Below are 922746 nucleotides of genomic sequence, written 5' to 3'. Positions count from 1 at the left end.
CGGTGTCAAATGTCGCGTGCACATAACCGTTACCGTCAACGTCAACGGAGGTCATATTGCCAACCGAGAAGCCATCTTTGGTAATCGACACTGGCGCAAAGGTATCGGCCAACTGCGTCATTGCATCGCTCTGGCCAACAACCCCGATTTGGATTTCAAGAGGGCCGCCAGCCACATTGACAATCAAATCACCAGTTGCAGCGTCATATGCGCCACCGGAAACGGTGGTAACACTGGCCAGCGTCCCACCCGACGTTCGATCATCGGCGAAGGTCAGAACGTATTCGCCAATGGTCACAGTCGGATCGACCGAATCGGTGATCGTCATTGTCCATTCATTGGAGGCGGGAGAGCCTGCGGCCGTTGGGACCGTTGGCGTAAAGCTGATATTGATGCTTTCGGAAATACCTAAATTGTCAAAATACTCCACTGGAAGTTCTAGTACTTCACCGTCCGCCCCTTCAATCGTACCGGTAGCCGGTAGGTTGACGCCCAAGGTCACTCGGGTTGTCGGCTCACCGGTTAGTTGGTTGACGTTGATCTGGACTGGCTCAAGCTCAGTAGACATATCGCGGGCATTTGTGGGAATGCTGCCATCAGGATTCGCAGGCCAGCCCAGCAAGACGATGCCGCTAGATGTCGTCAGATATCCGTTTTCATCAGTGTTGAACGACCCTGTTGAGGTCAGCAACATTTGCGGCTCGCCAGTGCCAGCATTTAGGTCAGTGAGCTGTGCAACCGGCAGAAAACCGTTTCCGCGTACCGCAAGATCGGTTGAGTTAGATGAACTTGCCAACGACCCAGCTAGGCTGATGTCGCGCTCCGTTGTGGCCCGAACACCGCCGGCCGTGTAATTTTCGCCATTCCCCGAGATCACTACTGATTCAAAATCGGTTTGAACCCTTTTATACCCAAAAGTCGACGAGTTCGCGATGTTATCCGAAATGCTTGCCAGTTTTGTTGCGTTGGCCTGCAGCCCCGCAACACCTGCGTTCAAGGAAGATGAGATTGTCATTAGACACGCCTTTCTGCTCTGCCGTTTTCCATTCGTGGAGAAGGCATAGCCCGGCACCTTTTAATGCCGAGCTAACAGATAAAATGCGTTCTATTTCTGTTGATCAGGGAGTGTCGCGCAACAGGATGATCTCGATACGGTCATTTCTGATCGCCATTGGATTGCGAACGACTGGTTCTCGGTCGGCATGGCCCGTTATCCGCGCGATGCGTTTGGGGGCTATGTTGTGTTGCTCCATCATCAACCGCACCTGCGTTGCACGTCTCTGGGATAAATCCCAAACTGAATTCTCTTTCAAGACAAGCGGCTGTGCATGCACATGCCCTTCAACAGCGATTTCATTGGTGACCGTCTTACTGATTTGCGCAATCATGACAGTAATATCTTTCAACAGTTGAGTGGGCGCATCAGTGCCCTGCTGGAAGATTTCAGCGTGATTGCGCGAAAATACCTCTATGACTAACCCTTCATCCGTGATCCGTGTGACAATGTGTTCTAATGCGTTTTCCATCACAAAGGATTCACCGCCAAACCCTTGCAGCATGGCATCTAGGCTCACAAAGGCCTGGTCCTGTTCCCCGCTATCCTCAGCCGAGGGGTCATTTCCCGAAGCACCGCGGGCCTTGTTTTCTGATGCTGGCCGATTGGCAGAAGCACCTGTCCCGTTTTTAGGCAAAGTCATTTCCGAAAAAATGCTGTCTCCACCAAAGGAACCATTCCCGCCGCCTGATACCCGTACGATCGGAATAGTAGGCGAAAAATAATCCGCCAGACCTTTACGTTGTTGTTCTGTTGTCGCGTTCAGCAGCCACATTAACATAAAAAACGCCATCATCGCGGTTACGAAATCCGCATATGCGACTTTCCAGGCCCCACCGTGGTGCCCGCCGCCTTTGACGACCTTCTTACGTTTAATGATGACTGGCGCGCTATTTGCTTGCGCACTCATATCCACCACCTCTATTTCACCCAAGACTAGGAATATCGGGGTAGGGGTTACGAAACTGATAACGCGTGATTAGGTGGTTAACGGCTGACTAAATCGGTCTTACCATTTGCGGCGCTTGGCCAAGTTTATTTGCTTTTGCCGTTCCCGAAACCGGTTCTTATCACTCTCGGAGGTCTCGTCGACGCAGTTGTGGCAGCTCACGCCTTCTTCATATCCTGCGCGCTCCACATCGGCAGGCAGGATAGGTCGGCGGCAACCAAAGCAAAGCATATGCGGACCAGGTTTCAGGCCATGTTCAACGCTGACACGGTTGTCGAAAACAAAGCATGATCCGTTCCACGTGCTCTCTTCCTGAGGGACCTCTTCGAGGTATTTCAGGATGCCGCCCTTTAGGTGATAAACATCCTCAACGCCTTGCCCCAATAGAAAGTTGGTTGATTTTTCACAGCGGATGCCACCGGTGCAGAACATCGCGATCTTCTTGTTGTGAAACCTCTGTTTGTTTGCTTCCCACCATGCAGGAAACTCACCAAAGCTGGTGGTCTCGGGGTCAATTGCACCCTCGAATGTACCGATGGCAACTTCGTAGTCATTGCGCGTGTCGATGATGGCAACATCATCGCGCGTGATCAGATCATTCCAATCTTCGGCCTCAACGTAATGTCCGGTCCCTGCCAACGGGTCCACGTCAGGCTGACCCATCGTTACGATTTCGCGTTTGATCCGTACCTTCATTTTCCCAAACGGAGGAACCTCGGAATGCGCGATCTTGTGCTCTAAATCTGCACAACCGGGTAGGGCGCGCAGGTGCGTCAGGATGGCATCGATAGCCGCCTGAGACGGCCCCGCGATTGTTCCGTTAACCCCTTCGGCCGCTAATAAAAGCGTTCCGGTGATCTCTTTCTCAAGACACAGCTTTAACAGCGCGGGCTTTAAACCTGCGGGGTTATCAAAACGGGCAAAGTGATAGAGTGCAGCAATGGTATACATGCTAGCGAAATACGCCTCTGGGGGGCTGTTGTGCAAGGGGTCAGTAGGGTAAAAACGCACCTACTTTGGCCCCAAAATGCAAAGGAAGCGCTATGCACGCCCTAATTGTTATCGATCTCCAGAATGATTTTTGCGAAGGCGGTGCCTTGGCGGTTGCTGGGGGTAGCGAAATCGTTGGCGGAATCAATGCCCTTATGGGGGATTTTGATGCTGTTCTGCTCACGCAGGATTGGCACCCGAAAGGGCATTCATCCTTTGCGTCCAGCCATGCCGATACGGATCCGTTCACGCTCACCCAGATGCCTTATGGCGCCCAGATGCTTTGGCCTGACCACTGTGTTCAAGGAAGCGATGGAGCAGCTTTCCACCCTGATCTCGATACCGATCGTGCTGACCTGATTATCCGCAAAGGTTACAACCCTGCTATCGACAGCTATTCCGCGTTTTTCGAAAATGACCAAACGACTCCAACCGGTCTAGAAGGCTATCTGCGCACACGTGGCATTGACGAAGTAACTCTGGTTGGTCTTGCGCTGGATTACTGCGTAAATTTCTCGGCCGTTGATGCGGCGAAATTAGGGTTCAAAACCCGCGTGAGAACCGATCTGTGCCGCGCCATTGATATGGATGGATCCCTTGATCAAGCGATACAGGCCATGACGGCCGCCGGAGTTGCGTTGGACTAACGACTTGCCCCCCTTCTCAGCTTAAGCCACAAAACACCGGCCCAACGGAGCCTTTACCAATGGTAGATATCGCAACCCGCGTCTGGAACCACAAATGGAAGATCGATCCAATCGTTCGATCTTTGATTGATACAGACTTTTATAAGCTTTTGATGTGTCAGTCTATTTTCAGAAATAAGCCAGACACACAGGTGACTTTTAGCCTGATAAACCGCTCAAAACATGTGCCGTTGGCCCATCTTATCGATGAGGGAGAGTTGCGCGAACAATTGGATCATGTGCGCTCTCTGTCGCTGAGCCGTGGTGAATCGACGTGGCTGCGCGGGAACACATTTTATGGAAAGCGGCAGATGTTTCGGCCGGATTTCATGGAGTGGTTCGAAAATCTGCGCCTGCCGCCCTACCAATTGGAACGCAAGGGCGACCAATATGAACTAACGTTTGAGGGCAAGTGGCACGAAGTTATGCTGTGGGAAATTCCCGCCCTAGCCATTCTGATGGAGCTTCGTGGGCGCGCTGCTATGAATGGCATGGAAAAGTTTGAACTACAGGTTCTTTACGCGCGTGCGATGACCCGCGTTTGGGAAAAGGTGGAAGCGCTGCGCGATGTGCCTGACCTTTCCATTGCCGATTTTGGTACCCGCCGCCGCCATAGCTATCTTTGGCAGGACTGGTGCGTTCAGGCGATGAACGAAGGTCTGGGGCGTAAATTTACAGGCACTTCAAACTGCAAAATCGCGATGAAGCGAGAATTGGAAGCAATCGGTACAAATGCCCATGAATTGCCGATGGTTTACGCAGCTCTAGCCAAAGACGACAAGGCGCTGTTTCAGGCCCCCTATGACGTTCTTCAGGATTGGCACGACGAACACGAAGGAAATCTACGGATCATTTTGCCTGACACCTACGGTTCGCAAGGGTTCTTGGATAATGCACCAGATTGGCTGGCTGGTTGGACAGGAATCCGGATCGATAGCGGTGATCCGGCTACCGCTGCGCAACAAGCCATTGATTGGTGGAAATCTCGGGGCGAAGATCCGCGCAAAAAGCGGGTCATCTTTAGCGACGGTTTGGACGTGGCAAAGATCAAAGAACTACATAATCAGTTCGCGGGAAAAACAGCTGTCTCCTTTGGCTGGGGTACGTTGCTGACTAATGATTTCCGTGGGCTTGTCCCCGAAGACGCGTTAGCGCCGTTTAGCTTGGTCTGCAAAGCGGTCAGTGCAAATGGATCGCCTACCGTGAAACTGTCTGATAACCCAAGCAAAGCGATGGGCCCACAGGAAGAGATTGAACGCTACAAACGTGTTTTCAATCTGGGTGAGCAGGACGCGCAGGACGTGATTGTATGACCACAACCCATGAAGCCGATGAAGATCTTCGCAACCAAGACATCCTGATCTACGTCAACGGAGAGCTAAAGCCGCGCGCAGAGGCCACCGTCTCGGTTTATGACAGCGGCTTTATGCTGGGTGACGGTATGTGGGAAGGAATGCGGCTCTATGATGGGGTCTGGGCGTTCTTTGACGAACATATGGATCGGTTCTTTAACTCTTGCAAAGCGGTGTCTTTGGACGTTGGCATGGATAAGGATGGCATTGCCGAAGCCATGCGCATGACGGCAGAGGCGAACAACATGCACACCGATGTGCACTGCCGACTGATGTTAACCCGTGGTGTGAAGGTAAAACCGTTTCAACACCCGTCGCTCTCCCAAAGCGGCCCGACGTTGGTGATCATCATGGAGCATTCCAAACCTGTCGAAAAGCTCAGCTCGCAGGGTATTCGTCTTGCGACTGTGCCGCAGGTTCGTGGCCTACCGATGTCACAGGATGCCAAATTCAACAGCCATTCCAAACTGAACTGTGTGATCGCTTGTTTGCAGGCGGAACAGGCAGGCGCGGACGAGGGGCTGATGCTGGACCCGCATGGGTTTGTGAACACGACAAACGCCTGCAATTTTTTCATCGTCCGCCGAGGAGAGGTTTGGACCTCGACCGGTGATTACTGCATGAACGGCGTCACCCGCCAAAAGGTCATCGACCTGTGCCGTGCAGATGGCATTCCAGTGTTTGAAAAGAACTACTCGCTATACGAAACCTACGGCGCTGATGAGGCGTTTTTGACAGGCACCTTTGGGGCGCAGACGCTGGTTTCAGAAATCGATGGAAAATCCATTGGCAACGGTGAGCAACCCGTGACCGAGCGTATTCGCGCGCTCTATAAACAGGCGATTGCTGACGACATCGCAGCCAACTCTTAAGTTGTTGCGCGGCGAGTGTTGATGTTTGATTTGATAAACGCCGCGATGAAAATTGCGGTGAGGATTAATATGATCGTCGGCGCCGGTGCGCTATCCAGATAAAAGCTGGCATAGACCCCTAAAAAGCCTGAGAGCATGGTCACGCCTACCGCGATCGGCAACATGCGGGCAAACTGCTGGGTCAGCAGGAATGCGATAGCACCTGGCGCGATGAGCAGGCCAATAGACAGGATAATTCCAACGGCAGACAATGTCGCAACAATGGTGAGCGAGATCAGCGCCAACAGCCCATAGTGCAGCCAGCCAACGCGCAGACCGACAGCCTGTGCTTGGACAGGATCAAAGGCATGCAGCATCAGATCGCGCCGTTTTGCGATCACGATTGCGCCGACAAATAATGCGATCAGGCCAGCGGTCCAAAGATCACTGGACCCCACACCCAACATGTTACCAAACAAAATATGGTCTAGGTGAACATCGGTAGAAACTTTCGTGTACATAACGATGCCAAAACCGAACATGCCTGAAAACACGATGCCCATAACGGTGTCTTGCTTTACGCGGCTGTTCTCTGACAGAAAACCAGTTGCTAAAGCGCAGAACATGCCTGCCACAAAGGCTCCGATGATGAGGGGTAGGCCTAACATATAGGCCGCCACAACACCGGGTAAAACAGCATGGCTGATCGCATCCCCCATGAGCGACCACCCCTTGAGGACCAAATAACACGACAACAAACTGGTCGGCACGGCAATGATCAAAACCATGACAAAGGCGTTTTGCATAAACGCGAACTGAAACGGCTGAAGCAAGGTTTCGATCATGCCATCAACGCCTCACGTGCCTTGCGTCGTGCTGCGAGGTACCCATGCTTTGGCGCGAAAACAAAGGCGATCAGGAAGATCACCGTTTGCAAGCTCACGATGATGCCCCCCGTTGCCCCATCTACAAAAAAGCTGAGGTAGGCGCCGAAAAAGGATGTCCCCGCTCCAATCGCAACGCTGGCGATCAGTAGGCGTGGGAAGCGGTCCGTTATCAAATAGGCGGTAGCACCTGGCGTTACGACCATCGCGATCACCAAAAACGCGCCAACGGTTTGGAGGGCGGCAACGCATGAGGCCGACAACAGCATAAAGAACACAACCTTCAGCAGGTCAGGCTTTAACCCGATGGAACGCGCATGGTTCTCATCAAAAAAGGTTACCATCAGGTCTTTCCATTTCACCAGCAGCACGGCCAGTGTCACAAAGCCGATGATGGCCAACTGGACCGTATCTGACGGGGAAATGGCCAAAATGCTGCCCATGGTGATTGTCTGAACGCTCACCGAAGTTGGGGATAGCGAAACCATAAAAAGGCCTAGCCCAAAGAATGAGGTAAAGATCAGACCGATGATGGTATCTTCCTTAAGGCCTGATCGCTGGTTCAGAAATAGCATTGCACCCGCTGCCAAACCGCCCGCTGCGAATGCGCCCAAGGCAAAGGGCAGGCCGAGCATGTAGGCGCCAGCAACGCCCGGTACGATGGAATGGCTCAACGCGTCACCGATCAGCGACCACCCTTTGAGCATCAGATAGGAGGATAAAAAGGCGCAGACACCTCCGACCAATGCGCTTACCCACATAGCGTTGAACATATAGCCATAGCTAAAGGGAAGCAGCAGGGTTTCCATTACTCGGCGTCCTCTTTCCGCTCTTCGTGACCGTACACAACAAACGGGCGTTCATCGTCTGAAATCACGCGGATCGAGCGCGCATCATCATCGTCATGCAGATCAGAACCGCTCAGGACAAAGTGGCGCAGGACACCGCCAAAGGCGAGCTCGAGGTTGTCGTGGGTAAATGTCTCTTCGGTTGTGCCATAGGCCAGCACGGTTTCTTTGACCAAAACGGTGCGATCGCAAAACTCGGGCACCGAGCCAAGGTTATGTGTCGAAACCAGCATCACGCGGCCTTCGTCACGCATCGCCTTTAGCAACTCGATGATTTGTTCTTCGGTCTGAACGTCTACACCGGTAAAAGGTTCATCCAACAGGATCACCTGACCCTCTTGTGCCAAGGCGCGTGCCAGAAAGACGCGTTTGCGCTGGCCGCCGGACAGCTCGCCAATCTGGCGGTGACGAAAGTCGATCATGTTCACCCGTTCCAGCGCGTCGGTCACGGCGGCATGATCGGTTTTGCTAGGGCGTCGGAAAAAACCCATGTGGCCATAACGGCCCATCATCACCACGTCTTCGACAAGAACAGGAAAGGACCAATCCACCTCTTCGGACTGGGGGACATAAGCGACGATGTTGCGCTTTAGCGCCTCTTTCACGGGAACGCCCATCACCGTGATCTGCCCTTTGGCGGCGGGTACAAAACCCATAATTGCCTTGAATAGGGTCGATTTTCCTGCGCCGTTCACTCCGACAAGGGCGGTGATTGTTCCGGTGGGCACCTCAAACGTGGCATTGCGCAGGGCCGTGTGGCCATTGCGGTAGGTGACGGTGACGTCTTGCGCTGAGATGCCTGTGCTCATTCAGTGAGGCCTTTGACGATTGTTTCCGAGGTAACGCGCAGCAGGTCCAGATAGGTTGGCACTTTGCCATCCGCCTCGGTCAAGCTGTCGACATACAGAACCCCGCCGTATTCAGCACCCGTTTCCCGCGCAACCTGTTGCGCTGGGGCTTGGCTAACGGTCGATTCACAAAACACTGCAGGAATGTCATTTTCGCGCACGGTATCAATCACGCGGCGCACCTGCTGGGGTGTCCCTTGCTGGTCGGCATTCATCGGCCAGAGGTAAAGTTCCTTCATTTGAAAGTCGCGGATCAGATAGCTAAAGGCCCCTTCGCAAGTCGCCAGCCAGCGCTGTTGTTCTGGCACCTCAATCACCGCGTCGCGCAACGGGGCAATGGCGGCGGTGATCTCGGTCTTATAAGTCTCGGCATTTGCACGGTAGATGTCTGCATTGTCCGGATCATTCTGAACAAACGCATCGCGGATGTTATCCACATAGACCAGCGCGTTGTTTAGCCCCATCCATGCATGTGGGTTTGGTTTGCCGTCATATTCACCCTCGGTAATGCTCATTGGCTCGATACCATCGGTCAGCGTTGCTGAGGGCACATCGCGCAGATTGGACAGGAACTGCTCAAACCACAACTCAAGGTTCAGGCCGTTCCAAAGGATCAGATCAGCATCCTGCGCACGAATGATGTCACGCGGCGTGGGCGAGTATCCGTGAATTTCCGCACCCGGTTTGGTGATGCTCTCCACAATCGCAGCATCACCAGCCACGTTGCGGGCCATATCTGCAATCACGGTGAATGTTGTGACCGCCTTGAACTTGTCCTCAGCAAAGGCAGATGTGCCAAGCGCAGTTAGGCCAGCAGCAAGAGCAACAGTTTTCAGCGAATTCACAAGTACAGACATAGATGGTCCTGATTTACGACAATTCATCAAAATGCTTATGAGAACCATTCACAACTGTAAATAAGAATGATAACGATTCTCAAAGATAGTGGGTTAATGAGAATTCGGAGCGCAAAATATGACCAGCGAGAGCGAGACAACCGAGAAAATGACCGCGGCTCTGCGCAAAGCTGGCATCAGAGTGACCCGTCAGCGCATCGCGCTTCTTGGTGTGTTGGCCGAAGCAACAGACCACCCCGACGCGGTCGAGCTTCACGAGCGCGCGAAAGCTATTGAGCCATCGGTTTCTTTGGCGACGGTTTACCGGACTCTTTCCGTGTTAGAAGAAGGCGGGGTTGTGCACCGCCACGCCTTTGAGGGCGGAGGTGCGCGGTTTGAAACGACCCATGAAGAGCACCACGATCACATTTTGGATGTCGACACAGGCGAGGTGATCGAATTTCAATCAGACAAGATCGAACAACTTCAAGATGAAATCGCGCGTGAGCTGGGTTATGAGGTCGTCCACCACCGTCTTGAGCTGTATTGCCGCAAGAAAACCTAACCGCGTTATCGGCGCTGTTCATTCGCAAAACCGCGAATAGGCTGCGATCGGTCTTCATTGCAACATGATGTGTCGCGAATGGAATAACGATCAGAAAGGAAACCACCAAAGGGGCCAGAGATTTGGAATTTCCTTGCGTCTTATGATCGAATCCGCATAACTGACCGTGCTTGGTGTCCTTTTGGGGACCGAAAAAGGGAATGCAGTAGGGATCACGGTTTACCACCCCCGATCTGCAGCCGCCCCCGCGACTGTAAGCGGTGAGCTGTTGTCACAACGCCACTTGCCCCCAAAAGGGCTGGGAAGGCAGACAAAGGCCACGACCCGCGAGCCAGGAGACCTGCCAGGCAAAGGTGAAACTAGATTATGTCGTCGGGTGTGACGACAAGGAGAGAAACGATGAAAACAGAAGTAAAAGCAGTTGCCGCCACGCGCTCCGCAGCTCTTCCTGCCTTGTTCGCTTTGGTGCTTGGTACAGCCATCATCACAATGACAGGCCACTTGCAGGCAAACACATTGCATGACGCTGCACATGATGTGCGTCACGCTACCGGCTTTCCCTGCCACTAAGCGATGCTATCAAAATTGTTGACCAGCGCGTTGTTCGCTGGTGCTGCTGCAGGTCTGATTGCCGGCCTGCTGCAGCTTGTGTTCGTCCAGCCTGTGCTGCTCCATGCGGAGCTGTATGAGGGGGGCGATCTTGTTCATTTTGGCGCTGCTTCTGTTTCGGCGCACCCCGAATTGCCGGGCTTTGATCCCGTTCGGGACCTGCTGAGCATCGTCTTCACCATGCTGACCTATACAGGCTACGCGATGATGCTTGTGGCGCTTATGCTGCTAGCAGAAGAGCGCGGCGCAGAGGTTACGGCTCGTTCTGGGATCATCTGGGGTGTTGCGGGCTTTATTGCTGCGCATTTGGCGCCTGGGTTCTCTCTTGCACCCGAATTACCTGGCGTGGCGGCAGCGGATGTTGGTGTACGTCAGATTTGGTGGTTCGCGACAGTGATTTCAGCAGGTATCGCAATGTGGTTGCTGGCCTTTGGGCGGAACTGGGCGATGTGGGGCGCTGCGATGATTTTGCTTGCTGCTCCACACGTTATTGGCGCGCCAGAGCCTGATCAGTTTGCGGGCCCTGTTCCAACGGAATTGGCGGCGCTTTTTGCGTCTCGCGCGTTTGGTGTTGGCTTGGCTGCATGGGCTCTGCTCGGCTGTTTTTCTGCATATTTTCTGGACAAAGAACAGCGCAGATAGCCTGAAAGGACACTTGAATGAGAGCTTTGGTACTCTTTCTGATCGGGTTGACGTTTGGCGCAGCGGGCGGATTTGTGGTCGCTGCGGCAAATGGGATCGTGTTCGAGGGGCATGATCATTCTGACCCTGCCCATCACGCGGGTATGGCTGGTATGGATCACGCAGCAATGGGGCATGGCGACATGGATCACGAGATGATGCATGATCAACCCTTGGAGGTTGATGCCGCACATGCACCTGTTGTGGAGATTACGGTTCACCAAGATCCGATGGATGGGTTCAACCTACATGTGATCACCCAGAACTTCACGTTCTCGCCTAGGTCGGCCAGCTTGGCCCATACCGCAGGCGAGGGGCACGCCCATGTCTATGCAAATGGTGTAAAGCTGGGACGGCTCTATGGTTCTTGGATGCATCTGACTGGTCTCCCCAAAGGAGAGGTCGAAATAGAGGTTACGCTAAACACAAATGATCACCGTCCGTTGTCGGTTGATGGTACCCCTGTCGCGGCAAAAACAACCGTGACCGTTGAATGAATTGAGGGCGCTTTCTGCGCCCTCTCTTTTGCGATAGAAAGCTGCGCGAAGGATTGGAACTTATGACAGCTAAACTTTATGTTTGTACGACCTGCAAAGCGGGTGAAGTACACGAAGACGACGCCCAGCGTCCCGGTGCACGTTTGCACCGCGCCCTAGAGGCCACTGGCGCGCCCGAGGGGGTGCAAATTGTTGGCGTTGAATGCCTTTCGGCCTGTAAAACAGGATCGGCAGTTGCATTGGCCCAAGAAGGTAAATGGACATATGTCTATGGTCAGATGACCGAAGAAGACGCACCAGACATCCTAGCTGGTGCAGCGGCCTATGCTGCAACCGAAGATGGCCTTGTGCCATGGCGTGAGCGCCCCGTAATTTTCCGCAAACAAAGTGTTGCGCGCATCCCTGCATTTACCCTTCCACTGGAGGCTGCCGAATGAGCGACCTGTCAAAAATCCCCGTAACCGTCATCACCGGCTTTTTGGGAGCTGGTAAAACTACTCTTATTCGTCACCTGATGACCAACACGAACGGTCGCCGTTTGGCCGTGCTGGTGAATGAGTTTGGTACCGTTGGCGTGGATGGCGACATCCTGCGGTCCTGTGCGATTCCTGATTGCCCTGCGGAAAACATCGTCGAGCTGGCGAATGGTTGCATCTGCTGCACTGTCGCAGATGACTTTATTCCGACGATCGAAGCCCTGATGGCTCTGCCAGAAAAGCCTGATCACATCCTGATTGAAACTTCTGGTTTGGCTTTGCCAAAGCCGCTGTTGAAAGCATTCGACTGGCCAGCGATCCGTTCCAAAATTACCGTTGATGGTGTGATTGCGCTGGCTGACGCCGAAGCGGTTGCTGCGGGCACGTTCGCTTCTGATGTTCATGCAGTGGACGAGCAGCGCAAGGCGGACGAAAGCCTAGATCATGACACGCCTCTGTCTGAGGTGTTTGAGGACCAGATCAGCTGTGCCGACATTATCCTGATGTCCAAGGCAGATCTTGCTGGGCCTGAGGGTCTGGCAAAAGCGCGCGAGGTGATCGAAGCAGAAAGCCCTCGCAAAATCCCGATCCTAGAGATGAGCGAAGGCGTGATCGACCCCAATGTTGTCTTGGGACTGGATGCAAAAGCCGAAGACGATCTGGCAGCGCGCCCGTCCCATCACGATGGCCACCATGACCACGAGCATGACGACTTTGAAACCATCGTCGTGCCGATGCCGGAAATCGAAGACGCCGCGACTTTGGCCGCTGCGATTGAAAAGCTGGCAGACGAACAGCACATCTTGCGGGTCAAAGGGTATGTAGCCGTAAAAGGTAAACCAATGCGTCTTTTGGTTCAGGCCGTTGGTGCGCGCGTGCGTCACCAGTTTGACCGCCCTTGGGGGGCTGAACCACGCAATGGTGCGTTGGTTGTGATTGCGGAACATGATCACGTTGATCCGGCTGCAATTCACGCGGCGCTGGGCGCCTAAACCATGCATGTCGTCTTTCGCGAAAGCCACGGGCTTGAGGATACAGAAACGCCATATGATCCAGGCCAATCGCCTGCCGATCTTGTGGTGCTTTCTTTCTCTGATAGTGACCTAGGCGCTTTCGCGGCGGGATGGCATCGCGCGGGCGGAGCAGAAGGCAAACTACCGACGCTTCGCTTGTGTAACCTTACGGCGCTTCGCCATCCGGCCTCTGTCGATAATTACGTAGAACAGACCCTAACAGGGGCAAAAGGGATCCTGATCCGGCTGATTGGCGGCGAAAATTATTGGCCCTACGGGATCATGCAGGTGCAGGATTTCGCTCGGCGTCATGGCATTGCCCTTGCGGTTTTACCGGCCGACGGTCGCGAAGACCCGACACTGGATGGACATTCGACCCTGCCTGTTTCAACGCTGCGAAGGCTTCAGCATCTCTGTGACGCTGGCGGCGCGGTTGCCGCGCAGGCGGCATTGGCGCAATTGGCACTGGCGGCGGGGCTTTATGCAGGGCCCGTCTTGGGTGCAAAAACGGTACCGGATTGTGGGTTTTACGACCCTGACACGGGGGGTTTGCCAGCTGTTGATCCGAAAGGTGATACTGTTGCCGTCACCTTTTATCGCAGCTATCTCACCGCGGCTGATACCGCGCCAATAGACGCGTTAATTAAAAGGCTGCGCAACCGCGGCTATAACGCGGTGGGCATATTTGCCCCCTCATTGAAATCGCCCGTTGCGCGGGATTTTTTACCGTCCGCTTTGGCACAGCTTGACCCCGTTGCGGTCATAAACGCCACGGCGTTTTCTGGACGCGGTGATGATGGCTCTTCTCCCCTAGATGCCCAAGGGTGTCCTGTCTTTCAGGTGGCACTATCCACTGCGCGCAAAAAGGATTGGGCCGAATCCGAGCGCGGCCTGTCACCTGCTGATTTGGCGATGCATGTTGTGTTGCCCGAGGTGGATGGCCGCCTCTTTGCGGGCGTCATCAGCTTTAAGGCGCCGGACAAAAAAGACGAGCACCTGCAATTTTCACGGTTTTCACACCGTGCGGATACGGGCCGGATCGAGACGGTCATTGACCGCGTCGAAAGCTGGCACCGCCTCTCAAAAACAGAACCTGCCGAACGCAAATTGGCGCTGGTTCTTTCTACCTACCCCGGTCGAGAAGACCAGATCGCCCACGCTGTCGGCCTAGATGCATTGGCAAGCGTCGAAGATATGCTCAAGACCCTTGCGTCAGCCGGATACGATGTGTCGTTGGCATCTGGTTTTGGGCAATCTCTATCGCAACAAACGATCTCGTGGTCATTGGCCGAATATCATGCGGCACTCGCTTCGCTGCCAAACGACTTGCAAGGCGATCTACAAACAGCTTGGGGCGCGCCAGAGGATGATCCCCTCTTTGCTGATGGCGGGTTTAATTTTCCGGCGCAGATGTGTGGGAATGCTCTTGTGGCGCTTCAGCCCGAACGGGGCGCGATCGACGCTCGCGATACGGATTACCACGATCTTGCCCGCATCCCGCGCCATTCCTACGTGGCGTTTTACCTGTGGCTGCGCGAACAGGGTTATCATGCATTGGTCCACATCGGCGCGCATGGCACGGTTGAATGGTTGCCGGGCAAAGCTGTGGCTTTGTCAAATGGATGCTGGCCAGAGGCGTTAACGGCAAAGCTGCCTGTTATATATCCGTTTATCGTCAATGACCCGGGGGAAGCTGCGCAGGCAAAACGCCGTATCGGTGCCGTAACCCTCGGCCACGTGCCACCGCCAATGGCCCAAAGCGAAACACCCGATGCCTTGCTGCGGCTGGAGAGCTTGCTAGACGAATATTCAACAGCTGACGGGTTGGACCCCGCCCGCCGCGACCGTTTGGTAAGCACCATTCGCCAAGAGGCGCAAGCAGCTGGAGTTGAGCAGGATTTGGGCCTCACCGAAGATGCCAGCGAAGTAGAGGCGATGACCCGTATCGACAGCTTTGTCTGTGATATCAAGGAAAGCCAATATGGCGACGGGCTGCATATTTACGGAAAAGCCGAGGGTGAAAACCAAGGGTTACTGCATGCGTTGGACGGAAAACGTGTCGATGCGGGCCCATCGGGCTCACCCTATCGCGGGCGGTCTGATGTTTTGCCAACGGGGCGCAATCTTTATTCGGTTGATCCGCGTTCGGTTCCCTCTCGGGCGGCTTATGCGCAGGGGGTAAAGCTGGCCGAGGAATTATTGCGCCGCCATCTACAGGACCATGGAGATTGGCCTAAGGGGTTGGTCGTTGATCTGTGGGGCTCGGCGACGATGCGGACCGCAGGCGAAGAGGTTGCGATGGCGATGCACCTCGCTGGGCTAGCGCCAAAATGGGACGAGGGATCAGAGCGGGTTTCAGGATTTGAAGTGCTACCGCTCACCTTGCTGGATCGTCCACGAATTGATGTGACCCTCAGGATATCGGGGTTGTTCCGTGACATCTTTCCTGGTCTGGCCGGGCTGTTTGAGGCAGGTACGGCCGCACTGGCTGCGCGCGAAGAAGCCGACGATATGAACCCCTATAAACAAAACGCACCGCGCATATTCGGCCCTAAACCGGGGCTATATGGGATGAATATGGAAAGCGCCTTGCAGGATTATTCGCCAGAAGGGCGATCATCAGCAGGTGAAGCATGGCTAAAGGGCTCTGAGTGGGCGTTGGACACAAAGGGTGACGCCAAACAAGACCGAGAAGGGCTTGAGGCGCGCCTGCGTGCGGCAGATGCCTTTGCGCATATTCAGGACCTGACCGAGACAGACGTTTTGCTATCCTCTGATTATGCCTCACACGAGGGCGGGTTTGCCGCTGCGATGGCACATTTGGGCGCACCAGAACCTGCGCTGTATCACGTAGACAGCACGCGAATTGATGATCCACGCGCCCGCACCATGCCCGAAGAGATTGCGCGGGTCGTTCGTGCTAGGGCGGCCAACCCTGATTGGGCAAACGGGATGATGCGCCACGGTTTTCGGGGTGGCGCAGAGATCGCGGCAACGCTCGACAACCTCGCAGCCTTTGCGCATTTGACGCGCAAGGTACCCGCCCATCTTTTCGATCTCTATTTCGACGCGACGCTGGGACGGGATGATCTGGTTGCGTTTCTGGAACAGGAAAACCCGAAGGCCCTAATGGAAATGCGAAGCCGTTTCGCCGCCTTGCGGGATGCAGGCATCTGGATCACACGGCGCAATTCGATTTCAGCAGCGATGGAGGCTGCGGAGTGACGGGCCATGAAGTCAAAGGTTGGTGCCCAGGTGCCTTGCGCCCGATGATGTCGGGTGACGGGTTGGTCGTGCGGGTTCGCCCGTTTGGCGGAAGGCTTCGCCGTGCTCAGGCTGACGGCATTGCCTCTCTTGCCGCTGCCCATGGGAACGGGTTTCTGGATGTCTCTAGTAGGGGTAACATCCAGATACGCGGTGTTTCTGAAGCACGGTATAGCGCCTTGATTGAGGGGCTAAGCGCGATGGGTTTAATTGATCCAACCCCAGAGGTGGAAACCCGCCGGAACATTCTCGTTTGTCCTTTCTGGAAACCTGAGGATGAAACCGAGGTCTTGGCAGCGATGCTAACGGATGCTTTGGCGGCAGATGATGCGCCAGACCTTCCCAGCAAATTTGGTTTTGCGATAGATACATGTGATGCGCCTGTCCTTCAGGATGCTTCAGCCGATATCAGGTTGGAATATTCCGCGACCGGAGATTTGATCCTTGTCGCTGATGGAATGAAAACAGGCCGCCCTGTCTCGACCAAAACTGCAGCAACCGCTGCAATTGAATTGGCCAAGTGGTTTATGGCGAAGGCAAATGGGCATTCCCGTATGAAGCATCTAATTGCATCAGGGCTTGAACCTGCGGGCGCGTCGATACCGCGTCAGTCGGAAATATTTACGCCTAAACCCGGGTATTCCGAAACAGGTGCCTTGGTGGGAATGGCGTTTGGTCAAATTCGGGTTGAAACGCTTTCTACCCTCGCGAAACACGGAGCCATACGCCTGACCCCATGGCGGATGTTCTTGATTGAAGGTGCGACAGACCTGTCTGACGTCGATGGTGTGATAACTGATCCGTCTGATCCGCTATTGCGTATTTCCGCCTGTACAGGATCACCTGCATGCCCGCAGGCCTTGAATGAAACCCGTAGCACAGGCAGGACGTTGGCCAAACATATTGGCGCACAACAGTCCCTGCACATCTCTGGGTGCACCAAAGGTTGTGCTCACCCTGCGGATGCCCCGATAACAATTGTCGCCGAATCTGGCGGTTATGCCCTTATTAGAGACGGAAATGCCGGTGATGTACCGGACTACTCCGGCCTTTCCACTGCTGACCTGAAAGACCACGTTTAATGCCCCATACCTATATCACAGACGGCGCCGAGATTTACCGCCAGTCCTTTGCCACCATCCGCGCCGAAGCGTCATTGGGTCGGTTCACCCCCGAAGAAGAAATCGTGGCTGTTCGGATGATCCACGCTGCTGGGATGGTGGGCCTAGAAGAGTTCGTCCACTTTAGCCCGAATATGGCGATCGCGGCACGCGCTGCGTTAGAGGACGGCGCGCCGATCTTGTGTGACGCCTATATGGTGAGCGAAGGTGTGACGCGGAAACGTCTGCCGCGGGAGAACGAAGTGATCTGCACCCTGCGTGACCCACGTGTACCTGACATGGCCAAAGAGATGTCCAATACCCGCTCAGCTGCAGCGCTAGAGCTTTGGCGCCCACATCTTGAAGGTGCTCTTGTGGCGATTGGCAACGCGCCAACCGCCTTGTTTCACCTGCTAAACATGCTGGAAGATCCCGACTGCCCGCGCCCAGCGGCGATTATCGGCTGCCCTGTTGGTTTCATCGGCGCCGCAGAAAGCAAAGACGCGCTTATGGCCGCACCACCGGTGCCCTCAATGATTGTTAAAGGTCGCCTTGGCGGATCGGCCATGACGGTTGCCGCGATTAACGCACTTGCCAGCAGGGTGGAATAAACATGGGCAAAGTGATTTGCGCCGGGCTTGGGCCCGGTGATCCAGACCTGATGAGCGTCAAATCCGATCGCACAGTGCGCAATGCCAAACACGTGGCCTTCTTTCGCAAAAAGGGGCGCGCAGGGCAGGCACGCAGCATCGTTGCGCATATGCTGCGCGATGATGTGGTCGAATACCCGATGGAATATCCGGTGACGACCGAACTCCATTTCGGCTCGGATGAATACAACCAGTTGATGGTCGATTTCTACGAAGAATGGGCGGACAAGCTAGAGGCCTTGGCCAAGGACCATGAAGTTGTCGTGTTGTGTGAGGGTGATCCGTTTTTCTATGGCTCGTTCATGCATCTTCACACCCGTTTGCAAGGGCGTGCCGAGGTCGAAGTGCTGCCTGCTATTCCGGGAATGGTTGGGTGCTGGAACAGTTTGCAAACGCCGTTCACGTGGGGCGATGATGTCCTTAGCGTGCTTATGGGAACCTTGCCCGAAGAGGATATGATCACCCATATGAAACGTGCTGATGCGTTGGTGATTATGAAGACAGGCCGCAACATTCCAACCGTACGCCGCGCCTTGCAGGCCGCTGGGCGTTTGGATGACGCGTGGCTTGTTGAAAAGGGCACCATGCCCCAAGAGCGCGTGGCCAAACTTTCTGATGTTGCGGATGATGATTGCCCCTATTTTGCAATCGTATTGGTCCACGGCCAAGGGCGCCGGCCGGAGGCTGCGGAATGAGCGGCTGGATTTCAATTGTAGGCCTAGGGCCGGGGCGGGAATCTTTGGTAACGCCTGAAGTCCGCGATGTCGTGGCGCAGGCGACGGATGTGATCGGCTATATCCCTTACGTAAAACGTATCGAGCCGCGCGAAGGGTTAAACCTTCATGCCACTGATAACCGTGTTGAGATCGACCGCGCGACACATGCGCTTCAACTGGCCAAAAGCGGCGCGCGGGTTGTGGTTGTTTCCTCGGGGGATCCTGGTGTGTTTGCGATGGCCTCAGCCGTTTTTGAGGCCCTAGAGGCGCAGCCCGAATTTGAAGGCGTTGAGATCACAGTTCAACCTGGGATCACGGCCATGCTCGCCGCTGCCGCTGCCGCTGGTGCGCCTTTGGGCCATGATTTTTGCGCGATCAACCTTAGTGATAATCTAAAACCTTGGAGCGTGATTGAGCATCGCTTGCGCATGGCCTCGCGCGCGGATTTTGCGATGGCCTTTTACAATCCCCGTTCCAAATCCCGCCCCCATCAGTTCGGCGAAGCATTAGAGATATTGCGCAGCGAATGTGGGCCGGATCGCCTGATCACGTTTGCCCGAAATGTCAGTCACCCAGATCAGCGGCTGAACACGGTCACGTTGGGCGAAGCCACCGAAGATATGGCGGACATGCGAACGGTTGTGTTGGTGGGCAACTCGGCAACACGGCGGGTGGGGCCTTATGTCTACACGCCACGTTCGGCGCTATGACGCAGCCATTGCAAAACCTCGTCGCTGTTCGCAGCGATCGGACTGTCGGGCAAGTCAGGGCGCGCGACCATGATCATGCGCAGCCCCAACTCGCGTGCGGCATCAATCTTGGCAACCGCCCCTGCGCCGCCAGCGTTCTTGGCGACGACATGACCGATGCCATGCCCTCTGAGAAGTTTAATATCGCCCGCAATATCGAACGGTCCCCGCGCGATGATGGCCGTATGGTTGGGCAGGGCGATGGGGTGCATAGGTTCGTCAACCAAACGCAGCAGGTAATGGTGCTGCGGTTTTCGCGCAAACAGATCAATATGCATGCGCCCAATCGCCAGAAAGACTCTGCTTGGTGTATCGGGAAGCGCGTCGCACGCGGCCTCAATATCGGCAACATCAATCCAGTCGTCGCCGTTTTGGGCCAGCCATGGCGGACGTTGCAGGCGCAGCAACGGAAGACCAAGCGTCTTGCAGGCGGTAAAGGCATTCAGGCTCATCTGCGCGGCGAACGGGTGGGTTGCATCAACCACATGGGTTATGCCGCTTTCCCCCAAGAAACGCTGCAAACCCTCTATGCCGCCAAAGCCGCCGATCCGTGTGGGCACGGGTTGCGCCACAGGCGTATTGGTTCGCCCAGCGTAGGAAAAAACAGTCTCTATATTGGCCAATTTCAGCGCATGGGCCAGCTTGCTGGCCTCGGTGGTACCCCCCAAAAGAAGGACGTGCATAATGTCTGATCCTTGGCTGAGCATTATTGGTCTCAACGAGGATAGCTTGGACGGGCTATCCCCTGCAAGCCGTGCCGCGCTAGAGGATGCCGATATTGTATTTGGCGGGCCCCGCCATCTTGAGCTAGCGCAGGTTGGCGCAAAAGGGCAGGCTTGGCCGATCCCGTTTTCCACGGTGCCGGTTCTGGAACATCGTGGGCAAAAAGTGGCCGTTCTGGCCTCGGGCGATCCGTTTTGGCACGGAGCAGGGGGGAGCCTTGTCCGTGATCTAAAGCAGGGCGAGTGGCGCGCATTCCCTGCACCTTCAACATTTACTCTGGCCGCCTCGGTGCTGGGCTGGAGGATGGAAGACATAACCTGCCACGGCCTACATGCCGCCCCCCTCGCGCGGTTGCGCGGGGTTCTTTCACCATATGGTCGTATGATCTGCCTTATGCGGGACGGGGATGCGCCTGCTGAACTTGCGCAATGGCTTTGCGATGAGGGCGCAGGGGCGGCGACCCTGACTGTGATGGAATGTTTGGGAGGTCCGCGCGAAAGACTACGCGCGGTTCAGGCGGATGGGTTCGATCTGTCTGATATTGTTGCGCCGGTTGCTGTGGCCGTTGCCTTGCCCGCGAAGGTTGGCATCTCACGGGCATCGGGCCTGCCAGACGACAGCTTTGCCAATGACGGGCAGATTACAAAACGCCCAGTTCGCGCATTGACCCTCAGCGCGCTTGCCCCACGGGGGGGAGAGCTTCTTTGGGATATCGGGGCGGGTTCTGGTTCGATCTCAATCGAATGGTGTCTGGCTGGTGGACGGGCAATTGCGTTTGAGCAGCATACTGAACGGTCGGCCAACATCGTCCAAAACATTGATGACTTTGGTCTGTCGCATCGCATGACGTGCATCACGGGTATCGCGGCCGAGGCAATTTTGGATCAAGAAACACCTGATGCAGTTTTCATTGGGGGTGGCGCAAGAAAGCCCTTGTTAGAGAAACTTTATGGGCTTCTTCCTGCTGGTACACGCCTTGTTGCGAATGGTGTTACACTAGAAACCGAAGCGCTGCTTGCGCAGGAACATGCGGCAAAAGGCGGAGCCTTGATGCGGTTTGACATCGCTCAGGCGACGCCGTTGGGGCCAATGCGCGGGTGGAATGCCTCGCGACCCATTGTGCAATGGAGTGTGACACTATGAGAGTCGCAGGTTTTGGATTTCGCAGCGGCGCTTCTATGGCCTCTTTGCAGGACGCCCTTTTGCGTGCCCTGAAAGAAGCAGGAGGCGAGCCGATTCAGGCGCTGGTAACCGAAAGTGCGAAATCACGCGCGTCGGTCTTCAAAGAGCTTGCCCAAACGATGAGCCTACCGGGGTTGGGGGTTCGCACCGAAGATATGGGCCAAATGATAACGCCAACCCAATCTCAAAGAGTGCTGGATCAATTTGGCACTGGTAGTTTATGCGAAGCAGCGGCATTGGTGGCCGCAGGCCCGAATGCGCAGCTGATTGCAGCGCGGGTGATCTCGGGCGATGGTATGGCAACAGCGGCGATAGCTGATGTGAAAGAGGAATAGACGTGACAGTACATTTCATAGGTGCAGGCCCCGGAGCGGCCGATCTGATTACGCTACGCGGGCGTGACCTCATCGCGGCATGCCCTGTTTGCCTTTATGCAGGGTCTTTGGTGCCGGAAGGTATTCTGGAACATTGCCCAGAGGGTGCGCATATCGTGAATACTGCGCGCCTTTCGTTGGATGAAATCATGGAAGAAATCGCAGCGGCTCATGCCAAAGGCCAAGATGTTGCGCGCATTCATTCCGGTGATCTTTCGATCTGGTCCGCCATGGGGGAACAGCTGCGCCGCCTTCGCGCGTTGGACATTCCCTATGATGTAACCCCCGGTGTTCCCAGCTTTGCCGCTGCGGCTGCCACGCTTGCGTCAGAATTGACGCTGCCCGGTGTTGTCCAATCCGTTGTCCTTACACGCACATCGGGCCGTGCAACGGCAATGCCCGAAGGCGAAACCCTTGCCAATTTTGCAGCAACTGGCGCGACCTTGGCTATTCATCTTTCCGTGCATGTTCTGGATCGAGTGGTTGAAGAGCTCACGCCGCACTATGGGCCTGATTGCCCCGTTGCCGTTGTATGGCGCGCGAGCTGGCCAGACGAACGCGTGGTTCGCGCGACCCTCTCAACCTTGCAAACAGCAGTCGGCGAAGAGATGGCCCGCACGGCTTTGATCTTGGTTGGCCACGCGATTGGCGCCGAGGAATTTGGCGAAAGCAGGCTCTATGCAGGGGATTATGACCGTCGTTTCCGCCCCGTTGGTACCTCCCCTCGTTTTCCGGAGGCCGAATGATACCTTCAGGTTTGATGATTTCCGCCCCCGCGTCGGGGACAGGAAAAACGACATTGATGCTGGGTTTGCTGGCAGCGTTTCGCAAACAAGGCGTCGCGGTCCAGCCCTTCAAAAGCGGACCTGATTACATTGATCCGGCTTTTCATACTGCGGCTTCAGGGCGGGCTTCGTTTAACATCGACAGCTGGTCGATGGAGGCTGAGCGGATCGAAGGGTTGGTTGGCAATGCGGATGGCGCGGAATTGATCCTAGCCGAAGGGTCCATGGGCTTGTTTGACGGTGTGGCAATCAAAGGCGCCTCAGGAAATGGCGCAAGCGCCGATATCGCCGCCCATATGGGATGGCCTGTTGTGCTGGTGCTGGATGTTTCTGGTGCCGCGCAATCGGTTGCGGCAACGGCGCTGGGTTTCAAAATGATGCGGCCCGACGTTACCTTGGCGGGCGTGGTTCTGAACCGCGTTGCATCGCCGCGCCACGAGGCATTGGTGCGTGTTGGGATGGAGCAAGCAGGCATTGCTGTCCTCGGCGTGCTGCCTCGTCGTACCGAGATGGAATTGCCTGAACGCCACCTTGGTCTGGTCCAAGCGGGAGAGCAGGAAAACCTGCATGAGGTTCTGGACGATGCCGCAAGTTTTGTGAGCGAACATGTCGACCTTGATGCGTTGCGCAGCGCGGCGCGCGGAACATTGGATCAGGCTCCTGCACCTAGGAAAATTATCCCTCCGGGGCAGCGCATTGCATTGGCTCAGGATAACGCATTTGCATTTGTTTATCCCCATCTTTTGGCTGGCTGGCGCGCGGCCGGTGCCGAGGTGATCCCATTCTCGCCTCTCGAAAACCAATCTCCAGATGATCGCGCCGACGTTTGCTGGCTACCGGGCGGTTATCCCGAACTTCACGCTGGTAAATTGGCTGCGGCGACCACGTTCAAACAAGGATTGCGCAAGTTTTCCGAAACCCGCCCCGTCCACGGAGAGTGTGGAGGCTATATGGCGCTGGGTGCTGGGATCGTAGACAAGGAAGGTGCGCGCCATGAGATGACTGGGCTGCTTGGCCTTGAAACATCCTTTGCAAAGCGCAAGTTCCACCTTGGCTATCGCCGCGCGACCTTGGATGCATCAATCCCCGGTGCACAAGCTGGCGCACAGCTCAGAGGGCATGAGTTCCACTATGCAACGATTGTGGATGAGCCGGATACACCGCTCGCCCAGATCACCGATAGCAACGGCCTTATGGTCACAGAAACAGGAACCTACCGTCGTAACGAAGGCGGCGGGCAGGTTTCGGGTACGTTTTTCCATCTGATTGCAGAGGGCGCATGACAGGTTTCGTTTCATTTGTTTCCTCGGGTCCAGGTGATCCGGAATTGCTGACGGTAAAGGCGGTGAAACGTCTTGAGACGGCGGATGTCATTTTGTTTGATGACCTCTCGTCTGGCCCTATCCTTGATCTGGCGCGCGCCGATGCTGACCTGATCGGCGTTGGAAAACGCGCTGGCCGCCCATCGCCAAAGCAAGATCACGTGAGCCGGACCTTGGTCGAATATGCCGAGGCAGGGTTGCAGGTGGTGCGTCTGAAATCGGGCGATAGCGGCATGTTCGGACGCCTCGAAGAAGAGATCACAGCGCTGCGTGAAGCAGGTATACCGTTTGATATTGTGCCGGGTGTTACCAGCGCGTCCGCGGCAGCGGCCGTAGCGGGCATACCGCTCACCCGCCGCCTCACGGCGCGGCGGGTTCAATTTATCACGGGCGCCGATGTTACGGGCGATTTGCCACCTGACGTGAATATGGCAGCACTTGCCGATCCGTTGGCGACCACGGTTGTCTATATGGGTAAACGCACTTTCGCTGGCCTAGCGGCTCGGTTGATCGAACACGGCCTTCCTGCGGATACGCCTGCAATGCTGGCCGAGGCGGTATCGACCCCAGCCCAGCGGGTCGAACGGTATACGATCTCCACCTTGGCTAAACATCTGGAAGCGACTGAGACCTCAACGCCAGCGCTGATTTTCTATGGCCCCCTTGCGGAGCAAGAGGGGTGAAACTGTTCGTCTGCACAACATGCACCAAGAACAGCCAAAGCTTTTTGGAAGAGGTGCAAGCGGCTTTGCCCAAGCTGAACGTTGAGGGGATCGATTGTATGTCGGGATGTACACGCGCGCAGACCGTTGCGTTTCGCTCGGGGGGGAAGGTTGCCTATCTGTTTGGTGACGTAACCAAAGCTGATATCCCCTTGTTAGAGACGTTTTCGGCACTTTATGACGCGTCGCCTGATGGGACATTTCAAGATGCTCGGGTGTTAGGGGATCTGCGCCATAAAGCCATCGCAAGGATACCTGCATGAGCATCCATTTGACGCTAATCGGCATCGGTACAGGCAACCCCGAGCACCTGACGCTACAAGCAATCCGCGCCATGAATGCCCAAGACCTGATCCTGATTCCCAACAAAGGGGCAGGGAAAGATGACCTTGCGCAATTGCGCCGCGATATCTGTGACGAAGTCATCACGAATGCAGAAACACGTATAGCCGAATTCGAACTGCCCGTCCGTGACCCCTCTACGCCTGATTACCGCAAGCGGGTTGATGATTGGCATGATGCAATCGCAGAGGTTTGGCAGGCAGAGATTGACGCGCACGGAACATCCAAAAAGGTTGCTCTATTGGTTTGGGGTGACCCGTCACTGTATGACAGCACCCTTCGCATCGCAGCACGCCTAGACCCCGCGCCAAAGATCGAAGTGATCCCTGGTATTACGTCCCTTCAGGCGCTAACGGCTGCGCATGCAACCGTCCTAAATGAAATCGGTGCGCCGTTCATCGTGACCACGGGTCGCCGTTTGCGCGATGAAGGCTGGCCAAGTGGCGTAGATACGGTTGCCATTATGCTGGATGCGGGCGGTTCCTTTGATGCGATTAACCCGACTGGCGTTCACATCTGGTGGGGCGCCTATGTGGGGATGAAAGAAGAAACGATCATCCAAGGGCCACTTAGCGACGTCGCCGAACAGATCAATACCACCCGAGAAGAGCTGCGCGCGGATCACGGGTGGATCATGGATATCTACCTGCTGCGCAAATCCTAGTCTGGATCAACTTTGCCGCGCATGGCTTTTACCTCGCCACGCACTTTCTTGGCCTTTAGGCGGCGGTTTTTCGAGCCTAGCGTTGGGCGTGTTGCGATCCGCCGTTTGGGAGGGGTAACAGCCTTTTCGATCAACTCTTTCAGGCGTTCGCGGATGATTTCGCGGTTGCGGGCCTGACTGCGGGTTTCATCACATTGCAAAACCAGCGCGCCCTCGTTGGTCCACCGACGCCCCGCAAGGCGGCGTAGCCTGTTTTTGATCGGCAGGGGTATCGACGGAGAGGTCGCGGCCTCAAACCGAAGCTCAACAGCAGATGACACCTTATTGACGTTCTGCCCACCCGGGCCTGAGGCGCGCATGAAGCTTTCGGTCAGTTCCCAGTCCTGAATGGTGATGGTGTCGTTGATATACAGCATGGCCCTAACATAGCGACAAGCGGACCAAGGTGAAGAGGGCATTGCCCCAAGATGCGAATAGGGCCGCCCTGAAACAGAGCGGCCCAATCGAATTGTATAGGAGGTGGGATCGGTTAGACCGACAGTCCACTTTGGTTTTCAGATGCTAGGGGCTGCCCTAACAAACGACCTCCAAAGCTGTTCCGACACCTCGCTCCAGTACCGTTCTTGACACTAGATCACCTCCTTTACATTTGTTGAACTCACCTGAAGCGTTGCACAGGTTTTCAAAAACACAAAGCGTTTTTTGAGGTGAAATTTAGCCTTGGTAGCAGATTGCCTCTTTATGCGGCGCGCAGGCGCGCTGTGATGAACCGGAAAGGTACCAGCGCAAGCAGCGCCAGTGATAGCTTTACAGCCCAATCCGCGACCGCCAGCGATACCCACAGCGGGGCCATGGGGCCAGCGCCAAGGATCGGCATGATTTGACTTGCCCAAGACACATCAGTTGCTGGATGGATAAAGGAAAGCGTGCTGGAAAAGGCGATGGAAAAGAAGATCACAGTATCAACCGTGCTACCAACCAAAGTTGAGACAAGTGGCGCTTTCCACCATGCGCCATCGCGCAAGCGGGCAAAGATACCAACGTCCAGCAGTTGAGCGGTAAGAAACCCGAGGCCAGAGGCGATGGCGATGCGAACAGTGACCAGCGGGCCGAATTCACCCATGATTTGGGTCCCGATAAGTGAGCAAACAACGCCCACAACAAAACCAACCAACACAACGCGCCGTGCAGCGGCGGTGCCATAGACGCGGTTCATCACGTCAGTCACAAGAAAGGCGAGCGGATAGGTGAAAGCCCCCCACGTCAGCCAGTTTCCATAGAGAAATTGAACAAGGATATTTGAGGCCACAACGATGGCGGCCATGGCAATGATGCCAGGTAGGTGTGTGCGTGTCATAATAATAACCGTTTTTTGCAAGGGTGCGGCGACTTGGTCTGCGGGAATCGTAGACAAAGCGGCTTTAGGCGGCTTTTAGTGTCCGCGCAAGGTTATTCTTTTACGATGTATTCCACGATCTGCGTCCGCAATATCCGCATAAAGTTGTCATCGGATATCATGGTGACATGCATTTGGCCTCGTTGATCGCTCCAAACGCTGAGGCCTTCCAGATTATCGTAACGCGCTGGGATCGTGGTGAGCATCGTGTGTTCCTGAGGGGCGCTTGGATCGATGACAAAGCGACGGATGCGGCTGCGAAACCCTAAAGGTGTTGTTGCGCGTTCCAGAACCCAAAGGCGGTTAAACCGGTCAAAGTCCGCACCAACGGGGACAAACGGACCCCGTTTGGGAATGCGGGCGCTTACCCGCCATTTACCGCCTTGGAAAGCATACAAGGGAAACGGCGCATCCCCTGCTAAAGGCTGTTCAGCAATAGCAAACAAAGTCCCACTGGCATCAATTGCCAAAGCTTCCACACCCGCATTGTCGCCCAGCGTGTTCTCAAACGGCAGGCCGATCTTGCCACTTGTTCGCCCTGTTTGGGTATTGGTCTGCATGATCCTGTGGCGGTGCTCAAAGGAGACATAGGCCTGCCCGTTTTGGCCAATAGCAAGCCCTTCTGCATCGCTAGCCTTTTTGCGTAAACGCCCGCCCGATGCGCGGCCTAATCGTTTGGAATCCTGAACCGCAACGCCAGTGATACGGCCTCCAGATCGGTTCACCACCGCCCGTACCAATTGGCCACGGTCGCTGATGACTGTCATTTGCTGACCATCGCCTGACATTTCTATACCAGACCACCCGCCAAACCATGGCGCATCTAGTTCCCAGCGGAACGCGCCATTTGATTTTAGCGAAGGGCCTGCCTGTACGCTAGAGCACAGGCAGATGAGGATAAGGGCAAGCCGGATCACTGAGAATCAAGTACGGCTTTGCACTGTGCTGGCAAATCCGCCAGAACCAGTTCACGCCGTGCTTTTCTAGGTGTGGCAGGCTTGGCGGGTTTTGGTTGCGGTTTTGCCTTTGGCGGGTTCAGGATGTTAGCCTGCCATTGACGTGCATCATCACAGCCATCACCAGCTGGTGGCGGGTTTTGGTTACGGCATCCTGTTGCGCCTTTGGGGCAGGCTAGGCGGATGTGAAAATGATAGTGGTGGCCATACCAAGGGCGGATTTTACGCAGATACCCGCGATCCCCTTTTTCATCGGCGCACATTTGCACCTTGGCACCGGGAAAGACAAAAATCCGTTCGGTACGGGGGTCTTTTGCAGCGGCTTTGATGATTTGGTGGTGCGAGCGCGTCCACGCATCGTTCACATAGGCACCCTTTGCGCGGCGCGTTGAAATCGACGAAATATTCTCGCGCTGTTTGCGCGTCAGGCTAAGCGAGGTCGGAGGCAGCATCCAGATATCAGCGTCCAGTCCGATCTGGTGACTGCGGTGACCGGTCAGCATCGGTCCACCGCGCGGCTGACTTAGATCACCAACGTACAACCCATTCCAGCCAGGTTGTTGCGCTGCAAACTGGCTTAACTTTTTGACCATATCGATCAATTCGGGGTGACCCCAATTGCGCCCACGGGAAAGGCGCATCGCCTGCCAGGTTGGGCCCGTTTCAGGCAATTGCTCGGCCCCTGCTAAACAGCCTTTTGCATAGCTACCAAAAGGTGCAGGGTTTTGAAGAGAGTTTGAGGATTTCGTCCCGAATAGCTTTTTGGCCTCAACATTGGCCAAGGGGCCAGCCAGCTCGCCAATTGTCGGAAGATCGGGTTTGCGTGCCTTTGAGCCACTAATGTCGCGCGCGCCACCACAGCTGGCGACGAGAACTCCCAAGGCGGCGATGGTCAGTAACTTTTTGATAGTCATTTTCTGAAATCCCCTTTCGGTTTCACCCAGAATAGCAGGATCAGGCCAATAATAAACAGTCCAACAACGGGACTAACGCCCAAACGCTGGCTACCGGTGATTTGGCTAGCAAATGCGATCAGTGCAGGGGCCAAAAATGAGGTCGCCTTGCCCGATAGCGCATAAAGGCCAAAGGCCTCGGTCATGCGATCGGGATTGGCCTGTCGCGTCATCATGTTGCGCGAAGATGCCTGCAATGCGCCACCAGCGGCACCAATGATCGCGCCGGTGATAAAGAAGGTGACATCGGGCAAATTGCTACCCTGTGCGATCGGAATAAACAGAATGGATTCCGGTGTGATTGTCACGATCAAAAGAGACACAAAAGCCAAGGTAAGAACGCAGAAAGCGATAACAGGCATTGGCCCGATGGCCCGATCCACCCGACCGGAAATCCAACAAAAAACAGCGCCAGAGATAATCGCAACGATCCCGAAAATTCCGACTTGGGTAACCGTCCATCCCAGAACACCAAATGCGTAGATGCCGCCAAAAGTATACAACCCGTTTAGCCCGTCACGATAAAACATGGACGACCCGAGATATGCCAACAGTGACGGGTGGTTTGGTAACCCTTTGAGGGTTCGTAAAAGCGATTTCAGGCTGTCGCCGATCACCAGCGGATCTGCGCCGGTTGTGCGCGTATCGCGGGTGTAAAGAAAGAAGGGAATCATAAAAACGGCAAACCAGATAGCGGTCAGCGGCCCGACAATGCGGGTGTCTGCCTTGGTTTCTGTGTCCATTCCGAATAAAGGTTGCAGACCGATCATCGTGGTCCCATTTGCCGTGGCTTGAAACAAGAGCAGCATAATCACCAAAGCGATCAATCCGCCGACATAGCCAAAGGCCCAGCCAGAACCGGAAATGCGGCCTAGCTCGGCGGGGTCATCGCTTAGCTCGGGCAGATAAGAGTTGGTAAAGATGGTTGCGAATTCCATCCCGATCAGACCCATTCCAAAAAAGAAGAGCGTCCAAAGCACCGAAAAATCCTGTGGAGCGCTCCACCAAAGAGCGCCTGACCCCACGAAATACATCGCCGAGAAAAGCCAAATCCACGGCATTTTACGCCCTGAATTATCAGCAATTGCACCCAAAACAGGGGCAAGTATGGCAATCAAAATCCCCGTCGCAGCAAGCCCCCAGCCCCAATAGGCTTGGGCTTGGGCGCGGGCAGCTTCATCGGCCATGCCGTCGGCAATCAGGTTGGCGGAAAGTGTGCCAGTGAAATAGGGGCCAAAGATGAATGTAAGGATCAGCGTATTATACGGCTGGCTTGCCCAGTCGAAAAAATACCATCCCCAAATTCGCTTGCGTTGTGAAACCACCGCCATAGATCCTCGCCTCCCCATTTTCTGCAATGATAGAACAGGCTGCATCTAAAGGCGCAAGGACAGGTTTTAAATTTTCAGAAAACCGTAACGCAATGATTAGCGCGCAAACGCTTGTTTGGGGCGGTTTTTTACGGGCTGGGTCGGCTTAGATATCCTGCATGGGCGGCCACGGGCGCGTTGCTTCTGCCTCGGCCCAGTTTTTAATCCAGTCGGGCATCGGAGGCGATGTCGCCTCCATCCTCATCGCGTCAAGAACACGCGGAGGTTTGACGATGCCATCCTTGTCCGTAACTGCCGCGCGGTACAGCGCATGGCTGGCGCAGCGCCCGTCCTTTTTCCACATGGATTGCTCAATGTAGGTGAATTTATCATCCCAGCAAACGGCGCGGCTACGCACTTCAAACCGTTCAAACCCTTTGATCCGATGACGGAATCTCACATGCGACCCTGCCATTGTCATGGCCCATTTTTCACGCTGCAAAACAGCCACCAGCCCAACCCGTTGGGCCATCGCGATCCGTCCCAAATCATACAGGGTCAGCGCACGCCCATTGTTGAGCTCTAGAAACATATCCAAATCATGGGGCCAACAGATGTGATGGGACACATGCACATCGGTCAGAGACGTCAGCGGAGGCTGACGGCTGGCCAGAAATACGTCTTTGATTAGTCGGACAATTGGAAACATTTAGGGGTACTCCATCGAAGTGCCCTAAATGACGTTTATTGGGCCCAGGTCAACCATGAACCTCGGGGCACTCTTGTCCTTTTAGGGCAGCGCGCTTAATTGCTAATCAGATGTTTTGAAAAAGGGCGAAATGCTGTGACTTCCATATTTATGATTCTGATGCTTCTGCTGAACATCCTTTGGTTTTTTATTATCGCTCATGTGGTCATGTCGTGGTTGATCAACTTTCAGGTGTTGAACATGCGCCAGCCTATCGTGGCGCAGATCTGGTATGGTATTAACCGCCTGTTAGAGCCGATTTACGGCCCCATCCGTCGTGTTCTGCCGAACATGGGTGGCCTAGATTTGGCACCTTTGGCGGTTTTGATCGGTGTCGCGATTGCGCGGATCATACTTACAAACAACGCGGCCCTTTTTTACTAATCACTCAGGAAAGCAAGGCGTGAAGCCCTTGCCCCTCCATCAGTGATGTGTGATTCTGTGAGGGCTGCTTTTCCAAATTTCAGGTCTCATGAATGTCCGGCGCTACTTCGCTGCTAAAAGATGTGTTCGGCTTTGACGGGTTCCGCCCCGGGCAAGAAGAAATCGTCGAGGCGGTAACCGTTGGCGAGAACGTTTTAGCCATCATGCCTACGGGTGGCGGCAAGTCTTTATGCTTTCAACTGCCAGCGATGATGCGCGACGGGGTTACGGTGGTGATCTCACCCTTGATCGCGTTGATGCGGGATCAGGTCCGCGCCCTGCAAGAGGCGGGTGTTGGCGCAGGGGCGCTGACCTCTGGCAATACCCCCGAAGAAACGGACGCTGTTTGGGAAGGGCTAGAGGCGGGTACGCTAAAGCTACTTTATATGGCACCCGAACGGTTGGCGGCGGGCTCTGTGATGGGCATGCTCAAACGGGTTGGCGTGCAACTGATCGCCGTTGATGAGGCCCACTGCGTAAGCCAATGGGGCCATGATTTTCGCCCCGACTATCTGCGTATCGGAGAGCTAAAGCGCGCGCTGGGCGTTCCGCTGGCTGCTTTCACAGCGACAGCCGATGCCGAAACGCAGGCCGAGATTATTCAAAAGCTGTTTGACGGAACGCCGCCGCGCTCTTTTCTGCGGGGATTTGATCGCCCAAACATCCACTTGGCCTTTAGCGCAAAGAACAGCCCTAGAAATCAGATCCTTAATTTCGCAGCTGCCCGCCGTGGCCAATCTGGGATCGTCTATTGCGGCACGCGCGCCAAAACCGAAGGCATCGCCCGTGCGCTGAATGAAGCGGGACAAACCGCAATCCATTACCACGGTGGGATGGAGGCCGAAGACAGGCGCATCGCCGAGCGGCGTTTCCAACAGGAAGACGGGCTAATCGTTGCCGCGACCGTGGCCTTTGGTATGGGGATCGATAAACCGGATATTCGCTGGGTCGCCCATGCGGACCTGCCCAAAAGCATCGAGTCCTACTATCAGGAAATTGGCCGCGCTGGCCGTGATGGCGCACCTGCCGAAACTCTGACCCTCTTTGGCCCCGAAGATATCCGCCTGCGTCGTACTCAGATCGACGAAGGGCTTGCTCCGCCAGAACGGCGCGCTGCAGATCATGCGCGTTTGAACGCCTTGCTGGGCTTGGCCGAAGCGCTGGAATGTCGGCGTAAAACCTTGCTGGGGTATTTCGATGAAACCGATGTTACCTGCGGGCGATGCGATTTATGCGATACGCCTGTTGATACGTTTGATGGCACGACCGCCGTTCGAAAGGCGCTGTCGGCGATGTTGCGCACCGAAGAATGGTTTGGCGCTGGGCATTTGATCGACATTTTGTTGGGGAATGAAACCGACAAAGTCAAACAACGGGGTCATCAATCCTTGCCGACATATGGGGTTGGCAAGGAATATTCAAAACCCGAATGGCAGGCGGTTTTCCGTCAAATGATGGGCCGTGACCTGATCCGCCCAGACCCTTCCCGCCACGGCGCGTTGCGTATGACGGACGCCGCATTGCCGATCTTGCGGGACGAAGCCAAGATCACGCTGAGACGCGATAGTATCAAAGCGGCAGGCGCTGGCCGCCGCCCCGCCGTAAAAGCGATGGTCAACGAGGAAGACGCGCCATTACTAAGCGCGTTGAAAGCAAAACGGCGTGGTCTGGCCGAAGCAGCAAAAGTGCCTGCCTATATCATCTTTACCGATCGCACCTTGATCGAGATGGCCGAGACCCGCCCAGTAAACCTAGACCAAATGGCGGGTGTCAGCGGCATTGGTGCCAAAAAGCTGGATAGCTACGGCGCGGCGTTCCTCGAAGTGATCAATGGCGAAGCCGAAATGATGCACCCGCAACGACGCAAACTCGCAGGGCGAGAGGCCGGTGATGTTTACGATCAGCTGATGGAAACGCAGGCTGGGCTTTCGCGGGGTGCCTTGGGGACAGAAAAGCCGCTAAGCTGTTCTGCCTCTCTCTTGGCAAAGGTTGCGCAGCTTCGGAATGCGGATTTGGCCGCAATTGAACGTATCTTGGGTGAACGCCGAACCGAACGTTTCGGCGCGGCATTTCTGGACGTTCTAAAGGCGGCAGAGTAACAAGCGACAGAGCGAATTTAGATGCGCAGCGCGATCCAAAAGAGGAACTGATATGCTAGTAGTGATTTCTCCGGCCAAAAAGCTTGATTGGACAGAACGCGATCTGCAAACAACAACACCTGATTTCGGAGCCGAGGCGCTGAGTTTGGCCAAGACTGCCCGAAACCTGACCTTGGGTGATTTGAAATCCCTCATGTCGCTTAGCGATGATTTGGCCAAATTGAACCGCGACCGGTTCAAAGCATTTGAGGAAACCCCCGCACCTGAAACGACCCGCCCCGCGGCGTTGGCTTTTGCAGGCGATACCTATCAGGGGCTCGAAGCGGGTAGTTTGGATGCGGATGAAATGGCCTATGCTCAGGACCATTTGCGGATCTTATCCGGTCTTTACGGTGTTCTGCGGCCCCTTGATTCCATTCAACCTTATCGTTTGGAAATGGGCAGCCGATTGAAAACGCGGCGGGGTAAGAACCTGTATGAATTTTGGGGTACAGAGCTCTCTAAGGCGCTGGACCTTCAGGGGGAGGCCACAAAAAGCGATGTCTTGATTAACTGTGCTAGTCAGGAATATTTTGGGGCCGTTGACCTGAAATCTCTTAAGCTACGCGTGATCACACCGCAGTTTATGGAGGACAAGGGCGATGGCAAAGGGCCAAAGATCGTCAGCTTTTTTGCGAAACGCGCACGCGGCGCCATGGCACGGTTTATCGTTCAAAAACGCATAGATTCAGCCGATGGAATTTTGGAATTTGACACTGGCGGGTATTCTTACGCGCCCGAGCTATCCAAACCAGATGCACCTGTGTTCCTCAGGCCCTACCCAACCACCTGAGCAGGGTCGTCTAGGAGCAGCGGCAAAGTTCCTTTCGGTTGAGCAAGTTCAATATGCTCTTGGATAGCGGCCTTGCGCAACGGTTTGGTTAGATAGTGGTCCAAACCCGCTTTCAAAATCGAGGTATCGTCATCGCGAAGCGCATGGGCTGTCATGGCGACCACTGGGATGTGTTTTCCTGTTTTGGTCTCGATTTTCCGGATGGCTTGGGTGGCTTCCTTGCCATCCATTTTCGGCATTGAAATGTCCATAAACACTAAATCAGGTTTAAAGCTTTGGTATAGTTCAACCGCTTCAATCCCGTTTTCTGCGAACTTGAGATCGATATTCAGGGATTTAACCATTTTGCTGAACACCAACCGGTTCGTTTTATTATCTTCGGCTGCCAAAATGCGCATTTGACGGGTCTCAGCACGCGGTGATTTATCAGAGATTTGTGCGGGGCTATCTTTTGGCAGTATGTCGCTGAGTGTGGAAATCCATGTGCGACACGAAAGAGGTTGTTGCAACATCTTTGCGAATTTGGTCGCATCAGGTGATTTGTTCAATTGGGCAGTATTTTCGCTAATCAACAACAATGGCTTTTCGAAATTCATCGCGTCCAACTTTGACGACAGAGACAGCGCATCAACTTGCGGCGGTTGATGGTCAGTGATGACAATATCGATCTGGTCGTCCAAAGCGTCGATCGCGTCAGCAGTGGATGAGACACCAATGGTTTGTACATTGAGACGGGCAAGCTGGCTTTCCGACAACGCGCGGCTGGCCGGATGAGCGTCAACAACCAAGACTTTGCGCAAGTTTTCAGGCAGGCAAGGGTCGATGGTTTCGGCACCTTCCCCAACATTCAATTCAATCCGAAAGCAAAAACAGGATCCGGCTTCTTCTTTGGAGGTAAACCAAACCTCGCCGTCCATCATTTCAACCAGGCGTTTCGTAATCGCCAATCCAAGGCCCGTACCGTCGAATTTTCGGTTACGTTCATTTTCCACCTGATTGAACTCACCAAAAATGTGATCCCTCATATGTTCGGGAACACCGATGCCAGTATCTTCCACAGATACGGTGACGGAAACGGTTCCATTTTCAGGCTGAGGCGTTCCCGTCACATGGACGACAACATGGCCTTTGGATGTAAATTTGACAGCGTTTCCAACCAAATTGGTGAGAACCTGCCGAATGCGGCCAGCATCACCCTCAAGAAGATTGGGCAGGAATAGATCGAAATCCAAAAGAAGCTCGATTTTTTTGTCTCGTGCCATGGGTTTTGACAGCATGATCACTTCTTGGCAGGCCGCTTCCAGATCAAAGGGGGCAGTGTGCAGTGAAAGACGGTCTGCTTCGATCTTTGAATAATCCAGAACGTCGTTAATGATCACCAACAGGGCTTCGCCAGAGTTCTTAACCGTTTGAACATAAAGCTGCTGTTCCTCTGTCAGGGAGGTCTCGCTTAGTAATTCGGCCATCCCGACCACGCCATTCATCGGGGTTCGGATTTCGTGACTCATATTCGCCAGAAATGCAGATTTTGCACGGCTTGCAGATTCAGCAAGCTCACGGGCCGCGTCCAATTCGCGTTCATATTTAACGGTAGCGGTGATGTTCAGACCTAAGGAAACCATATCCCCGCTGGGGCCTCTTTGGTCGATCATCTTTATATAGGCCCCATTCCAAAGTTGGATCACTTCGGGTTCTGGGTTTTTTTGTTGAAACCGCTGCAACATGCGTTGGCGCCATTCTGTCGGCTCTACCCCACCTAAATCAACGATCCCTTCATCGGTGAGTGCTTGTAAAATAGTGATGAAATTCACACCTGGTTGGATCACTTCCAACCCTTCAAAAACCGCCAAATAGGCCTGATTGGCCATAATCAGTTGGTTGTCGACGTCAAAAAAGGCAAATCCGTCTTCGATCGTTTCGATTGAATGCCACAGCCGCCGTTCAACCACGGCAATCTTTTCGTGGGCGGCATGTAGATCGGATTTTACCTTGCGGTTTTCTTCCCCCATGCTTTCAACCAAAGCGCGGGTATCAACGATTTCTTCGCTTAATTGCTGGGTATTTAGACCCAGCTTTCGATTAGCTGCAAACAACTCAGCCTTCTTCAGCTCAAGCAAACGCTCAGCTGCCAAACGGGCGCGCCGCTCTTCGGTGAGTTTGTTGTGTAGGCTCATCGATTCCTCATTGTCCGCATAGGTGACCTTTATTTGGACCAAAGACCGTAAAAATGTACTTAAGGCGCTTCCCCTTGCTTTGACGCTGGTCAGCGTGTCACGCTGAATGCATTTACATAAGGGATTCTGTCATGCGCATTTTGCAGCTATTGGTCGGCGTTTTTTTGTTGGGAACTATTTTTTCACCCCCAGCAATGGCTCAAAATGTGCTTCCTGATCACCGATATCTTTATTCGCAAGATGTCGATTTTTACGGTGCGGATCTGGGGCCTCTTTTTGATACCAATCGCGCGGCATGTGTCAAAGCATGTGATGCACAGCCATCTTGCGTGGCTTTCACGTTCAACACACGATCAAAGGCATGCTTTCCCAAATCCGAGGTTTCAGAAACGGAGATTTTTGAAGGGGCTATTTCGGCAAAGAAGATACGGACACCTCAATCAATCCAAGAGACTGCAGCGCGCGCAAAAGCGGAGATCGAGTTTCTGCGGCCAGAAGACTTCACTGCGGCAAATCGGCTGGTTCTGATAAATGCGGAGCGTTTCCCGACAGGAGATTTCCTATTAGAGGATGTGACAGCAGCCTTGAGCGCTACTTTGTCTCGCGGGAATATGGCTTCTGCATCTCGTTGGGCCAGTCAGGCGGTTGCGATGTCTGACCGCGGCGATCTGTGGGCGCAATTGGCATGGCTGGGGCTTAGACCTCGCGGCGAGATGCCCCGCGATTTGGCGCGACGGTTAAAACAGGATGCAATCCCAGCAGCGATAAACGCCTATCTTCGGGCCTCAAACGAATACGAACAGGTGACGGCGCTAGACCTTTTGGCGCGGGCATTGGAGGCAAACAGGCGCGGACGGGATATGATCGCACCCTTGCGCTTAGCCCAAGAAATTGAACCCCGCCAAGAGCTACAAGCGGCCTTGGATGTTGCGATTGGGAAATACGGGTTTCGGATCGTAGATACGCGCGTGGACAACAACAGCGCGCGGCCTCGTATCTGTGCGGAGTTTTCGGAAAATCTGGTACAGGCGGGTACGGATTACACGCCATTTGTCCGCCTCCAAGACCCGACATTGATCGTAGAGGCCGGTAATCGCGACCTATGTATCGAAGGTGTACAACACGGCAGCCAATATACGGCGACCTTCCGGTCAGGATTGCCTGCTGCCAGTGGAGAGGTGCTGCACAAGGACGTGCCGATCTCTCTTTATGTTCGTGATCGAGAGCCCTCGGTGCGTTTCACTGGGCGTTCTTATGTTTTGCCGCGCAGCTCTTTGGCGGCGTTGCCAATCGAAACCGTCAATTTGGATCGTGTCGAGCTTTTGTTGCGCCGCGTAAGTGATCGCAACCTGTTGCGCGCGATTCAGGATAGCTATTTCGGCAAGCCGCTTAGCAAATACAAAGAGGATCAGTTTGCGTCCTCTATCGCTCAGAATATCTGGGTTGGCGTCGGTGACGTAGACAATAAGCTGAACCAGAACGTCACAACGCGACTGCCCATGGCCGAGGCGCTAAAGGGGCAGCCAGCTGGGATTTACGCGCTGACGGCAAAAGTGAAGGGTGCTGACCCCTATGACACCCCTGCTGCGACGCAATGGTTTGTCCTTACCGATTTGGGGCTAAGCACCCTGTCTGGCGTGGATGGATTGCACGTGAATGTTTTGGGGTTAAAGGATGCTGCGGTTCGGGCAGATGTTACGCTTAGCCTGATTTCTCGCTCGAATGAGGTTCTGGGAAAGGTGGCAACGGATTCCAACGGCCGTGCGCATTTTGAAGCAGGGCTAACCCGAGGGAACGGCTCATCTGCTCCGGCGCTTTTGATGGCTGAAGGCAGCGATGGGGATTTCGCGTTTCTGTCGCTTCTTGACCCGGAATTCGATCTTTCAGATCGTGGTGTAGAGGGACGCCCACCCGCTCCGCCAATCGACACGTTCCTCACCACCGATCGCGGCGCGTACCGCGTTGGTGAAACAATCCACGCAACGGTGTTGACCCGTGATGAAGGTGGCAAGGCAGTGAACGGTCTGCCGTTAGTTGCAGTGCTGAAACGCCCCGATGGCGCAGAATACAGCCGTGCGCTGAGTGCAAATGCTGTATCAGGCGGCCATGTTTTTGCACTGCCGCTATCAGGCCAAGCCCCCCGAGGGGCGTGGCGGTTGGATGTTTTTGCAGATACCAACGCGGCGCCTCTGTCTTCTCAGACTATTCTGGTCGAGGATTTCTTGCCTGATCGGGTCGAGTTTGATTTGGGCCTGCCTGATACCCCGCTAAAACTGGGCGATGCGCCCACTATGGAAATTGAGGCGCGGTATCTGTTTGGGGCGCCAGCAGCAGATATGCCTGTTGAAGGCGAAGCGCGTCTGAGCACGACAAGACGTTTGGACGCCTTTCAAGGGTATCTGTTTGGCCGTCATGACCAGCGGTTCAATACGCGCACAGCTTATTTAGACAACACCCGAACCGACACCGATGGCATAGCGCGCACTACACTCAAAATGCCAAAAGTTGACGAGCTACCAACCCAGCCTTTGCAGCTTTCGGTGGTTGCGCGCATTTCCGAAGGGTCGGGGCGCCCTGTTGAGCGCCGAGAAACACGTGGATTGGCCCCCCAAGGGCCGATGATCGGGATCAAACCCGCGTTTGATGACGTGCTAGCCGAAGGCGAAGAGGCGCAATTTGACCTCATAACCACCCAAGGCGAAATGGCCGTGCGCTGGACCTTCAACCGTATCGAAACCCGTTATCAATGGTATCAGAATGGTGGCAATTGGGCGTGGGAACCCATCACCCGCCGTATCCGTATTGATACTGGAGAAAGCACCTTAACCCCTCAGCCAACCTTGCTGTCTTTACCGACCGAGTGGGGGCAATACGAGCTGGTTGTCGAAAACCAAAACGCCCCATATGCAGCAACGTCGGTTTCTGTGGCTTCTGGCTGGTATGGGGGTGGCGATACGTCCAGCACTCCGGATTTTCTGGCCGTGTCCTTGGACCGGGAAAGCTATTTGACGGGTGATACGGCAAAGCTACGTATCGTGGCGCCCGAAGCTGGGGTCGCGAACATCTCGGTACTGTCCAACCGCGTGATCGAACAGATGAACCTCGCTGTAGACGCAGGTGAGACGGTGATCCCGCTGAACATCACTGAAGAATGGGGCAGCAGTGCCTATGTGACGGCTTCGGTAGTCAGGCCGATGGATGAAAACGCTGGCCTCAATCCCGCGCGTAGTCTGGGCTTGGCCCATGCTCAGATCTTACCAGCGGGCAAACAGCTCACGGTTACTCTGAACGCCGCTCAGGAAGTCGACGGGCAGGCGGGTATTTTGGAAGTGCCAGTTCAGGTTTCGGGTCTGAAAGGTGCAGAGGCGGGCTATGTCACTTTGGCCGCTGTTGATGTGGGCATTTTGAATTTGACGGGTTTTGAAGCGCCCGACCCTTCACAGCATTACTTTGGGCAGCGACGGTTGGGCGTAGGGATGCGCGATGTCTATGGGCGGCTGATTGACGGCTTGAGCGGTCGGATGGGGGCAACCCGTTCGGGTGGTGACGCAAGTACGGCCGCGCAGCTGCAATCGCCTCCCCCCACCGAAGACCTGATGGCCTTTTTTAGCGGTCCTGTGAAATTGGATGCGAATGGCCGCACTGTGATCAAGGTCGAAAGACCTGCCTTTAACGGCACAATCCGTTTGATGGCTGTCGCGTGGAGCGAAACAGCCGTCGGCAATGCAACCAGCGATGTCGTCGCGCGCGATCCTGTTGTCATGACGGCTAGCCTCCCTCGATTGATGGCACCACAGGACAGCAGCCGCTTGTTGCTGGAACTGGTTCATACCGGCGGCGCAGCAGGGGTGATGGCGCTGGACATAACAGCGGATGCTGGAGTGGATGTTCGCACGGTTTCGGGTGAGGTGAACCTGACGGAGGGGGGCAGCCTGCGGTTGCCGCTTGATCTGCGGGCTCTCGAAGTGGGCGATCATAACATTTCGGTCAAACTGACAACACCTGATGGACAGGAACTGAAGAAAACACTGATCCTGCCAGTGCGCCTCAATGATCCCGAGGTCGCCACCACGCGGCGATTTGCGCTGGAGGCGGGGCAGACATTTACCTTTGATGCCGAAGCGTTTGCAGGTCTGCACAAATCGACGGCCTCAGCGACATTAACAGCAGGCCCTCTGGCGCGGTTCGACGTTCCTGGATTGTTGCAACAGTTGAATCGGTATCCCTATGGCTGCACCGAGCAGGTAACCTCTGCGACCGTGCCGCTTTTGTATCTGAGCGGGCTGGCAGAGAATTCAGGATTGGGCACGCCATCCGAGATAGACGCAAAAATCCAAGCAGGCATTTCGCGTGTTTTGGCTCGGCAGGCATCAAACGGAGCCTTTGGCCTTTGGCGCGCGGGGAGTGGTAACTTCTGGCTCGACGCCTATGTGACCGACTTTTTATGGAGAGCGCAGTCGCAGGGGCATCACGTGCCGCAACGGGCTTTGTCTGCGGCTTTGGACAACCTTCGCAACCGGATCAATTTCGCACCTGATTTCGATAGCGGCGGCGAAGACATTGCTTATGCGTTGCTTGTGCTTGCGCGGGCAGGGGCTGCGCAAATGGGGGATCTGCGCTATTACGCCGATACCAAAGCGGCAGCATTTTCTACCCCGATGGCGGCGGCACAGTTAGGGGCGGCCCTAGCAGCATACGGAGAGCCAACCCGCGCAGATAGAATGTTCGCGCGGTCGGCTGCCCTGTTGTTAAAGAAAATCAACTCGACCCAATGGCGGAATGATTTTGGAAGCGCCCTGCGGGATCGCGCGGCTGTTCTGGAGCTGGCAACGTTGTCCCAAAGTCAGGCGATTGATTTAGACGGGCTGGCAGAATCAATGTCTTTCAGGCGAAATCTATCCACGCAAGAGGCGGCTCAGGTTGTACTGGCGGCGCACGCATTAGAGGCCGCGCCAAACAATACCCTTGAGGTAGATGGCGTAGCAGCAACAGGGCCGGTTGTGCGTCAACTTAGCGGTGATGTGCCATCCGTTTCCCAAATTCGAAACACTGGGGCCGAGGCCACAGACATCACCCTAACCACTTACGGGGTGCCGCAAACGCCTCCTGTGGCTGGCGGGTATGGCTATGCGCTCACCCGTAAATACTTTTCCATGGAAGGGGAGGAGATTACAGGGCCCGTGGCCAGCGGCACCCGTTTGGTCGCGGTTTTAGAGGTAACGCCATTTGAGGAAATCGGAGCGCGTTTGATGATAGACGATCCGCTGCCGGGAGGGTTTGAGATCGACAACCCCAACCTGTTGAACAGCGCGTCGATCACGGCGTTGAAATGGATCAAGGTGAAGGAAACACAAAACGTTGAATTCCGCGCGGATCGGTTTCTTGCGGCTGTGGATCACGAAAGCTCAGATGCCTTTCAACTGGCTTATGTCGTGCGGGCCGTAACACCGGGTGAATACCACCATCCGGCAGCTTTGGTGTCTGATATGTATCGCCCTGAGTATCGCGCACATACCGCATCGGATCGGTTGATCGTCACGCCATGAAATCTATTGGCACGACATTTATCACCTTGGCCTTGGTGATGGGGCTGGCCGCCCATGGGCGTGATCGGCTGGATGACTGGGTTGCCCAGACCAAGCTCCCCCCTGTTCTGTCCGAGGTTGCAGTGGAAGTGCGTGCAAGGGATGGTGCAATGTTGCGTGCCTTTCCCGTTGAAGAGGGGCGGATGCGGTTGGCTGTCCAGTTAGAGCAAGTTGATCCTGATTTTGTTGCTCAGCTGATCCGATACGAAGACCATCGGTTCTATAGCCATACTGGTGTTGATTTCGTTGCTATGATGCGGGCAGCGGCTCAGGCCGCTTGGCATGGGCAGGTGGTGTCGGGCGGATCTACGCTAACGATGCAGGTTGCGCGTTTGCTGGAAAACTCTGGAACAGGGTCGGTGACAGGCAAGTTGCGGCAAATGCGGGTTGCTTGGGCGTTGGAGCGGCGGCTGAGCAAAGAAGACATCCTGTCCCTTTACCTTCACCATGCACCTTATGGGGGAGCGGTTGAAGGGATACGCGCGGCAAGTTGGGCTTGGTTTGAGAAAGAGCCTTATCGCCTGACAGAACCGGAAGCGGCATTGTTGATTGCACTGCCCCAAGCACCAGAAGCCCGCAGACCGGATCGCCACCCAGTTGCAGCATTCGCAGCGCGTGAACGGGTGATGAAACGATTGGATATGGGAGCCACTGATCGGCAGCCCGATATCCCGCGCAAGATGCGGTCCATTCCCCAAGATGCGCCGCATCTTGCGGCAATGCTCCGCTCCAAGGCCCCAACGGCATTGCGCCATGACACGACGATTGATGCAAATCTGCAACGGCAAATTCAGGCGCTGGCTCTGCGGGCTGTGGCCCAGCAACCCAAAGGTGTTTCAACCGCGATCCTGATCGCCGATCACACAACCGGAGAAATCCTTGCCCATGTTGGGTCTCCGGCCTATTCAGCCGCTGGTGGTGCGCTTGGGTTTGTGGATATGACCTCGGCTATCCGCTCACCTGGATCAACGCTGAAGCCCCTGATTTACGGGCTCGCCTTTGACGAAGGGCTGGTGCACCCCGATACATTAATCAATGACGCGCCTGTTTCATTTGGAACCTACGCGCCGCAGAATTTTGATGGCGAATTTCGGGGCATGTTGACCGTTCGCGATGCGCTGGGGCTATCGCTGAATATTCCTCCGGTTTTGCTTACGCATGAGATGGGTGTCGCGCGGTTGATGGCTGGCCTGCGCCGCGCGGGTGTTGACGCAAAGCTGCCCAGCGGTCAGGCGGGTTTGGCCGTTGCCTTGGGCGGAGCGGGTATGACTCTTCGCGATTTGGTTCAACTATATGCAGGCATTGCACAAGGGGGCAGAGCGCAAACCTTGCATGAACAGCCCCTTGCAGCACCCCCATCGCCACCACGTCAAATCATCTCGGATGTTGCAGCGTGGCAGGTTACCGACATCTTGGCTGATATCCTTCCACCCCGCGGTACAGCAGCGGCAGCAGGGCAGGTGGCCTATAAAACGGGGACTTCTTATGGCCACCGAGATGCTTGGGCCATTGGGTATGACGGGCGGCATGTTGTGGGGGTCTGGTTGGGTCGGCCTGATGGCACCCCGGTACCTGGTGCATTTGGGGGCGATCTTGCGGCGCCGATCCTGTTCGAAGCCCTAGGGCGCATTGGCCACACACGAGAGGCGTTACCCCTTCCTCCAAGTGACACGATCATTCTGGGCACTGCCAGCCTACCAGAACCGTTGCGGATATTTCAGCCACGTGATGCTGTTTTTGCAAAGGAACGCCATAGCCCCGTGGTGACCTTTCCACCTGACGGAGCCACATTGCGGCGCAGCGGATACGGCGTGCCCTTAAAGCTACGTGAGGGCGTTCTGCCATTAACCGTTCTGGTTAACGGCGCACCTGTTCTGACCCAGTTGCGTGAACGCAATGCGGTTCTGTCACTGGATGTCGCGGGGTTTAACGAGATTTCAGTCATCGATGCAAAAGGGCGCAGCGCAAGCGTTGAAATACGGCTGGACTAATTCGGGTGCGGGTGACACTGCTCAGGCATGTCATTTGCCCTCTCCATATTGCCGCTTTTGCTGATCATTGGCTCAGGTTACGCCTTGGCCAAATCCGATATCATACCGCGAAACAATTGGGGGGCGATTGAAACGCTTTCTTTTAGGGGGTTGATCCCTGCAACCCTCATTTTAGCAATCTCTCGGTCGGATCTATCGCTAGATCGTTTTGGCGGCTTTGGCGCTGCTTTGGTTGGGACCTTGATTGTGGTGGCTGTTTTTGCGTTGGCGCTGCGGTTGATCCCCTGTGAAACGCTAAGTAATGCTCAATTCACATCCTTGTTTCAGGGCGGCATTCGCTGGAACGCTTTTGTTGCCCTCGCCGCTGCCGAGCAATTTTTGCCGGATGGAATTGCGATTTTGGCTATCGCCATTGCTGTCTTGGTGCCGATGGTCAATGTCACCTGCATTGTAGTCATTGCGTCCTTTGGCCCTTCCAAGGCTAGTTTTTCGCGAATTTTCAATACGCTTATCCGCAATCCTCTGGTCCAAGCCTGTGCAATTGGTTTGACGCTGAATTTGAGCGGGCTGTCCTTGCCCGAACCGATCGCCCAGACATTAGATATGGTCGGTCGTGGCGCCTTGGGTGTTGGTCTGTTGGCTGTCGGTGCGGGGATCAGTTTGCGCCGTTTGACGCGAATAAGATGGCAGGTTGTTTTGGGTGTGCTCATGCGGCCAGTTTTGGCTTCCAGCATGTTTGTCATTTTCGGTAGGATGCTAGAATTGCCGACCGATCAGATGTTCGCTGGTGCTTTGGTCTTTTCAGTACCTGCTGCCGCAAATGGCTATATTGTCGCCAAACAAATGGGCGGGGACGCAGAGCTGTATGCAAACATAATGACATGGCAGGTTGTTGTGACGCTTTTGGCGCTGCCGTTTTGGGCGCAGTTCCTTCTTTAAAAGCGCAAGATCATCCCGTGTTTTTCGTGGCCGGAAAACCCAAGGCTTTCGTAGAAACCACGCGCGCCTCTGGCTTCGCCCGTCAGTAACATCGCTTTGTAACATCCTTTAGCTTTGGCTTTGTCCAATCCAGCCTGCAACACCGCTTTGCCGATGCCTTTTCCCTGATGTTCAGGATCGCAAATCACATTTTCAACAAGCGCATAAGCGCGTCCGCCCGAGGTCATATTCGGCAATATGTGAAGGGTGATCATTGCGACGATCCTATCCTCGATCTGGGCACCTACGATGGTTGTGCCAGCATGGTCCAGAACCGCATGAAACGCCGCAGGGTCCGTTGTGACAGGAACCGGATCGCGGGTTAAAACCTGATATAGCCTCAGCGCATCGGGAAAATCGTCAGCTATGAGATCCCGAATGATCATCGGCTAGCGGCGCCCTTCCCGTAGCCATGCGGCAGTTATCAAACCAGCACTCAGCAGCAGGACCAGCCAAGCAGGCAGGATCGGGGTTTGGCGGACGTCTTTGGTTTCATAGGCGTTGCGCGGGGTAAAGCCGATCCAACCGCGGCCCGCAGCCGGACGCCCTGCACGCACGTTTCGAATGCGCGGAAGACCGTCTTCCAAACGGGTGATGCCCCCCCTCAAAGCGCTAACCGCTGGCTCAAGCGCGGCACCGTCTGCGATTGTCTCGACAAATTCGCGTGGCGCTGCTGGCCCTAGGCCAATGACGCTCAGCTGGTCACCATTCTCTAGACGGTAAAGGCCAATTTCCGGACCTGTAAAGGTTGCCGTGAAACGTCCCGGAGCGGTGGGTTCCAACGTCAGTTCGGTTGTCTCCCCATCAGGGCCAGTGATCGTTAGGGGTGGGACCTCTTCGCTCAAACTACGTCTTTCAATACGCATGGTCTGGCCGTCTGCGGTTGCAGTAAGGGCCTCTTCTTCGAGTTCGGGTTCGCCCATCATCCAATGGGCAAGGCGGCGCAAAAGCTCTAGCTGTGGGCCGCCGCCTTCGTAGCCTCTGTTCCACAGCCACGCATGATCAGAGCCCAACATGGCGACACGGCCTTCTTCAACGCGGTCCAGAACCAAAAGGGGACGATCATCGATGCCTGTCATAACAACGTTGCCCGATGTTGGGTTGAGCTCGATCTGGCGCAGCCAGCGGCCCCATTCACCCTCATTGGGCAAGCCCGAAGTCACTGGATGGCGGTCACCAAGGTCAGACACCACGGGCAAATAGGGTTCATCCAGAACACGTGCCGTTGGGTTGGCTGGCAATATGGACCCAAGAGGCGAGCGATAAAGGCTATCGGCACTGGCAAAATCAGGGCCAGCCGAGACCAGAACAGCGCCACCTTTGCGCACATAGTTTGCGATATTGTCTAGGTAAAGCGAAGGGAGAATGCCGCGACGTTTGTAACGATCAAAGATGATGAGATCAAAGTCGTCGATTTTTTCCATGAACAGTTCACGTGTCGGAAAGGCGATCAGAGAGAGTTCCGAAACGGGTACGCCGTCTTGCTTTTCTGGCGGTCGCAGGATGGTGAAATGAACAAGGTCGACCGAGCTGTCGGATTTCAACAGGTTGCGCCAGATGCGCCCCCCAGCGTGGGGTTGCCCGCTGACCAGCAGCACGCGCAAACGATCCCGAACGCCGTTCATTTGGATCACGGCAGCATTGTTGCGATCTGTTAGCTCGCCTTCCGCTTCGGGCAGCGAAAAGCGCAAAACATTGCGCCCGCCATGGGGCAGGGTCACTGGCAATTCCAAATCTTCACCAATCGGCACCTGAAACCGCTGCGGGTCTTCGCCATCAATTGAGATGTCCAGATCGGCGAAAGCTTCTCCCGCAGGTGCATTGCCAAGATCATCAATACGCAGGGTTAAAACAACAGGCTCACCGATGATCGCAAATGCGGGCGCGCCAAGAACACTTAGCCGACGGTCCCAATCCGTTTCCTTCCCGCTCAGCAGAACATGAAGCGGGGCGGGGAGCTCGATAGGTAATTGGGCATCATGGACGCGCCCGTCCGTTACGGCAACGATGCCAGCAACCCTTGCACGTGGTTCTTCGGCCAAAGCTTCGGAAAGGGCGGTCATCATCTCAGTTCCCGCATCGCCCTGTCCGTCTGGAATAGCAATACGCCGAAGATCAGTGTTGGGGCGGGCAAGGATCTGGGCTGCAATGCGATCCGCAGCGGTGGTGGATTGGGCTTCCCGATCCGCAAGGCGTTGGCTGGCGCTTTCGTCCTCTAGTAATAAGACAATATCGCTAAGGGCTGCGCGGTCTTCTTGCTGAAAGGATGGTCCGGAAAGTGCGGCAAGAACCACAACGGCTGCAAGGCCCCTTAGGCCCGCTCCGCGCAGTCCCCGCGCAGCGGCCACAAGCGCACTAATTGCCGCAATGACGGCGACCATCACCAAAAGAGGCCAAGGGATCATTGGGTCAAATACAATTGTCGACGTCATTGGCCCAACCTGTCTAGCAGCGCAGGAACATGCACCTGATCTGATTTGTAGTTACCGGTAAGCACATGCATCACCAAATTCACGCCAAACCGATAGGCGATCTCGCGCTGGCGCTCTCCGCTATAGCCACGCCCAACGGGAACCATCGGGCCGCCTGTAGAATTGACTGCCCACGCTGCGGCCCAGTCATTCCCGCCGATCACAACGGGTGTTACACCGTCATTAAGATCACGAAAGGGCATGCCTTCGATTTGCTCGGCGTTTGGATCAGCGGCTTCGACCCATACATCTCGTCCAGCATGACGTCCTGGAAAATCCTGCAAAAGGTAAAAGGTACGGGTGATGACATGATCGCTGGGAAGTTGTTCCAACGCGGGAATGTCTAGCGGTGCTGCAAGCTCTTGCAACTTGCGGCCATTCGGGCTCGACGCGCCAAAACGGGATGTATTGGAATCTCGGGTGTCAAACAGGATCATGCCGCCGGTCCGTAGATAGGCGTTTAGCTTGGCATAAGCCTCGCGAGAAGGGGTGGCTTGGTTGGGGGTGATCGGCCAATAAAGCAGTGGAAAGAACGCCAGCTCGTCGGTCTCTAGGTTGACGCTGAGCGGGTTCGCAGGTTCGACAGAAGTGCGGAAAAACAGGGTGTCGCTTAGACCTCGCAGACCAGCCAGAGCGATTTCATCAACCGTGTTGTCACCCGTAATGATATGCCCCAGAACCAGTTCAGAGGTCGCGGCAAGGGCAAAATCCTCTTGCTCAACCTGTGCGTCGAGAGGGGTTGAAAGCACTAGCAATCCCCCTAACACAGCCGCTGTAGCATTGCTGCGGCTGAGCAATCGACCCGACAATGAAAGGGAGACGACCACATCTGCCAAAAGTAGCAAAATCGCCAAGCTAAGAAGCCAGCCTGCTATGGGTTGTTCTGGTGCCACCGTTAGGCCTCGAACAGTTATGTTTGCAGGCCAGCTTGTGCGGGAAATCACGCTGTCGGTGCTTAGCACATTACGGGCTAAAACCCGATCCCCCGAAGAATAAAGCCCGGGGCGTAAATCGGGGCCGGTAGGTTGTTCGACCAATGCAGGACCATCAATTCCCGGTAAAACGCCAGCATCTGACAGTGCGCCAAACCCGTTCAAGACCCGCCGTGGAACCCATGTTGTGCCCTCCAATGCGGTCGAGGTCGCGCTGGCGGCTGAGGAAGAGACCGCGAGGCGCTCTAACATTTCGACGAAAAGGCCAGACAATGGCAGTGTCGACCATTCGGGCGTTGCCGTGACGTGGAACAAAATGATCTGCCCTTGTCCGACGTTTTTACGGGTCACCAGCGGGGTGCCATCGCTAAGGGACGCGATAACGCGCTCTGACAATGTCGGATCAGGTTGGGCGACGACCTGTGCGGTGACGGTCACATCATCCGGCACAGAGAGGCCAAAGAAAGGAGAGCCTTTGGAAAAGGGAGACAGCGCCTTGGGCTCTCCCCAGCTCATGGCGCCCCCTACACTGCGACCACCGGCACGTAGGCGAACAGGCATGAGCGGGTCTTCGTCTATGCGCGATACGTCACTGGCGGCAACGCGAGGTCCCGCAAATCGAACCAACATGCCGCCGTTTTCCACCCATTCCATCAAAGGTTCGGCATCCGTTGAAGGCAGGGCCGCAACATCAGCCAGAATGATAACGTCAGGATTTGCTGGTAGGGCGTCGACCATCGCGCCAATAATCAGGTCTGCAGTAGGGGCCAAAGCCTGCTCGATATAATGGTGGGGCGAAAGCAGTTCTAACCTTTCGCGGTTTTCACGGTCCGAAATTACGGCAACCTCGCGGCGGCGCAACCCATCGTCGCTTAGCGCGCTAGCACCAGCTGAACGCTGGCCTGCGATATCAAATCGGGTGATGCGCGCGCGCAGCTCTGACGGCAGGACCAATGCGATGTCTGCTTGCGTTTCGCCTTGCTCAAACGTGGTAGTTGTCGAAGCCAGAATTCTACCGTTTCCAGCAGGATCGCGACCAATGGCCTGAAGGGTAATATCACGGGTAGGCCCACTCGCAGCACGCAGCGCAGACAGCTGCACCGCGCCATCTTCGTACCGCGCGGGGCGTAGGGCTAAAACATTGATTGCAGTTTGATAGGCCTCGACCGTTCCACGCTCTTGAAGCAGGTTTAATAGCGTCTCGTGCCCTTCATAGGCCAAAGTATCGCTGAACCAGAGGGTATCGAAATCTCCAACGCCATTCAGGGCGGTCATTGCCTCATCAAGCATTGCCAAACTGGGTTGCCATGGTTCTGGCGATAGTCCGGCCAGCCTGCTGCGCCACGCATCAGCAGACTGGAAAACGGGGGGCTTGGGATTGGTCAAAGTCAGAAACCCGACAGTGCGTTCCAAACGGCTGGCGCGGGTGAGCTGGGCCTCGATCGCTTCGAGCTGTTGCGGCCAGCGCGTTGCACCGGCCCATGACCCATCAAGCACGAATAAAATGGGCCCATTCCCGTCGGCTTGCTCTTCTTCTGGATTCAAAACAGGGCCTGCCAAGCCGATGATGATCGCGGCCAAAGCGATCATGCGCAGCAACAGCAACCACCAAGGTGTCCGGTCGGAGACGGTTTCGTCATCCTTGAGGCCTAGCAGCAGCGCCACACCGGGAAAGCGACGTTTGATCGGCGCGGGGGGGACGGCGCGCAACAGTAGCCATAAAATGGGTAACGCAGCCAAGCTGAGCAATAACCAAGGCGCGGTAAAGCCTATTCCGCCGAGAACCATCATGCCGCCACCGCCTTTGCATCAAGGGCACCAAAAAGCCACAGCAGCGCGGTCTGTGCTGTGCTGTCGGTGTGGTGCAATCCATATTGCCAACCGGTCAGCGCACATAGGGATTGCAGCTCGGCTTTGCGTTCGGTCAGCCGTTCCAAATAGCGGTCCTTTAGATCGTTAGCCTTTAGGGTTTCATGGCTAATCGTTCCGCCCATGCTTTCAAATATGGTGCGGCCCGTGAATGGGAATGCTTCCTCTGAGGGGTCCAGTACATGGTAAAGCACACCGCGCACACCCCTGTCTGCGGCTTTGGTTAAGGCAGTGCGCACATCGTCGATATCGCCCATAAAATCCGAGATGAAAACCGCGCGCGCATGAGGGATCATCGCGCGATGCTCTGGTGGGGCATATTCAGCATCATCGTCTTTGCAAAGCAGTTCGGCCAGCGAAAGGATCTGCTGTCGCCCTGCGCGCGGAGGAAGCTGGGTGCCGGTAAGGCCAACCCGCTCTCCGCCATGGTTTAACATGATCGCAACAGCAAGAGCGAGGAGGCGCGCGCGGTCTACCTTCCGAGGAAGGGCATCCGAAGAAGCGAAGCGCATGGATGCGCCTTGATCCACCCACATCATGACCGATTGGGCAATTTGCCATTCGCGTTCGCGAACAAACTCTGTGTCACCCATGGCCGAGCGTCGATGGTCGATCGCACGTCGGCTATCGCCTGCTTGGGCGGGCCTATACTGCCAGAAATCATCACCCGCACCCGCACGACGACGGCCATGCGCACCCAGCAGGACAGCCCCAGCCAGATGTTCAGCCCGCGCCAATAGGGCAGGAAAGGCGGCAGCTTCGGCTTCGGAAGCGGCCCGCAGGGTAGGGGGGGTATTCACGCGACGGCGGCCTTTGTAGAAGTCAGATCCAGTGCAGTATCCTCGATCAAAGCGGTCAGGCTATCGCCACGCGCCCGCGCAGCAAAGTTAAGCGCCATGCGGTGGATCAAAACAGGATGGGCCATATCAATGACATCCTCCGCGGAAGGGGCAAGGCGCCCCTGAAGCAATGCACGCGCGCGAACAGCCAGCATCAATGCCTGAGCAGCACGTGGGCCAGGGCCCCAAGCAACAGTTTCCTTCACACGATCACTGACGCCTTCTTCTTCGGGGCGGAAGGCGCGCACAAGATCGAGGATCAATTCAACAACAGAGTCACCAACCGGCATCCGGCGCAAAAGGCGCTGGGCGTCTAACAGCTGCTCTCCTGTGAAGACCTCAACGGCTTGGGCTTCTTCTTCACCAGTGGTGGCGATCAGGATATCCCGTTCGGTTTCACGGTCTGGATAGTTGATATCGATTTGGACGAGAAAACGGTCCAGCTGCGCCTCTGGGAGGGGGTAGGTCCCCTCTTGCTCAATCGGGTTTTGGGTTGCCAGAACATGAAAGGGCGACCCGAGTGAGCGGTTCTGCCCCGCGACTGTCACAGTCTTTTCCTGCATCGCCTGCAAAAGAGCGGATTGCGTGCGCGGTGAGGCGCGGTTGATCTCATCTGCCATCAAGAGCTGGCAGAAAATCGGGCCTTCGATAAAACGAAAACGGCGGCTGCCATCTGCATCGCTTTCCAATACTTCGGAACCAAGAATATCTGCTGGCATCAAATCGGGCGTAAACTGAACCCGTTTGCCGTCCATCCCCATGACAGTGCTAAGGGTTTCAACCAGTCTGGTTTTTCCTAGTCCCGGTAAACCCACCAGCAACCCATGGCCACCGCATAGCAATGCTGTCAGCGTTAGCTCGACAACCCGCTCTTGCCCGACGAACCGCGCGGTAATGGATTTGCGCGCCTCGCCCAGCTTTTCGCCCAAGGCTTCGATCTGTTCGACCATGTCTTCGGCCGCTTTTGTATCTGCTTGGGTCATGACTTCTCCGCTGTGCAGTTTATATCGTTATGATGTAAGTGTATCTCGTAATGATGGAATGGCAAAAGCAATGAGCGGACAAAAAACTGTGACACCGTCAGCAACGAGCCTCGCTGAGGCGGTAAAAGCAACAAATTCGCGCGGTTTGCCGCCGGTTGAGCAATGGAACCCGCCTTTTTGCGGTGACCTTGATATGGAAATTCACCGCGATGGGACGTGGTTTTACGAAGGAACCCCAATTGGACGGCCCGCTTTGGTGAAATTATTCGCATCGATTCTCATTCGGGAAGGTGAGGACTACTTCCTTGTGACGCCTGTTGAAAAAGTCGGCATTCGTGTGGATGACGCGCCATTTGTCGCAGTCGATTTCGAAGTGACGGGCAGTGGTCAGGATCAGCAGCTGACTTTTACCACAAATCTGGACGATGTCGCGACGGCTGACAACGATTTTCCTTTGCGATTCGAACGGGACACCGCAACAGGAGAGCCCTCTCCCTATGTCCGTATTCGCCGAAACCTTGAGGCACTGATAGACCGCAAAAGCTTTTACCGTTTGGTTGACCTTGGGGTGCACCATGATGGGTGGTTTGGTGTGTGGTCGGGGGGCAGGTTTTTCGGCATCATCCCGTCCAAAGACCTGCCTTAAGCTAGAAACAACCGAGGGGCCGATATTTTGGCGGACCCGAATTCCAACCCTGTAAGGAAACAAGAAATGAAAGCGGCCGCCAACCTAAGTCTCCTTTGGCCAGAACTGCCCTATCTAGACCGTTTCGATGCAGCTGCGATGGCGGGGTTTAAAGCTGTTGAGGTCCAGTTCCCCTATGAAACACCCGCCAAAGAGACCCAGCGCGCCCTTTTGAAGAATGGATTGGAGATGGTGCTGATCAACGCGCCACCGCCAAATTATACAGGCGGCTTGCGTGGTTTTGCAGCGGTTGAGGGCAGCGAAGATCGGTTTGCCTATGACATGCGCCGCGCCTTTCGCTATGCGGCTGAATTGCGGGTCCCCAAGATACATGTGATGTCGGGTGCTGCATCAGGTTCTGCTGCCAAGGACAGAATGATCACAAACCTAAAGGCAGCGACAGCCTCGGCGCCAGAAGGCATGTCGCTGACGATCGAGCCACTGTGCCCAGAGGCCCAGCCGGACTATTTCCTAAACAACTATGACCTTGCAGCTGAAATAATCGCGGCGGTGGATGCACCAAATCTCGGGCTGCAATTTGACAGCTATCACGCGCAAATGATCCATGGTGATGCGGTTGCGGTGTACGAGAAATTTCATCACCTGATTACCCATGTCCAGATTGGTGATGCCCCTCATCGCAATGCACCAGGGTGCGGCAATGTGGCTTTCTCCGATCTCTTTTCTTCCATGAGGTCAAAGGGCTATGACGGCTGGGTCGGTGGTGAATATACGCCTGATACTTCAACTGAAATTACATTGGACTGGATGAAACAGTTATGATCCCCGCAAAATTTGCTCCCGTTTTGTTTGGCTTTATCCTATCGGGCCTGATGTCTTGCATTGTCTCGGGTATCGCCACGTTTCGGGCGCTGGACGGCAACGGGCCATTTATGGAAGCATGGATGACATCGTGGATGTTCAGCTGGATGGTTGCTTTCCCTACGGTTTTGGTCGTCGCACCGATTGCCCGCCGCATCGTCGCGGCGATCGTCTCTGCTCCAAAGACCTGATTTAGTCAGGAAAGAACACAGGCGCGCTTTGCGGTTGCCATTGTTCGAATTTGGGCATGATGGCTTGAAAGTCTTCAGACGCCAAAAACGCACCTAGCCAAGCGTGCAGGTTTGGCCATGGCTGCGCGTCAAACCAAGCTTTGTCGATAAAGGCAAACTGGCGCACGAACGGCAGGATCGCATAGTCGGCCAAGCTTGGCTGATCGAAAATCCATGGGCCCAGCGCCTGATCCAAATCGCACAGGAAAATACAGGCATCGTTACGATGTTTTGTGGCATCTTCGTCAGGATAACGAGTCGCGTATTTGGTGCGATCCAAGGCGTGTTTAAAGGGGCCGTCAGCGCGGGCGATCCAATCATGGCCTGCTTCTGGCATGTCCAGCCACCCTTGCGGATCGTTCTGGTCTAACGCCCATTTCATGATGTCCAGACTTTCATCCACCACCAGAGCCTTATCAACCAAACAGGGCACCGTTGCCGAGGGTGACACGGCAAGGAATGCTTCGGGTTTGTCCCGCAAAACGACTTCGCGCAGCTCAACACGACAGCCAGATGATAACACGGCCAACCGCGCACGCATCGCATAGGGACAGCGGCGAAACGAATAGAGGATCGGAGCAGAGCCCGTCATCAGTGCGCTTCGGCCCAGTTACTGCCTGTTCCGGCATCGACCGTTAGCTTTACATCCAGCTTCACCACAGGATCCGAGGCGTTTTCCATAATGTTGCGTGCGACGCTGATCAGGTCGTCTTCGGCCCCTTTATCGACTTCGAACAGCAATTCATCATGGACCTGTAGCAACATCTTGGCTGGTAGGTCTGCAATCGCGTCAGGCATGCGGATCATGGCGCGGCGGATGACGTCAGCGGCCGTGCCTTGGATCGGCGCGTTGATCGCCGCACGGGCCGCAAACCCTGCGCGGGGGCCTTTCGATGCAATCTCGGGCGTGTGGATTTTGCGGCCAAACAGGGTCTGAACATAGCCGTGTTCTTTGGCGAATGCTTTTGTGTCATCCATATAGGTACGGATACCAGGGAAGCGTTCGAAATAGCGGTCGATGAAGCCCTGTGCCTCGGCGCGCGGGATACGCAGGTTCCGCGCCAAACCAAAGCCCGAGATGCCATAGATCACGCCAAAGTTGATCGCTTTAGCCTGACGGCGGATGTCTGGGGTCATCTCGGCCAGTGGCACATTGAACATCTCTGAGGCGGTCATCGCGTGAATGTCCAAACCATCTGCAAAGGCCTGCTTGAGCGATGGCAAATCAGCGATATGGGCCAGTAGGCGCAATTCGATCTGGGAATAATCCAGCGCGACAAGGGTGCGGCCTTCTTCGGCGACAAAGGCCTCGCGAATGCGGCGGCCTTCCTCGGTTCGGATTGGGATGTTTTGCAGGTTCGGATCGGTCGAAGACAAACGCCCCGTTGAGGCACCCGTGATGGAATAGGATGTGTGCACACGCCCCGTGTCAGCATTGATGTGGGTCTGTAGCGCGTCTGTATAGGTGGACTTTAGCTTGCTCAGCTGCCGCCAGTCGAGAACCCGTGCAGGCATCGCATGTTCGGTTGCCAAATCTTCTAGCACATCAACGCCAGTCGCATAGGCGCCTGTCTTGCCCTTTTTGCCGCCCTCTAGGCCCATTTCGTCAAACAGGATTTCACCCAGTTGCTTGGGCGATCCCACATTGAACGGGCGTCCGGCGAGCTCGTGAATCTCGGCCTCTAATGCTGCCATTTTCTGGGCAAAGGCGTTGGACATACGGCTAAGCGTGTCCCGATCTACCTTCACGCCGTGACGTTCCATTTGCATGAGGACAGGCACCAGCGGGCGCTCTAGCGTTTCGTAAACACGGGTTGTTTGCGCACGGTGCAAGGCGGGTTTGAAATGTTGCCACAGGCGCAGGGTGATATCGGCGTCTTCGGCGGCGTAAGGTACGGCATCTTCCAGCGGAACCTTGTCAAAGGTGATTGCGGATTTGCCACTGCCAAGCAGGGGTTTTATCGGGATCGGGGTGTGGTTCAGATACCGTTCAGAGAGCGCATCCATGCCGTGACCATGCAATCCGGCATGCATCGCATAGCTCATCAGCATCGTGTCATCGAATGGCGTAACGCCGATGTTCAGCTGCGCAAAAATCTTGGCGTCATATTTCATGTTCTGCCCGATCTTCAGGATCGATTGATCCTCTAGCATCGGGGTAAGCATCCGCAGGGCTTCTTCGAAACCCATCTGCCCTTCGGCCAAATCATCTGACCCAAACAGATCATCACCGCGGTTGGCTTTGTGGATCAGCGGGATATAGCAGGCCTCGCCCGCCTCGACACAGAGGCTGATGCCAACCAGATCGGCAGTCATATCGTTGAGGCCCGTCGTTTCCGTATCAACCGCCACATAGCCACGGGCATAGATTTTATCGAGCCACGTTTGCAGGGTCTCTTTATCGCTCACCATTGTGTAGCTGGCTTTGTCGAACGGGATGGCCTCAATCTCGGCTGCGCCCTCAGTGGGGGCGGCTTCGGGGATTACTGGCGCCTCTACCTTTAGTGTTTCAGCAATGCGTTTGGTGAGGGTGCGGAATTCCATCTGCGACAGGAAAGAGAGCAGCTTTTCCGGATCAGGGTCGCGGACCTCAAGATCGTCGAGCGTAAAGTCCAATGGCGTTTTTTCATCCAGTTGCACCAAGCGACGGGACAGGCGGATTTGTTCGGCATTGTCGATCAGGGTCTGGCGGCGCTTGGGTTGTTTGATCTCGCCCGCGCGCTCTAGCAGCGCATCAAGGTCACCGTATTCATTGATCAACAAGGCCGCGGTTTTGATGCCGATGCCCGGCGCGCCCGGGACGTTATCAACCGAGTCACCGGCAAGCGCCTGCACATCCACGACGCGTTCGGGATAAACGCCGAACTTGGCATGGACCCCTTCGCGGTCGATCAAGTTGTTTTTCATCGCATCGAACATTTCGACGCCGCCACCAACCAACTGCATCAGGTCCTTGTCCGAGCTGATAATGGTGCAACGCCCGCCCGCTTCGCGCGCCTGAACCGATAGGGTCGCGATGATGTCGTCGGCTTCGTAGCCCTCTTTTTCTTCACAGGCGATGTTGAAGGCGATTGTCGCCTCGCGGGTTAGGGGCATTTGCGGGCGCAGGTCTTCGGGCATCGCTTCGCGATTGGCTTTGTACTGGTCGTACATTTCATTTCGGAAGGTATGGCTGCCCTTGTCAAAGATAACGGCAACGTGGGTCGGCGCATCTGCGCCTGTGTTTCCCTCGATATAGCGCTGCAACATATTGCAGAAACCGGATACAGCCCCGATGGGCAGGCCATCGGATTTCCGCGTAAGGGGCGGTAGCGCGTGATAGGCGCGAAAAATAAAGGCAGATCCGTCGATCAGATGAAGGTGGTGACCTTTGCCAAATGCCATGTGATTGCGCTCCCTGTTTGCGGTGGTGTTTCTTTTGCCATGCTCCGCGCAGGCTCACCAGAGGGATACGGCGATCTATGGGCAGTTTGCCTCAGACTTTGCCTTCAAAATCTTTGTGAATGTGTTTGCATCCGCAATATCCACATTCCACCCAGCCCTTATCGGTGGGAATTTGCAGCCAGACGCGTGGATGGCCCGAAGCCCCTTCGCCCCCGTCACAGGCCACGCGATAGCTGTCGACGATACGGATTTCTTGGGCTGTCGTTGTCATATCGGGGCCTCTAGCAAGTCACATTCGATATCAGGGTTATGACCAATTCGCCGCTTTCGGGCAAGAGGGGCTTATTTCGAATGCAGTAGGTCATTTTGGGGGAAAAGCGGTTTGAGTGCTGCATATTTGATAAAGTGCGATAACCCAAATGGGGTATCGCACGCTGTTTTGTGATCGTTTTTGGTAAAAAGTGAAGAAATTCTTAACCATTTGGTAGAAAATTTATTGCAGGGGCAACCGTGCAACGCGCATCGTTACTGCATAGTCAGAACTACATAGAACGATCTATATTTTTTTCTTCTTCCTTAATACCCCAAGGTGAAGATGCAATAGATTGAGCAGGAGGCTGACAGCCTTGATAGGCCAAAGCAAGCAGAGCATCATATTCAGATGCCTGTTCCGAGCAAAATTTAACGCGCTTCGCTGGTTCGACCAGCAGCCTTGGGGGCCAATTTTCACAAATTTGCCTCCAAACTAACCTCATTCAGATAAAACGGTTCCCGTCCTGCCGCGCGATGGGTAAAAGGCCCTATCACTCATTTTCAGTGCCGGAGCCTGTTCGTATGTCATCCCCCAAACCAGTAGTCCTTTGTATTCTTGATGGCTGGGGCATCGGAGAAAGCTCTGACGGTAATGCCCCGTTGTTGGCAAAAACGCCAAACATGGATCGCCTAATGGCAAATAACTCGTCTGCGACCCTTACCACTTTTGGCCCTGATGTGGGTTTGCCACGGGGTCAGATGGGTAACTCAGAGGTTGGGCATACCAATATTGGTGCAGGTCGCGTTGTGGCGATGGATTTAGGGCAGATTGATCTGGCCATTGAAGAGGGTAGTTTTGCCACCCATGCTCCGATGCAGGATTTTATCGCTACGCTGAAACGTACAGGTGGTACGGCCCATTTGATGGGCCTTGTTTCGCAAGGTGGTGTGCATGGGCATATTTCCCATATGGTTGCCGCTGTGCATGCGTTGAATGATGCGGGGGTTCCTGTTGTCATCCACGCTTTGACGGATGGGCGTGATGTTGCCCCCCAATCTGCATTGGCTGATCTCGCCTTTCTCGAACAGGCTTTGCCTGACGGCGTGCGCATTGTGACACTGTCAGGCCGTTACTACGCAATGGACCGAGACAACCGTTGGGATCGGGTGGAGCAGGCCTATGCTGCCATCGCAACGGGTGCGGGTGCACAGGCAGATAGCGCCATTGCCGCCGTCCAAACCTCTTACGACAGTGATGTCGTGGATGAATTCATCGTGCCCTGCGTGATCGGGGACTATGCTGGCGCTCGGGAGGGAGACGGCTTTTTCTGCCTGAATTTCCGTGCAGATCGCGCGCGCGAAATTATGGAGGCTTTGGCCGCGCCAACGTTTCAGGGTTTTGATCGCGGTACGCGGATCGGCTGGTCGGCCGTTATGGGAATGGCTGCCTATTCTTCGGCGCATACAGCCTATATGACCACGATGTACCCAAAGCCCGAAATCGTGAACACATTAGGGGCGTGGGTTGCGGCAAAGGGTTTGCGCCAGTTCCGTTTGGCGGAAACTGAAAAATACCCCCATGTTACTTTCTTTCTGAATGGCGGGGCAGAAGAGCCAGAGACAGGTGAAGATCGCTTTATGCCACTTTCCCCAAAGGTGGCGACCTATGATTTACAGCCAGAGATGTCGAGCGAAGAGGTCACCGATCAATTCGTCCAAGCGATCCAAGCGCAATATGATCTGATCGTTGTGAACTATGCCAACCCCGACATGGTGGGCCATACAGGCGATTTGGACGCAGCAATTGCAGCCTGTGAGGCGGTGGATGCTGGCCTTGGCAAGGCGCTAGACGCGCTTGAGAAGGTGGGCGGCGCGATGATCGTCACGGCGGATCATGGCAACTGTGAGATGATGATTGATCCTGAAACGGGCGGCGCCCATACGGCGCATACGCTGAACCCAGTTCCCGTTGTTGTCGTAGGAGGGCCAGAAAATGCCACCCTGCAAACCGGACGTCTGGCCGACCTTGCTCCAACGGTTTTGGCATTGATGGGTTTGGATCAACCAGATGAAATGACAGGGAAGAACCTGCTGGTATGATCCTTCGCGCTTTCCTTTTGTGCATCGTATTTGCCGCGCCAGCAGCTGCCCAAAATGATGCAGCGGCCCAAGCGCGCGCAGCGGTGGCGATGCTAGAGGATGCGGCGGAAAAGCTGGATGCGGCGGGTGGAGCGCGGGATCGTGTCCGCGCGCTTACTGAAACGATATTGGCTTTTGAAACGGGCCTTGCTTCGATGCGGACGGGTCTTCGCCAAGCCGCCATTCGCGAGTCGCAGTTAAGTGCGCGTTTGGAGGCAAGGGATGGTGAGGTCGGGCAACTGTTGGCCGTCTTACAGGGCATGGGTTCGACGACCCCCAAAGCGTTGTTGCATCCTGATGGGCCTACGGGAACGGCGCGCGCAGGCCTTTTGTTGGCCGAATTGACACCAGCGCTGAACAAACGTGCCGACCAATTGCGCCGTGACTTGGAAGATGTGCAAACCCTTCGGACACTTCAAACAGATGCCGAAGAGCGCCTCCGCACGAGCCTTACAGCGGTGCAGGACGCGAGAACGGCCCTGAACCAAGCGATTGCAGAACGGACCGACCTTCCGAAACGTTTTACCGAAGACCCAGTTTCAACAGCGATTCTAATTGCCTCCACCGAGACACTGGATGGCTTTGCATCGGGGCTGTCCGAGATCGTGACAGGTGAAAACATTAATGTTGAAACACCGATTAATATTGAGGGGCAGATCGGGGCGCTTCCCCTACCAGTTCAAAGCCTAGTTCTACGAGGCATGAACGAAGCGGATGCGGCGGGAATCAAACGACCAGGGTTGCTGTTAGCGGCGCGCCCTCGCGCGATCGTGACGTCGCCAACGGCTGCAACCATCCGTTATCAGGGACCATTATTAGATTTTGGCAACGTAATGATTCTGGAGCCTCGGGCAGATACACTTTTTATTCTGGCCGGATTAGAGACTGTTTATGGTGAAATTGGTCAGGTTTTAGCCGCTGGCGCCCCCATTGGATTAATGGGCGGCCCTGAAACAAGCGGTGAATTGTCAACAGATGGTGATGGGACTGGTACTGAGCGCTCAGAAACGCTCTATATAGAAGTCAGACAAGATAATGTTCCCCAAGATCCTGCATCTTGGTTCAGGACCGACAAGGATGGATGATTAAATGAAGAAGTTTTTGATGGCCGCCGCTGGTGGTACGGTTGCGGGTGTTCTCGCGACCACCCAGATCGCAGCGCCTTTGCTTGCACAAGAAGCGGCCAAGACGGAAAATGTCTATGAGCAGCTGGACCTATTCGGCGACATCTTTGAACGGATTCGGGCGCAATACGTCGAAGAAGTCGATTCGGGTGAATTGATCGAAGCGGCGATTGACGGGATGCTGACCTCGCTTGATCCACACTCTAGCTATTTGTCGCCAAAGGACGCAGCAAAAATGCGCGAACAGACGCGCGGAGAATTTGGCGGTTTGGGTATCGAAGTGACCCAAGAAGAAGGCTTTGTTAAAGTTGTCTCGCCCATCGATGGCACGCCAGCTGATGAGGCGGGCATCGAAGCGGGTGATTTTATCACTCATGTGAACGGCGAAAGCCTGCTGGGGCTGGTCCTTGACGAAGCGGTTGAACTGATGCGCGGGCCAGTTGGTTCTGAAATCGTGATCACCGTTGTTCGCGAAGGCGAGAGCGAGCCATTTGATGTCTCGATCGTACGTGACACGATCGAGCTGACCGTTGTTCGTTCTCGTACCGAAGGCGATAGCGTTGTTCTGCGCCTCAGCACTTTCAACGATCAGACCTATCCAAAACTGGAAGAGCAGCTGAAAGAAAAAGTTGAAACCGCTGGCGGTATGGATGCGATCAACGGCTTTGTTATCGATCTGCGCAACAACCCTGGTGGTTTGCTGACGCAGGCGATTAAAGTGTCTGATGCCTTCCTGGATGAGGGAGAAATCGTTAGCACCCGTGGCCGCGAAGCAGACGATGGTGAACGCTTCAACGCCAAGCTGGGCGATCTTGCCGAGGGTAAACCGATTGTCGTTCTGATCAACGGCGGGTCTGCTTCGGCTTCGGAAATCGTTGCGGGTGCCTTGCAAGATCATCGTCGTGCGATTGTGATCGGGACAAAAAGCTTTGGTAAAGGATCGGTTCAGACGGTGATGCCGTTGCGCAGCGAAGGCGCGATGCGCCTGACCACGGCGCGCTATTACACGCCATCGGGGCGTTCGATCCAATCCTTGGGCGTTTCCCCTGATATCGTTGTCGCACAACCGCCGCGGCGCGCTGAAAGCGAAGAAGAAGAGGATACACCAGTTCGCCGTTCCCGTTCCGAGGCGGACCTGCGCGGTAGCCTCAACAACGACAGCCTAACCGAAGACGAAGTGAACCAAATCATGGAAGATCGCGAAAAAGCTGAAGAAGCGGCCGAGCTGCGCGAAGAAGACTATCAGCTGGCTTATGCGATCGACATTCTCAAAGGTCTTTCGGCACTGGGTCCAAAAGAATAGGACCGCATCAAATCAAAGAAAAGGCCGCCCAAATTCGGGGCGGCCTTTTTCGTATATGGGTGGCTTTGATGCTGTTAGGGCACTTGGAACTCAGGCCAACTGGGTTAGCCCGTTTCCAGACAATGGCGGCGGAATGCGCGCTTTAGCATGTCCAATTCGGCCCGCAAAAGGTCAACCTCGACCCTTAGATCATCACCTAATGCCTCACCCGCCATCAGGCTGATTTCGCCCAGTTGTTCGTCGGTGTCAGCGTCGCTAATCAGGATCGTTTGCATCCCATCAGAAACCGCTTCGGCCGGGATCGGGATTTTAACCGCGTGACCTTCTCCGGTTTCTAATGGGGTTACGGTCACATCAAGAACTTGGGTTCCTTGATGTGTCACATCCAGTTTCGGTAACGCACCATCCAAAGCGCCTGTCAGCAGGCCCTGCCAGACGCCTTGGCGCAAAAATCTTTTTGTCAGGACAAGATTGGTCATTGGTTGCTCCGTCACCCGTTTCAGGGTCATCTATCTGCTTAAATCTGTGCTCTCGGGCGGCGCGAAAAGGTCAGGTCACGCAAGACGACTTGGTTCATTTCGGGCCCTTCAAAGATCAGATCGATCCAAGCCGCCTCAACGCGGCGTTCATTCAGGTTGGAATAGGCGAGGTCGAACTCGACAACAATTTGGTCTTGGTTCAGGTCCAGCTCTCGCACGATCTGTTCGGTATTCGGGCCGTTTTTGATGTTTAGGCGTGCGAAAATTTCGATAGGTTTCTCAAGCTCGACAATCGCATCCATGCGGATCAAATGGGTCCGTTTCAGGCCGCTGACACCTTCTGCTGGGATATCAACAACCAGCGATAGGAATGATCCGTCAAACCGGAAAACATCCATTCGCAAACCATAAGGCGCGAGGTCTTCCTCCCGCAGGTTGCGCAATTGGCGCAATGTCAGTTCGGAAAATTCACAGTCATGGAAAAGAGTAACTTCTTCGCCCAGCATCGAACGGGTTTGGACCGCGGAAAGGCCTGGGTGGGGCAATGGGCCGCGCCACAACTCGGGGCGCCATGCCCAATCGGCATTATGCGGTTTTGGAAAACTCGTAGACCCTTCGAGAGGAAGCGCCAGCCGTTCATCTGCAACGTGAATCAAGGCATCTAGATGGGCCTTAAGCTGGCGTGCATGTAACCTTTGGCGGCGCAGCGCTAATAGGTCAGCAGAGCGTGCCAAACGCGCATTTCGGGCCCATTTAGCAATTGTCCGGCTGTAAAATGCCGCGTCAAATAATGTTCCGCCTATTTTGGCCATCGTTATGCCTTGCTGCTCACTGCGTCTTTTTGCGCAATATCACGGTATCTTCCGACAGATTTGCGCCTTCTTGGTAGGATGCCATGCTTGGACACAGTCACGCAAGCATGCTGATGTCCTAGCTGGCGTTCGTTTCTTGTGTGGAGCGTTTTATCATCTCTTCCAAAACACCAATCCCCTCGTCGGAGATGGCACGTTGACCCTTTGGGCCATAAAGGGCTGCGCTCATCGAAAAATCGCCGACTTGCCCGATTGATCGCCAGTGATCAGATGACAAATCGGGGCTTGGGGCTGTGCCGGAGGTTTTGAAAACAGTGTGCTCGCCCCCCTGCTGAATATTGGACGGCACGGCCAAGCCGCCGGCGGTTGCGAATTCCTGTGGAGTTGGCTGGGGAGTATTCGTCCCTTTGCGGGACAGGCTAACGGTCAAAAGGCCCGCAACGGCACCCGTTTCACCTGTTTTCGCACCAAGCTTGTCACACCTCGCCATGATGGCAAAGCTTTGGCTTAGGGATGCAGCATCGATGCAATAGCCGCTTGGTGGCACCAAAGTTACCTTGCCGCGCATCATCTGTGCTTGGGTCAGCGGCGCAGACGAGGTGCTGTCCTCGGGCGGCGCTAGGTTGGCTAACAGGCCGGTACTGGTATCAACAACATCGCAGGCGCTCAGCAGGGTAAAGATGCTGAGCGCCGCAAAGGATTTAGAGGTCCATGTAGTCATGGCGCTCTTTCTTGGCTCCGGGGTGGGTGACAGCCCCCAGATATGTTGGGCCAACCAGCTGGGCGTACTTCCACAAGGCGCCAGAGGCATAAAGGTTTTCACGTGGACCTTCCCATGCCGCTTTGCGTGTCGCCAGCTCTTCGTCTGTGAGATCAACCGAGATCGACCCCGTGATCGCGTTCAACGTGATCATGTCGCCGTTTTTCAGCAGGCCAATCGGGCCGCCCATTGCCGCCTCGGGGCCAACGTGACCAACACAGAAACCACGGGTCGCGCCAGAGAAGCGACCGTCGGTGATAAGAGCGACTTTCTTGCCCATACCCTGACCGGAAAGAGCGGCAGTGGTTGCCAGCATTTCGCGCATACCCGGGCCGCCACGCGGACCTTCGTTGCGGATGACAAATACATCACCCTCGGAATAGGTGCGGTTTTGCACAGCTTCAAAGGCGTCTTGTTCGCATTCGAATACCAGCGCAGGACCGGTAAAGACGATGTCTTCTTCGGCCATGCCAGCGATCTTCACGATGGCACCTTCAGGGGCGAGGTTGCCTTTCAGGCCCACAACGCCGCCCGTGGTAGAGATCGGGTTTGCAACGGTGTGGATAACCTTGCCGTCTGCTTCGCGCTGGATTTTGTCCAGCTCTTCACCCATGGAATAGCCCGTCGCGGTGAGGCAGTCTTCGTGGATCAGACCAGCTTTGCGCAACTCGCCCATAACAACCGGAACACCGCCCGCTTCATACAGGTCTTTCGCGACATAGGCGCCGCCTGGCTTCATATCGACAAAATATGGCGTGTCGCGGAAGATTTCGCAGACGTCTTCGAGGAAGAAGTCGATGCCTGCTTCATGCGCCATGGCTGGCAGGTGGAGGCCAGCGTTGGTGGAGCCACCTGTGCAGGCAACAATACGTGCGGCGTTTTCAAATGCTTCACGGGTGCAGATGTCGCGGGCGCGGATGTTCTTTTCGATCAGGTTCATCACGGCCGCGCCGGACGCATGGGCGTATTCATCGCGGCTTTCATATGGGGCAGGTGCACCAGATGAGTTTGGCAATGCAAGGCCGATCGCCTCGGATACGCAGGCCATTGTGTTGGCAGTGAACTGACCACCACAAGCGCCAGCGGATGGGCACGCAACGCGCTCCAGTACTTCCAGAGCAGTTTCGGAAAGTGACCCGTTCTGCCAGTTGCCAACCGCTTCGAACATATCCTGAACGGTTAGGTCGCGGTCTGCAAAATTGTCCGGTACGTCAGCGCCCTTTGGCGCTTTGCCTGGTAGGATCGAACCGCCGTACATAAACACCGACGGAACGTTCAGACGGATCATCGCCATCATCATACCCGGCAGCGATTTGTCGCACCCAGCCAAGCCGACCAAGGCGTCATAGCAGTGGCCGCGCATGGTGAGCTCGACCGTGTCGGCAATCGCTTCGCGGGATGCCAAGGAGGAGCGCATGCCTTCATGGCCCATCGCGATCCCATCGGTCACGGTGATCGTGGTGAATTCACGTGGGGTACCCTGCTCGGAGGCAACGCCGACTTTTACAGATTGCGCCTGACGGTTCAGGGCGATGTTACAGGGGGCCGCTTCGTTCCAGCAGGTTGCGACGCCGACCAAAGGCTGGTGAATTTCCTCTTCGGTCATGCCCATAGCATAATAGTAAGAGCGGTGAGGTGCGCGCGCAGGCCCTTCAGTGACGTGACGGCTAGGTAATTTGGCTTTGTCGAAACGGGCATTGGTAGACATTGTTATGCGCTCCATGAATAATTCTCTGATAGCTCATAATCCTGCAAGGAGGCTGCTGCAAGCAATTGCGTCCTTCCTGCGCATTGTAATGCACCCTTCGGAAGCCTAGTTTGCGCAGAGACCCACCGGAGCCATTTCATGGATCGTAGCCTGTTTGCCTTTATCTGGAAGCACTCCAAGCCTCAGCAGATCATGCTGCTTGGGCTTACTCTTGTTACGTTTCCGTTTCTCTATGCGACGTTGGAACTACCCAAGAGGATCATCAACGATGCGATTGGCTCGGACAGTGCCATCGTAACCGTTATGGGCACAGAATTGAGCCAAATTGAGTTCCTTGCAGGGTTGTGTTTTTCATATTTGGGCGCGGTTTTGGTGCATGGTTTACTAAAGATGCGCCTGAATACGATGAAAGGGGTCGTCGCCGAACGTATGCTGCGCCGCTTTCGATTTGACCTGATTTCGCGGATGATGCGGTTTCCAAATCGGTATTTTCAGAACACATCCCAAGGCGAACTTGTCAGCATGGTGACGTCCGAGGCCGAGCCGATGGGAGGCCTAATGGGTGATTTTCTGGCCCAGCCGGTTTTCCAAGCGGGGCAAATGCTGATCATTGTGGTCTTTTTGTTTTTGCAATCTGTTTGGTTTGGGCTTGCCGGTGTCGCTTTGATCCCGTTGCAGGCCTATGTCATTCCAATGTTGCAGCGCCAGATTAACCTGCTGAACAAAGAGCGGATCAAAGAGGTGCGCCTGTTGGCTGCTGAAATCGGCGAGACAGCAGCAGGGATAACAGATTTGCGCACCAACGGTGGATGGCGGTTCCGTTTGGCGGGCTTTACCCATCGTTTGGGGCAGCTTTTTGATATCCGGTTCAAGATCTACCAAAAGAAATTCTTTATGAAGTTCCTGAACAACTTCATCACCCAGCTCACACCGTTTTTCTTCTATCTGGTGGGCGGTATTCTTGCGATCCAAGGCCAGATTACAGTGGGCGCGCTTGTCGCGGCTTTGGCCGCCTACAAAGACCTGAGCAACCCTTGGAAGGAGTTGCTGACCTATTACAACCAAACGCAGGATATGGCGCTGCGTTGGGAGATCGTGACCGAGCGGTTTAATCCGAGCGGTATGATTGATGAAAAGCTCTTTGAAGGCACGCCAGAGACGATCCCGCATCTGAAAGGTGATATTAGTCTGAAAAATGTGACGGTGCGCACGCTGGATGGTACCTCGGTACTGGAAAATCTGTCGTTGGAAATTCCCAAAGGTTCGCAGGTTGCTATCCAAACATCGTCCTTGGCCGAGCGCCGCGCAATAGCGGAACTATTGACCCGCGAAGTCGTGCCGACCCGAGGCAGCGTTTCCATGGGGGGGCACGACATCAGCGGACTTCATCAGGCGGTGATTGCTGCGCGCATTGGCTATGTTCAATCGCGCCCCTACCTGTTTCAGGGAACCCTTGGGGATAACCTGTTGATGTCACTTCGCACGTCACCCAAAACTGTTTTATGGGATCCAAACCGCAAGGATCGTTTTGGGATCGAGGCGCGGCGCTCTGGTAACAGTATGGATAGTTTGCAGGCGAATTGGCTGGATCCAGCCTTGGCCGAGTTGGAAAACATGCAGCAGGTCCACGCATGGTGGTTTGAGCTAAGCCATGTTTTGAATGCTGATGAAGGCATCATCCGTGGGATGTTGGATTCCCAAATGAATCCGGACCTTCATGCGGGTCTAGCCGAAAAGATTGTTGGGCTTCGGGATGAGGTCTATGCGAAGCTGGTTGAACGGAATCTGGACCATGTGGTGCACCGTTTCGACCCCGAAGCATTTAACCCCGCGGTCCCCTTGGGGGGGAACCTGTTGTTTGCAGCGCCCAAGGAAGACATCACCCAAGAAGGGCTGGCGGCTGAAAAAAACTTGCTTTCGATGATCGCTGAACAAGGTCTTGCCGAACAAGCTATCGCAATTTCCCAAACATTGATCGAAACGCTGCACCAAACATTCGGGATGGATGGGACAAACCACCCGCTGTTTACGGCTTTGGATATAGATGAGGCGCTATATGAACGTTTGGTCGACATTTCAGCGCGCCGCCGCAGCAGCGGGGATGGCGCGCTGAGTGAAGAGGAATTTGCACTGCTGCTCACGGTTCCTTTTGCGTTTACAGCCGAACAGATTGGCCCTGCATTTCCTGAAAGCTTTAAGGATGAAATTCTAAATATCCGCCGCCATCGGGCATCTGAATTGCGTAAATACGCCAAAGATATGTTTGTACCGATTTCACCGGAAACCTATTTGCCGCGGCTGACCATATTGGAAAACCTCATCTATGGCCGGATTTCTTCGGTGGCGGGTATGCAAGCGGATTTGGTTATGGATGCTGTTTCGGACGTATTGCGCGAAAATAATTTGCGTAGCGCCGTTGCCACAAACATCTTTGATGTTCCAACAACAATAGGCGGAACCAACCTGCCGCCTTCAATTCTGGAACGGGCTGCTTTCTCACGGGCTGGCATTAAACGCCCCGACGTGTTGGTCTTTGATCAGGCGTTCATTGATAGCGATCTGCTGGGCGCACGCGAGCGCCTTAAGGATCTTATGCCGGAGACGACTCAAATTTTTCTGAGCGACAATTTTGGCGACAATAACAGTTACGATATGTCGGTCGAGATCAACCATGGGCGCGTCAACGGGGTGGATAGCAGTGAAACCTACGAAAGCTCTGGCACAGTCTCCGAAGACCTGCGCCGAAAGTTGGAAGTGATACAACGCAGCGACTTCTTTCGCCCTCTAGAGCCACGCGCCCAACGGTTGTTGGCCTTTGCGGCGCAATGGTACGATGCTCCTGCAGGCAAGGCGATCTTCTCGGCGGGTGAACCTGCTGACGCAACCTATCTTTGCTTGTCGGGCAAAGCAGTGCTGACATTTAATGACGGTAACGAAATAGAACAGCCGGTTTCAACGATCGAGCCGGGGCGGGTTATTGGGGATTTGGCCGTGATCGTGCGAGAGCCGCGTCAGGCCAACCTAAAAGCCGTGGAGGATTCCAAATTCCTGCGGTTTGGCGCGGATGAATTCCGCTCTGTTATCGAAAACGACAAGGAAGTCCTGCTGAGCCTACTGCAAACAGTTGCGGGGCATCTTACGGGCGCCGCTTCCGTTATCCGAGAGGCGCGGCTTTCAATCCCAGAACCGACTTTTGAGGACAAAAGTTAGTGGCTCTATTTCCAGATTACCGTGCGCATATAATCCACTGCGCGGCTGCAAAAAGCCATTCAGAGGTTTGGCGGCTGGTTGTCGGCCTTTGCGTTATGGTTGGCGCCTATTTTGTCATGACCTTGGCCTATCAACTGGTGCTAAACGAATATGTGACCAAATACCCGAAATTCCAGACTGAACTGATGTCAGGAAGCACACCTTTGGCAATGTATGCTTTGCTGATGGGGTTTGCGCTGATTACTCTGGCTGTCTTTTTCGGCGTTAAAATGGTTCACCACCGTGATCCGCAGACTGTGTTTGGGCCAAAGATCCTTGCTGTGCCCCAGTTCTTTCGCGTCTTGGGGATGTTAGTCGCGCTGGGCGCTGTTCTTATGGTTTTACCACCCTATGGCATGGATGAGCCACTGGTACCGAACTTGCCGGTTGGGCGCTGGCTGCTTTTGTTGCCGCTTTCGTTGATCGCCGTTTTTGTACAAATCAGCGCCGAAGAGGTTTTCTTTCGTGGTTATCTACAACAACAATTGGGGGCGCGTTTCAAATCCCCTCTTATTTGGATGGTTCTGCCTTCTGCCTTGTTTGCGCTAGGTCACTATCAACCGAATGAGGCAGGGGATAACGCGGTTTTGATATTGCTCTGGGCGGGAGTTTTCGGCCTATTGATGGCGGATTTGACGGCCCGTTCGGGCACGATTGGCCCAGCTCTAGCGGTTCATTTTGTAAATAATATCTCGGCTCTTTTGATAGCTGCGCTACCTGATAGCTTGGGGGGGCTTGCGTTGTGGCATGCACCGTTCGGTATGAATGACGCGGCGCAATTGCGTGATTGGTTACCCGTAGATTTCGCTCTTATGCTGGTCAGCTGGCTTGCAGCGCGCCTCGCTTTGAGGCGCTGATTGCAATTCTGTCGTTAGCCCCTTATCTGGGTTGGAAACGTAACGTAACGAGGCGCCGGCATGAACTGGATCAACAACTACGTCAAACCTCGGATCAATTCGATCTTTTCGCGTCGCGAAACGCCAGAGAACCTTTGGACGAAATGCGACGATTGCGGGACCATGTTGTTCCACCGCGAGGTTAGCGAAAACCTGAATGTCTGCACGAACTGTGGCCACCACATGCATATCACTCCGCGTGATCGCTTTAGCGCCCTATTCGATGGCGGTGTGTTTAACGAGGTGAAAGTCCCCGCGCCCATTACGGACCCGCTGCAGTTTAAAGACCAGAAAAAATACCCCGACCGTTTGCGCGCTGCTCAGAAAAGCACCGAAGAAAACGAAGCGATGCTGGTTGCGACAGGTGAAATCGGCCGCACGCCGATCGTGGCCTGTGCGCAGGATTTCAGCTTTATGGCTGGTTCCATGGGGATGTATGTAGGCAACGCGATCATCGCCGCCGCCGAAGAAGCGGTGAAGCTGAAGCGTCCGTTGATCCTGTTTTCTGCTGCTGGTGGCGCGCGGATGCAAGAAGGCATCCTGAGCTTGATGCAGATGCCGCGCACGACAGTTGCGGTACAGATGCTAAAAGAAGCAAACCTACCCTATATCGTGGTGCTGACACACCCGACAACAGGCGGCGTAACGGCAAGCTATGCTATGCTGGGTGATGTTCACATCTCAGAACCGAATGCGTTGATCTGTTTTGCTGGCCCACGGGTGATTGAGCAAACCATCCGCGAACGTCTGCCAGAGGGTTTCCAGCGGGCTGAGTATTTGTTGGATCACGGTATGTTGGATCGCGTCACAGCGCGACCACAGATGCGGGATGAATTGATCACGATTACCCGTATGTTGCTGGGCCTTAGCCCTGCGGTACGGGGGGATTTACCACCGCCGTCCGAGGAAGCTGCGCAGGAAGAACCCGAGGACGCGGATATCCCTCTGGATGATGCTGAAGAGAAATAGAGGTTCTTTGTTCAATGGGGCTGTTTTTTTAGCTCGTTGAGTAATGTTCAAAATTCTCACCTTGTTACCTATCCCAGCAAAGGCCTTCCGAAATGAATACTTCGACCTCGGACGTGATCCTTGACAGGATGATGGCGCTACACCCAAAGATCATCGATCTGACGTTGGATCGGATGTTGACCTTGTTGGAGGCGCTGGGGAACCCGCAGAACAATTTGCCACCCGTTATCCATATTGCGGGGACGAATGGCAAAGGCTCTACTCAGGCGATGATCCGTGCAGGGCTCGAGGCGGCGGGTAAAAAGGTTCACGCCTATACCTCGCCCCACCTCGCGCGGTTTCATGAACGCATTCGACTGGCAGGAGAGTTGATCACCGAAGAAGCCCTGACCGAGGTTTTGGACGAATGTTATGCTGCGAATAACGGGGCGAACATCACCTATTTCGAGATCACAACCTGTGCCGCGATCCTAGCGTTTTCGCGCACGCCTGCTGATTATACTTTGCTAGAGGTCGGCCTTGGTGGGCGATTGGATGCAACAAATGTGATCGCCAATCCAGCGGCGACAGTGATCACACCAGTTGATTTGGATCACCAGCAATTTTTGGGTGAAACGCTGGCCGAGATCGCTGGTGAAAAGGCGGGTATCATCAAACGCCGCGTGCCCTGCATTGTTGGCCCACAACAAGAGGCAGGGCTGGACGTGATCGAAGCAGTTGCCGCGCGCAACCTTGCGCCGCTTAGCGTCTATGGTCAGCAGTGGCATGCCTACCGCGAAGCAGGTCGCATGGTCTATCAGGACGAACAAGGCCTGTTGGATTTGCCATTGCCGAACTTGCCCGGTTTGCACCAGGTACAAAACGCGGGCGGCGCGATCGCCACCCTGCGTTCGCTGGGTTTTGACAATCAAGCCTGCGAAGCTGCGATCACCAATGCAAAGTGGCCTGCCCGTATGCAGCGCCTGAAAGATGGCCCCTTGGTCAAGGCAGCCGGTCAGGCCGAACTTTGGCTGGATGGCGGTCATAACCCCGCAGCGGGCAAAGCGCTTGCCGCTGTTTTGGGAGAGTTGCCAGAGGTTCCAACCTATCTGATTTGCGGGATGCTAAACACCAAAGATATTACAGGTTATCTGCGCCCACTGTCCTCGTATGTGAGCGAGCTACACGCGGTTTCAATCCCAGGCGAAGCGGCTACGCTTCCGGCGGCTACCACTGCACAAGCGGCCAAAGATGCGGGGATGGCCGCCTTTGAGGCTGATAACGTCGATCAAGCGCTTGCAACGATCATAGATAAAGCCCCACAGGCGCGTGTTTTGATCTGCGGTTCATTGTATCTTGCTGGCAACATTTTGCGCCACAACCAGTAGTTATATTTAAAATGCAGATGTGTTGCGTTGACGAAGAGTCTTGCCGCACATTACGAGGGTAATAATACCGGATAGCGAATTCTGCGCGCAAAACCGGAAATCCTGAGGACCGAGCATGGAAAATACACGACCAGAGACGTCGGGGGCTGCCACCCCTAAATCTACATTTCTGCGACAAATGGTTTTTAGCGGTATCGCGCTAGGGATTATGGGTCTTGGAGGGTGGAGCCTTCTTGGACAATCCGCGCCTTATCACCCAGAAATGACTGCCGAAGAAGTGAGCCGTGACAACAGCCAAGAGCTGTTTAGCTTTAGCGATTAGGCGTCGCCCCAATCTTCGCTTTGCATTTCCCGCAGACGCGACGCTGTGCGCTCAAATTCAAATGTCCCTTCACCTTCCAGATATAACATCTCTGGTTCGGCTGCGGCTGAGCAAATGAAACGTACACGTGCCTCATAAAGGGCGTCGATAAGCGTTACAAAGCGCTTTGCCTCGTTAAAGTTGCTGCGGCCAAGGCTTGGGATATCGTCCAGCATCAGAACCTTTACCGCCTCAGCAACCGCAAGGTAATCCGCAGGGCCAAGGGGCTGTCCGCATAGGTCGTGAAACCGAGTGCGGGCAACTCCGTTCCTGAATTTGGGGAGAATAACCTCTCGGCCTTTAACCTTTAGGGTCAAAGGGGCGGCTTCTCCTCCGGCCAAATCATGCCAAACAGCGTTCATAGCTGCGCGGCTGTCTTCGTTTGAGGGGCTGAAATAGACGGTACTGCCAGCAAGGCGGTCTTGGCGGTAGTCGGTTGGGCTGACCAATTCGTGCAGGACCATCCGCTGTTTGATCAATTCGATAAAGGGCACAAACAGGTCTCGGTTTAGGCCGTGTTTATACAGATCATCTGGAATCCGGTTTGACGTGGTGATCACCACAACCCCATCGGCAAATAGCGCCTCAAACAAGCGGCCAACAATCATCGCGTCGGTGATGTCAGTGATCTGCATTTCATCAAAGGCCAGCAGCCGCACCTTGTCGCTGACATCTTTGGCAACGGGAGCAATTGCATCCTCAACCCCCGTTTTGCGGGCCTCATGCATGGCGGCATGGATTTCCTGCATGAAGGCGTGAAAGTGAACCCGACGGGCAGGAATATTCCCAAGGTTAGAGACGAATAAATCCATCAGCATGGATTTCCCGCGTCCAACGCCGCCCCATAGGTACAGCCCTTTGGGCGGTTCCGGCGCCTTTCGAAACAGGCTTTTCTTGGGGGGATTCATCAAGGCATCGCGAAGCCGGTCGAATTCAGGAATTACCGCTTCCTGAGCAGGATCAGCCCGCAGGGTGCCATCGGCAATCATTTGGTCGTAGAGGGTGCGCAGATCATTCATGGGTGTTTCCTACTGTGCACCAACGCCATTGAAAAGTGTGTGCATACAATCGATTTGTTGACGAGCCCTATTTGCTCACTCACCTTAGCCTAACCTAAACGGAGCATGCAGATGCAAAAGACACCTTTATTCTCGCCCGTGCTGATCGTCGGCTGTGTGATCATCATGGTCGGTTTTGCGATCCGCGCTTCTTTTGGTGTTTTTCAGATTCCCATTGCGGAAGAGTTTGGTTGGCTGCGGGCCGAGTTTTCGCTGGCGATTGCCATACAGAATTTGGCGTGGGGAGTAGGGCAGCCGATCTTTGGCGCTATTGCAGAGAAAATTGGCGACCGAAAGGCGATCATTATTGGGGCAGTCGTTTATGCCTTGGGTCTTATTCTATCAGCGGGGTCAGATACGCCAATTGCCCACCAAACCTACGCATGGTTGGTAGGGTTTGGTATCGCGGGGACAGGTTTTGGCGTCATCCTTGCGGTTGTCGGCCGCGCGTCTTCTGATGAAAACCGTTCGATGGCACTGGCGATTGTAACTGCGGCGGGCAGTGTGGGGCAGATATTTGGGGCTCCGGTCGCGGAATGGCTGCTGGGTATGATGAGCTGGCAGATGGTGTTTACCGTCTTTGCCGCGTTAATCCTGTCGGTGATCCTGTTGTTGCCCTTTATGCGCGCGCCTGTGCAGGCCGATAAGGCAGACCTCGAAGAGGCGATGGGGGCAATCCTTTTGCGCGCCTTCAAAGACCCCAGCTATACGTTGATCTTTTTGGGCTTCTTTTCTTGCGGTTATCAGCTGGCTTTCGTCACGGCCCATTTTCCTGCTTTTGTGACCGAGATGTGCGGCCCGATCCTTGCGGGTGGGGTGCTGCATAACATGGGGATCACATCCACCTCGGCGTTGGGCGCTGTTGCGATATCCTTGATTGGTGCTGCAAATGTCTGTGGCACGTTGTTGGCGGGCTGGGCTGGCAAGCGGTATTCAAAGAAATACCTGCTTGCGGGTATCTACACTGGCCGAACAATTATCGCAGCTTTGTTCATCATGCTGCCGATCACCCCGTTAAGTGTGATTATTTTCTCGATTACGATGGGGTCTTTGTGGCTGGCTACGGTGCCGCTGACCTCGGGGTTGATCGCGCATATTTATGGGCTGCGCTATATGGGTACCTTGTACGGGATCATCTTTTTCAGCCACCAATTAGGCAGTTTTGTCGGTGTCTGGCTGGGAGGGCGCATGTATGACGCCTATGGCAGCTACACGACGGTCTGGTGGATTGGTGTCGCCGTAGGGGCGTTCAGCGCGATCGTGCATTTGCCAGTCAAAGAAGACAGATCACAACCAGCACTTGCCTAACCCCTATTGGTCGTGGCCCCAATCGTCACCTGCGGGTAGAGGTAGGAAGCCGCCGATAAGGTCAAGAACCTGTTCGCTATGGGTGTAGGTTACGCCATGCCCCGCGTCTTCGATGACCTCATGGATGGCATTCCGGTTCCAAGCAGCAAGCTGGCCCATCGCGCTTGCGGGAATGGTGTCGTCTTCTTCTGCCCAGATTGCCAAGACGGGTATTTCGGCCTTTGCAATGCTAAGGTGTTCACCCTCCAAGGGGTGGCGCAAAATCCCGCGCAAACTGGACAGGACCGCAGGCAGAAAGCCTTGGTATTCCAGTTCGGCTTCTTGGGCTTGGGAAATTTGCGGTGGGGCGGTCCCGCTTTCCTGTTCGGCACGGATACCACTGCGAAGCTGCTTGGGGTAGGCGGCCAGCAACAACCAATTCCCAGCCAGTCCTTGGTCCTGAATAACGTGAAGCGGTTTGGAACTAGGCAGGACAAACCCTGCTGATGCTATCAAGATAAGCCGCCGCACACGGGTCGGAAAAGTTGACGCAAAACCCGCTGCAACCGCACCGCCCATCGAATAACCCATCAGGTGAAAGGGTTCCTCAACCTCGAGGTATTCTAACAGGTCATTCAGTTGATTGTTGAAGAACGCCTTGTCCTGCGCCCCGTGAGGGCGATCAGAATAACCGCGGCCATATAGATCATAGGTCAGCACCCGAAAGCCGTTGTCCACGAGCTCTTTTGCAAGCTCGCCCCAGACAAAGCTGGGACTGGTCAGGCCATGAACACAGACGATTAAGGGCCCATCAGAGGGGCCGTTCAGGCGGTAATGGGTCGTGCCCTGGCTCAGTTCTACAAACAGGCCAGGTGCTGATCCGCGCCTGCCGTCGTTCATCTGCGTGCGGTAGTGTTCAAGGGCAAAGGGCGCCGCAGCGATTGCCGCAAGCAGGAATAGGAAAATCCAGATCACGTGACCTTGCGCCACTGATCAAGGATATATTTGCTGGTCATCAAATCCAGATGCGCCCCGCCGCCGTTTTTACAGATGGTGATCTCATCGGCTGAGGTGCGTTTGAAGGCATCCAGATTGTAAAAATCGGCTATGATGTCTTCACGAGAGATGGCCCCAGCCTCAAGCGGTATTTTTAACTCTCCGATATGGCCGATTGTGGTGTCCACGCTGTCGACAAACAGGCGTGCACGTTGAAGGGCCTCGTCGTCCACTTCCCGCATGTCAGGGCGATAGGCGCCGATCAGGTCCAGATGCTGACCAGGTTGAAGCCAAGCGCCTTTGATCACTGGGTCAGTTGCCATCGTGGCGCTGCCGATAATGTCGGCAGATTTAATGGCGGTTTCCAAATCATCAGCCACCGAGACATTTGGCAATGTGGCGGCAAGCGTTTCGGCACTGGCACGGGTTCTGCTCCAGATCGTAAAGGAAGCATTCGGGAAAACCGCGCTGTAAGCTTCGTGCAGGGATTGTGCCACCGCACCAGCACCCACCAACAGGATTTTCGAGGCATCGGGCCGCGCCAAACGCCGCGCCGCCAGCAGGCTATCGCCTGCGGTTTTCCATTTGGTCACAAGGTGAAAGTCTATGATCGCTTCCAATGTGCCATCGGCATCGGAATAGAGACTAACCCCGCCGTTGATGTTGGGTTTGCCCTGTTTGGTGTTGTTGGGGAAAACCGTGGCTGACTTGACCGCCATACCCATGCCGTCAATCCATGCGGCACGGCTAAGCAGAGTGTCGGGATCACGGTATAAAAATGTGTCACCTATCTCGGCGCGGGCCAGTTTGTGACCTGCGGCCAATGCATCCGTCAGGCCAATCCAATCGAGAAGCTTTTCACCAGCCTCAAACGGGATAAAGGGAATGTTGCTCATACGGCCTCCTGTTCGGTTAACAAACCTGACGCCACCAATTTATCCGCCCAACCCTGAGGGTATTCGAATAGATGGGTTTGCCAGTTGCGATCTTTGGCGGCATTGATGTTGTCATGGCGATCATCGGTGAATAACAGCTCTGGGCCTGACAGGCCTGTGCCTTCCTCTAGCAATTCATAGATGCGCGCGGCGGGTTTGATAACCTGCATGTGCCCAGAGATGAAATCGCGGTCGAATTTGTGCAAAAAGCCGTATTTCTTGCGCGCAATGACCATCGTCTCAACGCCGAAATTCGTCAGGCTGAAAACAGGAATGCCTTTGGCCTGTAGCGCGTCCATCAAACGTTCGGAGTGGGGGATCGCAGGCGCGGCCATTTCGATCCAGTTGTCATGCCACAGCATAATTTCATCTGCCCAATGGGGATAGATCGCGGCGGTTTCGCGAATGACTTTGGTGAAATTCTCGCCTGTATCAACGCGATCGTTCATGCCGTGCAGGTCAATTTCAGCAAACATAGCGCGCCGACGCTCCTCACCGATTTGCGCGTCATAAAACCGCTCGGGTTGCCATTCGATGAGGACGTTTCCGATATCAAATACTACAGCTTTAGGTGTCATTCGAATTCTTTCTACTGGCTTGCAAGATCGCGAGGCGAACCCGCCACGACAGGTTAAGTTAGCTTTTGCGCGGCTCTGATCTCACGCTCTAACGCTTCTAGGAAGCGAGAGCGATCAGCCTTTGTAAACCCTTTTCCGCCCCCTTGGCGGAAGGGATCGGCAGCCCGTAAATCGGTCATTAGATCACGGGTGGCCAGAACATTTCCGATGTTGGCTTGGGTTAGGGCCTCGCCGTTGTGTTTGATCACTTTGGCACCCGCTTCGACACATTTGGCGGCCAAAGGAATATCACCAGTCACAACAACGTCGCCGCGGCCTGCACGTTCGGCAATCCACATATCCGCAATATCAGGCCCATCAGGCACTATAACAGTCTCTACAAAGGGGTTTTGCGAGGGGCGGAGCCCCCCGTTTGAGACAACAAACATCTTCAACTTATGGCGCGTTATCACGCGCTCGGCCTCTTCCTTTACGGGGCAGGCATCGGCATCAATGTAGATGGCCGTCATGCGGACCACAAAGCGTCAGCATGAAAGGTAACGTGGTCTTCCATGAAGGTTGCGATGAAGAAATAGCTGTGGTCATAGCCCGGCTGCATCCGGAACATCCCGTTCTGGCGGCGTTTGGCCATTGCCGCGCTTAGGGCTTCGGGCTGGAGCAGGTCGAGGAATTGATCGTCGGTGCCTTGGTCAATCAGAACGGGCCCATCAAACCCTTTTTCCTGCATCAGCAGCGTCGCGTCATGTGCAACCCATGTGCTTTCATCCGCGCCTAGATAGGCCGTTAGCTGCTTGCGACCCCAATCGCTGGCGATTGGGTGGGTGATCGGCGCAAAGGCCGAGACCGAGGTGAAACGATCAGGGAATGACATCGCAAGGGTCAGCGCGCCGTGCCCACCCATCGAATGCCCAGTGATCGATTGACGTTCCATATCCAACGGAAAGTTCTCGGCCAGCAAGGCAGGTAGTTCATCTGCGATATAAGTCCACATCTGGAAATGCGGTTTCCAAGGATCTAGGGTGGCGTTCACATAGAAACCAGCGCCTTGGCCCAGATCATAGGCCTCGTCATTGGCCACGCCTTCGCCGCGCGGAGACGTGTCGGGAAAGACCAAAGCAATGCCTTGCTCGGCGGCCCAAGCCTGTGCGCCTGCTTTGACCATTGCGTTTTCATGGGTGCAGGTGAGGCCCGACAGGAACCACAAAACAGGGACGGGGCCGTCTTTGGCCTCTGGCGGTAGAAATAGGGCAAATGTCATGTCGCATGCGCAGCTGCTGGAGGCGTGTTTTATGACGTGTTGTGTGCCGCCAAAGCAGGCGTTGGACGAGATCGTTTCCATTGAAGGCTCCTTTGCGGGTGTTGATTATGGCTAACCAGAGCGGGGGCCTAGGGCAAGGGCTCTGTTTGCTCAAATTGGTTTAGGGTGTCGACAGCCAAGCAATCCACATGCTGACCGTAACGATGCTGAACGCAGTAGAAATAAGGATCGCAGCAGAGGCCCGTTGGGGTGCCACACCATAGTGTTGCGCAAGGATGTAAACATTGCCGGCAACAGGTAGCGCTGCCGCAGAAATAACCACACTGGCTTTATAGGGATCGACCTTGAAAAAGACAAAGCAGGCAATTGCAACAAGCAGGGGATGCACAACCAGTTTACTAAAGCTAAGCCACCCTGCCACGGTCAACCGCTCAGCGGATTTGGATGCCAGCGAAGCCCCGATGGCAAACAGCGCACCGGGGGTCGCGGCAGCACCAAGCAGCGCCAGAAATTCATTCATTGGCGTAGGGATAGGGATGCTCAGGCTGGACCAGACTAGCCCGAGGGCCATGGCGACAATCATTGGATTTTTGAGCAGTCCAAGGCCTACGGTACGCAGGACTGCAATGCTCATCCTGCCGTCGCGGGAACCGGTGATTAGGATTACAATTAGGGAGGAGAAAACAATCAGATCAACCGCAAGCGCCAGCATCACGGGGCCAATCGCCTCTGGGCCCAGCAGTAGGGTCAACATCGGGACGCCAAGGAAGCCCACGTTGCCGATCACCGCACATTGCGCCTCCATCGCTGTAACTTCGATGCTTTGATTGCGGTAAAAGCCGATCAGCGTTGCAATGCCATAGGCAAAGGCGGTGCCCCATAGGTAGGCAACAACCAATCGTGTATCCCAGACTTCGGCGAGTGACAGGTTTGCAGCAAAGCGAAACAGCATCGCCGATAGCGCAAAGTAAAACACAAATTTGGTGAGATAGGCCGTGGCTTCGGCGGTGAAAAACCGCGTGCGGCCCGCCAAATAGCCAAGACCAATAATGGCAAAAAACGGAAGCGTTTTTAGAAAGATAGCTAACATGGTTGCTAGTTAACTTGAGTAGGAAATGCTTGCTAGTAAAAACCAAACCTTAAAGAAGCGGGAAATGGCCAAACCGACACAGATAGAAACGGGGGGGCTATGGCTCCGCCGATCATTCAGCAGTATCAATGCGAAGAGACTGGTCAATCTTGGCGGGATGATGAAAACTCGGGCCAAGAAATTAATGGGGTAGAGATATGAAATACACGATACTTGCGGGGCTATTGTTGGCGGGCTGTGGGACAACGATTGGGACCACTGGCGGCAATGCACCGGCCGCCAAGGGGCCGGATACATGTGATGCAGCAGTGCATCAGGGGTTGATCGGGCTGGATGCCGCATCATCCCTTGCGCTGCCAGAACCAAAACGTCTGGTTGGTCCGACAGATGCTGTCACAACCGATTTCAATCCGGCGCGCAAGAACATCCAATTGGATGATACCGATACGATTATCGGTATCACCTGCGGTTAAGCCTTAGGGCGGTTATCCAGAATGCGAACGGCTTTGCCCTCTGAACGGGGCACTGCCCCGATATCCCCGACATCGACTTTGGCGCTAATGCCGACAGACTGTTTGATGGCGGCAGAAAGCTGGGCTGCGGCATCCGCGCGGGTGTCTGACCCGATATTGCTATCGGTGACCTCTGTCAGGATACGCATCTGATCCATCCGGTCAGGGCGCGCCAGCTCGATTTGAAAATGCGGCGCGAGGCCGTCGATTTTCATCAGCAGCTCTTCGATCTGGGTCGGGAAGACATTCACACCCCGCAGGATGATCATATCGTCACTGCGCCCCGTCACCTTTTCCATGCGGCGCATGCTGCGCGCTGTACCAGCCAATAGGCGGGTCAGATCGCGGGTGCGGTAGCGGATGACGGGGAACGCTTCCTTGGTTAGCGAGGTAAACACCAGCTCACCCTGTTCACCGTCGGCCACAACTTCGCCGGTCTCTGGGTTGATGATTTCGGGATAGAAATGATCCTCCCAAATGTGCAGGCCATCTTTGCTTTCGACACACTCCATCGAAACACCAGGCCCCATGATTTCGGATAGGCCGTAGATATCAACCGCGTGCATATCAAAGGCTTGCTCGATCTCTTGGCGCATGGCGTTGGTCCATGGCTCGGCGCCGAATATACCAACTTCGAGAGAGCTATCGCGCGGGTCGATCCCTTGTGCGTTGAACTCATCCAGAATGGATAGCGCGTAAGAGGGGGTTACCGTGATGCCCTTTGGTTTGAAATCTTCGATCAAACGAACCTGACGGGAGGTCATACCACCCGAAATCGGGATCGTGCTCAGCCCCAGTGTATCCGCCCCAAGATGGATGCCCATGCCGCCAGTAAACAGACCGTAGCCATATGCGTTATGAAGCATATCACCAGGCGTCATACCCGCAGCGCGCAGCGAGCGTGCAACAACGCTACCCCAGTTTTCCAGATCCTTAGCGGTATAACCCACAACGGTGGGTTGCCCCGTCGTGCCAGATGACGCGTGGATGCGTTTTACCTGCTCCTGAGGCACGGCGAACATGCCAAACGGGTAATTGTCGCGCAGGTCGGTTTTGACGGTGAACGGGAACTTGGACAGATCACTAAGGTCTTTCAGGTCGTCAGGGTGCACGCCTGCCGCATCAAATTTTTCTTTGTAAAAAGGGACGTTGTCATAGGCGTGGCGCAGCGACCATTTCAGGCGTTCCAATTGAAGGGTGCTGATCTCATCACGGCTGGCGGTTTCGATGGCGTCTAGGCTGTCGCGGGCTGGTGTGAGGTCTTTCATGTGTCGTCTCCGTGTTCGGGGAACAACTGCCCCTTTATCGTGCGTGATAGGCCGCGCATGGTTGCAACGATGCGCCCGTCTTCTCCGGTGACCATAACATCATATACGCCTGAGCGCCCTGACAGGGCCGTTTCTAGGGCCGTAGCGGTTAACAGCTCGTCTGCTTTACCAGAGGTGACATAGGTGATCTGGTTTTGTTGCGCGACGGTCAGCCGATTGTAGCTGTTGCAGGCAAATGCAAATGCGCTGTCTGCGAGTGTAAAGATGAATCCGCCATGGCAAATCTGGTGCCCGTTCAGCATTTTTGCTGTTACGGGCATGGTTAGCGTCGCTGCTCCCGGTGCGATATGGGTGATCTTCATGCCGAGATCACGAGAGGCTGAATCTTTGGCCAGCATCGTTTCGGCTGCGCGCTCCGCGCGTTCCTGTGGTGTCATTGTCCTCCCCTCCAATGCGTTTCACAATTTTTCTACCGTACCCGGTTTTGTAACGCGTTCAAGTAAATTGATGGTTTGGGCTTGATTTGCGTTTCACCTGACGCAAATCTAATGGGTATGAATATACCTACTATTCCGACACATACGACAACAGGCGGCAACGCGACCCGCCCCGTTGAGCAGGTCGCGTTTCATCGGACCGAGCTTTCTGTGATCTTATCGCTTTATGGGCGTATGGTAGCCGCGGGTGAGTGGCGCGACTATGGCATTTCCTGTTTGAGGGAGGTCGCCGTCTTTTCCGTTTTTCGACGTACCGCCGAAATCCCCCTGTACCGGATCGAAAAGCGCCCCAAGCTGCGGATGAAACAAGGCCTATATGCTGTGATCGGTGCCGATGGGCAGACTTTGAAACGGGGGCATGAGCTCAAGCCTGTCTTGTGGGTGCTTGAGCGCAAGCTTATTCGGGCCGTTGACTAGACCTAGCAACCGCCAGAGGGGGTGGGGGCAGACGGCTTGTACTTTTACCCGCCCGTTTACACGGGCGAGCATCTTGCAGGGGCAACATGAACAGCTCTGCGCAGTTCAAACAGCCGTAGGCAGCCTGCGGTGCGAGGTGACGGGCCCGTCTGTTTCTTCAATGCGGGCAATCGCTTCTTCGATGGGTTCAAAGACAGTCGCCATATAATGTGCATTGGCGTGGATGAGGGTTTCCTCATCCCATACAATGGCTACGTGGCCCTTCCAGAATAGAACGTCATTGCGTTGGGGAAGAGACCCGTCTGGCAACAATTCTCCCAGTTCGGCTTCCTGCATGTCGGTGTCACCACCACAAGGGATTGCGCAAGCACGACAGGCGGCCTGCACCAGACCAGAGCAATCAATGCCCCAGCGGCTGTTGCCACCCCAGAGGTATGGCGTGCCGACAAACTGCGCGGCGACTTGGGCAGGGTCGTCCTCAAAATGCTCGATTGGCGCAATATGCTGTTTCGGCACAAAACCATGGCTGGTGTTTATGAAACCGTCTTTCTCGCCCAACGAAGCCAACAAGCTGCCGTGGCTTAGGGCACAACGATCAATCGCCTTGAAATTGGCATTCTGATAACCGTGGCTGCCTGCGGCGGTTACCTTATGCGTGATCGGCTGGGGCTTTGCCAAGGACGATACGCCAACAAAACCGCAATACCCGTCAACAGCGGATTGCACATAGGCCCAACCGTCTTCGCGGGAATAAACGGTCACTTCTGTCCCCAAAAGCAACTGGCGGTCGCGCGCACCGTTTGGTTTGCGCAATAGGTTAACAACGCCGCGCCCGATTTGGGCCGTTTCTTTTAGCGGCATGCGGTCTGGATCGGGGGTTAGTCGTGGGTGGCTCATGGGGTCAAAATCCTGTCGATAGCATCTAGCAGCGCGCGGGTTCCTTGCCCGACGCCACCTTTAGCGCGTGCGGGTGCAGCGCTGGGTTGCCAGCCGTATATGTCGAAGTGCGCGTAGTTACTATCGGTAACGAACCGGCGCAGGAAAAGAGCCGCTGTGATGCAGCCTGCAAAGCCACCTTTGGGTGCGTTATCTAGATCAGCAATGTCGGGTTCGATCATCGATTCATAAGGCGTGTGGAAGGGCATGCGCCAAACAGGGTCGCTGACCTTTGCGGCCGAAGCCTCCAGCGCGGTTACGAAATTTGCATCATCGCTAAAATACGGGGCAAGGTCGGGGCCAACAGCTACACGAGCGGCCCCTGTTAAGGTCGCCATAGAAATGATCTGATCCGGTTTTTCCTCATCCGCAAGGGCCAGCGCATCTGCCAAAACCAACCGCCCTTCGGCGTCGGTGTTGTTGATTTCAACGGTTAGCCCCTTGCGGGAGGTCAGGATATCCTGAGGGCGATAAGCATTGTCGGATATGGAATTTTCGACTGCAGGAATGAGAACCCGCAACTGAACATTCGCTTTGGCCGCCATAATCATATGGGCAAGCCCCAGCACAGCCGCCGCTCCGCCCATGTCTTTTTTCATCAAACCCATCGACGATCCGGGTTTGATGTTAAGGCCGCCCGTGTCAAAGCAAACACCTTTCCCAACCAAGGTGAGTGTCGGGCCAGAGCCACCCCAGCGGATATCGATCAACCGAGGCGCACGATTTGCTGCGCGTCCCACCGTATGGATCATCGGTAGGTTCTCTTTTAACAGCTCGTCGCCCACGATCACATTGATGGAGGCCCCATGTGCGCCCGCAAGTTCACGCGCAGCTTTCTCTAAATCTGGCGGCCCCATATCAGAGGCAGGTGTATTGATCAGCGTTCGGGTCAAAGCTTCCCCATTCGCAATCGCTTCTACCTTCGCAACGTCGATCCCATCAGGGGCAACCAAATGTGCCCGCATCGGTGTGGCTGACTTATAGCGATCAAAACGATAACCGCTCAGCAACCACCCCAATGCCTCTACCTCGGCTTGATCATCGGGCAATCCGCTGGTGATGCGGTAATCGCCTGATGGCAGTTTTGTCGCCGCAGCAGCCAAGGCGAAGCGACCCCGCGCACGCGCGGCAGTTGACCCGTATCCCGCCAGCGCAAGCCTTGGTTGCCCTTCCGTATCCGGCACAACCAATGCTTCGCCAATCCGGCCAGAAAACCCGTTTGCCAAAACCCAAGCCTTTGTCGCTGCAGGTTGGTTTTCCAGCCAGTTCCCTAGATCATCCTGAGATATTACATTCAGATCAATTGCGTTATCAGCGGGTGCTGCAAAGCTGAGAGTCATAGGGTGGCAACCTTTCAGTGGGTATCTATTTCAACGCAGACTATCCCATCGTGCAAAGGCTGCAACCACCCTCATAGGCTGAGATCATCCATGATCCAAATAGCTGCCAGAGATTTTTCACCGATCCGCAAAAGCCGCGATAGGGTGGCTGCGATCGCCACATCATCCTGCGCATCAATTGCATGGGTTACATCGCTGGAAATCTGCGCCAGTTTGTCCATCCCGATCTGATCGGAAATCGCAATGAGAGATCGCGCATGTTTGCGCAGCTGGGTCTGGTTGTTGTTGCGCCACAATGTTTCACATTGCGAAAGCCGCACTGCGAGTTCCTCCATCGCGCGGCAAACAACGCTTTCCGCGCCTGCGTCACCCAATTGCGTATAGAGCAGCCCAAGCCTTCCCTGATCCAACTGAACCTGCTCGGATAGCCGGATTTTGATTACTTCGTTCATGTCTCACCCCTAAGTACGCCCCCACGGCAAATGGAGTTATCACGGTTTAGGGTTTTCAAATGGTTGCCAAGGAACAGCGTTTTCTTTCGAATTTGGTGTGAATTCTGCATATCGCTAGAGGCGTTCACGCGTCGAGATTTTTCAATGTGGGTCGTTGGGCGCCACGTCAATGGCGCTGTTTTACCTTTTAAATCCAATCCGTCCTGAGGGTGCGGCTCGATGTTAACGGGTCATTAACCTAGGTTGTCGCAGGCTTAGGTATGGATTTGGAATCAGTCACCCTTAGGTTACCGCGCGAATTGCTGTCAGGCGCGCAACGTGTTGCTACCGCGCAGGATGTGAGCGTTGGGCATATGGTTCGCCAGCTTTTGAAACGTGAAGTTGATCGTCAGGTGCTGGCAGGCGGTTCCAAGGTTTCCAGTGATAGCCTGTTGGACGCCTTTCGCGTTCTAGTGGGGCGAGACCTCGCAGAGGCTGCGGATTGGTCTGAATTGACCACTCGCTTAAGGTTGCACGGGTATGCTGTGCACAAGGAAGGCGATGATATTGCGCTGATAAAGAAAAGCTGTGGGACCAAGCTGTGCCATGGTCGCGATATCGGATACCCTTATGCTGACCTGAAAGAACGTCTTGGCCCGATTCCTGCTCACCCTAAATGCAGTATGAAAACAGAAACTATGCCTGCAGGTCGCATTGATGCAACGCGGTTGGCCCTGCTGAAAAACCTGTTTGCAGAGGCCAAGAGCTGGCCAGATCTGATAAACCGCCTCGCGGTTGAGGGGATGGAGCTGCGGCCTGTTGGTGCTGGTCTGGCGATCTATGTCACTTCTACAGGGCGGCATCTGTGTAACTTAGGCGCGCTTGGGCTGCGGTATCAAACTTTGGTCAAACGGTTCAGGGCAGCCATGCCTGGTCACCCTCTAGATGTTACCGGATATTTAGCACCAGATGGCTTTGTGGTGACGGGCGCCTAACGCAGCACTTTGCCATCCGGCCAGCGAATGAACTGCTCGGTTGTGATCTCTTTGTTATCATTGGCACCAATGGAAAAGTTCCATTGCATAAGGCCGCGGCGGTTATCTACGTCGGTGATGCTTGGCTGCGGCTTGGCGCTCCATTCGATTTCCAAATCGTCTTGTTCGCTGTAAGGGATCGCCTCCAACAGCTCGACATCCCATGCTTTCGCGCCAAGGTTTTCGATTTCCATGCGGATTTCCTGAGTTTGCGCATTGGTTCGGCTGATCAAGCCGCGATCCCCTTCACTTAGGTCAAGCACTGTTCGTTTTAGCCGCAAATCTTCGATCGGGCCAAAGGCCTGAACGATCTCGCCCCCCGCAGGCACCGCCGAGAAATAGCTTTGCCCTACAAGGGTACCGTCCACAAAAATCTGCGCGCTATTGGCGGCAAGAAGGGACTCTTTGCTGGCGTTTTCAGATTCCGCCATCAGAAACGCTGTCTGGTCGCTGGCTGGCACTGCACGGGCGAAAACGCGTGCGCCAAATTCGAGCGCGTCCAGCTCTACACGCGCCCCTTCGGCATTTTGGGCGATGCTGATCGGGGAGGGGAGTGTGTAGCGAACACCGGGTCCGTCAAAATTGGGTTGCGGACTAGGGGCGGCTTCCATCATTGCAGGTTCCGCAACATCCTCAGCCATACCGGCGCTGAGGCCGCTTACTGATCGTTGAAGTTTGGCCCGCAACTGGGGGTCTTCAAACCGCAGGAGGGGCGGATAAAGCTCGGATGGAACAATCTGGCCACTAGGTGTCAGGGTCGAAAGGGTCAGCGCGATGTTGTCCCAATTTTCGCCAGTGTTCTGATGCACAAGCGCGGCGCGGCGCAGCGTCATTGTGGCGTCGTCGCCTGTGGCGAGGGCGACATCATAGGTTGGTTGCCATGACGCGCGCGCAGGGTAACTAACGGTTGCGATGATTGTACCAGCCTCTTTTGCGTCAACAGACAAGGCCAGTAAGGCCTTTGGTTCCGCAGGAGGGGTAAGCGCGTCTAGTGCGGCTTTTGCATCCTCTAGATCGCGTAGCAAATCAGGGCGGGCCTCTGAAATCTGGCGTGCTTCCCGTTGTGCGTTAAGCTGGGTTTGTTTGGCGGTCAGGGTCTGGGCCTCGATCATCGCGGCCAATTCGGCCAGCGCTAGGGGATCAGAGGGCAGTGTCTCACTCGAAGAAAGGTTGCCTAGAAACGCGAGGCGCGCTTCAGCAGATTGAATGGCCAGCTCAGCGTCTTGGATCGCGTCATCCAAATCCCGCAGGGCGCGTTCCGCTAGTTTGATCTGTTCTTTGGCAGCAACAACCGCTTGGCTGTCGCTGTCTGGTTGGGGTGGCAATGCCGCTGTGCGCAACCTTGTGCTGGTAATATCAGCGCCCGAGATGCTGGCGCGAAGGCTGCCTGCGTCCACCCATTGAGGCAGGTCGGGCAAGATGATCTGATGCGCGCCAGCGGGTACCTCGACGCTTACTTCCCGAGTCACCATGGCAAAGCCAGAATAAACAGTCGCGGCCGTGGGCGATGATGTTGTGGTGAATGTTTCCGCCATAATAGGCAGCGGTAAAGCAACAAGAGCAACAGAAAGAAAACGCATAATCACAAAGTCCTTTTTAAGTCCCGTTACCATGCAATGCGTCGTTGAAAAGAAAAAGGGGCGCCCTTTCAGGCACCCCTCTAGGTCTTTGATTTGGGCGGAAATCAGCCTTTCTTGAGCACTTCACGACCCAAGAGTTCGGCGATCTGAACCGCGTTCAGGGCAGCACCCTTGCGCAGGTTGTCAGAAACGCACCACAGGTTGATGCCATTGTCGATCGTGCTGTCTTGACGGATACGGCTGATGAACGTGGCAAAGTCGCCAACGCATTCGATCGGGGTAACATAGCCACCCGCTTCGCGCTTATCGATCACCATGATACCTGGTGCTTCTTGCAGGATGTCGCGGGCTTCGTTTTCGTCCAGATGGTCTTCGAATTCGATGTTGATCGATTCCGCGTGCCCAACAAAGACAGGAACGCGAACACATGTTGCTGTCACTTTGATGGAAGGGTCGACGATTTTCTTCGTCTCAACCATCATCTTCCATTCTTCTTTGGTGTCGCCGGAATCCATGAACACGTCGATCTGCGGGATTACGTTAAACGCGATCTGCTTTTGGAACTTGTTCGGTGGCACATCTTTGATCGGGTTGTAGATGCTCTTGGTCTGTTCCCACAGCTCGTCAGCGCCCTCTTTTCCGGAACCGGAAACGGACTGATACGTGCTGACCACAACGCGTTTGATCGTTGCGCGGTCATGTAGCGGCTTTAGCGCCACAACCATCTGCGCGGTCGAACAGTTGGGGTTAGCGATGATGTTTTTGTTGGAATACTGGTGAACGGCCTCTGGGTTTACCTCAGGGACGATCAACGGAATATCCGCGTCATAGCGGTACAGCGACGAGTTATCGATCACGACACATCCCGCTTTTGCCGCCAATGGCGCGTATTTCTTTGTGGCGTCAGAGCCAACAGCGAACAGCGCCATATCCCAGCCAGTGAAGTCGAACGTATCAAGGTCTTGCGTCTTAACCGTCTTGTCGCCAAAGCTGACTTCCGTACCCAGTGACCTGCGGCTGGCAAGTACTGCGATTTCGTCTACAGGGAACTGGCGCTCGGCCAGAATGTTCAGCATTTCACGGCCCACATTGCCTGTGGCACCGGCGATAACAACGCGATAACCCATCTCGTTTTCTCCAGTTTGTGTGTATGATGGTGCGGGCCTGTTATACCGCTTTTGCCCTATTTGAAAGGGGCAGGGGCATTACGGCTTTGTATCTGTTGAAAACAGGTAAAGGATGAGGCCAATAGTCACCAACACAGCAAAGAAAAGAAGGATCATCGTGTAGGGAAGCGCGACTAGCTCTTGTTTGGAATAGGCAGAATGGATTCGCCCCGATAAGACCTGCGCAATTCCCACGCCGCCAACACTGCACAGGTTCAAAACAGTTACGCCTCGGCCAACCAGATGGCGCGGCAAAAGGCTGCGGCCATGGGCCATTAGGGCAGGGTAGGTCGAGCCAAAGAAACCAACTGCGCACATCAGGATGATGATCCACATCACATCTGTATCAATCAGCAGCAGCATCCCGATGGTTGAAAGAAGGATACCTGCACTGCCAACAAAGACGACCCATTTTCGGGTGTTAAATATTCTGTCCAGCGGGCTATAGGCCATTGGGCCGATGACCATGGCAATGCCCATGGCCAATGTGGCCTGCCCGATCAGACGTGGTTCGGCGTGGAAGACTTCGGTTAGGTAAGGGCCAATCCATAGACCGCGCAAGGCGCCGACCTCGGCATAGCTGACCAACAGCAAGGGAAAGATGAACCAAAGCGCGCGGATGCGCAGCACCTCGGCAAAGCTGCCTTTTTGCTCGGTTGGTTCTTTGACAGGGTCGCGCACGGCAAACCAGATGCCGATAGCTGTGCCGCAGGATATGGCGGCCAACCCCCAAAGCGAGGCGCGCCAGCCCACGGTCTCGGCTGCGATGGTGGTCGGGTATGAAGCGACGATATTGCCCAAGGTCCCGACGCCAACCATCAGGGCGGCCAAAAAGGCAAACCTCGCAGGTGGATGGTCCAAAGCAAAAATATAGTATGATGCCATCAAAACGGGCGCGCAGCCGATGCCAATCAGTGCCATTGCGATTGCGACGTGGGCAGGTGCGATCGCCATTGCAAAGACAGCAGCCCCGCCACCGCCGCCGATAAGCAATAGCACAGCCGCAGTACGCCGCGGACCGATGGTATCCAACGCCCACCCAACAGGAGGCTGGATCGCGGCAAAGGTGAGAAACCAAAGGCCAGAGGCAAAGGCCAGGTCTTCTGGTGTCGCGCCGATATCGGTTGCCAAAAACGGGCTAAGGACCGCCAGAAAGGCGCGAAAAAACTGGCTGAGGACATAAGCGAACGCTAGCAGCGCTATACCAGTATTCATGTTTTGGTAGCTTGCCATTTGCTTGCTAGGGCGCGTGCAGCATTTCCCAGCAACAAAACATCTGCGCCTACAGCGACAAATAATGCACCTGCTGCGATGGCGTCATTGGTCATGCCATCTTGGGTCGATAGAATGCCGGGTGCTTTTCCGGCAGAGCTGATCCGTGCCAGTGCCTCCATAATGGCGGCTTGTACGTCTGGGTGATCGGCATTGCCAATATGCCCCATGTCTGCCGCCAAATCTGCAGGGCCGATGAAAACGCCGTCAACGCCATCAACTGTCAGGATTTCATCCAGTGCTGCCAATCCCTTTAGGTTTTCCACCTGCACCAGCAGGCATATCTCTGCATCTGCGGTTTTCCCGTAATCCTCGATTGTGCTGAATTTTGAGGCTCGGGTTAGGGCATAGCCCACCCCCCGATCACCGTGCGGAGGGTAGGTGACATCACGTACCAACTGCCTTGCTTGATCCGCGCTTTCGACCATTGGCACCAATACCGTTTGCGCACCCGCATCCAACACCTGTTTCAACATATAGGTTTCGCCAACGGGAACGCGGACAACGGCATGCGTGTCGGTGCCCTCGATCACCTGTAGCTGAGATAGAATAGAGAGCAGATCATTTGGCCCGTGTTCTCCGTCAAGGACGAGCCAGTCAAAACCCGCTTGGCCCATCAGTTCGGTGGTAAAGCTATTGCCCAAAGCAGCCCAGCAGCCAAATTGAATGTTACCCTGCGCTAGGGCTTTCTTGAACATGTTCACTGGGGCTGGCATCGGTGGCTTCCTTTTCCGTAGGTTCGCCGCACAGTAGCGCCGGATTGTCGGCATTTACCAGAGGGGCCGTTCCCATGCGATCAGTCGCCCCTAAACACGGGCGGCAAAAACACCCGCGAGTGTCGCGCCATGCGCAAAGCTAAACTTAAAGAACCTTGATAACGTCCTTATCAATCGCCAGCATATAACCGCGCCGCGCGATGTTCTTTACCAGCAGCTCGCTGACCATTTGGTTGCCCAAAGTATCGCGCAGCCTTTTGATCCGTGTCGCGCCAGCAGCTTCGTCGCAATCCGCTGCAGAACGCCCCGAAATGACGGCCTCTATTTCGGACCCAGACATTACATCATCATCCATGCGGGCCTCTGCCAAAACGGCCAGCGTTTCCATCGCCGCATCGGTCAGCTTGAAACCAAGATTGTTCAGGTACACTTTGTTTTCTTCGCGGCTGATCAAAAGAGACGATACCTGAATGCCTGTCCTCTCAATCTGGGCCATGCGACGGTTGAACGTGATCAACAGGGTCAGAAAAATAATCGCAGCAATCAACATGGCGGCGGCAAAAATCAGCAGGACGCCGATTAGAATGCGGTAATTCATTAGCGTGTCAGAAAAAGCAGTGCCTGACTGCGCTAGGATCTCCAGTAGCTTGATTTCGGCAGGGGAGGTCAGATTGTCGTTCTGGATAAAGATATGTTCAACGCGTGCGTTAAACGCATTGGCATCAGGTAATGCCAGAAACATCACAACTGCGCCAATCACCAAAAGGCCGACGATTGCGCTGATACCCAAAATGACAAAGCGGCCGCCGCTGCGGCGTATATCAGAAGCGGAGGAAGTTTGATCCGGCACTCTTTTTCCTTTGCGCAAGCCCTTCTGGCCCGAAAACTGAAACAACATTCAGCAGCTTCCAGCCATTGGCACCTAGACGGTTCTTTAGCTCTGCTTTGGCAGCGGCCTTGGTGCATTGGCCTGAAACTTTGGCCACGCCATAATGTAGCCGCAACGGGTTGTCCTGTTTAGCCTTATAATCGGCATAGCAGTCCGCAGCATGGGCAGGTCCAGACAGGATGACCATGACGGTAACAAAAAGGGGAAAGCGCATGTGTTTCATAAGAGGCAGGATGCGTTTTTCTGGATTGATATTCAATATCCATAGCCAGTTATACGGGCTGCTATCTGATAACAAATGGCTGTTATTGCCTGTCTGACAGGGTCGCAGCCAGATTGATCTCATCCCGCTGCACAAAACGAACGTGCTGCACCCAAAGTATAAGGATCAATCAGATGCGCTTTCAGCTTCCTACTCGTATTGCAGGCACTTTCACAGCTGCCGTGATGGCTATAACAGCAGCGACCGCGACACCAGCCGTTGCCGATGACCACCGTACTGCCCGTACAGTGGCAACTATTTTTGGGCTCGCGGTTGTTGGGGCCCTTATTCATGAGAACAACAAAGATAAACACGAACGCCGCCAAACGCATCAGCAACAGGTGCGGAGTAAACCAGCCCCGCGCGTGCACCGCCACGGCACCAAGACCCAACCCCGCCAAAGAGCGGCGCCGCGTCCGCTGCCTCAGCGTGTGAACCGTAAAAACCTGCCTCAGCAATGTTTGCGCAGTTTCAACACCCGCAATGGGAAGGTGCGGATGTTTGGGCGCCGGTGTCTCGAGCAGAATTATAAATTTGTGAATCGCCTGCCGCAAAATTGCGCTCAGCGCGTTCGCACCCATGATGGCCGTCGTTCAGGCTTTGGTGCGCGATGCCTGCGCCAGAACGGTTACACCCTAGCGCGCCGCTAATACCGAATTCGGCGCGCTGAGTATCACCACCTTTGCGCCGACACCCGTGCGACATGTCCCGCCGCACGGGGTAGGGAGGGGAGAGATGTTCGGGCGTCTCTCCCTTTTCTCTTGCACGCGGGCCTTTAGTTCGATTTCCAAGACCTATGGAACCTGATTACACATTTGAAACCGCCGCCCGCGAAAACGGGTACACGAGGATTGCAGGAGTGGATGAAGTGGGCCGTGGCCCTCTTGCCGGTCCGGTAACTGCCGCCGCTGTTGTGCTAGACCCCGCGCGCATCCCCGAAGGCCTGAACGACAGCAAAAAACTGAGCCACAAAAAACGCGAAGCGCTTTATGCCCAGATCATGGAGGTGGCGGATGTGTCGGTTGCCCATGCGAGTGTCGAGGAGATTGACGAACATAACATCCTGCGCGCCAGCCATATCGCGATGGTGCGCGCATTGGAGGGGCTAAAGACCCCAGCAGACTATTGTCTGATCGACGGAAATATGATCCCGCGCGGATTATCCCTGCCTAGCGAAACAATCATCAAAGGTGATGCCCGTTCTGTTTCCATTTCGGCGGCCTCAATTATGGCCAAAATATGTCGGGATTATGTCATGTTGTCCCTAGCGCAACAGCACCCCGGCTATGGATGGGAGACCAACATGGGATATGGATCAAAAAGACACATGTCTGCGCTTCAAAGTTTGGGGGTGACCCCACACCATAGACGTTCGTTCAAACCGGTACACAATATCTTGTGGCAAGAATAATTCTGAAAACTTTGTTTCAAAAAACGAATTGACCACGAATCACTCTGTCGCCATCCTAGTCAGCAACCAACGAGTGCAAAAATGCACCGCGGACAGAGGCAGAGTTATGACAGTAAAAACGAAGGAAGCGCAGGCGCTTCCCCTGAACACGATCCTTGATGGAGATTGCATCGAAGTGATGAACTCACTTCCCGAAGCAAGCGTGGATCTGATCTTCGCAGATCCCCCATATAACCTTCAATTGCGTGGCGATTTGCACCGCCCTGACAATTCCAAAGTGGATGCAGTCGACAACGACTGGGACCAGTTTGACAGCTTTGCTCTTTATGACAAATTTACCAAAGCATGGCTCAAGGCCGCGCGCCGCTTGCTTAAACCCAATGGTGCGATCTGGGTCATTGGCAGCTATCACAACATTTTCCGTGTTGGTGCCGCTCTTCAGGATCAGGGTTACTGGATTTTGAACGATGTGGTTTGGCGCAAGTCGAACCCGATGCCGAACTTTCGCGGCAAACGTTTTACCAATGCCCACGAGACAATGATCTGGGCCGGCAAAGATGAAGCCAGCAAATACACCTTTAATTATGAAGCGCTAAAGGCGCTGAACGAAGGCATCCAGATGCGCAGTGATTGGGTTTTGCCAATCTGCAATGGCCACGAACGTCTAAAAGACGAAAACGGCGATAAAGCGCATCCAACCCAAAAACCAGAAAGCCTGCTACACCGCGTGCTGGTTGGCTCAACCAACCCAGGTGATGTGATCCTTGATCCGTTCTTTGGCACGGGCACTACAGGTGCTGTAGCTAAAATGTTGGGCCGTGATTTCATCGGCATCGAACGCGAAGAAGCCTACCGCAAGGTCGCAACAAAGCGGATCGCGAACGTTCGCAAGTTTGACAACGAAGCACTGCAAACAACAACGTCGAAACGCGCGGAACCACGTGTGCCTTTCGGCCAGCTGGTTGAACGCGGTATGCTACGCCCAGGCGAAAACCTTTATTCCATGAACAACCGTCACAAAGCCAAAGTGCGCGCCGATGGCACGCTGATTGGTGATGACGTAAAAGGGTCCATCCACCAAGTCGGAGCAGCACTGGAAGGTGCGCCTAGCTGTAATGGATGGACATACTGGTGCTACAAGAAAGAAGGCAAACGCGTGCCTATCGATGTCTTGCGCCAGCAGATCAGAGCCGAAATGCAGGTCTGATCCACCCCGAAATTCGAACACCGCCAGTGTCACTGCGCCTTCCAATTGAAGGACCGCAATGATGACACTCACCTTGGCCCCGCCTTTATGGCGGGGCTTTTTTTGTTCTTTGTTTGAAATTTATGATTACGAAGCCCTGCGCATTGAGGCGCGGCGGGGGCGTCTGGCGTAACGGATGCGGCTGTGATGGTCCGCCCGACCCTTTAGGGCATCTTCCAGATAGCTCGCGTTAAAGTCGGATTTACTCACAACATAGTTTACGCCAGCGACAGCTGCCTTTTCCCACATAAAGGGTGTGGGCCAATCACTAACCATCACAATCGGGGTTCGTTTTAGTTGTGGGTACGAGGCCAATTCGATCGCAAAGTCCGCCCCGACACCATCCGGGAGGTCATTGTCCAATAAAATCAGTCTGACCGCCCCCGAAGACAAAGCGCCCCGCGCAGCCTGCAAGGATGGTGCAATCTGAATCCGCATGCTCTTTTGTGACCGTGCAACGACACGCGCCATCATAAGCTGGTCCACTGTATTGTCTTCGACGATTAGGCAGATTTCACTTGATGTAGTTGTCCCGACGTTTTCCTGCTGCATATGAGTTCCCTAACCATTCAACATAGGGCCTGTATGGCAGTTAAGGATTAAAAACCACTTAGCGCGGAAAAGGGTTTGTCGCGCGATTATAGGGCTGCCAATCGGTTATCTCGGGGTAATACATACCCCGCCATTTCCGCACCCGAGGGTTCATGAAGCGCCGCCAAAGAGGGGGCACCATGGCCATCATTGTCATTAGCGGATAGCCATAGGGTAATTGTGGCGCCTCATCTGCAGCATAGTTTTGCAAAATGACAAAACGGCGGTCGGGTTTGTAATGGTGATCCGAGTGCCGCTGCAAATTGATCAATAGCCAGTTTGAAGCTTTATGGGCCGCGTTCCAGCTGTGATGGGGGCGAACGTGCTCGTATTTTCCGTCACCCAGATGTTTTCGGGTCAGCCCATAGTGTTCGACATAGTTAACTAATTCTAGCTGCCAGATCGCCGTGCCTGCCTGAAAAAGGAATAGCCCCAAACCAGCCCAGCCGCCCAAGATCAAAGCGAAGACAACAAAGGCCAGTTGCAGCCCCCAATAGCGCCAAAACGGGTTGCTTTTGTCGTTCCAAGGTAGGTTTTTGCGCGCCAGCATGTCCTTTTCTGCCTTAAAGGCACTTTGATAACATTGGCGAAGGACCCGAGGATAAAAGCGGTGGAACCCTTCGTTATAGCGCGCGGTAACAGGATCACGTGGCGTGCCAACATAGCGGTGATGCACCAATAGATGCTCAGAACGGAAATGCGAATAAAGGACCATCGCCAGCAATACATCCGCCATATTGCGTTCTAGTTTGCTCTTTTGGTGCATCAACTCGTGAGAGTAATTGATCCCTACAGTGCCGGTAATCACACCTATCCCGAAAAAGACTCCGATGCTTTCTAGGGTACTTAAGTGTTCTGCTTGGGGGACGTACCAAAGAAGGCTGGCCAACAGCAGAAACTGGACCGGAGTCCAGATAAGAGTGATCATCTTGTACCAATAAAAATCGTCTTCGGTGGCTGATAGATCGGCGTTTTCAGTGTTTAGGCCCAAGGCGTAATCAAGGGCTGTAAACAAATACCATGTTGTCAAAGGCACAATGAGCAACGTCCAGCCGCCATAAAAGGCCCCAACCCATGCCAAGGGAGCCAGAGCAAGTGACATCCAAAACGGCAACGCCCGGCTAAGTCGGGCAAGTTCGGAGGGCGGGATAGGGTCGGTTGAGGTGCTCATGTCATTTGCCTTGGTTATCTGATGGGACGATCATAGCAGAGGCTTTGACTATGTCATTGATCACATGATGCCTTATTGCGCTAAATCAAACGCCTTACGCATCACTGTAGGCAGATCGGAGGGCCGAAAGTCAGAAAGGGATCTGAACGTGCCTCTGTTTGGTGTGCTATCTTTGGGTAGCTCAGCAACCATGACCTTTAGGATTAAATGGAAATGGGTAAAGGTGTGGCGAACCTCTCCTGCTTGTTCCGCCCAATGGCCAGCCGCTGGCGCGTTCCCCTCTGGAAGGGGGAGGCTGGTATCGACCCAATCTGTTCCTGGCCAGCCAAGCATGCCGCCGAGAAGCCCTTTTTCAGGTCGCGTTTCCAACAGCCACGCGCCATCTTCTCGCTTGCCTAAAAACACGGTGCCATGGCGGATTGGCTTTACCTTTTTCGGAGCCTTGCGGGGAAGGTCGGCCATGGTTCCTTTTTCACGCGCAATACAGGGATCACGCCAAGGGCAGATGCCGCATGACGGGGATTTGGGTGTGCATGTTGTTGCGCCTAAATCCATAATTGCCTGTGCATAATCACCGGCTCGGTTTGAAGGGGTATAGGATTGTGCAAGCGCGCGCAGTTCTGGCTTGGCCTCTGGTAGCGGGGTGTGGATATTATGCAGGCGGGCCAGCACGCGTTCAACATTTCCGTCCAACACTGCATAGGGCAGGTCAAATGCAATCGACGATACCGCGGCCGCCGTATAGGGGCCGATACCGGGAAGCTTGAGAAGCGCGTCGTGATCTGCGGGGAATATCCCACCATGATCAGCCACCACGGTACGTGCGCATTTCAATAAATTCCGTGCGCGGGCATAATAGCCAAGGCCAGCCCATTCGCCCATCACATCGGCGTCTTTGGCATTCGCCAGATCAAATACCGTGGGCCAGTGGGCGATAAAACGCTGAAAGTAATCTTTGACTGTTACAACCGTAGTTTGCTGCAGCATAATCTCGCTGAGCCACACGGCATATGGATCGGGTGTAACACCTGCCATCCGATCCTGTGGCGCCACACGCCAAGGCATTTCTCGTGCATTTTCATCATACCATCCCAGCAGGATTACAGACATGTTATGTTTTTCACGCACTGTTTATGAACCAATCCTGAATTGCCATAGTGGCAGGGCCGCAAGGTTGCGCTATGATACGAGGTGAGTCACACAGCGCAGTAGCAGATGTGATGCCACCGCTAGGAATAGAAAGCAAACAAACCTGATGCCACCCCGTCGCACCACCACAAAAGGATTTGCCCGAACAGCAAGCCTGCTGACGGCGAAAATCCGAAAAGCATCGGAAAGCCGCGGGTTTGCGCAATCGCGGTTGCTGACCAATTGGGCCGAGGTTGTGGGCGATGATGCGGCCTCTATCTCGCGACCTGTTGAGGTATCTTATGGGCGTGGCGGCATGGGGGCGACGCTGACGCTGTTGACCACTGGCGCAAACGCTCCTGTCTTAGAGATGCAAAAGGAACAACTGCGCGCAAAGGTAAATGCCGTCTACGGGTATAACGCTATTGCGCGCGTCCGCGTGACACAAACCGCCGCAACAGGATTTGCCGAAGGGCGCGTGGCCTTTGAACATGCCCCCAAAAAGGCATCCAAGGCACCTGATCCAGCCCTGCGCGTAAAGGCCGAAGAAAACGCCGCCCATATCGGTGACGAGTCGCTTCGCGATGCGTTGGCGCGTCTGGGCGAAAACATATTGAACAAGCAAAACAGCTGAGCGTGCCTAGCACCGCCAGCCCTTAAGAACTCTGATCGAAGGACCTATCGAAATGAACCGCAGAAACATCCTCCTTGGCGCTTTCGCCGCGCTTGGCCTTGGCAGCTGGTACATGACAAGCAACAAAAGCAGCACAACAGTTGCCTTCCCTGACGCACCTCTACCTGGGGCGGCAAACGCCCAAGGTACAAACGCTGATATCGACACATCAGGCATTCAGGACATGGTTATGGGCAGCCCTGATGCGCCCGTTGAAATCATCGAATATGCATCCTTCACCTGCCCGCACTGTGCGACGTTCCACCAAACTGTGTTTAAGCAGCTCAAGGCTGACTATATCGACACGGGCAAGGTGCGTTTTGTCTATCGCGAAGTTTTCTTTGACCGCTTTGGCCTATGGGCATCCTTGATGGCACGCTGTGGTGGTGAGGCAAAGTATTTTGGCATCGTTGACCTGCTTTATGGCGACCAGTCCAAATGGACCCGCGCAGGTGATCCTGCCGCAATCGTAGAAGAGCTGCGCAAGATCGGCCGTTTGTCGGGCCAAGATACCGAAACCCTAGAAGCCTGCCTGCAAGACGGTGAACAGGCGCAGGCGATGGTTGCGTGGTATCAGAAAAATGCCGAAGCAGATGGCATCGACAGCACGCCCAGCTTTGTGATTGATGGCAAAAAGCAACCAAACATGAACTACAACGATATGAAAAAGATCATCGACGACGCTTTGGCGGGCTAGTGGCAGCGCCGCTTGAAGGTTTAAAGGTCATTGAATTGGCCCGTGTTTTGGCTGGCCCTTGGGCTGGCCAAACGCTTTCTGATCTGGGCGCGGAAGTGATCAAAGTAGAAAGCCCGTCTGGCGATGACACTCGCCAGTGGGGCCCTCCCTTTGTTGAGCGAGACGAAGATAAATCCGCGGCGTATTTTCACTCGGCTAATCGCGGCAAAGCATCTGTTGTGGTTGATCTGCGAACGGCTGAGGGGCAGCAAAAGCTGCTTGGCCTTCTGGAAGACGCCGACATCTTGATCGAGAATTTCAAGACTGGTGGCTTGGCGAAATACGGAATGGACTACGACAGCCTGAAGGATAAATTTCCCAAGCTGATCTATTGTTCGATCACGGGCTTTGGCCAAACGGGCCCTTATACGCACCGCGCGGGATATGATTTCATCATTCAAGGCATATCCGGCCTGATGTCGATCACCGGAGAGCCTGACCGCCAGCCGCAAAAACATGGCATGGCTATCACCGATATCTTTACTGGCATCTATTCGACCACAGCCATTCTGGCAGCAGTTCACCAGCGCCAAACCACAGGGGTAGGGCAGCACATTGATATGGCTCTGCTCGATTGCGCCGTTGCGATCACAGGCAATCAGGCGATGAATTACCTCACGACCGGAATTGCCCCGACACGGTTGGGTAACGCGCATCCAAACCTTACCCCTTATGAGGTTTTCGAAACCTCTGATGGTCACCTCATCATCGCAACAGGGAATGACGGGCAATTTCAACGCCTCTGCATTCTCTTGGGATTGGACGACATGGCCCACGATCTAGACTATGCCAGCAATGCGGATCGCGTCGCCAATCGGCCTGCTATGAATGCACGCTTAGAGGCGGCGACCCGTAAATTCACCAGCGATGATCTGTTGCAAGCCTGCGAAGATCACAACGTGCCCGCCGGCCCCATCAACTCGATGGAAGATATGTTCAACGATCCCCAAGTCAAAGCGCGGGGGATGCAAATTGAACTAGATGGCGTTCCGGGGATCAATTCCCCCTTTAAGTTTTCGAATGCGGAACTGGCCCATCACCGGCCTGCGCCGAAACTTGGGGAAGATGACTAGCTTTGTCTAGTTCCGTTTTTGGCCATTGTGTCCAAGGCATCCCAAAGCGGGTTTTCCTCTTTAAACTGCAAACGAACAGGTAGGGTAATAACCTTGGTTCGGTACGCAGCAGGTAGACGAACCGCATCCTTTTCCGTTGTGACCAATTGTGCACCTTTGGCTCGGGCATCCGTTTCTAACCTGCTGAGCAAGGCGCTGGTAAGGGTTTGATGATCCGACAGAGGTTCGGCATGGATCAAGGTTGCGCCTAGGCTGCGAAGGGTTGCAAAGAATTTTTCGGGATGGGCAATACCTGCGAAGGCAAAGAGGGGCGTGTCGCTCCAATCCATGCCCGTTTGCAAAGGGGCCAACGTGGCGCGAACATGATCTAGCGTTTTAGGAACCACGGATACGTCAAAGCGGCTATGCGCCTCTTCTCCTCCGATTGACAATAAAATATCGGCGCGCGCTAGACCTGTTTCAACAGGCTCACGCAGGGGGCCCGCAGGAAGGCAAAGCCCGTTACCAAAGCCTTTGTCAGCATCCACAACAACGACATTTAGATCATAGGCCAAAGCCGGATTTTGAAACCCATCATCCAAAACGATGACCTTTGCACCTTCCGCTTGGGCGGCCAAGGCTCCCGCTGCGCGATCCTTGGCGACCCAGACTTCGGCGAAGGCTGCCAGTAACAGCGGCTCATCGCCGACCTGCGCCGCTGTGTGCTTGGCAGGATCAACCCGAACTGGCCCTTCCAAAGTACCACCATACCCACGGGACACGATATGGGGTTCGAAATACTTATCCCGAAGGCGTTCGACAATTGCGATGACAGTTGGCGTTTTGCCGGTGCCGCCCGCGTTAATGTTGCCCACACAGATCACCGGAATATCCATCCGCTTGCGCGGCCCCTGCGAAAGCCTGCGTTCTGTGGCATAGGCGTATAGCATCCCAAGGGGTTGCAACAGTCGCGCCAAAAGGCTGGGCTTTGGCTTGTGCCAAAAATCAGGAGCACGCATCAATAAATTCCTTGCCGGCTGTCTAGCGCATCCTGCACCAGATCGGTGATCTTATCCATCAATGCGGCGCCTTCGCTGACAACCTCCCAACCAGCATGCGCCATGATTGCGGCCTGATCAGGGGCCACCAAACGGGACACGGCCATGCCCAAGGCTGCGCTGTCATTGATAATTCGGGCCGCTCCTGCAGCGGCCAAGCGTGAGTAGCTTTGCAAAAAACGACCAACACGCGGGCCATATAGGATCGCAGACCCTAGCGCAGCGGCCTCTAGAGGGTCGATGTTTCTGCGTCCCGCGACCAATGAACCGCCCAAAAAGGAAACCGGTGCGATCCGGTAAAAAAGCCCGATATCGTGAGGATCTTCGCTGAGCAATATTTGGGTCGTTTCATCCGGAAACTGGCCATCATCCCAACAGGCCACGCGGAAATCTTCAGAGATGATTTGTGGGAGCGCCTCCTGTGGGCTCAGGTTTCCTGCAGGTCTAAGAACCAATAGAAGCCGATGAGAAAGGCTCAACGCTTGTCGATGGGCGGCTAGAACGGTGTGCAGCTCTTCCTGATGAACACCATTTGCATACCAAATCGCCCGCCCGACACAGGCCGCTGAAAGTTCGGCCAAATCGGTTTCATTGCAGGGCAGCGCATGGCCGCCGGCCCGAAGCGCACTGGTTACTTCGACAACGTCTTTGCCCAAGCCCAGTTGCGCCAACCTGCGCCCAGCAGCTGGATTGCGGACCATAACGGCCTGAAAAAGCGGTAGTAAACTGCGCGCGACATCAGGCAACCAGCGATCTCGCCGCCCATCAAAGCCAGCAGCCTCTCCGTCGATCAGGAACAAAGGGATATCTAGATCATGAGCGGCAAAGATGAGGTTTGGTCGTAAATCGCCCCATGTCCAAATGCAGCAATCGGGCGACCAATGGTCCAAGAACGCTTGTACGCTTGCAGGGTGATCTTCGCAGATAATATCCAGAAAGATACCGCTAGGCAAAGTTGCTGCAAATTCGTCTTCTGTACGTGGCGGTGAGATTGACGTTATCAGGACATTCAAACCTGGACGGCTTGCAATCTGGCGCAGAGCCAAATCAAGCACGGCAAGAAAGGTGTTGGTCTCTGGGCAATGAATCCACAGCAACTCACCCTTTGGGCGGATGGTGTCATAGGACGGTATCCGCCCGTCGCCGCGCCGCGCCAATGCGCGATACGCGGCAAGGCCCAATGAGCGGGCCATCTCGGGCTTAGCCTAGTTCTTCGGTTGAGGAGGCCGCCGCCTCTTCGTCGCGAAGGCGGTGCAGGTGGGCAATGAAATAACGCATATGTGCGTTGTCTACAGTGCGCTGGGCTTCGTTTTTCCATGCATCATATGCCGCATCATAGTTGGGAAAAATGCCAACGACATGAATATCATCGACGTTTTTAAAGGTGTTTTCGCTGGGGGTTACCAGCTCTCCACCAAATACGAGGTGCAGGCGTTGTGTCATGGGATCAGGTCCTTTGATTATACGTAAAGTCTGTTTGCACGGCGATGCCTAGTGCCGTCAAGGTGACAAACCTTTATGCCAGCGCATCCATTACCGCCGTGTGAATCGCATTGCCTCCTGCGACAACACCGTCCAACCGTGGATCAGCCGAGTTAAACCGCAGGGGCGCGCCGCGTTGGTTGGTAACGGTGCCACCTGCTTCTGCTACGATAAGAGCGCCCGCCGCGATGTCCCATTCCCAACTGGGTCGCAACGTGAGCATGGCATCAAATTTGGCCTGTGCGACCAGACCCAACCGGTAGGCGAGCGAAGGCCGATAGGCGGGTGTAAACGGCGGGCAAACACCTTCGCGCCAAACCGTACCTGCCATAACTGGCTTTGCCGCCAAAATACTAGACTTGGATAGGGTATCATTGCCTGAGGCCATGATGGGAACACCATTCAGCTGGGCTCCGCCGCCACGGGAAGCTGTATACAGAAGGTTGCGCAATGGAAGATATACAACGGCCGCTGTTACTTCACCATGTTCTGCCACAGCAATAGCATGGGCCCATGTGTTTGCCCCTTCGGTAAAGCTGCGCGTGCCGTCAATGGGATCGACGATAAAGACGCGATCATGGCCAAGCCTGACCGTGCCATCCTCGGTTTCCTCCGATAGCCAGCCATAATCTGGGCGCGACCTGAGAAGCACCTGTTGAAGCAGATCGTTTACGGCCAAATCTGCCTCGGTTACGGGGCCCGCACCATCGGGTTTATCCCAGCGCTTGGCGGATTTCCCGACAAAGCTGGTCGCGACACGGCCAGCCATACGCACCGCATCAATCAAAAGGGGTAGATCAGTTGCCGGCAATGGTCATCCCCGGCACCAATAGTGACGGCACAACACGGCTTAGGTGGGTTCTGGCGTCATTTGCAGGGATCATAGCCAACAGCATATCGCGCAAGTTGCCTGCGATTGTGCATTCGTTGATGGCATGCGTCACCTCACCATTCTCAACCCACAGCCCCGCTGCGCCACGTGAATAATCGCCTGTATTGGGATTGATCGTAGAGCCGATCATCGAGGTGACCAGCAGCCCCGTTCCCATATCGCGGATCAAATCCTCACGACTAGAGGTACCTTGGGTGAGCGCCATGTTCCATGGGTTTGGTGAGGGGCCAGAACCGGTGCCGCGCGCGGCGTTCCCTGTCGAGGGCAGGTCCAATTGACGCCCCGTGGCAAGATCAAGTGTCCAGCTTTTTAGGATACCATCTTCGATAATGGCACGTTTTTGCGTTGGCAAAAACTCGCCATCAAAAGGTCGGCTGCCTGTGATGCGTGGGCGGTGCGGGTCCTCGATAAGGGATAGGCCTTTGGGCAAGACTTGGGTGTCCATCGCATCGCGCAGGAAGGATGCCCCGCGGGTAATGGCGCTACCGTTGATGGCACCCAACAAATGGCCGATTAACGTGGTGGAAACACGTTCGTCGAATAACACGGGAAAAGAACCTGTTGGCGGTTTGCGTGCATCTAATCGTTGCAAGGCCCGCTCGGCTGCGCTGCGCCCGATCTCAGAAGCACTGCGCAAATCGCTTTGAAAAATGCGGCTATCACCGTCATAGTCACGCTCCATGCCGGTGCCAGTTCCCGCAATCGCGACACAACTAAGTCCGCGATCTGAACGCTGGTAGCCTCCTGAAAACCCGTTTGATCCCGCCAAAAACACTTCGCGTGCGCCATAGCCGGCGCTGGCGGATTGCACCTGCGTGATGCCCTCAATCTCTAGGGCGGCTGCCTCGGCCTCGGCGGCGTCCTGCTGCAGGGCCGCAGGCGCGGGTTCATCTGTGGGGTCAAACAGCTCTAGCGTGGAAGCATCCCAGTCCTGAACAATCTGATCTTTTGCAGCCAATCCAGCATAGGGGTTTTCGGGCGCTTCCTTGGCCATAGCCACGGCGCGTTCAGCCATCTCAGATAGCGTGCGCGATGAGGTATCGGAGGCCGAAACGATGGCGCTTCGTTGCCCGACAAATACGCGTAGCCCGATGTCTGTGCCTTCCTCGCGCTGGGCCTCTTCCAACGCGCCTGCGCGGACATCGACCGATAGGGAGGTTCCGCGAACAGCCATGGCATCAGCATTATCTGCACCAGCCGATTTGGCGGCGTCCAGCATCTGGGCTGTTAAGGCATCAAGGGCTTGGGTCATCGTTCTCTCCTGATTAGAGGATAGAGGTAGCGGTGGTAACCTTTACCCGCAAGGGCGTGAACAAAAAGAAAAGGCGACCCGCGTTGGGCCGCCTGATCACTTGCAAGAATGCTAAGAGCCTATTTCAAGCGCTGGCCATTGGCCAAAATGTGACCTTCTTCGTTAAACTCGATCTTTGATTTCAATGTGTCAGGCGCATCACCTGGTACCGCAAAGACACCCATCATCATCCGCGCGCCCATCACTTGTTCTGGTGGCAACATGCCCATGGCAACCAGTTTGTCGATCAAAGCATTTGCACCGGATAGGTTGATGTTGATGTCGCCGACAGGTTTCGGAAAGCCCGGCAAGGTGGTTTTGTCGCTGTTATCAAAAGTCAGATCACCAGTTGCATCCACCTTTGCACCAACAGCATCAACTAGAATCCGTTCGATTTTCAAGGCCTCCAATTCACCCGCGGTCTCGCCCCGTTTCACCATTTCTTGAACCGCTTCGGGTGCAAATGTGTCGACCAACACCTTGACCTTACCGCTTAGGTCAACGGCGATCGTCGCGGGATCACGGGGCAGCTGGCTGGATGGATCAAACAGCGCCCAGATGATATCGGACATTGAGAGGTTGGTCATGTTCAGCGCAAGCGAAACGTCCTGCGGATCATCTGATTTCAATACCGGCATTGCCAGCTCAAAGCCCGAGTTCTCCATTTCCATAAACAGGGGGAAAGGGACGCCAGCCAGCTGACCTCCGATCTGAACGCCGGAGGCTTCTACATCATAGTGGATGCCCTCAGCCCCCATCGAAACCGCGAAAGCCGAGCTGCCAGAACCGGTTTTGATCTTTGATGTTCCGTCTTCGGAGGTGATCTCCATCTTCGTCTCGGTGCCTTGGGTCGTGAAGTTCCCTTTGAACCCAAAACCAGAAGCAAGCATTGCGGCCATTTCCTGAGACATATCCATGCCGTCGGCAGGAATTGTGCTGATCCCAGAGAAATCCAGATTCTTTGCAACGGTGTTAACGGTCATTGCCTCGACGCTGTCAGGGGATTTGAAAAACAGATCATAGGCGATGTCGCCCCATTTTATGCTTTGATCATAGCTGCGGGTTTCGGCGACTGATACTTTGGTCAAAGACGTAATCGAGTTGCCGGTTAAGGAGAATTTGGCGGTGTCTTGATTAAACGCAGTTCCGTCGATGGTTAAGCTGGTCAAATCCAGCCCAAAGGTTTCGGCGCTATAGTCATATTCCATCGCTTTTGGATCACCGCTCACCAGCATGCGCTGACCGCTTTGAGAATAGTTTAACGCGATTTTCGCCGGACGTTCCGTGCTTTCGGGTGAAATATTAATCTCGATCGGAAGCGTGGTTGGCATGACAACTTCAACGGTACCGTCACCGCCCTGTACAAAATCAACGCTTCCCATGCTGATCGACATCTCTTTGATATCTGGACCACCATTGATTTGAACAACAATGTCAGCAACAGAAAGGGTATCACCGGATGTGGTTTCGTTTGCAGTGACCGAATATCCCATACCCTCAAGGTATTCGCGCCAGTCCCCCCAGACTTCGGCAGAGGTGAGATCGGCTGAGGCTGTTGTGGCCGCTAACGACAGGCCAAATGCTGTAGACGCTAAAAAAGATCGGCTGGGCGACATGATAAAAATTCCTCGTCTTTCAATTCTTTATCCCAGCGTCTGGCAAACTGCGTTTAGGGTCAAGAGGGCGGCACAGGCTGGTTGTTGCCGCTCTGGCAAGGTACGAACAAGGAAATGCCGACTCAAATCCGGTGATTTATGGGAGAATACGAATGGATATGACCTCAAAAACAGTAATGATCACAGGGGCAAGCCGCGGGATCGGGGCTGCTGCTGCGCGGGTTTTCGCCAGTGCAGGCGCAAACGTCGCTCTTTTGGCGCGCTCTCAAGATGATATCGCTGCCCTTGCGGGTGAAATTGGTGACCGCGCCATTGCGATTCCATGCAACGTTGCGCGCTATGGCGAAATGTCATCGGCGGTTGCGACAACGGTTCAGGCATTTGGTGGCTTGGACGTGTTGATCAATAACGCAGGCGTTGTGGATCCGATCAGCCATCTGGGCGCAGCTGATCCAGATGCATGGGGCCAGCTGATTGATATCAACGTAAAGGGTGTCTTTAACGGCGTTCATGCTGCCCTTCCCGCGCTCAAGGCGCAGGGCGGAGGCTCTGTCCTCACCATCAGTTCGGGGGCCGCCCATAACGCCATTGAGGGGTGGAGCGCGTATTGCACATCAAAGGCGGCGGTGAACATGCTGAACCGCTCTTTGCATTTGGAAGAGGCCGCGAATGGCATTCGCGCTATTGGCCTGTCTCCTGGGACTGTCGCAACCGAAATGCAGCGGGTGATCAAAGCATCAGGCATTAACCCTGTCAGCCAGTTGGATTGGGACGTGCATATTCCCGCAGACTGGCCAGCAAAATGTTTGCTTTGGATGTGTAGCGCTGAAGCGGATCAATATCTCGGCGAGGAAATCTCGCTGAGGGAAGACACAATTCGACGGGCTGTAGGGCTGATATGATTGAACTAGACCAAAATGACGGCATCTGGACGGTAACGTTAAACCGTCCGGACAAGGCAAACTCCCTTACCGAAGCCATGCTGCGCGAGCTATGCGAAATCATGGAAAGCGCAGGCGAAGCGCGTGCCGTTATCCTAACAGGGCGCGGCAAGGTGTTTAGCGCGGGGGCCGACCTAGAGGCGGCGCGTGCTGGCCTCGCTGTGTCTGACCTGTGGGAACGTCTGTCAGGCGCGATCGCCGCGCTGCCAGGGCTGACGATTGCCGCCTTGAACGGCACGTTGGCTGGTGGGGCGATGGGCATGGCGCTGGCCTGCGATATTCGCATCGCCGTTCCGGGGGCCAAGTTCTTTTATCCGGTGATGAAACTGGGCTTTTTACCACAACCCAGTGATCCGGCGCGCATGGCCGTACTGATTGGCCCATCCCGAACGAAATTGATCCTGATGGGTGGTCAGAAAATCCCAACCGATGAGGCGCTGTCGTTCGGGTTGATAGACCGCGTTGTTGAGGGGGATGTTCTGCTAGAGACGGCACAATCTCTTTGTGCGGATACCGTATCGGCATCCGCTGAGATCGCGCAGGGTATTAAAGAGATGTGTCGTTAGATCAAAGGAACAAACGGCACATCACAAGCGGCCAACATCAATAGGGAAGTGAGGATAAGTGCGATACGCATTTTGCTGCTCCATTTGTTGTAGCGCCTTTGGCGGCGGCTTTTTCTTTGCTTAACACAGGTTGTATTCTTCGCATACTCTTTGCCGTGTGACAGGGGGAAAGTCACTGACAAGAGCACTGTATAGGCAGAGATCAAGCAATTCGGCCTGATTATTTACTGCCAAACTATGGATGACTTGATCCTATTTGACCACTAGGCCAAGAGTATCGGGCAGCCAAAATTAATTTAAGGGTACCATCATGGATTTCGACCTCTCTGAATATCCCCCCATCGTTCAGCAAATCGCGGGCTATGGCGTACAGGGATACGAGTTGGCCATGGGGTGGCTGCTGAGTCCTGCTGCGTGGTCGCAGTTTGGGATCTTGGTTGGGGCCTATCTATTAGCTGTTGTCATCACGCGGCGCGTGAAGCCGACGCTGCATAGGGTGATTGATCCGGGCGACAAGCAAAACCTGTTCACCTCCTCGCGGCTATTTGTGCTGCAATTCTTGCCGCTGGTCCTACCGCTGCTTGCCTATGTGTTGACGGGGATCGGCGAGCAAATCGTCAGGTCCATCTTTGATAGCGGTGCCGTGATTGCCTTTGGTAAGCGCGTGTTCATGTTCCTCGCGGCGCGTATTTTCGTTCGCGACATCCTGACGGACCCGTTCCTAAAGCTTCTTGGCCGCTTTATTCTGCTGCCGATTGCGGGGCTTTATGCGTTGGGCATGCTTGATCTTGTCACGCTCAAACTGACCGAAACTGTTGTGGGTGTGGGGAACATCCGCTTTTCCCTGATCTCGATTGTGCGTGGCGTGATTGCAGGGTCGATCCTGTTCTGGCTGGGACAATGGTCAAACAGCCAAACCTCTGCCTTGATTGAAAAGCAAGAGATGCGCCCATCGTTGCGGCAGCTTTTGATCAAGGTCGTCGAGTTCATGATTTTTGGCGCGGCGTTCCTGATCCTGATGAATGTCATGGGGATTAACCTAGGGGCGCTGGCCGTCTTGGGTGGTGCCATTGGTGTTGGTCTGGGTTTTGGCCTGCAAAAGATTGCGTCAAACTTTATCTCGGGTGTGATCCTGTTGGTCGAAGGGCAGGCAACTGTTGGTGACTACGTCGAGCTGGATGGCGGCGAAGCAGGTACTATCGTCAAGATGACCGCACGGGCTGCTATCTTGGAAACCTATGATGGCCGCTGGATCGTTGTTCCAAACGAAGACTTTATTACAACGCGTGTGGTCAACTATTCGGACTCAGGTTCAGCCAACCGATACGAGGCCGAATTCTCGGTTAGTTATGACACGGACATTAACCTTGTCCCTGACATCATCGAAGCTGCGGTGGCAAAGCACCCCGAGGTCCTTGACCTGCCGTATCCTCCAGATTGCGAATTGCGCGGATTTGGTGATAGCGGCATCGATTTCGCGGTGGAATTCTGGGTGAACGGCATTGACGATGGCCCGAATAAATACACCTCTGATGTGCTGTTCCTGATCTGGAACGCCCTTCGCGATAATGACATTGTCATCCCTTATCCGCAGCGAGTTGTAGAGATCAAAGGCGGCTTGCCGGTTGCTGACGCATCATGAACACAGCAATCATTATTGGCGCAGGCCCTGCGGGACTAATGGCGGCCGAAGAATTGGCCAAGGCGGGTGTGTCCGTCACAGTTTGCGAGGCAAAGCCATCAGTTGGACGTAAATTCCTGATGGCAGGGAAATCGGGTTTGAACATCACCAAAGATGAGGCCCCCGAACAATTTTTGGCAGCATTTACCGAGGCTTCACCGCATTTGGCCCCGATGATTGCAGCCTTTGGCCCGAATGAGATCAAGCTATGGGCAGCCGAGTTGGGGCAAGAGCTGTTCACAGGTTCAACGGGCCGCGTGTTTCCAAAAGCGATGAAAGCTTCGCCTTTGCTGCGTGCGTGGCTTGGACGTCTTGATGCGTTGGGTGTCACGTTTAACACGCGTTGGCGCTGGACGGGTTGGAGCGACGGCGGCCTGCGCTTTGACACCCCTGAGGGCGTGCAAACGCTGGGTGCTGATGTCACGATTTTTGCGCTGGGCGGAGCAAGCTGGAAAAGATTGGGTTCGGATGGTGTTTGGGCTGAGGCGTTTCAGGCAAAAAACGTGCCAGTGACCCCCTTCTCGGCTGCCAATGCTGGGATCAAAATCGACTGGTCCTCCTTTATGGAGAAACATTTTGGCTTTGCGTTGAAGGGGATTGCACTATCCTCTGGCCCTTTCACATCTCGTGGCGAAGCGGTCATATCGCGGCAGGGGATCGAAGGCGGAGGGGTCTATTCCGTTTCTCGCGGCGTGAGGGACGGCCACCAACTGGTTGTTGATCTGGCGCCCGACCAAACGCTGGAAAACATTGGAAAGAAACTGTCCAAACCTCAGGGCAAGGCCACGCTCACCAACCACATGCGAAAGGTGCTCAAGCTGGATCCGGCAAAGATTGCCTTGCTGCAAGAGATGGCAAAGCCACTGCCAAAAGACCCAAAGCAATTGGCGAAACTGATAAAAGCAGTGCCTGTGCAACATTCAGGGCTTCGACCCATGGACGAGGCGATCTCGACCGCGGGGGGCGTTGCGTGGAGCGGGGTGGATGAGACGTTGATGCTGCAAAGCATGCCAGCAACCTATGTTGTGGGGGAAATGTTGGATTGGGAAGCCCCCACCGGAGGCTATTTGATCACGGCATGCCTTGCGACAGGCGCATGGGCAGGGCGCCATGCAGCCGCGAAGATTGGTTAAGAACTGGTTTGCGCTCGAACCGCTTTGAACGCGTCGCGTTTGCGCAGCTCTGCCGCCCAAGAGCCAAGGCGCTCATCCACCTTTGGGAACTTTGCGCCGATGGACCAGTTGATACAATGAACGGCCAATAGGTCAGGTACGGTTATCTCGTCACCCATCAAAAAAGGGCCATCCAGACGATTGGCCAGCACGGTTGACGCGCGCAGGAACTCGGCCTTCAAACTGTCTTTGATGATCGGCACACGCATGTCTTCTGGAAAGACAAAGCTGTGTTTGGCAGCGGCCCAGAGAATCGCGTCGAATTCGTCGATCAACCAGAACAGCATCGCATCTTGGCGTGCGCGTTGCGGGGTGCCTGCAGGTGCAGTCAAACCGCCATGTTTATCCGCAAGGTACTGCATGATCGCGACAGAGTCGGTGAGGGTTTCCTCACCATCCACAAGGGCGGGTACTTTGCCCGAAGGGTTATAGTCGCGAGCCTCTTTTGAGGCGGGCTTTACTGGGATAACTTCATAGGGCTGGCCAAGCTCTTCGAGCATCCACATGACGCGAAAGGCGCGTGTGGCTGGTGCTCCGATAACTTTATACATGGTGTTAGCCTCCTCTGCTGGCCCCAAACATGGCGAGGCGAATGAACGTGCGTTCTATGATCGCCATTGCAGGGGCAGTTTGCCCTGCTGAGCGTAGTTGCAAATCAGTGTCTGTCAAAATCGTCAGGGCGGTCTCTAATTTCGGTGTCCCCCAATCGCGGGCTTGGCGCATCACACGGTCGCGGTCGCGTACGCCCCAGATCGGGGCACCAGGGTTGCAGGCACTACGGTGGAGGGTGCGGAAATGGCGCATGGCCATGATGCTCAGGGTCACAGCGTTCACGCCTTGGCTTTGCAGGCGGCGCATCAAGGGGCCGATCAGCTTGATCTGTTTTTCAGCGATGACGTTGATGATGTCATCGACAGCGGCCTCAACCGAGGCAGGGGAACAAGCCGCAAGATCATCAAGAGATACCGCCGTGTCCGTATCGCTGAGTTTGTACAACGACAGCTTTTCAAGGGTTTGGCGAAAATCACCTGGATCAAGGCTGCGAGCAAGGTCTTCCAGCGCGGTCATTGCTGGTCCATCCGCCCGAAGCTTTGCCTCGTTTAAAAGGCGCTCAATTTCGGCGCGGTCAGGGGGATCATCAAAGATACCCCACGCATAGGCGTTGCTGTGGGTTTGAAAGGCCTTGAGCAGTTTGGACGTTTTTTTCAAATCCCCTGCGGTGATGATGATTTGCGCATCCCCCGCCTGCCAATCCTCCATCGTTTGGATTATGGTTTGCGCCACCAGTTCGGTTGCGCCCTCTACAAAGGCAGCGCGGGGACCAGGGAAAAAGCCGACAGCTTTGATGGCATCCATCAACAGCGCAGGTTCGCGCCGCAGCTCGCCTGCAGGAATGCGGGTGAGTCGCATTTCCTCTTCGGCGGCAGGGCCGAGCAGCGCTTTTAGGTACTCTTGCCGTTTGAGGGCCACGCGCATGGCGTCGCTGCCGTATAACAACAGCCCAAGCTTATCCTTGGGCGGTTTCGCGACGATCCCAGCGCCATCGCGGCGACCTAGTTTCATGAGGGCAGGTCCGTAGCAAACAAGCGGGCGGTGATTTGGTCGCCAAGGATGTTCATCAGCCGCTCAACGGCGTCCCGCTCAGCAGCCAAAGATGCAACAGTGGTGCCTGTGGCCGAGTAAGCGGTAAAATTCTCGACTTCGCCAGAAGAGAGAACATCACCAGAATTAGTGTCACGCAACGCATAGTTGACACGACCCGTCAAATTAAACCGCGTCGTGTCACCCGCCGTGTTAATTGCCAGCCCGTCTTGCTTCAACACGATGTTCAGGTCTAACGCATACCGTGCCGAGCTACCGCTACGCCCCAGTCGGGTTTCCAGATGGCGTGTCAGCAGGTAGCCCGCTTGTGAAGACGGCTCTTGCACCAACACCTGCCCGCGCAGCTTTGTTCCCGCGCCCTCAGGGCCATATGCAGGCGTAAAACCACAGGCGGCCAACGCAAAGGGCAGCGCGATCAGGCTTCGGCGGTTAAACAACGACATTCACAATCCGCCCCGGGACAACGATCACCTTCTTGGGTGTTCCGCCGTCAAGGATACGGATAACAGCCTCATGGGCAAGGGCCAGCTTTTCGACCTCATCCTTTGGCATCTCGGCAGGAACGTTGATTTCGCCGCGACGTTTGCCGTTCACCTGAATAGGCAGGGTGACATTGTCGTCCTTCAGCATGGATTCATCAACAACCGGCCAAGGGGCTTTGGCGATCAGGCCCTCGCCGCCTTGGTTCGCCCAAATATCTTCGGCCAAGTGTGGCGTCATCGGTGACATCAGCTGTGCCAGCGTCATTACTGCCTCGCGCTGCGCGGCTTTGGATGCTTTGGATTTTTGCAAAGTCGCGGTAAAGCCGTACAGCTTGGCGATGGCGGCGTTAAATCCAAAGCTTTCAATCGCCATGGTCACATCGTGGATGGCTTTATGCATCTGTCTCAGCAGATCATCATCACCTTCGCCCTTTGCCCCGTCTTCCATCGCACCGATACGGTCACAGATGTTCCAAACACGAGTGAGGTGTTTATAGGCGGCTTCAGCGCCTGAGGCTGTCCATTCGACGTCACGTTCGGGAGGCGAATCGCTGAGCACAAACCAGCGGGCCGTATCCGCACCAAAGGCGGAAATGATGCTGAGTGGATCAACAACGTTGTTCTTGGATTTGGACATTTTGGCCGATGGGATGATCTCAACCTCTGAACCACCCTCTTTGAGGAAGGCCTTGTCCCCTTTTAGGTCCACCTCTTCGGGATAGTGGAAGACAGGGCGCCCATCTGCGCCTGCTTCGGTCTTGTAGATCGCGTGGGTCACCATGCCCTGAGTGAACAGCGCATCAAAAGGTTCGGCGGCTGATTTTGGCAAATGCCCCGTGATCTCCATCGCGCGCGCAAAGAAGCGTGCGTAAAGTAGGTGAAGGATCGCGTGCTCGACCCCGCCGATGTATTGATCGACGTTCATCCAATACTCGGCATCATCCATCACGGTAGGCGTATCGGCATGAGGCGCAGTAAAGCGTGCGTAATACCATGACGAATCCACAAAGGTATCCATCGTGTCGGTTTCACGTTGCGCAGGCTTACCACAAGACGGGCAAGGCGTTGTGCGCCATTCCGTGTGACGGTCCAGCGGGTTTCCTGGTACGTCAAAGGTGACGTCTTCGGGCAATTTAACGGGCAGGTTCTCTTTCTTTTCGGGAACAACGCCGCAGTCATCACAATGCACAACAGGAATAGGGCAGCCCCAATAGCGCTGGCGGGACAGACCCCAGTCGCGCAGGCGGTATTTAGTGACACCTTGGCCAACACCCTGAGATTCGCAGAACGTGATCGCGGCATCAATCGCCTCTAGGCCCGTTTGCCACTGCTCGCCCGCAAAACCGCGGTTGAAGAAAACCTTTTCGGTTTTGGCAGGCACAAAGGCTTCGGTTAGTTCTTCATTCGCGTCTTCGCTGGGCAGGAAGGTCGAGATGATCGGCAGGCCATATTTCGTCGCGAATTCAAAATCGCGCGGGTCATGGGCAGGGCAGCCAAAAATTGCGCCTGTACCGTAATCCATCAAGATGAAGTTCGCGATGTAGACTGGCAGCTCTTGTGAGGTGTCAAACGGATGACGGACGCGGATACCTGTATCAAAGCCCAGTTTTTCGGCTGTTTCGATCGCTTCTTCTGTTGTGCCGCCTTTGCGGCATTCTGCCGTAAAGGCCGCAACTTCGGGATTGTCACGTTCCAGCAGTTTGGCAATCGGGTGATCTGGTGAGATGCCAACAAAGCTGGCGCCGTTCAGCGTATCAGGCCGCGTTGTATAGACTTCGATGCGGTCATGGCCATCAGGGGCGTTGATTGCGGAAAAGGCAAATTGCAGGCCGCGCGATTTCCCGATCCAGTTTTCCTGCATCAGGCGTACCTTGGCAGGCCAGTTTTCTAGCGTGTCCAGCCCGGCAAGCAGCTCTTCGGAGTAATCCGAGATCTTAAAGAACCACTGTGTGAGCTCGCGCCGTTCCACCAGCGCCCCCGAGCGCCAGCCGCGCCCTTGTTCAACCTGTTCATTCGCCAGAACGGTCATATCTACCGGATCCCAGTTCACGATGGCGTTCTTGCGATAAATCAGGCCAGCATCGATCATATCAATGAACATCGCCTGCTGGTGCTGATAGTAATCTGGGTGGCATGTTGCGATTTCACGCGACCAATCCAACGAAAAGCCTAACGGCTTCATCTGGTTTTTCATGTCTTCGATGTTTTGATAGGTCCACTCACCGGGGTGAATACCTTTTTGCATCGCTGCGTTTTCAGCGGCCAAACCAAACGAATCCCAACCCATCGGGTGCAAGACGTTAAACCCTTTGGCGAGTTTATAGCGCGCAATGACATCGCCCAACGTATAGTTACGTACGTGGCCCATGTGAATCCGCCCCGAAGGATAGGGAAACATCTCAAGGACGTAATACTTGGGCTTATCCGCCGAACGAACAGCTTTGAATATCTCGTCCTTTTCCCAGGCGGCTTGCCAGCGGGCTTCGATCTCGGATGGGGTGTAACGGGTGGTAGAGGTCATTTTAGGCAGGCCTTTTTACGCAGCAACGCCGGACGTGTGGTGTTCACAATGCCCGGCGCTGTAAAAAATCAATTCGGTTGGTGGGGCGATTAGAGTTTGTTGTCAGAAATCCGCAGTTCACGCGCGCGCGAAAGAATCGCGTCTTCGACGGCGCGTGTCGTTGCTCTGCTCACTGCGCCACCGCGGGATTGCAATGCAACATGCAAAGAACGTGCATCTAACGCAGGATCGTCGATCAAGACAGTCGCACGATAAGAACGGCCGCCACCCGGAGGTGTTCCAAAGCCGGTGACGATCACACCAGTGAATGGGTCAACAGAAGTTACGGGCAAGAAGCTAAGCACCTCCAGTGAGGCGCTCCATAGGTATTTGTTTACGGCTACGGTGCTTTCGGTGCTCTTATTATTGAACAGCGACCAGATTGTATTGCTCGAATCAGTTTCGACAACTGAAGGAACATTAGGGTTTTGATACTGAGCAGGCCGCTCAGTCGCGGGTTTGCCGATCTTCCCGATTGATCCACAGGCCGACAATGCGCCAAGCGCTACCGCCAGTATCACTATATTTCGTGCCCGAATGCGCGCCATTGTCGCCACCTTACCGTTGTTTTCTATGCAATACCCAAGCAAAGGCATCTGGGCAAGGTCAATGTATATATAGTGCGTCGGTAGGGCGCCCTGTTGCCGAACGGGAAAGCTGCAGGCGAAAGGGGAAGGTGTGGCAAAGCTGCACCATCAATGACGACATTGCTTTCTGGCGAACTGGTTTGCTTGCCAAAAGCCGAGGCGCGGCGCAAAAGAGCATCATACCTTGATCGGAATTCCCCGGTCGGGTCCTATTGAATTCAAATCGAGGGAAAACTCATGAAAAAAGTTCTCTTCGCAACAACAGCTCTGGTCGCCACAGCTTCAGTTGCAGCAGCAGACGTATCATTCTCCGGCTACGGCCGCTTTGGTATCGTATACAACTCTGACGATGGCACAGGCGACAGCTCCACAGACCTGACAAGCCGTTTCCGCTTGCAGATCGACGCGACAGCTGAATCCGACGCTGGCGTTACTTTCGGTGCACGTGTTCGTCTTGAAGGCGAAGAGCGCGACGCAGCAAACGGCAACCGCCCACAGTTCAACGGCGTTCGTTACTTCGCACGTTCCGGTGGTCTGGAAATCGGTGTTGGTAACATCTTCGGCGCGCTTGAGTTCATGCCTGGCATGTACCCAATCGACATCGGTCTGACCGGTCACAACTATGACTACACCGCATACAACTTCCGCGGCGACGCGTACTCCTCCGGTGGCCTCGGCGACGGTGGCGACAACGGTGTAGAAGTTCTGTACTCCGCAGGCGACTTCTCCTTGCACGTATCTGCGTCTGACACAGACGACCGTATCGCAGCACACGTTGCATACACATGGAACGGCTGGACATTCGCATTGGGTGCACAGGATTCCGACAACGCAGCTGACACAGAGTTCGCAGCATCTGTTGGTGGTTCCTTCGGTATCGCAGACGTTACATTGGCATACGCAGACAACGGCACAGCAGGCGATCACATCGTTCTGGCCGGTCGTGTTGACGTAGGCGCAGCAACAAACATCGAAGCTTATGTTGCAGACGCTGACCAGTGGGCTGACACATCCTTCGGTATCGACTTCAACCACGACATGGGTGGCGGTACATCCCTGCGCGGTGGTGTTTCCACAGGCGGTTCCTTGGGCGACGAGACCATGGTTGACTTGGGTGTTCGCTTCAACTTCTAAGTTGAACAATACTATCTAATAGATTTGGGGCAGACTTCGGTCTGCCCCTTTTCTTTTCCGCATTGCTGTTATTTGTAGGCCCTAGAACAGGAGCCAAACTATGACACTGCGTGACATCACTTCAAAAATTACAAAAGCCGAAGCCAAAGCAGGCCGCGAAGCGGGATCTGTTTCACTGATCGCTGTTAGTAAGGTGCAACCAAACGGACGTGTTGAGGCTGTATTGGAAGAAGGTCACCGCGTTTTTGGTGAAAACAAAGTACAGGAAGCAGCGGGCAAATGGCCTGCCTTTCGCGAACGCTTCGAAAACATCGAACTCCACCTCATCGGCCCCCTGCAAACCAACAAGACCAGACAAGCGATGGAGCTGGCTGACAGCATTCACACGCTCGACCGCCCCAAACTGGCAAACACAATGGCACGAATCGCACAAGAAATCGGTAAATGCCCTGATCTGTTCATTCAGGTGAATACCGGTGAGGAAGAGCAAAAGGCGGGTGTTTTGCCGATGGATGCGGATGGTTTCATTGCCGAATGTCTGGCGCTGGATCTGCCGGTAAAGGGCCTGATGTGCATCCCCCCTGTTGAGGAAGAAGCCGCGCTTCACTTTGCGCTGCTTGCTAAAATTGCGAAACGCAATGGTTTGCAGGGTCTATCAATGGGGATGAGCAGTGATTTCGAAAAAGCGATCGCCTTGGGCGCGACTCATGTTCGCGTGGGTTCGGCAATCTTTGGCGATCGAGTGGTCGGTTAAGGAACGATCAGTCGGCTGTGTGGGGAAATTCGGCGCGCGATTTCGTGTAAATCTGCTCTCGAAAATGCCACACAGCCTTCGGTGGGGTATCCTGGTCTGCGGTATTGGTGGATAAAGATCGCAGATCCTTTCCCGCTGGTGGCATTGGGCCAGTTCCAATCAGTGAGCAGAACAAGATCGTACAACGGGTCGGCGCGGCGCAGTTTTTCATGGCTAGGGCCATAAGGCGCACGCACCAAGCTGTTGTAGTGTATATCTTCACTCGCGTCTGACCACAGGTCCCGTGGCCCAATCGGGATAGCCCAGGCTGTTGGCTTTGCGATCCGATCCGCACGGTAGAGCATCCCGACAATGCGGTGTACCCCACGCGGGGTCGCGCCATCACCTTCGCGTTTGTCTGTTTTTATGCCCCCTTTGCCGATGGTGCAGGGCCAGATTTTCCCCTGAAATCGCACACCCTTGGGGGTAAGGACCAGATCATAGGGCGTCACAAAAAGTGCCCCGATTTGGCGGCTTTGGTCGCGAGGTAGTCTGTGTTGAAGCGATTCTCGCCAACCACTAGCGGAACACGTTGCGCGACGTGAACGCCAGATTGCTCCATCATATCAACCTTGCGGGGGTTATTCGTCAGCAGGTTCACAGCGGAAAAACCCATCTTTTTCAAAATGTCAGCCCCAAGGCGGAAATCGCGTTCGTCGTCTTCAAACCCCAATCTGTGGTTCGCCTCGACTGTGTCAAACCCCTGATCTTGCAGCGAATAGGCCCGCATTTTGTTTGCAAGCCCAATGCCGCGCCCCTCTTGGTTAAGGTACAACAAGACGCCGTGGCCTTCTTTGCCCATTTGGGCAAGCGCCGCGTGGAGCTGCGGGCCGCAATCACATTTCATGCTGCCCATAACATCACCGGTAAAGCAGGCGGAATGGAGGCGGCACAAAACAGGAGCCTGACGATCTGGGCGGCCGATCTCGATCGCGTAATGCTCTTCGCCCCCGTTTTCGGGACGAAAGATATGAAGCCGCCCTTTTTCGGAAACCTCGATGGGCAGGCGGGCGTGAACGGTCGAATGTAGGGGGCTATTTGCTTGCAGCAACACGGCAGCAGCAGCGCTATCGACGTGGGTCAGTGAATGGGTCGCGGCAAATTCAGCTGGATTTGCCAGTTCCAAAATCACAGCAGCGGGCAATAGCCGCGCTGATTTTACAACGTTCAATGCTGTTCTATGGGTCGATGCATCCCCTTCGCGTTCCGCGATCAGAGGCCCTTTTAGGGGCGCGCGAAGATCATCCGCGGGGTCAGCGATGCTTTGAATCCAAGAAAGCGAAGCGTCCTGCGGTAGGCGCAGCCGCGCGAGATCACCATCATAGGCACGTGCCTTTAGCGTCTCAGCGCGCCGTGCGGTGATCGCCAACACAGGATCGCCTTCCAGCGACAACGCATCGGCAAGCCGCTGAGGTGTCAGCGTTTCAGCGGCAAAGACCAACATGGTACCTAATACAATCGGCACGCCCATACGCAAATCAGCCCGTGAACGGGCCAGTGTTTCGGTGACATCTGGGGCGAAAGGCATGGCGAATGTTACAACTCATCAGGTCTGTTGACTGATATTTAGGTCATGAGGGCGGGAATTGAAACATTTGACCGCATTGCGACACAGCGATGTGAGGAAATACTTCACCCCCTTGTTGTATGGCTACACATCCATATCTTTGACTCAACGGAATGGAGAAGCACGATGGCCCAGCTCAAAAAGATATTGCTTGTAGATGACGACGACGACCTGCGCGAAGCGTTAAGTGAGCAGTTGATCATGACCGAAGACTTTGATGTCTTTGAGGCCGCAAATGGTGCCGAGGCAATGACCCGCGCCAAGGAAATGATCTATGATTTGCTGATCCTCGATGTGGGCCTGCCAGACACAGATGGCCGTGAGCTGTGCCGCCTGCTGCGCAAGCAAGGTATCAAAAGCCCGATCATGATGCTGACGGGCCATGATGGCGATGCCGACACAATTTTGGGTCTGGATGCTGGCGCAAATGATTATGTTTCCAAGCCGTTCAAATTCCCTGTTCTTTTGGCGCGCATTCGCAGCCAGCTTCGTACGCATGAACAATCCGAAGACGCGATTTTCCAGCTTGGGCCGTATACCTTCAAACCATCCATGAAGATGTTGATCCGCGAAGATGAAACCAAGGTTCGCCTCACCGAGAAAGAAACAAACATCCTCAAATTCCTGCACCGCTCATCCGAAGGGGTCGTTGCGCGGGATGTGCTGCTGCATGAGGTGTGGGGCTATAACGCCGGAGTAACCACGCACACGCTGGAAACGCATATTTACCGCTTGCGCCAGAAAATCGAACCCGACCCATCCAACGCGCGGTTGCTGATTACTGAATCCGGCGGCTATCGCTTGATGGTCTAAGCTTTCTATAGAATTCCGGACAGGTTTTTTTCATGAGTTTCCTGTCGGTTTGAGCCCGAAGAAGAGTGGACGGGTCAATTTCCACTCTAACTCCCTGTTGGACTTGGCCGGGCCATTGTGCCCGGTCTTTTTTGTTGTGTTTCTTGTGGTTGCTGTTGGCTGGTCGGGTTAGGGTGGCGCAAGTCAACTCAGGAGCGCGGCGCATGTCCTTTACCCTTGCCACTTGGAACATCAATTCAGTTCGTTTGCGCGAACCCATTGTGTGCAAACTATTGGAGGAAGAAGGGCCGGATGTTCTGTGCCTGCAAGAATGCAAAAGCCCTGTTGATAAGATCCCGATGGAGGCTTTTAGCGCGCTGGGATACAGCCATATGGTTGCCGAAGGGCAAAAGGGCTATAATGGCGTTGCGATCCTGTCCAAGCTGCCGCTTGAGCCAGCGGGCGCACATGATTTTGCTCAACTAGGCCATGCGCGCCATGTTGCGGCAAAGCTGCCGAATGGCGTGACGGTTCACAATTTCTACGTCCCAGCAGGGGGCGATGTTGCGGATCGGGAGGTGAATGAAAAGTTCGGCCAGAAGATGGATTACCTCGCCGAGATGCGCGATTTTTTCCACGCGGAATCGCCAAAGAAATCCATCCTTGTGGGCGATCTGAACATTGCCCCCCGCGAGGATGATGTCTGGGATCATAAAAAGCTGCTCAAAGTTGTGAGCCACACCCCTGTTGAGGTTGAGGCGCTGGCCCAAACACAAGACGCAGGTAAATGGATTGATATCACGCGTCAGGACATTCCGGATGGGCTTCTTTACAGCTGGTGGAGCTACCGCGCCAAAGATTGGGATGCCGCTGACAAAGGTCGCAGATTGGATCATGTGTGGTCCACGCCGGATATTTCCACATCCGCCCACAGCAGCCGTGTTTTGCGCCCAGCACGGGGTTGGGAAAAACCATCCGACCACGCGCCAGTTTTTGCAACTTTTGATGTTTGAGGCTAAGCCTCTTTGAAACCAAGCGTTGAGGTCACATATGTGTCTCAACTGTTTAAGAACCGCACATTAGGACCGATGACATGATGGATCTCAACCTTTCCGCAGCTGCCCCAGCCGATGACTTGATCAAGGACACAACCGAAGCCAATTTCATGGCCGATGTTGTCGAGGCGTCCCAGACGACCCCGATCATCGTGGATTTCTGGGCGCCTTGGTGCGGCCCATGCAAAACCCTTGGGCCTCAGCTTGAGGCGGCGGTCACCGCAGCCAAAGGCGCGGTGAAGATGGTGAAGGTCAACGTAGATGAAGCGCAGATGATCGCGGGTCAGCTGCAAATTCAATCTATCCCGACCGTCTATGCCTTTTGGCAAGGCCAGCCGATTGATGGCTTTCAGGGCGCTGTTCCCCAGTCGGAAATGGTTGAATTTATTGATCGCGTGATCAAGGCATCTGGCGGCGAATCCGCTACGGATACGCTGAATGACGCTGTCGAGGCCGCCGAAGAAATGTTGGCCGAGGGGCAGGCCGAAGATGCGGCGCAGACTTTTGCGGCGATCTTGGGCGAAGACCCACAGCACGCTGCTGCCTACGGTGGCGCGGTGCGCGCGCATATCGCTTTGGGTGATCTGGATCAGGCAGAGGGGCTGCTGAACGGTGCGCCGATCGAAATTTCCACAACACCCGAACTCGAAGCAGCCCACGCGCAGCTTGAACTTGCCCGCCAAGCTGCAGACGCGGGGCCGGTCGCTGAATTGACAGCCGCTGTTGAGGCGAACCCAGATGACCACCAAGCCCGATTTGATCTGGCTCAGGCGCTATATGCGAATGGCGATGCAGAGGCGGGTGTCGAGCAATTGTTAGAGCTGTTCAAACGGGACCGCGAATGGAATGATGGCGCGGCTAAGGCCCAGCTTTTCACCATCTTTGACGCGCTAAAACCAAATGACCCTGTCGCGCTCAACGGGCGGCGCAAGCTCAGCTCGATGATCTTCGCTTAACCCTTCGGAGAACGACCTGCCATCAATGACCAATGCTGCTGATCTACCAGACACGCTATCGATTTTCCCGCTAGAGGGGGCGCTGCTATTGCCGCGCTCTCGTCTTCCATTAAACATCTTTGAACCCCGCTATCTTCAGATGGTTGAAGATGCGTTGAAGACAGGGACACGGTTGATCGGCATGGTTCAGCCCAATGTGGTTCCAGGGCGTGACGGGCCGGGGTTGCAAACAATCGGCTGCGTCGGTCGGATCAGCCAGTTTTCAGAAACCGAAGACGGCCGCTATATGATCACCCTTACAGGTGTCTCACGGTTCCGCGTGTTAAAAGAGGTAGAGAGTTTTGCCCCCTACCGTCGCTGCGATGTGTCTTGGGAGGGTTTCGACCTTGATCTGGAAGGTGCGGAAGTTGACGATGCTTTTGATCGGGCAAATTTCCTTGAGGCTTTGTCGCGCTATTTTGACGAACGCGGCCTTTCTGCGGATTGGGAAACACTGAAAGACGCTGAAGATGAGCTGCTGATCAATTCGTTGTCGATGATGTTGGATTTCGACGAAGAGGATAAACAAGCGTTGCTTGAGGCGCCTTCGCTCAGCACGCGGCGTGAAACGCTTGTCACTTTGATAGAATTTGCCCTGCGCGGCGGATCAGACGGAGAGTTGTTGCAATGATAGAAACAGTTATTGAATTTGATCGCCGGATGCTGGAGGCGCTGATTTGCCCTCGCAGCCATGAAACCCTTAGATATGACGCCGAAGCGCAGGAGCTGGTGTCAAAATCCGCAGGGCTTGCCTATCCGATCCGCAATGGCATCCCCGTTATGCTGATCGATGAGGCGCGGGTCCTAGATTGATCAGTCAGCGTTTATAACGGGAGGCCGCGCATCAAACGTGGCAGGTCTCCGTTCAGGCCAGCGGCCTCGCGAATGAAGGTGCGGCGCAAACCGGGGAGCGAGTTGATAACTCCCATGCCGATATCACGGGCAAGCCGAATAAACGCATTATCATTTGAAAACATGCGGTTAAAGCTATCTGTCGCAAGGGCGAGGGATACGTTGTCAAAACGCCGCCATTCTTGGTACCGCCCCAAGGCGACGCTTGCGCCAAAGTCTTCACCGCGCCGTTGCGCGTCTACGATGACTTCGCATAGGGCCGCGATATCGCGGAAACCAGCGTTCAGACCTTGTCCCGCAATCGGGTGCACGCCATGGGCGCTATCGCCCAACAGGGCAATCCGGTCTGATATCATGTCATGAGTCAAAGACAGGCTGAGCGGGTAGGTATAGCGTGCTCCGGCAAGGGAAATATCGCCCAAGAAATCGCCAAAGCGGGGGCGCAGAACATCTAGGTATTCTGCATCGGGCAGGCCGTGTATCCGCGCCGCGTTATCGGTTGTTTCCGACCAAACGATCGAACTGCGGTTTCCAGTAAGGGGTAAGATCGCCAAAGGTCCGGGGGGCATAAAGAACTGATGCGCAATCCCATCGTGAGGCAGCTCGTGATTAACCGCGCAAACCAGTGCGGTTTGGCCATATCCCCAACCCGTCCTTTTGATACCCGCGCGGGCGGCGGTGCCTGATGATCGACCATCCGCCGCAACACATAGACGCGCACGGATTTGTTTGCCTGACGCGAGGGTCAGCGTCACGCCCGTTGTATCTGGTGTTTGACCCACAACCGTTTCACCGTTCATCACCTGCACGCGGTCATCGTTGGCCATCGCCTCCATCAAGGCGCGGCGCAGGTAGCGGTCTTCGATCATATGGCCCATCGGGCCTTCTTCGATTTCGGCGTGGTCAAAATGCATGAAGAAAGGCGACGGCCCCTCGCCTGCGCGCCCGTCGGTGACTTTGATCTCTAACATGGGCTGCGCATGCTCAGCGACAGCCTGCCAAAGGCCGATCCCTTCGAGAAGCCGAACCGAGGTGAGCGCCAAAGCATATGAACGCCCATCAAAATCGTCAGCGGTGCGTAGTTGCGCCTTTTGGGCGTCAATCACGGTAACGTTCAGGCCGCTGGCAGCCAAAGCAAGGGCAAGGGTAGGGCCGCTAAGCCCCCCTCCGACGATCACGATATCTGTATCAAAACTCATACCGCTAAATATGGTGGCTAGCGGGGGATTGTCCATGCGCCTAAGCGCCGCTACCGTCACACAAAATGATTTTCAAAGGTGAGCACATGCAAGTTTGGTTGGAAATGACGGCGGCAGATCTGGGGCGGGGAATAGGCGCGGGTGAAATTGATCCGGTCGCCCTGTGTGAGACTTATCTGTCGGCAATCGATGCCCACCCGCTGCGGGACAAAATTTATGCGCGTGTTACGGCAGATCGTGCCCGCGCCGAGGCAAAGGCTGCAGCGGCCCGCGCGCAGTCTGGTCACCGATTGTCTTTGCTGGATGGCGTGCCGATCAGCTGGAAAGACCTGTACGATACGGCGGGGATTGTTACCGAAGCAGGCACCAAGCTGTTAGAGGGGCGCGTGCCAGAACATGACGCGCTGGTGTTGCAGAACGCTACCGCTGCCGGTTTGGTCTGCTTGGGTAAGGTTCACATGAGCGAATTGGCCTTTTCTGGTCTGGGCTATAACCCGTCAACAAATACACCACCCTGTGTGAATGACGCTGATGCGGTGCCAGGGGGGTCATCATCTGGATCAGCGGCGTCGGTTGCCTTTGGATTGGCTGCGGCCAGCATTGGATCAGACACGGGGGGATCCGTTCGCATTCCCGCTGCATGGAATGATCTGGTTGGGCTCAAAACAACGCATGGGCGGCTTAGCCTTGAAGGGGTTGTTCCGTTGGCGCTAAAATTCGACACGGTTGGCCCTTTGTGTCGCTCGGTCGAAGATGCGGCGCTGCTGACCGCTGCGATGGAAGGTAGTAAAGCGCCAGATTTGCGTGGCGCGTCACTAGAAGGGCGCCGCTTTGCCATTATGGAAACGGTCATGATGGAAGACCAGCGGGACGCGCCAAAAGGGGCATTCTTGCGGGCCGTCGAAAAGCTAAAAGAAGCCGGAGCGGTCATCGAAACCATCAAGGTGCCCGCGGCGCAGCAGGCTTTGGATGTTTCGGGCCAGCTCATGACATCCGAGGCCTATGGCCTGTGGCGTGACGTTATCGAAGCGGCTCCTGAAAAAATGTATTCGGAAATCTTGCGCCGTTTCCGATTGGGAACGGAATATTCGGGCCCTGATTATGTGGCTGCATGGGCCAAGCTGGAGGCGGCGCGGGTGGCTTATGATCAGGCAACGGCCCGCTATGACGCGGTACTGGCCCCAACGGCACCGATCCTGCCACCGAATTTGGAGCGGCTGAATTCAGACCCTGAATATTATGTGACGGAAAACCTGCTGGCGTTGCGCAATACGCGGCTGGGAAATCTGCTGGGTCTGTGCAGTTTAAGCCTACCAACAGACACGCCTAGCTGTGGTTTAATGATCCTTGCCGCACCTGATCAGGACAGTGCGGTACTGCGTTTGGGCGAGGCAGCTGCGGCGGCACTTCGTTAACGGCGAAAATGCCACAAGCGGCGCATTTCCATCGGATTTTTCCTAGACGACAGGCGGCGAATTAAGCTACCTTGGGACAAACGGGGCGATAACGATCCCGATCCGAGGCAGTTTTGATGAATTTTCCTGAGCGGTTTTCGAACCTTCCTGCTCATGCGTGGCCCCGTTTGCGTGCTCTTTTAGACGTGCACGAGGGGGGGGGTCCGCTGATCCAGATGACCATAGGCGAGCCGAAACATGTGTTTCCGGCTTGGGTAACCGACGTGATCGTCGAGAATGCGGCGGGGTTTAACCGCTATCCACCAAACGACGGCAGTCCGACCCTAAAGGCGGCAATCGCTGGCTGGGTTAATCGCCGCTACGGCGTTCCGGTAGATGCCGAAACGCAGGTTATGGCGCTGAACGGTACGCGTGAGGGTTTGTATAACGCGGTGATCGCGCTGTGCCCTGAAACCAAGAATGGCCAAAAGCCTGCGATCCTGATGCCGAACCCGTTTTATCAGGTCTATATGATCGGGGCGATTTCTGGCGCGTGTGACCCTGTGATGGTGAACGCCACCGTCGAGACGGGGCATTTGCCTGATTTCCATGCGGTTGATGCGGCCACGTTGGATCGCACTGTTGCGGTTTATGTTTGCTCTCCTGCAAACCCTCAAGGCGCAGTTGCAACGCGCAGCTATTGGGAAAACCTAATTCGTCTGGCTGAACAGCACGATTTCCTGATTTTCGCGGATGAGTGCTATTCAGAGGTTTATCGGAACGAGCCGCCAGTGGGTGCCTTGCAGGTCGCGTATGAAATGGGCGTTGATCTGAACCGTGTTGCGATTTTCCACAGCCTCAGCAAACGATCCAATCTTCCTGGTCTCAGATCGGGGTTTGTGGCTTCAGGGGCCAAGTCGATCAGCGAGATCAAGCAGCTGCGCAATTATTCTGGTGCGCCTCTGCCGCTTCCACTTCAGGAGGCTGCGGCAGCGGTCTGGAACGACGAAGATCACGTTGTAGAGAACCGCGCACTATACGCGGAAAAATTCGACATCGCAGATCGCATCTTTGGAAATGTTCCGGGCTATGTAAGCCCTGAGGCAGGTTTCTTTTTGTGGCTTCCTGTCGAAGATGATGAAGAAGCAGCCGTAAAGCTGTGGCGCGAAACAGGCGTAAAGGTTTTGCCCGGCGGCTACCTAGCGCAAGACGTTCCGGGCGTCGAAAACCCCGGCAAGAAATATATAAGAGCGGCCCTCGTGGCCCCAAAAGAAGAGACAGAGCGGGGGCTGCAAGCCATCCGTGACTGTCTTTATGCGGTTTAAGAGGGACGAGTTATGGCATTTCAAACACGCGGGCGCGAGCCACTACTAGACAGCACAACAGCTGAAGCGATTGAAAAACGTGGCAAGGAATTGCTGGGCATCGGTTTGGTGGTGCTGGGTGTCATGGCTGCAATGATGATCGGCAGCTATACGCCAGATGATCCAAACTGGATGCTTGCCACGGATGCACCAGCGCAAAACTGGCTGGGGCGCATGGGCGCTTCTCTTGCCGCGCCGCTGTTTATGATTGTTGGTTGGGGGGCATGGGGCCTTGCTTTGGTTTTGCTGGTTTGGGGGCTTCGTTTTGCATTCCACCGCGGCCAAGAACGCGCCATGGGGCGTGTGATTTTTGCTCCGATCGCTTTGGCATTTGGGTCTATCTATGCGGCAACCCTGACACCGGGCGCCGAGTGGGTGCAAACGCATAATTTTGGTTTGGGTGGCCTGTTTGGTGACACGATCATGGGTGTAATCCTGACGATTTTGCCGATTGGGTCGACCTTTGCGATCAAATTGATGTCCCTTCTTATGGGGGCGGGTATCCTCGTGTTTGGCGCTTTTGTTTTGGGTTTCACCCGTGCGGAACTTTCCCGTTTTGGCCGCTTTTTGCTGGTCGGAACCATTATGGTTTACGCAACATTGATGAATATTCTGGGCCGCAGCGCTGCTGGTGCGGTGGGCGCTGCACAGGGCCTTCAGGTTAAACAAGCCGAACGTCGCGAACAGCGTCGTGCCGAATATGAACAGGCTGCAGCCTATGCTGCCGAGCAAGCCCAAGCCGAGGCACAGGTTCAAGCGACTGCACCTGTCGCTGCCCGCGCACCAATGATTATTTCCAGCAAACGGGCGCCTGAGCCGGTTGTCGAAGATGTCATGGAATACGAAACCCAACCAGAAATGACGCAGGAAGCCAAAACCGGTTTGCTTGCCCGCATGCCTGGCCTGATCAAACGGCCTGACGTTATGCCAGAACCGGAATTGGTAGAGCCGCAAAACGATGTCGTTTTGGAAGAAGCGCCTGATGACGAACGGATCAAATCAAAGATTTCAGACGTTATCAAAAACAGAGTTCGGACAACGAACGCTGTTCATGTTCCTGCAACGGCGCCTTTGACCCGTGGCCGCGGCCGTGGTCCTGACCCGCTTTTGTTGAACACCTCACGCGCTGAACCACCGCTAACTGCGCGTGCTGCTCCTGCGCCTATGCCAGCCGAGCCTCCGTTGACCGCGCGTGCGATCCCAACGGCGCCTGCTGCCCCAGTTTATGCCGATGCCGCACCCAGTGAGAGCTATGATGCGGTTACAGAAAGCTTTGAAGCGGATGAAGTGAACATCTTTGTTGAACCTGCGGTCGTCGAAGAGGCTCTTCCTGTTGAACCGACACCTGCTCCGGTAGCAGCGCCCGTGGCGGCCCCTCAAATTCCTGTGGCAGAGCCAAAGCGTGTTGTCATGCCCATGACGCGTAAACCTGTGCCACAAAGCAAACAGGCCAAGGCCGAAGCGCAACCCGCATTGTCTTTCGACGACAGCCATCCGGGTTTCGAACTGCCGCCACTAAGCCTTTTGGAATCGCCCGAAGATAGCCCGCGGTTGCACCTGAGCGATGAAGCATTGGAAGAAAACGCCCGCATGCTGGAGACTGTTCTGGATGATTATGGCGTAAAAGGTGAGATCGTCGCCGTTCGTCCTGGTCCGGTTGTTACCATGTATGAATTAGAGCCAGCCCCTGGTTTGAAAGCCAGCCGTGTGATCGGTTTGGCCGATGATATCGCACGCTCAATGGCAGCGCTGTCTGCGCGTGTATCCACCGTGCCGGGGCGCTCGGTCATCGGGATCGAACTGCCGAATGAAAACCGTGAAAAAGTTGTGCTGCGCGAAATTCTTAGCAGCCGTGATTTTGGCGACGGGAACCAGAACCTACCGCTCGCGTTGGGTAAAGACATTGGTGGCGAGCCCGTTGTGGCCAACCTTGCCAAGATGCCTCACCTGTTGATTGCGGGTACGACTGGTTCCGGTAAATCTGTGGCGATTAACACGATGATCCTGTCTTTGCTGTACAAGCTCAGCCCAGAAGATTGCCGCATGATTATGATCGACCCCAAGATGCTGGAACTCAGCGTCTATGACGGCATCCCACATCTTCTTTCCCCCGTTGTGACAGACCCGAAAAAAGCGCTGGTTGCGTTGAAATGGACTGTTGGCGAGATGGAAGACCGCTATCGCAAAATGTCCAAGATGGGCGTGCGCAACATCGAGGGTTATAATGGCCGCGTGAAAGAAGCCTTGGAAAAAGGCGAGATGTTTAGCCGTACGGTTCAGACTGGGTTTGACGAAGACACGGGCGAGCCGATTTTCGAGACGGAAGAGAACGCACCGGAAAAGCTACCCTACATCGTTGTGATCGTCGATGAAATGGCGGACCTGATGATGGTTGCAGGTAAGGAAATCGAAGCCTGCATTCAGCGTCTGGCACAAATGGCGCGTGCGTCTGGTATTCACCTGATCATGGCAACACAGCGTCCGTCTGTTGATGTTATCACCGGTACGATCAAAGCGAACTTCCCCACACGGATTTCGTTCCAAGTTACCAGCAAGATCGACAGCCGCACCATTTTGGGTGAGATGGGCGCCGAACAGCTGCTGGGTATGGGTGACATGTTGTACATGGCAGGTGGTTCGAAAATCGTACGTTGCCACGGCCCGTTTGTAAGCGATGAAGAGGTTGAAGAGATCGTCAACCACCTCAAGCAATTCGGCGAGCCTGATTATGTTTCTGGCGTGGTCGAAGGGCCAGCGGAAGGCAAAGAAGCGGACATCGATACGGTTCTTGGTCTGAACACTGGTGGCAACACTGATGGTGAAGACGCCTTGTACGATACGGCGGTAAACATCGTTACCAAAGATCGCAAATGCTCGACCTCATATATCCAGCGCAAACTGGCGATCGGCTATAACAAGGCCGCGCGATTGGTCGAGCAGATGGAAGACGAAGGTCTCGTCTCTCCGGCCAACCACGTTGGTAAGCGTGAAATTCTTGTGCCCGAGCACGGCTGATAACGCCCCTCTGGCCCTCGTAGAAAAAGGTCTCCCTGCTCAGAGGGAGGCCTTTTTTGTTTCAGGTTGGCGGGTGACTGCCGATTTATGGGGAAATTGGTCAACCTGTCGGCAAACGGGCCTGTTGATATCGCATATCAATGCATAGCATCCTATGTTGATTGTAATGCAGTATTTTAGAATACAGGAACACAACATGCGATTTCTGAAAACGATTGCGCTAGGCGCGGTATTTGCGGCAGCAGCAACGACGGCGATGGCGGATAAATTGCCTTTGAGCAACATCAGCAGCTACCTCAATGCGATGACGACCGCACAAGGTGAATTTACGCAGATCAACGCCGATGGCACGATCTCAACCGGAACCATTTATATCAAGCGCCCGGGGCGGGTTCGTTTTGAATACAATGCGCCTGATACGGGGCTGGTGATTGCAGGGTCAAACACCGTGGTAATTTACGACACAAAATCGAACCAGCCGCCAGAAAGCTATCCGTTGTCCCGCACGCCTTTGTCTATCATTTTGGCGCGAAACGTGAACCTGAACCAAGCGAAAATGGTCACGGGCCACGCCTATGACGGCACGGCCACAACGGTCACAGCACAAGATCCGGAAAATCCGCAATACGGCAATATTCAGATGAAGTTCACAGGGCCCAGCCCCGAACTACGTCAATGGATTATCAATGACGGTAACGGTAGCCAGACAACTGTTGTTTTGGGCGAGCTGAAAAAAGGGGGCTCGCTGCCAAATAAGTTGTTTGATGTTGGCAGCCCCGGTTCCGCCAACCGATAACCTTGGGTGGCGCGCTATTTCTGGCGCGCCGCTGACCACCACAGCAACACGGTTGCGATCAGGGCGGGCAATGTTTGAACCATCATGATACGGGGCGAGACCGTGATTGCCCCAGCCACGCCAGCAACCATCACAAAAATCAAAAAACACGTAGCGATTTTGCGCTGCCAGATTCTGTCGGTGATCGTCAAAGCCCAGATTAAACCGGCGGCAAGGAACGCGTTGTATGTGCCCTGATTAGCCGCCAGCGCGATCGTTTTGGAAAACAGTTCAGGTGGGAATGTGGAAAAGACCCGCGGCCCTCTTTCTTCCCATGCGAAAATCTCGAAATAGGCGATGTAACAATGAAGCGCGGCAATAACGCCGATAAGGGTACGCGCGGCAGTAAGCATGGGATTATCCTTTGAAAACCAGAGGGGGGAGGCACCGAATAAGGGTGCCTCGCCAAAATTAGCGCAATCTACAGCTGGCAAGCTGCTCTTGATACATGACTGATCGCGCTTCGACCTTGCCTGCAACATCCACCAACCAAGGCTTGCGGTTGTAGGTCGCTTTTCTGAAACCGGTGTGCCCTTCGTGATAGGCGAGGTATTGGTTGCGCGCATCCGTTAGGGCGATCCCGTTTCGGTCACGGCTGATGTTCATATACCAACCCATGAAATCTGACGCGTCTTTGATTTTGTTCCGGCGCGCACCTAGGCGGCCTTCGGCCTTGCGGTATTCGTCCCATGTTGCATCTAGCGCCTGACTATAGCCAAAGGCGCTAGATTGGCGCCCCATGGGGATCACGCCCAAGACGTAGCGAAACGGTGTGCGCGCATCCGAGACAAATTTGCTCTCTTGGTGGATCGTTGCCATCTGAACGTGAACGGGGACACCCCATTTCCGCTCAACAGCTTTGAACGCTCTACGATATTCGGGGCGCTGTTTGAGAATCGTACAGGCGTTATCCAGATTCCGCGGAGGGGAACTGGAAGAACCGCCACAGCTTGCCAGCAGTAGCACGACTATCAATGCGCGAAGGGGTGTTTTCATTACCAATCGCCTCAAGTTTTATTTTTATATTTTGAGCAACCATACCTTAACGGAATCTTGCTTTACAGCAAAATCCTACAGCAACACCGCCAAAAGAAGCGGTAAAGCGCCGACTGAAATCAATGTGGAAACGACGACCAGCCCAGCAACAGCCTGCGAATCGGCGCCATATTTCTCGGCCAGCATATAGGATGTGACGGCGACGGGCGTTGCGATTTGCAAAACGAGCACACCAAAGGCGATATGCCCTAATCCAAAAACAGAGGCACAGAGCCATGCGATACCAGTACACAGTGCCAGCTTTAAGACAGATAGAATAACCGCGCGCCCAACCCCTTTGGGAGATAGGCGTGCAACAGCGACGCCTAATGTGATCAACATCATCGGAATGGCCATTTGCCCAATGAGTTCCAATGTGTTGGTGAGGAAGGCGGGGGTTTCCCATCCTCGCCACAAAAACAATCCACCCAACAACGTCGCCCAAACCAAAGGTTCCCGCAGCACCTTTCCCAAGCTGCCTGCGCCAGCGACCAGCCATATGCCAAAAGTGAACGACCAGACGGCCATGATCGCAAACACAACCACCGCATAGCTTAGCCCTTCCGCTCCAAAGGCGAACATCGCGAGGGGGAGGCCAAGGTTGCCGGTATTGCCAAAAATCATAGGCGCAAGGTAGGTGCGCCGATTGAGGCCGGCCCCCCAAACCAAAGCGGCAGCAGCCAAAGAAACCGCAAAATAAGCGGCGATTGAGGCCAGCGAAAGCGCCGTGAGCGCAGCGGGATCGATTTTCGTTTGCATCAAGGATGTGAAGATGAGGCAAGGAACAGCAAGCATTGTGGCCAACTGAGTGACGAAGTTGATCCGGTATTCAAACCCTAGCTTTACCCAACCAAACCCAACGGCAGCTAATAGGAAAACAGGGGCTACGATCTCTAGAACCATCAGTGTCAAGTTCACAGACTGTTTCCTTTCATAAAGCTGCAATAATTGGACAGAACGCCCTTGTTTCGGATAGGAACCAAGAGTAGGGAACGCACTGCTATGATCCGAACACGCGCAAAATATCACCTAGGGCAGGTTGTCCGCCACAAGAAACACCCATTTAGAGGGGTGATTTTCGATGTGGACCCAGAGTTTGCTAATACCGAAGAATGGTATGAGTCGATTCCCGAAGAAAGCCGCCCGATTAAAGGGCAGCCGTTCTACCATTTGTTGGCTGAAAACGACCAAAGCTATTATGTGGCTTATGTCTCCGAACAAAACCTTGTTGCGGATTATTCGGGCGAACCAGTGGATCATCCGGATATCCACGATCTGTTTGGCCCGTTTGAAAATGGCGCCTACCCGCTGCATTTCCAATTGAACTAAGGGGCGCCGCTAGGCACCCCTTGATCACTTTAGTAGCCCAATGCACATCCGTCTTTGCGCGGATCAGATGCGCCTTCCAAAACACCGCTTTCATGAATTTTGATTGTCTGTGCGCCGCCAATGGCAACGTTGGGGATCGCCACGTTGTGGCCCATGTCGGACAGCTCAGAACGAATTGCATCTGAGTAACCGCGTTCAACATTCAAGGTGCCATTGTCGGAAAATGCACGGGGCGCATCAATCGCCGCCTGTGGGTCCATGCCAAAGTCACAGAGGTTGGAGGCGAATCGCGCATGGCCGCAAGGCTGATAGGCTCCGCCCATCACTCCAAATGGCATTTCTACCTTGCCATTGCGGCGGATCATACCGGGGATAATGGTGTGCATTGGTCGCTTCCCCCCTTTTAGTTCGTTCGGGTGCCCTTGTTCCAAAGTAAAGCCCGCCCCACGGTTTTGCATCAATAGCCCAAATTTGTTTGACGCGATGCCAGACCCGAAACCGTGGAAGATGGAATAGATCAAGGAAACAGACATCCCATCGCCATCAACGACGGTGATATAAATCGTGTCCTTATGAACTGCCTCGGACAATGCAGCAGGGCTTTGCATTGCTTTGTTTGGGTCAATCAGGGCTGCCAGCTGCTGTGCAGTGCTCATGTCCAACATGTATTCGGTGCGGGTGGCGTAATCTGCATCGGTAAGAAAGCGGTTGCGGGCGTCATAGGCCAGTTTCGCGGCTTCGGCCTCAATGTGAATGCGTTGCGCGCCAAGCGGGTCCATGGCGGCGATATCAAACTGCGAGAGGATGTTGAGCATCAGCAACGCGGTGGCACCTTGGCCGTTTGGCGGATGCTCGACAACTTCGATATCTTTGTAGGCTGCGGCGATTGGCGTTGTCTGGGTGCAGGCGACTGCGGCAAAATCTGCTGCTGTGTGTTTGCCACCCATCGCGTTCAGGGCCTCCAACATGTCGTCGGCGACTTCACCGGTATAAAAGGCATCCCTACCATCTTTGGCGATGCGGCGCAGAACCTCGGCCTGACCGGGGGCGCGGAAGATGTCACCAACCTTTGGGGTGCGACCGTTGATCAAGAAGTGATCGCGCGCGACCCCTTGTAGGGTGCTTTGGTCCTGCTCCCAGTCAAAGGCAACACGGGGCGCAACAGGCACGCCGTTTTCAGCATAGTGAATAGAGGGAGCCAGAAGCGCGTCAATGCCGAGCTTTCCAACATTTTCCGAGAGGAAGCAGAAGGCATCAATAGCACCGGGGATGGTTACCGCATGCGCAGAGCGCAGAGGAACTGTTTTTTCACCCCCGTTGCGCAGTTCCGCCGCATCCAACGCAGCCGGCGCGCGCCCAGATCCGTTTAGCGCTCTGACTTCGGTGCTGCCCGCCTCTGACCAAAGTACAAAACAATCCCCACCGATGCCTGTCATCTGGGGTTCGCAAATCCCCAGCAGCACTGCGCCGGCAATAGCCGCGTCCATCGCGTTACCGCCACGCTGCAAAACGTCAACGGCGGCCTTTGCCCCAAGGGGGTGGGAGGTGGCGCACATACCTCCAGTTGCCAAAACGGCGGATCGGCCAGGGAAATGAAAATCCCGCATCAGAAATACCTCGCTCAAACATGTGTTGAGCAAAGCTTAGAGGCTCTGTGAAGGAGAACCAATGTGAATATCTGCTATTTGGGGAGGTTAGTGCTCCGGCATCGCGTACTGGGTGGGGGCAATTAAACGCGACGCCGGAGGAAGCTATATGCAGCTACAAGAACAGGTATGACGGCCAAGCGTGGCGAAAATGTGATGCCTTAGGGGCATGTCTAAGGTATTGACGCGACCATTTCAGGGTGTCGGTGTTTGAGGTTGCAGGCCAACAGGCAAGCGCAGGCTGAGTTGGTTCGTATCCTCTACCCGTTTGTAATCGATTTCCTGTGTAAGCGTGTGGATCATAAACCAGCCAAACCCGCCTTCGGGCATGTCATCCAAGGCAACAGCCAGTTCCGGCTCACGGCAAGCAGGCGCCGTACCGGTTGGCATTGGCACGCCTTGATCGACGATGACCAATAGGAGGCCCTGATCGTCATGAGTGGTTCGAATTTCTATTTCGGTTTCCCCATTGGTCGAGGCCAAAGCATGTTCAACGACATTGTTTAATGCCTCTGCCAGAACAAGCTCCACAGTTGTGGTCTCATCGTTGTTCAAACCAAGGGGTTCCAACCCAGCAAGAGTTTGGGCCAATCCGCTTCGAATAGCATCTTCTTTTCCCGCCAAAGTGACGACGAATGAAAAGGGGAGTGTGTGTTTTGGCACTGCAGGCTCCTTGATCGTAGATTTCTATCCCCGCAACTCGGAAAGAGCGGCGTCAACGGTAGAAAAAACACCAAAGACAGAATCCATGCGTGTGAGCTTGAACACCTTATCGACAGCAGGGGTCAGGCCCGCCAAAATCAGGCGGCGGCCAGGCCCAAGTGATTTCATTGCAGCAACGATGGCCCCTAATCCGCTAGAATCGATGAATTTGACGTGGTTTAGGTCCAGCAAAACGGTGTCTTTACCTGCTTCCGTCAGGTCACGCATGTTGTCCTTGAACGCCGTGGCGACGGGCGCGTCGATACGTGGTTCTTGAACCGTAACGATCTGCAAGTCGGCTTCTGTTGAGCTGGTAAGTTCCATGATATATTCCTGCAAAGATTGTGTACGAGCCTACTTAGCGACAAATGGCTAAGAAGTGGTAAGCACCGCATAGGGAGAACAAACATGCGCAAAGTAGTGATAGCAGGGGCGTCAAGAACGCCGATGGGGGGCTTTCAGGGAGCGTTTGATGGAATGCCTGCATCCCAACTGGGCGGCGCCGCGATACGCGCAGCACTGGGTGATGTAGACCCATCAATCGTAGAAGAAGTTTTAATGGGGTGTGTTTTACCCGCCGGTCAAGGGCAGGCCCCTGCACGGCAGGCTGGCTTTGCAGCGGGATTAGGTGAGGACGTTCCAGCAACCACGCTGAACAAGATGTGCGGTTCTGGCATGAAGGCCGCGATGATTGGATTTGACCAAATTGCGGTTGGCCATACGGATGTCATGGTTGCAGGCGGCATGGAAAGCATGACCAACGCGCCTTATGTTTTGCCCAAAATGCGCGGCGGTGCGCGTTTGGGCCATGCGGCGGTGATCGACCATATGTTCTTGGACGGTCTGGAAGATGCCTATGACAAAGGTCGCTTGATGGGCACGTTCGCTGAAGATTGTGCCGAGACTTTTCAGTTTACGCGCGAACGTCAGGATGAATATGCACTGGCCTCTCTTAGCCGCGCGTTAGAGGCTCAGTCGAGCGGGGCCTTTTCAGAAGAGGTAGCACCGGTTGAAGTGAAAACTCGAAAAGGTGCCATTACCGTAGATGCGGATGAACAGCCTGCAACAGCGCGTCCTGATAAAATCCCTCAACTGAAGCCCGCTTTTCGAGAAGGTGGTACAGTAACGGCGGCGAACTCATCATCTATTTCTGATGGGGCGGCTGCCTTGGTTCTCGCATCCGAAGAGGCAGCAAAGGAAAAGGGGTTACCGATCCGTGCGCGAATTATGGGCCATGCAAGCCATGCGCAGGCCCCTGGTCTGTTCACAACAGCACCGGTTCCCGCCGCGCAAAAATTACTGGATCGCCTTGGCTGGACAAAGGAAGACGTGGATCTATGGGAAGTAAACGAAGCTTTTGCCGTCGTGCCCTTGGCGTTTATGCATGAAATGGGTCTGTCCCATGATGTCGTGAACGTAAATGGGGGGGCATGTGCTTTGGGTCATCCTATCGGGGCGTCTGGCGCACGGATCATGGTCACATTGCTGAACGCGCTTGAAAAACGCGGGTTGAAACGCGGTGTCGCGGCTATTTGCATTGGCGGTGGTGAAGGCACTGCAATCGCAATTGAGCGGGGCTAGGGGAACAGCCAAGAAAGCGAAACAAATCGCGGCCCCCAGTGGCCGCGATTTTTGTTTCTAGCAGTTGAGAGAGAATTGGTTTTCAGAAACGGCATCTGCGGTAGCGTGGAAATTTTGCGCTGATGTGGTGGGGGTACTCATATTTCGATGAGAAATGAACGGATCGTAAAAGCTATAGGCAAAATATTCACGCAGATGAAATAATTCTAGATTTTTTCACGAACCTCTGACAAGAATTTCAAATTCGCCAAATCCACTGGGATTCGGAGGTGTGGGAAATCTAACCTAACAGAGGTTCAATGCGTCACGATCCGCCACAAACATCACACACGCTGGGTGTTGATCTGCGCGCGCTAAGGCGTGCTCGCGGATTTACATTGGCACAGACGGCGCAGGCGCTGGGGCGATCCGTCGGGTGGCTTAGCCAAGTTGAGCGGGACAAATCCGAACCTTCCATTACCGATTTGCGCCTGATGGCAGCGCATTTTGATATTCCCGTATCCATGTTGTTTCGCCATGATGCAGCGCCAGCGGCCGAAGCAGGTTTTATTGTGCGGGCTACCGCGCGCCGCCCCATTGGATCATCAATGGAAGGCTTGGTAGAGGAACTGCTATCCCCCGACCTTAGCGATGATTTCGAGATGGTCCATTCAACCTTTCTGCCCCACAGCCACATCAAAAACTTCGTTCAGCGGCCGACCCAAGAAGTGGGTTACATCATCTCTGGCACGCTTGAGATCGAGATTGACGGCGTTGTGCATTCGCTGGATGCAGGAGATAGTTTTCGCATTCGGGGGGAGGCCTTTCGCTGGGCAAACCGAACCACAGAACCTGTTGTCGCGATCTGGGTCATCGCCCCTCCGGTGTATTAACATGAGCTTTGAAGCATGGAGCATATTCGCCCTGTTTTGGCTGGTGTTTGTCACGACACCTGGCCCGAATGCAGTGAATTGCATCAATAACGGGATGACCTTGGGGTTTAGGCGCTCACTTATTGGGGTGCTGGCGATCCTGACACAGGCGTCCCTATTCCTCTTCCTTTCCGCATTGGGTGTTACAGCATTGATTGCGGCCTCTCCTACGGCGTTCATGGCGGCCAAATTCTTGGGGGCGGCGTTTTTAATCTATCTGGGTATTCGTGGATGGGTGCAGGCAAAGAAACCTGTTCAGGTGACCCCAGTACCTGCGAAATCGGTGTATCTACGGGCCTTGGCTATCGCGGTGATCAACCCCAAAAGCGTAGCGGGGTATTTGGCAGCATTCTCACAGTTCGTGCAGCCTGATGTGCCGATTTGGGATCAAATGGCGGTTATCTTTCCAACGGCGTTATCCCTGACCGCGCTTAGCTACATGGGCTTTACCGCGTTGGGGGCTGGCCTTGGGCGGGCGGCGCTGGGCGCGGTGTTTAACGTCTGGGTGCGGCGCGCGATGGGCGCATGTTTTATCATCTACGGCATCCTGCTGGGCAGTGCCTCTACTCCGGCGAGGGTTGGTTGATGTTGAGCGGATCCTGCCTGTGCGGCGCTATCACTTTCACCGCTGAAAAAGCAGCCCGTGATCCGGCGGCGTGCCACTGTACGCAGTGCCGCAAACAGACGGGGCATCATTGGGCCTCTGTTCAGGTTTTGGACAATGACCTGAAAATAACCGGTGCGCCGCGTTGGTACGCGGCAAGCGAAACAGCAAAGCGGGGCTTTTGCCCTACCTGTGGCTCTTTCCTGTTTTGGAAGGGCAAAGCAGACCCAGACACCGGCGTTTCCTTGGGCGCGCTGGATGGTGCGACGGGGCTGCGTTTGGAAAGACATATCTTCACAGCCGACAAGGGCGATTATTACGACATACCGGACACGATCCGTCAGCAGGAGCAAGAAACATGAGCGATTTTCCAACAACGGCCCGCGTGGTCATCATTGGCGGTGGCGTGGTGGGGACATCCACCTTGTATCACTTGGCAAAAGCAGGCTGGAAAGACTGCGTGCTGCTGGAAAAGAACGAACTAACGGCGGGTTCAACATGGCATGCAGCGGGCAACTGTCCGAACTTCTCCAGCTCTTGGGCGGTGATGAACATGCAGCGGTACGGTCTGGAGATGTACCGCACACTTGGGCAAGACGTCGATTACCCGATGAACTACCACGTCACGGGCAGCTTGCGATTGGCGCATAGCAAAGAGCGCATGCAGGAGTTCGAACGCGTAGCCTCGATGGGGGCGTATCAGGGTCTGGATATGGGCATGCTGACCCCTGCCGAGCTGAAGGAATACAACCCATTCATGGAGGTTCACGACTTGCAAGGTGGCCTGTGGGATCCTCTGGATGGTGATATTGATCCCGCACAGCTGACGCAGGCGCTTGCCAAGGGTGCGCGGGATGCGGGGGGGCGGATCGAACGCTTTTGCCCAATTACCGGCCTTGACCGCGTGGGTGATGAGTGGGTCGTAAAGACCGATAAGGGCGAAATCAAAGCCGAGATTGTCGTGAACTGTGCAGGTTATTATGCGCAGCGCGTGGGCGAGATGTTTAAACCCTTTGGTGGGCGCACTGTGCCGATGGTGGTGATGAGCCATCAGTATTTCCTGACCGGCCAGCTGCCCGAGCTGGAGGCATGGACCAAGGAGAAAGGCCATAAGGTGCCTTTGGTGCGGGACGTGGATATTTCCTATTACCTGCGGCAGGATAAATACGGGCTGAACCTTGGCCCTTATGAGCGCAACTGCAAGGCCCATTGGGTGACCCCCGAGGATCCGATGCCCGAGGATTTCTCGTTCCAGCTTTACCCAGATGATCTAGAGCGGTTGGAGTTTTACATTGAGGACGCCATGGCGCGGGTGCCTTTGTTGGGGCAGGGCGGGGTTGAGCGTAACATCAACGGGCCGATCCCCTATGCGCCTGACGGCTTGCCGATGATTGGCCCGATGCCTGGCGTCAAAAACGCCTTTGAGGGTCACAGCTTTACCTTTGGCATTGCGCAGGGCGGTGGTGCGGGCAAGGTGCTGAGTGAGTGGATCATGCACGGCGAAACCGAGCTGGACATGTGGGCGGCTGACCCGCGCCGCTATACCGATAGTGCGGATCACGATTATTGCCTGTCCAAGGCGCTGGAAACATATGGTTATGAATATGCCATGCACTTCCCACACCACGAATGGCCAGCTGGCCGCGACAAAAAGCTGTCGCCAAACCATGACACGCTGAAGGCCGCAGGTGCCCAGTTTGGCGCCTATAACGGCTGGGAGCGCGCCAACTGGTTCGCCAAAGACGGCGACGACACATCAGAGGAAAGCACCCAGACATGGGATCGCATCGGCCCATGGTCGGCGCGCATCAAAGAGGAAGTCGAAGCGGTGCGCGATCACGCGGGTGTCCTCGATATGCCAGGTTTCTCTCGTTACACGTTGAGCGGTGAAGGCGCTGCCGAATGGCTGCGGGGTCAGATTACGGGCGCCTTGCCAAAGGTTGGTCGTATGAACCTTGGATATTTCGCCGATAGCCGTGGTCGTATTTTGACAGAAATGACAATCATTCGTTGGGGTGAAGATGATTTCTGGCTGATGACGGCTGCGGTTGCCTTGTGGCACGATTTTGAACTGCTCAAAGGGCGCATGCCAGCGGATGGCTCGCTGAGCCTGACGGACATCACGCGCGACTGGTCAACACATATCGTAACGGGCCCTGCCTCGCGCGATATTCTGGCTGGCATGTGTGAGGGCGCAGATCTAAGCGCAACATGGATGTCCATTCAGGATGCTACGGTTGCTGGTAAGCCAGCCAAACTGTTCCGCGTTTCCTTTGCAGGTGAATTGGGTTGGGAAGTGCACACAGGCTTTGACGATAGTCCAGCTGTCTATGACGCTGTGGTGGCCGCAGGGGCAACGCCATTTGGCATGTATGCGCTAAATTCCATGCGGATCGAAAAGGGCTACCGGACGTGGAAGGGTGACCTGTCCACCGATTACTCCATGCTCGAAGCGGGGCTGGATCGCTGGGTCAAATTCGACAAACCGCAGGATTTCCCAGGTAAGGCCGCGTTGATCGCTGAACGTGACGCTGGCGTAAAAAAACGCTTTGTCACGATGATTGTCGAGGCGGGTGATCAGGACGCGCCATATATGTCTACGGTTTATCATGGCGATGACGTTGTGGGTGAAACCACCAGCGGTGACTGGGGGTATCGTATCAATAAATCCGTGGCCCTTGGTACCATCCGCGCTGATCTGGCAGTTGCTGGAACCGAGCTGTCGATCAACATTTTTGGCAAAAGGTACAAAGCAGTTGTTCAAGCAGATGAACCTCTTTGGGATGCTGCAAACGAACGCTTGCGCGCCTGATGGGCTGAACACCGGAATTGGACCAAGGACGCGTGAATGCGGGCCTTGGTCTCCACTGAAAGAATGTGAAAAATGACAGAAGTTACCCTTTTGGATGGCTCGATCGGTCAAGAACTGGTCAAGCGTGGCAGTGGCGCTGCTACGCCGCTTTGGTCAACCAAGGTGATGATGGACGAACCTGAATTGGTGGGTGCTGTCCATGCAGATTATTTTGGTTGCGGCGCAACAATTGCTACAACCAATACCTATGCTGTGCACCGGAATCGGTTAGAGCGTGTTGACCTAGAAGATCAGTTGGCCCCCCTATTGCACACCGCTGTGGATCAGGCTGTTGCGGCACGGGATGCACATGGGAGTGGCCGGATCGCGGGTGCCCTAGGCCCTCTGTTGGCAACCTATCGCCCAGATTTGAAACCAGATGTAGCACTCGCAACCGAGCGGTTTGCAGAGATCATCAATTTGATGGGTGATCGAATTGATTTGGTGCTGGCCGAAACGGTCAGCTCCTTGCAGGAAGCCGAAGGCATTTTCCAAGGATACCAAGCCTCGGGCAGCGGCAAACCCCTTTGGGTTGGGTTTTCCGTTGATGATGATGACGGGACCAAGCTGCGCTCAGGGGAGCCGCTGGATGTCGCCGTTGCGATGATTGCGCATTATCGGCCCGCGGCGGTTTTGCTGAATTGCTCTCTGCCCGAGGCCATTTCAAACGGGCTGCCGATCCTGTCAGACTGCGGCATCCCCTTTGGCGCATTTGCCAACGGGTTCACCAAGATATCAGACGATTTCAAAAAAGATGCGCCAACGGTTGATGCCCTGAGCGCACGAACAGACCTGACGCCTGCACGTTATGCGGATCAGGTGATGGAATGGGTTGGCGCGGGGGCCACGATCGTTGGTGGCTGTTGCGAAGTGGGACCCGATCATATTTCTGAAATTGCCCGCCGTCTGACCGACGCTGGCCATACGATAGTTTAGAAAGGGCCTCTCATGGCTAATGTTCCTTCTCATGCGCGCGTCGTCATTATCGGTGGCGGTGTTATTGGCTGTTCGGTTGCCTATCACCTGTCCAAATTGGGCTGGAAAGATGTTGTGCTGCTTGAACGCAAGCAGCTGACGTCTGGTACGACATGGCATGCTGCTGGTCTGATCGCTCAGTTGCGGGCAACCAAAAACATGACCAAATTGGCAAAATACTCTCAAGAGCTGTACGGTAGCCTAGAGGAAGAGACAGGCGTTGCGACTGGGTTCAAGCGCTGTGGTTCCATCACGGTTGCCCTAACCGAGGAACGCCGCGAAGAGATTTACCGCCAAGCGGCGATGGCACGTGCCTTTGGTGTTGAGGTTGAAGAAATCTCGCCTCAGGAAGTGTTGAAACGCTACGAACACCTGAACATCGATGGTGTCAAAGGTGCGGTTTACCTCGACAAGGACGGGCAGGGTGACCCTGCGAACATCGCGCTGGCCTTGGCCAAAGGCGCACGGCAACGTGGCGCCAAAGTGATCGAGCAAACAGCCGTGACATCGATTGCCAAGGAAGGTCGCCGCGTGACCGGCGTTGACTGGCAGCAAGGAGATGAAACGGGTCACATCAAGGCCGACATGATCGTAAATTGCGGCGGCATGTGGGGCCATGAAGTTGGCAAAATGGCGGGTACCAATGTACCGCTGCACGCTTGCGAACACTTCTATATTGTGACCGAGGCCATTTCGGGGCTGAGCCAACTCCCCGTGCTGCGCGTGCCTGATGAGTGTGCCTATTACAAAGAAGACGCGGGTAAGATGCTGTTGGGCGCATTTGAGCCGAACGCCAAACCTTGGGCGATGGACGGCATTCCAAAAGACTTCGAATTCGATCAACTGCCCGAAGATTTTGACCACTTTGAGCCCATCCTAGAGGCTGCCGTAGAACGTATGCCAATGTTGGCCGAGGCGGGTATCCACACCTTCTTTAACGGACCAGAGAGCTTTACCCCCGATGACGCCTACCACCTAGGCCTTGCGCCCGAGATGGATAACGTCTGGGTCGCTGCTGGTTTCAATTCGATCGGCATCCAGTCGGCTGGTGGCGCTGGAATGGCGTTGAGCCAGTGGATGGATGAAGGTGAAAAACCATTCGATCTGGGTGATGTGGACATCAACCGGATGCAGCCTTTCCAAGGGAACAAAACCTATCTGTTTGAACGCTCCAAGGAAACGCTGGGGCTGCTTTACGCAGATCACTTTCCCTACCGCCAAAAGGCAACAGCGCGTGGCATTCGCCGAACGCCATTCCACAACCACCTGCAAGAGCGCGGCGCGGTGATGGGCGAACTGGCTGGCTGGGAACGTGCAAACTGGTTCGCGCGGGATGGCCAGGAGGCCGAGTATCAATACAGCTGGAAACGCCAAAACTTCTTTGACAACGTGCGCGACGAACATATGGCGGTGCGCCAGAATGTCGGCATGTACGATATGTCATCCTTCGGCAAAATCCGCGTCGAGGGCCGCGATGCCGAGGCCTATTTGAACTATATCGGCGGCGGTGATTACTCGGTCCCCGTCGGTAAAATCGTCTACACCCAGTTCCTGAACCGCCGCGGCGGTATCGAGGCTGACGTGACTGTGACGCGCCTGTCCGAACATGCCTACCTTGTTGTGACACCAGCCGCGACACGGCTGGCTGATGAGACATGGATGCGCCGCAACATCGGTGGTTTTAACGTGGTGATCACGGATGTCACCGCTGGCGAAGGCGTGCTGGCAGTGATGGGGCCAAAATCACGCGAGTTGCTGCAAAAGGTTTCACCTAACGATTTTAGCAACGATGTGAACCCTTTCGGCACCGCGCAGGAGATCGAGATAGGGATGGGGCTGGCCCGTGTTCACCGCGTGACTTACGTGGGTGAACTGGGCTGGGAGGTTTACGTCAGCGCCGATCAGGCAGGTCATGTGTTCGAAACCTTGGCCGAGGCAGGCGCCGATTTGGATATGCGCCTATGTGGTATGCATATGATGGACAGCTGTCGCATCGAAAAAGGCTTCCGCCACTTTGGTCACGATATCACCTCAGAGGATCACGTGCTGGAGGCGGGCCTAGGCTTTGCAGTGAAAACCGCGAAGGCCGACTTCATCGGTCGCCAAGCGGTTTTGGACAAGAAAGAAGCAGGCCTTGATATGCGGATGGTGCAATTCAAGCTGACCGATCCCGAGCCGCTGCTGTATCACAACGAACCCATTCTGCGAGATGGTGAGATTGTCGGCTACTTAACCTCGGGCTCTTATGGCCACCATTTGGGCGGGGCGATCGGCCTTGGCTATGTGCCGTGCAAAGGCGAAGAGCCTGCGGATGTTCTGGCCTCGACCTATGAGATTGACGTGATGGGCACACGGGTTAAGGCCGAAGCCTCGCTGAAGCCGATGTATGATCCGACCTCGGAACGGGTAAAGGTGTAACGGGTACAATCTAATCCTTTTAGACTGATGAAACTTCCCCTACCCCTTTGCGGGGTAGGAGACCAAAAATGCGAAACCCCAATTCGACCACACCAACCACCGATCAGGACACGCCGCAGGGTTTGTTGTTTGCTGGCGGCGCGTATTTATTGTGGGGGTTTCTGCCGCTTTATATGAAATTGCTGAGCCACCTGCCAACGGCAGAAGTGATCGCCCACCGCGTGATCTGGTCGGTTCCGATTGCGGCTGTGGTGTTGATCCTGCTCGGGCGCACCGCCACCCTGCGTGAGGCGTTTCGCAATCCGCGCATGTTGGCGATGGGCTGTGTGACTGCCGCGTTGATCTCTCTGAACTGGGGGATTTATGTCTATGCGATCACGTCGGGCAATGCTTTGGATGCGGCGATTGGGTATTATATCAACCCGTTGTTCAGCGTGTTCTTGGCAGCCGTTCTGCTGGGCGAAAAGCTGAACAAGGCGCAGCTGATTGCGGTGGCTTTTGCAGTCGCCGCGGTGTTGGTTCTGGTTGTTGATGCAGAACAAACCCCGTGGTTGGCCTTTGGTATGATGCTGACATGGGGTTTTTATGCCTTGGCGAAAAAGAGTTTGCCGATTGGCCCTAATCAGGGTTTCTTGATGGAGGTGATCATCCTGCTTCCTGTTGCTCTGGGCTATGCTGTGTTTTTGGCGAGTACCGGTAAAACACATTTCCTAGTGGGGAACGCCATGGACACGTGGCTATTGCTGGGATGTGGTGCAGTTACGGCTATCCCTTTGCTGCTTTATTCAAACGGAGCAAAGCTGTTGCGGCTTTCGACGATCGGGATCATGCAATACATCGCGCCGACGTTGATTTTGCTGAACGCCGTGTTCATTTTCGGAGAGCCGTTTGGCCGTGCCCGCGCGATTGCATTGCCGCTGATCTGGATCGCATTGATCATCTATTCGGCTTCAATGATCCGCCAGATGCGCCGCAACCGCACGAGCTAAAATTCAAGACAACGCTGATTTGTGCTTGAGGAAGGCGGGGTCTTTCATAACCCGTGCATTCATCGCCTCACGCAAGGCGCCGATGGTTTTATAGGGGCGCATAACAACTTCGAAATGCTGCATCAGCCCGTCCTCGTTGAGGGTGATCAGGTCTACGCCTACGCAATCCAAGCCATCGACCTTGCACTGAAACTCCAACGCCCAATCGTTATCAGACCCCATAACGCGGCGGTATTCAAAATCCTGAAAAACGGCACCAACGTGCCCTAACACGGCGCCGACAGCGTCACGCCCGTTCCATGTGGCCCAATATGTAGGGGGCTGGAAGGTGATGTCTTCGGCCATGAGCGATGGAACGTCGTCATGGTTGTCAGCCAAAACATAGTCGTGAAATTTTTGGATTGTTGGGTGCATAATATCTCTCCTCTTCCGAAAAGGATGGCATGCAGTGGGTTGAAAACCCACCCTACACATGGGACTGAGGCCGCTATGGACGCAACGTATTCTCCGCCGCAGGACCCGCTAGAGGTTCTTCACCTCGATCACGAAGTCATTCTGGTGAACAAGCCAGAGGGGCTGCTTTCGGTTCCTGGCCGGGGTGAGCATTTGGCCGATTGCCTGCTGACGCGGGTGCAGGCGGCGTTTCCTGATGCGCTGCTGGTGCATCGGCTGGATCGCGACACATCTGGTGTGATGATCTTTGCAATGACGCCTTATGCGCAGCGCCACCTTGGCCTACAGTTTGAAAAACGGATGACAAAGAAAACCTATGTTGCCCGCGTCTGGGGGGTGCCAAGCGAAAAGGCAGGTACCATTGATTTACCGCTGATCGTGGATTGGGAAAACCGCCCGCGCCAGATGGTCTGTCACGAGCGGGGCAAAAGCGCCCAAACCGATTGGCGCGTGACCAAGGACGAAGGGACCACGGCTAGGGTTCGCCTCACGCCACATACAGGACGCAGCCACCAGCTGCGCGTGCATATGCTGAGCCTTGGGCATCCGATCTTAGGCGATCCGTTTTACGCGGAAGGCGAGGCGCAGGATTTTCCGCGCATGATGCTGCATTCAGAAGAGTTGCGGTTTAAACACCCCGATGGTGGCCAATCGACCAAGATCCGCAGCAAGGCGCCCTTCTAAACGCAAAAAGGGCCACCCGCAGGCAGCCCTTTTCGAAAACCATTGAAGGGATGCTTACTCAGCAGCCCAGCCGGAGACGGCTTTCACTTCGAGGAACTCCTCGAGGCCATACACACCACCTTCGCGGCCGTTGCCAGATTGCTTGTATCCACCAAAAGGGGAGCCTTGGGCAAAGCCCTGACCGTTGGTCTCAACCATGCCCGAGCGAACGCGGCGCGCAACGCGGCGGCGCTTTTCGTCGTCTTCGGTTTGGATATAGTTGGTCAGGCCATATGGCGTGTCATTTGCGATGGCGATCGCTTCTTCTTCGGTTTCGAAAGGGATGATCGACAGAACGGGGCCGAATACTTCTTCCTGCGCGATGCGCATGTCATTTGTGACATCGGCAAAGACAGTTGGTTTCACATAGTAGCCGCGGTTCAATCCGTCCGGACGGCCAAGGCCACCAGCAGTCAAACGCGCTTCGGACATGCCAACTTCGATCAGGCCCTGAATTTTGTTGTACTGAGCCTCGGAAACAACGGGGCCGATCTGCTTGCCTTCTTCGGAAGCGGGGCCAACATGTGTGTTGTTGGCAACTTCGGAAGCCATCTCGACGGCTTCGTCGTAGCGCGATTTATGCACCAGCATACGGGTAGGCGCGTTACAGGATTGGCCAGAGTTGCGGAAGCAACGGATCGCGCCGGATTTTGCGGCCTTTGGATCAGCGTCTTCAAAGATGATGTTCGCGCCTTTGCCGCCTAGCTCTAGCGAGACGCGCTTCAGCGTATCAGCGGCCGCTTTTGAAATGGCGATACCTGCGCGGGTGGAACCGGTAAAGCTCACCATGTCGACCTCTGGGTGCGCAGACAGCTGGCTACCAACGCCAACACCGTCACCATTCACAAGGTTGAACACACCAGCAGGGAAGCCCGCCTCGTGCACAAATTCAGCAAAGAGCAAGCCAGATAGCGGTGCAATCTCGGAAGGCTTAAGAACCACAGTACAGCCGGTTGCCATCGCTGGGATCACCTTCAGGATGATCTGGTTCATTGGCCAGTTCCAAGGGGTGATCAGAGCGCAAACGCCGATGGGTTCAAGCAAGGTTTTTTCTGTCGAGGTGAAGTCACGCTCGAAAGAGAAGTCTTTGAATGCTTTCAGGAAGCCATCGATATGCCAGCTGCCTGCACCAACCTGTTGCTGACGGCTCAGCATGATCGGCGCGCCCATTTCCATGGACATGGCTTGAGCCATTTCTTCCTGACGGGCCTCATAGATTTCGGCCAGTTTCTGGATCAGGGCGGTGCGCTCTTCTTTTGATGTCTGGGACCAGCTGTCGAATGCGGCGCGCGCGGCATTTACGGCGGCGTCTGTATCGGCCTGATCGCCCAACGAGATCACAGCGCACTGTTCTTCGGTGGATGGATCAATGACAGCAAAGTCGTTTGGCGCGGCGGGTGCAACCCATTCGCCGTTGATATAAAAGTTGCGTTTCTCAAGCATGGTGATGCTCCTCATTAGAGATTTGGCGTACTGTGTCACCGAGTTATCCAAGCTGCAAGATAGCTATGGAACTCCTCTCGGGAATGGCTAAAAAAGTCTATGACGTTGACCTAGTGGAGAATGGCCAGATGAGCTTGCGCATAAACGACACAATCCCCGACCTTACAGTAGAAACCGACAAAGGCTCGTTCAGCCTGCATGAATTTGTTGGCGATAGCTGGGCGATCCTGTTTTCGCACCCGAAAGATTTCACACCCGTTTGCACAACCGAATTCGGTGCGGTAGCGCAATTGGCTGATGAATGGGAAAAGCGCGGCACGAAGGTGCTGGGTGTTTCTGTTGATGGTGTTGAAGATCACAAGAAATGGAAGTCTGACATTGAATCAGTCGCTGGCGCGCCTGCCGGTTTCCCGATTGTGGCCGACACGGATTTGGCCCTGTCCAAAGCGTTCGACATGCTGCCAGCCGAAGCCTATCTGCCAGATGGCCGCACACCTGCCGATAGCGCGACAGTTCGCTCTGTATTCATCGTAGGCCCTGATAAGCAGCTAAAGCTGTCCATGACATACCCGATGTCTGTTGGCCGTAACTTTGCCGAAGTTCTGCGTGCTTTGGATGGTCTTCAGACGTCTTCTGGCAATGGTGTTGCAACACCTGCGAACTGGACAGTGGGTGAAGACGTAATCATTCCACCTACGGTTTCTGACGAAGACGCCAAGGCGAAATTCGGCGCATTCAAAACAGTGCTGCCTTACCTGCGTACAACCCAGCTGCCTGATTGATTTCAGCTAGGGTAGAAAAAGAAAGGCTCCGCAATTTGCGGAGCCTTTGATGTTTTTGAGGTGCCTTAATGCTAGTGCAAGACGACGCGGGTACCATTTGGCACACGGTTATACAGATCGATCACATGTTCATTGATCATGCGAACACAGCCGTTTGATACACGTGCTGCCACGGTCTGCGGTTTTGGTGTTCCATGAATACGCAGATAGGTATCGCGGTCACCGCTATACAAATAAAGAGCACGTGCACCTAGAGGGTTTTGGCCGCCCCCTTTCATACCAGCGGCATGTTTTGCATAGATATGTGGTTCGCGACGGATCATCGCCTGCGTTGGCGTCCAGCGTGGCCATTCGGCTTTGCGGCGAATCCGGAAGGTGCCGGATTTATAGCGGCCAGCCCTGCCAATCCCCACGGAATAACGGATGGCTTTCCCGTCTGCCATTGTCCAATAAAGGGCAAATTGGCCTGGGTCTACGTGGATTTCATTCGGGCGAAAGCGGTCTTTGATGTCTACGATACGTGGGCGCAAGTGGTTGGGAACTTGGTAGTTGCTTGTAGCTGCAAATGTTGGGCCAGCGGCGAGTGCTGCAGCGCCTGTGAGTATCAATGAGCGACGGTCAAACAAGGACATGGCAGTGCCTCCAAATTAAATATGATTCTTTAAAACAGAATTAACCATACCGCAAAGTTGCAAAAATTGTGAGTCCGGTTTCCCATACCAAAGACGAAAGAAGCTTCTGATTGTTGCAGAGAACAGAAATTAGGCACTTGGGTTGATTGAATTGTTCGCAAGGGAAGCTGGTTTCAGGAACCGAAGTCAGAACGGATAGCGCCCTTTAGAAAGCCAGTGTTTTTCGCTCTTTTGCGGGCGGATAGACGCGTGAGAGGGGATAACAACTGTAGGAAAGCCTGCAAAATCACCTTGGGTTTCGCCATGGGTCGGCCATGCTTGTGCATGGTGTAAATTGCAGACTGGGCCATGTGTTTTGCTTTGAATGCCGCTGTTTTTGGCGTACGCGGCGTGCTGTTTCCTTCTGCATGTGTCGCAGTGGCATCGTGTACGTAAAGGATTGGGCCATATTGTTTAACTAACCGAAGGCTCTGCGGCTCAAGATTCGAAAAAAGGGCCCCATGTTTCCACAGGGCCCCTTTTTATTCTCTCAAAGAAGGGAGGAAAGATTACTCTTCTTTCGCTTTCTCTTCTTTGATTTCTTCACCAGTTTCCTGATCAACCACTTTCATGGACAGGCGAACCTTGCCGCGATCGTCAAAGCCCAAGAGCTTCACTTTCACTTCCTGACCTTCCTTCAGAACATCTGAAGGGTGGTTCAGGCGGCGGTTTTCGATCTGGGAAACGTGCACCAGACCGTCGCGCTTGCCAAAGAAGTTCACGAATGCGCCGAAGTCTACGATTTTCACAACCGTACCCGTGTAGACCATGCCTTCTTCAGGCTCGGCCACGATGGAGTGGATCATGTCGTAGGCTTTCTTGATCGCTTCGCCGTTCGGGCTGGCGATCTTGATGGTGCCTTCGTCGTTGATGTCGACTTTGGCGCCCGAAACTTCGACGATCTCGCGGATGACTTTACCGCCAGAACCGATCACTTCGCGGATTTTATCCGTTGGGATCTGCATGGTCTCGATGCGTGGCGCGTGCACAGAGAATTCCTGTGCGCCGGTGATGGCTTTGTTCATCTCGCCCAGAATGTGCAGACGACCCGCTTTGGCCTGAGCCAATGCTTTTTCCATGATCTCTGGCGTGATGCCTGCGATCTTGATGTCCATCTGCAAGGAGGTGATGCCCGCTTCGGTACCCGCAACCTTAAAGTCCATGTCGCCCAGGTGGTCTTCGTCACCCAAGATATCGGACAAGATTGCGTATTCGCCGTTGTCTTCAAGGATCAGACCCATCGCAACACCCGCAACAGCGGATTTCAGCGGAACGCCTGCGTCCATCATGGACAAGGAACCACCACAAACGGACGCCATAGAGGACGAGCCGTTGGATTCTGTGATCTCAGACACAACACGGATCGTGTAGGGGAAATCGGTGGCAGCTGGCAGAACGGCCTGAAGGGCGCGCCATGCAAGTTTACCGTGGCCGATTTCACGACGGCCTGGAGGGCCCACGCGACCAACTTCACCAACCGAATAGGGAGGGAAGTTATAGTGCAGCAAGAAGTTGGATTTGAAGTTGCCGTGCAGCGCGTCGATGAACTGTTCGTCGTCGCCGGTGCCCAATGTGGTCACAACCAGACCCTGCGTTTCACCGCGTGTAAACAAGGCAGAACCGTGCGTACGTGGCAGGATGCCTGTTTGGGAAACGATGTCGCGGATTTCGTCAGTCTTACGACCGTCGATACGTACACCGGTTTTCACAACGTCACCGCGCAGGATGGAAGCCTCAAGGCCTTTCATCGCAGAGCTTAGGTTCGCGTCTTCCAGCTGCTCTTCGGTCAGGGCTGCTTTGATCACGTCACGTGCGGCTGCAACTGCGGCTGTACGCTCTTGCTTGTCACCAATTGCAAAGGCGGCGCGCATTTCTGTCTCGCCAGCGGCTGCAACGGCTGCGGACAGATCAGAGTAATCAACAGGCTGGAAGTCAAACGGCTCTTTTGCCGCTGTTTCGGCCAGATCAATGATCAGGTCGATGACAGGCTGGATTTGATCATGGGCGAATTTAACGGCACCCAGCATTTCTTCTTCTGTCAGCTCGTAAGCTTCGGATTCAACCATCATCACGGCGTCTTTGGTACCGGCAACAACCAGATCAAGGCGCTGATCAGGGTTGTTTTTCAGGTCCTGCATGTCGTCGATTTCAGGGTTCAGGATGTAATCGCCACCCTCATAACCAACGCGGCAAGCAGCGATTGGGCCCATGAACGGCGCACCAGAAATGGTCAGCGCAGCAGAGGCGGCGATCATCGCAACCATGTCAGGGTCATTCACCAGATCGTGAGATAGAACCGTACACATCACCAGAACTTCGTTTTTGAAGCCAGGGACGAACAATGGGCGGATTGGACGGTCGATCAAACGGGATGTCAGCGTCTCTTTTTCGGTAGGACGCGCTTCGCGCTTGAAAAAACCACCGGGGATTTTACCCGCAGCATAATATTTCTCGTTGTAATGCACTGTCAGCGGGAAAAAATCCTGACCCGGCTTTTGTGCGCGTGCAAACGTTACGTTCGCCATTACGGAGGTTTCGCCATAGGTGGCGATAACGGAGCCGTCGGCCTGACGGGCGACTTTTCCTGTTTCCAGTGTGAGCGTCTCTTCGCCCCACTGCATAGATTTTTTAACTTCGTTAAACATCATCGTTTCCTGTGTTGGCCCCCAACATCACGGGCGGCCCTTTGCATGGAGGGCGTATTCCCCCCGACCCCGTATTCTTGTTTGGTCGGCGCTGGGGTCCGAGCGCCGGCAAGTCGATGTCGCGCGTGTACAGCAGAATAGAAGCGATGGGAAGAGAGGGGTGTTTTGTCGGGCGTGTTGGTCTGCTTTGCAGTCGTTTCTGATCCAGAGGTGAACCTGTTCTGGGATCATGTAGCGCTATTTAGGCGCCAGTTGACTGCACAGCCTTAGTGTTGGATTGAAGACCTATGAACAAACAAAGCCATATCTTTGAGCGAATACCATTGACGTCTGGGTTGCTGCTAGGCGTATTGCCGTTGCCGATACACGTATTCATCCCGATCCAGTTATCTTATGAGCTTGCTGCGATCACGCTCGTCTTAATTGCAGGCATTTACATTGGATATGCTTTTAAGGATGGCCGCCCTAATACGGTGTTTCTGGAATTTTCTGTCGCTCTCGCATTTGCTGCGACTGCTTGGGTTGGCATGAATGGATATCCATTCATGATCATCGGTGCGCTTGTAGCACATGGATTTTGGGATTTGTTACACCTTAAGCTGATTAAGACGGACGTCCCACGTTGGTATATTCGCTTTTGTGTCATTTGCGATTGGGTAATGGCTGCGAGCCTAACCCTAATTTGGAGCTTCCTACCTTAGCGACAAAGCCGACATTTGAGGCAGGCACAGCACTATGTGCTTAGGGCTCAAAGTAGACCTTCGCGGATAGGTTTTTTATCCGCTCACGTTGTTTCTAAAAACTGATGCGCCTTTCTCAAGGCCTCTACCAGTGATGTTAGAAACCCTTCCGTCGTCACATCAATCAACGCCTTGCCTTCTTCGTCTTGCAGGGTGAACGGCTGGTCCGACAGCTTTTCCAGCTCACGATAGCTTTTGCCGTCGCCGTGTTTCAGAACGTTTGCAGCCAAATAATAGTGGAACACGGTTTGCGCGAGATCGGCGTGGCCCTCTGCCGCCAGCTTGTTCCGCAATTTTACAAAGAACGGGCCGCGGGCGAATTGGTGCTGTTGGCGGGCCTCAAAGGCGGAAACTGTTTCAACCGCGATTGTTTCGATTTCCTGAGCATCCGCATTGGGGTCGTTTGCGACCGCCTCGGCGTTGGCAAGCAATTGTGTAATGTCAGCTGGGGTGCTCATCGTGTTTTCCTTTGGTGACAGCTCCACCGCCATAGAGCGGATATCAAATGACTTCAATGATTTGGATTGCGCCATGGCGAAAGTGGCTGAGTTAACTTTTTGTTAATGCATGGGGCGGTTAGGACCACATTGTTTCTAATTTGATCTTAATTGTTTCCTAGGAAGGCCCGAATTCAACCCCATTGTTCAGTGATTGCTAACAATAGAACAGTTGAGGAATTCGCACATGGCCACGGTTGGCTATTATTCAATGTCTCACGGACAAGGTCTGGCGAGCCAGGTTGATGAGATTACAAACAACGGCGATACAGCCGTTAATGTAACTGTGCCTAACGCCGCTCAGTTGGCTTCGCTTGACTCCCTATATGTTGTGAATCCTAGCAACGGTGGTTTCGGATCTGAATACCTTGCAAACCTCGCCGATATTTCAGCGGCAGTGAACAATGGTCTAAACCTGATCATCTTTGACCGTTATGTCACCAATGCGCAAACGATCCTACCAGGTGGGTCAGGGATATCTTCGCTGCGCAATTTTGCCAGCGGAACAGACGTTAACGTTGCTGCCGGTGCGCCGTCTAGTTTTATCAACGGTCCGAACGGTACGATTACGGACAGTACTTTTGATGGGGGCAACTATTCAAACCATGGATACGTTACCATAGGGTCGCTTCCCCCTGGGGCGGTTCCGCTTTTGACGACTTCGAACCCGAATAACATTGTGGCATTCACCTATCCGGTAGGAGCGGGGAACGTATTTTATTCCACGATGCCGTTGGACTTTTATACAGGCACAAACCACTCTGCTATTACACCAGCAGATATTTTTACCTTGTTTGGGAACACTCAAGAGATCCTTTGTTTTACCCGCGGCGCGTTGATTGAAACCGTTAAGGGGCAATGCGAGGTTGAGCGGCTTAAGGTGGGTGATAAAATCCGCGTCGCCAGTGGTGGTTGCAAAAAAATCCGGTGGATTAGCTCTAGCAAAGTCAACGGCAGAACGCTTGAACGGCAGCCAAAGTTGCGGCCTGTTCGCATATGCGCTGGTGCTTTGGGTAACGGACTGCCCGAGCGGGATTTATTGGTGAGCCGCCAGCACAGGATGTTGGTGCAATCCAAAGTCGCCGAACGCATGTTTGGCACAACAGAGGCGCTGGTGGCGGCGATCCGCCTGACGGCATTACCTGGAATTTACGTGGATGAGCAGATCGAGGATGTGGAGTATTTCCACATCCTCTTTGACCATCATGAGATCATCTGGGCAGAAGGCGCGCCAAGCGAAAGCCTTTTTACAGGGCCAGAGGCGTTGAAATCCATTCCACCAGAAGCACGGATCGAAGTTGAAACGCTGTTCCCCGAACTATGCGCATTGGAGTATCAAGCAGCCCCTGCAGCGCTAATCCCGTCAGGTAAAGCCCAAAAGCAGCTCGTAGCCCGACACCTGAAAAACGCCAAAGCGATTTGCGGTGCGGCCTACGTGCATTAGCAGGCATTAACCCTTGAGGTTGGGGAAGTAATCCTCGCAGACGCCTTCGCGGTAAACATCAGCCGTGCAGCAATGCAATCCGCCACCAAACGCATAAGCGTCGCGCAGATCGACCTCGACGACCTCCATGCCCAGCTTATCCATCTGTTCGGCCTGATAAACTTCGGATTTTTCCACGCAGACCGTTTTCGGATCTAGCACAAGAACGTTCATCGACAGCCATGTAGAAGAATAGCACAGCGGTGGTGGCGAGTTATGCGCAGGGCCGGCGGCATCTACGATTTCCCATCCGTTGTCATTGTACATCTTGCGTTGTTCTTCGGGCAGTCGGCGATGCGGATTGTTAAGGATCAGCCCAGGGCGTAGGGGCGTAAAGGTCGCGTCGATGTGAATCGGATAGGGGTCGCCTGGGAAATTCACGGTATGCACACGGTGATCGGGGAAGTGGCGGCGCAGCCATTCGATCCCTTTGAGGTTCGTTGTGAACCCATGCTGAACAACCAAATCACGGCCAAACCGCAAGACGTCAGCGGCGTCAAACAAGGGCTCTTCTTCGGTTGTCACAAAGAATTTTTTGGCCGCCCATTCCAGCCGTTTTGCTTCGCCGATTTTTTCGGACAAATAGTCGGGATGATAATCCGCATCGGTCAGGCGCGGCTTTGGTGCGCTTTCATGACGAAAGTTCGGGTCTTCGTTGAAATACTGCTGCATCAATGGACGGTAGTTCAGGTATTCAAACCAACGGCAACGATAGGACATCGTAGCTTCCAACATTTCGGACCCAACCGTGAGCAGAACATCACGCGGCGGCATACAACCAAACTGGCTTTCGGTATGAAAATCCGGTGTTGTTGCGGGTAGGGAGTGGTCAATCGGTGTCGGGCGGTCCACGCGAACCCCGCGTTTCTCCAGCATGCTAGCAAAGTTATCCAACAGTTCGTTGGCGCGGTCGATGGTTTCCTGTGGCCGGCGGCCCCACTGGCCCCGCATATCACTGTCTTCGGGAACCTTGGCATCCAGTGCGGGTTCTTCTGGCGGGATGTGGCAATCATCTGCGCGGCCAACGATCACGTGTTTGAGGGGATCCCACTCATTCCAGCTGTTTACGATTGTTTTGGTCATAGGAGCCTCCATTAGATATTCACCTAATCGGTAGACAGAAATCTTGACCTACGCAAAGAAAAAGAGCGGCCATTGCTGACCGCTCTTTTTGACTAATTTTTGTTGGCTTATTTTGCAGCAAGAACCTTTGCCTGCTTTTGCCATTCATCGCGTGTTACACGCCCTTTGAAACCTTCGAGGTTGTTATCAACCCACGCAACTTCGGATGTGGTCCAAGAAGCGATTTGGTCAAAGTGGTAGTAACCAAGAGAATGCAGTAGTTTTTCCATTTTTGGGCCTACGCCGTTGATCAGCTGCAACTCATCAGCAGTTCCGCTGCGCGGAGCGGCTAGACCCTGAGGTTTGCTGGTCGGGCCAGTGTAGACTTCTTCGACAACGGCAGGTTCTGCAACCACAGGCGCGGCGACAGGGGCAATCGGGGCTGCAACCGGCTGAGCATCAGCTTGCGCTTCAAGCTTTGCTTTTTTGATTGTGCAAGTTTCAAGGTCTGCACGCAGGCGCTTGTTCTCATCGCGCATCGCTTCGATTTCACCGCTGGTGGGGCGACCGTAACGCCAGAGCAACCAGCCCAGCAACAACCCTAAAAGGAAGGCAACGAGCATGTAGAGGAATATTTGTGTCAAAAGGTAGGTCATGTTTTTTCCCTGAATATAAGTGTTTGATGGGGCGGGCGCGGATCAGCGCGCCTGCCATTCAAAAGAGATGCGGCGGTTTTGAGCGCGCCCTTCGGGTGTTTCATTGTCGCCAATAGGCTGAGCTTCGCCGTAGCCAACAGCCGTGAGAGCATCGGCTGGTACACCGCGATCAGACATGAATTTTACGATGGCTGTTGCACGCTGTTCGCTCAGGGCTTGGTTGGCTTCATCCGACCCTTGGCTGTCGGTATGACCTCCAACCTCTACACCCAGACCACTATCGGCACAGGCCAAGGCGATCCCTGTAAGGCGTTCCAAAACTTCTACCGAGTTATTGCGGATGTTGGCGGTGCCGCTGGAGAAGTTGATTTGGGCTGTTTCCAGAACCTCACCTGCACGGGCACTACATTGTGCTGCAAATTCCGATGAGCCAGCTGGAACATTGGCCGCCGCAACTGCGGGTTTGTTTTTGCGCAGGTCAGCGATGGTTGCATCTTTGCTTGCGATCACGGCCCCAAAGGCAGCTACCTCTGAGGCGAGGCCTTTGTTGCTCGTCTCAAGGGTTTCGATCTGGGCTGAAAGATCCGCCAGTTTTGATGTGTCTTGCGATTGATCTGCTAGGCGAGCGGTTAGATCGTCCACGGTGCCGTCACGGGTTTTCAGCGCTTCGGACAGTGTTGCTATTTGCCCTTCAGCTTCGGTCTGCATTTCATTCGCTTTTGCCACTTTGGCATCCAGCTCAGAAATCACAGCATCTTTTGCTGTGTTATCCGCGCTCAAGGTCTCTATCTGTGCGAGGGAAGCCGTTTGTGCAGTTGTCGCCTCATCCAGTTTGCCTTCAAGCTCGGTGATGGTGGCGCCACGTGCTGCAAGGTTCGCTGTCTGATCCGCGATCTGGGCGCGTAGCTCGGCACCCGTCTGGGCATCGCTGCTCATGGAAGCTTTTTGCGTTTCCAATTCGGCAGCAAGAGCAGCATTGTTCGCATTCAAATCTGTGACCTGAGTGTTCAGCGCTACAATTGTTGCGTCACGATCTGCCAATTCAGTGGTTGCCGATTCCAGAGCCGTTTGTGCATCCGACAATTCGCCACGCAATGTTGTGCTGTCAGATTGCGTATCATTCAAGCTGGCGCGCAACGCTTCTAGATCAGTAACCGCAGTGTCCCGCTCGTCCGTCAATGCGGCGATAGACGCTTCACCTTGTTCTACTGCTGTGTCGCGAGCCAAGGTCATTGCGGCCAAAGAGGTCGCCAAGGTGTCGCGTTCAGTACTAATCTCAGCAATGCTGTTGTCGCGATCTGCAACATCAGCCTGAAGTGCCGACAGCTGGCTAGAAAGGTCGGATTCAACAGTTGGCGCTGACACGAATGTTTGCCAACCCGCGCGATCCGCCACAGCGCTGCGCAAGGGCATTGCATCCCCATTTGCTGTGCCAGACAGCGTATAGCTATCAGGTGTCACAGAAAGAGTACCCGAAGACAGTTGACCCATCTGCGACAAGCCAAAACCAGCTTCGGAAGTCCACTCCCCATCAGTTGCACCTAGGGTCAAGCCATCAATGACTTCGCCCTGCGTGCCCTCGGCGGCAGCTCCAAGAAGGGCCACGCGGGCATCCTCAGAGGGAACAGTCCCGACCAGCTTGATCCCAGTTGCCGATTTTACAGCCTTCAAGTAACCCGCATTTTTTTGCATGGTCAGGCCGTCGATGGGGCCAAGAGCACCGTAGGTTTGATCAGCGGTGTTCAAATACGCAGCTTCGGTCGTTTCGTCGTTTACGATCCCGCTAAGCGTGACATGGCGACCGTTGACATCGATTTCGATTCCATTGGCGTCAGATTGAGCGAGATTGTCGGTAACGCGTTGTGTGATATCCGCTTCGATGGTCTCTGATTTGAACCAAAGCGCTGAATAAAAAGTGAGCAGCGTGGCGATCGCAACGCCTACAATTAAAATTGGCCTCATGGGGTCCCTCCGGTTGGTCCCCTATTTCCTTGCGAATAAGAGGCGCAGCTCGAAAGGTGAAAAACCCTTAGGATTTGTCATTTTGAAAAGCGTTTCGGAAAGGTGAGACTTCTACCAAAACGAAAAAAACTGCGCCCCAAGCAGAAGGCGCAGTTTTTAAATGTCTGTGTGCCAAGGCGTTCTTGGCGATCCGTAAACAAAAAATTCCCGAAGGAATTCTTATGATTAGCGGCGCAGGCCTAGACGTTTGATCAGGTCTTGGTAACGTGCTTCGTCTTTGGATTTTACATAGTCCAAAAGCTTGCGGCGCGTCGCAACCATTTTCAAAAGACCACGGCGGCCGTGGTTGTCTTTTTTGTGCGTTTTGAAGTGCTCGGTAAGCGTCGCGATGCGCGAGCTAAGAACAGCAACCTGTACTTCTGGGGAACCGGTATCGCCATCTTTGGCACCGAATTCTTTCATTACACGTGCTTTTTCTTCTTTCGTAATCGACATCGGGGTCTCCTTGTCAAAAAGGTTAAAAGGAATGGCGCAGGCCGGGATGTCGTCCAGCTCAGGCCCATGGAGGAATCGCAAACAAGCGTTAGCGATGGGGGCGTATAGGCGGGATTTCCCTGTTTGGCAAAGGAATACTGCGCGCTGGGCTGTATTTCTCTGCCAACGGGTTCTTGTTAGCTGGCGGCAAGCCCCAGATGGGTTGCTGTGCTAAGGGGGATCAACGCGATATCGCTGGGCAATAGATCGTTTCCATTCACCGTCGCAACAACGGCGCCATCCAACATGACAAGGCTCTGGTCTTCATTTTCAGGATCAAAGGTGATCTGAATCTGGGGTTCGTTTTCGGAACCGACGCTATCGTCCCAAATTAGAACAAGGTTGTCTTCCAATGGCGAGAAATCAGTCACTTGGGCGGATTCACCGGAAGCCAGCCAATCCCCGAGAACGATTTCGTCTGCACCGTCTCCGGCCGTCACAATGTCACCTGCGCCGACAAGGATGCTGTCATCGCCACCGCCGCCATTCAGGAAATCGCTATCATCGCCATCATTGCCATTCGCATCACGCATCAAGCCACTTAAAACATCGTCGCCCCAGCCACCAAATAGCGCATCGGATCCAAATCCGCCGATTAAGGTATCGTCGTCCAAACCACCCTGAAGAGTGTCTTCTCCATTTTCACCAGATAAGTGATCATTGCCTGCGGAGCCTTGAAGGGCATCAGAACCGGCACCGCCGTATAATGCGTCTTCGGCGTTATGACCAAACAGGATATCATCCTCGTCACCACCAAAAATCGCATCATTTCCGCCATCGCCATGCAGCGTGTCGTTCCCTGCGTCACCGGACAGAACATCATCGCCAGCGTCACCGTGCAATTCGTCATCGCCATCGCCGCCGACGAGCGTATCCTCGCCCTCAAACCCGCGAATGTTGTCATCTTGGACAGTGCCGCGTGTTTCGCCACCGGATTGCGATCCGTCAATCAAAATCACCGCTTCAGTCGATTCGGGGTCTGGGGGATCAAGTAAAGCGGCGTCGTCACCGCCACGCGGATCATAGTCCGCCTCAAAGTTATCTGCTGGCAAGATAAAGGAAGTAGCATCTTCTGTGGGTTCGGCTGCGTCATCGACCGCATCGACGTTTTCGTCGTCTTCATCCCTAAGAAACTGGGGATCAATAAAGGTGACAGTCCCTACTGCCATCAACCCCATCAATCCAGCTAGCCAAAGCATATCATAACCTTCATCGTTTGTGTTTCTAGAACACGGTGATTAACGCAGAATTACCCCGAATCGTCAAAACAGTAAGGGGAAAAAGGTTAACGACGGATGAGAGTTGCCCAATTTGGGGCCAATCACACCCAATGAACGGGTTGAACGCTATAAGAGAGGTACAAAGGGTGCCGTGGGTGCCCTGCCTTGGTCAGGCCAAGATGAAAAAGCCGATGCCCGCCCGCCCGTAAACGGGAGGCAACCGCAGGCCCATGCCCCCTATGTTCACCATGCACACCCCACGCAGCAATCAGCGTATCGGCCCAAACCGCAGCTTGTTCCAGCGCGGCGGCATTATCTGGGCCTTCGGGATCATCGGCCGCGCGCATGTCGCGCGGATCAGTTGCGCGAATGGCAAAGATGTTTACGGCCCGAAACCCACCAAACCCTAGACGCCGCGCGCGTTGTTCACAGCGCTCGATCGTGGGATCGTTTTGGACTTCGGTCGCGGTTGAGGGGTTGAGCATGACAAAGGCGACCCGCGGCGCGTTCTTATCCCACACGCGGGTCAGACTATAGCGATAGGTTTCACAGTCCGAATAGACGGCAGTAGAAGGGGCGTCACCTTTGGTATGGCTGCGGGTAATCAAGGGGCCGTTTACGCGGGCAGGTTAAAAACGCGCGAGGGATGAAGCTCGCCCGATTTGAAAATGCCAACAGCAACCGCAGTCCCCTCGTGAGAGGCCCAGCATTCGTCGCCGTATTCTACGTCGTTTGCGAAAACCATGCCGGGGTTCCCATTGCGTAGCTTGATTGCGCCATCGCTGCTGGCGGTGACTTGGGGCAATTCCTGCAGCCCCAATTCCAAAGGCCCGATGAATTCATCCAAGGCGGGCGTTGTGGCTAATTCCTCGACCTGATCCAGAGTGATGGCATTGGCCACGTCAAACGGGCCTGACCATGTGCGGCGCAGTTCGCGTACGTGGCCTTTGCAGCCCAGAACCTCGCCAAGATCACGAGCGATCGAACGAACATAGCCGCCTTTGCCACACACCATTTCCAGCGTGACGTGATCCGCGTCAGGACGGTCCATCAAGATCAGGCTTTCGACGAACAACGGTCGCGCCGCAATCTCCATCGTCTCGCCGTCACGGGCACGCTTATAGGCACGTTCACCGTCGATTTTGACGGCAGAAAACTGCGGGGGAACTTGTTCGATGTCACCTACAAACTGGTTCAACGCTTCCTTGATGGCAGCGTCATCAGGGCGGATATCGGTTGTTTCCAATACTTCGCCTTCGGCATCATCAGTGTTTGTAGAAACCCCAAGGCGGACGGTGAATTCGTACGCTTTCAACGCGTCGGTGATAAAGGGCACGGTTTTTGTCGCTTCGCCCAATGCAACGGCCAAAACACCGGTCGCATCTGGGTCTAACGTGCCAGCATGGCCTGCTTTGCGCGCATCAAATGCCCAACGCACCTTGTTGACGACAGCGGTCGACGTAGGGCCTGCGGGTTTGTCGATAATAACCCAGCCAGAGATGTCGCGCCCTTTGCGTTTACGTGCCATGTTTTGTCCTTGGAAAAATGTCGTGTTGGTGGGCCGTTTTGCAGATTGCGTTCACGGGTGCAACGGCTGGCCTAATCTTGGACCGGAATATCTGAAGGTTTCTCGGATGGATCGGCGTTCTCTTCGGGCGCCGGAGGAGGGGTTTCGCCCTCGACAACGGCAATGATAGGGCCAAGCGCGCCAAACCCGATATCGCTTCGCCCGATGTCTGGGGCATGTAATCGCGAGACATTTCCGTCAAAATACAAGGCGTTGCGGATTTTCAGATGATCCCGAAAAACACGGCCGAAGGTATGGAAATTCACAGGGCTGTTGGAAATCACAAAGGTTGCCAGCTCTCCGTCATCACTGGTGCCAACGCCATTTCGAACATACAGCGAGGTCGAGTTTTCAAGGAAACGGGGGTGCAAGGCTCCGTCGATCACCAGCATCGGGCCAGACTGAGTCGCGCTGACGCAATCGGGTTGCTCGGCTTCGTACTGCAAAGTTTCGATCACATCAGCCCGGCGCGGGCGCAAACATAACACGCCATTAGGGAGCAGCCCAAAGTTACCCGGACCTGCGTTGGTAATCAGCCGCTGGGAAGTTTCACCATCTTCGATATACAGCCCAACAGGTGAGCGATCATCGTGATACATTCCTGCATTCGCAGCAAACCCTAGGGAAAACCCTTTGTCCTCAAGCGCGGCATCCAGCGTGCCGAAATACCCATAGGGGCGACCGCTGACTGGTTCATACAGGAATAGCCTGAGCACATCTTGGGTGAGGTCAACGTCACAGATCGCGTATTCAACGCCGTCGAAAACCTCTTCGCGACAGGTCGCCGCCTGCGCGGTCTGTCCAAGCAGTAGCAGCGTCATCGCTGCCAAGGCAGCGCGCCACATCACGTTTCAGGTGCTTCTTCGTCAGGGGCATCCGCATCACGGCGCACGACATCCTGCGCCAGCATCCGGCGCGTTTCGTCCATCTGGTCGAAGGTACGATCAAGTTGAAAGCGCAGCTCGGGCGAGAATTTCAACGTGAGCTTTTTGGCGACCTGACGGCGCAACTCGTATTTGTTGCGCGCAAGGATCTTTAGAACATCGTCCTGACCAATTCCGCCCAAGGGTAGCACATATGCGGTTGCGACCTTCAGGTCATTTGACGTGCGAACCTCACCCACGGTGATGGACATACGGTTGAGGTCGGGATCATGCACATCGCCACGCGCTAAAACATCGCTTAGGGCGCGGCGAATGGTTTCGCCGACACGAAGCTGTCGTTGGGTGGGGCCTGCGCCATCATGAGATTTGTTCTTTGCCATAGTTTCCATCTAAGGGGTCTGAACTTCTTTGCCAAGGACGAGCGTGCAGGATAAACCCCAGTTTAATAGATCAAGCGGAGCACAGCACATGACACAATCAATAGGTATCGCCATCACAGGCGTTTCGGGGCGTATGGGCCAAATGCTGGCGCGTGAGGTCATTGCGCACCCTGAAATGCATCTGGCGGGTGGTATCGAACGCTCTGGCCATGATTGGATCGGGCAGGATCTGGGCGAGGCAATGGGTGGCACGGCAACAGGCGTTATCGTTACGGATAACGCGGCCGAGGGCTTTGCCAATGCAAAAGCCGTTATCGATTTTACCGCGCCGGTGGCCACAATCGCCTTTGCCGCTGCGGCGGCGGAAGCAGGGATTGTTCACGTGATCGGAACCACGGGGATGACAGCCGATGAGATTGCGCAGCTAAAGGCGCCAGCATCCCGTGCTGTCATCGTGCGGGCGGGCAACATGAGCCTCGGCGTGAACTTGCTCACCCTGCTGACGCGCAAGGTGGCGGCTGCGCTGGACGAGGATTTTGACATCGAAATTATCGAATCACATCACAATCAAAAGGTAGACGCGCCATCAGGCACCGCCCTGATGCTGGGCGAAGCTGCGGCCGAAGGGCGCGGTGTTGCCTTGGCCGAGGTGAGCGATTCGGGTCGTGACGGCATTACCGGCGCACGCAAACGCGGCGATATCGGGTTTTCCGCCATTCGCGGTGGCGACATCGTCGGAGAGCATGACGTGATGTTTGCAGGTGCAGGCGAACGTATCGTTCTGCGCCACATCGCTTCGGATCGCTCGTTGTTTGCGCGGGGCGCTCTCAAGGCTGCTCTTTGGGGGCAGGGGCGTGACGCGGGTGAGTATGATATGCTGGATGTTTTAGGTCTGTCCGATTGATCGAGGGCTCGCGGTGGCCTTAAAAATCTACCGCGATTCCCTTTTTCTCCCAATCGCCATAGCGCACAGGTTCTGGGCCATTGCGCCCGCCTAGTTCGGGCGGCAGGTCTACAGCTTGGGCAGCTTTGCGACGCTCTTCGGCTTCGGCAAGGGCCCGTTGAGCGGCTGGAGGCAGCTCTGGTTTCGCCGCGGTTTCTGTATCTGGGGCGTCAACATCGGTCGTATTCGGGTCAGTTGGTTCGTTTGCCATGGGGCGTTCCTTTCTCAACTCACCCTTGATATACAGCGCGCCTTGCCCCAGACAACCGCCAGACCGCCTAGAGAAAGCTCAAATTATGTCAGACACCGGCGTATCCGCCCGTAAATCAGCCGTATTCCTCCTCGATCAGATATTGGGAGAGGGCAAGCTGATGTCAGAACTGCTGGGTGCTGGCGTGTTAGATCGGTTGCCGCCGGATGATCGTGCACGTGCGCAACGCCTTGCGCAGGATACTCTGCGCGGGCTGGAACGGGCTGATCGCATTTTGCAAAAGCACCTCAATAAATACCCGCCCCTGACGGTGCGTAATGCCTTGCGTGTTGGCACGGTTGAGCTGTGCACAGGCGGCGCAGCGCATGGAGTGGTGAACGCGATGGTTTCTGTTGTTGCGGGCGATCGCCACCTGAGTCACCTGAAGGGCCTGACAAACGCTGTGCTGCGCAAGGTCGCCGCTGATGGTCCAGATGCATGGACAGCGCGCCGCGCGCCGCGTTTGCCGAAATGGTTGCGTGGCCCGCTGGTCGAAGCATGGGGTGCCGATGCAATGGCCGCTATTGAAAGCGCGCATTTCAAAGGTGCTCCGCTAGACCTAAGCGCAAAAGGCGACGCCGCTGAATTGGCCGAGCGGCTTGAGGCGACGCTGCTGCCGACTGGATCGGTGCGTGTGTATGGCGGTGGTCAGGTTTCGGCGATGGAAGGGTTTGCCGAGGGCGACTGGTGGGTGCAAGACGCCGCCGCCGCCTTGCCCGCAAAAATTCTAAACGCCCAAGAGGGTGAACTGGTGCTGGACCTTTGCGCCGCACCAGGTGGCAAAACCATGCAGTTGGCGACCACTGGCGCCGAAGTGCGCGCGGTGGACGATAACCACTCCCGAATGCAGCGGGTAAAGGAAAACCTGACCCGTACAGGGCTAAAGGCCCGCACCTTTATCAAAGACGCCCGCCAGTTTCAGGGCGAGTTTGATGCGATCCTTTTGGACGCCCCATGCTCGGCGACTGGCACAATCCGCCGCCACCCCGATCTGCCACACGCCAAAGACGGTTCCGAATTCGGTGAATTGATCGCGCTGCAAGAAGAGTTGCTGGATCACGCGTGGTCTATCCTGAAACCGGGTGGGCGGATGGTGTTTTGTACCTGCAGCCTGTTGCCTGATGAGGGAGAAGTGCAGATCGACGAAGCACTGGAACGCCACGGTGATATGACCGTCGATCGAGATGCCTTAGACCTACCAGGTATTGATCCGGCATGGATTTCATCTGAAGGCGGTTTGCGCCTGCGCCCTGACTTCTGGGCAGAACAAGGCGGCATGGACGGGTTCTATATCGTTTGCCTTCGTAAACAGGCCTAAACGGTAGCCACTGCTGGCGGGGTTGGGATGCTAAGGTATGTTTCCTTGGGGATAAGCACCAATCCCTTCAAATCCAATGTCTGCGCGATGTCGCTAGGCAATTCGTTTATCGCCTCTTGAACCGCATCAAAAACGATCTGGGGATTTAGGTTGGCATTTGTAATATAGGGCAACCCCGGAGTTGGGGCGGTATGTTCTATCACCCGAAGATGTTCCGAAAAGCTCTCATAACGCTGGATGAGCCGCCATGTCTGGGCGTCCAATGATGCGATGTCTGCCTCCCCTTCGGCCACCATTTGGGCCGAACGCAGATGGCCCCCACTGGCGATGCGGTTTTTGAACCAAAAACCATAGGGTTGAAGATGGGTATAGATCGCAGCGTATCCTGATTGCGAATGGTTCATGTTGAATGCGAATCTTGCGTTCTGATAATCATGTAAATCTGCTCTGGGATCATCTTGTCTGATTACAATGGCGCTATTGTAATACCCTGCCGGACAGCCTTCTAACCCGTAGTCAGGTGTGCCAACTAGTTGAACGGTATCCTTCAGCTTGGTCCGAAAGGGCATGCCGCAGGTTTGGCTGAAAACCATATCTGGATCTTTCCAAACTGCGAACTCACCCGCAGTTTGGGCCAGCGTAGCAGGCGCATTTATCCCGCGTTTGAAAAGGTTTGCACGAATTGTCTGCCAATACAGGTTGTTGGCGGTTTCCAACTCAGGGCGGGAATACATCATCATTGAAGCTATCATGAGATGAGGCTGTAACTTTCATCGGGGTAGGGCAAGATCGAATTTCGCACTTAGGCTCAGGCGGCAGACCGCCGAAAGAAATAGCCGCGCAATAATCCGCCGGAAAGTCGGTGACACCTCCAGTCGGTCAGGTTAAGCTGCACAAAACGCCAGCAGAGCGTATAGGCAGAGCATATGACCCAAGTTTCCCAGTTTAACGCGTATCGCACGCGTTTCTTGAACAAATGGCACGCCCGTGCGGCCGCACGCGCGCGTGGGCAGGCCAATGGCTTTGTCTCGTCCCCCGAACCGCGCACAATCGGGTCTTTTGCGCGTGGGCGCCAGCTTGCCGCTGGGAATTATTTGTTTGCGGGCAATTTGATCTCGGCGCCCGATACGTCCCCTTGGCAGTTGGAAGCACCAGATGCGGCATTTTCAGAGGCGTTGCACGGGTTTGCGTGGTTGGACGATTTGGCGGCAGTTGGCGATATGGCGTCACGCCATGCAGCGCAGAAATGGCTGTGGCAATGGATTGACCAATTTGGCAATGGTCGCGGACCAGGTTGGACACCTGACCTAACGGGGCGTCGTCTAATTCGGTGGATTAACCACGCCCTTTTCGTTCTGAATGGCGTGGGCGAGAATGCCCCCGACAGCAAAGCGTTTTATCGTTCTTTAACGCAGCAAACGCAGTTTCTATCCAAACGCTGGCATGCCGCCGCACCGGGGCTGGCGCGGTTCGAGGCCCTCACGGGGCTGATCTATGCTGGGCTTTCCTTGGAGGGGCTGGAAGGCCTTGCCGATCCCGCGATCAAAGCGCTGTCAAAGGAATGCGAAGCCCAGATCGACGAGCAAGGCGGGCTGCCAACACGAAACCCCGAAGAGCTGCTGGACGTCTTTACGTTGCTAACATGGGCAGCAGCGGCCCTTTCGGACGCGGGGCGCGGCACACCGCAGCCCCACCTTGCGGCGATTGAGCGGATCGCACCCACGCTGCGCACCTTACGCCACTCTGATGGCAGCCTCGCGCGGTTCCATGGTGGCGGACGAGGGGCGGAAGGCTGGCTGGATCATGCGCTCGCCTCATCCGGAGTGCGCACGATGCAACCCGAAGGCCTGTCGATGGGCTATGCCCGCCTTTCAGCGGGGCGCACCAGTATTATTGTCGATGCCAGCCCCCCTCCGGGTGGGGCGGCCTCCGCAAATGCCCATGCCTCTACTTTGGCGTTTGAACTTACCTCTGGTCGGCGCCCGCTGATTGTAAACTGCGGTTCTGGCGCTTCGTTTGGTCTGGATTGGCGGCGCGCTGGGCGGGCAACCCCGTCGCACTCGGCGCTTAGCTTGGGTGGTTATTCGAGCGCGCGATTGGATGTTGCCGACCGGCGAACAGGGGTTGAGGCGCTCATTGATGGGCCAACCCATGTGCCTGTGGAAATCACACCGGTTAGTGACGGAATGAAGTTTCAGGGAGGGCATGACGGCTATGTCCTGACTCATGGTCTGACTCACGCCCGCACATTGGAGCTGACACATGATGGTCGCGCTGTTGCAGGCGAAGATATGCTACTTGCGATGGAAGATGTCGAAAAAAAGCGTTTTGACCGCGCATTGGACAAAACCAAATTAAAAGGGCTGTTGTTCGAGATCCGCTTTCACCTACACCCTGAGGTCGACGCGACATTGGACCTAGGCGGGGCTGCTGTCTCGATGGCGTTAAAGTCTGGTGAGATATGGGTTTTTCGGCACGATGGAACAACGGATCTAAAGGTGGAGGCAGGCGCATATCTGGAAACGACACGCCTGAAACCACGCGCAGCGCAGCAAATTGTCCTGACGGGACGTGCGATAAATCCTGCCACTCGGGTCAGGTGGTCCTTGTCCAAAGCGCAGGAAACTGCGATTGGCGTGCGTGATTTAGAACGGGATGACCCGTTTCTTGAGGACGAATGACCAAAGGAGCCCTGCCATGGCTAATCTTCACCCTGTAAAACGCGCCCTTCTTTCCGTATCTGACAAGACCGGATTGGTCGACTTTGGACGCGCCCTTGCCGCGCGCGGGGTTGAATTGCTATCGACTGGCGGAACAGCCAAGGCCCTGCGCGAAGCGGGGCTGGAAGTGAAAGACGTTTCCGAGGTCACAGGGTTCCCTGAAATGATGGATGGCCGCGTTAAAACGCTTCACCCCGTTGTGCACGGTGGCCTGTTGGCGCTGCGCGATAACGAAAACCATGTGGGCGCGATGCAGGAGCACGGCATTGGCGAGATCGACCTTGTGGTTGTGAACCTTTATCCATTCGAAGAAACCGTTGCCAAAGGCGCGGAATATGACGAAGTGATCGAAAATATCGACATTGGCGGCCCCGCCATGATCCGATCCGCTGCAAAGAACCACGGTTTTGTCAGCGTCATCGTAGATGTCGAAGATTACACGCCCTACCTAGAAGAGCTTGAGGCCAATGATGGCCAGACAACTTATGCTCTGCGCCAACGTTTTGCCCAAACAGCATATGCGCGCACAGCGGCTTATGACACAGCTGTGAGCACGTGGATGGCCGAAGCCGTTGGTGGTACGCCGCGCCGCCGCACGTTCGGCGGCACGCTGACACAGACATTGCGTTACGGTGAAAACCCGCACCAGCAGGCGGCGTTCTACACCGATGGTTCTTCGCGTGCTGGCGTGGCCACCGCACAGCAGCATCAGGGCAAAGAGCTAAGCTATAACAACATCAACGACACAGACGCTGCATTTGAGCTGGTGTCGGAATTTGCGCCAGAAAACGGCCCTGCCGTAGCGATTATCAAACACGCGAACCCCTGTGGCGTAGCAACAGGCGCAACAATGGCCGAGGCCTATAACCGTGCCTTTGATTGCGACCGCACCAGCGCGTTCGGTGGGATTATCGCCCTGAACCAAACGCTGGATGCCGCGACAGCCGAGGCGATCACAGGTATCTTTACCGAGGTCGTAATCGCTCCAGACGCCGATGCCGACGCCATTGCGATCTTTGAGAAAAAGAAAAACCTGCGCTTGTTGACGACTGGCGGTTTGGCCGATCCAACAACCGCCCGTCTGGCGCCGCGTCAGGTTTCTGGTGGCTGGCTGGTTCAGGACCGCGACATTGGCCGCATCAGCATGGATGACCTCAAGGTTGTGACAAAACGTCAACCAACGGATCAAGAGCTAAGCGATATGTTGTTTGCATGGACCGTTGCAAAACACGTGAAATCAAATGCCATCATCTATGTTAAAGACGGGGCAACCGTTGGCGTTGGCGCTGGGCAAATGAGCCGCGTTGACAGCACACGCATCGCCGCGCGCAAGGCAGTTGATATGGCCGAAGCCATGGGCCTGCCAGCGCCGTTGACCAAAGGGTCGGTTGTGGCATCAGATGCGTTCTTCCCCTTTGCTGATGGCCTGATAACAGCAGCCGAAGCAGGCGCAACGGCCTTGATCCAGCCAGGTGGCTCGATGCGTGATGATGAAGTGATCGCGGCGGCGGATGAAGCAGGTTTGGCCATGGTCTTTACGGGCATGCGCCACTTCCGCCACTGATAGGAGTATTAACGCAATGCGGATGATCTTTTGGGCAGGCTTTTGGGCCTTTGTGATCGACCAGATCAGCAAATATGTGGTGATCCACATGATGGAGCTTGCCCGCATCCGTAGTATTGACGTTTTGCCCCCCCTTCTAAATTTCCGCTATGGCGAAAACCGCGGGATAAATTTCGGCCTTTTGGCCGATGGATCCGACCTAAGCCGTTGGATTTTGATTTCTTTAGCGATTGCGATTTGCATCGCTATTCTGATCTGGGCGCGCAAAAATGCGCCCAGACCCATCGCCAAGGTAAGCGCGGGTTTGCTGGTTGGTGGTGCTTTGGCAAATGTTGTAGATCGTTTGATCTATGGCTATGTCCTTGATTTTCTTAATATGTCTTGCTGTGGGATTAACAATCCCTTTGTGTTTAACCTTGCTGATGTCTTCATTTTTGCTGGTGCTCTGGGGCTGATTTTTTTCGCAGAAGGTGACGATAAGCCAAGCAAAAACAAGCCGCGTAATTCGAAGGCGAAAAAAGCTGGGTGACAATGTGGCCCCGCCTGCGATATTGAATGGCAACGGTGGTCTGGAGGCCTTTGATGCGTAAACTTGCTATCTTGCTTGTACTACCTGCTTTGATCGCAGGCTGTGCTAACGTGGGCCTTCGCGATTTGAAGAGTACGTCAAAAGGGCCGGATGAGTTCGGCATCAAACCTGTCGCCTCTTTGGAAGAACCAACAAGCTATTCAGAATTACCCGCGCCGACACCTGGTGGGACAAATCGGGTTGATCGTTCTGCCTTGGCTGAGGGTGCTCAGGCGCTAGGTGGGAATTTGGGCGATAGCAACGGACCAATCCCAGCGCGCGACAGTGCTTTGGTGCAGCACGCCAGCCGTTTAGGCGTCAGCCCGAACATCCGTAAGACACTAGCCGAGAGCGATGCCGCCTTCCGCAAGCGTAAGGCGCGGTTCACGCAATATCGTATTGTGCCCGTCGATCGTTACAATCAGGCGTACAAACGTCAGGCGCTAGACGCCCAAGCCGAACAAAACCGCTGGCGTCGTGCTGGCGCACGCACTCCATCCGCGCCTCCAGCGAACTGATATCTTATTACATATCTGTGATAATTCACCACGCGGCTTGAACCCCAGCGTGCATGGCGTACCTATGTTGTACAAAACCGTTCCGCCGACCGAAAAGGAAACCCTTGATGTTGCGATACCTTCATACCGCGTTACTGTCTGCGATCATCTTACCTACCACATTGCTGGCCGAGACCAGCGGGAAGGTCACCGATTTTGAACTTGATAACGGCATGCAGGTCGTTGTGGTCGAAGATCACCGCGCGCCAGTTGTTCAGCATATGCTGTGGTATCGGGCCGGATCAGCGGATGAGCCCAAAGGCACTTCGGGGATCGCGCATTTTCTAGAACACCTTCTGTTCAAAGCGACCGACACGTTAGAAGCGGGTGAACTTTCGGCGACCGTAGCAGCGAACGGCGGCACTGATAACGCGTTTACCAGCTATGATTACACAGCTTATTTCCAACGCATCGCAGCGGATCGGCTGGAACTGATGATGACGATGGAAGCGGATCGGATGAAAAACATCCGCATCACCCAACAAAACATCGAAACCGAACGTGACGTGATTATCGAGGAACGCAACCAGCGCACCGAAAACAGCCCTCAGGCCTTGTTCGGAGAACAGCTGAGCGCGGCGCAATATCTAAACCATCACTATGGTATTCCCATCATCGGCTGGATGCACGAAATGGAAGAATTGAGCCTAGAGGATGCGTTGGATTTTTATGAGCTGAATTATTCTCCCAACAATGCGATCTTGGTGGTGTCAGGTGATGTAACCCCTGAAGAGGTGCGTACCCTTGCTGAAAAGCACTATGGCCCGATCCCTGCCAACCCAGACCTGAAAGAGCGCCGACGCACTGAAGAACCACCCCAGAACGCAGAGCGTCGCGTTTTGTACCGTGATGCCCGTGTCGCGCAGCCCTATGTTTCGCGCAGCTATTTAGTGCCTGAACGCGACAGCGGCGCGCAGGAAACTGCAGCGGCATTGATGATGCTGGCCGAAATTCTAGGGGGTGGCTCAACGTCATTCCTGACTGAAAAGCTGCAGTTTGACGAACAAATCGCAACCTATTCAGCTGCTTGGTATTCAGGCGTTTCGCTAGACGACACAACCTTTCGGATGATCATTGTACCAGCAGCAGGCGTGAGCCTAGAAGAGGGTGAAGCGGCTTTGGATAAAACCATCGCAGCATTTCTGGAAGAAGGCGTTGATCAGGAACAGCTGGACCGGATCAAACTCCAGATACGCGCGGCCGAAATCTATGCCCAAGACAATGTTGATGGCATCGCAAATCGCTATGGGCGTGCGCTTACCTCGGGCCTGACCGTTAAGGACGTACAAGAATGGCCCGAAATTCTGGATGCGGTCACAGCCGAAGATATTATGCAAGCAGCAAGCCTGCTAAAACGTGAGGCCTCTGTCACCGGATGGCTGATGCGCCCAGAAGGAGAGTCCCAATGATCCGTTTTGCAACTGCCGCATTCATCGGTGCTACTGCTGCACTACCTGCCTTTGCCGACGTAGATATTCAGGCTGTGACCTCTGACGGAGGGATAAAGGCGTGGTTGGTGGAAGAGCACTCACTACCGTTCGTCGCTATAGAGATTTCGTTTCTTGGCGGCACTTCGTTGGACGTCGAAGGGAAGCGTGGTGCGATTAATCTGATGACCGGCCTTTTGGAAGAAGGCTCGGGTGATTTGGATGCCCGCGCCTTTGCGCGCGCGGGTGAAGAGCTTGCCACTAGCTTTGGGTTTAGCTCTGGGCCGGATAGTTTGACGGTTTCGGCTCGGTTTTTGACAGAGAATTTTGATGCATCGGTCGCCTTGTTACGGGATGTTCTACAGTCTCCCCGCTTTGATGACGCTGATGTTGAACGGGTACGAGCACAGGTGATTTCCGGTTTGGCATTTGACGAAAAAGACCCAAACGACATCGCGTCGAGGACCTTTGCGCAGATGGCTTACGGCGATCACCCCTATGGCAGCGTCGATGCAGGGACACCTGAATCAGTTGCTGCTCTTACGCGGGACGATCTGTTCGAAGCGCACAAAAACGTGCTGGTCCGTGACCGCGTGTTGGTTGGTGCATCAGGTGATATCACACCAGAACAATTGGGTGCATTGGTTGATACGCTGTTAGAAGGTTTGCCTGAAAGCGGCCCAGCATTACCGCCAAAGGTGGAACCACAGATTAGTGGCGGAACAACTGTGGTGGATTTCGAAACACCGCAGTCGGTCGCGCTATTTGGACAACGTGGGATTGCGGTAGACGATGACGATTATTTTGCAGCGATCATCCTGAACCAAGTGTTGGGCGGGGGGTCTTTTGAAAGTCGCCTGATGAACGAAGTCCGTGAAAAACGCGGCCTGACTTATGGGGTGTATTCATATCTATCTCCGCGTGATCTGGCGAATAGCTACATGGGGTCTGTCAGCTCGGCCAACGATCGTATCGCCGAAGCAATCGAGGTGATCCGAGATCAATGGCGACTGGCGGCGGAGGAAGGCCTGACAGAGGAAGAAGTGCAAGACGCCAAGACATACCTGACGGGATCCTATCCGCTACGGTTTGACGGCAACGGCACTATTGCGGGCATTCTTGTTGGAATGCAGTCAATTGGCCTTGATCCTGAGTATGTAAAAACGCGCAATGCGCGGGTTGATCGTGTGACGACTGAAGAAGTCAAACGTGTCGCCGCTGAACTATTGGATCCTGATGCACTGCATTTTGTGGTTGTGGGGCAACCTGAAGGGTTGGCTTCCGAATAACCGGTTCAGTACTGCATCCCTGTGACGGGGTGCAGTACTGGGTTTTTATTACTCGCCGTAAGGGACCCAGATATTTTTGATCTCGGTTGCTTGGCTGAGGAAGGTTTTGGCGGGCGGCGTGGCCCAATCAATGGCTTTGCCATTCTGCACCCAAGTCCGCTTTAGGTTGCTGGCTGAACCTGCCTCGACAACCTGATCGAGATCGGGATCACCAAAGCTCCAGACTGCATCAATATCCATGTGGCGGGCCATGGCATCGGCGACATCGCCTTGTGGGCCAGTCAGGATATTCACCACACCGGCAGGAACGTCGGATGTTTCCAGAACTTGGCTAAAGTCGGTCGCGGCCAGCGGGAAAGGTTCGGACGCGCTGAGGATCACGCGGTTACCCATTGCAATGGCTGGTGCCATCGCGCCGACCAGCCCTGCCAACGGTGCCGCAGCCGAGCAAAGCGCGCCGATAACACCAACAGGCTCTTTCATCGCCATCGCGACCCCGCGAATGGGTACGCCATGGACCTGACCGTCATATTTGTCGGCCCAAGCCGCATAGGTGAACAAGCTCTGTACAGCGGCTTCAACTTCTTTCGCACCTGTTTTTCCGCCCTGCATTTGGTCCAGACGGTGGGCGAACTCCTCGGCACGGGCAGTCAGGTTTTCGGCGATGAAATACAGAATTTGGGCGCGTAGGTGCCCTGTGGTCTTGCTCCAGCCTTTGGCGGCATGTGCGGCCTCAACCGCGTTGCGTACATCTTTGCGGCTTGCCTGAGGTGCGTGGCCTAACAGGACGCCGTTCTTGGCCCAAACCTGTGCCGAGTAACCGCTGTCAGGTCGCGCTTGTTTGCCACCGATATACAATTTGGCAGTGCGGTCGATCCCATCACTGGGCGCGCCGCTGCCTGTCATCGGTGCAATCGGTTTCACCTGCTTTTGGGGCGCTTTGGATTTCGTATAAGCGCTGAGCCCTTCCCAGCCGCCTTCACGGCCAAAGCCGCTTTCTCTGACGCCGCCAAAGCCTGCGGCGGCATCCATCATGTTAGTGCCATTGATCCAAACGATCCCCGCGACCAGTTTCGGCGCGATATCCAGCGCGAGGTTAACATTCTCACTCCAGATCGTAGCCGCCAGCCCATAGCGGGTGTTGTTCGCGATGCTTACCGCCTCGGCGGGGGTGCGGAAGGTGGAGGACACCAACACAGGGCCAAAGATCTCTTCCTGCATGAGCGTGTCGGCGGGCTGGAGATCGGTGATCAGGGTGGGGGGATAAAAGCTGCCAGTCTCGGGGATCGCGCAATCGGCGACATAGGTCTCACCTGCGGTATTGGCCGAAACAAGCGCCGAAATGGTTTCGTGTTGTTTAGGATCAACGATCGCACCGACATCGATGCTTTTGTCCAGCGGAGAACCAACCCGCAATTTGTCCATCCGCGCCCGCAATTTGGTGTGGAATAAATCGGCGACAGGTTCATGGACCAGCAAACGTGATCCGGCACAGCAGACTTGGCCCTGATTAAACCAAATCGCATCCACCAATCCTTCGACTGCGGAATCGATATCCGCATCGTCGAAAACGATATAGGGCGATTTACCCCCCAGTTCGAGCGTTAGAGCCTTGCCGCTGCCTGCCGTTGCCTCGCGAATGCGCCGCCCCACTGCGGTAGAGCCAGTAAAGGCGACCTTGTCGACATCTGCCGAAACAACCATTTCACCCACCGCACCGTCACCCGTGACGATGTTCACAACGCCCTTTGGCACGCCTGCTTGGCCACAGATGTCAGCAAACAGCATTGCGGTGAGCGAGGTATATTCAGCGGGTTTCAGAACAACCGTGTTGCCCATCGCCAATGCCGGAGCGATCTTCCACGCCAGCATCAAAAGAGGGAAGTTCCACGGGATAACCTGACCGCAAACACCCAGCGCCTGCGCGTCTGGCAATTCGCTTGGCATAAGCTGCGCCATGCCTGCATGAAAATAAAAGTGACGCTGCGCCTGTGGGATATCAATATCACGCGCTTCGCGGATCGGTTTTCCGTTATCAAGGCTTTCCAGCACCGCGAACAGGCGGCTGTGCTTTTGCAGCAGACGTGCGAGAGCGTACAACACTTTTGCCCGTGCTGGGCCACCCGCTGCCTCCCATTTCGGTTGGGCGCGACGGGCGGCTTTTACGGCGGCGTCCACATCTGCTTGGGTGCCCTGCGTGAGCGTGGCCAATACGTCGCCCGTTGCGGGATTGCGGGTTTCAAAGGGCGTGCCAGCGGCGGTCATTTCCCCGTCGATAAAGTGGCCAAACTTGCCACCTTGATCAACAATCCACGCCAAAGCCTCGGCGGCGGATTCAGGTGCGGTACCATAGTCCATGGTCTCGAAAATTTCGGAAACGGTCATGTGTGTGCCTCGTGGCTCAGGATGTTGGGTGGCGATAGCCAGCGGAGTAAGCGCCGCTAACGTGGTGTTCTAACTGGCGCTCAATATCATTTAGCAGCGAGGACGCGCCAAAGCGGAATAGGTCGGGTTGCAACCACCGATCACCCAGCTCTTCCTTGATCAGGGCAAGGTATGTGATTGCATCTTTGGCCTTTGAAATGCCGCCAGCAGGCTTATAGCCGACACGCAAACCGGTGCGGTCATAATAGTCGCGAATGGCGCGGATCATGACCAAGGTAACGGGCAGCGTGGCATTCACGCTTTCCTTTCCTGTTGAGGTCTTGATGAAATCGGCACCCGCCATCATGCACACCAACGAGGCGCGCGCGACATTGCGCAAACTGCCCAGCTCACCAGTCGCAAGGATCGCCTTTACATGGGCTTCGCCGCATGCATCGCGAAAGGCCCGCATCTCATCATACAACGCTTGCCAGTTGCCCTCTAAAACATGTCTACGCGAGATCACGATATCAATCTCGGTGGCACCGGCTGCAACGCTTTGTTCGATTTCGGCGATGCGAAGAGGCAGGGGCGACAGACCAGCAGGAAACCCTGTGGAAACTGCTGCAACGGGAATGCCGCTGCCGCGCAGAGCCTCAACCGCGGGTTCGACCATTTCGTGGTAAACGCAGACAGCCCCCGTTGTAATGGGCTCTACCCCTAATGCTGCCAGCGTTTTGGTCGCTACAGGTTGTTTCGCCTTGGCACAAAGGCGCGCAACCCGCCTAGCTGTGTCATCGCCAGACAAGGTGGTCAGATCAATGCAGGTGATCGCTTTTAATAACCAAGCGGCCTGATACTCTTTTTTGACAGATCGGCGGGCAGGCAAGGACGCGGCACGGCGTTCGATGGCGGATGTATTCGCCTGCGCACTCAACACCCAATTCAAATCCAGCGGGATACCGGCATTTCGGGGCTCGGTTACCTGCGGAAGATGGGCAGTAGCAGCGGAAACGGGCTGAATCGTATCAACAGACATGGGACGGCACCTTTCGGGAAATTCTTGCCTAAACTCGCATGTGACCAAGGCGTGATGCAAGGCGAAGAAGCGCCTGCGCCGTTAGGTCAATCGTTTTCCAATCGTGAGGATTATGGGCTGTGTTTGGAGTTTGTGGCGCAAAGATAAAAATTCACCATGCAACCTAGGGATGAAATTTTGGCCCAGTTTGAAAGTATCCACACGTAACAAGAGTGGGGCAATCCCGCTTGGGCCTAGGTTTTGAAAAATATCCGAATCGTGATTCGTTTTTACTTTGACGAGTGATTCTCTATCAGCCTATATCTGGTGCCATATTCTTCGAAACACCGTCTTTGTGGCTGTTACCGCTATTTCCGGTGTGCATAGCCTAGGGGGCGGAATGAAGAAAGAAACAGCGATTTTCGCCGCGATGTTGGGGGTTGGCGCCACAATGTCGTTAGCAAATGAATACAATGTGAATGGACAGGATCAGTTCATGTTTGAAGGCAGCGAAACCCGTATTTCGCCTGTGTTCCTGCATGCGAGGCCTCCGTTAGACGAAAATCGCTACTACGGTGGTGGCATACAGGTTTGGTCCGCTTTGGGCCTGACACTTCAGGAACAAGCAAAGTGACGCAGCAAAATCCGAAAATTTCATTCACAAGCATTCGCAGCGGTGAAGAATTGGCTGAACAGCCAGAACAGTTGGTCACACAGCCAGAACAGCCAGAGCAATTGGTCACACAGCCAGAACCGGTACCAGAACCTGAACAGGTTGAACCTCAGAAAAAGAGGCAAGTTGTTCATGTTCCCTCACCCGTTTTTGAGCCAGAGCCAGAAGCGCCAGTTTTCGCAGCGACTGGTTTGATGTCTCCTGCCGATCCAAGCTTTCTGAGGCGGAACGCACAGTTGCTAGGTCTGATTGCGTTTTTGTGCTTCACCTTTTTGATGGGGATGTCGACGGCCTATTTGATTTTCAGCGGTGATTTCGCTGAACAACCCATTGCGATGGAGAAAACCACATCATTTGCGTTGAATACACAGGCTGCAGAATTCGGCGCGCAACGCATCATTTCTCTGCAGGGCGGGGATCGCCTTGCGGATATTTCGCTGCACTCTTATGGAACGCCAAACGCCGACCAGCAGCTTTTTGAGGCGACCCAAGACACGTTACAATCACCCGACAAGATCCAAGTAGGCCAGCGGTTAATAATACCCAGCTGACATAAAAATAATAAAAATTGACGTCTCGACGGCGTCGGGTGAGCGGCAGGCCGGACAGAGATGTCCGGCCTGACTGTTTTTAGGGGTGAGTTTGGGGTTTTGATAAGGGATGGTAAGTTTTGAGGCCTTAGGGCAGGAATAAACCAACTGATCATTATGCCTGTTGTTTCCCAAGCCGGAGTATCAAAATGAAATACGCCTTTCCCCCTGCCGGACTGCCGGATCAATCAGAGTCGCCCGAAGGGACGGCCGTTTTCACGGATGCTTACGCGGTTCTTCCCGCTGTCACTCAGCGTGATATTGTCACCAGCTATCTGCCCAATTGGACAGGTATGCGGATGTGGGTGTTGGCGCGCCCTCTTTCAGGTTTTGCTGAAACCTTTAGCCAGTATGCGGTCGAGCTTTCTCCGGGTGGGGGATCGGATGCGCCAGAGATAGACGAAGAGGCGCAATCGGTTGTGTTTGTCGCGTCGGGACAGATTGTTTTGAACATAGACGGCGCGCGCCACGTGCTAGAGGCGGGCGGCTACGCTTACATTCCGCCAGATACGGTTTGGACAATCTGGAACGATGGCAAAACCGCCAGCCAATTCCATTGGATCCGCAAGCGATATATCGGGGCAGAGGGTGTCGATGTACCAGAGGCATTTGTAACCTCCGATCAGGCGGTCGCGCCGACCGAGATGCCCGATTGCGACGGTGTTTGGGCAACAACCCGTTTTGTAGACCCCACTGACCTGCGCCATGATATGCACGTGAACATCGTCACCTTCCAACCAGGTGGGCGCATTCCTTTTGCAGAAACCCATGTGATGGAACACGGGCTGTACGTGCTGCAAGGGTCAGCCGATTATCTATTGAACAAGGATTGGGTGCCTGTGGAAGCAGGTGATTTCATGTGGCTGCGCGCGTTTTGTCCCCAAGCATGTATTGCAACTGGCGACCAGCCATTCCGGTATCTGCTCTACAAAGATGTGAACCGCCATATGCCGCTATAGGCTGTCGGAAAGCATATAAAAACTGCTGGGGATAACCCTGCGCAGCGGGTTTCAGAATCGTGCCTGCCTGTGCTAAGTCTTGCGGCATGGCTCAACCGACCCCCAACATAAGCGCATCACAGCCCGTAATCCGCCAATTGGATGAAACGGCGATCAACCGCATTGCCGCTGGCGAAGTTGTTGAACGTCCGGCCTCGGCGGTGAAAGAGCTGGTAGAAAACGCTATTGATGCAGGGGCGACACGGATCACTATTGAGTACGCCGATGGCGGTAAGACCCTTATCCGCGTGACGGATGACGGTTGCGGCATCTCGGGTGATGATCTCCCTTTGGCGCTGTCGCGTCACGCAACATCCAAGATTGACGGCTCGGACTTGCTCAACATTCATTCCTTCGGATTTCGGGGAGAGGCCTTGCCATCGCTCGGCTCGGTTGGCCGATTGACCATCACCAGCCGTGCCAAAGGGCATGAGGGCGCAGAGATAAATGTGACGGGTGGTAAACATGAAGCGGTCAAACCCGCAGGGCTGAGCGCGGGCACGGTCGTTACGCTCCGCGACCTTTTCTATGCAACGCCAGCGCGGCTCAAATTCCTGCGCACGGATCGTGCCGAGGCACAGGCGATTGGGGATGTGATCAAGCGTTTGGCGATGGCGGAGCCGTTTGTGCGGTTTGTTTTGCGTGACGTATCTGGTGACGGGCCGGGGCGAGACGTGTTTCGCGCCGAGGCCGAACAAGGCGAGATGTTTGAGGCGCTTCATGGCCGTCTACGTCAGGTCTTGGGTAAGGATTTTGCTGAAAACGCCTTGCCGATCGACGCAGAGCGCGAGGGATTTCACCTAACGGGCTTTGCGGCGCTGCCGACCTATTCGCGCGGCAGCGCGGTTGCGCAATATCTGTTTGTGAATGGCCGACCTGTTAAAGACAAAATGCTAATCGGTGCGCTTCGCGGGGCCTATTTCGATTTCCTCAGCCGTGATCGCCATCCTGCTGCCGCCCTATTTGTGGATTGTGACCCCAATTTGGTCGATGTGAACGTTCACCCCGCCAAATCCGAAGTCCGCTTTCGCGATCCTGGTGTCGTGCGGGGGTTGATTGTCTCGGCGCTGCGCCATGCGCTGGCGAATGCAGGTCACCGCGCGTCTAGCACGGTGGCGGATGCGACCTTGGGTGCGATGCGCCCCGAGAATACAGGCGAGGCCCGCGTTTACCAGATGGACCGCCCTTCAACGGGGGCGCGGCACACGTCCTATCAGGCCCAAGCCCCCGAAGGGTTTGCCGAAATGCGCGGCATGTGGGGGCGGGTGGAAACGCCCGTTACAGAACCATCGGTTGAAGCCGAACAGCCCATTGAATATCCACTGGGCACTGCCCGCGGTCAGGTGCATGAAAACTATATTATCGCCCAAACAGCGACGGGTATGGTGATCGTTGATCAGCACGCCGCGCATGAACGTCTGGTCTATGAAAAGCTGAAAAACCAGATGGCGGAAAACGGTGTCGCGTCTCAGGCTTTGCTTATCCCCGATATTATCGAGCTTTCCGCGTCCGAACGTGCTTTGATCCTCAGCGTTGCTGATGAATTGGCAAAATTCGGGCTTGGTCTAGAACCCTTTGGCGGTGACGCTATCGCCGTGCGTGAAACGCCCGCGATCTTGGGTGAGGTCAACGCCGAAGCCATGGTGCGTGACATCATTGATGAGCTGGAGGGCGAGGGTGAAAGCCTGTTGGTGCAGGCCCGTATCGAAGCGATCCTGAGCCGCGTTGCCTGCCATGGGTCGATCCGCTCGGGCCGATGGATGCGCGGTGAAGAGATGAACGCGCTTTTGCGCGAGATGGAGGCAACCCCACATTCGGGTCAGTGTAACCATGGCCGCCCCACTTATGTTGAACTAAAACTCACCGATATTGAACGGCTGTTCGGACGTACATGATCCAGCTAGGCGAAGTGCAGTTTGATCTGAACGATCCCGTTGTTCTGGGGCTGGCCATTGGCATTGGCATCCTTTGTCTGGTGCTGGTTTTACTGTGCCTCGTGCTCCTGCGCCCAACGCGTATCCCTGCGCCGTTGTCGCAGCAGCTTCACCGTCTTGGCAGTGGCCAAGAGCAGTTGCGTGGAAACCTGCAAACCGTGTCTGACACACAAGCGCACGCGCAAACACAACTGATCCAAAGCCTCGAGACACGGCTGGCCACCGTTCAATTGCAGATGCAGCAGCAGCTGGCCCAGATGCAAGAACGCACCAATCAAAGTCTGCATGGATCAGCACAACGGACGACAACCAGCCTGACCCAGCTACAAGAGCGGCTGGCCGTCATTGATAAGGCGCAGAACAACATCACCAAACTGTCGGGGGATGTTTTGTCTTTGCAGGATATCCTGAGCAACAAACAAACGCGCGGCGCGTTTGGTGAAATTCAGCTGAATGACATCGTGTCAAAGGCGCTACCCTCTGACAGTTACACCATGCAAAAAACGCTGAGCAACGGGCGCAGAGCCGATTGCTTGATCCATCTGCCCAACCCTCCAGGGCCGATTGTGATAGACGCCAAATTTCCGCTGGAAGCCTATGAAGCATTGCACCGCGCGCAATCGGATTGGGAGCTGAAATCTGCCGTTGCGAACATGCGGACCAGCGTTCGAAAGCACATTCGTGACATTGCAGAAAAGTACATCTTGGATGGAGAAACAGCCGATGGAGCGCTGATGTTTCTGCCGTCAGAGGCCGTCTATGCAGAGCTTCATGCGAACTTCCCAGAGCTGGTGCGCGAAGGGTTTGATGCGCGGGTGTGGATCGTATCGCCAACGACCTGCATGGCGACCCTGAACACCATGCGCGCCATTCTAAAAGACGCGCGAATGCGCGAACAGGCGGGGGAAATCCGCAAGACATTGCGCCTCTTGCATCGCGACGTTGAGTTGGTGGTGGAGCGCGTGGGTAAACTTGATACGCATTTCCGCCAAGCGCGCGATGATTTGGAAGGGATTGGAACCGCAGCGGAACGTGCTGGCAAACGCGCTGCGCGTTTGGATAACTTTGATTTCGAAGAGGTGACTGGCGAGGACATGCCGCTGCCTATTCACAAGACCAAAGGACCGCCGTCTTGAGCAATGAGTAGGCGCGTACGACTGCCAATTTTTTGTGCAGTTTTTGCTCTGCTTTGGGGTTTTGAAATATCCACCGCAATATTAGCTGATTAACTGAGGTGCACCAAAAGCAGTGGTGCTACCAGAATGGAAATACCAAAGGCAAAGGAAGAACAGCATGACGCAATGGCAAGGCAAACGATATTGGTTGATCGGCGCAAGCGACGGTATAGGCGCAGCTTTGGCCCATCAGCTAAGCCGTGCGGGTGCGGAAGTCGTCCTGTCGGCACGCACGGCCAGTAAGCTGGAAGATGTAGCGAATAATCTGCCAGGCAAATCGCAGTTTGTGCCGCTAGATGTGACCGATACCGCAAGCGTACAAAAAGCAGCGCAAGAAGTGGGTGCTGTCGACGGCGTTATTTACCTTGCTGGTGTCTATTACCCCTTTAGCGCCAAAAATTGGAACGCCGAGCAAGGTGAAGCTATGGCTGATGTCAATTTCACCGGTTTGATGCGTGTGATGGGGCAGGTTGTGCCATCAATGACAGACCGTGATGAGGGGCATATCGTTATCACCTCAAGCCTAGCGGCCTACCGTGGTTTGCGAAAATCAGTCGGTTATGCGGCATCAAAGGCGGCGACGTTGTCTTTGGCAGAAAGCATGTATGCTGATCTGCGCAGCACTGGCGTTAAGGTTCAGGTTGTTAACCCTGGCTTTGTCAAAACGCAGATGACTGAACAAAACAGCTTTTGGATGCCGCAACAGATGGAACCAGAAGACGCGGCGCGCGAAATCTTTGAGCACATGAACACGGATAAGTTCAAAAAGAGCTTTCCGTTTGGGTTGTCGTCCTTGGTTCGGGCATGTCAGTTTTTGCCAGATTGGGTGTATTACCGCCTGCTGGGGTGAAAAAGATGGTCATTTGACCCAACGGTGCCGCCCCTCGGGGCGGCATTTGATGTTTTAGGGGGCACCTGCCGAAAGGTGGCAGTTCGCAATAGAACGCGCGCCTATAGCATCCCTTTGGCGCGCATGGTTTTGACGCTGGCGCGTTCTTCCATCCTGTTCATAAATGCAGTGATGATCGGGAAATCATCAAGGTTCACGCCATCGCCGCTGAGCCAACTGCAAACGATAAACAGGTAAGCATCAGCGATAGAAAATTCCGCGCCACAGACGTAGTCACCTTTTAGGCATTCAGATTCAACATAGGCGGCGCAGGCAGCCATGGTTTCGGGGACTTTAGCGGTCATGTCAGCAAAGCTGGCCTCATTATCCGCCCAGCGGCTTCCCCGCATTTTATGGGCATGGGCGACGTGCATGGTCGAGGCAAGATAATACATGACGCTTCGCATATGGGCTGCGGTTTCAGGCGCCTGTGGAACCAGTTTTGCCGTCGTTGATTTGGCAGCGATATAGTCTAGCAAGGCTCCCGTTTCGGTCAAAACCTCTCCGGTTTTCAGGACAAGGGCAGGAACACGGCCTTTGGGGTTTATTGCCAAATATTCGGGTTGTGATTGACCCGCACTAGCAAAATCAATGCGCGTAAGATCATGTTCGATACCAGCCTCAAGCAAGGCTATCGCGGGTGCGATTGAGATGGTGCCGTTTGCATAGAATAAATTCACATTAAGGCCTTTCTAGATGTTCGTTTTGGACAGGTTGCGTGACGGTGTATCCAGATGCGGTGTGGCATTGAATAGAACCGGTGACAGGTGCCCGCCAATCGGGTGCAGTTGATGCATCGAAGTGTGAAAGATCGCGATCGCCGTTCGTGCTGTGGCTTCGATGCTGAGCTCCATCTGCTGCCCGATGACATGCGCAATCAACCCGCCAGACGTCACGACCAGCGCTGGGCCGGTATCGGCTGCGATCTCTTTCAAAGCATCGCGGATGCGGGATTGAAACTGGTCATACGTTTCTGGTGCGCCTTCCAATTTGTCATCTCTCCAGTGTTTTAGAACCTGTGGGAGGTGATCGATGAATTGGGGCTGTTCGGTGGGAAATGGAATGCCATGTTGTTGTTCCATCAAATTGGCGAGGGTGAAATACTCCAACTCGTTCAATCGGGCGTCGCGGGTAGGGGCAAGGCCAGTTGCCATACCATCGGCAGTTTCGATGTGGCGCTGTAGGGTGCCGGTAAACAGACGGGTGTTATGCGCGCGCGTGTCACGCAGGTGATCGCCTAGCCATTTTGCCTGCTCGTGCCCCAGATCACTTAGGCGGTCATAGCTTGCTTCGTCGGTCGCTGTGGAATTCGCCTGACCGTGACGGATAAGAGTGATGGTAGACATAAGCGCTCCTGTGATTTCCCGTCCTTGATAGGGGAGGTCGTAAAGGGGCGAAAGAGGCGTATCGGAAACTTCGGAGCCATCTCATGGCGGAAATGCGAAGTCTCGTGTCGGGAACAGCCCTTCTGGATCGCAGTTGCGGGATTAGAACGGCTTAAACCGCTTAAGAGGAGTCTCGTTATGACGGATAAGGTTACATTCACGCTTGATGGTAAAACTGTCGAGGCGGAAGCCGGATTGACGATCTGGGAAGTGGCAAATGGGCGTGGGCTAAAGATCCCGCATCTGTGTCACAAGCCTGCTCCGGGGTATCGCCCAGACGGCAATTGCCGCGCCTGTATGGTTGAGATCGAGGGCGAGCGTACCTTGGCGGCGTCCTGTATTCGTGAACCCTCCGAGGGTATGGTTGTTGTCACCAATAACGCGCGCGCCGAAAACGCCCGCAAGATGGTTGTTGAGTTGTTGATGGCCGATCAGCCAGAGAAAGAAATCTCGCACGATAAATCCAGCCACATGTGGGACATGGCCGAGATGAACGGCGTCAGCGAAAGCCGCTTTCCCAAGCTGGAAGAAGGCCGCATTCCCCTGTTGGATGACAGCCACGTCGCGATGAGCGTCAATCTGGATGCCTGTATTTCCTGCGGCCTCTGTGTTCGCGCGTGCCGCGAGGTGCAGGTGAATGATGTAATTGGCATGTCGGGTCGCGGTCACGACAGCTATCCAACGTTTGACATGGCGGACCCGATGGGCACCTCCAGCTGCGTTGCCTGTGGTGAGTGTGTTCAGGCCTGCCCAACTGGTGCGTTAATGCCATCGACTGTGGTTGATGAAAATCAGGTGGGCGATAGCGCGGATTTTGACAAAGAAGTCGAGAGCATCTGCCCCTTCTGTGGTGTTGGTTGCCAAATCTCGCTGAAGATCAAAGACGACAAGGTCAAATACGTTGAGGGCATCAATGGCCCAGCAAACGAAGGGCGCCTCTGCGTCAAAGGGCGTTTCGGCTTTGACTATATCCACCACGACCACCGCCTGAGCAAACCGCTGATCCGCCGCGAAGATGCCCCTGCAAAGGGTCTGAACGTTGATCCGGGTAACTGGCAAGAGTTCTTCCGCGAGGCGACTTGGGATGAGGCGCTGGATTTCGCGGCCAAGGGTTTGAAGGATATCGGCGGCAAAGGTGTTGCGGGCTTTGGCTCGGCTAAATGCACCAACGAAGAGGCTTACCTTTTCCAGAAAATGATCCGCCAAGGGTTCGGCCATAACAACGTCGATCACTGTACACGCCTGTGCCACGCTTCCTCGGTTGCCGCGTTGATGGAGAACGTGGGATCGGGCGCGGTTACAGCCACGTTTAACGAGATTGAAAACTCGGACGTCGCGATCGTCATTGGCTGTAACCCGATCGAAAACCACCCCGTTGCTGCGACCTATTTCAAACAGTTCACCAAACGCGGTGGCAAGTTGATCGTGATGGACCCGCGGGGGCAGGCGCTCAAACGGTTCTCTAGCCACATGTTGCAGTTCCGTCCGGGTACAGATGTTTCGATGCTGAACGCGATCATGCATGTGATCGCCGAAGAGGGGCTGTACGATCAGCAATATATCGAAGCCTACACCGAAAATTGGGACGCTGAGAAAGCGCACCTAAAGGACTTCACCCCAGAAAAAATGGCCGAGGTCTGCGGGATCGATGCCGAAACCCTTCGTGATGTTGCGCGCACATTTGCGGGTGCTCAGTCTGCGATGATTTTCTGGGGCATGGGCGTTAGCCAGCACATTCACGGCACAGACAATGCACGTTGCCTTATCAGCCTTGCATTGATGACGGGCCAAGTTGGCCGTCCGGGTGCTGGTCTGCACCCGCTGCGCGGGCAAAACAACGTTCAAGGTGCCTCTGATGCGGGGCTGATCCCGATGTTCCTGCCTGACTATCAGTCGGTCACCGAAGATGGTGTGCGCTCGGCCTTTACCGATGTTTGGAAATCTGGCGACTTCAGTGCTGAAAAAGGTCTGACCGTTACCGAGATTTTGGATGCGGTCCATGATGGCGATATTAGGGGCATGTATATTTTGGGCGAAAACCCTGCCATGTCCGATCCTGATGTTGAACACGCGCGTGGGGCTTTGGCAAAGCTGGATCATCTGGTGGTGCAGGACATTTTCATCACTGAAACGGCTAACTTTGCGGATGTGATTTTGCCTGCCAGCGCCTTTGCTGAAAAATCGGGTACAGTCACAAACACCAACCGTCAGGTCCAGATGGGCCGCCCCGCTGTTTCGCCCCCTGGTGATGCACGCGAGGATTGGTGGATCGAAGTGGAACTGGCCAAGCGGTTGGGGCTTGATTGGTCATATGCTTCACCTGCAGATGTGTTCGCCGAGATGAAGCTGAACATGAAGTCACTGGACAACATCACGTGGGATCGTTTGGAGGCGCAAAACGCGGTGACCTACCCGTCGCTAACACCCGAAGACCCTGGTCAGGCGATTGTATTTGCCGATGGTTTCCCGCGCGCCGAGGGCCGCGCACGGTTTACGCCAGCCAGCATCGTAGCGCCGGATGATACACCGGACGAAGAATATCCGATGATCCTGACCACAGGCCGTCAGCTAGAGCACTGGCACACAGGCTCCATGACGCGCCGCTCAACAGTATTGGATGCGGTTGAGCCCGAGGCGAACTGTTCGCTGCACCCGTCGACCTTGCGCAAATTGGGCGTCGAGGCTGGCGAGTTGGTTCGCCTGACGACCAAACGCGGCAGCATCGAGGTCATGGCGCGCATGGATCGTGCGGTGTCACCGGATATGGTGTTCCTGCCGTTTGCTTATGTTGAAGCTGCTGCAAACATACTGACAAACCCTGCGGTTGATCCCTATGGCAAGATCCCCGAGTTCAAATTCTCGGCTGTGAAGGTCGAAGCCGCCGCAGCGCCGATTGCGGCTGAATAGAAAAAGAAAATGGTGGGCATGTTCGTGGGAAACCGCGCGGACCTGCCCACCTTTTCTTAGGTTAAATCCACGATATGTCGCCCAAAAATATATATCCCGCGCCATAGATTGTTTTGATCAATTGGGGGTTTTTAGGGTCTTCGCGCAGTTTGGTTCGCAGTCGCGAAATTCGAACATCCATCGCGCGATCAAAGCTTTCTGATGCTGCGCCCCCCAGACTTTCTTGCATTTGTGCGCGGCTGATCAGGCGTTTCGGCGCATCTAAGAATAGGCGTAGCACTTCGCCTTCTGCATGGCTGAACGGGGTTTCCGTTCCGCTGTCGTCTTCCAGAACGTAGCGATCAAAATGCGCGGTCCAGCCATTAAAGGTGGCGGTGTTGCTTGTACGGGTTGCAGGGCGGGCCCCGCGTAGGCGGGCACGGATGCGGGCCACGACTTCGGCCGGATCAAAGGGTTTGCTGATATAATCGTCTGCCCCCAATTCTAACCCTGTAACGCGGTCCTGCACTTGGGCCCGACCAGAGATGATGATGACGACGGCACCTTTCTCTAGGGCCAGTCGATGAACGATGGTCAGACCATCCGTATCGGGCAGCGACAGGTCCACAAGGCATACATCGGGCGTACGCTGGGCCAGCGCTTTTTCAAAGGCGGCTGCGCGGCCAAAGCTTTGGGTTTCAAACCCCGCTTCTTGTAAAACGTCTGACAGAAGCGTTCGAATTTCAGGCTCGTCGTCCAGAATGCTAACCAGCGGCTTTGTCATGAAGAAGTTTCCTGTTGGGGGATGATAAGCATGGACAGATCATCTGAAGTGAATGGTTTCCTGAGAACGGGCGCGTGTTGCTGTGCCTCTAGGAACAGCGGCGCGTCAGAGGGGAGGGACGTCATGAGAACGATTGGGGGGCTGGCGGTGCCTAGCCTTTTTGCCAGATCGATGCCTGTTGCCTCCCCCTCCAGCTGAAGATCAGACAGAATGAGCGTGATGTCAGGCAGATCAGCTAGTAACGCCGCCGCCTCATCCGCCGAAACCGCTTCGATAACCGAATACCCCTGCTCCATCAGCATATCGCGCAGAACAGCGCGTAGATCATCCCGATCTTCAACCAATAACGCCAGACCAGTCGTAGCAGGGACTGGCTCGCGGTAGGGGAGCCATAGCGTGACGCGGGCACCTTCTGCGGTATTGGCAAGTTTTAGATCACCGCCCGCTAGTTTTGTGGTGTCGTAAACCATGGGAAGGCCAAGGCCGGAACCTTCTGCACCTTTAGTGGTGAAAAACGGATCCAGTCCCTGTTTAAGTGCGGTTTCAGAAAAACCAGGGCCTGTGTCCTGAACTTGGAATTCGATTCTCGTATCATGAACCCTACGCACACTCAGGGTGATATCGCCTTCCGCTCCCATTGCATCGCGGGCGTTTAAGATCAGGTTTAACAAACCATCCTGCAGCAACCCACGATCAAGCAGAACAACCCCGATATCATCGACCTTCAAGGACAGCTTTGTGCCTTGGGGTAACGTGGGTTCAGCAAGGGTAACCAAATCCTTCATCATGGCAGAGATGTCCGTTGCGGTGGGCCGCAGACTGCGCGGGTCTGAGATTTGGGCGATCGAGCTCAGAAGCGTTCCGCCCCGCCGCGCAGCGGTTAAGGTGCCCTCAATTAAAGGTGCGGCTCCGGATGGCACGTTGGGTAGGCGGCCTAATCGGGACTGTAACCCCAGAATAATGGTGAGCAGGTTCGAGAAGTCATGCGCCAGCCCCGATGTGATTTGTGCCGCCAAAGCGCGCCGGTGCGTTTGTTGTAACGCAGCGCGGGTTTGCGTTTCTTCGGTCACATCCATTGAGAGAATATAGACGCCGTCTGCCCTGTCAGGCGTAAACGCTGTCCGAATACGACGGGCGCTATTTGGATCGGTAAATTCCTGAACGGCGGGTGTTCCACTGTATGCGCTGTTGAGGGCGTCGAAAACACTGTCATGGTTATCGGGGCCCAGAACCTCCCTGATATGGCGCCCCAATATGTTTGAAGGGCGGTTAGGAATGATCGTGCTAAGGCGTTGGTTTGAGTATGTATAGTGTCCAGCGGCATCAACATGGGCGATGTGCGCTGGCATCATTTCGGTTGTAAGGCGGGCGCGGGCTTCGGCAGCGGTGAGTTGTCGTTTGGCTTCTTCCAACGCTGTAATCATCGCAGCCAGTTCGCGGTTCGTCTGGGATAGTTTTTCCGTATGAGCGAGGACTTGATCGCTCAGCGCATCTGAACGGGCGCGCAAAAGGGCTTCTTGGGCCTTGGTGGCAGAAATATCTGTGTAAACAGTGACCCACCCACCTTCGGCTAATGGTGACCCTTCAACCGAGATGGTTCGCCCGTTGGCGCGTGTCCGTTCCATATAATGAGGCTCAAAGGCGCGGGCCTGTTCGATCCGTTCTTGTACAAATGTTTCTAAATCATCGACTTCGCCGTATTCGCCCCTTTCGGCGAGGTGGGTAATGGTGTCGCGAAACGTTGCCCCGGGTGTAACAAGAGATTCTGGTAGGTCAAAAATTGTTTGAAACGGAGCGTTACAAATGACCAATTTTAGGTCTCGGTCATAGATGCTGAGGGCCTGACCGATCAAATTGAGGCCTGCCATCGTCATGGATTTTGTTTGATCTTCAGCGTATTTCATAAAGCGCAGTTTGCACCCGCGCACAGGGGTGTCAAAGGAACAGTTCACCTTGTTACAATTCGTAAGGATTGAGAAAACATCAGGAAAAAGTTGACGCCGAATGTAACCCTGCCATTCTTGGCGCCATACTGAATCGCAAAAATGCGATCAACCCGTTGGGAGAGACGGGATTGGGAGGATACACTTTGGCCACGATACAATGTCCCGCGGGACAACCCGCATCTGTTCCAGCTCTTTTGCATCGCAATGCAAAACAGTTTGGTAATGCGCCCGCCTACCGTGAAAAAGAATACGGTATTTGGCAAAGCTGGACATGGAGCCAGACGCGAGACGAGGTAGAGGCCTTGGCCTTGGGTTTGATGGAGCTTGGTATCAACGAGGGTGATTTTGTTGCGATCATCGGACGTAACCGCCCCTACCTATACTGGGCCATGATGGCCGCCGAAATGTGTGGCGCCGTACCTGTGCCACTCTATCAGGACGCAAACGCCGAAGAGATGGCCTATGTGATGAACCACTGTGGTGCGCGTTTTGCCATCGTTGGTGACCAAGAGCAGGTCGACAAGATCTTTGAGGTGCAAGACGAGCTGCCCGAATTCGAGCGGATGATCTACCTCGACCCACGAGGTCTGCGCAAATACGACCACGACGTTCTGGACCAGTATCAAGCCGTTCAGGAAATGGGCCGCCAGAATCGCGACAAGCACATCAAAGAGCTTGAGGCGCGTCAGGCCAAGTTGGACTACGACAGCACGGGCGTGATGCTTTATACATCTGGCACCACGGGCAAGCCGAAGGGCGTTGTGCTGAGCAACCGTAACGTGATCGAAACGGCAAAGTCGTCGTCAGAGTTTGATAACCTGCGCCAGACGGATGAAATTCTGGCCTATCTGCCTATGGCGTGGGTTGGTGATTTCATCTTTTCTGTTGGTCAGGCGTTGTGGACTGGTTTTTGCACCAACTGTCCTGAAAGCGCGGACACGATGCATGTGGATTTGCGTGAAATCGGCCCGACATATTACTTTGCGCCGCCGCGCGTCTTTGAAACGCAGCTGACCAACGTGATGATCCGTATGGAAGATGCTAGCCGTTTCAAGAAGCGCTTATTTGATCACTACATGGCGCATGCACGCAAGGTTGGGCCTGCAATTCTGGACGGCGAGAGCGTCAGCTTTCTGGATCGGGTCAAATATCGCATGGGTGAGTTGTTCATCTATGGGCCGTTAAAGAACACATTGGGCTTTAGCCGTGTGCGTGTGGGATATACAGCGGGTGAAGCGATTGGCCCTGAAATCTTTGATTTCTACCGCTCGCTTGGGATCAACCTAAAGCAGCTTTATGGCCAGACCGAAGCAACTGTTTTCATTACTGCACAGCCAGACGGGCAGGTGCGTAGTGATACGGTTGGGGTCACATGCCCTGGTGTTGAGCTGAAGATCGCAGACAATGGCGAGGTATTTTACCGCTCACCTGGTGTGTTTGTAGAGTACTATAAGAACCCAGAAAGCACGGCAGACACAAAGGACCCTGAAGGCTGGGTTGCGACAGGTGATGCTGGGTTTGTTGAGCCAGACTCAGGGCATTTACGCATTATTGACCGTGCGAAAGACGTTGGCAAAATGGCCGATGGTTCACTGTTTGCGCCAAAATACGTTGAGAACAAACTCAAGTTCTTCCCGAATATTCTGGAAGCTGTGGTGTTTGGGAACGGCAAAGAACAGTGCACCGCATTCATCAATATTGATCTGACTGCCGTTGGCAACTGGGCCGAACGTAACAACATCGGCTATGCATCCTATCAGGAGCTGGCGCGTCACCCACAGGTAATGGCACAGATTCAGGAACACGTCGAAGCCGTGAATGAAAGCGTCGCCGAAGATGAAATGCTGTCAGGCTGTCAGATTCATCGGTTTGTTGTCCTGCACAAAGAGCTGGACGCAGATGACGGAGAGCTGACGCGGACACGGAAAGTGCGCCGCCGGATTATCGAAGAAAAATACGACGATATCATTGCGGCACTTTATGATGGATCGGACAGCGTGAGCACCGAGACTGAAGTGACCTATGAAGATGGGCGCAAGGGATCGATCAAAGCGACGCTGGAAGTACGTGACGCGAAAGTGATGCCAGTGGCGCACAAAATGGCGGCGGAATGATGATGGATCGACGCGCGGCCCTGCCGACGCCCCGCCCACCATCCCGCAAGGGTACATTGAAAATGACTAAACGAATGAAGCAGGGGGGCATCGCGTGAAGGATAACGCAGAAAGCTATGTGACCGAAGACGGGCGCACGATTGGTCCTGTTGTCATGGAAATGAAGAACATCACCCTGAGGTTTGGTGGTGTAGAAGCGATCAAAGACATTTCGTTCGACATCCGTGAAGGTGAAATTCGCGCGATTATCGGGCCGAACGGCGCTGGTAAGTCTTCGATGCTGAATGTCATCTCGGGGTTTTATGTTCCGCAGGAAGGTTCGGTCTGGTACCGCGGTGCACCGCGCCCAGCGATGAAACCGTTTCAGGTGGCACAGCAAGGGATTGCGCGAACGTTCCAGAACATCGCCCTTTTTGAGGGGATGAGCGTTCTGGACAACGTGATGACTGGCCGTTTGACCCATATGAAAAGCAGCATGTTGGCGCAGACATTCTGGCGCGGTTCGGCCGAAAAAGAAGAGGTCGAAAACCGCGAAATCGCGGAAAAGATCATCGACTTCCTTGAGATTCAAGCGATCCGAAAGACGCCCGTTGCGCGCCTTCCTTATGGTTTGAAAAAACGGGTTGAGCTGGCGCGCGCATTAGCGGCCGAGCCTTCCTTGCTGCTGTTGGATGAACCGATGGCAGGCATGAACGTTGAGGAAAAAGAGGACATGAGCCGCTTTATTCTGGATGTGAACGATGAATTTGGCACCACAATCGCGCTGATCGAACACGACATGGGCGTTGTTATGGATCTAAGCGACCGCGTGGTTGTGATGGATTACGGCAAAAAGATTGGCGACGGTACTCCGGACGAAGTGCGCAACAACCAAGAGGTGATTGATGCGTATTTGGGTGTGGCACATGATTGATATTTGGGGAGTTGTGTCATGAACGAGCAACTGGCTTTTACAATTGAGGTTTTCCTCAACGGATTGATGGCAGGGGTGCTTTACGCGCTTGTCGCACTTGGATTTGTCTTGATCTACAAGGCGTCCGGTATTTTCAACTATGCCCAAGGTGTTATGGCGCTTTTTGCGGCGATGACGCTGGTAGGCATTCAGAATGGGCAGGTGCCGTTTGCGCATTTGATTAACGCGATATTTGGCACAGAGGTGCACAAATTCGGATGGCACGTTCATTCGTTCCTCGCGATTGCTTTAACCGTGGTTGTGATGATTGCGTTGGCGTGGGCCGTGCAGCGGTTTGTTTTCAAGCATCTGGTTGGCCAAGAGCCGATCATCCTGTTCATGGCGACCATCGGTCTGGCATATTTCCTTGAAGGTGTTGCTGACCTGATGTGGGGTTCCGAGCTGAAGGCGCTGAATGTCTGTGCTGCTGAGGGCGCTTGTTTGCCACAGGGTATGAACATGTGGCTTGAGGGGACAACCTATGAGGCGTTCGGCTATGGGTTCTTCATCGACAACCTAGACATCGTGGCGAGTGTGATCGCGATCCTCTTGGTCGCTGGGCTGGTGATGTTCGCACAATACACCAAGCAAGGCCGCGCAATGCGTGCGGTTGCTGATGACCACCAAGCGGCCCTGTCCGTTGGTGTCTCGCTGAACTTTATCTGGGTTCTGGTTTGGTCGCTGGCGGGGTTCGTTGCCTTGGTTGCAGGGATCATGTGGGGCGCGAAATCGGGTGTTCAATTCTCGCTCTCGCTAATCGCTTTGAAAGCTCTGCCAGTTCTGATGTTGGGTGGGTTTACCTCGATCCCGGGTGCCATCGTGGGTGGACTGATCATCGGTGTGGGTGAGAAGTTGTTCGAATTCCTGATCGGTGCGCCATTCCTTGGCGGTGCGACAGAAAACTGGTTTGCTTATATGTTGGCGCTGGTCTTCCTCGTCTTCCGTCCACAGGGCCTATTCGGGGAGAAGATCATTGAGCGTGTTTAATGATTACATCGGTTCAGTAACCGTAGGTTCTCTTTTCTCTATTCAACGACACAGACCATCGATTTTGGCGGAGGTAAGCTAATGTTCTACCGTGAAGCAGGCGATTTTAGTACGACCTACGCTGACGACCAACAGACGTTCCCGATCAAGTTTGACCGGTATCGCTATTACGTTGTTCTCTTTATCGCGATCGTTGTGATCCCGTTTGTGGTGAACGACTATTGGGTGAACTCCCTACTGCTGCCATTCCTGATCTACGCGATCGCGGCGCTGGGGCTGAACATTCTTGTTGGGTATTGCGGTCAGGTGTCTTTGGGAACCGGCGGTTTCATGGCTGTGGGCGCGTATAGCTGTTACAAATTCATGACGGGTATTGATATCTGGTGGGGAGGCGAACTGCTGTTCAGGCTGCCAGAGCTCAACATCTTTTTGTCAGTCTTGATGGGCGGCGTGATGACTGCGGTTGTCGGGGTTTTGTTCGGCCTTCCTAGTTTGCGGATCAAAGGGTTCTACCTTGCCGTTGCGACGCTGGCTGCGCAGTTCTTCCTTGTCTGGTTGTTCAACCGTGTTGCGTGGTTCTACAACTACTCGGCATCGGGCCAGATCAGCGCGCCAGAGCGCAGCATGTTCGGCATCCTGATTACGGGGCCTTCCGTGGCGCCATGGGCAGCCTATCTGTTCTGCCTCTTCTTTACGATCATCTGTGCCTATGTGGCCCGCAACCTGACGCGCGGCTCGGCGGGGCGTAAGTGGATGGCAATCCGTGATATGGACATCGCGGCCGAGATCATTGGCGTAAACCCACTGCGGGCAAAGCTAACAGCCTTCGCCGTCTCTTCCTTCTTTATCGGGGTTTCTGGCGCGCTCTTCTTTGCTGTTTATCTGGGCGCGGTCGAAGTTGGCGAAGCCTTTGGCATCACTAAATCCTTCCTCGTTCTGTTCATGATCATCATCGGCGGATTGGGCAGCATCTTTGGTTCTTTCGCTGGCGCGGCGTTCCTTGTTGTTCTGCCTGTTGTTCTGAAGGTCGTGGGTGTTGATTGGTTGGGTTGGCCCACGGATATCGTGGCACATTTGCAGCTGGTGATTGTTGGCGCACTGATTATCGTGTTCCTCATCGCAGAGCCGCACGGCATCGCCCAGCTATGGCGCGTGGCCAAAGAGAAATTAAGACTGTGGCCGTTCCCGCACTAAGGCGGGGAGGTCGCAAAAATCGGAGACGGGGAGAACCCCGCCCAAAAAAACTAGTCGGATTACATCCAAGGGAGGAAACACCGATGAAATATAAACTAGGTACAATGGCCGTAGCGGCCCTGATGGCAGCAAGCCCCGTAATGGCGGACCTTGTATTCCCGTCACTTAGCTATCGCACTGGTCCATACGCTGCTGGCGGCATCCCGTTTGCTGATGGTTACGCTGATTATTTCACCATGCTCAACGAGCGTGACGGTGGCATCGGCGGCGTAGCGACGCGCGTTTTGGAATGCGAAACCGGTTATAACACCGAAAAGGGCGTTGAATGCTACGAGAGCACAAAGGGCGAAGGCTCGCTTGTGTATCAACCGCTTTCCACTGGTATCACATACCAGCTGATCCCAAAAACAACGGCTGACAATATCCCGATGCACACGATGGGCTATGGCCGTACATCTGCTGCAAACGGTGAAGTGTTCAGCCACACGTTCAACTATCCTGCGAACTACTGGAACGGCGCGTCCGGTGCGATCAACTATCTGCTGGGCGAAAACGGTGGCGATCTGAAGGGCAAAAAAGTTGCGCTCGTGTATCACAACTCGGCCTACGGTAAGGAGCCAATCCGTACCCTGGAAGAGCTGTCAGCAAAGCACGGTTTCGAATTCAAAGGCGTTCCAGTTGACCACCCAGGTCAGGAGCAGAAATCACAGTGGCTGCAAATTCGCCGCGACAAGCCTGACTATGTGATCATGTATGGTTGGGGTGTGATGAACCAAGTTGCGGTTCAAGAAGCTGCAAACATCCGCTTCCCAATGGAAAACTTCATTGGCATCTGGTGGTCTGGTTCTGAAAACGACGTTCTGGCAGCTGGCGCAGCGGCCAACGGCTATAAGGCGCTGACGTTCCACGGTGTGGGCGATGATTTCCCTGTCTTCGACGACATCAAAAAGCATGTTGTTGACACTGGCAAAGCAGCTGGCGCTGGCGACCAGATCGGTACCGTTTTGTACAACCGCGGCCTTTATGCGGCGATGCTGGCAGCAGAAGCTGTGAAGACAGCTCAGGAAATCCACGGCGAAATGGATATCACCCCAGCAATGATGCGTGATGGCATGGAAGCACTGGAAATGACCGAAGAAAAGATGGCGGCCCTTGGTCTGCCGAACTTTGGTCCTTCCTTCAAAGTGTCCTGCCAGAACCACGGTGGTGACGGCCTTGTTGGTGTGACCCAGTGGGATGCATCCGCAAAAACGTGGAGCCTGATTTCCGAGTTTTCCGCAAGCGACAACGAAGTAATCGGGCCGCTGATCACCGAAGATTCCGCAGCATATGCGGCGGAAAACAAAATCGAAGCTGGCTGTAAGTAAGCCGCTCTTCTCTGGCTGCTACATCTGTAGTGGCCAGAGATTTTCTAGAATTTCCAGAAGGGTACAAGGGACATGTTGGACGCAAACCCCACCGAGGTGCAGGTCGAAAATCTGCTCGAAGTGAACAACATCGAAGTGATCTATAACCACGTGATTCTTGTGCTGAAGGGCGTGAGCCTGAACGTGCCCAAGGGCGGCATTACCGCGTTGCTTGGTGGTAACGGCGCGGGCAAGACGACGACGCTCAAGGCGATCTCGGGGCTGTTGGCCTCGGAACGCGGAGAAGTCACCAAAGGCTCGATCAAATATCGTGGCGGTCTGATCCAACATCAGGATCCCGCCGAGACGGTTAAAAAGGGTGTTGTGCAGGTGATGGAAGGGCGTCACTGCTTTGAGCACCTGACGGTTGAGGAAAACCTGTTGACGGGTTCCTACACACGCACAGACGGCAAGGGTGCAATCGCTGCCGACCTCGAGATGGTATATAACTATTTCCCCCGCTTGCGCGAACGCCGCAAATCGCAGGCTGGCTATACCTCGGGTGGGGAGCAGCAGATGTGCGCCGTTGGCCGCGCGCTGATGAGCCGACCAGAGACCATTTTGCTGGACGAACCCTCGATGGGTCTGGCGCCACAGCTGGTTGAACAGATTTTCGAGATCGTAAAAGAGATCAACGAAAAGGAAGGCGTGACCTTCCTGTTGGCTGAGCAGAACACAAACGTGGCGCTGCGCTATTCCCACTATGGTTACATCCTTGAAAGCGGCCGCGTGGTTATGGATGGTCCGGCCAAAGATCTGCGCGAAAACCAAGACGTAAAAGAATTCTACCTTGGTATGTCTGATGAAGGCCGCAAGAGCTTTCGCGATGTACGCAGCTATCGCCGCCGTAAGCGTTGGTTGTCATAAGGTGACGAAACCTTCGGCACATAGCGATGATCCGCATCTGGTTGACCGTGTACCGTGGTTGCGTGCTGCAGTCATGGGCGCCAATGACGGCATCGTTTCTGTCGCCTCCATCATCGTTGGGGTCGCGGCCGCCGACCCGTCGCACCGCGCTGTGTTGATTGCCGGCGCCGCGGGACTGGCGGCAGGTGCTATGTCGATGGCGGCGGGCGAATACGTAAGCGTTTCGTCTCAGGCCGATCTAGAAAACGCGGACATCGCGCGTGAGCGGCAAGCGTTGATAGATGATCCTGAAGGTGAGCTGCAAGAGTTGGCCGAGATATATGAACAACGTGGATTATCGCCTGAAACCGCCGCGTTAGTCGCACGGGAATTGACGGAAAAAGACGCGCTTTCCGCCCATGTTCGCGAAGAGCTGGGATTAAGTGAAACACAACAGGCCCAACCGCTGCTGGCAGCCGTAACTTCTGCAATTACCTTTAGTGTTTTTGCTGCGGTTCCTTTGCTCGCTTCTGTATTGGCGCCGCAGGCAATGTTGATCCCGATCGTTGTCATAACCACGCTTTGTGCTTTGGCGATGCTGGGTGCCCTAGGCGCAAAAGCGGGAGGGGCCGCGATGATGCCTGCAACGGTGCGCGTTGTGTTCTGGGGAGGTCTGGCAATGGCTGTGACAGCAGCTGTTGGGTGGCTATTTGGTGTGTCCGTTTAGCGAAGAAAACGAACCGCCATGGCTTAGGAATGGCGCGAAACTGAAGAGTAGATAGAGTGAGCAATATGACCCATTTCGACAACTTGGAAACCCGCAGCACAGAGCAGCGGGCAAAGGATATTGCCGCCATGTTGCCGGCACAGGTTGCGCGGGCGCAAGCATTGGGCGGCTATTCGGAGAGTTTGGCTGGCGTCGATCCCACGACTATTCGTAATGTCACCGATTTGGCCCAACTGCCTGTTTTGCGCAAATCAGAGCTCGGCAAGGCACAAGCCACCAGTGCGCCCTTTGGTGACTTTACCACCAAACCTGCACATGAGTTTTCGCATGTTTTCCAATCACCAGGCCCTATTTATGAACCCTCTTCCAACGATCCCGATTGGTGGCGTATGGGGCGGTTCCTTCATGCTGTCGGGATTGGCAAAGGCGATATTGTTCACAACTGTTTTGGCTACCATCTTACGCCTGCGGGGATGATATTCGAAAGCGGTGCACGTGCTGTTGGTGCTGCGGTCCTGCCAGCAGGCACTGGGCAGACCGAGCTTCAGGTGATTGCGGCACGTGATATCGGCACGACGGCCTATGCAGGCACCCCTGATTATCTCAAGATCATTCTGGAAAAAGCGGATGAGATGGGCGTGACCTTGGGCATTACCCGCGCTGTGGTTGGGGGGGGGGCTCTGTTTCCTAGCCTGCGCGAATGGTATGCTGCACGCGGCATCACCTGCCTCCAAAGCTATGCGACGGCTGATCTGGGTAACATCGCATATGAATCGCCCGCTGCCGAAGGCATGATTGTTGATGAGAGTGTAATCGTTGAAATCGTTACCCCAGGAACGGGTGATCCGGTTCCCGAAGGTGAGGTAGGCGAGGTCATCGTCACAACGTTGAACCCCGACTATCCGTTGATCAGGTTCGCGACAGGCGATCTTAGTGCCGTGATGCCTGGGCAAAGCCCCTGTGGGCGCACGAACATGCGCATAAAGGGCTGGATGGGCCGCGCGGACCAAACCACCAAGATTAAGGGAATGTTTGTTCGCCCCGAGCAAGTTGCGCAGCTGGTTCAGAATCACGATGAGATTACCAAGGCGCGTGTCATCGCGACCCGTGAGAATGAACAGGACATGATGACAGTACAAATCGAAAGCACCTCACCAGATGCCGAAGCTTATGCGGTATCAGTTAGCCAGCTTTTAAAGCTGAAAGGTCGTGTCGAAGTTGTAACGCCGGGAAGCCTGCCAAAGGATGGTTTGGTGATCGAAGATCAGCGTAGTTACGACTAGGGTTACGCTAGGGACTTTTCTTTCTTACTAAAATGGTCGACATGGGGGTATGGCTCAATTGACGACCAAAACCTCAAAGATAAAACCCGATGGCGCGCGCGCGTTGTCGTGGGGTGCTTTGTTGATTGCGGGGCTGTGTGCCTTGCCGATGTTGGCCGTTCTTTTGGCCGCAGTCTCTGGTGGCACCGAGACCGTTGAGCATTTGGTCGATACGGTTTTAGAGGGGTATACACGCACTACCCTAACATTGGTTTGTCTGGTCGCTTTGGGCACATTTGCAATCGGGGTTGGGGCTGCGTGGCTTGTTACGATGACCCGTTTTCCTGGGGTGCGGATTTTTGAGGTCGCTCTGGTCCTTCCTTTGGCGTTTCCAGCCTATGTGTTGGCCTATGCCTATACCCATGTTTTGGACCACCCTGGCATTGTTCAGACATCCCTCAGGGCACTAACGGGCTGGGGGCCGCGCGATTACTGGTTCCCTGATATCCGTTCTCTTGGGGGGGCGGCGCTGATGTTGGTTCTTGTGCTGTATCCATATGTTTACTTGCTGGCGCGGGCTGCATTCCTACAACAAAGCGGCACGACCTTTTTGGCGGCGCGTGCCTTGGGCTCTTCGCCGTGGGCTGCCTTTTTTAAGGTTAGCCTGCCATTGGCCCGCCCCGCCATTGCCGGAGGCGTTTTGCTGGCGGTCATGGAAACCATCGCCGATTTTGGCACGGTGGCCTATTTTGGCGTTCAAACCTTTGCGACGGGTATCTACACCAGTTGGTTTTCTCTCTTTGATCGTGTGGGCGCCGCGCAATTGGCCCTATGTTTGCTGAGCTTTGCTTTGCTGCTGGCGATGTTAGAGCGGCTGCAACGTGGGGACGCAAAATATCATGATCCCTCAAGGCGCGCCAAGGTTGCTCCGCCTCTTCAGCTAAAGGGGGGCAAGGCGGCTCTAGCGGTGTTGTTGTGCGCGGTTCCTGTGTTGTTTGGCGCGGCGTTGCCAATCATTGTGCTCTTTGCGATGGGGCTTGGATCAGAGCAGAACTTGCTGAGCGAGAGGTATCTGGGGTTTATCCAGAACTCGGCCACGCTGGCCTCTATCGCGGCGATCGTGACTGTTTGCGCTGCGATTTGTATCGGGTTCTTTCAGCGGATGAAGACAAGTCGGGTATCGCAAGCTGCGGCTTATGTTGCACGTTTGGGCTATGCCGTTCCGGGGGGCGTGATTGCGGTTGGCCTCATGGTTCCCTTTGCCACATTTGATAATGCGCTGGATGCTTGGATGCGCAGCACCTTTGACATCTCGACAGGGCTGTTGATCACGGGATCGATCTGGCTGCTGATCATTGCCTATATGGTGCGGTTTTTGGCAGCGGCGCTGGGGGCTTACGAAGGCGGACAGGCGATGGTGCATGTGAATATGGATGCTGCTTCGCGGTCATTGGGGCAGGGGCCAATCGGTACATTGCGCCGCGTTCATCTGCCGATCCTCGCACCCAGTTTGCTGACTGCTCTGCTTATCGTGTTTGTGGATGTGATGAAGGAGCTACCGGCAACACTCATCATGCGCCCGTTCAACTTTGATACGCTTGCTGTTCAGGCCTATAGATTGGCCAGTGACGAACGACTGGAAGGTGCCGCGGTGCCGAGCCTCGTGATCGTGGCGATGGGGCTGTTGCCCGTTATTCTGATTTGCCGTCAGGTTGGGCGCCGCTGATCCGCCGCGCCCAAAAAATTAGGGGGCCGAAGCCCCCCAACGTTATTCTTTTGCGATCTTGTCGTTGGTTTTGGTGTCAAAGTCCGACGCATCGTGGCGTTCGTTCAGCTGCATTGCAGGGTCGTCGCCAAAGGGTTTGTTCACAATCCGCCCACGGGTAACAGCAGGCCGCGCATCAATGGCCTCTGCCCACCGCATGACGTTCTTATAGCTTGCGACATCCAAGAATTCGGCCGCAGAGTACAAACGCCCCAGAACAAGCTGCCCATACCATGCCCAGATCGCGATATCGGCAATCGAATACTCGCCCGCGAACCATTCGTTTTCGGCCAAATGACGGTCCATCACGTCCAGCTGGCGTTTCGTTTCCATGGTGAAGCGGTTGATCGGGTATTCGTACTTTTCAGGGGCATATGCATAAAAATGACCAAATCCGCCGCCCAGATAGGGGGCTGAACCCATTTGCCAGAAAAGCCAGCTCATCATTTCTGTGCGCTGTGCGGGGTCTTTGGGAATAAAGGCGTCGAACTTTTCAGCGAGATACAGCAGGATTGAACCGCTTTCGAACACCCGTTGGGGCGTGTCGCCAGAGTGATCCATTAGGGCAGGGATTTTGGAATTCGGGTTTACGTCAACAAAACCCGAACCAAATTGAACACCTTCACCGATGTTTACCAGCCATGCGTCATATTCCGCACCGCTATGCCCAAGGGCCAGAAGCTCTTCCAAAAGGATGGTGACCTTCACGCCATTTGGTGTCGCGAGAGAGTAAAGCTGGATCGGATGTTTGCCGACTTCCAGTTCCTTATCATGAGTCGGGCCAGCAATCGGGCGGTTGATCGAGGCAAACTTACCACCGCTTTCAGCTTCCCACGCCCAGACTTTCGGTGGGGTATACGTTAGATCGTTTGCCATCAGAGTTTCCTTTCGGGAGAGAGTGATTGGCAAATAGGCTGGCTTAGGAATGCTACAAGCGCCAGAGGAAAATCAATTTTCGACGTAGCGAAATAATCAAACAGATGTGAACGGTTTTATCGTTCCTTAACGGCAAAAAGGCCGCCCCAGCGAGGGAGCAGCCTTTTTAAACAACTTTAACAGCTGTGCTTAACCCTGACGGGCTTTAAAGCGCTTTTGTGTTTTGTTGATCACGTATACGCGGCCTTTGCGACGCACAACACGGCAGTCGCGGTGCCGATTCTTGAGCGAGCGGAGTGAATTGCGAACTTTCATAGGTCCAATCCTTCCAAGTTGTGGCGCGGGCCTGCGCCGGGTTACGGGCGACCCAGTGGCAAATGCCAAAGGGCCAGTGAATACATGGTGGGCGATACTGGGATCGAACCAGTGACCCCTTCGATGTCAACGAAGTGCTCTACCGCTGAGCTAATCACCCACTTATATGAACGCGATTCTTTGGCCCCAAACAAAAATGGGGCGCGAAAACACCGCGCCGTCCGCGTGCTATAAAAGGAGTCGGCAGTGTGATCAAGGGCTTTTGGCTTTGTTATAAAGTGCGCTATGTCTTTTATTACGAAGGAGACCAATATGCCCGCCGCAGCTTTTGATGTTTTATTGCCAAATACGCCTGCTTCTTGCGTGGTTTTTGCCTCGCCTCATTCGGGGCGGGATTATGCGTGGTCCTTTATGCGCAAGACCGTTTTGAACGAACATGCGATCCGTTCGTCCGAAGATGCCTTTGTAGATCAGTTGTTTGATTGCGCACCAAACTATGGCGCTGCCTTTATCAAAGCAGGCGCGCCGCGGTCGTTTGTTGATTTGAATCGCGCGCGTGATGAACTGGACCCCGCTTTGATCGAGGGTGTTCGCCGCGTTGGGCATAACCCGCGGATCGCATCGGGATTGGGCGTTATTCCCCGTGTTGTGGCAAACGGGCGGGCGATTTATCGCGGGAAAATGCCTTTGAATGAGGCGCAAGAGCGGATTGCGAAGTATTGGGAGCCGTATCACGAACGCCTTCAGGCGCTTTTGACTGCGGCGCAGAACCGTCATGGGCAAACTGTTCTGATTGACTGCCATTCGATGCCGCATGAGGCGATGGACGGCGTTGCGCGCAGCGGTATCCGTCGGCCTGATGTTGTTTTGGGTGACAGGTTTGGCGCGGCGGCCAGCGGCGAAGTGGTGGACCGGATCGAAGCCGCATTTGTCGAGGCGGGGTTTGTCGTGACGCGAAATGCACCCTTTGCAGGTGCCTATATTACCCAAGCTTATGGAAAACCGGCCAAAGGGCAACATGCCGTGCAGGTCGAGATTGATCGTTCCCTTTACATGAACGAACAGTTGATTCGCCCAAACGGCGATTTTGAAGCCGTACGCGCGGCCCTTCAAAACGTCGTTGAAGAGGTCGCCAAGATTGGCCAAGGTCGGATCCCCTTGGCGGCTGAGTAAGCTAGCGAAAGGCGCGACCCTTTACGATTGCCTTTGCCCCGAATTTATCCCTGATGGCATCTGTTGCGCGTTCCGCATCTGATCGGCGCGCGGCGTCTGGGTCCAAAAGGTCCCCCAATTTATCCGCATCCGCAGCATCGCTGAGTTCCGATATCCCACAGCCAATCAGGCGGTATGGCCCTTGGTTCCCAACCTGATCAAACAAACCGCGTGCGGTTCGATAAATTCGGTCGGCCAATTGGGTGGGATCGCTCAGCGCCACGCGGCGCGTGAGGGAGCTATGATTTGCGCGTTTTAGTTTGAGTGTAACCACACGGCCAGCCAACCCTTTGGCCTTTGCGCGGTCAGCTACTTGTTCAGCTAACCGCCAGATATGACCATCCAGCAGATCCGCGTCCGAGGTATCTTCAAAGAAGGTGGTTTCTTTAGAAATCGATTTCACAGGCGCATGGGCTGAAACGCGACGGCGGTCTTCGCCACGGGCAAGGTGGTAAAGGCGTTCGCCCATACTGCCGAAACGGGCAATTAAATCTGTTTGCTCCCACCGCAGCAGGTCGGAAAAGCTGCGGATGCCAGCCTTTTCTAGGGATGCTTGGCCAGCAGGGCCAACGCCCCAGATCATGCGAACGGGTTTATCCCTTAAAAAATCCGCTGTTTCGGCTTTGCCGATCACGGAAAACCCGTGGGGTTTGTCCAGATCCGACGCGACTTTGGCGAGGAATTTGTTGTGGCTCAGGCCAATGGACCCGGTCAGGCCCAATTCGTTTTTCATCCTGCGGACAAGGTGGGCCAGCATTACGGCTGGCGGGGCGCCGTGCAATTTGGTGGTGCCGCGCATATCCAAAAACGCCTCGTCCAAGGACAAGGGTTCAATTGCTGGGGTCAATTCCTCCATCATCGCCCGAATGGCGCGGGAAGCTTTGACGTATTCGTTCATGCGAGGGGGGATGACAACGGCTTCGGGGCAGAGCTTTAGCGCTTGAAACATGGGCATCGCGGATCGAACGCCTCTGATACGCGCAACATAGCAAGCGGTCGACACCACCCCGCGTTTGCCGCCGCCGATGATAACGGGTTTGCCTTCTAGGCTGGGGTCATCACGTTTCTCGACCGAGGCGTAAAAGGCATCGCAGTCCATATGTGCAATCGACAAATCCCATAACTCGTCATGGCGCGCCACCCGTGGGCTGGCGCAGGCGGGGCAGCGACGGGCGCTTTCAAATTGGTTTAGGCAATCGCGACAAAGGGCGGGCATAAGGGGATTGTGATCTGTTACGAGATGGCCAATCATAGGGCTCCTGCACGGAGAGAACCATGCAATTCGACATTACCGATTACGATAACCTTCCCTTTGAGGGGGCCAAGCTGGCCCTATACCTAGGGGACCAGCTGGCCGTTATCTTAAGAGACGACAAGCCTGATTTGGTTTTTGCGGATCACTGGGATTTGCCTGGTGGCGGGCGAGAAGGTGCTGAAACGCCATTGGCATGTGCCTTGCGAGAGTGCCGTGAAGAATTGGGATTAGTGGTGCCAGAAAATGCCGTTATCTGGGGGCGAAAGTTCTGGGAGGGGGCTCTGGCGAAGTGGTTTTTCGTTGCGCAGATGCCACAGGGGGCCGCTGAAGACGTCATTTTTGGGGATGAGGGGCAGAAGTGGGCGTTGATGGAGGAAAGCAGGTTTCTTGATCATCCAAAGGCTGTCCCGGTCTTTCAGGAAAGACTGGCAATCTGGATTGCCGAACGCACATAAGGGTATGGTTTTTCGACTTTTTCGAAAAACCCCCCCGCCGCTTTCAGCGGGGGGAAGGTGACGAACAATAGGAAGAACCTGTTCGTCGGGGAGTATCACCAACCTTACTTTAGCACGGATTACGTAACCTACATAGTGTGGGATACCTTACCGAAAGGCCAAAATCAGGCATAGTGATGGATATAACACACGGCTAGGTTGTTGTTGTCACAGTTGCGATCTCGGCCTGTACGTCTCGTGCGGCTTTTGCGGGATCTTCTGCACGGTGGATCGGACGCCCAACGACGATATGGTTTGCGCCGTCTTGAATCGCTTTTGCTGGGGTGGCCACGCGTTTCTGATCACCCAAATCAGCGCCTGCAGGGCGGACACCGGGTGTGACGATCAGCTTTCCGTTTGCTTCGGATTGGGCGCGGATCATGGCGGCCTCTTGCGGAGAGGCGATGACGCCATCTGCACCTGCTTCAAATGCGCGTACGGCGCGCTCTACGACCAAATCAGGGATGTTGCCATCACGGATCAGCCCTGCATCCAGATCAGCACGGTCAAGGGAGGTTAAAATGGTCACGCCCAAGATTTTCATGTCTGATCCAGCAGCCCCTTCTTTGGCCGCACGAACCACGTGCGGATCGCCGTGAACTGTCAGGAAATCGAGATCAAACTGGGCAAGGCCGCGCACAGCAGCCTCGACGGTCGCGCCAATATCGAACAGCTTCATATCCAAAAATATCCGTTTGCCGTGTTCCTGCTTTAGCTCATTGGCTAACGCCAAACCGCCACCAGTCAGCATGCCAAGGCCAATTTTGTAAAAATTGACGCTGTCGCCTAAGCGCTCGGCAAGTTCTAGGCCTGCGACTGCGTTGGGAACGTCTAGTGCAACAATTAGGCGGTCGTCCGAAAGGGAGGTGGTCATTTTGGCGGCTCCATATGGCAAAAGGTTGGCAAACGTCTTGGGACATAGGGTAGGGGGCGGACGATGTACAGAAAAAAGGCCCGATCGCAAAATGCAGATCGGGCCATAGTATCAGAGACAGTGCAGGCAGGCAGACGTCTCTGGAAGTGCGCGGGCTACCTTCGTGCGGGGACAGGTGCACGAATGGCTTAACAGCCGGCGCAAAAGGAATTCAATTTAGCGCGGTGTTAGGCTGCATTCTGTTGCGAGCCAAAGCCGAGCTGCTCGAGCCATGATTTTGGATCAAATGCGGCCCGTCCGGCGCGCACGCTTGGGCGGTGGGGGAGAACTTGTGAAAACAAGCTGCGGCCAGAGACGTGTTTTCGCATCGCTTGTTTTTTCAGGCCCTCAGCCGCCTGTTCAAAGGTCATGTTAATGGGCGCCTCAATTGCGCAGGCATATCGTTTTTTGCGCTGGTCATCGGAAACGGTTACCAAAGCCTCAAAGCACTGTGTTGCAGCGTTATAGATAACGTCATTTAGCTGAATCTTTGTCTGTTTCATTTGTTTAACCTCGTCTGCCTCCATTTTTTTGCGGAAGCTTTGTTGCTCTCTGTGTATATTTGAGCACGGTTAATGAAATTTAAATGGGGGAAGCAAAAAAAGTTTTGATTGGGATTTGGTTGATTCGACAATTTTTGATAAATCGTTTTAAATCAGTGTGTTGTTATAGGTCATTTTCCGCCACCCCTTGAAATAATTGTTTCACTCTGCTGTGAGGTTTCTTTCATTCTATCAAAATCAGTTACAGAATTGACCTTGATCAGCATTCGCTTACTCCCCAAATACTAAACGTGAGGTTCACAGCCGAGCTATGCTGCCTAGCGGGTAGCTCTTTGGTGGACGCTTTTATAGAGGAGACGACCATGGACCTAAGCAAGTTCACGGAGCGGTCGCGCGGTTTTGTGCAAGCGGCCCAAACAATTGCCACACGTGACAGCCATCAACGGCTGGCGCCTGAGCATTTGCTAAAAGCATTGATGGATGATGAGGAGGGCCTTGCCAGCAATCTCATCAGTGCGGCAGGCGGAAACGCCGCCGCGGTAAAGCAAGCGGTCGATATCGGTTTGGGCAAAATGCCCAAGGTGACTGGAGATGCCGCGCAGACCTATCTGGATAATACGACGACCAAAGTTCTGGCGCAGGCGGAAGATCTGGCGAAAAAGGCTGGTGACAGCTTTGTGCCGGTTGAGCGCGTTGTGATGGCGTTATGTATGGTTAAATCCGGCGCTCAGGCTGCGTTGGATGCCGGAAGTGTATCCGCACAGAACCTGAACTCGGCGATTAATGATCTGCGTAAAGGGCGTACCGCCGACAGTGCAAGCGCCGAAGATGGTTATGATGCGTTAAAGAAATATGCGCAGGACCTGACCGAACGCGCAGAAGAGGGCAAGATCGACCCGATCATCGGCCGTGACGAAGAAATTCGCCGCGCGATACAGGTGCTTTCGCGCCGCACAAAGAACAACCCGGTTTTGATTGGTGAACCTGGTGTGGGGAAAACGGCAATCGCCGAGGGTCTCGCATTGCGGATCATCAACGGCGATGTGCCAGAAAGCCTGCGCAACAAACGTCTGTTGGCGCTGGACATGGGCGCGCTGATTGCTGGTGCGAAATACCGAGGTGAGTTTGAAGAGCGCCTGAAGGCGGTCCTAACAGAGGCCGCTGGCGAAGTTGTTTTGTTCATCGACGAAATGCACACGCTGGTCGGCGCAGGTAAAGCAGACGGCGCAATGGATGCCGCGAACCTGATTAAACCTGCTTTGGCCCGTGGTGAGCTGCACTGCATCGGTGCAACAACGCTGGATGAATACCGCAAGTATGTAGAGAAGGACGCCGCTTTGGCCCGTCGTTTCCAGCCCGTAATGGTGCTGGAGCCTACGGTGGAAGACACAGTCAGCATTCTGCGCGGTATTAAAGAGAAGTATGAGCTACACCACGGTGTTCGGATCACGGATAGCGCGTTGGTCTCTGCGGCAACGCTGAGCCATCGTTATATCACCGACCGTTTCTTGCCAGACAAAGCGATCGACCTCATGGATGAGGCGGCAAGCCGTTTGCGCATGGAAGTAGATAGCAAGCCAGAAGAGCTGGATGCGTTAGACCGCCAAGTGCTGCAATTGCAGATCGAAGAAGAGGCGCTCAAACTGGAAGACGATCAAGCGTCGAAGGACCGTTTGGAAACCCTGCAAAAAGATCTAGCAAATTTGCAAGAACGCAGCGCAGAAATGACCGCTGCTTGGCAGGCCGAACGTGACAAGCTGGCAGGCGCCCGTGACATCAAGGAAAAACTGGACCGCGCGCGCGCTGATCTGGATATCGCCACCCGCGACAGCAACCTCGCAAGGGCGGGTGAGCTCTCCTATGGTGTTATCCCTGAGCTAGAGCGTCAGCTGCAAGAAGCGGAAAGCCGTGAAGACGGGATGATGGTAGAAGAGGCCGTGCGCCCTGATCAGATCGCTTCGGTGGTTGAACGTTGGACCGGTATTCCAGCGGGCAAGATGCTGGAAGGCGAGCGGGACAAGCTGCTGCGCATGGAAGAGCATTTGCATGATCGGGTGATCGGTCAGGATCTTGCGGTCAAAGCGGTATCAAATGCGATCCGCCGTGCCCGTGCTGGTCTGAACGATGAAAACCGCCCGCTTGGCAGCTTCCTGTTCTTGGGGCCAACGGGTGTTGGTAAAACCGAACTGACCAAGGCTGTTGCCGAGTTTATGTTTGATGACGACAACGCAATGGTGCGGATCGACATGTCTGAGTATATGGAGAAACACGCTGTTGCGCGTCTGATCGGCGCTCCTCCGGGATATGTCGGGTATGACGAAGGCGGTGTGTTGACCGAAGCTGTTCGCCGCCGCCCTTATCAGGTCGTCTTGTTTGACGAAGTCGAAAAGGCGCATCCGGATGTCTTTAACGTGCTGTTGCAGGTTTTGGATGATGGGGTTCTAACCGATGGCCAAGGGCGGACAGTGGATTTCAAGCAGACGCTGATCATCCTCACGTCCAACCTTGGGGCGCAAGCGCTCAGCACCGCGCCCGAAGGTAGCGACATGTCGCAGGCAAAACGGGATGTGATGGACGCGGTGCGTGCGCACTTCCGCCCAGAGTTCCTGAACCGTTTGGATGAAACGATCATCTTTGACAGGCTCAATCGGGAAAACATGGACGGTATCGTTGATATCCAGATGGCGCGGTTGCTCAAACGGCTTGCCGCACGCAAGATCGAACTGGAGTTGGACGAAGGCGCGCGCAAATGGTTGGCTGACGAAGGGTATGACCCCGTATTCGGTGCACGCCCTCTCAAGCGGGTCATCCAATCGGCGTTGCAAAACCCGCTGGCAGAAATGCTGTTGGCTGGGGATGTAAGTGACGGGGATACAATCCCTGTCAGCGCCGGTGCCGATGGTTTGATCATTGGCGACAGGATATCGGAAAGCAATCGCCCAAAGCCTGATGATGCCACAGTGCATTAATTGAGCCAAACAAACCGAGAAACGAGAAAGGCCCGCCAATGCAGCGGGCCTTTTGCTTTTATACTATGAAAGATCGATATGATCAGAAGATAAAGTCAGTTTCTTCGATCAATGCCATATCTGTATTCAACAACGTTACGCTGTCTGGGCCACCATAACTAATAACGGTGTTGCTGCCGTTCTGGGCAATGGATAGGTCTGCAATGCTATTGATGCTTGCATGAGCCGAGAAATCCAGCATATCGGCGCCGTTTTCGAAATCGGTGATCGTGTCGCGGTGGCTGCGGGATTCAAAGTGGAACGTATCAGCACCTGCCCCGCCTGACATGACGTCTTTGCCAAAGCCGCCAGTCAAAGCGTCATCGCCAGCATCGCCATAAAGTTTGTCGTTGCCGTTACCGCCTTCTAGGATGTCGTCATCATCACCACCATGAAGGCGGTCGTTTCGGCTCCCACCTTGAAGTAGGTCATTGCCGCTGCCACCTTCAAGAAGGTCGTTGCCGTCTCCACCGATAGCAGTGTCATCGCCAAGGCCGCCAGTCAGCTTGTCCTTACCGTCACCACCATCCAAAACATCGTCGCCGGCTTTGCCATCCAATTGGTCGTTGCCCGCGAGGCCAGACATGATGTCAACGCCATCTTCGCCGTTGGTTTTATCGTTGCCTGCTGTACCATCGATGATGTTTTCAATGATCGCGGGCGCGAACGATACGGAATATGCCTCGGCGGCTGCATTGCTTTGAATCTGAAACGCGAGGCTGGTGTGCTGTAGTGGCGTGAATTCAAATGAAAGCGTGTTGCCGTCGATGCTGATAGTGGAAGCGGTTACGAAATCACGGATCCAGCCGGCCCCGCCATCTACTTCATGTGAAATGCCATCCGTTACGTGATGGGTAATAGAGTGAAAGTTTGTGTGGTTGATCAGCGTCAGTGCGTTGAACCCTGCGATGTCATCGACTGTGACGGAAACCTTGTAGGTTTGGCCAATGGTTAGCCCCGACAGGTTGATCCCGTCTTCGGTGTCGCTTCCGCCCAGGTTGCCGTTGAAAGTGTCACCTTCAAGCAAGCCGTAGTTGCCGGATGCGCCAGCGTTGATCGCCGCATCGATACCTTCTGTAATAATTGCCATGTGCTTTTGCCTCTTAATGATAGTGTTAATAACAACTGGAGCGGAAAAAATGGTTGGCTTTGCTCCAGTGGGCGGTGTTGTAATTATCGGAAAGGGCTAAAAATTGAAATAAATGGGACCGTATTGGCCTGATTTTCGCCTGAGGCTGTAGTATTCTGAATTTAAAGTGTAAAAATTTTAAAAAGGCCGTCATGCGGTCTGTGAATTGCAATTTATACGTGCGTTACTTGCAATAAATCGCGTTTTGCTCCTCTGACATTAGAGTGTGCTGAGTGAAATGTAGGGTGAAATGGTTTGGAGCTTGGTGCCGTTGCTATTACCTCTACTCTGAACAAGTAAGGAGATAACCCGATGGCTATGCGTTGGAAGAACACGCTCAAAGACTCTCATGTGACTGATGAGGCCGCGTTTATGAACCGCCGTCAGCTGATGGGGTCAGCTGTGGCTGGTCTGGGTTTGGCTACAATGGGCGCTGGGCAGGCCTCTGCTGCGGGCGAAAAGCTGACGCCGAATTCTTATGAGGACATCACGCAGTACAATAACTTTTATGAATTCGGGACCGGTAAAGACGAACCCGCGAAATACGCCCATACACTGACCACCCAGCCATGGACGGTAAAGATTGACGGTTTGGTCGACAAACCAGGTGATTACGCGCTGGAAGATATCCTGTCTGCCATGACCATCGAGGAACGCATTTATCGCTTCCGCTGTGTCGAGGCGTGGTCGATGGTTGTTCCATGGAACGGATTTGAACTGGCCGATCTGCTGGATATGGCGGGTGTGCAATCGGGCGCGAAATACGTTGCTTTTGAGACCGCAAACCGCCCTGATGAAATGCCGGGGGTTAAGTTCCCTGTTCTTGACTGGCCCTATGTCGAAGGCCTGCGGCTGGATGAGGCCGTGCATCCACTGACAATGATGGCGACTGGTATATATGGTAAGGACATCCCCAATCAGAACGGCGCGCCCCTGCGTTTGGTGGTGCCATGGAAGTACGGCTATAAATCCATCAAATCCATCGTGCGCATCACACTGACGGACAAGCAACCGCCGACAAGCTGGAACAAAGCCAATGCTCGGGAATATGGGTTCTATAGTAATGTGAACCCAGAGGTGGATCATCCCAGATGGAGCCAAGCCTCGGAGCGCCAAATTGGAGGGGGGCTGTTTGCCAAACGCATACCAACCCTCATGATGAATGGTTATGCCGATGAGGTTTCGGATTTATATGCTGGGATGGATCTTCGAAAAGACATCTAAACAAAGAATGAGATAGATTAGGGTCGGCGCTGTAAAAGGCGACGACCCTTTTTGCATCAAAGGGCACTTGTTGGCCCAAAGGACGTAAGATTGAAAAAGATAACTGATACCGTAAACCGTGCTGTTCGGTTCGTTCCAAAATGGCTGGTCTATATACTATGTCTCCTACCGGTGCCGTGGTTTCTTTATTTGGCCCAAACGGGCGGGCTGGGTCGGGAGCCGATCAAAGCACTGGAGCATGAGTTGGGCGAGATAGCGTTACAGCTATTGGTATTCGGTTTGTGCGTGACACCGTTGCGCGAACACATTGGTATCAACTTGATGAAGTTCCGCCGCGCTATCGGCGTTCTGGCCTTTATATATGTCACGCTACATCTGGCAGTTTGGATCGCCTTGGACATGAGCCTGCTTTGGTCGCAAATGTGGGCGGACATCTGGAAGCGTCCTTATATAACGATTGGCATGGCAGGGTTTGTTGCATTGATCCCTCTGGCCATCACCTCAAACAACTATTCGGTTCAAAAGCTAGGTGGCGCGGTTTGGCGTCGCCTTCACAAGATTACCTATCTCGCGGTGATCTTGGGGGGCGTTCACTATCTCTGGCTGGTTAAGGGCATCCAACTGGAACCAATCCTCTATATGGCCGCGATTTTGGTCTTATTGGCATTACGAGTCGCAAGCGCACGAAAGAAGGCTGCAAAGCGAGTCGCAAAAACCGCGTGAATCGCTGCCGGATTCGGGCTGATTTGGCTCCTCTTGTGGGTAACCCTGTGGATAACCCAATATATGGAAGGGGCGGCGCGAAGGCTTGGCCAAAGTTGGCCACGGAAAATAGGGTGCCGTGGACTAGGGTCGAAAAACCCTCTGCATAACCAATTGTTTTTGCTTCATTTTTAAAAAAGTCACAAAAAAACGCATTTAGATGAAAAAACAGCTTGCGGGTTCTTAGAACAAACCCTAGAACCCCCCTTACCGAAGCGCAGCAATGAGCAACGGGGCAGCGGACGGAACGAAGCGGAGACGCTAAGGGACTGAAGTGAAAGAGAAATTCAGAGGTACTGACGGCGGGGCGCGCTAGGTTAAGTTTAGCGCATCTTGTTGGTTTTTGTCTCTACGTTATTTGAAAATTAGATATCTGAAGAGATATGTGGGCGGTTTGGTCTATTTCGATGGATCAACGTCTGTATATCGCGCTCTTAGGGCTTATGTCCGATGATAGAGTGTCAGCTTCACTGTTTGAACGGCTTTCGGTTACTTTGGTAACTTTAAGTACATCAAACAGAAAAGACGCCATATGATTTCAGTAAGGTCATATGGTCGATGTGCAGAGGTTCGACGTCAAGGATAAGCAAGTAATTGCTTTTCAACTTGAGAGTTTGATCCTGGCTCAGAACGAACGCTGGCGGCAGGCCTAACACATGCAAGTCGAGCGCACCCTTCGGGGCGAGCGGCGGACGGGTTAGTAACGCGTGGGAATGTACCCTTTACTACGGAATAGCCTCTGGAAACGGAGAGTAATACCGTATGTGCCCTTCGGGGGAAAGATTTATCGGTAAAGGATCAGCCCGCGTTAGATTAGATAGTTGGTGGGGTAATGGCCTACCAAGTCTACGATCTATAGCTGGTTTTAGAGGATGATCAGCAACACTGGGACTGAGACACGGCCCAGACTCCTACGGGAGGCAGCAGTGGGGAATCTTAGACAATGGGCGCAAGCCTGATCTAGCCATGCCGCGTGTGTGATGAAGGCCTTAGGGTCGTAAAGCACTTTCGCCAGAGATGATAATGACAGTATCTGGTAAAGAAACCCCGGCTAACTCCGTGCCAGCAGCCGCGGTAATACGGAGGGGGTTAGCGTTGTTCGGAATTACTGGGCGTAAAGCGTACGTAGGCGGATCAGAAAGTAGGGGGTGAAATCCCAGGGCTCAACCCTGGAACTGCCTCCTAAACTCCTGGTCTTGAGTTCGAGAGAGGTGAGTGGAATTCCAAGTGTAGAGGTGAAATTCGTAGATATTTGGAGGAACACCAGTGGCGAAGGCGGCTCACTGGCTCGATACTGACGCTGAGGTACGAAAGTGTGGGGAGCAAACAGGATTAGATACCCTGGTAGTCCACACCGTAAACGATGAATGCCAGTCGTCGGGCAGTATACTGTTCGGTGACACACCTAACGGATTAAGCATTCCGCCTGGGGAGTACGGTCGCAAGATTAAAACTCAAAGGAATTGACGGGGGCCCGCACAAGCGGTGGAGCATGTGGTTTAATTCGAAGCAACGCGCAGAACCTTACCAACCCTTGACATCCTGTGCTAACCCGAGAGATCGGGCGTTCACTTCGGTGACGCAGTGACAGGTGCTGCATGGCTGTCGTCAGCTCGTGTCGTGAGATGTTCGGTTAAGTCCGGCAACGAGCGCAACCCACATCTTTAGTTGCCATCATTTAGTTGGGCACTCTAAAGAAACTGCCCGTGATAAGCGGGAGGAAGGTGTGGATGACGTCAAGTCCTCATGGCCCTTACGGGTTGGGCTACACACGTGCTACAATGGCATTTACAATGGGTTAATCCCCAAAAGATGTCTCAGTTCGGATTGGGGTCTGCAACTCGACCCCATGAAGTCGGAATCGCTAGTAATCGCGTAACAGCATGACGCGGTGAATACGTTCCCGGGCCTTGTACACACCGCCCGTCACACCATGGGAGTTGGTTCTACCCGACGGCCGTGCGCCAACCTTTCGAGGAGGCAGCGGACCACGGTAGGATCAGCGACTGGGGTGAAGTCGTAACAAGGTAGCCGTAGGGGAACCTGCGGCTGGATCACCTCCTTTCTAAGGATGTTTCTAGCTATGACTGTTTACAGTCATCGTGAAACACTTAGCAGGTCAGTAAACAAAACTGACCATATTTTAGAGGCACTTCGGTGCACTCTTCGGACCGAGCCGTCCTCATATCTCTTCAGAAACAGAACACGAGCTACCGCTCGTATGGGTCGGTAGCTCAGGTGGTTAGAGCGCACGCCTGATAAGCGTGAGGTCGGAGGTTCAAGTCCTCCTCGACCCACCAAGATCCCGCAAGGGAATTGATGGGGCCTTAGCTCAGCTGGGAGAGCGCCTGATTTGCATTCAGGAGGTCAGGAGTTCGATCCTCCTAGGCTCCACCAAGCATCTTACACAGTAAGATGGGAAGTCCTGACAGTGTCTTGCGAAGCAAGATCACGAGAAGGACACCTTAAGACAAAGATCAATTTGACCGTTAAGCACTGCTCGCAGTTCTTAACCGTCCAATTGGACGAATTAACATCGTAAAGAGAGATACAGTTACTTTAAGTAATTAAAGTAACAAACATCACTGTTTGATCGCGCCGAGTGTGGCGATGATCTCAGTATGGTGCTGATGACCTTCGGGTCTGACGCGAGCATTTACCATGAACTGTTTCCTCGGTTCCGTAAGTGTTTGCCATCTGAAATGAACAGTGTTGTCCAAGTCAAGTACACTAACCGAGACAGTCGTAAGGCTGTCTGAAACGTAGCAATCCGCACGGGTTGCTACAGTTATGTATGCTTTTGATCTAGGAACAGTTCGCACAGTTTCTTACCAGCTTCTGTGTGATACGAGAGACTTTTAGTCTTTCTCTTTCTGGATCAAATCAAGCGCGAAAAGGGCGTTTGGTGAATGCCTTGGCAGTAAGAGGCGATGAAAGACGTGATACTCTGCGATAAGTCATGGGGAGCTGAGAATAAGCTTTGATCCATGAATTTCTGAATGGGGCAACCCACCTGATACTTTGTTATTATTGCTCAGCAATGAGCAGCTAATAATGAGGTAAACCAGGTATTTCTTTGTTGAATATATAGACTTAGAAAAGCAAACCCGGGGAACTGAAACATCTAAGTACCCGGAGGAAAGGAAATCAATTGATACTCCCCTAGTAGCGGCGAGCGAACGGGGACCAGCCGAGCCTCAATTGTGGTTAGAATGCGTTGGAATGCGCAACCAAAGTGGGTGATAGTCCCGTATAAGAAGCATGAGAGGACGTATTAAGTAGGGCGGAACACGTGAAATTCTGTCTGAAGATCGGAGGACCACCTTCGAAGGCTAAGTACTCCTTACTGACCGATAGTGAACCAGTACCGTGAGGGAAAGGTGAAAAGCACCCCGACGAGGGGAGTGAAACAGTACCTGAAACCGAACGCCTACAATCAGTTGGAGGGTCCTTGCGACCTGACAGCGTACCTTTTGTATAATGGGTCATCGACTTGGTCTCTCAAGCAAGCTTAAGCCGTTAGGTGTAGGCGCAGCGAAAGCGAGTCTTAATAGGGCGAATGAGTTTGAGGGATCAGACCCGAAACCGAGTGATCTAGGCATGGCCAGGTTGAAGGTAAGGTAACACTTACTGGAGGACCGAACCCACATCTGTTGAAAAAGATCGGGATGAGCTGTGCCTAGGGGTGAAAGGCCAATCAAACTCGGAGATAGCTGGTTCTCTGCGAAATCTATTTAGGTAGAGCGTCGACCGAATACCCTCGGGGGTAGAGCACTGGATGGGTAATGGGGCCCCACAGGCTTACTGATCCTAACCAAACTCCGAATACCGAGGAGTACTAGTCGGCAGACACACGGCGAATGCTAACGTCCGTCGTGAAGAGGGAAACAACCCTGACCTACAGCTAAGGCCCCTAATTCATGGCTAAGTGGGAAAGCAGGTGGGACGACCAAAACAACCAGGAGGTTGGCTTAGAAGCAGCCATCCTTTAAAGATAGCGTAACAGCTCACTGGTCTAAATAAGTTGTCCTGCGGCGAAGATGTAACGGGGCTCAAGCCATGAGCCGAAGCTTAGGATGCATTTATTGCATGGTAGCAGAGCGTAGTGTGACATAGTTCCATGTGTCCTTATCCTCCTTCGGGTGGAATTGGACACAAGGAGCTTTCTGTGAAGCCGGCCTGTGAGGGATCCGGTGGAGAGATCACTAGTGAGAATGATGACATGAGTAGCGACAAAGAGTGTGAGAGACACTCTCGCCGAAAATCCAAGGGTTCCTGCTTAAAGCTAATCTGAGCAGGGTAAGCCGACCCCTAAGGCGAGGCCGAAAGGCGTAGTCGATGGGAACCAGGTTAATATTCCTGGGCCAGATGGAAGTGACGGATCTCGACTGTAGTTCATCCTTATCGGATTGAATGGGCTGCTTAGAGGTTCCTGGAAATAGCTCCATCATGAGATCGTACCCTAAACCGACACAGGTGGATAGGTAGAGAATACCAAGGCGCTTGAGAGAACTATGTTGAAGGAACTCGGCAAAATACCTCCGTAAGTTCGCGAGAAGGAGGCCCGGTTCCTAGGCAACTAGGGGCTGGGGGCACAAACCAGGGGGTGGCGACTGTTTATTAAAAACACAGGGCTCTGCGAAGTCGCAAGACGACGTATAGGGTCTGACGCCTGCCCGGTGCCTGAAGGTTAAAAGGAGAGGTGAGAGCCTTGAATTGAAGCCCAGGTAAACGGCGGCCGTAACTATAACGGTCCTAAGGTAGCGAAATTCCTTGTCGGGTAAGTTCCGACCTGCACGAATGGCGTAACGACTTCCCCGCTGTCTCCAACATAGACTCAGCGAAATTGAATTACCGGTCAAGATGCCGGTTACCCGCGGTTAGACGGAAAGACCCCGTGCACCTTTACTACAGCTTCACACTGGCATTAGGCCGAACATGTGCAGGATAGGTGGTGGGCTTTGAAGCAGAGACGCTAGTCTCTGTGGAGCCTCCCTTGAGATACCACCCTTGTTCTGCTTGATGTCTAACCGCGGTCCGTTATCCGGATCCGGGACCCTGTGTGGCGGGTAGTTTGACTGGGGCGGTCGCCTCCTAAATCGTAACGGAGGCGCGCGAAGGTTGGCTCAGAGCGGTCGGAAATCGCTCGTTGAGTGCAATGGCAGAAGCCAGCCTGACTGCGAGACTGACAAGTCGAGCAGAGTCGAAAGACGGCCATAGTGATCCGGTGGTCCCGAGTGGAAGGGCCATCGCTCAACGGATAAAAGGTACGCCGGGGATAACAGGCTGATACTGCCCAAGAGTCCATATCGACGGCAGTGTTTGGCACCTCGATGTCGGCTCATCTCATCCTGGGGCTGGAGCAGGTCCCAAGGGTACGGCTGTTCGCCGTTTAAAGAGGTACGTGAGCTGGGTTTAGAACGTCGTGAGACAGTTCGGTCCCTATCTTCCGTGGGTGTAGGATACTTGAGAGGAGTTGCCCCTAGTACGAGAGGACCGGGGTGAACGATCCACTGGTGGATCTGTTGTGGCGCCAGCCGCAGTGCAGAGTAGCTATGATCGGACAGGATAACCGCTGAAGGCATCTAAGCGGGAAGCCCCCCTCAAAACAAGGTATCCCTGAGAGCCGAGGTAGACTACCTCGTCGATAGGCCAGAGATGTAAGCGTGGTAACACGTTCAGTTGACTGGTACTAATGGCTCGATAGGCTTGATTTGATCCAGTAACAGAAAGACTTCTGTTACTAGTCAAAAGCATACACACACAATCAGCGTGCTGACTTGGACAATTTAGGAATTTATTTGGTTTGGTGATCATAGCACGAGCAAAACACCCGGTCCCATCCCGAACCCGGCAGTTAAGTGCCGTCGCGCCAATGGTACTGCGTCTTAAGGCGTGGGAGAGTAGGTCATCGCCAAACCTAATAAGTTCCTAAATATCTCTCGACGATAAACAAAACATTCAAAAAACGCCGCTGTGGTAATTCTCAGCGGCGTTTTGACGTTCCATACACAGTATATTCCGAATACCCTGCAAGCGTTGCAGAGAATAACTGGAAGCCACAAAATGAAAATCTGTGCCATTACCATGGTTCACAAGGACTATTGGGCTCTAAACCAGTGGTACGAACACTTTGGGGGGCATATTGGGCATGAAAACTTGTACATTGTGTCTCACGGATATGACCCCGAGATCCAGCGGATCTGCCCAAAAGCCAGCGTTATCACGATACCAAGGGATGAGTTGAAGCATTTTGACCGGGTGCGGATGCGGTTGATCAATGGTTTTCAATCAGGGCTAAATAACATTTACGACTGGGTTATCCAGACCGACGCAGATGAATTGATCTGCTTTAACCCCAACAAATACCCTTCTTTCCAAGCGCTTTTCGAAAGCACCTCAGCGCCGGCTCTTTTTGCCCTAGGCTTAAACTTGGCTGAGATCGAGGGGGACGCCCCCTTGGAGGAGGGGGAAAAAGTATTTCCATCACGGAATGTCGCCGCAGTAACTGGCAACTACAGCAAGGCTTGGGCGGTTCGGAAGGCACTACCGCTTAGATGGCATGGGGTTTTCTGCGGGCACCGAAAAACGGCGGATTTTCCTTTTGAGATGCCTGATGATGTGTTCCTCGTTCACTTAAAGCATGCGAATTCAGAAGCCCTAAAAGAAACGAACGCTGTGCGGCAATCGGTTGCAGATAGCGTCGGTGAGGATTGGAGTGTTAATGGTTGGGCTAAACCAGATTTCCATGCGAAACGTTTCTTTCGCAAGCTCGCAGCCGCGAAGGAACTGCCATGGGATGATGCCGTAGCTTACGGTTACGAACAGATCAGAGACAATCCAGTTCGTGATCCAGAGCGCGGGATCGTTAAGCCTCCATTTATAAACTATGTCTGCCGGACCATTTTGCCAGAGTGGTTTGCTGATGTTTAGAAGGCCCTGCCGTTAAATCCCCCGACCAATATTACGTTAGTACGTTGACAATCTTGGGGTAATTGACGGATATAACAAACAAACGCGGGCCGTTAGCTCAGCTGGATTAGAGCAGGGAACTTCTAATTCTCAGGTCGGGGGTTCGAGTCCTCCACGGCTCGCCAAATTCTATCATTGTTGTTGTCATTAACCCATAAGAATGCAAATTTAGGACCATAAGGCTGCAAATGGGTGTCAATACCTTCATTTTTGCACATGTTACTGACCCATGACCAAGCGCTGATTCACTCATCAAAGCCGATTATCAAAGACTTTCAGATTCGCTGCTTACAGAGCAAAACGGCTTCAAGCTGTGGTACTTACGGCCCAAACCAGCCATTGACGAATGGTCGCCACGCCGCAGTGCAGCTTCCCCGAAGCGGACATTGCCAAAGGTGCGCAGCATTTAAGTGGTTCGATGACCGCAATGCGGACAAAGTGACCGTTGTCCACCGCTGCAGCAGTCATTCGTCGGAACGTTTTCTTAGCGCCGTAACCTGTGCTTGACGAAGCGCACGCAGTCTTCGCTTTTTCCGCAAAACGTATACCGGCGGCGCAACCAAAGCGCTTAACATCAAAGCAAGAATACCGAATTTCAAAGTGGTATTGGTTATGCCAAACAGGATGACCGGCACCGACAAAATCAAAACAAAATAGTAATATACCAGCGATCGGCCCAACCCAGAAGCTGGCACATGATTTGCCGCGTGCAGATCTATTTCATTGGTCATCAAACTACCTCCAAGAAAAACAGCTCCAGTAAGATTAGCCATTGCTGCATTTAGCTTTTCATCCCCCCTATTACCATAGTCTGAGCCCACAAGTTGGTCGAGAGCTTCTGGTCAAGAAGGGCTCTAAGCGGACTTGCGGCGATGCAGCGCGTGTTTTTTTGCGCAAAACTCCCTGCCACCGGCCTGAGCAATCACACCGGATGACGGCTGTCAGCCCAAAGCAGACATGGCCAACGAAACCTTGGGCGGATTGCGTACCTTCGCTGCGCCCGCAAACGAAACTGGCAATTTGAAGAAAGCGGACGCTCAGGGCTGCGACCCAGCTTTTTCGATGTGCAATCGCGGCGAAAGTCGGCAAAGAGCCCTTGTTTCTATTGTCGGGCAAAGCTTGAATTCATACTATTGCCACATGATCTATTCAATTAAGCCTCATCAACCCGCTTACACAAAACACATGTTGCTCCTCGCTTTGGCGAAAAGCGTTTACGATAATCAATACAAACCCGAAGGCTATGTTGGAGGAGGAGAGCTTTGGACCTTTGACAATATGTGTTCCGGGGACTTGGAACGAGCCGCATCAGTCTTGGAAAAATCAGGATTTGTCAGTTATATAGATGATATTGGTCGACGTAGCGTATTCAACTGCGGACCTGAAGGTTTCGACAGCCTTGCGAATGCAGCCACATCAGAAAACTTGTCTGAGGAAGAAATCGAAGAAGCAGTGGTGTGGCTTGGCACTGGGGGAAAATTAGCGAGCCTCGAAATCGAGCGTCTTGCGGAGCAGATCGAGAAAAAGTCATAGTTTGCAAGGCAGCTTTGTCCGCATTGCCGCCTCTCGCCTTCCAATTTAGCAGTGATTTCGTTTGCAACCGCAGCGAACGGCAGCAAGGAGCCCAGAGTGACCAACTTGCCGCAGGATAGCGAAGGTCGGCATTTCTAAACATGACCAATTTCTGAGGCATGGCAAACCGCTGATCACAGAAGTTTCAGTGCTATGGCCAACACAAGACTAGCTGAGGCCGCTACACCCCACCATATGGCCACACGATGTGAAGCTTCAATAGTGACAGGCATTTGAGACCACGGGACGGGTACTTTGACTACGAGAGAGCGGTATTCGCACTTACATTTCATCTGAATTCTCCTTCGAGAAACAGACCTAATTGCAAAGTGAAGTGTTTAAAATTCAACATTAAGACCAGACGCTTAAGATAGACAGTATCGGAAGACCTAAGCAGCAGACGGATTGACCCGACAATTTGTCTTGTAGTCCTCTTGGGATTCTTAGCCTACAGTTGTTCTCGTGAGATCCTTAATATCCATGTGCATATGGAACCAGAAAATTGAAACAACCTGAAGAACACAAAAACAGTCAGATTACAATTTCGCTCATGGCTGCCGATCTGCAGTATCGGATGGAAGCGCAATACCATGAGGCACTTAAGCAACAAGTTTTTCTCGAAGAGAATTGCAGCGCCGAAAGTGATCTACAAGACCGGTTTTCCGCACGGAACAAACTTTCAACGATTGTAGGGCGCCAGATTCTAACTTATGTTTGGCGCCGTTCGAAATACATCCCGCCAAATGTGTTAATCGCAGCCGGATACCCAAATCAACCGCATGATGAGGCCATTACAAGCCACGCCTTAGCCACTGAATTTTGCGAGGTTGGCGGTGTATCTGACCTAAATACCCTAACCAGAATCCAGCGCGACACTTCCCGCGTAGTTGCCGCCGCAAGTGTGTACAGCCTGATCTTATTTCAGCCGTCGCCTGCAAACAAGAAGCCATTTTTGGGAACAGAATTATTGCATGAGTTGATGATGGCAACACATTTTCCAAATGCTATGCTGATACAATCCCTCATCGACGATCTAGGAAATCGTGGGTCTGGTACAGGAAACGCAGAATGACTGAATTCGAGAACAAATCCGAAGATGACCACACGGAAGCGCTTGAAACGTTATCCGCTAGAGTGTTTGGCCAGCTTTTTAGAGGTGGAAACTCACTTCCTGCAATTGACCGTGGAATGTGGAAGGTCGCTTATGACAAAGCGATTGGCCAAGTTAACGAAAAAACTCAGCCTGAGTCAGAGGTCAATTTCATTGCATTGAAGACGATTCTAGATGTTGCTGATAATAGTGGCGCACGCAGTGTTCAGTGCATCAAGGTCTTGGCCGGTTCCAAACGCAAATACGCTTCTATTGGCGACATTATCGTCGTGTCAGTAAGGGAAGCTATTCCTCGTGGCCGTATGAAAAAAGGCGACATCCGCAAGGCTGTTGTTGTTCGCACAGCCAAGGAAGTACGTCGCGAAGACGGTTCAGTAGTGAGATTTGATCGTCATGCAGCGGTCCTTCTCAATAACAATAATGAACCGATCGGTTCGCGTGTGTTTGGTCCGGTACTCTCTAGTTTGCTTGACGGAAAGCTGGCAGCTTTAGTTGGATTTGAAAAGGAAAGAATTTCTGACCCGCTCCAGGAGTAGTCTGGGACATATGCAAAATGTGATTATGAAGCGGTCGTTGGCGCAACCGCAGCGAAAGCCCGCTCCGTCCGCGTAGCAGACCTTAATACCTCAATAATGCTGCATCAACGTATCAATGACTGCTTCGGGGAAGCTGCGTCGCAGCGTGCGGGGCCAACTCGAGCGGTAATTTTTGGCCGTTCGCGTGAATTTGCAAAGTACGCTTTCTGCGCATAGCTGACCTTGATGGCTGGCGCAGCATGGTTGGTTGGGCTTTCGGGGTCTCGAATGACCGCTTTCACCGATCTGCAAAAAGATGTTTGCAGGTGCAGCTAAGGTCCGGTTTCCGCCCATGGTGTCGACCGACACGAACGGCCCAGAGCTGCCGTTCGAGCAGTTCGCGGCGAAGGTCGGCTTCGAGCCCATCCTGTGAATTCGAAATTCGCGCTGCGCGCGCTCGCAGCAAGAAAATCGCCGCGATCGCATAATTATTGGCGCTGCTGCGCGGCGTAAAAAGCAGCCGTTCATGTATGTTGCAGCGAGGAAGAGAACCCGGATCTACAATTTTCTTGACCCAGCCGACCTTAATGCAGTCTTATCCGCCTACCGGTATCGGTCATATTCCGCATCAGCAGGCACCTGGAACGCGGATTGCTTACGACGCGAGCGAGCAAGCAAAATTGACCAGACCAGGCAAACTGCTAAGGTTGTTATATGTCGTCTGCTCTGAGGATTGCTATCGGGTCGTTCGGGCGGGTCGCTCTCTTGGATATGGATCGGCCTTTGGTCAAGCACGCACATGCGCAATGCCACGCGCTGCTCAAGGTCGAAGGTGCGGATACCGAGTTTGACGTGGGCGGGCGGCGCGTGGCGCTGACCGATGAAAGCGCCGTTCTCATCAACGCTTGGGAACACCACAGCTACGTGCACCGCGCCGGGCAGCCACCGACGATCATCCTCGCGCTTTACATCGAGCCGAACTGGCTGGGCGCGTTTCGCAGCAATTGGCAGGCGAGCGCGGGACCGGGTTTTTTTCCGCATCCGGGCGGTGCCATCACCCCACAGATCCGCCGCCAGGTCGGCGAAACCGCCGAGGCGATGGTGCAGGCCCCGGGCGACGCCACAGCACATGAGCGGCTGATCGGGCGGTTGATGGTCTCGATCATCGAGCGGCTGGCGCTTTGGCGCGAAGCGCAGCCGTCGCTCCGAGCGCGGGCCACGGCAATGCGCGCACCCGACCGGCGGATCGCGCGGGCCCTGGGCTTGATGCGCGCGGACCCGGCCCGCATTCCATCGATGGAGTGGCTGGCGCGCGAAAGCGGTGTGTCCCGCGCGCATTTCTTCCGGCTGTTCGAGGCCGAGACCGGCATTTCTCCGCGTGTCTATCTGAACACCCAGCGGGTCGAACGCGCGGTGCAGGCGGTCGCAAACGACACCCGCAGTTTCACCGACATCTCCGACGATCTGGGCTTTTCGGTGCCGGCGCATTTCTCGCGCTTCTTTCACGACCATGCTGGCTCCTCGCCCAGCATATTCCGCGATGTCTCGGCACTTCGCGACAACGGCTGACCCCGGTTTTTGAGACTCCTCGGTAAGGTCCGAGACCTGGCGGGATCGCGGGGCCTACGGATGACCGCCTAACGTCCCTTCCCAAGGGCTTGCCCATGCCAAGCCGGGAGGAGACATGAAAGATACCGTTACAGAGCCACTTGTTGGCCGCTCGGTCGCGCGCGTCGAGGATCCGGCACTCCTGTCGGGGCACGGGCGTTACATCGACGATCTGCCGGTGGCAGCCGGAACGCTGGCATTGGCCTTCGTGCGGTCGCCACACGGCCACGCCGACATCCGGTCGGTCGACACCGCCGAGGCAGCATGCGCGCCCGGCGTCGTCGCCGTCATCACCGGACAGGACGTCGCGCTGCGCACTCGGTCGATGACCGTCGGTGTCAAGGCCAATGTGGAATGCTGGCCAATGGCGGTGGAGCGGGTGCGCTATGTCGGTGAGCCGGTGGCCATGGTCGTCGCCACCGACCGCTACCTGGCCGAGGATGCCGCCGATCTGGTCGCGGTCGACTACGCGCCGCGCCGCGCGGTGGTCGATCCGGTCGCGGCACTTTCGGACGATGCACCGGTGCTGCATTCCAGCCTCGGTGGCAACCTCATCAACGAACGGCGCTTTCGCTACGGCGATCCCGAGGCGGCGTTCGAGGCCGCCCGGCACCGGATCGGCATCGACGTCACCTATCCGCGCAGCGCCTGCACCCCGATTGAAACCTACGGCGTGATCGCCAGCTACGAGCCGGGCGAGGATGCCTTTGACGTCACCGCGAATTTCCAGGGCCCCTTCTCGATCCACGCAGTGGTGGCTCGGTCGCTGAACGTGCCGGGCAACCGGCTGCGGCTGCGCACGCCGCCCGATTCCGGTGGTTCTTTCGGGATCAAGCAGGGCGTCTTTCCCTACATGATCCTCGCTGGCGTTGCCGCGCGCATCGCGGGCGCGCCGGTCAAGTGGATCGAGGACCGGCTGGAGCATCTGTCGGCCAGCGTCTCAGCCACCAATCGCCAGACCCGGATCGAGGCGGCGGTCGCGGCGGATGGCCGGATCACCGCGCTTGACTGGGATCAGATCGAGGATTGCGGTGCCCATCTGCGCGCGCCGGAACCTGCCACGCTCTACCGGATGCACGGCAACATGACCGGCGCCTACGACATATCGAACATGAGCATCCGCAACCGCGTCGTGCTGACCAACAAGACGCCAACCGGGCTTAATCGCGGCTTTGGCGGCCCGCAGATCTATTTCGCGCTGGAGCGGTTGATGGACACCATTGCGCGGCAGCTTGGGCTGGACAAGCTGGAGGTCATCCGCCGCAACCTCATCCCAGCCGGGGCGTTTCCCTACCGCACGGCAAGCGGCGCGCTCTACGACTCGGGCGATTACGCCACGGCGCTGGACCGCGCGGTCACCGAAGGCGGTCTGGCCGACCTTTACGCCCGCCGCGACAAAGCCCGCGCCGAAGGCCGACGTTACGGCATCGGATTTGCCTGCGTGGTTGAGCCTTCGGTGTCGAACATGGGCTACATCACCACCGTCCTGACCCCCGAAGAGCGTGCCAAGGCGGGGCCCAAGAACGGTGCGCAGGCAACCGCGACCATCGCAATCGACCCACTCGGCTCAGTCACGGTCAAGGTCGCCTCGGTCCCGCAGGGTCAAGGCCACCGGACCGTGCTGGCCCAAGTCGTGGCCGACAAGTTTGGGCTGCCGATGGAGGCGGTGCGCGTTCTGGCTGATGTGGACACGATGCGCGATGCCTGGTCCATCGCCTCGGGCAACTACGCCTCGCGCTTTGCCCCGGCGGTTGCTGGTGCGACCGAGATCGCAGCAACGCGGCTGCGCGATAAACTGGCCAAGGTCGCGGCCACACAGCTGAACATTGCGCTCGAGGACGTGTCCTTCGAAGGGGGCCGCATACGCGCCAGGGGCAATCCCGACAACAGCCTGTCCTTCGCGCGGGTCGCCGCCACGGCGCATTGGTCGCCGGGCACCCTGCCGGACGACGTGGATCACACCCTGCGCGAGACGGTCTATTGGAGCCCGCCCGAACTGGAGGCCCCGACTGCCGAGGACGGGATCAATTCCTCGCTCTGTCACGGGTTCATCTTCGATTTCTGCGGGGTCGAGATCGACCCCGAGACCGCTGAGCCTAAGATCGACCATTACGTGACCATGCACGATTGCGGGCGGATCCTGCATCCTGCGATGGTCGACGGTCAGGTGCGTGGCGGCTTTGCCCAGGCGGTGGGCGCGGCGTTCCTTGAGGAATATGCCTACGGCGCGGACGGATCGTTCCAGTCCGGCACGCTGGCCGACTACCTCTTGCCGACTGTAATGGAGGTGCCTGAACTGGTCATACTGCATCACGAGACGCCGTCGCCCTTCACGCCGCTCGGGGCCAAGGGCGTGGGCGAAGGCAATTGCATGTCGACGCCCGTCTGCATCGCCAATGCCGTGGCCGACGCGCTGGCCCCCGAAGGCGATGCACCAGATATCGTCCTCCCAGTGACCGCGTCCAAGCTCGCGGCGTGTATCTTTGGCGACGAGCCCAGCCCGAAAAGCCCGGTGCCCGAGACGAAGGCCGAGGCCACGACTGGCGGGCGTAAGCTCACGGGTGAAGGCCGCGCCGTGGTGCAGGCCAGCCGCACCGATGTCTGGCAGATGCTGCTGGATCCCGCGACGCTCGATGCAATTATTCCCGGCTCGCACGGCGTGCAGAAGGTCGGCGAGACACGCTTCAAAGCGGATGTGACGCTGGGCGTCGGGCCGGTCCGGGGCCGCTACAAGGCCGATATTGAATTGTCGGACCTCGACCCGCCCAACGCCGTGACACTGTCGGGCCAAGTTGTCGGCGCGCTTGGCACCGGTGGCGGACATGGCCGCATCACACTGACCGACACCGACGACGGCACCGAGATCGCCTACCGCTACGAGGCCGAGATCGGCGGCAAGGTCGCCTCGGTCGGCGGGCGGCTTCTGGACGGCGCGGCCAAGGTCGTGATCGGCGAGTTCTTCCGCGCGCTGGCCCGCCATTGCGGCGGCGCGGGCACCGGGCCTTTGGCGCGGCTCATGGGCCTTTTCCACCGCATAACGAAAGGAGGCCGGTCATGAAGCCCGCCCCATTCGACTATGTCGCCGCCACGGAGATGGGCGAAGCGCTGGAAGCACTGCATCAGGGTGGCACCGAGGCCCGGGTCATCGCGGGCGGCCAGTCGCTGATGCCGATGCTGAACATGCGCCTCGCGCGCCCTGCCACACTCGTTGACATCACTCGCATCCCGGAGCTGTCACGGATCGAGGCCAAGGGCGATAACGTCACCATCGGGGCCGCCGTGCGCCAGAGCACGCTTGAACGCTGGCCGGATCTGGCGGATCGCTTGCCGCTGGTGCGCGCCGCGCTGCCATGGGTCGGACACACGCAACTGCGCAATCGCGGCACGGTTTGCGGTTCTGTCGCCCATGCCGATCCCAGCGCAGAGCTGCCGCTCTGCCTGATCGCGCTCGGCGGCTCCGTTATCCTGCGCCGCCGCCGCAAGACGCGTGCCGTCGCGGCGCGCGATTTCTTCCAGGGCATGATGTCCACCGACCTAACCCCCGGCGAGATGATCGCCTCGGTCACTTTCCCGGGCCGCCAGAAAGGCTCCGGATATGCCTTCCGCGAAGTGGCCCGCCGCCATGGTGATTTCGCCATCGTCGCCTGCGCCGCCATCGCCCGACCCGATGGCACCGCCACGCTGAGCGTGGGCGGCGTCGCCGACACGCCCCGCACGCTCGATCTGCCCTCAGACGCGCAAGATCTCGATGACCGGTTGAACGAGTTCGCCTGGCATTTGCAGGCCCGCGACGACCTGCATGCGACCGCCCGCTACCGCCGCGATCTGGTCCGGCAGCTCGGCCGCGCAACCTTGAAGGAGGCCCTGTCATGCCGCGACTGACCCAAGACGAGACGCACCCGGTGCGCTTCACCCTGAACGGACGTCCCGTTTCGGCGCGTGTGCCGCCACGCACATTGCTGACGGATGTCCTCCGCCAAGAGATCGGCGCGACCGGCACCCATGTGGGCTGCGAGCACGGCGTCTGCGGTGCGTGCACGGTCCAGGTCGACGGGGAGGCTGTGCGCGCCTGCCTGATGCTCGCCCAACAGGCCGAGGGCTGCGAGGTCCGCACGGTGGAGGGGCTCGCGACAGACGGTGCGCTGACCTCGCTGCAAGAGGCCTTTCGCGCGCATTTCGCGCTGCAATGCGGCTTCTGCACCGCGGGAATCCTAATGACGCTCGACGCGCTGTTTTCGCGCCAACCGGACGCGGATGAAGACGCGATCCGCGAGGCGCTTTCGGGCCATCTGTGCCGCTGCACGGGTTACGCGCCCATCGTTCAGGCGGCGCTGGCCGCCCGCAACCGCATCAAGGGAGGACCAATCGATGCTTGACCTCGGAACCAGCTTTCTCGCGTCCGTGGAACGCGACCCCGACGCGATGGCCATCGCCGAAGGGGACCAGACAATCACTTATGCCGACTGGTATCGCCGGATCAGTGCGTTGGTGGATGGGCTTGGCCAGATCGGCCTGCGCAAGGGCGACACGCTCGTCACGGCAATGCAGAACCGGTGGGAGAATGCGTCGCTGCATTGGGCCTGCCAAATCGCCGGAATTGTCATCACGCCAGTCAATTGGCGCGTCACCGCCGACGAGCTGGACCATGCGCTGCACGACAGTGCGGCCCGCGTTCTGGTGCATGACGATGCCGCGTCCGAGGCAGTGGCCGGATCGGCGCTCGTCCCAAATCTGAAAGTGCTGCCGCTGGGCGGCGATCAGGGCCTCGCTGCAATGCTGTCGGGCAGCGCCGCCGATGCAGCGCCGCAGGCAGGGGCGGATGATCTGTCGGTCATGCTCTACACATCCGGCACGACTTCGAAGCCCAAGGGCGTGCCGCGCCGCCACCGGGCCGAACGGGCCGCGGCCATCGCCCATGTGGCGCAAAACATGTACGGACATGGCGAGCGCACGCTTGGCGTCATGCCGCTCTATCATACGATGGGGATCCGCTCGCTCCTGTCGGCCAGCGTGATCGGCGGTGCCTTCGTTTGCCTGCCGCGTTTCGACGTACCGGGCGCGCTTGCTGCGATCGAGCAGCATCGTGTCAGCAACCTCTATCTCGTGCCGACACTCTATCACGACATCGTCCACCACGCCGCGTTCACACCGGACCGAGTGGCAAGCGTGCGAAAGCTGGGCTTTGCCGGGGCGTCGATGACCGACGGTCTGCTGCAGAAACTGGCGGAGGCCTTCCAGCCCGAGCTTTTCGTGAACCATTACGGCTCGTCCGAGATTTACACCTTCTCCATCTGCCAGGACGCCGCGGCCAAACCCGGATCGGCGGGCCGCGCCGCGATCAACCAGCGCCTGCGCGTGGTGCCGCTGGGCGCGACGGATGCCAGCCAGACCTGCGCACCCGGCGAAGAAGGCGAAATCGTCGCCTCCATGCAGGGTGACGAGGCCTTCGAGGGTTACTGGAACCGCCCCGAAGCGGACCGCAAGGCCATTCGCGACGGCTGGTACTTCACCGGCGATTGCGGGCTCTTCGACGAAGACGGCGATCTTTTCGTCACGGGGCGCGCCGACGACATGATCATCACCGGCGGCGAGAACGTCTCGCCGGTCGAGGTAGAAAGCTGCCTGTCGCTGCACCCCGCCGTAGCCGAAGTCGCCGTTGTCGGCCTGCCCGATGTACGCTGGGGCAAGGTGGTGACCGCCTTTGTCAAGCGGGGCGGCGATGTCACCGAAGACGATCTCGACGCCCATTGCCGCAGCTCGGACCTGTCCAATTTCCGCCGCCCGCGCCGCTACGTCTTCGTGCGCGAAATCCCGAAATCCCCTGTCGGAAAACTCCTCCGCCGCCTGCTTGTCGCGGGCGAATACGAGGTCGAACCGGCTGAGACCACCACTGCGTAAGTACATAGAAAGACACCCAGATGAAAGATACTCCGATGACCGAGACAATGACCTTCTCCGATCCGCGCCTTTCCGAGCTCGACGGCTTCCATGTCCAGTTCGATGAAGCCAGCGAGCGCGCGGACATCATCCTCGCACGGCCGCCCTACAACGTGATCTCGATGGGAGCCCGCGATCAGCTCCGCCTCGTCTTCGAGGCACTCGATGAAGATGACCGCGTGCGTATCATCGTCGTCTCCGGCGAGGGTGAGCACTTTTCTTCCGGCGGCAATATCAAGGGCTTCCTCGAGGCCAGCCCAGAACATGTCTCGCATTTGGCATGGAACATAGCGGCTCCGGCACGCTGCTCCAAGCCGGTGATCGCCGCCAATCGCGGCTACACCTTCGGCGTCGGCTTCGAGCTGTCTCTGGCCTGCGATTTCCGCATCGTGTCCGAGACCTGCCGCTACGCGCTGCCCGAACAGAAGCTGGGCCAGATCCCCGGATCCGGTGGCTCCGCCCGGCTGCAGAAAATCGTCGGCGTGACGCGCACGAAGGACATCGTCATGCGCTCGAAGCGCATCAAGGGCCAACAGGCGCTGGACTGGGGCATCGCCACCGAATGCGTGCCCGATGGCGATCTCGAACAGGCGGTGACAGACCTCGTGAACGAGCTCCGCGAGTTTTCCCCGATGGCGCAGCGCACCGCGAAGAAGCTGCTGAACGACACCGACGACGCGCTTCTCAGCACAGCAATCGAGATGGAGGGGCTGAACTACAGCCGCCTGCGGCAATCGGAGGATTTCCGCGAGGGCGTCGAGGCCTTCCACGCCAAGCGCAAGCCCGCTTTCACCGGACGCTGAGATGGCCATGCAACCCCATTCAAGGGAGGAGACCCAGATGGAACGGACGGAAAAGACAAACTGGATCGAGAAAGGACCGGGCTTCGGCGCGGGCCTGTCGGGCCTGCGCGAGGCGCTGGGTATCAAGACCGCGAGCGCGGGACTGGTCGCGGCGATCTTCGGATGCTCGGGGCCGGCGCTGATCGTGATCGGCGCGGCCAACAATGGCGGCCTCTCCGAAGGCCAGACCGTGGCCTGGCTTCTGGCGATCTACGGCCTCGGCGGGCTGATAAGCCTGATCATGGCGCTCTACTACAAGCTGCCGGTGACGGGGGCCTATTCCATCCCAGGCGCGGCGCTCGTCGCCGGCGCGCTCGGCACCTTCCCGTTCGAACAGGCGGTCGGCGCCTTCCTGATGGCCGGCGCGATGGTCTTCGTGCTCGGCATCACCGGGCTCATCGGCAAGGTGATGCGCTGGCTTCCGATGCCCATCGTCATGGCGATGATCGCGGGGGCGCTCATTCGCTTCGGCATCGGCGCAGTCACCTCGATCGAAAAGCTGCCCATCGTCGTTGGCGCGGCAACCATCGCCTTCTTCCTGTCGATGCGGTTCCTGCGGGCCGTCCCACCGGTTCTGACCGCACTGATTGTGGGCCTTGTTGCGGTGGCCCTGACCGGAGGCTTCCAGGGAGGCGAGGCGGCAATCAGCTTCGTCGCGCCGGAATTCACCGCACCCGTCTTTACGATCGATGCCTTCCTCGCCATCGCCGTGCCGCTTGCCGTGCTGGTGATCGGGGCCGAGAATGCTCAGGCTATTGGGGTTCTCTACGCCGAGGGTTACCGCCCGCCGATCAACGCCATGACCGTGATCTCGGGCATCGGCGGCATGCTGGCGGGGGTCATCGGTGGGCATAACGCCAATATCGCGGGGCCCATGACAGCGATCTGTTCGTCCGATCAAGCGGGCGAAAATCCCGAGGGGCGCTATGCGGCCACGGTGCTGAACGGCGTGCTTTTCGCCGCCTTCGGGGTCTTCGCCGGGGTTGCGGTGCCGCTCATCATGGCGCTGCCCGGACCGCTGATCGGCGCAGTGGCGGGTTTGGCGATGATCACCGTCCTGCTGAGCGCGTTCCAATCCGCCTTCGACCGCAATGCGGGCTACCAGATCGGAGCCTTCGTCGCCCTGATCGTGGCGATGTCGAACGTGTCGTTCCTGAGCATCAGCGCGCCGTTTTGGGCACTGGTGGCGGGAGCCGCAGTTTCGGTGCTGAACGAGCGAGTCGTCAGGTCCCCGGCTGTTGGCAGTGCCGAGTCTTAAAGAACGGTGCTGGACTGTCAGATCGACTAAATGGGGGCAACAGTTATAGAACTGTGGCCCCCAAGTATGTATTCTTTGTAGCTGCCGTGATCCTGTTGAACTGGTGTAGCACTGCTACCCAACCTTGGATCGCCGGACGCTGGATTTTTCCGGCTCTTGCCGTTCGCCATCCAAGACCGGACGCGCGGCGGCGTGCCCACTAATGCTGGCTCAGAGCCCAAAATCCAGATGCTGCACGATGCGCGAATGTCGATTACCGATCTCACTACGCCGGCGTACGCGTCATCTCACGGATCAGATCATTTGTCTCCGGTCTCGTCGTTTGGTGCCGATATCGAAGGGCCAAAACAGCTCTTGATATTTCAAGACCATCGATGGGTTTCGACACCAAGCCCATGTCCGAAGGAATAGCGGTGGCCGGCAGGATCACCGCACCTGACCCTTGCCGAGCAAGTTCAACCAACCAATCCACGCGATTTGACCGATAGGCCGCGTAGAGTTCGTGACCATAATCCGCGCAAGTCCCGTGCAAAGCATCCCGCATTTCGCAATTTAGGCGGTCAAGCATGTCAGTTTTGGCAAGAGTCGAAAGAGAAATCGCATCCAGTTCAGACAACGGGTGCGACTTGGACACCACGACCTTGTAGTCCTCTTCATAGAGATGGTCTATACGATAGAGGTCTTCACTGACCTTCTCTGCGGTGACTACTACGTTAAATTCACCATCTCGCAGCCCGGCAAGAAGCTCGGAGGATGACGCAACGATCAGTTCGATTTCGGCTTGCGGCAATCGCGTACGAGTACGCTCCATAGCTGCCGAGATCCTGCTGTGGCCAATCGTTTCGCCGACACCGACAGAGATTGGAACCCGCTCCAGGCGCACATGACGGACTGCCTCTGCCTTGGCCTGTCGCGTCTCCTCGTGAACCTTCTGCAACCTCGGCTGCATGAGTTTTCCGAGGGCCGTAAGCCTGCATCCCGCACGGTCCCTGACAAAAAGGTCACCTCCAAGCTCGTCTTCAAGTTTCTTGATCGCAGTCGTCAAGGAAGGTTGGGAGACATTGGAGGCACTGGCCGCATGGGTGAAGTTTCGGTGCTCGCAGACAGCGAGAAAATACCTGATCTGGTTCATTTCCATCGCCGCATTCTCCGTCACATCTCAGTCTAGGCCATGAAAACAGCTTCGATAGCCCATGTCTATCAAAGAATAGAAGTTCGGAATTGGAGTCCGAGGCATCCGGCATGGGACAAGAGTGCATCGAAACCAAACACGATGAACTTCAAATCAGGAGACGACCATGAAAACGCAAATCCTTCAGACATTCGCCGCACTGGTTCTGATCACGACTTCTGCAACTGCACAGGACAACCCAATGGAAAATCACACTGCCAGCTACATCGCCATGCCCGCCGCCGAAGGCCAGACCGGAGCCTTCGCAGAGTTTCTGGCTGGTGCTGCACCTGTCGTGGAAGAAACAGAGCCGGGCACTGTCCTTTGGTTTGCTCTGCAAGCCGACGACACGTTCGCAATCTTTGACATCTTCGCAGATGAAGAAGCACGCGACGCTCACTTCTCAGGAGCAGTTGCTGCGGCTTTGAACCAAAACGCCGACGCGCTGGTCGACGGCGGATGGGACGACGGTGTTGTCGCGAAAATCAACAACTCCGATGTCCTGTCGATAAAGGCGCCGGTTGATCTCTACACGGCAACGACCGCAACTTACATCAAGCTCGAAGCTGCTCCAGGTAAAGGCCCCGAATTGGCAGCCTTGCTGACCGCCGCCGGCCCCATCGTCGCAGATACCGAACCCAAGACATTGTTCTGGGCGGCGCTGCAGATTGACGAAAATAACTTCGCCATCTTCGACATCTTTGCCGAAAACTCTGGCCGCGAAGCGCACTTTGCCGGACAAGTCGCCGGACTCCTGAATGAAAAGGCTTCCGAATTGGTCTCAGGCGGATGGGAAGACGGTGTGGTGGCAAACGTCGACAATTTCGACATTCTCGCTATCAAGTAATTTCGAGGTGGCTTGAGAAAGAAGTGCCCGGTGAAACCCATCGGGCGCTTTGCTGTTTGAATTTAGATTCACGCCAAAGCGGCCGTTCGAGTAACCGCAGCGAATTGGCCCTTTGTCCCGCGTCTCGATGGTCTGTGCTGCCAGCAGCGAAAGCGCGGTATGGGTTTGGGTCAGGTTGGCACCAGTGAACGACTGCTTCGGTGACACGCGTTGCATCGCAACAACAGACCTGCCGCATCTGCGAGAGGACGCTGCGTCAGCGAAGTCGGAAAAGTGAACGACGGTTCTGTCCGCCCTCTGTCAATTCGTGCAAGATGCGGCGAAGGGTCGGTCTGAAATCCACTGACGTCGGCATCAATGAATGGCTGCTTTCGCGACTTGGGCTGCATCGCAGCATGAAATCTGCTGCAACTGCGAGGAAATGCTGCGTTAGCAATAGCCGCGCGTGCATAAGGCCGCTTAGTCCGCACACCGGACCTCTGTGCAAAGTGCAGCGAAGGTCTCCTCTCCGCCCTTTTAAGATGAATCTTGCGTGATAGTCGTACCGAGAATGGCCTCAACGTCCTTACGAAGATAAATTTGTCCAAAATCTTGATGTTCTGGCCTGAAGGAGTCGACTCGAGCAGCTCGCAATTTCGCGAAGAGCGAACGCCGATGAACCCCGTACTCTTTCTCCATCGTCGCGCCAGTCAAAAAGCGCTTATGAAACGCTGCTGCGTCGGAAACCGAGACAAACGTCAGCTCACGGCCGGTCTTCGGATGTGGCAACCTCGTAGCTGGCGTATGCCCACCATGGAAAAGCGTCTCAAACCAACCACTTTCCCGAATACCGACTGATCGCCCAAAGGCAGCCGGCGACACGTGACCTTTTTGAGCTGCAAAGCTTTTGCGCTGCTGATGTTTTAAGGGGGCTATCGTATCAATTTCGAATTTCAGCACACAAAAGCCTGCATAGCCAACCACATCCGAGTATCGGCCAAGTTGAAGCTGGCCACTACGTGCAGCAGCGATTATCGCCCCCACCCCTACGTTGGATCGCTTCTTTGCCATTTGAACGGTTTCCCACCGATCGTCCGACGAGGAAACAGAACATGCCAAGGCGTCCAATTCTTCAACCAATTCTAAACCATCACCTATACGCCATGGCGACTTAATCGTGGATATGTCGATCCGAGGGACCAGAACCCCATCGGCTTCCAGCGATTTGAGCTGCGGCAACGTTGCACCCATCGCTTTGCGCATCTCGATTGGGCCAACCAAGGTGGGTATTTCGGCAAGCAATTCCGCATACATTTCCGCACTAAATGTACGTCGTGCAAGTGGTCGCGGGTCATTAACCTTGAAAGCACCAGCGTGAACCAAGAACTGCTCGAGGAGGAAAGGTCCGATCCCGGTTTCCTTGGAGGCTGTATGAATCGAGTGCAACTTACGTTCATGCTGAACGATTCCAAGCACTGCCTCTCCTGCTGCGACGGGCCAAATCGACAAGATACAGTCTCGTAATATACGCCTGAACGGAGCAAATGCTTGCTTGTCCAAGTATAGCGTATTCAAATCAGAATACAGCTGGCCGAAGGCCTTCTTGGCCTCATCGCCTCGACCATTAGCGTGAGCCGCCAGCGATTGAAGCGCGTCTTCTATTGCGATTTCGCCTTGGTGAGCGACGGCAAACCCTTTCGCTTGTGCCACGCGTGTTGTTGAGGCGAGGTCATCATCAGGTGTATCGTCAGCGCGTAAAAGTTCTGCGCCCAGTAACCGGCAAAAAATGGATGCTGCATAGACTGACTTGTCTGACAACCAAGTTGGGTCTCGGCTGGTTTCAAGGCGTTGATCCAGCCATAGATCATACTGCGAGGGTCTTTCGCAGGGAACGTCAAGTTTCCCACTCAGGATGTCAGGCAAGATCTCAGTCAGGCGAGCTGAATTGTCGTACCTTTCAGAAAGATTACTTCGTTCCCATAATTGGACCAAAAGATGTTCGTGCTCGACACACATACTGACCTCACGAAACTGCCAATCCCCGCGCATCGTCATCGCGCGCGCCGGAATTTTCAGATCGCTGTCAGCATCATTGCGAAGACAAACTGGACAGCCACGGATTGCCGCGTTGCGCAAAGAACGAGAGCCGATGATTTCATTGCGAAACTTGATTTGGACGTCTCCGGCTGCCTCACCGGTCCAAGACAAAAGTTCATTAATTTGTTCCGCCGTGAGACCTCCGCACTCAGCAAGGTCAATAATCGCCTGTTTTTCTTGTGAGACTATACGTTTGAAGGAGAAGCCCATATCCAGTGCGAAGTCGGCTATATTGACGCCATTTGTGGCTGCCAGGCGAGACAAATAAGATAGGTGTGTCTCTCTATGTTTTGGCGTTGGACGAAGGCGAAGGGGTTCTGGCATTAATATCTCACCGCAATTCTATAGTGGGACCTTATCCCTTCTTGGTGCGATACGATAACAAATGTCTATGATCGACGACACTTCGAAGTTCAGTCCGAAGCTTTCCTGGAACAGCCAGCTATTGCTATGAAGATGGCAAGATCAGCATTCCGCTCCAAGGACAGCTGCGCTTTGACCGGTGCGCTTGTTTTTTTCGCAAAGAGGCATATTGGTCGAAAGCCAATTGGGCACGGGCACTTGATCAAGCAGAAAAAGTATAGTCGTAACTCAAAATGGCCTCGGGAATCTTGCGAGTTCTGTTTTTCGCATTTAGAGAATTATTTCATGCACTTATATCATTGACAGGCGCAGAGCATCATTGTCAGTTTGGAGCAATGTTGATCATTGTCAGAGAAGGACTGCAGTGGAGCCGAACGCAGAAGATCTAATGGTACTCGATGTTCTGAGGCAATCCGATCCTGTCACATTTGCGACTGCCGACGGTAAATCTTACGCCCTGGCCGATTCAATACCGCGCAAGGTGCTCGATGCTTTCGAGACACTGACCCCTTCGATACAATATGTCAAAGCACGCGATGCGTGGTGCTTGACGGCCGGTGATTGGTTTTCTTTCAGAGAGCGGCTGATCGTCAAGCTTATGAAGCGGATGGCTATCCGTTCCCTCGAACTGGCCATTACTGGGCCGTCGCCAGATGATCTTGCGCACGCGCCGGTGTTGGAACCCTGGATCGCAATCCGGGATCCTCAGTGCGGTGGGGCCATCCTGATCGGCAGGCAAGCAGGGCATCCGACGGTACAAGTCCCTTTGATAAGCACGTCAAGACTTTGCGGTATCGATGCTGAGAGGACGTGGGCTCGGACCGCGTCGAGATGGTATAAGCTGGGTGATCCAATTTCGGCAGATAGTCTTTTTGAGGGGTTGGGACTCAAAGCGGCCAGATTAGCACATCTTGCGCTTGAGTTCTGGCAGGTGCAGGCCCTGATCGCCGAGGACCAGATGTATGAGGGGCTCAGAGATTAATGAAGTTAGGGCAAACGTCCTGATCCACTTTAAGCTGTGCCGACAGTGGATGACTGGTTCGATTTTTGAAAGGAAGGTTTTATCTTGACCACATATCGCAGCAGGCCACGTGGTATTTGCGTTTATCTCGACGAAAGCCTCCTGACAGAGCATCACGTCCCGCCCGAACGGGATTACGAAATGACCGGAATTAATCCATGACTATTGAGATGAAATTCAGCTCATATTCGCTGCCTTGGCGAGACCTTCCAGGCCTTCTACCAGAAAATGTCGAAGTGTTCGCCATCGGTGACATTCACGGTCAAGCTGATCTGCTTGAACGGGTTCTCGAAGAAATCAGGCACACGCCGCGGAATGGCGCAGCACGGCATTTGGTTTTCCTTGGTGATTTAATTGATCGTGGCCCCTCATCGATCCGCGCTGTTGATCTTGCTATGCGAGGTGCCGCGCTTGCAAAAGCTGACGTGTTGCACGTGCTGCCGGGCAATCATGATCTGGCTCTCCACTTCGGCCTGTTATCTGAGAACTTGCTATCGCTCTGGATTTCCGGTGGCGGAAAGACGGTTCTTTCTGAGATGGGCATTTCTGAGGAAGCCCATACGACTTTGGAAATACAAGGAGAGCTCCGGAAGATGTTGCATCCTGATTACCTTGAGCTGATGGCAGATGGCCCGACCTTCCTGCAACTGGGCGATCTACTTTTTGTGCATGCAGGAGTACATCCACACGGTGATATCCCAGAATTCTTGGATCAGGATCGCTTCTTCATAGGAGAAGATTATCACTGGGCTACGATCCGGTACCCCTTTTTGTCGCATCGGGAGGGGTGGGACCTGCGAGATCCTGATCCGGAACGTCGTGAAGAGAAACGTACAGTGATTGTGCATGGTCATACGCCTGCGCTGCGCAGCGTTATTGCCATCGATGCGGATCTTGAAATCTGTGACGGGGTAGAGAGCCACCGTACCATCGCTCTCGATATCGGGGCGGCCTACAGACCACAGCTGGGCTACGCACATATTCGGTCCAGAGGGGATCAGGCTGAGGTGCGGATTCACGCGGTGAAGGGGGGTGCTCCTGAAAGCGTGCTGTGAAGTACAAGATATCATCTCGAAATACGGGTACACCAAGTTCAAAATCAGTGAATCCTGCCGATCTTCAGATGTGAATAATCACATTCTTATCAGCATATTGTCAGTATTTTGGCACATGTCGTGCCGATACTGCTTGCCGATGTTCTACCGCAATTTGCGGGAGTTCTCCGCGCTCGTGATGATAAGGCTGAAGTACAGATTTATGCCGCGATAGACGAACTTATTGGCGATGTGCTGCGATGCAAAGATTGTGGTCTCGACATGCCGTCATGCTGACAAAAAGTTTCTGGCCAATGCCACAGTATTTGAGAAAGCAGCACCGAAGCAAAACCCATTCTGGCACTGCCACACGGTTTCCATGTAGAGGTACAGAACGAAGAAAACAGTCGGAGCATAGCATTGGAACATATTGGCAATCTGGAAAAACGTTTGTGGTCCTCAGCAGACGTTCTGCGGTCCACGTCCAATTTCGCCAGCAATGAGTATTTCATGCCTGTTATGGGGCTGATCTTCCTGCGTCATGCCTGCTCGCGCTATCTGAAAGTCCGCAATGAAATCCTCCCTACGCTGCCAAGCCGCGGCGGCGTCGTGCGTGACTTGACGAAGGCAGATTTCTCCAGCCGCAGTGCGATCTTCCTTCGGCCTGAAGCGCAGTTTGATTACCTTGTCAGCTTGCCTGAGGATCAAAGCCCGTCCACTGCTGTCATTCACGCGATGGAGACGATCGAGGAGGATTATGAAAGCCTCGCGGGCTTGCTGCCTAAGCAAGAGTATACAGAGCTGGATGATGATGCACTGCGTCAGGTCCTGCGCATCTTTAACGACCCCGCGCTGCAAAAGGCGGATGGCGATGTCTTCGGGCGCATCTATGAGTATTTCCTGACCCAGTTCGCAGACCAGAAGGCGCATGACAACGGCGAATTCTTCACGCCGATCAGTATCGTGGAAACGATCGTCAACATCATCGAGCCGAAGCGCGGCAAGATCATCGACCCTGCTTGTGGATCAGGGGGCATGTTTGTGCAATCAGCGCATTTCGTTGAGGCGATGAAGGCCAGTCCGAATGATGAGCTGACCTTCTACGGGATGGAGAAGAACCCGACCACGCTGCGGCTGGCCAAGATGAACCTCGCGGTCCACGGGCTTGATGGCGATATCCAAAAGGCAATCAGCTACTATGAGGACCCGCACAAGGATCAGGGGCCGTTTGACTATGTCATGGCCAATCCGCCCTTCAACGTGGACGAGATCGACGCGGAGAAGATGAAAGACGATCCGCGCTTGGAGTTCGGCCTGCCGGGTGTGAACAAAGGCGGCAAGGTGTCGAACGGCAACTACGTCTGGATGTCCTTCTTCCACGCCTATCTGTCGCCGCGCGGGCGTGCGGGGATTGTGATGTCGTCGCAGGCGTCCTCGGCAGGTGGGCAAGAGGCGAAGGTGCGCGAGGCGATGGTCAAGTCGGGCGACATCGACATCATGTGCGCGATCAGGGGCAACTTTTTCTATACCCGCACGGTGCCTTGTGAAATCTGGTTCATGGACAAGGGCAAGCCGGAGCACCTGCGCGACAAGGTGCTGATGCTGGATGCGCGCAATGTGTTCCGCAAGGTGACGCGCAAGATTTTCGACTTCTCGCCTGAGCAGATGAAGAACCTGACGTCGATTGTCTGGTTGTATCGTGGGCAGGAAGATCGGTTCGCGGGGCTGGTACAGGAGTATTTGGCCACGGCGCGGGATGAGGCGCAGGCGGCGGATTTTGCAGCGCTTGAGGCGGCGTTTGACGCGGCGCAGGCCTATCTGGGCAAACATACTGATACGGCTGAGATGCAGGCGGGGCTGGCAAAGCTGAAAACGGATGCGGCGGCTTTTGTGTCCGCGTCGGTGGCACTGGCGGTGCCCGCGGGGGATGTGGCGGCACTGACGCAGGTGCAGGCGGCGATGCAGCCTGTGGCGGATCAGGCCAAGGCGCTGATCAAGGAAATCGACCATCTGGCGAAGCTGGCGCAAAAGGCGCAGGAGGCGGCTGTGGCTGGCGGAGAGAAAGCGGCGGAGGGCAAGAAGCTGTTGGCGGTGATTGCCAGCGCTCGCGTGCCGCTGACGGGTGATCCAGATGTGCAGCTGAGCGTGACCGGCACGTTGAAACGCGCGCGGTATTTCGAGGGGCAGGCGGAGTGGCTGCTGTCTCGCTTTCCTGACGGTACGCTGCGCGATGTGGAGGGGCTGGTCAAACTGGTGGGGCAGGAGGAGCTGGCCGCCAATGACTACAGCCTGACACCGGGACGCTATGTGGGCGTTGCACCAGAGGTGGAGGATGAGGGTTTTGATTTCGATGAGACCATCAAGGACATCCATCTGGAGATCGACGTTCTGAATGCAGAGGCGGTGGAGCTGGCCGAGACGATCGCAAAGAACTTTGAAGAGTTGATTGTATGAGTTGGGAAACTCATAAGCTGGCCGAAATTGCGTCATTCAAGACTGGAAAGCTCAATTCAAACGCTGCTGTTTTGGATGGGGAGTTCCCATTTTTCACCTGCGCACAAGAAACTTTTCAGATTGATAAATACGCCTTTGACACAGAAGCTGTTCTGCTGGCTGGGAATAATGCAAATGGTGTATTTGCCCTCAAACACTACAATGGTCGGTTCAATGCGTATCAGCGAACTTATATCCTTGAGACCCTTGATCCAGAACGGCTGAATACTCGCTTTTTGTATTTCGCCCTCAGGCCAGCTTTGAAAAGATTCGAGAGTGAATCCATAGGTGCCACAACGCAGTATCTGACCAAAGGCATACTTGATAACTTTAAGATCAAGGTTCCCGACCTTCCCGCTCAAAAACGCATTGCCGAGGTCCTTTCGGCCTATGACGACCTGATCGAGAACAACCGGCGGCGGATTGCGTTGTTGGAGCAGGCCGCAAGGTTGCTCTACCGTGAATGGTTCGTCCATTTCCGCTTTCCCGGCCATGAGACAGTAGAGTTTGTCGATGGGCTGCCGGAGGGGTGGGGTGTAAAATTGTTTTCCGATGTCTGTGAAACAATTGGGGGCGGTACGCCTTCGACGAAGGTGGCGTCCTATTGGGACGATGGCGATGTCCCATGGATCACGCCCACGGATATCACCCGTAATGACTGTTTGACCTTGCTGGACGGGGCAAAGAGAATAACCAAAGAAGGGTTAAAGAACTCTTCGGCAAAGATGGTGCCGCCGCATACAATACTTATGACCAGTCGGGCTTCGGTTGGGTTTTTTGGCATCGCTGACAAAGAAGTTTGCACCAACCAAGGTTTCATCAACATCATACCGAATGATGAGGCAATGCGTTTCTATCTGCTCTTCAACTTGTTGCATCGTGTGGAGGAAATCAGGGCGCATGCGGGCGGTTCGACCTATACCGAGATCAGCAAGAGCAAGTTTCGCGCCCTTTCTGTCGTCGTGCCTGCCCCCGATATGGTTGAGAAGTTTGATACAAAGGTCAGAGTGATGATTGAGCAAATAAGATCATTGAAGAAAAGCACTGAGCAACTCACCAAGGCCCGTGATCTCCTCCTCCCGCGACTTATGGATGGACGTCTTCCCGTATAAGTATAATCTGTTGATATGAATGATTTTACCGAGGACCAGTTGGTCCAGACCACCATGGCCGATTACCTGCGTGACGAGCACGGCTGGCGCTCTGTCATGGCGTGGAACCGTGAGACGTTCGGGATTGAGGGCACGCTCGGGCGTAAGTCGGATAAGGATGTGGTGCTGACGCGCTATCTGTCCGAAGCGTTGGTGCGGCTGAACCCTGATTTGCCTGATGTGGCGTATAAACAAGCGCTGCGCGAAATAACCGATATCTTCGGTTCCCAATCCTTGATCCGCATCAATCAGGATAAATACCATCTGATCCGCGACGGGGTGCGGGTGAAGTTCCGCCAGAACGGCGAGCAGAAGACCCTCCGCCTGCGTGTGTTCGATTACGATGACCCCGAGAATAACGATTTCCTTTGTGTGCGCGAGATGTGGATACGCGGCTATGCCCACCGGCGGCGCGCGGATATCATCGGTTTCGTCAACGGGTTGCCGCTGATGTTTTGCGAGCTGAAACGCCCCGACAAGGATTTGAAGCGGGCCTACGCCGAGAACCTCAGCGATTACAAAGACACGGTCCCGCATCTGTTCCATTTCAACGCGCTGGTTATTCTGGGCAATGGGGGCGAGGCCAAGATGGGCTCGATCACCGCCGATTATGAGCATTTCGCGGACTGGCTGAAGCTGGACGAGCGCGACCGCCGCGATGACATGCTGCCGATGGAGGCGTTGCTGAAGGTCGTCTGCGACAAGCGGCGGTTTCTGGATCTGTTCGAGAATTTCATTCTGTTTGCCGATACGGCCAGCGGGCCAGCAAAGATCCTTGCGAAAAACCATCAATACCTCGGCGTGAACCGCGCTGTGGAGGCCGTGGAGCGGCGCGAAAGCCTCAAGGGCAAGCTGGGCGTGTTCTGGCATACCCAAGGGTCGGGCAAGTCGTTCTCGATGGCGCTGTTCACGCAGAAGGTGCATCGCAAGCTGGGGGGCGATTATACCTTTGTGGTGCTGACGGACCGAACCGATTTGGACAATCAGATTTACAAGACGTTCGCCTCGGTCGGGTTGGCGAACAACGACAAGGACCCGTGCCGCGCCGGATCAGCGGCAGGTTTGCGTGATCTGCTGGGTAAACAGAAGAAGGTCGTCTTTGCGATGATCCAGAAGTTCACGGATGCGGAGGCCGAAGGCGGCGTGTATTCCGACCGTGACAACGTAATCGTCATGACGGACGAAGCGCACCGCACGCAATATGGCACGCTGGCGCTGAACATGCGCAAAGGGTTGCCCAACGCCAGCTTCATTGGGTTCACCGGAACGCCGCTGTTCGGCAATGACGAAGTGACCAAGCAGGTGTTTGGCGAATATCTCTCCACCTACGATTTTCAGGATGCGATCCTTGATGGCGCGACCTTGCCGCTGTTCTACGATGCACGGGGCGACAAGCTTCAGGTTGCGGGTGAGGGGCTGAACGAAAAGCTGGCGGCGGCGATTGCGGATGCGGAGATTGACGACCCGAATGTTGCGGCAAAGCTGTCGGATGATCTGAAGCGTGAGTACCATGTCGTGACGGCCGAGCCGCGTTTGCAGCATGTGGCCAAGGATTTCGCATCCCATTTTTCCACAAACTGGGAAAGCGGCAAGGCCATGTATGTGGCCATCGACAAGATCACAGCTGTGCGGATGTATGAGTACATCAAAACCGCGTGGGCCGTGCGCATTGAGGCGCTTGAGGCCGAGCTGAAGACCGTTGGTGATGATCAGGAAAAGGTCATCCGCAGCCAGCAGATCGAATGGATGCGCGAGACCGAGGTTGCCGTCGTCGTGAGTGACGAACAGGGCGAGGTGAAAAGGTTCGCGGACTGGGGCTTGGACATCATCCCGCACCGCAAGCTGATGAAAGATGGCTTCACGGTCAAAGAGACCGTGGGCGGACGTGAGATAGAGAAGCGGTTGGATGTTGAGACTGCGTTCAAGCGTGATGACCATCCGTTTCGTATCGTTATCGTCTGTGCGATGTGGCTGACTGGTTTTGATGTGCCTTCGCTCTCTACGCTGTATCTGGACAAGCCGTTGCAGGCGCACACCCTGATGCAGGCAATCGCGCGCGCGAACCGTGTGAAAGAGGGCAAGAACAACGGCCTGATCGTGGACTACTGCGGCATCCTGAAAAACCTGCGCAAAGCGCTGGCCACATTTGCCGGGCATACGGGCGAGGGACCTGTGGGAGGGCCTGGCGAGGCACCCGAAGTTGATCCGTTGAACCCTGATGACAAACTGCTCAGCGAGCTGGCAGAGGCCATCGGACTGGTGCGCGAGCGGCTGACTGCGGAAGGGTATGACCTTGATCGGATGAAAGACGCGTCTGGTTTTAATAAGCTGAAGGCTTTGCAGGATGCGAAAGAGCTGATCAACACGAATGACGAGACGCGCAAAGGATTTGAGATTGCCTGTCGCGCCGTGTTTCGCAAATACAAAGCATGCCTGACGTTTGAGCGTGTCGAGACCTTTAAGGCCGACTATCAGGCGATCAACTACATTTACAGCTCTCTTCAGGACGACAAGGCTGACGCTGATACGGCGGCCATCATTCAACAACTGAACGCAATCGTCGCGGAAGCTATCGATATAAAGGCAGACCGGGAGGAGGATCGGATTTTCGACATCTCTAAGGTGAATTTTGAGATGCTCCGGAAGGAATTTGCAAAAAGCGAGCGGAAGGCCGGCGACGTGCAAGACCTTCGCAGTGTCTTGCAAAAGCGCCTCGCGAAAATGCTTGCGGCAAATCCCACGCTGAATGACTTTCAGGAAAGGTTTGATGAGATCATCGCCGAATATAACAAGGAAAAAGACAAGAATACGATCGAAGCAACTTTTGAAGCGCTGATGCGGCTTACGGCCGAGATGGAGGGCGAAACACAAGCGCATGTCGCATTGGGGCTTACTGCTGATCAAAAGCCTGTCTTCGACCTCCTGGTACAAGAAGACCTTTCGAAAGAAGAGATCAAGCAAATCAAGTCTGCATCGGCCACGCTGCTGAAATCGATCCAACGCAAGATAGAAGCTGTCCAAGACGTTTTTGAAAAGCAGAGTACGCGGGACGGACTTCGGCAAGAAATTTACGACCTTCTATATGATGAAAGAACGGGTTTGCCGCCCTCAAAATACAATGAGGATGCATTGGACGTGAAAACCGATGCATTGTTTCAGTTCTTTGAGAATTCCCAGCATGGTCTTTCTCGAATGAGCGAGTCGATGGTGTGACGGGCCAAAGAGTGAATATGAGCCGTTTATGCTAAGACTTTCTGGCGATGAACTGGACGTGACGCACTGGCGTATGTTGGCTTCTGGTCTGCCAAAACAAGATATTAAAGATGCTTTTCCAACCCTCGCCGCGGCGGAGCGGCGCCTTGCAACAGTTGTTTGGCCAGACGGTCCGCGTTGTCCCAAGTGTCAAACCGACGACTCCTGGTACATTAAATCGCGGAATCTACGGCAGTGTAGGCGAGAGAAGTGCAGAAAAAAACAATTTTCTTTAAGGTCGGTCTCGCCTCTGCGGCGTTCTAGGATACCGCTGCATAAACTGTTTTATGGAGCGAGTTCACTGATTTGGGCACTGGCAAAAGATGATCTAAGTACCCAGAGAACGATCTCTCAATTGCAGAAGGTCATGGGTTGCTCTTATGTGCCTGCCCGAAATCAAAGATTGTCTATGTTTGCTGATCTCAAGACCGACCGTGGTGGATTTTGGGGGAGCTTGATCTGTATTAATGAGATGACTCCTGCAAGCTACGCTGACGAATGGTATCGCGATTTTATTGATGAGCAGGATCCTTCCTTGCTCTTGGATTTTGGCTGAAAATCACAGAGCCTGAAATAAGTATACATTTCAGTGCTATGACCTGACTTAAGTATATATCGATCGCGGTTCAGCGCCTTCCAATACGTAAAAGACTGTCCTAACTCGAAGTCATGGAACGACTGTTGGTCATCATAAAGGAGCCAGATTGCGAAAAACGAAAAAGTCACCAAAATCGCATAACGCCTTGTAAATAAAGGATTCGACTCCGGTCGCGATCTGTGCATTTTGCTGCGATTACGGAAACTGATTACCCTTACGACCCGGCGAAACCCAACAGAGGAGGACACTAAGCCGAGGTAGAAAAGCAAAAGCCTCGTTGGTGACACAACGAGGCCCTGCCGACTGATCTTGCGACCAATCACCTTCTGAACCCCGAGATAGTATCTTTTACGTCTCCGTTCAACAGCTTTCAAAGCGCGCAAACAGTCCTGCTTATCTCCTGGCCGGAACAGACGTGGGTCGCATCAGCGGCCTCCACCAAACCTTTGAACCTTAAAAACTGCGCCATAACGTGCGCAAACGGAGAAGCTATGTCCATCGATGATATCGAAGATTACGAAACCCTCTATGGGATTAAGAAACGGCCTCGCCAAAGCGTGATCGAGCCACGCGAAATTTACGGCGTTTCGCCTTCACGCGCTGTGCGTAATCCCATCGGCACCAGTGCGTCCTCGCAAAAGACAACTTTCGTTTACAGAGTCCCTGCTACGGGATTCAGGGATGAGGTGGGGCTTACTGATAGCTTGGGCGAAACTTCTGTCTCAGATGAGATTCTAATTTCTCCAGAGACCTATGATCTTGAGTTTCAGGCTCTTGAGTTTCCATACCAGTATCCTGCTGGCACCTCCCGTACGCATACGATTGATATGCGTTTGACCACAATTTCCGGCAAGCGCATCCTTATTTTTGTAAGGTATGAAAAAAGCTTAAAGGATAAAATTACGTGGGAGGAAATCGAGGCAATCAAAGCGGCCTACCCTCGCTCTGAAGCGGATGATTTTTTTGTCATGAACGCCGATGATTATACCCGAGCACGCCGGGACAACCTGCGTCGTATGCATCGCTTGGTGGTATTTCAGCCTGATCCCTTGGCCGATGAAATGGTTTTTGAGACTGTTCAATCGTTGAGGACGCTCTGGCTGATGAAGGATCTCTGGAGAGTGATGTCTTTGTCGAAGGCGCGGATCTTTCAAGCATGTAATCGATTGATCGCGAGAGGCCGTCTCGGTGCAAACATGGATGCAGTGATCTGCCACCATTCCCGTGTTTGGAAGGTCTGAATATGTTGATGCCACGGTACAAAATTCAAAGCGGCATGCAGGTGTCGCATAGTGGAACTGGTACGTTAAGCGTCACGGAAAATTCCGACGGCGGTTACAACACTGTCAGCCTGGAAACTGGCAATACCGAATTTCTCTCCTACAAGGAAATGGTATCGATGTTGGGCCGCCCAGGCACTTCTGCGGCGAACGGGAACCGACCGACCTCATTTGGCAGCGCAAGAATCCGAGACGGTGGGCTTTATTTTGAAGGGCAACTTACACCTCAGTTTCGCCAGCAGAAGCGTTTTCGAGGTGCGTTAATGCGTGCTATCCAATGCATTGAGAAGCAAGGCTTCCGCATTTACGCCACAGGGCTCAATGATCCGGAAATCCGTAGTATGATCCGCGATATTGCGCGCCAAGAGTATCGGGATCACCCGATCTCAGCTGTTTTGCGTGGTGGGTCGGTTTCGTTGGTCGCAGTAATCCCCCGTGGCAGAACGCTAATGGACAAATACGAAATGTGGGTCGGGTCTGGCTTTGATGACATGGTTCTGCCAGATCAGGCTCATTTGCGTGGGAACAGGACCAACCACGGCGTGTCCCTACGTGTTTACGAGTTGATCAGCGAGGCAATCGAAAAAGTTGTTCTTGATAGCCGGAAGCCCACGCCTGCTGCAGTTTTGCGAAAGCATAAGGACTTGGTTGTTAAGGAGAACGAAATCCGTCGCCTCAATGATCTAAAAGACTTAAAAGCGGTCGCTCATAAAACAATCGATAGGCACGTTAAAAACATCAGTAAGACGGCGCGAGATATTGCGCGTAGTGGTGAACGATATGCTGCAAACAATAGGTCAAGCGGTTCGACAGATTATCGGGCTCTGATGATCGGTGAGTTGGTCGAGATCGATGAATGTAAGCTATCGTTGATTGTCGTCGCAAAAAAGACTGGCCTTTGGCAACGGCTGTCTTTGGACCAACAAGACGCACTTGATGAGATCGACGAGATTATCAAGAAGCGCATTTGGCTTGTACTGATGATCGATGTTGCGTCACGCATGCCTCTCGGTTGGGCGCTTACCGATAATCCTTCTGCTGACGTAACCCTCGACGTCATTCGGATGGCGACGCGCGACAAGACACGTGAAGCGCGGCGTTATGGCTGTGAATGTGATCCTATGCCCGCCACCGGATTGGGCTCGTTGAAAGGGGACAATGGCACAGGTTTGCGAAACTCGGAGGTAAAATCCTCGGCGCTCGGGATCAAAACCCAAACAGTTGATGCCCGCGCATATCATGGCGTTGATAAACCCTACATCGAGCGCATGTTCGGAACGATCGAGAGTATCCTGCTGAACTTGCTGCATGGCTACACAGGGCGCCGCGCAGGGCAGCTGCCTGGTTACGACCCGATCAAATGTGGAGTTCTTGATGTTGAGGAACTCTACGGCATCATCACACGCTATCTGGTCGATGAATACCCCTATGAACGTCACTACGGCGTTACGATGATGGGAGCGCGCCCGGCGAATATGGCGCAAGCTGTGAACGATGATTACGGGATGATCCTGCCGCCGCCAGATCATGATCGCCGCATCCAGCTTGGGTGGGCTTCTGAAGTTAAAATTACTGATGAAGGTGTGAAGGTCTTCAACCTACCCTACAACTCCTCAGCTCTTCAAGAATTACGGGACGAGGTGAGAGCTAAGGTCACGGTTTACGTCGACCCAGATAACATCGCGGATGCCACTGTCTTGATCGCTGGTCACCCTGATCCAATTTTGGTTGAGCTTATGTGGACAGCCATGCGTGACCTCACACTCCCAGAATTTCTGGAAGTTGCCCTACAAGCACGTAAGGAAACGCCGGAAGAAACTCGACTTATTGAAAGCCAACTCGCTCGCATTCGCGGCGAGCGGGAAGACCACATGAAAATCCTGGCGCTTGAGCACAAACTACCTCGCAGTTTCATGACGTTGGCGGAGGCCAATGCGAAGGCACATGTCATCCGTACTGGACTTCATGAGTCCCGCCCGGAAAAACCGATGGCGGGGACCACTCCCGCTGGCGGCATTATGGATGCGGCACGGGATGTTTTGCCGGATCATGCAACTGATCAGAACGATGCCACCGATGGGCAAGACATTTCAGAACCAACGCGCTTTGCGCCTCCAAAAGATACGGGAAAACTCTCATGAGCTTCATTCAAGAAAAGACCTTCGCCGTCACCAAGACCCTCGAAGGGGCGCACTACGACTTCGAACGGGCGAAAGTGCTCCGGAGCGGGATGGAATGGATGATCACTGACTATGCAGCAAAAAGCTCGAACGGAAAGCCTTTCGAGGCCAAAGGGCTGATTGTGACCGGGCCGTCTCGAATCGGAAAGTCCGGTGAAATCGGCAAAATGCTTGAAGCTGTGAACGACGGCAGCACCATCATGCCCGATGGCCGCCCGGCAATGATCGAGAAGGTAACATTAGATGGATCGTTGAGCTTCAAGGAACTCGGCAGGCGGACACTTAAAGATGGCCTTGGATACGGGAAAACGGGATCGGACAAAATCTCAAGCCGTGCGAACCAGAGCGACGTCTGGGATAAAGTGTTTTTCCAAGCAAAAGAACAGGGTGTCGTGGGTATCCATTTTGATGAATGCCAACATATCTTTTCCGGCAAGAGCGCGTCAGTTCGAAAAATTATTCTGGATAGCTTCAAATCGCTGCTGAAACGGACCGATTGGCCGCTGATGCTGATCCTGTCTGGTGTAAATGAACTCACTGAGTATGTTTCTGAAGAAGAGCAGCTTTCTTACCTTCTACGGCCGGTGGTCTTCACTGAAATTCGACCCAATAATACTGTAGATCTCAAAGAAATCAGTGACCTTTGTCATCTATATGCTGGCAAAGTTGGGATCGATTTTCCTGAAAATCTCTGGACCTCAGACTTCACAAAACGGCTGGCATTTTGCTCAGCAAATCGTTGGGGACTTTTGATTGAGCTTGTTATTGATGCATTGAAGATCGCTCACTTCAATGACGTAGCGCAGGTCGACACTGAACATTTCTGCAAATCATTTACTGATCGAACAGGGTTTGCAGTGGGGCATTCTCCGATTTCGATCGAATACTACGAAGAAGCATTCGATACGCAAAAAATCTTGGATATGGTCCGTCGGTCCGAGGTGGCCGGAAAATCAGAGGATCGAAAGCGACGACCGAAATAAAGACCTTATCCCATAAACAGCTATGAGCCCGCGCATTGCGCGGTTTTTTTATGTGCACCTCTCGTTCGGAACGGCAAAATTTGCACGCTTATGGATGAATTTTGCATGGATATGGATGCACACCGCCTGCCCCCATGCTATATTGTTTATTTTCATATACTTATGGCTTTGACACTTTGATTCGAAAACGAAATTTGCTCTCTTATGGGCTAATGACAGTTGTCAAAATTGTTCCCCATTATTGCGAACATCGCTTGAAATAGTCCGGAACTAAACGGTGACAGGTCCACCGGCAATCAACCACGATAGTCAGCGCCTAGCCCCTCGATTGAGCGTAAATGCGCCTGCCATTCCAGCTCCAGATCGCCATCTTCTTCATTCATCTGGACAAATTGCTCATGCACCCGTGTGGCAATTACATCATCCACCAAACGCAGCGGCTGGCCGGTTGATGTCGCGGCCACCTGTATCTCGCAGGCGCGTTCAAGATAGAACATGTTGCTAAACATCTCGGCGGCACTGCGCCCTGTGGCGATCAAGCCGTGGTTGCGCAGCATCAACACGGGGTGCTCGCCGAGATCGGCAACGATACGATCACGCTCATCGAGGTCAAGCGCGATGCCTTCAAAATCATGGTAGCCAATGCGATTGTGAAATTGCAGAGAGATCTGGTTGAGCGGCAAAAGTCCTTCTTCCATGCAAGACACGGCCACACCTGCGCGCGTGTGCGTATGCATAATCCAAGCAGCATCATGGCGGTTCATATGCACCGCAGAATGGATGGTGAAGCCCGCGGGGTTTACCCTGTATGGGCTGTCGTCCACTTTGTTTCCCTCAACGTCGATCTTTACCAGCGAAGAGGCCGTGATTTCCTCCCAACGCCAACCATAGGGGTTGATGAGAAAATGCTCATCCTCACCAGGCACACGCGCTGTGATATGGGTATAGATCAAATCGGTGAACTTATAGAGCGCCGCCAAGCGGTAGCAGGCAGCGAGCTCTTCTCGGGTCTTTTGTTCTTCAGGGGTCATCAATCTCTCCAATTCAACAGCGGGTTATCCTCGATCCCCAACCGATCCGCCCGCACCTTCAGCAGAGAAATCGGAATGGGCCTTGGCCAGATCCTCCAGCGCGTCGGCGACGGCCGCCTCTGGCGGACAGGCGCGGCGGGTGCTCAGGTTTGTATGCAGCAACAGGGTCTCAAGGGTCGCGCAGACCGTGCCATCTTCTTTGATCACACGGTGGAACAGCTTCATCTTTTTCCCCGCCCCCTCAAGTACTTGTGTCGTCACCGTCAGCATCTCACCGCGATGCACTTCGTCGAGGTAGCGGATGCGGGTGTCGACGGTAAAATAGCTTTTGCCAGAGGCCACATACTCGGCATCAGCCCCGATCATCTGCATCAGCCCGTCGCTCGCCCAAGAGCCAAGTTCGAGATAGGCCGCTTCATTCATGTGACCGTTGTAATCGGTCCAGACCACGGGTACCGCGCGGCGCAGCGTGATTGGTAATCCCTCGATCTCTCCAGCGACTTCCAACTTTGCTTCATGTGTGGCGATAACCCCGCCAGCGCCGCTGCCTGTATGGCGAAGCGCACGTAGGATCGCGACCAGATTGTCATCGCGCAGGCGCTCCAACTCTCGGATCGACATGTGCCCAGATTGTGCGTCAGACTGTTCGCTGATCATCCCAATCAAGGCGTCGTCAAGTTCGGGCACATCGGTCAGCTTGGTCCATGGCCATTGAAGGGACGGGCCAAATTGCTCGATATAGCTTTTCATGCCCGCTTCACCACCGGCAATGCGATAGGTCTCAAACAGACCCATCTGCGCCCATCTCAGGCCAAAGCCCATGCGGATTGCATCGTCGATTTCCTCGGTGGTGGCGATGCCGTCTTTCAGCATCCAAAGGGCTTCGCGCCAGACCGCTTCTTGAAACCGATTGCCAATGAAGGCGTCGATTTCAGTTTTGAGAATGAGGGGGTGCATCCCGATGGAGGTCGCAATCGTCGTCGCTTTTTCGCACAGCTCCGGCGCGCCCGAAATTTCCAGAAGCGGCAAAAGGTAGACTGGATTGAACGGATGCACGACCACCACAGGCGCGCCTTTGGCGGCCAAATTAGAAGCTTTGAAACCAGAGGTCGAAGACGCGATAAAAGCGCCCTCAGACAATGAAAGCGAGATTTCACTGTAGACCCTATGTTTGAGATCAAGCCGCTCGGACACGCTCTCTTGCACCCAATCGGCACCGGTCACCGCCTCAGCGATACTCTCGCAAAACCGCAAGCTGCCTTCGGCTGGCAAGGGGCGGTCGTAGATCGCTGGCAGTGACGCGCGGGCATTGTCCAAAACCTCGCCTATCTTACGCTCCGCCTCTGGGTCGGGATCGAAGACCGCAACGTCCCAGCCATTCAGCAAGAACCGTGCGGCCCAGCCACCGCCAATGACGCCACCGCCGATGATGGCCGCGCGGCTCATGCCTTCACCTCAGGCATTGCGCGTTCGATTACGTCAAGGTTGAAGCCCGACCAGTTACAGCCAGCGGTGAGGAAATGTGTTCGGCTCATTGATCGTGGCATTTTACTGATCCTCTTACCGGCCCTTCCAGACCGGATCGCGTTTCTCGGCAAAGGCAAGCGCGCCTTCTTTTTGGTCCTCTGAGCGATAGAGGCGTTCAACAGTTTCGAATTGGCTGGAGGTGATGCGGTTCAGCGCATCTTGGAATTTCATGTCTTCGGCCTCTCGCGCAATTTCCTTGATCGCGGCAAAGACCAGCGGCGGACCAGCGGCGAGCTCATCCGCCATTTTGCGCGCCTCAGTCATTAGATCAGCTGCGGGCAAAATGCGGTTCACCAACCCCCAGCGGTGGCCTTCTTCGGCATCAAACCAACGGCCCGTATACAACAGCTCCATCGCGATGTGATAGGGAATGCGCTTTGGCAGCTTGATCGAGGCGGCGTCGGCCACGGTCCCAGAGTTGATCTCTGGCAGGGCAAAGGTGGCGTGATCTGCCGCCAGAATAATGTCAGCGCTGATCGCCAACTCCAACCCGCCGCCACAGGCGATACCGTTCACCGCCGCGATCACTGGCTTGTTCAGCCCACGTAGTTCTTGCAGGCCGCCAAAACCGCCCTTGCCGTAATCTGCATCCGCCGCTTCGCCGTCAGCGGCCGCTTTTAAATCCCAACCTGGGCAAAAGAACTTTTCCCCCGCGCCCGTGATGATCGCCACGCGCAGCTCTGGGTCATCACGAAACGCGGTGAAAACTTCACCAAGTTCCTGACTGGTTGCCATGTCGATTGCATTGGCTTTAGGCCGGTTCAGCGTAACTTCAAGAACCGCACCTCGGCGTTCGGTTTGGACGTTCTGAGCGCTCATGGCTACTCCTCCATTCTAATAAGTGCATCCGCCGCTACGGCATCTTTAGTGCGGCAGATCAGCGGGTTGATTTCGATTTCGTGCAATGTTCCGACGTGTTCGCCCACTAGCGCCTGAAGCCCCATGACCGTATCGAGTACGGCGTCGAGATTAGCAGGCGCACGGCCACGATAGCCAGTCAAAAGCGCGCCGGTCTTTAGTGCGGACAAGGCGGATCGCACCTCGTCGCGGCCGGCAGGGATGATCAGGGAAACGGTGTCACGGATAAGTTCGGTCAGGATGCCCCCCATCCCCATTGTTAGGACAAACCCATGCGCTGGATCGCGGGTCACGCCGACGATCAATTCGGCCACTGTGCCGGTGATCATCTCCTCGACGAGAAAGCTTTTGGCAGGCATTGTTTCCGCAGCCTTGGTGACCGCGCCCGCCTCGGTGAGGTTCAGGACCACTGCGCCGGCTTCGGTCTTATGCGCGATGCCTTCACCTTTGAGCACAACGGGAAAGCCGATTTTTGCGGCCTGTGTACCTGCCTCAGCCGCTGTCATCGCGCGTTGGGATTGGGGCACACGGACACCAAAACTCGACAAAAGCGCCTTTGCCTCAGCTTCTGAGAAAACACGCGGATCGCCGAGACCCTTCAGCGGTTGCAGCACGGGGGCAGGGCGCTTGGCGGTATCAACACGCGCGCCGACCTCCGCAGCAGCACAAATCGCGCGCAAAGCATTACCCATACCACAAAGCGGCACGACACCCAGATCAAGCGCACGCTGCGCTACGGCTTCGGGCAGGCCTTCAGCCAAAAGCGAAACCATGGCCATGGGCGTGCCCGTCACCTCACGCGTTTTGGCGATGGCACGCAGCACCTGATCATATTCTGGCGCATTAAACCTATCGTCGCGCGGATAATCCAACACAACACAGCCAAGCCCAAGCGCCGCATCGCAAAGTGCGGTGAACGTCGCGGTCAGCGCCGCTTCGTCACCCCAAATATAGGTGTTGTAATCTAGCGGATTGGCCAGTGCGACTTTGGGGCCCAAAGCGGCGCGTAGGCCTTCAGTTTGTTTGGTGTCCAGCTGCGGATAGATAACGCCCGCCACCTCGCCCATATCCGCCATGAGAGACGCCTCACCGCCAGAGCAGGACGCCGATGCAATTCGGCTAGAGCGCAACCCACCGGTGACGTGCAGCAGCTTCAGCGTCTCGATGAGTTCCGTCGGCGTATCGACCTGCGCAATGCCCAGACGTTTGAGCAAGGCGCGCGCACCTGAATCAGAGCCGGTCAAAGACGCTGTGTGCGAGACGGCCGCCGCCTGTGCTTGCTCTGAGCTGCCAACACGCAGCGCAACGATCGGTTTGCCCAACTCAGACGCGCGGCGCGCTAGCTCTTCAAACGCAGGGAGGTCGCTGATCCCCTCGATGTGAAGCCCCAGAGCCGTGATGCGGGGGTCTTCCAAAAAGGCGATGCCAAGGTCGGACATCGTGGCCTGCGCTTGGTTGCCCGCTGCGACGACAGCCGCCAGAGGCAGGCCGCGCCGTTGCATTGTGAGGTTGATCAACACATTGGAAGACTGGCCGACGATAGCGACACCGCTGTCAACTGGGGTCATGCCGTGCCGGTCTGGCCAAAGCGCCATGCCGTCGAGCGCGTTTACGATGCCATAGCAATTCGGCCCCAAAACGCTCATCTTGCCTGCGGCTTCAACCAGTTGAGCCTGCAGCTCTGCCCCATCGGTCAGCTCTGACACGGCCTCGCTGAACCCCGCAGCAAAGCACACGGCACCACTGCACCCCAGGGCGGAAAGCTCCGCTGTGACCGAAACGGTCAACGCGCGGTTCACGCCGATGAAAGCAGCATCAGGCACCCCCGGCAGGCTTGCAAGATCAGGATAAGCCGGCAGGCCACCGACCTCTGCTTTTTTGGGATGCACCGGCCAGATCGGTCCTGTGAAACCAGTGTCGCGGCATTGGCGCACGACGCTTTCGCACCATGTGCCGCCGCCAATGACAACGACAGCTTTCGGTGAGAAGAAACGGCTTAGAGATTTCATGCGTGTTACGCTCCCAAAGGACGGAACAAATCTCGGCTGATGATGTGGCGCTGAATTTCCGAGGTACCATCCCAGATGCGCTCAACCCGTGCATCGCGCCAGAAGCGCTCAATCGGCAGCTCATCCATCAACCCCATGCCGCCGTGGATTTGCAGCGTTGCATCAGTCACACGCGCCAGCATCTCGGTTGCATAAACCTTGGCGGAAGCGATCTCGCGGTTGGCTGGAAGCCCCTGATCGAGGCGCCAAGCGGCGGAAAGCGTCAGCCAGTCAGCGGCGTCAATTTCGGTGATCATATCGGCGATCTGGAAGCTCACGCCTTGGAATTTGCCGATGGGCTGGCCGAATTGTTTGCGCTCGGCGGCATAGTTCAGCGCGTAATCAAACACGCGGCGCGCGCGGCCGACAGAATTGGTCGCAACCGTGATGCGCGTGGCATAGAGCCATTCGTTCATCACCTCAAAGCCGCCATCAACCTCGCCCAGAACCTGCGCGTCCGACAGACGGCAATTGTCAAAATAGAGAACGCTGTTCTGGTAGCCGCGGTGCGACACAGAGTTGTAGCCGTTTGCGATTTCAAAGCCAGGCGTGCCGCGATCCACGAGGAAACAGGTGATGCGCTTCTTTGGCCCGCGCGGTGTTTCATCAACGCCAGTCGCCACGAACACAATCACGAAATCAGCATGTTCCGCGCCAGAGATGAAGTGTTTGGAGCCATTAACCACCCAATCACCGCCATCGCGCACAGCGGTGCATTTCATACCGCGCACGTCGGAACCTGCGTCAGGCTCGGTCATTGCCAGCGCGTCCATCTTTTCGCCGCGCACAGCTGGCATCAGATATTTCTCGATCTGATCGTCCTTACAGGCCATCAGGATGCCCTGCGGGCGGCCAAAGAAATGTGTCAGCGCCATTGAGCCACGGCCCAGTTCGCGTTCAACCAGCGCAAATTCAAGATGCGACAGGCCAGGGCCGCCGACGCTTTCTGGGAAGTTCGAGGCGTAAAAGCCCAAGTCCATGCATTTTTGTTTGATGTCTTGCGCAATCTCTGCGGGGACTTCGCCCATACGCTCGACAAGCGCCTCATGGGGGTAGATTTCGTTTTCAACGAAGCTGCGGACGGTAGAGACGATCATCTCTTGTTCGGAGGTCAGGCCAAAATGCATGATGTATTTTCCTTCATGTGGAAAGGATGTTGTTTTTAGGGGTGAAACAGCGCGTGACGGGGGCTGCGCTGTCTAAACTATGGGTAAGAGCTGGGATCAGCTGGGTCTGGGTACCTTTCGCCAAGGGGGTGCTGATCGCAACAGAAACCAATTGCTCAAGGTGGTCAGGCGCGACATAAATTCACCGCCTTTGATGCCAAGGGTGCTGTCAGGTAAATTGTTGGAACTTAATAATATTTTTCCACCAAAACTGGTTTTAATTTGCGTTGAACCTGACACAAGCATCTCGCCTTCTCAACCTTTACGTTAGGGGTGAGGGTTGCGAATGGTCTTGTTAATTGCAAATGAAACTTCTTATCTCACCTGACAAACGTTATTTGTCATGCCCCTTCATTTGGAGCAATTCGGCTCACTTCCAAACGTGTTTTCAACCAGTTATGAAATTCAATCACAAGCGGGTTTTCTAGGTTTTCTTCCGGCGTGCAGAGAAAATAACCCGTATCAGAATGCAAAGACTGTGAAAACGGACGCATCAATCGGCCTTCGCGCAAATCTGACGCCCAAAGAACCGTATCGCAAATCGCGATTCCTTCACCCGCAAGCACCGCAGCATGCACGATATTCATATCGGAATAACAAACCCCCCGATGGGCATTTTCCTTTGGTAAGCCCGACAATTGCATCCAATTTTCCCAATCGGTGAAGTCATGCATGTGCAAGAGCGTTGCAGAATTAAGAATTTTCGGGTCGTTGAAGCTTTTGAACCGGCTAAGGTAGGCTGGGCTGCACAGGGGGGTAAATTCGACCGCCAATAGTAGTTCCGCTGCGACATGGGCGCGTGGTTCATGACCAAAGGTGATAAAAGTGTCGATGTCAGGGTTGCTGATATTGCCAAGTTGATGACTGCTAATGATATCCAGCACCACCTCTGGATTTGCAGTTAGAAAATCACCTATGTTCAGACACAGCCACGCGGCAGCAAAGCCCGATGGTGCACTTACGGCCAAACGGCCGCTCAATCGGTCTTGAGAGACGCGCGCGGTAGATCTTGCGATAATATTCAGTGCGCGGCGCACATCCTCGGCATAGGCACGTGCGCGTGCTGTGATTTCACTACGGTTGCCGCTGCGCTCAACAAGTTTGAACCCCAGATCCCGCTCCATGAGGCGAAGCTGATGGCTGATCGCGCTGCGGGTGACATTCAGCTCGGAGGCGGCACGCCACAGCGCGCCGTTGCGCTCCACACTTTCAAGCACACGCAGCGCCTGGATTGAGGGAAAACGTTTGATGGCGGTTCTCCTGTAAAAACGCCCTCGAAGCATAGCGCATCAAGAGCGTCCTTTCGAGATCAAAACGACTGCCCCTAAAGGTATCCAGCACAGTGAATCAAAGAGGCGGGAGTTGCGATCTGAGGTATTCAAAATGCCGCTGGGCCATGCCGCGATAGGCAATCCAACCATCTGCCGTGTTCTGCGCCACAGCATCTGAAAGCACCGCCAAGGGTTGGCCCGATGAATGCGCCAGAATGATTGTCTGCGCTGCCTTTTCGAAGAAATACAAATCTTCAAATGCACCAGCAACAGTATCGCCAACGATGGTCACCCCATGATTGCCCATAACCAGAACCGACTTGTCGCCCAGCCGCTCTGCCAGCCGCTCGCCCTCTTCCTCCGCATCGGCAATGCCGCCAAAGTCGAGATCATAGGCCGTGCGGCCATAGAACCGCGCAGTGTTGTTGTCTAACGGCACTACGGTTGGGTCTTTTAGACAGGCCAGCGCAGTGGCGTAGGGCGAATGGCAGTGTAAAATCACCTTCGCCTCGGGTTTGCGCCGGTGCAGCGTGCCGTGGACGCACCAAGCTGACACATCAGGCGCGTTCGGGCTGTTGAGCACCGTCTCGTCATTGCTGTCGAGCAGCAAGAGGTCCTCGGGACGGATTGTCGCGAAATGCTGCCAACGGGGGTTGAGCAGAAAACGCGCCCCGTCCTCCGAGGCCGCTGCACTGAAATGATTGCCAACAGATTCACTCCACCCCAACTGATGGCAAATCCGAAAGGCATCCGCGAGATCCCGCCTCAGGGCAATAGGATCCGCGAGAGATTGATCAGGGGAAACATGGGTGTTCATGCCTTGAACCTTCCTTCGCTAACCAGCGCGCGATAGACCGACCGCATTTCGGCGCGATCCGTGTAACAGCCCCGCAAATAACGGTCGCCACTGGTTGCCGAATAGGCCGCCCGCCCATGCACGATGCGGTGATTATCAAACACCATACATTCGCCCGCCTGCATAAGGAAATGCATCATGTATTTATCTTCTTGCAGCATCCGGCCGAAACGGCAGAAGGCAGGATAATAACGGTCAAGAAGCTCCTGATCCAGATCAATGATATCCAGCATGTGCTGGCTGATCGTAAGACCCGAAACCGCGCCATGTTGATCCAACTCGATCACCGTTTGGCGCGAGCGCATGTCGTAATCGTCATGCTCGCAATAGAATGGGACAGAAACCTCGGAAAGCAGCTTGAAACCCTCAGGGTCACGTTGCCGGAAATCATTGGCCACCGCCACCCCATCCGCATAAAGGCTCTCGCCGCCCTGCACGCTATTGGCGCGGCAATGTAGGAACTGAATGCCTGGGGCGTGTTCTTCCGCTGGTGTGTCGGTGTGAAGCTCCAGCGCGGCGGATGTATAGGCCGTGTTGGTCGGGTTAATATAGGTCTTCACGTCGAAATAATCGCCAAAGAAAGTCGGGCGAACTTCACCGATCAGTTTCGCGGTTTCGGTCAATGCCGCGTCACTGTCCGGCATGTCGGTAAGGATGGCAAACCCCTCGACCAACATCGCCTCGATCCATTTACGGCGCACCTGCGGGTCGGCCACAAGCTCTGGCTGGCTAAAGCGTGGCACATTCGGGAAGTGGTCCCCGAACCAAGCCTCGCGCGGCAAGTCTGCGGGGTCTTGGCGCGGGCCAGCGGTGGCGTAGGTTTCAAGCAGGCTCAATGGAAACTGTGTGACGTGATCCTCGCCAGACCATACGATCTCAAGCGCGTCACCGGTGACCTCGGCGGTTATCGGTGTCGGGGCATCCTCGAGGTGAAAAATATCAAAGCTGCGCTCGCGCGTTGTGCTGCTGAACGAGCTTGGGCAATTGTCGCGCAGCCAGTAGTAGTTAAAGTAATGTGACTGACCGTCGGCAAGGACAACATCAAGGCCCCGTTCTTTTAGAACCGGCGCAGAAATGGGGTTTGTCATGACATTCATGCTATATCTCAACATCTTTGAGTGAAAAGGGAGGTGTTCCTGATCGCAGATATCTCACGGCTTTTCATATCCGAACAGCGCGTTTAGGCTAAACGTAACATAAGCAAACGGTAATGTTATGGATCGCTTCCCGCCACTCCGCCTTCTCACCACATTCGAGGCCTTCGCCCGCCATGGTTCGATGCAACAGGCCGCAGCCCTGCTGAATGTGACGCAGCCCGCCGTGAGCCAAGCACTCAAAGCACTCGAAACTCACATCGGTGCGCCGCTCATCGACCGCACGCGCCGCCCTGCGGGGCTAACAGAGGCAGGAGAGATCTTGGCCCGCGCTGTGCGTGACGGGTTGGGGCAAATCTCGGCGGGGATCGAAGATATTCGCAGCCTCGCTGGATTAACAGGCAACCAAATTACTATTTCCTGCACGGTTGGCATGGCGACTTATTGGTTAATGCCGCGGTTACCAGAGTTCTATGCGCGTTTCCCTGAAATCACCGTCAACGTGCAGGCACCTGCAACCGATCTGCCGCATTTGGCCCCCGGAATTGACATTGCGATCCGTTATGGGACCGGCGACTGGCGCGAGGGCATTACGCATAAACTTTTCGACGAACACATCTGTCCTGTCGCGGCACCCGCGTATCTGGAACGCATGCAAGCCGCCGGCATCGGCCTTGACCGCGCATCACTGATCCACGTCCGCAGCCCACACAACAGGCATTGGGCAGGGTGGGAGGATTACTTTCGCGCCACAGGCCTCTCTCGTGAACGGCTTTTAGGACAAAGTTTCAACAACTACGTGCAGGCGGTACAAGCCGTGCAGGCGGGGCAGGGGCTGATGCTTGGCTGGAAATCCATCGTGGACGGGGCCCTGCGCGATGGGTCCCTGCAGATGTGGCCAGATGGCGAGGTTGATTTGGGCATGTCCTATTTCGTCACTGCGAAAACCCCGCTCTCGGACGCCAGCAATAGTTTTATCAACTGGATCGTCGCGTCGGATAACCTAACCCATTTCGATTATTCGAAAGCCCCTAACGTTTAAGCCGAACGCTTTGGTTCCCCTGTCAGAGGAAGCTGCTGATATCCGTACCTTCTGCACGACGTGAGTCCGTGTAGGATCGGAACATATCAATGGCGCCTGAATGCTCCCAATCGACCAGCCCTGTTTGATAACTTTGGCGGGTTTTCATACGCTCGAACCACTGCAAGAGATTTGGCGTGCGTTCAAACGGCCAGCCCATCAAATCAAACCGATGCGCATTGGGCATCCATGCCACGTCTTCAAGGGTCATTTCCTCACCTGCCAGAAAAGCCCGCCCATCGCTAAGGCGCCTGTCCAGAAGTTCGAAATCGTCACGGGTGCGGATCACGGCCTGCTTAATGCGGTCCCGTTCAAACCCAGCGGCAAAATCGCGGTAAAATGCGGTTAGCCATGCGTTCTTGTGGTTGCGCTGAAATGCTTGGGCAACCTCGTCCGATTTGGCAGGGGCGCCTCGAAACAAAAACTCGAACGTCAGAAGCTTTAAGTCCAACTGTGCCGCATCTGCCCTAGCCAAGACATCGCGCGAGGCGCCGTTCATCAGCGGGCTATCAGCGCCCGCCACATGTTGGATGATATCAATGCTTTCGATAATCAGATGCCCATCATCAACCAATGCGGGCACGACCCCTTTAGGGTGGATCGATTGATAGGCTTCTGATGCATGTTCGCCCCTTTCTAAATCGACAACGTGGCTATCGAATGTCTGGTCGGTTTCGGCCATCACGATACGCACGCGCTGCGAGCAGCTCGACATGGGGGCGTGCCAAAGGTGCAACCCGCTCAGGGCTTTGAGGCTTTGGTCTTTGGGTTCAATTTCAGGCATTTCGATCCTTAAAAGGCGACCTTGTCGCCCCCTTTGAGGTCCAGAATTTCGCGCGCTTCGTCTGGTGTGGCCACTTCACAACCTAAATCTTCGACAATGCGACGGATTTTGGCGACTTGCTGTGCGTTGCTTTCGGCGATCTTCCCACGCGAGATGAACAGGCTGTCTTCCAGCCCAACACGGACGTTCCCGCCCATCTGGCTGGCCGTGGTGGCCAATGACATTTGCGAACCGCCAGCGCCCAGCACAGACCAGCGATAATCGTCACCGAACAGGCGATCTGCCGTGCGTTTCATAAAGACGAGGTTGTCCACTTCTGGCCCGATGCCGCCAAGAATACCAAAGATAAACTGGATGAATACCGGTGCCTTGAACAGGCCAATATCCATGCAGAATTTCAGGTTATAAAGATGGCCAACGTCATAGCATTCGTGTTCGAATTTCACGTTATGCGGGGCCAGTGTTTCTGCGGCCTCTTTGATGTCGCGGAAGGTGTTGCGAAAGATGTTGCCGTCAGAATTCTTGACGTAATCCTTTTCCCAATCGAACTTCCAATCGTCATCACCATAACGTCCGGCAAGCGGGTGGAACGAGAAATTCATCGACCCCATATTCATTGAACACATTTCCGGCGAAAAGGTCTTGGCAGGGGTGATGCGATCCTGAATGGATAGCGTCAAAGAGCCACCTGTCGAGATATTCACCACAGCGTCTGTGGCTTGTTTGATCCGTGGCAGGAAGGGTTGGAAATCTTTGACATCCACAGACGGCGCGCCGGTTTCGTTGTCACGGGCGTGCAGGTGCAAGATGGAGGCGCCGGCCTCGGCGGCCTCCAGCGCCTGTTGGGCGATGTCATCATAGGTATAGGGCAACGCATCTGACATCGTCGGCGTGTGGATTGCACCGGTAACAGCGCATGTGATGATGGTCTTTTGATTTTTGGCCATGGGGTCAGTCCGCCTTGTTGGATTTTTGTTGAACACGGTAGCTCAGAGGGAAAAGTTGCAGATCATATCGCGCACGGATGAGGCCCCAAACACCCTTGGGCGCTTTGAGCATCACAACGATGGCGACGATGCCAAGAACGATCAGATAGGTCGTCCCCAGATCAGCAAGTGTTTCACGCAGAGCGAAGAAGATAAGTGTGCCGATGATCGGGCCTTCGATCGTGCCGATGCCCCCGATTACGACAATAAAGATCACAAAGGCCGTCCAATCGTTGACGCTAAAGGCTGCATCTGGCGAGATGCGCAATTTTTGCAAAAAGATCAGCGCCCCGACCATTGTCGTCAGACCAGCCGTAACAACATAGACAACGAATTTTGTGCGCCAAATGTCGATCCCGAGGGATCCTGCCGCCAACTCATTGTCGCGAATAGCCGTGAGCGCCAATCCGTTGCGCGACCGCAAGAACAGATAGACCGCCGCGATCACCACCACCGCAATGCCAAGCGCCAACCAATAGCTTAACGCTTCTCGGCCAGAGCGGGATGCCGCCAAGGATTTGACAATCCCTACGGGTAAGGATGAACCTGATCCGCCGCCCAAACTGGACATTTGTGCAAACGAAAGGCGGAAAACTTCGGCAAAGACCCAAGTCCCGATTGCAAAATAGGCCCCCCGCAGACGAAAGATCAAAACAGCCATCGGAACAGCGATCAGCGCGCCTAAAACGCCTGCTGCACCGATCGCAAAGATTGGGTGCAAGCCGCCAAAGATCGTTAAAGCAAATAGCATATAGCCGCCAAAGCCGACAAAGGCTTGTTGCCCCACGGATACTAGGCCCGCATAGCCAGCCATCAGGTTCCACAGCGAGGCGAGCGCGAGGTAGAGAAAGATTTCCCCCATCAGGCGCATGTCTGCTCGCCCCGCCCACCAAGGCGCGGCGATTAGGATCAGAAGGACCAAGGCCCCGAGGATGGCGGCGACACGCGCCGCCTGAGAAGAGCGCGAAACAGTGTGGTTTTGAATACTCATCCTGAAATCCTCGGGAAAAGGCCGTTGGGACGCACAGCTAGGATCAAAAGGAACACGATATGGCCTGACAGAACTTGCATTCCTGGGTCAATCTTGGCGCCGATTGTTTGGGCCACACCAAGGATGATACCGCCCGCCAATGTGCCCCACAGATTGCCAAGCCCGCCAATGATCACCGCCTCAAATCCAAAGATCAGGCGGCCTCCGCCAACCGAGGGATCAAAGCTGGTGCGAATACCGAGCAAAATGCCCGCAATTGCCGTCACCGCAAGCGCCAAGGCCATGGCGAGGCCAAAGATGTGGCGACGGTTCAGCCCCATAAGCTGCGCGATATCCTGATTGTCGGACACGGCGCGAAAGGCGCGGCCAAGGGCCGTGCGATAAAAGGTCCATTGCAGCCCCCAGATGACAGCAACCGCGATGGCAAACGTCAGGACAGGGAGCACGCCAAGCGTCAGACCTGCCAAATCAAAGCTGGCCGTTTCCAAAGCTCCGGCATCCATCTTTTGTGGATCGGCTGTGTAAACCTCGAGTAATGTGTTTTGCAGGATCACAGACAAGCCGAACGTTACCAGCAGGGGGGGCAGCAAATCATCCCCCAATGTCTGGTTCAGAATGCCACGCTGAAGAGCGTAACCGATCAGACCCATTGCAGGCACCACAAGCAACAGCGCCAACAGCGGGTTTACCCCAGCGACTGTTGTCACCGTTAGGCCCAGATAGGCCGCCAAGATGATCAAATCGCCATGGGCGATGTTGACCAGTCGCATAACCCCGAAAATCAAAGACAGCCCTGCCGCGAACAGTGCATAAAGCCCGCCCAGCAAGGTTCCTTGGACTACTGCATTCAGCCATTCCATGTTATTCTATCCCGAAATAGGCGCGCGATATGTCGGCGCGTTCAACAGTGTCTGATTGCCCTTCCAGCGACACGCGCCCTTCTTGCAAACAGTAGAGCCTTGACGAAACGGACAGCGCTTTTGAGATGTCCTGCTCAACGATCATGGCGCTCATGCCTTCACCGATAATACCGGGCAGGGCGTCGTAGATATCTTTGATGATGATCGGGGCAAGGCCGAGGCTGATCTCGTCGAACAAGATCAAATCAGGGTTCGCCATTAATGCCCGCCCGATGGCCACCATCTGTTGTTGCCCCCCAGACAAGGCCGTAGCGGGTACGTTGCGGCGCTCTTTTAGGATCGGGAACAATTTCTGCACGGCGGCTAAATCCCATGGCCCCTTTCGGCCCACTTGGCCGCCGATCATCAGGTTTTCTTCGACACTGAGAGAGGGAAACAGCTGCCGCCCTTCTGGAACCATTGCGATGCCAATGCTTGCGACTTGATCAGCGCGATGCCCGCTGATGTCCTGCCCGCGATAGCTGATTTGCCCTGCGCCGTTGTTCAGCAATCCTGTGATCGAACGCATAAGAGTGGTTTTGCCCGCGCCATTAGCGCCGATAATCGCTAAAACCTCGCCTTCGGCAACGTGCATATCCACGTCATAAAGGGCCTGAAAATCGTTGTAATGGGCGTTTAAGCCACGCATTGAAAGGAGGGCATTATCCATCGACATCAATCCCTAGATAGATTTCTTGCACCTGCGGGCTGGCCATGATCGCATGGGGTTCGCCCTCGGCGATTTTCTTGCCAAAGTCGATGACAATCAGGCGATCCACCACCGCCAGAAGGGCGTGCACCACATGTTCGATCCAGATGATCGTTACACCTGATGCATGGATGTCCTTGATGGTTTGAACCAGCGAAGAGCATTCGGCTTCGGTCAGGCCGCCAGCGATTTCATCCAGCAGCAGCAACCGCGGCTTGGCGCAGAGTGCGCGGGTTAGCTCCAGCCTTTTGCGCTCTAATAGCGTGAGGCTTCCTGCGAGAGTATTGGCCTTTGGCAATAATTCGGTCTGATCAAGCACTTCAAGGCAGAAACGCTCGGCCTGTGCGCCGTGCAGCCCCGCCGCCTGTGTGGCTGCGATCATTGCGTTTTCAAATACTGTCATGCCCGAGAACGGCTGCGGCACTTGAAAGCTGCGCGCGACCCCTGCGCGGCAACGGCGCGCTGAGGAATGCGTCGTAATATCCTGACCATCAAATGTGATCTGTCCGCTGTTGGGCGATAGTGTCCCTGTGATCAGATTGAACATAGACGTTTTGCCGGCACCATTCGGCCCGATCACGCCAAGGGCCTCGCCCTGCGCTACGTCATAGCTCAGTTGGTCGGCGACCGTGACGGCGCCAAAAGACTTTTGCACTGTATCTAGCCTGAGAAGGGACATTTTCGTCTTTCCGGTTAAGGGAGGGGCGGCGCAAGAACGCCGCCCGCTGTGATTATCCGAGCAGCTTCAGTTCGCCCGTCAACGGGATGTCGGAATGGCCTGCGTTGGCGACGATCTTGAGATCAAAGGCATCGCCCTCTTTTTGCCATTGGCCAGCGACAAGCGGGGTCTTGGTGACGTTGTTGATTGGGCCGTTGTCCCAATTCACGTTGCCCACCATCGTATCGAGGTTCGTTGATGCAATGGCCGAAACGATGGATGCTGGATCTTCCAGATCATCGGCACGTTTGATCACGTCCGCGACCACTTCAAACAAGGCGTGTTTGAACCCGATAGGTTGGGTCCAAGGGCGCCCTGTCGCAGCCGTGTAACCGCTGGTCAAATCACGTGCGCTGATACCTGTAAGGGACGAAGAATACGGGTGATCTGGTGACCACCAAACCTCTGTCGTCAGGCCATCGCCACGATCGCCAAGGCTCTCGATAACGGATGGGAACAGCAGCGCCTTACCGATGGTCACAATCTGCGGGTTGAAACCCTGTTGTGCTGCTTGCGCCCAGAACGTTGCAAAATCTGGCGGGATCATGTTGCCCGTAACGATCGTGCAACCTGCTTCCTTAAAGGCAGCAATCTGGTTTGAGAAATCATCGGTCAGTGGCTGATAGCGCCCTGGGTCTGTGATCGTATAGCCTGCCGCTGTCATGGCAGGTGGCAAACCGTTCTGCGCATCGCCAAAGGCGTTTCCGTCGGCATCGTTAGGGAACATGCCTGCGATCTGTTTGCCGACGTCAACGCCGCTCCACATGCCTAAGGTTGCGCCGATCCAGTCTTCGATCCCGAAGAAGAAGTGATAGGTGTTCTGGAACCCTTCGCCCGGGACACCGTTGCGACCAAAGAAGTAGGGCTGCCATGGGCAATCGGTACTGATGCAGGGCACCTCGTTGATCTCGGCCTGATCCGCAACGGGGTTAACCGTGTCAGGAGTGGAAGCGGCGACGATGATGTCGACTTCGTCACTCAGGATCAGATCAGCGGCGACTTCTGCAGCACGGTTAGGGTTTGACTGGCTGTCCTTGCTGATGATTTCGATATTCCAAGCACGGCCATTGTTTTCCAGACCACCTGCAAAGGCCTCCTGAATGCCGGCCAAAATGTGGTCATCCGCTTCGGCAAAAGCCGCCAATGGGCCGGTCTGTGGGCTCACGTGGCCGACGCGTAATGTTGGTGTCGCGGCGTATGCGCGGGTTGCAGATAAAATCGCGGGCGCGGCCAATGTTGCGGCCGTTCCTGCCAGAAAACCTCGGCGGGTTGGTTGTTTGCGTATCATTTTTATTCCTCCCTTGCGCCGGCCTCCCAACCGGCAGTTTCAGTCAATCGTCTCAGTCTAGCAGGATTCCTTCTAGCCGGTTCAAGTGCCGCGCTACACGGGCGCGGACATCGTTTGCTTCGGCTTCGGTCCAATCGCGAAAACCTGCTCCGGATTTCATGCCCAGCTTACCATCCTCAACAAGCTTTTCGAGGTAAGGCGACGGGCCTTGGCGTGCTTCGATGTCGGCCAGCACGGTGTTATGAATGTCCAATGTCAGATCAGTTCCGACAAGGTCGGCATTCTCAAGCGGGCCCAGCACCGCTAGGCGGCGGCCAAAGCTGGATTTGATAACTGTATCTACGGCTTCGGCATCGCAAATGCCGTTCTCAACCAGGCTGATGGCCTCGCGCCAGAGGGCGTGTTGCAGGCGGTTGCCAATGAAACCAGGTACGTCTTTTTCCACCATCACAGGGGTTTTGCCTGCATCAGCCAGCAGGTCGAACGTGTTCTGGGCGATGCCTAAATCCGTCCACGGCGTTTTGATCACTTCGACTAATGGGATCATGTGGGGTGGGTTCCACCAATGGGTTCCCAATGCGCGGTTTTTGATCCGTAAATCCTGCATGATCTCGGTGATCGGCATGACCGAGGTGTTGGACGCCAGAATGCAGGTTTCGGGTGCGTGGGCCTCGACCTCGGCAAAGATCGCACGCTTGAGATCCATCTTTTCCGGCGCGGCCTCAAAGACCACGTCAGCCCCTTTAACGGCACTGGCAGTGTCCCCCGAGATTGTAATCATCTTCAGGGCGGTCGCGATTGTTGTTTCGTTGTCGCCCATGGCCTTCATGCTGTGGCGCATGCGTTCGGAAACGCTTGCCCGTGCTTCTTTGGTTGGGTCTGTGATCGTCACATATTGGCCCGCTTTCGCCAATGTGAGAGCGATCCCGTGTCCCATAAGGCCAGCGCCGATGACCGCAATGCTTTGTTTTTTACGCACCATGGATCAGCCCGCCGTATAACCACCGTCAGCATATAAAATATGCCCGGTATAAAAATCTGATGCTTTAGATGCGAGGAACAGCAATGGACCGGCAAGATCTTCTGGCTCGCCCAATCGCCCCTTTGGAACGCGGGCAAGGAACCCGTCGCGAACGGCCTTTGCCTTTTCGGTGTCTTCAAACATCCAAGCAGTCAAAGGTGATCGGAACACAGTTGGCGCGATTGCATTTACGGTGATCCCCGTTGGCCCCAACTCACAGCCAAGCGCCTTTGTCAGGCCATCGGTGGCAGCTTTGGATGCGCAATAGGCCGTGTACCCCGCAGGGTGCCCCAAAAGCCCGCGCGCAGAACTGACAAGAACGATCTTTCCGCCGTGGCCTTGCGCTTTCATCTGTCCTGCTGCTGCGCGTGAAATCAGCCAGGTTTGCGTAACATTGGCATCCATAACATCGGTGAATGTTTTGGGGTCCATATCATTGATCAATGCGACCTTGTTCATACCTGACGCTACAACAAGAATGTCGAGCTGGCCATAGGCGCTCACGGCTTGGGCTACCAGATCATTGCAAATGGTCTCGTCTGTGGGGCGGGCATTGATGGTTGTGACCTCGGCGCCAATTCCGCGGCACTCGTCTGCGATCTCGGTCAGGGCGGCGTCGTTTCCGGCAACAAGAACCAGCTTACAGCCCGCCCCCGCCAGAATGCGCGCGGCAACCATACCAAACGCGCCAGAAGCCCCCGTGATCAGGGCGACCTGATCTTTGACGTCGAACATCGAATGTGGGTTCGTAATGGAAGTCATGGATTATGTCTCCGGTGGGTAGGGAATGACGACGAGCATCGTACAAACGTCGTTGCGGCGGTTCTCGATCTTGCGGATCTCGCCTGCGGGAATGGTACAGCTGTCATGTTTGCGCAGTGTCGTTTCGACGTCATCAATGATGACAGTCATTTCGCCATCAAGAACAACGTAGACTTTCTCAAAGGGGGTTGAATCTGGCCCTGCTCCCCCGCCGGGTAGAAATTGGCTCAGACCAATCCACTGATTGGTCGGCCCGCCTTCCTCAAAGCCTTGGAGCCGCAGGCCGTGGCACCCGAAATGGTTCGGAGCCTCATAGGCTTGGGCGTCTTCAAATCGTTTGATGTGCATCCTGCGTCCTCCCAGCGTCGGATATCACGGGACGGACGATAACGACCGTCCCGTGCCTCGATTAGAAGTCTTCGCCAGCCTCGATACGGTAGGCTTGCTTTTTGTCGGTGATGGCCACCAAGCGGATGATGCAGCCGTCGCCGCGATCCCAGTTCCATGGGAAGAAGGCGAAGGTTACACGTTTGCCCGTAACGGCATCCAGATCACCGCCAACGTTCTCGATCCCTAAAATGCCGTTCGAGAAGAGCGTGTTGTGCACAGGCTCCCACTCGGGGAAGTCGACCTCCCAAGGAACACCGCCGGACCACTCAAGGTACTCTGCTTCAAGGTGCGGCATGATCGGGCCATTTCGCTGTGGGCCAATCGCTGTTGCAAGCGGGTGATCGTTGGCTTGTGTGTCGTGACCTACAACTTTTACGCCTTTCTCGACCATCCAATCCGCCGCAGATTGAACCAGACCAGGGCAGTAGGCAAAGTAATCACCGTCTTCGTATTGCTTGTGCCAGCCGGTGTTGATGATCAGAACGTCACCTTTGCGGATCGCGTGGCCACAGGCCTTTTCCAGATCTTCACCAGTGATCTTTTCCCATTTCTTTTTGGGGATCGAGACGACCAAACCAGAGCCAAAGAAATGTGGCAGCGGGACTTCGTCGATGAAGGGTGTGCCTTGAACCACATGCGCGGGGGCGTCGATGTGGGTCGTGACGTGCATTGTGGTGGTAATTGTTTGGCTCAACACGCCAGATTTGGCCATGTAGTGCTTTCGCTTGATGTCAACATCATCAAAATAGGGCCAGTTCGGGCATTGATAGCCAAACCGGTGGCTGAGGTTTACAAACTCCAACCCCATGTCGTTGTCTAAGTTTGATTGGAATTCAATTCCGCGGATTTCAACCATCTGGCACATCTCCTCTGTTCGCCGAAGTCGGCGTTTGTGGGGTCAAAAATTTCAGGATGGTTCCTCCCACCTGTCCTACATATTGATGCAGGTGCACCGCATGTCGGTCAACAAAAAAATCACAATGCGGTCCAACTGTACCGCATTGCGGTTCGATTGTTTTCGCGCTAAGTTGTGCTGAGATGACCCTCAAGAGCCAAAGGAAGTCTGTAAGTGGTTGGCAAGGAAATTAAAAATGATAGGGGCGGGATACAAGTCCTGTCTCGGGCGGCTACAATCCTGCGCATCCTGCGTGACAGCCAATCAGGCATGAGCCTTGGCCAGATCGCATCCAAAGCAGGGCTGCCCCGCTCTACGGTGCAGCGAATCACGGGGGCTTTGGTGGACGAACGGTTTGTAATGAACGATCCCGAAGGGCGCGGTTTGCGGCTCGGGCCCGAGCTGAGCGCCTTTGCAGGCGCCTCACAGTACAACATCGTTGAGCACTGCCGTTTGTTCCTGACCGAGCTCACCCAGAAAACCGGAGAGACCGCCGACCTGTCGGTCATGCGCGGCGTCGGCATGACCTTTCTGGATCAGGTTCCAGGGACCCATCGTCTGACGACCCTTTCTAAGGTCGACGAAGTCTTTCCGCTGACGACAACGGCTAATGGGCGCTCTTGTCTGGCTGAACTGCCCCGTGATGATGCACGGGAACTTATTCAGGCCGAGTGGGTTCGAAACGGGGTTGGTGGGGATATAGAGGCGCTTTGTTCCCAGCTTGATGAGATTAGCGAGGCCGGTCTAGCCTATGATCTAAACGAGCATTTCGCCGGTATCTCGGCTGTTGGGTTTGCATTTCGCGATTGGGCTGGCACGCTGCACGCGATTTCCGTTCCCATGCCAACAACGCGGTTCGCCGACATGAAGGCCACAGTTGAGGCCGTTCTGTTGGAAACCAAACGGGACGTCACGCGCCTGATTTCCCAATAGGGCGACAGATAGATCGATACAGCGCCCTAGCTGAGTTTAGTGCGGTTTTATTAGTTTGAGTTTGAAAGGCCTGTCGTTGCGTTGTTTGGGACGCGCCCCCAGCTTACCTTTTGCCAAACTCTTTCATGGAAAAAATACGAAACAAATCCCGCGGCTGCGCCGACAATAGCGATGCCGCCACCAGCTGCGATTGAGCCTGTAAACACAAACCCGATAGCCGTCATCGTAACAAGGCCCATCAACTGCCAAGTGAGAGCTTTGGTCGCTGTTCTGATGGTGCTGTCGATCACGTTGAGTTCCTTTATCTGCCTTTGGTTAGATAGATGAAGGAAATTTACGGGATGGAAAATTCCGTAGATTTGCTGCATAAAGTGCAAAATGTTGTGTTTGGTAAACAAAGGTAACTCAAGTGGACAAAAGGGAAAGAGCTGATGTTTTCCGTATCCGTCTGACCGAAGCAATGGTGCGCAGGGCTGTGAGCAAAAGCGCGCTGGCTCGTATGGCGTCGGTAGACCGTTCTACAATCGGTCAGCTTTTGAAAGATGATCTTCCACGCCTTCCAAATGCGCAGCTGGCGGCTGATGTTGCGGATGCTTTGGGTGTCAGCACGGATTGGCTGTTGGGGTTGACCAACAGGCCCGAAACCCCCGGAGATATTGTTGCGGCCGCGATGTCGCTTAGCCCCGCAGAAAGGATTTCCGCCGACGAGCAGCTGCTTGAGTGGCACCACGAAGCGGCGGGTTACAAGGTGCGCCATGTCCCAGCAAGCTTGCCGGATATCCTCAAGACCGAGAGAATGCTCAATTGGGAATATGCGGCGTTTGAGGGCAAGCGATTGCCCGAAGCCTTTGCCGCAATGCAAAAACAACTCGCATGGTTGGCCTCTGGTGTTTCAGATTACGAAATCGCAATACCCGTTCACGAGATGGAAGCCTGCGCCACCGGAACCGCCTATTACAGCGGCGTCGACAAATCCGTCCGTGCCGAGCAGTTGAATTTCATTGCCGATCAATGTGATGAAATGTTTCCAAGGCTGCGTATTTTCCTTTTTGATGCGCACCGCGTTTTTAGTTCGCCGGTGACGGTGTTCGGCCCCAACCTTGCGGTGGTTTATGTTGGCCAATGCTATCTCGCCTTTAGAGAGGTCGAGCGGGTGCGGTCGCTGACCAATCACTTTGATTGGCTGGTACGAGAGGCGACAGTAGATGCACGCCACGTATCCAGCTACATTCGCTCGTTAATAGATTAGGTGCCTTGGGTGCCGCAAATGGCTGCTGATACAAATTTGTTCGGCGATTGGATGTTCCAAGGCTATTTACGCGGGTAAATAATTCGACCTTCGTTTATATGAAGCTATGATACCCTGTATCGGGCGGAGGAGGCCGGAACAATGAGCAAGCAGCGCATTAACACTATGGAAGAGCTTTCCATCGCTATTGGCGTGTCGCGGCCTACCTTGTCTCGCTATTTTCAGGACCGAACACTGGTTAAGGAAAAAACCGTTGCGCGGATTGAGGCGGGGTTGGCTCGTGTGGAATATATCCCCAATTTCTTTGCGACACGGTTGAACCGAAAATCTACAGGCATCATTGGGGTCATCATTCCGTACCTCAATGATTTGTTTTTCACCAAGCTTCTGGAATCGGTTGAGGTTGCTGCAATGGAGGCGGGATTGACCGTCATCACGCAATGCTCTCATTCGGACCCCGCGATCGAAGCGCGCGCTGCTGAAACCTTTATGTCGATGAATGTTGACGGCGCATTAGTTGCCCCTTTGGGCGATCACAGTGACCGCGCGGTTCACCAGAGATTGAAATCACGGCTGCCCTTTGTCTTGATGGATTCACGTCCAAAAACAATGCCCGATGTGGATTATGTTGGCACGAACCACGCCCAAAGCACGGGCCTGATCGTAGAATACCTTTGCAGAGTGGGGGAGCCGCCTGCCTTTTTGGCGATGCCGCGGGTGAACTTTAACGCGCTGGAACGCGAAGCAGCATATATCGCCAAAATGAACGAACTTGGATTTGAACCAGAGGTGATCGGGGTGCATCAGGTCGCTGATGGCGCGTTTTTTGAGGACCACGGAGAAGCCGTTCTGGACGCAGAGTTTGCGCGGGGCCGTTTCACGGAAAGATCGATTTTATGCGTGAATGACAGGGTTGCAATTGGCGCCGTTCGCGCAGCGGCGCGGCATGGGTTAACCCCTGGGCGGGCGATGAAGGGGGGGCTTCGTATTGCGGGGCATGATGACTATCCTCTTTGCCCCTACCTCAGCCCTGCTTTGACGACGGTTGCGCAAAATACCGATGCGATTGGTAAAAAGGCAGTCTCTCGTATTCTGCAGATTATCCGAGGTGAGGTTACAGACCCTTCGCCGGAAATCACTTTGTTCGACGGGGAACTTAAGCTCCGAGAATCCGCCTGAGCGCCTTTGCGGCTGGGCCAGACCGCTGGGCTAGACCTATGCCGCGCATCTGCCCATGGCAGGCGTCAAACTAAACACCTTTATAGAAAGGGATATTGCATCACATGACACGGTTATCAGGAAAATCGGCAATGATTACCGGCGCAGCCCGCGGCATCGGTTATGGGTTTGCGAAAAGATATATTGCCGAAGGAGCCAAGGTTGCGATTGCTGATATCAACCTCGAAGCAGCCGAAAAAGCGGCGGCTGAACTTGGCGATCAGGCCTATGCGGTCCAGCTGGATGTGAGTGATCAAGGCAGCATTGATCAGGCGGTTCAGGTGGTTGTCCAGCAGGCCGGAAAAATTGACATCCTGATAAACAACGCTGCTTTGTTTGATGCGGCTGAAACCGTCGATATCACCCGCGAGAGTTATGAAAAGCTGTATGCGGTCAACGTGGCGGGAACGCTGTTTACAATGCAGGCGGTTGCAAAACAAATGATTGCGCAGGGACATGGTGGCAAGATCATCAATATGGCCTCCCAAGCAGGCCGTCGCGGTGAAAGCCTTGTGTTGGTCTATTGCTCTACAAAAGCTGCCGTCATTTCGATGACGCAGTCGGCGGGGCTGAACCTTATTCAGCACGGCATCAACGTGAACGCGATTGCACCCGGTGTGGTGGATGGCGAACATTGGGAACATGTGGATTCCATGTTTGCAAAGCTGGAAGGCAAAGAACCCGGGCAAAAGAAACGCGAGGTCGAACAGGGTGTTCCGGCGGGGCGTTTTGCCGTTCCGGACGATTTATCTGGCATGGCTGTGTTTTTGGCCTCGGACGAATCCGATTACATCGTCTCGCAAACCTACAACGTCGACGGCGGCCAATGGATGAGCTGACATGCTTGGCATGAGCACCGTCAGGTAAAAACGCCGCCCAATGCTGCGCGCTGCCAGCTTATCTGATCCGCTGTTCCGTTTCGCGGTCAAACAACATGGCACGCTCAGGTGGGAAGCTCATACCCACACGTGCGCCTTCGACCGAGCGGTCGTCGCCGCGCTCCTCCACGATGATCTTTGCGCCGCTTTCGGAAACAAGGTGCACGAATGAAACGCCGCCTAAAGCTTCGGTGAGTTCGACAGTATGTGTATCGCCGTCAGGGTCGATTTCGATATGTTCGGGGCGGATGCCCAGTGAAACCCCAGTGCCAGAGGCAGGCAATGTCACAGGCAATTCGAATTGCCCCGCTAGGTCATCCAGTGTCAGGGCGTTCCCTGTGGACATACCTTCAAGAAAGTTCATCGCAGGCGATCCGATGAAGCCTGCGACAAATTTACTGTCTGGATCCCGATACAATTCCAAAGGCGCGCCAACCTGTTCGATCGCGCCTTTGCGCAGGACCACGATTTTATCGGCAAGGGTCATCGCCTCAACCTGATCGTGGGTTACATAAATCATCGTCGCGCCGATTTCCTTGTGCAGCCGCGCGATTTCCACCCGCATCTCGACACGCAGCTCTGCGTCGAGGTTGGACAGCGGTTCATCAAACAAGAAAACTTCGGGACCGCGCACAATTGCGCGCCCAATTGAAACCCGCTGACGTTGGCCACCCGATAGGGCGGCTGGCTTGCGATCAAGGTATTCTTCCAGCTTTAGGATGCGCGTGGCTTCGGCAACCTTTTCTTTGATCTCGGCCTTTGGGTGGCCATTCATTTTCAGGCCAAAGCCCATGTTGTCGCGTACAGTCATATGGGGATAGAGGGCGTAGGTCTGGAACACCATGGCAACGCCGCGCTCGGCTGGGTCCATTGCGGTCACATCCCGCGCGCCGATGCTCATCGAGCCTTCGGTTGTTTCCTCTAGTCCCGCAACCATACGCAGCAGTGTGGATTTGCCACAGCCTGACGGCCCCACAAAAACACAAAACTCGCCGTCCTTAATCTCAAGGTCGATCCCGTGGATAACCTGCACGTTGCCATATTTCTTGATGACATCTTTCATGACTACGCCGGACATAACTGCGGATCCTTTCGATTAGGGATGTGATGGGGATTGCCAAGACTGTGCCTCGGTCCCAATTTTGTTTGCGCATTCGACAAGGTCGGGGCGGAATGCGTTGAGCTCTTCCAACGTGTGGCGATTGGTGGCTGTGGCAATAGAGATTGAGCCTACGACGCGATTTGACGGCGTTAGGATCGGTGCTGCGATGCTGATGATGCCATCTTCGTGCTCTTCGCGGTCAAACGCGATGCCCTCGATACGGATTTCGTCCAGTTCTTTTAACAGTTCATCGGCAGACGTAAGGGTTGCATCGGTGTATTTCAAAAAGGCCTGCTGGCGCAGCGCGTGTTCGCGCTCGGCCTCGGGTAGGAAGGCAAGCATCGCTTTGCCAACACCTGTGCAATAGGCGGGCGCGACCTGACCTGCTTGGGCGAGGGTGGCGAACTGTGTGCTGGCCTGACGTTTATCAATAAAAATGACCTGCCCGTTGTCCATCTGGGCAAGGTGAATAGCCTCTCTTAGGGTTGAGGCCAGCGTTTCCAAATGTGGGCGCGCAATTGGGGCCAAAGTGGCCTGCGACCATGCGGAATGCGCAAGCCTGACCAGTCGAATTCCAGGTGTATAGGTTTGGTGCTCGGGGTCATAGCTGAGCATTCCCTGATTCGTGAGCGTCTGCAAAAAACGGTATAATGTAGGCTTTGGGAACTCGGAGGTCTCAAGCAGCTCGCGCATGCGAACGGGACGTCCAGCAGAAGCAACCTGTTCCAGTACGGACAGTGCTTTTCCTACTGTGCCATCGGTAGTTACGGCGCCCATGGCTCCTCTCCCAAATCTTCTTTTCTCCCTGTCCAGCCTCCCTGATTTCCCCTTTTTACGCGGGGTGTTTGGAACGGCTGGCTGTTGACAAAGCTAACTCATCTGCAGTGTAGTATCAATATTCAAGACTAAGTTTCAAATAATGAGACAAGTCGAGACAAAGGAAGCACTAGGGAGGATACCATGCATTCCATTCTCAAAACGTCGCTGGCGGCGTTGATCGCTACTGGCGTGGCCGGTACTGTTGCATTTGCCGATACCAAACAGATGACGGGTGATTTGAAGATCACGTCGGATATGTCAAACCCAGCGCCGCGCGCGGTGATGGAGGGGCTGGTCGCGGGGTTTCAGGAGCTGCACCCAAAAATGAACATCGAGCTGACGATCGTTGATCGTGAAGCTTGGAAAACGCAAATCCGCAACGCGCTGGGCGCAAACCCACCCGACGTTGTGAACTGGTATGCGGCTAACCGCATGGGCCCATATGTTTCCGCGGGCCTGTTCGAAGATATCTCTGATATGTACACCAACGGCGATCTGCCGGGGCTGGATTCCGTCAAGGGTGCCATGACAATTGATGGCAAACAGTATGGCGTTCCATATACCTACTACCAGTGGGGCATCTATTACCGCGAAGACATCTTCAAAGAGCTGGGCCTTTCCGAGCCTGTGACCTTTGATGAAGAGCTGGCAAATTGCGAAAAGATCGTCGCCTCTGGCCGCGCCTGCTATGCCATCGGGACCAAGTTCCTTTGGACCGCTGGTGGGTGGTTCGATTACATGAACATGCGCACAAACGGTTTTGATTTCCACATGCAGCTTGCACGTGGCGAGGTGGAATGGACCGACCCACGCGTTCGCGAGACCTTTGCAAACTGGCGCAAGATCATCGACATGGGCGGCTATATCGCTGACCACCAGTCGTACTCGTGGCAGGAAGCCCTGACATCTATGACCGATGGTGAAGCGACCGCTTATCTGATCGGTAACTTTGCGGTTGCGCCAATGCGTGACGCGGGGCTCGACGATTCACAGATCGATTTTTACCAGTTCCCGAAAATCGCAGATGTGCCGCAGGGCGAAGATGCGCCAACGGATACGTTCCACATTCCATCGGGTGCGACAAACAAAGAAAACGCCCGTGCGTTCTTGCAATATGTGACCTCTGCCGATGTTCAAACCGATATCAACTCGGGCGACAAGCTGGGTCAGCTGCCTGTGAACGCGGCATCTGGCGTCGATGCGGATGAGTTCCTAGAGCAGGGTTTTGATATGCTGTCCAACAACGCCAAAGGCGGCGTGGCCCAGTTCTTTGACCGTGACTTTACGGCTGAAATGGCAAGCGTTGGCATGGAGGGTCTGCAAGAGTTCATGGTGTTCCCAGACAATCTGGATGACATCCTTGAGCGCCTCGAAGACGCGCGCCAGCGTATCTATAAATAACATATCCTGCGCCTCCCTCAGCGGGAGGGGGGCGCGATTTTCATCTCAACCTATTCGCAAGCCCGATTGAGGCTTTCGCATATGTTGATCTCTGGAGGGGTGGCATGTCCTCAATGACAACCGGAACCGAGGCTGCACCTCGCAGTTGGTACAAACGCAATGAGATTGCGATAACGCCGTGGCTGTTTCTGGCCCCTGCGATGTTGTTCTTTGCGGTCTATGTCATCATTCCAATCGCGCAAAGCTTTAGCATCAGCTTTCATGAATGGGACGGGTTGGGCGAAAAGGTTTACGTGGGTACGGCGAATTATGAACGCCTCCTTGGTATTGGCGACGCCAAGATGGATCGCAAATTCGAGACGTCATTTTGGAATAACCTGAAATGGCTGGTTCTGTACCTGCTGGCGGTCCCTGCGGGGCTGTTCATCGCGCTATTCCTGAACCAAACGGTGCGCGGCATCCGCTTGTATAAATCGCTGTTCTTCTTTCCGTTTGTAATTTCGCAGGTTGTGGTTGGCCTCGTGTTTTCGTGGTTCTATCTGCCGCGCGAAGGGCTGCTGAACGCGATCCTCGCTGTTTTTGGCGCTGGGCCAGTAAACATTTTGGGCGACCCGACGATGGCGACCTATGGCATCATCGCTGCGGGGCTTTGGCCGCAAACGGCCTATTGCATGATCTTGTATCTCACAGGTCTAAACGCCGTTGACCCCGAACAGGTCGAGGCCGCGCGGCTGGACGGGGCAAAGGGTTACAAAATGCTGTGGTACATCATCCTGCCGCAGTTGAAGCCCGCGACGTTTATTGCCTTTGTCGTGACGATTATCGGCGCGCTGCGCTCGTTCGATCTAATCAGTGTGATGACCAACGGCGGGCCGTTTGGTTCTACCCGTGTCTTGTCGTTTTATATGTTCGAGGAATCCCTGTCCGAGTTCGGCTTTAGGATGGGATATGGCTCGGCGATTGCCGTTGTTCTGTTCTTTATCATGCTCGCGTTCATCGCGTATTTCTTATACTCGATGTGGCGCGAAGAGCGGGGGGCACACTGATGTTTCCATCCCCTATCGAAAAACGCTCCCGCAGCTGGCAGATCACCTATCAGGCGGTTTTACCGATTGCGCTGGTGGTTTGGCTGTTGCCGCTGATCGCGGTTGCGATGTTTTCAATCAAGCCAGCCGCGGATTTTACAAACGGCAATTATTGGGGGCTTCCCTCTAGCTTTGAAGCCTTTTCGAACTACGGAAAAGTGTTCTTTGAATCCAACATGCCGCGTTATTTGCTGAACTCGATGTTCATCACGTTGCCAACGGTTGTAGGGGCGGTGGCGCTCTCCTGCATGGCGGGGTTTGCGCTGGGCATTTATCGATTTAAGGGCAATCTGGTCATCTTTTTCATGTTCATCGCAGGGAACTTTGTACCCTTCCAAATCCTGATGGTGCCAGTGCGCGATTTGACGATTACCCTAGGCATGTATGACAGTATTCAAGGGCTGGTCCTGTTTCACATCGCGTTTCAGACGGGGTTCTGCACGCTGTTTATGCGGAACTTTATCCGCGCCTTGCCGTTTCCATTGATCGAAGCAGCGCGGGTTGAGGGCGTCGCGGAATGGCGCATCTTTGTTTTTGTTGTGCTACCGCTGATGAAGCCCGCCCTTGCGGCGCTTTCGGTGCTGATTTTCACCTTTATCTGGAATGATTACTTTTGGGCTGTTGTGCTTACGCAAGGGCCAAGCGCCCAACCGGTTACGGCTGGCATTACCGAGTTTAACTCACAATTTCGGGCGGCCTATCACCTGATGAGTGCGGGATCGATTGTGGCTGCATTGCCACCTGTTGCGATGTTCTTTCTGATGCAAAAACACTTTATTGCGGGTCTGACCCTTGGGGCGGTGAAGTAGGGGGCGATGATGGAAACCTACCGCATAGACGATGATCGGCAGACGGTTGTTTTGGACATGTCAAACGGGGGGATCCCGCATGTGACATATTGGGGCAAACGCCTGCCAGCAGCTGAGGACCTAACCGCTTTGAGCGGCGCAAGCGCGATTGATGTGTCGGGCGGGATGTTGGATGAGAACCCTGTATTGTCTTTATGTCCAGAGGCGACACATACCTTTCCAGGCCAGGTGGGGCTGATCGTTCGAAACATCAACGGGGCGCAGATACTCCCCTCCTTTTCTCTTTCTAACGTGACCGAGAAAGAAGGGATGATCATCACCTGCAAGGATGCGGCACATGGGTTAACGTTGGCATTTTCGTTTGAAACGGATGAACAGACACGGGTCATTACCTGTCAAACCAACCTGCAATCAGATCACCCGATATGCGTGGATTGGCTGGCCGCGCCTGTCCTTCCAGCGCCGCAAAACAGCAGCGAGATGATAGATTTTTCGGGCCGTTGGTGTGGCGAGTTTCAACCCGAGCACACACAGTGGGCAGCAGGCGCGCGCCTGCGCGAAAACAGAACTGGCCGGACGGGCCATGAACATTTTCCCGGCCTTATGATCCCGAACCGCGGAGCCACAAATACAAGTGGAGAGTGTTTCGGATTCCACTATGGCTGGTCGGGTGGTCACAAGATGATCGCAGAGGAATTGCAAGACGGACGGCGTCAGGTTCAATGGGGCCATGCGACGGGAAGCCATACTGCGCCTGCAACCTATTTCGAAACAGCGCCCTTGTACCTGACGTATTCGGATCGGGGGCTAAATGGCTGCGCGGTTGCGTTCCAACGCCACTTGCGTGATCGGATCGTGACCTGGCCCAAACCCGATGCGCCACGTCCCGTTCACTATAACTGTTGGGAGGCGGTCTATTTTGATCATCACTTACCCACGCTGCAAGACATCGCAACGCGCGCGGCGCGCTTGGGGGCGGAACGCTTTGTGCTGGATGACGGCTGGTTTGGGCGCCGCGATGATGACACCTCTAGTCTGGGGGATTGGGTCATTGATCCTCGCAAATATCCCGATGGCCTAACGCCTCTTGTTGAACATGTGCATCGTGAGGGTATGAGTTTCGGGCTGTGGTTTGAACCAGAGATGGTCAATGAAGAGAGCGAGATTTACCGCAAGAACCCTCATTGGGCGCTGGGCGCTGCTGATCAGATTTTAGGGCGGCAGCAAAAGGTATTGAACATGGCCCTGCCAGAGGTTGGGGAATACCTGTTTACCTGTATCTCTGACATTCTGAGCAGGAATGAAATTGACTATATCAAATGGGATCATAACCGCGTTTTGCCGCTGGTGGATGCAGAGCAGACCCAAGGCACCTATGCCTTGATTGATCGCCTCCGCGCAGCCTTTCCAAAGGTCGAAATCGAAAGCTGCGCCTCGGGTGGCGGGCGGATTGATTTTGGCATCCTGTCGCGAACGCAGCGGGTTTGGCTTTCTGATAGTAACGATGCGACCGAACGCCTGCGTATCCAGCATGATGCGGCATTGTTTTTACCCGCCGCTGTAACAGGTAGCCATGTTGGCCCGCGTGTCTGCCACACCTCGGGGCGCACATTGGACATCTCATACCGCGCATGGGTCGCGGCCCAACGCCACATGGGTTTTGAGATGGACCCCCGCGAACTAGACGAACGCGAGGTTCAGATCCTCATTGATGTTACCGAGTGGTGGAAAGAAAACCGGAATTGGATGCGAACCGCCGATATTTTGCGTCTGGATAGCGCGGATAAAGCTGTGATAGCAGAACAGCAGTTGGCATTGGTGGGCGACCGCTTTGTTGTGTTTGCGGCCAAGGTGGCCACCTCAAAGCAGATATCACCGCGCCCGCTGCGCCTTACTGGCCTAGAGGCGGATGCCACTTATCAGATTGCCTTGCGTAATCGCGGCGATATTGATGGAATGTCGCGCGGAAATACTGCGCTCAAAACAAAGAATTTAAAGCTGTCAGGCACCTACCTTATGCATCACGGGATAACATTACCATGTTCTTTCCCCGAGCGGATGTGGGTCATCGAAGGGACACGGATATGACAAAAGATAACCGAAACCGCGCATGGTACGGAAAAAATGATCGCGACGGGTTTATTCACCGCAGCTGGATGAAAAATCAGGGGTTTCCCGATCATGTCTTTGATGGCCGACCGATCATTGGCATTTGTAATACATGGTCTGAGCTCACGCCCTGCAATTCGGGTTTGCGTGATCTGGCCGAAGGCGTAAAGCGCGGCGTTTGGGAGGCTGGCGGCTTTCCTGTCGAGTTTCCAGTCATGTCTCTGGGTGAAACCCAGATGAAGCCAACGGCAATGTTGTTTCGCAATCTGCTGGCCATGGATGTTGAGGAAAGCATACGCGCTTACGGCATTGATGGGGTCGTTCTATTGGGCGGCTGTGACAAAACCACTCCGGGTCAGTTGATGGGGGCGGCCAGTGTCGATCTGCCGACGATCGTTGTCAGCTCGGGTCCGATGTTAAACGGGAAATGGAAGGGCAAGGACATTGGTTCTGGCACGGATGTCTGGAAATTCTCGGAAGCGGTGCGCGCAGGCGAAATGACCCTTCAGGATTTCATGAACGCTGAGTCTGGCATGAGCCGCTCCAAGGGCGTGTGTATGACGATGGGCACGGCGTCGACTATGGCCAGCCTTGTTGAGGCGATGGGCATGTCCCTTCCAACCAATGCGGCCTTGCCTGCGGTTGATTCACGGCGCATGGCGCTGGCCCATCTGACGGGCAAGCGCATCGTCGAAATGGTTGAAGAGGATTTGAAGCTTTCCCATGTCGTGACGCGCGAAGCCTTGGAAAATGCGATCCTTGCGAATGCAGCGGTAGGGGGCTCAACGAATTCCGTCGTGCATCTGTTAGCAATAGCAGGTCGGGTCGGGATCGACCTGTCCTTGGATGACTTTGAAATCGGCAGCGATATCCCACTGCTGGTGAACTGTATGCCATCGGGCGAATACCTGATGGAAGATTTTTGTTATGCGGGGGGCATGCCCGTTGTTCTGTCAGAGCTGAAGGACAAGCTGCGGCCAGCAACCACTGTCATGGGGGGCGATATCTCGGCCTATTGGGACGGTGCGGAATGCTACAACCATGATGTGATCCGCCCGATGGATAATCCGCTAAAGGAGGCGGCGGGCCTGTGCGTTTTGCGCGGCAATCTGGCGCCTCATGGTGCGATCATCAAACCCTCAGCCGCCACTGACGCATTGCTAGAGCATGAGGCCGAAGCCTTTGTGTTTGAAAACATCGAAGACATGAAAGCCAATATCGACCGCGAAGATTTACCTGTCACAGCGGATACAATCCTTGTTCTGAAAGGGTGTGGGCCCAAAGGCTATCCCGGCATGCCAGAGGTCGGCAATATGCCGATCCCTGCGCGTCTGGTAAAGGAAGGCGTGCGTGACATGGTGCGTGTATCAGATGCACGAATGTCTGGTACGGCCTATGGCACCGTTGTTCTGCATGTCAGCCCCGAGGCAAATGCTGGCGGCAACCTTGCCTTGGTTCAGACGGGTGACCGGATACGCGTGTCGATCAAAGATGGAGCGTTGGACCTTTTGGTGCCCGACGAAGAGCTCGCACAACGCCGCGCCGAATGGACCCCTGAGCCGCCCCATTACACCCGTGGCTATGCCAAGATGTATGTGGATACAGTACTGCAAGCTCACCAAGGTGCCGATCTGGATTTCCTTGTCGGTAAAGACACACGCCCAGTCACGCGGGAGAGCCATTGATGACGCAGAATGCGATCTTCCCGGATCTCAAAGACAAGTCGGTTTTCATTACGGGCGGGGGTTCGGGCATTGGGGCCTTTCTGACAGACGGGTTTATGAAACAAGGCGCAAATGTCAGTTTCGTACAGCGCAGCGATGCCTCGGCGTTCTGTGATGAGATGGAGGCCAAACATGGTCGCCGTCCCTTTTTCCAAACCTGCGATATCTCGGACATTCCCGCGCTAAAGCAATGTTTGGCAAAAGCGGCAGCGCATCAGGGCCCAATCACAGCCCTGATCAACAATGCCGCAAATGATGCGCGCCATGCCACACAAGAGGTAACCGAAGAGTTCTGGGATCAATCGCAAGCGATCAATCTGAAATCCTACTTTTTTGCCTGTCAGGCTGTGATCGACGGCATGCGCACCTCCGGCGGCGGTGCCATCGTGAACATGACCTCGATCTCCTATATGATGGGCAACACGGGATACCCTTCATACACAACGGCCAATTCAGGCATCAACGGTATGACCCGATCGCTAGCGCGCGAGTTCGGTCCAGAGAAAATCCGCGTTAATGCGCTGGCTCCGGGGTGGGTGCTGACGGACAAGCAAAAAGAGCAATGGGTCACGCCAGAGGCGATTGCCGCGCATGTTGATCGGCAATGCCTCAAGGAGACACTGGCGCCAGAAGATATCGTAGATGCAGTTTTGTTTCTGTCCTCGAATGCCAGCCGCATGATGACAGGACAATCGATGGTCGTTGACGGCGGCGTAGTGGTTTCAGGGTAATTCGATGAAAACGCAAAACACAGACCTACATTGGATCGCGGTGGATTGGGGAACTACCAATTTGCGTGTCTGGATGATGGATGGCGAAAACGCGGTGATTGCCGAGGAGAGCTCATCCAAAGGGATGGGCGGATTGGAATCGCACGAATTTGAACCCGCTTTATTAGAGCTGATCGAACCCTATCTTTCAGAGGCTCAGGTAACGCCAGTGATCTGCGCCGGAATGGTGGGAGCACGAGAAGCCTGGCAAGAGGCCCCCTATGTCGCCACCCCTTGTACACCTCCAAAAGGCGCTCAGGCTATTGCGGTGCCCTCTAATGATACGCGGATTTCCGTCTCTATCCTCCCGGGGGTCAAGCAGCTCTCTCCCCCCGACGTGATGCGCGGGGAAGAGACCCAGATCGCTGGTGTCTTGTTGGAGTATCCCAATTTTGACGGGATCATTTGTCTGCCAGGAACCCATACCAAATGGGTCCACATCAGCGCAGGCGAAATCGTCAGCTTTCAAACCTTTATGACCGGAGAGATGTTTGCCCTTTTGTCAGGTCAATCGGTTCTGCGTCATAGCGTTTCCAGTGATGAATGGGATCAGGCCAGTTTTCTGACCGCGGTCTCTGATAGCATGTCACGGCCGCAATCCGTGGCTGCGCATCTGTTTGGGTTGCGTGCAGGCGGATTGGTCGGGGATCAGTCAGCGCATGTGGCGCGCTCAAAGCTGTCTGGCATGTTGATCGGGATGGAGCTGGCAGCCGCACGGCCCTATTGGCTGGGGCAAAATGTTGCCATCCTCGGCGCTGGACCCGTTGCTGAACTGTATCGTTCAGGTCTGGTGGAACAGGGCGTTCCTGCGGTTGTTCAGGATGTGGCTGGGCTTACCCTTGCTGGTTTGACAGCTGCATTTATTGCGCAAAAAGAGGGGTGATCATGGAACGGAATATCATCGCGATCCTTCGGGGGATTAACCCGTACGAAGCAGCGGCCATATGTGACGTTCTGGTCGCGGAAGGCATCACAAAGATCGAGGTCCCGCTAAATTCGCCCGACCCTTTTGACACAATCGCCGAGATGGCGCGCTGCACTGGTGGTGGCATCACAATCGGCGCGGGGACGGTTCTGAGTGTTGAGGATGTCACACGCGTAAAGGATGCGGGCGGGCAGATGATCGTCTCGCCCAACGCGGACATCGACGTAATCGCCGCGAGCAAAGCCGCAGGAATGCTGTCTTATCCCGGTGTCATGACACCGACCGAATGTTTTGCGGCCCTCAAGGCGGGCGCAGATGGGCTAAAGATCTTTCCGTCGTTTTTGATTGGGGTTGAGGGGTTAAAGGCGATCAATGCCGTGTTGCCAAAGGGAACACAGACCTTTGCAGTTGGCGGTGTCGGGCCACATAACTTTGCGGATTGGATTTCGGCAGGGGTTGCGGGTTTCGGGATCGGGACAGGTCTCTACAAACCGGGATATTCAGCCGCGGAAGTCAGCGGCTACGCCCGCGAAATCGTAGCAGCCTATGACAAAGTGACCGCAGTTTGATGGAAAACATATTTGACCCGCGCAGCTGTAAACTGGGTGAGGGGCCGCTATGGCACCCGATCAGAAAGCAGCTGTTTTGGTTCGATATCCTGTCCAAAAAACTCATGTCCCGCGTTGAAGGCAAACCCGTTGATTGGGTCTTTGATGAATATGTCTCGGCTGCGGGGTGGACGGGGCGCGATACCCTCTTGCTGGCTTCTGATACCGGACTTTGGCAATTTGAGTTAGACACTGGTGAGTGTTCGCATGTCGTGGACATTGAAGCCGATCAACCCCTCACGCGATCTAACGACGGGCGGGCCGATCCGTGGGGTGGCTTTTGGATCGGAACGATGGGTATTCAGGCCGAGCCTGATCTGGGCAGCATCTATCGCTACTACAAAGGTGAGCTGCGCAAGATTGTGGATGCGGTGACCATCTCAAATTCCATCTCGTTTTCGCCAGATAAATCCACGGCCTATTTCACGGATACCCCAACGCGCAAGATCATGCAGATTGCGTTAGACGGACATGATGGCTGGCCCACGGGTGGGCCAGAGGTTTTTGCAGATCTCACGCGCGAAAAGCTGAACCCTGATGGTTCTGTTGTCGATAGCACGGGGTGTTTGTGGAATGCGCAATGGGGCGCTGGGCGGGTTGCGCAATATGGCCCTGATGGCAGGTTTATTGAGGCTCATAAAATCCCCGCAGCCCAAGCAACCTGCCCTGCATTTGGCGGGACGGATATGAAAACGGTGTTTGTGACATCGGCAGCGGATGGCCTTGAAGGGGCGCCAGACGGGCTGACCTTTCAGTTCTCTGCAAAGGTCAGCGGCCAAGAGGAACACCGCGTTGTTTTGTGAGGCGAGATGAAGCGATCATTAGGCACTTGTTACTATCCAGAGCAATGGTCACCAGAGGTGTGGGCAGATGACGCCCGCCGCATGGTCGAGGCAGGATTGACGTGGGTTCGCATTGGAGAATTCGCATGGAGCAAGCTGGAACCCCAGCCGGATACGTTGTGCTGGGATTGGCTGGATGAGGCGATCAATGTCTTGGGGCAGGCAGGGTTAAAGGTTGTGTTAGGAACCCCAACAGCCACCCCGCCCAGATGGATGGTAACGCGCCATCCAGATATGTTGGCCGTGGATGTTGAGGGCAGGCCTAGAAAATTCGGGTCTCGCAGGCACTATTGCTTTAGCCACGAAGGGTACCGCGCTGAATGCCGCCGGATCGTCGGCCTGATCGCACAGCGCTATGGGCAAAACACCCATGTTGCCGCATGGCAAACTGACAATGAATACGGCTGTCATGACACCACGATTTCTTACAGCGATGCGGCAAGGCGCGCTTTTCAACTTTGGCTGGCTGATCGCTATGAAACCATCGACAGATTGAACAATGCGTGGGGCAATACGTTTTGGTCTATGGAATATGGCGCCTTTGAAGAGGTGGACCTGCCGAACCTAACCGTCACCGAAGCAAACCCCGCCCATTGCTTGGCGTTCCGTCGGTTCAGCTCGGATCAAGTCGTGAGCTTTAACAGGTTACAGGTGGAGCTTATCAAAGCGCATAGCGCGGCGCCGGTTTCGCACAATTACATGGGGCGGATTACGGATTTTGACCATTTTGCAGTTGGGGCTGATCTGGATATCGCGACGTGGGATAGCTATCCGCTAGGGTTTCTTGAGGACCGTGTCGGGGCAGACGCGCAGCGCCAAAGGGAATACGCGCGCCAAGGGGATCCCGACTTTCAGGCTCTACATCACGATCTGTATCGCGCCGTTGGCAAAGGGCGCTGGTGGGTCATGGAGCAGCAACCGGGCCCTGTAAACTGGGCGCCCTATAACCCGATCCCGTTGAAAGGGATGGTTCGCCTTTGGTCATGGGAAGCGTTTGCCCATGGCGCCGAGGCCGTGTGTTATTTTCGCTGGCGTCAGGCCCCCGTCGCCCAAGAGCAGATGCACGCAGGGCTGTTGCGCCCCGATGGGGCCGATGCCACCGTGATGAAAGAGCTTAGCCAAGTTTCTAGCGAGTTGGCGAACGCCCCTGATGTGGTACCTGTCAAAGCACCAGTCGCAATTGTTTTTGACTATGATGCTGACTTTGCTTGGGCTGTGCAGCCGCATGGGCTGGGGTTGGATTATTTCGGTCTGATACTTGATACCTACCGTGCATTGCGCAGCCTTGGCTTGTCCGTAGATATCCTGCCCGCCTCGACACGGGATTTCGACGGTTACAAACTGACTTTGGTGCCGGGGATGATGCATTTGCCTGATGGCTTGAAAGAGACGCTGTCCCAAAGCGAGGGCGATGTCGTTTATGGGCCGCGAACCGGGGCCAGAGGCCCCGAGATGAACATCCCCATCCCCTTGCCGCCCGCGATACCCGATCTTGATATATTGGTCGCCGAGGTCGAGAGCCTGCGCGTGGATGTTTCCGTGCCAGTAAAGGGCGGAGGCAATGTTATTCGGTATCGGGAGGCCCTAGAGGGCAGCGCAAAATCGGTTTTGGAAACGCAGGCGGGGCAGGCTGTCGCGGTGCAAACTGGCCGCCAGACATATCTGGCCGCGTGGCTGGATGCCGAGGCGCTGGGCAATTTTTTGCGGGGCATTTGCAAGCGTGCGGATATTGCCACGCTTGATCTACCTGATGGTATTCGCATTCGCGATACAGGTTCCGAGCGGTTTTGGTTCAACTACACAGACAGGCAGGTGGCCTGTCATGGGGTCTCGTTGCCCGCAGCTGGCGTGTTGCGAACATCGCCAGCAGAGCCCTGATCCATCCGAAAGGGCGGAGCGGTTAAACCTTGGCGATCTGGGTTCCCCATACCGCGCATTTATTCAAAAGTTCGGGCGGAAGAACCGCGTCAGTGATCAAAGCATCTACATCGCTCAACGCGCAAATGGTGAGAGGTGCCTTGCGTTCGAATTTTAGATGATCTGCGACACATAGAACCTGTCGTGATCTGGCGATGGCTGTGTTGCTCACGATCACCTCTTGCCCGTCAAAATCTAAAAGATCTCCATCTGTATCAATCGCGGAGCAGCCTAAAATTGAATAGTCGAACTTGAACTGCTTGACCATTTCGACGGTAAGCCCGCCGACAATGCCACCATCGGCACGGCGCAGAACGCCTCCGGCTAGAATAATCTCGCAGCTGTGGTTGGCCGCTAGGATGTTTGCGATGTTTAGATTGTTGGTCACAACCAACAGGTTTTCGTGATCCAGTAATGCCCGCGCGACGCCTTCGGTTGTTGTGCCGATGTTCAGGAAAACGGAGGCCCCATCGGGTATCATCGCAGCGCAGGCCGCTGCGATTGCTTTTTTGCCTTTTTCATTTAGCCGACGGCGTTCTTCGTAAACGATATTGATCACACCGGAAGGGATCACCGCGCCGCCATGGACCCGTTCCAATCGGCCCGTTTCAGCGAGTTCGGACAGGTCGCGCCGTATCGTCTGAACCGTTACCTTATGTTTGCTGGCCAACCCTTCAACGGTCACCAACCCTTCCTTTCGGGCCTGATCCAGAATTTTCCGATGCCTGAAATTCGAGCCCATTGCGCCGCCCTAATTGTTTTACGTCATGTTCGTTACGGGGTGACAATCCGCAATCTGAACCGCTGGTCAAGGTGAGCAGCCGAAAAGCGAGCCAAAAATATCAAAATTTCCACCAATGCCACCAAAAACGAACGCAAACGAACATTCGCTATTGATGCGATATCGGCGTTCCTATTCAATGTTGTGACAAAGACCCAGCGGAGAGACGGTTGTGACAAAGCATGATGACCCTAGTGTAATCGACCTTTTTGTAATTGGCGGTGGCATCAACGGAGTTGGCATTGCGCGGGACGCGGTAGGGCGCGGCCTGAGTGTTGAGCTGGCCGAGATGAACGATCTTGCCTCTGCCACGTCCTCAGCCGCGACCAAGCTGTTTCACGGCGGTTTGCGCTATCTTGAATATGGGGAAATTGGCCTTGTCCGAAAGGCACTGATCGAACGAGAGACGCTCCTCGCGGCGATGCCGCATATTTCGTGGCCGATGCGGTTTGTGCTGCCCTACCATAAAGACATGCGATTTGAGAGCGACACACCGACATCCAAGTTGCTCAATGTCGTGATGCCTTGGATGAAGGGGCGTAGGCCCGCGTGGCTGATCCGGCTTGGCCTGTTCCTGTATGATCATCTGGGGGGGCGGAAATACCTGAAAGGGACAACATCGCTTGACCTAACCACAGCTGCCGAAGGGGCGCCTCTTGATGATCGTTTCGAACGGGCTTTTGAGTATTCTGATTGCTGGGTCGAAGATAGCCGTCTGGTTGTCCTGAACGCTCGCGATGCACAGCAGCGGGGCGCGCGGATCAATACCCGTACCAAGGTGACCTCAGCAGAGCAGGTAGATGGTATTTGGCGTGTGGTGTTAGAGGATGCAACGACGGGGGCGCAGCGCACCGTATCAGCCCGCGTGTTGGTAAATGCAGGGGGGCCGTGGGTTGAGGACGTGATCCGCAACACCGTTCGCATTAACACCTCCGAAAGTATTCGACTGGTTCGAGGCAGCCATATCGTGACGCGGAAACTCTATGATCACGACAAATGCTATTTCTTTCAGGGCGAAGACGGGCGCATCATTTTTATGATCCCCTATGAAACCGATTTTACCCTGATCGGAACAACCGATGCCGACCACCCCAACCTGAACGACCAACCCGTTTGCACACCGCAAGAACGCGATTACCTGTTAGATTTCGCATCGCAGTACCTAAAACAAGAAATAACCGCCGATGATATCGTGTGGACCTATTCAGGTGTTCGGCCGCTTTATGACGATGGTGCATCCTCGGCGTCTGCCGCCACCCGTGACTATGTGCTAAGCGTGACGGAAACAGCGGGCGCGCCGCTGCTAAACGTGTTTGGTGGCAAGATCACCACCTATCGGAAATTAGCAGAACACGCGGTGGAAAAAATCCAACCGTTCTTAGAAAATGCAAAAGGCAACTGGACCGCTGGGGTGGCATTGCCAGGGGGTGATTTCCCTGTGGATGGCGTTGCTGATCTTCGTGATGCGTTGCAAGAAAGATATGCCTTTCTGGATGACCGGTGGCTATCGCGTTTGATCAAGGGCTATGGAACCGAGGTCGCAAAGGTGCTGGAATGCGCCCAAAGCGCCGATGATCTGGGCCAGCATTTTGGTGCAGACCTGACCGAACAAGAAGTTGCGTGGCTTATGGAAAAAGAATTCGCTCAGACAGCGGATGACATCGTTTGGCGGCGCTCAAAACTAGGGCTGCGGATGACTGAGCAGGAAATTGAAGCGCTGGATGTTTGGATGAAAAGCCGACAGGCTTAGGTTGTGCCTTTTCAAAGGGCAGGAAGGCTGAAACAGTTGAGCACCCAAGCGGCTCTTGAACACAGAGGTTGAAAATGACCCATATCCTAGCAATCGACCAAGGTACCACCTCAACGCGTGCTGTCGTTTTTGACAAGGCGATGACGGCTGTCGCGTCTTCCCAGCAAGAATTTGAACAACATTTTCCGCGCTCTGGGTGGGTCGAACATGTGCCTAGTGATCTATGGGAAACGACATTGACCACCTGCAAAGACGCGATGGAAAAAGCAGGGGTTCCCGCATCAGATATTGCGGCGATTGGCATCACGAACCAACGTGAAACCGTGATCGTTTGGGATGCCAAGACCGGAGAGCCGATCCACAACGCGATTGTTTGGCAGGATCGCAGAACAGCACAAGAATGCGCAGCGCTGCGTGCCGCTGGGCATGAGGCAATGATTACCGAACGCACGGGGCTGCTTCTTGATCCCTATTTTTCCAGCACCAAAGTGAAATGGATATTAGATAACGTAGAGGGTGCGCGACAACGGGCAGAAAATGGTGAGCTGCTATTTGGGACGGTTGATTGCTTTTTGATGTGGAAGCTCACTGGCGGGGCTGTTCACGCAACCGATGCGACCAATGCTGCGCGGACAATGCTGTATGATATCCGCAAAGGGCGTTGGAGCCAGACAATATGTGACCTGTTGGATATTCCCATGAACATGTTGCCACAGGTTCGCGACTGCGCCGCTGATTTTGGGCACACCGAGGTGGGCCTGTTTGGCGTTGAAATCCCGATTACGGGTGTGGCTGGCGATCAGCAGGCGGCGACAATCGGGCAGGCCTGTTTTGAACCGGGTATGTTGAAATCAACATACGGCACCGGATGTTTTGCTCTGCTGAACACTGGCGATACCCCCGTGTCCTCAACGAACCGTTTGCTGACAACCATTGCGTATCAGTTGGGGGGAAAGCCAACCTATGCGCTCGAAGGGTCGATCTTTGTTGCGGGGGCAGTGGTGCAATGGCTGCGGGACGGTCTGGGGGTGATTCAGGACGCCAAAGAAACACAGGCCCTCGCCCAAAAAGCAGATCCAAATCAGGATGTGGTTCTGGTGCCCGCTTTTGTCGGATTAGGTGCGCCGTATTGGAACCCCGATTGCCGCGGCGCGGTTTACGGGCTGACTCGTGGCACTGGCCCTGCAGAAATGGCGAAGGCGGCGTTGGAAAGCGTGGGCTATCAGACCCGCGATTTACTAGAGGCCATGTCGGCAGACTGGCAAGCCAAAGGTGTGCAACCGACCTTGCGTGTTGACGGCGGAATGGCCGCCAGCGATTGGGCCATGCAATTTCTGTCCGATATCATTGCAGCACCTGTAGATCGGCCAAAGGTTCAGGAAACAACTGTTTTAGGGGCTGCGTGGTTGGCAGGGATGCATGTGGGGATTTACCCTGATCAGCAGGGTTTCGCAGCCTCTTGGGCGCGTGAAACGCAATTCACACCGTCTATGGGGGATGAGCTGCGCAACCAAAAATACGCCACGTGGCAGCGCGCGGTGAAGGCGACACTGGCCTTTTAAATTCGGGGGGTGATCCAATCGGGTGTAATGTTTGATTGGTCAATGATGCGCTGCTGATCAAGATCCTTAAACAACCCGTCTTGGGTGACAAAAACCGATTTCCATCCCATCGCATTTGCGCCCAAAACATCTGTGTGAAGTGAATCTCCGCACATGGCTATTCTATCGGGGCTGATCCCCTGTAACGTGCTTTGGGCAATCTCAAAGATACCGCGAAAGGGTTTGCCGAAAAACTCGACATCCAAACCCAGACGATCCGCAATCTGGTGCCCCCAAAAACCAGGCTCGATGGAAAACGAAAAATCGCGCGGCGCGGCGAGGTCGGCATTGGCGATGACAACCCGCCGCGGATCCTTGGCCAAGGTGTCTTCTAGCATGGTTTGCTGATGGTCCGACCAATTTGCAGTGGACAAAAACAAGAACCCCTCAACGGCAGCATAATCCGCAGGGTCGTTTCCCAATCGGCTGTTTTTGAAGGGGATGTCGGTGAGCGGATCGTTGTTGTCCGCGATCACGCCCCAATGTCTATCATCCAAAGCGGCAAAGGCAGCGCTTCGGCTGGTTATGATTTCCTCTGGTAAAAACGAAAACCCTAGCCGCCTGAATTTCTGCTGTGTGGCTTTTGCATTATAGCTGGCAGCATTAGTAACCACGCGCAACTTTAGGCCCAACTGCCGCAGTTGCGACAGGCGCGCGACGGCGCCTTTTATGGGGCGCTCGCCCACGTTCAAAACACCGAATGCATCGAACACAAAAGCGTCGATTTCAGGCGTAACATCATGCAGGGAGGCAATGGAACCGCTTGCGGGGTTGTCCTGTTGTGCGACAGGCAAACGAGGGCGAAGGGCCTCGTAGCGTTGGAAAATTTCGTCGGATGTTCGCATCAAAGGTGGGGGGCTTTCTGGGCAAAGTCTTCGCGCCAATGATATCCCCGTTCGATGAGACGTTTTTGCACGCGACCAGGATAGTCGGTGATTATACCATCTACTCCGGCATCAATAACGTGGTCTATTTCCGCAATGGTGTTCACTGTCCACGCATTTACGATCAAACCATGCGCCTGCGCCCGTGCAACCTCTTCTGCGACAACGTCGCTGTGGTGAGGGGCCCAAAGGTGCCCGCCCGCGTCGGCGATGACATCGCACAGGTCACTATCTGCACGGTGGGTTTCAGCACCAGCCATCCAAGGGCTACCGGGGTAGATATTGGTTTCCATTTTTGGGCAAGAACGCTCCATATAGGAAAGGTGAGAGCGCGGAAGATCAGGGGCCAAGCGTTTGACATGTTCCAGAACCCGCCAGTCAAAGCTTTGAAGGATGACGCGATCCGATAGGGCGTTGTTTTGCACAACCTCGATGACCTTGCGCGCCAAAAGTTCAGGTTCTGGGGTGAGACCTGCGTGGATCGGAATACTTTTGATTTCGATGTTGAGCCATGTGTCTTTGTAGGGTTCTGTCTGAACCAGCTTGGCTAACTCATCCAGAGTTGGGATGCTTTGGCCAAACAAAAAGGATTGCTCGGGAAAGCTGCTGGCATAGTCGCTGTCTGGTTTCGTGCCGCCGATGTCAAATTGCCTAAGCTTGGCATAGGGCAGATCACTGACTTTCTGGGGGGCTTCAGAAATCCATACACCAGCTTGGTCGCGTGTGGTCGCAGGCATCAAAGTCGGGTTGTGAGTGATGACGGCGATGTTGTCCTGACTTAGCAAAACATCCAGCTCAACAACCTGAACCCCTAGGTCAAACGTACCTTTGAACCCGAATATCGTATTCTCGGGCCAGATGCCACGCGCGCCCCGATGTCCATGTAGGCGGATGATCCCATCGGCCTTACGAAGCTGGGCGAGCGAAGCAGCCATAGTTCAATCAATTCGCTTGCCGGTTTCGGCGTCAAAAATATGGATTTGATCGGCTGGAGCGTCAAACCGCAACACGTCACCGCTGCTGGCTTGGCTGATGCCATTCACATTGGCTGTGATCGGCAGGTCAGTCCCAGCAAGGCGGCCATGAACAAGGGTCGTCGCGCCCAGCTGCTCTGGTAGGTCCACCTCGATCTTGATTGCACCTGTTTCGCTTTGCTCCAAATGTTCGGGGCGAATGCCAAAGGTGATCGGGCCCTTGGCGGTTGTGTTTGTCGAAATCTTGGTGCCGTCTGGCAAAGTGATCTGGCCATCATTGGATTGAGCGGTGAGAAAGTTCATCGCGGGGCTGCCGATGAAACCTGCAACAAACACGGAAGCAGGTTTTTCATAGACTTCGATTGGCGTGCCGAATTGCTCGACAAAGCCGCCATTCAGAACCATCAGGCGGTCGCCCAATGTCATCGCTTCGACCTGATCATGGGTCACGTAAATTGAGGTCACACCCAAACGGCGCTGGAGCTTGCGGATTTCCAGACGCATCTGCACGCGCAGCTTTGCGTCCAGATTTGAAAGGGGTTCATCAAAGAGAAAAACCTGAGGATCGCGCACAATCGCACGACCCATCGCAACACGCTGCCGCTGACCACCCGATAGCTGCCGCGGTTTGCGTTTGAGGTAGTCTCGGATCTCTAGAATATCGGCGGCCTCTTCAACCCGCCGCTGGATTTCGTCCTTTGGCAGCTTTCGGATTTTCAATCCATAAGCCATATTCTGTTCGACCGTCATATGAGGGTAAAGCGCGTAGTTTTGGAACACCATCGCGATATCGCGGTCCGCTGGCTCCAGATCGTTGATAACTTTATCGCCGATCGAAACCTCGCCTGAGGTAACAGATTCAAGCCCTGCAACCATGCGCAACAATGTGGATTTACCACAGCCAGATGGGCCAACGATGACGATGAATTCGCCGTGGTCAATTTCACCTTGGATATGGTGCAAAACTTGGGTGGGACCATAGGATTTGGTCAGGCTGTCGAGGGTGATTTTTGCCATGGTTTCAGACCTATTTATCGGTTTCGGTCAGGCCTTGCACAAATAGCTTTTGCATGGCGATGACAACTAGGATGGGAGGAAGCATGGCAAGCAAGGCCGTCATCATAATGATGTTCCACTGGGGGGATTGCTCGGCTGCTTCCAGCATTTGTTTGATGGAGGCGACGATGGTGGTCATATCGCTATCAACGGTTATGAGCAGTGGCCAAAGGTATTGGTTCCAACCGAAGATAAACAAGATCACAAAAAGCGCGGCGATATTGGTGCGCGACAGCGGTAGCAGGATGTCCCAGAAAAACCGCATCGGGCCTGCACCATCTATCCGCGCGCTTTCCAGCATTTCGTCTGGCACTGTCAAAAAGACCTGCCGGAACATAAAGGTTGCGGTCGCAGACGCGATGAGCGGCACAGTCAGCCCCCAGTAGCTATTTAACAGACCAAGGTTCGCCACGACCTCAAAGGTAGGCAAAATGCGCACCTCAACAGGCAGCATCAGTGTTAGGAAAATCATCCAGAAAAAGCCCATGCGGAACGGGAATTTGAAATACACAATCGCAAAGGCCGACAGCAGAGAGATGATAATTTTCCCAGCGGCTATGGCCAAGGCCATGATGAGCGAATTCATCAGCATACGCCAAACCGGTGTGCTCTCTTGAGAGGATAGGCCGCTGCCAAACAGCGTGGTTTTGAAGTTCTCCCAGAAATACGATCCCGGCAACATGGGGATCGGGGCTTGGGTCATGCGGATCTCGTCGTGGCTGGCCGCAACCAGAGTGATCCAAACAGGCAGCGCGATCATGATCACGCCAAAGATCAGCACTGCGTGGGTCACGAATGCAAGGTAGGGGCGGTTCTCGACCATCAGTATTCAACCTTCTTTTCGACATAGCGGAATTGGACGACTGTCATAACAATCACGATGCCCATCAGCACAACAGATTGCGCAGCAGACCCACCGAGATCCAAGCCGACAAAGCCGTCATTATAGACCTTGTAAACAAGGATGGTGGTCGCATTTGCAGGGCCGCCTTGGGTTACGGCATGGATGATGCCGAAGGTGTCAAAGAAGGCGTAGACAATATTGATGACCAGCAAGAAAAACGTCGTCGGTGAGACAAGGGGCAGGGTGATCGTCCAGAACCGGCGCAGCGGGCTGGCGCCATCAATAGCGGCGGCCTCTACCACGGATTTGGGAATGGATTGCATCGCTGCGAGATAGAACAGGAAGTTATAAGCAACCTGTTTCCACGCGGCCGCACTCACCACCAGCCCCATGGCCTGCCCACCGTTCAGGTAGTGGTTCCAGTCGATGTTTACCTTTTCTAGCAGGAAAGGGAAAATACCCAGCGTCGGGTTGAACATAAACACCCATAAAGCACCTGCCAGAACGGGGGCAACGGCATAGGGCCAGATCAAAAGCGTTCGATAGGCGCCGGACCCCTTTATGACCCGCTCGGCAAAGCCGGCAAGGATCAGCGCGATAGACATGGATGAAACCGCAACAAGCGAAGAAAATACAGCAGTGCGCCAGAATGTCTGGCGGTAAACCTTATCCTCCATCAGGATTTCAAAATTCTCGAACCAGACGAATTCTTGGGACAGGCCAAAGGCATCCTCGATCAAAAAACTCTGGTATAGAGCCTGTCCAGCAGGCCACATGAAGAAAACCAGTGTTACGAGGATCTGCGGCGCAACCAGCAGAAACGGCAACAGGGTTTTTTGAAAATGCACGCGTTTCAGCATTTGGTATTCCAGCAGGTAGGGGTAGTGACGGTGAAAATAGGGGTCGTGAAGGTAAAAATGATGCTGTCTCCGGCGGGCGGAGACAGCACTGATTTACCTCGAAGGCGTTCTGATTATTTTGCTGAACGTTCGAATTTACGCAGAAGGTCGTTGCCGCGTGATGCCGCATCGTCCAAACCTTCTTTGGCGGTTTTTGACCCCGCCCAGATGGCTTCCATCTCTTCGTTGATCACATCGCGCACCTGCACAAAGTTACCAAAACGAACACCGCGCGAGTTTGGCGTAGGTGTGTTCAGGCTCAGCTGTTTGATCGCTGTGTCTGTGCCTGGGTTCTTGTCATAGAAACCTTGCTCTTTGGACAGCTCATAGGCCGCTGTTGTGATCGGCACATAGCCGGTCTCTTGGTGCCACCATGCCTGAACCTCGGGGGAGGAGAGATAGGTCATAAACTTGGCAACACCTTTGTACTCTTCGTCCTCGTGACCGGCCAGGGCCCACAATGTGGCACCACCGATGATCGAGTTCTGAGGCGCGTCCGCAACTGCCGTATCAAGGGGCAGCATTGTCTGGGCAAAGTCGAACTTGGCCTGTGACGTCATTGAGCCGTAGTAAGCAGAGGAGTTCATCCACATGCCGCATTCACCGTTTGTGAACATGGGCAAGCTGTCGCCACGACGGCCTGCATAAACAAATGAGCTGTCAGCGGACATGGCTGCAACATCAGCTAGGCGGGCTGCAACTTGGTCGTTGTTGAACGTAAATTCGGTGTCAAAACCGGAAAATCCGTTTTCTTTGGTGCCCATCGGGATGTCATGCCACGCCGAGAAGTTCTCAAGCATAACCCAAGACTGCCAGCCAAAGGAAAGGCCGCATTTCATGCCATTTCCAACCAAGGCTTTGGAGACGGACTTTACTTCGTCCCACGTTTTTGGAGCCTCAACGCCAGCCGCTTTCAAAGCGTCGGCATTATACCACAAAACAGGGGTCGAGCTGTTGAACGGCATCGAAAGCAGTTCACCTTCGGGGGTCTGGTAATATGAGATTACAGCCGGAAGGTAGTCGGATTTATCAAACGGTTCGCCTGCGTCTTTCATCAGGGTTTCCATTGGGTAAACGGCGCCTTTGGCTGCCATCATTGTGGCGGTGCCAACTTCGAAAACCTGAACGATGTGGGGATGTTCATTTGCACGGAAACCTGCGATCGCGGCTGTCATGGTTTCAGTGTAGTTGCCTTTGTAGACGGGCACGATTTTATAATCGGACTGCGAGGCGTTAAAGTCGCCGGCAATCTTGTCTACGCGCTCACCATTGGCGCCACCCATTGCGTGCCACCACTGGACTTCAACTTCAGCGTAAGCAGCTGTGGAGAGAGAGATCGCGCTTGCCGCGATCGCTCCGGAAAGGATCGTATATTTCATTTTAGGCCTCCCAAGGCGTGTTTATGCACCGTCGGTAGAGACGATGAATGTAACAGTGCTGTGAAAATTAGATCATGTGCGCTTAGCTAAGCGCAATTTTTTTTCGTATGAATATAACACTATGTTATGAGGTTTTTTCTTGCTATTCCTCGTCGGAGCAAAGGTAAAGAATGGGTTAACTAATTGAAATTTAAGTTAAGACAACTCGAAGCATTTCATGCATTTGCTCAAACAGGCTCCATTACGCGCGTAGCAAAGGCACTAAAAATATCACAACCTGCTGCAAGCCGGTTGCTTTCGGATTTTTCAAAAAGTCTGGATTTTGATTTGTTCAAGCGGGAAGGCGGGCGAATGGTGCTCACCACCGAATCAAAACATATGTTGCCAGAGGTCACCCGCCTTTTTGAAAGCTTGCATCACCTCGAAGATCTTCAGCAGAATCTTTCGAACCAAACAGCGGGCCACATCCGTATTGCTTGCCTTCCTGGCTTTGCGACCAGTCATTTGCCCACAGTTCTGGCGCAGTTTCTAAATAAGCGGCCCGATGTTTCGGTCACGCTAGAGCCAGATAGACCTGAGCGAATACTAGAGTGGATCATCGGCCAGCAATATGATTGCGGCATTACGGATGGGTTCACCGAACACCCGCTGATCCAGTCAACCGATCTGTCGATCAAGTCTGTTTGCATTTTGCCTGAAAGGCATCCGCTGAAAACAAAAAGCGTGATCACACCAGAAGATCTGGCGAAGGAAAAGATGGTTCACACCCGCCGCGATAGCCGCTTTTTTGGCCGCCTCTCGCGGGCTTTTTCAAAGTCGGGTGTGACGTTGAAGACGTGGATAGAGGTGCGCCAGTTTACCACCGCCTGTGAGATCATTCAGCAGGGCAATGGTGCCGCAGTCATCAGCGCCTTGGACGCCGAAAAATACCGAGGCAAAGGCATCATCATCCGCCCTTTTGCCCCCGAGATAAATCACCGACTTTCCCTGCTGCTACCCACAGCAGGGGCGTCTTCCAAACTGGCTCAGGACTTCTTTGATCACTTCAAAGAAAGCCTTGCGCCGTTTGTTGTGCGTTAGGTTGAAACTGTGGCTTAGATCCGCATGCGTGGCACATCGTGCGGGTCGAGGCGAAGCTCGATCAGGAAGGGGCCTTTGCGGTTGTTCATGGCTTTGAACGCGCTTTCCAGCTCGTCGTCTGAGCGCACCTCAACGCCTTCGCCGCCCAATGCGATTGCGGTTTGCGCAAATGAAGGCCAGTGGAACTCGGTGAGGCTTGGGTCCATTTTGCGGTCGATGAACTGAATATGTTCTGCGCCGTAAGCAGAGTCATTTGCGATAATGACAATCAGGTCCAAACCCAATCGAACGGCTGTATTGAATTCATTGATGCCGCCCATCATAAATCCGCCATCACCGCTAAACAAAACGACGGGGCGATCTGGTGCTGCCACGCCTGCGCCAATCGCTTCTTGCAGGCCAAGGCCGATGGCGCCAAAGTTCACCGTCCCAACAAAGCTTTGGGGGTTCGGTGCCGATATGCGGCACCAGACTTCGGTCATAAAGCGGCCGCCGTCGGTGACGACGATGCGGTCATCGGGTAGCGCCGTTTCCAGCCGTTCCAGAGAATGGACATAGTTGATGTAGCCTTCACCGGATTTGTTATCGCCAGCAGGATGAGCGGTAAGGATTTCTATGTCCAATTCACGGGTAAAGCCGCTTGCCGGAATTTCGGCTTCATTGAGCCAGTACAGGATCGTTTCCGCCGTCAGGCCCGCATCCGCAACCAAGGCCGCATCGGGGTGAAGCCCGCCGCCAATCGCCGTGGGCTCAACGTCGATCTGAACGATACGTTTATCCTTCATCAGCTTGCCGCGGTCGGTTGTGAAATCATGCAGCGCGGTGCCAAAGCAGACGATGCAATCTGACTGGGCGATCAGCTCATATGCGGCTGGCGTTGAAAGCGTGCCAAAGATGTCGATGTTATAGGGGTGGCCTTTGAACAGGTCTTTTGCCTTTAGCGTTGTGGCTAAAGGGGCCTCTAGGCGATCTGCCAATTTGATAAGCTGCTCACGCGCGGTAACCGCGCCACCACCAGCAAGGATCAAGGGGCGGCGCGCAGAGGCGATCATGCCGATGGCTTTATCCAGAATGTCGCCTTCGGCCACGCCACCAGGGGCGCTGAAAACATCAAGGATTTGCTTTTGATGGGTGACTTCCTCCCACATGAAATCAGCGGGCATGTTTAAAACGATCGGACGCCGTTCGACCTGAGCGCGATAAAAAGCACGGGCAATGTCCATGCAAACTGTGGCAGGTGTTCGCAGTTGCTCAAACCCTGCGCCTGTCACTTTAACCAATTCGCGTTGGTCGATGCTTTGTAGGTGGCGTGGGTTTTCGGCTGGTGTGTCACCTGCCAGAACGACCAAAGGAACATGGCCTCGTGCTGCTTCGGTAAGGGCGGTCATGCAGTTGCTTAGGGCTGGTCCATGGGTGACAGTGGCCACGCCAACTTTGCCAGACACATGAGCATAGGCAATAGCCATCAAGATAGAGCTGCCCTCATGAGCGGCAGGTACGAAACGCCCCCCCCAATCGCGGACAAAGCTATCCACCATAAATAGGTTCGCATCCCCCATCAGGCCGAACATTGTATCGGTGCCGTGTTCTTGGGTGGCGCGGGCGATGGATTGGTAAACGTGGATCGTGTCGGTCATGTGTGGGCCTCTTTTTGTCGTTAGGCCCGTGATACACTATTGAAGATGGGGAAAGTCCGCATTTTTCAATGCTTTCTTAAGTTCAGTGCGGATTTTTCCCGAAAATCTGCTTGAAGGTGCGTGAATATTTCAATTGCTTGGTTTTTGGCGCGCAGATCGGTCCCTTCGTTACTCATTGTCTGCTGCGCATTTTATATGTCCTTCACCAGCCGCAGCGCGTCATAAATTGCGGCGTGGGTATTGCGCGCAGAGACGGCATCGCCAATCCGGAACAGCTGAAAACTGCCGGTAGCGTTGGGGGCCTCGGTTTGCGGATGGCCTTCGATCAAAGCGTCATAATCGACAGCGCCCAGATTGGAGGACAACGGTTTGAGATCAAAATACAGATCATCCAAGGGCAAGGTGCCGTAGTTCACCACGACTTGGTCGACCTCTACGTCATAGCTGTGATCGCTATAATCGGTTCCAATTGTCGCGACCAGTTTGTTGCCCCGTGGCGTCACCGCCAGCATCCGCCGCGCAACGGTAAACGTGACGTCTTTGTCCTGAAGCGAGCGCATATAGGGAACCAAATTCATCGCCATGACTTCGGGTGAGAATGTTCTGTCGGGTGTCATGATTTCGACAGAGCTGCCCGCGTTCGCGGCAACTTCCGCAGCCTGCAATGCTGGGTGATCGCCGCTTTCGTCATAAATCAGCAAGCTGCCAGCAGGTTTTACATCACCGGAAATGATATCCCATGCCGAGATTGCGTTCCCTTGTTCCTGACCTTGTTCAAACAATTCCATGTTTGGAAGCCCGCCAGTCGCGACAATAACCACGTCAGGGTCCAGTGCGGTAACATCGCTTGCCTCGGCCCATGTGTTAAAGTGAAAGGTGACGTCTCGGGCTGCGCATTGTGACATCCGCCATTCGATGATCCCGATCATTTCGCGGCGCCGCGCAGATTGCGCGGTTAGTCGTACTTGGCCACCTGCTTCGGGGGCGGCTTCGAAAACGGTCACGTCATGGCCGCGCTGGGCGGCGACCCGCGCCGCTTCCAATCCAGCAGGGCCTGCCCCTATGATCACGACTTTTTTGGGGGTCGCAGCCTTGCTGATCGTATGCGGCATCGTCAGTTCCCGACCTGTCGCCGCATTGTGGATACAAAGAGCATCTCCGGCCTGATAAATGCGATCAAGGCAATAGGTGGCACCAACGCAAGGGCGAATGTCATCCTCGCGCCCTTCCATGATTTTGCGCACAATATGAGGATCAGCCATATGCGCGCGCGTCATGCCAACCATATCAAGCAGACCAGCCTGCACCGCATGGCGCGCGGTCGCGACGTCGGGAATACGGGCGGCGTGGAATGTTGGCATGCCTGTCGCCTTGCGGACTTCTCCTGCAAAATCCAGATGGGGGGCTGATTTCATGCCCTGAACGGGGATCAGATCGGTCATTGCGGGGTCCGTGTGGATGCGCCCTTTGATCACATTCAGGAAATTAATTTGCCCTGTTTCAGCAATCCGCTTGGAAATCTCCAAACCCTCTTCTGGCGTGATCCCGCCTTTTTGGGCTTCATCCGCTGTATAGCGCAACCCGACAATAAATTCATCACCGACACGTTTACGAATGGCTGCCACTACATCCATAGGAAACCGCATCCGGTTTTCCAGCGTATCAGCGCCATAGGGGCCTGTCAGATCGTTGGTCAAGGGCGACCAAAGCTGATCAAGCAGGTGGCCATAAACCTGCAGCTCAATCCCGTCCATTCCACCTGATTGCATCCGTTCCGCTGCATCCGCAAAATCATTAATGATGCGGGCGATATCCCAATCCTCTAACAGTTTGGGAAACGCGCGGTGGGCCGGTTCGCGGTGTTTGGATGAGGAAACAGAGGGCAGCCAATCGCCCTTGTTCCAATTGGTTCTCCGACCCAGATGGGTAAGCTGTATCATGACCGCGCAGCCGTGCTCATGCACGGCGTCGGTTAGGTTTTGGACCCATGGCACGACCTCGTCCTTATAGGCGAGGATATTGTTAAAGACTGGCGGGCTGTCACGGCTGACAGCGGCCGAACCTGCCGTCATGGCAAGGGCAACACCCGCTTTGGCGCGTTCGGCATGATAGGCGGCATAGCGTTCTTTTGGCATGCCGTCTTGGGGGTAGGCGGGTTCGTGGCTGGTTGTCATGATCCGGTTGCGCAGTGTCAAATGCTTGAGTTGATAGGGCTGGAGTAGGGGATCATTGGACATGGCGGGTTCCTTGCGCGGCTGGGGTCCTGACAGGTATGTCAGGTCAGTTTTTCCAGAATTGACACACCTGTCAAGTCATCTAGAAATGCTCTGATGAAAAATACAGCTGTTCCTAAAAACCGAGCAACCCGCGAGACATGGATTGAGGCGGCTTATTCAATTGTCGTGAAGGATGGTTTTGACGCGCTCAAAATTATGCCTCTGGCCAAGAGTTTAAACCTGACGCGCACCGGATTTTACTGGCACTTCAAAAACCTGACCGAGCTACAGAATGCGATCATTGAAATTTGGCAAACCCGAAATACAGGTATTATCGTTGAGCGCTGTAACACACCGTCAGCCAGCCTATGTGCTGGGTTATTCAATCTGATCGACTGCTGGATTGATCGCGACCTTTTTGACGCGCCCCTTGATCTGGCTGTGCGGAATTGGGCGCGTAGTGATCAGCAGCTACAGGGTATGGTGGATCAGGCGGACGAAACGAGGCTTTTGGCGGTGAAGGCGTTGTTTGAACGTTTTGGGCGGACCGGCGATGTCGCGCATTATCGCGCGCTGACCGTGATCCTGACCCAAACAGGATATTATTCAATGCACGTATCCGAGCCCCGCCTACAAAGGGCAATTGCAGGTTGCGAGTATGCCGAGATTTTTGCAGGCGAACGACCAACCCAAGCGGAAAAAGAAGCGTTTTTAGATCGTTATCGGTGACCGAGTTTGCTTCTCAGGCGATTTGTCAGCGGGCGTTGCCCTTGTTTTTACCATACGAGGCCGAATTGCGTTTGGGGCAAGCGGGGGGCATTGTGAAACAGCCTACCTAGTGAAGCATTCTCAGGCATTGTAAGCTGAACCCCAATCTATTGCTTTTCGGGAATCGAGAGAAACAAATGAAGCACCAGCCCTATAATTTTTCGGTGACCACGAAATGAACATCCTTTTTATTATGTATGACCAACTGAGGTTCGATTACCTGAGCTGTGCGGGTCATCCGCACCTTCATACCCCGAATTTCGATCGTGTTGCCCAAATGGGCGTGCGGTTTACCAACGCCTATGTGCAATCGCCTATCTGCGGCGCTTCACGGATGAGCTTTTATACAGGGCGCTATACCTCCTCGCATGGTGCCCAGTGGAACGGCTTTCCGCTGAGGGTTGGTGAGCAAACCATCGGCGATCACCTGCGCCGCGAAGGTATGGATTGCTGGCTTTTGGGCAAAACCCATATGAAAGCAGACGCCGAAGGCATGGCGCGGTTAGGTCTTAGCGCAGACAGCCAGATTGGTGCGCGCCAAGCCGAGTGTGGATTTGATTCATGGATTCGTGACGACGGGTTATGGGGGCAGGGGCCAGATGGGTTCTATGACGAAAAACGCTCACCCTATAATGAATACCTGAAATCCAAAGGCTACCCATCAGAAAACCCATGGGCCGATTTCGCAAATGCGGGGATCGACGACGAGGGCGATATCGCCTCGGGGTGGATGTTCCGTAATGCGGATAAGGCGGCGAATATCCGCGAAGAAGATAGCGAAACGCCTTGGCTGACGCAAAAGACAATCGAATTTATGGAGCAAGCCAAAGGGCCGTGGTGTGCCCATGTTAGTTTCATCAAACCGCATTGGCCCTATATTGTACCAGCGCCCTATCACGCGATGTATGGCCCAAACCACGTCCCCCAAGCCGTGCGAAACGATGTTGAACGCGACGATCCGCATCCGGTTTTTGGGGCCTATATGGGCAACAAGATTGCTCAGGCGTTTCAACAAGACGAAGTGCGCCAAAAGGTGATCCCTGCGTATATGGGGCTGATCAAACAATGTGACGACCAGTTGGGCGTCCTGCTGGATCATCTGGAGGAAACCGGTCGGATGGATGACACGATGATCGTGCTTACCTCGGATCACGGCGACTACCTTGGTGATCACTGGTTGGGTGAAAAGGATTTGTTCCACGAGCCATCGGTAAAAATTCCGATGATCATTTATGATCCCAGAGCCGAAGCAAACCCAACACGCGGAACAACCTGTGATGCGTTGGTCGAATCCATCGACCTTGCCGCCACATTCGTCGAAACGGCGGGCGGGAAAGTGCCCGATCACATCATCGAAGGGCGGTCTTTGTTACCTTGGTTGCGGGGTGAAACACCGGAATGGCGCGAATTTGCAATCAGCGAATTCGATTATTCTTCCACCCCTCAATGCGTAAAGCTGGGGCTGGAACCGCGTGATGCGCGGCTGTTTATGGTCTTTGACGGTCGTTTCAAACTGATGCATGCCGAAGGCGGTTTCCGCCCCATGTTGTTTGATCTGCAAGAAGACCCCGAAGAGTTCCACGATCTTGCAAAAGGTGACCAACACCAAGCCGAGATTGACCGCTTATATGGATATTTGGCGCAATGGGGGCGGCGATTGGCACAGCGGGTTACGAAATCCGACGATGACATCAAAGCATCGCGCGGAGGCTCTATGCGCCGTGGCATCCTGCCATTCCTTGTCGATGGATCGGAGGTTCCAGAAGAATTGACCGAAAAATATCGCGGTCCTTCGCCGAAAAATTACGTAGACGAATGATGTCGGCGGTATGGTGCAGGTCGCAAGCGCAGCTTTGCGTCTCTCATCATCCCACTGAACAAAAACGCCCCGCCCGTGGATATCTCCAAAACGGGCGGGGCGTGAAATTTACGAGGCTATGACTGGCGCATCAGCGCACGACATAGACTGAACATTTAGCATGTCGCACAACACGCGCCGCGTTCGGGCCTAGCAGGTAATCCGCTAAATCCGCCTTATGCGCGCCGACCACGATCAGCCCTGCGTTTGTCTTGTCGGCTAGCTTCAGAACCTCCTCATAGGCGCGGCCTGTTGCGATCACATGGCGAACCTTTTCGTTTTGTGATGCATCCAGTGCTTTGGTGACCAGCGCGTTGAGGTGTTCTTTGGCTTCAGTAACCATCGTGTCGTGGTGGTCTTTGTTGAAAAAGTTGCCCACCTGACTGATCCCGAAATCCGGCACAACAGCAATCACATCCAGTTGCGCCCCGTCCAATCCCGCCATCTGAGCCGCGGCCTGAATGGTGTTGATGTCGTCGTCGCCATTGCTAACGTCTACGGCGCATAAAACTGACTTGCTCATGCTGGTTCTCCTTTTCGTGACATGCGAGCGCGTTGGAGGAAGGCGATTAAGCCCAAGAACAACAGGGCCGGAATAAAGACCAACTCTTGGGCCATTTGTTTGGCGGGTGCATTGACCGAAGCGATCTGCACAGGTTCGTCGGCGTAAAAGTCAAAGCTGCCTAAGGAGGTCCCGAAAGGGGATCCAAAGGAGGGCTCATCCATTTTCACGATGCCGTCTTCTTCCAGCAAAAGCAGACCCGAGGCGGCAAGGCGTTCATCACCAGAGCCGGCGCTGATTGGCAGAACCAAGGTGGTCTGTTTGATGTCGCCCGTATCAAAGTCGGGGCCAGAGACAACCAAACGCATCTCGTCACCCTCGGTCGCGTCCCCTAGCGCCTGAACAAAGGCGGTTGGTTCAACCTGCTGGAACGGAGGCTGGATGCGATCCATGACAAAATCGGGACGGAAGAGAACAAAGGCGACCAAGATCAAACCGATGCTTTCATAGATACGGCTTTTCGTGAGGAACCACCCCATCGTCCCTGCCGTAAAGGCAAGGATCGCAATAGAGGCGGTGATAAACACCACGATCCCTTGTAACCACGTCACGTCGATCAGCAACAAATCTGTGTTGAAGATGAACACAAACGGCAGGGCAACGGTACGCAGGCTATAGAAGAAGGCCACGAAACCTGTCTTGATCGCGTCACCGCCCGATACCGCAGCCGCAGCAAAACTGGCGAGGCCAACAGGCGGCGTCACATCGGCCATAATGCCAAAGTAGAACACAAAGAGGTGCACGGCGATAAGTGGCACAATCAAACCAGATTGCGCGCCCAGTTCAACCACAACACCAGCCATCAGCGAGGAGACCACGATATAGTTCGCGGTCGTTGGCAGGCCCATGCCCAAAACAAGGGACAGCAAGCCGACCATCACAAGCATCAGGATCAGGTTGCCGCCAGAAAGGAACTCAACCAGATCTGCCATAACTTGGCCAACACCAGTCAAGGTGACAGTGCCCACGATCACACCAGCCGTGGCCGTCGCAAGGCCAATGCCGATCATGTTCCGCGCTCCGTCGATAAGACCTTGGATCAGGTCTGCTACACCCTGTGTTATGGCGTTCGCCATATCGCTTTCACCGCGAAAGATCGCTTTCAGCGGGCGCTGGGTAAGAAGGATCACAAACAGCAGCATGGTTGCCCAGAAGGCCGAAAGGCCAGGGGATTTCTGCTCGATCATCAAGAAGTAAACCAGAACGATAATCGGCAGAAGATAGTAGAGGCCGGATTTGTAGATTTCGCCCACAACAGGAAGCTCAACCTCGGCTGCGTTTGGATCATCTGGTTCTAGGTCAGGAACACTGGCCGCCATCCACAAGAGGGCAACATAGGCTGCGAAAATGACCAAGGACATCACCAAGGCAGATGCGCCCGGAACCGCGGCAACGATCCAGCCGACAGGGTATTGGACGCCATAGCAAAGGGCCGCAAAGCCAACAAAGAACGCGGCCATGCCACCGATGGTTTTACCCATCGACACAACGCGGTTGCCCAGTGTCGGCATGTTGTTCTTCACCGCTTCGAGGTGAACGATATATACCAGCGCGATGTAAGAGATCGTCGCAGGCAAGAAGGCGTGCGTAATCACTTCGACATAAGAGATGCCGACATATTCAACCATCAAGAACGCCGCAGCACCCATAACCGGAGGCATAATTTGCCCGTTCACGGATGAGGCAACCTCAACAGCGCCCGCTTTTTCCGAGGAAAAGCCAACGCGCTTCATCAAGGGAATGGTAAATGTCCCCGTTGTCACAACGTTAGCAATGGATGAGCCAGAGATCAGCCCAGTTGCCGCCGAACCAACAACAGCAGCCTTTGCAGGGCCACCTTTAAGGTGGCCAAGGGCGCCAAAGGCCATCTTGATGAAATAGTTGCCAGCACCCGCTTTATCGAGCAGGGCACCAAACAAAACAAAGAGGAAAACAAACTTGGTGGAAACACCCAAGGCAATCCCAAAGACGCCTTCGGATGTGATCCACATGTGGCTCATAGCTTTCTTCAGGGATGCGCCTTTCCAGCGGATCACATCAGGTACCCATTCGGAAGAACCAAAGAATACATAAGCCAAGAACACCGTGGCGATAATTGCCATTGCTGGACCTAGGGCGCGGCGTGCACCCTCAAATAGGATCAAAAGACCCGCCAGCGCGAACCATTTGTCGAGGTCGTCGGCAAGACCGCCGGCATCGACAATTTTCTGATAAAAGATGTAGCCGTAAAGGGCCGTAAAAACGCCAAACAAGCCAAGAAACCAGTCCTGAATAGGGATATAATGGCGGGGGCTAGATTTCATCGCCGGATAGGCCATGAACGCAAGGAAAATAGCAAACGCCAAGTGAACTTGGCGCGAGTTGTTAATAATGTCGCCTGGTAGAATGTAATTTGCGAGAGGGGATGCAAGAAGGACCTGAAATAAGGACCAAACAACAGCAACCACAGCCAATAATGTGCCAACGCCACCAGCGGGATTTCGGGCACCAGCATCGGAAGATGCTACAAGATCCTGTAGTTCTTCTTCGCTTAATGCGCGGTTTTCGGATGAGTTATCAGCCATTTTTAAAATCCCCTGAGTTACAGCTTAAGCTGCTTTTTATGGTGTTGATCGCAAAGGAAGAGCGCAAAGCGCTCTTCCCTGAAAAGGTAGATGATCAGTCGATCAGGCCCTTTTCTTTGTAGTACTTCGCCGCACCAGGGTGCAGCGGAGCCGACAAACCTGCAGTTGCCATCTCCTTGGGGTCGAGATTTGCAAATGCAGGATGAAGCTTTTTGAAGTCTTCGATGTTTTCCATGACAGAAGACACAACTGCGTAAACAGCCTCTTCGGAAACATCAGCGGAGGTTACGAAAGTTGCACCAACACCAAATGTAGCGGTGTCGCTGTCGTTGCCACGGTACATGCCGCCCGGGATCGTCGCCGTGCGGTAGAACGAGTTGTCGTCGACAAGGCCAGTCACCGCGTCGCCGTCAACCGTTACCAGAACCGAGTCACACGCTGTTGTTGCTTCTTGGATGGAACCGGAAGGGTGGCCAACGGTGTAAACCATCGCGTCGATCTGGTTATCGCAAAGCGCGGCTGACTGCTCAGCTGCTTTTAGCTCGGTTGCCAAGGCAAAGTCATCTGTTGTCATGCCTTTTGCTTCCAGCAGAACTTCCATTGTGCCGCGTTGACCGGAACCGGGGTTGCCGATGTTTACGCGTTTGCCTTTGAGATCGTCAAAGGTGGAAATGCCCGCGTCTGCGCGTGCAACAACGGTGAAGGGCTCTGGGTGTACTGAGAACACGGCGCGCAGGCCTTCGAATTTGCCAGCGTCTTCGAATTTGGAGGTGCCGTTATATGCGTGGTACTGCCAGTCGGACTGTGCAACGCCGAACTCCAGCTCGCCTTCGCGGATGGTGTTGATGTTGTAAACCGAACCGCCTGTGGATTCGACCGAGCAGCGGATGCCGTGGTCTTTGCGGCCTTTGTTCACCAGACGGCAGATCGCACCACCGGTTGGATAATAAACGCCTGTGACGCCACCAGTGCCGATTGTGATGAACTCTTCGGCCATTGCCGCAGGTGCGCTAACCGCAAGCGAAAGAGCAGCGGCGGCAGCCAGAGTGAATTTGTTTTGTGACATTTGTGTCTCCCATTTGGTGTCTTGATTTTGGCTCATGGGCATTTCGCCTTGGAACGGGACAGTTCCATTCAGCGAACGCACATGAGCCGTAGATCAGAATATCTTGGCGATATGGGGTCAAAGCGTCTCAGTCAGAGGGGGACCTGTCTATGCGCGTTACTACCTATGACGGGGTAAAAGGGGATGTGATGCGTCAGAATTTTGACCCTGTGGAACGCTTCCTGAATCCCTGATTTTACAGGGAAAAGCCGAGGGTTGTTCCCCGTTTCTCAAGGGTACTCGTTGGCTTTTTGAACGCGGTAATAAACGATTAACAAATAGGCTGACCGAGCCGTTTTACAGGGCGGAAGTTGCGGTCTTCATGCTTTTTGCACGTGCTTTTCATCTGGCGATCGCTGCGATTCGAGTCAAAAGGAGTGCTGTTAAATAACCTTTCAGAAACGAGATCGAGCGCCAGAGGATAAGCCGATCAGCGATCCCACGTCGTTTATAAGGCGATAACGGGGCGCCGTTGTCGGGGGGTTGAACTGCTATTGGATGGGCGGCACAGTGGCGGGCTAGGCAGGGTGATCGGAGCAAAAATCCCGAGCGCCGGCAAACAGCTTTTGAAATGGGGAGGTTTCATTTGTTCGGCTTCGATAGAAGGGCCGCCAGCACACGGCGGTACACGGCATGAAGTTTTCCCTGAGTTTCATTCTCGCGGTGAGTTTGGCTGGCCTCCAGTTTTTGGTGATCGGTATCGTTCTTTCAACGTCCTATCTGTCCTCAGAGAAGGCGATGCTGCATCACGCCCGCGATCTCCTTGAAAAAGCGGGCGCAAATGCTAGCGAACATACCAGCGGGTTCCTAAAACCAGCCAGCGAAAGCGCCGAACTTGCCAAGCGGGTTTTTGAAAGCGGGATCATTGACAAGGATGATTTTGAACAGCTCGAGGCGTTCTTGTTTCAAGTTCTGCAAAACCAATCCCAGATATCGGGCATCTATTATGGGGATGAGGCAGGCAACTTTACTTATGTGATGCGCGATGATGGGGCCGGACCATTCCGCAGCAAGTTTATTCGCGCGCAAGATGATTTGCCCGGTGCTGATTTTTCTTGGCGAAAGGCCGATTATTCCATTGTAGAGACTGCTACAGACCCTGCCGATACTTTTGATCCGCGAGGCAGGCCTTGGTATAAAACCGTAAAAGAACAGCGTTCAACAATCTGGACCGACCCCTATATTTTCTTTTCCTCGCGCCAGCCAGGAACGACGGTTGCTGTTCCCGTCGAGGTCGATGGCGTTTTGTCAGGGGTTGTCGGGGTTGATATCGAGATCTCGGAAATATCAAGTTTTCTGTCCCAGTTGGACCTCAGTGAAAACGCCTCTGCGCTGATCCTAGATGAAGGCGGCAAGGTCGTCGCGCACCCGAACATGGCCGAAATCATCGACACCGAAACAGGCGCGCCCTTGCGCCTGAGAGAGATCGGCGAAATTGGGGACCCGATTTCGCAGGCCGCATTTGCGCGGTTGGGCGCGGCCGAGGTTTTGCAGATCGGAGAGGAAACGCAATCCGAATTCGAATACGAAAAAGACAAATACGTCTCGCTGCTAAAACCGCTGAGTAGCATTGGGTTGCCTTGGACAATCGCCGTCTTCGCGCCCGAAACAGATTTCACGCAAGTCATCAAAGACAACCGCACCCGCAATCTGTGGATCGCTGCGATCATTTCATGTATCGCGGCCCTTGTCGGTTTTGCCTTGGCCGAGCTGATCCTCAGGCCGGTACGGGTTTTCGCGGTGCGAACGGCACTGGTTTCTCAGGGGGAGGTGCCAGATACCGAAGCACTTCCAGCGACTTATCGTGAGCTAGAAAAGGCGAATGAGACCTTGATCGATCAAATCGCCCAGAGGCGACAGGCGGATGCGCGCATCATTGATCTAAACCGCGACCTTTCTCACTTTTCTAGGGTGAACCTGATGGGGCAAATGGCGACGGGTTTAGCCCATGAGCTAAGCCAGCCACTGACCGCGATTTCCCAGAATGTGGATGCTGCGATTTCTACAGCTAGGCAAGACGAGAACCCAAATGAGGATCTGTTAAACATCTTGAACGAACTGGATGATCAGGCTCATAGAGGCGGCGATATTCTCAGCGCGTTGCGGGGATTTATCCGCAAGGATCAAGGCCAGATGGCTCCCTTTGATGTGAACGAGTTGGTCAAACAAACAGAAAGCTTGCTGCTTCACGAAGCTTTCGTGCAAGGGGTCACCTTGCGTTTCGAGGTTGACCAGATGCCTCAAGTTGTGGGGAACAGGATTCAAATTGCGCAGGTGTTAACGAATTTGGTCCGCAACGCGCTCGAGGCGATCAGCTCTGCGGATAGCCCAAAGAAAGAGATTTCGGTGACCGCCGAAAGAATGCAGAACCAGATCGAGATTTGGGTAAAGGACACCGGCCCCGGTATCGCCCCAGACGTGACGCTGTTTAAGCAGTTTGAGACCAGCAAAAAGGACGGCATGGGGCTGGGGCTTTCGATTTCCAGAACGCTGGCCGAGGCAAATGGTGGGCGCCTTTGGTGCGACACAAGTTCTACACATGGTGCCAGTTTTTGTTTGTCTCTTCCCATCTGATGTATAATCTCAGCGGCGTCGCGTGTATTAGGCGCATCGACACAGATTAGAGTAAGGGCCTGATTTGACACTCACAAACTATGAAACCTCGACTGTTTTTCTTGTCGACGATGATGACCGCATTCGGGCAAGCCTTGCGCGCGCCTTGGATAAACGCGGGTTTCAGGTTGAGAGTTATCCGTCCGCTGAAACCTTTCTTGACGCGTTTGACCCAAAGCGGCCTGGCTGTCTTGTGTTGGATTACGGGATGCCGGGGTTGAATGGTTTAGACCTTCAAAAGCACTTGGCAGGGATGAACGCTTTTGTTCCGATTATCTTTATTTCCGGACAGGGCGGCGTGCCCGAGTCTGTTCAGGCGATGAAGGCGGGAGCCGTGGATTTTCTGGAAAAACCGTTTCGTCAAAGCGAACTGCTTGCCTGTATCCAGACCGCTTTCGAAAACGATTTAGCGGCGCGTAATGCAGAAGAGGTAACCAAAACTGCCCGCAAGAGGTTTGATCTGCTCACGGCGCGCGAAAAGGAAGTCGCGATATTTATCATCAAACACCCCTCTACGACCTCCAGCAAAGAGGTCGGTCGGCAATTGGAAATTAGCCCCCGTACCGTAGACCACCACCGCGCACGGATTCTTGAAAAAATGGCGATTGGATCAATTGCCGAGCTCATCGACCTATCCGGCTCTGCGGCTTTGCTATCTGGTGATCCCTAGCGGCGACAACTTTGAAGCCCGCCCAGGGGGCACCGCGTTGTCAGTACTGGGCGGATTATGTACGATACTTGGATCTGTATGTAATTTCCAAATTGGGAAGGTCGCGAATGACCCCTAAATCCGATCAGGCCTATGAATACCTGCGCAGGCGGATATTGGATGGCAGCATTCCCCCCGACGCCCCGTTGAGGATTCAAACGCTTGGCCAAGAGAGCAGTTTTGGTAGTACGCCCGTTCGCGAAGCCCTACGCCGGTTGGAGGCCGAAAGTCTGGTGGTGTCGGCCATCAATCGTGGTTTCCGTTCCGCGCCGATTTCTATTGAGGAAATTCGTGATCTTGAAAACGCCCGCCTCGTTATTGAAACCGCCTTATTGCGCGAGTCGATCCAGCAAGGGGGCGATCAATGGGAAAGCGGGATTGTGGCCTCGCATTACCAACTGTCAAAGCTCGACCTGCCAATAGATACACAGCAGCTGGCCCTGCAGGATAAATGGGCAGAAAAGCACCAGTGCTTTCACGAGGCGCTGATCACGGGGGCCAATTCAAAATGGTTATCAGCCTTTCAAAGGCAAATAACGGAACAGCTAGATCGCATATTACGGTTTACCCTAGGTGACGGATTGGTTGCGTTGCTGGAGGAAAATCAGGATTTGAAAGATCTGCTGCGGCAATCTTTGCGGCTCGAACACCACACGTTTTTGATGCAAGCGACCCTTGACCGAGATGAGAAATCGGCAACGGCATTGCTCGAAGAGCATTTTCAATTCGCTTCTCGTTTCTTTAGCGAAGTCTTTTCGGCGAAATAGGAAAGTTGCGGGTCACTATATTTGTGGTTTCAAAGATTGATTGGAAATCAAAATCGTATATGATTTGAGCAATTGTATTGAGATATTGTCTATATCGATGATGAAATGCGCCCTTCCTCGCGAACAAAAATAACTGGTGATGCGTCGCCATTCCTGAAAACCCAAAGAGGCCCCTATGACCGATTTCACCAAAACCCGCGCAATGTTCGATATCCCCGAGGGGATGATTTATCTGAACGGCAACTCCTTAGGCCCGATGCCCAAAGCGGCGCCCGACGCGATGATGGGCTTTTTGAACGATGAATGGCGCACAGAGCTGATTAAGGGGTGGAATACCAAAAACTGGTTCATGCAAACCAACACGTTAGGGGATCGCATTGGCCGGTTGATCGGGGCTGGGGCAGGTACCACTGTTGTTGGGGATACCCTTTCGATCAAAGTGTTTCAGGCGGTTGCTTCTGGTCTGGCTCTGGTTCCTGATCGCAAGGTGATCCTGTCTGACAACGGGAATTTCCCGACAGACCTTTACATGGTTGAGGGCCTGATGAACCTCAAAGACGCAGGCTATGAGCTGCGCATCCCCGATCCAGAAGATGTGCTGGCTGGGATCAACGACGACGTTGCCGTTGTAATGGTGACAGAGGTGGATTACCGCACAGGCCGCAAACATGACATGAAAGCGATCATCGACAAAGCACATGCGCATGGTGCTGTTGTTGTTTGGGATCTGGCGCATTCGGCGGGTGCGATCCCTGTTGATGTTACCGGCACTGATGCCGATTTTGCGGTTGGGTGTACCTATAAGTTCCTGAATGCTGGCCCCGGCGCGCCGGCCTTTATTTATGTGGCGCCGCGGCTCATTGACGTTGTGCAGCCCGCCCTCTCTGGTTGGTTCGCACATGAGGCACCGTTTGCCTTTGATACAGATTTTCGCCCGATGCCAGGCAAGATCGAGCGGATGCGGATCGGCACCCCTTCAATTGCGTCTTTCTCGTTGCTTTCAGCGGCTTTGGACGTTTGGGATGATGTCGATATGAATGACCTACGTGCGCGTTCGATCGAACTGGCCGAGCTGTTTATCCGCGAGGTTGAGGCGCGCTGCCCTGGTGTGGTTTTGGCGGGGCCCCGTGATCCGCATGAGCGGGGCAGCCATGTCTCGTTTCGGTTTGAGCACGGTTACCCCTGTATGCAAGCCCTGATCGCCGCTGGCGTCATCGGCGATTTCCGCGCGCCAGACATCATGCGATTTGGGATCACACCCTTGTTCATTGATGAAAACGACATTCTTAAAGCAGCCGAAACGCTTGCTGAAATCCTGAAGAAGGAAATCTGGAAAGAAGAGCGTTTCCAAGTACGCTCAAAGGTGACCTGAAGCCTGTGACGCACGCGGGGCAATCTGCGTAGGCGGTACGTCGAAAAGGATAGAACTTTCGCCGCTAATTCCTGCTGGGATACGGCGGCGGAAGAAAACAAAACTGTGCCTACCCTAGAAAGCCAATGGCCGTTTGGCCCTAGACCTGTCTGAATATTGTTTCTGCGCAGCTTGTGCAGTGGCCCCGTCAAAAGCGGGTGCGGCCATATATACCTCATATTTACTTGAAGTGGTTACTTCCTCGATCAGCAACTTTTCACGTTGATGACAGCGTAGAGTTGCAATTGCTCGCGGAGGGAATATGGCAGTCCAGACAATCGAAGCATTTTTTCTCGGGGTCCTGACGGATCTGGATACCGATGACAGCAATTACCTATCGGAAAACGCAGGCGCGCTGGTCGGCCAAACCTTTGGTGGCTCTGGTACCCCACTGCATGAGAATATCCAAAGCCTAAACCTTGAAGATGCAGATAACGATGGTGTTGTTTGGGCAAATGACAGCGGTACAACTGGTGAGAACCTTGAGTATCAGGGCGTAGCCGCGGTTTTAGATTCTGCCCAAAGCTATTACGCCACTTTGACCTATAGTGACGGTACCACGGCCCCAGCCCATTTAGTGATTGTTCAAGATGTGACAGGCCGCACATTCCTGACGTCTTGGAATAGCGGTAACGCCGACAATGCTCCGCTGGGCGCTAAGCCGATTGAATCGATTCAAATTACTTCTGTTGGCATCGATACCGCAGCGGGTTTGCGGGATGATTTGGTCGAAGACGCCTTCCTAGACGGGACCGTCGAAGGAACCTCTGGTGATGACGACATTGGCGAAAGCTATACCGATGCTGATGGCACCCAGATGAATGCCTATGGCGGTGATGACACTGTATTTGGCGGAGACGGTGCGGATACGATTTCGGCTGGCGGCGGGGACGATGCCATCGACGGGGGGAATGACGCGGATGTCATTTCGGGCGGTGATGGTCAGGACACGATCTCGGGTGGTTCTGGGGATGATGTGATCCTTGGCGGTGTTGGTGCCGACTCTCTGGATGGGGGGGACGATGCAGACAGGTTCATCCTTGAAGACAACTTTGGAAACGACACGATCATCGGTGGCGAAGGCGGTACCGATATCGACACAATCGATCTAAGTGCGTTGACCGGTCAGGTGACCGTGTCATTCACGGGTGTCGATCAGGGCATCATCAGCAACAGCGGCGGCTTTGCCAACTTTTCCCAGATCGAGCAGTTCATTCTACCGAATGGAGAAACGGTCGCTTCGGGCACTGCCGGTGATGTCATCACGGTGGGGGATGCTGGTTCAAACGGGATCGGCGGCGGTAATGGCGATGACACATTGTCTGGTGGTGATGGCAATGATGGCATCGGGGGCGGCGACGGCAATGACCTGATCTATGGTGATGGTGGCGATGACGGGATCGGTGGTGGTGGTGGCGATGATCTGATCTTTGGTGGCGCGGGTGACGATGGCATCGGCGGCGATGCGGGCAATGACACGATCTATGCAGGCGATGGAAATGATGGGTTTGGTGGCGGCGACGGCAACGACCTGCTTTTTGGTGGCGACGGCAACGACGGCATTGGGGGGGATGCAGGGAATGACACACTCGATGGTGGCGCGGGCAATGACAATATGGGAGGGGGCACCGGCGATGATTCCCTTTTTGGTGGTTCTGGCAATGACAATATTGGTGGCGATAGCGGCGATGATACTGTTGATGGCGGCACTGGTGACGATGTCATCGCAGGGGGAACAGGCAATGATCTCCTCGTAGGGGGCAGCGGTAACGATGTCTTTGAATATGAGGTCGGGGACGGCAGTGATACGATCGCCGATTTCAACACAGGAAACTCTGGCACGTTGGATGACGGGGATTCCACCAATAATGACTCTATTGATCTGTCAGGGTTCTACGATAGTATCTTTGAGCTGCATGCGGATCAGGCGGATGATGGCGTCCTTAACCAATCCAATACAACCGGCCCCGATGCCGTTGATTATAGTAACAACGATCAGTTCGGGCTGGGCGAGGGCCTTACGTTTATCGGCGCTTCTGCCGATAGTTCCAGCTTCACTTTCGAGAACACTGGTGTTGTTTGCTTTACTTCTGGTACCGCCATTTGCACCCCGCGGGGGGAAGTCCTGATCGACGATATTAGGGTTGGTGATCTGGTCATTACTATGGACAATGGCCCTCAGCGGGTGGTGTGGATCGGACACCGGCATGTAACGCAGCCAGAGCTTTTGCAGAATGAAAACCTGTTTCCGGTGCTCATAAAAAAGGGCGCTATGGGCGCCAACCGAAATCTGCTTGTGTCGCGCCAACACGGCATGCTTTTGGGGCAGGATAATCTTGGACGCGCAGCGCATCTACTAGATGCAATCCCACACGTCCGGATCGCGCGGGGTAAACGGCAGGTGACCTATATTCACCTCATGTTCGAAGCCCATCAAATCATCTTTGCCGAGGGAATACCGAGCGAAAGCTTTTACCCTGGGCCGAGGGCGCTAGAGACATTGGGGCGGGCCGCCCGAGAAGAATTGATGAGTAGTTTTCCTCGGCTCAGGACGGCTGTTCGATGTGAAGATGTTATTTCAGTTTATGGGCCAACAGCCCGCAGCATTTCGGAAAACAAGAAGATGGTTCGCAGTTGGCTGAGCGACATTCGGGCGCCGGTACATGAATATCCATTGCTGACATAACGCGTTGAGCCAAAGCCTGCTTAATCGTTTTTCATCCCGTCAAAAGGACGTTTGGTTGAATGCCAAAGCTCCAATTGGCATTTATCGAACGTCGTAGAGCTGATCAGATGCCGTCGACATGCATTGGGCTTCCTCTCCAAAAAACTGGAGGCGGTTTAGAGGGGCAGCGTCATGCCAGATATCTAATTTGGATCAAATTCCAGCCCTATAACAGCCGCTTTCACGGGGGATCATTGCGTCCAGCAGAAAGGGTAGATGATGGTTGATAACGTGATCTGGGCGGCCAAGCGCCTTTTGACTGGCGAACAGGTGAGCCAGTCAAAAGAACGCAAATTCGCGGAATTCAAGGCGCGGTGCGCCCGTCTTGACGCAGTGCACGCGCGTGCATCCGCAGCATGGGAGGCATATTTCAACGCGGGTGGGATGGACAACGCTGACCCGATCGCAAGGTCATATCACGCCTTCGTTCGCGAGATGATGGAGGAGCTATACAACGGCAGTCGCCATCCAGAATATGACCGCGCTATCCAGGCATTACATCCGTTACAAGAAAAAGTCTCGAGCTTGCGCGTCGCCGCCGGTTTGCCCGAACGCGAGCCGCAGGACACGTCAAGTGAGCCGCAAGCATCTCCTGAACTGGCTGCCGCTCGCAAGGTTCTTGCAAAAGCAAAGGCTGAGGCAACGCGCGCGTCGAGGTTGGTCAAGCCCGATGTCACGACCAAGGATCTGAAATCTCCAACCTATTTGACCAAATGCTTATATGGCTGGGCTGCGCATGTGCTGCCCGAGGCGGAGTTTGAAGATTTTTTTCTGGATATCTGGGAAAGGCATCCCCCGTCGTCGAGCCAAGTCAAGGACGCCCAGCTGGCATTCAATAAGGCGCGGGTGCTTCGCGATTTCCCGCGCCTCGCAGGGGCACTGGACCGCTGGCCCGACCTTCCCTTTTCCTACACAAAACCCACAGACGAACAGCTGCTGCACGCCCAGTGGAAAAACGCCGAGCCGATCGTTCGGGACAGTGATCCGATCGAAAAGATCGAAGCGGCGTTCGCGGGTTTTTCAGCCGACGATTTACATGAGGTGTCACATGGACAAGACATCTATTCCGCGCCCTTCATGCTGGCCATCGCGCGGCATCCGCTTTGTGATTGGGCATCGGCATTGGAAATCCTGCACAGCTTTTGTGCCAGTGGTTATCAGGATTATTGGATCGACAGAAAGCCTGAGGCAGATTTCGGTAAGCACGACCGCATGATGTTTGAAGCGTTCGAGATCATATCGCAGCGCGCAAACGGGATCGGGTTCCGCAGTCGTTCGTTCCAAACCAATTATCATTTCGGGCCGCTTACAGCCCAAGGCAAACTGGATCCAAATCATCCGCAGAACTGGCTAAAATGGGCGATCCCCGAGCACAAACTGATCCGCCCCAAAGGGGCTTCTCATAAACCAAGTATCCTTCTTGATGGGGCGCAGTTACGTCCAACCTTTGAGGCCTGGAGAGCAAAGCCGCACTAACCATAGGATTGGTTGCCTTGTGAGGTTAGCGGCCCCGTCTTGGCATCCAATAGCTGGCCCCATGTTTTCACGCTTGCAGTAAAGGGCAGCAAAAAGGATGTGCCAGCTTTTTCGCCCAGAAGGGTAGGCTGAGCTGAGCTTTGCCAACGTTTAGGAGGAGGTTTTGGGAATCGTCTAAAAATTAGACTTATGCACAAAAAATACTCAGCGAGAGTGTTTTCTTGCTCGTCTTTCTCTTTTGAGGGTAGCCTTATTTGGAACTGGCCAACGCCTTTGTACAGGTTGTTCATGAAGCCAATATATCGAATTATAAGGACAAATGATGAGATTTGATAAAGCAATGATTGCGGCTTTTGCCGTCGCACTCGCCAGCCCCGCAGCGGCTGAGACAAAAATGCCGTTTGCGCTTGATTGGAAATTTGAAGGACCTTCAGCGCCTTATTTTCATGCATTGGATGCGGGCTACTTCGCTGATGCCGACCTGACAGTGACAATTAGCGAAGGTGCCGGTTCATTGGACGCTATTCCAAAGGTGGCAACTGGCGCGTTTCCGATTGGCTTTGCCGATATCAATTCCTTGATGCGTTTCCTTGATCAAAACCCTGACGCACCTGTCACCGCTGTCATGATGGTTTATGATAAACCGCCTTTTGCTGTCGTTGGTCGCCCGTCTTTGGGTGTGAGCGAACCATCAGACCTCGAAGGTAAAGTACTGGGCGCGCCTCCCCCTGACGGTGCTTGGGCGCAGTTCCCGATCTTTGCCGCTGAAACCGGTATTGATGTCGAGAAGATCACAGTCGAGCCTGTTGGCTTTCCGACGCGAGAGCCCATGTTGGCCGAAGGCAACGTCGCCGCAATCACAGGTTTCTCTTTCTCTTCGACCCTAAACCTCAAACGTTTGGGCATTGAGGAAGATGATATTTCAGTGCTGTTGATGGCCGATTATGGCGTCGATCTTTATGGCAACGCGATCATCGTGAATACCGATTTTGCAGAGGCGAACCCACAGGCAGTTACATCGTTTCTTGGGGCGGTTGCGATGGGGTGGAAAGATGCGATTGCGGCACCTGACGCGGCGATCAAGGCGTTGATGGGCCGTAACCCAGCAGCTGACGCCGCGCTTGAAACCGAGCGTCTTCAAATGGCCATCGATGCAAACGTCTTGACGGAATACGTAATCGAAAAGGGCATGGGCGGCATCGACGCTGACCGTATGGCCAGCGCGATCGAACAAACCAAATCGGTTTATGAGTTCGTCAACGAGCCAGACCCAGCGCTGTATTTTGACCCAAGCTATCTGCCGACCGATGGCAGTTTGACGTTACAATAAAAACCAGCGGGGTCGCCGCATTGGTGGCCCCGTACCCAAAGGTATTCTCATCGAAAATCTCATTGAAATAAAAAATGCGCGGCACGCTTACCAGACGGCAAGTGGGCCTTTGCCTGTGCTTGACGGCCTTAATGTGGCTGTGCCTGCTGGCACCTTTGCCGCTGTCGTCGGGCCTTCTGGCTGTGGTAAATCCACGCTGACCAAATTGGTCGCTGGCCTCATGAAACCTGACGAAGGAGAGGTCTGGCTGCACGGCGAACGCGTGACAGCCCCGCGTAAAACGGTCGGCATGGCCTTCCAGAACCCCGTGCTGCTGGAATGGCGCAGCATTCTGGATAATGTCATCCTGCCACTGGAAATCGTTGCCCCAAAGATGGCCACCAAAGACCGGATAGACCGCGCCATGGAGCTGCTTGAAATGGTGGGGCTGGCAGGATTTGAAAACAAGCGTCCCTCTGAGTTATCCGGTGGTATGCGCCAACGGGCCTCTCTGTGTCGCTCGATTGTGCACAAGCCCGAGGTTCTGATCCTGGATGAGCCCTTCGGTGCGCTGGATGCCTTTACCCGTGAAGACCTGTGGCAAACCATGCGCGACCTACGTGCCGCCGAGCCGTTTACGGCCGTTCTCATCACCCACGATCTGCGCGAGAGTGTCTTTCTGGGCGATCAAGTGATCGTGCTGTCAGGCCGCCCCGCGCGCACGCAATACGTTATGGATGTCGACTTGCCAGCGGATCGCACGCTCGACGTGCTGTTCACGCCTGCTGCGGCCGATATGCTGCACATCCTGCGCGACCAAATCAAGATCGCCCAAGGCCGCGCCGAAGAAGGTGGCGTCTAATGCTGCAAAAGATTGCCACACCCGTTCTCGCTATCCTGATCTTTCTAGGTCTTTGGGAGCTGTTGGTCTGGGCTAATGGTTGGCCAAATTACAAAATGGCATCGCCGTCCGACCTCCCCCCAGCGTTTTGGAAATACAAAGAATTGTTCGTGGTCATGGGCTGGCAGACGCTGTGGCGTACGGTCGTCGGGCTGCTGTTGGCTGTTGTTGTTGGCACATTGATTGGCATGATAATCGGGTTTTCAAAACTTGCGCGCGACGCACTTTACCCGCTTTTGGTCGGGTTCAACGCGATCCCAAAAGCAACTTTGGTTCCTGTCATTTCTCTCATCTTTATTGGTCAGCACGATTTCAACACAATCATCATGGCCTTTATGATCTCGTTCTTTCCGATCGCGGTTTCCGTTGGCATCGGTCTGTCCACTTTGGAGCCGGAATACCGTGATATTCTTCGCGCATTAGGCGCATCTCGGTTTACGATTTTTCGAAAAATTGCTCTCCCCAAGACTTTACCTGAGTTTTTTGGCGCACTTAAGGTGTCTGCCACCTTGGCCTTTATCGGAACTAACCTTGTTGAGATCGTAAGCCCGCATGGGCGCGGTCTGGGTGCGTTGTTCAAATCGGGCGAGACAAACGGAGATTACCCGTTGATGTTCGCGGTTCTGATCGCTTTGGCAGTGCTTGGGATTTTTCTGTATTATGCAGTGATCTTGCTGGAACGAACATTCGCAGGTTGGGCTGATCAAGAAAGCCGCTGATGCAAATTCCCAAAGTCGCGTTCTGACCTGACATAAGGTGCGATTCACACGGGGCGGCAAATTATAAGAAAAGTGGCTGGGATGGTAGGATTCGAACCTACGGTACACTGTACCAAAAACAGTTGCCTTACCACTTGGCTACATCCCAACGTGGGCTGTTAGATAGGGCCGTAATGCGCGGGGCGCAAGTGGTTATCTGCTAGAAATGCACCGAATTTTGCAGTTATTCCTGATCGGCATTCTCGCGAAGCAGATCGCTATGCTCTTCTGCACGTTCCAAGGCGACGATTTCTTCGAGTTGCTTATCCTCCAGCGCATCCACATCTTGTGGGGGAGGTGGAGGGATGTCAGGACCTTCGTATTCAATTTTCTCTTTAATATCATCTACTTGATGTGTTTCGTTTCCTCCGGCATGCAAAAGCCGGTAGGTCGGAGCAGGGGCCGCGATGCCCGCTGTGTCGAACGTAGCCTGTACCAATCGGATGGCCTCTGAGCGGGCCAGAACGATGCTTGTGTCATTCTGGTTGATCCATGCCGCGATGCCCATGGTGACCCAACTATCGCCAACTGATTCTATCCAGACCGAGGATTTCGGCGTTTTAAGCACAAAAGGAAGCCCCTCTAGCGTTGCGCGCGCCAGCGCTTGGCCATGGGCAAGGTCGGCTTCGGGTGCGAGGCTGAGTTGAAAGGTAAAGCGGCGTTCTTCGTTGCGGGAAAAGTTGACGATCCTGCTTTTGAATACTGTCGAATTCGGAATGCGGATGTGATTCCCGTCAAAGCTAAGAAGGATGGTCGCGCGCGAGGTCAGGCGGATGACCTTGCCTGTGTCGCCTTCGATCTCGACCGTATCATTGGGCCGAAAAGGTTGGCGGATCGAGAGCATGATTGAGGCGATAAAGTTTTCGACGGTATCGCGAACCGCAAAACCAATGGCGAGGCCCACGATGCCTGCTGCGCCCAGAATGCCCGATAGTAAAGCGGTTGCATTGACCACATCAAGGGCAACAACCAATCCACCGATCACAAAGCCAAGGCGCAGGACTTGGCGATAAATATCAGCGATGAACGCATTGGGTGCCAAACGGTTCCACGGCTGTTTCCGTCGCGCTATGGCAAAGCCGAGCCATACGATGACCACAAACAACGAAATAGCAATTCCCGCCAGCGGCAGAAACGCGATCAGCTGCTGGCCACGGGCCTTAAACCGTTCCACCGCTGGGTTCAGCCGTTGAACGACATCGGTGGTTTCCGTCACATCGTTTTCAATAGCAACGACACCTTGGACCCGACCGACCAGATCATTCAACCGCTGCGCGCTGGGGGTGTCCAACGTGCTGCCGCGCAGGGTTACGATGCCCGAACTCACGGTGACGGTGACATCATCAAACCCGTCTAGTTCGGCCAGTATATCGCGGATGCGATTGGCGATGGCGGCGTCTTGGGCCGCGTTGTCTTCGATGGTGATGGTGCCCGAAGGTTGGTCAGAAGTTTGGGCAACAACTGCAATTGGCAAAGCCAAACACAGCAATAAAGCAATGAGGCGCATGATAATTCTCTGCAAAAAATGTCTAACAATATCCGCAAAGACTATGTGCGAGAACAGGCTTTTGCAAACCTTCAGTTAGCTACAGTCCACCAGAATGGCTCCAGTGCGCGCACCTGCCAGAACGGCATCATGGGCCTTGGCGCATTCCTCCAGCGGATAGATCGTCGCGACAGGGCAGGTAAGCGCGCCGTCTTTCAGGGCCTTGTGTAGCCGCTCTATCCGTTCTTGGCGCTCAGCCAAGGGCAGCAGGTAGATCAAAATAATATCGATTGTTGCGGCTTTAAACAAAAGCGGGCCAAAGGGCAGGGTCGGAGCCATTTCAATCTGGGATCCATAAGCGGCGATTGTACCGTTCACTTTGATCACGTCGGCGTTCATCTGCACGTTTACGCCAAACTCGACCTCTAGAATGCGGTCAACAGGTTCGCCGCCGTTCGCTGCCAATATTTCCTCTGCCAAGCTGTTTGAGCGATAGTCGAGCACAGTATGCGCACCTGCGGCCTTAACCCGTTCTATATCTCTGTCACTGCAGGTAGCGATCACTTTTGCGCCCCCCCAAACAGCAAGCTGAACCGCGAGGTACCCAACCGTTCCACCGCCGCCAGACACCAGCAAGGTTTGGCCCGTGACATCACCAGCGCCAAACACAGCTTCGGCCGCTGTTAAGCCTGGGATGCCCAAAATGGCGCCTGTTTCAAGCGCCACATAGTCTGGCATCGCAACAGCCTGTTCCGCGGGAAGGGTGATATGGCTGGAAGCCGTCCCAAATGCGCGCATCCATTGCCCGTTCCACAACCAAACGCGTTGACCGATACGATCGCTGGAAACCCCTTCACCAACGGCTTCGATAATACCAGAGCCATCGCTATGCGGGATAACTTGAGGAAAGGCGGGCTTTAACACACCTGGTCGCGATCCAGCGCGGGCTTTGATATCCGAGGGGTTTACACCCGAAAAGGCAAGCCGCACCGTTACTTCGCCCTGCGCTGGCGCGGGTGTGTCAAATTCCTTTAGGTTAAGGACTTCGGCCGCTTTGCCGAAACGGTCATAACAGATGGATTTCATTTCGGGCGGTCCTTTGGAATTGATAGGGAAGCCCTAGCATGATCCAAAGGTCAGTGAGGTGCAATCAATCAAACACTTCTTGGCTGCGAACACCCCACAGGCGCGCTTTTGGTGCCCAGCCTTTGAAACCGCCTGAGCGCAGCAGGCACCACTCGCCTCCGCATTCGCTGACACGGGCCACAACACCCAGTTCTAGCGCGGCCATGACGGGTGCTGCTGGATCGGGGCGGGCGTGAAGGGTTAGCATGTCTTTTTCGACCAAAACGGTGCGCGTGCCGGATAAAAGCGAATAGTGAACCCAGCCCCCGATGCCGTCGCGGTCTTCGACACGGCGCCAATGGCCGTGCTCGGCCGTGATCCGCAGCGGCATATCGCGGCGTTTATAGACCCAATCAATGCGGTGCGTTAACGATGGGCCGCGACGCACGTTTCCCTCGGATGCCTTCATTGAGACATAACGCGGGATAGGGCGTTTCGTTACCTTACCCACAACACCCTCACCGCCTGCAAGGACAGGGGTGGCAAAGCTGGTGGTCAAAATCAGCGCACATGCGCCAAGGAGCCCCGCGCCTAATCTGCGCAATTTTTTTCTGTTCATGGTGTGCTGCCTGCACTGTATTTTAGTTTTTTAATCTTGCTCGGGCCGCGCGTGGTTCTTGTGCCTCGTCGCTGCTTGGGCCACCATGCATCCAAGCAGCGCATTGCGCCAAGTCCGGAGATTGAAAAATGGCAAAACAACGGCTGAGTGTTGTAGTCACGCGACGGTTGCCCGAGGTGGTTGAGGCGCGATTGGCCGAATTGTTCGACGTAAAATTGCGCGAATCTGATACGGCGATGACCCGTCAGGAACTGCAGCAGGCGGTCAAAGAATGTGATGTTCTGGTGCCCACGATCACGGACCAGATTGATAACGCTTTGATTTCCCAAGCAAGCGGTCGACTAAAGCTGATAGCGAACTATGGTGCTGGTGTTGACCACATTGATACCGAAACAGCACGCCAACAAGGGATCATGGTTTCAAACACCCCCGGTGTGGTGACCGAAGATACCGCCGATATGACCATGGCACTGCTGTTGGCGATGACGCGGCGCATGCCCGAAGGCATCGCCAAGATGCAGAACAGCGAATGGGAAGGGTGGTCACCTACAGCGTTATTGGGGGGGCGTATTTCGGGCCGTCGATTGGGGATTTTAGGTATGGGGCGCATCGGGCAGGCCGTTGCCCGCCGTGCCAACGCATTTGGAATGCAGGTCCATTACCACAATCGGCGCAGGCTGCGCGGTGAAACCGAAGAAGAGTTGAAGGCGACCTATTGGGAAAGTCTGGATCAAATGGTGGCGCGGATGGATGTGATATCAATCAACTGCCCTCATACGCCCTCGACCTTTCATCTCATGAATGCGAGGCGGCTCAAGCTTTTGAAGCCGGACGCTGTGATCGTAAACACCTCCCGTGGGGAAGTGATCGACGAAAATGCGCTGACGCGAATGCTGCGTGCAGGCGAGATAAAAGGCGCGGCGCTAGACGTTTACGAGCGGGGCGCAGAAATTAATCCCCGTTTGCGTGAATTGGATAACGTGGTGCTCTTGCCACATATGGGGTCGGCCACTGTCGAAGGGCGGATCGAGATGGGCGAGAAAGTGATTATTAACATCAAGACCTTTGATGATGGGCACAGGCCGCCTGATCAGGTCGTGCCGTCAATGCTTTAGCTGCTGACTGGCAAAATTGAAGGGGGGAGAAACGCAATGCGCATCTTTTTGATAGGGGTCGTTGCTGCGACCATAGCATGTGCAGCTGCTGCGCAGGATGTTGCGGATAGTGTCGCACCGGAAATTGCCAGCTCGGGCCGTTTTGAGAGCCTCTCACCCGCTGTTTCGGAATCCCTAGCTGCCAAGGCGGCGGGAAAACCGGTTGAGGCCGAAAACTGGATGGTTGCAGCGGCCAACCCGCATGCCGTTCGGGTCGGGGCCGAGGTATTGGCGGCAGGTGGAACGGCAGCGGACGCGTTGGTTGCCGTACAAGTGATGTTAGGGCTGGTTGAGCCGCAAAGCTCGGGGTTGGGCGGCGGTGCATTTCTGGTGTGGTATGATGCCGCGAGCGGTCAGCTCACTACTTTGGACGGCCGTGAAACGGCACCTCTCGCGGCGACGCCCAAGTTGTTTCTGGATGATGCAGGTGAACCCCTTAGGTTTTTCAACGCGGTTGTGGGCGGGCGGTCTGTCGGTACGCCGGGAACGCCAGCGTTGCTGGCAGAGGTGCACCAGCGCTATGGGACACAGGATTGGGCCAGCTTACTGGCACCAACGATCAACCTAGCCGAGGCAGGATTCGCCGTGAGCCCCCGTTTGGCTCAGCTGGTTGCAGCAGATGCGGAACGGCTGGCGGTTTCGAAAACAACTGCGGCCTATTTTCTGCCGAATGGTGTTCCCATTGCCCGTGGGGCGACCCTCACCAACCCTGATTATGCCCGAACATTGAAGCAGATGAGCAAGGAGGGCGTCAGCGCCTTCTATTCGGGCGAACTCGCGTCCGAGATCGTCGCCACCGTGCAAGGGGCCACTGGAAACCCCGGTGTCTTGTCCGAAGTCGATTTGGCGATCTATCGCGTAAAAGAACGCGCACCTGTTTGCGTAACATACCGCGCGCATGAGGTTTGCGGCATGGGGCCGCCATCATCAGGCGCAATTGCCGTGGGGCAGACATTGGGCATGTTGGAAGCCTATGATCTGAGTGCCGGACCAAACGATATCAACGTGCGCCGCCTGATCGGTGATGCATCGCGCCTCGCCTTTGCGGATCGCGGGCGCTATGTGGCGGATAGCGATTATGTGCCTGTCCCTGTGAAGGGCCTGTTGGATGCTGGCTATCTGGCCGAGCGCGGCCAACTACTATCAGGTGATGATGCTCTTCCTGAAGTGTCTGCAGGAAACCCCAGCTTTGATCACGCGTTAAATTGGGCTGATGATGAAGCGATCGAACTGCCCTCAACATCGCATATCTCGATTGTAGATACGGCGGGAAATGTCGCATCGATGACGACAACCATCGAAAATGGTTTTGGCAGCCGCCTGATGGTTGGAGGGTTTCTTTTGAACAATGAACTCACCGACTTTTCCTTTCGCAGTCAGCTGGGCGGCGTGCCCATCGCTAATCGGGTAGAGCCGGGAAAACGCCCGCGATCCTCTATGGCGCCGACGATTGTTCTAAAGGATGGCAAACCGGTTATCGCAGCGGGATCACCCGGAGGCAGTCGCATCATCGGCTATACGGCTCAGGCAATTATCGCGATGTTGGATTGGGGCTTTGACGCGCAGGCGGCGGCCTCTCTTCCCCACGCGATTAATCGCTTTGGCGCCTATGATCTGGAGGCTGGCACAGAGGCTGAAAAACTGGCTGAAGGTCTGGGGGAAATTGGGTATGACACCAAAGAACGGGCCCTTACGTCGGGGCTGCATTTGATTCAGATAGGAGAACGCCTGCAAGGCGGTGCAGATCCGCGCCGTGAAGGCATCGCGTTGGGGGAATAAGACATGGTTCAGGCAACTGCGCTGGAACGAAATGAAGATGGCATTAGCGCCGCGCTGGGCATTCTAAAGCAGCAATTTGGCGAACGCTTTAGTACGGGTGCTGCGATCCGCGAACAACATGCGCATACCACGACTTGGATCATCAACCAGCCGCCAGACGGGGTTGTTTTTGCTCATTCTGCCCAGGAAGTTTCTGACATCGTAAAAATCTGCGCTGCACATCAGGTGCCGATCATTCCCTTTGGTGCAGGGACGTCCCTAGAGGGGCACGTAAATGCGCCAGCTGGCGGGATCAGTATTGATCTTAGCCAAATGGATAAGGTGCTGGAGGTGAATGCAGGCGATCTGGACTGTCGCGTTCAGCCAGGTGTGACGCGGATGGCGTTGAATACCTATCTGCGCGATCAGGGGTTGTTCTTTCCTATTGATCCGGGCGCTGATGCAAGCATCGGCGGCATGACCGCAACCCGTGCCTCCGGCACCAACGCTGTGCGTTATGGCACCATGAAAGACAACGTGCTGAGCGTTCAGGCGGTTATGGCTAACGGCGAAATCATTCGCACCTCCAGCCGCGCCCGAAAATCCTCGGCTGGATATGATCTGACGCGATTGATGGTTGGATCCGAAGGCACGCTGGGCATCATCACCGAAGTCACCCTGCGCCTACAAGGTATCCCCGAAGCAACCTCGGCCGCGAGCTGTTCGTTTCCCAGTGTTGAGGCGGCCTGTGAAACAGTTATGGCCGTGATCCAATATGGTCTGCCCGTCGCACGGATCGAACTGCTCGACACTTTGGTCGTCAAAGCGGTCAACAGCTATTCAAAGCTAAGCCTGCCAGAAACCCCTTTGCTGTTGTTAGAGTTCCACGGCACGGACGCAGGTGTAACCGAGCAAACCGAAATTTTTGGGGCTTTGGCCGAAGACTTTGGCGGAACAGGTTACCAAGCAACAACATCAGCTGAAGAGCGCACAAAGCTATGGCAAGCGCGCCATGATGCCTACTGGGCCATGCTGGCGTTGCGGCAAGGGGCCAAAGCGGTTGCAACAGACGTTTGTGTGCCGATTTCAAAACTTGCCGAGGCCGTGGTTGCGGCCAATGAAAAGGCAGATGAACTGGGGCTCATTGCGCCTGTTGTTGGTCACGCGGGTGACGGGAATTTCCACGCCTCTGTCCTTGTCGATATGGATGATGCAGATGAGGTGGCGCGCGCAGAAAATTTTGTGAGCTGGCTCAATGAACGTGCAATCGCGCTGGGCGGCACCTGTACAGGTGAACATGGTATCGGGCAGGGCAAGCGCCCCTATCTTGAGAAAGAGCTGGGCGGCGCGGTGGATGTCATGGCCGCGATCAAAAAGGCACTTGATCCAGATGACATCCTGAACCCCGGTAAAATTCTCTCCTAGGCTGGCCCTAGTGGAATTCAGGGATTGAACTGCATCGGTTAGGTCGGTTTCCCGCCTTTTCCGGTCGCGCCTTGGCGTCGCTTTTTATATGTGGCAGCTAAAACGAGAGCGAGATTACGTAAAAGGGAATCGTGACATGAAAACGCAAGTCAAAGCATTGGTCGTCGGCGGTGGTGCGGTAGGGACATCCATTGCCTACCACTTGGCGCGCGCTGGCTGGGATGATGTTGTCCTGCTCGAACGGGACGAGCTGACCTCTGGCTCGACGTGGCATGCGGCGGGGTTGCTGCCCTATTTCAACATGTCTTACGCGACGACCCACATCCACGACTATTCTATCAAGTTCTACAAAACGCTTGAGGAAGAAACCGGCCTGAACGCGGGTTTCGCCGTTGTGGGCAACCTGCGGATGGCCCAAACAGACGAGCGTATGGAAGAATATATGCTCTATGCTTCCACGGCCGAAACATGTGGTGTGCCTTATGAATGGATGACACCGGATGAGATCAAAGCCAAATGGCCGCTGATCCGCACGGACGATCTAAAAGGCGCGATCTATCACCAGACGGACGGCTATATTAACCCCGCTGACGTGACCATGGCGATGGCCAAAGGCGCGCGCCAACGTGGCGTGGTGATTGAACGTAAATGGCAGGCCGACGCCTTCCATTGGAACGGCGAAGCATGGGAAGTCACCGTGACCAAAATGGTCGAAAAGGGCGGCAACCTTGTTCCTTCTGACGAACAGATCGTCATCACCGCCGAACACGTCGTGACGGCTTCGGGCAACCACGCGCAGCGCACGGCACAGATGCTGGGCATCAAAATGCCAGCAATCCCGGTCGAGCATACATTCATCGTGATGGACCAAGACCCCGAGCTGGTCAAATGGCGCGCCGAGGGCAACCCAGAGCACCCCGTTATTCGCGATGCCGATAATGAATCCTACGCCCGCGAAGAACGCGGCGGCTGGATTTTGGGTATTTATGAAAAAGATGCCCCTGCACGGTTTGAATACGGCGTGCCAGACAGCTTCCGCGCCGACCTGTTCCCGCTGGATCTAGACCGTATCGCCGAACAATATATGGCTATGACAGAACGTGTGCCCTCCTGCGCCGAGTCTGGTCTCAAGGATGATTTCAACGGCCCGATCTGCTACACGCCTGACGGCAACCCGCTGGTCGGCCCTGCACCGGGCCTGCGCAACATGTGGCTGGCCGAAGGTTTCTCTTTCGGGATCACCGCAGCAGGGGGCACGGGCTACTACCTTGCGCAAATGATGGTGAACGGCGAGGCCGAGATCGACATGGCATCGCTGGATCCCAAACGCTATGGCGACTGGATGACCACCGAATTTGCAGCGCGCAAAAACGAAGAAGCCTATGAGCACGTCTACATCACACACCACCCTGATGAAGAACGCCCTGCCTGTCGCCCACTGCGCACATCGCCTGCCTATGACCGCCAAGCCGCACGCGGCGCGCAATTTGGCTGGGTGAACGGTTGGGAACGGCCGAACTACTTTGCGCCAGAAGGGTTCAGCGACCACGACAGCCGCTCTTTCCGCCGTGGCGCATGGTGGCAATACGCGGTGGAGGAAGCAAAATCCATCCGCGAAGGCGTGGGCCTGATCGATGCGACAGCCTTCACCAAACATGTGGTCAAAGGACCCGGCGCCACTGCGTTTCTGGATTGGTTCACCTGTAACAAACTGCCCAGCGTGGGCCGTATCAACCTGACCTACGCGCTGAGCGGTGCGGGCACCACGCGCACGGAATATACCATCGTTCGCATTGCGCAGGATGAATATTACCTTGTCAGCGCAGGTGCTTGGACCGCTTATGACAGCGATTATCTGCGCAAGGCGATTGAAGATAAAGCCCCCGAATTCGGCTATATCGAATGCCATGATGTGACCACTCAATGGGGTGTTTTCGCCATCGCTGGTCCAAAGTCACGCGATGTTCTGAACGAGGTGATCAAAGACGCAAACCCAGACACGGCGCTGAGCAACAAACGCTTCCCGTGGCTGACCATGCGCAACATTGAACTGGGCATGGTGCCTGTGCGCGCCATTCGCGTGGCCTACACCGGAGAGCTAGGTTGGGAACTGCACCACCCGATTGAGATGCAAAACCATCTGTTTGATCTGCTGGAAAAAGCGGGCGAAAAGCACGGTATGAAGCTAGTCGGCGCGCGCGCGCAAAACTGGCTGCGTCAGGAGAAATCCTATCGCGCCTTCGGGACCGAACTGGGCCGCGATGCAACCCCGCTAGAGGCCGACCTGCCGCGTTTTGTGGACCTGAAAAAGGACTTCTACGGCAAACAGGCGATGGAAGCGCACGGCATCAAAGCCAAATGTGTGACGCTGTTAATCGATGGGCCTGATGATGCAGACCCATGGGGCCGCGAGGTCATCTACCATGGTGATACGCGCGTGGGGCGTCTGACCTCGGGGGGCTATTCTGTTGCCTTCGAGAAATCCATCGGCATGGGCTATGTTTCGCCAGAGGTGGCGGTCGTTGGCACAAAGCTGAAGGTCAAAATGTTTGACCAGCTCTGGGATGCCGAGATTGTCGAGGACAGCCCATATGATCCGAAAAACACAACCATCCGCGTGGATGGTTAAACAAAAATCCCCGCAGCGCTGGACGTTGCGGGGATTTTTTATGGTTGCTAGCGCAGCGCGGTTATTGTGCGGCCCGCGCCGCCATCCAAGCATTCCATTCGGCTTTGCTACCTGAGAAGGCGTTCAGGTCTACTTCACCCTGAATACCATCGATCAGACCCGTTGCCGAGTACTGCCAAAACCGCCAGCCCTGACCTGGATAGGCCTCACGGGGAGATTTGGCGGTGGTGCGCAGCCAGTATTCATAACCCCTAAAGCCGGACAGCTTGTTCTCTTTGTAAAAGCGCGGCGTGGTATAGATGATCGGGCGCTGGCCATAGTGGGCCTCGACGATCTTCAACCAACGGCGCATTTCGTCTTGCACAACGCTGGCTTCGGGGCGGCGATGTGCGCAGGTTGGCGAAAACGGGTTCCATTCCATGTCTAGAACCGGAGGCAACATGCCTTTGGTTTTCGGAACGTTACGAATGAACCAACGCGCCTGAACCTCTGGCGCCGTGCAGAAGTAATAAAAATGGTAGGCACCGCGCGCGACCCCAGCATGCCCAGCACCGCGCCAGTGTGATTTGAAACCAGGGTCAAGAAGGTCACCGCCCTCGGTGGCTTTGATAAAGGCGAAATTTACGCCGTTTCGGCGGGCCTGCCCCCAGTTGATGCTTTTTTGAAACCGCGCAGCGTCGATCCCGTGAACCGGATAGCGGGACGGCTTTTGCCCTTTGAAATTGACAGGGTCCGCATCGCGAAAATTCGGGGCAATCGCTTCACCAACAGGGATCGCAGTGCCCTTTCCGCCGCCGCCACAGGCGGCAAGAACAGTGATCAAAAGGGCAGATAGGGTCGTGCGCAGCTTCATGTTGGCTCCCGTTTGGAAATAATGGCCAGATTGTTTGCTGGCATTTCTTGAACAAGGCTAACCTGCAAGCCATTCTGTGTCAGCACCTGTTTAACCCATTGATCATCCTTGTATCCAATATCAGGGTCACTCCCGCGCAGATCGGCATCAAACCGCACATCCCCCTCAGAGGTTAGCAGCCCATTCCGTTTGAACGGCCCATAGATCACAAAGCGGCCTTGGGGGGCTAAGGCCTGTGCGGCCTCACAAAGAACCGTCTGGGCGTCCTTGGCCGAGATCAGGTGCAGCAAGTTTCCAAGGTAAATCAAATCGGCTGGCGGCTGATCCTGCCCCCACCCGTTGATCGAAGCGTCAAGCGCAGTCGCAGGATGCAGATTGGATAGGTTTGCTTCCTCTACGTAGATATTGATGCTGGTCAGGCGATCGGGGGCCGCTTCGGTTGGGTGCCAATCTAGGGTTGGAAAAGCGGTGGCAAAGGCAAGCGCATGCTGTCCGGTTCCCGAGGCGATTTCTAGCGCGCGACCTGTTTCAGGGGCGACTTTTTGCAAGAGGTCGACAATGGCAGTGACATTGCGCAGGGCCGACGGCGCGACCAGTTTACCATCACCAGTATCCGCGGCAACACTGGCCGACGCAGGCAGTTTACTCATGTACGGAACCTTTCAGGGCGAAGCGCGGCAACCGCATCTGCATCCAGCGATGGCTGCCGTCCCGTCACGAGATCCGCAAGCAAAGCAGAAGCCGCTGGTGAGGTTTGAAACCCATAGCCCCCTTGCCCCGCGCACCAGACAAATTCGGGCACTTCGGGATCACGCCCAAGGACAAGGCTGCGATCTGGTGCAAAACTACGCAGCCCTGCCCATGTTGCCAAAGGTTTGGTGACCTCTTCGGTGACCATCTGTTGATAACGATCTAGCCCCTCGGCCAATGTCATATCATCGGCATAGGCATCATGGGGATGGGTTGCAGTTTCTTCTGCTGGCGACACCAGCAATGCACCAGCGTCGGGTTTGGCGTACCAGCTTTCGCCAATGCCAAAGAACATGGGCCATTTGGCGGTGTCATGGCCGCCAGGGGCTGCAAGGCGGGCCATCGACCTGCGATGGGGTATAATCCCGATGGGGGTTACACCCGCAATTCCCGCGATGAGGTCAGCCCAAGCTCCAGCCGCATTCACCAGCGTTTTGGCGCGGTATTCGTCACCCGCAAAAACCAACCACCCCTGCGCATCTTGTTGGATGCGGGTCACAGTGGCCTCGGTGATGATCTCACCTCCGTTCGTGCGAATGGTGCGAATGAAATCCTGCATCAAAAGGTCGGTATCAATGTCAAAGGCTTCGGCGTGATAGCCCGCAAAGGCAACCTTTGCGGGGTCCAATATCGGAACGTGCCCAATTGCCTCATCGGGTGTTATTGCACAAACGCCCATGTGATCGGCATCTGCCTGAAAAGCGGCTTCGTCATGGGCCTCGGCGATGATCATCAAGCCGCGTTGCGAGAGGTATCCGCCGTCCTTAAAATGCCCCATGCTGGCGCGATTGAGAGCCTGAACCGAAGGCGCGCCATAGTTCTCTTCGATCAACGCGGCTGAACGCCCCGAGGCGTGATAGCCAGTTGCGGTTTCCATCTCTAACACAGTCACTTTTGCATCAGCAGACAGGCGTGCGGCTGCGGAAAGACCAGCAATGCCGCCGCCTATGATCAGGATATCATCGTTCATTGTTCTTCTGCCCGGTCAGTGGCGGAGGCTGGGGGTGGGACCAGTCCCGCGATTTCGGAATAGAGGTCTGGCGACATCGTGTACTGCATCGCAGCCAGTGACGGTGCCAGTTGCGCGGGAGAGCGTGCCGAAACGATCGGGGTCGGGTTGGTTTCATGGCTTGCAGCCCATGCAACGGCCAATGTCGCAGGGTGCACCCCTTCACGGGCGGCGATCTCACTCAGCTTTGCGGCGGCCTCATGCATATAGCCGAAACGGTACCGCGCTGCGTAACGGTCATCTTCGGTTAAACGACCAACACCGCCTTTGGCGTATTTGCCCGTCAACATGCCGCCCCCTAAGGGGGAGTAGGGCGCGCAGAGCATTCCCATTTCTTTGGCCATCGGCAAAATCTCGACTTCGGCCTGCCGTTTGACGGCGCTATACATCGGCTGAATGAGCGAGATTTCCAGATCAAACTTTGCGGCGATAAAGCACGCTTTGACCGCCTGCCAAGCCGCGAAATTGGAAATGCCGACCGCGCGAATAACCCCTTCGGATTTCAGCTTTGCCAGCTCTTCAAAGCTTTTGTGCATATCGGTGTCTGGATCAAAACGATGCAGGTACAAGGCATCGATAACGTCGATACCCATCCGTTTGCGAGAGGTTTCAGCAGAAGCGCGAATATTTGCAGCACCAGCACCGCCTGTATAGGCGGCTTTGGTCGCGATGATCAGCCCCTCGCGGTGGGGTTTTATCAGTTGTCCCAAAAAAGTTTCTGACGCGCCATCTGTATAAAGATGCGCGGTGTCAAAATGGGTTATCCCTGCCTCTAGTGAGGCCTCGAACATGGCTTGAGACGCAGCAAAATCCGCACGCCCCCCAAATTGCATTGTCCCAAAGGCAAGGCGGCTGGCGGGTGTGCCATCAAGGCTGGTCAGGTTCTGTCTCATCCGCTTTTGGTGCCACCGATAGAAACGCTTGGCAATGGGCTAGGGGGGTTACACGCCGCCTTTCTCAACAGCGCGAATATAGGCGGGACGTTTTTCAATCGCGTCCACAAATGCAGCCAGCTTGGGGTAGGTTTCTTGCAAGCCCAAGCGCATGGCAATTTGCGCAGGAAAGCTGAGCATGATGTCCGCAGCTGACAATTCATCCAGAACAAAGTGGCCCGATGGGCGCAGCATGTGTTCCATATAGTTGAAGTGGTTGGTCAACTCAGCCTGAATGCGCGGTTGCAGTGGCGCACCTGCGTCTCCCAACTTGCCGACGTAGAGGTTCAACAGGATCGGGGTCATCACCGAACCTTCGGCGAAATGCATCGCCTCTAGGTGGCGGGAATGGGCAGTGGTGCCCGCAGCTGGGATCATCTGTGGGGCAAAGCGATGGCACAGCAGCTCTGTAATTGCGGCGCTTTCGCTGACGATGTCACCTTCGATTTCGATCACGGGTGACTTGCCTAGCGGGTGCACTTTCATCAAAGATGCCGGTGCCAAACTGGTTTCGGGATCCCTTTCATGCAGCACAACTTTGTAAGGTGCGCCTATCTCTTCCAAGAGCCATAAAATCCTAAGCGAGCGGGACCTGTTGAGGTGATGTAATGTGATCATCCAAATAGACTAGGGTGTTTTGATGGGCCTGCAAAGCGCTCCTCAGCGCCTATGACGCAGCGGGACATTTTCCCGTGGTCTACATTTACAGGAGAGGTTTACCGAACGGTTAGAGCAATCTTCCCAATTTTCTTTTTCGGAGAGGGGCCGTGGAACGCATGGCAATTTTGATGCTGTGTCAGCTGAAACGATATCAGCTGACAATCTTTGGCGGATCAAACGAAAAAGGCCCCGCCAATGGCGGAGCCTTCAACTTTATCAGGTATAGCCGCTTATTGCGGAATGTCGCCCTCAATACCTTCAACATAGAAGTTCATGCCAGCCAATGTACCATCGTCGGCTGTTTCACCTTCGGCGAGGAACGGCGTGCCGTCCTGCTTGTTCAAGGGGCCGGTGAAGGCGTGGTAGGAACCGTCTGCCAAAGAGGCTTTCAGTGCCAGAGCTTCCTCTTTTACATCCGTAGGAACCGCGTCAGAGATTTCGCCGATGCCAACCATGCCAGCGCCGATACCATCCCAAGTGTCAGTGGAGGTCCATGTGCCGTCCATGACTGCTTTGGTGCGTGCGATGTAGTAAGGCGCCCAGTCATCAATGATGGAGGAAACGCGTGGGAACGGGCCGTATTGCGCCATGTCAGAAGCCTGACCAAAAGTCACAACATTGCCAGCTTCCTGCGCAGCGGCCTGTGGTGCAGTGGAGTCAGTGTGCTGAAGAACAACGTCAGCGCCTTGCTCGATCAGAACCTTGGCTGCATCTGCTTCTTTAGCTGGATCAAACCATGTGTAGGCCCAAACGATTTTGAACTGAACGTCTGGGTTCACTTTGCGCGCATGGATGAACGCCGAGTTGATGCCGCGGATAACTTCAGGGATCGGGTAAGAGCCGATATAGCCAATGATGTTGGATTTGGTCATCTTGCCCGCGATGTGGCCCTGAATCGCGCGACCTTCATAGAAACGCGCAGAGTAGGTGGAAACGTTATCGGCACGTTTGTAGCCTGTTGCGTGTTCGAATTTCACATTCGGGAATTTCGCCGCAACGCTGATCGTCGGGTCCATGTAGCCAAACGAGGTGGTAAAGATCAGGTCCGCACCATCCAGCGCCATCTGCGTCATAACACGCTCAGAGTCAGGGCCCTCGGCAACGCTTTCAACAAATACGGTTTCAACTTTTTCGCCGAATTCTTCTTCAACAGCCAAACGGCCCTTGTTGTGCTCGTAAGTCCAGCCGCCATCACCAACGGGGCCAACAAACACAAAACCGACTTTGGTTTTGTCTTCGGCATAGGCGCTTGTTGCAAGGCCCATAACCAGCGCAGCGCTGGTCAGCAGTTTGGTAAGTTTCATTTTATAGTCTCCCCAGTTTTTTATCCGCAGAATGCGGTTTTACCTCAGGACGAGGCGTGGAATATCCGCCCAAGAGATCCTGGTGCCGCGCTTTTTGAACGCGACAGAAATACCAGAACCACGATGGTGATAACATAGGGCGACATTGCCAGATATTCGACAGGAATGGCAACGCCTGCACCTTGTAGATTCAGCTGCAATTGGACCAAACCGCCAAAAAGATATGCACCCAGCAGCACGCGAAACGGCTTCCAGCTGGCAAATACCACCAGCGCGAGTGCAATCCAGCCAACGCCAGCAGTCATGCCTTCGGTCCATTGTGGGACGCGGATCAGGCTGATGTAGGCACCGCCAACTCCCGCGCAAGCGCCTCCAAACATGATGGCCATGGTGCGAATGCGGACAACCTTATATCCCAGTGCGTGGGCCGCATCATGGTTTTCACCCACCGCGCGCAAAACCAAACCGATACGCGAGAATTTCAAAACCGCCCAAACAGCAACAACCAAAGCAAGGCCCAAGTAAACGATGGTGTCATGGCTAAGGGCAATCGGCCCAATAACAGGGATTTCAGCCAATGGGCCAAAGTTCACATCAGCAAGGCGCGGCGGTTTAACCCCAACATAGCTTTGCCCCAGCAGCGCAGAGAACCCGAGCCCGAATAGCGTGAGCGCAAGGCCAGAAGCCACCTGATTGGCGAGCATAACTTGGGTCAAAAATGCGAATAGCAAACTCAACACAGCGCCGCCAACAGCCGCGGCTGCAAAACCCAACAAAGGGGAGCCAGTCTCGACGGCTGTGGCAAAACCACAGATCGCCCCCATGATCATCATGCCCTCAACGCCAAGGTTCAGCACACCAGTCTTTTCGACCACGAGTTCACCAATGGCCGCGAAAATCAGCGGGGTCGCAGCGACAAAGAAGCCCGCGATAAAGAGGATCGGATTGATAGCTGAAAGATCCATCACAGACCTCCGTTCTGACGGGCTGGCATCGGTTGCGAACGGGTCATGCTGACACCTCGCTGTTGCCAATGCGCAAGCGGAAGTTGGTGAACAGGTCAAACGCCAAAAGGAAGAACAACAGCATCCCTTGGAAAACCTGAATGGCGGCGGCAGGTAGGCCGAGTTTGGATTGTGCAATGTCCCCGCCGATATAGGTCAACGCCATCAACGCACCAGCCAGCAAAATACCAACGGGATGCAAACGCCCCAAGAAGGCCACGATGATAGCTGTGAAGCCATAGCCGACATTGAAATCAATGGTGACCTGACCCGCAGGCCCTGACACTTCGAAAACCCCCGCAAGCCCAGCGAGCAGGCCAGACATGCCGAGGCAAAACAAAACCAGCCGCGTTGGGTTCACCCCAGAAAACGCCGCCGCGCGCGGCGCATCGCCTGTGACCCGAATGGCAAACCCCAATCGGTGGCGGGAAAGGAGGACATAGGCGAAAATGACGGCGATAAAGGCCACAACCACGCCCCAATGCATACCCGACCCTGCAATCAGATCGGCATTATGCGCACTGCTATATTGTTGAAGGTTCCGCGACCCTGGAAAGCCGAACCCCTCGGGGTTTTTAAGCAGTCCCAAAGACATAGAGGCAAGGAATTGCTCTGCGACATAGACAAGCATGAGCGAAACAAGGATTTCATTTGTCCCGAATTTCACCTTGAGGATCGCGGGTATCATCGCCCAAATCCATCCGCCAAACGCACCCGCCAACACCATCAGCGGAAAGATAAACACGCTCTCGAGCGGGTAAAACGCAAGGCCAACACCCGCGCCAAATAGCGCACCCATGATGTATTGCCCTTCGGCGCCGATGTTCCAAATCCCAGCCTTGAACCCAAGGCTAAGACCGATCGCGATGAGAACCAAAGGTGCCCCCTTAATCAAAAGCTGGGGGCGGTAGAAGAACGCGAATTCACCAAAAACGGGCTCCCAAAAGATCGTTTTGATCGCCTCGATGGGGTCTTTGCCAAGGAGCGAAAAGAGCAGCCCACCAAAGAGCATCGTTGCTAAAACCGCCAGCACGGGTGCCGCCAGCGAAAAGGCTTTGCTAGGTTCGGGGCGTTTGACCAAGGCAATCATGCGTGCTCTCCCAATTTCACTCTAGAGCGTGCAGAGGCATTCAAGAAATCAACCATGGGCAACCTCCATCCCATGCGCGCCGCCCATCAACAGGCCAATCTCTTCGACGGTGATCCCCTGCGCGGGGCGAGGTTCGGATAGCCGCCCTTCGTTCAACGCGGCAAAGCGGTCGGAAATCTCCATCAGCTCGTCCAAATCCTGACTGATCACAATCAAGGCCGCGCCGTTTTGCGCAAGGTCCAATAAGGCTTGGCGGATCGACGCAGCAGCAGAGGCATCCACCCCCCAAGTCGGCTGGTTCACAACCAAAACTTCAGGGCGCTGCAGCACCTCGCGACCGATGACAAATTTCTGCAAGTTCCCGCCAGAAAGCGACCGCGCTGCTGATCTGGCGCTGGGTGTGCGGACATCGAATTTCGATATGATGCTTTCTGCAAAACGCGTGGCGGCTTGCCAATCCAAAAAGCCGCCTTTGTCGAGGTTTTCGCGCACTGCCCCTGTTAACATCGCGTTTTCGATCAGCGACATATCTGGTGCCGCCGCATGCCCCATGCGTTCTTCGGGCGCGGCTAAAATCCCGCGTTTTCGCCGCGCAGTTGGCCCCATCGCGCCAATGTCTTCGCCTTTGAAATCCAGCATGCCACGCCCCACGGGCCGCTCACCCGAAAGAGCGGCCAGCAGCTCGTCCTGCCCATTTCCGGCAACACCGCCGATGCCCAAAATCTCGCCCGCGCGAAGCTCTAGCGAAATATCCTTCAGAGCCATGCCAAAGGCATTGGGGGCCGGAGCGCTGAGGCGGGATAGTTTCAACATAACGTCTCCCGCGCTTTGGCTTGCGCGTGTCGGGGTTTGCAGCAGCTTGCCCACCATCATCTCGGCCATGTCTCGTGCGGTGGTTTCGCGTGGTGCGCAATGGCCCACAACCTGACCCAAACGCAGGATCGTAGCATTGTCACAGAGGGTGCGGATTTCTTCGAGTTTGTGAGAGATATAGAGAATTGCCGTTCCTTCAGCGCTGAGCTTGCGCAGGGTTTGGAACAGAACGTCGACCTCCTGAGGGGTCAATACCGATGTCGGTTCATCCATGATCAACAGTTTGGGGTCTTGAAGGAGGCAGCGAATGATCTCGACGCGCTGGCGTTCCCCTGCGGACAGGTCACCGACGATGCGATCAGGCGCAAGCGGGAGGCCATAGGCCTCGGAGACTTCGGTGATCCGTGCAGACAGCGCGTTTAGCTTTGGCGCGTTCTCCATGCCAAGGGCGATGTTTTCGGCCACGCTTAGGGCGTCGAACAGCGAGAAATGTTGAAAAACCATCCCGACACCTGCCGCACGGGCTTGTCGCGGTTCAGAGGGGGCAAAAGGGGCCCCATTCATCTGCATCTGGCCGCTGTCGGGTTTCACCAACCCATAGATCATCTTTACAAGCGTGGATTTCCCCGCGCCGTTTTCCCCCAGCAACGCGTGCACCTCACCCGGGGCGATGCTTAGCGATACGTCTTCGTTCGCGATCACACCAGGATAGGCTTTGGTCAGAGACGAAAGGGATAACAGCGGTTGGGTCATGTGATAAAACCTTGCGTTATTTGCTGGCCATTAACGATTGCACCGTGCCTTGTGCAATGGCGTGGGGGGCTTTGCCAAGAGATTTATCCCCAATGGGGCAGGTGATCGGGCTGGGATCAAGGCCCATTTCGCGCAGGCGCTTGGAAAACCGTGCCCATTTGGTCTCTGATCCGATCAGCCCAATGCTGGCGGCCCCGCGTTTTAGCAAAGCGGCGCACAGGCCAAGGTCTATCTCGTGTGAATAGGTAAAGATGAGGTGATGGGCGTAGGTTGGCGCGCGCGCCGCGAGGCGCGGCATGTCAGCGGCTGGGGTGATGGTGACGTGTTTGTAATTGCGTTTGGGAAAACGATCTGCGGTGCTGTCCACCCATGTGATGTTAAATGCCTGCGGATGGGACTGGGCAATTACCTCGCGCCCTACATGGCCTGCACCCCAAACCCAAAGAAATTTGGGATGGGAAGGGTTTGGTTTCAGTTGGTGGACGTGGAACTGATCCAACGCGACGAACCCTTTTGGGGCGTAGGAGTAATTTAGTGTAACAACGCCCCCGCAGCATTGGCCTAAACTTGGGCCTAGTGGGATCGTCTCGGTTTGTTCGGGCGCGTTAGCATCTAGGATTTTACGCGCAGTGGCGATGGCACGGTATTCCAACGCGCCGCCGCCAATGGTTCCATTTGTGTCTGTCGCCGTGATCTTCATCACGGTCCCCGCATCACGAGGGGCAGAGCCGCGGACCTTGGTGATTTCAATCCAGATCGCCTCAGCCATCGCGCGCCCGTTCCACAGCTGCCAGAACCGCCTCTGCCGTTGCTGGGGTTTGCAGGTCTGGGTAGGCGGGGCCACAGTTGGCAATTGCATCCGCAAGGGCGGACCATGCGGATATGCCCAACATAAACGGAGGCTCGCCTACGGCTTTAGAACGGTAGATCGTGCGCGCGGGGTTTGGTTGATCCCAAAGGGCGACGTTAAAGATATCTGGCCGATCCGAGCAGGCAGGTATTTTATAGGTCGAGGGAGCATGGGTTTTCAGGGCCCCGCGATCATCCCAAACCAGCTCTTCGGTTGTAAGCCACCCCGCCCCTTGAACATAACCGCCCTCAACCTGCCCGATATCCAATGCGGGGTTAAGGGATTGCCCCGCGTCATGCAGGATATCGGCGCGCAAAATGCGGTTCTCGCCTGTAAGTGTATTGATCACGACCTCGGTGATCGCGGCGCCATATGCAAAGTAGAAAAACGGTTGGCCTTCCCCTTTGATCCGATCCCATTGGATATCAGGGGTTTTATAAAAACCCGTAGCAGACAGGCTGATACGCGATTGATAACAACGCTGCGCAGCCTCGGCAAAGCCGAGCGTCTGGTTGCCTATACTGACGTGGCCATTTTTAAAGGAAATACTGTCGAGCGGGCATCCGGCGCTTTCGCTTAGGTGCTGCGCCATTCGGTTGCGTATGGTTGTGCAGGCATCCAGAACGGCCATCCCGTTTAGATCGGTGCCCGAACTGGCGGCGGTCGCAGAGGTGTTGGGAACTTTCGCCGTATCGGTTGCCGTGATCTTGACCAGCTCTATCGGGACGCCAAATTCTGATGCCGCAATTTGGGCGAGTTTTTGAAATAGGCCTTGGCCCATCTCGGTGCCGCCGTGGTTTAGATGAATCGAGCCGTCTTGATAGACATGCACCAATGCCCCCGCCTGATTGAGATGTGTGAGGGTAAAGGAAATGCCAAATTTGACGGGGGTAAGCGCGATGCCACGTTTTAGAACGGGCTGCTGGGCGTTCCAGCTCTGTATCTCGGCGCGGCGTTCGGCATAGGTGGCATCTGTGCTTAGCCGATTGGTCAGGCTGTTGATGATGCAATCTTTTACGGGCTGCCGATAAGGCGTGGTTTGTTCGGTATCGTCGTCTTGGTAGTAATTTTTGCGCCGCACGGCCAGCGGGTCGAGATCCAGATGGCTGGCGATGTGGTCCATCACCCGTTCGATCCCGACAACCCCCTGAGGGCCGCCAAACCCGCGAAAGGCAGTTGCGCTTTGTGTGTTGGTCCTTAAGCGATGCGAAGTAATCCGGATGTCTGGAAGGTGATAGGCATTATCAGCATGCAGCATCGCACGGTCCGCGACAGGCAGGCTAAGATCCATCGCCCAGCCACAGCGCGCATAGTGGGTAAACGCGATCCCCGTGACCCGACCGTCGCCGTCAAAACCGACATCGTATTCTATTCGGAAATCATGGCGCTTGCCGGTGATGGTCATGTCATCGTCGCGGTCGTATCGCATCTTGCAAGGTTTGCCAGTGGCACGGGCCGCGATTGCGCAGGACACGGCCAAAGCGTTCCCCTGACTTTCCTTGCCCCCAAATCCACCACCCATGCGGCGTGTTTCAACGCGGACGGCATGCATGGGCAGGCCAATGGCCTCGGCGACTTTGTGCTGAATTTCGGTAGGGTGCTGGGTCGAGCTTTGCACGAACATCTCGCCATCTTCACCGGGCAGGGCAAAGGCCGCTTGGCCTTCCAGATAGAAATGCTCCTGCCCACCAACTTCTAGCTGCCCCGACAACCGGTTTGTCGCCTTAGCGAGCGCAGCTGCTGCATCCCCATTGGAATAGATGCGCGGCCCTTCCTCAAATCGGCTGTCGGCTGCGAGGGCCTCGTCGATGCTTAGGATCGGTGTTTTGATATCATAGTCGATTTGCCCCTGCTGCGCAGCAAAACGGGCGGCGCGGTGGCTGGTTGCAATGACTAGGAATATCGGCTGGCCGATATAGTGAACCTCACCCATGGCCAATAGAGGCTCGTCGTGATTGGAGGGGGAGACATCATTTTCAAAGGGCAGATCATCTGCGGTTAATACGGCGATGACGCCAGCGCAGTTTTTGACAGCGCTCAGATCCATTGCGGCTATTTCACCATACGCCTGCGTACTGACGCCAAAAGCCAGATGTAATGTGCCATTTGGCGTCGGTGCATCATCTATATACCGCGCGGCACCCGTAACATGCAGGCGCGCCGCATCATGGGGCAGAGACTTCGAAGCGCTCATAGCGAAACCCCCTGCACATCGGTTTGAGCGCCTGTGATGTCGAAAAAGGCCCGCCGCAACAGATTTTGCGCCGCTTGCATACGGTAGCTGGCTGATGCGCGCATGTCTGTGAGGGGGGTGTAATCCTCGGCCATGGCTTCGGCGGCTTCTGTAATGGATTGCAGTGTGACGGTCTTTCCAGACAGTTTGGCCTCGGCCCGAAGCGCACGGGACGGGGTGCCAGCCATGCCGCCAAACGCCATCCGTACGCTACCGAATGTTTTGCCGTCGTTGGGTAGGTTGAAACAGCCACAAACAGCTGAAATATCCTGATCAAAGCGTTTGGATAACTTGTAACAGAACAGGCTATCCGCTTGCTTGGGGATTGTGATCGCCTCGACGAATTCGCCCTGCTGGCGGTCCTGTTTGCCATAAGAGATAAAGAAATCCTCTATTGGTATTTGCCGCCGCTCTGCACCGCGCCTCAAATGTAGTGAGGCCCCCAAAGCGATCATAGCAGGGCTTGCGTCCCCAATGGGGGAGCCGTTTGCGATATTGCCCCCAATCGTTGCTGCCGCGCGCACCTGTTTTGAACCATAGCGTCGCAGCATGGCGCCGAGGCTGGGGAAATCACTAGCAAGGGTGGTTTCAACTTGGGCAATGGTCGTCATGGCACCAATGCGCCACCCCTGCGAAGTTTTTTCGATGCCGCGCAGGTCTTGGCACCCTGATAAAAAGATAACAGGCCCTAATTCGCGGAACTGTTTAGTGACCCATAAACCCACGTCCGTAGCACCCGCGATCAGCGTCGCATCGGGGGTTGAGGTGTAAATCTCGGCCAGTTCATCAGAAGAGTGGGGTTGGTGGAAAGAAGGCGGCGTGGAAGATGCCGTGTCTTGCAGACTGGGCGCCGTGAACCCCGCAGCCCGAGGCAAATGGGGCGGGATATCCGCACCTTCGGCAGCTTTTGCCGCACGTATAATCGGGGCATAGCCGGTGCAGCGGCACAGGTTGCCAGCCAAAGCGGTATCATGATCGGTTTCGCCGTTTACGTGCGATGTTGCCATGCTCATCACAAAGCCGGGGGTGCAGAAACCGCATTGGCTGCCGTGGTGGTCGATCATCGCGGTTTGCACCGGATGCAGTTGCCCATCTGGCGCGGCCAACCCCTCTACGGTGGTGACATGTTTGCCGGAAAGTTGCGGAAGAAAAAGGATGCAAGCATTGAGGGCGCGCGCGCCATCGGCATCGGTGACCATCACTGTGCAGGCCCCACAATCCCCTTCATTGCAGCCTTCTTTGGTGCCTTTCAGGTTTTGGTGTTCGCGCAGCCAGTCCAATAGGGTCATCGTCGGGGAAGGGTTCGTCAAAGTGACAGGCGACCCATTGAGCGAAAACGAAACGTGCATGGGAAGAACTCTGCCGCGGTACCAAATTCTAAGCGAGATGCGTTCGATGCGGCGTAGAACACAAGCCTGACACAGGCTACGGCGCGGAGCAGGGATTTGGCAAGCATTTTGGCCAAGTAAGGGTGCGCTATTGAAATTCCAGCGCCCTAACTGCCTGTAATTGCGTCACTGTTCTTTCGCTAGGGTTAGCGGATTTAGGGGATGGCTGGCGTGGCCCTCATTTCCCTATAGAGGCTCTTCGAGATTGCGATTACACTCATGCCATGAGCAATTCCCCTCGATTCATTCACCTGCGTACCCACACCGAGTATTCCCTTTTGGAAGGGGCGTTGCGGCTGAAAAAGCTGCCCGCGATGTGCGCGCAGGCCGAGATGCCCGCGCTTGCGCTGACGGATACAAACAACATGTTTGCGGCGTTGGAGTTTTCGGTGGCTATGTCGGGGGCTGGTATCCAGCCGATCATCGGGTGTCAGGTGGATCTGGAGTTTGTAAAACCCCAACCGGGTGAGCGTGCGCGCCCACCAGCGCCGTTAGTCCTGCTTGCCCAGACCGAGCGGGGGTATGAGCATCTGATGAAGCTGAACTCGTGCCTATATCTCGATAATGGTGGCGCGATCCCTCAGGTGACGTTGGACGAACTGGCCGCCAACAGCGAGGATGTGATTTGTCTTACGGGCGGGCCGAACGGGCCTGTGGGGATGCTGCTGCAAAATGGCCAGCGCCCCGCCGCCGAAGAATTGATGAAATCGCTGCACAGCTATTTCGGTGACCGCCTTTATGTCGAGCTGCAACGCCACCCCACAGAAAACGGCGCACCTGAGGTCGAGCGCACAACTGAACGGGGATTGATCGAGATGGCCTATGCCATGGAAATCCCGCTGGTTGCGACGAATGATGTCTATTTTCCAGCCTCGTCAATGTATGAAGCCCACGATGCGTTGATCTGCATTTCTGAGGGCGCCTATGTGGACCAACAGGATGGCCGCCGCCGCCTGTCGCCCCAGCATTATTTCAAATCACAGGCCGAAATGGTCACGCTATTCGCTGACCTGCCGGAAGCGATTGAAAACACAGTCGAGATCGCCAAGCGCTGCGCCTTTCAATCCTATCGCCGCGATCCGATCCTTCCCAAGTTTGCTGATGACGAGGTCGCCGAGCTGCGCCGTCAGGCCCAAGAGGGGCTAAAGGCACGGTTGGCGATCATTCCTCATGCTGCCGAAGTTTCGGTGTACGAAGAGCGGCTTGAGTTTGAGCTGGGCATCATTGAGGGCATGGGATTTCCCGGCTATTTTCTGATCGTTGCGGATTTCATTAAATGGGCCAAGGATCAGGGCATTCCTGTTGGGCCAGGGCGTGGTTCTGGTGCGGGTAGTTTGGTGGCCTATGCGTTGCTGATTACCGATCTTGATCCGCTGCGCTATTCGCTGTTGTTCGAACGCTTTTTGAACCCCGAACGGGTTTCCATGCCCGATTTCGATATCGACTTTTGCATGGATCGCCGCGAAGAGGTGATCCGCTATGTTCAGGAGAAATATGGCCGCGACAAGGTGGGGCAGATCATCACCTTTGGTGCGCTTTTGTCCAAAGCGGCCGTGCGCGACATCGGGCGCGTTTTGCAGATGCCTTACGGTCAGGTAGATCGCCTAAGCAAGATGATCCCCGTGGAGGGCGTGAAACCTGTCAGCATCGAAAAAGCATTGGCGGATGAGCCGCGCTTGCGCGAAGAGGCGAGGTCCGAAGAGGTTGTTGCGCGGCTGTTGGAGTATGGCCAGCAGGTGGAAGGCTTGCTGCGCAACGCTTCGACACACGCGGCGGGTGTGGTGATTGGTGATCGTCCGTTAGACGCGCTAGTGCCGCTTTATCAGGATCCTCGATCTGATATGCCTGCCACCCAGTTCAACATGAAATGGGTCGAACAAGCAGGGTTGGTCAAGTTCGACTTTTTGGGGCTTAAAACCCTGACCGTGATCCAAAACGCGGTGGACCAGATCAAAGCGTCGGGTCGGCATTTGCATATCTCCGCAGACGGAACCGAGCTATTTGAACCGCCAGAGGGGCTGCTAGACGATATCGCGACCATCCCGCTGGATGATGAGGCGTCCTACAAGCTGTATGCAGCGGCCAAAACGGTTGCGGTTTTTCAGGTGGAAAGCTCGGGGATGATGGATGCGCTGAAGCGCATGAAGCCCAACTGTATCGAGGATATTGTTGCCCTTGTGGCGCTGTACCGTCCGGGTCCGATGGAGAATATTCCGACCTATTGCGAGGTGAAAAACGGTCAGAAAGAACGGGAATCCGTCCACCCGTCTATTGACCATATCCTAGAGGAAACTCAGGGCATTATTGTTTACCAAGAACAGGTTATGCAGATTGCTCAGGTGATGGCGGGTTATTCGCTGGGCGGGGCTGACCTGTTGCGCCGCGCCATGGGTAAAAAGATCGCCGAAGAAATGGCGAAGGAACGTCCGAAGTTCGAAAAAGGCGCCATGGAAAATGGCGTCGATAAAAAGAAGGCCTCGGAAGTTTTCGACCTTTTGGAGAAATTCGCCAACTACGGCTTTAACAAATCCCACGCGGCCGCTTATGCGGTGGTGAGCTATCAGACGGCATGGCTCAAGGCGAACCACCCTGTTGAATTTATGGCGGGCGTGATGAACTGCGATATTCACCTGACCGACAAACTGGCCGTGTATTTCGAAGAGGTCCGCAAGCGGCTTGAGCTTCCGTGGGTGCCGCCCTGCGTGAACCGCTCGGATGCGACGTTTAAGGTTGTGGATGGGGCTCTGGTTTATGCGCTGGGCGCGCTTAAGAACGTTGGTGTAGAGGCGATGAAGCTGATCACCGAGGGCAGGGACGGTAAACCCTTTGCTACACTCTATGATTTGGCGCGGCGTGTTGACCTGAAGCGTGTCGGTAAACGTCCGCTGGAGATGCTGGCACGATCAGGCGCATTTGATGTGCTGGATTCCAATCGCCGCCGCGTGTTTGGCGCGCTGGATGGGCTGGTCGCCTATTCTGCGGCTATTCACGAACAGAAGGCGTCTAATCAGGTTTCCCTTTTCGGTGAAGCAGGGGATGATCTGCCCGAACCGCGCATGTCACCCGTAGATGATTGGGAAGCACCAGAGCGGCTGACCGAAGAGTTCAAGGCGGTTGGCTTTTACCTGTCTGGTCACCCGTTGGATGATTACATGGGGCCGCTCAAACGCAAATGGGGTAACGACCGTGGGGTGCCTTTCCTGACGCTGGATGAGTTGACGGATAAGGTGGCGGATCGCGGCGCAATGAATGCGCGGCTGGCGGGCGTTGTCGCAGGGCGGCAAGAGCGTAAATCAGCGCGCGGCAACAGGTTTGCCTTTGCGCAGATGTCTGATCCGGCTGGCGCGTATGAGGTCACGCTGTTTTCGGATACGTTGGAAGCGTGCCGCGATCATCTGGAAACGGGATCAAAGGTTGTTGTCACGGTTGAGGCGACTATGGAAAGCGACCAGCTAAAGCTATTGGGGCGCAGCGTTGCGCCGATTGAAATGGCTGTGGCGGATGTCGGCGGGATGGGCCTGCGCATCTTTATCGAAAGCCCGAATGCCGTTGCCTCGGTTGCCGAAGTGCTGGCAGGGGCGAAACAGGCCGCTAGGACAGGCGGAAAAGGACCGGTTCACTTGTGTCTGATGGATCCGGCCCTGCCGGGTGAGGTGGAAGTGGATTTGGGGGCTGAATTCCCCGTGACCCCCAAAATAAAAGGTGCGATCCGTTCTCTGAGTGGTGTTTTGGAGGTCGAGGAAATCTAGACCACAACCCATGGTTGGTGTGTTGATCCCGCACCTCTAGACTTGCTGGACGGCCCTGCGTAGCTTCGTTAAGCAGTGCCGCAATCCTTGGGAGTATCGCCTTGCGCCATTTACTAGTTGCCGTTGTTTTATTGACCCTTGCCGCCTGTGGTGATCCGCTTGCGGGTGTCGACCGTCTGACGGATGTTGACGTAAGCGAAGACGCCACTGCTGCGGCTCTGCCCGATGCGCAAGAAGTTGCACGCGAAGGATTCCTTGGCACCGAGGCCGCAGAAGGGGATGTGCCTGCGCAAGTGGCTGAAGAACCCAAGAGCAAAGAAACGGGTGGTTTCTTTAGCGGCTTGGTGAAACGGGTTGCAAATAGCGATGCCGCTGCAGCCGTTGCCGCCGATGTTGCTGCATCACAATCTGAACCTGTGGTTATTGAAACAACCCCAGTAGAATCGGCGTCGGCCATTGAATTGGCCGCTCTGCCAGCAGAACCCGCGACCCCGCCAGTGGATGAGCCTGAAAAAAAACGGGGTATCGGATTGTTTGGCGGGGCGACCAAAAAGGACAAGCCGCGAACAGGCCCTGATGCACGCGACGTTCCACTGGGGACCGTTTTGGCATTTGGCGAGATTGCACGTGTCTGCGAAGCCAAAGGCAAATCGCTAGGCAAAAAACTGGATGGATCTGGCCGGCGCGGGTTTGCCTTGTATGACAGCAATCCCAGCGTGCGGGATAAGCGTACTTTTTATATAACGGGCTTTGGTGACAATTGTCCGCGTCAGTTTACCGCGGCGAATGCCCTTTTTGGGAAGCCTTCATTTTATGAACAAATTCGCTTTAGCCCTGCAGGTAAACATTTGCCCTACGCCAAGACCGACGAGGCCTATGATAAAGTGAAATCAAAAGTCTGCCGTGCCCGTAAGAAAGAGCCATGTGGCGTCAAGATTGACAAGCTGGACGGTCTGGCAGCGTTTGTCAGCGCGTATGAATTTCACGAGCACAATGGAAAATGGAAAGAGTTTCTGGTGCACGATGGCGAGGTCGTTGCGTCAGCGGTAAAGTCAGTAAACTGAACGACTTAATAGTGAGGGGGGCGTTCGTCTCCGACGACAACGCCGCCGCTGCCAGAGGCCTCTCGTTCGCCTTCACGTCGCATCAACATCTCAACGCGCCTGTTCAGGCGGTCGATTTCATCCTGTTGGTGCGCAACAATATCCGAAAGATCATCAACGGCGCGGAGTAGGTGAGCGATTTGTTCTTCTAACTGTTCCATGGTGCCCACCTAGGCCGCTTCGCGCTGTTCCGCAATGGGCTTGATCCTACGGACACAGCCCTGCAGGGCTGCGATGCTATTCTGGAGCCCGTTGCAAAGGGTCACGCTGAACGATGATCTCCCTGCTGTTGCTTGCCCCGCGCCCCTGCATCCGTTAGAGCCGAGGCGAGATTTTATCCTTTTCGAGGTATGTCATGGCTAAGCCTAAAAAGACCCCACGCCCAAAGGCGGAAACGCCACGCGGGTTTCGTGATTATTTCGGTGCCGAAGTTACGCAGCGCGCTGAAATGCTGGCCAAGATTGCAGGCGTATATCATCGATACGGTTTTGACGCTTTGGAAAGCGCGGCAGTGGAAAAGGTTGAAGCGCTGGGCAAGTTTTTGCCAGATGTCGATCGCCCGAATGAAGGTGTTTTTGCATGGCAAGAAGATGCGGAATCGGAAAAGCAGGGGGATTGGCTGGCGCTGCGCTATGATCTGACGGCGCCGCTGGCTCGGGTTTATGCCCAACACCGCAACGATTTGCCCACGCCCTATCGCCGTTATGCGATGGGGCCTGTTTGGCGCAACGAAAAACCAGGTCCGGGGCGGTATCGCCAGTTTTACCAATGTGATGCGGATACGGTAGGTGCTGGGTCGGTCGCTGCGGATGCAGAAATTTGCGCGATGTTATCTGATTGCCTCGAAGAGGTTGGCATTGCTCGCGGCGATTATGTTGTGCGGGTGAATAACCGAAAGGTCTTGAATGGCGTTCTAGAGGTTGCTGGCCTGTCTGGCGATGACAAAGAGGCCGAGCGCGGCATTGTCTTGCGCGCGATTGACAAGCTGGACCGCCTTGGGCCGGATGGCGTGCGTGCGCTGCTGGGGGAAGGCCGCAAAGACGACAGCGGTGATTTTACCGATGGTGCAGGGCTTGGCGATGCTCAGGCCGATGTGGTCATGGGCTTTATGCAGGCCAAACGTGGCGATGGCGCTGCCACTTGTGCGCGCTTGCGTGAACTGGTCGGTGACAGCGCGGTAGGCATCGAAGGTGTGTCCGAGCTGGAGACCATCGCCGAGCTGTTGGCGGCGGGCGGTTACGGACCTGACCGGATCGAAATTGACCCCTCTGTTGTTCGTGGGCTGGGGTATTACACTGGCCCTGTTTATGAGGCCGAGCTGACATTCGAGATCAAAGACGACAAAGGGCGCGCGCGCAACTTTGGTTCAGTTGCGGGGGGTGGTCGTTATGATGACCTAGTGAAGCGTTTCACTGGACAGGAAGTGCCCGCAACGGGTGTGTCGATTGGCGTTGATCGTCTATTGGCCGCTTTGCATGCCAAGGGGCGGATGGATACCACGTCTCAGGGTCCGGTTGTTGTGACGGTGATGGATAAGGCGCGCATGGCGGATTATCAGGAAATGGTGGCCGAGCTGCGGCAGGCTGGCATCCGTGCGGAAGTTTACCTTGGGAATCCCAAGAACTTTGGCAACCAGTTGAAATACGCCGATAAACGCGGCAGCCCGATCGCAGTGATCGAAGGCGGCGAAGAGCATGAGCGCGGCGTGATCCAAATCAAGGATCTGATCCTTGGGGCAAAGATGGCCGAAGGCGCAACATTGGAAGAATGGCGTGACCGCCCCAGCCAATACGAAGTCGCGCGCGGTGATCTGGTTGCGAAAGTGCGCGAAATTCTGGAGCTTTACAGCTAATGCCAACACGAGCAGAAACAAACGCAAAAGCCGCGCAGCTGCGTGCGGGCTTTGAGGCGCAAGGCGCCCAAGCGGTAGAGCCGCCTATCCTGCAACCAGCCGATACTTTGCTGGATTTGTACGGTGAAGATATTCGTGCGCGCGCTTATGTGACCTCGGATGCTTTGCGCGGAGAGCAGATGCTGCGGCCGGATTTCACGGTTCCAGTGGTGCAGATGCATATGGCCATTGGCGCCGAACCGGCCCGCTATACCTATGCTGGCGAAGTTTTCAGGCGGCAGGAAAATGATCCCGCTCGCGCAAATGAATATGTGCAGGTTGGCTACGAAGTTTTTGAACGCGCTGATCCAGCGGCGAGTGACGCGGAAGTTTTCGCGCTGATCGCCAACGCATTGGAACCTTACCGCGTTCGGGCCGTTACGGGTGATATTGGTGTGTTGATGGCCGTTGTAGAGGGTCTAGATACCAGCGACATGCGCAAAAAGGCCCTGATGCGCCATATCTGGCGACCGCGCCGTTTCCGTGCGCTGCTAGAGCGCTTTTCCGGCGGGGTTCCTGTTTCGCCCACGCGTGAAGCGTTGCTGGCAGGGGATGTGGATGCTGGGGCGCCATTGGTCGGCGCGCGGCGTCAGCATGAGATTGATCACCGTATCGCAGCCCTGAGAGAAGACGCCAAGACACCGCCGATTTCTCAAAAAGATGTCGATCTGATCGAAGCGCTTTTGGATATTTCAGCCTCGCTGCCTGATGCGATAGAGCAGCTGCATGATTTGTCGGTTGATTTGCCGGTGATTATCCCTGCTGTTGCAGGTGTGGTTGCCCGTAAGGATGCATTGAAATCCCGTGGTGTGGATGTCGATAAGCTGGCTTTTGAAGGAAGCTATGGGCGCACGTCGATGGAATATTATGACGGCTTTGTCTTTGGGTTCCGTTCGGTTGATCGCCCTGATCTGCCACCGCTGGCAACAGGTGGGCGGTATGATGCGTTAACCCGCCGTCTGGGCCAAGGGCGTGAAATTCCTGCGGTAGGCGGTGTCATGCGCCCCGGTGTGATGTTGGAACTGGAGAGCAGCCAATGACCATTAAGCTGGGTGTCCCGTCCAAAGGACGGTTGATGGAAAAGACTTTTGACTGGTTTGGTGTCCGCGGTATTCAGCTGGCGCGAACGGGGTCAGAACGGGAATACGCGGGCGTGGTCGAAGGGATCGATGGCGTTGCATTGGTTTTGCTCTCGGCGGGTGAAATCCCGCGTGAGCTGGCCGCTGGTCGTATTCATCTGGGCGTAACAGGAACCGATTTGGTTCAGGAAAAGCTGGCGCTGTGGGATCAGTCGGTCGAACCAGTCGCCGAGCTGGGGTTTGGGCATGCGGATTTGATCCTTGCCGTGCCCCAAGGGTGGACGGATGTGGATACGCTGCATGATCTGGACGCGGCTGCGGCAGCTTTTCGCGAGACCCATGGATATCGTATGCGCATCGCGACGAAATATCACCGTTTGGTGCGTGAATTCCTGCGCGAAGCAGGGGTTGCGGATTACGCATTGGTAGACAGCCAAGGCGCAACAGAGGGCAGCGTCGCCAATGAAACAGCCGAAGCCATTGCCGATATTACATCAACGGGTGAAACATTGCGGGCGAACCACCTGAAAATCCTGTCGGACGGATTAATGCTGCGCAGTCAGGCGACGCTGTGGCAATCACGCGTCGCTGACATGGACAGTGCTGAACGTGCGTGCCTTGATAAATTGCTGGAAAAGCTGGTTTAGATCACACCGATTTCGGCCAAGGCGCGGTTCAGTTCGACGGGCAATGCCTCTTCTGAATCGCGCCCTTTGGGAAGGTCAGCTGGCGCGTCATCAGGGGTAAGGTATCGCCACCCTTGAAAGGGGCGTTTGAGGGCAGATACTGTCGGGATGATTTCGTTGTCCAAGACAATCGAACAACGGCGGATGCCATCCTCGCCAATTTTTTCGTCAAAGCGGATGATTCTCTGGCGCGCAGAGATTTCGCCCTTGATGACCCAGTAAATAGAACCGCCATTCAGTATTTCGGCCTCGCGTTTGGGCCACATGCGAGTGGTATGGAACGTGAAACCATCAACGGATTTTTGGGCGCGCAGTGTCTGCCATTCGGCCAGTTGTTCAACACTTTCGGTGCCGACGGACAGTTTGATAAGATTAACGGTCTTGTTGCTCATAGATTTACCCACCAAATTATCCACAGACTCACCCGAGCCACATCATAGGGTAGGGCATGGGGAACTAGATGCAAACTCTTGTGGTTGCAAGACCGAAAATCATCGAAAGAATGGTGGTGTTTTTTGTGCTTTAGGCTATGGTCTGCCACCTCCACACTATCATTCAAGGAATCGCCATGACCCGCTTTGCTGCCCCAATCGCCGAACAGATTTGGGATATGAAATACCGTTTCAAAGCGGCTGATGGTACGCCCCACGACGTCACCGTCGAGGATACATGGCGCCGCATCGCGCATGATCTGGCGCAGGTAGAGAATGACAAAGAAGGCTGGGAAGAAACGTTTTTCGAGGCGCTGGAAGATTTTAAATATCTGCCAGCTGGCCGTATCACAGCGGGTGCAGGTACCGCGCGCCGCGTAACGCTGTTTAACTGTTTTGTTATGGGCACTGTGCCTGACAGCATGTCCGGCATTTTCGACATGTTGAAAGAGGCGGCCCTAACCATGCAGCAGGGCGGCGGGATCGGCTATGATTTCTCTACCATCCGTCCCAAAGGCGCTGACGTTTTGGGTGTTTCGGCAGATGCATCTGGCCCGCTGTCGTTTATGGATGTTTGGGATGCGATGTGCCGCACGATCATGTCTGCGGGATCGCGCCGCGGTGCTATGATGGCAACCATGCGCTGTGACCACCCTGATGTAGAGGATTTCATCACAGCAAAATCAGACGCTGCACGTTTGCGCATGTTCAACATGTCTGTTCTGATTACGGACCCGTTTATGGAAGCGGTCAAGGCAAACGGCCCGTGGGATCTAAAGTTTGACGGGAAGGTCTATAAGACTGTTCAGGCGCTGGACCTGTGGAACGCGATCATGCAAGCGACATATGATTTCGCCGAGCCAGGTGTGATTTTCATCGACCGCATCAACAAGGCAAATAACCTGAGCTATTGCGAAACAATCGCCGCGACCAATCCATGTGGTGAGCAACCTCTGCCACCCTATGGCGCCTGTCTGCTGGGCTCGATCAATTTGGCGCGTCTTGTAAGTGCACCGTTTGAGGACGCTGCCGCGCTGGACGTAACTGCCCTGAATGAGCTGGTCGCGACATCGGTTCGCATGATGGATAACGTCGTTGATGTGTCCCAGTTCCCGTTGGAAGCCCAAGCGCAAGAAGCCAAAAACAAACGTCGGATCGGCCTTGGTGTTACGGGGCTGGCGGATGCGCTTTTGATGTTGGGGCTGCGCTATGGCTCGGACGAGGCGGCGCGTCAGACGGAGCAGTGGATGCACGCGATTGCGCGCGCCGCGTATCTGGCCTCGGTGGAGTTGGCAAAGGAAAAAGGCGCATTCCCGCTGTTTGACGCCGAAGAATATCTGGCGTCTGGCACCATGCGTGCCATGGATGAGGATGTGCGCGAAGCGATCCGTACCCACGGCATCCGCAACGCGCTGCTGACCTCTATCGCGCCGACGGGTACGATCAGCCTATATGCGGGCAATGTTTCTTCGGGGATCGAGCCAGTCTTTGCCTACGCCTACACACGCAAGGTTCTGCAAAAGGACGGCAGCCGTACCGAAGAAGAAGTTGTAGATTATGCCGTGCAGATGTGGCGTGAAAAATTCGGCGACCGTGAGCTGCCCGACTATTTCGTCAATGCACAGACACTGGCGCCACTAGAGCACGTGAAAATGCAGGCGGCAGCGCAGAAATGGATCGACTCCAGTATTTCGAAAACGATTAACTGCCCGGAAGACATCTCGTTTGATACATTCAAAGAGGTCTACATGGAGGCGTGGGACACCGGCTGTAAGGGCTGCACAACCTATCGTCCAAACGATGTGACCGGTTCTGTTCTTTCCGTTTCCGAGGATAAAAAGCAGGCGCCAGAAGTCGTTAGCCACAATGGCGAGGAACCGCAGGAACCGCATGGCGATGTCATCTATATGTCCGAGCCATTGGATCGCCCAGAAGAGTTGGAGGGATCAACCTACAAGATCAAATGGCCCGATAGCGAACATGCGCTCTACATCACGGTCAACGATCTGATCGTCGGGGGGCACCGTCGTCCGTTTGAGGTGTTCATTAACTCCAAAAACATGGAGCATTTCGCATGGACCGTCGCATTGACGCGGATGGTTTCGGCAGTGTTCCGTCGCGGTGGCGATGTGTCCTTTGTTGTTGAAGAGCTGAAAGCCGTATTCGACCCGCGCGGTGGAGCGTGGATGGGGGGTAAATACATCCCGTCTATCCTTGCCGCGATTGGTAGTGTGATCGAACAGCATATGGTTGCTACAGGATTTATCGAAGGCGAAGGCATGGGGTTGAAATCTGACCCACAGGCGAAAATCGTTGGTTTGGATCAGCCAAAGGGTAAAGCCTGCCCCAGCTGCGGCCAGTATGATTTGCGTATGGTTGAAGGCTGCATGACATGCGGTAGCTGTGGCCATAGCAAATGCGGCTAAGAGGGATGTCTAAGGGTGTTGTGAGACACACCATAAAATGACCATTATGTAGGTTTTTTTGTCCTCTCGACCCAGATCAAATGACCACCGGCAGCAAGAGTTGCCGGTGGTTTCTTTTTGTATCAGTGACTTAAGGGGTTTTTCTATCAGATGGAGTGCTGCCTCATCTGCTTGTCTTAAGTATCGGTGAGTAGCGTTGACGCGGCGATAGGTTTGTTCTTTATACGTTCCAAGGCTCCGGAGCCTTTCATATCATTCTCAATGTCAGACCCTCGGTCAGGCAACCGGTGCATGGCAAAGCTGTGTACTGGGATCTGAAAGGAATCCGTTATGCTTAAATCAAACATCCCAATCGCGAACGTTCGCTTCTTCGACAAAACCCCTACGGTCGCCGAACTTGAGCGGAGGTTCTCGCGATTTCTGAGAGGCTTTCGCGAGCAGCGATGCGCCGCCGAGCAAACTGAGAGATTTGCAGAAGATGGACCGACGGAAACGTTCGAACTTTCTGCGAACTCTCTTTCGACTCGAGATAAGATCAAGATCGAGAGGCGCGCTTTGAGATATGTTGAGCTGCAGGAAGCAGCGACAGGGATGCAGCACCTGAGGACCGAGGAGCGCACTGCCCTTCGCAGGCTACAGAACGGTGCGACGGTCTCGAGAGTTTCCAACGAACATGATGCCGACGTCCTTGCTGCGGCCCTGCATGAGGAGATGCCTTGGATGGCTCCTGCCACCGAGCACATCTGGCACGCGATGCGGAAATCCGTTCGCGAGGGCCGTCCCAGCATCCAGTTTGCGCCACTTTTGCTTCTCGGCCCACCGGGTGTCGGCAAATCCCACTGGGCGCGGAGGCTGGGCAACCTGCTTGAAGTGCCGACTACTGTCATTGATGCTACCGGTGAGCCTGCCAGCTTTGCTCTGGTTGGATCGCAGCGCGGGTGGGGAAGTGCCGGGCCTGGTAAGGTCATTGAGACGATCATCAGAGAGAGATGTGCTAATCCGATTATTGTTGTTGATGAAGTGGAAAAGGCGGGAGACGTGACCTCAGAGAAAGGGCTGCGTTTCAGCTTGACCGATGGCCTTTTGCCTCTCTTGGAAAGAATGACAGCGAAGACTTGGCAATGCCCATACTACCGGGTTCAATTTGATCTCTCGTGGGTCGGTTGGGTGCTGACGGCGAATAGTTTGCGTGGCCTTCCCGAGCCCCTTTTGAGCCGCTGTCCGCCGTTGGAACTCCAACAAGTATCTAAGCAGCATTTGATTGGTTTCGCGCAGCGCTTGGGTAAGGCGAGTGAACTTCCAGATGAGGTGATCACAGCTCTCGAAGAGATCATCTGGACTTGTCACGGAGACATGAGTGGCCCGAGCCTGAGGACCGTTAAGCGGATGATCGAAAGGGCTGCGATTGCCACTGCGCGGCCTTTGCTTCATTGACCGATGGGGATCCGACTTTCCCTACATGCCGGGCAGGCAAGTGGTGCCGAGCCTGACGGAAAGCGGCTTTGCGTTGCTGCGTTATCCAAGCTCCGCTTTGGCAAACAGTTTGATGGTGAAGAGTAGATTTCCAACCTCTCGCCGTCTTTATTTTTGAAAATGCTGATGATACCAAATCTAGGTTGAAAAACTTTTGCTTTACGAGAGAATGACCACTCCTGTACCCAACATATAGGCGCATTTTTGGGACAAATTAAGTGGATCAATCTGACATCGAGGCTGACGGCCAAATTCACGCTATTGCAGCTGAATGGGGAGTGAATCCTGACCATTTAAATGACGTCACTTGGGAATTAGAAGAAATTGAGGGAAATGATGGGGAAGTATACGGCTTCCTTGTCAGGTTTGATGAGGGATCAGACGCTGAAATCTTGAAGCAAATCGGGCTCTTAAATGGCGTATTGACGCGGGAAGTAAGCCTGAATGCATTCGATGAACTTGATTTCGATGAACCTGAAATTGATACGACAATTGAAGAAATCTCAGGTGCTCGCCTTGTCGACTCTCGCTCGACAAGGGCGAAACGTTGGACGCCCTTAACCGGAATACACGTTCGAAATTTCAAGGCGGCCAAAGAAGCCGAAATACCGCTTGGGAATGTAACGATCTTGGTCGGGCCAAACGGAAGTGGCAAATCATCGGTGCTACAGGCGATACACTGGGCGGCCAGAGCGGCAAGCTATGTATTACCAAAAAATCAGAAGGAAATGATATCCTTTGAGAGGCTCGACTACATTCCTTCGAGTGATCCTTTGAAAACTTTACACAATGGAGAGCTTAAAACGGGATCGAAATCGGATGCTGTTGAAGTGTACTTCAAGCATGTTTCGGACCAAGACGAAAAGATTCAGACCACAGTACGAATACGTGCGGCTCGAAACAAAGGTGGGATAACCGCCTATATGGAAGGCGGAAGTGCCGTTACCCCTTACAAGCAACGGTACCAGTTTATAACTGCATATATACCAGGGTTGGCTGGTCTTTCCGAAAGGGAAACTATTCTGGCTCAACCTACGTTGCGTCGCCAGGCATCAAGTGGGGATGCCGGAGGAGTGTTGAGAAATATTCTATACAATTTGAGCACCGATAGTAGTGATGACACTGACCCCGGAGAGGGACAAATTCGGCTCAAGGCGCTTAATCGATTGATTAAGAGGGTTCATCCCAACTCTTCCATCGACGTGTCGTTTGATGAACGCGAAGATTTTCACATTTCTGCCTCCATCACGGACATTCAGAATGGAAACGCTCGTCCTTTGGAAACGGCTGCGACTGGAATTTTGCAAGTTGTTCAGATTTTTGCGTATCTAATTCTATTCAAACCGAGGCTGATGCTTATCGATGAACCAGATGCACACCTTCATCCGGACAAGCAGGAGCGGCTTATTGAGGCTTTAGAGCTTGCCTCGAAAGAGTTGGAAACTCAAATTATTCTTACAACTCACAGCCCCAACATCGTTAGAGCAGCAAGCCTTGTTTCTAAACTTGTGTGGATGAGAGACGGGGTTGTTCAAACTGATGACGATGAAGCAATTCGCCGGTTGCTCGGATGGGGTGGCTTGGATAAGTCTGTGTTGTTTTTTGTTGAAGATGAAGATGATAGACCCCTTAGAGCAATTCTTAGGCAATGGCCCAGTCTATCAGCGCAAGTATCAGTATGCCGTTGCTTCGGAATAGACAACTTACCTCGCGACAAATTTCTAGAGGGTCTACTTGTAGACGGTGAACTCAAAGTCAAAGCTGCTATTCATCGAGATGGTGATTTTATGACTGATGAAGAAGCCGCGAAATGGCGAGACAGTTTTTCAACTGAAGGTGTATATCCTTGGGTTACGGCAGGTTCTGACCTTGAGGGGTATTTTTGTTCAGCGAAATACCTGGCCGCCTTATACAAGGTGAGCGAGGCGGATGCTGAAGAATGGCGTCGCGAAGCTGCAGCTACGATTGGAAAAGCCCGAGATCACTTTCTTGAGAAACGAAAAAAGATAGTTTATGCACTTTGGCCGGATGGCGGCTCTCCAGACGCAGTTGGTCTTTGGGATGCTGCTGGTGGAAAGTCACCCACAACGGTGAAAGGAAAAAAACTGCACAAGGCACTGAAGCAAATCGTTAAAACTGCTGGTGAGAACGACAGGCTACTTGATGAGTTTGCGATTCCAGAGGGGTTCGTCGTTGCCGAAGACTTGAAGATCATCATAGAATCTGCGCTGACAGTTGACTGAGAACGCTCAACAGACATTGAATATCATCGGAGTTTTGAGCTGATACCTTTGGCACTTACAGATTATTCAGCCCGATGCACCAGCATAGGCTAAAAGCGTAGCGGCAGGGTCAATCTGCTGGAAGTGCCAACAACAATTTTGATGCTTCTAAATTCGAGCTGATCGGCCTGTCTCCACAGGACAGCGTGACGGCACAACAAGCCGACGCATAAGCTGGGCCTTGTTATCGCGCGAGATCCAGCACGAAAACGTCAATTTGACCGCGGAGGTCATGGGGCACAGATTCTTTGATTTTCTCGTAGAGATCAGCAGCAGAGATAACTGCTGGATCTTTACGCCCAGCAATCGTTCCATTTGGACCAAACCATAGCACCAAATAGATTCCTTGTTGCCCGGCATCTTGGTGAATTGCATAACGATCGAAGAGCTGGGCGCTCGCAGCTGTGTACAGTTCTGGGTTCCACTGGCCTTTAACCTCGACTACCAACATTTGTCGGCTGCCGTCTACCATCTTTGAGGCCGTGAAATCACAACGCTTGGCATCCTTCATCTGATGCTCAATTACATCCGAAATGTTCAAGGACTGGAGCTTCGGCCTTAAAAGTGTCACGATGCGCTTGGTTGATGCGTTTTCCATTAGATGGTCGTCGCCCGAGTAAAAGATGTCCAAAAGATCAAGATCACTCCCGCGAATTTCGGCCTGTAATTCCTCCAGATTTTCAAGGATCAAAGTTCTCATGTGCTCAACACTGGCGATCTCGGCATGCTCCAGTAACGCAACAATCCCCCCAGGTTTTGGTGGAGCCCAATCCTGATGTGCATTTGTCCGCAGCACAGTAGCTCTGATGGTTCTCAATGTTGAATCCAGTGTTTTAAACCGGGAATCTTTTCGAAGATCATCGAGAACAGGAAGGGCACGTTCCGGCTGGTCTCTGCCGATCGTCCAGATGACTTCGGTCAGGTATCTATAAGCAGTTTCTGTTTTTGGGCTTCCTGTACCGTGACTACTTGGTAGATGTACTTCTGGCCAAGAGCCTATAAACGACTGCAAGACAAATTGAATTTTACGAGCTGTCAGGTCAGGCCAACCCGTTTCTTCGCCATGGCGCTTGCGACCAGCGTGTTGCTGCAGAGCAAATATGTTATTCGGATCGGCTGTCAGCCAATTCCAAATTTCAGGCTTGGTATCGTCAACAAAATAGAAGTATCGCAAAAACCAAAATGCTCTCGGATCCACTTTCGTAAAAGGCCCAATCTGTCGAAAAAGGATGTTACAATTCTTGCGGATCAAGCCCGTTAACGTGTCCCGATCTCCATACATAGCGGCCATATCAAACAGCTTATCTAAGACTTGGTAGGATAGTGTTGGATGCAGAGCCAACCATTCCGTAGGTAAAGTCGATCTAAACGCCTGAAATTCAACCTTTCGATCCAGCCAACTCAAATCAATAAACCGGTTTTGGTTCAACTGAGGTTCGATCAAATCTCGGAGATACTGTTCGCGTTCAACCTTGCAAAACAGGCAACGGTCTACTTCTGCCTCGAAACTTACCACCTCTGTTTTCTGGAGGTTTTTATACCCTCCAATATCTAACTTCACTGCTTTCAGAATTTTTTGGTCAATCGCTGAGAGGTCATTTGAAATTCGGAATTGTAACAAGCAAGCCGCATGAAGGATTTGCACTGAGCGATGTTGGGCTCCCTGACCCAGTTGATCCAAGGAAGGGATGTCAGCCGCTTGGCCAGTAAAGCTGCTGAGCAATGATTTTTCGACATCAACCTTTCCGCCAAACTCTTCACTCAGTCTTTCTGGTGCTGATAAGTAAAGAGAAGCCATAAAGCTCAGCCACCTCCAACACTCTCCCGCTTCGATCTGTTCTTTGTCTTCGCGCAGGGATCGCTCGTTGCGCTTCGCTATTCGTCGATCTCGCCTTGTGCGTCGGCTATCAAATCGTCCTCTACGGTACCGCCCCTCTTGCCATTGCCTCTTCGCTATTTTGTTGCGTTGCACCCAAGAGGTCATAAACTCAGGATTTGCATTGGCATGAAGTCGCATCACATGCCGCAAAGGGTTGGGGCCTCGATTTTCGGGTTTATTGTAATAGCGGTGGCCGGATAGAAACCTGCACCAAAGATTGAGGTTGTTGGTTTCAAAAGCGATCTCGACCATCGCGAGTTCATCAGCCATCTGAAACCCAAGACCAGAGTGCCCCTGCCATCCAAAGGTATTTGAGTAAATTTTCCATATTTCATCTTCATCCGTCACGTTTGCAAATGCAGATTGTTGGATTTGTTGGCGAAGACAGTTATTTTCCTGCAATGCTCGAACTGCGGCGCTATCCTTGGAACGGGCTTGATTATGAAAGTTCAGGTTTTTTATCCAACCCCACACCTTCGCTGGATCAGCAGTATCTGCTGCAAGTGTGAAAAACCTGTCCAGTAGAGATCCCACGGTCTTACTGATACTGTCCCGACAATGGCAATCGTGGGCGTCTTTGGCTTTGCAGGTACAGGAGAGTTTATCCGTAAGTTCATTCAGAAGACGTTCGGTAGCCTCCAAGTTTAAGCTTTGGGTAACTTTCTTAAGAGCATACAATCGATCGAAGTCACGAGGCACTGTTTGTGCATTGGCTCTGAGCAGTAAGGCCAGTTGATCAGCTTCAAAATTCTCAACACCTGCGTCGACACATATCTCTGCCGCAAGCTCAAGTGCATCTGGAGTTCCAGATTTAACCAAGCGATCAAAGTCAGGCTTGTGATTGTGTGTTGTGACACTGCCCAATTGCATTTGCGCCCGAGTTCTAACCTGCTTTGGCACTTCTTCATTAAATATCAATTCTTGTAATTCAGGGACCAGCTCCGCATTTGCGGGTGATCCTTCAAGCAGCTCTAGCAACAGCATACGAAGTTCATCATCATCGTTTTGTTTCAGTAGAATTGGTCTGACGGCTTGAATGACTGACGGAGTGAAAAAGCCTGCAGCGCTGAAATTGCGCCATCGGTCACTCCTGCGAAAGTGTGGGTCGTGTACTTGAAGCTTCTGTAATTCTTTCAGAAGATATAGCTTGGAATTTTCTGACAGCATGGATGGATCGCCGTTACCGAGAACGGCGTAAGGATCGACTTCTATTGCAGCATTTTGTACCGACTGTGACCCCAATGCGGCCATCCACCCCAGCAAACCTCGGAGTTCATCGCGTGTGGTCCCATTTGGAGCAATAACTGACAAGCACTGTCGCATCGAAAAGATATGGCCGGCATCATCAACCAGCCGGATCAAATATCTGGCTGCACCATATTCGGCAACTATCCTATGTATAGGTTCATGTAAGCCTTCACCGGTTGCTGGCTTGAAGAGTTTGGTGTCCAGTATTGACGGCAATTGAATGCTATCTATACCCAAATCTCCTAAGTTGGGGAACGTATCGTCCTGCAATCTTCCCGCGATGGAAACCCCCACCGCGCCTGAAAGTAAGACCTTGGCGAAGACTTCTTCTGCCCAAGCAACCCTTTGATTTCTCGTAGGGGCTCCTCTTTGCGATATTGCCTCGTTTGCTTCGTGAGCAAGATGTTTGATCGCATCATCGAACACCGCTTTCCTCGATTTAAAGAGTCTACCACTTTCAATGTAGGCGGCAGCAAACAACTTGAGGAACTCTGGATTTCCCAACAAGAGTCCAAGGTCAAAGCGCTGAACCTGCACTATGAAGTCGTCGAAATTCTCATCGGGTAGTTCGTGCGCGAAAAGTTGACGTCGTTCATGCTCAGTAAGCGGTAAAAGCTGGACGACTACCGGCTCGATATCAAACACATCTTTGACCAACTGAGTTTGAGATTTCTCCCATTCTCCAGAGCGGCTGGAAAGAACAATTCGATCTGCTCCGGTTGCACGGATTTTCGATAGTATTTGGCCAATATCTTGAGCTCCAAGTCGAGCTACTTCATCAAAAGCATCGACTATTTGGCAAGATGATGCGCTCGGTTCAAAATAACAGCTCGCTTTGGTGGCTTTGGTATCAAACCTGCGAGCGAAATTCGCCAGTAAAGCTGTTTTTCCTGCCCCTGGTTCAGCCAAAACGATAACTACGCCGGGCTCCAGAAGAAGCTCACTCTCTGCGACAACGCGTTCGCTTGATTGCAAGCTGCGAAGTATATGAAAATTTTTACTCATTGATTTGAACATAGGTAAGCAGTTTGGAATGTACCATGCACGTAATGAAAAGGTAAGATTTTGTGCCGCTCACTTTACGTCATTTACTTCGATTAGCGAAGGCTCGAACGCTGATCCAATCCCTTATGATGAGTTCCGCTGCGTTTCCGCGGTGATGTAGCGGACGGAAGGCCCCTTGTGATCGATGCGGAACTACATACAATATATTGTATCGTTAGAATGATTTGAGAGTCACCAAGTGCGTCAAAAACAGCGAATTGGGAACGCAAAGACCCCACTCGACGATCGGTTCGAAATGGAGGGCGGACGCAGTAGCGAACGCTATTTGCGGACTTCGAGCCATTGGGTGGTTACCGATCGGGATGACGGTGAAACCTATATACTATGGCTGATCAAAAAGACTGGTGCGGCGGTCGATCAAGATATTGCGCGCTTTCTGAATGATACGGTGCGGCGCGTACGCGGGGTTCTGGCTCGCAAGGCGGTGCATGAAATTTTGCTGGATGTGATAGATGTTATTGAAGACGATCACGAGATCGGAATTCGTTTAATAGGCGCTGACGGATCGCTTGACGCTTTGTCTGCTCGAAGTCGCCGCAAAATCGAGGAGAGCGCACGAACGGTTTCTGGACGTGTCGCTATTTGGTATCAAATAGCACGACTTGCGCGGGGTGTGGGTTATCTCCACGGGGCAGACATCGTTCACGGCGGCATAGCAGAAAGCACGGTTTTCACATCTTGCCTTGAACCTCTAGAACTGAAGCTCGGTGGCTACGAGGGCTGCGTTCATCTCGGTTCCGTTGGTAGCGGTGGTGCGGCCTTACTGAGCCCCGGTTCTGTTGTTTCTTACGGTCAAGACTGGCGGGACCTTGGAAAAGTTGCTGCGGGTCTGCTCTTACAAAATGATACAGAAAGCGCAGTGCTTCTGCCAGCAGAGCAGCGCTTGCTTGACCGCCTTCGTGTGCCACCTCAGTTCGTGCATGTCGAAGGCGAGGCCTTGGCAACAGAGATTGAGGCTTTGTGCTCAGAACTTGAGTTGGTGGGGTCAAGTGGACGGCACGAATTGATCGTTCTGCCGGGGCGTGATCTTTTGCGGCGTGACGTACCTGTGCTGACGCAAGGGTTAATTCCAGCGACTGATAGGGAAGCGCTACTCTCTTTTGTTCAAGACGATTTGACGGGGGATACCCCAATCGCTTGGCGCGACTCTTACCGCGGCGATGGGATGATATCAGTGTTCACCCAACGCGCCGTTTATAGTGTACGCCCGATGACGAACGATGATCGTTTTGGCCGGATTGTAAGCTGTCGGATGCGGGGTGCAGGCGATGGTGCACTGAATGCGTTGCCGATTACTGCTCGAATGCACGTCTCGCAAAACATTAACCATGCACAGGATCGAGCTGCGCGGACTGGGGGAGGAGCCATCGCGTGGGCTTCCGTCGGGAAAGATCCTGCAGTACAGGCGAGTGATCGCGATCTCGTCGAATGGCATGCGCTGGTCTTGATTGAGGTTGCAACCCTCCTTGAGGGACGACTGCACCATTATCCTGTCGAAATTGTCGATACTCCTGAAACCGGCCTCGTTCGTGTCGCGGCGCGAACTGACGCGGAGCGGGATCATTGGCGTGCAAAGTTCGGACGCAATGAGGCGGCCGCTGACCTTCAACGCGAGATGCTGCGCGATGACGGTTCGGTGGAGTGGACGCTCACAGCGTCTGGTGCGCTGACGCTGGGGCCTTCTGCACCAAAACTCTCGCTTGAAGATGTCGTCGATGCAGATGGACGAAGGCTTTATGTTTTCCGACATGAAGGAAGAATACCAATTGAGGGGCACGTTCTGCTACGTCCACGTCCGGACAAAGGGACTGAAACGCAGGTCCGCCGCCGTCTTAACCACATAGTCAATTCCCGCGATAACTTTGATCTACTTCGTGCTATTGGCGACCCACGCAGTGTCGGTTTGGACCCTGCAATCCGTGCTATGGCCCCTCCGGGTGCCGCACCCACCGAATTGGATCCGTCAAAATCATCAGCGTGGGATATAATCTGTCACGGGCATGCCCTCAATCTCGTTGTTGGTCCTCCGGGTGTGGGAAAGTCTTTCCTTATATCGAGGCTTATCGGCAGTATTTTGAAAGATCGACCAACCGCTCGTATCCTTATTGCCGCACAGAACCATGAGGCGCTTGCGGAAATGGAGCGCACACTACGAAAGCATTTTACTGAGCTGGGGAATGACGCAATCGTCGTCCGCATGGAACGCCCTGAAAAGAACTCGGGGGAAACTCGCTTAAAAGCACGTGCGCGGTCCCTTCTGGATACCTTCGTTTTAAGTCAGACAAGCCCACTCTCCCGTGTCCGACGTAAAGCTATTGAGCGGCTCCTTCGAGTACAAGAATCCGATGAAGCTGTTGACTCTGAAGGTGAGGCTATTCTGCGGGACACGGAACATCTAATTCTGCGCAGCGCTGACGTAACTTTAGCGACAGCGAACTCGTCTGTGCTCGAGGAGATGGCTGCGCAGAGTCAGCAATTCGATTGGGTGATCGTGGAGGAAGCCGCAAGGGCCAGTGGTCCGGAGCTTATCGGGCCATTGTCTTTGGGTAGCCGGCGCGTATTGATTGGAGATCATCGCCAACTGGCTCCGTTCGATGCCGAACGTAAGGCACGGCTTTATTCTGCGGGCGCCGCCGAGGCGTTACTTGAGGACGCGGTAGATATTATCGCTGCGGTATCGGATCTGCCCGAGGCGGTCGGTGCTTCGCTTGCTGCGTTGGCAGACAACAGCAGTCTTCGCCTGGACGTACTCGGAGCGGCTCTTCGGCTTGAGCAACCGTTTAGAGAAATCGCAGAAACAGCGGAAGAGGCTTCAAACAATGTGCGTAGCGGGCCAGTCTCAATGCTCACTGAACAAAGCCGGATGCACCCGACTATTTGCGAATTGGTTTCTGAGACTTTCTATGGTGGACGACTGACGACGGCAGAGCGCATTGTTAATCGTGCCTGTCCGATAATTCCAAGCACTGGGGCGCTTGCTGCCCCGTTGGTAATATTTGACTTACCTTCGCTCAGCCGATCGCGCATTGAGGCTTTTGAGACGTTCGAAGGCACTTCACCAGCAAATAGGGCAGAGACTACTGCTGTACTTGAGGCACTTGATATATTGGGCCCAGCCTCAGGAGAAATGCCGACTCTTGCGATTCTATCGCCCTATACAGCGCAGTGCAATCTCCTGAGGTCTCTTGTAGCGACCCGCACAGACCAACACACTGGATTGCTGGGTGGCTTCGCCAGCCCGAAAGGCGACGGATTGTTTGTTCACACAATTGACAGCTTTCAGGGCGGCGAGGCCGACGTTGTGATTGTGAGCACTGTGCGGAATAATCAAAAGGTCGGACGCCACGCGCTTGGCATTCTTGGAGACCGCCGGCGAATGAATGTGCTTCTGAGCCGCGCACGACACAAGCTTGTTCTCGTCACCTCGACAGGATTTCTGTGGAATGCGATCCAATGGTCAGAGAATGAGCAAGAGTCCGGTAGCGATCTCGGATTTCTGGGGGGGATGCTGCGGCGGATTGACAGGATGGCAGAGCCCAAAGTTCCAGATGTCTTACCGCAAGCTTCGATTGTCGTTTGCGGCGAAGATGGAAGGATAATCTGATGAGCTTCTTGATTCCGGTGGTATGGTATCGTGCACGCGTAGTCATCGAGCGGCGATGGGGTTGGAGCCCGGTGGAGGAGGAGATTCTCCTCGTTCTAAGAGAGAATCCTGGAACAAGCGCATCTGTGGCGAAAGAACTTGGCATTGCGCATCAAGTTGTAGAGGCGGCGGTAAGCCGGCTTATGCGCTTTGGGTTAATCGAAGTTCGCATTGCGCCTGTGCCGGCCCTTGCGATCTCCGAAGCTGCTCGTGCCCATTTGGTTGCTGGTCGATCACTGCCAGAGCGCGCTCAGCGGCGTGAGATGATTGTCAGCCTCGTCTTCGACAAATTGGGTGGCTCGGTGTTCCGCAAACGCGATGTAGTCTTTAAAACACCGAAGCATCGCCGAAAGGGTACAAAGATCGTCGACTTCCCAGGAGACGACGAGATTGAAACAGATGCGTCAATGGAGAGCCGTGTCCGCCATCTTGTAAGCTCGGACTTACGAGCAGGTGAGGTATTTGCCATGGTTCAAGCCAACCGCTCAATTATCGAAAAACGGTTTATTGAGATTGACTTTGACCGAGCAAAAGATGGTGTCCTGCCTGAAGGGGCAAGTGAGGCATTACGCGTTTCACTGCGCGATCATTTTCAATCTGGTAAACTTCCGGTAGCGCAGCCTGCTCAGCCATCACGGCCGGTGTGCCTTGACACGCCAATTGAAACCAAATTATCGCCGGAACAGATTATTTTTGGAGGTAACGATCACCTCACTTGCTTGGAAGCGGTCGTGGACGCCGCGCGGAGCGACATTTTTGTACTCTCGACTTTCGTGGCCGCGCAGGACGATCCAAAAGCCCATTTGAGGCAAGAACGCGTTTGGTCGGCATTTGAACGTGCCGTTCGCCGCGGGGTACGAGTCCATCTATTCTTCGGCTCTTCGCTGGACGAAGACGGTAAGCATATGCGGGCGATGGCCGAGCTCCAAGGCCGGTTGCGTACCGCTGGTGCGTCTGTTGCTGCCCATCTTGCCCCAGTACATAGTCACGCGAAGATTCTGATGGCCGATGACGGGGCAGGTGGTGCCCGTGCGCTGCTGGGATCATGCAACTGGCTGCAATCACCGTTTCGCGCTCACGAACTATCAGTTGAGTTGCAAGATGGGCCCGCCGTCGCGGGCTGCCTCGAGTTATTGGGAGCCATCACCGCAGGGGTTCCAACGGCGCGTGAATCTCGGGACTCGATGCAGGCTATGCGGGCTGAGTTACTATTAAAGCGCGCTTGTCTCATAGAGATGCCGCGTAAGGCTGAGGAAATCGAGGTAACGCTTCGAATACTGGCCGCGACAGACCATTTGCCTTTGCTGCGGCGCGCTGCGCATGATTCTCTCGAACGCTTCGTAGTGATGACCCACAGGATGGGGTCGTCAATGGTTCAAAATATTTTTGATCCAGCTCAGGTGGCGTCAGAGCGTATCGCAAGCGTTCAGGCACTTTATTCGGTGCCTTCTGGCCAAGTTAAAAAGCGCGACATCCGCGCCGCAGTTGAACAGAGCAATCAAGGTATCGACATCCGGAAAGTGCAGAGCCGAGATTCTATGCTGCACGGGAAGGCTCTCCTATGGGACCGTGACGACATTGTCGTCACAAGTTTCAATTGGGGTTCTCAGACTGCCTCCGAAGATAAGCCGCTCGACGAGATAGGTATCCATCTCCATGGGCATGGAATTGCGGATGTACTACAGGCAGTAATTGATGCCCGTTTATATGGTAAAGAAGGCCCATAAATGCCTCTGACGACTGATGAGGAAACTGACATCCTGCAATGGCGCACGCTGAGCTCACATCCTAGAAACGCAAAGTTTTTCGAAGGTTCCGAAGAGAGAAATGGGAAGAAAGGTTGTTTCAGTTGATCTGGGAGCTGAGATGTATGTTGTTGAAATGTGGGTTCGAAGGAGGCGTTGGTTTTTTTCAAAATCGGCGTTCGTTTCAATGTCCGAATCTCTCTAAACAATACTACGCTAGATCTAGGACTGTACTGCCCCGCCACACGAAACAAGTATGACGAGGTGGTATGGGGGTGGCTCAGCCCAGATATTTGTCCGCACCACCGACGCCAAACGTGTCAAGCTGATCGAAATCACTCGGCCCATCGGTCTGATTTGTGAGGACGTTCTGGATGTAGGGCCCACGGTACATGACGTATGGATGTCCGTCCTCTTCTACCTCTTGCCCCTGATGTTCCCGTACCAGCAAAATGTAGTCGGTCAAGAACTGTGCCGCGTCGAAGAGGTTGTTCACTTCGGCTTCGGACAGACTCTTTATCTGGCTTAGATCCACAGACTGCTTGAGGTGGGTTACGAATTCGAGTTCGTCGAAGTCAGCTGGCAGGGTCTTTGCGAAGTCGATCAGGTTCATTTTTTGTATATCTTTTAGATTGTTACGGTATGGCGAGTTTTACGTCTCTACGCTTCAAGTGCAAGGTCAACAGGTGTTGGAAAAAGGGTAGCACGCGATTCTCAAGTTGATACTCTTGACGTCGGCCTTCTTTTCATTCGGGTGCTACGCGTTCGTTTGATTACTTGGTCCCTTTCGAGCTTTGTCTTTGACTGAAGCGGCCCGCCAGATCTGGCAGGCTTGCAAGGGCTTCGTCAGACAGTTCGTAATCGGTGCTTGAGGATTGAAATTTTGGCGGCTGGGGAGGCCCGATGAATGCATCAGCTTCTTCGCGTAATTCTTCGAATGTTGGACGTCTCATGGGAATTCCCTTCTATTTTGAATGGCAGGTTGAATCGCCATTTATGTAGATCTCATCTTCTTAAGAAGTTGAACGAATTTGTGAAGGCAGGGAAGTTGCCAGTCAGCATTTCGTTATGGCCCTCTCCAAGGCAGGATCCAAGCCTGATCTAAGGCCCCTTCCAGCGCTGCCTCAAGGTCTCGAATTCTAAGAAGCGCTACTTGCCACCCTTCGAAGCCATCGACTATCAGCGTCGAATAGCCGCCATTGGCATGCGACATTCTGACAAGCGACGGTCGCAACCGCAGCGAACGGCTGCTTTGAGCCCAGAGTCGCTGATGCAGCGCCGCGCACAAAGGTCGGGTTTAGGGTGGCTGGTTAAATCACCTCCGAACTTCCGACCCAAAGCGGACTTTAATGGATAGTGCAGCAAAAGACAGCTTTGGGTGCACTTGATCGAAAGTTTACGACGCTAAAAATTGTCATTTTGCCAACCTGTGAAAGGTCTATTCAGTGTTCCGTTTCGCACAGCCCATGGTCAGCAAGTGTTTCGATGACCGCGCAGGCGGCTACATTGCCAGCGTCACATTTTGTGATGCGTTTTAATTCACGTTCCAATCGTCGCAGCTTCGCAATCCTGCCCTGAACATCTCGAAGGTGTTGGGCTGCAATACTGTGCGCGTCACTGCATGGTTTTTCGGGGTGTTGGCTCAGTTCCAAAAGCCCTCTGATGTCCTCGACCGAAAACCCCAGATCACGAGAGTGACGGATAAAGGACAAGCGGCTCAGACCTGCTTTTGTATATCGGCGCTGGTTACCTTCTGAACGCTCAGGCTCATCAATCAAACCCATTTGTTCGTAGTATCGGATAGTCGGAATTTTGACCCCCGTGCGCTTGGAAAGCTGGCCGATTGAGAACATCAAATTTTCCTCTTGAACCTCTAGTTACTAGAGGAATTATACTTGTGAAGAATCAAATATGGAAGCTTCTTCATGAATATACCCCCACTCGCACAACTGGCCCTTTGCATCGTGATCGCGGGTTTGCTTGCTGCTTTCATTCCGATTGCACTTTTCGAGGCATCTCCGTGGCTGGTTGTCGCTACTGCATTGGCGGGGGTGCTATTTCTGCTACCCGCAGTTCTGAGCTTTATCCGCCATAAGACTACCGTGAACCCTCAGTCGCCCGATATGGCAACAACACTGGTGACCAACGGTATCTACAGCGTAACGCGCAACCCGATGTATGTTGGTATGCTGATCGTCTTGATGGCCTTTGTCCTGTGGCTTGGCGCGGTCAGTGCAGTCTCGGCAGTGCTCGCATTCTACCTGATGATTGATCGAGGCCAGATCAGGGGTGAGGAAGCCGCCCTTACCCAGACATTCGGAAAACACTTTGAGGACTATGCCGCGCGTGTCCCACGCTGGCTTTTCATTTCCATAACACGAGGAACAACACATGACTGAACCAATAAGTAAAATGGACGTTGCTTGCGGGTGCTCTGGCAATCCGAAGTTTGATGGCGTTGACCCTGCCTATAAGCGGGTTTTGTGGGTCGTTATTTTCATCAACGCCGCCATGTTCTTTGTGGAAATGTCCGCAGGCAAACTTGCTGGCTCCCAGGCCCTGCAAGCAGACGCACTCGACTTTCTCGGAGATGCCTTAACCTACGGCCTCAGCCTTGCGGTTATTGGGATGAGCCTCAAGGTCCGCTCAACCGCCGCACTGGTCAAAGGGCTCAGCCTTCTGTTGATGGGCCTCTGGGTCTTCGGCTCCACAGTGTATCAGATCTTCATTCTGGGTGTTCCCAGCGCACAGATCATGGGGTTGATCGGTCTGCTCGCACTCGCCGCGAACTTGGCCAGTGTCCTGCTTTTGATGCGCTACAAAGATGGCGATGCAAACGTGCGCTCGGTCTGGCTATGTTCGCGCAATGATGCCATCGGCAATGTCGCGGTCATGATCGCAAGCGTCGCAGTGCTTGTGACCGCCTCCGCATGGCCCGACCTCATTGTCGCAATCATCATGGCGGGCCTGTTCCTGAGGTCGGCTCAGCTCATTTTGGTTCAAGCATGGCAGGAACTCCGTTCAGGCGAAGACACGGGGGCGCTGGACAACCATGGACATGACCATACTCAGTAACACCGAAGTCCTTGCCATATCGGTCGGCGGGATTGCCGGTTGCTATCTTCTTGTCGCATTTGGGTGGTCCATCGCATTCCCCGAACGTCGTATCTGGCCCCCAAAGCAGGCCACAACAGGCATCAAGCTTCGGGTCTGGCTTGCCACGATCTCGATATTTGCAGCGACCTTTGTGCTGGGCATTGCGGACTGGAACAGTTTTGGTTGGCCAGCACCTGTCCGGTGGGGCATTGGTCTTGCGCTAATTATCATCGGAAATGTTGTTGTCTCGATTGGAGTCCGCAAAATCGGATTCGGAGCAACCAGCGGCGAAGTCGCCGAGTTGAAGACGGACGGTCTCTATCGCTACTCCCGCAACCCGCAATACGTCGCTGACATGGCCATTCTTATCGGGTGGGCAATGCTGTCTGCATCTGGATGGGCGGCAGGCGTAGCAGCGTTCGGCATCTTGGTCCTTGCCGCCGCACCATTTGCTGAAGAGCCTTGGTTGGAAGACATCTACGGGGCAAACTACAGGGCATATAAAACCAGGGTGCGGCGATACTTATAACGGCGGTGCTAATGTTAAGCTGTGCATTTCCTGACAAGCTAAAAGAGCCTTGTCCGTAACATAGATTTTATCGGTATCTGCTATGGCGACATCGCGGTGATCTCTGCTACCCAGAGCGCTCGCAAACATCAAAGATCCTTGCCCCACAGGAGCAATCTACTTGGAAGCCTTCCTCACCCTGATCTCACAATATGGCACATTGGTTTACCTGCTCTTGTTTGCCTATTGTGCCTTAAAGAGTGGCTCTCTGCCATTGTTTGGCGGTTACGCTGCGCACACGGGGGCTTTAGATGTCACACTGGTCGCTTTGGCAACTCTTGCAGGCGGATATCTGGGGGATGAATTGCGTTTTGCGGTCGCGCGCAAGTATGGCACAGGTTTCTTGGCACCACGCCCACGGTTGTCAGCGTTGATGCTCAAAGCCGAAGCGATGCTGGACGTTTACGGGCCCGCTTACATCTTCATCTACCGCTACCCCAAGGGGATGCGCACTATCGGTGCATTGCCGGTAGGTCTCACACAAATGAAATGGCCTGTGTTCACGGTGTTGAATGCATCCTCTGCGCTGCTGTGGACGGCGCTTCTGGTGGGCGCTGGATACTACTTTGGTGCTGCAATCGAGCGCGCCGTAGCTGAGGGATGGGGCGCACTGAGCATATTTCTGCTTTTCGTCTTTCTAAGCCTTACACTCTTCGGATGGTGGCGTTTGCAGCGTTCAGAGCCCTGACGCTGAACGGATTGCAAAACCAGATTTTTACGTAGGTAGAGCATAAGTCTAACACGCCCTGCAAAGCAGACCTCGGTGCAGAGCGTTGCAAAGGTCTGCTTCCCGCCCGTGCTGTGTTTTGCTGCAAGTGCAGCATAGAGTAAGCGGCCATTGGTTCTAAGGTCGCAAAGGTCGGCTTGGTCCGCAAAGCTGACCTTGCACCATACGAGGCGCGTCACATTACGGTCATCGGCACCTCAGATTCAAGACCCACAGAAGGTCGAACAGAAACCTACTTCTCAAGCGATTTTGCCCAAGCGGTTTCCCAAACATGATTGATTCCTGAAGTAATCTTCTTTTCAAGTTCTTGAATACTTGCCATGTGTCTCTGACGCGCTTCAAATTCAGCTATGATCACATCAATATGGCTTTCGAGTCGGGCTTCTTTTTGAGAGGGGTCTGCCTTTTTGGGCTTTGTTTGTAGTATCAGGTTTTCTGGTAAGCCGAACCTCTCAACCTCACCTATCGGTATGGAAGGACTGCGATCACCAATGGCAAGCTCGACCCAGTGGTTGCGAACTTTTGGCGACAAAAGGTACATAAATAGGACGCGAGGATCACAGTGTGGGCGCGGACCCCGTCCAGATTTTTGTTTTCGGGGTCGAATAATCAGTAGAGACTGAGCTGCCCATAAGTGTTTATTTTGAATGTTCTGTTTTGTCACGTATCCAACACGGCCGACGGGGCCGCGGTGCGCGAATAACAGATCGCCAGCCTTAATCCTCTGTTCCTGTAATCCGATTGTGACAGTGTCCCGCAGAGCGATTTTCCGGAATGTTCCGGAAAGATCACCGCTTTCATGGATGTCGCTCGGGCGTAGTTCGTTAATTTCCTCCTCACCGGTAGGATTGCTTTTTGTTGTTTTAGGCCTGATGACCTCAAAAAGATCTGCGAGCCTGTATTTTAGAGGTTTCCGGATGTTTGCAAATGCGTCCGCAATACTGCGCCCCCCAGCAGGCCCTTTTGCGAGATATCGTTTTGGAGCCAGATTATCGCCAGAGATCTGTATTTCTTCGATGGAAACGAGTCCTGATTTACCAGGACGCTCTCGAACAAGAAATCCCGCCTCGCAGAAGTTCTCGACATCATCAGTAGACACTATCTTGACGGTTTCGACGGATTCACCGGGTCGGCCGAATTCTATCATTATCATTGGCGGCATTGTTGTCGTTAACTCTGCCACACGACGAACACGCATTTCCTTCAGAAGGTTTTGACGGGCTTTCAAGCGCGATTGTTTGGTGGACGAGGCGAAACTTTCTGAGACGAATGCAAACGCATACCTGTGTGCCGCACATAGGTAGTCGATCATAGTGCTTTCAAGATCAAGTTTTCCGCGATCGACAACTCGTGGTAGTTTCGACTTTCGTACACTCTCCTCCAGGTCCAGCTTATCCTGCAATCGAAATTCTGCAGGTGGGAATGTGATTTCAATGTCTGGCAATTCTGTATTTGGCACACCGTCGTCGAAAATTGTGTCAGGATCCCACGGGGGATTCTTCTCAGTATATATCGGAAGGTTCAAAAACAGCGATGCAAAGGCCATTAAATGGACGTCTGGGCCGATACCAGCGTATCTTATCGCGTACATCGGGTATGTTACCCTTCGGCTCGCCTTGGCAGCCTTGGCGTGTAAGAGGCAGGGCAAGATCGCAGGAGCAAAAGAAAACCTGACGATGTCTTGCGAAGCAGTGAGTATGGATAGTTCACGGCATAGATCATCAGTCAGCGTATTCATTTTGGTGCTTGCCGTTGCAATCAGTGCGCACACTTTTTCGAACTTTGCTTCGCTTCCGAGATGATCGAGGTGCCTGGCCGTATCTTCGAGAGCGCCACGTGCTTTTGGAATGTAGGCAGGTAGACCGAAGCGTCCTTCCGTTAGCGCAAGAGCAGCGCGATCAGCTTCGTTGTTCCGGAGGTTAACGCCAAATCGGAACAAGCGAGTTAGACCTTCATAGCTGTGAATATCAACCTCCGAAGGTATCTCTGTAGACTGCATTTATAGTCTCCCTGCTTTTTCATATTGCATGAACGTACGGCTTGATAAAACGCAATACGCATGATTCCGTAAAATATCTATCAGCACCTGATAGACGTTTGTTTGATAGGTATCAAACGCTGGCATTTGCGTGACTTTCCGCCGTACATTGAGAGCATAGAAACGGACACTGCATCTGCAGAGCAGCGCCCAAACAACCTGGTGGATAGGAGATTGATCATGCGGAATAGTAAACCGAACCAGCCTCGTGGTCAGGTCAGCTCATTTGAAAAAATATCTTTTCAGATTTGCGAATCGTTGATGGTCAAGAAGACTTAAAACTCTCGCCTGGAGATTGGATTCCAACAGCTCCCAAATGGCTGAACGTCAAAAAAAACATGAAATGAGTGGTGCGAACCGCTTCTTCGCAACGCCGAAAAAACGACAAGAAATAGACTGCATCTCAAAATGTGGTGGTGCCGAAAAACGAACCGACAAAGAAATGGGGTCGATTAATGCGAAAACCGAAACAAGAACGAAATTCCCGCAAGCATCTGAATAATATAAATAAAAACGTGGACTCAAGCCGGATTTACGTATGATCTGATTGCGAGAAAGCAGCCCGCCGATACTTTAACCTGAACTTCTAATCACACCGGAGACAAACATGCCTGACGATTGATTGAAAAGAAGACACCCGCAAAGCGCCAACGATGCAGGTGTCTACCACGGAAGAACAAGTTCCACCGCTCTCGTCTGAAATCGTAGCGTTTAACGCCATCGATTTCAAGGAACGCCTCTTCCCTCACACAGACCTCATTTCCATCGACTTGATGGAAATTGGCTCTCTCGGTCAGCAACCACGAAAAACGGCTCATTTGAGCCGCGGTGCGGAGCTTTGCCTGAAAGTTGCTTGTGAGGTCACAGCGAAATCCGACGTCCCGGTTTTCGCCTCATTGATTGAACGAGGACATTACTATGTCATATCCATTCCACCCCGGCGGCTTCCGCCTTCCCGAAGCCAGTTCTGGCAACCGCTCAACACAAGTCGGCTCATCGTATCATTTCACAGGGCAGATCATTGTCGGCGACGGACCTGGTCGGTGCCTCGGTACCGAAAGCCATCTCGAAATGAAGGGAGCGTTGATCCTTTCTACACGACCTGAGACTGCGGCCATCTTCGATCAGATTGTTTTCGAATGGTACGATGATGACGGAGTCTATCATAAGCACTTTATCGATTTGGTTGTGCAACAGTGCGACGGGAAGTGGGTTGGATACGCCGTTCGCCCGACGAAATATGCGACTGCCGAGTATATCGCCAAGCTGGCCCGCATCAAAGCACAGGCCATGCTTCAGGGCTTTCTGTCAGATTTTCGCCTCTTCACTGAAGAGGACGTCGATCCGACAGAATTGTTCAATGCAAAGCTGCTGCATTCGGTTCGTGTGACAGATCCTGACGCCGATGAGATTGCGAAACGCGTTGTCAGTACGTGCTCAGGTGTCACCGCAATCGGAACTCTCGTTGCTGAAACAGGTCTCGATGGCATGGGGTTTCGCGCCATCGTCCGGCTCATCCGGTCCGGGCATCTTAAGCTCGTCCAGCACGAACGCATCACCCATGCGACCGAACTCTTTAAAGCGCAGGAGGTGTGATCATGGATGATATTTTCGCTCCTTTACAAAATGGCATCAAGCATTTCGCTGCGCCGTCTCAAGTCACAACAAATTCGAAAGAAGAACCCATGTTTGAAGATCACCTTGCCGAAAATGCTGTCCAAACCCTGATGCAGATTATCCTCGATGGAGCTCAGAGAAAGAGATCCGGAATTCACTATGACCGGATGGATCCGGATATGGTAGAAATCGTGATGGACTGCGTAGCGTCGTATTTGTCGCCGGACCTGCTGACCATCTCTGCAGTTTATAGTGGCATCGAGCGCCAAGTAGCTGCCCATAACTTGCGTCGTATGGCGAAGGGTTTCTGTTCTCTCCCGTCTCCGCGCCGCGAGGTTGTCCGTCGTATTATTCACGATCTGGACCCGTATTCTGTTCGAATTGCCCGTTGCGGGTCAGCCGCTGGTTTCCAGAAGAGAGCAGCGTCCAGTCTGAATGACGTTGCGGCTGTGCCTGAAGGTTTCGGGTTTGATGGGGCACCAGAGACTATTGTATCTGATTCAGGTTCGGAATTCCGACGGAAGTTTTGCGACGTCGAGTGTCTCGAGGTCGATTTTAAAATTGGCATTGATGCTGCCCCTGAGATTCGAGGCACAATCGAACGCGTCTTCTCTCAACTGTGGACAACAACGGAGAGCATCCCGCTCGAACCGACCAATCCTGTCACCGATATGGCCAGCACTGAAGACTGATCGGTCTTTTCATCTTCCGGCGCGTCGGCATGGGCCGACGCAGCCATCTTTTTCAGATCCCGCATAAAGGAATTCATCATGGATCTCTCATTTCGCAACGAAAACGCAAACTACGCCTTCGGTAAATACGACCGTGTTCACATTGAAGGCTCACCTTGGACTGTAGGTCCCCGCAACGAGGAGGGCTACGTCATGACACTGGATGACAGCCGAGGCTTGTCGCGTTCCTTCAGTCATGATCAGCTCAGCCGTCTTGGTGGGCTCGGTCGAATTCATGTTGAGCGTAACTTCTTCCTTCCTGATGAGGCCAAGCGGCGGCTTCGCGGAAGCACCACTTTAATTTCTGGGCTCGACGGCAGACCGCATGCCCGTGTCTCCAAGAAAGATGCATTTTGCGAAGGGTTTTTAGAGCTTGAGCGCGACCGGAAGGTCAACCGGACAGATGAAAGTATCAAAGTTAATTTGAAACTGATCCGCGGGATGGCGCTCGATTATGTCGAGAACCTGAACCGCTTCGGCTCCAACCAAATTGACCAATCTGTAGACTTCACAAAGTTGCCAAGTCCTCGAACCCTGCGCCGATGGTTGTCGGCGAAGGCTGAATTTGGGTTGCCTGGGCTTATTGACGGCATGGCACGGCGCGGCAACCGGACCAAGCTTATGTCGCCAGAGGCTTATGGGCTGATGATGAAAGAAGTGCGCGGGTATTTGTCACTTGAAAAGCCGTCGATTAAGTTGACCCATGAGAATGTTCTGATCGCATTTCATGATCGGAACGAGGAACGGGTTGCCGAAGGTCGGGAGCCGCTTACAGCTCCGAGCTATGAAACGGTGCGCCGCGCAATTCGGAACCTTGACCCTTTTACCGTCGAAATTGCCCGAAATGGTGAGGCGGCAGCTCGTAAGAAGTTTCGTCCGGTTATTAATGGACTGGAACTGACGCGGCTGCTTCAGCGGGTTGAGATGGATGAGTGGACGGTTGATGCCATCTCCATCATGGAGAGCGCTGAGATTTACGGGCTTCTTACCGAAGAGGAGAAGAAATCCCTCGGTTTGGATGGCTCGAAGACTCGATGGACGCTGACAGCCGTAATTTGCTGCACATCTCGATGCATTCTGGCGATGGTACTGAGCCGTAATCCAGGAGGAGAGGCTGCAGTACAAGCATTGCAGATGGTGGTGTCGAACAAGGGTCTCTGGGCGGATGCTACCGGCTCTCTGAGCTCTTGGGACATGCATGGTACACCAGAGCTTCTGGTGACCGATGGTGGCCTTGCTTTTAAGTCTGAGCGCTTCCGTTTTGCCTGTGCCGACCTTGGCATTGCGGCTGAAATCGCAATCAACGGCACGCCAGAGCTTCGCGGAATGATTGAACGGGTCTTCGGGACGATGGCTACGGATTTGGCGGCACGCATGCCGGGACGAACGTTTTCCAACATTCGTGAAAAAGGGGATGCAGACCCTGAGAAGCGGGCTGCAATGAAGCTGGAGGACGTCACTTTCGCCTTCATTCGCTGGGTTGTTGATATCTATCACAATACGCCACACCGGAGCCTTGATGGAGAAACACCAATCGAGTGCTGGCGCCGTCTGAGCAAGAAGTATGGCGTTCAGAGCCCACCGGACATGTATCATTCGCGGCTCGTTTTTGGCCAGCGCCAGAAATACAACCTTGAGAAAACGGGGATCACCGTTCTCGGCGTGCGGTACCAATCTGAAGCTTTGGCGACCTGGATGCGTCGCAAGGACCCGCACAAAGTGGATGTCCGTTGGCATCCGAAAGACATCGGAGCAATTTCGGTGAAGATGGGGCCGGACTGGTTTGAAATCCCTGCGGTAGATCCATCCCTCGAAGGGGTAGCTGCGCAGACGTGGTTGACCGCAGTACGTCATGTACGTGCAGCAAGCCCAGCTTCGAACCGTGTGGACATGGTTGCCGTCCGTGAGGCGATCAAAGCGATTGCATCACGAAATGCCAAGGCAATGTCCGCCGCCAGCCTTAATCTTGAGGACTGGTCTGGCGATGCTGCGGACCGCGCCGAAGCCCGGGTAATCGCAGGTGTTGAGTTCTTTGAGCGCAAGGCCCCGAAGCAGACCGCCGGCAAAGTCGGACGTGAACTCCCCGATGCCATTGATGCACAGTCTGCCGATCCAGCAGCTGGCCCTTCATCACGCACTGATGCCACCCAGAACGCCCCTGCACCCAAGGTCGCATCCGCGACGACATCACCGTCTCTCAAAGTTGAGGAAGATTGATCATGACTGACCACGCAACCATCGCCCGTACTCTCGAAACAGTACGAAATTTCCACATTGCTTCTGAGCGTGACGCCGAGATCACAGAGCATCTCGAACGGCTGCTGCAGCGGGACGAACTGGGCAATTTGATGCCTGAACCTCTCCGTGTCACAAAAACTGGGGAGACCCGGGGTGTCCTGATGATCGGTGGCCCTGGCAGCGGGAAATCGCACCTTGTGGATCGTGCATTGGCCAAGCAACCGGTTTTGGCCGAGGGCGAGTACGGTCAGCCGCGATACATCAAATGTTCGGTGCCCAGCCCTGCGACATTCAAGAGTATGACGCTCGCGCTGCTGCAGAAGACTGGATACGTCGAGGCTTCAAAACGCAAAGAGGCATGGGCACTCTGGGAGCTCTTGCAGGAACGCCTGCGCCTGATGGGAACCGCTGTACTTTGGATCGACGAAGCACATGATCTCTTCTGCGCTGACCGTGGCATGATCTTGCGCGCCCTCAAGTCATTGATGCAGGGCGATGACGCGCTTGTTGTCGTTCTTTCCGGGACGGAGGATCTCGGCAAGATTATTCGGACGGACCCTCAGGTCCAGCGCCGGTTCTCGACCATCATCCTGCCGACGTTGTCGGAGGAAGTCGACGGTGAACTGTTCAAGGACATCTTGACTTATTATTGCGACCGGGCAGGGCGTGGCGCGCCAGTTGAGGCCGATCTTATTGCGCGCCTGTTTCATGGGGCCAGGTACCGTTTCGGTCGCGCCGTTGAACTTATTGTGCATGCTATTGAGATGGCTCTTGTTGCGGATGATGCCGACCTTACGATTGATCACTTCGCACGCGCTTGGGGCATGCAGGAGGGCTGTACCGCGCAAAAGAACGTCTTCTATGCAGAGCAGTTCTGGCTTCTCAAACCGGATGCTGATGAGGATGATGAGCTGGTCGTGAAGCGCCGTTCCAAGACGCGAAAGCGGGTAAGCTGATCATGGCCAAGCTCTTTCCCCTTTTGCCTTTCATCAACGATGAAACGCCCCTCTCTTGGGCATCACGCCAGGCGGCCTTCCATACGGGAGGCCGCCTCGTCCCGTTTCTGAATGATTTGGAGATCCCGCTGTTAGATCTTTCCCGTGGGAAGCATGATGCCGTGGCGCGCTTATGCGACATCACCGGGCAAGATCCAGCACCGGTTTTCCACAACACAATAACTGCTGTTGGAAAACGCCGCTTCACGCTGCGCAACCTTGAATTTTCAGCTGAGTTCACCACCGGGGCTGTCACCCGTATCTGCCCGCATTGCCTTGCTGAGGATATGGCTGGCCAAGAGCGCCCGATGGCAGCGTTGCGTCATCGCCTTCATTGGCGGTTTGCCTCTGTGCGTACATGTGAAACTCATGGGGTGCCGCTCCGCGATGTTCGTCGGGGCATCTGGGATGATATTGCACTCGAGCTTCAGGCGATGATGCCAGAGATCCGAACTGAGTTGGTGTCGCCTTATGATAGTGCGCCGCGACCAGTATCTGCTTTGCAGTCTTATGTGCTTGATCGCATTGCAGGCAAACAAGGTCCTGAGTGGCTTGACCGCCAACATATTGATCAGGCGGCACGTGCGACTGAGATGCTTGGCGGGGTGATTGCCTTTGGTTCAAAGCAGTCCGCTGCGAAGATGACGGAGGCGCTGTGGGACGTTGCAGGCGAAACCGCGTTTCCTATCGTCAGTAAGGGTTCAGAAGCGATCAGTGAGGCTTTGCTGGCCATGATAGAGGCTGGTGGTGAAGAGGAACATCTGGCCCGTCCGGGCCCTACCTACGGGATGCTCTACAGCTGGTTGGGGGCCAGTCGGTTGTCAAAGGATCCGGGGCCGATCCGCACGCTGCTGCGGGAGCAGATTATCAACAATATGGCAGTCACAAAGGGACAGATGTTACTGGGGTCAGCTGTCACTGAACCGAAGATAAGCAGTGTGGCCTACATCGCTTCATATGAGCATATCCATCCGGTGACCTTGAGAAATATCCTGCGTGCTGCCGGGTTACTTTCAGAGGGGAAGGGGGCTTCAAAAGCGGAGCGGACACTCGTGAATTATGCAGACGCAAAAGAGATCATTGAGTTGACCAAACATTCAGTGCCAGTGTCGCAGCTGCCATATGTCCTCCATGCTTCACGGCCAATGGTGCAGTCATTGATTGACTTGGGACTGCTGAAACGTCTTCAGGATCACGACATTCTGAAGAGTAAGATCGGCAAGTCTGTGGATGGTCGCGGGATCCAAAATCTGTTCCAGTTCATTAAGGCCCAGTTCGCAGAAGTTGCCGATGCCCCGGTTGGTTTCGTGGACTTGGCAAAGGCTGCTGAGCAGTGCCATGCAAAACTGTATGTAATATTGGAACTGCTGTTCGGGGGACATCTTCCGTCGGGGTTTCGGCTCGCATCGAAACAGGGCTTCGCATCTCTGTTGGTGTCACCAGCAGAAATCAAAGCCTTACTTGCTTCGCCACCGGACGGCGTTTCTGATGAAGTTCGGTTTCACATGATGTGACGATAGGCATGTCTGAATTTACGGGCGGACTGATCTGATCCATCAGTCTACTTCACCGTAGGATTTTTCAAAAAACATATGATGCCGCCTTCGGGCGGCATTTTTCTTGAAAAATCGATGGTCATTTTATATGGGTGTAATGGACAAAGCTAAATATAATTGTGGATATCGGCGTAATAAAGTGAATGAAATCAATGGGGGATAAGTCACCACTGGCCAATATATGGTGTGTCTGACAGGTGTTGATGTTCGACATCGAAAGACCGTCTTTACGACAAAAGACGGGTTTTCTGGCGAATTTTGCGGATGATCGAAATAGCGTCATATCGGACTTTTCAGTCTGTAAGGCTATAGAACCAAAGAAGGCGGATCCCTAGGATCCGCCTTTAAATTTTTGTCGATATGTTCCCTCATCAACGAGGTGTGGAACGTCGCGGATCTTTGACTTGATGGCTGGCAGGCTCTGAATGCTATCAGGGGGGCGTCACGCAATACTGACCCAAACCGGACCTTTAGCACGGTCAGGGTCAAGGTCTGCTATGCGGACGCAGCCGACCTTCGACGATTTGCTGCTAATGGCTGCTCGTCTCGTGCAGCAAGTGCAGCGAAGAACTGCGGGGCGGGAAGTCGACCTCGCTGAGGTTGCGAGTTGATTGGAGCGCTACTGTCAAAGCGGACCTTGGCCATTCACCTATCGCGTGTGTTTCATTCAGAGTGCCTGCTTGCGACGTGTTCTTGTAGCGCGAAAGATCACACATGTTCTTATAGGCGCGCATATGTACGCAGAAAGCCTTCTTTGCCTTTCTTTTCTCTGCAACAAAAACACCTGTGCTCCAAAACATGGGCAACGGTCTTTCGATAGAATTGCCACCCCCCCCCAAACACATGGGGGTCGAACCCGCTGTCGTCCGAATTTATGCATGTGGCGCAAGTCGCGCATAATTATTGTGCAGGACTGATCTTCAAAACTCCCAACAAGCAGCGATTGGCAAAAACTGTTGACTCAATGAATTTTCCCTTACATGCTGAATATCGATACAATCGTGCTGATATGCGGCACAAAAGGGAGAGTGAAATGAAGAATATTATTGCAGCCGGTGCGATTGCGGCAACAAGTGTCATCGCGCCTCAGATTGCGTCTGCTCAAAGTGCGACCGTCCAACAAATCATGGAGCGCGGCACGATGCTGTGTTCGGGTCATAACGGGAGCTATTTCGGCTTCGTCGAAGTGAACGACCAGAACGAATGGAAAGGCCTCGACATTGATTTGTGTCGCGCGCTGACCACCGCCATTCTGGGTGATCCCGACGCCAACCAGATCGTGCCGCTCAGCTGGGCACAGCGTTTTCCGGCGCTTCAGTCCGGCGATGTCGATGTCATCATCAAGGCGACAGGCTGGACCATGGGGCGTGATACAGAGCTGGGTCTTCAGTTCAGCCTGCCATACTTCTTTGGCGGCACACAGTTTATGGCGCATGGCGATCTGGGCATCACGGATGCAACCGGCCTTGAAGGCGGCACTGTCTGTGTAGAAGCGGGTACGACGATCGAACGTCTGGCGGCAAACCACATGGCCTCTATCGGTGTTGAACACACGATGGTGTCTTACGAAAGCCAAGCCGAATTGCGCTCTGCCTATTTGGCAAACCGCTGTGATGCGTTTGCAGGCTGGGGGCCTAACCTTGCGGTTCTGCGTGCGACCGAGTTGGACAATCCTGATGCGCACGTCATCCTGAACGACCAATTGTCGAGCGAACCTATTTCGGCTGCGATGCGCCAAGGCGACGACGGTTTCGTTGATACGGTTAACTGGATGATTGCCGCCCTGTTGATCGCCGAAGAAGAAGGCATCACATCTGCCAACGTTGAAGAAATGGCTGCTAACCCGCCAAACCCGCGCGTCGCACGCCTGCTGGGTGCTGAGCCGGGTATGGGTGAGCGTTTGGGCATGCGCGACACATGGGCCAAAGAGATGATCGCGGCCGTCGGTAACTTTGCGGAAATCTATGACCGCAACCTTGGTAAGGACAGCCCGTATGGCCTTGAGCGCGGTCTTAACAGCCTGTGGAGCCATGGCGGTGTCCTGTACGCGCCGATCCTTGACTAAGCGAACCTGAACCAGTGGATCGCCCGAGTTGGTCGGGCGGTCCATCCTTATTGTCTTTGGCTCTTGAGGGATGAGATCATGGCGACTGCCGAAGAATTACGCGGGCGCGCAAAGCGCCGCAGTCTTACTATTCAATCCATTATTGTCGTTCTAACAGTCCTTGTTGTCTGGGGGGCGGTGTCAAACGCGCAATACAACTTAACCCAGATGAACATGACGAGCGGCTTTTCGTTTCTGGAGCGAGATACCGGTTGGGACTATTCATTTTCCCTGATCGAGAGATCCATTAGCGACCGATATTATTACACCTTGTTCATCGGCCTGCTGAACACATTATTCGTTGGCTTCATTTGCATTATTTCCACCACGTTCTTCGGGTTCATCATTGGAACGTTGCGTGACGCGCGTCATCCCGCGCTCAGCTTGGCTGCCAACGTCTATGTGCAGATTTTTCGCAACATTCCACTGATCCTTCAGGCGGTTTTTCTGTATGCGGTGTTAATCCACATGGGGGGGCCTCGTCAGGCGGTAAACCTCGCAGATGTCGCGTTCCTCTCTGGACGGGGATTGATGTTGCCAGGTTTGAATATCAGCCCGAATGTCGCTGTTGGCCTCCTTCTGGCGTCGATCGCAATCGCTGTGGGCTTGATTGTCTCTAAGGCCTCGCTGTGGCGCGGGCTGGCAACGTGGTTCGGGGCGTCGGTCGTCTTGTGCCTGATTACTACGGTTGTTCTACGGCCGGTTGGCGCACCTTTCTTTTCCATTCCAGCGTTGCAAGGGCTTCGCTTTCAGGGCGGCATTTCTGTTCCAATCGAACTCTTGGCGCTTGTAGTTTCGATCACCTTGTATGGCAGCGCCTATATCGCTGAAATCGTGCGCGGTGGCCTCGCACAAGTGCCACGCGGCTTGGTTGAGGCGGGGCAGGCGTTGGGCCTGTCTCGTGTGTCAATCTGGTCTCGGATCAAAGTCCCGATGGCGCTGCGCAGCATCATTCCACCGCTTGGCAATCAGTGGATATTCATGATGAAGGCCACAACCATTGGCATCGCGATTGGCTTTAGCGATCTTTTCTACATCACAGTCAATTCTATCAGCCAGTCCGGTCAAACGCTTGAGCTGATCCTGATTTTGATGCTGACGTTCCTCGCCATTAACTATTCCATCGCGATCTTCACCAACTGGCTGAATGCGCGTTTGCAATTGAAAGAACACTAGCATGGCCATGACCGACATTTCACCCCCCAGCCGTTTTCAGCTAGCCCGCAAAGCCTTTGTCAAACAGGGGTTCGGTTCGCCTTTGGCGGCGGCCATCTCTGTCATTGTGTTCGCGATATTAGTCTATATCGCGTGGACCTTTCTGGACTGGGCGGTGTTCCGTGCGGTCTGGAGCGAAGAAAACGTCGGCATGTGTGACGAACATGCCGGGGCTTGCTGGTCGGTCATTGATGCGCGCCATCGTTTGATCTTGTTTGGCACCTATCCGTTTGAAGAACACTGGCGATCGACGCTCGCGGCGGTCGCGATTGTTCTGACCGTGCTGATTTCTTGTTTGCCCCAGATGTGGCAGGCAAAACGTCTTGCGGTGTTGTGGGGCGCTGGGTTCGCCACATACTACCTGTTGATGGAAGGGAGTCTGTTGGGGCTGCAACAGGTGACAACGGACGGATGGGGCGGGTTGTCGCTGACGCTATTCCTGTTTGCCGCCGTTGTCTTGCTTGGCATGCCGATGGGTCTGGGGTTCGCGCTTATGCGTCGATCAGACATGCCCGTGGTGCGTTGGTTCGCAATGATCATCATTGATACGGTGCGGTCACTGCCATTGGTGACGACGCTGTTTACGGCCGCGGTTGTTGTGCCGTTGCTTCTGCCGGACTGGCTCGAAGGGGATAAAATCTGGCGTGTGATCATCGCGTTTGCGTTGTTTTTCGCAGCCTATCAGGCCGAAGTCTTTCGTGGTGGGTTTCAGGCAATCCCCAAGGGCCAGTTTGAGGCCGGTAAGGCATTAGGCATCAGCTATTGGAGCATTATGGGGCGCATCGTCCTGCCGCAGGTGTTTCGTCATGCGTTGCCCAGCACGATCAACATGGTTGTTGTGACGTTTAAGGAAACGGCCATTGTGACGATCATTGGCTTCTTTGACATCCTCGCGTCCGGCAAGACGGCCTTTGGCACCGCTGCCTGGGCACCTTATTACATCGAAGTGTTCTTCTTTGTTGCGGCGATCTATTGGGTCTTCATTTTTTCGCTGGGCCAGTATGGGGAATACCTAAAGGGTCGGATGGCGCTCGCGGCGCATTAGATGCCGACATGAAAACGGCGCCGCCCTGGGTGGGGCGGCGCCGTCTTGTCGTTTTGCGGTATGACTAGTCGACGACAACGAGGCCCTTTGGTGTGTTCAAGGCAAACGAAAGTGCGGCATCGCCTTTGCTGACCTGCGCCAGATGATCCACCTGAAGCGCCCGCAAAATACCTGTCAGTTCATCTGGGTTTGGGTGTGTCAGCTGGACAGCATCAAGGGTAACACCCAGATCCTGCTGGCCTGTGCTGGGATGCGGCCCAGGCGACCATTCTATGAACGCAGGCAACAGGCCACCCATCGGTAGGTGGCCGTCTTTGGGCACAGTCAACCGCCAAGAGCGTTCGCCGCGTGTGAACAAGACCACCTCGCCCAGATCAACAGGGCTGGCGGCGATTATGCCGTCCAGATCATCCGTACCAACAACCCAGCAGAGCGCGCGGGGCCGCGCCGCAAGCCGTTCCTGCGTTGCGGGGTCATCCAAGGTGAACCAGCGTGTCCGGCCGGGGTCGGCTGGTGCATCGGGATCAATCGCGATAAGTTCAAAGAAACTTTCGTTGCCGGACTGCATTACGCAGTTATGCGTGCTCATCGCGTCATGTTTGCCACCGCGCGGCACTGTCACGCCCAGCTTGGTTTTCATATCGGCAACGCCTTGGTCCAGCGTGTCCGCGCCGATTGCGAAATGGTCGATCTTGTTGTGCATGGTTTACTCCGGTGCAGTGTTGAGATGTGGAAGGGCGGCCATAAGGTCTGCTTTGAGGGTTTCAGGTTCTTCAAGGCCGATGTTGAAGCGGACAAGCTGGCCCTCCTCATGCCATGTGTTTGCGCTGCGCTGTGGCGTGACGGGCAAAACAAGGCTTTCATAACCGCCCCAACTGACGCCGATGCCGAAATGGTGCAGGGCATCTACAAAGGTGCGGATTTGATCATCAGTGCAGGGATGAAACACAACGCCAAACAGGCCCGAGGCACCGCTAAAATCGCGTTTCCAATTGGCGTGGCCGGGGCAGCTTTCAAATGCGGGATGCAAGACCGTTTTAACCTGCGGTTGGTTCGAGAACCACTTCGCCATATCGCGCCCGACTGTATCAAAATACGCCATCCGCATCTTGAGTGTACGTAAGCCGCGCAAAGCTAAGAACACCTCTTGGCCGCCGGTTTTGTCACCAATCGCCATAGTGGTTTGGCGGATGTCTTTGGCGTGTTTTGCACCGGATGCGATCATCCCCATCATACAGTCGGAATGCCCGCTGAGGTATTTCGACATAGAGGCCACGACAATATCAACGCCCAGTGTCAGTGGTTGGCAGAAAATCGGGGTCGCCCATGTGCCGTCTAAGATCGAGGGAATTCCGGCCGCACGCGCTGCAATGGCGATTGCCGGAATGTCGGGCATTTCGAATGTGCCAGATCCCGGTGCTTCGAACATTACAGCACAGGTCGTTTCGCGCATCAGATCCGCGACATCTGCGCCAATCATTGGATCAAAATATTCGATATCGACACCCTGACGGGTCAAGACACCATCGCAAAACGCGCGGGTGTTGCCGTAGACATGATCAGCAACCAACAGATGTGCGCCCGGACGTGCGAAGGTCAGAAGGGCCATGGTAATGGCCGCAACGCCTGATGACGTCAGCGTGACAGCGTCCGCGTGTTCAAGGCGCGCGAGCATCTCTTCGAGCTTGAACGAGGCCGCGTTTCCATAGCGTCCGTAATACATTGTGCCGCTGACATACCGCGCGTCACGTGCGGCCTCAAAGTCAGCGAGCGTGTCGAAAACATGGGTCGAACCCAGTTCGAGCGGCATATTAACGTGCCGCCCTGCGGTGCGGTCTGGGCGCCCCATTTGGACGAGGTCGTCTGCGATGTTTGATGTGGGATTGGGCATTTGTGACTCACGTGTATTGTCTTTTGATACGATGCCAGTCAGAGTGCGTCGTGTCAATATTTGGAATGTTTGTATTGTATAATGGCACAAGGGTAAGGCGGATGAGCGACCACAAGAAAAAGCTGACTGCGAGTCATTGGGGCATCGGGGTCGCCACCGTAGTTGATGACCGTATCATCGCTGTCGAAGGGCATGAGAGTGATCCGGCCGCTTCGGAAATTAACGCGAACATCGCTGGAAGCCTGTATGGCAAGGCCCGTATTTTGCGCCCCGCAGTTCGCAAAAGCTGGCTTGATGGTAGCCCTGCTGCTGTGCCGCGCGGTCGTGACGTGTTCGTCGAAGTCAGCTGGGACCGTGCCTTGGATTTGATCGCGCAAGAGATCACGCGGGTTCGAAAGACACATGGCAACAAAGCGATTTTTGCCGGGTCTTACGGGTGGTCAAGTGCTGGTCGGTTTCATCACGCCCAAAGCCAGCTTAAGCGTTTTCTTAACACCCAAGGCGGGTTCGTGCGTTCCGAAGGGAATTACAGCTACAATGCGGCCCTTGGGTTGATGCCGCATATTGTTGGCCCGTATCGCCAACATGTGGCGCAGGCAACACGCTGGCCGGTGATCGCAAAACACTCGGATTTGGTTGTCATGTTTGGCGGCATGGCGTTGCGCAATACGCAGGTGAGTGACGGTGGCGTTTCCAAGCACCGTATGTCTGACAACCTTGAGGCCTGTGCCAAGGCGGGCGTTGATTTTGTCAATATTAGCCCTCTGCGTAGTGATGCTGCAGACGTCTTAGCAGCACGATGGCTTCCGGTTCAGCCAGGCAGCGATACGGCGTTAATGATGGGGCTCGCACATACGCTCTTACAGGAAGACCTGTGCGATTTGGCGTTCCTACAGAACTATACAGTCGGGTTCGAACAGGTCCGCGCCTATCTTATGGGCGAGACTGACGATCAGCCAAAAGACGCTGAGTGGGCTTCTAACCTGACAGGTGTCGACGCCACTGAAATTCGCGCATTGGCGCGTCGGATGGCGGGCGGGCGCACCATGATTAGCGTCGCGGCTGGCGTGCAGCGGACCGATTTCGGAGAACAACCAATGTGGATGGCGATCGCGCTTGCTGCGATGCTTGGCCAAATCGGTCTGCCGGGTGGGGGGTATACGGTTGGCTATGGTGTGAACGCCAATATAGGAAACATTGAACGGCCTTTTCGCTGGGGGACACTGCCGCAGGGGGTAAATCCTGTCAGTGAGTTCATTCCGGTGGCCATGATCAGCGAGATGCTTTTGAACCCCGCTGGATCATACCAGTATCAGGGCCAGGACAGGACGTTCCCGGATGCGCGGATGGTGTGGTGGGCGGGGGGCAACCCGTTTCACCATCATCAAGACCTGAACCGATTGCACGATGCGTTTCAGACACCCGAAACCATTATCGTGAATGAGTTGAACTGGACCGCCACGGCGCGCCATGCGGACATTGTATTGCCTGTCGCTGCGGCGCAGGAACGTACCGATTTTGGGGCAGGGAAGTCGGACAATGCGCTGGTGCCCATGCCAAGACTTGTCACGCCGCAAGGCGAGGCACGGGTAGAATACGACATTTACGCGGACCTCGCGGCGCGACTTGGGAACGAAGAAGAATTTACGGATGGCAAATCCATTGACGGCTGGTTGAACGACATTTGGGAAACCACCCGCAGCCGCGCAACAAAGGCAGGGATTACCTTGCCCGATTGGCAGAGCTTTCTTGCTGGGGATGTGGTTCACCTTCCTGATCCAAGCCCTGAACAGGTGTTCTTGGCGGACTATCGTTCTGACCCCAAGAAATTTGCCTTGCCAACGCCTAGCGGCAAGATCGAGCTGTTTTCCGAAGCAATCGCAGGATTTGATCTGACGGACTGCAAAGGGCATCCCGCGTGGTTCCCGCCGCGTGACCGCGCCAATGATCCGAACGGTGAATTCCCCCTCGCAATGCTTTCTGGCCAACCCAAGACACGGCTGCACAGTCAACTTGATAATGGCGCCTATAGTCTAAGTCACAAGATCGCGGGCCGCGAACCTGTTTTGATCCACCCAGACGATGCGGCGGCAAGGGGGATCAAATCGGGGGACGTGGTTGAGATGTTCAATGCGCGGGGGCGGTGTTTGGCGGGGGCCAAGGTCACCGACGAGATTAGCACAGGCTGTGTTTTTCTTTGGACCGGCGCGTGGTATGATCCGGACTTTGATGCACCGCAGGCCAGAGATCGGCACGGCAATCCAAACGTCCTGACCCACGACCTGCGCACGTCTTTGCTGACGCAAAGTCCGGCGGCGCATTCGGCGATGATTGAATTACGTGCCTTCGAAGATCCGCTGCCGCCAATAGAAGCGCATGAACAGCCGCCTTTCGGAGAGGAAGGGTAGCTGATAACAAGGTCAAAACAGGACCGGAAAACTATGATCGATGCAGCCCCCAAAGAACCGAAAGTCGACTCAACCCTATCCAAGGGGCTTTTGATCCTTGAAAACCTTGCTGGTTCGCAAAATGGCAAAGGCGTCACCGAACTGTCCAAGGAACTGGGGCTCACCAAATCGAACACCTTTCGTCTGCTGCAAACGCTCACCACGTTAGGTTACGTGCAACATCGCCCCGACAAAAGCTATGCCGCAACGCTGAAGACTTGGCGGGTCGGGCGTGCGTCCGTTGAAAACCTGAATTTGCGGGAACTGGCTGCACCTGAACTTTTGCACCTGTCCCAAGAGACCGGCGAGGCGGTGTACCTCGCTGTGCGCGAAAATCTCAATGTGATCTACATTGATAAGATAGACAGCCAAAAACCCATCAGATCATGGAATGCGATCGGTGGCTCAGCTCCGTTGCATTGTGTTGGCACCGGCAAAGCCATCTTGGCCGCGGATTTCAACAAACTGCGGGACCAGGTTAGCGGTGTCTTGACACATCACACCGAAAAGACCCTGACCGATCTTGCCTCGCTCGACGCAGACATTTCCGCAACTCTGGCCCGTGGGTATGCCTTTGATACTGGAGAGTTCCGAGATCGTATCCTTAGCTTTGGTGCGGCGATAACATTGCCAGGCGGTGAACCTGTCGGCGCGCTTGGGATATCTGTGCCGGATATCAATTTGCCCGAAGGTGGTGTCGATCAGTATGGCGGATTGGTGTCGCTCGCGGCCCGCTCTGTTTCTGCCAAGCTGGGCCGCGGCTAGGGCGCGCTCAGGATTTCTTTTCGGGAAATTCGACAGGGCCGCCCTGTTTTTCCCAATTGGAAAATCCCTCTTTTAGGTGTGCAGCGTCAAAGCCCATGTCCTGCAAGGTCGCAGTTGTGATGGCGGAACGCCAACCAGAAGCACAGTGGAAAACGAATTTCTTGCCGTCCTGCGCAAAGATGTCCTTGAAATAGGGACTGTCTGGATCAACCCAGAATTCAATCATCCCACGTGGCGCATGAAAGCTACCGGGAATGTAGCCGCTGCGCTGGCGTTCGCGCACATCGCGGATGTCGACCACGACAACATTCGGGTCATCCAACATACCAATAAGATCGGCGGTTTCGATTTCTTCAATCCGTGCGCGCGCATCGGAAACCATCTGTGAGGACGACATCTTGAGTCTGTTCATGGGTCTGCCTTGTATTGGTATATGGAACGATCATTTCGAATATTGACACAAACAGCGTACTCGTGCAACCTCCCCCAATAACAGGATTCTGACTCGGACGTGGAGAAGCGACACATGACAGATAGGGATGCCATTTCGCTGTGGGATGCTTCGGCACAAGAACAGGACTACCGCGCTCCAATGAGCGCAGATATCACTGTGGACGTTGCAATTGTCGGCGGTGGGTACACGGGTTTGTCGACGGGATTGCACTGTGCCGAAAAGGGTTTGTCAGCACATGTCCTGGAGGCCGAGCAAATTGGCTTTGGTGGGTCAGGGCGCAATTGCGGGTTGGTCAATGCCGCGCTTTGGTTGCCGCCCCAGAAGGTGCGCGAGAAGCTGGGCGAGACATACGGCCCCCGCTTTATCAAAAAATTCGGGAGCGGTCCGGAATACGTTTTCTCGCTGATCGAGAAACACCAAATTCGTTGCGAAGTGACCCGTACAGGGACAATCCACGCTGCCCACGGGCCAAGCGGTTTCACCGACCTTAAAGAGCGCCACAAGGAATGGCAGCGTTTGGGCGAACCGGTCGATCTGCTTTCGCGTGCCGAAGTATCCGACATGATCGGAACAGATCATTTTCACGGCGGACTGTTGGACAACCGCTGCGGGACGATCAACCCGATGGGCTATTGCCGTGGTCTAGCCCGCGCCGCACTTGGCGCTGGGGCGACAATCAGCACAGGGGAACGCGCCACAAAGCTACGGCGTGACGGTGACTTGTGGAAAGTGGAAACGGATCAGGGCGTAATCACGGCGAAGGCCGTCGTGCTAGGCACAAACGCCTACACGGACGACTTGTGGCCTGACCTGAAGCGCGTCTTCACGATGATCCATTACTTTCAGCTCGCCACTAAGCCCCTAGGTCCTGATGCGGGTCACATTTTGCCGGGCAAGCAAGGTCTCTGGGATACAGGCCAGATTATGTTCAATATTCGGCGCGATGCTTATGATCGGCTTATCGTTGGGTCCATGGGCAAAGTTGTTGGCTCCAAAGATCGCGGTCTTTCGCATCGTTGGGCAAAGAAACAAATCGCGCGGATATTCCCGACACTGGGTCCGGTTGAATTCGAAGAAGCTTGGCACGGTCAGATTGCGATGACGCCCGACCATTTGCCACGTATTCACGAGCTTGAGACAAACCTGTTCACGCCAATCGGCTATAATGGCCGTGGCATCACTACGGGCACGATGTTCGGTGAAACCATGGCCGGATTGCTGACAGGTATGGATCGGGCTGACCTGCCACTTCCGATGACGGATATGTCGACTGTGGCGTCGGCACCCATCGTGTCGCGTATTTATCAATCCGCGTTCACTGCCAAACAGATACTCAAGGCCATTTAAATGACACACCTTATGAACCGCGTTGGCGTCGATATCGGCGGCACTTTTACTGATGTAGCGTTGGAGCACGCTGGTGGCTTGGCAACCTGCAAGGTTCTGACCAATTATGCCCAGCCCGAGCAAGCGATCATCGATGGTATTCAGATCGCGGCGGATAAAGCGGGGCTTGCATTGGCGGACATCACGCAGGTGATCCACGGGACAACGCTTGTCACCAATTCATTGATTGAACGGCGCGGCGCGAAGCTCGCGTTTATCACGACAGAAGGGTTTCGTGATGTGATTGAGATGCGCTCGGAAAATCGGTTTGAGCAATATGATCTCAACCTGACGCTGCCAAAACCGATGGTCCCGCGCGAGGACCGCCTGACATTGAACGAACGGATGGGGCCAAATGGCGAAGTTCTTTTGTCGCTTGATCCCGCTGAGGTTGATGCAATGGTCGCGACGGTGCTGGCTGGTGACTACGAGGCTGTCGCGATTGGCCTCATGCACTCCTACGCCAACGACGCCCACGAAGTGCAGATGGCTGCTGCCTTGCGCGCCGCTGCACCGGACATGTCGATCTCGATTTCATCGGTGATATCGCCACAAATGCGGGAGCTCCCGCGTTTCAATACGGTCATTGCGAACGCCTATGTGCAGCCGCAAGTCGCCGATTACCTGGGCCGATTGGTTCTTCGATTGAATGAGGTCGGCATTGGTGCGCCTGTGTTCATGCTGCATTCAGGTGGTGGTCTAATCTCGGTTGATGTTGCCACCGAACAACCCGTGCGCTTGCTGGAATCCGGCCCAGCTGGCGGTGCTATTTTTGCAGCGGACTTTGCGCGGGGGCATGGGCTCGACAGCGTTCTGTCTTTCGATATGGGCGGCACAACCGCGAAGATTTGCCTGATTGAAGGTGGCGCGCCCAAGACCGCCAACACCTTTGAGGTTGCCCGTACTTACAGGTTTAAAAAAGGGTCCGGTATGACCGTTTCAACGCCTGTGGTTGAGATGGTTGAAATTGGGGCAGGGGGTGGCTCCATTGCGTCGATAGACACGCTTGGCCGCATTCAGGTCGGGCCACGCTCTGCCGCGTCCGAACCCGGTCCGGCGTGTTATGGTAAGGGCGGCGAAGAACCCACCGTAACGGACGCCAATCTTTTGCTTGGTCGCTTGGACCCCGATAATTTCGCGGGCGGCGCAATTCCATTGTCGGTATCTGCGTCGGATGCGGCGGTGACCAATAAACTGGCCAACCGCTTGGACATGTCCAGCGATCAGGCCGCCTTTGGCGTGACTGAAATGGTGGATGAAAATATGGCCAATGCCGCGCGCGTTCACACCGTTGAGAATGGCCGCGATATTGAACATTTCACGATGATTGGATTTGGCGGCGGCGCGCCTTTGCACGCCTGCCGTTTGTGCGAGAAACTCGGCATCAAAGAGTTGATCATCCCGCCCGGTGCAGGTGTGGGGTCGGCCATTGGTTTTTTAAAAGCACCGTTCAGCTATGAGGCAACGCGGGGATTATTCCAGAGGCTTGACGCGTTTGATGCGGCCTCGGTCAATGTCGCATTGGCGGAGATGGAGCAAGAGGCGAAAGCCTTTGTAGAGGCTGGTGCGAAAGATGCGCAAACCACTACCCAGCTGACGGCATTCATGCGCTATACGGGGCAAGGTTGGGAGATACCAGTTCCGCTGTTATACAAGACCTTTGTTGATGCGGATATGTCCGAAATACTCGCGGCATTTGAAACCGCTTATCGAACGCTTTTCGGGCGCGTCATTGACGGGCTTGGAATTGAAATCACCAACTGGTCCCTTGTCGTGGCCTCGGTTCTGCCTGAAACACCTTCTGTTGTGCGTCACACGTCTGGGTCGCCTGCCGCACCGCTGAAGACACGCCAGTTCTTTGATGCTGCTTTGCGTAGGACCGTCGATGCGCAGGAAGTAGATCGCAAAGCAATGAGTGCTGGGCAGCTTGTCGAAGGCCCCGCGATCATTGTTGAAAACGAGACCACCACAATCGTCACATCCGGCTATCGCGCCGTTGGCCAAGGCGACGGAAGTTTGCGCCTGATCCGCAAAGGAGATGCCTCATGACCCCCACCGCGATTGACTATCAAATCATGTGGAACCGCTTGATTGCCGTTGTCGAAGAACAGGCAACGACACTGATCCGGACCGCTTTTTCCACATCTGTGCGCGAAGCTGGCGACCTGTCGGCGGGCTTGTTCGATCGGCATGGCCGCATGATGGCGCAGGCTGTGACCGGAACACCGGGCCACGTGAACGCGATGGCAGAAAGCGTGACACATTTTGTCCGCGAAATCGGCGCGCAGAACATCTTTGAAGGCGATGTTTTCATCACCAATGACCCTTGGCTTGGCACGGGGCACCTTCATGACATTACTGTTGTGTCGCCCGCCTTCCGCGATGGCGCCCATATCGGGTTTTTCGCCTGCACCGCGCATGTGGTTGATATCGGTGGGCGCGGTTTTGGCCCAGACGCGAATGAGGTTTACGAAGAAGGCCTGCTGATCCCGATCATGAAGTTCGCTGAACGCGGCAACGTCGCCCAAGATTTGATCCGCATCGTGCGGGCGAACGTGCGCGAGCCGGATCAGGTTGTTGGCGACATGTATTCATTGGCTGCCTGCAACGAAGCCGGTGATCGCCGTCTGCAAACGATGATGGCTGAATTCGGCATCGCCAATCTGGACGGGCTTGCGGATTTTGTGATCGAAACCAGCCGCAAAGCCACGCATGAAGCTATCGCAAAAGTGCCTGACGGATCATTTGCCCACAGCATGCAAGTCGATGGCTACGACGATCCAGTACATATGGCGGTTAAGTTGGATGTAGAGGGCGACACGATAAAAGCGGATTTCGACGGTACATCCGGCATGAACCGCTTTGGCGTCAATGTTCCCGAAGTCTACACCCGCGCCTATGCCTGCTATGGTTTGAAATGCGCGATTGCGCCGCAGGTTCCCAACAATACAGGGTCGCTTGAGCCGTTTGTGATCACCGCACCAGAGGGATGTATCTTGGCGGCCAAGCGCCCTGCACCCGTATCGGTTCGCCACGTTTTGGGGCATTTGGTGCCAGACGTCGTCCTTGGCGCGTTGCACCAAGCCTTGCCAAATACCGTTCCGGCCGAAGGGGCCAGCGCGCTGTGGAACATTCAAATCTCTGCGCGACCAAGTGACCCAAACAGCGGATTGCGCAATGCCGAGGTGTTGATGTTCAACTCTGGCGGCACTGGCGCGCGGCCTGCATTCGACGGGCTGTCTGCTACGGCGTTTCCGTCAGGTGTGTCCACCATGAGCGTTGAAGCCACAGAACACGTTGGCCCGATCACCGTCTGGCGCAAAGACCTGCGCGAAGGCTCTGGTGGCGCAGGCGCATTGCGCGGCGGGCTTGGTCAAACCATCGAGATCGAACCGCGCGAAGGGTATGACTTCTTTTTCAACGCGATGTTTGATCGTGTGGAAAATCCAGCGCGCGGCCGAGATGGCGGCGGGGCTGGCACGGCGGGGCAGGTAGAACTGTCGGATGGCACCAAACTGCGTAGTAAGGGTCGGCAATTGGTCAAGAACGGCCAACGCCTACGGCTGAGTTTGCCTGGTGGGGGCGGCTATGGCGATGCTGCAGGCCGCGAAAAGACACTTGTTGCAGAAGATATACGTGCTGGTTTGATTTCGGTCGAGCAAGCCAAAAAAGACTACGGATTTGAAGGATAAACCATGACACAGAAACCACTCGCATTGATCACAGGGGCCGCACAGGGCATTGGTTTTTCCTGCGCCGAGGCCTTGGCTGAAGACGGCTATAACGTAATTCTTTCCGACATCAACGCGGACGGTGTCGCGGAAGCGGCTAAAAAGCTCGGCGGCACTGCTATAGTTTGTGACATGGGTGATCTTGAGCAAGTTGAAGCGATGTTCGCCCAAATCGCGGCGGATCATGGTCCGCTAAGCGCATTGGTCAACAACGCTGGTATAGCGATGCCGGGTGATTTCCTGAGCTATGATATTGAGACGTTTCAAAAGGTGATCGACATCAACCTGCGCGGTGTTTTTGTTGCAACGCAAATGGCGGCACGGGTGATGGTTGAGCATAAGATCGCGGGTGCGATTGTTAATATGTCATCAATCAACGCGCAGGTCGCGATCCCCGCGATCCCCGCTTATTGCGCGTCGAAAGGTGGCGTGATGCAGCTGACCAAAGTTGCGGCATTGGCCCTGGCGAAAAACAACATTCGCGTGAACGCGGTTGGGCCAGGTTCAATTGACACAGAGATGATGGCGGGTGTGAACGCCAATCCAGAGGCGTTCAAAATGGCCATGTCGCGCACCCCGCTGGGTCGTGCAGGTGATACGCGCGAAATTGGCGATGTGGTTGCGTTCCTATGCTCTAAGAAAGCCAGTTACATCACCGGCGAGACGATTTACGTCGACGGCGGCCGTCTTGGCCTGAACTACACCTGCTGAGGTCAATTAATATGTCGCAATACCCCGCAACTTATGACGCTTGGCAATCCGACCCAATTGGCTTTTGGGAAGATGCCGGCAAAGAGATCGACTGGTTTGCGCCTGCAACGTCTGTCTTCAATAAGGACAGCGGCGCCTATGGCCGATGGTTTGACGGTGCGACGTGTAATACTTGCTACAATTGCGTGGATCGCCATGTAGAGGAGGGCCATGGAGATCGGCAAGCGGTCATCTATGACAGCCCAGTGACGGACACGGTTGAGCGGTATACCTACGGCGAACTGAAGGATCACGTCAGCGGACTGGCGCACGTATTACGTGGTTTGGGCGTTGAAAAGGGTGACCGTGTTGTCATCTACATGCCGATGGTCCCGCAGGCGGTCTTCGCCATGCTCGCTTGCGCGCGACTTGGGGCTGTTCATTCTGTTGTGTTTGGTGGTTTTGCCCCGCAGGAATTGGCGACCCGCATTGACGATGCCGCGCCCAAGGTTATTATTTCGGCATCCTGCGGGATCGAGCCGGGACGAGTGATCGCGTATAAGCCGCTGCTAGACGAGGCGATCGAGCTATCCACCAACAAGCCTGACCACTGCGTTATTTTGCAACGCGACACGCTGCGGTGTGATCTGACCCTAGATCGGGACGTGGACTACGACCAAGCCGTGAACGCCGCGATTTTGGCAGGTGAGGGCACCGAATGTGTGCCTGTCTTGGCAACCGATCCGCTGTATATCCTTTATACATCAGGAACGACGGGGCAGCCCAAAGGTGTCGTACGAGACAATGGCGGGCATATGGTGGCGCTGAAGTGGACGATGGAGAACCATTACGGCGTGAAACCTGGTGAAGTGTTCTGGGCTGCGTCAGACGTCGGCTGGGTCGTTGGCCATTCCTACATCTGCTACGGGCCATTGCTGCACGGCGCGGCCACAGTTGTTTATGAGGGCAAACCAGTAGGGACGCCTGACGCGGGCGCATTCTGGCGGGTGATACAAGATCATGGCGTCGTGGCGTTGTTCACTGCGCCAACAGCCTTTCGTGCGATCAAGAAGGTCGACCCAAAAGGAGCGTTGATCGCAGATTACGACCTGAGTAGTTTTCGCACGCTTTTCCTTGCGGGTGAGCGTTCCGATCCGGCAACGATAGAATGGGCTCAGGCCAAACTGGACCGTCCTGTAATCGATCACTGGTGGCAAACAGAACTTGGTTGGGCGATGTCCGGCAATCCTGTTGGTTTGGGTGCCTTTCCAATCAAGCTCGGGTCTCCGGGCAAACCAATGCCCGGCTATGACATTCATGTTCTGGATGACGAAGGACATCCCGTGCCGGCAGGAACGCTTGGAAATATCGTTTGCAAGTTGCCGTTGCCACCGTCGGGTTTCCCGACACTTTGGAACGCGCCAGAACGGTTTATCTCGTCCTATATGGCGGAATATCCGGGGTACTATGCGACGTCGGATGCAGGGATCGTTGATGAAGACGGCTATGTTTTCATCATGGCACGCACGGATGACATCATCAACGTGGCGGGGCACCGTTTGTCCACCGGAGCCATGGAAGAGGTTATCGCCAGCCACCCCGATATCGCGGAATGCGCGGTCGTGGGCAAAGGGGATGCGCTCAAAGGGCAGATGCCACTTGGGCTATTTGTCACCAATGACGGGGCGGGACGGGATGCGAGCGAACTAGAGTTGGAACTGGTGAAGCTGGTGCGTGCCAAGATTGGTGCTGTTGCCGCGTTCAAATGTGCTGTTGAGGTCAAGCGGCTGCCAAAGACACGATCCGGTAAGGTGCTTCGCGGAACGGTGCAAAAGATTGCGGACGGGCAAAGCTACAAGATGCCAGCCGCCATTGATGATCCGGTTATCCTCGATGAAATTTCGGCTGCGCTCAGCGCACGAGACCTGATTGGACAAGTTACATGATTACGCGACTTCAAACATCCGAGCGGATGAGCAAAATTGTTAAGCACAACGGCACGATCTACTTGTGCGGGCAAGTCGGGGCGGGGGACAGCGTCGCGGCACAAACCGCAGATTGTTTGTCGCGGGTTGACGCGTTGCTGCTTGAGGCGGGATCCGACCGTGAGCACATCCTGCAAGCCATAGTCTGGCTATCTGATATGTCTGATTTTACTGAAATGAACGCCGTGTGGGACGCATGGGTGCCACAGGGGCACGCACCCGCCCGCGCGTGCGGAGAAGCGAAACTGGCGCGTGATGTCCTGAAGGTCGAGATCATTATTACCGCTGCCGAAAAATTGGAAACTTGAAGGAAAAACCGGATGACTGCTGCTGTTGAAATGCGAAATGTGAATAAGTTCTACGGCACGTTTCATGCCCTTAAGGACATCAACCTCTCTGTCGCGAAAGGTGAAAAGATCGTTGTCTGCGGCCCGTCTGGGTCGGGAAAATCAACGATGATCCGTACCATCAATCAGTTGGAAGAACATCAGTCAGGTGATATTTTCATTAACGGCGAAATTATTAATGCCGATGCGCCCAACATCGAAATTATGCGTCGTGAGGTTGGCATGTGTTTTCAGCACTTTAACCTCTTCCCGCACCTCTCGATTCTTGAGAATTGCACGCTGGCCCCAATGCTTGCGCGCAAAACACCACAAGCTGAGGCTGAAGAAACTGCAATGGCGTTTCTAAACAAGGTTCAGATCGGCAATCAGGCGGCAAAGTTTCCCGGGCAATTGTCTGGTGGGCAACAGCAGCGCGTGGCAATCGCGCGGGCGCTTTGCATGAAGCCTGAAATCTTGTTGTTTGATGAGCCGACCTCGGCGCTGGACCCTGAGATGATCGGTGAAGTGCTGGATGTGATGGTAACATTGGCCGAAGAAGGCATGACGATGGTTTGTGTCACCCACGAAATGGGGTTTGCGCGCAAAGTGGCGGATCGTGTGTTGTTTATGGACGCAGGCGAGATCATCGAAGAAAATGATCCTGAGACTTTCTTCACGTCCCCATCCAGCGAACGAACTCGTGCATTTTTGGATCAGGTTTTGACACACTGACTGTTCTTGTTTGAATGGCAGCTCTACGTCGAAGACCCGCTTGTCATTCCTGCGATCATCGCACCAAGCGCGACGAGATGGACCAGCATCAACGCTTTGTCATTCCAAATTGCACCGACTACAAACCACCCCAACACACCGATCAAGAAAAGATAGAGGTTCCAAGGCGTCCATCCAAAACCCGTAGCAGTGTAGCCCATAACCTGAATGATTGACGCGCCCCATTTGACCGCAAAACGATGCGGATAAACTCTGATCCCTCGATGTAACGTCAAACGGAACGGGTCAGCCCCCCGTCGATACGCAGGTTTTGGCCCGTTATGTAACCGCCACCTTCGGACGCGAGCAGCGAAATCACCGAGGATACTTCTTGGGAGCGTCCGTAGCGACCCATAGGAATGCGCGCCTTGCGATCTTGGGTCTCAGGAAGACTGTCGATGAAGCCCGGCAGGACATTGTTCATGCGGATATTGTCAGCGGCATATTTATCCGAATAGAGCTTGGTGAAAGCGGCCAGGCCTGCGCGGAAGACCCCTGAGGTTGGGAACAACGGGTCAGGCTCGAAAGCCGCAAAAGTCGAGATGTTGATGATCGCACCGCCACCCTGTGTCTGCATGACGGGTGTCACCAACCGCGTCGGGCGGATGACATTCATAAGATAGACCTCCATCCCAGTGTGCCAATCGTCGTCTGAAATTTCCAGAACTGGCCCCTTGGGGCCGTGGCCCGCGGAATTGACCAAGGTGTCAACGCGCCCCCAACGGTCAACAGCGCCTTGCACCAACGCAGACAGGGCGTCGACATCGGTATTGGAACCGGTGACACCAAAGCCCCCCAATTCAACTCCAAGCGCCTCGCCCTTACCTGACGAAGACAGAATCCCAACCTTAAATCCATCTTCGGCCAGCTGACGGGCTGCATCTGCGCCCATGCCACTTCCGCCTGCGGTGATAAGTGCTACTTTTTCTACTGACATAGGGACCTCCATCATTGTGATTTATATGTTATATGAGGGCATCTTCGGATTTTCGATTGAGAATTGATGTTTCCTATCGATAGAAATACTATTGCCGAATGGCACAACTCCCTCCACTCAACGGACTGCGCGCATTTGAGGTCTCTGGCCGGTGCCTGAATTTTCGGGCGGCCGCTGACGAAATGGGCGTAACCCAAGGCGCTGTCGCGCAACATGTGCGCAACCTTGAGGCCTATTTAGGGGTTCAGTTGTTTGAAAGGCTGCCCAAGGGGTTGGCGTTCACATCATCAGGGCGAAACTATCATGTGAATGTCGCCGCTTCGTTTGAGGCATTGCGCGTCGCAACCGGCCACCTAAAGCCAGAGCCCGGCAAAGTCCTTGTCAGTGTTACGCCAACCTTCGCCGCGAAATGGCTGATCCCCAACCTCCCTGATTTCTCGGCCAAACACCCCGAGATCGATCTTCGTATTCTGGCTACAGAAAAAGTATCGAGCTTTCACGGCGATGGTATTGATCTTGCGGTGCGCCAAGGGGAGCCACCCTTCGGTGCCTCACTGGGCGCGCAGCTGCTGTTTCGTCAGGAGGTGATTGCCGTAGCGGCGCCAAGCCTTGTTGACGAACAGACCTTACCCGTCAGCACAGACGCCTTGTCGCTTATGCCTAAGCTTCACGATACCCATGATCTTTGGCCTGAATTCCTTAAGTTGCACAATATTCCTGACAACGGAGGGCATGGTTTGCGCCTGAGCCAGACAGCCTTAGCTGTGGATGCCGCGCTTTTTGGACAAGGGGTCGCTCTGGTAAGTCGCTTCCTTGTGGCTGCGGACATTGAAGCCAAACGGCTGATCCAAGTTACGCCTAGAACCATGTCCGGCAAACAAGATTTTTACCTTCTTGCCTCGCGTAAAGCCAAGAAAAACACTGCGATTCAAACAGTGATGGCTTGGTTTTTGGCGCAGGCGGAAACTTGATGTTAATTCATGATATACAAAGAGAGTTCGTGGTCCGAGGCATTAGTGAATTTCTATCGGTTGCCCAAGTTGTCTGAATGGTGAGGTTATTGCAGAATGTCTGGATCTGACCACATCTAACATAAGATTGACTCTGCGTCGTTGGGCTAAGTCCGCTTTGGGAAATCCTTATCGCGACAAAACGAATTTACCCTCGCAGCAACCGCCCAAAACCTCCGAAAACTCGCTAAGCTCAAGCCCTTGGTGCCCGCCACAGGCTAACATCGTGGTCGCCATACAGACGTCCAAGAAAAATCAATGCGATAACCCACTTCGAAAGGCTGAAAGCAACGAGTTTTTCAACACAATCGGCCAAAAGCGACTGATGCTGCGTAGTTCACCAATGACCGCTTAGCCTATGGAAGCGCATGGGAGCATGGAAACGTGAGCTCTTTTCACTACTAATTGCAACGCGACAGTTTCGTTGAAAAGCTTGAAAGGCTTGAAAGGTTGGGTTCGATTTTCGATCACTGCCGAAACATGCCAACTCCTAGAACAAGATCAACACGTCAGCGGCTCATCTGCTTCGTTACGAAACGAGAGCCATTGGTTGCGCGAAAGATGCGTTGTCAAAATGAGCGATTATGGACTTCAACTCCCTAAAGTCCACAGGTTTTCGCAAAACCCAAGAGGCGTTTCGTGAAAGCTGAAACAATTCACCATTCGGGAATTTGTTGCTGCCAGTCACATAGATTACCTCTGCGCCAGGAGCCCTATACCCAGCAAGATCGGCAACTTGAATGGAGGCGATAGGACCAATCATCAAATCCAACAAAAGGAGATCAGGTGTAACTTGGTTCAGTATTTCACACGCGGCAGGGATACTGGCTGCTGCAAAGGCTAAGTGTCCTGCATCTTCAAGAATTTCGGTTAACGCAAATCGGAGAGCGGAATCATCTTCTAAAATTAAAATTTTCAAGCTCTTTCCTTCAATCAGGTAAAAGATTGACAACCTATTACCGCTCAAAGTTAAAAAATCGTGAATGTTCTGATGACCTGAAACACGCCCTACCACTTTGCATTTCTTAACAAAGTATTAACGCGCTCGGCCTAAGGATTTGTTAACATCCAATTGAGCGCACATGCCAAAGCAGAGGTATAGAAACGATGAGTCACTATCTCCAACAATTGTCATTAGTCGACAGTCCGGCGTCAGAGGATTTTGACCGCTTCACGCGACTTGCGACCAAGATGCTCGGCGTGCCCGTAGCCCTTGTGTCAATTGTTGATTTTGACGAAGACAGGCAGTTTTTCACTAGCGCCTACGGACTAGGCGAGCCATGGGCAAGCCAACGGCAAACACCATTGTCGCATTCATTCTGCCAACATGTCGTTACCGACAACAAGCCTCTTGTGGTTAAAGACGCCCGAACCCACCCGCTTGTGCGCAGTAATCACGCCATACCGGACCTAAATGTTATTGCCTATCTGGGGATACCAATTACTGCTCCTGACGGTGCATGTCTTGGTGCTTTATGTGCAATTGATAGCCAGCCCCGCGTTTGGACTGATGAAGATATTTCAACGCTGACTGATCTGGCCGCTTCGGTTACCAGTCAGATCGGATTGCGCGCGGCGTTGCTGACAAGTGAGGAAGCTCGAAAAACCTCGGCGCGCTTTGGGCGCATTATCGAAAATGCGCACCACGAAGTCTTTACGTTTGAACCCAACACGCTCAAATTCAGGAGTGTTAACAAAGGTGCATGCGAAAACCTTGGTTACGAATTAGCAGAATTACAGATGCTTTCGCCTGTCGATATAAAGCCTGAGTACAGTCAGCAAGAGTTTGAAGAGTTCATAAAACCGCTTCTAAACAAAGAAGTCCCCAACCTGGAATTCGAAACAAAGCATGAGCGTAAGGACGGCAGCACCTATCCGGTATCGATAAGACTAGAATACCACAGCGATGAAGATGATGTGTTCATCGCATTTGTTCAAGACATTACCGAGCGGCGAATGCTGGAGCATGCACTCGCTGAACAAACCAGTAACTTTTCGGCATTCTTCAATTACGCGCCTGAACCGATGTCGGTATCAGCGATGGACACAACCATTTTGCAAGCCAATCCAGCTTGTGAGAAATTGTTCGGCTTGGCGTCTGAAGATCTCTTGGGCGTCCAGTTTGCCGATTATATTCCCGTACAATACAAGCAAGAAGTCCAACTGGCTTTTTCAAGCGCAACGCCTGAAAACCCTCTTTACTCCGTTCTTATGGAGCAGGAGATGAACGGGGTACCAAAAATCCTGCTTTGGTCGAACTTGGTGGTATTTGAAAATGACCAACCGTCCAAAATTTTTTCCATTGCCAGTGACGTCACTGAACTTCATTCAGCGAAAATGCTCGCTGAAGAAAGTGTGCAAGAAGCCAAGAAAGCGATGGAAATCCGCAAGATCTTCCTTGCCAACATGAGCCATGAAGTTCGTACACCGCTTAATGCCATCATGGGGTTGTTTCAGCTTATTCAGATGGCAGACGTGCCGGAACGGCAAAAGAAACAGGCCGAGGTTGGCCTGAATGCATCACACCATCTCTTGGCGCAACTTGTAAACGTTCTGGAGCTTTCTCGCGTGGAAGCCAATGCGGTTGAAATCGTGCCCAAACCAACAGACATTCGATCTTTGGCGGAGCAGTGGTTAGAGGCCGCAACCGCAACAAACCATCGGCTCGGGAAATCCATCGAATTATCGCTTACGATTGATGAAGCTATTCCTGAACTATCCAGCCTAGACGAACGACGGGTGACACAAATACTGAACAACCTAACGGATAACGCGCTCAAATTCACAGAGGAGGGCCACGTTTCCATTCAGATTAACCCCGTGCTTGAGACTGATACATCTGAGCCTCTGCAATTGGAGATATCGGTGTCTGATACAGGATGTGGCATCGCCCAAGACAAACAAAAAGCAATTTTTGAGCGTTTTGTTCAAATTGACGATGCACAAACGAGAGAGCACGGAGGCTCAGGTCTTGGTCTGGCGATCAGTCGCGAACTTGCAGAGCTTATGGGGGCGGCACTTGACGTAGCGAGTCCTTCGCCTCACGATAGCTTTACAACAACCTTCTCGCTACGGTTGCAATCAAACAAATGAAAAGAACAACCTCAATGACAACAACAAAAAAAATCTTACTGGTTGAGGATGACTACTTCACTCGCTTTATGATGAAGGAAATCATTGATACGTTGGGTATTGATGTCGAAATAGCAGCGAATGGCCAAGAAGGTTGCGACCAGCTCGACAAAAATCCGGGCGCATATGGCTTGGTCTTAATGGACATTCACATGCCAAAGCTGTCGGGCGTAGACGCGACCAAACTGATTAGACAGAATCCCAATGATCCGCCGCGCAATGTTGCAATCATTGCCGTAACCGCCGATGCGCATTATCACGATAAATCGGTGGTGAGTAAACATGGCATGGATGGATTTATAGCTAAGCCTATTACAGCCGTTGAGTTAAATGGCTTGATTGAGCAGTATTGCAAAGCGGCCTAATCCGCACGCGCTAAACATTCCGATATCTTGTGCATGTCAGATTTGCAGGTTTTTGGATCCGCTTGGCCTTGTTTTCTGAAAGCGGCCCTTGGCGCAAACGCAGCAAACGTCGGCTTCGTCCGCATAGCGGACGCCTGATCTCTAAAAATACTGCGCCATCCATGAATGTCAGCTTCGGTGACGCTGCGATGCGGCTTCGGCTCTTTAGGTCAACGTCGGCTTCGGGCTGCAAGCGACGGTTTGGCACAAGGGGAGGGAAGCGGATTTTCGCTGCGGATGCGCTATCGTGTCGAGCCAACCTCAACGCGGACATTATCCTGTCTATTAGTAGCTATTCGGCAAAAGACCTGTTTGAATGTTAGCTTCCTTAAGTTTGCACATCATCAAGAACGACCCCTTGTCCCTTGAGTAAGATCGGTTGCCTGGCATCTAGAGAGCAAGGGAATAGTCCAAACCGCGAACCGAATGATTTTAGCTTTTTGATGTTCCTCAACAAAGCGCTGGTCGAAAGTGCTCACGGTCAATTTTTGCCAGCTTGACCTTATGGATCACTTGTTCCATATATTCACTCCTGCAAACGCTTTTTGGGGGTAATGTTGACAGATCTACGTATTGAGAAAACGCAAGCGGCCCTTTTTGATGCTTTGGGTGATCTTTTGACTGAAAAGCCATTCTTCGAGATCACTGTAAGTGATCTTTCGCGACAGGCCGGAATTGGACGCCAGACTTTCTATCGACACTTCAAAAGTATTGGTGACATGTTGGATGTGCGTTTCCAGAAAAGTAAGGAAGAACAGCTTTCAATCGTAAAGAAAAGTTTGGAAGACAACGAAGATTGGAGGCTTGCGATACACCGTTTTGCGTTCGAACGCGTTGCGGCCGAACCGCTTATCGCGCGTACGATCCTTCGCGGTGAAGCTGGGCCAAATGCGCTGACAAACTTTCATGACCAAATCAAGAAACTACATGAAATGGCCCCTCACAACCGATTTGACGCCGCCACACCAGAGCTTCAACGCTTTGTTGCGCCGCTCCACGCGGGCGCTCTCGTCGCTGTGCTTTTGGAATGGATTGATGCCGGGTGTACTCCGGATGCGCAAACGATGAGTCAGTTCTTGGTGAATGCAAGTGTGGTGGCATGACTATGACGGCTCTACTCACCCCTTCTCTACGAAATGGTCAAATTAGACCGATCCAATCATCCACCAGAATAAAGCTCATTCACAAAACAGGAAATTGAAATGCCCATGCGTATCTTTGGCCAAATCACAATTGCTCTATCCCTTTTGGTGGTCGCATCGGTATCCGATGCACAAGACACAGTGCCAAGGCTTGTCAAAACCATGACAGTTTCTTCTAGCGTTCCGGAGGCCGAACGACAGTTCTTTGGCCATGTCGTCGCCAAAGAAACCGTAGATATTGCCTTCCAGGTTGGTGGCCAGATTGTTTCGCTGCCAATCACCGAGGGTGAGACGATCGCTGCTGGCGACGTGATCGCGGTTCTAGACCTTGAACCGTTTGAGCTGGCCTTGGATCAGGCGCAGGTACAAAGAACGCAGTCAAGACGGACGTTCGAACGCCTAAAGAAGCTTCAAGGGGGTACGGTCAGTAAGGTCAGCGTGGACGACGCTGAAACCCAATTGGAACTGTCAGAACTTGCCGTCCGCGATGCCGAGCGCGCATTGCGCAATGCGCAGCTTACGGCACCATTTGAGGCTTTGATTGCGTCTCGCAATGTTGCGAATTTCACCACGATAAACGCTGGGACACCCGTCGTGCGCCTTCACGATATGTCGGATTTACGGATTGAAATAGACGTACCAGAAGTGCTGTTTCAGCAAGCAGGTAAAAACCCGAATATCACACTTTCTGCAAAATTTCCTGCAAGCGACGAAATGTTCCCGCTACAAGTTAGAGAGTTCAACGCAGAAACCTCTGAAGTAGGTCAAACATTTCAAATTACGCTTGGAATGACCCCGCCTGAAGGTTTGGTCGTGCTCCCAGGATCTTCTGTCACAGTCTTTGCGACACAAAATGATCTGGAACCAGAGAAGATCATCCCACATTCAGCCGTCGTTAATGCGCCAAACGGCACAACTGAAGTGATGATTTTCACATCCACTGGTGATGATACCGGCACGGTGAGTGCCGTGCCTGTGGAAATCACACCTGGTAACCATGGCGAGGTGATCGTCACGTCAGGCTTGGAAGACGGAATAGAGTTTGTCGCAAGTGGTGCGAACCTCTTGTCTGACGGCGACCAAGTGCGCCGGTTCACTGGTTTCGCGAACTAAGGAACGTATCATGAATATCGCACGCGGTTCTATCGAACGTCCTATCATTACGTGGTTGATCATGCTGGGCTGTTTGCTTGGTGGGATCTGGGCATTCTTATCTTTGGGGCGGTTAGAGGACCCCGCATTTACGATCAAGACAGCTGTAATCGTCACACAATACCCCGGCGCGGATGCAGAACAGGTCGCGCGGGAAGTTTCAGAGCCGCTTGAATCTGAAATTCAGAAAATGGGCGAAGTTAAAGAAGTGCGCTCGATGAACCAACCGGGGCTGTCATGGATCACCGTTGACATGAAGGATCAGTATGACGGCACAGAATTGCCTGAAATCTGGACCAAGCTCCGCAATCGAGTGGGCAATGCCAATTTGCCGAGCGGCACGTCCGTCCCATTTGTGAATGATGGGTTTGGCGATGTCTACGGCATCTATTATGCGGTCACGGCACCTGGGTTTTCGGATGCTGAAATCTATGGACTTTCAACATTTCTGCGCCGCGAGCTGCTTTCAGTGGATGGTGTTGCTGATGTCAGCCTATCTGGCGTTCCAAACGAAGTCGTTTATGTCGAGCCTAACTTGAGCCTAACCGTAAACCAAAACGTCCCCCCCGCAGCGATACAGGCCGCAATCGCAAACGCCAATCCTGTATCCGATGCAGGGTCGTTTCAGTCGACCGATGGGCGTGTCCTGCTTCAGGGGCCAGAAGGCAACGATAGCGTGCAGGATATTGCGGGTCTGACTGTTGGGGTCGGGGGCGAGATCCTGAACCTATTCGATTTTTCAACCGTCACCCGAGCGCGCGAACAGAACCCAAATTTGATCATTCGCCATGACGGAGTTGAGGCCTTCACCATGGGTGTGGCAGGACTTGCCAGTGAAAACATCGTCACGGTCGGGGAACGTACTGATGCCAAACTTTTAGAACTTGCGCCGCAAATTCCATTGGGGATCGAACTGACACCGATCTACCAACAGCACGTTATTGTGGAAGAAGCGTCAGGTTCGTTCTTGGTAAATTTGGCGTTGTCTGTCGGAATCGTGGTCGCGGTTCTCGCGCTCTTTATGGGGCCAAGGGCAGCAGTCGTTGTTGGCACAACATTGTTGCTGACGGTCGTTGGCACCTTGTTGTTCATGGGGATCTTCTCGATCGAAATGGAACGTATCTCGCTTGGTGCGCTGATCATCGCGATGGGTATGTTGGTGGATAATGCCATTGTTGTGGCTGAAGGCATGCAGATTTCGATGGCACGCGGAAAGACATCACGGGAAGCCGCCGAGGACACGGCGAGCAAGACGCAAATTCCCCTGCTAGGCGCGACGGTCATTGGAATCATGGCTTTCGCGGGGATTGGACTTAGCCCTGACGCGACGGGTGAGTTCCTGTTCTCTCTTTTTGCGGTTATCGCGATCTCGCTTGGCTTGTCATGGGGGCTTGCGCTAACAGTGACGCCTCTGTTGGGCCATTACTTTTTCAAGCAAGGTCAAGAGGGCGGCACCGACGCCTATGGAGGGTTCCTCTTTCGTGCATACAAGGGATTGCTGCGGTTTTGCCTAAAACTGTGGTGGCTGATCATCCCCGCACTGCTTGCAGTGACCGTCGCTTGTTTCGCTCTGTTTGGACAGGTGAAGCAACAGTTCTTCCCTGATAGCAACACGCCGCTCTTCTTTGTGCATTATAAGCTCGCGCAAGGCGCTTCGATCCACGAAGTGTCGCGCGACCTAGGCATCATGGAAGGTTGGCTGTCCGAACAGGAAGATGTCGTCGCATTTACGTCCTATGCTGGACAAGGTGCGTCGCGGTTTATGCTGACCTATCAAGCCGAAGATCCTAACCCGAGTTATGGGCATATCATTGTTCGAACAGACACGATCAACGAAATTGCCCCCCTGATCTCAGAAATGACGCAGTTTTCCTTTGAAAACTTGCCACAAGGTGAATTCCGCGCAAAGCGTCTGTCCTTTGGCCCAGGCGGTGGTGACCCTATTCAGGTGCGTTTCTCTGGCCCCGATCCGTCGGTATTACGAGAGCTATCTGAGGCTGCAATCATCAGATTGACAGAAGCATCTTCCCACATCATTGCGCCTCGGACTGATTGGCGCGAAATGGAACAGGTCTTGCGCCCTATCTATGCAACGGATCGCGCACAGCAGGCGGGCATTTCCCGAGAGGATATTGCGGAGACAATGCTTTTTGCGACAGAGGGCGTCACAGCGGGCGTTTATCGCGAAGGCGATCGCCAAATCCCAATTGTCATGCGTGCCGAGAAAGATGCAAACTTGGCTTTGACAGACCATGTAATCTACACCGATACCGGTCAAACCTTTGTTTCATTTGAACAAGTCATTGATGGTTTTGTCTTTGACGCACAAAATACCCTTGTGCTGCGAAGGGACCGGAAACTCACCATCACGGTGGGCGCAGATATTTCACCGGATCGCACCGCTGCAGAGGTACAGGCAGAAGTTCAAGAAGCAATGGACGCGATGCCTCTGCCCTTGGGCTATCAAATGGAATGGGGTGGCGAATATGAAAGCTCACGTGAGGCACAAGCCAGCCTTGCCGGTCAACTTCCTCTCAGTATGATCATCATGGTGCTGATCTCGATCCTTTTGTTCAATGCTTTGCGCCAACCATTGATCATCTGGTTGCTTGTGCCGATGTCGGTGAACGGTGTCAGTCTTGCTCTGGTAGGGACGGGCCTACCTTTCACGTTTACCGCTTTGCTTGGCCTGCTTTCGCTGTCGGGTATGTTGATCAAGAACGGGATCGTTTTGGTCGAAGAAATCGACATTGTGCGCCGTGAAAATCCGCAAGAGAGCCTCAAGGAAGCGATCGTAACCGCCTCAACATCACGTCTGCGGCCAGTCATTTTGGCGGCTGCAACAACGATCTTGGGGATGATACCGTTGATTTGGGATGCCTTCTTTCAATCGATGGCCGTCACAATTATGGGGGGGCTCGCTTTTGCATCGATCTTAACCTTGATTGCAGCACCGGTTTTCTATTTTGCGTTCTTCCGGAAGGCTTCACTCCAAATTGCTCCAAATTGACGATAGGAATGAAAGCCGGCTATGGGCGGATACTTTTGAAAAGCAATGTGTTTCTAGCGCAGAAAGTGGCTCCTTGAAGATTGGGCAGCCCGCGAGATAGATCCCAAAGATGAACCCCGCGCTGTGCGCGGGTATCTCGACACGTTGGGCAACGAAACCTTCAGAGCGGCGACAACCGGAAAGCCGAAGCTCGCCGCCCATACCGCCCCCGAGCGCCAATGGACGGCCTCGCAAACGGTCCCGTTAGTTTCCTAGACGCCTGCCTTTTCCAGTTTGAGCTGTCTTTCTTCGAAGTCAGCGGGCGACAGCATGCCGTTGTTCGAGTGCTTGCGTTTCGGGTTGTAGAACATCTCGATGTCGTCGAATGCGTCCTGTCTTGCGTGGTCGCGCGTTGGGTATGTGCGCCGCCTGATCCGCGATGCGTTCGCGCCGGTCGCGCAGATCATCCGTCAGTTTCCGGTAGCCATAAACCTTGCCGCTGTCGGCTCAGGCCTGCCGGATCAGTACGGTCTGGCGCGCATACTCCTGCGCAGGGTGGCTTAACGGATTCTTTGCCCAAGCGTAGAAGCCGCTGAAATGCACCCGCAGCACCCGACACATGGCACGTACACCGAACTCATCGCGATGCGCCCCGATGAAGGCGGATCCTCAGGATCCGCCTTTTACTTTTTGTTGATAAATTCCCTCTTAAACGAGGTATGGAATGGCTCGCCCCTTTTACTCGATGGCTGGCGAGCTCTGAATATTATTAAGTGGCGGAGTCACGCAGCACTCACCAAAACCGGACCTTCCGGGATGTCCGGTTCAAGGTCTGCAATGTTTACAAATGGGTGAATTCGCTGCGGCTGTTCCATTCTCTGTTTTTGAAAACGAGCGTTTCCAAAACCAAGGTTTGCAAGATTTTTGCGACGGCGCACCAGCATTATTCGCACAAGGCGCATCGGAGAAACCCAGCATGCCACACAGCCAATTTGGTGCGTCTCGTCGGGTCGCAAGCGCACTCAGATAGACGGGCAAAATAACTGTAGGCGGTGTCTGGGAAACTTGGTTGGAGGTGTAGGATTGAGTTGGCGATCAATCTTATTGGTTTGATTTTTGCAAATTTTGGTGCATGCAAGCGGCATGGAATTTCTAGACGTTAACCATAACGCTGCACTTGTCATTGCATCGATCGTAGTTGCCATTATCGCGGGCTTCACTGGTTTGACGTTGTCCAAGGACCTTTCCAAGCAAAGCGTTTTGCGTCGCAAAGTGTCGATTGCAATGTCAGCTATCGCTTTAGGCGGTGGTATTTGGTCGATGCATTTCGTTGCAATGCTTGGGATACAAATGCCGGTTCTATTTTACTATGATGCCGCGATTACGCTCGCGTCTGCTTTGCTGGCTATCCTCATTGTGGGAACGGCTTTGCTGCTTCTTCACTTTCGCGAACGGACGCCTTTCACCTTGTCGGCAGCGGGTGCATTGGTTGGATGTGGCATACTGGCGATGCATTATATCGGGATGGCGGGCCTTCAATTATGCCGCGCTGTTTATACGCCCCTTGGGATTCTTTTGGCTGTCGTGTCCGCCGTGGGTCTGTGTATTGCCGCGTTCTGGATTGCTTATGGCCAACGGACCAATCGCAACATCTTATTGGGAACGCTGTGCTTTGGGGTTGCCGTCAGCGCGGTTCATTTCGCGGCGATGGCTGGCACGAATTTTGTTGCCGTTCCAACGCTGCAACAATTTGGCCCCGTAATGAGCAATGAAACCCTTGCGATGGGCGTTATTCTTTCAAGCTTTGTCATCTTTGGTGCGTTCCTTTGGATGGGGGTTACGTTCTTGGCGCCAACGGCGGTTAAGGCAACACAGCCCCCATTTGGGGGCGCCGCCCTTGTTTCTCAGGCGGAGCCAGCCCCTGCATCCGGCCCCGTCCCACAGGCGAGCCAGATTATTTCCAATCTGCCGCCAACCACCATCCGAATTCCGTGCGACCAAAATGGCGTTACGAAATTGATACCCCCCGAAGAGGTCGCTTTTGTTCAAGCCGAGGGGCATTACACGAACGTATTTACCAAAGACGGAAAGTACTTTTGCGGGTGGTCCATTAGCGAAGCGATGACGCGGCTAGAAGCCACTGGCTTTATCAGGACCCACCGCAGCTATTTGGTGAACCCTACGCAAGTAAATAACTTTGAACGTCTGAAAGACACAGGCCTGTGCCGCTTTGCTGCGCAGCATCTGCCGCCCGTCCCAGTCAGCCGCTCGCACCTCACTGGTGTCCGCGACGTACTTGGCCTTTAGCCTTTCGCATTTCGTGCAGCCGTGGGCGCATTTCGTGAAAAATCCCGATCATTTCGTTGATTAACGCAAGCGCTGGCATACCGCTGCGTACAGTCTGTCCTCCTGACACTTGATTGCGGAAACGGGAGGTGAAGCAATGATACCAGCGGAGTTTGAGTACTACAGGCCCACAGACATAGCAGGCGTAATTGCCATACTTGAAGAACATGGCGACGATGCGCGCGTGATTGCGGGGGGGCACAGCCTGATCCCCATGATGAAATTACGTATGGCCGATGTGCCGCATCTGATCGATCTACAAGCGATCGACAGCCTAAATGGCATCACCATTTCAGACGGAACCATCAAGATCGGCGCGATGGTGACGCAGCATGAACTTATCAACTCGGCTGAAATTGAAAAAGCGGCCCCCATCATGACCGAAGCAGCGCGCCAAATCGCTGATCCGCAGGTCCGCTACATGGGAACCGTTGGTGGCAATGTCGCAAACGGTGATCCGGCCAACGATATGCCGGGTCTGATGCAATGCCTAAATGCGCAGCTCCACCTTATTGGTCCCGATGGCGAGCGCACAGTTCAAGCGCGCGACTTTTACGAAGCGGCTTTTATGACCGATCGTGAAGATGAAGAAATCCTGACCGCAGTGAGCTTTGATGCGCCAAAAGGCGGATACGCCTATGAGAAGCAAAAACGCAAAATCGGAGATTACGCCACTGCGGCTGCTGCGGTGCAGATCATCAAAGAAGACGGCAAGGTTTCCCAAGCCTCGATTGCGATGACAAACCTAAGCGATACGCCCGTCTGGTCCGAAGCGGCGGCCGATGCGTTGGTTGGGACGGATTGTGATGAAGGGGCGGTTAAATCTGCCATCGCTGCGATGCTCGACGACATCGACCCAACCGAGGACAACCGCGGCCCCGTCGCATTCAAACGCCACGCTGCTGGCATCGTTCTTGGCCGCGCCATCACGCGCGCTTGGTCACGGGCGTAAGGGAGAAAACACATGTCAAAAAAGATGCACGTTAAACTCAACGTCAACGGCGAAGATCACGAATTCCTCGCTGAGCCACGCGAATTGCTGATCTACGCATTGCGCGAAAAGCTCAACCTGACGGGTCCGCATGTGGGCTGTGAAACCTCCCATTGTGGGGCTTGCACGGTTACGATGAACGGTAAATCTGTTAAATCCTGCACAGTTTTTGTGGCTCAGGCCGACGGCGCAGAGGTCACCACGATTGAAGGGCTCGGTAGCCCAGATGCGCTGCACGTCCTGCAAGAGAACTTCAAAGAGCACCACGGCCTGCAATGTGGTTTCTGTACGCCGGGTATGATCACCCGCGCGGCCAAGTTGCTGGAAGAGAACCCGAACCCGACCGAAGAAGAGGTCCGGTTTGGCATTGCAGGGAATATCTGCCGCTGCACGGGCTACCAGAACATCGTGAAATCCATTCTCTCAGCCGCGTCTGAGCTGAACGCAGCCAAGGAGGCGGCACAATGAAGGACGAAATGACACGCGAAGAACGGGTTGCCAATCTTAAAGGGATGGGGTGTTCACGCAAGCGCGTTGAGGACGCCCGTTTCACCCAAGGTAAGGGCAACTACGTCGATGACGTCAAACTGCCTGGCATGTTGCACGGTGATTTCGTGCGCTCGCCCTATGCGCATGCGCGGATCAAATCGATCAACATCGATGCTGCGATGGCGCTGCCGGGTGTGACTGCGGTTCTGACCGCCAAAGATCTAGAGCCGCTGGGCCTGCACTGGATGCCAACATTGGCGGGTGACAAACAGATGGTTCTGGCCGACGGCAAAGTGCTGTTCCAAGGTCAGGAGGTCGCCTTTGTTGTGGCGTCTGATCGCTATGTTGCAGCAGATGCGGTTGAATTGGTTGAGGTCGACTACGAAGAGCTTGAGGTGGTTGTAGACCCGTTCGAGGCTTTGAAATCGGATGTTGTTCTGCGCGAAGACATGGTGGCCGAAGATGGATCGGTTCCAAATGGCGCGCATGGTCCACGCAACCACCCGAACCATATTTTCACTTGGGAAGCAGGCGAAAAAGAAGCAACCGAGCAGGTGATCGGCGACGCTGAAGTCGTCGCTACCGAAGAGATGTATTACCACCGCACCCATCCCTGTCCGCTTGAAACCTGCGGTTCCGTCGCTTCCATGGACAAGGTCAACGGCAAGCTGACCCTATGGGGCACGTTTCAGGCACCACATGTTGTGCGCACCGTTGCCTCGCTTTTGTCTGGCATAGAAGAACACAACATCCGCGTCATCTCTCCCGATATTGGCGGCGGGTTTGGCAACAAAGTGGGTGTTTATCCCGGCTATGTCTGCTCAATCGTGGCCTCCATTGTCACAGGCGTGCCTGTGAAGTGGGTCGAGGACCGGATGGAAAACCTGATGTCGACGGCCTTTGCCCGCGACTATTGGATGAAGGGTCAGATCAGCGCCACCAAGGAAGGTAAGATCACCGGCCTGCATTGCCATGTGACAGCTGACCACGGTGCATTTGATGCCTGCGCGGATCCGACGAAATTCCCAGCTGGTTTCATGAACATTTGTACGGGGTCTTATGACATCCCTGTCGCCTATCTGGGGGTGGACGGTGTCTACACCAACAAGGCGCCAGGCGGTGTTTCCTACCGGTGTTCCTTCCGCGTAACCGAGGCGGTGTATTTCATTGAACGCATGATCGAAGTTCTTGCGATCAAGCTGAATATGGATCCGGCTGAGCTACGCTCGATCAACTTTATCAAGAAAGAGCAGTTCCCGTATCAGGCTGCGCTGGGGTGGGAATACGATTCAGGCGACTATCAAACCGCATGGGACAAAGCACTGGAGGCCGTCGATTACAAAGGTCTGCGTGCCGAACAAGCCCAGCGGGTAGAGGACTTTAAGGCAGGCAAGACGCGTAAGGTGATGGGCATTGGTTTGTCCTTCTTCACCGAGATCGTTGGCGCGGGTCCGGTCAAGAATTGTGATATTCTTGGAATGGGCATGTTTGACAGCTGCGAAATCCGCATCCACCCTACAGGGTCGGCTGTGGCGCGGCTGGGGACGATCAGCCAAGGTCAGGGCCACGCAACGACCTTTGCGCAGATCCTCGCAACCGAGATCGGCCTATCCGCTGAGAGCATCACAATTGAAGAAGGCGACACAGATACGGCGCCTTACGGTTTGGGCACCTATGGGTCGCGTTCGACTCCGGTTGCGGGTGCTGCGGCGGCGATGGCGGGGCGGAAGATCCGCGCCAAGGCACAGATGATCGCGGCCTATCTGCTAGAGGTTCACGACAATGACGTGGAATTCGACGTGGACCGCTTTGTTGTCAAAGGATCGCCTGAGCAGTTCAAGACGATGAAAGAAGTCGCCTATGCTGCCTATAATCAGGCCATCCCAGGGCTCGAACCCGGTCTGGAAGCGGTTAGCTATTATGATCCCCCCAACATGACCTATCCCTTTGGCGCGTATATTTGCGTCATGGACATCGACGTTGATACGGGTGTGCCGGAAATCCGCCGCTTCTATGCGCTGGATGATTGCGGGACGCGGATTAACCCGATGGTGATTGAGGGGCAAATCCATGGCGGTCTGACCGAGGCGCTTGCCGTCGCTTTGGGCCAAGAGATTGCCTATGACGATTTGGGTAACGTCAAGACGGGGACATTGATGGACTTCTTCCTGCCGACTGCTTGGGAAGTGCCAAACTATGAAACCGACTATACCGTGACGCCCAGCCCGCACCACCCGATTGGCGCAAAAGGTGTCGGCGAAAGCCCGCATGTGGGCGGCGTGCCTTGCTTCTCGAATGCGGTGCAGGATGCCTTCCGCCCGTTTGGCAACACCCACACCAATATGCCGCATGACCACTGGCGCATTTGGCAGACTGCCAACGATCTGGGCATGCACGACTAAGATAATGATGCGGGCTGCGCTTTGCGGCCCGCATCGTCTGGGAGGACAATGATGACTTGGAATACGTTACAAACGGCCATGGCCGATCAGGGATATATTGCCTCTGGGGATCTGGCGATGGCGCTGCATTTGGCGCTGTCGCTGGGCCGTCCTTTGCTGCTGGAGGGCGCTGCAGGGGTCGGCAAAACCGAAGTTGCGCGGGTGCTGGCGGCGGTTGAGGACACGCAGCTGATCCGTTTGCAGTGCTACGAAGGTCTGGATGCTGCTCAGGCAATTTACGAATGGAATTATCAGCGTCAGTTACTGGCAATCCGCGCGGCATCTGAAGATGGCGAGACGGGTAAATCCGTTGAGGCGCGGATATTCTCGGATGAATTCCTGCTGGAACGTCCGCTGCTCAAGGCGATCCGCCAAGACAAAGCACCGGTTCTGCTGATCGACGAGATTGACCGCGCTGATGAAGAGTTCGAGGCATACCTGCTGGAAATCCTGTCAGAATTTCAGGTGACCGTTCCCGAAATGGGCACCATCACCGCAACGACGCGGCCGATGGTTATCCTGACGGCCAACGGCACACGCGATCTAAGCGATGCACTGCGCCGTCGTTGTCTGTATGCTCACGTGCCCTATCCCGATCACGAGACCGAGCTGGCGATCTTGATTGCGCGTAATCCTGACATCACCGATCGTCTGTGCGCGCAGATTGTCGGGTTTGTTCAGGCCCTGCGCAAACAAGAGCTGGAAAAGAAACCTGGCATTGCCGAGATGCTGGATTTTGCCGCTGCTTTGATGGGCCTTGGCGTGGCCGATCTGACGAGCGATCCGGCAATTTTACAGGCAACGCTGACGACCCTGTTAAAAACGCAGATAGACCGCGACGCAATTTCCACAGAAATCGCGCAACGCTTGGCGGGCAAAGCCGCATGAGCCTCGTGACCAAATTTGCCGCCCGTGATCCGGGCCCTGCCGCCCGAATGGCTGGATTTGTTGCGCATCTGCGTGACCACGGCTTGCGGCTTGGCGTGGGCGAAACGGGCGCAGCGCTGGACGCCTTGACCCATATCAACGCAGCAAACCCCCATGATGCACGCCGCGCACTGAAATCTGTGTTTACGGGCTGCGCCGAAGAAGCCGCCCAGTTCGACGGGTTGTTCGACAGCTTTTGGATGAACGGCGGACGTGTCAAAACCCGCGTGACCGCAACAGCGACGCCAAGCCAAAGCGAAAACGTAAAATCCAGTCGTGAAGCCAGCGAAGAGGCCAGCAGCGGCACGGGTGACATCAGCGCGCCTGACGGTGGCAATGGCGAAGCGGAAAGCGACGGGGAAGGCAAATTAGTTGCAACGGATGTCACCAACCTGCTCAAGAAAGACTTGCGCGATCTTGTTCACCCCGAAGACATTGCCGAAGCGGAAAAGATCGCGCAGCGCCTTGGGGCCGCGTTAAGGGATAGGCGATCACGTCGTCGCAAAGACGCGCGCAAGGGGGATCAAATCCACTTTCGCAAAGTCATGCGGCAATGCCTTGCGACAGGTGGCGAACCTTTTACGCTGCCCAAACGCCAACGACCCGACCGCACGATGCGGATCACGGCGATCTGCGATGTGTCAGGGTCGATGACCGTCTATTCACGCATTTTTCTCGCGTTCCTTGCAGGCCTCATGCGCGCCGATACTCGGGCGGATGCCTATCTTTTTCATACGAGGCTTGTGCGGATTACCGAGGCCCTGCGTGACAAAGATGCACTGCGCGCGTTGGCGCGGTTGTCTTTGCTGGCCGAAGGCTTTGCTGGTGGATCAAAGATTGCGGACAGTCTTGAAACATTTGCAAACACCTATGGCCGTCGATTTGTTGATAATCGAACGGTCGTTATGATCCTGTCGGACGGCTATGACACCGCATCGCCTGAGCTGATTTCTGACGCGCTTGCCCGTTTGAAAAAACGTGGCTGCAAGATCATTTGGCTTAACCCTCTCAAAGGTTGGGACGGCTATGAACCGACAGCACGCGCGATGGCTAATGCCTTGCCGCATCTGGATCTGTTTCGCGCGGCCAATACGCTGGGCGACCTTGCGGCGCTTGAGAGCGAAATGGTGCGGCTATGACACCAAAACAGATCATGGAACACGGATTGAACGAGGGCGAAAAATGCTTTGCCATCGCCACGATTGTGCGCACCACTGGAACCACCTCAGCCAAACCTGGCGCTAAGGCGTTGATGCGCGAAGACGGAACAATTCTTGAAGGGTGGCTCGGTGGCGGCTGTGTCCGCGGGGCGATCAAGGACGCGACCTTGCGGGCCTATGCAACGGGCCAACCCCAATTTATCTCGGTCGCCCCGCAAGAAGAGCTGGCGGAAAAAGGCGTGCGTGCAGGCGATGACGTTGATGGCGTCCGATTTGCACGCAACGGATGCCCGTCCAAGGGGACCATCGACATCTTTATCGAACCTCATCTCCCGAAACCTGACTTGCTGGTCTTTGGGGAATCCCCAGTGGCAAAAAAACTGATCGAGCTTGCTCCGCAGTTTGGTTGGGGCGCCACCACAGTAAGTGCGGATGCCCCATTGCCCCCACGCACACCCAGTTCTGCGCGCTATCTTGTTATCGCGACGCAGGGGCAGGGTGATCTTGCTGCATTAAAAACAGGGCTGGCGGACCTTGCCGAGTACATCGCCTTTGTTGGGAGCACTAAAAAGTTCACGAGCCTGTCTGAAAAGCTGATCGCGGCAGGTGCCGACCCCGCACAAATCGCCACTGTTCGTGCGCCCGCTGGGCTGGACATTGGTGCTGTCACCCCTGCCGAAATCGCGCTGGCGATACTTGCGGAGCTGACACAGGTCAAACGTGATCTTTTGGCGAGGCTCGCCCAAAATGGGTAGTTTTGGCGCGATAATTTTGGCCGCAGGTCTGTCGCGGCGCATGGGAGATCGCAACAAGCTACTGTTGTCGATCCACGGCAAACCGATGATCCGCCACGTCGTTGAAACCTACCTGTCCGTTGTGGATGAACGGGTTTGGGTTGTGACGGGATATGAAAGCGAACGGATTGAAGCTGCGCTGCGCGGGTTGGATGTGCAAATTGTGCACAACGAAAATTTCGAGGCAGGGCAACCGTTTTCAGTTCGCGCAGGGCTTTGTGAAGCACGCGGCGCGCAGCATTATCTAATCGGCCTTGGAGATCAGCCAGACCTAACCGATGGGGATTTGCGCGCATTGATGGCGGCGCATTTGGCGGGGGATGTTCAGAAGATTTCCATCCCTTACCAAGGTTCCACACGGGGCAATCCAATCATTGTTCCTGCCGCGATGCGGAAGAGGTTGCTGCTAGATCAGGCCAATCCTGGTTGTGGGAAATTCACCCGCACCCATCCTGAACTGGCCCAACATCACCCCATGACACAATCGGGGTTTTTCAATGACATCGACACGCCAGCCGCGTTTGAAGCCTTCAAAAAATCAACAACGTTAAAGGACCTGATATGAAGAAGTTACGCAGCCTTTTACACGCCTATCGTCAAAAATGGGCCCTTTCACCGGATCAAGTAGAAACACTTGCCTCCGTAAAATTTCCCTGCTGTTAGAAAGAGAAAACATGGAACTTAAAGACGAAATCACCATCAATGCGCCAATGACCCGCGTTTACGAAGCATTGAACGATCCCGATATCCTGCGCGAATGCATTCCAGGGTGCGAAGAATTGATCCAACATTCCGATACTGAGCTAGAAGCAAAAATTTTGCTGAAAGTCGGGCCCGTAAAGGCGCGTTTCGGCGGTAATGTCACGCTGGACAAAAGTGGCGCTCCAGACGCGTTTTCCCTCACCGGAGAAGGCAGTGGCGGCGCTGCGGGGCATGCCAAAGGCGGCGCGGATGTCACGCTGGTGGCCGAGGGTGACACCACGATTCTGACCTATGACGCCAAGGCGCAAATCGGCGGTAAGCTGGCGCAACTGGGCAGCCGGCTCATTCAGAGCACATCGAAAAAACTCGCGGCCAAGTTCTTTAAGAAATTTGCCGAAGTGCTGGATGGCGAAACCGTTGGTTAACCCCATCACATATCATGACCATGCGGTCGAAGTTTTGGCGCAGGTTGCGGCCTATGTGCGAACAGGGCAGCGTTTTGTGTTGATTACGTCGGTGGATATCAAGGGCGGCAGTGCACGTGATCTGGGATCACTGGCTGTCGTCAATGATGCCGGCGAAATGACGGGCTATATGTCTAATGGCTGCATTGATCAGGATATCCTGCTTCAAGCGTTGGAATGCTTGCGGTCGGGTTCAGCCCGTTTGTTGCGGTATGGTGATGGGTCTCCCTTCCGTGATCTGACTTTGCCGTGCGGCGGGGCATTGTCGGTGTGGATCGACCCCGCACCCGATACCGCGGCACTTGTGGAGGCCTACAACGCCTTGCTGGCACGTGCGCCTGCAACCCTGACGTTCTTCCCTGAAACGGCAGGGGGGGCTCTTGCCCCGATCACGATTGCCTATCAGCCCAAGGTGGCGCTGACCCTTGCTGGACGGGGTGCAATTTTTCGCGCGACCGCCAAAATTGCACATGCGATCGGGTTTGATGTGACGGCCTTTTCCCCCGACCTCCATGACCTCGATGCGATCACAGCCTACTGTAATAAACCACCAACGCATGTGACCTCTCAACAAGGCATCACTGCGCTGGAACTGGACGCAACCAGTGGATTTTTAACTCTGTTTCACGATCATGATTGGGAACCTGCATTTCTTGTCGCGGCGCTGGCTACCACAGCTGGATTTATCGGGGCGTTAGGCAGCCAGCGTACGCACGCGGCGCGGCTTGCCCAGTTGGCTGACAGGGGTATTTCTGAACGGGATCAGCAGCGCATTCGGGGGCCAATTGGCCTTGTCCCTTCGCTGCGAAATGCCGACCTGATTGCAGTCTCTGCATTGGCCGAAATCGCGCAGGCCTTTGCGTATGAGCAGCAATTGGTCGTTGAAGTTCAGCAGGCACGCCAAGCTGAACCATCGCCATTCTTAGCAGTTGTTCAAAAGGCGCGTTCCGTCTGCTGATTTTCTGGAACGAAAGAGGGTTGATGCCAAACCTTTTGCTCTCCGCTGTCTGTATCTGGCCGCAGATACAAAAGGGTAAATCCCGCTGCGCGTGGTTTGCGGCTATGGCGGCTTCGTTTCATCGGACATCGTAGAAAACGGACGTTGTCATAAAACCTTCACTTGGTGAAAATTCATAATTCACATATTCACGAATTATGGAAGAAATGATTCTCACCCGCCTCTCAACCCTAGGCCACCCGCAGCGGCTGGCCCTGTTTCGGCTGCTCATGCGTCGCTATCCCGATCGCGTTCCTGCGACTGAGTTGGCGCAAGCCCTCATGATCAAGCCTAACACGCTGTCCACTTACGTGAATGCGTTGATGCACGCAGGTCTGGTGACGCAAGAGCGCGTCGGGACATCCCTGCGCTATGCCATCCACATGCAGGCGGCCCGCGAGACCATCGATTATCTCATCATCGACTGCTGCCGAGGCCGCCCCGACATCTGTTCGCCCGACCTTTATCCAACCTCATTCGGAGAAACCGCCATGAGTGACCGTAAGTTCAATGCCCTTTTCATCTGCACCGGAAATTCAGCGCGATCGATCTTTGCTGAATCCATTCTGCGTGACATGGCGGGGGATCGGTTTGTAGCCTATTCAGCAGGCACCAAACCCCGCTCGGAGTTGAATCCCTTCGCGGTTGAGGTGCTGGAACAGAAGGGCCATGACGTGTCGGTGTTGCGCTCGAAAAACATCTCGGAGTTCCAAACACCCGATGCCCCCAAATTCGATTTCATCTTTACTGTCTGTAACGGCGCCGCGAACGAGGAATGCCCGTCATGGCAGGGCCAACCTGTTACCGCCCATTGGGGGTTGCCCGATCCGGTAAAGGTCGAAGGCTCTGACGCGGAAAAGAACCTTGCGTTCCATCAGACCTATGGCGCGCTTCGTAATCGAATGACGGGCTTTACGGGCCTGCCCATCGCATCGCTGGACCGTATGTCTTTGCAAAAGGCTGTCGATGATCTGGCTCAGTCACAAGAAAAAGGACCTGCAACATGACCGTTTATGCCCTCAATGGCCTTGGCCGTATCGGAAAACTTGCCCTAAAGCCTCTGCTTGCGCGCGGCGCGCAGATTGCATGGATCAACGACGCGGTTGGTGACCCTGAGATGCATGCGCATTTGCTAGAGTTCGACACCGTGCATGGGCGGTGGCAGGCGGATTTTTCCTATGATGAGGAGAGCATCACCATCGACGGCACCCGCATCCCGTTCATCGGGACGCGCGACATTGCCGACCTGCCGCTTGAAGGTGTTGATGTGGTGATCGACTGTACGGGGGTGTTCAAGACCGAAGCAAAGATCGCGCCGTATTTCGATGCTGGCGTAAAAAAGGTTGTTGTCTCGGCCCCTGTGAAGGACGGCGATGCGGCCAACATCGTCTACGGTGTGAACCACGATACCTATGATCCGGCAGAGCATCGCATTGTGACCGCGGCCAGTTGCACAACAAATTGCCTCGCCCCCGTGGTGAAAGTGATCCATGAGAATCTGGGCATCAAGCACGGTTCGATCACCACCATCCACGATGTGACGAACACCCAAACCATTGTGGACCGACCAGCAAAAGATCTTCGCCGCGCCCGCTCGGCGCTGAACTCACTTATCCCGACGACAACGGGCAGTGCAACGGCCATCACTCTGATTTACCCCGAGCTAACGGGGCGTTTGAACGGCCACGCTGTCCGTGTCCCGCTTTTGAACGCATCGCTGACCGATTGCGTGTTTGAGGTTGAACGCGAGACGACGTCTGAAGAGGTCAATGCCTTGTTCAAAACAGCTTCAGAGGGGCCGCTTGCCGGTATCCTTGGATATGAGGAACGCCCGTTGGTCTCAACAGATTATACCAACGACGAACGCTCCAGCATCGTCGATGCGCTCTCCACAATGGTCATCAACGGAACGCAGGTGAAAATCTATGCTTGGTATGACAATGAAATGGGCTATGCTCATCGCCTTGTCGATGTGGCGTTTATGGTCGGGGACAGCCTGTGACTGAAACCGGCTCCCGCCCCGAAGGTCTGTTAGCCTATATCGCTGTCACTGCTGCCTATTGGGCGTTCATGCTCACCGATGGGGCGCTCAGGATGCTGGTGCTGCTGCATTTCCACACGTTGGGGTTCAGCTCTGTGCAGCTGGCCTATCTCTTTGTGCTCTACGAGATCGCGGGCATGGTTACCAATCTGGCGGCTGGCTGGATCGCGGCGCGGTTTGGGTTGACCTCGACCCTCTATGCGGGGTTGGGCATTCAGGTGCTCGCGCTTTTGGCGCTGACGCAACTGGACCCAACATGGGCGATCGGAGCCTCGGTAGCCTTTGTTATGCTGGTACAGGGCGCAAGCGGCGTGGCCAAGGATCTGGCCAAGATGTCTTCCAAATCCGCCGTCAAGTTTCTGGCGCCTCAAGAGGGGGACGGGTTGTTCCGCTGGGTGGCCCTGCTGACGGGCTCTAAGAATGCGGTGAAGGGGCTTGGCTTTTTGCTAGGGGCGGCACTTCTCGCAATGTTCGGGTTCCAAATTGCGGTGCTTGGAATGGCGGCGGTTCTTTTCGCCATTCTCGTGGTGGTGCTGATCGCGATGCCTGCGGGGCTGCCAAAAGGGCGGAAGGGGGCGAAGTTTTCCGAAGTCTTTTCGAAATCGGCGAATGTGAACTGGCTGTCGCTCGCGCGGGTGTTCCTGTTTGGGGCGCGGGACGTGTGGTTTGTCGTTGGTATTCCAATTTATTTCTACGCCGTGCTGTCCGATGGCACGACAGAGGGTAATCGCACTGCGTTTTTCTTGATCGGCACATTCATGGCGATCTGGACCATTCTTTATGGCGCGGTGCAAGCGGCAGCGCCTCGTTTGTTACGTGCCAGTACCCGCACCGAGGCCGATTTGATCGGTGTCGCACGCGCTTGGGCGTGGGCTTTGGCGGCGGTGCCAGCCCTTCTGACCGCCGTCGCCTTTTCTGCCTCAGAGCCGCAGACATGGCTCACCATGTCACTTGTGATTGGTCTGCTTGTATTTGGAGGGGTGTTCGCGGTGAACTCGGCGCTGCATTCCTATCTGATCCTTGCCTTTACCGAGACTGAACGGGTCACGATGGACGTGGGATTCTATTATATGGCCAATGCAGGCGGGCGTTTGGCAGGCACGGTTCTGTCGGGCGTGACCTATCAGATTGGCGGGCTGACCCTTATGTTGGGCACGGCGACTGCGATGGTGGCGATCGCTGCCGTCACTGCAGGTTTTTTGCGGCCCAACTCTGGCGTGGTTGCGAAACCCGCCAAACCATAGGGCTGGCCAAGAGTGACAATGAGCCCATTTCTGCGTCTGCTTTGCCAATCGAGGTCGTATCAAAAACTCAGATTGGTCCCGAGAGTGAGTTCCTCGCCTTAGGTCCTGTTCAGCATCTTGCGGTATTTGGAGACAAACAGATCCTTGCCCTTCATGAGGCGGGTCATCAAATCACCTGCGGTGAATAAGACGAGGAAAGAACTGCCTTTCAGCGGCCCGAGAGGGACTAGGAAAGGCGCCTTGCCCCACGGCTTGTATTTGGCCGTTTCCTCGACCTTTTTGCCGTTGATCAGTGACGTCAGCATCTTTTCCAGCCAAGGTGTCTGGCGGCTTACGGCGACGATTGTCATCGCATCTCCGGACTCTGCCACATCTCCTGCTGCAAAGACGTTTGGCAGATCAGAGGGGCGCAGCCACGGGTCTGTCTTGACCCTATTTGCACCCCCTTTGGAGATGCCGGGCAGCGTGTCCAGAATGGCGGATGAGGCACGAGACCCGATAACGGGGAAGATCAGATCAGCGGCAATTTTGTCACCGTTATTCAGTTCCAGCGCGCCAGAATAGGGTTCTGTTAGGCTCTCAAGGTTTTCGGCGCGCACACCAAAGATCGTCGTCACGCCAGCATCATTGAGTTTACCGAATAGGGTTGTCCCAAGCTTCGATGGCATGGTCGGAAACAGCGACGGCTCTGACGAAATCAACGTGACCTTTTTGTCCGGCATGAAATGCGCAATTTCACCGGCCAATTCTGTCCCGACCGCCCCTGCGCCAACAATGGCGACGCTTTGCGCGGCCTCCAGCATCGCGTGAATGCGCGCGTTATCCGCCCGAAAGGCTTCGATGCTGTCACTGGTCGGTTTGAAGGGCGTCGCATTGTTAGAGCCTGTCGCGACAACGATGTAATCGCCAAGCACCTCAGTTCCGTCGTCAAGAGTGACTCCCGCGGAGGTTATGCTATGGGCGCGGGCGCGCAGGACTTGGCCGTTTTTGAGCAAATCATCATAGGGGATCAAACCTTGATCCAGAATTTGCGGGTCAACAACCGCGCGGATCATCGCAGGGGCGTGGACGAAATGGCTGCGAGGTTCAATCAGTGTCACCTCGGCCTTTGAGTCCATCGCTTTGGCCAGTTGTACACCAACATAACCCCCACCGACGATAATAATACGTTTTGTCATGTGCGATGCCCCAGTAGCTAATTTGATTGCATTTTGATGTTCTTGGATGCATGTAAACGAAACGGAAATAAAAACAATAGACCATTGTCCACGGTTTAGGATTTAGCGATGCGCATTGGCGAACTTGCACAGAAATCTGGCGTTAGTCGGGATACAATCCGGTTTTACGAACGAAATGGCCTGATCACTTCGACCGTCGGCGACAGTGAGACGAATAGCTATCGCAATTACAAAGACGACAGCCTCGTTTGGCTTCAATTTTTCGCAGGCGCACGAGAAGCAGGCATGTCAGTTGCTGACCTGCGCTCAATTGTGGAGGCCACCGCAGAGAGTTGCGACCGCGAGGTCGCGCGCGCCGTCATCCAGCGTAAAATCGAAGAGTTGAAAGAGCGCGAAGAGCAGATTGGAAAAGTTGTCCGGTTTCTGGAAAACGCGCTGTCTGGGTCAAAGTGAACGAACGGGCCAAGCAACACGACACTGTTGGGCAGGTAAACGAGGCCTGAAGCTCAGCTTTTGCGGTGGAACATCATATGGCCCATCTGAATCCGGTGGCCTGTTCAGAGACTTCCCAAAGCTTTTCCATGACCGCTTTGTCATAAGCGTGGGGATTTAGCGTGCCTTTCCCAACCGGACCACCCGTTTGCATCAAACCTGTGGGGCCATAAAGCGCGCGTTGTTCCAGCCCATCTTCAGTCGCGCACATGATCTCGGGGTAGGCACCTTTCTCGGCGGTTTGAACCATAGGCGTCTTACTGATAAACCACCACGTCAACCGCGTCAGAAGCCCCCCGCTTGTGCTTATCAGGGAGGTCGCCGAAGCGCCGGGGTGGCAGACATAGACCTGAACATCTTTGCCAGTCCTTTTCAGACGATCTTGCAACTCATAGGCAAACATCATCTGGGCCAACTTGCTTTGGCTATAAACGGGATTGGCGCTGTAGTTTTTGTCCCAATTTATGTCATCGAACTGGATGGTTTTGATCCCCAAGTTATAGCCGAGACTGGCGACAACGACGATGCGTCCTTTGCTGGCTTCGATCCTGTCAAACAACATCCCGCACAACACGAAATGGCCGTAGTGATTAGTGCCAAGCTGGCTCTCGAACCCATCAACGGTGAACTTTTGTTTCGGCACTTGGGCGATAGCCGCGTTGCAGATCAGCGCGTCAATCTGCGAAACAGTATTGTTCACCTCAGCTGCAGCTGCGCGCACGCTTGCCAGATCAGACAGGTCCATACGTATGAAGCGCACATCGGCATTTGGGCCAAACTCTTCCTTCAGTTCTTTAATGGCGGCGTTGGATTTGTCTGCGCTACGGTTCAGCATCACCACCTTTGCACCCTTTGACAAAAAGCTGCGCGCGGCCTGAAAACCAGCGCCTGCGTTGGCGCCGGTGATTAAGTAAGTTTTGCCTGTAAGAGACCCAAGGCGTTCTGGTGTCCAACCTTTGGGTCCGAATGTCGTATCTGCCATTGTGTTGCTCCTTTTGACGTCGGCGTTCTAGCCGCAGGGTTCGTGGTGGTGTCTTGGGATTGTAGATAACTCTCGCTGTCTGTTGAAAATAGGCGGAATTGTCTTGAATACTTGCCTGATTGTATCAGTTGGGTTGTCAGCGCGATTTCCGCCGCATTAAATTGGCCGTATGAGCAAACAACGTATCAGACAGCTTATCGAAAGCCGTACCAGCCAAGACGGTTTGACTGAATCCGGCATTAAGGGTGTGCGCATGTTTCGGGCCACACAGGCGATCCCTTGTGTGCCGGCTGTGTATGAACCCAGCATCGTTGCCATTGTCAGCGGTTCTAAGGAAGCCGTTTTGGATGGTCACAGATATGTCTACGACGACAACCGATACTTATGTTGCCCCATGTCGATGCCAGTGAAAGCTGGAACACCTAAGGCATCCACAGATAATCCTCTCTATGGTGTTTTCATTTCCCTAAACCAACGGGTCATGGCGGAACTGGTGCTTGAGATGGAAAATGTTGGCGGCGCGCTCCCCGTGATCAAGGGCGATTTGCGCGTGCAGGGTATTCGACTGGCAGAGTGGGATGAGAGTTTCACCGATGCGCTATTACGGTTGTTACAGCTAGGGGCAAACCCAACGGATGCAGCCGTGCTTGGGGATGCAAGGCTGCGCGAGTTGTACTATGCGGTCCTTCAGGGGGAAGCGGGCGCGTTTGCGCGTCAGGCCTTTGGCGCTGGCAACGCCATCGCGCGCTCCATCTCGCATGTCTCGTCCCATCTGGACCAGCCAATTTCGATTGACGATATGGCAACCCGAGCAGGCATGAGCCGCGCGGTGTTTCATCGCAAGTTCAAACAAGTCACAACAATGGCCCCGATCCAATTCGTGAAATCAATGCGCCTTAACAACGCTGCCATGAAGATTGCAGGCGGCATGACAGTGAACGAGGCGGCAATAGGCGTGGGCTACGTCAGCCCCTCGCAATTCAGCCGAGAGTTCAAGCGCATGTATGGCCAATCGCCCAGACAGTGGGGCGAAGCGCAACAGGTTCCGATGGGTGTCACCTGATCACTCCGAAGCGCGTCAAAAGCAGGCCCAAATTGTCATATCCATTTACCAATTCGATCTCCCGAACAATGATCATAGACAAGTTCAAGACTGCAACTTTGGCGGCGTGATTTAGGTCGGGTTCTAGGGCGCTGAATGCAGGTCTCCATATGTGTGCGCACCAAAAAAGCCGACCCAAAGATAACGTTGCGAATGCGCCATCTGAGCCAAGGTCATAGGCAGGTTGCTTTGGTCGGTCCAAATATTGATCTGCTTCCGTTCAGTACTATAGGTTGGCGTTCGGATCTGATCCGGAGGGACGAACCGTATGTAGCCATTCGTGACTTGCGAGCTTGGCGAAGGCGACCCCAGCAATCGAATATAGCCCTGACTTCCAGCGACACCGTTCGTTGCGTGCCCTGCTGTGAAAAATTGTGACGTTTGAACGATCAGTATCTCTCGGCCGGTTGCTGTAAGGCGTTCACCTTTGGCTGGGGGGAAAATATGATCAAGCTGCGAAATAATCTCATCGACTTGCTCTTCGATGGGGAGGGGTAAAATGGACATCTAAATTCCTTTTTCCTTATTCAAGTTGAGTGTTTTGAAATTTCTTTTGGGGAACCAGCATTGAAACAATGATACATGATTTCCGTTTTGACGCAAAATTGCGCTCAAAAGAGCACTTGTCCCGTCAGCTTTGCCAGCTTTGGAATATCAACGTCCTATGACGATGTTACAGGCGTGACGAGTGCCGCGCATATTGAGGCGGGCATAACATTTCTTTTTCATGCTTCTTGAGCTCAGGCTTGTTTCGCCAAGAAAGCAGAGACAAGCTTTAGCCCTTCTTTCAAGATCGCAGGGTTATTCGCATAGCCAATCCGCACGTAACCTTCCATATTCAGCGCCGAGCCGGGGGTGAGCATGACGCCTGTTTCTTTCAACAAAGCGATACAGAAGTCCCGAGATGTCATCGGCAGGTCGAACTTTAGCAAGGCCGTGGTGCCTGATTTTGGCTTGACCCAACTGATTTTGGGTTCCTGGGCAACCCATGCATCCAGTATCGCAAGGTTGCCACGTGTAATCGTTTGACTGCGTCCTAGCACTTTGTCGCTATTTTCCAGCGCAAGCGTTGCGAAATGATCGTTGATCATCCCGATAGAAATGGTGTCGTAATCGCGGTGGATTGAAACGGCATCTATCACCTCGCGCGGTGCTGCGATCCACCCAAGGCGCAGACCCGCAAGCGCAAAGGCCTTGGATACGCTGGCGGTGCTGATCCCTTTTTCATAAACATCGGCCATCGAAATGGTCGCACCCAAACCCTGTTGGTTTGTGCCGCGATAAACCTCGTCACAAAGCACCCAAGCCCCCACTGCGCGGGCAATCGACGCAATGGCTTCCAGCATCTCGCGGTCCATCAATGCGCCGGTCGGGTTGTTGGGATTGTTGATCGCAATCAGTTTGGTGTCGGGCGTAACAAGCGTGCGCAATTCCTCTAGGTCTGGAAGAAATCCGTTGTCTTCGCGCAATTGCAGATGATGTACTTTAGCGCCAATGCTAGCGGGGATCGAATAGTGCTGCTGATAGGTCGGCACAACAGCGACAACCCGATCACCCGCAGAAACCATGGCCTTATGTACCAACATATTGGCCCCGATTGTGCCGTGTGTGATGACCATATTCTCGGCCTTTTGCTTCTCATAAAGTGCGCAAATTGCGCGGCGCAGACGCATCGACCCCTCAATCGCGCCGTAGGTCATTTTCATCGAAAGAAGGTCCGACAGGTCGGCGTCATTCTTGCCCGCAAGGGTCAGCAATTCGTCAATCGTCAGGCTCTCTACACAGGTCTCGGCCAAATTCCACTCGCATTTGGTCTCCCACTCGTTCATCCAAATTTCGACGCCAAAAGGTTCGATGTGCATAGTGTGGTTCCTATTTAGGGGCGCAAGCGGCGCGATAGATGGCATGGGCGATGGCAATGTCTACAAGACCTAAATCAACAGAGCGAAAAAAGAGGGGCCGGTCCCTATCAGGTATCGGGCATTTTCCAGCAGACAGCTCGCCTAGATCACCACGCAGATCGTCGACCGTCCAGCCGTAATCTTGTGCGGCAAGAACGATCTCGCCTGCTGTTGTCGATGTTGTCGCGCGGCTTCGGCCTGTTTACCCACTATTTGCCACAGCATTCCGACACATGTGGGCGCGGAGTTCAAATAACATCGCGGCTTTATCCGAGCAGCGCGCGCCATTGGAAGGCTTTGCGAAAGATATCTTGTCCCGCGCAAAGCGGAAACAATTCGGTTGATTTTGAAAGGCCATTCAAGCTTGTCCATTTGCCTGACGCTTGGCATTGCTCTCCCTACAGCAATTAAGGAAGGCATTCTTGCAATGGCAAGAGGCCGAGACCCGAAGCAAATAACGCTTTCAAAGCGATGCGGCGGCGCGGCTGGCTTGGTCATAGTGGCCAGACAGAGCGCGTAACATACGGGCCAGTTCGCGCAACTCGGTGCCGCTCATATCCGTGGGGGATAGCCCCTCCAACAGGCATTGCCGCCGCACATCGCGGTAAGCCTCGCACAGCGCGATTCCGGTTGCCGATGTCCGGTAAAAGACTTCTTTGCCCCGTTTCTCGGATACGATCAGCTCGGCCTTTAGCAGTTTGCGCAGGGCATAGTTCACCGTGTGGCTGTCTTCGATGTTGAGCAGAAAACAGATGTCGGTGAGCCGTTTATCCCTGTCCCGATGGTTGACGTTATGCAGGATCAGAATTTCGAGGGGGCTGAGGTCGGGCTGGCCCGCAGCCGCCATGCAGCGCGTGACCCACCGCGAGAATGCGTTGAACCCGACGATCAGACCAAATTCAAGCTCTGACAACTCCCAGCCCTCGCCTTCGGCTAGGTGGCGCGAAGAGACGATTCGACGGTTAGCGGAGGATTTGTCTGTCATTGATGGCTCTCTTCACACGCATCTCTCTGATAATTTTAGCATATGATGTCCATATTTCCTCGATATTTCAATAGGCATAACCTCTGCTCATCCAATACGATTATAAAACGTTGACGAAATGCAAGCGTAATGTAAGTTTGCCTGCATCCAACAAAAACAGGGAGACAACGATGCTCATTTCACGAATTCTTGGCGGCACGGCCGCTGCTCTGGCTGGGCTGGCCATTAGCGCACAGGCTGAAACCTGGGACATGCCAACGCCTTACCCCGACGCGACCTTCCACACAGTCAACATCAGTGAATTTGCCTCTGATGTGGCCACTGCAACGGATGGCGCGCTTGAAATTAACGTCCATTCAGCGGCGTCGCTATTTAAGCACCCCGAGATCAGCCGCGCAGTGCGCAGCGGTCAGGTACCGATTGGCGAGTTTTTCCTGTCGTTGCTGGCAAATGAAAATCCGGCCTTTGGCGCGGACTCGCTGCCGTTCCTTGCCACCAACTATGATGATGCGGAAAAACTATGGGCCGCTCAGAAAGATGTTATTTCCGAGTTGTTGAAAGAGCAGGGCATGATGGTGCTCTATGCTGTTCCGTGGCCACCACAGGGCCTTTATACCACCAGCGCGATCACCTCGGTTGAAGACCTCGCTGGCCTAAAGTTCCGCACTTATAACGCCACCCTCGAAGAGTTCGCCAACCTTGCAGGTGCGGCTCCGACGCAGGTTGAAGTGCCAGATATTCCACAAGCGTTCAGCACGGGCCGTGTTGAGGCGATGATCACGTCGCCCTCGACAGGCGTTAATTCCAAAGCTTGGGATTTCCTGACGCATTACACCGACATTCAGGCCTGGATTCCCAAGAACGTTGTGGTGGTGAACACCCGCTCTTTCCGCCGTCTGGATGACGCCACTCAGGCCGCCGTTCTTGAGGCAGCCGCCGCAGCGGAAACCCGCGGGTGGGAAATGAGCCGTTCAGAAACCAAAGCGCAAACTGCGGTTCTGGCCGAAAACGGCATCACTGTCGTCGAGCCATCCGAGGAACTGATGACAGGGCTGCGCGAGATCGGTGCGCAGATGCTGGAAAACTGGTCCGCAAAAGCAGGCGAAGCCGGTGCCGCATTGCTGAGCGCCTACGAGCAGTAATCCTACAGGTCGGGCGCATCACCGTGCCCGACCTAACCTTAACCTGAAGGGAACCGACGATGCGGCGTACCTTGGACTATCTTTACCAAATATCAGGCGGGTTGGCTGCCGCATTCATTGTGGCCATCGTTGGCGTTGTCTTTGTTCAAGTCTGTCTGAACCTTGCAGATAAGGTCGCCGCAGCCATTACCGGCGCTGGCCTTGGGCTGACGATCCCGTCTTATGCTGATTTCACAGGTTTCTTTTTAGCGGCGTCTACCTTTCTGGCGCTGGCCTATGCGCTGCGAGCGGGCGGGCATATTCGCGTAACGCTGCTGCTGACCCGCCTTCCGGCGCGCGCGCAACGCGGTGTTGAAATCATTGTCGTCGCTGTTGCCCTCGCGATGAGCGCCTATGCGAGCGGGTATATACTCCTGCTGGTTTACGAGTCCTTTGAATATGGCGACCGGTCGTCTGGCATGGTCTCTGTTCCGCTTTGGTTGCCGCAACTGCCCGTCGCGTTTGGCCTGATTATTCTCACCATTGCCTTGCTCGACGAATTGGTCGGTCTTTTGCGCGGTCGCCCTGCGTCTTGGGACGGCAAGGGCGAAAACCTGCTAAGCGAATAGGAACCCGAACCATGTCTGTTGCTGTCCTTTCGATTATTCTAATTGTGCTTCTGTTTGCCTTTCTTGGCGCGGGGCTTTGGGTTGCTTTTTCACTGCTGGGTGTGGGTATTGCTGCGATGGCACTGTTCACCGATGCGCCGCTGGGCCTTGTTATGGCGACGACCATGTGGGGGCATTCAAACTCTTGGGCTTTGGCCGCGCTGCCGCTGTTTATCTGGATGGGTGAAATCCTGTTCCGGTCACGCCTTTCAGACGATATGTTCACCGGTCTTTCGCCGTGGATGAACCGCCTGCCAGGCCAGTTGTTGCACGTCAACGTCTTTGCTTGCGGTATCTTTGCTGCGGTGTCTGGATCGTCGGCTGCAACGGCCGCGACCATTGGTAAACTTTCGATCCCCGAACTGTCGCGGCGCGGTTATCCTGAAAAGATGGTGATCGGGACCTTGGCTGGCTCGGCGACGCTGGGGCTGTTGATCCCGCCGTCAATCATCCTGATCGTCTATGGCGTGGCGACCGAGCAATCCATCGCGCGGCTGTTTATCGCAGGTGTTCTGCCGGGTGTTCTGTTGGTGACTCTTTTTGTTGGTTATGTCGCCATTTGGGCCATGATGAATCGCGACACTCTCCCAATGGAGGACATCTCAGCCACCTTCCGCGAGAAGCTGCGCCGCTCGCGGCGTTTGCTTCCCGTCATGTTGCTGATCAGCGGCGTGATCGGCTCGATCTATGCGGGTATTGCTTCGCCTACGGATGCTGCTGCCGTTGGGGTCGTGTTGGCGCTGGTGCTGTCGTGGAGCACTGGCACCCTGACGCGCGCGAGTTTTATAGACGGCCTAATGGGCGCGACCGTCACGTCCTGCATGATCGGCTTTATTCTGGCGGGGGCGTCTTTCCTGACCGTCGCCATGGGCTTTACAGGCATCCCACGCATCCTTGCCGAATGGATCGGTACCATGGGCCTGTCGACCTTTACTCTTCTGGCCGCACTAACGGTTTTCTTTGTGATCCTTGGCTGCTTTCTTGATGGGATTTCTGTTGTGGTTTTGACGGCCTCGGTCATCATGCCGATGGTGCAGCAGGCGGGGATCGATCCGCTGTGGTTTGGCATCTTTCTGGTGATCGTGGTCGAGATGAGCCAGATCACCCCGCCAGTTGGTTTTAACCTGTTCGTGCTTCAATCGCTCACAGGGCGGGATATTTTGACTGTCGCCCGTGCCGCGCTGCCGTTCTTCTTTCTGATGGTCATTGCATTGATACTGATCGTGATCTTCCCCTCTATCGTGACCTACCTGCCGGAGCAGATGTGACCCATCCATCCCCTGAATTCCCCATGGTCCGTCTGGGTGGTGTAGACGGTCTTTTGATCAGCTTTGGTGACAGGTTAAGTGAACCTGCCAACCGTGCTGCCTTGGCCTTTCGTGCCGCGCTCGAAGCTGAAGGTTGGGACGGTGTCGAGGAGACATCGTCGACGCTGGTGTCTTGTTTTGTCCGCTTTGATCCGTTGCAGCTGCCGCATGGCGTTATTAAGGCCAAGGTCGAAACCTTGGCCAAAGGCCGCAATTGGTTCGATGCGGCCTTGCCAGCGGGGCGGAGGTTCTGGCGTATTCCAACGGTCTATGGCGGCGATCTGGCGCCGCAACTTGGGCAGGCCGCCACAGCCGCAGGGATGAGCGAGGCTGAGGCGATCACCTCCCTTTCGGACGCGCGTGTGCGCGTGCAGGCGCTCGGTTTTGCGCCCGGTCAGCCTTATCTGGGCGAATTACCAAAAGCGTGGGATATACCGCGCCAAAGCAAACTTACCGAACGCGTCCCACAGGGGGCGTTGGTCGTGGCGATCCAGCAATTTGTGTTGTTTGGTGTGTCTGCGCCAACAGGCTGGCAACATGTCGGCCAAACGGCAATCAATCTATTCCAACCCGAGGTGGACGAACCGATCCTTTTACGCCCCGGTGACGAGGTCCAGTTCATTGCCACAGATGCCGCGTCATTAAACAACATGCGCAGCGACCCCAACGGCGGCGCAACCTACGAGATAATCAAATGAACGCCAAACTATCGATCTTACGCGCTGGCCCCAGCATGACATTGCAGGACATGGGGCGCGCTGGTCACTTGGCGCTTGGCCTGTCGCGTGGGGGGGCAGCTGATAGGCTGGCGCTGGCCGAGGGCGCGGCGCTGCTTGGCCAGCCTGCAAATACGCTCGCGTTGGAAATGGCGGCGCTGGGCGGGGAGTTTCAAGCCAGCGAGGACACGCGCATCGCCCTCACGGGGGCACCTATGCGCGTCACGATCGACGGTGAAGCGGTGGTGTGGAACGCGTCGCATTGGCTGCCAGCTGGAGCGCGTCTATCCATCGGCGCGGCCACTGCGGGCTGTTACGGGTATCTGCATGTTGGCGGCGGATTTGTTGCAGAACCGTTTTTGGGCGCCGCGTCTGCGCATCTTTCTGCTGGAATCGGCGCGTTGATACAGGATGGCGAAGATCTGGCTATTGGCACCGATGCAGGATGCGAAACAAACAGGATGATAGAGCCAGAAGACCGTTTTCACGGCGGTGCGGTTCGCCTTACCCACAGCTTTCAAACACATCTTTTTGAGAAGGCCACGCTTGACCGCTTACAATCCGAACCGCTGCGCCGTGCCGCGCGCGCAAACAGGATGGGTGTGGCGCTGACCCCTCAAGGTGGGGGTTATCACATTGAAGGTGGGCGCAACGTGGTGTCCGAAATTGTGTTGCCGGGCGACATTCAGGTCACGGGTGATGGTATGCCCTTTGTGCTGATGGTCGAATGCCAGACCACGGGCGGTTACCCTCGGATCGGCACGGTTCTGCCCTGCGACCTACCACGTGTGGCGCAGGCACCTGCGGGGGCGGAACTGCAGTTCCGTTTCATCGAGATCGATGAGGCCATAGAGCTGGAACGCGCCGAGGCCAAACGGCGGGTAGAGTTGGACAAATCTTGTCGCCCGTTGATCCGCGATCCGCGCCTTATGCGCGATCTGCTGTCATACAATCTGATCGATGGGGTGGTCGCCGGAAACGAAAGCTTGAGGAAATGACATGACCCAAACAGTCGATCTGAATGCCGACATGGGCGAAAGTTATGGCGCTTGGAAAATGGGCGATGACGCGGCCTTGCTGGATATTGTGACCTCGGCCAATGTCGCCTGCGGGTTTCATGCGGGGGATTGGGATGTGATGGCCGCAACAATGAAGGCGGCGGCGCAAAAAGGCGTTGGCATTGGCGCGCATCCTGGGTTTCCTGATCTACACGGGTTCGGACGGCAGCGAATGAACTTTGCTACGGGTTCCCTTCAAAATTTGGTGCGCTACCAAATTGGTGCAGCTCAGGCGATGGCGAGGGCCGCAGGCGGCGCGGTACGCCACCTCAAGCTGCATGGCGCATTGGCAAATATGGCATCTGAGGATGAGGCGATGGCCAAAGCCTGCTATGAGGCCGCACTCGACCTAGCTCCAGATCTCATCATCATGGTCTTAGCTGGCACAGCGCAGCAGCGTGCTGCATCTTCTTTGGGATGCAAAGTGGCCTGTGAAATCTTTGCGGATCGGGCCTATAATGATGACGCAACCTTGGTCGATCGCGCGCTATCTGGTGCCGTGATCCATGATCCGGACGAGGCAGGCCGCCGCATGGCCAAAATGGTCGGCGAGGGGGCTATCATCACCAATAGCGGTAAACGCATCGAAACGCGCATTGATACGATCTGCCTTCATGGTGACACCCCGTCGGCAGTCCGCATTGCATCCGAGGTTCGCCGTGCATTGGTGGACAGTGGCGTTACCCTTGCGCAGTTTGACGGGCTTCCCGTTTAGGGCGGTCGGTCTTACTCGGCGTCCAACCCGGCTGTGCCAAAAGACGCTGCGGTCACGCGCAAGACGGCTATAAATTCTTTCACCATACGTGAGACGGGCTGAAACTCCGGCAGGGCGACCACATAGGTATAATCCACCTGAGGTTCGAACGGGCGGGTCACCACGTTATTGCGCAGCCACGAATGCGCGGCGAAAGGCTCAATCAACCCGAGGGCAAGATTTTCTGCGATGAGGGCATACCCCGCGTGAGAACTCTGCGTGGCGATATTTGAATAGAACTGAACGCCGAAGCCTTCGAGCACACCAGTTGTTGCATCCCAGTCCACATCTGCTTCGGACAGAATGCGTAAAACGTTCTCGCCTTCTAGGTCCTGCGGGACGATGACGTCTTTTGCTGCCAGTGGATGAGACTCGTGCATGGCGCAGACATGGGGCACGGACAGCACAGGTTCTTGCGTCAATCCAGGCAAGTCAGGGAAAGCATGCGTGATTCCCAGATTGGTTTGTTGCGTTCGCAGTTTTAACGCGATCTTCGAATAGGATGCGGATTCAAGTTCGATTGCTACATTGGTGTGCAGTTTGCGAAAACGCGAAATCGCCTTTGGCACAATACTTGTCGAAAGTGCGGGCGTGGCGCAGATCTTGAGTGGGGTCGCAGACTGGTCGCGCAACTGTTGGGCAGAGTGCTCTAGCTGCTCAATTCCGATGAAAAAACTGTCGACCGCCGCATAGAATTGCGTTGCTTCTGCGGTGGGGTGCAAACGCCCCATGCGGCGCTCGAACAGCTTGAATTTTAAATGATATTCCAGATCAGCGACGAGACGACTGACCGCGGGTTGGGTCACTGACATCAGTTTGGCAGCCTGTGCCGTCGTGCCTGTCTGCATCACATATCGGAACGCTTCGACCTGCCTATGTTTCATCATTTGTTTCGACCACATATAACATTTTCACATTCTCTTATGTATCAAAATGACTTGATTGCATCAACTCGGTCGCCAAAAAAGTTAGTTAATATTTTGGTTAGGAAGGATGCAGGGTGCAGCTACCACGAATTCTTGTCGCCGGTTACGGCGCTTGGGCAAAGGCCGAAGACAACCCCGCAGCGCAAATTGTCGGTGAGCTTGGCAAACGCGATTGGGCCGGTTGCGAGGTAATCGGCCATGTGATGCCTGTCCATTCTGATGACCTATCAGCAAGCATTCAGGCGTTGTTGGATAAACACCAGCCCGATGCTTGGGTTGGTATCGGCGTCTCCGAAGCCGCAATCATCCAGACGGAAATGGTAGGCGTAAACTGGCGCCATTTTGACGTGCCCGACAATTCCGGCGCGCAGGTCAACCTATCGCCGATCATTTCTGACGGGCCGGTGGGGTATAACGCGACGCTGCCAAATGCTGAGATGGTCAACGCGATGAATGCCGCGGGTATCCCCGCATCGGTTTCATTCAGCGCCGGAACGCATCTGTGCAACCAGATGCTCTATACCACGGCGCATGTGATTGAGAAACGAGGCCTGCAAACGCTGGCAGGTTTCATTCACGTCCCTCAGACCCCTGCCAATATCGCGAAGATGCAAGATCGCAAGCGGCATTCGGCCTCTATGAGTTTGGGCATGACAACCGATGCAATCGCGATCTGCATCGAAACCCTCACGGCTGCATTAACCGCACGCTCTGCCAAAGCCGATTGAGAAGGAGACCACTATGCCTGACATTACCGCTTCGAATACGCCTTTGCTTTCCGTCCGTGACCTGAGTGTCACCTTCGGAGAAGGCCCCACCGCCGCGCGGGTGGTTGATGGTGTTTCCTTTGATATTGCGCACAATCGCACCCTCGCCATTGTTGGTGAATCCGGTTCGGGCAAGTCGATCACGTCACTGGCGGTCCTTGGCTTGCTAAAACACTTGGGCGGGCGGGTCGCGGGTGGTGAGATACTGTTTCAAAGTGATGTTTTGGGGCGGCGCGTCAATCTCGACCATCTGACTGAGGCCGAGCTTCGCAAAATACGCGGCAATGAGATCGCGATGATCTTTCAAGAGCCAATGACATCGCTCAATCCAGTCTACACGATTGGTTCGCAGATGGGGGAAACGCTTGCGCTCCACCAGTGTTTGTCGCGCAATGATGCACGCAAGAAAGCGCAAGAGTTTCTCGACCTTGTGCGCCTCCCGAACGCCAAGCGGTTGCTCGATTCTTATCCCCACCAGCTTTCTGGTGGCATGCGCCAGCGGGTGATGATCGCCATGGCGCTGTGCTGTCAGCCAAAAATCCTGATTGCGGACGAGCCGACAACCGCACTGGATGTGACCATTCAGGCGCAAATCCTACACATCATCCGCGATCTTCAGGCCGAAATGCAGACCTCGGTGATCTTTATCAGTCATGACATGGGTGTGGTGTCGGAAATGGCCGATGACGTGCTGGTGATGAAGGCGAGCAAACCTATCGAAGCAGGTGGCGTGACAGAGGTGCTGAGCCACCCCAAGGAACCCTATACGCAAGAGCTTTTGGCCGCTGTGCCGCGGATTGGCTCGATGACGGGCACAACGATGCCAAAGCTATTTGACATCCCGGGCCAAGAGAACGCGCCTGCGGCGGCCCCCGCCAAACCGGTTGACCGCAGCAAACCGGTTCTGGAAATCGAAGATTTGACGGTGCGGTTTGATATTCGGGGCGGGCTCCTCAGTCGCGTCACCCACCGCGTCCATGCCGCCGAAAAGCTGTCGTTCAACATCTACCCAGGCGAAACGCTGGCGCTTGTCGGGGAATCGGGTAGCGGCAAGTCGACCGTCGGTAAAACGATCCAGCAATTGCAGGAACCAGTGTCAGGCGCGATGCGCTTTCACGGGCAGGATATCTTTTCGCTGCCGACTGAGGACCGCAAAGCGTTTCGCAAGCAGACACAATACGTCTTTCAAGATCCTTACGGCTCGCTTAACCCGCGCAAGCCAGTCGGGGAGAGCCTGATCGAACCCGCCTTGGTCCATGGTCTTGTGACATCAAAGGCCGAAGCAAAGGACAAGGTTGCCGACTTGCTGGTGAAGGTTGGCTTGCCGGCAGAGCACGCAGGGCGCTATCCGCATCAGTTTTCTGGTGGGCAACGCCAACGCCTGTGTATCGCCCGCGCGCTGGCCTGTGATCCCAGCCTGATCATCGCGGACGAGGCCGTCTCGGCGCTTGATGTCAGTGTGCAAGCGCAGGTGGTCAATCTTTTGATGCAGTTGCAAGCCGAACAAGGGCTGTCTTACCTCTTTATCACCCATGACATGGCTGTGGTCGAACGGATCAGCCACCGTGTCGCTGTCATGTATCTGGGTCAGATCGTCGAGATCGGCAGCCGCCAACAGGTCTTTGAAAATCCGCAACATCCCTACACCAAAAGGCTTTTGTCCGCGGTGCCAGTCCTCAACCCCGGCGTTCGCCCCTCGCGGCCGCCGCTAGAGGGCGAAATCCCCAGCGGTTTGCGCGCTGTAGGCAATGAACCGGCCCCCGTGACGCTTAGGGCTGTGAGCGACGGGCACTTCGTTGCTGCGCAAGCCTCTTGAAACCACACCATAAATCAACCAACCAACAGGAGATATGAAATGAAAATTCGCCCAAAAACGATAGCGAAAGGTGCCATGCGTTCAGCGCTGCTGGCGACGTGTTTTGCGCTTGCGGCGCCTGCCTTTGCCCAAGATACGACCCTAAACGTTGCCCAGCGTCAGGATCCCCAAAACCTTGACCCGATTGACACGTTCCGCCTGTCTTGGGGCTCGATCGGTAGCAACGTTTTTGACGGGCTTGTTTTGCGTGGCGAAGACCTTGAGCTGCAGCCTGGGCTGGCGACAGGCTGGGAATTCCTCGACGATGAAACCCGCATCCGCTTTACCCTGCGGGAGGGCGTTGAATTTCATAACGGCGAGCCCTTTAACGCCGAGGCGGTGAAATACACCTTTGACCGCTTGCTGGGCGAAGAAGGCGAAAAAGGGCCACAGCGCAGCAATTACACATCTATCAGCGAAGTTGTGGTGGTGGATGAGTTCACTGTCGATTTCATGATGGAACGCCCTGATCCGGTACTGATCACCAAGCTGGCCGGTTATGGCGCCATGATCGTTCCTCCGAAATATATCCAAGAAGTCGGCGAAGAAGCTTTCGACATGAAGCCAGTCGGCACTGGCCCCTTTAGCGTTGTTGAATACACCCCAACCGTCGGCGTGACGCTTGCGAAGTCGGACAATTATTGGAACGGCGAAGCGCAGGTTGACGCGGTGAACATCCGCTTTATCTCAGAAGATGCGACGCGCATGGCCGAGCTGTTGTCTGGTGGCGTTGATATCGCCCTGAACATCCCGACACCATCGGTGGAAACCATTCAGAACAACGCTGATGTTGATCTGGTTGCTGTCGATGGGCCGACTGTCGTTTTGACCCGCTTCAACACCGCGAGCGGCATTACAGCTGATCCACGTGTACGGCAGGCGATCTCCATGGCGGTTGACCGTGAAACCATCGTAAAAGCACTGCTAGGCGGCTTGGCTAGCCCGATTTCTAGCGCGCAGGGGGCCAAATCCTTTGGCAATGACCCAGCACTTGAAGCTTATCCCTTTGATCCCGAAGCCGCAAAGGCGCTTTTGGCGGAGGCTGGCGTTGAGCCAGGCACAGAGATCACCCTCGACATGCCCAACAACGACGAAACCTTCCGCGAAGTGGCTCAGGTTATTTCCGCCTTCCTTGGTCAGGTCGGTCTGAACGTGAATATCCGCACCCATGAGCGCGGCGTTTACTTTAACGATATCATCGAGAACGGAAAAACCGGCGAGATCTTCTATTACGGCTGGGGCGGTTGGACCTTTGATTTCGATAACACGGCCTACCTGCTGTACCACTCGGGCGAGCGCTATAACCCCTATGTGGAAGACGCCAAACTGGACGAGCTTCTTGATGCGCAGCGTCTTACCTATGACCGTGATGTACGCGAAGCTGCCCTGCAGGAAGTTGCGCGCTATGCGCGCGAGCAGGCTCTTGACCTGCCTCTCTATAACACTTCGACAATCTATGGCGTGAACACCCGCGTTGAAGGGTTCGATCCGGCACCCGATGACCGTGCGCGCTACATGAGCGTAACACTCGACTAAATCCCGTCCAGCCCCCGCAATACAGCGGGGGCTGGAATTTCCAACCGCACCGGCGTGATGCGCCGGTCACAAATGAGGTCCCGCATGCCAGTCTTCCGCTTTATTCTGCAACGTGTTTTGCAGGCTGTTCTTGTGACATTGGCCGTGACGCTCTTTGTTGCCTTCGCCGTACGGTTAACCGGTGATCCGGCCGTGATGATGACCGCTGAATCCAGCAGCGTCACAGAAGAGGATCTGATCCGTATTCGCGAGGCATTGGGTCTCAACCAACCGTTTTACGCGCAGTATCTCGATTTTCTCAAAAGCCTGATCACCTTTGATCTTGGTAATTCGTTTTTCCGCGGTTCGATCGCAGACCTGATCAGCATCGCCCTTCCGTCGACCCTTGTTTTGGCGGTGGCATCTATGGGTGTCTCGATCCTTATTTCGATCCCGCTTGGTGTCCACGCGGCACTGCACAAGGGAGGCCTCTCAGATCAGATCATCCGCGTGCTGTCGCTTGTGGGGCTTTCTTTTCCGAATTTCTGGCTGGGCATTATGTTTGTGCTGCTCTTGTCGATCACCTTTCCCATTCTGCCTGCGTCAGGGTTTGAAACATGGTCGGCGCTGATCCTGCCAGCGTTGACGATTGGCATAATTCTGACTGCAACCAATGTACGTTTGGTGCGGACGCAGATGCTTGAAACCCTTTCCGCGCAATATGTGATGGTGGCCCGTGCCAAGGGGCTTAGCGAATGGTCTGTAATCTATAAACACGCTCTGCGTAACGCCGCCATCGCCATCGTTACGTTCCTTGGGTTGCAATTCGGCAATCTGATCGGTGGGCTTGTGGTGGTCGAACTGGTCTTTAACTGGCCCGGTATGGGCACCCTGTCGATCGAGGCCATCGCACAGCGCGACTATCCTCTTTTACAGGCAACCGTGTCTCTTTTGGCGATCATGATTGTCGCCGTGAACCTTGCTGTGGACCTCGTCTATGGCCTGATTGATCCTCGCATTCGGGTAGCTTGATATGACTGAAATGACACAAAACCCCACCGCTTCACGTTTTCAGCGCTTTCGCAAAAGCCGTTTCGCAAAGTTCGAATTTGTTGCCGGAGCGACATTAACCTGCGTCCTGACATTGCTGGTCGTATTCTCTTCGGTTCTCTTTCCCGGCGGCGGTTCAGAGGTGAACCTCCTCGCGAGGCTGTCGGAACCGTTCCAAGGTTGGGCAAACCCGCTTGGCACTGATCCACTGGGCCGCGATATCCTTGCGCGCATCGTCCATGGTGGACGCATCTCGTTGACGGTTGGCCTTCTGTCCGCCCTCGGGTCCGTGGTGCTTGGCACGGTGATCGGGCTCTATGCAGGTTACTACCGTGGCTTCCTCGACAGTTTCGTCATGCGTTTTGCTGACGTGCAGCTGGCACTGCCGTTTATCCTGCTTGCCATCACGGTCATCGCGATCGTTGGGCCGGGTATCGACAGGATCATCATCCTCATGATCGTCTCGCAATGGGTGCAATATGCGCGCCTTGTTCGCGGATCGGTGCTGAGCTTGCGTGAGCGCGAATTTGTGCAAGCGGCGGTCAGTTACGGCCTGCCCAACTGGAAGATCATTTTCAGCCACATTCTGCCCAATGCGATGGGGCCTCTGATCATCTTGCTAACGCTGAACGTGGCCAACAACATCTTGCTAGAAAGCAGTTTAACCTTCCTTGGCCTTGGAGCAGATCCGCAAACACCCAGCTGGGGCGGGATGTTGTCTGAGGGCCGCAGCTATATTCAAACGGCATGGTGGATTACGGTTTTCCCAGGGATCGCGATTATGCTGACGGTGCTAGGTTTGAACCTGCTCGGAGATTGGCTGCGCGATGAGCTGGATCCGCTGGGCAAGACCCGTTGATACGCGTCTTTTCCGCCAGCGGTGGGGCCTGTCGCCTTGCTTAGCGTGGTCGCCAGATCAGTGCTGCTGAGGCAGGCGCTCATCCCTGTTAAACGTGCTTCCTTCTAATTGATTGAAAAACATTCACATTCCTTTTGGGTTACCCCTTTTCATCAAGATTTTAGGGAATTTTATTTTTCGCACTTTTCATAGTATTTGCCCTTGCTGTCCCCCAAGGAATACCCTATCTCAGCCGTATTGGCGCGGGATGGAGCAGCCCGGTAGCTCGTCAGGCTCATAACCTGAAGGTCGTAGGTTCAAATCCTACTCCCGCAACCAATAAAAACGAATGCCCCGCAGTTTACGCTGCGGGGCATTCGTTTTTTTTGATCCAGAAATCCAAGACCGCTGTCAGCCCTTTGTGCGGGTCATAATGCGGTCAATTTGGTGAGAAACGTCAATCAGACGGTGCAAGAAATTGAGTTTTGCTTGGAAAAGCGAGTTGGAAACTTTAAAATTCGTGCCAGAAGCTTGGAAACGAACACTTTAGCGAAAAGTAATGCCAATTAGTCTGGCGGGAGTTCTAAGATAAGATTTCAGGCCAACGGCATTGCAAAGGTAGGAAATGGAACGCCAAGGAAAGGTTCTTATCGTAGACGACCACGAGGATTTTGCGATGATGATGTCTATCGCTTTATCCGAAATTTGTATTGTCCGAACGGCTCATAGCGTCAGTGCGGCTCTTCAAAAATTGGAGGAGGTCGATTTTGATATTCTGATTTTGGATGTGAATCTGGACGATGGCCAAGGTTACGAAATAGCCGAAATTATCAATAACGATATAGAACGGAATCCTTCCATCATCTTTATGACGGGTCTGGACGTTAATCATGCAAGACAAAAAAGCCTCCGACACAGAGCTGAGGATTTTGTAACCAAGCCTTTTAACTTACCTGAATTTTGCCAAAAAATCCAAAACAAGCTGCAGAACATTTTATCTCTTCGAGGCATTGTTGAAGAGCCGCAGATCGCGGCAATAGAAGACAAGAAATTGTTTCTCATTGGCTGTGATGGGAAAGAGTTTAAAGCGAAGGAACGAGAGTTTTTGCAAAAGCTCTTGGAGCAGCTTCAGTTACACTGCGCAGATCCAAAAGTGAATGTGGGGTCCGTTTCAAAAGGGATGGGCTTTAGCCGCCGACGGTTTCAACGGACGCTTTCGAGTGTGACAAACGAGAGTTTTTCAACCATCCTTCGTCGGTTTCGAACACGAACAGCAGATATTTTATTGGGTGAGGATTATACGCTGAAAGAGATCGCACGGCTGTGCGGCTTTGGATCGGCCTCCTATTTTTCTACCAGTTTCAAACGGGAATTTGGTCTTTCGCCAAGGGAACGCCGGCACGAGCAAAGAGCCTCTCCAGATTAACGCGCCAACATTTTCGCTCGGAAAAGGAGGGCCAGATTTCTGGGCTTCGAATTTGATGAGGCGCATTGGCAAAAGGAACAAAGGACTGATGATGAGGTTTTTCGTTACGGTTGCCTGTTGCCTGATCGCTGGGGGGGTATCCGCTGAAGAGCGAAGCCCGCCCATGGAAATCGAACTTCATACATATTGGAAAACAGAGGGGGAAAGAGGCGCGCTTAGTAGTCTGGTTGAGAGCATGGGCAGCCTGAACCTACAGGTGAATATTGTAGAAAGCGAAGAATACAATGTTCTGAGGCAAAATGTTTCAAAAAGGATCGGACTAGGCTATCCGCCCGAAATCTCACAATGGCTAGGGGGTGAAAACCTAGAACAGCTGGTAGGTGAGGATACAATTTTCCTAAGCCCTCAGTTTTCTGATCGTGACGTATTACGAAATGAGATCCACCCAGAGGTTATCGAGCAGATAACCGTGGATGGTTCGATCTATGCCATCCCTGTTGGTATCCATCTACAAAACTCCATGATCTACAACATGGACCTTCTCGCCAAGGTCGGGGTGTATGATCTCCCTGAAACGTGGGCCGAATTTGATGGGCTTGTTGCGAAACTTCGGGCGGCATCCATTCTTCCCTATGCGGGGAGCGCAAAACCGTGGGTTATTAACAATCTCTTTGACAGTCTCACGGTTTCTGTTGGCCAGCGTGACCTCATGGAAGAACTCTATTCTGGTAAAGCGGCGGAAACATCTATTCGGGCACCGATCCACGAGACAATGGGCCATTTCGTAAAACTGCGTAACCTAACGGGGCCAGATGGGGATGGCCGCGAATGGGACGATGCTGTGCGCATGGTGATTGAGGGCGACGCCGCGATTACAATAATCGGGGATTATGCTTGGTCAGAAATCAGTACCCATGGGGTGGGCGACCTAAGCCAATATCGCTGCTCTGCTCTGCCGGGGTTGGATTCTCCCTTTTTTGGCGTCGATATCTTTGTTGCTTTCGAAACCAGTTTACCTGATTGGCACCGGCAATATGGCGAAATGCTAGAAGTTATTTTGCGGCAGGATGTGCAATATCAATACCTCCAAAAGAAAGGCGGGATATCCGTCGTTAAAGGCATCGATCCTGATGGGTTAAATCCATGCTCACGGGTTTCTTTGGAAAGGTGGGAGCAGGCGCCAGAGCAAAGGTTTTCAGATCCAGGGTCGAGAGACCACGGCAGTACGGCAATAATCCAAGCTGTATTGTTTGAAATTTGGAGAAACCAAAAGCTGACAACCCAAGAGGCAACCGATCTTTTCCTTGTGAGGTTAGGGCGTGATTAAGAAAACGAACGATACAGAGGCCGACCACAAACAACGCTTGGGCTTTCAAACTCCATCCGAGATTGTCGAATACCGGCAACGTGTCATCCGGTTTTTCTTTGCGGTTGGCGCCGCAGTTATGCTTTCCTTGGGTAGCATTGCGTTTGGTTTAACCAGTGCCCTGAGCACCACATTGTCTCTGGATCGGATTCACCAAACCCAAACCCAAAACTTTGAAGAGCTGAGTAAAAAGCTATCTTTGTTATTCACTTTGGATGTGAGCAAAGCAAAATCAACTGTGGATGCGATCAGCCTAGAGGGGCGGGGGCTCATCAGTGAAATTTACGCGGCAGAACGCGAAGCACAACGAGAGTTTGAGACCGTCGGCTGGGCCGCAACTATCTTTTTCAACAAAGACCTGACGATCGAACAGTTTTCATTGGTTGAGAGCGAGATGGAATCGCTCGAAAGTATCCTGCAATTGATCGAAGATAACACCGTGAGGCAGGGCCTTACGAATATCATTCATTTACGTCCGATCGAGGCGGCATTCATTCAAAGACGCCCTTGGTCCAAGCGGTTTTCAAATGTCTCGGCGACAATCAGGGATGCGTTAGACGGTCTTGTCCGAACCGAGAGTTTTTTTCTTAGTTTTAGCGCTGCCCTTCTCACGCTGGCGGCGATGGTTACCTATTTCACGGCTTTCAGGCCGAGCTTTAGCTATTTAAACCGGACCTTAGAACGCCATGAGCGAATGGAAGAGCTCAGGCACGGGTTGATCTCATTTACGAACGTGCTGACATCAGACCAAAGCACCCCAGCAAATGGGATTGAACAGCTCAACCAGCTTGCAGCCAGATACCCAGAGCTAAAGGGCGTTGTATTTCATAAGGCCCATAGCTTTGCCGCTGCCTCAGCTGCTGGGGATGAAAATGTCATTGCGTCGGGTCAATTGTCGACAGGTGTAGAAGAGTATTTGGTTGTCGAGCTTCCAGAAGATTTTGTTGCCCTGAGAAACGAGGCACAGCCATACCTTAACGTTATTTCCCAGCACCTCAGGCTTCGATCCGAATTAAAGATGCGCCACAGATTGGAAAGTGACCGCGACAAAGCTTTGGATTTGGCGGCGTCTATCCTTGAAAACTTTTCAAACCCGGTTTTGGTTATCAAAAATGGGCTAGTTGTTATGGCCAATCCAGCGGCTTGTGCGTTTTTTCAAGCGCAGCAACGCCGCCTTTTGTTTCGCTCACTCGATGACATAAACGCGTTACATGAGGAATTGCACAGGCCCCTCCACCCAGAGTTTGACCTGATCTCGCTGCCGCAGAGCCCGAATTCAACCTATCTGTATCGCTATCAAGATGGCCGTAGTTTTGAATGGTCGATCATTGAAGGCGAAGACAACAGCCAAAGCGTTTTTGTGGGGCAGGACTTTACCGAAATCCTTCGGGATGTCGCCGCGTTAGAACAAAAACGAAAGCTAGAGATGTTAGGCAAGATCTCGGGGACAATTGCGCATGATACGAATAACTTTCTTGCCGTCATCCAGAACACTTTGGAAATGGTTCGCCTTGAGCCAGCGATCAGCGGCAAAACGCTTCAGTTTTTGAATGCAGCGCAGCGTTCGTGCCAAAATGCGGTGCATCTGAACCGAAAACTCGTGAGTTATAGTAGAAGGCAGGATTTGGTCCCAGAGCGGTTTCAACCATCGGCTGTTATTCCGGAGGTGAAAACATTCGTGAACTCCAGCTATCCCAATGTCCAACTGGAAACAAAGATATTGGCGGATCCGTCAATTAACTTGGACAAAGCATATTTGGTCAGCTCATTGATAAATGTGGTCAAAAATGCTGCGGCCGCGATGGGGGGAACGGGCAAAATAACCCTTGAGCTGTCTGAGCGTCAGGACAAGTGTTTTCGGTTCCGGATTTGCGATGAGGGGCCTGGGTTTTCCCAAGAGGGCCTGAAAGAAGCTTTGCAGCCGTTTTATTCCGAAGGAAAGATGGGCACTGGGTTAGGGCTTTCCTCGGTCGATGGTTTTGCCCGCCAATCTGACGGTTGGGTCGAGCTGAGCAATCGGGGGGGGGCTTGTATTGATCTGATTTTCCCAGCGCAGGATATTTCTATCGATCGGCGAGAAGTCGAACAGGACAGTACGGTTCAATATACGTTGGATGCCCCAAGGAAAATATTTTTGCTTGAGGATAACGCAGAGCTTTCCAACCTGATCCAGTCATATTTTGGTAGAGAGAATTTTGAAATCCATACAGCGGCCAGCGTAGAGCAGGGGCTGCTGCTGTTGAATGCTCAAAGAGTAACTTATGATATTCTGATCCTTGATTTGGTGCTGCCGGATGGAAATGGTGCACAGGTCGCTCTCCATTCAAAAGAGCTGGGGATGGAGGTTCCGATTATTTTGATGACGGGTTATGGCGACGAAACGTTGAAATCGGACAGGCTGGATTTCAACTATGAATTCCTCCAAAAACCCTTTGTTCTGACCAGTCTCAGTGAGCGGGTGCACGAACTATTGGGGTGATTGGAAACGTCACCTAGCCCCGCATAAGGGGGCAGCCGCGCAAAAAAAAGGGCCGCGCCTGCCTTAGCAGAGCGCGGCCCTTTCACGGTCTGTTTGATTATCCGATGATGCCGTTCAACGTTGCCGAAGGACGCATCACAGCTGCGGTTTTATCAGCCGAGGTGTGGAAATACCCACCCAGATCAGCTGCGCTACCCTGTGCTGCTGCCAGCTCGGAAACGATCGCGGCTTCATTTTCAGCTAGCGCTTTTGCGATTGGCGCAAAATGTGCGGCCATGTCAGCATCGGTTGACTGTGCGGCCAGTGCTTCGGCCCAGTAACGTGCGAACCAATAGTGGCTGTCACGGTTATCAGGCTCGCCTACTTTGCGCGAAGGCGAGCGGCTGTTGTCCAGAATACCTTGGGTCGCTGCATCAACGGCTTGGCCCAAAACGCGGGCTTTTTCGTTGTTCTTTGCATCGGCAAGGAACGTCAGGCTTTCACCCAATGCGCAGAATTCACCCAAGCTGTCCCAACGTAGGTGGTTTTCTTCCTGCAACTGCTGAACGTGCTTTGGTGCAGAACCACCAGCGCCCGTTTCAAACAAACCGCCGCCGTTCATCAGTTTAACGATCGACAGCATTTTTGCCGAAGTCGCCAATTCGAGGATCGGGAAAAGGTCGGTCAGATAGTCGCGCAGAACGTTGCCTGTGATCGCGATTGTGTTTTCACCTTTGGTGATGATTTCCAGCGAGGCGCGGGTGGCTTCGCGTGGGGCCATGATCTGGAATTTATCCGCAACGCCTTTGGCTTCGAGGATCGGTTTTACATATTCGATCAGCTCGGCATCGTGGGCGCGGTTGGCATCGAGCCAGAAGATCGCGCTGCAGCCTTCGGCCTTTTGGCGCGAGATTGCTAGGTTCACCCAGTCTTCGATAGGTGCTTTGCGCGCCGAAGCGGAGCGCCAGATGTCACCTGCCTCAACTGTGTGCTCGTGCAGAACAGTGCCGTCATCAAGGATCATCTTGACCGTGCCGGCTGCTGGCATCTCGAATGTGGTTGGGTGAGAGCCGTATTCCTCGGCCTTTTGCGCCATCAGGCCGATGTTTTGAACCGTGCCTGCGGTGGCTGGGTTCAGCTTGCCGTTCTCCTTAAAGAACTTCACCGACTCATCGTAAACTGGCGCGTAAGAGTTATCTGGGATCACACAGTTGGTGTCGGATTCTTTGCCATCTGGGCCCCAACCTTTACCGCCAGCGCGGATCAGCGCGGGCATAGAGGCGTCGATGATCACGTCAGACGGAACATGCAGGTTTGTGATGCCTTTGTCGGAATCAACCATATACATCGGCGGGCGTGACGCCATGCAGGCATCAATATCGGCCATGATTGCTGCGTTACCCTCAACACGGGCCAACAGATCACCAAGGCCCGAGTTCGGGTTCACACCCAGATCAGCCATCGCATCGCCGTGCTTTTCGAATACGGGCGCTAGAAACGCTTTTACCGCATGGCCAAAGATGATCGGGTCAGAGACCTTCATCATGGTGGCTTTCATGTGCAGCGAGAACAACGTGCCGTCGGCTTTGGTTTTGTCGATTTCGCCTTTCAGAAAGGACTGAAGTGCAGCTGCGCTCATGAAGGTTGCGTCGACAACGGTACCGGCGGGATAGGTGATGCCCTCTTTCAGGACGGTTTCACCTGCGTCTGTTGTCAAAACGATCTTTGCGGTCGCTTCATTCGCCAAGGTTGCCGATGTTTCGTTGGAGAAGAAATCACCACCAGACATTGAGGAGACTTCAGTTTTGCTGTCAGCCGTCCAATCGCCCATGCGGTGCGGGTTGTTTTGGGCAAAGCTTTTGACGGCTTTGGCCGCGCGACGGTCCGAGTTGCCTTCGCGCAGAACAGGGTTCACGGCAGACCCTTTCAGGGTGTCGTATTTTGCGCGGATTGCTTTGTCTTCATCCGTTTCAGGTGCTTCTGGATAGTCGGGCAGGGCAAAGCCTTGGCCTTGCAATTCTTTAATCGCCGCAACCAACTGAGGAACCGAAGCCGAGATGTTAGGCAGCTTGATCACGTTTGCATCGGCTGTCTTTACCAGACGGCCCAGTTCGGCCAGATCGTCGGATTGGCGCTGATCTTCTTTCAAATGCTCTGGGAAGGTCGACAAAATGCGACCCGCGAGGCTAATGTCTTTTGTCCCTACAGATACGCCAGCAGCAGCGGCGAATTTCTGAATGATAGGCAGGAAGGAAGCCGAGGCCAGCTCGGGGGCTTCGTCAACTTTGGTGTAGATGATATCGGACATGGAAATCTCCTTAACAGTAACGTTGCCGCTTCTTAGACCAACAACGGCGCTACGTCGATAGTATACCGTGGTATACTGCACTGAATGCGACAATGCGCCTGCGAATTTCGGACAATATAGGATCAGTTTTCAAATTCTACGGCTGATCAGGCGAGTTACGCGGCATTGTTATGGCAGTTTCGCCCAAAAAGAAGCCTTGTGCGGATAGGTTTGGCGCAAGTTTTCTAGATAGCTCAGGTGAGTCGGGTATTTTCCGTAATCCTCAATCTCGCCATCAACCGCCGCGCAGTCCATCAAATACCCAGCCATCTGGGCATAATGCTGCGTGCGCCCTTCCCACAGAGCATAATCAATCATACGGCGCCACAGCAGGACAGCGGCCATCGGATAGCGAACCTGTAGCGTTTCCGCGATAGGGCCAAGGATGTGATCCAGTTGGCCGTCAATCTCAGCGGTGCGGGTTTCGATCAATTGGGCGCCTTTGGATAAATCCGGCCATTGGGTGAAAAAGAGCAAAGCGGTCGTGAGATCGCCAAACTCCATGGCCAAAGCCTTTGCCGTGTCCTCTGCTTCGATGTCATCAAAGTCAGGCAAAAGTTTCAGGTGATCGCGCAAGTAATCGGGTGCAAGCGTGCGCCTAAAGCAATCCCAACGGTGGGTTTGCGCGTCATCAACCCTGCCAAGGTACAACAGGCAAGCAATATAGGCGGCATCCCATTCCGGTTGAACGCCAGCATCCTGCGGATCAGCATCCATCAGTAAATCAAATGCCTTTTCGGGCTGATCGTTTTCGAGCAACAAAAGCGCAACCTCTGCGGCGACGGCAGGGTCCGCCAGATCCTCCTGGGAGTATTGATCGATATATGCGTCTGTATCGCCTTGGGCGATTGCGATCTCTTGCAAGCAATCTCTGATCAACGCGTTTTTTTGTTCAGCCGCAAAATCGCCACCTGTGCTGCGCAGATCCCTTAGGAATTGTAACGCAGCATGGTCATCATCGTTCGTTTCAAGAGGGGTTTCTTTGTATTCCGCGATTAGCTCTTTCAGATGTGCCAATCCTTCATCGCCCATTGAGGGGGCAAGCAGCGGGATGATTCCGTCGAACTCTCCACAGCTATTGTCGCGCAGGGCATCCCACGTGCGGGTGGCTAAATCTGTCGGATTTAGAATTGCACGGTCTGCTATCTCACCAAACTGTTCGAAAGCCTGCGAAAATACGGCCTGTACCTCACCGCGGCTATCATCGACGCGATCAAACACCGAAGGGGCCATTTGCGTGAATTGCCAAAGAAGATCGAATGCCTCGGTCGGGGCCTCTAGCGCGATTTTGTCGGTTATCATTTCGGCTTGCGTACTCAGGTCTTTGACCAAAGCCTTGCGTTTTCGCCAGCTCACGCGGCTTTTTGATCGCTGGATCGAGGTGAGCCGTTTGCGAACGTCATGTGCCAATTCCGTGGCACCCAAATTATGGCTCAGCTCCAGCCGCAGGCGGCGTTTGATCTCGGCGCTGCCCGTGCTGACCTCGATCAACAATTGGGCAAGACGTTCCGCGCCAAGGGCGCTCAGATTGGCTTCGTTCAGGGTTTTCTTTGACATGCCTTGTTCTGGCATTCACGTGCCAAGATTGAAAGAGCAGCCAAACGGCGGGCCAGAATACGAGGTTGGCGGCTCATTCATGCCATTTGCCCCATGTTTCGGCTGGATTATCGGGCGGTACTCTTGACTTCGTGGTCTGTGCGCGGTGTAGCTGCCCGCGATATATCCGTTTTGCGCGTGGCCTTTGCCACGACGCTTTTGCCCAACAAAAGAGGGACCGACATGCACGCCTACCGAAGCCAAACCTGCGCCGATCTAAATGCGACAAACGTAGGCGATAATATTCGCCTTTCCGGTTGGGTGCATCGTGTACGCGACCACGGCGGGGTTTTGTTCATCGATTTGCGCGACCACTTTGGTATGACGCAGCTGATCTGTGATCCTGATTCCGCAGCATTTGCCGAGGTTGAAAAGGTTCGTTCCGAATGGTGTATCCGCATCGACGGTGAAGTTAAGGCGCGTGCGGCGGATTTGGTGAACTCCAAAATCCCAACTGGCGAGATCGAAGTATTCGTGCGCGACATCGAAGTGCTGGGCCGTGTGAACGGTGACCTGCCTTTGCAAGTCTTTGGTGAGCAGGAATACCCAGAGGAAACCCGCTTGCGCTATCGCTACCTCGATCTGCGCCGTGAAAAGATGCAGCGCAATATGGTGCTGCGCTCAGACGTTGTTAGCTCGATCCGTAAACGTATGTGGGATCAGGAGTTCAAAGAATTCCAAACGCCGATCATCACAGCATCTTCGCCAGAAGGCGCGCGCGACTTTTTGGTGCCGTCCCGTTTGCACCCGGGCAAATTCTATGCCCTGCCGCAGGCGCCTCAGCAGTTCAAACAGCTGTTGATGGTTTCCGGCTTTGATAAATACTTTCAGATCGCGCCGTGTTTCCGCGACGAAGATCCGCGCGCTGACCGTTCGCCAACGGATTTCTACCAGCTCGACCTTGAGATGTCTTTTGTTGAGCAGCAGGATGTATTCGACACGATCCAGCCTGTTCTAACCGGCATTTTCGAAGAGTTCGGCGGCGGTAAATCGGTGGATCAGGACTGGCCACAGATTTCCTACAAAGACGCGGCACTATGGTATGGGTCGGATAAACCCGACCTGCGCAACCCGATCAAGATGCAGGTTGTGTCAGAACACTTTGCCGGATCAGGATTTGCCATCTTTGCAAAACTGCTGGAGCAGGAAGGCACTGAAATCCGCGCGATCCCCGCGCCAAAAGGCGGTAGCCGCAAATTCTGTGACCGTATGAACGCCTTTGCCCAGAAAGAAGGTCTGCCAGGTATGGGCTATATCTTCTGGCGCGACCAAGGCGAAGGTATGGAGGCCGCAGGGCCGCTGGCCAAAAACATCGGCCCAGAACGTACCGAAGCGATCCGCCAGCAGCTTGGCCTTGGCGTGGGCGATGCCGCGTTCTTCTTGGGCGGTAAACCCAAAGCATTCGAAAGCGTCGCAGGCCGTGCCCGTAACGTGATTGGTGAAGAGCTGGGCCTGACGGACATGGACCGCTTTGCCTTTGCATGGATCGTCGATTTCCCAATCTATGAAAAAGACGAAGAAACCGGCAAAGTTGATTTCGAGCACAACCCGTTCTCAATGCCACAGGGCGGTATGGAAGCGTTGGAAGGTGATCCGCTGGAAGTGTTGGGCTATCAATACGATTTGGCCTGTAACGGGTATGAGCTGGTATCCGGCGCGATCCGGAACCACCGTCCGGAAATCATGTTCAAAGCCTTTGAAATCGCGGGATACGGCGAAGAAGAAGTGCGCAAGCGTTTCGGCGGTATGGTTAACGCATTCCAATATGGTGCCCCTCCACACGGTGGTTGCGCAGCAGGGATCGACCGCATCGTGATGTTGCTGGCAGAAGAGAGCAACATCCGCGAAGTGATCCTTTTCCCGATGAACCAGCGCGCCGAGGATCTGATGATGAATGCCCCAAACGATCCGATGCCGGATCAGTTGATGGAATTGGGGCTGCGGGTCATCCCTCAGGACTAAGGCAAAAAGCGTCGCAAGAGATTGCGGCGCTTTTTCATTTGGATTGGAACGGTTTATTCATTTTGGATAAAAGGCCGTTCCGTCGTTAGAAACGTCTCTAGATTATCACCCATGTCTGTTGTGCCAGTCGCGACGTTTACTGCGGCCATATACCCCAGCCCTACAACGGCAGCGGTTAGAACAACCCAGTCGACAGTAACCGCGCCGTCTGTATCTTTGAAATAGTTCAGGATCGTGTGTTTCATATTGTCCCTCGTCGTGAATTCACCTGCCTTTCTCAATAAAGGCGAAATAAGGCACGAATGGGTGTCTGGGCGATCCATCTATCAAGCATTTGAATCATCCTTTCGGGATATTCAAAGCTTGGCCTAGATAGTTTTGCAGTTTAACCTTTTCACATGAATAGAAATACCCCTCTAGATGCGTCACTAGGCGCTCCTGTTGCCAACTGGTCCGAACCGCCGCGCCCGCAGACTGCTCCGCTGGTTGGGGCGTACGCATACCTTGAACCGCTCAGCGCCGAAGCGCACGCAGCGCTGCTGCACAGAGCCTATGTGGGGCAGGACCATGTTTGGGATTATTTACCTTATGGTCCGTTTTCATCCGCATCCCAATATCACCGGTGGGTGCGGGATCAGGAAGCGCTGGATGACCCGTGGTTTTACGCCATTAAAAATCTGGAAACCGGAAGCTGGGAAGGCGTTGCCAGCTATTTGCGTATTTCACCAGAAGCAGGTTCAATCGAAGTAGGACACATTAATTTCAGCCCAGCCTTGCAGCGGACCCGCGCGGCGACCGAGGCGATGTATCTCATGATGGCATGGGCCTTTGAGTCCGGATACCGCCGCTATGAGTGGAAATGCAATGCGCTCAACCTTGGGTCGCGGCGGGCTGCTCAGCGCCTTGGTTTTAGTTACGAAGGCGTGTTTCGTCAGGCTGGTGTCGTGAAGGGGCGAAACCGAGATACCGCGTGGTTTGCGGCGATTGATGCAGAATGGCCTGCATTGAAAGAGGCCTATGCCGCATGGCTTTCTCCATCGAATTTCGACGCTGACAACAGGCAAAAAGAAAGCTTGGGCGATATGACCCGTCTGGTGCGCGTGGCAGAAGACCCCGCGTTTCTTTGATCGGTTAGATCGCTATTTTCGCAGCTAGTCGCCGCTGTATCAGGCCAGCAATCTGCGCGGTTTCCGATGTCGCAGTTTCACCCCTTGCGCGCTTGATCGCTAATGCCCTTGCCGCGGTTTCCATCCTGTCGTCATCCACGGATCGGGCAACGCCTTGCAGAAATTGCGCGATGTAATCAAGGGCAGGACCATTGGGGGAGTTGTCCAACAAGTCGGCCGCATAATTGATGTCGTCGTGATAGGCGATCTCGTCTGGCGCCACCTGTTCGTCAATAATCACACGCAATCCAGGTGGTTGCCGATCTGCGGGAAGAGCAGAAAGGACAAGCTCTTGAAATGCGGCGAGAGAAGTGATGGGTTTCGCCAGAAAGCTTTGGGCACCAGCGGCAATTGCTTCAGGCTCTAGCGATGTGTCGCCAGAGGTGGCAATGACCACGCTTTTGTCAATTTCCGCTTGTGATAACTCGGCGATCAGATCAGCGCCGTTTCCATCAGGAAGCCCCATATCGACCACAACAACCGAAGGGCGATAGACCTGCAGATGCCGTCGCGCTGAACGGATGCAATCGGCACGACGAATGCGTGCACCCGATCGCAGGCATAAAAGGCGCATCGCCTCGCAGGCGTATCGGCTATCTTCGACAACAAGGACTGTAAGGCCCAATAATGGGCGTGATGCAGTGGGTGCTGGATAGTTGGTTGCGAACGGGTCGTTGGTATCCATCATGCTCTCCGATTCCATTAAAAGTTTTCTTATGGTTATCGGTCCATGACTAAGAGACAGTTAACACGTCGCATTGCGCCCATCTCTTTTGCACCGCATAAACGCGCGAAATCTATTCGCTGAGGAGAATATAATGATCGGACGTCTTAACCATGTGGCCATTGCGGTACCTGACCTAGAAGCTGCAGCAGACCAGTACCGCAACGCGCTGGGCGCCAATGTCGGACCAGCGCAGGATGAACCCGATCACGGCGTGACGGTTATTTTCATCGAGTTGCCAAATACCAAGATTGAATTGCTATATCCTCTGGGTGAAAACTCTCCCATCCAAGGGTTTCTTGATAAAAACCCTGCAGGTGGGATTCACCACATCTGCTACGAGGTTGATGACATCATTGCAGCGCGCGACCACCTGAAAGAAACAGGCGCGCGTGTTCTGGGGAACGGAGAGCCAAAGATCGGCGCACATGGCAAGCCGGTGATCTTCCTTCACCCGAAAGACTTCAACGGCGCGCTTGTCGAACTAGAGCAGGTCTAAGGAATGGGACCCGTCTCAGCCATCGTATTATTCGCCATTGTTTGGTTTATGCTGTTCCTCATCATCCTGCCAATCAGGATCCAAACCCAAGGCGATCTGGATGACGTTGTGCCGGGGACCCATGCGGGGGCTCCGGAACATCACCATCTAGGAAAGAAAGCGCTGTGGTGCACCGTGATTGCATTCGCAATTTGGGGGGCATTTGTGGCGATCATCCTGTCTGGCGTGATCAGCGTGGATGATCTGGAAAACTGGGTGGGGCGGGGCGCCCCTGCGGAAGCATCTGAAATAGATGAGTGAACGTAGCGGCACCTAGGATCGGTACCAATAGGTTCAGGATTGGTACGGAAAGTGGCATCGCCATCAACGTACCAGCCGCCCAAATGGTGAGAAAGTTCTTGCGGCGCAGCTCTTTTGCGCGCTTCCTTCCCACGCGGCGCATCGCGGCGAGGGTGTAATACTCTCGCCCCAATAAAAGGCCGTTTACGGCCCAAAAGATAAACAGCGCGATGGGGGCAAAGGCGGCGTATAGGATCAGGGCGAGGATGTTCACCGCCACGATGACACCCAGAAAATTCACGGTATCGCGAAAGGCTTCCCACAACGGTGTCCGGGGCTTTTGCGAAAGATGTGGATAATGAACGGCCTCAACAGCATCTGCGACATCATCCAGAAACATCGAGGTGATGGCCGATGCCACAGGGATCATCAGGAAGATTGACAAGATCAACAGCAGCGCCCCCGCGCCCCAGCTGAACAGATCATCCAACCACTTCACTTCGCCGAGGACTGGCAACCAGACGCTCTCGCCAGCAAGCCAATCAATGAGCCAGACGAAACCCGCGGCCGCCCCGATCAGCAGAGCAAGGGTAAGACCGATGCCCAACAGAAGAACCTTGCGAAAACGGGGATCGCCCAATTGCCCCAAGGCGAGGCCGAACGCCGAAAAAATCGTACTCAGAGCCATGATGTTATCCCCTCAACGTTCGGGCGTGGTCGTTCTGGCGGGGTGCTTGTCTCGGTTCCGATGTGAATGATGCCGGCGATACGTTCATGCGCGGCAAGGCCAAAGCCCTTTTCCATAAAGGTTCTATCATGGCTGACCCAGCCACTTAACCAGTTCGCTCCCCAGCCAGCCGCAAGAGCTGCGTTTACCAAGGCCAAGCAAACGGCGCCAACGCTATAGGTTTGTTCCAGCGTTGGAATTTTCGGGGACTCTTTTTGCACTTCGATGACAGCGACGGCAAGGTTGCCCTGATCGAACTGTGCACAGCCTTTGACGATCTGCTCAGGCTCTAGGTTCAGCGCGCCGCCCCGCTCCTTTGCAAGGGCGGATAGTGGCGCCATGGCCGCTTGATCAATAACGATGAACCGCCACGGCTCTAGTATGCCATGATCTGGGGTGCGCGATGCCGCCGTCAAAAGCTGCATCAGCGTGTCGCGATCAGGCACAGGGGTCGTCAGGGTTTTTGCAGGGCGGGACCGACGGGTCAGCAGAAAGTCGAGCGCGGCAGGGTTAGGGGTAGGCATGGTGTTACAGGTCCAACTCTTTGGCTAAATCGTCGATCAGTTCTTTTTGGAACGCTACGACACGCGGGTTCGGCTGGCGGATGGTCAGGCTTTTGTGCATGGGATCAGGGGCGTTGATCGAGCTGCCGCTAAGGGCTTCCATCACGGCGTGACCACAGAAGGGCACGTATACTTCGGAATAGCCACCCTCATGGACCACCACCATCTTGCCGTCACAGACTTCGCCAGCGACCTGTTTGATCCGTGCGGTCATGTCACCAAAGGTTTGCGCGATGGCCAGCATCGACCCCAATGGATCGGGCGCTGCGCAATCGTAACCGCAAGCGACTATGATCATATCGGGGGCAAAGGCTTTGATCTGGGGGATCACCACAGTGTCGATTGCGTGCAAGTAACCTTCATGTCCGGTGCCAGCGGGAAGGGGGAGGTTGAGATTAAAACCCTCACCAGCGCCAGTCCCGCGATCATGTAGCTTGCCGCTGGTAGGGGGGTAGTTCCCCTCTTGGTGCAGCGAAATGGTTAGCACGTCGTCGCGATCATAGAACGCGGCCTCAGAGCCATTGCCATGATGAACGTCCCAGTCAAGGATCGCAGCGCGTTTGATCCGTCCCTCGGCCTGCGCGGCATTTACCGCGATGGCAATATTGGCCAGCAGGCAAAACCCCATGGGTTTATCAGGTTCACAGTGGTGGCCAGGGGGGCGGCTGAGTGAATAGGCATTGTCCAACTCGCCACTTGCGACCGCGCGAACCGCCGCGGTTGCCAAACCCGCAGACAGGGTGGCGATTTCATAACCGTCTTGCGCAAAGGGGGCGTGGTGCCCCAATTCGCCACCGCCATTATCCGAGGTCTGTTTGAACTTGCTCAGATAGCTTTCGGGGTGAACGCGCAAAAGCTCTTCGTGAGTGGCAGCAGGCGCGCTGCGCATATCCAGTTCGGCGGATAGGCCTGTCACATCCATCAAATTCTTGAAGCGCCTTTTAGTTTCAGCGCTTTCAGGTAGCCCGCCCGCGGCCAGAGGTTGAACCAGCCCACCCAAAGGTAGGGTCGCTGCATAGTTTCCGCCCGCGTGCCAAAACGTACGTTCATCCCAGAAAAAACCTGTCGCCATGTTGCGCTCCCTCTTTTACGCGAAGGGTGGCAAAGCCGAGCGGAAATGTCCACGGTATAAGCCGCCCCGACGGCCAAAGCCGGAACAGAGCAGCAGGCGCTTACCAAGGCAGGATTGCTTCAGCCCCGCAGCCACGGGAGCGCGAAAGCGATGCAGATGTTCGCCATCCGCAGCAAAGGCCCAACAAATAGAAAAGCCGCCAGTTTATGACGGCTTTAGCAGCTGGGCTTAAAAGCCCACCATGCCAACGATTTCATATGTTTTCTTGAGAACGGGCTCGGTGATCTCACGCGCTTGCAAGGCACCTTTTGCCAGTAGCCGATCAATTTCGGCAGGGTCATTCATCAGGCGGGCCATCTCGGTTGAGATCGGGGCCAGTTTGGCCACAGCCAGCTCTGCCAAGGCAGGTTTGAACGTGCCAAACTGCTGGCCGCCAACATCAGCCAAGGCCTGTTCAACGGTTTGCTCGTTCAGCGCAGCATAGATGTTTACCAGATTGCGCGCATCTGGGCGGTCCTTCAGACCGTCCACTTCCGAGGGCAGGGCATCTGGATCTGTCTTGGCCTTGCGGATTTTCTTGGCGATGGTGTCTGCATCATCGGTCATGTTGATGCGGCTTGCATCTGACGGATCAGATTTCGACATCTTCTTTGAGCCATCCCGCAGTGACATCACACGCGTTGCCGCGCCTTCGATCACGGGTTCGGTGATTGGAAAGAAATCAACGCCGTAGTCATGGTTGAATTTCGCGGCGATATCGCGCGTCAGCTCTAGGTGCTGTTTCTGGTCCTCGCCCACTGGCACGTGCGTGGCGTGGTAAATCAGGATGTCTGCGGCCATCAACGCAGGGTAGGCAAATAGCCCAAGAGAGGCGGCCTCGGCGTTTTTGCCAGACTTGTCTTTCCACTGGGTCATGCGCCCCATCCAGCCCATGCGCGCAACGCAGTTGAATATCCACGCAAGCTGGGCGTGCTCGGGCACTTGGGATTGGTTGATCAAGATGGATTTCTCGGGCGAGATGCCAGAGGCGATAAAGCCCGCCGCCAATTCGCGGGTATTGTGGCGCAAGGTCGCAGGGTCCAGCAGCTTGGCTGTGATCGCATGTAGATCAACCATGCAATAGACGGTCTGGAAGTCACCCTGATCCTGCATGTCCACAAATCGTTTAATTGCGCCCAGATAATTCCCCAAAGTCAGGCCACCAGAGGGCTGGATACCTGAAAAGACGCGGGGGGTGAATGTGGTCTCGGTCATGGGATGCTCCGGTTGGGGCTGGATATGCTGTTGTGTTGGGCTTACCCATGGCACCACGTCCCGTCAACCAGACCTAAAGGCCGACCTATGTCAGATGAGCACGAAACCGAATTTGAATCCCCCTTTAACGCTATGCCAGTTGTTGTTGTGATCTTGTTTCTGATCATGGCGGGGATCGAACTCACACTGACCGCGGCCGAGGCAGGTTTGGTCGGTGGGCCAGAGGCTATTGGCTGGCGGCTGGGGCTGGTCCGCGACTGGGGTTTTTCGGGCGACTTGTTTGATGCCATGCTGGCGCAAGGCTATTGGGCACCAGAACATTTAGCGCGGTTTGTAACCTATCCGTTTATCCACCTTAGCTTTACCCACGCGTTGATCGCGATTGTCCTGATGTTGGCGCTGGGCAAGCTCGCCGCCGAAGTCATGGGCCCATTTGCCATGGTTTTCCTCTTTGTCATGTCTGGGATCGGCGGAGCGCTGGTTTATGCGTTGCTGTTGGACGATCCCGTTTGGCTGGTTGGGGCTTACCCTTCCGTCTATGGCCTGATTGGCGGATACAGCTTTTTGATGTGGCGCAGGTTAGGCGCAACGGGTGGTCAACAAATGCAGGCCTTTAGCTTGATTGCGATGCTCATGGGGCTGCAACTGGTTTGGAGCCTGTTTTCATCGGTTGGCTATGGTTGGGTTGCCGAGTTTTCGGGGTTTGTTTGCGGATTCTTTCTAAGCTTCCTTTGCGCGCCCGGTGAATGGGCACGCATCCTGCGCAAAATGCGCCAGCGTTAGCGGCCTCTGCGCATCGCGGCTTTGAATTCGGCCAATTTGAACGCGCCCAACATCTGACCGCTGCCGAAATAGACGATAGCCCCGATGGTCAGCAGGATCAGCAACCCAATGCCGCGCCACCACGGGAGCGAAAGCAATGGTGTCAGCTGGGTATTAAGGAACCACAGCGCGATGCCCATCAGCACGGATGCGGCGACAATGCGCCAAATGCGATTTCGAAAACGGGCATCGACGCGGGCCGCTTCTCCGAACCCACGCGCACCGAGGGCCAAAAGACCATACATTGCCCAACCCGCAACCGTGGCGGCAATTGCTGGGGCAAGCCAGTCAGCAAGGGGCGCCAGCCCCACAGCAAGGCCAGCATTAATGACCATCGCAACCAAAGCGAAATAGAAGGGGCGGCGCGTGTCTTCACGTGCGAAATACAAGGGCTGCACAATTTTTTGCAGTACAAACGCGGGTAGGCCAAGACCATAGATCATCACAGCGGTTGCGATGGCTGCGCTGTCATCCGTGCCAGAGGCGCCGCGCTCAAACAAAACCGACACCAGCGTGAGGGGGATTACCATCAACGCAACGGCTGAAGGGATGGTCAGCGCCAGAGAAATCTCAGCCGCGCGGCTAAGGGCGGTTTGCGCGCCTGCGTCATCGCCTGCGCGTAGGCGGCGGGACAGGTCAGGCAGCAGGACAATCCCAACCGCGATCCCCACAACACCCAATGGAAGCTGATAAAGGCGATCCGCAGCAAAAAGCCAGCTCACCGCGTTTTCATATTGCGAGGCAACCAATTGCCCCACCACAAGGTTGATCTGCATCACACCCGAGGCCAGCGCCGCGGGCAGGGCGATGACGACAAGGTCGCGCATATCTTTGTTCCAGCGCGGGCGTTTGGGCCGCAAGGAAAACCCCGCCTGAGAGGCCGCACGCCACGTAAGTGCCAGCTGCGCCATCCCCGCAACTGGAATAGCCCAGATCAACCAGTTGATCGCTTCACTTCCCGTGAGCGCGGCAATGGTTAGGGCCGAGATGACAAAGATATTCAGCAAAACAGGCGCCGCAGCAGCAACCGCAAAACGCCCCGTGGCGTTTAAGATACCCGAGAACAAGGCCGACAAGGACATGAACAAGATGTAGGGAAAGACTATGCGCCCAAAGTCGACGGTTACATCAAAACGGCCATCCTGCGAAAACCCTTCAGCGGTGAGCCATACCAGCCCAGGCATAAACACCATGCCCAAGGCCGTCAGAACGGTCACAACAAAGAATAACCCCGCAAAGGCGTTTTGCGCAAACTCGGGCGCGCCTTCGTTTCCTTCAAGCCGTTTGGAAAACATCGGGACAAAGGCCGCGTTAAACGCCCCTTCGGCAAAGAAACGGCGAAACATATTGGGCAGACGAAACGCCGCAACAAATGCATCCATCATCGGACCAGGCCCGATCAAAGACAGGATCATGACTTCGCGGATAAAGCCCAGAACGCGGCTTAGCAGGGTCCAAACACCTACGGTGAAAAAGCCGGTCATCAGGCGGATAGGTTTCATGGTCTGTGTGCCTTTTGTTCCGAATACACTGTGGCGTAGCGATTGCATGCGGCCAGTGCAAATGTCTTTTGCCTCTGCGCCTTAGCGTTAACGCAATCCCCTGTCGGTTAAACCCCGCCCAACCAATCAGCAGCTGTGTGTGCGCAGGGCTAGTGGTCAGCGCGCTCGACACCCTCTGTGATGGCTTGGCGCAGCTTTTTCTCTAGTGTTTTTTGTTTGCTTTCCGAGTGGTACTTTAGCCCGAACATGTCTTTTACATAGAAGGTATCGACAACCTGTTCGCCGTAGGTCGCGATAACTGCGTTGGCGATATAGACGTTCATGTCGGCTAGGGTACGTGCCAAATCATACAATAGGCCCGGCCGATCGCGTGTATCGACTTCGATGATTGTATAAATCTCTGAGCCTTCGTTATCAAAGCTGATCGAGGTCGGAACCCTGAACGCTTTCTCGCGCTTTTTGACCTTGTCACGGGATTTAAGCGCATCGCGCGCGATCACCTCGCCCAGCAGTGTTTTCTCGATCATCTGGCGCAGTCGGGGCAGTTTTGAGGCCTCATAGGCATTGCCATCTGCATCCTGAATCCAGAACGCATCGGTCACATAGCCGTCTTTGGTTGTATAACTGCGCGCATCAACGACATTCGCCCCCACCAAAGCCAAAGCGCCCGTGAGGCGGCTAAAGATACCGTGGTGATCAGGCATAACGAAACAGGCGCGGGTCGCGTCGCGGTCTTCGTCGGGGTGCAGATCAATATTGATGACACTCTCGTCGATATCACGGAACATCTTTGCAAACGCCACATGGGCGGTAACATGCAGCCCCTGCCAATACGGATCGTAATATCGGGAGGTTTCTTCCTTGAGCGCTTTCTTCGGCCAATCTGGCAAAGCTTCGCGCAGCGCCTTTTTCGCCTCGGTTCCACGGTTCTGGCGGTTCAGATCTTCGAGACCCGTTTCCAGCGCACGTTCGGTTTGGCGATACAGCGCACGGATCAAAACAGCCTTCCAGTTGTTCCATGTATCAGGGCCAACGCCCCGAATGTCACAGACCGTCAGCACACAAAGTAAATCGAGCCGCTTGACCGTTTGAACCGCCTTGGCAAAATCCCGAACTGTTCGCGGATCTGCGATATCCCGTTTTTGCGCCATATCCGACATCAACAGGTGATAGCGGACCAGCCATTCAACGGTGTCAACTTCGTCTTGCTTTAACCCAAGCCGCGGCGCAACCTTGCGGACGATCTGCGCACCAAGGACCGAATGGTCTTCGCGGCGGCCTTTGCCGATATCATGCAAGAGCAGGGCAACATATAGAATTTTGCGGTTCACCCCACGTGCGAGGATCGAAGAGGCCACAGGCAGCTCTTCTTCCAGCTCGTTCTTTTCGATCATCGCAAGGTTTGCGATGGTCTGGATCGTGTGCTCATCAACCGTATAGCTGTGATACATATTGAATTGCATCATCGCCACAATCGGTTCGAATTCAGGAATAAACGCGGAAAGAACACCCAGTTCATTCATACGACGCAATGCGCGTTCCGGATTGCCGTGTTTCAGCAATAGATCAAGGAAAATGCGCTGGGCCTCGGGGGTATTGCGGACCTTATCGTCGATTAAATGAAGGTTCGCTTTTACGGTGCGCATCGCATCTGGGTGTATCAGCATGCCTGTGCGCAGGGCTTCTTCGAACAGGCGCAGCAGGTTTATGGGATCACTAAGGAAGGTATCAGTATCGGGGATCGAAATGCGGTTATGGGTGACTGAATACCCCTTTTTGACCCGAGGTTTGCGCCGGAAAAGACGCTCTAACAAGGGTTCGGATTTGACATGCATATCTTCCAGTTTGGTGAGGAAGATACGGGTCAAATCACCCACAACAGTCGCATGCCGGAAAAACGCCTGCATAAAGACTTCGACGCCGCGGCGCCCTTCGCGATCTTCATAATTCATGGCTTCGGCAACGCTGACTTGCATGTCAAAGGTCAGTTGTTCGGCTGCACGATTGCTGAGAAGGTGAAGGTGACCACGGACAGCCCAGAGGAAATTCTCGGCCTCACTAAAGGTCTGGTATTCATCGGCGCTGAAGACACCAGCGTCGACCAGATCGCCAGCATCTTCCACTTTGTGGATGTATTTTGCGATCCAAAACAGCGATTGTAGATCGCGCAAGCCGCCTTTGCCTTCCTTAACGTTTGGCTCAACAACATAGCGTTGGCCCTGCTTTAGGTGGCGGGCGTCGCGTTCTGCCAGTTTTGCTTCGATGAATTCGCGCCCCGATCCCGAGAACAAATCGCGCTTTAGCGTGTTATCCAATTTCTGGGCTAACGGCTGGTCACCACAAATATAGCGTTGCTCTAAAAGGGCGGTCTGGATTGTGAAATCCTCGTTAGCCAGTTGCACGCAATCACGAATGGTGCGGCTAGAGTGACCAACCTTCAGCTTAAGATCCCAAAGCATGTAGAGCATGGTTTCGATGACGCTGCTTGCCCATGGGGTGATCTTGGCTGGTACTAAGAATAAAAGGTCCACATCGGAAAAAGGGGCCATTTCACCGCGCCCATACCCGCCCACGCCAATCACACTCAGCGGATCGGCGTTTTTTTCAGGGGGGTGAAGGTGGCTGGTGGCGACCTTGAGAACGGATTTCACCATCCCGTCCGTTAGATAGGTGTAAGAGGCCGTCATGGCCTCAGCATCAAACGGATTTTTCGCAAAAGCTTCGGCAATAATACTACGGCCGTTTTTTTGGACGCCTTGCAGAATTTTCACAGTTTCGGAGCGAATCGCGGCTGGATCATTATTCGCGGATGCGGCCTGCGCGATTTGTGCGTCGATAGCTTCGTGATCGTAGATATCAGACGCGGCAGCGCTCAACCGAGGTTTACGGGCCTCGGTTGAGCTTTTGTTGTCTTGGTTGCTCACAAGCGCGCTCAGAAGCCTGCGCCGCCAAAGGCTTTGGGAGCAGCTTCGAGCAGAACAACCTGTTTGTTACGGATCGTAGCAACAGCCAGACCGCGTTGGTTTGTACCATCCGATAGCAAGCGGAAAATGCCATTGGCGCCCTTAAAGCCTGCACCCTGCGTCAGAGCGGCACCTGTCAGAGCGTTCTTCTTGCCGCTTTTCACCAGCGAGCCGATTGCGGCAATACCGTCAAATGCCAGCCCGGCAATATCTAATGGGCGGTCCCCGTAGGACGCATTATAGCGAGAGGCAAAGGCCGCTGTAGCGCCAGGATCGGGCAATGCAAACCAGCCACCCTGAATGCCAGGCAAAGCGAGAGTCTGCGCAGGAACATCCCAACGGGTCAGGCCGATGAACTGGGATGTATCGTTTGTGATACCTGCGCTTGGCAGCAGATCAGAAAGCAGCGGCAGGGCAGTTGAGGAATTCGCGGTCATAAATAGCGCGTTCGCCCCCGAGCTTGCCATCATCGCTTTCACTTTTGGAACGGCTGCACGCACGGCTTCCTGACTCAGGGCGTATTCAACGTTGCCGGCCAATGTCGCGCCGTTAGCTGCAACGGCCTGTTGAATGGCGTTACGGCCAAGTTGGCCGCCGATGTTGTTGGCGTGAAGGACGACAATTTTGTCTTTGCCCGAGCGTTTGGCATAGCTCACCAGACGATTAGCTGTGTTGTTAAATGTTGGCCCTAAGACAAAAACATTGCCGCCGGCGATTGTTGTGTTGTTGGAAAAGGACAAGACGTTAACGCCAGCTTCCGCTACAGCAACGCCAGCTGCATTCGCCGCTTCACCATAGACAGGCCCCAAAATGATTTTGGCACCATCAGCAACGGCTTGGGATGCGGCCGTGGCTGCAGTGCTTGCTTTGCCAGCCGTTCCATAGACCCGCAGATCAATTTGAACGCCGTCTAGATCACGAATGGCCAATCGCGCAGCATTCTCAAGGTTTTTTGCAAGAAGGTTGTCTGATGCGGTGCCCCCGCGTGGAATCAGCAAAGCAACAGGTACCGGAGCGTTTGGATCGATCTTTGGCCCGATGTTGCCACCTAAACCGCCCAAGGCGGCAGGATCACAAGCAGACAGTAGAATCGCAAAGATCGGCAGCATCAGCAACCGAATGGGCTTTCGGATGGTGCGTAATAAGGCAAACATGGTAACGGTACTCCCCAGACAATGGTGCAGGCATCTGCCTGCACTAGAATTGTCGCAATCATATCGTGTCCAAGGATCGGGTCCAGCGTTGAATATCCATAAGCAGAACTTAGCACCCGGTATAATTTTTGTAGGTGTCCCAATAGGCACAGCCCGTGACATCACCCTTAGGGCATTAGACGTGTTGGCTAGTGCAGATTTATTGGCTGCCGAGGATACGCGCAGTCTTCTCAAGCTGATGGATATTCACGGGATCGCTCTGAACGGGCGCAAAATTACAGCACTGCACGATCACTCGGGTGATGGGGCGGTGAAGCGTCTAATTGACGCAGTAAAGGACGGTAAATCAGTTGCTTACGCTTCCGAAGCGGGGATGCCGTTGATCGCCGATCCAGGGTTTGAATTGTCGCGTGCCGCTGCTTTGGAAGGGGTGGCTGTGACCTGCGCACCTGGCCCTTCAGCGGTTTTGACAGCGCTTGCGCTCGGCGGGTTGCCGACCGATTCTTTTCATTTTGCTGGTTTTTTACCCAATGCTAAAGCTGCTCGCCTAACGGCGTTGGAAAGCCTTAGAGATGTCCGTGCGACACTGGTTTTTTACGAATCGCCAAAACGGTTGGGTGCGATGCTGGCTGACGCCAAGAAAGCCTTGGGGGGAGACCGTCCAGCAGCCGTGTGCCGTGAACTAACCAAAAAATTCGAAGAAATCCGGCGAGGGTCTTTGACGGAACTTGCCGAATTATACGCCTCAAAACCTCCAAAAGGTGAAGTCGTCGTCCTTATTGATCGTGGCGAGTTAGAAACTGTTAACTCTGATGATTTAGAAACCTCGCTATTAACAGCATTGGACAGCCATTCGATGCGTGATGCTGTTGATCTGGTTGCAAAAGCGCACGCGCTACCGCGTCGCCAAGTCTATCAAGCTGCTCTAGGGTTGAACAAAGAAAAAGGTTGATTGGGATGCAAGGCTCGAAAAGGAAAAATCACCAAGGTGCTGTTGCATATCATGCTGGTTTGGCCGCGGAGCAGAGTGTCGCGCAGGACTATCAACGCCGAGGGCATGCGATTGTGGGTCACAGGTGGCGCGGAAAAGGTGGCGAAATTGACCTGATCGCTAAAGATGGCGATGGCCTGATTTTTGTTGAGGTGAAAAAGAGCAAAAGTTTTGAACAAGCGGCTTTGCGTATCTCTTTGGCCCAAATGAAACGGATCTATCGGTCAGCTGCTGAATATTTAGGGCGACAGCCCTTGGGGGCCCTTACGGAATCCCGATTTGATGTCGCTCTTGTTAATTCACACGGTGAGACACAAATTATTGAAAATGCCTTTGGCCATGGCTAGAGGGCATTGCGCCTAGGCGCTTGCTTTGTCATCAAGATGACAACAGCAAGGAATAGCCCATGAAAATCGCCTTTCAAATGGACCCCATCGGGGCCGTAGATATCAATGCCGACAGCAGCTTTCGTTTGGCGGAGGAAGCGCAGGCGCGCGGACATTCACTTTTCTTCTACACGCCAGACCATCTTGCCTATCAAGAGGGGCGGATCACTGCACGTGGACATGATATGACTGTTCAGCGGGTTGCGGGTGATCCTGCAGTCTTGGGTGAGCTTCGCGAAGTAGATCTCGGTGATTTTGATGTTGTTTGGCTGCGCCAAGACCCCCCGTTTGATATGCACTACATCACCAGTACGCATTTGTTGGATCGGATTGCGGATACTACACTGGTCGTGAATAATCCATTTTGGGTTCGGAACTACCCTGAGAAACTATTGGTTCTGGATTTTCCTGACCTCACTCCGCCGACAACCATCGCGCGTGATTTGGAGACGATCAAGGAATTCAAGGCCAAGCATGGCGATGTGATTCTAAAACCGCTTTATGGAAATGGCGGGGCTGGTGTTTTCAAGCTCACCCGTGATGACCGCAACCTTAGTTCCTTGCATGAGTTGTTCACAGGCTTCTCACGAGAGCCGCTCATTGTACAAAAATTCCTGCCAGACGTTTCCAAGGGCGACAAACGTGTCATTCTTGTTGATGGCGAAGCTGTTGGTGCAATTAACCGTGTGCCAGCCGAGGGGGAGACCCGATCAAATATGCATGTAGGCGGGCGCCCTGAAAAAGTGGGTCTAACAGAGCGCGATCAAGAGATTTGTGCGCGGATCGGTGGCCTGTTGAAAGAAAAAGGTCAGGTCTTTGTGGGGATTGACGTGATTGGCGATTACCTCACCGAAATCAACGTGACATCGCCCACAGGCATTCAGGAACTTGAACGTTTTGATGGTGTGAACATCGCCGAAAAAATCTGGGAAGTGATCGAGGCCAAACGCGCATGAGTTTCACGCAGAGCTTGTTGAACCGCTGGTTGCGCGCTGTTGAAAAACGGCGGCTACGAAACGGATCGCCAGCAACTCTGCGACGTGCTTTGGAGTTACAAGCGCGGCTTTTCTTTCACGCGCCGCGCGGAACCTCCCAAAGCTGGGTCAGCTTTGGGGGTGTCGATTGCAAAAGAATCGCCGCGCGACACGAAAACCCCGATCGGATCATCTTTTATATTCACGGGGGAGGGTTCGTTTTCGGAAGCCCTGACACTCACAGTGCGCTCGTCGGGCAGCTTGTTAAACGGCTAGGGGCATGGGCCGTTTTGCCGCGTTATCGCTTGGCGCCCGAGGGCAACTATCCTGCGGCACCGGATGATATTCGTGCTGTTTGGAATGGTTTGCTGGCAGAGGGTGTGAAACCGGAAAATGTGGTGATCGGTGGCGATAGTGCCGGTGGTGCGTTGGCGTTTGGATTGGTTGCGACACTTCTCGCTGAGGGGGCAGCCTTGCCCGGTGCTGTTTTTGGGTTTTCTCCCTTAACTGACCTTACATTTTCGGGCGCCAGCCTAGGTGAGAACGCGGATCGTGATGTGGTCCTTCCGGCAGAGCGGGCAGCAGAGATGGCAACGCTATTCCTACAAGGTGCCCCTGCTGATAACCCCAGCGTTAGCCCCTTATTCGGCGACTTCAACGGCTCTCCTCCCGCTTGGATTACAGTTGGCGATACCGAAATTCTGTATGATGATGCCCGCCGCCTCGCGGAGCGGTTGAAAGGCCAAGGTGTCAAGACTGAGCTAACCGTCGAAAACGATTTGCCCCACGTTTGGCCTTTGTTTCACAATGTTTTGCCAGAGGGGCGGCAAACTCTCGACAATCTGTCAAAGTGGATCAGGCAACAGCAAAACTGGGAAGCCTAAAGCTGACAGCCTCAGCGATGTGCGGTTTTCGAACCAATTCGGATGCCTCTAAATCCGCAATCGTTCGGGCGACACGCAGAACGCGGTGATAACCCCGCGCTGATAGATTGAAACGTTCGGCCGCGCGCAACAGCAGATCGCGGCCTTCTTGATCTGGGGCCGAGATTTGTTCCAATAAATCGCCCTCTGCATCCGCATTGCATGAGACATTTTTGTAGCCGGTAAACCGCATCTCTTGCAGATCCCGTGCAGCTTTTACCCGTGCGCCGACATCAGCCGAGCTTTCCCCCGAAGCGGGTAGATCAAGGTCTGTGTATGAAACTGGCGGAACATCAACGCGGATATCAAAGCGATCCATAAGAGGGCCAGAAATCCTGCCCAGATAATCTTCTCCGCAGGCGGGGACGCGCGCGCAGGCTCGCGCAGGATCGGGTAGGTATCCGCATTTGCACGGGTTAGCCGCGGCGACCAACATGAATTTGCAGGGGTATTTAACATGCGCGTTCGCCCGCGAGATCATGACTTCTCCGGTTTCGATGGGTTGGCGAAGGGTTTCTAAAACATTGCGCGCAAATTCAGGAAACTCATCCATAAACAGAACGCCGTTATGGGCCAGACTTACCTCACCGGGTTTGGCATTGCGCCCGCCCCCGATGATCGACGCCATAGAGGCCGTGTGATGCGGTTCGCGAAAGGGGCGGCTGCGGCTGATGCCTCCTTCGTCCAATAGGCCTGCAATCGAATGGATCATCGACGTCCCGAGGGCTTCGGCAGCGGTTAAGGGGGGCAGGATGCTTGGCAGGCGGGCGGCTAGCATGGATTTGCCGGAACCCGGCGTTCCGACCATCATAAAGTGGTGTCGTCCTGCTGCGGCGACCTCCATCGCGCGTTTTGCGCGTTCTTGCCCCTTAACTTCGCGTAGGTCACGGGAATGATCCGGTAGCAGGACCTCGCCCGCCTCGGCAGGTTGCAAGGGAACTTGGCCGGTGTAATGCCGTACAACATCACCCAAAGAGTTTGGTGCAATCACTTGGCAGGCGTTTACCCACGCGGCTTCGGCCCCTGAACCTGCGGGGCACAGAAGGCTGCGTTCGGCCTGTGCCGCGGCCATGGCCGCAGGAAGGGCGCCCAGTACGGGCACGAGAGAGCCATCCAGTGAAAGTTCACCCAATGCAACGACAGTTTCCACTACATCAGCGGGCAAAATCTCAAGAGCAGCCAGCAACGCGATGGCGATGGGCAGGTCGAAATGGCTGCCTTCCTTTGGCAGGTCAGCGGGGCTGAGGTTGATGGTGATGCGTTTGGAGGGCAACGCAATCGCCATCGAAGTTAGGGCCGTTCTGACCCGATCACGCGCTTCGGAAACTGCCTTGTCGGGAAGCCCGACGATTGAAAACGCTGGTAGGCCGGGTGTGACGGCGCATTGAACTTCGACAAGCCGTGCCTCAACCCCTTGAAACGCAACGCCATAAGCGCGAGTAACCATGTCCCGAATCCTAACCCAACATAGTGTTAATGTTAGGGTATTGATTCTTTAAGAAAGGTTAACGGCTTACGCTGGCCATTCCGCTGTCTTTCCAACAGGGGCGTAAGGGAACGGATCATAGCTGACCTTTAGCCCCTCGGCGCGCCAGTGTTGAAACGCAGGGTCTGATAGCGTGGTCATGCAATAGGCCCGCGCAGTGTCGGAAACAGGTAGGTTGTAACCGATTATGCGTGCACAAACAGGGGCATAAAAGGCATCCGCCAAGGAGTAAGCCCCAAAGAGCCATGGCCCCTCCACAGCTTTTTCACGCGCGAATGCCCAAAGGGTTTCGATCCGTGCCAGATCGGTTAGAACGGCGTCGGAGGGTTTGAAGTCCACATCAACATGTGCCAGCTGCATAGGGCAATCACCGCGTAAAGCATTGAAGCTTGCCGTCATCTCCGCACTTAACCACCGCGCGCGGCTACGGGCAGAGGCGTCAGCTGGCCACATCTGCGCCTGTGGGTGGCGTTCGGCCAATGTCTCGGCCATGGCAAGGCTTTCACCGATCACATCCCCCTGAGGTGTCCTTAGCGCAGGAACCAGTCGTGCTGGCGCCAAGGGCTCCATCTCTTGGGCCATCGTGCCAGCGTAAAGGCCGACCAGATGTTCCTCAAAAGGAAGGTTAAATTTTTGCAGCATGAGCCAGCCGCGCAAAGACCAGCTTGAAAATGTGCGGTCGCCAATAAAAAGATCATATGTCATGCGCGAAGGTTACGCAGATCGTTCCAACGGGGCAAATTCAAAACCGTTGGAAAAAATATCACGGAAGGTGATTGATTTGCTCAACGCGCCATTGTTCACCGCCAGCGTGGTGTAATGTGGTGACAGAAATATTGTCGATTTTATGCGACATGGCTTCATAAGCCGAAACGCCCGAGGCGCGTTGAACTTGGGTAAGGATAACGCCGAAATGGGCAACGGCGATAATGTGAGTGTCTGGGTGGGCTGCCGACAGGCGATCAACAACCCGATCAACCCGAGCCGCCGTTTGATTCCAGCTTTCCCCATCGGGTGCCGCAATATCTCCGGGTTTCTCCCAAAAAGCGCGGCTAAGTTCGGGGTCCCTCGCGGCAACAGCGTCAAAGCGCATGCCATCCCAAACGCCAAAGTCGATCTCGCGCAAATCCTTTTCATGGGGCAGGCGGGTATGGGCGAGGCCTGTCAAAGCATCGGCTGTCGCGACCGAGCGGATCAGATCGGACGAGACCATAACCGCCTTTTGCGGCAGATGGCCGCGAACGCGTTCGATCATGGTGATATCTGATAGATCAGCAGGAACATCGCGCCATCCTACAAAGGATTTTTCATGGGTTGGCCCGTGGCGCACCCAATGCCAAACGGTCATGGCAATGTTCCCTTTAAAACCTGCGGTAAACCGGCGATGATTTGGACGGCCAGCTCCGCTTCTCTTGCCAATGCAAGGTTTAGGCGCCCTTGCGCGTCGCGAAACTGGCGGGCCAGTTTATTGTCGGGAACAATGCCATGGCCAACCTCGTTTGATACAATGACCCAAGGCGCAGGGCAGCTGCGTAAACCTGCCAACAGCGCATCTGTTGCTACGGATAAATCACTAGCGGCCATCATATGATTGCTCAGCCACATCGTGGCGCAATCTATCAAAACAGGTGTGGATGGGTCTATGCCGCTAAGGGGCTGAGAAAGCTCCAGCGGTTCTTCGATCGTCTGCCAGCGCGTATCGCGGCGCGCCTGATGTATTCTGACTTTCTCACTGGTTTCGCTATCTTGCGCGCGCCCTGTTGCCAGATAGACGGCTCGCTGATCAAAAGAGAGCGTAAGGTTTTCTGCCCATTCGGATTTCCCCGACGCAGCGCCCCCTAAAACGAAAGTCCCTTTTGGCAACATTCTTGCAAACCTCTTTGATCGAAAACTAACCTAGAGGTATGCCCAAGTGAGCGTAGCTGCAAGCAGGGGAGTACGCAGCGATCTTTTGCTATGCCCGTCATGGGGTAATCGATTTGATGGGTCTGGTACTGTCAGCCCCTGCCGCATATGTTGAGCAAGTAACAAAGATCCAAGGGGCGCATCATGCTTGCCGGAAAACATATTTTGTTGATCATCGCAGGTGGCATTGCTGCGTTCAAATCGCTGGATTTGATCCGGCGGTTGCGTGAACGTGGGGCGGTTGTAACGCCTGTGCTGACACGCGCTGGTGAAGAGTTTGTTACGCCGCTTTCTGTTGCAGGGCTGGCTGGTAGCAAGGTTTACCGCGATCTGTTTGATTTGGGCGACGAGGCCGAGATGGGGCATATCCAGCTAAGCCGCGTTGCCGATTTGGTCGTAGTTGCGCCTGCTACTGCGGATCTCATGGCGAAAATGGCAGGAGGGTTGGCGAATGATCTGGCCTCTACGTTGCTGTTGGCCACGGATAAGCCGGTGATGATTGTGCCTGCGATGAATGTTCGGATGTGGGAACATGCTGCAACCCAACGCAATCTTGCCACGCTGCGCGGTGACGGCGTCACGGTGGTGGGGCCGAATGACGGGGATATGGCCTGTGGTGAATTTGGCCCGGGCCGTATGTCAGAACCTCTTGAGATCGTTGAGGCGGTTGAGCAGGCACTTTCCAGCGGCCCGCTAAAGGGACGTCGCGTGTTGGTGACCTCAGGCCCCACGCATGAGCCGATTGATCCCGTGCGCTATATCGCGAACCGCTCGTCCGGTGCGCAAGGTACTGCTGTGGCGCGGGCGCTGGCGGCTTTGGGGGCGCATGTTGTATTTGTAACAGGCCCTGCTGATGTGCCGCCCCCTGACGGGGTCGAAGTTGTTGCCGTACAGACGGCACAAGAGATGGAAGAGGCCGTAGAAGCATCACTGCCCGTTGATGCGGCGGTCTTTGCTGCCGCAGTGGCGGATTGGCGGGTGAGTTCGGCATCTGATCGCAAGTTGAAGAAAACCAAAGACGGCTTGCCCGAATTAGAATTTGCGGAAAACCCCGACATTCTGCACGGGGTCAGTCAGATGAAATCAGGCCGCCCCGCGCTGGTTGTTGGATTTGCGGCCGAGACGAACGATGTCATCGACAACGCAACCGCCAAGCGGCTGCGCAAAGGTTGTGACTGGATCGTGGCAAATGATGTATCTCCCGAAACGGGGATTATGGGCGGTTCCGAGAATGCGGTGATCCTGATTGATAAAAACGGCGCCGACGCATGGCCACGCATGGGCAAAGACGAGGTCGCACGCGAACTGGCCGCACGTATCGCGGCAGAAATCACCACATGAGCGCTCCAATCATTCACGTGAAGTGGGCGCAAGGGGCGGACCAGAGCCTTGGTTTGCCTAACTATGAAACGGCGGGTGCGGCGGGTGCTGATCTGCGCGCCAATTTGCCGGAACAGGGCGCGATCACTTTGGCGCCCTTCGCACGTGCGCTTATCCCAACGGGGTTGATAATGGCTATCCCTGCGGGGTTCGAAGTGCAGATTAGGCCGCGTTCGGGTTTGGCCCTAAAACATGGGATCACCCTGCCCAATAGTCCGGGAACAATTGATGCCGACTACCGTGGCCCGCTAGGTGTCATCGTGCAAAATTTGGGTGATGCAGATTTTATTGTGGAACATGGAATGCGCATTGCCCAGATGATTGTTGCGCCTGTGGTTCAGGCCGCGTTTCAGGTTGTGGAAACACTGGATGAAACCGAACGCGGCAGCGGCGGTTTTGGCTCCACAGGAACGGGATAAAACGAGTGTTGGTTTTTGTTTTGGCTGGCGTGATCTGGGGCTTGGGAGTGGTGATGAAAATACCACGCAAGATACGCTGGATTATGATCGGTATTCTGCTCTTGGCCGTTGTCATTGCCCATTTGGTTTTGCCCGACGGGCACCCGTTGCGCACCGCCACGGGGCATAGCGAGGCAATCTGGCTCATCCTGATCTGCTTTGGTGCGCTGATTTGGGTATACTCGCGAGGCATCGTTTGGTTGCGAGGCCGAACAGGCGGGGCAGGGGGGATGCAACCACAGCAGACACCCAAACAGGGCAGCTTTTCCGAGACCGAGCTAAACCGCTATGCGCGTCACATCGCGCTGCGCGAAGTAGGGGGCGCTGGGCAAAAGGCGCTAAAGAACGCCCGCGTGCTTGTGGTTGGCGCTGGTGGTCTGGGTGCGCCGGTTTTGCAGTATCTGGCAGCATCGGGCGTTGGCACAATTGGCGTCATTGATGGCGACATAGTTGAGAATACAAACCTGCAACGGCAAGTCATCCACAAAGATGCCTCTATTGGCATGCCAAAAGTGTTTTCCGCCAAGGCCGAAATGGAGGCGCAGAACCCGTTCATTGAGGTGCGCGCCTATCACCGGACATTGGATGACTCTATCGCACCTGAATTGATCAGCGAATATGATCTGGTTCTGGACGGCACGGATAATTTTGCGACCCGCTATCTGGTCAACGCCACCTGTGTCGCTGCTGGTGTTCCGCTGATCTCGGGTGCGCTTAGCCAATGGGAAGGACAGCTGAGCGTCTTTGACCCTGCAAATGGCGCGCCCTGCTACCAGTGCATTTTCCCGCAAGCTCCCGCACCGCATCTAGCGCCCAGTTGCGCCGAAGCTGGGGTGATCGCGCCCCTTCCTGGTGTGATCGGGGCGATGATGGCGGCGGAAGCCGTTAAAATCATCACCAAAGCAGGCCAGCCGCTGCGGGGGCAAATGGTGATTTATGATGCGCTTTATTCCGAAAGCCGCAGCATCCGCATTGCACCGCGCAAAGATTGCCCGATCTGTTCGCAATTGCAGAGCTGATTATTGTATCCCCCTCACCGCACCTTACCTAGAGTGCAAAGGAGACCGCCCATGAACCCCCTTCTCGAAAACTGGACTACGCCGTTTGGCATCGCGCCCTTTGACAAGATCGCAGATGATGATTTCGCCCCCGCGTTAGAGCAGGCTTTGGCCGCCCACACTGCCGAAATCGACGCGATTGCAACCAATACGGCACCTGCTGATTTTGCCAATACCGTTGAGGCTCTCGAGGCTGCTGGGCATCTTTTGGATCAGGTTTTGGGCGTTTTCTTTACCGTTGCGGGGGCCGATAGCAACCCAAAGCGCGAAGAGCTTCAGCGCGACTTTTCACCAAAACTATCCGCGCATTTTTCAGAGATTTCAGCGAACAAAGCCTTGTTCGAGCGCATTGATGCGGTCTGGCAAGGGCGTGACAGCCTGAACCTGACAGAGGAACAGACGCGCGTGCTGATGCTAACCCACCGTGGTTTTGTGCGGGCAGGTTCCGCGCTGACGGGTGCCGCCGAAGAGCGGATGAAAGAGATCAAAGGCCGCTTGGCTGTTCTGGGGACAGAGTTCACACAAAACCTGCTGAGTGACGAACGCAGCTGGTTTATGAAACTGAATGAAGAAGACCTTGAAGGGTTGCCCGATTTTGTCGTGGATGCAGCCCGCGCTGCGGGTGAGGAAAAGGAAGCAGGCGGACCAGTTGTAACCCTGTCCCGCTCGCTCATCACGCCGTTCCTGCAATTCAGCCCCCGTCGCGACCTGCGCGAAAAAGCGTTTCGCGCGTGGGAAGCGCGCGGCGCAAATGGCGGTGAAACAGACAACCGTGGTATCGCGGGGGAAACGCTATCGCTGCGCAAGGAACGTGCGGCACTTTTGGGGTATGATAGCTTTGCCGATTATAAGCTCGAAACCGAGATGGCAAAGACGCCTGAGGCTGTGCGCGATCTGCTGATGCAAGTCTGGGAGCCGGCAAAGGCGCAGGCGAACGCAGATGCCGAAGTGCTATCCAAGATGATGCATGATGACGGGGTGAACGGCGACCTCGCCCCATGGGACTGGCGCTATTACGCAGAAAAACGTCGCGCGATCGAACATGATCTGGATGAGGCAGAGCTAAAGCCATACTTCCAACTGGACCGTATGATCGAGGCATCGTTTTCTTGTGCGACGCGCCTGTTCGGGTTGGAATTCTCTCCGCTAGATGTGCCGCTGTATCACGAGGATTGCCGCGCTTGGGAGGTCACACGCAATGGTGCGCATGTGGCCGTGTTTATCGGCGACTATTTCGCGCGCGGCTCGAAACGTTCGGGCGCGTGGTGTTCGGCGATGCGTTCGCAGGCCAAGTTCCCAAAGGTGCAGGCGCCTGTTGTGATGAACGTCTGTAACTTTGCCAAAGGTGATCCCGCCCTATTGTCCTATGATGATGCGCGCACGTTGTTCCATGAATTCGGTCACGCGTTGCACCAGATGCTGTCGAATGTGACTTATGAAAGCATCTCTGGCACCTCGGTCGCGCGTGATTTTGTTGAGCTGCCCAGCCAGCTGTATGAGCATTGGCTAGAAGTGCCCGAAGTTTTGGGCGAATTCGCAACCCATGCCAAAACGGGCGAAGCGATGCCAAAAGAGATGTTGGACAAGGTGCTGGGGGCTGCAACCTATGACATGGGCTTTGCCACCGTTGAATATGTAGCCTCGGCGTTGGTCGATCTGGCGTTTCATGAAGGGGATGCACCCGCTGATCCAATGGTCAAACAGGCTGAGGTGCTGGACAGCCTCGGCATGCCATCCGCCATCACCATGCGTCACGCGACACCGCAGTTTGCGCATGTGTTTTCCGGTGACGGATATTCCAGCGGGTACTACAGCTATATGTGGTCCGAGGTCATGGATGCAGACGCCTTTGAAGCCTTTGAAGAGGCAGGGGGCGCCTTTGACCCCGAGCGCGCAAAGGCGTTGGAGGAAAATATCCTCTCAACAGGCGGCAGCCGCGACGCAGCAGAGCTATATGTTGCGTTCCGCGGGCGCCTACCTGGTGTCGAGGCCTTGCTAAAGGGGCGCGGTTTGGTCGCGGCCTAGATCAATAGCCAAGGGCGCGGTCAACGAGGTTGAGGAAAGGTTCCCCAGCCTCACCGCGCCTGATATTTTCAACAATCACCTGACTGGCCGTGCTGGCACGGGTCTCTGCGGCGATATGTGGGGTGACGGTAACCTGCGGATGGGCCCAATAGGGATCATTTTGGGGCAGGGGCTCGGTTCTGAAAACATCTAGGGTCGCATGGGCGATTTGCCCTGTGTCCAATGCGGCCAGCAGGGCGGTATCCTCAATCAATGGACCACGGCCCGGATTGATCAAAAACGCGCCGTGCGGCATTTGGGCCAGCGTTTCAGCGTTCATAATGTTGGTGGTCGAAGCCGTGTCTGGCAGCAAGGTCACCAGAATTTCAGCCTCGGCCAAAGCAAGGGCGAGACCTGCGTCACCGTGCAGACAGTTCACGCCCTCAACAGATTTCGCACTGCGCGACCATCCCGTCACCTGAAACCCAAGCCCCAACAATGTCTCGGCACAGGCCGTCCCCAAGGCCCCAAGGCCAAGGATCACCACGCGCCGTTCCTCGGCGAGGGGCGGGGTGGTGACTGTCCAACTGTTCGAGGGGTTCACGATGTGCGCGTCCATACCAAGGTGATACCGCATCACGTGGCCAGTGACCCATTCGACCATGCCTTTGGTAAGTCCAGGATCAACCATGCGCGCCAGCGGGATGGTGAGGGTCTGGTTGCCTGTGATTTGCTCTACCCCAGCCCACAGGTTCAACACAGCGCGGGCACGGGTGTAGGGGGTAAAATCCTGAAGGTCGCTGTTGGGGGCATAGACGATATAATCCACATCCTCAGGCGAGATGTCTTGTGACAGGTTCGCCTCAATACCCGCAGCATTCAACGCATTGCGCAACGGTTGTTCGTAGGTGTCCCAACGCTCGGGGCGGGCGGCGAAAAGTACGTTGATCATGTTGCAAATGCTCCATCCATATCGGCAAGGCCTTTGACCTCAATCGGGTTTCCCGAGGGGTCCATAAAGAACATGGTTGATTGCTCTCCGGGTTGGCCAGCAAAACGGGTTTGCGGTTTCAAAACGAAATCAAGGTCCAGCGATTCCAGTTTATCCGCAAGGGCGCGCCATTCAGAATAGGGGAGCACGACACCAAAGTGGGGCATAGGAACTTTGTGCTCGCCGACCAATCCGGTTGCCTCTACCTGAAACGGGGTTCCCAAGTGGCACGATAGCTGGTGGCCAAAGAAATCAAAATCGACCCAAGTGTCAGTGCTGCGGCCTTCGGCACAGCCCAAAACCCCGCCGTAAAATGCGCGGGTTTTTTCAAGGTCGGTAACGTTGAACGCAAAGTGGAAAATCGACATCTGGTAGCCTCACCTGTGGACTGATGCCTCAGGGATAGCCCAGCAATGTCACCATGCAAAGAGCTGCTTTAGCGTGGCCTGTGTACATGCGCCGATTGCACCAACCCAAAGGCCAACATCAGGACCAACATAGCCGAGCCGCCATAGCTGACCAAGGGAAGGGGAACACCCACAACAGGTGCCAGCCCCATCACCATCGACATGTTTACAGCAAAGAACAAAAAGAAGTTCAACGCGATCCCAAGTGTGAGGAGGGATGCAAAGCGATCTTTGTTCAACACAGCGGATACAATGCAAAAAATGATGATCAGCGCATAAAGAGCCAGAAGTGAAACACCCCCGATAAACCCGAATTCTTCGGCCAAAGTTGTGAAGATAAAATCGGTGTGTTTCTCGGGTAGGAAGTTCAGGCGCGATTGGGTGCCTTGCATATAGCCACGGCCGGTCCACCCGCCAGAGCCCAAAGCAATCTTGGATTGGGTGATGTGATACCCTGCACCCAGCGGATCAGAACTGGGATCAAGGAAGGTATCAATGCGGCGGAACTGATAGTCTTTTAGCAACTGCCACCCTGTGCCTCGGGATTGAAAAACAGCAGCTACCAAGCCAAAGGCAGCGGCGATAACGGTCGCGAAATATGCCCAATGCACCCCCGCAAGGAACATTAATCCACCACCAGCGGTGAGCAGCAAAATCGAGGTCCCAAGGTCAGGCTGGTTCAAAACCAACGCCGTCGGCAACAGGATGATGAGAACAGGCAACAAAACCCAAAGGGGCCGTGAGGTTTTTTTGGAAGGAAGCCAGTCGTAATAGGCTGCGAGGAACATGACTAAAGTGATTTTTGTCATCTCCGAGGGCTGCAACCGGATAAATCCCAGATCGATCCAGCGCTGGGCGCCCATACCGACAGCACCAAAGAATTCGACCCCAATCAACAACATGACAGAAATACCATAGGCAACACCTGCCAGATTTCGCCACATCCAAATCGGAACCACACCAACAAGAACCATCAGGACCAGCCCAAGGGTAAAACGTTTCATCTGCGGTTCGGCCCAAGGGGAATATCCTCCCCCAGCCACAGAATAGAGCATCAGGAAACCGCTGCCTGCAACGGCTGTGATCAATAGAATCAAAGGCCAGTTTAGGAACAGGATTTTGCGCATCCCCGTAGGGACGGATTTGACTGAATGCTCGAGATAGCTCATGCCTGATCTTTCCCCTTTTTCATGCGCGCCTGTGGCTGCACGTCCCGCAGTTTGCGTTGCAGGGTTCTGGCGCGCCCGCGATCTGCGCTTGGGTAGGCCTCTAGAGGAGGCTCGCCCTCATAGAGGGCCTGAAGCATGACATCACGTGCAATCGGGGCTGCTGCCGTCGATCCGCCGCCGCCATGTTCAACAAGGACGGCACAGGCGAAACGGGGGTTCTCATAGGGGGCAAAGCTAACAAACAGCGCGTGGTCGCGTTGCTCCCAAGGAACCTCGTTGTTGTTCACAACAGCCGAGCGCACCTGAGAGGTTCCTGTCTTTCCGGCCATGCGCATGCCGTCAGCAATAATACGGCTGCGATAGGCTGTACCGCGCCGGTCATTCACGACTGTGTACATGGATTTACGAATCTTGCGCAGATTGCTGTCTTTCATATCTAAGGGGCCGTTGCCCAACACCGGCTGTTCAATCCCGTTGACCGATTTGACCAACCTCGGCGTGACTTCGCGGCCTGTTGCCAGCCTTGCGGTCATAACGGCCAGCTGCATGGGCGAGGCCAGCATAAAACCCTGCCCGATCGAGGCGTTAACAGTATCGCCGATTACCCATTCCTCACCGCGCTGCTGCAGCTTCCATTCTTTGGTGGGGGTTAGGCCAGAGTTGACCGAGCTAAGCGCCAGATCATGTTTGATCCCTAGGCCAAACCGTTTGGACATAGCCGAAATTTTTTCGATGCCGACCTTTAGCGCAAGGTCGTAATAATAAACATCACAAGACCCTTTCAGAGAGGTTTCAAGGTCAACCCATCCGTGCCCAGAACGTTTCCAGCAGTGGAACTTGCGCCCCCCAACTTCGAGGTGACCAGGGCAATGAACCGTATCGTCTGGCCCGATGATGCCAGCCTCTAGGCCTGCCATGGCGGTCATCATTTTGAAGGTCGAACCAGGAGGATAGGAGCCCTGAACCGTTTTGTTCACAAGGGGGCGGTATTTGTCATTCAGAAGGGGGTTATATTCTTTGGATGAGATGCCGCCGATAAAGAGGTTGGGATCATATGACGGCGCTGAGGAATTGGCGACGATATCCCCTTTTTCGCAATCGATGATCACAACCGCAGCGCTTTCGCCTGCTAGTCGGGCCTGTACATAATTTTGCAAATTGGCATCAATGGTAAGCTGCAGGGATGCACCTGATTGCCCCTCGCGGCGTTCCAGCTCGCGCATGACGCGGCCAGTTGCGTTTACTTCGACTTGCTTTGTTCCCGCGACGCCCCGCAACAGGGTTTCTTCCCGTGCTTCGACATTGATTTTGCCGATCTGAAAACGTGGAATGCGCAATACTGCATCTGGGTCTTCCAGCGCGTCCAGATCTTTTTGGCTCACTCTGCCGACACGCCCGACAACATGGGCGAAATCCGAACCGCGCGGATAAACACGTGTACTGCCAACTTCAGGCGTCACACCGGGCAGCGCTGGTGCATTCACCGACACTGCGCTCACGGCGTCCCAGCTCACGTCCTCTGCAATTGTCACGGGCAAAAACGGAGCGGATCGTTTCAGCACGGCTATCGCGCTTTCGGTTTGCTCGGCTGTCAGGCCGATCAGGTCTGCCAGCCGCATCATGACGTCTTCGACATCGCCCGCGTCTTCGCGGACCATCACAATCCGGTAGCTGGGAATGTTTTGGGCCAATTGCATGCCGTTGCGATCAAATATCTCACCTCTTTTCGGGGGGATGAGGCGGATGTTGATCCGGTTTTCCTCGGCCAATAGGCGAAATTGATCGGCCTGATCGACCTGCAAATAACGCATTCGTGCCGCGAGCCCGCCCATGAACAGTAACTGTGCCCCACCCAGCAACGCAGCCCGTCGGCTAAGCGTTGAGTGGCTGGCATCTGTTTCAGCTCTGGAGCGTCTCATGTGAGGTTCCTTCTTATCATCTCAGGTGCGCCCGCCCAAAACGTCTAGCTCTCCGGGTGCTGCGCGTCGCACGCGCATGACGGTACGGGTAACCAGCACCGCAATCGGGTAGAACATCACAGTCATACCCAACTCGAGCAGGCTGAGCTTTAGGTCTGGTGGCGTTACAAGAAGAATGGTTAACATGATCCGGTTTGTAAGCAAAATGACAATGAGCAGGACCGCAGCAGTGATCCATTCAGCGCCAAAGGTTGAATCCCTGAGGGATCGGCTGCGGCCTTTCAGGGTTTCACAAGCCAGCAGCGCCAACAAAGCCCAAAGGCCCGGCGGCCGCTGGAGAAGCAAATCGCTCAATAGAAACAAACCGGCCAAAAGAGTGGCGGGAACATATTCGGGCCTTCTCAGAGACCAAGCAAAAGCAAAAGCGATCAACAAATCAGGGCTGATCCAATTCCGCCTCGCGCTTTGCTCTAACAATGCGCGCAGGCGTGCTTCGGCTGGGTCGATCGAGGCGAGCGGTGGCATCAGCTCGGGCGAGAAAAGGGATATGGGCTGTGTGTCGATTGGGAGCAGATGAAAGAACACAATGACAAGGGCCAGAACAACAAAGGCACTGCGCATCAGGAAAAGGCGGACTGGTGAAAGTTCGTCCACAGGTTACTCCGTCTCGGCGGGCGCATCCGCATCGGTAGGAAGCGGGCCTTCAACCTCTTCGCGCTGGTTCGATATGACGGAAGGGTTGCTAACAACTGCGTCTGTCCCATGATGGCGTAAAACGCGAAGAAATTCCAAACGCTCATAATCCGCGGCAAGGCGCACGCGAAGGCGACCACCTGGATCAGCAGCGATCTGGCCAATTAGCAACCCTTCTGGGAATACGCCGCCATCGCCAGAACTGATCACGCGATCCCCCGGTCTTACCTGTTCAGGGTTTTCCAGAAAGTCGACCGGCGGCGCAGATGAATTGTCGCCGACAACAATGGCGCGTTGGCCCGAAGGCTGGATCACAACAGGAATACGGCTGGACGCATCGGTGAGCAGAATGACGCGGGCAGTGTTCTCTCCAACGCCAGATATCCGCCCAACAAGGCCAATACCGTCCATCGTGGCCCAGCCTTCGATCAAACCATCACGGGCACCCACGTTTAGCAAAACAGACTGCCGAAACGGCGAACCCGAATCCGCCAGAACAACACCCGTTACATAGGTTAGTCGCGGATCAAGGCGAACGTTGTTCAAATCCAGCAGTCGGGCATTTTCCTGCTCAAGCTGAAGCGCGGCTTCTTTCCACGTCTGCATGCGCCGCAATTCTGATCGCAGCTCGCCGTTTTGCTCGGACAGGCGCTGATAACTTTGGAAATCGCGCAACAAATTCACCGCACCTGTCACAGGCGCCATCGCCCAATCGAGGTTGGGGACAAGGCGGTCTGTTACTTGGGCGCGAAAACGTTCAACACGGGGGCTATCAATGCGCCACAGAATAAAAACAACCGCCAATATAACCACCAGAACGGCGGTCAAAAGCCGCCGGAGCGGTCCGGTGTAATCATTTGATTGATGTCGATCTCTTGCCATGACGGCGGGACGGCCTCCGTGGTGTATCTGCCTGTGCGACGCCCCTTAGGGACGATTAGCTGTCGTAATCGATAGCGTGACGCAACTGCTTCTCATACTCAAGGGCTTTGCCGGTTCCCAGTGCCACACAGTTGAGCGGCTCGTCCGCGACGGAAATCGCTAATCCGGTCTGCTCGCGCAGCGCAAGATCAAGGTCACCCAACAACGCACCGCCACCCGTTAGCATAACGCCGCGATCAACGATGTCTGCAGCCAGATCAGGCGGGGTGGTTTCAAGGGCAGTCATCACAGCTTCGCAAATCTGTTGCACAGGTTCGGCAAGCGCTTCGGCGATCTGGGCCTGCGTAACTTCGATCTCTTTTGGCACACCATTTAGCAGGTCACGGCCACGGATTTGCATGGATGTGCCGCGCCCGTCGTCTGGCATACGTGCGGTACCGATAGAGGTTTTGACCCGCTCGGCAGTTGTTTCACCAACCAACAGGTTTTGTTGGCGGCGCAAGTAACTGATGATCGCCTCGTCCATGCGGTCACCACCAACACGAACGGACCGCGCATAAACGATATCACCCAGCGACAGTACCGCGACCTCGGTTGTACCACCGCCGATATCAACAACCATGTTACCGGTTGGATCTGTGATCGGCATGCCTGCACCAATTGCGGCCGCGATCGGCTCGGCGATTAGGCCAGCACGGCGTGAACCTGCGCTAAGTACCGATTGACGGATTGCGCGTTTTTCAACGGGTGTCGCACCATGCGGGACACAAACGATGATCTTTGGTTTTGAAAAGGTAGAGCGTTTGTGAACCTTGCGGATGAAGTGTTTGATCATCTCTTCCGCGGTGTCAAAATCGGCAATGACCCCTTCGCGCATCGGGCGAATGGCCTCGATGCTACCCGGCGTACGGCCAAGCATCAGCTTTGCATCTTCGCCAACAGCCAGTACTTTTTTCACGCCTTCTTTGACGTGATAAGCAACAACAGAAGGTTCGCTAAGAATGATGCCTTTGCCCTTCACATAGACCAGCGTGTTCGCGGTTCCTAAATCAATCGCCATATCAGACGAGAACAGGCCGCGGAGGTTTCCAAAGATCGACATGTGAGGTAGCACCTTGCAAATAGTAACCCGCCAGCGACTCTTATGAGTGCCAGCAGCGCCCTTATAGGCCCGCAATCCGCTGGATTAAAGGGGCACTTCGTTCAGTTTAGGCGTGTTTGCGCCTTGTTTTGTCATTTGGCATGGGGCTTCTTGCTTCCTAAAGGCAGCCGAAGAGCTATTCAGCCGTGATCTGCGAGGGAACAAAGCCAGAAACTCGCGATTTGCCGCCTTGGGCCAGCCTATAAGTGGCCAGCACCACACCAAGTGTAGGCGCATAGATTTTCTCAAGATAAGAGGTCGGGCGACCAGAGAGTTCGTGGTTCTCGATGATTGACCAGACAGGGTAGCTACAGCGGCCAACCTTATGGGTCCCTTTCCCGTTAAGCCGCATGGTGACGCGCCCTTTCATGATGGTCTTGGTGCCGTCAAGGACCTCGATTTTGCTGCGCCAAACCTTTGTTTGATCCAGCCTTGAAAGGGTTTTGGTGTTGCGGCTGTATTTCATCGTCAAAGCCGAGCGGCTATCCCGCCTTTGGGCGACGGCAAGGGGGTGAAGGTATGTGGTGTGGGTATGCTGGGTTTTGCCATTCCGTTTCGTGTGACGTTCTTCAATCAGCGTATCGCCGCGATTGGTCAGCAAGATGGTCATGAAGGGCGAGCTGCGGGTCAGGCGAATGCCGTTATCAGAAAGAGCATCGCGTGTGGGGCATGATTGAGCAGAGACAGTTGAAACAGTTGCAAGCAAGCACAGCAGGCCCGACGCCAAAGCTTTTGAAAAGAGTTTCATGGCGGTAGCCTTTTGTTTTTAAAAAATTAGTTCAGTTTTCGCCAGGGATGTGCATTGCTGAAAAAGCAACCCAGAACGGAAAGAAGTAGGGCCAGAGCAGGTAATTCTGCTCTGGCCCCAATGTTTATCCAGCGTCTTTATAGCTGACTTCACGTTTGTCGCTGCCGCCTTTTTCACGGCGCACCAGCAGGCGATTTAACGCGTGGATATAGGCGCGCGCTGAGGCCACGACAGTATCGGTATCCGCAGATTGTCCCGTCACAATCCGGTCGTCTTCTTCTAGGCGAACCGAAACAGTGGCCTGTGCATCAGTCCCTTCGGTAACGGCAGCAACCTGATACAATTGCAAGCGGGCCGAATGCTGGACGAGCGACTTGATGCATTTAAACGAGGCGTCAACTGGACCATCGCCAGATTGCTCTGTGCTTTGCTCTACGCCGTCGATGATCAGGGTCATCTTGGCTTGGTTCGGGCCGTCAGTCCCACACACTACATGCATGGATTTCAATTTGATCCGATCTGCTTCGGGGTCCGAAGCCGTGCGCATGAGCGCAACGAGGTCTTCGTCATAGACCTCCTTCTTGCGGTCGGCGAGCTCCTTGAAGCGGACAAATACGTCCTTAAGCTGGTTGTCGCCCAACTCATAACCGAGGTTTTCCAATTTGGACCGCAACGCAGCGCGGCCCGAGTGTTTGCCCATCACGATGTTTGTCTCGGTCAGGCCTACGTCTTCTGGGCGCATGATCTCGAATGTCTCAGCGTTTTTCAGCATGCCATCTTGGTGGATGCCGCTTTCGTGGGCAAATGCGTTTTTGCCAACAATCGCTTTGTTGAATTGAACGGCAAAGCCGCTCACCGCGGCAACACGGCGCGAGATGTTCATCAGCTTGGTGCTGTCAACGCGGGTTTGAAAAGGCATGATGTCATTGCGCACTTTCAACGCCATGACGACCTCTTCCAAGGCGGTGTTGCCTGCGCGCTCGCCCAAACCGTTGATTGTGCATTCGATCTGGCGCGCGCCTGCTTCAACGGCTGCAAGGCTGTTGGCGGTCGCCATGCCCAGATCGTTGTGGCAATGGGTGGCAAAGATGATTTCATCCGCACCTGGAACACGTTCCAGCAACATACGGATCAAATCGGCGCTTTCACGAGGGGCGGTATAGCCAACAGTGTCAGGGATGTTGATGGTTGTTGCACCCGCCTTGATCGCGATCTCGACCGTGCGGCACAGGTAATCAGGCTCGGTACGGGTGGCGTCCATTGGTGACCACTGGATGTTTTCGCACAGATTGCGCGCATGGCTAACCGTTTCGTGGATGCGTTCGGCCATCTGATCCATGTCGAGGTTCGGAATAGCGCGGTGTAAAGGTGACGTGCCGATAAACGTGTGGATGCGCGGGTTTACAGCGTGCTTTACCGCTTCCCAGCAGCGATCAATATCGCCGAACTGCGCGCGGGCAAGGCCGCAAATCTGCGCTGTCTTGGCTTGGCGCGCGATTTCGGAGACAGCGGCAAAGTCACCCTCGGAGGCAATCGGGAAACCGGCCTCGATCACATCAACGCCCATCTCGTCCAAAAGCTGCGCAATTTCCAGCTTTTCTGCGTGGGTCATTGTCGCACCAGGCGACTGCTCTCCGTCGCGCAATGTTGTATCAAAGATCAAAACGCGGTCTTGTTTCGGGTCTGTCATGGATTTGTCTTTCTGTTGTCTGCTTTAGCTTTTCTTGGCGCGCGACACTTCCCTCTGAGCGGGCGCGCCGGAAGGCACGCTCAGAGGCGAGCTAGCAGCAGAGCACGTAGCAGTGGCGCGTGGATGCGCGCGGAAATGGGGCTATGTGCAACGTTTTTCATAGCCCTATTTATAGTCAGGGTTTTTCAGATGGGAAGAGGCGATTTTAGTCTTTATCGTTTGAGGCCCGACCAGCCCAAAACCACCTTTAAACGAACGCTTTCAGAGACGTGCGGGGGGAGCAGAAAAACACCCCGGCTGGTTAGCCATCGCTAGAATCGGCCTGTTCTGCATCAGCAGCAGGTGCGGGGGTGGCCAATGCGCCATCTTCCCAATCACCCGATGCCTCTTCCCCTGTGGCATAACGCATGGTGCCTGCCCCTTGGCGGATGCCGGCCTTGAAAAGGCCAATGTAAACATCGCCATTTGCATAGGTTGCGGTGCCTTGGCCTTCAATTTCGCCTTCGGCCCATTCGCCCTCATAGGAAAATCCGCTGGCCATTTTGATTGTGCCCGATCCTTCGCGGCGGCCGCGTGCAAAGTTACCTTCGTAGACTGTGCCGTCTGGATAAGTCGCCGTCCCAACACCGTGGCGCAGGCCTTCTTTCCATTGGCCTACATAGGTGCGTCCGTCACCATAAGTTAGCGTGCCCTGACCGTCGTTGCGGGCATTTGCAAAGCTACCCTCGTAGACCATCCCGTTGGGATAGGTTGCGCGGCCTTGGCCCTGAATTACGCCGGAAACCCATTCACCGTCATAGGTGGACCCGTCAGGGTAGGTGATTTTTCCCAATCCATCGGCAAGGTTGTCTTTGAAAAGCCCCGTTTGGACCGAGCCATCAGGGTAGGTGACTGTGCCAGAGCCTTCGGCGCGCCCTTCTACCCATTCACCTTCGTATTTGTACCCGTCAGAGCCTGTGAACGTGCCAATCCCGCTGCGTTGATCGTTCAGGTAGGCCCCAACATAGGTGTCTCCCGATGATGTGGTCGAGGTTCCCATACCTTCGCGGCGGCCAGCAACAAGGTCACCTTCATAGATGTCGCCGTTGGCCTGAATAATCTTGCCCGTACCATTGAGTTGGCCGTTTGCCCAATTTCCCTCTAGCGTAAAGCCTTCGGGATGGGTCAGTTTGCCCATTCCAGAGCGCGCGCCGTTCACGACGGTTCCTTCGTAAATGGCACCTTCGACGTCTTTGATCACAGCCTGACCCGTGGCTTGGCCGTCAACCCAATCGCCTTTGTATTCATAACCCGCAGGTGTCACGAGAACCCCTTTGCCATGACGTTTGCCGTTGCGGAAACCGCCTTCGAATCGCTCGCCGCTGGCGTGGATCGCAACGCCTTGGCCAATGATGGTGCCAGCCTGCCACTCACCCTCGTATGTGCCGCCATCGGCCATGGTGATTTTGCCGATGCCTTCGGGTTTGCCTTTGGCAAAATCCCCCTCGTAGACTGATCCATTCGGAAAACGCGCAACGCCCGTGCCACGGATTTCACCCTCTACCCATTGGCCCTCGTATTCATAGCCGTTTGGCAGTGTATAGGTGCCCGTGCCGTGTTGCAGCCCGTCTTTGAACGTTCCTTCATAGACGCCACCATCATCGTATTGTTTGCTGAGCACCTGAGTGTTCTGCGCAAGGGCAGTCGTAAACATGAGGGGCGCAAAAGCGGTCGCAAGTAGCAGGGTACGAAGGGTCATGGCGGTCCTGTCATCTGATACGGGCCTAGGGCCCATTCTGTCTGCAATAGACTAAGGGGGCAGGCCAAAAGGGGCAACGACCTTTTGACCGCTCGGCCAAACTGGGCTTTCACTAGGCGTCTGATCTGCTACATCAGGCATAAGATAGTAGAGGTATAACCATGGCAGAGCGTTTTCGTATTACATTGGGCCAGTTGAACCCAACCGTTGGTGATTTGGCGGGGAATGCCGCGCAGGCGCAGGCGGCTTGGGCCGCTGGCCGTGATGCAGGGGCTGATCTGGTGGCGTTGCCCGAAATGTTCATAGCAGGGTACAACGCCCAAGATTTGGTGAGTAAGCCCGCGTTTCAACGCGATGTGATGACTCACCTTGAGGCTCTGGCCGCCGATTGTGCGGATGGTCCGGCGCTGGCGATTGGCGCGCCTTTGGTAGAGGGCGCAGAGCTGTTCAATGCCTATGTGATTCTCAAGGGAGGCAAAATCGCCTCTCGGGTTCTTAAACACCACCTGCCGAATGAGACAGTTTTTGACGAGGTTCGCATTTTTGATAGCGGGCCTCTGGGCGGGCCATATTCGATCGGGAACACCCGTATCGGCAGCCCGATCTGCGAAGACGCATGGCACGAGGATGTGGCGGAAACCCTTGCCGAAACGGGCGCTGAATTTTTGTTGGTGCCAAATGGTTCACCCTATTACCGCGGAAAGTTCGATACCCGCCTGAGCCATATGGTTAGCCGCGTTATCGAAACCGATTTGCCGCTGATCTATTTGAACATGGTTGGTGGGCAGGATGATCAGGTGTTTGACGGCGCCAGCTTTGGCTTGAATCCCGGTGGCGAGCTGGCCTTTCAGATGCCAGCCTTTGATGAAGTCACCCAGCATGTCGATCTGGAACGCGGCCCTGACGGCTGGCGCATTGTTGCCGCAGAAAAAGTCATTCACGAAGAGCCCTATGCGCAGGATTACCGCGTTATGGTCCAAGGGTTGCGCGACTATATGCGCAAGACAGGTTTCAAAAAGGTCCTGCTGGGCATGTCGGGGGGCATTGATTCTGCGCTGGTTGCCACAATCGCGGTTGATGCGCTGGGCGCTGAAAATGTGCGCTGTGTGATGTTACCATCCGAGTATACGTCGGCCGCGTCTTTGGAGGATGCTGAAACTTGTGCCAAGGCGCTAGGGGCGCGGTACGATTATGTGCCGATCAAGGCAGGGCGGGATGCCATCACGCAAACGCTGGCGCCGCTGTTCGAAGGAACCAAAGAGGACCTGACCGAGGAAAACATCCAAAGTCGCTTGCGCGGTTTACTGTTGATGGCGCTTTCGAACAAGTTCGGTGAAATGCTGCTGACCACAGGCAATAAATCCGAAGTCGCGGTGGGTTATGCCACGATCTATGGTGATATGTCGGGGGGCTATAACCCGATCAAAGATCTCTACAAGATGCGCGTGTTTGAAACCTGCCGCTGGCGAAATGCGCATCACGCGGAATGGATGATGGGGCCTGCGGGTCGCGTGATTCCTGAAAATATCATCACCAAGGCACCTTCAGCCGAATTGCGCGATGATCAAAAAGACAGTGACAGCCTGCCAGATTATCCTGAGCTGGACGCCATGCTGGAAATCCTTGTGGATCACGATGGCTCTATCGCCGATTGTGTTGCCGCTGGATTTGATCGCGATGTCGCCAAAAAGGTCGAGCATCTGATTTACATTTCCGAATACAAACGGTTCCAGTCCGCTCCGGGGCCGCGATTGACCAAAGGTGCGTTTTGGCTGGATCGTCGGTATCCTATCGCCAACCGCTGGCGTGATCCCAGCTGAACAGGCTGCAAACGACCTGCGCGGAACGGCCAAAAAGATGCGTCTATACACGCGCAGGTGATTTGCCTGTCAGGCGGCAGTAGATCATCATCCGCAAAAAGCGAGGAGCGGTTTGATGCGGTATGTTCTTGTCCTGATTTTGATGGTGCTGGCGCCATCAGCTTATGCATGCGGTGAAGAGAGTGATTGCCAGATCGGGGATCGTGTTTACCGCATTTCAATGCCAGAGGGCACAACGGCCCCGAAAGGGGCTTTGGTTTGGGCGCATGGATATCGGGGCACGGCTGCGGGTGTCATGCGAAACGGCAGCCTCAAACGTATGGTCCATGAACGCGGGATGGCCCTGATCGCGGTTCAAGCGCGAGATGGCTTGTGGAAACTACCCAATGGCCCAAGGTCGTTCAGCAGTACAGGCGCGGAAGAGTTTCGCTATTTTGACGCGGTGGCAAAAGATGCCCAAAGACGGTTTGGAATTGATCCTGCTGAATCAGTGATGAGTGGTTTTAGCGCTGGCGGCATGATGGTTTGGAACCTTGCCTGCGCGCGGCCCGAGCGGTTTTCCGGTTTCATCCCGATTGCTGGAACCTATTGGTTGCAACCGCCTGAGTCTTGCACAACACCAACAACCAGCATCGTTCATTTGCATGGCGATCGCGACGGGACGGTGCCCTTGGATGGGCGCGAGATCGGCGCGACGCGACAGGGTAAGGTCTCGGAAGCATTGGCGGATTATACCCGCCAAGGTGCCTTTGGCCCTGTGAGGGAAAACAACTCGGATATGTTGCGCTGTCAGGAACGGTCAAATGCTGATGGGGAAATTCTGGAATTCTGCCTGTTTGAAGGCGGACATTCCTTTCGGACTGAGTACCTGTCCTATGGGTTGGATCGTCTAAAGGCAGCGGGGCAGCTATAAGGCCACCCCGCGCCCGTTATCTTAGGATAGCAACAACTGATAGCTGTGCGGCACATAGGCAAAGTTATCGCCTGCTGTGTCGACAAATCCAAAGGCTGGCCATGGCATGTGGTACCCAACGAACGGCACCTTATCAGCGGCGAGCATGCCCAGAAGTTTACGGCGCGTGGCAGCAGCAGCAGATTTATCCATGTCAAATTTGACTTCCCAATCGGGGTTCGCAAGGGACCAGACATAGTGGTTTGCAAAATCAGCACCCAGTACCAGCTGCTTGCCGTTTGATTCCAGCATATAGGCCATATGCCCTGGCGTGTGACCAAAGGCAGCCATGGCTGTAACGCCAGAGGCTACGCTGCCCCCGTCTCCAATCATCGTTGTCTGTTCTGCCAAAGGCTTCATCTTTGCATCAAAGCCTTCATTCCCCATAGCGGCCCAAGCATCATATTCCTTGGAGCCTGTCACATAGCGGGCGTTCGGGAATGTTGGGGTGCCTTCAGTGGATAGGCCGCCAATGTGGTCGCCATGCATGTGAGTAATGACAACGACATCAATCTGATCCGGCGTATAGCCTGCCGCGGCCAAAGCTGCAGTTGTTCCTGCACCAGATAGACCTGTGTCAAACAGGATCAATTCACTGCCCGTATTCACAACGGTTGGTGTGAAAAAGAACTGTGCGGCGTCAGTTGGCAAATGCGCCGCGGCCGAAACATCATCAAAGGTTTCTTTATCCACGTTCAAGCCAAAGATATTCTGCGGCCCCGGAACGCTGCGTGTGCCAGCCAGCAGGGTGGTGACGTCGAACTCACCCAGCTTTACACGTTGGAAAGGTGCCGTGGATGGGCCTGCGATTGGCGCGGCAGCGCGCGTTGCAGTCGCTGTCGCGGCGGCCAAGGGCAGGCTTGCCGCGCCCATGAGAGCATGGCGGCGGGAAATATATGGGGATTTGGTCATGTGAACTCCTGTTAAGCAATCTCGGCAACGATACCGCATTTCTCGGATAGCGCGAGGATTTTTGGCTCAAGTTTGCGTGAACTTGGAGGGGGTGGAGCCTTTCACTGCAACTGGACAAAAGCGCGTTGGTATGACAGCAAGCGCCGCAACAGGAGGCTTTCATGTCTGACAAAACAACTACCCGTTTCGCCCCGTCCCCTACTGGTTGGATCCACGTGGGTAACCTGCGCACGGCGCTGATGAACTATCTGATCGCCCGCAAAGCTGGCGGTGAGTTTATTCTGCGCATTGATGACACCGATCCTAACCGCTCGAAGGAAGAGTATGTGGATGGGATCAAACGTGACCTAGAATGGCTGGGCCTGCATTGGGACCGCGTTGAACGCCAGTCTTCGCGTCTGGAGAAATACCATGATGCTGCGCAGAAACTGCGCGATATGGGGTTGTTTTACGAAGCCTTTGAAACACCGACCGAGTTGGACCTGAAGCGCAAGAAGCAGCTCAACATGGGCAAGCCTCCGGTCTATGACCGCGCAGCGCTGAGCCTGAGTGATGCCGAAAAAGACGCCTTGCGCGCCGAGCGTGGCAGCGGTGTGTGGCGCTTTAAGCTAGAGCATGAGCGGATCGTCTGGAATGACGGCATCTTGGGGGATGTCAGCATTGATGGGGCTTCGGTATCCGACCCTGTTTTGATTCGCGGTGATGGCCAGATTTTGTACACATTGGCGTCGGTTGTGGATGACACAGATATGGGTGTGACCAATGTTGTGCGTGGCTCTGACCATGTGACCAACACAGGCACACAAATCCAGATCATTAATGCGCTGGGTGGTCATGTTCCAAACTTTGCGCACCATTCGTTGCTGACAGGGCCACAGGGCGAGGCATTGTCCAAACGCCTTGGCACGCTTGCGCTCAAGGATCTGCGTGAAGCTGGCATCGCCCCACAGGCGTTGCTGAGCCTGATGGCACGATTGGGTTCGTCCGATCCAGTAGAGTTGCGGACCGAAATGTCCGAGTTGATTGATGGGTTTGACATCAACCGCTTTGGCTCGGCCCCGACCAAGTTTGACGCCGAAGACCTCAAACCGCTGACCGCCAAATTCTTGCAAACTTTGCCGTTGGCCGATGTGGCCGAAGAGGTGCGCGCGCTCGGCGTGCCTGATGAGCAAGCCGAACAGTTCTGGTCAGTGACCCGCGACAACATCACCACGCTGCATGATCTTGCTGGCTGGTGGAAGATGTTCAGCGAAGGCGCGGATCCCGTGATCGAAGACGAAGACCGCGAATTCATCAGCCAAGCCATGGCGCTGCTGCCCGAAGGCCCCTTTGATGCAGATAGCTGGAGCAACTGGACCACTGCGGTGAAGGAAGCAACAGGCCGCAAGGGCAAAGGCCTGTTCATGCCGCTGCGCAAAGCGCTGACAGGTCAGGCACACGGGCCTGAAATGGCAACCGTTCTTCAGTTGTTGCAGGTGATCAAGGCCCGCGGTTAAGGCCTTAGTCGGTTACGATTGTGCAGCCGCGCAAGGCAAGGTGTTGGTCAACCAACGCGGTTTCTTGCGCGGAAAGGATCTGTTTGCGCGGATAGGTCGGAGCCGCGCGATCATTTAGCACGGGGGTTTCCCAGCCATCGGTAGTGGCAAAGAAATTGCTCACGCCTGCTGCGCCGAATTCACGTAGATACCCCTGCACAACAACGTCCAGATAGCTAAGCGGGATGCGGTGGTTTTGAATGTCGACCCACGTTTCTTTTGGCACTGAATAATGCGAGATCACGGTCGCAGGATCGCGCGGGTGCTTTACCGCGCCCTTGGATGATATCCGCGCATAGCCATATTCGCGTTCATCCAAAGCTAGCCAATCTGCATTCGGCACCTCGGCGATCAACCCGTCGATTGTGGTCTCTGAATCGGGCACAACGCTAAGGAAGGCTATTCCACGGTCTTGGGTGTGGACCCATCTGCGCCGCCAGCCGCCTAGCTGCGCACGTGATGCCTCGACATAGTTGTGGGTTGCGCGGTTCACGAGGCTGCCATAGCCAAAAAAACAAGGGTGCATGATCGACCTTCACGAAAGTTAGCGTTCGGCTACATAATCACCACGCCGAAAGCGAGGCAACCATGCATTGAACGGATTGAAATATCTCACATGCTTTGGCAATACAGAATCTCGGAGGGCCAATGGCATGATATTTACAGAAGAACATTTGTGGCTGCGCATCGAGGATGGCGAAGACGAAATCACCGTCGGGCTTAGCAACTATGGTGCCGCCGAAATTGGCGATGCAAAATTTGTCGAATTACCAGAAGAAGGCGATGTCGTTTCAATGGACGACCCTGTTGTCGTCATCGAAGCGGGAAGCGATGCCGTTGATATCCTGTCTCCTCTGGATGGTGAGATCGCCGAGGTGAACAGCCGTCTGATCGACGCGCCCGAAATCATCTCCGAAGACCCGCAGGGCGACGGCTGGCTCTTTAAGCTGAGCTTTGATGATCCGGACGCATTAGAAGAGTTTATGAGCGAAGCCGCTTATCAGAAGTATATCCGATAAGCTTATTCAGCTTTCTCGGCCTTTTCTGGCAAGAGGAAGCTGAACACTTTCTTCAGCTTGTTCCATGTCGCTTTGTCTGGCGCGATGAGCAGGTGGCCTGTTTGACGTGTGGCTGAATAATCGCCGCCATCCAGCATTTCCACATGCGCGCCTGCGCGCTGGGCAATCAATGCGCCAGCGGCGTGATCCCATGGGTGCAAAAGCGCCGTTAGACTAAAGTCGATATTCCCCTGCGCGATCATCCGGTATTCATGGGCCGAACAACGCAGGGTGCTAACCCGCCCAAAGCCGGGGAATGTGCTGGCCAGCTCGGCCTGTTTTTCTTTTGGGAACAAGTGAAGCGGGATGATCCCCGACAATTGCTCAACCGATTTGCCCATCGCAACTTTTAGGTCACGCGCCGCGCCAAAGGGGCGTTGAAGCTGGGGTGTCATCTCTTCATCAGCGACGGCCCAATCATCGCCCACTGGATCGTAGATAAGGCCAAACACAGGTTTGCCATAACGGGTGGCCGCGATAATCACGCCAAAGACAGGAAGGCCATGGGCGAAATTCCACGTCCCGTCCACCGGATCGATGTGAAACGCAAGCTGAGCCTCTGCGATACCGTCCAACAACGATGGTTTCGCCGCAACGGCTTCTTCGCCGATCACTAGGGCGGAAGGGAACGCAATTTGCAATGCGCGGGCGATCATGGCCTCGGCTTTGGTGTCCGCATCGGTCACAAGGTCATCTGCACTGGATTTGGTCCGAATGTCCCCATCCGAAAGGCGGCGGAACCGCGGCATGATCTCGGCGCGCGCTGCGCGGCGGACGATGTTAATGATCTGGCTTCGCTGTGCTGCAGATATCGCTGGGGGCAATGTGGCAGGCAGGGTTTCCTCGGCAGAAGGGGATGTTGTTTCAGACATAGTGGCGCTCCTTGTTGGTGTAATTCTACGTGGCAAACGGGCAGAGGCAAAGGGGGAACAGCATAGGATTACTCCCGCGCACGCAAAACGCCTGCTGGGCGGGCATGTAGGGCGCGGCGGGCAAATCCCAGCCCTGCCAGAACGGTTGCGATGATCCCCCCAGCAATGATGAGAAGCGCTGAGGGCCAGATGACGGAATAGTCCGTTTCCATCACAAATGTACTCACGGCCCACCCGCCCAAGGCACCTGCAATCAAGGCAACTCCGCCAGCAGCCAAGCCGAGCAAGACCGCGCGCAAGATGAAGCTGGCCGCGATCATGCGACGAGAGGCACCAAGGGTTTTTAGAATGGCGGCCTCATAGGTGCGCGCATCTGCACCTGCTGCTGCCGCGCCGATCAAAACCAGAAAGCCGGTGAATAGGGTTGCGGCCGCACCATAGGAGGTTGCCGCGGCCAATCCGCCCAGCACGCCAGCAACCCGCTCGATAGCGTCCCGAACCCGAATGGCCGTGATGTTTGGATAGGCATTGGCAAGGTCGCGCAGGATCGCGGCTTCGGCGCGTTCCTCGGCGTAGACAGTGGAAATGAAGGTATGAGGCGCCCCTTCGAGTGCGCCAGGGTTCATCGTCAGGATGAAGCCAATACCAGCAGTCGAAAAATCGACCTCCTGAAAATTGGCGATCTCGCCCGTTATGTCACGGCCCAAGATGTTGACGGTCAGACTGTCCCCAATTTCGAGACCCATTTCGATGGCTTCTTCCGTTGCAAAGCTGATGAGCGGCGGGCCAGAATAATCAGCGTCCCACCACGTGCCATGGGTGATGTTTGCGCGTGGCCCTGCGGTGGCGGCATAGGTCACACCCCGATCACCCTGCAAAACCCAATGATCCCCCGCCGTTTCAGCGGCCGGAGCGCCGTTGATTTGGGAAATGATACCGCGCAACATGGGCGCGCTATCCACGCGACTAACAGCGGGGTCATCAGACAGACGTTTGGAGTATCCTTCCATCTGGTCTTTTTGGATGTCGACAAAGAAATAGCTGGGCGCGACATCTGGCAGATTTCCCGCAATCGCCTGACGAAGATTTCCATCGATTTGCCCAACTGCGGCTAGAACGGACAGGCCAAGCCCAAGTGACAGCACCACCGCGCCAGCACCTTCGCCAGTGCCGCCAATTGCCGCCATCGCCCAGCGCCATCTAGGGCGCCCTCGCAAGCGATGGCTGAGAGCCTTTGCCGTGATGCGGATGATGAATGCCGAGATGGATAAAAGCGCAAGGGCCCCCGCGATGCCACCCAAGGTCCACAGGGTTAACCACCAATTACCGTTGAACCACCCAGCAATGGCGATCAAGGTGGCAATGGCGCCTCCGGTGATGAGGATGAAAGGCCACGCTGGCGCACGGCTGGCACCATCCCAAGCATCACGGAACAACGTGGCGGCCCGCACCTGATCGGTTCGGGCAAGGGGCCATAGGGTAAAGATAAACGCGGTTAGAAGGCCATAGATCGCTGCTTCGAACAGGGGGGCGGGAAACACGCGAAACTCTGCAGGGATAGGCAGTCGCGCCTCAAGGATTGGCGCAAGGACAAGCGGCGCAATCGCCCCGAGAGTAACGCCAATAGCGACCCCTAAAAGAGAAAGCGCACCGATCTGGATAAAGTAGGTTTGGAAAATCGTTTGTCGATCAGCGCCAAGGGCGCGCAATGTCGCGATTACTTCGGTTTTTCGGGATAGATAGCTGCGTACAGCAGCCGAAACACCCACGCCACCCACCGCAAGACCCGACAGGCCAACGAGGACAAGGAATGCGCTAAGACGGTCAACGAAACGAGAAACACCCGGAGCCCCATTACGCGCATCGCGCCAACGCATGCCGCTGTTGGGGAACATCTCAGCCGCTTCGGTTTCGAGGTGGGTGATATCGGTAGGATCTGTGAGGATCAGCCGATATTTACTGTTAAACAACGTCCCCGAAGACAAGAGGCCCGATTGGGCCAGACTGTCGCGCATGACCAAGGTACGCGGCCCCAGCGAAAAGCCTGAGGCGACATTGTCTGGTTCTCGAACGATCTCGGCGCGCAGTTCAAAAGGCTGAGAGCCCAGCGAAAAACGGTCCCCAACCACCAGCCCGAGGCGATCCATCAGGGCGCGTTCCATGACCGCCCCAGGGACCGCGGCCTGTACTGCAAGGGCGTCAGCCAGCGGCATGTGAGGGGACAACGTAACAGAGCCGACAAGGGGATAGGCTGCATCGACGGCTTTTACTTGGGTCAGCGCGCGATCAGTGGCGGTTGTCGCCATCGAGCGGAATTCAGCGATTTCCGAAACTGAAGTCGCATGACTGTTCATCCAATCTGCTTCGGCTTCATTGGCAAAGCGATATGTCAGCTCTAGCTCGACATCCCCTCCCAGCAGGGCAGCCCCTTCTTTTTCCAGACCCGCCTGAATACCAGAGCGGACAGAGCCAACAGCGGCGATTGCAGCAACACCCAAGGCAAGGCACGCGAGAAACAAGCGAAAGCCACGAAGCCCGCCGCGCAGCTCTCGGCGGGCAAAACGAGAGGCGAGTCGTAGGCTCATGCGATTTGGCCGTCGCGTAGGGTGATGGTGCGGTCACACCGCGCCGCTAGCGCGTCGGAGTGGGTAACCAGAACCAAAGTTGAACCGTGTTGGTCGCGCAAATCAAACAGAAGATCCATGATCGCATCGCCATTGGCGCTGTCTAGGTTTCCGGTTGGCTCATCAGCTAACAATATCGCAGGGCGGGGGGCCGTTGCCCGCGCCAAGGCAACGCGTTGCTGTTCACCACCTGACATTTGCGCTGGATAGTGGTTGGCGCGGGCGGCTAGGCCGACAGCGTCTAGGGCATCTGCGGCCCGCGCATACGCGTCTTGGTGGCCAGCGAGCTCCAAAGGTGTGGCCACGTTTTCGAGGGCTGTCATGGTTGGGATCAGGTGAAAAGATTGAAACACAATGCCCATACGATCACGCCTGAACAGGGCCAGTTGGTCTTCACTCATAGCGGTGAGGTCTTGGTCCATTGCCTGAACGCTGCCACCTGTCGCCTGTTCCAGCCCGCCCATGATCATCATCAAGGAGGATTTCCCCGAACCCGAGGGCCCGATCAGACCAATGCTTTCGCCTGCGGCGACATCCAGATTTATTCCTTTCAGAATATCGACAGGTCCGGCATTGCCATTTAGGCGCAAGGCTGCATCTTTGAGAGAGAAAATTATGTTGGCCATGAGGTGCCCTTTTGCTGGCGTCTTTATGGGATATGGAAGGATTACGGGAATGCGCAAGGTCTGGGTTGGTATTCTTATGTTTTGGGCTGGATTGGCGCAGGCAGAAGAGGTCGTAATCGCCGCGCTGGGTGATAGCCTGACGCAGGGCTTTGGGCTAACGCAGGCTGAGGGTTTCGTGCCTCAATTAGAAACATGGATACAGTCGCGGGATGCTTCAGTGCGGCTGATTAACGCGGGGGTTTCTGGTGACACCACTGCAGGCGGGTTGGCGCGGGTCGCTTGGACGTTGCAGCCAGAGGTGGACGGCCTGATTGTTGCGCTTGGCGGGAATGATCTGCTGCGCGGGATTGACCCAAACGAAGTTCGCAAAAACATGGAGGGTATCATGAGGGCTGCCCAAACCGCGCAGGTGCCGGTTCTGCTCATTGGGATGCAGGCCTCGAATAACTTTGGCACGGAATACAAAGCCGATTTTGATCGTGTCTTTCCTGAGTTGGCGAAATCATATGATGCGGCCTTTCTGCCCAGCTTTTTTGCGGGGTTAAGTGACGGGGAGGGGCCGCAAGATCCTGCTGCCCTTCGCCAATGGTTTCAGGCTGATGGAATTCACCCGAATGCGGATGGTGTTTCCCTAATTGTAGAGGCAGTTGGCCCGAAATTAGAGGGTTTGATCGCCAAAATAGATGCGGTGGGCGAATAGACTGCCTCAAAAAATAGCATTTATGATGAATGTTAAGGGTATGGGGCGAATACACGCAGAAGCTTAAATTTTACCAGTTGATAAAAAAATTGACCTGTGCCAGCGTTCTTACCAAGAATTTCTTTTGGCAAAGGATCAACGGATGGCAGATAAGATTTTTGAGCCCGGTGTGCAAAAAGGCCGCCTAGACGCGCAAGCCTATGAGGCCAACTTTGCGGATCTGCATGCTCCTTTAGACAGTCATGAAGCTTTGGTTGCAGCAGACAGGTGTTACTTTTGCCATGATGCGCCCTGCGTTACGGCCTGCCCGACAGATATCGATATCCCGTTGTTTATTCGCCAGATCGCAACCGGCACCCCCGATGCTGCGGCTAAAACGATTCTGAGCCAGAATATTATGGGTGGTATGTGTGCCCGTGTGTGTCCGACAGAGCAGTTATGCGAAGAGGTCTGTGTGCGCGAAGAGGCCGAGGGCAAGCCGGTGTTGATCGGCCAGTTGCAGCGCTATGCCACCGATCACTTGCAAGAGCAGGGCCATCACCCGTTTACCCGTGCAGCTGAGACAGGAAAAACCGTTGCAGTTGTTGGCGCTGGCCCTGCGGGTCTAAGCGCGGCGCATCGTCTAGCGATGCTAGGGCATAATGTTGTTGTTCTGGATGCGCACGATAAAGCAGGTGGCCTGAATGAATACGGTATCGCCAGCTACAAGACGCCGGATGGGTTCGCGCAAGGCGAAGTTGACTGGCTGCTTAAAATTGGAGGCATCAAGGTCGAGACGGGCCGCGCGCTGGGCGCTGATCTGACTTTGGCCTCACTACAGTCAGACTATGATGCAGTGTTTTTGGCAATCGGCCTTGGCGGCGTGAATGCGCTGGGGGCTGCGGGCGAAGATAAAGACGGTGTTTTAGACGCCGTGGACTTCATCTCAGAGCTTCGCCAAGCATCCGATGTTGCACAGGTGCCGATCGGGCGGGATGTTGTTGTGATTGGGGGCGGTATGACGGCGGTTGATGCGGCTGTTCAGTCCAAATTGTTGGGCGCGCTGAACGTCACCTTGGTTTATCGTCGTGGGCGGGACCGTATGAACGCCAGTGTGTTCGAGCAAGATTTGGCTGCGTCCAAAGGTGTTCGCATCGTCACCCACGCCACACCGAAAGAAGTGATTGGAAACGGCGCGGTCCGTGAGATCGAATTCGATTATGTCGACGAAGACATGGTCGCGACAGGGCAGACCCTGCGTTTGACTGCCGATCAGGTTTTCAAGGCCATTGGCCAGACGTTGGAGGGCGATGATTTGCCCGCCCTTGAGGGACGCAAGATCCAAGTGGATGAGAATGGCCGCACGTCAGTTAAGGGCGTTTGGGCAGGTGGTGATTGCGCCTCTGGTGGGGATGACCTGACGGTTACAGCCGTTGCTGAAGGACGAGACGCAGCTATGGATATTCACGCCGCCCTTGTAGGCTAGCCACAACGCGACAGAGCAAAAAGGAAGTAGCCATGTATGTGATGAGTTTCGTAGCAGCGGTCCCGACTGATCAAAAAGAAGCCTATTTGGCTCATTGTGTGAAAGCGGCCGAAATCTTCAAATCCCACGGTGCGTTGCGCGTGGTGGAATTGTGGGGGGATATGGTTCCCGAAGGTGAAAAGACATCCTTTCCCTTAGCTGTGGCAGCCAAAGAGGGCGAAACAGTCGTCACCGGCTGGCAGGAATGGCCAGACAAGGCAACATGCGATGCCAATATTGAAAAAGCGATGAGCGACCCTCGTCTGGCAGAAATGGGCGCGCTGCCCTTTGATGGTGCGCGCATGATCTACGGCGGCTTTGACGCGCTGGTTGATGTTTAGGAGAAATTGAATGGCTGATTTAACAACAGATTTTCTAGGCATAAAATCCCCGAACCCGTTTTGGCTGGCCTCGGCGCCGCCAACGGATAAGGAATACAATGTTCGACGTGCTTTTGAAGCAGGTTGGGGCGGGGTGGTTTGGAAAACGCTTGGCATGGAAGGTCCGCCTGTTGTGAACGTAAATGGCCCTCGCTATGGGGTCATCCACGGTGCGGACCGCCGCGTTTTGGGGCTGAATAACATCGAACTGATTACCGACCGTGATCTGCAGACCAATCTGGATGAAATCACACGGGTCAAGGCCGACTACCCCGACCGCGCAATCATCGTGTCCATTATGGTTCCCTGTGAGGAGCAAGCTTGGAAAGATATCCTTCCCCTTGTTGAGGCAACGGGGGCCGACGGGATCGAATTGAACTTTGGGTGCCCGCATGGGATGTCCGAACGCGGTATGGGGGCTGCCGTGGGGCAGGTGCCAGAATACATCGAAATGGTGACGCGCTGGTGCAAGGAATACTACTCCAAACCCGTTATTGTGAAGCTGACGCCGAACATCACGGATATTCGCAAACCAGCCGAGGCCGCGCGCCGTGGCGGCGCGGATGCGGTGAGCCTGATCAACACGATCAACTCAATCGTCTCCGTTGATCTGGACAGCATGAGCCCACATCCCAGCATTGACGGCAAGGGAACCCATGGCGGCTATTGCGGCCCTGCGGTAAAACCGATCGCGCTGAGCATGGTTTCCGAAATCGCACGCTCTCCCGCGACGGCGGGCATGCCGATCAGCGGCATTGGCGGTGTGACCACATGGCGTGATGCGGCAGAGTATATTACGATGGGCTGCGGGAATGTGCAGGTCTGCACCGCTGCGATGACCTATGGTTTTAAGGTCGTCCAAGAGATGATCAGCGGCCTATCTGAATGGATGGACGAAAAAGGCCATACCTCGATCCAGGATTTTATGGGCGCGGCCGTGCCGAACACCACAGATTGGCAGTATCTAAACCTGAACTACATTGCGAAGGCTTCTATCAATCAAGATGATTGCATTAGCTGTGGCCGCTGCTTTGCTGCGTGCGAAGATACATCTCATCAGGCGATTGAGATGTCTGCAGATCGGACGTTCTCGGTGATTGAAGAGGAATGCGTTGCCTGTAACCTCTGCGTCGAGGTTTGCCCTATCGAAAACTGCATTTCTATGGTTGAAATGCCAGCTGGCGAAACGGATCCGAGAACCGGAAAAGTTGTGGAGGATGCCTATGCCAATTGGACAATGCATCCCAATAACCCCTCGGCAACAGCCGCCGAATGAAAAAGCGCTAGCGCCCGAGATGCGATCGGGCGCTAGTTTTTCGCAGGCTGGAGCATATGCCTGAACATCATTTCCAGATGGGCATGGGCGCGTTCTGCAGGATCGGTTTCATCCAACAAAACCGAAATCTGGGCGCCGAAATCGGCATAGTGCTGAGTCGTAGACCAGATTGAGAAAATAAGGTGAGCCGGATCAATCGGGGCCAAGCGCCCCTCGTCTATCCAGCCTTGGATGACGGCGCATTTTTGGTCGAAAAGCGGTTTTAGGTCATCGTTAAGGTATTCCATCATCCTTGGCGCACCTTGAAGGATCTCACCCGCAAATAATTTGCTTTCCGCGGGAAGCTCTAGCGCCATATCAAGCTTGCGGTGAACATAGCTTAATAGCTCTTCTACAGGGTCACCATCAGGGGCAAGTTCGACCAACGGGTCGAGCCATGTTTCCAGCAGTTGGCTTAGAAGCGTAACGTAAATTTCTGTTTTCCCTTCAAAGTAATACAGAAGGTTTGGTTTGCTCAGGCCTGCGCCGATTGCGATGGCATCCAAGGTCGAACCGCCATAACCGTCGCGCGAAAAAACCTCTAATGCGGCATCCAGAATGAGGCGCCGATTCCGCATTTGGATGCGGCTTGGTTTTTTGATCTTTGTCTCAGTCACTGAGTTCTCCGCAGATGCTTGGAAATTGGGCAGTATACCTTCAGGCTTGGAGTTCTTTCTAAAGCAGTTCTTGACAGAGATGAAGGGAGGGGCAATCGTTGCTTTACCAATTGGTAAAAATTTAACCACATCATGTGGTCCCCTTAATGACAGGAGCCAGCTCATGCCAGCGCCCGGACAGAACCTTAAAATCAATCCCGATCGTTTGTGGGATAGTTTAATGGAGATGGCGCAGATCGGACCAGGGATCGCTGGTGGGAATAACCGGCAGACGCTGACCGATGAAGACGCCGAAGGGCGCGCGTTGTTCCAAAGCTGGTGTGAGGCCGCTGGCTGCACGATGGGGTTAGACCAGATGGGCAACATGTTTGCCCGTCGTGAGGGTACAGACCCCGACGCGCTGCCCGTCTATGTTGGATCGCATCTGGATACGCAGCCGACTGGCGGGAAGTACGATGGTGTTTTGGGTGTGCTTGGTGGTCTGGAAATTTTGCGCACCATGAATGATCTGAACATTCAGACCAAGCATCCGGTTGTTGTTACGAACTTCACCAATGAGGAAGGCACACGTTACGCCCCAGCGATGCTATCGTCTGGTGTGTTTGCGGGGATCCACTCCCAAGACTGGGCCTATGCCCGTGAAGATGCTGAAGGCAAATCTTTTGGCGATGAATTAAAGCGGATCGGTTGGCGCGGTGAAGAGGAAGTTGGCGCGCGCAAGATGCACGCTTTCTTTGAGCTTCATATCGAACAAGGTCCGATTCTAGAGGCCGAGGGCAAGGATATTGGCGTAGTCACTCACGGCCAAGGCTTGTCATGGACGCAAGTGACCGTAACGGGCAAAGACAGCCACACGGGTTCTACCCCGATGCCTATGCGCAAGAACGCGGGTCTGGGCATGGCGCGGATTCTGGATAAAGTAGACGAGATTGCATGGTCCCATGCGCCCCATGCCGTGGGTGCGGCTGGACATATTGATGTGTACCCGAACTCCCGCAACGTGATCCCGGGCAAGGTGGTGTTTACCGTTGATTTCCGCTCGCCCGAGCTGAGCGTGATTGAAGATATGGAGGCGCGGTTGCGTGTCGAAGGCCAGAAGGTGGCCGATGAGCTGGGCCTTGGCATCGAATTTGAAAAGGTTGGCGGTTTTGACCCCGTTGCCTTTGACGAGGGATGTGTAACCGCGGTGCGAAATGCGGCCGAGCGGCTAGGCTATTCGCATATGAATCTGATTTCGGGTGCGGGGCATGATGCCTGCTGGATCAATGGGGTGGCGCCGACGGCGATGGTGATGTGCCCTTGTGTTGATGGGCTGAGCCATAATGAAGCGGAAGAGATCACCAAAGAATGGGCAATGGCCGGTGCAGATGTGTTGCTGCACGCGGTTGTCGAGACTGCCGAGATCGTAGGTTAAGGCCAGTCCCAGCACCCAAACAGAACGCCATAAGACGAGGAGAGATGACATGAGCAAGGTAATCAAAGGTGGAATGGTTTGCACCGCAGACCGGACATGGAAAGCCGATGTTCTGATTGAGGGCGAAAAGATCGTTCGCATCGGTGAAGACCTTGTTGGTGATGAATACATCGACGCGGAAGGCGCCTATGTCATTCCGGGTGGTATTGACCCGCACACGCACCTTGAAATGCCGTTTATGGGCACAACTGCCGCCGAGACATTCGAAAGCGGAACATGGGCTGCGGCCTGTGGTGGGACGACGATGATTGTGGATTTCTGCCTGCCGGGTGCAGATGGGTCGATTAAGAACGCGATCAATGAATGGCACCGCAAAAGCGCCCCTCAGATTTGTAGCGATGTCGGCTATCACATGGCGATCACCGGCTGGAACGAAAACGTCTTTAACGAGATGAAAGACGCGGTGGACATGGGGGTGAATTCGTTCAAGCACTTCATGGCCTATAAGGGCGCGTTGATGATTGAGGACGACGAAATGTTCGCCTCGTTCAAACGTTGCGCCGAATTGGGCGCGTTGCCGATGGTTCATGCCGAGAACGGCGATCTGGTTGCCGAGTTGCAGCAGAAATATTTTGATCAGGGGATCACAGGCCCAGAGGGCCACGCGTTTTCCCGCCCACCCGAATTGGAAGGGGAAGCGGCAAACCGTGCGATCACCATCGCGGATACGGCAGGTGTTCCTTTGTACATCGTCCACGTGTCTTGTGAACAAACGCACGAGGCTATTCGCCGCGCGCGTCAAAAGGGCATGCGGGTTTATGGTGAGCCGTTGATCCAGTTTCTAACGTTAGATGAATCTGAATATTTCAACAAAGATTGGGATCATGCGGCGCGCCGTGTGATGTCGCCTCCGTTCCGTTCAAAGGACCATCAGGATAGTTTGTGGGCGGGGTTGCAGTCGGGTTCTTTGCAGGTTGTTGCGACGGATCACGCGGCGTTCTCGACCGAGCAAAAGCGCGCTGGGCGTGATGATTTCCGGATTATTCCAAATGGCTCGAACGGGCTTGAGGAGCGTTTGGCGGTTTTGTGGACCGAAGGTGTTGAAACGGGTCGTTTGACGCCGAATGAATTTGTGGCGGCAACATCAACCAATGTGGCAAAGATTCTAAACATCTACCCGCGCAAAGGAGCGATCGTGGAAGGGGCAGATGCTGACATTGTCGTTTGGGATCCAAAGATCACCAAAACGATTTCCCCCGCCAACCATCATTCTGTTCTGGATTATAATGTCTTTGAAGGCTTTGAAGTGCGTGCGCAGAGCCGCTTTACTTTGAGCCGAGGCGAGGTCATCTGGGCATGGGGGCAAAACAGCCAGCCAAACCCGGGCCGCGGCAAATTTATTCCACGCCCGGCCTTTCCTTCGGCGAATGTGGCGCTGAGCAAATGGAAAGAGCTGAACGCCCCCAAGATGATAAAACGCGATCCGCTCAATATCCCTGCAGGGATATGAGAGGGATTGAAGGAACAGGAAATACTTTGTGAGTGAACAAAAAGACGTAATCAGCGCGCGAAATCTGGACCTGACGTTTCAAACCAACGACGGGCCAGTGCACGCGTTGAAAGGCGTGAATCTGGATATCAAGCAGGGTGATTTTGTAAGTTTCATCGGGCCATCAGGCTGTGGGAAGACAACCTTTCTACGGGTGATGGCCGATCTGGAGCAGCCCACAGGCGGTGAGATTACCGTGAATGGCGTTTCGCCACGCGAAGCACGAGAAGCCCGAGCCTATGGTTATGTCTTTCAAGCGGCGGGTTTGTACCCTTGGCGTACGATTGGCGGGAACATTCGGCTGCCGCTAGAAATCATGGGCGTGCCGAAGGCAGAGCATGCAGAACGTGTCGCGCGGGTGCTGGATCTGGTTGAATTGTCAGGGTTTGAGAAGAAATTCCCATGGCAGTTGTCGGGCGGGATGCAGCAACGTGCGAGCATTGCGCGGGCGCTGTCCTTTAATGCGGACCTATTGTTGATGGACGAACCATTTGGCGCATTAGATGAGATTGTTCGGGATCATTTGAACGAACAGCTACTGCACCTATGGGACCAAACGGGCAAGACGATCGCTTTTGTCACGCACTCGATCCCTGAAGCGGTGTATCTGAGCACAAAGATCGTCGTGATGAGCCCCCGTCCTGGACGGATTACAGATGTTATTGAAAGCCCTTTGCCCAGAGAGCGGCCCTTGGAAATCAGGGAGAGTCCGGAGTTTTTGGAAATAGCGCATCGTGTGCGTGAAGGGCTGAGAGCAGGGCATGCAGATGATTAAGCTTGTGCTGGATACTGTGCGGCGTGCGTCGTTGACGACACCCCGCCCACCATCCCAAATGACGGGAGGAGGGTGGTGAAGTCTGTCGTTCCGGTTCTGACTATTGTAGCTGCGATTTTGGGCATTTGGTTGCTCGCTGTGATTCCGATGAACATGCATTTGGTTGCGGATCAGGCACAGCGTGACGGGGCGGTTGTTGTTCCTGAAACACCAGCTGCGCGGCAAGACATTAGCGGTGCCAGTTTGGCCATCCGCAATCCTGACCTTGTCCCGCTAGCCTATAGCTTCAAGAGACCCAGATTGCCGAGCCCACAGCAAGTGGCGGGTGAGATGTACAAGACGATCTTTGGAAAAAAGATCACGTCCAAACGGTCGCTTGTTTATCACGGCTGGGTAACCTTGGCGCCGACTTTGTTGGGTTTTGCTATTGGTACGGGGCTGGGGATATTGCTGGCTGTTGGGATTGTTTATAGCCGCGTGATGGATCGATCTGTGATGCCTTGGGCGATTGTAAGCCAGACGATTCCGATCCTTGCCTTGGCGCCCATGGTGATTGTTGTCATGGGGTCGATGGGCATACAGGGGTTGTTACCGAAGTCTTTGATCGCAGCATATTTATCGTTTTTTCCTGTTGTGGTTGGCATGGTAAAAGGGTTGCGTAGCCCCTCGGGGATGCAGTTGGACCTTTTGCGAACCTATAATGCGTCCAAGAACCAAGGGTTCTGGTCTTTGCGTTTGCCGGCTTCGGCGCCCTACCTTTTTGCGTCACTCAAGATTGGCATTTCGGCGTCGCTGGTAGGGACCATCGTTGCCGAGTTGCCGACGGGCGCGCGTGCGGGTTTTGGTGCACGCATGTTGGTTGGAGACCAATACGGGCAGCCGCTGGTTTCGTGGGCCGCCTTGTTTGCGGCGGCTTTGACAGCTGCGGCATTGGTGGGAATCTTTAGCATGATCGAACGGATCACGCTGCGGCGTATGGGGATGGATGCAGCATGATGTATATCCTTATTGCATTGATCATCTGGGCGGCTGGCTGGCTATTGAATGTTCGCTTGGCGAATGGGGCATTGTCGGATTTGCCAGCTGTAAAGATCGCGATCCCTGCGATCTTTGGGCTAACCATCGTAATTGTGTGGGAGTTGCTGGTACGAGGGTTCGAGGTGAACCCAGTGATCTTACCGGCGCCATCTTCTGTGATTTCACGTCTTGCCGTAGAGGGGCCGATCCTTTGGGCTGACTTTCAACAGACCATTCTAAAGGGAGCGGTGAGTGGATATCTCATCGGGACCATTGCTGCGCTGGTTGTCGCGGTGATTGCGGATCGATCCGAGTTTCTGACTCGTGGCATTTTGCCTGTCGGCAGCTTTATGGCGGCTCTGCCTATTGTCGGGACCGCGCCGATATTTGTGAAATGGCTGGGGAGCGATTGGGAATCCAAAGCAGCGGTTGTTGCTGTGATGGTTTTCTTCCCAATCCTTGTGAATACGGTTGCTGGGCTGAAAGATACCAGCGCGATCCAGCGGGACCTGATGCGGACTTATGCGTCTGGTTATTGGTCAACATTGTTCAAGCTGAGATTGCCAAGCGCGATGCCCTTTATCTTTAACGGGTTAAAGATTGGCACGACCCTCGCGTTGATCGGGGCCATTGTTGCTGAATTTTTCGGCTCGCCAACCGTTGGCATGGGGTTTCGGATATCTACCAGCTTTGGTCAGCTTGCATTGGATATGGTCTGGGCTGAAATTGTTGTCGCGGCGCTGGCGGGCAGCGCATTCTATGGCGCAATGACTTGGATAGAGAAGCGGGTGACCTTTTGGCACCCTTCGCAACGATAACGACGACCCCGATAAACGGGGCAGAGTGTAAACCAACCGACTTGGAGGTCGAAAGATGAAGAAGTTTATGATGGCGGCAGCATGTGCCGCAGGTATGACAGCGGCACCTGTTTTTGCAGACGGACATGCCAACACCGTGGCCCTGCAACTGCAGTGGGTAACCCAGTCTCAGTTTGCGGGCTATTATGTTGCGCAGGAAAAGGGGTTCTTCGAAGAAGAAGGTCTGGAAGTGACAATCCTTCCGGGTGGTCCTGATATTGCACCCCCTCAGGTGCTGGCAGGTGGCGGCGCAGATGCGATGCTGAACTGGATGCCATCCGCGCTTGCCGCTCGTGAAAAGGGTTTGCCAGTTGTGAATATCGCGCAGCCGTTCAAGACATCTGGCCTGATGCTGACCTGCTGGAAAGACACTGGCATCACCTCTGTTCAAGATTTCAAGGGCAAGACAATTGGCGTTTGGTTCTTTGGTAATGAATACCCATTCCTAAGCTGGATGAGCCAAGAGGGCATTAGCACCGATGGCGGCGATGAGGGTGTTACGGTTCTCAAGCAGGGCTTTAACGTTGATCCTCTGTTGCAGCGCGAAGCAGATTGTATCTCGACGATGACCTACAACGAATACGGTCAGGTTCTGGATGCTGGTGTGAACCCAGATGAGCTGATCACGTTCAAATATGAGGATCAGGGTGTCGCGACGTTGGAAGACGGGATCTACGTTCTCGAAGATAACCTGAAGGACGAAGTGTTCGTCGACAAAATGGTTCGCTTTGTGCGTGCGTCGATGAAGGGCTGGGAATATGCCGCTGCAAATCCTGAAGAAGCGGGTGCAATCATCGTCGAGAACGATGAAACAGGCGCGCAATCTGAAGAGGCGCAGGTACGTATGATGAAAGAGATCGCCAAGCTGACAGCCGGTTCGACTGGTGCTTTGGTCGAGGCGGATTTCCAACGTACCGTTGATACGCTTCTGGCAGGTGGTTCCGATCCAGTGATTTCCAAGCAGCCTGAAGGCGCGTGGACATCCATGATTACCGACAAAGCGTTGAAGTAACTTTTACTGTGATAAGAAATTTAGGTGGGGCTGGCAGGAATTGCCGGCCCTTTCTATTTTCACAGCGCGCTAGGGTTAGTGGCCATCCAGCCTGTCATGAACCGCTTGCATGCCTCTTTCGACCATGTCGGTTACTTCGGCTGCATGGGTTTGCAAAGCGTTGATCATCTCAGCATCAGCTGACGTTTGAATGACGACAATCCCCTCGTCAGCGACGTCAATCGAGGTTTCGATCAAGTCAGCTTTCAAAAAGAAAACATCAAGGGTTGGGCTCTGAATGATCACCTTTGGGTCTTCGCCCGTGTCCACACGGTCAATCATGCCAATGACGTGGCTGACAAGGGCCTCCATTACATCTGGGTCCGAGCTGCGGGTGACAGTGCGAATGCCATTGGGAAGGTTTGTTACTTCGCGCGAAAGCGTATCGAATTTGCGGAAGAGGACACGCATTTCTTCGCTTTCCTCTGGTGAGGCATTTTCCCCAACGAGGCCAGGCATCGTGCGTTCGTCATGCCCACCGGAAAACGCACCGTGCGAGTGAGCAGAGGAGGGGTGGTGAGAAGAACTGGACAGCATAAAGGCCAAACCGGCTACCAGTAGGAGACATGCGGCAGAAGCATATAGGACAACTTTTGGAAGGTTCGTGCCTTGAGCCATATCTGATCCTTTTCGTTGAGGCGTGGCGGGCCGTAAGGTGATTGGCCAGCTGTTAGAAAGTAAGTGATGCTAAAAAAAAGGCTGGTGAAAACACCAGCCTTTATATCTCTGGCTGATTACAGCACTTAGAGAACTGTGACAGTCGTTCCAATTGGTACACGCTCATAAAGGTCTTTGACGTGTGCGTTCAGCATACGGATACAGCCGTTTGACACGGAGCGGCCGATGGATTTCGGGGCTGTTGTGCCGTGGATGCGGAAATATGTGTCTTTGCCGTTCTGGAACAGATAAAGCGCACGCGCACCTAGTGGGTTTCCAGGGCCGCCTGGCTGTGCCTCTGTGTTGCCGATGAAGCGTGCATAGGCTTTTGGATCGCGTTCGATCATCTCGTTTGTCGGGCGCCAAGTGGGCCATTCTTTTTTCACCGAGATTGTCGCGGAGCCTGTGAATTCCAGACCTGCTTTGCCGACGCCTACGCCATAACGCATGGCCTCACCAGGTGCGGTAACAAAGTAGAGGTAGTAGCTGCGTGGCAGGATCAACAGCTCGCCGACTTTATAGCTTTTCTTGATCCGGACCTTTTGTGGTGTTGGATCAAAAGCAGCGGCCTGAGCGGATGCTAGCTGTGGAACTGCGGTAGCGGCAAGAGAGCTTGCGATAAATGTACGACGGAGCATTTGGACGGTCCTTGAACAACTTGGGATTGCTTCTAATGTCCAAATATTCGGCCATTTTTCAAGCGATAAACGAAAAAACCGGCCATTCGTTGCAGAATGGCCGGTCAATTTTTCGTGTGCTCAGGTAATCGGCAGCGCCGATGTGCCTTAACGCAGCTTATGCAAGCGCGATGTTTGTCGCGGACTCGCGGCCGTCACGGCCTGCTTCGATGTCGAAAGTCACTTTCTGGTTGTCGGCAAGACCTGTAAGGCCAGCGCGCTCAACAGCTGAGATGTGTACAAACACGTCTTTGCTGCCGCCATCAGGTGCGATAAAGCCGAAGCCTTTTGTAGTGTTAAACCATTTTACGGTGCCAGTAGCCATTCCGTAGTCTCCTAGTAGATAGATGCCATCCGCGAGAGTGCGATGGCCCGGCTTGGTCGGTCTGTAATCGAGAGACTGAACGCAAAAGCGGAGACAGTGGTCAGGATAAAGATAACGTTCGCAGCCTTACACATGACACCAAGGCGCTTCAAAATCAAGTACTTCGACAGAGGCAGGCAAAGTTTGGCTTGCCCGAGGTGGTGGTGGTGTGGCTATTTTTGAATCTTGTAAGGCGCTGATTTGAATGGTTAATCGGGGGAGGTTTGCCAGGGTCTTTTTCGCGTTGCTGCGCGGCATCGCAGAAGGGCAGGAAAGGATCACAATTCCTGTCGGCCACAGGGATAAGAATTACCCGATTCCTCGATTGGCAGGGATGCGAGAAGGTTGCGACCGACCTTGGCCTGATTCCGTGCCTTGTTCCGCCATATTTGCAGGCTGGGCTGCAGGTGGCGCAATCTGGGCAGAAATGTATTTCGGCAAAACTTGAGGGAGAGTAGCTGGGGCAACCAAGGCCAAAGGCACCCCGAAGAAAGCCAGTATGCCCCGTGTAACTATTCACCTTAGGACGTGGCGTCGTTGCGTCCTAAGAGGGAAGGGTTGGAGCAGAATTTGACCTGCTCCAACCGTTTGAATTAACGCACGAATTTCTTGTGCTTGAGGCGCTTTGGCTCTAGGGCATCGGCGCCAAGACGGCGCTTTTTGTCCTCTTCGTAGTCCTCAAAGTTCCCCTCGAACCATTCAACATGTGCCTCGCCTTCAAAGGCGAGGATATGGGTGCAAATACGGTCAAGGAAGAAGCGATCGTGGGAAATGACCACGGCGCAACCCGCGAAGTCTACCAGAGCATCCTCAAGAGCACGCAGCGTTTCGACGTCCAAGTCGTTGGTCGGTTCATCGAGCAGCAGCACGTTGCCGCCGGATTTCAACAACCGCGCCATGTGCACACGGTTGCGTTCACCACCCGACAGCAGGCCGACTTTTTTCTGCTGGTCGCCGCCTTTGAAGTTGAACGAAGAACAATAAGCGCGTGAGTTCACTTCGGCATCACCCAGTTGGATCAACTCGGCCCCGCCGGTGATCGCCTGCCAGACGTTATCCTCTGGGTTCAGGTCATCGCGCGTTTGGTCAACATAGCTAAGCTCAACTGTATCGCCGATCTCGACCGTACCGGAATCGGGTTGTTCCTGACCTGTCAGCATTTTGAACAAGGTGGATTTACCCGCGCCGTTTGGACCGATCACACCGACAATCCCACCAGGTGGAAGCGAGAATTCTAGGTTTTCAACGAGCAGCTTGTCACCCATCGCTTTGGTCAGGCCTTCAACGTCGATCACTTTGCCACCTAGACGCTGCCCGTTCGGGATAACGATCTGGGCGTGGGCCAACTTTTCGCGCTCGGACTGATCAGCCATTTCGTTATACGATTTGATACGCGCTTTGGATTTGGACTGGCGGGCTTTTGCGCCTTGGCGCATCCATTCCAATTCGCGTTCAAGAGTTTTCTGGCGGGATTTGTCTTCGCGCGATTCTTGCTCCAGACGCTTGGCCTTTTGCTCGAGCCAATCAGAATAGTTGCCTTCGTAAGGAATGCCGCGGCCACGATCGAGTTCGAGAATCCAGCTGGTGATATCATCTAGGAAATAACGGTCGTGGGTAACGATCAGGATGGTGCCTTTGTAGTCGATCAGGTGTTGCTGCAACCAAGCGATGGTTTCAGCATCAAGGTGGTTGGTCGGTTCATCGAGCAGCAGCATTTCTGGCGCTTCGAGAAGAAGTTTACACAGTGCGACACGGCGGGCCTCACCACCAGATAGTTTGGAAATGTCCGCGTCATCGGGTGGGCAACGCAGGGCCTCCATAGATACGTCAATCTGGCTGTCGAGATCCCAGAGATTTTCGGCATCGATCTGATCCTGCAACGCGGCCATTTCATCAGCCGTTTCATCAGAATAGTTCATGGCAAGTTCGTTATAGCGGTCAAGGATCGCCTTTTTGCCCGCAACACCCAGCATAACGTTTTCACGAACGGTTAGCTCAGGATCGAGTTTCGGTTCCTGTGGAAGGTAGCCAACTTTGGCCCCTTCAGCGACCCAAGCTTCGCCAGTGAAGTCTTTGTCCATACCGGCCATGATTTTCATCAGGGTGGATTTACCGGCGCCGTTGACACCAACCACACCGATTTTCACACCGGGAAGAAAGTTCAAGTGAATGTTTTCAAAACATTTCTTGCCGCCTGGGTAGGTCTTTGACACCCCTTGCATATGATAGACGTATTGATAAGCGGCCATTGCGCGACTCCTAGTGCTTGTCTGGATTTATCTTGCAATATCGGTCAGAGGGGGCAAGATCAACGTGCAAGGGAGACCCGTAATGGCCGCGAGAATAATACTATGGGCATTGCTGGGTTTCGGCTTGGTCGGGTGCGGCTTTGACGGGCGGCTGGCAACGCCCCCTAATTTGTACCTAGAGGGGACGAATTATCCAGCACCCGCTGTTCCCGCTGTTTTGCGCAGCGTGACGCCACAAATTCTGTTTGTTACCGACCGAGAACCAGAGAGAACCGAGGGCAGGATCACGGGGTATGGTCGCGATCGATCCTCGGCGATGGCATTTGGGGCGGCTTCGGTTCAGTTTGGTGCTGATGATTGGGATGATCTGGTCGCGAGAACGCATGTGGATCGAAATGGGCGAATTAGCCGTCTGACCGTTACCAAGGTAGAGGAAAAAGTCCGTTTTGATTCTGTTCCTCTTCCTAACCACCGCCTTGACGGTGAACTAAGGGTCGAGAAGGCAGCAGCAGACAGCTATGATGCGGGGCGCAAGGCCTTTCAGGCGCAGATAAGGGCTGAAATCGCGCGCACCGGCCATCGCCGTATTCTCATATACACGCATGGTGTCGCGAATGAGTTTGAAACAGGGGTCACGACGCTTGCCAATTTGTGGCACTTTGCAGGGCGCGATAGCATACCGTTGGCTTTCAGCTGGCCTGCGGGTAATCGGGGGCCGCTTGGGTATTTTCGGGATCGCGCTTCGGGCGATTTTAGCGTCTATCACGCCAAAGAATTTCTGACGATGCTGGCGGAAATGCCGGAAGTGGAAGACATTGATATTGTGGCCCACTCCCGTGGAACCGGTGTGGTAACCCAAGCTCTGCGCGAGTTGATATTGGTTCAGCGTGCGCGGGGCGTTAGACCAAAGCTTGGGCTAAAGACAGGTACCTTGATTTTGGCGGCTGCTGATTTGGATACGGGTGTGATGCGTCAGCGGTTACTGACCGAAAGGTTTTCTGAAGCCTTTGAACAGGTGAATATTTATGTGAATCCTGATGATCTCGCCTTAAAGCTATCGGGGTTCTTGACCAATTCGGCGCGGATCGGTGCGTTGAAACAGGATGATTTCTCTACCAAAGAACTGAAGGGCCTCGCCAAAGAAGGGTTGATCCATTTCATTCGTGTCGAAGGGGCAGGGAACGCGAATAGCCACTCATACTTCAGGGAGAATCCAGCGGTTTTATCGGATATTGTTTTGGCCCTACGTACCCGCGCCTTTCCAGGGGGAACATTGCGGCCGCTAGAGCAAGATGAGGACGCTGTATGGGTATTGCAACCCAACTATCCATTGGAACGCTTGCCTGATTTGGCGACCGTCATCGACCGCTAGCGTGATTGACAATTTAAGGGCCGTGCCGTCCTTTTGCCTCTGAATGAACTTTGGGACCAGATATCGTTTTGCGCTATGACATACCATATGCCTCTCGCGGCCAAGTGATTGGTTTGTTGGGCGGATCTTTTGATCCTGCCCACGCTGGGCATGCGCATATTACACGCGAAGCTTTAAAACGGTTCGGTTTGGATCAGGTGTGGTGGCTGGTAAGCCCGGGCAATCCCTTAAAGGAGCATGGGCCCGCTGCCTTGGCCGATCGGATAAAGCATGCGGGCAGGGTCATGCGGCACCCCAAGGTTAAAATTACGGGAATAGAAAACAGGCTGGGGACACGGTTTACGGCAGAGACGCTCAGAGGATTGCAGCGCCTTTATCCGCAACAAAGGTTCGTTTGGCTAATGGGCGCAGATAATCTGGCGCAATTCCATCGTTGGCAGGATTGGCAAGACATCGCAAACCGCGTGCCGTTGGGCATTCTGGCCCGTCCGGGACAAAGGATGTCGGCACGGATGAGCAGGGCCGCCTCGCTTTATGCACCTTACCGAATTGCGGGGCGCAATAGTCAGCTGTTGGCGCATGCGGATGCGCCTGCATGGTGCTTTGTTAATGTGCCGATGATGGATGTATCGTCGTCTGAAATTCGCGCAGCTGGCAATTGGTTAACGTAAGCGCGTTGAGACGATCCCCGAAGTTAGGATGATTGCAAGGCCAGCCATGGTCCAGACATCTGGCAATTCGGCAAAGATAAACCATCCCAACCCCACTGCGGCCACAAGTTGGAAATAGACCAAAGGTGCAAGCCGCGTGGCCGGAACCAGCGTGTATACGTAAAGCAGCAGCAGGTTGCCCAACATGGAGCACACAGCCGACGCGGCCGTAAGGCCGACAACTGCCCCAGAAAACGGGGGAATGGCGGCGGCACCAAAGGGCAAAAAAAGTAAGGCCGAAATGAACAATTGGATAAATGTCATCGCCATGGGGGATGCCAATGGGCCAAGCCAACGCGACATCGTCAAGAAAGCGCCATAGCTGGCCCCTGATGCAACCGCCCATAACACACCAGTGCTTACGTCATGGCCTGGGCGGACGACGATTACCACTCCGACAAAGCCTATGATGACCAAAAGGGTTCTAAGGGGGCTTACCTGTTCTTTCAGAAAAAGGGCTGCCAATACGAAGCTGACCAGAGGGCCAATAAAGAAGGCAGCGAAAACTGTCGCCATATCTTCAATTTGAAGCGCCTGTTGGATGCAGAAAATGCTAAGGGCCAAAGAGAGGGCGCGTAGCCAAATCCGCCAATTGGCCAACAGCGCCCAAGAATTGCGCGGCGCAAGAGGAAGTAGAATGAGGGCTCCGAAGACGAACCGTGACCAAGCAGCAAAGATAGGGGCGGTATCATAGCTAGACGTTAGAATTTTTGCGGCGCTATCCCCTGTAGGGATGAGCGACATGGCTAAAAACATGACAAATACGGCGCGCTGCATGTGATATGCGTTATCACGTAGTGCGTTGACATAAAACTCAGATTATAGGTGCTTGTAGATTTAGCCGAAACTAGGGTACCCCTACGTTATGACACGCTTATTTTCTCGTCGGTATTTTTTGGGAACTCTTGCAGCGGCTAGTGCCGCAGGAGCAGGGCATGCAGCGCCGCCCGCAGAATCCCTTCGCCCTGTTTTGCGCGGTGAAGATTTCTTTAAGCGCGCGGTTCGAAGCGTTGAGGATATTCTGCGCGAGGCGAAGCTGGCTGGCAAAGTTTCATTTGCGGTTTCGAATACATCGACAGGTCAGGGGCTAGAAACACAAGAAGCTGCGGTTGGCCGTCCACCTGCAAGCGTAGCCAAGGCCATCACAGCTCTTTATGCGCTGGATACATTGGGGGCTGAACATCGTTTCGAAACACAGCTGCTTGCGACGGGCGGTGTCGTTGACGGGATGATCATGGGTGATCTGGTCTTGGTTGGCGGAAATGATTCCACGCTGGATACAGATGCGCTGGCAAATATGGCCGCCAACTTGAAGGAAGCAGGGATCGTCGGTGTTAAGGGGGCGTTCAAAGTGTTCGAAGCGGGCCTGCCTGTTTTGCCACGGATTGACCCTAAGCAACCTGATCAAGTTGGTTATAACCCGGGCGTTTCTTCTTTGGCATTGAATTATAATCGGGTGCATTTTGAGTGGAAACGCGCCAACGGAAACTATGCTGTCACCATGGAAGGGCGGACAAAGAAATATCGGCCGTCTGTTCGAATGGCCGCGATGCAAATTCGGGACCGCTCAACACCGATTTATACCTATGAAGACCGCAATGGTGTGGATGCTTGGACTGTTGCGCGCGGGGCTTTGGGCAGAGGTGGATCGCGCTGGCTGCCGGTTCGTAAACCCGGATTATATGCAGGCGAAGTTTTCCAAAGTGTAGCTGCCGCCCAAGGGCTACGCATTGGCGCGCCGCAACTTGTTGAATTATTACCTGCAGGAGAGGTTTTGGTGCGCCACCAAAGCCCGACCCTGCGCCGTATCCTGAAAGATATGTTGAAGTGGTCAACGAACCTAACCGCTGAGATGATGGGGTTGGCGGCATCGACGCAACGCGCTGGGAAACCACAAAGCCTGCAAGAATCAGCCAGCCGTATGAATAAATGGGCCATTGAAAACCTTGGTATGACAGAGGTTTCTTTGGTCGATCATTCCGGTTTGGGCGATGATAGCCGTCTAACGGCAAAGGATATGGTGACTGCGCTGCTCAAGGTTCATAGCGAAGGGCTGCGCGAGATTTTAAAGCCAATCGCCATGCGGGATGAAAAGCGTAAGGTGATCAACGACCACCCGATTCAAGTGCACGCAAAGACGGGGACCTTGAATTTTGTGTCCTCATTGGCGGGGTATTTAACGGGGCCGGATGGCACAGAAATGGCATTTGCCATATTTGCGGCTGATGAAGATATTCGCGCGACGCTCACACGCGCAGAACGCGAAGGCCCAGCAGGCGGGGTGAGCTGGAACCGCCGCGCAAAGCGGATGCAGCAACAGCTTATTGAGCGCTGGGGCGTTTTATACGGCGCCTAAACCAGATGGCGCGCCCTTGCGCCACGTTCGATTGCAGCCGCGTAAAGGCGATCGATTTCAAGCTCATAGCGGATTTCTTCCAAAAGGCGCAGTTCAGCTTCTTCTAATGTGCCATCGGCTGCGGCCACATCACAGGCAAGGGCATAGGCCGTTTCGTTTAACCTGTTTGGCAGAGCTTCCTTGATGAGACCAAACAACGCGTCTAGGCCGTCTTCTTGTTCGAAGAGGTCAAAAACCATCTGGCTGACTGTTTTGATACGGTCGACATCGAATTCGGCAAAGATAGGAAGCAGGTTTACAGCGGACTGGATTTTGATCAGTTCGGTTGTGCGGATATCTTCGTCTGATGCGGATACGGCGACCATAACTGCGACGAGGCAGTCTTGGGGGCTGAGGGTTAGGGAAAGGTTCTCGGTCATTTGTCGCATCCTTTGCGTGTCACCTGTTATAACCGAGATTATTGACGGCACTGGGTATGCGCAATAGATGAAGCCACAGCTGGGCGATTGGGCGCCAGTTATTATTTTCGGGAAGTTAGATATGTCTGAGATGCGGGATGCAGCAATGCAGAGCAAAGCGTGGCCTTTTGAAGAAGCACGTCGCGTACTCAAACGGTTTCAAGGCAAGACGCCTGAAAAGGGATATGTTCTGTTTGAAACAGGCTATGGGCCATCTGGTTTGCCCCACATCGGGACCTTTGGAGAGGTTGCGCGCACGACGATGATCCGCCGCGCGTTTGAAGCGATCAGCGACATTCCAACGCGTCTGATTTGTTTCTCGGATGATTTGGACGGGATGCGCAAGGTGCCGTCGAATGTGCCTGACCCAGCTGCGTTGGAAGAGCACCTGCAAAAGCCACTTACCTCGGTGCCTGATCCCTTCGGCACGCACGAAAGCTTTGGCCACCATAACAACGCGCGTTTGCGCAAATTCCTTGATACCTTCGGGTTCGAGTATGAGTTTTATTCAGCAGCTGAATTTTACGGCTCAGGTCAGTTTGATGAAATCCTGCTGCGCGCTGCTGAAAAATATGATGAGATCATGGCCGTGATGCTGAAATCCCTTCGGGAAGAGCGCCGCCAGACTTATTCCATTTTCCTGCCGATCCATCCTGAAACGGGCCGCGTGATGTATGTGCCGATGAAGGAAGTAAACGCCAAGGATGGCACGATCACCTTTGACACCCCAGAGGGTGAGGAGATGACGCTGCCGGTGACGGGTGGGAACGTAAAGCTACAGTGGAAACCGGATTTCGGTGCGCGCTGGGCGGCTTTGGGTGTGGATTTTGAGATGTACGGCAAGGATCACTCAACCAACACGCCGATCTACGATTCGATTTGCCGGATCTTGGGCGCGCGTGCACCCGAGCATTTCACTTATGAGCTGTTTCTGGATCAGGACGGGCATAAGATTTCCAAGACATCAGGCAATGGCCTGACAATCGACGAATGGCTGACCTATGCCAGCGCCGAGTCTTTGTCGTACTTTATGTACCTCAAACCAAAGACCGCAAAGCGGATGTATTTTGATGTGATCCCGAAAGCTGTTGATGAGTATCACCAACAGTTGCGCGCCTATGAGACACAAGACATCAAAGGCCAGCTGAACAATCCTGTTTGGCACATTCATGGTGGTGACGTGCCAAAGTCGGACATGGTTGTGCCGTTTTCGATGCTGCTAAACCTCGCGTCTGTTTCTTCGGCTGAGGATAAGGCGCAGCTTTGGGGCTTTATCCAACGCTATGCGCCCGAAGCGACAGCCGAAACACATCCGGGCATGGACGCGGCGGCAGGCTATGCCGTGCGTTATTACAATGACTTTGTGAAACCGGCGAAAGTGTTTCGTGCACCGACTGAACTGGAGCGCGAAGCCTTGCAAGACCTACGTGCGCGCCTTTCTGTTTGGGAAGGTGGATTGGACGCCGAGGCCTTGCAATCAGAGGTATTTGCCTGCGGTCGCGAGCGGTTTGACCCGCTGCGGGAGTGGTTTACAGCGCTGTATGAAGTGTTGTTGGGCGCCAGCCAAGGCCCTCGTTTCGGTGGCTTTATTGCCCTGTATGGCGTGGAAGAGACCATCGCGCTGATCGATGATGCGCTTGCTGGTAAATTGGTAGAGTAATCACGTTTCCCACGGGTGCGTTGTGATGCGTGCCCGTGGATTGGGCAACGGCCACCGTGACGGTGGTATAGTCCGGCTTTAATACCTCGTTGATATTTCCCTAGGCCTGTCCGGCAGTTGCGCCGGAGAAGCGCGAAAGGGATAAAATCAACATGGCAACCACAAGCGGAAATCAACTCACACCTACCCCATATTCAGAAGGTTTGGCGGCCTACTCTAGCGGAAATGGCACCGCTGGCTCTCCTAGTTATGCCAATTCAGGCAATGGTGCATTCGTTCCAGCAGATCAGGATTTTGGCGGCGCGTTGGAGATTCTGAAAACGGATAGCACGCAGCAACTAAGGTACAAGGGGCAAACCCCAATTGAGCCGGGTTGCTATATTCAGGTTAAGGCGCGTGTAAAAGCGATCAGTGGTAACCTCCCGTCGGTGCGCATCGCAGCATATGCGGCGCAATCGAATGGGAATGCGATTTCGGGTGTGACGACAACGGGAACCTTGGTGCCTTTGACAAACTACGGTGAAATCGTAGAGGTCAGTGCGATTATCGGGGTCGGCAACCGAGAGGGTGTCGATATGGTCTGGGGACCAACGGCGGATTATGGGCATTTGGGCATTGATTTGGTCGGGCAAAACGGCGGCGTTGTGCGTGTCGACGACATTGAGATCAATGATGTGTCCTCTTTGTTTTTGGGCGATATCGTGGCGACGATCGATGTGCGGGATTTTGGTGCCATTGGTGATGGTGTCACAGATGACACTGCCGCATTCCAAGCAGCCAATAGCGCGGCCAATGATCGGACTGTTCTGATCCCTGCTGGCACCTTTCGCCTGAATGGGGATGTGACATTTGATGCCCCAACAAAGTTTGAAGGCACCGTAAGTATGCCGACGTCTGCAATCTTGTTGTTGCGTCAAAACTTTGATCTGCCGAACTATATTCAGGCCTTTGACAATGAAGAAGAGGCCTTTCGAAAGGCGTTTCAGGCCCTGCTGAACAATTCGGATCATGAATCGCTGGATCTGGGGGGGCGCAAGGTTGCCTTGACTGGACCAATTGATTTGCAGGCGGCGGTTGCGAACCGAACGCGATACGAAACCCGCCGTGCGATCCATAACGGCCAGCTTATCGCGCTGACGGGTGGGGATTGGGATACGACAACTGTCACCGCCCAGGCCACCTATTCTGCGAGCAATTCACGTACACTGACCAATGTCGCCAATATCGCAAGCATCCCAGTCGGCAGTCACGTGAGCGGCGCCGGTGTCGGACGGGAAATTTACGTGCGCTCCAAAAACGAAGCCCGAAATGAGCTGACACTGAATGGCCCGTTATATGACGCTGAGGGTACCCAGAACTTTACCTTCCAGCGGTTCAAATACATGCTGGATTTCAGCGGCTTTGATGTGATTGCCAAATTTATCCTGCATAACATTGAATTCCAGTGCCAAGAGCTGTGCAGCGGGATCATGTTGGCGGGTGCTGGTACTATTTTTGCTGTTCGCGATTGCTTTATCACAACACCAAAAGACCGCGGTATTACCTCGATGGGCGGTGGCTGTCAGGGGATGTTCATCGAACGCTGCCAGTTCCTTTCCTCGGAAAATGATATTCAGGTATCGCAGCGCAAAACCATTGCTTTGAATGTGAACGCCAATGACGTCAAATTGCGAAATTGTCGTGCGGAACGGTTCAAGCATTTTGCGGTGATGGCGGGGCAGAACCACTTGATCACGGGGAACCACTTCTTTCAGGGGGATTCAATTGCTGGGGGCATTCGCTCTGCGGGTGTTGTTTTGGCCGAAGCTTATGCTTCGACCGTGTTCAGCCAGAACTATGTGGATAACGCGTTTTTTGAATGGACGAACGAGCGTGATCCCTCGCCTGTTTTTGACAGCGGTTTTTCCTTTAGCTCGTTGGACATCACCAGCAACATCTTCCTGTCTGGCGAGGTTTCAACAAGCTTTAGCTATTTGGTGGTCAAACCCTATGGGGCGGGGCATTTCATCAACGGGTTGAACGTATCCGGCAACCGGTTCCGCAGCATTAACGGTTACGTTAATCGGGCTGAACGTGTGGACACCAGCTTTGCCGATCTGAACTATACAAGGATGCGCAATGTTCGCTTTGAGGGGAATTCGTTTCATGGGATTAGCCAACCAGTCGCGAACCCGCATCTGATCGAGTTCCAGCAAAACACCGATGCGCAGACATGGGTTATCCCGACGGGACCTGGTTTGCCGTTTGATGCACGATCTCTGAGCATTGACGCCGTGGCTGTTCGCGGTGGGGTTCGCAATGCTGCGAATGCCTATAATTACGACAACCCTTTTGTGCGTGCTCAACAAGGGACGACGGCGGATCAGGTGCATGTGATCTGGTCCGAAGCTGTGCGCGGCAAGATCGCTGTTACTGTTCGAATGGATAATGACGTCGTCTAACATGAAGGGGCTTCGGCGGTATCGCCGGAGCCCATTTAAAACTCTCTCCATAGGGCGAGTTTCAGGGCGGTGTTTCCCCAGTTTCCAATTTCGCTTTCTGTTCCAACCTGAAAGCGGAATTTACTGTTTTTGGGGGATAGAACAATGGATGGCGCAATGGTTGCGACGCTTTGGTTTTCCACAAAGGCGGTATATAGCTGCAACATGCCAGCCGTCGTATCGGTAAAGTTAAGGCCGATGGTTGTGTCAATTTTCCCGACATGAAGTTCATGGGTAAGATCCCAGAGAATTGCGGCTTCGACGGTCGACCAGCCAGATTTTTCACCCCATTTGATGCCCTTTCCCCAACTAAGCGCAGTTCGGATATGGGGGAGGGTTTCTGAGCCGATCCATCCAGCGCCAAACCCCAGCTCGTAAGCCCATTTTGATTTCCCTTCCTCAGGGCCGAAGCTTCTGCGAAGCGAGAACGTGGCATAACCGCTGCTCGGGACGTAGTGCAGCCTGACGAAACTGACATCAGCGACCAATGTTGTTGAATCCGTCAGCCCATATTCCAGATATGTTTGGTTGGACGTCTCCAAATAGTAGGTGCTGGAAAAAGAAACCGCGGTAAACGCAGAGCCTTTTTCACGCAACCACGGTCCGGCATTCACAAGCTGTGCCGATAGGATAAAGAGGAAAAAGGTTAAACGATAAAACACTGAGGCAAGACTCCTGCGCTCAGTTTTGGTTAATAGCTCTTAATAAAAGATTACCGTCAAAGGCCGAATGGAGTGTGAAGTGAAGGTGACTGTATTGGTAGACGGATCAAACACGCTTTTTTGGGGCGGTGAACAGGCGCGTCCCGAGCTGCCTAAAGCGGTCGCGACCTCTTTGGTTGCCCGCCGGTTTCAGCCTGTTGTGTTTTTTGACCATTCTATTGATCGTTGGATGAACTCGGCCGCGTTGGACGGGCTGCGTATGATTGCAGAAGTAATCATAGCCCCCCGTGGGACCAAGGCAGACGCCCTGCTGCTGGCCGCGTGTCAGGGCGGTAAAATCCAAATCATCAGTAATGACCGTTTTCGGGATTGGCGACCAGACTACCCGCATATGCGCAAGGAGTGGTTTGTAACGGGATCAATCGGCAAGGGTCAGCGGGTAAGCTTTTCCAAAAAGCTCAGGTCCGCCCCCCTCTGAGCATTACCGGCCGCGCCGTTTTACACCGCCGCGCATCCCGCCACGCCCCATCGTGCTACGCCCCGATTTTTTCTGCGCATCGTCTACAGCTTTATCAACGGCGTATTGGCGCGCCAAAGGATCATCGGCGATGGTTAGATCGACGGCTTCCAGCCGCTTTACCTCATCGCGCAGGCGTGCCGCTTCCTCGAACTCAAGGTTTTCGGCAGCTTTGCGCATGTCTGCGCGAAGCCCGTCCAGCACCGCCTGCATATTGCCGCCAGCCAGTTTGCTGTCGATTTTCGCCGTGACCCGCGATTGATCCGTGTCCCCCTTGTAAAGCCCCGCGAGAATGTCCTCGACGTTCTTTTTGACCGTCATCGGTGTGATGCCGTGCTCTTCATTATAGGCGATCTGTTTGGCGCGGCGACGTTCGGTTTCGCCCATCGCCCGTTCCATCGATCCGGTGATCCGGTCGGCATACATGATAACGCGGCCTTCGGCGTTTCGCGCCGCGCGCCCGATTGTCTGGATGAGAGAGGTTTCAGAGCGCAAAAAGCCTTCTTTGTCGGCATCCAAAATAGCGACCAAGCCACATTCGGGAATGTCCAATCCCTCGCGCAGCAAGTTAATCCCGATCAGCACGTCAAAAGCACCCAGCCTCAGATCTCGCAGAATCTCGATGCGTTCAATCGTGTCGATGTCCGAGTGCATGTAACGCACGCGAATGCCCTGTTCGTGCATATATTCGGTCAGGTCTTCGGCCATGCGTTTCGTCAATGTGGTGCAAAGCGTTCGCATCCCGTTGGCTGTCACCTTGCGAACCTCGTCGAGCAGATCATCCACCTGCATGTCCACCGGACGGATTTCGATTTCCGGATCGATCAGCCCAGTGGGACGGATGATTTGTTCGGTGAACACGCCGCCAGCGCGCTCTAGCTCCCAATCCGCGGGTGTCGCGGATACGAAAACCGATTGCGGGCGCATCGCGTCCCACTCTTCGAATTTCAGCGGACGGTTATCCATACAGGAAGGCAGGCGGAACCCGTGTTCGGATAGGGTCATCTTGCGCCTAAAGTCACCTTTATACATGCCGCCGATTTGCGGCACGCTGACGTGGCTTTCATCGGCAAAGACAATCGCATTGTCTGGGATGAATTCAAACAGGGTTGGGGGCGGCTCACCCGGTGCGCGCCCCGTTAGATAGCGCGAGTAGTTTTCGATACCGTTGCAGACGCCAGTGGCCTCCAGCATTTCAAGGTCAAAGTTCGTGCGCTGCTCTAGCCGCTGCGCTTCTAGCAGCTTGCCCTCGGCAACCAGCTGATCCAGCCGCGAACGCAGCTCTTTCTTAATACCAACCAATGCTTGGTTCATCGTTGGTTTTGGAGTCACATAGTGGGAGTTCGCATAAACGCGGACCTGATCCATCGTATCCGTCTTTTCACCAGTCAGCGGATCAAACTCGGTGATGCTTTCCAGCTCTTCACCGAAGAACGACAGTTTCCATGCGCGGTCATCAAGGTGGGCTGGGAAAATCTCTAGGCTGTCGCCGCGCACACGGAAGGTGCCACGCTGAAACGCCGCATCGTTACGTTTGTAGGCTTGTGCCACAAGGTCGGCGATGACCTGACGCTGGTCATAAGATTCCCCGACCTTCAGGTCTTGGGTCATCGCACCGTAGGTTTCTACCGACCCGATACCGTAGATACATGAAACGGATGCAACGATGACAACATCATCACGTTCCAGCAACGCGCGGGTGGCCGAGTGGCGCATCCTGTCGATCTGGTCGTTGATCTGGGATTCCTTCTCGATGAAAGTATCCGAGCGGGCGACATAGGCCTCGGGCTGGTAGTAGTCATAGAAACTGACGAAATATTCCACGGCGTTATCGGGAAAGAAGCCTTTGAACTCTCCATATAACTGTGCGGCCAGTGTCTTGTTCGGGGCCAGAATGATCGAGGGGCGCTGGGTCTCTTCGATCATCTTGGCCATGGTAAATGTTTTGCCGGTGCCCGTAGCGCCCAACAAAACCTGATCGCGCTCACCGCTGCGGATGCCCTCGGAGAGTTCCTTGATCGCTTGTGGTTGGTCGCCTGCTGGTTCGAATTCGGTTTGCAGCACGAATTTCTTGCCGCCCTCCAGTTTTGGGCGGTTACGCACATCGGGCGCAGCGTTTGACAATATCTCTGTCGTCACTTCGCTTTTGTCGGTTTGTGCATAAGGCATAGGGTGTCTCCGGATGGTGTTCCCTATAGGTGCCATGTTTTGTCGGGTGTTCAAGGTGCGACTGTTGTTCAGATGTCATAAACTGTCATCAGAGCGAACCCTTGATCCAGTTGCAGCAGCGTGTCATATCCTGTCTTGCATCAAACGGAGAAAATCCATGCGCGCCAGAATCTATCAGCCATCCCGTACCGCAATGTCATCAGGCACAGCGAAGACGAATAAATGGGTGCTGGAATTCGCGCCAGCTGCTGCGCGTGAGGTAGATCCTTTGATGGGGTGGACATCTTCCACCGATACCCAAAGCCAGGTTCGCCTGCAGTTCGCTACAAAAGAAGATGCCGTTGAATACGCATCCGAACACGGTATCGAAGCTCAGGTGCAAGACCCCAACCGTCGCAAGCCAAACATTCGTGCAGGCGGTTACGGTGAGAACTTTGCAACCGATCGCCGCGGTGCTTGGACCCACTAAGCAGCGAAAACTATCGCTTGCTAAGACCTGAGAAATAGAACACCAAATCCGAAACGGAATTCTATTTAGTTCAGGGGACGCAAATGCCGCTTACAATTAACGCCGCCGATTACACTAACCTCGCACTAGAGGAACGCGACGGGGGCGTTTGGGTTGTTACCCTTAATCGACCAACCAAAAGAAACGCACTGGATATCGATACGATTGAAGAGTTGGTGCAATTCTTCTCTATCGCGCCTCGCGCCGATGTACGCGCGGTCGTGCTTGCTGGGGCAGGGGATCACTTCTGCGCAGGGCTGGACCTGATTGAACATCACGACGAAGATCGCAGCCCAGCTGACTTTATGCATGTTTGCCTGCGCTGGCACGAAGCCTTTAATAAGATGGAATATGGTGGCGTTCCGGTTATCGCAGCGCTGCAAGGCGCTGTTGTGGGCGGTGGGCTCGAGTTGGCCAGTTCAGCCCATATCCGCGTGATGGATCAAACGGCGTATTTTGCTTTGCCCGAAGGGCAGCGCGGTTTGTTCACTGGCGGCGGCGCAACAATCCGAGTTACCGATTTGGTCGGGAAGTCCCGAATGATCGACATGATGCTGACTGGCCGCGTGTATCAAGGACAAGAAGCCGTGGATCTAGGGCTTGCACAATACATAGTAGAGGGCTCTAGTTTGGAAGCGGCCATCCAACTGGCTGAACGTACCGCTGAAAACCTACCCCTTTCCAACTTTGCGATCTGCTCGGCCGTCAGCCATATGCAAAACATGTCGGCCATGGATGCAGCCTATGCCGAAGCAGTTGTGGCCGGTGTCGTTAATACCCAGCCAGACGCTCGTGCACGGTTAGCCGCGTTCGCAGATAAAAGCGGCGCGCGGGTTCGCCCAAACGAATAACGTTGAAATGAGACATTCAAAGACTGGTTTGGCCCGCGGAACACCAAACCAGTCGATCTAAAGGTCTAAAGCCCTTCGATTCTCAGTGGATCGGGGGCTTTTTTGATTCTTGCGGCCAAAATCAGAGTGGGAGATGGGGAATCTGAGGGGGCGCAGGGCGGGGCAGGGCGAAAACAGGCCTGAATCAGGCGAAGTGAATCGCTTTGATTCCGAGGAAAGGCGCCCGAGTCGTCGAGATAGAGGTAAACGGACCCTTAAAACGGGGGGATTCCTTGAAAATGGCACGGGAAAAGCGAGGGAATCCAAAGCTTCGCAATAAAAATGCAATAAAGTTCGGCTCCATTTTGGCTATATAAATAAGGGGGTTAAGCGCTAACAGAGCTTTGACGAGGCAGAAAAGTGCATTTTTTGGCCGCTTTGTCACAAAAACAGCTTGCGGGTTCTTGGAACAAACCCTAGAACCCCCCTTACCGAAGCGCAGCAATGAGCTACGGGGCAGCGGACGGAACGAAGCGGAGACGCTAAGGGACTGAAGTGAAAGAGAAATTCAGAGGTACTGACGGCGGGGCGCGCTAGGTTAAGTTTAGCGCATCTTGTTGGTTTTTGTCTCTACGTTATTTGAAAATTAGATATCTGAAGAGATATGTGGGCGGTTTGGTCTATTTCGATGGATCAACGTCTGTATATCGCGCTCTTAGGGCTTATGTCCGATGATAGAGTGTCAGCTTCACTGTTTGAACGGCTTTCGGTTGCTTTGGTAACTTTAAGTACATCAAACAGAAAAGACGCCATATGATTTCAGTAAGGTCATATGGTCGATGTGCAGAGGTTCGACGTCAAGGATAAGCAAGTAATTGCTTTTCAACTTGAGAGTTTGATCCTGGCTCAGAACGAACGCTGGCGGCAGGCCTAACACATGCAAGTCGAGCGCACCCTTCGGGGCGAGCGGCGGACGGGTTAGTAACGCGTGGGAATGTACCCTTTACTACGGAATAGCCTCTGGAAACGGAGAGTAATACCGTATGTGCCCTTCGGGGGAAAGATTTATCGGTAAAGGATCAGCCCGCGTTAGATTAGATAGTTGGTGGGGTAATGGCCTACCAAGTCTACGATCTATAGCTGGTTTTAGAGGATGATCAGCAACACTGGGACTGAGACACGGCCCAGACTCCTACGGGAGGCAGCAGTGGGGAATCTTAGACAATGGGCGCAAGCCTGATCTAGCCATGCCGCGTGTGTGATGAAGGCCTTAGGGTCGTAAAGCACTTTCGCCAGAGATGATAATGACAGTATCTGGTAAAGAAACCCCGGCTAACTCCGTGCCAGCAGCCGCGGTAATACGGAGGGGGTTAGCGTTGTTCGGAATTACTGGGCGTAAAGCGTACGTAGGCGGATCAGAAAGTAGGGGGTGAAATCCCAGGGCTCAACCCTGGAACTGCCTCCTAAACTCCTGGTCTTGAGTTCGAGAGAGGTGAGTGGAATTCCAAGTGTAGAGGTGAAATTCGTAGATATTTGGAGGAACACCAGTGGCGAAGGCGGCTCACTGGCTCGATACTGACGCTGAGGTACGAAAGTGTGGGGAGCAAACAGGATTAGATACCCTGGTAGTCCACACCGTAAACGATGAATGCCAGTCGTCGGGCAGTATACTGTTCGGTGACACACCTAACGGATTAAGCATTCCGCCTGGGGAGTACGGTCGCAAGATTAAAACTCAAAGGAATTGACGGGGGCCCGCACAAGCGGTGGAGCATGTGGTTTAATTCGAAGCAACGCGCAGAACCTTACCAACCCTTGACATCCTGTGCTAACCCGAGAGATCGGGCGTTCACTTCGGTGACGCAGTGACAGGTGCTGCATGGCTGTCGTCAGCTCGTGTCGTGAGATGTTCGGTTAAGTCCGGCAACGAGCGCAACCCACATCTTTAGTTGCCATCATTTAGTTGGGCACTCTAAAGAAACTGCCCGTGATAAGCGGGAGGAAGGTGTGGATGACGTCAAGTCCTCATGGCCCTTACGGGTTGGGCTACACACGTGCTACAATGGCATTTACAATGGGTTAATCCCCAAAAGATGTCTCAGTTCGGATTGGGGTCTGCAACTCGACCCCATGAAGTCGGAATCGCTAGTAATCGCGTAACAGCATGACGCGGTGAATACGTTCCCGGGCCTTGTACACACCGCCCGTCACACCATGGGAGTTGGTTCTACCCGACGGCCGTGCGCCAACCTTTCGAGGAGGCAGCGGACCACGGTAGGATCAGCGACTGGGGTGAAGTCGTAACAAGGTAGCCGTAGGGGAACCTGCGGCTGGATCACCTCCTTTCTAAGGATGTTTCTAGCTATGACTGTTTACAGTCATCGTGAAACACTTAGCAGGTCAGTAAACAAAACTGACCATATTTTAGAGGCACTTCGGTGCACTCTTCGGACCGAGCCGTCCTCATATCTCTTCAGAAACAGAACACGAGCTACCGCTCGTATGGGTCGGTAGCTCAGGTGGTTAGAGCGCACGCCTGATAAGCGTGAGGTCGGAGGTTCAAGTCCTCCTCGACCCACCAAGATCCCGCAAGGGAATTGATGGGGCCTTAGCTCAGCTGGGAGAGCGCCTGATTTGCATTCAGGAGGTCAGGAGTTCGATCCTCCTAGGCTCCACCAAGCATCTTACACAGTAAGATGGGAAGTCCTGACAGTGTCTTGCGAAGCAAGATCACGAGAAGGACACCTTAAGACAAAGATCAATTTGACCGTTAAGCACTGCTCGCAGTTCTTAACCGTCCAATTGGACGAATTAACATCGTAAAGAGAGATACAGTTACTTTAAGTAATTAAAGTAACAAACATCACTGTTTGATCGCGCCGAGTGTGGCGATGATCTCAGTATGGTGCTGATGACCTTCGGGTCTGACGCGAGCATTTACCATGAACTGTTTCCTCGGTTCCGTAAGTGTTTGCCATCTGAAATGAACAGTGTTGTCCAAGTCAAGTACACTAACCGAGACAGTCGTAAGGCTGTCTGAAACGTAGCAATCCGCACGGGTTGCTACAGTTATGTATGCTTTTGATCTAGGAACAGTTCGCACAGTTTCTTACCAGCTTCTGTGTGATACGAGAGACTTTTAGTCTTTCTCTTTCTGGATCAAATCAAGCGCGAAAAGGGCGTTTGGTGAATGCCTTGGCAGTAAGAGGCGATGAAAGACGTGATACTCTGCGATAAGTCATGGGGAGCTGAGAATAAGCTTTGATCCATGAATTTCTGAATGGGGCAACCCACCTGATACTTTGTTATTATTGCTCAGCAATGAGCAGCTAATAATGAGGTAAACCAGGTATTTCTTTGTTGAATATATAGACTTAGAAAAGCAAACCCGGGGAACTGAAACATCTAAGTACCCGGAGGAAAGGAAATCAATTGATACTCCCCTAGTAGCGGCGAGCGAACGGGGACCAGCCGAGCCTCAATTGTGGTTAGAATGCGTTGGAATGCGCAACCAAAGTGGGTGATAGTCCCGTATAAGAAGCATGAGAGGACGTATTAAGTAGGGCGGAACACGTGAAATTCTGTCTGAAGATCGGAGGACCACCTTCGAAGGCTAAGTACTCCTTACTGACCGATAGTGAACCAGTACCGTGAGGGAAAGGTGAAAAGCACCCCGACGAGGGGAGTGAAACAGTACCTGAAACCGAACGCCTACAATCAGTTGGAGGGTCCTTGCGACCTGACAGCGTACCTTTTGTATAATGGGTCATCGACTTGGTCTCTCAAGCAAGCTTAAGCCGTTAGGTGTAGGCGCAGCGAAAGCGAGTCTTAATAGGGCGAATGAGTTTGAGGGATCAGACCCGAAACCGAGTGATCTAGGCATGGCCAGGTTGAAGGTAAGGTAACACTTACTGGAGGACCGAACCCACATCTGTTGAAAAAGATCGGGATGAGCTGTGCCTAGGGGTGAAAGGCCAATCAAACTCGGAGATAGCTGGTTCTCTGCGAAATCTATTTAGGTAGAGCGTCGACCGAATACCCTCGGGGGTAGAGCACTGGATGGGTAATGGGGCCCCACAGGCTTACTGATCCTAACCAAACTCCGAATACCGAGGAGTACTAGTCGGCAGACACACGGCGAATGCTAACGTCCGTCGTGAAGAGGGAAACAACCCTGACCTACAGCTAAGGCCCCTAATTCATGGCTAAGTGGGAAAGCAGGTGGGACGACCAAAACAACCAGGAGGTTGGCTTAGAAGCAGCCATCCTTTAAAGATAGCGTAACAGCTCACTGGTCTAAATAAGTTGTCCTGCGGCGAAGATGTAACGGGGCTCAAGCCATGAGCCGAAGCTTAGGATGCATTTATTGCATGGTAGCAGAGCGTAGTGTGACATAGTTCCATGTGTCCTTATCCTCCTTCGGGTGGAATTGGACACAAGGAGCTTTCTGTGAAGCCGGCCTGTGAGGGATCCGGTGGAGAGATCACTAGTGAGAATGATGACATGAGTAGCGACAAAGAGTGTGAGAGACACTCTCGCCGAAAATCCAAGGGTTCCTGCTTAAAGCTAATCTGAGCAGGGTAAGCCGACCCCTAAGGCGAGGCCGAAAGGCGTAGTCGATGGGAACCAGGTTAATATTCCTGGGCCAGATGGAAGTGACGGATCTCGACTGTAGTTCATCCTTATCGGATTGAATGGGCTGCTTAGAGGTTCCTGGAAATAGCTCCATCATGAGATCGTACCCTAAACCGACACAGGTGGATAGGTAGAGAATACCAAGGCGCTTGAGAGAACTATGTTGAAGGAACTCGGCAAAATACCTCCGTAAGTTCGCGAGAAGGAGGCCCGGTTCCTAGGCAACTAGGGGCTGGGGGCACAAACCAGGGGGTGGCGACTGTTTATTAAAAACACAGGGCTCTGCGAAGTCGCAAGACGACGTATAGGGTCTGACGCCTGCCCGGTGCCTGAAGGTTAAAAGGAGAGGTGAGAGCCTTGAATTGAAGCCCAGGTAAACGGCGGCCGTAACTATAACGGTCCTAAGGTAGCGAAATTCCTTGTCGGGTAAGTTCCGACCTGCACGAATGGCGTAACGACTTCCCCGCTGTCTCCAACATAGACTCAGCGAAATTGAATTACCGGTCAAGATGCCGGTTACCCGCGGTTAGACGGAAAGACCCCGTGCACCTTTACTACAGCTTCACACTGGCATTAGGCCGAACATGTGCAGGATAGGTGGTGGGCTTTGAAGCAGAGACGCTAGTCTCTGTGGAGCCTCCCTTGAGATACCACCCTTGTTCTGCTTGATGTCTAACCGCGGTCCGTTATCCGGATCCGGGACCCTGTGTGGCGGGTAGTTTGACTGGGGCGGTCGCCTCCTAAATCGTAACGGAGGCGCGCGAAGGTTGGCTCAGAGCGGTCGGAAATCGCTCGTTGAGTGCAATGGCAGAAGCCAGCCTGACTGCGAGACTGACAAGTCGAGCAGAGTCGAAAGACGGCCATAGTGATCCGGTGGTCCCGAGTGGAAGGGCCATCGCTCAACGGATAAAAGGTACGCCGGGGATAACAGGCTGATACTGCCCAAGAGTCCATATCGACGGCAGTGTTTGGCACCTCGATGTCGGCTCATCTCATCCTGGGGCTGGAGCAGGTCCCAAGGGTACGGCTGTTCGCCGTTTAAAGAGGTACGTGAGCTGGGTTTAGAACGTCGTGAGACAGTTCGGTCCCTATCTTCCGTGGGTGTAGGATACTTGAGAGGAGTTGCCCCTAGTACGAGAGGACCGGGGTGAACGATCCACTGGTGGATCTGTTGTGGCGCCAGCCGCAGTGCAGAGTAGCTATGATCGGACAGGATAACCGCTGAAGGCATCTAAGCGGGAAGCCCCCCTCAAAACAAGGTATCCCTGAGAGCCGAGGTAGACTACCTCGTCGATAGGCCAGAGATGTAAGCGTGGTAACACGTTCAGTTGACTGGTACTAATGGCTCGATAGGCTTGATTTGATCCAGTAACAGAAAGACTTCTGTCACTAGTCAAAAGCATACACACACAATCAGCGTGCTGACTTGGACAATTTAGGAATTTATTTGGTTTGGTGATCATAGCACGAGCAAAACACCCGGTCCCATCCCGAACCCGGCAGTTAAGTGCCGTCGCGCCAATGGTACTGCGTCTTAAGGCGTGGGAGAGTAGGTCATCGCCAAACCTAATAAGTTCCTAAATATCTCTCGACGATAAACAAAACATTCAAAAAACGCCGCTGTGGTAATTCTCAGCGGCGTTTTGACGTTCCATACACAGTATATTCCGAATACCCTGCAAGCGTTGCAGAGAATAACTGGAAGCGATCCACGCGTTGGATGTATTCTGGAAAGGGATGACCAGCGCCAAGGCCTCTTTAAGCGCCTGTAAGCGGTTCTCGAGCTTCTAACGACGCCCATGCTTAGCGTGCAGTCGTTTTTATTCTACAGGCCGTTCTGGGACGCCCATTGTTTGGGTCATTGCCCTACATGGAAGCTTATAGCTAGTTAAGAAGGCTAGCAGCTGAGAGGCGCCAAACCACGACTGGTTTAGGCGCTTTGGAACTTAAGACCTCTATCGACTAAGTTGCCCCCTCTGATTGATTGGACTTGGGAATTAACTCCGCCACGTTCTAAGGCGAATGTGGCTTTGCGTATCTGCAACATCCGGCAATGAGCGCACGCTATCAAGAACTTCATCAAGTCGTGCTAAGGATGAGCATCGCAATTCAACAACCAAGTCAAAAGTCCCACTGATCGTTGAAACCTGTGTGATTTCCTTGATGCGGCGCAGCGACGCCAGAATACGCCGATCATCATCGGCGTTACCGCGAATGAGAGCGAAAGCGCTGATTTGATGTTCCCGCTCACCACGGCCCAGCTCAACCGTAAATTTTTCGATGACACCTTCGCGTTTTAATTTGTCGATCCGGTTCTGCACCGTGCCGCGCGAAACTGACAGTTCGCGTGCCAAATCGGCAGCAGAGGCACGGCCATCCCGAGTCAGCAAAAGCAGCAGCTGTTGATCAATGTCGTCCATTTGTGACCTTTCAAAAGAATGGGCTTACTAATAGTCAAAAATTTGATGATTAGAAAGTAATCTTGTATTTTGTTTAGCACCGTTCTCGTGAATTCTGCTCCCAAAGAGATATTGGGAAAACATCAATGAAGCTCGACGCTGCGGTACAGAACAAATCGCAATGTGATTGCGACTTGCGCTATTTCGCTAGCACCACGGATGCGTTGAGCGCGCAAATGGACCGCCCAATAAACACAATCGACTTCTTCGCGCGCGCTTCGGCAGGCGCAAGACATCACATTTGACATCTGAGGGTATCATGAAAAACATAGCAGTACTTGGTTTGGGCAAAGTCGGTCATCTGGCAGCAGAGCTTTTGCACGCATCAGGTTTCACCGTCACGGGTATCGACCAGAAAGAGCCCGAAGGGGCCTACCCGTTTTCCTTCAAAGCATTGGACCTTTCAAAGCCCGAAGAGGTTGTCAGCGAGTTTGCCCAGCAAGACGCGGTTTTGTCCTGCTTGCCGTTTCAGCTCAATATCGGTCTTGCAAAAGCCGCCGTCGAAGCAGGCGTGCATTATTTTGACCTGACCGAAGACGTACCAACCACCAAGGCCATCATTGAAATGTCCAAGACCGCCAAAGGCTTGATGGCCCCCCAATGCGGGCTTGCGCCGGGGTTCATTGGGATCGTTGGGGCGGATCTGATTAGCCAGTTCGACGACTGCCGATCCTGCAAAATGCGCGTTGGTGCATTGCCGCAGAACCCGACTGGGTTGATGGGCTATGCATTCAACTGGTCGCCTGAAGGTGTTGTTAACGAATACCTCAACGACTGCGAAGTCATCGAAGGCGGAGAGCGCAAGTGGGTGTCCCCGATGGAGTGGGTCGAAGACATCTATATTGACGGCGTAAAGCTCGAAGCTTTCACAACCTCTGGTGGCCTTGGCACCATGTGCGATACCTACCTTGGTAAGGTTGGGAATATTGATTACAAATCAATGCGCTATCCTGGCCACGTCCAGCAGATGAACTTTTTCTTCCATGAATTATTGATGCGGGATCGCCGCGCAGAGGCAGGCGAAATCCTTGTCGCGGCCAAGCCCCCCGTTGAAGACGATGTTGTATACGTGCACGCCGCTGCAGAGGGCCATGTAAATGGCCGCTTGGAACGGCGCGAATTTGTACGCGGATACCGCCCGATTGAGGTTGCTGGCAAACGGCGCACCGCGATTGCGTGGACAACGGCTGGATCGGTTGTGGCCATTATCGAAATGGTGCGTGACGGCAAACTGCCCAAAAACGGCTTCCTGAAACAAGAGGACATCCCGTTGGATGGTTTCCTATCTATGCCAACTGGAGCACTTTATGGTGGCTGAACAGCGCAAAACATATCTTGATGTCAAAGGTCTTCATAAGTCCTTTGGCAAACTTGAGGTGATTAAAGGGGTCAGCTTTTCTGGCGCCGAACACGAGGTTATCTCGCTTCTCGGGGCGTCGGGGTCGGGTAAATCGACGATCCTTCGCTGCATCAACCTGCTTGAGATGCCGACAGCAGGAACAATCGAAATCGACGGCGAGCGTTTGCCGCTAAAAGAAACACGTAATGGCATGGCCGTTACCAGCCACCGCGCGCTTTCCAACATCCGTATGGGGCTGGGCATGGTGTTTCAGCAGTTTAACCTTTGGGCCCATATGACGGTGCTGCAAAACATCATCGAAGGCCCCGTACAGGTTCTGGGGCTTTCAAAGGATGAAGCCGTCGCGCGGGCTGAGGCGCTGTTAGAGCGTGTGGGGATTGCGAACAAGAAAGACGTTTACCCCAGCCAATTGTCAGGTGGCCAGCAACAGCGGGTTGCGATTGCGCGGACCCTCGCCATGGATCCGAAAATTCTACTTTTTGATGAGCCGACCTCGGCGCTTGATCCTGAAATGGTCGGTGAAGTTCTAAGCGTCATGAAAGACCTCGCAGCCGAAGGGCGCACGATGGTCGTTGTCACCCACGAGATGGGCTTTGCGCGGGAAGTCTCGGACAAAGTCATATTTCTGCATCAAGGAAAAATTGCAGAAGCAGGCACACCGGATGAAGTATTCGGCGCGCCCAAAACAGCCGAATGCCAGCAGTTTCTGGCCAAGGTACTTTAACTAAACGAAAAACGAACTGGGAGAAGAAGATGAAAAATACACTTATGGGCGCAAGCCTCGCAATCATGGCAATGGCATCTGCGGCACAGGCCGAAGACGTGGTTCGCATCGCAACCGAGGGGGCCTACCCTCCGTTCAACAACGTGACTGCTGATGGCGAATTGGTCGGGTTCGACGTTGATATCGCAAAGGCGCTTTGTGCTGAAATGGCGCGCAAATGCGAAGTCGTCGCGCAGGATTGGGACGGTATCATCCCTGGTCTTGTGAACAACAAATATGACGCGATTGTTGCGTCTATGTCGATCACCGAAGAACGCCTTAAGGCGATCGACTTTACCGACCCTTACTATTCCAACTACCTGAGCGTTGTGACCAAAGATGGTTCAACTGTATCCCTTGATACGCTTGGGGATGTCGCGATTGGCGCGCAACGTTCAACTGTGGGCGCGCAATGGGCCGAAGATGAATTTGGGTCACGTGCCGATATCCGTCTTTATGATACAAACCCTGCAGCTTTCTCTGACCTTGCAGCAGGCCGTATCGAAGCCGTTGTGATCGACTTTCTTCCAGCCGCGGAATTCGTAAAAACCAACGACGGGTTTGGCTTGGCCGTTGATAAGATCGATATCAACGACAAGATCGGTATTGGCACGCGCCAAGGTGATGACGATTTGACCGCCGCGTTCAACGCAGCGTTGGAAACGATCCGTGCGAACGGCACCTACGAAGCCATCAGCGTCGAATACTTCGGCACTGATATCTACTAAGGACATTAAGCCCAGCAAGAGATTGCTGGGCTTGCTTTTCCCATGGACAGTATAAATTCATTTTTGGGGCCTTTGGCCTTTGGTAGCACCGGATGGGGCGATGATCTGGCGCGAGGCGCTTGGATCACCCTGACCCTTGCACTCTGGTCGATGTCATTGGGGCTTATCTTTGGCCTTGGTCTTGCTGGCATGAAATTGTCGCGCTTTGCACCGCTACGTTGGCTTGCGGCGGGCTACACCTTGTTTATTCGCGGCGTCCCCGAGTTTTTGATCCTTTTGGTGGTCTTCTTCGGGTCTGATGCTTTGATCAACGCAGGTCTTCTTTGGATGGGGTTTGAGGCAGGCGTCGAGGTGCCAAAATTCGCGGCAGCGGTGGCGGGGCTTTCGGCAATCTTTGCTGCCTATGCCTGCGAGATTTTCCGAGGGGCCTACCTTGCTGTTCCGCCGGGGCAGATCGAAGCAGCCGAGGCCATCGGCCTGTCGCGCGGCAAGATCTTCTGGCGCATTCGATGCCCGCAGATGTTGCGCTTTGCGATCCCGGGTCTGGGGAACCTCTGGATGGTGGTTCTAAAAGACACCTCCCTTGCGGCGGTGATTGCCTTGGATGAATTACTGCGCATCTCGAAACTGGGTGGCGAAACGGAAGGTCGGCAGCTGACGTTCTTTGTTGCGGCTGGGTGTATCTATCTTGCGCTGACGCTTGTGTCTGACATCGGACGAGCCTGGATTGAACGGCGTGCGCGCCGCGGAATGGTAAAGGTTTAGACCATGTATCAAGATTTCAAATATGCGATTTCCGATGGAATTTGCGCTGGCCTTAATCCGGTATCCACTGAGCTGTTTGCCAAATTCTGTCCGCGTTTTGTGGATGGTACTTTCGTCACGATCGAACTGCTTTTGCTGTCATCCGCGCTGGGTTTTCTATTGGCTGTAATATGGGTGTTGGCCCGCCTGTCGGGGTGGGCGGTGTTTTCGGTGCCCGCAAATATCTTTGTCTATTGTTTTCGCGGAACGCCTCTGCTGGTGCAGCTTTGGATCGTTTACTTTGGTGTCGGCAGTCTGGGCGAAGAAGGTTTGGGCGCGCTTTGGGTGTTCTTTAAAAACCCGTGGGCCGTTGGCCTTTTGATCCTGACGCTAAATACCAGCGCCTATGTCTGTGAAATTCTGCGCGGTGGCGTGGCGAATGTTGATCGGGGCCAGATGGAGGCCGCAATGTCCATTGGCATGTCTTGGCTCAACGCGATGCGCCGTATCATGCTCCCTCAAGCGCTGCGTATCGCATGGCCTGCATATGGCAATGAATTGGTGCTGTTGATGAAAGGAAGCGCGTTGATTTCAACGATCACCGTGCTGGATTTGATGGGCCAAACGCGGACGGTTTTTGCGCGAAACTTTGACCTGACTTCTTATGCTTATGCGGCGGTCCTGTATCTGATCCTCGCCAGTCTCATCACGCTGTTTGTGGCTGGGGTGCAAAAGCATTTCTCTAAAACACGAGTGGTAAAATGAGCTTTGCAAAAGCTGATCGCATTGCGTCGATCGCCCTGTCTGAAATTGTACAATTGTCAGAAGCGGCTGCCGCAAAACGCGCCGCTGGGGAGGATGTGTTGTCGCTGGGTACGGGCGAGCCTGATTTCCCCACACCGCCCCATGTGATCGCGGCGGCCAACCAAGCTGCGCTAAAGGGGGAAACACGCTATCCGCCAACCGCAGGCACACCCGCGCTTCGGGCTGCGATTGCGGAGGTCGCGGGGACAGCGCCCGCGAATGTCATCGTCTCAACAGGGGCGAAACAAGTGATCGCCAATGCTTTCGCCGCCAGCCTGAACCAAGGTGACGAGGTGATATTGCCAACGCCGTTCTGGACCAGTTACCGTGATGTGATCGGCATGTTCGGCGGCACAGCGACAATCGTGGAAACCAACGCAAAGGCGCGGTTCAAACTGTCGCCTGACGCGCTAGAGGCGGCGATTACACCGCGTACGAAATGGCTGCTGCTGAATTCACCATCAAATCCCAGCGGCATGATTTACACCCCTGAGGAATTGGCCGCCCTTGGCAAGGTGCTAGAACGCCACCCTCATGTCTGGGTGATGGCTGATGAAATTTATGAACACATCAGCTACATACCCTTTACGTCTTTCACAAAGGCCGTTCCGGCGCTGGCTGCGCGCAGTTTGATCGTCAACGGGGTCTCAAAGGCCCATTCGATGACGGGCTGGCGGATCGGGTGGGGTATTGGGCCGCAGGATCTGATAGATGCGATGACCACGGTGCAGGGGCAGATTACCTCTGGGGCGTCATCGGTCAGCCAAGCTGCGGCACTTGCCGCGCTGACAGGACCACAAGACCACCTCGCCACGCGCTGCGCCTTGTTTCAAAAACGCCGCGACAAAGTTTTTAGCGCGATTAATGCGATTGATGGCCTGTCCGCGATCCTACCTGATGGGGCGTTTTATCTTTTCGCTTGCTGTGCTCAGATTCTTGGGCCAAATGACACTGACGCCGATTTCTGCGCGCATGTTTTGGCAGCATCTGGGCTTGTGGTTGTACCGGGACGTGCCTTTGGAATGCCGGGTCACTTCCGCCTGTCCTACGCCTATTCTGATGCTGAGCTTGATGATGCCATGACACGCTTGGCGCAGGCGGCCCAAACCTATGTTTCAAAGGATATTTCACGTGTCTGAATATGTGTCTCCCAGCAAAATCCGTTCGATGTTTTCTCAGGCAATGTCGACAATGTATCGCGACGAAGTTCCCGCCTATTCTGATCTTCTCGAAATTGTTGAGACCACGAACAACAGCGTCCTAAAAACATCGCGAGCGGCGGATTTGCGTGTTGACCAAGACGAAGATCTGGACCGGATTTCAGATGAACGTCACGGCGCGATCCGTGTAGGCACAGCAAGTGAACTCTCTATGATCCGCCGTATATTTGCGGTGATGGGCATGGTGCCGGTCGGGTATTATGACCTTGGCGTTGCGGGCATTCCCGTTCACTCTACGGCCTTTCGCCCCATTGACCGCGATGCGTTGGCGCAAAACCCTTTTCGGGTTTTCACATCCCTGTTGCGCTTAGAGCTGATCGAAGATGAAGCCCTGCGCGCGATTGCGCAATCGACCCTGAGCGCGCGAAATATTTTCACACCACGCGCGATCGCCTTGACCGAATTGGCCGAAGAAAACGGTGGTTTGAACGCATCTGAAACCGCCGAATTTGTGCAAGAGGTGCTAGAAACCTTCCGCTGGGCGGAGGATGCGATTGTCACGGAAGAAACCTATAAAAAGCTGCACGATGCGCATCGTTTGATTGCGGATGTCGTTGGTTTTCAAGGGCCGCACATTAATCATCTTACACCTCGGACGCTTGATATCGACGCGGCCCAGCAAGAGATGATTGAACGCAAACTCCCTGCCAAAGCCATCGTTGAGGGGCCGCCCAAACGGGATTGCCCAATCTTATTGCGCCAGACCAGCTTTAAGGCGCTGGATGAAAAGGTTAAATTTGTCGGCGCAGCCGAGCAAGGCACGCACACAGCGCGCTTTGGCGAAATCGAAGAACGCGGTGTCGCGCTAACCCCAAAAGGCCGCGCGCTTTATGATCGTTTGCTGTCCTCAGCCCGCGCAAAAGTGCAGCCCAATCCAGATGGTAGCAATGCGGCCGCCTATCTTGAGGCTCTTTCCGCAGCCTTCGCCGAATTTCCGGATGACTGGCGCATGCTCCATGATCAAGAGTTGGCCTATTTCCGTTACTCGGTTGTTGGTGAGATCACGAGTGGTGATTTGAACGGCTTGCTTGATGCTGGTGTGGTTCAGATTTCCCCCATCATTTACGAAGATTTCCTGCCCGTTAGCGCCGCTGGCATCTTCCAGTCGAACCTTGGTGATGACGCAGCACATGTCAGCCTATCCCTCTCTAGCCGCGATCAGTTTGTAGCGGCCCTTGGGGCTGAACCAGCGGATGAATTTGCAGTTTATGAAGCAATTCAAAACGCGTCTTTGGCGAAAATCCCCTTGCGCAAGGTGTCCTGAAGGGTGGCTTTGGTGACGGCTCTTAAATCTGCGCTTCCAGAAGTCGACATGTTGACCGAGGTGGCCGATATGGCGCGGTTTGTCTCTGGTGTTCGGGGTGAAACGGGTAAAGCTGCCGCTGTGCTGCGCCCAGAAAGCAGCAAGGAGATGGTACAGGCGGTCTGTGCGCTGAACGCGCTGGGCATCCGCTATCATACGCAGGGGGGTAACACGGGGCTTGTTGGTGCATCCATTCCTGACGCCACTGGTGAACAGGTTGTGATCAGCACCGAGCGGTTGAAAGACGTGTTTGAGGTGGATCTTGAAAACCGTTCTTTGCGTGTATCGGCGGGCTTTCATCTGTCCGAAGTGAATGAACGGCTGGAGCCGCACGGATTATTTTTCCCTATCGATCTCGGCTCTGATCCGCAGATCGGGGGCATGATCGCAACCAACACTGGTGGTGGTCGTTTCCTGCGCTACGGCGATATGCGCCAACAGGTTCTCGGCTTGGCGCTCATCACATCCGCCGGTGAGGCGGTGAAACTTCGCGGGCCAGTGCGTAAGGCGAACACTGGTACCGACTGGATGCAACTGGCCATCGGCAGCGCGAGCGATTTTGGCATCATAACCGAAGCTGTTCTAAACATCGAACCCATCCCGCGTCAGCAAGCGACCGCCTTGATCGTCCCCAAGGACGAGGCCGCGATACTGCCGCTGTTGCAGGCTCTTGAGCGGCTTGCAGGCCCCATGTTGTCTGCCTTTGAGTTCATGAGCCACGCCGCGATGGAGGCGGCGTTTGCCCACATCCCAACGCTGCGCAATCCATTTGCAAATGGGGTTTTGCCCCAGATTGCACTATTGGTCGAACTTAGCCGCCCTAATGAGCCCGCCGCATGGGAAACCGATTTGGATGAGGTGCTTCAGCAGATCCTGATGGCGATCTGGGAAGGCGAAGATGTTGCGATCGAAGACGCGTTGTTTGGCCGCGCTGATACAATGTGGGCCATGCGCCATGGGCTGTCAGAAGGGGTGCGTTGCACGGGCAAGCTGTATGCCTTTGATTTGGGATTCCGCAGGCAGGATGTGCTGGCGTTTCGTGCCGCCATGCAGGTCGACCTAACCCAGCAATTCCCCGATGTCCAAATCTGTGATTTCGGACATGTGGGGGATGGCGGCTTGCACTTTAATCTCGTGGTTGATCCTGCAAGGCATTCCGCAACGTTTGAGGAAGAGCTTAGAGATTGGGTTGTTGAAAACGCGGTTGATAGGTTCGGAGCGTCTTTCAGCGCCGAGCATGGCATTGGACCAAAGAACCAAAAGTACTTTGATAAATACGGCCAGACGCAGCCTTTCCCCATCAACTGACACAATCTGCGGGGGGATGGGCGCAACAGCTCATCCTTGCCCCCGCAGTGGCCAGCATCGGTTCTACTCCTAGGTAGGTAGCTTACTTGTGGCTTAGTGCTTTGCTCAAGGATGACAACAGATCTGCGCGCGTTACAGGCTTCATCAAACGGATGTCCTCGGGCCTAAGCCCGTTGCCATGAACGGTGGCTTCGCTGGCATAGCCAGACATAAACACCGCAGGCAGTTCCGGAGCGATTTTGCGAAGCTCTTTGGACAGGTTCGTGCCCTGTAATGTCCCTGGCATGACGATGTCTGTTAATAGCAGATCAAATGTAGGGTCCGCCTGAAAAATTTCAAAGGCGATATCACCGGATTGGGCGCGGGTGACATCATAGCCAGCGGTCTCAAGGGTAGTTGCGATCACAGTCAGGACATCTGGCTCATCCTCGGCCACAAGAATGCGCTGCCCCGTTGAGGTGGCAGGTTTGCGCTGGGCAATCTCTTGCGGGGCGGGTGGCTCATCGGCCCCGACAGCACGGAAGAACAGCTTGAATGTCGAACCGACACCAGCCTCGGTATAGACCTGAACCGTACCGCCGGATTGGCTCATGAAACCGTGGACCATCGACAGACCCAATCCAGAACCCGCGCCAGGTGGTTTGGTGGAATAGAAGGGTTCAAACAGATGCTTGGACACTTCTTCGGAAATGCCGCTTCCTGTATCGCTCACGGCTAGCATTACGTATCGGCCGGGTTTTAGTTCTTGTTTACGGCTGTCGATATAGGGCTGATCAATGCGGACATTCGCCGTTTCGATGGTCAGCTTGCCACCGTTTGGCATCGCGTCGCGGGCATTCAAAATGAGGTTAAGCAAAGCACTTTCGGTCGAGCTGGGGTCAGCTTCGATGCTCCATAGGCCCTCAAGTAGGCTCGTCTCTATCGAAATGGTCGAGGGTATGGTGCGGCCACTCCAGCTTCGGGTATCACTGACCAGTTTGTTAAGTTGGATTGTTTCAGGTTCTAAGCGCGCCTTTTTCGCAAAGGCCAGCATGTTTTTGGTTAAATCAGCACCTCTGAGGCTGGCCCGAATGCCTGCATCAATCAGCTCCAAGAGATGATCCTCGTCTATCTCGTCGCGGAGAAGCTCTAGGTTGCCGATGATAATGGCGAGCAGGTTGTTGAAATCATGCGCAACACCGCCAGTTAACTGGCCCACGCTTTCATGCTTTTGCGCCTGATGGGCGACCTCGCGTTGCCGATTAAGCTGTTTCTGAAATTCAACTTCCTTGGTGACGTCTAGAACAAAGCCGTCTGTCTGCACATGACCTTCGGTGGTAATGGCCGCACCTGTATTCGTTTCCAGCCATTTCTCTTCGCCTGTTCGGGTTGTGATCTTGAAACGATGTTGAAACGGTTTGAGGGTTTTTGCGGATTTTTTGAGCTTGGCCTCCATGTTATCCAGATCATCTGAATCATGTGCAGCACTTAACAGAGAAAAGTCGCTCATTATTTCTTTGACGCTATAGCCCCAAATACCCTCAACCTGAGAGCTAAGGTAGGTCGGGGTTGGGTTATCTGGGTCGCTCATATTTAGCGAAATCGTTGCGCCAGGTAGGTTGGTTAGAATGCGTTCCAGTCGGGCTTCGACAGCATGGCGGCGCTTTTCGTTAATTTTGCGATTTGTAATGTTGCGAACGACAACGATAATTTCGGTTGTTCCCGTGATGGCGCTAATACGCGCTTCGAAATGTTTGGTGCCTTCGGGGAAATCAAGATCGTAGTCAAATTCAACGATTTCACCTGTCCGGCGGTGCGCCAGGAGGTTTTCGTTGAACTTTTCCAACGTATCGGGAGGCAAAATATCCACCAGATTTTGACCAATCAGATCTGGTGTCGGAACAAGAAGATCGGAGGGGCTATGAGTGTTGCAGTCCAACAGGTTCCCGTCGTAATCCACTCGGAAATAGGTATCGGGTAGGGCCTCGATCAGGGCGCTCATGCGTTCTGTTTGAACGGCGCGTTCATCTTGGGCTTGTGTTCTGTCTTGCATCACTTTCAAAAAGCTTTGGGTCACGTCGTGGACATTTTGCGATGCGTTTTGGTTGATCAGATCACGTGACGTGATCGAGCTGCCGCTGAAACGCTCGATCTGCTCAAAGGTTTCGATCATGCTTTGTGCTGGGCGGAAAACCATTCTGTTCAGTTGGCGCATCGTTATGAGCCAAATCAACGCCCAGCCGCCACCGAATGCCAACATCTGGCCAAGGATCGCCTTGTTGGCGGCAGAAATACCCGCGTCGACAGGTACGCCAAGCGTCATAAAAACCTTGTTGTTCTCGTCATTGAAGAGATGTGAGCGGTGAAAGATGCGCGTTACATCGTCTTCTCCTAGGATAATTTGACCAGATTGCGCAGAACTGGATTCCTGTTCGAAACCATCGCCATTCAATGTTGTTCCTGTGGTTCTGAGGTTTGGAGGGTAAGAGGCGATAACCGAATTGCCGCTGTCTAGGACAAAGGCAATGCTCCCTTCTGGCAGGTCTAATTGATCTAACTTTGTGGCCCACCAATCCAAAGACACAACAGCAACAGTAGCGCCAAGCGGGGTCTGCGGGTCTGATGGATCAAGAATTGGATAGGCAAAGTTAATACTGGTCGATTGCGCAACCCGATCAACCTGAAAAGTGCCGATGCTAAATATCTTTTGATCCATCGCCTTACGGATGTAAGGGCGATCCGATACATTTACCGGCTTCGACATCGGCAAGGCATTGCACAAGAGGTCGCCATTTGCATTGGGCACGCCAATGTTGACGTATTGGGGGGTGAGGGGCAGGATTTTGGCCAGAAACTCTCCGCATTGATCAGCGTTGGGATCACGAAGGGCGGGGACCTTTGATAGTTCCTTTAGAAAGTTTTGGGTGTCGGTAATGATCGCGGATTGAGAATCTATCGTCCGTGAAACAGCGTTTTGTGAGACGAGTTCGTAATCTTGCAGGATGTGCTGGCGTTCCTGTAACCCAAGGATGAAAATAATCGCTACGGTTGCAAGAGCGGTAAGCGTCAGGATTAGCTGTAATTTAAAGCGGTTTGCCTTGGTGAGCGCTGCAAAGCTTTGCGAGAATGTGGTTGCCGAGTGATCTGATGAGAAATTCGGCATCCCCAAAACTCCGTTACTGAACTAAATAATGTCACCTGAGGTTGAACTTCATCAGAGATATTAACGATAGTCAAACGTTTGACGTGAGCCGATGCCTGAAAATACCGCACAGTTTGGCGCAGCCTAGTTGGATGCCATTGCGAGTTCTCGCTCGATTTTCGCGGTCTCTTTAGCCTGTTGAATGACAAGCTCCATGGTCGCGCGGGCACGGTCCGTCAGAACGGCTCCCTTTGGGTAGGCCACAAAGACTTCAAAAAACGAAGGGCTATGGGGGGCCACCCTGACCAATAGACCTTGGCGTTCTTCGTTTTGACAATAAGCAACGGGCATCTTGGCGTGTCCTTCGCCAGCAACGGCGAGTTGGCGCAGGATCGCGTAATTTTCACACATCAGGGTTGGGTTCGCGGCTTTGGCATTTTGCGAATTATAAGCGAGAATACGGGGCGAAGTTTGTTTGGCGCAATCAGGCGCTGCGTAAACCTGAAATTCATGCTCGCCGATCTTGCGCACGATTTGTGTGCTGTCGCGTAGTTTTCCAGCACGAATTGCAAAATCCACACGGTGGGCGCGCATGTCCTGAATTTCCGCGCTCAGCAACAGCTCAATACGAATATCGGGAAAATCGCTGCGCAGAGTTTTTATGATCGGGACAACGCAAATGTCAGCCATGGCCGCAGTTGTTGCAATACGTACAACGCCGCGCATCTTGTATTTTGATTCAGCGACGTCGCGTGTTGCGAGGTCCAATTCGTTTAATAGCGGTGAAATACGATCCAGATAGGCGATGCCATCATTGGTTAAAACCACGGCTCTGGTGGTGCGAAGCAACAGCTTTACACCCAGCGCGTCTTCCAAGGCTGTTATGTGACGTGACAGCGTGGAAACCTGCATTCCCAAAACCTTTGCAGCTTTAGAAAAACTTCTTTCACGGGCCACGACAGCGAACTGGTTCAAGGTGTCAATTTTGATTTTCTTTATTGTGGCCATAGGATTACTATCGCCTGAACCATACCCGAAAAGCAACAAGCCTTGCGTGGCGCGTTACCGCGACTGCAAAAGAAACAGCGCGAGGCCGTCAACGGAATGGTTCCGTTCAGGTATCGAAAATTGAAAATCGCGGCATTCCTCTTCCTTGGGTTATCTCATACGGTTGCACAGACCTATTCATTGAAAGGATGCTGGCGTGCGGATTGGAGTAATTGGGTGTGGCAACATGGGCGGCGGCATGGCCGCGCAACTGCTGGCAGCAGGAAAAGACGTAACTTGTTTTGACCCACATGCTGAAACACTAGAGAAAATAGTGGCGCGAGGTGCAAAAGCTGCTGAAACGCCTTCCCAGCTTGCCCAATCCGTCGATGTTATCATCCTGTCGCTGCCAAAGGCGGCGGTAGTCGATGCGGTTATGCGGGACATGCTTTCGGATATTCGGCCAGATACAGTGATTTTGGATACGTCCACCTCCGAACCCACAACCTCACAGGCAATGACTGCCTTGGGGGCAGAGCACGGGTTCGCCTTTGTTGACGGTCCAGTCAGCGGCGGGCCAGCGGCGGCGAATGCGGGCACGATGACGATGCTGCTGGGGGGCGCCCCCGATGCCATCGAAATTCTGCGCCCCGTTTTAGACGTCATCACCGCCAAAACAGTAACCGTAGGCGGTTCGGGCGCTGGGCATGCGGCAAAGATCGCCAATAACATGCTTTGCGCGGCTAATCTGGTTTTGGTGGGTGAGGCGTTGCGCCTTGGGAAGGCTGCTGGTGTCGCCCCGCAAGATTTGCTCGAAGGGATCAATGCAGGATCAGGGCGCAGCGGCGTTAGCGAGGTCAACTTTCCCAAATGGATTTTGAACGACGCCTTTGATTCCGGTTTTACCATGGGGCTCATGCGCAAAGACGTGGGATTGGCGCTGGCGCTGGCAAAAGAAACCAAGGTGGACATCAGCGGGTTCCAAGGGTTGGCCGATATCTGGCTCAACCATTCTGATGCATTGGCCGACAATGCGGATTTCAACGAGATTGTTAAGGTAGCAAAACATGACTGATCGCAGGCAAAAACTCCTCACCGCTATGGCTGCTGTTGGTTTGGGCGAACGCCCCCAAAGCATCATCGGTGGGGCCCTTGTAGACGGGGCAGGCGATGAGGTGACATTGATCGACCCCTACACCGAAGAGGTGTTGCTCAGCTATCCTGACGCAGGGGCCGAACTGGCCGCAGCCGCCTGTGCCGCGGCATCGGCGGCGCAACCCGAATGGGCCAAAGGCATTGCAGCGGCCGCCCGTGGCCAAGTGATGCAAGACATCTCGCGCGCGGTTCTGGCAAAGGCTGAACACCTCGCAACGATCGAAGCGATTGTCGCAGGCAAGCCGATCCGCGATTGCCGGATCGAGGTCGCCAAAGTGGCCGAAATGTTTGCCTATTACGCGGGTTGGGCGGACAAACTGCATGGCGAAGTAATCCCCGTGCCCTCTGGCCATTTGAACTATACGCTGCGCGAACCTTTGGGGGTCGTTTTCCAGATCACCCCATGGAACGCGCCAATCTTCACTGGGAGCTGGCAAATCGCACCTGCCATCGCCACAGGCAACGGCGTAGTGATCAAGCCAAGCGAGCTAACCCCAATCACAACAGTCGCTTTGGTGAAAATAGCCGAAGAGGCAGGCCTGCCGCGTGGCTTGGTTAACGTCTTGTGCGGGCTTGGCCCAACGGCTGGACAGGCTGCGATCGAAAACGCGGCCGTGCGCAAAGTCGTCTTTGTCGGCTCGCCAGAAACGGGTCGCCGCGTTGCAATGGCCGCCGCTGCCGCCTTGAAACCCGCAGTGTTAGAGCTAGGCGGAAAATCCGCAAACATCGTCTTTGAGGATGCCAATCTGGAACACGCCTGCCTTGGCGCTCAGGCGGCAATTTTCTCGGGCGCAGGGCAAAGCTGTGTCGCGGGATCGCGGCTGTTGGTTCACCACTCCGTCCACGAAGAACTGGTTGATATGATCTCGACTGGGATGAATAGCATCACGCTGGGTGACCCGTTGGATGACGCGACCGAGATCGGCCCGATCAGCAATGCGCGCCAGTACCAGCATGTAAGGGGTATGATTGATCAAGCGCAGTCAGCAGGCGCGTCTGTTTTGTCGCGCAATTCGGTAGACGCACGCGGGTATTTCGTGGCGCCAACTGTTTTGCGGGGGCTAACCAATGCCGCCAACGCAGCCCAGCAAGAGATATTTGGCCCCGTTGTCACCGCGATCCCTTTTGAGGACGAAGAGCAGGCGATCGCTTTGGCCAATGATACCGATTTCGGTCTGGCCGGCGCTGTCTGGACGGCGGATGTAGGGCGCGCCCACCGTATGGCGGATGCCGTTCGGGCAGGTACATTCTGGATCAACAGTTACAAGGCCATCCATGTTTCATCGCCCTTTGGCGGTTCGCTGAATTCGGGTTTTGGCCGCTCCAGCGGCACGGACGCGTTGATGGAATACACCTCGGCCAAAAGCGTGTGGCTTGACAGTGCGCCCAAGCCGCGCATCGCTTTTGGATATGTATCGTAAGGGTAATTGATGAAGCTTGTTGATGATGTCACCGCGCTGCTGCGCAACTCTCCGCGAACTGCGGCGGTGCTGGATCTAGGGCCGTTCGACGGATTTGCACAGTTGGCAGGGGCGCTGTTCACGCGCCTTTGCCAGTCGCCTGCCGTTGGCGGTGCAGTGCAACAGGCCTACGGCGACGATGCAGTGCTGGTAAAGCTGACCGCCTATGACATCGCCGAAACCGCCCGCCGCAACTTTGAGCCAGGCGGCGCGGCGGCGACGCTGCTGTTTTCACGCGGGGTGCATGCGATCATGGGGCACCGCGTGGCGCACAAACTGTGGAGGGACGGTGAAACAAACCACGCGCTGGCGTTAAAGGCCGCGTTTGGGCGCGCGTTTTCGACCGATATCCACCCCGCTGCGCAAATTGGCGCTGGGCTGTGGCTGGATCATGGGCTGGGGTTTGTTGTGGGCGAAACCGCTGTCATCGGAAAAGATGTCTCGATCTGGCATAATGTGACCTTGGGCAGTTCCCTCAACGATAGCGGCCCCCACAGGCACCCGCATCTGGGCGATGGTGTGGTGATCGGCGCAGGGGCAACCCTGCTGGGTGGTATCACGGTTGGTGCAGGTGCCAACATCGCCGCAGGTGCAATTGTGGTTGCAGATGTCCCCGCGCAGACCTTGGCCGTGGGCGCAAAGGCCACACTGAAAGGGCCAGCGAAAGTCAGTTTTGAAAGAGACAAGGATTAATCCCATGAACGCATCCTTTGGGTTAGATCACCCGCTCCTCGCCACAAATGATATCGAGGCGCTGCGCGATCGGTTGATCGCCTTGGGTTTTAACATGACCGCCATTGGCAAACACCCATGGGGCACCAGCACCAGCCTAGCGATGTTCAACGGTTGCCTGCTGGAGATCATGGGCATCTATGATGATAGTCTGCTGGATGAGGTCCCCGCAGGGGAGTTCCGCTTTGGCCGTCACGTTTATGAACATCTGCAAAAACGCGAAGGCATCGCCTTATCCGCGCTACACAGCACCAATGCGCTACAGGATGCGCATCAGGCCGAAAGCGCGGGGTTTACCCTTGCTGGGCATCTTGAGTTCGGGCGCGATGTGACGCTGCCCGATGGCACCTCTGGCCGCACAAAGACAACACTGGCCCTATTGCCCAACGAACAGTTCCCGCGCCTTTCTCTCTTTCTCTGCCAACAGCACCGCCCCGACCTGATCTATGTGCCCGAATGGTTAGAGCACCCCAATGGCGTGAATGGTATCTGTGGTGTGAATATCGTGGCAGGCGTGGCGGATCACGCTGCGCTGAAACAGCTATTCTCGGGTTTGTATGACGGCTTTACCCCTTTTGACGGCGGGTTCGAGTTTCAAACGGCCAATGGCGTCTTGCGCGTGTATGATCGGCCCTCGTTTGAGCGTGACATCGCGCCTTTGCCAAAGGCTATGCAGCACGAGGAACACCCCTTTGTCGCGGGTATGGACCTTCGTATGACGAATGCGCAGCTGATGGCGGGATTTTTGCACACTGCGGCGATTCCCTACCGCGAGTATGAGCAGGGTTTTGTGCTGGAGGATGCAACATTGACCGCGAATACTGTTTTGCGGTTTTGCAATTAGTTTGTGCAATCCGGTGCGCCCTCTGGCGCAAACAGCCCCGCGCGGAAAAGGGGGGTGGCTTGTTGGGGCCAAAATTTAGATAAAATTTATCAATGGCTTGTGGGGGGGAGGGGCGACGATCCTCTGCTTCCGCCAAAGGGTTTTTAACCATGGCTTGCCCCAAATGCAGGCGAGGTCGCTGTTACAAAAGTTTTTCAAAACCGACACAAAGGCGCAACTTCGCCTGCCTAAACGACCCTTAGACACGGGGGTTGTAAGATGTTGCGTTTTGACGAAATCACAAAAAGCTTTGGGGCCAATACGGCCGTAGAAGCAGCGAGCTTTACCGTTGATGAACCCATGATGATCGGGATCATCGGGCGCTCTGGTGCGGGTAAATCCACGCTTTTGCGGATGTTGAATCGGCTGACGGATGTTACCTCGGGCGAGATCACCTTTGAGGGTCAAAACATCACAAACCTGCGCGGCGCGGCCAAACGCAACTGGCAGTCGCAATGCGCGATGATTTTTCAACAGTTCAATCTGGTGCCGCGTATGGATGTGGTATCGAATGTGCTGCATGGCACGTTGAATCGCCGCTCGACGCTGGCGACAATGTTCAACCTTTATCCCGATGATGACATCCACCGCGCTATCGATATTCTCGAACGTCTCGGCATTGCCGAACATGCGCCAAAGCGCGCCGAAGCCCTATCAGGGGGGCAGCAACAGCGCGTCGCCATTGCACGTGCTTTGATGCAGGACCCCAAAATCATCCTTGCGGATGAACCGATTGCCTCGCTTGATCCGATGAACGCGCAGGTTGTCATGCAATCCTTGCGCGACATCCACGAACAGGACGGGCGCATGGTGATTGCAAACCTGCACACCCTAGATACCGCGCGCCGCTATTGCGACCGCGTTATCGGCATGCGCGATGGCAAAATCGTCTTTGACGGCACGCCCGCACAACTGACCACTGGCGTTGCCCGCGACATCTACGGCGCGGACGCCAGCTTTTCCGAGGCGACGACCTCTACGGAAATCGAAACGAATGCAGCGGCCCAAAAGCTACTGGCCTATGCAGCGGCGCAATAGCGTCATCCCTTTCCCCGCGCCCTTTGCGGGGCGCTTCTTAACCAAAGAGAGAAGACAGATGAAAAAGATCATCGCACTTGCATTGATGAGCACAGCAATCTCTGGCGCGGCCATTGCTGACACAAACGCGGTAACAGAATTCCGCATCGGCATCTTGGGCGGCGAAAACGCTCAGGACCGCATGAACAGCAACGAATGCCTGCGCGCCTATACCGAAGAGCTGCTGGGCGTTGAAACAAAACTGTTCGCCCCCGCAGACTATAACGGCGTTATTCAGGGCCTGCTGGGCGGTACGTTGGATATGGCATGGCTTGGCGCGTCCTCCTACGCGGCTGTGCACATTCAGGACCCCGACGCGGTTGAGCCTGTCTTGGTCAAGATCAACCTTGATGGTTCATATGGCTACCACTCCATCGGTTTCGCCCGCGTCGACAGCAACATCAAATCGCTGGAAGACATGAAGGGTAAGACCTTTGGCTTTGGTGATCCAAACTCTACCTCTGGCTATCTGATCCCTTCGATCGAAATCCCCCAGCAGACCAGCGCATCAATGGAAAGCGGCGACTACTTTGGCGAAGTGAAATTCACTGGCGGCCACGAGCAGACCATCGTTGCGGTGAACAATGGCGACATCAACGGCGGTGTGACTTGGGCTGATGGTCAGGGCAACTGGGAAGACGGCTTTAACTCGGGCGCGCTGCGCAAAGCGGTTGATGCGGGTCTGGTCGACATGAACGATCTGGTCGAAATCTGGCGCTCCAAGCCGATCCCGGAAGGTCCGGTTGTTCTGCGCTCGACCCTGCCACAGGACGTTAAGGACAAGATGACCGCATTGGTTGATGGCCTGCACGAAGCAGATCCAGAGTGCGCCTATGGTGTTGCAGCGGGCGAAAGCCTTGGCTTCAACCCGATCACACATGACGCCTATGTGTCCATCGTTGAGGCCCGCAAAGCCAAATCCAACTAAGACATCGGTTTCCAAACAATCCGCTGGCCCCGACACCGTTTGGGGCCAGCATTTTTATGAGGTGGGTCATGACGGATATTTCTGAAACAGCGCCAAAGATGCCAGACATCCGGCAGCAATATATGTCGCAGATGCGATCCAAACGGATCATGAATATGATCTTGCTGGTGCTTTTCTTTGGGCTGTTGATTTCGGGGTTTCGCACCGCTGATGACCGAAACGCAGGCGGGTTCTGGGACGGGCTTGGCAACGTTTTTGACTTTCCGATGGATGTGTTTAGCGAAGCGGTTGAACGCGCCCATCTGCTGCCTGGTTATTTGCTGAAATACCTTCCGTCATTGATCGAAACGATCAATATTGCCGCCGCTTCCACCTTGTTGGGCGGCCTTCTTGCTTTGGTCTTTTCGCTGCTGGTCACGCGGGGGCTGGCGCCTGTGCCGTGGCTGGTTTCGCCTTTGCGCCGCGTTTTGGATATTTTGCGCGCGGTGCCTGAAATCGTGATCGCGCTGGTGCTGATCTATCTCCTTGGGGGTGGGCCTATTCCGGCGATGATCGCCATTGCGCTGCATACGGTTGGTGCGCTGGGCAAACTGTTTTCCGAGGTGAACGAAAACGCCTCTCTTAAACCCGTCGAAGGGCTTGCCTCGGTCGGGAGCAGCTGGAGCCAGCGTATGTGGCTTGGCGTTGTGCCGCAGGTTGCGCCAAACTACCTCAGCTATGCGTTGCTGCGGTTTGAAATCAACATACGCGCCTCCGCGATCCTTGGTTTTGTCGGGGCAGGGGGCATTGGCTATGACCTGCGCAACACGATGAGCTGGGGACAGGGAAAATTCGACGAAGCCGCCGCCATCTTCCTTTTGCTCTTTCTCACCATTGTGGTCGTCGACCAGATATCCAGCACCCTTCGTAACCGCCTGACCCATGGCGCACGCCTGACGGAGACACACGCATGACCACCGCCGTTCTACACCAAAACGCAAAAATCCGATTTAGCCGCAAACGCATGATGTCCTTTGCAATGCCTGCAGTTGTACTGGCCTATTTCGCTTATATCTTTGTCGCCTTCGACTTTGTCGGCCTTAGCGGTCGGATCAATGTCAAAAACGCAGCGACATTGGTCTCTGACCTGTATAGCTACAAAACCCACGTCACCCGCGACAATCGCAATGGCAAAACCGAAATCGCCATCGAGGGCGAGCGCAAAGGCCGCTATGCCGAGGGCACCAGCCCCGATTGGGTTACGATGGGGGATAACCCCGTTATTGATCTGGAGGATGGGCACATCATCACCTTTGGTGATCAGGTCACCTATGAAATCCCCGATTATGGAACTGTCACCGCCACGCCGGGTGTGGGTGGCGTCAATGCGACCTTCCCCGCGGGGGATCTGCCTGACTATATCAGCACTTCCAAAAACCGTCTGATGATCATCACAGATGCTGGCCGTCTGACCGTGACACGCAACCGCACCGAGGTGTTCAAATATCAAACCGGATGGGAGCTGTTCTTTTTCACGCTCGATAGCCCCTATCACGGGCAAAGCCTCCCCCAGCTGGTATCGGCCGCCTTTGATGGACAGGCAGGCGCAATCTGGAGCGATTTCTGGAACAACAAGATGTGGCGCCACGGCGAGGTCGCTTGGGCCATTGTCGAGACAATCCTTATGGCGTTCCTAGGCACCTTTGGCGCGGCGATCATTGCTTTGCCTTTGGGGTTCCTTGCCGCCAAAAACTTTACCCCGCTGGGTGGCCTTCGGTTTGCGGCCCGTCGCGTGTTTGACTTTTTGCGCGGGGTGGATGGGCTGATTTGGACCATTGTCCTTAGCCGCGCCTTTGGACCTGGCCCGCTGACAGGCGGTCTGGCGATCCTGCTCACCGATACGGGGTCCTTTGGAAAAATGTTCTCGGAGGCCTTGGAAAACGTGGATGGCAAACAGATCGAAGGCGTCGCCTCGACCGGCGCCAAGCCGCTTCAGCGCTATCGCTTTGGGGTGATCCCGCAAATCACACCAGTGTTGCTCAGCCAGATCCTCTATTACTTTGAATCAAACACCCGTTCGGCTACGATCATTGGTGCAATCACAGGGGGCGGCATTGGCCTCTTCCTGACCCAAGCAATCCACACGCAGAAAGACTGGGAAGAAGTGAGCTATTACATCGTTCTTATCGTATTGATGGTCATGGCGATGGATACATTGTCAGGTTGGCTGCGCAGCAAGCTGATCAAAGGGGATGAGGGCGGTCACTGATGGCACGCCTGACTGCTGACAAACCATTCCTGCACCCTGACTGCGAGATAACCGATGCAACCTTTGGCAGATACATCGAAATCGGGCGCGGCAGCCGCGTGGCCCACAGCCATTTGGACGACTACTCCTACTGCGACCGCTACGCCGACATTGCCAATGCCTCCGTGGGCAAATTCAGCAACATCGCGGCCTTTGTGCGGATCGGAGCAACGGACCACCCGATGGAAAAAGCCAGCCAGCATCACTTTCACTATCGCTCGGGCGACTATTTTGACGATGCAACTCATGACGCAGACTGGTTCGCCTTTCGCCAAACCAGACGCGCCGTAATTGGCCATGATACATGGCTAGGCAACGGGGCGCAGGTGCGGCCAGAGGTAACGATTGGCCATGGTGCCGTTGTTGCAGGCGGGGCCATCGTGACCAAAGATGTGCCGCCCTATATGATTGTTGCGGGCATTCCCGCGGTGCCGCTGCGCGCGCGGTTTACCCAATCGGTTGCCGATCGGATGATGGCGCTGGCGTGGTGGGATTGGCCCCATGATGCGCTGCGCACAGCCTTGGATGATTTTCGCGCGATGCAGGCCGAAGCCTTTCTGGAAAAATACGAATAACTATTCCGCAGCGACTGCCCTGTTCGGCTGGTTCGCCATGATACGCCCAGCCAGATCCCCACAGATATGCGACCATCTGCCATTAGCGATGGTGCCTTCAATTTGGCGCGTCTGGCGGTTGCAGATCACCAGATCCGCCCGTTTCCCGTTGGCGATCTCGCCACGGTCATCCAGCCCCATCACCCGCGCTGGCGTTGTCGAAATCATCTGCCACGCTTCGCTGAACGGCATGAGCCCCATATCCGCCAGCCGATGCGCAGCGCGTGCCAGCGAGGGGTAGTGGTAATCGGAAACCAAGACATCACATAGCCCAAGCTTTACCAGATCGGTTGCCGCGATGTTACCGGATTGGGAGCCGCCGCGTACAACGTTAGGGGCGCCCATCAGGATCGGGTCATCATTGGCGCGCGCAACTTGGGCAGGGGCATGATGGGTGGGAAATTCGCAAATGCGCGCACCAATCATGCCGTAATATTCCCGTGTCGCGGCATTTGCGTCATCATGGCTGCCATAGGTGACACCCAGCGCGTCAAAGGCAGCAGACAGGCTGCAAAGATAGCGCGGTACCTGTGCGGCCTTTTGTTTGGTTGCCTTGATCAAGGCAATATGGCCCGCCAAATCGCGGCCCGCGCGTTTGCCCCAAATGGCAAGGCCCTCAGGGTCCGACGTGATCATCTCCATCGCTTCGCCGATGTGATCGTTAAAGATGACATAGTCGATTTTATGTTTGCGCACGGTTTCCAGCAGGCGCTCTTGTGTCTCTACCGTGTGGGTTTCACACCGCAACTGAATGCGAAGATCCGTCAAGGCCTGCGGCTGATAGGCGGCAAGGTCTTCCATAAAGGCCACGGCAAAATCCGGCCCACGGCTTCCCCCTTCCCAAGACCAGCTTTGCGCCATCCACGCGGTTGTGACCCCGTTGGCAGCGGCTTCGCGGTCCACCGATTGCAAACCAACTTCGCTGGGGAACGGAGCGCTAGGGCGGGGCGCAAGGTGGCGCTCAAAGGCGTCGCCGTGCAGATCAATAATGCCGGGTAATATCATGTAGCCTTCCAGCTCTACGTGCCATGGCGCGCAAAGCTGGCTGCGGTCTAGGATACGCCCGTTATCTACGGTCAATTCACCCGAAGTTAGACCGTTTTCGCGCAGGATTTGGCCGCCGGAAAAGCGCATGTTTTGGATATATGACATCGGTTTGCTCAGCCCGTTGAGTTTTTCCAACGTGTAACTTTCGCGTGTATCAGGATTATGACGGGTTACGCGTCAGATAGGGTCAGTGTCACCTTATCTCCGGCAAACCACGTGCGGCCCACTTCGATGGGGATACCGTCCCGATCCGCGTTTATGCTGATTGTCCGAAGAAGCGGCGCGTGTTCACTAATTTGCAGGTGCAGCGCCTGTGTGGCGCTGGCCAGTTTTGCGTTCACACGGGTGGATGTGCGCGTATAGTCGGAAAGCCCAGAAAGAGCCAAAGCGGATGTGACCGAAGTTTCTTCTTTGATGTGGTTCAACAGGTCGGGAAAGCGGTCGGCAGGGAAAACACTGCGAAACAATGCAATAGGTCGCCCCTCGGCCAGCGACAGCCCCTCATAGACATGAACAAGGGCCCCCTCGCTTAGGTGCAGGGCCTCATGCTCGGCTTCCAGCGCCGCCCGTGTGTCTAGCAGCAGAACCTTTTTCGCAGGCGTGCGCCCCGCCGCCCGCAAGTTTTGGTGAAACCGAACACGCCGCCCAATCGGGTAATCCGTAGGTGTCGAGGCCACAAACACACCCGCCCCCCGCCGCGAGATGACCAGCCCCTCATCCGCCAAGGCCGACATCGCATGGCGAACCGTATGACGGTTCACCCCAAAGCGCGCCGCCAGCACCGCTTCGGTGGGGAGCTTGTCACCCTCTCGGTAAATTCCATTGGCGATCTCGCCGCGAATTTCGGTCGCAATGGCTTTCCATACGGGGGTGCGATTGGTCATGTCATGAAAGTTTCATATTGCGGGGGATTGGCAGAAGGGGTGTTGTTGGTTATGATTTGTCTAGTTGTATAGACAACTCCGAAAGGTGTCTAGATGAATATGATGACCGACCCAAACGCGGCGCGAAAAGAATGGTTGAGCCTGTTGGCCAAATCCGCCGCTACCGATCTGGCGCAGCTATGGGAGAGGGCAGAGATGGCGCCCGACTATACCGTGCTGCGCGCCCCTGAGATTGGCAGCGTGATGGTGCGCGGCCGTGCGGGGGCCGTTGGTGCTGCGTTTAACTTGGGCGAAATGACGGTCACGCGGGCCTCGGTCAAGCTGGCCGATGGTACGGTAGGCCACGGATACGTGCAGGGGCGCGGCAAGGATCACGCGCTTCAGGCTGCCTTGGTGGATGCGCTGATGCAGACCGCGTTGGCCGAGCGGGCCGAGGCGGTGATCCTATCCCCGCTGCGCACCGCAAAGGCCAAGCAAAAAGCCAATCGCGCTGCCAAAGCGGCAGCAACCAAAGTTGATTTCTTTACCATGGTCAGAGGAGAAGACTGATGCAGTCTCATATTCTGGAAGGCGGTTTTGCCAACGCCCCCGTCGAGGCCAGCCATGCCTTTCGCGCCGTAATGACCGCGATGGCGCGCCCGGGCGAGATTGTCGAGCTGTCAGGCGCCCAGCCGCCTGCGCCTCTGTCGCCTGCTGCCGGTGCGGTGCTGCTCACCCTGTGCGATCCCGACACGCCAGTCTTTTTGGCGCCCAGCCATGATACGGATGATATCCGCAACTGGATCATCTTTCACACGGGCGCCCCCATCGCGACAGCACAGGATGCGATGTTTGCGGTTGGCGTATGGGCGGATCACCCTCTCGAGGCCTATTCGCGCGGCACTGCGGAATACCCTGATCGCGCGGCAACGCTGATTGTGGAAACCGATGCGCTGGCGAACGCGGGCGCAACCCTTCAGGGGCCAGGGATCAAAGATCAGACCGCCTTGTCCTTGCCAGAAACCCATGCGTTTCAACAGAACGCACGCCTGTTTCCGCTAGGCCTTGATTTCATTTTCACCACCGGCAACCGCCTCGCGGCGTTGCCCCGCACAACACGGGTAAGCTGATGTATGTTGCTGTAAAAGGGGGCGAGCGCGCCATTGATAACGCGCATGCGTGGCTCGCCGAAGAGCGGCGCGGCGATACGTCCATCGCTGAACTCAGCGTGGCGCAAATTCGCGAACAACTGGCGCTGGCCGTCAACCGCGTGATGGCCGAAGGGTCGCTCTTTGATCCCGACCTTGCCGCGCTGGCGATCAAACAATCGCGCGGTGATCTGATCGAGGCAATCTTTCTGATCCGCGCCTATCGCACCACGCTGCCGCGTTTTGGCGGCTCTAATCCCATAGAAACCGATGCCATGGCCTGTGACCGCCGTGTCTCGGCCACATTCAAAGACGCCCCGGGCGGGCAGGTTCTGGGGCCGACGTTTGACTACACCCACCGCCTGCTGGATTTCAAACTCGCCGCGGATGGGGAAGTGCCCGAGGCACAAACCGCCACGCCGCCCGATACCGATACCCCCCACATCATGGCTTTCCTAGATCGCGAAGACCTGATCCAAGCCGAAAAAGCGGGTGATGAAACGCCCCCCGACCTGACCCGAACACCGCTAGAGCTGCCAGCGGACCGCGCCTTGCGGCTGCAATCACTGGCGCGCGGGGATGAGGGGTTTATCCTAGGGATGGCCTATTCCACCCAACGCGGATACGCGCGCAACCACGCCTTTGTGGCCGAGCTGCGCATCGGCACGGTCGCGGTTGAAATGGATATTCCCGAACTGGGTTTTGCCATTGATATTGGCGAAATGACTGTGACGGAGTGTGAAACAGTCAACCAGTTCAAAGGCTCTAAAACCGAGCCGCCGCAATTCACCCGCGGCTATGGTTTGGTGTTCGGAATGAGCGAACGCAAGGCGATCTCAATGGCGCTGGTTGACCGCGCTTTGCGTTGGAAAGAACTCGGCGAAGACGACCTTGGCGCGCCAGCCCAAGACGAGGAATTCGTCCTCTATCACTGCGACAACATTCAGGCGACAGGGTTCTTGGAGCATATCAAGCTTCCCCATTACGTCGATTTCCAATCCGAACTGGAACTGATCCGCAAGCTGCGCCGCGAAGCGCAGGAGAATATCACTCAGGAGGCCGCAGAATGAGCGATTATAACTTTGCCTATCTGGATGAGCAGACCAAACGCATGATCCGCCGCGCGATCCTAAAAGGGCTGGCCATTCCCGGCTATCAGGTGCCTTTTGCCAGCCGCGAAATGCCAATGCCCTATGGCTGGGGCACGGGGGGGGTGCAGGTCTCGGCGGCTGTGTTGACACCAGAGGATACGTTCAAGGTCATCGACCAAGGCGCGGATGACACCACAAACGCGGTTTCCATCCGCCGTTTCTTTCAAAAGACCGCAGGCGTTGCGGTGACCGAAGCCACCAGCGAGGCCAGCGTCATCCAAACCCGCCACCGCATCCCCGAAGAAGAGCTGAGCGCCGATCAAATCCTCGTCTATCAGGTGCCCATCCCCGAACCCTTGCGCTTTCTCGAACCTTCCGAGGTGGAGACCCGCAAGATGCACAGCCTCGAAGAATACGGGCTGATGCATGTGAAACTGTACGAAGACATCAGCCAGCACGGCGACATCGCAACGGCATATGCTTATCCGGTCAAGGTGGAAGGGCGCTATGTGATGGACCCATCCCCGATCCCGAAATTCGACAACCCGAAATTGGAAATGGCGGGTATCCAGCTGTTTGGCGCGGGGCGCGAACAACGTATCTACGCCGTGCCACCCTATACGCAGGTCGTCAGCCTTGATTTCGACGACTACCCGTTCCAACCCACCAAAGCAGACCACTGCTGTGGTCTATGCGGTTCGACCACCAGCTATCTGGACGAATTGATTGTCGATGATCAGGGCGGGCGCATGTTCATGTGCTCGGACACGGATTATTGCGCGAAACGCAGGCGCGAAGGCCATGTCGGCCCCCAAGGTACCCCTCATAAAGAGGACGCAGCATGACCCCTTTGTTACAAGTCGAAAATATCGCAAAGTTTTACGGCCCCCGCATTGGTTGCACCAATGTCTCGTTTGATCTGTACCCTGGTGAGGTGATGGGCATCGTTGGGGAAAGTGGTTCGGGCAAATCAACGCTGCTCAATTGCCTCGCAGGGCACCTCACGCCTGATCGTGGCGCGGTACGGTTTGATACGCGCGCGGATGGGCTGCGCGATACGATCACCATGTCCGACCCCGAACGCCGTATGCTTGGCCGTACGGATTGGGCCTTTGTGCACCAGCATGCCCGCGACGGGCTGCGCATGAATGTGAGCGCGGGAGGCAACGTGGGCGAACGCCTGATGGCTGTGAACGCCCGCCACTACGGGGATATCCGCGCCTCGGCCATTGATTGGCTGGGCCGTGTTGAGATCACCGAAGACCGGATTGATGACCGCCCAACCGCCTTTTCAGGCGGCATGCAGCAACGATTACAGATTGCGCGCAACTTGGTCACGGGGCCGCGTCTGGTGTTTATGGATGAACCGACGGGCGGTTTGGATGTTTCGGTTCAGGCGCGCCTGCTCGACCTTCTGCGCGGCCTTGTCCGCGAGATGAACCTCAGCGCGATCATCGTGACCCATGATCTGGCGGTTGTGCGCCTGCTGGCGGATCGCCTGATGGTGATGAAAGACGGGCATGTCATCGAAACAGGCCTGACCGATCAGGTGCTGGATGATCCCCAGCATGCCTATACCCAGCTCCTTGTTTCCTCAGTTTTGCAGGTTTGATGCTATGATCACGATCGAAAACGTCTCAAAATCCTTTACCCTGCATAATCAGGGTGCCGCCGAAATTCCCGTCATGCAAGGCGCGTCGCTAAACGTGGCTGCGGGGGAATGCGTGGCGCTGGTGGGCGCGTCTGGCGCGGGTAAATCCACGCTGATGCGCATGATCTATGGCAATTACCTAACCGCGTCTGGCCGCATCATGGTGGGCAACGTTGATGTGGCAACAGCCGCTCCGCGCGATATCATCGCCCTGCGCCGCCATACGCTGGGGTATGTTAGCCAGTTCCTGCGCGTTGTTCCGCGCGTCTCGACGCTTGATGTCGTGGCGGAACCTCTTCTCGTTACCGGAACGCCAAAGCAAGACGCGCAAGCCCGCGCCAAAGAGCTGTTGGCGCGGCTCAACATCCCCGAACGGCTCTGGTCGCTCAGCCCGACAACCTTTTCGGGCGGCGAACAGCAGCGCGTGAACATCGCGCGCGGTTTTGCCTATCCTTATCCTGCGCTGTTGCTGGATGAACCCACAGCCAGCCTTGACCCCACCAACCGCGCAACGGTCCTTGCGATGGTGAAAGAGGCCAAACAGCGCGGCGCCGCGATCATCGGTATTTTCCACGATCACGCCGCGCGCGATGAAATCTGTGAGCGCCAGCTGGACGTCACACAATACACGCCGGGCCTAGCAGCATGAGCGGACGCCTCATCGCCATTGTCGGTCCCTCCGGCGTTGGCAAAGACAGCGTAATGGAAGCCCTCGCCGCACAGGCCCCCCGCATCACATTGGTGCGCCGCACCATCACCCGCCCGACCAAAGCAGGGGGAGAGGCGTTTGAAGGGGTCACAACAGCCGAGTTTCTAACCCGCCAGGCCGCTGGCGCCTATGTGTTGAGTTGGCAGGCGCATGATCTGCGCTATGGCATTCCCGCAACCGTTCAGCAGGCGCTGGAGGCGGGGGCGGATCTGCTGGTGAACCTGTCGCGTGGCGTGCTGCTGGAGGCGCAACAAAACTTCCCCCGTTTCGAGGTGATCAATCTGACCGCCACGCGCGAAACCCTAGCGGCGCGCCTGTCTGGACGTGGCCGCGAAACGGCCCAGCAGATCGCCGCGCGGTTGGATCGGGCTGCCTCGGCGATCCCGCCAGAGATCACCGTCACAACTTTTGAAAACAACGGTGTGCTGGATGACACTGTGCAGGCTATCCTCGGCCATCTTTATCCGGATAGGGCATAACGATGCAGCTGATGAAACATCCCATCGCCGTCTTGGCCCATCACCGTGATTGCATCGATCCGAAACGGGGTCTCGGCACTGCGCGACATCTCGGGCGTCAACGCGGCGATTACCTGGTTGGCCGTGGCCTCGGGCAATCGCCCACTCAGCGTCAGGTGAAAATGGAAATCCTCAAAGATGAACGGATAGCCCCAAACCAGCATTTGCTGGTCTTGGCGCGGGGTCAGGCGGGATTTCCGGCGGCGCGCAATATCTGCCGCGCTCAGCGGCGCACTAAAGGGGTCAAACGCCTTGACGATCGCGGTGGCAAAATCGCGCAGCGGCACCAGATCACCCTGCGGGCGCAAGGCGACAAACCCGTTCTCGTGGCGCAGCTCCATTTCGCCAATGCCAAAAGGCGCGTGGACCGCTGCAAAATCAACAGCCGCGCGGTGCAACGCATCAGCACTGGTGCTGGCATCCAGATGGAAGGGCGCCTTCAACGTGCCATGCAATCCGTATTTGCGCGGTGTCTTGGTGATCGCAGCAACATCCAGCCCCTCAAAGGCGGGCATCGGCACGGCACAGCCTGCCGCGCTATCCCATCCCAGCCAGCGCGCTCCAAAATCCGCAAGCGCCCCTGTTGGCGTGAAAAAGATAGCGTAACGTTCAAACATAGAGCCTCCAAAACTGATACTTTCTTATGCCAAAGGCGCGTGACACTGACATGACAGAGCAAACCATTTTCGCCAATGCCAAGCTGATCCTGAATGATGAAATTATTCACGGATCGCTATGCGTAACAGGCGGCAGCATTACCGAGATAAACAGCGGCGCGTCCGTCCCATCCGGTGCATTGGACATGCAGGGGGATTACATCGCCCCTGGTTTGATCGAATTGCACACCGACAACCTCGAGCGCCACCTCTCTCCTCGGCCCAAGGTGGATTGGCCCTATCACGCCGCAATCCTTGCCCATGACCGTGAATTGGCAGGCACGGGGATCACCACGGTTTTTGATGCCATCCGCGTCGGTTCGATTGTTTCAGGGGGAAGCAGGCGATACGGGAAATACGCGCGCCAAATGACGGATCAGATCCTCTCCATGCGGGACCGTGGGCTGCTGCGGATCAGCCACCACATCCACCTGCGCGCCGAGATCTGTTCAGAAACCCTCATCGCTGAGCTGGACGAGTTTTCGCCCCAAGACCGCGTTGGCATTGTCTCGATGATGGATCACACGCCGGGGCAGCGACAGTTCTCTGACCTTAGTAAATTCGAAACCTATGTGCGCGGCAAACACGGGATGAGCGATGTTGAGTTCATCGAACACGTCGCCTTCCTGCATGGGCTACAGGAACGTCTAGGGTCTGATCACGAGGCGGCAACCGTAAAGGCCTCAAAACGTTTGGGCGCAACATTGGCCAGCCACGATGACACAACGCAAGAGCAAGTCGACACCAGCCACGGTTACGGCGTTTCGGTGGCCGAATTTCCAACAACGATAGAAGCGGCACAGGCCTGTCACGCCAATGGGATTGCCACAATCATGGGCGCCCCGAACCTGATCCGCGGGGGATCACATTCGGGAAATGTCGCGGCGTCAGAACTGGCAAAACTGGACCTGCTCGATATCATATCCTCGGATTATGTGCCCGCAGGGTTGCTGATGGCGGCGGTGCAATTAGGCGACCTATGGGGGGATTTGCCGCGCGGCATTCGGACGGTGACGTCCCAACCTGCTCAATCTGTCGGCTTGCAGGATCGCGGCGCGTTGCAGGTGGGGATGCGCGGTGATGTCATTCGGTTTGCATCATTCGACGGCCTGCCGGTTCTGCAAGAAACGTGGTGTGCGGGGCAGCGCGTCTTTTGAGGTGGCAACCACCGTTCGTATGCAAAAAAAGAGGGCCGCGTCACGGGGCCCTCTTTTGTGTTTGATCCGATCACTCGACGGGTTCGTCGTCCAGTAAAATGCGCGCAGCGTTGCCGCTGTCATCATCATATTGGTCCGAGCGCACAGTCCAGATAAACGCGGCAAGGCCAGCAGCCCCAAGGATCAGCGAGATCGGGATCAGGATCACAAGAACATTCATCGGATAAACCTCATGCGTTGGGCATTTGCCAATACGGTAAGCGAAGATAGCGACATTGCCAGCGCCGCCGCAAGAGGGGTCGCAAACCCAGCCAATGCAATGGGCACAGCGATGCAGTTATACACCGCCGCGATGGCAAAGTTCTGCTGCGATAGGCGACGCGTGGCGCGGGCGACATTCACAATCAGGGGCAGCTCGGCAAAGCTGTCTTTTAGGATCACGATGTCGGCGGCATTCCGCGATGCCTCCAACGCGGTTGAGGGCGCAATAGAGGCATGCGCCTGTGCCAAGGCCGCCGTATCGTTCAGCCCGTCACCCACCATCAATACCTGCTCACCTTCGGCGCTCAGCGCCTTGAGGCGGTCGATCTTTGTCTGAGGTGTGGCGTTTGAGATGACGGGTAGCGATAGTTTCTCCGCCAGCGCTTTGGCAGGAAGCTCCGTATCACCCGTCACGATTTCACAAGGCAGATCAAGATCACCAATGGCATCCGCAACACCTGCGCGCAGCGCCTCGGGGACCTCCAGTGCAATTGCGTCTGCATCCCCGACTCGCAGGCATAGCCCGTTGTGATCCGCCTCCAGCCATGGGCCACGGCCCAACTGTACGATCTGCCCTTCAAACGTTCCGCGAACCCCTTGGCCTGCGATTTCTGTGATGTCCGAAACTTGCGCTGCCGTTGTTCTTTTCAACGTGTTCAGCAACGCACGCGACAGCGGGTGGAACGAGGTCTGGGCAAGCGCCTTGGCGATGCTTTTGTCCTGCTCGCTCATGCTGTCGGGCAGTTGAACCGTCGGGCGGGTAAGCGTGCCGGTTTTGTCAAAAACAATGCGCGTGACCTCGGCCAGACGCTCCAGTGCGGTGGCATGGCGCACCAAAAAGCCTGCGTTAAACAGGCGGCTTACCGCAGCGGTAGACACCGCAGGAACAGCAAGCCCCAAAGCACAAGGGCAGGTGATAATCAAAACAGCAATTGCAATGTTTAATGCATGGCGGAAATCGCCCGTGGCAGCCCACCAGCCCAACAGGGCAACCAAAGCCAACGTATGCACCGCAGGCGCATAAATCTGCGCAGCGCGATCGGCCAGCGCGGTATAGCTGTTGCGCGCGTTTTCGGCGGTTTCAACCAAAGCGGCCATGCGCCGCAACGAGGTATCAGCCCCCACAGACATCGCGCGCAGGCGCAGCGGCGCGGTCAGGTTGATCTCGCCCGCTTGCAACATGTCACCTGTGTGCAGGGTCACAGCCGCGCTTTCGCCTGTCAGAACCGAACGATCCATCAAGGCATCGCCAGATAGCAAAACACCATCCACAGCGACCCGCCCACCCGTCGGGACCAAGATAACATCGCCAACTTCCAATTCCGCAACGGGCACAGTGTAGGTCTGCTCACCCACCAAACGCTCGGCGGTATGCACCTCCAGCGCGGTCAGCTCACGCGCAGCTGATCGCGCGGCGCTGCGGGTGCGGTAATCCATATAGCGCCCGATCAGCAAAAAGAAGGTCAGCGACAAGGCCGCGTCGAAATAGGCCTCCGTGCCGCCCTGCAATGTCTCAAACAATGACATCGCCGAGGCCAACAAGATCGCCAGTGAAATCGGCACATCCATATTCAATCGGCGCACCCGCAGGGCAGACCACGCAGATTGGAAAAACGGCTGACCAGAATACAAAACAACAGGCAGCGTAATCGCAGCCGAGATCAGGTGAAACAAATCGCGCGTCGCATCCGTCGCTCCTGACCAAATCGCCACGGAAAACAGCATTACATTCATCATCGCAAAGCCAGCAACAGCCATGCGCATCAACAACCCACGCCCAACACTATCCTGCGCTACCTGCAACGAAGCTGTGTCGAGGGCAAAGACCTCAAACCCAAGATCCTCAACCGCGTTCATGACGTCATCAGGATCAACATCGCCCGTCACCGACAGGCGCTTCATCGACAGGTTCACCCGCACCGCCTGCACACCATTCAGATGCGCCAGGCCGCGTTCGATTTTGCCGATGCAAGCGGCACAATGAACAGTCGGAACCGAAAATTTCATCGCAGGGCCGCTTGCGGTTTCCATCGCTAGCGGTGCAGCAGAACAGGCAGGGCAGGCGGACGTCATTACGGAACCTCTACAATTACACGCTGTTGAAACAAAATACCGTCTTCGCTGCGCGCGCGCAGCCGCAGGTTCCAGTTTCCTGGTCCTGCATCTACTGGCGCGCGCAGGGCGTGGCCGTCAAATTCAAACACAGGCGTCTGATCCTGCTGAACATTCGTCGCACGTCCAAAGGTGGCAGATTCGATCACAGGGTTCACCGGACGCCCATCTTTGGTGATGTTCAACGTCAGGATATCCCCTTCTAGCGAGGCAGACACATCCCAATTCAGGCTCATCTGCGTTGCGCGATCCTCGTCAAATGACTGGCTCGCCACGTAAGAGTTGGACACCTCCAGCCCCGGAAAAGTTTTCACGGCGTTAAACGCAAGAACCAGATTAACCGAGATAATGATGCTAAAGGCAAACACGAATATAGACGCTACATGCCATCCTTTGATTTCTTTGGTCATTTTACTTTCCCGTTAAAGGTGGTGGCGCGGCTGGCGCGGTCACCGGTTGTTAGGTCTTCAACCCATAGACGCAGATCAGTGGTATGCGTCGAGGCAGCGTCATCGCGAGAGCGCGCAGTCACGTAAACCTGCTGGTTCAGTGTCGTATCCGCAGGCACAGTAAAGGTAAGGCCCGCATCCTTCCCAGGCAACTGGATACGCAAGATCGAAGCGCTGGTCAGGCTCATGTGGAACTGGCGTTCCTCACTGGATTTGTTGCGCAGACGCACATCATAGATGTTGCGGATGCCGCCATCGGATTGCAACACATAGGTCGGGTTGCGCACAGGGCTTACCGTTAGTTCGATGTCCGAGCGGATAAACAACGCATAGACAAGGCCAATACCAATGGCAGACCACATCGCAGTATAGATCAGCGTGCGGACGCGGAAGATATGCTGCCACAAGGGGCGCGGCGGTTTGCCTGCGCGTTCGGCTGGCTCATCCGTCAGGGCCATATAATCGATCAAACCACGTGGTTTGCCGATTTTGGCCATCACGTCATCGCAGGCATCAATACAGAGGGCGCAGGTAATACACTCCATCTGCTGACCATCACGAATATCAATCCCCATGGGGCAAACGTTTACGCAGGCCATGCAATCAATGCAGTCGCCGGTTGATTTGTCACGGGGTTTGCCGCGCGGCTCACCGCGCCAGTCACGGTAGGTCACGGTGATGGTGTCAGGGTCCATCATCGCGGCCTGAATCCGTGGCCATGGGCACATGTAGATACAGACCTGCTCGCGCATGAAACCGCCAAAAACAAAGGTGGTCAGGGTCAGCACGGCAATGGTGATATAGGCAACGGGGTGGGCGGTGCCGTTCAACAGGTTCCCGAACAGGGTTGGCGCATCGGTAAAGTAGAATACCCAAGCCCCACCAGTCGCCATCGCAATGGCGAGCCACACGGTCCACTTAACCAGCCGCAGACGCCACTTTTTAAAGTCCCACTTGGCGCGGTGCAATCTTACGCGCGCGTTGCGATCCCCCTCGATCCAGCGTTCCACCAGAATGAACAGGTCGGTCCAAACGGTCTGCGGGCAGGTATAGCCACACCAGACGCGGCCCAAGGCCGAGGTGAACAAAAACAGCCCCAGCCCCGCCATGATGAGCAGACCCGCGACAAAGTAAAACTCATGCGGCCAAATCTCGATCCAAAGGAAATAGAAACGACGATTCGCCAGATCAATCAGAACCGCCTGATCAGGCAGGTTCGGCCCCCGATCCCAACGCAACCAAGGCGTTAGATAATAAATTCCGAGGGTTAGCGCCATAATCCACCATTTTAAACGGCGAAAAACGCCGGATACACGGCGTGGAAAGATTGGCTCGCGGGCGCTGTAGAGGGAAGGTGTAGACATGAGAAACCTCTTAATGATGTCTCTCAGATAGATCTTTGCAGTTTCGTCTGCGTTGATCTGGATCAACAATGCCCCCCGAAAGGGGCACCGTTGCGATTTTTAGCGATTACTCGCCGCCGCCCAAGTTGTGAACGTATACGGCAACCGCGCTTACGTCCTCATCCGATAGGCGCTGACCCCATGCTGGCATCACACCAAAGCGCGAGTATTTGACCGTCTGTTTGATGGTCGCAGCATCGCCACCATAAAGCCAGATCGCATCCGCTAGGTTTGGCGCACCGGTTTCGCGGTCCCCCGTGCCTGCTTCCATGTGGCAAGAGCTACAGTTGTCTTCATAGACAACCGCACCAGCAGTGACCATTGCTTCGTCCTCGGCTGGGCCAGACAGGCTGCCCACAAAGGCAACAACCTGATCGATCTCTTCCTCGCTGAGGATTTCACCAAAGGCAGGCATCTCGGACCAACGCGCATCGCCGTCGGTCTCGTTGCGGATACCGTGGTCGATGGTGGCTACGATGGTTTCAAGGTCGCCACCCCAAAGCCAGTCATCGTCGCGCAGGTTTGGATAGCCCTTGGCACCCGCAGCACCAGAACCGTGGCACTGGCTACACTGGGCGCGGAAAACCGAACCACCGCGCGCAACCGCATAACGGTGCAGGTCGTCACCTGGTTTGAGCGCTGTCAGATCAGCCGCCAGCAGCTCTTCGACCAAGGCGTTGTTCTTGGCTTCATGGGCAACAATGTCCTCGGCAACCTGAGCGCGCGTGGAAAAGCCCAGCATGCCCTTGGTTGCACCCGAAATCATTGGCCATGCAGGATATGCGACAGTATAGGCAACACCCCAGATGATACAGGCATATAGGGTCCACAACCACCAACGCGGCAGCGGGTTGTTCAGCTCTTTGATGCCGTCCCACTCGTGGCCAGTGGTTTCGACACCGGTTGTTTCATCCACTTTCTTCTTAGTCATGGTTCAGTGCCTCCATGTTGCGGGACAAGCCCTTGGACGCAGTGTCGGTGGATGTACCGGCGCAGTCGTCATTGTCGTTACGAAAGGGGATCATGCTTGCGTCTTCGCGTGCAGCGCGTTGGCTGGGCAAAAAGGCCCAGACGGCGGCGCCTGAGAAAAAGACGAACATCGCAAGCAAAACCCAGCTGTCAGCGATTTCCCTGAGAAGAGAATAGGTGTCCATAAGTCAGTCTCCTATCGGCTGTCGGCAGGGGTGAAGGTCGAGAAATCAACCATTGTGCCCAAGACCTGAAGATATGCGATCATGGCATCCATTTCGGTCAGCTCTGCCTGACCGTCAAAGTTACCAACTGCCGCGCCGGGATAGCGCTCTAGCAGATCGTCCCAATCCGCGTCAGGATCGGCCTGCGCGTTGAAATCCGCATAGGCAGCTTCAATCTGCTGATCGCTATAAGGCACACCAACCAAACGGTGCGTCTTGAGCAGATCCTCTACATATTCGCCGTCAATCTTGGTTTCAGCCAAGAACGCGTATTTGGGCATGACACTTTCTGGAACCACAGATTGCGGGTCCAGAAGGTGATCCATGTGCCACGCATCCGAATAACGGCCACCCACACGTGCCAGATCAGGACCCGTACGTTTGGACCCCCATTGGAACGGGTGGTCATACATGGATTCAGCCGCCAACGAATAGTGGCCATAGCGTTCGACTTCGTCGCGCATCGGGCGGATCATCTGGCTGTGGCAGACATAGCAGCCTTCGCGCACATAGATGTCACGGCCCGCCAACTCGAGAGGAGAGTAGGGGCGCACGCCCTCTACTTCCTCAATTGTGTTTTCGAGCCAGAACAAAGGTGCGATTTCTACAATCCCACCGATTGCGACAACCACCAAAGAGAACCCCAGAAGCAGCGTAGGGCTGCGCTCCAGAATGGCGTGTTTATCAAGAAATGCCATTGTTTTTATCCTTATTCAGCAGGTGTAGCATTAAGAGGGGTAGGGAGGTTCGCGGTGGCAGGTTTGCCACCCCGAATTGTCATCCACATGTTCCAGCACATCACGACCGCACCAGCGAGGAACAAAACCCCACCCAAACCGCGCACGACATACATTGGGAACTTGGCGCTGACGGTGTCCGCGAACGAGTTGACAAGGAAACCCTGGTCATCAACTTCGCGCCACATCAAACCTTCCATGATGCCCGATACCCACATCGAAGAGGCGTATAGAACGATCCCCAATGTCGCGAGCCAGAAGTGCCAGTTGATCGCAGACATCGAATGCATCTGCTTGCGGCCCCACAAACGTGGCGTGAGGAAGTAGAGCGCACCAAAGGTGATCATCCCGTTCCAACCCAGCGCACCCGAGTGTACGTGGCCAATGGTCCAGTCCGTATAGTGCGACAGGCTGTTCACAGCGCGGATCGACATCATCGGACCCTCGAATGTGGACATACCGTAGAAACCAAGCGACAGAACGAACATCCGCAAGATCGGATCGGTCCGCAGCTTGTCCCATGCGCCTTGCAGCGTCATCAGACCGTTGATCATACCGCCCCAGCTTGGCATCCAAAGAACGATCGAGAAAACCATGCCCAACGTCGCTGCCCAGTCAGGCAAAGCGGTGTAGTGCAGGTGGTGTGGACCCGCCCAGATGTACAAGAAAATCAGCGCCCAAAAGTGGATGATGGATAATTTGTAGCTGTAAACCGGACGCTCGGCCTGCTTTGGAACGAAATAATACATCATCCCCAAGAAACCCGCAGTCAGGAAGAAGCCAACGGCGTTGTGACCATACCACCACTGCGTCATCGCATCCTGAACACCCGAAAAGACCTGAACAGATTTGCTGCCCCAGATGCTCACCGGAATGCTGAGGTTGTTGACGAGGTGCAGCATTGCAACCGTTACGATGAACGCAAGGAAGAACCAGTTCGCAACATAGATGTGCTTCTCACGGCGCTTGATGATCGTGCCCATGAAAACAGCCAGATAGGTTACCCAGATGATGGTCAGCCAGATATCTACATACCATTCAGGCTCGGCGTATTCCTTTGACTGGGTCGAGCCCAGCAAATAACCCGTCGCCGCCAGAACGATGAACAACTGATAGCCCCAGAATACGAACCACCCCGCGTTGCCACCCCAAAGGCGCGCACCGCTGGTCCGCTGAACAATGTAAAAAGACGTCGCAATCAAGGCGTTCCCGCCAAAGGCAAAAATCACCGCACTGGTGTGCAGCGGGCGAAGCCTACCAAAGTTCGTGAACGGCTGACCCCAGTCAAAGTTCAGCTCGGGGAAAGCCAGCTGAAACGCGATGAACGTCCCAACCAAAAATCCGGCGATGCCCCAAAAGGCCGTCGCAATGACGCCCGCACGGACAACACCGTCTTCGTAAAGACCCTGATTATCGACAACGACCACCGGTTCATCCGTTTGACGCAAAACGCGTATAAACATGAAAGCGGCGATCAACATGATCAGAATCGCATGGAGTTGATAGGCTAGATCGCGTGCCCAGCTACTGGCAAGTGCCGCAAAAAGCGTCACTAAACCAAGGAGCACAAGTTTTACATAGTTCATAGAGTACCCTCGCAATGGCAACAGTGCGCGTAAGACGCATGTTGTTCTTGATGGGGGTTTTATGTGAATGCGGGGGCAGGCTCTTTGATCTGGATCAATACGTGCGGTGTTTGGGAAACTAATTCACAAGCGCAAAAATGGGCCAGCCGCCTTGAAAAGAGGGCCCAAACTAGCTGTCATCACCCGAGGCGGCGTGCAACGCTTCGATGTTTTTGACCGCGATGAATTTGCGGTCGCTAAAGTCGATTATCCCGTCCTTTTTCAAGGCGTTGAACTGTCGGCTGACGGTTTCCAAAGTGAGACCCAGAAAGTTTGCAATCTGGTCACGGGTCATGGAAAGCGGCAGTATCAAACTGTCCTGATCTTTCTCCATGTGGACACGGCGGGCCAGCATTTCAATGAAGGTCGCGATTTTTTCCCGCGCGGTCTTGCGCCCCAGCAGCAGCATCCAGTCGCGCGCGGCATCCAATTCGTCCAACGCCAATTCCATCAACCGCTGTGTCAGGTGGGGTGTGTCATTCACCAGCTTCTCAAACGGTTTGCGATCAAAACAACATAGCGTGACATCGGTGGTCGCTGTGACGTCAAACGCGATCTGCTTGCGCCCCGGCCTGCCCATAAAATCCGATGGTAGCAATAGGCCAACCATCTGGGTGCGCCCGTCTTCCAATGTCTTGGATAGGGCCGCAACACCGGTCACCACGGATGCAACATAGTCCAACGGTTCGCCCCGCCATAAGATGGATTCACCTGCCGAAAAGCTGCGGTAGCTCTTGATGTTTTCCAGCAATTGCAATTCGTCAGTATCACAATGCGCGCAAACCGCCCGATGGCGAATCGGGCAGTGGCTGCATTTGAAATCTCTGAGAATCGGAAGCGTCATTATATTGATCTGCATCAAAGTTAGTTCATTCAAAGCTTACTATAATGCGCCGCCTCAAAAGAATCGACCGCTTTCGGTGTCGCAGGCTCGAAACGCTGGGTAAACTCCAGGTTGAAGCGGATTGCCGCGATTTTGCGTCAACGTCTTTGAAATTCCCCAAACCGTCGCAATGCCCTGAAAGCGCCTGTTCGCGCGCGCGGGGATCGCCCTGTTCAGGGTCTTAGAAACAGCAATGTTAGGGCTACCAGTGGGGCGGATTACCCTATATGTTAACCTCTGAATTGTCTCTCTTAGGATTTGCAGCCCCATGTCCCAACCTGTCCAGCCCGTTATTGCCGTTGGTGGTGAAAACCTGATCGACACCATGCACAAAAAGAACTCCGCAGGGGAGGCTGAGGTAAGCTATAAGCTGGGCGGCTCACCCTATAACGTTGCTTTTGCGCTGGGCCGCCAAGGGCAGAACACCCATTACGTGACCCCCGTTTCAACGGATAAATACGGCCAGCAACTGGCCGAAAACCTGATCGCCGAAAACGTGGTCCTTGCAGGTGGTCGCAGGGATGAACCCACAACCGAAGCGGTTGTGACCCTCGAAGACGGCATTCCCCAATATGTTTTTCACCGCGATAACACCGCCGAACGCTGTGTAACGGCCGCAAGCCTTGCCGCCGCGATCAGCGATGAAATCACCCATTTTCAGGCTGGATCCCTCGCTTTTGCAGGCGTGCAGGACGGCGCCGCATGGGAGGCTGCGTTTGATGCGGCGAACGCGCGCGGCCTTACAACCTCCTTTGATCCCAACATCCGCAGCGCCTTGTTGGAAGATCCCGCCAGCTACCGCGAGCGCGTCTTGCGTCTGATAAAAACCACGACCATCCTAAAGATGAGCGATGAAGACCTTGAATGGATCTACCCTGATCTGTCTCAGGCAGAGGCCATGAAAACAGTGCTGGCAGAGACCAACGCCAGCTTGGTCGCGCTGACCAAAGGGCCAGATGGCGCCGAAGGCTGGACGCCAAATCACTACTGCGTTGTAGAAAATCCTGTGATCGAGACCTTTGTAGACACTGTCGGTGCTGGCGATACCTTCATGGCCACCTTGGTGGCGACCCTTGCTGACAACGGTTTGCTGAATAAATCGTCACTAGCCGAGTTGAATAAAGAACAGCTGCAAATGCTGTTGACCCGCGGCGTGCAGGCCGCCTGCCTGAACTGCGGCAAGGAAGGGTGCAACCCGCCCACCACCGCAGAAATCGATCAGGCCCTTAGTCGGGCCTAGAAATGTTTGGACGGGATGGGCCGAAACGGGGCTGGCCCATCGGCAAGGCAACGCCCAAATCAGGCTTTGGCCTGTTGCCTCGCTATGTTTATCGGGTAGCATAGCCGCCAAACCCAACAAACGATAAACGGGGCAGCAGTATGAACCTTTCACGACGCAATTTTGGCTTGGGCCTTGGCGCTCTTACCACGTTAACCGCCTGCGGGGGCGGCGCGACCTCCTCCAGCCGCAAAGCCGCACCTGCCGGACTTCCCGCTGATCTGCGCCCAACGCCCAACGCAGGCTATGACTCATGGGTCAGCAGCTTTCGCACCCGCGCGGCCTCGCGCGGTATCTCCCAATCCACGCTCAGCGCGGCCTTCCGCGGTACAGGCTATTTGCCAGGCTGTGTGAAACGCGACCGCAACCAGACCGAATTCAAACGCACGCTAGAGGATTACCTCGCGATTGCAGCCTCGGATGAACGCATCAGCAAAGGGCGCGCCGCCTTTGGCCGCCACCGCGCGACCTTGCAAACCCTCGAAGGCAAATACGGCGTTGATGCCGAAATCATCTGCGCGGTTTGGGGGCTGGAGAGCTTCTTTGGCGAACGGCGCGGCGATGTGCCGGTGATCTCGGCCACCTCGACCTTGGCCTATGATGGCCGCCGCGGCGCGTTTTTCGAAAAGCAATTGATCGCCGCGCTGAAAATCCTGCAAAACGGAGACATCACCCCCAGCCGCATGACCGGATCATGGGCAGGGGCGATGGGCCATACCCAGTTTATCCCAACCTCCTATCAGGCCTACGCCGTGGATTTCACAGGCGATGGGCGCCGCGATATCTGGTCTGATGACCCAACCGATGCGCTGGCCTCTACGGCCGCCTACCTCAAACGCAGCGGCTGGACCCGTGGTGTGAAATGGGGGGGCGAAGTAGGCAATGGCGCGCCAAGCGGGCGGATCATCCAGCCACAGGCAGGTGGCCCGCGTTTCGCGGTGACTGGCAACTTCCGTGCGATCAAACGCTATAATAACTCGGATGCCTACGCGATTGGCGTGGGCCATCTGGCCGACCGCATCGGCGGGGCAGGCCCCCTGCGCGCCAGCTTCCCACCAGATGCAAACGGTTTGATCAAAGATGAACGTATCGCCTTGCAAAAACGTCTAACCGCGAAAGGGTTCGATACGGGCGGCAGCGATGGCGTCATTGGCCCCAACAGCCAAAAAGCCATTCGCGCCTATCAGGCCAGCAAGGGCCTGCCTGTGACGGGTAAGCCCTCTCAGGAACTGCTGCGCCAACTCGGCTGAGCTGTATTCATATCTGCCTGTGGCTCGGCCTGTTCGGTCGGGCCATCGCTGTCATTCTAGGCGTGCTGGGGCTGGCCTGAAAAATGCGAAAAAAAATGAGTTTCCTCTGCCACGACGGCAGTGAAACCTTTCCCATTGTTTCCCGAATTGCCCCAATTCAACGCATCCGCCATAGGTGCGCACCATCAACATTTTCCTTATTTTCAAAGGCATGACGGTGGCAGCTTGAGATTTCACCCTTCAGTCATAGTTTCGCCTTGATTGGTGATTATCCTTCAATTTGAAACAATGATTTTAGGTTTTTCCGATGCGTATTCCAACTCTTCTCGTGTTACCCTTTGTGCTATCTGCTTGTGCCGCTGCGCCGCATACCAGTTCCAGCCGGTCTGACACCACGCGGTTGGGTTTCGCAGCAGAGCAACCAGCGGAAATAGATGCGCAAACCGCCGCTTTGACCGAGCTGTCCAGACGTATCGTCGTGCAAACCACCCTCAAAGGGGCAGGTGTCGGCGCGGCAATCGGTTGCGGCCTCGCGGTCGTTTCAGCAGGAAACGCAAAGAACTGTATCGCAGCCGCTGCGGCGGGCGCTGCTGGCGGTGCGGTTGTGGGGCATGTTGCGGGCAAGCGCAAAGTGAACCGCCGCGTTGAATCGATTTCACCCAGTGCCGTCGTGCGCACCCTGCGCAAGACAAACACCCAGATGTCCCTAGTCCAAAACACATTGCCCGCTCGCCTTGCCGCCCAAGAGGAAGCTCTCGCGCGGATTGATTTACAACGCGCCTCTGGGCAACTGTCTGCAAAAGCTTACGCACAGTCCCACGCAAGCATCATGGCCGAACGCCAATCAATAGCGGCAGCCCTGTTGGCGACGGAACGCAATGCAAACCATGCGGCCGCAAATATGCGCAATGCCCAGAATCAAGGCCAGACTGGTCTGGATTGGCACATTTCCAATGCTGACAAACTCGCAAGAGAAGCCAGCTCGGCGCGTTCCAGCATCAATTTGCTATAACATTATCTATAGGCCGCAGCGCTTAAACCCCCCTTCGGATGTGAATCGCGAGGAGGGCAATTCTCGCCAAGGCGCGTAAGTCGGGCTATCGTGGCGCGCTTGGGCATCCGACTCTACTGATGGGTGAAGGATGGTGCACTTGCGGAAGATTTCGTAGAACCCATTGACCCAAATGCTCTGCTTGAAAACCTAGAGGATTGGGAACGTTATTTACAGTCCGATCCTGAGGTTGCCCACAAGTTACGCTCTTTGGATAAGACAGCATATGACGAAGCACGTACCGCCACCAAAGGTCCTAAGTTGCGAGGCCCACGCCCATGAGCCGCCTCGCACCGTTTTCATTGCGGCTAACACCCAAGGAACGCTCTCAGCTTGAAGCCCAAGCTGGGGCGATGCCGCTGGCAACGTATATCAAGTCCGTGGTTTTTGCTGCTGAAGCTCCTAAATATCGGAAGCGGCGGAAACCACCTGTTGCGGAGCAACAGCTATTGGCTGAGGTTCTGGTACGCCTCGGGCAAACAAGGCAATCCAATAACCTCAATCAAATCGCAAAACATCTGAACCAAGGCACATTGATCGTCGATCCAGAATTGGAGGAAGACCTCAATCGGGCCGTTGCGGAAGTTGCATGGATCAGGGCGGCGATCATGGAAGCCTTGGGGGTGAAACAATGATCCTCAAAGGCTCCCAACGTTCTGGCGCGAAGGCACTAGCCGATCATTTGATGAATGATCGCGACAATGATCACGTCACCTGTTTGGATTTACGCGGGTTTTCAACCGACGAGCTTCATGGCGCGCTCGCGGAAATGCATGCGATCTCCAAAGCAACCCAGTGCAAGAAGTTCATGTTCTCATTGAGCCTCAATCCTCCACAGGATCACCTCGGGACAGAAGAAGAGTTTCTTGATGCCGCAGATCGCATTGAACAAGCACTGGGGCTGCACGCTCAACCTCGCGCTATCGTCGTGCATGAGAAGGAAAATCGCAGGCACGTCCACGTAGTGTGGAGCCGTATTGATGTGGATGATTTGAAAGCTATCCACTTGGGGCGATTTAAGCTGGCATTGCGTGACTTGTCGCGCGATTTGTTTCTGGATCATGGCTGGACGCTACCTGACGGGCTGGCAACCTACGGCAACAAATCACCCCTCAATTTCACACTCGAAGAATGGCAGGCTGCAAAACGTCAGGGGCTTGATCCACGCGAAATCAAACAGACGTTTCAGCAAGCATGGGAACGATGTGATAGTCAGCGTGGCTTAAAAAATGCTCTTGAAGATCGTGGCTACTTCCTCGCTCGTGGTGATCGGCGCGGGTTCGTTGCTTTGGATGTCGACGGCAATATTCATTCGATTGCAAAATGGACAGGTTTGAAAGTCAAAGACGTGAAGGCAAAACTTGGTTCGCCCGAAAATCTACCTTCTGTCGATGAAATGCAAACCAACATTCGCTCTAAGATTACGGACCAAATGCGCAGCTTTATCGGTGACATCAAAGATCGTCAACGCAATGACCTCGCCCCTCTGCGCGATAAACAGCGTGAAATGGCTCTGGCACATCGTGAAGAGCGGAAACAGCTCAAGCATGGTCAAGAACAGCGATGGGCTGAGGAAACCAAGGCACGATCTGATCGTCTCAACAAGGGCCTGCGAGGCCTATTTGATCGCCTGACAGGTGCCCACAAAGCTGTTCAAAAGCGCAATGAAATGGAGGCTATGGAAGCGGCCCGCCGAGATCAAAGGCAGCGTGACTTGTTGACCAAAGAGCAAATGAAAGAACGTAAGTCCCTGCAACGGGAAGTTCAGAAAATGCGTCGTAAGCATCAGGATGAACGGCGATTGCTCGCTGCAGATATTCGGCAGGCATTCAAGACCCGCAAGGCATCACCCCAACCCGTACGACGGCGGGAACGTGGTCTTGATCTGTCCCCATAGGCTTATCACAATCTGAGGCGCTTGTTCTCTTCGGGGACAGATGCAGTAGATATGGCTTGCTTCTAGCGCAACAACTGGGAAGCCTCGCTGCAACGTTGTCCGTCTTTCAATCGACGAAGCCCGCTATGCACATACCAAGCCTCAACAGGATTTCCCCGGATCACTATCTCTGAAAATACTGGACTGACGCTGTTAACCCGAGAGTTTGTAACTTGAACGCAATGTCCAAAATTTAGGACTCTGTTACCGTACAAGTTTTCTATCTTTGGCCGCGAGTAGTATCTGACACTGTCTTGATAAACGTAGTGCGTGTATTCAAAGTTTTCGGCATGTCGTGCCAATGTAGCCCTTTTGCGATCTTGAGAGGACTGTACTAGATGCCTATCAATATTGCTAAGGTTGGCTCCCAGAACACCAATCAATATCGTTGCAATCGCCACATATGCGATAGCTGCGGTATCCCTTTCTGTGGAAAGAGCAATAAGGTATGCGCCCATGCCGAGGATGGCTGCAACAATCGGCACAACAAACATTGCGATAAAAAATATCAGACCGTCTACGAAGCTCCACAAAAAAAATAGAAAAACAGCGGAAAGCAAGAGGGTGCAAAGCGTCCAATAATTCTGGGCGCTACTTCTGCGATCATTCATAACCAGTCTCCAAAAGGTTCTGGTAACCTGAGGACATCTAGCAATCAACTCCTCGAAGCCAATCACCCCTCCGAATCCGATATTGTTCATCACTTACCATCTACGCACCGCCACTAGCACCAAAAGTCAATAAGTGATAGAAAGGTATTGACCAAGCCTCTCAGGACACCCCCATGCCTCGCACTTTTGATTCACCAAGCATCGCAGCCAGTCTTTCAGATGGCAAAGTCCAAAAAGAACGATCTGGGATGGTCCTTCAATTCAGAAACACACCAGAACAAGTCGAGAGGCTGTGACCTGAGCCCCTAAAACTCCTCCAAATTTGTGTAGAGTCCGCCCAACAAAAGGACGGACAAATGAAGGCACGATTTACGGATGAACAGATCATTGCGATGATCAAGGAACAGGAAGCTGGCGAGAAGACCGCTGATGTATGTCGGCGGCATGGGATCAGCTCAGCGACGTTTTACAAATACAAATCAAAGTATGGCGGCATGGAACCGTCTGATGCGAAGCGTTTGCGGGCACTTGAGGATGAGAATGGCAAGCTGAAGAAGCTGCTAGCGGAGCAGATGCTGGACAACGCCATGCTGCGAGATATCAATTCAAAAAAGTGGTGACGCCTGCCTTGAAGCGGAAAGCTGTGGCGCACCTGATGGAACAACATCAGGTCAGCCAGCGGCGGGCGTGTGATGTTCTGCAAGTTGATCGGTCATCGGTTCGGTACCTATCGCGACGCAGCGATGATGCTGAACTAAGAGACGCTATCAAACGCGTTTCGAGAGAACGTCGACGGTTTGGGTGCCGCCGTGTCCATGTGATGATCGCGCGGGAGGGTTTCGAGGTGAACCACAAAAAGGTCAGGCGCATCTACCGCGAAGAGAAGCTGCAGGTGCGCCGCAGAGGCGGCAGAAAGCGCGCTTTGGGCACAAGGAAACCGATGGTACTGCCCGACGGTCCGAACCAACGCTGGAGCTTGGATTTCGTATCAGACGCGCTGACAGACGGACGTCGCTTCCGCATTCTTGCCGTCGTGGATGATTACAGTCGGGAGAACCTAGTGTTGGTCGCGGACACGTCTCTTTCAGGACATCGTGTCGTGCGTGAGCTGGGTAAGATCATCGCTGAACGCGGTATGCCGAAGACAATTGTGTCGGACAACGGCACCGAGTTCACCAGCATGGCGATCCTCAAATGGGTTCAGGATACAGGCATTGATTGGCATTACATCGCGCCTGGAAAGCCCCAGCAAAACGGCTTCGTCGAAAGCTTCAACGGTAAGCTGCGGGATGAATGCCTCAATGAAACGCTCTTCGGCACATTGCGCGAAGCCCGACAAACGCTGGAGGAATGGCAAGAAGACTATAACTGGCGCAGACCACATTCAGCTTTGGGCAACCTGACGCCCATGGAATTTTTGCAGAGAAAGACAATGGACAAAATGGCTGCCTAAGGCCAAAGATTTAACCCCAAGGACTCCGCGCCAAGCTGGAGGAGACTTGGGGCACAGGTCACTCTCCCTAAAGTTCCTCTCAAACCCTTGTAAAATATGGGAAAGTGGCGATGCGAACTTGCGCAGAATCGTCCTCAGATTGGGTTTTTCGAGTGGATTTTCGTACCATCGAATTGATGGAGCTAGAACACCCCAAATAGCATTGCCTTTCAAGGCTTTAGGTATGCTTTCAGTGGGTGGAAAAGTTAATGGTGCTGTGAGGGAGGATTGAACTCCCGCACTCAGCGACGTCCCGCAGGGATGCGCGTAAGTCGGGCTTACTATGGCATACCAACCTGTCGACTCTACCGATGGGTGAAGTATGGTGCTGTGAGGGAGGATTGAACTCCCGCACTCAGCGACGCCCAGTAGGGATGCGCGTAAGTCGGGCTTACTATGGCATATCAACCTGTCGACTCTACCGATGGGAGAAGGATGGTGCTGTGAGGGAGGATTGAACTCCCGCACTCAGCGTCTTCCCGCAGGGATGCGCGTAAGTCGGGCTTACTATGGCATACCAACCTGTCGACTATACCGATGGGAGAAGGATGGTGCTGTGAGGGAGGATTGAACTCCCGACCTCGTCATTACCAATGACGCGCTCTACCACTGAGCTACCACAGCATAGGGCGCTGATTAGCGGCAATTTCGCCGCCGCGCAACCCAAATTCGCGCCTAATCTGGACCCCGTGCGCAGGCTGGGTTAGATAAGCGTTATGGCAGACAAAGAACCCTCCCAAACGCCAGCCCAAAAGGCCAAGGCAGAAGAAGCAGCACGCAAGCAGGCGCGGCTGTCCCAAGCGTTAAAAGCCAACATGGCAAGGCGCAAAGGGCAGGCACGTGCGCGCAGTGCGGCACCTCAAGAGGGCTCACAAACAGGCAGCGCGCAGGGCGCGCAACAAAAGGAAACGTAAGGCATGGACGCAATTCTGGTACGTGGCGGTGGGCCGCTGAGTGGTTCTATCCCAATCGCAGGTGCAAAAAACGCATCACTGGCACTGATGCCCGCGACTCTCTTGAGCGAAGAGCCGCTGACCCTGATAAACGCGCCGCGCTTGTCCGATATTCGCACAATGACGCAGCTGTTGCAGTCTTTGGGCGCTGAAATCACCACCTTGCAAGAGGGGCGCGTGATCTCGATGTCGTGCCACGGCGACATTAATACACGCGCCGAATATGACATCGTGCGCAAAATGCGCGCCTCGAACCTCGTGCTTGGCCCCCTTCTGGCGCGCGAAGGCTATGCCGAAGTGTCACTGCCTGGTGGCTGCGCAATCGGTGCGCGCCCGATGGACATCCACACAGACGGCCTAGAGAAAATGGGCGCCTCCATCGACCTGCGCGATGGCTATCTTTATGCAAAAGCCGCTGGTGGCCGCCTCAAAGGCGCTGTGATCGACTTCCCGTTCGCTTCAGTTGGGGCCACGGAAAACATCATGATGGCCGCAACGCTGGCCAAAGGCACAACCGTCATCAATAACGCCGCGCGCGAGCCTGAAATCGTTGACCTCGCCGACTGTCTGCGCCGTATGGGCGCCCAGATCGAAGGTGACGGCACGCCGAGCATCACCATTCAGGGCGTTGATCGCCTTGGCGCGGCGACGCATCCCGTAGTCACCGACCGGATTGAGCTGGGCACCTATATGCTGGCCCCCGCGATCTGCGGTGGCGAGGTCGAGCTGCTGGGCGGCCGCATCGACCTGATCGGCGCCTTCTGTGAAAAACTGGACCTCGCAGGCATCGACGTGACCGAGACTGAGAAGGGTCTCAAAGTGAAACGCCGCGGCGACCGCGTAAAAGCCGTTGACGTCACAACCGAACCTTTCCCGGGCTTCCCTACCGATCTTCAGGCCCAGATGATGGCGCTGCTCTGCACCGCCGAAGGGACATCGACCCTCGAAGAGAAAATCTTTGAAAACCGCTTTATGCACGCGCCGGAATTGATCCGCATGGGCGCAAAAGTAGACGTGCACGGCGGTAAGGCCATCGTGACAGGCGTCGATAAACTCAAAGGTGCGCCCGTAATGGCAACCGATCTGCGCGCCTCTGTTTCGCTGATCCTTGCGGGTATGGCGGCCGAGGGCGAAACCAAAGTGTCGCGCGTCTACCACCTTGATCGCGGATACGAACACGTTGTGGCCAAACTGCGCGGTGTTGGTGCCGATATCGAACGGATCAAAGACGAATGAGCAACGACGCACGTTTTGAAGACGGCGGTGAATCCCCTCTGAACCTCGGCGCATTGGACGCCGAGGATCTTTCCGTGATCTCGTCGCTGGTGCAGGACGCCGTTTTTCCCGCCTCGGAAATGAGCTGGCACAAGGGCGAGGGGCGTTTTGCGCTGCTCCTCAACCGAATGCGGTGGGAAGATGAAGGCGCGGCACGTCACGCGCCTGAACGCGTTCAATCGGTGTTGATGTTTGCCAATGTTCAGGGCGTTGCCTCCCAAGGCGTGCCAAAAGGGGATGCTGACACGGTGCTTTCCGTGTTGCACATCGGGTTTGAAGAAACCGACGCGCCGTCTGGCCATGTCATCCTGACCCTTGCAGGGGATGGCGCGATCCGGCTGAGTGTCGAGGCGCTGGATGTGTCCCTCAAAGACGTCACGCGCCCCTATGTTGCGCCCTCCAAAAAGCGCCCCCATCACCCCGACTAAAGAACCAAGGCAGGCCAGCCCCTCTTGAGGCCTGCCCAAAACCCCGCTACCTGCTGTCCTCAACACAGGAGACAGCCTAATGCCCGTATTTCTTGACGCCACCTCACCAGATTTCGAGCAATCCTTTACCGCACTGCTAAACGCAAAACGCGAAGACAGCCCTGATGTAGATGCAACCGTGGCTGACATCATCGCAGATGTGCGCAAACGCGGTGACGCGGCAGTGATCGAGCTGACCAATAAATTCGACCGCGTTTCCCTAACGCCAGACACCCTGCGCATCACCGACGCAGAAATCGAAACCGCCTGTACCCAAGTCAGCGCCGAAGACCGCGCCGCGCTTGAACTCGCCGCTGAGCGCATCCGCGCCTATCACGCGCGCCAGCTGCCAAAGGATGAGCAATGGACAGACGAGTCAGGTGCGACCCTTGGCTGGCGCTGGGGCGCTGTATCGGCTGCGGGTCTCTATGTTCCGGGTGGGTTGGCTAGCTACCCCAGCTCGGTTCTGATGAACGCAATCCCCGCAAAGGTTGCAGGTGTTGGCCGTCTTGCCATGGTTGTGCCTGCACCTGATAACGTGCTGAATCCACTTGTTTTGCTGGCCGCGCGGCTTTCTGGCGTGGACGAAGTGTACCGCATCGGCGGCGCCCAAGCGGTTGCCGCGCTGGCCTATGGCACCGATACCATCGCCCCCGTGGATAAAATCACAGGCCCCGGGAACGCCTTTGTCGCCGCCGCCAAACGCCGAGTGTTCGGCAAGGTCGGCATCGACATGATCGCAGGCCCCTCCGAAATCCTTGTTGTTGCCGATGCGGATAACGATGCCGATTGGATCGCGCTTGATCTATTGTCTCAGGCCGAGCACGACGAAAGCGCGCAATCCATCCTCATAACCACCGACGCCGCCTTTGGCCGCTCAGTGGCTGAGGCCGTCGAAAAGCGCCTCGAAACGCTAGAGCGTGCCCATATCGCAGGCCCTTCATGGCGCGACTTTGGCGCGGTGATCACCGTGCCAGACCTCGCCACTGCTGCCGCACTGACTGACCGCATCGCGCCCGAGCACCTCGAACTCTGCGTGGCAGATCCCCACGCGCTATCCGACCAAATCAACCACGCAGGCGCAATCTTTTTGGGGCAATGGACACCAGAGGCCATTGGCGATTACGTCGGCGGCCCAAACCACGTCCTGCCAACAGCCCGTTCCGCGCGGTTCTCGTCCGGCCTGTCGGTTCTGGATTTCATGAAACGCACAACCCTGTCGCATATGTCACCCCAAGCACTGCGCGCCATCGGCCCCGCAGCCGAACGGCTGGCCTCATCCGAAAGCCTAGAGGCGCACGGCCTGTCCGTCACCGCCCGCCTGCGCAAGCTGAACGATTAACGCGGTGAAAATCGGGGGGAGGCACGCACGCCTCTGCCCCCCTTGCTGCGCTGGTGCGCTGTGCGGCGAACGCCGCCCGATTGCCCCCGATTGCATCCTAGGGTAAGACAGGCCAGCAACCCTACCGTCCGGAGCCGTGCCATGACGCACATCACAAATATCACCATCGATGATGCCAACCTGCCAGCCCCCACGCCGGAGATCGAACAAGAGCGCCGCGTGGCCATGTTTGACCTGCTCGAGGATAACTCGTTTGTGCTGCCCAAACGCGACGAACGCCCGATCCCGAACGGCCCCTACCATCTGGGCCTGTCCATCCGTGACAAGCGGCTGGTATTTGATGTGAACACAGAAACAGATGAAAAAGCAGCAGAATTCCACCTTTCGCTGGGGCCATTCCGGCAGGTCGTAAAGGATTATTTCCAAATCTGCGAAAGCTATTTCGACGCTGTGAAAAAACTACCACCAGCCCAGATCGAAACCATAGATATGGCCCGCAGAGGCATTCATATGGAAGGCAGCCGCGTGCTTCAGGAACGTCTGGAAGGCAAAGCCGAGATCGACATCGATACCGCGCGCCGCCTCTTTACGCTCATCTGCGTCTTGCATTTCGGAGGCTAAGACGTGTCGCAACAGCTCCCCCAATCCGTTCTTTTCTGTTGCGACCACAACGCGGTGCGGTCCCCCATGGCCGAAGGTTTTATGAAAAAACTTTACGGCATGGATGTTTATGTCCAATCCGTTGGCGTTAAAAACGATCTTGAGATTGATGGTTTTTCAATTGCTGTCTGTCAGGAAATGGGTGTCGAACTGTCGCGCCACCGCTCGCGCAGCTTTGACGAGATGGAAGAATGGGGTGACGATCTCAGCTCTTTTGACCTCGTGATATCACTGTCGCCCGCGTCCCAGCGCCGCGCGCTGGAACTGACCCGTTACTTCCATTTAGATGTAGAATATTGGCCGATTCTGGACCCAACCGGATTGGGCGAGGGACGCGAAGAAAAGCTGGCCCAATTCCGCGCAGCCCGTGACCAGATCGTGAGCAAACTCACCGAACGTTTCGGCGCTCCGACACAGATACCTGCCTGATCGATCCGCCAAAGGCCCATCGCCCTTTGAACCCGCCAAATAGCGATGGGTGGTTTTAGCTATCTCAGGAACAAACCGATGACGCGCTTTGGCCAAAGGCCTTCCACGTATCCCAGAACGCATTGTCTGATGCGCGATCTGACTGGCGCCAGACCTGCAATTTATGAGGGTCTCTAAAGGCTTTAGCACCGCGCCGCTGTTGCGCTGATGACAGGGTTTGATTGGCAACCGCTTGAATACAGCCACAGCGCTGCGAACTTGCCGCTTTGCGCCCTTGGGCTAGGCACGCCTTTTGCAGCGGCCCCGTCGCGTATAGCTGCGTTGGCGTGAATGCCCCGCGCGAAGTGTAATTTGTTGCACCGCCACCGCAGGCGGCCAATGTGGACAGCGCCAATAGCGCCATGACCATGGGTTTCATCTCTTCTGCCTTTGTCTCAAGCCGCGATTGGGTTTGTCCCATTTTGTGCGGCGTTATCTGCTCTGGCAGCACTATGGGCAATTTCGTTAAAATTTTCAATTCGCAAAAAGAAAGGGCAGCGGCACATGGTGGCCGCTGCCCTTGGGGTGGGCAAAAATCCGCTGTTCTTAGAACTTCCAGCGGGCCCCAACAAAGGTTACGTCAACGTCTTGGGTCGCGCTGCCCGAGTTGTTGAAGTCATAGGTGCGGTGGCTGGCATAAAGCTCAAGGTTATAGGCATCGACCTTTTGCACAACGGCCAAACCGATAGATTCGGAATCGCTGCCCGCAAAGGCAAAATCTTCGCCGCTGTAGTAATCAACCGATAGGTGCGTGCGCCCCAGCGACAGCCAATCGCGCTGCAAACCCGCTTTGGCATAGATATAGCTTGCTTCGCTTTCGCGTGCGCGCCCACCAGCCAAGGAAAAGCTAAGGCCCGTTGGTTCGTGCAGTACCGCAGCAGAACCCAGCGTAAAGGCTTCGGCGCTGTCACGGATGGAATGGCCAAGGCGACCCGCAACCTTATAGTCACCATAGTCGCGGTTGTAGGTCAGGCCGATGTCATAGAACTCATCATCGTTGCCCCGCGCCAGAACTTCTTCGCCTGCCGAAATCGCCAGACCAAAGCCTTTGTAGGTCGGTGTGTCATAACGAATGCGGAAGCGGCGGCTGCCGTCAAACGCCGAGAAGGCATTGCCAACGCGCACGCCAGATGCCGATCCGTCTGCCAGCAAAAATTCCTGCGATCCCGCTTGGTCTTGCAAGCTGGAATAGGCGATCACGCTTGTCCCTGAAAAATCAGCCTCGGCTGTGCTATCCGTCGCGATAGACCCCTGACCGAACGAGAAAGTACCAATCCGAGCTGTTTCATAGATCAGCTCCAGCTTGCGCAATTCGCTGCGGCTGTAATCGGCGTCAAAGTCGTTGTCGCTGCCGCTGATGCTGCTCGAACCAGTAAAGCCCAAAGCGGTTTCAAAGTGAAAGCGGAACTGCCCGCCATTGGCCAGATCCTGACGGAAAATCGCGCCAACGCGCGAGTTCGAGTTGTCGTTGTCGGTAAAGCTGGTTTCGCTGTCAGCGCCATTATCAACGCTCAGAACGCCTAGGTTCAGCTGCCCGTAGAAATCCCAAACCGGATCAACTTCTTGAGCGGCGGATAAGCTAGGAACAACAAGGAGCGCAGGAAGCGCAAGTCGGGCTACGGGGTGCATTTTTGTCTCCAATATTAGCTGAGTCAGCAAAATGGCTGGCTTCGTTTTCAGTATGTGGGGGATGCAAGGGGAAATTTGAAATCACAGTTCTGCACATCATGGCACGCGGCTGTGAACGCTTGTAATCAACCCGCGATCTGGGTGCCCAAAAGGGCAGGGATCACGCGAATTTGTCCTGCAATGTGATGCGCTACTGCCCCCGCCGCCACTGGAAATTCGGCTGCAAAACCGATGCGGTCATCATCCACCTTGACCGCTCTTCAAAACCCCTACATATCCTAGGCATGACACCACTTTCACATATCCGCAATTTCTCCATCGTCGCCCATATTGACCATGGTAAATCCACCCTCGCTGATCGCCTCATCCAAGAGACGAACACAGTGGCCGAGCGCGATATGAAGGCGCAAATGCTCGATAACATGGACATCGAGCGCGAGCGCGGCATCACCATCAAAGCCCAAACCGTGCGGATCAACTACACCGCGCTGAACGGCGAAGAATACATCCTCAACCTGATCGACACCCCCGGCCACGTTGATTTCGCTTACGAAGTTTCCCGCTCCATGCGCGCGGTCGAAGGCTCGCTGCTGGTGGTCGACAGCACCCAAGGCGTTGAGGCCCAGACCCTCGCCAACGTGTATCACGCCATTGATGCCGATCACGAGATCGTGCCAGTGCTGAACAAGATCGACCTGCCCGCAACCGATTGTGATCGCGTCGCCGAGCAAATCGAAGACGTGATCGGCATTGATGCTTCTGACGCAATCCGCGTTTCCGCCAAAACCGGCGAGGGAATCATCGAGACCCTCGAAGCCGTTGTTCACAAACTTCCCGCCCCAACAGGCACGCTGGATGCACCGCTCAAGGCGATGCTGGTGGATTCATGGTACGACAGCTACCTCGGCGTGATCGTTCTGGTCCGCATCATGGACGGTCAGCTGAAAAAGGGCGAACGGATCAAGATGCTCTCGAACGGCTCAACCCACCACGTTGACCGCATCGGCGTCTTCCGCCCCGAAATGACAGAAATCGACGCGCTTGGCCCGGGTGAGCTCGGCTTCCTCACCGCTTCGATCAAACAGGTCCGCGATACCAGCGTTGGTGATACCATCACCCACGAGAAGAAAGGCTGCACCGAAGCCCTACCAGGCTTTAAACCGTCCCAGCCCGTGGTTTTCTGTGGCCTCTTCCCCGTTGATGCCGCCCAATTCGAAGACCTGCGCGACAGCATTGAAAAACTCGCCCTCAACGATGCCTCCTTTAGCTACGAGATGGAAACATCCGCCGCCCTTGGCTTTGGCTTCCGCTGCGGCTTCCTCGGTCTGCTGCACCTTGAGGTGATCCGCGACCGGATCGAACGCGAATATGACATCGACCTGATCACCACCGCGCCTTCCGTTATCTACGATATCCACATGCGCGACGGCACGGTTGAGCAGCTGCACAACCCCGCAGACATGCCCGACCTAACCTTCGTCGATCACATCGAAGAACCGCGGATCAAGGCAACCATCCTCGTCCCCGATGATTATCTCGGCGATGTGCTGAAACTCTGCCAAGACCGCCGCGGCATCCAAGAAGACCTCACCTATGCAGGCTCACGCGCCATGGTCGTCTATGACCTGCCGCTGAACGAAGTTGTATTTGACTTCTACGACCGCCTGAAATCGGTCACCAAAGGCTATGCCTCGTTTGACTATCAAATGATCGGCTACCGCGAAGATTCGCTGGTCAAAATGTCGATCCTCGTCAACGACGAACCCGTCGACGCCCTGTCCACCATGGTCCACCGCGACCGCGCCGAAATGCGCGGCCGCGCCATGGTCGAAAAACTAAAAGACCTCATCCCCCGCCACATGTTCAAAATCCCGATCCAAGCAGCCATCGGCGGCAAAGTCATCGCCCGCGAGACGCTGTCCGCCATGCGCAAAGACGTCACCGCAAAATGCTACGGCGGCGACGCATCGCGAAAACGCAAACTGCTGGACAAGCAGAAAGCGGGTAAGAAAAAGATGCGCCAATTCGGTAAGGTAGATATCCCGCAAGAAGCGTTTATCTCAGCGCTCAAGATGGACAATTAAACGTAGGGTGGGTGAAACCCACGCGTGGCACAAGGATTGATGGAGATCACGCGTGGGTTTCACCCACCCTACGTTGCATCGTTGAAAACGGCCAATCCTCTGGGCGCTCAACAAACCCGTGCTTTACGGGGTTCCAATGGCAATAATCAACATGCGCGGCGAAATCTGCCTGATCTCGAATGCAATGCTCCCAAAATCGTCTTTGCCATATCCCGCGTTCGCCTTTTCTGCGTTTGCTCTCGTTAGGGGATCCCACACTCGGGCAGTTTTTGGAAAAGGCAGTTTTTATCTTTTGCCAACGAATAGAAAAATCGGCGTCATCGCTGGGTAGTGTCCAAACGGCGTGAAGGTGATCGGGTAGGATCACCATCGCTTCGCATCGGACAGGATGTTCCTTGATGGCCGCAGCATAGGCTGACCTCAAAAGGTTGATTTCGCGTAACAAAAGGTCGCTCCCCCGTTCCGCGAGGTTCACGGTGAAGAAATAGGTGCCTCCCGGCACATACATGCGGCGATATCTGCTCATGGGGGAATTGTCTTGTGTCTTGGTTAACAATTGGTTGCCTGTGGGTTCCACCCACCCTACACCACCCCCATGACATGCCCCCTCTGCACCTCCGCCGCCCCGCTCATCGCCACAGCTGTTTCAGGCGGCCCCGCTGACGCCAGCATCGACATCTGCGCGGCCTGCGCTGATCCAGCCACGCCCGCCGATCACTTCCGCCCCATCGCCTCGACCATGTGGTCTGAGGACCCCGCGCTGCAGGTTTTTGCCGCGCGCACGCTCAAACGGCTTGATACCGATTGGGCCCGCGATCTGCTCGACCAGCTTTACCTCGATGAGGAAACCCAAGAATGGGCCGATAACGTGGCCGAGCAGACAGACCACAAAGACAGCAACGGCGTCCCCCTTGCCAATGGCGATACGGTGGTGCTGATCAAAGATCTCAACGTCAAAGGCGCGGGCTTTACCGCCAAACGCGGCACTGCCGTGCACCGGATCAGCCTTGTCCAAGACAACGCCGCCCATATTGAAGGCCGCGTTGAGGGCCAGCGCATTGTCATCCTGACCGAGTTCGTGAAAAAGCGCGCCTAAGCCCCGCCGATTGACGCAGATCAACGCGCCGCACTCTCTCCGATGCTACCCATCGCGTGACCATAAAGGCCACCGAAGGGAACCGCTCATGTTTCGTCTTGCATCCATTCTTTATTCCATCGTTGGAACCACCTTGGCTGGCATCGGTGTGATTGCCGTTCTGTCCGCTGGCTACGATACGCTTGTCCCGATCCTGATCGCGGCGGCAGTTGGTGCGGTGGTTGCCCTGCCGGTGTCCTACATTGTGGCAGGCAAAATTCTGGCGCTAACGTCAAAATAACTGCGGCGGCGGGTGTTTAGGGTGGTGTACGTCTGGTGCACGGCGTGTGTACACTGTGTGACACGTGTATTCTCCTGACCCCGAGGCCTCTATGACCCCTTGCATTCTCTGCGTCGCCATCACCGGTTCTGTCCCGACTAAGGCCGCCAATCCTGCGGTGCCGATCAGCATTTCCGAGCAGATCGAAAGCACCCATGCCGCCTATGAAGCAGGCGCCAGCATATGCCACGCGCATGTGCGCAACGATGACGAAACGCCAACGTCAGACCCCGAGAAATTCGCGGCCTTGCAGGAGGGGATCAAGGCGCATTGCCCTGATATGATTATGCAATTCTCGACTGGTGGCCGATCAGGTGCAGGTGAGGAGCGCGGCGGCATGTTGTCCCTACGTCCAGATATGGCCAGCCTCTCTGTCGGGTCCAACAACTTTCCCACCCGCGTCTACGAAAACCCGCCACAGCTGGTCGATTGGCTGGCCTCCGAGATGGTGAAATACGAAGTAAAGCCCGAAATCGAGGCCTTTGACCTGTCCCACATCCACAAAGCCGCCGAAATGAACCGCGATGGCCGCATCCCCGGGCAGCTCTATATCCAGTTCGTGATGGGGGTGAAAAACGCTATGCCCGCCGATAAAGAAGCCTTTGATTTCTATGTGAAAACACTCAAACGTCTGGTGCCGGATGCCCAGTGGTGTGCCGCTGGAATCGGGCCAAACCAGATCGTTTTGAACGAATGGGCGATTGCGGCGGGGGGGCACACCCGCACGGGCCTAGAGGACAACGTCCGCTGGGATAAAAACACACTCGCACCGTCCAACGCAGCCCTCATCCAGCGCGCCGCCGACCTGTGCGAGAAATATGAACGCCCCGTTGCAACGCCATCGCAGGCGCGTGAAATCTTGGGGCTGCGAACAGCCTAAAGCAGGGCGTTGATATCGGCGGGGGTTGCCCCGCCGTCCAAAAGAACCTGCAACACCTCTTGGGTGAATTGCCAGACCTCTTCAGTGTGGACAAGGTGGTGGGTCAACAGGCCAAGGGGTTCCGTAGCATCGCTACCCCCTTCGCGACGGTTGCGCAGGGTGGTAACGATCCCTTCAACCAATTCAGTTGGGTCGGCTAACCCACGGTGTCCACGCCAGAAAATGGGGTCGATGTGGGTGTTGATCTGGGTGAGGTTAGGGGCTGCGAACTGGGCCTTTCGTGGGCCATAGGTCGACAGACCTCGATATCCGGCAAGGGTAAGGGCAGGCAGCAAATCAGGATTGAACCTGTTCCATGGCGGCACAAACAGTTTCACCAGCTGTGTGCTGAACTGAGCCTCCAAAGTGTCCATAGCCAACCCCAATTCGCTTTCCGCTTGGGGGCGCAGGTGGCCAAATTCGGCGTTCTTCTCGCCTTTTGGCGCATGGCTTTGGTGGCGCCAGCCGTGGATGACGGGGATCAGGTTTGGGGCGTCGTTGAGTGCGGGCACAAGCGACGGCGTCATGTGGGCAGGGATGACGGCGATATATGCAGGCATGCCCAAGGTCTCGGATATCTGGGTGAGACGTGACAGCGCGGGCGTGGTGGCAATGGCGTCATCGTCGCGCCACCAGATGGGAAGGGGGCGTTCAGCTTGGCGCCAAAATGTTAGCTCGGCTTTCAGGGGCGACCAGTTGATTTTCATGATGCATCTCTCATCTGGTGGGTGATCTCAACTGTAGTGGCCGCGCCGTTGAAGCCGCCTGAATCCGGTGTGCGCCGTGGCGCAGCGATGACTTCGCGTAGCGCAGCAAGCAGCGTTTCCCCAGTTAGCGCTGCCCGCCGAAGGGTTGCGATCCCGTCGCGTTTGGATAGCGCATCCGCGCGCAGCCCCTGTTCGACTTCGCTGCCCTCATCAAAGGGGATGAAAACCGCAGGAGTTGCAGCCTGCAAAATGTCCAATGCGGTGTTGTAGCCGCATAAGGAAACGGATGCTTTGGCGTGATACAACATCTGGCGAAAATCCTTGCGAACCGATTGAACGGTGACATTTGAGGGCGCGCGCGCTGCCAGCTCTGCAATGCGTGCATCTGGTGCCGCGCCGCCTACCAGAACGCGAAAAGGGGCGTCTAACGCCGTGGCGGTTGCTAGGGCTGCCTCATAAATCGGCCCGCCGACGTCTCCACCGCCTGCACTGATAATGATCTCACCTTGGCCTGCCATATCGGGGTGAAGACCCGCCGCTGGGGGCGCGACAAAGCCCGTATAACGCAGGTAGCCCGTCAAGGTTTCACTGACAGGCCAGCTTAGCTCCAACGGGGTGAGGGCCTGCACCGAATGAACAAGGACCGCATCGTAGAATTGGGCGATCATCTCCTCGGCAAAGAGGGCCTTCTTTGGCTTTGAAGGCGGGGCTAGGATGTCGCGGATAGAGGCGCAAACAAGGGGGGGCTTGGCGCTGGATTTTGCGGCATCCAGCAGCGTTTGAAACTCTTCCTTCAGGATGCGACGCCCAAAGGGGAACAGCTCGGTGATTAGGATGTCTGGCGCGACCTCTGCGAAGGTTTTGAGCAATTGATTTTGACGTTCAGCGAGAAAACCTTGGCCCGCGGTTTGGCCGTTCTCGTCCAGCAAGGTCGCGAAATCCACGCCATTAGAGCGCACAGGAGGCAATTGTACAAAACGCATGCCATCGGTTGCAAAATGCGGGGCTGGCATGCCGCCAGAAACAACACAGACATCATCCCCCGCCGCCAGATAGGCCCGCGCCAAGGTTAAGGCCCGCGCCAGATGCCCCGTTCCCAATAGGTGGGTGACGACAATCATGACCCTCACGAGATCGGCCTTTCCAAACGGACAGGTTCTGGCAGCAGGCGCCACGCTGTCCCGTCGATTTCGATAATGAACAGGCGGTTTCGTTTGACCGCGAAAGGGGCGGGGCCCGCAAAATTCCACCCCGTGGCATGGGCCATCAGCACCCGCATCACGCCGATGTGGCAAACCGCTATGCTGTCGCGCGCAAGTCTGTTCGCCCATGGAACCAACCTGTCCCTCAGCGCGGCAGGGCTTTCCCCATTCGGGGGCGTATAGTCCCAGCCCCAATCTTCGATATCGCGGTGATCGCAGGTTGGATCGGCGCGCAGTTCCTTGGCAATACGGCCCTCCCAATCGCCCCAGTTCATTTCGATCAAAGCGGGGTCGGTTTTTGGTTCGCGGCCAGCGACCAGCGCGGCAGTATGGGCGGCGCGCTCTAGCGGGCTGGCCCAAAGCATGGCGTCTTTCCACGGGGAGGGCAGCGATTGATTGCGCAATTCGGCCACCGCATCTGCATCCAGCGCGATGTCGCTGCGCCCTTGAACGCGGCCCTCGCGGTTCCACGTTGTGTGGCCGTGACGTAGCAAAGCAAGACGGATCATTTCACCCCTACCATTTCTAGCCCTAGGCGTAGTGTTTCGGCTGTCGCGGGTCGCAGATGATATTGGCGGATGTGTGCGCGAATGTCATCGGGTGAAGGGGCAGGGGATGCAGCAAGCGCGGCTAACCCTGCGGCCCCCTCTTCGACCTTGGGATAATCCCGAGGGTACAATACATCGCGCACACCTGGGCGGTCTTGGGCAATAACGGCAAGGCCATGGGCTTGGGCCTCTAGATAAGTCAGGCCAAAGGCCTCATCCACACCGGGCCAGATGAGCGCGCCAGATCGCTGGTAGGCCTGTTCAAGCTTTTGTGCGCTCAGGGCGCCTAAAAACGTAACGCGATCCGCAAAAGGGGCCATGGCCAGCTCTACCAAGGCCCGTGCAGGCCCGTCGCCTGCGATCTCTAGGCGGGTATCGTCGGGCATCAAGGCAAGCGTTTCAGCGATCAGCTGGTAAGAGGGCAGTTTCGCGGCAGCCCGCATCATACCCACTGCCAGCAAATGGGAGCCCTCGGCCCTTGGGGGCAGATCATCGCGGTTGAGAAAGGGCTTTAGAAGGATGTGCTTTTGCGCGGGCGGGGCATAGTCGCGCAACGCTTTGCTATCGCGCTCCGTCAGGTAAAAGACCACATCGGCCGCGTCACAGGCCTGTTCCGCGGCGCGGGCAAATCTGTCCCACGCACCGCCTAGCCTCTTGCGGGCACGCGTTGCTTCGATGGACAGATAGGGAATACCCAAACTTTGCGCGACGCTGGGGCCGATCAGGTCGGGGGCTTTGTAATAGGTGTGATAGGTGATCCACGCCTGCCAGTTCGCGGCTTTTCCTTGCGCGATGATTTGCGGGATTTGGGCATTTGCTTGTGCGATCAGATCGGCTTGGATCTCTGCGTCGCCTTTCCCATCGCGGGTGCGAAGGGCCGAGGCCAGATCCACCCTAGCCCCCAACGTTTCAAGCGCTGCGATTAAAGAGCGCGCCATTGCGCGATCCCCTGACGGCACAGGGTGCGCCGGAGGTTTCAGGGGGGCGTAAAAGGCGAGGCGCATCAGGCGGTTTTCAGAATGCCACGCAGGCGTTTCGCCAGATGGGCAATGCCCGGTGCCATGGTAAATTCGGCATGCAGCCGTTTATGCGCAGCTTGGGCCAGACGGGGGCCCAATGCAGGGTCGCCAGCGATATCCAACATCCCGTCCGCAAAGGCACGCGGCGTGTCTTTGGCCAGAATGCCATGGGTGCCGTTTGTGATAAATTCGGGGATCGCGGAAACGGGTGTGGACAGGATCGGCAACAGCTGGCTCGCCGCTTCCATCAACACGTTTGGCAGCCCGTCACGGTCTCCGTCGGCCGCGATACGAGAGGGCAGCACAAACAGGTCGGCCTCGCGCATGGCGGCGATGACGTCAGGCTGATCGCAGGCCCCGCGCCATGTGATCCGCGCAGCCACGCCAGCGTTTTTGGCCCGCTCGCGCATTTCTTCGTCCAGCGCACCACCGCCGATATGGGTCCAGTGCCAGTCCAGCGTATCAGGCAGCAGGGCTAGCGCATCAATCAGCGTATCAAATCCCTTTTTCTCGACCAGTCGACCAACTGACATCATGCGCAGCGGCGCATCAGGTGATCGCAGCGGGCGTTCGGGCGGGTTTGGGAAACGGGCAAGGTCGAGGCCATGGTAAACCAGATCAACGCGCTCGGGTGTATCGGCAAGCCCTTGCAGGTGTTCTGCGCCAAAGGCGGTGCAGGTGGCGCCAAATGCGGCGCCATAGGTGGCTGGGGTTAGCTTTTCGCGCAATTCCCATTCGGGCGAGGTCCAGATGTCTTTTGCGTGGGCCGAAAAAGACCACGGCACGCCCCGCAAGATCGCCGCGTATCGCGCAACGGAGGATGGCGTGTGCAGGAAATGGGAGTAGAGCGCTTCGAGGCTGCCTTCGGCCTCATGGGCCAGAACACATGCCTGCCCCCAACGGCGGCGGCGGTTGGCGGTGTCGTCGCGCGCAAGGTCGGCGGCATAGGCTTCGGCGGCCGCATCAAACCCCGGCAGGGCCGTCACAGCACCCATGGCTTCGTGCACACGGCGGGGTTCTTCGTGCAGGTATTCGGGCAGATAGCGCACCCGCGCCTTAAGGCGATCATGCAGCGGGTGGGTTTTCTTGTCGGTGGGGTGGCGCAATGACCAAAGGTCAAAGGCGATACCGGATTCCTCTAGGGCAACCAGCTCTTGTGCGATGAAGGTTTCGGAAAGGCGCGGCCAGCCTTTGACCACAATCGCGAGGGGGGGCGTGGTCATGATGTTAGTCCTTATTATTCATTAACGCGTGGCCCCGTTCGACCACAACATCCAACCCGTCAAGCAGGCCATTGGCGCCCGCTTCGGATGGTTTCCCTTGGGTTGGCAGGGCGCGAATGGCGTTGATCATGGCCTCAACCGTCATGCCGTCGCGACCATCATCCAACATGCGCACCAGCCCCAGCTCTTCGGCGCGGCTGGCGCGGATCCATTGTTCCAGCCGTGGCACGGTGCGCGGGACAATGACCGCGCGTTGATCAAAGCTGAGAACTTCGCAAAAGGTGTTATAGCCGCCCATACACACAACGCCCTGAGCATTGGCAAAAAGCGCCTCGATCCGGCTGTCAAAGCCAGTGGCGATGACCCGCCCGTCAAGCGCATCAACACGCGCATCCAAAGCGTCTCGTACCTCGCCAGAGAGGAAAGGCCCGTAAACCAACATCGCTTTGGGGCCCAAGGTCGGGTCCGCCTCATAGGCGTCCAGCACCAGCGACACCATAGCAGCGCCGTCGCCGCCACCGCCCGGCGTGATGAGGATATAGGGCTCGTCCGGCACATCGACAGCATCGGTTAGCTCGCGGCGCAGGTAGCCTGTGTAATGCATCCGCTTGCGGGTTGCGTCGCTAAACGGCAGGCCGCTGGTAGGGTCATAGATATCTTCGACGCCATATACCCAGAATTCGTCATAAAACGCTTCGGCCGCTTTCACAGCACCCTTGCGTTCCCATTCTGCCGCCAGAACGTCTGGTTCATCCAGAACATCCCGAAGACCCAATACTATGCGGCAGTTGCCTTGGGCTTGTAGCCATTCCAATGTGGACAGCAGTTCGCCGCGAAAGCCGGTGGGTTCTTTATCAACGATCAGCAGGTCGGGTTGATATTGTTCGACCGCAGATTGGATCAGCCCTGCCCGCAAATTGGTGGTGGCGTCGATATCCAGCCCCAAGGTTGAGCTGATGTATGATCCATCCGGCAGTTTAGTAACACCAGGCAGGCGGATGTGGTCCACCCGTTCTGGAAAGGCAAACCGCCCCGCAACAGGTGAGCCCGTCAAAATGATCGCGGATGAGCTATCATCACCAGCCGTAAGAGCCGTCGCCAAAGCACGCGACCGGCGCAAATGCCCCAAGCCAAACGTGTCATGGCTGTATAGCATGACACGATGTGCAGGCTTGCGTGCGTTTGCTTCTGCGATGGGGTCTTGCGGCATTAACTTTCTTTCCGTCTTGCTAGGCTCAAAGTCTCAGGTCGCTGCCTGATTTGCCGAATACGCCTTTGATGTCATATAACACCGCGCCTTCCTTACCAAAGGCCCGAATTGCATCACTGCCCAAGTTTACAAATTCGCGGTGCCCAACGGCCACCAGTATCGCGTCATAGGCGCCCAATTCAGGGGTTTCGACGGCTTTGACCCCATGTTGAGCCTCTAATCGCGCGGTGCCGACCCATGGGTCGTGAACGTCGGTTTGGATGGCGTAATCGTCCAGCTCGGAAATGATATCGGAAACACGGGTGTTGCGCGTGTCGGCGCAGTTTTCCTTGAACGTATACCCTAGGATCAAAACACGCGCGCCGCGTACGCCGATGTCTCTTTTCAGCATCGCCTTCACCAGCGTTTGCGCCACATGAGCGCCCATCGCGTCATTGATCCGACGACCGGCAAGGATCACTTCGGGGTGATAGCCCAACTGCTGTGCGCGGAAGGTGAGGTAGTAGGGGTCAACGCCAATACAGTGGCCGCCAACCAAACCGGGTTTGAAGGGCAGGAAATTCCATTTGGTGCCCGCCGCCTCGAGCACTTCGAGCGTATCAAGGCCGAGACGTTCAAAGATCAGCGCGAATTCATTGACCAAGGCGATGTTCAAATCGCGCTGGGTGTTTTCGATAACCTTCGCGGCCTCTGCCGTGGCAATAGAAGAGGCACGGTGCAAGCCGGCCTTTACCACGGGGCTGTAAATCGCTTCGACGCGGTCGAGGGTTTCATCGTCTTGGGCCGCGATGACCTTGATCACATTCTCCATCGAATGCTCAACATCACCGGGGTTAACGCGTTCGGGGGAATAGGCCAGTTTGATTTGGCGACCGGTTTCCAATCCGCTGGCCTTGGCAAGGGCTGGGCCGCAAACGTCTTCGGTTACACCGGGGTAAACGGTGCTTTCTAGGATCACCAATGCACCATCCGTCAAATGAGGGGCGATGGTCGCGCAGGCGCCCAAAATCGGGCCAAGGTCGGGAGCTTTTGCATCGGTGATCGGCGTTGGCACGGCAATGATAAACGCCGTGCAACCCGCCAGATCAGCCGCGTTATGTGTGAAAACTGCGGTAGAGGATGCAACTTTGGCATCATCGATTTCACCATTGGGATCGCGCCCCTCACAAAGCGCGTCGATCATCGGGGGATGGATGTCATAGCCAACCACTTGGAAACCATTTCGCGCTAAACCCAAGGCAAGGGGCAGGCCAACATAGCCAAGGCCCAAAATAGCAATCCGGTCGCTTTTGGAGGTGGTCGTCATCGATGTGTCCTTGGTTTACCGTATCCAATCGGAAACGGTCTTTGGCTAGGTTCTGCTATGGCATGATGGGGCCGTTTTGTAAAACGCCAACACAGGGTGGGGTTCTGTTGGTTTTGGGGAATGTGGCCGTTTGGCGCTAGATTGCAAAATCCAAAACAAACCCCTACGCTTAACGATGCGCGCGGTTTCGCGCCAAAGAATGGGACGGGGACTTCAAACATGTTTTTTCGCATGCTGTTACTAGCATTCACTTGGCTTTTATTTACCTTTTTGCCAGCTGCTGATGTTTCCGCCCAGAGCCTGACCTCCATGCTGGGGGGCTCTGAAGAGGTTGAAGAAACTGTTGCCGAAACCACGCCGCAGGAAACTCTGGCCGAGACGCTGAGGAATGCTGCGCGCGATGGCGTTGACGTCATTGTGATTGATACCCAAGGGCAGGTGATCACCCAATCCGCCCCTGAGGAGGATGATGCAGACGCGATCGAACCAACAGCCGAGGATTATTCCCGTTTGATGAAGGTGCAAGAGGGCGCTGATCGTGCTCGCGATGCCTTGATTGACAGGGTGGCCCAGCTGCCGAATGCCTTCCGTGAAGTGGCCTATATCCTTCGGGCGGCGTCTCCGGATGGCACCATCCTTATGTATTTTAAGATATTGGGGTGGAGCCTGCTGTTGTTTGGCGTGGGTGTGATTGTCGAACGAGAGATTTTTGCAAAACGCTTTGCACGCAAATTTGTTGTCAGCCGCGTCATGGATTCTCCGGCGGGTTATGCGGAAAAGATGCCTTTTCTCGTCTTCAGATTTCTCATGGGGGTGATTGGCATTCTGTGCTCGATGGCCGTTGCCTATGTTCTGGGGGCCGTTCTATTTCCGCCTATCGATGATAGTGCCATTCAGTTTACGCTGACCTTGATCAATATTGGCTATTTCAGTTGCCGTGTGATGGCTGGTTTGTGGCGGATGATCCTGTCTCCCTATTTGTCGCAATACCGTATTCCGATCATCAGCGATTCTGATGCCAAGCGTTTGCATAACTGGTTGTGGATCTTGGGCAGCTTGGACCTCTGCGCCATTTTGTTTGGCATCTGGATCGGAGAGCTGGGCCTGAATTATGATGTTTACGCCCTTGTGTCTTCTGTCATGTCGGGGGGCGTGGTGCTGTTGAACATCCTGTTGGTTGTTGTGAACCGCCGTGCCATCTCTGCGGCGCTGCGTCATGGCAAAGAACCAAACGAGGTGGGCATTCTGGTGCGTTTGCTGAGCAAGTTATGGGCGCCTGCCGTTGTCATCTATGTTGTTTTCGCTTGGTTCGAGCTGACCTATGATCTGGTCCTTGAAAGGCCCAGTTCGATCCCGTTGATTGCGGGGGCCTATGGTATCCTGATTTCGATCATCGTGGTCTACGGGGTGGTGAATTACCTGATCGAGCGTGGCTTTGCGCGCGCGCGTGTTCTGCGTTTGCTGCGCGAGAAACAAGCTGAGTTGGAAGCCCAAGAACTGGCGCGACTGGAAAAGGAAGCGTTTGAACAAAGATTGCGGCGCGATGAGGGGCTTGATCTTGATCGCGAGAGCGCTCTTGAGGGGGATAACCCTGCTGGCGCCTTGGCCGAACGGATCGAACCCGCAGAGGCAGTTTCGCCTGCCGGAGCTAGCTTAACACAGGCCGAGCACGACATGCTTTCTGCCGCCGCCGAAGAGCGGGGTAAGCCGGTTCGTGTCCTGAATTCATTCGAAGCCTTGGCGCGGCGGGTTGCGGGCATCTTGGCGTTTGTTGCGGGTTCCTATGCGTTTTTCTATATCTGGGACAATGATAGCGCACAAATGGTTGAATCCAGCCTGTACCGCGTGATGGATATCATCGTCATAATCTTTATCGGCTACATCGTTTATCACGCGTTCCGTATTTGGATCGATACAAAGATTGCCGAAGAGGCACAGGACGAAGTCGAGGCCGAGCCAGGTGATGAAGGCGGGGCTTCGTCGGCGTCGCGATTGGCGACATTGTTGCCGTTGTTCCGAAACTTTACCCTGATTGTGGTGATCGTGACGATCATCCTGATTGTTCTGATGGAAGTGGGGATCAACGTGGGGCCACTGTTTGCTGGTGCTGGTATCGTTGGCGTTGCCGTTGGTTTTGGCTCTCAGGCGCTGGTGCGTGATATCTTTGCGGGTGCTTTCTTTCTGTTTGATGATGCGTTTCGCAAAGGCGAATATCTGGATGTGGGCGGGGTAAAGGGCACGGTCGAAAAAATCTCGGTTCGCTCGTTCCAGCTGCGCCACCACTTGGGCGCCTTGCACACCATCCCCTTTGGTGAGTTGCAGGTGATGACCAACTACAGCCGCGATTGGGTTATCATGAAGCTGCCACTGCGTGTGACCTATGACACGGACGTCGAAAAGGTGCGTAAGCTGATCAAAAAGCTGGGGATTTCATTGCTGGATGATCCTGTGATCGGGCAGAACTTTATCGCGCCGCTAAAGTCACAAGGTGTGATCGAAATGCAGGATAGCGCCATGATCATCCGCGTGAAGTTCATGACCAAGCCTGGCGATCAATGGCTGGTGCGCAAGCGCGTATACGAAGAAATTCGTGTGCTGTTTGAACGCGAAGGGATCAAATTTGCACACCGCGAGGTGACCGTGCGTCTGGCGGATGGCAAGGTCGATGACCTGACCGAAGAGCAGAAACGACGTGTTGCAGCGGCAGCGCATGCTTCAATCGAAGAGCAGCTCGAAGAGGCGGCCGAGGCAAACGATGGGGATGATCGATAGGCGCAGACCTATAGATAGGCCGCACAGGCCCCTTTTTACAAAAAGACAAAACAGAAAGAGGCCACCAAGTTATTTGGTGGCCTCTTGTTATGGAATGGTTCTGGGAGGGGGCAGTTGCCTAGCTGCGATAGGGGTCTAGCGATGCACGCAGCCCATCCCCGAGAAAGTTGAACGCCAGCACCACGACAATGATCGGCAACATGGGGATCGCGGTCCATGGATAGATCTCGATACTGGCGAGGTTCTGCGCATCATTCAGCATCACGCCCCATGATACCGCAGGGGCACGCAGCCCAAGCCCCAAAAAGCTAAGCGCGGTTTCCCCAAGGATCATCGCAGGGATCGACAGAGTCGCGCTGGCGATCAGGTGGCTCATAAAGTTAGGCAGCAAATGGCGGCGGATCACGCGGGCAGGGCGCGCGCCCATCATCTCGGCGGCGCGGACGTATTCCTCTTCGCGCAGGCTCAGGAATTTGGCGCGCACAGCACGGGCAAGGCCCGGCCAGTCAAGAATGCCCAGAATGATCGAGATCACAAAGAACACAGCAACAGGCCCCCAGTTGGAGGGGACGGCGGCAGACAGGGCCAACCACAAGGGCAGCTCGGGCAGCGAGCGCAAAATCTCGATCGCGCGGTTGATGGTCCAGTCGGTTTTGCCGCCGAAATACCCCGCCATCGCACCAAAGAAGATGCCCAAGATAAAGCTAACCGTAATGCCGATGATACCAACAGTCAGCGAAAGCTGGGCCCCATACAAAATCCTGCTAAAGACATCACGCCCCAGCCGATCAGACCCCCAAAGAAAGATCGTGCCACCCTCGGGCGCACAGACCAGATGGGTGTGGGATGGGATCAGGCCCAATAGTTTATAATCAGAGCCCTCACAAAAGAACTGCAGCGGCAGCGGCGTGGTTGTATCAACATCATAGCGCCAGCGGTAGTTTTCTAGGTCGGCAACCGCCGTGGTGGGGTAAACATAGGGGCCGATGAATTCTCCCTCATGCCACAAGTTGATTTCCTGTGGCGGGTGGTAAAGATAGTCGGCGCTGCGTTCATTCGCCGTATAGGGCGCGACAAATCCGGCAATCGGCAAGATCAGATAACACAGCAGCAGGAACAACCCCGATATCAGCCCCAGCTTGTGACGGCGAAATTTGCGCCAGATCAGAACATAGCTAGGCGCGTCAAACTCGGCGCGTTCGGGGGCTGATAGATCAGCCTCTTCCGACCAAGGCTGGGTATCCACGAAATGATCATCAACGGGGGTGCTCATTATTTTCGCCCTCCCAACCGAATACGCGGATCAAGCAGCATCAAAAGGACATCTGAAATCATCGTGCCCAGCAACGTCAGCAGCGCCACAAACATCAGGACGAAAGCGGCCAAAAACTGATCCTGAGATTTCAAAGCTGACAGCAGGTAAGGTCCAATTGTTTGCAGGCCCAGCACGACAGACACCAAAACCGATCCGGACACCATCGCAGGCAACAGGTTTCCAATATCCGCAACAAAGGGATTAAACGCCATGCGCAGAGGGTATTTGCGCAACATCTTCGAGGGCTTCATCCCCTTTGCAATGGCGGTTTCCACGTAGGGCTTGCTCAGTTCGTCCAGCATGTTGGCACGTAGGCGCTGCATCATCGCAGCCGCACCAGATGTGCCGATCACAAAGGTGGGGACGATCAGATGCACAAGGATGGATTTCACCTTGGCCCATGACATTGGCTCGCCCTCGAATTCGGGGGCCATTAATCCGCCGATGGGCAGATTGAAATATTTGTGGCCATAGTAAAACAGGATCAGCGCCAGCAGGAAGTTCGGCGTCGCAAGGCCAAGGTAGCCAACAAATCCAGCCGTGTAATCCACCCATGTTTCCGACCGTGCCGCCGCGATAACGCCGAGGGGCAGCGCCACCACATAGACAAACAAAACCGCCGCGAGGTTCACCAGAACGGTGAGCCACAAGGCATCACCGACGATCTCGCTCACGGGGCGGTCAAATTCGAATGACCAGCCAAAGTTGCCTTGCAGCAGGCCCGAAAACCCCTGAGGGCCCGGCATGAAGCCAACCCAGATCATATATTGCTCCCATAGGGGGCGGTCCAATGCGTATTCGCTGCGCAGGAATTCGGCCTTGGCAACACCTTCGGCCTGACCGGTTGCGCGCAGCTCGGCGATTTGGTTGCTCAGGAAATCACCGGGGGGGAGGTTGATAATGGCAAAAACCAATATCGACACAATCCAAAGCGTCAGCAACATGGTTGCAAATCGCGTAACCGCGTAGCGAAGGATCATCATTGGGACACCTGCATAAATGCGTCTTCAAAATAGAATTCGTCAACGCGGTGAATGCCAAAATGGGCCCCTGGATCATAGGCCCATGTGGCTTTTTCGGGCACATTCCGAAGCCGTTTTGACACCACGATAGGCTGTGGCGCGCCAGATAGGATACCGATGGCAAACTGTTGTTGCGCGTGGATCTCCAGCATCTCGGCCCAGATTTCCGAACGCCGCTTTGAGTCGCTGATTTTGGACCACTCCGCCTCAAGCTCCAACAGACGCAGAGGCGCCTCCATATCCGGCGCTTCGCCATTCTTACCCATGGTCTGATAGTATTGGCCCCACTTGGGCCAGGCAAAGAACTCTTGCTGGGTCGGGGCAAGATATTGCGGCGAGGTTTCCGCGCGGGGCAGCCCATTATCCCAGCCGAACCAAACAGCGGCCATGCCGTTGCCTGCATAAATTCGGTTGCGCATGATATCACGGTTCAAGGGGCGCATAATCAGGCGGATGCCCAGCTCGCGCCATGTGTCGGTGATGATGCTTAGGGCGTTCTCTTCGTCTTGGCGCTCTCCTGCGGTTTCGATCACAAACTCCATGGGGCGCCCGTCTGGTAGCTTGCGCAGCCCGTTTGGTGTGCGTTCGGTTAGCCCCATGTCATCAAGCAGTTGGTTGCCCTGTTCGATATCAAGGTCCGCCCATGCGGCAAGGTCGGCTGGGTCGTGTAGGGGGCTGGGGGCAAGGGCGGTCATGCCGCCTTCTTGGGCCATGCCAAAATACAGGGCGCGGTTAATCATCCGCCGATCAATCCCAAGGCTCAGCGCGCGGCGGAAGCGGACATCGCGCATTACATCGCGCCAAACAGGGTCACTAAAATTCAGGTTGGGGTAGATTGCGATCTGGCTGGCCGCGCCATTGCCCCACAAAAGGGTGCGGTATTTATCCCCGTCCACTTCGCCCTTTTTCAAAATCGCGACATCGCGAAAGCCCAAACCCCGCGCTTGCAGGTCCACTTCGCCCGCGTTCGATTTAGCCGCGATCAGCCCGCTGCCAACAACGGTCATTTCAACGATATCGATATAGGGCAGTTGCGTTCCTGCGGTGTCGATGCGGTGGAAATAGGGGTTGCGCACAAACAGGTTGCGCGATGTCGGCTTGCCCGAGGCATTCAGCCACGGTTGCAACGTGGGCTGGTCGGGGTTGTCGAATTTGTACATGTTGTCGCGTTTGTTGTGCAGCGCGGCCCAGCTTTTCACGCGGGCCGATTGAATTTCCTGATGCAGGAAATCCGGATCGGCGAAATCTAGGTGAAACTGTTTTAGATAGTGTGCAGGGCGATAGATGAAGGGCGGCCGTGCCTGTGCCAACAGGGGTAGAAAGTTGGGGTTGGGGGCGGCCCATTCAAACACAACGGTTTCAGGATCAGGAAATGTCACGCTGCCCATCTTGCCATCAACCATCATCCATTCTGGCGGGCCCGATGGGGTGATATCGGGGTTGTTGGCGATGTGTTTCCACCAGTATTCGAAATCGGCAGAGGTAAAGGGCGCGCCGTCAGACCAGCGATGCCCGCGCCTGAGGTGCAAAGTATACTTGCGGTCACCTTCATTTGTCACGTCGCGCAAAAGGTCAGGTTGCAAAGAATAGTCAGAGGTATAGCCGACCAGACGCGCATACCCATAAACGACCATCTGGCGGATATCTTTGCTGCGCGACACAAGGGTGCGCAATGTGCCCCCCTGAATGCCTGTGCTGCGGCCCTTGGCCTCTAGGTCGACGATCAATGGATCAAGGGGGATGCGATCAGCGGCTAGGGGTAAATGGCCGCTTTTGACTTCGGCGGCCCAAAAGGTGCTTTCCTTTACGGCAACACCTTGCGCAAAGGCGGGCGTGCAAAGCAGGGTGAATACGGCTGCAGCTTTGATCAGTTTAAGCATGACAGCGCACCATATGTCCGGGTTCCAGTTCTCTTAGGGCGGGGGCCATTGCCCCCTCAAATCGAAATTTCTCGGGCCATGCTTCTGGCGCGCCTGCGCCTTTGGCAACCAGGTCCAGATCGATGGGGCGGTTGATGTCGGGCTCGGGCTGGGCTGCGATCAGGGCGCAGGTATAGGGGTGCTGGGGGTTGTAGAACAACGTGTCAGGGGGGGCTTGTTCCACAATCACACCTGCACGCATCACGGCGACTTCGTCTGCGATACGTGCCACAACAGCAAGGTCGTGAGAGATAAAGAGATAGCTCAGCCCCGCCTCATCGCGGATGTCTTCGAGCAAGCCTAAAATCTGGTCCTGAACAGATACATCCAGCGCCGAAGTGGGTTCGTCACAAACCAGCAGCTGCGGATCAAGCGTGAGCGCGCGCGCAATCGACAGGCGCTGCCGCTGGCCACCCGAGAAAGCATGCGGATAACGGGGCAGCATATCGGGGCTAAGGCCCACAGTGCGGATCATTTCGGCAGCTTTGTCGCGCCGCGCCGCGCGATCGCCGATGCCGTGAATTTCGGCAGGCTCCATCAACGCGTCCACAACCCGCATGCGAGGTGACAAAGATGAATAGGGGTCCTGAAAAACCATTTGCGCATCGCGTTGGAAGGTGCGCCGTTGGGTTTTGTTCATTTTGTGAACGTCAAACGGGGCGTCGCCCGCGCGCGGCGCAAAAAGAACCTCGCCGCCTGCATCGGGTGTGATGGCCCCTAGGGCGACACGCGCGCAGGTGGTCTTGCCTGATCCGCTCTCGCCCACAACGGCCAGTGTTTTGCCGCGCGGCAGGGCAAGGTCAACGTTGCGGCAGGCTGTAACCACTGTAGGGGGGCGCCATCCGCTTGAGCGGACTGTAAAGCTTTTGGTGACATTGCGAATGTCGAGGATGAGATCGCTTTGCGGTGCCACTCTGGCGGGTTCGGCGATTGTCGGAATTTCGGGCGCTGCGGCGAATAGCTTTTTCGTATAGCCATGTGCGGGCGATCCAAGGACGGCTTGCGCGCTGCCTGCTTCCATCACGCGGCCTTTGTTCATGACGACGACCTTGTCGGCCATATTCGCCACAACGCCTAAATCATGCGTCACAAGGATTACCGCCATGCCTGTTTCGGCCTGAAGATCTTTGATCAGCCCCAGCACTTGCGCCTGCGTCGTTACATCCAGCGCGGTCGTGGGTTCATCCGCGATCAGAAGGTCGGGTTCAGAAACCATGGCCATGGCGATCATCGCCCGTTGCCGCATCCCGCCTGACATCTCGAACGGGTAGCTTGACCAAGCGCGTTCGGGATCAACAAAACCGACCCGCTCAAACTGCGTCAGAACGCGTTTTTTGGCCTCACTTGCGCTGATGTTTTCATGTAGATGCAGAACTTCGGCAACTTGGTTTCCCAATTTATGGAGCGGCGAAAGCGAGCGCATCGGCTCTTGGAAAATCATGGAAATGCGATTGCCGCGCAAATCGCGCATGGTCCGTTTCGATGTGGTCGCCAGATCAAGGGCGTCACCGTCACAGTGATAGTTAATCCGCCCGCCGCGCAGTTCTGCTGTGCTGGGCAAAATCCGCAAGACAGATCGGCACGTCAGGGTTTTACCCGATCCACTTTCCCCCACCAGAGCAAGCGTTTCCCCACAGTCGACGGAAAAAGATACATCCTGCACCACAGGTGCGGCTTTTCCAAAACCAATGGTGAGTGATTCTACTTCCAAAAGAGGCATGATTATTCCTTGTACCAAATGGGAGTGAACCTCATTCACGCGACGGCGTCCAGTAATCTTAACAAACCTTATTGTGGGTTTGAGGGCCAAGCCCTGCCTGACGCGCGCGTCAGCGTTGGCGCGCCGCGACCCAAGGGGCAAATTCTGCTTGCGCAATCTTTTAGGGTCTCTTAGCGTTTTTGAAATTCGGTAAAACAATGTTTTGCATAGTAAAACAACCGACTGGGGAGGAGCGCATGTGATGAAATTTCAAAGGACCACATCGTCTGGTTTCTCAGGAACGATGGCTGGTTTTACCTCGCGAAGGTCGCAGATTTTGTGATGGCAGAGCAAAACACAGATCGGAAATTCGCCACCACGCTTGCCCGTGGTCTTGCGGTATTGCGCGTCTTTCGGGCCAGTGACAATGGCCTGACCCATGCCCAGATCGCCGAGCGGACAGGCCTGCCCAAACCGACGATATCAAGGTTGACCTATACATTGTGCGAATTGGGCTATCTTAGCCATGGTTCGCGAAATGATCGCTTCCGCCTTGGGCCTGCTTCGATGGTTTTGGGTTCTGTTGCCTCGGTCGCGGTGAACTTTGTGGACCGCGTGAGTGACGACATGCAGCGGTTAGCGGATGAAACCGGAACGCTTGCATTGATAGCGGTACGCGACGGAGATCGCATGATGCTGGTGCGAACATGGCGCCCCGCAACGGCATCGACGATCTGGCTAGAGCCCGGTCACCGCATCCCCCTGCATGGGTCAAGTTCGGGAATGGCTTTTCTGGCGGCGCTGGATGCTGAACGTTTTGAGGCATTGGAGCCTGATGAGCAGATGCGCAAATTTCGGCAGGATGGATATGACCAACTGGTTGGCAAAGGGTTCCTGATCGCCTCGGAAGAGACCCGTTACGCCAGCACAATAAACGCGGTGAGCGTCCCATACTACGCAGCGGAATTTGGAGAGGCTGTTGCCTTTACCTGCGGGGCGACCCCACAAGAGTTACCGCAAGAAAGAATGACGAATGACGTTGGCCCTGCGCTGCATGCGCTTGTCCAAAACCTAGAACAGCGGACAGGCCGGATACCGGCGCTGAGCCGCCGTTGATAATAAGAAGAGAGCGACTATGACAAACCCAGTTACCTATGAAACCCAAGGCGCCATTGCCGTTTTGCGTATCAACAACCCGCCTGTGAACGCGTTGTCTCAGGCCGTGCGTCAGGGTCTGTCAGACGGGATGGACCGCGCCGAAGCGGATCGCGATGTGAAGGCGGTGCTGATCGTCGGCGAGGGGCGCGCCTTTATCGCGGGCGCAGACATCACCGAATTCGGCAAACTCCCGATGGAGCCAAACCTGCCTGATCTTTGCACCCGCATTGAAAGCTCTCCTTTGCTGGTGGCAGCGTCGATGCATGGCGTCACATTGGGTGGGGGGCTAGAGGTGGCGCTGGGCACCCATTACCGTATTGCGCAACCGACGGCGCGCCTTGGCCTGCCTGAGGTGCATTTGGGGCTGCTGCCGGGTGCGGGCGGTACGCAGCGTTTGCCACGTTTGACCGGTGCGGACAAAGCGATCGAGATCATGATCTCGGGCCGTCAGATCAAAGCGGCAGAGGCGCTAGAACTGGGACTGCTCGACAAGGTCGAGGAAGGTGATCCACAAGAGGTTGGGCTGGCTTTTGTCAATGAATTGCTCGCCAACGGGGCGCCGCGCCGCGCGGTTTCGGAACTGCCCGCAGCTGCCCCGATTGATTGGGAGGCCGCCCATGCAGGCGCGTTGAAAAAGGGGCGCGGTCAGATCAACGTCGGTACCATTGTGCGCGCCGTTCAAGCGGCAAGCGAACTCGGCTTTGCCGAGGGGATGGAGCGCGAGCGCGGCCTCTTTATGGAATTGCTGCAAAGCGACCAAAGCAAAGGGATGATCCACGCCTTCTTTAACGAACGCGCCGTCAGCAATTTGCCCGAACTCAAAGGTGTTGCACCCCGCGCGCTGAACGCCATTGGCGTCATTGGCGGGGGCACAATGGGCGCAGGCATCGCAACGGCGGCTTTGCTGGCGAAACTGGATGTTGTCCTGATCGAAACGGGCCAAGAGCAGGCCGATGCAGCCCGCGGCCGTATCGAGGGGAACCTGCAAGGCGCGTTAAAGCGCGGCAAGATCAGCCAGCCGCAATATGACGCGCTCACCACAAAGGCGCTGACGCTGGCAACCAATTACGCCAGCCTTGGTGAGGTTGATCTGGTGGTCGAGGCCGTGTTCGAAGACATGGCGGTCAAGAAAGAGGTCTTTGCCAAGCTTGATGCGGCCTGCAAACAAGGTGCCATTCTGGCGTCCAACACATCGTATCTGGATGTGGACGAGATCGCAGCGGCCACCAGCCGCCCCGAAGATGTAATCGGGCTCCACTTCTTTTCACCTGCTCATGTGATGAAATTGTTAGAGGTCGTCGTCGCGGATAAAACGGCGGCTGATGTGGTCGCGACAGGGTTTGAGCTGGGCAAACGTCTGGGCAAAATCTCGGTCCGGTCGGGCGTATGTGACGGGTTTATCGGCAACCGCATTCTGGCGGCTTACCGAACGGCGGCGGATCATATGGTGCTGGATGGGGCAAGCCCCTATCAGATCGACAGCGCCTTAACCGGTTTCGGTTTTGCGATGGGGCCTTTCGCGGTGGGTGACCTTGCCGGACTTGATATCGGCTGGATGACCCGCAAACGCAAAGCCGCAGACCGCCATCCGGATGAACGCGTGCCGACCTATGCCGACCGCCTCTGCGAAGAGGGCCATTTCGGTCGCAAAACGGGCGCAGGCTATTACCTGTACGAAGCAGGCAGCCGCGCCAGTGTGCCAAACCCGAGAATCCCCGAATTAATCGCCGCCGAGCAGGCCGAACTCAATATTACGCCACGTGATTTCAGCGATGAGGAGATTGTCAGGCGCTATATGTGTGCGATGGTGAACGAAGCTGCAAAAGTCGTGGAAGAGGGCATCGCCCGACGTCCGGCTGATGTGGATATGGTGCTGCTCTTTGGCTACGGCTTTCCGCGTTACGGGGGCGGGCCATTGAAATGGGCTGATCTGCAAGGCTTGGCTGGGGTGTTGGCCGATATCGAACATTACGCGCAGGAGGATGCGTGGTTCTGGAAGCCTGCCCCGCTGCTGAAATCGCTGGTGGCCGACGGCCGCAGCTTTGACGACCTAAATCGCGCTGGCGGATAAATTTCGCACGGCGCAACCGACAAAAGATGTGAGGAGACCCGAATGGATCTGAGTTATTCAGTTGAAGAGAAAGCGTTTCGCGACGAAGTCCGCGCTTTTCTCGAAGAAAAGGTAACGCCCGAGTTGCGTGACAAAGTGCGCAACCGCAGCGACCTGACCAAAGCTGACATGGAGCAATGGCACGCCACGTTGAACGAACGCGGCTGGCTGGCACCAAACTGGCCCAAAGAATTTGGCGGCGCGGAATGGAACGCTGTTCAAAAGCACATCTTCGAAGAAGAAGCCGCAGCAGCATCGGCGCCGCGCATCGTGCCCTTTGGCCTTGGCATGCTGGCCCCTGTGTTGCAGAAATTCGGCTCTAAGGAACAGCAAGACCATTGGCTGCCACGCATTTTGTCTGGCGAAGACTGGTGGTGTCAGGGCTATTCCGAACCGGGTGCGGGATCTGACCTTGCGTCGCTGAAAACAACTGCCGTCAAAAACGAAGCTGGCACACATTACGTTGTGAACGGCCAAAAGACGTGGACCACGCTGGGCCAGCACGCAAACATGATCTTTTGCTTGGTGCGCACCGACAAAGACGTAAAGCAGCAAGAGGGCATTTCCTTCCTGCTGATCGACATGGACACACCGGGCATCGAAGTGCGCCCGATCATTCTGTTGGATGGCACGCCCGAAGTGAACGAAGTCTGGTTCACCGACGTAGAAGTGCCCATCGAGAACCTTGTCGGCGAAGAGAACAAAGGCTGGACCTATGCGAAATATTTGCTGACGCATGAACGCACCAACATCGCGGGTGTTGGCGCGTCCCAGGCGGGGCTGGATATGGTCAAACGTCTTGCGCGGGTTGAGATGTCTGGCGGTAAACCTCTGATGGAGAACCCCCATTTCGCAGCGCGTGTTGCGCAGGTCGAGATTGATCTGATGGCGATGTCCACGACCAACATGCGCATCATTTCCAAAGCGGCGGCAGGTCAGGCTCCGGGCGTGGAATCCTCCATGCTCAAGGTGAAAGGAACGATCATTCATCAAGAAATCAACGATCTGGCACGCCGTGCAGCGGGTGTTTACGCAACGCCATTTGCATCCGAGGCCTTGGAGGGCGCAAACGAAACACTGCCCGATCCAAACGGCGCTGGCCCTGTGTCCGCGAGATATTTCAACAACAGAAAATTGTCGATCTTCGGCGGATCCAACGAGATCCAGCGCGGCATTATCGCTAAAGTAACGATGGGGGGCTAAGGCCATGAATTTTGATCTGACAGAAGAACGTCAAATGCTCCAAGATACGCTGCGCCGTTTCCTGCGCGAGCGGTACGACACAGCCACCCGCAACCAGATTCTGGACAGCGACAGCGGCATGTCCGCTGACATCTGGTCCGAGCTGGCAGAGCTGGGCGTTATCGGCGCGCTGTTCACCGAAGAGCAGGGCGGTTTCGGCGGCAAGGGCTTTGATATCTCGGTGGTGTTCGAGGAACTCGGCCGCGCAGGTGTGGTTGAACCCTTCCTTGATACGGCGGTTTTGGCTGGTGGTTTGATTGCCGATTTGGGCAATGCCGATCAGCTTTCTCATGTCGAAGAAATCATCGGTGGCGGGCTTCAACTGGCCTTTGCCCACGGCGAGCCGACCAGCCGTTATGAGCTGACGCAGGTCTCGACCTCGGCGATGGAAAAAGACGGTGATGTTGTGTTGAACGGCCGCAAGGCTGTGGTTGTGAACGCCGAAGCGGCGGACATGTTGGTTGTCTCGGCACGCGAAAGCGGCGCCGTTGGCGATGCTGAGGGCATCTCGCTCTTCCTTGTTCCCAAGGATGCAAAAGGTCTGACCATTCAGGGCTATGCACTGTTGGCTGGTGGCCGCGCTGCCGAAGTGACATTGGATGATGTGACGGTTCCCGCGTCTGCGCGGTTGGGCGCAGCTGGCAAAGCGGCCTCGGCCATTGAGGCGCGCATCGCGGCGGCCAATGTGGCCCAGACGGCTGAAACCTTGGGCGCGATGGACACGGCCTGTGGGCTGACCAAGGACTACCTTGGCACGCGCAAGCAGTTTGGTCGTCCGATCGGCACGTTTCAGGCCTTGGCCCACCGCATGTCGGATTTGTTGATCGAAATGGAACAGGCGCGTTCGGCTGTGATCATCGCGGCAGGCCATCTGGAAGCAGATCGTGGCACGCGCGAACGCCACGTATCCGCAGCCAAAAACCTGATTGGCCGCGTGGGGCGTCTGGTGGGCGAAGAGGCCATCCAGCTGCATGGCGGTATCGCGATGACGCAGGAATACGAACTGGCCCATATCGCCAAACGCATCATCATGGCCGATCACCGCTTTGGTGATGTTGATCACCATCTGGAGCGGTTTATTGCCCTCTCAGCAGCCTAAAGAAAACGCCGGTTTCATCCATGATGAGACCGGCACACAACGCCTTGTCGGCTATGTCGTTGATGTACGCGATCCCGCGCATGGGCGGTGTTATCTAGACGTGACGGACGACCACCTAAACCGCCACGGCGCATTGCACGGCGGTATCGCCGTGACCCTGTTGGATAATGCCTCGGGCACCACGGGATCGCTTACGGTTGATCCTTCGGGGAAGGCGCCTTTTTTGACGGTTTCCATGAATACTCAATTCATCGGATCAGGCCGCCCGGGTCGCATGACCGCAACAGGAACCGTGACCGGTGGCGGACGCAGCCTGCTATTTATCGCCGCGGAGCTGGTCCACGAAGATGGAACATTGGTCGCCACTTCGAACGGTGTTTTCAAACGCGTCCCACAGGAGAAGTTGAAATGAGCGCACGACTGGAAGACGCGGGCGACCGCCTGATCGTTTGGAACGGCAATACCCATAAACGCGGTGCGCTGTCGCCAGAGCTATATGCCTGCATCATCAAGGCCTGCGAGACCGCCCAAGACGGGCGGATAAAGTCGATTATCCTGACGTCTGAGGGCCCTTTCTTTTGCGCTGGTGGCGATTTGAACGTCTTGATCAACCGCAAAAAGATGCCAGAGGATGCGCGACGCACTGCCATTGAAGGTTTGCACGATGTCATCCGCGCCATGCGGGCCTGCCCAGTGCCGATCATTGCCTCGGTTGAGGGCGGCGCGGCGGGGGCTGGCCTTAGCATTGCGCTGGCCTGTGATGTGGTGGTCGCGGCGAAGGGGGCTAAATTTGTCGCCGCCTATGTCAAGGCGGGGTTGGTCCCTGATGGGGGGCTTACCGCGCATCTGGCACGCGCTTTGCCGCGCCAGTTGGCGATGGAGATGTGCCTGCTGGCGCAACCCGTCTTGGCCGAGCGGATGCATGCCTTGGGCGCGGTGAATGCGATAACCGATGAAGGCGGCGCGATGGAACAGGCGCGCATCTTTGCGGATCGTTTTGCCGCTGGACCACGTGATGCGCAGCGCGCAATTCGCAAGATGGTCGCCGCCGCCTATGACGTGACCGAGGCCGAGCAGCTGGATCACGAACGCGATGCAATGGCCGTTGCCACAGGCGCGCCCGAAGCCGCCGAAGGCATCGCAGCATTTCTGGAGAAACGCAGACCGAATTACAGCTGAATAATAAAGGGGGGATATGGATGGAAAGGGTAGAGGATTTCCTGAAAGAGCGGGTGCGTCTGGCACCTGAAACAACGGCGCTAAGCGATTCAAGCGGCGCGCATTGGAGCTATGCCCAGCTGGATAAGGCAAGTGACGATCTGGCAGCAGAGCTAAAGGCCGTTGGGGTGCAACCAAACGACCGTGTTCTTTTGCTGGTCGAAAACTGCGCGGCAGCGGTGGCGACATTACACGCGGCGTGGAAGATCGGCGCAGTCATCATCCCGCTGAACGCCCGCCAGACCGAAGGCGAAGTGGCCCGCGTGGTAAAACACGCAACCCCTGCCGCCATTGTGATGACCTCCCATGTTTCCCCTGACGCCACGGCCCATGCCACCCGAATGGGGGCGCAGGAAATCACAGGTGCATTCGGAACGATGCATCTGGCAAAGGGCGTATCCGACCCCGATCCAGTGCTCAGCGACGTTGCTGTTTTGCTTTATACCACGGGCACAACTGGCGATCCAAAGGGGGTGATGCTGACCCATAGTGGTGTGCGTTTCGGCGGCATGGCCTCTAGCGGTCTGCGCAAAATGGTGCCTGAGGACGTTGTTTATGGCGTCTTGCCGATGAGCCACGTCTTTGGCTTGATCTCGGTGCTGGTAGGGGCGTGCCATACGGGTGCGCATGTTCAGATAGACGCACGGTTCTCCGCACAAAAGCTGTATGACGCGGCGATGGGCGGCGTGACGATCATTCCCGCGGTGCCCCAGATGCACGCTTTGGTGATGCAATACACCAAAGAGCAAGGCATGGAGCGTCTGGGCGCCCCCAAGCTGCGCTATGTTTCCTCTGGCGGCGCGCCGCTGGACCCAACATGGAAACGCAAAGCCGAGGCGTTCTACGAACTCCCCCTGCAGAACGGATTTGGCATGACCGAGACGTCATCGGGCGCGTCAGCCACCCAAAACGAGTTAGGGTCGCCTGACATATCAGTTGGCCCTGTCACGCCTGGCACCCGCGCGCGGATCGACGTTGATGCACCTGGTGGCAATGGCGAGGAAGAGGGCGAGGTGCTGGTCGCGGGCCCTCATGTGATGAAGGGGTATTACCGAAACCCCACCGAGACGGCCAAAGCGATCGATGCTGACGGCTGGCTGCATACGGGCGACCTTGGCAAGATCGACGAAGAGGGAAACCTATACATCCTTGGCCGCTCGAAAGAGTTGATCATTCACGGCGGATTTAACGTCTACCCGCCAGAGGTCGAGGCGGCGTTAAACGACCACCCGCAGGTGATCCAATCGGCTGTGGTGGGGCGGACAAAAGACGGTGACGAAGAAGTGCTGGCCTTTGTTCAGGTCGCAGATGCAGACCGCCCTGATGTGGAGGCTCTGCGCGCTTTTGTGAAAGAGCGCCTGACAGGCTACAAGCGGCCCAAGCATATCGTATTGGCAACAGCATTACCTGCCGCGCCAACGGGCAAGCTTCTTAAACACAAAATGATCGAGACATTTGCCGATCAGCTCCCCTAGGGCGCTGTGGCGCGCCTAGGGTCAGATCATAGGCGCGTCAATCAGACGTAAACGCCATTGGCCGCTTCGCGGATCGCTCGGATGTTGGTGCCATAGGGGGCAGGGTCACTGACCGAGCCGCCTTTGAACACGGCAGACCCCGCGACCAGCACGTCTGCGCCTGCACCTGCAACGATGGGGGCTGTTTTCGGGTCAACGCCGCCGTCGATTTCGATGTGCACAGGGCGGTCACCAATCATGTTGCGCAGGGTTTTGATCTTTGCGCTCATATCAATGAATTTCTGCCCCCCAAAGCCGGGGTTTACTGTCATCACGCAGACAAGGTCTGTCAGGTCCAGCAGGTGCTCGACGGCTTCTGCTGGTGTGCCCGGGTTTAGGGCAACGCCTGCTTTGGCACCTGTTGCGCGGATGGCTTGCAGGGTGCGGTGAATATGCGGGCCTGCCTCAACGTGGGCGGTGATGAAATCAGCGCCAGCATTGGCGAAATCTTCGATATAGGCATCCACCGGTGAGATCATCAGGTGGACATCCATGATCCCTTTGATGTGAGGGCGGATGGCAGCACATGTCGCAGCACCAAAGGTGATGTTGGGCACAAAATGCCCGTCCATAACATCCACGTGAATCCAGTCAGCGCCTTGCGCCTCGACGGCGGCACATTCGGCGCCAAAGTTGGCAAAGTCAGAGGCAAGGATGGAAGGGGCGATTTTGATGGAGCGGTCGAAGGACATGAGCAGCAGCCTTTGCGTTGTGAGGTTGCCCGCTGATACCTCTAGACGCGGCGGGGGGCAAACCATTACCGCGATCCGTTTGGGCGTTGTGGCGAGATAGGGCCGCTTCGGCCATGTAGGACATAGTTATTGACCTAAAAAGGGTTTCCATGCTTTGTGGTGCAAATCAACTTTGGGAGGGTTGGAAATGGATTGGCATCAGATATTCGCGGGACGAAATGACCGCATGAAGGCAAGCGAAATTCGCGAATTGCTCAAGCTGCTGGACCAGCCGGATATTATTTCCTTTGCGGGGGGCATCCCCGATCCCGATCTGTTTCCCGCCGAAGCATTTCAAGAGGCCTTTACCCAAGCATTAACCGCTGAGAACCAAGCGACAGCCCTGCAATATTCAGTATCTGAGGGCTATGCCCCTTTGCGCGATTGGATCGTGGGGGAAATGGCGCGTCTGGATATTCCTTGTACCCGTGACAACATCATGATTACCTCTGGCTCGCAGCAGGCGCTGGATTATCTGGGTAAGTTGCTGCTGAATGCAGGGGATACGGCGCTGGTCGGCTGGCCAACCTATCTGGGGGCGCTAGGCGCGTTCAATGCGTATGAGCCGCGCTATGATCGGCTTGACCCCGAAACAAACCGTTCGGCTGCGGATTACGCTGAAGCGGCTGGGGAGGGGCAGGTTAAATTTGCCTATATGTCTGTTGATTTTGCAAACCCCACGGGGCGCACTTTGGATGCGCAGATGCGCGAGCGGGTGATTGATCTGGCGGATGAGCTGGACATCGCGGTGATCGAAGACGCCGCCTATCAATCCTTGCGATTTGAGGGCGAGGCGCTTGCTCCGGTTTTGGCCCGCGAGATCGCGCGTAAAGGCAGCATTGACGCCTGCCGCACGATTTATTGCGGTAGTTTCTCGAAAACACTGGCGCCTGGTTTGCGGGTCGGGTGGGTCTGTGCTTCGAAAGAGGTGATTGGCCAGCTGGTGCTTTTGAAACAGGCGGCAGATTTGCACAGCTCTACGATCAACCAAATGGCAATCGCGACCGTTGCGCAAAACCAGTTCGACACCCATGTTGCCAAGATCAAAGAAGCTTATCGCGCGCGCCGCGACAGCATGCTTGCCGCGTTGGAAAAACACATGCCCGATAGCGTGCGCTGGACACGCCCCGAGGGCGGGATGTTTATCTGGCTGGACCTTCCTGCGCAGCTCAATAGCGCGGATTTGCTGGCGCAGTCCTTGAAATCCGAAAGGGTCGCCTTTGTGCCGGGCCATGCGTTTTTCGCAGATGGAACAGGGACAAACACCATGCGCCTCAGCTTTAGCAAAATGGACGAGGCCCTCATCGATGAGGGGATCGAGCGGCTGGGTCGGCTAATTGCCGCCGCTCTTTAACTGTCTTGGCAATTGAACAGGGCCCCTTTGAGGCATAGGTTGCCCCCTATGAGAGCCTTGTTCGCCATTTTCATATGCCTGATCGCAGCGCCCCTTGCCGCGCATCCCCATATTTTCATCAATACGGGGCTGAAATTCCTGATCGATGAAGAAAACAGGCTGACCCATGTTCAGATCATTTGGGAATATGACGAGCTGTATTCCCTTCTTGTGACCGAGGATATGGGGCTGGATGAAGATTATGATGGCGTTTTATCGGCCTCTGACAGGATCGCGTTGACTGGTTTTGATATGAACTGGGTGCAAGGGTTTAACGGTGACCTTGTGGCAGAAATGAACGGCGCGGTTCTGGCGCTTTCGGGGCCAACCTCACCGACTGCCGAATTGACCGATGGCAAGATCATCACCAGCCACATGCGCGCGGTAAAATCATCGCCTGTAATGGATGCGCCTGTGATTGTTCGCCCCTATGACGGCACCTATTATACGGCCTACGAAGTCGGCCTCGACGTTGGGGTGCAAGGGCGCAATGGCTGCAACGTAAATCTAAACGCCCCTGATATCGGTGGCGCACTTGCCATGACCAAAGCCGAGCTGGCCGCCTTGCCCGAAGATATGGATATGGAGGCGGCAGGCCTCGGCGATATTGGCCGCCGTTTTGCGACAGAGGTGACCGTCACATGCGACGTACAATAATCGGCGCTTTGGCGCTGGCCGTCGGGGTTCTTGTCTGGCTTTGGTTGAGCGGCGGGTTTAACCAGATTGCTGTTTGGGCCGCGGGTGAGCAGCGAGAATTTCAAAACGGCATCGCGCGGACGCTACGGGCCCTGCGCGGCGGCGAGGCTGGGGCCTATCTGCTGCTGCTGGGTAGTTGTTTTGCCTACGGTTTCTTTCACGCGATAGGGCCGGGGCATGGTAAGTTGCTGGTTGGCGGATACGGTGTGGCCCGCGAGGTGCCGATGCTGCGCCTTTCGTTGATCGCTTTTGCCTCAAGCATCGGACAGGCGATCACCGCCATTGTTTTGGCTTATGGCGGACTGTGGTTGCTGGGATTAACGCGGGATCGCATGGTGGGCACCGCCGAAGATTGGCTGGCTCCGTTTAGCTATGCGCTGATTGCTGCAATTGGGGGGTGGCTGGTTGTGCGTGGCTTGCGGCGCATCCGGCGAAATCACTCGACCCAAAACCATGGCGCGCCCGATCATGCCCACCAAGGGGACGACGATGTATGCAGTAGCTGCGGACATCGCCATGGGCCGTCACTGGAAGAAGCGGAACAAGTTGGCGGTCTGCGAGAGGCGCTAATCCTGATTGCCGGTATCGCGATCCGCCCCTGCACTGGCGCGTTATTTGTTTTAATCATCACATGGCAAATGGGCATTCCTTGGGCGGGGATCAGCGGCGCATTGGTGATGGCCCTTGGGACGGCCTCGGTGACGATAGCCGTCGGCATCGCGGCAAGCGGTTTCAGGGGCGGGGTATTGCGCAGCCTTGCGCAGGCGGGAACCATTACATGGATCATGCCCATGCTTGAGGTCACTGCAGGGCTTGTCGTTATCGCCTTGTCATGCGCCTTGCTGATCCGCGTATTGTAAGCAAAACAATGGCAATCGGTTGTGATTTTCTGTAGGTGTGCGGGCAAATGATAAACCAATCCTTTTCGCCAACCTTTGATTGGTGAACGGGCACGACGGAGCCAGCTTTGACCACAGAACCGCAAGACATAGACCAAACCCTTGGTTTTGAGGTTTTTGTCCAACGCGGCTTTAACGAAGATGAGCTGACGGCTGTTACCTCTACCTTGCGCATCGCCAACAATATCGTTGGGTATGAACGGTTTTCTTGTCGCATCATCAGCGACATGCCGGGCCTTGTGACCAGCAAGGGCGCGGTTCTGGTCCGTGCCGAACCCGCGATTGAGGATTACGGGCTTGCCGATATTCTGATCGTTCTGGGCGGCGCAAAAGTAGACCGCGGCGGGTGGAACCGCCGACTGCGCTCTATGCAACGGAAAAAACGCACCACCGTCCTGCTGAGCGACGCTGCAACAGCGTTTATTCGCGCAAAAACAAGCCAGCAAGGAAAAGTAACCACCCATTGGCGCGACATCGCCTTGCTAAAAGAGCAGGGGTATTACCCCACCCTTACAACCCGCTTGGCCGAACACAGCGATGGGGTGACCACAGCCGCCGGAGGCGCTGCCACGGTCGAGCTGATCATCGGGTTGATTACATCGCATCTGGAGCCGATCGAGATTGCCGAGCTGGGTAATCGGTTGTTGTTACCCGCCATTCGGCACAGCGATGCGGAGCAGCCGCGCGATATTGCGGATAACGCAGGTTTGTTTGACGCCCGTGTGACCCAAGCCATCAAATTGATGGAAACCAACATGGAAGAGCCGCTCGCGATGACCGAGCTTACCCGCCGTGTTGGGCTATCGACACGTCATGTCGAGCGCGTGTTTCGCGAAGTGTTCGATGAAACGCCCGCGCGGTTTTACAAGCGCCTCAGAGTGCGCCGCGCCCGTGCGATGATCGAAGATACGCTGATCCCGCTCATTGATGTGGCTGTGGCCACGGGGTTTTGCTCACATAATGCGCTCAGCAGGGCGGTGCGGGATGAATACGGTAGCACCCCATCAAAGATGCGTGCGCGAAAAGAGATCAAGCTGATCAAACACAACAGCTAAACAATCAGCCAAAGGCCTGATCGGATTGGGTGCTCTCTAATAGACGATAGCAGGTCTGTGCAAAGTAATCCGCCCACCAAACAATATCACCCGGGCAAATCGCCAAATCGGCATAAGGCCCGTCCAGATAGCCATCTATCCGGTCAATGAAGAAACCCGCGTCTGCTCCAATAGCTGGATATCCGGCTGCTGCGGCCTCTGTCGCTATTTGCGCCAAAAGTTCGCGCGCGCCCACCAGCGAGCCGTTGACAGATTGAAGTGTCTCCCCATCCCATGCGGCCAAAGCAAAGGAAGTGATATGGATCACCCGCCGTTCCAATGTCTGGATAAACGCAGGGATAATTTCTGCTAGGCTGGGATCAAAAGGTGCAAAATCTCTCATTGCCCTGACACCTTTGGTGTTGGGGGCTGAAGGTGGTGCACGGGAAAAATTGATCCGGCAGAAACGCCCTGATTACGAGACGGATGTCTTGCAATGGATGTCTCTGCCTTGATCAATTTGGTCTTCATTACTCATTACTCCGCAGTTTTGCGCCAATCGTTAAGATGTGTTTACTTTTTGGGCGAAAAAGAAGGCGAAACTAGGCCGAAGCTGTAGCTTATCAATGAAGAAATGCAGGCGGTCGGGGGGCGGCCGACAAAACCGCGCCCCTTGGGAGCGCTTAAGATATCTTTTGGATCGCGGAAAACCCTTCAAAGACGGGCGTGCCGACAAACAACTTTTCAGTGGTCTTTGCGCCCTTATGAGAGTTGCGAAAGGCGTCGCTTTTTGTCCAGCCGCGAAAGGCCTCTTCTGAGGCCCAGACGGTATGGGACGCATAGAGGATTTGGCCATCCACTTCCGCGCCTTTGAGCATGTGGAACTCGACAAACCCCTCCATCTCTTTCAAATGGCTGTCGCGTTTTAGCCAAAGATCTTCAAATGCCTCGGCGTTTTCGATGGGGACAGTAAAGCGGTTCATGGCTAGATACATTTTCTAGTTCCTTTGGTTTGTGCGCTGCAAAAAGGGGCGCATTTATGCCCATGCGCAGCGCCCCGGTTGAGCTTTTGTTGTTTAGTTTATCGCTGGCTTTTTCTGTGATGACAATAATAGTTGATAAAATCAGTCGGGCTGTTTGCCCAAACCCGACGCCAATCCAAAAGCCGGCTGGGCGATCCTCTCACAATGCCGTGGGGGCGGTTGGCCTTGGAGGCGGTAGCGCATATCAATTGCGGGCATAAAAAGGAGAATGAGATGAAGGGATTTCCCGATTTGCCACCGATTTGGTGGATGGGCAGTATTGCGGTGATCTATCTGGGTAAATGGGTGCTGCCGGGGCTCCATTTTGACGGGGCGATCCTGACGGGTCTGTCTTGGCTGACCCTCATCGGCGCGTTGATCGTGATTGCATGGTCTGCCATCTGGTTCTTTCGCAAAAAGACCCCGATCGAACCCCATCACACGCCCAAGACCTTGATCGTTGAAGGGCCTTACCGTTTGTCCCGCAATCCGATCTACCTTGCCCTTGTTATTCTGACGGTGTCATCGGCGCTGGGCCATGGGTCGATCCTTGGGTTGATCGCGGCAGCCGCCTTGTGGAAACTGCTGGACCAGCGTTTTGCCGCGCCAGAGGAGGCGCTGCTGCGCGAGACCTTTGCAGATGAGGCAGAGGCCTATCTGGCAAAAACCAAACGTTGGATTTGAGGTAATCAATTTTTGAAACCTTGGGGCGCCTTTGCCGCGCCCCAAGGAAGCTAGGTCAAAGCCCTAGTTTCGCATGCAACGCCTTGAGCACGATTTGATGCGCTGCGGCGCGGTCGGCTCCCTCTGGATCGGTGCAGACCGGATCATCGCCTTCTTCCAAAAGCAAGGCCTCGCCAATGGGTTTACAGATTGGCATCATCGAAAAATGGGCCGCTGATGGAATTGAAATAACCTCAGCATGGGGAAGCGCTTCTGGCAGCTTTGCCAAATCGAAATCGGTTGCGAGCAGCCTGTTTTCACCCGCGCCCAGCGAAACCAATGTCACCTCTGGGGTCAAATCAGCGACCTGTTCTGCGCCCATGCCCCAAATGATCCCTGGATCGACAGCAAAGGCGGCGGTAACGCGCGCGTCTTTATAAAGCGCGTCCCATTCTTGGGCCGCAGCGGAAGCTAAAGTGACATTATTCTTCAACAGGTCTGCACAATGGCTAGAGGCCGCGCCGTATGTCTTGCAGTGATCAACATAAGCGGCGTGATGGCCACGGATCCCGCCAAGGGACAAAGCCGTCCAACCGCCGTAGGAAAATCCAGCCGCCATAATCCGCGACATATCGATCTTGCCGCTAAAGTCGGGATCGGCAAGGATATGATCCAGCGCCAGAGATAGGTCTTGGGGTCTGGTCCAGTGATCCAATCCCGCAGCGAGGTCAAAATCCCCCCAAGTGGAATTGGGGTGGTTTACAGCAATCACAATCGCGCCGTTTTGGGCCAGATCGGTGGCTAACCACCCAAGGGAACGCGCATGCCCCCCCAACCCATGGCTCAGTAGAACAAGAGGGAACTGACCTTCGGCGATACCTGCATCTTTGGCGACCTCCATGCCGACAAAAACGGGGTTATCCGCGTATTTTTCAACTGTGCCGCTGGCGGTTGCAGGGTAATGGATGACCCCCTTTAGGTCGCGGCCATGGTGCGGGGCGTGCAGGGTAAGGTTCCTAAGGCCTGAAGGCTCGGCGAAGAGGGCGCTGGCGGATATAGCAAATGCGAGGGCGGATTTCGTGACAAGGTTCATCGTTGTCTCCTATGGATGAGGTGTGATGACCCTTTTTTGAAAAAATCTCTGGGTTAGAGCGTCCTTAATCACGTTTTAGGTCGCCATGATCGCGTTTTAGGACCATGTTCCACATATGAGTTTGCCCAAGAGTGATCACGATGCCCAGCCTTCCTATCCCCATGATCAGCGCGCTTGTTTTGGGGTTTATGTTCATTAGAATTTTGGTGGTTGATCGCCGGATCGGCCCTTTGGCGGTGCTGCTGGCGCTTTGCGCTTTGCAGGGGCTGATCATATCACTTGCCCAGCATTACATGGTTGCGGGGGCGTTTTTCGTTCAACCCATCACCGCCAGCATGATCCCCCCCATGGCATGGGTGGCGTTCCAATCAACAGCGGTTCGCAAGCTGGAAGTTCGGGATGCTCTTCATCTGCTCGTCCCGCTGGGAATGATTGCGGTGATGTTGGGCCGCCCCTTTCTGCTGGATACATTCTTGCCTGCATTATTTGTCGGCTATGGCGGCATGATTGTCTGGAGCGCGATGCAAGGGGCCGATGCTTTGCCGCGCATGCGGTTGGAAACTGGCGAAGTGCCGGGGATCATTTGGCAGGTCATTGGTTGGACCTTTGTCGCCTCGGCGCTCAGTGATGCGCTTATTGTTGTGGCGCAGGTTATGGGTGCGGGCTATCTGCAGCCGTGGATTGTGAGCATTTATTCAACCGGAACGCTGGTGCTGATCGGGGTTCTGACATTGTCTGGCGCCCTAGATAACAGCACAAGCGAAGCCGAGGAGGAAACCACCGTTGCCCGCAAGGCTGACGCTCAGGATATGCAGGTGATGGAGCAGTTGGAACGTTACATGCAAACGGCAAAGCCCTTTCTTAACCCCGATCTAACCATGACCCAGCTTTCGCGCCGCATTCAGGTGCCGGTCAAACAACTCTCGGGGGCGATCAACCGTGTAACGGGTGAAAACGTCTCGCGATACATAAACGCCGCCAGAATTGCCGCAGCGCAAAAGGCCCTGCTGGCGGGGGATACTGTAACCGCAGCCATGTTCGGCTCAGGCTTTAATACAAAATCCAACTTTAACCGTGAATTCCTGCGAATTTCCGGTGTTAGCCCTAGTGAATGGTTGAATTCCCAAAAACCTAAATAGACCCATCAATCTTTCCAAGGCCCTCGTGGCGGCGCGGGTGTCATTGGGATGGGTTTTTATAGCGTTGATTTTTAAGGTTAAATTTTAAATCAGGTCCTAGATCGTGATTTAGGACGTCCTGAAATGCGTCTCAGGACGCGGGATTTTCTGACAGCTTCTAAGGTTCTCTCATCCAAACTGATGAAAGGACAGTATCATGTTCACCCTGCGAAATTTTGCCAAAAAAGCCACTGTCTTTACAGCGGCGGCCCTAACCCTCGCGGCGGGATATTACACAAGCCGCCCCGCATATGAAGGTAATGTTGGCATTACCTATAGCTCGGCCTTTGCCCCTGCGCGAAACGAGGAAGTTGATTTCAATATCTGGTATCCCGCTAAAAAGGGCGGGCGACAGGTTACCGTTGGCGGCAATGGCGTTTTTTATGGCAGCCCAGCGGGGCGAAACGCGCCGCATGACGGTGCGCGCCATCCCGTTGTTCTGATTTCACATGGGGCAGGCGGCAATGCTGGGCAATTTGGCTGGATCGCTTCGGCGTTGGCCGAACAAGGGTATGTTGTTGTATTGCCCAACCATCCCGGAACCACCACCGGCAATGCCTCGGCCAAGGCTGCCGTGCGTGTTTGGGAACGCCCAAAGGATGTTTCTGCTGTCTTGGATCACCTTGTCCAAAATCCGCAGGATTATCCTTACATGGATACTGATCGGATTGCGGCTTTGGGCTTTTCGGCGGGGGGGTATACTGCGATGGCCTTGTCAGGTGCGCGGGTTGATCCCGATCTGTTGCAGCGGTTTTGTGATGAAAGCGATCACGGCATGTCTGACTGTGCTTTCCTTGCGCATTACGGGATTGATTTACACAGTTTTGATCTATCGCCTGCCGCGCAGGATCTGTCGGATGCGCGTGTTGATGCAGCGGTTATCATTGACCCGGGTATCGTAAGCACACTGACCGAAAGCAGCTTGGCTGACATCGATATCCCGATGATGGTGATCAATTTAGGATCCGAAGGAGAAATCCCAGCGGGCGTATATGCAAAAGACGCCGCCCGCATGATCGAACGGGCAAGCTATGCAACTGTTCAGGATGCCAACCACTTTAGTTTTCTCGCCCAATGCAAAGAGCGCGGCGCGCAGATACTGGAGAAAGAAGGGGAACCCGATGCGCTTTGTCATGATAGCGGGGATCGCTCTAGGGCGGAGATCCATCAGGAGCTGACAGCGATGATTGTCGCAAATCTTCAAAGCAATCTTTAGGTTAGCGTTTTCGTGAAACAAACAGGGAGGCCGTTGGTGACAGGAACCAGCGGCCTCCTTTATCTATGAGTACCACAGGCTTCCAAGAAACCTCTTTTAATGCGGGCCAAAATGAGTATGTTAGCGCTAACTTACACTTTCATACGGCAGGACATCGAATGGCTTTGCATTCAGACCTCACCAAAATTACGGATCGTATCGTTGAACGCAGCGCCCCAACGCGTAGCGCTTATCTGGCGCGCATGGAAGCGGCATGCCGAAAAGGACCATCGCGCGGGCATCTTTCCTGTAGCGGTCAAGCGCATGCCTTTGCGGCGGCTGGGCCAGATCAAGACGCGCTTGCAACGGGGCAGGCGGGTAACTTGGGCATTGTCACGGCCTATAACGATATGCTGTCCGCCCATCAGCCTTATGAACGTTACCCCCAGTTGATCCGCGATGCCGTGCGGGCAAACGGTGGCACGGCACAGGTTGCGGGCGGTGTGCCAGCTATGTGTGACGGGGTCACGCAGGGCGAGGCGGGCATGGAGCTGAGCCTGTTTTCCCGTGATCTGATCGCAATGGCGACGGGTGTCGCCCTGAGCCATAACACGTTTGATGCGGCTGTATTCTTGGGCGTATGTGATAAAATCGTTCCGGGTTTGGTGATTGGGGCACAGGTGTTTGGGCATTTGCCCGCCGTGTTCATCCCTGCGGGACCGATGACAAGCGGCCTGCAAAACGATGAAAAGGCGAAGGTGCGTCAGCAATTTGCCGCTGGTGAATGCGGTCGCGACGCCCTGATGGCCGCCGAAATGGCCGCCTATCACGGCCCGGGAACCTGTACGTTTTACGGCACGGCAAACACCAACCAGATGCTGATGGAATTCATGGGGCTTCATCTGCCGGCCTCCAGCTTTATCAATCCAGGTGCCGAAATCCGTGATGCTTTGACGGTTGAGGCAGCCCACCGCGCCCTTGGCATGAGCGACCTGAGCGAAAACTACACGCCAGTTTGTGACATTCTCAGCGAAAAGGCTTTTGTTAACGGGATGGTTGGCCTGATGGCAACGGGAGGATCGACCAACCTGTTGATCCATTTGGTCGCAATGGCGCGCGCGGGCGGGATCATTCTGGACTGGCAGGATTTCTCGGAAATCTCCGACATCGTTCCGCTGCTTGCGCGGGTATATCCAAACGGTTTGGCAGATGTGAATCACTTCCACGCCGCGGGCGGGCTGGGCTATATGATTGGCCAGTTGCTTGACGCAGGCATGCTGCACCCCGATACCAAAACCGTCGCGGGGGAGGGGCTTCACCATTACACCCAAGAACCTGTGATGGAAAACGGCGCGCTTGAATGGCGCGCAGGCACAAAAGAAAGCCTAAACGAAGGCATCCTGCGCCCCGCGTCAAACCCGTTTGCCACCTCTGGCGGTCTGAAACGTTTGGCGGGCAACTTGGGCACCAGCGTCATCAAAGTATCCGCAGTCGATCCTGCACATCACATCATCGAAGCGCCCGTGCGTGTCTTCCATGGTCAGGAAGAGGTGAAAGCCGCCTTTAAAGCGGGTGAATTCACCAGTGACGTCATCGTGGTCGTGCGCTTTCAAGGGCCAAAGGCAAACGGCATGCCCGAGCTGCACAGCCTGACGCCGATGCTGGGTATCCTGCAAGGGCGGGGCCACAAGGTTGCCTTGGTAACGGATGGGCGCATGTCTGGCGCCTCTGGCAAAGTGCCCGCCGCGATCCATGTCAGCCCCGAAGCGCTGGATGGCGGGGCCATTGCCTATCTACAGGATGGTGATGTTCTGAGGCTGGATGCCACGCAGGGAACACTGGAAATTCTGACCGAAGGTGTGATGCAACGGGTAGCCGCCACCGCGGATATGACAGATAACCAATTTGGAACAGGGAGGGAGTTGTTCGCTCCTTTCCGCAATGCCGTCGGTTCAGCCGATACAGGCGCCACAGTTTTTGGGAGCTAACCAATGCAAAACGACACTGCTTTTATCCGCGAGCTTGCAGGCCTCGCGCCGATCATCCCTGTTCTGGTCGTCGAAGACGTCGCCCATGCCGTGCCCCTAGCCGAAGCACTGGTGCGCGGCGGGTTGCCAGTATTGGAAGTCACCCTGCGCACAGATGCAGCGCTGGACGTGATCGCGGCAATGGCCACGGTTGAGGGCGCGCGCGTAGGTGCGGGAACATTGGTCACAGCCCAAGACGTCAAAGCGTCAATGGAGGCGGGATCAACATTCGGGGTCACACCTGGTTCCCCAGCCGCCTTGATTGATACCTGCCTAGAAGCAGGATTGCCGCTGCTCCCCGGCGCGGCCACCGCAACCGAGGCGATGACCCTTCAGGCGCGTGGTTTTGAGGTGTTGAAATTCTTCCCTGCCGAAGCAGCAGGCGGGATCAAAACGCTAAAAGGTTTGGGCGGCCCATTGGCGGGCATTTCGTTCTGTCCAACAGGTGGGGTTAGCGCGCAAAACGCTGCCGATTACCTTGCGTTGCCAAACGTTGTTTGCGCTGGCGGCAGTTGGATCGCGCCACTGGATCTGGTGAACGCAGAAAACTGGACCGAAATCGAAGCGCGCGCGCGCGCAGCGGCTGCTTTGCCACGCGGCTAACCTCAAAGTCAGATCCATTATTGGCCGACCGAAGCGGAGCTGATTTTCGGCTCCGCTTTGCGTTGGTGTGGCGTCTTTCAGGCGGTTTTAGGGTCTGAACATTCCAATTTATGATCCAGACAACCCAGCGAGCCTTGCTGCTATCGTTGGTGCATTCATTTGGTGAATGCCTCTGGATAAACAGTGGCATCAAAGTCGCAATCCAGATTGATCGAGGGGCGGCTTGAATCCTTTCCTTGGAGGGAATCGGGCGGCCGTCGTAGCAAAGAGATCGGCGTGGGGGCGCTCTTTGACGGGAATACCGATGTTCAAACGTGTCACTAGCGCTTTCGCAGCCTTTGCCCTTTCTATTTTGGTCGCAATCCCTTCAGCCCATGCTGAAGAACGGACAAAGCTGGGCTATGGCCGTTTGATGACCAACGACTACTTTGGCGATGGCAAAGACCGCTGGCGCACGGGGTCGTGGACCTCTTCGCGGATTTGGGGATCGGGGTGGGACGGCCGCGCGCCGAACGCCTTTGGAGACCTGATTGAACTACGTCTGTCCTCGGAAATTTTTGCCCCTGATAACCTGACCAGAGCATCAGCTGGCGATCGCCCTTATGCTGGCGCGTTGTCGATTGGCGCGCATACACATTTCACGTGGCAGGGATTGGATGCGGCTGTTGGTGCGGATTTGGTTGTGACTGGCAGTGATACAGGATTGGGGAGCTTCCAGCGCGCTGTCCACAAGGTACTGGGTGTGCGCCAACCTTCTCGGGTGACTTTGGCTGATCAAATCAGCAACGGCGTTCACCCAACAGTTGTTGGTGAGCTGGGGCGTGATCTGGCCCTTGCGCCGCGTTTAAACATCCGCCCCTTTATTGAAGGGCGAGCGGGCGCCGAGACAATGCTGCGCGCAGGGATCGACCTCACTTTCGGGTCTATGGGACAGGGTGAACTATTGGTCCGAGAAAGCGTGACAGGCCATCGCTATCGCGTGATTTCCAACGATGAAAACGGCGGGTTCTCCTTCCTTTTGGGGGCGGATATCGCCCATGTAGAAGATAGCATCTACCTCCCCGAAGATCGTGGTTTTGTGCTCACCGATAGTCGCGATCGCCTGCGGGCTGGCGTGCATTGGCAGGGCGAACGGGCCTCGGCCTTTTATGGTCTGACCTACCTTGGCGAAGAGTTCGAAGCCCAAAAAGAAGGTCAGGTTGTCGGGTCGATCCGGATCAACCTCAGCTTTTGATACGGCTGATCCGCAACAACTGTGCACATCCGCTGATTTCCTCTTCCCAGAGAGCCTCTGTTTTGTTAACGATTAGTTAATAAAAAAATACTGAGGCAGGCGAGACAGTAAATGGGAACGGGCTTTCGTGGCACGTTCGTCATCTCCTGGTCGCAAACAGAAATTGATGGTCTTGAGGCTGCACCTGTGCAGGCTCTGAGCGTAGGTGCCGCATGGGCATGGCGTGGAGACGCCGTGCGCGTGGATGGACCGTCAGATGTGTTGCGACTGGACGAGGCGGACGGGGCAGAAGAATTACGCAAACGGGCAGCACGCATGGTGCACCGCCTTGTTGGCGCGGCATTTGAACATGAGCCGGGATCACGTTCTATTAATGTTGTAGATGAAAACTCGCCTTTGATGGATAACAGCTTTGTTGTTACGGATGGCGGCAAAAGCTATAGCGTCACGTTGATCGAAGTGGGCGGCGGAAGCCAGCCTTTGCTGATGTTCATGAACGAGATGCCACCGCGCAATTGCGATCTGTGGATTGTGCACCATACGCTGGGAACAATCGGAACAACCGAGGCCACACCGCAAGAAGCAGGGGTTATTTGCTTTACGCCTGGAACACGCATTCGCACAGGTGACGGAACAACCTTGATCGAAGATCTTCGCGAAGGGGATTTGGTGCAAACCAAAGACAATGGGTTGCAGCCCCTGCGCTGGATCGGCAAACGCCGAATGTCTGGTGCGCGCCTGTTTGCGATGCCGCGGTTGCGCCCGATCCGTATTTCGGGCGGCGCATTCGGGTTCGATCGCCCTGATGAGGATTTGCTGGTCTCGCCCGAACATCGGATGCTCATCAAAGGTGCACAGGCCCAAAGCCTGTTCAACACATCCGAAGTTTTGGTGACGGCCAAGGATTTGATCAATGGCTCGACGATCACGGTCGATATGCAGCTACGGGAAGTGACCTATATTCACGTTCTTTTAGAGCAGCATCAGGTGCTGTGGGCCAATGAGCTGGAAACAGAAAGCTTCCACCCTGCTTCGGCGGCGTTTTCGACGCTGGATCAAAACGACCGCCAGCGGCTTTTGGCTGAGATGCCCGAGCTGGAATACGACCCCCACACCTACGGCAGCTATGCACGCCGGACTCTTTCAGCTTCCGAAGCAGCGATCCTCAAACACGCAGCCTGATTTGGCACGCAGCAAAAACGATTAGCTTTTGTTGCGTGTCTCCACCAAGGCCTTGATGATGTTTTTTGCGCTGTCGCTGGCCCAATCGGCATCACCGCGCAGGCGCGCGATCTCACGCCCTTCGGGGTCTAGCAAAACCGTGATCGGCAGGCCGAACACACCCATCTGGCTTGCCAGTGATTGTTTGGGGTCCATATGGCGGGGAAGGTTGGAAATGCCCACCTCATCAAAGAACTTCTTGATCCCCACAGGAGAGTTCCGCCCAGAGGCAATTGTCAGCACTTCGAAATCGTCGCCGCCCAGTTCTTTTTGCAACTCTGACAGATGAGGCATTTCTTTGCGGCAGGGGGCACACCATGTTGCCCAGAAATTCAGCAAAACGTATTTGCCTTCATAATCTTTCAGCGTAGCCCGCCCCGCGCCATCGGCCAGATCAAAAGCGGCTGATGATGTGGCCTTTGGCGCGCTGTGGATCGCCAGTTTTTTCATGTCGCCAGATACAAGAGGGCGTATGATATCCCCATCATCGGCAACCGCAGGGTTTGCACCTATTGTCAGGGCCGTATAGACGAGGGCAAGCAACAGTTTCTTCATGGGTCCCTCCGGGGAATAGGCAAATGACAAACAAAACATCCAACAAAATGTGGGGCGGCCGTTTCGCCGCTGGTCCTGATGCGATCATGGAGGCTATTAACGCCTCGATCAGCTTTGACAAGCGAATGGCGGCCCAAGATATTGAAGGGTCTCGTGCCCATGCAGCCATGTTGGCCGCACAGGGTGTCATTGAGAATAGCGATGCCGAAGCGATACGGGAAGGCCTGCTCACGGTCTTGTCAGAAATCGAAGGTGGCACGTTTGAATATTCCGCCGCGCTGGAAGACATTCATATGAACGTTGAATCGCGCCTGAAAGAGATCATCGGAGAGCCTGCAGGCCGTCTGCACACGGGCCGGTCGCGCAATGATCAGGTCGCGACGGATTTCAAACTTTGGGTGCGCGATCAATTTGATGCGGCCGAAGGCGCCCTGCTGGCGCTGATCCGCGCTCTTTTGACGCAAGCGGAAAGCGGTGCAGATTGGGTCATGCCCGGCTTTACCCACCTGCAAACGGCACAGCCCGTGACATGGGGCCACCATATGATGGCCTATGTCGAAATGTTCGGCCGTGACCTAAGCCGCATGCGCGATGCGCGTGCGCGGATGAACGAAAGCCCACTGGGCGCCGCCGCGCTGGCAGGCACATCCTTTCCAATTGATCGCCACATGACAGCCGAGGCTTTGGGCTTTGATCGCCCTGCCGCCAACAGCCTTGACGCGGTGAGCGATCGTGACTTTGCGCTGGAATTCCTTGGCGCGTCCAGCATTTGCGCCATGCACCTTAGCCGCTTTGCCGAAGAACTGGTGATCTGGTCCTCTGCACAATTCCGTTTTGTTACACTGTCGGATCGTTTTTCGACGGGGTCTTCGATCATGCCGCAAAAGAAAAACCCAGACGCGGCTGAACTGATCCGCGCCAAGATTGGCCGCATCTTTGGGGCAAATGTTGCCCTGATGATGGTGATGAAGGGCCTGCCGCTGACCTATTCCAAGGACATGCAAGAAGACAAAGAACAGACCTTTGATGCCGCCGATAACCTGATGCTGGCCCTCGCCGCGATGGAAGGCATGGTGCGCGATATGACTGGCAATCGCGAACAGCTTGCAGCAGCAGCGGGCAGTGGTTTCTCGACCGCGACTGATCTGGCTGATTGGCTGGTGCGTGTTCTGGGCCTGCCGTTCCGCGATGCCCACCACATCACCGGATCATTGGTTGCCATCGCCGAAGGGCTGGGATGTGATTTGCCCGATTTGACCTTGGAGCAGATGCAAGAGGCCCATGCGGGGATCACCCAAGACGTATTCACCGTTCTCGGCGTTGAAAATTCAGTAAACTCCCGCGTATCATATGGCGGGACGGCGCCCGCGCAGGTGCGCGCGCAGATCGCCCGCTGGAAGGAACTGATCTGATGAAGAAACTGGTGATTCTGGGGGCATTTTTGCTGGCAGCCTGCGGTGTTGACGGCGAGCCTGTTCAACCAACGGGTGGCGTGAATGTTTCCCTCTCTCCCTCTGGTGTTGGGCTGGGCGCTAATGTGGGCCTGAAAAAAGGCCCGCTCCGGATTGGTTTGGGCCTTTGAGAAAACTCCTTCCCTTGCTTCTTGTCGGATTGGCTGCTTGCGTGCAGTCAGGTGGCGTGCAGCGGGATCCAGAGATTTCACCGCATCAACAGCCCTCGGTCACCGCGCCGGGTGTTCATGTGTCCGGTCATGTAAATGTCGGCGTTGTAAGGAAATTTTGATGTCTCTGCTGCGTCTTCTCTATCTGTCGTTGGCCATTTGGGGCGCGGTTCATCCACTGTACTATTTCTACAAGTGGTTTGGCGAAAACGGCTGGGGCATTGAGGGCATGGTCGCGGCATGGCAGGTCAACGCAGCGACAAACGGGTTGCTTTGGGATTTGGTCATCGCCGCAATTGCGCTGACACTTTGGATCATCGCCGAAGTCGCCGTGCGGCGGAATTGGGTCGCGCTGATCGCTATTCCTGCTACATTCTGCATCGGGGTAAGCTGCGGCTTGCCTTTGTATCTATTTCTACGCTCTGCCCCTGTCCGTTAAGGCAGCCAGAGCCCAAAGGGCACTTACCAAATGGACCACTTCCTGTATCGCGATGGCGCGATGTTCGCCGAAGACGTAGCTGTTTCCGAAATCGCAGCCACAGTCGGCACACCATTCTATGTGTATTCAACGGCGACTTTGCTGCGCCACTTTCGCGCCTTTGACGAGGCGCTGGAAGGGATGGATCATCTGGTTTGCTACGCGATGAAGGCGAACTCGAACCAAGCAGTCTTGCGCACGCTTGCACAGGCGGGCGCGGGTATGGATGTCGTGTCGCAAGGCGAATACCTGCGCGCACGCGCGGCGGGCGTTCCCGGGGATCGGATTGTGTTTTCGGGTGTCGGCAAAACCGCCGAAGAAATTCGCGTGGCGTTGCAGGGCGGTATCCGCCAGTTCAACGTCGAAAGCGAACCCGAGATGGAAGTGCTGAACGCCGTTGCTTTGGCATTGGGCAAGGTCGCGCCGATCACCATCCGCGTGAACCCCGACGTTGACGCAAAAACCCATGCCAAAATCGCGACAGGTAAGTCTGAAAACAAATTCGGCATCCCGATTTCGCGCGCCAGCGAAGTCTATGCCATGGCCGCGGCTATGGACGGTTTGGAAGTTGTCGGGATTGATGTGCACATCGGTTCGCAACTGACCGATCTTGCGCCGTTTGAGCTGGCCTATCAAAAAGTGGCCGAGCTGACAGAACAGCTGCGTTCCGAGGGGCACACGATCAAACGCCTTGATCTGGGCGGCGGCCTTGGCATTCCTTATGAAACCAGCAACGAAGCGCCCCCACTGCCCGCCGAATACGGCGCAATGGTTCAAAAGACGCTGGGCCACTTGGGGTGCGAGATTGAAATCGAACCGGGCCGTTTGATCGCGGGGAATGCGGGTTTGATGGTGAGCAAGGTCATCTATGTCAAATCCGGCGAAGATCGTGATTTCCTGATCCTCGATGGCGCGATGAATGACCTCATCCGCCCCGCCATGTACGAGGCGCACCACGATATCGTCCCTGTGAAAGAGGCCGAACCAGGCGTTGAGCAGCAACCCTATGACATCGTTGGCCCCGTCTGCGAATCTGGTGATACCTTTGCAAAGCAGCGCAATATGGCGCCGATGGCCCCTGATGATCTGGTCGCATTCCGCAGTGCGGGGGCTTATGGTGCTGTTATGGCCAGCGAATACAACTCGCGTGCCTTGATTCCAGAAGTTTTGGTGCATGGGGATCAATTTGCGGTTATCCGCCGTCGTCCGACCTTTGACGAAATGATAAATCGCGATAGCATCCCAGAATGGCTTGAAACGCATCCCGCGGACTGAGCCCGCCTTTGAGAGGTCCTGATGGTTCAATTTACCCCAGATGATTTACGCCGCACGCTAGCTGGTTTGCGCTGGCCGCTGCGGTTGACGCGTTTGGGGATGTTTGCCGAAGTGGCCGCGCAGAGCCTATGGCCTTTGATGGCTGTGATCCTCTTTGCCCTTGCTGCGGCGATGCTGGGGCTGCACGAGGTTGTCCCGATCGAGGTGTTATGGGGCGCTGTCGGGCTTGCTACTGCGGCGGGGATCTGGGCAGTTGTTTATGCCTATCGCCACTGGGCTTGGCCAACCAAACCCCAAGCCATGGCGCGTTTGGATAGCAGCCTAAAGGGGCGCCCCCTAACCGCATTGTTGGATGATCAAGCGATAGGAGAGCAGGACGCAGCATCCGCCGCCGTCTGGCGCGCCCATAAACGCCGCATGGCCGAGCGCGTCAAAGAGGCAAAATCGGTTCCGGCCGATTTGCGCGTCTCTTCACGTGATCCCTATGCGTTTCGACTGGTCGCGGTATTGGCTTTTGCCGTTGCTCTATTGTTCGGGTCGATCTGGCGGGTTGGCACGGTTGCGCAAATGGCGTCAGGCGGTACGGGCGCTGCTATCTCTGGCCCCGTTTGGGAAGGCTGGGCAGAGCCTCCGCGCTATTCGGGTAAACCCACGCTTTATCTGAATGACCAAGACGCAGGAGAGATCGAGCTGCCGATCGGGACGCTTATCACCATGCGTCTATATGGAGAGGTCGGCGCCCTAGAGGTGTCCGAAACCGTGTCGGGCAACACCGCGCAGGCTGATCCCGAAGCTCCCGCAAAAATGGCGTTTGATTTCAAAGTTTCCAAAAACGGTGTGATCTCGGTCGACGGTCCCGATGCGCGCCACTGGAATGTGACGGTTCGTCAGGATGCGGCGCCAGAGGTGGTGATCCTTGGTAAGCCAGAGGTTTCTGTTTTGGGTGAGATGCGTCTGCCTTTCGCGGCCAAAGATGACTATGGCGTCGAGGCAGGCGAGGCACGGATTTTGCTGGATCTTGCCTCGGTTGATCGCCGCTATGGTCTGGTCACTGATCCTGATCCCCAGCCCGAAATCATCGTACCGCTGCCGATGCCCATCGCTGGCAACCGTGTTGCGTTCGAGGAAAACCTGATCGACGATTTTTCACAGCACCCTTGGGCGAACCTGCCTGTTACGGTCTCTATGAAGGTGCTGGATGCCGCCGAGCAAGAGGCGCAAACCGCACCCACCCAGATGACCCTGCCAGGGCGCCGCTTTTTCGACCCAACGGCAGCGGCCTTGATCGAGATGCGCCGCGACTTTTTGTGGAGCAGGAGCAATGCGCGCCGTTCGGGGCAAATCCTGCGGGCGGTTAGCTATCTGCCCCAGCAGGCTTTTCGCTCGGAAACGACGGCGTTGCGGTTGCGAAAACTGATTGACCGCCTTGAGATGCTGGCCCGTTTCGGGATCAACGATGAAAATCAAAGCAAGCTGGCCCAAGACATGTGGAACCTTGCGATTGAACTGGAAGAAGGTGATCTGGAAGATGCGCGCGAACGTATGCGCCGCGCTCAGGAACGCCTGAATGAGGCGATGAAAAACGGCGCCTCTGACGAAGAGATCGCAGAGCTAATGCAGGAATTGCGCCGCGCCACCGAAGAATACATGCAGCAGCTTCAGCGCGAACAGGCCCAACGCCAAGACCAGCAGGAAGGCGGCGAACAGCAGCAGGGTGAATCCATGCAAATGACGCAGGATGATCTGCAACGCATGATGGACCGCATCCAAGAGCTGATGGAACAGGGCCGCATGGCCGAAGCAGAACAGGCCTTAAAAGAATTCCAAGAGATGATGGAAAACATGCAGGTCACCGAAGGCCAGCAAGGCGAGGGTGGCCAATCACCGGGTGAACAGGCCATGGAAGGGCTTGCCGATACGCTGCGCGAACAACAAGGCCTTAGCGATCAGGCCTTCCGCGATCTTCAGGAACAATTTAACCCAAATGCGCAGGCTGGTGAAAACCAAGGCAATGAGGGGCGCAATGGGGGCCAAGGGCGCGGCCAAAGCCATGAGGGCCAGCAAGGCGAAGGCGAAGGCGAGCAGAACTCCCAGAATGGTGAGGAAGGTGGCGGTGGTCAGCAAGGCCAAGGAAACCAAGAAGGGCAAGGGCAGGAACAAAGCCTCGCCCAGCGTCAGCAGCAATTGCGCGATGAATTGAACCGGCAAGAAGGCCGCATGCCAGGCCAAGGCACACCTGAAGGTGACGCTGCGCGGGATGCGTTGGGCCGTGCGGGCGATGCAATGGATGAGGCCGAGCAAAACCTGCGTGACGGGGATTTGGCTGAGGCGATTGATAACCAATCCCAAGCCATGGAAGCCCTACGCGACAGCATGCGATCCCTTGGCGAAGCCATCGCCGAAGAGCAGCGCAATCAGCAGCAGGGGCAGGGCGGCCAGCAAAGCGACCGCCGCGCCGATAACCGCGATCCGCTGGGCCGCGATCAAGGTAGCAATGGCGCAACGGGCAGCGATAGCGAAGCCAATCTGGACGATGATGCCCATAACCGAGCGCGTGAATTATACGACGAAATTCGCCGCCACTCAGAGGAAGCCACCCGCCCCAAACTGGAACGGGATTATCTGAACCGATTGCTAGACCGGTTCTGATTTAGGTGATGTAACTGTTGTTACTGGCTTTCCTCGGCAGCTGAATCCAAGGATTTGAGCAATCCTTGGACTTTGCTATCCAACCAACCGCGCCCTTGATCGACAAATGCGACATAGCTCTGCAATGGGGATTCCAATGCTGGTACGGCTTCGGCCAGACGCGGTGCAAGAATATAGATCGCGGCAAGCACGATGAAAATCAGCAGAACAGTAAGGAACCCCGTGCGGAAACCACGGCGCTTACGCTGATGCGTTGGCGCTTCGATTTCTGGTTCAATGTCAGCGGCACCTGCGCCGCTGCGGGCCGACCCCGAACGCAGGGTCGAATTGATTTCATCGATGTCGGGCAATAGGTCGCGTCGTGATCCCAAAGCTGCGGAGGATGTCGTCTCTGCAACGCCACTCCCGCCTGCGGCTTGAACTTCGGCTGGGTCGGTGCCGCGCAGGCGCGCCATACGTTCACGCGCTTCGGTTGCGCGCCGATCAGCATCGCTTGTTTCCAACCCCAATCCCAAATCTGGCTGGCTTTCCAGCCCTCCAGATTGCGCCGCCTGCCGTGCCTGTTGTTCGGCCTCGGCTTCTTGGCGCAAAATATCGGCAACAGCTGGGTCTAGTTGCTTGCGCTCGGGTTCGGGGGTGGCGGGCGCAGGTGGCGGCGGTGGGGCGATTTCCTCATCTGCCGCTGGTGGGTCCATGCCCTCCAATTCGTCTTTTGGGGTATGGTCAGGGTGCTCCTGAAACCATGTTTGCCCACAGTTCGAACATTGCACATCCCGCCCTGCGGCTGGCATGACTTCATCAGGCACTTCGTATTGTGCATCACAGTTTGGACAGACTAGTCTCATTTGACGCCCCGAAACATTGGCCGATTGGCCCAGTTACCACTCATATACCTTACCATAAGTGTTAACTAACACTACGAAAAGGGGCAATCTAATGCGATTGGCGGGCGGGGACGGATTGAAAACCAAGCGATGCTCAGGCACAACAGGCCAAAGGATAGGGGCAAACAGTGATTGAGCTGGAAAACGTAGCGTATAGCTATAGCGGTGGAGAGCTGTTGTCGGACATCTCTCTCAAACTCGCACCGGGGTCTTTTCATTTTCTCACGGGGCCTTCAGGGTCTGGGAAAACCACCCTGATGAAATTATGTTACGGGGCGCTGTTGCCGACTGCAGGACATGTTCGCCTGTTTGATGCAGATGTGCGAAGCCTTACGCGCGATGATGTTGCTTTGCTGCGCCGCCGTGTTGGCGTGGTGCATCAGGATTGCCAGTTTTTGGACCACCTGCCTGTTAGTGAAAACATCGCGCTGCCGCTTCATGTGTCAGGCCGCAGTGCCGAGGCCGCTGGCGAAGACCTGAATGATTTGCTGCATTGGGTTGGCCTGACCGAGCGTGCCCATGCTCTTCCGGCTGAGCTGTCGGGGGGCGAGCGCCAACGTGCGGCCTTGGCGCGTGCCGTCATCATGTCACCTGATGTTGTGCTGGCCGACGAACCCACAGGAAACGTAGATTGGGAGATGTCCCAGCGCCTGTTGAGGTTGCTGATCGAGCTGAACCGCATGGGCAAAACCGTTCTGATCGCCACCCACGACCTTAGCCTGATCCGCGCAACCAAGGCACATGTACAGGCGCGGGTGCTTAGAATTGCGAACCGCCGCATTCAATTGGCCGGAGCGGATTTGTGAACAAGGTTTTGGATACCATCCGCAGGGCGCTTCAATCTGATGCGCAGGCTGACCGCGTTGTGCCCCCTTCGGGGTTTACGGCGCAGCTGACGTTATTCGCAGCAGGCGCAATGGCGTTTTTGGCGGTGTTTGCTTTGGCCATGTCGCTGGCCGCTGGGCGGCTTGCCGATCGTTGGGGCGAAGAGCTGGCCCGCTCTGCCACGATCCGAATTGCAGCTCCGTCAGATCAGCGGCAGGCGCAAACCGATGCCGCGCTGCGAATCTTAGAAACAACACGCGGTGTACAGGAAGCCCGCGCATTGAGCGACGATGAACAAGCCGCCCTTTTGGCGCCGTGGTTTGGTCAGGGGCTAGAGCTGGCGGCGCTGCCTGTTCCGCGTTTGATCGAAGTGATCGAGACATCCGAGGGGATGGATGCAGCGGGGCTGCGCCTGCGTTTGGCAGCCGAAGTGCCGGGGGCTGTTCTGGATGATCACAGCCGCTGGCGCGCGCCTTTGGTCAAAGCAGCATCTCGGTTGCGCCTTCTTGGCTGGGCATCGATCCTGCTGATCGGGGCGGTAACGGCTGCGATGGTGACCCTTGCGGCCAATGCTGCCTTGGCCGCGAACGCCCAATTGATTGCCGTTTTGCGTCTGGTTGGTGCAACGGATGATTACATCGCCCATGCGTTTATCCGCCGCTTTACCTTGCGCGCGCTTATTGGCGCTGCCGTGGGAATGGTGTTGGGCATGATTGCTGTCTTTTTCATGCCCCGTGGCGGTGACGAAACGGCCAGTTTCCTCACCGGTTTAGGGTTTCAGGGTGTGCATTGGTTGATGCCCCTGCTTATCCCGCCCCTTGCGGCCGCTGTCGCGTTTATGGCGACGCGCATTGCCGCGCGCCGAACATTGGAAAGTTTGTCATGAACATTTTGCAGTGGATCCGCTCGATCCTTTTCATCATTCAAGCAACGATCACTCTGCCGCTCATCGGCCTTGTGTTTGCGCCTTGGGCGATGTTTTCAAAACGCGGCGCCTATGCGGCATGCCACACCTATGCAGGCTGGGTGATCTGGTCGGCGGGCTGGATGATTAACCTGCGCTGCGAAGTGCGCGGCGAGGTGCCAGAGGGGGCGTGCATTGTCCCCTCCAAACACCAATCTTTCCTAGATATTTTGATGATTTTCCACGCGCTTCCAGCGGCTAAGTTTGTGATGAAAAACCAACTGCGCTGGTCTCCGGTTTTGGGGCAATATGCCACCAAGATGCAGATGGTATTTGTTGATCGCGGTAAACGCGGTGCTGCCATCACCAAGATGCTTGCGGATGTCGAAGCAGGCCAGCGCGAGCCGGGGCAGTTGGTGATCTATCCGCAGGGCACGCGCTCGCCTCCCGGTTCCAAAATGCCGTATAAGGTTGGCACTGCTGTTTTGTATGAGCAGTTGGGGCAGCCGTGCTATCCCGTGGCGACAAACGCTGGCGTGTTCTGGCCGCGCCGTGGGCTTTACCGCCGTCCGGGTGTTGCGGTTGTTGAGTTCCTAGAACCAATCCCAGCGGGTCTAGAGCGCGATGCATTCGTCGCGAAACTAGAGCAGCAGATTGAGACAGCATCTGACGCATTGCTGGCAGAAACAGGGGTCGCGCATCTGTATGGACAAGATAAATAGCATTCCCGATCTAGAGGCGCTGTACGGCACACCCGGTGCTGCGTCTTTGGAAAAAGTGGCCGATCACCTTACGCCGCTTTACCGAAAATGGATCATGGCGTCGCGCCTATGCATCCTCAGCACGGTTGGCCCTGAGGGTACAGATGGCAGCCCGCGCGGTGACGATGGCCCTGTCGTGCAAGAGCTGACCCCCCGCCGTCTGGCGCTGCCTGATTGGCGGGGCAATCAACGGTTGGACACATTGCGCAACATCGTCAAAGACGGGCGCATATCGCTGTTATTTATGGTGCCAGGATCAAACAATGTTGTGCGCGTTAATGGAACGGCATGGCTGACGGCAGATGCCGCGCTGCGCGAAAACTTTGAGAAAAAGGGCCGCCAACCCGCGACCGTGATCATCATCGATATCGAGGAAGTCTATTCGCAATGCGCGCGTGCGCTGATGCGGGCGGGGACATGGGCAGGTAGGGACGAAAGCAACGGCCTGCCTACCGTTGGGGAGATCCTTGCCGAAGTGTCGCAAGGGGCAGAAGGTGGCGCGCAATATGACGCCGAATGGGCGCCGCGCGCGGCCAAAACCATGTGGTAGCTGGCCGCGCGCAATCGTTTACATGTGAATAGCACCGTCACCACAGGCCAGCGCCGCTTCGCGGACGGCTTCGGAGAAGGTCGGGTGGGCGTGGCAGGTCATGGCAAGGTCTTGGGCCGAGGCGCCAAATTCCATCGCAACGCAGATTTCGTGGATCAACTCACCCGCTGCTGGGCCGATGATATGGCAGCCTAGAATGCGGTCGGTGTCTTTGTCCGCCAGCAGCTTTACAAAGCCGTCACCCGCAAAGTTCGCCTTGGCGCGGGCGTTGCCCATAAAGCTGAATTTGCCAACTTTATATGCGCGGCCAGCGGCTTTTAGGGTCTCTTCGGTTTCACCGACGTTTGCGACCTCGGGGTGGGTGTAGATCACGCCAGGGATGAGGCTATAGTTCACATGGCCGTGCTGGCCTGCGATGCTTTCTGCTGCTGCCATGCCTTCGTCTTCGGCTTTGTGGGCCAGCATGGGGCCTTCAATCACGTCACCAATGGCGTAGATGCCTTTGACGGAGGTCTCCCATTTGTCGTTCACGGCGATCTGGCCACGCTCGGTCATTGCGACGTTCAGCGCGTCTAGGCCCAGACCATCAACATAGGGGCGGCGACCCGTAGAGAGCAGAACGACGTCTGCGTCCAGCACATGTTCGCTGTCATCCTTGCGCAGTTTATAGGTCACTTTTGCTTTGGATTTGCTGGCCTCTGTCTTTTGAACAGCGGCGCCCATGACAAAGTTAAGGCCTTGCTTGGTCAGCATTTTTTGCAACTGGCGGCTCACCTCGGCGTCCATGCCTGGTGTGACATGATCAAGGAATTCTACCACGGTCACTTCGGTGCCCAGACGCGAGTAGACCGAGCCAAGCTCAAGCCCGATAACGCCTGCGCCAATCACAACCATCTTCTTTGGCACTTTGCCAAGGGCCAGCGCGCCAGTGGAGGTCACGACGACTTTCTCGTCGATCTCTACACCGTTCAGCGGCGCGGGCTCCGAGCCTGTTGCGATGATGATGTTCTTGGCGCTGTGGATGTCATCACCCACCTTGACCTTGCCCGCCTCAGGGATGGTCGCCCAGCCTTTGATCCAGTCTACCTTGTTCTTTTTGAACAGGAATTCGATGCCTTTGGTATTGGTGTCGACGGTGGATTGCTTGTACTTGAGCATCTGCGGCCAATCGACAGAGGGGCTTTTGCCTTTGAGGCCCATCTCGGCAAAGTTATGCTCGGCTTCGTGCAGCATATGGGAGGCATGCAGCAGCGCCTTGGACGGGATACAGCCGACATTCAGGCAAGTGCCGCCGAGGGTTTCGCGGCCCTCAACACAGGCAACTTTCATGCCGAGTTGCGCCGCGCGAATTGCGGCTACATAGCCGCCGGGGCCGGAACCGATGATGATGAGGTCATAATCAGACATGAGAGTCTCCTTGGAAAAATTCGGGTGTCACACACTGTGCACAGGTTGTGCACCGCGCATGCATACGTTGGATGTTCTTGTTCGGGCCGCCTCCAAAGGATTTGGGGGCGGGGTGTTCGGGGCGTTAGGCCGTTTTGATAAAATAGTGGCTGGCGCTGGTGACGGTCGAGGCATCATCCGAGCTGAGCGCGTTTGAGCGGGTGATCCAAGCGTCAGCGCGCTTGCGGTCGTTGACGTTCAGCAGGGCAAAAGCATGGGTTGTGCTATCGGCGTCCCGCCAGATTTGCAGCACGCTGAGGCCAGCGTCGCGGCGGGATTCCTCATCGGCATTAAATGCGGTCTGCCAATCGTCAAAATTGGTGACTTCGAAGTGGCAAATCATTTGAGTGTCCATGATCTCTCCTTAAGGCGTTCGGCTGCGGCGGGTGACTTCGGTGTTACAGGTGGGGCAGTTTACGATGGTTTCGGTTTTTGTCTTCTCAATGATCCAATCGCCGCTCTTGTGGACTTTGACATATCCTCGCCCCGCTCGGGGTTTGTTGTCCAGCGGGATGCCCGTGATCCAAGTGAGCGGTCCTGTGTGGCTACAGGAGGGGCAGGTTAGGGTTTGGGGGGTGAGATAGGCCATCTTTTCCTTTTGTGTGGTATTGTCGTTTGCTCGCCTAGGGGGGTTATTCGGTTATCTCTATTGGGGTGCCGTTGGGAACAAACGACCAAATGGTTTTCATTTCGGTATTTGTGACAGCGATACAGCCGTTCGTCCAATCCCAATACCTATGCAGCTTTCCTAGAAAGCCCCAGCCATTCGCAATGCCGTGGATCATGATGTTTCCGCCTGGGGAAACGCCACGGGTTGTCGCGTTTTGCGCATCAACCTCGTTCGGGTAGGAAATATGCAAGCTTAGATGGGCAATCGAATTTGGGTTTCTCCAGTCAATCACGTAGGTCCCTGTGGGTGTCCGCTCATCCCCTTCTTGAGTCTTGTGCCCCTCAGGCTGGGCCCCCAGAGAAACGGGAACAGACAAAATAGGTTCGCCATCTCGGAGCAAAGTGAGGATGCGCTCGGACTTATCAACCATGACACGCGTGGCCTGAAGTGAAGGATCCGCCATTTCTGGGGGTGTACCTGACCCAAAGAAGCGCATGCCCATAGTATATGCGGTCGTGAGGCCGACAGTGACGCCAATAAAAACAAATAAAATTGAAAATTTACGGATCACTGTCGGCGCTCTTTTTACAGATCCATCAGCAGGCGGCGGGGATCTTCCAGTGCTTCTTTGACACGTACAAGGAAGGTCACGGCGCCTTTGCCGTCTACGATGCGGTGATCATAGGACAGGGCAAGGTACATCATCGGGCGGATTACAACTTGGCCGTTGATCGCCATGGGGCGGTCTTGGATTTTGTGCATGCCGAGGATGCCGGACTGTGGTGGGTTGAGGATGGGCGAGGACATGAGCGAGCCGTAGACACCACCGTTAGAGATGGTGAAGGTGCCACCCTGCATTTCTGCCATGGAGAGTTTGCCGTCACGCGCGCGGGCGCCTTTTTCACCGATGGCTTTTTCGATGTCGGCGAAGGACATGGAATCCGCGTCACGGATCACAGGCACAACAAGGCCCGTTGGCGTACCAGCGGCGATGCCCATGTGGACAAAGTTTTTATACACGATGTCTGTGCCGTCGATTTCGGCGTTCACTTCGGGCACTTCGCGCAGGGCATGCACACAGGCCTTGGTGAAGAAGGACATAAAGCCCAGTTTCACGCCGTGTTTTTTCAGGAACAGGTCTTTGTACTCATTCCGCAGGGCCATCACCTCGGTCATGTCGACCTCGTTATAGGTGGTGAGCATGGCAGCTGTGTTCTGGCTGTCTTTCAGGCGCTTGGCGATGGTCTGGCGCAGGCGGGTCATTTTCACGCGCTCTTCGCGGGATGCATCATCGGCGCTGGAAGGGGCACGTGGGGCTGCGGCGGCTGCTGGTGCAGGGGCGGCGGCGGATGTGCCTGCTGCGATCGCGGCGGCGACGTCTTCTTTCATGACGCGGCCATCGCGGCCCGAGCCTGTGACCTGATCGCTGCTGAGGCCTGCTTCGGCCATTGCTTTTTTGGCGGAAGGGGCGTTTTCAACGTCTTTGCCACCTGCTGCGGCTGCTGGGGCGGCTGCGGCTGGGGAAGCTGCTGCGGGCGCGGCAACGGCACCTTCGCCAGAAGAGATGACAGCCAGTTTGGCGGATGCATCTACGGTTGCGCCTTCTTCGGCGACAATGGCGGTCAATGTGCCAGCGGCTGGGCTGGGCACTTCGACGGAAACTTTGTCGGTTTCCAGTTCACACAGCATTTCATCCTGAGCGACGGTATCGCCGACCTTTTTGAACCATGTGCTGACGGTTGCTTCGGTTACGGATTCACCAAGGGTTGGGACCATAACGTCAACGGCGGCAGCTTCGGCTGCGGGAGCGGCGGCGGCTGGTGCGGCCGCTGGGGCTGCGGCGCTGTCGCCCTCTGATACATTGGCCAGCAGCGCATCAACGCCCACTGTTTCGCCTTCGGCTGCGACGATCTCGCTGAGTGTGCCAGCAACGGGGCTGGGGACTTCGACGGTGACCTTGTCGGTTTCCAGCTCGCACAGCATTTCGTCAACGGCGACTGTATCACCTGGTTTTTTGAACCATGTTGCGACTGTCGCTTCGGTAACTGATTCACCCAATGTGGGTACGCGGACTTCACTAGTCATGATTTCAGGATCCTTTTACTGTCAGCGCATCGTCTACGAGTGCTGATTGTTGTGCTTTGTGTTGCGAGGCAAGGCCGGTTGCAGGCGATGCGGCTGTTGCGCGGCCAGCGTAGACAGGCCGGTTGTGTTTTGCGTCAATGCGTCCAAGGACCCATTCAAGGTTTGGCTCGATAAAGCTCCATGCGCCTTGGTTTTTGGGTTCTTCCTGACACCAGACCATTTCGGCGTTCTTGAAGCGTTCAAGCTCTTTCACGGCGGATTGGGCTGGGAACGGGTAGTATTGTTCAAAGCGCAGGATGTAGACATCGTCGATGCCGCGTGCGTCGCGCTCTTCCAAGAGGTCATAATAGACCTTGCCCGAGCACATGACGACGCGTTTGATTTTGTCATCCGCGACCAGTTTCGTATCCGAATTGCCCTGCTGGGCATCGTCCCAGAGGACGCGGTGGAAGCTGGAGCCTGTTGTGAATTCCTCGGCCTTGCTGACGGCCAGTTTGTGGCGCAGCAGGGATTTCGGGGTCATCAACATCAGCGGCTTGCGATAGCTGCGGTGCAGCTGGCGGCGCAGGATGTGGAAGTAGTTGGCGGGTGTTGTACAGTTCGCCACGATCCAGTTGTCGCCGCCACACATGGTCAAGAAACGCTCAAGACGTGCCGAGGAGTGTTCGGGGCCTTGGCCTTCATAGCCGTGTGGCATGAGGCAAACGAGGCCGGACATGCGCAACCATTTGCTTTCACCTGAGGAGATGAATTGGTCAAACATGATCTGCGCGCCGTTGGCGAAATCGCCGAACTGGGCTTCCCATAGGGTCAGGGCGTTTGGCTCGGCCAGCGAGTAGCCGTATTCGAAACCCAGCACCGCATATTCGGACAGCATGGAGTCGATGACCTCATATTCGGCCTGACCTTTGCGGATGTTGTTGAGCGGGTAGTAACGCTCTTCGGTGTCTTGGTTGATCAGGGCCGAGTGGCGCTGCGAGAAGGTACCGCGCGTACTGTCCTGACCTGCAAGGCGCACCTTGTACCCTTCGGTGAGCAGCGAGCCAAAGGCTAGCGCCTCGGCGGTGGCCCAGTCAAAGCCTTTGCCTGTCTCGAACATTTTGGCCTTTGAATCCATCAAACGACCGACGGTCTTGTGAATTGGATAGCCTTCGGGAACGGTGCTGAGGGCGCCGCCGACTTCTGTCAGGGTTTCTGGTGCAATGGCGGTTTCGCCGCGCTGGTATTGCTCTTGGTTGGTGTCCAGATGCGACCACTTGCCATCCAGCCAGTCTGCCTTGTTCGGGCGGTATTCTTTACCGGCTTCGAACTCGTTGTTCATCTTGGCTTGGAATTCGGCTTTCATGTCCTCGACTTCGCCCTCGGGGATGAGGCCGTCTTTGACCAAACGGTCGGTGTAGAGGGTCAGCGTGGTTTTCTGCTTTTTGATCTTTTTATACATGACGGGGTTTGTGAACATCGGTTCATCCCCTTCATTGTGGCCAAAGCGGCGGTAGCAGATCAGGTCGATCACGACGTCTTTGTGGAACTTCTGGCGGAATTCGGTTGCGACGCGGGCAGCGTGTACAACGGCCTCTGGGTCGTCGCCGTTCACGTGGAAGATCGGCGCCTCAACCACCAACGCGTTGTCGGTGGGGTAGGGTGAGGAGCGCGAGAAGTGCGGCGCGGTAGTGAAGCCGATCTGGTTGTTCACAACGATATGCATGGTGCCGCCGGTTTTATGGCCGCGCAGGCCAGACAGCGCAAAACACTCCGCCACAACACCTTGGCCAGCAAAGGCCGCGTCACCGTGCAACAACACTGGCATAACGGCAGTGCGATCTGTATCGCCGAGCTGGTCCTGTTTGGCGCGGACCTTGCCGATCACAACGGGGTTTACCGCCTCTAGGTGCGATGGGTTGGCCGTCAGCGACAGGTGAACGGTGTTGCCATCAAAGGCGCGGTCAGAGGAGGCGCCGAGGTGGTATTTCACATCGCCCGAGCCATCCACGTCTTCCGGTTTAAAGCTGCCGCCCTGAAATTCGTTAAAGATCGCGCGGTAGGGTTTTTGCATCACGTTGGCCAGCACCGACAGGCGGCCACGGTGGGGCATGCCGATGACGATGTCACGCACGCCAAGGTTGCCGCCGCGTTTGATGATCTGCTCCATCGCGGGGATCAGGCTTTCGCCGCCATCAAGGCCGAAACGTTTGGTGCCCATGTATTTAACATGCAGGAACTTTTCGAAACCTTCGGCCTCGACCAGCTTGTTCAGGATCGCCTTGCGGCCCTGTTTGGTGAACTGGATTTCTTTGCCGTAGCCTTCGATGCGTTCTTTCAGCCAACCTGCTTCTTCAGCGTTGGAGATGTGCATGTATTGCAGCGCAAAGGTGCCGCAATAGGTTGTTTTCAGGATGCCCGTGATCTGGCGCATGGTTGCGATCTGCAGGCCCAGCACGTTGTCGATAAAGATCGGGCGATCCAGATCGGCATCGGTAAAGCCGTAGGATTTTGGATCAAGCTCTGGGTGGTTGGTGATTTCACGCATGCCCAGCGGATCAAGATCAGCGGCAAGGTGGCCACGGATGCGGTAGGCGCGGATGATCATCAACGCGCGGATACTGTCGAGCACGGCACGCTGGATTTGGTCGTCTGTGACCTCAACCCCTTTCGCTGCCGCTTGTTTGGCGATCTTGCCTCCAGCTGCTTTTGCCTCGACAGGCCACTCACCGGTGAGGGCAACCGTCAGATCATCACCTGGCATTGGAGGCCAGTCGCCGCGCGCCCAAGAGGGGCCAGCGGCCTCGGCCTTTACGGCGTTTTCTTCATCGCCGAGGGCATTGAAGAATTGCTGCCATGCCTCATCAACCGCATTGGGGTCATTGGCATAGCGCGCATACATCTGCTCTAGATACTCGGCATTGTGGCCTTGCATAAAGGAAGAGGCATGGAACTGGTCGTTGGCGGGATTGTCGGTCATGTGGAGCCTCCTGAGGGGCGAACAATCAAAGGGTGTCGTTTGGGTAGCTGTTAAACGGTGTCGTCTGTTTTTAGGTGGGCCTATCGGAGATCATTACAATCTGGGAAGTAAACTTTGCGTTTTCACCCGTGGGGGCGGCGCGCCAAGATATGGAATCTGTACCAACATGGGGCGAGATATGCGGCGCATCTGGCCGCGTTGCAGCCGGCAGCGCGAGGATGCATAGCGTGCCAAGAGAGTTATCTTTCCAGCGGTAAAGCACGCCCCTCTCACTGCGCAGCAGGTCACCAGAAACAGCCCCTGTTCTGAGCATTTCGGTCTGTTGGGCAAACGCGGCGACGATGGTCTCGTCCATGCTCCAATCGGCGGCGGAAGCGGATTGGGAAAGCGTTTGGCCCATTTTGGTGACATTATCGAGGGACAGGACAAGCGGTGTTGCTTCGGCTTGGGTGAGGTCGCGTGGTGAAATTTCTGTCAGGTTGGCCATGTGGCCTGTGCGACATTGCTCCATAATCTGATCAACAGTTGCAGACATCGCATAAGTCGCAGTGGCGGCAACCAAAAGGTTGCCGCCAAGAATCGCACAAGCCGATCTGAAGAAAGACTTGCGCATTGTTTTAGCCTTTGGCGATCGCTTCTTGGACGGCTTCGCCCAAGGTTGCTGGGCTGTCTGCAACAACAATGCCAGCTTCTTTCATGGCGTTGATTTTGCTTTCTGCGTCGCCTTTACCACCGGCAACAATCGCGCCAGCGTGGCCCATGCGGCGGCCTGGAGGGGCTGTGCGGCCCGCGATGAAGCCAGCAGTTGGTTTCCAACGGCCTTTTTTCTTTTCATCGGCAAGGAACTGCGCCGCTTCTTCTTCGGCTGTGCCGCCGATTTCACCGATCATGATGATGGAGGTGGTTTCTGGATCGGCAAGGAACATTTCCAGCACGTCGATGTGCTCGGTGCCTTTGATCGGGTCGCCGCCGATGCCAACAGCAGAGGACTGGCCAAGGCCAAGATCCGAAGTCTGCTTGACCGCTTCGTAGGTCAATGTGCCCGAGCGGGAAACAACGCCACAGGAGCCGCGTTTGTGGATGTGGCCCGGCATGATGCCGATTTTGCAGGCGTCAGGTGTGATAACGCCGGGGCAGTTTGGCCCGATCAGGCGGGATTTAGAGCCGTTCAAGGCACGCTCAACACGCATCATGTCCAGAACTGGGATGCCTTCGGTAATGCAGATGATCAATTCCATCTCGGCGTCGATCGCCTCGAGGATGGAGTCAGCTGCGAAGGGGGGAGGCACGTAGATCACGGAAGCATTTGCTTCGGTTACGTGTTTTGCTTCGTGGACCGAGTTGAACACGGGCAGGTCGAGGTGAGACTGACCACCTTTGCCAGGTGTAACGCCGCCAACCATTTTGGTGCCGTATGCAATTGCTTGCTCGGTGTGGAATGTACCCTGCGAGCCTGTGAGGCCCTGACAGATTACTTTTGTGTTTTCGTTTACGAGGACTGCCATTTCAGTCACCCTTTCTGTTTTCTTTGCCGATGTTGGCCCAAGCTGTTTTGCGTTGGCTTAGGCGTTTGGCGTTTTACGTTTGGCGTCGCGGCGCGGGGCCGCAACGCTGGCATCATTCGGGGTAACTTAGCCCTTTACGGCTTTCACGATCTTCTGAGCGCCGTCTTTCAGGTCGTCAGCTGCGATCACGTCAAGGCCAGAGTTGTTGATGATGGCTTTGCCTTCTTCAACATTTGTACCCTCAAGGCGCACAACGAGAGGAACCTTCAGGCCAACCTCTTTCACCGCGGCAACAACACCTTCAGCGATGACGTCACAACGCATGATGCCACCAAAGATGTTAACAAGGATGCCTTTGACCTGTGGGTCGGAGGTGATGATTTTGAACGCTTCGGTCACTTTCTCTTTGGTGGCGCCGCCCCCAACGTCGAGGAAGTTTGCAGGCTCGGCACCGTAGAGTTTGATGATGTCCATTGTGGCCATCGCCAGACCCGCACCGTTCACCATGCAGCCGATTTCACCGTCCAGAGCGATATAGTTGAGGTCGTATTTGGAGGCCTCAAGCTCTTTGGGGTCTTCTTCGGTTTCGTCGCGCAGTTCGGAAACCTCTGCCTGACGGTACATGGCGTTGCCGTCAAAGGATACTTTGGCGTCGAGAACTTTCAGATCACCCGTGTCGGTCACGATCAGCGGGTTGATTTCGAGCATTTCCATGTCGCGTTCGATGAACGCTTTGTAGAGCAGACCCATCAGGCCAACGCACTGCTTGACTGCTTTGCCTTCCAGACCCAGCGCGAATGCAACGCGGCGGCCGTGGAATGCCTGAAAACCAGTTGCGGGATCAACGGAGAAGTTGATGATTTTCTCTGGTGTGCTTTCGGCAACTTCTTCGATGTCCATGCCGCCCTCGGTGGAGCAGACAAAGCCAACGCGCGATGTTTCGCGGTCAACCAGCAGGGCGAGGTACAATTCGGTTTCGATGCCGGAACCGTCTTCGATGTAGACGCGGTTGACCTGCTTGCCCGCTGGGCCAGTCTGGTGCGTGACCAATGTGCGGCCGAGCATTTTCTGTGCTTCTTCTGCGGCTTCGGCCACAGATTTGGTCAAACGCACACCGCCAGCTTCGCCAGCGTCTGCTTCTTTGAATTTACCTTTGCCGCGACCACCTGCGTGGATCTGCGCCTTAACCACCCACATTGGGCCGTCCAATTCCGCTGCTGCAGATTTGGCGTCTTCTGCTTTGAGGACAACGCGCCCGTCAGAGACTGGTGCGCCGTAGCTGCGCAGGAGGGCTTTCGCCTGATATTCGTGGATGTTCATAGAAACGGTCCCGTCTTTGGTTTTGATCTCGCGTGTTATACGCCAGATACGTAATATTTCCTGAACAGCTTTTCGCAGGTTTTTGAAATAATCCACATAAAAGTGACATTTGTGATCACACGTTAAATAGCTGTGATCACAAAAAGGGAAATGTACTTCGAACTTTACCCAAAGAGCCGTGAAATCTTGGGCGGAAAAGATTCGGGATGCGGTAAAAATGATCGAATTTTAAGGGATAAATCGCCGCGCGGCCTGTTTGCTTTTGCGGTGGGGCACGCAAGGCGGTTGGCTTTGGCGTGCTCTGGCAGCGGAAGGGGGGTGTTTGGGGGAGGGCTGCCACCATGGCCGCGAAAAGGGATGGTGGCAGCGTTTTGATGTTGAGGGCTGATCAGGTGGGGATCAGCGCCCAATAGTCGAGATCAAGCAGAACGGTTGGCAGGTATTTGCCATCTTCGCCGCGCAGCTCGAACGGCTCGCCACCTTTGGTAGCGACAAGGCGCAAGCGGATGGCGCCAACGCCGGGGGCGGCTGTTTCGGCTTTGTCGATGACTTCGGACCATGCGCGGATTGTGTCGCCAGACAGGCAGGGGTTTGCATGGGCGCCGCCGTTCAGGCCGACAACCATTTGCGCGTTGGCCAGCCCGTTAAACGACAATGCTCGCGCCATCGAGATCACGTGACCCCCATAGATCAGGCGGCTGCCGTCGGGACGCGCCGAGGTGTCAAAGTGCACTTTGGCGGTGTTCTGCCACAGGCGCGTGGCCATCATGTGTTCGGCCTCTTCAACGGTCACACCATCAACGTGGTCGATTTTTTCGCCCACCTCATAGTCGCCCCAGCGGTGGGGTTCGCCAGCGAGGTCAAAGTTGTAGTTCGTAAAGTCGAGCCCTTGCGGGATCACCAGATCCTCGGCGGCGATTGCCTTTGGCAGGTCAGGGACAACGGTATCGGGGGCGGCTGCGTCTACGTCGCGTTTGCGCACCATAACCCAGCGGACATATTCCATCACCGCTTCGTCGTGTTGGTTCAGCCCAGTGGTGCGCACATAGACAACACCCGTTTTCCCGTTTGAGTTTTGCTTGAGCCCGATTACCTCGGATTGGGAGCGCAGCGTGTCACCGGGCCAGACGGGCAGCAGCCAGCGGCCTTGGGCATAGCCGAGGTTCGCAACCGCGTTCAGCGATACATCAGGCACGGTTTTGCCAAAGATCACGTGAAAGGCGATCATATCGTCCAGCGGGCTGAAGGGTAGGCCGCAGTCTTGGGCGAATTGATCCGACGAGTATAGCGCGTGACGCGCTGGATACAGCGCGTGATAAAGCGCGCGCTCGCCCATTTTCACCGTGCGGGGCACGGCGTGGGTGAGGATTTGACCAACGGAGTAGTCTTCGAAGAAGCGGCCTGAGTTTGTTTTGGTCGCCATTTCAATGCGCTCCTAATTTGGTTTCTGGGGTGTAGGTGCCTTCGACCTCTTTCACGACGGATTGGCCGCAGCGCATCACACCTGCGGCGTGATCCCATGTTTGAGTGGGAGAGCCGTATAGCTCCCAGCCTTTGTTGAGGGCCTCTGTTACCTTGTGGCAAAAGGCGGCGGTGTCTTCTTCGGAGAGGAAACGATAGAGTTTCATGTGCTTACCCGTGGTTCAGGAAAAGGGATTAACGCCAAGGGCGATGTGAATGCCCGCGATGACCGCGAAAAGCACAACAGAGATCACAGCAAGGCGGATATAGGTTGGACGTTCGGCGCGCTCTGGCGCGGTCCAGTTGGGCTCGGCTTTGTTGATCAGGATGACGGAACCGACAGCCCAGCCAAGAATGCCGCCAAACAGGATGATCGAGGCCAGATCGCCGTTCACCAGAAGGTGCGCCAGCGCCCAGATTTTTACGGCCAGCAGTTGCGGGTGGCGGGTTTTATAGGCGGGCCATGCTTTGGCGCCTTTGGCAGCGGAGGATCCATAGACCCAAAGAGCCAACAACATCAGGCCGTTGTTAAACCCGCTAAAGATCGCAGGTGGTGTCCAAATCGGGATAAAGGCGGCCATGCGATAGCCGACGATCATCAGGATCAGCGAGGCAACGATAGCGACCGCCATGATCCCTTTGCCAGGGGCGCCAAGGGCGATCCGCTGATCTGGCATCAGCCGTTTAAAGTAGTGGGCCGCGGTCCAGAGGGCGACGCCGAGAATAAGAAGAAACATGGGTTACTCCGTGCTGAGTGCTGCGATTGCATCCAGTTTTGCCAGTGTTTCACGGGCTGTTGCAACATGAAGGTTTTCCACGATCTTGCCGTCTACAACTGCAACGCCTTGGCCTGCTGCTTCGGCTTCTTCAAAGGCAGCGATCTGGCGGCGCGCGATTTCGATCTCGGCCTCGGAGGGGGAGAAGGCCGCGTTGGCGACCTCTAGCTGGGCGGGGTGGATCAGGGTTTTGCCGTCAAAGCCCATATCGCGGCCTTGGTCGCATTCGACCTTGAGGCCTTCGTCGTCTTTGAAGGCGTTATAAACACCGTCGATCAGCGCAACGCCATGGGCCTTGCCCGCCAGCACACAAAGGCCAAGCCCTGCCATCAGCGGCAGGCGATCAGCGCGGAAGCGGGTTTGCAGATCTTTGGCCAGATCATTTGTGCCCATCACCATGCCTTGCAGTTGGGAATGCGCGGCGATTGCTGCGGCGTTCAACATACCAAGGGGCGTTTCCATCATCGCCCATAGCGGCACATCGCCAACCAATGCGGCCAGTGCATGCAGATCGGCAGGTGTGTTCACCTTTGGCAAGAGAATCGCATCGGCGCCCATTTCTTTTGCGGCTTTGGCGTCATCGGCGCCCCATTCGGTATCCAAGCCGTTGATGCGGATGATCTTCATACGGCTGCCATAGCCACCTGTTGCCAGCGCCTCGGCCAAGGTGGCGCGCGCGCTGGTTTTTTCTTCAGGCGTTACGGCATCTTCGAGGTCAAAGATGATCGCATCGGCGGGCAGGCCGCGGGCCTTGTCCAATGCGCGGGGTTTGGAGCCGGGGATGTAGAGAACGGAACGCAGGGGGCGGGCGATTGAGGGCATGGTGGGCTCCTGTTTGTAATGCTGGCGTAATATTGTTGCGCGCAGAGGCGCATTTTTTGCCGTAAAGTTCAAGCGCAATCGCGCCGCGGCGCAGCAAAAAGCGTGGCGATTGGGGTGCGGACGCTGCGTTAACTCCGTTTTCAACCTCTTTAGGGCAAGCTTGGCTTCAGATGTCGCAGTTTGGCTGGGGATGAATGCATTCCCGACAGGCTGGATGCATTGCTTCAGAGTAGCTGCGCGGGGTGACTTGCGCGAAGAGTCCCGGAAGGAAATGAAATGACACGAACCGCTAAAATTCTGCACCTTGCTGCGCTTACAGCTGCGGCAGCCCTGTTTGTTCTATCCACATCATCCGTAAAGGCGCAAACCAGCCCGAACTGTGGTGAGCGGGAGGCCGTCATCACGCGACTGGCGGACCGATATGGTGAGACACGTCAATCCGTTGGGTTGGGGTCTAACAATTCGATGGTTGAGGTATTTGCCAGTGATGAAACAGGGAGTTGGACCATTTTGGTGACAACAACAGCTGGAATGAGCTGCCTTGTTGCATCGGGGCAGGCGTTTGAGGAAGTTGCCGAAGCCCTGCCAGCAAAAGGCAATGATGCCTGACGTCAGCTGAGCCCATCCCAAAGCAATTTGAGGCCGGTTAGGGTCAGCAGGACATAGGTGAACGTGAAAAATGCGCGCTCGGATAGTGCGCGATGGGCGTGGACGCCCAGCCATGTGCCCAAAAGGGCAAAGGGTGCGAGGGCCAGATTGGCGGTCGCGGTTTCTAGGGTGAACATGCCCAAGAAGGCGTAGGGCACGAATTTGGCTAGGTTTATCGTCGAAAAGACAAGAACCGAGGTTGCCTGATAACCGGTTTTGCTGATGTTGCGCGACAGCAGAAAGATCGCCGCAGGCGGGCCGCCCGCATGGCTGACAAAACTGGTGAATCCGGCAACAAGCCCAGCCAAAAAGCCTGCGCTGTCGGGGAGGGGCCCTTTGCCTAGGGTGAGCCAGCCTTTCTTTTGGCTGACTTGCCAGAGGACAAAGCCGACTGAGATGGTGCCGATCAAGACCCTTAAAAGATCGGGCGACGCGATTTTGTACAATGCAACGCCCAAGGCGACGCCGGGTAGGCCGCCGATGATGAGGAGGAGGGCTTCTTTTGGGTGCCATTTTCCCCAATAGGGTTTTAGTGATGCCAGATCGATTAGCATCAATAGGGGGAGCATAACCCCCAGAGCCAATCGCGGTTCGATCACCAATGCGAGGATCGAAGAGGAGGCAAATGCAGCCCCCGAACCAAAGCCGCCTTTGGAAATGCCAGCAAAGATCACCGCCGGTCCAGCGAGGGCAAAAAACCAAAGATCAAGCATGAAAAGTCTCTAAAATTTATCGCGCAAAGGGCGCTGTTTCGCCAATCAGCTTATCTGGTGATCCTGTGAGCGGCCAGCGTTTCGTGAATAACAATCGAGGTGGCGAAATCGGGCCTTGTTTGTGCGAATTGGATGTGGGGGAATTGAGGTAATTTGGTTTGAGCGTTTAACTATTTGAAAGATAGGTTTAAATTTCGCTCCAGACACTGTGCAGTCGCGCAAATTTTATACGGATAAAGGCCCGTTTGGCCAAGAGCAACTTGCAAGAAAGCCCCTGAGGGGGTAAGCCGCGCCCAACGCAAACCTCATGGAGTACTGCAAAATGGCACGAGCCAAAATCGCGCTGATCGGCGCTGGTAACATCGGTGGCACACTTGCTCACCTCGCAGCTGTTAAAGAATTGGGCGACGTCGTAATGTTCGATATCGCGGATGGTCTACCGCAGGGTAAGGCGCTGGATATTGCTGAATCCGGCCCATCCGAAGGCTTTGACGCGGCGATGTCCGGTACGTCGGATTACGCAGATATTGCTGGCGCAGACGTATGTATTGTTACCGCTGGTGTTGCACGCAAGCCGGGCATGAGCCGTGATGACCTGCTGGGCATCAACCTGAAAGTTATGAAGTCCGTTGGCGAAGGCATTGCTGCCCACGCGCCGAACGCATTTGTGATCTGCATCACCAACCCGCTGGATGCGATGGTTTGGGCGCTGCGCGAATTCTCTGGTCTGCCACATGAAAAAGTATGCGGCATGGCTGGCGTACTTGATTCGGCACGTTTCCGTCACTTCCTTGCGGAAGAGTTCAACGTTTCCATGCGTGACGTGACTGCATTCGTTCTGGGTGGCCACGGCGATACAATGGTGCCGCTGACACGTTATTCGACTGTTGCGGGCATCCCGCTCCCTGACATGGTTGAAATGGGCTGGACCACACAGGAAAAACTGGACGCAATCGTTCAGCGTACCCGTGATGGCGGTGCCGAGATTGTTGGTCTGTTGAAAACAGGTTCCGCGTTCTACGCGCCTGCAACATCCGCGATCGAAATGGCAGAAGCCTATCTGAAAGACCAAAAGCGCGTTCTGCCCTGTGCAGCCTATGTTGATGGCGCATACGGCCTGAACGGTTTCTATGTTGGCGTTCCAACAGTGATCGGCGCTGGTGGTGTTGAGAAGGTTGTCGAAATCTCCATGAACAAAGACGAGCAGGCGATGTTCGACAACTCTGTTAACGCTGTTAAGGGTCTGGTTGAAGCTTGCAAAGGCATCGACGGCTCTTTGTAAGCCTAAACTTTTGAAGAGTTTTCTAAGGGCACTCCGGTTTCGGGGTGCCCTTTTTCGTTTTAGCCAGCAGTGCGGTTCTGGTTTGTGATCACGAAAGTGGGGATTCGATTGTAAATCCGAGTAAATCTGTCGGATTTTGCGCGAATATTGACCATGGCAATCGGGGCTTTGGTGTCTGTGATCACAGTTTGCTATGGTGTGATCACAAATGTGCATTCCCCATAGGTTTATTGTTCAATTTGTCCAAACATAGGCTTGAAAAGCGGCTTGCGTAGGTGACAGCCGCGAAAAAATTGTTACTAGTATGGGCAAGTAGCCACAAAGGAGCCTGACATGGCCGATGTGAACCGGGGCAACCGCCCTCTGTCACCGCATTTGACGATCTACCGTCCGCAACTGACTTCAATGACCTCTATCCTGACACGGATCACTGGCAACGCGATGTTGATTACATCGCTGCTGATTGTTTGGTGGTTTTTGGCAGCGGCAAGCGGGTCTGACTATTTCGCCATCGTAAACGGCTTTTTGACCAGCTGGTTTGGCGACCTGATCATGTTCCTGTCGGTTTTGGGTTTGTGGTATCACACGCTGGCGGGTGTACGTCACCTGATCTGGGACAATGCCATTGCGATGGACATCCCGACGGCGGAAAAACTGGGCTGGGCCTGTGTTGGCGGTTCGGTTCTGCTGACGCTGATCACAGTCATCGTGGTTTAAGGAGAGCATCATGGCATATTTGACAGATCGTAAGCGTGCGCGTGGCCTTGGTTCGGCAAAGACGGGTACGGCGCATTTCTGGGCGATGAAAGTCAGCTCGGTTGCGTTGCTGATCCTTATTCCTTTGTTCGTGTTCACATTTGGCGCCGCGCTGGGCGGTACCTATGAGGAAATCGTTGCCTATTACGCGCGTCCGTTCCCTGCGATTGTCGCGGCGTTGACCATTGTTGTGTCGTTCAAGCACTTTAACGATGGCGCGCAGACGATGATCGAAGACTACGTTCACGGCATGGCGCAAAAGATCGCTATCATCTTGCTGACATGCATCAGCTATGGTGCTGCGGCAGTTGGCCTGTTTGCGATTGCGCGTTTGGCGCTTTGATCCGGCTTTTGGGCGTGGCGGCGCGGTCGCCAGCCCTGAAAAGATAAACGTGCGGATGCTTTCGCCGTTAGAGAAAACAGATGATCGTGTGCCTAGGGCCACGACCGTACAGATCGGGTAAGAGCCGCAAGGGCGGACAACCCCAAGCTTGAAGAGGGCGCGATATGGCTGCTTATGAATATGAGACCCATGAATACGACGTTGTCGTAGTTGGGGCAGGGGGCGCAGGTTTGCGCGCAACATTGGGTATGGCCGAACAAGGGCTGCGCACAGCCTGTGTTTCCAAGGTTTTCCCAACCCGTTCCCACACGGTTGCGGCTCAGGGCGGCATTGCGGCCAGCCTGAGCAACATGGGGCCAGACAACTGGCAGTGGCACATGTATGACACTGTAAAAGGCTCTGACTGGTTGGGGGATACGGATGCGATGGAATATCTCGCCCGTGAAGCCCCGAAAGCGGTATATGAGCTAGAGCACTACGGCGTGCCATTCTCGCGCACCGAAGAGGGCAAGATTTACCAGCGTCCGTTTGGTGGTCACACCACTGAATTCGGCGAAGGCCCCCCTGTGCAGCGTACTTGCGCGGCGGCGGACCGGACCGGTCACGCGATCCTGCACACGCTTTATGGTCAGTCCCTAAAGAACAACGCGGAATTCTACATCGAATATTTCGCCATTGATCTGGTGATGTCTGACGATGGCGTTTGCCAAGGTGTTCTGTGCTGGAAGCTGGATGACGGCACCATGCACCTGTTCAGCGCCAAGATGGTTGTGCTGGCCACGGGCGGCTATGGCCGCGCCTATTTCAGCGCCACATCTGCCCACACCTGTACAGGTGATGGCGGCGGCATGGTGGCCCGTCAGGGTCTGCCTTTGCAGGATATGGAATTTGTTCAATTCCACCCAACGGGTATCTACGGCGCTGGCTGTTTGATCACCGAGGGCGCGCGCGGTGAGGGTGGTTATCTGACCAACTCCGAGGGCGAGCGTTTCATGGAGCGTTACGCGCCGACGTACAAAGACCTTGCTAGCCGCGATGTTGTATCGCGCTGTATGACGATGGAAATCCGCGAAGGCCGCGGCGTGGGCGAGAAGGGGGATCACATCCACCTGCACCTCAACCACCTGCCGCCAGAAACATTGGACCTGCGCCTGCCGGGTATCTCTGAATCTGCGCGCATCTTTGCCGGTGTTGACCTGACCAAAGAGCCGATCCCAGTTCTGCCGACTGTTCACTATAACATGGGCGGTATCCCGACGAACTATTGGGGTGAGGTGTTGAACCCGACGGCGGATAACCCTGATGCGATTTCTCCAGGTTTGATGGCTGTGGGTGAAGCGGGTTGTGCCTCTGTTCACGGTGCAAACCGTTTGGGCTCCAACTCTCTCATTGACCTTGTGGTGTTTGGCCGTGCGGCCGCGATCCGCGCAGCCGAGATCGTTGATCCAAAGACGCCGGTACCAACGCCGAACCAGAAATCTGTTGATGCGGCATTCGATCGTTTTGACGGTCTGCGCTATGCCAAGGGTGCGATCCCGACAGCCGAGCTGCGCCTTGAGATGCAGCAGACGATGCAGGCGGATGCGGCGGTATTCCGTACCGACAAAACGCTGGCCGAAGGCGAAGAGAAGATGAAGGGCGTAGCCGCCAAACAGGGTGACCTGAAGGTGACGGATAACTCGCTGGTCTGGAACTCGGATCTGATGGAAACGCTGGAGCTGACCAACCTGATGCCAAACGCGGTGGCAACCATCACCGCAGCGGCCGCCCGCAAGGAAAGCCGTGGCGCGCATGCGCATGAGGATTACCCTGATCGCGACGATAAGAACTGGCGCAAGCACAGCCTCATCCGTTTTGAAGAAAACGATGCTGACCTGACCTTCCGCCCTGTTCACCTTGATCCGCTGACAAAGCAGGATGAAGGCGGCATTGACCTGAAGAAAATCGCGCCGAAGGCACGGGTTTACTAAGAATGACTGAGGCGGCGCAAATGGACAGCGTTTGGTCAAAGGCGGGGTTTTCCCCTGCCTTTGCCTTGCAGGTGTTCGGCATGCGCCGCTCGGGCAACCATGCGATCATTGACTGGCTGATGCGCAATGCGCCTGATGCCGCGACGGGTGGTGTGTTTTACAATAATTGCCGTTTTGCCAAACCTCCGTTGCGCGCGTTTGGCTCGTTGGATGTTTATGGCGCGGATCATGCGGTTCAGCCCCATGGAAAAGACGAAACACCGGCGCAGCGGATTGCCACGGCGGGCGCCAGCCCGATGGTAGTTGTTTCCTATGAAGACCGGATGCCGCAGCCTGTTGGCGCGCCTCAAAAGGCGAGCGAGGGGTTCGAGACATCGGATTTCAGCCGTCAGGTTGTGATCTATCGCAGCTTCCTGAACTGGTCGGCATCCATGCTGGCCAAGCTCAAGCGCAATGACGGATACGGGGCCACGGACCGGATGCGGATCATGGCCATGTCGCTGAACGGATACATCAATGGTCTGGACCGTATCGCCGAAGCAAAAGACGTTTTGCCGATTTGTTATGACGATTGGATGACCTCGCAGGACTATCGCGCGGATATCCTGACGCAGCTTGGGCTGCCCCATCGGGATTTGTCGCGTGGGACGGTAAAACGCTATGGCGGCGGATCGTCCTTTCAAAGCAAAGGCACAGCTGCACAGGATTTAGCGACCACCGACCGCGATGCGATCATGGCCGATGACCCCGAATATAAGATACTGCTGTGGACAGCTGCGCATGATCTGCAATTTATGCAGCGACTGATCCCTCATTTTGAACAAGATGCAGAGCGTCTGGCCACATTGGCCGAGACATCCAAACTGCACATGACCCTACCGCCCAGAGAGGCCTCCCTATGATCCGAGCATGCCTATTTACTGCTATTGTGGCGCTATCCGCCTGTGCCGAGGTGCAAACGGCCGCGGATAAGACAGGCCGCAAGGCTGCGACTTCGGCTGTGACCGAAGTTATCGCGATTAATTTCCCGCAGGTTCCAAAGCCGCTGATCGAAACCTTTACAGGTTGCATTATCGATAATGCAGCAGCTGTTGAGGTTCGTGAACTTGCAAAAGCTTCGATTGTTGGGGTCGATGATGACACAGTCGCCGTTGTGCGCAATGTGATGTCACGCCCAGCCACACAGACCTGTTTGCGTGATCGCGCGCTGACATCACTTTAGGAATTTCCGGCGCTTTGCGCGCCAACTGACGCAAAAGGAACAGCATCATGGTACAACTGACGCTCCCCAAGAACTCCCGCATGACGACGGGTAAAACATGGCCAAAGCCAGCAGGCGCGACCAACGTGAGAGAGTTCCACATCTATCGCTGGAACCCTGATGACGGGAAAAACCCTGCGGTTGATACGTATTTCGTTGATCTGGACACATGCGGCCCGATGATTTTGGACGCGCTGATCAAGATCAAGAACGAGATCGACCCAACGCTGACGTTCCGCCGTTCGTGCCGCGAAGGTATTTGCGGTTCCTGCGCGATGAACATCGACGGGATCAATACGTTGGCCTGTACCTATGGTATGGCCGAGATTAACGGCGTTGTGAAAATCTATCCGCTGCCGCACATGCCTGTGGTCAAGGATTTGATCCCTGATCTGACGCATTTCTATGCGCAGCACGCGTCGGTTAAACCGTGGCTGGAAACAGACACACCAGCGCCTGCAAAAGAGTGGAAGCAATCGGTTGAGGATCGTTCGAAACTGGACGGTCTGTATGAGTGCATCATGTGCGCCTGCTGCTCGACATCCTGCCCCAGCTACTGGTGGAATGGCGATCGCTACCTCGGGCCAGCAGCTTTGCTGCACGCCTACCGCTGGATCATCGACAGCCGCGATGAAGGCACGGGCGAGCGTTTGGATGATCTGGAAGATCCGTTCAAACTGTACCGTTGCCACACGATCATGAACTGCGCCAAGACGTGCCCGAAGGGTTTGAACCCTGCCTTGGCGATCAGCCAGATCAAAAAGCTGATGGTCGAGCGTACCCTGTAAGCCAGATAAATGTTTGGCTGGTTGAAGAATATGATTGGCGGCGCGCGCAAACCTGCGCCGCCGCCAATTCCACAAGGGCCGCTGGATGAGGCGGCGCTCAAACAGGCGCTGACACGCTATTGCGCGCCTGTCGTTTTTACCAAACCCGCAAATATTGATCCTTTTGAGACGATGTTTGGCGCTGTGCGCCTTGAGCGGAAGGGCGAAGTTTGGCCGAGCTGTAACGGAACGCCGATGCTGCCGCTGTGCCAGTTGAATTTGCGGCAGGCCCCTTTGCTGCCCAAGGCGTTGATGGATTTGTCGCTGGTCACTCTGTTCGTGGCCGAGACCGAAAGCTATGCGCCGACGCAGATCATAGACACACAAAACCCTGATCAGGCCGCCACATGGGCGCTGCGTAGCTATACATCGCTTGAGGGGCTGACGATCCCGCAGCCGCTGCGCCGTCAGAACCCGTTTTCACCGCGCAGGGGCGACTGGGCCGAGGCACAGGCGGATTACGCAAACCACGATATGGCAGGGCATGTGGTGGATACGATGGCGAATGATGTTTACGCCTATGACTGGTCGCGCACAGTTGCGCAGACCAAGCTGGGCGGCTGGCCAGGGACGGTGCAATCAGAACCTTGGTGGGATGACCCATCGTCAAAAGAGACGTGGGATTTTGTGCTTCAGATCGAAAACGAGCCAAAGGCGGGTTGGTTTGGCTGGGGCGATGGGGCTGCTTATATTGCGCGCTCTCGTCAGAAACCCCATCGGTGGGCCATAGACGTTCAGTTTAACTGATGATTTTGCTGTTCGCCCCCGTAATCATAGCCATTGTTGCCTATCTAGCGTGGAAAAACCGTAGCGTTCGCGCCTGCCGTTGGCGTGAAGATCGGCGAGGTGACAGGGGGAGCTTGCGAAAGTATCACTGTATCACCTGTGGTGCCGAAGCGTTTACTGCGCGTGCGGGTCCGCCGCAGGATTGCAAAAAAGATCTGGGTGGTTCTGGATTATGAACCCAGCGTAACCCTCGACAGTCTTTAGCGCGGATGTGTACCTTTCCGGACAAAGATTAGGGAGGACCATGAGATGGGTGATTTTACCGCAGATGTTATTGTCGTGGGGGCTGGGCTTGCAGGGATGACTGCTGCGCATGAGGCTGTTCTGCGTGGCAGACGGGTTTTGTTGTTGGATCAGGAAGCGCCACAAAGCCTTGGCGGGCAGGCGTTTTGGTCGCTGGGTGGGTTGTTTATGGTGGACAGCCCCGAGCAGCGCCGCCTTGGGATCAAGGACAGCGCCGAGTTGGCGTGGAATGATTGGCAGGGGTCTGCGCAATTTGACCGTGTAGAGGATGCAAATCCACGCGCTTGGGCGGAAAAGTTTATCGAATTCTCGGCAGGTGAAATGCGCGGTTGGCTGCATGGTTTGGGGATGCGTTGGTTCCCGATTGTGGGCTGGGCCGAGCGTGGCGGCGAGCTGGCGCATGGGCATGGTAACTCGGTTCCGCGCTTCCACATTACATGGGGTACGGGAACGGGCGTGGTTAAGCCTTTTGCCGATCTGATGGTGCGATATGCATCAGAAGGGAAGCTCAAGCTGGGTTTCCGCCACCGTGCCAACGGGTTGATCGTGGAAAACGGTGCCGTCAAAGGCGTGACAGGTGATATTTTAGAGGACAGCACGGCACTGCGCGGTCAATCCACATCCCGCACGGTTGTTGGCGGGTTTGAGCACCGCGCGGAATCGGTGATTATTACGACAGGCGGTATTGGCGGAAACCACGACATGGTGCGCAAACACTGGCCAGAACGCTTGGGCAAAGCGCCCAAAGTGATGGTGGCTGGTGTTCCTGATTTTGTTGATGGGCGTATGCATGGCATCGCGGCCCAAGCGGGTGCTGGGATGATCAACGAGGATCGGATGTGGCACTATTGCGAGGGTCTGAAGAACTATGATCCGATCTGGCCAAACCACGGCATTCGCATTTTGCCTGGCCCGTCTTCCATGTGGTTTGACGCCAAGGGCGACCGGATGGAGGCGCCGTATATGCCGGGCTTTGATACGCTGGGAACGCTCAAACGTATTCTGAGCGTGGGCGAGCATAGCTGGTTTATTCTGACGCAAAAGATCATCGAAAAGGAATTCGCGCTATCTGGGTCCGAGCAAAACCCAGACCTGACCGAGGGCGGCTGGCGCGAAGTGCTGAGCGCGCGTATGGGCAAAGGGGCAACCCCTGCTGTTGAGGCCTTCAAGGAAAAGGGCGAAGATTTCATCGTCGCTGATGATCTGGAAACTTTGGTGGCGCGGATGAACGCGCTGACCCCTGATGCGCCTGTTGAGTTGGAGCATATCCGTTCGCAAATCCGTGCGCGTGATTTGCAGCTGAACAACAAGTTCAACAAGGATGCCCAGATCACGGCCATTCACGGCGCGCGCAACTATAAGGGTGACAAGCTGATCCGCACAGCCAAACCGCATGAGATTTTGGACAGTGAAAACGGTCCTCTGATTGCGGTGCGTTTGAACGTTATCACCCGCAAATCACTGGGCGGTATCCACACGGATATTCAATCGCGCGTGCTGACACCCGAGGGCGAGGTTTTGCAGGGGCTTTATGCCGCTGGTGAGGCTTGCGGCTTTGGCGGGGGCGGCTATCATGGCTATAACGCGCTTGAGGGAACCTTCCTTGGCGGGTGTCTCTTTTCAGGTCGTATCGCAGGACAAAACGCATGAACCCACCTCCATCGGATGCAGAAGATAGACGCGCAGTTGCGCCTGTAATTTGTTATCCGGTGGAGACATTGCCCGCGCCCGACATGGCGTTGCTAGACCGTGCGCGGGGGACATTGACCAAGACAGGTGAGGTGGTTGTGCCGCCGCGTGATGCGGCAACGTTCACCGTCCCTGCGGGGCATTTCTTTCGCATTTCCAGCGTAGAGGGATCGCAGGTCGGCGACCTTAACCTGTGGAACGCCAATGATCTGAGCGAGCGGTTCTATTCGGGCAAAACCCGTGCGCTACATGGCACTCATATCACGCGGGGCCAGCGCATGTGGTCAAGCTTTTCTGCGATGCGGGCCATGGCGACGATCACCCATGACAGTCTTGAATGGTACGGCATGGATGAATTTGGCGGATCGGTTCACGATGTGATCGGCACCCGCTGTGACCCTTATACGCACAACCTGTTGTCGGGGGGGCAGTACCACTATTGCTGTCATTCCAACCTAACCCGCGCCTTGGCCGACCACCTCGGGGTGCCCTTGGCCGAGGCTGAACCCCATGTGCATGATGTTTTGAACGTCTTTATGTGCACTGGATTTACCCGCGACACGGGCCAGTATTTTATGAAGGCCAGCCCTGTTCGGGTGGGCGATAGTTTAGAGTTTTTTGCAGAGATTGATCTGCTGGGCGCCCTGAGCGCATGCCCCGGTGGGGATTGCAGCACGGTGCATTCGTCGGATCAGGCGCAGTGTTATCCGCTGTTGGTGGAAACTTTTGCGCCAGATGCTGCCGTGATGGGCGATTGGCAAGGGCCGCCCTTGAATGGCTATGATCGCAGCCACGGGGTGTGACTGCGACCTGTTGTTTAGGCCTCGTCAAACGCGGCGTGCAGGGCAATTTCAACCATATCCCCGAAGGAGCGTTCGCGCTCATCTGAGGGCAGCGCTTCGCCAGTTTGCAGGTGGTCAGATACGGTGAGGACAGCCAGCGCGCGGCGTCCGTGGCGCGCGGCGAGGGTATACAGCTCGGCGGCTTCCATCTCGACCCCCAAAATGCCATGGCGCACCATTTGTTCATCCAGATCGGGGCGTTCGGCGTAGAACACATCGGATGAATAGATGCCGCCAACGTGGGTTGTGGTGCCTTTGGCCTCGGCAGCGGCAACGGCGGCCTTGAGTAGGCCCCAATCGGCGCAGGGGGCGTAATTCAGCTCGCGCATGATGCCTGAGGAGGGCGAGGTGATGGTGCTGGCCGTCATGGCGATGATCACGTCACGAATGCCGACATGGGGCTGCATGCCACCACAGGAACCAATGCGCACCAGCGTTTGCGCGCCATAGGTTGTAATCAGCTCGTTTGCGTAGATCGACAGCGAGGGCATGCCCATGCCTGACCCTTGGATCGTCACGCGGTGGCCACGCCATGTGCCTGTATAACCGAGCATACCGCGCACTTCGTTAACCAGTTCGGCGCCCTCTAGAAACGTCTCGGCAGCCCAGCGTGCGCGATATGGATCACCCGGCATGAGGACGGTTTCAGCGATTTGGCCAACTTCGGCACCGATATGGACTGTCATTTTTGCAATTCCTTGTAAGGCATAGGGGCAGGATGCCCACCCTGTACGCGAGGGGCAAGTTCCAATGGAGGTTTTCCATACTCGCCCTCGCAAAGGCAATCCGCTTTGTTTCAAATTGTAACAATTACGGAGGGTAACGAGATGAAACTGATTGAAATGATTGCAGGTTTGGGGCTGGCTTTGGTCGCCGCCTGTGACGTGAGCCACCCTGTCGCGGTCGTAGGGCCGGGCAATACGGTGTTCAAAGGGTCTGCAACAGCAACGTTTCTAGAGGGCGGATGGTTTCAGGCGACGAATGGCAAAACATCCTGTCAGGGCCGCTATCGCCCCGCGTCAGAAACCAAAATGGTGACCTTTCCTGTGACCTGCACAAATGGTCTGACAGGTATCGGCAAAGCGACCTATGAAACACCTCGTTCAGGGGGAGGTGAGATCGTGATGCAAGACGGCACGCGGTGGAAATTTATTTTTGGTCGCGCCGCCTTGGCCGTTTGATCAATTTCCGCAAAAAAGGGCACCCTAGGGATCTAAGGTGCCCTTTTGCTGAATGGTGAAAGCATGGCTGGCTTACTCAGCCGCAACTGCCTCTGGATCGGCAAGGGTGACGATATCGGCCATGATGGTGTTCAGCTCAAAGTCCTTGGGCGTGTAGACCCGCGAGACACCCATCGCCAGCAGGCGTTTGGCATCGTCATCTGGGATGATCCCGCCAACGATTACGGGGATGGCGCCCAGACCTGCTTCGCGCATCTGGTTCATCAGGTCTTCGACCAGTGGGATGTGGGAGCCTGAGAGGATCGACAGGCCAACAACGTGGGCGTCGTCCTCACGGGCGGCGGCGACGATTTCGGATGGTGTCAGGCGGATGCCTTCATAGGAGATATCCATACCGCAATCACGGGCCCGCACAGCGATCTGTTCAGCCCCGTTTGAGTGACCATCAAGGCCGGGTTTGCCGACTAGGAATTTCAAGCGGCGGCCAAGGCGGTCGCTGACCGCGTCAACGGCTGTACGCAGATCGTCCAGACCTTCGGTTTTGTTGGATTGGCCTTTGCCGACACCCGTTGGGCCGCGGTATTCGCCGTGAACAGCGCGCATTTGTGCGGCCCATTCGCCGGTTGTAACGCCTGCTTTGGCGGCGACGATGGAAGCGGGCATGATGTTGCGGCCTTCTTCGGCGGCGGCGCGTAGATCGGCCAAGGCGGCCTTAACCGCTGCATCGTCCCGTTCGGCACGCCATGCATTCAAACGCTCGATCTGTTCGGCTTCGCCAGCGGGGTCGACAACCATGATGCCGCCATCCCCTGTCATCAGCGGCGAAGGTTCGCCCTGCTGCCATTTGTTCACACCGACCACCACGGTTTCACCGGATTCGATGCGGCCCAGACGGTCTGCGTTGCTGTCCACAAGGCGGGATTTCATATAATCGATCGAGTCGATTGCGCCGCCCATGCTGTCGAGGTGGGCGAGTTCGGCGCGCGCACCTTCCTTCAGGGCTTCGACCTTGGCATCCACGGCGGGGTTGCCATCAAACAGATCATCAAATTCCAGCAGATCGGTTTCATAGGCCATGATCTGTTGCATGCGCATGGACCATTGCTGATCCCATGGGCGGGGCAGGCCGAGGGCTTCGTTCCATGCAGGCAGCTGCACGGCGCGGGCGCGGGCCTTTTTGCTGAGGGTCACGGCCAGCATTTCGATCAGGATACGGTAGACGTTGTTTTCCGGCTGCTGTTCGGTGAGGCCGAGGGAGTTCACCTGAACGCCATAGCGGAAGCGGCGGTATTTGGGATCGCTCACACCGTAGCGTTCGGCACAGATTTCATCCCACAGATCCACAAAGGCGCGCATCTTGCACATCTCGGTCACAAAACGGATGCCTGCGTTCACAAAGAAGGAGATGCGGCCAACGAGGGCAGGGAAGTCTTCTTCGGCGACGCGGGGGCGTAGCTGGTCAAGGACGGCGGTGGCGGTGGCAAGGGCGAATGCCAGCTCTTGTTCCGGTGTCGCACCGGCCTCTTGCAGGTGGTAGGAGCAGACGTTCATCGGGTTCCATTTGGGAACAGACGTATAGCAGTATTCAGCCACATCCGCGATCATCTTGAGCGATGGCGCGGGCGGGCAGATATAGGTGCCACGCGACAGGTATTCTTTGATCAGGTCGTTTTGAACGGTGCCTTGCAGTTTGGAAACATCCGCACCTTGTTCCTGAGCAACCGCGATATAGAGCGACAGCAGCCAAGGCGCGGTCGCGTTGATCGTCATCGAGGTGTTCATCTGTTCCAGCGGGATCTGGTCAAACAGGGTGCGCATGTCACCCAAGTGACCAACAGGCACGCCCACTTTGCCAACTTCGCCACGGCTCAGGACGTGGTCGCTATCATATCCTGTCTGGGTGGGTAGGTCGAAAGCAACCGACAGGCCTGTCTGACCTTTGGCCAAGTTCCCTTTGTAAAGTTCGTTAGAGGCCTTTGCGGTGGAGTGTCCTGCATAGGTCCGGATCAGCCAAGGGCGGTCTTTCTTGGGAGCATCGGTCATCTGGGGCCTCTCTGAATCGGGTTGGCAATATTATTGCGTTAGTTGGTAGGTATAAGAAACTTTCGGCAACTGTCAATTCGCTGCGTTGCGGCATCTAAATTTAACTTGGCCTGATGTCCCTCTTGGCGGTTGAGTTAGATGTTGTCCTTGGGCGCTGACACTGCAAATGTGCTGCGGATGACGCAGACTGTGCAACTTCCCCTTTGGCTTTTTGTCCTGATATTGCTGTTCGCCGCGGTGACGGCGCTCAGCCATTTTTTGCTGCCCTCTGTACGGTGGTTTTTTCGCCGACGTTTTGAGCGGGCGGTGACGCGGCTGAACAAACGTCTCAAGCGGCCGATACAGCCGTTCAAGTTGGCGCGGCGATACGACATGATCCAGCGGTTGATCTATGATCCCGAAGTATCGCGCGAAATCGTGATCTATGCGGAAAAGAATAACGTGCCGGAAAACGTAGCGTTTCAGAAAGCGCAGGAATATGCGCGCGAGATCGTGCCCAGCTTTTCTGCTTTTGCCTATTTCAGTTTTGCGATGCGGGTGGCCAAGATTTTGGCGGAATCGGTTTACCGAATCCGCACGGCGCCCCAAAACGATGAGGTGTTTGGGGCAATTCCCGAAAACGCGACTGCGGTGTTTGTGATGAACCATCGCAGCAATATGGATTATGTGCTGGTCACTTATCTGGCTTCCAAAACCTCGACCCTGAGCTATGCGGTGGGGGAATGGGCGCGGGTTTGGCCGCTGTCGTCGCTGATCAGGCTGTGGGGGGCGTATTTTATCCGCCGCCGATCGGGTGGGGCGCTTTATCGCAAGGTTTTGTCCCGCTATGTGCAGATGGCGACCTCTGGCGGGGATACGCAGGCGTTTTACCCCGAAGGCGGGTTGAGCCTGACAGGGCGGTTGCAAAAGCCCAAAGTCGGCTTGCTGAGCTATTTGGTGGACGGGTTTGATCCTGACGGTGGCCGAGACCTGGTGTTTGTTCCCGTGGCAATTAACTATGACCGCGTTTTGGAAGATCGTGTGCTGATGGCGGCGCATGCCCGTGGGGATCGCCGGTTTGGGGCGCGTATCTCTGTTGCGGTGGTATTTATCCTGCGCAAATTCTGGCAGCGTTTGCGGGGGCACGACACACGGTTTGGCACGGCTGCTGTTGCCTTTGGCGATCCTGTCAGCCTGCGCAGTTATCGCGACACAAGTGATATTGAAGGGCTGTCAGCCGAGCTGATGTCGAGGATCGAAGCCGTGATGCCGGTTCTGGGGGTGCCACTGGTGGCGACAGCCTTGGCGCGGCGGGGCGCGCTGAGTGTGATGGCGCTGGAGGCTGAGGTGAGCCAGCTGATTTCACAAATTCCATCCCAGAGCGTCGCATTGGAGCTGGACGACATTTCGTCTGAGGTCGCTCGGGCCTGTCGTCATATGAAGCAACACGGGGTGATTGATTTGGTGGAGGGAGAATGGCGCATTGATTCTGGTCAGGAAAAGGCTGTTGAATTTTATGCCAATTCGATTGCGCATTTCTTGGAATAGGTCTTTTGCACTGTGAATGCTGCGGCCGCATTGGGTTTTCTGCATCTGCTGGGTCATAAAATTACAAAAATACCTCTCAATAGGTTGCAATGTTGCGCAGCGATGCTTACTCACTCTTGAGGACGCCGCGATTCTGCACTGCGGCACTTTGTAATTTCGCAGGAGGTAACATGGCACAAGAGACGACAATCGCGCACTACGAGGCACCTGAGAAGGACCTGTATGAAATGGGCGAAATGCCCCCAATGGGCTATGTCCCAAAGAAAATGTATTCTTGGGCTATTCGCCAAGAGCGTCACGGCGAGCCGGATAAGGCGATGCTGGAAGAGGTTGTCGATATTCCAAAGCTAGACAGCCAAGATGTTTTGGTTCTCGTGATGGCCGCTGGTGTGAACTATAACGGTGTTTGGGCGGCTCTTGGTCAGCCGATCAGCCCTTTTGATGGCCACAAGCAGCCCTACCACATCGCGGGTTCCGATGCTTCGGGTATCGTATGGGCCGTTGGTGATCGTGTGACGCGCTGGAAAGTGGGCGACGAAGTTGTCATCCATTGCAACCAAGATGACGGTGATGATGAAGAGTGTAACGGTGGCGATCCGATGTACTCTCCGTCCCAGCGCATCTGGGGTTATGAGACACCTGATGGGTCCTTTAGCCAGTTCACACGGGTTCAAAGCCAGCAGTTGATGCCGCGCCCCAAGCACCTGACTTGGGAAGAAAGCGCTTGTTACACGCTGACGCTTGCCACTGCTTACCGCATGTTGTTCGGCCATGAGCCACACGATCTGAAGCCAGGCCAGAACGTTCTGGTTTGGGGTGCGTCCGGTGGTCTGGGCTCTTATGCGATCCAGTTGATCAACACAGCGGGTGCAAACGCGATTGGCGTTATCTCGGACGAGAGCAAGCGTGATTTTGTGATGGGTCTGGGCGCCAAGGGCGTTCTGAACCGCAAAGACTTTGATTGCTGGGGCCAGCTGCCCACAGTGAACACGCCTGAATATAACACGTGGCTGAAAGCTGCGCGTAAGTTCGGCAAGGCGATCTGGGACATCACAGGCAAAGGCGTGAGCGTCGATATGGTGTTTGAACACCCAGGCGAAAGCACCTTCCCTGTTTCTAGCCTAGTTGTGAAAAAGGGCGGCATGGTTGTGATCTGTGCGGGGACCTCTGGTTTCAACTGTACCTTTGACGTGCGCTATATGTGGATGCACCAGAAGCGTTTGCAGGGGTCACACTTTGCCCATCTCAAGCAGGCGTCAGCGGCGAACAAGCTGATGATCGAACGTCGTCTGGATCCGTGCATGTCTGAAGTATTCGCGTGGAACGATCTGCCAGAAGCGCACATGAAGATGCTGCGCAACGAGCACAAGCCAGGCAACATGTCTGTTTTGGTGCAGGCGCCAAAGACAGGTTTGCGCACGCTTGAGGATGCTTTGGAGGCCCGCAAGTAACCTTTTCCTAGGCTTTGTCCTATCTGATGGCCCGCGAATCACTAGATGGTTCGCGGGCTGTTTTTCGTTTCGGGGCCGGTTTAGTAGGATCAATAGCTTGCAAATTCGGCCCTCCCCATTTCTGGGGAGTGGAAATACGTGAATATCGCGACGGAACCATGCCGTGCTATGCTTTTATTAACGGTTTGTTAACTATTTGAGAGGGAAAATCGGGATGAGAAGTGATTGGATTATAGACGTTCTTGCCGATTTACGTAGTTTCGCCCAAGCGAATGATCTGCCGCTGCTAGCAGAACAGCTTGACGATACCGCGTTGATAGCTGCGGCCGAGTTCGCCTCAAGGGACGAGAGGTCTGCAAGACGCGGACATGCTGGGGAAACACACGAAATTGGAAAGCATCCTGTCCGACTTGGAACAGGTGGGCACGCTTGAAGGGATGCAGGGCGTCTCGGAGGCGCTAAAAGAATACTATGCGATTGATCATCTGGTCTACCATTGGGTGGACTCAAACGGTGACCAATACGGGTGTGGAACCTACTCTGACGCGTGGCAACAAAAGTACATCGAGGAAAACTATCTAAGGATCGATCCGGTTGTTCAGGGCTGTTTCCAGCGGTTCCATCCCGTCGATTGGAAAAGGTTGGAGTGGTCTAGCAAGGCTGCACGAGAGTTCCTGAAGGTTTCAGCAGAGTATGGCGTTGGAAATCAGGGTTTTTCGATCCCGATCCGTGGGCCAAATGGGCAGTTTGCCATGTTCACGGTCAACCACAGTTGTGAAGACGATGAATGGGCCAAGTTCACGCAGGACAACCGCCGCGATTTGATCCTGATCGCGCATTATTTTAACGAAAAGGCGTTGGAGTTTGAACCAGGGCGTCAGCCTGAGCAACCACAACCGCTTTCGCCGCGCGAAGTGGATGCCATGACCCTTTTGGCGATCGGCTATAGCCGTGCGCAGGTGGCAAATTCGTTGGCGATTTCAGAACATACATTGCGCGTTTATATTGAAAGTGCTCGGTTTAAATTGGGCGCATTGAATACGACCCATGCCGTTGCGCGCGCCCTGAGCCGTGGCCTGATCGTGGTGTGATGATGTGGTTGTTGCGTAAAATTGGATCTAGCGAACGCTATATTTGACGGTGGTTAACCAAGCTTGGGCTACATCTTTGGCATCAATCGGATGCTACGGGGAGCTATCAAATGCTACGTTATGTTTATGCTGATCAACTAGACAAATTTCCACGTTTAGCCGAGGAGATGTTTGCGCATCGGGCAGACCAATTCAAAACCCGCCTTGGGTGGGATGTTTCGGTGGATGAACACGGGCGCGAGCGTGATGAATATGACGCGATGAACCCGCTTTATGTCATTTGGGAAACTGCGGAAGGGGGGCACGGGGGCTCGACCCGCTTTTTGCCGACGACAGGCCCTGTCATGGTGAATGATCATTTCAGCCATTTGACGTCTTCCCCGATCTGTAGCCCAAATATTTGGGAATGCACCCGTTTTTGTATGGCGCCGGGCCAAGGGCCGAACGTCGCTGCCGCCTTGATGTTGGGCGGCGGCGAGTTGATGAATGGTTTTGGCGTGCAGCATTTTGTGGGTGTGTTCGACGCACGGATGGTGCGGATTTACAGCCGTGTTGGCTCTTCCCCCGAGGTGCTGGGCAGTATTGGCGAAGGGCGCGAACAAATCAGCGTTGGGCTGTGGGAGTTTGAAGCAGAGGCGCAAGAACGCGTCGCGGCCCGTGCTGGCATTTCCCTAGCGCAGAGCCGCGCGTGGTTTGAACGCTCGTTTGGGAGTGATTCAATGATTGAATTCGCAGCAACCGCCTGAACAGCACTGGCACCTTAGCGGTCATGGGCCTAATGTCCGTCCATGACCACAGACCTCATTTATTCAGACGATCAGGCCGCCGCCCATGACGCCGTTACCAGTATGTTGGAAACGGCGGGGATTAACCTTGATAATGCGCTTCTTTTACCGCCCAAGGGTGACAAATCGCAGGTGATGGCCGTGACCGGCAAGGCGGGGTCGGGCAAGACATTGTTGCTGGCCGAACTTTACCGCGCTTTGGAAGAGGCGGGCGTTGAGGTTATCTCTGGCGATTATGAAAGCAAAAAGCGCAAAGACAAGCGGACGCTGGCGATCCTTGCGCCGACGAACAAAGCGGCAAGCGTTTTGCGCCTGCGCGGCGTCCCAGCGACCACAATCCACCGTATCTTGTACACGCCGGTCTATGATCCAGAATATGAACGGATCGCCGAATGGTTGGCGGGCAATGGGGAGCGCCCCGAAATTGAGGGCATTACCGAGGTCGCGCTGGATCGGGCTGCTTTGTTCTATGAGGGTAATAAATCCATTCCCGGGGCGCTGGCGGCTGCTGGCCTAAGGGGAAGTGATTTCATCACGGGGTGGAAGCGCCGCGAAGAGCCGCTGGATATTGGCTTTGTGGATGAATCCTCGATGTTGGATGACAAGCAATTCGCGGATTTGAAAGAGATTTTTCCAACGCTTTTGCTGTTTGGTGACCCTGCGCAGTTGGCGCCTGTCGGGCAATCAGGAACGATGGTTTTTGAAAAACTGCCTGAAAAGCGGGTGATGAACCTGAACCGGATTTTCAGGCAGGAAGCGGACAACCCGATCCTTGATCTGGCCCATGCATTAGCCGACCCTGACGTAGATTTTGAACGCTTCGAGCGGATGGTAGAAGAGGCCTCTAAAAAGGATGAGCGCGTGGTTTGGGGGCAGCGCGTTGAGGTGGACCTGATGGCGCGATCGCCTGTTCTTGTGTGGCGTAACGCCACGCGCATCCGTTTGATCAACGCATTTCGCCGCGTGCATGGCGCGCCAGAGGATGCGCTGCTGGAAGGTGAGCCGCTGATTTGTGACGGTATTGAACTGCCGCTGAAGCACCGTAAAAAGCGCCTCGATCTAGAAGCGCGCGGCCTGATTAAGGGTGCGCAGGTTGTGTATCTAGGCGCTGGCCGCAAACCGGGGTTTTCGCGGCTGCATGTGATGGGTGCCGAAGACCCGCAGGTGAGCGCGGCGAGCATCGTTAAAATCGAAAAACCGGATGAGGAAGAGCCGTTCATCCCCTTTGCTGCTCGTATGGGGGCGACCTTCCTTCATGGGGCGGCGGTGACCATCCACAAGGCACAGGGGAGCCAATGGGACACGGTGCAGGTCTTTGCTCCTGATCTATACGCAGCCGCCCGTATGGGCCGTATGGAGGCGGGGCAGCCTCTGTGGAAGCGGCTGGCCTATGTGGCGATCACCCGCGCGCAGGATCGCCTGATCTGGGTTGTGCGCAACCGATTGGCGACGCCATCCTATCCTTTGAACGTGGATGATTTGCGCGCGGCCCCTGCGGCGGCGCTGACCCTTGATGCGATGCAGGAGGAATGACCGTGAAATCGATTATCATCACTGGTGCCAGTTCGGGGATTGGTTGTGCAGCGGCGGAGTTGTTTTTGCAAAACGGCTGGCGTGTGGGGCTGGTTGCGCGGCGGCGTGAACTGCTGGAAGAGATCGCAGAGGGCCAGCCCAATGCCGTCGCATTGCCCGCTGATGTTACAGATGCCAAAGCCATGGAAGACGCGTTTTCCCAATTTGGCGAAGTTGATGCCCTGTTCAATAACGCAGGTATGTTCGGCCCCTCCAAACCGATTGACGAAGTCGCGTTGGAGGATTGGCTGCAGGTTATGGGCGTGAACCTGAACGGGATGTTCATCGCGGCGCGATTGGCCTTTGGAAATATGCGCCAACATGGGCGCGGGGGGCGGATCATCAATAACGGCTCGATTTCTGCGCATACCCCGCGTGAAAACTCGGTTTGTTATACGACGACCAAACATGCGATTACGGGGCTGACAAAATCGCTGGCGCTGGATGGGCGCCCGTTTGATATTACGGCTGGCCAGATTGACATCGGCAATGCAGAAAGCGCCATTGTGACGGGGCTAAAGGCGGGTAACCCTGATATGCATACGATGGATGTGGGCCATGCTGCGGCATCGGTTTTACATATGGCGCAGCTGCCGCTGGGCGCGAATATTCCATTTATGACGGTGATGGCGACAAAGATGCCCTACCTTGGGCGTGGTTAGCGGCGCAGCAGGCCAAACACAGCCGACGCACCCCAACCAGCCGCAATGGCAATCGCCAGCGACATGAGGCCGTAAAGGAACGCTCGTTCCCGGCTTAGGGTAAATAGCCAGCGTTCTAGGCCAACCTTTCGCACATAGATGCTGGTTTCATACTGAGACACAACTGCGCCCCCGCGCGTCAGGAAAATACGCGTCTTATAATCCCCCTCGGTCAAGGCCGCAGGCAGGGCGACCGAAGTGCGAAACAAGGTTTGCTCGTCAACGCTGACGGTTCCTTCGTTCAGTTGGTATTGGTCGGATTTCATTTTGATCCGGATCAGCGCATCGGTGAAGGTTTCGCTATTGCTCACATGGTCCGGCGCGTCGATCGAGCGGATCGCGCGGGGAATGGAGATGCTGTGGCGTACGTCTTCGGTTTCGCTGAGCGATTGGCCGAGAGGCGCGCTGGTTGAGACTGCATAAAAGCTCGGCGCGCGGTCGATTTCGACCGCATCGGTATTCACCCAAATGCCAAAGCGTTTTTCCTTGCGGCGCACAGTTTTGGATTCAGACGGGCCGGAAACGGTGACGATCACCTGTAAGCGCGGCTCGGACGGGAATGGGTTTTCACGTTTTACGGCACCAAAGATCAAAATCTCTGAGCCGTCAAAATTGGTATTGATGGAAACAGTGTCACTGCTGAGGCCCAGCACAATCTCTTCGGAGGTGGCGGGCAGGGCAGCGACACACATGATCGCCCAAGCAAGGAAAAGCGCGCGCATTAGTGGCCTCCCTCGGCGATGGAATAGAGTTCGGAAGGTTGCAAAAGCAGTTCGAGCGCCAGCTTGCCGCAAACGGCCAGAACCATAATCGCAAGAAGGATGCGCAGCTGCTCTGCCTTCATCTTTACGCCGATACGCGTGCCGATTTGGGCGCCAATCACGCCCCCCACCAGTAACAGCACCGCCAAAACAATATCGACGGTAAAGTTTGTCGTGGCGTGCAACATGGTTGTGAATGCGGTCACAAAGATAATCTGGAACAAGGAGGTGCCAACAACAACTTTGGTCGGCATGCCCAGCAGATAGATCATTGCAGGGACCATGATAAAGCCGCCGCCAACACCCATGATAGCGGCCAAGATACCCACGGTAACCCCAACGATCAGCGGCGGAATGACCGAGATATACAGGCCTGAAACCCGAAACCGCATTTTGAAAGGCAGTCCGTGGATCCAGTTGTGTTTCTTGCGTGCGGGTGCTTTGCCGCGTTTGACATTGCGGATCGCCTTGAGGCTTTCAAAGAACATCAGCCCGCCGATAACGCCCAGAAACACAACATAACAAAGCTTGACCAGCAGATCGACCTGACCCTGCGCCTTGAGATAGTTGAACACCATCACACCAAGGGCCGCACCGATCAAACCGCCGATGAGCAGCACAGTGCCCATCCTGAGGTCCACCGTCTTTCGTTTGAAATGCGCAAGGACGCCAGAAAACGAGGATGCAACGATCTGGTTGGCTTCGGTTGCAACCGCAACGGCAGGCGGGATGCCAATAAAGAACAGCAGTGGCGTCATTAAAAAGCCACCGCCAACGCCAAACATACCGGACAAAATGCCAACAATCCCGCCAAGACCCAGCAGGAGAAACGCGTTAACCGACACTTCGGCGATTGGCAGATAAATTTGCATGGTTTTCCTTAGGCTCAACCTTTTCCGATTTCAACGTTTATCCGTTACGATAGCACCTAGGATTTAACGCTAATTCTGATCTGGCATTATCTTTCTTTGATATAGGGCTCTCCGCCTGCGCGTGGTGGAATGGCTTTGCCGACAAATCCGGCAAGGATGATTACGGTCATGACATAGGGAAGAGCGGCCAGCAGCTGTCCTTGGGCCTTCATGCCGATTAAGGTTTCGATCACGTCAGGGCGGGTTTCTAGCGCGCCAAACAGACCAAACAACAAAGTCGCATAAAGCGCATGCCAAGGGCGCCATTTCGCAAAGATCAACGCGGCAAGCGCGATAAATCCACGTCCTGCGGCCATGTCTTTGACAAAACCTGCCTGCAAGGCCGTGCTAAGGTACGCGCCCGCGATACCGCAAAGAACGCCACAAATCCCCACAGCGGCAAACCGCAGGCCAATGACCGAAACGCCAGCGGTATCCACCGCGGCAGGGTTTTCGCCCACCGCCCGCAGACGCAGGCCAAAACGCGTGCGGAACAGCAGCCACCACGTAAACGGAACAGCCGCAAAAGCGACGTAGACGAGGATCGAGTGCCCCGAGATCAGCTCGTAATACAGGGGCCCTAGGAAGGGGACATTTTGCAATGCCTCGGCAAAGGGCAGGGTGACCGGCTCAAACCGTCCATTGCCAATCAAGGATGGCGTGCGACCGCCCTGTTTGAACCACGCCTGAGCAACGAGAACAGTCAGCCCAGCCGCAAGGAAGTTGATGGCAACGCCCGAGATCAGCTGATTGCCGCGAAAAGTGATTGATGCAATGCCGTGAATGGCGCTCAGCACCAAAGAGGCGCCGATGCCAGCCAAAAGGCCGATCCAGACAGACCCCGTGAGCGCCGCAATCGCCGCCGAGAAAAACGCGGAAGCCAGCATTTTGCCCTCAAGGCCGATGTCAAAGATACCCGCGCGCTCCGAGTACAAACCCGCGAGGCAAGCCAAGAGCAATGGCGTGGCAAGGCGAACGGTAGAATCCAGCAGCTGGATCAGGGTGAGGTACATATCCACGGTTCAGGCCTCCTTTTTGCGCAGGGCGAGGAACAGGCGTTCCAGCGGCATCCGCACCATATTATCGAGCGCACCTGTAAACAGGATCACCAGCGCCTGAATAACGACGATCAATTCCCGTGGAATGGAGGTCCACAAGGCCAGCTCGGCGCCGCCTTGGTATAAGAACCCGAACAGGATCGCGGCGAGGAAGACACCAAAGGGGTGCGAACGCCCCATCAGCGCCACGGCGATGCCGATAAAGCCAGCCCCCTCAACCGAGTTCAGGACCAGCCGTTCCGCTTCGCCCATGACGTTGTTGATCGCCATCATACCCGCCAGCGCGCCCGAGATCATCATGGAGATCATGATGATCTTAACAGGCGGCATGCCTGCGTATTTGGCAGCAGATTCAGAATGCCCGAAGGAGCGGATTTCATAACCCAACCGCGTGCGCCAGATCAGGAACCACAAGAAAACACAGGCAGCAATAGCGACGAGCAACGAGATGTTCGCAGGCGCCGATTTGGAAAATGCGATACCAAAGGGCGCGAGGATATCGTGTAGCGTGGGCAGATGCACCGCCTCGGGAAAGCGCGCGGTGGCAGGGTCCATCGACCCTTTGGGGCGCAGGATGTTCACCAGAACATAGTTTAGCAAAGAGGCCGCGATAAAGTTGAACATGATCGTCGTGATCACGATGTGACTGCCGCGTTTGGCCTGTAACCACGCAGGAATCGCTGCCCAAGCCGCGCCAAACAGCCCCGCCGCAACCGCAGCCCCAATCAAGGCAAGCGACCAATGTGGCCAAGGGATATAGAGACAGGCAAGGGCCACACCCAAACCCCCAAGGGCTGCCTGACCTTCACCACCAATGTTGAACAGCCGCGCATGGAACGCGATGGCAACAGCCAGCCCCGTGAACATAAAGTTCGTGGCGTAATACAGCGTATAGCCCCAGCCATAGCTAGACCCGAGCGCACCTGTGACCATCAGTTTCACCGCGGCGATTGGGTCTTCGCCAATCGCGAGAATCACAAGAGCCGATAGAACAGCGGCCAAGATCAGTGAGATGAGCGGCACAAGGATAACCTCGGCCCATTTAGGCATGACATCCATGGGTTATCCCTTTTCTTCGCTGGAGGTGTCGGTGATCCCTGCCATCAACAGCCCCAGTTCTTTTTCATCGGTTTGGTCAGGCAGGCGTTCGCCCATGATATGCCCGTCAAACATGACGGCGATCCTGTCCGATAGGGCCATGATCTCGTCCAGTTCGACGCTGACCAGCAACACGGCCTTGCCTTTGTCGCGCAGGGCGATGACCTGTTCGTGGATGAATTCGATCGCGCCGATATCGACCCCGCGGGTAGGTTGGCCGATCAGCAGCAGGTCTGGGTTGCGCTCGATCTCGCGCGCGAGAACGATCTTTTGCTGGTTCCCGCCCGAGAAATTTTTGGCCGCCAGTTTGGGGTCAGGGGGGCGCACGTCAAAACGCTCCATCTTGCCCTCGGTATCTTCTTTGATCGCTGCGTTGTTCATCAGCATACCAGATTGGTAGGCGTCATCGTTGTGATAGCCAAAGGCGACGTTTTCCCACGCGGCGAAATCCATGATGAGGCCTTCGCGCTGGCGATCCTCTGGAACATGGGCAATGCCACGGGCGCGGCGCGACTGGCCGTCAGAGTGTTTACCCGTGAGGTCCAGTGCTTCACCGTTCACGGTGATGCTGCCCGTGCCATCGGCATAGCCGCCCAAAACCTCCAGCAGCTCTGACTGGCCGTTTCCTGCGACCCCCGCAATGCCCACGACTTCACCCGCGCGCACCTGAAGGTCGATCCCTTTGAGGCGCTCGACACCTTTGTCGTCGTTCACCCGCAGGCCTTTGACGTCTAAAATAACGTCGCCAGGTGTTGCGGGTTTTTTGTCTACGCGCAGCAGAACCTTGCGCCCGACCATCAGCTCGGCCAGCTCGGCGGGGGAGGTCTCGGAGGTTTTGACGGTTGCAGTCATCTCACCGCGGCGCATGACGCTAACGGTGTCGGTTGTGTCCATGATTTCACGCAGTTTATGGGTGATCAGGATGATGGTTTTACCCTCTTCGCGCAGGCGATCCAGAATGCGGAACAGCTGGTCAGCCTCGGCGGGGGTCAGAACGCCGGTAGGTTCGTCCAGAATAAGGATATCTGCCTGACGGTACAGCGCCTTGAGGATTTCCACACGCTGCTGCATGCCCACGCCGATGTCTTGGATCAGGGCATCCGGATCGACGTTAAGCCCATAGTCTTCGGACAGCTCCAGCAAACTGCGCCGCGCCTTGGAAAGGGATTGCTTTAGCCACGGACCATCCTCGGCGCCGAGAATGATGTTTTCTAAAACGGTAAAGTTCTCGACCAGCTTAAAGTGCTGGAAAACCATGCCAATGCCTGCCGCAATCGCGGCTTGGCTATCGGGAATTTGGGTTTTGGTGCCCTTGATGAAAATCTCGCCCTTATCCGCCTTGTAGAACCCATAGAGGATCGACATCAGCGTCGATTTCCCCGCACCGTTTTCGCCAATGATCCCGTGGATCGTTCCGGGCATCACGCGGATCGAGATGTCCTTGTTGGCTTGCACAGGACCAAAGGCTTTTGAAATGCCTTTGAGCTCAATTGCGGGGGCGTTTGTCATAAAAAGGGTGCCTTGAAATAGGGACGGGCGTCTTAATCAATAGAAAGGGCCGCGCTGAGCGTGTCAACGCGGCCTCAGATCTTGAGGGTGTAACGCTGCTTAGAAATCCAGAACTGGGCAGCTGTCGTTGGCGTAATATGCTACAACTTCCAGATCACCAGAGATGATTTTCTCGCGGGCTGCGTCGACGGCTGCTTTCATGTCGTCGCTGACCAATGCCGCGTTGTGCTCGTCCAGAGCATAGCCAACACCGTCTTCGGCCAGACCCAGTGTGGTGAAGCCACCAGTTGTGGTATCGGCACCAGCTTTCATGGTGTCATACACGGCCACATCAACGCGCTTGAGCATGGATGTCAGAACCTTGCCAGAGTGCAGGTGGTTTTGGTTGCTGTCCACACCGATGGACAGAACGCCCTCATCCGCTGCGGTCTGCAAAACGCCAACGCCTGTGCCGCCAGCAGCTGCATAAACAACATCAGCGCCTTGGCTGATCTGCGCTTTTGTCAGCTCGGAACCTTTTACAGGGTCATTCCATGCGGCAGGGGTTGTGCCTGTCATGTTGGCGATGATCGTTGCGTCAGGGTTCACGGCCTTAACACCTTGGGCAAAGCCGCAGCCAAAGTGGCGGATCAGCGGGATGTCCATACCGCCGATGAAACCAACAGTGCCGGATTTAGACGCCATCGCGGCCATCATACCCACAAGGTAGGAGCCTTCGTGCTCTTGGAAACCGATCAGCTGAACGTTGGCTGGAACCTCGGGCATCCAGCCATCGATGTTGATGAATTTTGTGTCAGGGTAGTCGCCTGCAACGTTGCTAACCGGATCAGCAAAGGCAAAACCTGTGGTGATAACAGGGTTTGCGCCTGTTTCGGCAAAGCGGCGCAAGGCCTGCTCACGCTGGGCTTCGGACTGCAGTTCGATTTCAAAGAACTTGCCGCCTGTTTCTTCTGCCCAACGCTGCGCGCCGTTGAACGCTGCTTCGTTAAAGGATTTGTCGAACTTGCCGCCAAGATCAAAGATCAGCGCAGGATCGGCCAGCGCAGCGCCAGCAGTAAGAGCAGTTGCGGCAACAGCGCCGAGGAATTTGGTCATGAGGGTCATATGTCTCTCCCAGTGTTTTGTGTTGGGGCTGCAATGGTGAACATCGGCAGCCCGATATCGCGCGCTTGCGCGACGCTGGTGCAAATTCTCGGCCGCGATTGGCTTGGGGTCAACCGATTCTCACCTGAAAGGGGGCATTAACCCCGATTAACCCAGCGTTAATGCGCGAGTCATGAGCACCGCATCAACAGCAGGGCCGCTTGCGCGCTTGTAATAGGCTTTTCTGATCCCAGCGCTTTGAAAGGAAAAGGTTTTGTAAAGGGCGATTGCCGCATGATTATCCGCTGCGACTTCCAGAAAAGCAGTGTCCGCATGGGCGGAGGTGGCGGCGATCCAATCCGTTAGCAATGCCTTGGCGATGCCGCGTCTTTGGTGGTGTGGGGCGACCGCGAGGGTCAATAGCTCTGATTCTCCAGCAAGGCTGCGGGTCAAAGCAAAGCCACCTTGCGTGCTGAAAACTTGGATAAAGCGCTGCTGGAGGAGGTCTTTGAATTCGTTAGCGGCCCATCCGCGTTCTTGGGTGAACGCGGCGTGGTGAATTTGGGCCATTTCTTCGGGTGTCATGGTAGAATTTGGGGCGGCGCATCGCGCGCAGGCGCTGCATCGGCGGGGCGCAGATACAACGGTGCGGGGGGCTGTGAAACCGTGCCGTATTGTTCAGCCGCAATATGGCCAATTGCAACGGCCACGGGATAGGCGGGGGGCTGCCCGAACGCGCCGATGACGCGGGCATCGGGTGGAATATCCGTACGGGCGTGCAAAGCTGGTTCTTGGAAAGGCGCGCCCTCAAACCCTTGCAAAAAGACCATATCCCTGCGCCCATCGACGGCACAAATGCAAGGGGCGGATGTGCCGTATTGCAAAGCTTGAAAGGCAGAAACACCAACCGCAGGAATCCCGAGGCCCATGGCAAGCCCGCGTGCAGCAGAAACGGCGATACGGATACCTGTGAAATTCCCCGGCCCGATGCCAACGCCAATTGCGTCGAGTTGGTCAAAGGTTTTGCCAGCCTCGGTCAGCAGCTCTTGTGCTAAAACGAGCAGCCTTTCGGCTTGGCCCTTTGCCATGGGTTCTTCTCGGGTGGCTAAAACTTTGTCGCCCAATAGAACAGCCGCCGCGCAATGCGCAGCGGAAGTGTCTAGCGATAGGATGAGCGGAGCCGACATTGTGCCTGCTTTAGGCGACGGGGCGCACTTCGGTAACTTCGGGGATGTAATGACGCAGAAGGTTTTCAATACCCATTTTCAACGTCAACGTTGAAGAGGGGCAGCCCGCGCAAGCGCCTTGCATGTGCAGGTAAACTACGCCGCGTTCAAATCCGTGGAAGGTGATATCGCCGCCATCCTGCGCAACCGCAGGGCGCACACGGCTATCTAGCAATTCTTTGATTTGGCCAACAATCGCACCATCTTCGCCGTCATGCTCTGCATGGCCGGAAGTTGCCGTGTGATCGGCGCCCATAACAGGCTGGCCAGATTGGAAATGTTCCATGATGGCGCCCAGTAGGCTAGGCTTTAGGTGATCCCATTCAACGGCATCAGCTTTTGTGATGGTGACAAAATCGGTGCCAAAGAAAACGCCAGTAACACCATCAACATCAAACAGGCGCTGGGCCAGCGGCGATGTGGTTGCCGTATCTGCAGTTGGGAAGTCGGCTGTGCCCATTTCTAGAACCGTTTGACCGGGCAGAAACTTGAGGGTTGCGGGGTTTGGAGTGGATTCAGTTTGGATAAACATCGTGCAATACCTCTGTGTGGGTTCACCTCGATATGCGGACACGGGCTGCAAATGTCAAGATGTTAGAATGGTTCTAAGGTTGGGCGCGCTCTTAGGTGATCGCCTCTAGCCGCTCTTTTGTCATGTCACCTGGAACAATGGTAATCGGAACAGAAAGGCTGCTGGAATTTCGAGTGAGCTGCGTCACCAAGGGGCCAGGACCTTTGCCATCGGTGCTGGCACCCAAAACCAAAACGCCAATCTCTCCATCCTCGGCAACCTGAGCGATGATTTCATCCACGGGTTGCCCTTCGCGGATAACCAGCTCGGGCTCTACGCCCTGACGGTCGCGCATCCATTTGGCATAAACTTCATAGTGGACTTCGATCCGTTCGCGCGTTTCTTCGCGCATGATGTCCCCAACCCCAATCCAATGGTTGAATTCTTCAGGAGGAATAACGGCGAGGACTTCGACGCCGCCACCTGTTTTTGCTGCTCGCATCGCGGCAAAGCGCATTGCGTTTAGGCATTCACGACTGTCGTCGAGGACCACAAGAAACTTGCGCATAATAATCTCCCTACATCCAGCGCGATCATGCCGCGTGCGTGGCATTCTTGCAAATGTCTTTTGTAGGGGGCGAGGGGGTAACCTAACGACATGCTGGGGTATCGGCGTGACTAGGGGGCGCTGTGGTAGATGCCTTCGGGCAGGTTTAGGGCCGCTGCTAGGTCTCGCAATTGGTTGGGCGAAAGCGTGATTTTGCGCACTTGGTCGGTTTTCGGATCCCATTGTTCGATGGTGATTTGGCTGGCAAATGCATTTAGGGTCACGTCTTCGCGCAAGGGGGTTTCACCCTCATCGACAAGGGTGATTACGGTCGCGTCAAATTCATGCTCAATGGTAAACATAAAGGTAGAGTAGCTGATGGAATGAGCGGCGCAAGCAACAAACGAGGCAGTCCTTTGGCACGAGAGCGCCGATCCTCCTCAATCTTGGGTGATCAGGCTGGTCCTGACTGGGATCCATGGTAAGCTGATGCCTGTCGAGTGAACGAATACGAAGCGAGTCCCTATGTTAAAGCGCGCCTTTTTGATGATCAGCCTTTTGTTTGGCCTTGCCGCATGTGAAACCGTTCCCGTCAGTACCGAGAGCCTTGGCGCTTCTACATCCTCGCAGCCTTTGGCAGTGCGTTCTGCGGCGCGCAATTTTGTGTCTGTCGTGAACACGGTCGAACCTGTTGCCGAACGGGAATGCCGCGCCAGAACAAGTAACGTAAATTGCGATTTTAACATCGTCGTTGATGACCGCCCTAATCAGCCTGAAAACGCTTATCAAACCGTTGACAGAAATGGCCGCCCGATCATCGCCTTTACCTTGGCGTTGATTGAAGATGCCAGAAACGTTGACGAGCTGGCCTTTGTGATGGGGCACGAAGCGGCGCACCATATTGCTGGACATATCGGCCGCCAACAGCAGAACGCTGTTGCTGGCGCGGTGATCTTTGCGGGGCTTGCGACGCTAAGCGGTGGCGATGCCAGCGCTGTTGAATCCGCGCAGCGGTTGGGCGCGCAAGTTGGCGCAAGAAGCTATTCCAAAGATTTTGAACTGGAAGCCGATGAGCTAGGAACAATTATTACCAAGCGGGCAGGGTATGACCCGCTGCGCGGTGCTGCGTTTTTCACGCGTATTCCTGATCCGGGTGATAAGTTTCTAGGGACACACCCGCCGAATGCACAACGCATCCAAATCGTTCGCAAAACAGCAGCCGGACTATAGGCAAAGGGCTGCTGTTGTAGCTGGTTATTGGAAAACGGTAAGTGACAAAATTGCGATGAAACGCCACTCAAAACTTGCGCTACAGCTGGTAGATAGAACATGACCTTGCTCAAGCTGGGGCAGATTTTGAATGATCGGGGCAGCAAATACGCCGTATCGGGCTGTCCTGTTTCCAGCCGCGCCGAGATTGATGCGGCGTTAAAGCTGCTTAAACGCGAGAAATCCTATGCCAAGGCAACCCATAACACTTGGGGGGCTTTGTTGCCCGAGGATGGGCCGCTCAAGGCGGATGATGGCGAAAGCGGCGCAGGAATGGTCATCTTGCGGATGCTCGAACGCGAAGAGCTGGCCGGGCATCTGGTGATCGTCACGCGCTGGTACGGTGGCAAACATCTAGGGGGCGATCGGTTCCGCCATGTTCAGACATGCGTGCGCAGCTATCTAGACGCGCTTACCTAAACGCAACAAACAACAGCTAGCGGGGTTTGTTGCTATCGATCCAACGCGACATCAACGAACGATCCCGAAAGCACTCTTGCGGGACTTGGGTGCGCTTTAGCCTTGCAATCCGTTCGGCAAAACCAACCTGTTTGGAGGATGGGTAATCGTTAAACGCACTAGGTGCCGGTTTATGCGCGTCGATCCATCTGGACAGGCGGGCGCGATCCTGCGTGATCCCGCGGGGCAAGGGCGATTTTGTCTTGGCCGCCAGCGATGCCGCATAGTGGATCTGTTTCTCTGTTGCGGGAACCGGTGTCGGCAAAGGTAGTTCGGCTTGCAAAACAGGCTCTGCTGTATCGAACAGATCGGGGAAACTAGGTTGTGTGTACATAGGACTCTCCCTTTTGTGCTGACAGGCTATATATAGAACATTAACAGAACATTATCAAGTGTTCCGTGTTTGTTCTGGTTTCGTGTATTTGCGAAACGCAAAAGCCCCGCCGGAGGAGCCGGCGGGGTAGTAAGCCAAAAAGCAAAGAATAGGCGTTAAACGACGCGACCCCAAAGGTCGTATTCGCCAGCTTCTTCTACCTCTACCGTGACGATATCGCCAACGGTAAGGTTCTGAAAATCCTCATCAATAAAGAGGTTTCCGTCAATTTCAGGGGCGTCTGATTTTGTGCGGCAGGTGGCGGCTTCGTCGTCGATCTCATCAATGATGACATCCATGCGCTGGCCCACTTTGGCTTCCAGTTTGGCCTCGGAAATCGCTTGGGCTTTTTCCATGAAACGGTTCCAGCGGTCCTGCTTTACATCCGCATCAACGTGGTTCGGCAAAGCGTTGGAGCGCGCGCCTTCGACGTTTTCATACTGAAAACACCCGACTCGGTCTAATTGTGCCTCGTCCATCCAATCCAAAAGGGTCTGGAACTCTTCCTCGGTTTCACCAGGGTAGCCGACGATAAAGGTCGAGCGCAGGGTGATATCAGGGCAAATATCGCGCCACGCGGCGATCTCATCCAAGGTTTTCGAGGCCGCCGCAGGGCGCGCCATACGTTTCAACACATCAGGGTGGGCATGTTGGAACGGGATATCGAGGTATGGCAAAACCAAGCCATCCGCCATCAGCGGGATCATCTGGCGCACATGCGGGTAGGGGTAAACATAATGCAGGCGGACCCACGCCCCAAGCGATCCCAGATCACGTGCCAAATCGGTGATATGGGCGCGGTGGCCGCGATCCTCAGCGTGTTTGATGTCAACGCCATAAGCCGAGGTATCTTGGGAAATGACCAACAGTTCTTTCACGCCATTCTCAACCAGCTTTTCCGCCTCGCGCATAACCGCATGGGCGGGGCGGCTTTGTAGGCGGCCGCGCATATCGGGAATGATGCAGAATTTACATTTGTGGTTACAGCCCTCGGAAATCTTTAGATAACTATAGTGGCGCGGCGTCAGCGAAACGCCAGAGGCGGGCAGCAGATCAACAAAAGGATCAGGCGAAGGCGGCACAGCCGTGTGCACAGCATCCAATACCTGTTCGTATTGGTGTGGTCCCGTCACGGCCAAAATCTTTGGGTGGTGTTCTCGGATATAGTCCGGCTCGGCGCCCAAGCACCCTGTCACAATCACACGCCCGTTTTCATTCAAGGCCTCACCAATGGCATCAAGGCTTTCTGCCTTGGCGGAATCGAGGAAACCGCAGGTGTTCACAACAACCGCATCCGCGCCAGAATAATCGGGGGAAATAGCATATCCTTCGGCCCGAAGGCGCGTCAAAATGCGTTCGCTATCCACCAAAGCTTTGGGACACCCAAGGCTGACCATGCCAATCGTCGGCTGGCCGGGGCGGCTGGCGGAGGTGATTTTGGCCCGTGGGGCCAGATCGGGGCGGAGGTTTGGAGGATTTGTGCTCATGCTCGGGCTATAGGGCACGAAACGGTTTTGGGCAATTGCTCAGAAACGGGTAACTGGCAAACCTGCGCGCAACCAACCCGGACCCGCGCCAGAGCCATGCATCCCTTCGGGGACGTCGATGATATTGGTGAAACCTGCTTCGGTCAGATTTTTGGCCAAATAACGCGAGCGAACACCGCGCGCACAGATCAGCGCGATCGGGGCATTTACATCGGGCTCAACCGCCAGCAATTTATTCACGAACTGCGGATCGCGCATGTCTATGGGAACGGCGCCTTCACCGATACCACTGTTTTCCCATTCATCGGGGCGGCGAATATCAATCAACGTCACTGCACCGCTGATCGCAGCGGCATGCGCGTCCTGAACGCTCAGCGAATCTTCGTCGATGGTGCCGGTTACATTGAACCACCGCGCAGCTGCAACGCCGCCCAATGCCAATGCCCCAACGAGCACACCCCGCCGCGCTAATACGTGGCGGGGCTGCCGACCATCGGGTGAGGGGATACCCGACGTCATGACTTAGCCTTTAGGCGCTGCAGAGGACCATTGGGGAATGGTTCTGTCAGATGCTGGTTTGGGGTCAAGGCTAGGCCAATTCTCAGTGGAAAGCTCAATGTTGCCTGGGATGTCTTCTTCCCAGAAGCCGACAACGTTTTTGGTGATGTTGAGGTACAATTTGTCATCAACGATGCGCCACAACGTTGGGTTGCCCGGAACTTTGCCGCCCTTGGCGACGCCATAGGCACAGTGTCCATCATATTGTGGCGCGTATTTTGTGGGGTTGGCCAAGAACGCTTCGCGGTTTGCTTCGGTGGAAAAGGCAAATGTCGCGCCGTTATGTTCGGCAGTGATGGATTTGTTGCCCTCAACCGGCGCTGTCTGCTGTTGACCCAGTGCGTTCTGCGGAAGTGAGAAATAGGCAACAACATCATATCCAGAAACGGCAAAGCCAGTTTCATCTACAAATTGGTCACCTGCGAAAGCGGCGCTAACAAAGCTGAGCGTGGTCGCTGCAGCGGCAATTGTGAGGGCGAAACGGTTCATAATGATCTCTCCTGATTAAAGGCTTTATCGGCCTGTGCTGATTAAATTAGGGAGGGTTGGTTAGAATTGCATATCGCAACTGCGTGAACTCGCGTTTGCGTGAGGAAAACTATGTAAAAGTCTCTGATTATTTCAGAATCGGGGGATCATTCGGGTCACTACCCGGCATTCGGGGTGTTTTTTGTAATGTCTCCATCTGTGGCAGGTCAAAACGCAGACCCACGCGCATCAGTTTTGTTACAGTCGGATCGGCGTGATTAAAGAATCCGACATCCATCGCGCCCGCTTCGATACCTGAAAAGGTCAGCGCCTCGGAGGCGGCGCGCACCAAAGCGTCTTGGGCACGTGGAATGGCATCAACAAAGGCCAGCAAGTGACCCCGTCCGCCGCCACTATATTGCACACCCACTAACCACGCATTCGCAGCCATGCCGGTTGCGGTGGCCAGTTTTGCATCAATCGCTTCGATCAAGCTTTCAGGTAGGCCCTTGGGGGGGAGGACGCTTTCGATTTTGGCTTCGACCTCTGCTGCCTCATGGGTCAGCGTTTCGCGCAACCATGCAACGGCGGTATCAGGCAGCAGGATCGCCGAGGGCGCGACATCGACGTTTAGCGCAATGCCAAAGGGCTGCCCTTCGAGCATGGCAGCAACGTTGCGCCCTGATAGCGCCACATAGGCCGCCGCATCGCCTGCATATTCTGCCAATCGCTGCGCGCGATCAAAGGCCAGCAGGTATTGCTCTCCGTTGCGGTCCAATATCTGTGGGTTGATCTGATCATCCACCGGCTCGGCCTCAAGCAGCAGGTATAGTTCGGCATCCGCGATACGTTCATAAAACCGCAGGCGGGCTGTATCGTCATCGGGCGCGTCGCTCATTGTGGCGTGGGCTATGTCCAGCGGTGTCGGTTCCATTTACATTACCTCTTTTACAGCGGCCTGAAGGCGCGGGATGACCTCTGCTTCGAACCACGGATTTTTCCTGAGCCAACCCGTATTGCGCCAAGAGGGGTGTGGCAAGGCAAAGACGCCCTGTGGGTGGTTCTGCCAATCTGCCACTGCTTGGGTAACTGTTGTGAAATCGGGCAGATGATATTTCATCGCATGGCCACCGATCAGGATCTTAAGGCGGATATTCGGCATCATGGCTAACGCATCACCGCGCCATGTTTTTGCACAAACGGGCGGCGGGGGCAGGTCGCTGCCTTTGGCATTATAACCGGGAAAACAAAACGCCATGGGCAGGATCGCAACGCGATCACGGTCATAGAATGCTTCGTCACTCAGACCCAGCCAAGACCTGAGGCGATCTCCTGACGGATCGGTGAAGGGCCTGCCCGATTTATGAACCTTCATCCCCGGCGCTTGGCCAGCGATTAACATCCGTGCTTGGGGTTGGAACCAAACGACAGGGTTTGGGTGATGGGCCGTTGCCGTGGCTGCAAAACGCTGGGAACAAATTTTGCAGTCGCGCAGGGCGGGGCGGATATCGGTCATGGGGTTTTATTACAGATCAGAGAAAGAAGTCGCTAGCGTGGTGCCGCGAAGTTGATGTGGTTGATTACCCGTCTCGGCTGGGCTCGTTCGGATCACTGGAGAAAAGAGCGATTTTGTTGCCCTGTGGGTCGCGCAAATAGCTGACATAGAAATGGGGGCCATAGTCTGCGCGAAAGCCGGGTTGGCCTTCGTCGCTGCCGCCTGCGTGCAAGGCTGCTGCATGAAGCGCACGCACTTGGCTTTGGCTGGGTGCCTCAAAGGCAACCATGCTGCCGTTTCCAGCTGTTGCTGGCTGTTTGTCGAACGTCGGTTTGACGTAAAAGTCAGGTAAAACAGGGCGTTGCCCCTCTGGAACGGGGAGGGCATAGCTCAGCCCTTCCGACCCTTCAGTGAGGTGATACCCAAGTGCGGGAAGGAAGGCAGAATAAAACCGCTTTGCGCGGGGGATGTCATCAGCACCGACAGTTACATAGGCGATCATTTATAATGTCTCTTTTAGGTTCTGTTATAGCGATAGTTGCTACGGGGTTGGTTCATGTCAAACAGGCGGAACACGGCCATGTTTCCCCTTAGGTGTTATTGTACATTTGTTTCCTAATCGGACATAATATGGTCAAAATCCACAGATAGACAGGGTCATAACCTCCGTAAGAGAGGCGATAACTTAACCCGCAAGCCGAACCGGAGCAGGCGCGCAATGCTGGAATTTCGTAATGTTTCCAAGTCCTTCTGGACTGGCACGCAACACAAGGTCATTCTTGATCAGGTGTCTTTTCGCGTTGATCTGGGAAAATCGATGGGCATTCTGGCACCTAACGGCACCGGCAAAACCACGCTGATCAATATGATGGCCGGGCTGGAAAAGCCGGATGAGGGCGAGATTGTGCGCGGTTGCAACATCTCTTTTCCCCTTGGGTTTATGGGCGGAGTTGTTGGCAAAGTATCCGCCATGGAAAACGCGCGATACATTGCACGCCTCTATGGGCTGGACCCCGACTATGTCGAAAGTTTCTGCCGCTGGCTGTGTGGCTTGGGCGAATATTTCGACCAACCTTTGGGAACCTATTCTGCGGGGATGCGGGCACGATTTTCCTTTGCGCTGATGTTGGCGCTGGATTTCGATATGTATCTCATCGACGAAGGCATGCCCTCTACGACGGATGTGGAATTTAACCGAAAAGCAGGTGAAATCCTGCAAGAGCGCCTGCGCACTACGACCATTGTGATCGTATCGCATCAGGCCGAAACGCTAGAAAAATTCGCGCGCACTGCCGCTGTTCTGACGAATGGCCAGTTGAACGTTTTTGACAGCTTGGAAGAAGCGAAACAGTTGTATGACTACCAAACCAAAAGCTAGAAAATTTCGCGTCAAGCGTAGTGCAAATGGCGCCACCGAAGGTGATGCGCCCAAACCCGCTGCTGGGGCAAAGGCGGATCCGGTGACGGTGCAGGACCCTGCGCGCGCAAATGCTGCAGCCAAGGCAGATCAGCCGCAACCGCAAAGCGGTGAAGTTTCCTCGCCCCAGCAAGTCAGGGGTGAAACGGATATGGACGCCATCCGCCGCGAAGGTCTGACAGGCCGCCAATTGCGTATGGCGCGCCGCGTTGCGCAAAAACACGGGCTGCCTGCGACGTCGGATTTTGATGCGGTTCGGTTGCTGCGTGAAAAGGGAATTGATCCGTTTCAACGCTCAAACATGCTGGAGCTTGTGGTGCCTCAGGCGGGGGGCGCCCAACATGAAGGCGGCCCAGGGAATGCGTTGGCCGAAATTCCGGGCCAGAAGGGGGGCGCGGGTGCGGACCGTGTTCAATTACCCCAAACGGTTCCTGTCGGCGGCGAGAAACTGCCTTCAACCGAGGTCAGCCCGATGGAACGCCGGATGCGCGAAATATCGGACATCCAAAAAGACATCACCCGCCGTCGGCGCAAAAAGATGGGCTTGCTCATCGTTCGATTGGCGTTTTTCGTGCTGATCCCCACATTCTTTGCTGGGTATTATTTCTACAAGATCGCAACGCCAATGTACGCGACCGACAGCCAGTTCCTGATCATCCAGAACGAAGGCGGCGGCGGGGCAAGCCCGTTTGGCGGGCTCCTCCCGACACAATTTGCCAACTCGGCCGATAGTATCGCAACGCAGGCCTATCTTCAGTCCAAGGATGCGATGCTGCGGCTGGACGAGGATGCAGGTTTTAAGGAGCATTTTTCCGGGGGCGATGTGGATGCGATCCAGCGTCTGACAGAAGACCCGACAAATGAAGAAGCTTACAAGCTTTACAAAAAGAACATCAAAATTGGCTATGATCCGACTGAAGGGGTTATCCGGATGGAAGTGATTGCTGCGGACCCGCAAACAGCGACGACTTTCTCGGAGCGTTTGCTGCAATACGCAGAGGATCGTGTGAACCATTTGAGCCAAGCCAAACGCGAAGACGGGATGCGCGATGCCCAAATCGGGTTTGAAAAAGCAACCCAAGCGCGCCGCGACGCCCAACAAAGGTTGATCGAGCTTCAGGTGGAAAACGGCGTGGATCCGGAAGCTGTGATCGCAGCTATTCGAACGCAGATCACCAACTACGAAACCTTGTTGATCGAAAAACAGCTGGAGCTTGCGGCCCTATTGGACAACGCCCGTCCAAACCGTGCGAAAGTCGAAGGTGCGCAGGGTGATGTGCGCAGATTAGAGGCGGCGTTGGCACAGCTGAACGATCGGATGAACAACGCGACCGAGGGCAACAACTCTTTGGCGCAGCAGGCTGTTAGCTTGCAGTTGGCGCAGGCTGATCTGGTCAATGCAGATACAAACCTGCAATTGGCGCAAACGGGGCTAGAGCAAGCCCGCACCGAGGCCAGCCGTCAGGTGCGTTACCTCACCGTTGCGGTTCGCCCTGTTCCAAGTGAAGAGCCTAGCTATCCGCGCAAGTTTGAGAATACCATTTTGGCCTTCCTGATCTTTGGCGGCATCTATCTGATGCTCTCCCTGACATCCTCGATCTTGAGGGAACAAGTTACCTCATAAAGGGGTTGCACGAAAAAAGGCCCGCAAGAGCAATCTTGCGGGCCTTTTTCTTTGCTTGGTCAAAATCTATTCGGCTGGGATATCCCGCGCAGCCAAGGTGATTTCCAATCTTTCCCTTTCGCGCTGGGCGCGGCGAACGATAGCGGGTTCGCGCAGGGTAAAGGGGCTATCAAGGCGCAAGGGGGCTGGGGCGTTCTCGGGTACTTTCATTCCCGAAAGGGCAGATAAAGGTACTGCCATCAAAAGGCTGATCATAATCGGAGCAAGCCAGACCGATATAAGCCCAGCAATAAACCCGCTGAGCAGCAGCGCACCGAGAACCATTTCAACCCAGTGAAACCGCAGCAACGTTGACCAGCTATGCTGGCGTGCATCCCGTGCTTGGGGTGCCCAAGCTTCTTGTTTGGTGGAAAGGGCGCGCCAGACCGCTTTTGATTGTTGGATCATCATGATTGGCGCATAAGCGATCGATAGGGCGACCTCTAAAAGGAAACTACCAAGGAACGCCCGAGGTCCACCAAACAGACGTGCCGCGCGAGGGGTTGCCGCGATAATCCCAGCGCCTGCAATCTTTGGCGTCAAAAGCATCGCATACATGATCACAAGGAAAACGGCGCTGTCGATATGGCTCATCGCGGGGGGCCAATCGGGGAACAGGGGGTTTGCCTCGTTAAAGTAGCGGATGACGTTGGTTTCGGAATCCTTCCCCAGCAAGGCCCAGATCACCAACAGGAAGAACCATGCAGGGCTGAGAAGATAGGCGACCGCCCCATGGAACAAGTGAAAGCGCGAAACAGGGTGCAGCCCTTTGGTGCCAAGCAGGCGTAGGTGTTGCAGGTTGCCACGGCACCAGCGGCGGTCCCGAATGACGTAATCAATCAGGGTTGCTGGCGTTTCTTCGAAACTGCCCGTCACACGCGGTAGAAACCGAACGCCCCATCCTGCGCGTCGCAAAAGGCCAGCCTCGACAAAGTCATGGCTGAGGATCAATTCCTTGCGCCCATTGGCCCCGCGCATATGGGGGAGCATTGCGCTGGCCGCAAAGGCGCGGGTACGGATGATTGCATTATGTCCCCAATAGTTTCCTTCTGACCGCGCCCATGTGGCAAGGCCCTCGGCCAACAGCCAGCCGTAGGCGATGTTCGAAAACTGCTGAAGGCGTGCAAAAACAGTCTGCGCACCGATCAGCATTGGAAAGGTCTGGATCAGGCCCGCATGTGGATCGCTGGATAGCTCCGAGGCAAGGCGATCAATCGCGCGGCCACTCATGAGGCTATCTGCATCCAACACGACCATGCCTTCATAGGCCGCACCCCACCCGCGCGTCCACTCTGCGATGTTGCCAACTTTTTTATCCGTGTTCATGGCGCGGCGACGATAATGGACGGTAAACCTGTCAGGCGCATTGGCGCGAAGATCCTGATAGGCGGCCCATTCTTGTGCCGCGATGTCTTCGTCGCGCGTATCGGATAGCACGAACAGCGTGTAAATATGTGGGCTGTTACGGTTTGAAAGGTCCTGCAGCATAGCGGCGGCATTGCCGAAGACGTTTTGGGGTACTTCGTTATAGACCGGAACCAATAGGGCCACGTCCAGCCCCGCAATGTCACCAACAGGCCGCGCATCTGCTTGGGCGCGGGCCAGCAAGCCTGCAATCGCAACGCCTACTGTGGAAACCGACAAGGTTACCCAAACAAAGGTGGCACCAATCATGCTGAGCAAGGCCCATTCCATCCCGCTCATCCCGCCGTTGGCCAGCCATCCGTATAGTCCAAACATCAGAAAGGCGGTCCCGATGACTGCGGGTACAAATGTAGCCAAACGCCAGCCGTGTTTGCTGCGCATATGCGCAGGTGTGGCGCGTTGCGGGGCCTGTTTTAGCGCCTGTTCTTGCGCAACTAGGGGGGCCGCTGGGGGCATGTCATATGGGGCGGGCAAATCGCTCATGCGGTTTTTGTCCATCTGTAGAGCCATACTTCGCTGAGGGGGGCATCAGCCTTGCGCAGTTGCACGCGAAACTCTGCAACCTCGCTCCCTTGCGGATCAAAGGTAAAGGCAAGGCGGGGGCCGTTTGTTTCTGGATTACGTTGCAGCACCCCTTTGGTGGTAGAGCCATGATTGCTCCGCAGAGTGATTTCGATCTCGTCCAGATCATCAGGCATGGCAGGGCCATTATCAAAATCAATCACCATCAAAATCCCGCCCTCGGGGCGTTCCCCCATGGCGGTTTTTACAACGGGCAAGAGGGGGGGCATGTCGGGTGAGGGGTCAGCCCCCCATTGTAGCCCATAGCGCAAGGTGGTTTCACTGCCTGCTACGATCGGCTGGGCGGGGCGCCAATAGGAGACAATATTGTCATAGATTTCCAAATCGGTCGGGATTTCAACCAATGTAACAGCCCCAGCCCCCCAATCGCCGCGAGGGGTGATCCATGCGGAAGGGCGGTTGTGGTAAAGTGCCTCAAGGTCGTTGAAATCGCCAAACTCGCGTTTGCGCTGCATGAGGCCGAACCCTTTGGGGTTGTGATCTCCAAAGGCGCTGACCTGCAAGGTTTTCGGGTTGGCCAAAGGCCGCCAAATGACCTCGCCTGCGCCGTTATGGATCAACAACCCATCGCTATCATGCACGTTGGGGCGGAAATCGGAAAACCGCGCGCGATCTGTCCCATCAAACATGAACATCGAGGTCAGCGGGGCAATCCCAACATGCGCAAGATCGGTGCGCGCAAAAATGGTCGCCTCGACCTCCATATTCATAATATCACCATGGGCGATTTCAAACCGATAGGCGCCCGTGCAGCTGGGGCTGTCCATCAACGCGTATAGCGTGACCGATTTATCGGCGGTGTTCGGGGTCTCTAACCAAAAGGCGACAAAATCGGGAAACTCTTCGCCCATCGGATCAGCGGTTTTCAGGGCCAGCCCCCGCGCGGACAAACCATAGGTTTCGCCGGTTCCGATGCCTCTGAAATAGCTGGCACCCTGAAAAACAGCGTATTCAGTATGACGGCCTGTTCCGCGCAAATCAGCGCGTAAACGGATGCCAGAATAGCCTAAATGATCGCTTTGCGGCAATTCGGGGAAGGTTGCGGATTTGTGGAAAACGTCAAAGTCGAACAATAGCGGCGTTGCGCCACCATCTTCGACGATGCTTACATCTACTGCTTGGGGGAAATACAAACCGGGTGAAAAAACATCCAATCGCAGGGGAACATCAGTTCCCTCCCAAAGAGCGTTGTCCGTATCAAACCAGATCCTGCGATATTGATCATAGCTGATGTCCTGCCATTCCTGTGGAATGGTCGGGCGAGGCATATAGTCCTTGTCGGCAAGAGCGCGGGCCAGATTGCGCACAGTTTGATCGTTGAACGGCGTTGTCGAGCCGCCAGTCTGCAAGCTGCTATTGCCAGCCAAAGCTGCGGTAGGGGTAGCGGCCAGCGCGGCCAAAGCTTTTAATACATCACGACGAAACATCAGGATTTCCGCTTCCAGGGTTGGGATTTGAACCAGCCGGCGCCATATGCTGTCGCAACAAGGATGATTGCTCCGGCAAGGTTTACGATTAGGGTCGTTCCAGTGCTGCGGCCAATTTGGTCCATCACAAAACCCATGACACGCGCTGTGAACATGGAGACAATGAACACCGCTAGGGATTGCTGGCCGACCTTTAGAATGACCTTTAGGATTTCATCCCACACACGGGCAATCAAACCAGCCCCTCGCGGCAAAAGATTATCGCCCTTATCACCAGCCAACACCCAAGCCAGATAAGCAAGCGAGAGGAAATGAATGAACCGGAACAGCCCAAAATCGCTTTTGTCGATGAGGGGCTTGATCGCAAGGCGGGCGTCGATAACCGGATTGCCTGTTTCGGTTACAAAAAACCAATCCCGCGCAACAGCCCGTACACCAATATTGCTAAGCGGAATATTGGCCAAGACGATGAACGCGGCCAAGGCGATCAAGGCGATGTGAACCGGCGGTTTGGGAATCCAGCCGCGCATAAAGGCAAAGCCTGTGAAAAAGATGAGCTGCCAGCCAAAGGGATTAAAGAACCAGCTGCGCTCAGACCACGGCTCGGCCGGAAGCGAAAAATGCGCCGCGCCCCATAGGGCATCCTGTGCGCCGATCCAGACCAAGGTCATGAAAAGAAAAACAAACCCCGTGTGGACACGTTGAATCGCCATCACCAAAGGCATCATAGCAAGCACAACCATATACATGGGCAAAATGTCGAAATAATTGGGTACATAAGAGAGCGTAACCAACCCCAACAAAGGCACCGCCGGATCAGCAAAGAACTTCCAAAGGTTCAATGAGCCGATATAGGTTTTGTCGTAACCACCGTAATAATCGAACCCCGCCATCAGCGCGGCAACAGCAATAAAAAGCCCGATGTGGGCCCAGTAAACTTGCCAGACGCGAAACCCGACGCGCGCAGTTCCCAACACCCAGCCCGAGCGATGAAATGCCCCGCCAAAGGCAATGGCGGAAGCCATGCCCGAGCAGAACACAAACATTTCGGTTGCATCAGAGAACCCCCAGCGCGCGGGAATCCACGAGGTTAGAAAGTTGCCCGGCGTGTGGGCGATCAAAATGATAAACATGGCGATGCCACGGAAAAAATCCAACCGCAGATCCCGCACGCGGGGGGCGGCGGCAGCGGGTGTGGCGGTCATACTGGGGGCGTTAGTGGCGGCAAGCGTCATTTTATTGGGTGATCCGGTTGGTTATTGTGCCGCAATGCTGCGGGCAGCGTTTAGCTTTTCAAAACGAGTTGTGGCAAAGCGGTCAAGATGCCCGCCACGCAGGTTTTGACGGTCCCGCAAAATGGTTTCGGTTGCGTCATAACGCCCTGCACGCAGCCCCGCGTCGATTGTCATGCGCTCGAATACATCACGTTGCGCGTGACTGCCACCAATTGTCGGCATCATAGGACGGGCCGCGGCAAGATTTTGAAATGCTTCATCATAACGGCCTTCGGAAAAGGCATTCAGCCCCGCAACAGCGGCAAGACCGGGGTCTTGTACACGCGCAGGCATCTCACCCGGTTTTGCTGCGTCACGTGCGAAACGCGCGCTCATCGCATCACGTGCTTCTCCGCGATCTGCACCCGTGAGGGCCAGCAGATAGTGCAGATCAGCAAAAACCAAACAGCCGTCTTCGACGCGGTTTTCCGAGAAATTCGCCAATTCTTCCCAGCGGTTACCAATCGCTTTGCCCTCTAGTTCTAGGCGCATCAACAGGGATGTCGCGTTTGAGATGTCGCGGTAATCATCGGTTTTATCTGCGCGGATCTGCGCATCATACAAACCAAGAGCGGTATCCAACTCTCCGCGTTCGATATGAAGCAACGCCTTGTGCCACCAAACATGATACCGAAAGTTGTTAGAAGCGCCCCAAGCCGCCGTATTCTGTTCGATCAGCGCAATGCCACAATCTGGACGGGCAGTCATATCATGAACGTGGGCAACAGCATGCAAACCCCATGCGTCATCCTTGGCATAAAGCAGCCCTTTTAGACCTGCCTCTTCTGCCAATTCATATTCCCCTGTTTCTTCCAAGGTAAATGCGTGGCACCCTTGAAGATAACCGTAACAGGCATGATCTGTGCCATGGGCATCTAAAACCCGCTCAATCGAGCGGCGCATGCCAGCGCTGTCACCGATCATAAAGCGGATGCCATGGCTTAGCTTTGCGGTGACAGTGTCATGGGGCATCGCACGCAATACGGTTTCAGCAGCGGCAACAGCTGCCGTCGGCTTTCCTTCCAGCCAAAGCGACAAAGCTGTGATCCACCCGCGCTCGCGTTCTGTGATCTGCCCTTGTGCGGCGCAGGTTTGCGCGGTGACCAAGGCCTCCCATGCTGCGCCAATAACTTCGGCGCGCCCTGTCATCAGGCAAAACAACCCGCGTGCAGCATGGCCCATGGCGAAATCTGGTTCGGCTTCCATCAAGCGCCCTAAATGCACGGGCGTTTGTGTGCCATGGGACAAAAGCCCAAGGATGACACCATTCCAATGCTCTAATGCAGCCGAGGAAGTCAGCGAGACGGGGCAGAAACAAATATCGGTCTGGGTCACTGGTACGGTACCTTTTGAATAAGTCATGGCGCGCCATTCGAGAGGCGCCTTGGGTCAATCTTAGACTAGCGATTGCGCGCAGGTCATGCCTGAGGCGGAAGACACACGGCAACGTGAAGGGGAAGCGATGTTTTGTGAGCGGCATTTCAAATTGGTCACCTAAGCGGCTCGATTCTGGGGGGTATCGCTGTAAATTTCGGCTAAAGTCTTAACGAAAGAGTTAATCTTTCAGCCATGTTTCAAAAACTTCTTCCGTGTCTTGCCCAAATCGCGGTGGCGCGCGGTTGTATTTCACGGGAGTCGCTGAAAACTTAAGCGGGTTGCCAAGCAATTTCACCTCGCCACCCTTCACGCCTTGGGCTGCAACATCACGCACTGCGCCGCGCGCCACTGCCTGATCCGATGTCAGGGCCTCTTCGATGTTGTTGATCGGCCCAGCAGGGACTTTGACCGCACGAAGAGCCTCTAGAATATCGGCCTTGTTCCACGATCGCAGAACCGGATTGATGTGCGCCATCAAGGCTTCGCGGTTTTCGATTCGGGCAAGGTTGGTTGTGAAATCGGGGTTGGCAGAAAGCTCTGGCAATCCAATCACATCGCAGAATCTGGCAAATTGGGCGTCATTCCCAACGGCCAGCAGGAAATATCCATCCGCCACTTGGAACGCGTCATAAGGCACGATGTTGGGGTGCGCGTTGCCTCGCCGAACTGGCAGATCGCCAGAGGTGAGAAAATTCAGCCCCTCGTTAATCAACCACGCCATTTGCGTATCAACCAGCCCCAGCTCAACGTGCTGCCCTTCGCCGGTTTTTTGACGATGGTGCAGGGCTGTGAGGATGCCGATGGTGGCGTACATGCCGCACATTACATCTGCGATGCCGACACCAACCTTTGTTGGAGCACCCTCGGGGTCACCTGTTAGGGACATGATGCCACCAAACCCTTGGGCCATCAGATCGTACCCTGGCTTGTCGCGGTTCGGGCCGGTTTGGCCGTAGCCCGAGATCGAACAATAGACCAACTCGGGGTGCGCGGCGCAAAGCGTGGCATGGTCCAGACCGTATTTCACCAACCCGTCAGGCTTGAAATTTTCAACGATCACATCGGCGCGCGCAGCAAGGCAGCGGATGATATCCTGACCTTCTGGGGTGGCGATATCCACGGCTACAGAATGTTTGTTGCGATTGGCCGACATGAAATAGGCAGATAGATCGGTGGGCGATCCATCTTCGTTTCGGGCATAGTTCGGCCCCCAGCCGCGGGTATCATCGCCACCGGTTTTAGGGTTTTCGATCTTGATCACCGTAGCGCCCATATCGCCCAACATTTGCGTGGCGGTAGGCCCTGCCAGAATGCGCGACAGATCCAGAACAAAAAGTCCGTCCAGCGCGCCAACAGTTTTAGATGCGTCCGTCATATGCGCCTCTTTCGATTACACAGGCGATGACGCTGAAAGTATCTGCCGATTGCGCGATCTTCAAGGCGGCTTCCAGCTCTGGGCGGTTGGTTGCCGTGTGGCCCGCCCCGCCAAAGGCTTGGCCCATGGCAGCAAAGTCATGCGCGCCGAAATCAACGGCGGCATTGCGCATCTGGCGTTGGCGCTGTTTCAGCTCGATCAAGGCAAGGGAGGCATCAACGAAGACGATAAAGATCGGCTTGATCCCCAGCTCTTTCGCGGTTGAAAGCTCGCCCGCGATCATCAAGAAACCCGCATCACCCGAAAAGGACACGACAGTTCTATCCGGTGCGCATAATGCCGTGCCAATGGCCAATGGCAGGGCGCATCCCATCGTGCAAAGCGCGGAAGACTGCAACAGCCCGCGGGGTTGTGTGCAGGTCCACATCTGGCTCAGCAAAATCCGGTGTGCGCCGCTATCGGCAGTGGCGATTGTGTCGAGGGGCAGGTGGCTGCGGCATGTGTCGATGATTGCAGCAGGGCCCCAAGGCTCGTCTCGGGGGAAATCAGCAGCAAGGGCCGCTTTGGTCTGTGCGATTTCGTCGTCCGCCCAAGTTGCACGAGGCGTCACACCATCAGCGATAGCTGCCAAACTGGCAGCGCAATCTGCGATGACGTTCAGGCTTGCCTGATGCATGTAGTGGTGGTTTGGCTCTGCGGTAATGTCGATCACGCGGGTGACGCGTGGATCCCAAATGTCGCGCCAGCCGGGGCGCATCTCGATCGGGTCATAGCCGACACAGATGATCAGGTCGGATTTTTGGACAAAGGGCACCAGATGTTTATCAGCAAGCGGTGAAAGCCCCGCCCCGCCCAAAGCGAGGGGGGCGTTTTCGTCGATCATCCCTTTAGCTTTGTAGGTTGTGATTACTGGGATGTTAAAGGTTTTGGCGAATTGGCTCACCGCAGGGGCGGCGCCTTCGTTCATGGCGTCAACGCCAAGGATGATCACTGGTTTTTGCGCATCAGAAAGCCAGTCGCGGGCGGTATCTAGAGACTGCCCAGCAAGGGCCGTACGCGCAGCCGCAGCTCTGGGGGCAGGCGCCTGTGCGTCAATCAGCGCATCGGCTGTCGAGATTGGCACATCGATGTGAACAGGGCCAGGCCGCCCTTCAAGCGCGATGCCGACGGCTTTGTCCGCAACCACATGTGCGGCGCCCGCGCTGAACCTGAACGAAGCTTTGGTGATCGGGCGTAAAACCGCCTGCTGGTCGAGAACCTGATGGGTGTAGGTCTCGGCCTCGGCTGCATCAACGCAGCCGGACAGAACAATCAGCGGCACGCGGTCTTGTTGTGCGTTGGCGATGGAGTTGATGCCGTTCAAAACGCCAGGGCCGATTGTCGCGACCAAAATGCCGGGTGCTCCGGTTTGGTGCCATGCTGCTTCGGCCATGAAACCCGCTGCATTCTCATGTTTACAAAGGATAAATTCGATACCCGCAGCCTCTAGCGCGTCAACAACTGTCAGCACCTCACCCCCCGGCATTCCAAAGGCATGGCGGCAACCGGCGGCATAGAGACGACGGGCAAGCGCATCTGCTGCGCGGATCGTATTAGGGGCAGACATGAGGAATCCTTATTCGCATCGTACAGGTTTTCAGACCATGCTTAGCACGGTTCAGCAACTCAAGACTGCGTGGCAATTGTTTCAGTCTGTGATCGTTGCAGACTGAAAGGATGTCTTAGCGGCGGCGGTCGCGGCGCGCGCTCATGGGTTGGAAGGCCACGCCGACGTGGGCTTCGCAATATGGTTTGCCGGTTTTGACGGGCAGACCACAGAACCAGAAATCTTCGGTCGCCGGATCGCCAACAGGCCATTTGCAGGTCCGCTCGGTCAATTCCATCAAGCTCAGCTTTTTGGCCTTCTTTTCGATCTCATTGACCTTGGCCAAGGCCTCGGGGCTGATTTCATTGGCCGAAGGCTGGGGCGGCAAAGGCTGGCCCGCAGGAATGATCTGCTTGCGCGCTGGCATGTTGTGCTGTGGTGCAATCGCGGGCTCGGTCTTGAGGTCGGGCTTTGACGATGCTGGCGTTGGGGCAGGTTCTGGCGCGGCCTTTGGTGCTGGCTTGGGCTTTGGCGCTGCTTTTGCTTTCGCTTTTGGCTCTGCCTTGGCGGCGGCGCCTGCGGTTGTGCGGTTGGACAGGCCTAGGCGGTGCACCTTGCCAATAACCGCGTTGCGGGTCACGCCGCCCAGCTCTTTGGCGATCTGGCTTGCGGATTGGCCTTCGCCCCACATCTTTTTCAAAATCTCTACGCGATCATCGGTCCAGGACATGGAAGCTTCCCCAGTGTAAAAAGCGGCCCTCGGCGGACCGCTTTGTCAAATTCAATAACCTATAATAAGGGGTATGGCGGCAGGTGCAAGGGACCACGCCTAAGTTGACTGCGCTGGAGATGGCTTTTTCAGGTGCGCTTCGCGTAATGCCAGCCAAAAAGCGCCTGCCAGAATGATTGCTGCACCCAAATAGGTGATGCTATCGGGGCGAACCCCATAAAATAATGCGTCATAAACTGCTGCAAAAATAAGCGTTCCATAGCTGAACGGCGCGACAAAGCTGGCGTCGGCGCGCGCCATTGCATTCACAAAACAGGTCTGAGCGGTGGCCATACAAAGCCCGATGCCAGCTAGGACAGCCCATTGTGGCCCTGTGGGTATTTGCCACACAGGTAAAACGGCACAGGTCGCGATGATGAGACCAATCAAATTATTCACCAGCAAAATCTGAAACGGGTTTTCGCGCCCTGCCAGCTTTTTAATGAAAATCAGCTCCATTCCCATCACAACAGCCGCCCCCAGCGCCAACATTGCTGCGGGTTGAAAGCTGCTAGGGGTTGGGCGCAATAGGATAAACGCTCCGATGAGGGCCAGCACAGCAGCCGACCAGCGCACCCGCCCGACCTTTTCCCCCAGCATCGGAATCGCGAGCATCATCCCAAAAACGGGGTTGAGAAACGATATCGCTGTCGCATCGGCCAGAGGGATAAAGGCAACCGATGCAAACATCAGCGTAACGCCAGCCCAGCCAAATGTCGTACGCGCAATGTGCAGGCGCCAGCGCGGGCTGGTGAAACTGGGCCTTAGAATGGTTGCGGCGGTGCAAAGCCCTATAAAAGCGAACAAAAAACGGCCATGGCTGATCTGAAGCGCGGGAAGCGGCGCGCCCAGCGTATCGGTGCCAAGGCTTTTTGCCATGAGGGTTGTCGCGGCAATAAAGGCCGTCGCCACAAGGATAAGCGTTGCCGCTAGGGCGTTGTTCTGGGGGCGGGACTGGTACATATATTTGCTATGGCGCGGATGTATCGCAATCGCAAGCGCGCGATCTGCACACTTGCGAATCTTTTGAAACCCGCTAAACCGCCTTCATGATCACGCAAACAGATATCTTGTTCCGACGACGCTGCAACTAATCTGCCGCCCGTAATCTGCCTATCGGCAGGTTTGATCCCTTGTGCCTCACAGGCACCCAATTTCCAAACTTACTTGACCAGCCGTTCAGCCCATGCCCATGTGTGCTTTTTGCGGCTTTCTTTCCTGAAAGGATGAACCAGATGATCGCTACCCTTCTGCCGACCTATTCCCGTGCGCCCCTGACCTTTGAAAAGGGTGAGGGTGCTTGGTTGATCGAGGCAGACGGCCGACGATTTCTGGATTTGGGCGCGGGCATCGCGGTGAACGCGCTGGGCCATGCCAACCCTGATCTGGTCGAGGCATTGACCCAACAGGCAGGGCAGTTGTGGCACACGTCCAACCTTTATGAAATTCCCCAGCAGCAGGCGCTTGCGGATAAGCTCGTTGCCAATACCTTTGCCGATACGGTGTTCTTTACCAACTCTGGCACAGAAAGCTGTGAGTTGGCGGTAAAGATGGCGCGCAAGTATTTCTATGAAAAAGGTGCGCCCGAGCGGGTTGAGATTATAACGTTCTCAGGTTCGTTCCATGGCCGCTCGTCGGCGGGGATCGCGGCGGCTGGCTCAGAAAAGATGACCAAAGGTTTTGGTCCCTTGCTGCCTGGTTTTGTGCATTTGGACTTTGGTGACCTAGAGGCGCTGAAATCCGCGATCAACGAAAACACCTGCGCGATTTTGGTTGAGCCTGTTCAGGGCGAAGGCGGCATTCGCCCGCTGCCAGATGCCGTGATGAAAGAGATCCGCGCGCTATGTGACGCGCAGGGCATTCTGTTGATCCTTGATGAGGTGCAATGTGGCGTTGGCAGAACTGGCAAGCTGTTTGCCCACGAATGGGCAGGTATCACGCCTGACATCATGATGGTGGCAAAAGGCATCGGCGGGGGCTTTCCCTTGGGGGCTGTTCTGGCCACGGAAAACGCGGCAAGCGGCATGACGGCGGGCACCCATGGCTCGACCTATGGCGGGAACCCGTTGGCCTGTGCTGTTGGCTCCAAGGTGATGGATATCGTCGCAGATCCTGCGTTTCTGGACGAGGTGAGCCGCAAGGCGGGTTTTATGCGTCAAAAGCTAGAAGGTCTGGTGGCCTCGCATCCCGATATCTTTGAAGAGGTGCGCGGCACGGGTTTGATGCTGGGCCTGAAATGCAAAGTGGCTTGTGGCAATGTCGTGAGCGCGGGCTATGGCGCCGAAGTCATCGTTGTGCCTGCTGCGGATGATGTGGTCCGCCTGTTGCCGCCGCTCACCATCACGGATGAAGAAATCACCGAGGCAATAGCCCGCCTTGATCGTGCTGCAACGGCGCTGGCTGCGGCATAATCCAATTCTAATTAGCAGGTGTCCGGGCTGAACGCTCTGACACCTGAACATAAAGTAAAGAACACCCATGAAACATTTTCTAGACATTCACAAAACCGACCAATCCGAGCTGCGTTCGATCATCGACAATGCCGCCTCCATGAAGGCTGCGCGTTCTGGTCGCCCGCGCGGGGCGCCGGATGACGAGCAGCCGCTAAAAGACCACATGGTCGCGCTGATCTTTGAAAAACCCTCCACCCGCACGCGTGTTTCATTCGATGTTGGTGTACGCCAAATGGGCGGGCAGACCATGGTCCTGTCGGGGTCGGATATGCAACTGGGCCATGGTGAGACCATCGCCGATACGGCGCGGGTTTTGTCGCGCTATGTTGACCTGATCATGATCCGCACATTCGAAGAGCAAACCCTGCTGGAGATGGCCGAATATGCCACTGTGCCTGTAATTAACGGTCTGACCGATCGCACACACCCCTGCCAAATCATGGCAGATATCCTGACCTTTGAAGAGCATAACGGCCCGATCAAGGGTAAACGCGTGGTTTGGTCCGGTGACGGGAACAATGTCTTTGCCAGCTTTGCCCATGCGGCCAAACAGTTTGACTTTGATCTGGTCTTCACAGGCCCCGAGACATTAGAGCCCGAGCAAGCACTGGATGGTCTGTACACAACAATTCGCGATCCAAACGAGGCCGTGAAGGGCGCTGATCTGGTGGTGACGGATACTTGGGTATCCATGCACGATCCGCAATCCGCCCGCGAGCGCCGCCATAACCAGCTACGCGGCTATCAGGTGAACGAGGCCCTCATGGCCAAAGCGAAATCCGACGCGCTGTTCATGCATTGCTTGCCTGCCCACCGCAACGAAGAAGCAACAAACGCGGTTATGGATGGTCCCAACTCGGTTGTATTTGATGAGGCGGAAAACCGCCTTCACGCGCAAAAATCAATCATGCGGTGGTGCCTTGAAAAATAATTTAGACAAAATGCATATCGTTGTCGCTGGTGCGGGGGCTATCGGCTGTTATGTCGGTGGCCTTTTGGCTCACGCGGGAAGAGAGGTCAGCTTTTTGGGGCGGCCGCGCATTTTGGATGTTTTGGGCAAAAACGGCCTAAGGGTAAGCGATTTTTCGGGTTTGGAGGCGCAGTTATCTGCGCAATCTCTCGATTTGCATAACACACCAGAGGTGTTGGGCCGTGGCGATCTGATCCTTGTCTGCGTGAAATCCGCGGCAACCGCCGAAATCGCGAAACAGATTGCAGCCTATGCCAAACCCGAGGCCATTATTGTTAGCCTGCAAAATGGCATGGGCCATGCAGATACATTGCGCAAAGAGTTGCCCAATCATGATGTCCGTGCTGCGATGGTCCCCTTTAATGTGGTGCCTTCGGATAAAGGGCATTTCCACCGCGCAACCAGCGGTGACATTGTTATCGGCGCAGGGCCAACGCCGCTTGGCAAGATCATGAATGTGAAAGGTCTAGGGGTAAGCGAAAGCGATGAGATCGAGGCCGTTCAATGGGGGAAATTCCTTCTCAATCTGAATAACGCGCCTAATGCTTTGTCGGGGATGACGCTGCACGCGCAGCTGCTCAGCCGCCCTTGGCGTCGGTTGATGGCGGATCAGATGGCCGAGGCTTTGCGCGTCCTAAAGGCCCATAATTGCCCGATCCGGCCCACAACGCCGCTGCCTGTTGGGTTGGTTCCGCATATCTTGCGGCTGCCGACCCCTCTGTTTCGCCGAATAGCTGCAAAAATGCTTACAATTGATCCGCAGGCGCGGACCTCGATGGCGCATGATTTGATGGCGGGCCGCAAGACCGAAGTGGATGCGTTGCAGGGGCGGATTATCGCTATGGGGCAGGAAAAATCGGTTCCAACGCCCCTATGTCAGGGGATGTTAGCCGCGATTAAACAGGCCGAAGAAAACGGCGCAACACCGCAGACGCCGGACTCTCTGCGCGGCTAGGGCTTGCACCCATGCGCTAAAACAACCAGTTGTTTTCATGGGCCTCACAAGCGGAGACAATCATGACGACAGGCAAAGCAGATATCGGCGTATACGGTTTGGGAACGATGGGCAGCGCGCTGGCGTTGAACCTGTCCGAGAGCGGCTTTCGGGTTGCGGTCACCAACCGCGAGACCGATTGGATCGCCCCGTTTATCGCCGAGGCGGGCTCGCTTGCTGACAGGCTGGTGCCTGAGATGTCGCTCGAAGGTTTTGTCGCCGCGTTGAAAACGCCACGGACCATTTTGTTTATGATCCCTTCGGGGGCGCCGATGGATGCGATGATCGAAACGGTGCTGCCGCTGCTCGAAGAGGGCGATACGATCATCGACGGAGGCAATGCGGATTTCAACGATACGCGCCGCCGCTTTGCGCGATTGGAGGGCACGGGCGCTCATTTCGTTGGCATGGGGGTGTCGGGTGGCGAAAAAGGTGCACGGCACGGCCCCTCGATGATGGTTGGCGGCACAGATCACAGCTGGACTCAACTGAAACCAATGGCCGAAGCGATTGCCGCAAAGTTTGAAGGTGACCCTTGTGTGGATCACCTAGGGCCGGACGGGGCGGGGCATTTTGTGAAAACCGTTCACAACGGTATCGAATATGCCGATATGCAAATGATTGCCGAGGTCTATGGCATCCTGCGCGATGGTGCGGGCTGGGATGCACCGCGTATCGGCAAACTGTTTGAGGATTGGCAAAAGGGGCCGCTCAGCTCCTATCTGATCGAGGTCAGCGCAGCAGCATTGCAGGTGATGGACACTGAGACAGACAAGCCTATCGTTGATGTTATCCGCGATCAGGCTGGGCAAAAGGGAACAGGACGCTGGACCGTCATTGAGGCGCTGAAAATGGGGCAGTCGGCCAGTGCGATTGAAGGCGCCGTAGGTGCGCGCGGGTGGTCTTCGGAAAAAGAAACGCGGGAGTTGGCCGAAGGTGTTTTGTCAGCGGCTGCGATCCCCACCGAAATGCCCGAAACGGATGATCTGCAATCGGCCTTTCTGGCTGCGCGCATATTGGCCCATGCGCAGGGGTTTCGCGTTTTGTCTGCTGCATCGGATGAGTTTGGCTGGAATTTGGACATGGCGCGGATATCCGAAATCTGGCGCGCTGGGTGCATCATCCGCTCGGCTCTTTTGGATGATTTTGCACAGGCGTTCAGGGGTGAGTTACCTCAGGGGCATCTGATCCTTGCGCCTGCTATGGCCGAAACTCTGGCGCAAACAATCCCTGCGTTGCGCCGTGTCGTGGCGGCAGGCGTTTCGATGGGTGTTGCCTTGCCTTCGCTCTCTGGCACGCTGGCGTGGTATGACAGTATGCGCCGCGGGCGCGGCACGGCGAACCTTATTCAGGCGCAGCGGGATTTCTTTGGTGCGCACGGGTTTGAGCGGCTGGACAAAGACGGTAAATTCCACGCTGAATGGCCAGCTTTGGCGCGCGAGCAAAGCTAAGTTCCGCGCGGTTTGGCCCTTAACGTTGGATCGGCGGCGCGGGGGTCATCAGGCCACGGGTGGCGAGGATATTTTGCACGCATGTCCTTTTGCACATCGCTGTATGATCCGTCCCAAAAGCGCGGCACATCCATTGTTACTTGAATAGGGCGCTGGGCGGGGGAGAGCAGGGTGACCTGAATAGGCTGCCCTGCAACGGTAGGGTGGCGCGTCACGCCAAACATTTCTTGTAGGCGCACGGCGATTTTGGGCGTGTCTCCGTCATAGTCGATCGCGATGCGCCGTCCTAATGGGGTTTCAAAATGTGCAGGGGCTAGGCGGTCTAGCTCTTGTTGTTGGTTCCAATCCAATCGGGCGCGCAGCGCCGGCAGCAGGTCGAACCGCTTCCAGTCGGCGGTGCTGCGGGTATTGCCAAGGTGCGGCAGCAGCCAATCCTTCAGCGTTGCCAATAGGTGCTCTTCGGAAAAGTCGGGAAAATCGGGTTGATCCACCAGTAACGTGGCACGGCGCAGGAAACGTGCTGCGGCTTTGTCAGGGCGCAGACCCAGTTGCGCGACACCCTCCAGCATCGCCTCGGCGATCACCTCTTGGGGGGCATCGTTCCACGTGCGGTCATCTAATACCAAAGCGCCCAGCCGCTCTTGGCGTCGGGTTTCGACCCGCCCATCGCGGCGCGACCAGACGCAATGATCAAACCAAGCGATTTGATCGGGGAAAGCTTCGCGCAGGGCGCTTTCGCTGATGGCGGTGCCTTGGCGGATGCGTGCCTCTCGTGGGTCGCCGTCCAGATCGGTAGCAACGATCAGGCGGGCCGAGGCCAGCGGATCACCCCCCTGAATGACCGCGCCTTTGCCACCAGAAAGTACAAACCGCGCAGCATCTCCCGCGCGGCGCAACCCGATCCTGTCGGGATAGGCGAGGGCGGCGAGGGTGCCGATATCTTCGGGGCCGTTGGGGTTTGTGGAGCGCGCAAGCCGCTTTGCCTCTTGGCGGATCCGCGCAAGGGTGGCGTGATGGACCTCAGCGGGCACGCGCTCTCCCTTTGCGGCGCGGATGCGGTGGCTCAGGTCTAGCGGTGCGTTGCGCAGGGGGTCGCGTTCGGCAAGGATGGCGGCAAGGGTTGCAGCGGTTGCGCCGCCACGGGTCACCATATGCCCAAGGCGCGGGTGTAGGGGCAGTTTTGCCAGCTGTCGCCCATGCCCGGTGATCCTATCGTGATCGTCCAGCGCGCCCAGCATCCGCAGCAGCGCCTTGGCCTCTTGCAGGCGGCCCTCATGCGGTGGGGTAACAAAGGCTAGATCGCTGGCCTGCGCCCCCCAAAGCGCGAGTTCCAATGCAAAGGCGCTCAAATCGCCGCTTTCGATTTCGGCAGGGGGGTAGGCGGCCAATGCGCCATCTTCACCTTTGGTCCATAGCTTATAGGCGACACCTTCGCTCACGCGGCCCGCGCGGCCTGCGCGTTGGGTGGCTTCGGCCTGTGTGACGCGGGTTGTGACCAGACGTGACATGCCAGAAGAGGCGTTGAATTCAGCGCGGCGCGAACGGCCCGCATCCACGACGATCTGGATGCCTTGGATGGTCAGGGATGTTTCAGCGATAGAGGTGGCGAGCACAATCTTGCGGCCCGATGCGGCAGGGTTGATCGCTGCGCGCTGTGCCTTGAAATCCATGGCCCCAAACAGGGGGGCAACGGTGCAATCGCCGGGCACCTGCCGTGAAAGGAGGCCTTCAACGCGCCGGATCTCACCCTCACCAGGAAGAAAGACCAGCGCCGAGCCTTCGGCGTTTTCCAAAGCATGTAAAACCAGATCGGCAACCGCTTGCTCAAAACGCACGCTCTTTGCTAGCGGCTTGTCCAGCCACCGCGAGGTGACAGGAAAGCTGCGCCCCTCAGAGGTCACGACAGGCGCATCCATGAGCACGCCGACCGGACCAGCATCCAGCGTCGCGGACATGGCCACCAGCATCAGGTCATCGCGCAAAGCGCTGGCGATTTCCAAACACAAGGCCAGCCCCAGATCCGCATTCAGCGAGCGTTCGTGGAATTCGTCAAAGATCACAGCGCCAATTCCAGGCAATTCGGCATTGTCCTGGATCATGCGCGTCAGGATGCCTTCAGTCACGACCTCGATCTTGGTTGATTTCGAAATGGCAGAGGCACCGCGCACACGGTAGCCGACGGTTTGGCCAGCCTCTTCGCCCAAAGTTTGGGCCATGCGTTCCGCTGCGGCCCGTGCGGCAAGGCGACGCGGTTCCAACATCAGGATACGACCAGTTGTCACCTCAGCCTCTAACATGGCCAGCGGCACGCGGGTGGTTTTACCCGCCCCGGGAGGGGCTTGCAGCACAAGGCGCCCATGGGTGCGCAGGGCATCCAGAACTTCGGGCATGACGTCATCAATTGGTAGCGTTGCGTTCATAGGCTTCTTATCTGCGCAGATCGAGAGGGGGGCAAGGCTGGACATTCGCAACGCTTGGCGTGAAAAACGCTGTGGAACGGCACGGAGGACCTCATGGACATCACCGATATGGCGCAGCGCATTTGCGCAGGCGAGCGGCGCGCGCTGGCGCGGGGGATCACTTTGGTCGAAAGCGGACGCGAAGATCACCGCGCCCAAGCAACCGAGCTGCTGGCCGCGGTGGGCAAAAGCAAGGAAGCGTTGCGCATTGGCCTGTCGGGGACACCGGGAGTTGGGAAATCCACGTTCATCGAGAGCTTTGGCATGATGCTAACGGGGCAGGGCCTGCGGGTGGCTGTTTTGGCGGTTGATCCAAGCTCATCCCGTTCTGGTGGGTCGATCTTGGGCGATAAAACGCGCATGGATTTACTGAGCCGCGACCCGAATGCATTTATCCGCCCCTCACCCAGCCAGACCCATCTGGGCGGCGTTGCACGGCGCACGCGTGAGGCTGTCGCGCTGTGCGAGGCAGCCGGATTTGACGTGGTCTTGATCGAAACCGTCGGGGTGGGGCAATCGGAAACCGTTGTGGCGCAGATGGCGGACCTATTCCTGTTGCTGCTTGCGCCTGCGGGAGGCGATGAGCTGCAAGGGGTCAAGCGTGGCATTATGGAGATGGCTGATGTCATCGTGGTGAACAAAGCTGATGGGGATCTAAAGGCGACCGCAATCCGTACCCAAGCCGATTACGCGGGCGCGCTAAGGCTGATGCGCAAACGCCCCCAAGATCCCGATGGCTATCCCAAAGCGATGACAGTTTCAGCGTTAGAGGAACAAGGCCTGCCCGAAGTTTGGGAAACGATGCAAACCTTGATCAACTGGCGCCGCGAAAACGGGTTTTGGGATCAAACCCGCGCAGCCCAAGCGCGCTATTGGTTTGAAGATGCAGTGAAAACAGCGCTGTTAGCTCAGTTGGAGTCGCCCAATGCACGCGCAGCACTTGCCGCCCTCAGCGATGCAGTAGCAGCTGGGGCGCAGGAACCGGGGGCGGCTGCCGCAGCGTTTGTGCGCGAATTGCACGAACAAGCCTGAGAAAGAAGGCTTGGCGGGTTGACCTGCCGCGCGATTCCCCCTAAAGCCTGCGAACCAATTTACGGGTCGCTGGTGATGTGGCCTGATTAGCTGTGGTGCCGCCCGAGAGGCATCGCGCCGAAACCAAGAGGATGAACCCATGTCGCGCCGTTGCGAATTGACCGGAAAAGGCCCGATGTCGGGCAACAACGTATCCCACGCCAAGAACCGCACACGTCGTCGGTTTCTGCCAAACCTGAACGAAACAACACTTCAGTCCGAAGCGTTGGGCCGTGGTTTCAAACTGCGTATCTCTGCTGCCGCATTGCGCAGCGTTGATCACCGTGGTGGTCTGGACAAGTTCTTGGCGAAAGCCAAAGACACTGAGCTGTCCGACAACGCGTTGAAGATCAAAAAAGCAATCGCCAAGTCCGGCGCTCAGGCAGAAGCTCTGTCCTAAGCGACCGAACGGTTTTGATTTAGCAGCCCCGACCTGATTGCAGGACGGGGCTGTTTGCGTTTGCGAACCCTGTAGAGCATTGCGCCAAAGAAGCTGGGGCACGAGAGGAGTTTTTATGAGTAAGCCAAAAGCAAACATGGGCATTGTCGTACTTTTTGCGGCCATTGCAGTGGTGATCGCTGTTGTCTCTGTGAAAATGTCACCTCTTGATAAAAGCAAGGTAGGTTTTCGGGTTGAGGAACCCTATCTGCGCAGCAGCTTGCCAACATCCAAATCGGCTGCGGCGTTTTTGGTGCTGGGGAACCAAACAGGGGAAGATGACCGCCTGATCGCCGCTCGATCCGAGCTGTCAGGCCGTGTTGAGCTGCACAGGCATACCCAAGATGCCAATGGTGTTATGTCCATGAGCAAAATTGAAGAGGGCGTTGCCCTTGCGGATGGTGAGAGCCATGCCTTTGCGCGCAGCGGTGATCATTTGATGTTCATCGGCTTGGACGCACCCCTGACCCAAGGGCAGTTGGTGCAGGTGACATTGGTCTTTGAACAAGCAGGCGAGATCGAGATAACCATACCGGTTGATCATAACCGCTAAGTCCAATCACCCGCCATTTAGGATTTGTTCAACCCATGCTGGGACAGTTTGGGTCGCAGGCCCCATAATGGCGTCTTCAAATTGTGATCCAACGGCTGAAGGCTCCAGATTGATTTCCAAAGTGGCAACACCGTTACGGGCGGCTTCGGCAACAAAGCCGGCGGCAGGGTAGACGTTGCCAGAGGTTCCGATGGATACAAAAATATCCGCAACAGAAATCGCATCTATGATCCGGTCCATCTGATAGGGTATTTCGCCGAACCAAACGATGTCTGGCCGCGCAGGCGCAGCGCCGCAGGACGGGCAGCTGTCTGTGACATGCATAACCAGTGGCGCAGGCCAGCGATGATCGCATGACGCACAAAGAGCCGAGCCAGCAGCCCCATGCATGTGGATGACGTTTTGTGACCCACCTCGTTCATGCAGGTCGTCAATGTTTTGTGTTACGATCAACACAGAACCATCGTTTTCAGCTTCAAGCTTTGCCAATGCAAGATGCGCTGCATTTGGTTCGGCTGCGGCGATGCCTGCGCGTCGGGTATTGTAAAATGCCACAACGCGTTCAGGGTTGCGCGCAAAGCCTTCTGGGGTCGCAACGTCTTCGACCTTGTGCTGCGCCCAAAGGCCGGTGTCTGCGCGAAAGGTTTCAATGCCGCTTTCGGCTGAGATGCCTGCGCCTGTTAAGATGACGATGTCGGGCATGGCCGCCTCCGGTTAAAGAATGTGGAATTTACCTTCGAGCCAAGGCATCAGGTCCAAGGCGGGGTTTACCATACGGCGTTCCATCAGATTACGCATGGTCTTTGTGATGTCACCGGGCACCTCGCCGCTCCATTCGGTACTGGTAAAGAGCGAAATTTGCCTTGCATCTCCACCGCCGGGCAAGGGATGTGCCGTAAGCTTGTCATGAAACCGTGCGGCCCGCATGAACCCGAGCGGGGTGGTGATGGTCCAGCCGGTGCCATGGGCCACCATCGACATAAGGGCCAAATGGCTGCCGATTTCAAAGCGGGCAGGCAGCTGCGTTGCTTCGCGCCGCAGGTAGCTTTCGATTTGGCGGGAAATTAACTGGTCTTGGGTGTAGCGCAGAAAGGGCAGGTCCGAGACCGCGTTCAGCAAAACGTCTGGCGTTTCGTCCCGTTCATTCGGAGTGACAAGGATGAAAGGATCACGCGCGAGCGGGTATTCAACCAGTTTTTCATGGGTTTCATGGCTGCTGGCCGCGATGACCATATGTAATTCATCTTCACTGACCATCCGCACCAAATCTGTGCTGCTGGCCGATGTCAGGCGAAACCGGCACCCTGCGAGGCTGTCGGCTAACATCAATGCAAGGCGGGGGGTTAGATCATCATCAAAGTCATCAATCACGCCCAAGGAAAGATCACTGAGGTGTGCAAGGTCCATCACAGACACCTCGGCAGTGGCGATGCGCAATTCAGCCAAGGCCGCCGATGCGTGGCGCAAAAATCCACGCCCTGCCGGTGTCAGCCGCATAGGGCGCCGCGAATGATCAACCAATGTTGTAGATAAAGCCGTTTCCAGATTGCGCATCTGCTGGCTGACCGCAGGTTGGCTTAGGCCTGTGTCTACTGCCGCTTGGGCGACTGAGCCGCTTCTTGCGAGTGCTTCGAACACTTCCAGGCCGCGCAGGCTGATGCCTTTAATTTGCATGTAAGTTCCTCTTTAAGGGGATGGTTCTGAGGGCGCAGCTCGGAAGGGTCAAGGTCGCGGGTGTCCCACTGGGTACTCGGTTTTCCACTTTTAGGCTTTCTCGCGGTGCTTTTGTCTGAATGACTTCTCGTCTCTTAGCATAGAGTGGAATCATCTGAGCCTAGTTTATTAGGAATATCGAATTAGTGAATTGATGCTTTTACCTATGCTTTAGCCGGAAATCGCGCTTTGAGGGCGGCTGGCTGGCTATAAATTGCCCTTTGAGCCGCTTCTCCTCTTGAAAAATCAGGCAGATGGCCTCATTTAAGCCCCTGTCCCCGATTGGGGGGCGTTTTTACAGGAGAGACCATGGCCAAGGAAGATACGCTCGAATTTCCCGGTGTCGTTAAAGAACTCCTGCCAAATGCGACGTTCCGGGTCGAGCTTGAAAACGGCCATGAGATCATCGCACATACGGCAGGTAAAATGCGCAAGAACCGCATCCGCGTTCTGGCAGGTGATAAGGTACAGGTCGAAATGACCCCTTATGATTTGACCAAAGGCCGGATCAACTATCGTTTCAAGTAACGAAAACCCCCGCCCGCCCCGCAGGTTGGGCGAGGAGTGCTCATGAAATTTATCCTCGGATCAGGATCACCGCGCCGCAAGGAATTGTTGGCGCAAATAGGCGTTTTTGCGGATGATATTCGCGCGCCTGATATTGACGAAACCCCGAACAAGGCTGAACTGCCGCGCCCTTATTGCACGCGTATGGCGCGCGAAAAGGTGGCGGCTGTGCCCGCTGACGCGGATGATATCGTTCTTTGCGCGGACACAACCGTAGCTTTGGGTCGCCGTATTTTGGGCAAGCCAGCTGATCGCGCCGAGGCCGAGGCGTTTTTGCGTTCCATGTCCGGTCGCCGCCACAAGGTGATCACCGCTGTCGCCATTAAACGCGGCAGCCAGATATGGGAACGCGACGTTGTCAGCACCGTGCGCATGAAGAACCTCGCCGAAGATGAGCTGAAAGCCTACCTTGATACAGGCGATTGGAATGGCAAAGCAGGCGGATATGGCATTCAAGGCCCCGCTGGTGTTCTCATTCCTTGGATTTCAGGATCGTTTACAGGCATTGTGGGCTTACCTCTTGCCGAAACAGCAAATCTGCTGCGCGCCAGCGGTTACCCGATTTATGGAGAAGGCTCATGAAAGGCCGTACAATCATTCTGGACCACCTAGGTGACATCGAAGCGGCGGCTTTGGTTGTTGATGGCAAGCTGGAAGACTTGCTGGTGGATAGCTCGGATGCGCCACGGGTTGGCACGATCTATCGCGCGATTGCCGACCGTCCGGTAAAGGGGCAGGGCGGGATGTTCCTGAAAACCCCTGATGGCTCTGCGTTTTTACGCCAGATCAAGGGCCTTGCACCGGGGCAGCCCATTTTGGTGCAGGTCACTGGCTTTGCCGAGGATGGCAAAGCGATTCCCGTGACCTCCAAGATTTTGTTCAAAAGCCGCTATGCGATCATTACGCCCGATGCGCCGGGGCTGAACATTTCTCGATCGATCAGAGAGGAACTCGAGCGGGACCGCCTTTTGGAGATCGCCCATGACGCTATGGATGGCGCCGACTATGGCCTGATTCTACGTTCATGCTGCGCAGGGGCTGACGGCGAAGAGATTGCCGAAGACATCGAGGCGATGCTGGCTCTTGCCCAGACGGTGCTGAACGATGATGATTCTTCTATGGAGACCCTATCGGAAGGGGATGGCCCCCATGTTCTGGCATGGCGTGACTGGGTTGAGCAGGCAGAAGTTGTGACCGAGGCAGGCGGGTTTGAAGAACGCGGCGTTTTGGATGATTTAGATGCGCTTGCTCAGGATCGCGTAGGCCTGTCTGGTGGCGCATCTATGTATGTCGAATCGACGCGCGCCTTGGTTGCCGTAGATGTGAATACTGGGGCAGATGCCTCATTGGCTGCTGGGATCAAGGCGAATATGGCCTGCGCACGTGCTTTGCCCCGTGCGTTGCGCCTGCGGGGGCTAGGGGGGCAGATCGTCCTTGATTTGGCTCCCATGCCCAAAAAGGACCGCCGCCCCTTTGAGACAGCCCTTAGGGCCGCATTTCGCGCGGATGAAGTGGAAACCACCTTGGTGGGTTGGACACCTTTGGGCCACTATGAGTTGCAACGAAAGCGTGCGCGCGCACCGCTAAGTGAGCTGCTGGCATGAGTTGCCCGATTTGCGACGGCGAAACCGACCAAAAATACCGCCCGTTCTGTTCACGCAGGTGCGCAGACATAGATTTGGCTAAATGGCTGTCAGGTTCTTATGCAACCCCATCCAGCGATCCTGAAGACATAGAAAAGGCCTATGAAGCCTTAGAAAACAGTCCCGTTTCCAAGCCGCATTAGGGTTCCTGTGAAACTAGTTGCTCTGCTTTGCAAAATGGGGCTGGACACCCGCGCGCAGAGCCCCTAGAACGCGCTCACCCGACCAGTTCGCTGGTCCCGGTGCCCGGGTAGCTCAGGGGTAGAGCAGTGGATTGAAAATCCTCGTGTCGGTGGTTCGATTCCGCCCCTGGGCACCATTTAAATAACGTAAATCATTAAAAATCAGTGGCTTGCTGAAATTCAGATGATTTGTGCCCACCTATTTGCACACCCTTTTGTTTTGTCTCGATCTTGATCCCCTCGCGTGGCAATCCCGCCGCGTTGTGATTTGGAGAAGCAAACATGACCAGACTGAACCCCGAAGTTTCAAAGCCGAAAATGCCCATGCAGGACGTGGAACGGGAGAGCGAGATCGTTGCGGCTGTCCTGCTCGAACTGAACAAGTGGCTGAAAATCTCACCTAAGAGCCGCCATGGGGGCATTTGCAAGGCCATGCACGTCGAGGTGTCCGGCCACAACAGCGGCTTGGGGCCAGTTATGCTGGATACGCGCAGTCGTTTGCGCAAGCGTGCCAAGGCACTGGGCATAACGCCGCCCGTGGAACTGCTAGACAAGGATGGGGCGCTGACTGTGGAATTGCTGTGCTTCTGCAAGCAGACCGACACGACACTGGAATGGCTCTTTGACGGTGAACCTAGCGGATCGACCCATAGTCGGAGCATGTAGGCAACCATGGTGGCGGACTGAGGTAACCCAATGACCGCCGCCACACATCACTGAGGGGCCAAGGGGCAGGGCAAGGCACCCCCACCCCGCCCCCAAAAAACGCGGGGGCTTTGGTTGCTACATGCCTTCATCCATGCGTGATGCCCAATTGAGAAATTTTGTTTTTCAGAATTTTAGGATTCCCGAATGTAGAAAATGCCTGACAGGCAGCTCATAGGGGCCTGCAGGGGTTAGGGCGGAAAGCGGTCGTTCGCTGCGGGGGGCATGCAAAGGGAAAATGGGCTCGTAAGCGGACCTCGGATACTGTCCAACGGCAACAATGCCTAATTATTCCGCCTACAATCCCGAAATTTAGTAATCACCGAAGACCATAGCTGATTGTGTCGGCGACCTTGGATTGGCACCGTGATGCTTCTGGTCTCGGCGCAAATGTGCAAACTGGACAGACAAACATCAAAAAGAAAACGCGGGCCGTGGCCCGCGTTTTAATGTGGTGCAATCGAATGCTTGTTAACGGCTCGACCGCGGATTTTGAACACTATCAAAAAACACCTATTGATGTTTGAAGTCAACACTGGCTATCGCATCGATTTCAAGTTTAGGTTGGGTAATTGAACTAGGTGAGAATAGAATAATGCGTTTGGGTTTGGACATCGGTAGCACGTCAATCGGGTGGTGGATTTATGAAACGACGGACGGCCAGATAACATCTGTCATTGATGGTGGTGTGCGTATTTTCTCTGATGGGCGTGACCCCAAATCCAAAGGATCACTCGCCGTGGATCGACGCGTGGCGCGGGCACAACGGCGCAGGCGAGATCGATATTTGCGACGTAAAGCGGCCCTGATGAAACGGATGGCGGAAGTTGGGTTGATGCCGTCGGACCCGAAGCAAGCCAAACAGTTGGAAGCACTCGATCCTTATGAACTACGGGCACGAGGGCTCGATGAAACACTTGAATTGACAGAACTCGGGCGGGCTTTGTTTCACCTGAACCAGAGGCGAGGGTTCAAATCGAACCGCAAGACCGATGCAGGCGACAATGAAAGCGGCAAAATCATAGACGCGACAGCGCGTCTGGATTGGGCCATGCGGGACCATAGGGCGCGGACGTATGGTGAATTCCTGCACATGCGTCGCCAGAAGGCCGACACACCTCGTACGACGCCCGCCGTTCGCACGCGCCTTACGATTGCTGCGCGGGATGGGGCTGAAAAGGAGGAGTCCGGGTATGATTTCTATCCGGACCGGCAGCATCTGCGCGATGAGTTTGATGCACTTTGGGAGGCTCAGGCGGAGTATCATGGTGTCCTAACAGAGGACTTGAGAGATGAAATAGGCACCATCATTTTCCACCAACGTCCCCTGAAAACACCGAAAGTCGGCAAGTGCTTGTTCACCAATGAGGAACGTGTGGCGTCCGCCCATCCGCTGAACCAACGGCGCATTCTAGTTGAAACGGTAAATGCGCTTCGCGTTGCCCAGCTGGGCGAAGTGGCGCGTGCTCTGACGTTGGAGGAGCGCGACACGATTTTGCACGCGCTGGACAACAAGGCACATACGAAATCGCTGTCGGGGATGAGCATAAAGCTCAAGGCGCTTGGAAAGGTTATCAAGCTGCGGTCAGGGCAATATTTCACACTCGAGACTGCCAATCGTGATGCTATCGCCTGTGATCCGGTCCGCGCAAGCCTGTCAAAACCGGATCGCATCGGGTCGTATTGGTCGACCCTGGATCATAACGCTCAGTGGGAGGTCGTAAACCGCATCCGCGCTGTGCAAAGTGACGCGGACCATAGGGAATTGGTCGCCTGGTTGGTGTCGCAACACCGCCTGGCTGCCGAACATGCCGAGGGTGCAGCCTATGCACCGCTGCCCGATGGATATAGCCGTTTGGGGATCACTGCAACAAAACGGATTCTTGCAGCGCTGGAAGCAAACGTTATCCCCTACAGCAAAGCGGTTGAAAGTTGTGGTTGGCACCATTCGGATGAGCGCACAGGTGAGGTGCTGGACCGGTTGCCCTATTATGGTGAAATCCTTGATCGGCACGTCATCCCCGGCACTTACGATGACAGTGACGATGATATCACCCGCTTTGGACGCATCACCAATCCTACGGTTCATATCGGGCTGAACCAACTTCGCCGGTTAGTGAACCGGATCATCGAGGTGCATGGAAAGCCAGACGAAATTGTCGTCGAACTCGCCCGTGATTTGAAACTGTCACAAGACCAAAAGGCGGACGTTGAACGAACCATCAAGAAAAACACACAAGCGGCCATCCGGCGAGGTGAAAAGCTTGAAGAGATGGGCGTGCCTAACACTGGCGGCAACCGCATGGTTCTGCGTCTTTGGGAAGATTTGAACGACGATGATGTGATGAAACGGTTCTGCCCCTACACGGGGCAACGTATCAGTGCGGGCATGTTGTTTGATGGTTCTTGCGATGTCGACCACATCCTGCCGTTTTCACGGACACTGGATGATGGGTTCACCAACAAGACGCTTTGCCTGAAAGAAGCGAATCGAAAGAAGCGCAACTATGCCCCTCATGAAGCCGCTGAAAAGGGCCTGCTTGATCGTGATGCGATGGACTCGGTGGCGAAATATCTACCTGACAACAAAGCTTGGCGTTTTGCGCCCGACGCGATAGAGCGGTTCGAGGGCGAACGCGATTTCACCGCCCGCGCGCTAAAAGATACACAGTATCTATCGCGGCTGGCACGAACTTATCTAGATGCGCTTTATGATGGTGGTGATGATAAATCCCACGTCTGGGTGGTGCCGGGACGGTTGACGGAAATGCTGCGGCGGCATTGGGGCCTTAACGGGTTGGAAGCTCTGGCTGACAGTGATGAGAAAACCGTCAAACGCAAGAATCGGACCGATCATCGCCACCATGCGATTGATGCGGCTGTGGTCGCTGCCACCGATCGCAGTTTGATCCAGAAGATTAGCAAGATAGCGGCCAGTGATGAACAGGCAGGCGCAGAGGACACGCTGAAATCCACGCCGCCGCCGTGGGACAGTTTTCGCGATGACATTGCCGCCCAATTGCAAAACATTACCGTCAGTCATCGCGCAGATCATGGACGCACGGACTCACTGGCGAAGGGCAGAGGCGAAGACACCACCAGTGGGGCGCTCCACGAAGCGACAGCGCTCGGTATCATTGACGAAACCCACGTAACCGTACGGATTCCTATCGAATCACTCAAGTCAGGCCATCTGATCGAGGGTAGCCGCAATGGATATATCCGCGACCCTTATCTGCGCGACCAACTGACACTTGCCACGAAAAACGGGTCTGACAAGGATTTCACGACAGTGTTGCAAAAGTTCTTTGACCGGAGCAAACGGTACGGAGGCACGCGGCGGGTGCGGATTATCAAAACGCTCCAAGATACCGCGCGGATTTCGGTGCCGCATAATGCCCCTATCAAGGCCTATAAGGGCGGCAGCAATCATGCGTTTGAAATCTGGCGTTTGCCCAACGGCAAGATTGAGTCGCAAGTCATCACGACGTGGGAACATCATAATCTGACTGAGCCCAAGCGCCCGCATCCAGCGGCCAAAAGGATCATCCGGCTGCATAAGACAGACATGGTTGCGATTGAACGAGACGGTAAGACGGTCATTTGTTTTGTACAAAAGACTGACCCTTCCAATGGTGCGTTTTTGGTGCCCCACTTCGAGGCGAACGCGGATGGCCGAAAGCGGAAAAACGAACCAGTCGAGTGGTATCAAATGTCAGCCAACTCTTTGATCAAGGCCGATTTGCGTCGTGTCGGCGTCGATGAAATGGGCCGCGTTCGCGACCCCGGCCCCCCGCCGATTAGGTAAATTCAAAAACTTGGACTAAAATACAATGTGTTACGATTCGTGGGGGCGGGTGGGTGACTATTGGATCAGATTGTAGATATTTCGACAGACGGACGATACCTGTCGCGTGAACGCGGGTTTTTAAAGGTCTCCGATGACGGCGATGAGGTAGGTCGCGTGCCGTTTGACCAGATCGCAGGCGTCATTGTTCACGCCCACGGTACCACATGGTCGACATCGCTTTTGGTAGAGCTCGCTGAGCGCGGTGTGCCAGTTGTTTTATGTGCCGCTAACCATGCCCCGAAATCCGTTTTGCTGCCGCTTGAAGGCCATCACCTGCAAGGCGCCAGGATGCGTGCCCAGTGGCAAGCCAAGGCACCTTTTCTAAAGCAGGCTTGGAAGCAGGTAATCATCGCTAAGATCCAAATGCAGGCAGCTGCACTTGATGCCGTCGGCGAGTCCCCCTTCCCCTTGCACATGATGACCCGCAAGGTGCAATCGGGCGATCCCACAAACGTCGAGGCACAGGCCGCGCGTCACTACTGGCCCCGATTGATGGGGCCGGACTTTCGCCGCGATACGGGCGGAAGTGATGAAAACGCGTTGTTGAATTACGGATATACCGTGCTGCGTGCCGCAACATCCCGAGCTGTGGTCGCGGCGGGCCTGCATCCGACAATAGGCCTGTTTCACGCAAACCGCGGCAACGCCTTTGCGATGGCGGATGACCTGATGGAACCCTTTCGTCCCTTGGTCGATCTGAGCGTGAGGCGCATTGTTCAGGAACATGGCCCAGATGTAGACAGCAGCGCCAAAATTGCGCTTGCGCGACTGATAGCGACAGACCTGCCGCTGGGCGATGGCATCACGCCTGTCTCTGTTGCCCTCTCGAAGCTCACCACGTCACTAGGTCAGAGTTTCGAGGCCACGAAGCTACGCCTCGCTCTGCCAAACCCGCCTGACAAATTGACACTTGCAAGTCTGGGGCAATGCAATGGCGACTGAAACCCACATATTATCGGGGTATAGACTGATGTGGATCATGGTAATGTTCGACCTACCCACCGACACCAAACCGCAACGCAAAGCGGCAACAGCGTTTCGGAATTTTCTTTTGGATGATGGGTTCGAGCGCAGTCAGTTTTCTGTCTACGCCCGTTTTGTGAATGGCAAAGAGGCATTCCAGACCCGTGTGAACCGAATCGAGCGAAATTTACCTGAAACCGGAGATATCCAAATCCTCAACTTCACCGACCGCCAATACCGTGATATCGTCCATTTCGCGGATCAGGGCAGGAAGAGTGCCCGCAAGAATCCAGAGCAATTGGTGATGTTTTGATGCGTACCACATCAGAAAACTCGAACGTTAACCGTGTATTTTCTTGTGAAAACAAGGAATTACACGGGAGTCCAGAATAGCTGTTCAAAATCCGAGGTCCAGCCGCAACAGGAATACATCTGCCTTGACCGTTGTTTCAAGAATAGCTGTTCAAAATCCGAGGTCCAGCCGCAACCGCTTGTTACGGCGGGGCTTCTTTTCATTCAGAATAGCTGTTCAAAATCCGAGGTCCAGCCGCAACGATGTAGCTTGTTCTTCGTCAATCACGCTAAGAATAGCTGTTCAAAATCCGAGGTCCAGCCGCAACTATCGCTGCGTTCTCTAACCTCGAAGACCTAGAATAGCTGTTCAAAATCCGAGGTCCAGCCGCAACCTTGCAGCTTCACATCAGTCACGTTGATTGAGAATAGCTGTTCAAAATCCGAGGTCCAGCCGCAACGCTGCGGATGTTGTTGCGGTGCTCATTGTAGAATAGCTGTTCAAAATCCGAGGTCCAGCCGCAACAGAGAACGGCTCTATTCGGGGGCGCGATTGAGAATAGCTGTTCAAAATCCGAGGTCCAGCCGCAACTGCTGTGGATATTTGGGCAAGTGCTGATGTAGAATAGCTGTTCAAAATCCGAGGTCCAGCCGCAACTCACCACACAGCGCGTCAATATCATCCTGCAGAATAGCTGTTCAAAATCCGAGGTCCAGCCGCAACTCGGCGCAAAGCGCGGTGGTGTTTATCAAAAGAATAGCTGTTCAAAATCCGAGGTCCAGCCGCAACACGCACCGAAGTCGTGCATCGTTGGGACATAGAATAGCTGTTCAAAATCCGAGGTCCGCTTTCGAGACGCTGCACCGCAGCATCCGGTCAGGGTCCCGAAGGTCCGCAATGGGCCGAACGGGAAGGTGCTTCTGATACCGCCTACCCGGTTGCTATGTTCGACGAATGTCAAAATCCGACCAAATCGCCCTCAATTCTAAGGAATACCCACTCTCTATTGGGTTGTTTGAGGCCCTTAATGGCTGGAAACCGGCCGAAAGCCGTACCAGACCCGCCACAATTGCCGCCGCATGTGTGTCAGTTACAGGGGAGGAGACGACAGGGCGCGCAGCAGCCAAGGCCGCAGGGATCACCGAGCGCAGTTTTTATCGGTTTCGCTCAAGCAGGCATGGTCAGCAGATCTTCGCCAAGCTCACAAAGATGCAACGTAAAGGCGCTGGGCATAAGGCAATTCTGCGCATGATCGAGCTATCAGAACAGGACGAAAACCTCAGTGTGGCCATGCGTGCGAGTGTGTGGCTTGCGCGATTTGCGGGATATTCTCAGCCATTGCAGGCAACGGCGGCACCAATTTCCCCAGCCGCAAGAGAGGTGTCCAGTGTTATCCGCTCAAAGGAGGGCGCCGAAAAGTTGGTTGCTCAGGTGGCGAGCACTTCATCGCTTTGAGTTATCCATAAGCCGCCGTGTGAGCCGTGGCGGTTCTCCCCAGTCAATCAACAATCGGCCGCCTAGCGCCTGTACGATCAAGAGCAGGGTATCTACGGTAGGAATACGTGGCCTCGGGGGCCTCTTGCCTTCAATTCCTGACCTTGTCGCCACCATACTGGACATTCGGAGAACGTTATCCTCGGTCAGACCCTCCTCCAGGACTTGTGTTAGCAACGCCATAACCACATCAGAGGATATGGTACGGCTTTCACCCAAATTGCGCCCAGCATCCTCCACTTTCTGTACGTGTCGGTGCCCGAGACCCGCGCAGTCATCAATGTCGTCCGATGTTAGGCCCAGATCATAGCGGCGATTTGCAAGAGCAACGCTCAATTCTACAAGCTGATCGACCTCAACAGCTTCGGGTGATGGCTGGGCGCCACCCTGTACCCCCAAGACTAATCCACATGAGGCGTTCGGGCACTTTACCCTGCACACCCCTGCCGAGCCTTTTGATCGAGCCCCTATGAACCGCCAGCCCCGATCGAGGTAACCTTGCAACGTTGCCATCTATAAAATATCCCCCGTGAGGCGCTTTAGGTCTATAGCCCCGTCAAGCTGCTGGATAGGCGCTCAGTGGGGCTAAAATCGCGGCTGGCGATCAAATCAGGCGTAGATGCCCGATCAAGTCACAGACCCTTGCCTGCTTCCCTATCAAAATTGCGGTGATCTGCCTCGGCCTTGCGCTTTACATCGGCCTTGCGCTGCGCTTCGTACCGCCGCGCGATGGCTTTGGCTTGTTTTGCGGATCGCTTCCTACGTGGGATTTTGCGGCCCGTCAGCAAGGCTTTTTGCCACCCCTTCGGCGGTGGCCACGGCACGCCCCAAGATTTGAGCTGCTTCCTTGTGAAGCCTCCCGCGGCCGATTTCCCTGCTTCAATCTGTTGCTCGGTAAGCCTAAGAGGTATCCCCGCGCACTCAGTCATAGCAAGGCTCCCAGCTCGCGTCTCGCTCTTGGCTTTGAAGGTATAACGGATCGTTGAGGGGCGATGTGACCTTTTCTAAGCAAATGCCAAACGTAGATGCTGGCGCAAAGTTGTCGTTGAGGTCTATAACATCTGACACGCTCGGTGAAGCTACGGCCCTAGGGCGCGGTACGTTTGATTTGGAGTGCTGGCTATCTTGGATTAATGAGGTGGTTTTTCCGCCTATGGATCCATGGTCGGTTTTTCCACCTGCGGCACCAAAGGCGGTTTTTCCATCTGCGGTGAGCCTCGAACCGTCCTCGAAGGTTCCGCCTGGTTTGCGTCTGGCTTCCTCAACGATCCCTAGGGCGCGCAACTCTTTGAACGCGGACTTGATTGATGCTTCGCTCACGCCAAGCTCCTCCTTGAGGTAATAGCGTTTGATGGTGAACCCTTGTTTATGGGTAGCCATGACGGCCCATATGCATCTAGCGGTGTAGGGAATGCTCTTTGTAGCCATAATCTTGCGTAGAACTCGGTCATGCATGGCCAATAGCCTCGCGGACCTCTTGCACCTCACGGTCCGTAACAGCCTTCAGACCTCGCACGCACTCAACATCTGTCCGATATGCGCCATCTTGTGTCATGGCTTCACGGTAAAGGCAGCGCGGCAAGCCTAGCGCCAAGGCTCGCATAGCTTCATCCACAACGGCGGCGCGAGCGTCGATCTCGCATTGATCAATGGAATAGTGCGAGGTAATCGCCACGCAGACTTCGTTTAAACGTCTCATTTTCGGCTCCAAAAAACTGGGGCCAGCTTGCTGTTAGATCGCGCTTGAGGTATGGGTCGAATGTGGATGCGCTGGGTAAAAGCAAACCGGCAAGAATTGAGCCCCGACCGTGTTTGCGCACGGCGGGGCCTTTTCATTTCAGGCGGTGTGGCCTGCCTCGGCGGCTTCATGCGCTACGTCAGCGGCTGCTCGCTCCGCGTGGTCTGCAAGCCACTGTTCAACAACGCTCTTTCTCCATCTGGTGGCCCTCCCCAGCTTCTGGCCGCGAGGGAAGCTGCCCTCTGAAACCCATCGCCATAGGGTCGCTTTGTGCAGTTGCATCCAATTTGAGATGTCGTCGATCGTGAGTAGAGGATCCATGCCCAAGTTGACAATCTGGGCCTGATTAAATTCATTTTCGTTATTTGGTTGAATTGGTTGAAGCGTCATTTACTACCTCGTCTATCTAAGGTTTTGGGCTTCTCCCGTAAGTGCCGCTGCCTTGTGGAAACGGGTTTTGTGTGGTCACATTAATGAGGCCGCAAAGTCAGGTACAGTAATTTGTTGTCGCGCGGCGTATCAGAACCCGCCCCTGCGCCTAACCATGCAGCTTCACCAACTGGCCTGATAGGCCTGTTACATGGCTAGCCCATCTCTCAAGCAGGGCGCGGCGTTGCTCCAACAGGTCACTGCGCTGGTATGCTCGGCTCACACTGTTGCCCGTGGCGTGTGCAAGCGTCATTTCTGCTATCTCGTGTGGCGCATCTGTACACTCCGCTATCCAAGTACGCAGGGACGTGCGGAACCCATGAGGCCGCGCCTCTAGGCTTGCTCGGGCCATATACTGACTGAGGGTCATATCGCTAATCGGTGAGCGGCCGCGGGAGCCCGAAAATAGCAGGTTATTGCGGGAATGAGGCAACGCTTGTTCGATCACGCGCTGGGCCTCAGTCGAGAGAGGTACACGAAAGTCCGAGGTTTTGCCCTTTGCGCCCTTCATATTCTCTGCTGGGATCGTCCACGTATCGCCGTCGAGTTGGTCCAGTGTGAGTAACCTCAAGGGCTGTGAGCGCACGCCCGTTAGGATCAGCAGTCGCAAAGCTAGATGGGTCACTGTGCCGTCTGATAGGTCTTCATAAAAGGCTGGAACCTCCTGCCACGGCATCGCGGGTACATGTTTTGCAACATGGCGCGTCTTGCCCAAGAGAGCCTTGGCCTTTTCGCAAGCCTGCAAATCGACGTCCAATCCAAGCGCCGCCGCATGTTTCAGGACAATCCCGATACGGTTCATCGCTTTTCGTGCCGTGTCTGCTTTTTCATGCCAGATGGGTTTCAGCGCGTCCCTTATGTCGATCTGGTCAATTTCTGATACTGGAACCTTGCCGATCTTTGGAATTATGTGCCGCTCGAGGGGGCTCATCCAGCGTCCAGCATTCCCCTCGTCTTTCAATTCGGCCTTGCGCGCTTCAAAGGCATCCCTCGCCACATCCGCAAACTGGTGAAGGTTGCGCAGAGCATCGCGGCGCTCTTTCTCGCGTGCCTTCACGGGGTCAACTCCCGCCTTGGCCATCGTACGCCAGTGTGTAGCTACCTCGCGTGCCTTCTTGAGGCTTAGGGCTGGGTACCCACCCAAACCCATCTCACGCCGCCGGCCGTGGACCGTGACGCGCAAAACCCACTGCCTTGATCCGCCATCCCTCACGTTCAACCAGAGACCGCCGCCATCGCCATGCTTTCCTGATGGTAGTGTTTCGATCTGTCTGGCGCTGAGTTTGTGAATTGCGGCCATTTTCTGCGCCCCCTTTTGTGTCCACCTTTATGTTTGCGCGTTTAAATGATCTTGCGCAACTCAGAAATAGCTGAAAATATTGTATTTATGGGGGATCGAAACTGAGAGAGACTTAAAGAGATAATAAATTTGTGGATTAATGTGCCGCCCCTGGGCACAATTTAACTTTCTCTAGATGTTAAATTTTGAAGGTTGAGTATGTTTAGGTATTTCGCCTCACCTCGCCAACTCTGTGCCTTAAACGCTTAGTTGATGCCATTCTCTGATTTCGTATCGAGAGGGCTCGGTTTGGTGCTGGTAATATCACGTCAGAAAGCCAGCCGACCCTAAGCCGCGAAATAGGGGGGGGCGCACGCTCTAAGCTTTAATGGGGCGAATTTCTAACGGTGCGTCGCCGTCTATGATTTTGAGCAAGCGGTCAATGTTGGGGTGCGCTCCGGGGCGGTTTTTGGCATCGGCTGTGTGTTCGGCAAAAACATCGAGGCCATGCTCTGCTGCTTTGGCGTTAAGGGTACCAAAACACTGCTGAAGATAACCATAAACCGCAAGCGATCCTTGCTGCCCTGGTGCATTTTCAATGGACCCAACAAGAGTCCCGTCTTGATCAAGAAGATCGATGCGCGCGAGGTTTTGCGTGGAGGGCAATAGGTGCAAATTTTCCTTAAAGGATAAAGTTGGGCTAATCATCTGGATGTCCTTTAGCAACGGCTTTGGATTCGTGTTGGGCGACTTATATTCAGGGTTTGAAACCTTGGGTAGTTCGAAGCGCTTTGCAACCCATCATTCAGACGGGCGGGTATTCGGCTGCGTTCAATTGGGATGTTTTGGTATCAGTTGGCACCTTGGGATATCACCTTTTGGGCCTTCAAAGCTGCCAATGTATTTTCAGCGGCCTCTAATGCCCCTTCCAGAAAACCACCAAAATGAGGCGCCACCTCGGTTCCTGAAATCTGGAGCTGACCACCCCAAAGGTTGCTCAGGTTTGCGGGCATCGAATAGGTCGGATGGGCATATAGCGGCGCGTGGTCGGCGCTGGTTGCGGTGTAGGGATCAAAAGCCCAGTCTTTGATATAAAGCTGTTTGGGGTTGGCGGCTTGGGCGCCGAACAGACGCACAAACTGTTCGGTCACATGGTCACGCAGGGTCTGCCCATCAACGCGCCCTTGCGGTGGTACGCCAATAAACCCGAATAATGCATAAGGCCCGCCGATGTCAGGAGATGCATCGTGGATTTCGACCATCGGCCCAAAGCGGCTTTGCGCATCCCCCGATAACCCCTCATGGCGCCAAAACGGTGTGTCATAGACAGCGACGGACTTGGCGTGCCCCGCCATCCATGTCGGGACGCTCTGCAAGCTGCGCATTGTTTCGTCTGGCAACGCGGGGGTAAAGGTAATCTTGGCCGCGGTGCGCGGAGGCATCGACAAAACCACATGATCCGCGTGAAATGTTTCACCTGTGGTGAGGGTGGCGGTGATGCCTGTTTCGGTTTTGGTAATCTCTTTTACAGCTGCATTCAGGGATTTTCGGGTCTCTGGCAAAGCGCCCGATAGGGCGTCGATGAGGGCGCCAAGCCCCCCGTGAAGCCGCCAAGACCCCTCCATAGACGAAAAGCCGCGGTTGCGTTGCACGCGCGCAGTTTCGTCTTCGAAAACCATGTCTCCTGATGCGAATTGATCGAATTTTCTCAGCCCCAGTTGAGCGATCAGCGCAGCAATTCTCGGCTGGTCGGGCCAAAACCATGCTGGCCCCAAATCGAAATACCCATCTCCCAAGCGCTCAGTCTTGATGCGGCCACCGTACCGTCCACGTGCTTCGATTAGGTGATAGTCCTCGCCCTGCGCCTCAAGCGCATAGGCAAGGCCGAGACCAGAAAGCCCGCCGCCAATGATCAGCACAGTCATCCCTTAAGACCCGATAGCGGCAGGCGGCAAAGCGATTGGCCAAGACCTGCATTGGCAAGGGCGGGTAGTGAATGCGGATGGTTTTGCATCAGGTTAAATCCGCGGTGCTTGTGCATAGGCCAAATGGCCGGTTTTGAGCCATACCTTCGCGCCAGTTGGCCCCGCAGTCACATTCAACGCATGGCCTTCTGGCAGGCGCAGCCAAGCACCTTTTCCAAGGGTCTCGCCCCCTTCAGAAACAGAGCCATCAATGACCAGCATTTCGATGCCTCCTGTGCCAGAATTGACAAGGACAGCATCGGCATCGAGATGGCTATAGGATACGATTTCGCGGGCATCTCGGTGCAGCTCAGCCGTTGCGACACCATTGACTGGCGTTGCTAGTTCCTCGGCCATGGTTTTGCGAAATTGCGTGCGGTCGTCCATGTCAAACTGCCATAGTTTCACGAAAATTACGCATCCGTCGTCGGACCCAGGTGTATGGGAGGTGGTGGGGGGATTGCGCACATAGGTTCCAGCAGGAAAGTCGCCATGTTCGTCCTGAAACACCCCCTCCAGCACGATGAACTCTTCGCCGCCAGTATGGGTGTGGGCCGAGAATTTGCTATTCGGAGCATAACGCACAATCGAGGTCGCGCGGGCGACTTCATCACCGATCCGGTCCAACATGCGGCGGTCTACACCTGGCATCGGGGATGCAACCCATTCGATTTGGTCAGAGTGAATAACAACACGAGATTTGAAATCGGCATTCAGTTCCATTGGGTTTTCCTTTTCGCAGTCACCGTTGGGTTGACAAATTTTCATACTACCTACCAGTAGGTAGGGGGGGTGATCAAGTAACCCCTGATCCGATTTTGGCCCTTTCAGAAAGGGCGTGATCCCACCGCGAACGAACCCTGTCCGCGGTGGGGGTGTTTTAGGATTTCGGGAATAGGAACAGATTCTGAATATCAACCAAACCTGCCGCAAGATAGGAAGGGTAGCGATCCAGAATAGCCCCTTTCAGCTCCTCACCCGTGGTCGATTTTGCATATGCGTCTTGGGCGTAATCAAGATAGACTAACGCATCATCAATTGCCTGACGCGAACCGGCTGTTGGGCCGTGACCCGGCAAAACCAGATCAAAAGATGTGTCTTTTTGCATCTCGATCAGACCTGCTTTCCAACCGTCAAAGTTACCGTGGCCACAGAACAGGTGGCAATTGTTGTACAACATGTCTTGGGCGATCAGGACCTTTTGATCAGGCAGATAGATCGTCATCATGTTGTCGGATTCCGCATCCGTCACGTGGCGGAACTCAAATGTGACGCCATCAATCACTTCTGTCGCCCCATGTTCGATCAGGTGATTTGGCACAACTTTGGCTGGGGGGACATGCTCGCCCAAAGATTCGATGCTGATTTCGATAAAGAAGTCGCCCAATTGATCGATCTCGGCTTGCGTTTCGGCAAAGGAATAGATCGGCACATCGCGGAATTGATACGCGCCAAACCAGTGGTCTGGGTGCAGGTGAGAGATGATCATACGATCTACAGGCTTGCCTGTGGCTTCGGCGTAATCGCGGATTTCTTGCCCGTAAATGACAGAGCGTTGACCATCCACAAAGACCAGACGTTCAGGCGTTTCAATTACGTGGGTCGTCACGCAACCCGTCAAATCAGGGCTTTGGTAGCTATGGATTTTGACGTTGCCAAAGTCGGCCACGGTCACAACGCCATGTTTAAGCGGTGTTGTACCCTGATCAAGCGGGCCACCGCCAAGGATGTTGGCGCTTACAATGCTTGGTGTGGCTAATGTTGTTGCGGCTGTGCCGACAAGAAGGCTGCGGCGATTCATGATGAGTTTTGACATGCTGTTCCTTATCTATCTAGTACTAGGTAGGTAACTGTTAGGAGCTTGTCTTTTTCATGTCAACAGTCTATCTAGTGGTTGGTAGGTAAGGAGATTGTGATGCCAGAAATGCAACCCACAGGGAAAGCTCTGGATATTCTTGAATCAGCACGTGTGCTGATGATGGAACGGGGCTTTAACGGATTTAGCTTTCGCGACATCGCTGAAAACGTGGGCATCAAAAGCGCAAGCATCCACTACCATTATGCGACCAAGGCAGATTTAGCCGAGGCAACTGCACGTGCTTATCGGCTGTCGTTTAACGATAGTATCGAGCAGATAGATGCTGGCTCCGCTGCGGAGAAACTGCGCGCTTATGGGGCTATGTTTGTGACCACTCTTCGAGAGCAAGAGCAAGTGTGTTTGGGCGGCATGTTGGTTGCTGATGTGGCGTCTTTACCCGCGCAGGTTCGGGCCGAGGTTGCTCGGTTTTTTGGCGACCAAAACGATTGGATCGAACGTGTCGTTCGTGAGGGGCAGGCGGCTGGTCAGTTTCGGGCGGATCTGGATGCGGCAATGTTTGCAAAGGTGTTTGTGTCTAGCCTTGAGGGCGCGATGATGGTTTCGCGTGGGCTTGAACAGCCGCAAGACCTTGAAGATGCGCTAGATATGCTGGTCAAATTGCTCGACGTCTGAACCCACCACCCTTGGCCTTATCAGGGGGCGTCATTTCTCCGCCTGCCATGAACTTCCACGGCGATATCGACAAGCCCCAATGCTAACCCAATGCGATTCACTGACGCCGCATAACGTGGAGTCCATTGGGGCGCGAAACTGGATTTGAACTGAATAAGGCCGGGAGTTGCGGCTTTGCGCAGAACATAGCCATGCAAGTGATGCAGAACAGTGGTTTTCGCTGCGCGATCTGGAGGAACCGCAGCGAGGGAAAATTGGGCAACCCCTTCGGCCCTTGCCGCTAGGACCGCACAATGGATCAAGGCATGCATCGTCCCGTTTGGTACGTTATGGCCCTGTCGCATCAGATCAACACACCATTCTTGTTGGTTGGTAAATAGTGTAATGAAAGCAATGGGTTTTCCGTTCAGTCGGGCAATTGCTACCCATTGTTCCGATACATATTCTTCGCAAAATTGCCCCAAGGTTCCTCCGCGTGCAGGGCCGCGCATGGCCCGCCATTCCGCATCAATTTCGCGCATCTCTTTTAGCGGTAGCTGTGTTTCTTTTTGGGCGACGACACCGCCTTTTTCGGCCGCGCGCAATTTGCGCCTAAGGCTGCGGCGTTCGGGAACATCCAAGGTGAACGTTCTGGGGCACAGTAATGCATCATCAGCGACATGCACCACCGCCCAACCCGCCTCTCGAACTGCGGTCGCTTCGCGTGCCGTGCATTTATAGATCATAGGGATTTTGCCGCTTTGCCATGCTTCGTTTTGTACGGCTTGCAAGGTGGCTGGCATGGTCCCGTATAGAGGCGAAAAGAGAGCTGAGACCGTTTGTGGTGTTGACCAGAATGCTGCCGCCCCATCCTTAAACGTAACCAGCCGCCCTCCGTTTTGGCGGATTACGCCAACTTCGCTACGTTGCGCGTTTTCTATTGTATGAAACTTGGCATCGGGCAGGGCAGTACGCTGTCCCCCTTTTAGGGGGAACAACAGCATCACCATGCCGATGCAAGCGGGCAGCGCATAATAGACCAGCCGAAAGGAGATGATCGATTGCATCAAACTATCCGCCCCCACATGGGGGAAGACCCCCAGTAAAACCAGCTCAAACGGCCCAACGCCGCCAGGGGTATTGCACAGCAAGGCCGATAGCAGCGCGATGAGATAGATTGGAAAGAAATGCACCAATGACATGTCGATCTCTGGTGGCAAGAAAAGCCAAAGCGCAGCCGCAGCGCCCAATGTATCAACCAACGTCCATTTAAAGATACCAGCCGTGATGGTTATGCTTGGTAGCTTTATATCGTTTTTGCCCAAGCGAAATCGCGGAAATCGGACAAGCGCAAAAACGAACAGCGGCACGGCGCATGTGACAACCATAGCAGGTATAATCGCCCCGCGCGGCGCTGGCAGGACCAAACAGGCAAGAGCAGTGAGCACAACCAATGCCATGATAAAAGACAGCGACACAAAAGCGGATAAGGCTAAAGCACGGCTTGCGCCGAGGGTCGGTAACATCCGCCAACGGCACACAGCGCCCGTTAGCATCCCGAACCCAATCGTTTGCGCAAGGGCGATCGCCGTCATCCCTGACACACGGCTGTGGTTTTGGGACATCCCAGTGCCAAGCTGGCGATGGGCCAAGTCGTCGTACTGACCAAGTGCAAAAAAGCTGAGCGCGGTGCAGATCAGACCCCCAATCCATATCTGCCAAGGAATCGATAGCATGTAGCGGGGCAAATCATGCCACAGATCACCGCTCAGCTGTTCAGACAGGAGCAGAACGCTCAGACCGAGGATGAGAAACGGAAATAGGTTTCGTGCCGTAGTTTTCAGGACCACGTGAATACTCTCGCTGACAAGGTGCCCTATAAGTTGGGGCGTTGAGCAAGGGTTTGGTCCTGAGTCATCACTACTTTGATAACGGCAAACGGCAAATTACACTCTATTTTCAGAAGTTTGATAAGGCGTTGCTATTGGCTGCCCCTTAAACCAACCAAATCCACGAAAGGCGGAGTAGAGAGCCAGAAGGGGCTGGTTGCATAGCTATTTGATCTGCAAGGATATCTTTTGTGGAAATGGGCGGGGGGCGAAACATTGCCCGCCCTTTAGAGCGCAGAAAGCCTATGCTGATTAGGCCTCCACTTGATTTAAAATCCCTTGAAAACCTTCAACGCTGAGGAAGCCAATGAGGGTCCATGCCCCAACCCAAAGAATGGCAGAGACAGCTGACATCCAGAGGTATTTGATCGGTGTGGTTCCAGAGAACCCGACAAGAAAAGGAGCTATCGGTCGGCTGTATGCAAAGCTGCGACCGAACACAACAACCACAATATCCCAGCCCCCCAAACGTTCCATAATGGCATAGAAGCGATCGACATGACTTTGCCTAAAGGGAAGCTTGCGGCCCAGCCGTTTGGCGCGGCGGCCTAGTTGGAACCCTATGTTGTCCGCGATGACCGCACCCGCAACGATGCTGATCACGATCTGCCAAATACTCAATAGATCGTTGTTATATTGATAAATCGAGGTCCCAAGGATCAACAGGCCGCTAAAAAACAGACCGATCCCGAACACGCCATCCAAGATGGTCAAGACAATAAGGAATAGAATTTGGACCAAGGGTAGCGTTGCGAAATCGGTCATTGCGCAGCCCAATCTGGCGCATCATGCACCATGCGTGCGATCCGATGAACGATCTGCTGGGGGTGGCTGAATGGTAATAAATGCCCACCGCCTTCGAGTATGCTCCACGAGGTGAAAGAATGACTGTCGCAATAGGCCTGACTGGCCTCCAGCGAGATCATCTGGTCCTTTGCCCCCCAGATATGGTGAAGGTGCGCATGAGGTTGTGGAGACGCGGTGATTTTTTTCCAACGCTCCATATCTTGCCAAAGGCTAATCAAATCCCCCCTCAGGCCCATCATTTTGGGCCGCTCGAGCAGTTTGTACCCAGCAATCACACAGTTCACATGCGCCCGATCTTCTAGAACTTTGCAATCAGAGGGGTTGCGCGCGTAATTGGCCATGATCAACTTATTATAGTTGTCGCCACGGGATAAATAGGCTGCATAGGCCTTGAAATAGAACCCCAACGATTCCGGTGAATTGCGCAAACACCAATAGAGGAACCGGTGTGAAACAGGGTGCTTTTTGTGTGAAACGCCATCAAAATTAGGCATCCCAGCTGAAATGCAAATGCCGCGGCCAGTACGTTTGGGATGTTGCGCAAGGGTGGCCGCAACATAGGTTGCACCAGAGGCATGTGTGACAAGGCAACTCTGCTCTAGTCCAAGGGCATCCAATAACGCCGGAAATATTGTGAGCCATTCATCAAGGATGGTCTCTGTCGTCTTAGGATTGTCCGACCGGCCATATCCAGGGCGCTCTACACAAATGGCGCAGAGGTTTGCCCGCCTTAGCTCTTCCTCGAATGTGGCACCAAATTCATAACCGCTAACAATACCGTGCAGAAGGATGAATGGCTTGCCCGACAGCATGCCTTTTCGGGTTATGCCGATCTTATATCCCTGAACCGTGATGACCTCGGACTCTAATTGCTTTAACGCTTTTGACGTGGCCGTTGGGTCCAAGGGCAACATGAATTGCAAATGAAGCGCAAAGCGCACCGCTGCTTCACGGCCAGAGACACCGATTTTTGCATAAATCGCTTTCGACTGGGTTCTAATTGTCTCTTGGGATTTTCCCAAATGCTGTGCGATGGTTTGGTTGGACAGGCCTTTTACAAACAGTTCAAACACGCTCAGTTCTGCGGTGCTCAGCCCATGCTGCGTTGAAAAATACATGGACAATCGCTGCGACCACGCGGACCTTAACAGGCGGATATGAAAGCTGCTTGTAAGCTCTCCAGAGGATTGATTGCCAGCGTAGATCAGGACCATGCAATCATCGGTGCTATTGTCGCCTCGGCATACAACTAGGCGCGCTGGTGGGCTATCTGCTTTACGCATCTCAAAAAATGCGGCTTCAATATCGGAATGGTGCCAGTCTGGCAGGATATCAAACAGGCTGCGACTTGCCGGAAAAGAGGCCTCCCACGCCTTTGATTTGACTGTGTAAGATCCGTCAAAATTCACAACCGCCTCAAGGCCAAGCGCAGATTGTTGGTTACCTAAACCTGAGGAATCAACCTTTGAAATACGGTCTAGCACCTCAGAGGCCCGCCCAAGGTGGTTTCCTAATTGGTTCAATGCGGCCTCATCTAGATCCGCAGCATTCCCCCATGTTTCGAGGAAATCTTGCAAGCTATCGGGGTTTAAGGACAGCTCATAGGCCTTGTGGATCAGGTCTTCGGAATGAATGGCGTCTCTCCTGTCTGGCTTGCAGAGGTGCGCGCAGAGTGAAGGTTAGTCTAGTCAAATTATTCAAAAATGAAAGTGTTCCTGCTTGTCCGACCTTTTGGCGGGCGGCAGGCCTCTTTTAGCGTGATGAAAGTCAACGGCATAAATATCAGCGCTGCCTTAGAGATCGATTCTTTCCGCTGTGTTTCACCCCGCAGGGTGATGCTGCGCCATATTCAACCTCTTAAGCTCTATTTGTTTGATAAAGGGGAATAAGAAATGAATTCTTATATGTTTTTTGGTGTCCTTGCGGCCTTTGGCGCTCTTTCTGCCTGTAGCAGCAGTTTGGGCGGCGGGGGGAGCGATGAGTTCGACGCCGCGCAGATACTGATTTCGCGTTCAGCTGCGGCTGATGCTGCAGCCGTCGAAGACCTGCCTTCAGAGGCGTCGTTGAGTGGCGGTATAGAATTGAACGTCACCGGCCAAGAGGAAGCCGTTCTGGGGTCTATGAACGTTGAGGCGGATTTCGCAAATTCGACCGTGACAGGCTCGGCCAGCAATCTGGGTCTTTATGAAATCAGCGGTAGCTTTGGTGCGAACCGCGAATGTTTGGCGGGGGCCAGCTGTTCGGCCGAGCTGGTTGGCGAGCTTGATGGCGCGCTCGATTTATCTGGCAGCATCACAGGTAACACGTTTGACGGGACGCTGGCGGGCGATTTGTCTGGCTCGAATGCAGAAGGCAGTGTTGAATCAGAGGTCGATCTAAATGTTGATGGTCGCTTTCTTTCGGACAGCGAAGGGCTGATCGCTAGCGCCGATTTGGACGGAAGCAGCACAAACACAATCACGCCGACGGGGGGCATTGGGGAAACTGAAACGGCGGGCACCTCTGGCGTCTTTGTCGTTGCCGAATAATCCAAGCATTTGATGCGCATCTGTCAGGGCAGGCCTGAGCCGTGTCTGCCCTGACAACGGGATTTGAAAACCTTTCGCCATGCACATTTTTAAAAAATTGGTTTCAATGCTCAAACGGTCACGCAATTTTGGCGTGGCACTTTTCCTTGGGGCGGCGCTTGTTTTGAACGCCGCCCCAATTTATGCCCAACCTACCTTGGCAGAGCTTAGGGCGGTCCTAAAACGTGATCCAGACAACCGCCAAGCGCGCTGGGCTCTCTCTCGCATGGCGTATCAAGCGCAACATTACGAGGTCGCTAGGTATCATGTGATGCAGCTGCTAAAGAACAGCCCGTCACAGGCTGACGTAAATACCCTGTCGCGTGCCCTAGCCAAGATCAACAGCGAGGATCCTTGGCGCTTTAGGCTTAGTTTCGCTCTTCGCCCTTCGGATAATATTCGCCGCTATACCTATAATGACCGCTTTGAAACGGCGCTTGGAATTTTCACACCTTCTGGTGCGGGGCAGGAACAAAGCGGTATCGGGAGCACGATTGGCGCTAGTCTCTCTTATCGGTTTAACTTGGAGAATGCAGCAGAGTTGACGGTCATCGGGCGCATTGACCACAGTGTTTTTGACAGCGGAGACCTTAACTCAACCCGTCTTTTCCTTGCAGCCCGACATGAACGGTTTTCGGTTGGCCGCAAGACCATCATTGAGCCGTTCTTACGATTTCGACTGGATCATGATTTCGCATTAGAGCGCCGCGATGTCGGGCTGAATGCGGCTGTGAATCTGTTTCACAAAGGGGGGCACCAATTGCGTTTCTCTAGTGTCATTGAAAACCGCAGTTACCTTGACGAAGACGCCCTAAGCGGGCCTTATGGGCGGCTCGATTTGCGTTATGACCGTGTCCTTGATGTGAAAACCCGTCTGGGGGTTGGCCTAAGCGTTGCCCGTTCGCTTCCTCGTGGGGATCATTTGAAATACTGGGAGGGACGGCTATCGATTGATGCCTCCCGTCATTTTGACAAAATCGGCACGCTTGGCCTGTTTGGACGATACACAAACAGACAGTATGACGGGCTGTTCCCTGCAACGGATTTATTTCGCGCAGATGGGACAATCGCCGTGGGCGTGTCCTATCAACCCAAGCACATCAAAATATTTGGCGCGCGGCCCAAGCTGACCTGCCAGATCGAGCGTAACGCCTCCAATGTTTCGCTTTACGATTACAAGGCTAATGATTGCGGTTTCACGTTTCACCGCAGCTTTTAGATGGTCCGTTAAAGGGGCGAATTGGCCATGGCTCACATTCTGCCGTGGTTTGAAATTTACGAAGTGAAATCAAACGGACCATCCATTTCAGATAGTTGGATTGGATGTGTGATTAGCACCTCATCAGCGGTCCAGTGATGTAGCAAATAGGCTGGTTCGGATAGAAGAAATTGAGATGGGTTTCGTTGTTTCAGGTCCAGCGTTAGCTGCATGCCGATGCTGGGGCAGGTGGTTACAATTGTTCCGTGCCAGCCTGTGTTGGTATGAAGGTGGATGTGACCACATAGGAACCGTTCGATATTAGGATGGGCCGCGACCAGCTCGCCCAAATGGGCCGCCCCGCAAAACTCTTCCTGATCGGTTTCGGGGACACCTAACTTTAGCGGTGGGTGATGGGCAAAAAGAACAACGGGAAGGTCGCTTTTTGTGTGCAGCTGTTCTTTTAGCCAATCTAGGCGTTCGGGGCTGATTTGGCCGCTGTGCTGACCGGTATTCAGTGTATCTAGCCCGATAATCCGCAGGGGGTATCCTTCGATGACGTAATCCATAAAACCGGTTTGCGTCGTGGGGCAACGCATAGGTCCAAAGACCTCTGCAAGGATTTTCCGGTCGTCGTGATTGCCGGGGACAACAAACAAAGGAACTTCAAGCGCGGAAAGAATTTCGGCGGCATGTTCGGTTTCGATCCGAGTGGCCGAATGGGTCACATCCCCGCTTAGAAGAACCAGATCAGGACGGGGGTCTTGGTTGTTTATGCTATCTACACAGCGCCGCAGATTTGCGGCCATATCTGCGACGCCGCATGTTTTGTGCCCTGGGGCGGAGATATGCGTATCACTGAGCTGCGCAATGAGCATTTCACGTTCCTTATGGGCGATTGATCACATCGCCTGATTTGGCCAATGGATATCAGTCATCATTGTTTAGATTGGTTGGGGCAAAGACGTTACCAAACGCACCGCTCCCGCCTTGGGGTTCTGTGGGCTCAGGTGCGGCTTCATCGGTTGTCAGATTGTTCGGGGAGAAGACGTTACCAAAGGCCCCATTCCCTGCTGGGGCTGGGGTGGTTTGCTCTGTTGTTGGCGCTTGCTCCTGAGCCTGTTGTTGCTTGCGCGCACGTTCGGCGGTGAGGGCATCGATGCTCTTTTGAATTTCGATCTGGCGCGCTTCGCGCACCCGCTCTTTGCACATCTGAGGGCTGTAAGTCTGGGACGAGACAATCATCACAATGACAGCAAAAGCAAGCAGGACAAAAGCGATAGCAGCAGCATTGCCCCGCATGAAATTTGGCAAAATGCTGTTGCCCATAGGTTTGGCGCGGCCTTGGGCGATGGCTTCGTTGCGCTGGCGATTGCGCTGTGTGGCCTCAAACGCAAGGGCTGCAAAAACGGTCAATGCGATGATGATAAACGCAAGAGAGGATATCGACGGGTTGATCCCCAACCGTACTTTTTGCGCCAGAACAGTTGTCAGCGTTTTATAGTCGATAATTGTGAAGGTGGTGGTGTTATAGTTCTCGAACGAGGCAAGAAACGCCAATACCGAGGCCGAGGCAATTGCAGGGCGCATGAACGGCAGCATGATCTTGCGAAAGGCTTGGGAATGGGTCGCACCAAGGTCCAAGGCAGCTTCGGTAAGGCCGGGATCAAACCGTTGAAGGCGCGCGACAAAGACGAGCATCGCGTAAGATGCGATAAAGGTGGACTGCCCCAAGATGGTCAGGAAAATCCCGTTGTGAAATAACCCGTGAATGAATGAGCCATCCGTGGCCCCCAAAAACACGCTGACCCGATCCCAAAACACCAAAGTCGAGATCCCAAGGACAACACCCGGGATCAGGATCGGCGCGATGATCATTGTATAATAAGTCGACCGAAGGCGCGGCCAAACCTGCGTCAGCACAATAGAGGCTGCAAGCCCCATCGAAACCGACAAGATCACCGTCCCGATGCCAATGATCACGCTATAATAAATACCATCGCGAATATGCTTGTCGTTGAACAGCACTTCGAACCACTCAAAGGTAAAGCACGCCCAAGGAGATACAGATGGAAAAGCGGGTGAGTTAAAGGCGGTTAGGCTCATCACCACCAGAGGGCCCAGCAGATAGCTGAAAAAGATCAGCAGATACGCCCCAAGCGCTATGCGCACGACAAAAGAGGATTTCATTTGCCAATATCCCCCATGTTCACCTTAAAGATGCGCATCACGGTCAGTACGATCACAATCGTGGCAAACAACAGGACGATGGCATAGGCCGCGCCTTGTTGCCAGTTCAACGAGTTGTTGAACCACTGGTAAACCAACTGCGTGAACCACAGGCTGCTTGGCCCGCCCAAAACCTGCGGCGCGGCAAGGGCGCCAGCGGTCAGCATGAAAACCATTGTTGCACCCGATGCGATGCCCGGTTTGGCGTGGGGAATGACAATACGGCGATGGATATGTAGCCAGCTGGCTCCCATATCGCGGGCGGCTTCGATCTGGTTGCGATCCAGACTTTCGATGACATTATACATCGGAAACAGCATCAGCAAAATATAGGCATACCCCAGCCCCGCATACAGCGCGACGTTCTGGCGGATGAAATCAATCGGCCCATCTGTGAGGTGCAGAAACATCAGCACTTCGTTCAACAAACCACTGTCGCCAAAGATAATCCGCAACGCAAAAGCGCGCAGGATTTCGTTGATCCAGTAGGGTATGATTAGCAGCACAACCAACAATCGGATAAGGCCCGATCCTTTGGATTGGCCCAGAAGATAGGCAAGGGGATAGCACAAGATAATGTTAAAGATGGTCACCATCATCGCCGCCAAAATGGTGCGGCCAAAGACCATCAGATCGACGGTGTTATAGGTTTCCCCAGAGGTGTCAGAACCATAAAGCAAATGCCGATAGTTGTTGAGCGTATAAACATCCTTGGGGCCGCCCTGTTCGGATGGAGGCAGGTTAAACCGGAAGGAATAATCCAACATAGAAAGCTGGGGCAGGATGATCAGAAAGATCAGCCAAAAACCAACCAACCCGATCAGCACGCTGCCCATCAAAATGCCGTTGTTGCGAAAGAAATCGGAAAAGATGATTTTCCTTTTCACGTCCTGCTTTTTCATGTTCCCCGCCTTCATTCCGAGGCCAATTCGCCCGCAGGCATGGCAACAGCATTTGCAGCGTCATAATTCAGGGAAAGGTTCTGACCGCTGGCAGAAATGTTGTTCTGTCCCGTATTGGGCACCGACATTTTTATCGTTTTGCCACCGTCACCCTCAAGGAAAACGCTAAACGTATTGCCTTCGAATTCTTCATTTACAACTTTGGCTGTAACGGTCGTATTGCCAGCCCGCGCAGGGCCAAGCTGAAGCGCCTCGGGGCGGATGAACATCATCGCCTCATCCCCTACGGATAATTTGCCCATTTGGGCAGGGGTGATCCGCGACAACAACTCGCCCGAGCGGCGGGTGCTGATCAGCGCCTCGTTGCCCTTTATCTCTTTCACCTTGCCGCGAAAGACATTGTTCTCGCCTACAAAGGAGGCAACGAAAGGCGTTGAGGGGTGGTCATAGATGTTCAGGCCGCTATCGATTTGATCGATCACGCCAGCTTTCATCACGGCCACATTGTCAGACATGGTCAGGGCCTCACCCTGATCATGGGTGATGTAAATAAAGGTGATGCCGACCCGCTTTTGAATTTCTCTCAATTCGGTCCGCATATGCTGACGCAGCTTTAGATCCAGCGCAGAGAGGGGTTCATCCAGCAACAACACATCGGGATTGGCACAGAGGGCACGGGCAATCGCAACCCGCTGTTTTTGACCTCCCGAAAGCTCGCTGGGCAGTTTGTCGCCTTGGCCTTCCAACGCGATCATGTCCAGCAACTCATCCGCACGTTTGCGCCGTTCACCAGCGCTGGCTCCGGCAACTTCCATCGAAAAGGCGATGTTTTCCCACACCTTCATCAGGGGGAATAGGGCGAGGTTTTGAAAGATCAAAGCGGTGGGGCGTTTGTTTGGCCCTATGCCAGCCATGTCTTTGCCGCCAATACGCACGGTGCCTTGGCTGGGTTCCAGAAACCCCGAAACAGCGCGCAGGATTGTGGTTTTGCCGCATCCTGATGGCCCAAGAAACGAAAAGAAATCGCCCCCGTTGATCGCCACATTTGCATCTTTCACAGCGGTGAAATCGCCAAACCGGATCGAGATATTTTCTAGATCAACCGCAACACCCGAACTCATGGTGGATTTCCTTCGTTATTTCTGGATCGGGTTCTGGATTGACCCCGAATGTGGCCTTTGCCACAGGTTTGTCCGGCCACCATCACAGCAGCCGAACAGGGTTTCTTGTTGCCAGCGGATTAGGCGCTTTGGAACTTGTTCACGAACTCGGTCCGCACATCGGCATACCATGGCGCTTCGGCTGGCCATGCGTTCAGATTGCCCAATGCGTCACCTGGATAGGCTTCGGCAAAGTTCTTGGCATATGCCTCGCCTGCCAGTTTATCCGCGCCCAAAATCGGCGAGTTATACCCGTGCTTATCAATCGCGGGGCCAGCGTTTGCTGGGTCAAAGGCGAATTTGATCAGCTCATAGGCCTGATCAATGTTCTTGGCACCTTTGGCCAAGGACAAACCATCAACCCAAGCCATCGCGCCCTCGGCTGGGGCTTGATAGGTTACAGGCTCACCCGCTGTTTTCAGTGCCAGCGGTGGGCCATCCCATGTTTGACCAACAACGACACCATCATTTAGCAGGCCGTTTTTCTGGCTATCTGCATCGTTCCAGATCAGTTTCAGGTTGCCTTTGCGGGCGATGCACCAATCGGTGATCATGGCCCATGTCTTGCGCATGTTTTCTTCGGATTCATAGGCCGCCCAAACAGAGCCAGGATCCATCTGACCCGAGGCTTCCATATACAGACCAGCACAAAGCATCCCTGAGTGCGCACGGATCATGGTTTTACCGGCGTTTTCCTCGCTCCAGATTTCGCCGTAGCTGGGCAAGCCATCAGCGGATTGAGGCGCCCATTTGTCAACGCGCCATGCCATACCTTCGGTACCCCAGATGTGGGGAATCCACGTCACGCCTTTGCCGTCAAAATCCCATGCATCTGGGCCAATTTTAACCATCGCAGGGTTGGCGGCGTCGATTGGAATGCGGCTCATGTCAAAGGGCTGTAGCAGGTCCAGCGGCCCCCACTGAAGCGAGCGGTTATTTGTTGGCCCCAGCAAATCGGCGCCAGACCCTTGCGAGGCTTTCATCTTGTTAATCAGCTCTTCGTTCGAGCCGATGCCGATATAGTTAACCTTGATGCCGGTCTCATCGGTGAATTTTGCCAGCATATCTTCGGGCCAGTAATCAGACCAATCCATCAGCGTCAATTCACCGGATGAGGCAAAAGCTTTGGACACAAGAGCAGGGCTGGCAAGCGCACCAACGCCCGCGATGGCGCCTGATTTCAACACCGCGCGGCGGGTTAAATTCGTTTTGTTTTTCATGGTTTTATTCCTCTCAATGCTGTTGGTGGTCGGCAAAGACCAAAAGTTGTATAGTTTCGCCAAACGTCAGCTTGGTCGAAAGTTGTAACACTCTCGCGACAGTTTTTGTTGTTGTTCTAGCAATGCATTTTTGTAGCGATGAGGCTGGTAATTCGATCTTGTTTCCCCCCTTGGTTTTCGAAATTCGTAAGTAATATTAAAAATTAGGCATATTGGCTGGGTATTTAGGCGTTAACGGTTCGATGGCGCATGTGCCCTTCGGCTTTGTTTGACCAGCTCTTGCGCCACTTGTTGGCCGATCTTGCGGCCTTCGGCCCAGCTTTTTCCGGCGGTTTTGATCGGAGGCAACAGATTGCCAGTGGCGAAATATGTGGGGTCAGAACATTGGCTCCATTGGTCAACATGAGGACCGCCAGTTGCCAAGTCGATCTCAAGGTGACCACTGCGGGCTAAAGCGGCTTCAGGAGTGAAGTCTCCACTCAAAATCACGCCATCGCAAGCGATTTGTTTTGTCTGCCCGTCGGGGCCCGCGATTGTGACCCCTTCAACGGTTTTGTCGCCGTTAATCTGTACCAGCCGCGTTTGGGTCAAAAGGCGGACGCCCAAAAACCTAGGATAAAACGCGCAAGGCCAAGGGGCCGATATCTTTGGATTGGCCTCGATCATCGCGATGGGGCGAATGCCCGCGTGGCGGCAGGTCATGATGGCAGAAAAGGCGACCAATTCAGACCCTATGATGACTGGGTTGGAAAAGGGGCGGCGGTGTTTCAGGTAAACCATGGATTGAAGTGCGCCGGTGTTCAGTACCCCCTGAACCCGCGCGCCCGAAATCAGGCGGGCTGATCTAGGTGTTTCGCGCATCCCTGTGGCATAGATGATCCGCGACGCCGAAATCTGATGCAGCCCGTCTGTTGTCGCAACGGATAGAACGCCGTTTGGGAGGGCCTCGGTAACTGTGGTGCCCGTGTATATTTCCACGCCAGCGTCTAGCGCCGTTTTGACAAGCCGCGCAGCATAGGCTGGCCCTGTAAGCACCTGTTTGAATTCGCGCATGCCAAACGGCGGGTGGCCGCAATGGCGCGGAATGCCGCCAGCCTGTGGTTCACGTTCTAATACTACAACCCGCTCAACGCCTGCCTCTTTTAGCGCGGTCGCCGCAGCCAAACCTGATGGACCAGCACCAATCAACGCCACATCAATTGAATGGGCCTCGCCCAAGGAGCGGCTACGCATCATCGATCTCTTGCGATATCGGCGGATCCAGCTTGCCCGCGGTGAGTTCGGCAAGCCGCGCAGAGCAATAGAACCCCTGACATCTGCCCATCGTGGCGCGGGTTTGGCGTTTTAAACCCGCCAGTGATTTAGCCGCCAAGGGCCCTTTCAGGGCTGCTTTAATCTCTCGGTTGGTGACCAATTCACAATGGCAGGCGATTTCGCCATGCCCTGCGGCGCGCCAATCACGTTGGCCGGATTGGGCCAATACGTTGGCCTTTGGTGTTTTAGGGTCAGAAATCGCGCGATGTGTCGCCCCCATATTTTGGTAAAGCTCGTAGACGTGGCGGGCGATTCCCAGCGCTGCGCTTAACCCTGTGGAACGGATGCCGCCAACGGTGATCCAATTCTTTTCGGGTCTTGGGGTAATGCGGTATTCTTTTCGCTCGGAGGCGGGGCGTAATCCGGCATAAACCGCAGTGACTGGCATATTCGCCAGTTCAGGTAGCTTGTCTTCGCCTTCGCGCATCAAGGCCTTTAACGCTTGTTCGTCGGTCGAGGCGTCTTTTCGGCTGGTTTGATCCTCAGCGGTGGGGCCAACAACGAGGTTCCCGAATACGGTTCGGAAAAGGACCACGCCTTTGGTTGTCTCTGTCGGGACAGGCAGGATGATTGAATTCAGCAATCCGCTGGCTGCCTTATCATACACGACAAACTGGCCTTTACGGGGCGTTATGTGGAAATCCGATTGGCCCAGCAGATCCTTATCCAATATATCGCCATAAAGGCCTGCACAATTGATCACCAAGCCAGTGCGCAATCGTCCCCGATCCGTTTCAAGCAGCCAGTTCTGCCCGTCAAAGGTGCCACTATTTACGGCGCTAGATAGGAAAACCTGCGCGCCGTTCTCTAGCGCCTGACGCAGATAAACATAAGGAGCAGACCATGGGTCAACGATGCTTTCTTGGGGGACTTTTAGGGCAGCTATGGCACGATTGCTTAGGTTCGGTTCGACCTGTTGCAAGGCATCTGCGTCAATCAGGCTGACATCGGAAATGCCGTTATCCTTGGCCTGTTTTTCGATCGCCGTCAGGCTGTTCATCTGGGCCTGCGTCCAAGCAACAACAAAGGCACCGCATTTTTCTTGCACCAAACCCAGATCGCCCATGATCGTTTCATATTCGGCATAGCCTTTGCGAATACAGTCCAATTCAAGCGAGCCAACAGGCGCATCAAACCCAGTATGCAGGATGGCGCTGTTTGCTTTGCTGGCCCCATCAAGGATGTCAGTCGCCTTTTCGATCACCGCGACTTTTGCGCCTTCTAATGTAAATCGGCGCGCCATTGCACAGCCGACAACACCAGCGCCGATCACCGCGACATCAAAGACCTCATCAGACAGGGCTGCTGTGGTCTTTGGCTGCGATTTCAGTTGGGCCTGTGCCAATGGATATCCTATAATCGGAATCGGGAATGACTGAATTGGTAGTCATTTTGACAAACTCGGTCAATATAGGTGCGGTAGATGAAAGTTGAGAAGCGGCAAACCCAAATCATTGATATGATCCGTCGCAATGGCAAAGCCTCGGTTGAGGACCTGGCCGCGCATTTGTCCATATCACGCGAAACCATCCGCCGTGATTTGACCCAGCTTTCTGAGGCAGGGAAGATATTAAAGGTCCACGGCGGCGCCAGAATGCCACGGGTGATGGGCGAGGGGCCCTTTAAACAACGGCTTTCTGAAAATGTCGGGGCAAAGATAGAAATCGCCAAAGCAGCCGCATCTCTGGTTGAGCCTGGCGAAACCCTATTCGTCGATACAGGGTCAACAACACTATATTTTGCCGAGGCCATTGCCCAGATTTCTGGATTGACGGTGGTTACAAACTCGACCGAAATTGCGCGCATTATGTCTAGCGCAAAAACGAACAATCGGGCGTTTTTACTGGGGGGTGAGTTCAGCGCGGACAACAGTCAAACTGTTGGCACCATGGCAGTAACCCATATCCGTTCCTTTCGCGCACATCACGCTTTTCTGACCATCGGCGCCATGGATGCGCGCAGTGGCGCGATGGACTATAATATCGAGGAAGCGCAAATCGCGCGCGCCATGATCGAGCAATCCGAGATGATTACCGTTTTGGCGGATTCATCCAAACTGGGGGCTTTGGCCTCTTTCGAGGTTTGCCCCTTGGGGGCGATTGACCGGTTGGTCACCGATCAGACACCGCCAGCCGAGATTCATGATGAATTCATCGCAGCTGGCGGCAAGGTTATCCTGAGCGCGTGAGCAATAGTTTACGGTTATCCCGCCCAGAGTTCGGTTTTGGGATGAAACTGGGACCAAGCAAACCAAAACGCTTGGTGACTGCCCAGCTCGGAACCATCCACATCTACGGCAGCCACACCGCCCGCTCTCAGCTCTAGGCGGATATTCTCAAAGGTGATCTCGTCTCCGCGCAGCAGGGCTGCGATGGCGGTGCTGCGCTGAAAGGCGATGGGTTTGCCCGATTCCGAGATAACGCCAATGACGTCTTCATGCACTGAGAGGCGGGGATCAACATCACCGATTGGGAAAATCGGACCGTTGGCATCGCGGCCATTTCTAAAATCGGGATCACTCCCTAGGGCGTACCGTTCGAGCATCACTGTCGTTTCGGGGTGTTCTTTTTTCCATGTTCCCCAATCGGATGTGATCACAGTTGCCTGCTTTAGCTGAAGCTTCTTTTTGGCCAGCGGGCCAGTAACGGCATGCCCCAAAAACGTATCGAATACCGAATAAGTTTGGATGTCATACATCACCTTGTTTGATCGGCTCAGCAATCCAGATGTCCGCAAAATCGGGCGCTCAACCCCCGCTGGTAGGCCATCGGTGAAATAGGCCTGCGCGGCGCCACATAGGGTGCAATAGGGAATGCCCAGATCGCGGCCGCCCAACGTATCATTGACCATCTCACGGACTTCCATGATGCGGCGCGGGTAGGCGCGGCTTTCTCCGTTGATTTCAATGCCAAACACAATGTCATCGTCTTTCAGCCATGTCGCGTCTTCGGCACTGCTGACCTCGGGGTTGTCCACGGCAGGAATGCAGTTGCACCCGTTGTCGGTGGTATCATAGGCGCGATTGTCTATCAGAACCCCGCCCCATGAGACCACCCGCCAATCCAGATCACCTTCGACAAAGATGTTATCCCAACCCGGTACAATGCCCGTGAAAATGCCGCGTTTGTATTTGAGATAATCCGGAGGGGCAGGGACATCCCAAGCGATCAGATGGTCCGTCACAACACCCCAACTGTTCTGATAGCTAAGCTCTTTCCCCATCAATTTCGAGGCCGCGTCTGTCAGGCTTTCGTTCAGGTGTTGAGAGGCGGCAAAGCGCATCAAATCACTGATCAGCCAAACCAGTCGCAAATCCTTTGAGGCGACAATCTGGTCCAGCGCCTGCTCTTCGTTTTCCGCCCAAGTGGGGAGAGTGACGCTTTTTATAAACGCGGTGTCTAGCGCGGCATGTATTTCTGGCGAAAGGGGGCCGGTGATGCTTGGGGGTGGATGGCCGAACTCTTCGGTGACATAGCTGGGCAGAGAGGACGAGGTTTCGGCATGGCTCACGTTAGTGCTTGCACAGCCTAGCAGCACAAGCGAGGTGATGGATAATACGCGGATGAAAGACATATTTGGTGACACAGTGATGGATCCTTTGCCGTTTCGGTCCCTCTCCGACCAACGGCATTAGATGCGGCGCCTGCGGGGGAAGCTTTTATCGAATGTGCATCGATTTGGCTTCAACAGCTAATCACGTTTCCAACAGATAGGCGTGAAACCAGCTAAACGGCCCGACCAAAGCCGGACCTGTTCGTTAGCTCGATTGAGGTTCCAGTGCATCGTCGCTGACTTGCACCAATGCGCCTTTGTGTTGCACCACAAAGCGGGCCAAGCGGCAGCCATCGGTGATCCCTGCGGGCATGCTGTTTCGTTGTAATATGCCTGCGATAGCGCCTGCATTGAAACTGTCTCCGGCTGCGGTGCTATCAACAACGGTTGCAGCGGGTTGAACCAGAATTTCACCGCGCTGGTCGTGGTCTAGATACACAACAGGGCGGTCGTTGTTTTTAACGATGATGCGTTTCACACCGATTTGGGCGTAGCGATCCAATGTCGCCTCGGGGCTGTCATCGCCGAACCATTCGGCCTCATCGTCGAACGAGGGCAGGGCGATGTCAGATTGCGCAGCCGCATGCATGATCGTCTCGGTCATCTCATCCGCGCTGGCCCACAGCCGAGGCCGCAGGTTGGTATCAAAGGCAATGGTCTTGCCTGCGCTGCGCGCCCGTTTAAGCGCGGAAAAGAGGTTCTCGCGGGATTGCGCATCTAAGATGGCGAGGGTGATGCCCGAAAAATAGATCAGCTCTGCCTGATCCATCGCCTGATCCAGTTTTTCGCTGTTCAAGGCCAATTGCTTTGCCGCTGATTGACCCCGCCAATAGGAAAAGCTGCGCTCGCCGTTCAAGAGGTGGATCAGATAAAGCCCCACAGTTGCGCCAGAAACCTCTTGCACATGGGTCACGTTGATGCCGCTGGTTTGCATGAAGCTGCGCATCTCGTGTGAGATGGTGTCGTCGCCAACAGCGGTGAGATAGTCCACCTCAATATCCGGCGCGATCTGCGCCAGATACCAAGCGGTGTTAAATGTATCGCCTGCATAGCCGATCTTGAACTCCCCTGAACGATCCAGAGGAGCAAGTTCTGCCATGCATTCGCCAATCGCCAATACTCGCATGGTCGTTACAGGAAATCGTCGCGGCGAGGTGTAAAGCTGTCGATCAGGGTTCCCGGCTCTAGGCAAACGCAACCATGGGTTTGGTTGGAGGGAATGACAAAGCTATCGCCCGGGCCGAATTCCTGTTCGCGATCACCAAGGGTAAAGCGGAAGCGGCCGCTTTTGACGTAGGTTGATTGTACGTGCGGATGATCGTGCAGCGCGCCGATTGCGCCCGAATTTTCGAACCGAAAGGCAACAACCATCAACTCGGGGTGATCCGACAGAACCTGACGAGAGACATGTTCGCCCGTTGGAACAACTGGAAACTGTGACATAGGTAAATCCAATCCGTTAAGAGAACAGCATGCCGCCGTTGAGGTCTACATTGGTGCCTGTGATAAAGGCGCTGTCATCACAAGCAAGGAACAACACAAGGTTTGCAACATCATCGACGTTCCCTTGACGTTTTAGCGGTGCTGCAGCTTCAAAACCGCGGCGCCCTGCATCTGGGGTGTGGATGTTGTGGAAATCCGTGTCGATCATACCGGGGCACAATCCGTTGACGCGGATGTCTGGACCCAGCTCTTTGGCCAGACCACGGGTAAGGGTCATGATGGCCCCTTTGGACGTGGCATAAGGCACCGAACCAGGGCCACCGCCATCACGGGCCGCTTGGCTGGCTAGGTTCACGATGGCGCCGCTTTTCATATGTGCAAGGCAGGCGTTGGTCATCATAAAGTTGCTGGTGAGGTTGAGGTCCATCACGTACTTCCAATGCTCCAGCGTGGATTCCGCGACTGTCTTACGGGCAACCAACCCGCCAGCATTGTTCACCAAAACATCGATGCTGCCAAATTCCGCGATGGTTTTGGACACCAGCGCATCCACGCTTTCTTGCTGCGTCAGGTCCCCCTGCAAAGCAAATGCTTTTCCGCCGTTCTTTTGGATCTCTGCCACAACCGCATCCGCGCCAGTGCTGCTGGCAAAATAGTTGATCGCGACGTTGGCCCCTTCCGAGGCCAGTTTGAGGGCAGCTGCGGCACCGATGTCGCGTCCGGCCCCTGTTACGATAGCGGTTTTTCCTGCGAGTTTCATGCTCGATCCTTGAAAACTGTTGTGGTTGAAAAGTTTAGCTTTGCGGGGGAGAGGGCGCGATTAATTCGCGCCCTGCTTTAGAAACATATCAAAGATTTCAGGAACATTGCCGTCACCCAAACCAGCGTCTAGCGCAGCTTGAAGGCTGGCCGAGGTGCCCTCAGCGATCTTTGAGCTTGTGCCAAGGTCTTGGATCATCTGAACAAAGTACTTAACGTCTTTGTTTGCGTTGCTGATGGAGAAGCCAAGGTCGCTCACGCCGTCAACGGCGTAGTTCTTGCAGAACTGCATGAAAGGAGAGTTGGACGGACCTGCTGACATAATGTCAAACAACTGCTGCCCGTCGATGCCTGCTTTTTGCGCCACGGCAAAGGCTTGGCTCATGGTGCAGGCGGTTGTCATGCCCATGAAGTTGTTGATCAGCTTGGTTGTGTGCCCAGCACCCAGCGCGCCAAGGTGGAAAACATTTTCACCCTGAACGTCCAAAACAGGTTTGACCTTGTTATAGGTTTCAATGTCACCTGCCGCCATGATGTTCAAAAGGCCGTCTTTCGCATGCATTGGCGAACGGCCTAGAGGGGCGTCCAGCATGCCTGCGCCTTTTGCGGCCAGATCGGCGCCGATTTTTTGCGTGGAAGCAGGGATGGATGTGCCGTAATCGATGACAACAGCGCCTTCCTTGATCCCCGCGAGGATGCCGTCATCCCCATAGATCAGGCTTTCGACGACTTCGGATGTTGTCACGCACAGCATCACGATGTCACTTGCCGCGGCAAGTTCTTTTGGCGTGGCGACTTCAACAGCGCCGCGCGCAACCGTCTCACCGACGGCTGTTTTGTTGCGGCCCATAACAACAAGGTCAAAGCCGTTCTTTTGCAAACACTCAGCCATTTTGCTGCCCATGAGGCCAAGGCCGATAAATCCGATTGTTGGGTTCGTCATGTGCGACTCCTATGTTTTATTATTTTGATATTGTGAAAAGGCGTCGACCCCAGCTTGGGCAACGTCGTGATCTTGTGAGGGTGAGCCGGAACTAACACCGATGCCGCCAATGACATCAGTACCGGCAAAGACCGGAAGGCCTCCGCCAACGGCGACCATACGGCCCCCCAAAGTCGAGGAAATGCCATGGGCGGGTTTGCCGGGTTGGTTCACCTCGCCCAAGGCTTGCGTGCTTTTCTGAATGCCTGACGCGGTGAAGCCTTTGTCGATGGCAAGACCGATACTGGTGATCTTGCCCCCGTCCATACGTTCAAACGCGATCAGGTTTCCGCCTTCGTCATTCACCGCGATACACATGTCGACACCAATCTCTAGCGCCTTGGCACGTGCGCCTTCGATCAGGATCTTGGCATCTTCACTATCTAGTCTGTTGATCGTCAACATTTCAGCGTCCTCCAGACCTTATTGCCCAATGATGAGGTTAGGCAGTGTCAGGGAGATCGCAGGAACAAATGTGATCAACATTAGCGCGGCGAAAATGGCGAGGTAGAAAGGCCAGATCGTTTTGACAGCTTTCTCCATCGGTAGCTTACCAACCGCACAGCCGACAAACAGACAGGTCCCGACAGGTGGCGTACATAGGCCAAGGCCAAGGTTCACCAAAAGGATCATGCCGAACTGCAGGGGATCAATGCCAAGCATGTTCATCACAGGCAGGAAGATCGGTGTGCAGATCAGGATCAGCGCAGCCATGTCCATAATCATGCCAAGCAGCAGCAAAACCGCGTTGATCATCAGCAAAATCAGGATCGGGTTTTCCGTGATGCCCAACAGGAACTCGACCGTTTTGGTTGGGACGCGGTTGAACGTCAGCATGTAGGCAAACGCACCAGCACAGGCGATCAGGATCATAACCATAGAGGTTGTGCGAACCGATGAAATCACCGCTGTCTTGAAGGCTTCCCATGACAGGCTGCGGTAAACAACCAGCGTCACGATAAAGGCATACATCGCGCCAAAGGCACCGGATTCGGTCACGGTAAAGATACCAGACAGAACACCGCCAACGATGATCACAGCCGTCAGCAAACCAGGGATCGACCCAACAAAGGCGATGGCAAGGGCGGTCCAGCCGGGGAACTGCTCGGCCTGATAGCCGCGTTTCACGGCAACCACATAGGCCGCAATCGCCAGACAGCAACACATCAGAACACCGGGAACAACACCAGCCAAGAACAGTTTGGAAATCGAAACCGCGCCACCCGTCGCCAAAGCGAAGATGATCATGTTGTGGCTGGGGGGAATGATAATGCCCGCAATCGAAGAGGTCACAGTGACGTTCACCGCATAGTCGGCATCATAGCCTTTGTCCTTCATCACAGGGATCAGGATCGAACCCAAAGCAGAGATGTCAGCAATAGCCGACCCCGAAATGCCGCCAAACAACATCGAGGAAAACACGTTCACAATGCCAAGGCCGCCGCGCACCGCGCCAACGGCTGCTTGTGCAAATTTGACCAGCCGCATGGCAATGCCGCCGTGGAACATCAATTCGCCCGCAAAGATGAAAAACGGGATCGCCATCAGGGAAAAGACGTTGATCCCAGAAACGATACGCTGAAAGCCGACAAACAGGGGCAGACCTTCATACCAGAAGGCAGCCAAAGCCGAGATCCCAAGCGCATAGGCCACAGGAGACCCGATGAAAACACATAGGGCAAAAACCCCAAGAAGAACCATTAGTCCCATGATTAGCCCTGATCTATATTATCTTGGCGCTCATCGCGGCCCATAAACAGGCGGATAAGGTGGCCGGTTGCAAACAAGAACAGCAAGGCACCGCTAATGGTCATCGGCAGCGAACGCAGCCCTTCGGACCATTGGATCAGCGGGATAAGCGTGTCCCATTTGAATTTGGTCAGTTCGATCCCGTACCAGAACATCATGGCGCCAAAACCGGCCAGCAAAACGTCCGAGACAAATACGAAAATTGTGCGCACCCAAGAGGGGACAATGTTTCTAAAGATCACAACTGAAAGGTGAGTGTGGTTGTGCACGCCAGCGGCGGCACCCAGAAACGCAATGACCATAACCAGCAAGAGCGAGACCTGCTCAACCCATGTTGGGGTGTCATTTAAAACGTAACGGCCAAAAACCAGCCACGCAAAGATGGCGGTCATAAAGACGATGGCAACACCGGCCAGCAAGACGCAGATACGCGCGAGCAGGTCCAGAAACTGATCCATCAACTGCAGAAATCTAGGTTTTGTGTTTGGATCACTCATAGTGTCCCCTTTCGAGACAAAAACGTCCGGCATCCCATGGGAGCCGGACGCTCTTTGTTTGATAAACTAAAGCAGCTTATTCAGTCGCTTGGGCCATTTCGACTAGCGCTTTCATATCTGGGTTTGCAGCCAGATAGTCAGCATAGACCGAGTCCATCGCGGATTGGAAAGGACCTTTGTCAGCGATTTCGTTGACCTTGATGCCAGCGGCTTCAACTTCTGTACGCGCTTCGGCAGAGCCAACGGCCCAGAGTTCACGCTGGTACAAAGCAGCCTCGACAGCGGCGCCACGAACAGCTTCCTGCAATTCAGCGCTCAGGGCGTTGAACTTGGTTGTGTTCACGCAGATGCACTCAGGAATGATCAGGTGCTCGGACAAAGAATAGTGTGTTGTCACTTCGTAGTGGCCAACGTTTTTGAAGGATGGGAAGTTGTTTTCCGCACCATCAACAACGCCAGTCTTAAGCGCCTGTTGTACTTCGGAGAATGCCATCGGGGACGGGTTGCCGCCCATTGCGGAAATCATGGAAGTGTACAGATCGTTGTTCATGACGCGGATCTTCAGGCCAGCAACGTCTGCTGGTGAGTTGATTGGCTTTTGGCTATAGAAAGAACGTGCGCCAGCGTCAAAATAGGCCAATGGCAGAACGCCTGCTTCGCCCATCGCTTCGCCAACGACCTTGCCAGCGTCGCCTTCAAGAACGCGGAACATGTGTGGCACGCTTTTAAAGATGAAGGGCAGGGAAACAAGGTTTGCTTCTTTTACCATTGGGCCGATTGGACCAAGGTTAAAGTTACCAACTTCGATGGCGCCGATGCGGACCTGCTCAAGCGCGTCTGGCTGCGAGCCAAGAACACCACCGTGGAATACGTCTACGGTAACTTCGCCGCCTGTGGCGTCTTTCACCAGCTCGGCAAATTTATCCATTGCGGCGGTGTTTGGGTGGCCATCATTGTGGATGTTCCACGCGCGCCAGTTGTCCGCAGAAGCGGTGGTTGCAAAAAGAGCAACAGCTGTAGCTGTCGCGAAAAGCGATTTCGTAAAAGTCATGGGTTCTCCTCCCCGGTTTGTCTGGACAGTGTTCTTGCATTTCTTTTTCGGGAGGATGAAGGTTATCAAACTTCCTGCTTCCTCCCAGAGCCGGAATCACTGATGCCTCAATAAGGAGACTAGTATCCAAGTTGTGTCAACAACTAACCTGAAAATTTGTTGAAACCTTGACAGGCCCCGTGACAATGCCTTTCATACACTGTAAGAAGCCCGTCAGAGTAAATTGAGCTAAGATGTTGTAATGCCGTGTGTTTGCGGTTTCTTGGCGCAGGTTTTGCAAGTTGATTACAGACTAAAATCAGAGGACTAGCGTAAAATTCCGTGGACGATCTAAAGACACGAACAACGACCGATGTGGTCTATGAAACGCTTCACGACCAGATTATTTCGTTGGAAATTCTGCCCGGTACCAAGCTGTCGGAGACGGATGTCGCTAGGCGTTTTGGCGTGTCACGCCAACCGGTACGCAATGCATTTACCAAATTAGGCAACGAGGATCTTCTGCTCATTCGCCCTCAAAAAGCGACCGAAGTGCGCGGATTTTCGATGGATCGGTTAGAGCTGGCGCGCCTTGTTCGGCGGGCAGTCGAACTCGAAGTTGTCTATTCGGCCATCCAAATCTGGGATGCATCCCGAGAAGAGCAGCTTGCTGAAAACCTAAAGCTGCAAGAAGATGCAATCGCGAATGATGACCTGCCCACGTTTCACGCGCTGGACTATGACTTTCACAAATTGATCTATGTTCTGGGCGGAAACCCTAACGCCTTTGAGGTGATGTTGGAGTGCAAGCAAAAGGTAGAACGCCTGTGTATGCTTGGGCTGGAAAAAGACAGCGAAGCAAAGTCGATCCTGCAAGATCACCGTGACATTGCCTCTGGGTTGGCATCTGGTGATGTGGAAAAGGCCCAGAAATCGGTTAGGCATCACTTGTCGCGACTGGATAAAACAATCGCCTATATTCACAAGACCCACCCTGGCTATTTTGAATAACCTAGGCTGGGTCTTGAGGTTGAAATCAGGCGGTGCCGCGTTCGGGGCGGTTGTTGTCGATGTTGAACTTCATCCCGTCTAACAGCTCTTCCAGATCGGGCCGCGCGGCAGGACCGTTGGAAATTTCGACAAGCATCAAAGAGCCGTCAGGGCGAATGCCGAACGCACCTGGTTCGGCAAACAATCCGGTTGTTTCGGCCTCTGACAGGGGCGAAGAGACATAAAGCCCGAGCGAGCGCATCTGCGCTTCGGTCATTCCATAGCATAGGTTAAAGTCCCAACCGAATTCCGCCAAATCCGCTTTGGCTTTTTCTTCGGTGTCTGCTGAAACCACAACAACATCCAGCACTTCTTCCCACGCAGGTAGGGCGGCATTCAGTTTGTTGAGGAACCGTTTGCAGCGTGGGCAATGTTTGCCGCGATACACGAAAACCATGGTCCAGCGGTCTTTTTGTTGACCAATTTCTGTGGTGCCAGCGGGGCCGAGGCTTGGGAAACTTGTTGGCTCGATCGGGGCGCCAACATTGGGTTTGGGGGTAGACATGTGGTATTCCTTTGTAGATTTCGCAAAAGTGATTTCCGAAAATCACGCTGCGCAGCAGTTGTGAGGTTCTGAATAAGGGGTCTTAAATCGGGCTTGTCAACGGAACTTTTGGCCTGCGCTGGTCACTTGGCCGTTAGCATAATCCGCTGTTTGCGGTGCGTTTCGCCTGATGTCGCAGGGCGGATAGTTTTTCCCGACGGCTACGTGATCGGTTGTCAAACATGGGTTGGTGGCTTGGGGAAAACAGGCTAAAGCACTGGTGAAGATTAAAAGGCAATAGGCGTGCTTTGTGCTAGTGGAAAACACGGCCCCAAATTGAAAGGTTAAGAATATGAGCGCATTTGACGAGGACCTTTTTCTAAAGGGGTTAGAGCAACGGAAATCCACGCTGGGCGCTGAATACGTTGAGAAAAACCTAGCCGCCGCTGATGATTTCACCCGTCCGTTTCAGGAAGCGATGACCGCGTGGTGCTGGGGGTTTGGCTGGGGGGATGATGTGATCGACGCCAAGACCCGTTCGATGATGAACCTGTCGATGATCGGCGCGCTGGGCAAGATGCACGAATGGGAATTGCACTGTCGCGGAGCCATCAATAACGGTGTGACCCATGAGGAAATTCGCGCCATCATCCATGTGATCGGTATTTACTGCGGGGTTCCGCAGGCGCTGGAATGTTTTCGGGCCGCCCGCAAAGTGATCGAAAGCACAGAAAGCTAAAGCACATCCGCTGTCGGCGCGGAACCGCCTGCAAAGGCATCTGACTGTCCTCTCAAACTGCACCTAATGCGTTGCGCAGCTTGCTAATGTTCGGCGGGCTTGCCAAGCTGCGCGGAAACAGTTGACAGGACTCGCCCATGACCATCCGACCGTTAGATATTGATCCAACCCATTGTTTAATTGGGGGGCGCTGGGGGGCTTGCGCATCGGGCGAAACGATGGTGCTTAAAAACCCGTCTGACGGCGCGCAACTTTGTGAAATTGCTTGCGGCAATGAGGTGGACATAGACCGCGCCGTTTCAGCGGCCCGTACCGCATTTGAGGGGGAATGGGGCAGCGCCACTGCCGTTGAACGGGGGCGGATATTGTCAAAACTGGGCGCGCAGGTTTTAGACAACATTGATGAACTGGCACGGCTCGAAGCGCTCGATGTTGGCAAACCCCTAAGCCAAGCCCGCGCGGATGTTGTCGCACTCGCGCGGTATATGGAATTTTACGCCGGTGCGGTGGACAAATTGCATGGGCAAACCATCCCGTATTTAGATGGCTACACTGTTTATACTTTGCGCGAAGCACATGGTGTAACAGGCCATATCATCCCGTGGAACTATCCCATGCAGATCATCGGGCGTTCTGTTGGGGCTGCATTGGCCACAGGCAACGCAGCGGTTTTAAAACCCGCCGAAGAGGCCTGTCTGACGGCCCTTGCCTTTGGAGAGTTAGCCCGACAGGCAGGGTTGCCCGACGGGGCGCTAAATGTCGTTTCTGGCAGAGGCAGCCAAGCAGGCGCGGCGTTAACTGCGCATGCGGGGGTTAATCACATTTCCTTCACAGGGTCTGTTGGCACGGGCCGCCTGATCCAGAAAACCGCGGCGCAGAATGTGGTGCCTGTTACGCTTGAGCTGGGGGGGAAATCCCCGCAATTGGTTTTTGACGATGCCGATATCGATGCGGCACTGCCGTTTTTGGTAAATGCAGGGATCCAGAACGCTGGCCAGACTTGTTCGGCCTCTTCCCGCATTCTAGTGCAGCGCGGCGTTTATGAAGAGGTCGTGCAGAAGATGTCCGCGCGGTATAGGGACTTGATCGCAGGGCCAGCATTGGCTGATTTGGCCGTTGGGCCGCTGGTTTCTCACCGCCAGAAAGAGATCGTCGAGGGCTACCTTGCCAAAGGCGCCGACCTTAGCATAGCAGCCCAAGGGCAGATCAGCGCAAAGGCGCCCAGCGGGGGCGCCTATGTCGCGCCGACCCTGTTCAAAGACGTGGCGCCAGACCACCCGCTGGCCCAAGAGGAAATATTTGGCCCTGTGCAGGTGATCATCCCCTTTGAGGATGAAGCCGAGGCCCTTTCGATCGCAAACGGGACATCCTACGGATTGGTCGCTTCGGTCTGGAGCCGCGACGGCGCACGCCAGATGCGGCTGGCAAAGGCGTTGCGATCTGGTCAGGTGTTTTTGAACAACTACGGCGCGGGGGGCGGTGTGGAATTGCCCTTTGGCGGGGCGGGTTTGTCGGGGCATGGCCGCGAAAAAGGGTTTGAGGCGCTATATGGGTTTACGTCGCTAAAGACAGTGGCAGCCTATCACGGATAGCCTATCGGCCCCTGCCGATCGGGGGCAACGGGATGGAAATATAAACAAGGAGCAAGCAATGCGTTTGCAAGGTAAGACAGCGATTGTAACAGGTGGCGCTTCGGGTTTTGGGGCAGGCATCGTTCGTAAATTTGTCGCCGAAGGGGCGCAGGTGATGATTGCCGACCTGAGCGAGGCAATGGCCCAAGAGCTACGCCAAGAGATGGGCGCGCATGCGATTGTTGCCGTTGCAAATGTGGCCGAAGGGCCCAGCATGTCCGATATGGCAGAGAAAGCGATGCAAGAATGGGGGCATATCGACATCCTTGTTAACAACGCAGGTGTCACGCATTTGCCCGCCCCGATGGAAACCATCAGCGAAGAAGATTTTGATCTGGTTTTTGCGGTGAACTGCAAATCGGTCTATAACACGGCCCGCCACATCGTCCCCTTAATGAAAACCCGTGGCGAAGGGGCCATTCTAAACGTTGCCTCAACAGCGGGCGTGTCACCACGTCCAAACCTTAGCTGGTATAACGCGTCAAAGGGGTGGATGAACAATGCCACCAAAGGCATGGCCGTCGAATTGGCCCCTTTCGGTGTCCGAGTGAATGCGCTGAACCCCGTCGCAGGGGAAACCCCACTGCTCAAAAGCTTTATGGGCGAAGATACACCCGAAGTGCGGTCGAAATTCCTGTCAACAATCCCGCTGGGCCGCTTTTCCACGCCCGAAGATATGGGCAGCGCGGCATGCTTTTTATGCTCGGACGAGGCATCGATGGTGACAGGGGTTTGTATGGAGGTGGACGGCGGGCGGTGCATCTGAGCAATTGCCAGCAGAAACATTTGTCAAATGTACGGTATCGGTTCGTACCTCGGTTCATTTTCGAATAAAGTGTTCCGAACCTTTGCGGCGATTCCGATCCGCAACGAAACGACAAGCCTAGGAGGGAAACATCTCCGGGCCCCAACAGTATGGAGCACATGTGTCCCTTCTTTTGATCGTAGCACTGCCGTTTTTGGGGGCTTTGCTGCCCGGATTGATGAACCAAGCAGGCCGAGCAGCCTGTGCTGGTGTGACGTTCATGGTTACGCTTGCCGCTTTTGTCGGTCTGATGACCAACCTGCCAGCGGTTATGGCCGGAGAGGTTGTCGCCTTTCGCTTTGATTGGCTGCCCCACATCGGATTGAACTTTACGCTGATGCTGGACGCGCTGGGCTTTTTCTTTGCGACGCTCATTCTGGGCATTGGTTTGCTGATCATCACCTATGCGCGCAACTACCTTGCGCGCAATGACAACATGGGCGAGTTCTTTACCTATCTGTTGCTGTTTCAGGGCGCGATGGTGGGGATTGTCATGTCTGACAATATACTGCTTTTGCTCATTTTTTGGGAGCTGACCTCGCTGTCTTCCTTCCTGTTGATCGGCTATTGGAAGCACCTTCCCGAAGGGCGCCAAGGCGCGCGGATGGCGCTGACCGTTACCGGCATGGGCGGGCTGGCGATGATTGCGGGGATGATGATCCTTGGCCAGATCGCTGGCAGCTATGACCTGAGCGTTATCTTGCAAAACCGCGAACTTATCCAAGGCAGCGATCTGTACCTGCCTGCGTTGATCCTGATCCTGATCGGCTGTTTTACCAAATCCGCTCAATTCCCCTTCCATTTCTGGTTGCCCCACGCGATGGCAGCCCCGACACCAGTTTCGGCCTATCTACACTCGGCCACGATGGTGAAGGCGGGGATTTTTCTGATGGCGCGCATGTGGCCTGTCCTGTCTGGCACGCCTGAATGGTTCTGGATTGTCACGACCGCTGGCCTGATCACAATGGTGCTGGGCGCCGTGATTGCCCTGTTTAAACATGATCTAAAGGCGTTGCTCGCGTTTTCCACCGTCAGCCATTTGGGGTTGATCACCATGTTGCTGGGAACGGGCACTGCGCTGGGCGCGATGGCGGCGGTTTTTCATATTCTCAACCACGCAACGTTTAAGGCGGCGCTCTTCATGTCAGCAGGGATCATCGACCACGAGACCCACACACGCGACATTCGGCGGCTGGGGGGCTTGCGCCACTTGATGCCAATCACCTTTGTGATCGCCTCGCTTGCGGCTCTTTCTATGGCGGGCATTCCGCTGCTGAACGGGTTCCTCAGCAAGGAATTGATGCTGGAGGAGGCCTATCACACAGTTTTGGGCGGTAATCACTGGATTGTCCCCAGTCTGGCTGTTGTCGGTTCGTTGTTCTCGGCGGCCTATTGTTTCCGCCTGATCGGGCATACTTTCCTAGGGGGCAAGCGCGACGATTACCCCGCTGCACCACATGATCCGCCTGCAGGGCTGTGGTTGCCGCCAGCCTTCTTGGTCGTTTTGGTCGTGGTGATTGGTGTTGCGCCCTTTTTGGCCGAGCCAGCGGTCAAAGGCATCACATATGCGGTTTTGGGCGGCGAGGCAGAAATGCCAAAGGCGCACCTGAAAATCTGGCACGGTCTGACGCCTGCGCTTTATATGTCGATCACTGCCGTTGTTGGCGGGTTGATTGTGCTGGCGTTGTTCAAACCGCTTTTGAAACTATGGGATGCGGCCCCACGCCCAGAGGCTAAGGCGATTTTTGATGCGGTGATGGACGCTGCTGTAAAGGCCGCCAAAGCTTTGACACTGCCTATTCATAACGGAGCTTTCTCGCGCTATGGCGCGGTTATGGCGATCACGGTGATTGTGGCTGGCTGGTATGCTTGGGCATCTGGTACGGTTGGCGCGCCGACACGGGCTGTGCAACCCGCTGGGGCGGTTGAACTTGCCGGTTGGTGTATGTTGGTCGCGGCAACTGTGGGCATGGTGTTTTTGCACCGCAACCGTTTGTTATCGCTGGTGCTGATCGGGATCATCGGGTTGATGGTATCTATCGGGTTTGTCTTCCTTTCGGCACCCGATCTGGCGATGACACAAATCACGGTTGAGGTGGTCACGACGATCCTGTTGTTGCTTGCGTTGAACTTCCTGCCCAATGACACCCCAATCGAAAGCAGCGTTTTGCGCCGGACCCGCGATGTGGGTTTGGCGGTGGCAGGCGGGGTCGCCGCCATGGCGCTGAGCTATCACTATTTGCTGCGGGATGCGGTGACCTCGCCGATCTCGGAATATCATCTCGCCAATAGTTATAAGGGCGGCGGGGGTACCAATGTGGTGAACGTCATCCTCGTTGATTTCCGTGGCTTTGATACCTTCGGTGAAATCATTGTTTTGGGCATCGCGGCTGTGTTGATCTATGCGCTGACTGAAACGCTATTGGGCGGCCCTGTGCGTGCGCGATTGCTGAACCGCAAGCCCGACAAACCGCTGGCAGGGGATCAGCACCCCACGATGATGGTGGTTTTGACCCGCGTGTTGATGCCTGTTGTGGTTATGGTCGGCTTTTACATCTTTTTGCGCGGCCACAACGAACCCGGCGGCGGGTTTATCTCGGGGCTGATCGTGTCGATTGGTTTGGTGATGCAATATATGGCCAGCGGCTATAGCTGGGCCACCGCGCGCCAGCGGTATCCGCACCAAGGGGTGATTGGCGCTGGTGTGCTGATCGCGGGTCTGACGGGGATCGGATCGTGGTTTGTGGGCAAGCCGTTCCTTACCTCGGACTTTACCTATGTCCGCATCCCGCCCTTTGAAAAATTTGAGCTCGCCACTGCGGCTCTCTTTGATCTTGGGGTTTTCTTGGCTGTTGTCGGGGCGGTGATGCTATCGCTTGACGGGTTCTCGCGCCTTGCGCGGCGCGCCCATGTCCAAGACAGCGAACACGCAATGGATATCAACCCCGCGCGCTCCGAAACCGAAGCCCTAGAAGAGCAGGGGGTATAACATGGAATTTCTTGTAGCATCCGCAATTGGTGTTTTGACGGCTGGTGGCCTGTATATGGTCATGCGCCTGCGCACCTTTCCTGTAATCTTGGGCATCTCGCTGCTGACCTATGCGGTGAACGTGTTTCTGTTTGCCTCTGGGCGGTTGAAAATAGCCTCACCCCCGATCCTAAGTGACGGAGCCACCTATACCGATCCGATTCCGCAGGCGCTGGTGCTTACGGCGATTGTGATCTCCTTTGGGATGACCGCTGTTATCGTGATGATCTCGCTTGGGGCGTATCTGGGGACGGATGACGATCATGTTGATGATATGCCACAGACCAAAGGCGAGGATGCGACATGACCCACTGGTTGATTATGCCGATCGTCCTTCCGGCGATCCTTGCGCCTTTCATCATTCTTGCCGCGCGCTATCACATCGGCATCCAGCGGGTGTTTTCCGTTGTGGGTGTTCTTGCGCTTATCGCGATCTCGTTGGGGCTTGCGATTGAAACCGCAGATGGCACCGTAATGCTGTATCAACTGGGCGATTGGGCGGCGCCTTTTGGCATTGTTCTGGTCGGCGACCGCCTGAGTTCGATGATGGTGCTGCTGATGTCGGTGCTGGCGTTGTTTGTGCTGCTCTATTCCATCGGGTCAAAATGGGACGAACGGGGCCGCATGTTCCATGCGTTGTTCCAGTTCCAATTGATGGGGATTGCGGGTGCATTTCTGACAGGTGACCTGTTTAACCTATTTGTTTTCTTTGAGGTTCTGCTGATCGCCTCTTACGGGTTGATGATTCATTCGGGGGGCAATGCGCGGTTGCGGGCAGGGGTGCAATATGTGTTGTTCAACCTGCTTGGCTCCACCCTTTTCCTCTTTGCCCTAGGCGCGCTTTACGCCGAGACGGGGACGCTCAACATGGCTGATCTGAGCGAGCGGGTGCAGCTGATCGGTGCGGATGCAACTGTTGGTATTCGCGTTGCATCTGTGTTGCTGATCCTTGTCTTTGCGATCAAAGCCGCGATTGTGCCACTTCATTTTTGGCTGCCAAGCTCCTATGCCGAAGCGCCGCCTCCGGTCGCGGCCCTATTTGCGATCATGACCAAAGTTGGCGCTTACGCGATCATTCGTGTCTATACGTTGATTTTCCCAGTCGATTTGGCGGTGACATCGGGCCTGCATGATACTTGGCTGCTGCCTGCAGCGCTGTTGTCCCTTGCTGTTGGGGCTGTTGGCGTGCTGGCCGCCAAAAAGTTCGACCGCTTGGTCGCCTTTGCGGTGGTTAGCTCGATGGGGATGGTGATGGTTGCGATCGGCCTGTTCACCCCCGTCAGCATTGCTGCTGCGCTTTACTATATCGTGCATTCAACCTTGGCTGCTGCGGCGCTGTTCCTGATTGTTGATCTGGTTCAACAAAGCCGTGGTCATCTGAAGCTAACGCTAGAGGCGCCTGTTGCAGGGGCTGCCCTGATTGCGGGATTGTTCATGGTTTCGGCCATTGCAATGACGGGGCTGCCGCCGCTGTCTGGGTTTATTGGTAAGCTGATGGTGCTGAACGCGGCTTTTGACGGTTCTGCCTTTGTTTGGGTCTGGACCCTCGTGCTGCTCGCCAGTTTGATAAGCATTGTTGGCTTTGCTCGTGCGGGGTCGATTTTGTTTTGGAAGGCCCAGTCTGACGCGGCGCCTGTGCCCGACGTTGGCCGCCCTGCGCCCGCAGCCTTGTCCTTTGTCGCGGTGGGGGGGCTGATCGCGCTTTTGATCACCCATACCGTTTTTGCAGGCCCGATCTATCGCTACACGGAACAGACTGCTGCACAGTTGTTTGCGCCAGAAGACTATGTGTCTACGGTTCTTGAAACTCCGGGTAAGTTGAGCGGCAAAAAAGCTGATGCGCATGATGACCATCAGAGCGATGAAAAAGCCGATGCCGATGAAGGGGATCACTAAGATGAAACGTTTCTTTGCATGGCTCTTCCCCCACCCGCTGCTGACACTGATCCTCGCGATTGTCTGGATTCTGCTTCAGAATAAATTCTCGGCAGGGATGTTTGTGTTTGGGGTCATCTTGGGCGTTGTTATTCCACGCGCGACGGCGGCATTTTGGCCCGAACGACCTGCCGGATTTAAGCTGTCGAAAATGATCCCTTATGCCTTGATGGTGATCTGGGACATCATGGTTGCCAATGTGCAGGTTGCTTGGATTGTCCTGACGGTTCCGAATTCGAAATTAAAGCCCGCTTGGATCATCATCCCGCTAGAGCTGCGCCAACCCGAGGCGATCACCTTGCTGGCGGGGACAATTACCCTGACACCGGGCACGGTTTCTGCCGACCTGTCAGAAAGCGGCCACTATCTGCTGGTTCACGTGCTGCACACCGACGATCCAGATGCCGAACGTGACGGCATCAAATCCCGCTATGAAGCGCGCCTAAAGGAGATATTCGTATGACCTTTGCTACGGAATTGATGAATTATGCAATCGCCGCAGCCTTTGCCGTGGTTGGTCTTTGCCAAATGATGGCGATGGTGCGGGTTGTTATTGGCCCAAATACCGGAGACCGCATTTTGGCGCTGGACACGATGGTGGTAAACGCGATTGGTCTGGTTGTTTTGATGGGCCTCGCCCAAGGAACGCGGATTTATTTCGAAGTGTCCTTAATTATCGCGATGCTGGGGTTTGTATCTACAGTTGCTTATGCGCGGTTTGTTTTGCGGGGGGATATCATCGAATGAACATCGAAGTTATTGCACTTTATGCGGTTACGGCCTGTCTGGTGATCGGGTCCATCTTTACCCTGACCGGCGCGATTGGCCTGCTCAAATTTAACAACAGCATGACGCGGCTGCACCCCCCGACAAAAGTCGGAACCGTGGGGATTGGTGCCTTGCTGCTTGCCTCGATCATCTACAACGGTGTTTTTGGCGAAGGCGCAATGCATGAGCTTTTGATCATGGCGTTTTTGTTTGTAACTGCGCCGATTTCAGCGAATTTCATCGCCAAGGTGAATATCCATAAAGGGTCCTGTGAAAAGCCACCAGAATTACCCGGTGACGAGCAATGGGCCACCCTAGATGTCGCGCCAGAGGATCAGGCCATCAAAGAGCCGACAGCGGCGGCAGAGCAGGCTAAATCTGGCTAAAGCTCTGTGCGAGGTGGTCAAAACACGCCCTGACCCGTGGGCTCATCCTGAGTTCTTGGTGCGCTGTTAGCCAGACAGGTAAATGGCCGATAGGAATTTCGGGCCAGAGCTGAACAAGGTCAGGGTTGTCTGCTGCCATGCATTGCTGGCCAAACCCGATGCCCATCCCTGCAAGAACCATTTGCCAACAAACGACCTGATCGTCCGAGCGCAGTTTGAAAAAGCTGCGGTCAACGTGCAAGCCGACCCGCTTCATGCCGTCGATGATTAAAGTGTTTCGGTCGTACCCGATAACCGTGTGCCTTTCCAAATCCTCGGGGCCTCCGGGTGTGCCGTGTTTTTCCAGATAACCACGGGATGCATAAATGCCCAAAGGAAGTTCGGCGACCATTTTGGAAATCAGATCATCTTGGGTCGGGCGGTACATGCGCACGGCCAGATCCGCTTCTCTGCGCAGCAGGTTATCCGTTTCATCCGAGGCGACCAATTCCAAAGACAAACCAGGATATGCAATGTGGAGGGCCGTGAGCATGGGCGGCAGCAGATATGTCGCGGCGATCTGGCTGGCCGTGATCCGCACGGTACCGTTCAGGTCATGGGGGCCCGTTGCCGAAATCGAAAGCTGCGCCGCGGATTGCGCCATCTCATCGGCATAGCGGCGCACCGATGCCCCTTCAGGGGTTAACGTCAGGCCAGAGGGTGTTCTGAAAAACAGCCGTGTTCCCAGTTGCTCTTCTAACTGATTGAGATGGCGGCTGAGCGTGGGTTGGCTGCTGCCCAACCGAACCGCCGCAGCTGACAGCGATCCGGTTTCACCAATTGCGGCAAAGGATTGGAGAAGATGCCAAGGGATATCTTTGGTATTCATTTTTGAATGACTTGATCCGATTTTTGCCAGTTATCCATTCAAATATTGATTGCTACCCTTCTATTGTCAACAAACAAAGCTAGGAGAGAAGCATGACGAAAACGGTACTTGTTCTTGGGGCAAACGGGCGTTTTGGCAGGGCGGCGGTTCAAGCCTTTTTAAACGAGGGTTGGAACGTGCGTGCGGCCACCCGAAATGGTGAGGGGCAAAAAGCCCAAGGGCTTTCTTATGTGGCGTGCGATGTGGCGGTGGCGCGCCAAGTTGTTGAGGCGGCCATGGGGGTGGATGTCATTGTTCACGCCGTTCACCCTCCCTATCCCAAATGGGCAGAGATCATGCCGGTCCATACTGCGAATGTCATTACGGCTGGGTTGGCCAGTGGCGCAACTGTCATGATCCCCGGGAATGTTTATTCTTTTGGAAAAGACACAAACGAAGTTTTGCGCGAAGATGCCGCCCCATGCCCCTCGACCAGAAAAGGCGTCATACGCGTTGCGATGGAACAGGCATTCGCCAAAGCGGCGGAGAAGGGACTGCAGACAATAATTTTACGGGGCGGTGATTATATTGAACGCAGGCAGACCGGAAACTGGTTTGACAGCCATATCACGAACAAAGTTCACAAAGGCATCTTCACCTATCCCGGGAAAATGGATGTGGTGCATGCTTGGGCATATTTGCCAGATATGGCGCGGGCCATGGCGGGGCTTGCAGCTATCCGCAGCCAGTTCCCGAGGTTTTCCAGCTATGGTTTTGAAGGGTACAGCCTGACAGGCGAACAGCTAATGGCAGCGGTCGCAAAAGCTTCAGGGCGCCAGCTGAAGCTGAAATACCTTCCTTGGCCGATTTTGAGAGCCTTGGCATTGGTCAGCCCCTTGTTGCGCGAAGTCTGTGAGATGCGTTACCTGTGGGACACGCCGCATCGGATCGACGGTGAACCGCTGCGAAAGGTTCTGCCGGATTTTGAACCAACCTCTCTTTTGGTCGCGATGGATGATGCGCTTGCTCATGGTAAAAGCGATTTTGGTTTTGACCCAGAAAGACGCATGCGGAGCGCTTGACATCGGCAACATAAATGGTTCCTGCTGCTCGTAATATTTAGGAGAAAACACCATGATGAAGACACGTGCAGCTGTTGCCGTAGAAGCCGGAAAACCTCTTGAAATCATGGAGGTTAATCTGGAAGGCCCCAAGCGGGGTGAGGTCCTTGTCGAGATTAAGGCGACAGGGCTTTGCCATACGGATGAATTTACCCGTTCGGGTGATGATCCAGAGGGTATTTTTCCAGCAATCCTAGGGCATGAAGGTGCGGGTGTTGTTTTGGAAGTCGGCGAAGGCGTCACAACGCTTGAGCCCGGCGACCATGTGATCCCGCTGTATACGCCTGAGTGTCGTGAATGCGAATACTGCTTGTCTGGCAAAACCAACCTGTGTCAGGCGATCCGTGTAACGCAGGGGCGGGGGCAACTTCCCGATGGCACGACACGCTTTTCGATGCTGGATGGTACGCCGATCCACCACTACATGGGCTGCTCTACCTTTGCCAACCACACGGTTGTTCCTGAAATCGCTTTGGCCAAAGTGCGCAAAGACGCGCCATTTGATAAGATTTGCTATATCGGATGCGGTGTGACCACGGGGATCGGCGCGGTGATCAACACCGCCAAAGTTGAAATCGGCGCGCGTTGCGTTGTGTTTGGCCTTGGCGGCATCGGCCTGAACGTTATTCAGGGTCTGCGGATGGCTGGTGCAGATCAGATCGTCGGCGTCGATCTGAATGACGACAAGGAAGAAACGGGCACCTATTTTGGCATGACCGATTTTGTGAACCCCTCCAAGGTCGATGGGGATCTGGTTGCGCATCTGGTTGAACTCACCGGTGGTGGCGCGGACTATACTTTCGACGCTACGGGCAACACCAAAGTGATGCGTGACGCGCTAGAGGCGGCACATAAAGGTTGGGGCGAAAGCATCATCATCGGTGTCGCCCCCGCCGGCGCCGAGATTTCAACCCGTCCGTTCCAATTGGTTACGGGGCGCGTGTGGCGTGGTACGGCCTTTGGCGGCGCAAAAGGCCGTACAGATGTACCGAAAATCGTTGATTGGTACATGAACGGCAAAATCGAAATCGACCCGATGATCACGCATAAGCTGACCTTGGATCAGATCAACGAAGGGTTTGACCTGATGCATCAAGGTAAATCCATCCGCGCGGTTGTTGAATTCTAAGCCAGCGAAAAAATCATGTGAAAGGGCGGGGCAGGCATACTGCGCCGCCTTTTTCGTTCTGGGGCCAATGATCACAGCTGGTAACTGAGGGCCGCGTTTAGCATATGCCGCAACTGGGCTTCGTATTCGGGGGTATCGTATTGCCCGATGGCCGCAAGGTGCAGGGTTTTCTCAACAACGCTAATGCCGAGAATAACTGCCATGAACAGGGCTGCCTGAGTGCGATCGCCAATTGCTTTTTCCACCGCAGACTGCATGACTTCCTGTTGTTTTTCACGCACCAGCCCTCCGACCTCTTCGTCTTGGGCATTCATCAGCATGAGGTTCAGAACCGAAACCGCTTGCCCATCACGCGGGTGGTTTACAAATAGCTCAACAGTCAACTCTACCAGCGCTTCGCGAGATGAAACGTCAGGCAGGTCAAAAGCACCTTCGATTGTTGCTTCGAACAATCCGCGTTTGTTCCCGAAATACCGAGAGATCAGCGCCACATCAACGCCCGCCGCTGCCGCAATCTGGCGCAGGGATACGTTGGAATACCCGTGTTTCCACAAGAGAGTGCGCGCGTGGGTTAATAGATTTTCTCGGGTAATCAGGGCCTTGTTCATGGGTTGTTTTTACTCTGCTTGGAAAAAATGTCAACGCGTGTTGACAGGGCGAAAATTTGAGCTATCTAATAAAGTCAACGCTTGTTGATTTTTTGGGGCGGCATGTGCGGCTCTGTTTTTGCATCCATAGGGATTGGTGCTGAATGCACCAGATGCCATGCAGAACAGGAATATGTCACTTTCGCAACGGGCAGGACACAGAAGCTTTCATGCGCGTGGAAGACGCGCTGAAGATCGAAAGAGGTTTGGAATGGAACTGAAGGTAAACGGAAAATCCCATCAAGTTGATGTGGAAGAAGATATGCCGCTTTTGTGGGTCCTGCGGGATGAGCTGGGGATCACCGGTGTTAAATACGGTTGTGGCATTGCGGCCTGTGGTGCTTGTACCGTGCATATCGATGGGGTGGCCGTGCGATCCTGCCAAACCTTCGCAGCCGATGTTGATGGTGAGGTCACGACGATCGAGGGCTTGGGCACACCAGAGACCTTGCATGCCGTCCAAGAGGCTTGGGTTGAGCATCAGGTGGCGCAATGCGGTTACTGCCAGTCGGGCCAGATCATGCAGGCGGCCAGTTTTCTGGATTTGAATGCCGAACCTACAGACGATCAAATCGACGAAGCGATGAGCGGAAACCTGTGCCGATGCGGGACTTATCCGCGCATTCGTGCAGCCGTAAAATCCGCAGCAACAAAATTGCAGGAGGGCTGAGCCATGGGTCGTATCAAAACAATTGCGCGCCGTTCATTTCTGATCGGATCGGCCGCGATCCTCGGCGGTGTTGCCTTTGGCGCCTATATGGTGAAACGCGATCCGCAAAACCCTCTGACGGCTGATGCGGCAGAGGGGGATGCGGTGTTTAACCCTTGGGTGAAAATCAACGCGGATGGCATCACCTTGGTCACGCCGCATACGGATTTGGGGCAGGGCGCGCGCGCCATGCAGGCGATGCTGATCGCTGAAGAGCTGGACGTTGACATGGATCAGGTCTCAACCACTGCTGGTCAACCTGCCGCCGCATATTACAACACAGCGCTTGCGGCTGAGGCCGTGCCTTTCCGTTCGAACGATGACAGTTTCGGCGCCGAAGCGATGCGCACCACAATGGGCGCAGTGATGAAGTTGTTGGGCGCGCAGGTCACGGGTGGATCGACCTCGGTCCCCGATAGCTTTGACAAACTGCGCCAAGCGGGCGCTGTGGCACGCGAAACGCTAAAGCTGGCCGCCGCCAAAGAAACAGGTTTGACGGTCGAAGAACTCTCGACCGCTGCGGGGGCCGTTGTTTTGCCCGATGGCACGCGCCTAGCCTATACAGAGCTGGCGGCACAGGCGGCCCAAGTTGAGCCCGTAGAGAATGTCACCCTACGGGATCCGTCTGAATGGCGGATCATCGGAAAGCCCGTTCAGCGTTTGGATATCGCGGCAAAATCTACGGGAACCCAGACGTACGGTATCGATCTGCAATTTGACGGCATGGTGCATGCCTCGGTTCGGATGAACCCGCGCAAAGGGGCGTTGATGGCAGATTTTGATGCCAGCGCAGCCGAAGGGATGCGCGGCGTTTCCAAAATTATCCCGCTGCCTTACGGCGTTGCCGTGATCGCAGACAACACATGGCGCGCCTTTCGTGCCTTGGAAGAGATCGAGATCGAATGGGAGGCAGCACCTTACCCTGCTGAACAGGATGAACATTGGGCCGAGGTCGAAGCGTCCTTCGTTGAAGATCGCTTGGACAAAGAATGGCGCAATGACGGTGATGTTGAAAAGGCCCTGAAAAGTGGCAATATCGTCGAGGCCGAATACCGCGCGCCTTATGTCGCCCACCAACCCCTTGAGCCACTGAATGCTGTTGTGACGGTCCATGAAGACCGCGCAGAAATTTGGGCGGCGCATCAGGTGCCGCGCTATGTTCTGGAACGCGCTGCCGCAAAACTGGGGCTCGAGGTAGAGCAGATCACGCTGCACAACCAATATGCTGGCGGCAGCTTTGGTCACCGGCTGGAGTTCGATAATATCGACGTGGCCGTAGATATTGCCGCAGAAATGCGAGGGATACCGGTTAAGCTAACCTATCGCCGCGAAGAGGATTTTGTGCAGGATTACGCCCGCCAGATTGGCATGGCTAGGGGGCGCGGCGCTCATGCTGACGGTAAGGTGACCGCTCTTGATCTGGATATCGCAACAGTCTCCGCGGCGCGGTCCCAGTCAAAGCGCCTTGGCGTGGCGTTACCTGGACCAGATACGCAAATCGCGGCAGGGGCGTGGAACATGCGCTACGCCGTGCCAAACCTGCGTGTGCGCGCCTATGCGGTGCCAGAACTCGCGCCGACATCGTCTTGGCGGTCGGTTGGGGCGTCAACAGCTGGCTTTTTTGCAGAAAGCTTTGTGGACGAGGTGATCCATGCCGCCGGAGCGGACCAGATGGAAGAGCGTTTGCGTCTGGTCAACGATCCAGATGCGCGCGCAGTGCTGGAAGCGGTTGCCGAGATGTCTAACTGGGGCGAAACCCTTGGGCCCAAGCAGGGGCGCGGCGTTGCTTTGGTCACGTCCTTTGGGGTGCCAACGGCCGAAGTGGTCGAGGTGACGGATACCGAGGACGGCATCAGGATCGATCGCGTTTGGGTCGCTGCCGAGGTTGGCCGAGTGGTTGATCCTGTAACCTTTGAAAATGTCGTGATGGGCGGTGTCATCTGGGGGCTTGGCCATGCTATCAACTCTGAAATCACCTATTCGGACGGTATGGCTGAGCAGGATAATTTTCACGTGGCAGAAGGTATGCGGATGCATCAATGTCCCATCATCAAAGTGCGCGGATTGGAAAACAACCCAGCTGTGCGCGGGATTGGTGAACCCCCTGTCCCCCCCGCCGCTGCCGCTTTGGCTAATGCCATTTTTGCAGCGACTGGCACCCGCCTGAGAGAGATGCCATTCTACAATACAGTCGACTTTGTCTAATGGGTGCATAACTGTGTGAAACGATTTCTAGCCGTAGCTCTCGCCTGCACATTGGCACCGCCAAGCATTGTGCAGGCCCAATCTATCCAAGACGGGTTGGCCGCATGGGGGAAGATACATGCGGTCCTGTCACATCCGCGTTGTACCAACTGCCACGTCGGAGACAGCGGCCGCCCAGCGTGGGATGATTTAGGGTATGGGCGCGATCGCCTGCACGGTATGAATATCAACGCAGGCGAAAGCCGTATCGGAGCAGAAAGCATCCCCTGCCGCGCCTGTCATATCGGGACGGCGGGAAGCAATGACACCCCCCATATGGCACCTCGAGTAGATGACGCATGGCGCTTGCCGCCAGTCTCGCTTGCTTGGCGCGGGAAAACCAGTTTGGAAATTTGTGAATCCCTCAGCCATGCCGAAGAAGGGGCAGAGATTTCCGACCTGATCGAGCACGTAGAGCAAAGCGAATTTGTGCGCTACGGGTTTGAACCCGGGCAGGGGCGCAACGCGGCACCTGCGTCTATCTCGCAGCTGGTCGCATACCTAAAGGTGTGGGGGCGCGCAGGAATGCCGTGCAAAGGTGAGTGAGCGGCAAAACGAGTCGCAAACTGGCTTGACCTGACAAGGTGCGCCGCCTCACCATCACAGGATGGATATTCTACATATAACCCGCCCCGCGCCGCTTGTCGGTCTTGATGGCATCCCGATGCCATCCGATGATGCCCCCCGCGCGCAAGCGTTGGTTGATCGCTGCCCTGTGGCAGGAGAAACCCCGCTGAGCGCATCCATCGCCATCGCCACGCAGGCCGCTGTTCAAGATGTCTGGATCAAGGACGAGCGGGGCCGCATGGGGCTGGGCAGCTTCAAGGCGCTGGGCGCGGCTTATGTGATTGCCAGTGATGCACAAGAAGGCGATGTGAGCGGGCGCACCTATGTGACGGCAAGTGCGGGAAACCACGGCATGTCCGTGGCTGCTGGGGCGAAGGCCTTTGGTGCGGCCTCTGTTGTTTATATCGCAGAAACTGTACCCGAAAGCTTTGCCGCGCGGCTAGAAGAGCAGGGCGCGCAGGTGGTTCGGCAGGGGGAAACCTATGAGGACAGTTTGCGCGCAGCAGAAGCGGCGGCAGAGGCGAACGGCTGGGATCTACTGTCGGATGGGTCATGGCATGGCTATACTGATCGCCCCCATCGTTTGATGGAGGGCTATACCGTTCTGATGGCCGAAGCGATCCGGCAAATTCCGCAGCAGCCAACCCATATCTTTTTGCAGGCAGGGGTTGGGGGGCTTGCTTGTGCTTGCGCCGCATTGGCGCGTCAGGCGTGGGGCGATGGGCCTCGGATCATCGTGGTTGAACCTGACGCTGCGCCCGCTTTGCAGGGCTCGATTGTAGCTGGAAAAGCCGTTGAAAGCAGCGGACCTGTTTCTGAAATGGGCCGTCTGGATTGCAAAATGCCCTCGCTCATCGCGCTAAAGGGGCTGGCCCGTGACGCGGATGATTTCGCCCTCATCTCTGAAGAAGAGGGGCAGGCGGGTGCTGGCCTTGCTATGGTTGCGGGGTTCGGATCATCGCCCTCTGGCGCGGCGGGGATTTCCGCGTTGATTGCCTTGGACGAGGCGCAGCGCGAACAACTGGGGATCACGATCCAGTCCCGCATCCTCTGCGTGCTCAGCGAAGGACCCGCCTGATGCAACGAGGGTTTGCGCCGCAGGAGTTTGAAGAACGCCTATCGCGGGCGCAAATCATGATGGCGCGTGAAGGGCTGGACGCGCTTTTGCTCACCACAGAGCCTGATGTGCGGTATTTCAGCGGCTTTCTGACGCGGTTCTGGGAAAGCCCGTCGCGGCCTTGGTTTTTGGTGGTGCCCGCAGCGGGAAAGCCAATCGCCGTGATCCCGTCCATTGGCGCTGCTTTGATGGAAAAAACGTGGATCGACGATATCCGCACATGGCGTGCACCGGATGTTGATGACGACGGTGTCAGCCTGCTGGCCAATACGCTAAATGATTTGGGGGCAAAGCACGTTGGCACGCCGACGGGCCATGAAAGCCATTTGCGGATGCCGCTGGGCGATTGGCAAAAACTGCAAGCCGCCCTGCAAGGAACGGTGCGGGATGACGCGCGCATCGTCGCAAGGTTACGCGCCCAAAAATCCGAGGCAGAGGTCGCCAAAATCGCCCACGCCTGCGCAATCGCAGGGCGCGCGTTTGCTAGGGTCCCCGAGATTGCAAGCGCTGGCGTCCCTCTCTCAGCTGTGTTTCGCGATTTTCAGCGCTTGTGTCTGGAGGAAGGTGCCGATTGGGTGCCCTACCTTGCAGGTGGCGCAGAAAAGAACGGCTATGCGGATGTGATCTCGCCTGCAAGCGACACTCCGCTACAGCTTGGCGATATTTTGATGCTGGATACGGGGCTGGTTTGGGACGGGTACTTTTGCGATTTCGATCGCAACTTTAGCATGGGTGAGGCATCGTCGCTGGTATCGGCGGCCCATGTGAAACTGATCGACGCGGTCGAAGCTGCGGCAGGGATCGCGCGCGCAGGCACAACGGCCGCCGAACTCTTCCACGCCATGGATCAAATCGTGACTGGCGGGGCAGGGGGCTCGGACGCGGGGCGGTTGGGTCATGGGCTGGGTATGCAATTGACCGAAGGCCTCTCGTTGATCCCTCAGGACCATACCGTGCTGCGCGCGGGGATGGTCATAACATTGGAACCGGGTATCGAGACCGAGAATGGCAAGGTGCTGGTTCACGAAGAGGACATTTTGATCACAGAAGGCACCCCTAGGTTCCTATCCCCCCGATCTGGGCCAGACATGGTGCAGCTATGACCCGCTATTCATACAAACGAACGGCGGATGGCGCGCGCCCCCTTGGGCTGGTCGTTTTACAATCGGATGAAACGATAGAGGGCGATATGCGCCGGATGATGCCAGCCGCTACCCAGTTGCATGTCACGCGCGTTCCGAGCGCAGAGGAAGTCACCCCCGCCAGCCTGCGCGCAATGGCGGATCATATCACCACGGCGGCGGGGCTGTTGCCCAAAGCAATGCGATTTTCGTCCATTGGCTATGGCTGTACCTCGGCCACGGCACAAATCGGCGCGGCAAATGTTGCAAACCTGATCCGTCAGGGCGCGCCTGCTGATCTGGTGACAGACCCGCTGAGTGCTCTTGTCGCGGCCTGTCGCGCGTTAAAGATAGAAAGGCTGGCGTTCTTGTCCCCCTATACGGCGGATGTTTCCAGCAAATTGCGCGCGGCACTCGCGGAGGCGGGGATTGAAACGCCAGTCTTTGGCAGCTTTGAAGAGGCCAATGAAGCCAGCGTTGTGCGCATTGATGAGCATTCCATCAAAGAGGCGGCCTGTGATTTGGTTCGAAAGGCAGACGTTCAGGCGGTCTTCCTGTCCTGCACCAATCTGCGAACGCTTGATGTCATCAAAGCGATCGAAACCCGCACAGGGCTTGTCTGCCTGTCGAGCAATCAAGTGTTAGCGTGGCACCTATGTGAGGGGGCAAATGTGCCGGGCAGGCTGAACGCGGCACTGCGCCCCTCGTAAAAAATTCGAAATTTGAAGCGATAAGACGTGTTTCAACGTCTTGACGCTCCTGCGCTGATGTCATACCCAACGACGGTACGCGGGCGTTGTGTAATGGTTAAGACCTCAGTTTTCCAAACTGAAGATGAGGGTTCGATTCCCTCCGCCCGCTCCACCTTCCTTTGATGCGATAATGTCGCGGCTGTTCGCGCTTGACCCTTTAGGGGCAGCACGCCAAAAAGCGCTGCACGAATTTGTAAAGGACAGCGCATGGCGGATAGCCCCACGCCCCCACCCACAGCAACAGAAGAGCGCGCGCGTTCCCGTCGTCTTGGTGCATTGGGCGCTTTGGTGCCGTTTTTACGCCCCTACCGTTTGTTAATGGTCGGCGCGCTGGCCGCGCTGGTGGCAACGGCCATGATTTCGCTGGCCTTGCCATTGGCCGTTCGCCGCGTTGTGGATACGTTTGATACGGGCGAAGCGGCGCTGCTGGACCAGTATTTTCTTGCGGCGCTTGCGATTGCGGGATTGCTGGCGATGGGGTCTGCCCTGCGATATGCACTGGTCACGCGGCTGGGCGAACGTGTGGTTGCCGACATCCGAAAGGCCACCTTTGACCGCGTCATCACGATGAGCCCCGTTTTCTATGAGCGGATCCTGACGGGCGAGGTTCTTAGCCGTATTACAACCGATACCACTCTTATTCTCAGCGTTATTGGCTCTTCGATTTCGATCGCTTTGCGAAACTTCCTGACGTTCTTGGGGGGGCTTGTGCTGATGCTGCTGACCTCGGCAAAACTGGCGGGGTTGGTTTTGCTGGTTGTGCCAGCCGTTGTTTTCCCGATCCTGATCTTGGGGCGCCGCCTGCGCGTGTTGAGCCGAGAAAATCAGGATTGGATCGCTGCGTCATCAGGCAATGCTTCCGAAAGCTTGGGGGCGGTTCAGACCGTTCAGGCTTTCTCGCATGAGGTGGCAACCCGTGCCCAATTTGACAAGATGACAGAAAGCTCGTTTGACGCAGCAAGCCGCCGTATTCGCACCCGCGCGTTTTTGACTGCGATTGTGATCTTCCTTGTCTTCTCGGGTGTCGTCGGCGTTTTGTGGATTGGCGCGCGTGACGTGCGGGCCGATGTCATGACGGTGGGCGCGCTGGTGCAATTTGTGATCTATGCGATCATGGTTGCAGGGGCTGTTGCTGCGCTCTCCGAGATTTGGTCGGAGCTGCAGCGTGCAGCAGGGGCAACAGAACGTCTGGTCGAGCTGCTAGAGGCCGATGATCCGGTTGATGATCCCACCGCGCCAAAAGCGCTGCCAAATCCCGTTCAGGGGCATATCCGTTTTGAGGATGTTGAGTTCTCTTATCCCGCGCGCCCGAATACGTCGGCGTTGGACGGGGTAAATCTGGAAATCATGCCAGGTGAGACGGTTGCATTTGTCGGCCCTTCAGGGGCGGGTAAAACGACGATTATTCAGATGATCTTGCGGTTTTATGATCCGCAATCCGGCAAGATCACCTTTGACGGCATTGATCTGCGTGACCTAACGCGAGAGGCATTTCGCAACCAAATCGCCTTGGTCCCTCAGGACCCTGTGATTTTTGCGGCCTCTGCACGTGAAAACATCCGCTTTGGCCGTCCCGATGCAACGGATGCTGAAATCGAAAGCGCCGCGCGCGCCGCTGCGGCCCATGACTTTATCGCGGCATTGCCAGATGGCTATGATAGCTATTTGGGTGAACGTGGCGTGATGCTGTCTGGCGGTCAAAAGCAACGCATCGCCATTGCCCGCGCCATTTTGCGCGCCGCGCCGGTCTTGTTATTGGACGAAGCAACCAGCGCCTTAGACGCAGAAAGCGAACGCGCGGTTCAGGCCGCTGTTGAGGAGCTGAGCGAGGGGCGCACGACTTTGATCGTTGCCCACCGTCTAGCGACCGTGAAAAAGGCCGATCGGATTGTGGTTCTAGAGGATGGTCGCATCGTCGATACGGGCACCCATGATGCTTTGGTGGCCAAAGGCGGGCTTTATGCCAGATTGGCAAAATTGCAGTTCACCGATGGCGCTACGGAGGTGTAATTCCCTCTTGCGTTCAGGCGGCTTAGCGTGAAAACTCCGGCCATAATTTTAACCATTTTGGGAGTAATCAAATGGGTCTGTGGAGTTTCGTAAAAGGCGCTGGCAAAAAGGTTTTCGGTGGCGATGATAGCGCCGAAGTTACCGGTGCTGCGTTGCAGGATGAACTGAAGGACCTTGGTCTGGATGCCGAAGGTCTGGACATTGTTGTTGAAGGCGACAAAGTCAAAGTGACAGGTCAGGCCGCAAGCCAGGAAATGCGGGAAAAAGTCATTCTTGCTGTTGGTAACGTCGAAGGCGTCGCAGCGGTAGAAGATGATGTTTCCGGTGGCGAAGGTGAGCCGACATTCCACACAGTGGAAAAAGGCGACACGCTGTGGGCGATCTCGGAGAAGACTTTGGGCAATGGTGCCCACTACGAAAAGATCTTTGAAGCGAACAAACCAATGCTGTCACACCCTGACAAAATCTACCCTGGTCAAGTTCTGCGCATCCCGACTGCGTAACTAAATTTGGCCGCATCCAGCCCAAAGCTGGGTGCGGCCTCTTTGTAGCTGCGGCTGCACAGCCTGTTTTCCGCTTCTCATCCAATCCGTTGACGTTTGGGAAGCTTTGCGGATAACGCTGCGTCCTAAACCATGGATTGCTTGAATTTCTCCATTAGCCGCGTCATCTTGTCCTAGGAAAAATGACGCATGTCGAAAAAAAACGGCAGCACAGGGAGGAAATACATGAAATTCAGTGGAATCGTAGACCGCGATGCAATTGAAGCGGAGAGCGCGTGGGAAGACCGCGACGTCCATAAGACGCTTTATAGCCTGTTGGCGGACACGACGAAGAAATTTCCAGATCGTAACGCGCTTAGCTTTCAGCTGTTGTCAGGGCCTAAAGACCCGTCAGAGACGCTTAGCTGGAGCGAACTGCACGACAAAACGGTTCAGGCGGCGAACCTGTTTCGGAGCTTGGGCGTTGGCCCCAAAGATGTCGTGGCCTACATCCTTCCCAATGCGAACGAGACCGTCTTTACCTTGTATGGGGGTGCGATTGCTGGGATCGTTGCGCCGATCAACCCTCTGTTAGAAGCCGAGCAGATCGGATCGATCTTGCGCGAGACTAACGCGACTGTTGTTGTTACGCTGCGTCCGTTCCCAAAGACAGATGTCGCCGACAAGGCAGCAGAAGCAGTTGCGTTAGCGCCTAACGTCAAAACCGTTTTGGAAGTGGATTTGCATCGCTACCTGACTGGTTTGAAAAAGGTCATCGTGCCGCTGATCCGCCCGAAGCGGACTGTGCAAAATCAGGCGACCTACAAAAACTTTACCGACGAGCTGGCAAAACAGCCCAAAACGCTGCAGTTTGAAGACCCGCAAGAAGACCGCGTGGCATGCTATTTCCACACTGGCGGCACCACAGGCATGCCAAAAGTCGCACAGCACAAATACTCTGGCATCATCTACAACGGTTGGCTGGGCAATCGCATCCTGTTGGAAGAGACCGACAACATTCTCTGCCCGCTCCCGCTGTTCCATGTTTTTGCCTGCCACGTTATCTTGATGGGGGCTCTAACGGCGGGTGCGCATACAGTATTCCCAACACCACAAGGTTACCGCGGAGACGGGGTGTTTGATAACATCTGGAAACTGGTTGAGCGCTGGAAGGTCAGTTTTATCATTGGTGTTCCAACAGCAATCTCTGCGATGATGCAACGCCCTGTTGATGCGGATATCAGCACTGTAAAAAGCACTTTCAGCGGCTCGGCCCCACTACCGATGGAGCTATATCGCCGCTTTGAAAAAGCAACTGGCGTGGAAATCCTTGAAGGTTACGGGCTAACCGAAGCAACAGTTATGGTTTCTGGCAATCCGACAGATGGTTTGAAAAAAGTGGGCTCGATCGGGATCGAATTCCCTTATACTCGGGTTCGCATCATCAAGGGTACGCCTGATGGCCATGTCGATGCAGGGGTTGATGAGGTGGGTGAGATTTGTGTCTCTAACCCTGGTGTTTTTCCAGGCAACACCTATACGGAAGCCGACAAAAACAAAGACCTCTACTATGACGATGTTTACCTACGCACGGGCGATCTGGGTCGTAAAGACGAAGATGGCTATATCTGGATCACTGGCCGTGCCAAGGATTTGATTATTCGGGGCGGTCACAACATCGACCCTGCCGAGATCGAAGAAGCACTGCTGGGCCACGAAGCTGTTGCCTTTTCCGGTGCAATTGGCCAACCCGATGCACATGCGGGTGAAATCCCCTGTGCCTATGTTGAGCTGGTTGAAGGTGCATCGGTCACATCGGAAGAGTTGATCGCATTCTGTAAAGAACACGTTCACGAACGTGCCGCGCAGCCAAAATATATCGAAATCATGGATGAGCTTCCTAAAACAGGTGTTGGCAAAATCTTCAAACCTGATCTGCGCCGCAGCGCGATCACACGTGTGTTTGATCAGGCTTTGTCAGCCGCGGGTGTTGATGCGCGTGTTGATCATGTCGTTGATGACAAAAAGCGCGGCTTGGTTGCAAAAATCTCGATGAATGGGGCTGGGCCTGACGCTGTTGGGTCTGTTTTGGGTAACTTTGTCACCCAATGGGATGCGGCGTGAGCCAAACCAACTATGGCGCGCTCCTTGATGACGAGGTGCGCGCCTATATTGCACGGGGGGCAGCGTTCTATCCTCCCGATGCAGTTGACCTAACCATCGAACAGCAGCGCGCGGTTTATGACGACATGTGCGCAGCGTTTCACGCAGGACGCCCCGCAAATGTTGTAACTTGGGACGAACCGCTCGGCGGTATCCCATGTCGCCGTTATGAGGCGGGAGCAACCGATGTTACGCTGATCTATTACCATGGCGGCGGGTTTGTCGTTGGTGGCTTACACAGCCATGATGATGTCTGCGCAGAGCTTGCGGCGCGCGCTGGGGTGAGGGTCATCTCGGTTGACTATGGTCTCGCACCCGAAAACATCTTTCCCAACTGCTACAACGATGCAAAGTCTGCATTTGACGCGATCACTCAGAGCTTTACAGGACAGTTCCTTTTGGCTGGTGACAGCGCTGGCGGCAATCTGGCAGCAGCCGTGGCGCATCATAGCCGTGGTCAGGTCGCAGGGCAGGTTCTGATCTATCCCGGCTTAGGCGGTGATCCGACCAAGGGCAGCTATGTCGAGCACGCCAATGCACCCGAGCTGACAACGCGCGACATGCAGTTCTATCAAACCATCCGAACAGGCGGCAAAACGCCCCCTACAGATGATCCGCGCTATGCTCCGCTGCATGACACTGATTTCACAGGCTTGCCCCCCACAGTGATCGTAACGGCCGCCTGTGACCCGCTGGCCAGTGATGGCGAGTCTTATCGCGATGCGCTAAGGGCTGCCGGAGGGCAGGCGGTGTGGTTTAATGAGGCAGGGCTGGTGCACGGCTGTCTGCGCGCCCGCAAGGTCAGCAAACGCGGCGCTGCGTTCTTTGATCGCGTTGCCGTTGCTGTTGAGGCACTCGCGAAGGGTGAATGGCCCTATTAAGAGCCAATCATTTCAAAAAGCTACCAGCCTTCATCGTCTCAGGAACGGGGGCACCTAAACGGCTGAGGATGGTTGGCGCCAGTTGTAGCTGGTCAATCGTGACATCAGGCGCAGGGCCCTCGGCATCACCAAAATAATATAGCGCGGCCTCTTGTTGTAGCGGGTCACGCCCGCCGTGATGGCCGCGTTCATCTTGGCCGTGGTCTGCCGTTACCATCACCTCATATCCCGCAGCCCGCCATTTCGAAATGAACGGCGCCAGCATTTCATCCATCACGAAACAGGCGTGGTCCATCTCCTGACAGTCATGAAAAAAACGGTGGCCCATGCTGTCTAATGTGCAGGTATGCAGCATCCCGTAATTCAGGCCAAAGCGCAGACAAAGGTTGGTCAATGTAGCGAAGAGATCAAGGTCCGAAGGCGTCATTTGGTTGGCTTGGCCATAACCGGTCATCGTGTGAAAACGACCATGGTTAATCGTCGCGCTTTCAGGCTCGTCATATTCGATGTCGCGGACGTAATCGAAAGGATGGCGGTTAAAGAACTCTGACCAAAAGCTATGAGCAACGGCACCCGTCACACCGCCCGCTTTGCGCACTTGGGCAAAGATGTCAGGCTGGCTGATCCGGAAAACGTTTCCGTTGCCTGTGCAACCATGTTGGGCTGGCGCCACACCTGTATGGATCGAGGCATAACAGGACGCCGAGATCGACGGCAGGACCGAACGGATTTTCCAAACGCGCGCATCGCCGCTATCAACCCAGCCCTCAAGATTGCCAAACAGACGCCGCCAGTTGCGGTAGGGCACGCCGTCAAGGATGATCAAAAGAAGTTTGTTGTCCATGCACAAAGCCTTTCAAAACTATCCCCCCATAAGAGGATAGTTTTGCCAAAAAGCAATGTTCAAAACCGACAATCGGCAGCCATTTAACGGGCCGCGCAGGAGGCGGGCAAATCAGTTGCCCGCGCTCTCCATTTTACGGTTTGCGATGACCTCTTCCAGCCAGCCCAGTTTCATCTCTGGAACAGAGCTGAGCAGCAGGTCGGTATAGTCATCAAACGGCGGGGCAAGCACCTTGGATTTCGGGCCATAGCGCACGACTTGTCCCTGAAACATCACTGCGATGCTATCGGCGATTGCTTTTACCGTCGCTAGATCGTGCGTGATAAAGAGATAGGCCACATCCTCGACCTTTTGCAGCCGCAAGAGCAGTTTCAGGATGCCGTCAGCCACCAGCGGATCAAGCGCCGAAGTCACCTCATCGCAAATGATGAGCTTTGGCTTGGCCGCCAAGGCGCGTGCAATGCATACACGCTGCTTTTGGCCACCTGACAGCTCGGCGGGGTAGCGGTCTTGGAAACCTTCACCCAGTTCGATTTCGTCCAACAACTCTTGGATGCGGGCCTGTTTCTCTTTGCCTTTGAGGCCAAAATAGAACTCAAGCGGGCGACCAATGATCGTGCCAACGGTCTGGCGCGGGTTCATTGCAGTGTCGGCCATCTGATAGATCATCTGCAATTCGCGCAAATCATCCAAAGGGCGCGTCGCCAGATCAGGCGTGAGGGTGCGCCCGTCAAAGGTGATCTCACCCTTGCTGGGAGGCAAAAGGCCCGTGATCACACGTGCCAGCGTGGATTTTCCTGATCCACTTTCCCCCACCACAGCCAGAGTTTGGCCTGGGTGGATTTCAACGTTGATGTCTTTGAGAACGTCAAAGTTCGTCCCGCTATAGCGCGCGGTTACGCCTTCGACTTTTAGAACCGGATTGTCGCTTGGCTCTTTCTCGACGTGTTTGATCGACCGAACGGACACCAGCGCCTGCGTGTATTCCTCGACAGGGTTGTTGATGATCTGATCGGTGGTGCCGTATTCAACCATCGCGCCCTGTTGCAGCACCATGATGTGGTCGCTGACTTGCGCCACAACGGCAAGGTCGTGGGTGATATACAGGGCGGCAACGCCTGTGTCGCGGATCGCATCCTTGATCGCTTTCAGAACGTCGATCTGTGTGGTGACGTCCAGCGCCGTCGTCGGTTCGTCAAAGACAACCAGATCGGGCTCTGGGCAGAGCGCGAGCGCCGTCATACAGCGTTGCAGCTGGCCGCCAGATACTTGGTGCGGATAGCGTGACCCGATGTTTTCAGGATCGGGCAAGCCCAGTTTTTCAAACAGGGTAACGGCGCGTTGCTCGGCCTCGGATTTGGAAAACTTGCCTTGGCTGATTGCAGCTTCGGTAACTTGTTCCATGATCCGTTTTGCGGGGTTGAACGAGGCAGCTGCGGATTGGGAAACATAGGTAACCTCGGCGCCGCGCAGGTTGCGTTTGTCCCCCATCGTGGATTGCAAGACGTCGCGCCCGTTCACCCAGACTTCGCCGCCAGTTAGCTCGACTCCGCCGCGACCATAAGCCATTGCGGCGAGGCCAATGGTGGATTTCCCCGCGCCGGATTCCCCGATAAGGCCCAACACTTTGCCTGCTTCCAGATCGAAATCCACACCGTGGACGATTTCGATCTCGCGTGATTTCTCACCCGGTGGAAAGATCGTCGCGCCGATTTTCAGGCCGCGTACTTTGAGTAGAGGTTCACTCATCCCCGACCCCCTTTCAATGATGTGGTTCGGCTGAGAATCCAGTCCGCCACAAGGTTGATCGAGATGCACAAGGCGGCGATGGCGTAGGCAGGGTAAAGAGCCGCCTGAATGCCATAGTTGATGCCTTCCTTGTTCTCTTTCACGATCCCGCCCCAGTCAGCCTGTGGTGGCTGTACGCCAAGGCCAAGGAACGAAAGCGTCGAGACGAACAACACCATAAAGATAAACCGCAGGCCCATTTCCGCCACCAATGGTGACAACGCGTTTGGCAATGTTTCGCGGAAGATTATCCAGCCGATTTTCTCGCCCCGAAGGCGGGCGGCTTCGACGTAATCCATGACAGTAATGTCAACGGCCACAGCACGCGCTAGGCGATATACCCGTGTGCTATCCAGCAGGCCCATCAGGACGATCAGCGTCACGATTGTTGTGGGGAGAACCGACAATACAACCAGCGCAAAGATCAAGGACGGGATGGACATGATCAGGTCAACAAAGCGGCTAATCAGCTGGTCCACCCAGCCGCCAGAAACCGCGGCAAAGAAACCCAGAACCGATCCAGTCACAAAGCTGAGGATGGTTGCGGCGGTGGCGATAAAGATCGTCGTGCGCCCGCCCCAGATCATGCGGCTTAGCAGGTCGCGGCCGATGCTGTCAGTGCCGAGTAAGAACTCGGAAGAGGAGGGCTCCCACACGTCGCCAACGACTTCGGCCATGCCATAAGGGGCAAGGAACGGGGCAAAGACAGCGCAGAAGAAAAAGAGAAAGGTGAAGAACAGGCCGATCAAAGCGGCAGGAGGTATACGGATCATTTTGGATGCCTCAGACGCGGATTGGTCACAATGGAAACGATATCGGCAATCAGGTTCAGGCCGATATAGACAGCAGCAAAGATCAAGCCACAGGCCTGCACAACAGGCACGTCTCGTTTGCTCACGTGGTCAACCAGATATTGGCCCATGCCAGGGTAGGCAAAGACAACTTCGACAACCACAACACCAACAACCAGATAGGCCATGTTGATCATCACAACGTTGACGATAGGGGCTACGGCATTTGGAAAGGCGTGCTTGCGAATGATTTTGAGCATCCGAAGGCCTTTCAGTTCGGCCGTTTCGATATAGGCGGATTGCATCACATTCAGGATGGCCGCGCGGGTCATGCGCATCATATGTGCCAGAACCACCAGCGTCAGAACCATCACAGGGATCGCAATCGCGTTCAACTTTGCGCCAAGGCTCATTGAATCGTTCATGATGGCAACGGATGGGAACCAGCGTAGCTTGATCGCCAGCCAATAGACCAGAATGTAACCGATCATAAATTCGGGGATGGAAATCGTGGTCAGCGTGACCGCCGAGATCAGTTTGTCAGGCCATCTGTCTTTGTAGCGAACAGCCAGCAGGCCAAGGAAAATTGCCAGCGGCACGGAAATAACAGCGGCCCAGAACGCGAGGAACATAGTGTTCTTCAAACGCCCGCCAATGCTTTCAGCGATGTCGCGGCCATTGGTGAGCGCGGTGCCAAGGTCACCCTGTAGGACACCACCTAACCAATTGAAATACCGTGTGACAGGTGGATCATTCAGCCCAAGTTCCGCGCGCAAGTTGGCGAGGTTTTCGGGGGTCGCACCCTGTCCGAGGATTTGTTGCGCCACATCGCCGGGCAGCATAGTCGTGCCAGCAAAGATCAGGATGGACGCGGCGAAGAGCAGCAGGAGGCCCAGCGCTAAGCGCTGGGCGACCAAAGTTACAATGGGATGCATGAGGTGATCACGCTTTCCATGTTGTTTTGAACGCGTACCAGTTCATCATCGGGCCGTTTGGATCACCCTCAAAGCCATGAACTTCGTTGGAAACCGCATCGATGAAGTCGTTGAACATTGGCAGGATCAGACCGCCTTCTTCGTTCAACATGCGACCCATCTTGGAGTAGATTTCCTTGCGCTTGGCTTCGTCCAGCTCGGCGCGTGCTTCTAGCAGCATTGCGTCGAAATCATCACGCTTCCAGCGGGTGTCGTTCCAATCGGCAGTGGAGAGATACGCGGTTGAGTACATCTGGTCCTGTACAGGGCGGCCGCCCCAATAGGATGCGCAGAACGGCTGTACGTTCCAGACTTCGGACCAGTAACCGTCGTTTGGCTCACGCTTGATTTCCAACGGAATGCCTGCCGCCTGAGCAGACTGCTGGAACAGCGCTGCCGCGTCTACTGCACCTGGGAAGGCGCCGTCAGCAACGCGCAGGATGATCGGGCTGCCGTCATGGCCGGAAGCCGCATAGTGGGCCTTGGCTTTTTCGATGTCATAGTCGCGCTGAGGGATGGTTTCATCAAACAGCGGGTAGGCTGCGTTGATGGGCATGTCGTTACCGATACCGCCGTAACCCTGCAGGATTTTCTCAACCATTTCTTCACGGTTGATCGCGTGCTTCAGCGCCAAGCGCAGTTCGTTGTTATCAAACGGCGCGGCGTCGATATGCGCGATAAACACATAGTGGCCACGACCAGAAACGTTTTTCACACTCAAAGTCGGAGCGCGGTCCAGCAGTTTTGCGATCTTTGGCTCAACGCGGTTGATCGCATCAACCTGACCAGACTGAAGAGCCGCCGTACGGGCAGTCGCATCGTTCAGAACGATAACTTCGACGCTGTCATAATGCGCGATAGTTGACTGATCGCCGCCCCAATAGTCGCTGCGGCGGGTTGCGGATGCGCGTACACCAGGCTCAAAGGTGTCCATGACATAAGCACCAGTACCGATCGCGGCTGTTTCAGCGCCAAAGCCGCCGTCCGGCTGGATCATCAGGTGATAGTCGGCCATCAGATATGGCAAGTCAGCGTTGCCAACGGAAAGCGTGACTTCGAAGACATTGTCGCCATCCGTGCGCATGCTTTCGATGCCCTTAACGATGCCCAAAGCACCGGATTTGGAATCTTCGTTAGAGTGACGCTCCATCGTGCGCAAAACATCCTGAGCGGTTACCGCTGCGCCGGTAGAGAAGGTGATGCCGTCACGGATGGTGAAGCGCCATGTTTTTGCGTCTGCCGAGCCTTCCCAGCTTTCTGCAACCAAACCTTGCAGGTCACCAGATGCTGTTACTTCAACTAGGGTCTCACCCCAAAGCTGACCAACCGCGATTGGCACATCAGATGCCCACAATGCGGGGTCTTGGGTGTTGGTGCTTTCGCCGCCCTGTACGCCCATGCGGAATGTACCGCCAGCTACGGGGGTTGCATGGCTGTCTGCTGCTGCAGAGTTGGCCAGCATTGAATTTGCTACTGCTGCTGTCACGCCCAAGGCGGCTGCACGCGTGACGAACTCACGACGGGTCATCAACCCGTTGGTCACGGCTGTGCTCAGCTGTTTCAGTTGATCTTTCATAGTGTGGTCTCCCAGTTGGAATCGTACGTCTTTTGCGCACGCTGTAGTGGTGGATGATTTAAGGTTGCGCATTTGGGCACATGTCGCAAGGCGAAATACCTTGGTTGTGTAACAGCGGCGTTATAGGTGGTCGCGCGGAATGGCCTCGCTTTCTTCGCGGGAATACACAAGTTCGCCATTCTCCCAAGCTTCAATTTTGGCTGTAAGGTGAAAGGTGGTCGCATCCGATCGCATACTGCATTGAGCACGGCTACGTAGGGCTATGCCGTCTCTTTCCAAAGTGTCTTCCCAATCACATTCGCCCCGCGCTGATAGCGGATCGTCGGGATGAATATCCCAGCGTTCGCGCGCGATGGAGCCTGTGATTAGGCCATGGTCTGAATCTTTGATCTTTCCAAAATCATCCTCAATTATGAGGCTATGCGTGCCGGTTACCATGTCCACCTCTTGCCGCCTCACGTGATTTTCTGGGCGAATCTCTTCGGTTTCCCACGGCGGTGCTGCTTCGGGCTGTTCAAATGTTACTTCATCATGGCCCTTCGTTGGGCGCTGGGGCAGGGCGATGCTGCCCTTGGAAATGTGAAGTGCGGCGGCTTCTGGCGCTGGCCACAAAAGCGGCCAATAAGCCGTCGATATAGAGACACGGATTCTGTGCCCTTTGGGAATGCGGTAGGCAATATGGTCAAGGTTCAGGGAAATCTCTTCGGCCACACCCGGTGTCATCTTGCTAGGCGTTGATGCGCTTTGTCGGTGCGATAGATTAAGAACGCCATAGGTGATGCGCGTAGATACCCCGTCTGGGTGAATGTGATTCAGCCGAACGGCCATTTGCGCCTGCGGTTTGTCAGAGGATATCGTAACAGTAAGACGCGGTGCGCCAACCAAATCCATATCAGCGGCCAAGGGGGCAGAGGTGAAGGTAGATGATAATGCGTCATCACCCCGCTGATCGCCGGGCATTTCGGGGCCTAGCCAGATGGCGCAATATTCTCCGGCGGCAGCGCCACAATGCGCGGGAGAGGAGACATCGACGTTTATCAATTGCGGTGCGTCTTCTAGCGATGCGTTTTCACCCAAGTGTAATGTCTGCACAGGTAGATGTGTGGTTGCCCCTGTCTTTTCGGCGATCCAGCGGCCGCTGCGCTCTTTATACCATGCGGCGGGGCGTACCCCGTCCATAAGATAGGCGCGATAGTCCGGATCTTCCTCAACGCCGGTGTCTATCCCCTTTAGCCAATGGTCCCACCATCTAAGAGCCTCCTGCAGGAAGCCGATACGAGGTTCGGGTGCTGCGAAATGGGGATATTTATGCACCCATGGTCCAACAATCCCCTTTGCGCCGTCTAGCGCCTCAACCAGTTGGGGGACGGCGTTTTTATAGGCATCTCCCCAGCCGCCAACCGCTAAAACCTTTGCCTTGATTTTCGAGTAGTCTTCGCAGACCGATCCATGCTGCCAATAGGCATCCCTTGTTTGGTGGCGGAGCCAGACAGAGGGCAGGAATGGTTCGTTCTCGAGGCGATCTAACCACATCTTGCGCCAGTCACTACGCAAAGCCGGATCCGGCGCGCGGCTGGAATAGCTCCACATTGTGGCGCCCCAGCCAAGGTTTTCGTTCAGCAGGCAACCTCCTTTATAATGGATGTCATCGGCAAAACGATCGACTGTTGAGCAAAGAGTAATGACAGCTTTCAGGGCTTCGGGAGCCAAGGCCGCAACCTGAAGCCCGTTGAACCCGCCCCAGCTGATCCCCATCATGCCTACATTGCCGTTGCACCAAGGTTGGGCCGCTGCCCATTTGATGACTTCAACAGCGTCGGAAAGCTCTTGTGCGGTATATTCATCCTCCATCAACCCTTCGCTATCGCCATTTCCGCGCATATCTACGCGGGCGCAGGCATAGCCCCGTTCGGCTAAATAAGGGTGGGTCAACGCATCGCGTGCACAGGTGCCATCGCGTTTGCGATAGGGAAGAAATTCAAGGATGAGAGGAACCGGATCGGCCTCGGCGTCTTTTGGTCGCCAAAGGCGGGCGGAAAGGCGAATGCCATCTGATAGGGTGATCAAATGGTCCGGATCTTCGGTAATTGCCCGAAGTGAATGATTTTTTATGGTCATATGGCCAACGTTGGCCCAGATCGGTTGTAAGTCAATAAGGAAGGCGAAATCGGAGCTAAAGCCTTGATAGGACTCTGATTGTTGCACTCAAAAGCAGCTTAATCACCCCCGCGACCTATGAAAGGTTGTTGCATCGGGCGCACATAATTGAATCTGCGGGGAAAAATTGGTGATAAAACACTGGATTTCCGTGAATCGTGTGAATAATGTGGTCACATAACGGTGAAATCACGGCACGCTCGAACGGGCCGGGTAGCAGCAAAACAAAAAAACAATAGAAGTAAGTGATCTGCACAAAGCAGGCGCTTTCGAGTAGAGTGGTAAAAACTATGAATGCGATTGATTTCGTTGTTCGCGGAAGTGCGGGCGGCATGCAGCGCGGAACAGTATCTGCGGATGCGCAAAACCAAGTGATCCAGGCCGGTTCCGGCCAGGAAATTTCCATTAACGCACGTCAATCCGATTTCGCGAGCCAAGTGCGGACAGGGGATCAGCTGGTGATCACGTTGGCCGATGGCCGCACGATCACAATTGACAACTTCTTCAACGATAGTGGCGCGGCGAACCGGTTGTTCGTTTCGGCTGATGGCTACCTGAACGAGGTTAGCTTTGTGGATTCCGGTCAGGGCAATTTGTATGCTCAGTACGGGCCAACTGCAGAATGGGGCAAGTGGAGCCCCTCTGATGAATTGATCTTCCTCGGCAACTCCGAAATTGCCGGTGTTGCGCTGCCTGAAGGCGGTGCTGATGACGTTTCCATGCTTGGGGCGGCTCTGTTGGGTACGGGCCTGCTGGGCGGCGGGGGCGCGGCTGTCGCGGCTGGCCTTGGTGGTGCTGCTGTTATTGGCGGTCTCGCTGGTGGCGGCGGAGGCGATGACGGTGTTGCAGCGCCTTACGTGAATGATGAGGATGCAAACGTTGCAATCGGCGGTGACGAGGGTGAACAGACCCTTACGATTACCGGCGGCGGTGAGCCAGGTGACACGGTTGTTGTAACGGTTGGCGAAGAAACTGTTGAAACAGTTATCGACGATGATGGTAACTTCTCGGCGGTATTTGAGGGCGATAACTTCCCTGCCGATGGCGTGTATGACTCGGTTGTGACTGTCACAGATGGTGACGGCAACGAGACTGTTCTTGATGGGCCGTCTTTTGAAATTGACACAATCGCGCCTGAGATTTCCTTTACCTCTGGCACAGAATCTACGGGTGACTTCTTTAATGAGGTGACTTTTGAAGATGGTGTGACATTGACTGGTACAGGTGAAGCGGGTGCGACGCTTGCGATCACAATCGCGGGTATCACGCAAACGACCGTTGTCTCCGAAACCGGTTCTTGGACTGTTTCATGGGATCCGGGTACATTGGATGCGGGTGAGTACACAACAGGTATCACAGCCGTTACAACGGATTCATTCGGTAACACGCGCAGCTACACAGAGACATTGGTTGTTGATACGGTCACTTCTGTAACTGTCGAGACAGCCACCGTTGGTGGCGACGGCACAATCAACAGTGTTGAGCACGCAGATGGTGTTTCTTTCAACGGCACCGCGCAGGCTGGCTCTTCGGTTGAAGTGACTGTTGCTGGCATCACGCAGACTGTTATCGCAACAGAAAGCGGCACATGGACGACAACCTTCTCATCAACAGATTTGGCTGCTGGTGAATACACAGGTACGGTTTCAGTTGTAGCAACAGATACCTTCGGCAACGTTGCGACCACATCTGGCACATTCGAAGTTGACACTTTGGTACGTGATTTTGCGATCACGTCCAGCACCGGTGGTGCAGATGGTGTTATCAACGCAGATGAGGCAGGCCAGCCGCTGACCGTTTCTGGGATGACCGAGCCAGGTTCGACTGTTGTTGTTGAATTGGGTGGCGCAACCGTAACTGCGGTTGTTTCGGCGAATGGTAGCTGGACAGCGACATTCCCTGCGGGCTCGATCCAATCGGGTACTTACACCTCCACAATGACTGCGACCGCAACGGATGCGGCTGGCAACGTTGATACCGCTACGACTTCTGTACAGGTTGATACAGACGCTGGTGTGTTGACGATCGACAGCACGCCTGTTGAAGGCGACGACATTGTGAACCATGATGAAGCCAGCGATGGTGTGGTTCTGACAGGTACCGCAGATCCTGGTGCAGTTGTTACAGTGACAATGGAAGGCGTAAGCCACAACGTCGTCGCGAATAACTCAGGCAACTGGGAAGCCTTCTTTTCGGCGAACGATGTTGCTGCGGGTGTTTACACCGCAGAAATCACAGCGACGACAACAGATCCTTACGGCAACAGCCGCCAAGCTTCTGATAGCGTCGAAGTCGATACGCGCGTTGATAACCTAAGCGTTTCAATGAGCGATATTGCCGTAGATAACATCATCAGCAACGCCGAACATGGTGGAAACGTGACCGTTACAGGTACAACCGAAGCCGGTTCGACATCTGTTGTTGTCACTTTGGCCGACCTAACAGCCAACGCAACCATCGATGCTGCGGGTAACTGGAGCGCGGTGTTTGACGCCAGCGCATTGGACAAAGGTACATACACCGCAGATGTTGGCGTAACCGTAATTGACGGTGTTGGTAACGTCGCAACAGCGGCCGCGACCGTTGAGGTTGATACCGAAGTTCTGCCACTGGCAGCAACCAGCAACTCCGCCGGTGGCGATCAGGTGGTTAACGCAGCCGAAGCCGCAACAGGTATTGATCTGGGCGGTACTGTTGAGCCTGGCTCAACTGTGCAGGTCACATTCGATGGAACGCAATATACTGCAAACGTAGATGCCGCAGGCAATTGGTCTTTGACCGTACCAGCCAGCGACGTACGCAGCGGTGCTTATGCTGCTGATATCGTGGTTGAGGCGACAGACCACGTTGGAAACGTTGCGGAAATTACCGATACGCTATCCATCGATACAGCCGCGCCAGATGGTCCTGTTATTGCATCCTTCACCCGTGCAGGTGACGGTATCCGCGGTATCTCCATCGAGACAGAAATGGACGGCGGTGCCGCATCAGGGGACGTTCACAGCGTTTCACAAGTTGCATCAGACGGTTCCATTTCAGAGGTGGCTGGCCAGCAGGGCTTTAACTCCTTGCGCGGTGAGACGGATTTTGTCTTCAATGAGAACGTTCCGAACGGTTCCCAGTTGATCGTGAACTCAACCGATGCAGCAGGCAACACATCGGGCACCTATCTGGTTCTTGATGACGAAGCGGCGACAAACTCGGTTGATCTGACAAACATGGCGCTGGGTGAATACCAGATCGAAAACCTCGATCTCGACTTTGCCGAAGCTGCCAGCGTTGTGATTGACGAAGCAAGCCTGTTGGCTCTCTCGACTGAAAGCAACACGCTTACCATCCACGGCTCTGCCGAGGATCAGGTTACGATCCAAGGTGGTGTTGCCCAAGGTACACAAAGCGTCGATGGCCAGACTTACAATGTCTATGCCGTTGGCACCGAAGGTACGCTGCTGGTCGAACAGGAAATCCCTGTAACGATCTAATCGGCGACGACCAAGACAACGGGATGCGGCGGGGCCAAACCACCGCCGCACCCGACAAAATAAAAAAGAACAAAAATAAATATAATATCGGCACGTTAAGGGCAGGATATGGGGCAGTGTAGGTTAAGAACCGCAGCGATGTGCGCAAGTGCGCTCGCGCTAGCGGGGTGTTTATCAGATGTAGGTGGCAACGCAGGTTCGCCGGACGCAGTAGCGATGCAAGCTACAACGTCCAACACGGCAACTGCAAAACCAACACATACCGAAAAGTTAAACGCACAAAGCGAAATTATTCAGGGGTTGATCGCCCGCCGTTCGGTTCTGCCATCGGGTGGACCCTACAGCAGTGTGGCAACAGCGGTTTTGGCCGCGAACTCGCGCAGCGCTGAAAGCGATCTGCGCGCTGCGCAGTTACGGGCGCGCGCTGCATCAAAAAACTGGCTCCCCCAGATCGGGCCAAGCATCAGCTTGACCTCTCTTGGATCGGTGGTTGCCAATCTGGTTGTTGATCAGGTGTTGTTCGACAATGGCCGCAAAAAGGGCGAGCGCGAATTTGCGGTAGCAGATGTGGAAGTCGCCGCTGTTGCTTTAGCTACCGACACAAACGAACGCGTTCGCACAGGGTTGGACCTATATATCAACGCTGTTGAAGCCCGCGAAAAACATGTGCTTGCCAGCAAAAACGCAAAAGACATCGGCCACTTTGAGTGGATCATGCAGAAACGGGTCGAAGGCGGCGTCTCTGACAGTTCCGATCTTCATGTTCTGCGTCAGAAGCTGATGGAAATTCAGGCAACGCAATCCGCAGCATCAGAGACGGCTAACACGTCAATTGCCGAGTTGAACGCCATGTCTGTTGGCGACCTCAGCAACATCCGCGGGACGTCTAATCTACCTGTTCGTGCGAATATCGCCCAGCCGCTTAGTGTTACACTGGCCGAAGCAGAGAAAATCCGCGCCATTGCCGCTGCAAAAGTTGACCGCGCCGATCAGCTCCCTGGCCTGAGTGCCAGTGGTAACGTGGGCGAAGACAGCACCTTTGGTCTCAAAATCGATTCCGATAACCTGTTGGGCATCGGAACACGGGATAATCTGAAAGCGATCGAAGCGACAAAAGAGGCCGCAGGCCGCCGTGTTTCGCAAGCCAATGAGGATGCGAACCGCCAACTGCGCAAATATGAAGGCCAGATTGCTTCCAAAGAACGCCAAGCAGCAGAAGCCGCTGGGCTAACCGCTCAGGCGAAACGAAACCTCGATTTGTTTCAGGCCCAGTATGACGCGGGGCAACGGCAGGTGATGGATGTGGTGGGGGTGTATGAAACCTTTGCCCGCCAGCAAGAAGCAGAAATCACATTGAAATATGAAGCGATCCGTTTGCGCGTGGCCATGGCCGAGCTCTTGGGCGTATTAGCGGATGGATCAGCGATATGAGCAAGCCTTTTACCCTCACGATCATCAACGGAAACGCTGCACGCTTGAAAGCGGAAGACGTTGCCGAGGTGGAAACGCCTGAAGCAAACAACACCTCAACCTTCGAGGACAAGATCCGCGCGCGTGGGGCATTGATTGCAACATACGCAAGCGTATTGGGCAGCGAAGTTTCCCAAGCTGACCTATCTGATGCATTGGTGCGTCGGCTAAAGCCAGAAGCAACCGAGCAAGACGAAGCGCAGATTATCGCAACTTTGCTACGCCGGAACGGGCTGACAGCAGAATTGATCCGCAGCGAAACCCTAGAGGATCAGGCCTTTCCATCGCTGGTCTATATGACCTCTGGCCAGTTGTTGCTGGTGATGGGGCGCGACCGCGATGATCTGGTTGTATATGATGTAACCTGTCCAGATAACCGCGCCTTGGTTCCAGCTGCGGATTTTGTACCGTTCTTTTCCGGTTTGACCCTGCGCGCGCAGATGCCCATCGAAAAGGTCGCCGAGGTTCACAAGACAGCGGAAAAGCCAAAGCATTGGTTCTGGGGGCAATTCGGCCGCTTCCGCCGCCAGTTGGCCGAAGTTGCCTTGGGCTCTTTCGTTGCCAACCTATTGGCCGTGGCTGTCGCGTTGTTTTCCTTGCAGGTTTATGACCGTGTGATCCCCCACCAATCCGAAGCCACCCTTTGGGTGCTTGCAGCTGGTGCTGTTCTGGCTTTGCTAATGGAAGCCTTTATCAAAATTGCCCGCGCGCAGTTGATGGACGGGGCAGGGCGCCAGATCGAGCTTTCGGTTCTTGAACTTCTTATGAACCGTATTCTGGGGATGCGCAGCGACAAGCGCCCTCAGGCACCTTCTGATCTGTTTTCTTCTATGCGTGAATTCGGCTCGGTTCGCGAGTTTTTCACCGCGTCGACGATTGGCACCATTGCGGACATTCCGTTCATCTTTGTTTTCCTCGCGCTGGTAGCATCCATCGCTGGTAACGTGGTGTGGGTTTTGGTGCTGGGCGGCATCCTGATGGTCGTGCCTGGGTTCTTTATGCAAAAGCGCATGATCCGTCTGACCCAAGAAACCCAAGGCGCAACAGCGAAATCATCGCGTTTACTGCACGAAGCGATTTTTGAGCTCGACACCGTCAAAACCCAACGCGGTGAAGACCGTGTTCAGCGCCTATGGTCAGAACTGACAACCCTTTCTGCGGTGAAGTCATCCGAGCAACGCAAGCTGGCATCCGCCCTGACATTCTGGAGCCAAGGCGTGCAGCAAGGCACATATGTTGCTGCCGTAATCATGGGGACCTATTTGGTTTTCGCGGGACACTTCACCGTTGGGTCGATTATTGCGACCGGCATCCTGACCTCTCGCACATTGGCGCCGCTGACACAGTTGGCTGGTACAATGGCCCGTTGGGGCAATGTGAAATCCGCACTGGACGGGTTGGAACATATCGCCACCTCCGAACAGGATTCCGAGGAAGACCGCCACTATATGCGGCGCGACCACCTAGCAGGCAACTTTGAGCTGCGCGATGTCACTTTCCGCTACATGGAAGAAGGCGCGCCAACGCTGGACCTGCCGGGGATCAACATTCTTCCAGGTCAACGGATTGCGATCCTCGGGGCGAATGGCTCTGGCAAGTCCTCCTTGCTGAAAGTGCTGAGCGGCCTTTACGCACCAACAACGGGCCGTGTTTTGATTGACGGCACAGAGATGACCCAGATTGAGCCGCGCGACCTGCGCCGCCTGATCGGCTATTTGGGCCAAGACGTGCGTCTGTTCTCGGGCACATTGCGCGATAACCTCAACCTGACAATGCTGGAGCGCGACGATGCGCGTTTGATGCAGTCTTTGGATTTTGCAGGGCTGGGTGAGTTTGTTCGCAACCATCCAAAGGGTCTGGATCTAGAGATTTTGGACGCAGGTGCGGGCCTGTCCATTGGTCAACGTCAGTCTATCGGCTGGGCGCGCCTGTGGCTGCAAGACCCAAAGATTTGTCTGCTGGATGAGCCAACCGCCGCGCTGGACCAAAAGCTAGAGCAGGGGTTGGTCAAACGGTTAGAGACATGGATGGCGGGGCGTACCGCGATTATCGCAACACACCGCGCGCCAATTCTGGCGCTGACAACGCGGACGATCATTTTGTCGAACGGACGGATGAGCATCGATGGCCCTCGTGATGAGGTCATGGCGCATCTGACTGCCATCAAGGGAGATGCAGCATGAGCGTAGCCATGGACAACCATATTGATCGTCAAATGCGCGGGCCCTCCCTTGTTGTTTGGCTCAGCGCGGCAACGGTTATCGTTTTTCTCATCTGGGCATTCTTTGCATGGGTGGATGAGATCGTGCGCGCCGAAGGTTCGATGATTTCCAGCTCGCGCCCACAGATCATTCAAAACCTTGAAGGTGGCATTCTTTCCCAGCTTTCGGTTGGGGAAGGGGATATTGTCGATGCGGGTGACATTCTGGCCCGTTTGCACAACACACAGTTCCAATCCTCGGTGGATGACCTTCAGGATCAGATCAGCGCGTTTGAAATCCGGCGTCTGCGCCTAGAGGCCGAGATTGATGGCGATTATCAATTTGACGTTCCCGAGCAATGGCGCGTGCGCACGCCAAGCATGGTTGCCTCAGAGGCCGCATTGCTGCAGGCGCGCCAGTCAGATTACGTGACATCGGTTGAGGGTGCAAAACAGGTGCTGGTCGAAGCGCAACGCGAGCGGGACCTGATGAACGGCTTGTTGAAGAACAAAATCGTCTCCCTGATCGAAGCGACCCGCGCACGCAAAGCCTTTGCAGATGCCAAAATCAAATACGACGATGTCGTCACCAGCACCGAGTTGGAACGCGCACAGGAATATTCTGACGTTCTGAAAGAGCTGGCAACCCTGCGCCAGAACCTAAAGGCCAGCACCGACCAGTTGGATCGCACGATCCTGCGCAGCCCAATGCGCGGCATTGTGAACAACCTTAGCGTTACCACAATCGGCGGCGTTGTCCGCCCGGGTGAAGAGATTTTGCAGATCATCCCACTGGATGAAGAGCTATTTGTCGAGGCACGGGTCAAGCCGGAAGATATCGCAGGTGTTCGTCGCGGTCAGGCGGCAACGGTGAAGTTATCGGCCTATGATTACACAATCTACGGCACCTTGCAGGGTGAGGTGAAACTGATCTCGGCGGATACATTCAAGGACGAGCGCGCGCGTGACCCAGATGGCGACCCCCATTACAAGGTGACACTGGCAGTGGACACTGAAAACCTGACCCAGCGCCAATCCGAGCTGGAAATTCGCCCGGGTATGCAAGCGAGCGTCGAGCTGCACACAGGGTCTAAGACAGTCCTGCAATACTTGCTCAAACCTTTGTATAAATCCAAAGAAGCCTTCCGCGAGCCGTGATCCGATCGAGCGCTTGCGCGCAAGACATGTTTTAAGTTGCACAAAATGCGGGCCCGCGCGGTCCGCATTTTGCGTTTTAGCCTGACGTGACGGGCTTAGCTTTCAGTGTCGAGCCAAATGGTGACCGGCCCGTCATTGGTGAGGGCAACGGACATATCGGCGCCAAACTTGCCTGTTTCAACGGGGATGTTCAGATCCCGCAACGCGCTGGCAAATTGAAGGTACAAAGTTTCGGCCATGTCCGGTTTCGCTGCCCCCGAAAACCCCGGGCGGTTGCCGCGAGATGTATCTGCCGCAAGGGTAAACTGGCTCACCACCAAGGCCGTGCCGCCGGTTTGTGCAAGGCTGAGGTTCATTTTCCCTGCCTCGTCTTTGAACAGCCGCAGTTTGGAAATTTTCAGCGCAAGCTGTTTGACGGTGTCGAAATCATCGTCAGGCATTGCACAGACGAGGATAAGCAGGCCTGCGTCGATCTCGCCTATGATTGCTTCATTCACGGTGACGCTTGCGTTTGTAACGCGCTGGATGAGGGCTCTCATGTGTCGTGCCAGTTGATGATTTGATCGGGTTCGGCACGGGGCGTGCGGAACTGGTTTTCAGGCGCATCATTATCGGCATAGCCCAGCGAGATGGCGCATAGGATCTGGCGGTCGTCGCCAAAGCCAAGGTGATCGCGCAAAAGAGGGGCATAGGCGGCGACTGCTGCCTGTGGGATGGTCGCAATGCCCATCGCCGTTGCTGCCAAGGTAAAGGCCGTTACAAAGCCACCTGAGTCCATAGCGCCATAAGGGCCCAGCTCGGCGGGGGAGTGGATGATGGCGACATGTGGCGCGTCAAAGAAGCTGTAGTTGCGCAGCATCTGTGCAGCGCGACCTGCGCGGTCGGATTTGTCGATACCTGCGGCCTTGTACAGTTGTAATCCGCACGCACGTCTTCGCTCTCCATAAGCGCCAAGGTATTTTGTAGGCCACTCTAGGTCCGGCTCTGGGGGCGTTCCCTTTTGAGCTGTTTCATATAGTTTTTTGCGCAATCGGTCTGTCCCCGCGCCGCGGGTGATTTCAACCTGCCAAGGCTGTGCATTGCACCACGAGGGGACATGGCGCGCTGTTTGCACGATGCGCGTCAGGTCTGCATCGGGGATAGGATCAGGTCGAAAGGCGCGGCAGGAATAGCGATCTTTCATTACTTGAGTGAGCGTATTGATCGCGTCCATATTTTATCCGTTCTGAGCGTAAAGGTAGCCAAGGATCGCCGCGGTGATCAGGCCAAGGATCACTGCAATTGTGATTTTGATGGCGGAGTAGGGGCGCTCACCCTGCACACGCCCTGTACGGCCATTGACGACAAAGCGATAGGTTTTGCCGCGGTATTTATATGCGGCCAGCCAAACAGGAAGCAGAATATGTTTAAAGGTCATATCGCTTAGGTCGACATCCATCGAGTGGATACGCTGGCGGTCTCCGCCTATGTCGAACTTGATGTCGCGGCGGATCATCGCATCCATTTTGGCCTGTGCTTCCTCAAAACCCTCATCAAGGGCAACAGTATAGCCTTCGGCGCGAAACCCAGCGAGGTATTCAGGCGCATAGGGTTCGAGAGCGGCCAGATCCCAAGGTTCCAACGCATCAGTGAACCGTTTGGGGAGCGAGCGGGACCCGAGAACCAAAACATCATCAAAGAAACGCGCAACCCGCCCCGAGACGCCCCGCCAACGCACTTTGGCAACGCGAACCTGTTGCCGCTTTCCGTCCCGCATAACGGTTCGTGTTTCGTAATAGACGGTGCCACGTTCACCAGAATAGCGTGTGTCGGATTGCGCATCATAGGTCCAGTAGGGAACATAGATGCCGTCCATCTTGCGCCCTTTGCGGGCATAGGCCTGCAAGCCGTTTGGGGCAAACCACAGACGACCTAGCCAGTCTTTCATGGCGTCCCGTGCGGTTTCTTCGGGCAGGGCAAAGGGCAACACGGCGCGCGGTTTTATGTGACGGTGAACGCCCGTGTCCACCACAACAGGGGTCGCACAAAACGGGCATTCTGCAGATTGACTGTTGGCGTCAAACTCAACCTGTGCGGCGCAGTTCGGGCATTGGCTGACGCGGGTTTCTTCCATCTCAGCGGTGTCGAGCGTCTGGGACAGGCCGCTTTTTAGGTCAAGTTCAGCAATCGCGCGGGATTGCGTCCAGACGGTGCCAATTGGTTCAACGTTACCGCAGTGGTCACATTTTAACTCGCCCGATTGCGGGTCATATCGCAGGTCGCTGCCACAGGTGTCACAGGGAAACCTATGCTCTTGTAGAACGCTATCTAGATGGATGTCGGGCAAGGGGGCGGGCCTTTAGGTTTAACGGAAATCCGTTCTCAATCTGAAACGTTGCTAAATTTGTTCGCTAAAGCGGGCCCAGCCTAGACAGGCTAGACCCGATATCAATCAGCCAGCTGGCGGTGGTGGAGGCGAGACCGTGAACAGCTGTGCAAGCTCGATCACATCCTCAGCGTGTTTCCAACCGTCCTGACCGGGTGTCCAGACATAGGTTTCACGGGTGAGGGTGCCCTCAGTAACCATCCGGCCCATTTTGGCCTTGGAAAACGGGCCTGTCGTTTCGCCGTTGGCGGCGATGTGCCATACATGTTCCACTGGCGGAGGCGGAGGGGCTATTGGAGCTGCCTGAGGGGCTGGTTGTGCGCCCCATGGCCCACCCTGAGCGGCCTGCGCACCGATCTGCATGCCTAACCCAGCGCCAAGGCCAGCCTGAATAGCTGCGGCACCAGCGCCGTCACGGCCCAACCCTTCGGCGGCTTGGAACTGCATGTATTCGTTCAGGTTGCCGATCACCCCCATGGACGAGCGTTTGTCCAACACCTCCTCAACTGCCGGCGGCAGCGAGATGTTTTCGATATAAAGTTCAGGGATCGCCAAGCCATATTCAGACAGCTGTGCCGCAATTTCGCTGGCGACCAGTTTGCCCAATTCACGGGTGTTTGCGGCCATATCAAGCACGGGGATTTGCGCCCGTGCGATGGTGCGAGAAAACTCTTGAACGATGATGTTACGGATCTGATAGCTGATCTCGTCCATGGTGAATTCACCATCGGTGCCGACGATTTCGCGCAGGAATACCGCAGGATCGGCAACTCGGACGGAATAGGTGCCATAGGCGCGCAGGCGCACGGGGCCAAATTCGGGATCACGCACGATGATCGGGTTTTTTGTGCCCCATTTCAGATCGTTAAACCGCGTGGTGTTGACGTAGTAGATTTCCGATTTGAACGGCGATTTAAACCCGTGGTCCCAATGCTGAAGCGTGGTCAGGATCGGCATGTTGTTGGTTTCCAACATGTACAAACCGGGGGTGAAGACATCGGCCAATTGGCCCTCGTGAACAAATACCGCCGCTTGCCCTTCGCGGACTGTCAGCTTGGCCCCGTATTTGATTTCATGCGCTTCGCGCTCAAAGCGCCAGACAAGGGTGTCTCGGGTGTCGTCGGTCCAGTGGATGACGTCGATGAATTCACCAGAGAGAAAATCGAAAATGCCCATGGAGTATCCTTTAGGGTTGTTTGCGTCATAGTTTATGCGCCGTGCAGCAGCTTATCAAGAAACAGCTGGTGCGCTTTGCGCGCGACCCCATTGAGGGGGACGGGGATAAATGAACCTTGGTTGGTACAATAATGCGCTAGCCATCAAACTGGGCCACGCGTTACGATTTCCGAAGCGATTTTTTGCACGATCGGGCGCGCTTGGCTGGCGTTCATGCCCGTTTTCAAGCGGGGATCGTAAAGCATTTGCAACAATTTTTCGTCGTGGCTGGTCAAAAGGGCGAACTCATCGTCATCGTTAAAGATCGAGGGGCGGGCATTGGGGCTATCATTGGCCAGCCCCATGCCTTGGGCCAGTTCTTCGTGGATGCAAGATAGCCTTAGCAAGCTGGGGTTTTCAGAACGGATCACAGCCAAGGCTGCGGTATAGGTGTTGGCTCCGGCGCCTGCTGCATAGGCGGCTACAACACAATAGGTATCGCGGGGCAAATTATTGAGCGGCGTCAGGCTGGAGGCCGAAATGCCAGGAACGCGCGCAGCAGCTTGGGCCAAGGCCTCGCCGCGATCATCTTCACTGGCGATTACCACGATAAAGTTGGCATTACGGCTCATGCTCACGGGGTGGCCCGTGACGCGGTTTAGACGCGCGGCATAGCTGCTGACATTGCCTAGATCGGTTTTGCGCTGCGAGGGGGGGACGCTGTCTCCGAAAATGACGTCCATGCGAATAGGGGCTGCCCAGCGGCGCAAGGGGCTGGCGCCACCACGGCCTGTAAAGCTGCCGTTATATTCATTGAAAAGGGCGATTTGCTCAAAATTTCGGGCAAGCATTGTGTCGGTGTAGGGCGTATCGACCCCGCCGCCGTCACGGCGCAACAATCCTTGGCTCAGCTGGGCGCCTTGCACCTGATTAAGATAGCTGCGCAACAGCGCGCTGGCCTCTGAGGTGGGGCGCGCCACCCTTGGCGGCGCTGTGACCTGTGGTGGTTTGGGGGTGTTGGGGCGCGCGATAGGTTTCGCAACCGGCTCAACCGGTGTTGGAACCTCGGTGCAGGCGGACAGCCCCAAGGCCACAAGGCCCAAAGCTGCCCCCCAAAATGCGCGCACCCGCGACACGATCAGGTATTTACCGTATCGCCCAGACCGGTCTTGGTGGCCTTGGCAGAGGCAAGCGTATCGCGCAGCTTGGCTTCCATTTCTTTGAGCTCTTTTTCAGCAGAGGCGCGTTTTGCCTTACCTTCATCTGCAATTTGCAGGCTCTCTTCGATGGTGCCAATCAGGTCGGCATTGGCTGCTTTGACCGCTTCGATATCGAACACACCGCGTTCCATTTCTTCGCGGATGATCTTGTTGCTGTCGCGCAGGTTTTTCGCGTTGGATGTCAGCAGCTCATTCGTCAGATCGTTGGCTTCGCGCACGGCGGCGGCGGCTTCGGCAGAGCGTTGGATGGTGACGGCCTGTGCCAGCTGCGTTTCCCACAGCGGAACGGTGTTCACGAGGGTCGAGTTAATCTTGGTCACGAGGCTCTTGTCGTTTTCCTGAACCAAACGGATCGAGGGCAGGGATTGCATCGTGACCTGACGGGTCAGTTTCAGGTCGTGAACGCGGCGTTCCAGATCATCGCGTGCGGCGCGCAGATCGCGCAGCTCTTGGGCAACCATCACCTGATCTTCTTCGGCTGCGGCCTGAACATCAGCCTCTTTGGCTGGGATCACAGTTGCGTCCAGTTCGGCCAGCTTGGCCTCACCCGCTGCGATGTAAAGCGCGAGTTCATCATAAAACTGAAGCGTCTTTTCATAGAGCATATCCAGCGATTTGATGTCTTTCAGCAGCGTGTGTTCGTGGCTCAGCAGGTTGTCTGTGATCTTGTCGATCTGGCCCTGAACCTTTTCAAACTTCGCAGTGAATTTCGCAAACGGCGCGGCGCGGCCGATCAGTTTTTCCCACCAGCTGCGCTCGCGGCGCACGTCCAGTTCGGAAACAGAAAAGCCGCGAATGGTGGTGACGATTCCGCGCAGGCTGTCGCCCGCTGGTCCAACGTCTTTGTTGCGCACATCCTGCAACATCGCCTGCGAGATTTCCTGAAGCTCGGCTTGAGCGGCAGAGCCAAAGCTGATGATGGATTGTGTATCCGCCATGTCCAGCTCTTCCATACGAGAGCGGATTTCGGCGCTTTGTGGTGCGTCAGCTTGCTCCAAGGTAACAACAGCATTTGCATCGGTTGGTTCTGGCAGGATTACTGCGGTCACTTCCTCAACCATGGCGAGGGATTGAGCAGCTTTTTCGCGGACATTCTCAGACATTATATATTCCTTGTTACTGTGGCGCGGATTAATCCAAACGCACGCCTTCGCGTGACAGCCGCTCGCGCAGCACATCGATTTCTACATTCAGGTCGCCGCGATCTTCGAGCAGCGATTTACGGTTACGGGCGGCAAAGTTCTTTTCGAGGTCATCGAGAAGAGCCAGATAATCTGTACGGGCTTGGGCGTCTTGCGTGCGCGAATAGATATCCGCGAACTTGGACGTGGCATCGCGCGCGCCCTTTAAATAAACGCCAAGGTATTTGCGCGCAGCGGTTAGGTCGCGCGGGTCTTCTTCGACGGTGCGGATTAATTCGCGCGCCGTATCTTGGAAATCTTCCAAACGGGCAACGGATTGGCGATCACCTGCACGCAGGATGGTTTCGCTCATCGTTGATAGGTGCTTTTCAGCTTCATCAACAACACGCGCGACGCGGTCCTGTTGGAAGGTGTCGATGCCGTCCATCCCTTTGTTGCGCAAGGGGTCCAACCCAAAGGCGGCAATGTGCAAGCCCGAAGCGATGACGCCAAACAGGATCGGCGACAGGATATCAACACCGTCGGAATGGGCGATAACGGCCAAAGCCGTGCCAATCCCGCTCAGGGCTGCCGCCATGATCTTGCGGGGCATGGCAGGGCGGCGCGCGACCTTGCGTTCGTTATATGCTGCTTCGGCGCGGATGCCGCTGCGCAACAACCACGCAGCGAGGGTAAGCGATAGGGCACCCAATATCGCGGCGGTAAAGGCGATTGCGCCGCTGCCAAAATTGGTCGCGATCAGAACGATGGCGGGAACAAACAACACATTTGCCCGCCCGCCAACAGGGTCCACATCAATACGGCGGCTGCGTGGGCGGTTTTCACCGCTCACGACTTGACCACCATCAGGGCTATATTTGCCGCCAAATTGCTTTGCCATGCTTATAGCCCCCCGATCCAGCCAGAGCTTACGCCAAAGAGTAACACGATCAGTGCGACATAGGCGGTTTTTTGAAATGCTCTAGGTCCCATAGACCCTCCGGATAATCGATGCGTTTAGAATTGCTGCTATCATTAACATAACAGCCCGATAGGCGGTTTCTAGTGCTTCTGCCCTGTGCGGCGTTCTGCATTCAATTTGCGGGTATAGCCCGATTGAATGATCTCAACCGCAACCAATACCAACACGCTGAAATAGAAGGTGGTTTTGGACATCGGGATGACTTCGTAGCCAAAGAATTTCAGGGCAAGCGACGGATCATGCATCGCGTGGGATGCCGCCTGACCGGCTTCGCCCAGCAAAACAATGCCGACGATCAACAGGATGAACAGGCCCAAAACCTCGTACATGCGGTTCGCCTCTAGGAATTGGGTAACGCGCTCGGCCAGTAGAAGCATTGCGAGGCCGGAAAGGATGATGGCGGTTGCGAGGATCACAAACACATCTGTAATCGCAAGGGCGGACAAGACCGAGTCAAACGAGAAGATCAGGTTCATCAAAACAATCAGCCCAACAACCTTGGCAGCTGATTTGCCAGATTTGCTGCCGAGGTCCGTATTGAGGTGTTCAATGGCCAACATGTGGCTGATCTCTTTTACGGCGGTGTACATGATGAATGCCCCCCCGATGATAAAGACCAAAGTGGCAAAGTTCACACCCCCCGTTAGCACGCCTTCCCAATTCAGGATAAAGAACGGCTCGGCCATCGCATCAATCGCTTTGATCATCACAAACAGCAGAACAATGCGCAGCGCAACGGCAAGGATGATTCCCCATTTGCGCACAGCCGCCTGTTGGGCAACGGGCGCGCGCTGGCTCTCGATCGAGATATACAGCAAGTTATCAAAGCCTAGAACAGCCTGCAAAAAGCATAGCATGATTAGGTTGCCCAGATTTTCAAATGTCAGCAGGTCGGCCATGGAGATTCCTTCGTGTCAATAAATTGCTGCTTTATACTGTCCCTTTACCTCAGGGATGTTTCAATGTGAATTCAGCCACAGGGGGAAAGCAGCGCAAAAAATTCCCTATCTCTGGTTAACAGTTGGTTGTTTGCTTGCTCTTGGGGGCCGTTCGGGAAGGGTGATAATGCAATGCAACAAAGAAAACTGACAGACCAACGCAAACCCAAAAGGCTGAAAAGCGTTGCCTCAAAAAACCGCAAACGCATGCGATTCCTTTTAGGAGCCTTAGCCTGTGTCGGGGTTTTTGCCTTGATTACCCGCCTATCATAGGGCTGCGGATAGTCCTATTTTTCTAACCTATTTCTGGCGCGGCGTTTTAGGCGAGGCCGAACCGCGCGATTTACTGGCAGAGCTGCTGAATTTGCGTGGTTTTGACGCGGTTGCGCCGCGGGGCGGTGATTTGCCTTCCGCACGGCGCGCGGCCTCTCGGGTCGCTTTGTCGGGGCGGCTGGGCTTGTAGCCTTTTCCGCGTTTTGGCCGTGCTGTTTCCACTTCCTCTGGCGGCTTGGGGCGCCCTGGTCTGCCTGGGCCACCGAACTCACCCTTAAAGGGTGTTTTGCGTTTAAAGCTGCGCTTAACCTGTGTCGGGGCAGAAGGAGGGGCGCCCAACAGTTTTTCCGCATCCGCACCCAGTTGATCCCGCAAAACCTTGCGGCGCACTTCTTCTACAGACCCCGGTTTCAGATCGCCGAGCTGGAAAGGTCCATAGCTGACGCGCAACAAGCGGTTCACACTAAGCCCGATTTCATCCATTGCACGGCGGATTTCGCGGTTTTTCCCCTCGCGCAGTCCAACAGTGAGCCACGCATTCGCGCCTTGCTGGCGGTCCAAAACCACTTCCATCGGCTGGAACGGTTCACCATCTGCGATGATTCCTTTGCGCAGCGGCTCCAGATCTTCGTCCGTGGGGCGCCCATTCACGCGTACGCGGTAACGGCGCAACCATCCGGTTGAGGGCAGCTCGAGCAAGCGTTTCACGCCACCATCATTGGTCAGCAGCAACAACCCTTCGGAATTTAGATCAAGGCGTCCAATGCTCATCACGCGCGGCAGATCGTCTGGCAATGTGTCATAGATCGTCTGGCGACCCTTTTCATCGCTGTCCGATGTCACCAGCCCTGTGGGTTTGTGATAGAGCCACATCCGCGCGGGTTCGGCAGGGCCAACGGGTTTGCCATCAACGCTGATGCGATCCGCTTCGGTCACGTTCAGCGCGGGCGAGGTGATGACCTGCCCGTTGACCGAAACGCGGCCAGCTTCAATCATCCGCTCGGCCTCACGCCGGCTGGCTACACCAGCCCGTGATAACGTCTTTGCGATGCGGTCGCCCTTTGGCGCAGAGGAGGGAGTATCATTCATAACAAGAGCCATAGCGTAACCGCCCCCCTTGCGAAAGGGAGGGTTTTAACCCCATTTAGACCCATGGCCTTTACGTCGTTTATGGATACCGCTCTGAAAGAGGCCCGCGCAGCAGCTGCGCGGGGGGAAGTGCCTGTGGGGGCTGTCATTGTTTGCCCAAAGGGCAAAGTCATAGCACAAGAGGGCAATCGCACCCGCGAAACCAACGATCCAACAGCCCACGCCGAAATATTGGCCATTCGCGCCGCCTGTGAAAAGCTGAACAGCGAACGGCTGATCGGTTGCGATCTCTATGTCACCCTAGAGCCATGCCCGATGTGCGCTGGTGCTATTGCTCATGCGCGGATCGAACGCCTGTATTATGGCGCGTCAGACCCGAAATCAGGCGGCGTAGCACTGGGGCCACGGGTGTTTTCACATTCACAATGCCACCACGTACCCGAAGTGTATGACGGGATCGCGGAGCAAGAAGCGGCGATTTTGCTCAAAGAATTTTTCGGCGCCAAGCGAGGCTAATTGGCGGCTTAGACGTTACCCTTTTTTGCGGCTCACAAATGGAATGAGCTGTCCACCCTCGGGCTCTCCCTGTGATGCGCTGGTAATGCCACCTGTTTGACCCGTGGATCGCGTATGGCGCGGGCAGGGGGTAAAAATTCACAGGCAGTCTGCCGCTTGGCCGCCTGTGTGACTTGCGGCAGCGGCGCGAGGGGGGTACAGGACAAATAAGTAGATGAGGAAAACCTATGTCGATTGATGAAAGCACCGCCGCGCGGGTTGCAAAACTGGCCCGTATCAAAGTTGAACCTGAAGCTCTGCCCGAGCTGGCACAGGAATTTAACACGATTCTCGGCTTCATCGAACAATTGGGCGAAGTGGATATCGAAGGGGTCGAACCTATGACCTCGGTAACACCGCAGCGTTTGAAACGCCGCGAGGATGTAGTTGCAGATGGCGAACAGCAGGAAGCGATTTTGAAAAATGCGCCAGATGCGCGTGAAGGGTTCTTTGCTGTGCCGAAGGTGGTTGAATAATGACTGAACTGAACAAACTTGGCCTTGCCGAAGCACGTGATGCCCTGCGCAAAGGTGAAACAACCTCAAAAGAGCTGACCGAAGCCTGCCTGAAGGCGATTGAAGGTGCGGGGGCGTTGAACGCTTTTGTCCACCAGACGCCCGAAATTGCGATGGAGCGCGCAGCCGCGGCTGACGAACGCCTTAAGGGCAACGATGATGCGCCCGCAATGTGCGGCCTGCCAATCGGCATGAAAGATCTGTTCTGCACCAAAGGTGTGCCTTCCCAAGCAGGGTCGCGCATTCTGGAGGGGTTCAAGCCCGAATACGAATCTACCGTGAGCCAAAACTTGGCTGACGCGGGTGCTGTTATGTTGGGCAAGCTCAACATGGATGAATTCGCGATGGGGTCATCTAACGAGACATCGACATACGGCAACGCGGTTAGCCCGTGGCGTCGTGGGAACGAAGAAACACCGCTCACACCGGGTGGCTCGTCCGGTGGGTCTGCGGCTGCGGTTGCGGCTGATCTATGCCTTGCGGCAACGGGGACGGATACGGGCGGTTCCATCCGCCAGCCAGCGGCGTTTACGGGTACGGTTGGGATCAAACCAACCTATGGCCGTTGTTCCCGCTGGGGCGTTGTGGCCTTTGCCTCTTCGCTGGATCAGGCGGGGCCGATGACCAAATCCGTGCGCGACGCGGCGATCATGCTCGAAGCGATGGCCAGCTATGATCCAAAAGACAGCACCAGCATGGATCTGCCAGTGCCGAATTTTGAGGCGGCCCTGACAGGCGATATTCGCGGCAAAAAGATCGGTATCCCAAAAGAATACCACATGGACGGCATGCCCGCCGAGATCGAAAAGCTCTGGGCGGATGGCACAGCCATGCTGAAAGACGCAGGCGCCGAGATTGTCGAAATCTCTCTGCCGCACACCAAATACGCATTGCCAGCCTATTACGTGATCGCCCCAGCCGAGGCTTCTTCGAACCTCGCGCGCTATGATGGTGTGCGGTATGGCCACCGCGCCAAGCTGGACGCAGGGGACGGCATCACCGAGATGTACGAAAAAACCCGCGCCGAGGGCTTTGGCTCTGAGGTGCAGCGCCGCGTGATGGTTGGGACATATGTTTTGTCCGCAGGTTTCTACGATGCCTACTATAACCGTGCCCGCCGTGTACGTGCGTTGATCAAGAAAGACTTTGACGACGTGTTCGCAGCAGGCATCGACAGCATCCTGACGCCAGCAACACCGTCAGCGGCCTTTGGCCTTGGTGAAATGACGGATGCAGACCCGATCAAAATGTATCTAAACGATGTTTTCACCGTCACGGTGAACCTCGCTGGCCTTCCCGGGATCGCGGTACCAACAGGGACTGACAGTCAGGGTTTGCCCTTGGGTCTCCAGTTGATCGGCCGCCCGTGGGAGGAAGCCGATTTGCTATCTTCCGCCTATGCGCTTGAACAAGCGGCAGGTTTTGTAGCCAAACCAAACAAATGGTGGTAAACGGCGCCAATGCGTAACAGATGATGCAGGCTTTTGAGATGATGAGTGTTCGATTTGTGCTAGGGGCATGTGCCTTGGCTGCTGTGGCGGCCTGTCAACCGGCAGCGCCTGAGGATAGCCGTTTTGGCGTTGGGTTTGACCAAACATTCGACGCACAGCGCGCCAATCGCGATGTTGCGCTGACAACGGGCCAGCAAACCGTCCCAGCCGCACCAGGTGTAAGTGCACGAAGTCTGCCTGCGACAGGGTCCGCGGCTGATACGGCAGCTCAGACCACTGCAATCCTTGCGCAAACGGGCCAGCCCGCTGACGCAGAGCGTCTGGCCGCTGCTGCGGCAAATTCAGGCGTGCCACCTGTTGAGGCAAGCCCGTCCAACCCGCCGCCAGCGGTGGTTAACAGCGCGACTGGCATCAGTCAGGAAAACAGCTTTGACGCTGTTACAGGCCAGCGCAGCATCGAAAGCGATGCCGCGCGCATCGCTGCCAACCGCGCACAATATCAGGTGATCCAGCCCCAAGCCCTGCCTGAGCGGTCTGAAACGGGCCCGAACATCGTGGCCTATGCTTTGGCCAGCTCGCATCCCGTTGGCACCAAACTGTATAAGCGGAGCCGCTTTAACGCGACGAAGAAATTTGAACGCAGCTGTGGGAAATTCCCGCACCTCGATCAGGCGCAGTCAGAGTTTTTGGCCGCAGGTGGTCCCCAGAAAGACCGTAACGGTATGGACCCTGATGGGGATGGCTATGCCTGTTCATGGGATCCATCGGTTTACCGCACTTTGGGCAACTAATGCCCCAAACAGATGTGGTCTTTCGGCAATCTCCGAATTGCGGACCGCGCAGGGACGGGCTGCAACCGAAGCTGATCGTCATACATTACACCGCAATGGACAGCGCCGAGGCCGCGATTGAACGGCTGTGCGACCCTGTTGCCGAAGTCTCGGCGCATTACCTGATTGACCCACAAGGAACCGTCACCCAGATGGTCCAAGAGGACCTGCGCGCATGGCACGCAGGCGCGGGTGAGTGGCAGGGCGAGGACGACATCAATTCGCGTTCTATCGGGATTGAATTGGACAATCGCGGCAATCACCCGTTTGCTGCTGCGCAGATGGACGCGCTTGAGGTGCTGATCAAAGGGATCATGCAGCGGTGGCATATTGGTCCCGAAGGGGTCATCGGCCACTCCGACATGGCTCCGGGGCGAAAAAGCGACCCTGGTGCCCATTTTGACTGGCTTCGGCTAGAGCGCCTTGGACTGGCTGCCCCAGCCCAGCAACGCGAGGTTGGCGCGTTGGATGAAGGGGCCTTTCGTTTGGCGGCCAAAGAGGCGGGATTTAGTGCCGAGGCTCCTTTTGGGGATCTGCTCACCAGCACCCGCTTGCGTCGCGCGCCTTGGCGCAGGGGGCCACTATGCCGCGCAGACTTTGTCCTTTGACCAGCTTTGCGCAAACCCGCCATTGACCCCAACCCCATCAACCGCGTAAATCCCGCCTTGCGCGGAGGGCTGGATGGCTGCTGTGTCATCTTCGGGTGACAGGGAGGAAAGTCCGGACTCCAATAAGAGACGGTGCCGGGTAACGCCCGGGCGGGGTAACCCGACGGAAAGCGCCACAGAAAATAAACCGCCCTTCCTGCGGGAAGGGTAAGGGTGAAACGGTGGGGTAAGAGCCCACCGCGCGGCTGGTAACAGCAGCGGCAAGGCAAGCCCCACTGGGAGCAACGCCAAATAGGGACCGCGTGCCGCGTTTGTCTTCGGGCAACCGGCGGAGCTTCTTATGCTCCAGCAGGTCCGGGTTGGCGGCTGTAGCTGTGTCGGCAACGACATGGTCAGAGGAATGGTCATCTATGATGAGGCGTGCAAACGTTTCATCGGGACAAAATCCGGCTTATAGGCCCTCCGCGCAAATATCCGCTTTCCAAGAGTGAAAATTTCGCCCTCCAAGGGCCCCTAATTGCAATACGGGGTTGACTCAGGCGGTTGCGAAGGTAGAAGCCGATGAACACAGATTACGCGCGCGCGCCAAATGGGCGTGCCGCTGCACAGGAGAAGATAAAATGGCTAAGCCAACCACGATCAAGATCCGTCTGAACTCGTCCGCGGGCACAGGCCACTTCTACGTAACCAAAAAGAACGCACGCACCATGACCGAAAAAATGGTCATCAAAAAATACGACCCCGTTGCGCGCAAGCACGTTGAATACAAAGAAGGCAAGATCAAGTAAGATCGCCATTCTTTGATGCAGTTAAAGCCGCGCAGTTTGCGCGGCTTTTTGCGTTTTTGGGGGAGGGGTTTCTGTGAGACGTATCATGATCGTGGGAAGCGGGGGCGCTGGAAAGTCGACTTTGGCGCTACAGATTGGCGCGAAAACTGGTCTGCCTGTATTTCATCTGGATCAGATTTTCTGGATGCCCAATTGGGCCCAAAGACCAGAGGCGGAAAAACTGGCGCGCGTTGCTGAAATAGAAGCAAAAGACAGTTGGGTGATTGAAGGCGTGATATCCGAAACCTTCCCCAACCGAATGGCGCGTTGCGATATGCTGATCTGGCTCGATCTGCCCCTTTCGCTCCGCCTGTGGCGGGTGATACGCCGCACGTTTCACTACAGAGGGCGTTCGCGCCCCGATATGCCCGTTGATTGCGTGCAGCGGTTTGACGCAAAGACGATGTCCTTCCTCAAATTCCTCTGGCAAGACCACCGCGCCGCGCAGCAGCGGATGGTTGATAGCATTTCGGCACATGGCCAAGGGGTGAAGCTTTACCACTTGCAAAGCCTGCGCGAGGTACGTGCCTTTGTGCAGGGGTTTGAGGCGCTTTAGCGATCTTCTGGCGTGATATGTCTGCGTTTCGCGACAAAGGCGCTGATGTCCGCTGTGGTCCACTTTAGCTTGCGCCGTTTGATGCCTGCTGGGTGGTGGCGCAGGCCAGTGCCGTCACGGTGGGCCGTTTTGGGCCTGATGGGGCGGGGGACAAAACCACCTCCACAGTTCGGACAAACATTATGCAAAACCGTTTCGACGCAGTCAGCGCAAAAGGTGCACTCATAGGTACAGATACGCGCATCTGCGCTCTCTGGCGGCAGGTCACGATCACACATCTCGCAGTTTGGTCTTAGCTCTAGCATCGGTCTCTCCCATGAAAAAAAGCCGCCCCCGAAGGAGCGGCTTTGATTGTCGTGCAATGTGGCGGCGATTACTCGCGGCTGCCGAACAGCTGCAGCAACATCATGAACATGTTGATAAAGTTCAGATACAGGCTCAGCGCGCCCATGATGGCGGATTTGCCCAACCATTCCGTATCGCCGTGCTGTGCGTGCGCGATGTAGTCGGTTTTGATACGCTGCGTGTCATAAGCTGTAAGGCCAGCAAAGATCAGCACACCGATCGCAGAGATCGCAAAAACCAACGCAGGGTTCGGGAAGAACATGCTGACGATGGAGGCAACGATCAGACCAATCACACCCATGATCAAGAAGCTACCCCAACCGGAGATGTCCTTTTTCGTGGTGTAGCCCCAGAGGGACAGGCCAGCAAAAGCGATGGAAGTGACCAAGAAAACCTGAATGATCGAAACGCCCGTGAACACAAGGAAGATCGAGCTCATCGACAGGCCCATCACAAAGGCGAATACGTAGAACATCATCTGCGCAGCAGCAGCCGAGATGCGGTTAATCGCGGCACCAAAGCCAAAGACAAACAAAAGCGGCGCAAACATGATTAGGTATTTCAGCGGGGAAGCATAAAGAGCCTGACCCAAACCGGTTAGATACTGCCCCTCACGCAATGCCATGGTGGCACCTGCTGGGTCAGATGTAACTGCAAGGCCAGCAATGGCCCATGCGGCTGCAAAAGTAATCAGCATACCTACGGACATTGTACCGTAAACTTTGCTCATGTGGGCGCGCAGGCCTTCATCAATCGCGGCTGTGCGGCTGCCGGCACTTGTCCGGATTGTATTCACGTCTGCCATTTAAAACTCCTAAAACTGGTCACCCAAAGGTTTTGGGCGGGGACACGTGCAATATCGTGTCACACCGCCCTGATTTCAAGGTTTTTCACTGGGGTTTTGCCTTTGATTAGCACTTCCAAGAGGCTGGCGCGTCCCAAATCGGGCGAGAGGCTTCGACATGGGCCTCGTTTGCGCATAGCCCGACGTCTCTGAGCTGCTCTTGGGATAATGAGGCCAGCGCACGGCGGCTGCGCCATAACGCAAGGGCGGAATTTAGCGAAAGACGGGGACGGTGTGAATTTTGAACGGGGCTTGAGAGGGCGATACGCATGTCATTCTCCAATTTCTGTGATGTGTTTCTCTGTTTCATTTCGATGCTTGATATATGGCGCATCTTCATTCATCATGGAAATGAATGTTATTGATGAAATGCATATGGATTGGTGATGAATGAGAAATCTTGATATCGCAACACTGCGCGCGTTGGTTGCCGTTGCTGACGCTGGCGGGGTCACCCGCGCCGCTGGTTTTTTGAATTTGACCCAATCGGCGGTCTCGATGCAGCTCAAACGGCTGGAAGAACTGCTGGGCGTTGATCTGCTGGATCGGACAGGGCGGGGAATCGCCTTTACGGCGAATGGTGATCACCTTTTGAAATACGCCCGCCGTATGGTGGCCATGAATGACGAAGCCGTGACGAAGCTAACCGTGCAAGAGCCCGCAGCAACGCTGCGCCTAGGGGTGCCGCATGATATCGTCTATCCCGCTATCCCCGAAGTTCTCAAACAGTTTAACGCGGCCCACCCATCTGTTCGGGTGCTGCTTGAATCCTCAAACACCAGAACTCTCAAATCGATGTTCGCGAAGGGCGAATGCGATATCATTCTAACAACGGAAACCAAGCTTGATTCGGGTGGTGTGACCCTTGCCGAACGCCCCTTGCGTTGGGTCGGCGCACCGGGGGGCGCGGCGTGGCGGCAACGCCCGCTAAGTATCGCATATGGGCGCCTGTGTACCTTCCGCCCACAGGCGGTGGCGGCATTGGATGAGGCCGATATCGGGTGGCAGATGTTGTTGGAAACCGACAATGACAGCGCCATCCATGCCACTGTCAGTGCTGATTTGGCCATTCATACCGCGATTGAGGGAACCGAGCCGCAAAACCTGACACCGATCAAACACGGTGGGGCATTGCCAGAACTGCCCGAGCAGAAAATCAACCTGTACCAAGCAGAGGGAAAGACATCAGAGGCTTTATTGAGCTTGGTGCGGTTTTTAAAGAACAGGATGGGTAAAAATTAAGCGGGGAAAAATAATCTTGCACATTGAATTTGATCAAATGGGCAATCGTTTTCCCTTTTTTTGGGGGGTGGGTTTTTTGAAATTAATTTGCCCTAACGTATTGTTTTTAAGCGATTAGGTGATCGGCTTTATAGCCTTCTAAAGGCGATAGGGGGTGGGCCCTTTCCGCCAATTGTTGCGAATATTAACTTTCTGTTTTCCTAAAAACATCGGTTCTCTAACGCCGGATGCCCTTGTAGGTTGTCGCATAATTGCAATTTTGGGCGCTTTTTTATTGCGTCTGTCTGCTGCATTTTATCGCGGCGGAAAAATTTTGAAACGTTTCGACGACAGTTTTTCGGATGGTAGAAGAATAGTTTATGGTACACGTTGTGGATCTACATGTTGGCAAAGCCATACGGCAGCGGCGCTTTCTTTTGGGAATGACGCAGCAACGCCTTGCGGAAATTGTTGGGATAAAGTTTCAGCAAATCCAAAAGTACGAAACAGGTGCAAACCGTGTGAGTGCGTCTCGTCTTTGGGATATTTCCCAAGCCTTGAATGTCCCGATCGAAACCTTCTTTCAGGGAATAGGGGGCGAGGAGCAATCTCAAGATCCGTTGCCCTGCAGTATCGCCGTTAAGCAAGAGAACCAAAAAGAAGCAATGGACCTTGTTCGGACCTATTATTCAGTTCCCGAAAGCGAGCGCCGCCGCATTTTCGATTTAGCAAGGGTGTTGGGAGAGCCTCTTTAGGGAGCGGTCTGAACCCTTTGCGAAATTTCCTGAATCTCAGACCTAGGGCAGTTCAACTGGTTGCATGATGTGCGCCAGAATGAGACCATAGACGGATGAGAAATGATCCCGAGCTTACCGCCGAATTGACCCGCGTTGCCCATCTGTTGGCTGATGCGGCAAGAGCTGCAATTTTACCCTATTTTCGCAGCGCAAATTTGGGAACCGACAATAAGCTGCCCGAAGGGTATGACCCCGTCACCGAAGCTGATCGCGCTGGTGAGGCCGCAATGCGCGCCATTTTGGATGAACAGCGCCCCCAAGACGGTATTCTGGGGGAAGAATTGGGCACCAAAGTCGGAACAACAGGGCTCACTTGGGTTCTGGACCCCATTGATGGGACACGCGGTTTCGTTTCGGGCACACCAACATGGGGTGTTCTGATCGCTGTTGGGGATGAGGCAGGGCCGTTTATCGGCATCGTCGATCAACCCTACATCGCAGAGCGTTTTATCGGCTCGCCTGAAGGTGCCACATTGATTCGCGCAGAGAAACTGCAGCCCCTTCAAACACGCAAGCCGCGCCCGTTGTCCGAGGCAATTGTGTTCACCACCTTTCCCGAGGTCGGCAGCCCCGAGGAAGGTGCCGCGTTCCACGCGGTTGCAAAGAATGCCTTGCTCACCCGATATGGGATGGATTGCTATGCCTATGCTTTGGTTGCTTCTGGTCAGATCGATTTAGTGATCGAAGCCTGCCTGCAACCCTATGACATTCAAGGGCCGCTTGCCTTGATCGAGGCAGCAGGTGGCGTGGTGACTGATTGGGACGGCGGTCCAGCCCATCAAGGTGGACGCGTTATCGCCGCAGCCAACAGCGACATTCACGCCGAAGCGTTAGAAATTTTGCGCAAAGAAACTCAGCGATGAGCGCCACTCTGCTTCAGGGGGCTAGTATTATCCTGACGATGGATGATAAGCGGCGAGAGCTTTCTAACCATGATATCCTTATTCAGGACGGCGTGATTGCGCAGATCGGTGAAAACCTTGTTGCGCCCGCAGGCTGCGACGTTGTTCCTGTCAAAGGATGCTTGCTCACCCCGGGGTTGGTGAACACACACCACCACCTGTACCAAAGCATGACCCGAGCCGTGCCAGGGGGGCAGGATGCCTTGCTATTTGGCTGGCTGCGCACGCTTTATCCGATCTGGCAGAAATTTACCCCCGACCACATGCATGTTTCGGCGCAGGTGGGGTTGGCAGAGCTGGCATTGTCTGGGTGCACGCTTAGCTCGGATCATCTCTATCTTTATCCAAACGGATCTCGCCTAGAGGATACGATTCATGCGGCGGCCGAACTGGGCCTGCGGTTCCACCCCACGCGCGGCGCGATGAGCATCGGGGAAAGTAGCGGCGGCTTGCCACCTGATGCATTGGTCGAAAATGAAAACGCTATTCTCGAAGACTGCATTCGGGTGATCGACAGCTTCCATGACGCAAGCGAAGGCTCAATGTGCCGCGTTGGCATCGCGCCTTGTTCGCCGTTTTCTGTCAGCAAAGAGCTGATGCGCCAAGCGGCACTGTTGGGGCGTGATAAAGGGGTCATGCTGCACACGCATCTGGCCGAAAACGACGAAGACATTGCCTATTCCCTGGAAACCTTTGGGTGCAGACCTGGGGAATACGCCGAATCTTTGGGCTGGGTAGGGCCAGACGTGTGGCATGCGCATTGCGTAAAGCTGGACCCGTCCGAGATCGCGCTATTTGCGAAAACGGGCACTGGCGTTGCCCATTGCCCCTGTTCCAATTGCCGTTTGGGCAGCGGCATTGCACCGCTGCGGCACATGCGGGACGCAGGTGTTCCCGTGGGATTGGGCGTTGATGGCTCTGCGAGCAATGATGCGGGGAACCTCGTGTCCGAGGCGCGTCAGGCGATGCTGTTGCAACGTGTGGCGCTGGGCGCCGACGCGATGAGCGCACGCGAAGCGCTTGAGATCGCAACCCGCGGCGGCGCTGACGTTCTAGGCCGGCCAGATTGTGGACGTCTGGCGGTTGGAAAACGGGCCGACATCGCGATTTGGGATATGAGCGGTATCGAGGCCGCAGGGTCATGGGATCACGCCGCCTTGTTGTTGGCGGGCCCGACAACGGTACGTGATCTATACGTCGAAGGCCGTCCCATAGTAAGAAATGGTAAGGTTATTACCTTAGACATGCCGCAGCTGCTGGCACGTCAGCAAGAAATGGCAAACGAGTTAAAGGAACGAGCATGAAAAGTTTGGCAATAATCGGGGCAATTTGTTTCGCACTATCTGGCTGTGTGGTTGTTAGCTCCAGTGGTTCTGCTCCGGCGGCCCAACAGGCAAGTGCAAACAGTGGCCCTGTTGCTGCAGGGTCTGCGGGGGCGCAGATCAATGCAATTCGCGCACGTGTTGGGCTGGGTGGTTTGCAACGCAATGCTAGGCTTGATGCTATTGCGCGTGTTCATGCCCAAGATATGGCAAAGAATAAATTCTTTGCCCATCAAGGAAGCGATGGATCAACAGCAGGCAAGCGCGCAACGCGCGGCGGTTATCGCTGGTGCACGATTGGTGAAAACATCAGCAAAGGTTATAGCAGTCAGGCCAGAACAATCGAAGGCTGGCGCACATCACCTGGACACTACCGCAACATGGTAAACAACAAGGCGCAGCACTTTGGTATGGCCAAAGTCGGCGAATATTGGGTGATGTTGGTGGCCGCGAAAAATTGCTAATGGTCACATTGGCTGCGGGTGTCAGGATTGCCTGCTGGCGCCCGCGATCCATGTCTCGCGAATGGCGCGATCATCGCCTAGCATGATCGTCGCAAACACATCTTCCCAAACCGAGCCCGAGCGATTTGCACGTTGTGAGATTGCTTCGGTCGATTTCAGGTCCAGAACGGTGATATCGGCATAGTTTCCTGCCTTTAGGCTGCCGATTTCATCTGACATGTGCAGGCTGTTGGCCGACCCTGCCGTTGCCAGCCACATCAGCTGGGCCGCATGAAGCGCATGGCCGTGGTGCTGCGCCGCCTCATAGGCGGCCGCCATCGTCCGCAACATCGAAAAGGATGATCCGCCACCTGTATCCGTGGCCAGACCCAGCGGGATCTGACGTTGCGCCAATGCAGGCAAGTCTAACGCGCCCGAGCCGATAAAGGCATTGGATGTCGGGCAATGGATCACGCGGCCCTGTACTTCGGCCAATCTGTCAATCTCTCTTGGGGTCAGGTGGATGGCATGGCCGTAAAGGCCACGCGCCCCCAGCAAGCCGTGGCTTTCATAAGTGTCCAGATAATCCCGCGCATCTGGGTAAAGGCCTTGTACCCATTCGATTTCATCGGGTTGCTCGCTGAGGTGGGTTTGCATCAGGCAACTGGGGTTTTCGGCCCAAAGGGCGCCCAAGGCATTCAGCTGCTCTGGTGTCGATGTTGGCGAAAACCGCGGCGTGATTGCATATTTTGCGCGCCCCTTGCCGTGCCAGCGATTAATCAGGGCCTTGCTGTCGTCATATGCTGATTGGGCAGTGTCGCGCAAATCATCTGGCGCGTTCCGATCCATGCAGGTTTTGCCTGTCACCACCGATTGACCTCGTTTGTGGGCAGCCGCAAACAGCGCATCTGCGCTATGGGGGTGAATGGTGGCAAAAGAGGCAATGGTTGTGGTGCCATTCGCTGCGGTTAGATCCAGATACCGCTGGGCAATGGCGGTCGCATATTCAGGATCGCCAAAGCGCGCCTCCTCTGGGAAGGTATAGGTGTTCAGCCAGTCGATCAGCCGTTTGCCCCAGCTGGCGATCATCGCTGTCTGCGGGTAATGCGCATGGGCATCCACAAAACCTGGGCAAATCAGGTCTTGGCCATAGGATACCTGCCTCGCCTGCGGGTGATCGGCCTTTAAAACCGCAGCATCGCCAACAGCGGCAATTTTTGCCCCCTCCAGCAAAACCGCGCCGGATGAATTGATGTGCACGCAGTCGTCCCACGCGGTTTCAAAAGGGTTGCCGTCAAAGGTCAGAACTTGACCGGTGAGAAGGGTTTGGTTGTTCATAATTTAATCTTGTAGCTGTTTCATCCGCCCTGACAATGGTGCAAGCGCACAGAGTGCCGCAGAGTAAGGCCTGCGCCATTGTGGTTGCAGCACTGCCCGCCTATGTTGCCGGCAAACGTCAAAGGGGGCCTCTATGTCAGATCAGGTTTTAGAAACAGGTCAGCCCCCCGAAGGTGACGCGCCCGAAGCTTATTTGCTGAATAAACGCGATGTGGCGGCGATCCTTTATGCGGTTGATATTGATGACCGCGAAAAGCTGATCGAGCTGATGGAGCCGCTGCATGCGGCTGATATTGCTGACCTTTTGGAGCAAATCAACGCTTTTGATCGCTCTCGTTTGGTGCGCCTGTTTGATCGCGAATTCGATGGTGAGATTCTATCGGAACTAGACGATTCCATCCGTGACGAAGTCATCTCGATCCTGACGCCGCAAGTTCTGCATGAAGCTGTGCGCGAGCTGGATAGTGACGATGTTGTCGACATCATCGAAGATTTGGAAGGGCCCCAGCAAGAAACCATTCTGGACGCATTGGAAGACAGTGATCGCGCCGCCGTTGAACAGGCGCTCACCTATCCCGAATATTCTGCTGGCCGTTTGATGCAACGCGAAGTGGTGATGGCGCCCGAGCATTGGACCGTTGGGGCCGCCATTGACCATCTGCGCGCCACGCCAGAAGACGAACTGCCCGATCAGTTTTACCATATCATCATCGTTGATCCGCGGCTGCACCCCGTGGGCAATGTCACTTTGGGCAAATTGATGCGCTCGCGCCGCGAGACGATGCTGAGCGACCTGCTAGAGGAGACTTTTCAGGTTATTCCTGCGATGCGTGATGAAGGTGACGTGGCCTATGCGTTTAACCAATACCACCTGATTTCGGCCCCCGTTGTGGATGAAGACGGCCGCCTAATCGGGGTAATCACCATTGATGACGCGATGGCGGTTTTGGATGATGAGCACGAAGAAGACATCCTGCGATTGGCGGGTGTGGGCGAGGGCTCGCTTTCGGATCGCGTGAGAGAGACGACCAAACAAAGGCTGCCTTGGTTGGCGGTCAATCTGGTCACGGCCATCGCGGCCTCGCTGGTGATCGCGCAGTTTGAGGTGGCTCTGGCCCAGATTGTCGCCCTTGCCGTTTTGATGCCCATCGTGGCCTCGATGGGGGGGAATGCAGGAACTCAAAGCCTAACAGTTGCCGTACGCGCATTGGCAACAAAAGACCTCACCGGTTCTAACGTGTGGCGGGTTATCCGACGTGAATGTTTAGTGGGGTTGATAAACGGGGCAATATTTGCGGTTGTGATGGGTATTGTCGGGGTGATCTGGTTCGGCTCACCTGCGCTGGGCGGGGTGATTGCCGTGGCGATGGTGGTCAACATGGTTGTTGCTGGGCTGGCGGGAACAGGCATTCCAATTCTGCTTGAACGAATAGGTGTAGATCCTGCGCTTGCGTCAGGCGCGTTTGTGACCACGGTAACAGATGTGGTTGGTTTCTTTGCCTTTTTGGGTCTAGCAGCGGCGGTACTATTATGACTTTAGCTCAGATCAAAGCCGCCGCGCGAAAAGAAGCCTTTGCGCGGCGCAAACCGTTGTTTGAGGCGGCAAATGGCGCTCAGGCGGGGTATCTGAGCGAAGTTCTGGCAGGCCACCGCGGCGTCCCGGTATCTGGCTTTATGCCCATCCGCACCGAGATCGATCCAACACCCGCAATGGCCGAAGCCTCTGCCTATGGAGATGTCGGCGTTCCCGTCATAGAGGCGGCGGATACACCCCTGAAATTTGCCCGTTGGACCCCCGAAACCGTGATGGTCGCGGGCCAGTTTGGTGCGGCCATTCCGCAGGATCCTACGTTTTTTGAACCAGAAATCGTAGTCGTCCCGCTCTTGTCCTTTGATCGCAAAGGGGGGCGTTTGGGATATGGCGGTGGGTTTTATGACCGCACGTTGGAATTGTTGCGCGCAAAACGTGCGACTTTGGCGATTGGTTTTGCCTTTGCAGGGCAAGAGGTTGACGCCGTTGCGCTGGAACCAACCGACCAGCCGCTCGATCTGATCGTCACAGAAGCGGGTATTATTGAAATCACGTAACCTTTGGGCAGTGATGCTCGGAAAGCCCCAAATCACCGTTCGATACAGGATATGCTGCCCAAAATGGATTTGGGATGGCTTGGGCTCTTGCAAGCTTGGGGCGTGCGGCCTATCGCTGATGTATGAAAATACTATTCCTTGGTGATGTAATGGGCCGCGCCGGGCGCCGCGCTATTACCGAAAATCTGGCGCGTCTTCGGACGGAATGGAAACTCGATTTTGTTGTTGTGAACGGCGAAAATGCGACCTCGGGCATGGGGCTGTCTGGGTCTCATGCAAAGACGCTATTGGATGCGGGGGCCGATTGCCTGACGCTGGGCGATCATGCGTTTGACCAAAAGGATATGCTGTCCTTTATCGAACAAGAGCCGCGCGTGATACGCCCCTTGAATTTTTCCAAAAACGCTCCGGGTAAGGGCGCGCGATTGTTCAAAACCCGCACGGGAAAACAGGTTCTGGTGACACAGGCCTTGGGCCAAGTCTTCATGAAGCGCCCCTTTGACGATCCGTTTTCCGCGCTGGATGCGGTCCTGAAAACGCACCCATTGGGCGGGCTGGCCAACGCAATCATTGTGGATATGCACTGCGAGGCGACCTCGGAGAAAATGGCGATGGGCCATTGGTGTGACGGGCGTGCATCCCTTGTTGTGGGGACGCATACGCATGTGCCGACATCGGATGCCATGATCTTGCCTGCTGGTACGGCCTATTTGACCGATGCGGGGATGACGGGCGATTATAACTCAGTCATCGGCATGGAGAAAACCGAGCCGCTGCGCAGGTTCATCACTGGCATGCCGAAAGAGCGTTTCACCCCAGCGGCGGATGAGGCGACCCTATCGGGCGTTTACGTCGAAACAGATGACAAAACGGGCCGCGCGACGCGCATCGTACCCATTCGCCAAGGTGGAAAGCTGCAGCAGAGCGCCCCATGAGCCAAACGGCAATGCCACGGCGCGAGGTTCTGCTGTTCAGCGCGTTTGTGGTGGTGTTGGGTGCTGGCTGGGGGGCGACCCAGCCCATGGCAAAGATCGCGGTGAGTACGGGATACGGCCATTTCGGTCTGATCTTTTGGCAGTTGGTTCTGGGTGCGGCGTTGATGCTGGTGCTTTGCGCCGTTCGGCGCACGCCGTTGCCGATGAACGCGGCGGCGATGCGCGCTTACGGGGTGATCGCTCTTATCGGGACGGTGATCCCGAACACCATGTCCTATCAGGCGGCGGTGCATTTGCCGTCTGGGATTATGTCCCTGCTGCTGAGCATTATTCCCATGTTTGCCTTTGCCATTGCGCTGACATTGGGCACGGATCGCTTCGCATGGCGGCGTTTAATTGGTCTGTGTTTTGGCTTGATCGGGGTTTTGATCATCATCCTCCCCTCCGTAGATCTGGGTGAGGCCGTTCCCGTTGGCTGGGCTGCCGTCTATCTGGTCGTCGCGTTTTTCTATGCGTTCGAGGGCAATTACGTTTCCCGCTGGGGTGTTGCTGGGCTAGACCCGTTTCAATTGATGCTGGGTGCGTCCCTGTTTGGTTTGGTGATGGTGATCCCTCTCATGCTCTTCACAAATCAGATGATTATGCCCCAATGGCCAATGCCGCGGCCGCAGCTCGCGCTGGTGGGGTCATCGGTTGTGCATGTATTGGTCTATGCCAGCTATGTCTGGCTGGTTGGTCGCGCCGGAGCGGTTTTCGCCGTGCAGGTGAGCTATATGGTCACGGGATTTGGCCTGTTTTGGGCATGGCTGATGCTGGGCGAGACGTTTTCGCAGCTGATCTGGCTGGCGCTGGCGGCGATGTTTGCAGGTATGTATCTTGTCCAACCGCAGGCCAAAGCAGCCCTTGCTGATGATCCTGCGATGGGCGACACTTAGGGCCGAAACAGGGCAGGCCTAAATATATGTTCGAACTTAGTCAGTTTTCCCAAGCGATCCTTGCGCTCACCGTTGTTGTGGTGATGTTTATCCTCTTCCTGCGAGAGACCTTGCCAACCGAAGTTGTCGCCCTCGCGGGGGCTGCATCGCTGTTGGCGATGGGGTTGTTGCCCTATGAGGACGCGCGGATAGTGCTGTCCAACTCGGCGCCATGGACGATTGCGGCGATGTTTATTGTCATGGGGGCGCTGGTGCGTACTGGCGCGCTTGAGGTTTTAACGCAAATGGCCGAACGATATGCGCGCACCAATCCCAAACTGGCGGTGATTGGTGTTATCCTGTCGGTGATGGGGGCTTCGGCCATTATGAACAACACGCCTGTGGTGGTTGTCATGATCCCCGTTGTGGTTCAACTCAGCAAGACACTAGGCACCAAAGCCTCCAAGCTGCTGATCCCGCTGAGTTATGCTGCGATTATGGGCGGATCGCTCACCCTGATCGGGACCTCAACAAACCTGTTGGTGGATGGCGTGGCGCGTGCGCAAGGGCTGGAGCCTTTTGGTATTTTCGAAATTCTGCCGATTGGTTTGGCCGTTTGCGCATGGGGGCTGTTTTACATGGCGACCATCGGGCGGCGCCTGTTGCCTGAACGGGACAGCATGGCAGGGATGCTGAGTGACCGCTCCAAGATGAAGTTTTTCTCAGAGGCGGTGATCCCCCCTGAAAGCAACCTGATCGGGCGTGAGGTACTGGACGTAAAGCTGTTCAAACGCGAAGGCGTGCGCCTGATCGACGTGGTTCGTGGCGATGCCTCGTTACGCCGCAACCTGAAAGACGTTGTGTTGCAAACGGGGGACCGCGTGGTTTTGCGCACCCAGATGTCCGAACTGCTGAGCCTTCAGGCCACCCCAGAGCTAAAGCGCGTGGATCAGGTTTCGGCAGTTGAAACCAATACGGTTGAGGTGTTGATCACCCCGGGATGCAAGATGATTGGCCGCAGCTTGGGCGCATTGCGTCTGCGCCGCCGTTACGGTGTTTACCCGCTGGCGGTGCATCGGCGGAACCAGAACATCGGGCGGCAGCTGGATGATCTGGTGGTGCGGGTGGGTGACACCCTGCTGCTAGAAGGCGCCTCCGAAGACATTCAGCGTTTGGCCAGCGATATGGATATGGTTGATGTCAGCACACCGTCCCAGCGGGCCTATCGTCGTGGCCATGCGCCCATTGCCATTGCCGCACTTGCCGCCATTGTCACCTTGGCCGCGCTGAACGTTGCGCCTATTTTGATGTTGGCAGTGATCGCTGTTGCCATTGTTCTGGTCACGGGCTGCATCGACGCGGATGAGGCGTTTTCCTTTATCGACGGGCGTTTGTTGGCGCTGATTTTTTCGATGCTCTGCGTGGGGGCTGCGTTACAGCATACGGGCGCAGTGCAGTTGATTGTTGATGGCATTGCGCCTGCACTGGGTAATTTGCCGCCCGCTGGCGTGATCTTTTGCGTGTTCTTGCTGACCACGGTGTTTACAGAAATCGTTTCCAATAATGCGGTGGCTGTCATCATGACACCCATCGCGATCTCATTGGCTGCGGCCTTGGGCATGGATGCACGCGCGCTTGTCGTGGCGGTGATGATCGCCGCGTCTTGTGCCTTTGCCACCCCGATTGGGTATCAGACCAACACGTTGGTTTATGGTCCGGGGGGGTACAAGTTCACCGACTTTATGCGCGTTGGTGTGCCGCTGAACCTGTCCATGTCCCTGATTGCCAGCGCGGTGATCCCGCTGATCTGGTAAGCTTGGTTTGCCTATTTTCTGCGGTACCACATGACAAAAGGCGCTGCGACCAGATACATCGTAATGCCATATACGGCTGAGGGCAGGGCCAGCGCGCTAAACCCGTCAGATTGACCCGATATAATGGCGCTCAACGTGATGCCTAGCGTAGCATTTTGCACGCCTGTCTCGATCGAGATCGTCTTGCGGCCATCCCAGCCCAAACCAAAGAAGGCAGCAACGAAAAGCCCCAAAACCATAAGCACGAGGTTGACAGAAATGAGCACAGGGCCAAGCACGCTGATGTTGTCTACAAACAGTGACCAGTTTCCGGCAAGCGCTGCCAAAACGATAACGGCAAACAAAACGGTCGCAATCTTGGTCAGGATCGGCTCGACGCGATCAGCAAAGCCGGTAGCGAAATGGCGGATCGCCACACCGATACAAACGGGCAGGGCGGTGATCACAAACATCGCGATCCCAAGCGAGGTGATGTTCACCTCGGGCGCGGCTTCGCCCATGAAATGCTGCACAGACCACGCGGCAATAAACGGTACTGTCAAAATGCTGAGCAAAGAAATCACCGCTGTTAGCGAAACCGACAGGGCCACATCGCCGCGCGCAAGGCGACTAATCATGTTTGACGTCACACCACCCGGGCATAGCGCCAGCAGCATTAGACCCGCAGCAAGAGCAGGCGGCAACCCAAAGAGCACAGCCGCTACATAAGCCACGATCGGCAACAGAACGATTTGGCTTAACGCGCCAGCAAAGAACCCGCGCGGTTGGGCGGCGACGCGGCGAAAATCCCCCAACGTCAGCCCAATCCCCAATGACAGCATGATGACAGCCAGCGACAGTGGCAGAACCACATTAATTAGAATATCCATATTTCCTCCCTATAGCGCCGTTTAGCCAGCGCTTTGGCGGGAACCTGCCACGCAGAGCCTATTTCTGCCAAGAGGGAAGCTACGTCACAACGGCCAGAAAACCAGAATGGCAGGGATCGAAACCGCAACGACGATAATCTCTAGCGGCAGGCCCATGCGCCAATAATCGCCAAAACCATATCCGCCAGGGCCAAGGATCAGCGTGTTGTTTTTATGGCCAATCGGGGTGAGGAAGGCAGAGGAAGCCGCAATCGCGACAGCCATCAGAAAGGGGTCTGGGTTCACTTCAAGGGAATGCGCCATTTGAATGCCGACAGGGGCGGCGACAATCGTTGTTGCCGTGTTGTTCAAAACGTCAGACAGAGTCATCGTGACGACCATGAGAACCGTCAAAACCGCCCAAGCTGGCATGCCCGCAGTCAGGTTAACCAGCGATCCCGCGATCAATTCGGTGCCGCCAGATTTTTCCAGCGCGGCACCCAGCGGGATCATCGACCCCAGCAGCACAACCACCGGCCATTCGATGTGGGTATAAAGCTCGGACAGGGGCACAATTTTGGCCAGCACATAGGCGATCACCACGATCCCTAGCGCGATAGGCAAATAGATCAGCCCCAAGGAGGCCGCCACAACCGCCCCTGCAAACAGGCCAATGGCCAACCAAACCTTGCTGTTTTCAGTCACGGCCAAACCGCGATCAGCCAGCGGCAAAACGCCCAGCCACTCTGCAACATCATCGCCTGTGTCACGTGGTACCAATAGCAACAGGATGTCTCCTGTCTCGAGCTCGGTCTTGCGCAGTTGCGAGGTGATCTTGCGCCCCCGGCGCGAAATACCCAACAGGACCGAGCGCTGGCGCCACGCCAGACCAACAGCTTGGGTGGTGCGCCCCGCGAGGCGGCTTTCAGCGGTCACGACAACTTCGATAATCTCTACACCATCGCCATCAGCGCGCAGGCGCTCTTCGCGGACGCTATCGGCCATCGCGAGGTCCAAAGTTGAGCGGAATTCGTCCAGTGCATCGGGTGTCGCCTCAAGAACCAATGCATCTCCCGCGCGCAGTTCGGTGTTGCGCGCGCGCCCATAGCGGCGTTTGCCATCTCGCATCAATCCGATGATGACGACATCAGCCTTGTCGGCAGTCTCTTCCAGTTGCGACACACGTTTGCCGATGTGTTTACTACCCTCAGGCACAACCAGTTCGGCAATATAGGCCGAAAGATCTTCGGCGCTGATCGCGCTGTCGTCGCGCGCAGGGATCAAACGCCACCCCACCAGCGCAACAAAAGCAAGGCCCGCAATCGCGGCAACCCCGCCAACAGGGGCAAAATCAAACATCTTGAACGGCGCACCTAGGCTTTCTTCGCGGATCGCGGCGATGATGATGTTCGGAGGTGTCCCGATCAGCGTGACCATCCCCCCCAGAATCGTCGCAAAGCTGAGCGGCATCAGCGACAGCCCGGGCGCGCGGCCAGCTTTGCGCGCGGTTTGGATATCAACAGGCATCAGCAACGCCAATGCGGCCACGTTATTCATGAAAGCCGATAAAATCCCACCAACGGCACCCATCAAAGTAATATGCGCGCCTAATGAGCGGGACGCATCAACCAGCGTTCGCGTGATGAGCAACACCGCGCCCGACCGTACCAGCCCTGCCGATACCACCAAAACCAGCGCGACCACCAATGTGGCTGGGTGGCCAAAGCCGCTAAAGGCGTCTTTGCTATCGACAACCCCCAGCACAACACCCGCCATCAGGGCGGAAAAGGCTACAATATCATAACGAAAGCGCCCCCAAAGGAGGAGGCCGAACACGGCGCCAAAAAGCGCGAAGAGGATAATTTGATCTTGGGTCATGGGCGCACAATGTTGCAGACGGCGGGGTAGGACAAGGGGAGATTCCGCTCTCAATGCGCAGGCAGGTTGCAAAAGGTGAGGGGGCGCAAAACAGGGCTGGCCTAGCTGGGCGCTAAATATTCAGGGTCTATTCAGGAAATATAGCGAAACAGGCGCCTCCAGTTCCGATGTGAGCCTTGCGGCTTGTGCTGCCCCTGCCGTATAAGCGCGGCTAACAAACTTATAGCTATAGTACGGAGACCATCCATGGCAGGCCATTCCAAATGGGCAAACATCCAGCACCGCAAAGGGCGTCAGGACAAGTTGCGCTCGAAGATGTTTTCGAAATTCTCCAAAGAGATCACCGTCGCGGCCAAAATGGGCGACCCCGATCCAGATAAAAACCCACGTCTGCGTTTGGCCGTAAAAGAGGCCAAGCAGGCCTCGATGCCAAAAGACAATATCGAACGCGCAATCAAAAAGGCGACAGGGGGCGATGCGGAGGATTACGAAGAAATCCGCTATGAAGGTTATGGCACAAACGGCGTTGCCGTTATTGTTGAAACGATGACCGACAACCGCAACCGTACGGCTTCGACTGTTCGCTCGACCTTTACCAAATATGGTGGGAACCTTGGCGAGACAGGCAGCGTTGGCTTTATGTTTGATCGCAAGGGCGAGGTGACTTACCCGCTGGCGGTTGGCGATGCGGATACTGTGATGATGGCCGCAATCGAGGCGGGCGCAGAAGACGTGGAAAGCTCTGAAGATGGCCACGTGATCTATTGCGCAGACACGGATTTGAACGATGTTTCAACCGCGCTTGAGGCCGAGCTGGGCGAAAGTGATAGCACCAAATTGATCTGGCGCCCCACCACGACAACCGAAATGGATCTGGAAGGCATGCAAAAGCTGATGAAGCTGATTGATGCCTTGGAAGATGATGACGACGTTCAGCGCGTTACAGCGAACTTCGAAGCATCTGACGAAGTTATGGAAGCGCTAGAGTAAAACGCGCCCCCCTTTAATCACGAAAAACGCCGCTGCATCTATATGCAGCGGCGTTTTTCATGTGCGACAGGCCAAAAGAGCCCGCCGTCGTGGTCGCAGGTTTAGGTGGCTTCACCCATTGATCTTAGCAAACCCCAAAAACCGGATTGCTGCACGCTGGTGCTGTGCGTTTTTTTGGTCTGGCGGGTGACGGTTGCCAAAACGCGGCGCACTTCATCAAGGCGCTTTTTTGCACCGTGGCCGCCAGCACTGGCTTGCATCCGCAAGATTTTTGTCTGCGTTTCCAGAGCGCTTGCGATGAGCTCTAGTTCGTCGTGGCTGATTTCCAGCTTCTTTGTCATTTCAGTCATCTGCTATTTCCTTCATCAGTAGTCGGCAGATAGGCAGTTGTTACAGCCTGCGCTAGGGGGAAGAGTTCAGTTTCTCGTGAGCGGGCGAAATATTTCCGATAGATGGCGAACATTGGGCGGGATTGTGAAACTTTTAACGAACTCACCTTTTAAGGTCGTGCCTGCAATTTAGCGCTTTCCACGCTCACAGGCAAAACGCGTTGCTGTGAACGCGGTGTGAGGCCTCGACAATTTGATCAAAAGTCAATACGGGGGATTTCTATCCATCCACTGTCTGCCGGAGCTGAGGCCAATGTTATCTTCTTTTATTCCCGGTTTCTTGCTGAGCCTTTCTTTGATTGTCGCAATCGGTGCACAGAACGCGTTTATCCTGCGTCAGGGGCTGCGCCGTGAACATGTGTTCTGGGTTTGCCTGACATGTGGTGTTTCTGATGCGCTTTTGATTTCGGCTGGCGTTGCTGGGTTTGGGGCTTTGGCGGAAACTGTGCCATGGTTCGAACCCGTCATGCGGTATGGTGGGGCGGCGTTTTTGATCGCTTATGGATGGCGTAACGCGATCAGCGCTTGGCGCGGAGGGGAGGCCCTCAACACAGAAGGGCGGGCGCCTGCAACGCTGAAGCGAACCTTGCTAACCTTATTGGCGCTGACATGGTTAAACCCGCACGTCTATTTGGATACGCTGGTTCTTTTGGGGTCCATTTCCGCGCAATATGATGATCGGTTTTCCTTTGGCAGCGGGGCGGCTTTGGCCAGCCTCGTTTTCTTCTTCAGCTTGGGATATGGCGCGCGCCTGTTAGAGCCGATATTCGCCCGCCCAATCAGCTGGCGGATTTTGGACGGGCTCATTGCCCTGACCATGTGGATCATTGCCGCGTCTTTGCTGTTTCACTAATCGCTTGCACCACTTGGGCGATTGCGTGCATGTCGCCCTATGACTACCTCAAAACCTCAGCGGCCAATGGTCGGAATTTTCTGGATGCTGGTGACAGGCTTTGCCTTCATCATGGTAACCGCATTGGTCAAGACCATGGGGCCGCGATTACCCTCGGGAGAGGCGGCCTTTTTGCGGTATGCTTTTGGTTTGGTTTTTCTAATCCCCTCTATCAATGCGATCCGTTCCGCAAATCTAAGCCGCCGCCAATGGGCGCTGTTCTCTGTGCGGGGGTTCTTTCATGCGGGCGGTGTGATTTTGTGGTTTTTTGCAATGGTGCGGATTCCCATCGCCGAAGTGACAGCCATGAATTACCTCGCCCCGATCTACGTGACTGTGGGCGCCGCGATATTTTTAGGTGAGCGGCTGGCCGCGCGGCGCATTGTGGCGGTTCTTTTGGGGCTTGTCGGTGCTGCGATCATCCTGCGCCCCGGATTTCGCGAGGTAAGCAGCGGGCATTTAGCGATGTTATTGGCCGCTGTTGTTTTTGCAGGCAGCTATCTGGTGGCCAAAGTCATGGCAGATGAGGTGAAGCCAAGCGTGGTTGTGGCGATGTTGTCCATTTTTGTCACCCTTGGTCTGGCCCCCTTTGCTGCAGCCGATTGGATCACGCCAAACGCGACAGAGCTGGCTTTTTTGGCTGGTGTTGCCGTCTTTGCGACGGCTGGTCATTATACAATGACGCTGGCTTTTGCTGCGGCGCCTGTGACAGTTACCCAGCCTGTGACCTTCCTTCAACTTATCTGGGCGACCTCCCTAGGGGTGATCTGGTTCGGAGAAGCCATTGATATCTGGGTCATTATCGGGGGCTTTGTGATCCTTGGGTCGGTGACATTTATCACTTGGCGCGAGGCAATGCTGAAACGTCGTGTGACGCCGGACGCGCCTGCCACCAAGGGCTAGTTTTTATTGATTGACTGATCAATCTAAAACCCCCACCTTTTGCGGCATGTTCAATTGGCCCCGATTCTGATGCCCAAATTAGGCATGAAACCCTTGCGACGCGCGTCGCTGGTGCAAGCAACGATTGCTGAAATCGGGCGCGCGCAATCTCTTGATGTGACCGTTGGACAGATTGCGAAAACGGCGGGGGTCTCGACCGCTTTGGCGCATCATTATTTTGGTGGCAAGAACGAGATTTTCCTCGCAGCGATGCGCCACATCCTGTCAGAATACGGGGCGCAGGTGCGCAGCAGCCTTGCCCTCGCGACCACCCCGTACGAACGGGCCGCAGCAATTATAACGGCAAGTTTTGATGAAACTTGTTTTGCGCCTGCAACGGTTAGTGCGTGGATGACGCTTTATTCGGCGGCGCCTTCGCAATCCCCTCTAAACCGGTTGCTGTTGCTGTATCAGACGCGGCTTCGGTCAAACCTGACCCATGCTTTGCGGCCGTTATCGGACGCGCCACAAGCGGACGCAGAGATGCTCGCCGCTTTGATCGATGGCCTGTATCTGCGCGCCACATCTTATGAACACGGTTCCAGTGCCGAAGCGAAACAAACGGCCCTGCGTGCCTTGGAGATGATTGTGAAGGATCGCATATGACCCAGCCCAATATCCTCATCCTGATGGTTGATCAGCTTAACGGTACATTGTTTCCCGATGGCCCTGCGGATTGGCTGCACGCGCCCAATCTGAAAAAGCTCGCCGCACGCTCGACCCGTTTTCAGAATGCCTACACCGCATCGCCGCTGTGTGCGCCGGGGCGGGCGGCATTTATGTCAGGGCAATTGCCTAGCGCCACTGGGGTTTATGACAACGCGGCCGAATTTGCCTCTTCCATCCCCACCTATGCGCATCACCTGCGCCGCGCGGGCTATTACACCTGCCTGTCGGGTAAGATGCATTTTGTCGGTCCCGATCAGTTGCACGGGTTCGAAGACCGCCTGACCACCGATATCTACCCCGCTGATTTCGGCTGGACCCCAGATTACCGCAAGCCAGGTGAACGGATCGACTGGTGGTATCATAACATGGGCTCTGTCACGGGCGCAGGCGTGGCCGAGATCAGCAACCAGATGGAATATGACGATGCCGTCGCCTATGAGGCCACGCGCAAGATTTATGAGTTGTCGCGCGGTCTTGATAAACGCCCGTGGTGTGTGACGGCCAGTTTCACCCACCCCCATGATCCCTATGTGGCGCGCAAGAAATACTGGGACCTCTATGAGGATTGCGAACATCTGCTGCCAGAGATTCCGGCAATGGACTATGACGCGCATGATCCCCATTCGAAACGCATCTTTGATGCGAACAACTGGCGCGATTTTGACATCACCGAAGAAGATATCAAACGCTCCCGTCGGGCCTATTTCGCCAATATCAGCTACCTTGATGATAAAATCGGTGACATCTTGCAAACGCTTGAGGACACCCGCCAAGAGGCGATCATTCTGTTTGTCTCGGATCACGGTGACATGCTGGGCGAACGCGGTCTGTGGTTTAAGATGAGCTTCTTTGAGGGATCATCGCGTGTTCCCATGATGATCGCCGCACCGCAGATGGCGGCAGGGCTGCAAACAACCCCCGTCAGCAATATCGATGTGTGCCCGACGCTCTGTGATTTGGCGGGCGTGGATATGTCGGAAATCGCCCCATGGACAACGGGCCAAAGCCTTGTGCCGATGGGGCAGGGGCAAGAGCGCACCGAACCTGTGGCCATGGAATACGCGGCCGAGGCCTCTTATGCGCCGATGGTTTCACTGCGTTATGGCAAGTGGAAATACAACCGCTGCGCGCTGGACCCCGATCAGCTGTTCGATCTGGAGGCCGACCCGCATGAGCTGACCAATCTGGCCGACGTGCCCGCCCACGCGGGCACCGTAACCCAATTGCGCGCCAAATCAGAAGCGCGCTGGGACTTGGACGCCTATGACGCGGATGTGCGCAAATCTCAGGCGCGGCGGTGGGTTGTTTATGAAGCGCTGCGATCTGGCGGATATTTCCCGTGGGATTATCAGCCCCTGCGCGATGCCTCCGAGGCGTATATGCGCAACCATATGGATTTAAACGTGCTGGAAGAAAACAAACGCTTTCCGCGCGGGGAATAGAGATTACCGCGGCTTTTAGGTGCAGGGCCGCGGCGAAAAATAAGCACCACAACTCACGATGGGGACTCTCATGTTACTTTCAATTTTAACCTTTGGGATCATTATGGCATTCGCCTTGGTGATCTTTATCACCATTAAATGGTGGAACCTGACGTTGGTCGGCAAGGATCCGGTTCCGCTGATGGTGTTTATTGCGATCTTGTTTACATCCGGTCTGGATGTGGGCCTGATCATGTTTCCGGTGGCTTTTGACTTTCCGCTTTATGCGGATGTGGCGACCAACCCGACGTTTGGCTTTACCAATCCGCTTGCGATTGAATTCGGCATGTGGGGCTTTTTGATCTGGGCGTTCTACTTCCTCACAGGCTTCTATTTCTGTGTGATTGAACCACGGGTAAAGTTCTTTGACATCCCGCTGGTTAAGCTGGTGAACAACATTGTCATCGTCGGCACCTGTGCCTTCACAGGGTCGCTGTTCTTGCAATATCTGCCTTATTACATGCCAATGGTTGGCGACGGCGAAAGCATCATTCCGCTGTTCTATGTCATGACCTTCCTTGTGATCTGTGCCGCTGCTTACAGCTCGACTGACATCAAGTTTGTGAAGTTCCTTTCGGTTGCTTCCTCTATGTTGTTCTTCGTTCTGATCCTGTTTGCTTGGGTCAATGGTGGCGCGGGCGTTGGCGGGTTCTTTGCTGATCTGGGCAATGTTGGCGGTTATTTCACCAATATCCACCGCTTTATCCTGCCAATGGGTGACGAAGCTGGCTATCACGAGTTCTTCTTGTTCTGGTGGTTCGCTTGGTCGATCATGATCGGGCAGTTCACATCCCGCTTTGTGGGTGGATTGAAAACATGGCAGTTCCTTGCGGCGCTGTTGGTGATCCCGTCCATTCCGTTGGCGATCTGGTTTGCCGTTCTGTACCACTACTTCACCGCAGGTGTATCGACCGAAGGTCTGATGAACTGGGCGATGATTGTGGTTGGCGTGATCTTTGTGATCAACTCGTTTGACTCACTTATTCGCCTGTACACAGACAACCTAGGCCTGACCGTGCAAAAGCTGGGCAAGGCGACTTATCTGGCTGGCAACATCGTCCTGCTGTCCGTTCTTACCTATGCGTTCAAATCGGGCTGGTTGCAGATCAGCTGGATTGGTGCGGTCGTTGTCGGGATCATGGCAGCAGCAGTTGTGTACATTCTGGCACGCCGCCGCCGCGAAGTGATGGCGATCGACAGCATGCCTGAAGGTCAAACTCTTTAAAACTTAACAAATGGCCCGCGCTGGAATGATCTGGCGCGGGCTCTAGCAAATTCACGAGGATGCGCATGCAAACCCAACCCACCGCGAGCCATTTCATTAATGGTAAATATGTCGAAGATACCGCTGGCACGCCGATTGAGGTGATCTATCCGGCTACCGGCGAGGTCATCGCGACCGTCCATGCCGCCACCCCTGCGATTATCGAGCAGGCGTTGGAGGCGGCAAAAACCGCGCAAGCAGGTTGGGCCGCGATGAGCGGAACCGAGCGGGGCCGCATTCTGCGTCGCGCGGCGGACATCATGCGCGACCGTAATCACGACCTCAGCATTCTCGAGACATTCGATACCGGTAAGCCTTATCAGGAAACCTCGGTTGTGGATGCGACGTCTGGTGCGGATGCATTGGAGTATTTTGGCGGCATGGCCGCGACCCTGACGGGCGAACACATCCAGCTTGGCGAAGATTGGGTCTATACCCGCCGCGAAGCGCTGGGCGTTTGTGTGGGTATCGGCGCATGGAATTACCCAACCCAGATCGCCTGCTGGAAAGGCGCGCCTGCGCTGGCCTGCGGGAACTCGGTTATCTTTAAGCCATCCGAAACGACGCCGCTGTGCGCGCTGAAAGTCGCAGAGATTTTGGTCGAGGCAGGACTGCCTGCTGGCTTGTACAACGTTGTGCAGGGCTTGGGCGAGGTGGGTGCCGCGCTGGTTACCGATCCACGGGTTGATAAAGTGTCGCTGACGGGCTCGGTGCCGACAGGGCGCAAAGTATACGCCGCCGCGGCGGAAGGTATGAAACACGTCACCATGGAACTCGGCGGGAAATCCCCGATGATCGTGTTCGAGGATGCCGATATTGAAAACGCGGTGTCGGGTGCGATCTTGGGCAATTTCTATAGCTCTGGTCAGGTGTGTTCCAACGGCACACGCGTGTTTGTCCACAAAGACATCAAGGAAGCTTTCCTCACCCGTCTGTCTGAACGCCTTGCTGACGCAAAGATCGGTGATCCGATGGACCCCGAGACCAGCTTTGGCCCGATGGTGTCAAAACAGCAGATGGATATCGCGTTGGGCTATATCGAAAAGGGCCGCGCCGAAGGTGCGCGCATTGTCTATGGCGGTGAGGCGATTGAAGGCGATGGGTTCTATATGCAACCCTGCGTGTTTGCCGATGTTACCGATGATATGACAATCGCACGCGAAGAAATCTTTGGCCCCGTGATGGCGGTGCTTGATTTTGAGGATGAAGCAGATGTGATGGCACGCGCCAATGACACCGAATTTGGCCTAGCTGCAGGCGTATTCACCCGCGACCTGACCCGCGCCCACCGCGTGGTTGCAGGGTTTGAGGCGGGCACCTGCTTTATCAACAGCTACAATGACGCGCCTGTTGAGGCGCCCTTTGGCGGGGTGAAAGCATCTGGTGTTGGTCGCGAAAACTCAAAGGCCGCGATTGAACACTATAGTCAGGTAAAATCGGTCTATGTGCGCATGGGCGACGTCGAGGCCCCCTTCTAATGGTTGATATACCACAACAGCCCAAGCAGTCGCTGTCCCGTGTGGATGTGGTGAAATGGATCGCCACGGCGGTGCAATTGGTGGGCTATGGGCTGACCGGTCTTGGCTGGCAGCCATGGAATGTCTTTGCGTTTTTTGCTGGCATTGCCCTGTGGTTTGCTGTCGGCGTGATGTGGAAGGACCGTGCGATCATGGTTGTCCACATTGGCGCCTTTATTTCCCTTCTTGCTGGATATCTGAGTGCAAATTAATGGAAGCTGATTTTGTAATTGTTGGCGCAGGTAGCGCTGGTTGTGCCATGGCCTATCGCTTGGGCGAGGCGGGGGCATCCGTTTTGGTTATCGAACATGGCGGAACGGACGCGGGGCCCTTCATCCAGATGCCTGCTGCGTTGAGCTATCCAATGAACATGAAACGCTATGACTGGGGCTATACCTCAGAGCCTGAGGGTAATCTGGATGGGCGCGAGTTGGCCTGCCCACGTGGTAAAGTGATCGGCGGATCGTCTTCGATCAACGGCATGGTTTATGTGCGCGGTCATGCGATGGATTATGACCACTGGCGCGATAGCGGCGCCGAGGGGTGGGGCTATGCGGATGTGCTGCCCTATTTCAGGCGGATGGAGACATGGCATGACGGGGGGCACGGGGGCGACACCTATTGGCGTGGCAAAACCGGTCCGCTGCATGTGAGCCGTGGCCCGCGCAAGAACCCTTTGTTCAAGGCATTTGTCGAGGCGGGTAAACAGGCTGGCTATGAGGCCACCGATGATTACAACGGCGAAAAGCAAGAGGGCTTTGGCCCGATGGAGCAGACCGTCCATGACGGGCGGCGGTGGTCAGCGGCGAATGCCTATTTGCGCCCCGCGCTAAAGCGTAAAAACGTCGAGATGATCCGCGCCTTGGCGCATCGTGTTGTCATCGAAGAGGGGCGTGCCGTTGGCGTTGAGGTTGAGCGTGGGGGCACTGTGGAAGTGATCCGTGCAAATCGTGAAGTGATCCTTGCGGCGTCCTCGATCAACTCCCCAAAGATTCTGATGTTGTCGGGCATTGGCCCAGCCGAGCATTTGGCCGAGCACGGCATAAAAGTCATCGCAGACCGCCCCGGTGTGGGGGGCAACCTGCAAGACCACCTAGAGGTCTATATGCAAATGGCGGCAAGCCAGCCGATCACGCTGTACAAACATTGGAACGTGGTTTCCAAGGCGGTGATTGGCGCGCAGTGGCTGTTCTTTAAGAAAGGGATGGGGGCATCGAACCAGTTTGAAAGCGCTGCCTTTATCCGTTCGCGTGCAGGCATCCCTTATCCCGATATTCAGTACCACTTTTTGCCGATCGCGGTGCGGTATGACGGGCAGGCGGCTGCCGAAGGGCATGGGTTTCAGGCCCATGTTGGCCCGATGCGGTCAAAATCGCGTGGTCGCGTGTCGCTGCGCTCGGCAAATCCTGCAGACAATCCGAAGATTAATTTTAACTATATGTCTCATCCCGATGACTGGGAGGAATGGCGCCGCTGCATTCGCCTGACCCGTGAAATCTTTGCGCAGGACGCCTTTAAACCCTTTGTGAAAAGTGAAATCCAACCAGGGGCAGATGTGCAGTCGGATGAGCAGATTGACGCGTTCGTGCGCGAACATGCCGAAAGCGCCTATCACCCTTGCGGAACCTGCAAAATGGGCCGCCGTGACGACAAAGACGCTGTGGTTGATGGCCATGGCCGCGTGATCGGGGTGGAAGGGCTGCGCGTTGCCGACAGCTCGATCTTCCCACGGATCACGAATGGCAACTTGAATGCCCCCTCGATCATGGTGGGGGAAAAGATGTCTGATCACATTCTTGGAAAAGACCCGCTTGCGGCGTCCAATGACACCCCTTGGGTTCATCCGAATTGGGAAACGGAACAGCGGTAAAAGGTTAATGGCCCGACTTAAATCGAGAGTCATGTTAACCTTTTGTTAACCTCTCGGCTCGGTTGGGCTATACTATTGGCATGGGTAACTTGCAAAAGCAGCTATGATGGCTGTTTCACTCTCTTTCTGCGCAAAACAATGGCGCATGACCGCCTTTTTGGTGTTGGTTCTGGTCGCCGTTGGGTTGTCGGGCGAAGCACTGCGCGCCAACGAGAATGAGAATGTTTTTGCGGGTAAAATTAGCGTAGTCGACGGAGATACCTTCAAGATAGCTGGTCGGTCGGTTCGTCTGCATGCGATTGATGCGCCAGAAAACGATCAGATGTGCCAAACCGAGCAGGGCGTAGATTGGGCCTGTGGCGGGTGGATTACCAAGGTCGTGACAGACCGCTACGAGGGGGTTCAATCGCGATGCGAAACGTTGGATACAGATCGCTATGGTCGCACAGTTGCTCGTTGTTTTGCACTTGGTGAAGATGTTGGTGCTTGGCTGGTGCGCGAAGGCATGGCCTTTGCCTATGTGAAATACGGCGACGACTATGCCGAGATTGAGAGAGAGGCCGCCGCCGTTGACCGTGGCCTGCACGCGGCACGCCTGCAATCCCCCTCAGAACACCGCCGCACACGGATCAAAGGGCGTATTCCCCCTGATGCGAAATGCAACATCAAAGGGAATATCAGCGCGGACGGCAAGCGGATCTATCACGTTGTGGGGCAGGCGTTTTACGAAAAAACGGGCATCAATACCGCCAAGGGAGAGCGGTGGTTTTGTTCCACAACAGCAGCCCAAGCAGCGGGCTGGCGTGCATCGCGGCGTTAATCCACGCGGTAGGGCAGGATGTCTCGGCGATCAGGGTCTACAACCAGATTCCGCTCAAGCGGCGGCACCGCGCGTTGGTGGCACTTCTTTCGCGCACAAATGCGGCACGAAATCCCGATCGGTTCAAAAATGCTGTCACGGCCTAACTCTAACCCGTCTGCATAAACAAGCTGCGAAGCATGGCGCACCTCGCACCCCAAAGCGATAGCAAACCGTCTGGTCGGCGCGCCAAATCGGCCTGCGGATTTTGAAATATCCCGCGCAATTGAGATATAGCGCACCCCATCTGGCGTTTCAGCCAGTTGGCGCAAAAACTGCCCCGGTGTTTCAAAGGCGCGATGGACATTCCACAAAGGGCAAGCGCCCCCAAAGCGGGCAAATTGCAGCAAAGTGGCCGAGTGGCGTTTTGTGATTGTGCCTGCCTGATCGACCCGCACAAAAAAGAACGGCAGCCCCTTGGAGCCCGGACGTTGCAGCGTCGAAAGACGGTGTGCAATCTGTTCGATAGACGCGCCAAAATCTTGGGCCAGTACCTCCAGATCATGACGTGTTTCTTGCGCTCGGGCTTGAAACGCTTTGTAGGGCAGTAACGCAGCGCCAGCGAAATAGTTTGCCAGCCCCATTTTTGCGATGTCTCGCGCTGCTGGTGAATTAAAGCGGGCAAGATCCAGCGTTGCCTCTAGCAAGGCATCATATTGAACCAGCGCCACTTGAAGGAGGAGCTGGAAGGTTTGGGTTTCGGGTTGTGCACGTGAGGATATTTGCAGCAGCCGTCGATCTTGATCCATCTGGCGCAGCGTATCGGTGTCGGTGAATTCAACGCTGATGCCCGCCTGAGCCAGAACATCGGTTGCGATATTGCCGATTAACCTTGGATTGGCCGCGCGCGAGGCAAAATGTTCGGCAGCGCGATCCACAGCGTCAATGTAATTGTCGCAATAATGGAAAAAGTCACGCACCTCTTCCCACGGGCTGGGCGTGGCACGGGCATCTTCACGGCCCAAGGCTTCATCCAGCGAAGCCAGCCTTTCCTGCGCCTGACGATAGCTTTGGTGCAGCGCGATAAAGGCACGTGCCAATCCAGGTGCGTTAGAGGCGGTTAGACGAACATCTGCAACGGGGGGCATTTCCCCACCGAACAGAGGGTCTGACAGGATTTCCTGCATATCACTGGCGAGCCGCTCACTATCCCCCGAGCTCAGCTCGGTAACGTCCATCCCGAATTCAGAGGCTAAGGCCAGAACAACCGTCGTCGAAACAGGCCGGTTGTTATTCTCCATTTGGTTTAGATAGGGCAGGGAAACGCCAAGGCGGGCGGCAAAGTCTTTCTGCGTGTGCCCGATCCGCATTCTTTGTTCACGTAGCTTGGCGCCAGCATATAGTTTTTGGGTAGCCATCATACTGCCTTTGCAAAGTTTGCTCTGGCTGTGATGTTAACTTTGCAAACCGCCCCTCACAAGGGCGCTTATGAATGGCGCGAAAGCACTTTCTCGCGGCGGATCACGGTAAGGATAGACAGCAGGCCCAGCAGGGAGGTGATGAGCATCATCCACAAGAGAGGGAAGGCGCCGGTTTGTGGTGTTAGCAAAACACCAACCCACGCGCTTAACCCTGCGCCGCCGCCAATCATGATCGCGCCGCCAAAGCCCGATGCAGTGCCAGCCAGATGTGGCCGCACCGACAGCATGCCCGCCGTCGCATTCGGAATACAAAGACCGTTGCCAAGGCCAACAAGGGTCATCATGCCGAAAAAGACCAATGGGGTTCCATAGCCTGCAAGGAAGACAGACAATGAAATTGCACCGCCAAGGGCGTTTGCAATGCAGCCCCAAAAGATCATTCGGTTAACGCCAAACTTGATCGCGTAGCGCCCTGTTATAAAGTTACCGACAAAATAGCCAATCGCGGGCGCCCCAAAGTAAAAGCCCAGCACAGAGGGGGACATCCCAAAGACTTCTCGCCCGACAAAGGGCGCGCCCCCCAAATAGGCAAAAAACGCTCCAGAGCAAAACCCGGAGGCCAAAGCATATCCCCAAAACCGTTGGCTTCGGATCAGTTCGGGGTATTCGGCAAATTGCGCGGTCAGGGATTTTTCAGTTGGGCGCGCGGTTTCACCCATATCCCCCAAGGCCATCAAAAAAGTGATGCCCCCGATCGTAAAAAGCGCCCAGAAAACGACCTGCCAGCCAAACCATTCATCCAATAGCCCCCCCAAGGCGGGGCTGATCATGGGGACGATGGCCATGCCCATTGTCACATAGCCAATGATAGAGGCCGCCTGATCCTGCGCATACATATCGCGCACCGCAGCCCGGCTTAACGCCATAGAGGTGGCAACAGCGGCCTGCGTCATCCGAAAGAACAGGAAAACCTCGATAGTGGGGGCATAGATGCATCCAACCGTCGCAATCAGAAAGATTGCAAGGCCCCAAAGAACAACAGGACGGCGGCCGTATTTATCTGAAATGGGGCCAGCAAAGATCTGCAAGACAGCAGAAAACCCCAAATAAATCGCGACCGAGAGCTGCATCACCGCGTAGTCTGTTTCGAAATGTGTAGCCATTGCCGGAAGGCTGGGCAGGAACATGTTCATCGCGCAGGCCGACATCCCCGCAAGAACCACCAGTGTGATCGCGTGGGGCGGGGTGTTACGATCCCCCAGTTTAACGGCTCTTAGATCTTCTCGGATAGCTTGCATTCATAAGGCGTAGTCCTATCGCCTAGCCTTGTCTAGTCATTGAAAACATGTACATAAATCATACATTGCATTTGCTAATTTGCATTTTGCAATAAAGTGCCTGAAAAACATTTGCAAATTTGCTAATTCAGCCTTTGTCTCACCCCCTCGCTCGTCTACAACGTCTTCAAATAACCGAATGGGAGGGTCCGTCCATGAAAGATATCCTGCAACAGCTCGACGACCGCCGCGCCGATGCGCGTCTTGGTGGTGGCCAAAAGCGTATTGATGCCCAGCATGGGCGCGGAAAGCTTACAGCGCGCGAACGTGTGCATCTGCTGCTCGATGAGGGCTCTTTCGAAGAATTCGATATGTTCGTCAGCCACCGCTGCACCGAATTCGGCATGGAGCAGCAAAAGCCCGCGGGTGACGGTGTTGTTACAGGGTGGGGTACCATCAACGGACGCCTCGTTTATGTGTTCTCTCAGGACTTTACGGTTCTTGGCGGGTCGGTTTCCGAAACTCATGCCAAAAAGATTTGCAAGATCATGGATATGGCCGTTCAAAACGGCGCGCCCATTATCGGCATCAACGATTCCGGTGGTGCGCGTATTCAGGAAGGCGTCGACAGCCTTGCGGGATATGGTGAAGTCTTTCAGCGCAACATCGAAGCCTCTGGTGTTGTCCCTCAGATCAGCGTGATCATGGGGCCCTGTGCGGGCGGCGCGGTTTATTCCCCTGCGATGACCGACTTTATCTTTATGGTCAAAGACAGCTCATACATGTTCGTTACGGGGCCTGACGTGGTTAAGACCGTAACAAACGAACAGGTAACGGCGGAAGAATTGGGTGGCGCATCCACCCACACGCGCAAATCCTCTGTTGCGGATGCGGCGTTTGAAAACGATGTCGAGGCACTGGCCGAGGTCCGCCGCTTGGTCGACTTCCTGCCGTCCAACAACCGCGAAAAAGCACCTGTACGCCCGTTCTTTGATGAGCCCGACCGCATCGAGCCATCGCTAGATACTTTGGTGCCAGAAAATGCCAACACGCCATATGATATGAAAGAGCTTATTCACAAGCTCGCCGACGAGGGTGATTTCTACGAAATCCAAGAAGAATTCGCCAAAAACATCATCACTGGCTTTATCCGTATCGAAGGTCGCACAGTGGGCGTTGTTGCCAACCAGCCAATGGTGCTGGCCGGTGTTCTGGATATCGACAGCGCGCGCAAAGCGGCGCGTTTTGTGCGCTTTTGTGATGCGTTTGAAATTCCAATCCTGTCCTTGGTCGATGTTCCTGGCTTCTTGCCGGGTGTGACGCAGGAATACGGCGGCGTGATCAAACACGGCGCGAAACTGTTGTTTGCCTACGGTGAAGCAACCGTTCCGATGGTCACGCTGATCACCCGCAAAGCCTATGGCGGTGCCTATGTTGTGATGTCGTCCAAGCACCTGCGCTCGGATTTCAACTATGCATGGCCAACATCCGAGATTGCCGTGATGGGGGCCAAAGGCGCCACAGAAATCATCCACCGTGCGGATATGGATGATCCAGAAAAGATCGCCCAACACGCGGCAGATTATGAGGAACGCTTTGCGAACCCGTTCATCGCTGCCGAACGTGGGTTCGTTGACGAAGTGATCCAGCCGCGCACAACGCGCAAGCGGATCGCCCGTGCATTCGCCAGCTTGCGGAACAAAAAGTCTAACGTGCCATGGAAAAAGCACGATAACATTCCGCTGTAAGCAGCGTGTCGTTCGGGATCAAAGATGCAAGGCAAAGACATGCCTGACATATCTCGTGTTTGCACCTTTGATCCATCGGGTGGAGCCATGCGGCGTCCACCATCGGGAGGAGAGATGCAGTGCCTTGCTTTTTATGGAGGTATAAAGCAAGGCGCTGCTCTCCAGCTTGAATTGGGGAGGTGTGCAGGATGAATGTTTGGTCGATTGCTGGCTTTCTGATGAGCCGCCCAAAAAAAATGTGCGCCGCTATGCTGTTGCTGGCGTCGCCGCTTGCCGCCGCTGAGGTCCCTTCGGGCCAAGAGGTCGTCCTGCATGAGGTCCTTGTTGATGCCCAAGAGACAGTAACATGGTTGCGGTTTCGCTTTTTGACGCCGCAGATCGCGGCAGGGGCAACGCAGGTTTCCTTTGATGTGGCGGGGCAGGATATGCTGCACCTTTGCGAGACTGTCGCGCTGCCCTATATCGACGAATATACGCTAAGCGGCGACAAGGTGGTGATTTCGTTCATGGATCGGATCACCGAATTTGGTCAACCAGACCCAGACGCCGTTCAGTATTTTGAATCATTTCGCCCTGAAAACGGTGTCTGCATGTGGGACGAATTCTGATGCATACACAACATCTTGGGGGGCGGACCTCATGCTATCACGCTTTTGCGTCTTTGGAGTCACATAATTTGTCCACAGATTTATCCACATATCCAGAGGTCTCCGACTTGGGTAAGATGCCCATGGGCCGTACGTCTGTGCGGTTCGCATCAAATGCGGGAAAAATGGCAGGTTTCGAAAACCAGTCCCGTTTAACAAGTGACAGGAGATACAGATGTCAAAGAACATCAAGCTTTTGGCAACACTCGGCGCAATCGTCGTCGTTGCTGCCTGCGCGCGCGAGCAGCAGGTCGAAGAATTTGTCGTGGTTGATCCAGAGCCGATCAGCCAAGAGCCAGTTTACACCGGCAAATACAAATAATTCACAGACAGGATGGGCGTTCGCGCCCGTCCTGACCGCCTCCCTCACCGCGGAGGGCGCAGCATGGCACTAGACTATATGCTGAAACATCGCGGATTTCCCGGGCGTTTGCCGGGAACGGATTTCCAATTCACCCTGCGCCGTGCGAACCCCAAAGGGGCAACCGAGCTGACCAGCCGCGAGCGCCGCCCAGACCGCCGCGCCCCTGATCGCCGTGCTGATGAGGCGTTCTTTCAGGCGTTGTGGGATTTCTTTGGCGACGAACCGTTTGAGCGCGGCAATCTGGATGCAGGACGCCTGTCATGGTTTTTTGGCCGCGAAGTTATTCCTGCGACCGATCCGTTTGACCCCGCAGATTATGAAGCCATGTTGGTGATTGATCTGCGCGCCGCACGCCAATCCTTTCCCAATATCGTGGGGGAATAGCATGCGCATTCTCAACAATTTCTCCTGTAGAAAACCAAATTCACGCAGCAGCACAACCCGCTGCTTGGCGTCTTTCAACCGCTATCACCATCAAAAGGGCCCAGCATATGTTTAACAAGATCCTGATCGCCAACCGTGGCGAGATTGCCTGCCGCGTCATCAAGACGGCGCGCAAAATGGGTATCCAGACTGTTGCGATTTACTCTGACGCCGACAAACAGGCGTTGCATGTTCAAATGGCGGATGAAGCCGTGCACATCGGGCCACCGCCTGCGAACCAATCCTATATTGTGATTGATAAAGTGATGGAGGCGATTAAATCCTCTGGCGCTCAGGCGGTTCACCCGGGCTATGGTTTCTTGTCCGAGAACTCCAAATTCGCCGAAGCACTTAGCGCTGAGGGCGTTGCCTTTGTCGGCCCCCCAGTGGGCGCGATTGAAAAGATGGGGGATAAAATTACCTCCAAAAAGATCGCTAAAGAAGCAGGCGTTAGCACGGTTCCGGGCTATATGGGTCTGATCGCGGATGCGGATGAGGCGGTGAAAATCTCGAACGAGGTTGGCTATCCCGTCATGCTGAAAGCCTCTGCTGGTGGCGGTGGTAAGGGCATGCGCATCGCATGGAACGACGAAGAAGCGCGCGAGGGTTTCCAATCGTCCAAAAACGAGGCGGCCAATTCATTCGGTGATGACCGCATCTTTATCGAAAAATTCGTGACCCAGCCACGCCACATCGAAATTCAGGTGCTGTGCGACGCACACGGCAACGGCATCTATCTGAACGAGCGTGAATGCTCTATCCAGCGCCGCAACCAAAAAGTTGTCGAAGAGGCACCAAGCCCGTTCTTGGACGAAGCAACCCGCAAAGCCATGGGCGAGCAATCTGTCGCGCTGGCGCAGGCGGTTGGCTATACCTCTGCGGGTACGGTTGAATTTATCGTGGATGGCGACAAAAATTTCTACTTCCTTGAAATGAACACGCGCCTGCAGGTGGAACACCCTGTAACCGAGCTGATCACAGGTGTTGACCTTGTTGAACAGATGATCCGCGTGGCCAATGGCGAAGAGCTGACCATCAAACAGGAAGACGTTCAGATCAACGGCTGGGCCATCGAAAACCGTCTTTACGCCGAAGACCCGTATCGCGGCTTCCTGCCGTCCATCGGTCGTCTTACACGCTATCGTCCGCCAGCGGAAATCGCGGCTGGTCCACTGCTGGACAACGGCAAATGGCAGGACGATGCGCCAGCAGGCGCAACGGCGGTCCGTAACGATACTGGCGTCTATGAAGGCGGCGAGATCAGCATGTATTACGATCCGATGATCGCGAAACTCTGCACATGGGCGCCAACACGTGATGAGGCGATCGAGCGGATGCGCGTTGCCTTGGACAGTTTTGAGGTTGAAGGCATTGGCCACAACCTGCCGTTCCTCAGCGCGGTTATGGACCACCCGAAATTTGTCACAGGTGACATGACCACCGCCTTCATCGAGGAAGAATACCCCGATGGCTTTGAAGGTGTTGAGCTGGAAACAGGCGAATTGCGCCGGATCGCGGCGGCGACCGCTGCCATGCACCGCGTTGCGGAAATTCGCCGCGCACGTGTTTCGGGCCGTATGGACAACCACGAGCGCAAAGTTGGCAGTGATTGGAATGTTACGCTGCAGGGAAACAGCTTTGATGTGACGATTGCAGCAGATCAGGATGGCTCTACCGTGACCTTTGACGATGGTGCTTCACTACGTGTTGCGGGCAACTGGACACCAGGTGATCAGCTGGCCGAAATGACAGTAGCGGATGCGCCTTTGGTGCTGAAGGTTGGCAAAATCTCGGGCGGTTTCCGCATTCGGACCCGTGGGGCAGATATGAAGGTTCATGTTCGCAGCCCCTTGCAGGCTGAAATGGCCCGCAAGATGCCCGTGAAGGTGCCGCCAGACACATCCAAGCTGCTGCTTTGCCCAATGCCAGGTCTGATCGTCAAACTGGACGTTGCCGTTGGCGACGAAGTGCAAGAAGGCCAAGCGCTGTGTACAATCGAAGCGATGAAAATGGAAAACATCCTGCGCGCAGAGAAAAAGGGCATCGTATCCAAGATCAATGCAGGTGCAGGCGATAGCCTTGCCGTAGATGACGTGATCATGGAATTCGAGTGAGCCTCGGCCACTTCATAAAAACTCCTGCGGGCGCTCGCGCCCGTAGGAACGACTATTCAGCAGCGCCTTTACCCTCACGGATTTCGCGCTGCCGAACGGGCATCTTGTCGATGCTGCGGGTGATTTCACGCACATCCCACGGGAAAGGTTTGCGCAGTTTGACGTTTCCGTCCTTGCCAACCAACACCAACATAAACCCGCGTGGACGCATCTTTAATCGGGTTGCACTGCGCGCCTCGGGGGTGGTGTCGACGATCACGACGACATCGCGTTCGTTCAGATCCGCCGCACCGCTGTTTAACAATTCCATTTGCTCGATGAACGCGGGATCGTCTTTGCTGTCGGCCAAAACGACAACAGGTCTCTTTTTCCATTTGAATTCGTTCAAATCCGTTTCAGTCGCCTCACGGATGGATGCAGAAAACTCAGCCGGCAAAGGCGTTTCCGCCTGCACTGTGTTTGCAAAAACGGCAATAAATACAACCCCTAACAACGATTTCATAAGCTCTCCTTCTGGCCTCAATATAGGGGCATTGAAACAGATTGCGAAGGCAGTCATCTCAATTTTTACCATTAAGCCCTCTGTAAGAGTAGCTGCCACATGAATGTTGCAGTTTCTTCTTCACGGCTGCCTTGGGCGGCCCTTTGCTCAAAAGGTATGTCTTGGCTTATGGATATCATTCTTCATCTGGGTGCGCATCGTTGTGGATCAACCAGCTTTCAACATTATTTGCGCGGGAATCAGGCCTATCTTGAAAAGGATGGCACCGCCGTATGGGAGCCGCGCGTAACGCGGGATGGGTTGGTCAGCGGTTTGTTCGCAAAACCAACCAAGCTGAATGCCCGTGATCTGCAGCGCCGCGCAATGGGGCGTGTCCATCTAAAAGCGCGCAGGGCCGAGCGCGAAGGCGCTAAGCGTTTGGTGATGAGCGATGAAAACGTGATCGGCACGCCGCGTTCATGTATCCGAACAGGCGAGCTATACCCCGAAATCGGCGAGCGTATGGCGCGGCTCGATGCGGCCTTTAAGGGGCAGGTCGGGCGTGTTTTGTTGAATGTACGCTCGTTGGATTTATGGTGGTCTTCGGCTGCGGCCTTTACTGTTGGGCGGGGGCATCCTTTCCCAACGGACAAACGGCTGCATGATATATCCAATTCAAAACGAACTTGGAAAGATGTTGTCACCGATCTGGCCTGTGCCCTCCCAAATGCCGAGATAAAAGTACTGCCATTTGAGGAATTTGTCGGGCGTTCCGACAAGATTCTTTTCCACGCGACGAACCGCGACGCGCCAACAAATCTTGCCGATTGCTGGTTAAACCGTTCCCCTGACAAAGCGGAATTGCGGGCGGAATTGGCCGAACGCGGGATCCTTGAAAAGGATTTTCCAGTGGGAATTGATCAAAGTGAGGGGCGTTGGTCTCCCTTTGATCCAATACAGAATTCGAAACTACGTGAGGCTTACGCCGACGATATTATGTGGCTCGCCGCTGGGGCGGATGGGCTTGCAACACTGACAGAGGATACATCCCGCAAAAGAACAGGCACAAGCCTGTCGGCTGGGACGGTGAGGAAAGGACAACCCCATGACGAAGAAACCGACAAAAGACGATTGGCGTAATCTGGCCGAGGGCGAGCTGCGCGGCCGCCCATTGGATGATCTGACGTGGAAAACCTTGGAAGGTATCGACGTTGCCCCGCTATACACGGCCGAAGACCTAGATGGTGTTGACCATCTAGGCGGCATTCCAGGGCAGGGGCCTTATACGCGGGGTGTAAAGGCCACGATGTATGCGGGCCGCCCTTGGACAATCCGCCAATATGCGGGGTTCTCAACCGCCGAAGAATCCAATGCCTTTTACCGCCGCGCATTAGATGCGGGGCAGCAGGGCGTATCGGTTGCCTTTGATCTGGCAACCCACCGCGGCTACGACAGCGACCACCCGCGTGTTGAAGGCGACGTTGGTAAGGCTGGTGTGGCGATTGATAGCGTTGAGGATATGAAAATCCTCTTTGACGGTATCCCGCTGGACAAAGTGTCGGTTTCGATGACGATGAATGGCGCGGTTATTCCGATCCTTGCGAACTTCATTGTCGCTGGTGAAGAGCAGGGGCATTCCCGTTCGGTCCTCGCTGGTACAATCCAGAACGACATCCTGAAAGAATTCATGGTGCGGAACACCTATATTTACCCGCCAGAACCGTCGATGAAGATCATTGCGGATATCATTGAATACACGGCGAACGAGATGCCGAAATTCAACTCGATCTCGATTTCCGGCTACCACATGCAAGAGGCAGGCGCGAACCTAGTGCAAGAGCTGGCCTTTACGCTGGCAGATGGGCGCGAATATGTGCGCACGGCCATTGCCGCAGGCATGGATGTAGACAAATTCGCCCCGCGCCTGTCGTTCTTCTTCTGCATCGGCATGAACTTCTTTATGGAGGCGGCGAAACTGCGCGCCGCGCGTTTGCTATGGTCGCGCATCATGGCCGAGTTCGAGCCGAAGAATCCAAAATCCTCAATGCTGCGCACCCACTGCCAGACATCTGGCGTCAGCCTTCAGGAACAAGATCCCTATAACAACGTGATCCGCACCGCCTATGAAGCGATGAGCGCGGTTTTGGGCGGCACGCAATCCCTGCACACCAACGCGCTAGACGAGGCGATTGCCCTGCCTACCGAAAACTCCAGCCGCATCGCGCGCAACACGCAGTTGATCCTGCAAGAGGAAACTGGCGTGACCAATGTCGTCGATCCGCTGGCGGGGTCCTACTATGTTGAAAAGCTGACCCATGATATGGCCGAAGCCGCATGGAAGCTGATCGAAGAAGTCGAAGAAATGGGCGGCATGACCAAAGCCGTGGCATCCGGCATGCCGAAACTGCGCATCGAAGAAGCCGCAGCACAGCGTCAAGCTGGCCAAGACCGCGGAACAGACGTGATCGTTGGTGTGAACAAATACCGCCGTGAAAAAGAAGACGAAATCGACATTCTCGATGTCGACAACGTGGCGGTTCGCGACAGCCAGATTGCCCGCCTGAAATCGATCCGGGCCAGCCGAGACGAGGCCGCATGTAACGCAACCCTAGCAGAGCTAACCCGCCGCGCACGTGAAGGCGGCAACCTGTTGGAGGCAGCCGTAGAGGCCGCGCGCGCACGTGCGACAGTTGGAGAAATCAGCATGGCAATGGAAGAAGAATTCGGCCGCCACCGCGCCGAGGTGAAAACTCTAGCTGGCGTTTACGGCGCGGCCTATGAAGGCGATGAGGGTTTCGCAGAAATCCAGAAGTCGGTCGAAGAATTTGCCGAAGCCGAAGGCCGCCGCCCGCGTATGCTGGTGGTGAAAATGGGACAAGATGGTCACGACCGTGGTGCCAAAGTGATTGCAACGGCCTTTGCGGACATCGGCTTTGACGTTGACGTGGGGCCATTGTTCCAAACCCCTGCCGAGGCGGCGCAAGACGCGGTTGATAATGACGTGCATGTTATCGGCATCAGCTCGCAAGCTGCGGGTCACAAAACGCTAGCCCCCCAGTTGGTTCAAGCACTGAAAGACGCCGGTGCCGAGGATATTCTGGTGATTTGCGGCGGCGTTATTCCGCAGCAGGATTATCAGTTCCTCTATGATGCTGGCGTAAAGGCGATCTTTGGTCCGGGCACAAATATCCCTGAGGCTGCTCAGGATATTTTGAAACTTGTCCGCGAAGCGCGTGCATGATCGAATTTGACCATATCGCAGTGGCGGGAGAGACTCTCGCCGCGGCGACCACCCATGTGGAGAAAACTCTGGGTGTTCCCCTCCAAACTGGCGGGGAGCATGCGGTGTTTCATACCCATAATACCCTTCTGGGCCTAGAAGAGGGGCTGTACCTAGAGGCGATATCGATCAATCCAGATGCACCGCAGGCTGATCGCCCCCGTTGGTTTGATCTGGATCGCTTTTCGGGGGCTGCGCGGCTCACCAATTGGATATGCCGTTGCGATGATCTGGACGAAACCCTGTCAAACCTGCCAGATGGGTTCGGCCAACCTGTTGAGATTGAACGCGGAAACCTACGCTGGCGTATGGCCGTTCCCGCGAGCGGCGTTTTACCTTATGACAATTGCGCCCCTGCGCTGATCCAGTGGATCGGGGATGAACATCCTGCACCGCGTCTTACGCAACAGGGCTGCCGGATCGTCGCGCTAGAGGTGTATCATCCTCAGGCGACGGCGCTTGCTGCGTTATTGGCGCCTATTCTATTTGATGCTCGGGTGTCCTTTGCTGTCGGAGAGCCAAAGCTATCAGCGCGTATCCAAACACAAGAGAGCACCATAGACCTATGTTGATCCGGCCAGCCACCCGTACTGATCTTCCGACAGTGAAAATGTTGTGGAACCGCATGATCCGCGACACGACATCAACATTTACCAGCATTGAAAAAACGGACGAGGCGCTGGAACAGCTGCTTTTGGAACGAGCGGATCGGTTTCTGGTTGCTGAAGAAAACGGCAAATGTTCGGGGTTTGTGACCTGGGGCAGCTTTCGCGCGGGCGATGGTTATGTCCGCACCGCTGAACATAGCATCATCACTGAAAAAGCGGGGCAGGGAACGGGCCGCGCGCTTATGGAAAGCGCTTTGCGCGTTGCCCACCAACAAGGAATCCATGTGATGGTTGCGGGCATTGGGCACGAAAATCCGCCTGCGGTGGCCTTTCATCAGAAATTGGGGTTTGCAAAGGTCGGCCGATTGCCACAGGTAGGGTACAAGAACGGGCGTTGGCATGACTTGATCTTGATGAGCAGGATCACACAGACGCCCTGACAAAAAGGCGCGCGCGCGTTAGGATAGCTTATGTCAATCTGGACCCGCATTTCCGAAGCACTCTCCGCCCTTGCCTCTGGTGAGGGGCTGACGGCTGTTTTTGACCGTCTGAAAACAGCGCCCGAAAGCTCGGTTGCGTTTACAATCGCGGTCATTGCCTTGGGCGCCAAAATGGCCAAGGCCGATGGGCAGGTCACCCGTGACGAGGTGACGGCCTTTCGCGAGGTTTTTAACATTGGCGATGATGATGCACAGGGTGCTGCGCGGGTTTTCAATCTGGCGCGGACGGATGTCGCAGGGTTTGACGATTACGCCCGCCGGATCAAAGGCATGTTTGATTCCGAGTCGCCAATCCTGTGTGATCTGATGGAAGGGCTGTTCCACATCGCCATGGCCGACGGGATTTACCACCCCAACGAAAATGCCTTTCTGGAAGAAGTGGCCGCGATTTTCAATCTGCCCGAAGGATCGTTTGAATCCTTGCGCGCGCGGTTTGTCCCGAACACCTCGCCGCTGCCTCATACCGTTTTGGGGATCGCGCCGAACGCCACAAAAGAAGAGGCGCGTCTGGCGTGGCGGGCGCTGGTCCGCGCAAATCATCCTGACGCTTTGATCGCCCGCGGGTTACCCGAAGAGGCGGTGAAAATGGCCGAAAAGCGTATGATTGATATCAACCAAGCTTGGGAAACGCTCTCGGGCAAAGCGGCATAATGCGCATCGCAACCTATAATGTTGAATGGTTTGCTGGTCTGTTTGACCAAAATGATGAGCTGTTTAACGACAGCGCATGGTCCAGACGCTGGAATGTCACCCGCGCCCAGCAAACCGAGGCCTTGGGAACCGTGTTTCGGGCCATGGACGCCGACGCGATCATGGTCATCGAAGCCCCGGACCACGGGCGAAACCATAGCGCGGTTGCGGCGCTAGAACATTTTGCCCAGCAGTTTGATATCCGCGCCCGCCGCGCCGTGATTGGTTTTGCCAATGATACGCAACAAGAAATCGTTTTGCTGTATGACCCCGATGTGATGACAGCGGCCCATGATCCAATGGGTGAAGAAAGCGGAACCAAAGGCGCACGCGGCGCGCCAAGGTTCGACGGAAGCCTGCGGATTGATCTGGATTTTGACGCCAGTGAAGACCGTGTTGTCTTTTCCAAACCGCCGTTAGAATTGGCCGTGGAAACGCGTAGCGGTTTTGCCTTTCGCATGATCGGGGCGCATCTGAAGTCCAAGGCGCCTCATGGCGCGCGGGATGATAACCACGCGATGCAGATTGCTATCGCCAACAGGCGCAAACAATTGGCCCAAGCCATCTGGCTGCGAGAGCGCATCGACGCACATATAACAGATCAGACGCCCCTGATTTTGATGGGGGATCTCAACGATGGTCCGGGATTGGATGAATTCGAAAACCTCTTTGGCCGCTCCTCGGTCGAGATTATTCTGGGCGCCGATAGCGCGCATCCTTTGTATGATCCCCATGCAATGCGCGCCTTGAGCCAACGTATCGGTGCGGTGCCAACCACCTCGCGTTTTTGGATACGGCCGGAAAAGCGGTTTTTGCAGGCTTTGTTAGACTATATCATGGTCTGCCCCGCGCTGCGTGCCCATGCTCCGCAATGGCGCATTTGGCATCCCTTGGATGACCCTGCCTGCTGGGCCGATCAAACCCTGCGCGAGGCATTGGTCACCGCGTCAGACCATTTTCCTGTCACGTTGGATATTGATCTTTGATTTGGTGAAAGCACTCAGAGTTCCTATATATACAATATGAAACATTCATTGCTGATCCCGCTCTTCGCCTTGTCCCTCGCCAGCCCTTTGGCCGCAGAGGAAGAGCCGCTGTCCCTGATGGAACGCGGCGCGCAATTGTTCTTTGAAGGTTTGATGGAGGAAATGGCCCCCGCGCTGGATGGTATGGCTGACCTGCTGGAAGAGGCGGGGCCAGCGTTGCAGGAATTCGTCGCCGAGATGGGGCCAAAGCTGCGCGATGTTCTGGAGGACGTCGACGATTGGAGCGTCTATACCGCGCCCGAAGTTCTGCCAAACGGCGATATCATCATTCGCCGCAAGCCCGATATCCCAAAGGACAAGGATACGCAAAAGGCGCCACAGGAAACCTCGCCCCAGATCGATCTTTAGCGTCTGGCGGTTTTCAAGACAGCCTGCGCATCCAGCGAGTTTGCCAAGGACGTAAACCGCGCCTCGGCAACTTCGCCAAACAGCGGCATCATGTCTGGGCTTAGATGCAGGTGAAGCTCTTTCTTCTTGGGGTACCAGCGCATTTCGCCCAACTCGTCCACCTTATCCATCCACAGCATCGCGCCAAATCGCATGGCTTTGCCAAGGATTTCGGCCTCGGCGCGGGTTTTTTCATCGACCATCTCGATGAGATCGGTGAAACGGATGTTTTCCCGTTTGTTCGAATAGCGGTGCATCAGGGCAAGGCCCACGAAAATCCGCTCGGAATGTTTTAGCCCGCCAAGGTTGGCGCGGGTGGCGTTATCAAAACAAACTTCGGCGCGGTAATCGGGATGGGCGCGCCAGCTGACGTCATGCAACAGGCAGGCCGCTTTGATCAGCCGCTTGCGCGGGGCAGGGGCGGATTTGTAGATCGGCATAATGAAATTATAGAGGGTCTTACCAAAGCCGGGGCTGCGCGCGTCTTTGTCTTCGGCAAAGCGGCAGGCTTCGATCAGCGGGTCGCGATCCCGCAGGCGTTGGGGCATTTGTTCGTATAACATACCTTCGCGAATGCCATAGCTGGATACGGCGATGTCTTTTGGTTTGATGGTTTTCACCAGCCTGCTCAATACTTCGCACGCAAACGGGACCAATGTTGCACGCGCCGAGGAAACGCCAGCTTCGGCACGCAGTTCGTCCATGTCTGACTTGCGAATGAACTCGATCGTGTCGCGCACCGATTGGCGGGTCATGCGGTATTCGTGCAAAACATGCAGCGGATACCCCCGCCGGATCATATCAATGCGGGCAATAGCGCGCCATGATCCCCCAACAAGGAACAGGCGGTCACGCTGGCTGCCCATTTGGTCGGCAAGGGCTTGCATGACCTCTTTGATATGCGCGTTACGGGCTTTTGCACCACCTTTGATATCGCGCAGTTTGAGCGGGCCGAGGGATGATGTCACGCGGCGCCCTACGCGGCCGCCTGAAATCTCGGCCAGTTCTAACGACGATCCCCCAATATCACAGACAAGCCCATAAGCACCCGGCCAGCCCAGCAGAACACCCTGAGCCGACAGGCGCGCTTCTTCTTCGCCATCAATCACCCAGATCTTTACGCCGGTTTGCTTCTCGACCTCTTCGCAAAATTCCCGCCCGTCTGTTGCATCACGTACCGCAGCTGTTGCAACGGCTGTCAGCTCGGACAGGCCCATCCCCTCGGCCAGTTTTGAGAAACGTTTAAGGGCCGACAGGGCCCGTTCGCGCCCTTGCGGTGATAGATGCCCCGTATCCGCCATACCCGCCCCAAGGGCGCACATGATCTTTTCATTGTAAAAATAAGCAGGTGAGCGGGCAGCCCCGTCAAACACCACCATCCGAACCGAGTTCGATCCCACGTCCACAACGCCCACACGGCGCAACGCGCGCGCGCTAGGGTCTTTGAATAGGGGTTTTCCAAAAAGCCCTAGGTCGGCAACGCCGGTTTCTGGAACAGGCGATTTTTGATGGGGGGCATTGGGCATGCGCGCTCCGTCTGACTAGGCTAATTGTCCTCGCAAATTGGCCCATAGCCCTGTCCGCGTCAATCATTAACAGGTGTTAACGAAGGGGCATGTCGTCGCGGAGGTACAGGAAAAACCCAGTGCCTCAATCCTCGGTATGAGTGAGCTTTGGCACATCTGCGGCCCCCGCAGAACCACGCCCCGAAAGCGAGGGGTTTTCCATGAAGAAACGATGGCAATTAAAGGCAAATTGCCCCTCTGGCAGGGGCGGTCGGGTAAAGCTGCCATCGGGCGACATAACCCAGCTTTGCGCCACGTCAGCCATATTGGCTGCCATGATCTGGCTGGTGATCTGCGCCCTAACCGTTGCGTTTTCGATCTCGACCAATGTTTCAACGCGGCGGTTCAGGTTGCGGCTCATCCAATCTGCGGATGAGATGAACACGCGCGCCTTTTTATGCGGTAACCCATAGCCATTGCCAAAACAGACGATGCGAGAATGTTCGAGGAACCGCCCGACAATGGATTTCACGCGGATGTTCTCTGACAGCCCCTTAATCCCTGGCCTAAGAGAGCAGATCCCGCGAATGCTAAGGCTGATCCGAACCCCCGCGTTGGACGCTGCATAAAGCGCATCAATCACTTGTGAATCGACAAGGCTATTCATCTTGGCCCAAATCTCGGCCGGTTTTCCGGCCTTTGCGTGCTCGGCTTCTTTGGCAATCATCTCTAGGAGACGGGATTTAAGGGTGAGCGGTGAAATCGCCAGATTGTCCAGATGTTCAGGCTGTGCATAGCCAGAAAGATAATTGAAAACTTTGGTCGCATCGCGGCCCAATCGTTTGTCACAGGTAAACAGCGACAGGTCGGTGTAAATCCGCGCGGTGATCGGGTGATAGTTGCCTGTACCATAGTGGGTATAGGTCACCAGTTCGTTCCCCTCACGCCGCACCACGGTCGAGATTTTGGCGTGGGTTTTGAGGTCAATAAACCCATAAACCACATGCGCGCCAGCCCGTTCCAACCGACGCGATTGGCGAATATTTGCGGCTTCGTCGAAACGGGCCTTGAGCTCGACCAAAGCCGTCACCGATTTGCCGCCCTCAGCGGCCTCGCATAATGCCTCAACAATGGGGCTGTGGCGCGAGGTGCGGTAAAGTGTTTGTTTGATCGCAACCACATCAGGGTCACGCGCGGCCTGCTGTAAAAAACGGACAACCATGTCAAAGGTTTCATAGGGGTGGTGCAGCAGCATATCCTTTGATCGGATTGCCTTGAACATATCGCCCTCATGGTCTGACACACGTTCAGGCACACGCGGCATGAACGGAGGCCAAAGCAGCTCGGGGCGGTCATCGGTCACCAGTTGCGAGAGGTCATCAATGCCCAGCATCCCGTCAATCTCGATCACATCCTGCGGTTTTACCGCCAACTCGTGCATGATCGTGCTCAGCAATTTGGCAGGCGCCCCCGCCGAATGGGTCATGCGCACAACACCCCCACGGCGGCGCCGTTTCAGGGCAACTTCAAACTCCCGCACAAGGTCTTCGGCTTCGTCTTCGACCTCCAGATCGCTGTCGCGCAACACGCGGAATTCGAAATGGTTTTTGAGCTTATATCCCGGAAAAAGATCAGGGATTTTTAGGACGAGCAGCTCTTCGAGAGCAAGATAGCGTTTTGTGCCATCCTCGGCTGGCAGCGATACAAAGCGGTCAATCTGCGCAGGGATCGGCAGCAGCGCCTGAAGGGGCTTTTTGTCCCTGTTACGTTCTAGCTGCAGCGCAAGGGCAAAGCCCGTATTGGGCAAAAACGGAAAAGGGTGGGCCGGATCAATCGCCAGAGGGGACAGAACGGCAAACACTTGGGATAGGAACGTGTCATCCAGCGCTTTTCGATCCTTGTCATCAAGGTCATCCAACCCCTCCAGCATGATGTTCTGATCATCCATTTCATGCAGTAGAGAGGCCAGCACCCTTTGTTGGCGCTGCATCAATACGCGGGCTTCTTGGTTGATCAAAACCAGCTGTTCAGCGGGGGACAGCCCATCAGCCGCAGGTGTGGTATTGCCCGCCTGAGCAAGCTCACGCAGGCCCGCAACGCGGACTGTATAAAATTCGTCCAGATTATTTGCCGAGATCGACAGGAACCTAAGGCGTTCCAGCAAAGGAACACGTGTGTTTTCCGCTTCTTCAACAACACGCCTGTTAAAGCCCAGCCAGCTTAGCTCGCGGTTTTGAAAACGGCCCGGTCCAGTGAGGTCCAGTTCAGGTATTTCAACAGGGGCATCAAACGGGGCGGTTAGAAAATCGGCATCAGACATGAGCATGCTTATCCAGCAAAAATGTAACGACAATAAGACGGGGGTGTCTTTTGTGACTATCGCGTGTCGGTGTCGCGATTGTCCAGCACAAGGGCAGCCAAAGAACGGGTAATCGGGCGTTGGCGGGCAAGGCTTTCGCGGTCCAACGCACCAACGATACGATTTGCAGCACTAAATGAACGGTCCATACGTTTGAGCAAATAGGGGACCACCTCAGGAGGGGGCATAAGCTGGCGATCCGACAACAGCTTAACCAAAACGGCGGACAATAATGCATCATCTGGCGCGTCAATCGTAGCCTCTAATGTTCCGCGCAGGCGGCTTTCCAGATCGGGCAGGGTGATACCCCAATGGGCAACCGCCCCTGTCCCCGTGAGCAGCAGAGTTTGACCTTCGGCCAAGACCATATTGTGCAGATGAAAGAGCGCCGTTTGCGCCTCTGGGTTATTTGCGATGTCTGGCACATCTTCGACAGCGATGCAGCCTTTTGCCAATTCTGGCACGTCTTGCACCTTTAGTGTGGTGGCTTGGATGATCCTAGCCTGCGCAGCATCGGCCCAAACATGGGTTAGATGGGTTTTGCCAGCGCCCTCGGGGCCGCTTAAAATCATCTTGGAACTGGTCCAGTTGCGCCAGTTTTCGATCATGGCAACAGCCATCGCATTGGACGGGGCGACCAGAAAATCATCCCGCCCCCGTGCGGTGCGCACAGGCAAATCCAGACCCAGTTGTTCTGCCATCTTATTCGGCTTCTTTATCGGTTGGGGCAACGCTGTAATGGGTCGTGCCGTGATACAGCAGGCTCTGCCTGTATTGATCGATCCCAAAGCGCGCGATAACCCCAAGGGAAGCCGCAACAGGTACCGCAACTAACATCCCGACAAATCCGAACAGCGTGCCAAATACCGCAAGCGCAAGGATCAGCCAAACAGGGTGTAGCCCAACGGAATTCCCAACCAGTTTGGGCGTCAGGACATTTCCCTCAATGATCTGGCCAAATACAAAAATGCCCGCAACCATCCCGATGGAAACCCATTCACCCCAAAACTGGAACAAGGCCAACCCGATCGCCAAAGCCCCGCCGATCAAGGCCCCCAGATAGGGGATAAAGGTAACCAATCCCGCGACAAAGCCGACAACCAGCCCAAACTGCAACCCAACCAGCATCAAAGCAATCGCGTAATAAGTCCCCAAAACCAGACATACCGTGCCCATGCCGCGAATGAACGAGGCAAGCGTTTTATCAATCGACCTCGCCAATTGGCGGATCACAGGCGCATGATCGCGGGGCAAAAGAGCGTCAATCTGGCTGATCATGCGGTCCCAATCCAGCAACATATAAACCGCGACAACGGGTACAATGACCAGCAACATCATCAAATTCAATATACCAGCCGCCGAGCTGAGCGCAGTGTTCAGCAACTCACCGCCGCGCTCTTGGATGGTGGCCCCGATAGATTGGATGGATTGTTGCAGGGTTGATCCTTCCTCCAATAGCGCGGGGAAACGCTCGGTCAGGAAGGCCCCGAAACGCGAGGCCAGATCAGGCGCGATCTGAAACAGATTGATCGCCTGCTCAACCAAGGTCGGAATAACCAAAAGCGCCATAATGACAAAGATAAGCAGGGCTATGATGGTAATAAGCGCCGTCGCCATCGCACGGCTTAGGCCCATCCGCTCTAACCGGTCGGCAACAGGATCAAGGAAATAGGCAATGGCACTTCCCAGAACAAAGGGCAGCAGGACATCGCCCAAAAACCACAGAACGACCAAAACAACAGCAGAGGCAATGCCCCAATACTTCATCTGATCTTTGATCGGCAGTGCCATAACGGTTTCTCCTGTAGCTATATCACACATCGCCCATGGCAGGTCAGGTTTCAAGGGGGCAGGGGGAGAGGAGCCTTTTCGCACGGCACGGAAATTGGGCAGCGCGCACCCGTTTGTCTGCTAACGCTTGACATAAGCGGCCCTGCCGCCACGATGCAAAAAAACACTTTGCCGGAGCCCCCCTATGCGCACGCCCTTTGATGCCGAACTTCAGGACCGCCTCATGCGTTACGCTGCAATCGATAGCCAATCAGATGAAAGCAGCACCAGCCAGCCGTCCACCCCATGCCAGTTGGATATGAGCCGCCTGTTGGTCCAAGAACTCGAGGAAATGGGGGCCGAGGACGTAACGATAACCGAATATGGCGCGGTTTTGGCCACCATCCCTGCAACGGCAGAGGGGCCCGTTGTTGGCCTATGCGCCCATGTTGATACGACGCCGCAGTTTAACGCAACGGGCGTAAAGCCGCGGCTGATCAAAGGGTATGACGGCGGTGATATCAGCTTTCCTGACGCGCCTGAACGCAGGTTGGGGCCTGATATGTCACCGCATCTGAAAAACTGCATCGGCCATGATTTGATCACGGCGTCTGGAACCACGTTATTGGGGGGCGACGATAAGGCTGGCGTGTCGGTCATCATGACCGCAGCGCGCCATCTTTTGGCAAATCCCGACATCCCGCGCGCCAAGCTGCGCCTTGCCTTTACCCCCGACGAAGAAATCGGGCGCGGCGTGGATGAACGCCTGCCCGCCGATATGGCCTGCGATTTTGCCTATACGTTTGACGGCCCCGCTCCCGGCGAGGTCCAGCACGAGACGTTTTCAGCCGACCGCGCCTTTGTGACCATTCGCGGTGTTTCGATCCATCCCGGTTGGGCCAAGGACAAGCTGGTCAATGCGACCCACCTCGCGGCTAAAATTGTCCAAGGCTTGCCGCAAACCAAAATGACCCCCGAAATGACCAAAGGAAACGAGGGGTTTATCCATATCACCGATATGAGTGGTGATGCCGCCGAGATGACCATCGGCCTGATCATCCGCGACTTTGAACGCGAGGGGCTGGCGAAAAAGGGCGACATCCTGCGTACCGTTTGTTCTGCCGTCGCCCTGACCGAACCCCGCGCCGAGGTGATCTGTGAGATCACCCCGCAATACCGCAACATGCGCTATTGGCTAGAGAAGGACATGACCCCCGTTGATCTGGTCCACGCCGCGATCCGTGATGTGGGGCTAGAACCCGTCGCCATCCCGATCCGTGGCGGCACGGATGGCTCTCGCCTGACCGAATTGGGTGTACCCTGTCCAAATGTCTTTTGCGGCATGCAGGAAATCCACGGCCCGCTTGAATGGATATCCGTTCAGGACATGGGCAAAGCAACCGAAGTCGCCCTAAGGATCGCGCAGCGCGCCGCAAAGGCCTGAAACAGGTCGCGCCCAAAGCGATCACCCGAAAGAGGGCGATTGTGTCGGGCGGGGCTTTGACCTAAGCAAGCACGCAAGTCTAAAGAGGATTCCACCATGCGCCTAAGCCGCTATTTTCTGCCCGTATTGAAAGAAACGCCATCCGAGGCGCAGATCGTGAGCCACCGCTACATGCTGCGCGCTGGGATGATCAAACAAAACGCTGCTGGCATTTATTCATGGTTGCCGCTGGGCTTTAAGGTTCTGCGCAAACTGGAAAACATCGTTCACGAAGAGCAGATGCGCGCGGGCCATATCCCGATGCTGATGCCCACGCTGCAATCCGCCGATCTGTGGAAAGAATCCGGCCGCTATGATGCTTACGGCCCCGAAATGCTGCGCATCAAGGATCGCCAAGACCGCGATATGCTATATGGCCCCACCAACGAAGAGATGATCACCGACATCTTCCGCAGCCATGTGGGCAGCTACAAAGACCTGCCCATGACGCTCTATCACATCCAGTGGAAATTCCGTGACGAGATGCGTCCGCGTTTCGGTGTGATGCGGGGCCGCGAATTCTTTATGAAGGACGGGTATAACTTTGACCTGACCAAAGAAGACGCGCTGCACGCCTATAACCGCCACTTGGTCAGCTACCTGCGCACCTATGAACGCATGGGCCTTCAGGCGATCCCGATGCGCGCAGACAGCGGCCCGATTGGCGGCGATGATACGCATGAATTCCTGGTGCTGGCGGAAACGGGTGAATCCGAAGTGTTCTATGACAGCGCGGTAACCGATCTGCGCTTTGGCGATCGTGAGATCGACTATGACAGCCACGAAGAATGCGCAGGCGTCATGCAGGAATTCACCACCAAATACGCCCGCACTGACGAAACCCACGACGAGGCACTGTTCAACGAAGTCCCCGAGGAACGCCGCCGCGTGGCGCGCGGGATCGAAGTAGGGCAGATTTTCTACTTTGGTACCAAATATTCCGAGGCCATGGGCGCCACCGTACAAGGGCCTGATGGCAAAGTCGTGCCTGTCCACATGGGCAGCCACGGCATCGGCGTCAGCCGCCTGTTGGGCGCGATCATTGAGGCCAGCCATGACGACAAAGGCATCATCTGGCCCGAAGGTGTAACGCCGTTCCACTGTGGCATCGTGAACCTCAAACAGGGCGACGAGGAAGCAGATGCCGCTTGTGAGGCGCTGTATGATAGCCTCACGGCGCTGGGCCTTGACCCGCTATATGATGATCGCAAGGAACGCGCGGGTGGCAAATTCGCGACAATGGATTTGATCGGCCTGCCATGGCGCATCACCGTTGGCCCACGCGGTCTGAAAAACGGCGTGGTCGAACTGACCTCACGCCGCACAGGCGAAAGCGAAGAAATGCCGCCAGAACAGGCCATCGAGAAGATCGCCCAAATCTACAAAGGCCTCACCGTTCGCGGCCTGTAAACGTTAGCGCGGCGCGGGTATCCCTCGCGCTGCGCATGGCAACATCAATCGGTTGCGATTGCCCTCTTTGCCAGACAAACTGCGGGCATGAGATTAGTTTCCATCACAGCCATCCTAGCCCTTTTCGCCACCGCTGGCTTTGCCCAACCCGTCGTGCAAACGGCAAAGGCGTTGGAAACGGCCTTTGGGTTCTGGGCTTCTGATAACAAAATCCCGAACCCCACGATGGTGGTGATGCATCAGGGCGAAATCGTCGGCTCTTCTGGTGAAATCGATACGGTTGTCGAAATCGCAAGCCTGAGCAAGGCAATCACCGCTGTTTGCGCGGCCTCTCTGGTCTCGGACGGGACATGGGCTGCCGATACCACCAGCGCAGATGTTTTAGGCTATGGCCCCGATGGGATCACCGTTGCGCAGCTGATTACGCATACCTCGGGGATTGGTTCTGACAGAACCCAGACCTTGATGCCGCTTTGGGTGGACTCTGCTGAGCCTCGAAAAACCATCGCCACCGAATTGGCGTTGAGCCAGCCGCTGCAGGGCAAAGGGCAGTTCAACTATAACAACGAAAACTACGCCATCCTCGGGCAGATGATCGAAGTGGCTGTGGGCGCGCGTTATCAAGCCGTTTGTTCACAGCGCGCATTAACCCCTGCGGGGGTCTCGGCAAAACCGTCACCCCAAACGGGCGGCATGCTGCCATGGGGCGGCTGGGCGATGTCCGCGCAGGATTATGCGCGGTTTCACTACTATTGGTTTGGGCCTCAAGGCGCATATGGGGCTGGTTCTCCGGCGTCGTTGCTCGCGCCAGTGCAAGGCGGGGCCGAATATGGTCTGGGCATGTTTGAACGCGATGTGGCTGAGCATCGGAATTTCTGGCACTTTGGGCTGTGGTGCATTGATCAGCGCGTAAACGCTGGTGCCTATGCCGTGATCTGGAAAGGCGAATGGAGCGTTGTCGCCACCTATGATGCTTGTGTAGACTGGGATGCAATGGGCGCGCTGGATAGCGCATTGGTGAAGGTTGTCTACGGTTTATGATTATTCGCAGTTTGGCATTGGCTGGCGGCATCGCTGGGGCGACGGCTACCTCTCAATTCCCTGAGTTTTCCCAACAATATATGCAACGATTAGGCGGCGCGGTTGATGCGCTGGGCGAAGTCGTTGCGGATTTCGATGCCTCTGCCGCCGCATCCGACCTGACCCGCGACGAGGCGCTGGCCCAGATGCAAGGCACCGCGTTTCTGGAGCGGCGCGGCGCGGATATGGCACGCTCGATCGCACGCTATGAACGTCTGAGCGAGGATTTACATATCCTCGAAGGGCACGGCCCCTTTATGCGCGCCTATAACGCGGCCCGTTTCACCGATAGCGAAATCGCCCAAGCTGCTTGGCAGGTCTATAAACCCGCTGTACCGGTCAGCTTTGTCGGCTTCACCTTTGCCTCTGTTGGTTTTGTTCTGGGCGGATTAGGGATCGGCGCTTTGCTTGGCCTGCTGCGCGCACCGTTTCGCAGGCGGCGCGCCGCATGACCCAATTCGGCTGATCGTTGCGCATCTGTACCTGTTAGCACCTTGAAAACAGTCCAAGCCTTGACCCGCAGGGCGCAAAGCCTCACCTTGCCCGAAAACAACAATCAAGACCCGAGCAAGGACCACAATGGCTTCCAAAACACCTCCCTTTGCCCCGTTTGAATGGATGATCGCGTGGCGCTACCTGCGCGCGCGCCGCGCCGAGGGCGGGGTGAGCGTGATGACATGGATCAGCCTGATCGGCATCACCTTGGCGGTGTTCGCCCTGATCGCGACCCTTGCTGTGCGCTCAGGGTTCAGGGCCGAATTTGTGGATACTATTCTGGGCGCGAATGCCCATGTAACGGTCTATGAAATGGGCGTGCTGCAACCCAATGGGGCGGTTGATCGTGATATCCGCGACTATGATGCTTTGGCTGCGCGCATTGGCGCGGTTGATGGGGTCACCCGTGTTGCGCCAATTGTGCGCGGGCAGGTGATGGCCACGTTCAACGGCAATAACGCAGGGATGGAGGTTTACGGGATCACCGAGGAAAACCTCAACACCATCCCTCGCATTGCCAAACCGCAATTCGCCGAGGGCGATATCACGCGCTTTACCCAAGGGATCGCGATCGGCTCGGGCATCGCCCGCACGCTGGGCGCACAGGTCGGTGACCGCATCCGCCTGATTTCCCCTGATGGTGTGAAAACCGCGTTCGGCACCAGCCCCCGCGTGAACGCCTATGAGGTCACCTATATCTTTACCGCAGGTCGCTATGACATCGACCGCACCCGCGCCTATCTGCCACTGGCCGAGGCGCAGAGCTATTTCAACTCCGAAGAGGCCGTGAACGAGCTGGAAGTCATGGTTGCCGACCCTGACAATGTGGATCGCCTTGGCCCTGATATTTTGACAGCCGCAGGGGATACCGCCCTGATCTGGACATGGCGCGAGGCCTCATCGGGGTTCCTGAACGCGCTGGATATCGAAGATAACGTGATGTTTGTCATCCTGTCGATCCTTGTGTTGATCGCGGCGATGAACATTGTGTCTGGCCTGATCATGCTGGTGAAAAACAAAGGCCGCGATATCGGCATCCTGCGCACCATGGGCCTGTCCGAGGGATCGGTTCTGCGCGTGTTTTTCATCTGTGGGGCCTTCACGGGTATCATCGGCACGGCGCTGGGCGTGATCTTTGGCTGCCTGTTTGCACTATATGTGGATCAGATATTCGGCTTTGTGAACTGGATGGCAGGCGGCAACGCCTGGGACCCGTCCATTCGCGGCATCTACTTCCTTCCTGCCAAGTTAGAATTCGGCGATGTCATGTCAGCCGTTGGCCTGTCGCTGGGCCTGTCCTTTGTTGTAACGATCTTCCCCGCTAGGCGTGCTGCGCGGATGAACCCTGTTGAGGCCCTGCGCTATGAGTGACCACCCCGTTCTGAGCCTCTCTGGCATCACCAAATCCTACAACAGCGGCAAACCGAACGAAGTCACAGTGCTGCGCGGCATCGATCTGGATGTGGCGCGCGGCGAAGTGGTGGCGCTGGTGGCGCCATCGGGGGCGGGTAAATCAACGCTGCTGCATATCGCTGGGCTGCTGGATACTCCTGATAAAGGAACCGTAGCGATTGGCGGTGCCGATATGACCGGAAAACGCGATGCTGCGCGAACAGCGGTGCGGCGTGATGATGTTGGGTTTATCTATCAATTCCACCACCTTCTGCCCGAATTCAGCGCCTTGGAAAATGTGGTGCTGCCGCAATTGGCAAACGGCATCTCGCGACAGGCCGCGCAAACCCGCGCCATGGAATTGCTGGATCAGGTTGGCGTTGCACAGCGCGCCACACACCGCCCAGCGGCCCTGTCTGGTGGTGAACAACAACGTGTTGCTTTTTGCCGTGCCTTGGCAAACGCGCCAAAACTGTTGCTTGCAGATGAACCAACAGGAAACCTTGATCCCGAAACCTCGGAAACCGTATTTGCGGCGCTGATGGGGCTGGTTCGCAGCACCGGCCTCTCCGCGCTCATCGCGACGCACAACCTAGAACTGGCAGCGCGTATGGATCGCCAAATCAGGCTGGATCAAGGGGCCTTAACAGGGTGATGGCCGCTTGGTTTCCCCTATGTCGGCGCGTTTAATTCAAACTGTAAACACATTTGACATCTATCAATAGGCCAACCCAGAATAACAAACAGGCCCTGATATGTCTCCGTTTCTTGTAATGCTCCTTGCCTCCATCGGGCCTTTGCTCGTTGGTTTTACGGGTTTGAATGACGACCCTGAAGATCTCGCTGAAGGTGCAGAGGAAGCGCCGGAAGAAACCGCAGATGATCCTGTGGAAACCGTGGACGTTGAAACCTTTATCGAAAACGCCCGCATCACTTCGGACAATGTGGTGGACGCCACAGTCACACGCGGCACCGATCAAGACGAAGAATTCATCGCCGAAACAGACGTCAGCGTCCATCATGACGCTTCTGGCGGTCAGGATACCCTCACAGGGGCAAATTTGAACGATACGCTGGCTGGTGGTGAAGGCGAAGACATCATCGAAGGCGGCGAGGGCGATGATGCGCTGTTTGGAGCCTTTGGCCGCGAAACCCGCGCTGATGACGAAGATGCCGACACATTGGACGGCGGCGCGGGGGATGACACCCTGTTCCTTGGCGATGGGGATACGGCCAATGGTGGCGAAGGGCAGGACGTGTTTGTCGCGACCCAAGACGCCGTTGAAGAAATCGAAATCTCGGATTTCAGTGTGGATGAAGACGCCCTTGCCATCGAAACAACCGATCCGGAAGAGACCAGCGTCATTGACCAAACCATCGAGGACGGCGGCCTAAGGGTTGAAATCTCGACAGGGTTGATCCTGCGTCTGGAAGGGGTCGAGGCCCCACTCGAGGAAGGTAGCATTCAATTTATTGACGTTAATCCGCTGGAAGCATTAGAGGCTTGACGGGCTGGGGGTAGGCTGCTCTGAACGGGGGGCTGTTTCCCACGGAGCCTGACTATGCCTTTGATACCCCTTGATGAGATCGAACAAACCGTCCGTATGGCCCTTAGCGCCCATGGGGCCGACGCCTTTGCCGCCGCAGAAGTCGCGCGTGCCGTGCGCAAAGCGGAAAGCGTAGGCAACAAGATTTGCGGCCTCTACTATGTCGAAAGCTATTGCCAGCAGCTCAAATCAGGCCGCGTTTCCGGAGCCGTGACACCCCAGATTTCAACGCCACGTGATGCAGCCATCACTGTGGATGCAGGCTTTGGCTTTGCCCAACCCGCATTTTCCCACGGGCTGCCCGTTGCCTTGGATGCCGCGCGCCGCGCTGGGGTGGCATCATTGTCTGTGGCGCATGCCCATACGTGCACTTCACTGGGGTATTTCACCGAACAAATCGCGCAGGCGGGTATGATCGGCATCGGATTTACCAATGCCTCGCCTATCGTCGCCCCTCCGGGTGGGAAAACGCGTGCCATTGGCACCAACCCCATCGCGTTCTCTGTACCTGACGGGCAGGGCGGCATTACGATGCAGTTTGACCAATCCACCACCACGGTTGCCTTGGGTAAAATCACCATGGCAAAGGCCGCAGGCGAACGCATTCCAGAAGGCTGGGCGCTAGACGCGAACGGCAACCCCACAACCGATCCAGAGGAAGCGATCAAAGGGTCGCTGGTGTCGATGGGCGGTTACAAGGGCTGGGGCTTTGGCCTCATGGCCGAGATTTTGGCCGCCGCGCTGACGGGATCGGTCCTCTCGCGCGATGTGAAGCCGCTTAAAGCGCCCGAGGGCGCGCCGCACGACCTTGGCCAATACTACCTCATCATCGACCCCGCGGTGAGCAGTGATTTCGGCGAAAAGGTCCAAGCCCTCGCCGAGCATATCGCCCAAGACGAAGGCGCGCGCATGCCAGGTCAGAACAAAACAGCGATGGACCCTGTCGACGTGGGCGAAGACACTTGGGCGCTCATCACAGGGCTGGCACAGGCCTAGGCCTGCTGGGTTAACCACACGCCAATTGCCATGGTGCCGATCCCCGCAGCCCGCGTCAGGCTGACGGGTGACACCTGCGCGCCAAACAGGCCAAAGTGATCAATCAACGCGGCCGAGAATAATTGCCCCAGCAGGACAAAGAACACCGCATTCCCGATCCCGAAATGCGGCGCGATATAGGTGATACTCAGCAGGTAAAACGCAATCAAAACACCAGCCAAAAACAGATGCTTCGGCGCCGCAGCCAGCTGGGCATACCCCTGCGGTGAGAAAATCAATGTCACAACCACCGCAATTGAAAACGCCACAACAAACAACACGCTCGCCGCCGCCGAAGGAGAGCCAAGGATCCCCCCCAGTTGCGCGTTCATCGCCGCCAAAATCGGAATGCCGAAACCGGCCAAGATCATGATAATTGCGTAATGTGTCATGGGGCCTCTCATTGACAGATGGTTTTTAGATCGACGCCATCCCAAGGCAAGCCAACATCATAGGCAGGGCTTTGGGGCAGGGGGGCAACAGGCATCACCTGCGACACAAGGCTGTGCAGGCGTTTGGTCCGCGCGCCCTGCGGCTGCAAGGCGCGACAGCAAACCAGCTCTTCCACGATCGAGCCTTGCTGCTCAAATCCGAAATCCAGAAACTTGCGATCCTTGATCTCAAACAGATAGGGATCATCGCTCACCTGATGCTCTCGCGCAGCCTTAAGCGGAGAATACCCCGTCAGCTTGCGGTTCTGCCACTGCCACACATGGGTGAGCTCGTGACTGAACAACATCGCAGCAACTAGGCCAATGCGGTCGGGGTAATCGGGCAGATAATCCTCAAGGAACCAATCCCCGTCAAACAAAACAGTGTTATAAAGAGCCACCGCCGCAGGTTTGGATTTCACAACCTTCTCTTCAGGCGGATTGGGCGGAAAGATCAGCTCCCGACAGGTCGTGCGCGGCCGCGGCTTGCGCGTAAAGGTCACCGCCTTCAACGGCGCCCCGTCATGCAGGCGCACACGGTCATAGTTTAGCGTGGGCCCGTGGATATCAGCAGCAAAGGCCCGCTCCGCCTCGGTGAGGGGGCGACCACAGGCGGTGAGGAAGAGGAGGAAAAGCAAAACAATACGCATAACCGCATTAGGGCCCCAACGCGCCCCAAGTGCAAGCCTGTAGGGTGGGTGAAACCCACGTGTGGGCCGATGATATCGGGCGCGTGGGTTTCACCCACCCTACGCTTGCTTTTGTTCTGCGGATTTTCTGCAAAGGATATAGGAATTAGAGCTCTCGGATCGTTGCTCCGTTAAGCAGTCGCTTAATAACCGCAGGCCAATAGACCAGATAAGCAAGGCCTAAGGTCACGATGGTCAGGAGGAGCCAAACAAGCGCATGGCCGAGAATGTCACTAAAAGAGACCTCTACATTTACTTTTCCGACGGCCTTTCCTGTCGTGTCAATGAGAGTACATCGGTTTAGAGGTGCCTTCAAAAAGTAGTAGGGCAGAACGAAAAGCGCGAGCCCTAAAGTGATTATCGACAGTAAGATCCAGATAATAAGCTGGCCAATCGCCTCACCGACAGAAAAGTCGCAGTTAAGTTTGTAGCCGTTGAATTGCATTTATACCCCAAAGAGTTAAAAATAAATTCAACCTTAGGGAGAATTTGGAGCCTTGTAAAGAAAGTGTTCGTGTCGAACTTATTCGAGACGGATCACCTCAAACATCCAATTCCTCAACAAACTTCGCGTTCTGCTGAATATATTGGAACCGCAGTTCCGGCTTTTTCCCCATCAAACGCTCCACCAAATCAGAGGTCTCACCCGGTACATCCTCGTCCACGGAAACTTGGATCAGCTTGCGGGTGGCGGGGTCCATTGTGGTTTCTTTCAAATCCTTCGCGTCCATTTCGCCCAGACCCTTAAATCGCTGCACGTCGATCTTGCCTTTGCCGCCCAGACCTTTCTCTAGCAGCGCGTCTTTTTCCGCGTCATCGGCTACATAAACGCGCCGCGCGCCTTGGGTCAGGCGGTACAGCGGCGGGCAGGCCAGATACAGGTGCCCTGCGTCAATCATCGGGCGCATTTGGGTGTAAAAGAATGTCATCAGCAGCGCCGCAATATGCGCGCCGTCCACATCCGCATCGGTCATGATGATGATCTTGTCATAGCGCAGATCATCAAGGTTGAACTTCGTCCCCATCCCAACGCCCAACGCCTCGCACAGATCGTTGATTTCAGCGTTGGTGTTCAACTTGCCCGAGGCCGCCCCCAGCACGTTCAAAATCTTACCCTTCAGGGGCAGCAGGGCTTGGTTCACACGGTTGCGCGCGCCTTTGCCCGATCCACCGGCCGAGTCACCCTCAACGATGAACAATTCGGTGCCGCTGCGGTCTTTAGAGGTGCAATCGGTCAGCTTGCCGGGCAGGCGCAGCTTCTTGGTGGCCGATTTGCGCGCGGTTTCTTTTTCTTGGCGGCGGCGCAGGCGTTCTTCGGCGCGCAGCACAAGGAAATCAAGGATCGCGCCTGCGGATTTGGTATCTGCCGCCAGCCAGTTGTCAAAATGATCGCGCACAGCGCCTTCGGTCATCTTGGCCGCGGCCTCGGTGCTCAGGCGGTCCTTGGTCTGGCCGACAAAAGCAGGGTCGGCGATGAAGCACGACACCAGCGCACAGCCGCCCGACATCAGATCGTCGCGGGTGATCTGCGCGGCCTTTTTGTTGTTGCTCAGCTCGCCGTAGGCCTTGATGCCCTTCAGGATCGCCGCCCAAAATCCGGTGACATGGGTGCCGCCCTCAGGCGTGGGAACCGTGTTACAATAGGACTGGATGAACCCGTCGCGCGCAGGGGTCCAGTTGATGGCCCATTCGACCTTGCCTGCCTCGCCGAATTTTTCGCCAAAATCGACGGTGCCCGCAAAGGCGGTCTCGGAATAGGTGGTGGATTTGCCCAAGGTCTCGGACAGGTAGTCGGCCAAACCACCGGGGAAGTGGAACGTGGCCTCTTGCGGGGTTTCCCCATCCGAAATCGCTGATTTCCAACGAATTTCCACGCCCGAAAACAGATAGGCCTTGGACCGGATCGAGTTGAACAGCCGCGCGGGTTTGAATTTATGGCTGCCAAAGATCTCGGCGTCAGGGTGGAAGGTCACCGTGGTGCCGCGCCGGTTTGGCGCCGCGCCGATTTTCTCGACGGGGCCCAGCGGGATGCCGCGCGAAAACCGCTGCTCAAACAGCTCTTTGTTGCGCGCAACCTGTACCACCATGGAATCCGACAGCGCATTGACCACCGAGGCACCCACACCGTGCAAACCGCCCGAGGTTTGATAGGCTTTGCCCGAAAACTTACCGCCCGCGTGCAGGGTACACAGGATCACTTCCAGCGCGGATTTATCCGGAAACTTGGGGTGCGGATCAATTGGAATGCCGCGTCCGTTATCACGCACGGTAAAGGAATAATCCTCATGCAGCTCAACCTCGATCCGGTTGGCATGGCCCGCCACCGCTTCGTCCATCGAGTTGTCCAGCACCTCGGCCACCAGATGGTGCAGCGCGCGTTCATCCGTGCCGCCGATATACATACCGGGGCGTTTGCGCACGGGCTCCAGCCCCTCCAACACCTCAATCGAGGAAGCATCGTAATCGGTCGGCTCGGGAGTGTTGCCAGAGAGAAGATCGGACATGGGGTGCGCCTGCTGTTGCTTTTGATTGGCGCCTATTTTGACAGGCACACGCGCAAGGGGCAATCGCCCTGTTACGCTTATCCCCAATCATTTGCAGGTTTGGGGCGGATTATCGCTTTTCTGGGCGTCATCGGGGCGCTACGAATTTTGCACACCACGGAGCACTGCTATGGATTCGCACCCTATCCCGACCCTGCGCGACTTGCCCAACTGGCGATATCTGCTGCAAGAGTATGACGAGCTGTACCGCTATCTGCCCGCTGGCGGTAGCGACAGGATCAAAGGCCACCAGCGCAAGGTCCGCGAAGCGATTAGCCGATTGCTCAAGAAAAATGCCGAAATCCACCTGCAAGAGCGCGCCCAAAAACCGGTCACCGCCCATCTGCGCCGTGCGCTGGATGAAGGGCGCAATGGGGTGCTGGCCCCCGTGGTGCGCGCCTTTGATGCGGTGCGCGACGATCTTAGCTGGCAATACGGCTATGAGAAAATCCCAAAAGGCCTCAGCAATAAATACGCCTACGCCGAGCTGGCGGGTCAAAACGGCCCGATCTATAGCGAAGAGATCATCCTTGGCGTTGTCCTGTTCGCCCCTGCCTGCACCTATCCCGCCCATGCGCATAAAGGGATCACAGAAAGCTATGTTTGCCTATCGGGCGCGGTCTCAGAGAACCATCAAGGCGTCTATGTGCCAGGCTCGATGATTTTTAATCCGCCAGACCACCTGCACCGCATTACCGTGGGCGACAAAGAACCCGCGCTGCTGGCCTATGCCTGGATCGGTGATCCCGCGGACCTGCATGCCCAAAAGATGACGTTTACCCGCACACGCAAGTAAAAGGCCCCTCTCAGAGAGAGGAAAACAGATCGGGCGTGGCGTTATTGGGATTCGTTGCTAGGGTTGCAGCGAACAGCAACCAACCCGAAAGCACCCCATGGCTTGGATCAAAACCATCCCCTTTACTGAGGCGACAGGCAAACTCAAAACGCTATACGAGCGCATCACTGGGCCCGACAATAACGTCGATAACATCATGATGATGCATTCCTTACGCCCCCACACGATGGAGGGCCATATGGCGGTGTATAAGTATGTTTTGCACCACAGCGGCAATACGATCCCCAAATGGTTCCTAGAGGCACTGGGCGTTTGGGTGTCGCAGCTCAACCACTGCAATTACTGCGTCGAACATCACTATGCAGGGATGCGGCGTCTGCTGGGTGATGATGAGAAATCCCTCGCCCTGCGCGCTACAATAACCTCGGGCGAGGTGGGGGATATGCCATTGGATGCGCGCGAAAAAGCGGCGATGGTCTATGCGCAAAAACTGACGGTCATGCCTGCGGAAATGGTGGAATGCGATGTGGTTGCCCTGCGCAATGCAGGGTGGGACGACGGCGAGATCCTCGAGATCAATCAGGTGACCGCCTATTTCAGCTATGCCAACCGCACGGTTCTGGGCCTTGGCTGCTCGACCAAGGGCGATATCATCGGGCTAAGCCCGAATAACAACGCCGACCCAGAGGATTGGAACCACAGTTAAAGCCAGTCCAGAATGGCCTTGGCCACTTCATTTGGTTTTTGGTGGTGCAGCCAGTGATCCACCCCGTCAATCGCCACCCGCGTGAGGTCTGGCGCATAGTCTTCCAGCCCTTCGGTTGTTTCCGGACGCAGGGCCGTATCTGCGGTGCCCCAAACCAGCAGATGCGGGCATTGAACCTGTAGGCGGGCAGGATCAAAGGAAAGCCCCTCGATCGCTTCGCCTACACCACCGATTTGCAGCGGCGAGGCGCGGTACCAGTTCACCATGCCCCGCAACCCCGCCGCATCCCGCCATGCGGATTTATACGCGGCAAGGGTGTCCCCGCTGAGCCAGCTCATATCCATATTGGCTGAAAACAAACTGGTCAGCTTTTCAAAATCATCCTTGGCCAACACATCTTCGGACCCCTCACCGCGCAGGAAATGGATGTATTGCGAAGCATCGGTTTGCGCGCCGCCCTTTGCGAGCTCACGCTGAAACGGGGCAGGGTGCACACCGTTCATGATGATTAACTTTGACACCAGATCGGGCCGTCCGACGGTGAGGGCATAGGCCACCGAAGCCCCCCAATCATGACCCAGAACAATCAAAGGCGCCTCACCGATCAGGGCAACCATATCCGACACCAGTAAGGCGGTCTTATAGGCTTCGGGCTCAGAGGGGCGCCAGCTTTGGCCATAGCCGCGCTGATCTGGCGCGATGCAGTGAAACCGTTCTGCCAACAGCGGCGCCAGATCATTCCACGCGCCCGAGTATTCTGGAAACCCGTGCAGCATCAGGATTTTCGGCGCGTCTCGATCCCCCCAATGGCGTATGAAAAAATCCTCGCCGTTTAGCGATACGGTTTCTGTCCAATGATCAACCAAGCTCATTCTCCCCCCTTTGCTCGCTCCATCCGCTTGCGTATGGCGCGCGCCCTACCTTTCCCCAAGCTTAGGGCAGCAAAGCCACGATAGACAGTATTTTGCGGCCGCGTGACGTAGCATCACAAAGCATTTGGCAAAGGGAAATCAAAGCTTTCTTAAGTTGAACAATGAGCCTAGACAGAATTTATGAGTAACGTAATGACCAACAAAGCCCATGTGCGCGCCATTGCCGTTTTGGGCCTGCCCCTGATTGGCGGGCATCTGGCGCAAATGGCCATCGGGGTGACCGATACGGTCATGCTGGGCTGGTACGGGGTCGAGGCACTGGCTGCCGTGACGCTGGCGTCGACCTATTTCTTTATCCTGTTCATCTTTGGGTCAGGCTTTGCTTGGGCTGTTATGCCTATGGTGGCCAGTTTTGCCGCAGAAGAGGATGAAACCTCGATCCGGCGCGCAACGCGTATGGGGCTTTGGCTTAGCTTTGGTTTTGCCTTGCTGGCTCTGCCGCTGATGATCTTTTCAACGCCAATTCTGCGGATGATGGGGCAGGAAGAGGCGGTTGTCACACGCGGGGCCGAGTATCTATCGGTTGCGGGCTGGGGAATTTTGCCTGCCCTTTTTGTGATGGTCCTCAAAAGCTATCTCGCCGCATTGGAGAGAACGCAGGTTGTTCTTTGGATTACGGTGCTGGCGGCGATTGTGAACGGGCTGGTCAATTACGCCCTGATCTTTGGCAATTGGGGCGCGCCCGAGTTGGGAGTCATTGGCGCGGCGATTGCTTCGCTTTGTACGCAAGTTGTCTCGTTGGTTGGCGTGTTGATCTATGTGTGCTTGGCGTTGCCGGAACATAATCTGTTTCGCCGCCTCTGGGCGGCTGACTGGGATATGTTGCGGCGGGTGTTTACCTTGGGGTGGCCTATCTCTTTTACGGGGTTGTCCGAAACGGGGTTGTTTGGCGCATCAGCTGTGATGATGGGGTGGCTTGGCACGGTGCCACTGGCCGCGCATGGTATCGCGCTGCAACTTACGGCGATTGTCTTTATGATCCATCTGGGGCTGGGCAATGCGGGCACGGTGCGCGCGGGCAATGCCTTTGGCCGCAATGATCCCGATCATCTGGCACGGGGAGCCATTATCGTATCTGTCATGTCGCTGGTGACGGCGCTGATTACGGTGTTGCTATTCTTTCTCGTGCCCGAGTTCTTTTTGGGCATTTTTATCCTGCCCGACGATCCCGCGCGCGCGCAGATTTTGGCAATCGGTGTGGGCATGCTGGCTATGGCGGGCTTTTTCCAACTGGTCGATGGCAGCCAAGCGATCGCCTTGGGCGTGCTGCGCGGCGTACAGGATACGCGCCTTCCCATGGTCTATGCCGCGTTTAGCTATTGGTGCGTAGGGATGCCCATGTCTTATCTAATGGGCTTTGTGTTTGGATGGGGCGGGGTTGGCATTTGGGCAGGTCTGGGCTTTGGGCTGGGGGTTGCCGCAATCCTGCTGAACCTGCGGTTCTGGGGCAAAGTCCTACCCGACATTCGGCAAGGCCGCTTAACCGCAAAACCAGCCGAAAGCTGAATTTTGACCTAGCTCATGCGCCCAGCTTTTTTGCGCACCAAAGTGCTGCGCAGATCATGCATCGCCAATAGCAACGGATCGGTCACCGCCTCTAACTGCTCATCCGTCGCACGGCTTTGGGCCCAATGGGCGGTGTTGTTCAGATAATCAATCGCGCGCATGATGTCGTCGATTTCACGATGTGCAAGAGTCTGGGCGCGCTCTTCCATCCACTCTTTGATGGCTTGGATGTCTTGTTCGGACAGAACCCTGTCACCCTGAGCCTTGATTTCACCGTTGCGCATATTGACGACAGCAATCTGGTCCATCTCGATGCGCCGCTGGCGGTTTTCCGTATCCAGCCGAAAGACAAAAGCGCCGTTTTCGCGAACGCGAAAGTAATAGTCGGGCAATTTGTCAGCCATAGGGGCGTCCTTCATTCCAAAGTGCTAACCGGATATTCGTTAATGTACGCAAGGCACAGGAGAAATTCGGATTTTGTCTAACAATACATAAATTGAAACGGGATGCCAAAGAAAGCAAACACACTCTGTGCATCAACTGGCCGAACAGGCGTTTTTGCAGCCTGTTCAGCCTTGTTTTTGGGGGCTTGGCGTTATTTCAACGCCGCACAAAATTCTGTGATGCGCTTGCAAGCTTCAACGAGGTTCTCATCCGAGGTTGCATAGCTCACGCGGAAATTCGGGCTAAGGCCAAAGGCCGCGCCAAACACCACCGCAACGCCGGTTTCTTCTAGCAAAGCAGTCGCAAAGATTTCGTCATTCTCGATCTTGGTTCCAGCGGCAGAGGTTTTTCCGATCAAACCAGCAATCGACGGATAGACGTAAAACGCGCCCTCTGGAACGGGGCAGGTGATGCCGTCAATCGCGCTCAGCGCTTTAACAACCAGATTGCGGCGCCGCACAAAGGTCTCGTTGTTGGTGGCGATATAATCCTGCGTCCCGTTCAACGCCTCTACAGCCGCCCATTGGCTGATTGAACAAGGGTTGGAGGTGGATTGCGACTGGATCTTGCGCATCGCGCCGATCAGCTTTTCCGGACCCGCCGCATACCCGATCCGCCAGCCTGTCATGGCGTATGCCTTGGAAACACCATTCACGGTCAAAGTGCGATCATACAGGGCAGGTTCAACCTGTGCTGGGGTGCAGAATTTGAAATCGTCATAGGCCAGATGTTCGTACATATCATCGGTCATGATCATTACATGCGGGTGGCGCAGCAAAACATCGGTGAGCGCCTTCAGCTCGTCCCAAGAATATCCAGCCCCCGTTGGGTTCGACGGAGAGTTGAAGATCAGCCATTTGGTGTTTGGCGTGATCGCGGCCTCCAATTGGGCAGCAGACATTTTGAAATTCTGCTCGATCCCTGCCTCTACGGTGACAGGCGTGCCGCCAGCCAGCAGAACCATGTCAGGGTAGCTCACCCAATAGGGGGCAGGCACGATGACCTCTTCACCAGGGTTCAGGGTCGCCATGAGGGCGTTGTACAATACCTGTTTGCCCCCTGTCGAAACGCTGACCTGCGCGGGCGTGTACTCTAGCCCGTTGTCGCGTTTGAACTTGGCGCAAATGGCCTGCTTCAGCTCTGGGATGCCATCAACGGCAGTGTATTTTGTTTTACCCGCCGCAATGGCCGCCACAGCGGCGTCTTTGATATTTTGCGGCGTGTCGAAATCAGGCTCACCTGCGCCGAGGCCGATCACATCGCGGCCCGCTGCCTTTAGTTCCTGCGCCTTTGTCGTAACAGCAATCGTTGGCGATGGCTTGACGCGGGCAAGTGTACGGGAGAGCAGTTCCATTTCGACCTCATTGCATTATAGGATGATACCGTATCTCATAGGGGGAGGCCCCCCATCGTTGCAAGCGCAATTGGCGCATTAGGAGCACAGAATGAATGACGTAGACGATCTAACATCAGAAGCGGACTGGTATGGCCCTGATGCAGCAACCTTCGGAGACCGCGTCGCCGCGGCCCGTGACGCCGCAGGCATGAGCCAAGCCGTGCTTGCGCGCAGGCTGGGCATTCGGTTGGCTACGCTGCGCGGTTGGGAAAACGATACCTCCGAACCCCGCGCAAATCGCCTGTCCATGTTGGCAGGCCTGCTGAATGTTTCGATGATGTGGCTGATCAACGGCGATGGCGAAGGGCTGGACGGTTCCGAAGACGCGGGCGTCTTGTCAGGCGATGCCGCCGATTTACTGGCCGAGATGCGCGGCTTGCGCGTTGAACTCACCCAAAGTGCAAAAAAGGTTGCCCGACTTGAAAAACGTCTGCGCAGCATGTTGACCGAGACCCCAAATGTTTGAAATGCCCCAACCAGAACGCCCCGAAAACGAACCCCGCAACCTGCGTGAAAAACGTCTGGCCATGCGCTCGATGCGGCGCGGGATCAAAGAGATGGATTTGATCCTTTCCGCCTATGCCGCTGATCGGCTGGCGGCGATGGATGAGGCCACATTGGATCTGTATGACGACCTGTTAAACGAAAACGACCACGATCTATATCAATGGGTCACACGGCAGTTTGACCCAAAACCTGAATATTCGGAAATGATCAAAGATATCCAAGGTCATATTTCTAAAGGATAATTCGAGTTTTTTGCTTTTAACGAAATATTCTGATTTATTCTCCAGTCTCTCCCTCAGAGCAACAAAGAGTCGGAGAGTAGTATGAGTATTCAGGATCCCATCGGGCTGCCACCCAATGAGGTGATGCCAAAAAACGAAACGGGTTTCATGACCGGATATCTGGAGGCGCTTTCGCTGGTTGAGCGCCTTCACCGGCTGTTGTTAGACGTTATCAAAGATGAATTTGAACGTGTCGGCGTGTTGGAAATTAACGCGGTACAGGCCCTGCTACTCTTCAATATCGGTGACAATGAGGTCACCGCGGGCGAATTGAAAAGCCGCGGATATTACCAAGGCAGCAATGTCAGCTATAACCTGAAAAAACTCGTTGAAATGGGATATATGCACCATCAACGCTGCGAGATTGATCGCCGCTCGGTGCGCGTTCGGTTGACGGAAAATGGCCGCTATATTCGCGATGTCGTTGCCGAGCTATTCTCGCGCCATGCAGGTGGCCTAGAGGATCGCGGTGTGCTTGGCCCAGAAGGCATTGTCGAGATCACAGCCTCGCTCAAACGGGTTGAGCGCTATTGGACGGATCAAATCCGCTATATCTATTAAATGCTCAGAAACTGGTGGGGCTCTGCGCCTCGCCAGTTCTTTATCCCTATTGGGGTGAACGGCAAGGTGCTGAAGGGCAAGGTGTTTGGCCCCCTTGGCCATGGTAAAACCCTTGGCTCTGTAGTGGCTGGATCAGCGGCTGGATAATACCAGCCCGCCGAGTTCCCGCAGCAGCTTGCGCTGCATCGCGTCTTCATAATCTTCAAAACCCTGCGCAACCTCGACAAATGCGTCGGTGCCAAGGATCACTTCAGACGCAAAATAGGCGCTTAGCTCTGCCGCGCTCTGTTGGTTGTCCGAGGTAACGACAAGCGCGTTTATCGTCACCCCTTTTGCTGCCAGCAAAGGTTTCACATTTTGGGGGCGGGGGCCAAGGTTGCTTTTACCATCACCAGAAATATCTAGGGTCTTGCGCCAGCAATGGTCACGCTCAGCAATCAGCCGCACACCATGCGCCATCGCAACGCCCAAGGCGGTTCCAGGGGTGGCCTCTTCTCGGCGCTCCACTTGGGTTAAGGTCTCAATCAGGGTGTTCAGCGATTTTTCGTCTGATATCCGCGTCCAAGGTGCCAGCGTGACCTGATCCTTGGGGCCGCTCCATTCAAAAACCAAGATTTCGACAGGTGCTTCTGGCTGGCTCAATAAGGCTGCGCGCAGCTCATCGCTGCCCAAGGCCCGTGCCAATCCGTCTAGCTGTAGGCGGTATTCTCTGGCATCCACTGACCCTGACACATCCAAACCCAGCGCCAAAGCCTGCCGACAGGTTTCCGAGGCAAATACCGGCGCGGCTGATCCACATACCAGCAAGGCTGCCAGCCAGTTTTTCATCCCGCGTCCTTTGAAGGGTCGAGCGCGCCAATAGACGGCGGGGAAAGCTCCCGTTCCAACTTGCGGCGCATGGCGGCTTCAAAATCCGCAAACCCATCAGCAATGATCATAAACGCGCCTGGGCCATGCAGAACTTCGCCGCGATAAAAGGCGATCAACCCGACCTCGCCTTCAAAATCGGCCGCATTCACCACCAACCCGTTCACCGTCACCCCCTCAAACGGGAATTCACGATAGGCGGTCGCAGGGGGGAACCCTTCGTTGTTCTGGCCGTCGCCAGCCATATCCAGTGTTTTGTACAGGCAGTTTGGCCCGCGTTCCAACATCTGCGCACCAAAGCCCAATGCATACCCCATCGCCGTTGGAAAATCATTGTGGCTGCGCGACGAGTTGGCAATGGTCTCAGCCGCCCCAAGCAATTCCGCGCGCCCCTCAATCATCAGCCAATCCAGAATGACCTCTTGGTTATAGCGGCCAGACCATTCGTAAACCGCCAGCGCAACGGGGAGGTCGGATGCAAAAAAGGCCTCCTGTACCTCAGGCGCGGTCAGGGCCGCCACGATCCCGCTGCGTTGCAATTGGTCTTCTGCCGCGTCAACCGAGCTGGACACATCAATCGCCAAAACCAAGGCGAGGCGGCACTCAGCCGCATAAAGGGGCAGGGCGGCAAAACAGGCCGCCCCTAAACCAGTTGCAATCGCGTAGCGGATCACCAGCTCCCCGTATTGCCCATTGAGGTCCAAGGCTCGGCAGGTTCCAATGCATCACCCTCTTGCAGCAACTCAACCGAGATATTGTCGGGCGAACGGATAAAGGCCATGCGCCCGTCATGGGGGGGGCGGTTGATGGTGACGCCATTGTCCATCAAATGCTGGCAAGCCTCGTAGATGTTTTCAACGGAATAGGCGAGATGGCCAAAATGGCGACTGTCCGAGGGCAGTTCGTCATCGCCATCCCAGTTATAGGTCAGCTCCAGATCCGCATGCCCGTCTGTCATATCAGGAGGGGACAAATAAATCAGGCTGAAACGGCCCGCCTCGGACTCAAAGCGTTTCCGCTCCACCAGCCCCAGTAATTTGTAAAACGCCATAGACGCATCTAGGTCTTTGACGCGCACCATCGTATGTAGGTATTTGATCGGCATGAATTAGCTCCGGTATGAAGGGGTGTTTATCTGCCCTCATCCTAGCACCGCTTCTACCCATGTCGAGGTCACGACAGGCTAAAAAGACGATGCAATGCCAATGCTTAGCCCAAGGCGATTAACGTCATACAAACCGATGTTGCTGTTGGTTGTCGACGCATTCAGGCTGACGGTCGGGTTAAACCCGTAATAGTCGACCTGCTTGAAGGTCGCTGTGACATCGGCAGAAATCTCAAAATCCCGCCGCCCCGATGCATCATGCGGCGAAACATCATAATCGCGATAGCTGGTGCTCAGGCCAAATTGCAGCTTGGTTCCCATGACATCTTTGCCCAAGACATAGCCAGAGCGAAAGCGGATTTCATCGTATTCCAAACGCGCAGTGTCGCCGCGTAGGGAGGTAACAACAACGCCCAGATATAGGCCATCCCCATTGGCCAATCGCTTGCTTTGCCCTGCATCAAAACTGAAAAGGTTCTGGTCTGTATCCCCCTCAAAGTGGCGGGTCTCGGCGGATAGGCCAAAGTTATATTTCGTTTTCGCGTCTTTGAAATAGCTCTGCCCAACACGGGTGCGCAAAAAACTGTTATAGCGCTCTCCCCCGTAAAACGTCTGCCCCACGTCAGTGGAAAAGCTGAACTCGCCGCGCCTGTCTTCGCGCAGTTTTTTGAAGGCATAGCCGAATTGCAATCTGCCATAGGCATAATCGCTGCCCGAAACATTGCGCGCCTCTTCACCCCGCGCCACGCGCTCTGCGTCCTCTTGGGCCAGATCATCCTTTGAAGATTGGGACAGCTCATAAGTGCGGTACGACATGCCAAACCGCAAATCATGCGCGGTCCGCTCGGTTTGATGAAACCGATAGCGGGACTGAAGGTTAAAACCCGTTTCAATGCCTGATAAGGCCTTGCTCGCCGCGCCAAGGGTCGCCTCGGTCCCGCCCTCAATGTCAAAGGGATTCAACAGCTGGTACAACAACGCAGAAGTATCGCGCGAAGAGCCATTGTTGATGTTGGTGTTAGGGGCCAGCGTAAACGACAGATGCGTTTGCCACGGGTTTTGGCGGCGTACATATTTGAAATCGCGCGCCGCACGTGCTGCGTGCCTTTCGGTCGGGGCGACCTGCGCGGCACGGCGCAGCCATAACTGCGCGCGCGTGCGTTTCCCATCAGAAGAAAGCGCTTGGGCCATCAACATGGCCGATGAAAATTTCTGACTGTCGGTTTGCGCCAGCTGCCATGCCGTTCTGGCCGCAGTTTGGGCCTCTGTCATCTGCCCCAATGCGCGCAACGCATGAGAGCGGATCATCAATGCGGTTAAATCTGCCTCATCCCGCGTGAGCAGAGCGTCAGCAAAGCTCAAGGCGCGTTGGGTCTGACCACTGCGCAAACTCAGCTCAGCCGCTTTGCGCATTTGCTCAACACTTAGCTGAATAGACTGTTTAGAGGTCTCTTGTGCAGTTGCCAAAGGCGCCGCAGCAAAAGCCGCAGCGCCCAAAGCTAGACCAAGGATCTGCCTTGTGATCCGTTTCATGGTTGTACGTCGGCATCCCGATAAACGATAAACCCGCCGGTATCCCGCGATGTGATATCCTGCCCTTGCGCTTCCAGTACAAAGACACCGACAATTTCGTCAGGGTTATCGCCGGCGACGATGGCATAAAACTTGCCTTCTTCGTAGATAGTGCCATCAGGCAGCTGGCTTTGAATATCGGTAATCAAATCACCATTATCATCCAGAACGTCGGGCCCAACAGTAAACACCGCATCAGGAATTGTTGTGTTGTCCTCACCCAAAGTACCGGCAACAGAGGCCGTGATGTCGGTGCCATCCAGATCAATAATACGACGGTTGTAGATACGCCCTTTTACGCCGTCACCACGGATTGTGGTGCCATCGTTAAAGTCGTCAAAGTCGATATCGACAGTCACATCAGCAGTTGTGTACTGTAGACCGCCAGCGTTGCTTGCATCACGCAAACCAGCGGAGCGGCCACTAAATGTCGCTTGAAGCGTGTCGGGCAGGGATACGCCGTTGTCGCGCTGATAGATGAACCCGCCAAACCCATAGTCGATATAGCTGCCTGTCCGCACAATGGCGAATTGGGTTGTCGGGGCATCGCTTGCTGTGCCATCGGAATTGGCGATGCGGTTGCGGCTTACGCCGTAAACCAAACGATAGCCAAGCTGGTTGATGGTTTGGTTGTTCACGGGGTCCGTTGCCGAAACAGGGGCCTCGTAAACAGCAAACTCACCATTGTTGAGGCTGCTTACCAACGTACCGCGATCATAGGGGCGGTCCCCGTCAAATGCGAGGTTGTCGACGGTAAAGGTATCGTCTTCGCTGTTGTACTGGAAACCGTTGGCCGTACCGTTACCTTGGTCTACGCCATCACCATCAACAGTCGGCTCCGAACGGAACAACGCATCACCAGGGGAGGGGGAAACAGTCCCGGGAGGAATGCCATCACGGTCGATCCCTGTACCTTCACCATCACCAACGGTTTCACCGTCGGTGGTGTTTTCATCTACAACTGCTGCTTCTTCAAACGGGTTTCCGCCGCTACATGCAGCAATGCCCGCAACCAGCGCGAGACTGATAACTTGTTTTTTCAATTTTCTGCCCTCGGATTTGCACTAAGTGCTTTTTTTCCAACATTCGTCCCCGCATGAGCCTTTTGTCAACGCTGCGGGGAGGGTAGATCGGATAAACCTAAAAACCATGGCGAAAAAGCAATACCCTATATGGCGTTCCCGCCGCGCCATACACCAGATATAGTCAGCAGCGAATCCCATCAACAGGACACAAAATGCCCATTAGCCCAGACCAACAAGCCGAAATCGACGCCCTTCGCAGCACCAGCAAACCAACCCTGCGCGCTGTCTCTGAGGGCATGGAAGCCCACCTATACACCGCTCATGAGGTTCTGGATCACGGGTTTGTCCGCGTCATCGACTATATGGGCAACGACGAAGCGATCTGTCAGGCGGCGCGGGTGAGCTATGGCAAAGGCACCAAATCTGTTCAAAACGACGAAGGTCTGATCCGCTATTTGATGCGTCACTGGCACTCGACCCCGTTTGAGATGTGCGAAATCAAGCTGCACGTAAAGCTGCCCGTCTTCGTTGCGCGCCAATGGATTCGCCACCGTACCGCCAATGTAAACGAATATTCCGCGCGTTATTCGATCCTCGATCGCGAATTTTACATCCCCGAAGCCTCCCACATCAACGCTCAATCCGTAGTGAATAACCAAGGGCGCGGTGGCGTTCTGGAAGGGGCCGAGGCGGCGCGCGTTCTGGAAATCCTCAAATCGGATTCCAACCGCGCCTATGACCATTACGAATCCATGATCGGCACCGAAGGTCCGGATGGCGAGCCCCAAGACGGCCTAGCCCGTGAACTGGCGCGCATGAACCTGCCCGCCAATATTTATACCCAGTGGTACTGGAAAGTAGACCTGCACAACCTGTTCCACTTCCTGCGCCTGCGCGCCGACCCCCACGCCCAATACGAAATCCGCGTCTACGCCGACGCCATCTGCAAAGTCGTCGCCGACTGGGTCCCAGCCGCCTACGGCGCGTTTGAGGATTACCGCCTAGGCGGCGCAACCCTCTCCGCCAAAGCCCTAGACTGCGTCCGCCGCATGCTAAAAGGCGAAGACGTCACGCAGGAGAACAGCGGGATGAGTAAAGGCGAATGGCGGGAGTTTGAGGGGGCGTTGAAGTAAGCGCGGATCGAAAACGTAGGGTGGGTGAAACCCACGCGCATCGGTGGGTTTCACCCACCCTACGTATCCTCTCATTCACCAAAGCCTAAAACCCAAATCATACCCACCAGTGCACGCGCGGTGCACAGGTGGTGTACGCGAGTCATACAGCCGAATCTGGGGGGCTCTGACGAGATTCGGGTTTTGACATAGGTCACTCAGGATCACCTAGAGCCATGTTATCGCCTGAGTTGTCCGAGCGATCACCCGTCCAGATTTGGAGCCCCCCATGAAGAAGAGAAACCTGTCCATCGGCGGCTTTGCCCTCGCGCTTCTCCTTGCGGGGTGCGGCACGCCCTATGAGCAATGCGTGCGGCAAGTCTCAAAAGAATCCCGTGTGCTAAAATCTGCAATTGCCGAAAGCCGTCTGCGGATTTCGCGTGGGTATGCCATCCACAGACAAACCGTTTCCTACCGAGTCCCAAGCATCTGCCACAGGCATGATCATAAAATGCACCGCCCCGCGCCCTATCCCTGCGGGCGGACAGAATACACGACCATCGAAACCCCTGTACCAATTGATGTGGCGGCAGAGCGTCGCAAGCTGGCTTCATATCAAAAGCAACTGGTGCAAGCGGAAGCCGCCACAAAACGCGGCATTCGCCAATGTGAGGCGCAATATCCGAAGGAAGGCTAGCCAAGGCCACCCCGTGGATATGGAAAAACACTGGACTTGATCCGAAGGGTCGGCAAAACTGGGCTTGGACAAGAAAAATTGAGGGACATCATGAATAAATTCAATGGATTGGCAGTTTTGGCCGCGCTGGGCCTTATGGTCGCCTTGCCGCAGGCCGCATCAGCCGAAGTTAAAATCTACCCCTATAAGTCAGTGGCAAACTATTGCCCCGCGGGTCTTCAGCCTGTTTCAATTAACGGCACAATCTGCTGTGGGACGCCAAATACAGGCATGAGCTATCAATCAGCCATGTCGCACCCCGTGGCAAAGAAGAAGGTGCATAAAGTGCGCCACAAGCCCCGCAAAACCTACCGTGCCAGCAGCCACTGCGAGATTGGCACCAAAGGCTGCACCTTTGATTGAGGCCGAAAGAGATTAGAACCCCTGTTCTGTAATTGCAGAGAAGGGGTTCTGTTTTTAAAGAAGTTCCAGATCGGACGCCATCTGGCGACCGTCGCGGCCCTCTGACATTTCAAAGCTGACCTTTTGGTCATCTGCTAGCCCAGTCAATCCTGAACGCTCGACAGCAGAAATATGCACAAACACATCGTTGCCGCCGCCTTCCGGCGCAATAAATCCATAACCTTTAGTTGTGTTAAACCACTTTACGGTACCCGTTGGCATCGTTTCCTAGCCTCCATTTGCAATTCAATCCCGCGCTAAGGCGGGGTGAAGACGATCGTCAGAACCGTTTCCACATTTGAATTAATTGACCAGTTTCAAAATAATTCAAGGACTCTCTTTCGGTTTTTTCGTATTCGGGGGCATAACATGCTTATCCGAGGAGAAATTGGGCAATGGTTGAAATATACGGTCTCAAAAATTGTGATACTTGCCGTAAGGCGCTGAAAGCATTGCCAGAGGCGCGGCTCATTGATGTGCGCGCCGAAGGGGTTTCGGCGGCATTATTGGCACGTGCTTTGGATGAGTTTGGCGAAAAACTGCTCAATACGCGCTCAACCACATGGCGCGGTCTGGCACAAGAAGAGCGGGAAAAAGACCCTATGCTTTTGCTGGAAAGCTATCCGGCTTTGATGAAACGCCCGCTCATAAAGGCGGGCGAAACATTGTTTTTGGGCTGGTCAGCACAAACCGCTGAACAGGTTGCAGCCGCGTCTTAGGTGCGTTTGCTAAGGGCGCGGTCAAAGGAAATTGGCCCCGCCCCTTTGATCACCAAGACGAGCAAAGCAAAAACCCAGAAGGCGCGTTGATCAAGGATGATGCCGTCAGGGATGCGGTCAAACCAACCACCGATTACCGACGGATCTTCCCAACCATTGTGGCCGTAAAGGTCGGTCAAAGATTGCAAGGCAACAAAACCGATCATCCCCAGCGCGGCAAGGCGCGTGAACAGGCCCAGAACGATCAGCGCAGGCAGGATGAATTCAGCCCATGTACCGGCCAGTACAAAAATGCCGTGAAAGAAGGAAAACTGGTCGGTGTCATATCCAACTGCTTCCATCATACGTGGGAAAATCTGAACGTAGGCGCCGGTCGACGGAGAGAATATCCCGAAAAAGCCTTCGCCAATTTTTGTCAGGCCGGAGACCCAGAAATACATCAACAGGATGGCGGCAAAGAGGAACCGCGCCAAGGTTGGCAGCAGCCAGTCTGCTTTCTCCAGCATGTCTGTTACGGAGCGGTAGAGGTTTAGGAGGGCAGTCATGTGATGTCCTTTTTAGTCATGCAAAAAGCATGGGTTTGTAAGCAAAGAGTTAAGGTTTCAGCAAAGTCGAATTCTTTGGCTGCAGAGGCCGCTTTTTCAACAGCCACCCCTATAGGATCGGTCAGTAAAGCGTTCAACCATGTTGCGGCGCCCGTCGGTAACAGGTGCACTGCGGGATCGAATTCGGGGCGGGTGATCAGAATGGCCTGCCCTTGCGCGCGCGGGGCGGGGGCCTCTGTTGCGGTTGCGCGCCGCCACAAATCAAAAATCGGCCAGCGAGACCGCAAAACCAATGTCGATGGGGCGCGGTTGAGGCGAAGGCCTGCTAAAACCTCTGGCGGCTGTTGCAAGACATTCGCATCAAAAGGAATAGCATCTGCCGCATGATAGGAATCACGCAGCGCAAGGTCCAACCGTGCAACATCCCCAAGGTATCCCAAATGCTCAAGCGGTTGGAAGCTTTCCAAAAAGGCTGGAAAATCAGCGCCATAGTGCATCATTAAAGGGGAGGACGGCGGGTGGGCGCGCACAAACATAGGTACAAGCGAGTCAAAATTCTGTTGCCCCAGAAGGACGCGAACCAGCGGAAAGGCGACCTTCATCGCTTCGATCAAAGAGACAGTGACGTTGTTGCGGTAAACCGCATAACGGCGTCCCGCAGGGGACCCCGCACCATCGACCAACCCGTCTGGAATCGGCTGTTCGGCATCTAAAAGAGCGGCGCGGAAACTGGTCTGTGAAACAGGCATTAGCGGTTTGTTACCATTGCAAGGGCAAAGGCCGCTCGGTCAGCTTCGGCGCGCAAAATCGGCCATTCAGGTACATCGGTATCCCATTCAACCAAAATCGGTTTTGGCCCCGAGCGCGCCAAAGTGTAGTCAAGCAAGGCCCAAACCGGATCAACAACTTGCGCACCATGACTGTCGATCAGCAAAGGTGCGCCATGGTCATCTTCGTCCTCATCATGGCCACCGATGTGGATTTCGCCAACTGCGTCCAATGGATAAGCGTCGATATAGGCTTGCGGGCTTAGGTTTAGATTGGTGGCCGAGATGAAAACGTTGTTCACATCCAGCAACAAACCGCAGCCTGTCTTTTTCACGATTGCCGCAAGGAAATCGGTTTCTTCATAGGTGCTTTCGGCAAAGGCGAGATAGCTGGAGGGGTTTTCCAGCAGCATTTGGCGGCCCAACGTATTTTGCACCTGATCAATGTGATCGGCGACGCGCGTCAGCGTGGCATCCGTATAGGGGAGGGGCAGCAGATCGTTCATGAACTCGGCCCCGTGGGTAGACCACGCGAGGTGTTCTGAAAAACTGGCCGGATTGGTGCGATCCACCAAGCGGCGCAAACGCCTCAGGTGGTCTGCATTTAGCGGATCTTCCCCGCCGATCGACAGGCCAACACCATGAACCGAAAGGGCGAAATTTTCGGATAGGGCCTGTAACTGGGCGTGCGGACGCCCACCATCACCCATGTAGTTTTCCGCATGCACTTCGATCCATGCAACCGTGCCAGGGGCCTTTTGCAGATCGGTAAAATGCTGCGGTTTATAGCCTACGCCAACTGCATTGGGCAGGCGGGAAACTGGGGAGGATTGGTCAAACATATTTACGTCCTCCGAAAGGGATCGTGTCGTTACAGAGCCCTGCCAACAGGAAAAGCAGGGCTCTGTACGGTCAGCTTATGCTGGCAGGTCGCGGTCTTGTGCTTCCAGCGAGCCTTTGCGCTCTGTGCCGTCAGCCATTGCTGGCAGTTCGATGCTTTCGCATGTGCCTGCGTCAACCAATGTCCAAGCGTTGCCTTGGTAATCTGTTACGGATGTACCTGCACATGTTGTGCCTGGGCCAGCTGCGCAATCGTTCGCGCCAGCAAGGGAGATGCCATAGCATTTCTCTTTAGAAGCGGCTTCGGCTGTGGTTGTGCTTGCACCAGTCATGGAAGCTGCAACTACACCTGCGATGGCGAGGGTTTTCATTGTTGTGGACATCAGGTCTCTCCTTGATTGAAGTCTTGTTGACTATCGATGTGAACAGTTAAGCAGTACTGAACCGCTAAATCCACTCACGAGGAAGTGTCTCACGGGGGTGTCAGAATTTTACTGGGAAAATACGAAAAATTCCATGGTTTTTGGCGTGTTCAGGGGTGTTTTGTAACAAAAGGGGGGCGCAAGGCCCCCCGATCACGAAAATTGTTACAAAAGGTCAGGCGGTGTCGCCTCACGTTTTAGCTCGTTTGTAACATCACTGAGCGCCTGAACAGATGTTTGTTTCTGACCCAAACGGCGCACCGAGACAGTGCGTTCTTCCACTTCGCGATTCCCGACGGCCAAAATCACTGGAACTTTGCCGACCGAATGTTCGCGGACCTTATAGTTGATCTTTTCGTTGCGCATATCGGCTTCGGCGCGCACGCCTGCGGCTTGCAGCTCTTTTACAACTTCCAGAACGTAATCGTCGGCCTCGGATGTGATCGAGGCCACAACAACCTGACGCGGCGCCAGCCAGAAGGGCAGTTTGCCTGCGTGTTCTTCGATTAGAATACCGATGAAACGCTCAAACGATCCCAAGGTCGCGCGGTGCAGCATGACAGGACGGTGGCGGCCACCATCCGCGCCGATATAGCTGGCGTCCAGACGCTCTGGCATGTTGGGGTCAACCTGCAAAGTACCGCACTGCCACTCGCGACCAATGGCATCGGTCAGGGTGAACTCGAGCTTGGGACCATAGAATGCCCCTTCGCCTGGCAAGAGTATGAATTCATAGCCTGCAGCGTTACACGCCTCTCCAAGGGCGGTTTCGACACGGTCCCAGCTTTCATCAGAGCCAATGCGTTTTTCCGGCCGCGTGGACAGTTTGATGCTCCAGTCGTCAAAGCCAAGATCCGAATAGACCGACGCGAGGAAGTTGATGAATTTAGCGGTTTCATCAACAATCTGGTCTTCGGTGCAAAAGATATGGCCGTCGTCTTGGGTGAAACCGCGTACACGCATAATCCCATGCAGCGCGCCGGAGGGCTCATAACGGTTGCACGAGCCAAACTCGGCCATGCGCAGGGGCAGATCGCGGTAGGACTTCATGCCTGTGTTGAAAATCTGCACGTGGCAGGGGCAGTTCATCGGCTTGAGCGCATTAATGGTTTTTTCGCGGGCGTGCTCTTCGTCGACTTCGACGATGAACATGTTCTCTTGATAGCTTTCCCAGTGGCCGGAGGCCTCCCAGAGCTTGCGGTTCACCACTTGAGGGGTGTTTACCTCTACATAGCCATCCGCGCGTTGTTTGCGGCGCATGTAGTCTTGCAACTGGGTGTAAACCAGCCAGCCATTTGCGTGCCAAAACACTTGACCGGGGGCTTCTTCTTGCATGTGGTACAGGTCCATCTCGCGGCCCAGCTTGCGGTGGTCGCGTTTGGCGGCCTCTTCCAGCATGTTCAGGTGGGCTTTCAGCTTTTCCTTACCAGTAAAGGCCACGCCGTAGATACGCTGTAGCATTTCGCGGTCGCTGTCGCCGCGCCAGTAGGCGCCTGCGATGTTCATCAGTTTGAACGCGTCACCGGGTACTTGGCCTGTGTGTTGCAGGTGCGGACCCCGGCACAGATCCTGCCAATCGCCGTGCCAATACATGCGCAGCGGCTCATCGCCGGGGATGCTTTCGATCAGCTCTACTTTGTAGGGCTCGCCCAAGTCTTGGTAATGTTTGATCGCGCGCGCGCGCTCCCAGACCTCGGTGCGCACGGGCTCACGTTTGTTGATGATCTCTTTCATCTTCTTTTCGATGAGACCGAGATCTTCTGGGGTAAAGGATTCCTTGCGGTCAAAGTCATAATACCAGCCGTCTTTGATGACGGGGCCAATGGTGACTTTAGTGTCTGGCCACAGCTCTTGCACAGCGCGGGCCATGATATGCGCCAGATCATGGCGAACCAGCTCGTTGGCTTGGTCCTCATCCGCCATGGTGTGGATGGCAATATCTGCGTCTTCTTGGATCGGCCAAGCCAGATCATAATGCGCGCCATTTACGGTTGCGCTGATCGCTTTTTTGCCAAGGGATTTGGAAATGTCGGCTGCGACTTCGCCCGCAGTGATACCTGCGTCGTAGTGTCGTGCATTGCCATCGGGAAGGGTGAGTGCGATTTGGGCCATGATGCCTCCTCGTCAGTTTGGCGCCTACGAGACGCCCGGTTGCGGGTTATGTGGGTGCTGTTTGGCGCTACAATCTTGTCGCGTCAAGAGGATAGCGGGGGCAAGGGGGAATGCCGGTAGGAATTATCAGGTGCAGCAGCGTCAAACCCAGAAGCTAGGTTAACAGAGCACATCCCGTCACCTTCTATGACCTCCCCGTTTGTCAGCGATTAAATAGCAGCAAAAGCCTAAGAAGCGATGACCAGCCAGCAGACCCAACCGCCCAAGACTACCAGCGGCGCAGCAAGGCCGCTGGTATAACCACCCGCATGGGCGATGCGCCGCCAAGAGGAAGCCCTGCTACATTGCCAGCTTTATCGGGGTGCCAGTCTCTAGCCAGCTTTTCAAAGATGCCGCGATGCGCGCCCAGCCTTCGCGCACGGCTTCTTGGCCCTCGGGGATATCATAGTGTTCGATGGTGAGTTTGCAGGTCTCACCCTGAGGTTCGATCAGATAGATCATGCGCGACGCGGGCGAGGGGGCTTCGGAGAAATGGGGCTCAAACGTCATTTCCAGCTTGGTCTTGGGCGTGCTGGCCGTGACCTTTTGGGTCAGCATGGTCGAGCCATCCTGACGGATGAATTGAACGCTTTCGCCCTCGGCGGTGCCGCCTTTGGCTGCGTTGCAGGCGAAATGATAGGCCGCCATCTGGTCGGGCTTGGTCAGGGCGTCCCACAGGGCATCTTGGGTGCAGCGAATAAAGGTTTGCGTCATGAAATCGGGTTTGGTCATTGTATCTTGCATTGGTGTGGTTCCTTCGAGTTGAGATTTTAAGGTCAGCACCGCTCGCGCCGCGGGTTTGACGAGCAATGGCTCGATCCAGCGGTCAATGGCTTGTTGGAGAGGGACAGCGTTGAGGTAGTGGTATTTGAACCGTCCATCCTTACGGGTCACGATCAATCCGGCATCTTCCAAGACGCCAAGATGCTTCATCACGCCAAAGCGCGACATATCCAGCAGCTCGGTCAGTTCAGCCAGATTTTGCCCGTCACGGGTCCGCAGGGCATCCAGCAGGGTGCGGCGTGCGGGGTCGGCGAGAGCTTTGAAAATCATGTCCATGGAATCGCTTATACGTGACAATCTAGTCACGTGACAATATGGTAACCTAATTAAATTTCAACACAGCCGTTGCTCTTGCAGGGCTGGCTGCGCATGATCCGGCGAAAGAAGGAAAAGGATACACCATGGCCGAGCCGTCATTTCTGCAAACTGCTCAGGGGCGTTCGATCGCTTATCACAAAACATCAGGCGAGGGGCCCTGCGTGGTTTTCCTTGGCGGGTTAAAATCCGATATGCAGGGCACAAAGGCTGTCCACCTAGAGGATTGGGCCCGCGCAACGGGCCGTGCCTTTTTGCGGTTTGACTATTCCGGCCATGGCGAATCTTCGGGGACTTTCGAGGAAGGCAGCATTGGCGATTGGCATGAGGACACGCTGGCCGCGATTGATGAGCTGACAGAAGGGCCGATTGTGCCGGTTGGGTCTTCCATGGGGGGGTGGCAATCGCTGTTGCTGGCCCGCGCACGTGCTGAACGGATCGCGGGGTTGGTCACAATTGCAGCTGCGCCTGATTTTACCGAAGACGGTTGGTGGGCCGGTTTTGATGACGCCCAAAAGGCGCAGTTGGAATCCGAGGGCCGCGTTGCGCTGCCCTCGGATTATATGGAGCCCTATATCGTTACAAAACGGATGATCGAAGACGGGCGGCAAAACCTTGTCTTGCGAGACGCGCTAGAGCTGCCATTTCCCGTCCGAATGCTGCAAGGAACGGCGGATACGGCCGTCAGCGTGGAAACGGCAACGCGGCTGCTAGAGCACGCAAGCAGCCCCGACATGCAGCTGCTGTTGGTCAAAGACGCAGATCATCGCTTTTCTGACGGGCCGTGCCTTGGGCTGATCGAACAAGCGGTGGAGCAGGTTCTGGTAGAGTGAAGCGGTTTTTCAAATGGGGCGGCTCGACGCAAAGGTCGTCGCCGAGGGTGACGGATGGGGATGATCCCTTACGACATGTTATCGCAGGGGCGATAACCCTAGCGGTTGAAAGTACCAATTGGGCAAGGGGGCTATGACCATGGAACAACGCATTAGTCTGATAACGCTTGGCGTGCGGGACGCCGAAAAAATCGCGGGTTTCTATGAGGCGCTGGGCTGGAAACGGGTCGAGACCCAAGACGGCGTGATCGCCTTTGATCTGATCGGCCAGACCTTGGGGCTGTACCCCTTGGAAAAGCTCGCCGAAGACATCGGGTTGCCTGTGGATGCGTTGGGCAAAGGCGCGTCTACCTTTTCCTATAACGTTCGAGAAAAAGAAGATGTGGCCCCCTTGTTAGCCAAGGCCGAAGCGGCGGGCGGGCGTATCTTGCGCCAAGCTTCGGATGTGTTTTGGGGCGGCTATATTGGCTATTTCGCAGACCCCGAAGGCACGATTTGGGAGGTGTCGCATAACCCCTATTCGCCGCTGGCGGATGATGGTGCCTTTCGCTGGAACGGGTATTGATGCGCCGCCCTGCCAGCATGTGGAGCCTTGAGACATTCGGGCGGGTGAGGCTATCAAAGCACTTCTACATGCGCGATTTTTTGATGAGCGAGATCAGCGCCTTTCATGGTATTCCCAACATCCCCGATGATCCTGATCTTGCGATCAAACACGGGAAGGCGCTGTGCCAACACCTGCTTGACCCATTGGAAGAAACCTTTGGCAGGATTGCAATTCGCAGCGGTTATCGTTCGACCGCATTGAACACCTATGGCAACGAAAACAAACTTAATTGCGCGCGCAGCGATAATCCGATCGAATGTCATATCTGGGATCACAAAGGCGAGCCCGTGGCGGGAACCTCGTTGGTTATTCCATGGTTTGCGGACCAATATGATGAGGGGCGGGATTGGCGCGATTTGGCGTGGTGGGTGCATGATCACTTGCCCTATTCCGAAATGTGGTTCTTTCCCAAGCTTGCAGCGTTCAATCTGGTGTGGCGGCCAAACCCGCAGCGCACGATTAGCAGCTACATCGCGCCGCGCGGCATGCTATTGAGGGCAGGGGAGGATCCTGCCGAAAGTTTGGCAACCCGCCAAGCGCGATACGCGGATTTCCCCCCTTTGCGGGGCATTGAATACCCGTGAGGGCTTGCGCCTGCGCGCCCAGCACGGCATTGCGGTAGTGAGGCAGACAGAGTGAGTAACTAGATGAAAGAGCCGCTGGTTCTATTGCCGGAAATGATGTGTGATGCGCGCCTGTTCGGGCCGCAAATCGCGGAGCTGTCCAGCGATACCGCAGTTATGGTCGCCCCGATCACAATGGGCGAACGCATCGAGGAAATTGCATCGGCTTTGTTGGATATCCTGCCCAAACGGTTTGCATTGGCGGGCCTCTCCATGGGGGCAGTTGTTGCGATGGAAATCCTACGCCGCGCACCTGATCGCGTTACGCGCATTGCCTTGATCGACACGCATCCCTTGGCTGAAACGCCAGTGATCGCCGCCAATCGGGAACCCCAGATCGTCAAAGTGCGCTCGGGGCGGCTGATGGAAGTGATGCGGGAGGAGATGAGCCCGACCAGCTTTGCGCCAGGCCCATACCGGAATGAGGTTTTGGGGTTGGTGATGGACATGGCCCAAACTTTGGGGCCCGAGGTCTACATCCGCCAGTCACGCGCATTACAAAGACGCAAAGACCAACAAGCGACCCTGCGCCGTTGCAAAGTGCCAGCCCTGATCCTGTGCGGAGCTTACGACAATCTATACCCTGTAAAACGCCATGAGTTCATGGCCGAACTGGTCCCTTATGCGCAGCTGCGCGTGTTGGAGCATTCGGGACATTTGCCCACGTTAGAGCAACCTGACGAGACAACGGCAGCGTTGCGCGAATGGTTGGCACAGCCCTACGTCTTGCAGTAACGCGCATTTCTTTTGCTGGGGAATTTTTCGTTTGCCAGAACGGAATGTTAACGCATTTTGCCAGCAGTGATGCTGCGGCGCAGCGCTAATGCCACGTAAAAAGCCATTAAATCAAACCCCAAAGGTCATGTGCAAAAAGCAAATAAACCTTTGGGGGCATTGATGGGTCTGGAATATGACCCTAGCGATTTTAGGCGGCGTTGTTTTTATTTGCCGCTTTTTCGGTCTTTGGAGCAGCTTTGGCCTTGCCCTTGGAAGGGGCTTCGTTTGCGTCAATAAAGTCCAGAACCAGCGGTCGGATATTGTCGCGCCAGCTTTTGCCCGCGAAAATACCGTAGTGGCCTGCGCCATCTTCGAGGTGGTTGGCCTTTTTGCTGTCGGGCAAACCTGTGCATAGATCCAATGCCGCGATGCACTGACCAGGCGCCGAGATATCATCCTTTGAACCTTCAACGGTTTTCACAGCAACGGTTGTGATCTTGCCCATGTCCACTTTTTTGCCCGCAACGGTGAATTCATTTGCGGCGATCTCACCTTTTTTGAAAATGCGATCAACAGTCGACAGGTAAAACTCGGCAGGCATATCCATAACGGCCAAATATTCGTCGTAGAATTTATTGTGCTTGTCGTGCTCATGCGCTTGGCCTTGGGCGACAGCCTGAATTTGGTCGATAAATGCCTTTTGGTGGGTTTCAGCATTCATCGAAATGAACGAGCTGAGCTGCAAAAGGCCTGGGTATACTTTGCGGCCGACGCCTGCGTATTTGAAACCAACCTGCTGGATCATCAGCTCTTCGAGCTGGCCCATGGTGACCGAATGACCAAAGTCGGTGACTTCGGTCGGTGCGGCATTAGGATCAATTGGCCCGCCGATCAACGTGAGCGAGCGCGGCTGCGCGCTGGGGTCTTCCTCGGCAAGATATGCGGTTGCGGCCAAGGTGAGAGGGGCAGGTTGGCATACAGCAATGACATGTGTGTCTGGCCCGAGGTGGCGCATGTAATCCACAAGGTGCAGCGTATAGTCTTCGATGTCGAATTTGCCTGCGCTTACAGGGATGTCGCGGGCGTTGTGCCAGTCTGTAATATAGAGGTCACAATCAGGCAGTAGGCTGATTACTGTCGAGCGCAGCAGCGTCGCATAGTGGCCAGACATGGGCGCAACCAGCAAAACAGTGCGGCGTTTTTCGGTGCGCCCCTGCACACGGAAGTGAAGAAGGTCGCCAAATTCGCCTTTTATTTCGATTTCTTCATAAACGATGCAGTCGGTACCGTTGTCGCCCACGATGGGGGGGATGTTCCAATCGGGTTTCACAACCATTCGGCTGAACGCCCGTTCGGTCACTTCGCCCCACGCGCTCACCCATTGGAGGGCAGGGTTGGGGAACATGGCCATCGCGGGATAGGAGGCCATCGCAAGGGTGGAGGCACCAAGCCATTGGTTTGTGTTTCGGATTGTCTCCATCAGATCGTAAGTGGCCATATAACGCATTGCGAAACTCCTAGTACTGTGGCCCAATGTCTGGGCGTGTCTCCGGAGAATATCCCAAAACGAGGGTAGGCCGGAAATGCTGCAGCTGCAAACATAGGGAGAAAAAGTTAATATGACAACTGAATCTGATAACGGCGGTGATGCAGCAGCAGAATCTTTGGCGCGAATGAAGGAAAACTTGAGTAAAGTCGACTCTTTGCGTGACCGTCTGACGCATGTCCTAGCGCATCGGCATACGCATCAGGCTGCGTTGGATGGCCCAAATCAGGAGTTGTTTCAAAAAGCGGCCAAGGCCTATATGCAGGAGGCCATGTCGAATCCGGCAAAGCTCATCGAGCACCAGCTGGCGTTCTGGACCAAATCTGTCACCCATTTCGTTGAGGCCCAGCAAGCACTGGCAAAGGGAACTCTTTCTGCCCCCGAGGATCGAACAGCGCCAGACAGGCGGTTTGCAAATCCGATGTGGCAAGAGCATCCGTATTTCAACTTTGTAAAGCAGCAATATCTGATGAACGCCGAAGCGATCACGCAAGCGGTGGAAGATGTCGAAGATATGGAACCGCGTGAAAAGCAGCGGCTGCAATATTTCTCGCGCCAGATCATTGATATGATGAGCCCGACAAATTTTCTGGCGACAAACCCTGATGTTTTGCAAAAGGCGGTCGAAACAGAAGGGGAGAGCCTGATCAAAGGGCTGGAAAACCTGATTTCGGATCTGGAGGCGAACAACGGTGAGATGGTTGTGCGGCTGGCCGATGAATCCGCGTTTGAGTTAGGTGAAAACATCGCAACAACACCGGGCAAGGTGGTGTTTCGCAACCGCATGTTTGAACTGATCCAATATACGCCGACGACCGAAACTGTACACGCAACGCCTTTGGTCGTGTTTCCGCCGTGGATCAATAAATACTATATTCTGGACCTCAAGGCGCAGAACTCATTCGTGAAATGGGTCGTTGATCAAGGGTATACCTTGTTCATGGTTTCTTGGGTTAATCCTGATGGGGCTTATCGCGATGTCGGCATGGAGGACTATGTCGAGGATGGCTATATCACCGCGTTTAATCAGGTGAAGGCCATCACGGGCGAGAAAAGCATCAACGCCGTGGGCTATTGCATTGCTGGAACGACGCTGTCGCTGACATTGTCGTTGTTGAAACAACGGGGCGATACTTCGGTCAAGTCGGCGACTTTCTTTACCGCGTTGACAGATTTTTCGGATCAGGGGGAATTCCGGCCGTTCCTAACGGATGACTTTGTTGACGGTATCGAGGCGGAAACCGCAGACAAAGGTGTTTTGCCCTCTATCGTTATGGCGCGAACCTTTTCGTTCCTGCGGTCAAACGATCTGGTCTATGGGCCAGCGGTGAAAAGCTATATGTTGGGTGAAACGCCGCCTGCGTTTGATTTGCTGTATTGGAACGGCGACGGGGCGAACCTGCCTGCAAAAATGGCGATGCAATATCTGCGGGGCTTGTGCCAACGCAACGAACTGGCCGAGCAGGGGTTTGATCTATGTGGTCATCACCTTGTTTTGGACGAGGTCGACATCCCTTTATGTGCGATCGCATGCGAGACAGATCACATTGCCCCGTGGAAAGACAGCTATCGCGGGATACAGCAGATGGGGAGCAAGGATAAAACCTTTATCATGACCCAGTCCGGCCACATCGCGGGGATCGTTAATCCGCCCAGCAAAGGGAAATACGGCCACTATACCAACAAGGACCTGACCCTTTCCTACGAGGATTGGCTGGAGGCTGCGAAGTTTAACGAGGGGTCTTGGTGGCCTCTTTGGGAAAAGTGGCTCACCAAAAGATCGGGCAAGATGATTCCTGCGCGAATTCCAGGAGACGGTGGCCAAGAAATTTTATGTGACGCACCCGGAACCTATGTTGCCGTAAAGGCAAGGGGCTGATTTTTCACAAGATTACCTGTGGTTGAAGTTTATGCTGCATTGCAGAAAAAAGACTTGCAATGCCGCGATGCAGCATCTATATCCTTTTGCAGACGCAGAAACTTGGGCACCCAAGTCGATGCACTGAAATTCGTAAGAGGCATCATGCCTCGCTGATGTAAATAAAGGATGACGATAATGGCGACTGCAACGACACCAGACATGACAGCAATGCTCAAAGACATGATGGGCGCATTTCCTGTGGACACGGCATCCATGGAAGCTTCCTTCAAAACTTCCGCAACTCTGAACGAGAAACTTTCCGGCGTTGCACTGGCAGCTGTTGAAAAATCCACTGAGATTTCCTCTGCTTGGACAAAAGACACCGTCACAAAGCTGACAGACATCGCAAAAGCCAAAGCCGAGCCTGCTGACTATGCAAAAGCGATGACAGACTTCGCAGCTGCATACTCCGAAGCGGCCTCCGAGCACATGGCAGCTTTCGCAGAAGTTGCGAAAAAGGTTCAGATGGAAACTGTTGAATTGATGATGGCTGCGGGCAAAGACATGTCCGACGAAGCAACCTCCGTCATGACCAAAGCGACCGACGAAGTTAAGGCCGCTGCGAAAAAAGCGACATCCAAATAAGTCTGGTTTCAGACAAGCTGATCACCCAAGGGTGATTAAGATACGGGAAGGGTGGGCTGCGACGCAGCGCACCCTTTCTTTTTGCGAATGCGGCGTCTAGGCTGCACTGCAGCACAGCCTATTGGGGAGGACACCACGTGGCGGAGACCAAGAAATCTCTTTTGATCAAACGATATGCCAGCCGGCGGCTCTATAACACTGAGACCAGTGATTATGTGACGCTGGAGGATATTGCGGGATTTATCCGTGATGGGCGCGAAGTGCAGATTGTCGATCTCAAATCCGGAGATGACCTGACGCGACAGTATCTACTTCAAATCATCGCGGAACACGAAAGCCGTGGCGAGAATGTTTTGCCGATTGATGTGCTCAACGATCTGGTGCGCAGCTATATGACTGGCAAGGTAAGCGTTGTGCCCGAATTCCTTCAGCAGTCGTTTGCTATGCTGCGCGATGGTCAAAGCAAGGTGATGGAAAACATGACCTCGATGAACCCGTTGTCAAATATGCCAGGGTTTGATGCGATGCAAGCGCAGCAAGAAGCGTTTATGAAAGCGATGACAGGGGGATGGCAGGGTGGCAGCACAACGCCAGAGCCGCCAAAACCGCAGGCCGAAAGCAGCGAAGATCTGGACGCGATTAAGCGACAGCTTTCCGAATTGCAAGACAAGCTGTCCAAGCTGAAGTGATCCGACGGACATGGCCCCCATAGGGGCCAAGCCTGTTTTTGGGAGAAGGGGGCGAGGTATCTCGCCCTTTTGTGTTTCTGGCCCCTAGACGTGGGATGACAGGCCAAAATCTGACCTGCCGTCTGGATCAAGCGGCAGCGCGCGTTACCTCTTCCAAGGCACCCAATAGCGTTTGGGCAATCGCCTCGCATTGATTTGTGCTGAGCTGAACCGGTAGGCGCACATCGCAGGCGTTCATCAACATGGCGCGGGTTTGGGGAAGCTCTGGCAAATCGGGGATGAACTGCCAGTTCCAGAATGCGCGCGCGTTATCTGTGCTTTGCCCGAATACTTGAACCTTTACGCCAAGGTCAGCTGCTTGGGCGGCGAAGGCGCTTATGCTCTCATCCGAGAGGCCAACCAGATTGAACTGGATCGAGTCTGGCGCACGGACCTCTGGGGCCAGCGGCGCGGGGACGCTGATATAGGGCGAGGTGGATAGCCTTGCCGCAACAAGGTCGTGGTTGCGCAAACCATCTGCGATCCGGCGCCCCAGCTCTGGCAGCTGAGCGCGAGCAACTGCTGCTGAGAGGTTGCTTAGGCGTAGGTTATACAGCGGCAATTGGTTCTGGTGTTTGGCAAAAGCGTCCTGCAAAACGGGGTGCTTTTTCCAGTTATGTTCGTAGGCCCCTGACATGATGATCGCGCGGGCAACCAGATCAGCATCATCGGTGATCAGGATGCCACCTTCGCCCGCGTTGATCATTTTGTAGCTTTGGAAAGAGAAGCAACCGATGCGCCCGAGCGTGCCAATTTTGCGGCCATGCCATGTGGTGCCAAGGCTATGGGCCGCGTCTTCGATGACGGGAATGCCAGCTTTGTCGCAAAGGGCCATGATTGCGTCCATATCCGAAGTATGGCCGCGCATATGGCTGATGATGACAGCATCCACCGTCGGCAGCTTTTTGGCAAAATCATCCATATCAATGCGGTAGTTGTCACCAACTTCACAAAGAACGGGCAGGCAATCGGCATGCACGACAGCCGAAGGAACAGCGGCAAAGGTGAACCCGGGGATTAGAACCCGTGCCTGTGCAGGCAGTTCCAACGCTTTGAGCGATAAAAAGAGGGCGGCGGAACAGGACGAAACGGCCAACGCAAACCGCGTGCCCATCATTTCGGCGAATTCTGCCTCAAGCAGGGTCGCGGGGGCGTCTTTATCTGCAGTATAGCGAAACAGGTCGCCGCTTTCCATCAGGCGATGGATTTCTGCTTCGAGGCTTTTGGGAAGTGGCTCTGCTTGGTGAAGGTTCGGGAGGCTCATATTTCAAAATCCTGAATGTAGGTTGTGGCAAATGTAAAACAAAGAATTGCGCGTGCAAAGAGTATTTTGGCTAAGCTTTTGTAATTTTTTGTATTAGAGCCCCAGCCGATCCCGCAGAGCGTACCAAGTCATCGCCATGACGAGCAGGGGAGACCGCATCGCGCTGCCCCCCGGAAAAGGCGTGTTGGGCAGGGCAGCAAGCGTATCAAACCCGTCACTATCCCCTTGGATCGCAAGAGCCATCAGTTTTCCCGCATGGGTGGCTGTGCCCACACCATGCCCCGAATACCCCGAAGCGGAGAGGATGTTTTTCCCCGAGCGGGCCAGATAGGGGAGGCGTTTCATCGTGATCCCCAATGTGCCACCCCAAGCATAGTCAATCTTTACATCCTTGAGATTGGGAAAGACGACCGACATGGGTTTGCGCACTTTTGCAGCGATATCAGTGGGGAACCGATAGCCATAGCTTTCGCCGCCACCAAACAGCAGCCGCCCATCATGGCTAAGCCGGAAATAATTCACAACAAAACGGCTGTCTGCGACAGCAACATCGCGGGGCAGAACCTCTGCGATGCGATCGCCCAAGGGCTCGGTGGCGACGATGAAGTTATTGATGGGCATAACACGCGCTGCAACCTTGCGGTTCAACCCGCCAAGGTATCCGTTACAGGCAAGGATCACGTGATCGGCTTCAACATGGCCTGCATCTGTGCGCACAATGGCTTTGGCGCCTTCGTCAATGTGATGCACAGCACTGCCTTCATGGATGCGAACACCAGCGGCTTTGGCGGCTTTGGCTAACCCCAATGCATAGTTGAGAGGGTGCAGATGGGCCGCCCCCCGATCAAGGAAGCCGCCACGGTAGTCAGGCGAAGGGCAGACTGATTGCAGGGCCGCGCGGTCCAATGTTTCGATCTGGGAATAGCCGTATTTGCCGGACAGGTGGTTGGCATAGTCATGCAGGTGTTTAACCTCTGCATCAGAGGAACCCGTCCATGCGACACCTGGCTTGAGATGGCATTCAATATTGTGGTCCGCGATGAGGGATTTCACCAAATCCTTAGCGTCTTCGGCAAGGTCCCACAGCTTTTTCGCTTCGGGGTCCCCGACCATCCGCTCTAATGCGTCTTGCTCGGTGCGCTGCCCAGAACCAAGTTGCCCACCGTTACGACCCGAGGCGCCAAATCCAACCCTTTGGGCGTCTAGCAACACAACATCGCGGCCTGCTTGGGCTAAATGCAATGCTGCTGATAGGCCCGTATAGCCAGCACCAATCACGCAAACATCCGCCTTTTGTGCCCCCTTCAGGGGGGCGAACGGCTCAAGAGGGGTAGCCGTCGCCGCATACCAGCTGGGCGGATAGGCACCGCGTTTGTCATTGGCGTAAAGCAGGTTCATGGCAAGCCTCAGACGTTCAGCAGCAGGTGTTCACGTTCCCAAGGCGAGATCACTTGGAGAAACTCGTCATATTCGGCCTCTTTCACGATGCCATAGACCCGTGCAAAATCGGGGCCGAGCACCTCGTGCAATGCCTCGGCTTCGCCAAAGATGCGCAGCGCTTCGCCCATTGTGCGGGGGATGTCGCCTTCGCCGTCATAGGCATCGCCTTTGAATTCGGCCATCGGTTGCTTGCCCTCTTTTAGGCCTAGGTATCCGCAGGCCAGAGAGGCCGCGATCCCCAGATAGGGGTTGCAATCCATACCTGCCAAACGGTTTTCAACCCGCCGCGCAGAGGCGCTGGAGAGTGGCACGCGAATGCCCGTGGTGCGATTGTCGCGCCCCCATTCCAGATTGATCGGGGCCGCGTGATCTTTGACGTAGCGACGATAGCTGTTCACATAGGGGGCAATGACCGCCAGTGCCGCTGGCATGTGGTTTTGCAATCCAGCGATGAAATGCATGAAGGGCGCGGTTTCGCTACCATCTGCATCCGAAAAAATGTTCTGACCCGTCGCCTTATCCAGCACCGAATGGTGGATATGCATGGCTGATCCGGGCTCGTCCTCGATGGGTTTGGCCATAAAGGTTGCATAGCAATCATGGCGCATCGCGGCTTCGCGGATCAGGCGTTTGAAATAGAAAACCTCATCGGCCAGTTTGATGGGATCGCCATGCAACAGGTTGATTTCCAGCTGACCAGCGCCGCCTTCTTGGGTGATGCCGTCAATCTCAAATCCCTGCGCTTCGGCGAAATCATAGATGTCGTCGATGACGGGGCCAAATTCATCAACGGCGGTCATCGAATAGGCCTGCCGCGCGGCCGCCGGACGGCCAGAGCGCCCCATCATGGGCTTAATGCTTTGCGAGGGGTCCAGATTGCGCGCGGTTAGGAAAAATTCCATCTCGGGGGCCACGACGGGCTCCCACCCTTCGGCATGATATAGGGCAACTACACGTTTCAGGACGTTGCGGGGGCTGAACTCGACCACATTACCATCGCGGTCAAACGCATCATGGATCACCTGAAGCGTCCAATCCGCCGTCCATGGTGCGGCTGTTGCCGTGGACATATCTGGGCGCAGGATCATGTCTTTTTCGATGAAGCCTTCATCGCCTGCGGCTTCGCCCCAGTTGCCTGTGATGGTCTGGTAAAAGATGCTGTCGGGCAGGTGAAAGCTATCTTGGCGGGCGAATTTTGATGCAGGAACGGCCTTGCCACGCGCAATGCCTGGCAGGTCGGGAATGACGCATTCTACCTCGTCCAAACGGCGTCCCTTAAGGTATTCTGCCGCTGCGTGCGGCAGGGAGTCTTTCCAGTCAGCCATTATGAATTCTCTTTGCTTTTAAAAAATGCCACCATCTGTTTGGCGATATCACCATTGTCGATCGGCAATGGCAATGCTTGGGCGGCCTCGTCCAGCTGCTCATCCGGCACGACGCCGCGGCCGCGTTTGTTGATCAACCCTTCGATGAACGCGGGCTCAAACTCGGGGTGGGGTTGCAGCGTCCAGATGTGATCACCATATGCCAGCACCGCGTTTGCACAAAAATCCGAGCTGCCAACAACGCGTGCACCTTCAGGCAGGGCGACGACCTGATCCTGATGCCAAGCGTTCAAAGCAACGGGTTTGTCATCGATCATGTATTCAGTCCGGCCAACCGACCAGCCGCCATCGAATTTTTCAACCTTACCGCCCAAAGCTTGGGCGATGATCTGGTGGCCAAAACAAACGCCAATCAAGGGTTTGCCAGATTGATCGATTTCGCGGATCAACTTTTCTAGCGGCGGAATCCAGTCATGCTTTTCATAGGCACCATGGCGCGACCCTGTAATCAGCCAGCCATCCGCATCCTGCGCGCCGCTGGGAAATTCCCCATCCACAACCGAGAAGGTTTCAAAGGTTAATCCGCCCCCGCCCAGAAGTTTTTCGAACAACGCGTCGTAGTTCCCAAACTCGTCCTTCATCGCATCGGGTGAGTGGCCTGTCCGTAGAATGCCAATTTCCATAACTTACACCGTATCCAGATAAATTTCGACTTGCTCGGCGCGGCTGAGCTCTTTCATGCAATCCAGTTCCTGCTTTTTGGTCAGAACAAAGTTGCGGATGAGCTCGGGGGCGAAAATGCGCGCAACCTCTGGGTCGTTTTCAAATGCGTCAATGGCATCGGACCATGTTGCAGGGATTTGCGGAAGGTCGGCCGCATAGGCATTACCAGTGATCGGGGCGGGGGGCTCTTTGCCATCCTCAATACCGTTTATGGCGGCGCCCAGAACAGCGGCAAGCATCAGATAGGGGTTCACATCGCCGCCTGACACGCGGTGTTCGATCCGCCGCGCAGCCGTCGATCCCGAGGGGATGCGAAGGGCAGATGTGCGGTTTTCATAGGCCCAACTCACGCCAGTTGGCGCGTGGCTACCCGGGACCATGCGATCAAAGCTGTTGGCATGCGGGGCAAAGACCAAAGCGGAACCAGCCATGGCGTTTAGACAGCCAGCCACAGCGTGGCGCATTGTGTCGGTGCCATCAGGGCCGCCGTTATCAAAGACATTGTTGCCGTCTTTGTCCAAAACCGAGAAATGCGTATGCAGGCCAGAACCTGCATAATCCGCATAGGGTTTAGCCATAAAGCTGGCGGCGAACCCGTGTTTGCGCGCCAATCCCCGCACCAGCATTTTGAACAGCCACGCATCATCTGCTGCGCGCAGGGCATCGTCGCAATGCATCATGTTGATTTCGAACTGGCCCAGACCTGCTTCGGAGATCGCCGTATCGGCCGGAATGTCCATTTCTTCGCAAGCATCATAGAGGTCGGTAAAGAATTGGTCGAACTGATCCAGCGCGCGAATGCTCAGGGTCTCGGCCCCTTTGCGGCGCTTGCCCGAGCGTTCGGAGGGCGGGATTTGTAATTTGCGACCGCTGTCGTCAATCAGAAAGAACTCCAGTTCGACCGCGCAAACAGGTGTCAGGCCACGCGCCGAAAAACGTTCCAACACGGCGCGAAGCGCATGGCGGGGGTCACCAGCATAGGGTGTGCCGTCTTCGTGAAACATCCAGATCGGCAGCAGGGCGCTGGGGGTGTCCAACCATGGGATCGGCATAAAGCCACGCTCGGTCGGTTTTAGAACGCCATCGCGATCACCACTGTCGAACACCAGCGGGCTGTCCTCGATGTCTTCGCCCCAGATATCTAGGTTCAGGACCGAAAACGGGAACCGCGTGCCTTCTTGGGTGATCTTATCGGCAAAACGTGTGGGGATGCGTTTGCCACGGGGGACGCCGTTTAAATCGGCTGCCGCAACGCGGATTGTGCGGACAGAAGGGTTTTTTCTTAGCCAGTTATGCATGGTTCACCATTTGATGCGCTGGTGCAGATCGGACCGTCCGATGCCTTGTCGCCAGCGCTGCGGAATTTGATCAAATTATTGATACTACCGGATCAGATTAAGGCGCAAGCGAATTTTTTGGCGGTTTTCAGAGGGTAAATGACGGTTCAGGCGCCGATTCACGAGGCCATACACCGAGATCACGATCAAGGTCAGTACGATGAAGTACCCCGCAAGGATCGGGTAGGGGATAAAGGGGTTAAACGTCTTATCCGCAAAGTAGCTGGCGTAATACAGCGCATCACCGCGTTGTTGCCATGCGGGAAAGCCCGATATGAAAACCAGCGTTGTCGCGTGAAACAGAAAGATCGCCTCGTTCGTGTAGGCAGGCCATGCAAGGCGCAACATGGTAGGCCAGATCACCCGTTTGAAACGGCTCCACCCCGTGAGGCCATAGGCATCGGCGGCTTCAACATCGCCCTTGGGAATGGATTGTAGCGCGCCATAAAAGATCTCGGCGGAATAGGCCGAGGTATTCAGGAACAACACGATCAACGCCCCCAGCCAAGCGGCAGTGAAGGGATCAAAGAAAGGGGAATATGCCTTTAGGCTGAGAAATACAAAGTAGCCAAAGAAGAACTGGATAAACAGAGGCGAGCCACGGAACACAAAGATGAACCATTCAGACGGTTTGCGCCAAATGGCGCGCGGGCTGGCCTTGCCGACGGCTAGTGCCGTGGCAAAGAAAAAGCCCAGCACCAAAGCGCTAAGTCCGAAATAAACGTTCCAGATCATGCCCGACCCGATCAGGGTGAACTGATCGCATAGGGTGAAATCCTCGCGCGGAAGCAGGCGCTCGCCAATGCCGATGGATCGCAGGCCGTAGTCCTGAATGGTCTGAAGACAACTCACGCTGCTTTCCTTTGCGCTTCGCCGCCAGTGGTCGCTTGGCCACGCGTTAGTCGCGTCATAATACGCGCGAGGACTTTCTCAGAAAGATGGGTGAAGAACAGATAAAACACCAACAGCCCTAGGAAATACCACATGCGCCAGTCGGGGTGGGGATAATCGGTAAAGCGCGCTGTTTTTGAGCCGCCCAACTCACGCGCCCAATAAACGATGTCTTCGACGCCTAAAAGGAACAGCAGCGGTGTTGCCTTGATCAGGACCATCCATAGGTTCCCAAGGCCAGGCAGGGCATAAACCCACATCTGCGGCACCAAAATGCGCCAAAAGGTCTGGCGGTGCGACATGCCGTAAGCTTCGGCAGTTTCCAGTTGGGCACGCGGAACGGCACGCATGGCACCAAACAACACATTGGCAGCAAAAGCGCCAAAAACGATGGCAAAGGTCAGCACGGCCAAGGCAAAGCCATAGGTTTCGTGGACCCATTGCGGCGAAGTGCCCAGCGGCATTTTTGCGGCTTGGCAGACAATGAAATCGGTCCCTTGGCGAATGGGTTCTTCCCAATCGGGGCAAAGGGTTTTGTGGCGTAGGTATTCGATGCCCTGATCCAGTGCGATCACAAAGAACAGGAAAAACGCAATGTCGGGAACGCCACGCACAATCGCAATATATGTTTTGCCAAACCAGCGCAGCGGCGCGATCCGTGATCGGGCGGCAGATGCCCCCCCAAACCCGAACGCCAGAGCCGTAGGCGCCGTGATCGCCAGCAGCGTCAGCACGGTGAGCAAAGACCAATAGAGGTTCATATGCTTGCCTGTGGTCAGGTAGCAGCTAAGCCATTTCAGGCCCTCTAATTGGGAGGGGTCGGCGCAATAACTAAAGATAGCGAGGCTCGTAAAGATAAAGAGAGAAGGGAGTGAGGGAGGCGATCACATGCCGCCTCCCTCGGAGTGTCTTATTCGTAAACGACTGCGTCTTCGCCGAACCATTTTTTCAAAGCAGCGTTCAATGTGCCGTCTGCTTTCATGGAGGTGATGGCCGCGTCGAATTTCGCTTTCAGCTCACCGTCGCTTTCGCGCAGGCCCATGCCAACGCCGCCACCCAGCTGAACGTCTTCGCCAGCGAAAACCATTTCGCCGCCAGACTCTTCTACCGCTGGTGCCAGCGCGTCTTTGTCAGCGAAAACAGCGTCTGCTTCGCCGTTGCGAACCGCAGCAACAGTTTCGTCATAGGTTGCGAATTCCAGCAATGTTGCGCCGCTTTCGGCAACGTAACCGGCCTGAATTGTGCTGGCCTGTGCTGCGATAACGCCGCCTGTCAGATCCGCATCCGCAGACAACGCTACATAGGCGGACTGTGCTGGCGGGATGTAGTTCTGGGTAAAGTCGATGACTTCGTCACGCTCATCCGTGATGCTCATGCCGGCGATGATTGTGTCATAGTTGCCGGATGTGAGGTTCGGGATGATGCTGTCCCATTCGTTTGTGACCCATTCGCAGGTCAGCTCGGCGCGCTTGCACAGCTCGTCGCCCACTTCGCGCTCGAAGCCGTCAACTTCGCCAGCATCGTTGATGAAGTTATAGGGGGGGTAGGCGCCTTCGGTGCCCATGCGGATTGTTTTTGCATCTTCAGCAAAAGCCAAGCCCGCAGTCAGGGCCAATGCACTGGTCGCAAGGATAAGGTTTTTCATGTGGTGTCTCCCAGGTTTTTTATTACCGGTTACGGTTTATGCGGCGTGGGTTGCAGATAGGAACCCGCGCAGTCGCTCTGATTTGGGTGCGCCGAATAGTGTTTCGGGGCTCCCTTGTTCCTCGATCAGGCCCTGATGCAGGAACACAACCGTGTCCGACACATCAGCGGCCAGCTTCATATCATGGGTCACGATCATCATCGTGCGCCCTTCGGCGGCGAGGTCTTTGATGACCTTCACAACTTCTTGTTCCAGTTCGGGGTCAAGCGCGGAAGTGGGCTCATCAAACAGCAGCGCTTCTGGCTCCATACACAGGCCGCGCGCGATAGCGGCGCGTTGCTGTTGGCCACCTGATAGCTGGGCTGGATAAACATCGCATTTGTCCCCGATGCCGACCTTTTCCAGATAGGCACGGGCAGATTTCTCTACCTCGTCACGGTCGCGGCCCAACACGGTTAGGGGCGCCTCCATCACGTTTTGAAGGATCGTCATATGGGCCCACAGATTAAACTGCTGGAAAACCATCGACAGGTTGGTGCGAATGCGCAGAACCTGTTTGGCATCCGACGGGCGCCGCCCATGGCCGTTGCCGCGCCACGAAACGGGTTCCCCTTTAAACAGGACTTCGCCCTGCTGGCTGTCCTCTAACAGGTTACAACACCGCAACAACGTGGATTTCCCCGAGCCCGAAGACCCGATCAGCGAAATGACATGTCCCTTGGGCGCTGCAATGCTAACGCCTTTCAAAACCTCCAACGTGCCATAAGCTTTGTGGAGATCGCGGATTTCAATAACAGGTATATCTGATGTCACGTGAGGCCATGTGTAAGAAGATGTAGCGGGTATATGATGCGAGAATCGCATCACTTGCAACATTCAAACGATGGGATTTGATCATAGTTTCCGTGAGGAAGCCTAATTTTTCAGCGTTCGACACGCTTTCGGGCCTGCGCGCTTTCCACGTCGGTGATCCCTAAGAAGTTGGAAACAAGTCGTAAAAGAGCGTCTTCTTCCTGCGCGCGGGTGCCGTCTGCTAATACAACCTGCCACAATGCTTCGACCACGGCGAGGCGGTCCTCATAGGCGACCGCATCTTTGATTGCGCGGGTGAAACGTACTGTGTCAGGGGCTTCGGTCTCTAGGATTTCGGCATCGGACAGCAACGCCTCGCAGGCGCTATCATCAAGCGAATAGCGCTCTTTGATGATGCTTTGAATGCGGGTGTGTTCGGCCGCGCTATAGTCATGATCGGATCGCGCCACGCGAACCAGCAAAGCGGTCAGCGCCAGACGCGCATCTGTGTCTGGCAATTGGGCGGGGGCTGGGGCGGTCAGCCGTTTTAGGAAATCTGCAAACATGGAACTCTACCTAGACGGCGTACGGAAATTTACAATCCGCCAAGCGCATTTTTACGCGCTGTGTTGATGTCTTCTTCGGTTAGGCCAAGGGCGGTTTCAATCGCCAGCAGTTGTTCCTCTTCCTCAGGGTCGCGGCGCCCATCCGCCATCGCAACACCCCACATGGCTTCGCCCAAGGCGAAGCGTTCGGAATAGGGGATTTCTTCGCGCAGGATTTCCGTGAATTCCGGCGTTCCCGGCGCGTGGCGTTCCAGGGCTTCGCATTCCGCGCGCAGCTTCGCAGCATCAAGCGGCTTTAGATCAAAGGTAGCGGCCAGCACACGATCAATATGCGCAACTTCGGAAGCGAGATATTCGCGGTTGGCCAAGGCAACACGGACCAAGAGTGCCCCAAGGGCAAGCTGGGCGTTTGGCTGGGGCAGCGGCGTGGGCGCGGGGGCGCGGCGGGGGAAAAGACGTTCTAGCATCCTATTTTGTTACCCCAAGTTCGCGGCATTGCCAAATCT

The 922746-nt window shown here is 55.1% G+C and carries 846 protein-coding genes, 11 tRNA genes, 6 rRNA genes, 1 other RNA gene, 3 pseudogenes, 1 CRISPR repeat array and 1 riboswitch (2 of these 869 cut by a window edge); of the genes and pseudogenes, 479 read left to right on the top strand and 388 right to left on the bottom strand.

The window, feature by feature from the left end:
• The 3 genes from Z948_RS0107280 to trhO all read right to left on the bottom strand — a co-directional run.
• A protein-coding gene (locus Z948_RS0107280; RefSeq protein WP_025058906.1) for a flagellar hook protein FlgE crosses the window boundary here: on the bottom strand, positions 1 to 1015 show its 5' portion. The gene continues 296 nt to the left of window position 1, outside the view; the window shows 1015 of its 1311 coding nt (coding positions 1-1015); it begins with the start codon at positions 1013 to 1015; the stop codon falls past the left edge of the window.
• Between the two features lie 103 nt (positions 1016 to 1118).
• Entirely contained in the window at positions 1119 to 1964 is an 846-nt protein-coding gene (locus tag Z948_RS0107275; RefSeq protein ID WP_025058905.1) for an OmpA/MotB family protein, read from the bottom strand.
• A 99-nt stretch (positions 1965 to 2063) separates the two neighbouring features.
• Positions 2064 to 2954, bottom strand: coding sequence for an oxygen-dependent tRNA uridine(34) hydroxylase TrhO (gene trhO, locus Z948_RS0107270; protein WP_025058904.1), 891 nt, complete (start codon positions 2952 to 2954; stop codon positions 2064 to 2066).
• Positions 2955 to 3046: 92 nt separating this feature from the next.
• On the opposite strand from trhO, the gene pncA reads away from it, so the two are divergent.
• Genes pncA through Z948_RS0107255 form a run of 3 tightly spaced genes read left to right on the top strand, consistent with a single transcriptional unit; the run spans position 3047 to position 5903 of the window.
• Positions 3047 to 3640 (top strand): bifunctional nicotinamidase/pyrazinamidase, encoded by a 594-nt coding sequence (gene pncA / locus Z948_RS0107265; protein WP_025058903.1) that lies wholly within the window; start codon positions 3047 to 3049, stop codon positions 3638 to 3640.
• A gap of 59 nt (positions 3641 to 3699) precedes the next feature.
• Positions 3700 to 4992 carry a nicotinate phosphoribosyltransferase gene (gene pncB, locus Z948_RS0107260; protein ID WP_025058902.1) on the top strand — a complete coding sequence of 431 codons (1293 nt, stop codon included), beginning with the start codon at positions 3700 to 3702 and terminating at the stop codon, positions 4990 to 4992.
• Positions 4989 to 5903: an aminotransferase class IV gene (locus tag Z948_RS0107255; RefSeq protein WP_025058901.1), complete on the top strand. Its 915-nt coding sequence runs from the start codon at positions 4989 to 4991 to the stop codon at positions 5901 to 5903. The genes pncB and Z948_RS0107255 overlap by 4 nt, the downstream gene beginning before the upstream one ends.
• On the opposite strand, the gene Z948_RS0107250 is transcribed toward Z948_RS0107255, so the two are convergent.
• From Z948_RS0107250 to Z948_RS0107235, 4 genes are read right to left on the bottom strand one after another with little or no spacing between them, the layout of a single operon-like run.
• Positions 5900 to 6727: a metal ABC transporter permease gene (locus Z948_RS0107250; RefSeq protein ID WP_025058900.1), complete on the bottom strand. Its 828-nt coding sequence runs from the start codon at positions 6725 to 6727 to the stop codon at positions 5900 to 5902. The two genes, Z948_RS0107255 and Z948_RS0107250, sit on opposite strands and share 4 nt — an antisense overlap.
• Positions 6724 to 7575, bottom strand: coding sequence for a metal ABC transporter permease (locus Z948_RS0107245; protein WP_025058899.1), 852 nt, complete (start codon positions 7573 to 7575; stop codon positions 6724 to 6726). The genes Z948_RS0107250 and Z948_RS0107245 overlap by 4 nt, the downstream gene beginning before the upstream one ends.
• On the bottom strand, positions 7575 to 8423 hold the full coding sequence (locus Z948_RS0107240; protein ID WP_025058898.1) for a manganese/iron ABC transporter ATP-binding protein: 849 nt from the start codon (positions 8421 to 8423) through the stop codon (positions 7575 to 7577). Before Z948_RS0107240 ends, Z948_RS0107245 begins: the two co-directional genes overlap by 1 nt.
• Positions 8420 to 9319 (bottom strand): metal ABC transporter substrate-binding protein, encoded by a 900-nt coding sequence (locus tag Z948_RS0107235; protein ID WP_025058897.1) that lies wholly within the window; start codon positions 9317 to 9319, stop codon positions 8420 to 8422. The genes Z948_RS0107240 and Z948_RS0107235 overlap by 4 nt, the downstream gene beginning before the upstream one ends.
• Before the next feature lie 118 nt (positions 9320 to 9437).
• Between Z948_RS0107235 and Z948_RS0107230 the strand changes: the two genes are divergently transcribed.
• From Z948_RS0107230 to cobJ, 11 genes are all read left to right on the top strand, one after another.
• Entirely contained in the window at positions 9438 to 9863 is a 426-nt protein-coding gene (locus tag Z948_RS0107230) for a Fur family transcriptional regulator (RefSeq protein WP_025058896.1), read from the top strand.
• A 154-nt stretch (positions 9864 to 10017) separates the two neighbouring features.
• Positions 10018 to 10225: riboswitch (cobalamin riboswitch) on the top strand.
• A gap of 37 nt (positions 10226 to 10262) precedes the next feature.
• Positions 10263 to 10433 (top strand): CbtB domain-containing protein, encoded by a 171-nt coding sequence (locus Z948_RS18720; protein WP_081784036.1) that lies wholly within the window; start codon positions 10263 to 10265, stop codon positions 10431 to 10433.
• Between the two features lie 3 nt (positions 10434 to 10436).
• Positions 10437 to 11114 (top strand): CbtA family protein, encoded by a 678-nt coding sequence (locus Z948_RS0107220; protein WP_025058895.1) that lies wholly within the window; start codon positions 10437 to 10439, stop codon positions 11112 to 11114.
• A gap of 17 nt (positions 11115 to 11131) precedes the next feature.
• Positions 11132 to 11650 carry a hypothetical protein gene (locus tag Z948_RS0107215; protein WP_025058894.1) on the top strand — a complete coding sequence of 173 codons (519 nt, stop codon included), beginning with the start codon at positions 11132 to 11134 and terminating at the stop codon, positions 11648 to 11650.
• 62 nt (positions 11651 to 11712) lie between these two features.
• On the top strand, positions 11713 to 12087 hold the full coding sequence (locus Z948_RS0107210; RefSeq protein ID WP_025058893.1) for a DUF1636 domain-containing protein: 375 nt from the start codon (positions 11713 to 11715) through the stop codon (positions 12085 to 12087).
• On the top strand, positions 12084 to 13118 hold the full coding sequence (gene cobW, locus Z948_RS0107205) for a cobalamin biosynthesis protein CobW (protein WP_025058892.1): 1035 nt from the start codon (positions 12084 to 12086) through the stop codon (positions 13116 to 13118). Before Z948_RS0107210 ends, cobW begins: the two co-directional genes overlap by 4 nt.
• A 3-nt stretch (positions 13119 to 13121) precedes the next feature.
• Positions 13122 to 16364, top strand: a complete 3243-nt coding sequence (gene cobN, locus Z948_RS0107200) for a cobaltochelatase subunit CobN (protein ID WP_025058891.1) — start codon at positions 13122 to 13124, stop codon at positions 16362 to 16364.
• Entirely contained in the window at positions 16361 to 17485 is a 1125-nt protein-coding gene (gene cobG / locus Z948_RS0107195; protein ID WP_025058890.1) for a precorrin-3B synthase, read from the top strand. The genes cobN and cobG overlap by 4 nt, the downstream gene beginning before the upstream one ends.
• On the top strand, positions 17485 to 18114 hold the full coding sequence (locus tag Z948_RS0107190) for a precorrin-8X methylmutase (protein WP_025058889.1): 630 nt from the start codon (positions 17485 to 17487) through the stop codon (positions 18112 to 18114). Before cobG ends, Z948_RS0107190 begins: the two co-directional genes overlap by 1 nt.
• Positions 18115 to 18116: 2 nt before the next feature.
• Positions 18117 to 18848 (top strand): precorrin-2 C(20)-methyltransferase, encoded by a 732-nt coding sequence (gene cobI, locus Z948_RS0107185; RefSeq protein WP_025058888.1) that lies wholly within the window; start codon positions 18117 to 18119, stop codon positions 18846 to 18848.
• The gene (gene cobJ, locus Z948_RS0107180) at positions 18845 to 19579 is read left to right on the top strand and encodes a precorrin-3B C(17)-methyltransferase (protein WP_025058887.1); all 735 of its coding nucleotides are present in this window, start codon (positions 18845 to 18847) and stop codon (positions 19577 to 19579) included. The genes cobI and cobJ overlap by 4 nt, the downstream gene beginning before the upstream one ends.
• Here the strand turns inward: cobJ and Z948_RS0107175 are convergent.
• Complete coding sequence (locus tag Z948_RS0107175) at positions 19555 to 20301, bottom strand: cobalt-precorrin-6A reductase (RefSeq protein WP_025058886.1); 747 nt, start codon at positions 20299 to 20301, stop codon at positions 19555 to 19557. The genes cobJ and Z948_RS0107175 overlap by 25 nt on opposite strands.
• Position 20302: 1 nt before the next feature.
• Between Z948_RS0107175 and Z948_RS0107170 the strand changes: the two genes are divergently transcribed.
• The 7 genes from Z948_RS0107170 to cobF are packed head-to-tail and all read left to right on the top strand — an operon-like array spanning position 20303 to position 25732.
• Entirely contained in the window at positions 20303 to 21484 is a 1182-nt protein-coding gene (locus Z948_RS0107170; RefSeq protein ID WP_025058885.1) for a bifunctional cobalt-precorrin-7 (C(5))-methyltransferase/cobalt-precorrin-6B (C(15))-methyltransferase, read from the top strand.
• Positions 21481 to 21858, top strand: a complete 378-nt coding sequence (locus Z948_RS0107165) for a cobalamin biosynthesis protein (protein WP_025058884.1) — start codon at positions 21481 to 21483, stop codon at positions 21856 to 21858. Before Z948_RS0107170 ends, Z948_RS0107165 begins: the two co-directional genes overlap by 4 nt.
• Positions 21859 to 21860: 2 nt before the next feature.
• The gene (gene cobM, locus Z948_RS0107160; RefSeq protein WP_025058883.1) at positions 21861 to 22643 is read left to right on the top strand and encodes a precorrin-4 C(11)-methyltransferase; all 783 of its coding nucleotides are present in this window, start codon (positions 21861 to 21863) and stop codon (positions 22641 to 22643) included.
• Positions 22640 to 23965, top strand: a complete 1326-nt coding sequence (locus tag Z948_RS0107155; RefSeq protein ID WP_025058882.1) for a cobyrinic acid a,c-diamide synthase CobB — start codon at positions 22640 to 22642, stop codon at positions 23963 to 23965. The genes cobM and Z948_RS0107155 overlap by 4 nt, the downstream gene beginning before the upstream one ends.
• Positions 23962 to 24687 carry a uroporphyrinogen-III C-methyltransferase gene (gene cobA / locus Z948_RS0107150; RefSeq protein ID WP_025058881.1) on the top strand — a complete coding sequence of 242 codons (726 nt, stop codon included), beginning with the start codon at positions 23962 to 23964 and terminating at the stop codon, positions 24685 to 24687. The genes Z948_RS0107155 and cobA overlap by 4 nt, the downstream gene beginning before the upstream one ends.
• Complete coding sequence (locus Z948_RS0107145) at positions 24684 to 24989, top strand: DUF1636 family protein (protein ID WP_025058880.1); 306 nt, start codon at positions 24684 to 24686, stop codon at positions 24987 to 24989. Before cobA ends, Z948_RS0107145 begins: the two co-directional genes overlap by 4 nt.
• Positions 24986 to 25732, top strand: a complete 747-nt coding sequence (gene cobF, locus Z948_RS0107140) for a precorrin-6A synthase (deacetylating) (RefSeq protein WP_037951375.1) — start codon at positions 24986 to 24988, stop codon at positions 25730 to 25732. The genes Z948_RS0107145 and cobF overlap by 4 nt, the downstream gene beginning before the upstream one ends.
• Here cobF and arfB read toward each other — a convergent pair.
• The 6 genes from arfB to Z948_RS0107110 form a co-directional block, all read right to left on the bottom strand.
• Positions 25729 to 26148, bottom strand: a complete 420-nt coding sequence (arfB, locus tag Z948_RS0107135) for an alternative ribosome rescue aminoacyl-tRNA hydrolase ArfB (RefSeq protein ID WP_025058878.1) — start codon at positions 26146 to 26148, stop codon at positions 25729 to 25731. The two genes, cobF and arfB, sit on opposite strands and share 4 nt — an antisense overlap.
• 323 nt (positions 26149 to 26471) lie before the next feature.
• Positions 26472 to 27089: a queuosine precursor transporter gene (locus tag Z948_RS0107130; RefSeq protein WP_025058877.1), complete on the bottom strand. Its 618-nt coding sequence runs from the start codon at positions 27087 to 27089 to the stop codon at positions 26472 to 26474.
• A 92-nt stretch (positions 27090 to 27181) separates the two neighbouring features.
• Entirely contained in the window at positions 27182 to 28045 is an 864-nt protein-coding gene (locus Z948_RS0107125) for an esterase-like activity of phytase family protein (RefSeq protein ID WP_025058876.1), read from the bottom strand.
• Positions 28042 to 28998 (bottom strand): penicillin-insensitive murein endopeptidase, encoded by a 957-nt coding sequence (gene mepA, locus Z948_RS0107120; protein WP_025058875.1) that lies wholly within the window; start codon positions 28996 to 28998, stop codon positions 28042 to 28044. The genes Z948_RS0107125 and mepA overlap by 4 nt, the downstream gene beginning before the upstream one ends.
• On the bottom strand, positions 28995 to 30368 hold the full coding sequence (locus Z948_RS0107115) for an MFS transporter (protein WP_025058874.1): 1374 nt from the start codon (positions 30366 to 30368) through the stop codon (positions 28995 to 28997). Before Z948_RS0107115 ends, mepA begins: the two co-directional genes overlap by 4 nt.
• Before the next feature lie 145 nt (positions 30369 to 30513).
• Positions 30514 to 31056, bottom strand: coding sequence for an acyl-CoA thioesterase (locus tag Z948_RS0107110; protein WP_025058873.1), 543 nt, complete (start codon positions 31054 to 31056; stop codon positions 30514 to 30516).
• 135 nt (positions 31057 to 31191) lie between these two features.
• Here Z948_RS0107110 and Z948_RS0107105 point away from each other — a divergent pair, with 135 nt between their 5' ends.
• The 3 genes from Z948_RS0107105 (at position 31192) to yaaA (ending at position 34449) form a co-directional block, all read left to right on the top strand.
• Complete coding sequence (locus tag Z948_RS0107105; protein ID WP_025058872.1) at positions 31192 to 31479, top strand: YggT family protein; 288 nt, start codon at positions 31192 to 31194, stop codon at positions 31477 to 31479.
• 92 nt (positions 31480 to 31571) lie between these two features.
• Positions 31572 to 33617 carry a DNA helicase RecQ gene (gene recQ / locus Z948_RS0107100; protein ID WP_025058871.1) on the top strand — a complete coding sequence of 682 codons (2046 nt, stop codon included), beginning with the start codon at positions 31572 to 31574 and terminating at the stop codon, positions 33615 to 33617.
• Between the two features lie 52 nt (positions 33618 to 33669).
• Entirely contained in the window at positions 33670 to 34449 is a 780-nt protein-coding gene (yaaA, locus tag Z948_RS0107095; protein WP_025058870.1) for a peroxide stress protein YaaA, read from the top strand.
• Here the strand turns inward: yaaA and Z948_RS0107090 are convergent.
• Positions 34434 to 36623 carry a response regulator gene (locus Z948_RS0107090; protein WP_025058869.1) on the bottom strand — a complete coding sequence of 730 codons (2190 nt, stop codon included), beginning with the start codon at positions 36621 to 36623 and terminating at the stop codon, positions 34434 to 34436. The genes yaaA and Z948_RS0107090 overlap by 16 nt on opposite strands.
• Positions 36624 to 36754: 131 nt before the next feature.
• Here Z948_RS0107090 and Z948_RS0107085 point away from each other — a divergent pair, with 131 nt between their 5' ends.
• Genes Z948_RS0107085 through Z948_RS0107075 form a run of 3 tightly spaced genes read left to right on the top strand, consistent with a single transcriptional unit; the run spans position 36755 to position 45138 of the window.
• Positions 36755 to 42169: an alpha-2-macroglobulin family protein gene (locus Z948_RS0107085; protein ID WP_025058868.1), complete on the top strand. Its 5415-nt coding sequence runs from the start codon at positions 36755 to 36757 to the stop codon at positions 42167 to 42169.
• Positions 42166 to 44199: a penicillin-binding protein 1C gene (gene pbpC / locus Z948_RS0107080; RefSeq protein ID WP_025058867.1), complete on the top strand. Its 2034-nt coding sequence runs from the start codon at positions 42166 to 42168 to the stop codon at positions 44197 to 44199. The genes Z948_RS0107085 and pbpC overlap by 4 nt, the downstream gene beginning before the upstream one ends.
• A 27-nt stretch (positions 44200 to 44226) precedes the next feature.
• Positions 44227 to 45138 carry an AEC family transporter gene (locus tag Z948_RS0107075; protein ID WP_025058866.1) on the top strand — a complete coding sequence of 304 codons (912 nt, stop codon included), beginning with the start codon at positions 44227 to 44229 and terminating at the stop codon, positions 45136 to 45138.
• On the opposite strand, the gene Z948_RS0107070 is transcribed toward Z948_RS0107075, so the two are convergent.
• Genes Z948_RS0107070 through Z948_RS0107050 form a run of 5 tightly spaced genes read right to left on the bottom strand, consistent with a single transcriptional unit; the run spans position 45135 to position 52271 of the window.
• Positions 45135 to 45563, bottom strand: coding sequence for a GNAT family N-acetyltransferase (locus tag Z948_RS0107070; protein ID WP_025058865.1), 429 nt, complete (start codon positions 45561 to 45563; stop codon positions 45135 to 45137). The two genes, Z948_RS0107075 and Z948_RS0107070, sit on opposite strands and share 4 nt — an antisense overlap.
• Before the next feature lie 3 nt (positions 45564 to 45566).
• Positions 45567 to 47609: a membrane protein gene (locus Z948_RS0107065; protein WP_025058864.1), complete on the bottom strand. Its 2043-nt coding sequence runs from the start codon at positions 47607 to 47609 to the stop codon at positions 45567 to 45569.
• The gene (locus Z948_RS0107060; RefSeq protein WP_025058863.1) at positions 47606 to 50371 is read right to left on the bottom strand and encodes a DUF4159 domain-containing protein; all 2766 of its coding nucleotides are present in this window, start codon (positions 50369 to 50371) and stop codon (positions 47606 to 47608) included. Before Z948_RS0107060 ends, Z948_RS0107065 begins: the two co-directional genes overlap by 4 nt.
• Positions 50368 to 51249, bottom strand: coding sequence for a DUF58 domain-containing protein (locus tag Z948_RS0107055; RefSeq protein ID WP_025058862.1), 882 nt, complete (start codon positions 51247 to 51249; stop codon positions 50368 to 50370). The genes Z948_RS0107060 and Z948_RS0107055 overlap by 4 nt, the downstream gene beginning before the upstream one ends.
• Positions 51246 to 52271 carry an AAA family ATPase gene (locus tag Z948_RS0107050; RefSeq protein WP_025058861.1) on the bottom strand — a complete coding sequence of 342 codons (1026 nt, stop codon included), beginning with the start codon at positions 52269 to 52271 and terminating at the stop codon, positions 51246 to 51248. The genes Z948_RS0107055 and Z948_RS0107050 overlap by 4 nt, the downstream gene beginning before the upstream one ends.
• A gap of 70 nt (positions 52272 to 52341) precedes the next feature.
• Here Z948_RS0107050 and Z948_RS0107045 point away from each other — a divergent pair, with 70 nt between their 5' ends.
• The 3 genes from Z948_RS0107045 to Z948_RS0107035 all read left to right on the top strand — a co-directional run bounded on the left by Z948_RS0107045 (position 52342) and on the right by Z948_RS0107035 (position 53969).
• Positions 52342 to 52917 carry a DUF1285 domain-containing protein gene (locus Z948_RS0107045; RefSeq protein WP_025058860.1) on the top strand — a complete coding sequence of 192 codons (576 nt, stop codon included), beginning with the start codon at positions 52342 to 52344 and terminating at the stop codon, positions 52915 to 52917.
• Between the two features lie 66 nt (positions 52918 to 52983).
• Entirely contained in the window at positions 52984 to 53739 is a 756-nt protein-coding gene (locus Z948_RS0107040; protein ID WP_025058859.1) for a hydroxypyruvate isomerase family protein, read from the top strand.
• Positions 53736 to 53969 carry a DUF2798 domain-containing protein gene (locus Z948_RS0107035; RefSeq protein ID WP_025058858.1) on the top strand — a complete coding sequence of 78 codons (234 nt, stop codon included), beginning with the start codon at positions 53736 to 53738 and terminating at the stop codon, positions 53967 to 53969. Before Z948_RS0107040 ends, Z948_RS0107035 begins: the two co-directional genes overlap by 4 nt.
• Position 53970: 1 nt before the next feature.
• Here Z948_RS0107035 and Z948_RS0107030 read toward each other — a convergent pair whose 3' ends face one another.
• From Z948_RS0107030 to Z948_RS0107020, 3 genes are all read right to left on the bottom strand, one after another.
• On the bottom strand, positions 53971 to 54600 hold the full coding sequence (locus Z948_RS0107030) for a glutathione S-transferase (protein WP_025058857.1): 630 nt from the start codon (positions 54598 to 54600) through the stop codon (positions 53971 to 53973).
• A complete protein-coding gene (gene polA, locus Z948_RS0107025; RefSeq protein WP_025058856.1) occupies positions 54600 to 57392 on the bottom strand; it encodes a DNA polymerase I in 2793 nt (930 codons plus the stop codon). The genes Z948_RS0107030 and polA overlap by 1 nt, the downstream gene beginning before the upstream one ends.
• 91 nt (positions 57393 to 57483) lie before the next feature.
• Positions 57484 to 57663, bottom strand: a complete 180-nt coding sequence (locus Z948_RS0107020; RefSeq protein ID WP_025058855.1) for a zinc-finger domain-containing protein — start codon at positions 57661 to 57663, stop codon at positions 57484 to 57486.
• Between the two features lie 563 nt (positions 57664 to 58226).
• Here Z948_RS0107020 and gpmI point away from each other — a divergent pair.
• The 3 genes from gpmI to Z948_RS0107000 are packed head-to-tail and all read left to right on the top strand — an operon-like array spanning position 58227 to position 62210.
• Positions 58227 to 59744 (top strand): 2,3-bisphosphoglycerate-independent phosphoglycerate mutase, encoded by a 1518-nt coding sequence (gpmI, locus tag Z948_RS0107010; RefSeq protein ID WP_025058854.1) that lies wholly within the window; start codon positions 58227 to 58229, stop codon positions 59742 to 59744.
• A complete protein-coding gene (locus tag Z948_RS0107005) occupies positions 59741 to 60868 on the top strand; it encodes a murein hydrolase activator EnvC family protein (protein WP_025058853.1) in 1128 nt (375 codons plus the stop codon). Before gpmI ends, Z948_RS0107005 begins: the two co-directional genes overlap by 4 nt.
• A gap of 4 nt (positions 60869 to 60872) precedes the next feature.
• Positions 60873 to 62210, top strand: coding sequence for a S41 family peptidase (locus tag Z948_RS0107000; protein ID WP_025058852.1), 1338 nt, complete (start codon positions 60873 to 60875; stop codon positions 62208 to 62210).
• Positions 62211 to 62314: 104 nt separating this feature from the next.
• On the opposite strand, the gene Z948_RS0106995 is transcribed toward Z948_RS0107000, so the two are convergent.
• The 4 genes from Z948_RS0106995 to ilvD form a co-directional block, all read right to left on the bottom strand.
• Positions 62315 to 62689, bottom strand: a complete 375-nt coding sequence (locus Z948_RS0106995) for a hypothetical protein (protein WP_025058851.1) — start codon at positions 62687 to 62689, stop codon at positions 62315 to 62317.
• Positions 62690 to 62727: 38 nt separating this feature from the next.
• Complete coding sequence (locus Z948_RS0106990; protein WP_025058850.1) at positions 62728 to 63501, bottom strand: DUF6478 family protein; 774 nt, start codon at positions 63499 to 63501, stop codon at positions 62728 to 62730.
• 118 nt (positions 63502 to 63619) lie between these two features.
• Positions 63620 to 64222 carry a hypothetical protein gene (locus tag Z948_RS0106985; RefSeq protein WP_025058849.1) on the bottom strand — a complete coding sequence of 201 codons (603 nt, stop codon included), beginning with the start codon at positions 64220 to 64222 and terminating at the stop codon, positions 63620 to 63622.
• Positions 64203 to 65969, bottom strand: a complete 1767-nt coding sequence (gene ilvD / locus Z948_RS0106980) for a dihydroxy-acid dehydratase (protein WP_025058848.1) — start codon at positions 65967 to 65969, stop codon at positions 64203 to 64205. The genes Z948_RS0106985 and ilvD overlap by 20 nt, the downstream gene beginning before the upstream one ends.
• Positions 65970 to 66107: 138 nt before the next feature.
• Between ilvD and Z948_RS0106975 the strand changes: the two genes are divergently transcribed.
• From Z948_RS0106975 to Z948_RS0106955, 5 genes are all read left to right on the top strand, one after another.
• Positions 66108 to 69179 (top strand): ABC transporter transmembrane domain-containing protein, encoded by a 3072-nt coding sequence (locus Z948_RS0106975; protein ID WP_025058847.1) that lies wholly within the window; start codon positions 66108 to 66110, stop codon positions 69177 to 69179.
• Positions 69179 to 70075 (top strand): CPBP family intramembrane glutamic endopeptidase, encoded by an 897-nt coding sequence (locus tag Z948_RS0106970; RefSeq protein ID WP_025058846.1) that lies wholly within the window; start codon positions 69179 to 69181, stop codon positions 70073 to 70075. The genes Z948_RS0106975 and Z948_RS0106970 overlap by 1 nt, the downstream gene beginning before the upstream one ends.
• A 60-nt stretch (positions 70076 to 70135) precedes the next feature.
• Complete coding sequence (gene accD / locus Z948_RS0106965; protein ID WP_025058845.1) at positions 70136 to 71083, top strand: acetyl-CoA carboxylase, carboxyltransferase subunit beta; 948 nt, start codon at positions 70136 to 70138, stop codon at positions 71081 to 71083.
• A 92-nt stretch (positions 71084 to 71175) separates the two neighbouring features.
• Positions 71176 to 72450, top strand: a complete 1275-nt coding sequence (locus tag Z948_RS0106960) for a bifunctional folylpolyglutamate synthase/dihydrofolate synthase (protein WP_025058844.1) — start codon at positions 71176 to 71178, stop codon at positions 72448 to 72450.
• Positions 72451 to 72565: 115 nt separating this feature from the next.
• Entirely contained in the window at positions 72566 to 72772 is a 207-nt protein-coding gene (locus Z948_RS0106955) for a hypothetical protein (RefSeq protein ID WP_025058843.1), read from the top strand.
• Here Z948_RS0106955 and zapE read toward each other — a convergent pair.
• On the bottom strand, positions 72769 to 73830 hold the full coding sequence (gene zapE / locus Z948_RS0106950; protein ID WP_025058842.1) for a cell division protein ZapE: 1062 nt from the start codon (positions 73828 to 73830) through the stop codon (positions 72769 to 72771). The two genes, Z948_RS0106955 and zapE, sit on opposite strands and share 4 nt — an antisense overlap.
• A 111-nt stretch (positions 73831 to 73941) precedes the next feature.
• On the opposite strand from zapE, the gene Z948_RS0106945 reads away from it, so the two are divergent.
• On the top strand, positions 73942 to 75177 hold the full coding sequence (locus Z948_RS0106945) for an MFS transporter (RefSeq protein ID WP_025058841.1): 1236 nt from the start codon (positions 73942 to 73944) through the stop codon (positions 75175 to 75177).
• Positions 75178 to 75180: 3 nt separating this feature from the next.
• Here Z948_RS0106945 and Z948_RS0106940 read toward each other — a convergent pair whose 3' ends face one another.
• The 6 genes from Z948_RS0106940 to Z948_RS0106915 form a co-directional block, all read right to left on the bottom strand.
• The gene (locus Z948_RS0106940; RefSeq protein ID WP_025058840.1) at positions 75181 to 76131 is read right to left on the bottom strand and encodes an alpha/beta fold hydrolase; all 951 of its coding nucleotides are present in this window, start codon (positions 76129 to 76131) and stop codon (positions 75181 to 75183) included.
• The gene (locus tag Z948_RS0106935; protein WP_025058839.1) at positions 76128 to 77048 is read right to left on the bottom strand and encodes an ornithine cyclodeaminase family protein; all 921 of its coding nucleotides are present in this window, start codon (positions 77046 to 77048) and stop codon (positions 76128 to 76130) included. Before Z948_RS0106935 ends, Z948_RS0106940 begins: the two co-directional genes overlap by 4 nt.
• Positions 77045 to 77665, bottom strand: a complete 621-nt coding sequence (locus tag Z948_RS0106930) for an HAD-IA family hydrolase (protein WP_025058838.1) — start codon at positions 77663 to 77665, stop codon at positions 77045 to 77047. Before Z948_RS0106930 ends, Z948_RS0106935 begins: the two co-directional genes overlap by 4 nt.
• Before the next feature lie 53 nt (positions 77666 to 77718).
• The gene (locus Z948_RS0106925; RefSeq protein ID WP_025058837.1) at positions 77719 to 78174 is read right to left on the bottom strand and encodes a YaiI/YqxD family protein; all 456 of its coding nucleotides are present in this window, start codon (positions 78172 to 78174) and stop codon (positions 77719 to 77721) included.
• The gene (fghA, locus tag Z948_RS0106920; protein WP_245604599.1) at positions 78171 to 78956 is read right to left on the bottom strand and encodes an S-formylglutathione hydrolase; all 786 of its coding nucleotides are present in this window, start codon (positions 78954 to 78956) and stop codon (positions 78171 to 78173) included. The genes Z948_RS0106925 and fghA overlap by 4 nt, the downstream gene beginning before the upstream one ends.
• A gap of 127 nt (positions 78957 to 79083) precedes the next feature.
• Positions 79084 to 80013, bottom strand: a complete 930-nt coding sequence (locus Z948_RS0106915; protein WP_025058835.1) for an AEC family transporter — start codon at positions 80011 to 80013, stop codon at positions 79084 to 79086.
• A gap of 197 nt (positions 80014 to 80210) precedes the next feature.
• On the opposite strand from Z948_RS0106915, the gene Z948_RS17915 reads away from it, so the two are divergent.
• Positions 80211 to 80486 (top strand): I78 family peptidase inhibitor, encoded by a 276-nt coding sequence (locus Z948_RS17915; protein WP_025058834.1) that lies wholly within the window; start codon positions 80211 to 80213, stop codon positions 80484 to 80486.
• Here the strand turns inward: Z948_RS17915 and paaK are convergent.
• The gene (gene paaK / locus Z948_RS0106900; protein WP_025058833.1) at positions 80483 to 81793 is read right to left on the bottom strand and encodes a phenylacetate--CoA ligase PaaK; all 1311 of its coding nucleotides are present in this window, start codon (positions 81791 to 81793) and stop codon (positions 80483 to 80485) included. The genes Z948_RS17915 and paaK overlap by 4 nt on opposite strands.
• On the bottom strand, positions 81790 to 82230 hold the full coding sequence (paaI, locus tag Z948_RS0106895; RefSeq protein ID WP_025058832.1) for a hydroxyphenylacetyl-CoA thioesterase PaaI: 441 nt from the start codon (positions 82228 to 82230) through the stop codon (positions 81790 to 81792). The genes paaK and paaI overlap by 4 nt, the downstream gene beginning before the upstream one ends.
• A gap of 117 nt (positions 82231 to 82347) precedes the next feature.
• Between paaI and Z948_RS0106890 the strand changes: the two genes are divergently transcribed.
• The gene (locus Z948_RS0106890; protein WP_025058831.1) at positions 82348 to 82707 is read left to right on the top strand and encodes a DUF2794 domain-containing protein; all 360 of its coding nucleotides are present in this window, start codon (positions 82348 to 82350) and stop codon (positions 82705 to 82707) included.
• A 105-nt stretch (positions 82708 to 82812) separates the two neighbouring features.
• On the opposite strand, the gene Z948_RS0106885 is transcribed toward Z948_RS0106890, so the two are convergent.
• From Z948_RS0106885 to Z948_RS0106875, 3 genes are all read right to left on the bottom strand, one after another.
• Entirely contained in the window at positions 82813 to 83604 is a 792-nt protein-coding gene (locus Z948_RS0106885; RefSeq protein ID WP_025058830.1) for a C40 family peptidase, read from the bottom strand.
• A complete protein-coding gene (locus Z948_RS0106880; protein WP_025058829.1) occupies positions 83601 to 84983 on the bottom strand; it encodes a leucyl aminopeptidase family protein in 1383 nt (460 codons plus the stop codon). The genes Z948_RS0106885 and Z948_RS0106880 overlap by 4 nt, the downstream gene beginning before the upstream one ends.
• Positions 84984 to 85054: 71 nt before the next feature.
• Positions 85055 to 85435, bottom strand: coding sequence for a hypothetical protein (locus tag Z948_RS0106875; protein WP_025058828.1), 381 nt, complete (start codon positions 85433 to 85435; stop codon positions 85055 to 85057).
• 260 nt (positions 85436 to 85695) lie between these two features.
• On the opposite strand from Z948_RS0106875, the gene Z948_RS18415 reads away from it, so the two are divergent.
• Positions 85696 to 86409 (top strand): hypothetical protein, encoded by a 714-nt coding sequence (locus Z948_RS18415; RefSeq protein ID WP_025058827.1) that lies wholly within the window; start codon positions 85696 to 85698, stop codon positions 86407 to 86409.
• Here the strand turns inward: Z948_RS18415 and Z948_RS0106865 are convergent.
• The 7 genes from Z948_RS0106865 to Z948_RS18895 form a co-directional block, all read right to left on the bottom strand.
• Positions 86406 to 88028 carry a DUF4139 domain-containing protein gene (locus tag Z948_RS0106865; protein WP_025058826.1) on the bottom strand — a complete coding sequence of 541 codons (1623 nt, stop codon included), beginning with the start codon at positions 88026 to 88028 and terminating at the stop codon, positions 86406 to 86408. The two genes, Z948_RS18415 and Z948_RS0106865, sit on opposite strands and share 4 nt — an antisense overlap.
• A gap of 104 nt (positions 88029 to 88132) precedes the next feature.
• Positions 88133 to 89155, bottom strand: a complete 1023-nt coding sequence (locus tag Z948_RS0106860) for an aspartate-semialdehyde dehydrogenase (protein WP_025058825.1) — start codon at positions 89153 to 89155, stop codon at positions 88133 to 88135.
• A gap of 78 nt (positions 89156 to 89233) precedes the next feature.
• Positions 89234 to 90409, bottom strand: coding sequence for an MFS transporter (locus Z948_RS0106855; RefSeq protein WP_025058824.1), 1176 nt, complete (start codon positions 90407 to 90409; stop codon positions 89234 to 89236).
• Complete coding sequence (locus Z948_RS0106850; protein WP_025058823.1) at positions 90406 to 91182, bottom strand: HpcH/HpaI aldolase family protein; 777 nt, start codon at positions 91180 to 91182, stop codon at positions 90406 to 90408. Before Z948_RS0106850 ends, Z948_RS0106855 begins: the two co-directional genes overlap by 4 nt.
• 145 nt (positions 91183 to 91327) lie before the next feature.
• Entirely contained in the window at positions 91328 to 92032 is a 705-nt protein-coding gene (locus tag Z948_RS0106845; RefSeq protein ID WP_025058822.1) for a winged helix-turn-helix domain-containing protein, read from the bottom strand.
• The gene (locus Z948_RS0106840; RefSeq protein ID WP_025058821.1) at positions 92004 to 92294 is read right to left on the bottom strand and encodes a hypothetical protein; all 291 of its coding nucleotides are present in this window, start codon (positions 92292 to 92294) and stop codon (positions 92004 to 92006) included. The genes Z948_RS0106845 and Z948_RS0106840 overlap by 29 nt, the downstream gene beginning before the upstream one ends.
• A gap of 119 nt (positions 92295 to 92413) precedes the next feature.
• The gene (locus Z948_RS18895; protein ID WP_156023456.1) at positions 92414 to 92914 is read right to left on the bottom strand and encodes a hypothetical protein; all 501 of its coding nucleotides are present in this window, start codon (positions 92912 to 92914) and stop codon (positions 92414 to 92416) included.
• 215 nt (positions 92915 to 93129) lie between these two features.
• On the opposite strand from Z948_RS18895, the gene Z948_RS0106830 reads away from it, so the two are divergent.
• Both Z948_RS0106830 and Z948_RS0106825 read left to right on the top strand, forming a co-directional pair.
• Positions 93130 to 93744: a ribonuclease HII gene (locus Z948_RS0106830; RefSeq protein ID WP_025058819.1), complete on the top strand. Its 615-nt coding sequence runs from the start codon at positions 93130 to 93132 to the stop codon at positions 93742 to 93744.
• Positions 93745 to 93850: 106 nt separating this feature from the next.
• Positions 93851 to 94951 carry a site-specific DNA-methyltransferase gene (locus tag Z948_RS0106825; protein ID WP_025058818.1) on the top strand — a complete coding sequence of 367 codons (1101 nt, stop codon included), beginning with the start codon at positions 93851 to 93853 and terminating at the stop codon, positions 94949 to 94951.
• Positions 94952 to 95077: 126 nt separating this feature from the next.
• Here the strand turns inward: Z948_RS0106825 and Z948_RS18715 are convergent, their stop codons facing one another.
• From Z948_RS18715 to mutY, 3 genes are all read right to left on the bottom strand, one after another.
• Positions 95078 to 95542, bottom strand: coding sequence for a response regulator (locus Z948_RS18715; protein ID WP_025058817.1), 465 nt, complete (start codon positions 95540 to 95542; stop codon positions 95078 to 95080).
• Positions 95543 to 95600: 58 nt separating this feature from the next.
• Positions 95601 to 96752, bottom strand: coding sequence for an alkane 1-monooxygenase (locus Z948_RS0106815; RefSeq protein ID WP_037951369.1), 1152 nt, complete (start codon positions 96750 to 96752; stop codon positions 95601 to 95603).
• A gap of 72 nt (positions 96753 to 96824) precedes the next feature.
• Positions 96825 to 97862, bottom strand: coding sequence for an A/G-specific adenine glycosylase (gene mutY / locus Z948_RS0106810; RefSeq protein ID WP_037951367.1), 1038 nt, complete (start codon positions 97860 to 97862; stop codon positions 96825 to 96827).
• Between the two features lie 145 nt (positions 97863 to 98007).
• On the opposite strand from mutY, the gene Z948_RS0106805 reads away from it, so the two are divergent.
• From Z948_RS0106805 to Z948_RS0106795, 3 genes are read left to right on the top strand one after another with little or no spacing between them, the layout of a single operon-like run.
• Positions 98008 to 98514 (top strand): DUF721 domain-containing protein, encoded by a 507-nt coding sequence (locus Z948_RS0106805; protein ID WP_025058814.1) that lies wholly within the window; start codon positions 98008 to 98010, stop codon positions 98512 to 98514.
• Positions 98515 to 98566: 52 nt separating this feature from the next.
• Positions 98567 to 99250: a DsbA family protein gene (locus Z948_RS0106800; RefSeq protein WP_025058813.1), complete on the top strand. Its 684-nt coding sequence runs from the start codon at positions 98567 to 98569 to the stop codon at positions 99248 to 99250.
• Positions 99250 to 100362: a CaiB/BaiF CoA transferase family protein gene (locus Z948_RS0106795; protein WP_025058812.1), complete on the top strand. Its 1113-nt coding sequence runs from the start codon at positions 99250 to 99252 to the stop codon at positions 100360 to 100362. The genes Z948_RS0106800 and Z948_RS0106795 overlap by 1 nt, the downstream gene beginning before the upstream one ends.
• Here Z948_RS0106795 and lpxK read toward each other — a convergent pair.
• The 6 genes from lpxK to Z948_RS0106765 form a co-directional block, all read right to left on the bottom strand.
• Positions 100359 to 101360 carry a tetraacyldisaccharide 4'-kinase gene (gene lpxK, locus Z948_RS0106790; protein ID WP_025058811.1) on the bottom strand — a complete coding sequence of 334 codons (1002 nt, stop codon included), beginning with the start codon at positions 101358 to 101360 and terminating at the stop codon, positions 100359 to 100361. The two genes, Z948_RS0106795 and lpxK, sit on opposite strands and share 4 nt — an antisense overlap.
• Positions 101360 to 102592, bottom strand: a complete 1233-nt coding sequence (locus tag Z948_RS0106785; RefSeq protein ID WP_025058810.1) for a 3-deoxy-D-manno-octulosonic acid transferase — start codon at positions 102590 to 102592, stop codon at positions 101360 to 101362. Before Z948_RS0106785 ends, lpxK begins: the two co-directional genes overlap by 1 nt.
• Positions 102593 to 102599: 7 nt before the next feature.
• Positions 102600 to 102842: a DUF4170 domain-containing protein gene (locus tag Z948_RS0106780; RefSeq protein WP_025058809.1), complete on the bottom strand. Its 243-nt coding sequence runs from the start codon at positions 102840 to 102842 to the stop codon at positions 102600 to 102602.
• Positions 102843 to 102915: 73 nt separating this feature from the next.
• Positions 102916 to 103692, bottom strand: a complete 777-nt coding sequence (locus tag Z948_RS0106775) for an inositol monophosphatase family protein (protein WP_025058808.1) — start codon at positions 103690 to 103692, stop codon at positions 102916 to 102918.
• The gene (locus Z948_RS0106770) at positions 103679 to 105025 is read right to left on the bottom strand and encodes a TldD/PmbA family protein (protein ID WP_025058807.1); all 1347 of its coding nucleotides are present in this window, start codon (positions 105023 to 105025) and stop codon (positions 103679 to 103681) included. The genes Z948_RS0106775 and Z948_RS0106770 overlap by 14 nt, the downstream gene beginning before the upstream one ends.
• 119 nt (positions 105026 to 105144) lie before the next feature.
• Entirely contained in the window at positions 105145 to 106680 is a 1536-nt protein-coding gene (locus Z948_RS0106765; protein ID WP_025058806.1) for a DUF2125 domain-containing protein, read from the bottom strand.
• Between the two features lie 152 nt (positions 106681 to 106832).
• On the opposite strand from Z948_RS0106765, the gene Z948_RS0106760 reads away from it, so the two are divergent.
• The 4 genes from Z948_RS0106760 (at position 106833) to Z948_RS0106745 (ending at position 111001) form a co-directional block, all read left to right on the top strand.
• Positions 106833 to 107582 carry an SDR family oxidoreductase gene (locus Z948_RS0106760; protein WP_025058805.1) on the top strand — a complete coding sequence of 250 codons (750 nt, stop codon included), beginning with the start codon at positions 106833 to 106835 and terminating at the stop codon, positions 107580 to 107582.
• A complete protein-coding gene (locus Z948_RS0106755; protein WP_025058804.1) occupies positions 107579 to 108187 on the top strand; it encodes an enoyl-CoA hydratase/isomerase family protein in 609 nt (202 codons plus the stop codon). The genes Z948_RS0106760 and Z948_RS0106755 overlap by 4 nt, the downstream gene beginning before the upstream one ends.
• A gap of 310 nt (positions 108188 to 108497) precedes the next feature.
• Positions 108498 to 109829, top strand: coding sequence for a mechanosensitive ion channel family protein (locus Z948_RS0106750; RefSeq protein ID WP_025058803.1), 1332 nt, complete (start codon positions 108498 to 108500; stop codon positions 109827 to 109829).
• Complete coding sequence (locus Z948_RS0106745) at positions 109826 to 111001, top strand: TIGR03862 family flavoprotein (protein WP_025058802.1); 1176 nt, start codon at positions 109826 to 109828, stop codon at positions 110999 to 111001. The genes Z948_RS0106750 and Z948_RS0106745 overlap by 4 nt, the downstream gene beginning before the upstream one ends.
• On the opposite strand, the gene Z948_RS0106740 is transcribed toward Z948_RS0106745, so the two are convergent.
• The 5 genes from Z948_RS0106740 to Z948_RS0106720 form a co-directional block, all read right to left on the bottom strand.
• Positions 110998 to 111591 (bottom strand): glutathione S-transferase family protein, encoded by a 594-nt coding sequence (locus Z948_RS0106740; protein WP_025058801.1) that lies wholly within the window; start codon positions 111589 to 111591, stop codon positions 110998 to 111000. The genes Z948_RS0106745 and Z948_RS0106740 overlap by 4 nt on opposite strands.
• Before the next feature lie 4 nt (positions 111592 to 111595).
• Positions 111596 to 112603: a DNA polymerase III subunit delta gene (gene holA, locus Z948_RS0106735; protein WP_025058800.1), complete on the bottom strand. Its 1008-nt coding sequence runs from the start codon at positions 112601 to 112603 to the stop codon at positions 111596 to 111598.
• Positions 112600 to 113085 (bottom strand): LPS assembly lipoprotein LptE, encoded by a 486-nt coding sequence (gene lptE / locus Z948_RS0106730; RefSeq protein ID WP_025058799.1) that lies wholly within the window; start codon positions 113083 to 113085, stop codon positions 112600 to 112602. The genes holA and lptE overlap by 4 nt, the downstream gene beginning before the upstream one ends.
• Positions 113072 to 115645 (bottom strand): leucine--tRNA ligase, encoded by a 2574-nt coding sequence (gene leuS, locus Z948_RS0106725; RefSeq protein ID WP_025058798.1) that lies wholly within the window; start codon positions 115643 to 115645, stop codon positions 113072 to 113074. Before leuS ends, lptE begins: the two co-directional genes overlap by 14 nt.
• An 89-nt stretch (positions 115646 to 115734) precedes the next feature.
• Positions 115735 to 116232, bottom strand: a complete 498-nt coding sequence (locus tag Z948_RS0106720) for a DUF3576 domain-containing protein (RefSeq protein ID WP_025058797.1) — start codon at positions 116230 to 116232, stop codon at positions 115735 to 115737.
• Between the two features lie 276 nt (positions 116233 to 116508).
• Here Z948_RS0106720 and Z948_RS0106715 point away from each other — a divergent pair, with 276 nt between their 5' ends.
• Together Z948_RS0106715 and Z948_RS0106710 are read left to right on the top strand one after the other, a co-directional pair.
• Positions 116509 to 117405, top strand: a complete 897-nt coding sequence (locus tag Z948_RS0106715) for a porin (protein WP_025058796.1) — start codon at positions 116509 to 116511, stop codon at positions 117403 to 117405.
• Between the two features lie 100 nt (positions 117406 to 117505).
• The gene (locus Z948_RS0106710; protein WP_025058795.1) at positions 117506 to 118159 is read left to right on the top strand and encodes a YggS family pyridoxal phosphate-dependent enzyme; all 654 of its coding nucleotides are present in this window, start codon (positions 117506 to 117508) and stop codon (positions 118157 to 118159) included.
• Here the strand turns inward: Z948_RS0106710 and Z948_RS0106705 are convergent.
• Both Z948_RS0106705 and ribA read right to left on the bottom strand, forming a co-directional pair.
• Positions 118156 to 118650, bottom strand: a complete 495-nt coding sequence (locus Z948_RS0106705) for a L,D-transpeptidase family protein (RefSeq protein WP_025058794.1) — start codon at positions 118648 to 118650, stop codon at positions 118156 to 118158. The genes Z948_RS0106710 and Z948_RS0106705 overlap by 4 nt on opposite strands.
• The gene (gene ribA / locus Z948_RS0106700) at positions 118647 to 119726 is read right to left on the bottom strand and encodes a GTP cyclohydrolase II (RefSeq protein ID WP_025058793.1); all 1080 of its coding nucleotides are present in this window, start codon (positions 119724 to 119726) and stop codon (positions 118647 to 118649) included. Before ribA ends, Z948_RS0106705 begins: the two co-directional genes overlap by 4 nt.
• A gap of 165 nt (positions 119727 to 119891) precedes the next feature.
• On the opposite strand from ribA, the gene Z948_RS0106695 reads away from it, so the two are divergent.
• From Z948_RS0106695 to Z948_RS0106670, 5 genes are all read left to right on the top strand, one after another.
• The gene (locus Z948_RS0106695; protein WP_025058792.1) at positions 119892 to 120578 is read left to right on the top strand and encodes a response regulator transcription factor; all 687 of its coding nucleotides are present in this window, start codon (positions 119892 to 119894) and stop codon (positions 120576 to 120578) included.
• 203 nt (positions 120579 to 120781) lie between these two features.
• Complete coding sequence (locus Z948_RS0106690; RefSeq protein ID WP_025058791.1) at positions 120782 to 121570, top strand: exodeoxyribonuclease III; 789 nt, start codon at positions 120782 to 120784, stop codon at positions 121568 to 121570.
• A gap of 80 nt (positions 121571 to 121650) precedes the next feature.
• Positions 121651 to 122568 (top strand): thioredoxin family protein, encoded by a 918-nt coding sequence (locus Z948_RS0106685; protein ID WP_025058790.1) that lies wholly within the window; start codon positions 121651 to 121653, stop codon positions 122566 to 122568.
• 25 nt (positions 122569 to 122593) lie between these two features.
• Positions 122594 to 123238 (top strand): LON peptidase substrate-binding domain-containing protein, encoded by a 645-nt coding sequence (locus Z948_RS17900; RefSeq protein ID WP_037951363.1) that lies wholly within the window; start codon positions 122594 to 122596, stop codon positions 123236 to 123238.
• Positions 123235 to 123420, top strand: coding sequence for a Trm112 family protein (locus tag Z948_RS0106670; protein WP_025058788.1), 186 nt, complete (start codon positions 123235 to 123237; stop codon positions 123418 to 123420). Before Z948_RS17900 ends, Z948_RS0106670 begins: the two co-directional genes overlap by 4 nt.
• A gap of 11 nt (positions 123421 to 123431) precedes the next feature.
• Here the strand turns inward: Z948_RS0106670 and Z948_RS0106665 are convergent, their stop codons facing one another.
• Positions 123432 to 124658 carry an FAD-dependent monooxygenase gene (locus tag Z948_RS0106665; protein ID WP_025058787.1) on the bottom strand — a complete coding sequence of 409 codons (1227 nt, stop codon included), beginning with the start codon at positions 124656 to 124658 and terminating at the stop codon, positions 123432 to 123434.
• 86 nt (positions 124659 to 124744) lie between these two features.
• Here Z948_RS0106665 and Z948_RS0106660 point away from each other — a divergent pair, with 86 nt between their 5' ends.
• From Z948_RS0106660 to Z948_RS0106645, 4 genes are all read left to right on the top strand, one after another.
• On the top strand, positions 124745 to 126073 hold the full coding sequence (locus Z948_RS0106660) for an amidase (protein WP_025058786.1): 1329 nt from the start codon (positions 124745 to 124747) through the stop codon (positions 126071 to 126073).
• A gap of 116 nt (positions 126074 to 126189) precedes the next feature.
• Complete coding sequence (locus Z948_RS0106655; protein ID WP_025058785.1) at positions 126190 to 127377, top strand: aminotransferase class I/II-fold pyridoxal phosphate-dependent enzyme; 1188 nt, start codon at positions 126190 to 126192, stop codon at positions 127375 to 127377.
• A 12-nt stretch (positions 127378 to 127389) separates the two neighbouring features.
• Positions 127390 to 130431 carry a DNA translocase FtsK gene (locus Z948_RS0106650; RefSeq protein WP_025058784.1) on the top strand — a complete coding sequence of 1014 codons (3042 nt, stop codon included), beginning with the start codon at positions 127390 to 127392 and terminating at the stop codon, positions 130429 to 130431.
• A 196-nt stretch (positions 130432 to 130627) separates the two neighbouring features.
• Complete coding sequence (locus Z948_RS0106645) at positions 130628 to 131227, top strand: LolA family protein (protein ID WP_025058783.1); 600 nt, start codon at positions 130628 to 130630, stop codon at positions 131225 to 131227.
• Positions 131228 to 131241: 14 nt separating this feature from the next.
• Here the strand turns inward: Z948_RS0106645 and Z948_RS0106640 are convergent, their stop codons facing one another.
• From Z948_RS0106640 to Z948_RS0106630, 3 genes are all read right to left on the bottom strand, one after another.
• The gene (locus Z948_RS0106640; RefSeq protein WP_025058782.1) at positions 131242 to 131619 is read right to left on the bottom strand and encodes a DUF1304 domain-containing protein; all 378 of its coding nucleotides are present in this window, start codon (positions 131617 to 131619) and stop codon (positions 131242 to 131244) included.
• Positions 131620 to 131677: 58 nt separating this feature from the next.
• The gene (locus Z948_RS0106635; RefSeq protein ID WP_025058781.1) at positions 131678 to 132262 is read right to left on the bottom strand and encodes a transglycosylase SLT domain-containing protein; all 585 of its coding nucleotides are present in this window, start codon (positions 132260 to 132262) and stop codon (positions 131678 to 131680) included.
• A gap of 75 nt (positions 132263 to 132337) precedes the next feature.
• Entirely contained in the window at positions 132338 to 133219 is an 882-nt protein-coding gene (locus Z948_RS0106630) for an AEC family transporter (RefSeq protein ID WP_025058780.1), read from the bottom strand.
• A gap of 84 nt (positions 133220 to 133303) precedes the next feature.
• Here Z948_RS0106630 and hspQ point away from each other — a divergent pair, with 84 nt between their 5' ends.
• Positions 133304 to 133630 (top strand): heat shock protein HspQ, encoded by a 327-nt coding sequence (gene hspQ, locus Z948_RS0106625; protein WP_025058779.1) that lies wholly within the window; start codon positions 133304 to 133306, stop codon positions 133628 to 133630.
• A 29-nt stretch (positions 133631 to 133659) separates the two neighbouring features.
• Here hspQ and Z948_RS0106620 read toward each other — a convergent pair whose 3' ends face one another.
• The 3 genes from Z948_RS0106620 to Z948_RS0106610 form a co-directional block, all read right to left on the bottom strand.
• Positions 133660 to 135237 carry a gamma-glutamyltransferase family protein gene (locus Z948_RS0106620; RefSeq protein ID WP_025058778.1) on the bottom strand — a complete coding sequence of 526 codons (1578 nt, stop codon included), beginning with the start codon at positions 135235 to 135237 and terminating at the stop codon, positions 133660 to 133662.
• A gap of 234 nt (positions 135238 to 135471) precedes the next feature.
• Positions 135472 to 135939 carry an ATP-binding protein gene (locus Z948_RS0106615; protein ID WP_025058777.1) on the bottom strand — a complete coding sequence of 156 codons (468 nt, stop codon included), beginning with the start codon at positions 135937 to 135939 and terminating at the stop codon, positions 135472 to 135474.
• A gap of 24 nt (positions 135940 to 135963) precedes the next feature.
• On the bottom strand, positions 135964 to 136302 hold the full coding sequence (locus Z948_RS0106610; RefSeq protein ID WP_025058776.1) for an STAS domain-containing protein: 339 nt from the start codon (positions 136300 to 136302) through the stop codon (positions 135964 to 135966).
• A gap of 84 nt (positions 136303 to 136386) precedes the next feature.
• Between Z948_RS0106610 and Z948_RS0106605 the strand changes: the two genes are divergently transcribed.
• The 8 genes from Z948_RS0106605 to rarD all read left to right on the top strand — a co-directional run bounded on the left by Z948_RS0106605 (position 136387) and on the right by rarD (position 146307).
• Positions 136387 to 137559, top strand: coding sequence for a thiolase family protein (locus Z948_RS0106605; RefSeq protein WP_025058775.1), 1173 nt, complete (start codon positions 136387 to 136389; stop codon positions 137557 to 137559).
• 299 nt (positions 137560 to 137858) lie between these two features.
• Positions 137859 to 138431 (top strand): helix-turn-helix domain-containing protein, encoded by a 573-nt coding sequence (locus Z948_RS0106600; protein WP_025058774.1) that lies wholly within the window; start codon positions 137859 to 137861, stop codon positions 138429 to 138431.
• A gap of 1 nt (position 138432) precedes the next feature.
• Positions 138433 to 139056: a LysE family translocator gene (locus Z948_RS0106595; protein WP_025058773.1), complete on the top strand. Its 624-nt coding sequence runs from the start codon at positions 138433 to 138435 to the stop codon at positions 139054 to 139056.
• Positions 139056 to 139436 (top strand): GFA family protein, encoded by a 381-nt coding sequence (locus Z948_RS0106590; RefSeq protein WP_025058772.1) that lies wholly within the window; start codon positions 139056 to 139058, stop codon positions 139434 to 139436. Before Z948_RS0106595 ends, Z948_RS0106590 begins: the two co-directional genes overlap by 1 nt.
• Positions 139433 to 141886 (top strand): GcvT family protein, encoded by a 2454-nt coding sequence (locus tag Z948_RS0106585; RefSeq protein ID WP_025058771.1) that lies wholly within the window; start codon positions 139433 to 139435, stop codon positions 141884 to 141886. The genes Z948_RS0106590 and Z948_RS0106585 overlap by 4 nt, the downstream gene beginning before the upstream one ends.
• A gap of 72 nt (positions 141887 to 141958) precedes the next feature.
• Positions 141959 to 142861, top strand: a complete 903-nt coding sequence (locus Z948_RS0106580) for a homocysteine S-methyltransferase family protein (protein ID WP_025058770.1) — start codon at positions 141959 to 141961, stop codon at positions 142859 to 142861.
• Between the two features lie 12 nt (positions 142862 to 142873).
• Positions 142874 to 145318 carry a GcvT family protein gene (locus Z948_RS0106575; RefSeq protein ID WP_025058769.1) on the top strand — a complete coding sequence of 815 codons (2445 nt, stop codon included), beginning with the start codon at positions 142874 to 142876 and terminating at the stop codon, positions 145316 to 145318.
• A 68-nt stretch (positions 145319 to 145386) separates the two neighbouring features.
• The gene (rarD, locus tag Z948_RS0106570) at positions 145387 to 146307 is read left to right on the top strand and encodes an EamA family transporter RarD (RefSeq protein ID WP_025058768.1); all 921 of its coding nucleotides are present in this window, start codon (positions 145387 to 145389) and stop codon (positions 146305 to 146307) included.
• A gap of 3 nt (positions 146308 to 146310) precedes the next feature.
• Here the strand turns inward: rarD and Z948_RS0106565 are convergent, their stop codons facing one another.
• Positions 146311 to 146721 carry a nuclear transport factor 2 family protein gene (locus Z948_RS0106565; protein WP_025058767.1) on the bottom strand — a complete coding sequence of 137 codons (411 nt, stop codon included), beginning with the start codon at positions 146719 to 146721 and terminating at the stop codon, positions 146311 to 146313.
• A gap of 75 nt (positions 146722 to 146796) precedes the next feature.
• Between Z948_RS0106565 and Z948_RS0106560 the strand changes: the two genes are divergently transcribed.
• The gene (locus Z948_RS0106560; protein WP_025058766.1) at positions 146797 to 147444 is read left to right on the top strand and encodes a pseudouridine synthase; all 648 of its coding nucleotides are present in this window, start codon (positions 146797 to 146799) and stop codon (positions 147442 to 147444) included.
• Between the two features lie 54 nt (positions 147445 to 147498).
• Here Z948_RS0106560 and Z948_RS0106555 read toward each other — a convergent pair whose 3' ends face one another.
• Positions 147499 to 148926, bottom strand: coding sequence for an aldehyde dehydrogenase family protein (locus tag Z948_RS0106555; RefSeq protein WP_025058765.1), 1428 nt, complete (start codon positions 148924 to 148926; stop codon positions 147499 to 147501).
• A gap of 128 nt (positions 148927 to 149054) precedes the next feature.
• Here Z948_RS0106555 and Z948_RS0106550 point away from each other — a divergent pair, with 128 nt between their 5' ends.
• On the top strand, positions 149055 to 149708 hold the full coding sequence (locus Z948_RS0106550; RefSeq protein WP_025058764.1) for a peroxiredoxin: 654 nt from the start codon (positions 149055 to 149057) through the stop codon (positions 149706 to 149708).
• A gap of 71 nt (positions 149709 to 149779) precedes the next feature.
• Here the strand turns inward: Z948_RS0106550 and Z948_RS0106545 are convergent, their stop codons facing one another.
• Positions 149780 to 150340: a L,D-transpeptidase gene (locus tag Z948_RS0106545; protein WP_037951348.1), complete on the bottom strand. Its 561-nt coding sequence runs from the start codon at positions 150338 to 150340 to the stop codon at positions 149780 to 149782.
• 548 nt (positions 150341 to 150888) lie between these two features.
• Complete coding sequence (gene pnp, locus Z948_RS0106535; protein WP_025058762.1) at positions 150889 to 153024, bottom strand: polyribonucleotide nucleotidyltransferase; 2136 nt, start codon at positions 153022 to 153024, stop codon at positions 150889 to 150891.
• A gap of 287 nt (positions 153025 to 153311) precedes the next feature.
• Between pnp and Z948_RS0106530 the strand changes: the two genes are divergently transcribed.
• Positions 153312 to 153725 (top strand): DUF6010 family protein, encoded by a 414-nt coding sequence (locus tag Z948_RS0106530; RefSeq protein WP_025058761.1) that lies wholly within the window; start codon positions 153312 to 153314, stop codon positions 153723 to 153725.
• 83 nt (positions 153726 to 153808) lie between these two features.
• On the opposite strand, the gene Z948_RS0106525 is transcribed toward Z948_RS0106530, so the two are convergent.
• The gene (locus Z948_RS0106525; RefSeq protein WP_025058760.1) at positions 153809 to 154222 is read right to left on the bottom strand and encodes a hypothetical protein; all 414 of its coding nucleotides are present in this window, start codon (positions 154220 to 154222) and stop codon (positions 153809 to 153811) included.
• Between the two features lie 226 nt (positions 154223 to 154448).
• Here Z948_RS0106525 and Z948_RS19195 point away from each other — a divergent pair, with 226 nt between their 5' ends.
• Complete coding sequence (locus Z948_RS19195; RefSeq protein ID WP_025058759.1) at positions 154449 to 155705, top strand: Hint domain-containing protein; 1257 nt, start codon at positions 154449 to 154451, stop codon at positions 155703 to 155705.
• A gap of 6 nt (positions 155706 to 155711) precedes the next feature.
• Here Z948_RS19195 and Z948_RS0106515 read toward each other — a convergent pair whose 3' ends face one another.
• From Z948_RS0106515 to rbfA, 9 genes are all read right to left on the bottom strand, one after another.
• Positions 155712 to 156827 (bottom strand): serine/threonine protein kinase, encoded by a 1116-nt coding sequence (locus tag Z948_RS0106515; RefSeq protein ID WP_156023455.1) that lies wholly within the window; start codon positions 156825 to 156827, stop codon positions 155712 to 155714.
• 107 nt (positions 156828 to 156934) lie between these two features.
• Positions 156935 to 157462, bottom strand: coding sequence for a hypothetical protein (locus Z948_RS0106510; protein WP_025058757.1), 528 nt, complete (start codon positions 157460 to 157462; stop codon positions 156935 to 156937).
• A 42-nt stretch (positions 157463 to 157504) separates the two neighbouring features.
• On the bottom strand, positions 157505 to 159424 hold the full coding sequence (locus Z948_RS0106505; protein ID WP_025058756.1) for an OmpA family protein: 1920 nt from the start codon (positions 159422 to 159424) through the stop codon (positions 157505 to 157507).
• 225 nt (positions 159425 to 159649) lie between these two features.
• The gene (rpsO, locus tag Z948_RS0106500; RefSeq protein WP_025058755.1) at positions 159650 to 159919 is read right to left on the bottom strand and encodes a 30S ribosomal protein S15; all 270 of its coding nucleotides are present in this window, start codon (positions 159917 to 159919) and stop codon (positions 159650 to 159652) included.
• A gap of 176 nt (positions 159920 to 160095) precedes the next feature.
• The gene (locus Z948_RS0106495) at positions 160096 to 161157 is read right to left on the bottom strand and encodes a calcium-binding protein (protein ID WP_025058754.1); all 1062 of its coding nucleotides are present in this window, start codon (positions 161155 to 161157) and stop codon (positions 160096 to 160098) included.
• Positions 161158 to 161279: 122 nt separating this feature from the next.
• Complete coding sequence (locus tag Z948_RS0106490) at positions 161280 to 161786, bottom strand: DUF1643 domain-containing protein (RefSeq protein ID WP_025058753.1); 507 nt, start codon at positions 161784 to 161786, stop codon at positions 161280 to 161282.
• An 8-nt stretch (positions 161787 to 161794) separates the two neighbouring features.
• Entirely contained in the window at positions 161795 to 162706 is a 912-nt protein-coding gene (gene truB / locus Z948_RS0106485; RefSeq protein ID WP_025058752.1) for a tRNA pseudouridine(55) synthase TruB, read from the bottom strand.
• Positions 162707 to 162777: 71 nt separating this feature from the next.
• Positions 162778 to 163566 carry a phosphodiester glycosidase family protein gene (locus Z948_RS0106480; protein WP_052033050.1) on the bottom strand — a complete coding sequence of 263 codons (789 nt, stop codon included), beginning with the start codon at positions 163564 to 163566 and terminating at the stop codon, positions 162778 to 162780.
• A gap of 23 nt (positions 163567 to 163589) precedes the next feature.
• Entirely contained in the window at positions 163590 to 164009 is a 420-nt protein-coding gene (rbfA, locus tag Z948_RS0106475) for a 30S ribosome-binding factor RbfA (RefSeq protein WP_025058750.1), read from the bottom strand.
• Positions 164010 to 164097: 88 nt separating this feature from the next.
• Between rbfA and dapB the strand changes: the two genes are divergently transcribed.
• Entirely contained in the window at positions 164098 to 164913 is an 816-nt protein-coding gene (dapB, locus tag Z948_RS0106470; RefSeq protein ID WP_025058749.1) for a 4-hydroxy-tetrahydrodipicolinate reductase, read from the top strand.
• 19 nt (positions 164914 to 164932) lie between these two features.
• On the opposite strand, the gene Z948_RS17885 is transcribed toward dapB, so the two are convergent.
• On the bottom strand, positions 164933 to 165163 hold the full coding sequence (locus Z948_RS17885; protein ID WP_025058748.1) for a DUF1674 domain-containing protein: 231 nt from the start codon (positions 165161 to 165163) through the stop codon (positions 164933 to 164935).
• An 85-nt stretch (positions 165164 to 165248) separates the two neighbouring features.
• Between Z948_RS17885 and Z948_RS0106460 the strand changes: the two genes are divergently transcribed.
• Complete coding sequence (locus tag Z948_RS0106460; protein ID WP_025058747.1) at positions 165249 to 166520, top strand: RsmB/NOP family class I SAM-dependent RNA methyltransferase; 1272 nt, start codon at positions 165249 to 165251, stop codon at positions 166518 to 166520.
• On the opposite strand, the gene Z948_RS0106455 is transcribed toward Z948_RS0106460, so the two are convergent.
• Positions 166517 to 167260: a phosphate/phosphite/phosphonate ABC transporter substrate-binding protein gene (locus tag Z948_RS0106455; RefSeq protein WP_245604559.1), complete on the bottom strand. Its 744-nt coding sequence runs from the start codon at positions 167258 to 167260 to the stop codon at positions 166517 to 166519. The genes Z948_RS0106460 and Z948_RS0106455 overlap by 4 nt on opposite strands.
• 186 nt (positions 167261 to 167446) lie before the next feature.
• Here Z948_RS0106455 and Z948_RS0106450 point away from each other — a divergent pair, with 186 nt between their 5' ends.
• From Z948_RS0106450 to Z948_RS0106425, 6 genes are all read left to right on the top strand, one after another.
• Positions 167447 to 169201, top strand: coding sequence for a heparinase II/III family protein (locus Z948_RS0106450; protein WP_025058745.1), 1755 nt, complete (start codon positions 167447 to 167449; stop codon positions 169199 to 169201).
• Between the two features lie 16 nt (positions 169202 to 169217).
• Positions 169218 to 170804: a bifunctional phosphoribosylaminoimidazolecarboxamide formyltransferase/IMP cyclohydrolase gene (purH, locus tag Z948_RS0106445; protein ID WP_025058744.1), complete on the top strand. Its 1587-nt coding sequence runs from the start codon at positions 169218 to 169220 to the stop codon at positions 170802 to 170804.
• 16 nt (positions 170805 to 170820) lie between these two features.
• Positions 170821 to 171333, top strand: coding sequence for a signal peptidase II (gene lspA / locus Z948_RS0106440; RefSeq protein WP_025058743.1), 513 nt, complete (start codon positions 170821 to 170823; stop codon positions 171331 to 171333).
• Positions 171334 to 171386: 53 nt separating this feature from the next.
• A complete protein-coding gene (locus Z948_RS0106435) occupies positions 171387 to 171890 on the top strand; it encodes a DUF3035 domain-containing protein (protein ID WP_025058742.1) in 504 nt (167 codons plus the stop codon).
• A 107-nt stretch (positions 171891 to 171997) separates the two neighbouring features.
• On the top strand, positions 171998 to 173338 hold the full coding sequence (locus Z948_RS0106430; RefSeq protein ID WP_025058741.1) for a M16 family metallopeptidase: 1341 nt from the start codon (positions 171998 to 172000) through the stop codon (positions 173336 to 173338).
• Entirely contained in the window at positions 173335 to 174645 is a 1311-nt protein-coding gene (locus Z948_RS0106425) for a M16 family metallopeptidase (protein WP_025058740.1), read from the top strand. The genes Z948_RS0106430 and Z948_RS0106425 overlap by 4 nt, the downstream gene beginning before the upstream one ends.
• A gap of 48 nt (positions 174646 to 174693) precedes the next feature.
• Here Z948_RS0106425 and Z948_RS0106420 read toward each other — a convergent pair whose 3' ends face one another.
• Positions 174694 to 177030 carry an aldehyde dehydrogenase family protein gene (locus Z948_RS0106420; RefSeq protein ID WP_025058739.1) on the bottom strand — a complete coding sequence of 779 codons (2337 nt, stop codon included), beginning with the start codon at positions 177028 to 177030 and terminating at the stop codon, positions 174694 to 174696.
• 16 nt (positions 177031 to 177046) lie between these two features.
• Positions 177047 to 178048 (bottom strand): deoxyribose-phosphate aldolase, encoded by a 1002-nt coding sequence (deoC, locus tag Z948_RS0106415; RefSeq protein WP_025058738.1) that lies wholly within the window; start codon positions 178046 to 178048, stop codon positions 177047 to 177049.
• Positions 178049 to 178427: 379 nt separating this feature from the next.
• On the opposite strand from deoC, the gene Z948_RS0106410 reads away from it, so the two are divergent.
• The 6 genes from Z948_RS0106410 to Z948_RS0106385 all read left to right on the top strand — a co-directional run bounded on the left by Z948_RS0106410 (position 178428) and on the right by Z948_RS0106385 (position 184247).
• Positions 178428 to 178661 (top strand): hypothetical protein, encoded by a 234-nt coding sequence (locus Z948_RS0106410; RefSeq protein WP_025058737.1) that lies wholly within the window; start codon positions 178428 to 178430, stop codon positions 178659 to 178661.
• Complete coding sequence (locus Z948_RS0106405) at positions 178658 to 179251, top strand: hypothetical protein (protein WP_025058736.1); 594 nt, start codon at positions 178658 to 178660, stop codon at positions 179249 to 179251. The genes Z948_RS0106410 and Z948_RS0106405 overlap by 4 nt, the downstream gene beginning before the upstream one ends.
• Positions 179252 to 179439: 188 nt before the next feature.
• On the top strand, positions 179440 to 180249 hold the full coding sequence (locus Z948_RS0106400; RefSeq protein WP_025058735.1) for a bifunctional allantoicase/(S)-ureidoglycine aminohydrolase: 810 nt from the start codon (positions 179440 to 179442) through the stop codon (positions 180247 to 180249).
• Between the two features lie 86 nt (positions 180250 to 180335).
• Positions 180336 to 182183, top strand: coding sequence for a DNA mismatch repair endonuclease MutL (gene mutL, locus Z948_RS0106395; RefSeq protein WP_025058734.1), 1848 nt, complete (start codon positions 180336 to 180338; stop codon positions 182181 to 182183).
• The gene (locus Z948_RS0106390) at positions 182180 to 183358 is read left to right on the top strand and encodes a DNA recombination protein RmuC (protein WP_025058733.1); all 1179 of its coding nucleotides are present in this window, start codon (positions 182180 to 182182) and stop codon (positions 183356 to 183358) included. Before mutL ends, Z948_RS0106390 begins: the two co-directional genes overlap by 4 nt.
• 157 nt (positions 183359 to 183515) lie before the next feature.
• Positions 183516 to 184247: an SDR family NAD(P)-dependent oxidoreductase gene (locus Z948_RS0106385; RefSeq protein ID WP_025058732.1), complete on the top strand. Its 732-nt coding sequence runs from the start codon at positions 183516 to 183518 to the stop codon at positions 184245 to 184247.
• A 101-nt stretch (positions 184248 to 184348) separates the two neighbouring features.
• On the opposite strand, the gene Z948_RS0106380 is transcribed toward Z948_RS0106385, so the two are convergent.
• Together Z948_RS0106380 and Z948_RS0106375 are read right to left on the bottom strand one after the other, a co-directional pair.
• Positions 184349 to 184966, bottom strand: coding sequence for a glutathione S-transferase family protein (locus Z948_RS0106380; RefSeq protein WP_025058731.1), 618 nt, complete (start codon positions 184964 to 184966; stop codon positions 184349 to 184351).
• 12 nt (positions 184967 to 184978) lie between these two features.
• The gene (locus tag Z948_RS0106375; protein ID WP_025058730.1) at positions 184979 to 185632 is read right to left on the bottom strand and encodes a histidine phosphatase family protein; all 654 of its coding nucleotides are present in this window, start codon (positions 185630 to 185632) and stop codon (positions 184979 to 184981) included.
• Positions 185633 to 185809: 177 nt separating this feature from the next.
• Between Z948_RS0106375 and fdhF the strand changes: the two genes are divergently transcribed.
• The gene (fdhF, locus tag Z948_RS0106370; protein WP_025058729.1) at positions 185810 to 188578 is read left to right on the top strand and encodes a formate dehydrogenase subunit alpha; all 2769 of its coding nucleotides are present in this window, start codon (positions 185810 to 185812) and stop codon (positions 188576 to 188578) included.
• 61 nt (positions 188579 to 188639) lie between these two features.
• Here the strand turns inward: fdhF and Z948_RS0106365 are convergent, their stop codons facing one another.
• Together Z948_RS0106365 and Z948_RS0106360 are read right to left on the bottom strand one after the other, a co-directional pair.
• The gene (locus Z948_RS0106365) at positions 188640 to 189341 is read right to left on the bottom strand and encodes a response regulator transcription factor (RefSeq protein WP_025058728.1); all 702 of its coding nucleotides are present in this window, start codon (positions 189339 to 189341) and stop codon (positions 188640 to 188642) included.
• A complete protein-coding gene (locus Z948_RS0106360) occupies positions 189338 to 191245 on the bottom strand; it encodes a PAS-domain containing protein (RefSeq protein ID WP_025058727.1) in 1908 nt (635 codons plus the stop codon). The genes Z948_RS0106365 and Z948_RS0106360 overlap by 4 nt, the downstream gene beginning before the upstream one ends.
• A 194-nt stretch (positions 191246 to 191439) precedes the next feature.
• On the opposite strand from Z948_RS0106360, the gene Z948_RS0106355 reads away from it, so the two are divergent.
• The 9 genes from Z948_RS0106355 (at position 191440) to Z948_RS0106315 (ending at position 202501) form a co-directional block, all read left to right on the top strand.
• Positions 191440 to 193401, top strand: coding sequence for an AMP-binding protein (locus tag Z948_RS0106355; protein WP_156023468.1), 1962 nt, complete (start codon positions 191440 to 191442; stop codon positions 193399 to 193401).
• Positions 193402 to 193555: 154 nt separating this feature from the next.
• Entirely contained in the window at positions 193556 to 194314 is a 759-nt protein-coding gene (locus tag Z948_RS0106350; RefSeq protein ID WP_425427148.1) for an ABC transporter ATP-binding protein, read from the top strand.
• Positions 194315 to 194332: 18 nt separating this feature from the next.
• On the top strand, positions 194333 to 195340 hold the full coding sequence (locus tag Z948_RS0106345) for a branched-chain amino acid ABC transporter permease (RefSeq protein ID WP_025058724.1): 1008 nt from the start codon (positions 194333 to 194335) through the stop codon (positions 195338 to 195340).
• Positions 195341 to 195421: 81 nt separating this feature from the next.
• Complete coding sequence (locus Z948_RS0106340; RefSeq protein ID WP_025058723.1) at positions 195422 to 196534, top strand: branched-chain amino acid ABC transporter permease; 1113 nt, start codon at positions 195422 to 195424, stop codon at positions 196532 to 196534.
• An 83-nt stretch (positions 196535 to 196617) separates the two neighbouring features.
• Positions 196618 to 197901: an ABC transporter substrate-binding protein gene (locus Z948_RS0106335; RefSeq protein ID WP_025058722.1), complete on the top strand. Its 1284-nt coding sequence runs from the start codon at positions 196618 to 196620 to the stop codon at positions 197899 to 197901.
• A 72-nt stretch (positions 197902 to 197973) separates the two neighbouring features.
• Positions 197974 to 198807 (top strand): ABC transporter ATP-binding protein, encoded by an 834-nt coding sequence (locus tag Z948_RS0106330; RefSeq protein WP_025058721.1) that lies wholly within the window; start codon positions 197974 to 197976, stop codon positions 198805 to 198807.
• Positions 198767 to 199513 carry a VIT1/CCC1 transporter family protein gene (locus Z948_RS0106325; protein ID WP_052033037.1) on the top strand — a complete coding sequence of 249 codons (747 nt, stop codon included), beginning with the start codon at positions 198767 to 198769 and terminating at the stop codon, positions 199511 to 199513. The genes Z948_RS0106330 and Z948_RS0106325 overlap by 41 nt, the downstream gene beginning before the upstream one ends.
• Positions 199514 to 199578: 65 nt before the next feature.
• Complete coding sequence (locus Z948_RS0106320) at positions 199579 to 200796, top strand: phenylacetate--CoA ligase family protein (protein ID WP_025058719.1); 1218 nt, start codon at positions 199579 to 199581, stop codon at positions 200794 to 200796.
• A 49-nt stretch (positions 200797 to 200845) separates the two neighbouring features.
• The gene (locus tag Z948_RS0106315) at positions 200846 to 202501 is read left to right on the top strand and encodes an ABC transporter permease (RefSeq protein WP_025058718.1); all 1656 of its coding nucleotides are present in this window, start codon (positions 200846 to 200848) and stop codon (positions 202499 to 202501) included.
• Between the two features lie 42 nt (positions 202502 to 202543).
• On the opposite strand, the gene yghU is transcribed toward Z948_RS0106315, so the two are convergent.
• From yghU to Z948_RS0106300, 3 genes are all read right to left on the bottom strand, one after another.
• A complete protein-coding gene (yghU, locus tag Z948_RS0106310; protein ID WP_025058717.1) occupies positions 202544 to 203416 on the bottom strand; it encodes a glutathione-dependent disulfide-bond oxidoreductase in 873 nt (290 codons plus the stop codon).
• 189 nt (positions 203417 to 203605) lie between these two features.
• Entirely contained in the window at positions 203606 to 203731 is a 126-nt protein-coding gene (ykgO, locus tag Z948_RS0106305; protein WP_025058716.1) for a type B 50S ribosomal protein L36, read from the bottom strand.
• 85 nt (positions 203732 to 203816) lie between these two features.
• A tRNA-Val gene (locus tag Z948_RS0106300) sits at positions 203817 to 203891 on the bottom strand.
• 152 nt (positions 203892 to 204043) lie between these two features.
• On the opposite strand from Z948_RS0106300, the gene Z948_RS0106295 reads away from it, so the two are divergent.
• Complete coding sequence (locus Z948_RS0106295; RefSeq protein WP_025058715.1) at positions 204044 to 204904, top strand: N-formylglutamate amidohydrolase; 861 nt, start codon at positions 204044 to 204046, stop codon at positions 204902 to 204904.
• Between the two features lies 1 nt (position 204905).
• On the opposite strand, the gene Z948_RS0106290 is transcribed toward Z948_RS0106295, so the two are convergent.
• Entirely contained in the window at positions 204906 to 206159 is a 1254-nt protein-coding gene (locus Z948_RS0106290; RefSeq protein WP_025058714.1) for a DNA polymerase IV, read from the bottom strand.
• A 59-nt stretch (positions 206160 to 206218) separates the two neighbouring features.
• Here Z948_RS0106290 and Z948_RS17880 point away from each other — a divergent pair, with 59 nt between their 5' ends.
• Positions 206219 to 206653: an NUDIX hydrolase gene (locus Z948_RS17880; protein WP_037951331.1), complete on the top strand. Its 435-nt coding sequence runs from the start codon at positions 206219 to 206221 to the stop codon at positions 206651 to 206653.
• A gap of 193 nt (positions 206654 to 206846) precedes the next feature.
• Here the strand turns inward: Z948_RS17880 and pyrF are convergent, their stop codons facing one another.
• Positions 206847 to 207566, bottom strand: coding sequence for an orotidine-5'-phosphate decarboxylase (pyrF, locus tag Z948_RS0106280; protein ID WP_025058713.1), 720 nt, complete (start codon positions 207564 to 207566; stop codon positions 206847 to 206849).
• A 227-nt stretch (positions 207567 to 207793) separates the two neighbouring features.
• Positions 207794 to 208108 (bottom strand): hypothetical protein, encoded by a 315-nt coding sequence (locus tag Z948_RS0106275; protein WP_025058712.1) that lies wholly within the window; start codon positions 208106 to 208108, stop codon positions 207794 to 207796.
• A gap of 362 nt (positions 208109 to 208470) precedes the next feature.
• Between Z948_RS0106275 and clpB the strand changes: the two genes are divergently transcribed.
• Positions 208471 to 211077: an ATP-dependent chaperone ClpB gene (gene clpB, locus Z948_RS0106270; protein WP_025058711.1), complete on the top strand. Its 2607-nt coding sequence runs from the start codon at positions 208471 to 208473 to the stop codon at positions 211075 to 211077.
• 82 nt (positions 211078 to 211159) lie between these two features.
• On the opposite strand, the gene Z948_RS18405 is transcribed toward clpB, so the two are convergent.
• Complete coding sequence (locus Z948_RS18405; protein ID WP_052033035.1) at positions 211160 to 212206, bottom strand: calcium-binding protein; 1047 nt, start codon at positions 212204 to 212206, stop codon at positions 211160 to 211162.
• A 351-nt stretch (positions 212207 to 212557) separates the two neighbouring features.
• Between Z948_RS18405 and msrP the strand changes: the two genes are divergently transcribed.
• From msrP to Z948_RS0106220, 9 genes are all read left to right on the top strand, one after another.
• Positions 212558 to 213469 carry a protein-methionine-sulfoxide reductase catalytic subunit MsrP gene (gene msrP, locus Z948_RS0106260; RefSeq protein ID WP_025058709.1) on the top strand — a complete coding sequence of 304 codons (912 nt, stop codon included), beginning with the start codon at positions 212558 to 212560 and terminating at the stop codon, positions 213467 to 213469.
• A 90-nt stretch (positions 213470 to 213559) separates the two neighbouring features.
• Positions 213560 to 214192: a protein-methionine-sulfoxide reductase heme-binding subunit MsrQ gene (gene msrQ, locus Z948_RS0106255; protein ID WP_425427111.1), complete on the top strand. Its 633-nt coding sequence runs from the start codon at positions 213560 to 213562 to the stop codon at positions 214190 to 214192.
• A 641-nt stretch (positions 214193 to 214833) separates the two neighbouring features.
• Positions 214834 to 216296: ribosomal RNA gene (locus Z948_RS0106250) — 16S ribosomal RNA — on the top strand.
• A 158-nt stretch (positions 216297 to 216454) separates the two neighbouring features.
• Positions 216455 to 216531 (top strand) — tRNA-Ile (locus tag Z948_RS0106245).
• Positions 216532 to 216552: 21 nt separating this feature from the next.
• Positions 216553 to 216628: transfer RNA gene (locus Z948_RS0106240), tRNA-Ala, on the top strand.
• A 484-nt stretch (positions 216629 to 217112) separates the two neighbouring features.
• Positions 217113 to 219948: ribosomal RNA gene (locus Z948_RS0106235) — 23S ribosomal RNA — on the top strand.
• An 88-nt stretch (positions 219949 to 220036) separates the two neighbouring features.
• A 5S ribosomal RNA gene (gene rrf, locus Z948_RS0106230) occupies positions 220037 to 220151 on the top strand.
• The 16S, 23S and 5S rRNA genes sit together here with 2 tRNA genes alongside, the layout of an rRNA operon.
• 56 nt (positions 220152 to 220207) lie before the next feature.
• Positions 220208 to 221164, top strand: coding sequence for a glycosyltransferase family 2 protein (locus Z948_RS0106225; protein ID WP_156026495.1), 957 nt, complete (start codon positions 220208 to 220210; stop codon positions 221162 to 221164).
• Positions 221165 to 221250: 86 nt separating this feature from the next.
• Positions 221251 to 221328 (top strand) — tRNA-Arg (locus Z948_RS0106220).
• A gap of 181 nt (positions 221329 to 221509) precedes the next feature.
• Here Z948_RS0106220 and Z948_RS19030 read toward each other — a convergent pair.
• Both Z948_RS19030 and Z948_RS0106215 read right to left on the bottom strand, forming a co-directional pair.
• Positions 221510 to 221671 (bottom strand): hypothetical protein, encoded by a 162-nt coding sequence (locus Z948_RS19030; protein ID WP_162171773.1) that lies wholly within the window; start codon positions 221669 to 221671, stop codon positions 221510 to 221512.
• Positions 221668 to 221976, bottom strand: coding sequence for a hypothetical protein (locus tag Z948_RS0106215; protein WP_156023571.1), 309 nt, complete (start codon positions 221974 to 221976; stop codon positions 221668 to 221670). Before Z948_RS0106215 ends, Z948_RS19030 begins: the two co-directional genes overlap by 4 nt.
• Before the next feature lie 184 nt (positions 221977 to 222160).
• Here Z948_RS0106215 and Z948_RS0106210 point away from each other — a divergent pair, with 184 nt between their 5' ends.
• The 10 genes from Z948_RS0106210 (at position 222161) to Z948_RS0106160 (ending at position 234046) form a co-directional block, all read left to right on the top strand.
• Positions 222161 to 222736 (top strand): hypothetical protein, encoded by a 576-nt coding sequence (locus Z948_RS0106210; protein ID WP_025058705.1) that lies wholly within the window; start codon positions 222161 to 222163, stop codon positions 222734 to 222736.
• Between the two features lie 541 nt (positions 222737 to 223277).
• Entirely contained in the window at positions 223278 to 223847 is a 570-nt protein-coding gene (locus tag Z948_RS0106205; protein ID WP_025058704.1) for a hypothetical protein, read from the top strand.
• A gap of 191 nt (positions 223848 to 224038) precedes the next feature.
• Positions 224039 to 224422, top strand: a complete 384-nt coding sequence (gene rplN / locus Z948_RS17875; protein WP_025058703.1) for a 50S ribosomal protein L14 — start codon at positions 224039 to 224041, stop codon at positions 224420 to 224422.
• 693 nt (positions 224423 to 225115) lie between these two features.
• Positions 225116 to 225970 (top strand): helix-turn-helix transcriptional regulator, encoded by an 855-nt coding sequence (locus tag Z948_RS0106190; RefSeq protein ID WP_025058702.1) that lies wholly within the window; start codon positions 225116 to 225118, stop codon positions 225968 to 225970.
• 115 nt (positions 225971 to 226085) lie between these two features.
• Positions 226086 to 229067 carry a xanthine dehydrogenase family protein molybdopterin-binding subunit gene (locus Z948_RS0106185; protein WP_025058701.1) on the top strand — a complete coding sequence of 994 codons (2982 nt, stop codon included), beginning with the start codon at positions 226086 to 226088 and terminating at the stop codon, positions 229065 to 229067.
• Positions 229064 to 229891, top strand: a complete 828-nt coding sequence (locus Z948_RS0106180; protein ID WP_025058700.1) for an FAD binding domain-containing protein — start codon at positions 229064 to 229066, stop codon at positions 229889 to 229891. The genes Z948_RS0106185 and Z948_RS0106180 overlap by 4 nt, the downstream gene beginning before the upstream one ends.
• The gene (locus Z948_RS0106175; protein WP_025058699.1) at positions 229879 to 230385 is read left to right on the top strand and encodes a (2Fe-2S)-binding protein; all 507 of its coding nucleotides are present in this window, start codon (positions 229879 to 229881) and stop codon (positions 230383 to 230385) included. The genes Z948_RS0106180 and Z948_RS0106175 overlap by 13 nt, the downstream gene beginning before the upstream one ends.
• Positions 230378 to 231907: an AMP-binding protein gene (locus tag Z948_RS0106170; RefSeq protein WP_025058698.1), complete on the top strand. Its 1530-nt coding sequence runs from the start codon at positions 230378 to 230380 to the stop codon at positions 231905 to 231907. The genes Z948_RS0106175 and Z948_RS0106170 overlap by 8 nt, the downstream gene beginning before the upstream one ends.
• A 35-nt stretch (positions 231908 to 231942) precedes the next feature.
• Positions 231943 to 232749, top strand: coding sequence for an enoyl-CoA hydratase/isomerase family protein (locus Z948_RS0106165; protein ID WP_025058697.1), 807 nt, complete (start codon positions 231943 to 231945; stop codon positions 232747 to 232749).
• 37 nt (positions 232750 to 232786) lie between these two features.
• The gene (locus Z948_RS0106160) at positions 232787 to 234046 is read left to right on the top strand and encodes a benzoate/H(+) symporter BenE family transporter (protein WP_025058696.1); all 1260 of its coding nucleotides are present in this window, start codon (positions 232787 to 232789) and stop codon (positions 234044 to 234046) included.
• A 265-nt stretch (positions 234047 to 234311) separates the two neighbouring features.
• On the opposite strand, the gene Z948_RS0106155 is transcribed toward Z948_RS0106160, so the two are convergent.
• Positions 234312 to 235184, bottom strand: a complete 873-nt coding sequence (locus Z948_RS0106155; RefSeq protein ID WP_025058695.1) for a LysR family transcriptional regulator — start codon at positions 235182 to 235184, stop codon at positions 234312 to 234314.
• A gap of 160 nt (positions 235185 to 235344) precedes the next feature.
• Here Z948_RS0106155 and Z948_RS0106150 point away from each other — a divergent pair, with 160 nt between their 5' ends.
• The gene (locus Z948_RS0106150) at positions 235345 to 236064 is read left to right on the top strand and encodes a putative quinol monooxygenase (RefSeq protein WP_025058694.1); all 720 of its coding nucleotides are present in this window, start codon (positions 235345 to 235347) and stop codon (positions 236062 to 236064) included.
• Positions 236065 to 236580: 516 nt separating this feature from the next.
• Here Z948_RS0106150 and Z948_RS0106145 read toward each other — a convergent pair.
• Positions 236581 to 238464, bottom strand: coding sequence for a TniQ family protein (locus Z948_RS0106145; protein ID WP_081784033.1), 1884 nt, complete (start codon positions 238462 to 238464; stop codon positions 236581 to 236583).
• 427 nt (positions 238465 to 238891) lie between these two features.
• Between Z948_RS0106145 and Z948_RS18400 the strand changes: the two genes are divergently transcribed.
• The 10 genes and pseudogenes from Z948_RS18400 to Z948_RS17860 all read left to right on the top strand — a co-directional run bounded on the left by Z948_RS18400 (position 238892) and on the right by Z948_RS17860 (position 252495).
• On the top strand, positions 238892 to 239485 hold the full coding sequence (locus tag Z948_RS18400; protein ID WP_156023514.1) for a DUF6634 family protein: 594 nt from the start codon (positions 238892 to 238894) through the stop codon (positions 239483 to 239485).
• Positions 239486 to 239682: 197 nt separating this feature from the next.
• A complete protein-coding gene (locus Z948_RS18395) occupies positions 239683 to 240579 on the top strand; it encodes a metallophosphoesterase (RefSeq protein ID WP_025058691.1) in 897 nt (298 codons plus the stop codon).
• Positions 240580 to 240978: 399 nt separating this feature from the next.
• The gene (locus Z948_RS0106130) at positions 240979 to 243012 is read left to right on the top strand and encodes a class I SAM-dependent DNA methyltransferase (RefSeq protein WP_025058690.1); all 2034 of its coding nucleotides are present in this window, start codon (positions 240979 to 240981) and stop codon (positions 243010 to 243012) included.
• Complete coding sequence (locus Z948_RS0106125) at positions 243009 to 244163, top strand: restriction endonuclease subunit S (RefSeq protein ID WP_025058689.1); 1155 nt, start codon at positions 243009 to 243011, stop codon at positions 244161 to 244163. Before Z948_RS0106130 ends, Z948_RS0106125 begins: the two co-directional genes overlap by 4 nt.
• A gap of 15 nt (positions 244164 to 244178) precedes the next feature.
• Positions 244179 to 247415: a type I restriction endonuclease subunit R gene (locus Z948_RS0106120; RefSeq protein ID WP_025058688.1), complete on the top strand. Its 3237-nt coding sequence runs from the start codon at positions 244179 to 244181 to the stop codon at positions 247413 to 247415.
• 28 nt (positions 247416 to 247443) lie between these two features.
• A pseudogene (locus Z948_RS19325) lies at positions 247444 to 247662 on the top strand (transposase); the annotation flags it as partial.
• 201 nt (positions 247663 to 247863) lie between these two features.
• On the top strand, positions 247864 to 248010 hold the full coding sequence (locus tag Z948_RS19190; protein WP_245604558.1) for a hypothetical protein: 147 nt from the start codon (positions 247864 to 247866) through the stop codon (positions 248008 to 248010).
• A gap of 533 nt (positions 248011 to 248543) precedes the next feature.
• Positions 248544 to 249293, top strand: a complete 750-nt coding sequence (locus Z948_RS0106110; protein WP_025058687.1) for a PDDEXK family nuclease — start codon at positions 248544 to 248546, stop codon at positions 249291 to 249293.
• Between the two features lie 2 nt (positions 249294 to 249295).
• Entirely contained in the window at positions 249296 to 251473 is a 2178-nt protein-coding gene (locus Z948_RS0106105; RefSeq protein ID WP_025058686.1) for an integrase catalytic domain-containing protein, read from the top strand.
• Positions 251470 to 252495, top strand: coding sequence for a hypothetical protein (locus tag Z948_RS17860; RefSeq protein WP_025058685.1), 1026 nt, complete (start codon positions 251470 to 251472; stop codon positions 252493 to 252495). Before Z948_RS0106105 ends, Z948_RS17860 begins: the two co-directional genes overlap by 4 nt.
• Positions 252496 to 252791: 296 nt before the next feature.
• Here the strand turns inward: Z948_RS17860 and Z948_RS0106095 are convergent, their stop codons facing one another.
• The 8 genes from Z948_RS0106095 to Z948_RS0106060 form a co-directional block, all read right to left on the bottom strand.
• Positions 252792 to 253526 carry a class II aldolase/adducin family protein gene (locus tag Z948_RS0106095; protein WP_025058684.1) on the bottom strand — a complete coding sequence of 245 codons (735 nt, stop codon included), beginning with the start codon at positions 253524 to 253526 and terminating at the stop codon, positions 252792 to 252794.
• A 24-nt stretch (positions 253527 to 253550) separates the two neighbouring features.
• The gene (locus tag Z948_RS0106090; protein WP_025058683.1) at positions 253551 to 254972 is read right to left on the bottom strand and encodes a carnitine 3-dehydrogenase; all 1422 of its coding nucleotides are present in this window, start codon (positions 254970 to 254972) and stop codon (positions 253551 to 253553) included.
• Positions 254973 to 255086: 114 nt separating this feature from the next.
• Positions 255087 to 255872: a carnitinyl-CoA dehydratase gene (locus Z948_RS0106085; protein ID WP_025058682.1), complete on the bottom strand. Its 786-nt coding sequence runs from the start codon at positions 255870 to 255872 to the stop codon at positions 255087 to 255089.
• Between the two features lie 2 nt (positions 255873 to 255874).
• A complete protein-coding gene (locus Z948_RS0106080) occupies positions 255875 to 257920 on the bottom strand; it encodes an acetate--CoA ligase family protein (RefSeq protein ID WP_025058681.1) in 2046 nt (681 codons plus the stop codon).
• Positions 257921 to 257925: 5 nt separating this feature from the next.
• Entirely contained in the window at positions 257926 to 259086 is a 1161-nt protein-coding gene (locus tag Z948_RS0106075) for an acyl-CoA dehydrogenase family protein (protein WP_025058680.1), read from the bottom strand.
• Positions 259087 to 259466: 380 nt separating this feature from the next.
• On the bottom strand, positions 259467 to 260342 hold the full coding sequence (locus Z948_RS0106070) for a LysR substrate-binding domain-containing protein (RefSeq protein ID WP_245604557.1): 876 nt from the start codon (positions 260340 to 260342) through the stop codon (positions 259467 to 259469).
• Between the two features lie 130 nt (positions 260343 to 260472).
• Positions 260473 to 261213, bottom strand: coding sequence for a class II aldolase/adducin family protein (locus Z948_RS0106065; protein ID WP_025058678.1), 741 nt, complete (start codon positions 261211 to 261213; stop codon positions 260473 to 260475).
• Positions 261210 to 262340, bottom strand: a complete 1131-nt coding sequence (locus Z948_RS0106060) for a TauD/TfdA family dioxygenase (RefSeq protein ID WP_245604556.1) — start codon at positions 262338 to 262340, stop codon at positions 261210 to 261212. Before Z948_RS0106060 ends, Z948_RS0106065 begins: the two co-directional genes overlap by 4 nt.
• Before the next feature lie 127 nt (positions 262341 to 262467).
• On the opposite strand from Z948_RS0106060, the gene Z948_RS0106055 reads away from it, so the two are divergent.
• Positions 262468 to 263388 (top strand): LysR substrate-binding domain-containing protein, encoded by a 921-nt coding sequence (locus tag Z948_RS0106055; RefSeq protein WP_025058676.1) that lies wholly within the window; start codon positions 262468 to 262470, stop codon positions 263386 to 263388.
• A gap of 22 nt (positions 263389 to 263410) precedes the next feature.
• Here Z948_RS0106055 and Z948_RS0106050 read toward each other — a convergent pair whose 3' ends face one another.
• From Z948_RS0106050 to Z948_RS0106000, 11 genes are all read right to left on the bottom strand, one after another.
• On the bottom strand, positions 263411 to 264211 hold the full coding sequence (locus Z948_RS0106050) for a glutathione S-transferase family protein (protein WP_025058675.1): 801 nt from the start codon (positions 264209 to 264211) through the stop codon (positions 263411 to 263413).
• 8 nt (positions 264212 to 264219) lie between these two features.
• A complete protein-coding gene (gene kce, locus Z948_RS0106045) occupies positions 264220 to 265158 on the bottom strand; it encodes a 3,5-dioxohexanoate:acetyl-CoA acetone transferase (RefSeq protein WP_025058674.1) in 939 nt (312 codons plus the stop codon).
• Positions 265159 to 265162: 4 nt separating this feature from the next.
• A complete protein-coding gene (locus Z948_RS0106040; RefSeq protein WP_025058673.1) occupies positions 265163 to 266188 on the bottom strand; it encodes a branched-chain amino acid ABC transporter permease in 1026 nt (341 codons plus the stop codon).
• A complete protein-coding gene (locus tag Z948_RS0106035; protein WP_025058672.1) occupies positions 266185 to 267048 on the bottom strand; it encodes a branched-chain amino acid ABC transporter permease in 864 nt (287 codons plus the stop codon). The genes Z948_RS0106040 and Z948_RS0106035 overlap by 4 nt, the downstream gene beginning before the upstream one ends.
• A gap of 1 nt (position 267049) precedes the next feature.
• A complete protein-coding gene (locus Z948_RS0106030; protein WP_037952086.1) occupies positions 267050 to 267757 on the bottom strand; it encodes an ABC transporter ATP-binding protein in 708 nt (235 codons plus the stop codon).
• Positions 267750 to 268475, bottom strand: a complete 726-nt coding sequence (locus tag Z948_RS0106025) for an ABC transporter ATP-binding protein (protein ID WP_025058670.1) — start codon at positions 268473 to 268475, stop codon at positions 267750 to 267752. The genes Z948_RS0106030 and Z948_RS0106025 overlap by 8 nt, the downstream gene beginning before the upstream one ends.
• 52 nt (positions 268476 to 268527) lie before the next feature.
• On the bottom strand, positions 268528 to 269802 hold the full coding sequence (locus tag Z948_RS0106020) for an ABC transporter substrate-binding protein (RefSeq protein ID WP_025058669.1): 1275 nt from the start codon (positions 269800 to 269802) through the stop codon (positions 268528 to 268530).
• 52 nt (positions 269803 to 269854) lie between these two features.
• Entirely contained in the window at positions 269855 to 270784 is a 930-nt protein-coding gene (locus Z948_RS0106015; protein ID WP_037952089.1) for a 3-hydroxyacyl-CoA dehydrogenase family protein, read from the bottom strand.
• Positions 270785 to 270787: 3 nt separating this feature from the next.
• On the bottom strand, positions 270788 to 271585 hold the full coding sequence (locus Z948_RS0106010) for an SDR family NAD(P)-dependent oxidoreductase (protein ID WP_025058667.1): 798 nt from the start codon (positions 271583 to 271585) through the stop codon (positions 270788 to 270790).
• Positions 271586 to 271588: 3 nt separating this feature from the next.
• Positions 271589 to 271933 (bottom strand): cupin domain-containing protein, encoded by a 345-nt coding sequence (locus Z948_RS0106005; RefSeq protein WP_025058666.1) that lies wholly within the window; start codon positions 271931 to 271933, stop codon positions 271589 to 271591.
• A 61-nt stretch (positions 271934 to 271994) separates the two neighbouring features.
• On the bottom strand, positions 271995 to 272831 hold the full coding sequence (locus Z948_RS0106000; protein WP_025058665.1) for a cyclase family protein: 837 nt from the start codon (positions 272829 to 272831) through the stop codon (positions 271995 to 271997).
• A gap of 213 nt (positions 272832 to 273044) precedes the next feature.
• Here Z948_RS0106000 and Z948_RS0105995 point away from each other — a divergent pair, with 213 nt between their 5' ends.
• Positions 273045 to 273803 (top strand): IclR family transcriptional regulator, encoded by a 759-nt coding sequence (locus Z948_RS0105995; RefSeq protein WP_025058664.1) that lies wholly within the window; start codon positions 273045 to 273047, stop codon positions 273801 to 273803.
• A gap of 50 nt (positions 273804 to 273853) precedes the next feature.
• On the opposite strand, the gene Z948_RS0105990 is transcribed toward Z948_RS0105995, so the two are convergent.
• Entirely contained in the window at positions 273854 to 274093 is a 240-nt protein-coding gene (locus tag Z948_RS0105990) for a DUF2061 domain-containing protein (RefSeq protein WP_245604555.1), read from the bottom strand.
• Between the two features lie 119 nt (positions 274094 to 274212).
• On the opposite strand from Z948_RS0105990, the gene Z948_RS0105985 reads away from it, so the two are divergent.
• From Z948_RS0105985 to Z948_RS0105975, 3 genes are all read left to right on the top strand, one after another.
• Positions 274213 to 275052 (top strand): helix-turn-helix domain-containing protein, encoded by an 840-nt coding sequence (locus Z948_RS0105985; RefSeq protein WP_025058662.1) that lies wholly within the window; start codon positions 274213 to 274215, stop codon positions 275050 to 275052.
• 141 nt (positions 275053 to 275193) lie between these two features.
• Positions 275194 to 276231, top strand: coding sequence for a LacI family DNA-binding transcriptional regulator (locus Z948_RS0105980; RefSeq protein WP_025058661.1), 1038 nt, complete (start codon positions 275194 to 275196; stop codon positions 276229 to 276231).
• A gap of 104 nt (positions 276232 to 276335) precedes the next feature.
• On the top strand, positions 276336 to 277109 hold the full coding sequence (locus Z948_RS0105975; RefSeq protein WP_025058660.1) for an L-iditol 2-dehydrogenase: 774 nt from the start codon (positions 276336 to 276338) through the stop codon (positions 277107 to 277109).
• Positions 277110 to 277167: 58 nt separating this feature from the next.
• Here Z948_RS0105975 and Z948_RS0105970 read toward each other — a convergent pair whose 3' ends face one another.
• Positions 277168 to 278226, bottom strand: coding sequence for an ABC transporter ATP-binding protein (locus tag Z948_RS0105970; protein WP_025058659.1), 1059 nt, complete (start codon positions 278224 to 278226; stop codon positions 277168 to 277170).
• An 18-nt stretch (positions 278227 to 278244) separates the two neighbouring features.
• The gene (locus Z948_RS0105965) at positions 278245 to 279027 is read right to left on the bottom strand and encodes an IclR family transcriptional regulator (RefSeq protein WP_025058658.1); all 783 of its coding nucleotides are present in this window, start codon (positions 279025 to 279027) and stop codon (positions 278245 to 278247) included.
• Positions 279028 to 279210: 183 nt separating this feature from the next.
• Between Z948_RS0105965 and Z948_RS0105960 the strand changes: the two genes are divergently transcribed.
• The 10 genes from Z948_RS0105960 to Z948_RS0105915 all read left to right on the top strand — a co-directional run bounded on the left by Z948_RS0105960 (position 279211) and on the right by Z948_RS0105915 (position 291220).
• A complete protein-coding gene (locus Z948_RS0105960) occupies positions 279211 to 280470 on the top strand; it encodes an ABC transporter substrate-binding protein (RefSeq protein WP_025058657.1) in 1260 nt (419 codons plus the stop codon).
• Between the two features lie 104 nt (positions 280471 to 280574).
• A complete protein-coding gene (locus tag Z948_RS0105955; RefSeq protein ID WP_025058656.1) occupies positions 280575 to 281516 on the top strand; it encodes a carbohydrate ABC transporter permease in 942 nt (313 codons plus the stop codon).
• Positions 281516 to 282364: a carbohydrate ABC transporter permease gene (locus Z948_RS0105950; RefSeq protein ID WP_025058655.1), complete on the top strand. Its 849-nt coding sequence runs from the start codon at positions 281516 to 281518 to the stop codon at positions 282362 to 282364. The genes Z948_RS0105955 and Z948_RS0105950 overlap by 1 nt, the downstream gene beginning before the upstream one ends.
• 6 nt (positions 282365 to 282370) lie before the next feature.
• The gene (locus tag Z948_RS0105945) at positions 282371 to 284452 is read left to right on the top strand and encodes an alpha-galactosidase (protein WP_025058654.1); all 2082 of its coding nucleotides are present in this window, start codon (positions 282371 to 282373) and stop codon (positions 284450 to 284452) included.
• Positions 284449 to 286158 carry an IlvD/Edd family dehydratase gene (locus Z948_RS0105940; protein WP_025058653.1) on the top strand — a complete coding sequence of 570 codons (1710 nt, stop codon included), beginning with the start codon at positions 284449 to 284451 and terminating at the stop codon, positions 286156 to 286158. The genes Z948_RS0105945 and Z948_RS0105940 overlap by 4 nt, the downstream gene beginning before the upstream one ends.
• The gene (locus tag Z948_RS0105935) at positions 286158 to 286928 is read left to right on the top strand and encodes an SDR family NAD(P)-dependent oxidoreductase (protein WP_025058652.1); all 771 of its coding nucleotides are present in this window, start codon (positions 286158 to 286160) and stop codon (positions 286926 to 286928) included. Before Z948_RS0105940 ends, Z948_RS0105935 begins: the two co-directional genes overlap by 1 nt.
• Positions 286929 to 286932: 4 nt before the next feature.
• On the top strand, positions 286933 to 287850 hold the full coding sequence (locus Z948_RS0105930; RefSeq protein WP_025058651.1) for a 2-dehydro-3-deoxygalactonokinase: 918 nt from the start codon (positions 286933 to 286935) through the stop codon (positions 287848 to 287850).
• Positions 287851 to 287852: 2 nt separating this feature from the next.
• A complete protein-coding gene (locus Z948_RS0105925; RefSeq protein ID WP_025058650.1) occupies positions 287853 to 288461 on the top strand; it encodes a 2-dehydro-3-deoxy-6-phosphogalactonate aldolase in 609 nt (202 codons plus the stop codon).
• Complete coding sequence (locus Z948_RS0105920; protein ID WP_025058649.1) at positions 288461 to 289303, top strand: SMP-30/gluconolactonase/LRE family protein; 843 nt, start codon at positions 288461 to 288463, stop codon at positions 289301 to 289303. Before Z948_RS0105925 ends, Z948_RS0105920 begins: the two co-directional genes overlap by 1 nt.
• Before the next feature lie 6 nt (positions 289304 to 289309).
• Positions 289310 to 291220 (top strand): beta-galactosidase, encoded by a 1911-nt coding sequence (locus tag Z948_RS0105915; protein WP_025058648.1) that lies wholly within the window; start codon positions 289310 to 289312, stop codon positions 291218 to 291220.
• A 22-nt stretch (positions 291221 to 291242) separates the two neighbouring features.
• Here Z948_RS0105915 and Z948_RS0105910 read toward each other — a convergent pair whose 3' ends face one another.
• Positions 291243 to 292001, bottom strand: coding sequence for a DeoR/GlpR family DNA-binding transcription regulator (locus tag Z948_RS0105910; RefSeq protein ID WP_025058647.1), 759 nt, complete (start codon positions 291999 to 292001; stop codon positions 291243 to 291245).
• A 211-nt stretch (positions 292002 to 292212) separates the two neighbouring features.
• Between Z948_RS0105910 and glpD the strand changes: the two genes are divergently transcribed.
• Together glpD and glpK are read left to right on the top strand one after the other, a co-directional pair.
• Positions 292213 to 293790 (top strand): glycerol-3-phosphate dehydrogenase, encoded by a 1578-nt coding sequence (glpD, locus tag Z948_RS0105905; RefSeq protein WP_025058646.1) that lies wholly within the window; start codon positions 292213 to 292215, stop codon positions 293788 to 293790.
• Between the two features lie 74 nt (positions 293791 to 293864).
• Positions 293865 to 295352: a glycerol kinase GlpK gene (gene glpK, locus Z948_RS0105900; protein WP_025058645.1), complete on the top strand. Its 1488-nt coding sequence runs from the start codon at positions 293865 to 293867 to the stop codon at positions 295350 to 295352.
• Here glpK and Z948_RS0105895 read toward each other — a convergent pair.
• The 6 genes from Z948_RS0105895 to ugpB all read right to left on the bottom strand — a co-directional run bounded on the left by Z948_RS0105895 (position 295349) and on the right by ugpB (position 301427).
• The gene (locus tag Z948_RS0105895) at positions 295349 to 296236 is read right to left on the bottom strand and encodes an HAD-IIA family hydrolase (RefSeq protein ID WP_025058644.1); all 888 of its coding nucleotides are present in this window, start codon (positions 296234 to 296236) and stop codon (positions 295349 to 295351) included. The two genes, glpK and Z948_RS0105895, sit on opposite strands and share 4 nt — an antisense overlap.
• Positions 296236 to 297210: a glycerophosphodiester phosphodiesterase gene (locus Z948_RS0105890; RefSeq protein ID WP_025058643.1), complete on the bottom strand. Its 975-nt coding sequence runs from the start codon at positions 297208 to 297210 to the stop codon at positions 296236 to 296238. The genes Z948_RS0105895 and Z948_RS0105890 overlap by 1 nt, the downstream gene beginning before the upstream one ends.
• Before the next feature lie 3 nt (positions 297211 to 297213).
• On the bottom strand, positions 297214 to 298266 hold the full coding sequence (locus Z948_RS0105885; RefSeq protein ID WP_025058642.1) for a sn-glycerol-3-phosphate import ATP-binding protein UgpC: 1053 nt from the start codon (positions 298264 to 298266) through the stop codon (positions 297214 to 297216).
• Positions 298267 to 298276: 10 nt separating this feature from the next.
• Positions 298277 to 299128 carry a sn-glycerol-3-phosphate ABC transporter permease UgpE gene (gene ugpE, locus Z948_RS0105880; protein ID WP_025058641.1) on the bottom strand — a complete coding sequence of 284 codons (852 nt, stop codon included), beginning with the start codon at positions 299126 to 299128 and terminating at the stop codon, positions 298277 to 298279.
• Positions 299128 to 300009, bottom strand: coding sequence for a sn-glycerol-3-phosphate ABC transporter permease UgpA (ugpA, locus tag Z948_RS0105875; RefSeq protein WP_025058640.1), 882 nt, complete (start codon positions 300007 to 300009; stop codon positions 299128 to 299130). The genes ugpE and ugpA overlap by 1 nt, the downstream gene beginning before the upstream one ends.
• A 113-nt stretch (positions 300010 to 300122) precedes the next feature.
• A complete protein-coding gene (ugpB, locus tag Z948_RS0105870; RefSeq protein ID WP_025058639.1) occupies positions 300123 to 301427 on the bottom strand; it encodes a sn-glycerol-3-phosphate ABC transporter substrate-binding protein UgpB in 1305 nt (434 codons plus the stop codon).
• 183 nt (positions 301428 to 301610) lie between these two features.
• Between ugpB and Z948_RS17855 the strand changes: the two genes are divergently transcribed.
• Entirely contained in the window at positions 301611 to 302507 is an 897-nt protein-coding gene (locus Z948_RS17855; RefSeq protein WP_037952093.1) for a LysR substrate-binding domain-containing protein, read from the top strand.
• Between the two features lie 14 nt (positions 302508 to 302521).
• Here Z948_RS17855 and Z948_RS0105860 read toward each other — a convergent pair whose 3' ends face one another.
• Entirely contained in the window at positions 302522 to 304144 is a 1623-nt protein-coding gene (locus Z948_RS0105860) for a thiamine pyrophosphate-binding protein (protein WP_025058638.1), read from the bottom strand.
• A 191-nt stretch (positions 304145 to 304335) separates the two neighbouring features.
• Positions 304336 to 306381 (bottom strand): NADH:flavin oxidoreductase, encoded by a 2046-nt coding sequence (locus tag Z948_RS0105855; protein ID WP_025058637.1) that lies wholly within the window; start codon positions 306379 to 306381, stop codon positions 304336 to 304338.
• 93 nt (positions 306382 to 306474) lie between these two features.
• Between Z948_RS0105855 and Z948_RS0105850 the strand changes: the two genes are divergently transcribed.
• Entirely contained in the window at positions 306475 to 307089 is a 615-nt protein-coding gene (locus Z948_RS0105850; protein WP_025058636.1) for a TetR/AcrR family transcriptional regulator, read from the top strand.
• A gap of 214 nt (positions 307090 to 307303) precedes the next feature.
• Positions 307304 to 308947: a sulfatase-like hydrolase/transferase gene (locus tag Z948_RS0105845; protein WP_025058635.1), complete on the top strand. Its 1644-nt coding sequence runs from the start codon at positions 307304 to 307306 to the stop codon at positions 308945 to 308947.
• 130 nt (positions 308948 to 309077) lie between these two features.
• Here the strand turns inward: Z948_RS0105845 and Z948_RS0105840 are convergent, their stop codons facing one another.
• The 3 genes from Z948_RS0105840 to Z948_RS0105830 all read right to left on the bottom strand — a co-directional run bounded on the left by Z948_RS0105840 (position 309078) and on the right by Z948_RS0105830 (position 313178).
• The gene (locus Z948_RS0105840) at positions 309078 to 309509 is read right to left on the bottom strand and encodes a universal stress protein (protein ID WP_025058634.1); all 432 of its coding nucleotides are present in this window, start codon (positions 309507 to 309509) and stop codon (positions 309078 to 309080) included.
• The gene (locus tag Z948_RS0105835; RefSeq protein WP_025058633.1) at positions 309506 to 312112 is read right to left on the bottom strand and encodes a TRAP transporter permease; all 2607 of its coding nucleotides are present in this window, start codon (positions 312110 to 312112) and stop codon (positions 309506 to 309508) included. The genes Z948_RS0105840 and Z948_RS0105835 overlap by 4 nt, the downstream gene beginning before the upstream one ends.
• 94 nt (positions 312113 to 312206) lie before the next feature.
• A complete protein-coding gene (locus tag Z948_RS0105830) occupies positions 312207 to 313178 on the bottom strand; it encodes a TAXI family TRAP transporter solute-binding subunit (protein ID WP_025058632.1) in 972 nt (323 codons plus the stop codon).
• Between the two features lie 672 nt (positions 313179 to 313850).
• On the opposite strand from Z948_RS0105830, the gene Z948_RS0105825 reads away from it, so the two are divergent.
• From Z948_RS0105825 to Z948_RS0105800, 6 genes are all read left to right on the top strand, one after another.
• Positions 313851 to 315791, top strand: a complete 1941-nt coding sequence (locus Z948_RS0105825; RefSeq protein WP_025058631.1) for a cache domain-containing protein — start codon at positions 313851 to 313853, stop codon at positions 315789 to 315791.
• Between the two features lie 64 nt (positions 315792 to 315855).
• Positions 315856 to 316500, top strand: a complete 645-nt coding sequence (locus tag Z948_RS0105820) for a response regulator transcription factor (RefSeq protein WP_025058630.1) — start codon at positions 315856 to 315858, stop codon at positions 316498 to 316500.
• Between the two features lie 107 nt (positions 316501 to 316607).
• Positions 316608 to 317306, top strand: a complete 699-nt coding sequence (locus Z948_RS0105815) for a GntR family transcriptional regulator (protein WP_025058629.1) — start codon at positions 316608 to 316610, stop codon at positions 317304 to 317306.
• A gap of 175 nt (positions 317307 to 317481) precedes the next feature.
• A complete protein-coding gene (gene kynU, locus Z948_RS0105810; protein ID WP_025058628.1) occupies positions 317482 to 318678 on the top strand; it encodes a kynureninase in 1197 nt (398 codons plus the stop codon).
• A gap of 301 nt (positions 318679 to 318979) precedes the next feature.
• Positions 318980 to 321403, top strand: a complete 2424-nt coding sequence (locus tag Z948_RS17850) for a Hint domain-containing protein (RefSeq protein WP_025058627.1) — start codon at positions 318980 to 318982, stop codon at positions 321401 to 321403.
• A 270-nt stretch (positions 321404 to 321673) separates the two neighbouring features.
• Positions 321674 to 322918, top strand: coding sequence for a hypothetical protein (locus tag Z948_RS0105800; RefSeq protein ID WP_156026494.1), 1245 nt, complete (start codon positions 321674 to 321676; stop codon positions 322916 to 322918).
• On the opposite strand, the gene Z948_RS19025 is transcribed toward Z948_RS0105800, so the two are convergent.
• On the bottom strand, positions 322915 to 323208 hold the full coding sequence (locus Z948_RS19025; protein ID WP_025058625.1) for a hypothetical protein: 294 nt from the start codon (positions 323206 to 323208) through the stop codon (positions 322915 to 322917). The genes Z948_RS0105800 and Z948_RS19025 overlap by 4 nt on opposite strands.
• Positions 323209 to 323240: 32 nt before the next feature.
• On the opposite strand from Z948_RS19025, the gene Z948_RS0105790 reads away from it, so the two are divergent.
• From Z948_RS0105790 to Z948_RS0105780, 3 genes are read left to right on the top strand one after another with little or no spacing between them, the layout of a single operon-like run.
• On the top strand, positions 323241 to 324248 hold the full coding sequence (locus Z948_RS0105790) for an ABC transporter substrate-binding protein (protein WP_162171772.1): 1008 nt from the start codon (positions 323241 to 323243) through the stop codon (positions 324246 to 324248).
• A 49-nt stretch (positions 324249 to 324297) separates the two neighbouring features.
• Positions 324298 to 325089, top strand: coding sequence for an ABC transporter ATP-binding protein (locus tag Z948_RS0105785; RefSeq protein WP_025058623.1), 792 nt, complete (start codon positions 324298 to 324300; stop codon positions 325087 to 325089).
• Positions 325089 to 325847, top strand: coding sequence for an ABC transporter permease (locus Z948_RS0105780; protein WP_025058622.1), 759 nt, complete (start codon positions 325089 to 325091; stop codon positions 325845 to 325847). Before Z948_RS0105785 ends, Z948_RS0105780 begins: the two co-directional genes overlap by 1 nt.
• 73 nt (positions 325848 to 325920) lie before the next feature.
• On the opposite strand, the gene Z948_RS0105775 is transcribed toward Z948_RS0105780, so the two are convergent.
• The 4 genes from Z948_RS0105775 to Z948_RS0105760 form a co-directional block, all read right to left on the bottom strand.
• Positions 325921 to 325995: transfer RNA gene (locus tag Z948_RS0105775), tRNA-Gln, on the bottom strand.
• 75 nt (positions 325996 to 326070) lie between these two features.
• Positions 326071 to 327393, bottom strand: coding sequence for a mechanosensitive ion channel domain-containing protein (locus tag Z948_RS0105770; RefSeq protein ID WP_025058621.1), 1323 nt, complete (start codon positions 327391 to 327393; stop codon positions 326071 to 326073).
• 75 nt (positions 327394 to 327468) lie between these two features.
• Positions 327469 to 328458 carry an NADPH:quinone reductase gene (locus tag Z948_RS0105765; protein WP_025058620.1) on the bottom strand — a complete coding sequence of 330 codons (990 nt, stop codon included), beginning with the start codon at positions 328456 to 328458 and terminating at the stop codon, positions 327469 to 327471.
• Between the two features lie 64 nt (positions 328459 to 328522).
• Positions 328523 to 329056 carry an SH3 domain-containing protein gene (locus tag Z948_RS0105760; RefSeq protein WP_025058619.1) on the bottom strand — a complete coding sequence of 178 codons (534 nt, stop codon included), beginning with the start codon at positions 329054 to 329056 and terminating at the stop codon, positions 328523 to 328525.
• 128 nt (positions 329057 to 329184) lie between these two features.
• Here Z948_RS0105760 and Z948_RS0105755 point away from each other — a divergent pair, with 128 nt between their 5' ends.
• The 4 genes from Z948_RS0105755 (at position 329185) to Z948_RS0105740 (ending at position 336022) form a co-directional block, all read left to right on the top strand.
• Complete coding sequence (locus Z948_RS0105755) at positions 329185 to 330171, top strand: 2-hydroxyacid dehydrogenase (RefSeq protein ID WP_025058618.1); 987 nt, start codon at positions 329185 to 329187, stop codon at positions 330169 to 330171.
• A gap of 36 nt (positions 330172 to 330207) precedes the next feature.
• On the top strand, positions 330208 to 331989 hold the full coding sequence (gene ggt, locus Z948_RS0105750) for a gamma-glutamyltransferase (protein WP_025058617.1): 1782 nt from the start codon (positions 330208 to 330210) through the stop codon (positions 331987 to 331989).
• 3 nt (positions 331990 to 331992) lie between these two features.
• Positions 331993 to 333393 carry an FAD-binding oxidoreductase gene (locus tag Z948_RS0105745; protein WP_025058616.1) on the top strand — a complete coding sequence of 467 codons (1401 nt, stop codon included), beginning with the start codon at positions 331993 to 331995 and terminating at the stop codon, positions 333391 to 333393.
• 136 nt (positions 333394 to 333529) lie between these two features.
• Entirely contained in the window at positions 333530 to 336022 is a 2493-nt protein-coding gene (locus Z948_RS0105740) for a GcvT family protein (RefSeq protein ID WP_025058615.1), read from the top strand.
• Positions 336023 to 336083: 61 nt separating this feature from the next.
• Here the strand turns inward: Z948_RS0105740 and Z948_RS0105735 are convergent, their stop codons facing one another.
• The 12 genes from Z948_RS0105735 to xdhA form a co-directional block, all read right to left on the bottom strand.
• Positions 336084 to 336875 carry a glycoside hydrolase family 25 protein gene (locus tag Z948_RS0105735; RefSeq protein WP_025058614.1) on the bottom strand — a complete coding sequence of 264 codons (792 nt, stop codon included), beginning with the start codon at positions 336873 to 336875 and terminating at the stop codon, positions 336084 to 336086.
• Positions 336872 to 337525, bottom strand: coding sequence for a DUF938 domain-containing protein (locus tag Z948_RS0105730; RefSeq protein WP_025058613.1), 654 nt, complete (start codon positions 337523 to 337525; stop codon positions 336872 to 336874). Before Z948_RS0105730 ends, Z948_RS0105735 begins: the two co-directional genes overlap by 4 nt.
• Entirely contained in the window at positions 337522 to 338595 is a 1074-nt protein-coding gene (locus tag Z948_RS0105725; protein ID WP_025058612.1) for an NAD(P)/FAD-dependent oxidoreductase, read from the bottom strand. The genes Z948_RS0105730 and Z948_RS0105725 overlap by 4 nt, the downstream gene beginning before the upstream one ends.
• The gene (locus tag Z948_RS0105720; protein WP_025058611.1) at positions 338592 to 339527 is read right to left on the bottom strand and encodes an aldo/keto reductase; all 936 of its coding nucleotides are present in this window, start codon (positions 339525 to 339527) and stop codon (positions 338592 to 338594) included. Before Z948_RS0105720 ends, Z948_RS0105725 begins: the two co-directional genes overlap by 4 nt.
• Before the next feature lie 48 nt (positions 339528 to 339575).
• A complete protein-coding gene (locus Z948_RS0105715; RefSeq protein ID WP_025058610.1) occupies positions 339576 to 340184 on the bottom strand; it encodes a glutathione S-transferase family protein in 609 nt (202 codons plus the stop codon).
• A 272-nt stretch (positions 340185 to 340456) separates the two neighbouring features.
• On the bottom strand, positions 340457 to 341530 hold the full coding sequence (locus Z948_RS0105710) for a BMP family ABC transporter substrate-binding protein (RefSeq protein WP_025058609.1): 1074 nt from the start codon (positions 341528 to 341530) through the stop codon (positions 340457 to 340459).
• A gap of 44 nt (positions 341531 to 341574) precedes the next feature.
• Positions 341575 to 342495, bottom strand: coding sequence for an ABC transporter permease (locus Z948_RS0105705; RefSeq protein WP_025058608.1), 921 nt, complete (start codon positions 342493 to 342495; stop codon positions 341575 to 341577).
• Positions 342496 to 342538: 43 nt separating this feature from the next.
• On the bottom strand, positions 342539 to 343624 hold the full coding sequence (locus Z948_RS0105700; RefSeq protein WP_025058607.1) for an ABC transporter permease: 1086 nt from the start codon (positions 343622 to 343624) through the stop codon (positions 342539 to 342541).
• Positions 343625 to 343672: 48 nt separating this feature from the next.
• Positions 343673 to 345190, bottom strand: a complete 1518-nt coding sequence (locus Z948_RS0105695) for an ABC transporter ATP-binding protein (RefSeq protein ID WP_025058606.1) — start codon at positions 345188 to 345190, stop codon at positions 343673 to 343675.
• Between the two features lie 16 nt (positions 345191 to 345206).
• The gene (xdhC, locus tag Z948_RS0105690) at positions 345207 to 345959 is read right to left on the bottom strand and encodes a xanthine dehydrogenase accessory protein XdhC (protein ID WP_025058605.1); all 753 of its coding nucleotides are present in this window, start codon (positions 345957 to 345959) and stop codon (positions 345207 to 345209) included.
• On the bottom strand, positions 345952 to 348234 hold the full coding sequence (xdhB, locus tag Z948_RS0105685; RefSeq protein ID WP_025058604.1) for a xanthine dehydrogenase molybdopterin binding subunit: 2283 nt from the start codon (positions 348232 to 348234) through the stop codon (positions 345952 to 345954). The genes xdhC and xdhB overlap by 8 nt, the downstream gene beginning before the upstream one ends.
• Positions 348231 to 349622 (bottom strand): xanthine dehydrogenase small subunit, encoded by a 1392-nt coding sequence (gene xdhA, locus Z948_RS0105680; protein ID WP_025058603.1) that lies wholly within the window; start codon positions 349620 to 349622, stop codon positions 348231 to 348233. Before xdhA ends, xdhB begins: the two co-directional genes overlap by 4 nt.
• A gap of 263 nt (positions 349623 to 349885) precedes the next feature.
• Here xdhA and dnaE point away from each other — a divergent pair, with 263 nt between their 5' ends.
• Together dnaE and Z948_RS0105670 are read left to right on the top strand one after the other, a co-directional pair.
• Positions 349886 to 353410: a DNA polymerase III subunit alpha gene (gene dnaE, locus Z948_RS0105675; protein WP_025058602.1), complete on the top strand. Its 3525-nt coding sequence runs from the start codon at positions 349886 to 349888 to the stop codon at positions 353408 to 353410.
• Between the two features lie 101 nt (positions 353411 to 353511).
• The gene (locus Z948_RS0105670; protein WP_025058601.1) at positions 353512 to 354474 is read left to right on the top strand and encodes a hypothetical protein; all 963 of its coding nucleotides are present in this window, start codon (positions 353512 to 353514) and stop codon (positions 354472 to 354474) included.
• A 5-nt stretch (positions 354475 to 354479) separates the two neighbouring features.
• Here the strand turns inward: Z948_RS0105670 and Z948_RS0105665 are convergent, their stop codons facing one another.
• Complete coding sequence (locus tag Z948_RS0105665; protein WP_025058600.1) at positions 354480 to 354674, bottom strand: SlyX family protein; 195 nt, start codon at positions 354672 to 354674, stop codon at positions 354480 to 354482.
• A 194-nt stretch (positions 354675 to 354868) separates the two neighbouring features.
• Between Z948_RS0105665 and hisS the strand changes: the two genes are divergently transcribed.
• From hisS to hisG, 3 genes are read left to right on the top strand one after another with little or no spacing between them, the layout of a single operon-like run.
• Positions 354869 to 356365, top strand: coding sequence for a histidine--tRNA ligase (hisS, locus tag Z948_RS0105660; RefSeq protein WP_025058599.1), 1497 nt, complete (start codon positions 354869 to 354871; stop codon positions 356363 to 356365).
• Positions 356365 to 357444: an ATP phosphoribosyltransferase regulatory subunit gene (locus tag Z948_RS0105655; RefSeq protein WP_025058598.1), complete on the top strand. Its 1080-nt coding sequence runs from the start codon at positions 356365 to 356367 to the stop codon at positions 357442 to 357444. Before hisS ends, Z948_RS0105655 begins: the two co-directional genes overlap by 1 nt.
• Positions 357441 to 358130 carry an ATP phosphoribosyltransferase gene (gene hisG, locus Z948_RS0105650; RefSeq protein ID WP_025058597.1) on the top strand — a complete coding sequence of 230 codons (690 nt, stop codon included), beginning with the start codon at positions 357441 to 357443 and terminating at the stop codon, positions 358128 to 358130. Before Z948_RS0105655 ends, hisG begins: the two co-directional genes overlap by 4 nt.
• On the opposite strand, the gene Z948_RS0105645 is transcribed toward hisG, so the two are convergent.
• Positions 358127 to 358561: a DUF1489 family protein gene (locus Z948_RS0105645; protein ID WP_025058596.1), complete on the bottom strand. Its 435-nt coding sequence runs from the start codon at positions 358559 to 358561 to the stop codon at positions 358127 to 358129. The two genes, hisG and Z948_RS0105645, sit on opposite strands and share 4 nt — an antisense overlap.
• 176 nt (positions 358562 to 358737) lie before the next feature.
• Between Z948_RS0105645 and Z948_RS0105640 the strand changes: the two genes are divergently transcribed.
• The 3 genes from Z948_RS0105640 to Z948_RS17845 all read left to right on the top strand — a co-directional run bounded on the left by Z948_RS0105640 (position 358738) and on the right by Z948_RS17845 (position 364742).
• Positions 358738 to 361026 (top strand): adenosylcobalamin-dependent ribonucleoside-diphosphate reductase, encoded by a 2289-nt coding sequence (locus Z948_RS0105640; RefSeq protein WP_025058595.1) that lies wholly within the window; start codon positions 358738 to 358740, stop codon positions 361024 to 361026.
• Positions 361027 to 361356: 330 nt separating this feature from the next.
• Positions 361357 to 362460 carry an AAA family ATPase gene (locus tag Z948_RS0105635; protein WP_025058594.1) on the top strand — a complete coding sequence of 368 codons (1104 nt, stop codon included), beginning with the start codon at positions 361357 to 361359 and terminating at the stop codon, positions 362458 to 362460.
• A 257-nt stretch (positions 362461 to 362717) separates the two neighbouring features.
• Complete coding sequence (locus Z948_RS17845) at positions 362718 to 364742, top strand: ATP-dependent nuclease (RefSeq protein ID WP_025058593.1); 2025 nt, start codon at positions 362718 to 362720, stop codon at positions 364740 to 364742.
• A gap of 223 nt (positions 364743 to 364965) precedes the next feature.
• Here Z948_RS17845 and Z948_RS0105625 read toward each other — a convergent pair whose 3' ends face one another.
• A complete protein-coding gene (locus Z948_RS0105625; RefSeq protein WP_025058592.1) occupies positions 364966 to 368925 on the bottom strand; it encodes an NACHT domain-containing protein in 3960 nt (1319 codons plus the stop codon).
• Between the two features lie 226 nt (positions 368926 to 369151).
• Between Z948_RS0105625 and Z948_RS0105620 the strand changes: the two genes are divergently transcribed.
• Together Z948_RS0105620 and Z948_RS0105615 are read left to right on the top strand one after the other, a co-directional pair.
• The gene (locus Z948_RS0105620; RefSeq protein ID WP_052033155.1) at positions 369152 to 372577 is read left to right on the top strand and encodes a DEAD/DEAH box helicase; all 3426 of its coding nucleotides are present in this window, start codon (positions 369152 to 369154) and stop codon (positions 372575 to 372577) included.
• Positions 372577 to 374343: a phospholipase D-like domain-containing protein gene (locus tag Z948_RS0105615; RefSeq protein WP_052033157.1), complete on the top strand. Its 1767-nt coding sequence runs from the start codon at positions 372577 to 372579 to the stop codon at positions 374341 to 374343. Before Z948_RS0105620 ends, Z948_RS0105615 begins: the two co-directional genes overlap by 1 nt.
• A gap of 298 nt (positions 374344 to 374641) precedes the next feature.
• Here Z948_RS0105615 and Z948_RS0105610 read toward each other — a convergent pair whose 3' ends face one another.
• The 3 genes from Z948_RS0105610 to Z948_RS0105600 form a co-directional block, all read right to left on the bottom strand.
• A complete protein-coding gene (locus tag Z948_RS0105610) occupies positions 374642 to 374974 on the bottom strand; it encodes a hypothetical protein (RefSeq protein WP_025058589.1) in 333 nt (110 codons plus the stop codon).
• 160 nt (positions 374975 to 375134) lie between these two features.
• A complete protein-coding gene (locus Z948_RS0105605; protein ID WP_025058588.1) occupies positions 375135 to 375314 on the bottom strand; it encodes a hypothetical protein in 180 nt (59 codons plus the stop codon).
• 489 nt (positions 375315 to 375803) lie between these two features.
• Positions 375804 to 376214: a MerR family transcriptional regulator gene (locus Z948_RS0105600; RefSeq protein ID WP_025058587.1), complete on the bottom strand. Its 411-nt coding sequence runs from the start codon at positions 376212 to 376214 to the stop codon at positions 375804 to 375806.
• A gap of 72 nt (positions 376215 to 376286) precedes the next feature.
• Between Z948_RS0105600 and Z948_RS0105595 the strand changes: the two genes are divergently transcribed.
• The 4 genes from Z948_RS0105595 to Z948_RS0105575 all read left to right on the top strand — a co-directional run bounded on the left by Z948_RS0105595 (position 376287) and on the right by Z948_RS0105575 (position 378713).
• Entirely contained in the window at positions 376287 to 376760 is a 474-nt protein-coding gene (locus Z948_RS0105595; RefSeq protein ID WP_025058586.1) for a methyltransferase family protein, read from the top strand.
• Entirely contained in the window at positions 376753 to 377436 is a 684-nt protein-coding gene (locus Z948_RS0105590) for a cation efflux transmembrane domain-containing protein (RefSeq protein WP_081784030.1), read from the top strand. Before Z948_RS0105595 ends, Z948_RS0105590 begins: the two co-directional genes overlap by 8 nt.
• Positions 377420 to 377986, top strand: coding sequence for a methyltransferase family protein (locus Z948_RS0105585; RefSeq protein ID WP_025058584.1), 567 nt, complete (start codon positions 377420 to 377422; stop codon positions 377984 to 377986). The genes Z948_RS0105590 and Z948_RS0105585 overlap by 17 nt, the downstream gene beginning before the upstream one ends.
• A gap of 160 nt (positions 377987 to 378146) precedes the next feature.
• On the top strand, positions 378147 to 378713 hold the full coding sequence (locus Z948_RS0105575) for a DedA family protein (protein WP_025058583.1): 567 nt from the start codon (positions 378147 to 378149) through the stop codon (positions 378711 to 378713).
• Between the two features lie 271 nt (positions 378714 to 378984).
• Here Z948_RS0105575 and Z948_RS0105570 read toward each other — a convergent pair whose 3' ends face one another.
• Complete coding sequence (locus tag Z948_RS0105570; protein ID WP_025058582.1) at positions 378985 to 380751, bottom strand: restriction endonuclease subunit S; 1767 nt, start codon at positions 380749 to 380751, stop codon at positions 378985 to 378987.
• 355 nt (positions 380752 to 381106) lie between these two features.
• Here Z948_RS0105570 and Z948_RS0105565 point away from each other — a divergent pair, with 355 nt between their 5' ends.
• The 9 genes from Z948_RS0105565 (at position 381107) to Z948_RS0105520 (ending at position 392291) form a co-directional block, all read left to right on the top strand.
• Positions 381107 to 381292 carry a hypothetical protein gene (locus Z948_RS0105565; protein ID WP_025058581.1) on the top strand — a complete coding sequence of 62 codons (186 nt, stop codon included), beginning with the start codon at positions 381107 to 381109 and terminating at the stop codon, positions 381290 to 381292.
• Between the two features lie 416 nt (positions 381293 to 381708).
• Positions 381709 to 382386 carry a PDDEXK family nuclease gene (locus Z948_RS0105560; protein WP_025058580.1) on the top strand — a complete coding sequence of 226 codons (678 nt, stop codon included), beginning with the start codon at positions 381709 to 381711 and terminating at the stop codon, positions 382384 to 382386.
• Positions 382387 to 382388: 2 nt separating this feature from the next.
• On the top strand, positions 382389 to 383099 hold the full coding sequence (locus tag Z948_RS0105555; RefSeq protein ID WP_025058579.1) for a hypothetical protein: 711 nt from the start codon (positions 382389 to 382391) through the stop codon (positions 383097 to 383099).
• A gap of 78 nt (positions 383100 to 383177) precedes the next feature.
• Complete coding sequence (locus Z948_RS0105550; RefSeq protein WP_025058578.1) at positions 383178 to 385355, top strand: Mu transposase C-terminal domain-containing protein; 2178 nt, start codon at positions 383178 to 383180, stop codon at positions 385353 to 385355.
• A 2-nt stretch (positions 385356 to 385357) separates the two neighbouring features.
• Entirely contained in the window at positions 385358 to 386332 is a 975-nt protein-coding gene (locus Z948_RS0105545) for a TniB family NTP-binding protein (RefSeq protein ID WP_025058577.1), read from the top strand.
• 2 nt (positions 386333 to 386334) lie between these two features.
• Positions 386335 to 387885, top strand: coding sequence for a TniQ family protein (locus tag Z948_RS0105540; RefSeq protein WP_025058576.1), 1551 nt, complete (start codon positions 386335 to 386337; stop codon positions 387883 to 387885).
• Between the two features lie 1075 nt (positions 387886 to 388960).
• Positions 388961 to 389992: an amino acid ABC transporter substrate-binding protein gene (locus Z948_RS0105530; protein ID WP_025058575.1), complete on the top strand. Its 1032-nt coding sequence runs from the start codon at positions 388961 to 388963 to the stop codon at positions 389990 to 389992.
• A gap of 78 nt (positions 389993 to 390070) precedes the next feature.
• Positions 390071 to 391207, top strand: a complete 1137-nt coding sequence (locus tag Z948_RS0105525; RefSeq protein ID WP_025058574.1) for an ABC transporter permease subunit — start codon at positions 390071 to 390073, stop codon at positions 391205 to 391207.
• A gap of 1 nt (position 391208) precedes the next feature.
• Positions 391209 to 392291 carry an amino acid ABC transporter permease gene (locus tag Z948_RS0105520; RefSeq protein WP_025058573.1) on the top strand — a complete coding sequence of 361 codons (1083 nt, stop codon included), beginning with the start codon at positions 391209 to 391211 and terminating at the stop codon, positions 392289 to 392291.
• Positions 392292 to 392355: 64 nt separating this feature from the next.
• On the opposite strand, the gene Z948_RS0105515 is transcribed toward Z948_RS0105520, so the two are convergent.
• Complete coding sequence (locus Z948_RS0105515; protein ID WP_025058572.1) at positions 392356 to 392994, bottom strand: VOC family protein; 639 nt, start codon at positions 392992 to 392994, stop codon at positions 392356 to 392358.
• Between the two features lie 3 nt (positions 392995 to 392997).
• Positions 392998 to 394239: a cystathionine beta-lyase gene (gene metC / locus Z948_RS0105510; RefSeq protein WP_156023516.1), complete on the bottom strand. Its 1242-nt coding sequence runs from the start codon at positions 394237 to 394239 to the stop codon at positions 392998 to 393000.
• A gap of 44 nt (positions 394240 to 394283) precedes the next feature.
• Here metC and Z948_RS0105505 point away from each other — a divergent pair, with 44 nt between their 5' ends.
• A complete protein-coding gene (locus tag Z948_RS0105505; protein WP_025058570.1) occupies positions 394284 to 396590 on the top strand; it encodes a molybdopterin-dependent oxidoreductase in 2307 nt (768 codons plus the stop codon).
• 33 nt (positions 396591 to 396623) lie between these two features.
• On the top strand, positions 396624 to 397394 hold the full coding sequence (locus Z948_RS0105500; protein ID WP_025058569.1) for an IclR family transcriptional regulator: 771 nt from the start codon (positions 396624 to 396626) through the stop codon (positions 397392 to 397394).
• 7 nt (positions 397395 to 397401) lie between these two features.
• Here the strand turns inward: Z948_RS0105500 and Z948_RS0105495 are convergent, their stop codons facing one another.
• On the bottom strand, positions 397402 to 397806 hold the full coding sequence (locus Z948_RS0105495) for a rhodanese-like domain-containing protein (RefSeq protein WP_025058568.1): 405 nt from the start codon (positions 397804 to 397806) through the stop codon (positions 397402 to 397404).
• Between the two features lie 114 nt (positions 397807 to 397920).
• On the opposite strand from Z948_RS0105495, the gene Z948_RS0105490 reads away from it, so the two are divergent.
• Genes Z948_RS0105490 through Z948_RS0105460 form a run of 7 tightly spaced genes read left to right on the top strand, consistent with a single transcriptional unit; the run spans position 397921 to position 406698 of the window.
• The gene (locus Z948_RS0105490) at positions 397921 to 399195 is read left to right on the top strand and encodes an NAD(P)/FAD-dependent oxidoreductase (protein WP_025058567.1); all 1275 of its coding nucleotides are present in this window, start codon (positions 397921 to 397923) and stop codon (positions 399193 to 399195) included.
• Complete coding sequence (locus Z948_RS0105485) at positions 399196 to 401283, top strand: hydantoinase/oxoprolinase family protein (RefSeq protein WP_025058566.1); 2088 nt, start codon at positions 399196 to 399198, stop codon at positions 401281 to 401283.
• Positions 401280 to 402926 (top strand): hydantoinase B/oxoprolinase family protein, encoded by a 1647-nt coding sequence (locus Z948_RS0105480; RefSeq protein WP_025058565.1) that lies wholly within the window; start codon positions 401280 to 401282, stop codon positions 402924 to 402926. Before Z948_RS0105485 ends, Z948_RS0105480 begins: the two co-directional genes overlap by 4 nt.
• Positions 402927 to 402929: 3 nt before the next feature.
• On the top strand, positions 402930 to 403676 hold the full coding sequence (locus Z948_RS0105475) for an SDR family NAD(P)-dependent oxidoreductase (RefSeq protein WP_025058564.1): 747 nt from the start codon (positions 402930 to 402932) through the stop codon (positions 403674 to 403676).
• Positions 403677 to 403687: 11 nt separating this feature from the next.
• The gene (locus Z948_RS0105470; protein WP_025058563.1) at positions 403688 to 405601 is read left to right on the top strand and encodes a propionyl-CoA synthetase; all 1914 of its coding nucleotides are present in this window, start codon (positions 403688 to 403690) and stop codon (positions 405599 to 405601) included.
• The gene (locus Z948_RS0105465) at positions 405598 to 405948 is read left to right on the top strand and encodes a RidA family protein (protein WP_037952098.1); all 351 of its coding nucleotides are present in this window, start codon (positions 405598 to 405600) and stop codon (positions 405946 to 405948) included. Before Z948_RS0105470 ends, Z948_RS0105465 begins: the two co-directional genes overlap by 4 nt.
• Positions 405949 to 405960: 12 nt before the next feature.
• Positions 405961 to 406698 (top strand): amino acid ABC transporter ATP-binding protein, encoded by a 738-nt coding sequence (locus Z948_RS0105460; RefSeq protein ID WP_025058561.1) that lies wholly within the window; start codon positions 405961 to 405963, stop codon positions 406696 to 406698.
• 23 nt (positions 406699 to 406721) lie between these two features.
• Here the strand turns inward: Z948_RS0105460 and Z948_RS0105455 are convergent, their stop codons facing one another.
• Complete coding sequence (locus Z948_RS0105455) at positions 406722 to 406973, bottom strand: DUF6552 family protein (RefSeq protein WP_025058560.1); 252 nt, start codon at positions 406971 to 406973, stop codon at positions 406722 to 406724.
• Positions 406970 to 407674 carry an SDR family oxidoreductase gene (locus Z948_RS0105450; protein WP_025058559.1) on the bottom strand — a complete coding sequence of 235 codons (705 nt, stop codon included), beginning with the start codon at positions 407672 to 407674 and terminating at the stop codon, positions 406970 to 406972. Before Z948_RS0105450 ends, Z948_RS0105455 begins: the two co-directional genes overlap by 4 nt.
• A gap of 98 nt (positions 407675 to 407772) precedes the next feature.
• Here Z948_RS0105450 and Z948_RS0105445 point away from each other — a divergent pair, with 98 nt between their 5' ends.
• On the top strand, positions 407773 to 408645 hold the full coding sequence (locus Z948_RS0105445) for a LysR substrate-binding domain-containing protein (protein ID WP_025058558.1): 873 nt from the start codon (positions 407773 to 407775) through the stop codon (positions 408643 to 408645).
• Positions 408646 to 409213: 568 nt separating this feature from the next.
• Here Z948_RS0105445 and Z948_RS17840 read toward each other — a convergent pair.
• Positions 409214 to 409603: a response regulator gene (locus Z948_RS17840; protein WP_162171771.1), complete on the bottom strand. Its 390-nt coding sequence runs from the start codon at positions 409601 to 409603 to the stop codon at positions 409214 to 409216.
• Between the two features lie 188 nt (positions 409604 to 409791).
• Here Z948_RS17840 and Z948_RS0105435 point away from each other — a divergent pair, with 188 nt between their 5' ends.
• The 5 genes from Z948_RS0105435 (at position 409792) to Z948_RS0105410 (ending at position 417524) form a co-directional block, all read left to right on the top strand.
• Positions 409792 to 411777 carry a PAS domain S-box protein gene (locus tag Z948_RS0105435; RefSeq protein WP_081784029.1) on the top strand — a complete coding sequence of 662 codons (1986 nt, stop codon included), beginning with the start codon at positions 409792 to 409794 and terminating at the stop codon, positions 411775 to 411777.
• Between the two features lie 14 nt (positions 411778 to 411791).
• Entirely contained in the window at positions 411792 to 412181 is a 390-nt protein-coding gene (locus Z948_RS0105430; protein WP_025058555.1) for a response regulator, read from the top strand.
• 593 nt (positions 412182 to 412774) lie between these two features.
• On the top strand, positions 412775 to 413323 hold the full coding sequence (locus Z948_RS18390; RefSeq protein WP_025058554.1) for a TetR/AcrR family transcriptional regulator: 549 nt from the start codon (positions 412775 to 412777) through the stop codon (positions 413321 to 413323).
• Positions 413324 to 413422: 99 nt separating this feature from the next.
• Positions 413423 to 414475, top strand: coding sequence for an efflux RND transporter periplasmic adaptor subunit (locus Z948_RS0105415; protein ID WP_245604554.1), 1053 nt, complete (start codon positions 413423 to 413425; stop codon positions 414473 to 414475).
• Between the two features lie 10 nt (positions 414476 to 414485).
• On the top strand, positions 414486 to 417524 hold the full coding sequence (locus Z948_RS0105410) for an efflux RND transporter permease subunit (protein ID WP_025058552.1): 3039 nt from the start codon (positions 414486 to 414488) through the stop codon (positions 417522 to 417524).
• A 251-nt stretch (positions 417525 to 417775) separates the two neighbouring features.
• Here the strand turns inward: Z948_RS0105410 and Z948_RS19320 are convergent.
• Both Z948_RS19320 and Z948_RS19315 read right to left on the bottom strand, forming a co-directional pair.
• Positions 417776 to 417940 (bottom strand): annotated as a pseudogene (locus tag Z948_RS19320) (IS3 family transposase); the annotation flags it as partial.
• A gap of 7 nt (positions 417941 to 417947) precedes the next feature.
• A pseudogene (locus tag Z948_RS19315) lies at positions 417948 to 418166 on the bottom strand (IS3 family transposase); the annotation flags it as partial.
• Positions 418167 to 418646: 480 nt separating this feature from the next.
• On the opposite strand from Z948_RS19315, the gene Z948_RS0105395 reads away from it, so the two are divergent.
• From Z948_RS0105395 to arsJ, 13 genes are all read left to right on the top strand, one after another.
• Positions 418647 to 419810, top strand: coding sequence for an MHYT domain-containing protein (locus tag Z948_RS0105395; protein WP_025058549.1), 1164 nt, complete (start codon positions 418647 to 418649; stop codon positions 419808 to 419810).
• A 136-nt stretch (positions 419811 to 419946) separates the two neighbouring features.
• Positions 419947 to 420801, top strand: coding sequence for an FAD binding domain-containing protein (locus tag Z948_RS0105390; RefSeq protein ID WP_025058548.1), 855 nt, complete (start codon positions 419947 to 419949; stop codon positions 420799 to 420801).
• Positions 420802 to 420813: 12 nt separating this feature from the next.
• On the top strand, positions 420814 to 421308 hold the full coding sequence (locus Z948_RS0105385) for a (2Fe-2S)-binding protein (RefSeq protein ID WP_025058547.1): 495 nt from the start codon (positions 420814 to 420816) through the stop codon (positions 421306 to 421308).
• Positions 421305 to 423731 carry an aerobic carbon-monoxide dehydrogenase large subunit gene (locus Z948_RS0105380; RefSeq protein WP_025058546.1) on the top strand — a complete coding sequence of 809 codons (2427 nt, stop codon included), beginning with the start codon at positions 421305 to 421307 and terminating at the stop codon, positions 423729 to 423731. Before Z948_RS0105385 ends, Z948_RS0105380 begins: the two co-directional genes overlap by 4 nt.
• A gap of 51 nt (positions 423732 to 423782) precedes the next feature.
• Positions 423783 to 424658 (top strand): AAA family ATPase, encoded by an 876-nt coding sequence (locus Z948_RS0105375; protein ID WP_025058545.1) that lies wholly within the window; start codon positions 423783 to 423785, stop codon positions 424656 to 424658.
• Complete coding sequence (locus Z948_RS0105370) at positions 424655 to 425836, top strand: vWA domain-containing protein (RefSeq protein ID WP_025058544.1); 1182 nt, start codon at positions 424655 to 424657, stop codon at positions 425834 to 425836. Before Z948_RS0105375 ends, Z948_RS0105370 begins: the two co-directional genes overlap by 4 nt.
• On the top strand, positions 425833 to 426612 hold the full coding sequence (locus tag Z948_RS0105365; RefSeq protein ID WP_025058543.1) for an XdhC family protein: 780 nt from the start codon (positions 425833 to 425835) through the stop codon (positions 426610 to 426612). The genes Z948_RS0105370 and Z948_RS0105365 overlap by 4 nt, the downstream gene beginning before the upstream one ends.
• A complete protein-coding gene (locus Z948_RS0105360) occupies positions 426605 to 427216 on the top strand; it encodes a nucleotidyltransferase family protein (RefSeq protein ID WP_025058542.1) in 612 nt (203 codons plus the stop codon). The genes Z948_RS0105365 and Z948_RS0105360 overlap by 8 nt, the downstream gene beginning before the upstream one ends.
• A gap of 109 nt (positions 427217 to 427325) precedes the next feature.
• Complete coding sequence (locus Z948_RS0105355; RefSeq protein WP_025058541.1) at positions 427326 to 427778, top strand: SRPBCC family protein; 453 nt, start codon at positions 427326 to 427328, stop codon at positions 427776 to 427778.
• A complete protein-coding gene (locus tag Z948_RS0105350) occupies positions 427759 to 428775 on the top strand; it encodes an XdhC family protein (RefSeq protein ID WP_025058540.1) in 1017 nt (338 codons plus the stop codon). Before Z948_RS0105355 ends, Z948_RS0105350 begins: the two co-directional genes overlap by 20 nt.
• Positions 428776 to 428972: 197 nt before the next feature.
• Positions 428973 to 429821 (top strand): arsenate reductase/protein-tyrosine-phosphatase family protein, encoded by an 849-nt coding sequence (locus Z948_RS0105345; RefSeq protein WP_025058539.1) that lies wholly within the window; start codon positions 428973 to 428975, stop codon positions 429819 to 429821.
• A complete protein-coding gene (locus Z948_RS0105340; RefSeq protein WP_025058538.1) occupies positions 429818 to 430816 on the top strand; it encodes an ArsJ-associated glyceraldehyde-3-phosphate dehydrogenase in 999 nt (332 codons plus the stop codon). Before Z948_RS0105345 ends, Z948_RS0105340 begins: the two co-directional genes overlap by 4 nt.
• Positions 430813 to 432099 carry an organoarsenical effux MFS transporter ArsJ gene (arsJ, locus tag Z948_RS0105335; protein WP_025058537.1) on the top strand — a complete coding sequence of 429 codons (1287 nt, stop codon included), beginning with the start codon at positions 430813 to 430815 and terminating at the stop codon, positions 432097 to 432099. Before Z948_RS0105340 ends, arsJ begins: the two co-directional genes overlap by 4 nt.
• Positions 432100 to 432197: 98 nt before the next feature.
• Here the strand turns inward: arsJ and Z948_RS0105330 are convergent, their stop codons facing one another.
• Complete coding sequence (locus tag Z948_RS0105330; protein WP_255209615.1) at positions 432198 to 433304, bottom strand: NAD(P)/FAD-dependent oxidoreductase; 1107 nt, start codon at positions 433302 to 433304, stop codon at positions 432198 to 432200.
• A gap of 81 nt (positions 433305 to 433385) precedes the next feature.
• On the opposite strand from Z948_RS0105330, the gene Z948_RS0105325 reads away from it, so the two are divergent.
• Positions 433386 to 433730: a MerR family transcriptional regulator gene (locus Z948_RS0105325; protein WP_025058535.1), complete on the top strand. Its 345-nt coding sequence runs from the start codon at positions 433386 to 433388 to the stop codon at positions 433728 to 433730.
• Positions 433731 to 433803: 73 nt separating this feature from the next.
• Here the strand turns inward: Z948_RS0105325 and Z948_RS0105320 are convergent, their stop codons facing one another.
• Positions 433804 to 434751 (bottom strand): SDR family oxidoreductase, encoded by a 948-nt coding sequence (locus Z948_RS0105320; protein ID WP_025058534.1) that lies wholly within the window; start codon positions 434749 to 434751, stop codon positions 433804 to 433806.
• Between the two features lie 169 nt (positions 434752 to 434920).
• Between Z948_RS0105320 and Z948_RS0105315 the strand changes: the two genes are divergently transcribed.
• On the top strand, positions 434921 to 435814 hold the full coding sequence (locus Z948_RS0105315) for an AraC family transcriptional regulator (RefSeq protein ID WP_025058533.1): 894 nt from the start codon (positions 434921 to 434923) through the stop codon (positions 435812 to 435814).
• A 123-nt stretch (positions 435815 to 435937) separates the two neighbouring features.
• On the opposite strand, the gene Z948_RS0105310 is transcribed toward Z948_RS0105315, so the two are convergent.
• The 3 genes from Z948_RS0105310 to Z948_RS0105295 form a co-directional block, all read right to left on the bottom strand.
• Positions 435938 to 436360, bottom strand: a complete 423-nt coding sequence (locus tag Z948_RS0105310) for a hypothetical protein (RefSeq protein ID WP_025058532.1) — start codon at positions 436358 to 436360, stop codon at positions 435938 to 435940.
• Positions 436361 to 436593: 233 nt separating this feature from the next.
• Positions 436594 to 437715: an aminotransferase gene (locus Z948_RS0105305; RefSeq protein ID WP_025058531.1), complete on the bottom strand. Its 1122-nt coding sequence runs from the start codon at positions 437713 to 437715 to the stop codon at positions 436594 to 436596.
• Positions 437716 to 438217: 502 nt separating this feature from the next.
• Positions 438218 to 438739: a winged helix DNA-binding protein gene (locus Z948_RS0105295; protein WP_025058530.1), complete on the bottom strand. Its 522-nt coding sequence runs from the start codon at positions 438737 to 438739 to the stop codon at positions 438218 to 438220.
• A 170-nt stretch (positions 438740 to 438909) separates the two neighbouring features.
• Between Z948_RS0105295 and Z948_RS0105290 the strand changes: the two genes are divergently transcribed.
• From Z948_RS0105290 to Z948_RS0105265, 6 genes are read left to right on the top strand one after another with little or no spacing between them, the layout of a single operon-like run.
• Entirely contained in the window at positions 438910 to 439881 is a 972-nt protein-coding gene (locus Z948_RS0105290) for a TRAP transporter substrate-binding protein (protein ID WP_025058529.1), read from the top strand.
• A gap of 59 nt (positions 439882 to 439940) precedes the next feature.
• Entirely contained in the window at positions 439941 to 440489 is a 549-nt protein-coding gene (locus Z948_RS0105285) for a TRAP transporter small permease (protein ID WP_025058528.1), read from the top strand.
• An 11-nt stretch (positions 440490 to 440500) separates the two neighbouring features.
• Positions 440501 to 441796, top strand: coding sequence for a TRAP transporter large permease (locus Z948_RS0105280; protein ID WP_025058527.1), 1296 nt, complete (start codon positions 440501 to 440503; stop codon positions 441794 to 441796).
• A gap of 23 nt (positions 441797 to 441819) precedes the next feature.
• Positions 441820 to 442533, top strand: coding sequence for a 5-oxoprolinase subunit B family protein (locus Z948_RS0105275; RefSeq protein WP_037952104.1), 714 nt, complete (start codon positions 441820 to 441822; stop codon positions 442531 to 442533).
• Entirely contained in the window at positions 442530 to 443549 is a 1020-nt protein-coding gene (locus tag Z948_RS0105270) for a 5-oxoprolinase subunit C family protein (protein WP_025058525.1), read from the top strand. Before Z948_RS0105275 ends, Z948_RS0105270 begins: the two co-directional genes overlap by 4 nt.
• A gap of 1 nt (position 443550) precedes the next feature.
• A complete protein-coding gene (locus tag Z948_RS0105265) occupies positions 443551 to 444324 on the top strand; it encodes a LamB/YcsF family protein (RefSeq protein WP_025058524.1) in 774 nt (257 codons plus the stop codon).
• Between the two features lie 11 nt (positions 444325 to 444335).
• Here Z948_RS0105265 and Z948_RS0105260 read toward each other — a convergent pair whose 3' ends face one another.
• Positions 444336 to 445265, bottom strand: coding sequence for a LysR substrate-binding domain-containing protein (locus tag Z948_RS0105260; protein WP_052033160.1), 930 nt, complete (start codon positions 445263 to 445265; stop codon positions 444336 to 444338).
• Positions 445266 to 445363: 98 nt separating this feature from the next.
• Here Z948_RS0105260 and Z948_RS17830 point away from each other — a divergent pair, with 98 nt between their 5' ends.
• The 9 genes from Z948_RS17830 to Z948_RS0105215 all read left to right on the top strand — a co-directional run bounded on the left by Z948_RS17830 (position 445364) and on the right by Z948_RS0105215 (position 456585).
• Entirely contained in the window at positions 445364 to 446017 is a 654-nt protein-coding gene (locus Z948_RS17830) for a pyroglutamyl-peptidase I (RefSeq protein WP_025058522.1), read from the top strand.
• Between the two features lie 13 nt (positions 446018 to 446030).
• The gene (locus Z948_RS0105250) at positions 446031 to 447872 is read left to right on the top strand and encodes an ABC transporter ATP-binding protein (protein WP_025058521.1); all 1842 of its coding nucleotides are present in this window, start codon (positions 446031 to 446033) and stop codon (positions 447870 to 447872) included.
• A gap of 39 nt (positions 447873 to 447911) precedes the next feature.
• Entirely contained in the window at positions 447912 to 449447 is a 1536-nt protein-coding gene (locus tag Z948_RS0105245) for an ABC transporter substrate-binding protein (RefSeq protein ID WP_025058520.1), read from the top strand.
• Positions 449448 to 449531: 84 nt separating this feature from the next.
• Entirely contained in the window at positions 449532 to 450458 is a 927-nt protein-coding gene (locus Z948_RS0105240) for an ABC transporter permease (protein ID WP_025058519.1), read from the top strand.
• A 1-nt stretch (position 450459) separates the two neighbouring features.
• A complete protein-coding gene (locus Z948_RS0105235; RefSeq protein WP_025058518.1) occupies positions 450460 to 451335 on the top strand; it encodes an ABC transporter permease in 876 nt (291 codons plus the stop codon).
• 241 nt (positions 451336 to 451576) lie between these two features.
• Positions 451577 to 451653: transfer RNA gene (locus Z948_RS0105230), tRNA-Met, on the top strand.
• Positions 451654 to 451939: 286 nt separating this feature from the next.
• Positions 451940 to 452740 (top strand): response regulator transcription factor, encoded by an 801-nt coding sequence (locus Z948_RS0105225; protein WP_025058517.1) that lies wholly within the window; start codon positions 451940 to 451942, stop codon positions 452738 to 452740.
• Positions 452741 to 452831: 91 nt separating this feature from the next.
• Positions 452832 to 454067 carry an ABC transporter substrate-binding protein gene (locus Z948_RS0105220; RefSeq protein WP_025058516.1) on the top strand — a complete coding sequence of 412 codons (1236 nt, stop codon included), beginning with the start codon at positions 452832 to 452834 and terminating at the stop codon, positions 454065 to 454067.
• The gene (locus tag Z948_RS0105215; protein ID WP_025058515.1) at positions 454060 to 456585 is read left to right on the top strand and encodes a response regulator; all 2526 of its coding nucleotides are present in this window, start codon (positions 454060 to 454062) and stop codon (positions 456583 to 456585) included. Before Z948_RS0105220 ends, Z948_RS0105215 begins: the two co-directional genes overlap by 8 nt.
• A 97-nt stretch (positions 456586 to 456682) precedes the next feature.
• Here the strand turns inward: Z948_RS0105215 and Z948_RS0105210 are convergent, their stop codons facing one another.
• Together Z948_RS0105210 and Z948_RS0105205 are read right to left on the bottom strand one after the other, a co-directional pair.
• A complete protein-coding gene (locus Z948_RS0105210) occupies positions 456683 to 458872 on the bottom strand; it encodes an NADP-dependent isocitrate dehydrogenase (RefSeq protein WP_025058514.1) in 2190 nt (729 codons plus the stop codon).
• Between the two features lie 168 nt (positions 458873 to 459040).
• A complete protein-coding gene (locus Z948_RS0105205; RefSeq protein ID WP_025058513.1) occupies positions 459041 to 460468 on the bottom strand; it encodes a DUF6880 family protein in 1428 nt (475 codons plus the stop codon).
• A 222-nt stretch (positions 460469 to 460690) separates the two neighbouring features.
• Between Z948_RS0105205 and aspS the strand changes: the two genes are divergently transcribed.
• Positions 460691 to 462469, top strand: a complete 1779-nt coding sequence (aspS, locus tag Z948_RS0105200; RefSeq protein ID WP_025058512.1) for an aspartate--tRNA ligase — start codon at positions 460691 to 460693, stop codon at positions 462467 to 462469.
• Positions 462470 to 462522: 53 nt separating this feature from the next.
• On the opposite strand, the gene Z948_RS0105195 is transcribed toward aspS, so the two are convergent.
• Positions 462523 to 462714 (bottom strand): hypothetical protein, encoded by a 192-nt coding sequence (locus Z948_RS0105195; RefSeq protein WP_025058511.1) that lies wholly within the window; start codon positions 462712 to 462714, stop codon positions 462523 to 462525.
• Between the two features lie 153 nt (positions 462715 to 462867).
• On the opposite strand from Z948_RS0105195, the gene Z948_RS0105190 reads away from it, so the two are divergent.
• Complete coding sequence (locus Z948_RS0105190; protein ID WP_025058510.1) at positions 462868 to 463596, top strand: GNAT family N-acetyltransferase; 729 nt, start codon at positions 462868 to 462870, stop codon at positions 463594 to 463596.
• 4 nt (positions 463597 to 463600) lie between these two features.
• Here Z948_RS0105190 and Z948_RS0105185 read toward each other — a convergent pair whose 3' ends face one another.
• Positions 463601 to 464320 (bottom strand): response regulator, encoded by a 720-nt coding sequence (locus Z948_RS0105185; RefSeq protein ID WP_025058509.1) that lies wholly within the window; start codon positions 464318 to 464320, stop codon positions 463601 to 463603.
• A 133-nt stretch (positions 464321 to 464453) separates the two neighbouring features.
• On the opposite strand from Z948_RS0105185, the gene mce reads away from it, so the two are divergent.
• Positions 464454 to 464858, top strand: coding sequence for a methylmalonyl-CoA epimerase (gene mce, locus Z948_RS0105180; RefSeq protein ID WP_025058508.1), 405 nt, complete (start codon positions 464454 to 464456; stop codon positions 464856 to 464858).
• A gap of 3 nt (positions 464859 to 464861) precedes the next feature.
• Positions 464862 to 465158, top strand: a complete 297-nt coding sequence (locus Z948_RS18705; RefSeq protein WP_037952109.1) for a DUF1467 family protein — start codon at positions 464862 to 464864, stop codon at positions 465156 to 465158.
• On the opposite strand, the gene Z948_RS0105170 is transcribed toward Z948_RS18705, so the two are convergent.
• The 4 genes from Z948_RS0105170 to trpS all read right to left on the bottom strand — a co-directional run bounded on the left by Z948_RS0105170 (position 465088) and on the right by trpS (position 468753).
• A complete protein-coding gene (locus tag Z948_RS0105170) occupies positions 465088 to 465825 on the bottom strand; it encodes an EI24 domain-containing protein (RefSeq protein ID WP_025058507.1) in 738 nt (245 codons plus the stop codon). The genes Z948_RS18705 and Z948_RS0105170 overlap by 71 nt on opposite strands.
• Positions 465816 to 466388 carry a nitroreductase family protein gene (locus tag Z948_RS0105165; protein WP_025058506.1) on the bottom strand — a complete coding sequence of 191 codons (573 nt, stop codon included), beginning with the start codon at positions 466386 to 466388 and terminating at the stop codon, positions 465816 to 465818. Before Z948_RS0105165 ends, Z948_RS0105170 begins: the two co-directional genes overlap by 10 nt.
• A gap of 4 nt (positions 466389 to 466392) precedes the next feature.
• On the bottom strand, positions 466393 to 467499 hold the full coding sequence (locus Z948_RS0105160) for a class II histone deacetylase (protein ID WP_025058505.1): 1107 nt from the start codon (positions 467497 to 467499) through the stop codon (positions 466393 to 466395).
• Positions 467500 to 467727: 228 nt separating this feature from the next.
• The gene (gene trpS / locus Z948_RS0105155) at positions 467728 to 468753 is read right to left on the bottom strand and encodes a tryptophan--tRNA ligase (protein WP_025058504.1); all 1026 of its coding nucleotides are present in this window, start codon (positions 468751 to 468753) and stop codon (positions 467728 to 467730) included.
• Positions 468754 to 468840: 87 nt separating this feature from the next.
• On the opposite strand from trpS, the gene Z948_RS0105150 reads away from it, so the two are divergent.
• Positions 468841 to 469536 (top strand): rhomboid family intramembrane serine protease, encoded by a 696-nt coding sequence (locus Z948_RS0105150; protein WP_025058503.1) that lies wholly within the window; start codon positions 468841 to 468843, stop codon positions 469534 to 469536.
• Here the strand turns inward: Z948_RS0105150 and murJ are convergent.
• The 3 genes from murJ to Z948_RS0105135 all read right to left on the bottom strand — a co-directional run bounded on the left by murJ (position 469533) and on the right by Z948_RS0105135 (position 475194).
• Complete coding sequence (murJ, locus tag Z948_RS0105145) at positions 469533 to 471077, bottom strand: murein biosynthesis integral membrane protein MurJ (RefSeq protein WP_025058502.1); 1545 nt, start codon at positions 471075 to 471077, stop codon at positions 469533 to 469535. The genes Z948_RS0105150 and murJ overlap by 4 nt on opposite strands.
• A gap of 149 nt (positions 471078 to 471226) precedes the next feature.
• Positions 471227 to 474001: a [protein-PII] uridylyltransferase gene (locus Z948_RS0105140; protein ID WP_025058501.1), complete on the bottom strand. Its 2775-nt coding sequence runs from the start codon at positions 473999 to 474001 to the stop codon at positions 471227 to 471229.
• Between the two features lie 8 nt (positions 474002 to 474009).
• A complete protein-coding gene (locus tag Z948_RS0105135; protein WP_025058500.1) occupies positions 474010 to 475194 on the bottom strand; it encodes an ABC transporter substrate-binding protein in 1185 nt (394 codons plus the stop codon).
• A gap of 88 nt (positions 475195 to 475282) precedes the next feature.
• Here Z948_RS0105135 and rsmI point away from each other — a divergent pair, with 88 nt between their 5' ends.
• Genes rsmI through Z948_RS0105115 form a run of 4 tightly spaced genes read left to right on the top strand, consistent with a single transcriptional unit; the run spans position 475283 to position 478429 of the window.
• Entirely contained in the window at positions 475283 to 476146 is an 864-nt protein-coding gene (gene rsmI / locus Z948_RS0105130; RefSeq protein WP_025058499.1) for a 16S rRNA (cytidine(1402)-2'-O)-methyltransferase, read from the top strand.
• Between the two features lie 5 nt (positions 476147 to 476151).
• Positions 476152 to 476532: a YraN family protein gene (locus Z948_RS0105125; RefSeq protein ID WP_025058498.1), complete on the top strand. Its 381-nt coding sequence runs from the start codon at positions 476152 to 476154 to the stop codon at positions 476530 to 476532.
• A 59-nt stretch (positions 476533 to 476591) separates the two neighbouring features.
• Positions 476592 to 477527 carry a glutathione synthase gene (gene gshB, locus Z948_RS0105120; RefSeq protein WP_025058497.1) on the top strand — a complete coding sequence of 312 codons (936 nt, stop codon included), beginning with the start codon at positions 476592 to 476594 and terminating at the stop codon, positions 477525 to 477527.
• Positions 477524 to 478429, top strand: a complete 906-nt coding sequence (locus Z948_RS0105115; RefSeq protein ID WP_025058496.1) for an alpha/beta hydrolase — start codon at positions 477524 to 477526, stop codon at positions 478427 to 478429. The genes gshB and Z948_RS0105115 overlap by 4 nt, the downstream gene beginning before the upstream one ends.
• Here Z948_RS0105115 and Z948_RS0105110 read toward each other — a convergent pair.
• The 4 genes from Z948_RS0105110 to cobU form a co-directional block, all read right to left on the bottom strand.
• Entirely contained in the window at positions 478401 to 479915 is a 1515-nt protein-coding gene (locus Z948_RS0105110; RefSeq protein ID WP_025058495.1) for a YifB family Mg chelatase-like AAA ATPase, read from the bottom strand. The genes Z948_RS0105115 and Z948_RS0105110 overlap by 29 nt on opposite strands.
• Before the next feature lie 66 nt (positions 479916 to 479981).
• The gene (locus tag Z948_RS0105105; RefSeq protein WP_025058494.1) at positions 479982 to 480659 is read right to left on the bottom strand and encodes a glutathione S-transferase; all 678 of its coding nucleotides are present in this window, start codon (positions 480657 to 480659) and stop codon (positions 479982 to 479984) included.
• 58 nt (positions 480660 to 480717) lie between these two features.
• Positions 480718 to 481302 (bottom strand): histidine phosphatase family protein, encoded by a 585-nt coding sequence (locus Z948_RS0105100; protein WP_025058493.1) that lies wholly within the window; start codon positions 481300 to 481302, stop codon positions 480718 to 480720.
• Entirely contained in the window at positions 481299 to 481820 is a 522-nt protein-coding gene (cobU, locus tag Z948_RS0105095) for a bifunctional adenosylcobinamide kinase/adenosylcobinamide-phosphate guanylyltransferase (RefSeq protein WP_025058492.1), read from the bottom strand. Before cobU ends, Z948_RS0105100 begins: the two co-directional genes overlap by 4 nt.
• Before the next feature lie 183 nt (positions 481821 to 482003).
• On the opposite strand from cobU, the gene coaBC reads away from it, so the two are divergent.
• From coaBC to Z948_RS0105075, 4 genes are read left to right on the top strand one after another with little or no spacing between them, the layout of a single operon-like run.
• A complete protein-coding gene (gene coaBC, locus Z948_RS0105090) occupies positions 482004 to 483200 on the top strand; it encodes a bifunctional phosphopantothenoylcysteine decarboxylase/phosphopantothenate--cysteine ligase CoaBC (RefSeq protein ID WP_025058491.1) in 1197 nt (398 codons plus the stop codon).
• Complete coding sequence (dut, locus tag Z948_RS0105085) at positions 483197 to 483658, top strand: dUTP diphosphatase (protein WP_025058490.1); 462 nt, start codon at positions 483197 to 483199, stop codon at positions 483656 to 483658. Before coaBC ends, dut begins: the two co-directional genes overlap by 4 nt.
• 53 nt (positions 483659 to 483711) lie before the next feature.
• Positions 483712 to 484716 (top strand): HesA/MoeB/ThiF family protein, encoded by a 1005-nt coding sequence (locus Z948_RS0105080; protein ID WP_052033171.1) that lies wholly within the window; start codon positions 483712 to 483714, stop codon positions 484714 to 484716.
• Positions 484717 to 484767: 51 nt separating this feature from the next.
• Positions 484768 to 486780, top strand: a complete 2013-nt coding sequence (locus Z948_RS0105075) for a M3 family metallopeptidase (RefSeq protein WP_025058488.1) — start codon at positions 484768 to 484770, stop codon at positions 486778 to 486780.
• 1 nt (position 486781) lies between these two features.
• On the opposite strand, the gene Z948_RS0105070 is transcribed toward Z948_RS0105075, so the two are convergent.
• From Z948_RS0105070 to Z948_RS0105025, 10 genes are all read right to left on the bottom strand, one after another.
• Positions 486782 to 487711 carry a 2-hydroxyacid dehydrogenase gene (locus tag Z948_RS0105070; RefSeq protein ID WP_025058487.1) on the bottom strand — a complete coding sequence of 310 codons (930 nt, stop codon included), beginning with the start codon at positions 487709 to 487711 and terminating at the stop codon, positions 486782 to 486784.
• On the bottom strand, positions 487708 to 488118 hold the full coding sequence (locus tag Z948_RS0105065) for a VOC family protein (protein WP_025058486.1): 411 nt from the start codon (positions 488116 to 488118) through the stop codon (positions 487708 to 487710). The genes Z948_RS0105070 and Z948_RS0105065 overlap by 4 nt, the downstream gene beginning before the upstream one ends.
• A gap of 68 nt (positions 488119 to 488186) precedes the next feature.
• Positions 488187 to 489326, bottom strand: a complete 1140-nt coding sequence (rodA, locus tag Z948_RS0105060) for a rod shape-determining protein RodA (protein ID WP_025058485.1) — start codon at positions 489324 to 489326, stop codon at positions 488187 to 488189.
• Complete coding sequence (gene mrdA / locus Z948_RS0105055; protein ID WP_025058484.1) at positions 489323 to 491245, bottom strand: penicillin-binding protein 2; 1923 nt, start codon at positions 491243 to 491245, stop codon at positions 489323 to 489325. Before mrdA ends, rodA begins: the two co-directional genes overlap by 4 nt.
• A gap of 21 nt (positions 491246 to 491266) precedes the next feature.
• A complete protein-coding gene (locus Z948_RS0105050; RefSeq protein ID WP_025058483.1) occupies positions 491267 to 491899 on the bottom strand; it encodes a hypothetical protein in 633 nt (210 codons plus the stop codon).
• 3 nt (positions 491900 to 491902) lie between these two features.
• Positions 491903 to 492820 carry a rod shape-determining protein MreC gene (mreC, locus tag Z948_RS0105045; RefSeq protein ID WP_025058482.1) on the bottom strand — a complete coding sequence of 306 codons (918 nt, stop codon included), beginning with the start codon at positions 492818 to 492820 and terminating at the stop codon, positions 491903 to 491905.
• 55 nt (positions 492821 to 492875) lie between these two features.
• Positions 492876 to 493922: a rod shape-determining protein gene (locus Z948_RS0105040; RefSeq protein ID WP_025058481.1), complete on the bottom strand. Its 1047-nt coding sequence runs from the start codon at positions 493920 to 493922 to the stop codon at positions 492876 to 492878.
• Positions 493923 to 494097: 175 nt separating this feature from the next.
• On the bottom strand, positions 494098 to 494709 hold the full coding sequence (locus tag Z948_RS0105035) for a hypothetical protein (RefSeq protein WP_025058480.1): 612 nt from the start codon (positions 494707 to 494709) through the stop codon (positions 494098 to 494100).
• A gap of 124 nt (positions 494710 to 494833) precedes the next feature.
• The gene (locus tag Z948_RS0105030) at positions 494834 to 496399 is read right to left on the bottom strand and encodes a 2-isopropylmalate synthase (protein ID WP_025058479.1); all 1566 of its coding nucleotides are present in this window, start codon (positions 496397 to 496399) and stop codon (positions 494834 to 494836) included.
• Between the two features lie 301 nt (positions 496400 to 496700).
• A complete protein-coding gene (locus Z948_RS0105025; RefSeq protein WP_025058478.1) occupies positions 496701 to 498137 on the bottom strand; it encodes an MORN repeat-containing protein in 1437 nt (478 codons plus the stop codon).
• A 161-nt stretch (positions 498138 to 498298) separates the two neighbouring features.
• Here Z948_RS0105025 and Z948_RS0105020 point away from each other — a divergent pair, with 161 nt between their 5' ends.
• Positions 498299 to 499957, top strand: a complete 1659-nt coding sequence (locus Z948_RS0105020) for an NAD+ synthase (protein WP_025058477.1) — start codon at positions 498299 to 498301, stop codon at positions 499955 to 499957.
• 115 nt (positions 499958 to 500072) lie between these two features.
• Positions 500073 to 500870 (top strand): CE1 family esterase, encoded by a 798-nt coding sequence (locus Z948_RS0105015; RefSeq protein ID WP_025058476.1) that lies wholly within the window; start codon positions 500073 to 500075, stop codon positions 500868 to 500870.
• A 21-nt stretch (positions 500871 to 500891) separates the two neighbouring features.
• On the opposite strand, the gene Z948_RS0105010 is transcribed toward Z948_RS0105015, so the two are convergent.
• Positions 500892 to 501821, bottom strand: a complete 930-nt coding sequence (locus Z948_RS0105010; RefSeq protein WP_025058475.1) for an MBL fold metallo-hydrolase — start codon at positions 501819 to 501821, stop codon at positions 500892 to 500894.
• Positions 501822 to 501982: 161 nt separating this feature from the next.
• Here Z948_RS0105010 and gltX point away from each other — a divergent pair, with 161 nt between their 5' ends.
• Positions 501983 to 503317: a glutamate--tRNA ligase gene (gltX, locus tag Z948_RS0105005; protein WP_025058474.1), complete on the top strand. Its 1335-nt coding sequence runs from the start codon at positions 501983 to 501985 to the stop codon at positions 503315 to 503317.
• A gap of 4 nt (positions 503318 to 503321) precedes the next feature.
• Here the strand turns inward: gltX and Z948_RS0105000 are convergent, their stop codons facing one another.
• Entirely contained in the window at positions 503322 to 503882 is a 561-nt protein-coding gene (locus Z948_RS0105000; RefSeq protein ID WP_025058473.1) for a gamma-glutamylcyclotransferase family protein, read from the bottom strand.
• 127 nt (positions 503883 to 504009) lie between these two features.
• Between Z948_RS0105000 and Z948_RS0104995 the strand changes: the two genes are divergently transcribed.
• Positions 504010 to 504375 carry a glycine cleavage system protein H gene (locus tag Z948_RS0104995; protein WP_025058472.1) on the top strand — a complete coding sequence of 122 codons (366 nt, stop codon included), beginning with the start codon at positions 504010 to 504012 and terminating at the stop codon, positions 504373 to 504375.
• A gap of 2 nt (positions 504376 to 504377) precedes the next feature.
• Here the strand turns inward: Z948_RS0104995 and Z948_RS0104990 are convergent, their stop codons facing one another.
• The 3 genes from Z948_RS0104990 to Z948_RS0104980 all read right to left on the bottom strand — a co-directional run bounded on the left by Z948_RS0104990 (position 504378) and on the right by Z948_RS0104980 (position 508536).
• Positions 504378 to 505286, bottom strand: coding sequence for an inositol monophosphatase family protein (locus Z948_RS0104990; RefSeq protein ID WP_025058471.1), 909 nt, complete (start codon positions 505284 to 505286; stop codon positions 504378 to 504380).
• A gap of 68 nt (positions 505287 to 505354) precedes the next feature.
• Positions 505355 to 507871: an ABC transporter permease gene (locus Z948_RS0104985; RefSeq protein WP_025058470.1), complete on the bottom strand. Its 2517-nt coding sequence runs from the start codon at positions 507869 to 507871 to the stop codon at positions 505355 to 505357.
• Entirely contained in the window at positions 507868 to 508536 is a 669-nt protein-coding gene (locus Z948_RS0104980) for an ABC transporter ATP-binding protein (protein WP_025058469.1), read from the bottom strand. The genes Z948_RS0104985 and Z948_RS0104980 overlap by 4 nt, the downstream gene beginning before the upstream one ends.
• Positions 508537 to 508585: 49 nt before the next feature.
• On the opposite strand from Z948_RS0104980, the gene Z948_RS0104975 reads away from it, so the two are divergent.
• The 4 genes from Z948_RS0104975 (at position 508586) to preA (ending at position 512396) form a co-directional block, all read left to right on the top strand.
• A complete protein-coding gene (locus Z948_RS0104975; protein WP_025058468.1) occupies positions 508586 to 509236 on the top strand; it encodes an arylesterase in 651 nt (216 codons plus the stop codon).
• A 142-nt stretch (positions 509237 to 509378) separates the two neighbouring features.
• Positions 509379 to 510701 carry an NAD(P)-dependent oxidoreductase gene (locus Z948_RS0104970; protein WP_025058467.1) on the top strand — a complete coding sequence of 441 codons (1323 nt, stop codon included), beginning with the start codon at positions 509379 to 509381 and terminating at the stop codon, positions 510699 to 510701.
• A 32-nt stretch (positions 510702 to 510733) separates the two neighbouring features.
• The gene (locus tag Z948_RS0104965; protein WP_025058466.1) at positions 510734 to 511081 is read left to right on the top strand and encodes a DUF1428 domain-containing protein; all 348 of its coding nucleotides are present in this window, start codon (positions 510734 to 510736) and stop codon (positions 511079 to 511081) included.
• A gap of 10 nt (positions 511082 to 511091) precedes the next feature.
• On the top strand, positions 511092 to 512396 hold the full coding sequence (gene preA, locus Z948_RS0104960) for an NAD-dependent dihydropyrimidine dehydrogenase subunit PreA (RefSeq protein ID WP_025058465.1): 1305 nt from the start codon (positions 511092 to 511094) through the stop codon (positions 512394 to 512396).
• 32 nt (positions 512397 to 512428) lie between these two features.
• Here the strand turns inward: preA and Z948_RS0104955 are convergent, their stop codons facing one another.
• Positions 512429 to 513052: a TetR family transcriptional regulator C-terminal domain-containing protein gene (locus Z948_RS0104955; RefSeq protein ID WP_025058464.1), complete on the bottom strand. Its 624-nt coding sequence runs from the start codon at positions 513050 to 513052 to the stop codon at positions 512429 to 512431.
• Between the two features lie 163 nt (positions 513053 to 513215).
• On the opposite strand from Z948_RS0104955, the gene Z948_RS0104950 reads away from it, so the two are divergent.
• From Z948_RS0104950 to Z948_RS0104925, 6 genes are all read left to right on the top strand, one after another.
• Positions 513216 to 514466, top strand: a complete 1251-nt coding sequence (locus tag Z948_RS0104950) for a Zn-dependent hydrolase (RefSeq protein WP_025058463.1) — start codon at positions 513216 to 513218, stop codon at positions 514464 to 514466.
• A 49-nt stretch (positions 514467 to 514515) separates the two neighbouring features.
• Complete coding sequence (hydA, locus tag Z948_RS0104945) at positions 514516 to 515976, top strand: dihydropyrimidinase (protein WP_025058462.1); 1461 nt, start codon at positions 514516 to 514518, stop codon at positions 515974 to 515976.
• Positions 515977 to 516004: 28 nt separating this feature from the next.
• Positions 516005 to 516790: an ABC transporter ATP-binding protein gene (locus tag Z948_RS0104940; RefSeq protein ID WP_025058461.1), complete on the top strand. Its 786-nt coding sequence runs from the start codon at positions 516005 to 516007 to the stop codon at positions 516788 to 516790.
• A 75-nt stretch (positions 516791 to 516865) separates the two neighbouring features.
• Positions 516866 to 517786 (top strand): ABC transporter permease, encoded by a 921-nt coding sequence (locus Z948_RS0104935; protein WP_025058460.1) that lies wholly within the window; start codon positions 516866 to 516868, stop codon positions 517784 to 517786.
• Positions 517783 to 518625, top strand: a complete 843-nt coding sequence (locus tag Z948_RS0104930) for an ABC transporter permease (RefSeq protein WP_025058459.1) — start codon at positions 517783 to 517785, stop codon at positions 518623 to 518625. Before Z948_RS0104935 ends, Z948_RS0104930 begins: the two co-directional genes overlap by 4 nt.
• Before the next feature lie 55 nt (positions 518626 to 518680).
• Positions 518681 to 519676: an ABC transporter substrate-binding protein gene (locus Z948_RS0104925; RefSeq protein WP_025058458.1), complete on the top strand. Its 996-nt coding sequence runs from the start codon at positions 518681 to 518683 to the stop codon at positions 519674 to 519676.
• A 75-nt stretch (positions 519677 to 519751) separates the two neighbouring features.
• Here the strand turns inward: Z948_RS0104925 and Z948_RS0104920 are convergent, their stop codons facing one another.
• The 4 genes from Z948_RS0104920 to ettA form a co-directional block, all read right to left on the bottom strand.
• Positions 519752 to 520333 (bottom strand): hypothetical protein, encoded by a 582-nt coding sequence (locus tag Z948_RS0104920; RefSeq protein ID WP_025058457.1) that lies wholly within the window; start codon positions 520331 to 520333, stop codon positions 519752 to 519754.
• Positions 520334 to 520458: 125 nt separating this feature from the next.
• A complete protein-coding gene (locus Z948_RS0104915; protein WP_025058456.1) occupies positions 520459 to 521010 on the bottom strand; it encodes a L,D-transpeptidase in 552 nt (183 codons plus the stop codon).
• A gap of 157 nt (positions 521011 to 521167) precedes the next feature.
• Positions 521168 to 521374, bottom strand: coding sequence for a cold-shock protein (locus Z948_RS0104910; protein ID WP_007117950.1), 207 nt, complete (start codon positions 521372 to 521374; stop codon positions 521168 to 521170).
• A 632-nt stretch (positions 521375 to 522006) separates the two neighbouring features.
• Positions 522007 to 523662, bottom strand: coding sequence for an energy-dependent translational throttle protein EttA (gene ettA / locus Z948_RS0104900; RefSeq protein ID WP_025058454.1), 1656 nt, complete (start codon positions 523660 to 523662; stop codon positions 522007 to 522009).
• Positions 523663 to 523744: 82 nt separating this feature from the next.
• Here ettA and Z948_RS0104895 point away from each other — a divergent pair, with 82 nt between their 5' ends.
• Together Z948_RS0104895 and Z948_RS0104890 are read left to right on the top strand one after the other, a co-directional pair.
• Positions 523745 to 525034 carry an alpha/beta hydrolase gene (locus Z948_RS0104895; RefSeq protein WP_025058453.1) on the top strand — a complete coding sequence of 430 codons (1290 nt, stop codon included), beginning with the start codon at positions 523745 to 523747 and terminating at the stop codon, positions 525032 to 525034.
• Positions 525035 to 525102: 68 nt separating this feature from the next.
• Positions 525103 to 525705 (top strand): nicotinate-nucleotide adenylyltransferase, encoded by a 603-nt coding sequence (locus tag Z948_RS0104890; protein WP_025058452.1) that lies wholly within the window; start codon positions 525103 to 525105, stop codon positions 525703 to 525705.
• On the opposite strand, the gene Z948_RS0104885 is transcribed toward Z948_RS0104890, so the two are convergent.
• Positions 525697 to 526521, bottom strand: coding sequence for a DMT family transporter (locus tag Z948_RS0104885; RefSeq protein ID WP_025058451.1), 825 nt, complete (start codon positions 526519 to 526521; stop codon positions 525697 to 525699). The genes Z948_RS0104890 and Z948_RS0104885 overlap by 9 nt on opposite strands.
• An 88-nt stretch (positions 526522 to 526609) precedes the next feature.
• Between Z948_RS0104885 and dacB the strand changes: the two genes are divergently transcribed.
• A complete protein-coding gene (gene dacB, locus Z948_RS0104880) occupies positions 526610 to 528100 on the top strand; it encodes a D-alanyl-D-alanine carboxypeptidase/D-alanyl-D-alanine endopeptidase (RefSeq protein WP_025058450.1) in 1491 nt (496 codons plus the stop codon).
• Here dacB and Z948_RS0104875 read toward each other — a convergent pair.
• Positions 528097 to 528519, bottom strand: a complete 423-nt coding sequence (locus tag Z948_RS0104875) for a tellurite resistance TerB family protein (RefSeq protein ID WP_025058449.1) — start codon at positions 528517 to 528519, stop codon at positions 528097 to 528099. The genes dacB and Z948_RS0104875 overlap by 4 nt on opposite strands.
• A 121-nt stretch (positions 528520 to 528640) precedes the next feature.
• Here Z948_RS0104875 and Z948_RS0104870 point away from each other — a divergent pair, with 121 nt between their 5' ends.
• Both Z948_RS0104870 and Z948_RS0104865 read left to right on the top strand, forming a co-directional pair.
• Positions 528641 to 530218, top strand: a complete 1578-nt coding sequence (locus tag Z948_RS0104870) for a lysine--tRNA ligase (RefSeq protein ID WP_025058448.1) — start codon at positions 528641 to 528643, stop codon at positions 530216 to 530218.
• 146 nt (positions 530219 to 530364) lie between these two features.
• The gene (locus Z948_RS0104865) at positions 530365 to 532659 is read left to right on the top strand and encodes a glycosyl hydrolase family 28-related protein (RefSeq protein WP_025058447.1); all 2295 of its coding nucleotides are present in this window, start codon (positions 530365 to 530367) and stop codon (positions 532657 to 532659) included.
• 35 nt (positions 532660 to 532694) lie between these two features.
• On the opposite strand, the gene Z948_RS0104860 is transcribed toward Z948_RS0104865, so the two are convergent.
• Entirely contained in the window at positions 532695 to 533360 is a 666-nt protein-coding gene (locus Z948_RS0104860) for a hypothetical protein (RefSeq protein ID WP_025058446.1), read from the bottom strand.
• Positions 533361 to 533439: 79 nt separating this feature from the next.
• On the opposite strand from Z948_RS0104860, the gene Z948_RS0104855 reads away from it, so the two are divergent.
• A complete protein-coding gene (locus Z948_RS0104855) occupies positions 533440 to 533838 on the top strand; it encodes a hypothetical protein (RefSeq protein ID WP_156023518.1) in 399 nt (132 codons plus the stop codon).
• Between the two features lie 3 nt (positions 533839 to 533841).
• Here Z948_RS0104855 and uvrB read toward each other — a convergent pair whose 3' ends face one another.
• The gene (gene uvrB, locus Z948_RS0104850; RefSeq protein WP_025058444.1) at positions 533842 to 536046 is read right to left on the bottom strand and encodes an excinuclease ABC subunit UvrB; all 2205 of its coding nucleotides are present in this window, start codon (positions 536044 to 536046) and stop codon (positions 533842 to 533844) included.
• A gap of 157 nt (positions 536047 to 536203) precedes the next feature.
• Between uvrB and Z948_RS0104845 the strand changes: the two genes are divergently transcribed.
• The 7 genes from Z948_RS0104845 to rrf (Z948_RS0104815) all read left to right on the top strand — a co-directional run bounded on the left by Z948_RS0104845 (position 536204) and on the right by rrf (Z948_RS0104815) (position 543585).
• The gene (locus Z948_RS0104845) at positions 536204 to 536515 is read left to right on the top strand and encodes an ETC complex I subunit (protein WP_025058443.1); all 312 of its coding nucleotides are present in this window, start codon (positions 536204 to 536206) and stop codon (positions 536513 to 536515) included.
• Between the two features lie 83 nt (positions 536516 to 536598).
• Positions 536599 to 537405: a crotonase/enoyl-CoA hydratase family protein gene (locus tag Z948_RS0104840; RefSeq protein ID WP_025058442.1), complete on the top strand. Its 807-nt coding sequence runs from the start codon at positions 536599 to 536601 to the stop codon at positions 537403 to 537405.
• 862 nt (positions 537406 to 538267) lie between these two features.
• A 16S ribosomal RNA gene (locus Z948_RS0104835) occupies positions 538268 to 539730 on the top strand.
• Positions 539731 to 539888: 158 nt separating this feature from the next.
• Positions 539889 to 539965, top strand: a tRNA-Ile gene (locus Z948_RS0104830).
• Positions 539966 to 539986: 21 nt separating this feature from the next.
• A tRNA-Ala gene (locus Z948_RS0104825) sits at positions 539987 to 540062 on the top strand.
• 484 nt (positions 540063 to 540546) lie between these two features.
• Positions 540547 to 543382, top strand: a 23S ribosomal RNA gene (locus Z948_RS0104820).
• Between the two features lie 88 nt (positions 543383 to 543470).
• Positions 543471 to 543585 (top strand): 5S ribosomal RNA (rrf, locus tag Z948_RS0104815).
• Positions 543586 to 544016: 431 nt separating this feature from the next.
• On the opposite strand, the gene Z948_RS0104810 is transcribed toward rrf (Z948_RS0104815), so the two are convergent.
• Positions 544017 to 544439, bottom strand: coding sequence for an Lrp/AsnC family transcriptional regulator (locus Z948_RS0104810; RefSeq protein WP_025058441.1), 423 nt, complete (start codon positions 544437 to 544439; stop codon positions 544017 to 544019).
• Positions 544440 to 544737: 298 nt separating this feature from the next.
• Here Z948_RS0104810 and Z948_RS0104800 point away from each other — a divergent pair, with 298 nt between their 5' ends.
• Genes Z948_RS0104800 through Z948_RS0104765 form a run of 8 tightly spaced genes read left to right on the top strand, consistent with a single transcriptional unit; the run spans position 544738 to position 552708 of the window.
• On the top strand, positions 544738 to 545796 hold the full coding sequence (locus Z948_RS0104800; protein WP_025058440.1) for a saccharopine dehydrogenase family protein: 1059 nt from the start codon (positions 544738 to 544740) through the stop codon (positions 545794 to 545796).
• The gene (locus tag Z948_RS0104795; RefSeq protein ID WP_037952614.1) at positions 545786 to 546562 is read left to right on the top strand and encodes an ABC transporter ATP-binding protein; all 777 of its coding nucleotides are present in this window, start codon (positions 545786 to 545788) and stop codon (positions 546560 to 546562) included. The genes Z948_RS0104800 and Z948_RS0104795 overlap by 11 nt, the downstream gene beginning before the upstream one ends.
• Positions 546563 to 546591: 29 nt before the next feature.
• Complete coding sequence (locus Z948_RS0104790; protein WP_025058438.1) at positions 546592 to 547329, top strand: transporter substrate-binding domain-containing protein; 738 nt, start codon at positions 546592 to 546594, stop codon at positions 547327 to 547329.
• A 42-nt stretch (positions 547330 to 547371) separates the two neighbouring features.
• Positions 547372 to 548094: an ABC transporter permease gene (locus Z948_RS0104785; RefSeq protein WP_245604553.1), complete on the top strand. Its 723-nt coding sequence runs from the start codon at positions 547372 to 547374 to the stop codon at positions 548092 to 548094.
• Positions 548095 to 548097: 3 nt separating this feature from the next.
• Positions 548098 to 548838: an ABC transporter permease gene (locus Z948_RS0104780; protein ID WP_025058436.1), complete on the top strand. Its 741-nt coding sequence runs from the start codon at positions 548098 to 548100 to the stop codon at positions 548836 to 548838.
• A complete protein-coding gene (locus Z948_RS0104775) occupies positions 548835 to 550016 on the top strand; it encodes a pyridoxal phosphate-dependent aminotransferase (protein ID WP_025058435.1) in 1182 nt (393 codons plus the stop codon). The genes Z948_RS0104780 and Z948_RS0104775 overlap by 4 nt, the downstream gene beginning before the upstream one ends.
• A complete protein-coding gene (hglS, locus tag Z948_RS0104770; RefSeq protein ID WP_025058434.1) occupies positions 550009 to 551361 on the top strand; it encodes a 2-oxoadipate dioxygenase/decarboxylase HglS in 1353 nt (450 codons plus the stop codon). Before Z948_RS0104775 ends, hglS begins: the two co-directional genes overlap by 8 nt.
• Before the next feature lie 12 nt (positions 551362 to 551373).
• Positions 551374 to 552708, top strand: coding sequence for an FAD-binding oxidoreductase (locus Z948_RS0104765; protein WP_025058433.1), 1335 nt, complete (start codon positions 551374 to 551376; stop codon positions 552706 to 552708).
• A gap of 82 nt (positions 552709 to 552790) precedes the next feature.
• Here Z948_RS0104765 and Z948_RS18385 read toward each other — a convergent pair whose 3' ends face one another.
• Complete coding sequence (locus tag Z948_RS18385; RefSeq protein WP_025058432.1) at positions 552791 to 555850, bottom strand: ATP-binding protein; 3060 nt, start codon at positions 555848 to 555850, stop codon at positions 552791 to 552793.
• Positions 555851 to 555973: 123 nt separating this feature from the next.
• Positions 555974 to 556837 carry a LysR family transcriptional regulator gene (locus Z948_RS0104755; RefSeq protein WP_025058431.1) on the bottom strand — a complete coding sequence of 288 codons (864 nt, stop codon included), beginning with the start codon at positions 556835 to 556837 and terminating at the stop codon, positions 555974 to 555976.
• Between the two features lie 196 nt (positions 556838 to 557033).
• Here Z948_RS0104755 and Z948_RS0104750 point away from each other — a divergent pair, with 196 nt between their 5' ends.
• From Z948_RS0104750 to Z948_RS0104710, 9 genes are all read left to right on the top strand, one after another.
• Positions 557034 to 557891: an NAD(P)-dependent oxidoreductase gene (locus tag Z948_RS0104750; RefSeq protein ID WP_025058430.1), complete on the top strand. Its 858-nt coding sequence runs from the start codon at positions 557034 to 557036 to the stop codon at positions 557889 to 557891.
• Positions 557884 to 559392 (top strand): aldehyde dehydrogenase family protein, encoded by a 1509-nt coding sequence (locus Z948_RS0104745; protein ID WP_025058429.1) that lies wholly within the window; start codon positions 557884 to 557886, stop codon positions 559390 to 559392. Before Z948_RS0104750 ends, Z948_RS0104745 begins: the two co-directional genes overlap by 8 nt.
• A 9-nt stretch (positions 559393 to 559401) precedes the next feature.
• A complete protein-coding gene (locus Z948_RS0104740; RefSeq protein WP_025058428.1) occupies positions 559402 to 560124 on the top strand; it encodes a serine O-acetyltransferase in 723 nt (240 codons plus the stop codon).
• Positions 560125 to 560128: 4 nt separating this feature from the next.
• The gene (locus Z948_RS0104735; RefSeq protein ID WP_025058427.1) at positions 560129 to 561007 is read left to right on the top strand and encodes a VOC family protein; all 879 of its coding nucleotides are present in this window, start codon (positions 560129 to 560131) and stop codon (positions 561005 to 561007) included.
• 258 nt (positions 561008 to 561265) lie between these two features.
• On the top strand, positions 561266 to 562084 hold the full coding sequence (phnC, locus tag Z948_RS0104730; protein ID WP_025058426.1) for a phosphonate ABC transporter ATP-binding protein: 819 nt from the start codon (positions 561266 to 561268) through the stop codon (positions 562082 to 562084).
• 58 nt (positions 562085 to 562142) lie between these two features.
• Complete coding sequence (gene phnD / locus Z948_RS0104725; protein ID WP_025058425.1) at positions 562143 to 563051, top strand: phosphonate ABC transporter substrate-binding protein; 909 nt, start codon at positions 562143 to 562145, stop codon at positions 563049 to 563051.
• A 68-nt stretch (positions 563052 to 563119) separates the two neighbouring features.
• On the top strand, positions 563120 to 564004 hold the full coding sequence (gene phnE, locus Z948_RS0104720) for a phosphonate ABC transporter, permease protein PhnE (protein WP_025058424.1): 885 nt from the start codon (positions 563120 to 563122) through the stop codon (positions 564002 to 564004).
• A complete protein-coding gene (gene phnE, locus Z948_RS0104715; protein ID WP_025058423.1) occupies positions 564001 to 565299 on the top strand; it encodes a phosphonate ABC transporter, permease protein PhnE in 1299 nt (432 codons plus the stop codon). Before phnE (Z948_RS0104720) ends, phnE (Z948_RS0104715) begins: the two co-directional genes overlap by 4 nt.
• On the top strand, positions 565299 to 565913 hold the full coding sequence (locus Z948_RS0104710) for an LbetaH domain-containing protein (RefSeq protein WP_025058422.1): 615 nt from the start codon (positions 565299 to 565301) through the stop codon (positions 565911 to 565913). Before phnE (Z948_RS0104715) ends, Z948_RS0104710 begins: the two co-directional genes overlap by 1 nt.
• Here Z948_RS0104710 and Z948_RS0104705 read toward each other — a convergent pair whose 3' ends face one another.
• Both Z948_RS0104705 and phnF read right to left on the bottom strand, forming a co-directional pair.
• Entirely contained in the window at positions 565914 to 567104 is a 1191-nt protein-coding gene (locus tag Z948_RS0104705; protein ID WP_025058421.1) for an alpha-D-ribose 1-methylphosphonate 5-triphosphate diphosphatase, read from the bottom strand.
• Positions 567105 to 567169: 65 nt separating this feature from the next.
• Entirely contained in the window at positions 567170 to 567883 is a 714-nt protein-coding gene (gene phnF / locus Z948_RS0104700) for a phosphonate metabolism transcriptional regulator PhnF (protein WP_025058420.1), read from the bottom strand.
• 93 nt (positions 567884 to 567976) lie between these two features.
• Between phnF and phnG the strand changes: the two genes are divergently transcribed.
• From phnG to phnN, 7 genes are read left to right on the top strand one after another with little or no spacing between them, the layout of a single operon-like run.
• Positions 567977 to 568432 carry a phosphonate C-P lyase system protein PhnG gene (gene phnG, locus Z948_RS0104695; RefSeq protein WP_025058419.1) on the top strand — a complete coding sequence of 152 codons (456 nt, stop codon included), beginning with the start codon at positions 567977 to 567979 and terminating at the stop codon, positions 568430 to 568432.
• Positions 568432 to 568992 (top strand): phosphonate C-P lyase system protein PhnH, encoded by a 561-nt coding sequence (gene phnH, locus Z948_RS0104690; RefSeq protein WP_025058418.1) that lies wholly within the window; start codon positions 568432 to 568434, stop codon positions 568990 to 568992. The genes phnG and phnH overlap by 1 nt, the downstream gene beginning before the upstream one ends.
• Positions 568992 to 570080 (top strand): carbon-phosphorus lyase complex subunit, encoded by a 1089-nt coding sequence (locus Z948_RS0104685; RefSeq protein WP_025058417.1) that lies wholly within the window; start codon positions 568992 to 568994, stop codon positions 570078 to 570080. The genes phnH and Z948_RS0104685 overlap by 1 nt, the downstream gene beginning before the upstream one ends.
• Complete coding sequence (locus Z948_RS0104680; RefSeq protein ID WP_025058416.1) at positions 570077 to 570946, top strand: alpha-D-ribose 1-methylphosphonate 5-phosphate C-P-lyase PhnJ; 870 nt, start codon at positions 570077 to 570079, stop codon at positions 570944 to 570946. The genes Z948_RS0104685 and Z948_RS0104680 overlap by 4 nt, the downstream gene beginning before the upstream one ends.
• On the top strand, positions 570943 to 571713 hold the full coding sequence (gene phnK, locus Z948_RS0104675; protein WP_025058415.1) for a phosphonate C-P lyase system protein PhnK: 771 nt from the start codon (positions 570943 to 570945) through the stop codon (positions 571711 to 571713). Before Z948_RS0104680 ends, phnK begins: the two co-directional genes overlap by 4 nt.
• A 4-nt stretch (positions 571714 to 571717) precedes the next feature.
• Positions 571718 to 572401 (top strand): phosphonate C-P lyase system protein PhnL, encoded by a 684-nt coding sequence (gene phnL, locus Z948_RS0104670; RefSeq protein WP_025058414.1) that lies wholly within the window; start codon positions 571718 to 571720, stop codon positions 572399 to 572401.
• A complete protein-coding gene (gene phnN / locus Z948_RS0104665) occupies positions 572398 to 572940 on the top strand; it encodes a phosphonate metabolism protein/1,5-bisphosphokinase (PRPP-forming) PhnN (RefSeq protein WP_025058413.1) in 543 nt (180 codons plus the stop codon). Before phnL ends, phnN begins: the two co-directional genes overlap by 4 nt.
• On the opposite strand, the gene Z948_RS0104660 is transcribed toward phnN, so the two are convergent.
• Complete coding sequence (locus Z948_RS0104660; protein WP_025058412.1) at positions 572922 to 573596, bottom strand: DUF1045 domain-containing protein; 675 nt, start codon at positions 573594 to 573596, stop codon at positions 572922 to 572924. The genes phnN and Z948_RS0104660 overlap by 19 nt on opposite strands.
• Before the next feature lie 50 nt (positions 573597 to 573646).
• On the opposite strand from Z948_RS0104660, the gene Z948_RS0104655 reads away from it, so the two are divergent.
• Positions 573647 to 574792: an alpha-D-ribose 1-methylphosphonate 5-triphosphate diphosphatase gene (locus Z948_RS0104655; protein WP_025058411.1), complete on the top strand. Its 1146-nt coding sequence runs from the start codon at positions 573647 to 573649 to the stop codon at positions 574790 to 574792.
• A 70-nt stretch (positions 574793 to 574862) separates the two neighbouring features.
• Here the strand turns inward: Z948_RS0104655 and ccoS are convergent, their stop codons facing one another.
• The 9 genes from ccoS to fnrL form a co-directional block, all read right to left on the bottom strand.
• Positions 574863 to 575012 (bottom strand): cbb3-type cytochrome oxidase assembly protein CcoS, encoded by a 150-nt coding sequence (gene ccoS / locus Z948_RS0104650; protein WP_025058410.1) that lies wholly within the window; start codon positions 575010 to 575012, stop codon positions 574863 to 574865.
• Entirely contained in the window at positions 575009 to 577126 is a 2118-nt protein-coding gene (locus tag Z948_RS0104645; protein ID WP_025058409.1) for a heavy metal translocating P-type ATPase, read from the bottom strand. The genes ccoS and Z948_RS0104645 overlap by 4 nt, the downstream gene beginning before the upstream one ends.
• Complete coding sequence (locus tag Z948_RS0104640; RefSeq protein WP_025058408.1) at positions 577126 to 577575, bottom strand: FixH family protein; 450 nt, start codon at positions 577573 to 577575, stop codon at positions 577126 to 577128. The genes Z948_RS0104645 and Z948_RS0104640 overlap by 1 nt, the downstream gene beginning before the upstream one ends.
• Positions 577572 to 578978 carry a cytochrome c oxidase accessory protein CcoG gene (gene ccoG, locus Z948_RS0104635; RefSeq protein ID WP_025058407.1) on the bottom strand — a complete coding sequence of 469 codons (1407 nt, stop codon included), beginning with the start codon at positions 578976 to 578978 and terminating at the stop codon, positions 577572 to 577574. Before ccoG ends, Z948_RS0104640 begins: the two co-directional genes overlap by 4 nt.
• A gap of 106 nt (positions 578979 to 579084) precedes the next feature.
• Positions 579085 to 579948 (bottom strand): cytochrome-c oxidase, cbb3-type subunit III, encoded by an 864-nt coding sequence (gene ccoP / locus Z948_RS0104630; RefSeq protein ID WP_025058406.1) that lies wholly within the window; start codon positions 579946 to 579948, stop codon positions 579085 to 579087.
• Entirely contained in the window at positions 579941 to 580171 is a 231-nt protein-coding gene (locus Z948_RS0104625; protein ID WP_025058405.1) for a CcoQ/FixQ family Cbb3-type cytochrome c oxidase assembly chaperone, read from the bottom strand. Before Z948_RS0104625 ends, ccoP begins: the two co-directional genes overlap by 8 nt.
• 11 nt (positions 580172 to 580182) lie before the next feature.
• Positions 580183 to 580908 carry a cytochrome-c oxidase, cbb3-type subunit II gene (gene ccoO, locus Z948_RS0104620; RefSeq protein ID WP_025058404.1) on the bottom strand — a complete coding sequence of 242 codons (726 nt, stop codon included), beginning with the start codon at positions 580906 to 580908 and terminating at the stop codon, positions 580183 to 580185.
• An 11-nt stretch (positions 580909 to 580919) separates the two neighbouring features.
• Entirely contained in the window at positions 580920 to 582533 is a 1614-nt protein-coding gene (gene ccoN, locus Z948_RS0104615) for a cytochrome-c oxidase, cbb3-type subunit I (RefSeq protein ID WP_025058403.1), read from the bottom strand.
• Positions 582534 to 582702: 169 nt separating this feature from the next.
• Entirely contained in the window at positions 582703 to 583416 is a 714-nt protein-coding gene (gene fnrL / locus Z948_RS0104610) for a transcriptional regulator FnrL (protein ID WP_037952628.1), read from the bottom strand.
• A gap of 307 nt (positions 583417 to 583723) precedes the next feature.
• On the opposite strand from fnrL, the gene Z948_RS0104600 reads away from it, so the two are divergent.
• The 5 genes from Z948_RS0104600 (at position 583724) to Z948_RS0104575 (ending at position 588932) form a co-directional block, all read left to right on the top strand.
• Positions 583724 to 584695 (top strand): PfkB family carbohydrate kinase, encoded by a 972-nt coding sequence (locus Z948_RS0104600; protein WP_025058400.1) that lies wholly within the window; start codon positions 583724 to 583726, stop codon positions 584693 to 584695.
• Between the two features lie 140 nt (positions 584696 to 584835).
• Positions 584836 to 585984, top strand: coding sequence for a lytic murein transglycosylase (locus tag Z948_RS0104595; RefSeq protein WP_025058399.1), 1149 nt, complete (start codon positions 584836 to 584838; stop codon positions 585982 to 585984).
• 307 nt (positions 585985 to 586291) lie between these two features.
• Positions 586292 to 586996 carry a hypothetical protein gene (locus tag Z948_RS19110; protein WP_025058398.1) on the top strand — a complete coding sequence of 235 codons (705 nt, stop codon included), beginning with the start codon at positions 586292 to 586294 and terminating at the stop codon, positions 586994 to 586996.
• Between the two features lie 317 nt (positions 586997 to 587313).
• Positions 587314 to 587670, top strand: a complete 357-nt coding sequence (gene mobC / locus Z948_RS0104580) for a plasmid mobilization relaxosome protein MobC (RefSeq protein WP_025058397.1) — start codon at positions 587314 to 587316, stop codon at positions 587668 to 587670.
• The gene (locus tag Z948_RS0104575; RefSeq protein WP_025058396.1) at positions 587667 to 588932 is read left to right on the top strand and encodes a relaxase/mobilization nuclease domain-containing protein; all 1266 of its coding nucleotides are present in this window, start codon (positions 587667 to 587669) and stop codon (positions 588930 to 588932) included. The genes mobC and Z948_RS0104575 overlap by 4 nt, the downstream gene beginning before the upstream one ends.
• Before the next feature lie 62 nt (positions 588933 to 588994).
• Here Z948_RS0104575 and Z948_RS0104570 read toward each other — a convergent pair whose 3' ends face one another.
• Positions 588995 to 589582 (bottom strand): hypothetical protein, encoded by a 588-nt coding sequence (locus Z948_RS0104570; protein WP_156023551.1) that lies wholly within the window; start codon positions 589580 to 589582, stop codon positions 588995 to 588997.
• A gap of 356 nt (positions 589583 to 589938) precedes the next feature.
• Here Z948_RS0104570 and Z948_RS0104560 point away from each other — a divergent pair.
• Positions 589939 to 591035, top strand: a protein-coding gene (locus Z948_RS0104560; RefSeq protein ID WP_156026492.1) for an IS3 family transposase whose coding sequence is annotated in 2 segments (ribosomal slippage) — positions 589939 to 590185 and positions 590185 to 591035 — 1098 coding nt in all. Because the reading frame shifts where the segments join, the coding sequence is not laid out codon by codon here.
• Positions 591036 to 591623: 588 nt separating this feature from the next.
• Here Z948_RS0104560 and Z948_RS0104555 read toward each other — a convergent pair.
• Positions 591624 to 591698 (bottom strand) — tRNA-Thr (locus Z948_RS0104555).
• A gap of 92 nt (positions 591699 to 591790) precedes the next feature.
• Between Z948_RS0104555 and Z948_RS0104550 the strand changes: the two genes are divergently transcribed.
• The 6 genes from Z948_RS0104550 (at position 591791) to Z948_RS0104525 (ending at position 596200) form a co-directional block, all read left to right on the top strand.
• The gene (locus tag Z948_RS0104550; RefSeq protein WP_025058392.1) at positions 591791 to 591988 is read left to right on the top strand and encodes a hypothetical protein; all 198 of its coding nucleotides are present in this window, start codon (positions 591791 to 591793) and stop codon (positions 591986 to 591988) included.
• A 3-nt stretch (positions 591989 to 591991) separates the two neighbouring features.
• On the top strand, positions 591992 to 593263 hold the full coding sequence (gene murA / locus Z948_RS0104545) for a UDP-N-acetylglucosamine 1-carboxyvinyltransferase (protein ID WP_025058391.1): 1272 nt from the start codon (positions 591992 to 591994) through the stop codon (positions 593261 to 593263).
• Positions 593260 to 593730 carry a DUF2948 family protein gene (locus Z948_RS0104540; RefSeq protein ID WP_025058390.1) on the top strand — a complete coding sequence of 157 codons (471 nt, stop codon included), beginning with the start codon at positions 593260 to 593262 and terminating at the stop codon, positions 593728 to 593730. Before murA ends, Z948_RS0104540 begins: the two co-directional genes overlap by 4 nt.
• Before the next feature lie 79 nt (positions 593731 to 593809).
• Entirely contained in the window at positions 593810 to 595111 is a 1302-nt protein-coding gene (gene hisD, locus Z948_RS0104535; protein WP_025058389.1) for a histidinol dehydrogenase, read from the top strand.
• 141 nt (positions 595112 to 595252) lie between these two features.
• Complete coding sequence (locus tag Z948_RS0104530; protein ID WP_025058388.1) at positions 595253 to 595732, top strand: UPF0262 family protein; 480 nt, start codon at positions 595253 to 595255, stop codon at positions 595730 to 595732.
• A 3-nt stretch (positions 595733 to 595735) separates the two neighbouring features.
• The gene (locus Z948_RS0104525) at positions 595736 to 596200 is read left to right on the top strand and encodes an arsenate-mycothiol transferase ArsC (protein WP_025058387.1); all 465 of its coding nucleotides are present in this window, start codon (positions 595736 to 595738) and stop codon (positions 596198 to 596200) included.
• 64 nt (positions 596201 to 596264) lie between these two features.
• Here Z948_RS0104525 and Z948_RS0104520 read toward each other — a convergent pair whose 3' ends face one another.
• The 3 genes from Z948_RS0104520 to Z948_RS19260 form a co-directional block, all read right to left on the bottom strand.
• Positions 596265 to 596660 (bottom strand): hypothetical protein, encoded by a 396-nt coding sequence (locus tag Z948_RS0104520; RefSeq protein ID WP_245604552.1) that lies wholly within the window; start codon positions 596658 to 596660, stop codon positions 596265 to 596267.
• Between the two features lie 125 nt (positions 596661 to 596785).
• The gene (locus Z948_RS0104515; protein WP_037951640.1) at positions 596786 to 597868 is read right to left on the bottom strand and encodes a porin; all 1083 of its coding nucleotides are present in this window, start codon (positions 597866 to 597868) and stop codon (positions 596786 to 596788) included.
• Positions 597869 to 597993: 125 nt separating this feature from the next.
• A complete protein-coding gene (locus Z948_RS19260) occupies positions 597994 to 598116 on the bottom strand; it encodes a hypothetical protein (RefSeq protein ID WP_255209598.1) in 123 nt (40 codons plus the stop codon).
• Positions 598117 to 598152: 36 nt separating this feature from the next.
• On the opposite strand from Z948_RS19260, the gene lepA reads away from it, so the two are divergent.
• The gene (gene lepA, locus Z948_RS0104510; RefSeq protein ID WP_025058384.1) at positions 598153 to 599952 is read left to right on the top strand and encodes a translation elongation factor 4; all 1800 of its coding nucleotides are present in this window, start codon (positions 598153 to 598155) and stop codon (positions 599950 to 599952) included.
• A 46-nt stretch (positions 599953 to 599998) separates the two neighbouring features.
• On the opposite strand, the gene Z948_RS0104505 is transcribed toward lepA, so the two are convergent.
• Entirely contained in the window at positions 599999 to 600478 is a 480-nt protein-coding gene (locus Z948_RS0104505) for an REP-associated tyrosine transposase (RefSeq protein WP_025058383.1), read from the bottom strand.
• Positions 600479 to 600547: 69 nt separating this feature from the next.
• Between Z948_RS0104505 and Z948_RS0104500 the strand changes: the two genes are divergently transcribed.
• The 3 genes from Z948_RS0104500 to Z948_RS0104490 all read left to right on the top strand — a co-directional run bounded on the left by Z948_RS0104500 (position 600548) and on the right by Z948_RS0104490 (position 602247).
• On the top strand, positions 600548 to 601048 hold the full coding sequence (locus Z948_RS0104500) for an alkylphosphonate utilization protein (RefSeq protein WP_025058382.1): 501 nt from the start codon (positions 600548 to 600550) through the stop codon (positions 601046 to 601048).
• 88 nt (positions 601049 to 601136) lie between these two features.
• Positions 601137 to 601328 carry a hypothetical protein gene (locus tag Z948_RS0104495; protein WP_025058381.1) on the top strand — a complete coding sequence of 64 codons (192 nt, stop codon included), beginning with the start codon at positions 601137 to 601139 and terminating at the stop codon, positions 601326 to 601328.
• 91 nt (positions 601329 to 601419) lie between these two features.
• Positions 601420 to 602247 (top strand): 3-oxoadipate:acetyl-CoA acetyltransferase, encoded by an 828-nt coding sequence (locus Z948_RS0104490; RefSeq protein WP_025058380.1) that lies wholly within the window; start codon positions 601420 to 601422, stop codon positions 602245 to 602247.
• Here the strand turns inward: Z948_RS0104490 and Z948_RS0104485 are convergent.
• The 7 genes from Z948_RS0104485 to Z948_RS0104455 are packed head-to-tail and all read right to left on the bottom strand — an operon-like array spanning position 602244 to position 609501.
• Positions 602244 to 602993 carry a polysaccharide deacetylase family protein gene (locus Z948_RS0104485; RefSeq protein ID WP_025058379.1) on the bottom strand — a complete coding sequence of 250 codons (750 nt, stop codon included), beginning with the start codon at positions 602991 to 602993 and terminating at the stop codon, positions 602244 to 602246. The genes Z948_RS0104490 and Z948_RS0104485 overlap by 4 nt on opposite strands.
• A complete protein-coding gene (locus Z948_RS0104480) occupies positions 602990 to 604123 on the bottom strand; it encodes a glycosyltransferase family protein (protein WP_025058378.1) in 1134 nt (377 codons plus the stop codon). Before Z948_RS0104480 ends, Z948_RS0104485 begins: the two co-directional genes overlap by 4 nt.
• Entirely contained in the window at positions 604120 to 604704 is a 585-nt protein-coding gene (locus tag Z948_RS0104475) for a histidine phosphatase family protein (RefSeq protein WP_025058377.1), read from the bottom strand. Before Z948_RS0104475 ends, Z948_RS0104480 begins: the two co-directional genes overlap by 4 nt.
• Positions 604701 to 605747: a glycosyltransferase family 4 protein gene (locus tag Z948_RS0104470; RefSeq protein WP_245604551.1), complete on the bottom strand. Its 1047-nt coding sequence runs from the start codon at positions 605745 to 605747 to the stop codon at positions 604701 to 604703. The genes Z948_RS0104475 and Z948_RS0104470 overlap by 4 nt, the downstream gene beginning before the upstream one ends.
• Positions 605747 to 606985 (bottom strand): glycosyltransferase family 4 protein, encoded by a 1239-nt coding sequence (locus Z948_RS0104465; protein WP_025058375.1) that lies wholly within the window; start codon positions 606983 to 606985, stop codon positions 605747 to 605749. The genes Z948_RS0104470 and Z948_RS0104465 overlap by 1 nt, the downstream gene beginning before the upstream one ends.
• 4 nt (positions 606986 to 606989) lie before the next feature.
• Positions 606990 to 608195: a glycosyltransferase family protein gene (locus Z948_RS0104460; RefSeq protein WP_025058374.1), complete on the bottom strand. Its 1206-nt coding sequence runs from the start codon at positions 608193 to 608195 to the stop codon at positions 606990 to 606992.
• Positions 608196 to 608220: 25 nt separating this feature from the next.
• Positions 608221 to 609501: a nucleotide sugar dehydrogenase gene (locus Z948_RS0104455; RefSeq protein WP_025058373.1), complete on the bottom strand. Its 1281-nt coding sequence runs from the start codon at positions 609499 to 609501 to the stop codon at positions 608221 to 608223.
• 231 nt (positions 609502 to 609732) lie between these two features.
• On the opposite strand from Z948_RS0104455, the gene Z948_RS0104450 reads away from it, so the two are divergent.
• Entirely contained in the window at positions 609733 to 612273 is a 2541-nt protein-coding gene (locus tag Z948_RS0104450; protein WP_025058372.1) for a mechanosensitive ion channel family protein, read from the top strand.
• A gap of 118 nt (positions 612274 to 612391) precedes the next feature.
• Here the strand turns inward: Z948_RS0104450 and Z948_RS0104445 are convergent, their stop codons facing one another.
• The 4 genes from Z948_RS0104445 to Z948_RS0104430 are packed head-to-tail and all read right to left on the bottom strand — an operon-like array spanning position 612392 to position 618252.
• The gene (locus tag Z948_RS0104445) at positions 612392 to 613546 is read right to left on the bottom strand and encodes an ABC transporter permease (protein WP_025058371.1); all 1155 of its coding nucleotides are present in this window, start codon (positions 613544 to 613546) and stop codon (positions 612392 to 612394) included.
• The gene (locus Z948_RS0104440) at positions 613546 to 614571 is read right to left on the bottom strand and encodes an ABC transporter permease (protein ID WP_025058370.1); all 1026 of its coding nucleotides are present in this window, start codon (positions 614569 to 614571) and stop codon (positions 613546 to 613548) included. The genes Z948_RS0104445 and Z948_RS0104440 overlap by 1 nt, the downstream gene beginning before the upstream one ends.
• A complete protein-coding gene (locus Z948_RS0104435; RefSeq protein WP_025058369.1) occupies positions 614568 to 616490 on the bottom strand; it encodes an ABC transporter substrate-binding protein in 1923 nt (640 codons plus the stop codon). The genes Z948_RS0104440 and Z948_RS0104435 overlap by 4 nt, the downstream gene beginning before the upstream one ends.
• Positions 616483 to 618252 (bottom strand): ABC transporter ATP-binding protein, encoded by a 1770-nt coding sequence (locus Z948_RS0104430; protein WP_025058368.1) that lies wholly within the window; start codon positions 618250 to 618252, stop codon positions 616483 to 616485. Before Z948_RS0104430 ends, Z948_RS0104435 begins: the two co-directional genes overlap by 8 nt.
• A gap of 318 nt (positions 618253 to 618570) precedes the next feature.
• Between Z948_RS0104430 and Z948_RS0104425 the strand changes: the two genes are divergently transcribed.
• From Z948_RS0104425 to Z948_RS0104395, 7 genes are read left to right on the top strand one after another with little or no spacing between them, the layout of a single operon-like run.
• The gene (locus tag Z948_RS0104425; protein ID WP_025058367.1) at positions 618571 to 619344 is read left to right on the top strand and encodes an IclR family transcriptional regulator; all 774 of its coding nucleotides are present in this window, start codon (positions 618571 to 618573) and stop codon (positions 619342 to 619344) included.
• A gap of 19 nt (positions 619345 to 619363) precedes the next feature.
• Entirely contained in the window at positions 619364 to 621457 is a 2094-nt protein-coding gene (locus tag Z948_RS0104420) for a 3-hydroxyacyl-CoA dehydrogenase NAD-binding domain-containing protein (RefSeq protein ID WP_025058366.1), read from the top strand.
• A 42-nt stretch (positions 621458 to 621499) separates the two neighbouring features.
• A complete protein-coding gene (locus Z948_RS0104415; RefSeq protein ID WP_025058365.1) occupies positions 621500 to 622699 on the top strand; it encodes an acyl-CoA dehydrogenase family protein in 1200 nt (399 codons plus the stop codon).
• Between the two features lie 4 nt (positions 622700 to 622703).
• Complete coding sequence (locus Z948_RS0104410) at positions 622704 to 623837, top strand: acyl-CoA dehydrogenase family protein (protein ID WP_025058364.1); 1134 nt, start codon at positions 622704 to 622706, stop codon at positions 623835 to 623837.
• Positions 623791 to 624249, top strand: coding sequence for a PaaI family thioesterase (locus Z948_RS0104405; RefSeq protein ID WP_081784027.1), 459 nt, complete (start codon positions 623791 to 623793; stop codon positions 624247 to 624249). The genes Z948_RS0104410 and Z948_RS0104405 overlap by 47 nt, the downstream gene beginning before the upstream one ends.
• The gene (locus tag Z948_RS0104400) at positions 624246 to 625016 is read left to right on the top strand and encodes an oxepin-CoA hydrolase, alternative type (RefSeq protein WP_025058362.1); all 771 of its coding nucleotides are present in this window, start codon (positions 624246 to 624248) and stop codon (positions 625014 to 625016) included. Before Z948_RS0104405 ends, Z948_RS0104400 begins: the two co-directional genes overlap by 4 nt.
• A 20-nt stretch (positions 625017 to 625036) precedes the next feature.
• Positions 625037 to 626530, top strand: a complete 1494-nt coding sequence (locus Z948_RS0104395; RefSeq protein WP_025058361.1) for a class I adenylate-forming enzyme family protein — start codon at positions 625037 to 625039, stop codon at positions 626528 to 626530.
• Positions 626531 to 626571: 41 nt separating this feature from the next.
• Here Z948_RS0104395 and rpe read toward each other — a convergent pair whose 3' ends face one another.
• Positions 626572 to 627261 (bottom strand): ribulose-phosphate 3-epimerase, encoded by a 690-nt coding sequence (gene rpe, locus Z948_RS0104390; protein WP_025058360.1) that lies wholly within the window; start codon positions 627259 to 627261, stop codon positions 626572 to 626574.
• A 187-nt stretch (positions 627262 to 627448) separates the two neighbouring features.
• Between rpe and Z948_RS0104385 the strand changes: the two genes are divergently transcribed.
• The 4 genes from Z948_RS0104385 to Z948_RS0104370 all read left to right on the top strand — a co-directional run bounded on the left by Z948_RS0104385 (position 627449) and on the right by Z948_RS0104370 (position 631343).
• Positions 627449 to 628654 carry an aminotransferase-like domain-containing protein gene (locus Z948_RS0104385; RefSeq protein ID WP_025058359.1) on the top strand — a complete coding sequence of 402 codons (1206 nt, stop codon included), beginning with the start codon at positions 627449 to 627451 and terminating at the stop codon, positions 628652 to 628654.
• Positions 628655 to 628702: 48 nt separating this feature from the next.
• Entirely contained in the window at positions 628703 to 629350 is a 648-nt protein-coding gene (locus Z948_RS0104380; RefSeq protein WP_025058358.1) for a DUF1007 family protein, read from the top strand.
• Positions 629335 to 630249, top strand: coding sequence for a nickel/cobalt transporter (locus Z948_RS0104375; RefSeq protein WP_025058357.1), 915 nt, complete (start codon positions 629335 to 629337; stop codon positions 630247 to 630249). Before Z948_RS0104380 ends, Z948_RS0104375 begins: the two co-directional genes overlap by 16 nt.
• 107 nt (positions 630250 to 630356) lie before the next feature.
• Complete coding sequence (locus Z948_RS0104370; protein ID WP_025058356.1) at positions 630357 to 631343, top strand: GlxA family transcriptional regulator; 987 nt, start codon at positions 630357 to 630359, stop codon at positions 631341 to 631343.
• A 4-nt stretch (positions 631344 to 631347) separates the two neighbouring features.
• Here the strand turns inward: Z948_RS0104370 and Z948_RS0104365 are convergent, their stop codons facing one another.
• Both Z948_RS0104365 and hmuQ read right to left on the bottom strand, forming a co-directional pair.
• A complete protein-coding gene (locus Z948_RS0104365) occupies positions 631348 to 631725 on the bottom strand; it encodes a hypothetical protein (protein ID WP_025058355.1) in 378 nt (125 codons plus the stop codon).
• A gap of 280 nt (positions 631726 to 632005) precedes the next feature.
• Entirely contained in the window at positions 632006 to 632305 is a 300-nt protein-coding gene (gene hmuQ / locus Z948_RS0104360) for a heme-degrading protein HmuQ (protein WP_425427105.1), read from the bottom strand.
• A 273-nt stretch (positions 632306 to 632578) separates the two neighbouring features.
• Here hmuQ and Z948_RS0104350 point away from each other — a divergent pair, with 273 nt between their 5' ends.
• The gene (locus Z948_RS0104350) at positions 632579 to 633028 is read left to right on the top strand and encodes a methyltransferase family protein (protein ID WP_025058352.1); all 450 of its coding nucleotides are present in this window, start codon (positions 632579 to 632581) and stop codon (positions 633026 to 633028) included.
• A gap of 55 nt (positions 633029 to 633083) precedes the next feature.
• Here Z948_RS0104350 and Z948_RS17820 read toward each other — a convergent pair whose 3' ends face one another.
• Entirely contained in the window at positions 633084 to 634100 is a 1017-nt protein-coding gene (locus tag Z948_RS17820; RefSeq protein WP_025058351.1) for an alpha/beta hydrolase family protein, read from the bottom strand.
• Between the two features lie 140 nt (positions 634101 to 634240).
• Between Z948_RS17820 and Z948_RS0104340 the strand changes: the two genes are divergently transcribed.
• From Z948_RS0104340 to Z948_RS0104315, 6 genes are all read left to right on the top strand, one after another.
• Positions 634241 to 635239: a helix-turn-helix domain-containing protein gene (locus Z948_RS0104340; protein ID WP_025058350.1), complete on the top strand. Its 999-nt coding sequence runs from the start codon at positions 634241 to 634243 to the stop codon at positions 635237 to 635239.
• 196 nt (positions 635240 to 635435) lie between these two features.
• A complete protein-coding gene (locus Z948_RS0104335; protein WP_025058349.1) occupies positions 635436 to 636494 on the top strand; it encodes an alpha/beta hydrolase family protein in 1059 nt (352 codons plus the stop codon).
• Positions 636495 to 636652: 158 nt separating this feature from the next.
• Positions 636653 to 638461, top strand: a complete 1809-nt coding sequence (edd, locus tag Z948_RS0104330; protein ID WP_025058348.1) for a phosphogluconate dehydratase — start codon at positions 636653 to 636655, stop codon at positions 638459 to 638461.
• A 3-nt stretch (positions 638462 to 638464) separates the two neighbouring features.
• On the top strand, positions 638465 to 639103 hold the full coding sequence (gene eda, locus Z948_RS0104325) for a bifunctional 4-hydroxy-2-oxoglutarate aldolase/2-dehydro-3-deoxy-phosphogluconate aldolase (protein WP_025058347.1): 639 nt from the start codon (positions 638465 to 638467) through the stop codon (positions 639101 to 639103).
• Positions 639104 to 639407: 304 nt separating this feature from the next.
• A complete protein-coding gene (locus tag Z948_RS0104320; protein WP_025058346.1) occupies positions 639408 to 640337 on the top strand; it encodes a lipid A-modifier LpxR family protein in 930 nt (309 codons plus the stop codon).
• 111 nt (positions 640338 to 640448) lie between these two features.
• Complete coding sequence (locus Z948_RS0104315) at positions 640449 to 641519, top strand: Hint domain-containing protein (protein WP_025058345.1); 1071 nt, start codon at positions 640449 to 640451, stop codon at positions 641517 to 641519.
• 21 nt (positions 641520 to 641540) lie between these two features.
• Here the strand turns inward: Z948_RS0104315 and Z948_RS0104310 are convergent, their stop codons facing one another.
• Positions 641541 to 642113: a TlpA disulfide reductase family protein gene (locus tag Z948_RS0104310; RefSeq protein WP_025058344.1), complete on the bottom strand. Its 573-nt coding sequence runs from the start codon at positions 642111 to 642113 to the stop codon at positions 641541 to 641543.
• Positions 642114 to 642136: 23 nt separating this feature from the next.
• On the opposite strand from Z948_RS0104310, the gene argH reads away from it, so the two are divergent.
• The 5 genes from argH (at position 642137) to Z948_RS0104285 (ending at position 648136) form a co-directional block, all read left to right on the top strand.
• Positions 642137 to 643525 (top strand): argininosuccinate lyase, encoded by a 1389-nt coding sequence (argH, locus tag Z948_RS0104305; protein ID WP_025058343.1) that lies wholly within the window; start codon positions 642137 to 642139, stop codon positions 643523 to 643525.
• Positions 643525 to 643695: a hypothetical protein gene (locus Z948_RS19070; protein ID WP_169736155.1), complete on the top strand. Its 171-nt coding sequence runs from the start codon at positions 643525 to 643527 to the stop codon at positions 643693 to 643695. The genes argH and Z948_RS19070 overlap by 1 nt, the downstream gene beginning before the upstream one ends.
• A gap of 160 nt (positions 643696 to 643855) precedes the next feature.
• Positions 643856 to 644173: a DUF2834 domain-containing protein gene (locus Z948_RS0104295; protein ID WP_025058342.1), complete on the top strand. Its 318-nt coding sequence runs from the start codon at positions 643856 to 643858 to the stop codon at positions 644171 to 644173.
• A 30-nt stretch (positions 644174 to 644203) separates the two neighbouring features.
• Positions 644204 to 645487 (top strand): diaminopimelate decarboxylase, encoded by a 1284-nt coding sequence (lysA, locus tag Z948_RS0104290; RefSeq protein ID WP_025058341.1) that lies wholly within the window; start codon positions 644204 to 644206, stop codon positions 645485 to 645487.
• A 21-nt stretch (positions 645488 to 645508) separates the two neighbouring features.
• A complete protein-coding gene (locus Z948_RS0104285; RefSeq protein WP_025058340.1) occupies positions 645509 to 648136 on the top strand; it encodes a TIGR02302 family protein in 2628 nt (875 codons plus the stop codon).
• A 20-nt stretch (positions 648137 to 648156) separates the two neighbouring features.
• Here the strand turns inward: Z948_RS0104285 and Z948_RS0104280 are convergent, their stop codons facing one another.
• Positions 648157 to 648981 (bottom strand): zinc-ribbon domain-containing protein, encoded by an 825-nt coding sequence (locus Z948_RS0104280; RefSeq protein ID WP_025058339.1) that lies wholly within the window; start codon positions 648979 to 648981, stop codon positions 648157 to 648159.
• 167 nt (positions 648982 to 649148) lie between these two features.
• On the opposite strand from Z948_RS0104280, the gene Z948_RS0104275 reads away from it, so the two are divergent.
• From Z948_RS0104275 to Z948_RS0104260, 4 genes are read left to right on the top strand one after another with little or no spacing between them, the layout of a single operon-like run.
• Positions 649149 to 649826 carry a cell division ATP-binding protein FtsE gene (locus Z948_RS0104275; protein ID WP_025058338.1) on the top strand — a complete coding sequence of 226 codons (678 nt, stop codon included), beginning with the start codon at positions 649149 to 649151 and terminating at the stop codon, positions 649824 to 649826.
• Positions 649823 to 650731 carry a cell division protein FtsX gene (locus Z948_RS0104270; protein WP_156023477.1) on the top strand — a complete coding sequence of 303 codons (909 nt, stop codon included), beginning with the start codon at positions 649823 to 649825 and terminating at the stop codon, positions 650729 to 650731. Before Z948_RS0104275 ends, Z948_RS0104270 begins: the two co-directional genes overlap by 4 nt.
• A complete protein-coding gene (locus Z948_RS0104265) occupies positions 650728 to 651471 on the top strand; it encodes a lysophospholipid acyltransferase family protein (RefSeq protein ID WP_037951646.1) in 744 nt (247 codons plus the stop codon). Before Z948_RS0104270 ends, Z948_RS0104265 begins: the two co-directional genes overlap by 4 nt.
• Entirely contained in the window at positions 651455 to 652060 is a 606-nt protein-coding gene (locus Z948_RS0104260; RefSeq protein ID WP_025058335.1) for a pyridoxamine 5'-phosphate oxidase family protein, read from the top strand. Before Z948_RS0104265 ends, Z948_RS0104260 begins: the two co-directional genes overlap by 17 nt.
• A gap of 18 nt (positions 652061 to 652078) precedes the next feature.
• Here Z948_RS0104260 and lpdA read toward each other — a convergent pair whose 3' ends face one another.
• The 13 genes from lpdA to Z948_RS0104190 all read right to left on the bottom strand — a co-directional run bounded on the left by lpdA (position 652079) and on the right by Z948_RS0104190 (position 665044).
• Positions 652079 to 653467, bottom strand: coding sequence for a dihydrolipoyl dehydrogenase (lpdA, locus tag Z948_RS0104255; protein WP_025058334.1), 1389 nt, complete (start codon positions 653465 to 653467; stop codon positions 652079 to 652081).
• A gap of 124 nt (positions 653468 to 653591) precedes the next feature.
• Complete coding sequence (locus Z948_RS0104250; RefSeq protein ID WP_025058333.1) at positions 653592 to 653861, bottom strand: hypothetical protein; 270 nt, start codon at positions 653859 to 653861, stop codon at positions 653592 to 653594.
• Positions 653862 to 653870: 9 nt separating this feature from the next.
• On the bottom strand, positions 653871 to 654095 hold the full coding sequence (locus tag Z948_RS0104245) for a hypothetical protein (RefSeq protein WP_025058332.1): 225 nt from the start codon (positions 654093 to 654095) through the stop codon (positions 653871 to 653873).
• 43 nt (positions 654096 to 654138) lie between these two features.
• Positions 654139 to 654579 (bottom strand): L,D-transpeptidase family protein, encoded by a 441-nt coding sequence (locus Z948_RS0104240; RefSeq protein WP_245604550.1) that lies wholly within the window; start codon positions 654577 to 654579, stop codon positions 654139 to 654141.
• A 122-nt stretch (positions 654580 to 654701) separates the two neighbouring features.
• Positions 654702 to 656201, bottom strand: coding sequence for a 2-oxoglutarate dehydrogenase complex dihydrolipoyllysine-residue succinyltransferase (gene odhB / locus Z948_RS0104235; RefSeq protein WP_025058330.1), 1500 nt, complete (start codon positions 656199 to 656201; stop codon positions 654702 to 654704).
• 4 nt (positions 656202 to 656205) lie between these two features.
• The gene (locus Z948_RS0104230; protein WP_025058329.1) at positions 656206 to 659160 is read right to left on the bottom strand and encodes a 2-oxoglutarate dehydrogenase E1 component; all 2955 of its coding nucleotides are present in this window, start codon (positions 659158 to 659160) and stop codon (positions 656206 to 656208) included.
• 70 nt (positions 659161 to 659230) lie between these two features.
• Positions 659231 to 659773: a hypothetical protein gene (locus tag Z948_RS0104225; protein ID WP_025058328.1), complete on the bottom strand. Its 543-nt coding sequence runs from the start codon at positions 659771 to 659773 to the stop codon at positions 659231 to 659233.
• 4 nt (positions 659774 to 659777) lie between these two features.
• Positions 659778 to 660665 (bottom strand): succinate--CoA ligase subunit alpha, encoded by an 888-nt coding sequence (gene sucD, locus Z948_RS0104220; protein ID WP_025058327.1) that lies wholly within the window; start codon positions 660663 to 660665, stop codon positions 659778 to 659780.
• A gap of 126 nt (positions 660666 to 660791) precedes the next feature.
• Positions 660792 to 661985 (bottom strand): ADP-forming succinate--CoA ligase subunit beta, encoded by a 1194-nt coding sequence (gene sucC / locus Z948_RS0104215; RefSeq protein WP_025058326.1) that lies wholly within the window; start codon positions 661983 to 661985, stop codon positions 660792 to 660794.
• Positions 661986 to 662373: 388 nt separating this feature from the next.
• Positions 662374 to 663408 carry a MaoC family dehydratase gene (locus tag Z948_RS0104205; RefSeq protein WP_025058325.1) on the bottom strand — a complete coding sequence of 345 codons (1035 nt, stop codon included), beginning with the start codon at positions 663406 to 663408 and terminating at the stop codon, positions 662374 to 662376.
• A 1-nt stretch (position 663409) separates the two neighbouring features.
• Positions 663410 to 663613 (bottom strand): DUF1737 domain-containing protein, encoded by a 204-nt coding sequence (locus Z948_RS0104200; protein WP_025058324.1) that lies wholly within the window; start codon positions 663611 to 663613, stop codon positions 663410 to 663412.
• A 15-nt stretch (positions 663614 to 663628) separates the two neighbouring features.
• A complete protein-coding gene (locus Z948_RS0104195; protein ID WP_025058323.1) occupies positions 663629 to 664183 on the bottom strand; it encodes an NnrU family protein in 555 nt (184 codons plus the stop codon).
• Between the two features lie 3 nt (positions 664184 to 664186).
• The gene (locus Z948_RS0104190) at positions 664187 to 665044 is read right to left on the bottom strand and encodes an HpcH/HpaI aldolase/citrate lyase family protein (RefSeq protein ID WP_025058322.1); all 858 of its coding nucleotides are present in this window, start codon (positions 665042 to 665044) and stop codon (positions 664187 to 664189) included.
• A gap of 276 nt (positions 665045 to 665320) precedes the next feature.
• On the opposite strand from Z948_RS0104190, the gene Z948_RS0104185 reads away from it, so the two are divergent.
• Positions 665321 to 665653 (top strand): hypothetical protein, encoded by a 333-nt coding sequence (locus Z948_RS0104185; RefSeq protein ID WP_025058321.1) that lies wholly within the window; start codon positions 665321 to 665323, stop codon positions 665651 to 665653.
• 2 nt (positions 665654 to 665655) lie between these two features.
• Here the strand turns inward: Z948_RS0104185 and Z948_RS0104180 are convergent, their stop codons facing one another.
• Positions 665656 to 666405: a sulfite exporter TauE/SafE family protein gene (locus Z948_RS0104180; protein WP_025058320.1), complete on the bottom strand. Its 750-nt coding sequence runs from the start codon at positions 666403 to 666405 to the stop codon at positions 665656 to 665658.
• A gap of 322 nt (positions 666406 to 666727) precedes the next feature.
• Here Z948_RS0104180 and mdh point away from each other — a divergent pair, with 322 nt between their 5' ends.
• The 10 genes from mdh to Z948_RS0104130 all read left to right on the top strand — a co-directional run bounded on the left by mdh (position 666728) and on the right by Z948_RS0104130 (position 676365).
• The gene (gene mdh, locus Z948_RS0104175; protein WP_025058319.1) at positions 666728 to 667687 is read left to right on the top strand and encodes a malate dehydrogenase; all 960 of its coding nucleotides are present in this window, start codon (positions 666728 to 666730) and stop codon (positions 667685 to 667687) included.
• Positions 667688 to 668020: 333 nt separating this feature from the next.
• Positions 668021 to 668404, top strand: coding sequence for a succinate dehydrogenase, cytochrome b556 subunit (gene sdhC / locus Z948_RS0104170; protein ID WP_025058318.1), 384 nt, complete (start codon positions 668021 to 668023; stop codon positions 668402 to 668404).
• A 10-nt stretch (positions 668405 to 668414) separates the two neighbouring features.
• Positions 668415 to 668786 (top strand): succinate dehydrogenase, hydrophobic membrane anchor protein, encoded by a 372-nt coding sequence (gene sdhD, locus Z948_RS0104165; RefSeq protein ID WP_025058317.1) that lies wholly within the window; start codon positions 668415 to 668417, stop codon positions 668784 to 668786.
• A gap of 164 nt (positions 668787 to 668950) precedes the next feature.
• Positions 668951 to 670756, top strand: a complete 1806-nt coding sequence (gene sdhA / locus Z948_RS0104160; RefSeq protein ID WP_025058316.1) for a succinate dehydrogenase flavoprotein subunit — start codon at positions 668951 to 668953, stop codon at positions 670754 to 670756.
• A gap of 2 nt (positions 670757 to 670758) precedes the next feature.
• Positions 670759 to 671658 carry a hypothetical protein gene (locus tag Z948_RS0104155; RefSeq protein WP_052033072.1) on the top strand — a complete coding sequence of 300 codons (900 nt, stop codon included), beginning with the start codon at positions 670759 to 670761 and terminating at the stop codon, positions 671656 to 671658.
• Positions 671655 to 671978: a hypothetical protein gene (locus Z948_RS0104150; RefSeq protein ID WP_025058314.1), complete on the top strand. Its 324-nt coding sequence runs from the start codon at positions 671655 to 671657 to the stop codon at positions 671976 to 671978. Before Z948_RS0104155 ends, Z948_RS0104150 begins: the two co-directional genes overlap by 4 nt.
• A 47-nt stretch (positions 671979 to 672025) precedes the next feature.
• Entirely contained in the window at positions 672026 to 672805 is a 780-nt protein-coding gene (locus Z948_RS0104145) for a succinate dehydrogenase iron-sulfur subunit (RefSeq protein WP_025058313.1), read from the top strand.
• A 9-nt stretch (positions 672806 to 672814) separates the two neighbouring features.
• Positions 672815 to 673591 carry a DUF1963 domain-containing protein gene (locus Z948_RS0104140; protein ID WP_025058312.1) on the top strand — a complete coding sequence of 259 codons (777 nt, stop codon included), beginning with the start codon at positions 672815 to 672817 and terminating at the stop codon, positions 673589 to 673591.
• 288 nt (positions 673592 to 673879) lie between these two features.
• A complete protein-coding gene (locus Z948_RS0104135) occupies positions 673880 to 675523 on the top strand; it encodes an FAD-binding dehydrogenase (RefSeq protein ID WP_025058311.1) in 1644 nt (547 codons plus the stop codon).
• Entirely contained in the window at positions 675520 to 676365 is an 846-nt protein-coding gene (locus tag Z948_RS0104130; protein ID WP_025058310.1) for an urea carboxylase-associated family protein, read from the top strand. Before Z948_RS0104135 ends, Z948_RS0104130 begins: the two co-directional genes overlap by 4 nt.
• A gap of 14 nt (positions 676366 to 676379) precedes the next feature.
• On the opposite strand, the gene deoD is transcribed toward Z948_RS0104130, so the two are convergent.
• Entirely contained in the window at positions 676380 to 677090 is a 711-nt protein-coding gene (gene deoD, locus Z948_RS0104125) for a purine-nucleoside phosphorylase (RefSeq protein WP_025058309.1), read from the bottom strand.
• Between the two features lie 141 nt (positions 677091 to 677231).
• Here deoD and Z948_RS0104120 point away from each other — a divergent pair, with 141 nt between their 5' ends.
• Positions 677232 to 677585, top strand: a complete 354-nt coding sequence (locus Z948_RS0104120; RefSeq protein WP_156023478.1) for a hypothetical protein — start codon at positions 677232 to 677234, stop codon at positions 677583 to 677585.
• 72 nt (positions 677586 to 677657) lie between these two features.
• Here the strand turns inward: Z948_RS0104120 and Z948_RS0104115 are convergent, their stop codons facing one another.
• Positions 677658 to 679628 (bottom strand): protein meaA, encoded by a 1971-nt coding sequence (locus Z948_RS0104115; protein WP_025058307.1) that lies wholly within the window; start codon positions 679626 to 679628, stop codon positions 677658 to 677660.
• 177 nt (positions 679629 to 679805) lie between these two features.
• Between Z948_RS0104115 and Z948_RS0104110 the strand changes: the two genes are divergently transcribed.
• The 6 genes from Z948_RS0104110 to Z948_RS0104085 all read left to right on the top strand — a co-directional run bounded on the left by Z948_RS0104110 (position 679806) and on the right by Z948_RS0104085 (position 686716).
• Entirely contained in the window at positions 679806 to 681155 is a 1350-nt protein-coding gene (locus Z948_RS0104110) for a 1-acyl-sn-glycerol-3-phosphate acyltransferase (protein WP_025058306.1), read from the top strand.
• A gap of 170 nt (positions 681156 to 681325) precedes the next feature.
• On the top strand, positions 681326 to 682606 hold the full coding sequence (gene ccrA, locus Z948_RS0104105; RefSeq protein WP_025058305.1) for a crotonyl-CoA carboxylase/reductase: 1281 nt from the start codon (positions 681326 to 681328) through the stop codon (positions 682604 to 682606).
• Positions 682607 to 682974: 368 nt separating this feature from the next.
• The gene (locus Z948_RS0104100; RefSeq protein ID WP_037951649.1) at positions 682975 to 683697 is read left to right on the top strand and encodes a helix-turn-helix transcriptional regulator; all 723 of its coding nucleotides are present in this window, start codon (positions 682975 to 682977) and stop codon (positions 683695 to 683697) included.
• A 110-nt stretch (positions 683698 to 683807) separates the two neighbouring features.
• Complete coding sequence (locus tag Z948_RS0104095) at positions 683808 to 684443, top strand: acyl-homoserine-lactone synthase (protein ID WP_025058303.1); 636 nt, start codon at positions 683808 to 683810, stop codon at positions 684441 to 684443.
• Between the two features lie 42 nt (positions 684444 to 684485).
• Positions 684486 to 686015 (top strand): ATP-dependent DNA helicase, encoded by a 1530-nt coding sequence (locus Z948_RS0104090; RefSeq protein ID WP_025058302.1) that lies wholly within the window; start codon positions 684486 to 684488, stop codon positions 686013 to 686015.
• Between the two features lie 2 nt (positions 686016 to 686017).
• A complete protein-coding gene (locus Z948_RS0104085; RefSeq protein ID WP_025058301.1) occupies positions 686018 to 686716 on the top strand; it encodes an SDR family oxidoreductase in 699 nt (232 codons plus the stop codon).
• Here Z948_RS0104085 and Z948_RS0104080 read toward each other — a convergent pair.
• The 11 genes from Z948_RS0104080 to Z948_RS0104030 form a co-directional block, all read right to left on the bottom strand.
• Entirely contained in the window at positions 686713 to 687477 is a 765-nt protein-coding gene (locus tag Z948_RS0104080; protein WP_025058300.1) for a TIGR02186 family protein, read from the bottom strand. The genes Z948_RS0104085 and Z948_RS0104080 overlap by 4 nt on opposite strands.
• A complete protein-coding gene (locus tag Z948_RS0104075; RefSeq protein WP_025058299.1) occupies positions 687477 to 688388 on the bottom strand; it encodes a sulfite exporter TauE/SafE family protein in 912 nt (303 codons plus the stop codon). The genes Z948_RS0104080 and Z948_RS0104075 overlap by 1 nt, the downstream gene beginning before the upstream one ends.
• A gap of 86 nt (positions 688389 to 688474) precedes the next feature.
• Complete coding sequence (locus Z948_RS0104070) at positions 688475 to 689440, bottom strand: ABC transporter permease (RefSeq protein ID WP_425427147.1); 966 nt, start codon at positions 689438 to 689440, stop codon at positions 688475 to 688477.
• Positions 689441 to 689449: 9 nt separating this feature from the next.
• Complete coding sequence (locus Z948_RS0104065) at positions 689450 to 690544, bottom strand: ABC transporter permease (RefSeq protein ID WP_025058297.1); 1095 nt, start codon at positions 690542 to 690544, stop codon at positions 689450 to 689452.
• Between the two features lie 3 nt (positions 690545 to 690547).
• Positions 690548 to 692092 carry an ABC transporter ATP-binding protein gene (locus tag Z948_RS0104060; RefSeq protein ID WP_025058296.1) on the bottom strand — a complete coding sequence of 515 codons (1545 nt, stop codon included), beginning with the start codon at positions 692090 to 692092 and terminating at the stop codon, positions 690548 to 690550.
• A gap of 99 nt (positions 692093 to 692191) precedes the next feature.
• Positions 692192 to 693196 carry a BMP family lipoprotein gene (locus tag Z948_RS0104055; protein ID WP_025058295.1) on the bottom strand — a complete coding sequence of 335 codons (1005 nt, stop codon included), beginning with the start codon at positions 693194 to 693196 and terminating at the stop codon, positions 692192 to 692194.
• 147 nt (positions 693197 to 693343) lie between these two features.
• Positions 693344 to 693760: a GNAT family N-acetyltransferase gene (locus tag Z948_RS0104050; RefSeq protein ID WP_025058294.1), complete on the bottom strand. Its 417-nt coding sequence runs from the start codon at positions 693758 to 693760 to the stop codon at positions 693344 to 693346.
• On the bottom strand, positions 693757 to 694362 hold the full coding sequence (gene tsaB / locus Z948_RS0104045) for a tRNA (adenosine(37)-N6)-threonylcarbamoyltransferase complex dimerization subunit type 1 TsaB (protein WP_025058293.1): 606 nt from the start codon (positions 694360 to 694362) through the stop codon (positions 693757 to 693759). The genes Z948_RS0104050 and tsaB overlap by 4 nt, the downstream gene beginning before the upstream one ends.
• A gap of 10 nt (positions 694363 to 694372) precedes the next feature.
• Entirely contained in the window at positions 694373 to 694933 is a 561-nt protein-coding gene (locus Z948_RS0104040) for a NifU family protein (protein WP_025058292.1), read from the bottom strand.
• A gap of 91 nt (positions 694934 to 695024) precedes the next feature.
• A complete protein-coding gene (locus Z948_RS0104035) occupies positions 695025 to 695480 on the bottom strand; it encodes a universal stress protein (RefSeq protein ID WP_025058291.1) in 456 nt (151 codons plus the stop codon).
• A gap of 110 nt (positions 695481 to 695590) precedes the next feature.
• Positions 695591 to 695821 carry a hypothetical protein gene (locus Z948_RS0104030; protein WP_025058290.1) on the bottom strand — a complete coding sequence of 77 codons (231 nt, stop codon included), beginning with the start codon at positions 695819 to 695821 and terminating at the stop codon, positions 695591 to 695593.
• A gap of 163 nt (positions 695822 to 695984) precedes the next feature.
• Between Z948_RS0104030 and Z948_RS0104025 the strand changes: the two genes are divergently transcribed.
• Together Z948_RS0104025 and Z948_RS0104020 are read left to right on the top strand one after the other, a co-directional pair.
• A complete protein-coding gene (locus Z948_RS0104025; protein WP_025058289.1) occupies positions 695985 to 696689 on the top strand; it encodes a M48 family metallopeptidase in 705 nt (234 codons plus the stop codon).
• A 99-nt stretch (positions 696690 to 696788) separates the two neighbouring features.
• A complete protein-coding gene (locus Z948_RS0104020; RefSeq protein ID WP_174416575.1) occupies positions 696789 to 697148 on the top strand; it encodes a YigZ family protein in 360 nt (119 codons plus the stop codon).
• Positions 697149 to 697164: 16 nt separating this feature from the next.
• On the opposite strand, the gene Z948_RS0104015 is transcribed toward Z948_RS0104020, so the two are convergent.
• The 7 genes from Z948_RS0104015 to Z948_RS0103985 all read right to left on the bottom strand — a co-directional run bounded on the left by Z948_RS0104015 (position 697165) and on the right by Z948_RS0103985 (position 702070).
• Complete coding sequence (locus Z948_RS0104015; RefSeq protein ID WP_025058287.1) at positions 697165 to 697521, bottom strand: hypothetical protein; 357 nt, start codon at positions 697519 to 697521, stop codon at positions 697165 to 697167.
• A 155-nt stretch (positions 697522 to 697676) separates the two neighbouring features.
• The gene (rimO, locus tag Z948_RS0104010; RefSeq protein ID WP_025058286.1) at positions 697677 to 699047 is read right to left on the bottom strand and encodes a 30S ribosomal protein S12 methylthiotransferase RimO; all 1371 of its coding nucleotides are present in this window, start codon (positions 699045 to 699047) and stop codon (positions 697677 to 697679) included.
• A 39-nt stretch (positions 699048 to 699086) separates the two neighbouring features.
• Positions 699087 to 699566: a rhodanese-like domain-containing protein gene (locus Z948_RS0104005; RefSeq protein WP_025058285.1), complete on the bottom strand. Its 480-nt coding sequence runs from the start codon at positions 699564 to 699566 to the stop codon at positions 699087 to 699089.
• Between the two features lie 3 nt (positions 699567 to 699569).
• Positions 699570 to 700094 (bottom strand): YHS domain-containing (seleno)protein, encoded by a 525-nt coding sequence (locus Z948_RS0104000; protein ID WP_025058284.1) that lies wholly within the window; start codon positions 700092 to 700094, stop codon positions 699570 to 699572.
• A 127-nt stretch (positions 700095 to 700221) separates the two neighbouring features.
• Positions 700222 to 701007: an SseB family protein gene (locus Z948_RS0103995; protein WP_025058283.1), complete on the bottom strand. Its 786-nt coding sequence runs from the start codon at positions 701005 to 701007 to the stop codon at positions 700222 to 700224.
• Positions 701008 to 701589 carry a uracil-DNA glycosylase family protein gene (locus tag Z948_RS0103990; protein ID WP_025058282.1) on the bottom strand — a complete coding sequence of 194 codons (582 nt, stop codon included), beginning with the start codon at positions 701587 to 701589 and terminating at the stop codon, positions 701008 to 701010. It abuts the gene before it with no gap.
• A gap of 64 nt (positions 701590 to 701653) precedes the next feature.
• Positions 701654 to 702070, bottom strand: a complete 417-nt coding sequence (locus Z948_RS0103985) for a VOC family protein (protein WP_025058281.1) — start codon at positions 702068 to 702070, stop codon at positions 701654 to 701656.
• Between the two features lie 216 nt (positions 702071 to 702286).
• On the opposite strand from Z948_RS0103985, the gene Z948_RS0103980 reads away from it, so the two are divergent.
• Positions 702287 to 702946 (top strand): ABC transporter ATP-binding protein, encoded by a 660-nt coding sequence (locus Z948_RS0103980; RefSeq protein ID WP_025058280.1) that lies wholly within the window; start codon positions 702287 to 702289, stop codon positions 702944 to 702946.
• The gene (locus Z948_RS0103975) at positions 702924 to 704609 is read left to right on the top strand and encodes a KpsE/RkpR family capsule polysaccharide export protein (RefSeq protein WP_025058279.1); all 1686 of its coding nucleotides are present in this window, start codon (positions 702924 to 702926) and stop codon (positions 704607 to 704609) included. The genes Z948_RS0103980 and Z948_RS0103975 overlap by 23 nt, the downstream gene beginning before the upstream one ends.
• Positions 704610 to 704675: 66 nt before the next feature.
• Here Z948_RS0103975 and mdoH read toward each other — a convergent pair whose 3' ends face one another.
• The 8 genes from mdoH to Z948_RS0103935 all read right to left on the bottom strand — a co-directional run bounded on the left by mdoH (position 704676) and on the right by Z948_RS0103935 (position 715425).
• On the bottom strand, positions 704676 to 706556 hold the full coding sequence (mdoH, locus tag Z948_RS0103970) for a glucans biosynthesis glucosyltransferase MdoH (protein ID WP_025058278.1): 1881 nt from the start codon (positions 706554 to 706556) through the stop codon (positions 704676 to 704678).
• Complete coding sequence (locus Z948_RS0103965) at positions 706553 to 708082, bottom strand: OpgD/OpgG family glucan biosynthesis protein (RefSeq protein WP_037951651.1); 1530 nt, start codon at positions 708080 to 708082, stop codon at positions 706553 to 706555. Before Z948_RS0103965 ends, mdoH begins: the two co-directional genes overlap by 4 nt.
• The gene (locus Z948_RS0103960) at positions 708082 to 709287 is read right to left on the bottom strand and encodes an OpgC family protein (protein ID WP_156023480.1); all 1206 of its coding nucleotides are present in this window, start codon (positions 709285 to 709287) and stop codon (positions 708082 to 708084) included. Before Z948_RS0103960 ends, Z948_RS0103965 begins: the two co-directional genes overlap by 1 nt.
• 51 nt (positions 709288 to 709338) lie before the next feature.
• On the bottom strand, positions 709339 to 710718 hold the full coding sequence (locus Z948_RS0103955; protein WP_156023481.1) for a tetratricopeptide repeat protein: 1380 nt from the start codon (positions 710716 to 710718) through the stop codon (positions 709339 to 709341).
• 193 nt (positions 710719 to 710911) lie between these two features.
• The gene (locus Z948_RS0103950) at positions 710912 to 712108 is read right to left on the bottom strand and encodes a CaiB/BaiF CoA transferase family protein (protein ID WP_025058274.1); all 1197 of its coding nucleotides are present in this window, start codon (positions 712106 to 712108) and stop codon (positions 710912 to 710914) included.
• Positions 712092 to 713714 carry a thiamine pyrophosphate-binding protein gene (locus Z948_RS0103945; RefSeq protein ID WP_025058273.1) on the bottom strand — a complete coding sequence of 541 codons (1623 nt, stop codon included), beginning with the start codon at positions 713712 to 713714 and terminating at the stop codon, positions 712092 to 712094. Before Z948_RS0103945 ends, Z948_RS0103950 begins: the two co-directional genes overlap by 17 nt.
• A 115-nt stretch (positions 713715 to 713829) precedes the next feature.
• Positions 713830 to 714423 carry a GcrA family cell cycle regulator gene (locus Z948_RS0103940; RefSeq protein ID WP_025058272.1) on the bottom strand — a complete coding sequence of 198 codons (594 nt, stop codon included), beginning with the start codon at positions 714421 to 714423 and terminating at the stop codon, positions 713830 to 713832.
• 99 nt (positions 714424 to 714522) lie between these two features.
• A complete protein-coding gene (locus Z948_RS0103935; protein ID WP_025058271.1) occupies positions 714523 to 715425 on the bottom strand; it encodes a DMT family transporter in 903 nt (300 codons plus the stop codon).
• Between the two features lie 272 nt (positions 715426 to 715697).
• On the opposite strand from Z948_RS0103935, the gene Z948_RS0103930 reads away from it, so the two are divergent.
• The 4 genes from Z948_RS0103930 to gndA all read left to right on the top strand — a co-directional run bounded on the left by Z948_RS0103930 (position 715698) and on the right by gndA (position 720330).
• Entirely contained in the window at positions 715698 to 716873 is a 1176-nt protein-coding gene (locus Z948_RS0103930) for an aspartate aminotransferase family protein (protein WP_025058270.1), read from the top strand.
• Between the two features lie 67 nt (positions 716874 to 716940).
• Entirely contained in the window at positions 716941 to 717846 is a 906-nt protein-coding gene (gene argF / locus Z948_RS0103925) for an ornithine carbamoyltransferase (RefSeq protein WP_025058269.1), read from the top strand.
• A gap of 10 nt (positions 717847 to 717856) precedes the next feature.
• A complete protein-coding gene (locus Z948_RS0103920) occupies positions 717857 to 718840 on the top strand; it encodes a 2-dehydropantoate 2-reductase (RefSeq protein ID WP_025058268.1) in 984 nt (327 codons plus the stop codon).
• A gap of 62 nt (positions 718841 to 718902) precedes the next feature.
• Positions 718903 to 720330 (top strand): NADP-dependent phosphogluconate dehydrogenase, encoded by a 1428-nt coding sequence (gene gndA, locus Z948_RS0103915; RefSeq protein WP_025058267.1) that lies wholly within the window; start codon positions 718903 to 718905, stop codon positions 720328 to 720330.
• On the opposite strand, the gene hrpB is transcribed toward gndA, so the two are convergent.
• Entirely contained in the window at positions 720327 to 722750 is a 2424-nt protein-coding gene (hrpB, locus tag Z948_RS0103910; RefSeq protein WP_025058266.1) for an ATP-dependent helicase HrpB, read from the bottom strand. The genes gndA and hrpB overlap by 4 nt on opposite strands.
• A 93-nt stretch (positions 722751 to 722843) precedes the next feature.
• Here hrpB and meaB point away from each other — a divergent pair, with 93 nt between their 5' ends.
• From meaB to Z948_RS0103895, 3 genes are all read left to right on the top strand, one after another.
• On the top strand, positions 722844 to 723821 hold the full coding sequence (meaB, locus tag Z948_RS0103905) for a methylmalonyl Co-A mutase-associated GTPase MeaB (protein WP_025058265.1): 978 nt from the start codon (positions 722844 to 722846) through the stop codon (positions 723819 to 723821).
• 139 nt (positions 723822 to 723960) lie between these two features.
• The gene (gene rpmB / locus Z948_RS0103900) at positions 723961 to 724260 is read left to right on the top strand and encodes a 50S ribosomal protein L28 (protein WP_025058264.1); all 300 of its coding nucleotides are present in this window, start codon (positions 723961 to 723963) and stop codon (positions 724258 to 724260) included.
• Between the two features lie 115 nt (positions 724261 to 724375).
• A complete protein-coding gene (locus tag Z948_RS0103895; RefSeq protein WP_052033076.1) occupies positions 724376 to 724852 on the top strand; it encodes a copper chaperone PCu(A)C in 477 nt (158 codons plus the stop codon).
• A gap of 6 nt (positions 724853 to 724858) precedes the next feature.
• On the opposite strand, the gene Z948_RS0103890 is transcribed toward Z948_RS0103895, so the two are convergent.
• Together Z948_RS0103890 and Z948_RS0103885 are read right to left on the bottom strand one after the other, a co-directional pair.
• Entirely contained in the window at positions 724859 to 725554 is a 696-nt protein-coding gene (locus tag Z948_RS0103890) for an NAD-dependent deacylase (protein ID WP_025058262.1), read from the bottom strand.
• A gap of 12 nt (positions 725555 to 725566) precedes the next feature.
• Positions 725567 to 726526 carry a LysR family transcriptional regulator gene (locus Z948_RS0103885; RefSeq protein ID WP_025058261.1) on the bottom strand — a complete coding sequence of 320 codons (960 nt, stop codon included), beginning with the start codon at positions 726524 to 726526 and terminating at the stop codon, positions 725567 to 725569.
• Between the two features lie 348 nt (positions 726527 to 726874).
• Here Z948_RS0103885 and infA point away from each other — a divergent pair, with 348 nt between their 5' ends.
• From infA to Z948_RS0103825, 10 genes are all read left to right on the top strand, one after another.
• Complete coding sequence (gene infA / locus Z948_RS0103875; protein WP_005978431.1) at positions 726875 to 727093, top strand: translation initiation factor IF-1; 219 nt, start codon at positions 726875 to 726877, stop codon at positions 727091 to 727093.
• A gap of 42 nt (positions 727094 to 727135) precedes the next feature.
• Positions 727136 to 727714, top strand: a complete 579-nt coding sequence (locus tag Z948_RS0103870; protein ID WP_025058260.1) for a Maf family protein — start codon at positions 727136 to 727138, stop codon at positions 727712 to 727714.
• On the top strand, positions 727711 to 728736 hold the full coding sequence (locus Z948_RS0103865) for a ribonuclease E/G (protein ID WP_025058259.1): 1026 nt from the start codon (positions 727711 to 727713) through the stop codon (positions 728734 to 728736). Before Z948_RS0103870 ends, Z948_RS0103865 begins: the two co-directional genes overlap by 4 nt.
• Complete coding sequence (locus Z948_RS18690) at positions 728733 to 728918, top strand: DNA gyrase inhibitor YacG (RefSeq protein ID WP_081784023.1); 186 nt, start codon at positions 728733 to 728735, stop codon at positions 728916 to 728918. The genes Z948_RS0103865 and Z948_RS18690 overlap by 4 nt, the downstream gene beginning before the upstream one ends.
• A 101-nt stretch (positions 728919 to 729019) precedes the next feature.
• Positions 729020 to 729094: transfer RNA gene (locus tag Z948_RS0103860), tRNA-Phe, on the top strand.
• 145 nt (positions 729095 to 729239) lie between these two features.
• On the top strand, positions 729240 to 729623 hold the full coding sequence (locus tag Z948_RS0103850; protein ID WP_037951654.1) for a hypothetical protein: 384 nt from the start codon (positions 729240 to 729242) through the stop codon (positions 729621 to 729623).
• 634 nt (positions 729624 to 730257) lie between these two features.
• Positions 730258 to 733470: a type II CRISPR RNA-guided endonuclease Cas9 gene (gene cas9 / locus Z948_RS0103840; RefSeq protein WP_025058256.1), complete on the top strand. Its 3213-nt coding sequence runs from the start codon at positions 730258 to 730260 to the stop codon at positions 733468 to 733470.
• Positions 733471 to 733530: 60 nt separating this feature from the next.
• On the top strand, positions 733531 to 734454 hold the full coding sequence (gene cas1 / locus Z948_RS0103835; protein ID WP_025058255.1) for a type II CRISPR-associated endonuclease Cas1: 924 nt from the start codon (positions 733531 to 733533) through the stop codon (positions 734452 to 734454).
• Positions 734444 to 734788: a CRISPR-associated endonuclease Cas2 gene (gene cas2 / locus Z948_RS0103830; protein WP_281170038.1), complete on the top strand. Its 345-nt coding sequence runs from the start codon at positions 734444 to 734446 to the stop codon at positions 734786 to 734788. The genes cas1 and cas2 overlap by 11 nt, the downstream gene beginning before the upstream one ends.
• A gap of 73 nt (positions 734789 to 734861) precedes the next feature.
• Positions 734862 to 735622: direct repeats of the CRISPR family, unit length 36 nt; unit sequence AGAATAGCTGTTCAAAATCCGAGGTCCAGCCGCAAC.
• A 99-nt stretch (positions 735623 to 735721) separates the two neighbouring features.
• Positions 735722 to 736222, top strand: coding sequence for a hypothetical protein (locus Z948_RS0103825; protein ID WP_156023483.1), 501 nt, complete (start codon positions 735722 to 735724; stop codon positions 736220 to 736222).
• A 671-nt stretch (positions 736223 to 736893) separates the two neighbouring features.
• Here the strand turns inward: Z948_RS0103825 and Z948_RS19020 are convergent.
• The 9 genes from Z948_RS19020 to Z948_RS0103775 all read right to left on the bottom strand — a co-directional run bounded on the left by Z948_RS19020 (position 736894) and on the right by Z948_RS0103775 (position 743487).
• Positions 736894 to 737085, bottom strand: coding sequence for a hypothetical protein (locus tag Z948_RS19020; protein WP_162171770.1), 192 nt, complete (start codon positions 737083 to 737085; stop codon positions 736894 to 736896).
• 97 nt (positions 737086 to 737182) lie between these two features.
• Complete coding sequence (locus Z948_RS0103810) at positions 737183 to 737641, bottom strand: helix-turn-helix domain-containing protein (RefSeq protein WP_156023484.1); 459 nt, start codon at positions 737639 to 737641, stop codon at positions 737183 to 737185.
• A gap of 67 nt (positions 737642 to 737708) precedes the next feature.
• The gene (locus Z948_RS0103805; RefSeq protein ID WP_025058249.1) at positions 737709 to 737960 is read right to left on the bottom strand and encodes a hypothetical protein; all 252 of its coding nucleotides are present in this window, start codon (positions 737958 to 737960) and stop codon (positions 737709 to 737711) included.
• Between the two features lie 138 nt (positions 737961 to 738098).
• Positions 738099 to 738389: a helix-turn-helix transcriptional regulator gene (locus Z948_RS0103800; RefSeq protein ID WP_025058248.1), complete on the bottom strand. Its 291-nt coding sequence runs from the start codon at positions 738387 to 738389 to the stop codon at positions 738099 to 738101.
• A gap of 148 nt (positions 738390 to 738537) precedes the next feature.
• Positions 738538 to 739728 (bottom strand): tyrosine-type recombinase/integrase, encoded by a 1191-nt coding sequence (locus tag Z948_RS0103795; RefSeq protein WP_025058247.1) that lies wholly within the window; start codon positions 739726 to 739728, stop codon positions 738538 to 738540.
• Positions 739729 to 740085: 357 nt separating this feature from the next.
• Positions 740086 to 740415, bottom strand: coding sequence for a DUF2322 family protein (locus Z948_RS0103790; protein ID WP_025058246.1), 330 nt, complete (start codon positions 740413 to 740415; stop codon positions 740086 to 740088).
• Positions 740416 to 740558: 143 nt separating this feature from the next.
• Entirely contained in the window at positions 740559 to 741632 is a 1074-nt protein-coding gene (locus Z948_RS0103785; protein WP_025058245.1) for a flavin monoamine oxidase family protein, read from the bottom strand.
• Between the two features lie 93 nt (positions 741633 to 741725).
• Positions 741726 to 742394, bottom strand: coding sequence for a cupin domain-containing protein (locus Z948_RS0103780; RefSeq protein WP_025058244.1), 669 nt, complete (start codon positions 742392 to 742394; stop codon positions 741726 to 741728).
• Positions 742395 to 742551: 157 nt separating this feature from the next.
• Positions 742552 to 743487 (bottom strand): MBL fold metallo-hydrolase, encoded by a 936-nt coding sequence (locus Z948_RS0103775; protein WP_025058243.1) that lies wholly within the window; start codon positions 743485 to 743487, stop codon positions 742552 to 742554.
• Positions 743488 to 743586: 99 nt separating this feature from the next.
• Here Z948_RS0103775 and Z948_RS17815 point away from each other — a divergent pair, with 99 nt between their 5' ends.
• On the top strand, positions 743587 to 744162 hold the full coding sequence (locus Z948_RS17815; RefSeq protein WP_025058242.1) for a TetR/AcrR family transcriptional regulator: 576 nt from the start codon (positions 743587 to 743589) through the stop codon (positions 744160 to 744162).
• Between the two features lie 20 nt (positions 744163 to 744182).
• Here Z948_RS17815 and Z948_RS17810 read toward each other — a convergent pair whose 3' ends face one another.
• The 3 genes from Z948_RS17810 to Z948_RS0103755 all read right to left on the bottom strand — a co-directional run bounded on the left by Z948_RS17810 (position 744183) and on the right by Z948_RS0103755 (position 748414).
• Entirely contained in the window at positions 744183 to 745991 is a 1809-nt protein-coding gene (locus tag Z948_RS17810) for a phosphatidylglycerol lysyltransferase domain-containing protein (protein ID WP_025058241.1), read from the bottom strand.
• Positions 745992 to 746282: 291 nt separating this feature from the next.
• Positions 746283 to 746795, bottom strand: coding sequence for a DedA family protein (locus tag Z948_RS18380; protein WP_025058240.1), 513 nt, complete (start codon positions 746793 to 746795; stop codon positions 746283 to 746285).
• Positions 746792 to 748414, bottom strand: coding sequence for a bifunctional helix-turn-helix transcriptional regulator/alpha/beta hydrolase (locus Z948_RS0103755; RefSeq protein ID WP_025058239.1), 1623 nt, complete (start codon positions 748412 to 748414; stop codon positions 746792 to 746794). Before Z948_RS0103755 ends, Z948_RS18380 begins: the two co-directional genes overlap by 4 nt.
• A gap of 132 nt (positions 748415 to 748546) precedes the next feature.
• Between Z948_RS0103755 and Z948_RS19015 the strand changes: the two genes are divergently transcribed.
• From Z948_RS19015 to Z948_RS0103740, 3 genes are all read left to right on the top strand, one after another.
• Positions 748547 to 748726: a hypothetical protein gene (locus tag Z948_RS19015; RefSeq protein ID WP_162171769.1), complete on the top strand. Its 180-nt coding sequence runs from the start codon at positions 748547 to 748549 to the stop codon at positions 748724 to 748726.
• Between the two features lie 3 nt (positions 748727 to 748729).
• Positions 748730 to 749365, top strand: a complete 636-nt coding sequence (locus tag Z948_RS0103745) for a hypothetical protein (protein WP_025058237.1) — start codon at positions 748730 to 748732, stop codon at positions 749363 to 749365.
• A 106-nt stretch (positions 749366 to 749471) separates the two neighbouring features.
• Positions 749472 to 750623 (top strand): tetratricopeptide repeat protein, encoded by a 1152-nt coding sequence (locus Z948_RS0103740; RefSeq protein ID WP_162171768.1) that lies wholly within the window; start codon positions 749472 to 749474, stop codon positions 750621 to 750623.
• 56 nt (positions 750624 to 750679) lie between these two features.
• Here the strand turns inward: Z948_RS0103740 and Z948_RS0103735 are convergent, their stop codons facing one another.
• The 7 genes from Z948_RS0103735 to Z948_RS0103705 all read right to left on the bottom strand — a co-directional run bounded on the left by Z948_RS0103735 (position 750680) and on the right by Z948_RS0103705 (position 758772).
• The gene (locus Z948_RS0103735; protein ID WP_025058235.1) at positions 750680 to 751480 is read right to left on the bottom strand and encodes a phosphodiesterase; all 801 of its coding nucleotides are present in this window, start codon (positions 751478 to 751480) and stop codon (positions 750680 to 750682) included.
• Between the two features lie 52 nt (positions 751481 to 751532).
• Positions 751533 to 752792: an ABC transporter permease gene (locus Z948_RS0103730; protein ID WP_025058234.1), complete on the bottom strand. Its 1260-nt coding sequence runs from the start codon at positions 752790 to 752792 to the stop codon at positions 751533 to 751535.
• Entirely contained in the window at positions 752789 to 753733 is a 945-nt protein-coding gene (locus Z948_RS0103725) for an ABC transporter permease (RefSeq protein ID WP_052033095.1), read from the bottom strand. The genes Z948_RS0103730 and Z948_RS0103725 overlap by 4 nt, the downstream gene beginning before the upstream one ends.
• Before the next feature lie 11 nt (positions 753734 to 753744).
• A complete protein-coding gene (locus tag Z948_RS0103720; protein ID WP_025058232.1) occupies positions 753745 to 754854 on the bottom strand; it encodes an ABC transporter ATP-binding protein in 1110 nt (369 codons plus the stop codon).
• Between the two features lie 119 nt (positions 754855 to 754973).
• Positions 754974 to 756113, bottom strand: a complete 1140-nt coding sequence (locus tag Z948_RS0103715; RefSeq protein ID WP_025058231.1) for an extracellular solute-binding protein — start codon at positions 756111 to 756113, stop codon at positions 754974 to 754976.
• A 231-nt stretch (positions 756114 to 756344) separates the two neighbouring features.
• Entirely contained in the window at positions 756345 to 757349 is a 1005-nt protein-coding gene (locus Z948_RS17800) for an NAD(P)/FAD-dependent oxidoreductase (protein WP_081784022.1), read from the bottom strand.
• Positions 757339 to 758772 carry an NAD(P)/FAD-dependent oxidoreductase gene (locus Z948_RS0103705; RefSeq protein ID WP_025058230.1) on the bottom strand — a complete coding sequence of 478 codons (1434 nt, stop codon included), beginning with the start codon at positions 758770 to 758772 and terminating at the stop codon, positions 757339 to 757341. The genes Z948_RS17800 and Z948_RS0103705 overlap by 11 nt, the downstream gene beginning before the upstream one ends.
• 78 nt (positions 758773 to 758850) lie before the next feature.
• On the opposite strand from Z948_RS0103705, the gene Z948_RS0103700 reads away from it, so the two are divergent.
• Positions 758851 to 759615: a DeoR/GlpR family DNA-binding transcription regulator gene (locus Z948_RS0103700; RefSeq protein WP_025058229.1), complete on the top strand. Its 765-nt coding sequence runs from the start codon at positions 758851 to 758853 to the stop codon at positions 759613 to 759615.
• 14 nt (positions 759616 to 759629) lie between these two features.
• On the opposite strand, the gene Z948_RS0103695 is transcribed toward Z948_RS0103700, so the two are convergent.
• From Z948_RS0103695 to Z948_RS0103655, 9 genes are all read right to left on the bottom strand, one after another.
• Positions 759630 to 761012 carry a DUF3179 domain-containing (seleno)protein gene (locus tag Z948_RS0103695; protein WP_245604548.1) on the bottom strand — a complete coding sequence of 461 codons (1383 nt, stop codon included), beginning with the start codon at positions 761010 to 761012 and terminating at the stop codon, positions 759630 to 759632.
• Positions 761013 to 761184: 172 nt separating this feature from the next.
• A complete protein-coding gene (locus Z948_RS0103690; protein WP_025058227.1) occupies positions 761185 to 762105 on the bottom strand; it encodes a sugar kinase in 921 nt (306 codons plus the stop codon).
• Positions 762106 to 762110: 5 nt separating this feature from the next.
• Positions 762111 to 762422, bottom strand: coding sequence for a cupin domain-containing protein (locus Z948_RS0103685; RefSeq protein WP_025058226.1), 312 nt, complete (start codon positions 762420 to 762422; stop codon positions 762111 to 762113).
• A gap of 16 nt (positions 762423 to 762438) precedes the next feature.
• Positions 762439 to 763182 (bottom strand): SDR family NAD(P)-dependent oxidoreductase, encoded by a 744-nt coding sequence (locus tag Z948_RS0103680; protein WP_025058225.1) that lies wholly within the window; start codon positions 763180 to 763182, stop codon positions 762439 to 762441.
• Between the two features lie 60 nt (positions 763183 to 763242).
• Complete coding sequence (locus tag Z948_RS0103675; protein ID WP_025058224.1) at positions 763243 to 764124, bottom strand: NAD(P)-dependent oxidoreductase; 882 nt, start codon at positions 764122 to 764124, stop codon at positions 763243 to 763245.
• A 9-nt stretch (positions 764125 to 764133) separates the two neighbouring features.
• Complete coding sequence (locus tag Z948_RS0103670) at positions 764134 to 764568, bottom strand: GlcG/HbpS family heme-binding protein (RefSeq protein WP_025058223.1); 435 nt, start codon at positions 764566 to 764568, stop codon at positions 764134 to 764136.
• Positions 764569 to 764586: 18 nt separating this feature from the next.
• A complete protein-coding gene (locus Z948_RS0103665; RefSeq protein ID WP_025058222.1) occupies positions 764587 to 765873 on the bottom strand; it encodes a TRAP transporter large permease in 1287 nt (428 codons plus the stop codon).
• A 2-nt stretch (positions 765874 to 765875) separates the two neighbouring features.
• Complete coding sequence (locus Z948_RS17795; RefSeq protein WP_025058221.1) at positions 765876 to 766409, bottom strand: TRAP transporter small permease; 534 nt, start codon at positions 766407 to 766409, stop codon at positions 765876 to 765878.
• Positions 766410 to 766485: 76 nt separating this feature from the next.
• Positions 766486 to 767460 carry a TRAP transporter substrate-binding protein gene (locus Z948_RS0103655; RefSeq protein ID WP_025058220.1) on the bottom strand — a complete coding sequence of 325 codons (975 nt, stop codon included), beginning with the start codon at positions 767458 to 767460 and terminating at the stop codon, positions 766486 to 766488.
• A 321-nt stretch (positions 767461 to 767781) separates the two neighbouring features.
• Between Z948_RS0103655 and Z948_RS0103650 the strand changes: the two genes are divergently transcribed.
• Positions 767782 to 768450, top strand: coding sequence for a GntR family transcriptional regulator (locus Z948_RS0103650; RefSeq protein WP_025058219.1), 669 nt, complete (start codon positions 767782 to 767784; stop codon positions 768448 to 768450).
• Between the two features lie 25 nt (positions 768451 to 768475).
• Here the strand turns inward: Z948_RS0103650 and Z948_RS0103645 are convergent, their stop codons facing one another.
• Complete coding sequence (locus Z948_RS0103645) at positions 768476 to 768994, bottom strand: redoxin domain-containing protein (RefSeq protein WP_025058218.1); 519 nt, start codon at positions 768992 to 768994, stop codon at positions 768476 to 768478.
• Positions 768995 to 769325: 331 nt separating this feature from the next.
• Here Z948_RS0103645 and Z948_RS0103640 point away from each other — a divergent pair, with 331 nt between their 5' ends.
• From Z948_RS0103640 to mnhG, 9 genes are all read left to right on the top strand, one after another.
• Complete coding sequence (locus tag Z948_RS0103640; protein WP_025058217.1) at positions 769326 to 769712, top strand: carboxymuconolactone decarboxylase family protein; 387 nt, start codon at positions 769326 to 769328, stop codon at positions 769710 to 769712.
• 137 nt (positions 769713 to 769849) lie between these two features.
• The gene (locus Z948_RS0103635) at positions 769850 to 771304 is read left to right on the top strand and encodes an aldehyde dehydrogenase family protein (protein ID WP_025058216.1); all 1455 of its coding nucleotides are present in this window, start codon (positions 769850 to 769852) and stop codon (positions 771302 to 771304) included.
• Positions 771305 to 771362: 58 nt separating this feature from the next.
• Positions 771363 to 772109, top strand: a complete 747-nt coding sequence (locus Z948_RS0103630; RefSeq protein ID WP_025058215.1) for an SDR family oxidoreductase — start codon at positions 771363 to 771365, stop codon at positions 772107 to 772109.
• A gap of 160 nt (positions 772110 to 772269) precedes the next feature.
• The gene (locus Z948_RS0103625; RefSeq protein ID WP_025058214.1) at positions 772270 to 775137 is read left to right on the top strand and encodes a monovalent cation/H+ antiporter subunit A; all 2868 of its coding nucleotides are present in this window, start codon (positions 772270 to 772272) and stop codon (positions 775135 to 775137) included.
• 1 nt (position 775138) lies between these two features.
• On the top strand, positions 775139 to 775483 hold the full coding sequence (locus Z948_RS0103620; RefSeq protein ID WP_025058213.1) for a Na+/H+ antiporter subunit C: 345 nt from the start codon (positions 775139 to 775141) through the stop codon (positions 775481 to 775483).
• On the top strand, positions 775480 to 777072 hold the full coding sequence (locus Z948_RS0103615; RefSeq protein ID WP_025058212.1) for a monovalent cation/H+ antiporter subunit D: 1593 nt from the start codon (positions 775480 to 775482) through the stop codon (positions 777070 to 777072). Before Z948_RS0103620 ends, Z948_RS0103615 begins: the two co-directional genes overlap by 4 nt.
• 1 nt (position 777073) lies before the next feature.
• Positions 777074 to 777574, top strand: coding sequence for a Na+/H+ antiporter subunit E (locus tag Z948_RS0103610; protein WP_025058211.1), 501 nt, complete (start codon positions 777074 to 777076; stop codon positions 777572 to 777574).
• Positions 777571 to 777858 carry a K+/H+ antiporter subunit F gene (locus tag Z948_RS0103605; RefSeq protein WP_025058210.1) on the top strand — a complete coding sequence of 96 codons (288 nt, stop codon included), beginning with the start codon at positions 777571 to 777573 and terminating at the stop codon, positions 777856 to 777858. The genes Z948_RS0103610 and Z948_RS0103605 overlap by 4 nt, the downstream gene beginning before the upstream one ends.
• Positions 777855 to 778265, top strand: coding sequence for a monovalent cation/H(+) antiporter subunit G (gene mnhG / locus Z948_RS0103600; RefSeq protein ID WP_025058209.1), 411 nt, complete (start codon positions 777855 to 777857; stop codon positions 778263 to 778265). Before Z948_RS0103605 ends, mnhG begins: the two co-directional genes overlap by 4 nt.
• Here the strand turns inward: mnhG and Z948_RS0103595 are convergent.
• Entirely contained in the window at positions 778252 to 779133 is an 882-nt protein-coding gene (locus Z948_RS0103595) for a LysR family transcriptional regulator (RefSeq protein WP_025058208.1), read from the bottom strand. The two genes, mnhG and Z948_RS0103595, sit on opposite strands and share 14 nt — an antisense overlap.
• 92 nt (positions 779134 to 779225) lie before the next feature.
• Between Z948_RS0103595 and Z948_RS0103590 the strand changes: the two genes are divergently transcribed.
• The gene (locus tag Z948_RS0103590) at positions 779226 to 780194 is read left to right on the top strand and encodes an NmrA family NAD(P)-binding protein (protein WP_025058207.1); all 969 of its coding nucleotides are present in this window, start codon (positions 779226 to 779228) and stop codon (positions 780192 to 780194) included.
• Between the two features lie 55 nt (positions 780195 to 780249).
• Positions 780250 to 781362 (top strand): S-(hydroxymethyl)glutathione dehydrogenase/class III alcohol dehydrogenase, encoded by a 1113-nt coding sequence (locus Z948_RS0103585; RefSeq protein WP_025058206.1) that lies wholly within the window; start codon positions 780250 to 780252, stop codon positions 781360 to 781362.
• 71 nt (positions 781363 to 781433) lie between these two features.
• Here the strand turns inward: Z948_RS0103585 and Z948_RS18375 are convergent, their stop codons facing one another.
• A complete protein-coding gene (locus Z948_RS18375; RefSeq protein WP_025058205.1) occupies positions 781434 to 781970 on the bottom strand; it encodes a TetR/AcrR family transcriptional regulator in 537 nt (178 codons plus the stop codon).
• Between the two features lie 250 nt (positions 781971 to 782220).
• Here Z948_RS18375 and Z948_RS0103575 point away from each other — a divergent pair, with 250 nt between their 5' ends.
• From Z948_RS0103575 to Z948_RS0103525, 11 genes are all read left to right on the top strand, one after another.
• Positions 782221 to 782679 (top strand): (2Fe-2S)-binding protein, encoded by a 459-nt coding sequence (locus Z948_RS0103575; RefSeq protein ID WP_025058204.1) that lies wholly within the window; start codon positions 782221 to 782223, stop codon positions 782677 to 782679.
• Positions 782680 to 782682: 3 nt separating this feature from the next.
• On the top strand, positions 782683 to 784923 hold the full coding sequence (locus Z948_RS0103570) for a xanthine dehydrogenase family protein molybdopterin-binding subunit (RefSeq protein ID WP_025058203.1): 2241 nt from the start codon (positions 782683 to 782685) through the stop codon (positions 784921 to 784923).
• 15 nt (positions 784924 to 784938) lie between these two features.
• Positions 784939 to 785508 (top strand): hypothetical protein, encoded by a 570-nt coding sequence (locus Z948_RS0103565; RefSeq protein WP_025058202.1) that lies wholly within the window; start codon positions 784939 to 784941, stop codon positions 785506 to 785508.
• Between the two features lie 61 nt (positions 785509 to 785569).
• A complete protein-coding gene (locus Z948_RS0103560) occupies positions 785570 to 786607 on the top strand; it encodes a pyridoxal-phosphate dependent enzyme (RefSeq protein WP_025058201.1) in 1038 nt (345 codons plus the stop codon).
• On the top strand, positions 786607 to 787749 hold the full coding sequence (locus Z948_RS0103555) for a M24 family metallopeptidase (RefSeq protein ID WP_025058200.1): 1143 nt from the start codon (positions 786607 to 786609) through the stop codon (positions 787747 to 787749). Before Z948_RS0103560 ends, Z948_RS0103555 begins: the two co-directional genes overlap by 1 nt.
• On the top strand, positions 787746 to 788477 hold the full coding sequence (locus tag Z948_RS0103550; protein ID WP_025058199.1) for a maleate cis-trans isomerase family protein: 732 nt from the start codon (positions 787746 to 787748) through the stop codon (positions 788475 to 788477). The genes Z948_RS0103555 and Z948_RS0103550 overlap by 4 nt, the downstream gene beginning before the upstream one ends.
• A gap of 79 nt (positions 788478 to 788556) precedes the next feature.
• Positions 788557 to 788631, top strand: a tRNA-Gly gene (locus tag Z948_RS0103545).
• Positions 788632 to 788726: 95 nt separating this feature from the next.
• Positions 788727 to 790529 (top strand): ABC transporter transmembrane domain-containing protein, encoded by a 1803-nt coding sequence (locus Z948_RS0103540; RefSeq protein ID WP_025058198.1) that lies wholly within the window; start codon positions 788727 to 788729, stop codon positions 790527 to 790529.
• Positions 790530 to 790600: 71 nt separating this feature from the next.
• Positions 790601 to 791032, top strand: a complete 432-nt coding sequence (gene lysM, locus Z948_RS0103535) for a peptidoglycan-binding protein LysM (RefSeq protein ID WP_025058197.1) — start codon at positions 790601 to 790603, stop codon at positions 791030 to 791032.
• A 225-nt stretch (positions 791033 to 791257) separates the two neighbouring features.
• The gene (locus Z948_RS0103530) at positions 791258 to 793135 is read left to right on the top strand and encodes an acyl-CoA synthetase (RefSeq protein WP_025058196.1); all 1878 of its coding nucleotides are present in this window, start codon (positions 791258 to 791260) and stop codon (positions 793133 to 793135) included.
• Positions 793132 to 794055 carry an alpha/beta hydrolase gene (locus Z948_RS0103525; protein ID WP_025058195.1) on the top strand — a complete coding sequence of 308 codons (924 nt, stop codon included), beginning with the start codon at positions 793132 to 793134 and terminating at the stop codon, positions 794053 to 794055. The genes Z948_RS0103530 and Z948_RS0103525 overlap by 4 nt, the downstream gene beginning before the upstream one ends.
• A 7-nt stretch (positions 794056 to 794062) precedes the next feature.
• Here the strand turns inward: Z948_RS0103525 and Z948_RS0103520 are convergent, their stop codons facing one another.
• The 6 genes from Z948_RS0103520 to Z948_RS0103495 form a co-directional block, all read right to left on the bottom strand.
• Positions 794063 to 794899, bottom strand: coding sequence for an alkaline phosphatase family protein (locus Z948_RS0103520; protein WP_025058194.1), 837 nt, complete (start codon positions 794897 to 794899; stop codon positions 794063 to 794065).
• 111 nt (positions 794900 to 795010) lie between these two features.
• Positions 795011 to 796648, bottom strand: coding sequence for an ABC transporter ATP-binding protein (locus Z948_RS0103515; RefSeq protein ID WP_025058193.1), 1638 nt, complete (start codon positions 796646 to 796648; stop codon positions 795011 to 795013).
• Positions 796645 to 797460, bottom strand: a complete 816-nt coding sequence (locus Z948_RS0103510; protein ID WP_025058192.1) for an ABC transporter permease — start codon at positions 797458 to 797460, stop codon at positions 796645 to 796647. Before Z948_RS0103510 ends, Z948_RS0103515 begins: the two co-directional genes overlap by 4 nt.
• Positions 797457 to 798413, bottom strand: a complete 957-nt coding sequence (locus Z948_RS0103505) for an ABC transporter permease (protein ID WP_025058191.1) — start codon at positions 798411 to 798413, stop codon at positions 797457 to 797459. Before Z948_RS0103505 ends, Z948_RS0103510 begins: the two co-directional genes overlap by 4 nt.
• Before the next feature lie 7 nt (positions 798414 to 798420).
• Positions 798421 to 800028: an ABC transporter substrate-binding protein gene (locus Z948_RS0103500; protein ID WP_025058190.1), complete on the bottom strand. Its 1608-nt coding sequence runs from the start codon at positions 800026 to 800028 to the stop codon at positions 798421 to 798423.
• 120 nt (positions 800029 to 800148) lie between these two features.
• Positions 800149 to 802146 carry a CocE/NonD family hydrolase gene (locus Z948_RS0103495; RefSeq protein ID WP_025058189.1) on the bottom strand — a complete coding sequence of 666 codons (1998 nt, stop codon included), beginning with the start codon at positions 802144 to 802146 and terminating at the stop codon, positions 800149 to 800151.
• A 329-nt stretch (positions 802147 to 802475) separates the two neighbouring features.
• Here Z948_RS0103495 and Z948_RS0103490 point away from each other — a divergent pair, with 329 nt between their 5' ends.
• The 4 genes from Z948_RS0103490 to Z948_RS0103475 all read left to right on the top strand — a co-directional run bounded on the left by Z948_RS0103490 (position 802476) and on the right by Z948_RS0103475 (position 810495).
• Entirely contained in the window at positions 802476 to 805667 is a 3192-nt protein-coding gene (locus Z948_RS0103490) for an Ig-like domain-containing protein (protein WP_025058188.1), read from the top strand.
• 216 nt (positions 805668 to 805883) lie between these two features.
• Positions 805884 to 807098, top strand: a complete 1215-nt coding sequence (locus tag Z948_RS0103485; protein ID WP_245604546.1) for a TolC family protein — start codon at positions 805884 to 805886, stop codon at positions 807096 to 807098.
• Entirely contained in the window at positions 807095 to 809320 is a 2226-nt protein-coding gene (locus Z948_RS0103480) for an ATP-binding cassette domain-containing protein (protein WP_025058186.1), read from the top strand. The genes Z948_RS0103485 and Z948_RS0103480 overlap by 4 nt, the downstream gene beginning before the upstream one ends.
• Entirely contained in the window at positions 809317 to 810495 is a 1179-nt protein-coding gene (locus Z948_RS0103475; RefSeq protein ID WP_025058185.1) for an HlyD family type I secretion periplasmic adaptor subunit, read from the top strand. Before Z948_RS0103480 ends, Z948_RS0103475 begins: the two co-directional genes overlap by 4 nt.
• 95 nt (positions 810496 to 810590) lie before the next feature.
• Here Z948_RS0103475 and dtd read toward each other — a convergent pair whose 3' ends face one another.
• From dtd to Z948_RS17785, 9 genes are all read right to left on the bottom strand, one after another.
• Entirely contained in the window at positions 810591 to 811034 is a 444-nt protein-coding gene (gene dtd / locus Z948_RS0103470; RefSeq protein WP_025058184.1) for a D-aminoacyl-tRNA deacylase, read from the bottom strand.
• Positions 811031 to 811708, bottom strand: a complete 678-nt coding sequence (locus Z948_RS0103465) for a nitroreductase (RefSeq protein WP_025058183.1) — start codon at positions 811706 to 811708, stop codon at positions 811031 to 811033. The genes dtd and Z948_RS0103465 overlap by 4 nt, the downstream gene beginning before the upstream one ends.
• 3 nt (positions 811709 to 811711) lie before the next feature.
• On the bottom strand, positions 811712 to 812821 hold the full coding sequence (locus Z948_RS0103460; RefSeq protein WP_025058182.1) for a TFIIB-type zinc finger domain-containing protein: 1110 nt from the start codon (positions 812819 to 812821) through the stop codon (positions 811712 to 811714).
• A gap of 105 nt (positions 812822 to 812926) precedes the next feature.
• Positions 812927 to 814036 (bottom strand): SPFH domain-containing protein, encoded by a 1110-nt coding sequence (locus Z948_RS0103455; RefSeq protein WP_025058181.1) that lies wholly within the window; start codon positions 814034 to 814036, stop codon positions 812927 to 812929.
• Between the two features lie 143 nt (positions 814037 to 814179).
• Positions 814180 to 815151 carry a DUF2927 domain-containing protein gene (locus tag Z948_RS0103450; protein WP_025058180.1) on the bottom strand — a complete coding sequence of 324 codons (972 nt, stop codon included), beginning with the start codon at positions 815149 to 815151 and terminating at the stop codon, positions 814180 to 814182.
• Between the two features lie 2 nt (positions 815152 to 815153).
• Positions 815154 to 816338, bottom strand: a complete 1185-nt coding sequence (locus Z948_RS0103445) for a toxic anion resistance protein (protein WP_025058179.1) — start codon at positions 816336 to 816338, stop codon at positions 815154 to 815156.
• 28 nt (positions 816339 to 816366) lie between these two features.
• Positions 816367 to 817257 (bottom strand): 5-bromo-4-chloroindolyl phosphate hydrolysis family protein, encoded by an 891-nt coding sequence (locus Z948_RS0103440; RefSeq protein WP_025058178.1) that lies wholly within the window; start codon positions 817255 to 817257, stop codon positions 816367 to 816369.
• 161 nt (positions 817258 to 817418) lie between these two features.
• Entirely contained in the window at positions 817419 to 818237 is an 819-nt protein-coding gene (locus Z948_RS0103435; RefSeq protein WP_025058177.1) for a TerC family protein, read from the bottom strand.
• 339 nt (positions 818238 to 818576) lie between these two features.
• On the bottom strand, positions 818577 to 819638 hold the full coding sequence (locus Z948_RS17785) for a pseudouridine synthase (RefSeq protein ID WP_025058176.1): 1062 nt from the start codon (positions 819636 to 819638) through the stop codon (positions 818577 to 818579).
• 63 nt (positions 819639 to 819701) lie between these two features.
• Here Z948_RS17785 and Z948_RS0103420 point away from each other — a divergent pair, with 63 nt between their 5' ends.
• The 8 genes from Z948_RS0103420 (at position 819702) to Z948_RS0103390 (ending at position 824980) form a co-directional block, all read left to right on the top strand.
• On the top strand, positions 819702 to 820154 hold the full coding sequence (locus Z948_RS0103420; protein ID WP_025058175.1) for a nucleoside deaminase: 453 nt from the start codon (positions 819702 to 819704) through the stop codon (positions 820152 to 820154).
• 227 nt (positions 820155 to 820381) lie between these two features.
• Positions 820382 to 820669, top strand: a complete 288-nt coding sequence (gatC, locus tag Z948_RS0103415) for an Asp-tRNA(Asn)/Glu-tRNA(Gln) amidotransferase subunit GatC (RefSeq protein ID WP_025058174.1) — start codon at positions 820382 to 820384, stop codon at positions 820667 to 820669.
• The gene (gene gatA, locus Z948_RS0103410; RefSeq protein WP_025058173.1) at positions 820669 to 822159 is read left to right on the top strand and encodes an Asp-tRNA(Asn)/Glu-tRNA(Gln) amidotransferase subunit GatA; all 1491 of its coding nucleotides are present in this window, start codon (positions 820669 to 820671) and stop codon (positions 822157 to 822159) included. Before gatC ends, gatA begins: the two co-directional genes overlap by 1 nt.
• A gap of 20 nt (positions 822160 to 822179) precedes the next feature.
• Complete coding sequence (locus Z948_RS0103405) at positions 822180 to 822950, top strand: hypothetical protein (protein WP_342665838.1); 771 nt, start codon at positions 822180 to 822182, stop codon at positions 822948 to 822950.
• The gene (locus tag Z948_RS17780) at positions 822950 to 823597 is read left to right on the top strand and encodes an N-acetylmuramoyl-L-alanine amidase (RefSeq protein ID WP_037951672.1); all 648 of its coding nucleotides are present in this window, start codon (positions 822950 to 822952) and stop codon (positions 823595 to 823597) included. Before Z948_RS0103405 ends, Z948_RS17780 begins: the two co-directional genes overlap by 1 nt.
• A gap of 61 nt (positions 823598 to 823658) precedes the next feature.
• Positions 823659 to 824067: RNase P RNA component class A (gene rnpB / locus Z948_RS18580), an RNA gene on the top strand.
• Between the two features lie 150 nt (positions 824068 to 824217).
• Complete coding sequence (gene rpmG, locus Z948_RS0103395) at positions 824218 to 824385, top strand: 50S ribosomal protein L33 (RefSeq protein WP_007119221.1); 168 nt, start codon at positions 824218 to 824220, stop codon at positions 824383 to 824385.
• A gap of 73 nt (positions 824386 to 824458) precedes the next feature.
• Entirely contained in the window at positions 824459 to 824980 is a 522-nt protein-coding gene (locus tag Z948_RS0103390) for a P-loop NTPase family protein (protein WP_025058171.1), read from the top strand.
• Here the strand turns inward: Z948_RS0103390 and Z948_RS0103385 are convergent.
• From Z948_RS0103385 to Z948_RS18685, 3 genes are all read right to left on the bottom strand, one after another.
• Positions 824977 to 825285: a DUF1272 domain-containing protein gene (locus Z948_RS0103385; RefSeq protein WP_025058170.1), complete on the bottom strand. Its 309-nt coding sequence runs from the start codon at positions 825283 to 825285 to the stop codon at positions 824977 to 824979. The two genes, Z948_RS0103390 and Z948_RS0103385, sit on opposite strands and share 4 nt — an antisense overlap.
• 68 nt (positions 825286 to 825353) lie before the next feature.
• Positions 825354 to 826130, bottom strand: a complete 777-nt coding sequence (locus tag Z948_RS0103380) for a Bax inhibitor-1/YccA family protein (protein ID WP_025058169.1) — start codon at positions 826128 to 826130, stop codon at positions 825354 to 825356.
• 106 nt (positions 826131 to 826236) lie between these two features.
• Positions 826237 to 826479, bottom strand: coding sequence for a DUF1127 domain-containing protein (locus Z948_RS18685; protein WP_169736154.1), 243 nt, complete (start codon positions 826477 to 826479; stop codon positions 826237 to 826239).
• 80 nt (positions 826480 to 826559) lie between these two features.
• On the opposite strand from Z948_RS18685, the gene Z948_RS0103375 reads away from it, so the two are divergent.
• From Z948_RS0103375 to Z948_RS0103355, 5 genes are all read left to right on the top strand, one after another.
• Entirely contained in the window at positions 826560 to 827411 is an 852-nt protein-coding gene (locus tag Z948_RS0103375) for a LysR family transcriptional regulator (RefSeq protein ID WP_025058168.1), read from the top strand.
• A gap of 359 nt (positions 827412 to 827770) precedes the next feature.
• A complete protein-coding gene (locus tag Z948_RS0103370; RefSeq protein ID WP_025058167.1) occupies positions 827771 to 828145 on the top strand; it encodes a helix-turn-helix domain-containing protein in 375 nt (124 codons plus the stop codon).
• A gap of 95 nt (positions 828146 to 828240) precedes the next feature.
• Positions 828241 to 829050, top strand: coding sequence for an inositol monophosphatase family protein (locus Z948_RS0103365; protein WP_025058166.1), 810 nt, complete (start codon positions 828241 to 828243; stop codon positions 829048 to 829050).
• Complete coding sequence (locus Z948_RS0103360; RefSeq protein ID WP_025058165.1) at positions 829047 to 830393, top strand: 8-oxoguanine deaminase; 1347 nt, start codon at positions 829047 to 829049, stop codon at positions 830391 to 830393. The genes Z948_RS0103365 and Z948_RS0103360 overlap by 4 nt, the downstream gene beginning before the upstream one ends.
• The gene (locus tag Z948_RS0103355) at positions 830390 to 830875 is read left to right on the top strand and encodes a CAP domain-containing protein (RefSeq protein WP_025058164.1); all 486 of its coding nucleotides are present in this window, start codon (positions 830390 to 830392) and stop codon (positions 830873 to 830875) included. The genes Z948_RS0103360 and Z948_RS0103355 overlap by 4 nt, the downstream gene beginning before the upstream one ends.
• A 21-nt stretch (positions 830876 to 830896) precedes the next feature.
• On the opposite strand, the gene guaD is transcribed toward Z948_RS0103355, so the two are convergent.
• Positions 830897 to 832192: a guanine deaminase gene (gene guaD / locus Z948_RS0103350; protein ID WP_025058163.1), complete on the bottom strand. Its 1296-nt coding sequence runs from the start codon at positions 832190 to 832192 to the stop codon at positions 830897 to 830899.
• 133 nt (positions 832193 to 832325) lie between these two features.
• Between guaD and mgtE the strand changes: the two genes are divergently transcribed.
• From mgtE to Z948_RS0103325, 5 genes are all read left to right on the top strand, one after another.
• On the top strand, positions 832326 to 833726 hold the full coding sequence (gene mgtE / locus Z948_RS0103345; protein ID WP_025058162.1) for a magnesium transporter: 1401 nt from the start codon (positions 832326 to 832328) through the stop codon (positions 833724 to 833726).
• Positions 833720 to 834280: a 5-formyltetrahydrofolate cyclo-ligase gene (locus Z948_RS0103340; protein WP_156023486.1), complete on the top strand. Its 561-nt coding sequence runs from the start codon at positions 833720 to 833722 to the stop codon at positions 834278 to 834280. The genes mgtE and Z948_RS0103340 overlap by 7 nt, the downstream gene beginning before the upstream one ends.
• Positions 834281 to 834402: 122 nt before the next feature.
• Entirely contained in the window at positions 834403 to 835215 is an 813-nt protein-coding gene (locus Z948_RS0103335; protein WP_025058160.1) for a TIGR00282 family metallophosphoesterase, read from the top strand.
• Positions 835212 to 836150 carry a DMT family transporter gene (locus Z948_RS0103330; RefSeq protein WP_245604545.1) on the top strand — a complete coding sequence of 313 codons (939 nt, stop codon included), beginning with the start codon at positions 835212 to 835214 and terminating at the stop codon, positions 836148 to 836150. The genes Z948_RS0103335 and Z948_RS0103330 overlap by 4 nt, the downstream gene beginning before the upstream one ends.
• Before the next feature lie 26 nt (positions 836151 to 836176).
• Positions 836177 to 837943: an SLC13 family permease gene (locus Z948_RS0103325; RefSeq protein ID WP_025058158.1), complete on the top strand. Its 1767-nt coding sequence runs from the start codon at positions 836177 to 836179 to the stop codon at positions 837941 to 837943.
• An 11-nt stretch (positions 837944 to 837954) separates the two neighbouring features.
• Here Z948_RS0103325 and Z948_RS0103320 read toward each other — a convergent pair whose 3' ends face one another.
• Both Z948_RS0103320 and Z948_RS0103315 read right to left on the bottom strand, forming a co-directional pair.
• Positions 837955 to 838812: a bile acid:sodium symporter family protein gene (locus Z948_RS0103320; protein ID WP_025058157.1), complete on the bottom strand. Its 858-nt coding sequence runs from the start codon at positions 838810 to 838812 to the stop codon at positions 837955 to 837957.
• An 84-nt stretch (positions 838813 to 838896) separates the two neighbouring features.
• Positions 838897 to 840669 carry an SLC13 family permease gene (locus tag Z948_RS0103315; protein WP_025058156.1) on the bottom strand — a complete coding sequence of 591 codons (1773 nt, stop codon included), beginning with the start codon at positions 840667 to 840669 and terminating at the stop codon, positions 838897 to 838899.
• A 246-nt stretch (positions 840670 to 840915) separates the two neighbouring features.
• Between Z948_RS0103315 and Z948_RS0103310 the strand changes: the two genes are divergently transcribed.
• The gene (locus Z948_RS0103310) at positions 840916 to 841659 is read left to right on the top strand and encodes a YebC/PmpR family DNA-binding transcriptional regulator (protein WP_025058155.1); all 744 of its coding nucleotides are present in this window, start codon (positions 840916 to 840918) and stop codon (positions 841657 to 841659) included.
• Between the two features lie 101 nt (positions 841660 to 841760).
• Here Z948_RS0103310 and Z948_RS0103305 read toward each other — a convergent pair whose 3' ends face one another.
• On the bottom strand, positions 841761 to 842009 hold the full coding sequence (locus Z948_RS0103305; protein WP_025058154.1) for a hypothetical protein: 249 nt from the start codon (positions 842007 to 842009) through the stop codon (positions 841761 to 841763).
• Between the two features lie 292 nt (positions 842010 to 842301).
• Here Z948_RS0103305 and Z948_RS0103300 point away from each other — a divergent pair, with 292 nt between their 5' ends.
• The 9 genes from Z948_RS0103300 to Z948_RS0103250 all read left to right on the top strand — a co-directional run bounded on the left by Z948_RS0103300 (position 842302) and on the right by Z948_RS0103250 (position 851503).
• Entirely contained in the window at positions 842302 to 842901 is a 600-nt protein-coding gene (locus Z948_RS0103300) for a LysE/ArgO family amino acid transporter (protein WP_025058153.1), read from the top strand.
• Positions 842902 to 842940: 39 nt separating this feature from the next.
• Positions 842941 to 843843, top strand: coding sequence for a DMT family transporter (locus Z948_RS0103295; RefSeq protein WP_025058152.1), 903 nt, complete (start codon positions 842941 to 842943; stop codon positions 843841 to 843843).
• 69 nt (positions 843844 to 843912) lie between these two features.
• Positions 843913 to 844488 (top strand): transcriptional regulator BetI, encoded by a 576-nt coding sequence (gene betI, locus Z948_RS0103290; protein ID WP_025058151.1) that lies wholly within the window; start codon positions 843913 to 843915, stop codon positions 844486 to 844488.
• A complete protein-coding gene (betC, locus tag Z948_RS0103285) occupies positions 844485 to 845993 on the top strand; it encodes a choline-sulfatase (RefSeq protein ID WP_025058150.1) in 1509 nt (502 codons plus the stop codon). Before betI ends, betC begins: the two co-directional genes overlap by 4 nt.
• A 70-nt stretch (positions 845994 to 846063) precedes the next feature.
• A complete protein-coding gene (locus tag Z948_RS0103280; RefSeq protein ID WP_025058149.1) occupies positions 846064 to 847257 on the top strand; it encodes a BCCT family transporter in 1194 nt (397 codons plus the stop codon).
• Positions 847258 to 847322: 65 nt separating this feature from the next.
• Positions 847323 to 848774, top strand: a complete 1452-nt coding sequence (gene betB / locus Z948_RS17775; RefSeq protein WP_174416576.1) for a betaine-aldehyde dehydrogenase — start codon at positions 847323 to 847325, stop codon at positions 848772 to 848774.
• Positions 848774 to 849025: a DUF6552 family protein gene (locus tag Z948_RS0103260; RefSeq protein ID WP_025058146.1), complete on the top strand. Its 252-nt coding sequence runs from the start codon at positions 848774 to 848776 to the stop codon at positions 849023 to 849025. The genes betB and Z948_RS0103260 overlap by 1 nt, the downstream gene beginning before the upstream one ends.
• A complete protein-coding gene (gene betA, locus Z948_RS0103255) occupies positions 849025 to 850683 on the top strand; it encodes a choline dehydrogenase (RefSeq protein WP_025058145.1) in 1659 nt (552 codons plus the stop codon). The genes Z948_RS0103260 and betA overlap by 1 nt, the downstream gene beginning before the upstream one ends.
• A gap of 106 nt (positions 850684 to 850789) precedes the next feature.
• Entirely contained in the window at positions 850790 to 851503 is a 714-nt protein-coding gene (locus Z948_RS0103250) for a thermonuclease family protein (RefSeq protein WP_245604544.1), read from the top strand.
• Here Z948_RS0103250 and Z948_RS0103245 read toward each other — a convergent pair.
• Entirely contained in the window at positions 851500 to 852900 is a 1401-nt protein-coding gene (locus Z948_RS0103245) for a helix-turn-helix domain-containing protein (protein WP_025058143.1), read from the bottom strand. The two genes, Z948_RS0103250 and Z948_RS0103245, sit on opposite strands and share 4 nt — an antisense overlap.
• Positions 852901 to 852968: 68 nt before the next feature.
• A complete protein-coding gene (locus Z948_RS0103240; protein WP_037951682.1) occupies positions 852969 to 854201 on the bottom strand; it encodes a multidrug effflux MFS transporter in 1233 nt (410 codons plus the stop codon).
• Between the two features lie 194 nt (positions 854202 to 854395).
• Between Z948_RS0103240 and Z948_RS0103235 the strand changes: the two genes are divergently transcribed.
• The 5 genes from Z948_RS0103235 to Z948_RS0103215 all read left to right on the top strand — a co-directional run bounded on the left by Z948_RS0103235 (position 854396) and on the right by Z948_RS0103215 (position 859476).
• On the top strand, positions 854396 to 855928 hold the full coding sequence (locus tag Z948_RS0103235; protein WP_025058141.1) for an acyl-CoA carboxylase subunit beta: 1533 nt from the start codon (positions 854396 to 854398) through the stop codon (positions 855926 to 855928).
• A gap of 218 nt (positions 855929 to 856146) precedes the next feature.
• On the top strand, positions 856147 to 856536 hold the full coding sequence (locus Z948_RS0103230) for a DUF6497 family protein (RefSeq protein WP_245604543.1): 390 nt from the start codon (positions 856147 to 856149) through the stop codon (positions 856534 to 856536).
• Between the two features lie 214 nt (positions 856537 to 856750).
• Positions 856751 to 856897 carry a hypothetical protein gene (locus Z948_RS19065; protein WP_169736153.1) on the top strand — a complete coding sequence of 49 codons (147 nt, stop codon included), beginning with the start codon at positions 856751 to 856753 and terminating at the stop codon, positions 856895 to 856897.
• A 78-nt stretch (positions 856898 to 856975) separates the two neighbouring features.
• Positions 856976 to 857323: a hypothetical protein gene (locus Z948_RS0103220; RefSeq protein WP_025058139.1), complete on the top strand. Its 348-nt coding sequence runs from the start codon at positions 856976 to 856978 to the stop codon at positions 857321 to 857323.
• A gap of 107 nt (positions 857324 to 857430) precedes the next feature.
• Positions 857431 to 859476 (top strand): acetyl-CoA carboxylase biotin carboxylase subunit, encoded by a 2046-nt coding sequence (locus Z948_RS0103215; protein WP_025058138.1) that lies wholly within the window; start codon positions 857431 to 857433, stop codon positions 859474 to 859476.
• Between the two features lie 52 nt (positions 859477 to 859528).
• Here Z948_RS0103215 and Z948_RS0103210 read toward each other — a convergent pair whose 3' ends face one another.
• Positions 859529 to 859978 carry a DUF4174 domain-containing protein gene (locus Z948_RS0103210; protein WP_025058137.1) on the bottom strand — a complete coding sequence of 150 codons (450 nt, stop codon included), beginning with the start codon at positions 859976 to 859978 and terminating at the stop codon, positions 859529 to 859531.
• Between the two features lie 168 nt (positions 859979 to 860146).
• Here Z948_RS0103210 and Z948_RS0103205 point away from each other — a divergent pair, with 168 nt between their 5' ends.
• Genes Z948_RS0103205 through Z948_RS0103175 form a run of 7 tightly spaced genes read left to right on the top strand, consistent with a single transcriptional unit; the run spans position 860147 to position 866429 of the window.
• Positions 860147 to 861097 carry a hypothetical protein gene (locus tag Z948_RS0103205; RefSeq protein WP_025058136.1) on the top strand — a complete coding sequence of 317 codons (951 nt, stop codon included), beginning with the start codon at positions 860147 to 860149 and terminating at the stop codon, positions 861095 to 861097.
• A complete protein-coding gene (scpA, locus tag Z948_RS0103200) occupies positions 861063 to 863198 on the top strand; it encodes a methylmalonyl-CoA mutase (RefSeq protein WP_025058135.1) in 2136 nt (711 codons plus the stop codon). Before Z948_RS0103205 ends, scpA begins: the two co-directional genes overlap by 35 nt.
• Positions 863195 to 863809 (top strand): VOC family protein, encoded by a 615-nt coding sequence (locus Z948_RS0103195; RefSeq protein WP_025058134.1) that lies wholly within the window; start codon positions 863195 to 863197, stop codon positions 863807 to 863809. Before scpA ends, Z948_RS0103195 begins: the two co-directional genes overlap by 4 nt.
• The gene (locus tag Z948_RS0103190) at positions 863803 to 864285 is read left to right on the top strand and encodes a GNAT family N-acetyltransferase (RefSeq protein WP_025058133.1); all 483 of its coding nucleotides are present in this window, start codon (positions 863803 to 863805) and stop codon (positions 864283 to 864285) included. Before Z948_RS0103195 ends, Z948_RS0103190 begins: the two co-directional genes overlap by 7 nt.
• A gap of 30 nt (positions 864286 to 864315) precedes the next feature.
• Positions 864316 to 864996, top strand: coding sequence for a molecular chaperone DjiA (locus tag Z948_RS0103185; RefSeq protein WP_025058132.1), 681 nt, complete (start codon positions 864316 to 864318; stop codon positions 864994 to 864996).
• Positions 864996 to 866021 carry an endonuclease/exonuclease/phosphatase family protein gene (locus Z948_RS0103180; protein WP_025058131.1) on the top strand — a complete coding sequence of 342 codons (1026 nt, stop codon included), beginning with the start codon at positions 864996 to 864998 and terminating at the stop codon, positions 866019 to 866021. Before Z948_RS0103185 ends, Z948_RS0103180 begins: the two co-directional genes overlap by 1 nt.
• Before the next feature lie 36 nt (positions 866022 to 866057).
• A complete protein-coding gene (locus tag Z948_RS0103175; protein ID WP_025058130.1) occupies positions 866058 to 866429 on the top strand; it encodes a hypothetical protein in 372 nt (123 codons plus the stop codon).
• Here the strand turns inward: Z948_RS0103175 and ppx are convergent.
• The 4 genes from ppx to Z948_RS0103155 all read right to left on the bottom strand — a co-directional run bounded on the left by ppx (position 866426) and on the right by Z948_RS0103155 (position 872123).
• On the bottom strand, positions 866426 to 867994 hold the full coding sequence (gene ppx / locus Z948_RS0103170; protein WP_025058129.1) for an exopolyphosphatase: 1569 nt from the start codon (positions 867992 to 867994) through the stop codon (positions 866426 to 866428). The genes Z948_RS0103175 and ppx overlap by 4 nt on opposite strands.
• A 124-nt stretch (positions 867995 to 868118) precedes the next feature.
• On the bottom strand, positions 868119 to 870293 hold the full coding sequence (locus Z948_RS0103165) for an RNA degradosome polyphosphate kinase (RefSeq protein WP_025058128.1): 2175 nt from the start codon (positions 870291 to 870293) through the stop codon (positions 868119 to 868121).
• 56 nt (positions 870294 to 870349) lie between these two features.
• Positions 870350 to 871033: an HdaA/DnaA family protein gene (locus Z948_RS0103160; RefSeq protein ID WP_025058127.1), complete on the bottom strand. Its 684-nt coding sequence runs from the start codon at positions 871031 to 871033 to the stop codon at positions 870350 to 870352.
• A 1-nt stretch (position 871034) separates the two neighbouring features.
• Positions 871035 to 872123: an AI-2E family transporter gene (locus tag Z948_RS0103155; protein WP_025058126.1), complete on the bottom strand. Its 1089-nt coding sequence runs from the start codon at positions 872121 to 872123 to the stop codon at positions 871035 to 871037.
• A 184-nt stretch (positions 872124 to 872307) separates the two neighbouring features.
• Here Z948_RS0103155 and pepT point away from each other — a divergent pair, with 184 nt between their 5' ends.
• From pepT to Z948_RS0103115, 8 genes are all read left to right on the top strand, one after another.
• The gene (gene pepT / locus Z948_RS0103150; RefSeq protein ID WP_025058125.1) at positions 872308 to 873546 is read left to right on the top strand and encodes a peptidase T; all 1239 of its coding nucleotides are present in this window, start codon (positions 872308 to 872310) and stop codon (positions 873544 to 873546) included.
• A 96-nt stretch (positions 873547 to 873642) separates the two neighbouring features.
• Positions 873643 to 874995, top strand: a complete 1353-nt coding sequence (gene proS, locus Z948_RS0103145; protein WP_025058124.1) for a proline--tRNA ligase — start codon at positions 873643 to 873645, stop codon at positions 874993 to 874995.
• 87 nt (positions 874996 to 875082) lie between these two features.
• The gene (locus Z948_RS0103140; protein WP_025058123.1) at positions 875083 to 876036 is read left to right on the top strand and encodes a serine hydrolase domain-containing protein; all 954 of its coding nucleotides are present in this window, start codon (positions 875083 to 875085) and stop codon (positions 876034 to 876036) included.
• The gene (locus Z948_RS0103135) at positions 876033 to 876527 is read left to right on the top strand and encodes a DUF2937 family protein (RefSeq protein WP_025058122.1); all 495 of its coding nucleotides are present in this window, start codon (positions 876033 to 876035) and stop codon (positions 876525 to 876527) included. The genes Z948_RS0103140 and Z948_RS0103135 overlap by 4 nt, the downstream gene beginning before the upstream one ends.
• Positions 876528 to 876654: 127 nt before the next feature.
• Positions 876655 to 877941, top strand: a complete 1287-nt coding sequence (locus Z948_RS0103130) for a lipoprotein-releasing ABC transporter permease subunit (protein WP_025058121.1) — start codon at positions 876655 to 876657, stop codon at positions 877939 to 877941.
• Entirely contained in the window at positions 877934 to 878617 is a 684-nt protein-coding gene (locus tag Z948_RS0103125; RefSeq protein WP_025058120.1) for an ABC transporter ATP-binding protein, read from the top strand. Before Z948_RS0103130 ends, Z948_RS0103125 begins: the two co-directional genes overlap by 8 nt.
• 118 nt (positions 878618 to 878735) lie before the next feature.
• Positions 878736 to 879470, top strand: a complete 735-nt coding sequence (locus tag Z948_RS0103120; protein ID WP_162171767.1) for a calcium-binding protein — start codon at positions 878736 to 878738, stop codon at positions 879468 to 879470.
• Positions 879471 to 879524: 54 nt separating this feature from the next.
• Entirely contained in the window at positions 879525 to 880505 is a 981-nt protein-coding gene (locus Z948_RS0103115) for an Ldh family oxidoreductase (protein WP_025058118.1), read from the top strand.
• On the opposite strand, the gene Z948_RS0103110 is transcribed toward Z948_RS0103115, so the two are convergent.
• The 4 genes from Z948_RS0103110 to parE form a co-directional block, all read right to left on the bottom strand.
• On the bottom strand, positions 880502 to 880936 hold the full coding sequence (locus Z948_RS0103110; RefSeq protein ID WP_025058117.1) for a DMT family transporter: 435 nt from the start codon (positions 880934 to 880936) through the stop codon (positions 880502 to 880504). The two genes, Z948_RS0103115 and Z948_RS0103110, sit on opposite strands and share 4 nt — an antisense overlap.
• Positions 880937 to 880944: 8 nt before the next feature.
• Positions 880945 to 881625, bottom strand: coding sequence for a hypothetical protein (locus tag Z948_RS0103105; RefSeq protein ID WP_025058116.1), 681 nt, complete (start codon positions 881623 to 881625; stop codon positions 880945 to 880947).
• Between the two features lie 145 nt (positions 881626 to 881770).
• Positions 881771 to 882109: a DUF6693 family protein gene (locus Z948_RS19310; protein ID WP_025058115.1), complete on the bottom strand. Its 339-nt coding sequence runs from the start codon at positions 882107 to 882109 to the stop codon at positions 881771 to 881773.
• Positions 882110 to 882206: 97 nt separating this feature from the next.
• A complete protein-coding gene (gene parE / locus Z948_RS0103095) occupies positions 882207 to 884168 on the bottom strand; it encodes a DNA topoisomerase IV subunit B (protein WP_025058114.1) in 1962 nt (653 codons plus the stop codon).
• Between the two features lie 169 nt (positions 884169 to 884337).
• On the opposite strand from parE, the gene Z948_RS0103090 reads away from it, so the two are divergent.
• Complete coding sequence (locus tag Z948_RS0103090; protein WP_025058113.1) at positions 884338 to 885003, top strand: dimethylsulfonioproprionate lyase family protein; 666 nt, start codon at positions 884338 to 884340, stop codon at positions 885001 to 885003.
• Between the two features lie 97 nt (positions 885004 to 885100).
• Positions 885101 to 885709, top strand: coding sequence for a carboxymuconolactone decarboxylase family protein (locus Z948_RS0103085; RefSeq protein ID WP_025058112.1), 609 nt, complete (start codon positions 885101 to 885103; stop codon positions 885707 to 885709).
• On the opposite strand, the gene Z948_RS0103080 is transcribed toward Z948_RS0103085, so the two are convergent.
• A complete protein-coding gene (locus Z948_RS0103080) occupies positions 885706 to 886575 on the bottom strand; it encodes an alpha/beta fold hydrolase (protein WP_025058111.1) in 870 nt (289 codons plus the stop codon). The two genes, Z948_RS0103085 and Z948_RS0103080, sit on opposite strands and share 4 nt — an antisense overlap.
• Positions 886576 to 886761: 186 nt before the next feature.
• Between Z948_RS0103080 and Z948_RS0103075 the strand changes: the two genes are divergently transcribed.
• A complete protein-coding gene (locus Z948_RS0103075; protein ID WP_025058110.1) occupies positions 886762 to 888147 on the top strand; it encodes an MATE family efflux transporter in 1386 nt (461 codons plus the stop codon).
• Positions 888148 to 888155: 8 nt separating this feature from the next.
• Here the strand turns inward: Z948_RS0103075 and Z948_RS0103070 are convergent, their stop codons facing one another.
• Entirely contained in the window at positions 888156 to 888551 is a 396-nt protein-coding gene (locus Z948_RS0103070) for a hypothetical protein (RefSeq protein WP_025058109.1), read from the bottom strand.
• Positions 888552 to 888742: 191 nt separating this feature from the next.
• Positions 888743 to 889945: a pyridoxal phosphate-dependent aminotransferase gene (locus Z948_RS0103065; RefSeq protein ID WP_025058108.1), complete on the bottom strand. Its 1203-nt coding sequence runs from the start codon at positions 889943 to 889945 to the stop codon at positions 888743 to 888745.
• A 91-nt stretch (positions 889946 to 890036) separates the two neighbouring features.
• Here Z948_RS0103065 and Z948_RS0103060 point away from each other — a divergent pair, with 91 nt between their 5' ends.
• From Z948_RS0103060 to Z948_RS18870, 4 genes are all read left to right on the top strand, one after another.
• Positions 890037 to 890453 carry a transcriptional regulator gene (locus tag Z948_RS0103060; protein ID WP_025058107.1) on the top strand — a complete coding sequence of 139 codons (417 nt, stop codon included), beginning with the start codon at positions 890037 to 890039 and terminating at the stop codon, positions 890451 to 890453.
• Between the two features lies 1 nt (position 890454).
• Entirely contained in the window at positions 890455 to 890736 is a 282-nt protein-coding gene (locus Z948_RS0103055; protein ID WP_245604542.1) for a succinate dehydrogenase assembly factor 2, read from the top strand.
• An 81-nt stretch (positions 890737 to 890817) separates the two neighbouring features.
• Positions 890818 to 891336: a MarR family winged helix-turn-helix transcriptional regulator gene (locus Z948_RS0103050; RefSeq protein WP_025058105.1), complete on the top strand. Its 519-nt coding sequence runs from the start codon at positions 890818 to 890820 to the stop codon at positions 891334 to 891336.
• Positions 891337 to 891483 (top strand): hypothetical protein, encoded by a 147-nt coding sequence (locus Z948_RS18870; protein ID WP_156023487.1) that lies wholly within the window; start codon positions 891337 to 891339, stop codon positions 891481 to 891483.
• On the opposite strand, the gene Z948_RS0103045 is transcribed toward Z948_RS18870, so the two are convergent.
• From Z948_RS0103045 to Z948_RS0103025, 5 genes are all read right to left on the bottom strand, one after another.
• Positions 891469 to 892164: a DUF1194 domain-containing protein gene (locus Z948_RS0103045; RefSeq protein ID WP_025058104.1), complete on the bottom strand. Its 696-nt coding sequence runs from the start codon at positions 892162 to 892164 to the stop codon at positions 891469 to 891471. The two genes, Z948_RS18870 and Z948_RS0103045, sit on opposite strands and share 15 nt — an antisense overlap.
• A complete protein-coding gene (locus tag Z948_RS0103040; RefSeq protein ID WP_025058103.1) occupies positions 892161 to 892877 on the bottom strand; it encodes a DUF1194 domain-containing protein in 717 nt (238 codons plus the stop codon). The genes Z948_RS0103045 and Z948_RS0103040 overlap by 4 nt, the downstream gene beginning before the upstream one ends.
• Positions 892874 to 893308: a VOC family protein gene (locus tag Z948_RS0103035; RefSeq protein WP_025058102.1), complete on the bottom strand. Its 435-nt coding sequence runs from the start codon at positions 893306 to 893308 to the stop codon at positions 892874 to 892876. The genes Z948_RS0103040 and Z948_RS0103035 overlap by 4 nt, the downstream gene beginning before the upstream one ends.
• 78 nt (positions 893309 to 893386) lie before the next feature.
• Positions 893387 to 894841: a porin family protein gene (locus tag Z948_RS0103030; protein ID WP_025058101.1), complete on the bottom strand. Its 1455-nt coding sequence runs from the start codon at positions 894839 to 894841 to the stop codon at positions 893387 to 893389.
• On the bottom strand, positions 894838 to 895923 hold the full coding sequence (locus Z948_RS0103025) for a hypothetical protein (protein ID WP_025058100.1): 1086 nt from the start codon (positions 895921 to 895923) through the stop codon (positions 894838 to 894840). The genes Z948_RS0103030 and Z948_RS0103025 overlap by 4 nt, the downstream gene beginning before the upstream one ends.
• Before the next feature lie 194 nt (positions 895924 to 896117).
• Here Z948_RS0103025 and thyX point away from each other — a divergent pair, with 194 nt between their 5' ends.
• The 3 genes from thyX to Z948_RS0103010 all read left to right on the top strand — a co-directional run bounded on the left by thyX (position 896118) and on the right by Z948_RS0103010 (position 898116).
• Positions 896118 to 897038, top strand: coding sequence for an FAD-dependent thymidylate synthase (thyX, locus tag Z948_RS0103020; RefSeq protein WP_025058099.1), 921 nt, complete (start codon positions 896118 to 896120; stop codon positions 897036 to 897038).
• A 268-nt stretch (positions 897039 to 897306) separates the two neighbouring features.
• Positions 897307 to 897714 (top strand): hypothetical protein, encoded by a 408-nt coding sequence (locus Z948_RS0103015; RefSeq protein ID WP_025058098.1) that lies wholly within the window; start codon positions 897307 to 897309, stop codon positions 897712 to 897714.
• A gap of 90 nt (positions 897715 to 897804) precedes the next feature.
• On the top strand, positions 897805 to 898116 hold the full coding sequence (locus Z948_RS0103010) for a hypothetical protein (protein WP_025058097.1): 312 nt from the start codon (positions 897805 to 897807) through the stop codon (positions 898114 to 898116).
• 54 nt (positions 898117 to 898170) lie between these two features.
• Here the strand turns inward: Z948_RS0103010 and Z948_RS0103005 are convergent, their stop codons facing one another.
• Positions 898171 to 898377 (bottom strand): cold-shock protein, encoded by a 207-nt coding sequence (locus tag Z948_RS0103005; RefSeq protein ID WP_025058096.1) that lies wholly within the window; start codon positions 898375 to 898377, stop codon positions 898171 to 898173.
• A 173-nt stretch (positions 898378 to 898550) separates the two neighbouring features.
• Here Z948_RS0103005 and Z948_RS0103000 point away from each other — a divergent pair, with 173 nt between their 5' ends.
• Positions 898551 to 898874 (top strand): ArsC/Spx/MgsR family protein, encoded by a 324-nt coding sequence (locus tag Z948_RS0103000; protein ID WP_025058095.1) that lies wholly within the window; start codon positions 898551 to 898553, stop codon positions 898872 to 898874.
• Here the strand turns inward: Z948_RS0103000 and Z948_RS0102995 are convergent.
• The 6 genes from Z948_RS0102995 to Z948_RS0102970 form a co-directional block, all read right to left on the bottom strand.
• Positions 898871 to 899419: a DoxX family protein gene (locus tag Z948_RS0102995; RefSeq protein WP_025058094.1), complete on the bottom strand. Its 549-nt coding sequence runs from the start codon at positions 899417 to 899419 to the stop codon at positions 898871 to 898873. The two genes, Z948_RS0103000 and Z948_RS0102995, sit on opposite strands and share 4 nt — an antisense overlap.
• Positions 899416 to 900168 (bottom strand): HvfC/BufC N-terminal domain-containing protein, encoded by a 753-nt coding sequence (locus Z948_RS0102990; RefSeq protein ID WP_025058093.1) that lies wholly within the window; start codon positions 900166 to 900168, stop codon positions 899416 to 899418. Before Z948_RS0102990 ends, Z948_RS0102995 begins: the two co-directional genes overlap by 4 nt.
• On the bottom strand, positions 900168 to 901028 hold the full coding sequence (gene bufB / locus Z948_RS0102985; protein WP_025058092.1) for an MNIO family bufferin maturase: 861 nt from the start codon (positions 901026 to 901028) through the stop codon (positions 900168 to 900170). Before bufB ends, Z948_RS0102990 begins: the two co-directional genes overlap by 1 nt.
• Positions 901029 to 901103: 75 nt before the next feature.
• A complete protein-coding gene (locus Z948_RS0102980; RefSeq protein ID WP_025058091.1) occupies positions 901104 to 901409 on the bottom strand; it encodes a BufA1 family periplasmic bufferin-type metallophore in 306 nt (101 codons plus the stop codon).
• A gap of 204 nt (positions 901410 to 901613) precedes the next feature.
• Entirely contained in the window at positions 901614 to 903560 is a 1947-nt protein-coding gene (gene thrS, locus Z948_RS0102975) for a threonine--tRNA ligase (protein ID WP_025058090.1), read from the bottom strand.
• 339 nt (positions 903561 to 903899) lie between these two features.
• Positions 903900 to 904658, bottom strand: coding sequence for an ArsR/SmtB family transcription factor (locus tag Z948_RS0102970; RefSeq protein ID WP_025058089.1), 759 nt, complete (start codon positions 904656 to 904658; stop codon positions 903900 to 903902).
• Between the two features lie 125 nt (positions 904659 to 904783).
• Between Z948_RS0102970 and Z948_RS0102965 the strand changes: the two genes are divergently transcribed.
• From Z948_RS0102965 to Z948_RS0102950, 4 genes are all read left to right on the top strand, one after another.
• Positions 904784 to 905530 carry an alpha/beta fold hydrolase gene (locus Z948_RS0102965; RefSeq protein ID WP_025058088.1) on the top strand — a complete coding sequence of 249 codons (747 nt, stop codon included), beginning with the start codon at positions 904784 to 904786 and terminating at the stop codon, positions 905528 to 905530.
• A 139-nt stretch (positions 905531 to 905669) separates the two neighbouring features.
• Positions 905670 to 906095 carry a VOC family protein gene (locus tag Z948_RS0102960; RefSeq protein WP_025058087.1) on the top strand — a complete coding sequence of 142 codons (426 nt, stop codon included), beginning with the start codon at positions 905670 to 905672 and terminating at the stop codon, positions 906093 to 906095.
• A gap of 17 nt (positions 906096 to 906112) precedes the next feature.
• Positions 906113 to 906721 carry a hypothetical protein gene (locus Z948_RS0102955; protein WP_025058086.1) on the top strand — a complete coding sequence of 203 codons (609 nt, stop codon included), beginning with the start codon at positions 906113 to 906115 and terminating at the stop codon, positions 906719 to 906721.
• A gap of 63 nt (positions 906722 to 906784) precedes the next feature.
• Positions 906785 to 907495 (top strand): alpha/beta fold hydrolase, encoded by a 711-nt coding sequence (locus Z948_RS0102950; protein WP_025058085.1) that lies wholly within the window; start codon positions 906785 to 906787, stop codon positions 907493 to 907495.
• Between the two features lie 190 nt (positions 907496 to 907685).
• On the opposite strand, the gene phaZ is transcribed toward Z948_RS0102950, so the two are convergent.
• Positions 907686 to 908984, bottom strand: coding sequence for a polyhydroxyalkanoate depolymerase (gene phaZ / locus Z948_RS0102945; RefSeq protein WP_025058084.1), 1299 nt, complete (start codon positions 908982 to 908984; stop codon positions 907686 to 907688).
• A gap of 112 nt (positions 908985 to 909096) precedes the next feature.
• On the opposite strand from phaZ, the gene Z948_RS0102940 reads away from it, so the two are divergent.
• The 3 genes from Z948_RS0102940 to phaR all read left to right on the top strand — a co-directional run bounded on the left by Z948_RS0102940 (position 909097) and on the right by phaR (position 912218).
• Positions 909097 to 910902: a PHA/PHB synthase family protein gene (locus tag Z948_RS0102940; protein WP_025058083.1), complete on the top strand. Its 1806-nt coding sequence runs from the start codon at positions 909097 to 909099 to the stop codon at positions 910900 to 910902.
• Between the two features lie 177 nt (positions 910903 to 911079).
• A complete protein-coding gene (locus Z948_RS0102935) occupies positions 911080 to 911529 on the top strand; it encodes a hypothetical protein (protein WP_025058082.1) in 450 nt (149 codons plus the stop codon).
• Positions 911530 to 911666: 137 nt separating this feature from the next.
• Complete coding sequence (gene phaR, locus Z948_RS0102930) at positions 911667 to 912218, top strand: polyhydroxyalkanoate synthesis repressor PhaR (RefSeq protein ID WP_025058081.1); 552 nt, start codon at positions 911667 to 911669, stop codon at positions 912216 to 912218.
• A gap of 127 nt (positions 912219 to 912345) precedes the next feature.
• Here phaR and Z948_RS0102925 read toward each other — a convergent pair whose 3' ends face one another.
• From Z948_RS0102925 to Z948_RS0102870, 12 genes are all read right to left on the bottom strand, one after another.
• A complete protein-coding gene (locus Z948_RS0102925) occupies positions 912346 to 913521 on the bottom strand; it encodes a DegT/DnrJ/EryC1/StrS family aminotransferase (RefSeq protein ID WP_025058080.1) in 1176 nt (391 codons plus the stop codon).
• 93 nt (positions 913522 to 913614) lie between these two features.
• Complete coding sequence (locus Z948_RS0102920; RefSeq protein WP_025058079.1) at positions 913615 to 914919, bottom strand: NAD(P)/FAD-dependent oxidoreductase; 1305 nt, start codon at positions 914917 to 914919, stop codon at positions 913615 to 913617.
• An 8-nt stretch (positions 914920 to 914927) separates the two neighbouring features.
• Entirely contained in the window at positions 914928 to 916286 is a 1359-nt protein-coding gene (locus tag Z948_RS0102915; protein WP_025058078.1) for a glutamine synthetase family protein, read from the bottom strand.
• Entirely contained in the window at positions 916286 to 916969 is a 684-nt protein-coding gene (locus tag Z948_RS0102910; protein ID WP_025058077.1) for a type 1 glutamine amidotransferase, read from the bottom strand. The genes Z948_RS0102915 and Z948_RS0102910 overlap by 1 nt, the downstream gene beginning before the upstream one ends.
• A 3-nt stretch (positions 916970 to 916972) precedes the next feature.
• The gene (locus tag Z948_RS0102905; RefSeq protein ID WP_025058076.1) at positions 916973 to 918307 is read right to left on the bottom strand and encodes a glutamine synthetase family protein; all 1335 of its coding nucleotides are present in this window, start codon (positions 918305 to 918307) and stop codon (positions 916973 to 916975) included.
• A gap of 84 nt (positions 918308 to 918391) precedes the next feature.
• Positions 918392 to 919198 carry an ABC transporter permease gene (locus tag Z948_RS0102900; RefSeq protein WP_025058075.1) on the bottom strand — a complete coding sequence of 269 codons (807 nt, stop codon included), beginning with the start codon at positions 919196 to 919198 and terminating at the stop codon, positions 918392 to 918394.
• Positions 919195 to 920076 carry an ABC transporter permease gene (locus Z948_RS0102895; protein ID WP_025058074.1) on the bottom strand — a complete coding sequence of 294 codons (882 nt, stop codon included), beginning with the start codon at positions 920074 to 920076 and terminating at the stop codon, positions 919195 to 919197. Before Z948_RS0102895 ends, Z948_RS0102900 begins: the two co-directional genes overlap by 4 nt.
• Positions 920077 to 920147: 71 nt before the next feature.
• Positions 920148 to 920882: a transporter substrate-binding domain-containing protein gene (locus Z948_RS0102890; protein WP_025058073.1), complete on the bottom strand. Its 735-nt coding sequence runs from the start codon at positions 920880 to 920882 to the stop codon at positions 920148 to 920150.
• Between the two features lie 36 nt (positions 920883 to 920918).
• Complete coding sequence (locus Z948_RS0102885) at positions 920919 to 921695, bottom strand: ABC transporter ATP-binding protein (RefSeq protein WP_025058072.1); 777 nt, start codon at positions 921693 to 921695, stop codon at positions 920919 to 920921.
• Between the two features lie 110 nt (positions 921696 to 921805).
• Positions 921806 to 922240, bottom strand: coding sequence for a tellurite resistance TerB family protein (locus Z948_RS0102880; protein WP_025058071.1), 435 nt, complete (start codon positions 922238 to 922240; stop codon positions 921806 to 921808).
• 29 nt (positions 922241 to 922269) lie between these two features.
• Positions 922270 to 922707, bottom strand: coding sequence for a tellurite resistance TerB family protein (locus Z948_RS0102875; RefSeq protein ID WP_025058070.1), 438 nt, complete (start codon positions 922705 to 922707; stop codon positions 922270 to 922272).
• A 9-nt stretch (positions 922708 to 922716) separates the two neighbouring features.
• A protein-coding gene (locus Z948_RS0102870; protein WP_025058069.1) for a hypothetical protein crosses the window boundary here: on the bottom strand, positions 922717 to 922746 show its final stretch. The gene runs 621 nt beyond the window's last position; 30 of the gene's 651 nt are visible here — the last part of the coding sequence; its start codon lies off the right edge, out of view; the stop codon is at positions 922717 to 922719.

Source organism: Sulfitobacter donghicola DSW-25 = KCTC 12864 = JCM 14565 (assembly GCF_000622405.1).
GTDB lineage: Bacteria > Pseudomonadota > Alphaproteobacteria > Rhodobacterales > Rhodobacteraceae > Sulfitobacter > Sulfitobacter donghicola.
The sequence above is the reverse complement of the archived record's forward strand: the minus strand, read 5'-3'. Positions and strand labels throughout refer to the sequence as shown.

What these genes read in the sequence shown, in the direction of transcription:
- Z948_RS0105745 (WP_025058616.1), top strand. Translation starts at nt 331,993, where the DNA reads ATGGTTCAGGCAACTGCGCTGGAACGAAATGAAGATGGCATTAGCGCC.
- Z948_RS0105015 (WP_025058476.1), top strand. Translation starts at nt 500,073, where the DNA reads ATGCGGTATGTTCTTGTCCTGATTTTGATGGTGCTGGCGCCATCAGCT.
- Z948_RS0103665 (WP_025058222.1), bottom strand. Translation starts at nt 765,873, where the DNA reads ATGGGACTAATGGTTCTTCTTGGGGTTTTTGCCCTATGTGTTTTCATC.
- Z948_RS0107110 (WP_025058873.1), bottom strand. Translation starts at nt 31,056, where the DNA reads ATGTTTCCAATTGTCCGACTAATCAAAGACGTATTTCTGGCCAGCCGT.
- Z948_RS0103185 (WP_025058132.1), top strand. Translation starts at nt 864,316, where the DNA reads ATGTCAATCTGGACCCGCATTTCCGAAGCACTCTCCGCCCTTGCCTCT.
- hisG (WP_025058597.1), top strand. Translation starts at nt 357,441, where the DNA reads ATGACCATTAAGCTGGGTGTCCCGTCCAAAGGACGGTTGATGGAAAAG.
- Z948_RS0104005 (WP_025058285.1), bottom strand. Translation starts at nt 699,566, where the DNA reads ATGACGTCGGGTATCCCCTCACCCGATGGTCGGCAGCCCCGCCACGTA.
- Z948_RS0104520 (WP_245604552.1), bottom strand. Translation starts at nt 596,660, where the DNA reads ATGGGACAAACCCAATCGCGGCTTGAGACAAAGGCAGAAGAGATGAAA.
- Z948_RS0103320 (WP_025058157.1), bottom strand. Translation starts at nt 838,812, where the DNA reads ATGGATATTCTAATTAATGTGGTTCTGCCACTGTCGCTGGCTGTCATC.
- Z948_RS0106815 (WP_037951369.1), bottom strand. Translation starts at nt 96,752, where the DNA reads ATGAGCACCTCAACCGACCCTATCCCGCCCTCCGAACTTGCCCGACTT.
- Z948_RS17795 (WP_025058221.1), bottom strand. Translation starts at nt 766,409, where the DNA reads ATGAGTGATCCAAACACAAAACCTAGATTTCTGCAGTTGATGGATCAG.
- Z948_RS0105110 (WP_025058495.1), bottom strand. Translation starts at nt 479,915, where the DNA reads ATGGTTACTCGCGCTTATGGCGTTGCGTTTCAAGGGGTTGAGGCACGG.
- Z948_RS0104035 (WP_025058291.1), bottom strand. Translation starts at nt 695,480, where the DNA reads ATGCGCAAGTTTCTTGTGGTCCTCGACGACAGTCGTGAATGCCTAAAC.
- Z948_RS0107085 (WP_025058868.1), top strand. Translation starts at nt 36,755, where the DNA reads ATGCGCATTTTGCAGCTATTGGTCGGCGTTTTTTTGTTGGGAACTATT.
- Z948_RS0103310 (WP_025058155.1), top strand. Translation starts at nt 840,916, where the DNA reads ATGGCAGGCCATTCCAAATGGGCAAACATCCAGCACCGCAAAGGGCGT.
- Z948_RS0106085 (WP_025058682.1), bottom strand. Translation starts at nt 255,872, where the DNA reads ATGAGCGCTCAGAACGTCCAAACCGAACGCCGAGGTGCGGTTCTTGAA.
- Z948_RS19195 (WP_025058759.1), top strand. Translation starts at nt 154,449, where the DNA reads ATGGCCACGGTTGGCTATTATTCAATGTCTCACGGACAAGGTCTGGCG.
- Z948_RS0105730 (WP_025058613.1), bottom strand. Translation starts at nt 337,525, where the DNA reads ATGAGTAAACTGCCTGCGTCGGCCAGTGTTGCCGCGGATACTGGTGAT.
- Z948_RS0105305 (WP_025058531.1), bottom strand. Translation starts at nt 437,715, where the DNA reads ATGCACATCGAACCTTTTGGCGTCGAAATTTGGATGAACGAGTGGGAG.
- Z948_RS0104845 (WP_025058443.1), top strand. Translation starts at nt 536,204, where the DNA reads ATGCGCGCCAGAATCTATCAGCCATCCCGTACCGCAATGTCATCAGGC.
- Z948_RS0105645 (WP_025058596.1), bottom strand. Translation starts at nt 358,561, where the DNA reads ATGAGCAACAAGACCGTTAATCTTATCAAACTGTCCGTCGGCACCGAA.
- pncA (WP_025058903.1), top strand. Translation starts at nt 3,047, where the DNA reads ATGCACGCCCTAATTGTTATCGATCTCCAGAATGATTTTTGCGAAGGC.
- Z948_RS0106365 (WP_025058728.1), bottom strand. Translation starts at nt 189,341, where the DNA reads ATGACAAAGCCGCTGGTTAGCATTCTGGACGACGAGCCTGAAATTCGA.
- Z948_RS0104930 (WP_025058459.1), top strand. Translation starts at nt 517,783, where the DNA reads ATGATGTATATCCTTATTGCATTGATCATCTGGGCGGCTGGCTGGCTA.
- Z948_RS0105565 (WP_025058581.1), top strand. Translation starts at nt 381,107, where the DNA reads ATGGCTGAACGTCAAAAAAAACATGAAATGAGTGGTGCGAACCGCTTC.
- Z948_RS0103370 (WP_025058167.1), top strand. Translation starts at nt 827,771, where the DNA reads ATGGTACACGTTGTGGATCTACATGTTGGCAAAGCCATACGGCAGCGG.
- cobW (WP_025058892.1), top strand. Translation starts at nt 12,084, where the DNA reads ATGAGCGACCTGTCAAAAATCCCCGTAACCGTCATCACCGGCTTTTTG.
- Z948_RS0104050 (WP_025058294.1), bottom strand. Translation starts at nt 693,760, where the DNA reads ATGACACCCGAAGAAATGGCCCAAATTCACCACGCCGCGTTCACCCAA.
- Z948_RS0103305 (WP_025058154.1), bottom strand. Translation starts at nt 842,009, where the DNA reads ATGACTGAAATGACAAAGAAGCTGGAAATCAGCCACGACGAACTAGAG.
- Z948_RS0103300 (WP_025058153.1), top strand. Translation starts at nt 842,302, where the DNA reads ATGTTATCTTCTTTTATTCCCGGTTTCTTGCTGAGCCTTTCTTTGATT.
- Z948_RS0104200 (WP_025058324.1), bottom strand. Translation starts at nt 663,613, where the DNA reads ATGAAACTCTATCGTTTCCTCTCCGAAGAAGACACCGCCGCCTTTTGC.
- Z948_RS0104795 (WP_037952614.1), top strand. Translation starts at nt 545,786, where the DNA reads ATGGTGGCTGAACAGCGCAAAACATATCTTGATGTCAAAGGTCTTCAT.
- Z948_RS0104990 (WP_025058471.1), bottom strand. Translation starts at nt 505,286, where the DNA reads ATGTCTGAAACAACATCCCCTTCTGCCGAGGAAACCCTGCCTGCCACA.
- Z948_RS0103060 (WP_025058107.1), top strand. Translation starts at nt 890,037, where the DNA reads ATGAATGACGTAGACGATCTAACATCAGAAGCGGACTGGTATGGCCCT.
- Z948_RS0102875 (WP_025058070.1), bottom strand. Translation starts at nt 922,707, where the DNA reads ATGCTAGAACGTCTTTTCCCCCGCCGCGCCCCCGCGCCCACGCCGCTG.
- mdh (WP_025058319.1), top strand. Translation starts at nt 666,728, where the DNA reads ATGGCACGAGCCAAAATCGCGCTGATCGGCGCTGGTAACATCGGTGGC.
- Z948_RS0106390 (WP_025058733.1), top strand. Translation starts at nt 182,180, where the DNA reads ATGATCCAGCTAGGCGAAGTGCAGTTTGATCTGAACGATCCCGTTGTT.
- Z948_RS0105360 (WP_025058542.1), top strand. Translation starts at nt 426,605, where the DNA reads ATGGGTAGTTTTGGCGCGATAATTTTGGCCGCAGGTCTGTCGCGGCGC.
- Z948_RS0105545 (WP_025058577.1), top strand. Translation starts at nt 385,358, where the DNA reads ATGACTGACCACGCAACCATCGCCCGTACTCTCGAAACAGTACGAAAT.
- Z948_RS0107065 (WP_025058864.1), bottom strand. Translation starts at nt 47,609, where the DNA reads ATGACGTCGACAATTGTATTTGACCCAATGATCCCTTGGCCTCTTTTG.
- Z948_RS0103245 (WP_025058143.1), bottom strand. Translation starts at nt 852,900, where the DNA reads ATGGCTACCCAAAAACTATATGCTGGCGCCAAGCTACGTGAACAAAGA.
- dtd (WP_025058184.1), bottom strand. Translation starts at nt 811,034, where the DNA reads ATGAGAGCCCTCATCCAGCGCGTTACAAACGCAAGCGTCACCGTGAAT.
- Z948_RS0102920 (WP_025058079.1), bottom strand. Translation starts at nt 914,919, where the DNA reads ATGAACCTGCTTTACGCCAATGACAAACGCGGTGCCTATCCGCCCAGC.
- Z948_RS0104405 (WP_081784027.1), top strand. Translation starts at nt 623,791, where the DNA reads ATGTTGATCACCATCTGGAGCGGTTTATTGCCCTCTCAGCAGCCTAAA.
- Z948_RS0103510 (WP_025058192.1), bottom strand. Translation starts at nt 797,460, where the DNA reads ATGATCCGTATACCTCCTGCCGCTTTGATCGGCCTGTTCTTCACCTTT.
- Z948_RS0105945 (WP_025058654.1), top strand. Translation starts at nt 282,371, where the DNA reads ATGATGGAAACCTACCGCATAGACGATGATCGGCAGACGGTTGTTTTG.
- lysM (WP_025058197.1), top strand. Translation starts at nt 790,601, where the DNA reads ATGGGTCTGTGGAGTTTCGTAAAAGGCGCTGGCAAAAAGGTTTTCGGT.
- Z948_RS0105395 (WP_025058549.1), top strand. Translation starts at nt 418,647, where the DNA reads ATGGAATTTCTAGACGTTAACCATAACGCTGCACTTGTCATTGCATCG.
- trpS (WP_025058504.1), bottom strand. Translation starts at nt 468,753, where the DNA reads ATGACCGAGACCACATTCACCCCCCGCGTCTTTTCAGGTATCCAGCCC.
- Z948_RS0104870 (WP_025058448.1), top strand. Translation starts at nt 528,641, where the DNA reads ATGTCTGAGATGCGGGATGCAGCAATGCAGAGCAAAGCGTGGCCTTTT.
- Z948_RS0104800 (WP_025058440.1), top strand. Translation starts at nt 544,738, where the DNA reads ATGAAAAACATAGCAGTACTTGGTTTGGGCAAAGTCGGTCATCTGGCA.
- Z948_RS0105965 (WP_025058658.1), bottom strand. Translation starts at nt 279,027, where the DNA reads ATGGGCGCCGTAACTACCGATGGCACAGTAGGAAAAGCACTGTCCGTA.
- Z948_RS0103130 (WP_025058121.1), top strand. Translation starts at nt 876,655, where the DNA reads ATGGCTTCCAAAACACCTCCCTTTGCCCCGTTTGAATGGATGATCGCG.
- Z948_RS0103940 (WP_025058272.1), bottom strand. Translation starts at nt 714,423, where the DNA reads ATGTCCTGGACCGATGATCGCGTAGAGATTTTGAAAAAGATGTGGGGC.
- Z948_RS18715 (WP_025058817.1), bottom strand. Translation starts at nt 95,542, where the DNA reads ATGCAGCAGGAAAACGTCGGGACAACTACATCAAGTGAAATCTGCCTA.
- Z948_RS0106175 (WP_025058699.1), top strand. Translation starts at nt 229,879, where the DNA reads ATGCCGCGACTGACCCAAGACGAGACGCACCCGGTGCGCTTCACCCTG.
- Z948_RS0104775 (WP_025058435.1), top strand. Translation starts at nt 548,835, where the DNA reads ATGAGCTTTGCAAAAGCTGATCGCATTGCGTCGATCGCCCTGTCTGAA.
- rpmB (WP_025058264.1), top strand. Translation starts at nt 723,961, where the DNA reads ATGTCGCGCCGTTGCGAATTGACCGGAAAAGGCCCGATGTCGGGCAAC.
- Z948_RS0103740 (WP_162171768.1), top strand. Translation starts at nt 749,472, where the DNA reads ATGCTCAAACGGTCACGCAATTTTGGCGTGGCACTTTTCCTTGGGGCG.
- Z948_RS0103110 (WP_025058117.1), bottom strand. Translation starts at nt 880,936, where the DNA reads ATGACACATTACGCAATTATCATGATCTTGGCCGGTTTCGGCATTCCG.
- dacB (WP_025058450.1), top strand. Translation starts at nt 526,610, where the DNA reads ATGACACGCTTATTTTCTCGTCGGTATTTTTTGGGAACTCTTGCAGCG.
- Z948_RS0106890 (WP_025058831.1), top strand. Translation starts at nt 82,348, where the DNA reads ATGAATATACCTACTATTCCGACACATACGACAACAGGCGGCAACGCG.
- zapE (WP_025058842.1), bottom strand. Translation starts at nt 73,830, where the DNA reads ATGAATGATCTGCGCACCCTCTACGACCAAATGATTGCCGATGGCACC.
- phnG (WP_025058419.1), top strand. Translation starts at nt 567,977, where the DNA reads ATGAATATGATGACCGACCCAAACGCGGCGCGAAAAGAATGGTTGAGC.
- Z948_RS0104195 (WP_025058323.1), bottom strand. Translation starts at nt 664,183, where the DNA reads ATGTTTCTTCTTATTCTCGGCGTCGCCCTCTGGACCGCGGCCCACTAC.
- Z948_RS0104415 (WP_025058365.1), top strand. Translation starts at nt 621,500, where the DNA reads ATGGATCTGAGTTATTCAGTTGAAGAGAAAGCGTTTCGCGACGAAGTC.
- Z948_RS0103890 (WP_025058262.1), bottom strand. Translation starts at nt 725,554, where the DNA reads ATGCCCGACATCGTCATCTTAACAGGCGCAGGCATCTCAGCCGAAAGC.
- Z948_RS0106695 (WP_025058792.1), top strand. Translation starts at nt 119,892, where the DNA reads ATGGCCCAGCTCAAAAAGATATTGCTTGTAGATGACGACGACGACCTG.
- Z948_RS0106295 (WP_025058715.1), top strand. Translation starts at nt 204,044, where the DNA reads ATGCCCGCCGCAGCTTTTGATGTTTTATTGCCAAATACGCCTGCTTCT.
- Z948_RS0103990 (WP_025058282.1), bottom strand. Translation starts at nt 701,589, where the DNA reads ATGACCGATATCCGCCCCGCCCTGCGCGACTGCAAAATTTGTTCCCAG.
- Z948_RS0104490 (WP_025058380.1), top strand. Translation starts at nt 601,420, where the DNA reads ATGACCCCTTGCATTCTCTGCGTCGCCATCACCGGTTCTGTCCCGACT.
- Z948_RS0104285 (WP_025058340.1), top strand. Translation starts at nt 645,509, where the DNA reads ATGGTTCAATTTACCCCAGATGATTTACGCCGCACGCTAGCTGGTTTG.
- Z948_RS0104110 (WP_025058306.1), top strand. Translation starts at nt 679,806, where the DNA reads ATGACGCAGACTGTGCAACTTCCCCTTTGGCTTTTTGTCCTGATATTG.
- Z948_RS0106165 (WP_025058697.1), top strand. Translation starts at nt 231,943, where the DNA reads ATGACCGAGACAATGACCTTCTCCGATCCGCGCCTTTCCGAGCTCGAC.
- purH (WP_025058744.1), top strand. Translation starts at nt 169,218, where the DNA reads ATGGCTAATCTTCACCCTGTAAAACGCGCCCTTCTTTCCGTATCTGAC.
- Z948_RS0104155 (WP_052033072.1), top strand. Translation starts at nt 670,759, where the DNA reads ATGACTGAGGCGGCGCAAATGGACAGCGTTTGGTCAAAGGCGGGGTTT.
- Z948_RS0106350 (WP_425427148.1), top strand. Translation starts at nt 193,556, where the DNA reads ATGGAAATGAAGAACATCACCCTGAGGTTTGGTGGTGTAGAAGCGATC.
- Z948_RS0107165 (WP_025058884.1), top strand. Translation starts at nt 21,481, where the DNA reads ATGAGAGTCGCAGGTTTTGGATTTCGCAGCGGCGCTTCTATGGCCTCT.
- Z948_RS0104455 (WP_025058373.1), bottom strand. Translation starts at nt 609,501, where the DNA reads ATGACGACCACCTCCAAAAGCGACCGGATTGCTATTTTGGGCCTTGGC.
- Z948_RS0103380 (WP_025058169.1), bottom strand. Translation starts at nt 826,130, where the DNA reads ATGGCAGACGTGAATACAATCCGGACAAGTGCCGGCAGCCGCACAGCC.
- Z948_RS0103805 (WP_025058249.1), bottom strand. Translation starts at nt 737,960, where the DNA reads ATGAGACGTTTAAACGAAGTCTGCGTGGCGATTACCTCGCACTATTCC.
- Z948_RS0106585 (WP_025058771.1), top strand. Translation starts at nt 139,433, where the DNA reads ATGAGCGATTTTCCAACAACGGCCCGCGTGGTCATCATTGGCGGTGGC.
- Z948_RS0104385 (WP_025058359.1), top strand. Translation starts at nt 627,449, where the DNA reads ATGGATTGGCATCAGATATTCGCGGGACGAAATGACCGCATGAAGGCA.
- Z948_RS0103785 (WP_025058245.1), bottom strand. Translation starts at nt 741,632, where the DNA reads ATGACTGTGCTGATCATTGGCGGCGGGCTTTCTGGTCTCGGCCTTGCC.
- Z948_RS0103550 (WP_025058199.1), top strand. Translation starts at nt 787,746, where the DNA reads ATGACCCGCTATTCATACAAACGAACGGCGGATGGCGCGCGCCCCCTT.
- Z948_RS0104095 (WP_025058303.1), top strand. Translation starts at nt 683,808, where the DNA reads ATGCTACGTTATGTTTATGCTGATCAACTAGACAAATTTCCACGTTTA.
- Z948_RS0103355 (WP_025058164.1), top strand. Translation starts at nt 830,390, where the DNA reads ATGAAAAGTTTGGCAATAATCGGGGCAATTTGTTTCGCACTATCTGGC.
- ccoO (WP_025058404.1), bottom strand. Translation starts at nt 580,908, where the DNA reads ATGGCATTTCTTGATAAACACGCCATTCTGGAGCGCAGCCCTACGCTG.
- Z948_RS0103585 (WP_025058206.1), top strand. Translation starts at nt 780,250, where the DNA reads ATGAAGACACGTGCAGCTGTTGCCGTAGAAGCCGGAAAACCTCTTGAA.
- Z948_RS0104625 (WP_025058405.1), bottom strand. Translation starts at nt 580,171, where the DNA reads ATGGACACCTATTCTCTTCTCAGGGAAATCGCTGACAGCTGGGTTTTG.
- Z948_RS0105235 (WP_025058518.1), top strand. Translation starts at nt 450,460, where the DNA reads ATGACTGAAATGACACAAAACCCCACCGCTTCACGTTTTCAGCGCTTT.
- Z948_RS0106005 (WP_025058666.1), bottom strand. Translation starts at nt 271,933, where the DNA reads ATGCACATCAAACGATTTGAAGACGCCCAAGCCTATGAGGCTCCGAAC.
- Z948_RS0105830 (WP_025058632.1), bottom strand. Translation starts at nt 313,178, where the DNA reads ATGTCACAAAACAAATTCACTCTGGCTGCCGCCGCTGCTCTTTCGCTT.
- Z948_RS0104570 (WP_156023551.1), bottom strand. Translation starts at nt 589,582, where the DNA reads ATGAATGATCGCAGAAGTAGCGCCCAGAATTATTGGACGCTTTGCACC.
- Z948_RS0106210 (WP_025058705.1), top strand. Translation starts at nt 222,161, where the DNA reads ATGGCCAACGAAACCTTGGGCGGATTGCGTACCTTCGCTGCGCCCGCA.
- Z948_RS0103240 (WP_037951682.1), bottom strand. Translation starts at nt 854,201, where the DNA reads ATGCAAGCTATCCGAGAAGATCTAAGAGCCGTTAAACTGGGGGATCGT.
- Z948_RS0104485 (WP_025058379.1), bottom strand. Translation starts at nt 602,993, where the DNA reads ATGAAAATCAACTGGTCGCCCCTGAAAGCCGAGCTAACATTTTGGCGC.
- Z948_RS0105735 (WP_025058614.1), bottom strand. Translation starts at nt 336,875, where the DNA reads ATGAAGCTGCGCACGACCCTATCTGCCCTTTTGATCACTGTTCTTGCC.
- Z948_RS0104745 (WP_025058429.1), top strand. Translation starts at nt 557,884, where the DNA reads ATGACTGATCGCAGGCAAAAACTCCTCACCGCTATGGCTGCTGTTGGT.
- mgtE (WP_025058162.1), top strand. Translation starts at nt 832,326, where the DNA reads ATGTCAGATCAGGTTTTAGAAACAGGTCAGCCCCCCGAAGGTGACGCG.
- Z948_RS0105275 (WP_037952104.1), top strand. Translation starts at nt 441,820, where the DNA reads ATGGTCCGTCTGGGTGGTGTAGACGGTCTTTTGATCAGCTTTGGTGAC.
- Z948_RS18895 (WP_156023456.1), bottom strand. Translation starts at nt 92,914, where the DNA reads ATGGGTGCGAACGCGCTGAGCGCAATTTTGCGGCAGGCGATTCACAAA.
- Z948_RS0106605 (WP_025058775.1), top strand. Translation starts at nt 136,387, where the DNA reads ATGCGCAAAGTAGTGATAGCAGGGGCGTCAAGAACGCCGATGGGGGGC.
- aspS (WP_025058512.1), top strand. Translation starts at nt 460,691, where the DNA reads ATGCACGCCTACCGAAGCCAAACCTGCGCCGATCTAAATGCGACAAAC.
- arfB (WP_025058878.1), bottom strand. Translation starts at nt 26,148, where the DNA reads ATGCTGTATATCAACGACACCATCACCATTCAGGACTGGGAACTGACC.
- Z948_RS17850 (WP_025058627.1), top strand. Translation starts at nt 318,980, where the DNA reads ATGGCAGTCCAGACAATCGAAGCATTTTTTCTCGGGGTCCTGACGGAT.
- Z948_RS0106670 (WP_025058788.1), top strand. Translation starts at nt 123,235, where the DNA reads ATGATAGAAACAGTTATTGAATTTGATCGCCGGATGCTGGAGGCGCTG.
- Z948_RS0102925 (WP_025058080.1), bottom strand. Translation starts at nt 913,521, where the DNA reads ATGAGCCTCCCGAACCTTCACCAAGCAGAGCCACTTCCCAAAAGCCTC.
- Z948_RS0103680 (WP_025058225.1), bottom strand. Translation starts at nt 763,182, where the DNA reads ATGAAACTCGCAGGAAAAACCGCTATCGTAACAGGGGCCGGACGCGAC.
- Z948_RS0106690 (WP_025058791.1), top strand. Translation starts at nt 120,782, where the DNA reads ATGTCCTTTACCCTTGCCACTTGGAACATCAATTCAGTTCGTTTGCGC.
- Z948_RS0105560 (WP_025058580.1), top strand. Translation starts at nt 381,709, where the DNA reads ATGTCATATCCATTCCACCCCGGCGGCTTCCGCCTTCCCGAAGCCAGT.
- pnp (WP_025058762.1), bottom strand. Translation starts at nt 153,024, where the DNA reads ATGTTTAACGAAGTTAAAAAATCTATGCAGTGGGGCGAAGAGACGCTC.
- Z948_RS0105460 (WP_025058561.1), top strand. Translation starts at nt 405,961, where the DNA reads ATGACTGCTGCTGTTGAAATGCGAAATGTGAATAAGTTCTACGGCACG.
- Z948_RS0103445 (WP_025058179.1), bottom strand. Translation starts at nt 816,338, where the DNA reads ATGTCTGAGAATGTCCGCGAAAAAGCTGCTCAATCCCTCGCCATGGTT.
- hmuQ (WP_425427105.1), bottom strand. Translation starts at nt 632,305, where the DNA reads ATGAACCGCTTTACTGTCCCCATCGAAAACGCCGAGGCATTTGAAGAT.
- sucC (WP_025058326.1), bottom strand. Translation starts at nt 661,985, where the DNA reads ATGAACATCCACGAATATCAGGCGAAAGCCCTCCTGCGCAGCTACGGC.
- Z948_RS0103960 (WP_156023480.1), bottom strand. Translation starts at nt 709,287, where the DNA reads ATGACCGCCACACCCGCTGCCGCCGCCCCCCGCGTGCGGGATCTGCGG.
- Z948_RS0105595 (WP_025058586.1), top strand. Translation starts at nt 376,287, where the DNA reads ATGAATATACCCCCACTCGCACAACTGGCCCTTTGCATCGTGATCGCG.
- Z948_RS0106550 (WP_025058764.1), top strand. Translation starts at nt 149,055, where the DNA reads ATGAGCTTGCGCATAAACGACACAATCCCCGACCTTACAGTAGAAACC.
- mce (WP_025058508.1), top strand. Translation starts at nt 464,454, where the DNA reads ATGATCGGACGTCTTAACCATGTGGCCATTGCGGTACCTGACCTAGAA.
- Z948_RS0103375 (WP_025058168.1), top strand. Translation starts at nt 826,560, where the DNA reads ATGAGAAATCTTGATATCGCAACACTGCGCGCGTTGGTTGCCGTTGCT.
- Z948_RS0103120 (WP_162171767.1), top strand. Translation starts at nt 878,736, where the DNA reads ATGCTCCTTGCCTCCATCGGGCCTTTGCTCGTTGGTTTTACGGGTTTG.
- glpK (WP_025058645.1), top strand. Translation starts at nt 293,865, where the DNA reads ATGACCCATATCCTAGCAATCGACCAAGGTACCACCTCAACGCGTGCT.
- Z948_RS0105835 (WP_025058633.1), bottom strand. Translation starts at nt 312,112, where the DNA reads ATGGCTGATAACTCATCCGAAAACCGCGCATTAAGCGAAGAAGAACTA.
- Z948_RS0106095 (WP_025058684.1), bottom strand. Translation starts at nt 253,526, where the DNA reads ATGACCCCTGAAGAACAAAAGACCCGAGAAGAGCTCGCTGCCTGCTAC.
- Z948_RS0102950 (WP_025058085.1), top strand. Translation starts at nt 906,785, where the DNA reads ATGAAAGAGCCGCTGGTTCTATTGCCGGAAATGATGTGTGATGCGCGC.
- Z948_RS0105770 (WP_025058621.1), bottom strand. Translation starts at nt 327,393, where the DNA reads ATGCGCCTCATTGCTTTATTGCTGTGTTTGGCTTTGCCAATTGCAGTT.
- ccoN (WP_025058403.1), bottom strand. Translation starts at nt 582,533, where the DNA reads ATGAACTATGTAAAACTTGTGCTCCTTGGTTTAGTGACGCTTTTTGCG.
- Z948_RS17820 (WP_025058351.1), bottom strand. Translation starts at nt 634,100, where the DNA reads ATGAACCTTGTCACGAAATCCGCCCTCGCATTTGCTATATCCGCCAGC.
- Z948_RS0102995 (WP_025058094.1), bottom strand. Translation starts at nt 899,419, where the DNA reads ATGACTGCCCTCCTAAACCTCTACCGCTCCGTAACAGACATGCTGGAG.
- Z948_RS0106740 (WP_025058801.1), bottom strand. Translation starts at nt 111,591, where the DNA reads ATGTATAAAGTTATCGGAGCACCAGCCACACGCGCCTTTCGCGTCATG.
- Z948_RS0107190 (WP_025058889.1), top strand. Translation starts at nt 17,485, where the DNA reads ATGCCCCATACCTATATCACAGACGGCGCCGAGATTTACCGCCAGTCC.
- Z948_RS0105365 (WP_025058543.1), top strand. Translation starts at nt 425,833, where the DNA reads ATGACACCAAAACAGATCATGGAACACGGATTGAACGAGGGCGAAAAA.
- Z948_RS0104685 (WP_025058417.1), top strand. Translation starts at nt 568,992, where the DNA reads ATGTATGTTGCTGTAAAAGGGGGCGAGCGCGCCATTGATAACGCGCAT.
- Z948_RS0103135 (WP_025058122.1), top strand. Translation starts at nt 876,033, where the DNA reads ATGATTATTCGCAGTTTGGCATTGGCTGGCGGCATCGCTGGGGCGACG.
- Z948_RS0103690 (WP_025058227.1), bottom strand. Translation starts at nt 762,105, where the DNA reads ATGCGAGTATTGGCGATTGGCGAATGCATGGCAGAACTTGCTCCTCTG.
- Z948_RS0107220 (WP_025058895.1), top strand. Translation starts at nt 10,437, where the DNA reads ATGCTATCAAAATTGTTGACCAGCGCGTTGTTCGCTGGTGCTGCTGCA.
- Z948_RS18400 (WP_156023514.1), top strand. Translation starts at nt 238,892, where the DNA reads ATGGTACTCGATGTTCTGAGGCAATCCGATCCTGTCACATTTGCGACT.
- Z948_RS0105020 (WP_025058477.1), top strand. Translation starts at nt 498,299, where the DNA reads ATGGCAGAGCGTTTTCGTATTACATTGGGCCAGTTGAACCCAACCGTT.
- Z948_RS0106480 (WP_052033050.1), bottom strand. Translation starts at nt 163,566, where the DNA reads ATGACGCTGCTACTGCTTGGACAGACCGCGCAGGCGGCGACCTGTCGC.
- Z948_RS0104040 (WP_025058292.1), bottom strand. Translation starts at nt 694,933, where the DNA reads ATGTTTATCCAAACTGAATCCACTCCAAACCCCGCAACCCTCAAGTTT.
- Z948_RS0106635 (WP_025058781.1), bottom strand. Translation starts at nt 132,262, where the DNA reads ATGAAAACACCCCTTCGCGCATTGATAGTCGTGCTACTGCTGGCAAGC.
- scpA (WP_025058135.1), top strand. Translation starts at nt 861,063, where the DNA reads ATGACGAAGAAACCGACAAAAGACGATTGGCGTAATCTGGCCGAGGGC.
- Z948_RS0105720 (WP_025058611.1), bottom strand. Translation starts at nt 339,527, where the DNA reads ATGAGACAGAACCTGACCAGCCTTGATGGCACACCCGCCAGCCGCCTT.
- Z948_RS18390 (WP_025058554.1), top strand. Translation starts at nt 412,775, where the DNA reads ATGTTGACAGATCTACGTATTGAGAAAACGCAAGCGGCCCTTTTTGAT.
- Z948_RS0103160 (WP_025058127.1), bottom strand. Translation starts at nt 871,033, where the DNA reads ATGGCAGAACAACTGGGTCTGGATTTGCCTGTGCGCACCGCACGGGGG.
- Z948_RS0106880 (WP_025058829.1), bottom strand. Translation starts at nt 84,983, where the DNA reads ATGACTCTCAGCTTTGCAGCACCCGCTGATAACGCAATTGATCTGAAT.
- Z948_RS0106290 (WP_025058714.1), bottom strand. Translation starts at nt 206,159, where the DNA reads ATGCCCGCCCTTTGTCGCGATTGCCTAAACCAATTTGAAAGCGCCCGT.
- Z948_RS0104970 (WP_025058467.1), top strand. Translation starts at nt 509,379, where the DNA reads ATGGCAGATAAGATTTTTGAGCCCGGTGTGCAAAAAGGCCGCCTAGAC.
- Z948_RS0106345 (WP_025058724.1), top strand. Translation starts at nt 194,333, where the DNA reads ATGAACGAGCAACTGGCTTTTACAATTGAGGTTTTCCTCAACGGATTG.
- Z948_RS0107275 (WP_025058905.1), bottom strand. Translation starts at nt 1,964, where the DNA reads ATGAGTGCGCAAGCAAATAGCGCGCCAGTCATCATTAAACGTAAGAAG.
- Z948_RS0105220 (WP_025058516.1), top strand. Translation starts at nt 452,832, where the DNA reads ATGAGGTTTTTCGTTACGGTTGCCTGTTGCCTGATCGCTGGGGGGGTA.
- Z948_RS0104470 (WP_245604551.1), bottom strand. Translation starts at nt 605,747, where the DNA reads ATGCGCCTCGCCTTTTACGCCCCCCTGAAACCTCCGGCGCACCCTGTG.
- uvrB (WP_025058444.1), bottom strand. Translation starts at nt 536,046, where the DNA reads ATGCCTTATGCACAAACCGACAAAAGCGAAGTGACGACAGAGATATTG.
- Z948_RS0106120 (WP_025058688.1), top strand. Translation starts at nt 244,179, where the DNA reads ATGAATGATTTTACCGAGGACCAGTTGGTCCAGACCACCATGGCCGAT.
- thyX (WP_025058099.1), top strand. Translation starts at nt 896,118, where the DNA reads ATGCCCATTAGCCCAGACCAACAAGCCGAAATCGACGCCCTTCGCAGC.
- phnK (WP_025058415.1), top strand. Translation starts at nt 570,943, where the DNA reads ATGACCCCTTTGTTACAAGTCGAAAATATCGCAAAGTTTTACGGCCCC.
- Z948_RS0103010 (WP_025058097.1), top strand. Translation starts at nt 897,805, where the DNA reads ATGAATAAATTCAATGGATTGGCAGTTTTGGCCGCGCTGGGCCTTATG.
- Z948_RS0103850 (WP_037951654.1), top strand. Translation starts at nt 729,240, where the DNA reads ATGACCAGACTGAACCCCGAAGTTTCAAAGCCGAAAATGCCCATGCAG.
- Z948_RS0104030 (WP_025058290.1), bottom strand. Translation starts at nt 695,821, where the DNA reads ATGTTTACCATTGAGCATGAATTTGACGCGACCGTAATCACCCTTGTC.
- Z948_RS0106685 (WP_025058790.1), top strand. Translation starts at nt 121,651, where the DNA reads ATGATGGATCTCAACCTTTCCGCAGCTGCCCCAGCCGATGACTTGATC.
- Z948_RS17860 (WP_025058685.1), top strand. Translation starts at nt 251,470, where the DNA reads ATGAGCTTCATTCAAGAAAAGACCTTCGCCGTCACCAAGACCCTCGAA.
- Z948_RS0103955 (WP_156023481.1), bottom strand. Translation starts at nt 710,718, where the DNA reads ATGACTTATTCAAAAGGTACCGTACCAGTGACCCAGACCGATATTTGT.
- Z948_RS0105695 (WP_025058606.1), bottom strand. Translation starts at nt 345,190, where the DNA reads ATGACCCAACCGCTGTTATCCCTTTCGTCTCTGACCAAAGCCTATCCT.
- Z948_RS0106805 (WP_025058814.1), top strand. Translation starts at nt 98,008, where the DNA reads ATGCCACCCCGTCGCACCACCACAAAAGGATTTGCCCGAACAGCAAGC.
- Z948_RS0105465 (WP_037952098.1), top strand. Translation starts at nt 405,598, where the DNA reads ATGATTACGCGACTTCAAACATCCGAGCGGATGAGCAAAATTGTTAAG.
- Z948_RS0105890 (WP_025058643.1), bottom strand. Translation starts at nt 297,210, where the DNA reads ATGGCTGCTTCGCTCGCCCAGCTTCGTAAGGCCGATGGGATCATCCGC.
- infA (WP_005978431.1), top strand. Translation starts at nt 726,875, where the DNA reads ATGGCCAAGGAAGATACGCTCGAATTTCCCGGTGTCGTTAAAGAACTC.
- fnrL (WP_037952628.1), bottom strand. Translation starts at nt 583,416, where the DNA reads ATGACGCTTCCGATTCTCAGAGATTTCAAATGCAGCCACTGCCCGATT.
- Z948_RS0106125 (WP_025058689.1), top strand. Translation starts at nt 243,009, where the DNA reads ATGAGTTGGGAAACTCATAAGCTGGCCGAAATTGCGTCATTCAAGACT.
- Z948_RS0106185 (WP_025058701.1), top strand. Translation starts at nt 226,086, where the DNA reads ATGAAAGATACCGTTACAGAGCCACTTGTTGGCCGCTCGGTCGCGCGC.
- Z948_RS0106785 (WP_025058810.1), bottom strand. Translation starts at nt 102,592, where the DNA reads ATGGCCCGCTCATTGGGCCTTGCCGCGTATCGCGCATTGGCGCGGCGC.
- Z948_RS0104575 (WP_025058396.1), top strand. Translation starts at nt 587,667, where the DNA reads ATGATCCTCAAAGGCTCCCAACGTTCTGGCGCGAAGGCACTAGCCGAT.
- Z948_RS0103195 (WP_025058134.1), top strand. Translation starts at nt 863,195, where the DNA reads ATGATCGAATTTGACCATATCGCAGTGGCGGGAGAGACTCTCGCCGCG.
- Z948_RS0106015 (WP_037952089.1), bottom strand. Translation starts at nt 270,784, where the DNA reads ATGGTGCGTAAAAAACAAAGCATTGCGGTCATCGGCGCTGGCCTTATG.
- Z948_RS0107175 (WP_025058886.1), bottom strand. Translation starts at nt 20,301, where the DNA reads ATGCACGTCCTTCTTTTGGGGGGTACCACCGAGGCCAGCAAGCTGGCC.
- Z948_RS0105550 (WP_025058578.1), top strand. Translation starts at nt 383,178, where the DNA reads ATGGATCTCTCATTTCGCAACGAAAACGCAAACTACGCCTTCGGTAAA.
- Z948_RS0106050 (WP_025058675.1), bottom strand. Translation starts at nt 264,211, where the DNA reads ATGCCTGAAATTGAACCCAAAGACCAAAGCCTCAAAGCCCTGAGCGGG.
- Z948_RS18385 (WP_025058432.1), bottom strand. Translation starts at nt 555,850, where the DNA reads ATGCCGAATTTCTCATCAGATCACTCGGCAACCACATTCTCGCAAAGC.
- Z948_RS0103635 (WP_025058216.1), top strand. Translation starts at nt 769,850, where the DNA reads ATGACCATCCGACCGTTAGATATTGATCCAACCCATTGTTTAATTGGG.
- Z948_RS0105355 (WP_025058541.1), top strand. Translation starts at nt 427,326, where the DNA reads ATGGAACTTAAAGACGAAATCACCATCAATGCGCCAATGACCCGCGTT.
- Z948_RS0104080 (WP_025058300.1), bottom strand. Translation starts at nt 687,477, where the DNA reads ATGCGCGCGCTTTTCCTTGCTTGGGCGATCATGTGTGTCGCTGCCCTG.
- ugpA (WP_025058640.1), bottom strand. Translation starts at nt 300,009, where the DNA reads ATGCTGAAACGCGTGCATTTTCAAAAAACCCTGTTGCCGTTTCTGCTG.
- ugpE (WP_025058641.1), bottom strand. Translation starts at nt 299,128, where the DNA reads ATGGTCGAGAACCGCCCCTACCTTGCATTCGTGACCCACGCAGTGCTG.
- Z948_RS0104015 (WP_025058287.1), bottom strand. Translation starts at nt 697,521, where the DNA reads ATGTACACACAACCTAGTTTCCCCGATCTGTTCGATACAGCAGAGCCT.
- Z948_RS0102990 (WP_025058093.1), bottom strand. Translation starts at nt 900,168, where the DNA reads ATGCCTGTTTCACAGACCAGTTTCCGCGCCGCTCTTTTAGATGCCGAA.
- Z948_RS0106595 (WP_025058773.1), top strand. Translation starts at nt 138,433, where the DNA reads ATGAGCTTTGAAGCATGGAGCATATTCGCCCTGTTTTGGCTGGTGTTT.
- Z948_RS0104540 (WP_025058390.1), top strand. Translation starts at nt 593,260, where the DNA reads ATGAGCAACGACGCACGTTTTGAAGACGGCGGTGAATCCCCTCTGAAC.
- Z948_RS0105955 (WP_025058656.1), top strand. Translation starts at nt 280,575, where the DNA reads ATGTCCTCAATGACAACCGGAACCGAGGCTGCACCTCGCAGTTGGTAC.
- Z948_RS0105185 (WP_025058509.1), bottom strand. Translation starts at nt 464,320, where the DNA reads ATGGATACCAACGACCCGTTCGCAACCAACTATCCAGCACCCACTGCA.
- Z948_RS0104950 (WP_025058463.1), top strand. Translation starts at nt 513,216, where the DNA reads ATGCCAGCGCCCGGACAGAACCTTAAAATCAATCCCGATCGTTTGTGG.
- Z948_RS0105125 (WP_025058498.1), top strand. Translation starts at nt 476,152, where the DNA reads ATGCAAGGCTCGAAAAGGAAAAATCACCAAGGTGCTGTTGCATATCAT.
- Z948_RS0105525 (WP_025058574.1), top strand. Translation starts at nt 390,071, where the DNA reads ATGGCGACTGCCGAAGAATTACGCGGGCGCGCAAAGCGCCGCAGTCTT.
- Z948_RS0102880 (WP_025058071.1), bottom strand. Translation starts at nt 922,240, where the DNA reads ATGTTTGCAGATTTCCTAAAACGGCTGACCGCCCCAGCCCCCGCCCAA.
- lysA (WP_025058341.1), top strand. Translation starts at nt 644,204, where the DNA reads ATGGACCACTTCCTGTATCGCGATGGCGCGATGTTCGCCGAAGACGTA.
- Z948_RS0106710 (WP_025058795.1), top strand. Translation starts at nt 117,506, where the DNA reads ATGACACTGCGTGACATCACTTCAAAAATTACAAAAGCCGAAGCCAAA.
- gatC (WP_025058174.1), top strand. Translation starts at nt 820,382, where the DNA reads ATGTCGATTGATGAAAGCACCGCCGCGCGGGTTGCAAAACTGGCCCGT.
- Z948_RS0103595 (WP_025058208.1), bottom strand. Translation starts at nt 779,133, where the DNA reads ATGAATACCAAAGATATCCCTTGGCATCTTCTCCAATCCTTTGCCGCA.
- Z948_RS0106435 (WP_025058742.1), top strand. Translation starts at nt 171,387, where the DNA reads ATGCGTAAACTTGCTATCTTGCTTGTACTACCTGCTTTGATCGCAGGC.
- Z948_RS17785 (WP_025058176.1), bottom strand. Translation starts at nt 819,638, where the DNA reads ATGAATGATACTCCCTCCTCTGCGCCAAAGGGCGACCGCATCGCAAAG.
- Z948_RS0104420 (WP_025058366.1), top strand. Translation starts at nt 619,364, where the DNA reads ATGACAAACCCAGTTACCTATGAAACCCAAGGCGCCATTGCCGTTTTG.
- fdhF (WP_025058729.1), top strand. Translation starts at nt 185,810, where the DNA reads ATGACGGATAAGGTTACATTCACGCTTGATGGTAAAACTGTCGAGGCG.
- parE (WP_025058114.1), bottom strand. Translation starts at nt 884,168, where the DNA reads ATGTCCGATCTTCTCTCTGGCAACACTCCCGAGCCGACCGATTACGAT.
- Z948_RS0103115 (WP_025058118.1), top strand. Translation starts at nt 879,525, where the DNA reads ATGCCTTTGATACCCCTTGATGAGATCGAACAAACCGTCCGTATGGCC.
- Z948_RS0103930 (WP_025058270.1), top strand. Translation starts at nt 715,698, where the DNA reads ATGATCGCTACCCTTCTGCCGACCTATTCCCGTGCGCCCCTGACCTTT.
- Z948_RS0105390 (WP_025058548.1), top strand. Translation starts at nt 419,947, where the DNA reads ATGATACCAGCGGAGTTTGAGTACTACAGGCCCACAGACATAGCAGGC.
- recQ (WP_025058871.1), top strand. Translation starts at nt 31,572, where the DNA reads ATGTCCGGCGCTACTTCGCTGCTAAAAGATGTGTTCGGCTTTGACGGG.
- Z948_RS0104985 (WP_025058470.1), bottom strand. Translation starts at nt 507,871, where the DNA reads ATGAGCCTACGACTCGCCTCTCGTTTTGCCCGCCGAGAGCTGCGCGGC.
- Z948_RS0105445 (WP_025058558.1), top strand. Translation starts at nt 407,773, where the DNA reads ATGGCACAACTCCCTCCACTCAACGGACTGCGCGCATTTGAGGTCTCT.
- Z948_RS0105855 (WP_025058637.1), bottom strand. Translation starts at nt 306,381, where the DNA reads ATGTCCAATGATCCCCTACTCCAGCCCTATCAACTCAAGCATTTGACA.
- Z948_RS0103775 (WP_025058243.1), bottom strand. Translation starts at nt 743,487, where the DNA reads ATGTCAAAACTCATCATGAATCGCCGCAGCCTTCTTGTCGGCACAGCC.
- Z948_RS0105415 (WP_245604554.1), top strand. Translation starts at nt 413,423, where the DNA reads ATGCCCATGCGTATCTTTGGCCAAATCACAATTGCTCTATCCCTTTTG.
- Z948_RS0105480 (WP_025058565.1), top strand. Translation starts at nt 401,280, where the DNA reads ATGACCCCCACCGCGATTGACTATCAAATCATGTGGAACCGCTTGATT.
- Z948_RS0102970 (WP_025058089.1), bottom strand. Translation starts at nt 904,658, where the DNA reads ATGGACATGATTTTCAAAGCTCTCGCCGACCCCGCACGCCGCACCCTG.
- ribA (WP_025058793.1), bottom strand. Translation starts at nt 119,726, where the DNA reads ATGCCTTTCGCCCCAGATGTCACCGAAACACTGGCCCGTTCACGGGCT.
- Z948_RS0105570 (WP_025058582.1), bottom strand. Translation starts at nt 380,751, where the DNA reads ATGCAGTCTACAGAGATACCTTCGGAGGTTGATATTCACAGCTATGAA.
- cobU (WP_025058492.1), bottom strand. Translation starts at nt 481,820, where the DNA reads ATGTTGCCAAAAGGGACTTTCGTTTTAGGGGGCGCTGCGTCGGGGAAA.
- Z948_RS0106495 (WP_025058754.1), bottom strand. Translation starts at nt 161,157, where the DNA reads ATGCTTTGGCTAGCTGGATTGATGGGGTTGATGGCAGTAGGGACTGTC.
- Z948_RS0103360 (WP_025058165.1), top strand. Translation starts at nt 829,047, where the DNA reads ATGAGCGCCACTCTGCTTCAGGGGGCTAGTATTATCCTGACGATGGAT.
- Z948_RS0105040 (WP_025058481.1), bottom strand. Translation starts at nt 493,922, where the DNA reads ATGTCGATCTTTGGAAACCTCCGCGGCCTGTTCTCGTCTGATATGGCG.
- Z948_RS0106075 (WP_025058680.1), bottom strand. Translation starts at nt 259,086, where the DNA reads ATGCATTTTGGCCTGACCTCCGAACAAGAGATGATCGTCTCTACCGTC.
- Z948_RS0105325 (WP_025058535.1), top strand. Translation starts at nt 433,386, where the DNA reads ATGCGCATTGGCGAACTTGCACAGAAATCTGGCGTTAGTCGGGATACA.
- Z948_RS0105975 (WP_025058660.1), top strand. Translation starts at nt 276,336, where the DNA reads ATGACACGGTTATCAGGAAAATCGGCAATGATTACCGGCGCAGCCCGC.
- Z948_RS0107030 (WP_025058857.1), bottom strand. Translation starts at nt 54,600, where the DNA reads ATGACGGGCTCTGCTCCGATCCTCTATTCGTTTCGCCGCTGTCCCTAT.
- Z948_RS0104740 (WP_025058428.1), top strand. Translation starts at nt 559,402, where the DNA reads ATGAAGCTTGTTGATGATGTCACCGCGCTGCTGCGCAACTCTCCGCGA.
- mepA (WP_025058875.1), bottom strand. Translation starts at nt 28,998, where the DNA reads ATGACTATCAAAAAGTTACTGACCATCGCCGCCTTGGGAGTTCTCGTC.
- Z948_RS0103530 (WP_025058196.1), top strand. Translation starts at nt 791,258, where the DNA reads ATGAAATTCAGTGGAATCGTAGACCGCGATGCAATTGAAGCGGAGAGC.
- Z948_RS0105705 (WP_025058608.1), bottom strand. Translation starts at nt 342,495, where the DNA reads ATGGATCTTTCAGCTATCAATCCGATCCTCTTTATCGCGGGCTTCTTT.
- Z948_RS0105950 (WP_025058655.1), top strand. Translation starts at nt 281,516, where the DNA reads ATGTTTCCATCCCCTATCGAAAAACGCTCCCGCAGCTGGCAGATCACC.
- Z948_RS0106840 (WP_025058821.1), bottom strand. Translation starts at nt 92,294, where the DNA reads ATGAAACACATGCGCTTTCCCCTTTTTGTTACCGTCATGGTCATCCTG.
- Z948_RS0106610 (WP_025058776.1), bottom strand. Translation starts at nt 136,302, where the DNA reads ATGGAACTTACCAGCTCAACAGAAGCCGACTTGCAGATCGTTACGGTT.
- Z948_RS0106990 (WP_025058850.1), bottom strand. Translation starts at nt 63,501, where the DNA reads ATGGCCAAAATAGGCGGAACATTATTTGACGCGGCATTTTACAGCCGG.
- Z948_RS0106035 (WP_025058672.1), bottom strand. Translation starts at nt 267,048, where the DNA reads ATGGAATGGCTGAATGCAGTAGTCCAAGGAACCTTGCTGGGCGGGCTT.
- Z948_RS0105375 (WP_025058545.1), top strand. Translation starts at nt 423,783, where the DNA reads ATGACTTGGAATACGTTACAAACGGCCATGGCCGATCAGGGATATATT.
- Z948_RS0106865 (WP_025058826.1), bottom strand. Translation starts at nt 88,028, where the DNA reads ATGCGTTTTCTTTCTGTTGCTCTTGTTGCTTTACCGCTGCCTATTATG.
- ccrA (WP_025058305.1), top strand. Translation starts at nt 681,326, where the DNA reads ATGGCACAAGAGACGACAATCGCGCACTACGAGGCACCTGAGAAGGAC.
- Z948_RS0105435 (WP_081784029.1), top strand. Translation starts at nt 409,792, where the DNA reads ATGAGTCACTATCTCCAACAATTGTCATTAGTCGACAGTCCGGCGTCA.
- Z948_RS0106645 (WP_025058783.1), top strand. Translation starts at nt 130,628, where the DNA reads ATGCGATTTCTGAAAACGATTGCGCTAGGCGCGGTATTTGCGGCAGCA.
- Z948_RS0103555 (WP_025058200.1), top strand. Translation starts at nt 786,607, where the DNA reads ATGCAACGAGGGTTTGCGCCGCAGGAGTTTGAAGAACGCCTATCGCGG.
- Z948_RS0106030 (WP_037952086.1), bottom strand. Translation starts at nt 267,757, where the DNA reads ATGGATAATGCCCTCCTTTCAATGCGTGGCTTAAACGCCCATTACAAC.
- Z948_RS0105265 (WP_025058524.1), top strand. Translation starts at nt 443,551, where the DNA reads ATGACCCAAACAGTCGATCTGAATGCCGACATGGGCGAAAGTTATGGC.
- Z948_RS0103620 (WP_025058213.1), top strand. Translation starts at nt 775,139, where the DNA reads ATGGAATTTCTTGTAGCATCCGCAATTGGTGTTTTGACGGCTGGTGGC.
- Z948_RS0105755 (WP_025058618.1), top strand. Translation starts at nt 329,185, where the DNA reads ATGGCAAAACAACGGCTGAGTGTTGTAGTCACGCGACGGTTGCCCGAG.
- Z948_RS0105010 (WP_025058475.1), bottom strand. Translation starts at nt 501,821, where the DNA reads ATGACCAAATCCCCATATATTTCCCGCCGCCATGCTCTCATGGGCGCG.
- Z948_RS0106525 (WP_025058760.1), bottom strand. Translation starts at nt 154,222, where the DNA reads ATGAGCACCCCAGCTGACATTACACAATTGCTTGCCAACGCCGAGGCG.
- Z948_RS0106850 (WP_025058823.1), bottom strand. Translation starts at nt 91,182, where the DNA reads ATGCCAGCCCCAGTGAACATGTTCAAGAAAGCCCTAGCGCAGGGTAAC.
- meaB (WP_025058265.1), top strand. Translation starts at nt 722,844, where the DNA reads ATGGACATCACCGATATGGCGCAGCGCATTTGCGCAGGCGAGCGGCGC.
- Z948_RS0106155 (WP_025058695.1), bottom strand. Translation starts at nt 235,184, where the DNA reads ATGGAAATGAACCAGATCAGGTATTTTCTCGCTGTCTGCGAGCACCGA.
- Z948_RS0104205 (WP_025058325.1), bottom strand. Translation starts at nt 663,408, where the DNA reads ATGGCGACCAAAACAAACTCAGGCCGCTTCTTCGAAGACTACTCCGTT.
- Z948_RS0104065 (WP_025058297.1), bottom strand. Translation starts at nt 690,544, where the DNA reads ATGGATGTCATGCCTAAATGGGCCGAGGTTATCCTTGTGCCGCTCATC.
- Z948_RS0105150 (WP_025058503.1), top strand. Translation starts at nt 468,841, where the DNA reads ATGTCAGATGAGCACGAAACCGAATTTGAATCCCCCTTTAACGCTATG.
- Z948_RS0104055 (WP_025058295.1), bottom strand. Translation starts at nt 693,196, where the DNA reads ATGACCCTCATGACCAAATTCCTCGGCGCTGTTGCCGCAACTGCTCTT.
- Z948_RS0104070 (WP_425427147.1), bottom strand. Translation starts at nt 689,440, where the DNA reads ATGTACCTCACCCTGATCCAGCTGCTGGATTCTACCGTTCGCCTTGCC.
- mnhG (WP_025058209.1), top strand. Translation starts at nt 777,855, where the DNA reads ATGAACATCGAAGTTATTGCACTTTATGCGGTTACGGCCTGTCTGGTG.
- Z948_RS0106325 (WP_052033037.1), top strand. Translation starts at nt 198,767, where the DNA reads ATGTACGCAGCTATCGCCGCCGTAAGCGTTGGTTGTCATAAGGTGACG.
- Z948_RS0104465 (WP_025058375.1), bottom strand. Translation starts at nt 606,985, where the DNA reads ATGACCACGCCCCCCCTCGCGATTGTGGTCAAAGGCTGGCCGCGCCTT.
- ccoS (WP_025058410.1), bottom strand. Translation starts at nt 575,012, where the DNA reads ATGAATGTTCTTGTGATCCTGATCCCGATCTCGCTGATCCTTGGGGCT.
- Z948_RS0103730 (WP_025058234.1), bottom strand. Translation starts at nt 752,792, where the DNA reads ATGAAATCCTCTTTTGTCGTGCGCATAGCGCTTGGGGCGTATCTGCTG.
- Z948_RS18375 (WP_025058205.1), bottom strand. Translation starts at nt 781,970, where the DNA reads ATGAACAAGGCCCTGATTACCCGAGAAAATCTATTAACCCACGCGCGC.
- Z948_RS0106150 (WP_025058694.1), top strand. Translation starts at nt 235,345, where the DNA reads ATGAAAACGCAAATCCTTCAGACATTCGCCGCACTGGTTCTGATCACG.
- rpsO (WP_025058755.1), bottom strand. Translation starts at nt 159,919, where the DNA reads ATGTCGATTACGAAAGAAGAAAAAGCACGTGTAATGAAAGAATTCGGT.
- Z948_RS0105410 (WP_025058552.1), top strand. Translation starts at nt 414,486, where the DNA reads ATGAATATCGCACGCGGTTCTATCGAACGTCCTATCATTACGTGGTTG.
- Z948_RS0107115 (WP_025058874.1), bottom strand. Translation starts at nt 30,368, where the DNA reads ATGGCGGTGGTTTCACAACGCAAGCGAATTTGGGGATGGTATTTTTTC.
- Z948_RS0103125 (WP_025058120.1), top strand. Translation starts at nt 877,934, where the DNA reads ATGAGTGACCACCCCGTTCTGAGCCTCTCTGGCATCACCAAATCCTAC.
- Z948_RS0104185 (WP_025058321.1), top strand. Translation starts at nt 665,321, where the DNA reads ATGACACGAACCGCTAAAATTCTGCACCTTGCTGCGCTTACAGCTGCG.
- Z948_RS0103505 (WP_025058191.1), bottom strand. Translation starts at nt 798,413, where the DNA reads ATGCATCCCATTGTAACTTTGGTCGCCCAGCGCTTAGCGCTGGGCCTC.
- Z948_RS0107000 (WP_025058852.1), top strand. Translation starts at nt 60,873, where the DNA reads ATGAAGAAGTTTTTGATGGCCGCCGCTGGTGGTACGGTTGCGGGTGTT.
- Z948_RS0106080 (WP_025058681.1), bottom strand. Translation starts at nt 257,920, where the DNA reads ATGAAATCTCTAAGCCGTTTCTTCTCACCGAAAGCTGTCGTTGTCATT.
- Z948_RS0106590 (WP_025058772.1), top strand. Translation starts at nt 139,056, where the DNA reads ATGTTGAGCGGATCCTGCCTGTGCGGCGCTATCACTTTCACCGCTGAA.
- Z948_RS0105205 (WP_025058513.1), bottom strand. Translation starts at nt 460,468, where the DNA reads ATGTCAAAGAAAACCCTGAACGAAGCCAATCTGAGCGCCCTTGGCGCG.
- accD (WP_025058845.1), top strand. Translation starts at nt 70,136, where the DNA reads ATGAACTGGATCAACAACTACGTCAAACCTCGGATCAATTCGATCTTT.
- Z948_RS0104410 (WP_025058364.1), top strand. Translation starts at nt 622,704, where the DNA reads ATGAATTTTGATCTGACAGAAGAACGTCAAATGCTCCAAGATACGCTG.
- Z948_RS18685 (WP_169736154.1), bottom strand. Translation starts at nt 826,479, where the DNA reads ATGAAACAGAGAAACACATCACAGAAATTGGAGAATGACATGCGTATC.
- ilvD (WP_025058848.1), bottom strand. Translation starts at nt 65,969, where the DNA reads ATGTCTACCAATGCCCGTTTCGACAAAGCCAAATTACCTAGCCGTCAC.
- Z948_RS0107035 (WP_025058858.1), top strand. Translation starts at nt 53,736, where the DNA reads ATGATCCCCGCAAAATTTGCTCCCGTTTTGTTTGGCTTTATCCTATCG.
- argF (WP_025058269.1), top strand. Translation starts at nt 716,941, where the DNA reads ATGAAACATTTTCTAGACATTCACAAAACCGACCAATCCGAGCTGCGT.
- gpmI (WP_025058854.1), top strand. Translation starts at nt 58,227, where the DNA reads ATGTCATCCCCCAAACCAGTAGTCCTTTGTATTCTTGATGGCTGGGGC.
- Z948_RS0104265 (WP_037951646.1), top strand. Translation starts at nt 650,728, where the DNA reads ATGAACATTTTGCAGTGGATCCGCTCGATCCTTTTCATCATTCAAGCA.
- Z948_RS0105470 (WP_025058563.1), top strand. Translation starts at nt 403,688, where the DNA reads ATGTCGCAATACCCCGCAACTTATGACGCTTGGCAATCCGACCCAATT.
- Z948_RS0104400 (WP_025058362.1), top strand. Translation starts at nt 624,246, where the DNA reads ATGAGCGCACGACTGGAAGACGCGGGCGACCGCCTGATCGTTTGGAAC.
- Z948_RS0104445 (WP_025058371.1), bottom strand. Translation starts at nt 613,546, where the DNA reads ATGAGCACCCCCGTTGATGATCATTTCGTGGATACCCAGCCTTGGTCG.
- Z948_RS0104295 (WP_025058342.1), top strand. Translation starts at nt 643,856, where the DNA reads ATGTCTCTGCTGCGTCTTCTCTATCTGTCGTTGGCCATTTGGGGCGCG.
- Z948_RS0104790 (WP_025058438.1), top strand. Translation starts at nt 546,592, where the DNA reads ATGAAAAATACACTTATGGGCGCAAGCCTCGCAATCATGGCAATGGCA.
- phnD (WP_025058425.1), top strand. Translation starts at nt 562,143, where the DNA reads ATGAAAAAGATCATCGCACTTGCATTGATGAGCACAGCAATCTCTGGC.
- cas9 (WP_025058256.1), top strand. Translation starts at nt 730,258, where the DNA reads ATGCGTTTGGGTTTGGACATCGGTAGCACGTCAATCGGGTGGTGGATT.
- Z948_RS0104530 (WP_025058388.1), top strand. Translation starts at nt 595,253, where the DNA reads ATGACGCACATCACAAATATCACCATCGATGATGCCAACCTGCCAGCC.
- Z948_RS0104975 (WP_025058468.1), top strand. Translation starts at nt 508,586, where the DNA reads ATGCGCAAGGTCTGGGTTGGTATTCTTATGTTTTGGGCTGGATTGGCG.
- Z948_RS18395 (WP_025058691.1), top strand. Translation starts at nt 239,683, where the DNA reads ATGACTATTGAGATGAAATTCAGCTCATATTCGCTGCCTTGGCGAGAC.
- Z948_RS0104395 (WP_025058361.1), top strand. Translation starts at nt 625,037, where the DNA reads ATGGAAAGGGTAGAGGATTTCCTGAAAGAGCGGGTGCGTCTGGCACCT.
- rpmG (WP_007119221.1), top strand. Translation starts at nt 824,218, where the DNA reads ATGGCTAAGCCAACCACGATCAAGATCCGTCTGAACTCGTCCGCGGGC.
- Z948_RS0103325 (WP_025058158.1), top strand. Translation starts at nt 836,177, where the DNA reads ATGTTCGAACTTAGTCAGTTTTCCCAAGCGATCCTTGCGCTCACCGTT.
- Z948_RS0106515 (WP_156023455.1), bottom strand. Translation starts at nt 156,827, where the DNA reads ATGACCAAAACAATCGTAAACAGCTGGAATGAGTGGGATCCCCTCAAA.
- Z948_RS0105030 (WP_025058479.1), bottom strand. Translation starts at nt 496,399, where the DNA reads ATGACAGACCCGAAACAAGACCGCGTTTTGATCTTTGATACAACATTG.
- Z948_RS19110 (WP_025058398.1), top strand. Translation starts at nt 586,292, where the DNA reads ATGCGTATTCCAACTCTTCTCGTGTTACCCTTTGTGCTATCTGCTTGT.
- Z948_RS0105850 (WP_025058636.1), top strand. Translation starts at nt 306,475, where the DNA reads ATGAAAAATACAGCTGTTCCTAAAAACCGAGCAACCCGCGAGACATGG.
- Z948_RS0106945 (WP_025058841.1), top strand. Translation starts at nt 73,942, where the DNA reads ATGCAAAAGACACCTTTATTCTCGCCCGTGCTGATCGTCGGCTGTGTG.
- Z948_RS0105885 (WP_025058642.1), bottom strand. Translation starts at nt 298,266, where the DNA reads ATGGCAAAAATCACCCTCGACAGCCTGACCAAATCCTATGGTCCCACC.
- Z948_RS0105925 (WP_025058650.1), top strand. Translation starts at nt 287,853, where the DNA reads ATGGAACGGAATATCATCGCGATCCTTCGGGGGATTAACCCGTACGAA.
- Z948_RS0106375 (WP_025058730.1), bottom strand. Translation starts at nt 185,632, where the DNA reads ATGTCTACCATCACTCTTATCCGTCACGGTCAGGCGAATTCCACAGCG.
- Z948_RS0102905 (WP_025058076.1), bottom strand. Translation starts at nt 918,307, where the DNA reads ATGCATAACTGGCTAAGAAAAAACCCTTCTGTCCGCACAATCCGCGTT.
- gatA (WP_025058173.1), top strand. Translation starts at nt 820,669, where the DNA reads ATGACTGAACTGAACAAACTTGGCCTTGCCGAAGCACGTGATGCCCTG.
- Z948_RS0105515 (WP_025058572.1), bottom strand. Translation starts at nt 392,994, where the DNA reads ATGCACAACAAGATCGACCATTTCGCAATCGGCGCGGACACGCTGGAC.
- Z948_RS0103050 (WP_025058105.1), top strand. Translation starts at nt 890,818, where the DNA reads ATGAGTATTCAGGATCCCATCGGGCTGCCACCCAATGAGGTGATGCCA.
- Z948_RS0103495 (WP_025058189.1), bottom strand. Translation starts at nt 802,146, where the DNA reads ATGACCATAAAAAATCATTCACTTCGGGCAATTACCGAAGATCCGGAC.
- Z948_RS0104075 (WP_025058299.1), bottom strand. Translation starts at nt 688,388, where the DNA reads ATGCAAATTTATCTGCCAATCGCCGAAGTGTCGGTTAACGCGTTTCTC.
- Z948_RS0103590 (WP_025058207.1), top strand. Translation starts at nt 779,226, where the DNA reads ATGACGAAAACGGTACTTGTTCTTGGGGCAAACGGGCGTTTTGGCAGG.
- Z948_RS0103670 (WP_025058223.1), bottom strand. Translation starts at nt 764,568, where the DNA reads ATGTTGACGATCAACAGACTAGATAGTGAAGATGCCAAGATCCTGATC.
- Z948_RS0103870 (WP_025058260.1), top strand. Translation starts at nt 727,136, where the DNA reads ATGAAATTTATCCTCGGATCAGGATCACCGCGCCGCAAGGAATTGTTG.
- Z948_RS0103015 (WP_025058098.1), top strand. Translation starts at nt 897,307, where the DNA reads ATGAAGAAGAGAAACCTGTCCATCGGCGGCTTTGCCCTCGCGCTTCTC.
- sucD (WP_025058327.1), bottom strand. Translation starts at nt 660,665, where the DNA reads ATGGCAGTCCTCGTAAACGAAAACACAAAAGTAATCTGTCAGGGCCTC.
- Z948_RS0106400 (WP_025058735.1), top strand. Translation starts at nt 179,440, where the DNA reads ATGAAATACGCCTTTCCCCCTGCCGGACTGCCGGATCAATCAGAGTCG.
- hspQ (WP_025058779.1), top strand. Translation starts at nt 133,304, where the DNA reads ATGATCCGAACACGCGCAAAATATCACCTAGGGCAGGTTGTCCGCCAC.
- Z948_RS0104350 (WP_025058352.1), top strand. Translation starts at nt 632,579, where the DNA reads ATGAAGGGATTTCCCGATTTGCCACCGATTTGGTGGATGGGCAGTATT.
- Z948_RS0106410 (WP_025058737.1), top strand. Translation starts at nt 178,428, where the DNA reads ATGAAGAAAGAAACAGCGATTTTCGCCGCGATGTTGGGGGTTGGCGCC.
- Z948_RS0103435 (WP_025058177.1), bottom strand. Translation starts at nt 818,237, where the DNA reads ATGGCCGACCTGCTGACATTTGAAAATCTGGGCAACCTAATCATGCTA.
- Z948_RS0103005 (WP_025058096.1), bottom strand. Translation starts at nt 898,377, where the DNA reads ATGCCAACGGGTACCGTAAAGTGGTTTAACACAACTAAAGGTTATGGA.
- Z948_RS0104755 (WP_025058431.1), bottom strand. Translation starts at nt 556,837, where the DNA reads ATGGCCACAATAAAGAAAATCAAAATTGACACCTTGAACCAGTTCGCT.
- cas2 (WP_281170038.1), top strand. Translation starts at nt 734,444, where the DNA reads ATGGCGACTGAAACCCACATATTATCGGGGTATAGACTGATGTGGATC.
- Z948_RS0103780 (WP_025058244.1), bottom strand. Translation starts at nt 742,394, where the DNA reads ATGGAACTGAATGCCGATTTCAAATCTCGTGTTGTTATTCACTCTGAC.
- Z948_RS0102980 (WP_025058091.1), bottom strand. Translation starts at nt 901,409, where the DNA reads ATGTCCACAACAATGAAAACCCTCGCCATCGCAGGTGTAGTTGCAGCT.
- Z948_RS0103895 (WP_052033076.1), top strand. Translation starts at nt 724,376, where the DNA reads ATGAGTAAGCCAAAAGCAAACATGGGCATTGTCGTACTTTTTGCGGCC.
- phnC (WP_025058426.1), top strand. Translation starts at nt 561,266, where the DNA reads ATGTTGCGTTTTGACGAAATCACAAAAAGCTTTGGGGCCAATACGGCC.
- Z948_RS0103440 (WP_025058178.1), bottom strand. Translation starts at nt 817,257, where the DNA reads ATGGCAAAGCAATTTGGCGGCAAATATAGCCCTGATGGTGGTCAAGTC.
- Z948_RS0103090 (WP_025058113.1), top strand. Translation starts at nt 884,338, where the DNA reads ATGGATTCGCACCCTATCCCGACCCTGCGCGACTTGCCCAACTGGCGA.
- Z948_RS0103980 (WP_025058280.1), top strand. Translation starts at nt 702,287, where the DNA reads ATGCTGGAATTTCGTAATGTTTCCAAGTCCTTCTGGACTGGCACGCAA.
- Z948_RS0103485 (WP_245604546.1), top strand. Translation starts at nt 805,884, where the DNA reads ATGCAAGCTACAACGTCCAACACGGCAACTGCAAAACCAACACATACC.
- Z948_RS0105295 (WP_025058530.1), bottom strand. Translation starts at nt 438,739, where the DNA reads ATGACAGACAAATCCTCCGCTAACCGTCGAATCGTCTCTTCGCGCCAC.
- Z948_RS0105520 (WP_025058573.1), top strand. Translation starts at nt 391,209, where the DNA reads ATGGCCATGACCGACATTTCACCCCCCAGCCGTTTTCAGCTAGCCCGC.
- Z948_RS0103140 (WP_025058123.1), top strand. Translation starts at nt 875,083, where the DNA reads ATGAGATTAGTTTCCATCACAGCCATCCTAGCCCTTTTCGCCACCGCT.
- Z948_RS0104655 (WP_025058411.1), top strand. Translation starts at nt 573,647, where the DNA reads ATGACAGAGCAAACCATTTTCGCCAATGCCAAGCTGATCCTGAATGAT.
- Z948_RS0104440 (WP_025058370.1), bottom strand. Translation starts at nt 614,571, where the DNA reads ATGATGATCCTTCGCTACGCGGTTACGCGATTTGCAACCATGTTGCTG.
- Z948_RS0103070 (WP_025058109.1), bottom strand. Translation starts at nt 888,551, where the DNA reads ATGGCTGACAAATTGCCCGACTATTACTTTCGCGTTCGCGAAAACGGC.
- Z948_RS0103640 (WP_025058217.1), top strand. Translation starts at nt 769,326, where the DNA reads ATGAGCGCATTTGACGAGGACCTTTTTCTAAAGGGGTTAGAGCAACGG.
- edd (WP_025058348.1), top strand. Translation starts at nt 636,653, where the DNA reads ATGGCTTTGCATTCAGACCTCACCAAAATTACGGATCGTATCGTTGAA.
- Z948_RS0106935 (WP_025058839.1), bottom strand. Translation starts at nt 77,048, where the DNA reads ATGAGCAACATTCCCTTTATCCCGTTTGAGGCTGGTGAAAAGCTTCTC.
- holA (WP_025058800.1), bottom strand. Translation starts at nt 112,603, where the DNA reads ATGAAACTAGGTCGCCGCGATGGCGCTGGGATCGTCGCGAAACCGCCC.
- Z948_RS0105625 (WP_025058592.1), bottom strand. Translation starts at nt 368,925, where the DNA reads ATGTTCAAATCAATGAGTAAAAATTTTCATATACTTCGCAGCTTGCAA.
- Z948_RS0106780 (WP_025058809.1), bottom strand. Translation starts at nt 102,842, where the DNA reads ATGACACAACGCCTGCACCTCGTATTTGGTGGAGAGCTGGTAACCCCC.
- clpB (WP_025058711.1), top strand. Translation starts at nt 208,471, where the DNA reads ATGGACCTAAGCAAGTTCACGGAGCGGTCGCGCGGTTTTGTGCAAGCG.
- Z948_RS0104320 (WP_025058346.1), top strand. Translation starts at nt 639,408, where the DNA reads ATGTTCAAACGTGTCACTAGCGCTTTCGCAGCCTTTGCCCTTTCTATT.
- rarD (WP_025058768.1), top strand. Translation starts at nt 145,387, where the DNA reads ATGCGAAACCCCAATTCGACCACACCAACCACCGATCAGGACACGCCG.
- phnE (WP_025058424.1), top strand. Translation starts at nt 563,120, where the DNA reads ATGACGGATATTTCTGAAACAGCGCCAAAGATGCCAGACATCCGGCAG.
- ccoP (WP_025058406.1), bottom strand. Translation starts at nt 579,948, where the DNA reads ATGACTAAGAAGAAAGTGGATGAAACAACCGGTGTCGAAACCACTGGC.
- Z948_RS0107215 (WP_025058894.1), top strand. Translation starts at nt 11,132, where the DNA reads ATGAGAGCTTTGGTACTCTTTCTGATCGGGTTGACGTTTGGCGCAGCG.
- Z948_RS0103250 (WP_245604544.1), top strand. Translation starts at nt 850,790, where the DNA reads ATGGCTGTTTCACTCTCTTTCTGCGCAAAACAATGGCGCATGACCGCC.
- Z948_RS0104340 (WP_025058350.1), top strand. Translation starts at nt 634,241, where the DNA reads ATGCCCAGCCTTCCTATCCCCATGATCAGCGCGCTTGTTTTGGGGTTT.
- Z948_RS0105495 (WP_025058568.1), bottom strand. Translation starts at nt 397,806, where the DNA reads ATGAACAGACTCAAGATGTCGTCCTCACAGATGGTTTCCGATGCGCGC.
- Z948_RS0106720 (WP_025058797.1), bottom strand. Translation starts at nt 116,232, where the DNA reads ATGGCGCGCATTCGGGCACGAAATATAGTGATACTGGCGGTAGCGCTT.
- Z948_RS0107070 (WP_025058865.1), bottom strand. Translation starts at nt 45,563, where the DNA reads ATGATCATTCGGGATCTCATAGCTGACGATTTTCCCGATGCGCTGAGG.
- Z948_RS0103825 (WP_156023483.1), top strand. Translation starts at nt 735,722, where the DNA reads ATGTCAAAATCCGACCAAATCGCCCTCAATTCTAAGGAATACCCACTC.
- Z948_RS0107170 (WP_025058885.1), top strand. Translation starts at nt 20,303, where the DNA reads ATGTCTGATCCTTGGCTGAGCATTATTGGTCTCAACGAGGATAGCTTG.
- Z948_RS0104895 (WP_025058453.1), top strand. Translation starts at nt 523,745, where the DNA reads ATGGCCGCGAGAATAATACTATGGGCATTGCTGGGTTTCGGCTTGGTC.
- xdhA (WP_025058603.1), bottom strand. Translation starts at nt 349,622, where the DNA reads ATGCACGTTTCGTTTTCGCTCAATGGGTCGCCTGTCACTTTGACGAAC.
- Z948_RS0106215 (WP_156023571.1), bottom strand. Translation starts at nt 221,976, where the DNA reads ATGGCTAATCTTACTGGAGCTGTTTTTCTTGGAGGTAGTTTGATGACC.
- gndA (WP_025058267.1), top strand. Translation starts at nt 718,903, where the DNA reads ATGACGACAGGCAAAGCAGATATCGGCGTATACGGTTTGGGAACGATG.
- Z948_RS0106320 (WP_025058719.1), top strand. Translation starts at nt 199,579, where the DNA reads ATGACCCATTTCGACAACTTGGAAACCCGCAGCACAGAGCAGCGGGCA.
- Z948_RS0106560 (WP_025058766.1), top strand. Translation starts at nt 146,797, where the DNA reads ATGGACGCAACGTATTCTCCGCCGCAGGACCCGCTAGAGGTTCTTCAC.
- Z948_RS0104115 (WP_025058307.1), bottom strand. Translation starts at nt 679,628, where the DNA reads ATGACCGATGCTCCCAAGAAAGACCGCCCTTGGCTGATCCGGACCTAT.
- Z948_RS0103085 (WP_025058112.1), top strand. Translation starts at nt 885,101, where the DNA reads ATGGCTTGGATCAAAACCATCCCCTTTACTGAGGCGACAGGCAAACTC.
- Z948_RS0103235 (WP_025058141.1), top strand. Translation starts at nt 854,396, where the DNA reads ATGAAAGATATCCTGCAACAGCTCGACGACCGCCGCGCCGATGCGCGT.
- bufB (WP_025058092.1), bottom strand. Translation starts at nt 901,028, where the DNA reads ATGTTTGACCAATCCTCCCCAGTTTCCCGCCTGCCCAATGCAGTTGGC.
- Z948_RS0106340 (WP_025058723.1), top strand. Translation starts at nt 195,422, where the DNA reads ATGTTCTACCGTGAAGCAGGCGATTTTAGTACGACCTACGCTGACGAC.
- Z948_RS0105815 (WP_025058629.1), top strand. Translation starts at nt 316,608, where the DNA reads ATGACCCCTAAATCCGATCAGGCCTATGAATACCTGCGCAGGCGGATA.
- Z948_RS0104180 (WP_025058320.1), bottom strand. Translation starts at nt 666,405, where the DNA reads ATGCTTGATCTTTGGTTTTTTGCCCTCGCTGGACCGGCGGTGATCTTT.
- Z948_RS0103685 (WP_025058226.1), bottom strand. Translation starts at nt 762,422, where the DNA reads ATGTCACAGTTTCCAGTTGTTCCAACGGGCGAACATGTCTCTCGTCAG.
- Z948_RS0103405 (WP_342665838.1), top strand. Translation starts at nt 822,180, where the DNA reads ATGATGCAGGCTTTTGAGATGATGAGTGTTCGATTTGTGCTAGGGGCA.
- Z948_RS0103975 (WP_025058279.1), top strand. Translation starts at nt 702,924, where the DNA reads ATGACTACCAAACCAAAAGCTAGAAAATTTCGCGTCAAGCGTAGTGCA.
- Z948_RS0103790 (WP_025058246.1), bottom strand. Translation starts at nt 740,415, where the DNA reads ATGATTAGCCCAACTTTATCCTTTAAGGAAAATTTGCACCTATTGCCC.
- Z948_RS0104920 (WP_025058457.1), bottom strand. Translation starts at nt 520,333, where the DNA reads ATGGCTCAAGGCACGAACCTTCCAAAAGTTGTCCTATATGCTTCTGCC.
- Z948_RS0105065 (WP_025058486.1), bottom strand. Translation starts at nt 488,118, where the DNA reads ATGTCGATTTTCCACTTTGCGTTCAACGTTACCGACCTTGAAAAAACC.
- Z948_RS0105190 (WP_025058510.1), top strand. Translation starts at nt 462,868, where the DNA reads ATGAATAGAAATACCCCTCTAGATGCGTCACTAGGCGCTCCTGTTGCC.
- Z948_RS0103655 (WP_025058220.1), bottom strand. Translation starts at nt 767,460, where the DNA reads ATGACTTTTACGAAATCGCTTTTCGCGACAGCTACAGCTGTTGCTCTT.
- xdhC (WP_025058605.1), bottom strand. Translation starts at nt 345,959, where the DNA reads ATGGCTGAGGCGATCTGGATTGAAATCACCAAGGTCCGCGGCTCTGCC.
- rpe (WP_025058360.1), bottom strand. Translation starts at nt 627,261, where the DNA reads ATGTCCTTCGACCGCTCCATCAAAATCGCCCCTTCCATCCTTGCCTCT.
- Z948_RS0104315 (WP_025058345.1), top strand. Translation starts at nt 640,449, where the DNA reads ATGGGAACGGGCTTTCGTGGCACGTTCGTCATCTCCTGGTCGCAAACA.
- Z948_RS0105070 (WP_025058487.1), bottom strand. Translation starts at nt 487,711, where the DNA reads ATGATCAACGTACTTTTCGCCGCCCGCCCCGAGCGTTGGGACACCTAC.
- Z948_RS0104230 (WP_025058329.1), bottom strand. Translation starts at nt 659,160, where the DNA reads ATGACCGACAATCCCGCCAACGACCAGTTCCATGCCTCTTCCTTTATG.
- Z948_RS0104595 (WP_025058399.1), top strand. Translation starts at nt 584,836, where the DNA reads ATGAACCTTTCACGACGCAATTTTGGCTTGGGCCTTGGCGCTCTTACC.
- Z948_RS0107040 (WP_025058859.1), top strand. Translation starts at nt 52,984, where the DNA reads ATGAAAGCGGCCGCCAACCTAAGTCTCCTTTGGCCAGAACTGCCCTAT.
- Z948_RS0103700 (WP_025058229.1), top strand. Translation starts at nt 758,851, where the DNA reads ATGAAAGTTGAGAAGCGGCAAACCCAAATCATTGATATGATCCGTCGC.
- Z948_RS0105260 (WP_052033160.1), bottom strand. Translation starts at nt 445,265, where the DNA reads ATGTGGTCGAAACAAATGATGAAACATAGGCAGGTCGAAGCGTTCCGA.
- Z948_RS0103190 (WP_025058133.1), top strand. Translation starts at nt 863,803, where the DNA reads ATGTTGATCCGGCCAGCCACCCGTACTGATCTTCCGACAGTGAAAATG.
- Z948_RS0105505 (WP_025058570.1), top strand. Translation starts at nt 394,284, where the DNA reads ATGAGCGACCACAAGAAAAAGCTGACTGCGAGTCATTGGGGCATCGGG.
- Z948_RS0105485 (WP_025058566.1), top strand. Translation starts at nt 399,196, where the DNA reads ATGACACACCTTATGAACCGCGTTGGCGTCGATATCGGCGGCACTTTT.
- Z948_RS0106765 (WP_025058806.1), bottom strand. Translation starts at nt 106,680, where the DNA reads ATGTCGCCCAGCCGATCTTTTTTAGCGTCTACAGCATTTGGCCTGTCG.
- betC (WP_025058150.1), top strand. Translation starts at nt 844,485, where the DNA reads ATGACCCAGCCCAATATCCTCATCCTGATGGTTGATCAGCTTAACGGT.
- Z948_RS0103885 (WP_025058261.1), bottom strand. Translation starts at nt 726,526, where the DNA reads ATGCAAATTAAAGGCATCAGCCTGCGCGGCCTGGAAGTGTTCGAAGCA.
- Z948_RS0105240 (WP_025058519.1), top strand. Translation starts at nt 449,532, where the DNA reads ATGCCAGTCTTCCGCTTTATTCTGCAACGTGTTTTGCAGGCTGTTCTT.
- Z948_RS0103615 (WP_025058212.1), top strand. Translation starts at nt 775,480, where the DNA reads ATGACCCACTGGTTGATTATGCCGATCGTCCTTCCGGCGATCCTTGCG.
- Z948_RS0103420 (WP_025058175.1), top strand. Translation starts at nt 819,702, where the DNA reads ATGGCCTTTACGTCGTTTATGGATACCGCTCTGAAAGAGGCCCGCGCA.
- Z948_RS0105740 (WP_025058615.1), top strand. Translation starts at nt 333,530, where the DNA reads ATGAAAACGCAAGTCAAAGCATTGGTCGTCGGCGGTGGTGCGGTAGGG.
- Z948_RS0106145 (WP_081784033.1), bottom strand. Translation starts at nt 238,464, where the DNA reads ATGCCAGAACCCCTTCGCCTTCGTCCAACGCCAAAACATAGAGAGACA.
- kce (WP_025058674.1), bottom strand. Translation starts at nt 265,158, where the DNA reads ATGGCCAAAAATCAAAAGACCATCATCACATGCGCTGTTACCGGTGCA.
- Z948_RS0106020 (WP_025058669.1), bottom strand. Translation starts at nt 269,802, where the DNA reads ATGATACGCAAACAACCAACCCGCCGAGGTTTTCTGGCAGGAACGGCC.
- Z948_RS0104980 (WP_025058469.1), bottom strand. Translation starts at nt 508,536, where the DNA reads ATGGCCAACATAATTTTCTCTCTCAAAGATGCAGCCTTGCGCCTAAAT.
- Z948_RS0105100 (WP_025058493.1), bottom strand. Translation starts at nt 481,302, where the DNA reads ATGACCGTTTGGCATTGGGTGCGCCACGGGCCAACCCATGAAAAATCC.
- Z948_RS0105380 (WP_025058546.1), top strand. Translation starts at nt 421,305, where the DNA reads ATGAAGGACGAAATGACACGCGAAGAACGGGTTGCCAATCTTAAAGGG.
- Z948_RS0105075 (WP_025058488.1), top strand. Translation starts at nt 484,768, where the DNA reads ATGAACCCCCTTCTCGAAAACTGGACTACGCCGTTTGGCATCGCGCCC.
- Z948_RS0106160 (WP_025058696.1), top strand. Translation starts at nt 232,787, where the DNA reads ATGGAACGGACGGAAAAGACAAACTGGATCGAGAAAGGACCGGGCTTC.
- Z948_RS0106555 (WP_025058765.1), bottom strand. Translation starts at nt 148,926, where the DNA reads ATGCTTGAGAAACGCAACTTTTATATCAACGGCGAATGGGTTGCACCC.
- Z948_RS0107240 (WP_025058898.1), bottom strand. Translation starts at nt 8,423, where the DNA reads ATGAGCACAGGCATCTCAGCGCAAGACGTCACCGTCACCTACCGCAAT.
- Z948_RS0103810 (WP_156023484.1), bottom strand. Translation starts at nt 737,641, where the DNA reads ATGGCTACCCATAAACAAGGGTTCACCATCAAACGCTATTACCTCAAG.
- Z948_RS0106190 (WP_025058702.1), top strand. Translation starts at nt 225,116, where the DNA reads ATGTCGTCTGCTCTGAGGATTGCTATCGGGTCGTTCGGGCGGGTCGCT.
- phnH (WP_025058418.1), top strand. Translation starts at nt 568,432, where the DNA reads ATGCAGTCTCATATTCTGGAAGGCGGTTTTGCCAACGCCCCCGTCGAG.
- Z948_RS0106040 (WP_025058673.1), bottom strand. Translation starts at nt 266,188, where the DNA reads ATGAGTATTCAAAACCACACTGTTTCGCGCTCTTCTCAGGCGGCGCGT.
- Z948_RS0104120 (WP_156023478.1), top strand. Translation starts at nt 677,232, where the DNA reads ATGAAACTGATTGAAATGATTGCAGGTTTGGGGCTGGCTTTGGTCGCC.
- Z948_RS0103715 (WP_025058231.1), bottom strand. Translation starts at nt 756,113, where the DNA reads ATGAAAAACAAAACGAATTTAACCCGCCGCGCGGTGTTGAAATCAGGC.
- lepA (WP_025058384.1), top strand. Translation starts at nt 598,153, where the DNA reads ATGACACCACTTTCACATATCCGCAATTTCTCCATCGTCGCCCATATT.
- Z948_RS0106330 (WP_025058721.1), top strand. Translation starts at nt 197,974, where the DNA reads ATGTTGGACGCAAACCCCACCGAGGTGCAGGTCGAAAATCTGCTCGAA.
- Z948_RS0105450 (WP_025058559.1), bottom strand. Translation starts at nt 407,674, where the DNA reads ATGTCAGTAGAAAAAGTAGCACTTATCACCGCAGGCGGAAGTGGCATG.
- betB (WP_174416576.1), top strand. Translation starts at nt 847,323, where the DNA reads ATGCAAACCCAACCCACCGCGAGCCATTTCATTAATGGTAAATATGTC.
- preA (WP_025058465.1), top strand. Translation starts at nt 511,092, where the DNA reads ATGGCTGATTTAACAACAGATTTTCTAGGCATAAAATCCCCGAACCCG.
- Z948_RS0105315 (WP_025058533.1), top strand. Translation starts at nt 434,921, where the DNA reads ATGAGCAAACAACGTATCAGACAGCTTATCGAAAGCCGTACCAGCCAA.
- Z948_RS0106750 (WP_025058803.1), top strand. Translation starts at nt 108,498, where the DNA reads ATGGATTTCGACCTCTCTGAATATCCCCCCATCGTTCAGCAAATCGCG.
- Z948_RS0103965 (WP_037951651.1), bottom strand. Translation starts at nt 708,082, where the DNA reads ATGTTTCGTCGTGATGTATTAAAAGCTTTGGCCGCGCTGGCCGCTACC.
- Z948_RS0107210 (WP_025058893.1), top strand. Translation starts at nt 11,713, where the DNA reads ATGACAGCTAAACTTTATGTTTGTACGACCTGCAAAGCGGGTGAAGTA.
- Z948_RS0105780 (WP_025058622.1), top strand. Translation starts at nt 325,089, where the DNA reads ATGCTGCAAAAGATTGCCACACCCGTTCTCGCTATCCTGATCTTTCTA.
- Z948_RS0105710 (WP_025058609.1), bottom strand. Translation starts at nt 341,530, where the DNA reads ATGAAACTTACCAAACTGCTGACCAGCGCTGCGCTGGTTATGGGCCTT.
- Z948_RS0105310 (WP_025058532.1), bottom strand. Translation starts at nt 436,360, where the DNA reads ATGTCCATTTTACCCCTCCCCATCGAAGAGCAAGTCGATGAGATTATT.
- Z948_RS0106770 (WP_025058807.1), bottom strand. Translation starts at nt 105,025, where the DNA reads ATGACCCAAGCCCTTGATGCCTTAACAGCCCAGATGCTGGACGCCGCC.
- Z948_RS0103075 (WP_025058110.1), top strand. Translation starts at nt 886,762, where the DNA reads ATGAGTAACGTAATGACCAACAAAGCCCATGTGCGCGCCATTGCCGTT.
- mobC (WP_025058397.1), top strand. Translation starts at nt 587,314, where the DNA reads ATGAGCCGCCTCGCACCGTTTTCATTGCGGCTAACACCCAAGGAACGC.
- Z948_RS0102935 (WP_025058082.1), top strand. Translation starts at nt 911,080, where the DNA reads ATGGCGACTGCAACGACACCAGACATGACAGCAATGCTCAAAGACATG.
- Z948_RS0104250 (WP_025058333.1), bottom strand. Translation starts at nt 653,861, where the DNA reads ATGGACACTCAAATGATTTGCCACTTCGAAGTCACCAATTTTGACGAT.
- Z948_RS0106915 (WP_025058835.1), bottom strand. Translation starts at nt 80,013, where the DNA reads ATGTTAGCTATCTTTCTAAAAACGCTTCCGTTTTTTGCCATTATTGGT.
- Z948_RS0105385 (WP_025058547.1), top strand. Translation starts at nt 420,814, where the DNA reads ATGTCAAAAAAGATGCACGTTAAACTCAACGTCAACGGCGAAGATCAC.
- Z948_RS0106955 (WP_025058843.1), top strand. Translation starts at nt 72,566, where the DNA reads ATGGAAAATACACGACCAGAGACGTCGGGGGCTGCCACCCCTAAATCT.
- Z948_RS0104240 (WP_245604550.1), bottom strand. Translation starts at nt 654,579, where the DNA reads ATGGCGGATCCTTCACTTCAGGCCACGCGTGTCATGGTTGATAAGTCC.
- Z948_RS0103045 (WP_025058104.1), bottom strand. Translation starts at nt 892,164, where the DNA reads ATGAAAAACTGGCTGGCAGCCTTGCTGGTATGTGGATCAGCCGCGCCG.
- Z948_RS0104450 (WP_025058372.1), top strand. Translation starts at nt 609,733, where the DNA reads ATGCTGTTACTAGCATTCACTTGGCTTTTATTTACCTTTTTGCCAGCT.
- Z948_RS0106650 (WP_025058784.1), top strand. Translation starts at nt 127,390, where the DNA reads ATGGCATTTCAAACACGCGGGCGCGAGCCACTACTAGACAGCACAACA.
- Z948_RS0106420 (WP_025058739.1), bottom strand. Translation starts at nt 177,030, where the DNA reads ATGACCGTTTCCGAAATTTTCGAGACCATGGACTATGGTACCGCACCT.
- cobN (WP_025058891.1), top strand. Translation starts at nt 13,122, where the DNA reads ATGCATGTCGTCTTTCGCGAAAGCCACGGGCTTGAGGATACAGAAACG.
- Z948_RS0103230 (WP_245604543.1), top strand. Translation starts at nt 856,147, where the DNA reads ATGAGCCGCCCAAAAAAAATGTGCGCCGCTATGCTGTTGCTGGCGTCG.
- Z948_RS0106010 (WP_025058667.1), bottom strand. Translation starts at nt 271,585, where the DNA reads ATGACTTCCATTACGAACCCACATTCGATGTTCGACGTCAAAGATCAG.
- Z948_RS0106450 (WP_025058745.1), top strand. Translation starts at nt 167,447, where the DNA reads ATGACCCAAGTTTCCCAGTTTAACGCGTATCGCACGCGTTTCTTGAAC.
- Z948_RS0103725 (WP_052033095.1), bottom strand. Translation starts at nt 753,733, where the DNA reads ATGAAAAAGCAGGACGTGAAAAGGAAAATCATCTTTTCCGATTTCTTT.
- Z948_RS0105760 (WP_025058619.1), bottom strand. Translation starts at nt 329,056, where the DNA reads ATGAACAGAAAAAAATTGCGCAGATTAGGCGCGGGGCTCCTTGGCGCA.
- mutY (WP_037951367.1), bottom strand. Translation starts at nt 97,862, where the DNA reads ATGTCTGTAATCCTGCTGGGATGGTATGATGAAAATGCACGAGAAATG.
- Z948_RS0106105 (WP_025058686.1), top strand. Translation starts at nt 249,296, where the DNA reads ATGTTGATGCCACGGTACAAAATTCAAAGCGGCATGCAGGTGTCGCAT.
- Z948_RS0105615 (WP_052033157.1), top strand. Translation starts at nt 372,577, where the DNA reads ATGAGCTTCTTGATTCCGGTGGTATGGTATCGTGCACGCGTAGTCATC.
- trhO (WP_025058904.1), bottom strand. Translation starts at nt 2,954, where the DNA reads ATGTATACCATTGCTGCACTCTATCACTTTGCCCGTTTTGATAACCCC.
- Z948_RS0104680 (WP_025058416.1), top strand. Translation starts at nt 570,077, where the DNA reads ATGAGCGATTATAACTTTGCCTATCTGGATGAGCAGACCAAACGCATG.
- Z948_RS0106830 (WP_025058819.1), top strand. Translation starts at nt 93,130, where the DNA reads ATGGAACCTGATTACACATTTGAAACCGCCGCCCGCGAAAACGGGTAC.
- murJ (WP_025058502.1), bottom strand. Translation starts at nt 471,077, where the DNA reads ATGAAACCTATCCGCCTGATGACCGGCTTTTTCACCGTAGGTGTTTGG.
- Z948_RS0107050 (WP_025058861.1), bottom strand. Translation starts at nt 52,271, where the DNA reads ATGACCCAAGCAGATACAAAAGCGGCCGAAGACATGGTCGAACAGATC.
- Z948_RS0102890 (WP_025058073.1), bottom strand. Translation starts at nt 920,882, where the DNA reads ATGAAAAACCTTATCCTTGCGACCAGTGCATTGGCCCTGACTGCGGGC.
- Z948_RS0103935 (WP_025058271.1), bottom strand. Translation starts at nt 715,425, where the DNA reads ATGTACCAGTCCCGCCCCCAGAACAACGCCCTAGCGGCAACGCTTATC.
- Z948_RS0106170 (WP_025058698.1), top strand. Translation starts at nt 230,378, where the DNA reads ATGCTTGACCTCGGAACCAGCTTTCTCGCGTCCGTGGAACGCGACCCC.
- Z948_RS0105290 (WP_025058529.1), top strand. Translation starts at nt 438,910, where the DNA reads ATGCTCATTTCACGAATTCTTGGCGGCACGGCCGCTGCTCTGGCTGGG.
- Z948_RS0107060 (WP_025058863.1), bottom strand. Translation starts at nt 50,371, where the DNA reads ATGATGGTTCTCGGCGGAATAGGCTTTACCGCGCCTTGGTTATTGCTC.
- Z948_RS0104190 (WP_025058322.1), bottom strand. Translation starts at nt 665,044, where the DNA reads ATGCCCTCAATCGCCCGCCCCCTGCGTTCCGTTCTCTACATCCCCGGC.
- Z948_RS0105725 (WP_025058612.1), bottom strand. Translation starts at nt 338,595, where the DNA reads ATGAACGATGATATCCTGATCATAGGCGGCGGCATTGCTGGTCTTTCC.
- hrpB (WP_025058266.1), bottom strand. Translation starts at nt 722,750, where the DNA reads ATGAACGCAACGCTACCAATTGATGACGTCATGCCCGAAGTTCTGGAT.
- Z948_RS0105280 (WP_025058527.1), top strand. Translation starts at nt 440,501, where the DNA reads ATGTCTGTTGCTGTCCTTTCGATTATTCTAATTGTGCTTCTGTTTGCC.
- xdhB (WP_025058604.1), bottom strand. Translation starts at nt 348,234, where the DNA reads ATGAGCGCTTCGAAGTCTCTGCCCCATGATGCGGCGCGCCTGCATGTT.
- paaI (WP_025058832.1), bottom strand. Translation starts at nt 82,230, where the DNA reads ATGACACCACAGGAACGCGCGGAGCGCGCAGCCGAAACGATGCTGGCC.
- mutL (WP_025058734.1), top strand. Translation starts at nt 180,336, where the DNA reads ATGGCTCAACCGACCCCCAACATAAGCGCATCACAGCCCGTAATCCGC.
- Z948_RS0103570 (WP_025058203.1), top strand. Translation starts at nt 782,683, where the DNA reads ATGGGTCGTATCAAAACAATTGCGCGCCGTTCATTTCTGATCGGATCG.
- Z948_RS0106545 (WP_037951348.1), bottom strand. Translation starts at nt 150,340, where the DNA reads ATGTCCTTGTTTGACCGTCGCTCATTGATACTCACAGGCGCTGCAGCA.
- Z948_RS0104225 (WP_025058328.1), bottom strand. Translation starts at nt 659,773, where the DNA reads ATGCGCAAGTCTTTCTTCAGATCGGCTTGTGCGATTCTTGGCGGCAAC.
- sdhD (WP_025058317.1), top strand. Translation starts at nt 668,415, where the DNA reads ATGGCATATTTGACAGATCGTAAGCGTGCGCGTGGCCTTGGTTCGGCA.
- Z948_RS0106315 (WP_025058718.1), top strand. Translation starts at nt 200,846, where the DNA reads ATGGCTCAATTGACGACCAAAACCTCAAAGATAAAACCCGATGGCGCG.
- Z948_RS0107235 (WP_025058897.1), bottom strand. Translation starts at nt 9,319, where the DNA reads ATGTCTGTACTTGTGAATTCGCTGAAAACTGTTGCTCTTGCTGCTGGC.
- Z948_RS0104425 (WP_025058367.1), top strand. Translation starts at nt 618,571, where the DNA reads ATGGCAGAGCAAAACACAGATCGGAAATTCGCCACCACGCTTGCCCGT.
- Z948_RS0104780 (WP_025058436.1), top strand. Translation starts at nt 548,098, where the DNA reads ATGTATCAAGATTTCAAATATGCGATTTCCGATGGAATTTGCGCTGGC.
- Z948_RS0105910 (WP_025058647.1), bottom strand. Translation starts at nt 292,001, where the DNA reads ATGGGCTCGAATTTCAGGCATCGGAAAATTCTGGATCAGGCCCGAAAG.
- Z948_RS0106825 (WP_025058818.1), top strand. Translation starts at nt 93,851, where the DNA reads ATGACAGTAAAAACGAAGGAAGCGCAGGCGCTTCCCCTGAACACGATC.
- Z948_RS0106745 (WP_025058802.1), top strand. Translation starts at nt 109,826, where the DNA reads ATGAACACAGCAATCATTATTGGCGCAGGCCCTGCGGGACTAATGGCG.
- Z948_RS0106620 (WP_025058778.1), bottom strand. Translation starts at nt 135,237, where the DNA reads ATGCGGGATTTTCATTTCCCTGGCCGATCCGCCGTTTTGGCAACTGGA.
- Z948_RS0107250 (WP_025058900.1), bottom strand. Translation starts at nt 6,727, where the DNA reads ATGATCGAAACCTTGCTTCAGCCGTTTCAGTTCGCGTTTATGCAAAAC.
- Z948_RS0103035 (WP_025058102.1), bottom strand. Translation starts at nt 893,308, where the DNA reads ATGCCGATCAAATACCTACATACGATGGTGCGCGTCAAAGACCTAGAT.
- Z948_RS19030 (WP_162171773.1), bottom strand. Translation starts at nt 221,671, where the DNA reads ATGACTGCTGCAGCGGTGGACAACGGTCACTTTGTCCGCATTGCGGTC.
- Z948_RS0103330 (WP_245604545.1), top strand. Translation starts at nt 835,212, where the DNA reads ATGAGCCAAACGGCAATGCCACGGCGCGAGGTTCTGCTGTTCAGCGCG.
- Z948_RS0105250 (WP_025058521.1), top strand. Translation starts at nt 446,031, where the DNA reads ATGCCTGACATTACCGCTTCGAATACGCCTTTGCTTTCCGTCCGTGAC.
- Z948_RS0103560 (WP_025058201.1), top strand. Translation starts at nt 785,570, where the DNA reads ATGGATATTCTACATATAACCCGCCCCGCGCCGCTTGTCGGTCTTGAT.
- Z948_RS0103800 (WP_025058248.1), bottom strand. Translation starts at nt 738,389, where the DNA reads ATGACGCTTCAACCAATTCAACCAAATAACGAAAATGAATTTAATCAG.
- Z948_RS0104310 (WP_025058344.1), bottom strand. Translation starts at nt 642,113, where the DNA reads ATGAAGAAACTGTTGCTTGCCCTCGTCTATACGGCCCTGACAATAGGT.
- Z948_RS0103480 (WP_025058186.1), top strand. Translation starts at nt 807,095, where the DNA reads ATGAGCAAGCCTTTTACCCTCACGATCATCAACGGAAACGCTGCACGC.
- Z948_RS0105270 (WP_025058525.1), top strand. Translation starts at nt 442,530, where the DNA reads ATGAACGCCAAACTATCGATCTTACGCGCTGGCCCCAGCATGACATTG.
- Z948_RS0105490 (WP_025058567.1), top strand. Translation starts at nt 397,921, where the DNA reads ATGACAGATAGGGATGCCATTTCGCTGTGGGATGCTTCGGCACAAGAA.
- Z948_RS0105935 (WP_025058652.1), top strand. Translation starts at nt 286,158, where the DNA reads ATGACGCAGAATGCGATCTTCCCGGATCTCAAAGACAAGTCGGTTTTC.
- Z948_RS0103155 (WP_025058126.1), bottom strand. Translation starts at nt 872,123, where the DNA reads ATGGCACTGCCGATCAAAGATCAGATGAAGTATTGGGGCATTGCCTCT.
- Z948_RS0104060 (WP_025058296.1), bottom strand. Translation starts at nt 692,092, where the DNA reads ATGACAAACGCCCCCGCAATTGAGCTCAAAGGCATTTCAAAAGCCTTT.
- Z948_RS0103515 (WP_025058193.1), bottom strand. Translation starts at nt 796,648, where the DNA reads ATGAGTGAACCTCTACTCAAAGTACGCGGCCTGAAAATCGGCGCGACG.
- Z948_RS0105115 (WP_025058496.1), top strand. Translation starts at nt 477,524, where the DNA reads ATGAGTTTCACGCAGAGCTTGTTGAACCGCTGGTTGCGCGCTGTTGAA.
- Z948_RS0105635 (WP_025058594.1), top strand. Translation starts at nt 361,357, where the DNA reads ATGCTTAAATCAAACATCCCAATCGCGAACGTTCGCTTCTTCGACAAA.
- Z948_RS0106180 (WP_025058700.1), top strand. Translation starts at nt 229,064, where the DNA reads ATGAAGCCCGCCCCATTCGACTATGTCGCCGCCACGGAGATGGGCGAA.
- Z948_RS0102955 (WP_025058086.1), top strand. Translation starts at nt 906,113, where the DNA reads ATGTGGAGCCTTGAGACATTCGGGCGGGTGAGGCTATCAAAGCACTTC.
- Z948_RS0105845 (WP_025058635.1), top strand. Translation starts at nt 307,304, where the DNA reads ATGAACATCCTTTTTATTATGTATGACCAACTGAGGTTCGATTACCTG.
- Z948_RS0106975 (WP_025058847.1), top strand. Translation starts at nt 66,108, where the DNA reads ATGGATCGTAGCCTGTTTGCCTTTATCTGGAAGCACTCCAAGCCTCAG.
- Z948_RS0106860 (WP_025058825.1), bottom strand. Translation starts at nt 89,155, where the DNA reads ATGGGTTATCGCGTTGTTATCGCCGGTGCCACAGGCAATGTGGGCCGT.
- Z948_RS0105765 (WP_025058620.1), bottom strand. Translation starts at nt 328,458, where the DNA reads ATGAAATCCATCTGTTATGACCGTTTCGGCAAAGCGGCCGAAGTCCTT.
- Z948_RS19070 (WP_169736155.1), top strand. Translation starts at nt 643,525, where the DNA reads ATGAAGAAACTGGTGATTCTGGGGGCATTTTTGCTGGCAGCCTGCGGT.
- Z948_RS0103220 (WP_025058139.1), top strand. Translation starts at nt 856,976, where the DNA reads ATGCTGAAACATCGCGGATTTCCCGGGCGTTTGCCGGGAACGGATTTC.
- Z948_RS0104475 (WP_025058377.1), bottom strand. Translation starts at nt 604,704, where the DNA reads ATGATCCGTCTTGCTTTGCTACGTCACGGCCACACAACGTGGAACCGC.
- Z948_RS0105345 (WP_025058539.1), top strand. Translation starts at nt 428,973, where the DNA reads ATGGAAGAAATGATTCTCACCCGCCTCTCAACCCTAGGCCACCCGCAG.
- Z948_RS19190 (WP_245604558.1), top strand. Translation starts at nt 247,864, where the DNA reads ATGTTTGCTGATCTCAAGACCGACCGTGGTGGATTTTGGGGGAGCTTG.
- eda (WP_025058347.1), top strand. Translation starts at nt 638,465, where the DNA reads ATGCAAAACGACACTGCTTTTATCCGCGAGCTTGCAGGCCTCGCGCCG.
- kynU (WP_025058628.1), top strand. Translation starts at nt 317,482, where the DNA reads ATGACCGATTTCACCAAAACCCGCGCAATGTTCGATATCCCCGAGGGG.
- Z948_RS0105970 (WP_025058659.1), bottom strand. Translation starts at nt 278,226, where the DNA reads ATGTCCGGCGTAGTCATGAAAGATGTCATCAAGAAATATGGCAACGTG.
- mreC (WP_025058482.1), bottom strand. Translation starts at nt 492,820, where the DNA reads ATGGCAAGAGATCGACATCAATCAAATGATTACACCGGACCGCTCCGG.
- Z948_RS18705 (WP_037952109.1), top strand. Translation starts at nt 464,862, where the DNA reads ATGGGACCCGTCTCAGCCATCGTATTATTCGCCATTGTTTGGTTTATG.
- Z948_RS0103065 (WP_025058108.1), bottom strand. Translation starts at nt 889,945, where the DNA reads ATGGAACTGCTCTCCCGTACACTTGCCCGCGTCAAGCCATCGCCAACG.
- Z948_RS0105600 (WP_025058587.1), bottom strand. Translation starts at nt 376,214, where the DNA reads ATGTTCTCAATCGGCCAGCTTTCCAAGCGCACGGGGGTCAAAATTCCG.
- Z948_RS0103920 (WP_025058268.1), top strand. Translation starts at nt 717,857, where the DNA reads ATGCATATCGTTGTCGCTGGTGCGGGGGCTATCGGCTGTTATGTCGGT.
- Z948_RS0103455 (WP_025058181.1), bottom strand. Translation starts at nt 814,036, where the DNA reads ATGGGCATTTTCGATTTTCTCTCTGGTGAATTCATCGACGTCATCCAC.
- Z948_RS17885 (WP_025058748.1), bottom strand. Translation starts at nt 165,163, where the DNA reads ATGGCAAACGAACCAACTGACCCGAATACGACCGATGTTGACGCCCCA.
- phnF (WP_025058420.1), bottom strand. Translation starts at nt 567,883, where the DNA reads ATGACCAATCGCACCCCCGTATGGAAAGCCATTGCGACCGAAATTCGC.
- pncB (WP_025058902.1), top strand. Translation starts at nt 3,700, where the DNA reads ATGGTAGATATCGCAACCCGCGTCTGGAACCACAAATGGAAGATCGAT.
- Z948_RS0106275 (WP_025058712.1), bottom strand. Translation starts at nt 208,108, where the DNA reads ATGAAACAGACAAAGATTCAGCTAAATGACGTTATCTATAACGCTGCA.
- Z948_RS0106385 (WP_025058732.1), top strand. Translation starts at nt 183,516, where the DNA reads ATGACGCAATGGCAAGGCAAACGATATTGGTTGATCGGCGCAAGCGAC.
- rbfA (WP_025058750.1), bottom strand. Translation starts at nt 164,009, where the DNA reads ATGGCAAAGAACAAATCTCATGATGGCGCAGGCCCCACCCAACGACAG.
- dut (WP_025058490.1), top strand. Translation starts at nt 483,197, where the DNA reads ATGAGCGCTCCAATCATTCACGTGAAGTGGGCGCAAGGGGCGGACCAG.
- Z948_RS0106715 (WP_025058796.1), top strand. Translation starts at nt 116,509, where the DNA reads ATGAAAAAAGTTCTCTTCGCAACAACAGCTCTGGTCGCCACAGCTTCA.
- Z948_RS0103215 (WP_025058138.1), top strand. Translation starts at nt 857,431, where the DNA reads ATGTTTAACAAGATCCTGATCGCCAACCGTGGCGAGATTGCCTGCCGC.
- ugpB (WP_025058639.1), bottom strand. Translation starts at nt 301,427, where the DNA reads ATGAAATATACGATCCTTTCCGGAGCGATCGCGGCAAGCGCGATCTCT.
- Z948_RS0103175 (WP_025058130.1), top strand. Translation starts at nt 866,058, where the DNA reads ATGAAACATTCATTGCTGATCCCGCTCTTCGCCTTGTCCCTCGCCAGC.
- Z948_RS0104505 (WP_025058383.1), bottom strand. Translation starts at nt 600,478, where the DNA reads ATGAGCAGATATCGCCGCATGTATGTGCCGGGAGGCACCTATTTCTTC.
- Z948_RS0104810 (WP_025058441.1), bottom strand. Translation starts at nt 544,439, where the DNA reads ATGGACGACATTGATCAACAGCTGCTGCTTTTGCTGACTCGGGATGGC.
- Z948_RS0104515 (WP_037951640.1), bottom strand. Translation starts at nt 597,868, where the DNA reads ATGCACCCCGTAGCCCGACTTGCGCTTCCTGCGCTCCTTGTTGTTCCT.
- Z948_RS0104245 (WP_025058332.1), bottom strand. Translation starts at nt 654,095, where the DNA reads ATGGCCTATCTCACCCCCCAAACCCTAACCTGCCCCTCCTGTAGCCAC.
- Z948_RS0106510 (WP_025058757.1), bottom strand. Translation starts at nt 157,462, where the DNA reads ATGACCTACCTTTTGACACAAATATTCCTCTACATGCTCGTTGCCTTC.
- Z948_RS0106995 (WP_025058851.1), bottom strand. Translation starts at nt 62,689, where the DNA reads ATGACCAATCTTGTCCTGACAAAAAGATTTTTGCGCCAAGGCGTCTGG.
- Z948_RS0103365 (WP_025058166.1), top strand. Translation starts at nt 828,241, where the DNA reads ATGAGAAATGATCCCGAGCTTACCGCCGAATTGACCCGCGTTGCCCAT.
- Z948_RS0106060 (WP_245604556.1), bottom strand. Translation starts at nt 262,340, where the DNA reads ATGACAAACCCCATTTCTGCGCCGGTTCTAAAAGAACGGGGCCTTGAT.
- Z948_RS0105640 (WP_025058595.1), top strand. Translation starts at nt 358,738, where the DNA reads ATGACCCGCTTTGCTGCCCCAATCGCCGAACAGATTTGGGATATGAAA.
- Z948_RS0104090 (WP_025058302.1), top strand. Translation starts at nt 684,486, where the DNA reads ATGACCACAGACCTCATTTATTCAGACGATCAGGCCGCCGCCCATGAC.
- phnN (WP_025058413.1), top strand. Translation starts at nt 572,398, where the DNA reads ATGAGCGGACGCCTCATCGCCATTGTCGGTCCCTCCGGCGTTGGCAAA.
- lspA (WP_025058743.1), top strand. Translation starts at nt 170,821, where the DNA reads ATGCGGATGATCTTTTGGGCAGGCTTTTGGGCCTTTGTGATCGACCAG.
- betA (WP_025058145.1), top strand. Translation starts at nt 849,025, where the DNA reads ATGGAAGCTGATTTTGTAATTGTTGGCGCAGGTAGCGCTGGTTGTGCC.
- Z948_RS0105840 (WP_025058634.1), bottom strand. Translation starts at nt 309,509, where the DNA reads ATGAGCAAGTCAGTTTTATGCGCCGTAGACGTTAGCAATGGCGACGAC.
- Z948_RS18415 (WP_025058827.1), top strand. Translation starts at nt 85,696, where the DNA reads ATGGATTTGGAATCAGTCACCCTTAGGTTACCGCGCGAATTGCTGTCA.
- Z948_RS0107045 (WP_025058860.1), top strand. Translation starts at nt 52,342, where the DNA reads ATGAGCGGACAAAAAACTGTGACACCGTCAGCAACGAGCCTCGCTGAG.
- pyrF (WP_025058713.1), bottom strand. Translation starts at nt 207,566, where the DNA reads ATGACCACCTCCCTTTCGGACGACCGCCTAATTGTTGCACTAGACGTT.
- pbpC (WP_025058867.1), top strand. Translation starts at nt 42,166, where the DNA reads ATGAAATCTATTGGCACGACATTTATCACCTTGGCCTTGGTGATGGGG.
- Z948_RS0105245 (WP_025058520.1), top strand. Translation starts at nt 447,912, where the DNA reads ATGAAAATTCGCCCAAAAACGATAGCGAAAGGTGCCATGCGTTCAGCG.
- Z948_RS0104365 (WP_025058355.1), bottom strand. Translation starts at nt 631,725, where the DNA reads ATGAGAGATTTTGCACCTTTTGATCCCAGCCTAGCAGAAATTATCCCT.
- cobJ (WP_025058887.1), top strand. Translation starts at nt 18,845, where the DNA reads ATGAGCGGCTGGATTTCAATTGTAGGCCTAGGGCCGGGGCGGGAATCT.
- Z948_RS0104495 (WP_025058381.1), top strand. Translation starts at nt 601,137, where the DNA reads ATGTTTCGTCTTGCATCCATTCTTTATTCCATCGTTGGAACCACCTTG.
- Z948_RS0105170 (WP_025058507.1), bottom strand. Translation starts at nt 465,825, where the DNA reads ATGGCTCTGAGTACGATTTTTTCGGCGTTCGGCCTCGCCTTGGGGCAA.
- rimO (WP_025058286.1), bottom strand. Translation starts at nt 699,047, where the DNA reads ATGAGCACAAATCCTCCAAACCTCCGCCCCGATCTGGCCCCACGGGCC.
- Z948_RS0104260 (WP_025058335.1), top strand. Translation starts at nt 651,455, where the DNA reads ATGGACAAGATAAATAGCATTCCCGATCTAGAGGCGCTGTACGGCACA.
- Z948_RS0105895 (WP_025058644.1), bottom strand. Translation starts at nt 296,236, where the DNA reads ATGCGAACATCCGACGAAATTTTCCAACGCTACGAGGCCCTTCGCCCT.
- Z948_RS0104875 (WP_025058449.1), bottom strand. Translation starts at nt 528,519, where the DNA reads ATGACCGAGAACCTTTCCCTAACCCTCAGCCCCCAAGACTGCCTCGTC.
- Z948_RS0106460 (WP_025058747.1), top strand. Translation starts at nt 165,249, where the DNA reads ATGTCAGACACCGGCGTATCCGCCCGTAAATCAGCCGTATTCCTCCTC.
- Z948_RS0105585 (WP_025058584.1), top strand. Translation starts at nt 377,420, where the DNA reads ATGACCATACTCAGTAACACCGAAGTCCTTGCCATATCGGTCGGCGGG.
- Z948_RS0104915 (WP_025058456.1), bottom strand. Translation starts at nt 521,010, where the DNA reads ATGCTCCGTCGTACATTTATCGCAAGCTCTCTTGCCGCTACCGCAGTT.
- Z948_RS0105825 (WP_025058631.1), top strand. Translation starts at nt 313,851, where the DNA reads ATGAAGTTTTCCCTGAGTTTCATTCTCGCGGTGAGTTTGGCTGGCCTC.
- Z948_RS0105035 (WP_025058480.1), bottom strand. Translation starts at nt 494,709, where the DNA reads ATGAAACTCTTTTCAAAAGCTTTGGCGTCGGGCCTGCTGTGCTTGCTT.
- Z948_RS0105105 (WP_025058494.1), bottom strand. Translation starts at nt 480,659, where the DNA reads ATGACATATGATCTTTTTATTGGCGACCGCACATTTTCAAGCTGGTCT.
- Z948_RS0105430 (WP_025058555.1), top strand. Translation starts at nt 411,792, where the DNA reads ATGACAACAACAAAAAAAATCTTACTGGTTGAGGATGACTACTTCACT.
- Z948_RS0102915 (WP_025058078.1), bottom strand. Translation starts at nt 916,286, where the DNA reads ATGGCTGACTGGAAAGACTCCCTGCCGCACGCAGCGGCAGAATACCTT.
- Z948_RS0104150 (WP_025058314.1), top strand. Translation starts at nt 671,655, where the DNA reads ATGATCCGAGCATGCCTATTTACTGCTATTGTGGCGCTATCCGCCTGT.
- Z948_RS0104550 (WP_025058392.1), top strand. Translation starts at nt 591,791, where the DNA reads ATGGCAGACAAAGAACCCTCCCAAACGCCAGCCCAAAAGGCCAAGGCA.
- Z948_RS0103280 (WP_025058149.1), top strand. Translation starts at nt 846,064, where the DNA reads ATGTTACTTTCAATTTTAACCTTTGGGATCATTATGGCATTCGCCTTG.
- Z948_RS0103745 (WP_025058237.1), top strand. Translation starts at nt 748,730, where the DNA reads ATGAATTCTTATATGTTTTTTGGTGTCCTTGCGGCCTTTGGCGCTCTT.
- Z948_RS0107005 (WP_025058853.1), top strand. Translation starts at nt 59,741, where the DNA reads ATGATCCTTCGCGCTTTCCTTTTGTGCATCGTATTTGCCGCGCCAGCA.
- Z948_RS0103205 (WP_025058136.1), top strand. Translation starts at nt 860,147, where the DNA reads ATGGATATCATTCTTCATCTGGGTGCGCATCGTTGTGGATCAACCAGC.
- Z948_RS0107075 (WP_025058866.1), top strand. Translation starts at nt 44,227, where the DNA reads ATGTCATTTGCCCTCTCCATATTGCCGCTTTTGCTGATCATTGGCTCA.
- Z948_RS0106455 (WP_245604559.1), bottom strand. Translation starts at nt 167,260, where the DNA reads ATGATGATGTATTCCCGCCCTGAGTTGGAAACCGCCAACAACCTGTAT.
- Z948_RS0103995 (WP_025058283.1), bottom strand. Translation starts at nt 701,007, where the DNA reads ATGGAACCGACACCGCTGGACATAGCCCACGCCACAATGAGCGACGCG.
- Z948_RS0105500 (WP_025058569.1), top strand. Translation starts at nt 396,624, where the DNA reads ATGATCGATGCAGCCCCCAAAGAACCGAAAGTCGACTCAACCCTATCC.
- Z948_RS0104660 (WP_025058412.1), bottom strand. Translation starts at nt 573,596, where the DNA reads ATGTTTGAACGTTACGCTATCTTTTTCACGCCAACAGGGGCGCTTGCG.
- Z948_RS18405 (WP_052033035.1), bottom strand. Translation starts at nt 212,206, where the DNA reads ATGGCAATTATTACAGAAGGTATCGATGCGGCGATCAACGCTGGCGCA.
- lpxK (WP_025058811.1), bottom strand. Translation starts at nt 101,360, where the DNA reads ATGCGTGCTCCTGATTTTTGGCACAAGCCAAAGCCCAGCCTTTTGGCG.
- Z948_RS0104025 (WP_025058289.1), top strand. Translation starts at nt 695,985, where the DNA reads ATGTTAAAGCGCGCCTTTTTGATGATCAGCCTTTTGTTTGGCCTTGCC.
- dapB (WP_025058749.1), top strand. Translation starts at nt 164,098, where the DNA reads ATGACACAATCAATAGGTATCGCCATCACAGGCGTTTCGGGGCGTATG.
- Z948_RS0103030 (WP_025058101.1), bottom strand. Translation starts at nt 894,841, where the DNA reads ATGAAACGGATCACAAGGCAGATCCTTGGTCTAGCTTTGGGCGCTGCG.
- Z948_RS0104335 (WP_025058349.1), top strand. Translation starts at nt 635,436, where the DNA reads ATGTTCACCCTGCGAAATTTTGCCAAAAAAGCCACTGTCTTTACAGCG.
- Z948_RS0103105 (WP_025058116.1), bottom strand. Translation starts at nt 881,625, where the DNA reads ATGCGTATTGTTTTGCTTTTCCTCCTCTTCCTCACCGCCTGTGGTCGC.
- Z948_RS0104640 (WP_025058408.1), bottom strand. Translation starts at nt 577,575, where the DNA reads ATGACCAAAGAAATCAAAGGATGGCATGTAGCGTCTATATTCGTGTTT.
- Z948_RS0105610 (WP_025058589.1), bottom strand. Translation starts at nt 374,974, where the DNA reads ATGAACCTGATCGACTTCGCAAAGACCCTGCCAGCTGACTTCGACGAA.
- argH (WP_025058343.1), top strand. Translation starts at nt 642,137, where the DNA reads ATGACAAACAAAACATCCAACAAAATGTGGGGCGGCCGTTTCGCCGCT.
- phaZ (WP_025058084.1), bottom strand. Translation starts at nt 908,984, where the DNA reads ATGCGTTATATGGCCACTTACGATCTGATGGAGACAATCCGAAACACA.
- sdhA (WP_025058316.1), top strand. Translation starts at nt 668,951, where the DNA reads ATGGCTGCTTATGAATATGAGACCCATGAATACGACGTTGTCGTAGTT.
- Z948_RS0102940 (WP_025058083.1), top strand. Translation starts at nt 909,097, where the DNA reads ATGACAACTGAATCTGATAACGGCGGTGATGCAGCAGCAGAATCTTTG.
- Z948_RS0105980 (WP_025058661.1), top strand. Translation starts at nt 275,194, where the DNA reads ATGAGCAAGCAGCGCATTAACACTATGGAAGAGCTTTCCATCGCTATT.
- Z948_RS0103985 (WP_025058281.1), bottom strand. Translation starts at nt 702,070, where the DNA reads ATGATCGCCTATGTAACTGTCGGTGCTGATGACATCCCCCGCGCAAAG.
- Z948_RS0105940 (WP_025058653.1), top strand. Translation starts at nt 284,449, where the DNA reads ATGACAAAAGATAACCGAAACCGCGCATGGTACGGAAAAAATGATCGC.
- gshB (WP_025058497.1), top strand. Translation starts at nt 476,592, where the DNA reads ATGAAAATCGCCTTTCAAATGGACCCCATCGGGGCCGTAGATATCAAT.
- murA (WP_025058391.1), top strand. Translation starts at nt 591,992, where the DNA reads ATGGACGCAATTCTGGTACGTGGCGGTGGGCCGCTGAGTGGTTCTATC.
- rodA (WP_025058485.1), bottom strand. Translation starts at nt 489,326, where the DNA reads ATGAGCTATCTCGAGCATTCAGTCAAATCCGTCCCTACGGGGATGCGC.
- Z948_RS0104925 (WP_025058458.1), top strand. Translation starts at nt 518,681, where the DNA reads ATGAAGAAGTTTATGATGGCGGCAGCATGTGCCGCAGGTATGACAGCG.
- Z948_RS0105080 (WP_052033171.1), top strand. Translation starts at nt 483,712, where the DNA reads ATGAAAATACCACGCAAGATACGCTGGATTATGATCGGTATTCTGCTC.
- Z948_RS0103315 (WP_025058156.1), bottom strand. Translation starts at nt 840,669, where the DNA reads ATGACCCAAGATCAAATTATCCTCTTCGCGCTTTTTGGCGCCGTGTTC.
- ettA (WP_025058454.1), bottom strand. Translation starts at nt 523,662, where the DNA reads ATGGCCGCTTATCAATACGTCTATCATATGCAAGGGGTGTCAAAGACC.
- Z948_RS0103335 (WP_025058160.1), top strand. Translation starts at nt 834,403, where the DNA reads ATGAAAATACTATTCCTTGGTGATGTAATGGGCCGCGCCGGGCGCCGC.
- Z948_RS0106600 (WP_025058774.1), top strand. Translation starts at nt 137,859, where the DNA reads ATGCGTCACGATCCGCCACAAACATCACACACGCTGGGTGTTGATCTG.
- Z948_RS0102960 (WP_025058087.1), top strand. Translation starts at nt 905,670, where the DNA reads ATGGAACAACGCATTAGTCTGATAACGCTTGGCGTGCGGGACGCCGAA.
- Z948_RS0106925 (WP_025058837.1), bottom strand. Translation starts at nt 78,174, where the DNA reads ATGACGGCCATCTACATTGATGCCGATGCCTGCCCCGTAAAGGAAGAG.
- Z948_RS0105350 (WP_025058540.1), top strand. Translation starts at nt 427,759, where the DNA reads ATGGCGAAACCGTTGGTTAACCCCATCACATATCATGACCATGCGGTC.
- Z948_RS0106425 (WP_025058740.1), top strand. Translation starts at nt 173,335, where the DNA reads ATGATCCGTTTTGCAACTGCCGCATTCATCGGTGCTACTGCTGCACTA.
- Z948_RS0105160 (WP_025058505.1), bottom strand. Translation starts at nt 467,499, where the DNA reads ATGGCGACAGGTTTTTTCTGGGATGAACGTACGTTTTGGCACGCGGGC.
- Z948_RS0104100 (WP_037951649.1), top strand. Translation starts at nt 682,975, where the DNA reads ATGCTGGGGAAACACACGAAATTGGAAAGCATCCTGTCCGACTTGGAA.
- Z948_RS0105320 (WP_025058534.1), bottom strand. Translation starts at nt 434,751, where the DNA reads ATGGCAGATACGACATTCGGACCCAAAGGTTGGACACCAGAACGCCTT.
- sdhC (WP_025058318.1), top strand. Translation starts at nt 668,021, where the DNA reads ATGGCCGATGTGAACCGGGGCAACCGCCCTCTGTCACCGCATTTGACG.
- Z948_RS19310 (WP_025058115.1), bottom strand. Translation starts at nt 882,109, where the DNA reads ATGCAATTCAACGGCTACAAACTTAACTGCGACTTTTCTGTCGGTGAG.
- Z948_RS0104130 (WP_025058310.1), top strand. Translation starts at nt 675,520, where the DNA reads ATGAACCCACCTCCATCGGATGCAGAAGATAGACGCGCAGTTGCGCCT.
- Z948_RS0103295 (WP_025058152.1), top strand. Translation starts at nt 842,941, where the DNA reads ATGACTACCTCAAAACCTCAGCGGCCAATGGTCGGAATTTTCTGGATG.
- Z948_RS0106855 (WP_025058824.1), bottom strand. Translation starts at nt 90,409, where the DNA reads ATGAATACTGGTATAGCGCTGCTAGCGTTCGCTTATGTCCTCAGCCAG.
- Z948_RS0104375 (WP_025058357.1), top strand. Translation starts at nt 629,335, where the DNA reads ATGCGACGTACAATAATCGGCGCTTTGGCGCTGGCCGTCGGGGTTCTT.
- yghU (WP_025058717.1), bottom strand. Translation starts at nt 203,416, where the DNA reads ATGGCAAACGATCTAACGTATACCCCACCGAAAGTCTGGGCGTGGGAA.
- Z948_RS0103260 (WP_025058146.1), top strand. Translation starts at nt 848,774, where the DNA reads ATGGTTGATATACCACAACAGCCCAAGCAGTCGCTGTCCCGTGTGGAT.
- leuS (WP_025058798.1), bottom strand. Translation starts at nt 115,645, where the DNA reads ATGACCTCTACCACCCGTTACACCCCATCCGAGATCGAAGCCCGCTGG.
- Z948_RS0105025 (WP_025058478.1), bottom strand. Translation starts at nt 498,137, where the DNA reads ATGACCCTTCGTACCCTGCTACTTGCGACCGCTTTTGCGCCCCTCATG.
- Z948_RS0104600 (WP_025058400.1), top strand. Translation starts at nt 583,724, where the DNA reads ATGTCCCAACCTGTCCAGCCCGTTATTGCCGTTGGTGGTGAAAACCTG.
- Z948_RS0107020 (WP_025058855.1), bottom strand. Translation starts at nt 57,663, where the DNA reads ATGACAACGACAGCCCAAGAAATCCGTATCGTCGACAGCTATCGCGTG.
- Z948_RS0104500 (WP_025058382.1), top strand. Translation starts at nt 600,548, where the DNA reads ATGACATGCCCCCTCTGCACCTCCGCCGCCCCGCTCATCGCCACAGCT.
- Z948_RS0103475 (WP_025058185.1), top strand. Translation starts at nt 809,317, where the DNA reads ATGAGCGTAGCCATGGACAACCATATTGATCGTCAAATGCGCGGGCCC.
- cobF (WP_037951375.1), top strand. Translation starts at nt 24,986, where the DNA reads ATGAGCATCCATTTGACGCTAATCGGCATCGGTACAGGCAACCCCGAG.
- Z948_RS0105790 (WP_162171772.1), top strand. Translation starts at nt 323,241, where the DNA reads ATGAGATTTGATAAAGCAATGATTGCGGCTTTTGCCGTCGCACTCGCC.
- Z948_RS0105475 (WP_025058564.1), top strand. Translation starts at nt 402,930, where the DNA reads ATGACACAGAAACCACTCGCATTGATCACAGGGGCCGCACAGGGCATT.
- Z948_RS0106430 (WP_025058741.1), top strand. Translation starts at nt 171,998, where the DNA reads ATGTTGCGATACCTTCATACCGCGTTACTGTCTGCGATCATCTTACCT.
- lpdA (WP_025058334.1), bottom strand. Translation starts at nt 653,467, where the DNA reads ATGTCTGATTATGACCTCATCATCATCGGTTCCGGCCCCGGCGGCTAT.
- Z948_RS0106580 (WP_025058770.1), top strand. Translation starts at nt 141,959, where the DNA reads ATGACAGAAGTTACCCTTTTGGATGGCTCGATCGGTCAAGAACTGGTC.
- Z948_RS0105195 (WP_025058511.1), bottom strand. Translation starts at nt 462,714, where the DNA reads ATGAAACACACGATCCTGAACTATTTCAAAGATACAGACGGCGCGGTT.
- lptE (WP_025058799.1), bottom strand. Translation starts at nt 113,085, where the DNA reads ATGTCGTTGTTTAACCGCCGAAGCCTGATCGCGCTGCCCTTTGCGTTG.
- paaK (WP_025058833.1), bottom strand. Translation starts at nt 81,793, where the DNA reads ATGAAAGACCTCACACCAGCCCGCGACAGCCTAGACGCCATCGAAACC.
- Z948_RS0103000 (WP_025058095.1), top strand. Translation starts at nt 898,551, where the DNA reads ATGGTTGAAATATACGGTCTCAAAAATTGTGATACTTGCCGTAAGGCG.
- Z948_RS0104460 (WP_025058374.1), bottom strand. Translation starts at nt 608,195, where the DNA reads ATGCCGCAAGACCCCATCGCAGAAGCAAACGCACGCAAGCCTGCACAT.
- ykgO (WP_025058716.1), bottom strand. Translation starts at nt 203,731, where the DNA reads ATGAAAGTTCGCAATTCACTCCGCTCGCTCAAGAATCGGCACCGCGAC.
- Z948_RS0103610 (WP_025058211.1), top strand. Translation starts at nt 777,074, where the DNA reads ATGAAACGTTTCTTTGCATGGCTCTTCCCCCACCCGCTGCTGACACTG.
- Z948_RS0104965 (WP_025058466.1), top strand. Translation starts at nt 510,734, where the DNA reads ATGTATGTGATGAGTTTCGTAGCAGCGGTCCCGACTGATCAAAAAGAA.
- dnaE (WP_025058602.1), top strand. Translation starts at nt 349,886, where the DNA reads ATGAGCAATTCCCCTCGATTCATTCACCTGCGTACCCACACCGAGTAT.
- Z948_RS0104380 (WP_025058358.1), top strand. Translation starts at nt 628,703, where the DNA reads ATGAGAGCCTTGTTCGCCATTTTCATATGCCTGATCGCAGCGCCCCTT.
- Z948_RS17880 (WP_037951331.1), top strand. Translation starts at nt 206,219, where the DNA reads ATGCAATTCGACATTACCGATTACGATAACCTTCCCTTTGAGGGGGCC.
- Z948_RS0106335 (WP_025058722.1), top strand. Translation starts at nt 196,618, where the DNA reads ATGAAATATAAACTAGGTACAATGGCCGTAGCGGCCCTGATGGCAGCA.
- mdoH (WP_025058278.1), bottom strand. Translation starts at nt 706,556, where the DNA reads ATGAGCGATTTGCCCGCCCCATATGACATGCCCCCAGCGGCCCCCCTA.
- Z948_RS17800 (WP_081784022.1), bottom strand. Translation starts at nt 757,349, where the DNA reads ATGATGCGTAGCCGCTCCTTGGGCGAGGCCCATTCAATTGATGTGGCG.
- Z948_RS0105285 (WP_025058528.1), top strand. Translation starts at nt 439,941, where the DNA reads ATGCGGCGTACCTTGGACTATCTTTACCAAATATCAGGCGGGTTGGCT.
- Z948_RS0106640 (WP_025058782.1), bottom strand. Translation starts at nt 131,619, where the DNA reads ATGCTTACTGCCGCGCGTACCCTTATCGGCGTTATTGCCGCGCTTCAT.
- Z948_RS19065 (WP_169736153.1), top strand. Translation starts at nt 856,751, where the DNA reads ATGTCAAAGAACATCAAGCTTTTGGCAACACTCGGCGCAATCGTCGTC.
- Z948_RS17900 (WP_037951363.1), top strand. Translation starts at nt 122,594, where the DNA reads ATGACCAATGCTGCTGATCTACCAGACACGCTATCGATTTTCCCGCTA.
- ggt (WP_025058617.1), top strand. Translation starts at nt 330,208, where the DNA reads ATGCGCATCTTTTTGATAGGGGTCGTTGCTGCGACCATAGCATGTGCA.
- Z948_RS0107130 (WP_025058877.1), bottom strand. Translation starts at nt 27,089, where the DNA reads ATGACACGCACACACCTACCTGGCATCATTGCCATGGCCGCCATCGTT.
- Z948_RS0106055 (WP_025058676.1), top strand. Translation starts at nt 262,468, where the DNA reads ATGGATCGCTTCCCGCCACTCCGCCTTCTCACCACATTCGAGGCCTTC.
- guaD (WP_025058163.1), bottom strand. Translation starts at nt 832,192, where the DNA reads ATGAACAACCAAACCCTTCTCACCGGTCAAGTTCTGACCTTTGACGGC.
- Z948_RS0104140 (WP_025058312.1), top strand. Translation starts at nt 672,815, where the DNA reads ATGTTTGGCTGGTTGAAGAATATGATTGGCGGCGCGCGCAAACCTGCG.
- Z948_RS0103865 (WP_025058259.1), top strand. Translation starts at nt 727,711, where the DNA reads ATGAAAGGCCGTACAATCATTCTGGACCACCTAGGTGACATCGAAGCG.
- Z948_RS0106565 (WP_025058767.1), bottom strand. Translation starts at nt 146,721, where the DNA reads ATGCACCCAACAATCCAAAAATTTCACGACTATGTTTTGGCTGACAAC.
- Z948_RS0104995 (WP_025058472.1), top strand. Translation starts at nt 504,010, where the DNA reads ATGATATTTACAGAAGAACATTTGTGGCTGCGCATCGAGGATGGCGAA.
- Z948_RS0106090 (WP_025058683.1), bottom strand. Translation starts at nt 254,972, where the DNA reads ATGAGCCGCGCGGCCATCATCGGCGGTGGCGTCATTGGCGGTGGCTGG.
- Z948_RS18720 (WP_081784036.1), top strand. Translation starts at nt 10,263, where the DNA reads ATGAAAACAGAAGTAAAAGCAGTTGCCGCCACGCGCTCCGCAGCTCTT.
- Z948_RS18870 (WP_156023487.1), top strand. Translation starts at nt 891,337, where the DNA reads ATGCTCAGAAACTGGTGGGGCTCTGCGCCTCGCCAGTTCTTTATCCCT.
- truB (WP_025058752.1), bottom strand. Translation starts at nt 162,706, where the DNA reads ATGGCACGTAAACGCAAAGGGCGCGACATCTCTGGCTGGGTTATTATC.
- Z948_RS0105340 (WP_025058538.1), top strand. Translation starts at nt 429,818, where the DNA reads ATGACCGTTTATGCCCTCAATGGCCTTGGCCGTATCGGAAAACTTGCC.
- Z948_RS0107090 (WP_025058869.1), bottom strand. Translation starts at nt 36,623, where the DNA reads ATGAGCCTACACAACAAACTCACCGAAGAGCGGCGCGCCCGTTTGGCA.
- Z948_RS0105000 (WP_025058473.1), bottom strand. Translation starts at nt 503,882, where the DNA reads ATGCACCCTTGTTTTTTTGGCTATGGCAGCCTCGTGAACCGCGCAACC.
- Z948_RS0106360 (WP_025058727.1), bottom strand. Translation starts at nt 191,245, where the DNA reads ATGAAATACGCTGAAGATCAAACAAAATCCATGACGATGGCAGGCCTC.
- pepT (WP_025058125.1), top strand. Translation starts at nt 872,308, where the DNA reads ATGCGCACGCCCTTTGATGCCGAACTTCAGGACCGCCTCATGCGTTAC.
- Z948_RS0104645 (WP_025058409.1), bottom strand. Translation starts at nt 577,126, where the DNA reads ATGACGTCCGCCTGCCCTGCCTGTTCTGCTGCACCGCTAGCGATGGAA.
- Z948_RS0105960 (WP_025058657.1), top strand. Translation starts at nt 279,211, where the DNA reads ATGCATTCCATTCTCAAAACGTCGCTGGCGGCGTTGATCGCTACTGGC.
- Z948_RS0105590 (WP_081784030.1), top strand. Translation starts at nt 376,753, where the DNA reads ATGACTGAACCAATAAGTAAAATGGACGTTGCTTGCGGGTGCTCTGGC.
- hisS (WP_025058599.1), top strand. Translation starts at nt 354,869, where the DNA reads ATGGCTAAGCCTAAAAAGACCCCACGCCCAAAGGCGGAAACGCCACGC.
- Z948_RS0105605 (WP_025058588.1), bottom strand. Translation starts at nt 375,314, where the DNA reads ATGAGACGTCCAACATTCGAAGAATTACGCGAAGAAGCTGATGCATTC.
- coaBC (WP_025058491.1), top strand. Translation starts at nt 482,004, where the DNA reads ATGCTTGCCGGAAAACATATTTTGTTGATCATCGCAGGTGGCATTGCT.
- Z948_RS0104910 (WP_007117950.1), bottom strand. Translation starts at nt 521,374, where the DNA reads ATGGCTACTGGCACCGTAAAATGGTTTAACACTACAAAAGGCTTCGGC.
- Z948_RS0103735 (WP_025058235.1), bottom strand. Translation starts at nt 751,480, where the DNA reads ATGCTCATTGCGCAGCTCAGTGATACGCATATCTCCGCCCCAGGGCAC.
- Z948_RS0105655 (WP_025058598.1), top strand. Translation starts at nt 356,365, where the DNA reads ATGCCAACACGAGCAGAAACAAACGCAAAAGCCGCGCAGCTGCGTGCG.
- polA (WP_025058856.1), bottom strand. Translation starts at nt 57,392, where the DNA reads ATGGCATTTGGCAAAGGTCACCACCTTCATCTGATCGACGGATCTGCC.
- Z948_RS0106930 (WP_025058838.1), bottom strand. Translation starts at nt 77,665, where the DNA reads ATGACACCTAAAGCTGTAGTATTTGATATCGGAAACGTCCTCATCGAA.
- Z948_RS0106530 (WP_025058761.1), top strand. Translation starts at nt 153,312, where the DNA reads ATGAACAAACAAAGCCATATCTTTGAGCGAATACCATTGACGTCTGGG.
- Z948_RS0106575 (WP_025058769.1), top strand. Translation starts at nt 142,874, where the DNA reads ATGGCTAATGTTCCTTCTCATGCGCGCGTCGTCATTATCGGTGGCGGT.
- Z948_RS0106800 (WP_025058813.1), top strand. Translation starts at nt 98,567, where the DNA reads ATGAACCGCAGAAACATCCTCCTTGGCGCTTTCGCCGCGCTTGGCCTT.
- Z948_RS0106885 (WP_025058830.1), bottom strand. Translation starts at nt 83,604, where the DNA reads ATGAGCCACCCACGACTAACCCCCGATCCAGACCGCATGCCGCTAAAA.
- Z948_RS0106665 (WP_025058787.1), bottom strand. Translation starts at nt 124,658, where the DNA reads ATGAGTTTTGATACAGATATCGTGATCGTCGGAGGGGGGCTTAGCGGC.
- Z948_RS0104280 (WP_025058339.1), bottom strand. Translation starts at nt 648,981, where the DNA reads ATGAGACTAGTCTGTCCAAACTGTGATGCACAATACGAAGTGCCTGAT.
- Z948_RS0106960 (WP_025058844.1), top strand. Translation starts at nt 71,176, where the DNA reads ATGAATACTTCGACCTCGGACGTGATCCTTGACAGGATGATGGCGCTA.
- deoC (WP_025058738.1), bottom strand. Translation starts at nt 178,048, where the DNA reads ATGTCTGTTGATACGATTCAGCCCGTTTCCGCTGCTACTGCCCATCTT.
- Z948_RS0107255 (WP_025058901.1), top strand. Translation starts at nt 4,989, where the DNA reads ATGACCACAACCCATGAAGCCGATGAAGATCTTCGCAACCAAGACATC.
- Z948_RS0104705 (WP_025058421.1), bottom strand. Translation starts at nt 567,104, where the DNA reads ATGTCATATATCCAAAACATGCGCTTTTCCGGCGGCCAAATCCTGCGC.
- Z948_RS0106755 (WP_025058804.1), top strand. Translation starts at nt 107,579, where the DNA reads ATGATTGAACTAGACCAAAATGACGGCATCTGGACGGTAACGTTAAAC.
- Z948_RS0104785 (WP_245604553.1), top strand. Translation starts at nt 547,372, where the DNA reads ATGGACAGTATAAATTCATTTTTGGGGCCTTTGGCCTTTGGTAGCACC.
- thrS (WP_025058090.1), bottom strand. Translation starts at nt 903,560, where the DNA reads ATGGCCCAAATCGCACTCACCCTTCCCGATGGCAATGCACGACACTAC.
- Z948_RS0104710 (WP_025058422.1), top strand. Translation starts at nt 565,299, where the DNA reads ATGGCACGCCTGACTGCTGACAAACCATTCCTGCACCCTGACTGCGAG.
- Z948_RS0106655 (WP_025058785.1), top strand. Translation starts at nt 126,190, where the DNA reads ATGAATTTTCCTGAGCGGTTTTCGAACCTTCCTGCTCATGCGTGGCCC.
- Z948_RS0104735 (WP_025058427.1), top strand. Translation starts at nt 560,129, where the DNA reads ATGAACGCATCCTTTGGGTTAGATCACCCGCTCCTCGCCACAAATGAT.
- Z948_RS0103055 (WP_245604542.1), top strand. Translation starts at nt 890,455, where the DNA reads ATGCCCCAACCAGAACGCCCCGAAAACGAACCCCGCAACCTGCGTGAA.
- Z948_RS0105930 (WP_025058651.1), top strand. Translation starts at nt 286,933, where the DNA reads ATGAAAACGCAAAACACAGACCTACATTGGATCGCGGTGGATTGGGGA.
- cobI (WP_025058888.1), top strand. Translation starts at nt 18,117, where the DNA reads ATGGGCAAAGTGATTTGCGCCGGGCTTGGGCCCGGTGATCCAGACCTG.
- hisD (WP_025058389.1), top strand. Translation starts at nt 593,810, where the DNA reads ATGCCCGTATTTCTTGACGCCACCTCACCAGATTTCGAGCAATCCTTT.
- Z948_RS0105370 (WP_025058544.1), top strand. Translation starts at nt 424,655, where the DNA reads ATGAGCCTCGTGACCAAATTTGCCGCCCGTGATCCGGGCCCTGCCGCC.
- Z948_RS19025 (WP_025058625.1), bottom strand. Translation starts at nt 323,208, where the DNA reads ATGAACAACCTGTACAAAGGCGTTGGCCAGTTCCAAATAAGGCTACCC.
- ppx (WP_025058129.1), bottom strand. Translation starts at nt 867,994, where the DNA reads ATGCCCAATGCCCCCCATCAAAAATCGCCTGTTCCAGAAACCGGCGTT.
- Z948_RS0105530 (WP_025058575.1), top strand. Translation starts at nt 388,961, where the DNA reads ATGAAGAATATTATTGCAGCCGGTGCGATTGCGGCAACAAGTGTCATC.
- Z948_RS0104885 (WP_025058451.1), bottom strand. Translation starts at nt 526,521, where the DNA reads ATGCAGCGCGCCGTATTTGTCATGTTTTTAGCCATGTCGCTCATCCCT.
- msrP (WP_025058709.1), top strand. Translation starts at nt 212,558, where the DNA reads ATGGCTATGCGTTGGAAGAACACGCTCAAAGACTCTCATGTGACTGAT.
- Z948_RS0103180 (WP_025058131.1), top strand. Translation starts at nt 864,996, where the DNA reads ATGCGCATCGCAACCTATAATGTTGAATGGTTTGCTGGTCTGTTTGAC.
- Z948_RS0106505 (WP_025058756.1), bottom strand. Translation starts at nt 159,424, where the DNA reads ATGAGGCCAATTTTAATTGTAGGCGTTGCGATCGCCACGCTGCTCACT.
- phnL (WP_025058414.1), top strand. Translation starts at nt 571,718, where the DNA reads ATGATCACGATCGAAAACGTCTCAAAATCCTTTACCCTGCATAATCAG.
- Z948_RS0104000 (WP_025058284.1), bottom strand. Translation starts at nt 700,094, where the DNA reads ATGAACCGTTTCGCCCTCACAATTGCCGCTGCAGCGACCACGCTCAGC.
- Z948_RS0106065 (WP_025058678.1), bottom strand. Translation starts at nt 261,213, where the DNA reads ATGAACACCCATGTTTCCCCTGATCAATCTCTCGCGGATCCTATTGCC.
- Z948_RS0103945 (WP_025058273.1), bottom strand. Translation starts at nt 713,714, where the DNA reads ATGTCTGCCCCTAATACGATCCGCGCAGCAGATGCGCTTGCCCGTCGT.
- Z948_RS0106000 (WP_025058665.1), bottom strand. Translation starts at nt 272,831, where the DNA reads ATGGTTGAAATCCGCGGAATTGAATTCCAATCAAACTTAGACAACGAC.
- Z948_RS0103165 (WP_025058128.1), bottom strand. Translation starts at nt 870,293, where the DNA reads ATGTCTGATGCCGATTTTCTAACCGCCCCGTTTGATGCCCCTGTTGAA.
- Z948_RS0106760 (WP_025058805.1), top strand. Translation starts at nt 106,833, where the DNA reads ATGGATATGACCTCAAAAACAGTAATGATCACAGGGGCAAGCCGCGGG.
- Z948_RS0103500 (WP_025058190.1), bottom strand. Translation starts at nt 800,028, where the DNA reads ATGAAAGATCAACTGAAACAGCTGAGCACAGCCGTGACCAACGGGTTG.
- Z948_RS0103950 (WP_025058274.1), bottom strand. Translation starts at nt 712,108, where the DNA reads ATGACGGACGCATCTAAAACTGTTGGCGCGCTGGACGGACTTTTTGTT.
- Z948_RS0102965 (WP_025058088.1), top strand. Translation starts at nt 904,784, where the DNA reads ATGGCCGAGCCGTCATTTCTGCAAACTGCTCAGGGGCGTTCGATCGCT.
- Z948_RS0104145 (WP_025058313.1), top strand. Translation starts at nt 672,026, where the DNA reads ATGGTACAACTGACGCTCCCCAAGAACTCCCGCATGACGACGGGTAAA.
- Z948_RS0103540 (WP_025058198.1), top strand. Translation starts at nt 788,727, where the DNA reads ATGGCGGATAGCCCCACGCCCCCACCCACAGCAACAGAAGAGCGCGCG.
- Z948_RS0103605 (WP_025058210.1), top strand. Translation starts at nt 777,571, where the DNA reads ATGACCTTTGCTACGGAATTGATGAATTATGCAATCGCCGCAGCCTTT.
- Z948_RS0103675 (WP_025058224.1), bottom strand. Translation starts at nt 764,124, where the DNA reads ATGACGAACCCAACAATCGGATTTATCGGCCTTGGCCTCATGGGCAGC.
- gltX (WP_025058474.1), top strand. Translation starts at nt 501,983, where the DNA reads ATGTCTGACAAAACAACTACCCGTTTCGCCCCGTCCCCTACTGGTTGG.
- betI (WP_025058151.1), top strand. Translation starts at nt 843,913, where the DNA reads ATGCCCAAATTAGGCATGAAACCCTTGCGACGCGCGTCGCTGGTGCAA.
- Z948_RS0107230 (WP_025058896.1), top strand. Translation starts at nt 9,438, where the DNA reads ATGACCAGCGAGAGCGAGACAACCGAGAAAATGACCGCGGCTCTGCGC.
- Z948_RS0106660 (WP_025058786.1), top strand. Translation starts at nt 124,745, where the DNA reads ATGCAAGTTTGGTTGGAAATGACGGCGGCAGATCTGGGGCGGGGAATA.
- Z948_RS0103490 (WP_025058188.1), top strand. Translation starts at nt 802,476, where the DNA reads ATGAATGCGATTGATTTCGTTGTTCGCGGAAGTGCGGGCGGCATGCAG.
- Z948_RS0103465 (WP_025058183.1), bottom strand. Translation starts at nt 811,708, where the DNA reads ATGGACGCGATCAATACGCTCACTCAAGTAATGAAAGATCGCTATTCC.
- Z948_RS0102910 (WP_025058077.1), bottom strand. Translation starts at nt 916,969, where the DNA reads ATGGAAATTGGCATTCTACGGACAGGCCACTCACCCGATGCGATGAAG.
- Z948_RS18690 (WP_081784023.1), top strand. Translation starts at nt 728,733, where the DNA reads ATGAGTTGCCCGATTTGCGACGGCGAAACCGACCAAAAATACCGCCCG.
- Z948_RS0107245 (WP_025058899.1), bottom strand. Translation starts at nt 7,575, where the DNA reads ATGGAAACCCTGCTGCTTCCCTTTAGCTATGGCTATATGTTCAACGCT.
- Z948_RS0103720 (WP_025058232.1), bottom strand. Translation starts at nt 754,854, where the DNA reads ATGAGTTCGGGTGTTGCGGTTGATCTAGAAAATATCTCGATCCGGTTT.
- Z948_RS0103575 (WP_025058204.1), top strand. Translation starts at nt 782,221, where the DNA reads ATGGAACTGAAGGTAAACGGAAAATCCCATCAAGTTGATGTGGAAGAA.
- tsaB (WP_025058293.1), bottom strand. Translation starts at nt 694,362, where the DNA reads ATGTCGGCTCCGCTCATCCTATCGCTAGACACTTCCGCTGCGCATTGC.
- Z948_RS0104435 (WP_025058369.1), bottom strand. Translation starts at nt 616,490, where the DNA reads ATGCTTAAACTGATCAAAGCTGCAGCCGTATTCACCCTGCTTTGCACG.
- Z948_RS0105135 (WP_025058500.1), bottom strand. Translation starts at nt 475,194, where the DNA reads ATGTTTGCCTTATTACGCACCATCCGAAAGCCCATTCGGTTGCTGATG.
- Z948_RS0104840 (WP_025058442.1), top strand. Translation starts at nt 536,599, where the DNA reads ATGCCGCTTACAATTAACGCCGCCGATTACACTAACCTCGCACTAGAG.
- Z948_RS0103210 (WP_025058137.1), bottom strand. Translation starts at nt 859,978, where the DNA reads ATGAAATCGTTGTTAGGGGTTGTATTTATTGCCGTTTTTGCAAACACA.
- Z948_RS0106875 (WP_025058828.1), bottom strand. Translation starts at nt 85,435, where the DNA reads ATGAACGAAGTAATCAAAATCCGGCTATCCGAGCAGGTTCAGTTGGAT.
- Z948_RS0105920 (WP_025058649.1), top strand. Translation starts at nt 288,461, where the DNA reads ATGGAAAACATATTTGACCCGCGCAGCTGTAAACTGGGTGAGGGGCCG.
- Z948_RS0105555 (WP_025058579.1), top strand. Translation starts at nt 382,389, where the DNA reads ATGGATGATATTTTCGCTCCTTTACAAAATGGCATCAAGCATTTCGCT.
- Z948_RS18380 (WP_025058240.1), bottom strand. Translation starts at nt 746,795, where the DNA reads ATGACCGATTTCGCAACGCTACCCTTGGTCCAAATTCTATTCCTTATT.
- Z948_RS0107155 (WP_025058882.1), top strand. Translation starts at nt 22,640, where the DNA reads ATGATACCTTCAGGTTTGATGATTTCCGCCCCCGCGTCGGGGACAGGA.
- Z948_RS0105210 (WP_025058514.1), bottom strand. Translation starts at nt 458,872, where the DNA reads ATGTCCGATATCATCTACACCAAAGTTGACGAAGCCCCCGAGCTGGCC.
- Z948_RS0103520 (WP_025058194.1), bottom strand. Translation starts at nt 794,899, where the DNA reads ATGGACAACAAACTTCTTTTGATCATCCTTGACGGCGTGCCCTACCGC.
- Z948_RS0106025 (WP_025058670.1), bottom strand. Translation starts at nt 268,475, where the DNA reads ATGTCCCTTCTCAGGCTAGATACAGTGCAAAAGTCTTTTGGCGCCGTC.
- Z948_RS0104135 (WP_025058311.1), top strand. Translation starts at nt 673,880, where the DNA reads ATGGGTGATTTTACCGCAGATGTTATTGTCGTGGGGGCTGGGCTTGCA.
- Z948_RS0105700 (WP_025058607.1), bottom strand. Translation starts at nt 343,624, where the DNA reads ATGATTGCCTTGGTCAAACGCCCCGAACCTAGCAAAGCCTTTTCGCTG.
- Z948_RS0105165 (WP_025058506.1), bottom strand. Translation starts at nt 466,388, where the DNA reads ATGCCTACCCCTAACCCTGCCGCGCTCGACTTTCTGCTGACCCGTCGG.
- cobA (WP_025058881.1), top strand. Translation starts at nt 23,962, where the DNA reads ATGACAGGTTTCGTTTCATTTGTTTCCTCGGGTCCAGGTGATCCGGAA.
- Z948_RS0103645 (WP_025058218.1), bottom strand. Translation starts at nt 768,994, where the DNA reads ATGTCTACCCCCAAACCCAATGTTGGCGCCCCGATCGAGCCAACAAGT.
- Z948_RS0103630 (WP_025058215.1), top strand. Translation starts at nt 771,363, where the DNA reads ATGCGTTTGCAAGGTAAGACAGCGATTGTAACAGGTGGCGCTTCGGGT.
- Z948_RS0105665 (WP_025058600.1), bottom strand. Translation starts at nt 354,674, where the DNA reads ATGGAACAGTTAGAAGAACAAATCGCTCACCTACTCCGCGCCGTTGAT.
- phnE (WP_025058423.1), top strand. Translation starts at nt 564,001, where the DNA reads ATGACCACCGCCGTTCTACACCAAAACGCAAAAATCCGATTTAGCCGC.
- Z948_RS0106110 (WP_025058687.1), top strand. Translation starts at nt 248,544, where the DNA reads ATGTCCATCGATGATATCGAAGATTACGAAACCCTCTATGGGATTAAG.
- yaaA (WP_025058870.1), top strand. Translation starts at nt 33,670, where the DNA reads ATGCTAGTAGTGATTTCTCCGGCCAAAAAGCTTGATTGGACAGAACGC.
- Z948_RS0104020 (WP_174416575.1), top strand. Translation starts at nt 696,789, where the DNA reads ATGACCTTGCTCAAGCTGGGGCAGATTTTGAATGATCGGGGCAGCAAA.
- Z948_RS0105225 (WP_025058517.1), top strand. Translation starts at nt 451,940, where the DNA reads ATGGAACGCCAAGGAAAGGTTCTTATCGTAGACGACCACGAGGATTTT.
- Z948_RS0103795 (WP_025058247.1), bottom strand. Translation starts at nt 739,728, where the DNA reads ATGGCCGCAATTCACAAACTCAGCGCCAGACAGATCGAAACACTACCA.
- Z948_RS0106985 (WP_025058849.1), bottom strand. Translation starts at nt 64,222, where the DNA reads ATGACTACATGGACCTCTAAATCCTTTGCGGCGCTCAGCATCTTTACC.
- Z948_RS0105715 (WP_025058610.1), bottom strand. Translation starts at nt 340,184, where the DNA reads ATGATCACATTACATCACCTCAACAGGTCCCGCTCGCTTAGGATTTTA.
- deoD (WP_025058309.1), bottom strand. Translation starts at nt 677,090, where the DNA reads ATGACAGTCCATATCGGTGCCGAAGTTGGCCAAATCGCTGAAACCGTC.
- proS (WP_025058124.1), top strand. Translation starts at nt 873,643, where the DNA reads ATGCGCCTAAGCCGCTATTTTCTGCCCGTATTGAAAGAAACGCCATCC.
- Z948_RS0105540 (WP_025058576.1), top strand. Translation starts at nt 386,335, where the DNA reads ATGGCCAAGCTCTTTCCCCTTTTGCCTTTCATCAACGATGAAACGCCC.
- ccoG (WP_025058407.1), bottom strand. Translation starts at nt 578,978, where the DNA reads ATGTCTACACCTTCCCTCTACAGCGCCCGCGAGCCAATCTTTCCACGC.
- Z948_RS0103385 (WP_025058170.1), bottom strand. Translation starts at nt 825,285, where the DNA reads ATGCTAGAGCTAAGACCAAACTGCGAGATGTGTGATCGTGACCTGCCG.
- mrdA (WP_025058484.1), bottom strand. Translation starts at nt 491,245, where the DNA reads ATGAGACGCTCCAGAGCTGAAACAGATGCCAGCCACTCAACGCTTAGC.
- Z948_RS17815 (WP_025058242.1), top strand. Translation starts at nt 743,587, where the DNA reads ATGCCAGAAATGCAACCCACAGGGAAAGCTCTGGATATTCTTGAATCA.
- odhB (WP_025058330.1), bottom strand. Translation starts at nt 656,201, where the DNA reads ATGACTAGTGAAGTCCGCGTACCCACATTGGGTGAATCAGTTACCGAA.
- Z948_RS0105860 (WP_025058638.1), bottom strand. Translation starts at nt 304,144, where the DNA reads ATGACCGACACGATCCACGTTTACCAATCCATCGCCCGCGCCACCCAA.
- Z948_RS17915 (WP_025058834.1), top strand. Translation starts at nt 80,211, where the DNA reads ATGAAATACACGATACTTGCGGGGCTATTGTTGGCGGGCTGTGGGACA.
- Z948_RS0105915 (WP_025058648.1), top strand. Translation starts at nt 289,310, where the DNA reads ATGAAGCGATCATTAGGCACTTGTTACTATCCAGAGCAATGGTCACCA.
- hydA (WP_025058462.1), top strand. Translation starts at nt 514,516, where the DNA reads ATGAGCAAGGTAATCAAAGGTGGAATGGTTTGCACCGCAGACCGGACA.
- Z948_RS17780 (WP_037951672.1), top strand. Translation starts at nt 822,950, where the DNA reads ATGCCCCAAACAGATGTGGTCTTTCGGCAATCTCCGAATTGCGGACCG.